Source organism: Maribacter sp. (assembly GCF_039974175.1).
GTDB lineage: Bacteria > Bacteroidota > Bacteroidia > Flavobacteriales > Flavobacteriaceae > Maribacter_C.
In genome coordinates, this window is the sequence record NZ_JBDWJN010000010.1 from 576,714 (window position 1) to 1,499,459 (window position 922,746).

A 922,746-nucleotide genomic window follows, 5' to 3' on the forward strand; every position below is an offset into this window, starting at 1 on the left:
TAGCCGCCGGTATGTTGATCAATGGAATATCTATAGTCGTATCTGTTCCTCTTACCCAAGAAAATTGATGATCCGACCTAATCTGCGACGTCCAATTGCTATACACTGAAAAATCAATTCCCACCAACTGGGCATTTGTCTGACGATACGACCACACTGGAAAAGCGCCACGTATGGTAAATTCTACGCCATCGGGTTCCAAGAGAATAAAATCGTTGATGAGATTGAGGTAGGGTGCAAAAGTGAAACCCCAGCGCTCAGAATTTAGCTCATAAGATGCCGAAATCTTCGAAGAGGTCTCGCTTTGTATACGCAAATCTCCCAATTCTATGCGCGCTGCGGAATGGTGTAACCCATCGCTAAACAATTCTGACGGATTTGGTGCCCTTTGCGCCAAAGCATAATTAAATCGAAGCAGTTGGTCGTTTTGCAAATCGTACTGTAGGCCAGCCATTGCAGATATATTATGGTAATCAAAAACAGGATTCACCAATAATTGCGTACCAAGGTCATCGCGCACCAAATCAGCAAACTCCACATCATAACCGCGTTCTTCCCAGCGTGAGGTGCGATAGAACTTTTTGGCATCGACACGACTGAAATCATAACGAACACCTGCATCAAGAGTGACATCAGCCCCAATCTCATATTCGCCAATCGCAAAAGCGCCAAAGTCATATTTGTCATAATCAGGAATCAATCGGCGTACGCCCGTTGCCGGATTGGCAAAATTTGTTTGAAATCTCCCCAAAACACCTATTTTGACTTCGAGTCCTTCTTTTGAATCCAATTGCACCGTTGACGAAAAAGTATGGGTCGTCAGCTTTAAATCTAACGAAGCTTTGTTGGCATCATCACCTACCCGTATATCATATTCAAATCGTCTGTTGCTCTGAAAATCATATTGCACATTCAACTTCCCAAATCCTGTAAAACGTCTGTAATAATTCAACTTCGCCAAATGATGGGTGACCTCTTGATTAGGTCTCTCGATGTCGTATGAAAAATCATTAATGATATCGGGCTGCTGACTGTTTATAGATGTAATAAGGTCGTCAATATTACCAATATGAGAAGCTCTTAAAATTCCGATATCCGCATCAAAAAAGGAATAATACCCTTCCCAACCCTGAACAAAATCACGTTTTCCAATATTGATGGAAACCCCTTTTTCTCGAATACCAGTGTTTGAAAGCAGATAATCAGGCGCTTCAAGGTCACCTAGAAGTTTATATGAACCTTGAGCCTTGATGTACATTCCAGAGTTGAAAGACTTTACCAAAGATGTGGTTGCATTTCCACCACGACCATTTGAAAAAAGGTTGAGTTGCGTTTTTCCAAATAGGGAGTCGGTTCGTACGATGGGCAAAGGTTTTAGAACAATGACCCCGCCAATGGCATCACCCCCATATTCTAACGCTCCTGCACCCTTGATAACACTAATGTCTTGATTTGAATTGATATCGACATTGGGGGCATGCTCTTCGCCCCATTCCATGTCTTGCATACGAACGCCGTTGTTGAGAATAAGAACTCTACTACCGTTAAGGCCCTGAATTACAGGCTTAACGATATTGGCTCCCGTATTCAGAGAGGAAACTCCGGTGATTTGCTTTAAAGCATCACCCAAACTATTACCACTGAATTTTTCAAGTTCAGCTTGTGATAGTTTTTCCTCTTGGCTTGAATTGGTGTTTTTCCTTACATCTCCAACAACCTTAACTTCATCTAACTCCTCTAGGTGATGTTCAATACGAATCTTTTGATAGGTATCTCCTGCTATAGTGACGGTAACGAATTTTGACTTGCAATCTGGATGTGAGATTTCCAATTCTAATACTCCGTCACAAAGGTTTTGGAAATTGAATTTTCCAGATTTATCGGAAGTCGTAGAAAGGTCTTTTGCGGTCACGTTGATGGTGGCGTTTTCTAAAGGCGTATTGTCATGAAAATCTACCACTTCGCCTAAAAGGATAGCGTCGCAGTCTTGTGCTGATATGAAATTGCCAAATAAAAAGGCAACTAGAATAACGAAAAGAAGTTTCATTGAATACGATTACACTTATTTCAACTAAAAGTCAATGCGCGACTTTTAGTACAATTCATTGGTACGAAGACTTAACCAACAAAGGGGGGAGGCCTACCAAATAGGCGAAAGTGTACTAATTTTGAAGAATCTGTTTGCGGGAGGTAAATTAAATTCTCCTTTGGGAAGGGAGTTTGCACCGGTGTTTCTAAGGAAATAACATTAGAAACAACAAATTCAGCCTCCTGATTTTCAACAGCAACATCACATATTTTACAATTTTCTATGGTATCAATATCAGCCTCTTGATGACTGTATACATGTGCGGCAGATACTTTGAAAAGCATTAACGCCAAAAAAGAAAATGCGATGATATGTAGAAAACTCTTTTTATGCACGGCACGAAAATAAGCAAACTCTAAGAATATCTTGTTAAAGAAAGCCTAACTATTTTTCTTTAAAGAGGAATCCAACACCCATACGCCGTAACATTTTCTTCTCGAATTCCCAGAAAAACTGAAATTGGCCGAAGAGCCATCCGAAAAAAACTAACAAAATTTGATAGAAAATCAAACTTACGCTGATGAATAAAAACCAGTAAAGGAAAGCATTTAGATTCTCTTGGTTGATTCCCAAAAATTTTACAATAGGCCTACCCACTAGAACGCTCGAGCTACCGGTAATGGCAAATACTAAGAAGATGCGAATCATCTCCCATCTATATTGCACTACCCATTTATTTTCTAGTTTTTTAAATATAAATAGGCAAAGCTTTACTAGAAGGTATGATACTACCAAAGCAACACTTACCGTAAGAAAGAAGTTGATGTCCTTGGTTAAGATTTTGGCCAATTTGTAAGCACTATAGAGAATTCCGGTGATACCGAGAAAGGGGAATACAAGTTGCCAGTTTTCTTGTATTTGCCAGCGTTCTTTAAACTTTTGCATGCATTAGATCTTACCGTGCAAATATAGTGAGCAACTTTATATTCTTACCACAAAAGGCCCTAAGCGCTGTCGGTATTTACGTTGAAAATAAATGAAGTAATTATAGAGTTTGTAATTTACTTCGTAACCATAATCAATGTTTGACTCATAATTGATTGGCAGTTGATACAAATCTGGATTGAACCTGTTAGGCTGCATTACACGCTGATTCCAGTTCGTAACCATGATCTGGTTACGGGTCTCCAAAAAGCCTTGTGAATAATAGCCTGGCATACGCGCTATACTACTCAGCCAAATGTTGAAGCCAGGTTCTATGATGATGATTTCATACTCGGTTTCATCACTAGAAATTTTTATAGTATCGCCTTCTGTTTGACTAAATGCTTCTTTTTCAGCATCCGTTATATCGGATACATCAACTGTTTCTTGGGTGCTGCCGCAGCTAGCAATGAGTATTACAAGCACCAAGCTATAAAGAGCTATAAGTATCTTTTTCATACACTCAAGATACGAAAAAACCGCCTACCTTCTGGCAGACGGTTTCCTTAAACATATGTTTGAAAATTTATTTTCCGAACAAGCCTCCAAGCAGTCCGCCAAGGCCTCCGCTTTTCTTCTGGCCTCCGCCCATAACCATACCAGCAACATCGTCTAAAATGCTACCATCGCCGTCTGCATCTAGCAAAGTAGTTATTAAGCTCTGGTTTTGTTGGGGCTGACCACCTAATAAACCTCCAAGTAGACTATTCATTCCGTTAGCATCTTGAACGTTTTGCTGTCTCGTTTCCTTTCCGATAAAGCCCATTACTATGGGAGCAGCAATCTTTAAGATGTTGGCAATAGCCCCTGCATCCATTCCTGATTTCTGACTTAATGCGTTCTGAACATTGCTTTGACTACCGCCAAAAAGATGTCCTAATATTCCAGCACCATCATTGGTAACGGCTTCATCTACACCACCACCAAACAAGCCACCTAGATCGTTTAAGATACTGCCGTCGTGTTTGTTAGACAAAGCACTCATTAAACCCTGAGCACCTTGGGGAGTAGCCACATTTTTTTTCATAGCGCCTAAAAGTAAAGGCATTGCCATGCTAAGCACATCACCAGTCTGACTTTCTGGTTGCCCAGTTTGACCAGCTACGCCGCTTATTAATTGTTTGCCCATTGGGCTGTTGAGTAAATCTAGTAATCCTGACATTTCAATTAGTGTTTAAAAATTTGGTGTGTAATGTACAAAAAGTACCTTATATAATAGACCAAAGGTCTAAATAATGATTATTTCAACAAGGCAACTATTTGAGTAGCGAGTTCTAAACCAATGCGATCTTGCGCCTCTCCAGTTGCGGCCCCGATGTGCGGAGTCAAGGAAATATTTGGATGCATCAAGATTTTTATTTCAGGATTTGGTTCCGATTCAAAAACATCCAAGGCCGCAAACGACAGTTTTCCATTTTCCAATGCCGCTATTAACGCAACTTCATCAATAACCCCACCTCTTGCAGCATTTACAATACCTGCCCCATCTTTCATAAGGTTAAATTCGGCTTTGCCGATAACGTATTCCTTTTGAGCAGGAACGTGAACAGTAACAAAATCAGCCTGGTTCAGTACGTCTTCCTTTGATATACTTTTGAAATTAAAAGAAACAGCCTGCCCGTCGAAAAAGGGAACGTTTACCGAGGCCTCTGCTATGTATGGGTCGGAATAAACAACTTTCATACCCACCCCCAAGGCTATTTTAGCAGTGGCTTGACCTATTCTGCCAAAACCAACTACGCCTAGCGTTTTTCCTCTTAATTCGACGCCCTTGGCATATGCCTTTTTCAACTCCTTGAATTTGCTATCACCATCTAAAGGCATGTTGCGGTTGGCGTCATGTAAAAAACGAACCCCACCAAACAAATGTGCAAATACCAATTCAGCAACCGATTCAGACGAAGCAGCCGGCGTATTGATAACATGCAACCCCTTTTCCTTAGCATAAGCTACATCGATATTATCCATACCAACACCTCCTCGGCCAATTAACTTAAGACTTGGGCAATTATCGATAATATCGGCACGCACCTTGGTGGCACTTCGCACCAGGAGTCCAACGATATTATTTTCGTTAATAAAATTTACTAACTGCTCTTGAGCAACGGTAGTGGTCAAAACTTCAAAACCTTCTTTTTCTAAAGCCGCTATGCCTGATTGTGATACGCCGTCGTTTGCTAATATTTTCATCTTTATGCTTTTCTTTCCATTTCACTCATTACATCTACCAAAACACCAACGCTTTCCAACGATAAGGCATTGTACATTGAGGCTCTGTAACCGCCAACCGAGCGGTGACCGTTCAGGCCGTTTATGCCAGCTTGCTTCAGCATTTCGTCAAATGTGTCTTTCAATTTCTCATCGGTAATGTTAAAAGTTGCATTCATGTGCGAACGGTCTTCCTTATTGGCATAACCTTCAAAAACTGGACTCAAATCAATTTCAGAATACAACAGTCTAGATTTTTTTTCATTGATTTCTTCAATGGCTGCTATACCACCCATATTTTTTAACCATTGCATGGTTAACATAGATACATATACCGGAAATACCGCGGGTGTATTGAACATACTATCTTTACCAATATGTACCTGATAATCAAGCATGGAAGGAATTTGACGTGCAACCTTGCCTAAAATAGCTTCTTTTACCACAACAAGAGTCGTTCCAGCTGGACCCATATTTTTCTGAGCTCCGGCATAAATCAAATCGAATTGACTGAAGTCCAATTGTCTCGAAAAGATATCGGAACTCATATCGCAAACCAGCGGAGCATCTGTAGTTGGAAATTTCTTTATCTGGGTACCGAAAATCGTATTGTTCGAAGTCAGGTGTAAATAATCTAAACCTGAAGGAACCGTATATCCTTTAGGGATATACTTGAAGTTTTCATCCTTGGAAGACCCAACTTCAATAATTTCTCCAAAAAGCTTCGCTTCCTTGATTGACTTGTCACTCCAAGTACCGGTATTTAAATATCCCGCTTTGGTTTCTAATAAGTTATAGGCGACCATCAAGAATTCCATGCTGGCACCCCCTTGTAAAAACAATGCTTTATAACCTTTTCCTTCAAGGCCTAAAAGCTCTAAGGCCAAAGATCGGGCGGTTTCCATAACCTCAACAAAGTCTTTACTGCGGTGCGAAATCTCAACCAAGGATAATCCCAAACCATTGAAATCCATTACAGATTCAGATGCTTTCAATAATACTTCTTGAGGTAAGATACAGGGTCCTGCGCTAAAATTGTGTTTCTTCATGCTTGTTCTGAATTAGGTCAATTCTGGTTATAATTTAAGGCCCTAAAGGTCATAAAATTATAGGAAAACATCCCTATACAATTGCTATTAAATCTGTGATGTTTTTAACAGGAAGTCAACAGTGTCAACACTATCGGCATAATCGTTCAATTGCGGTCTTTGAGTCGTGCCAAAAGACACCTCATGCTCCGTTAAATTGTTTGCAACTACACATTGTATTTTGTCCTCATCCTTCTTCAACTTTTTCTGAAGCCCTTCAATTGTACTATAGGTCTCGTAAAAAACAGAAGCGATAGGGGAGGCGTAGCTTTCATCTTCCTTGAGCATAAGGAATCCGTTTTCCAAAATGCTGAATTCACTCATCAAATACACTGCCTTGTTATAGTCGTAATTGTTGGCATATTTTGCCTGTTGTATGATCGGATTGTAGTCATAAATTGCTTTAAAGAAGGCATCAAAATCATACCCTTCAGGAACAAAGAGCTTCGATACGTTTCTGCACCCTAGCCCGTAATAACGAAAAATATCTTCACCTAGAGCGGCCAATTCTTCAGGAGATTCATTGCCAGTCAACACCGCTACAGAATTTCTATTTCTACGAATGATATTCGGTTTCTTTGAGAAGTATTGTTCAAAATATCGGGCGGTATTGTTGCTACCTGTAGCTATTACGGCATCAAAATGCTCAAGCTTTTCTTCAGTAAAAGATATTCTTTCTATTAGTAGAGGTTCAACGGCCATTAGGTATTGTGCTATGGTAGGAAGTAAAATTTTGTCATTACTAGAAAGTTTGGCTAAAACGTTATTTCCGGTAAGTAAAACGGATAGAAAATCATGAAATCCGACCAGAGGGATATTGCCAGCCATAATAATGGCCACTGTTTTAGGGTGGTTACTTTCTAAATTATAGCTAGAAAGCCAGTTGTAAAGCTTTTCATCTGTAAGGAGTTCGCCCCATCCTTCTAAAGCGTAATGAATATTTTCTTTGGTAAACCAACCGTTATGGTGCTTGGCTAAAGTGATAGCTTCGGTAAACGCAGTATGCCATTCACCATCTTCACTGTTCGCATTGCAGAAATCACGGAGAAATTGCCCAAGTTTAACAAAAGCTTCTAAAATTGATTTATGTAGCGTCATTATATTTGCTGAAAATTAGACTAGGGTTTACCTTTGTGCAAAAATACGGCTATTGAATTGATTTAAGCGCGTGCAATAAGTACATGATGAAATGAGTTCTAGATTAAATTGAAAAAGAGATTATGGCAATTATAATAACGGATGAATGTATCAATTGTGGGGCTTGTGAGCCTGAGTGCCCGAATACCGCAATTTATGAAGGGGCTGATGAATGGCGTTATAGCGATGGCACGTCTTTGAAAGGCGATGTTGTTTTGCCTGACGGAAAGGCTGTCAACGCCGATGCAGTTCAAGAGCCTATTAGCGATGAAATCTATTATATTTCTCCTGATAAGTGTACCGAGTGTATGGGCTTTCATGAAGAACCACAATGTGCAGCAGTTTGCCCGGTAGATTGCTGTGTACCCGATGAAGATCGCGTAGAATCAGAGGATGTACTTTTAGGGAAGCAAGCCTTTATGCACCCAGATGGCTAGAGAGTGCAAAGTGTAAGCGCAAACTCAAGTTCAAAAATCAAAGGCAATATACACTTACTTTAGTTAGGGTTTCTCACTGAATAGTTCTTGTGTAGTACTGCAGTCTAATACTTACTGTATCAGACACCACTTCGTTAGCACCTATTTTTGCAACATCTTTGCTGCAATTTCCTTGAGCAACTTTGCACTTAGCATTGCGGTCATGTCTTGAATATCTCTTGTTGGATTATACTCTACAATATCAGCTCCAAGAATAGGGACCTTGATATGTTGAATAATGCCTAAAACTTCTCTGGTACTTAGGCCTCCCGGTTCGTGATGCGAAACCCCAGGAGCAAAAGCGGGGTCTAGTGCGTCAATATCCAAGGACAAATAAATTGGATTTGTAAACTCTGGAAGTTGATTAAGGTCAAAATCTTTCATTTGTATGATTTCTACGCCAAATTTATCTGCCTGTTCTGCTTGGTGCTTTGAAAGGGTACGAATTCCAATTTGAACCAAACGCTTTGCCAATTTGTTTTCCAATATACGAGCGAAGGGGCAAGCATGAGAATAGATGTCTCCTTCAAAAATAGAATACAAATCGGCATGGGCATCAATATGCAATATATCGAAGGCTCCGTATTTTTCATAATGTGCTTTGACAAGTGGATAGCTTATAGAATGGTCTCCACCCAAGGTAATGAGCGGTGATTTAGAGGCTAAATTCTTGGAGGTAATCTTTTGGATATCAAAATAGGCTTTGATTTCAAAATCTCCTTTATCATCGAACACCTCCGGAAGAATCTCCATTCCATTTTCGGCAAAATAGTTGACGGAAGCACTGTGGTATGCTTTTCGAATAAGGGGAGGAGCCAAAGCCGGTCCTCTTAAATAGGATGATTTTTCGTCAAATAAGATTCCCTGAAGCGCAATTTTTTTGGTCATGGTAAATTTGCTAGAATTTTTTAAAGGTAGTTACTTCAATACAATTTCTTCCTCATTTTTCTATTACAGATCAGACCGTAAAGGCTATCTTTGCAGCCGAAATAAAAAGTCTAGCATCTAACGTATAGAAAAATGAAAGCAGGTATTGTAGGATTACCCAATGTTGGAAAATCCACTCTTTTTAATTGTTTGTCAAATGCAAAAGCGCAAAGTGCTAACTTTCCGTTCTGTACCATTGAACCCAATATTGGGGTGGTAAATGTGCCTGACAGCAGGCTACAGAAACTTGAAGAACTAGTACATCCTGAACGCGTACTGCCGGCCACTGTTGAAATAGTTGATATCGCAGGTTTGGTAAAAGGAGCGAGTAAGGGCGAGGGACTAGGTAATCAATTCCTGGGCAATATTCGTGAAACCGACGCTATACTTCATGTGTTACGATGCTTCGATAATGATAATATTGTTCATGTTGATGGTTCGGTTGATCCCATTAGAGATAAAGAAACCATTGATATGGAGCTGCAGTTGAAAGATCTGGAGACGGTAGAAAAGAAACTCGATAAGGTCAAGCGTGCTGCCAAGACAGGAAACAAGGAAGCTCAAAAAGAAGAAGCTATTCTTTTAACCTTAAAAAACGGTTTGGAGGCTGGAACCTCAGTTAGAGCAATTGACATTGCGAAAGAAGATCGGATTGAATACGTTAATCCCCTTCAATTCATAACCGATAAGCCCGTAATGTACGTCTGCAATGTTGATGAAGATGCTGCTGTTTCAGGAAACGATTATGTGGAGAACGTAAAAGCGGCTGTAGCTCAAGAAAATGCCGAAGTTGTTGTGTTAGCAGTAGGTACCGAAGCCGATATCACCGAACTGGAAACCTATGAGGAACGCCAAATGTTCTTGGAAGACTTGGGCCTATCGGAACCGGGTTCGGCAAAGCTGATTCGGGGTGCTTATAAATTATTGAATTTAGAAACCTATTTCACTGCAGGAGAAAAGGAAGTCAGGGCATGGACTATCCCTATTGGTGCCACGGCTCCTCAAGCTGCTGGTGTTATTCATACCGACTTTGAAAAAGGCTTTATCCGCGCCGAAGTTATCGCTTACGATGACTACGTTTCTTTCGGAAGCGAAGTTAAGGTGAAAGAAGCAGGTAAGATGCGCGTTGAGGGTAAGGAATATGTAGTAAAAGATGGTGATGTGATGCATTTTCGTTTCAACGTCTAAACGCTCAAGAGTGTAATTTGCACTCACAATTACCGAATACCAAAGAGATGTATACCGTGAATTTTGCCATTTGCTATTTGAAACTTCTGATTTGAATACGCTGAATGCAATGCGGAACTATCAACAAAGTGCCATATTCTTTGTTAATTACTTTACTTGACAGGGGTTTCATTTTTTTTGAAGTAGTCTTATATTAGCCACACTTTCGTTTAAACCCCTATTTATGGCTAAAAACACCCAATATACCGAAGATAACATCCGTTCGTTAGACTGGAAAGAGCACATTCGTATGCGCCCTGGAATGTATATTGGCAAACTCGGAGATGGCTCTTCTGCCGATGATGGGGTTTATATTTTACTCAAGGAAGTACTCGACAACTGTATTGATGAATTCGTTATGGGTGCCGGTAAGACAATTGAAATCCGAATTAAGGACGGTTTAGTCAAAGTTCGTGATTATGGTCGTGGTATTCCGCTAGGAAAGGTGGTTGATGTAGTCTCCAAAATGAACACAGGGGGTAAATATGATTCTCGCGCCTTTAAAAAATCTGTGGGACTAAATGGAGTTGGTACAAAAGCCGTTAACGCGCTTTCTAGTTTCTTTGAGGTGCAATCTGCTCGAGAAAACAAAATCAAAACTGCCGAGTTTAGCCAAGGTAATTTGGTTTCAGAAGAAGGTCCGGTTGAATCTTCTCAGCGCAAGGGTACCAAAGTAACTTTCCGTCCTGATGAGGCGATTTTTAAGAAGTATAAATACCGCAACGAGTATGTGATTCGAATGCTCAAGAACTATGTGTATTTGAATCCAGGATTGACCATTGACTTCAACGGTGAAAAGTACCATTCTGAAAACGGATTAAAAGATTTACTAGAAGATAATAACAATACAGCTGATTTTCTGTATCCGGTAATTCATCTGAAAGGTGACGATATTGAAATTGCACTTACACATAGTAAAACCCAGTACAGCGAAGAATATCACTCTTTTGTAAACGGTCAAAACACTACGCAAGGTGGTACGCACCAAACGGCTTTTAGAGAAGCTTTGGTAAAGACCATTCGTGAGTATTATGGAAAGAACTACGACCCATCTGATATTCGTAAGTCAATTATTTCCGCTATTTCCATTAAGGTAATGGAGCCCGTTTTTGAAAGTCAAACCAAAACCAAATTGGGTTCTACTGATATGGGTGGCGGACTTCCCACGGTGCGTACGTATATCAATGATTTTGTTGGGAAATATTTAGATAACTACCTCCACAAAAATCAAGAAGTGGCGGAGTCTATCCAAAGAAAAATTTTACAAGCTGAACGCGAACGCAAGGAACTATCAGGAATTCGAAAACTTGCAAAAGATAGAGCGAAAAAAGCGAGTCTGCATAACAAGAAATTGCGTGATTGTCGAATCCATTTGGGAGACAGCAAGAATGACCGAAGTCTAGAAACTACGCTTTTTATTACGGAGGGAGATTCTGCTTCCGGCTCGATTACGAAGTCGCGTGACGTAAATACGCAAGCTGTTTTTAGTCTAAAGGGCAAACCGTTGAATTCTTACGGAATGACAAAAAAGATAGTCTATGAGAATGAGGAATTCAATCTTTTGCAGGCGGCCCTGAACATTGAAGATTCGCTGGAAGATTTAAGGTACAACAATATCGTAATTGCTACCGATGCTGATGTTGATGGTATGCACATTCGATTGTTGTTGATAACCTTCTTTTTACAATTCTTTCCAGAATTAATTAAGGAGAATCACCTATACATTTTGCAAACCCCATTATTCAGAGTGCGAAATAAGAAGGAAACCATTTACTGCTACAGTGAAGAAGAGCGAAGAAATGCGATTCACAAGCTAACGGGAAAACCGGAGATTACCCGATTTAAAGGTTTGGGCGAAATCTCTCCTGATGAGTTCGTACACTTTATCGGTGACGACATTCGTCTTGAGCCTGTTATGCTTGACAAGGCTATGTCTATAGAAGAATTGCTAAGTTTCTATATGGGCAAAAACACTCCAGACCGCCAAAAATTTATCATTGAAAATCTCAAAGTAGAGATTGATTTAGTTGAAGAAAACCAATAACCAATCCGCCTAAATGCGGACAGAAAAGACCAAAATACGTAGTTATCCTTTATGGAAGAGAATGAAGAAGAAGATTTGAACCTACCCGCCGATGGGGATGGCCTACCCGCTGATGAAGGAGATACATCCAATGATGACAAAAATGTTCCATCAGACGAGTTGAACCAACTTTCTGTAGAAGATACCACAGAAGAAGACCAGGAAGAAGATGCCCTCACCAAGGTTACGGGCATGTATAAAGATTGGTTTTTAGATTACGCATCCTACGTGATCTTGGAACGTGCGGTACCCGCTATTGAAGATGGATTCAAACCCGTACAGCGCCGTATCATGCACGCGCTCAAAGAGCTTGATGATGGGCGTTACAATAAAGTGGCCAATGTTGTTGGGCATACCATGCAGTATCACCCGCACGGCGATGCAAGCATTGCAGATGCGATGGTGCAAATAGGGCAAAAAGATTTGCTCATCGATACCCAAGGAAACTGGGGTAACATTCTTACCGGTGATAGGGCGGCAGCCTCTAGGTATATTGAAGCACGACTTTCCAAGTTTGCCTTGGATGTCGTTTTTAGTCCTAAAATAACAGAGTGGCAACAGTCTTATGATGGTAGAAAGAAAGAGCCGGTAAATCTTCCAGTAATGTTTCCATTGCTGTTGGCACAGGGAGCAGAGGGTATTGCTGTAGGACTCTCTACCAAAGTGCTTCCCCACAACTTCAATGAACTCATCGATGCCTCGATAAAGCATTTGCAAGGAAAGCGATTTAAGTTGTTTCCTGATTTTCCAACTTCTGGTATTATTGATGTTACGAATTATAATGATGGCATGCGAGGGGGTAAGATCCGTGTTCGGGCTAAAATCGCTCCGCTAAATAAAAATACATTGGTAATCAGTGAGATACCATACGGAACTAATACAACTTCTTTAAAAGAATCTATCTTAAAAGCGAATGATAAAGGAAAGATTAAGGTCAAAAAAATAGAGGATAACACTGCTGCAGAAGTTGAAATTTTGATTCACCTTCCTTCGGGAATATCTCCTGATAAAACCATTGATGCCCTGTATGCATTTACCAATTGTGAATCTTCGATTTCGCCTTTAGGATGTATCATTGAAGACAACAAGCCCTTGTTTATAGGAGTAACAGAAATGCTCAAACGTTCTACCGATGCTACCGTAGAGCTGTTACGACAAGAGCTTGAAATTCAATTGGGCGAATTAGAAGCCCAATGGCATGCGGCTTCCCTTGAAAGAATCTTTATTGAGAACCGTATCTATCGAGATATTGAGGAAGAAGAAACTTGGGAAGGGGTAATCAAAGCCATTGACAAAGGCTTGAAACCGCATGTCAAACACTTAAAGAAGCCAGTCACGGAAGAAGATATTCTACGTTTGACTGAAATCAAAATCAAGAAAATATCCAAGTTCGATTTAGATAAGGCACAACAGCACCTCGATAACCTCGAAGAGAAAATAGCAGAGGTAAAAGATAACTTGGCCAATATCATCAATTTTGCGATTGACTACTTCAAACGCTTGAAAAGCACCTACGGGAAAGGGAAAGAGCGTAAATCTGAAATCCGGATTTTTGATGATATCGAAGCCACCAAAGTGGTTATTCGAAACACCAAGCTTTATGTGAATAGAGAAGAAGGTTTTGTAGGTACATCGCTCCGCAGAGACGAATATGTAACTGATTGTGCAGACATTGATGATGTTATTGTCTTTACGAAAGATGGAAATATGATGGTTACCAAAGTTGATTCTAAAACCTTTGTTGCCAAGAATATTATATATGTCGCGGTCTTTAAGAAGAAGGATAAACGTACTACCTATAATATGATTTATAAAGACGGTAGAGGCGGGCCTAGCTATATCAAACGTTTTAATGTAACAAGTATCACTCGTGATAAGCTCTATCCTTTAGGTACGGGAAAGGCAAGTACCGATGTGCTGTATTTTTCTGCTAATCCCAATGGTGAAGCTGAAGTGATTACGGTACTCTTAAGGCAAGTGGGAAGCATTAAAAAGCTGAAATGGGATTTAGACTTTTCAGATGTCTTGATCAAAGGGAGAGGATCTAAAGGAAATTTAGTTACCAAGTATGCCGTTAAACGTATAGAGTTAAAGGAAAAAGGGCTATCTACTCTTAAACCTCGTAAACTTTGGTTTGATGATACGATTCAACGATTGAACATTGACGAACGCGGCGATTACTTAGGAGAATTTACCAGTGAGGATCGTTTACTTATTATCGACCAAAAAGGAGTTATCAAAACTGTGATTCCCGAATTGACGCTGCGCTTCGCAGACGATATGATTGTACTTGAAAAATGGGAGCCTGAAAAGCCTTTATCTGCCATATACTGGGAGGGAGACAAAGAACTATTTTATGTAAAACGCTTTTTGATTGACAATTCCGATAAGGTTGAATCGATTATAAGTGAGCATCCAAAATCATATTTGGAAAAAGTATTTACCGACTATCGCCCTAGGGCCGAAGTGGTTTTTGCCAAAAAACGTGGAAAAGATCGCCAAGACAATTTGGAGGTCGACCTAGAACAATTTATTTCTGTTAAGGGCATCTCTGCGATGGGCAATCAACTGACAAAAGAAAAAGTCTTGGAGATTAATGCGTTAGAGCCTCTTCCGTATGAGAAACCAGAGCCAATAAAGGCATCGGAGATTGAAGTTGTTGATGAAGAGAATGTAAGTGAAGCGAATGAGAACCCGGTGACTACTCCTGAAGATACAACCACGGCTTCAAAACCAGAGCAATCAGCAAAAAAAGAAAAGCCATCTGATACTGCCGATGATCCCGATGGTGAAGGTCAAACCACCTTGTTCTAGCCACATGAGAAATTTTTTTACGGAGTTTAAGAATTTTGCGATTAAGGGTAATATGGTCGATATGGCCATTGGAATTATCATTGGTGCATCATTTAATGCGGTGGTAAACACCTTGGTGAAGAAAATAATTATGCCACCCCTATCATTATTGACAGGGGGAATTAATCTCGATGAGCACAAGTATGTCTTAAGAGCTTCATCAGAAGGATTTGAAGAAGTAGCCATTGGATATGGTGACCTTTTTAACGTTTTAATAGATTTCACGATTGTCGCATTTACCATCTTTATAGTTGTTAAAGGGATGAACCGATTTCGCAACCAGGCAGAAGACGTCACCAACGAAAAAGTAGTAACCCCAAAAGATATTGAACTGCTTTCGAAAATCGAGAAGCTACTTGAAGAACAGAATAGGTTGTTACGAAAGGAAAAGAACTAATTTTGTTCAACGTTTAGTTATGGTCTATACTAGTATAGTGCAAAACACTCAACATCTTGTGCATTGGAATTGATATTACCTATCTTTAGCGAAATTTAAAATACCGAATGGATTTAACGAACCCCCTCATTTACGGAGTACCCGCATTTATAGCCTTTATTTTACTGGAGATTACCTATAGTCATACACATGGCGATGAAGATCTGTATGTTTGGAAAGATTTGCTGGCAAGTGGCGCCATGGGTGTTGGTTCGGCAATTTTAGGTCCTTTGGTAAAAGTGACCGTTCTTATTGTGGTTTTCAATTTTACCTACGAACTTTTCAATCCGGTTGACGCGATTACTGGCGACCGTATGAATATAATGGGGTATAAGTCTTTTGGCTATGAATGGTATATTTTTCTGTTATGCCAATTGGCAGACGACTTTACGTATTATTGGTTCCACCGGGCCAATCACGAAATACGAGTGCTTTGGGCGGCCCACATAGTGCACCACTCTTCCGACCACTTTAATTTGGGGACAGCCATTCGTAATGGTTGGTTCACTCTGTTATATAAACCTTTCTTTTACATGTGGATGCCTGCTATTGGATTTCCAGTAGAGGTAGTTATTTTTGCACTGGCCATAGAATCCTTTTGGCAATTTCAGTTGCACTCCAAATACGTGCCTAAGATGGGGTGGATTGAAAAAATCTTCAATACACACACCATGCACCAGGTGCATCATTCGCAAAACGTTGAATACTTAGATAAGAACCATGGTGGTTTTTTGAATTTTTTTGATAAGATATTCGGCACATGGAAAGAATTAGATGATGATGTAGATGTGAAGTTCGGGGTAATTCATGCACCCGAGTCTTATAACCCCATGGTCATCTTAACCCACGAGTATAAGGATATCTGGAACGATTTAAAAAAATCTCCCAAATGGTCTCATAAGTTCATGTATATCTTTGGTCCTCCAGGTTGGAGTCATGATGGTAGTACGATGACCGTGAAGCAGCAGCAACGCTTGTTTAAGCAGCAACAGGCAGAGAACCCTGAGGTGGTTTTTAGTCGGCCGAACTAGGTCTTTTTTCTTAGCACTATCCAAAGGAGTATTGCCAGGGCTAAAGTCAGCAGTGCAAACAGTTTTTCAAAGTTAGTCTCGGCCAATAAATTTCCGATTGTATTTAAAACAAAAAGGAAAAGAAAGCCCCATAAGATTGTGTTTACCAACTTTATCGATACTACTGCACGGGTATATCTACCTTTTATTAATAGTATCCAGCCTAATACGATATTGAGCAGTAGCGATAGGGATTCAAAAACATACATTTCAGCATCAGTTTTCAACCGTCCGCCCCAGGTGATGTCATAGGGAATAAGCTGTACAATAATACAAAGGTGAAAAAGTACGGTCACCAGAAGTATACCCAAGATTATAGTAATTGCTTTTCTTGAGTTCATATGAAATGTTATGGTAATTGATTGTAGTGCTAGTTAGGACTCCACCTCTTCCTGAATACCTTTATTTCTGCTCATACGCATGTTAAAGAATTCTACCATCAGTGAGAAGGCAATAGCGAAATAGAGATATCCTTTGGGAACAGTACCTACCTCTTGCCCGAACACAATAAGATGTCCGATATGGGCAGCTTCGGCAACAAGCATAAATCCAATTAAGATTAAAAAGGAAAGCCCGAGTATTTGAATAGAGGGATGTTTGTTCACAAACTCGCCTACAGGGTTGGCAAACAACATCATAATAATTACTGAAATCACCACAGCCACAATCATCAAAATCAAGGCGTCATTTGGGTTGGGTGAAATACCGTTGGTCATACCTATGGCGGTCAAAATTGAATCAAAGGAAAATACAATGTTAATAACAGTAATTTGAACAATCGCCTTGGTCAAAGTATCTCCTCTAGATTTAGTCACCTCACGTTCATCATGCCCTCGATCTTCGACCTTTTCGTGAATCTCGCGTGTACTTTTATAAAGCAAAAACAGTCCACCCGCAAAGAGAATAAGTGCCTGCCAGCTGACACCACCTGAAATCCAATCAGTATCAAAAACCCAAAACGGCTTGCTGGCAGCGGTAAGCCAAGTAATACCGAATAATAAAACAATACGCATTACCATGGCGAGCACTAGCCCAATATTGGTCGCTTTTTTTCGCTGACCTGGTTCGAGTTTGCCAGCTGCGATGGAGATGAAAATTATATTGTCGATTCCTAAAACAATCTCTAAAAAAGTAAGTGTCAGAAGTGCGATCCAAGCATCAGGACTAGCGAAAATTTCAAACATGGCAGTATTGGTGTTAGTGTTATTTAGTTCTTACAGCGGTTCCTTTTAACTTTTTTGATTCCCCAACAAGGCTGTATTCAAATGTATAAGAATTATCTGTTGTAGACAATATCTTCATATGTACAGATGCTTTTGACTTTAGATCTTGTAAAACAAACTCGCATTCGTTTAGCCATTTCACGGTAGCACTGTCTATCTTATTGTCATAATACTCGATGCTATATTGCTCATCTCTAGTAAATTTCCCAACCTTTTCTTCTCCGTTTACTACATAATCAAAACTGAAAGTTCCTGTTTTGTAATCTTGACAGTTGCGTTCTGGCTGCTGGTAACAAGAGAGCGTCAAAATCGCAATAAACAGTGTATAAAGTTCTTTTCTCATTTGAAGCACAAAGTACTAAATTAAGCTTTAGATGCCATGCGAATAGTCAGATTCTTGTTGTGCATTCCGCCTTAATTTATACATGGGTACTGTTTTTTATTTTGTGGGTATCTTTGCAGCTTCGTATGCTTATAGACCACAGTACATATTTAAAATTTAAGGAGAGCGCTATTCAGGGCAGATATGTTGTCAACGCCCAGATTATTAATTTCTTAACCACTTTAAGACCTGAATTTACAGTTGAAACCATAGGTGCTTCTGTTGAGGGGCGACCTATAAAAAGTGTTACCGTTGGCACGGGAAATCAGAAAGTTTTGATGTGGTCGCAGATGCATGGGAATGAGTCAACAACTACCAAAGCAGTATTGGATCTACTCAGATTTTTAGAATCAAAAGATGCTATAGCAACTGCACTCTTACGTAATAATACGATAAAGATTATTCCAATCTTGAATCCTGATGGAGCAGAAGCCTATACAAGATTCAACGCTAATGCTGTTGATTTAAACCGAGATGCGCAGACGCGAACTCAGCCAGAAAGTAAGGTTCTTAGAGATGTCTATGAAGATTTTCAGCCAAGCTTTTGTTTCAACCTGCACGATCAACGCACCATGTATAATGTTGGGGATACGTCAAAACCAGCAACCGTTTCTTTTCTGGCACCATCACACGATAAGGCACGTTCTATTTCAGATACCCGTAGGCTGAGTATGCAATTGATTGCCGCAATGAATACCGAACTTCAGAAAGTAATACCAGGACAAATGGGGCGTTACGACGATGCATTCAATGCGAATTGCATTGGAGATACGTTTCAAATGTTGAAAACCCCAACAGTCTTGTTCGAAGCAGGGCACTTTCAAGAGGATTATGAGCGTGAAAGAACCAGAGAATATATCGCTTATGCTCTGATAAAAGCGCTGCATTGTATTGGTGAAGATGAAACCAAATCCTATTCAGAAAAAAGCTATTTTGAAATTCCCGAGAACAATAAACTTTTCTTTGATATACTAATACGAAATGCACAGATGATAAATCCATCCTTTACAAAAGATGTTGGTATTGTATTCTCAGAAGTTTTAAAAGATGGAAAGATTACTTTCCAAGCCAAAATCGAAAAAACGGGACGCCTTGACGAGTACTTTGGTCATCGCACCTATGACGGTAGGGTAAAAGGCGATTTAACTTCACTTAAAGGGCAAAATTTTTGGGAATTGCTAAAGCAATAAAATTGAATAATTTTTCAGAATATTAATAATTCATTACATTTTTGTTAAAAAATACATGGTTTTGTTGAATTTTATTTCTTAATTTTTTATTTTTGCCCAAAAATATACTCTATGGCCAAAGTTAAACTAGACGAAATTGACCACCAGATTCTAGATATGTTGATTGACAATACTAGAACTCCATTCACTGATATAGCAAAGAAACTATTAATCTCAGCAGGTACCGTTCATGTGCGTGTAAAGAAGATGGAAGAAGCTGGCATTATTAAGGGCTCTTCCTTAACACTTGATTATGTAAAGTTGGGCTACGCCTTTATCGCCTATGTCGGAATCTTTCTTGAAAAAACGCACCAGACAAAATTTGTGTTAGAACGTTTAGAGCAAATTCCTAATGTCACGGTGGCCCATATTACGACAGGTAAGTTCAATATTTTCTGTAAAATTCGTGCTATGGATACGAATCATGCAAAAAATATTATTTTCATGATAGACGATATTGACGGTATCAGCAGAACGGAAACCATGATTTCACTTGAGGAGAGTATCAACGATAAAAAACGCTTGATGCATAAAATTTTTAATGACCTGTAGGTCTTGAAAAATAATATAACGAGAATCCCATGCTTTATCGCATGGGATTTTTATTTTTATATACGCAATGCACCATGACTATGTTGCTAATGATTGCAATTGCATTTGCGCGCACAACAAAATGTACATAAGCCTATGAAACCATCAGAATTAAAAGAAGGAGATTATAATGAGTACTTCAAAACGTATATTGATAAATTAGCGAACACCTCAGAGTTGCTACCGACCTTGATAAAACAGTTGCAGAACTTCCCCAATTTCATGACTAGCATTCCTCAAGAAAAGTTGCAATATGCCTATGCTCCAGAAAAATGGACCATTTTAGAAGCGCTACAACATATTATCGATACCGAAAGAATTTTCCAATACCGAGCGTTTCGTATCTCGCGAAATGACAAAACCCCTTTACAAGGGTTTGATCAAGATGCTTTTGTTCCTGAATCGGGTGCAAACGCCAAAAGCATTGCCGAAATGGTTGAGGAATACAAGACAGTACGTGCCTCCACCATAAGCTTGTTTGCATCTCTTGACGATAGTATTTTGAAGCGAGTTGGTACGGCTAGTAATTCTCCAATGAGTGTTGGAGCTATTGGCTTTATAATCTGCGGGCATCAAAGGCATCACAGAGATATTATTCGAGAACGGTATTTATAACCCTAGTCGATTTCTTGATCCTCCTCGGTTTCCTGTTCTGAATTGAAATCCATATCGGCTTCTTGGGCGTCGACTTCCTCTAAGATAGGTTCGGATTTAGACTCCAACTCTTTTTCGATAGTATCCTCGAAATTTGAAATAAAGCGCGCTAGACTTTGACTTATTTTGACAAGGTACAAAGTGTCATCAGTTCTGATTTCAACAGCTTCGATAATTTCACCATGTGCGTTTTTGAATGTAATGATGTCATCATCGCCATAGCCGTAAGGGTAGGTTTCGATTAACAAAGCTGCCAAGTCGTGGTCTAACTTTTTATAATCTACAAGTTTACGTATCATAGTCGTAGGTTTTGGTTTTTGGTTAATAAGACGATCACAAACCATTTTGGAAAACAGATCGGATCGTTTTACCCTACCTAAACTATGTTTTTTTTTCTATGGATTTTTGAAAGAGTTGTCAAATGGGTTTTTTAGTATACGTACTTACTATTCTTTGTAGTATGCAAAAGCTTCGGCGTACAAATTATCAGGAATTTGTTCGTCAATCGTTGGAAGACCTATTTTGTTTAGCAATACAAAATTAATATTGCCATGGGAATTCTTTTTGTCAAATTTTAGAAGACCTAATATGATCTTTATATCTTCAGATGAAAAGTCTACTTTATTATAACGCCTTAAAAACGTCGTCTTAATATCGATCAATTCTAGCTCTGAAAGTCCTGATAATTTATGTGATAGATATGCTTCCAAGATCATGCCAATAGCAATAGCTTCTCCATGCAATAAGGTCTCATGGTTTTCACTCTCGAGAAAATAAGATTCGACCGCATGGCCAAGGGTATGACCGAAGTTCAAAATTTTCCGAAGGTTTTTTTCCGTTGGATCTTGTAAGACCACCTTATTTTTTATTACCACAGAATCATAGATCAAATCATCAATGGCATCAAAACTCGAAATTAGTTTCAATACCTCCCAGTAGTTCTTTTTTTGAATGAGGCCGTGCTTGAGCATCTCGGCAAAGCCACTTTGCAGCTGACGTTCCGCTAAGGTTTTAAGAAATGACGGAATAATCAAAACCATTTCAGGTTGATTGATTACCCCAATCTGATTTTTTAATGGCCCCAGGTCAACTCCGGTTTTGCCGCCGACAGATGCGTCGACCATAGCAAGTAGGGTAGTAGGTACATTAATAAAGGCTATTCCTCTTTTGAAACAAGAAGCTACAAACCCACCCAAATCGGTAACAACACCCCCTCCTAAGTTGATCAGTAAACTTTTGCGATCGGCCTCTAATTCCGATAAGGCTTCCCATACTCCGGTACAAGTGTCTATGGTTTTATTTTCCTCGCCAGACACGATTTCTATAATCTCATAATTAGCCACGGCAACTTGTGACATGAAAGTCGGAAGGCAACTTGCATGGGTGTTTTCATCGACCAAGACAAATATCTTGGAATAGGAGGATTCTGCTAGGTGTTCATTTAATTGCAGGTAAGCTATTTCATTAAAATGTACTGCGTAAGTAGCGGTTACAATTGATTCCACAAATAGTAATTTAAATTTTTCCCGCCCTTTGTATTCGGTTCCTATAATCTGACGGGAATCTCTTTCGCAAAATAAACCTAATTTTTTTTCAAAAGAATACAAATGTGGTTTTTATCTTTGGTGACCAATGTAATCGTAAGAAATGGATCGACTTTTTGAGGATACTTCAACCGCTTTTGCACTTAAAACAGATTCGGAACTAGAAAGAGCATACTTCCTATTTAAAATGATTGCCAATGAACCTTTGGTGCGCATAGGTACGGCGATGACCAATTTTGCTATTAAAGCGCACCTTCCCGTTGAAGGCCTCATTCGCGCAACGGTTTTTGATCACTTTTGTGGTGGCGTTAGCGAAGAAGATTGCTTGCCCGTTGTAGATAAAATGTATGAAAAGGGAGTCTGTTCTGTTTTGGATTACTCCGTGGAAGGACAGGAAGGTGACGACCCCTTTGATAGCGCTTTGGAAACGATATTGAAAATTCTTGATTTTGTAAAGGAGAAAGATGCGATTCCCTTTGCGGTATTCAAACCTACCGGTTTTGGCAGATTTGCATTATATCAAAAAATTGGGGATGGCAAAGCATTAACAGCGGCGGAGACACAAGAATGGCAAAGGGTAATTGGCAGGTTTGACAAGGCGTGTAAAAAGGCCTATGACTTAGATGTTTCGTTACTGATCGATGGAGAAGAAAGCTGGATGCAAGACGCGGCTGACCAGGTTGTAGAAGATCTGATGCGGAAGTACAATAAGAACAAAGCAATAGTTTTCAACACCTTGCAGATGTATCGTTGGGACAGAATGGATTACCTAAAGCAACTGCACCAAAAAGCGATCGCTGACGGATTCAAAATTGGTATGAAAGTAGTTCGCGGTGCTTATATGGAGAAAGAAAATGATAGGGCAGAGGAGCAGGGTTATGCATCACCAATTTGTGCATCGAAAAAAGCTACCGATGAGAATTTTGACACTGCTGTTGCATACATGCTCGAAAATTTAGACACGATCTCACTTTTTGCAGGTACTCATAATGAGTATAGTTCGTACCGTCTGATGGAAATGATGAAAAATGCCTCGATTGCCAACGGAGACGCAAGGGTTTGGTTCGGACAGCTCTTTGGAATGAGCGATCATATTTCATTTAATCTGGCAAAAGAAGGATATAATGTTGCCAAGTATTTGCCATTTGGCCCCGTACGCGACGTGATGCCATATCTCATCAGGAGGGCTGAGGAAAACACCTCCGTTGCCGGACAGACTACTAGAGAACTAGGCTTGTTAAAAAAGGAAAAGAAAAGACGTAAGATCTAGGTAGTAAGTGGTCGATATTCTTAAGTCATTTGGTGCTTGCAATTATTTATTGCAAACCAATTATCGTTACTTTATTCGGACAGTTTCTGACTTCCATGGTGACTTCCTTCAACGCTAGCTCCCCTTCAATAAAGTAGGTTTTGCACGGTTTTGATTTGGTATCACTGCTACTAAAGTCAATATCTCCTTCTGTTAAAAAATAGGTAACAGCCAGACTGTCTAATTCTTGGTTTTCCAGCATTTCAGAAATACGATCGGCATATTCGATGGGCTTCGAACGCATGTCTTTTAGCACTCGACAATTTGGCAGGTAACAGAAAGATACTCCGGTTTCGTCGGCTTTCTTTTTTAGAAAAAAAGTTAGAAATACGATTCCGATAGAAAGGCCAACCATAAAATAGCCCAAACGCTTTATGAACATGAAGTGTATTTAAAAGATAAGAAAATTGATATCGCTATACTGCAGGTCAAACCATTCGCCAACAGACTTACTGGTCAATATGCCGTGGTACATATACAAACCGTTTCGCAATCCTTTGTCAAAACGAAGCGAATTTTCAAGTCCGCCGTCTTCGCCTAGCTTTAATAAATAAGGAGTGAAGATATTGCTTATTGAGATGGTAGCGGTTTTAGGGTATCGAGACGGTATATTTGGTACTGCATAATGTATGACACCAAACTTTTCTATGGTGGGCTTTTCGTGAGAGGTAATCTCACTGGTTTCAAAACAGCCTCCCATATCGATACTTACGTCTATAATCACTGCCCCTTTCTTCATGGTTTCCACCATGGTACTTGAAACGACCACAGGAGAACGGTCTTTTCCGCGCGTCGCACCAATAGCAACATCACAACGTCGCAAGGCTTTCTTAAGATTTTTGGGTTGTATGGTAGAGGTGTAAACGGTTTGTTTCAAATTCGTTTGAATGTTTCTTAGTTTGGTAATCGAATTGTCGAACAAGCGTATATTTGCTCCCAGACCCAATGCAGAACGCGCCGCAAACTCCCCTACAGTTCCGGCTCCTATAATGACCACTTCGATTGGGGGTACACCGCTGATGTTTCCGAACATAAGACCGTTACCATCATTGGTGGCTGCTAAAATTTCTGAAGCGATAAGTACTGATGATGTTCCGGCTATCTCACTTAACGAGCGTACAACCGGGTACTTGCCATCTTCATCACGAATGTATTCAAATGCTACGGCTGTAATTCTTTTATTGGCAAGTGCTTCAAAATACTTTTTAGATGCGGTCTTTATTTGCAGGGCTGAAATAACAGTGCTCTGCGGATTTATCCATTCAATTTCCGATAGGGTAGGTGGTTCTACCTTTAAGATCAACGGGCAACCAAATACTTTTTTGGTATCTCCTGTCACTTCAGCTCCGGCCTCTGTGTATTCGATATCGGTATAAAAGGCACCTTCGCCCGCACCAGATTCGATCAGTACGCGATGGCCGTTTGCGGTAATGGCGTTCACAGCATCTGGGGTAAGACAAACACGTTTCTCTCGATACAGGTTCTCTTTAGGAATACCTATAAAAAGCTCGCCCTTTTGCTTGAGTACTTCAAGGGTTTCTTCTTGCGGCAGTAATTGTTGTTTGCTAAATGGTGAGGTGGGTTGGCTCATAGAACGTAATTGTAAGCAACGGATCTACCGCTGTAATCAAAATTACAATTTTTATAGGAATTCTAAATTGTAAAGTAGAAAACTGATAATTTATAGAAACCAGTTTTTTAGGCTGTTTTGAAAGTTGCGAAGCCGTTGTGCTAATTTGGCCGTGGAAAGCTCTTGATCGATCCATTCCGATAATGACCGATAGTCAACTTTGGGTAGCTCAGCTTTGGGTAGCTCAACCTTATTGGCCTCGATGTTCTGTTGCTTTAATCTTTTTTGCTTTAGTGCATGTAGTTCGGCCTCCATGGCCTCCAAGTCAATACCGTGTACATGCCTGTCATATAGCTTTATTCGAATTAGATATACAAACGGAATGATTACCATACAGATTGGTAATAACCACCAAATATTTTCGGTATCTACATAGAGGTCATCTGAATATATAACCTCAAATATCTGAAAGGCATACATCGCAATAGGAATTAGAATAATATGATACCACCAATTTTTTGATGTTAAGAACCAAAATATCATTAGGTAAAGTGGTACAAGCTTACTCATTAAAAACCAAGCGTAAGTGGAAATATCGGGAAAGCCATTATTGTCGATGGTCATTCCAAAAAAAGAAATGGTGGCTTCAGGATTTTCAGGTAAATAATCGTAAAGTTTGTAGATGAATGGAGAAATAGCAACAAAAAAAACTAGGGTAGATTCAATGAAGATCTTCCTTTTTGCCTTTTTACTTTTGTTTCTATCAGTCATTTTCAAATGGAATGTATTTCGCTAACGACAAAACTTAAAAAATAGTATAAAAAAAGGGACAACTTACATTGTCCCTTGTTCAAATACAGTTTTTTATAAACTAGATTTTCTTCGTTAGTTTAGATTTGTCAACACCAACCTCATAAAAATCATCTTCTTCTGCGGTATTGTTTGGTTCACAAGAAACAGCTAATAATGTTACACAAGCCAATAGGCCAAAAATAAATCTTTTTGCTTTCATTTTCATTAAGTTTTTAGTTAGAATAGGACTTTTTCTCATTTCAAAAGTAGGAAATTAGTGTTAATTATTTTAACAAAAAATGTTAAAATCATGCACTTAAACGTTAAAAAAGCATGTTTTGTCGATTTATTTGCCTTTTTAAGAAGATAAATACAATAAAATCTGACAAAAAACGATATGAAATTTGCTTAATTCAAGCTTTGAAAGCTAAACAACTGAAAAGAATTAAGAATCTCAGTGCCGCATTTAATAAAAAGAAAGTACTATTACAAAGTGATTTCTCTTGTTAAAGGATCTATGATTGCAATATGTATAGGGAAGTTATCTTCTGGTAAAAAAGTTTTTATTTTTTCAGGCCATTCAATAAAAACCCAGACATCTTGATCTAGATACTCATCAAAACCCAGATCCAAAACCTCGGTTTCGTCTTCTAAGCGATAGCAATCAAAATGATACCCCAATATTTCACCGTCGGTATGATGATATTCATTTACAATTCCGAATGTGGGACTGTTTGCGGCATCGGCACCACCTAATGCATTGACTATTGATTTGATTAATGTGGTCTTGCCAGCGCCCATCGGGCCGTAAAAACATAGGGTTCTTGATGTCGCCTTGGTGATTAGCTCGTTGGCTACCTGCTCGATGTCATTTTGTGTGTAGGTCATTTTCATTTTTAGTTGTCATCGGGAAAGTTATTTAATTCCTGTAAAAAGAAAATCCATGATTTGAATTAAATCCTCTTGTTTTTTGATGTCTAATTTTTCTGCTTTTATAAATTTTTCCACCAACTTTCCCTTTTCCTCAAAAAATGCAACAAATTTTTTCTTTTTCCTTGGAAGAGCGACTATTTGTGATGAGTTCGTTTTAAAATCTGAAATATAATACAAATCGTTTACAGCAATAAATCGAGCATACTTTTCATCTTGATAAGCTTCTACTTTTGGTTTTTCTATGAACTTTTTTCGTTCTTTTTTAAACAGACGAAACGATTCAGTTTCTTTTACAAGTTCAAAAAATGATCTGCTTTTAACACCTTCATTGCTAAAGGTGCCAGTGTAATAGAATTTGTTTGACCCGTCTAAAAGTTCAATTTTGAAATCTTTTTGCAAGTCAACTATTAAGTTTTTACCAGATTTAGACTTTAATTCGATGACGTCGTCAACCAGATTGAAACGCACAAACTGCGTTTTGTCTAGATAATCAAGCTTTACCGGAATGAATGCTTCGTTACTATAAGGAGAACCCTCGGCCTTGTCGTATTTTTCGGGATTATATGCCGGGTTAAACACTGCAATATCAATGGTATTGTCCTTGACCTCAACAAGCTGAGCAGAGACCATATAGGAATATAGGCCAAGGCAAATGCACATGGCCAATTTCAAGTTGGATAATTTGATTCGTACGGGTATCATAGCTTTATCTTGGATCGAGCACTACAAAAGGAATAATCATCTCCTCTAAAGAAATACCACCGTGCTGATAGGTATTTCTGTAATAACTTACATAATGGTTGTAGTTGTTCGGATAGGCAAAAAACAAATCGTTTTTTGCAAATACAAAAGAACTGCTCATATTAATACTAGGCAAATGAATACTTTTGGGGTCTTGGGCAGCTAACACGTCTTTCTCTTCATAAGTTAGACTTCTTCCCGTTTTATAGCGCAAGTTTAGGCTCGTATCTTTATCACCAATGAGCTTGGAAGGTTGCTTTACGTTAATGGTACCATGATCTGTGGTAATAATCAATTTCATTCCCATAGCCTGGGCCTGTTGAATAATTTCCAATAAGGGTGAATTTTTAAACCAACTTTGGGTAAGCGAGCGATATGCCTTATCGTTCGATGCCAATTCTTTAATGACCTCCATTTCTGTTTTGGAATGCGAAAGCATATCTACAAAGTTGTACACGATTACCGTTAGGTCATTGTTTTTTTGCGATCTAAAGTTTTGAGACAATTGCTTACCTTGTTTCAGACTTGTTATTTTATGATATTCCCATTTCAAGTCGAGACCAAGCCGGTTAATTTGAGCTCCTAAAAATTTATCCTCGAACATATTTTTACCGCCTTCATCAGTGTCATTTTTCCACCAATCTGGATGCCTTCTTTCCATATCCAAGGGCGTCAATCCTGAGAAAATGGCATTCCGCGCATACTGTGTCGCAGTGGGAAGAATGCTCAAGTATGATTCTTCTTTCGTTTTTTTGTAAAAGGAGTTAACGCTATCTTCAAAGGCGTACCATTGATCATATCTCAAATTGTCTACAACAACCAAGAGGGTAGGAGTTTGACTTAATTCAGGTTGCACCCATTCTTTAAACAGCGTATGTGACATCACCGGGCCTGAAGGATCGGTAAACCAATCTTGATAGTTACTCTCTACAAACTTTCCGAACTGGTTATTCGCCTCTACCTTTTGAGATTCCAATATTTCAAACATGCCCGTATCTTCGATATCTTCGAGCCGCATTTCCCAATAAATCAGTTTCTTGTACAATTCTACCCATTCCTCATAACTGTTAACCATTGCTAAATCCATCGCAATCTTCCGAAATTCCTGCTGGTAGTTTGAGGTAGTTTTTTCGGAAACCAGACGCGAATGGTCAAGATTTTTCTTTAAAGACAATAGAATTTGATTCGGATTTACAGGTTTAATTAAATAGTCGGCGATCTGCGAACCAATGGCTTCCTCCATAATAAACTCTTCTTCACTTTTGGTAATCATAACCACGGGTAGCGTAGAGTTCATCACCTTGATTTCATTCAAGGTTTCAAGTCCCGAAATACCAGGCATATTTTCGTCTAGGAAAACAATATCAACTTGAGACTCTGAAAGTTCCTCAAGTGCTTCCTGGCCACTTTTGCTGGTAATTACATTATAGTTTTTTCCTTCGAGGAAAATAATATGCGGTTTTAAAAGGTCGATCTCGTCATCGACCCAAAGAATCGTTATTTTGTTCATGTATTGGTACTAGTGTTTGAAGTGTGTAAAATCATCTTTTATGATATTGGTAACACCGCATAAAGTATACCAAGATGTCGCGGCATTTGCATAACTTTGGTTCGTTAATAAACTTATTTTGACAGAATCGAACAAGCTTAAGATTTTCAATGATCCAATTTACGGATTTATTCGAATCCCCAATACGCTGATTTTTGACCTGATAGCGCATCCATACTTTCAAAGACTAAGGCGAATATCGCAAATGGGGCTTTCATATTTAGTCTATCCTGGTGCCCATCACACACGATTTCATCATGCTTTAGGAAGTATGTATTTGATGCAGAAAGCGATTCAAGTGCTTCGTTTTAAAGATGTTGACATTTCTAAAGAAGAGGAAGAGGGTTTGTTATGTGCCATTCTGCTGCATGACATTGGGCACGGTCCGTTTTCACATGCTATGGAAAACAGCATTGTCGAAGGGGTGCATCATGAACATATTTCCTTGCTTTTTATGGAGGAGCTCAATCAAAGGTTTAACGGAAGTTTAACGGTTGCCATTGCCATTTTTCAAGGAAAGCACCCAAAGAAATTCTTAAATCAATTGGTTTCCAGTCAATTGGATATGGACCGAATGGATTATCTAAAGCGCGATAGTTTTTATACAGGGGTTGCAGAAGGCAATGTCAATGCAGAACGTTTAATAACTATGCTTACTGTAGTAAATGGCGCGTTGGTGGTAGAGGAAAAGGGCACCTATTCAGTTGAGAAGTTCTTGATGGCTCGGCGTTTTATGTACTGGCAGGTATACCTTCACAAGACAGGTATTGTCGCAGAACAGTTGCTGATTCGAATTTTAAAAAGAGCGAAAGAACTTTTGAAAGATGGTGTTGACCTAAGTTGCAGTGATGCTTTAAGGTTTTTTATGACTCATAAAATCAGTGAAGCTAATTTTGACACTTCCGTTCTCGAACAATTTTCAAAATTAGATGATGTCGATATTCTTGCGGCCATAAAGTTATGGCAGTCACATACTGATCTTGTGCTTTCGAGACTTTGTCAAATGGTACTCAATAGACAGTTGCTAAAAATTAAATTGAAAAACAAGCCCATTGGTAATGTTGTTTTTGAAAAGCATTTTAAACAAATAAAATCGAAATACAATTTATCTGATGCAGAAGCGGGCTATTTTGTCTTTAGGGGTATTATTGAAAATCGCGCGTATAATGCCGATAGGCAGAATATCAATATCTTACGAAAGAATGGAAAGATAACTGATGTAGCCAAGGCGTCTGACCATCTGAATTTAAAAGCGCTTTCAAAAACTGTAACCAAGTATTATATGTGTTTCCCCAAAGATTCTGTATAAGCTGAACTAGAATTAGGTTTAACTATTTTTCTTACTTTTGTGCTCATGGTTTTTACAGCAAGTCAGATTGCAGGTATCTTGGAAGGTGAAGTAGACGGAAATCCTGAGATAGCCGTGCATAAGCTAGCCAAGATCGAAGAGGGTGAGAAGGGTTCTTTGACCTTTTTAGCGAACCCTAAATATACGCCTTTCATCTACACTACAAAGGCTTCTATAACCATCGTAAACAAAGACTTTACACCAGAACAGCGCCTAGATACGACCTTGATAAAAGTTGAAGACGCCTACGAGTCTTTTTCTAAATTATTGGAGTATTACGATCAGGTTAAAAACACAAAAACGGGTATTGAAAACCCTGCTTTTATTGCTGAAAGCGCTACATATGGTGAAGGTTTATATATGGGAGCTTTTTCATATGTAGGTGAGAATGTTGTGATGGGGAAAAACGTAAAAATTTACCCAAACGCCTATGTCGGTGACAATGTGAGTCTCGATGACAATGTGATCATATTTTCTGGTGCCAAAGTCTATTCTGAAACAATTATTGGTAAAAACTGTGTGATACAAAGTGGTGCCATTGTTGGTTCTGATGGTTTTGGGTTCGCTCCAAATAAGAACGGTACCTTTAGTAAGATTCCTCAAACGGGCAATGTAATTCTTGAAGATGATGTAGATGTTGGTGCGGGCACTACTATCGATAGGGCGACTATGGGCTCAACAATTCTAAGAAGAGGGGTCAAGCTTGACAACCAAATACAAATAGCACACAATGTTGAGATAGGAGAGCATACTGTAATTGCCGCTCAAACCGGTGTTGCCGGGTCTACCAAGATAGGAAAACACTGTATGATCGGCGGACAGGTTGGAATTGTGGGTCATATTACCATAGGCGATAATGTGCGAATACAAGCGCAGTCGGGTATTAGCAGAAACGTGAAAGACAACGAAACTTTACAGGGTACACCTGCCTGGAATTATGGAGACTTCAATAAGTCATATGTACATTTTAAAAATCTCCCCAAAATTGTAAACCAAATTAACGAACTGGAAAAAAAGATTGATAGTGATAACGACTAACAATAAACAAAGAACGATAGCCAAAGAAGTCATTCTTAAAGGTGTAGGGCTTCATACGGGTGAAAATGTAACCATGAAATTTGTTCCTGCTCCCGAGAATCACGGCTATGCTTTCAAGCGTGTAGACCTAGAAGGAGAGCCCATAATCGAGGCTGACGCTAACTACGTAGTAAATACGCAGCGTGGAACCAATTTAGAGAAGCACGGCGTAAAAATTCAAACCTCTGAACATGTTTTGGCTGCCTTAGTTGGTATGGAAATCGATAATATTCTTATTGAACTAGATGCTCCTGAACCTCCCATTATGGATGGGTCTTCTAAATATTTTGTCGAAGCTTTGGAAATTGTTGGCGTTGTTGAACAGGAGGCCGATAGACCAGAGTATGTGGTCAAAGATGTAATATCATACAAGGATGAATCAACAGGTAGTGAGATTACGGTTATACCCGCAGATAGTTATCAAGTAACTACAATGGTCGACTTCGGTACCAAGGTTTTAGGAACTCAGAATGCTACCTTAAACGACCTATCTGAGTTCAAAACGGAAATTGCCGATGCACGTACGTTCAGTTTTTTACACGAGCTGGAAGCATTGTTGGAGCATGGTCTGATCAAAGGAGGTGACTTGAACAATGCCATTGTGTATGTTGATAAGGAAATCTCGGCTGAAACCATGAAGAAATTAGAGAAGGCGTTTGACAAGGAAAAACTTTCGGTCAAACCCAACGGCATTCTTGATAACCTTACCTTGCATCAACCCAACGAAGCTGCCAGGCACAAGTTATTAGATGTCATAGGCGATTTGGCTTTGGCGGGCACAAGAATACGGGGTAAGGTAATTGCAAATAAGCCAGGGCACTACGTCAATACTCAGTTTGCAAAAAAACTTTCAAAAATTATTAAGACCGAGAAAAGGAATAATGTTCCTCAGGTAGACTTGCACCAACCTCCACTGATGGATGTGACGAAAATCATGGAGATGTTACCACACAGGCCTCCTTTTTTGTTGGTTGACAAAATTATCGAACTCTCAGATACACATGTTATAGGAATGAAAAATGTCACCATGAATGAACCCTTTTTCGTAGGACATTTTCCAGGTGCACCAGTTATGCCAGGAGTATTACAATTAGAGGCTATGGCGCAAACCGGTGGTATTTTAGTTTTGAGTACCGTTCCTGACCCCGAAAACTATTTGACTTATTTGCTTAAGATCGATAACGTTAGGTACAAGCAACAAGTGGTTCCGGGTGATACGCTTATATTCAAACTAGATTTGATGTCTCCGATTCGTCGCGGTATATGTCAAATGCACGCCAAGGCTTATGCGAATGGAAAACTAGTTTCTGAAGCGGAGATTATGGCACAAATTCTTAAGGTAAAAGGAAACTAGAATGAATCAACCCCTTGCTTATATACACCCCGGTGCGAAGATTGCTAAAAATGTAGTAGTTGAGCCTTTTACCACAATTCACAATAATGTCACGATTGGTGACGGCACCTGGATTGGTTCTAATGTTACCATTATGGAGGGTGCGCGAATCGGTAAAAACTGTAATATCTTTCCCGGAGCTGTAATTTCGGCGCCGCCACAAGACCTAAAATACGAGGGTGAAGAAACTACGGTTACCATAGGTAACGGTACAACCATTCGCGAATGCGCAACAATACATAAAGGAACTTCCGATAGAAACAAAACAGTAATTGGTAAAAATTGTCTGATTATGGCCTACTGTCATGTAGCTCATGATTGTTTGGTAGGCAATAATTGTATCTTTTCCAACAACTCAACACTTGCAGGCCATGTTACCATTGGTGATAATGTTATTTTAGCCGGATTGGTTGCAGTGCATCAGTTCGTATCTGTTGGGCAACATGCCTTTGTAACAGGGGGGTCTTTGGTTAGGAAAGATGTTCCACCTTTTGTGAAAGCTGCTCGTGAACCGCTTTCCTATGTAGGTATTAACTCTGTAGGACTGCGTAGAAGAGGCTTCAAGTCTGAAAAAATACGAGAGATACAGAATATATATCGTATTCTTTACCAGAAGAATTACAACAACAGCCAAGCCGTACAGATTATCGAAGCTGAGATGGAGGCTACCCCTGAAAGAGACGAGATTCTACAATTTATTAGAGATTCGCAAAGAGGAATCATGAAAGGCTATTTTAGCAATAATTAATAATAACCATAGACCAAAAGAAGAATGGCATCTACATCAGATATAAGAAAAGGACTGTGCATCCGATACAATCACGATATTTTTAAAATTATTGAATTCTTACACGTTAAACCAGGAAAGGGCCCTGCATTTGTAAGAACTAAATTAAAAAGTGTTACTACAGGAAAAGTCATAGACAATACGTTTTCTGCCGGGCATAAGATTGATGACGTAAGGGTAGAAACTCGTTCGTATCAATACTTATATGCCGAAGGAGAAACGTATCACTTTATGAATACTGATGATTACAATCAAATTACCCTTGAAGAAAGTTCTCTTGATGCTCCCGGACTTTTAAAAGAGGGGGAAATAGTAAAGGTGCTTTTCAATACCGAAGACAGTATGCCATTGTCTGTAGAAATGCCGGCAAGTGTAATACTTGAAGTAACGTATACTGAACCTGGTGTAAAAGGCAATACAGCAACAAATGCGACCAAACCCGCTAAGGTAGAAACAGGGGCCGAGGTGAACGTACCACTATTTATCAATGAAGGTGATAAGATCAAAGTTGATACTGAAAAAGGTGCGTATATGGAACGTGTAAAGGAGTAATTCAAACCAGTTTAAGTACGTGCGATTTCCTATAACTTACACTTTAAAACAAATTGCAGAAATCATTGATTCTGAATATGTTGGGTCAGATGATTTTTCAGTTTTTGGAATGAACGAAATACATGTTGTTCAGGAAGGTGAAATCGTTTTTGTAGACCACCCAAAATATTATGACAAGGCTTTGAATTGCAAGGCATCTGTAATTCTTATTAATAAAGAAGTGCAGTGTCCGGAAGGAAAAGCGTTGTTGATTTCAGACGACCCTTTTCGAGATTTTAATACGCTTACAAACTTCTTTAGGCCTTTCGAAAAGTCAACTACCGCCATTGCCAATTCAGCCAAAATCGGAAAAAATACTGTTGTACAACCCAATGTTTTTATAGGTAACAACGTAGTTATAGGTGATAATTGCTTAATACATGCCAATGTTTCTATTTATGATAATTGTTTTTTGGGCAACAACGTAATTCTGCATGCAGGATGTGTGTTGGGCTCAGATGCATTTTACTACAAAAACCGACCTGAGGGATTCGATAGGTTGATTTCTGGTGGTACCGTTGTGTTGGAGGATGATGTCGAACTTGGTGCAGCATGCACTATTGATAAGGGCGTTACAGGAGCCACCACTATTAAGAAAGGCACCAAACTAGACAACCAAGTACATGTTGGGCATGATACCGTAATCGGTGAAAAATGCCTAATCGCTTCTCAAACCGGTATAGCCGGTTGCGTGATTATTGAAGACGAGGTAACAATTTGGGGTCAGGTGGGCACTAATTCTGGAATTACCATAGGCAAGGGAGCGGTAATTATGGGGCAAACGGGGGTTACAAAATCTGTCGCTGGTGGTAAAAGTTATTTTGGCACGCCTATAGAGGAGTCTCGAGAAAAATTGAAGCAGTTGGCATATGTGAAAAAAATTCCTTCAATCCTAAGGAAATTAGAAGAATAGAATAATAAGCTGGGTATTGCTTTACATTTCGTTTGCAAACCTATATTTTTGTGCAGCAAAAAATAAACCGATTTATACATGAGCGTTTTAGTAAATAAGGATTCAAAAATAATAGTTCAAGGTTTTACCGGTAGTGAAGGAACTTTCCATGCCGGACAAATGATTGAATATGGTACCAATGTTGTTGGTGGTGTTACACCAGGTAAAGGTGGTCAAGAGCATTTAGGCAAACCCGTTTTTAATACAGTTACCGAGGCTGTTGAAAAAGTTGGTGCCGATACTAGTATTATTTTTGTTCCACCAGCTTTCGCCGCTGATGCGATTATGGAGGCCGCTGATGCTGGCATTAAGGTCATCATTACCATTACCGAAGGTATTCCTGTAGCCGACATGGTCAAAGCCTCAAATTATATAAAAGAGAGAAATTGCCGATTGGTCGGACCCAACTGCCCAGGAGTAATTACCCCAGGGGAGGCCAAAGTAGGTATTATGCCAGGATTCGTTTTCAAAGAAGGAAACGTTGGAATCGTTTCAAAATCTGGTACCCTGACCTATGAGGCTGCTGATCAAGTGGTGCGTCAAGGTTTAGGCATAACTACGGCTATCGGTATCGGGGGTGATCCTATTATTGGAACTACCACTAAAGAAGCGGTAGAGTTATTGATTAACGACCCAGAAACAAAATGTGTGGTAATGATCGGAGAAATTGGCGGACAGTTAGAAGCTGATGCAGCGAAGTGGTACAAAGCCAGTGGAAGTCAGAAACCAGTGGTTGGTTTTATTGCTGGTGAAACTGCGCCCGCAGGTAGAACCATGGGACATGCTGGAGCCATTGTAGGTGGAAGTGATGATACGGCCCAGGCCAAAAAGAAAATCATGCGAGAACATGGAATTCATGTAGTAGATTCTCCAGCGGAAATCGGAAAGAAAGTAAAAGAAGTTATGGGATAATTAGAAATGTGTTAAACATTCTTAAATTTTCCTTCCAGTTAAATCCATCATTCTTACTTTAGTGTGATGGATTTTTCTTTCCACACGTCTGTTTGATATGGCGTCTGTTTAAAATTTATCAAATCCAAGTACAAATCGATCAAAAATATACGAATGAAAAGAACAGTTTTACTCTTATTTTTAGGGACATTCCTTTTTTCATGTAAGCAGAATGTAACCGAAGACAGCGTTACCACAATCACTGCAAAAGATGTGAACGGATTTACCTATGAGTCAGTTACCAATGATCCTACTGGTTTGCGACTATATACCTTAGACAATGGTCTAAAGGTATATTTAAGCCAGAACACCGACGAACCAAAAATACAAACCTATATACCTGTGCGGGCCGGTTCTGTTTATGACCCCAGCGATAATACAGGTTTAGCTCACTACCTAGAACATATGGTTTTCAAAGGCACCGACGAGATAGGAACCCAAGATTGGGAATCAGAAAAAAAGCTTCTTGATCGTATTTCCGATTTGTATGAAGATCATAAGGCCGCAGCGGAGCTTGAAACAAAAAAGGCGATTTATAGAAAGATCGATAGTGTTTCACTAGAAGCTTCGAAAATAGCTATTGCGAACGAATATGATAAAATGGTAAGCTCTTTGGGTGCCGAAGGAACAAACGCCTGGACCTGGCATGAACAGACCGTTTACACAAACAAGATTCCTTCGAATGAGTTAGACAAATGGCTGAAATTAGAATCAGAACGTTTTAGTCAATTGGTACTTCGGTTGTTCCATACCGAACTAGAGGCAGTTTATGAGGAGTTTAATAGATCGCAAGATGTCGATTTTAGAAAACTAAGTTATGCTCTGAACGATGCCCTTTTTCCTACGCATCCGTATGGACAACAAAAGACCATCGGTACTTCGGAGCATTTGAAAAACCCTTCAATGGAAGCTATTCACAATTACTTTGATACCTATTATGTACCTAATAATATGGCCGTAATCTTGGTGGGCGATATTGATTTCGAAGAAACCATCAAAAAGGTGAATGACACTTTTGGTGCTTTCGCTTATAAGGAGGTAGTGCATCCAGAAAGACCGGTTGAAGAACCTATAACCAGCCCAGTTGTTGTCGAAGTAACCGGTCCCGAGGCGGAAACCTTGAATGTGGCCTTCCGTACTGATAAAGTGGGTTCTGATGAAGAGAAACTCGTAACACTGGTTGACATGATTTTGGCAAACAGCGAAGCTGGACTTATTGACCTAAACCTAAACCAAAAGCAAAAGGTACAGCGCGCTGGCTCTTACGTGCAATTTTACAACGATTACGGAATTCATACCTTATACGGAAACCCAAAATCTGGCCAAACCTTAGAGGAGGTGAAAGATTTGTTGCTTGAACAGATCGATAAAATAAAAAAAGGAGATTTTGATGATTGGATGATCGAAGCGGTTACCAACGATTTAAAATTAAACGAAATAAGACGCTTGGGAAATGCCTCTGCAGTTGCTTCAGCTTATGTCAATGCATTTACTAGCTTCCAAAAATGGGAAGATCGCGTAAAGCTTATTGATGACATGCGCAGTGTGAGTAAAGCGGAGTTAGTGGCATTTGCAAATCGGTTTTATGGCGACAACTATGTGGCAGCTTATAAACGGCAAGGTGAAAATGAAGGCTTGGTAAAAGTAGAAAACCCAGGTATTACGCCCATAGAATTAAATAGGGATAAAACATCGGTGTTTTTAGAAGAATTCAATGCCATGAAAACCCCTGAAATTGAGCCAACATATCTTGACTATGCTAAAGCCATTCAAACAAGTACCTTGGATAACGGATTGGAATTTTCCTATGTGGCAAATTCTTTAAATGATTTGGCAGAACTCTATATCATCTTTGATATGGGTAAAGACCATGACAAGAAATTGGGTCTAGCGGTACAGTATTTAGAATATTTGGGAACCGATGGCCTTTCACCCGAAGAAGTAAAGAAAGAATTTTATAAGCTGGGTGTTTCGTACGGGGTTAGTTCAAGTAATGACAGGTCTTATGTCTATTTATCTGGTCTTAGAGAAAATATAGATAAAGGGCTTGAATTGCTAGAGAACTTATGGTCTAATGCCGAAGCCAATCAAGAAGCGTATAACAAATTTGTGCTAAAAATTGCGAAAGGAAGAGAAGAAACCAAAGCAAATAAAGGTAGTATTATGTGGGATGGGCTGATGAGTTACGGCCAATATGGTGAAAACTCTAGGTTACGCGATATATATACCATTGAAGAACTCAAGGCTATAGATCCCCAAGAATTGGTAGCTATTGTAAAAGATCTTCGCAACTATCAACACCGTTTATTCTATTACGGTAAGAGTAAGGAGCAGGGTATTGCAGCGGCAAGTAAGCATGCTATCCCTACCGAATTCAAGGCGTATCCAAAGAAGAAAAAGTATGATAAGAAAGACATGGCGAATAACGTGTATTTTGTAGACTACGATATGGTGCAGTCTGAAATGATGTTTTTGGCCAAAGGAGATACCTTCGACCCTAAAAAAATGGCAGCGACTTCCTTGTTCAATACCTATTTTGGGAGCGGACTTTCCTCTATTGTTTTCCAAGAAATACGAGAATCAAAGTCCTTGGCTTATTCAGCTTTTTCTGCCTATGCTGGAGCGAGAAAAGCAGGTGAGCCTGATCTTGTTTATGCTTATATAGGTACTCAGGCGAATAAAATGAATCAAGCCATGGATGCGATGCTGGAGTTAATGAATAATATGCCTGAAGCTGAAGAGAATTTTAATGCGGCAAAGGAATCTACCTTAAAGCAACTGGCTGCGCAAAGAATAAATAAAACCAATATTTTTTGGTCGTATGAGCGCCTAAAAGACAAAGGAATTACTGAAGATAACAGAGAAGAAATGTACAACGCAATTCAAAATATGACTATTGACGATTTGAGAACCTTTTTTAACGACAATATCAAGGGTTCTACCTATGATTTAATGGTTATTGGTAATAAGAAGGACGTTGACGTTGATGTTTTGAAAAAGTTCGGTACAGTGCAAGAGCTTGATGTTGATTACCTGTTTAATTATGAAAAACCGGCGCCCATAAAATCTTAACCAAGGTTGGCATAGAAATCGTACTTTTGAATTTATTTAAATACCAACCTTAAGAATGAAATTGTTAGAAGGCAAAAACGTAATTATTACCGGAGCGAGTAGAGGAATAGGAATGGGAATAGCACAGGTGTTCGCAGCACATGGGGCAAATGTTGCCTTTACCTATAGCTCGAGTGAAGCTCCGGCCTTAGCACTCGAAAAAGAGCTTACTGATAGAGGTGTAAAAGCCAAGGCATATAAAAGCAATGCAGCCAGTTTTGGTGAATCTGAGGCTTTGGTGGCTAAAGTTTTAGAAGATTTTGGGGGCATAGATGTGCTCATCAATAACGCTGGTATTACCAAAGACAACCTTTTAATGCGTATGGCTGAGGAAGATTTTGACAAGGTAATCGAAATCAATTTGAAGTCTGTATTCAATATGACCAAGGCGGTACAACGTACACTGCTAAAACAACGCAAAGGCTCTATCATTAATATGAGTAGTGTTGTCGGCGTAAAAGGGAATGCAGGGCAGTCTAACTATGCGGCCTCAAAAGCTGGCATGATCGGTTTTACCAAATCTATTGCACTTGAGCTGGGTTCGAGAAACATTAGATGCAACGCTATAGCACCAGGCTTCATAGAGACAGAAATGACCGCAAAGTTAGACGAGAAAGTGGTTCAAGGTTGGCGCGAAGGAATTCCTTTGAAAAGAGGAGGTGCTCCTGAGGATATTGCCAATGCATGTTTGTTCTTCGCTTCAGACCTATCTGCTTATGTTACAGGTCAAGTACTCAATGTAGACGGTGGCATGCTAACCTAATGATAGTTGACAGTTGCTTGTTGATGGCGAAGTAATTTTTCAAACCACTTAACAACCATCAACCAGAAGATATGCAGACAAGTACCGTTCTCCTTATAATTTTAGCCGTAATAGGGGCTTTATTATTGGTGCTTTTCCAATATCATTACAAATCAAAAAAACGAGGAAAGCTTTACCTTGGTCTTTCTATTTTACGATTTGTGGGCTTACTCGGCCTTTTTGTGTTGCTTATCAATCCTAAGTTTTCTAAGAATGAATATACGCTGGAAAAAGCCAATTTGATTGTTTTGACCGACAACTCAACCTCTGTGGCTGCATCTAGCGGCAGCATTGAAGAAGTTTTGAACAAGATAAGCGCAAGTACCGCACTTTCTAATAAGTTCCAAGTTGAACACTACAATTTCGGCAGTACAGTGCAAGAAACCGACAGTCTGTCTTTCTTAGATAAAAATACCAACATATCTAAAGCCCTAAAATCGCTTGATGAGGTATATACGAATTCGAATTCCGCAATGCTGCTATTGTCTGATGGAAATACCACTATTGGAGAGGACTATACCTTTGCGGGTAGCAACCTTAAATTTCCTGTTTATCCCGTTGCCATAGGAGATACAACTCAGTATGAAGACCTTCGTATTGATCAACTCAACAGCAATAAATATGCATTCCTTAAGAATAAATACCCTTTGGAAATCTATGTTTCCTATGCTGGAAACAAAACTGTAAATTCGACGGTAAACATCACCGTAAATGGTAAAAGTGTATATCGAGAGAATATCAGCTTGTCAATTGATGCGAATAGTAAAATGATACAAACCTTGGTGAATGCCGGTACGGTAGGTTTAAAAAATATTACGGTATCAATTGCCCCCTTAGGCAATGAACGGAATACGCAAAATAACACTCGAAATACGGTTATAGAAGTCATTGATGAGAAGACCAACATCGCCATCATTTCCAATATGATGCATCCAGATATTGGCACCTTACGCAAATCTATAGAAAGTAACGAACAACGTTCTGTGCGTGTTATAAAACCTACGGTCAAGCTGCAAGACCTCGATGAGGTCGATGTGTTTATTCTATATCAACCCGATCCATCCTTCACACCGCTTTATAACTATTTACAACAGAAAAGGGCAAGTGTATTTACCATAACAGGTGAAGTGGTTGACAGGAATTTTTTAAATGACGTTCAAAATACTTATCGAATAAATAGCGAGTATCCGGTTCAAGAGACTTTTCCGATTTTAAATGCTGGATTTACCAAGTTCAATATTTCCGATTTTTCAATAGATGGTTTTCCGCCTTTGAGCAATGGCGCAGGAATAATTGGGGTACGCACTGGTGAAAGCCTATTGCAAATGAAAATAATGGGGGCAGAAATGAATTCTCCACTTTTATTTGCTCACGACGGGGAGAACGGAAAAGAGCTAGTGCTCTTCGGAGAAAACATCTGGAAATGGCGCATGCAGAGTTTTAGAAATAATCAAAACTTTCAAAACTTCGATGATTTCATAGGAAAATTAGTGCTTTACCTCTCTTCTAATAAAGGAAAAAACAGACTTGATGTAGCATATGAATCTGTTTACGAAGGCAGTAACGATGCCAAAATAAAGGCTACCTATTTTGACGAGGCTTTTGTTTTTGATGCCAATGCGTCTTTGGTATTAAGACTTGAGAATATCAAAAATGGGCGTTCTCAAGAAATTCCAATGTTATTAAAAAATAATTTTTACGAGGCTGATTTGACCGATATTCAACCCGGTCAATATAGGTTTACCGTAAATGTCGAACATGAAAATCGATCCTTCTCCAGAAGCTTTACCATCTTAGATTTCGACGTGGAAAAACAGTTTTTATCCACCAACTATAAAAAGCTAGGTCAACTGGCTTCTGCCACAAAAGGGGAAGTGTATTTTCCTAATAAAACGGATAGCTTACTGCAAAATTTAATAGCTGATAATCGGTTTGTTCCCACTCAAAAAGACACTAAAAATATCGTATCTTTAATAGATTTTCGCGTACTTTTAGCAATTATTATCGCTGCTTTATCGGCGGAATGGTTTATTAGAAAATACAACGGACTAACATAAAAAAGAACACAATGGAAAAATTACCAAAAGTTGCATTACCAGTAGTATTTATACTGATTGCATTAGTTATTTTAATTACTAAATCGGCTGTCACCATAGGTTCAGGTGAGGCTGGAGTACTGTATAAAACATTTGGTGGAGGTGTCGTTACCGATAAACCACCTATGGGCGAAGGTTTTCATATTGTAGCACCATGGAATGATGTTTTTGTCTACGAAGTACGTCAGCAAGAAGTATTTGAAAAAATGAAAGTACTTTCATCAAATGGTTTGGATATTCAGCTTGACGCTTCAACTTGGTTTCAACCCAAGTACAGCGATTTAGGAAAGTTGCATCAAGAGAAAAGTGAGCAATATAAGGAGCGTATTTTATTACCAGCAATTCGTTCTGCCGCTCGTAGCGTGGTAGGCAGGTATACTCCCGAGCAATTATATTCGAGCAAGCGAGATGCAATACAAGTTGAGATTTATGAAGAGACCAAAAAAATTGTGGATGACCAATACATACAATTAAACGATGTGTTAATTCGTGATGTTACCTTACCTCCAACAATTAAAGAGGCAATCGAAAGAAAGTTGAAGCAAGAACAAGAATCTTTAGAATATGAGTTCCGTTTGGTTACGGCAGCAAAAGAGGCTGACAAGGTTCGAATTGAAGCCCAGGGTAAGGCAGATGCAAACCGAATTTTAAGTGCTTCGCTAACTGACAAGATCTTGCAAGATAAAGGTATTGATGCCACTTTAGAATTGTCACAATCTCCAAATTCTAAGGTGATCGTGGTTGGCGGTGGCGATGCCGGTTTACCCCTGATTTTAGGAAATAACTAAGATGTTGAAAGTCAAACTAAATTGAAAACTTTTTGTTTCATTTCTAACTTTTCTTTTGATAACTCGTAAATAGAGTTTACTTTTACAGCATAATGAAAAATAAAAATACACATCATCATGTTTACCACTGCGCTCAAGCGAGGTAAAAATGTATTGTAGTATTACAACATAATTTATAACCCGTTTGAGAAATCAAGCGGGTTTTGTTTTTAGACCATTTTGATTGCCTTAAACACCAATTAACAACAAATGACAAAAATTAGAATTGCCATCCAGAAATCAGGCAGACTTAATGAAGATTCGTTACGAATCTTAAAAGATTGTGGTATATCAATTGACAATGGGAAAGATCAATTAAAAGCCTCTTCACGAAATTTCCCCATGGAAGTCTTCTATTTGCGAAATGGAGATATTCCGCAGTATTTAAGAGACGGAGTAGTAGACATTGCCATCATAGGGGAGAATGTTTTGATTGAAAAGGGAGAAGATATAGCCGTTGCTGAGAAACTGGGTTTCTCTAAATGCAGAGTATCATTGGCTATTCCAAAAGCCATAGCGTACAACTCCGTCAATGATTTTAATGGAAAGCGTATTGCCACATCCTATCCCAATACGGTTAAAAACTATTTGAAGGAGAATAGCGTTGCAGCAGATTTGCACATAATAAGTGGTTCTGTAGAGATTGCACCCAATATTGGGCTTGCAGACGGCATTTGTGATATTGTATCAAGCGGAAGTACTTTGTTCAAAAACAACTTAAAAGAGGTCGAGGTAATTTTAAAAAGTGAAGCGGTTTTGGCTGTTTCACCAAAAATCTCGGAAACAAGAAAAGTATTGCTTGAAAAGCTTCAATTTCGTATTCAATCGGTTTTGCGGGCTCGACAATCGAAGTATGTGTTATTGAATTCCCCGAACGACAAGCTTAACGATATCATTGCCCTACTCCCTGGAATGCGAAGCCCAACGGTGTTACCCTTAGCTGAGGAAGGGTGGAGTTCGGTACATACTGTTATCAACAAAGATAAGTTTTGGGAAGTTATTGATGAATTGAAACAGGCCGGTGCGGAAGGAATCTTGGTTTGTCCTATTGAAAAGATGGTGCTGTAATGAATAGCGATTTTAAAATAGAACTCATTCCAGAGAACAGGCTAGAATCTATTCTTCCGCTAGTTGATTTGCTGAACAACGGCAGTATTGCCTATCCGCTACTAAAAGAGCGACTAGATAATATGATTTCCATGGGCGGGTATGAGTGTATAGGTGTTTATGATGGCCCTGAACTTATAGGTATTTGTGGCCTTTGGGTTTTAAATAAACTCTATGCCGGCAAACATGTCGAACCTGATAACGTTTTTATAAAAAAAGCATATCGCAATCGGGGCGTCGGACAACTTATGATGGATTTTTTGTTTCAATACGCAAAGGATATTGGATGTGAAGGATCTGAGGTGAATTGTTATGTTTCCAATGAAAAAGGCCAAAAATTTTGGGAGAGGCAGGGGTACAAACCCTTAGCATATCACTATTTTATGCAATTTGAAGACATTGATTAATGAATAAGATATACAATCCAAATAGAGCAGATTGGAAGTCGATTTTGCAGCGTCCAACTCAGACGGTTGCGGATATCGAGGCTACCGTAGGTGTTATTTTTCAGGAAGTTCAAAAGAACGGCGATAGTGCTCTCACTAAATACACCCAAAAATTTGATGGGGTAACCTTGAATACTTTCCAAGTTACAGATTCGGAGATAGCCGAAGCGAGCTCCTTAGTTTCAGATACCCTAAAAAGTGCCATTCAGTTGGCAAAAGAGAACATAGAGCGCTTCCACCAAGCTCAAAAAACAGAGAAAATCGAAGTAGAGACTTCTAAAGGAGTACAGTGTTGGCAAGAAAAACGGCCAATTCAAAAGGTAGGACTATATATTCCTGGCGGTACTGCGCCTTTATTTTCTACAATTTTGATGTTGGCTTTGCCAGCAAGTATTGCTGGCTGCCAAGAGATCGTTTTATGCTCACCTCCAAATTCTGAGGGAAAAATAAATCCCGCTATTTTATACACAGCAGCTTTATGTGGGGTGACTAAATTATTCAAAGTCGGAGGAATTCAGGCCATAGCGGGTATGACCTTTGGAACCGAAAGCATACCGCAGGCCTATAAAATATTTGGCCCAGGAAATCAATATGTCACTGTGGCCAAACAAATAGCAACAAAGTATGGAGTGGCTATTGATATGCCTGCAGGCCCTAGCGAATTGTTAGTAGTGGCTGATGATACTGCCGAAGCGGCCTTTGTAGCTTCAGACTTACTGAGTCAGGCCGAGCATGGTGTTGATAGCCAGGTGATTTTGGTGTCCACTTCAAGAACAATGATTGCTGCAGTTGAGAAAGAGGTTGAAAAGCAGATAGAAGAACTACCAAGAGTGGAAATTTCGAAAAAAGCAATTGCTAATAGCAAGTTGATATATGTTGAAGATGACCAAACTGCTATTGATTTGATCAATGAATACGGGCCAGAACACTATATCGTTTGTGTAGCGAATGAAGATTTTTATATAGACAACACCTTTAATGCTGGTTCTGTTTTTATTGGTAATTACACTCCCGAAAGCGCAGGTGATTATGCATCAGGAACGAATCATACCTTGCCTACCAATGGATATGCCAAGCAGTACAGCGGGGTCAATCTGGATAGTTTTATGAAAAGTATGACTTTTCAGAAAATCAGTAAAGAAGGGATACAAAAAATAGGTAATGCCATAGAAATAATGGCGGAAGCAGAGGGTTTACAAGCGCATAAAAATGCAGTGACCCTAAGATTGAATAGTTTGAAATGAGTTTTAGTTTAGAAAAAATAATACGAGAAAATGTAAAAGGTTTAAAGCCGTATTCCTCAGCACGTGATGAATATGTTTCCGATGGCTCTGCAATGGTTTTTCTTGACGCAAATGAGAATCCCTTTGAGAATGGGGTAAATCGATATCCAGACCCGCAGCAAAGAAGTTTGAAGGCTGTTTTGGCCGATCAAAAAGGAGTTGCTACTGAGAATATTCTTTTGGGCAATGGTAGTGATGAAGTATTGGACTTGCTTTTTCGAGCTTTCTGTGAACCAAAAGAAGATAATGTAATTACATTGCCCCCAACCTACGGAATGTACAAGGTGTTAGCGGCGACAAACGCTATAAATAATCGTGAATTCGTATTGAATGACAACTTTCAGCCCGATGTAAAGGCCCTTTTGAAGGGGGTTGATGCGAATTCAAAATTACTTTTTATATGCTCACCCAATAACCCTACGGGCAATAGCATTTCTGATGAAAAAATCAAGTACTTACTTGAACATTTCAATGGCTTGGTTGTAGTAGATGAAGCCTATATCGACTTTTCACCAAATGAAAGTTGGACATCAAGATTGGCTGATTTTCCTAATTTGGTGGTAACCCAAACGCTTTCTAAGGCCTATGGGATGGCAGGAATCAGATTGGGAGTCTGTATCGCATCAAGCGAAATCATAAAGGTTTTAAACAAAATCAAACCTCCATACAACGTCAACGGCCTAACACAACTAAAGGCCTTAGAACGTGTTTTGGCAACGAAAAAAGTGAGGGAAGAGGTTGCGAAAATTCTGCATGAAAGAGGCAAACTTAGGCTGGCTCTAGCGGAATTTTCTTTTGTTGATACCATATACCCAACTGATGCAAACTTTATTTTGGTTAAAGTCGATGATGCCAATAAACGGTATAAACAGCTTTTAGGAAGGGGTGTTGTTATCCGAAATCGTAGTACTCAGGCTTTATGCAAAAATACCTTGCGGTTTACCGTTGGAACTCCCGAAGAAAATAAAAAATTGATAGCAGTATTAAAAGAGATTAGCAATGAGTAAAAAGAGAGTCCTTTTTATCGATAGAGATGGTACGATTATACAAGAGACCGCCGATGAACAAATTGATGCCTTTGAGAAAATCGTATTCTATCCGCAAGCCTTTACATTTTTAGGGAAGATTGCGAAGGAGCTAGATTATGAGCTGGTTATGATTACCAACCAAGACGGGCTAGGTACCGATGTCTTTCCTGAAGATACATTCTGGCCTGTGCATAATTTCATCTTAAAGTCCTTTGAGAATGAAGGTGTGATTTTCGATAAAGTGTTTTTAGATAGAACTTTCCCTAAAGACAATGCCGCTACTAGAAAGCCGGGAACAGCCTTATTGACTGAATACTTTTCAGCGGAATATGATTTGATGCATTCATTTGTAATTGGCGATAGACTAACCGATATGGAACTGGCTAAAAACCTTGGTTCTAAAGGCATTTTCATCAATGACAATACGAATCTGGGAACTGATGAGATCACCGTAAAGCGTAACGAACTTGATTCGATAATTGTTCTCGAAAATAATGACTGGGAAAAAATCTATGAGTTCCTAAAGTTAAATGACAGAACTTCTGAAATCCACAGAAAGACAAATGAAACGGATATTAAAATTCGATTGAACTTAGATGGAACAGGCAAAAGTAGCATACATACAGGTCTTGCCTTTTTTGATCATATGTTAGACCAATTGGCACGCCATGGTCAAATGGATTTAGATATTCACGTTACCGGCGACTTGGCTGTAGACGAACACCATACTATCGAAGACACGGCCATAGCACTAGGAGAAGTTTTCCATAAGGCATTGGGCAACAAATTGGGAATAGAACGCTACGGTTTTTGTTTGCCTATGGATGATTGCTTGGCTCAGATTGCCATAGATTTTGGGGGACGAAACTGGCTCGTTTGGGAGGCTGACTTCAAACGAGAAAAAGTAGGCGATATGCCAACTGAAATGTTTCATCATTTCTTTAAGTCATTTACTGACGGAGCCAAGGCCAACTTGAGTATCAAGGCCGAAGGTACTAATGAGCACCATAAAATAGAAGCGATTTTTAAGGCCTTTGCTAAGTCTATTAAAATGGCAGTGAAGCGCGATGTTGAAAAGATGGTCTTACCCTCAACCAAAGGTGTATTATAGATGAAGATTGTAATTATAGACTACGGTGCCGGAAATATTCAAAGTATCAAGTTCGCCATTCAACGCTTAGGCTATGAAGCTGTTTTAAGTAAAGATGCCAAAGAGATACAACATGCGGACAAGGTAATTTTTCCAGGAGTTGGAGAGGCCAGTAGTGCCATGCGAAAACTTATGGCAAGCAGATTAGATAAAATCATTCCTGAGCTGAAACAACCCGTATTGGGAATTTGCCTTGGCATGCAGTTGATGTGCAATTCATCGGAGGAAGGAAATACGAAGGGACTCGGCATTTTTGATACCAATGTGGTAAGGTTTTCCAATAGGGTAAAAGTACCGCAAATTGGCTGGAATCAGATTACTAACCTACGTTCAGACTTGTTCAATGCCGTAGACGAGAAGGAACATATTTATTTGGTACATAGTTATTATGCTCCTTTATGTCATGCTACAATTGCAGAGTCAGATTATGAATTGAAGTACAGTGCCGCCTTGCAAAAAGATAATTTTTATGGAACACAGTTTCACCCTGAGAAGAGTAGCGCAGTTGGAGTTCAAATTTTGAAAAACTTTTTGGAGCTATAAGGCATATGGAGGTTACGATATCAACACAAAAGAATTTGCTCAATATTGATTTCATTCATGATTACATGACCGAAAAATCGTATTGGGCAAAGGAACGCACCATACAACAAACAAAAAAAACTGTGGAGAACTCCTTTTGTTTCGGCATGTATACTGACGCCAAGCAACAAATTGGTTTCGCCAGAATTGTTACTGATTTTGTGTTTTTCGGCAATATTATGGATGTGATTATCGACCCAGAATATCAAGGCAAGGGTCTAGGTAAGAAGCTTGTCGAATTTATGTTGCAACATGATGCCATCAAAAGCCTTCAGACCATTACTTTAAAAACCAAAGATGCGCATTCATTTTATGAGAAATACGGATTTCAAAGGGTTGGGAATTCGCAATTATATATGTCGAAAGATAAACAAATACTAAAGTAAGCCATGCGAATTATTCCAGCCATAGATATTATTGAAGGTAAATGTGTTCGCCTGTCTAAAGGAGATTACAACACCAAAAAGATTTACAATGAGAATCCTCTAGAGGTAGCTAAAGAGTTTGAATCTCACGGAATACAGCATTTGCATTTGGTAGATTTAGATGGAGCCAAGTCGAAACACATTGTCAATCATAAGGTTTTAGAACTGATTGCATCTAAAACCAGCTTAAAAATAGATTTTGGAGGAGGATTAAAAACCGATGACGATTTGAGAATCGCATTTGAAAGCGGTGCACATCAAATTACAGGTGGTAGTATAGCTGTAAAAGACCAAGAAAGGTTTGTCAGTTGGATTGAGACGTACGGCGCAAATAAAATTATTCTTGGCGCAGATGCGATAAATGAAAAGGTAGCTGTTTCAGGTTGGCAAGAGGAATCTGATGAAGAATTGCTTCCCTTTATCAAGTGGTATCAAGAAAAGGGAATTCAATATGTGATTTGTACAGACATTAGTAAAGATGGGATGTTAGATGGGCCCTCTTTTGATTTGTATGAAAAAATTGTGAAGGCTTCATCTGTCACTTCGACCAGCGTTGTAGCGGAGCTCAAACTTATCGCCTCTGGAGGCATATCAACCTTCGCTGAACTTCCTAAATTGGCTGAAATTGGTTGTGAAGGAACGATTATTGGAAAAGCCATCTACGAAAACAAAATAGGTTTAAAACAGTTGGAGGGGTATATTTTAAGTACATAAGTATGGAAGAAAAAATAAGAGAAGAATTTGTTCAAAATGCACTATATCGATTGGATGAAAGTACACGAATGAATACCATTTCAATAGATCAGCTTTCCGAAGAAGATATATGGAAACGCCCGAATGCATCACTAAATAGTGTAGGTAATTTGATTTTGCATTTATGTGGAAATATTACTCAGTATGTAATTTCCTCCTTAGGTGAAACCCTAGATGCCCGAGAACGCGATATGGAATTTTCAACGGAATCTGGATACACTAAAGAAGAATTGCTTCAAAAATTAACAGAAACCGTTGCCATAGCTAAGCGCGTTATCAATGATGCTTCGGTAGCGCAGTTTATTCGAAAGCGAGAGGTTCAAGGATTTTATTTTTCGGGAATTGGAGTAGTTTTACATGCTGTTGAACACTATTCCTATCATACGGGCCAAATCGCCTTTTGGACGAAGCAGTTAAAAAATACAGATTTAGGGTTCTATGATGGTATGGATTTAAATATAAAAAACGAATAAATAAATAGTGTTTTACCATATGCGAGTTATGAAGGAAAAGAAAAGTCGTGCAAGAATTACAACTAAGAATCAGAAAATGCTAGGTTCATTTGGTTTCAGTTTAGAATTCTTAAACCCCTCATACGTCCTTCCTCCAACCTCAAACCCCATTTTATGTTAGCCAAAAGAATCATACCTTGTTTAGACATCAAAGATGGTCGTACCGTAAAAGGAGTCAATTTTGTTGATTTACGAGATGCTGGTGACCCCGTAGAATTAGCGGAAATCTATAGCAGAGAAGGTGCAGACGAACTGGTATTTCTTGATATTTCAGCCACAGAGCAGAAACGAAAGACCCTTGCCGATTTAGTATACCATGTTGCTGAAAAGGTCAACATTCCATTTACTGTGGGCGGAGGAATATCTTCGGTAGAAGATGTTGATGTACTTTTGCAGAACGGAGCAGATAAAGTTTCGATAAACTCTTCAGCGGTCAAAAATCCACAACTGATAAATGATTTGGTCGCTAAATTTGGTTCGCAGTGTATTGTAGTTGCCATTGATGCCAAACAACGCGAAGGAAAATGGCTTGTTCATTTGGTAGGGGGTAAGGTTCCAACTACCCTTGATTTGTTCGACTGGGCTAAGGAAGTTGAGCACCGTGGTGCCGGCGAAATTCTTTTTACTTCCATGGATCATGACGGTACGAAAAACGGATTTGCAAATAAAGCATTGGCTAGATTATCAACAGAACTGAATATTCCTATTATTGCATCTGGTGGAGCTGGAAATACACAACATTTTACAGATACATTCGTAGCGGGCAAGGCCGATGCCGCCTTGGCTGCAAGTGTTTTTCATTTTAAGGAGATAAAAATTAAAGATTTGAAAGAGGAATTGCGAGACAATGGAATTCCTGTTAGGTTATAAAACGGAGCATATGAAAAAAATTGGCTTAATAGGCGGAATCACATGGCAATCTACCAAACTCTATTACGATTACCTGAATACCATGGTATCAGAAGCCCTGGGCGGAAAACATTCTTGCAAGTGTTTAATAGAATCGGTTGATTTTGCAGATATTTCTGCTAAACAAGGAGCAGGAGAGTGGGAAACCCTGCATACCCAAATGGCCGATATTGCAAAAAGTCTAGAGCTCGCAGGCGCCGATATTATTCTAGTTTGTGCCAATACCATGCACCTGTCGGCAGATAAGATTAAAGCCAATACAAATATTCCCTTGCTGCATATTGCTGAGGCCACAGGAAAGGCCATTCAAGATAAAGGCATTCAAAAGGTATTGCTGCTTGGTACAAAATATACTATGGAGCTCGACTTTTACAAGGATATTTTAAAAAATCAGTTCGGTATTGATGTGCTTATACCATCGGTTGATGATAGAGATAGTGTACACCAAGTAATCTACACTGAATTGGCCAAAGGAATTATTGCTAAGGAATCAAAAGCAGCCTATGTGGAAATCATCAAAAAATCGGAGGAAGAAGGAGCGGAAGGTGTTGTTTTAGGCTGTACTGAAATTCCCTTGTTGATTCAAGCTCAAGATTGCAATATTCCGGTTTTTGATACCACTAAAATTCATGCCAAGGCCGCTGTGCAATTTGCCTTGGCCGAAATGACACAAACTCAGTAATACTATGGAAATAGATTTTAATAAAAGTCCAGACGGACTTGTACCAGCCATTATACAAGATGCGCAAACCAAGAATGTGCTGATGTTGGGCTATATGAATCAGGAAGCAGTTGATAAGACTCAAGAAACTAAAAAGGTTACTTTTTTTAGTAGAAGCAAAAAACGTTTGTGGACCAAAGGGGAGGAAAGTGGTAATTTTTTGAATTTGGTGAAGATCCAAAATGATTGTGATGGTGATACCTTGCTGATTTCAGTAAACCCGGTGGGGCCAACCTGCCATAAAGGTTCGGATACCTGCTGGAATGATGAAAACACCGCTAACTTTGGGTTCTTATCACAGCTGGAATCGGTGATAGAGGAAAGAAGAACCTCATCAGACAGCAGCGAATCATATGTAGCTTCACTATTCGAAAAAGGTATCAACAAGATTGCGCAGAAAGTAGGTGAGGAGGCGATTGAAACCGTTATCGAGGCAAAAGACGACAATGACGATCTGTTTCTAAACGAAAGCGCTGATTTATTGTTTCATTATCTCATTTTATTGCGGGCCAAAGGTTTTTCATTAAATGATGTGGTCAAGAATTTGGAAGGGAGGCACTAAGAAATGTTTATTTCTTCATAAGTGTTTTTGCAAGGACAATTTCATGAACCTTTACTTTATGATTGCGACTCAGTGGAATAATTTCCTTTGAAAGATGCAAACGTGATTTTTCTAGGGTCTTTATCTTTTCAATGGAAACAATAAAAGACTTGTGTACTTGAATAAATTTTGAATGGGGTAGAATATCCCAAACCCGCTTTAATGGCATTAGGGTCATAAAGCTGTCTTCGCCAGTATTAAAAACAACATAGTTCTGTTGCGCCTGCACATACTCCACATCATCAATGTTTATTTTTTCAAATACATTGTCGCATTTGATAAAGAAGTAGGACGTCAAACTATCGTTTTCGACCTCCTCAACGCTTTTGTTCTTAAGTTGGAAGTAGTCTTTGGCTTTTACCGCTGATTTGTAGAATCGACTAAATGTTATCGGTTTTACAAGATAATCTAGCACATCTAATTCAAAGCTTTCCAACGCGTAACTTGGATAGGCGGTAGTTAGCACAACAATAGGGCGTTGGGACGTATTCTTGAGATATTCAAGTCCGGTCATAATTGGCATTTGAATATCGAGGAATAGAAGGTCTATGGTATTGACACCAGATAGTTTATGAATTTGTGTCGGATTTGCGCCTTCACCGATTAACTTTAAAAAATCTGTTTTTTCAATATAGTCTATAATGCCTTCACGTGCCAAAGGTTCATCATCAATTACAATGCAGTTTATCATTTCGACTAGGCAATTTTACTGTTTTCAGACACGTGTCTTTCCAATGTTATTTCCAAAGAAATCCGATAATCTTTGATTGATTTCAGCACTTTCAGTTTATGTGAATTAGGATATAAAAGGTCTAATCTTCGCCTTACATTGGCCAATCCGATGCCTGAAGATTCTATAGCATTTTTAACGACAAGTTCAGGTTTGCTATTTGAAACATCCAATAGTAATCTATTATCATAAACTTTTAATCCGATAGTGATCCAATTTCTTGAATCCCCGAAATGAGAAACATGTTTGAAAGCATTTTCAACAAAGGGCATCAATAAAAATGGGGCTATTTGAAATCCGTTTGTATTTGAACTATCCAAGGCGACTTGCAAATCGAGTTTAGTCAAATCTTGTCGTAAGGTTTCTAGTTCAATATAGTTCTTTATATAATTAACTTCCTGACCTAAATCAATTTCGGGTTCGTTACATTGGTATAATTGGTAGCGCAATAATTCGGAAAATTTGGCCAAAGAATCCGATGCCATATCTTGATTTTTGCGTATTAAAACGAAAATGGAATTGATCGTATTGAATAAGAAATGCGGATTGTACTGCGATCGCAAAAATTTCAATTCTGTGGCCAAATTTTCCTTTTCGGCAGCGTTTCTCCGTTTTTCTGAAGCAATCCAGTTTTTGGTCAGCTTAATACTTAGACCAAGGGTAGTTGCGGCGACGCAAGATGAGAATGCATTGTTCTTAAATATAGTTGCAGGAGTTTCTGGAGAAATATTGAATAATTCGTAAACGGATGCGTTTCCAATAAATGCGGCCAAATAGTAATTTGCAGTTATCACACCCGCCATGATCACAATTATGCCAAACGTGGAGAAAAAGAAAACAAGGTATTTGCCTTTCTGTAAAAAATTGGGAATAAGATAGTACAGACAGAAATAAACACCTAAAGCCTGAAAAACAACGTAGCCTAAAAACTTTACAATTCCATAAGGCTCGGTTAATGATTCAAATACTATTGATATACTCCCTGAGTACAGGGTCCACCATGCAAAATGATATCCTGCCCAGAATAGAATGTGATGCATTTTATATCGTTCTAAAAGAGCGACTAACTGTTGTAAAGTGTTTACGGGCATTTGTCCTTAAAAAGTGAATTCAAATTACAAGATACAACCACAAGCATTCACTATCAAATACAGCACTTTATAACTTGATGTCAGGTAGCTTATAATTGACGAAATACATGTTAAACCAATATTTCCCTAACTCATTTTAAATTCCTGTTATTTATTCCTGTCGTAAATTAAATAAGTCCATATGTCATTCTCTTTTTTGATATGATTTTGATTGCCGCTACTTGCAATCAAATTCGTATTTATGAAATCATGTTTTCTTTTTTTAGTTTGTCTTGCGGGTTCAGTAAATCCGCTACTTGGGCAACTGTCAGGTTCTATAGTGGATGTTGAAGGTAATCCCGTCTCTTATGCCAACGTAATGGTTTATAGCATTCCTGACTCGGTTTTACAAAAAGGGGCAATAAGTGATGAGGATGGCAATTTCATGATTGATTATACGAATGCGGGTACGTATATACTTCGTGTAGATGTATTGTCTTTCAAAACTTGGAACTCTGAACCATTTAGAATTTCAGGTACCAGCTTTAAAAAAGATTTTGACATCATCACTTTGCTTGAAGAGGTAACTACCTTACAAGGTGTTGAAATTCGAGGGCAGCGAAAATTGATACAACGAACTCAAGAAGGTAGTATTATTAATGTTCAATCAAGTGTGTTGACACAAGGCAGTACCGCTTTGCAACTATTAGAGCGTTCACCAGGTTTTATTCTAGATCAATACAACAATACTTTTTCGTTAAATGGTAAAAGTGGCACCTTAATTATGATTAACGGTAAGGTACAACGTATTCCCATACCAGATTTGATTGCAATGCTCAATGGTATGAGTGCGGATAATATTGAAAGAATAGAATTGTTAACCAATCCATCAGCGCGCTATGATGTAGACGGTAATGCCGGTATTATCAACATTGTAATGCGAAAGAATGAAACCTTGGGTATGCAGGGTAATATTAATTTAAGTGTAGGCTATGGCAAAGGCTTCAAGCAAACAACAGGTCTTTCCCTAAATAATGGTGGAGAACGTTCTACAATATATACGGCATATACGTTTTCTTATGACGATACCTATAGTGGCTTTGGTGGTAGGGGAGTAACCGAAATTCCGGTTTTAGGCGGAAGCACGGGAATTGATTTCACAAGCAGAACACAACAGATAAATCGTACTCATAATCTCAATTTGGGCTATGAATATAAGCTCTCAGAAGCTTCTTCACTTGGTGTGAGTGTATTGTTTAACCTATCAAGGCCTTTGATTATGACTCAAAATTTAGGATTATATGATTTCACTTCGAATCCCTTTTTAGAAGCTCGAATACGCCTAAACGGAAATGGAAACCTAAAGAATTCAACAAGCTCTGTATATTTTGAAAAGATGGGAGCGCAAAATAGTTTAACGATAACGGGAGATTATATCAATTATAACAGTCAAACACCAAATATGGTAAATAGTACATATTTTGATGAATTCGGGAATCTTGTTGAGCCTGAGAGTGAAATTTATAATAATGGAAACCGGGGCTTTAATGAAACTGACATCAATGTTGGCGTAATAAAACTAGATTATAAGCATACTTTGAATGAAAATGCAGCCATAGAGGGCGGTACAAAAGTATCATTATCTAAGACCGTTAATGATGCTCGAATTGAAATTTTACAAGGAGAAGAATTCGTATCAGATGACCGATTTGCAAGTGCTATTTCGAATAGAGAAACAATAGGTGCTGCTTATGTGCTGACCGATTATAGTTTCAATGAAAATTGGAAGGCACAACTAGGTTTGCGATACGAATATTGGGACCAAGCTTTTGATGAACGTACTTTAAACCGTAGCTTTGGAAAGCTATTCCCCTCATTCTTTGTCACCTATGCCTTTTCGGATACTACGGCTCTAAATCTCGCCTATAACAAGCGTATTACACGACCTAATTATTCTGATTTGGCTTCTTTTTTAGTGTACAATGGCCCTACTTCAGTGTTTAGCGGAAACCCAAAATTACTCCCTGCGATAACCGATAATATTAGTCTAGCTTATAACAATAAATCTTTTAGCCTCTCTTTATTAGCCTCTAGTGAGAACAACCCTATTGCACGTTTTCAAATAACACGAAATGCACAAAGTAATGTCGCGGTGATTGCTCCTGTAAATTTGAAATATCAAAGAAATATAGATGTGCAGACTAATATCCCAATTCGTATTGCCAATTGGTGGGATGTTAACTTTAATGGTACGATAGGTATCAGGCAGTTTCAATTATTGCATACCGACGAGCAGATAACCCATGACTATGTGCACTATAATTTTAATGGAAACCAAACCATGAGATTGCCTGCGAACTTCTCATTGGAATTATCGGGTTGGTATACCTCTAGACATTTTAATGGTAGTACTAGAAATGAAGGCTTTGGTATACTTAATGGTGGGATAAAAAAAGAATTCAAAAACGGTAGCAGCCTACAATTTACAGTCACTGATATTTTTGAGAGTATGGATATTAATTTTAAAGTTGGAGCGCTCACTCGAGAGGCATTTGGCGATGTTTTTGATGGAACCTACAGTCCGGAATCAGGTTTCTCGCGAATTTTTAGATTGAGCTATACCTATCGCTTTGGAAATAAAAAAGTTAAGGTCTCCAAGGGCAAATCAGGTGCAGACAGCGAGAAGTCTAGATTGTGATGTGTATGGCGATGCTAAGAGAATGCACAAATCATTAAAAAAAATTCTAGTGACATAATACTATTGCGTGCTATCAGATAGCGCTAAGCAGTGATTTACGCCTCGTAGTATGTCCAAAAAAAATGCTGTCATATAACCAATGACAGCACTTTCTAACCATGATCTAACCAATCATCATCAATCAATTTTTACAATTTCGGAGGCTCCTGAAAGTCTTTTGTATGTAATTTTAGCATTCCCCTTAAATTTTAAGGAACTAGCTCCAGAAGCTCTAATATCAATGGATTCGCTAATTGAAAGATTCGCTTCACTGGCACCAGACATTTCCAGTTTTGCGTTTTCCACTGCTAGATCAAAATCACGTATATCACTGCTACCGGATAGCTCGGCATCTAGGGAAGTTGCACTTCCGTAGATATCCAAACGAGAGGCTCCATTCAAATCTAGATTCAGACGGTCAACTGCCACTTCGCCTGTAAAATTTGAAGCTCCAGATAGTTCAATGCGCCCGTTAGGGTTATCCCAAAGATTGTCTAAGGTAATTTTTGAGGCTCCTGAAACATCGAAATTTGAAATATCTTTAGTGACGATGTAGGCGTTCAAAGTAGCATTCCCACGAACGTTGGTAAACTTTTTTAAACGGATAACTAATGAATTCCCCTCTCTTTTTACCACAATTCTGTCGTGAAGATTTTCATTGGCCTCTATTCGAATACTTTCTTCCGTATCTGAAAAAGTAACTGTTGTATTAAATGCGTTGGAAACTTCTAGGGTAGCATAATCAGGAATTGAATAGTCTAAAGAACTTACCGCATCCGATGCACGAATGGTATCGTGGTCACAGGAGGTTAAAAGTCCTATGGTCAGAACGAGTCCAAGTAAAATTGCTTTTGTTTTCATTTTGATTGATTTTATTGTGATTGATGTATAGTCTAAATATTATAAGCGCAATGGCTCCCATTTAAAATCTGTAGGGAACCATTCGGCTACGGTTCCATACTCAGAGAATTCTTCTAGAGATTCTTTTCTTAGAAAAACTTGTTCATTTTCATTAAACACATGCCTTGTTTGAATTGCAGCATGAAATAGATGCGTACTTTTTGTCTTATTCTTCATCTTGAATGTTCTTTTTATAACGGTTTCTTCCCAAATTAAAAACGCCCACCTTTATTCCAATTCCGGCTGAAAAACCATTGATACGTTCTACCGGACTCTCGAAAAGGTCAATTTTGTTTGAAAAACGGTATTTTACTCCTGCTTCTAATTGAAGATATCTGTTGATGTTGAAAAGTGCACTTACACCTGGTTCAAGTACGAAAAGTACAGCAATATCGTTTTCATCAAGATTAACTTCTTCCTCAGCTCGTATTAAATCACGATCTACATACCCAACAGCTCCTGCACCAATCAATAAGGGGAAAGAAAGATTTACTGCTTTTTTGCTAAAAAGGATGGGTTCTAAATGTAAACCTCCATAACCTCCAATTAGATCTTCGTTTTCCCTAGTCTGGGTGTTAAACACATTTTGTTCTGAATAGATGAATTTTCCAGCGAAACCCACTTCGAACTGCTGATTGGCTACATAGGCAATCTTGAGTCCCCCCATATAGGTGTCTTTGTTGTCAATTTCTCCATAGGCAAAATTGAGTCCGATGTACACCCCGTGTACCACATTATTGCGGTCGTTAAAGGTTACGTACTGGTCGGTAGTATTATCCTCTTGTGCAAACCCAAAGAAAGTTGTGAAGAGTAGTAAAAAGAAAAAACTATTTTTTTGGTTATTCATTTTCTTATATTTTGATTGACTACTTAGATAGACAATTGATTTCTTGAAAAGTTGCATATTCCCGTGTTAAATTTTAAATACATCTGCTAAATTCTTCGTTCGGGGTGATTTTTACATTGACTTTCATCAAGAAAGCCTACAGTTCTTTGAGCAGCACAACGCCCTTTTTTCCTTTGATTGAAATACGGCCCTTGGCATCGTTTCCGTAGGTTGCCGTGATTTCCCGCAGCTTCTTTCCTTTATCCAACATCTTAGAATCGATATTTTCGAAAGATTTCGGCAAACGTACAAGACCCTGTTCTATTGTGGCATCAAATCGATGCGAAAAATTGGTTACGTTTAGACTGATTTCAGATGATTCTTGCTCTATAGCGATATCTGCACTCGCATTGGTAATTTCCGCTACTCTAAACTCAGCTACTCTTAACGTCATGTCAGCTTCATCGGACAAACGATCCACTTCCAACGTGGTGAACTTTAAGTTGCCAAACATCGTATGCACCTCTTCAGCTGTGATTTCATCTTTATTTGCATATATTTCAAGTGAAGTGATGGCATTCAAGGTTATATCGCTGCCGCTACTGTTTAAGCGCAGACTTTTTGAATTGCTCATATCGAGCTCTCCATTTTTGATGTCGATACTTCCATAGCTAAGGTCTCTTGCACGGAGCTTACCGTAGCGCATTGTAATATCGGCCTTGTTTAGGTTTTCACCAATCCAAATATCACCATGCTCGACGAGACTCTTTAGTCTTCCAGACCATCCTTGAATAACAACATCGCCAAACGTATTAGTTAGCTTCAGTTCCGCCTTTGCAGGCATATAGATGGTGTAATCAATTTGAATATTACTTCGGTCATAGTCAAACGGATTTGCCTTTTCAAAAAAGTTTGCAAACCACCCACTACTTTTCTCCAAAATCTCATAACCTAAGGCAACGAAATCATCACCCTCCCGCATTATCGGTTGTATGCGTTTCAACAACTCCTCGGCATTGTCTTTTTTTCGATGGTTTACAGCAATTGATATTTCAACTGAAAGCTCATCTTTATCCCATCCATTGAGGGTGATACTGCCATATTTGTTTTCCAATTGCAACTCGCCAGCATTTGTCATCGCGTAGGTCTTTGTTATCTTCTTAGATACTTTTTCTTGTGCCGTAACGGACTGCCCGATAAGCAACACCAATGCCACTAAGAGTAGCTTTTTACAAAGTGTATCCATAATCATCATCATTTAATTTAGAATCGTTTATCTGTTTCAATAGCTTTTCGATCAGTTCAATACGTTGTTTGTAGTTAGAAACAATAGCCTCTAAGACCCGCTCATTGTCTAGATTGTTTTGCATTTCTAAACGCAATTGCTCGTATTCTATGTCTAGCTCATCCATAAAGGACAAAAACTCTGTTTTATCTTCTTCCGATAAGTTTGGATTACTCTGTACCAATTGTACTTGATAAGAAACCAAACCTTTATAGTGCATATCGATATCTAAAAGCTCTTTTGATGCATACTGGGTTTCTATCGATGAACCAGACCCAACAACTTGTAGTCCAATAAACCCAGCTATGCCTAATAAGAGCAATAGGGTAGCGGCTATGCGCAATTTTGGTGATTTCCAAAGGAGAATCACCTTTGATTTTTCAGCGTCCAGCTCTTGGGAGATATTTGCCCACATTTTCGAACGGTCTGCTTTGTGCTCGTCGAACTCCGAGGCGTTCTCTCGTATGTGTTTTTCAAAATTGTCCATTACAATGCTGTTATAATTTCTACTAGTTTTTTCTTTGCTCGGTGGTATTGTGATTTCGAAGTGGAATTGCTAATACCTAATACTTCACCAATCTCAATATGATCATAACCCTCTATCAGGTATAGATTGATAATTTGTTTATACCCTGCCGGTAGTTTCGCTATTCCCGCCTTCACTTTTTTGATATCAATGGCTTCTGTTTCCTCTGGCACCTCTTCTTTTAGATGAAATTCATGCACATCTATGGGTACAACGGGCAGCTCTTTTTTCTTTAAGTAGTTAATGCTTTTGTTGATAACGATACGTTTAAGCCAAGCTCCGAACGTACTTTCATAATTGAAGCTTGCAAGATTTTTAAAAGCCGAAACAAAACTCTCTTGAACGATATCTTCAGCATCTTCCTTATTGTTCAGCATACGCATGCCAATATTGTACATAGCATCTACATAGAGCTCGTATAGCTCGTATTGCGAGCTACGATGGCCAGCTTTGCACTTTTCTACAAGTGTCTTATGCGTAAAACGGATATCGGTTTCCAAAAAATTCAGTTGGGTTTTTACCTGCGCAACTACTTATCTTCATCTTTAAAGACAATACGAAGTTAGGATAGTTGCACGAGGGAAGAAAAAAATAAAAGGTACAGTGTCCATTAGTAAACTACCTGGTTCTTGTATTGGGCCAACCTGTTGATACTAGGAGTCTAAGCAAAAAGTATAGAAGCAAGCAGGTTTACGTTCTAAATCGTAAATTTGATATAAACGATTTAACATGAGGATACGAACCGATCTTTCTAGTGAATACATCAATGATAAAGACTATGAGGTGGCCAAGGTAGCCAATGCCCTTGCACATCCGCTGCGGGTAGCTTTAGTACGATATCTTGCTGAAAAGAATAATGGCAAAGGTGTAGACAATATTACGTGCAACAAAGACCTGGTAGCCATGTTCGATTACTCGCAATCTACCATATCGCAGCATGTGAAAATTTTGAAAGAGGCTGGGCTATTCCTCACCGAGAGCAAAGACAAGTTTACCTTCTACTATTTAAATGCCAGTCTGCTTAAGGACTTTGCAAATGCGTTAAGCATTTAAACCGGCATAGCACATTTAAAAAATATATAAAATGGACTTGTTTATATCAGGATTCTTTATAAATTCGTATATCGTTAATAAACGATCTAATAATTAATTCTTAAAGAAATCATGAAGAAGTTCCTTGTTCTTTTGCTTACAATTCAGGCAACCCACCTCTACTCACAATCAATTCATAGCTTAGAACCTGCTTCCAATCATTATAAGGCGCTTAAAGTATTGAGTGCAGAGCCCAATTCAGAAATGGCGAAACTTGATGGTATTCGCTATGCACCGAGTAAGTATAGCGCTGTGGCTTTGTTGTACACTATGGCGCAACCCGCATATTTAAAGCAAGACCAAATTGATGCGTTAAAGAATTCGGTACAATATCCTGCCAATAGCTCTGACCAGACAAGAGCTGAATTAGACTTTCTATTGAAGTGGCAAAAGGAACGAACTTTGGCTCAAGAGGAGCGTGCTGCACAAATCTTGGCTCCGGTAGGGTATTGGCCTCATATTGATGTCATGAAAAATCATCCTTCGTATGAAAAGAATCTAAAACACCTCTTTTTTGAAGGACGTGAGGTTCTTGGTGAGGCTTGTACTACAGAAAATTATCCAGCGACAGCACAATTGTTACGAGGTATTACCAAAGATATGCGCATTATGGAATTTACCACCAAATACCATTTGTTGCGACCGCGCCCATATGATTTAGAACCCGAACTAAAGCCTTTGGCAATTATGTCATCACCTTCATTTGCTAGTGGCCATACCTTGTGGGCTTATATTCATGCCTTCACTTGGAGTGAGTTGATCCCTTCAAAGCGAAAGGCGTTTTTAGAGCTAGCATATGAAATAGGAGAGTCGCGAGAAATCATGGGTATTCATTATCCCAGTGATGAAGAAGCCGCTCGTGTACTTGCACATCGTATGCTATCGGCCATGTGGTCCAACCCAGAATTTATAAGCGATTTAAAAGCGGCCCAGCTGGAGTGGGACAATCAAAAATGATGTGTTCTCTGCTGGCTTGGGGGTTAATTGCCTATAAATATTAGTATTCCGATGGTCAAAAGTACAAGCCACCCAGGATGTTTTCCTTTGGTTCCAACAAATACCAAGATTGATGTCAAGAACATGGTATAGGTAATTGGTTCAAGAAAAATAGTGTAGCTTTCTATATGCTGCGCCAGCGCAATCTGTATTACTATGCCTCCGATACACCAACCAAAGAGAGACGCCAAATGCCAAGTTGCCCATAGTATGCGTAAATGCCGTTCTTTTAGTTCGGTACTTTTTGACGGAACTAATTTTCCTTTCTCTCTTTTGTTTTTAAAAATCAGATACTCCCCAAGCGTTGAGTGCACAACCCCCAAGAGAATACATAAAATTCCTGCTATGAATAAATAGATGTTCATTGGTTAATTTTACGAGCTTTTCTGGTATTCCACATTCGCAATCCGAATACAAAAGAGCAGCCAATGAATATGGTCAGTGCCACAAAATGCAACCACTGAGGTTCAGCACCTTCAAAATCTCCTTTGACGCGGGCGACATAGGTCATGATCATCACAAAGGTGACATAGTAGAAGTAAGTAAGTTGCAGCGGTAGCTTTAACTGATGCAATTTAAAAGGAGCCCACACGATCATTAGGTATGCCAAGGCACCCCCGAGTAACTTGACAGGTATAAGCGGAATTTCATTAAGGAAAATATTGCTTGCCAAGAAGCCAAAGTGAATAAGATGCAGTACGGCAAAAACTATAATAAGATTACGAACTTCCATGTTTTCATTTAGAGATTTTGGAAATGCCATGGTATAGGCATAAAATGCCAAGAGAAAAACCGCAGCGGACAATCGACCCGAATAGCGAGCGGCATATCGAAAGGTTTCTTCTATTTCTGGATACAACAAATAACTGGCTATAAAAATGAATAGTTCCAGAACAATGCCAAAGCCAAGTAGTTTTGGTAGGGAAAGTGTCAAATGCCTATTTGCAATTTAGCGTTCATTATTTCGTACTTGCTACTTTGGCTGACTTTGCCAAATGATGTTCATAATCTTCCACTGTCCATTGACTTTGGCGAGATGAAACAAATCAATACCCCATTCGGCTGTTAGTTTACCCGTAGCAGTTTTATCATTGACTTCGTATACTTCAACTTTCTTAGGAGAGTCCTTTGTAACACGATCTCCTTTTTTGTTCCATGTGCCCGCTAAATCATAGAGCTGTTGGTAGGTCATGGGCAAATTGTCTCTATAGGTGTCGGCTTTGTCATCGTACCAGTACCCGATTTTACGCAAGGTCGAATCAACACTACGTTCTATTAATTCGGGTTTGACCTCATACAAGGCATTCACATAGTCTTCGAGGGCAGATTGTACCTTGGCTTTTTCATCTTGACCAAAGGCCGTAATAGAAAGAAGCAAGAGTAAGGTAAAAATATAGGAGTTTAATTTTTTCATGACAAAAGTGTTTTGATGATGAATTCTAAAATTAAGCATATTTTCAATACCATAATCGAATAACAGCTGTCAAACGCCTCCTAGTGTTTGAGGTCAAAGTTTTTTTATTATATCTTTAGTCCACAATCTCTTTTAGCAATAAAGTGCTATCATCAAAGAAATCACAATAAATAAAATCAATCAAAATGAAAACAAAAATCAGCATCTTAGTTATAGTCGCCGGATTGCTATACGGCTTTACGAAATATGAATCATCAGGGCAGTCTAAAATCGAAGAAGGCATGGTTAAAGTAGCCATCTTTTACCCCAACGGGGAGGGCAACACCTTCGATATGGAGTATTATACCAATAAACACATGCCTATGGCGGCAGGTTTGTTTGGAGATCAATTAAAGGCCATGGTTATTGATAAGGGACTTGGTGGTGGTGCGCCTGATTCTGCTGCCCCATATGTGGCGATCGGGTATTTTTATTTTGCAGACATGCCCACTTGTCAAAGTGCAATGGGTACCCATTCGGGGGCACTTAGAGCTGATGTGCCCAACTATACAAATATTCAACCTGTGCTTCAAATTAGTGAAGTGGTTAGTGCGGATTAGCCGTATTTTGGTTTGTCTAAGTTTGTAGTGGAAACAGTCTGAAGTAGCGTCACTTACAAGGCCTAGGTAACGCTAATTGCGTAAGGTTTTTCCTAAGGAAAATTCACAGCAATTAATTATAGTTTTGATTATGTGTATTTTTTAAATAAAACTGATATCCAATTATTCCTATTATACCACAGAAAACTACAAAAAAGAACCAATTGCTTTTTGCCCAGTCTAATTTGCCATATATAACTTTATTATCTAATCGGATTTCGATTGGGTCTGTACGTGAATTCTCAATATCCAATCGTACCTTCATATATTTGTCGATGGCGTTGGAGTCTTGAAACGCACCCCAATATTTTTCGAAATCACTCGTCAGGTAGTATTTCTTTTTGGTACGGTCAATAGTTTCAAGCACTAATCGACTTTTTTCCACATATCCGTACCCCTTGATGCGCTTTGCTCTATAGGTATCTAGATATACGTTTCTTAAAGTTCCAGATTCATATGTTAAGTTAGTATTGCTAGTCAATAGGTTGGGCAGATAGTAGAAAAGTAATAACCCTATCCCTGCAATTACAATAAAATACAATCTGAAATTTTTCAATTTTATCTATTAAATAGAACAATAGAATAAACACACAGGTGTGTTTATTCTATTTATTGGGATACTCAAATGTAGTATTTCAATTATGCTAGAAAAAGCCTACTTATTAACAGTTATTCACATTCAAGCTGTTTTAGATTCTTACATATAATCAAAGTACGTTTTCTTAACCAAAGTCAACCAATCACACTGCCTTGCTACCATAGCTTTGTCCTGATAGACATTGCCAAAATTTTCTTAATTGTTGGTTAGCGTGCAACCACCAATTTTTTCCCTTGTCTCTAGAAGCACAACCCGCCTGCCACAGGAGCAGGTTTAAACATCAATCTCTAAACGACAATAAATGATTTTAAAAAAAAACTTTAAAAAGGCTTTGGCTATTTGCAGTTGGCTTTTCTTTTTACTTCTAAGTTCAACTGCACTAGCGCAGAGCTACACCCTGAATGGTACTATAACCGACAAAAGCAATGGCGAAACTCTTTTTGGAGCTTCGGTATTTTTAAAGGGTACAACCATAGGGGTCATTACCAATGAATATGGCTTTTATTCGATAACGGCACCAGAGGGCAACTATACCCTGACGATTTCCTATTTAGGTTATTCAGAAATCAGTCAGGAGGTTGCCCTTACCGCGAATCAAAAACTAGATTTCGAAATCGCGGCGGTCTCTACCCAACTAGAAGAAGTGGTCGTTACTGCAGAAGAACCGGAACGGGCGATTCTCAAAAAACCTGAAATGAGTACCGTCAAATTGAATATTGCCACCGTAAAACAAATGCCAGTGGTTTTGGGAGAGGTAGATATTTTAAAGTCCCTACAAATGCTACCTGGTGTTACGAACAATGGCGAAGGAACCGGAGGTTTTCATGTTCGAGGTGGAGCACAAGACCAGAATTTGGTATTACTTGATGAAGCCATTATTTACAACACCTCACATATGTTTGGCTTCTTTTCAGTCTTTAATGCCGATGCCATTAAAGATGTAAAGCTTTATAAGGGAGGAATCCCAGCACGTTTTGGAGGTCGGGTATCGTCGGTACTTGACGTACGTCAAAAAGATGGTAACAATAAAAAATTCGCCTTAACCGGTGGTTTGGGTATCATTTCAAGTCGCCTTACCGCGGAGGCCCCACTATTTAATGACAAGGGTTCCTTTTTAATAGCTGGTCGGCGTTCGTATGCTGATTTGATTTTAAAGGCAGCAGGCGAAAAGAACAGTGCTAGTTTTTACGATTTAAACCTGAAGACCAATTATGCGCTAAACGCTAACAACAAACTTTTCCTCTCCGGTTACTTTGGTCGTGATAATTTCGATATCGGCGGTAGTTTTGGTGCCAGTTATGGCAACTCCTCCGGCAATTTGCGTTGGAACCATATTTTTAATGAACGACTTTTTTCTAATTTGTCGGTTATCGTGAGTAAGTATGATTATAAGCTTGATCTCAGTGTAGCACAATTCGATTGGTTATCCTCTATCAATAATTACAACCTCAAATACGATCTGAAATACTATTTCAGTGACAAGTTTAAATTAGATTTTGGTGCGAGTGGTATTTACTATGATTTTGATCCTGGGCAGATTCGCCCCACTTCGGAGACTTCTGCAGTAAACCCTTTAAAGCTTGACCGCAAAAAGGCATTTGAAAGTGGAGTGTACCTGAGTGCAGAACACAAATTGACCTCAAAGCTAACCGCTCAATACGGACTGCGCTACAGTGCTTTCTCTCGCCTAGGGGGACAAGCCTTAACAGATTATGCCAACAATCAGCCCGTGGTGTATAATCCCATTTTGGGCATTTACGAGCGTGGAACGGCAGTTGGTGAAACCAATTACGAAAAGGGAAAAGCAATCGAGACTTTCGGTAATTTCGAACCTCGCATTGCGTTAGCATATGAATTGAATGCGGTTTCTTCTATAAAAGCGGGCTTCTCTAGAGCTGCTCAATACATACATTTGCTAAGCAACACCTCTTCAGCTACTCCCTTAGACGTCTGGACACCCAGTGGAAAGTTTGTCCAACCACAGTTGTCGAATCAATATGCATTAGGGTATTTTAGAAACTTTTCAGAAAAGGTCTATTCTTTAGAAGTCGAAGCCTATTACAAAACGACAGACAATCGTATCGATTATATTGATGGCTCTGATTTAATTGGCCAGAATACTATTGAAACTGAAATTTTAAATGGGGAATCTAGGGCATATGGACTCGAATTCCTACTCCGAAAAAACGAAGGTAAACTTACTGGCTGGGTTGCCTATACCTTATCTAAATCAGAACAACGAACCCCCGGTGGCGCTGCAGGTGGATTGGGTATTAATAATGGGAACTGGTATAATACGCCTTATGATCGTACGCATGATATTTCTATCTCTGGGGCGTATCGTTTGAATGATAAACTGAGTTTTGGAGCGAATCTCGTTTTCCAAACGGGGAGGCCAGTTACCTATCCTAATGGACAGTATGAGTATGAGGGAATTTCAGTAGCAAGTTATGCGGATAGAAATTCTGACCGCTTACCAGCCTATCATCGTTTAGATCTTTCACTCAATTACAAACCGAATCGAAAACCGAACAGTCGATTGAAAGGGGAGTGGGTGTTAGGTATCTACAATGCTTACAGTAGAAAAAATGCAGCGTCAATATCCTTTGGTCAAAATGTTGAAACCGGAGCCAATGAAGCCACTCGAACTGCCATTTTCGGCATCGTACCCTCATTGACCTATAATTTTAAGTTTTAAATGATGATGAAAGAGAAACAAGAAACAAGCTTTGAGAATCACAATGCAAGACAGAAAAGCGAAGAAACGAGAGACGTATTGACTCTTGGTTCTAGTAAGGCAACTGCCGTACATCCTTACCTATTACTTAAATCAATCACTATGAAAAACATAATAAGATCAATAGTACTACTTATATTACTATCGACAACCTCTTGCGAAGATGTTATCGATGTACCCGTACAAACCGCTCCCACAAGACTCGTGGTAGAAGCTTCCTTAGACTGGGAGAAAGGCACTGCTGGAAACGAGCAAACGATCCAGTTGCGTAATTCCACTGCTTTCTTCGATACCTCTAGTAATACTGCGGTTACCGGGGCTTCTGTAAAAGTAACCAATGATACCAGCGGTGCAGAATTCGTTTTTGCTGACCAGAATAATGGTACATATCTTACGTCAAACTTTGTTCCTATACTTGGGCAATCGTATACTTTGGAAATTATCTATAACGGAGAAACGTATAATGCAACGGAAACACTTAATGCCGTGCCCGAAATTACCGATATTTTCCAGGATGTTGAAGATGGTTTTGACGATGAGATATTGGAAGCACATATTGTTTTTACCGACCCTCCAGAAGAAGGGAATTATTACTTTTTTAAATTCCAAAAACTAGGTGAACTACTCCCAGATTTTGAGGTGGGCGATGATGAATTCGTTAATGGGAACGAAGTCGATTGGTGGTATGAAATCGAGGAAGCCGATGACGAAAATGATGTGAGGCAGCCCTTTGCAGCTGGAGATGTATTGGCAATTGAAATGTATGCTATTTCTGAGGGTTACAACAATTATATCAGCATTCTAATCGACCAAATTGGGGGTGTGGGACTATTCGAAGCTACCCCGGTATCTGTTAAAGGAAATTGTTTCAATCTTACGAATCCAGAGAACTTTGCCCATGGATATTTTCGACTAACTGAGGTTAATAAAATGAGTTATACTTTTGAGTAAGGTTAAAAAGTGCGAGGTACAAGATACGAAGCATACGTACTTTGTACCTCAAACGTCACCTAATCTTGCATCGTCTGGGCAGTAAGCTCATCGAGTTCGGTAACCAGATCTAAGGAGCTTAAATACACCTTTTTGCTATAATAACGTCCCTTGTCCCAATCGTAAGGGTCTGCGGCAGATTCTAAGTTGTTAATAGCATCTTCGACCTGTTCAGTTAAGATACCGCATCCACAGTTATTGAGGTTCTCTAAAACACGCTGATACGCTGCCAAGGCTTTCTTAGCAAAATAGCGTTGGTCATCGTAGTTTCTTGCCTTAAAAGCCTTTTTAGAATGCATAACGCCATAGGTAGCATTGTTATACATAAGGTCGCAATTTTCTGATGTGTCAAACGAGAATAGAAAAAAGATCAGGAATGGTAAAACGATAAGCTTTTTCACTGGTAATATGGTTTGGGTTAATACTAGAACGAAAAAAAAGTACCGTGTAGTATGATAATATGTTGATTATAAGAATTTTGTATAATTTATTCCCTACTTATATGTACACGCAAAACCAGCCCTTTGACCTTTTTAATCGCAACTGATCACGCTAGGTGCTATGCTCGAAATGGCAGCATCTTTGGTCATGGAGTCATTAAAAAGTACGAATTTATCAATTCCATGACCTGATGACCTTGCAGATATCTCCATAAGATAAATTCCCGGATTAGCGAATTGAACAAAAATGTTATGTGCGTTATTGTCGAAAGTCGACGATTGCCATTTAAAATCAAGGTCATTACCACTTCTATAGATTTTAAACCAACCATCGGAAGAAGCTCCTTCAGGATTAGGAGTTTTGCCAGTGCCCTTTGGATATACCGTACTACTGCCGTTGTTATTTTGGCCGTAGAAGTCATCAGCATCAGCAAAGCGCAACCAGGTATCATTGTGGTCTGTTCCGCTGTTACCTGTTCTTACTGCAGAATACCAAATAAATTGATAGACTCCAGTATTTGCTATTTTTATTTTGAAAGTTGCGGTGCCGGTACCGGGATTACTCAAATTTTGAGACCCTTCCCAAATCATATAACCTGTGCCAGTATGTAAGTACCCATCCTGTTTAAGTTTCCAATCTTCTGAAAATTCTGCATTTTCAAACTCTACGAATACCAAACCCTCTTTTTCATTAAATATATAATCTAATGGATCTGTACATGCAGTGCTCTCTGGGCTATTTTCTTCAGTGGTCTCTTCTTCTGTTTCATTTTCCTGTTCTTGGGCAGTCTCTGTTTCTGAATTTGTCAAAATACTGGTATCCTTACTACAGGAGTACACAGAAGCTATAAAGAGAAAATAGAACAAAAGGGCACTTAGTTTAGAAGGCATAGTTGTCATAAGGGCATGAATTTGCTTGTGGGCTTACAAACAGAACCGAGTAATTACAACTATATTGGAACAAATGACTGAATTTCGATGTAATACCGAATTTTTTACCTACATATTAGCAAGTCTAATTCTTTTTCATTGGGAATAGCTTAAAAAAAGTAAGGCTTCTCCATAACCATTCTAAGGGTCCGTATTTGAAGTGTTGTAACCAGATTTTGCTTACCCAAACCTGCACTATTATCAACGCTAAGGCAATCAAAAAGGTGTATACATTTTGAAGTTCTCCAAGATATCCAAGTCCCCAACCATATAACAAGGCTGTACCCACAATGCTTTGCAATACATAATTGGTAAGCGCCATTCTACCATATGGGGCTAATTTAGATAACCATTTTTCGAGTTTCACCTTTCGATATAGCATGGCAAATAGTGAAATATAAATCAGGGTCATGGCCAAGTTAGCCATATCCATGCCAGACAATCCTATCATTGAGATCCAATTGTTCATTTTAACCTCGGGCCCCAAACTTATAAAGGCGGCTGCGGTAATACCCATAGCAACCACAAACAAGATACTAGACCAAATAAGGGCTTTTTTAGTGAATTTTTTCGCTTCTCGAAACTGTGTAAAAAAGCCAGTACGCCCCACATATAAACCAATCAAAAAGAAGGCAAAAGTAAAATAGCCGCGCCCGAAAATACCGTATTGAAAGTTCATTTTATCGAGATGGCCTTGCCAAGCATTAGTGGAAAAAACATCTGTAATGCCTCCGTTCTTGAGAGTGTTGTAATATTCTTGTACCGAAGGCGCTTCCATATCCATGGGGTCTACATCTAAAAAAAGATGTTCTCCCTGGGTAAAAAAGAAGATGATGTATCGGCCAAGCCCTAGAAACAATACTATCGAAAAGCCCAGCACCCATCTATTGTTTAAGGAATAAAACGGAATGAGAAATAAGCCAAGGATGGCGTAAATGGTAAGAATATCACCGCGATAAAACAGACTATGCACATAGCCAATACCGAGAAGGAGCAGCAAACGCCAAAGGAATCTTCCGCCATAGGCAACTCCCTTTTTTGCAGCGTTATCCATTTGAATAAAAAAACTGAGTCCGAATAAAAAGGAAAACAAGGCAATGAATTTCCCTCGAAGAAAAAAGCCAATAAGTCCATCTATGATTTGATTGCCTATTCCGGTACTAACCGCTTCGTAATGGCTCGGGGGTGCCCCGGCGCCAATATACTGCTCTACCATATGGCAGATTAATATTCCGGCAAGTGCGAAACCGCGTAGCGCATCGATGATTTCAATTCTGGGTGATTTTGTAGAAGACATGATTTGATTGATGATTGATGATTGATTGATGAATAAGACTATTTTGATTACAAGAAAGTTACAAAATAATGGTACTAATTCTCTTTTTACCGTCATTTTGATAATTCAACACGAACTCCTATCGTTCAGAACAGCAAAAATGGAACACCTCATGCCGCCAGCTTCGATTCACCACCAGACCACGAAGAATTTTTCGAATTCCGTTTCCGACCTTCTCATCCACACCATCGGAGAATTTTCTTTAAGCATCTGTAGATTTATATCCAAGAGGGTTTCAAAATGAGGCATCCAAGAGACCGCCTTATGAGGTTCAATTACCCATTGCGATTTATTAGGAATGTAGTATTGATATGCTTTAAACCCACTAGATTGAAATCGTTCAAATCGCAACCAGTAACCCGAAATGCAATCTGTATTCAAAGGACGAATGCGGATAGGATTACTTTTATAGGGCTCAAATAGTTGTGCTTTATAACAGGCTTGATGCGTTAATTTATTAGAATTTATATCATTACTATACAGTGCTTTAGATCCCTCTTTCGAATGTAATAATTCAAACTGTTTATTCTTTATTTTTTCCATTTTTGTAAAAAACATATCACGTCTGTTGGGTCCGATTAGCTGATGTACAGGCTCTGAGATTTCAGGGTTAATGATATAAAACTTATACGTTAATTCAATATGGATGAGCTGTGTAGTTTGTACATCCTTGAGGATAAAATCAATTTCGCCAACTGTTCGATTTCCCCTTTTTACCGGAAGATTATGCAATAGTATTTCATAAGCAGAGCAATAGTCGATAAGTTGTTTGAACAGCTGTTCCATCTGATGCCCCAATCGTATTGTAGAAGGAATTTCACGCGGTTGAAACGCAACCAAATCGATTTCAGGAAACTCGAATTGTGAGATACCAAACTGTTTGTTGCTCCAAAGAGACGGAGTGTTTAGGAAACCAGCAACTTGTTTGTAAAGATGTTCTTGCACCATGGTAATCACGAATTTACGGCAATACGATCTAGTGTTGAAGCTTAAAGAGAAATTTGTCGTTTGTGTATTACTTAAGCGTTAAGTTTTCTATAAAAGCCCATAACACTTTTGTTAAAAGCCGTATTTTTATAGTATGGCTATGAATACAAGAAAAGGATTCCGATTCTCTACATACGAGGCTCCGGAGCAAACTCCCTTCGATAAACTTTTCGACATATTTCAGGAGCTCATCACACATACTTCGGGTGATTTTGATGAGGCTATTGACTGGCTACGCGAACTAGATAAGGAATATGAGTTAACTGACGATGACTATACCATAGATGATTTTATCGAAGATTTGAAGGCAAAAGGATACATTCGCGAAGAGTTCGAAGATGGGGGTGGAGAAATGGGCGAGGAGGGACAAGTTGGGGAAGACGGTACAGGTAACGGAACGATTTCCATTACGGCCAAAATGGAACGTATTATACGCCAAAGGGCTCTGGATCAGATTTTCGGAAAACTGAAGCGCAGTGGCGCTGGAAACCATAAAACGGGTAAATCAGGGCAGGGCGATGAACATACAGGAGATTTTAGGGAGTATCGATATGGTGATGGATTAGAGCATATCTCGATGACCGAAAGTTTGAAAAATGCCCAAATCAATCACGGGGTCGGAAGCTTTAATCTTACTGAGGAAGATTTAGTAGTTGAAGACACCCAACACAAGGCTCAAATGAGCACGGTGCTGATGATTGATATTAGCCATAGCATGATTTTGTATGGTGAAGATAGAATTACACCAGCAAAAAAGGTAGCCATGGCCCTGGCGGAATTGATAACTACCCGCTACCCGAAGGATACGCTCGATATTCTGGTCTTTGGTAATGATGCTTGGCCAATTCCGATTAAAGAGCTACCCTATTTGAAAGTAGGTCCGTATCATACGAATACGGTTGCCGGATTGCAGTTGGCTATGGATATGCTTCGCCGAAAACGCAATACCAATAAACAGATTTTTATGATTACCGATGGAAAGCCCAGTTGTTTAAGGCTCCCCGATGGAAACTACTATAAAAACAGTGTGGGTCTTGATGATTACATTGTTGAGAAGTGCTACAATATGGCACGTCAGGCGAGAAAACTGCATATTCCCATAACCACTTTTATGATTGCCCAAGATCCGTACCTAATGCAATTTGTGCGGCATTTTACAGAAGCCAATAAGGGCAAAGCATTTTTTACCGGATTAAAGGGATTAGGAGAAATGATTTTTGAGGATTACGAAAATAACAGAAGAAAAAGATTAAAATAGTTTAGAAGAATCAAGATGCTGGCATCGAGAAAGAATGAATAAAACCCTTTACTCGTATGACTAGTATCTTGCACCCATTTTAATACATATGAAATTGAACCACAAAGAAATCTCCACCTTGGGAGAATTGAAAAAAGCAGGTTACCAAACCAAAAGTATCAAAGACGAACTTAGGAACAACCTTAGGGAGCGTATTGCAAAAGGAGAAACGTCCTTTACCGGAGTTTGGGGCTACGAAAATTCGGTAATACCAGAATTGGAAAGAGCAATTCTTTCCCGACACAATATTAACCTATTGGGACTACGGGGACAGGCGAAAACTCGACTTGCACGTTTGATGGTAAATCTTTTGGATGAGTGGATTCCGGTGGTCGAAGGATCTGAAATCAATGATGATCCCTTGAAACCCATGTCGCGTTATGCGATGGAATTGATTAAAGAAAAAGGAGATCAAACCCCCATTACTTGGTTACACCGAGACAATCGCTTTTATGAGAAACTAGCCACTCCTGATGTCACTGTGGCCGATTTAATTGGCGACGTTGACCCTATAAAAGCAGCAAATCTAAAATTATCATATGCCGATGATCGTGTCATCCATTTCGGAATGATACCGCGTGCAAATCGTTGTATTTTTGTTATTAATGAATTGCCCGATTTACAAGCACGAATTCAAGTATCACTGTTCAATATATTAGAGGAAGGCGATATTCAAATTCGTGGATTCAAGTTGCGCCTTCCGCTTGATTTGCAATTTGTTTTTACAGCTAACCCCGAAGACTATACGAACAGAGGAAGCATTGTAACGCCTTTAAAAGATAGAATCGGCTCACAAATTTTGACACATTATCCAGATAATATCGAAATAGCCCGCAAGATTACGGAGCAGGAGGCTAATCTTGACCTCAGACAGTCAGATGCTATTTATGTACCAGATGTCGCAAAAGATTTGCTAGAGCAAATTAGTTTTGAAGCCAGAAATAGCGAATACGTAGATACCAAAAGTGGAGTAAGTGCACGAACAAGTATTACCGCCTTCGAGAATTTGTTGAGTACCGCAGAACGGAGAGCACTTTTATCTGGCGCCAATTCAACTATGGTGCGTTTAAGTGATTTCTTGGGAGTGATTCCAGCAATTACGGGTAAAATCGAGTTGGTGTATGAAGGCGAGCAGGAAGGAGCCGATGGTGTAGCAGCCATATTGATAGATGATGCTGTGAAATCACTATTTCCTCGCTTTTTTCCGAAAATTAATAAGCTCGAACGCAAAGATGCCGAAACGCCATATGATGAACTCTTGCATTGGTTCTTTCAAGGTGAAGGCTTCGAGTTGTTAGACGATTTTACTGATGAAGAATACAAAAGAACGCTTGATAGTATACCCGAATTAAATCAGTTGCTTAAAGATCATCAACCCGATTTTCCAAACGATGATGTCTATTTCTTGAAGGAAATCGTGTTATGGGGATTGGTTGCCCATAAAAAATTGAGCAAAAATAGATTCTCGGAAGGTTATCTGTTTAAAGACCTTTATGGAAGTTTTATAAGTGGATTATAATGAAAAAAACCCCTGTATTAAACAGGGGCTTTCTTTTTCATAGCTTCAATTATGTATTAATTTAAACTTGGTAAGCCGGCAGGTTGAAAATAAAAGAACTGCCCTCTTTTGGTTTGCTCAATACAGTAATAGTAGTATCATGCAATTCCATTATTTTTTTTACGATGGCCAGGCCTAGTCCTGAGCCCTGTTTTTTGGCGCTCTTGTCAACTTGTTTATATCGATCGAAAATAAATGGCTGTTCGTTTACAGGAATTCCAGTTCCGGTATCGGTAATGTTTATTTCAACATTCTTGCCTTTCTTTTGCAATGAAAGCGTTACTTTTCCTTTGGGTTCGGTATACTTGATGGCATTTTCTATAAGGTTTTGAAGTGCTCTCTCTACCAAACTTACATCTGCAAAAACCATATTGTTTTCCTTCGGATTATCTAATTGCAATGCGATCTGCTTCTGCGCTGCAATTACCTTAAATTTGGCAATGAGGTCATGCGAAAGTTCAGTTATTGAAAAAGGTTCTTTTACGGGAGTGACCTGTTCTGCCTCCAACTTGGAATATTCAAACAACTGATTAATGAGTTTTGAAAGTTTGTCTACATTATCGTGAGTGATTTGCAGGTATTCTTGTTTTTCGATCTCTGAAAGTGAATTCCTTTTGATTTGCAGCGTTTCTATGTACCCCTTTAAAATGGCCAATGGCGTTCGCAAATCGTGTGAGACGTTCGCAATCAGTTCTCTGCGCAACAAATCAACAGACTGCATTTTATCAATGTTTCCGGTAATAGTATCTGCCATTTCATTAAAGGAATTCGCAAAGATTGAGATGTCTGACGAATCGGGATTTTCGATACGAGCCGTTAAATCACCTTCGCTAAAACGACGTACGGTACTGGTAATCACTCGCAGGTTTTTGGTTAAAAACCAAATTGCCAAAAGTCCGATTATGGCGGCAAAAATTGTAGTTAGCAAAGTGGCACCTAAGCCTAGTCTTGCGAAATATTGGCCCATTAAAGTACTACTGACTTCTTGAAATTTCTTTCCAGCGAGGATGATATAGATAAACCCATTTCTGCCATCTACTGAGTATGGGGCCGCGGAAAATATTTTTTGTTCCCCTGGTGACCTCGGATCATCACCTAAAATAAAATTTTCTCCTTTGTCTTTTATGAAGGATTCGATAGGTGCCAATGAAACACTTTTGGTACCGTCTTTGTCGTTGGGATCGAGAACCACAGAATAAAGAATCTCTCCCTTGTCATTCAAAAGGTACACCTCAATACCGCGATTAACGGCCATCATATCATGCATTAAATCACCAAACAAGGGTTTATTAACGCTGCCATCTTCTAAAAACGGGGAGGCATTTTGAAATTTCTCCGCAATGACGTGATTGGCAACTTCTGCATTCAGACGTTGGGTGGTCTCTTGGTTGTGTTTATTTGCAAAATACCCGGTAATTCCAATGTACGACACCCCCATCATGATGACCAGCAGAATAAAGGCTAGCCATAATTTTTTGACTAATTTTGGAGTTAGTGTTTTTGGTGTAGTGCTCATACCGCGATGTCTTCGTTAAATTTGTAACCTACACCCCAAGTAGTTAAAATATAGGTTGGGTTTGCCATGTCTGACTCAATTTTGGCCCGTAGCCTATTGATATGAGAATTCACGGTATGTTCATAACCTTCGAAATTATAACCCCAAATCATGTCTAACAACTCGGTTCTACTATAATTTCTACCTGGGTTAGAGGCCATCAATACCAAAAGTTCAAATTCCTTAGGCGATAATTCCACCTTCTTATCATCTAAAACTACCTTTCTGCGGTCAATATCAATAAGTAGGCCTTCAGCCGAAATTGCCGAAGAATTCTGTTTTTCTTGTTTCGCAGAATCTGTTCTACGCATAACAGCTTTAACCCGAGCCAGTAATTCTCTGATACTAAATGGCTTGGTGATATAGTCATCGGCACCCATCTCTAAACCAAGAACACGATCAATTTCTTCCGACTTTGCTGTGAGCATGATTATGGGTGTATTCTTTTTCTCCCTTAGCCTTTTACAAATGGTAACACCATCCATGGTGGGTAAGGTTAAATCTAGCAAAATGAGATCGTAATCGTTCTCTAAAGCCATTTGCAGACCAACTTCACCATCCATAGCTTTTGCTGTGGAATAAATAAGGTCGGTTAGATGAATCTCCAGTAATTTTATGATTTCTGGATCATCTTCAATGATAAGTATTTGTTTCATAATTATTTAGGTTACGAAAGAAGTTAAAAAGTATCACATAAACATCACGGGCAATTCAAAAAAGATGAAAAGTGAAAATAATTGGCTAAACCACTTTGTTTATTCACTTTGTTTAAAGAATTGCCTTTCTACTAGTCGAATATATCACAAAATCCTAACAGTTTTTTTCTTAAAAGTTTATGTTTTCGTGACCTTTTCTAGACAATATATAGTTTAGTTTGTTAAATAATCTATAAAATGAAAAAGATGAAAAAAAAATTACTCTTAGATGGATTCGCAAACTATCAGTCGGCACGGGTTAGGTGGTCGATGTTAGTATTTGCGTTTTTCAGCTTGTTTGCTTGGCAAAATGCCCTTGCTCAAGACCCAGCACCCGAGGCGGGAGAAATTGTTGGTGGCCCTTTTGAATTTTGTGTTGACGGTACTCCCGATATGGTTTCTGGCCTGTCGTTAACTGGAGATCGTGTGGGCAGTATGAGTTCTTGGGTGATCACCGATGATAAGGGAAAAATCTTAGGATTGCCTCCAACACTAGAGGCTGTAGAAGGTGTAAATTTCGATGGCGCCGGCCCAGGTACTTGTTTGATATGGTATTTACGTTATGAAGAAGGTCTTGAAGGTTTAGCACCAGATTTAAATGCCAACGATTTAAAAGGATCCTTTGATCTGTCAAATCCCGTTTATGTTGTTCGTTCTGAAACGGAAGGAGGAACCTTAACCGGAGGCCCATTTTACTTCGATGTAGATGGCACTCCTGATATGGTATCTGGAATCTCATTAACTGGAAAAAGATCGGGAAGCAATAGCATTTGGATGATCACTGACGATCAAGGTAAGATTTTAGGCCTTCCCCCAAGTTTGGCTGCTGTAGAAGGTGTCAATTTTGATGGCGCTGGAGCCGGTACTTGTTTTATTTATCATTTGAGATATGAAGATGGAATTCAAGGCCTTGCACCTGATATGAATAGAGATGACTTAGAAGGTTGTTTTGATTTATCAAATAGAGTAGAGGTTATACGTACTGCTGCTCCTCATGCTGGGGAGATTGTTGGTGGCCCTTTTGAATTTTGTGTTGATGGTACTCCCGATATGGTTTCTGGCCTGTCGTTAACTGGAGATCGTGTGGGCAGTATGAGTTCTTGGGTGATCACCGATGATAAGGGAAAAATCTTAGGATTGCCTCCAACGCTAGAGGCTGTAGAAGGTGTAAATTTCGATGGCGCCGGTGCCGGTACTTGTTTGATATGGTATTTGCGTTATGAAGAAGGTCTTGAAGGTTTAGCACCAGATTTAAATGCCAACGATTTAAAAGGATCCTTTGATCTGTCAAATCCCGTTTATGTTGTTCGTTCTGAAACGGAAGGAGGAACAATGGTAGGTGGACCTTACGAATTTACTGTAGATGAAGAGGCGGATTTCATTTCAGAAATTGCGCTGACCGGTGAAAGAGCTGGTAGCAATAGTACTTTTGTAATTACAGATGAGTACGGCACTATTTTAGGCTTGCCCAAAAGCCTTGGTGAAATAAAAGGTATCAATTTCAATGAGGCTGGCCCGGGTACATGCTTGATTTGGCATCTGCGCTATGAAGATGGCCTAGTCGGATTAGAACCAGACTTAAATGCCGAAGAATTGGAGGGGTGTTATGATTTTTCAAATGCACTTACTGTAATTCGCGCTGAACCAGAAGTGGTCGTCGGGGGAGAAATCACTGGAGGACCTTTTGAGTTCTGCGTTGGTGATGATGAAGCCGATAATGTTTCTGGCGTGGCGGTCACAGGTAACGAAGGATCAAACTCACAATGGGTGATCACAGATCAATTTGGAAAAATATTAGGTCTTCCGCCTTCGCCTGAAGCGGTAAACTTTGATGGTGCCGGTGCCGGCTTATGTCTGATTTGGCACTTGAGCTATGCAGACGGACTTGAAGGTTTGGAAGCAGGTAACAATGTTGCTGAACTCGCAGGAAATTATGAGTTCTCCAACGAAATTGAAGTAAATAGATTTCAGCCTTATGCAGGTACGTTAGTTGGTGGACCATTCTATTTCGATGTAGATGGAGAAGTTGATAACGTATCGGGTATAGAATTAAAAGGTGACCGTTCAGGTACGAATAGTAGCTGGGTAATTACTGATGACCAAGGAAAAATCTTGGGCTTACCTCCAACTATTGAGGCTGTTGAAGGCGTTAATTTTGACGGTGCTGGTGCAGGTACTTGCTTGATTTGGTATTTGCGCTATGAAGATGGCCTTGAAGGTTTAGCACCAGATTTAAACGCTAATGACTTGATGGGATGTTTTGATTTATCAAATCCGATCGAAGTTGTTCGCACACAAGTTCCAAATGCCGGCGAAATTGTTGGAGGTCCATATGAATTCTGTGTTGATGGAACGCCCGATATGGTTTCAGGACTTTCATTGACTGGAGATCGATATGGCAGTATGAGTTCTTGGGTCATTACAGATGACAAAGGAAAAATCTTAGGCTTGCCCCCAACGCTTGAGGCTGTTGAAGGTGTAGATTTTGATGGCGCCGGTGCCGGTACTTGTTTGATATGGTATTTGCGCTATGAAGAAGGTCTTGAAGGTTTAGCGCCAGATCTCAATGCCCATGATTTAAAAGGAAATTTTGATCTTTCAAATCCCGTTTATGTAGTTCGTTCCGAAACAGAAGCAGGAACTTTAGTTGGTGGTCCATTTTACTTCATGGTCGATGGTTCTCCAGATATGGTTTCAGGTATTACATTGACTGGAAAAAGATCAGGTAGTAACAGCACTTTCGTCGTTACTTCACCGGAAGGCGAGATTTTGGGAATTCCACCTAGTATGGAAGCAGTGGAAGGTATCGATTTTGATGGTGCCGGAGCCGGAACTTGTTTGATCTGGCACTTGCGTTATGAAGACGGACTCGAAGGGCTAGAAATGGGTAAAAACGCTAATGACCTAATGGGCTGTTATGATCTTTCTAATTATGTGGAGGTTGTACGGATGGATGCCATAGATGGAGGTATGCTAAGCGGCGGACCGTCTTTTGAATTCTGCGTAGGCGATGAGGAACCAGATAACGTTTCTGGGGTTTCCGTAAGCGGAAATACCGGATCAAACTCCCAATGGGTAGTTACCTCGCCAGAAGGAAAGATCTTAGGCCTTCCGCCCGCACCCGAAGCTGTTAATTTTGATGGGGCAGGATCAGGCACTTGTTTGATCTGGCACCTGAGTTATGAAGAGGGCTTAGTAGGTCTCGATGTAGGCAGCTATGTTGCCGACTTGAGTGGAGCTTATGACTTTTCAGATTATATTACGGTGTATAGAAACCAGCCAGACGCGGGTGAGCTAACCGGAGGTCCTTTTGAGTTTAATGTGGATGGAGAAGCAGATTACGTATCTGGAATTGCGATTACTGGCAATCGTTCAGGTAGCAATAGCACATTTGTAGTAACCTCACCAGAAGGAGAAATTCTAGGTATTCCGCCAAGCTTAACTGCAGTTGAAGGAATCGATTTTGATGAGGCGGGACCTGGCATTTGTTTAATCTGGCATTTGCGCTACGAAGATGGACTAGAAGGTCTTGAAACGGGTTTAAACGCCAATGACCTTGTAGGATGTTATGATTTTTCTAATGCAATTGAGGTGGTTCGCGCTGAAGACACTACTGCAGGTAAATCGTCAAGTGCAACAGTGTTTCCGTTACCAGCAACCGATGTGCTGAATGTTTCTCTAAAATCATTTGGAAATAGTGATGTTCATGTCACAATGATTGATCTAGGTGGGAATGCAATCAGCACTAGCATGAAGAAAGTGGTTGATAAGGGTATCTCTCTAGATGTTCAATCAGTTCCTTCCGGATTATACATTCTTAATATTACAAATGAAGAAGGAAGATCAGTCTCGAAGAAAGTCATCATTAGGTAGTTCAAATTTTGGCTAGTGTTGACTAAAACACCTTGAGCATATGCTCAAGGTGTTTTTTTTGCTTTTTAAAACCAAATAAAACCTTAATACTTCTAACAAAACTATACACAACTCTATGCCAAAGTTTATTTTCTCGTGAACCTCTTGTTATCTCATGGTAGTTTATTTGTACTGTAAAATAAAAACAAAATAATTACCATGAAAAAAATGAATATTTTAAGAAGTACACTAGCAGCAATGCTACTACTGGGATTGGCATCATGTGAAAATGATGATAGCCCTACTGAAATTGCACAAGAACAACAAGAAGAACCACAAGAACAGCCAATGACCGATGCGGAAACATCAGTGGTTATTAATGAGGTTAGATATCAGGGAGAAGATACAATTGAAATTTTAAACAATGGTACTGGAAGTGTGAATTTGGCTGACTACTGGCTATGCTTAGGCCCCGGTCAATATGTACAAATAGGCACACTCACCCCTATTAGCGGAAATATTGAACTTCCTTCAGCAGCATATCTTGTGGTAAGTTATGCGCTGCCAGATAGCGAAGGTGGTTTAGGTCTTTATAGCGCAAATGAATTTACAAATTCAGATGCCCTTGTCGATTTTGTACAATGGGGTGCATCGGGTAGTGCAAGAGAGAATGTTGCCGTAGCCGCTGGTCAATGGGTTGCTGGTGATTTTGTTCCTACTGTTGGGAATGCAAACAATGCTATAGCCTATGATGGCGAAGGAGATGTTGCTACCGATTGGAACGAAACCACTACCTTGACCTTCGGTGCGGTTAACCAAATCACTGAGTTGGTAACCAGTAGCTTCAACGTCACCATTAGCAACATTATTAACTATTTGGCGGTTCAGGTATTCAATACACCAGATGGTGCAGATGCACCGGGGCCTGTAGCAGACCAAGATGGATCATATTGGTTTGATTTTCAAGCCACTCCCGGTACGAGCTTGAGTTTTGCTACCATGCAGGTAGTTTCAAATGATTGGTTCTATGCCCCAAGGGCTACTGGTGTCGCGTTGTTTGAAAACGGAACCCCAGTTACTGGTGATATTACCGACCAAATTTACCTATGGGATTCAGGAACGGAAGAAGAAGATCCGGCGACTATTACATCGGTCCCTGGCGGAGCTGAAGCCGGTGAGCCCGACGATGATAATACGGTAAGAATAGTTACAACAGATGTTACCTCAATGGTAAAGGTAACCTTGAACTATGATGAGGGTACGAGAACGTTTCGATTGTTGATTAAAAACCTAAGAGGTGCTACTGATGTAGACGAACCTGTAATTTTAGCTCCTGGTATCGCTGTAGTACACGCCTTGGATAATGCCCTATTCACATCAGGTGAGCCTGATAGGGATCTGGGATTAGCAAAAATTGCAGTGCAAGGTAACCCGGCTGACTTGTATGCTTGGTTTACCGAAACGGGTAGTACAGGTGCTCCTTTAAGGCTATCATCATCATACAGTGTATTTGCCCCCGCAGTTGTTTATGCATTTGACTCTGAAAACGACCCCGTATTTACTCAGGGTGAAGCAGCAGTCGTGGGAAGTGGAATCGAGGAAAGTGCCGAGGATGGAAACAATCAAATAATTTTTGATTATATCAATACCAGCTTGAAAATTCCAGTAGCTAAAAGTAATGAAGCTATGCCGATTGCTCCAGGCCAGAGTTTTACATTTACTTTGAATGATGTTCCAGAGGGATACAAATTTGGGTACAATACGATGTTGGTCAGCACAAATGACTGGTTTTTGGCCTACAACAATGCTGGATACCCCCTTTTTGATGAAAATGGGACGGCAAAAAGTGGTGATGGAGCTACTGAAAAATCGTATTTATATGATGCTGGAACAGAAATAGATCAAGTTGTTGGTTTTGGTGCCGATCAACCCATGAGACAGGCGGGTCCGAATAGTGGTGCAGCTGACGAAAACACCACCATTCGAAGAGTTTCCGAGATTGATGACGTTCAATTTGGTAAGGGAATCATTAGCTCTCCGGCAGGCGTAGTAGGCTACGGAGACGCTAGAGGTGGTTACAATTTAGTTAAGGTAACTATATCTGCCAATTAAAGTCTTTGTTAGTGTTTGTTTTGTTGAAATGAAAATGCCCTGTGAATCTCTTCATAGGGCATTTTTTTTGACTGTAACTAAATTTCTTTTTATTCCCACGAATCAATATGATTCATATCATCGAATTTGTACGCACCAACACGATGCTTTCTGTATTTGAAAAGTAACAAGGTCGTTCCTATCAAGATCAAGTACAAGACCATGATCAAGATTCCTATAGGTAAAAATGCGCCTGGCAGTACATAGTATTCGTAATCCCAATAGGTAGACAATATGTATATGCTTTCGAACGCTTTGTAAATGTAGACTAAGAAAATTCCATAAAGAACATATTCTAGGTTTCGCATCTGAGGATCAGTCATCTCGTCCTCCTTTATTTTAAACCAAAGCACATATAAGAATATAAAATGCCCAACACTCAAAATAGGAAAGATGTAATTGGCAGGTTTAAAAAAGTAAAATTTACTAGTATATGGCCCGTAAAAGCTAAAAATAATAAGGAATGCCAATACTACAATCGAGAGGATGAATGTGCGCTTTAACGTGAATATGCGTAAAATAGACTTCATTTTAAGGGCGGTTGGGGAATTTATTAGACCCATTTGGTTGTAAAGAACGCATCTTAACTTTGTTTTATTTAAAAAATTCGATGAAGCGCAATTTATGTTGGGTATTGGCCAAAATGCGTTGCGAAACTACTATTTACCACGTAAAATCTTTAGCAAAATGCTTTTAAGAAAGCCATCCTTTGTCGGTGGCAGCACGTGCCAAAAAGACCAATAGAAACCCCACTATTACAATCAAAAGTGGCATATACATGGCGTTGGTTCCCATTACGTCAAAAGTATCGCTTAAAAAGAACATATAGGTCTGTTGAACTAGAATTCCCAATAAAGAAAGGATAAGAATCTGATGGGCCCATTTCTTTCTTAGCACTAATAAGAGACTTCCAACTGCACCTGCAAAGACTGCTATGGCAAATGCAGCTGTATACCAAGCTGGCTGTGCTTCTAATAATTGTTGATGTGCTTCAGGCATCGCCTGTAGCTCCTCGGTAGACATGTATGCCTGTCCTAAATAGGCGCCTACTCCCAAAAGATTCCAAAGAAGTGCCAAAGCACTTACAATCCAAAACCATACTGGCGGTTTCGTTTTTGCATTTGTATTCATACTGAATTGGTTTAGTTGATTATGTTTTCAAAGTACGAAAAATTTGGTTTGCTTGCGAAGCTAATTTATATCTAGTTTTGAAAAACTTCAACACCTACTAAGAAATTTCCAACAATGCAAAGGAGACGATTTTATTATCTTATCAAACTACAGTATTTAGGCTTCCGCTACAGCGGTTGGCAAAAACAACCGGGCCAAAAGACTATTGAACAAATGCTATTGAAAACCTTACGGTTTATTCATGCGGAAGCTGACTTTAAGATCTTAGGGGCCGGTCGAACCGATGCCAAGGTTTCAGCGCTAGATGCTGCCTTTGAACTTTTTGTGGATGTACCCATTGATGACCTGAAACAATTTCAGATTCTTTTTAATAAGAATCTTCCCCCAGATATTCGAATTACTTCTATATCAGAGACCAATGCGCAGTTCAACATTATTCAAAACAGCAAAGAAAAAGAATATGTATATCTGTTTTCTCATGGAGAGAAAAACCATCCGTTCGCAGCTCCTTTTATTGCAAACATTATTGATGTGTTAGATATTGATGTAATGAAAAAAGCCTGCAAGCTTTTTGAGGGTGAACATAACTTTTCTTCCTATACGGCCCGTTTGCAAGAAAATACTCAGTTTATCAGAACCATAGCAAGCTGCGAAATACGACCAAACGAAATCCTTCAAGCGAATTTCTTTCCCAAGAAATCATTCGCTTTGCACGTAAATGGAAAAGGATTTATGAGATATCAAATTCGTATGATGATGGGGGCCTTAATACAATTGGGAAGGGGAGAACTTAAGCTTTTAGATATTGAAGAATCACTAAAAGAGAACAGTTCAATTCAACTGACCTTCGTTGCCCCAGGTTCAGGGCTACTATTAAACCAGCTTCATTTTGGACAATAGCTTTTCATCGCGTTGGTAATTTTTGTACATTGTTGCTAAACCAGCTACAATGCCTTATTGGCTTTACATAGTGTTACTTCTTGTTGGAGTTTATGTGGGAATAAGTGTATTACTTTATTTTCTGCAAGACTATTTGATGTTTAAACCGGAGAAACTAGAAAAGGATTTTCAATTTCATTATGAAAATCAGGAAACTGAAGAATACAATGTAGAAACCCGTGATGGCGCTACTATAAATGGACTCCATTTCAAGGCAAAACAGCCCAAAGGAGTAGTGTTTTATTTGAAGGGTAATTCTAAGAGTATGCGAGGTTGGGGCAAATTCGCTGTAGATTTTACCAGACATGGTTATGACGTCATTATGGTAGATTATAGAGGTTTCGGTAAGAGTACTGGGCGTCGAACACAGAAGGCGGTAAAAAGAGACCTCCAGGTAGTGTATAACAAAATCAAGGAAAATGTTGATGAGAAGTACATTGTTCTTTATGGCCGGTCGCTGGGCTCGGGCTTCGCTACCAAATTGGCTTCAATGAACAATCCAAGAATGTTAATTCTTGATGCACCCTATTACAGCTTGAGTAAGGTAGCGAAACGGTACGTGCCGTTTATGCCGCTTTCCGTTCTTTTGAAATTTCCAATGCCTACCTATAAATGGTTGAAGTACGTGCAATGTCCCATTCATATCATACACGGCACCGACGATAAACTAATTCCATATAAAACTAGCGTAAAACTCTCCAAAATAAAACCGAAGCTTACTACCTTGCATTCCATTATTGGTGGCGGACATAAAAACTTAAACACCTTCGAGTATTACCATAAAGTTCTTGATGAAATCATAACGTCAAAACCCAAAAAGATTAACTTAGAGGGCTCCAGTATTCATGTTAAACACTCCTCGAAAACTGCTAATGCGTAGATTAAGAAAAATTGGTATTGCGCTAGGCGTATTGTATTTACTTTTGCTCGTTTCGGCTTACTTTTTTCAAGAAAGACTTATTTTTTTCCCTTCAAAGATGCCCATGTCGCATGAGTTTGATTTCTGTCAACCTTTTGAAGAGTTTTTTCTAACAACTGACGACGGCGCAAAGCTCAATGCGGTACATATCAAGAATAATTCCACCAAGGGCGTAGCGCTTTATTTTCACGGAAATTCTGGTAATGTTTCGCATTTAGGGCATGTAGCGAATTTGATAACCCGTAAGGGCTATGACGCTATTTTGGTAGACTATAGGACCTATGGAAAAAGTACTGGAAAATTGAGTGAACAGGCGCTTAATGAAGATGCGCAACTCTTTTACGATTATGCGCTAAATCGTTATGATGAAAATGAAATCGTATTGTACGGGCGTTCATTCGGAACGGGAATTGCCTCGAGATTGGCCGCAAAGAACAACCCCTGTCGACTGATTTTAGAATCACCTTTTTCTAGTGCTGTAGATTTGGGGAGTCATCGTTTCCCCATTTTACCGGTATCATGGTTGTCTCAATTCCGTTTTCCTTCCACAGAATACATGCAGGAAGTGAAATGCCCAATATATATATTTCATGGTACTGCTGACAAAGTGATTCCTTATAAATTTGCTCAAAGATTATATGAAGCCATCCCTGGCGATGGAAAAAAACTTTTTACCATAGAAGGAGGCGGGCATAACTACCTGCAAGATTATAAGGTATTTAAAGACGGAATGAATGAAGCTTTAGAGTAATTCTTAAGCGAACAAATCAGATGACAAATAACGGTCACCACGGTCGCATACTATAGAGACAATAGTTCCACTTTTTAAGCTATTGGCTAGTCTCAAAGCAGCCGTTGCCGCACCACCACTACTCATACCAGAAAAAATACCTTCTTCCGTCGCTAGTCTTCGTGACATGGCTCGTGCCTCATCAGCGCTTACCTCTAAAACTTTATCGACTTTAGTGGCATCAAATATTTTTGGCAAGTATGCTTCAGGCCATTTTCTGATTCCTGGAATACTAGCGCCATCTTTGGGCTGCACGCCCACTATTTGAACATCAGCATTTTGCTCTTTTAAATAGGTCGAAGTGCCCATTATAGTGCCTGTAGTTCCCATGGCGGATACGAAATGAGTTATTTCACCCTGGGTATCTCTCCAGATTTCAGGTCCGGTTGTCATGTAATGCGCTCCCCAGTTGTCATCGTTTCCAAATTGGTTCATCATAATATAGCCTTCATCCCTTACCTTGCTTTCAGCGTAGTCACGAGCACCTTCAATGCCATCAGGTGTAAGAGTAACTTTAGCTCCATAGGCGCGCATGGTCTGTACCCGTTCTTTGGTAGCATTTTTTGGCATTACTAGCTCAATTTCCAGTCCGTATATACCAGCTATCATTGCTAGCGCAATACCTGTATTACCACTAGTAGCTTCAATAAGTTTTGAATTTGCATCGAAATCTCCACGTTCTAAACCGCTTTTAATCATGTTGTAGGCGGCCCGATCCTTAACACTTCCACCCGGGTTTTGACCTTCTAGCTTAAAAAGTAGTTTTACATTCGGATTTGTATTCAGCACCTTCGATGCTACCAAAGGGGTATTTCCTATAATATCTAAAACGCTATGTGGCATTCGACTGGGTTTTTATCTTAATTTCTGGAGTATGAAAAACAGTGGAATTTGCAGGAACGGATTCGGTTAACCAAGCGTTACCCCCGATTATTGAATTTTCACCGATAATAGTTTCACCTCCCAAAATGGTTGCATTGGCGTATATGGTTACGTTATCTTCAATAGTAGGATGCCGTTTTGTTTTCTGAAGATTTTTGGAAACAAATAAACCCCCTAAGGTTACCCCTTGATAGATTTTAACGTGGTCTTTAATAACAGCAGTTTCTCCAATAACGACCCCCGTGCCATGATCAATATGGAATGAGGTTCCGATTACTGCTCCCGGATTTATATCTACCCCGGTTTGTCTATGAGCATATTCCGTCATCAACCTCGGCACCAATGGAAAACCAACTTCATATAACTCATGAGCCAGTCTGTAGATGGCAATCGCATAAAAACCTGGGTAAGCCATATATACTTCTTCAATAGACAAAGAAGCAGGGTCACAGTTTACCGTCGCTTCCGCATCAAGATTCAAAAGTTCAAGAATTTTTGGCAACTTTGCTACATAGTTTTGCCAAACTTTTTTACAGGGCTTCTCTGTATTCCAACAGGCAAGATTGACCAAGATATCGAATTCAGCCTCCAAGGTATCTAAATTAGCCTCTACAGGAGTTTCAATATCAAATAAGGTATAGAATAATAAGTTGGTAAATACTTCTGTTCGTTCCTTAAGCTGATATCTAAGATTGGGTTGTTTCTTGTGTTCCCGTATCTTTTCAATAATTAGCGATTTATCCATAGACTTACTAGGTTACTTCTAATAATCACCAATATTACAAGATTGGTTTTTTTAAATGGTTAACTTTAACTCAAATTTATAAGGATTAGGTCACATGCAGAAAAAGGGAGTTGCTCCAGCAGTTTTTTCATTCCTAAAGAAGTTGGAGAAAAATAATAATCGAGATTGGTTTACAACGCATAAAAAGGAGTTTAAAGCGCTGGAAACCGACATGAAGTCTTTTTTTAACGATCTGCTGGAGGAGGTAAAAGGTCATGATGAAATTGAAGGGCTAAAGGTGTTTAGAATTTATAGGGATGTTCGGTTTTCGAAAAACAAAACGCCATACAAAATCAATTTTTCAAGTTCTTTGTCTAGAGCAGGCGCAAAGCTAAGAGGCGGATATTATACACATATACAACCCAATAATGCCAGTTTTATAGCCGCGGGATTTTGGCAACCCAATAAAGACGATCTACTGCGTATTCGCAAAGAATTGGAATTAGATGCCTCTGTTTTTCGCGATCTTATTGGAGCCAAGAAATTTAAAAGTATTTGGGGAGATTTAGTGGGTGATGAAGTAAAAACGGCACCCAAAGGATTTGACAAAGCACATCAAAACATTGATTTAATCAAAAAGAAGCAGTTTATTTTTACGCGCAGCTTTTCCGACAAAGAAGTTTTGGACCCCAAGTTTATGCAAGAGGTGAACAAATCGTTCGCAGCCATTCGACCCTATTTTGATCTGATGAGCGATATTTTGACGACCAATCTAAATGGCGAATCGCTTTTAGACTAGGAGCACTTTCTCAAAAAATTGAACCCGATCTTGGATTCTTTTAATGACCATGTTCATCATTCGCTTGTTCAGTGCCGATGAATTTCTGGTATACCGTTCGTATTCCTCAACCGTGAATTGACCAATAACCATTCCCTTCAAAGAATTACGAAATTTAAGGTCTTTTTGAATTGCGTGAGCTATATAATCAAGACGTTTTTGAGGCGAAAGTTCGTAAAACGTGTTTTTGCGCTTTGCGATATAGTTTTGAAATACAATTAGGAACAAATCATTCTGCAACTTGATAATAGGCCGAAGTGTTTCATTCTGAAAACGCTCGTCATTACTCATGTTATCAGTAATCTTGGCAGATGAAATTTGGGGGCGGATCTTCTTCAGGCTATGCGATCTTTCATTCATCATTTCAGGTTTTATATAAAGGTAGGTATTAAGATTTGTGTGATTTACAAGCCATATATTAGTTTTTAACGGGGTTATGAACAAAAAAAGCCACCCTTAACGGATGGCTTTGTAATGGCTGAAATTTGCCTATTTATTTCCTACAAATTCTTCAAATGACTGCAGTTCAATATCTTCACTATTCTTTATTTTTTTCTTCAACTTGGCAAAATCTTTATGGGCAGTTGCAAAATTTTCAGATATAATTTCCAGATTTTCTAAATCAGAAGTCGAAGGCTTGTCATAGGTGGCTGCAACTTTGCTGTATAGTGCTGCCATTTTACCACGTAGCTCAGGCGGTGCCGCTCCCACATAGGCATCGCCCGTGGTAACCACTAAGGTCTTCTTTAAGTCGGTAAGTTTGGTTAACAATTTCTTGTTGTTAGTCGCTGTGGCTTTGGCAATCAATTCATCAACTTCATAAACCATATACGCCAGTTTTTGGGTCATGTCATGGAGTTTTTCAGCGGTCTCATTTTTCAACTTTCGGTCTTCCTCTGAAAGACTGGAATTTTCATCATATACTAATTCAAATGGATGCTCATAGATTTTCTTACCTTTTTTAATAACGACTTTGTAGCTTCCAGCGGCCACCGTATGGGTCGCAAAGCCGCTTCTGGTGAATGTCTTGCCCTTGGCGATTTTTGGCATTTTTTTAGAGAAATCCCAAGTAACTATATTGATTCCTTTCGATTTGCCTGGCCCCAGCTCATTTATAACATTGCCTGACATATCTTGAATTTGCAGCGTCATCTTACCAAAGGTGTGTCTTTTTTGTAAGTGATATTTAAACTGCATGTCTTTCGTTTTACTTGCGCCAACAAATTGGGTTTCGGAACCGAAATTGGCCGCAAAATCACTCTTTTCATTGATAACGGTGGGGGCATTGGCAAAGAAATGCAGGTCTTTTGAAATAATTTCTTCGTTGATTTCCCGCAAGGGTGAAATATCATCAATGATAATTACGCCGCGCCCATGAGTACCCATTACGAGATCATTTGTAGCTTTTTGCAAATCAATGAAGTGTAGTGCGACAGGGGGCATGTTGTTGGTGAACTTATTCCAGTTTTTACCGCCGTTGGTCGTAATATAAAGTCCGAACTCCGTTCCTAAAAATAACAGGTCAGGATTCACATAATCTTCTTGAATATTTCGAACGAAACCATCTACTTCATCAGTTAGAATGCTTGTCCAGGTCTTTCCGAAATCGGTCGTCTTATAGGTATATGGTGTCATATCACCACTATTATGCCCTTCAAATACAGCATAGGCGGTTCCGGAATTGAACGTACTTGCCTCGATATGATAACACCAGGTGTTTTTTGGCAATGAAGGTATGTTAGCAACGGTGTTGGTCCAAGTTTTGCCACCATCTTGGGTAATTTGAACGTTACCATCGTCGGTTCCTACCCAAATGACTTTTTCATCTAAGGGAGATTCGGCTATAGTAAAAATCGTAGTGTAGTTTTCCGCTCCAGAATTATCAGTGCTTAAACCACCAGAATCTTTTTGACCTTGCTTGCTTACATCATTAGTGGTTAGGTCTGGAGAGATAATTTCCCATGTATCACCCATATCTTCCGATTTATGCAAGTACTGGCTTCCCATATAAAAACGGTCGGGTTGAGTGTTGCTAATTGCCATAGGAGGATTCCAATTAAAACGCAGTTTATCGGCATCTTTCGTTTGTAAGGGTTGTACGGTTTTCACCAATTGCTTATCAACGTCATAGCGCCATACAATTTCGGCATTGTACACTTCGGAATAAATAATATTTTTCTTAGGATGCTTCAATACACGAAATCCATCGCCACCCCCAATAGAATTCCAATCTCCCGCATTAATCCCTCCTGAAGACGAAGATGGGCCATACCAAGAGCCATTATCTTGTAAACCGCCATAGACGTTGTATGGTGTTTCATCATCTACGCTTATATGATAAAATTGAGAAAGGGGAAGGTTTTCAACAATTTCCATGGTAGCACCGCCATCCCAAGAGCGATACACACCGCCATCGGTTCCGAAGTACATAATGTCAGAATCTTTAATGCTAAAGGCGATATCATGAATGTCGCTATGCATAAAACCTAAATTTCTGAACGTTTTGCCCCCATCTCGCGAAATGGAGCCTGAAAGGCCACCCTTTACAACAACATTTTCATCTCTCGGGTCAACAACAATTCTTGAAAAATAGAAAGGGCGTACGGTAATCTCAAAATCATTATTGAGTTGTTCCCAATTTTTTCCGGCATCATTACTTCTGTACAATCCTTTTTTCTTTTCTTCCTCAGCTTCTATTACGGTATAGAGAACCTTCGGATTTGTCGGTGCAACGGCAATAGCCAAACGCCCTAATTTTCCTTCAGGGAAGCCATTGTGTATTTTGTTCCAAGTCGTTCCACCGTCTACTGACTTATATAGCGCACTATTTTCTCCGCCTGAATCAAAACCCCAGGCCGTGCGACGAAACTCCCACATGGAAGCATAAATGATATTTGGATTGCTAGGATCTATGGCCAGGTCAGCAGCACCAGTTTTTTGGTTAACGTATAAAATTTTGTTCCAAGTTACTCCGCCATCTAAAGATTTGTAAACTCCGCGCTCTTCACTATCGCTCCAAAGAGCCCCTAAGACAGCAACATAGATTTCATCTGAATTGTTGGGGTTTACAATAATGTTGGCAATGCGTTCTGATTTATCAAAACCTATCTTTTTCCAGTTCGAACCACCGTCTACAGATTTATAAAGGCCATCTCCAATAGAAACACTATTACGTGTCCAGGTTTCACCAGTACCAACGTAAATTACATTATTTGGATTGTTAGGGTCTAGGGTCACCGCTCCAATAGATTGACAATATTCGTCAAAAATCGGCTTAAAGGTTGCTCCGCCATCTTTTGATCGCCAAACACCGCCTCCAGCTGTACCGGTGTAGATGATTCTGCTGTTTGTGGGATGTACCTCCATATCATTGATTCTTCCACTCATACCGGCAGGGCCGATATGCCGAGCTGAAATATCGCCGAACAGTTGTTTTCCATTGGTATTCTGTTGGGCTGATGTACCATGCACCCATAGCAAAGCACCCACAACGATTGTGAATAATTTTTTCATATTTGGTTGATTTTTAGTAAAAAGGCCCTTAGTAAGTAAGGGCCTTTTTATGTTTGAAACAAAATGGTGAACCTCTTACTCTGGAAAAGCGAAACTAGTAGCTTCAACAGTAGGGTTGAGTTCTATTTTTTCAATAGTCATTGGAACAGAAGTTGGCTGACCTTCAGCGCCAATACTCCAAGAATGTGCAAAATAAAGTCCGTCGACCTCTTGATAATCACTAAAAGAAATTTTTTGAACCATTCCTTTTCCGGGTCCTGTTTTGACTTCGGTACTCATGGCAATTGGTACAAAGTTTTCGGTATCAAAGTAATAAAAGGAAATATCATCTTCCTGTTTTCCATCTACAGTGATTGGCTCTTTGATGACCTTGACTTTGAATGTTTCCGCACCGTCAATGGTCTCTTTACCTAATAGTTCAACAGTATAACCCTTATCTTTATAATTGGTAAACTCATTTGGAAAGTCATTGATACTCAGTTTGAAATTCTCGGTTAGCTCGGCATCCATTTTTTCAGGTTGCTGGGTCATCATATTATGGCTCCAAAGGGTTTCACCGTCAAACGTTTGCTGATTGTAGGTTTGCCCTTGTATAGACATTGAAGTACTGGTCCTGCCATCTTTCATACGTACGATTTCCATAGGAAATTCCATACCCATTTGACTAACCTTAGCTGTGATTTTCATTCCTTCCAGACTGTTTAATTTTTCAAGTCCGCCAATATTGTCAAAATAGCTGTCTATAATTTCATCTACGGTCTGAGCCTGAGTTGGCAGGGCGAATGCCATTATTAGTAGTAGGGTAAAAAGTTTTACTGTTTTCATTTTCTAGTTTTTAAAGTGTTCATTTCTTTAGTATCAAATGTATTAGGATTGTTACATAAATAGTCGTTTTCTTTTAATTTTTTTGAATGAGAGTGAGACATTAAAGATGTAAACCCTAATTTTAGGTACCCTTAGCACAAGAAGCCATGAAATTCGGAAAAGTAGATCAACCCGAAAATATTGATTTTACCCTCCCTGAGGATCATCCTGACACCGAAGTGGTTTTAAGAAATTGCAAAGAGTCAGGACCGACCCAAATTTATGTGGGATGTGCCAAATGGAACAGGCAAGATTTAAAGCAATTTTACCCTCGGGGCACAAAAGATGAATTGGCCTATTATGCTACGCAATTCAACTGTATCGAACTTAATGCCACTTTTTACAGAATATTCTCTGCTGAAACACACCAAAAATGGTACGATAAAACACCTGATAACTTCAAGTTCTTTCCTAAAATTGTACAGAATGTTAGTCATTTAAGACGTTTAAATGATCAGGCGTATCCTACTTTAGATGAGTATCTTAGCGTTACATCAAACTTAAAAGATAAACTGGGTACAATATTTTTGCAAATGCACAGTAATTTCGGACCTAAAAACTGGGATAGAGTAGTGCGCTTTGTAGAATATTGGCCTAAGGAATTTCGCTTGTCAATAGAATTTCGTCATACAGATTGGTTCAATGACGAAAACGTAGCTCAAGAATTGTATCATCTTCTGCAAGAGAATGATGTTTCAAATACTTTAGTTGATACGGCTGGAAGACGTGATATCATGCATATGCGATTGACGAACAATGAGGCGTTCATACGATATGTTGGGGCAAATCATCCTTCTGATTACTCCCGTTTAGATGATTGGGTTGAAAAACTATCTCATTGGACTGATAAGGGCCTAAAAAACATTCATTTCTTCGTACATCAGAATATGGAATTAGAATCTCCCTTATTATCAGTACGCTTTATTGAGAAATTGAATAAAAAATTAGGTAGTAACCTCCAAATCCCTAAAACGCTTCACGATTCTGTCTGAACCCTGTTATAGGTCATTCTTGTTGCATAATTTTGCAAAGTAAATTGTCGTTTATGAGATTTCATACGAGAAAATGGGTAAAACCAGAAGATTTAAATGCCAATGAAACGCTGTTTGGTGGCAAGCTATTAGCATGGATCGATGAGGAAGCCGCTTTGTATAGTATCATACAACTAGAAAATAACCGGGTGGTAACCAAATATGTGTCTGAAATCAATTTTATGAGTTCAGCCAAAGAAGGTGACATTATCGAAATCGGGATTGAGGTGGTGAAATTTGGAAAAACTTCCCTAACCCTGAATTGCGAGGTGCGAAATAAGATGAATCACGAAACTATTGTTACTGTAGACAATATTATAATGGTTAGTATGGGGGCAGACGGCAAGCCTAAGCCTCACGGCAAAACCAAGATAGAATATGTAAAAGACCGCCTAGAGGAGAAAGACTAGCTCTTTTGTATGTTTTGAGCAACTTCTTGCACTTTGTCAAGAACTCGAAGTAGATTGCCTCCCCATAGTTTTGAGATTTCATCCTCTGTGTACCCTCGTTTTACAAGCTCTAAGGTAACATTGAATGTTTCAGAGGCATCTGACCAACCTTCAATTCCTCCGCCTCCATCAAAGTCGGAACTTATACCTACGTGCTCAATTCCTATCAATTTCACCATATAATCGATATGATCAACCAAATCACCAACATCTACAGCAGGCGGTAAACCCGTCATGGTCTTGGTTTTTGCACGTACAATTTTGTTCATTTCTATGTATTTGCCGATATACGCATCTCTTTCAGCATTAGGCAATGCCATTATGGCCTTTCGTTCCAGCCATTCAACCCCAAGGGAATCCATAACAACCTTCTCAATTTCCTTAATTTTAGCATTACGCGCATCGTGTTTTTCCGTATTTAAATACGAGCTGAACGCCACTGTTTGTACTACTCCACCGTTTTCTTTCATCAAAAGCAACTGCTCATCGTCTAAGTTTCTACTGTGATTACACAGCGCTCTTGCAGAAGAATGAGAAGCAATTATTGGGGCTTCTGTTAGGGCGATCATTTGTTTCATTGCCTCCTTAGAAGGGTGCGATACATCAATCATTATTCCTAGTCTATTCATCTCTTTTACAGCTTCTTTACCAAGATTACTTAAACCATTATGTAACCATAAGCTATCCGCTTCTCCCGTATTTGAATCTGAAAATTGACTATGACCATTATGTGCTAAAGAGACATACCTGGCGCCAAGATCATAGTACTTTTCAAAGTTTGACATATCAGTACCTATGGGGTAGGCGTTTTCTACACCGATCATGGCCACTTTTTTTCCGTCAGCGGCTATACGACGCACATCGGCTGAGTTCAAAGCAAGCCCGATTTTATCAGGGGCAATTTCTTCGCAGAGCTTATGAATAGCATTGAATTTGGAAATCGCATTGTCTTTCGCTTTTGCATAACCCCTTTCGTTCAAGGAATCTTGACCCGTATAAACAATTAACCAGGCTACATCTAAACCTCCCTCTTCCATTTTTGGAATATTTACCTGAGTATCTAGCCTTTGGGAATAGTTAATACTATCTGAGAAGTTCTTTACATTGATATCATCATGAGTGTCAATTGTGATCACTTTTTCATGAATAATTTTTGCACGTTCTTCAACGCTCATCTCTGTTTTTTGTTGAGATTCACCGCAAGAATAAGCTACTAAAAAAGTCAATAAAAGAAAGTAATTTTTCATGTTGTTGGAGTTTATACATACAAATAAAGCTATTTGACAACAATAATGGAAACCTAGGTAACATTTAATTGTGCAACCTACTTTAATTCAGGACTTTTACTTGCAGCCGTTAACAGTATTTTATAAAAAAACACGACAGAAGCATGTAAGAAAAGTAACAAGCTAATATTTAACCAATTCTCCCCCAAACTAAATTGAACCCAAAAGACCTACTTTCCCAATTAACTCGCTTAGAGCATACGCTGAATGATTTCTCTTATGAGGAGCTGACAGCTGCAGAGGCATCTCGCCTTAAAAAGTCTTTCCAAGCTTTTAGAATACGTCTGGAAAACAAAATTTTCACACCTTCAAACTCGTACAGCGAGGCAGACACTGATCTGCAAGAAGAACAAACGGCTGATAATTCGAAGGAAAAGGATACCCAACCACCCGGCGTTGATAAACTAGTAGCAAAAGTTAGTCATGAAATTAGAACTCCACTTAACGGAATTATTGGATTTACCGACCTGTTGAAAGAGGACAAATTGACTAAAAAACAACTGGAGCGCGTAAATGCGATTCAAACCGCTTCATACACTTTGATGGAAATCATCAATGAATTGCTTGAATATTCTAAACTTTCAGCAGGTTTAGAGCAATTCGAAAGTGTTGATTTTAATCTACATAGTCTGGTCGATAATGTGATGTATTTATGCAATACGCTTGTTACAGACAAGCATATCGAATTGATTACAACTATTGATGATGACATTTCAAAAGGATTGGTTGGCGACCCATCAAAACTATCACAGATACTATTGAACTTGGTAGGTAACGCCGTCAAGTTCGTAGAGCGAGGTAGTATCAAATTGTCTATTACGCTTAAGAAACAAATAGGAGATCAACTGTATCTCGAATTTACCATCGCCGATACCGGTATTGGTATTTCAGAAAATAATCTTGAACATATTTTCGATTCTTACAAGCAAGCTGAATACGATACACAAGCCAAATACGGAGGTACCGGACTTGGTCTTAGTATTGTAAAACAGATCATTGATAATCTTGGGGGAGATATATCAGTATCAAGCAAACTTGGAGAAGGAACGACATTTCGTTTTATGCTTCCCTTTACAAAGGGAAGCATCGAAAATATTGTAAAGCCAAGTACAGCCAATTCGATAACCGCCGAAGCGCTAGAAGCGGTAAAGGGCATGTACATTCTTGTTTTTGAAGACAATACCATCAATCAAAGATTGATAGTTCAACGTCTTAATTCTTGGAACTGCAAATCCTATGTTACTGACAATGCGCTGTACGGTTTAAATCTTCTTGAGACCAATCAAATTGATCTGGTGCTTATGGATTTAAAAATGCCCAATAGAAATGGGTTTGAAGTTACTCAGCTTATTCGTAATAGTAAAATTGAGTCCGTAAGGCAGATACCCATAATTGCTGTCTCTGCCGACTTTTCGTATCAAGACCGTGAAAACTGTAAGCTGAATAAGATCAATGACTTCATCTTGAAACCATTTAGCCCCGATGAACTGTTAACCAAATTGGTAAAAAATAAGAATAGCATGAAAAAAACACTCAAATACGAATCGCAAGCCATTAACCCCAAAGCAACGGTGTATTCTGATGCAACCAAAATCAATCTTTCCTTGATTTTAGAAGATTGCCTTGGCCAAATGGACTTGCTTGAAGAATTGATCTTGCTTTACAAGCAGAACGCGCTGGAATTTATAGGAGTCGTAAAGCTAAACCTAAACAATGAGGATTTAGATGAAATTGCCTTTGCAGCACATAAAATCAAATCTGGATTGGCAATGATGCAATCTAAAAGCTTGCATACCATTGCCGAACAAATGCAGAAACTATGTAAGACCAATGGTGACCGCAAACACTTGAACTTTTTATACAACTGTTTCGTTGAAGAATATCCCTTGGTAGAAAAAGCCATTGATGAACAGATCAAAGCATTGAAACAAAGCTAGTACGATGAACAAAAAAAGACTCTTACTTGCCGAGGATGACGAACTGCTTGCGTCGCTATTAAACTTCCGCCTTCAAAAAGGGGGCTATGAAGTTCAGTTGAGTCGTGATGGAAGAGAGGTAAAAAAACACCTAGCCGAGCACACGCCAGACTTAATTATTAGTGACATTATGATGCCTTATTTCTCGGGTATAGAGCTTATTGACTATGTGCGAAAAGAACTGAACCTAAGTACACCAATAATCATTATATCATCTGCCGGTAATGAAGAAAATGTTTTAAACGCTTTTGAACTGGGCGCAAATGATTTTATCTCAAAACCGGTTAGCCCATCAGAACTGATTGTACGGGTTGAAAGAGAACTAAAGAAAATCTAATTTGAGTAGATTCGGCCAAACATATAACCAATTACCCTTGATAAAGGCCCCAAAAATCCATACCGATCTTTTGTGGGACTTGTCAATTCTGTTTGTTGGTCTGGCTGTAGTTTATTTCATATGTGTCTTCTTTTACCGTAATCGCATTTCTGCACGTGCTGGGCGAGAAAAACAACGAAAAAGAGAACTTTCACCCATGGTCAGTGAATTTCTTTTCTATGACGATGAGGCTTCCAAAGATGAAAAAAGCAATTATGTAAATCTGAAAATAGAAATCCGTCAGCTTCTAAAAGATGATTTTAATCGAAAGATACTTTCAGAAGTTCTATTAGACCTTAGAAAAGATCTTGCCGGTGATACCCAGAAGAGACTCTTCAAACTCTACCAAGATCTTGGTTTGCATAACGATGCGTTTGAACAACTAAAAAGTTGGAGATGGGAACGTGTTTCTAAAGCTATACGCGACCTGACCCAAATGCAGGTAGCAGAGGCCTACACCTTTGCAACCAAATTCATCAATGACAAAAGGCCCACCATTCGAAAACAGGCTGAAATAGCCGTGGTTACATTGAAACCGGAGGGGATTAATTATTTTCTAGATACCACTAAATATAAAATATCTGAATGGCAACAGCTAAAGCTATTAGATGTTTTACGGAACGAGGAAGATTATCAGCCACCCAGATTTAAAGCCTGGTTGACATCGACTAACCGTCATGTGGTACTTTTTGCATTGCGATTGATAAAATTCTATAACCAAAACGATGCAGATGCTGCCCTTATTGAGTTAGTAAAACATAAGAATAGCCAGATTAAGGCGGAGGCCATAGGATGCATTACAGAGTTTTACATTGTTGCAGCGCTTCCAACGCTGAAACTGGTTTTCTGGAAAAGTTCTACAGATATCAAGATTGCCATTCTCGGAGCCATTGGTTCGCTAGGTAAGGAATCTGATATCGAGTTTCTTCAACTAATTGAAAAAAAAGAAGCGAATTTTTCAGTGCGCAGTAAGGCACATAGCAGCATCAATGCTATTATGCCCGATAGTATAATGCCATCAAAAGGCTTGATGAAATCTACCAACTATAGTATTCCAGACGATATTGTATTAAAGGATGAGGACGAAGATATAGCGGAGGAAAAAATCACTGAGCCGATAGCAGTGGAGCCCGAAGTGAAATTAGCTGAGCCCATAATAGTGGAGATAGAAGAAAAAGCAACAGCAGAAATAGAGGTAGAGGCAGAAGAAGTAGATGCCGACAGCCATTCACCCAAAGAGAATCAAGAGGAAGCAATCATCAAACCAGAGGAAGCAATCCACACTGAAATTAAGCCAGAAGTAATGAAAGAAAATCAAATGCCTACGAACGAAGAAAAATCCGAACCGCAGATTGAAGCAGGAGATTCTGTAGCAGATGAAACTTTGAGTTTTGACTTTTTACCATTGGTTGTGCAGGCAGCAGATGAAGCAAAGATGACTGCTACCGATGAAGAAGATATGACCGTAGAACCTAAAGGAGTTGTTGTCGTTTATGAGGAAGTAACTCCTCAAGAAGGAGCTTCTGAAATTGAATTAAACGAGATGACAGTCAAGTATGAGGAGGTAGTTCCTGAAGATGACGCTAACATACATACAAAAGAAGTGACTTTTGAAATCAAAGAGGAAGAGCTTGCCTTTTTACCCATTGTAACCGATTTTATCGAAGAATCACCGCTTGAAAAGAATACACAAGACCAACCCAAAGATGTATTCTTGCTTCAGGATATTGAAGTACAATTCGAAGAAGTACAAATTACCATTCAAAAGCCGTCAAAAGTGCTTGCACCGGATTTTTCTGAATTCAGCACCCCTGAAATTTTAGAGACGCAAGTGATTTATGATATTGTAGACGCACCAGTTGACAAAATATCAGATAAGCACATCAATGACCTAACTGACCCGTATTTTCTCTCCAATTTGTCTGAGAGCCCCCAAGAAGATACTATGGATACAGAATCCAATGTAAATCTAAAATCTTTACAATCGTATAATGATATGGAACCTCAAGACGAGCAAAAATTTAAAAAAATCATTAAAGATCTAATTGATTTTAACGAACAAAAGCAAGCTAAGAAAACATCGAAATCAGTTAAAGACTGGCCACTGCTACAGTTCGGTGATGAATTCGTTGACACCAGTAGCGTTTCTCAGGTCGATGAGCCCGTTCAAGATGAATCTGCTATTGAAGCACATGCAGAAGATGAAGACCGAGTACAGGAAGAAGTTATAGTCACTACTCCAAACATACCCAACGCCATGCTGGGAGACGAAATTCTTGATGAAATCGTGCTGTACAAAGAAAACACTGAGGAATCACGTATGCAATTACTTGATGACATTGCAGAAATGGGCGATTATCGTGAGCTTCCGCTCTTAAATGAACTATTGGTAAATGAAAAGTACAAAACGGTTAAAGACCGAGTGAAGCGACTAATTGAACAATTCAATGAAGGCGATGAGCAACCTAAGCAAGATGTGCAGCTGAAACCCTTTAATGTTTTTGAAGATTTGTTCAGAACCTGCGACACAGAAGCCAAGCTCATACTTATGGATGAGATTGTGGCGGTAGGAGACGCTGCAGAAATAGATTTTTTGGAGGGGCTATTGGAAGATGAAGAAAAAGAGATCAGTAATAAAGCGGCGCGAATTCTTGAAGAACTGAAAGCAAAACTCGCTCTTGCTAACCAAAACGAAAATCGCGAACTAGCTTCAACCGACAATGACCAAGCTGAAGTAGCTGAAATGGAGGTTTTAATAGAGGAAGAAACACTTGCTGAGTATGATTCATTGATGGAAGAACTACAAATTCAACCCCCACAAACTTCTGGAATTTTTGATCTTTCTTTTGAATTGACAGAACCTTTGACAGCTATGACCAATGGGTCAAGGGTGGCGGATAAACCTGCTGAACAAACTGTTCATCAAGAATCTATTTTAGGTCAACTTTATGCTAAAATCATCGACAAGTTAAATGGATAGTGGTATTTCAAATATCGTTCTAGATTATATAAACATTGTCTTTTTCTTGTTTACACTAGTGCTGTTTACCATGTTTACTACCATGGCCTATTTCTCTACGAGAAATTCTATCCACTATAGAAATAAAAACAGTTTTACCGATCTCTCGAAAGTAATGGCCTCGCCATTGGCTCCTAGCATTACAATTATTGCCCCAGCCTATAATGAAGGATTGACCATTGTAGAGAACATTCGATCGTTAATGTCACTGCGCTACGTGAACTATGAGGTTATGGTGGTTAACGATGGCAGCAAAGATGACACTTTGCAAAAAATGATAGATGCATACGATCTCGTGAAAATCGAACAAGAAATCGACCCAAATTGGAAAAGCAAACCCATACGAGGAATATATAAATCTCCGCACAAAGCGTTTTCAAAACTTACGGTAATTGATAAGGAAAATGGAGGGAAATCTGATGCGCTAAATACAGGTATGGCGCTTTCATCAAATACATATGTAGGCTGTATTGATGTAGACTGTTTATTGTTACCTGATGCTTTGTTGCATGTCGTAAAATCATTCTTTCAACGTTCGGAAAAAAAGGTAATCGCTGTAGGGGGAGTGATTCGTGTGGCAAATTCGTGTGTGATAGATGGTGGAAAATTAGAAGAAATACGACTACCAAAAAGTTGGTTGGCTAAATTTCAACTTTTAGAGTATACACGTTCCTTTATCTTGGGTAGAATGGCTTGGGGAAGAATCGACAGTTTGTTGATTATCTCCGGTGCCTTTGGATTCTTCGATCGTGAAATAGCCCTTGAAGTGGGTGGATATGACACTGGTACAGTAGGAGAAGATATGGAAATCGTCTTCAAGATGAGACGACATATGCACGACCAAAAAATTCCGTACACCATAGAATACATTCCAGATCCATTGTGTTGGACCGAAGTACCGGAAGATCTCAAAATTTTGATTAATCAAAGAGACCGCTGGGCTAGAGGAAACCTAGAAACACTTTTCAAACATAAAGACATGTTTTTTAATTCCAAATATGGAAGATTAGGACTCCTTAGCTATCCGTACTGGTTTTTCTATGAATGGCTGGCACCGTTGTTGGAATTCTTCGGACTAATTACCATCATTTTATTCTGGTACCTAGGCATATTGAACTGGGATTTCTTTTTTGCCATTACGGCTACAGTCTACCTGTATTCCATCATGTTTTCGTTCTATGCCATTCTTTGGGATACCTATTCGTATAACGAGTACAAAAAAACCAAAGATATTTTAACACTCATGTTCTGTGCAATAATAGAACCTATAGTATTTCACCCTGTGGTAGTATGGGCAGCGGTACGAGGGAATTATAAAAAATTGTTTAGGGTGAAATCAGGTTGGGGATCACAGGTACGTAAAGGATTTGCCAAAGCAACTTAAAACATAAAATGAATACTAGTAAACTAGACAGATATACGTTAAAGCAATACACTAGATTGATTATCTCATTCTTTGGGGTGCTTTTTGTATTGACCACCTATCAGTACACCACATTGTATTTTAAGGGGGTTGTAGATATTATATTTGGTTCAAGTTTTTTCAATGCTATAATACACCAAATTGGTTATGCTTCTCTGGTTGGGGTGCTATTGGCCTTTCCGTTTAATTTCTGGGAGAATTTAAGGCCCAGGTATGGTTTTAACCTCGTTTTCGTGGTGCTTATTTTGCTGCTGATCATAGAGGCTATGTTGATTAGCTATTTCTGTACCGCACTGGTTCCTTTGGGATCCGATTTATTGGGATACAGTTTTTCAGATATAAAAATGACTATTGCCAATTCAGGGGGTTTGTCTATTTCGCTTGTCATAGGCGTGGTGGTAATCGTAGGAATGTTCTTTGGTTTGTACAAGATAACATCGAAACACTATCACTACATCAGCAAGATGTACCCCTTTACCATTATCTTGTTCAGTTTGTTCATCATGACCCTTTTTATTGAAGGAAAACCTATTAATCAGAATAAGACCCAATATCTGGCTTTAAATTTATACGATACCTCTACTGAAGATACGTCTTACAACGCCGATGTTGAATATCCTTTGATCAAATCACAGCAAATAGAAAATGTACTGGGGTCGTATTTTGAATTAAAGGAGGAAAAACCGAACATCGTTTTTATAATGGTAGAAGGGCTAGGAAGAGATTTTGTTGGTGAAGGAGCAGAGTATGGAGGGTTTACTCCCTTCTTAGATGAGTTAACTACTAAATCACTTTACTGGGAAAACTGTTTGAGTAATACTGGAAGAACCTTTGGGGTGCTACCCTCATTAATGGGCTCTTTACCCTTTGGAAAAAGCGGATTTATGGAGTTGGAAAAATACCCGAATAAACTCACTTTGTACAGTATTTTAAAGAATAATGGATATCACACTTCCTTTTATCAAGGTACCAATAGTTCTTTTGATAATGTTGACCGGTTTTTACTTAGCGAGAACGTAGATTATGTTTTGGATAAATCTGGTTTCGGAAATCAATATGAATTGCAAGAAGAAGATGCAGCCGGTTCTAGCTGGGGTTATCCCGACCTAGAACTTTTTAAGAAGAGCATGAGCATTCAAAGAACAGCCGAACAACCAAGAATGGAAGTATATATGACCATTAGTACACACGAGCCCTTTTTACCACCCAAACAAGACTATTACGAAGGTCAGGTAGAAAAAATATTAGCGAAGGGTGGTCATCAGGGAAAAGTAAAAAAAGTAATAGAAAAAAACGACAACGTATTTGCGACCCTTCTATATACTGATGATGCCTTGAAATATGTATTTGAGCAATACAAGCAACAACCCAACTACGATAATACCATATTCATTGTTACCGGTGACCATAGACTGATACCTATTCCGCAACGCAATAATCTTAGTCGTTTTCATGTACCCTTAATCATGTATAGCCCAATGTTAAAGACGACAAGAAAAATGAGTGCTCTTAATTCACATTTTGATGTAACACCAACCTTGTTAGCGCTCCTTGAGGCAAAGTATGAACTTAAAACACCTAAGAAGGTCGCTTGGATGGGTGGTGCACTAGATATGAATGAGGCGTATAGGTCAATAAAAGACATTCCGTTAATGCGGAACAAAAATGAATTAAAGGAATATGTTGATGGAGAAAAATTGTTTTCTGACGGACAAGTCTATGCCATCGATGAAAATATGGACCTAGGTTCTTCTTTTGGGGGTTCGAAAGGCGAAGCGAAACTAAAGTCTTTTAAGGCTATGAATGCTTATGTAACTACAAATGACAAAATCATTCCTAAAGAAATGGCAGTTTTTGCGGTAAAGGAAGAAAAGTTCACGGATAGCGAAATCATTTGGATCAATAGTGTCTACAACGGCCAGGATTCAGATAAAGGCTATTTCATAGCCAGAGACCTTGCATTTGATAAGGAATTCGAAAAGGCACTATTGTTATGTAGATACATACTATCTATGGCCCCTAGTCATATTGACACTAAAATACTTACGGGTAGGGTCAATGTCTGGCAGGGCAATTACAAATCCTCTATTGAAATATTGAAGGAATGTATAAAAATGAACCCGAATTATATCGATTCATATGCGGCCCTATTCGATGTGTACTTTTGGTCCGATAGACATCATGACGCTCTTGAATTAATAGCACTTGCCGAACAAAACAGCTCTAGTGTGAACGAGATTTCCGACAAAATTGCAAGAGCGAAAAGAGAAGCCAGAAAGAGAGGTATAGTGTTGACTAAGGTAAAACCTAAAAGTGAAACTAAAGAAACCGCCCAGATAACATTTGATGAATAATGCCGTATAAAAAAATACATAGTATTCTTTTCTTTGGGTTGCTCTGCTTTTTTGTCAGAAGCCAAGACATGGCCTACAACGATGTCAACGAAACGTCATATGCTAAGGCACATCATCTTGCATATGAAGGAAAGCACGGGTCTGCCAAGGATTTGCTGCTTAAAGTGGTTGCTGACAACCCAAAGAACCTAGAGGCACGCTCCTTATTGGCTAGTACCTATAGCTGGAGCGCGCAGTATGCCAAAGCAAGGAATGAATTCAATACAATCACTTCTCAAGATCGAACCAATAGTGCCGTTTGGATTTCAGCAATAAAGAACGAACTATATGCCAAACAAAATGCTACAGCACTTGGGTTAGCTAACAAAGCCCTGTTTTATCTTAAAAGCAATTCAGAAGTGAAGCGTCTACGGGAAATTGCCATCGCCCGCATTCAGAACAGAAAATATCCAGAATTAGGTTGGCACAATACAAAATCGCCATTAAAAACAACTAAGACTTCGAAAAAAGAACAGCGTAAGAAAGTTGCGCTCGAAGAGAATGAAACAGTGCCCAAAGAATCGGAATCGCATGAAGCCAAAACACCTATAGCTAAGGAAGTATTGCATAATAGATTGGCAATCAGAAATGCATTTACCGTTTTTGACCAGCGCTATGACCCGGCAATTTATTCTAGTGTTTCCTTTAGGCGTCAAACCCAAGCAGGAAGTCTAATACCGAGAATAAACTATAGCAATCGCAATGGCACACATGGTGTACAGTACGATTTGGACTTTTATCCTAAATTTTCAAAGCGTTTTTATGCCTATTTAAACTATGGGTATTCGAATGCCTCGATTTACCCAAACCATAAAATGGGTGGAGACCTGTATGTGAATCTTCCTTGGGCCCTAGAGTTTTCAGCAGGTGGTAGGTACATCAGTTTTGAATCTAGAAACGTTACTGTCTTTACAAATTCGATAGGGCATTACAGAGGCAATTACTATTTCTCGCTCCGTTCCTATATCAGGCCTAAGGAGGATGATTTGATTGGCGTATCTGGTAATTTGCTAGTACGGAAATACCTCAAAGATGCCCAAAACTTCTTTGGAATCAATGTCGGTATGGGATATTCACCAGAACTACGTCAACTGATTTCAGGTGACGAGCTATTGGCAGAAACGCTTCTTTATGTTGAATCACAGCGCTTGAGTCTTGAATATCAATTCACAGGCAAAAAGAATCCGAATGCGTATCGTGCCAATCTGGGGGTAACCAGACAAGAATTTGCATTCGCCGCTGGCACATACTTTTTGGGAGTTTCGGCCGGCTTAACCTATCAAGTGCAGTTTTAAAGATTAAGTATTCCATATACGCAAACCAGTATATCGTATAGTCGCGACAAACGGTTAAATGTATTCGAAATGTTAGCTGATTTTGTAATGGCATCAATGCCTTAGATCACGAATATACCAACCCATGCGCAGCTAGAAACTGATGTGTTTCTATAAAATTTAGAAGAATGAGGCAACTATGATGATCAATAGACCAAATAAATATAAGACAAACTCGAAACTATACGAATGGTCTCTCCTTTTAAATAAATAATCTCGAATTTTTTTGTACATTATCTCTCTAAGATACCAAAAATAGTTTTGATAAAAGAGCTTATCACCGCCTTTCTATTCTCCTACTTTGACATCTCTTTCTTTGCAGGGTCAAAAACCCACTTATCTGCATACATGCCGTAAACAAGTCCGATTTCATTTTCCTGAACGTACTTTTCATCCTTTCCTGGGTCAAAGTTTACGTTGTATACATAAACCTTGATTCCATTTTCTTTTAGTTGCAGCATCAGCTTGGTTTCGTTGGCTAGAATTCTACGAGAAAGCGCCACATACTTTACATTATTAACGGTTAGGTAATTGATTTTATCTCCTTTAATTTTGAGTAGGGGAGTTTGTGAAATCATTGGTTGAATACCATTTCTAGCGGCTTCTTCAATAGCCATTTGGCTAAAAAGCTCCATGATAAGTCGGTCTTTATCCACAAAGTTGTCGGCAAAGGCTATAGGATCATTTACTTTATCAGTGACAAGTGTAGCATCTGGATGTGCGGCAAACCAAGCGTTGATACCTTTAAAGTCTAGTGTCGTATAGTCACCGTAAATTTTATGTTTCATAAATTCCTCATGACTTGGGGGTAACTCGCCCTTGTAATCGGTAAATCTTGACCACATTTTCCAGTCGTGTGCAGCGACAAGTTGACCGTCTGAAGTTTCAATAATATCTAACTCAAAAAGGCGGAAACCTTTTTTATAGTTTTGATCAAGAGCTTCTTTGGTGTTGGTTGACTTAATTCCATTGACTTCTCCGCCTGCATGAGCTATATACCGATTGTTGTTCGGTTCAAATTCATATCGAATTTTAGGAAAGTAAACTTTTTTATCTGCTATATTATCCGGAATTTTTAAGGAAGCGGTTGCAGTAACATCGTCTACACTTTCAACAATTTTTCCATTGAAGTTGTGCATGATATAGGCCTGTCTGCTTTTTAACGTACTCAATTGTAGAAAGCCCAACTGACTCAGTTTCTTGGTTTGATTTAACAAACTCTTTGCCGCTGAATCGTGCGCCAAAACTGCGAACTTTGCATTGTTTTCTAGCATTTGTGCTAGTATTTCTACCATTTTCTCAGCTGCCTCCTCATTGGCATGGGTGTCGAAAGTGCGATGTTCGAACGTATTGGACGTATTCAGATGTATGATGGTCAATCCGCGTCCTGGTTGCTCTGTTTGGCCGGCAATGGTAAAACCACTGCGCTTCTTTGCATTAAAACTCTGGCTACTAAGTATTATCGTAGGTGATTCGATAGTAGTGTAGCGAATTATTTTTGCATGTGTATCTGCATTTGCCATTTGCGCAAAGCCCAGGCTGATTAACACATACAAGAAACCACTAGACAACATTCGAACACTACATTTTGCTACTATCCTCATTTTTTGGAGTTTATTTGATCAAAGGCCAAGCGTAACACTTTTCCAAGTCATTATACTAGGTAATCAACGTTTTTTACCGCTTCTTATTGCTAGCCAATAGAAGGAAATCTATCTTGGTGAACACTGAAAAAATGAGGTAGGTGTTGATATTAAAATATATCAAATCGCTGGTTTGAAGATAGGTGTATTCAAAGAGGTTAAAGTGGCAAAGACGAGATGTAGAGACAAAAAAGAATACATGTCAAAAACATCGATGAACAACATCCCATAATTTTAGTATTTACAAAAGTCTCAATTTAATTAACCTATTTCGCAACATAAATTAAGGCGTTCACCACAATTAATTGTTTTCTCCGAACGTTATAAAGATATTTAGAAAGAATTATTGAAACCCAAATCCAATAAACTTAACCCAAACTAAACAACTATGCTTTACGATACCTACGGAGAGGAATACCTAACCTTCCTTCAAGAATTAAATGAAATCTTAAGCGTAAACGAATTATCGGAGTTGGACTATATGTAGTCTTTCTTAAACAATTTTAAAAACCCCAAATCTATGGCACAGAATTCAGACAATGCAGCGTATTTAAATTTTATCGAAAGTTTAAATGAAATTTTAACCGATTATGAAATTAATAAATTGAACTATTCTTAAACCGTAGTTCCCTTTATAGAAAAGCGCCTTAACAGTACTGTTAAGGCGCTTTTTTTATGGTTAGTTTGTGATTACCCTAAGTAGGTCTTCAGCAATTTACTTCGTGAATTGTGACGTAGCTTGCGTATTGCTTTCTCTCGTATCTGACGAACACGCTCACGTGTTAAATCAAAGGTTTGTCCGATTTCAGCTAAGGTCATTGACTGTTGATCACCGATGCCATAGTATAACTTTACTACATCCGCTTCTCTAGGTGATAAGGTTTCTAAGGCTCGAACAATTTCTATATTCAATGATTGCTGCATTAAATCTTTATCAGGCCGAGGTGATTCACCAGAGCGTAGTACATCGTATAAGTTCGAATCCTCACCTTCACGAAGGGGAGCATCCATAGAAACATGTCTGCCCGAGTTTTTCATCGACTGCTTTACTTCGCTTACAGTCATTTCCAATTCCTTGGCGATTTCCTCCGCAGAGGGTGGACGTTCATTGGCCTGCTCTAAATACGAAAAGGTCTTTTTGATTTTGTTGATAGAGCCAATCTTGTTCAAAGGCAAACGAACAACCCGTGACTGCTCCGCAAGCGCCTGAAGAATAGATTGACGTATCCACCAAACGGCATAGGAAATAAATTTAAACCCCCTTGTTTCATCAAAACGTTTGGCAGCTTTTACCAAACCTAAATTGCCTTCGTTGATCAAGTCAGGCAGTTTTAAACCCTGATTCTGATATTGTTTTGCTACTGAAACTACAAATCGGAGGTTTGCTGTGGTTAATTTTTCAAGGGCCCATTGGTCACCCTCTCGAATGCGCTGCGCCAGCTCCACTTCTTCCGCAGCATTTATTAAATCGATTTTACTGATATCTTGCAGGTACTTATCTAGTGATTTTGATTCTCTATTTGTTACCTGCTTGATAATCTTTAGTTGCCTCATATATGTTTTTGGTGTTTCGTTGTTCTACAAGAATACATAATACATTATTATCTCATCTTTTCCAAAGACATGTAGATAATCTTATACATAATTTATTACAAAGTGTCTTGCCACCTACTATACCAGTCTATCGAGCAAGCACGCTTTACACACCATAGTGATTTATTCAACAGCAAAACCTATTTTTGGAAGACAAATCATACTATGAGCAAGCGAGCACTGCAGAAATATCTGGCCGACCTTAAGAAGAAAGAGTTAGAAGAACAAATTCTTGATTTGTACCAACGCTTTCCTTTGGTTAAGGAATACTACGACTTTGTATTTAACCCCAAAGAAGATAAATTGATTCAACAGGCAAAGACCAAGATATCCAATGAATATTTTCCCTTAAAACGAAAACGTCCGAAAGCACGACGTTCTGTAGCGCAGAAATTTATCAAGCATTTTAATAAGTTAGGGGTTGAGCCTCACTTGGTAGCCGATTTGATGCTCTATAACTTGGAAATTGCACAGTCTTTTTCCATAAGTCGCAATGTGCCCGATGCTTTTTATAAAAGTATGGCCAACTCATTTACTGAGGCAGTACACTTTATCTCCATCAATGGGCTGATACTCGATTTTAAAGACAGAATCGTAAAAATTTATACCATTACCCAAGAACAAAACTGGCTGTTTGAAGAAGAGTTCTCAAGGGCCTTAGACATAATCGATTAGCATGAGTATCGTAATTATAAGACAAGACGACAAAATTGAACTTTGGAAAGAGGCCTTACAAAGAGCGGCTCCTGATATCAGCATATACAGTTATTTAGAAGAGCATCCGGCCGATGAAATAACTATGGCCCTGGTTTGGAAAAACCCAAAAGGCACTCTATCGCAATATCCCAATTTGGAATATATTGCTTCGAGTGGGGCAGGAGTAGACTTTTTGTTTGAAGATGAAACAACTCCTAAGAACCTACCGATTACCAGAGTTGTTGATGCAATGTTGGCTAGCGATATGTCTGAATATGTGCTCGCTGCCATATTCAGTTACCTTAAACGTTTTTATCAGTATAAAATCAATCAAACCAAGTCGCTTTGGAAGCCAGAACAATACCGTCGAATAGCCGACTATACTGTCGGCATTTTGGGATTAGGCGCCTTAGGTACAGCCTTGGCCAAAGATTTGGTCCGTTTCGGATTCAAGACCCAAGGCTGGTCGAATTCTAGAAAGAAAATTGACAAAGTCACAGCATTTGCAGGAAAGGACGAACTAGCTGAATTTTTAGGATCTTCTGAAATACTAGCGTGTTTACTCCCCTTGACCAATGCTACTGCAGGAATTCTAAACAAGGAGCTTTTCAATCAGTTGCCCAAAGGCGCGTTTGTTATCAACGCTGCCCGAGGAGGACATTTGGTAGATGTAGACCTTATTGAGATGTTGGATTCCGGACAGTTATCTGGGGCGACTCTTGATGTTTTCCATCAAGAACCCTTGTCAAGTGATCATCCGTTTTGGCAGCATGAAAAAATACATATTACGCCACACTATGCAAGTGTTTCGGATACAGACTCTGTTGTGCCTCAAATCATTGAAAACTACAGGAGAATGCAACACGGAGAGCTGTTGACTAATTTAGTTTCCACCGATAAAGGGTATTAAAAAGGCTTGTTTCAAAACAACATATAAATTAAAAATTGTGCAAATCCCCATATTAAATTTCGTCTGAGCGTAAAAATCTGTTAATTTTGCAAAATTCCCCCAGATCGAAATTTTAACAAGAGTTTAAAAGAAACTAGCACTACTTGGAAGTACAAAAAGAGACAAAAGAAAAAACACTATACGACTACCAGATTGAAGATTTAAACAAAATTTTCAAGGCGTTGGATGAGTCGGATGCAGCTTCTAACATATTGTATCAATTACCGACTGGAGGGGGTAAAACCGTGGTTTTTTCGGAAATCGCTCGTAGATATATTGAGCAAACCGGTAAGAAAGTAGTTGTATTAACCCATCGTATCGAACTTAGCATTCAAACTTCAACCATGTTGAGTGGTTTTAATGTTAATAATAAAATCATCAATAGCGAGGTCAAGGAACTCCGAGATCAAGATGAATATACCTGCTTTGTGGCGATGGTTGAAACGCTTAACAATCGTTTGCAGGAGGAGAAAGTGGAGATTAACAATATCGGATTGGTCATCATAGATGAGGCACATTACAATTCTTTTCGAAAATTGTTCAAATACTTTGAAAATTCCTCCATACTTGGTGTAACCGCAACGCCCTTAAGCTCGAATATCAAATTACCCATGAAAGACAACTATCAAAAGTTGATTGTGGGTGAATCGATTGGGGCTCTGATTGAAAAGAATTTCTTGGCCAAAGCCAATGTCTATAATTATGATGTAAGCTTGCAAACCTTAAAATTAGGAATCAATGGAGATTATACAGTAAAATCTTCCGATGAGCTTTACGGCAACCAAAATATGCTGAGTAAGCTGGTCACCGCTTACAACGAAATCGCGAAGGGAACCAAAACCTTGATTTTCAACAACGGAATCAATACTTCTCGCTATGTGTATGAGACTTTTAAAAAAGCAGGTTATAATATCAGACACCTAGACAATAAGAACAGTGCTGCAGAGCGACGTGATATCTTAGATTGGTTTTCGAATACCCCTGATGCGATTTTAACCTCTGTAAGTATTTTGACTACCGGCTTTGATGAGCCGACCGTGGAAACCATTATATTAAATCGTGCTACGCGATCGCTTACTTTGTATTTTCAAATGATTGGACGCGGATCACGGGTGCTACCTAATAAAAAGGAATTTTCGGTAGTGGATATGGGAAACAATGTCGCCCGTTTCGGTATGTGGGAAGCCCCTATAGACTGGCAGGAGATTTTTCATTTTCCAGATTTCTTTTTAGAGAATATTAAGAATGATGAAGATATTGAACGGGAGTTTGTATATGAAATGCCGGCTGCTTTAAAAGCTAAATTTTCGAAATCAGAAAATATCGAATTCGACGTCAAAGCTGAATACAAAAGAATATTTGCCCTCGGACAGAAGTCCAAAACAGTGCTGGAAAACAGTATAGAGCAGCATGCGAAAATCTGTGTTGAAAATGCAGAAGATGTCTTTGATGCGCGTATTTTGGCCAAGCAACTGAAGGAGGAAATACAGTATCGTGTACGCCAATATTCCTATTGTATTATGAATAATACTAAGAATTACAAAGAGTGGTTAGAAGAAGACTACGAGCGTAAACTGCGTTCGAATATCTCGAAGAAGTTCGCATCGCGGATGTAGTTAGTACTTCCTTATTGCGAAGAAAGGCTGCACCGGGTAGCTGCCATATATTCAAAAAGCATACAATAGTTCGCCACGCCTTGCCCGCAATGACGTATTAAAGTACATAATGCAGAAGAAAAAACTTTTAATAGTTGCCTTCGTCTGGCCAGAGCCCAATTCCACGGCAGCCGGAAACCGAATGCAACAACTCCTACACTACTTTTTAAAGAAAGGTTATCAAATCACAGTTGCATCTACAGCGGCTGAATCTGAACTTGCATTAGATTTAAGAGCTTTGGGAATTTCTAAAGCTACCATACGGCTAAACCATTCTAGTTTTGATGAATTTATTGCGAATCTCGCACCAGATGTAGTTTTGTTTGACCGTTTCTTAACCGAAGAACAATTCGGTTGGCGCGTTGCTGAATTTGCTCCTCTCGCTTTACGCATTTTAGACACGGAAGATTTGCATTCGCTACGATATACGAGAGAAAAATGCTTTAAAAATGGGATTTCTTTTTCCGAGAACGCCTGGATCCAAGAAAATATTACAAAGCGTGAAATCGCTAGTATCTATCGTTCTGATATAGCGTTAATTATATCTTCTTATGAAATGTATCTCTTAAGGGATGTTCTTCAAATTGACAAGTCTGTTTTGATGTATTTGCCTTTTCTTATAGATTTCATTTCGGAGGAAGAAAAAAAAGCCTTGAACGGCTTCGAAAACCGAAGAGACTTTATCTGCATTGGTAACGGGAAACATAGGCCCAATATAGACGCCATAGTTTGGTTAAAAACCGAAATATGGCCTTTGATTCGAAAAGAACTACCTCATGCCAATTTAAAAATCTACGGTGCCTATTTACCCGAACAGATTCAACAAATGCATCTTGAAAAAGATGGTTTTATAGTAGAGGGCTGGGCAAACGACGCGAATGAAGTGCTACATCTTGCAAGGGTAAACATGGCTCCCTTACGTTTTGGGGCAGGGCTTAAAGGAAAACTAATTGCCGCTATGGAAAATGGAACGCCAAGTGTGACGACTCCAATAGGAGCTGAGGGTACGCACGGAAATTTGGCATTTAATGGACGTATTGCCAAAACTGCTGCAAGCATTGCTGAAGCGGCCGTTGAACTTTATACCAATCAAAACGATTGGCTACAAGCGCAAGCAGACGGATTTAAAATCATTAACTCACTTTATGCCAAGACCGTTTGGATGGAAAAGTTGGACGCTAAAATAGCATCGGTTCAAATAGATTTAGAAAGACATCGCAAAAACAACTTTGTTGGTGCGATGTTACGTCACCAAACCTTGTCTTCCACTAAATATATGGCGAAGTGGATTGAGGCGAAGAACGACAAATAAATTAGTTTTTAAACCTATTTGATGACTAATATTCTCGGATTAATACACCGCTATCGGTAATCAGCGCATCACCTTCAAGGGGAACACCCAATTTTTAATACCCTATTCCCGCACTTTGGTATAGGCAAACCATTCTATGGAAATCAAATTTGAAGCTTGCAATACATATGCTAAACGAACCAGGTTAAAAAAGGCGATTGATGCACCACTACCAAGACCCCAATTCCGTGTAGCAAACCTAAACATGGCAAAAACATATAGTATACTTGCGGAACACCACCAAACAATTACTTTGCTTATCGTTTCAAGCTAAAATGACCACTCACAGTTCTTACTTTCCCCTCTTGATCAAATAGCTCCGCTTTAAACCAATAATCAGATTGTACTGCTTGTTGACCATTTATTGTACCATCCCACCCAATACTTCCTGGGGTTAATTGCGTAATAAAATTTCCATATCGATCGAAAATCAAGACTTTGGAATTTGGTGTAAGATCATTACTTAAACCTTCAAGATTCCATGTATCGTAAAAGGTGTCATTATTGGGGGTGAAGAATTTCGGAAACCCTATGACCGAAATTTCTATAACACTTGGGTTACAACTATTCTCTTCCCTAACATAAATTGTATGAGCACCAGTCGACACATTTTGAAAAAAGGGTGTATCCTGATAAACACCAAATTCATCATCTAAGGTATATTCATAATTACCAGTACCCAATTGGGACTCGTCAATTGAAATAGTATTATTCTCTAGACCATCAGTAATCGTAATCATGCCCGAAGTAATTCCTATTTTTTGATATTCAATGACATCTACAACTATCGGAAAAGATGTACATCCATTAATTGATGTGGCAACTAAAGTATAGAGCCCGCCCTGATTGATTTTTGCATCACTAGCCGTGCTTATGATCTCTCCAGAGGCATCTGTCCATTCATAGGAATATACATCACCCGCGTTATACACCTCCAAAATGACCTCTGATGTATCACCAAGACAAAAATCAACCTCTGTAACGACCTCAAATTGAGGTTGGGCTATTACAGTTAATTGGATCACATTTCCAATTCCCAAGCAATTGTTAGTTAATCTATCATCGACCCGAATGTAAATATCTTGTGTAAAAGGATAACCTATATTTTCGTACGAATCGAGTTGGGTAATAGCATCGGCTTCCGCTAGTGCATCTTCTAAATTCCTAAAAAATGTGATGTCGGTAGCCTGATCAGGAAATAATTGCCTAATAGTATCGACAGCACTACTTAAATCAAAGTTGGTAATGCCATCATCAAAAGCATCGTCACAAAGTTCGAAAGTTATTGGGGGTATAGTGCTAAAGACGTCATTAGGAGAAACTATTAGTTCAACTTCAACAACTTGAAAGCATCCCGTGCTATTTTCAACGCTAACCCAAACCGAGTCTGAATTTGCCACGATATTTTGATATGAATCTGCGGGAGTTATCTGATTGACCCGGCTAATGGCTTCATCCTTTGTTCTATAGTATAACAAGAGGTCTTCATTTTGAGTCAATTGCCTATCTGCTTCATTTAAATTAAAAGAGCTAAATCCGTCGGCATTATCATCGCACTGCACTAATTGAACCGCTGTGGGGGCTTGAATGCCCGTAATTGTAATTTCTTTGGTTATCGTTGGCGTAGGACCGCAGTTGGCCGGAATGTTAGTGGTAATCGTATAGGTGCCCGGAGCGCTAAATATATGAAGCGGTTCTATTTCGGTGGAAATATTATCTATTCCGGAATCCGGGTCGCCAAAATCCCAAGAAATGGTCTCTACATTGGTACTAAGTCTGAAATTGGTAATATCACCGAAACAAGTGTCCTCAACTAGCATTTCGTCGTGGAAAATAGGGGAAAGAAACAAGGGCAAACCTCTTTTGGTGAGTCCCGAATTTAATTCCAAACCGAATTCAACAAAATTACAGGATATCCCTAACCGGTCTGGTTCATTGATGACACCTAAATAATCTCTATTTTCAATTGATACATATAGTTTATGGTCCGGACCCATTTGCAATGACCCGACGCTACCAGTATCTGAAAGGTCCAAAAGCACAACTTCAGATGCATTTATATTTGGAGCGTTCAGATTATATTGCAGTAGTCTATTGTCGATATCCAGATATGAAGTACTTACGTACAAGAGGTTATTCGATTTAGAAAACTCGATACCGTAGCTATAGTGGCTTGGGGTTACAACTACAGGGTTGCTAAAAAGTCCGGTATTCGCATCAAAATCAAACAGACTTACCCCATCTTCATAGTTGGCACTAGCCAACTTTTTTCCATTATGTGAAAACTTCATAGCACCAATAGTTGCCAATAAATCTCCAGATATCACAGGACCTACAGCACTAGTCACAGGAATAGCTTCAACACCTGCCGCAGTGACAAGAAAAGAGTAAAACGTATTATTTTCAAAACCATGTACGCTCACCCAAACATCCTCCCCGTTGGCATGTTGTACTGCGTGTATTTTTTCGACTACTGGAGCGACTAGTGCTGTATTTTTTGTGGTTACTTCTCCAAGACCACTATCACCGTTCATATCTATAACAGAATACATTAGGCCGTTGCTTTTGCCAATTTCATCTATGGTAAAAACATAATATTCATTGAGACTACCAGGTCGCTGTACAATCATTGCCGACTGGGTTGCCGAGCGATGCCCTAAAAGCCCCGTACCATTGTTCATGATTTGGTGGTTTCTGTTCCAAACCGTGCCCCCCTCAGTATAAAACTGTAATTCACCTTGGCTATTTGCAATAGAAGCACAACCTTCTGTAGATCTCATTTCACTAAATACGGGCACCGGCTCACAAGAATTAAAATCTAACCCTACTCCAGCACCAAAATGCCATATATTGGCTTCACGCTGGGCATAACCCAACTTAACCAGTAAGATTATAAGTAAAAAAAATAGTTTTTTCATAACATGCACCAAACATCAATATATCTATTTTTTACCAACTAAGGGTAATGCTATTTGATTTATTCGATTCTGCCGTATGAGATTGATTAATAGCTTCGCTAACCCTAACGAGACGAATGCCTCGATTTACAAATTACGAGTAACTGAGCTCATCACAGACGAGCAGAAGAGGAGTTAAACCATTAGGTGGAGTTTCTTCAAAGGTCAAGTTGAGCAGCTTTCATTGGTTGCTGTTTTAAGCCAGCTAAAACAAAACAGATTGCGGCGGCCAGTAGAAGTAGGCCAGGAATCATTCCCCCTAAAAAAAATGCCAATAGCGCATCTAAAATAACTAGTACGGCTAGTAACCAAGTTAGTTTTCGCAACTGGTGTTTTAGAAATACCGCCATAACTCCAAAAGCCGCTAGCCCGATCAGATGTATAGATGGGTGTGCAAATAGTACAGGAACAATATCTTTTAAGAATGCTTCAGCATTTGATGATTGAATGGCTTCACTAACATAGAAAAAACCACTACCATGAAATAAGCCCATAAATAAAAGAAGTAGACTTCCTGTTAGACAATATATCTTAGAAGCTTTACTGGTTTTTTCTGTGCTCGTGGTTTGCATATGAAATTGCTTTCTTATATGACGCCATGACTAGTGTTTTCGTTGCCTAAGAAGCTCTTATTGGCTGGCCCTTGTTTGCAGCGGGCATTTAGGCTGTAATTTATGAATCAGTTAGGGTTAACATAGGCCAGGTCTTGAGGAGAATGTGAACTTTGTAGTTGAAGAGCGCCACGATCAGTCTTTCTTTGTCGCTGTTCAAACAGATAAAATATTCCTGTTCACAGGGAGATTGGTGCGAAATAATAAACTATGTATTCATCTATTATGACAAAAAAACTTTCTAAAGAATAGGTATCTTTATCACTCCAAAACTAAAGCAAATGAAATCTCCCAACTGGAAAATAGCAAAGGAATTTGAAGACATTACATATATGAAAAGTGACGGGGTAGCCCGCATTGCCTTTAATCGACCAAATGTTCGAAATGCATTCCGACCAAAAACAACTAGTGAATTGTATCAGGCCTTTTACGACGCCCAGGAAGATACTGAGATAGGGGTAGTGCTACTTTCTGCCGAGGGGCCTTCAACCAAAGATGGTGTATATGCTTTCTGTAGTGGAGGCGACCAGAAGGCTAGGGGAGAGCAAGGGTATGTAGGTGATGACGGTATGCACCGTTTGAATATTTTAGAAGTGCAGCGGCAAATCCGATTTATGCCAAAAGTGGTAATTGCAGTAGTACCCGGATGGGCAGTAGGTGGTGGGCATAGTCTACACGTGGTTTGTGATATGACATTAGCCAGTAAGGAACACGCTATTTTCAAACAGACCGATGCGGATGTTACCAGCTTTGATGCTGGGTATGGGTCTGCGTATTTGGCTAAAATGGTTGGACAGAAAAAAGCAAGGGAAATCTTCTTCTTGGGAAGAAATTATTCTGCACAAGAAGCCTATGAAATGGGAATGGTGAATGCTGTAATACCCCATGAGGATTTAGAAGCGACTGCTTACCAATGGGCACAAGAAGTACTTGAAAAATCTCCAACCTCCATAAAAATGCTAAAATTTGCCATGAACCTTACCGACGATGGAATGGTAGGGCAGCAAGTTTTTGCAGGTGAAGCCACGCGCTTAGCCTACGGAACCGAAGAGGCAAAAGAAGGTAGGAATGCATTCTTAGAAAAAAGGAAACCAAATTTTGGTAAGAACAAGTGGATTCCTTAAAAGCGGTTTATTGCTCCTTGAAAACTAGTGAGGCCGGGAGCTTTACGATTATTTGAGAAAATGATCTTAACTAAAAAGAGCTTGATCCTTTGGACCAAGCTCTTTTACGAGAACACTATATGAAAATGAAAAAATTTACTTCTTAATTACACAGTAAACTTAATCGCATTCTCCAAAATTTCTAAATTATTGTTGTGAGTAGGCAGGTTTTTGTGGTGAAAGGCCCAAAATCTGTTATTTGACTTATTCAATGGCCCCTGTTACTTCCTTCAAAAAAGTATTATCGTCGAAATATGGGGCTTCTGCGAGTCCGGTTCGTACGATAACCAAGTCTTTAGAGGGAATTATATAAACCCGTTGCCCTTGAAATCCGTTTGCCGAATACAAATCTTTAGGTACATCAGGGTACTTACCTTCGGAATTAAGCCACCAATGGGCGCCATAGGTGCCGTTTGAGCCTTCGGTAGGTGTGGTGATATAATCTATCCATTCCGGACTAAATAACTGTTCTCCATTCCAATTGCCTTTATTAAGGTGAAGTAGTCCAAACTTAGCCCAATCACGAGTTGTAGCCCATCCATATGAGGAACCTACGTAATTTCCTGCCATATCGGCTTCAATGAGCATGGAATGCATCCCGATTTTATCAATGAGCTCAACATATGGAAAGTCTAAGTACTCCTGATGTGTTTTAAACTGCTTCCGAAGTACGCCCGAAAGAAAATTCGAAGTTCCAGATGAATAGTTCCATACCTTGGGATCGTCACTACTATACGCCGTGTTTATTTGAGATTTGGTCATGTCAGCTTCCAAAAACAACATTTTTGTCACATCTGAAATGGAACCGTAATCTTCATCCCAAGCTAATCCGCTAGACATCCGAAGAAAATCATCTAAAGGAATAATCTCGCGGGGGTCTTTACTCGTTAAGCCCGTTAGATCTAATTCCTTAAAAGGGCGATAACTCATATCTATTTTACCTTGATGCATTAAAATTCCATATAAAGTTGCCAAAACACTTTTGGTCATTGACCAACCTAGAATCGGTGTATCCTTGGAAAACCCTTCTATGTACTCTTCGGCCACAATTTGACCTTTGTAAACCACCAGTATTGTACGTGTTTTTTGTATTTCATAGTCGACAAAAGCGCTTTTTACAGCGGCGTTTAACTTTTTATAATCGATATTTTCAAAAACCGTATCGGCCTGTTCCTTATTTCCATAGGGAAAGGGTAAATTTTTGGCAGCATAGGTGCGTTTTGGTTTTGGTAATGTTTGTGTTTTGTCGTAGTCATCGTTGATCAACACACAACCCAGACCTTCACGACAGATACTTTCGCGTTCCATAAGTCCAAAAACGGAAGTGGTTACTCCATTTTCATCGGTACTTTCTAGTTCTGCAAGCTTAATAAGGGGGACATTATTATCACTTTCTACAATATCGGAATACAATCTATCGGCAATGAAATTAGTAGAGGCCAGATTTTTAGAAGCGTAACCCGAAATGATATTGAGTTTAGGATAATTGTAAATTACTGCAATGGTAAGGAGAAGTAGCAGCAACAAAAGAATACGTTTAAAAGTTTTCAAGATAGAAAGGAATTTTTATGATTAAATTTAAAAACGAAGATAACTAAATGTATTTTTCAATGTCTTATTTGAAAACCTGTATCATATGGTCTAGTGTTGTGCTGTTACTTTTTGGTTCATGTAAACAGAAGCAGCAAGATAAATTCGTTTGGAAAGCTATTGAGGTAAAGGTTTCAGCGTACAACTCAGTACCTTCTCAAACTGACGGTTATCCTACTATTGCGGCTTGGGGTGATACCCTAAAACCAAGAATGAAGGCCATTGCTGTCTCTCGAGATTTGATTCAAATGGGGTTAAAACACAATACTAAAGTAATGATCAAAGGCCTTCCCGGAGTGTATTTAGTTAAAGATAAAATGGCCAAGCGATGGAAGAAAAGAATCGACATCTATATGGGCGATAAGGTTGAGAAAGCTAAAAAATGGGGTGTTAAGGACCTTGAAATTGTTTACGAAGTTGAAAATGATACTTTAGAAACTAAAAGCAAACAAGGTTTATGATTAATCCGAGATTTTTGAGGGCCATATGTCTTGTTTTATTGTTTAACGGCTGCGCAGAAAAATTCAAAATAATTGACAAGCCCCTACTTTTTGATGCCGAACGCAAGCAGTTAACCTTGCAATATCTTTCCGATAGGTATGGTTTGGAACAAAATGACCCGACGATTAATCCAAAAATGATTGTTTTACACTGGACGGTTATTCCCACTTTTGAGGAATCTTTCGCGACCTTTAATCCATCTTCCTTGCCCAGTAGGCCAGACATAAAGTCTGCCAGTGCCTTGAATGTCAGCTCTCAATTTATGGTAGATAGAGACGGTACGATTTATCGCTTGCTTCCAGAAACTACCATGGCCAGGCATGTTATTGGATTAAATCATTGTGCCATAGGAATTGAAAATGTAGGTGGTACAGACGATTTGCCCCTAACCGAAGCGCAATTACAATCCAACATTTCGTTGGTCAATTATCTTTCTGATAAGTATCATATTGACTATCTCATTGGGCATTATGAATACACCCTTTTTGAAGGCCATGAACTTTGGATGGAAAAAGATGATGGGTATCGCACGAAAAAGACTGACCCTGGAAAAGGTTTTATGGAGAAAGTAAGAGCGGCCACCAAAGCGCGTGAATTTAAACCTTTACCTGACTTATAAATAGAGCGTATAGAAAAGAGAAAAATAGACTAAAGATTCAAATACGCCGTTCTGTATATTCTTTTTTTGGATCACTAAAACATTGACAAAAAATATGAAGACTAAATTTTTCACACTCTTGCTCCTAGTAACATCAATCGCTTTTTCCCAAGAGTCGGATATTACCTCCCAACTCTTCGATACCTATGAAACGTACAAGGAGACGAGTTTAGACAAGCGAAGAATAAAGCACCATCAGCTACAGCCATTATTGGTAAAACTTAGATCAAACCCTTACTTCACAGTAAAGGTGGTAGGACAATCTATTCAAGGTCGCGATTTATCGTTGGTGAGTATTGGGAGAGGAAAGACCAACGTTTTTCTCTGGTCGCAAATGCATGGTAATGAACCAACGGCCACTCAAGCACTATTTGATATTTTCAACTTCTTTGCCAGCGATGATTTTAAGGATGAAAAACAGGAAATTCTCAGCAAGCTGACGCTTCATTTTCTTCCCATGTTGAACCCAGATGGGGCCGAAAGGTTTCAACGGAGAAATATGTTGGGTGTAGATATCAATAGAGATGCCTTACGCCTACAGTCTCCAGAAAGTCGAACCTTAAAACGCGTTCGTGATAGTTTGAATGCCGACTTCGGATTTAATTTGCACGACCAGAGCACCTATTACAATGCCGAGCGTACAGAAAAACCGGCTACAATTTCCTATTTAGCACCAGCTTACAATTATGAAAAAGAAATCAATGAAAAACGCGGCAATGCTATGAAGGTTATTGTTTTTATGAACAATATTATTCAGAAATATGCCCCAGGGCAAGTGGGTCGCTATAACGACGATTTTGAACCCCGTGCCTTTGGCGATAATATTCAAAAATGGGGTACAAGTACGATTCTTATCGAGTCGGGCGGGTACTTCAATGATGTAGAGAAACAAGCAATTAGAAAATTGAACTATGTGTCTATTCTATCTGCAATTTATACCATTGCCAAAGGTAATTATGAGGATATACCCTTAGCCGATTACGAAAAAATACCCGAAAACGATCGGAAGCTATTTGATTTGAAGCTTACTAATGCGACCTATGAAATTAATGGGAAGCCCTATACAATTGATATAGGAATGAATCGGTTGGAAGTAGCCATAGCAGATAGCGCTGATTTTTGGAATAGCAGTCGCATTATCGACCAAGGCGATCTGTCTACCTACTATGGGTATGAGACCTTTGATGCATCAGGATATACGATAAAACAAGGAAAAATTGCAGACCAATACAATAAGGCGTCATCCGTTATTGAATTATTACGTGAGGGATATCTCTATAAGCGGACTACTAGTCAAATCTTAAGTCTTCACCCATTCACCAGAGAACCCATTCATTTGGTTGGACCAAATTTCAAGTTGGAACCACTGCATTTGGAAGTAGGTATAAACCCCACTTTTTTACTAGAAAAAAATGGGGTCTACGAATATGCTGTTGTCAATGGCTTTTTAATCAAGCTCGATACTGGGGCTGGCTATTTCAAAAATGCCATGACGTTTCATTGACTTTTAAAAGTTAAAGCTTGCGCTTACATGGGCCATATTGGTGAACATAAATACCAAAAGCGAAACAACTGTGACCACAATTCCAGAGAACAAGCAGATAACGGCGTACTTATACGAATTAGATAAAGTTCCGACAGCACTCTCGTTAATAATGTTTTTAATCGTTTTCATAATTTCTGAATTTTAGTTGTGTTTTGTTTACAAGGCTAAATTACTGCTGAAAGCGCGAGTAAATATCACTGTCATAAGTGAAATTGTACTCCCTGAAAACAGGGAGTTCCTGTCTTAATACCCGTACTGAATATTCATATGGGGCCCGTATACAAGCAGTATTGCTAACATCACAAACAAAGTAACTACAATGGTAGAAAAGAGTAAGAGGGTAGTGGCGGAATACCATTTTGGCATACCATTTAAAGCGCTATTTCGAATAATTAAGTTGAATACATCCATAATTTCTTTCTTTTACGTTAAATGCCATTTCAGTTTTTAGGATGTAGGTGGTCAATAAAAATGTGGGGTTCTATATATGAAACAAGTATCGGGCCAAAAACCCTAATACCCCAGATAAAAGGTTCAAGGTTGACGCTGAAATGCGGAACAGTACCCTTAGATACAAAAAAAGCACCCGATTGGGTGCCTTTAATTTTGTTGGAAAAATTGGTATTATTCACATCCGCCAGTAAAGCCAGTAGCATCAAATTTTGTCTGTACTGCACCTTGTTTATTACCTGTTTTGACCTGTATCGCTAAATTGTTTTCACCACTTCCGTCACGTTTTGGACTGCAGTATTCGAATAGGTAGAAGCTATTCGCACGTTCTGATACACGAATCGAGATATCGTTAAAAGTGGTTTCCAATTCTTCTTTGTTGCCAGCAAAAACACTAAAAGTCTTTCCGATATCGGTAAGCACTTGTGTATCTATTTCTCCACCCAAGCCGATGGTAAAAAAGGAAATATTTGGGTCGGCTTCATCTACTTTCTGCTGGGCCGCATCTTTAGTAAAGCGTGATGCTTGATCGGTACCATCGGTAAATATCACTACCGAGGCGGCACCAATTTTATCGCCTTGTGTACTTGCTGTTAGCAGTTCAGAAGCCTTATCTGTCGATTTAATAACTGCGCCATACAGATCTGTAGATGGGTCATTGCTTATGTCATCTGTTATGCCATTAATGGCCATGGTCAGCTCCTCCTTTGAGGTTGTTAGATCATTCAATAGATGCAATTCATTTTCTCCATCGAACCAATATATGGCCATTTTAAAAGAATCCACTGGAGTATCTGGCATCACATTATCAACAAAACTAATACTAGCACTTTTCAACTCTGTTAAACTGCTACTCAAAACACTATTACTCAAATCTAACACCAACAAGGTATTATTACTAAAAATCTGTGAATTGGGTGATATACGAGCCAAAGACTCAGAAGTCGAAATGGTATTAAAACAATCATCATTTCTTCCTTGTTCATAAATCGTAAACTGGTCGGCCGTAAGTCCTGAAATCGGGTTCTGGTCAGCGTCAGACACTTTAAAAAGAATAGAGACTTTACCGGGTAAGGTGGTAAATTGTTCCTGAATCGAGAGTACTAAGTCATTTTCTCCAAGGCCAAGGCAATCGTCCACTTCTTTACCTTTACCTAATCCGTCTCCGGTATTCAATCTAAAGTTCACGTCGTCATCAGCATTTCCACAGGAAACAAAAAACGCAACAGAAAAAAATAAGGCAAGTAATTTGGTGTATGGTTTCATTTTCTAAATTTTGGGTTCAACCATCAGAACGGACAAAATCTATATAAATTATGGCCTTCTTTTAAAATAAGTGTTAAACATTGTTAAGAGATTTTTGTAGTTTTCAGGCTTCGTTTAGAAGAAGCTTAATAATTCATGAAAAAAAACCTCTCCTTAGCAATAGTACTTTTACTATTATATACTGCAGTAAATGGGCAAAAGAAAAATGAGGGTTTTAGGTTGCAAATCAGAAAAGCAACCGCTCCGATAATAGTAGATGGTATTGGAGATGATAGGGCTTGGAGTGATACTGATGTGGCCAAGGATTTCTACATGGTGCTGCCAATGGATACTGACCCAGCGAATGAAAAATCAGAAATCCGAATGGCCTATGACGACAAGAACTTCTATTTGTTAGCCACCTTTTATCACAGTACTACAGCAAAATATACTGTTGAATCATTGCGAAGAGATTTTTCCTTTGGTAAGAATGATAACTTTCTTCTGTTCTTAGATCCATTTAATAATCAAACTACAGGATTTACTTTTGGGTCTAATGCCTACGGAGCACAATGGGATGGCACCATGTTCAATGGAAGTAATGTCGATTTAAATTGGGATAGCAAGTGGATATCTGGAAGCTCACATGACGATGAAAAGTGGGTCTTTGAAATGGCCGTACCTTTCAAATCTATTCGATACGAAGAAGGGGTAAAGGAATGGGGAATCAACTTTAGCAGACTTGATCTAAAATCAAGTGAGAAATCTAGTTGGACACCGGTCCCCAGACAATTTCCTACTTCTTCAATGGCTTACAATGGCACCTTGGTATGGGATGAAGCTCCACCCAAACCCAAACTTAACTTTTCAGTGATTCCATATGTCTTGGGAGATGTAAAACAAAACAAGGCAAATAACGAGGAATCTGAATTCAATACAAAGATTGGGGGTGATCTAAAATTTAGCTTAACGCCTTCCTTGAACCTCGATGTCACTGTAAACCCAGATTTTTCGCAGGTGGAAGTTGACCGCCAGATTACTAATTTGAACCGGTTTGAACTTTTCTTTCCCGAAAGACGCCAGTTTTTCCTTGAAAATGGAGATCTATTTGCAAACTTTGGTTATCCTACCATTAGACCTTTTTTTTCTCGACGTATTGGTCTTGGAGTTCCGATACAGGCCGGAGCTCGTGTAAGTGGTAATATCACTGATTCTTGGCGTGTGGGTCTTATGGATATTCAAACAGCCAGTGTAGATGAAACCGGCTTGCCTAGTCAAAACTTTGGGGTGTTATCATTGCAGAAAAAGGTTTTCAGTCGTTCTAGTATTGGTATAATGCTCATCAATAAGCAGTCTTTCAATTATTTGAACGAGAGTGATTCACTGCGCACAATTCATTCGGAGTACAACCGAAATCTTGGAGTTGAATACAATTTGGCCTCTTCCAATAATCTATGGAATGGCAAAGCCTTTCTATTAAAATCGTTTTCGCCCAATGATGATGCCAATGGAATTACACAGGCAGCTCATTTGGAGTATAATAGTCGCAAATGGAGCTGGCGCGTTCAAGAAGAGTGGGTAAGTGAAGATTACAGTGCCGAAGTAGGTTTTGTACCTAGAAGGGGTTATGTCAATTTCAATGGAAATCTTGGATATCTATTTTTCCCCAAGGAAGGCAAAATAGTAAGTCACGGCCCCACAATAAATTCTCAAATCTATTTTAACGAGAATATTAGACGAACAGATAATCTAAATTACCTGGTATATCAACTGGCTTTTCGTAATCGTAGTAGCCTTGAAGTTTTCGTTTCTGATGATTATGTTGAACTCTTGGCACCTTTTGATCCCACGCGCTTGGGTAAAGAAGAATTGGATACCGGCACAAAGCACCAATGGAATGCTTTTGGTGGGATGTTTTCCTCAAAACCTCAAAATCTTTTTACCTACGGCCTTGAAGCTCGCTTTGGAGGATACTATGCTGGAGGTAATCGAACAAGTTTGACTACCGAATTAGGATATCGTTTTCAACCTTTTGTTGGCCTAAACGCGAACTTAAATTACAATCATATTAAATTACCCGCTCCATGGAATACGAATGAATTTTGGCTCATAGGGAGTGAGGTAGATTTTACGTTTACTAACAAACTTTTTTTTGCAACGCTTTTTCAATACAATGAACAGTCGGGTAATTTTAATCTAAACTCTAGGTTTCAATGGCGTTATGCTCCTGCTTCAGATCTCTTTTTAGTATATACGAATAATCAAATGATAGATCCTTTTATGCCTCGAGACTGGTCGTTAACTTTAAAATTTACCTATTGGTTCAATAAATAGTATCGCATATGGACAAAAAGCCAAGTATTGCAATTTTAATTCTGGCAGCGGGAGAATCGTCAAGAATGGGAGATCAGACCAAGCAAATACTTGCTTGGAAAGACTCCACGTTATTGGGTACTGCTGTAGATCAGGCTAACGCTTCTATTGCGAGTCATACCTACGTAGTTTTGGGAGCTAAGGAAGAGGTCATCAAAGCAGAAGTGAATTTAGAGTCATCAACAGTTATACAAAATGCGCAATGGAGAAATGGTTTGGGTAGCTCCATCGCCTCTGGTGTAGCATACCTAATGTCTAAAGTAACAACACCCGATGCTTTACTTATTATGTTAGCAGACCAACCGCTTATAGACACCAACTACTTGAACAAAATGATGGGCAATTGGATCGGAAATCCATCGAAGATCATAACTACCCAATATAAAAACCACTCTGGTGTGCCAGCGATTTTTGGTAACGAATACTTTGAAGAATTACAAAAGTTAAACCAAGACTTTGGAGCTAAAGACATTATTGCTGCGAATGATGCCGCGATTTTAGCCTTAGATCCTGATGGAAAAGAAATTGATATTGACAGTTGGGAAGCCTATGAAGAATTGGTCAAGAAGCGACGAATTTAGACTGTTTGCACCAATTGGCTTTTAATTTGACGCATGCGTTCGCGTGAAACGATAAATTCGGTCAACGCCTCATCTTTCATTCGAAGTATAAATTTGTCGTATTCCCAAAAAGAATAATTGTATACATACGTACGATTTACAAGCACACCACGATTGATACGAATAAATCCTTTGCTTGACAACATCTCTTCAAGTTCATTTAGGGTTTTTCGAATGTAATACAAATTGTCAATTGTCTTTACTTCATATATACGATCCTTTTTTTCAATCCATAATAAGTTGGAAAGCGGAATCAACATATTTCCGTTGTCATTGATGACCTCTAGACAATTAACTTCTTCCGATGTGGGTGCGTTCTCCTTTTGTGCAATCTTCTTCTTTCCGGACTGCAGATAGAGGTTGACATTGAAAAAGGTATACCCAACCGCCAAAAAAGGCAATAAAGCCTCCCCATACATTCTTCCAAAGTGTCTGAACTGTCGAATTAAACGACTGCCGTCAATAACAAATTCATTCCTCCAAACATGACGAAAAATAATAGCCAAAGGAATAAAAATGCACAACGATAACAACAAGATGAAGAGATAACGCAAATTTACGCTAATGACCTCCTTAAAATTGCTTGGGTAGGTCTTTGAAATGTACGCTTGTAGGCGAAACGTCAAATAAAACAAGATCACAATCGCAAAGGCTTCTACCATCAACCAATCAACCAATAATTTTTTGGAAAATAGTTTTATATCACTCAGCGTTTCCAATAGTTGAGCAGTTCTTTCCTTGTAAATAACCGTAATTGTTAACTGCAATAAACCCATGAAAGCCCCGGCTAATAGTAGAACTTCCGTTTTTTTGAAGAAGGAATAGTTAAGTGGTTTTTCTTTACTCATGAGCGCTTTCAAATATCAATATTTATTGAATTAAACCCATCGGATTTCACAGAACAATTATCGGATTTGAGACGAATCACGAAATGTACGACTAATCTTTTTACACTTTTAACGTTCTAATCAAATAACAAGCACAGCTCGATTCGAATTATGATAAACGTGGCTTTGCTACTAGCGAAGCTACGGGCAACAATTCAAATTTAAAATACGCATTTGTCCTTAAATCAATATACCAAACTATTTAAATCAAATATTATGTTAACCATTACAACTATGAAAAAACATGCATTACTAGGAATAGCCCTGTTTACTTTTTTGGCGTGTTCAAAAGATGAAACGGTAGCTATTCAAGAACCAGAAATTATGGATTCTGAATTGGGAAGCGACTTTAGAAAAGTAGATTTCTCCTATACGGATGTGCAAGATGGAATTCAATATGTAAATAATACCCCAGGAGTGCAATCGCTTAATAGTGCTTCAAACGGAATAAATGGACAACATTGGGTGTATAAATCACCCAGCACCTCTAATCAAGAAATAGGCTTTAGTGTTTTGTATGCAGAAGCGTGTGAAAGTGGTCCGTGTGATGTAATTCTGTTTTTACATGGATCAAATGGAACTGAAAACTCAGGTGCTACCTTGTTTTTTGATTACTACCTAGAAAACAAATCAGACCAGCCCCGGGCGTTCATTTTTGCTAATGGAATTAGCGAAATAGACAGCGGTAATGGGCATCCATGGCAGCTACGAGAAGAAAACGGAAAGACCCTCAATAGTCCTAAACAACTGGTAGAGCTAATTGGTGCGATTGTAGAAGATTCCACGCTATTTCCATTTATGAAAAAAGATATGAACCATTGGTCGGTAACAGGCTTTTCGGCAGGAGCTAGTGGGGTTATGGGTACATATATGGATCCGATATTTCAAAATAATGCCAAGTACCAACCGAAGCATATTTTCCCCTTGGGAGGTTGGATGACCGATTCCCTTTACAAATATTTTGATTTCGATGGCGGATTGGCACAGGTTACATCATGCGACAGTTCTGAATTGGAATTGATAATTGCAAATCACTTAGAAGATGATGTAGACTGTACTGGAGCCAAACAATACCAAAGCAAAGAATTCTTGGTAGACCATTTTACAACAAAGGAAGTCCCTTTTACGTACCTAGGCCTAACCGATGAAGGTTTACCCTGTGAAATGGGAGATGGCAACAACCCGGTTCATTCTGTCAAATTCTATCTAAGGAACTCCATTCCTAATTCCATTCAGAACGTCAGCTGTATAGAGGCAACCTATTTAGAGATGTATCAGGTGCTGGGAGATATGTTGTATCGTGACTACTAAAATTGAATTAAATAAGAAAACATAAAGATCATTAAATCAGTAGATTAGAACCTATGAATATGAATGCTAAGACTTTTAATATAATTGGCTCAAGCGGTAAAACCATTGGCTATTTATTCATAACCATACTTGCCCTATTAAGTGCCAGATGTAACTCTGATGAAGGTCAAATTCTCCTTGAAGAAGATGCTTCAGGTGTGCATGAAACAGATAACGAAATGGACGAAGATTCGAAAGGAAACCCCCTGACCCAGGTTACGAGAATAACTCCAGGTGGAATTAACGAAGGTGACTTTTTTGGTTATGAAATTGCGGCGAATGAAACCTTTACTGTAGCAAGTGCACCCTTTAGTGATGAAAAAGGACAACGGACCGGTGCGGTCTATATTTTTATGAGAAACGGAACAAAATTTGAAAATACGGCTCATATTATTTACCCAGAGTTAGCAACCACCGAAGATTATTTCGGTTGGAGTATAGCGCTAGATGGTGAAGTGCTAGTAGTCGGTGCTCCAAGAAACGATAGTATGGCAGAAAACGCAGGTCTAGCCTATGTTTATGAACATGTTGGAAATAATAACTGGAACATGATTCGGCAATTAGCTGCCCCAAACCCGCAACCCAACCAAGAATTCGGAACCAGGGTAGCTATAGAAGCTGAGACTATCGCTATCAGTTCAAAATTCGATGATGACAATTACTTTGATGAAGGTGATATTACCAATGGGGCAGGGGTAGCTCAAGGATCTGTATTCTTATTTGAAAATGTTAATAACTGGGAATATACCCAAAAGTTGATTCCAAACAGCGGTCAGGGTCACAAATGGGATGCATTTGGGGCCGCTATTGCCATACAAAATGGTAGCATTGCCGTTGGTGCACCAGGCACTGACAACACAACCTATAAATTTCCTGGCAGCGTTTATGTGTTCAAGGCGTCAAACGAAACATGGACTTTACAATCAAGGATAGAAGCCTCAGACGGCAAAAGTGAGGACTTTTTTGGCGTTGAAGTTGTCTTAGATGATGCCGACTTGGCAATTGGGGCTTCAGGCAGTTTTAATTCCTTGCTACCCAATAGTAATCAAGCGTATGGGGCAATCTACACATTTGTGGAAACCGGAGAAATTTGGAAGGAGGATTCAAAATTAATACCTGATGATGTATTGCCAGGTGATAATTTTGGTGGTAGCGGACTGGCATTTCATGAAGCGTACTTAGTTGCAGGTGCATCTTTATCAGAAGAATTGACAGCAGGTAATGGAGCCATATATTTCTTTAAAAGAGAAAGCGGATGGCCGGAATCTCATAAGGTAATTGCACCCGATCCGTTGAATGAAGATTTATTTGGCAGTAGTGTGGCCGCAACAACGGACCTGATTTTTGCAGGGGCCCACCGTCGTTGTAATGAAACAGGTTGTTGGGCAGGTGCGCTATATTTTATTCAATAAGAACAATATAGTAAGGCAATTTGATCAAACAGGATAGCTGACACACTTAACAATTAGATTTTTCGTTTTATAAATGCTTTTAGAACTAAAAATTACCGTTTATCGAAAAAGAAGGTCATTTCACATAAAAACAATTGGGGGTTTTAAACCCTTGCTTGTTATACCAATCAAAGTATGAACAAACATTAAAAAATAGTCCCATGTCAAAGAAACTTAACAAAACAATCGCTAAGATAAGAATGCTATTTATACTAGCGTTTACTACAACCTATGCCCAAGATGTAACTACTATAGATGCAGCTAGTGAAGATATCAGCAATAACCTAGATTTAGAGGCTGTAGCGTCAATATTTGGAGATTCCAAAGATTTGGAGGAGTTTGAATACAAATTGAATGACCCCGATACCCAGATTTCCAACTTAGATTTAAATGAAGATGGTAATGTAGACTATCTACGTGTTGTGGAAACAGCTGAAAACGATACCCATTTAATCGCCTTGCAAGCTGTTCTTGGTGAAGATATCTATCAAGATGTTGCTACAATTGAAGTCGAAAAAGACAATGAGGGCAATACCCGAGTGCAAGTGGTAGGTGATGTGTACCTCTATGGCAATAATTTCATAGTAGAACCTGTTTATGTACATCGCCCGATTATTTTTAGCTGGTTTTGGAGACCATTCTACAGACCATACCGTTCAATTTTCTATTGGGGGTATTACCCAAAACACTACCGTTTCTGGAAGCCATTTCATGTTGGGCATTACAAAAAGAACGTACATGTACACGTAAATGTTAAGCATACGTTTCATTACACAAAGGTGAGATTCAGCACGAGAGCGGTGCATTTACACACCAAGGTAAAACGAAATGACTATGCAGTAAGACACCCACATAAGGCTCATTCCGTCAGACTTACTGCGGTAAACAAATCAAATGGAACCAAAAAAAGAGCCGTAGCGGTAAACAAGAATAATGGTGATAAGGTTCGCGTAGCTGGCGTCAATCAAGCCGATGGAGACAAATACCGTTCTGCTGGGGTTAAAACAGCAGATGGTTCCACAAAACGTGTAGCAGGAGTGAACAAGGCAGACGGCACCAAGAAACGCGCTGCTACAAAAAAGAATACCGATGGGAGCAGGAAATCCGTTGCGGTTAAAAAGAATCCTGATGGCTCTAAAAGAGCGGTGGCGGTTAAGAAAGATGCCAATGGCAACAGCACTGTAAAAGCTGCAGGCAAGACATCATCCTCCAAGAAAAAGGGAAAAACCCAGGCAAAAAGCGCGAAGAAGAAAGTTGCCAAGCGCAAGAAAAAATAAAGAACGTTAAGGATATTTAATAGCTCTGATGGCATCTTCTGCCGTCAGGGCTTTTTTTGTTGCATTTGAAAATTGAAGTATGACCTGAGCGGAAATTATAGTAAATTCACCTAATAAAATAGAATACTACAAAATGAGAAGATATAGACTTACCCTTAGCCTGGTTTTTACATTGATTTGTTTTTCGCTTATGGCCCAAGAAATGGGTTTTGAAGAGTACAATCCAAAATCTACCTTAGTGGTGGAAGGAGAAGAAATTACCAAATCGAAATTCCCCTTTATTGATATCCACAGTCACCAACGTAACATGGATGCCACGGCGCTCAACGGATTAATTGCCGATATGAATAGGTTAAATGAAGGTATCATGGTCAATTTGAGCGGTGGTTCAGGTGAGAATTTGAATAAAAAAATTGAAAGTATTCGAAAGAATTATCCAAACCGATTTGTGGTTTTTGCCAATGTCGATTTTGATGGAGTAGGCACAGCGGGATGGGGTGATAAGGCGGCTGCCCAGTTGGAGGTCGACATAAAAGCAGGAGCAAAGGGCTTAAAGATTTACAAAAGCTTAGGACTACGGTATAAGGATAGCGACGGGAATCGGGTTGCAATCGACGACCCGCGCTTAGACCCTGTTTGGGCAAAGTGTGGAGAATTAGGGGTGCCAGTTTTAATACACGCAGCCGATCCGAAGTCGTTCTGGGACCCAATGAATAGTGATAATGAACGCTGGTTGGAGTTAAAAACACGCCCGAGAAGAAAACGCTCGGCAACCGACCCTGCTCCTTGGGAGCAGATCATTGCAGAACAACATCGCATGTTTAAGAAGCACCCAAATACAAAGTTTATCAATGCACACATGGGATGGTATGCCAACAATCTTGGAAAGTTAGGGCAATTGCTAGATGAGATTCCAAATATGCACGTAGGTATCGCGGCCGTAATTGCAGAATTGGGAAGGCAGCCAAGAAATGCTAAGGCATTTTTTGAGAAGTACCAAGACCGCATTCTTTTTGGAAAAGATAGCTGGAAGCCAGAAGAATTTCCCACCTATTTTCGCGTGCTTGAATCAAATGATGAGTACTTTCCCTACTACAAAAAGTATCATGCCTTCTGGGCTATGTACGGACTTGATTTGCCTGATGAAGTACTGAAAAAGGTATATTATAAAAATGCTTTGCGGCTTATTCCTGATTTGGATAGCAGTTTGTTTCCTGAAGATTAATTGCAATTAACACCCAGAAGAACGGAGGTGCCATACCCTCGTTATATGCCCGTCTTATTTAAATGTTCATACGATCTTTTTTAAAATAATCTTAACTAGAATAATTTGGCAACACTTTTCAAACTCACGAACTTGTAAGAAGAACCCTAAAATCTTATTACATGTGTAGCAAACATCACTGCCTTATTGTACCCCCTCATATTCTAGAAGAACTGGCCAAACAAGGGAATACTTCCTGTAAAAAAACATTGAACGATACCCATAGAATATTTCAGAAAAGAAATACCATTCTAAATAATTTATTAGTTCGAGAAATAACAGATGGTGAGGGTGATCGCTTTGTTTATGACAGTCAGAAACGTTCGCAGCAAAGAGTTTTACTGGTACGAAAAGAGGGTGAGGGTGCCACCAATGATGCATCTGTAGATAAAGCCTACGAAACGTCTGGCTTTGTACGCGATTTTTTTAAAAACACTTTTGGTTTAAACTCCATAGACGACAATGGCCTCGATGTTATCTCAAACGTTCACTATGGCAAAGACTACAACAATGCCTTTTGGGATGGCGACGAAATGACCTATGGCGACGGTGACGGTATAGAGTTCAAAGATTTTGCAAGTGCAATCGATGTAGTGGCCCATGAACTAGCGCATGGCATTACCCAGTTTTTGGCCAACTTAGAATATCGAAGTCAATCGGGAGCCCTTAACGAACATTTCTCTGATGTTTTTGGTACTATCATCAAGCAAAAGTATTTGAAACAAGATATTTCAGAAGCCGATTGGTTAATAGGCGATACCATAGTAACAGATAAGTTTCCAGGCGTGGCCATACGATCGATGAAAGCCCCAGGCACAGCAAATGATTTTGATTCGCAACCTGCTCATATGGATAATTATTATACTGGAAACGCAGATAATCAAGGTGTTCATATCAATTCTGGAATTCCGAATAAAGCATTTTACCTATGCTGTTTGGAAATCGGACTTGACGAATGTGCGTTGATCTGGTTTGAAACTTTAAAAGCCCTATGGCGTACGGCAGATTTCGATGATATGCTCGATGTGATCCTTCAAGTTACCGAAAACCTGCAAAAGGAGGAAAAGGTAAGCAGCGGTGCCTTAGCGGCCATAACGAATAGCTTTACTACAGTAGGCTTGACAAAAGTGAATGTCTGAATACAATAGCAACGAATAATGAAGTACGAGATATTTATTAATGGAGGTTTTGCCAATGTGCCCAAGCAGTTCGAAGGAGAAATCAATTTAGAACAGACTGAGAAAAAAGACTTATTGGCAATCCTCTCTAAAGAATCAAAACCTTCAGGCGAGATACATGATGGTTTCATTTATCATGTCAGAATTACCGATACGGATACCGAAATTAAATCAATTTATGACGAGCACAATTTACCGCAGCTAGTCAGAGCGTTCATAGAGACTATTCAGCAAAATAAGGAATAGCAAGATCACCAAAATTTACGTCCAGGTGTTATTTTCAAAAAACTTTGTGATAATTTCAAGGTGTGGGATACTAATACCATAAACCTAGAAATCAAGTATGCAAAAAGAAGCCGAATTTATTCGGATAGTTAAAGAGAACGAAGGCGTGATCTTTAAAATCACAACCATGTATACCGATAACCGAGATGACCAAAAAGATCTATATCAAGATGTGGTATATCAACTATGGAAGTCCTTTGATTCCTTTCGGGGGGAGTCGAAAATAAGTACTTGGATGTACCGTATTGCGTTAAATACTGCGCTAACCAGGCTTAGAAAAAGCAAACGAATGGGAAATCAAATTCCTATAAACCGGGTGATCATGCAACAAACCGAAAATTATGACCCAGAATTTGAGCTAAGGTTGCAACTATTGTATTCGCATATTAAACGATTGAATGTTTTAGAAAAGGGTTTAATGCTACTGCTGCTTGAAGGAAAAAAATATGACGAAATAGCTGAAATAACAGGACTTTCACCAAGTAATGTAGGAACGCGTATCTCTAGAATCAAGCAAAAATTAAAGAAACAAATTGTAAAAAAATAGGACGATGGAAATTGAAGAGATGAAAACGCTGTGGTCTGAAGTCAGCCACCAATTGGAGCAACAAAAAAAATTAACAAACGAAATTATTATGAATATGACACAAGAACGATATACAAACAAGTTTAAAACCATTTCAACTTATGAGACTATTGGGGCCATTATCTGTTATGGAATCGCGATAAATATCTTGGCAAATTTTGGAAAGCTTGACACCTGGTACTTGAAAGCCTGCGGAATTTTCACCATAGCTTTTCTATTGATCTTACCTGTATTGGTACTACGTGCACTTGGCAGAATTAAGCGCTTGAATATTACCAATAAAAATTACAAGGAAACCTTGGTAAGCTACACAAAGGCGAAGACACGTCTTTTGAAGTTACAGCAGTTTGGCATCGCTGGAAGTTTTGTGCTCATGTTTGCGGTTGCGGCAGTTTTCTCAAAGCTATGGTCAAACAAAGATTTTTTTATGATAGAGCGAAACGCATGGTCATATGTGGTCATTGGTGTTGCGTCCTTATTTGTGGCTTTGGTTTCTCGATGGGGTTATGGGCATTACAAAAGAATTACCAATTCGGCAGAAAGCTTGTTAAAAGAGCTGGAATGAGCAACCATGGATTGTTATTTCTAAAATCACTACTTTGATAAAAATTTCAGTAAATGAGCACAATAGGTTATTCTGGAACGCCCTTAGCAAAGAAACTAGGCATTAAAGCCGGGTATACCGTTTTGCTAGTTAACGAACCCAGTCACTATCTGTTGCTTTTTGAAGATATGCCCGAGGTCAACTATGTTGTTAATCCCTCAAAGGAAACTGTTGATTTTATCCATTTGTTTTGCACTGACAAAACCGATTTCGAAAAACGATCTTTGAAACTAAAACCAACGCTTAAGATGACTGGAATGCTTTGGGTTAGCTGGCCCAAAGGCAGCTCAAAAATCGAAACAGATCTTTCTCGCGATTACATTCGAGAATACCTGTTGGAAAATGGTTTGGTAGATGTAAAGGTATGTGCCGTTGATCAAGATTGGAGCGGGCTAAAATTCATGTATCGTATTCGAGATAGGAAGTAAACAGTTTTAACAAGGATATCTAGAAATTTGTATTTTTAGATTCCAACTGTTAGGCTAACCAACATGAACGTATCTAAATGCTTCCCACTTGCCCTAGTTATTCTTTGCATAACCTCTTGTAAACTATCGAAAGAAAATAATACCGAAATTGAAACCGCAGGTCTCGAAGCAACGGTTAACATTCTACGAGACCAATGGGGGGTTAATCATATTTATGCCAAAAATCAGCACGACCTGTTCTTTGCGCAAGGCTATGCGGCTGCCAAAGACCGACTGTTCCAATTTGAAGTTTGGAGACGACAAGCAACCGGTACCGTATCAGAGATTCTTGGCCCTGACGAGTTAGAACGTGATATTGGAACGCGTTTATTTCAGTTTCGGGGAGACCTAGAAGAGGAGTTAAATCATTATCACCCAAATGGTTCTGAAATTATTAATGCCTATACCGATGGGGTAAATGCATATATTGACGAGATTTTGCAGACACCTGAAGACCTTCCAATAGAATTCAAGGTTTTGAACATCCTTCCCAAAAAATGGACGCCTGAGGTTGTGATTTCAAGGCATCAAGGCTTAAAAGGCAATGTAAGCCGTGAATTAAAATATGGGATGGCGGTCGCAAAAATAGGAGAAGAGAAAGTGAAAGAACTCATGTGGTTTCACCCTAACGATCCGAATATTACTTTAGACCCGAAAATTGATGCCAGCCTACTTTCTGAAGATATTTTGGCCCTGCATAAAGCCTATGCCAGTGGTGTTCAGCTTGAAGAACAAGACATCGATAAGGACTATTTAGATGATGGTAGCAACAACTGGGTGTTAACAGGGAACAAAACGGAGAGTGGCTTTCCATTCTTGGCCAATGATCCGCATCGACGCGTTGCGTTACCTTCCTTGCGGTACATTGTACATTTAGTTGCCCCAGGTTGGAATGTGATAGGAGGGGGGGAGCCAGAAATTCCAGGTGTTTCGATTGGTCATAATGACTTTGGCGCATGGGGGCTGACGATTTTTAGAACCGACGGGGAAGATCTGTACGTATATGATTTAAATCCCGAGAATTTATCGCAATACAAGTACAAAGATAAGTGGGTGGCAATGAAAGAGGTAGAGGATGAAATTCAGATAAAAGGGGAAGATGCGGTAAAAGTTACTTTGCGCTATTCGGTTCATGGCCCGGTAACCTATATCGACTCGCTTCACCACAAGGCATATGCCGTAAAATGCGCATGGCTTGAAAAAGGTGGCGCACCCTATTTGACTTCCCTTAGGATGGATCAGGCAGAAACCTGGGAAGAATTTCGAGATGCCTGTAGCTATAGCAATATACCGGCGGAAAATATGATTTGGGCAGATAAAAAAGGTAACATTGGTTGGCAAGCCGTTGGAATTACGCCGATTCGGAAGCATCATAGTGGCTTGGTTCCCGTTCCTGGTGATGGTAGTTATGACTGGGAAGGGTATTTGCCTATCAAAGAGCGTCCAAATAGTTACAACCCAACAAATGGTTTTTTGGCTACAGCCAACGAAAATGTAACTGCAAGCGACTATAAGCATCAAAACACCTTAAATTACCTTTGGTCAGATTCTTATCGTGGGCGTCGCATTAAGGAAGTACTATCCGAAGAAAAAGCTTTTACAATGAAGGACATGGAAAAGTTGCAGTCTGATTATTTTTCGATACCGGCTAGATCGTTAGTTCCAATGTTGCAACATATCAAGATGAAATCAGAAAAAGGGGAAGAGGCAAAAAATCGACTATTAACTTGGGATTATATTTTGGATGAAGATTCTGTGGAAGCCGGTATTTACGCAATGTGGGAGCACATAATCCGGCAAGAAGCCGAAAAGGCTTTTATTCCAAAAGAAGTAACGGAAATGGTGTCTATTCAATTAGAAAAAATCGTTTCATGGTTGGAGATGGGTACGGAAACCTTTGGCCCAAGTTTTAAAAAATTGGAGAAACAAGAATTTCTAAGGAATACGTTTAGATTGACCTTGCAAAATTTGGAAGAGAAACTTGGTGATGACATAATGCAGTGGCATTACGGACAAGCCAATTTCAAGCATAGCACAATGAAAAATGCCATTTCACCTTTTGTAAATGACAGTCTGAAAAAGAAAATTGATTTGGGCATCTTAGCAAGGGGTGGAAATAGTTTTACACCCAATTCTACCGGAAATAACGATAATCAAGTAAGTGGTGCTAGTTTCAAGTTTATAACTGATTTAAGTGACTGGGATAAAACCTTGATGATCAATGCACCTGGGCAATCGGGTAATCCCAATAGTCCCTATTATAATAATTTGTTCGAGTTATGGGCAAAGAATCAATATTTCCCTGCCTATTATTCAAGACAAAAGATAGCGGAAGTCACTGATGATACTACAATTCTGATACCAAAAAATCGCTAAAAGTTACCCTTTTGAAAACCAGAACAAATCATTTGCTACAAATAGTCCTCATCTATGTAATAATTGCATTTAGTGGTTTCTTGACCTGGAAATATATTCCAATTGATAGTCAAATATTTGTTTTCATGGCTGCTAGTTTTATAATGACGGTTGTTTGCTTTTTGTTTTCGGTAATCAAAAGAAATAGTTCGGTATATGATGCTTTCTGGAGTGTTATTCCCTTCTATTTTGTTGTGTTATTATGCTGTATTAATCTTAAAGAATTAACCGTATTCCACCTTTTAACATTTTTAGTAGTCAGTATTTGGTCATGGAGATTGACCTTGAATTGGGCTAGGTCATGGTCAGGATTCTCCCAAGAGGATTGGCGCTATAAAGATCTTGCAGAGCAAACCGGAATGATTTATCCTTTGGTGAACTTTTTCGGAATACATCTTTTTCCAACAGCGATGGTATTTTCAGCTATGTGGCCCTTGTTTGATGTGTTTTCAAGCCCAATGCAATACGCTTGGTTATTTTTTATCGGTATGGCAGTCTGTCTGTCAGGTGTTGCGCTTGAATTCATTGCAGATAATCAATTGGCTCAATTTAGAAAAAGACCGAATCCTAAGCCAGAGGAACTTTTGGAAACTGGAATATGGGCAAAGTCTAGAAATCCAAACTATTTGGGAGAGATGCTATTTTGGTTCGGAATCTTTTTGATAGGGTATTCATTTGGCACATCGTCAATAACTATTGTAGGTGCTATAGTAATGGTGTGTTTGTTTGTAGTTATTTCAATTCCCCTTAAAGAAGATCGCATGATTGAACGTAAACCGACATACGGCGCCTATAAAAAAAGAGTACCCAAATTAATTCCTAAGTTTTGGTGAGGGTTATTTTCTAAAAAACACAAGGAGTAAAATAAAAAGCAACATATAAACGAGCATTCCCAAATAAAATCGCAATTGATATGCCTTTGCTTCCTTGTTACGCGTTAGTGCTTGAAGAAGAGCGATATGTCTGAAATGCTTTTTCCATGCAAATGCCGTGAAAAACGGATCCCATGCTGCTGCGTCTAATTCTTTATTAGTCTCGGCAAACGTCTCTTGGTAACGGCGTTCCAACTCCTTTTGCTCAATGGTCGAAATATTCCGTATCAGAAATTCTTGATATACTTTCTGCTGGGTAGCATCGTCCAAAGATTTATTTTTAGACATCTGGTATAGTTGGTAATTATTGAGCAGTTTTACTTTGGTAGTATCCATTTATCAGAAAATTAGTAGCGCTAAAGTACCTCCCATAATTGACGTTGAATGTAGTCTAAAATCAACATCCAGTTCATTTTTAGCACTAATGAGGCGGTTGGTATATTATCATCTTCAATGGCCGAGATGATGGCATCGTGTTGATTATCTGATTTCGAGTATAGGAGGTCGTCTGCCATAAATTCACGTTCATAAAAGAAAATACGAATCTTTAAATCGTCAAGAATATGTTGTGCGAGACTATTGCCATACTTTTGTGTAAGAAGTTTGTGGAAACCCAATTTGGCATTGATTCTAGCCACCGTAGTCTCTGCATTTTTAAAGACTAGCTGTTGGGTTTTAAGCTGCGCTATAGATGCAACATCAAATTCAGAATTCTCAATAGCCAATACCTCCAAATCGGCCACTAATTCATAAAGATCTTGTGCTTCTTTCAAACTCAGCTCTGAAATAATAAATCCACGATTCGGAATTGCTGTAATAATACGTGATTGCTGCAGTTGGGTCAAGGCTTCTCGAATTGGAGTGACACTGACATCGAGTTTACGTGCCAAGGCAGCCAAATTTATAGTTTGCCCCTCCTGTAAATGACCTTGTTTCATCTCATTAAGCAGAAATTCTCGTACTTGATCTCGAAAACTTGTTTTAACTAGCATACTCTAAATATACTATATCGTATACGATTTGTAGCCATTTATGTTGTCATTCATCGGGTTGTTGTTGTCATTACGTCTAAAAACGAAGAATGGTTGACAACTATTTGGCAAAGTATTTGCTAAGCTCTATCTACAAAGCTATCTTTGAAACAATGCATAAGGGAATGTATTTCTCTTAATTCGATTACCACTATTGGTTATTGAAAATTTAAAATTAGAATATCAAATAAACTATGGCTAGAGCTCAAGAAACCTATGGTAAAAAAGAACGGGAAAAGAAACGTCTAAAAAAGCGTGAAGAAAAAGCAAAAAGAAAAGCGGAGCGCCAAGCAAATTCCAATGTAGGAGCGTCTTTCGAAGATCAACTTGTATATGTTGATGAAAACGGTCACTTTACCGACACACCACCCGATCCTTCCAAAAAAGTCAAGGTTGATGCCGAAAGTATAGTCTTGGGTATTCCGAAGAAAGAAGAACAAGAGGCAGAAGACCCAATACGAAAAGGCAAGGTTTCTTTCTTTGATACTTCAAAAGGTTTTGGTTTCATAATGGACAGTGAAAACCAAGAAAAGTATTTTGTTCATGTAAGTGGTCTTATTGATGAGATTGCAGAGAATGACAAAGTTTCTTTCGAACTTGAAAAGGGCATGAAAGGCATGAATGCCGTTCGGGTTACCAAAATCTAAGGAACTCCCGCAGTTCAGTTCCGCATAATTCTACTTGATTTTTTAGGCAACGAACCGGTAAGCGTCTGTGACCTGCTACACTTTGTTTGGATAGGCGACGAATTACTACTGCCAAAAAAAAGGTATCAAATACCCTTCCCGCTAACATTAGCTGTGATATTCTCATGATATATTTTTTATATATTAGGCTCTTGGCTATATGTAATGCTTACCTATAGCACCCAAATTTTACAAGGTGTATGAACTACAACTTCATGCTGAAGAACACATTTATATCCGATTGCTATAAGAAAGCGTAGTATGAAAATGGGTCATCCTTTTTCTTTAAAAAAAATTCTTTTTATAGCTCTGATTTTGTCTTTTTGGCAGGGTTTGGGCCAAACTCCAGCATGTACGGCCTTAAGTATGCCAGGAAATGGCAGCACCAATATCGCTTTGGATACCAATTTTGAATGGATTGCCGCTAGCGGAGCCGAACGTTATATTATTAGGGCAGGCACTTCCTCGGGTGCTACAGATATTCTCGACAATGTCGATGTCGGTAATGTAACTGCATATGATTTACCCGATAACCTTCCAGCGGGGAATTTGATTTATGTGCAAATTATTCCTGAGAATGCAACGGGTCAGACTATAAATTGTGCCGAGGTAAGCTTTGCCACCAACGTAAATGACATTCCCGATTGCACAGGATTAATCCTTCCGATCGAAGAGTCAGTTGACGTGCCTATAGATACCCCTATTGAATGGATGGTATCACCGGGAGCGACAGGGTATCGAATTACTATAGGGAGTTCTTCCGGAAACACAGATATCATTGATGATCTAGATGTAGGGAATGTAACATCATATCAATTACCAGGAGGATTTGCTTTACTAACCTCTGTTTTTCTCAAAATAACGCCATACAATGATGCGGGTAGCAATACAACTTGCTCGGAAATGAGATTTACGACAACAAGCGGAACCGTACCTAGGTGTACGCAAATTATAAATCCCCAAGATGGTGCGGCTTTAGTAGCAGTAAATGCCAATATTACTTGGATTCGTGACTTTACAGCTACTGGATATCTAATGACCATTAGAGAAAAAGAGCCCGATGGCGATTTCATTCTTCGAGAAGAAAACGTTGGCAACGGCACAAATTTTAAACCACCAAATTTTGAGCCGCGCACAAGGTATTTCGTTACCATGATTCCGTATAACGCTCAAGGAAATGCCGTTGGATGCAGTGCCATTACCTTTACGACGGGTGATCCTTTGCCCTTGCCCGATTGTGCACAATGGGTTTTTCCCGCCAATGGTGCGACCAAAGTTGCTCCCGATACACGTTTGGAATGGAATGAAGTACCCAATACCGATGGTTTTATTCTAACTGTGGGAACGGCTTTAAATGCAACTGACATTATTAACATGGAAGACGTAGGCGACCGTACTTCATATACCTTATCGGACAACCTTCCAATAGGGGCGACCATTTATGTCAAATTAGATACGTATAAAGGGGGAGAAATCTCGGAAACCTGCCCCATAATTTCGTTTAGGATAAATGGCCCAGACCCCTTAGATTTACGAGAAAAAATACCAAGATTTTTTACACCTAATAATGACGGATTCAATGACTTATGGAAAGTTGTTTCTACTGATAATTTAAATGTTGATAAAGTCCTTGTTTTTGATCGCCATGGCAAGCTATTAAAACAATTAGGTGACGGGCAAGGCTGGGACGGTACATTTAACGGAAAAGACCTCCCAGCGGCGTCGTATTGGTATACGGTTGAACTTACAAATGCCCCCGGTATCAATGGCTATTTTCTACTGAAACGATAGCCGACTTTCTTTGCAACACTACCGCTTTACGTTTTTGACAAAGGATTGGCTTCCTGAAATATTAGTGTAGCCCTGCACCAATAATTACCATATTTAAGGTTGCTATTGCAAGCTTATTGTTATTTTAACGTTAAATTCATATTACTGTACACTATATAACGGCAATGTCAAAAAACTTAACTGATACGCTACGATCCCTCGATCCTATTGGTCTTCATGAGATGGACAAAGTTGCCTTAATGAATAGAGTCGATACGAAATTTATTCTCCACAGTAGGCTACTATTCGCCGTTCTTGAAAATCTAGCGATAGGGTATAGGGTGCTAGAGATAGCGGGAAGCAGAATATCGGGCTATAAAAACCAGTACTTTGATACGAAGCGCCTAAAATTTTATACCGATCATCACAATGGCAAAGGAAACAGAACCAAGGTTAGACTACGAGAATATAACAATACCGGAATTTGTTATATAGAAGTGAAGCAAAAGAATAATAAGGGAAGAACTAAGAAAACCCGTAAAAAAATAGGGGGTTTCCAACCTATTTTATCTGACGAGTGCATAGAATTTGTTGAAACTGCTGCTACAGATGATTTAAATAATAAGGCCGTGCTTTTCAATCGGTTTGACCGCGTAACCCTGGTAAACAAAAATGAGCAAGAACGTGTTACAATAGATTTTAATCTCTCGTTTGCATCTAACAGTGAGGAAATGCAATACCCAAATTTGGCAATAATAGAGGTAAAGCAAGCCAGTTTATCTCGAAATACGGCTATTTTCAAGTATCTAAAGTCAATTGACATACATCCGTATAGAATTAGCAAATATTGTTTAGGTATCGCCTCTTTAAATGGGCATATCAAGACCAACCTATTCAAAGAAAAACTTAGAAGAATCAATAAAATAACAAGCACTTAATGGATTTTTTAGAAATACCCTTATTCGACGATGATTTTTACAAGATGGTGTTCAGGTTTAGCATCAATATCATTTTTTTAACCATAATTGTTCGTTTTTTATACTATCCCAAGACCAGAAGTAAGGATTATCTGTTCACCTACTACATGATAAGTATTATTGTGTTCTTTCTCTGCTTTACACTGAAAAAATATGAGCTCGACATTGGTATGGCTCTAGGTCTGTTTGCCATTTTTGGCATCATTCGCTATCGTACCGATCCTATTGCCATAAAAGAAATGACCTATTTATTCGTGGTCATTGGGGTATCGGTTATAAACTCACTCGCAAATAAGAAGATGAGTTATGCCGAAATTTTTGCCGCCAACTTGATCGTGGTTTTTGCAATTATGGTTATAGAACGCTTTTGGCTACTTAAGAATGAAGTTTCTAAGGAAATTATATATGAAAAAATTGAAAATGTAACCCCTGAAAATAAAGCGCTGCTTTTAGAAGATTTGGAACAAAGAACAGGAATTACAATCAACCGCGTTAAAATTGGCAATATTGACTTCTTAAAAGACGTTGCAACTATTACCATCTACTATTATAATAGTGAAAAGTAGAATTACACTACGCCAGTTATGAAGTATACAAAAACCCCATCCCTTTTTCTTGTCATCAGTTTGATTAGTGTTTCTTTGTTTTCCCAAACAGAAAGTGATCTAGCTTCCTGGACATCGGTCCAGCTTGGTTATGAAGTGGATGACAATTGGGATTTAGGACTCGAGGGCCAATTGCGTCTCAAAACGAATATTTCAACCATTGACGAATATTTTACAGAGTTTTCTGTAAGACGCAAATTGTTTAAAGGCTTTAGATTGGGCTTGGCCGCCAGGTATATTCGTGAAAATGATAATAGGGGAAACATTCAAGGATATGAGAATCATTTCAGATTTCATCTAGATGCGAATTACAAACATCGAATAGGTGCAATTCGAATAGGCTATAGGCTGCGATACCAAAATAAAAACGAATTGGGGGTGGCTCAAGAAGAAGGTGATTTTGCCGTAAATAGGCTTCGTTTCAAAACAGGATTAGAATACAAAATTAAAAACTGGCCCCTAGATCCAGAGCTCACCGGAGAGCTTTTCAGTAGGTTCGAAAAAAACGAAGCCTCAGAGTTAGATAAATATCGAATAAGCTTACGTACTTCATATAGTCTTAAAAAGGCAGGAAGTTTAGGCGTATACTATCGTGTTGAGGGTAGTATTGGTGAAGAAATACCTGAATATCAACATATTATTGGTTTAAAGTACAAATATGTTTTCAGCAGGCAATAGCGTCAAGTGTGGCCTTAAACTTTGTTAATATTTTGTGCCGTTCATCGTAACCCCAACATAAAAAACACTAAAATTAACATTGTAGCGTTCGAAACGATAGATGTAACCCTTAAATCTATTACAGAATGCAAACCTTATTTAAATCAGCAACCAGATTAGTCCTTTTTAGCGGTATCGCACTACTCGTTATTAATTGTAGTAAGGATGATTACAACCCTTTAGCCGATGACACACAAGTATCAGCTACTGAAGTGAAAACCATATTGGAAACCGATGATCTTTCAAGTGCTACCGATAAGGTGGTAACCGATTTGTTTCAAAACGGTCAATCCGCTAAATCTTCACGACTTGAAGACTGCTACGTCTCTGAATTTTCAGACACCGGCTTCTCAGTAACCTTCGACAATTGTAGTGTGGAAGGAAGTGATAACATCACGGGAACGGTAATGGTAACTTATACAGTAGGTGCTGAAACAACTTCGTTTACAGTAACTTATACTGACTTGTCAGTTGGTGACTATACCATAAATGGAACCAGAAGCTTTACTATGAATGCCGAGGCTGCCGGAGAAAATGTTTCTTTTACAATTGTTAGCGATATGTCTATTAAGCTCAAGGATGAATCGATCATTGAGGAAATGGGCACTAAAACTTTTGGATTCGTTTTTGATACGCAGAATTTGCAAAATAGTGCACTCACTGTTGATGGAGATTGGACTGTAAAAGCAAACGGAAATACATATTCCGTTGACGTTTCCACGCCTTTAGAAATCACTTTTGGCTGCGATTATGCCGGCAAGGGAGTTATGCAGCTGACTAAAAACGGACTCAAAGTAGATGTAGACTTAGGTGACGGAACCTGCGATGATGTGGCCACGGTCACCTATCCTGATGGAACAGAAGAAGAGATTTCTATTAAAGATTAAAGTAACTAAAGTTAGCACCTATCCAATCGGGTAGTGGTTAACTCATAAGATATAAAGGCCCGTACTTGTTGAAGTACGGGCCTTTATTTTGATAGGTTCAAATTCCGTGATGAGCGGAGTTAACACTTTAAATCTGTCCAACGAATTCTGTTGAGGTGATTAGACTCTGAAAAGAATACTGAGGTTGTTGATACTATCGATGATTGATTGATGATTGTTTTCATGATTTCTAGTCTTTAAAGGGTTTGCCCAAGACTATCTGTAACGTCGTTTATTGTTCCAGATGTCGCTTTTTGAGAATTCTGATGATTTTCTTAATTGCTTCGTATTTAAATTTTCCATGATATCGTTTTTTATTGATTAATAGTTTGATCTAGATTCCTTTTGCTCTTTATTCTTTGGTCATACAACCTGTCTGTGTTCCAACCAAAGCCCAAGGTGAAATATACTCTGGGTCTTAGTTGATGTGGATATAAAGTTTTCATCGTGTTGCTGTTTTTGATTGATGCTGTAAAATTGTTGTTTTTCTGTTATTCTATATAATCTATGTTTCTGAACTGTCGAATTGAAATGATGAATTGTTTTTTGATTGATTCCAATCGACTTACAACTAATAGACGACCAATAATTAGTTTTGTTACAGTACTATGTATAAAAAGGTACTATTTTATGTAAAATTTAACAAATTTGAACTTAAAAAGCAGCTCAGTAGATTCTAACTATCTGATTATATATGCATTATAGTATTTGCGCCAGAGCTCTAAGCTTCTTGCTGACACATTGTGCTTTGGTATACTTTGTAAAAAACGGGTAATAAGACCGATATCATTACATGAAGATAGGGTAGAAGTTTACAGCCGTACCCGACATAACATAATTGATAAAAGAAAATAAATAGGAAAAAAACAGGTTATATAGATACCCAATTCAAAATAGTGTATTATGACTACTTTTCAATCTGCACACAGGACGTTCAAAAATTACTTTGTATTGCCTATTGCATTCCTACTATTTGGTATTTCCTGTAGTACAGATGCAACGACATTACTAGATGAAGACGATTCGATATCTGAAGATGTGGAAGAAACGAACGATGATACACCTAGCGACGAGGAAGTTGATACTAGCGGAGCGGTAGTGTTTGATCAAGATTTTACATTGGATGCTACACGAACAGTGGCCAACTATGTCTTATCACAAGCAGACTATGCCCAATTTCTTGCGGGTGATGGTGATATCACCATGGTTGCTGAAAAGGCATACGAATATTTGGATGATGACTTTGATTACATCATTATTCTTTCAGTAGAGGAAACACAACCATCGGGTTTGTTTTATGGTAGGTCGCATTTAATTCAAAATCAGGTTCAAGGTTTGGGAACAGGTGTTTACAACAATGCTGCTTCATACGGTTCCGCTGGGAAATTGAAAAGTATTATTTATATGCCTCGAACCGAATACATATCCAACGGTCCGTTTTTACATGAAATTGCGCATTCTTGGGGAAATAAAGGAATAATTCCAAGCACTGTTGGTGGCCATTGGGGTTTTGCAAGTACAGCTGGGCAGTTAGGAGGATTTGATCAAATTGAAGATCTCGGCAACAACACCTATAGGGGAAGTCTAAATGGTCAAAATGGCTTTGGAACTTTTGCAAATGGTGGAAACAGCGTTGTGTATGGAGCGTTAGAGTTATATACTATGGGCTTGATAGGGCCAGATGAGTTAGGGTCAATACAGGTAGCTGTAAATCCAGAATGGACACAAAATGCGGGTGAGTTCACAGCCGACGCCATAACTACATATACCGCTCAAGATCTTATAAACGAACATGGCGTACGCGTTCCTTCAGTATCGGATTCGCAAAAAGATTTTAAGGCACTTACGGTGGTTATTTCCACAGCAGAAATTTCCCAAGAGCAGATAGATACTATAAGCGCAAACCTAGAGAATTTTTCAAGACAGGGAGCTCCAGATGGCAGCTGGGGGAGTCTAAAAAACTTTTGGTTGGCAACCCAAGGTAAGGCAACTTTTGATTTTACTGTGGCTCAAGAAAGTATTCAATAAGCCGTTCTAATCCTTATTCAACTCAGCCAACAGCTTATCATAACTTTCAATCTGTGTAAACAAGCGCCCGCCGATGTTAAGAATGGGCGTCTTAATGGAATCAATTGCTGCGGGCAAATAACTTTTTAACTGATCACGAATTTCCGGTTTTTCACTCAGAAGGTGTTTGATATACTTATAGTTACTGGCGTCTAATGGGTCTATAATACTATCGCAAGAAAGACATCCATCGGTAATATAGAGCGTTATAGATTTCTTAGGTTTTATTTTAATACGTTCAAACTCCTTTTTTAATGCCCTTCTTGAAAGGCTATCGTTTACCAGTAAATCATAAGTGTAGTTGGGTCGTTTTCCTCGGGCAAGAACAATGGTTTTCAAATGTACTTTAGATGCAGCTGGAACACGTACCCATCTCGGGCGACCCTGACTTTGTCTAAAGTTGGTACCAGAGATCTTTATTTGAACATCGAAGTCTTGCTCATTTTCATTAACGGCATAAAACGCTAAACGATTCGGAATATCTTTGGTCTCAACGCGAAGCGGCGTGTCTTGGCCGTTTGTTTTTAGTACAACAAAAAGTAGTAGAAGTAGTATTTTCAGTTTCATATCACAATTTTTCTCGAGAGCGAAATATAAGGATTCTAGTAGATATGCAGAGTTAAATTCAGCCAACTGCCCAACTTGAACGATAAAAGTCTTGGTTTAAGAGAATTTTAATAGTGAAATCTCCCTTTAAATGATATCTTAGAGATATGGCATTTAAGTTTCTATTAGCAAATATATTGCTATGCTGTTTCAACAGCGCGGTTGCTCAATATACAGAGGAAGATTGGGAAGAGCGTGATACCTGGATGAATGTTGCTGAAATCTTCGCACTGGCAGAAATTGAAAAAGGAGATCAGGTTGCAGATGTCGGATGTCATGAAGGATATCTAAGCTTTCACTTGTCAAAACAAGTGGGAGCGACAGGTAAAGTTTTTGCCGTCGACGTTGCAGCATATCGATTAGATAGGCTGAAGGAATATATTAAAGAGCGTAATGTCGATAATATTGAGGTGGTACTAGGCGACTACGATGATCCGAAATTATCTGAAGGAAGTCTTGATGCAGTCATCGTAATGGACACTTACCATGAAATAAGTGATTACATGACAGTACTAGGTCATATTAAAAAAGCACTAAAACCCAACGGCAAAATCCTTATTCTCGAAAAGCTAAAACAACATAAGCGAGGAAAAAGTAGAGAAGAACAGGTTCAAGGCCATACGCTATCCTCTAAATATGTTAAACAAGAACTGCAAGAAGCTGGTTTTAGCATCACCAAGGAGGTTAAAGATTTTGGAGACTGGCAAGAAAACGAAGAGAAACAAATGTGGATTGTTGTTGGGGTATTGTCTGAAAACGGTTAGAAAAACCATTTTTCAAAATACATTTTACTATTTTACCGCATGAAAAATCTAGTACCACTCCTCATTTTAAGCATATTTATATCATGTACTTCACAATCTGCCAAAAGTCTATTTAATGGTACGAATTTAGAAGGCTGGCACATCGACGTACCAGAAATGGATAGTATTCCTGATGCCCGTAACCCCTTTGTCGTACGAGACGGAATGCTGGTAAGTTTGGGCACCCCCCAAGGCCATATCATTACCGATGACAGTTATGAAAATTTTAGATTAGAGGTTGAATATCGCTTTGCCGCAGAACCAGGTAATTGTGGTGTCTTGGTATTTGCATCGACCCCAAGGTCATTGTATAAAATGTTCCCGAAATCTATCGAAGTGCAAATGATGTATGAAAATGCAGGAGACTTTTGGTGTATTGTTGAAGATATTAGTGTCGATAATATGATAGCCCGTCGCGGCCCGAAAACAGAATGGGGCATTACAGAAGGCAAAAAACGTAGAATATTGAATTTAACTGATGGTTCTGAAAAACCAGTAGGAGCATGGAATAGTATGTCAATCGAATGTTTGGACAACCAAATTAAGGTCTGGGTAAATGGTGATTTGGTGAACCACGGCTACAACGCCACGGCAAACAAAGGTCAAATTGCGCTGCAAGCCGAAGGTTCAGAAGTAGAGTTCAGAAAAGTTGTAGTAACTCCAATTACACAATTAACCGAATAAGCAGTGTATTTTTTGATCGGTTGTACTTTCCTATAGCGATTACTTTGATAGTTTCGACGTAATAATTCCGTAAACGCCTATAAAGCTGTATTTTTGCAGTCTCCAAAAAAGAAAAGGATCATATGGCGGAAATTGCAGCAGCAGTACAAGAACGGAAAACAGACAAAGAACTTTACGAATACCAACAAGGCGCCATTGGCCAGATTTTCGATAAATTCGAAACCGCACCTGAAGATCATCACTTACTTTATCAATTACCGACAGGCGGGGGGAAAACAGTTATTTTCTCCGAAATGGTGCGTCAGTACTTGAAAAAGCATAACAAGAAGGTGCTTGTAATGACCCATAGGGTTGAACTATGTCGACAAACATCTGAAATGCTAACAGGATTTGGTGTAGTCAACAAAGTAGTTGATAGTAAAGCAGATCTAGACGACCAGGCTGAATACAGCTGTTATGTAGCTATGGTCGAAACACTGAACAATCGCCTAAATGATGATAAGCTCGATATTTCTGATGTCGGACTGGTAATTATCGATGAAGCACATTACAACTCCTTTACAAAGCTTTTTAAATTTTTTGAAAAATCGTTTATTCTTGGAGTAACAGCTACACCTTTGAGCTCGAATAAAGAGCTGCCAATGAAAGGCAACTACGACGAGCTAATCGTAGGTGAAACCATTGAATCGCTCATCGAAAATGAATTCTTGGCGAGGGCAGAAGTATTTCAATACGATATGGGGTTAACTTCCCTTGAGGTTGGTTCCAACGGTGACTACACCGTAAAATCTTCTGAAGACCTATATTCGAGTCCGGCAATGCTTGAGAAACTGCTCAAAGCATACGAGAAGCACTCCAAAGGCAAGAAGACTTTGATTTTTAATAATGGAATCAACACCTCCATCAATGTATATCATACCTTCAATGCTGCAGGACTCCCGATCATGCATTTAGATAATACGGCAACTAAAAAACAGCGAGCACAGATTCTAAAATGGTTTAAAGAAACTCCAGATGCGATTTTAACTTCGGTAAGCATCTTAACAACAGGTTTTGATGAACCTACAATAGACACTATTATCTTAAACCGGGCAACCAAGTCATTGACTTTGTATTATCAAATGATCGGTCGTGGTTCTCGTATTCTGAACAACAAGTCAAAATTTACGGTGATTGATTTAGGAAATAACATGTACCGATTTGGTCCGTGGGGTGCTGATTTAGATTGGCAAACCATTTTTAAATCACCGAATTACTATATGGACCGCATTCAAGATGATGAAACCATTGAAGGCCGGTTCAAACATGAAATGTCGGAAGAGCTTCGCGAGGAGTTTGCAAAGTCAGAAGATGTTTCTTTCGATATTAAACAAGTGTATGTAGATGCTACGAGTAAGGGAGAATCTTCAAAGGTCGTCTTAGAACGTTCCATTGCCCAGCATGCAAAGATTTGTATTGAGAACAGTGAAGATGTATATGACGCACTGGGTTTGGCGAAAATGCTTAAAGACGACGTTGACCAACGTATTCAAACCTATGCGAAGTGCATTAGTAGAAGTACGTTTAACTTTGTACACTGGCTGAAAGACGATTATAAGAAGAAGCTAAATGCTTATCTGCGTCAGAACTTTGATGAATTGTTTGAAGAAATTCACGGGCATCCTCCAATAGACTAGTCGTATTAACACTTAAAGCGTTGTACCTTTGTTTTGAAATAGTTTGATTTTCAAAACAATAGCGAATGTCTTCTTTCGACGATTTTAAAATTTCCACTTCTTTGCTCAAGGCCATTGACGACTTGGGTTTAGAAAATCCAAAACCCATACAGGCAAAGGCATATCCTGTTATCCGCTCCGGAACAGATATGGTAGGTATTGCGCAAACTGGTACTGGTAAAACCTTTGCCTATATGATTCCCGTTTTGCAAATGCTTCCTTTTTCTAAGGAAAAGCACCCTAGGGCCATAGTTTTAGTACCGACTCGTGAATTGGTAGTGCAAGTAGTAGCGGAAATCAAAAAACTCACAAAATACCTTACGCTTACTACTCTAGGTGTATATGGCGGTACGAACATGAATCGGCAAAGGGACGCTCTAGCAGAAGGTGCAGATATTATAGTCGCCACTCCGGGAAGACTTTACGATTTGATGCTCAATGGAGCCTTGCGAACGAAATCAATCAAAAAGGTAGTGATTGATGAAGTGGATGTTATGCTCGATCTTGGGTTTCGTTTTCAGTTGACCAATATTATGGACCTACTGTCTGAACGACGCCAGAATATCATGTTTTCGGCTACAATGACTCAAGAGGTTGATAAACTCATCAATGACTATTTTAAATCCCCAAAAAAAGTCACAATTGCTGTTAGCGGAACCCCGCTAGATAACATTTCACAATATTGTTATGCGGTTCCGAACTTTTACACTAAAGTTAACTTATTAGTTGAGTTGTTTAACGATAAAAATCTCTTTAGCAAAGTTTTAGTGTTTACGTTAAACAAAAAATTGGCGGACCGTTTGTTTGCGGAAATTGAAGAAATCTACGGTAGCGAAGCCTGTGTCGTACATTCCAACAAGACACAAAATTACCGTCTGCGTGCTATACAAGAATTTGAAGAAGGTAAAAACCGCATATTAATCACTACCGATGTTATGGCTCGCGGATTGGATCTAGAAGGTATATCGCATGTGATTAATTTCAATACCCCGGCATTTCCTGAAAATTATATACATCGCATAGGTAGAACGGGGCGCTCGCAAGAGAAGGGAACTTCCCTTCTTATGTACACCCAAAAAGAGAAACCCGCCAAAGAGGCGATTGAAACTCTGATGAAAATGACCATCAAGAAGCTTGAGCTGCCACCATCTGTCGCAATAGCCACACAATTGACTCCCGAAGAAACGCCAAAAATCAAGGAACGAGACAATCCGGCGAAGTCTATTGATGATACTGTGCGAGGGGCTAGTTTCCATGAAAAGAAAGACAAGAATAAACGCACGAATCAAGGGGGGTCGTATAGGCGAAGCATGGAAAAAAAATATAAGAAATCGAAAACCAAAGGAGACAAGAATTACAATAGAAGAAAAAAACGTAAATAACTATTAAACAGTATTTTATTCTTTATTATATAAGTTAATAGTTTATTTAAAATTATCAAGCAAATTGCCAAACTAGTATGCGGCTTTTCTTATTGCCATGTGTCAATTCTATAGTGTGGTATACCGCTTCAAGTTTCTGTAGTTGCTTTTTTAGCTTTGGAAGATGTTCTGATTTGGAAACTAAGCTTGTAAATACACCTACCTGTTTCCTATAGGCGTTACTTTGCTTGATCATTCGCTTTAGGAAAAGTGCTTCCCCACCATTACACCAAAGCTCATTGGCTTGTCCGCCAAAATTGCGTTTGACATTATACGCATGCCCAAGATTCTTTTGTTTGCGCTGGGTGGCTTGCTCAGCATTTTCTTTGGAAGAATAAAAAGGGGGGTTGCATATAGTGAAATGAAAATACTCGTAGGGTTCTATGATTCCCCCGAAAATATTGGCATTGTCTAGTTGATGTCGTATTTCAATAGATTCAGAAAATTGAGGATTGCTACGTACATTTGCCATGGCCGCCCTTACGGCTTGTTTATCGATATCGCTACCGACCATTTTCCAATCGTAGACTTGAGCTCCTAAAATGGGATATATACAATTAGCACCAACGCCGATATCAAGTCCCTTTATGGGCTGTACAAATGCCATTTTCTCTAGAATTGACGCAATATGGTGTATGTAATCGACCCGACTAGGTATTGGCGGACAGAGGTAACCTTGGGGAATATCCCAATCTATCAGGTGGTAATGATGTTTTAAAATTGCCCTATTCAAGGCCAAAACCGCTTCAGGGTCTGCAAAATCAATAGTTGTTACGTTGTGTGCATTTTGAAAAACAAAAGCCAGTAGTTCTGGAGAGGCCGTGATGAGCGCCTTAAAATCGTAGGGAGTATTGTGAATGTTGCGCTGATGCATGTGCCAAAAGTTGCTTGTAAAGGTAGCTTTTAACTTGATAAATTTCGCTACTTTAGATTGGCGTAAGAAGCAACTATGAAAAAACTACTACTCTTTGTATTCGCACTATGCCTTGGTTGCAAAAGCAGCTCTTCATTGACCGCTGACCAACATGAATACGCCATACCCGTAGATACTAGCAAACGCCCTATCTCAAATCAAAAAAATAAAGTGTACCACTTTAACGGTCTGAGCGTGCGCAATGATTTCCCTGCGGCACGGCTAAATAGTATGACACAAGACAATGATTCAACATACACAGCCAATATTTGGCCAGAGAATTTTCCGATAAATCCAAGTCCGTGGTATGCTTTCAAATTATGGTCTGCATTCGAGCATGAGATTTATCTGAAATTGGATTATTCCAACGGGGCCAAACATCGCTATACGCCTAAACTCAGCCAGGATGGTAAACATTGGACTGTATTAGATTCTACCTTGTTAGATCGAAATACAGACAGTACAAGTGCGCAATTGAAACTCAAGGTAGGCAGAGATACGCTATGGTTGGCTGCTCAAGAGCTACAAGATCATAGACGCGTAGGGGAGTGGGTTCAAATGATGTCTCAAAGTGCCTTAGTTACCCAAAAGTCAGCTGGTAAAAGTAAGTTAGGCAGAGACTTATACTATTTAAATTTAAGTAAAGGTTCATCTGCGAAAAAACCGGCTATACTAGTTATCAGCAGACAGCACCCACCTGAAGTAACGGGATATTTATGTATGAAATCTTTTGTAGAAACAATTATAGAGGAAGGCGCAACAAATGGATTTTTAGAAAAGTATCGGGTTATGGTATATCCACTAATGAATCCCGATGGTGTAGATCTTGGGCATTACAGACACAATGCTGGTGGTGTTGATTTGAACAGAGATTGGAGTAAATATCACCAACCCGAAATCGCTCAGGTTACTAGCCATATGGTACGTGAAACGATGACGAGTAAAAATGATGTGATTCTTGGTCTCGATTTTCATTCCACCTACCGTGACGTATACTATACACCGCATGAAAGCATTGAAAGAAAAATTCCCGAATTCACGAAAGCTTGGCTCGAAAAAATTAGGGTCGCCGTCGGATTAGACGATATCAATGAAAGTCCGGGTAAAAACTTGCGCCCGACATCTAGCGCTTGGTTCAATCGACAATTTGGTGCCACGGGCATCACCTATGAAATTGGTGACGATACGCCTAGAGACTTTATTCGAACAAAAGGTAAGGAATCGGCGCGAGCCATGATGGAACTGCTACTAGCCGAATGAGAACCTCTAAAAACACCTTTTTAATCGTTCTGGCCTTTTTCTCAATCTATGTCATTTGGGGCTCCACCTATTTGTTGAATAAAATTGCCGTAACCGAGCTACCACCATTTATGTTGGCAGCTGTACGCTTTATAACGGCCGGAATTATGATTCTGGTGTCATGCAGACTTATGGGGATTGCTATCGCAATTACCAAAAAACAGCTTTGGAATACTGTCATTGCAGGTTTCTTGTTCTTAACTTTTGGTAATGGAGTTGTTGTCTGGGCCCTTAAATATGTAGATACCGGTTTGGCAGCACTTGAAATATCCGCTCAACCATTGGTAGTTCTTATACTCATGCTTATTTTTCAAGGAAAAAGGATACAGCCCATGTCAATAGTAGGTGTTTTTTTAGGCGTTATCGGCATCTATCTTTTGGTTAGTCAAAAACAGATACTTAGTCAAGAGAATTCCGTCTTGGGGATGATTATGATTTTTTGCTGTATGGTAAGTTGGGGGTACGGAAGTCTCTTTGTCGGAAAAGCCGATTTACCTAAAAACTATTTTGTCAATACCGGGTATCAAATGTTTGCTGGCGGAATCATGCTCATTGCCCTCAGTCTCGCTTTTAATGAACCCTGGTCGTCTCCAGTAGAATGGAGCCCCAAGGTATTGTACACTATGATTCTTTTAATTGTTTTCGGAAGCATTGTGGCCTTTACCTCTTTCAATTATTTGTTGCAAATGGTTTCCCCAGAGAAAGTAGCAACATCTACGTATGTGAATCCTATTATCGCTTTGCTCTTGGGGTGGTATTTTTTAAATGAACAGATTACCCTCCAATCTATTATTGCAGCTGCTGTACTGCTGACCGGGGTGTATTTTATTAATACAAAAAAGAAATTGACACTTTTTTCAAGATTCGGTAAGTTGCCCAGCAAACGCTACAAGGAATAATCAGTTTAAGATTTCTGCAAAATCTTGGGTTGGCATGTGCATAACATTGTCAGCAACAAACTTCAACTCTAAATAATGGTCTAACATTTTCGGGTTGCGATTAATATGGTTGAAATTTCGATGTCTCCAAAAAGTCATTGCGGCTGCTGCATAGACTGTAAATGCCTGCAACGAGCACTTTTCTAAGGCACTTAAAACTATTTCTTTTTGATACCCTTTTAATAGCGCCTTTGCTTTACCGAGATGCAAGGTTTGAGCCTCGCAACCGAGCCCAACCAAGGTCATACCTAAATCAAAAATGCGATAGTAATATGCAGCTTCTTCGAAGTCCATGATACTAGCACTCTTCCCATCGACAGATACTACAACATTGCTATAAAAAATATCACTATGTATTAACGATTTGGGTAAATTTTCTGAAAGGAAGGGTTGCACATAATTCTGTATTTCATTTAGCCATAATGAAAAAGGCGAGCCCGAAGCATAATGTTCAACTTCGTCAAAAGATGCTATACCATAGTTCAACTCTTTTGGTAAATAATCGGGAGCTTTGATTTGATGTAGTCTTCCCATATGAACGCCTATAGTTTCTAAAATATGCGCAGGTAGCGTCTTTGTAATACTACCCTCTAGATACATTTTGAGCATGACAGGTTTTCCTTTCCACCTAGAAATTGGAGCATTGTTTTTGGTTCTGATTAGCTTTGAGGATTTGAACTCGTTCGCCTTTAGATGCTCTAGTAAAAATGCAAGTTCTCGAGCGCTTTGTTCCGTTTTCTGCTCGCAAATGGTCAACACAAATTTTTCTTCACTAGTTGCTATCAGATAATTTGTGTTTTCTGAACCACCAGTTAACAAGGAAAATGATTTGGGTTTTTGAATACCATACTCTTGACAGATTACAACGATATCTTTAAGATTTAAAACGGAATAGGGTAACATCTTAGTCGGTTTTATTGTGTTTTAAATCCCAATCCTTCGTCATAACATTCAAGAGCGCTTCTTCTAGGTGTTTATAATCACATGAATATACCTTTTCGCAAAGTACTTTGGCCTGCTCTATGGAGTGGTGCTTAGCTTCATTGGGTACTAGCTCCAACTGCAAGGCATGCATTACAACCTGTGGGAATTTTGCCGGATGTGCCGTCGCCAAGCATACCAATTTTTGATCATCCAGTTTTTCTTTCACGGCATCTGCTGCTGCTAAGGCCACGGCGCCGTGAGGATCAAGTAAATAGTTATCGGTGCTATATACTTCCTTCATCACTCGAAGAGTTTGCTCATCTGAAATACTGGCCGACAAAAACCCCTCAGAATAGGATACATAGGTTTCTTTGTCGAACTGAATTTTTCCAGTTGCAATGAATTCATCAGACCACTGTTTAATCTTTTTAGTATCCTCTCCTATACAGAAATATAAAAACCGCCAGAAGTTATACGGAATAAGAATGTCAATGGCAGATGAAGGTGTCTCAAAAATGGGCCTCTTGGAAAATAGGCCTTCAGAAAAAATACGATGCAAACAGGCGTTTGTATTGTTGGCGACGACAAAGGTAGTTACAGGTAATCCCATTTTACGTGCTAAACTGCCGGCACATAGGTTACCGAAAGCACCTGACGGCACTGTCATGTTGATGCGTTCACCAATCGAGTCAACAACTTGGAAATAGGCATAAAAATAATGAACGGTCTGCATCATAACCCGGCCCCAATTGATAGAGTTCACACTAGATAAATGAACTTTATCTTTAAACGAAATATTGGCATATAATTTAGCAATGACTACATCAAGGTCATCACCGCCATCGGGACAATTCGAAACTCCCACTGGATGTATGTTCACATGGGGCAGAGTGGTCATTTGTCTTTCTTGTTCGGTTGTTATCATTCCTTTTGGATACAATACCCAGGCAGACAAATTCGATTTCCCTGCCGTATAAAAGGCGGTTGCAGGGCCAGTATCTCCCGTTGTGGCCACTATTAGCGTTTTGTATTCATTTCTTCTTTTTAAGAAGAAATCTACCAAGTTCACGAGAAATGCCAATCCAACATCTTTGAATGAGAGGGTAGGCCCATGAAAAAGTTCCATCACAAAGGTTTCTGTTCGCGACTTCAATCGATGCAATGGAATAATTGTTGGCTTTTCAAAAGTGGCATAAGCACCTTCTAGCAATTTCTTGAGCTCTGCCTTAGAGATAACCGAGTGGTCAATGAAGAGCGATAAGATTTCAAGGGCTAAATCTACATAGCCCAAATGCTTCCATGCTTCTAATTGAGCTAGAGATATATGCGGAAGGCTGGTAGGTACATACAAACCTCCGTCAGCGGCAAACCCATCGAGTATGGCGGTTTCAAAATCTACCGGATCACCTCCACCTTTATTGCTCACAAACTGCATCATGTGCTACTTTTTCTTTTGTTGGTGATTCAGGAAGACCGCAGAAGTTATCACAATATCTTGAACAGCTACTCCGGTAAGGTCTACTACTGTTATTTGTTGATCGCTGCTGCGTTGCAAATCTTGTATTTGAATAGCATCACCCAATTCTGAGATTTGATCTTCAGAAATAAAACCTTTGGAAATTGCTTGATAAATTTCCCCTCTGCTTTTACTTTGAAAAATGCTATCGGCAATTATAATATCTGCTTTTTGAAGAATTGAAGCATCTAGTTCTTGCTTGTTTGATGTATCGGAACCTACTGCTGTAATATGGGTGCCTGGTCTAATATCAGCTGCCTGTAGCAAGGGAGATTCAGATGGGGTAGTGGTCACTATCAAATTACAGTTTTTAGCAACTACCTCTGGCGTTCGTGCTATATGAACATCAAAATCATCAGCTAACTCGTCCTTGAATTTGACTGCATTCGTGACAGTTCTTCCCCAAACCCAAACTGTTTTACAAGGGTTGGTTTTTTGCAAATAATGCAACTGCATTTTGGCTTGAATTCCAGTTCCTATAATACCTATGGCATCAATATGCTTTGGAGCAAAATATTTGGCAGCCACAGCTCCTGCAGCCGCTGTGCGTACATCGGTCAAATAACCTTCATCTAACAGTACAGCTACAGTTTGCCCTGTTTTTTGATCGAATAACAGCATCATCCCCTGGCTAGATGGAATTCCCAAATTTTTATTGTTATAAAATCCAGATGCGATTTTGATGACATAGAAATCATCATTCTTGATATACCCGTATTTAATATGAACGTCTCCTGGCGGATCCTCAAATAGCAATTCACCTACCGGCGGCACAACCGTATTGCCATTACTATACTGCTTAAAACCTTCTTCTATAGCCGTAACTACATCGACATCCTTTAAAAGAGATTTTATTTTTTCTAGTTCAAAAACTAAGGTTGCGCCCATTTGTTTATTTCTTTAATTGCTGCAAAGAAATTATATGGAGTTCTTAGTGAACCTACGTATGCCATAAGCCCAAGCTATAAACAAGAACTGAAAGGGCACTCGTATGAGGGCAGCGTCATGACTCCCAATAGCAGGCGTATCTGAAAAGACATCCCAAACATGTACCGGCAAGAAAATCAGCATAAGAATAATGACACCAGTGGCGGCTCGTTTGGTATATTTTGGAATAAAAAGTAAGACGCCCAAGGCTATTTCCACGATTCCCGATAGGTAAACGATAAATGTCTTTGCCGGAAGGAAAGCGGGAACAAAAGGCTCATAAAAAGCTGGTTTTAAAAAATGCTGAACGCCCGCATAAATTAAAAAAAGGGACAAGATCACTTGTAAAATCTTCCAAACTATTTTCATGACGCTCTGTTTTTCAAGTACGAGTATACGTAAAAAGTTTATAAATTATCTTCTCAACTGTAAATAACGAACGGATACTCCGAGAATTACCAGAAATAAACAGATAAGCGCTAAAGCCGGTACATAGAATGAACCGTGCGGCATTCCACCAAAATAATCTGTAGCGGCAAGTCCATTTATATTGCTATAGGTAATCATAAAAAATAAAATTTCAAATAGTTTTTTACCCTTGCTAAGAATTCCAAGCGTAGAGGCCAGTAGCACTATAAATATACCTCCTACAGCTATTGTGGCTACTGCCAAGAAATCGCTGGCTACAACATACCTAATCAACAACGGAACCGATAAAAAGAGTAGTAGCAAAATTCCCGACAGCAGCTGGGAAAATAGCAGTCTACCTATTGGTTTAAAAGAAGTAAAGGCAAAATAGTGTACACCGTAAGTGATTTCTTTTGTATTCAATTCAGATAACCGACCCACCTGTAAAAACCACAGTATAGGTAATACATACTGGTGCGCGGTAACTATTGGCAGCAATGTTAGTAAGACCATACCGATCAGATTAATTGGCCAAAGCCATCTTTTACCATGCCTGTATAATAGTACCATTTCAGTTTTCACAAAGGCTAAGATGCCGTAATCTTTTTGTACAGCTGGCAAAGCGGATAAAATAACTGCGTTTACCTTTCTTTTCTTGGCCATGGCTTGTTCTGTAACGACCTTCATCTTTACCAGTCGTTTGCGATCAAAACGATGGAAAAACGGTGCAATCAATACTAACAGAAATACGCCGACAAGCATCCAAAGAATACGGCTCAAGATAAATGCTGCGGAGAAGTCGACTCCCTCAAAGAGAAATCTTTTAGTCTCCTTCGAATTTCCTAACACGTAGCCAATATTTAAACCTGAAGTCGTGGCTGTATTTGAAATATCGTTTACCTTAGTTATCATCTGCTGTGTTACTATTTTGCTGCCAAATACATCCGTCATAAAATGTGTATCCTCAAGAGGGGAGGCTAGTGCGAGGGCAGTAAAGAGAAAAAAGAAAGCAATGTTTTGAATGACACTATATCTTCCCAGTAAGACTTCAAAAACTACCGCTAGGGTCGAAATGAAGAATATTGGGGGTAACACAACAAGCAGGTATGGTTTTACAAACTGCAGCACTTCAAAGGGATAACCATCATTGTATAAGAAAAATAGCATTGCGCTCATAAAAAAAACGCAGCATACAATAGTGAACAATACTGCAAAATTACTTGTTGCTTTCCCCAACAAATAGCTTAGGTTTTTGATCGGTGTAGTGGCCACAATTTGTCCAACTCGAGTATCATTATCTGCTTTAATACCTGAATTGACAAGATAAAATCCTATCAGCGATAAAAAGATGCTCGTCATAATTGCTGTAACATACCCAAACCAAGACGAGTTATAATAACCAATGTAATCAGAAATACGTATTGTAGAATAACTGGCATTCGGCTCCGGAACAAATGTATACGCCAAAGCCAAACTGGCGCAGAGTGTAATTAGAAAAGCATAACTTCTGGTTCTTTGATAATAATCGTATCTAACAATTGAAAAGAATGATTTCATCTTAAATGGATTTTGTGTGGTAGAGATAAGCATCTTCTAAATTCGCCTTTTGCTGAATCGAATTTTCTATGGGTCGATCTGAAATATAGCGAACCAATAGTTGTCCATTTTTGCGCATGGTGCTAACCAATAAATGCGAATTTTTAAATTGAGGCAAATGCTCTTTTTCCAAGTTAGTTTCGAACACTTTCTGTTCAACCGTTTTTATGATATCTTCAGGAATGCCTCTAGAAAGAAGCGATCCACCTTTCATAATTACCACTTCATCGGCTATGGTGTCGATATCAGAAACGATATGCGAAGATAGTATCACAATACTGTCGTTCGCCAGATCTGAAATTAGATTCCTAAAGCGTACACGTTCTTCAGGATCCAAGCCAACAGTGGGCTCATCAAAAATCACTATTCGGGGTTGGTTGAGTAGGGCTTGAGCAATACCAATACGCTGCTTCATTCCGCCTGAATAGCTTCCAATGGGTTTGCCTGCAGCCTCCGTTAGATTCAGTCCTTCTAATAGCTGTTCTATTCTTTGCATCAAACTGTTTCCTCCAACACCTTTCATAGCACCGATATAACGCAAAAATTCAAAGGCATTGAGGTTGGGGTAGACACCAAAATCTTGAGGTAAAAAACCCAATTGCCTTCGTATGTAATTTGGGTCTTTTACAAGGTTATTTTTGTTTAGCAGCAACAAGCCATCGGTTGGTTTGGTGACTGTCGCTATCATCTTCATAAGGGTTGATTTTCCTGCACCATTGGGACCTAAAAGCCCGAGGATACCCTTTTCAATAGCGAGTGAGAAGTCTTGAATGCCGTATTTGTTTTTGCCGTAGCGTTTAGATACATTTTGAATCTCCAATTTCATGACTGTTATTTTTTAATTGATGGCCTAAAATTGATTCAAAAGCAAATGACAGCAAAAAAAGAATGATGAACAGAGCCTTTTTAATGATAGCAGTAGCCAAGTACGAATAGCAGCAAAACTGCTCCTTACAGATTAAAAACAGGGTCGTTTATCATAAAAAGATGTAGCTTTTTGAAGGATATCATATCTTGGCGAAGCTTTTAGGATAAGTTACTATGGTAAATTGGGATCATTGGATAGACAACAAGTTAGTACAGAACCTATTTATATGGTTTTTACTTTTTTTAATTCTATTGACCACCATTCAATCAGATAACAGGTTGCTTTCCGCGATTTTTGCCATCCATTTACTTGCGCCACCGATATATGTTAACAATTTATTGATAATTCCACTTTTCGGTAAAAAGCCTTTTGTCTTTGCTTTGTTGTTTGTACTAAACACCCTTGCATTTACAGCAATTTCGGTATTTCTTATTCAAAAATCCCTTGGGGGTACTTTTGAATGGGGAATGTTCATTAATTTCCTTGGCATTATGATTTTGGCGCTAGCATTCGCTTCGGCATTAAAATTTGCGCGCGATAGTTTTGCCAGAAGACAACAAGATAAAGAAGCGGAATTAAAACTACTGAAGGGTCAACTGAATCCACATTTTCTGTTCAATACGCTAAATAACTTATATGGGTTATCGGTAGCTAAATCGGAACGACTACCTAGCTTGATGCTAAAATTGTCAGATCTATTGCGCTATAGCCTTTATGAAACCAAAGAGCAATTTGTTCCTTTAGAAAAAGAGATTGGGTATTTAGAAAACTACATTTCTTTAGAGAAAATACGATTGGATGATCAAACAGAAATTGAATTTTCAAAAAAAGGCGATTTTAGCAAAAAAAGTATAGCACCAATGCTGTTTATTGTTTTTGTTGAAAATGCCTTTAAGCATATGCATGTGGGTCACGATAAAGAGCGTAAGGTATGCGTACATTTGAACCTAATAGAAGACCAATTGCAATTTAAATGTTCAAACTCTATCGACCTTATAAATAAGAAAGAAGATAACCTAGATAGTGAAAAAAGTGGAATTGGTTTAAAGAACGCTAAAAAGAGACTGGAACTCATGTATCCAAATAGCCATGAGTTGATAGTAAATCATCACCAAACCGAGTACCGAGTTGAACTCAATTTAGATTTACAATGAAGCATTTACAGTGTCTTATTGCCGATGACGAGCCTATCGCACGCCAAATACTAGAGGGCTATATCAAAGATGTACCGCAGCTTAGGTTGGTAGCCTCATGCAAGAATGCCTTTGAAGTTATCGAAATGCTGCAGAAGGAGCCGATTGACCTATTGTTTTTAGATATTAATATGCCCAAACTATCTGGCCTGAGCCTATTAAAAACCTTGCAACGCGGGCCTAAGGTGATTATCACAACAGCCTATCCCGAATATGCTGTGGCAGGTTTTGAATTATCGGTTACCGATTACTTATTAAAACCTTTTTCTTTAGAACGTTTTTTACAAGCGGTTCTTAAGGTACAAAAAGATGAAGAAGCATTGCCTGAAAACGAGGTGAACCCTATAGCGCATTCGGCTAAAACAATTTTTGTAAAAAGCGATAAGAAGATCTTAAGACTTAATTTAGATGCAATCACGCATGTGGAGGCTTATGGAAATTATATAAAGGTATATGAGCAAAATATGGTTTTAACACCCCAAACACTTTCAGAGTTTCTAGAAAGGCTACCGCAACACTTTCTGCGCATTCACAAATCGTTCGCCATTAATTTTGATCAACTAAAATTGATTGATGGCAATCAAGTGCTTCTTCAAAATGACATAAAAATTCCTATTGGAAAATCATACCGCAAAAAGGTTTTGCAATACATAGAAAACAACTAATCACCTGTTATGCATTTGCAACTGCCTTTAAAATTGCTTTTTGCAAGAATCGGTAAGGACTACAGTTTTAATGGTAATTAAGATCCGCTGAATGCTGAGTAGTAGTTTTTGGTCATCTCTTCCATGACCCAATTTGTACGTATTGCTGACTCACCTGTGCTTTGACAAACTCCCTTACCTAATAGATCATCGACAATGGTTTGTATCAACGGTTGTTGTATATGATAAGGAAGTTCAAAGTCAAAGGTTTCCTTTGGTGTACCAGATCGTTCAAGAAAGATCTTGGGTGCTCCAAAGAAGGGAACACTAATTCGCCCCTGTGAGCCTATAAAGGTCATTTGGTCTCTTTCCGCAACCTTATCTACCGTAAAACACCAAGACCCAGTTCCTATAATACCGTTTTCAAAATTAAAACTTGATGATATAATATCTGCCGCCTTATATTTTTGAGCTTGATTGCTCGCATGCCCCACAACCGATTTTATAGGGCCCAAGGCATAATCAAGATAATCTAATTGGTGGGCGGCCAAATCGAAAAAGTATCCTCCCCCAGAGACATCGGGGTCTATACGCCAATTCGCCGAAGTTGAAGTCGCTATGTTGGAAACAATATCAGGATCAAGCGTCTTGAACATTTCAATCGTCACCAATCTGATATCACCAATTGCACCCTCATCTAATAGCGATTTCAATTTTTCAAAATTCGGTAGTTTCCTTCGGTAATAGGCCACATAAAGTGGAACATCGGCCCGCTCGCACCCAGCTATCATTTCTTGGCATTCTTCCGTAGTTCGAGCCATGGGTTTTTCTACATATACAGGCTTGCCCGATTGGGCAGCTTCAATGGTTAAGTCTTTATGAGCAATCGGTGGTGTTGCGATATAAATCGCATTGACGTTTGGGTCATTGATTAAGGCCTGCGCATCGTCGTACCATGTAGATATACCATGCCGTTGGGCATAATCTTTGGCTTTTTCTCCATTACGTCGCATTACAGCAACTAGTTCAGAATTGGCGATTTTCTGCATTGCAGGTGCGCTTTTCACTTCACAGACATCTCCAACTCCTAGGATGCCCCATCGAACTCTATCTCCACTGATCTTCTTTTTCATTCAGATTGGTTTTGTATATCAAGAAGTGTTTGCCAAACTTCGTCGTTTATAGGAATTCCATTTTTCATGTGCTCGGCCCTTCTCTTTTTGGTTTGACTTCCTGGATATTCTATCGGCTTGCCCTCATGTTCTGGCATGGCATTGGTAATGTGATTGATAATGTCATCTACCAAGGCCTTATGTCTACTATGATTATTCATTTGTTCGGCATCAAAGCAAAGGAAGACTTGTGAGAGTCCGTACTCCGCTTCCAACCCACCAATTTTTGCCGTTGACATGCCTGAAGAAAGTAGCGTAACTAGTAAATCTACCAAAATTGACATCCCAGAGCCCTTCCAATACCCCGTTGGAAAGAGTCTTTGGGTTTCTAAAATTTCATTCGGATCAGCAGTATGCTTTCCTTCTGAATTAAAACCACCATCGAATGGAAGGTGCTTTCCCTCCATGGCATATTTTTCCATTTTCCCATAGGAGAATTGTGATAATGACATGTCTAAAACGATATGCCCGTCGGCATCAGGAACTGCCATAATAAGGGGATTGTTACCCGTATTTGCCTCTTTGGCTCCCCAAGAAGGCATATTGGGCATCGTATTGGTAAAGCACAGGGCGATACAACCATTTTCGGCTGCCTGCCACCCATATGACCCGCCTCTCATCCAATGACTGCCATTTTGGAGTGCTACACAACCCATGCCTGATGCCTTGGCAAGTTCAATGGCACGTTTCATACAAAAATGTGCATTCAACGGTCCCGGGCCCAATTTACCATCCCAGCGTTCGAAGCTTCCTAGCGCCAGTTGCCGCTCTGGCTGCACGTTCATCTGTACATAACCATCGGTAATTGTTTTTATAAATACGGGGAAACGATTAACGCCATGGGAGTGATACCCATCAGCCGTAGAATCAGTAAATATCTTTGCACAAAGAGCAGCATCGGTAGTTGAGAATCCGGTCTTTAAAAGAATTTTTTCAAATACTGATTTTAAATTTTCATATCGAATTAAAGCCATGTAAACGCATTAGTACTACTAAAGTAATCAAAACCAAAAAAGGAAATTGCCATTGTTGCAAACAAAACAAATATGATCAACCGGAACTGCAACCCATATAGATTTTTTTAAATATATCCGGATTTCTGATTCTTTTTGTGACATTTTGATGCTTTCATATACTAACAGTACAAATACTAAAATCAAGTAAACGATGCGAAAACATTTCAACTACCAAGACTTAAAAAGAAGATGGTACCGTTTTTATAAGTGCGAGGTGAAACTGTTTAATCGAATTTTAGGTATCCAATAGGCTATAGTAGACTTATACTATGTCGTACTATTCATACAAAATCCTGAACCATTTATACAAATTCCTTGAGCAACTTATAAGAAAAATAATACATTGCTGGTCTAATTAGTTCTAGGTTCCCCTTGCAACCTACTTTTCTGTAATTGCACAGAACGCAAAGGGATGACCATGAAATTCACGAAAGTTTTCTTTTTTCTAGTCTTTATTCTTTTCAGCAGTGCTTTACTACTGCAGGGCTGTTATTCTGTTCGCCTTCGAAGTATAGAAGGTGCATATGAACCCGAAGTACCGCTAGTTCGGGAAGACTACTATAGGGGCATGGCGGTTACTGAATTGGATACTACCATTAGCATTAACGCCACTACCAAAGATTTTACTTTGCTGATAAAAAAGACTGATTTATGCCCTTCTGGAAAACTGCATACGGTTGAATATAGAAACACCTTTGGGGGAGTACTTCTCAGCGCAATCACTTTCGGAAGAAAGCGAAAGGTGAAGATCAAATATGTATGCATGAAAGAAAACCCTAATTAATCTGCCATGGCAACAACAACAAAACATTCGGTAAGCAAATGGGATACACTCCACAACAATGGACCATTCCCATTAAAGATTTTATACAAAACCAGATTGGAGGGTTCGGGAATTATGCCGTCAAAGCTTGATCGCTACAACGACGCCGCCAAAGAAATACAACAACTTATTAAGGAAACCAAAAATCAGAACGAAGGTTTTCGAGCGTATGGTTCGGCCTGGTCTATGAACAATATCGCACATCAAAAAGACCGGATGCATTTCAATGGTGCTATGAACCTTAATCTAACCTTTACAGACCAAGATCTACACGCCATGTCTTCGTACGATGCAACAAACCTGTTTCTTTTTGAGTGTGGTAATACCATAAAAGAGGTTTCTGAAAAACTGGCGAGCCACGGCAAATCATTAAAGACCACTGGTGCAAGCAACGGCCAAACCATAGCGGGCTGTATATCAACGGGAGTTCATGGTTCTGCTCTTGGGGTTGGAGCAGTGCAAGATTATGTAGTTGGATTGAACTTAGTTATTGGTCCCAATCCTGGAGATATCGTCTATTTGGAAAGACATACTAAACCTGCCTTGAATGATGTTTTTGTGCAAAAGCTAAAAGCTAGGGTAATACGTAACGATGATCTCTTCAATGCAGCTCTGGTGGGCTTGGGCGCTTTTGGTTTTATACATGGCGTGGTTATCGAAGCTCAGAATATGTTCTTGTTGAAACGATATGTCAGAAAGATAGATAAAAAGCTTGCCTTGAAATTGGCAGATACGATGGACTTCAAAAATTCAACCTTTAAAATACAGGGTGAAACCGACTCCAATGGCAAAGGAAAAACACCTTATCATTACAAGGTCTTTGTCAACCAATATAAAGATGATGGCAAATACGTGGTCGAATGTATATACAAAAAGCCGTACAGGCAATCCTATCCCGATCCCTTTCCTGTAATAAAAACTTCAATTTATGGAGATTTAATTAATCTAATTATTCAAATAAGCCGGCAATTTCCGAAAGCGATACCCTTGTTTGTAAAGAGCCTAGAAAAGTCGATATTGCCCAATGTAAATGAGGAATCTACAGGAACGCTTGCTGAGACTTTTTGGGATGCTCCGTATCAAGGCCCGGCTTTTGCCGTTTCCTTTGGTGTAGACCATAAAAACTCGTCAAAAGCTTTAAAAATTTTGGCCGATGTGACTATAAACGAAGGACCGATTCCGGGAATATTTGCGATGCGCTTTGTCAAAAAATCAAAGGCAACCTTGGCCTTTACACGCTTTCCAATTACATGCATGATCGAAATAGATGGCGTTTTATGGAAGAAGTCAAATAATCTTATTGGACTGAAAGAAATCTCCAAAAAGATGATTGAAGCATTAAAGGCGAACAACATTCCCTTTACCATGCATTGGGGTAAAAATTCTGATTGGGGTTTCAACGGACTTGTAGACCATATGTATGGGATCGATGCTAAAAAGTGGAAAATGTGTAGAAGTGCCTTGCTTACCGCTGACATGCAAAAGTTGTTTTCCAATGGCTTTTTAAAAACCACTGGGCTTTCAGAGAAACAATCACATATTCCGAACGATCTTATTGCCTCGCGAATTTGAGCTGAGATGATTCATTAATACATGTAATAAACTTGCTATAGCTAGCAATTCGAATCAGTAGGCTATGTAAACAACATATACTCTTTGGGGTAGATTGAATATTCAGTATATTTAATCTACAATGACAAAACTTTAGGGGTATGGGGGATAAAACGAACAATATAAAATCAGATTCCAGTCGCAGAACATTTCTTAAAAAATCAGGGATCGTACTTGTTGGTAGTTCCATCACGTATCCTGTGGGCTTATACGCTTCCACAAAGACTACAAAGGATACGGTATTAAAAGTGGGACTTATTGGTTGTGGAGGTCGTGGCACTGGAGCGGCGTCTCAAGCATTACACGCAGACCCCAATGTTGTATTAACGGCAATGGGCGATGTTTTTGAAGATCGTTTAGAGGGTTCTTTGACCGAACTTGCCAAAATCAAACCAGATCAACTTAAGGTAGACAAAGCACATAAGTTTGTTGGTTTTGATGCCTATCAAAAAGTCATAGATTCAGGAGTTGATGTGGTGTTACTAACAACGCCACCTGCTTTTAGACCAGACCATTTGATTGCCGCTATCAAGGCCGATAAACATGTTTTTTGTGAGAAACCTGTTGCCGTTGATGCACCGGGTATTCGTAAAGTACTTGAAGCCGCAAAACAGGCCAAGGCCAAAAACCTCAGTGTGGTCTCCGGCTTCTGTTACCGTCACGATCTCATGAATAGAGCAATCATGGGAAGAGTTTCTAACGGAGATATTGGAGAAATAAGATCAGTCACTGCATTTCGCCACGGGGGAGAATTGTGGTATAAGGACCGCCAACCTGAATGGACAGAGATGACACATCAGATGCGCAATTGGTATTATTACAACTGGTTGTCGGGCGATTTTATCGTTGAACAATCTGTGCACAGCTGTGATTTAATCTCTTGGTCGATGGCTGACGAGATGCCTATAAAAGCGGTAGGTACAGGCGGAAGACAAGTACGTGTACACGAAAAATACGGTAATATCTATGATCATTTTGCTGTAGAATACGAGTATGCCAATGGTTCAAAATCATATCTATTTACAAGGCAGCAGGCCAATACAAAAGGTCGCAATACACTTGAAGTCTTTGGTACGGAAGGGTGCGCACAATTGAACCTATATGGTAAAGCCCGTATGACTGGCAAAAGTGCCTGGGAATACCGTGGTGAAAAGAATGACATGTTTCAGGCAGAACACGATCAACTCTTTGCAGCAATTCGCAGTGGCAACGCAATAAACGATGGCGAAAAAATGGCGAATAGTACCATGATGGCAATTCTTGCACGAACCGCAGGTTATACGGGACAAGAAATTGGATGGGAAGAAGCACTCCATTCAAACGAATCTATGGGACCCAATTTCGAGGAGTACCATTGGAATCATGAATATAAAATGCCCCCGGTCGCCGTTCCAGGCAAAACAAAATTTATATAGATTCCTTCTAGTATGAAAAACTTTGTTATTCATTTCGCATATTGTATTTGCTCTGCCGTATTTGTATTTGGTCAAGCACCAGATATAGTTTTTGGAAAGGAAATTGCTTTAGATAGTTTGGTCTCCGACGCTGAGGGGGCTGAAAAACCTATCCATTGGATCAATGTCAATACGGATGCTGACACCTGGCGAACCGAAGCGGACCTGCTTATATGTAAGGGTCTTCCCATTGGGGTTATGCGATCTGAAAAGCAGTATGAAAACTTTATTCTGCAGGTAGAATGGAGGCATATGGAAGCTGGTGGTAACTCTGGCGTATTTGTTTGGAGCGATGCCACACCAGATCCAGAATCACGTCTTCCTGGTGGGGTAGAGGTGCAGATGCTGGAACTCGATTGGGTGAATTTAAATACCCGTGAAGGGAAAAAACCGCCCATTGCATATGTACACGGCGAGCTTTTTGGAGTCGGAGGAGTAGTGACCATTCCTGATAACCCGAGAGGAACGCGTAGCAAGTCTATAGAGAATCGGGCTAAGGGCAAAGAAATTTGGAATAGCTATACGGTAATTTGTGTAGACGGAACCATAAAACTTTCTGTAAACGGAAAGTTCGTCAATGGTATTCGCAATGCCAGCATCAAAAAGGGATACCTGTGCTTGGAGTCAGAAGGAGCCGAGATTCATTTTAGAAATTTCAAGCTTATCGAACTACCATCGGGCGTTACTTCGGAAGAACAAATCGTAAAAAAACTTTAAGATCAGTGACCGAAGGGATACTGTAAGGTTGTTTTGACCAGTTTTATTTGCGACCACATAAGTGATAGTGTAGTTCACTAATCAAAATCTGGCCAGTATGTTTTTATCTTCTTTCGTAAGAAAGCCACACTGCGTTCTAATTGGTCCATTCCGTCAACACCATCTTCAATGCTGATCCAGCCATTGAAACCTACACGCCTTAATTCTTTGAAAATAGCATCGTAGTCATTAAGGCCTTTGCCAATTTCACCATGTCTCAGTCTTTTTGCATAGCCCATAGTTCCATTTTCTTCCTTGCGAAGATCGGCAATGGTACCGCTAATCAGATACCGATCGCTTGCGTGCATGGTGACTACTCGATTTGAAATTCGGTACAAAAGTTCCAAAGGTTCTTCCCCTGCCAAAAACGCATTGCTAGGATCGAAATTGACGCCAAAGTTCGGATGGTCAATTTGATCAACTAATTCACAAAACACATCCATCTTTTGAGCAAACTCAGGATATTCCCAAAAATCGTCTTTATAATGATTTTCCAAAATCAGGGTAATGCCGAGATCTTGAGCATAGGGCAAACATGCATTGATGCATTCCGCAGCCAGATGTACGCCTTCTGTTAGCGAAAGCTCAGGTCGTCTTTGCCCTGAAAGCACTCTACAAAATGAGCCGCCAAGCGCGCTAGTCATTTCAAGCCAGCGTTTCTGTTTTTCAATTTCCTTGTTACGAAAAAGAGCATCAGGATGCGTAAAATCAGGCGAACAACAAAGCATGGGAATTTGCTTTCCGTGTTGTTCAACTTGCTTTCGAAATTCAGACCACTTCGTCTTATCTGCCATCTCCAAAAAACCAGCGTACCATTCCAAACCATCAACATGCAAGTCGCAAGCCAGACTAATCCATTCTGAGACGGTCATTGTTCCATCCTTACACAAGGCATTCATGAAAGCTTTAGGAAATACGGCTAATTTTGGCACTTATCAAATTTGTTATATATGATTACTTCGGAGGGTTTCTTCCGATTATTGGAAACTGTTCTACCTCAATAACTTGTCCGCTTATTGGGCCAGATTCATCTGACATTAGATAAATAGCGGCCATAGCGAGCTCTTCGGGTTTGAACAGCCTTTTCGCCGGGGCAAAAACATCGGGCAGAGTTTTATGCCAATCTTCAGGCTTTCCTTGTTCTCGTTGATTAACGAACTCATGTTCTGTAAGTATCCATCCTGGGTTAATTTGGTTGATCCGTACTCCTTTTTCTCGAAACAGTGTATCGCCCAAATTACGACTTAAAGTCATCAGTGCCCCTTTGGAAATGCTATAGGCCAATAAATTAGGTTCACCACTCCATGAATTAATAGAACCGATGTTCACGACATTCCCCCGAGAAATTTCCAAATGGGGCAGCGCCGCCTGTATGATAGCGAAAGGGGCAATGGTGTTTACGGCTAGCATTCGCTCCAAATAGGGCACCGTGGTGGTATCCATATTTGAAGATGCCACGATGGCCGCATTGTTTACTACGGCATCTAACCTACCAAAAGCAGCAATGGCTTTATTGACCAATTTCTCAGGAGCGCCTGTATCTGTAATGTCAATAGTGAGATGAGTAACGCTATCCGTCTCGAACTCTTGCATTAGTTCTTGACCCAGTTCCTCACGTAGACCATTCAGTACCACCTTGGCGCCTTCTTTTATACTCTGTCTTGCAATAGCCCTACCTATGCCAGTATAGCTTCCTGTGATTAGTATTACTTTATCTTGTAACCGCATTATTTTAATTTGGGGTTAAAACACTTTTTACCACTTTTCCCGAATACATCTGTTCAAAGGCTTCTTTCCATTCGTTCAATTTCCAAACTCCACCTATGATGGGTCGCACATCCAAACTGCCAGAAGATAAGAGGAACAATACCTTCTCCCAAATAGGCCAATTATGACTAAAACTGCCTTGCAAAGTCACATTTTTCTGAACCAAAGGGTCTAGAGAGAAATTCATAGGCTGCGGGCCCCATCCAACTTTGGTAATATGTCCATTGGGGCGCACATACGATAAGGCCAAGCGCAATGTTGTACTAACACCTGCGGCATCTATAACACAATCGACACCCATACCATCATGTTTATAGGCCCAGTCAGAAGCATCTCCAATAATGGTATTGCACCCGTATTGTTTCGCAATTTGTAAGCGACCAGCATCGGTAGGCAACCCTACGATTGCTACTTCAGCTCCTGCTAGTCTAGCCATAGCCGCACAAAGAATACCAATCGTACCCGGACCTAAAACCAACACCCGATCGCCAGGTCGAATTCGTGAGTTCACTAAAACAGCATTGTAGGCCACGGAACAAGGTTCTGTTAAACAGGCCTGCTCAAATGGCAAATTTTCAGGAACCTTATGCAAGCATCGTGCAGGCACTCTTACAAAACGAGTCATAGCCCCGTCAACGCCATACCCAAAACCTTTTCTTGATGGGTCTAAATTATAAAGTCCCTGCCTTGAAAGCGGACTGGTATTGTTAATAACGGCAGCTGTTTCGCTTACCACCCGATCGCCCTCTTTCCATCCTGAAACATCGCTCCCCAATTCGACAATATGCCCTCCAAATTCATGACCTAGCACCACAGGGTAGTTGACTTCCCAGCTATGGTCCGCACTCCATTGGTGTAGATCACTGCCACAGACGCCTACCTTAGCCACTTCCAAAAGTATATCATCAGCGCCTATTGTTGGTTTTGAGATTTCACGGAGCTCAACACTTCCTTTGGCCTCGGCATAATTAACAACTGCAATAGATTTCATATGTTTTTTATATTCAGTAACTAGACACTTTCTTAGGAATGAATTTTAGCACATATCAGGCGAAGTGAACTTTCCAAATCGCCCTCCGCTGTTTTGAAAGCGTCAGCATCAATGGTGAGGGGAGCCCCAAGTACGACCATAGGTGCCCCATAGGTGGGGCATTGCAAAGCCTGCTCCAAAGATAAGCCTCCGACAGCCTGAACAGGAATGTTGACTGCTTCTACCACCTCCCGTAACTGATCTAACGGACTCGGCATGCGCATTCCGCTTGCGGCAATGCCTCGACGTTCGTCATATCCTATGTGATGAATGATATAATCGCATCCCAATTTTTCAAGCCATTGGGCACCTTCGACCATATCGGAACAGCCAAGGTTGTCGCCCATAACTTTAACACCATAATCTTTGCCGGCCTGAACCACTACTTTTATCGTTTCTTCATGTGCCCTTGCCATAACCACCACGTGGGTTGCGCCAGCCTTGGCCATCATTTCGGTTTCCAAATAACCGCCGTCCATCGTTTTGAGATCTGCAACTATAGGTGTTGATGGAAAAGCCGCTCGTAATTTTCGTACGCCGTGTAGACCCTCTGCCAGTAGTAGAGGGGTACCAGCTTCTAACCAATCGACCCCAGCGCGCAAAGCCATAGTAGCCGTTTCCAAAGCTTCTTCAATATTTGTAAGATCAAGTGAAATTTGTACAACGGGCTTCATCTTATAAATATAGCGTTTTACGATAAGCAATAAAAAATTGGAAATTCTTAACTAAGAGCTGCCACCGGGGTGAAGCTTACTTTTTTACAATAATTTTTACAGAAAATTGAAGGTGTTGGTGAAATATCTATATAACTCCAGCACCTCAAAAGAAGGTAACGATAGGGATAAAGTTTACAGTATAGTAATTTTGGTTTGACGAGAGTAACCGCTACCGCAAACATTATAATACGTCTAATATTTTTTGGGCAGATATACCAATTCTATTTCGTGTCTCAGGTGTTATATATTGTCTCTGATCGAGTTGTTGTGGTTGGTCGGTTGCACAAAAATAACTATGTATACTTCTTCGATATTTATCTGTTCTATTGTTAGTTCCACCGTGCCACACATGTGAATTAAATAGGAATACCGAACCAGCTAGACCCTGAATCAAAATCTCATCGGGGTGCGGCAGACTATTATCGGTCATAGCCTCTTGCGGCAATTGTTTTAATTTATGCGTACCAGGTACAATTCGAGTGGCGCCATTATGCTTTGTAAAATCATCTAAAAGCCAAATGGTATTGCAGACTTTGTATTCTCCGTCAGGTACAGAATTTCCAAAATCAACATGCAGTTTTTGGAGTCCCTGGCCCGGCTTGGCTGCCCTATAGTTCAAAGAAGAAAGTTTGAATTGATTTCCTAAAACAGCTTCTATTGCAGCAAGCACTTTAGGATGGGTATAGAAAATATCGAAAATTGCACCTTTGTTGACCAAATTGGCCAAGCGATAGGCACCTTCTTCTTGGGGGTGGCGAATGTATTTAGAATCAAACAACTCTGAACCGGCATTCCTTCCTTCTAGAGCAATCAGCTCATCAATACGGTTATTTACTAAATCTACTTCGGCATAGGATAACAGCTGACCGAGAGAAAGATAGCCATCGCTATCAAGCGTTTCTATTTGCGTTTGGGAAAGCATCGTAATTGTTTAATATATCACACCTAAGGTACAAATTAGTAGACTTAATTCTAAAAAAGGAAAATGAGAGAATATAAGTTATATTTGGTTTCGGGTAATTAAACTAATACATATGATGCAGGGAAACAAACAAGCTACTAGCCGAAGAAATTTTATAAAGCAATCAGGTGTTTTGATTTCGGCATCAATGTTACCAATAGCATGTTTCGCCATGGAAAACAAACCAAAATTTAAGATGGGACTTCAACTTTTTACCATACGTGACGCTATGGCCAAAGATCCGTTGGAGAGTTTAAAAAAAGTAGCGGCCTTGGGATATCAAGATTTGGAAACCTATGGTTATGACGGCGAGAAAGATATGTATTATGGGTACAGCTCTGCTGATTTTAAAAAAATTCTAGAAGATTTACAATTGACAGCTACTAGTGGGCATTATGGGTTTTCAGACTATTTCGAAAAGTCAGCTGATGAGCTCAAGCGTTTTGTAGACCAATGTATTACCGGAGCCAAAGCCTTAGATAAAAGCTATATCACTTGGCCATGGCTGGCGCCAGAATACAGAACCATTGAAAATTTCAAATTACTGGCTGAGAAACTGAATGTCATAGGGGAGCAGGTGACCAGTGCAGGATTAGGTTTTGCTTATCACAACCATGATTTTGAATTTACTGACCATCACGGTGAAAACGGATATGACAGTATATTATATGATACTGACCCTGCACTTGTAAAATTGCAAATGGACATGTATTGGGTAGAACATTCTTCCAAAAAGAGTCCGCAGGAACTTATCGCAGCGCATCCGGGACGTTATGTGATGTGGCATATCAAAGATATGGACAAAGTTACTCGTGATTATACCGAACTAGGAAATGGTTCTATAGACTATATCGACATGCTCTCTAAAATCGACACCGACGCACTGCAATACTATTATTTAGAACAAGGTAGTAATTTCGCAAGCAATTCGATGCAAAGTATTACTGATAGTGCTGCCTATTTCAAGGAGAACTTACAGCGGTATTTGTAAAACTATTTAAACCCCATTCGCTTAATAGCCTGATGACTAATTTTAATGGCATCGAGTGGTTTCATGTTATCAAAAGTCTGATCTTGCTCCACCATGTAAAATTTCATTCCAGACAAGTACTTTTGCTTTAGAATCTTTTTGAAATCAATATTTCCTTTTCCGACGGGGGCAAATCGGCCTTGGTCATCCATATCTTTCACATGCCACATTTTAAAACGTTTGGGGTACCTTTTAAAGTACGCTATCGGGTCAGCCCCAGCTTTGGTAACCCAAAACAAATCCATTTGAAAATTTACATATTTTGGATTACAGTTTTCTAAGAGATAATCGATAGGAACGACGCCATTTTCATTTTTCTTGAATTCGAAGTCGTGATTGTGGTAAAGCAATTTCAGCCCGGCCTTATGGGCACTTTCACCCATGGTATCGATGATCTTGGCCAAATTTTCGACGGTTCCGGTCATGCCCATCGTTTGAGTAGTTGCGTCGTAGTTAAACAAACCCATGGGAGGAATGGGTATTACGAAATACTTAAACCCTGCTGCTTTGGCATCAGCGAACATGGTATTCATATTGTCAAGGGTAACATCAGACTGATGCGTGCTAATCGGTTTTAAGTCCAATTGCCTTAGATATGCCTTAAACTCTTTAGGAGCCATTCCGTAGTATGAGCCGTCTTTATATCCGGCGGCTTCGATATTTCGATACCCGGTTTCCGCAACGGCCTGCAATGTAGCTTTGGCATTCGTGGCCATGTCGTCACGTACCGTATAAAGGGCTAGACCTCCCATTTGGTATTGCGCAGAAAGTGCGCTCGATACCAAGAAAGTTAAAATCAATGTGGTTTGTAGTAATCTGAAGTTTGCTTTTCTCATAATCGGGATAGTTGTTCAGTGCTAAAATAGGAATAAAAAGCCATTACTAAGCCTACCAACGGCATCCTCATTCCGTTAAAATAGATTTATCACGAATAGGAATTGCTAATTGATCAGAAGATGGTATTTTTGATTAGAAGGTATCCAATTCGAAAACACATGAAAACAAGACTTTTTAATATCCAAAGTGTACTATTACTTGCTGCTTTTTGCTGCTTTTTGGCTTGCAAAGAACAGAAGGAAAAACAAGTTGAACCCGAGCCATTGGTGCAATATGAAGAATCTGCATCTGTACTTCCCATTGATAAGCTCAAGCTACCTGAAGGGTTTAAAATAGAAGTATTTGCCGACAGCATTGATGGGGCGCGTTCTATGGCAATGGGGGAGAACGGTACGCTTTTCGTAGGAACTCGTAATGAAAACAAGGTATATGCTATTCAGGATAGGGATAAAGATTTTCGTGCAGACCGTGTTGTTGTCATAGACACTACCCTAGAAATGCCTAACGGAATTGCGTATAATAACGGTTCCTTGTATGTTGCCGAAGTAGGCAGATTGTTGCGTTACGATAATATAGAATCACAATTAGACAGCATGCCAAAACCTACTGTGGTCTACGACGATTACCCTACCGAATTTCATCACGGTTGGAAATACATCGCCTTTGGTCCAGATGAAAAATTGTATGTTCCTGTTGGCGCACCTTGCAATATTTGCGATTCTACGGTTACAGACAAGCGCTTTGCTAGCATCACGCGAATGGACCCAGACGGAAGCAATCGCGAAATATATGCCCATGGCGTTCGAAATACGGTTGGCTTCACTTGGCATCCTGAAACCAAAGAAATGTATTTTACTGATAATGGGAGAGACATGTTGGGCGATGATATTCCTCCTTGCGAATTGAATCGTGTTACTGAGGCTGGTCAACATTTTGGATATCCGTTTTGCCATGGCGGCGTTGTGAAAGATCCCGAGTATGGCGATCAACGTCCATGTTCCGATTTTATAGCTCCTGTTCAGGCACTGGGTGCCCACGTAGCGCCACTAGGGGTCAAATTCTATACAGGCAATATGTTTCCGGAGAAGTATAAAAACTTCGCCTTTATTGCGGAGCACGGCTCTTGGAACCGTTCAAAAAAGGTGGGTTATAAAATCAGTTTAGTACAATTAGAAGATGGCAAGTCAGTGGCATACGACACCTTTTTAGAAGGTTGGCTCGATGAAGAATCACAAGAACGCTTTGGTCGACCTGTTGATCTGTTGTTTTTAGCAGACGGCTCTTTATTGATTTCTGATGATTTCGGCGACGCCATTTATCGGGTTACCTATGAAGGTGAACAACTGGCAAGTAATTAATTCGTACTATGCAGATACCCAACTTCGGGCTTTTTTGAAATAGCATTTCAATGCAAATTTTAAGATAGGTGTTAGAAGTTGTCTTTACGGAAATCCAAAGCCCTGAATTTTTCGTATTATACCTCATATATACAATTAAATTCATTTTTTTTGCGGGATGATTCCAATCCAGAAGAATTATTTGTTGGTTTTAGCGATTTGCTTTTTCTGCCTCTCCAATACCTTACTTGCTCAAGAAAGAGTCGAATATCGTGGCACCCTGCAAGTAGATAGCTTCACGGGTGATGCCATTTACGAATACAAGATTGTCGATAAGGATACCATATTAGACGGTCCCTTTCAATTAAAACGTTCTAGCTTAGAAGCCTTGTTAAAGAAAGAAGATATTTCTTTTTTGTTTAAAGGAGATTTTAAGGAGGGTTCCGCTAATGGGCCTTGGCGCTTTCAATTCGGCGAATTTCAATCTGATAGTCAAAGTAAAGTTGTAGACTATGAATATCGCGTGCTGATCAGTGGCACACAGGAAGAGGGGAGTGGCCAGATCAAGAATGGGGAGCCTGATGGCTTATGGACATACGAAGTCAGTAAGATAAAAGATTCAGAAAAGGAGAAGAGCCTTTTTAAAAGTGATATCACCTTTGAAAATGGAGTGCCGCAGCAAAACTTTCAAATTGAAAATGAAGATGCAATTCTAGTGGGTCGGTTCTTAAGGAATGGCTTGGCGCACGATGAGTGGTCTTCTTACGATGTGGAAGGGGTAGAGAATGCAGAGAGTTGGATTTTTGAAGAAGGGGTGTTACAAAAAATACAATTAATTGACGGGGGGGAAACCAAAGAAATTCCAGTTTTTGACGGTCAAGCTGAGGCATACGAAGTTGTCAGTCTTGATGCACGCTACCTCAAGGTAATAGAAAATACCTTGGTTGGAAGATCACGTTCCGCTGTACTCAACGGAAATTTGCCCAAACTCTTGGCGGCTAATGCCGCGTACTATCAGAAAATTGATGGCATTTTATCAAAATTGGGTACCGCCGATTTCACACCCAAATTTAAGGTACAGCTGCCGTATTATACTATGGATTCTGTAGCGCTTGAGAATACTAAACGTATAATCGAGACCTATAGAAGTGCAGAAGCCATAGGTAATTCTCTATTAAACAATAGCCATCTGAATATATTGAAACGTTCGGATGCAGATGCTCGCTATTATTACAATTGCGCGGCTAAGATTGAGGAAGATTTTTTAAGCCCAATACAACGCTATGTTGAGCTGGCAGATCAAGATGTACTTGCCTTCATACGTCGTGATACATTTATTGCTTCGCTTTGGCCCAAAGGCAAACCGAAAACACTGGTCGAAGTAGCGAGTGACAGCCTTGGTGACAAAAAAACGTTCATCTTACCCAACGCCGATTCGTTTAATTTTGTAGGAGATAATCTCGAGACTTTAGCCCAATTGGCACGCTATGCTGAAAAGAGTTTGGAGACTATACAAAAGGCACTACAAGCGCGATTGACTACCACCGCAGACGCAGCAACACTTGTAGCCTTGGAGGAGAATCTTATACAGCAAAATCAACTACTGGTCACTCAGATAGACACACTAACTGACCTGCCCATAGCTCATACCAAAGCGCTGAAAAATATTGAAACCTTGGCCGATGCATCTTTGAGCACCTATGCTTCCCTCAAAGATCAAAAGGAAAAATTGGAATATGGCGAAACTTTAAAAAGTTGCCTCGCGGAACTATCAGCTTTGTCTATGACGATTACGGCCTTGCCCACGCAAACCTCAGAAATTGATTCGCTTTATCAAGACGCTGTATGGAACCCATTTATGGCAGTGGTCATGGATGAAGAAGTTAAAAAACGCCTTACCACGGCTTTTAACAAGGTACTTATGCCTTATTTTCTCAAAAAAGCTACTGATGAATTGAATTGTGAAAATGCTGGTATTCTTAATGAGGAGATACAGCAATCAACCCAGCGAATGCGTGAGCTTCGAACGGAAGAAACCAAAAAGCTAGAGCGGAAGCTACGTCGTGAGAAAGACCCTAACATCATTTTGCAATTGCTCAATGTTCAACCTAAGAAAGCGGACCAGTAAAGCATGAAAAAGTTGAACATTCGTTATTTTACTTTAGTGGCGCTACTATGCTTAGTGGTTTCGTCAGGCTTCGCTCAAGACGGTGCAGTACTGCCCGGTGAATCGAAATATAAAGAACCCACAACCAAAATGTGGTTTAATACTTATGGTAAAATTCGTGTTTCAAAGCGTTTGTTTTGGGATGCACAAACCCACTTCCGATTTGAAGAAACCGGAAGTGTGAACCATATTGGTCAAATTGCACAAATCTATAATCGTCACGCTCTTGGATACATCTATTCTAAAAAGGTCAATTTCAGTCTTGGGGGTGTTTTGCGTATAAATTTCAATACCGATCACGAGTCGGCTGATCGTAATGTGGTGCCCGAATTTCGTATTTGGCATCAATACCAATTTGCACAAGAGGTATATCGTGCCATGATCTACCATCGTATCAGAATCGAACATAGGTGGACACAAGGTTTTCAAGAAAATAGTGAGTATACCTACCGGAACAGGTGGCGGTATATGTTACGCGCCAAAGTTCCATTGAATCACCATAAGTTAAAACCCAAAACCTTATATATTGCACCAGAGGCAGAATTGATCATGCAAAGCGGTAAAACTGTAGTGGCAAGCCCAATGGAAGATTTGCGGCTGACCACCACCTTGGGCTATATTTTAACACCGCGTTTAACGGTAGCTGCTGGCTTTATGTATTCTATGGGGCAAGACCTTAATAACGGCGGTATTTTCAAACAATCCTATACAGGAAGAGTGCATCTTTACTATTCTCCTGACTTCAGAAAGGTAAAAAATAAGCTTCCCGAAATCCATTTGAACGATTAATTCGTACTTACCCTAGTTCAACTTTACCAAAACAATGAAGAAAAAAGTTATTTTTCCATATATCTTGTTCATACTGGCTGCCTCTATGGTCATTTTTCTCTTGTTCAATACGAACAATTTAAAGAACGAATTACAGGCATCACAACAAAATGAGTCGCGCCTAGCAGCGGAGTTTACGGCTTACCAAAAACTATCTAGAATTGATTCTGTATTGCTAAAAGGAGATTACAATACGGCGATACGTTCCTACAACGAAACTTTAAGCGGCAGTACAGAAAATAGAATGTACATTCCCCTCCGTATTGCGCTTGCCGAGAAGCTTTTAAAGGCTGAAAAGGTGGGAGAAAAAAGCGCAAGGAAAGAAGAAATTAACCCAGATTCTTTACAGACCGAAACTGCAGTGCAGATACCAGAATTACGTGCCTATGACTCTTTGAACTTTGTTCTTGAAAAAACAAGGGTACAATTAACGCGATTAAGTCGTCAGTTAAAACAGAAGTCTTTTGGAGAATACCTAACCTTCAAAAGTAAAAAAGGGAATCAATTGCATTACGTAGGACAGGTAAAAAATGGTCAGGCTAATGGATTTGGTATTGCGTTATTGGATACGGGTAGTCGCTACGAGGGTGAATGGAAAGACAATCAACGTCAAGGTGAAGGAACTTTTTACTGGGCTGATGGACAGTATTATGTGGGAACCTATGAGGGCGATAAGCGCAGTGGTTTTGGCACCTATTACTGGCCAAATGGTGAAAAGTATGCCGGCGAATGGAAAGAAGACAAACGCAGTGGCACTGGTAAATTCTTTGATGCCGATGGGGATATCGTTACTGGTGGACGGTGGCAAGACGATAAGTTGGTCGATGCCGACAAAAAGGGGAAGCGTTGAATTACTTGCTGATTGCTGTTGCGCTATAGTTCTAGCCTACGACAAAATTCTCAGACTACAATTTCTTTGATTGTACGCCTATTAGAGCCCTTAGAAAATCTTGGCAGAGTCCAGATAGGATAATGCACCTCTACCGTATTTCATAGCAAGAAAAACAGGAAGGCAGCATGAGTACTGCTTTCAAATAACTTGTCGAAAATCTGTCGGTGATAATAGTGCTCCTGCAGCAGAGATAGCCCCTACCACACCGCAATTGTAATGTCATATCCTTTAGCAAGAAATTGCTGTAAATAAGGGTTTAATTCAGTTTTGGTAATTGTCGGCTGAGGCCACGCTATTCTGAGTTGCACCCAAAGTTCATGGCTAATCTTGAAATACTTCTCAAAGCCAAAACCCATCTTGTACTTGTACCGAAATTACTTTATCTTATTAGTTCCTTAACAGGACCGTGATACTGCTACAGTAAATAACGGAAAATCATGTTGTACGATTAAATAACCAACCCTATGAGAATCATTGTCTATTCACTAGTCCTAGTTCTTTGTTCCCTTGTTAGCACCTATGGCCAACGCAAGAAAAAAAGCACTACACCAGTCATTTCAGAAAAACATTATGAATCAATGAAATATCGAAACATCGGTCCTTTTCGAGGAGGAAGGTCTACCACCGTTACTGGCATACCAGAAGACATTTTTACCTATTATATGGGTGCTACCGGCGGAGGTGTTTGGAAAACCACTGATGGGGGAGTTACCTGGAAAAATATCTCCGACGGATTTTTTAATACAACTGGTATTGGTGATATCACCCTAGCACCTTCCGACCCCAACATTATTTATGTGGGCACCGGAGAATCTCCGGTACGCGGTGTGAAAACCTCACATGGTGATGGCATCTATAAGTCTACTGATGCAGGCCAGACCTGGAAACACATGGGCCTGGCGGCTACACGTCATATCAGCAATGTCTATGTGCATCCAACGAATCCTGATAAGGTGTACGTAGCGGCCCAGGGAAATCCTTGGGGGCCAAACGAAGAACGCGGTGTATATCTTTCAGAGGATGGCTGTGTTAGTTGGGAGAAGATACTTTATGTCAATGCCAATTCTGGAATAGTTGATATGACCGTTGACGCCCACAACCCGAATATAATGATGGTAGCTTCATGGGATTTTCACCGAAAGCCCTGGGTAGTACAAAGCGGTGGGCCGGGCAGTCGAATTTACAAAACAACCGATGCTGGTAAAACTTGGAAAGAAATTACAAAAGGGTTACCCAAATTAAAAGGTAAAATGGGTGTTTCGATTTCGCCGGCGAATTCTAAGATTGTGTATATCGCCATTGATGCTCTTGGCGATAAGGCTGGCGTTTATCGATCTGACGATGGAGGGGAGAGTTTTAAACAAACCACCAATGATGCCACTACCTATGCGCGATCTTGGTATTATATGCATATTATAGCTGACCCGAATGATGAAGACGAACTGTGGGTAATGAACAGTTTTGCTATGAAATCGATAGATGGCGGGAAAACCTTTAAGGGAATACGCGGAAGCCACGTTGACCATCATGATATGTGGATCAATCCGAACAATAGTGATATTATGGTAAATGCAAATGATGGGGGAGGATCGGTAACTTTTAACGGTGGAGCAACTTGGTCGAGCATGTATAACCAACCTACCGGGCAATTCTATCGGTTGATTACCGATAACGGCCATCCGTACCGCGTCTATTCAGGTCAGCAAGATAATAGCACTATTGCCATTGATAGTCGCGTGGTAGATGATGGCATAGGAGCTATGCATTGGGACGTGATGCGGGCCGGAGAATCGTCGACCGTGGCTTTAGATCCTGATAACCCCAGGTATGTATATTCTACATACTTTGCCAGTAATTTTGTAGAATGGGACCGTGATATTGACAATACCAGAACAGTAATGCCTTATCCAACTAGAGTAACAGGAGAGCAACCAAAAAACTTGAAATATCGGGCCAACTGGAATGGGCCTGTTATTGTTTCCCCTCACGACCCAAAGGTGATTTATTATGGTTCGCAATATATGATGAAGTCTACCGATCGAGGGGTCACTTGGAAGGTCATCAGTGAAGACCTTACCCGTAACGACAAAGAACATCAAGGCAAAGGCGGAAAGCCCATTTCCAATGAACAAATAACTGCTGAAAGCTATAATAACCTTTTTAACATTGAAGAATCTCCGCTTACCGAAGGTGTTATTTGGGTGGGTTCTGATGATGGGTTGGTTCATCTGACGCAAGACGGTGGAAAAACCTGGGTCAATGTCACCCCAAAGGGGTTAAAAGAAAGCATCATCAATGTCGTAGAACCCTCACCTCATGATGCTGCAACCGCTTATATCGCCGTTGCTGGTTATAAAATGAACGATTTTACGCCGCATATATACAAGACGCATGACTATGGTGCTTCATGGCAAAAAATAGTCAATGGCTTGCCCGCCGACACCTTCGCTAGAACAGTTCGTGAAGATCCAGATAGGAAGGGATTACTCTATGCGGGTACAGAAACGGGCGTTTTTGTTTCTTTCAATGATGGCGGCAATTGGCAACCCTTGCAGAACAATCTGCCCGAAGTACCCATTACTGATTTACGGGTCAAACGCAAAGATTTGGTCGTAGCTACTCAAGGTAGGGCACTGTGGATACTCGATGATTTAACACCCCTGCATCAGCTTTCAGAAACTATAGCCAATGCGTCATATTATTTGTACCAACCCCGTGATGTTCATGCCGAACTTTCGGTGGCTTATAGTATTGATGGCGGCTATGGTGAGAATCCGCCGCAGGGCTTGCAAATACACTATGTGCTGAATAAGCAGGTGCCTGAAGACCTAGCCATGTCACTTGAAATTCTCAATGAGCAAGATGTTCCGATCCACTCCGAATTCACAAACAATCTGCAAGTGGGCTGCGACACCTTGGTAAAAAAGCAATTAAAAAGGAGCATTGGTGCGCATCGCTATCATTGGAATATGAAGGTAGGTAGGTTTGATTGTTTAAAAGAACTATATACTACCAATCGTGATTTAACCGCTTATAATGCAGCTCCCGGCAAATACAAGGTACGATTCAAAGTTGGGGAGTACAGTCAAACCCAAGATTTTGAAATAAAGATTGACCCCCGAATTGCGAATAGGGTTCCCAATGCAGCGGCAGCCTATTCGGAGCGAGACCAAATATCGGAGTCCATTTACGCAGGTGCCACGGCAATGACTAATGGGGTACGTGACCTTCGTAAAGTCAAACAACAGTTGAATTTTATTTTAAGTGCAACGACAGATTCCAATATTATAACAGATGGCAAAGCCCTTGATGCAACATTGGATGCCTGGATCGCCAAGATCCTACAAAAAGAAATGCGGACTTTTCAAAGCAATTATATGTTCGAAGCCCGGCTGCTGATAAAATTTAAGGATTTCTTGAATCGCATCGGCAAGGGCAATTTACCGGTTACTCAAGGCGTACGCGATGTAACGAAAGACTATTTGGGGCAATGGCGTATTTTAGAAGCTCGCTTACAATCGATTAAATCTGAGCATATCACAAAATACAATGCACAATTGAAAAGTGCTGGATTACCTGAAATCTATTGGCCATGAAAACCACCGTACGTATTCTCACGCTATTGATACTTGCATTGCCAATGTACCAATGCCACGGTCAAACCATAGTTCAAAATGAATCATATACCTACAAAAAGGGCGATGCTAACGGAACTGGAAAATGGTATATGGGTAGAGAAATTGCCCATGTGATGGGTTTTCAGGGCATGAATTGGCTAGAGCGCCCAGAGCGCGAAAAAGAGGAGAACACTACTACATTATTAGATAACATGAATATTCAAACCGGTGATATCATCGCTGATATAGGTGCAGGGTCAGGCTACCACGTCTTTAAGATGGCGCAAGTAGCTCAAAAAGGTCATATCTATGCGGTTGATATTCAGGAGGAAATGTTGGCTGAAATCCGCAGAAAAAAGAAAAAAGACCAGGTCAATACGATAACAACGGTCAAGGGAGGCGAAAAAAGCGTGAAACTCGTTGAAAACTCTTTAGATAAGGTGCTCATTGTAGATGTGTATCATGAGTTGGCTTTCCCCATTGAGATGATGGCCTCCATTCGCAAAGCGTTGCGACCTAATGGAAAGTTGTTTTTAATCGAATATAAAGGCGAAGATGATCAGGTGCCCATCAAAAAACTACACAAAATGACCGAAAGACAAGCGGTCAAAGAAATGAAAGTAGCCGGCATGAAACTAGAACGTAATATTGATAATCTACCCTGGCAACATTGTATGGTTTTTATTAAGGATTGAAATTAAAAATTCCCATTACTGCTTAGCCAGTGATGCTACAATTTGGCGCTTCACTAACTTACCAGAAATACTTCTTATGCGAAGGTGCAGCGCCTAATCAAATATATTTTCGTAGTTGAGTACGAGCGGTTTTGATATAGCGTCAACTTGATAGCCGTGGCCGACTTATCATCTAGTTTACCAGCGTCTTATAACTGAGTTGCTACTGGTTCTTCACCAAAGCCAAGATTCTTCAAGCCCATTTAATACTGACGGAATGATCATTCGCAATGGTTTTACGAAGTATAATGACGTATTTGCGCAAAATCAAAAACGAAATATCATGAAGAAAAAATATCGAATACTTAAATGGGTACTTATTGTTTTTACAGGTCTACTCATCTTAATCGTCTCTTTTGCACTCTGGTTTAAAGGTTTGCTTCCCCCTAGAGATACCGCAATCGAAACTAGCTTGGTGGAAAACCTGCCTTATGTTTCTGAAAATATTCAACCGTTTCGAGGCAAGATTTTGGCTGTCGTCACCAGCACCAATACCATGGGAAGTAGTGGAAAAAGCACAGGCTATGAACTAACTGAATTGGCACGGGCGTACTATGTGTTTCAGGCCAACGGTTTTGAAGTTGATATCGCAAGTCCCTTAGGGGGTAAACCTCCTGTTGTTATTGATGATGAAGATATGGGGGCTTATGATTTTGCTTTTTTAAACGATACGCTGGCACAGTACAAAACAAGCCATACCATTCCTATACAAGATGTAGTAGCAGAGCAATACAAAGCAGTTTTCTTTGTTGGAGGCAAAGGAGCTATGTTCGATTTTCCTGAAAATAAGTCGATTCAAGCTCTTGTTCGCAATTACTATCAATCTGATAAGGTCATTGGGGCCGTATGCCATGGTCCTGCGGCCTTGGTCAATGTAACCTTAGACAGCAGCCATGCCTTACTGGAAAACAAAACCGTAAGTGGTTTTACCAATGAGGAGGAGTTATTACTTATACCCGAAGCCGATGCAATATTTCCTTTTCTTTTAGAAGATAAGTTGATTGCGCAGGGTGCACGTTTTAATCAGGGAGCCATGTATTTGGAAAAAATTAGCCACGATGGGAATTTGGTTACCGGTCAAAACCCCTGGTCAGTTTGGGCTGTTGCGGAAACTATGATAGAACAATTGGGTCACAAACCAAAATTTAGAGAAATTACCGACGAAGAGAATGCTGTTCGAATACTGAATACCTATGATACCCACGGGTCAAAAAAAGCCAAAGCGCTTATAACAGTAATGACGCATGAGCCAAAAGTACCTATCAATCGTGTTCTTATAGCAAAACATAGTATTATTGCAGCTATGAAAGGAGATGTCGGTCGTTTTTTTGATATTATTGGTCTGGTTTCTTTTGTCAAAAAAATGGGAGCCTAGCACTCGAAATATAGTTAAATTCGAAAAAAAGTTTTCGATTGGGGTTTTTAGACATACTTCTTATACTAATCAGTGGTGCTGGACTCCTACATGGAGTGTTTTTTGCCGTATACCTTTACTTTTTCACTAAGAAGCGAACCTTGCCAAACCGTTTACTGGCTTTGATATTAATCTTTATGGCCTTTCGAATTGGTAAATCAGTCATGCTGTACTTTGGAGAAGACTTGGAGCCATTATTTATTTTTGCAGGATTATCATTTCTATTGATCATCGGGCCGCTATTGCGATGGTATGTTTTAGCCACGACGACCTCCAATTTTAAATTACCCAAAACTTATTTCTTGGAATTGGCGCCGTTCGTTGTACTATTCATAACAAGTTTCTTTGTGAGTAAAGATTGGTTTGATGATACGAATAGTCAAGCCATTGCCTTATTTGCCAGCGTTATTATTTTCATCTATCTGCATTTGGCGGTTTACATTTTTATATCGGGTCGAGTAGTGTGGAAAGTGATGCAAGTTCATCCCAAACAGCGGCGCACAAAATCTCAGTTAGCCCTAATGGAATGGCTACAGATGTTGGTTGCTGGTTTTGTCGTTATATGGATCTCCTACGTATTGAATATTATAGAAGATACCATACCCTATATCGTAGGACCGATCGTCTATTCTATGGTTATCTATTACTTGAGTTACAAAGCCTTTAAACTAAGGTCATTGAACAGCTATGGAGATGCATTCGATACCAGCGAAAATGCCGCCCTATTCCAACAAATTGGGGTGTTGGTAGTTGGTCAGAAGTTATACTTAGAGCCTAACTTTTCACTGGCTAGCTTAAGCAAGCTTCTAGAAAAAAGCACCCAAAAGACTTCGGAAGTCATAAATCAGTATGCCAAACGTAACTTCAACGATTTTATTAATTATTATCGGATTCAAGATGCTAAAGCATTGCTTACTGAAACCGAAAGTCAAAAATATACCATTTCGTCTATCGCATTTGATATGGGATTCAACAGCCTCTCATCTTTTAATAGTGCTTTTAAAAAGTTTGAAGGTACAACCCCCTCATCGTATAAGAAACATAGCATGCGCGCATAGTCACTTGCTCATTTGCTGAAATGTGAACTTATATTTGTGACCTAATGTCAAATCAATTAAAATTGACTATAATTAAGGCATCGTTTTAGATTGGTTATGACAAAGTATATTTTTTGCTGTTTGCTGATGCTGCTTGTGTCTTGCGGCTCAAATTTGGAGACGACTACGGAAAGTAATTATGAATCGGTGGCGCTTCCTGATGGCTCGCAGGTATTTCTTAATCACAACAGCAGCATTTCATATGCAAAAGAATTCAAACATAGGGTGGTAAAACTAAGCGGAGAAGCTTTCTTTACGGTTGTACCCGCTGAATCTAGCTTTACGGTTAGTACCCAATATGGTGATGTCGTTGTACTAGGTACTGAATTCAATGTCAAGACTACTTCAAAGCAAATTGCTGTTGATGTGAAGAAAGGACTCGTGGAGTTAAAAACGGACTATGGAAAAAGCAAGATAAAAAAAGGAATAAGAGCGGTCTACAAGGAGGGTGAACAGGCTGTCAAGCAGTTTAAATCGAACAAAGAATATAGAAAATGGATTCGCTCTTTGCAAAAAGAACTAAAAAAATTGGGCAAGGATTTAAAACCGGTGCTTAAGGAAATTGGAGACGACTTCGAAAAAGCCGGTAAAAAAATAGGAGAGGAATTTAAAAAATAAGCGTCATCACTAGCTTTGCAATTCTCCCTACTGCCGCGGGCATTTGTAAACCCTTATCTGAACATTGAAGGCAATGCCCGCTTCCATTGTTTAAATGGAATTGTCGTAAATTCATACAACAATTAATTACTTCATGGTATGAAATATCATAGATCCATTTTTGTGGTGTTGTTTGGCCTGCTGACTGCCTGCAACTCAGGTACAAAAAAGAAAAAGGAGGAAAAGACAGCTACAGCCGCAAACATTCCCAAGGTGGTGACTGCCGATATAGAAGAAGGTATTAAAGCCAATATTGACAAGAAGGTGGCTGAAGGTGGTGGTTATTTTCATATGACCGCAGATGGAAAAGAATTGCGCCTGAAATTGGTACGCGTGCATACAGAGTACCTTTCTAATTTGGGTCCAAGACGTCATTTTGCCTGTGTTGATCTTGCCGACGTGAGTGGCGATGTGTACGATGTTGATTTTTTTCTGGAAGGTGATCCGGGTAGTATGAATGTTACCGAAACGACCCTTCACAAACTTAATGGTAAACCCTTCTATACTTGGAAACAGCGTAAAGACAAGACCTGGTACAGATTGCCGGTCCAAAATGCAACATCCGATTTGTTGGGTGTCGTTGAGGGAAAAGATAAGTTCGAGTTTCGTTATGAGGTGACCTTCCCAAACATACAAGAATCAGCTAAAATGTGGATTCCAGTTCCGCAGAGTGACGCCTTTCAAACTGTTGAATTGCTAACCCTAGATGCACCTGCAGAACATCAAATACTCGAGGAAAAGGGCTATGGTAACAAAGTGTTGTATATGGAGCTTTCCCCAGAACATAGTGGAAAGAAAATGGCAATCGTCTACGACGTTGAACGCTTAGAAAAGAATCCTTACGAGGCTGCGACTTCACCCACACCCTACCTAAATGCTAGTTTGCTAATGCCTGTAGGCGATCGGTTTCAAATATTGGCTGATTCGATCATTAGTCAAAAACAGAACGACGGCAATATCATGAAGGCACGTGCCTTATACGATTACATTATAGATAATATGCGTTACATAAAAGCTGGAAAGTACGGCACAGGTGATGCCGTTTATGCTTGCGATGCCATGACAGGCAATTGCACGGAGTTTCATTCGCTCTTTATTTCGCTGGCAAGATCGGCAGGAATTCCATCGCGATTCGCAGTTGGGGCGTCAATCCCCTCAGATCGTAACGAAGGGGGTATCGATGGCTATCACTGTTGGGCAGAATTCTATGCCGAGGGCAAATGGTGGCCTGTAGATATTAGTGAAGCAAATAAATATACAGCCCTTGCTACCTACTATTTTGGCCGTCATCCAGCAAATCGCATTGAATTCACAAGGGGTCGAGACTTGCTGGTAACGCCAGGGCCAAAATCAGGGCCCATCAACTTTCTGGCATACCCAGTAATGGAAATAGGGGAGACTCCCGCTTTTCCGAAAACATTCTTTTCATTCTATAGGAAAGCGAATCAAGAAAACCCAGATAAACTGGTAAGCTTACCCTGATACGGAATCCTTAGGTGTTTCTTCTCCTTCTGGATGTTCTTCCCCTTCTGGGTGTTCTTCGCCTTCTTTAGCAGGGTGTTCCCCTTCTGGGTGTTCTTCACCTTCTGGGTGTTCTTCGCCTTCAGGATGTTCCGACTGCTCTTCGGTAGTTTCTTTTTTCTTTTGGTCTCTGCAAGAGCTTAATGCTCCAGCAGCGATAAAGCTGCATAAGAGCAATACCAAAGTAAAATATTTAAGTTCTTTTAATCGGCTCATAATATGGATTGTTTATGAATTATAAAATCATGTATCTCAAGCAATTAGCACTTAAGCCAACTAAAAGTAACAAATTTTGACTGAACGCAATACACCAACTCGAATTTTATGACACCGGCAAAAATGTACGATCGTCCTGCTGACCTATCTTTTTTTGATGTAGCATCTACCAATGGGCGAAGCGAAATATTGCGCCTAGAGTTATGTTTTGAGTATTTGCATTATTTGGCACCATTATTAATGAGGTAGTTCACCACATTTTCGTGCTTTGCATGCCTGGCCATTTTAAGTGCGTTCCTCCGCTCCGAAAGAATGGAATACTTATCGCGAACGGTTTTGTTAATATCAGCCCCTTGTTTTACCAGGTATTTAACGACATCTAAATGCCCGCTCCAGGCAGCTCTAATTAATGGGGTTTCATCACCGCTCACATGTACATTCACATCGGCTCCTTTAGCAACAAGATAGCGCACCACCTCTAAATGACCGTTTTTGGCAGCCATGATCAAGGGGTTTCCATCGTGATCGCTAGATTTTTCAACATTGGCTCCTAGATCGACAAGGGCTTTTACCATGGTCAAATTACCACGGGCCGCAGCATGTATCAAAGCGGTACCATCACCAACGGTTTCTTTATCAATATCGCCAGAATGGACCAAAAGCAATTTTAAGATGTCAAGACGATCGTGTTTTCCTGCCAATAAGATGGCATTGCCGTCACCGGTAACATCCGCATTTGGGTCGGCACCTAATTTCAATAGTAAAGCGACAATGTCTTTGTTGCCTCCTTTAACCGCCGACATCAATGGAGTACCGTCTCCATCTATTTTTCGGTTTACTTTGGCGCCTTTATCTGTAAGATATTTTGCAAAATTGTAGTCTCCTTTATGTGCTGCAATCATTAAGGCACTCGCATCGCGCTTAAAGCGATAGCTCGCTTTTGCATTGTGTTTGAATAGCAGTTTTCCGATCTCCAAATTGCCGTTTAAAGCAGCCATTCCCAAAGGACTTCTGGGTTGATCTCGCCCGTCATAAGAGCAATTCGGATTTACGGTTTTCAGCATGCTTTGTACCTTTTCGTATTGATTGTTTTTCACGGCCATAAGCAAATCTTTACAATTTTGGGCCCGCAGCCCTAAGGCGGCTACATAGAGATTGATTAAAATTAAAATGAGTGTTCTCATGATTGTTCGTTTTTTGAGATTATGTGGTAAATGTAAAAACGCATTGCACCGCTTTTTCTAAAAATCGACGAAGAAGGTGTTACGACCTTCAAAAAAACAGTTGCGGCATATTAGCGCATTTATCAAGGGGAAATGAGCTTTCGTAGGGAGGTAGCACCTATTCATAGAATTCTTTGAAGGCAATATGCTTAAATACCTACATTTACTGCGATGACCAAACCTTCGATCTTAGATAGCATATTGCAGAAGCGGTGGCTGACGCACCTTTTGTTTTGGGTGGGTCTGTTCGTACTGTTTGCTGTCTTAGCGGCCCTAAACTCGGGTACCATAAGACCACATTTGATTACCTATCTTGCTTTTTTACCCGCCCAGATGCTCGCAGCCTATGTGTTGAACTATTATCAATTGCCACAGCTCTTATATAAAAAGAAGTACCTTCTTTTTGGTTTGTCTTTAGCACTGACTATCTATGTGTTTTCTGCATTAGGTCGCATATGCGTGGTTCATATTGCAGAGCCTTATGTACGAACAGATTTTGTACAAGAATCCATCACGGAAATACTTTCTGATACGGCCTATTTATTTTCGGTGTATTTTACCTCTACCTATGTATATGCCTTAATTATGCTATTAATCAAAGCAGTTAAAACGCGCTTCGAAGAAAAGCAGCGCATTGAACGGCTTGAAAAAGAAAAAATCACCAACGAACTCAAGTTTCTTAAAGGTCAAATACAACCTCATTTTTTATTCAATACCTTGAACAACCTTTACGCCCTAACCCTTTCAAAGTCAGATCTAGCGCCGGTGGTTGTACTAAAACTGTCAGATCTCTTAGATTTTATACTCTACCAAGGTAATCAATCAGCAATACCCATATCAAAAGAAATTGAATTGATACAGGGGTTTATAGAATTGGAAACCCTGCGCTACGGAGAGAAAATAGCTGTTGATTTCAACTATAATGCAGCCGATAACAACCTACAAATTCCCCCCTTATTGCTTTTACCCTTGGTTGAAAATGCTTTTAAACATGGGGTGAGCGGTAGTGTTGAGAAAGCGAAGATCCGCATTGATTTGAATGTAAATCCCTCCCATTTGAATTTTGAAATTTACAATACAAAACCGAAAAGCACAGCCGTAAAAATTCAAAAAGGAAAGGGTATTGGTACCGCAAATTTACAGCGTCAATTGGCCTTGGAATATCCGAACAATCACAGTTTTGACATTCAAGAAACCTCAGAAGATTATCTGGTGCGCTTAACTGTTGATTTAAATACAGAACGTAATGATTAGGTGTTTGATAATAGACGATGAGCCTTTGGCCATTGAAGTGATAAAAACTCATCTTGCACAACTTTCCGAACTCCAACTTGTGGGGAGCTTCGCCAATGCGGTAGCAGCCCTAGAAACGCTAAAGCGTGAGCCAATTGATTTGATTTTTTTAGATATAGAAATGCCCTTACTTTCAGGTATTGATTTTATAAAAAACACCCCAATGGTACCCAAAGTGATTTTTACTACTGCCTATCGTAACTATGCTATTGAAAGTTATGAATTGGATGTGGTAGATTACCTTTTAAAACCGATCTCCTTCAGTCGTTTTTTTAAAGCGATCAACAAGTTTAAGACCATGGCTCAACTACCTATTGCTAAGGAGGAAGTTAAGAAAGAGGTTCCGCTTAACGACCATCTCTATGTAAACGCAAACAAAAAATTCATCAAAATTGCGTACCATGAGATTTTGTACGTTGAAAGTATGAAAGACTATATTCGAATTCATTTGTCTGATAAAAGCGTGGTCACTAAGGAAGCGCTCAGCAATTTTGAAGCCAAGCTGCCTGCCGAATTCTTACGTATACATCGCTCCTTTATCGTAAATACGCAAAAAGTGACGGCATTTACCAAGGTAGATGTGGAAATTGGCAAAACCGAACTTCCAATCGGCACCAGTTACAAAGAAACCGTTATGGGTTTTCTGAATATCGGGCAATAAAGTGGCCTTAATGCTACCAAAAATCAGGTATTAAGTCTAAAGAAACACCTCCTATCCTACGCAGAACACAAAACGTTTACAGGGGTAAAAAGGACTTTGGCGGTCAAAAGGGTGTTGTTTGGTTGGGTAATTTTATTTGCTAATAGGATATTAGTAATTTCACGAGGAATGACAGTGATGACTACCCATGATTGACAAGATTATACATGCAAAAAATCGAATATACTATCATATTCTTTTTTGGACGGTTTATGTAGCCTTATATACGTTGATGTGGGGAAGCTATGACGAGCAATATTGGGAGGAGTTCCAGCAGCTGCTGTTTCTTTTGCCATGGAAGATCATTCCCACATACATTACCCTTTATTATTTAATGCCAAAATTTCTGTATCCGAAAAAAACGGTTCAATATGTCGTTTTATCAGTGATACTGGCACTGGCTATGGGTCTAACGGACCGTTATATGAGCTGGACTTACCTCTATCATTGGTTTAGCCCTGAGAAGCAGCATTGGACGACCCCCATGTTGTACCTGCCGAAAGTACTTAACTCTATAGTGGCAGTATATACACCAGTTTTTGTAGCCATGGCAATTAAATTACAGTTGTTTTACTACCAAAAGGATAAAATCAACAAGGAACTTGAGCGGGAAAAAGTAGCGACCGAACTGAAATTTTTGAAGGCGCAGATCCATCCCCATTTTTTGTTTAATACCTTGAATAGCATCTATTCTCTTTCGTTATCACAATCAAAGAAAACACCCGAAGTAGTCTTGGGCCTATCAAAATTTTTAGACTATATGCTATATGAATGCAATGAGCGTTTTATAGCTATAGGGCGTGAGTGGGAACAATTGCTGAATTTGGTCGCCCTTGAGCGAATTCGCTATGAAGAAGGACTCAGCATTAACGTTACCGAGTCTATTGACAATACCGAAACACTGATTCCATCACTATTATTACTACCTTTTGTTGAAAATGCGTTTAAGCATGGGGTGGATAATGAGATCAGTGACTCCTGGATTACCATCGACCTTAAACTCATCGAGAATAACTTGACATTCATGGTTGAAAACAGCAAGAGCCCAGCCCCTTCAAAAGAGGTATTAGATACCGACAAGAATATAGGCCTTACCAATGTAAAGCGACGGTTAGATCTTTTTTTTCCAGACAAACATGAGTTGAAAATTCTAGAAGAAAAAGATACTTTTTTGGCAAAGCTGACTATCGACCTTAGTACGATTACAGACCTAATGCAGCAAGAAAATGTCTAATAAGATAAAATGTATCATAGTAGATGATGAACCCTTGGCTAGGGATGTGTTGGTCAACTATGCCGAACAAATAGATCAATTGGAGGTTGTGGCAAGTTGCGGAAATGCCCTGGAGGCCTTTGAGCACATTCAAGCTGGCGATATACAATTGGTTTTTTTAGATATTAAGATGCCTAAACTGAATGGGTTGGAGTTGATCGAATCGATTAAGAACCCGCCATTGGTTGTTTTCACCACGGCTTATAGAGAATTTGCTATAAAAGCCTTTGATCTTGACGCTATAGATTACCTCCTCAAACCCATATCCTTGACGCGCTTCCTGAAAACAGTTTCCAAGGCCAATAAATACTTGCAGGGGCTACAGACTGAATCGAATGGGGAGGGGCAGGAAAAGTCAAACGGTATACCATCATCAACTTCGGAACAGGAATTCCTATATATAAAGTCTGACCGAAAAATGGTGAAGCTAGATTTGAGCTGTGTGCACTATTTAGAAAGCCTGAATGACAAGGTTATCATTCATCTCGCCGATAAAGAAGTGCTTACCACCCAACGCATTAGTTATTTACTTGAGAAGCTCCCCAAACAACAGTTTATCAGAATACATCGTTCTTATATCATTTCCCTTACCCATGTCGCGGCCTTCAACAATATTATGGTCGAAGTCAAAGAGCGTGAACTCCCCATAGGGCGAAACTACCGTTCTCAGGCCTTGGAAGCCCTACGCCGTTAGATCATTTATATGTATAGACAAGACCTTGACGTTTCTAGTAAGGTTTGATGGCTCTTCGCATCATACGTCTTTCACATTTTTTTCTGTTAAGCATTCCTTAAATGGAGGGTCAACGTCCTCCAACCCGGGTCAACAACCTTTTTTACCCGGTTTTCGTCATCGATCTTAACTTGAAAGTCATATCCTATGTAAAGCAGGTCATTTGCAAAATTGTCTTGAATAAGCGTAGTCGGTCCCTTTACTTTAGCGCATCAATTAAAGAGCGGACAGTCTTTGTACTATAACTTTCATCAGGTTTTAAAGACTTCCAAAAAGTACATCTTTCCCGTAAAAAAGCGCTCATCAGGAAATGTACTTCGTAATCTATCAGCAAGGTGTTCCTATCGTGAACATGCCCTGGAAACCGGAACCGGAGATGCCCATGGCAGGACACCTTTAACCAAAAAGAACACCTATGCCATATACATACAGCATCACATCTGAAGCCGATGTTCATTTCACCGTCTTTAAAGTTCCGCATTGGCGGGCATTTCTATATCAGTTTATCTCTGTTGTAATTTGGGGAGGTTTACCAAGTCCGTTACAACGAAAAGTATCTGCTTGGTATGCTTCATTTTATACCAGACCGTACTCTAAGAGAATTATCAGACCCTATATAAAACTGAACTATAGCAATAAAAATTACCTCGATAACTTTAGACCTCCGCATGGCAAAAATGAATTTGAAAATTTTCAGGATTTTTTTACGCGAGAGTTCCGAAGACTTCCTTACAATGCCAGTTCTTACGTCTGGCCTTGTGAAGGCTTGCTGTGCGATATGGGGTATGTTCATCCCGAAGTTGTTTCAAGAGTTAAGTCAGATACGCGGCGGGTGCACACCATTTTTCAGCTAGAAGAACGCAACATACCCAAAGACTATTTTTTTACGAATGTGTTTTTACACAATAAAAACTACCATCGTATTCATGCTCCAGTAACGGGTACGGTAAGCAGAATTCAACATGTTCCCGGTGATCTGGTCATATTGAGGCCCTGGATTTACAAAAAAGACCCCTCGCTACCTGCCCTTCGTAACGAGCGGTATAACATCGATATTATTGATTACGAAGGTCGCACCTGGTACTTGTCTATTGTCGGTGGACCGGCCGTGGGCACCATTGCATTGCCTAAAAAACTCGTAAGGGGAGCCCAGGTAGCAAAGCTGGAAGAAATCGCGCTATTCTATCTGGGTTCTACCTGTTGTATGGCAGCACCTGTAGCACCAAGGTATCATGATAAGAATTGTTTTGTTCAGGTAGGGGCCACCTATTAAAATAACCAAATGCGAACCTTATGAAAACACCGAAAATCAATGGAAAGACGTGAGTTTATAAAAAAATCAGCTGCGGCCAGTGCTTTATCATTGGGCATGGGGCAGCTGTGCTCCTGCAGCGCTCCAAAAGATAAATTACGAATACTTGTTTTGGGTGGCACCTATTTTGTTGGACCTTCAATCGTAAATGCCGCATTACGCCATAAACATTCTGTCACCCTATTCAATCGCGGGATTACCAATCCGAATTTGTTCTCGACATTGCAATTGATCAAAGGAGATCGTGAAGCGGGCATAGCCGCTTATGACCCATTGAAAAAGGAACAATGGGATGTTGTCATCGATGTCTGGCCAGAAAAGTCAAGACTGGTTGACGAAGCTACGAAAGCCTTAAAGAACCACACAAAGCACTATATATTCGTTTCCAGCATTGCGGTATATGATAATTTTGAACAGATCGGATTAAATGAGGAATACGATCTGGTCAGCATTGAATTAGAGAAAAACGAATGGGGGTATCCGGAGGAGAAATTAGTTGCAGAATCATTGGTACGCGAACGCTTTGCAGATAATCACACTATTTTACGCGGAGGACCCATAAAGGGGTGGAGAGATCCAGCTTTAGATCTTTTGTATTGGTTCATTAAGTTAGGTCGTGATGATGCCATTATTGCACCAGGGTCAGGCATAGACCATTTGCAATTTATTGATGTGAAAGATATCGGGCGATTTGCTATTATGGCTTCAGAAAACCGACTTTCGGGTAGTTATAATTGTACTGGACCTAAGAAAGAACCCTTGTTTTGGAAAGAATTTCTAGAGCTTTCAAAAGAACATTTGAATTCGCAAACACAGCTTATTTGGGCGAGTGAGGATTTTCTAACAATAAACGAAGTGGCCCCGTTTACAGAATTACCTTTATGGACTCCTTTGTCTGAGGATGCCTTCATGCAGATTAGCAATAACAAATTACTGCAAACCGGATTCGAATTTACACCATTACATCAAACTATCGACGATTGTGTGAAGTGGTTTAAGCGTACTATGGATTCTGATATAAAATTTGGGAATTCCACGATAAATATCGGTATGGAGCGATCTAAAGAGTTAAGGCTTTTAAATCTACTTGAGCGTCAATCATAGGGTAATAAGGTGTACTTCGAGCAGCATATTTACCTCAAGCCAAAATACTCTCATGGCCCGAATCTTTAACAAAAAGGCAACTGCTTTTTGTTTTGGCCGAGACAGCCTTTACAAACTCAAACTTGAGATCATCGTGCATTCCAAAAATATTTAAATCAGCCGCAGGAGCATTCTGTATGATTTCATTGAAATCACCAACAATTACTTCGGTAAGGGTTTCCGGCAATCGTGCCAGGTTGATTAACAAGCTTAAAAAATCCTGTGCGTTGGCCGCTTCATTTTCGTCGTTTATAACCGTAATCAATCGTATACGCGCACCCCAGTTCATTTTGAGTTTATAGGCGATGAGAATGGAAAGGTCGAGGTTACCGATATCCCAACCCAAATCCCATTGGGTTTTTCGATCACTAACCCAAACATTGATGATATTTCTTTGGCCTAATAATGCGATAGGGTGTGACAAAAACAAAAGCACCCCTATTTCTAAACGAATGGCTTCTTTCATAACGGGTCGCAATTCGGTTTCATAATCATCGTGATCTTGTAAATTCAAAAAGACCGTATTCGGCCTAAAGAAGGCACCTTGTAAGGCTTGGTTTCCGTAATTGATACCTTTGGCAAATTCTTCTGTATGAATAACCGAAGAAGATGAAAAGACTCCCTTTTGCCGAAATGATGCTGAAACACCTTCCAACGCATCTGCCAGTGTACTAGCTTCTGAAAATGCCTCGATGCCCATTAGCTTAATCGAACCCTTGGGCATGGCTATATTTCTCAAAAATTCAAAAGTCCCTTTTAAACCTTCTACATCTCTAACGGGTACCATTAAATTAGCTTTCCAGGCGCGCTGTTGCATTTTTTTCATGCCCCACGTATGTTTGGCCGCCCATTCCGCAAACGAAACAAACAGTCCGGAGCGTACATCTTCAAATGGAGTTTCTAAATTTTGTCGGGACAAGTACCAATATACCATCAAAACAATCATGATAGATATTAAACTAACGGTCGGGTTTATAATGAACATGGCAAAGACCGATGAAACTAGTCCGAACCAAGGTACCCATCTATGAATCTTAAAAACGGGTCGATAACTTATCAATCCGAGTTTTTGTTCAATGATGACTACAATATTGATCATGGCATAGGTAATCAAGAAAAAGAGGGTCACCAATGGGGCAACGGCATTCAAATTCCGCAATAGCAGGGTTGCAAAAATGAGTATTCCGGTGACCAACATTGCCTTTCTTGGTTGGCCATTCTTACTATGACCTGCTAAAAAATCGGAAAAGGGAAGTACCTTATGTTCACCCATGGCAAATAAAATACGAGAAGAACCAACGATAGAGGCCAGGGCAGAAGAAAAAGTTGCTCCGAGTATTCCGGCAAGTATTAATGGCCCTATATAGGCCTTTTCAACCATGATATAATAATTGTTTACCAATTCAGATTCTGAAGCACTTCTTGAAATCCAAAAGGCGAGTACCATATAAATCATAAAGCTTACTCCAATGGCCCACAGTGTACCGGTTGGAATGCTTCTTTTCGGGTCTTTTAATTCGCCCGACATATTCGCCCCAGCCATAATACCCGTAGCAGCCGGAAAGAAGACCGCAAACACAACCCAAAAATTACTGCCGCTGAATTCATTCTCCACAGATCCTTTAAAAGACCCCCAACTTAAGGCTTCACTCGTGGGGATGGTCATAGAACCTTGGTATGCTGCAATTACGATTGAAATCAGCGATAATAAAATAATTCCCATAATGACAAACTGTGCTTTAATCGCGAGATTCGCACTGATAAAAGCAATGGAAAACAGCAGTGCAAAAACAGCGACATCAACCAAAAACGCATTGTGATCTGGAAAGATGGCCAACCAACCTTCCCTAAAACCAAAAATATACATGGTGACCGCCAAGCCCTGCGAAATATATCGCGGAATACCTAGACTACCGCCCACTTCTAAACCCAAGGCCTGGGAAACTATGGCATAGGCACCACCAGCGCCAATACGGATGTTGGTAGTAATCGCTGACATAGAAAGTGCGGTACATAGCGTGATCAGAAAGGAGATGATAATAATCAACCAGGCTCCTAAAAGTCCGGCATTACCAACAACCCACCCCAAACGCAAGTACATAATTACGCCAAGGATGGTAAGTAAGGTAGGGGTGAAGACCCCTCCAAAGGTTCCAAATTTTTTGGGTGCATTTGACGGTTGCTCCATTGGCAATTATGGCTTGATTTTGAGTATTAAAATAAGAATTAAAAGCGCACCAGATTAGATTATTTATAATAAGCCATTTTTTTGGTCTCAGGGAATGCTATTAATGTCAAAAGCAATATGCATAGCGCCTTTGATATTTTTTTTGACCTTAAAGCTTGTGTGCGGCAAAATGGATAGGTAGTGGAGATTCTTATAGTTCGGTCTAGTAGTCAAAACCACCGCGCCTTAAGGTCTTTGTATTTGGTTCTACCGATAGGCACACGTTCTCCATTTTTTAGCTCAGCCCTATATTTGCTTCCTGATCTTACGACAATTTCTTTTATTTCAGATAGCTTTACCAAGTATGATTTATGAATGCGTTCAAAAGCAGGCGATAAGAGTTGTTCGAGCTTTTCTAGCGATTTATCATGCAGTTCCTTATGTCCATCGGTTAAAAAAAGTTCGGTATACACACCAGCTCCTTTAATATAAACTACCTCTGTAATGGGTATGAGCTGTATGCGATGTCTTTTTTTTACCGCTAAAAACTTAATGGCACTGCTTTCTATTTTGGCTTTTGTAATGGTGCGCTGTAACGCCTGTTCTAAGCGTTCTCTGTTAAAAGGTTTGGGTACAAAATCTAAAACCCCATGTTCAAAAGCAGTAATTGCCTGATCTTTGTAGGCTGAAATTACGATCGTATGAAATGACTGAGAAACCGCTGTTTTCAAGAGATCAAAACCATTATCACCATTAAGATTTAAATCTAGGAGTACGAGATCTAAGGTACTATTTTCAATAAATTGTAAGGCCTCTGAGAGATTGTCAATATGCTTTAGCGATTGTAGCGCATTGCCAAAAATTGCCCGAGTCAAGCGTTCGATTCTTTTGGCGATTCTCGATTCATCTTCCACAATCAATATGTTCATCTCCTTAGGCATAAATTTTTATGGTGTTTTTCCAACCGTGATCTGCTGGTTCAGATGTAAAATCCCATTTGGAGCCATAGCTTTCGGTAAGGCGCGCTTTTATGTATTTCAGTCCGGTACCATCTTCCTTGCTCGTCGCCCGTCGTACGCCCGCGGCAAAGGTTAAAAAAGTATAGCATTTGTGATGATGATTTGCTTCAAATAGCAGTTTAAATTTGATACTGTTATCTTCTAGCGGCAAGCTGTGCGTAATGCCATTTTCCAAGAGCGTATGGAGTAGGGCAGGTGGTATTTTTTGTTCTGTGTCGATGCCCTCTTCTTCCCAAGAGTAATTGATTTCTTTACGGTACTCCATAATCTCAAGATGGGTACGACAAAGCGCTATTTCTTGTGCAATAGGTATCAAAGTTTGGTCTTCTATTTGATTAAAAAGATCAAACTCTTTGGCCAAGGCTTCAATAAACAAAACGCCCTTCTTTGGTGCTTCTTCTACCCAATCTATTAATGAGGTTAAGGTATTCATCAAAAAATGAGGTTGGATGTTCTTTTTTAGTAATTCCAGCCGCAGACGGGTAGATTGTACGAGTGAACTTTCGTAGGCCAGTCGCTCTTCTTTGATTCGCAGTGAAAGCAAATACAACATACTTAGAAGAATAAGGCTAAAACCAGCGAAAAGACTAATACGAAATGAAACAGAATAGCGGAGGATAATGCAAAGCAATAGTATAAACGATACCAAAAGCGCACCTTTAGCTTTTTTGTATACACCGAACAGTACTATGCCCAATGAAAATACCCATAGGCTCACTGCCATATTGTAAATCGTAAAATCAAAGAAATGATGGTTGATGATGAAAAAATACAATAGCACTACAGTGTAAATACCCATAAAGAGTTTGCGTTTGGGAAAGGGAAACTGCATGGAGAAATAGAGTGCGATCAAAAAAGAAATACCAAACGTAAGGCTAGAGATGATTTCTAATCGCAACACATGAAGACTGTAATGTATAGGAATAGCGGTTCGAACAAACTGGGTCATCGTCAAGACAAAAAAGAGAAAGCAACTAATACTGAAAATAAGCATGGGGTACTCTTTTTTATCGCTTAAGAAAAGAAAAAGATAATAGATTGACGCGATGAGAAAGGCGCCAGCAAAAATGTTCATGTAGGAGGTTTCAATAAGTCGATCGGTTAGTAAATCTTCATAATCATCGATCTGCAGTTCGTATCTCCCCACATGATCTGGAAAATAGTAATTACTTATTCGTAAGGCCAGCAAATGTTCTCCCTCAGCAGCCAGATGTGTGGGAATGTTAAAAGTAATCCATAATTCTCCTTCAGGAGGAAGACTAGCCTCTTGCCCCGGATTTCCATTTTTGCCAATCAAAACCCCGTCCCAAAAGACTTCATACTCGCCATAGGCCTCTAATTTAAGTCCGTAGGGTCGAAACGCTTCTGGGGCCTTTAGTATATCAATTTTGGTTCGCGACCAGAATACTTGACCATCTGGTACGAAGGCCATACGTTTTTCCCAGTCTTGATCTTGCCAGTTTTTAGCAGCCCATTCTTGTTGATCACCTATTCGGAAAAGCGTCTGGTATTCCCTTACAACAGGTTTCGAATTTTGAGTGCAAGATGTCGCGAAAAGCATAAAGCACACTAAAAGAAAACAAGTTGAAAATCTCAATTTCATTTTGATCTGGTTTTACGAATGCAAACTAACCATTAAAAAATAGCTTCTTAGAGCAGTTCATTGGGGTATAGAGCAGTTGGCAAAATATAGATGGAATACATGACAGAAAAATATATCATTTGTAAAATACAAAAACATCAAAAACACATTCAATGAATCGATCTAGCAATAGTAATTAAAAAGTCGATGCCACACCTAGTACTACTTAGAAGATTGCAAAAAAACTACATGACATTATTTTTAATTGTGTTTTCACTGTTTTTCAACTCATGTCATACTAAAAAACAGAAGGTAAATAATCCTGATTTTTCGGGAGTAACGTATTCCGTTTTTGGGCAAAAACCCCCGGGTTTAGTCCCTGAAGTTTTTGCTCCTGGAATTGTTTCAATCGATGGAAGGTTTGAAGGTGCCGTTTCCTTTTCTCCTAAATTAGATGAAATGTACTTCGCAGCTTATACGGAAGGCGAAGATACCGCCATCTATTTCTCAAAGCTCAAAGGTGACCGATGGACCTCCATCGGAAAAGCAAATTTTACGAAGGGTAAAAAAAAGGAAGAAATGCATCCTTTTGTCAGCCCAGATGGTGAAAGGATTTATTTCACAGCTTTGGACTCTGCTTTTACCGATGAGAAAATTTGGTACGTAAACCGTTTAGCAGATTCCTGGAGCGACGCTGTGCAACTAGATTCACCTTTAAACGACGAGCTGGTATTTTTTCCGAACCAGGCTGAAAATGGTGATCTATATTATTTCAATTTGTCAAAATTCCAAACCTACTATGCACCCTATAAAAATGGAGCGTTTCCTGAGGTAGCGGAAGTTGCAATTGAATTTGGTCATCATGCTTTCATTGCTCCATCGCAAGATTACTTGATACTAACCGATCGAAATTTTACTGAAGAGGAAAGAAAAGACAATGATATGTATGTCTGTTTCAAAGAGAAAGACGGCAAGTGGACCAAACCCATACATCTTGGCAATATCTTAAATACAGGTTTAAATGAAAAAGGACCAAGGATTACTCCAGATGGCAAGTACCTGTTTTTTGGAAGAGATGAAAAAGATACTAAGCCTGGACTCGCAAATATTTATTGGGTGAGTACGGCAGTTATAGAAAAATTTAGACCAAAACAATAATTCTACAACTCATAACCGAGCGCTCTAAAATCTTTAACAATGAACAGAAACAACGTCATACTTTTAGCAATTACCCTCGTTTTAAGCGCTTGTCAATCCAAAAAACAACAGGTAAAAAATGCAGACTTATCAGAGGTAGCGCATTCCTATTTTGGACAAAAACCACCGGGTCTAATTCCGGAAGTTTTTGCTCCTGGAATTGTTTCGGTCAATGGTAGGAATGAATCGGGTATTTCGTTTTCTCCTGAATTAGACGAACTATATTTTACAGTTAATAAGGAAGATGAAGAACTCGCTATTTATTTTTCACGCCTTAATGGCAATCAATGGACTGCCGTAAAAAGAGCAAATTTTACCAAAGGCAGAAAAAAAGAGGAACTATATCCATTCGTAAGCCTTAATGACTCTAGAATTTATTTCACCGCTTTTGATTCTATTTTTTCGGATGAGAAAATCTGGTACGTAAACCGTTTAGAGGATTCTTGGAGTGATGCTGTGCAACTGGGTTCACCGCTTAATGATGACCAGGTTTTTTATATTAATCAGGCTACAAACGGAGATCTTTTTTATACAAATATTTCAAAGAGAAAAATGTTCTCTGCCCAAAATAGAAATGGCAAATATCCTGAGGTGCAGGAAGTTGAAATTGATTTTGGCCATCACGGGTTTATTTCGCCATCTCAAGACTATTTGCTGGTATATGCACAAAATAAAGAAAATGAAGACCGAAAAGACTTTGATATTTATGTCTGTTTTAAGGAAAATGACGGGACATGGACAAAGCCAATTCGCTTGGGAAATGAAGTGAATTCTAGTTTTAACGAAGGGTGCCCAAGTATTACGCCAGATAGTAAATATCTCTTTTTTACTAGATCTGAGGACGAAAACAACGTATCAAATTTGTATTGGGTACGTACGGAGATTATAGAAAAACTAAGACCAAAACGATAGCTACAGTGATAAGGTATCGCTAGCCATTTAAGAATTAAAAAAGAAACAAAATGAGTAAAAAAAATACCATCGGTACATGTTTAGCTCTTGCATGTATAGTGCTTTGCTATTCGTGTGGCAATACGCAATCAAAGTCAGAAGTAATCAGTAACCCAGTAACAGAAGAAAACCCATACCTAGAATACGATACGCCAGGCTTGACCCCCGAGCTATTTGTTCCCAACGAGCATACTACTTCAAATTGGAAATTAGGGAATGCAGACGCGCTAGACATGAAAGAGTTTTACTTCACTTACACAGGAAACAACCCTTTTGAGGCACCCCTTGTTGTTTATCGACAAGAAGGAAATTATTACAAGGTCAATAAGTATACGTTTAAACATAATCCTGGAAATAGCGACATTTTATACTCAAGGCATAACTATATCGAACGTACAGATTCAGGTTGGTCAAAGTTAAAAAGTCTAGGGCCAATGTTTGATAGAGAAGATTGGGGCATTATGGTATTGTCAGTATCTTCTAAAGGGACCATTGTTTTTGACGATTATAAGAGCAATGACGTACTCCGTATTTCAAGAATTATAGACGGTAAGCGTGAAGAACCAAAATTACTCGGTAAGCATATTAATACCGGTAAGTGGACAGCCCACCCCTTTATCGCACCCGATGAATCATTTTTAATTTGGGGCAGCGAACGAGAAGAGGGTTATGGTCGGTCTGACAATTATATCAGTTTTAAACAGCTTGACGGTTCATGGGGTCCGGCTATTAATATGGGAGATAAGATAAATACAGAGCTCGTAGAAAATGGTGCGCGTTTAACAGTTGATGGAAAATATTTGCTTTTTGGAAGGTCAGAGGAAAAAACAAGAGAAGATGGTAGTACCTATTGGGAAACAATCAGGTATTGGGTTGACGCCAAGATAATTGAAACGCTGAGACCCAAACAATAAACTAAGAAAACATGAAAACTGCCCAGTTGTTCATTTTAATAGGCGCCCTAACGCTTCACCTGGTAACTGCTCAAGAAAATAAAGGAGAGGAAGCTAAGCCAACACCCTTTGAGGGTCTTTATCTCGGTGAAAAACCGCCAGGCTTGACCCCTCAAATTTTTGCGCCAGGAAGTATTTCCACTGCCAATCATTATGAGGCATCTATCACTTTTAGCCCTGATATGACCGAATTGTTCTTTCAACGGAGGAAGCCAGAAGAAAGCCATAACATTTATACTATGAAATATAGTAATGGTAAATGGTCAACCCCAGAATTGGCATTTTTTTCTACGAACAAGAACTACTTAGACTTTCACCCTCGGTATAGCCCCAATGGAGATCGACTGTATTTTGGGAGCACAAGACCCCTTAAGGATACAACAGACGCATTAGCAATGCAACAATGGCAAAACAAAAGGAATTCGGAACGCTTGCATCAATGGTATATTGAAAAAAATGAAAACGGTTGGGGAGAACCTAAGCTTTTGTTAGAAAAGCTGTTTAAAGACCAATGGATCATGTGTGTAACGCCTTCGCAGAATGGCAATCTATATTTTAATTCGAAAGGGCAAGAAGATAAGCTTGAGAATGAAGGTATTTATTATGCAACTCAACAAGAAGGTCAATATCGCAGCATGAATAGAATGGGTTCGCAAATAAATGGTTACGGCAAGTGGATAGCGCATCCGTTTGTTGCAGCTGACGAAAGCTATATTATATATGATGCTGAACGAGGTGTGGGTAAAGACAACGGTGATTTGTATGTCAGCTTCAACAATATGGGTAGTTGGACAGAATCTTATAAGCTTGGCCCCGAAATTAATACGGCTTTTGGTCAAGGTGCTGCAACGGTTTCGCCAGATGGGAAATACCTATTCTATAGAAGTGGGCACAAAGAAGACCAGACATCCAATATTTATTGGGTAAGTACTGCGGTTATTGACATGCTAAGACCTGCGCAATCGCCACCTTATGAAATCGCATATTCGTCAAAAGAATCTGGTGATACAGAAATTTACCTGACCGATAGGGCAGCTAAATCAAAAACTAAAATCACGAATCATCCTGGAAATGACGGCTATATTGCTTGGTCTCCTGACGGAACACGTATCGCTTCTTATGCCTATCATGATAACAGAAAAACTTGGTCTATTCACAGCATGAATAGTAATGGTACCAAAAGGAAGCGATTGACCCATGCCAAAAACAAATGGGATAGTTCACCCGCATGGTCTCCTGATGGAAAAAAAATTGTGTTTGCAAGAGCTTACAAAGACACTGAAGGAATTTGGCAGGAAGAGATTTGGATTATGAATTCAGATGGTAGTGAACAGCTGCAAATAAAACCCCTGAATGGAGGAGGGCCTTATTTTACGCCTGATGGAAGAATCGTCTATCACTCCAATACGCAATCTAGTGAAATCTGCATAGCCAATATTGACGGTAGCAACAAGATCGAGTTAACCCATAATACAGCTCAGGATTGGCATCCTGAGATTTCTCCTGATGGCAAGCAAATTGTATTTATGTCTGACCGAGATGGAAATCATGAAATTTATGTAATGCATATTGATGGTTCCAATCAAAAGCGGTTGACCTCCAACAATGTTCGTGATTCTACACCAAGCTGGTCACCTGACGGTTCTCAAATACTGTTTACCTCACAAGATACCGAAGAAGAAAGACACATCTACCGAATGCAGAACGATGGCTCTTCAGTAGAAAAACTTATACCCAATGCTTCCGGCGCCGTATGGCTCAAGAAAACAGAATAAAAACAGAAAACACCCATCTGAGAACACTAGCATAGCAAAAGCAAGAAAACATGAAAATTACCACCGTATTCATTTTAACAACTGCCATTTCACTTCACCTACTATATGCCCAAGAAGTTAAGGATTATGATAAAACTCAAGCAGTTGCGAAGTCTTATTTAGAATTGCCACATATTGAAGTTGTTCCTATACGCGATAGCGATGCTAACCGAAGCTATGAGCTTTATATAAAACTTCCGGCGGCCTACTCAGAAAATAAAGATGCAAGATATCCTGTAATCTATTATACTGATGCCATGTGGCACCTGGAGATGTTGTCGGGTACTACCGAGTACCTGATGGAAAATGCTATTTTGGTTGGAATTTCTTGGCAGAAAGACATCAATGAAGCGGTGAAGCAGGAGGCAGGAGCCCACGCAAGTCGGTACCGCGATTATTCCATAGGCAAGTCAAGCAACCCAGAGCATCAGGCCAAATATCAATTTGGGCAAGCCCAAAACCATCTGTCTTTTATCCGTAAAGAGGTGATCAGCTATGTTGAAAAGCAGTATCGCACAGACGTTAGTAAACGCAGCTATTTTGGGTATTCGCTTGGGGGGGTATTCGGCGTCTATATACTACTGGCAGCTCCTGATACCTTTAAGAATTACATATTGGGTAGTCCGTCACTTCAGGGTGATATTCCCATACTCTCAGCACTTGATTCGATCGCGGCTACAAAGCACAGGCAGATAAACAGCAATGTATTTATTTCCTATGGGGAAATGGAGACGGACTTGGGCCAACATGCAGAGGAATTTATCAAGCTATTGAAAAATAGGGGCCATAAGCGTCTATCACTACATCATGAGGTAATTGCCGGTAGCCATCAAACAGCTTTTCCTTTAACCGTAGTGCGTGGTATAACTTGGTTAACAAAGCGAAACAATTTAGCGGTTGTAGAAAGTCCGTATTTAGGGCAAAAGCCACCGGGTACAACACCCGAACCTTTTGCACCAGGTTTGGTTACTACTGACCAATGGGAGTACGGCGGGGTCTTCTCACCCGAGCAGAATGAGTTTTATTTTATTAGAGAAGTTAAGGGTAAAAAAGAACAAGAATTTGTTGTTTTTCAATACGCCCAAAAGCGATGGCAAGATTCGGTTCTATCAGCTAGGGTAGGGCAAGCCTATATAGCACCCGATGGCAAGACCATGCATTTGGGCAGGCGATATAAGGAGCGTACTGCGGATGGCGGCTGGTCAGCGCTAAAAAAATTAGGCTCCCCATTTGAGGAGATACAAATTATGCGGCTAACAGCCTCGTTAAAAGGCACCTATGTATTTGATGAGATCGGCATGCCAGACGGAGATGGTGTTATTCGTTATTCAAAGTTAATCAACGGAAAACGTGAAGCACCGAGGGCATTTGGTAAAGCAATTAATACGGGAAGAATGAATGCCCACCCTTTTATCGCTCCAGACGAATCGTATATGCTTTGGGATGGCGAAAGAGATAGCGGATATGGTGATTCTGATATTTACATCAGCTTTCGACAGCAAGACGGTTCTTGGGGTGAGGCGATCAATTTGGGAGACCAAATCAATACCACAGCCTGGGAAGCGGCTGCTACGGTAACCCCCGATGGCAAATACCTTTTCTTTAACAGAAATATAGGCTCAGATGATTACGAGAATGTAGATATCTACTGGGTAGATGCTCAGATAATCGAAACACTACGGCCCAAACCATAATTGGTATAAAATGGGATGGGGGTTTGCACGCTACAGCGGCCTAATTACTTAGAAGGTAAAGACCCCAAGGTAGTCAAATACTATTTGCGCTAAATGAAAAGGGACCAAATATTGGTCCCTTTTCCTAAGCTATAAAAAGCATCTTAGTCTAGTACGATTTTTTTGGTTACCACATCAACTGCATCAGCGATTCGCAGTATATAAATTCCTCTTGCAAATGGAGATAAATCCATTTGAACATGGCCATCTGTCTTTACGGTTTTAGAAGCCACTTGTCTACCTGAGAAATCAATAAGTGCCAACTGCATTCCCGGCGACGTTCCGGAAACCGTGAGGGTACCACTTGTCGGATTAGGGTAGGCTCGCAACACCGTCACATCGAATTCAGCGTCGGACAATAGCGCAGTCTTTGCCTTTAAAGTGTTCGCTGCTGTATTGACATGGCCTTCCTCAAAAAGCGCAAATACCTGCTCTTCGGTAAGTGCGTTGTCGAACAAACGCACATCGTCAATACCCCCTTCAAAGTATTCTTTGCCCCATCCTGACCATCCTATCCACGCTTGTCTTCTATCTTTCAGCGTACCAGATAAGGACTCTGTATGAATAAGTTCACCGTTGATGTACATTCGCATCGCACTGCCATCGAAGGTACAGCTGATCATTTGCCAAACATTGTTTTGAATAGACCCTTCCCTAGACAGTTTTGCTCCGTTTTCGTTTGTTGTGACTTTAAAGGCAAGTTTACCGCGTCTGATGAACATCATAAAGCCACCTGCAGTGGTACTGCCAGCTACTCCTTGGTAACCACCCTCCGCATTGGTCGGTTTTACCCATGCCGATACCGAAAAACCAGATTGCATATCATTGTCAATATCGGGTAAACTAATCCAGTCATTTGAACCATCTAATACCACAGCACCTTCTATTTGACCTGTCATTTTATCGTTATCGAAGCTTAGGCCATTTTCAAGCTGACCATCATAACCTAGGCTTCTAGCATCTTTGGCAATGATGCCATTTGTTTCATCAAGCGGCCAGTGTCCGACCAAGTCATCCGACGCAGCTACACTTTCCTCAGCCGGAGGTGGGGTACTGGTGATTTCAATGATTTCAATGGCATTGATAATAGGATGTCTCGTACCCCCATCAGACGCCAATGAAGAAAAATCTATGGCCAGTTCCTCATCTGTAACCTGTACCGTATGCGTCACGGTCAGCAACGCATCGGCTCCAACCTTAGCGAATACGTCGAGATTGTCTTCCACCAAGTCACCTTCCAATCGAACATCGAAGACTCGACTGCCGACACCGCCACTACCACCACCAGTGGCACCGAACCACAGTTCAGCGAAATGGAGGCGTACCTCATATTCTCCATTTTGTAAGGGTATGTCATAGCCCATCACCTGAGAACGACTGTACCTGAATTTCCGGAACGGATCTTCAAGGCCCGTCTGCGGACGGTCTAAGGTTCTGCCCGTATCAAAATAAGTGTCTTCCTCGTACGTAGCTCCATCATGGGTCACAGCACCTCCGCCAGAATTGATTCGGAGCACGAAATTGGTAGTGGTTTCCTCATCGTCATTACTTTCATCATCGGTGCTTTCATCATCGCCGTAGCCTTCCGATCGAATGCGATAGGCCCAATTTTTTGACCGATCATTGTTTGGTATGCCTGGTGGTTGTAGTATACCATCATTGGTAATCTCAATATCGTCTGCAAAAATCCAACCGCCATTGGTCACATCCCACCATTCAAACCGATAGGTTTCCGAGGCAGTTAAATTTGTAAGTGTTGGAAGTGGAGTAGGGTTAGCCCTAGCATCTGCAGTAAAGAATCCCAAGGCAAACTGTTTATCATCTGAAACCGATAAGGTATGTATGAAGCCCTGACTGTCACTTAGGTTGGTATGGGCTGCTGGTATCAAACGTTGATACTCGTGCCCTGAATCGAGTATAAAATTTTTGAGATGGCCCATGGACTGCGATTCAAATGCTTCGATTGCATTCGCTTGAGGATCGTTCGTAGGCACGATGGTACCGCCATCTGCTTGGCTTCTTCCAGTTGCAGTGGCTGCCCCAGCGTACCAGGCATCTCCCCAAGCATGGCCAGCCAGGCCGCCACTTAGTACAGAACCATACATTTGCATTTGTGCCATGGTAGTATCATCTAGACCCGCATTGATTTCATTGCTAGAATGTAAGCCCCAACCTGGGTAAAATGGCTCTAGGTTGACAGCGGGTTTTGTCGTGTTTTGGTACACATAAATATCTCGAAGCCACTCATGCATGGTTTCATCTCTTTCGGCATTACTAACGTTCTGTATGTCTAGTGCACTAGAGATATCTCTTTCCCAATTCTTTAAGGAGGTGTTAAACGACATAGCGGTTCTAGGTTGCCCATAAGGCATCTGGTTTCCGAGTTGTTTGCTCAGTTCGTTATGCGCGTGCTGCACCAATTCACGCCACTCTGGATATATAGACCCTTTGCTGTCATGGTGCACCCAACTAAAAATCATATTGTAGCAACCGTACCGAGCCCATAAATAGCGGATGTAGTTATAAAAGGAATCTTTTTCATGCTGCGCGCGAAAAGCCCAACGCTCGTGCCGGCGTACAGATTCAAATAAGGTAACAAAACCTTGGTCAGACAGAAACTGCATACGTTCGTCTACCGCTTGCCAATATCCTGGTACGATGCGTTGGTAGTCAACTTCCAATGGCGCATCGGTGACGGGCTGTCCTGGTGTCTTCATCTCAAAGGGACTCTCGCCGCTAGGAGCTATTTTCTTGCCCCAAGTTTCACTTGCCCATAAACCTCTTTCAGTACCTGGCCAATCTAAGTTTCTACCCATCTGCTCTAGATAGGTGTCATCAGGAAAACTAGCAATTACATTTAGTCCGTTAAACCCTTGATTTTTCCGAGCTAAAATATAGTCTTGAAAAGATATCTCGGTGATGTCATTGGCCTGATTATAGCCAAACACCGCAGTAAGCGCAGCCCAAGAAGTGTCTGCTGTATAAAAGAAAGGAGTGCCATCAGCATATTCTATGGTGCGGTTGTTGGCGGCAACTCGCAGAAAACCATGGTTATTCGGGTTGGAGTTTGCGTCTGCCGTTGTTGCGGTAAAAGAGCCGCTTTGATCTATAAAACCTTCATCCGAATTAGTGACAGTGGTATTGATGATATTCCACGTCCAGTTACCTGGAGAGGTGGCGACCAAACGAGCTCGAAAAATTGCATCTCCATTGCTGTTTTCACCATCCCAGAAAATGGGAATACGATAGGCTTCAGTTGTCGATCCTGATTTTTTTAATTCAACCCATACATCAACATCCATGTAGGGGTTATTGTAGTGTTGCTGGCTTATAAATTCAAGTTCAACAACTTCCATAACAGCGTAATCAGCTCCTTGAGCACATGCTATGATACTCGTCAAGCTAGCGAGTACTGCTGACAAAATCGTTTTAAACACAGTTTTTTTGGGGGATTTCATAGGGGGATTTTTAGGTTAATGTTTGCTATACGTCATACCTTGACTGATAGCTGGTTGCGCGCAACGAAAGAGCACAATGGCCATTCAGATAAAGTACAAATGGTAATAAATGTTTTTTGGTAGTTTGGAGTTTTGCAAATGCTAAGCCTTGTGTATTCGTATTACGTCTTCAAAACTGGTATATTTTTGCTTTGAAAAACAAAAAGAATACGTCAAAAAAAGCATTTTCAATAAGCACAACGAAAAGTTCAATGCAATATTGCTATTAGCTTGCATGATAAAAGTTAAAATTAAGGAGGATGTATACAAACCTCCATATTTAGGAGGAAAACCGTGGTTCTTTTGATGTGAGATAGTTACATAATGCCTCGCTGGCTACCTACAAAATAGCGCTACTTCAACCCTTGCTTACTATGATACCTTAGGTGATTGAGAGCAGCTGCCAGCGCAGATTGCGGAGGTGGGGTTTTTAAATGGTTTATACATCTAAAAATTCTTCTTCAAAGCTAGCGATGAAATCGTGAATGTACTTTTTGTTGCGATGTATCCTTTTAACAACCAAGTAATGTTGTCGCTTTAAACCGTTTTTACCAATGCGCTTAAATACTACTTCTTTTGACAATTTAAAAGGCGCTAACTGCCATTTTGGGGCACACATCATACCCATATTCGCGGCAATCATTGCTAGTGTAATTTCCGTAAATGGAAAAGCAGAAATTTTTAGGGGGGTTATTTGATTAGGCTTTAGAAATTTTTCATAAACCGCTACTCCCTCTAGTGGAAAAGAATTGATCAACAAATGCACATTGGCAAAATGACCGGCATCTAAGTAGTCAAATTTGTTTAATGTATGCTCGTGATGCATAACCGCAAATACTTCATCATTGAAAACCGGTATAATTGAAAGTACATCAGATTCAGGTTTTGATGTTACGATCGCAATGTCAATGTCTTCCGATAGTACTTGCGATATGGTTTGATGCGTTGCTCCAAGACTAACGTCTATGTCAATTTCTGGATACAAAACGCCCATTTTTTGAATAAAAGACGGAATAGTATGAAAAAACGATTGACATTCAGCACTTAATTTAATGGTGCCTTTAGCGCCTTCTTTCAAATGCTTAATAGCGCTAAACCCTTCATCAATAGTGCTAAATAATTTATTCGCCAATTTGTATAGCTCTGTACCTTCTTGGGTTAATTCCCATTTATTTCTGGTTCTATAAAAGACCTTAAAACCCAATCGCTCTTCCAACTCACGTAATTGATGACTTAAAGCAGACTGTGTTAAAAAGAGGCGTTCGGTAGCGTTAGCTATACTACCTTCTTCCGCAATGGTCTTTATAAGTCTGAAATATTTGAGCTCCATAACAACAAAGATATAATGCTTGTATGTAAGTTATGGTTGAAATTTTCTCAATGATATATTCAAAAGCACTCAATGAAATTTCTAAGAAGAATAAAAACTTAAGCGTAGTTTTACTAAAAACGAATCATGAAAACAACGAAGCTTTTATCTGGCTTGTTTTTTATATTCCTTGGGTGCAACTCTTTTGCGCAAAACAAGGAGTTAAAAGACCATATACTATTTTACAGTTCTTTTGACGGAAACGTAGCTGCTGATGTTGCTGCCGGTGACCAAAAGATGTATACCTCCAAAAATTATAAAGAAGCGGCCACTGCCAAAGCAGGTTTATACGACCCCCATGTGGTTTTGGCTGAGGGTAAAGGCCTTAGCGGTGATGCTATCCATTTCAAACAGTCAAAAACATCTGCTGTTTTTTATAAAGCATTTAAAAATGTAGGCTATAGCCCAACATCATGGAGCGGTACGGTATCTTTTTGGTTACGCTTAGACCCAAATAACGAACTACCACCGCACTATTGCGATCCGGTAGTGGTGACTGATGCCCAATGGAATGATGCTGCCTTATGGGTTGATTTTACAGACCATACACCACGACAGTTTCGATATGGAGCGATCGGAGATAAGGCCGCTTGGAATGCAAATGATGAGGCCACAAATGCAGATTGGATAAAGCGTACCGTTGTTGTTAATCCCGCTCCTTTTGAGTCGGAAAGTTGGACACATGTCGCTATGGTTTTTTCAGAAGTGAATTCAAAATCTACATTTGCATTATACTTAAATGGTGCTTTACAAGGCACTATAGAAAATGTAAAGAACAATCCATTTACATGGGAAGCAGAAAACGGAAAAATAATGTTAGGACTGGGTTACGTTGGCTTTATGGATGAACTGGCTGTTTTTAATAAAGCCCTGAAGGCTGAAGAAATAAAAGCAGTCTATGAACTAAAAAGTGGTTTGTCAACGCTCTTCTAACGCTTTTGTAGGTCTTTCTTTAGTTTGAATTAAGCCAAGGTCTGTTTATGCGAACGCCCTTTTGCCTCCCTTATCAAACTGCTGCTGCTGATTTCTTAAATTGGCTATTGGTGAATAATCCCTATTTTTAAAAGGTAAACCATAAACTCTCTTTTCCACATGCGTCTTATCAAAATAGCCATCGTTCCAGTGGCACTTTCACTTACCGTACTGAGTATGATTTCCTGCCGAGATCAAAAAACTACCACAAAAGAAAAGGTAGTACAAACCGAAGTCAGCTCGGACAAGGAGAATAAATGGGTTTCCATTTTCAATGGAACTGATTTAGCGGGTTTTACCATGAAAATAAAAGGATATCCGCTAGGAGAAAATTTTGGCAATACCTTTCGCGTAAAAGACGGAATTCTCAAGGTACGCTATGATGGCTATGGTCCTGATTTATTGGGGCGTTTTGGCACTTTGTATATTGACAAAGAATTGCGTGATTATCGCTTAAAAGTAGAATACCGTTTTGTGGGTGAGACCGCTCCCGGGGCACCGGAATGGGGGTATCGCGATAGTGGTATACAATTTCACGGGCAACCGCCAGCCACTCAGAAATTGGATCAGGCATTTCCGATGTGTTTAGAATATAATTTTCATGGCGGCAATGGCACTGAAGACCGACCTTTGGGGGCCGCTTGTGGGTATGGTATTTTCTTTGAAATCAATGGGGCGAAAAACCCAACAACCTGTGTACCTGCTGCAATAGCAAAAACCTTTCATGGCGATCAGTGGGTCACTGCCGAACTTGAAGTTAAGGAGGGTAAAATAACGCACTTTGTAAACGGTGAGGAAATATTAAGTTACGAAAATCCAACCTATGACCCCGATCATGAAACCGCTAAGGATTTTATACTTGCAGGCGAAACCAACGTCAAAAGCGGTTATGTCTCCTTTCAATCCAATAGTCATCCTATCGATTTTCGAAAAATTGAGCTGTTGGAATATTGAACCGCTTATACTTAAGTAGCGAATAGGGCAGGCCTTGACCTATAGTTCAACTTTTTGCCCGGTTTTAGCCGCTAAAAATATGGCGTCTATGATTTTCATGTCTTTTACACCTTCTTCACCGTCAACTGGTACGATAGGGGCTACCCCTTCAAAAATAAACTGTGCCATTCCATCCATTTGCAGTGTTTGGTGGGCACTATGTGGATGTTCCAATTCGCCTTTATGTGTGCGTGCTTTGATCGGACCGTAACCCGTAGAAGGTTTCATTTCGCCCCATCCTTCACTACCGGTCATATAGAATCGATCTAAATGATTCATGGCATAAGTAGAAAGGCAATTGGCCACCGCGCCACTAGGAAACCCCATTTGAAACTGAATGGTTTCATCGATGCCTTCTTTGAACTTGACCGGATCTGTTTTTGTTTCTTGTGCAGTTACCCAAATTGGTTCTTCACCGAGCATATAGCGCGCTCCGTTAATGGAATAAATACCAATATCCATCATGGCGCCTCCCCCGGAAAGTGCTTTGTTCAATCGCCATTGTTTGGGGTCACCGATAACGAAACCCGATTGGCCCTGAAAGAATTTTAGCTGCCCGAATTCACCATCTTTCCGCATGCGAATGATTTCGACGGTTTTGGGTTCAAAGTGCATGCGATAGCCTATAAGTAACTTAACATTTGCCGCTTTACAAGCATCTACCATGGCTTGGCCCTCCGCTGCATTTATCCCCATAGGTTTTTCGCAGATAACGTGTTTACCTGCTTTAGCAACCCGAATCGCTTGCTCTTTGTGCAGGGCATTCGGTGTAATCACATACACCGCATCAATATCAGGGTTGTCTTTTATAGCGTCAAAATTCTCATAGTTGTAACAGTTTTTCTCAGGGATATCGTATTGCGCACGCCAGTCGCTGATTTTCGATGGGGTACCGCTAATCAGGCCAACCAATTTTGCTCGCTTACAAGCTACCATGGCTTTCGCCACCCGGTTTCCGTAACTGCCCAGACCCATAATTGCAACTCTTAAAATCGGACCGTCATAAGGCTCAGTGTTACTGGCAAATAAATTGGTCGGACTATACAATAGTGGTACACTTATGGCTGATGCCGTTAGTTTTCCTAAAAATTCTCTTCTATTCCCCATGCTGTTCTTATTAATGTTTGTTCTAATGTAATAAAAATGCTAGTACAATAGTTAAGCATGTTTTGAATTATAACATAATCGTGTTTCCATAGTAGCTGCCACACATCGAATTAGCTGATGATGGCTGCCTAATTGCAATACCTATACAGGGAGGTGTGTAATGCGAATATCAGAATTATAGGGCCATACCATACTTTGATTGCTACTTTTACGTTAGGAATTAACTAGTACTACATAACGCTAAGTCGACCTATTCTTATGAAAAAATTACTGCATGCCTTCTTGCTGTCTATCTTTGTTATCTCGTGTTCTTCCGACAACGGTGAACCTAATGTAATTGACCAGCCCACCATCGAATTGGATGGAAAACAAGTATTTCGAATTGATGTAAAGGAATTATCGGCTAAAAGCCAAGCGGTTGCAACTCAAAAAAAACTAGACCCTGCGTTTGTGCTTTTGAGTATCAATGATGCTAGTGGCAGTGCTATTCTTACCAGAGAAAAGATTGCTTTGCTACAAGATGGTGACGGTTATATAACTGACGAAATTACCTTACCACCTGCCACCTATACGGTAGTAGAATTCATTGTAACCGATGCCAATGATGTTGTCATTTCAATAGCTCCGAAAGAAGATTCAGCTTTAGCGCCATTCACTACCCAACCATTACCCTTTGACTTTGTAGTAACATCAGACGAAACCAAAGAAACCCTTACCGAAAACATCAATGCTGCCGGTTATACTTCGGTTGACTTTGGGTATACGGGTTTAAGTTTAACATTTCCTGAAAGCACCGCATCTTTTAGCCTCACAGTTGATGAAACCGAATCAATCACCCTAAAAAACTTGAATTTAAAGTCCATAACAGGCGCTACCTATTTGGTAGACTGGGGAGACGGTGTTGTTGAAGAATATGTTTCAACTATAGTTGATTCAGGTGTTGAAAATACCCTATCACATACCTATTCGGCAAATGACATGTATACCATTACAATTAGTGGTGCCGTTGAAGCCATTGAGGTTTTTGAATTCAATAGCAACCAAGAATTTGATTGGGAAAGTCATATAACATCTGTCAATTTCGAAGAATTAACGCTGCTTAAATCTATAGGCATATTTACAGGCCTACTTACTTCCTTAGATATTTCAAAGAATACGGAATTGGAAATTCTAAATGTTGGTCAGCATCAGCTAACTAGTATCGATTTAACGAACAACCCCAATATAAATATCATTACGTTAGCAGATAATGACTTAACTGAAATAAACCTATCTCAAAATCCGAATATCAATCACCTATACCTGGCCAGGAACCAAATCGCTTCGCTAGACCTTTCTCAAAATTCAAGCTTACAAGTTTTATCCGCAAGACAAAACAACTTGAGTAGCATTGATTTTTCAAATAACCTTAATCTAACACAGTTCGATCTAAGTACCAATCTTATTGATAACATTGACCTTTCTTTAAATGTGGATTTAAGGGAAATCAACCTAGGTGACAATAATCTTCAAACTATTGACTTGTCAAACAATACCAATCTCGTTCGTGTTGATTTGTACACGAACCAATTGACTACACTTGATGTATCAGCTAATTTAAAATTGAGAGATTTGTATGTGGAAAACAATAATTTAACCACCTTAGACGTAACAGCTAATCTTGACTTAGAACGACTCTATATCAAGAACAACGATTTCAGCAATCTTGATATCTCCTTAAATACCAAAATGTCGCATTTAAATATCGGAGAAAATCAATTTAATGAAACTGAGATAGATCAAATAATGAATTTGATGTATGACCAAATCGTAGCGAATGCTATTATGGACGGGTATTTTAACTATTTAAATAATCCAGGTACATCGGCTGTTTCTAATGCTACTGTCTCCAAAATAAATGACTTGATTGTAAATTATAGTTGGTCATTCAATAATGGGTAAAACCTAAAGGCCCAAAATCAGTACACATTATAGTTTTGTTTCTAAAACTATCTTCAAAAAAGGTAATGGAACTACCCGTCGTTAAGGCTTCGAATAGCGAGGCACTAAGTTGCTGATGGAAGACAGCTGGTACCAAAGCTCTATTTAGTGTAGGAGTAGGGGTAAGCGTTCTTCTGCCAAAGTTGTTTGCTTACGCCTAGTATGGAATGCTATTTAATCTAAAAACTTTACATTAGATTTTCAATATTTAGCATTGATATGGTATCCTTCGATTGGTCTTCATTAATTCTATTTAGCGGTATTGTCAATGCCATTATGGTCATTGTATTTTTAGCAATAAATTATGGTCGATATCAACCTAAAACTGCCATATGGATTACTCTTTTTGTACTTTGTGTTATATTAATTCTATTTGAAAGAATCATACGGTTTTCAACCTTGGAGACTACTTATCCTAAATTATTATTTGTTACAAGCCCTTTATTTTTCTTCATTCTTCCTTTGGTATATGTATTTCAAAGCCAGTTAAATGTTAAGTCCAAGTATTGGTATGCACATTTTATTTTTCCCATACTAATGCTATGGTTGTTTATGCCAACAATTTTAATGAACGATAAGGATAAGCTCAATATGTATCATGAGGACGGAGTTAAAGACCCTATATGGCTGGTGCTGCTGTATCTTTTGTATGCTATCTATTATTCTATAAAAACCTTTAATACAAATAGAGAGCATAAGGCGTTGCTATTAAACACCTCAGCAGATAATGACATTGAGTTACAATTGTTTTCAAATAAACTAGTTTTTTTCGCAAGCGTATGTATCGCTATTATTCCAATTTCTTTATTGACGCAATATGTAGACCTTAATACAAAAGTTGTCGATAAGTTCTTGTTCCTTATTTTTTCACTAATTCCACATTTTATCCTAATTTCTATTTTGAGCATTAGAACTTTCGAAAACACTAGCGAAATAGCCATTGAATACAAACAAACGAGCCAAACGGAATATCAAGATTTAGAAGTTTACCAGTCAGAACTCACGCTTTTTATGATTGAAAACAAACCCTATTTGAGTCAAGATTTAAACTTGCAAAGACTGGCAGATCTAGTACATTGGAATAAATCAAAACTTTCTATGGTTATAAATAAAGGCTTTGATAAAAACTTCTATGATTTCATAAATAGATATCGCCTCGAGGCTGTTGTTGAGAAATTGGAAAATGGTGCCCATATAGATTACTCATTAGATTTCATCGTTAGTGAGTGCGGTTTTAAAAGTTATGTCTCCTTTTATCGCGTTTTTAAAAGAGCAAAGAATAAATCACCAAAAGAGTATTTAAAGGAGTTAAAAGTGCCTTAGATACATTACAAGGTATCCCCTGTAATGTTTGCGTGTCTTAAAGCGCAGCTTTGATTTATAGGTTTGTAGCAATTAAATTTCAAACCTATGCGCTTACTTCTTTTAACATTAGTATTAATAGCCTCTTCAGCCAGATTATATTCTCAATATGTAAATCAGAACGTTCTAAATGAAATTAAGGTAAAGGCAAATGAAACGCATTCCGACGCTGTTATCATAATACAGGATGGTAAAATACTTTACAAAGATTTTTTTGAACAAAACGATCAACCATTGTATATATCTTCGGTTGGGAAATCATTAGTAAATCTGGCAATAGGTAAACTTTTGGATAAAAAGTTAATCGATTCACTAAATCAACCCGTGTATACACTTTTTCCAGAATGGAAACAAGGTCAAAAAAAATTCATCACCATAAGAATGCTCTTAAATCACACCTCAGGTTTACAAGATCATTCCAATGCAATGGTCGAACTAGAACCAGCACCAACCTTTCAAGTAGAAAACGTTATCAATATTGCACTAGCCGCTGAATTGTCTTCAAAACCCGGAACCGAATTTTTCTATAGTAATAAAGCAACAGCTTTACTGGGAGGTATTGTTGAAAAGGCATCTGGAAAACGTTTTGATCACTTTTTTGTTGATGAATTCTACAAACCCATGAACATTGCAAATTACGGTTGGATTCAAGATAAATCTGGTAACCCAACAACGCATGGGGCTTTTGTTATAAAACCTTCAGATCTTATCAAGTTCGGAGAGTTAATATTAAATAAAGGGGTATATAATGGGAATAGACTGATTAGCGAATCTTGGATTGAAGAATCGTTTCAACAAGCGCAAAAATTTGATATAAGATTTGGCTTGCTTTGGTGGAGAAAACCTATTTCAGAAAAAAGAATCATTGATAAAGAAATTTGGGCGTCCTGGAAAAAAGCAAAAGTTGATAGCAACTTTATGTCAAAATTAAGGCCAATAAAAAATACATTATTTGATTCGAATCAATTGTTTTATGAAGCATTAAATAATGCCTTAGGCGAATCTTGGATTACACTAATGAATGAAAAATTATCAGGTACATTAGCGTGGAGTAAGAAGGTTTTTAGCCCACAAATAGTAGCGTATTATGGAGATGGCTACAGAGGTAATTATTTGGTTATTGTTCCTGAGAATAATCTTGTGGCCATCAGATGTGCCGATCATGTAAACTTTGATACGGCAACGGATGGTTTTGGTGATTTTGTAGAATTGGTAGTCAAACTTTAAAATGTTACCTAAAAAAGTTCAACTATGAAAACAAGTATTGCTGTAATGCTATTTACCCTTATGCATTTATTAATTTTAGCACAAGAAAACAAGGAGGTAGAACCGTCGATTATTGCATCTCTAATTGGAAACGATTGGGTTGGAGAAGGAAATTTAATGGAACAAAAAGCAACGTTTATGATGGCTTGGGAAAGTCTGTGGGAGGGAAAATTTATAAAACTAGAATTTCAAAATAAAAGGAAAGGCAACGATGATAATAAGATTGTATTTAAAGCAATTGCTTCTTATAAAATTGGCGATGATGGGAAAGTATTAGGAAACTGGTTCGATAGTAGAGGTGTTTCTTTTCCTTTACGCGGTACCGTTAAAGAAAACATGTTAACCATTTTATGGGGAGATGTTGATTCCGAAAATGGTAAAACCATTTATTTATATAAAAACAATAACGTTTTGGTTGAAGATTTTATTCTGGTGAATGGGAGGTTTTCCAAATTTGGTAATGCTACCTACATTCAAAATATAAAATGAATAAGCAATAAATAAACACCAAGTATGAGAGCCGACGGTAGGAGGGGAGTGACTTCGACCTAGGAGATTCACGAATTGCTGCACCTATAGTAAATATGGATGAATACCAGTGTATAGACTAGTATTCCTATGAAATCCGTTTACCTATTTGAACTGCCTTCTACCTACTGCAGCTTGCCACGAAGCGATTAATTTTTAGCATGATGTTCATTTATCATATTCTTGCCAAAAACGATATAATGAAAAAATGCGAAGTGCTCGCTTTATTGGCATTTTTAATGCTATCACACAGTTATGCCCAAAAAAACGATACTAAAGTTTCGGTTGACAAAAATTGCAATAATCGAAATCAGACTATAAAAATTATTGAGGGGAATTGGTTTAATGGCAAAACATTTGAGAAGAAAACGGTCTGGCTTAAAAACAGTTTGATACGTTTTGAAAAAGAAGAAGAAATAGACACGGTTATCAATCTATTTGGAAAATACATAATTCCTCCATTTGCCGAAGCCCATAATCATAACCTGGAAAGCGATTATAAACTAGCGGAGCGCATCGATAAGTATTTGAACAATGGGGTCTTCTACGTAAAACTTTTATCCTCTATAAAAAAAAGAATTGCGCCTTTAATGCATCATTACAACAAAGCAGATGGTATCGATGTCAGTATGGCTCATGCACCATTAACTGCCAATGGTGGACACCCAATTGCGCTTAGAAAAAAGTTTTTAGAGCTCGGTCGTTTTAAGGGCTTGTTCAATGCTGTTGAAGAAATGGAATATCATGGATACGTTCGTATCAATAACTTAGAAGATTTAAATACAAAGTGGGATTCGATCTTATCTTTTTCTCCAGACTTTATTAAAGCAATGTTAGTTCACTCGGAAGCGTATGATAAACGAAAAAATGATACTGCTTTTTTTGGAAAAAAAGGATTGGACCCCAAGCTTTTTCCAGAAATAGTGAAGAAAGCCCATAAATCGAATCTAAGAGTCAGTGTTCATGTCAACACAGCCTATGATTTTCACGTAGCAGTTCAGGCAAATGCGGACGAGATTGCACATTTACCTGAAATCCACAATGGGAAACCCATTGCGGTTGCAGATGCCCTTTTGGCTAAAGAAAAAGGTATTACCGTAGTAACGACAATATCTTTGGTCAAAAAAGACAAGCACCAAGAAAATTATAAAGCACTGCTAGATAATATAGTTCATAATTTGAAATTACTAAAAAAGGTAGGCGTAAAATTGGCTGTTGGCTCAGACATGTACAATGACAATTCTGTTGAGGAGTTTAATTTTCTATATGAGTTGGATGTCTTTTCGAATTTAGAGCTTTTAAAGATGTGGACAGAAAACGCAGCCAGTACCATTTTTCCAAACCGTAAAATTGGAAGACTCGAAGAAGGCTTTGAAGGTAGTTTTTTGGTTTTGGATAAAAACCCGTTAAACGATATTTCAAATATCAATGAAAGTATAGTGCTTAGAGTTAAAGCGGGTTGTATATTAAAATAGTACTATTCTAATACGTAACTTATACGCTATGACTTTTAACTTCAGTAAAATCTCAAAGCATATCATATTTTGGACGTTATATCTATTACTATGGAGCATACATGACCTTAACTATAATAGCAGCATGCTAGAAAACATAAAAACCAATGCCGTACCCTTTTTGTCGTATGCGATTTTGGTGTATACCAATCTGTACATTTTAATTCCTAGATATCTATTAAAAAAAAGAATTTCAAGTTATGTTTTGCTAATGGCTTTTAGCATGGTAATGATCACCTTGCTCGCATCATCTTATCTTGCTTTTTACTTTGAAAATATCAACATACAGACGGCTGAATTTTTTACATCCATAAGAGGAAAAATAGCTGTTATCACTGAAGTTATTATATCGTTATGCCTATCAATGACTTTGTTTTTGATAGATGAATGGTATAAAAAAGAGCAATTGATAAAAGAGTTAGAGCAAAAGCACTTAGCATCGCAAATAGGGTTTACCAACAATCAAATAAATGAACACTTTCTTTTCAATTCGCTAAACAATATCTATGTTATGTTAGATGAGAAAGTGAATACAAAGAATGGGCAGAGCCATATTTTCATTAAGTCTGATGGCATGGTAATCAAGGTCTTTTTAGATGATATAACCTATGTAGAAACAGCTAATGACTATGTTTATATCAACACAATACATAAAGATCGGTACCTCACTTTAGTTTCTTTAAAAACAATTGAAAAGGAACTGCCAGCTGAAAAATTTATGCGGGTTCATAGATACTACTTAATTGGTATAGCTCATGTGAGTAAACTTGAGGGCAATTTAATTCATATAGGCAAAACTAAAATTAGAATTAGTAGAGCGCTTCGCACCCAAGTTTATCAATCTATTATTGGCAATAAGCTAATAGAGCGTTAAAGTGGAATACCAAACGTTGTTGTTCTTAAAAAGCTGCTCCAAATAAATGAAACAGCTTTGTTTATGGTGAATTTATGGTATTACCTTCTATTTATTTGCCAAAAATATATCCCAAAGATATTTTGAAAGCACGATTTTTGGCCGTAGCATTGCCAAACTCCGAGCTTTCTGCTATGTTCATAAGACCAAGTTCGTAACCAGCATTGAGCATAAATCCGTTCTTAAATTCATAACCTATTCCAAAAACGGCAGAGGTATCCAAACCTTTGTATCTGTCTTTTACATCTATATTTTGAGACGTAGAGCCCGTAGCCTCTGACTTTTGTTTTGCCCCAAGCAGAAGGGCTGGTTGTAGTCCGCCATACGCATTAAAGCCTGTATTATTAAATTGGTATCTTACCAAAATTGGAGCTTCTAGATAAGATAAATTTAGTTTGTCTTCTTGTGAAAAAGATGCTTCACCATCTTCACTGGCATAGGAACTCTTAGCGCCTTTACTTGCATATCCAAGACCCGTTTCTAATCTAAGATTTTGATTAATGGGCAATAGTGCATTTGCTCCTAACTGGAACCCAAGCTTTGATTCGTTATCAGTTCCGCCATAATCACCACCTTCACTTACATTTGAAGAAATTGCACCGGCGGCTGTGCTCATAAAAACTTTACAGAATGGTGTTTCAGCCAAGTCTTTAGTTGCGCAACAACTTGTTAAAGTTGTTGTCGCTATGGCTACAATTGTAAATCTCATTAAGTTTTTCATTTTATATAATTTTAAGGTTATTTAAGCGATTATGATACTCCAATCTTTGAGCAGTGTTTTCATTTAGATTACAGGCTTCTAAGAAAATAGCAATGGACAATACCGTAATAACAGCAGTGATTTTTTCTAAATGAAATATTGAAGCTTCCATAGCATTTTGGTCTTATGGTTGCTAAGGTCGTGGTAGAACGCACCAATTTTTTAGCCATGAAAAGCTAAAAGCTTAAATAGCTGAAAACTACTAGAAGAGCTAGAAATAGTAAAAATGGAAAGTAGGTGAAACTAATTTAAACCCAACCTCTTTTGATCGCGTACTTGACTAATTCGGCACTGTTCTTTAAATCTAGTTTTAAGAGAATGTTTTGCCTGTGCGATTCTATGGTATGTTTACTCAAGAAGAGTTTTTCTGCAATCTCTTTGGTGGTCATGCCCTCAGAAATTAAGATAACGACCTCTTTTTCCCGAGGAGATATCAGTTCACCTTTATTACGTTCTTGTAGACTTTGCAACACTAAATAAGTAGTGTCTGGAGGGTAGTAATTGCCTTTGTTATGTACGTCTTGTATTGCATTCAAAAGTAGTTGCTTATCAGAATCTTTTTTTAAATAACCAGCGGCACCAGCCTTTACAATATTCTTTATGAACTCTGCGGAACTGTGCATGGTCAAAACCAAGACTTTGGTATTCAGCTTTGCTTTTTTTAGCCTTTTTAGTACTTCAAAACCATCTATTATTGGCATTTCTATATCCAATAACAGCACCTTAGGTTCTAGCTCTGCCAATAATTCAAGTGTTTCATATCCATCGGCTGCCTCACCAATTACTTTTATGTTTTTAGCTTCGCCTAGCATAGCTACCATGCCTTGGCGAAACAATTTATGATCATCTGCAATGAGTACGGTAATCATCTACATTGGTATTTGAATGTTCAAAGTGGTTCCTTTATTTTCCGAAGAGTCAGCGGTAAAACTACCATTTAACATCTTTATACGCTGCTCAATATTCTTTAAGCCCAAGCCTTCTTTAATGTTCGGCAGCATACCAATACCATCGTCTTCTATGATTAGACTTAAATGTTTTTTATGCCTGTTTAAATGTATGTACAAATTTTTTGCTTTTGCATGTTTAATCACATTCTGTATCGCTTCTTGTACAATGCGATATAGTTGAATCTCGGTAAGCGGTTCAATACGGTTTTTCATTTGGGTGGTATAAAGCTGTGCATGAAGTTCTTCTGCGTCTAATTGCTCCAAAAGCGTGTTTATGGCAGGTACGAGGCCGAATCTCACCAATTCTCCTGGCATAAGATTATGAGAGATCTGTCGTACTTGATTACTGGTATTGTTTAGCGCTAAGATGGCTTCATCCATTTCAGGGGAGGTTGTTTTGATCTTGTCGAGAGCATTTTGAAGTTTGTTTTTAGTCAATGCCAACGATCCGCCGATACTATCGTGTAAGTCTTGTGAAATTCGTTTTCTTTCTGCAGTTTGTGTTTCCGAAATGGCCAAAAGCAATTCGTTTTGTTTTTTGTTTTGCAGACGTTGTTTGAATAGCAAAAATGCTAAAAGCCCTAAAAGTAATGCTCCGCCAAGACCAAATGACAGCTGTTTCACCTTTCTGTTTTGGTTGCTGATTACGATATCATCTTCTTGTTTTTGTTTGTTGAGTTTTAGCAGTTCATTTTCTTTTTTCTCGGTTTCATATTTAATTTCGAGTTCGCTGATTGCATTGAGATGATTTTCATTTTCTAAGGTGTCTTTCCATTGCTCAAAAAGCAACCTATTTGTATAAGCCGCTTCATGATTTTTCATTAAAGAATAAGTTTCCGATTTGGCCAAATAATAATGTTTAAAACCTTCTTTGTATTCCATTTTCTTGGAGAGTACCATGGCGGAGTCATAGTACATTAACCCTCGTTTAAAGTTTTTGGTTTTACTTTCAATAATTCCAAGATTAATAAAAGTGAGTACAACTCCTATATCATCTTTAAGTGCTTTACTTATTTTATTTGACTCAAAATGACTTGCTTTGGCCTTGTTAAATTGCTCCAAGTTTTCATACAATACGCCAAGGTTCATTAAGTCTATGGCCACATGAAATCGCTGCCCCATTTCTCGATGAATATCTAAGGATTGTGTATAGAATTCAAGAGCTTTCTCCAACTGGCCTTGATTTCGATATATGATGCCAATGTTTCCCAAATTAGACGCTTCATAACTCCTGTTTTTGGTGAGTTTGCTCATTTCCAATGACTTGTGGTAAAGCGTTAAAGCCTCTTTTTGCTGCCCTAGATAACGATAAACATTTGCCAGATTGGTATTGGCAATAATTAAGTTAGTTGTGTCTAGCACTGCTTCACCCAATCTAATGGCTTTGAGATAAGCGGTTACGGCTTCTTTGTGCTGACCAAGTTCAGATACTATTTTCCCTAAAATAATGTAGGTTGTGGTTTGTAGATGTTGATTGGACACATTTACTTTTTGAGCAAGCTCTATCGTGTTTAGGGCTTCATTTAGATTCCCTTTATAATACCAATGATCAGCTAGAAGATTAAGTCCCTCTTGCTTGAGGTATTGATGATTAATCTGTTTACTAATTTTTAATCCTCTATCTAAATAAACTAATGAAGAGTCAGGTTCATTTTCATATAATTGTCCAATTTTATAATGGGTTGCTATTCTAATAGAATCTGAAGAGGTTTGGATTATTGATTGTTTAAGGCTGTCTATTTTATGTTGTTGGGCAAAACAGAGGTGCACAGTACCAATAAGAAATAGTAATATACTTACATAGCATTTTTTGTTTCCCATGACGTATTTTATTTTGAGATAATTAAATGTAGCGGATTGTTTTGATAAATAAAAAGCGTACGATATGGAGGTTTTTAGAACCGTCCTATTTTTGAGCGAGATGATTGGCGGGTAAAGTTGTTACCATCTTCATTGATTTTTATCTTTCTAAACTCTGTTTTCAAAAGGTAATGAAACCGAGGGCCAGATATTGAAACAAGCAAAATTGTTTCTTTCCGAGGTTCATGAATACCTTTAAAAAACAATAACAAGCAATGAATAAACACTTATTATGCGAGCCGGCTCTAATGAATCGATATTCCTTCTAGGTATTAAGGTAGCATGTCCTCTGTAGCTCTTTTTTGAGCGTAAGAGGGGAGGGGAGTGTAATATGTGTGGAATGGTATTTACACTAAAAATCGCCCTGAACCAAATGTCTAGTTTTTTGGACCAAATGATGAATGCGTTGATGTACCGATGCGCTAGTTTTGAGGTATGAAATACTAAAAATAGATATCATGAGAACAATCAAATTAGTCTTAATCTTAACAGTAATTACTACTAATTACATGTTAGGCCAACAAAAACAGAATTCAGTAGCAACAGAAAACAACAATACTATGAAAACCTATGTAATTGAACGCAATATTCCGGGCGCGGGTGACTTGACAGCCGAGCAACTTAAAGGGATCTCTCAAACATCATGTGCAGTTTTAAAAGAAATGGGCCCAAAAATTGAGTGGCAACATAGTTATGTAACCGGTGATAAAGTATACTGTGTTTATAAAGCAGAAAATAAGTCGTTGATAGAAGAACATGCAAAAAAAGGCGGTTTCCCTGCCAATTCAATAAGCGAGATTGCAACGACTATTAGTCCGGCTACCGCTGAGCTTTAAATTAAATTATTTTTTAGACAAGAAGCTATTAATTTTAAAGACAGCTTCTTGTTTTTTTTATTCTGTAACTTAACTGAAAATTAGATTATGCCAATATATATGGATTTTCATGATTTACCAGATGGTGTTACTGCGGCACATGTTGCAGAAATGCATCAAGAAGATTTAAAAATTGAGCATAAATACAATTGCCGAGGGTTAACATATTGGTGTGATGAACGAAGACAAACAGCTTTTTGTTTGATGGAAGCACCCAATGAGCAAGCCGTTATAGATTTGCATAAGAAAGCACACGGAGCAATACCACAGCGTATTATTGAGGTTAATGAAACTATAGTAGAATCCTTTTTAGGGAGAATTGAAGATCCTGAAAAATCGAAAAATACAAAACTGAATATTATCAACGATCCAGCTTTTAGAACACTGATGGTGGTTACCTTAAGAAAGAAAACGCTAAGAGAAACTGCATTTGAAACCTTGAACGCAGCAATACGCGGGTACCATAAATCAATTACCAATAGTGCTAGCAATTATAATGGACGTATTGTTAAAGAAAAATCAAACACCTATTTAATGTCGTTTGATTCGGTAACTAATGCTATTCAAAGCGCAATTCAAATTCAAGAATTGCACAATGGTGTTATTACACCTGATTTGGAATTTAAAATAGGGATAAGCGCGGGGATACCCGTTACCGCAAAAGACAACATTTTTGAAGAAACCATTAAAAGAGCTACTTATTTATCTATCGTCACAAAAGAAAAGATTTGTGTATCAAATGAAGTCAAAGATTTGTATGAAAGTGAAAATCAAAATTATGCCATCCCCAATCAAATTTGTTCATTGAATAGTCAAGAAGAAAAATTTGTAGTTGAATTGATGGAGTTCACAGCAACTAATTGGACATATTCAAATATAACGGTAAGTGACTTTCAAGAAAATTTGGGTTATAGCAAATCTAATATGTATCGAACGATGATAGCAATACTAGGAAAATCTCCCAATAGTTTTTTGAAGGATTACAGACTAAACAAAGCACTACAATTATTAGATAAACAAAACTCCAATATTTCGGAAATAGCCTATAGAACCGGATTTAGTAGTCCTGCTTACTTTTCTAAATGTTTTAATGAAAAGTATAGTATACTACCATCAAAATATGTTAAGCAGTTAGCGTAATTAGCGGTTATAGGCTTTACTATAAATGCTAGGATTGCAACAGAATTACCAATAACTTATCGCTATTTTATATAGAGTCGGATTATAGAACATTTATGTTCTATAATTTATATTATGTAAAATAGACTTTTTTAACTCTGCTCCACTCCAGTGCTAAGACAGAACTCACCGCCAATTAAAATCATCCACTGGCTTATACAGTCAGATCGTGTATTTAATTTAATATTCTGAAAAACTTAAAAAAAAAATCGCCACAAACCTTATAGCTCCTTATGCTGACACGGCTTTTTAGTATTTGCCTTGGTGGTCTTGAGCTGCAGATAATCATCCGACACGGTACAAACTTTACCATCCGTTTTTAGATACTCCTTTGGGGTTTCCTCACCAAAAGCGACAAACATACCCATGATGGCTGCAAGCCAAAGGCTATAAAAAAGAACGAAGTTGCGGTGTTTTTTCATGTGATTATTTATACAACCTGAAGATACAGCGATTTCGTATATCAAAATTCTTAAGGTTTCCCCAAAGTTTCTTAAAACTTTGAAAAATTCCCCTGTTATCATGCTGCAACTCGGGTGCGCAACAACAATATATACGCATAAAATGTCACATCATTAATCTAAAAGAATCGCGTTGTTGAATTTGCTATATTTAGTTCAGTTTTCCACCATGAACAATTCCATTATTATGAAAATAAGGTCCTACGTTTTTCTTGTGACATTGCTCTTCTTGACCACCTTTGGATTTGCACAACAAAAGATCGGAATCTTCGATGCTACAACCGCCATAGGCGCCCCAGCATTAAAAGGTAATGCCAGCTACAATATGGAAAATCAAACCTATACCCTTTCAGGCGCAGGTACCAATATGTGGTTTGGAAACGACGAATTCCAGTATCTATGGACTACCCTGCAGGGTGATTTTATTTTGCGCGCCACGGTAGCATTTGTTGGAGAGGGTGTTGATCCTCATCGCAAAGTGGGCTGGATTGTCAAAAATAGTTTAGATGCCAATTCAAAGCATGTAAACGCCTCTACTCATGGCGACGGACTCACCTCTTTACAATACCGAAAAAGCATTGGCGGTGATACCGAGGAGCTAAAATCACCCGCCCTCTCACCTAGCATTATTCAACTAGAAAGACGGGGAAATACCTACATCATGTCAACCGCCAAATTTGGCGCCGAATTTACAAGCGTTGAACTCACCGATATGGAAATGGATCAAGAAGTTTATGTAGGCATTTATGTATGCGCTCATAATGCGAAGGTGATGGAAAGCGCCATCTATAGTAATGTACGCATCATTAAACCTGTAGACCCTGACTACACTCCTTATCGCGATTATATCGGCAGTAATTTAGAAGTGATGGACGTTGCCACCGGTCATCGTGAAATTGTATATCGATCTTCCCATTCTATACAGGCACCCAACTGGACGCTTGATGGTAAAAAATTGATCTATAACTCCAAAGGGCATCTCTATAATTATGAACTTGCCGATGGCATGATAACGCCCTTGAATACGGGTTTCGCCGTAAACAATAACAACGATCATGTACTGACTTTTGACGGCGCTCTATTAGGTATAAGCCACCACGATCAAGATGATGATGGCACTTCTGCCCTATACTATTTGCCGACAGCCGGTGATTCCGTGCCCACTAGGGTTACCAAGCCGGGTGTAGGTGCTTCCTATTTTCATGGCTGGTCGCCTGATGCTAAAAAAATGATTTTTACAGGAAATCGCAACGGTGCCTATAATATTCATACCGTAAGTATCAAAAATGGAAAAGAAAAACAGCTCACCGATTTACCAACTTTAGATGACGGCCCTGAATATAGCCCCGATGGCAAGCATATTTTCTTTAATTCAGTCCGTACAGGAACCATGCAACTATGGCGTATGGACGCCAACGGAAAAAACCAGACCCAGCTAACTTTTGATGCGTACAACAACTGGTTTCCACATGTAAGTCCTGATCAAAAATGGATCGTTTTTATTTCTTTCCCAGAGGATATTGATCCTAGTTCGCATCCCTTTTATAAACAGTGTATGTTACGTATAATGCCCTACGAAGGTGGGACGCCAAGAGTAATCGCTCATGTGTATGGCGGACAAGGAACGATTAATGTGCCAAGTTGGTCTCCTGATAGTAGGAAAATCGCCTTTGTAAGCAATACAGCTAGTTATTAAATTATTTGATTTAATAAATTTACGTAAATAGTTGTTATACAAATATTTACATAGAATTATAAAGCCGCATATTTTTATTCGAACTGTAACCCTAAGCGCCTGCCTGAACGACCAGGTTGGGCAGGCAGGCGACGGGCTTATTATGACACTCCTTCGAGCTTCAAGCGATTTGTTTCGCCGTCCACAGCACGAGTTGTCAGGATCTCTTTAATCACAATCTTCTCTATCAACCTCTGCCTTGGCCTCGTTAATCGCCGCGTTGATGTCGGCCCTGCTTACAGTAGGAACACAGTCTATGGCATCACCCAAAGCATCAAAATAGTTCTTGGCCGATGTTTTTACCGCGGTACAGTTTTCGGTGGTCGGCTCTGTATTATAGGCCGAAAGCGCAGCATTATAGGCGTTAAGCTCATCTGAGACAACTGTCGTCCAAGCCGCGTCGCAGCCCAAACCTAGACCCAAAGCGTCGTTCTTATCACAGCTAATAGCAATTACTAAAAGTGCTACTACAAAATTGATCTTTACAAAAGTGGTTTTTAAGTACTTCATTTTCTTAAGGTTTTATCGTATTGTTAAACATGTCTTGTGGAGGGTTACACCAAAAATATGTCAACCCGTTTACAAGCAATCACAAGGATGTAACAAAGTATATAAGAAATGTAACATAGTACTGAAGCCCTTAATATAAAGGGCTTCAAGGATTCGCACTGGCTTAAAATTGAAGTGATTGCGATGTAGAGCTAACAGATGCCAGCTGAACTACTTTACTATAAGCTACCCCTCACATTCAAGATTTGACTTGAATAGCTTCTCCTTCTTTTGGCGTTCAATCTTTTCTAGTAAACGGTACAAAACGCACGGCCATCAAATTTCGTTTGACAATCTTGTTCTTCTTTTTGGTCAAGAGTACCAATTGGCGTACTCCGTTCTGCGGTCCTACGGGAATGATCATGCGGCCTCCCTGTTTGAGCTGGTCTACCAGCGGTTGCGGAATGCTGTCTGCCCCTGCAGTCACCATAATCGCATCAAAGGGCGCTTTCTTTGGCCAACCGTGGTACCCATCACCCGCTCGTACCACCACATTCGCATAGCCTAGTTTTTTAAGTCGTTTTTGAGCGGCCCATGCCAAGGACTCCACGATTTCGATGGTGTAGACCGAATCTACAATTTTGGCCAGTACTGCCGCCTGATAGCCCGAGCCTGTGCCAATCTCCAGTACCCTATCCTCTTTATTCAAACGCAAGGCCGCTGTCATAAAGGCTACAATATAGGGTTGCGAAATGGTCTGCCCTTCACCTATCGGTAAGGGTTGGTCGAGATAGGCATGGTGCCGCAAGGATCGGGGTACAAATTCATGACGGGGCACGTTCAACAGGGCCGTTAAGGTCGGCAAATGAGTAACCCCTCGATCTTGTATTTGTTCCTTGACCATGTTTCTTCGTAAAGTCGCATACTCCTGAGCAGTGGCACTATAACATAAAATAAAACTTAAGATACATACGCTTAAAAATTTCATTTTTAGAATTTTACATAATATATTCTATTGTTTGTTAAAACCACTCTAGTGTTGCGTCTAGCCTTCCTGCGACGGAGTCTGTCTTGAGTAAAGACCAAAAGACTCTCAATGAAAGTGGGGTTGTGACAACCAGAACCTATTGCGTCAGCTTGTATTTCATACTTAAGACTTTCGGGCTGTCTATAGCTGATTCCCCCTCTAAAACAGGACGATCAAAGCGCCTTTCCAAATTATTTCCTGCTAAATCTTCTAGTCTTGATTCGACCCGTATTTCGACTTCTGTTCCAGTCCATAGACTGTCAGGCACAAAATGCAGCCTACTTTGATTTGCACGCAAGTTCATACGCCCATCGATACGCTGCTTATTCTTATCATAAAACCGAATCGTTTCCAGTGCTAAAAAGGCATCCATAGGCTCGCCGAAATCGATTTCAAGACTCTGAAACGCATCTTTATGCCGCTCTATGTGCCATTGGTCGAGCTTAGGTTTTTGGTCATCCCGTTCATTCACATAATACCTTTGGGTATACCCCTTTTTTAAACGAACTCCCCTACTCGATTTCCAGCTGCTATCTATGGCTACCGTGTAGGTCTTTCCCGCTCGTAACGGCAGTCCTTTTTCTCGATTCGGAATCAAATCAGTCTTGATCCGCCCTGGGTCGAGCCATAGCGTCAACAGCGTACGGTCTTTGTTCCACAATTCTGACTCGAGTCTTAAAAAAGGTGCTATTTCCATACCATCAGTTTCATTGGTCACCCGTATAAAATCTAGGGCATTACCCACTTCTTGCATGGGCGCTTCAAATTCAAAATACATTTTTAACAGGTTCTCTGGCACCGTATCTAACTGGGGGTAGATGGCTAACAAAGCTACTTCCTCGATCCCCTCCAGTTCTGGTATGGTAAATGATGCCAGCACTTCCGTATTGTTTTTTCGTAAGGTATAGGTTTGGCCCGGCGTGAACGGAATTACGGGTGAGAAACTGTGTTGGCCGTTCTGACTAACGATGACTCCAATAACCGAAGTCTGCGATTCCTCACCTACAAAAACGCGTAGCTGTTCAACATTCATCGCTGTAGTGAAGGTGACACCCACCACCTGCTCCGATTCATAGTCTAGCTGTTCGATAGTTACCTCGTCTCGACCGCAGCCAGCGATCAAAACCAAACAAAAAAAGACCAAGCCAACCTTGATCTCTTTTCGTATGTTATGCCTTTTTTTTACATCCATTCGGTGGTGCGCACACGCAATCTGAGATCACCGTCAGACTGGCGTTGCAGGTAAATCACATGGGTAGCATCAAGATTATCCATTTGCAATACGTACGGAAACGGCAGGTTGTCATAGGCCACGCCCTCAGTCTCCGCAAACACTGTTACGGGTTCAGTCATGGTGTCTTTATAATTCGCAATATCCTCGTATTTGATACGCATAACGGGCCGGTTGCTGTTTGACATCAAAAAGTACGTACTCCCCCCCTTTTCATAGGAGATCATATCTAAAGGCGAGTTGCCAGCACCCAGCTCGGCTACGGTGCGACCTTTAGTGTGTTTACCATCTTTGAGCGTCTCCATAGGAAACAAGACCAAGGGAGTACAGGTATAACTAGCCATGAGGTAATCGACCTTATCGAGTTGTATGACATCGAAAGTCTTGATGGGCGCATGGGTTTCATAGGCCCCGTGGGCGGCATGCCAAATTTCAAGCGATGCATATTCTTGACTGTCAGTGAATGGAAACGGAATACTTCTAAAAGTAGAACCAAATTCCTTATTTGAGAGGCCGGAAACCAACACTTTTCCCTTGTGGTACTTCAGATCTGAAATCGCCCAATGGCGTAAAGGGCGTTCTCTTCGATCCTTGGCGTCTTTGGCAACAGGGTCAGACAGGGCTATTTTAGAATAGCTGACATCTTTCAAGGAAACATTTTCAAACCCCTCCCCTTTTAGTTTGAGCAAAACCGGGGTTCCATCGGCTGTATTTACAGCAAAATAGACATTTTTAGAAATCGGATTAACGGCCATATCGGTGATGCCCATGTTGGCAACGGTAGTACCTAAGGAAGCGGCAACTTTGGTATCGAAATCTGAAACATTGATTTCGGGTACTGCTTCAGTCGCTTGTACATCTTTGGTATCGAGCGCATAGATATGGGCATTTTTTGAATCGCCCAAGAACAGAATGCCTTCGGGACCAAAACTCATTTGGTTGATGGAGGCAATCTCAGGATTTCCCGTAATAAAATCTTTGGTCAAACTTGACTCAGGTTCCAGACTATTTGTGGCGGATAAGGTCAACAAGAACACCGCGCACAGTGCAAAGGCAAGTACTATTTGTTTCATTTTCAAGAGGTATTTGTTCCCCCTTAAATTATCAAATTCCGATGCAAGTTAAGAGGTATCAATGGCCAATTAACGCAAATTTAACGTGTTAGAAATGGTACAAGCCGCTATATCTCCTACGAAGCTGTTGCGCTATAGCGACCTCCAATAGTTATGATAACAACCCTATGTAAAGTGACAAATGACTAATTTATGTTGGTCACTCGAATGATGGCCAGGCCGTCTGCAGACTTTTTTACTTCTGATGTTACCAGGTCACGTGCATTGATTTTTCCCATACCATCTAAACGTAAATCAGTTTCATCTGCTTTGCCATAAAAGCTCATAGAACATAGTCCGTCTAAATCGACGTTCAATTCTTGAACATCTACTTCAATCTCGCCTCGAATAAGTCCGTCACCCTTTACACTAAAACTTTTACTCGTAACAGGGTCGGAAGAATAGGCATAGACCAAACCATCCATATCAATACTCTTTAATTCAGGGTGTGTCAGGTATACTTCTATTTTAGGTGCTGAACCATGACGTGCACGATGTTGCACATATAAGGTGTTGTTGCGTATCGCTATGCGATATTCATCCATATTCCGTTCATTTCTTGTTTCAACACCGACAATGGGCGCTGACCCCTGCTTTAAATACAGACGTACATTTCCGTCTAGCTTTACGTTGTCAAAGTATTCGGTAGTGTTTAAGGTTTCCTTGTGTTGCCCAATGGTACTAGATACGGTTAAGAGAAGTACAGCTAAAAGTAAGTTTACTTTTTTCATGATTGTTCGTTTTTTGATTGATGCATAAATCGTTCTACTAAGTAGACGCGTACAAATGGGAAATTGTTACCCGATTTTCGGCATTTTTTTTAAGATTGACCTGTTTTTTTGAATTTATGGTTGCTGATTGACCAAGTCATCTAGCGTATTGGTATTGAAATCTGGTGATGAACGGGCTAAGAAATTCAAGATAGGCAAATGCCCAGCTCCGATGAGCAAGAATACCCTGTCTTCCCCTGGTGTAGTAATTGACAGCAGATTGGCAAAAATTCTAAGATTACGGGTATACCACCATATGGCACCGTCTGCCCCGAAATAATCATCGCCTTCGTTCATTTTAAAGTCACCGATCAAATAATGCCCATGACTAATACGCAGACCTTCGGCATCATTCTCGCTTAGCAATTGCTCTAATAGCGTTACCCGTGTTTTTTGTTCATCTTCGGCAGCGTACATGCCCATAAAGGTATTGTGGAGTTTCTCATCACGAGCCACCCGCACTGGCCCCAATTTTTCTTTGAAATAGGATTGTTTTTCTTGATAGGCCGTCTTGGTAGTATAGTCATCGAAGTTGCGCGCTTGAGCATCGACAGCATATAAGCGTTTATGACCTAATTCCTTTCCCATGCGAAAGCCAATCTGGTAGATCTCATTAGCTTTCAGCTCAAAACGCCCCGCTAGGTATTCGTTGTAGAGCGAATCTAATTTTGGTTGCCGGGCCTTCTTCCACTCAACCGCAATTTTGTTCGGTTTAAATTTTCTGATTTGATCAAGTACTTCTTGAAGTTCTTGTTGCCGTTTCGCTGATAGAATATCAACATCATGTTTGGGTTTATAGCCGTCTAAACCGGCATCTTTAAAATGAAAGGTGCCCAGCATAAAAAGCTCTGCTGTTGCCACACCCTCAAAATGATGGGCATACTCATTTTTTAGATCTTGTGCTGTGCTTACTGTTGAAAAGTGGAAAAGGAGTAATAGGAATAGAAGTGGTTTCATGGCTGTCTCAGTTTCTCTAAAGACAACTGTCGTTTTCCATTGTTACAGTACCACCCATAAGTAATAAAACTATTTGCTATGAGGCCGCTTTGCTAAAGCTTCCACATCACCAGAATACCGAATTCTGTTGCGATGTGAACTTCGAATATTTGAGGTACTGGTCATATTGTTGCCAACTTCTATTCTCACAATATAGTTTTCAGAATTGGAAGCAATACTGAAGCCAAGCGTGTAACTCTGTTTTAGATCATCTTTGGTTATTTCGAGATTCTTTCCTATGCCGTCAAATTTGATACCAGAATCGGAATTATAACCCCCACCCATTTGTCGTTCTCCATAATACGGTAAGTCGGCCGAAACAGAATCACCTTCAATTTTGATAAAATACCCCGACCCTGCGACATCGATACGGCCAATGGTATTTCCTGGTTGCATAATACCGCTATTCGCTATTTGACCCATCGCTTGGGTGAGTTGCGGCTCAGCGCTTCGAATACTAATTTCAAAAGCCTTTTGTTCCATCATACGATCTAATTCAGCATTGGGTTCTTTTACTTTTTGAGATGCTCCACAACCGAAAATTACAGCGGCAAGGACCAATAGAAGACTGTTTCTTAACATTTTCATAGTGCTATTTTTCTTTAAGTTACAAAAAATGTAGCAAGCGCTATGCCAAATTACAGGGCTATTGAAATTTAAACTTCTTTACGATAACTATACAAATAGGGCCTTCGATGTGCTCCTCCTTCCCTCCTTTCCTGCAATCGTTCAAATACTTGATAGCTAAACATTTTTTTTTGAAACCGGCTGCGGTCCATTTTTCGTTCCAATATGGACTCGAAAAGACGGTGCAATTCGGGCATCGTAAATTTTGTTGGTAATAAGTGAAAGGCAATGGGGTTGACCTTAATGATCTCTTGAAGGTTTTTGACGGCAACCTGAACAATATGTTCATGGTCAAATAGTAAACGAGGTAGCTCCGATACTGTTGCCCACTTAAAACCTTTCGCGAATAAACCAGGTGTTGGCATAGAATCCGGTATGTGTACCAAAGCATAATATCCGGTTGAGATAAAACGCTGCATAATCCAGTGATCCTCGGGTAAGGCCGCTCCAAGTTCTTTGAAAAGTGCAGGCAGCTCCTTGGCAAACGAACGTTCGGGTGATCCAAAAGTGTAGAACTGTTTAAGGCAGACGTCCTCCAAGCCAATACGTTCCTTTAGAATACGGCATGCTGCTTCATCAAGCGATTCTTGAATACCGATATACCCTCCAGGCAACATCCACTTGTTATCAGTCAACTGTAGTACTAGAACTTTCAACTGTCTCTGTTCATATCCAAAAATAACAGTGTCGATAGAAATATGGGGCAGGAATAGATCTTGCGCCTTGTGTAGTAGTTGTACTAGCTGTTGCCCTTTGTAGTCCATGCTTTGCTATTCAATTGATTTTAAAACACCTATATTCTTGGTAAAAATAGGAAATATATTTATATTGTGTCAAAATGTCACAATGACTTTATTCATCAATCATCAAAACTATCATGAAAAGATCATCAAAACTAAAGGTGGGAGGCGTTCTCCTTATCCTTGCGATTGTAGCCTTAGTATACATTCTAACCGCTCCGCCAACCATGTCATCAGAAGTCTTTAGTAGCAGTCGCTATACGATACACACTGAACATACGGTATCTTTAGCTGATGGAAGAATCTTGGGGTATGCCGAATATGGTGACCCTCTTGGATTTCCGGTTCTTTATTTTCATGGAGGACAAGAAAGTAGGTTGTCTAGCAATTTTATGGATAGTATCGCAGCAGCCTTAGCGTTGCGGATCATTGCCCCAGATCGTCCTGGCATCGGACTTTCATCTTTTCAGAAAGAGAGAACCTTTTTGAACTGGAGCAAAGATGTTGCAGAACTGGCTGATAGCCTCAAATTAGAAAAATTCTCTGTTTTTGGTTTATCGGGCGGTGCGCCCCACGTTCTGGCATGTGCCTATGCTTTTCCCCACCGATTAGAGCGGGTCACCATCGTATCAGGAACAGCACCGCATACCTATAAAGGAAAATTGAGAGGCATGTGGTTTCCTGTAAAATTAATGCATTGGTTCGCGGCGGCCAAAACCGATAACTACCTTCGGAAGTTTATTACATCTGAGCATAAAACCCTAAAAGAAAGTCCTGAAAAAAGGCTCCGCCAACTGCAACGCTATCTACCAAAGCCCGATAGTAAATTGTTAACGGAGAAGCCCCAGTATGGTATCTCCTTTATTCAAGGTAGTCAGGAGGCTTATAAAAATGGAACAGCGGCTGTAATACAGGAATGGAAAATGTACGTTGATGACTGGGGATTTCCCCTAGAGGACATTTCTACACATATCAATCTTTGGTATGGCAGCGAAGATAAGATGACTCCAAAATACAGGGGTATGTACCTTCACAAAATACTACCCGATTCAGAACTTCATATTTTGGAAAATGAAGGTCATTTTTCCTTGATCAGAAATCATCTTAAGCTACTCCTGACCCAGTTAAAACCTAAAATCTAAAACTTTAACCCATTACCGAATATGACTTCCCGCATTCACATCAATGGTAGCCCCCGTAGCGTGATCCATAGCACCGCTGCACATAAGTGCTACCAATGGTGCTAGGTCTTTTGGCTTTGTCAGTTCGTTGAGGGCAATTTCATTCAACACCCGTTCTTCCCCATGCATTTCAATAAAGCGTTCCGCCATTTGGGTTCGGGTAAATCCGGGAGAAACGACAAAAGATTTGATATTTTGTTTACCAAATGATCGTGCGACACTACGCGCTAATGAGGTCAATCCGCCTTTAGAAGCGGCATAGGCCAAAAATTCTTCAGTCTCTCCACGAAAAGCGGCCCTACTCCCCATATAAACAAAGCGACCCTCTCCCCTTTTTAGAAAATGGTCAAGCCCCAATTTAGTCATTAAGCCCACGGCATCGAGGTTAATCGACATCGTTTCTTTCCAAACTGCCAACCAATCTTGAGTATCTAGTGTTACCGAATGCGGTAGAAAGACACCGGCATTCAATATGACCGTATCGATCTTTTTAAAATGCCCAACCACCTTTTCAAAGAGGGAAATCACCTGGTCTTCATCAGACAGGTCTGCCTGAAAGGCCACCGCTGTATGCGGATATTTGACAACAAGACGCTCAGCAGACGCTCGGTTAGAATTATAATGTACGGCCAGCTTGGCACCCATTTCGAGTAGGTATTCGGCAAGCCCTTTGCCTATGCCATCGGAAGCGCCGGTAAGCAATATGGTTGTATCTGCAAGGTCAATCTTGGTCATTTCAAAAAGGTATGAAATGCCTATTGCTTATTCAAATTTTCGAGTTTGTTTTTTGCCGACCGCCCAGTCATCGTATTCGGTTCTAAATCGATTATCTTCTGTAAGTTTTTCTTTGCTCCATCAAACTGCTTTGCTTGTTCTTGAGCTGAGGCTAGATTGAATAAGGCACCCACTGATTCAGGATAGAAGTCGACAACCGATTGCAATATAAATATTCCCGCTGCGGTGTCTCCGCCATTAAGCAGTCGAAAGCCGGCTCTGCTAAATTCTTCTTGAAAGTCGTAATACTTGTATCTGGGGTCGTTCGCTATCTGCATACCCGCACTTTTTACGGCTTCGTATTTACCCGCTATAAATAATTGGGTAAGATGGTTCATAGGGTCTAAAATAAAACCCGTTTCGGTGTAATTCATAGCCGCATCCAAGACCGGGTCTTGGTTGCTTACATAATCATTAAAAGTCATGGTCTTGGCGATATGCGGTATGGTCCATTCACTCTCCTCCCAAGGGGCCATGTCTTGCCACCATGCGAAAGACAAATAGGCATTGATGGTGGAGTTTGGCAAGGTCACTTTTCTTGTGTCACCGTAAAAGTTTTTATTCTCTGCTGTAGGTTCGCCAACGATGATGGCCTCGGTATAATTTTCTATTTCATTCGTCAGGTTTTGACAGGCCGAAAAGGTATTGCGCCCAATGATATAGAAAAACTTGCCCCGTTGGTTGATCTTCGGACGGGCCATAATGCCCTTGATCAAGGCCTTGTTGTTGTAGTTATTACCTCCCCCGTTCAGTCGAACATCGTATACCAACTTCTCCACTTCATTCTTATCTATGAATTCAAAAAGACGGGTATAAAAATCAGCTAAAGATTCTTTCTCGTCGCTAAAAACCGAGCTCTGTCGTACGTACATCGTTTTAGTGTCTGCCAGGTATTCAAAAAAATAGAACTTCTCATTCAAATGCTTTAAATACAAAGGTGTCACAGCTTGATCACGCACACTCAGCCATTGCGCATTAGGAATGGTAAAACCATAATCTCTCGATACTTCAGATAAGGGTACGGAAGTAAAAGTATGTTCAAAAGTGGTCCCGTTTTTTTCAAGGGTTAGCGGTATCGTTTCTACCAATGCCGAAATGACCCCTTGCGCATGCAGTACACTGGGCACCGTTAGAAACCGAAGTCCGTAGGCCTTAAAATATTGATCGTTCTCTACCGGAACCACTGGGCGTATCGCTTTTAAGGCTTCTTCTACGGGCGTGTCACCTATCTTTAGTAATTTGGCGCCCAAAGCCTTTTCGTTTCCTTTCTGAACGCCCTCTACATAGATGCCGTCCTCAAAATGGTAGAGGTTTAGCGGCAATACGGCCTCTTTGGCAAGTGTGCTGAACGGAATTTGTGTATGTCCGTACGCGAACATGGAGACTATTCGAGTAAGCCCCACTTTAATTTCGTGTGGTTCTAGAGTCGGAATTTGAGCATGGAGCTTTTCTACCTCCCCATCAAATTTCTTTGCCGTCACTTTCTTGAACAAGAACGGGTACTCTTTATGTACGGTTTGTTGAAGGAATTTTAAATCTTCTTGCCAGGCCGTAGCGGTTATGGTCTCTTGAGCGAAACTTGCAGCACTGGCGAAAAAGAACAGCGCAGTTGTTAATAAGCTTGTAAAATAAAGGGATACAGATTTCATTTTGGTCATTTTTTGATGGTTAATAGAATGACACAAAGATGCTTAGAGGCCAAAGACTATCCTTAAAAAACATACTCAGTTGTTGCATTTCTGTACTGAGGTGTAGTTTCTAGGCCTTGAATGGGCTTAGGGTGTCATTGGTTTGAAACCTACGATTTTCGAAGGTAATCGTCCGTTCCGTCTAACCAATCTTTTCGAATGGGGGCCCAAGTATCGATTTCTTCTACATCGCCGATCATCAATGCTTCGTGAGGCAGATGGGCAGGAATGACCACAGACTCCCCAGCCTGCAAATCCAATTCTTGCTCTTTATTCGCCCCGAACCAAAAGCGGATGGTGCCTGAAATCACTTGGGTAATCTGTTCGTTTTCATGCTGGTGCAAGGGCACTAGAAACCCGTCTTGAAATTGCATTCGGGCTATCATTACCTTTTCACCATACACTAGTTTCCGTTGCATTTTGGGGGCAACTTGCTCCGTGGGCACATCATTCCAATGTATTTTATTTACCATACCTATGCTCTAAATTTGTTGTTAGTATACGCAGCTGCTATTGTCAGCTTTCACATAATAGTCCTTGTAGTTTTTGGCCTTCTTATCCATGCAACCACACAAATCGAGTAATTCGATAGCTTTAAAATCAATGGGGTGTGTTTCTGCCTGAATCGAAATATAGCCTTCTTTCAAAGGCTTTCCTTCTTCGTAGGCGTTTTCGTTATATCCGCCAATGTTGCCGCCTCCAATGGTGGGTTTATTGAATTCTAGTACCACCTGACCTTCCATGATATGTTGCACCAAAGAATCTCCAAGTACCAGAGCTTCAACTTCTACCCATTGATCTCCATGATAGGTTTTGGAGCTAGAACCAATGCAATGTGGTCGAAACAAAGAGTCGCCCATTACCACATTCGTACCTGGGGTACATAAATTTGCAGTGGTGCGGTCGTCGGTGCCTCCACCTCCCAAAAGCTGCAATTCTAAGGAAATCGGAAAATCTTGATCGAGCCCCAGTGTCGATGGCTCCTGGCAATGCAGCATCAAACCATTATTGCGAAAGGCCCAAGCGGGACCATTGGTCATCTGTTCACCAACAAAACGGTAGGTAGCTCTAAGCTTATAGTGTGAGAATTTTTGCTTGTAGTACAAGTGGCCAAAATTGCCCTTAAAAGTATCTTTTTCGGCATACCGAACGCGTAGCAGACTGTCTTCATAGACAAATCTGTTTTTATGGTTAACCCCCAATTCATAGCCCGCGAACTTCGGCGTCCAATCCCCATAGTTAGCCCCATCGAATAGTGAAAGCCATTCTTCTGTATTATCGTGTTTGGGTTGTTCTTTGCAGGAAATGCAGAGGAGCATACCGAAAACAGCTAAACTAAGAATAGCGATGAAATGTTTAAAAGTATTGCGATTCATATTCGTACCTTTTTAATGAGAACAAAAGATAGGATTAATTTTATTGAGCTTCAACCGCTGTTCTAACTTTTTGCCTAGTGGCATTCGAGCCCTGCTACCCTACTCAGAATGCGCCTGGTTGGTCTTTAGCGCTGGAGAAGATTTTTTTCCTGTGCTTTCAGGGGATGCACTCCTGCAGTTTTCTTTCCTCCGAACGTCTAACTTTACTAGTTCGCTTGACTTCGCGCTAATGTTTTTAGTACTTTTAACAAGTGGGTATACAAAAAGTTCTTAATCGTTTTCTTCTTGTCATTTACAGACTATTTACCACCTGCTTATCCATTTTAGCGATTCTACTAATTGCTATAGTATTGATTACTAGCGCCACTCATATGCGCTTAAATAGCTATCTGATACTAGGCTTAATTGCACTAGTATTGCTGCTGGCGAACTATTTTACAAAAAGAGCAAAAAAATTCACCCAACAAAAAACATCTTCATCGGTACTGTTTGTTGAAATATTAAAATTAGGCGTGGGAATAGCAGTCTTTGCCATAGTTTCCCTGGGTTTAATACATCGAGATGGTTTCACATTAAGTGTGGTCGAAACAGAAGGAACAGATGAAACGGTTCAACTAGTAACCGATAGTACAGATACCGGAAATTCCAAATACTATTTAAGTCAACAAACCTGGAGAGATTTTAATAAACAAAAACACAGTTTGCCTTTTAAAGTTCAATATGAAGCTGTTTTAAACGCTCATAAAAATCGAAATGCTTTTGCAATTACGCCTAGTTTTTCTTGGGGGATTTTTTATAAATATGTAGTAGATCATGATACCCCTTTGGTCGAAGAATTGTCACTTGCTTTCTATAACTATCAGAAAGAAAAGAATATGAGTAGAAGAGATTTTGCAGAGCTCATTATTTCTGCTATCCAAGACATACCGTATAGTCTACTACTATCAGATGAATGTAAGAAATCAGATGTACAACCCTGTTTTAGTCATATAAAATTGGGGGTTTTGGCACCTGCAGAATTTGTCTCTAGCTTAAGGGCAGATTGCGACACCAGAACCTTGTTGATTTATACCCTACTTTCAAGATTTAATTATGATGTTGCTATACTAAATAGTGAAAAATACTTGCATTCTGTAATCGGTTTAAATATTCCGTCTACCGGAAAATACAAAACTCTAAAAAATAAAAAATACTATTTTGTTGAAACCACGGCAAGAGGATGCCCTATTGGCTATCTTCCAAATGATGTTTCTAATATTAGCTATTGGACCTTTGTCTTAATTCATAACCAACAACTATAAATATGGAATTGTTTTATCTCGCGCTCATCCAAATAATGATCTCCATAATTTTGGCGATTGTTATCTTTTTTATCTCTTATAAAATATTAATTAAACTATTTAAACTTGAAGAAAGTGAATTTAACAATGATAATCTAGCACTAAGTATCTTCTTTTCTGGTATTATTTTTAGCGTTGGCTATTTGTTAAGCGGCATCATACCTTCCATTATCAATGCGATACAGCTCATCAAAATACATTCAGAGGGAAACCTGTTTGTAGAAGTTTTAAAATACTCTTCGATGTGTTTGTTTGTAGGGTTTTTGGCAATTTCAACAATACAAATTAGTTCCTTTCTATTGGTAAAAACAATGACCAAACATATCAAAGAAGTGGAGCAATTGAAACAAAATAACTTATCGGTATCTATTCTTTTGGTGAGTATTCTTATTTCAATTACCCTAATATCTGCGGATAGTCTAATATTTCTTCTAGAAACCTTTTTACCGCAACCTGAGTTTATTCAATACAATTGAGCCTTGCTTTTTAAGGCTACGTCTATGCGAGCTTAGAATGTTTCAACCGGCACAAGTGCGGTTTTTACTTCACGCAGCTTTTTCGAAATATCAGTCCAAGCAAAAAGTACTTGGTCACCTATCAATTCCATTTGTGGAAAACCTGACTGACGAGAACTAAACAGCTCACTTAGTACAAGCGGGCTCCCTTGCGTTCCATCAGCATGCACCTTAACGGCTTTGAGGTATGCTTTTTCTCCGTCGGCTTCCATCCAGCTTACTATGGCCGTCTCCTTATCCAAGAGTACCACATCAACTCTTCCAATAGCCTTGGTTTCGCTGACTAGGATTGGTTGACTAAAATTGACACCATCATCTTCGGAAAATACCAACTGCACCTTGGGCCTTTCATTGGCCCCGCTAAACCACGCCACCGCCAAAATATGCTCGAGTACCGCGGCCTTGGGTCCGTTTACAGGACAACCATTTATTTTCCATCCGTCAGCATAAATCGTTTTTGGAGCCGACCAGCTGCCATTTTCCCAACGTACAATACTCATATCGCGTACTTCCGTATCTGAACGATCACGGTAGACCACTACTGGTCCGTTGGTGGTAATTGCAGCTGTTGTTTGACAACAATCGCAGGCACGATTATCAAGTTCCGCTTCATTTTGTATTTCGCCCGATGGAGAAACCTCGGCCGCCCGTATAGTCATCGCCCCACGATTGCCGTGTTCATCTTCCATTGTATTTCGACCATCTAACCAGGTGATAAAGAAGCCTTCTTTATAAGGTAAGGCGGTTACGAATCCGTGTTCTGTGGGTGTGCCATCGGTGTGCAAGGGCAGATTTGTTTGCCATTGTGATGCTCCGGCCTGACGCAGATTCAATTTTACATCATAAGAATAGGTGCCCGCTGAAGATTTTTTTAACACATGGGAAAGCAAGTTACCATTCTGCTCTGCGATTGCCGGAAAATCAGCCCAATTCACAAACCAATCCGAGCCTTGTAGTATGGCCTGCGGTTTTTGCCATTCACCATTTACCAGCTCAGCATATTTCAGTTCGGTTAGGCTATCCCCTACTTTCTCCACCCAAGAAAGGAGGGTTTTATCTTCATTGGCATATAAAAAAGGGAGTGAACTATTCGCGCCGACAGGGGAAGCCACGAATGTAATCGGATCGACTTTCTTTTTGGTCTTCTGGGTACAGCCAGGGAACAGCACAATTGAAAAGAACATACATACTACGTATCGCATTATTGAATGGCCTTTAGCTTGTTAATGATTTCAGGAGTATCCCAATCGGTAGCACCATCAATACGTAGTATCTCTTTACCTGCCTCATTATAGATAAAAGTTGCTGGTAGGGCGTTTATGGCAAAATCGGCCATTGCTCCGTTAAATTTTACATAGTTGAAATCGAAGTCTTTCTTTTCTTTAAAGGCCTTGATTTTTTCCATAGATTGATCTGATGCCAATAGAAAAACATAGTTGTCATTTTGTAGTGCAGCTTCCGCTTTCAAGAGTGCAGGCATTTCTTCAATACAAGGCCTACACCAGGTAGCCCAAAAGTTGAGGAGGACCTTTTTTCCTGTATAATCGGAAAGTTCAATCGGGTTGCCGTCGAGATCTTCAAAGGTGCTTCTTGGTTCAAGCTCTACAGGTGGTGCGCTTACCACGCTTTCCTTTTGCACCGCTTCTTTAGGTCCTTCTTTGCATGTACAAAACGTTAGAAGGCAGAGAGCGAAAAGAATTGATTTTTGTTTCATAGGTTTTCAATACGTGCTGAATCAGATAGGGTTTTTGATTGTTTTGGCGACCTTGCCAGTTCGAAAGTACCAAAAATTACCAGCAATTAAAACCACTTCTCAAAGCAATTGATTCTTCTAATGCTAGTATTTCAATTATAGATTTCTCGAAAGCTTCTTTTGGTATTTTGATTGTATAATGTCGATCACCACCAAGACTACAATCACGAAGTAGAAGGTGGTTTTACTCATCGGTGTGACTTCATTGCCAAAGAGCTTTAGATGAGCCAAGTGCCCGCCTTCAGATAACAACATAATACCGACTATAAAAAGGATAAATAGCCCCAATACTTCATACATTCTATTCTTTTTTAAGAAAGTCGTTACGCGACCCGACAGCCAAATCATCAAAATCCCACCAATAATAATGGCAGTTGCCATTACCCAGAATACATTGGTAAGTGCCATGGCGCTCAGTATAGAATCAAAGGAGAAAACGATGTTCATGATGACAATTGAGAATATGATCATATTGATACTCTTTGGTTTTGCGTCATGTGAACCGTGCGCTTCTTCCAAACTCAACATATGCCAGATTTCCTTAACAGCAGTATACATGATAAAAACACCTCCCGCCAAAACAATCAAACTATGAATATTGAAATGACCCTCTAAAATATCGGTAAAATCAAAACCGAAAATGGGATCTTGAAAATAGGCGATTACGCGAATGAGCACAAACAAGAGCACAATACGCAATACGATCGCCATACCAATACCGATGGTACGCACCCGACTCTGTTTTTCTTCTGGTGCACGTTTCGATTCAAGTGAAATGTACAGTAGGTTGTCTAGACCTAAAACCGCTTGTAAAAGCGTAAGCATGGCTAATGTGATAAAATTGTCGATGGTAAAAAGACCTTCCATAACTATTGGGGTTTATTTGGTGTTTATTTTAAAAATGCCAAATATAATGGAATTCATAAAATTGAACTGGTTTCGATGCACTCTTGTTCAAGCTATTGAAGAGGTAAATTGTTTGCAACTGGGTTCGCCTTTCTTCCTTTTTGTTTTACTTTTGCGGGATGTTTAAAAAGCACATTCCACAGGTCGAATTTGTTGCACTCATGGCCTCCCTCATGGCCACTGTTGCCTTGGCCATCGATGCCCTCTTACCAGCACTTGATATCATAGGGTTTTCAGTTGGAAGTGTTTCGGTGGCAGATAACCAGCAGATTATTATCATGATCTTTTTAGGCCTCGGAATCGGGCCTCTGGTATTCGGACCCATTTCAGATAGTATCGGTCGTAAGCCGGTAGTGTATATGGGGTTCTTTCTCTTTATACTATCGAGCTTCATGTGTGTCTTTGCCCAGAATTTAACGGTTTTAATTATTGGTCGTGTTTTGCAGGGCATCGCCCTTTCAGCACCTCGTACGATTAGTATTGCCATTATACGCGACACCTATAGTGGAGATCATATGGCACGGGTTATGTCATTTGTAACTGTGGTTTTTCTATTGGTACCGGTCATTGCCCCTGCTCTTGGCAAACTGATTTTAGATGCCTACAACTGGCAGGCCATTTTTTATGTGCAAATTGTATTCGCGATGCTGGTGGGTATATGGTTTTGGAAACGTCAACCAGAAACCCTACGAGAAGAAAATACTGTAAAGTTTAGCGCTCATATTTTTACCGACGGTTTGCGTGAGCTTTTGAAATACAAACAAACCATGGGCTACACGTTTATCTCAGGATTTATAGTGGGTTCTTTTCTGGTCTACCTGAGTACGGCCCAACAGGTATTTCAAGAACAATACGGACTTAAAGAAGAGTTTCCCTATATCTTTGCGGGGCTAGCAATTTCGATTGGTGCGGCCACTTTTTTAAACGGCAGCTTCGTACTTAAATTTGGCATGAAGAAATTGATCACCGTCTTTTTGATTTCCTTTTTCCTAATTTCATTGAGCTATGTCATACTATTCTTTGGTAAAAGCAACCCTAGTATCGAAATCCTTTTATTGTTTTTGGCGGCCCAGTTCTTTTCCATCAGTTTCCTTTTTGGAAATCTTAGGTCTGCAGCCATGCAGCCTATTGGGCATATCGCTGGTATAGGAGCGGCCATTACTGGCTTCATTTCTACTTTGATGTCTGTTCCGATTAGCACCTACATCGGTAGCTTTGTCGATGACTCGGTACTACCCCTCTTCTTGGGTTTTTTCGTTTGCGCATTTTTGTCTTTACTGATTTTGGTCTATCTGAAGGTTGCCGAGAAAAAGAAGATCGCAACACCTGGGCTTAGCGCTAAGAGCTAGTGCCTTGGAATTTCAAACCAAGACAAAGAACCTAGGTTTTGATTACGAAAACGTTGCGAACCTCGCTCTCTTATTTGCGATTGACCAGCCATTGCTTAAACCCTAGATTGAGGAGCAAGCCTCCGATAATCATAGCCATTCCGACAATACTCCATATGGTATAGGTTTCACCCAAAAAGCCGACACCAACAAGTATGGCAAAAACCACTTCTACATATTTGATGGGAGCGATAATATTCGTTTCTCCTAGTTGAAAGGCCTTGGTCATGAATAGCTGGCCAAAATAGCCAAAAACCCCTAGACTCAACAACAATAGTAGATCTGTGAAATTTGGAGTTTTCCAATAGAAAATTGACAATACCCCCCCAATTATCATGGCGATACACATGAAGTAGTTTACGATCACCACCGGATGTTCACTCAGACCAATCTTTCGAATAACGACATAGACCAATCCACTAAAAACCGAAGCCAACAGCACCAGTATCAAACCAATAAGGGGAATACTGTTGTCAAAGCCTTTTAAAACCAATACTCCTAAAAAAGAAAGTACGAAAAACAGCCATTGTATGGGGCGTACATTTTCCTTTAAAAGCAGAATAGCGAATACCGCGGCGAAGATTGGAGCAATATAGCGTAAAGCAACAGCCGAACCAATGGGGATATAATGAACGGCTATAAAAAACAATAGCATGGAAGTAGATCCGAATACGCCCCTTGTGATCAAAAGCTTCCGATTAGTACCGAGTATGGGTATACCCCTGCTTAGAAGAAAGCCGAATGTAAAAAACAACGAACCGATAGATCTAAAAAAGACCAGCTGGGGTCCACTATAATCCGTAAGGTATTTGAGGAGTCCGTTCATGCCTGTAAAGGCAATGGTGCTAAGCACCATGAACAAGATGGCTTTCTTTAGGTTCAAAAGGCTGAATTAATACTGTTACAAAGATAACCGAATATGTAGCGTATGGAAAAACAAAAGTCGCAACAAAATGCGACTAATATGGGTTAGGTAACCTACCCTTAAAAAAATAGACGAACGAGTTCAACAATTGCGAGCACTGGCAACATAATCTTCCACACTTTGCTGTAACTGGTTAAACTTTACCAGTTGCTCTCTAGCGCTTTCGACATAGGCCTCTACCGATTTCTTCCGACTCTTTAAAGAGCGAATGATTTGGGTATTCGCATCGTTTAGGGTTTCGAGTCCGCTTCTAAGCGATTCAATACGTTCGAACAAACTATAGGTTCTCGGTTCGCAGATGTAGGAATTGAGTTTGCTCTTTAATTGACGTAGATCTTTTTGATTGCGCTCTAATCGCATAACCAGCGCACCTTTTTCAACTTCTATTAGGTCAGAGTTCATTGCAGCAGGGTTTAAAGATTGTACATAATACCAAGGGGTACTATAAGTTACGAAAAATAACAATATAAAGACGTAGGTAACTCCCATAAAACCAGACTTTAACAATAAATTGATATTCTATTTAAGTTTAAGAGGTTTAAATTTGCTTTTAGGTGCTATCCTTCTTAATTTGAAGAAAAATCTTAAACTATGAATATCAACTTTGAATACCACGCGGTAAAAGCAAGCAATCGGCTAGAGATTTTGGCAGCTGATAAACTTGACAAGCTCTTGAACAAATTTGATTTCGTGGTTCGGGCCGATGTTTTTCTAAAAAAGGAAAATACAAGCCAACCCGATACGGGAAAAATTTGCGGCATTCGGCTTAGCACCCCTGGCCCCAGGCTTTTTGCAGAATCAAGTAGTGCAACCTTTGAGGCTTCTATTGCAGAGTCGGTCATGGAGCTAGAACGGCAACTCGATCGACGCAAGGCAAAAATGAAAACGTATTGATTTTAAAAATGGAAGTTCGACGAGCTTAATTCGCTTAGTCTTGATTATCTGAAGTATCTTCAAACTCCGTACCGACGTAGGTCGCTTTATTCAGACGATTTGAAAATGGATTGTACTTTAAATCACGAAGTAGCATCTTTCTTTTGCGTTCCGAAATATCAAGTGTATCTAAAATACTTAGCTTTCGTTCGGTCTCCGCGATACGCTGTTGTCTTTTCTTTAGGCGCTCTTCTTCTGAACTAGCAATTTCACTGTCAAATCGAGACATGACGGTATGGCGTTGTACCTTGACATTACTTTTGTCTATTTTAAGCGTAGCTATCTTTTTAACTGTAGCGGGTTTAGAAACGGTTTGTTGTGCCAATATGGATGCAGTTCCCATAAGAAAAGCACACAGACCTAAGGTCAGAATACGTGAAATTTTCATATCAATTCAAATAGTGTGTCTCCTTTAAAATTACGAAAAAAGCCCGGTACCACCATAAATTGTTCAAATCTGATTCCGCCATCGATTTTTATAAACCATTAATCGATAGTTGCGCAATCATAGCAGGGAGAAATTACAGATGTTGGCGGCAGTAATCTTTAACTTTAGATGGTCAATTGGTACTACTCTTCGATATCCTCATAAGTGTTTTTGACCAAAAGTGCCTTTTGCAAGCGTTTTGAAACTCCATTCTTATAAAGATCGCGTAGTAACTTAAGTCGTTTGCGTTCTGGAATATCAAGCGTGTCTATGATGCTACGTGTATGCGCAATTTCTGCCTTGCGTTTTTCATTGTGGTGGAGAAAATTAGGTTCAAACTTGAACATAACGGGTCCGTCTTCTTCTTCTGTAGCTTTGGGCGCTTCATTTTTTTTGTGCGACACCTGGGCATTGACAGCCATTGTGGTTATCATGCAAAAACAGCTGCACAGGAATACAAGTATTGTTTTCTTCATCTTCAAAGGATATCGTAGTTCTGACTACAAGGTATAAAAATCATTGGAAGAAGGCCTAAAACTTGGCAAACCCAACACGACAACGGCCTAATACCTCAGTTGAACGATGTTAAAAAACGTTTATCTTTGGCAAGAATATTGAACACCCTTATGTATGAAATATCAAATCACGGTTCTCTTGCTCCTTTTTTCAGTGCTATACGCCACGGCGCAAAGCAAGCTGCAGATCTCGTCGGCCAAGGTAAGTTTTGTCTTTGAGAATAACAATGTAGATGGGACCCTAGCGGGCTTTCATTCGGACTCAAGCATAGACTTCGACCAGATCGAAAACTCCAAGCTCAAAGGTTCTGTTAAGGTTGAAACCATTAGCACCGGTAACTCGATTAGAAATTGGTCGTTAAGACGTAGTAAATACTTTGATGCTGACAGTTACCCCACCATCACTTTCGAAAGTACTTCGGTGCAACAAGAGGGCAATAGTATTAAGGTAGACGGTAAATTAACGATTAGAGATGTCACCAAAAACATTACATTTCGCTTCGAAAGAAATGACAAACAACTTGTTGGTAAAACGACACTTTACAGCTCAGACTATGGAATTTTTATCAAAAAAGACCGGGCGAAAAACAAGGTTTTGGTCAAACTTGAATTTCAATTGAAGTAGCCTTTCAATACCAAAATCACAGGCTGTTCATATTTTTTCTTTCCGCACTTACCCAAAGATAAAATGATTGCTACATTTGTGCTCTTAAAATCGCACCTATGTGGATTTGGATAATTTTTATTACTTGTATTTTGGTCTTCCTAGCCCTAGACCTTGGGGTGTTCAATAAAGAAAACCATGTCATCAAAACCAAAGAGGCAAGCATATGGACAGCCATTTGGGTAACTGTAGCACTTAGTTTTAGTGGTGTAATCTATTGGTTGTTTGCTAATGGATTGGTCGACAATCCTACGGGACTAACAGCCAACACGGCAGTTCTTAAATACATCACGGGTTATCTTATAGAGTTATCGTTGAGCGTTGACAATGTCTTTGTAATCGCTGTTATTTTCAGCTCTTTTAAAGTTCCACCGATTTACCAGCATCGTGTTTTGTTTTGGGGCATTCTTGGAGCTATTATTTTTCGAGCCATCATGATTTTCTTTGGCGTTGCCTTGATTACGCGTTTCGAATGGATTATTTACGTTTTCGGAGTATTTCTACTCTATACTGCTTTTAAAATGCTTCAGGGTGAGGAAGAAGAATTCAATCCTAAAAAGTCGTTTGTCTTTCGGCAGATCAAGAAAATATACCCCATCACCGGAAGCATTCAAGGCGAAGACTTCTTTGTAAGACGTATGGGAATAAAGGCCGCTACCCCCCTCTTTGTAGCGCTCATCGTGATAGAGCTAACCGATATTCTTTTCGCCTTAGATAGTATTCCTGCAATACTGGCCATAACGGCAGATCCTTTTCTTGTTTTTAGTTCGAATATTTTGGCGATTATGGGCTTGCGCTCTATGTATTTCTTAATTTCAAGAATGTTAGAGAAATTCCGTTTTATTAATTACAGCCTGGTCGTGATCTTAGCCTTCGTGGGTTTAAAAATGCTTTTATCACATTACCTTCATTTAGCTGAATGGGTTTCGCTGACCGTTATTTTAGTGGCCCTAGTGGGTGGCGTTGTTGCTTCGTTGGCAATTCCGGAGAAAGAATAAGCCGAGCGTGGCGCCAAGATGACTACGCCCGTTCAAACCATACCATAATTTTTGAAGCGCCGGTTTAAGAAAGAAGCTTTTGTACTTGACGTTTTAATCCATTAAGTACTACGCCTTATTCGCAAATAGGGCATCATAAATTTTCTGTACACCCCAATTGCCAATTGGAAAATACAAAGCAAAGAACAAGGCCATTCCTAAAGCAAAGTTGCGTTCATTGAACAATTGGTCTAGTAAATTATTCGGGTAAGCATAGGAGGATTCTAGTGCATACCCTCCAAATTCTAAAAGACACATGGCTATAAGTCCGTAGGCATATTGCATGTGAAAGGGAAGTTTTCGCAGTAAGAGCGAAATGGGCACCATGTATAAAATATAGCAAGTAATCACCTGCCACCAATAGGTAAATCTGGCAATCTCAACTTGGGCACCAAACCAATCCATTAACATTCCCCAAGAAAAATAGACAATACAATACATCGCTATTAGGCGTTTATCTACATTCAATTTGGACTTCGCCCACGCTATAAAATCGTTCATTTGTTAGCTTGTTATTTGGTAAACTTTAATTTTTCTTTTTCAATTCATGTCCCGATATACCTGCTTTTATCAAGTATACCAAGCCAGCCATAGTGATACAAAGCGATATGGTGCCCGCTAAGACCCATTCATACCATGGCGCCCCTGTATGCTTTAAAAAGCCACTTTCGATCATACAGCACAGTCCGAAACCGAAGAGCAGTGCGCCCAAGGTGCCTTTGACAAACCATTCTCTTTTTAGCTTTTTTCGATTTGGCATCTGTGGCGCTTTTAGGTATCCGCCAGCTTTAATGCTATTATCTGCAGGGCGTCTTTTACCGTTTGCATTTCATCCATATCTTCATTTTCAAGTCGTATATCAAAAGCGTCTTCTACATCTAAAACGATGTCAACCAGATTCGCCGAATTGATATTTAGTTCCTTGGTAAAATGACTCTCTTCAGTGATATCTTCTACCGAAACATCTTCTGGAAGATAGATCTTTATGATTTCTTTTAATTTACTATAGCGTTCTTCTTTGGGCATTTAGTTTTGATTTAAGGCAACGACATTCCAGAAAACGAATTTGGAATTTAAAATTTGTTACTTCTGACATTCAGTCGGAATAAGACTTAAAAATAACACAAGCATTTACATCTCCAAAGCCAAAACTTGCCTTTGCTATAATTTTTGGGGAATGTGCTTGCGTTTCTCTAGGGATTCTTGATGTATCTACGAGCTTCGCAATCTCCGGATGTATCTCTTGGCAATTGGCATTTCCAAATAGCTGCTCCTTGCTAAACTGCAGTACCACACCTACCGATTCAATGCTGCCAGAAGCCGCCAAACAATGCCCAAAAAGACCTTTGAAAGAATTGACATAGGGGAAGTCTTTACCTTTGCGATCAAGCGCCTTGGCCCAATTCTCAATCTCAGTAGGGTCTTTGGCGGTAGCAGTCAGATGTCCGTTGATACTATCCACATCTGAGTTTTGAATTCTGGCATGTACGAGGGCTTCACGAATGCAACGTTGTACCGCCACACTGTTTGCCGCGGTCATGCTGCCTTCACCGCGCTGTCCGCCACTATTAACTGCACCTCCTAGAACTTCTGCATAGATTTTTGCGCCGCGTTTCAAAGCACTTTCCAGCGACTCTAAAACCAAGGCCCCTGCACCACTACCTGGTACGAAACCGGCAGCAGTAGCGCTCATGGGGCGACTTGCCTCTGTCGGGTTGGCGTTGTACTGACGTGGTAAGATGCGCATCGCATCGAACCCGCCCCAGACATACGGACCACTATCACTGCAGCTTCCGGTTAGTACACGCTGCGCTTTGCCCGAAGCAATGCGGTCATAGGCCATAAGTATGCCTTCGGTTCCTGTGGTACAGGCCGAGGAGTTCGTGGTCACCTGATTACCACATCCGAAAATACCTCCGAGATAAGCACTGATGCCACTTGCCATAGTCTGCAATACTGTCGTGCTTCCCAAACGCCTCACATTTTGCGAATCTACCAAATGAATCGACTCACGAAATTTGTCAACACCAAGAATCCCTGTTCCGAAAATAATACCGCTATCCCAGTCGGGAGTATCTTTTTCGGCAATGGGGAGTCGCGCATCATTCCAAGCATCCGTTCCGGCTATGACCCCATACAGAATACCGCTAGCGTTTAATCCACGAAGCTGTAAAGGGGTAAAATATTGACTGATCAAATCATCGGTAAGTTGGGGTTCGCCAGCGACTTGACAACCGAATTTTAGGTCTTCCAAGGTTTTATGAAACCGTATTCCACTTATTCCATCTTGCAAGGCCTTGGTAAATTCTTGTAAGCCAACGCCGTTAGGGGCACAAACGCCCAGCCCAGTAATTACAACGCGCTCACCCATTTTTGTTTGATTTGAGCATGCCTGAAATCGTGCCCTTGCATACCAATACACCTGCCGAGTTATGCATTTTAACCTTGCACTTTAGCTTATGGAATCTAAAGTAAATTTTTTCAGCGGTGACCACCACTTTTTCATTCGGAAAAACGGGCTCATAGAATTCCATTTCAGAACTGCTTAACCCAATTTGGATATGATCTCCTAAGGTAATTTCATCTTCACTCAACAAATAAATACCAAGAGCAACAACCCCAATTTGTGCACAACATTCTGTAAGGATAACTCCGGGTGTAACGGGATTGTGCTTAAAGTGCCCCTTGTAGAAATCGGCCTCGGCATCAAATACATAAGTACCTTTTATACCATCTTCATCGACATCTATTATGTCATCTACAAAAAGGAAGGGTTTTGTATAGGGGAGTTTCTGTATGATTTCTTCGTACTTCATAACTATTGCAGGCTTTCACCTCCATCTACTTTAATGACCGTACCGTTTATCCATTGCGCCTCTTTGGTGGTAAGCAAATAAGCCACATTCGCTACGTCTTCAGGCCTGGTTAGACGGTTGAATGGATTACGCCTTAAGGCATTTTCTTTTAGCGCTTGATTCCCTGGAATCATTTGAAATGACTTGGTATCGGTTAGCCCTGCCTGAATGCAATTGGCCTTAATGCCCAAAGGAGCAAATTCTAATGCCATGTTACGGGTTAGCGATTCTAAAGCGGCCTTTGCAACAGAAACAGCGCCGTAATTGTTCCATGCTTTTGTATTGCCTTCGCTAGTAAAGGAAACGATTCGCGCATCGGCAGCAAAGAGTTGTGCTGCAACCAAGGCTTTGGTCCAATCATACAAACTCAGGGCCATGGCATCTAGCGTAATCTGGAAATCTTGATGGCTTAGTTCGACATTAGCTGCAGACTGCATGGGCTTTAAACTTCCCTTAGCAATACTATGAATCAATACCTTTATTTTATTGGAATCTCCTAAAAGCGATTGTATTTCTTGAATCAATGCATTTCGCTTCTCGTTATTTGTCGCGTCGGCATTGAAGGTTTTCAGCTGTACCCCAGTTGTAGTAATCTCCTTAAAATGCTTCTCAATTTCATCTAAATCAGCCCTTCTATCGCGATGCACAATCAACAGATTGAATCGGTGCGACGCTAATTTCTTAGCGGTAGCCAAACCAAGTCCGCTACTGCCTCCCAAAATCAAAGCCCAGAGAACCTCTTCCCCTTTGTCACCTCCTCCAGCGAAAGAAGCATTATCTTTTAAACCATTTTTCATATCACTCTTTTAAGCCCTTCATATGACCCAGGGAGGAGAAGAAAATCTTACCACTCCAACAAAACGCGCTGTGCCGAGAAACCCGGACCGAAGCTCAATATTAAACCTTGCTCTCCTTCTTGAATGTCTTTTTGAAGAAAACGCTCCAACACGTATAGTACGGTAGCACTACTCATGTTTCCGTAAGCTCGTAATACTTCGCGCGTGTCGTCTATATTCTTTCCTAATTTGCCAAATAGTTCTTCTACCGTCTGTACAATTTTACGCCCTCCCGGGTGAAATATCAAATGCTGCACCTGCCCTATTGAGCTACCACTCCGCTCTAAAAAAGGATGCACAATCTCAGGAAAATGCATGGCTATGGTTTCAGGTACAGCAGGATCAAGTATCATCTTTAATCCGTGGTTGGTCAAGTCAAAGCCCATCATATGAGTGGCGTCCTTAAAGTGATACATCTCCTCTCTAACTATTTTAGGGCCTGGTGCGTCAGCCTCCGAAGATAATAAAACACAGGCGGCGCCATCACCAAAAATAGCAGCACTTACCATGTTCGCCATAGAATGGTCATTGAGCTGAAAAGTAGCGGTCGGACTCTCAACCGCAATCAACGCAATTCGTTTATTCGGATTTGATTTTAGAAAATTCTGGGCATAAATCAATCCTGATACGCCGGCCGCACAGCCCATTTCGGTTACAGGTAGCCTAACAATATCTTGTTTAAGGCCCAAATCATTAATGAGATAGGCGTCAAGGGAAGGTATCATAATACCCGTACAACTAACGGTAATGATATAGTCGAGCGAATCAGCCTGCCATCCGCTTTGTGCCAAAGCTTTTTGCAAAACAGCTTTCCCCAATTTCTTAACCTCACGAACGTAAATGCTATTCTTTTCTTCAAAGGAAGTGGCTGTAAAAACCTCTTCGATATTCATAATGCCGTAACGCTTGTCGACAGCGGCACCTTCAAATATTTTGATCACTTTGCGGCGAAAGCGTTCGTCTTCATCAGCCAGCCAAAGCTCAACAAAAGGGAGTATTTCTTGGGTGCTACGACAGTATTCTGGCAATTCTTTGGCAACGGTAACTATTCGTGTTTCGTTCATATTTTAGGTAAGTCGATTGGGTTCCATAATCCATACATAGCGAAAAGCCCATTTCCATTGGATGTCATGTCTGCTGTTTGGTAGGCTTTTGGAATAGCGAATTAAATCGGATTTTATGAAACCTTTACTAATAGAAATCAATCCGTCGATTTTAGCGGTTTCCGTTTTTATAAAAATAAGGCTAAAGAGTTTAAAAAGATAATATGCCCAACGGCTTCTGTGCAGGTCATTGATAATAACCCCAATTCGTGCCAGTTCATTGAATTTCTCAAGAAAGTGCAACAAGTCTTTGTTAACGAAATGATGCATGGTCAACGTATTTATAATGATATCGCAGTTCAAATCACTTTGTTGTAGTGCCAGAATATCTCGATGTTGGTATTCAATTTCAGGATAGCCATGGGAAGCCTCTTCCGCCAATTGCAGGGCATCAGCATTCAAATCAATGCCAATAAGGCGCACTTCGATATGCTGCTTTCTGCACAAATGCGCTACTTCTCGCAACATATTACCATCACCACAGCCCATATCAACTATGGTATACCCTGGTTGCGGATTTTCGGCAATGAGTTTGGCGACGGCATTCACCGTAATGGCATTACCCCCTAAAATGGTATTTACACGATTGATATCGTCAAAAACAATACGCAGTCTTTGGAGTCCCTCGCGAAAGTCATCCATCAATTCAGGCTGATTGCTTCTTTCTGATAAATCTATTAGCATGCTATGGGTTTTCCGTGGGTATTTCGTATTAATTTTCGAAGCAGGCCCGGCGAAGTGGTCACCATTTTCAAAGCGAGTTTGGATAAGTTCTCGCTTAATAAAAGGGCTTGTAATTGCCTCCCCATCCAAAGGCGGCTTTTGAAGGAAGTGCTCCAGGCTGTTGTATAGTCGCTTTCGAGTTGTGTTCTGCTGTATCTTTCTTCGGTCAAATAGTTATGAATGTATTCCGAAGCGATCTTTGCGGAATGAATTGCCATAGCCATACCATTTCCACACAAGGGGTGTATTAAGCCTGCGGTATCTCCGCACATAATAATGTGGTTTTCCACAGATTGCTTCGCTGCGAAGGATAGCTGTGCGATAGTGATGGGTTGGTTGAAAATTGGGGTAGCCTTTGCTAAGAAGTCATTTAGAAACGGATTTTTCGCCACTACCTTTGCGTTGAAACCAGCAACGCTCTTTTCTTCTTGGAAGCTTTTATAAGAAGCGAGATAGCAAAAATTAACTGCGCCTGTCTCGGTTTTTGACAAACCAGCATACCCCCCTTTAAAATTATGCAAGGCCACTTGGTTTTCTGGAAAGGCATCCCATTGGTAATGTGCCTTTACCCCCAACCAGGCAGATTTTCGCTGTATAAAATCTCGATTCAACTGTTTGTCAATAGTGCTTCGTTTTCCATATGCACCAATGGCTATTCTTGAACTGAAGGTGGTATTGTTGGCTGTAGTGACCAGAAAAGAATCATCAGCATAGGCAATAGCTGTTGCTGATTCAAACGCGAACTGCACTCCATTTTCAAGCGCCTTTTCATACAGCAGTGCATCAAAGCGATAACGACTTATGCCTATACCTCCTAAAGGTAATTTTGCATGAGTAGCTTTACCAGAAACGGTACTCAGCTGAAGTTTGTCGATCTGTACAGCACGCGAATTCTTTAAGGGTACTCCCAGCTTATTTAAATACGGAATGATTTCGTTAGACACATACTCACCGCAAACCTTATGATGTGGATAAGGATTCTTCTCCAATACTAAAACTTCATGTTTTTCTTGGGACAGATGGATAGCAGCGGTCAAACCAGCAAGGCCACCACCAATAATTATAACGTCATAGTCGTACACTAACGAAAGATAAGTATTTAGGGATAAAAAAGAAATCCCAACCATTGGGTCGGGATTTTTTCAAAACATATCACATTTCGTGAATTAGTTTGTACTTCTTTTGGCCTCCTCTTTCAACTCAGCGCTTGCCACGATAGCCAATTCTACACGTCTATTAGTAGCTTTGCCCTCTTTGGTAGCATTATCACCTTTGGGCTGGTTCTCGCCATACCATTTGGTGGTGAATCGCTTCGCCGATAGGCCTTTGGCGATCAGATATTTGGTAACAGACAAGGCACGTTGTTCAGACAATTGCATGTTGTAATCATCAGGTCCGGCACTATCGGTATGGCCTTCGACCAAGATGTCAGAGTTCGGGTATTCTTCAAAAATTGCTGCTAATTTATCAAGTGTAGTTGCCGATGTACCTTTTACATTTGACTTATTGGTGTCAAAATAAACACCAGCATCTTCATTAAAGGTTACGTTGATGCCTTCGCCAACACGAGTCACCTCAGCTCCTGGAATTTCCTCTTCTATACGCTCTGCTTGACGATCCATACGATTACCGATATACCCACCTGCAGCACCTCCAATTACAGCACCTAAGATAGCACCCAAGGCCGTATTGCCTTTACCAACATTATTTCCGATAACACCACCGATAACGGCTCCACCAGCAGCGCCGATTCCGGCACCTTTTTGAGTTTTGTTTGCATTTTTATATGCGTTACAACCTATTAATAGGGTAAACGCCATGAACAGTGAAATACTTTTTAAGTTTAATTTGCGCATCATTCTATCTTTTTGTGAATTCATAAACTACGGTAACAGTCTCTCCATCTACCGAAACATTTGACTTTAAGGTCATTGCTTGCGCGGTTAATGAAGCTATGTTCAATCTATATCCTCTGCCACCCCCAATGTCTTTCAACTTTTCGTCAATAAACTTGAACTGCAGTTGATTTGGACTACCATCTACAACAGACCATCGAATAAATCGATCTCCTCCGTTACAGAGCGTAGACGCATTGATGGTGTAGCGACCTGTACTATTGTTGTCTCTAAAAAACCATCCACTGCCTTCAAAGCAGATATCTTTTGCATCATTAAAAAGGGTCGACTGAAAATTTCCTGTGTTGTTTTCGTAACGAATGTTATCAAGTGTCCAGGAACCACTCAATAAATTACGTTGTCCTCGCGCCGCTTTGGAGACAGAACATGCCGTAGCGAACATTGCAAGCGCCGCCAAAGCTAAAATTGATTTTCTCATATACTAGATTTAGGTTATACTCGATAATCGAGATTAAAAAGTTTCGGGGGAATACCCGAATTGGTTTTCTATATACGGAAGTATTGGCATAAAGGATGTGCTACACTAGTAAACTTTTTGTTAAGGGAGTTTAAAGTGATCTCTTCAAGCCGATTGCCTTACTATGACAATTAAAAACCTGTTTAGTACGCGAGTAAATCAAGAAGTGCCGCACCAAATCGCTCTTTGGGTAAGTAGTTATTTTCCAAACTTTTAGCGAAAGGTATCGGGGTTTCCATACTTGCGACCCGTTTTACAGGCGCATCCAAAGATTCGAAACAATTCTCCATAACCAAGGCAGAAATATCGCTTGCAACACCACCAAACAAACTATCTTCTTGTAGAATAATGAGTTTTCCTGTCTTCCTTACAGAGGTATATACGGCATCGATATCTAAGGGTGACAAGCTGCGCAAATCGATCAAATCAGCCTGTACTTCAAGATGGTTTTCTAAGGTTTCTAAAGCCCAGTGTACGCCAGCCCCGTAAGAAACTATGGTGATATCATTGCCTTCTTTTAAAAGACTTGCCTTACCCAAGGGAATGGTATAATAGTCAGACGGCACATTTTGGTAACTGCTTCTATATAAACCTTTATGTTCAAAAAACAGCACGGGATTGGGGTCGTTAATGGCGGTATTCAATAAGCCTTTGGCATCTTTTGGAAAGGCAGGATAGACTACTTTTAAGCCAGGGGTTTTCGTAAACCAAGCTTCATTTGTTTGCGAATGGAAAGGTCCGGCACTTACACCTCCTCCACAAGGCATGCGAATAACCACATCTGCTTTTTCACCCCATCGATAGTGTGATTTAGCAAGGTAGTTTACGATCGGATTAAAGCCAGAACTTGCGAAATCTGCAAATTGCATTTCCATAACCGCCTTCATACCATTGATTGATAGGCCCATCGCAGCCGAAACGATAGCCGATTCACAAATGGGGGTATTGCGAACACGTGCTTTACCAAAAGCCGCTACAAAACCATCTGTAACCTTAAAAACGCCGCCGTAATCAGCAATATCTTGCCCCATAATAACAAGGTTATCATGTTTTTCCATCGATTGGCGTAGGCCATTGGAAACGGCATCTACCAAACGAATATTTTCTACGACACTTCCTGGTTTAAATTCTTCATAATCAAATGGTTTGTAAACATCATCTAATTCTTTAGTTATATTAGAATCAACTTCACCTTCATCAAAAGCTAACTTTAAATTCTCGTCGATTTCGTGAACAATTTTCTTCTTTATTTTAACCTCCTCTTCCTCAGACAGAATATTTTCTTTTCTTAGAAATTCAGCGTAATTCTCTAAGGGGTCTTTGGCTCCCCAGGCATCCATGAGTTTTTGGGGCACATATTTGGTACCACTAGCCTCTTCGTGACCCCGCATACGAAAGGTTTTAAACTCCAAAAGCACTGGTGCGGGTTTCTTACGCATCCTTTTGCAAATCTTGTCGACCGTTGTATAGACTTCCAGTATGTTATTTCCGTCTATGATATGAGATTCTATACCGTACCCCTTTCCCTTATCGGCAAGGTGTTCGCATTTATACTGCTCGGAAGTAGGGGTTGACAAGCCGTATCCATTATTCTCGATACAAAATAAAACCGGAAGATTCCAAACGGCGGCTACGTTAAGCGCTTCGTGAAAGTCACCCTCGCTGGTTCCACCTTCTCCCGTAAATACAGCAGTGACCCGATTGTTGTTTTTTAACAGATCAGCCAAGGCAATACCATCGGCTACGCCTAACTGCGGACCTAAATGCGAAATCATTCCGACAATATTGAACTCTTGGGTGCCAAAATGAAAGCTACGGTCACGCCCATTGGTAAAACCACTTGATTTGCCTTGCCATTGGGCAAAAAGGCGATGTAAAGGAATATTTCTTGTTGTAAAAACACCTAGATTTCGATGCATAGGCAAGATGTACTCTTCATTTTGCATAGCACTGGTAACTCCTACTGAGATTGCCTCTTGTCCGATACCGCTAAACCATTTTGAAATCTTTCCCTGACGTAACAAGATCAACATCTTCTCCTCAATCATTCGGGGCTTTAGCATACGCTCGTAAAGACTGATTTGAGTTGTGCGGGTTATTTTGGCGTTTTGGTACTTCATGTTATATTTTAAAGCAGTTTTATTCAAAAACGAGATAAATTTAACAATAAAGAATACAATACGGGCCAAAAGATTGGAGAAGCAGCAGCATTATTTCTTAACTTTGAAATAGAACGCGATTCTACGAATTAAATTGATTAAAAAATGGTTGGCAAAATCATTGATTTTAGCCGCAACTAAAAAAGTTGGAATCTGTTCTTAAACCAAATGGAAAGTTTGTATGAGTCTTGTACCAAGTGTTGATTTAAGGGATTTTACCTCAGGAGATTCCGAAAGAAAAGAAAAGTTTATCAAGGAAATCGGAAAAGCCTTTGAAGAAATAGGTTTTGTGGCCCTGAGCGGGCATTTTCTATCGGAAGCCTTGGTAGACGATTTGTATTCGGAGATAAAGCAATTCTTCAGTTTACCTCAAGATGTTAAAGACAGTTACGAAATTGAAGGCATTGGAGGGCAGCGTGGCTATACTTCTTTCGGCAAGGAACACGCGAAAGGCAGAAAAGAAGGAGATTTAAAAGAATTCTGGCATTTTGGCCAATACGTTAAAGAAAATCCTCGCTTAGCAGCCGAATACCCAGATAATGTAACGGTTAAAGAGCTGCCTCAATTTAATTCCATTGGCAAGGAAACCTATAAAATGCTTGAGAAGACAGCAAAATATGTGCTGCGTGCCTTGGCCATACACCTCGATTTGGAAGAAACCTATTTTGATGATTACATCAAGAATGGCAATTCCATTTTGCGACCTATACACTACCCACCTATCACATCTGAACCCAAAAACGCTGTTCGTGCCGCTGCTCATGGTGATATCAATCTCATAACCCTGTTAATGGGGGCTCACGGGCGCGGATTACAAGTAATGAACCACAAAGGCGAATGGGTAGATGCCATTGCCAGACCCGACCAAGTAATGATCAATGTTGGCGATATGCTTTCACGGCTCACCAACAATAAATTGAAATCTACCATACACCGAGTTATTAATCCTCCAAAGGAACTTTGGGGCACTTCGCGCTACTCTATTCCGTTCTTTATGCATCCGATAAGTGAGATGTCATTGAACTGTTTGGAAAACTGTATTGATGCAGAACATCCAAAGGGGTTCGAGGATACTAGTGCCGGGGAGTTCTTGCACGAACGTTTGATTGAATTGGGGTTAATAAAGTCTTAGCATTCCTTAAAATACCGCACTGAAAAAATTCAAACCAGTATAGATGCAATTAACCAAGCATTAGTTCGTTTGAAGATGTAATCATTTAAATGAACATACTTGAAAAGCACGCTCTTCTTTATTTTTACGGGCCTCATCTCGATTTTTACGCAAGCCCAAATCAAATTTGAACCCGGGTATTTCATAACAAATGAAGGCCAAAAAACGAACTGTTTTATTAAGAATAGTGACTGGAAGAACAATCCGATCAAATTTGACTATCGAATGACTCCTGAGGGAGAAATTCAAACGGGATTATTGCGTAATATAACCGAATTTGCTACTGAAAGTGGGTTTAAATATTTAGGTAGATCCGTTGCCATAAATCGTTCTTCCAATAAAACTGCTGAATTGGAAGGTAGTCGGGTGATTTCTTTTCAAAAAGAGAAATTGTTTTTAAAAGTTCTTGTTGAAGGCCCTTCCAATTTATACTATTATGAACAGGGTGATCTAAGAAGGTTTTTCTTTAGTATAGGCAATGGCGAAATTATCCAATTGCGATTCAAAAGGTATTTGAAAGAACCCGACAATAACAGGCCGAGCAGTAGAAGTGATCATCTAATTGGTGAAAACAACGAATTCAGGCAACAATTATGGAATAGTTTCAATTGCGAAGGCTTAAACAAAGCAGTCATTGCTAAATTGGCTTACAAATTTGATCCCATTACCAAGCTGTTTAATGCCTACAATGTATGCATTGACCCCAACTACGTGGCGGATGAAAAAGTTAAAACCAACTTTAAAGTGAATGTAAGTTTACGACCAGGTTTTAAATTGACTTCTTTGGATGTCGACAATAGCTTTTCCGCTTTTAGAAACGTAAATTTTGATCAAAAACTGAGTTGGCGTGCTGGAGTTGAATTAGAAGCAGTACTTCCTTTTAATAAAAATAAATGGGCAATTATAGCAGAACCTACTTTTAATTCTTACACAGATGAGGCCGAAATCACGGTGCAATCATCTATTGTTCAAATTGTGGCAAATATCAATTACAAATCTCTCGAACTCCCCATAGGCATAAGGCATTACATGTTTGTAAGTGACAAATTCAAATTATTCCTAAATGCTTCAGCCCTATTAGATATACCCTTCAATTCAGAGATAACCTATTCAAATGGTTTTTCAACTACAGCGCAGCTCGGATTCAACACCAGTTTTGTTGGCGGCATTGGCCTCAATTACAATAATAAATTTAGTATAGAGGGTCGCTATTTGGGCAGTAGGGAAGTTTTTTCTGCCAGTGAGTTTATTTCTTATATTTCAGATTATAAAGGGTTTTCGTTAATATTGGGGTATACAATCTTTTAGTTTATGGACTTAAAAAACCAACTTAAAAATCTTTTCCCCGATCATGTTCCTGAAACAGAAGAGCAGGCGGTTGAAAAAAGCGATATCTGGTTGCAGGAAGCACCTATACTATGCAAGTATGAAAAGCGCAAAGGCAAACCCATCACTATTTTAGAGGGGTATACTGGTGCAGATGAAGATTTTAAGAAGCTTGCAAAGGAAATTAAAACCAAACTGAGCGTCGGTGGAAGTTACAAAAATGGCGCTATTATTATTCAAGGTGATTATAGGGATACCATAATGGATATGCTTAAAGCCAAGGGTTTTCGTGTAAAACGCGTCGGTGGATGAGTTCTTAACCAAGCGCCTTGTTTCTCGCAGTTCTGTTTTTTATTGATGGTAAACTTGATTTTGTGTTAATTTTATTTTGTTTATTTCGTATAAATGTTACTTTTAACACTACAACCAAAACTACTGACTCTATGAGTTCCCTTTTGCATATTACAAATGGAGATAGTTTCACCCAAAGACTTGACTCCCTAAAGCTTAAAGGCGACGTTATTACATGGCGCGAAATGCTCTGTGAAGGTCAAACACTTACCAATGTTGGTAGTGAATCATTCTGGAAAGCCCGTTTTGAATTCTTAAACAAGAATTACAAGGTCACCAAATCTTCCTTTATTGAAAAAACCCTCAAAGAATACCGATCGCTCTGCAATCATAAGCAACAAGATCAAATTATACTTTGGTTCGAATATGATTTGTTTTGCCAGATAAATATGTTAGCTGTCATCAGTTGGCTAAAAGCAAATCGCAAATATGCGGAGATATCGCTGGTTTGTAGTGGCAACGAAGACGATTCAGATAAGTTATACGCACTGAATGAGCTAAGCGATGAGCAGTTATTAAAACTGTATAAGAATAAGGTAGTGCTTAGCCAAGATGATATCGAATATGCCGATTATGTCTGGCAATTGTACTGCAGTGACAACCCCATGCGTCTTGAAAATCTAAGTGATTTCAAAAATTACCAGTTTGACTATCTTTCAGAAGCCATAACATCGCATTTGCATCGTTTTCCTTCCATAAAAAATGGATTGAATGCCATGGAAAACAACATTCTTCAGCTGAGCGAGGATAAAAAGTTAAAATCTAAAAAGGAGCTTTTAGGTACTGTTTTACGCAATCAAGGCACCTTAGGTTTCGGCGATAGTCAATACGAAAGAGCTATTACTAGACTTAAACCCCTATTCACCTCCTTTAATCCAGTTAAACTTACTCGAAAAGGAAAAGAAGTGCTATCGGCGAAAACCAGTTACTATGCTAACATTCAAGATAACGAAGTGTACTTGGGCGGTGCTTTAAAATATAACTTCTTATACAACACCCATACCGACCGAATTCTAAAATTATAGAATGCAATTAGGGCCATCGGAGCTTATTCTAAATGCTGATGGCAGCATTTACCACCTTAATTTAGTGCCAGCTGACCTCGCTAGAACCGTTATTACGGTTGGAGACCCAGATCGCGTCTCAGATGTATCACAATGTTTTGATACCATTGAACTCAAAAAAGGAAAGCGAGAGTTTATTACCCATACCGGTACGTTGAATGGCAAACGTCTTAGTGTTATATCAACAGGAATCGGTACCGACAATGTCGACATCGTTTTAAACGAATTAGACGCGCTCGTAAATGTTGATTTTGAGAATCGGGTTGTAAAAGCAGATAAAACTTCACTTGACATTGTTCGCATTGGAACCTCTGGAGCGGTGCAATCAGCTATTGAAATCGATTCCTTCTTGATCAGTGAATTTGCGATGGGTTTCGATGGCGTTCTGCATACTTATCAAAGTGATCATGTGCAACATAAGCCAATTTCAGATGCCTTTGTAAAGCATACCGATTGGTCTACTGATAAAGCCCTCCCCTATGTGGTCAAATGCGACGATCGTCTCGCGAACCAGTTGGCTTCAAATCGTATACGATTTGGACTAACGGCAACAAACATCGGTTTTTACGGGCCTCAAGGACGCAAATTACGTCTCGATCTCGCTGATGAATCATTAAAAAGCAAAATAACTTCTTTTGCCTATGATTCTTTGAAAATAACCAACCTGGAGATGGAAACGTCAGCTATTTATGGGCTTTCAAAACTTTTGGGGCATCGCGCCGTTTCCATGAACTGTATTTTGGCCAATCGCGAAACCGGAGCATTTTCTAAAAACCCAAAAAAAGCAGTGGATGAGCTCATTACATATACCCTGCAAAAATTGACCAGTCAGTAAATTAAGAAACATACAAATTGTAGCTTTGTCATTTACGAATTCACATGAAAAAAGTTAATATCATTGGCGTACCCGAACACTTCAACCTGCCTTGGCATATGGCCATAGCGGAAGGCGCCTTTGCAGAAAGGGGCATAGCACTAAGTTGGACTGATATCCCTGAAGGAACAGGGAGAATGTGCCAAATGCTTCAGTATAAGGAAACCGATCTCGCCATTATATTGACCGAAGGTTTGGTAAAAAGCATTAGCGAGGGAAATCCTGCGAAGATTGTTCAGGAGTTTATCGCCACTCCCCTACTGTGGGGCATACATGTTGGCGCTGAGAGCAATTTTAAAGCGATTTCAGAACTTTCTGGCACAAAAGCAGCTATCAGTCGCTTTGGTAGTGGAAGTCATCTTATGGCCTATGTAAATGCGCAAAATGAAGGTTGGAGCATTGCTGATTTGCAATTTGAGATCGTGAATAACCTCCATGGGGCGGTACATGCGTTGACTCAGGGCGACGCAGACTATTTTCTATGGGAACATTTCACCACCAAACCTCTAGTTGATGAAGGGGTCTTTAGAAGATTAGGCGACTGTCCAACACCTTGGCCTTGCTTCGTGATTGCAGCCACAGACAAGTTTATCGCGGAAAACCCTTTGATCTTGGCACATATCGTAGAAGTGATAAATGTGTACACTGCTGAATTTAAGCAAATTCCAAGCATCGATAAAACCTTAGCGAATCGCTATAACCAACAACTAACCGACATTCAAGAGTGGCTTTCGCTTACGCAATGGAGTCAAAAACAAATAAAAGAACAAGATATTGCTACCGTTTGTAAAACCTTAAAAGAACTCAAGCGCATTGAGGCGCTCATACCCTACGAGGACATTGTTGTAAAATAACATTGCATTAATTGTCTATTTTGGTATTTGGAAAGTATTTCCCGATCAATTGCCGTATGGCTTCTTCAGATAAGGGCTTTTTAACGTATTCTTTAACGTGAGGATTGTTCATCACCTTGATCATGTCGGCCTCATCGGCACTTGTCGTAAGCATAACAATAGTAACTTTCTTACGTGTATCAGGATGCACCTCTTCCACGTAAGCCTTTAGAAATTCCCAGCCCCCCATTACAGGCATATTTACATCAAGGAGCACTAGGCAAGGGAGAAGAATTGTAGAAGAACCATTAGCGGGAGCCAGCAAATGGAGCGCCTCCTTCCCGTTAAGGGCAAAGTCTAAATCTACATTAAGGTTCAGTTTTCCTATAAAGATTTTGTTGAAAAGATGGCTGATTTCGTCGTCATCAACAAGAAGAATGGAATTCAAACTAAGGCTCATAATTGCAATAATGGTTTGGCTACATCGAAAGTAGTAATTTTCGTTCCATTTTTAAACCCAAATAACAATTATCACAGCTTTGACTTACTTCATGTTGAATATAACTTTGTAGTGTAGTAAAGCCGTAGCATAGAAAATAAATGTTGAGTACTACTGCTGGGTTACCAGTTAATTGTCTTTTTGCCCAAAGCATCTAAAACCGCATTGGCTTGGCTGAAGTGCTTGTTTCCAAACCAGTAGCCCCTATTGGCACTTAAGGGAGAAGGATGGCCAGAAGTGAAGATGCGATGTTTGTTAAGGTCAATAAGGGAAGCCTTCTTTTTGGCAAAACCACCCCATAGCAGAAAAATGAGGTTTTCTCTTTCATCTGACAATTTTCGAATAACCGAATCTGTAAACTTTTCCCAGCCCTGTTTTTGATGACTACCGGCATGGTGCGCCCGAACTGTCAGCGTAGCATTCAGTAGCAAGACCCCCTGCTTTGCCCATCGTTCAAGATTGCCACTTTGGGGATATGGCAGGGCCAAATCGCTTTCGATTTCTTTAAAAATATTCATCAGCGATGGCGGGTGTGGCATACCGTCTTTCACCGAAAAACATAGTCCATTGGCTTGCTCAGGACCATGATAGGGGTCTTGGCCGATGATGACCACTTGCGTAGCCTCAAACGGACAATGGTCGAAGGCTGCAAATATGTCTTTGCCTTTAGGGTAGCAGGTACTTTTGACATACGCTTCTTTTACGAAAGCAATAAGGTTCTTAAAATACGTTTGCTGAAATTCTTGTTTTAGCTGGTGTTTCCAGCTCTCATGTATGTTAACATCCATCAGAAGTTCGCCTTTTGAAGTAACTACAAAAGTAGATGATAAATGAAACTTCCACTAAATTTTTACGCTTAAAAATCCTCGAAGCCAATGTAAGCCAACTGTGCTTTCAAAACATCCGATTGTGCTTGCCGTTGCTCCAAGGTGGTGATGTAGTCAAGGGTAACATCTTCCTCGTAAAGATCATACGATTTAGTAGCCCAATTCATCGCTGCGCTCAAATTGCCGTTGTATTCACTCAAAACAGCAAGGTTGTAACAGGCACGGCTACTTATACGCGGTTTGGGGTGCGCGATCTCCTCCTCCAAGAGCGCAACAGCCTCTTGAAATTCACCCTCCTGAATTTTGCCATGGGCCAATTCGAAATTTTTGGTACCCACCACATAGTAATCTCTTTGAATCTCCAATTTTCGAGGTTGCATTCTTTGTGCATACGAACTACCAGAGCTCTTGCTCTGCGCAATTAGGGTTTCTCTACGTTGGTCAATCGCCTGAAGCGCATCGACAGAACTAACTCCCTTGGCCGATGCAACGATTTGTTCGTTTGAAGTAAACTCATCAACCAATATTCTTTGCTGCGGATCGTAAATTCGCCACCCATTTTCAATAAGTGTTTCCAAGGTTATCTCTTGGGCCGAAACTCGTGTTCGGTCGCGCATCATATCCATTTGATCTAACTTGGTCTTCTTTAGCGAAAAATGTGTTTCCGTTTCATGTGAAGCCAAGGAAAATATAGCATCCACGCCATTTTCGCTACAGATAGCGGCAATTTTTTTCCAGGTTTCATGGCTTGGTCGCGTACCAAAATCTGTTGGTTGATCTTGGAGATGGTCTAAAATTCGTACGGTATCAAATCGCTCATCTTGTGCCAACTCGTCAAAAAGTCCGGTTAAGGCAGCTTCCGTTCCCTTTTCAGCAAGCCAACGTTCCTCTAGGGCAATAAGTTGTTCTAATCGGGTGTCGTAACTCTTTACAAATGAAGATTTACTGCTATTTACGATGCCTATTTTCCTGATTTGATGTGGTAAATCGACCGGTGAGGGCTCCATTGTACTGATAGTCAGCTGTCTAGTTGACGTACAACTCGCAAATACCAATAGAACTAAGCAAAAAGAGAAGATGCTAAAAAAATGTCTCATATACGTCAAATAGCGCGAAGCGAATCTTGTTATCGCGGATATAGGTTCTGACTAAAACACCATTTAGGGGGAATATATTGTATACAGTGGTGCATTTGGTCGAAAAAACCTTAAAATATAAAGACTTAGAACGAAACCATTTAGGTATTTTTTAAGAATTGGCAGCTTGACAAAAACCGATGACTATTTTAAATTTCAACTGCAAACTTGAGTTTAACGACAATATTCTCATTATGATGACCAAATCATTTGCCTTCGGGTTATACATCATTTCTTTTTTTTGTTTTAGCGGCATAAGCCAGGCACAGACGCTATATGCGCTTAAAATAGATGGCAAAATCCGCAAAGAAGCCACAAACATTACCGCTGCCTATCAACCGCGTTTGGTTATGGGTTCAGACCAGGCGATGGAATTTAAACAAACCGTCGCCCGTTTTCTAGTAAAGCGCAAGGCAATTGAAAAAGATGATACCTTGACTGAAAAAGCACGATACGAACTGCTAAAGCAGTTGGCAAGCAAGGAGACCATGGCCATGGCCGATGTGCTGGAGTCGTATCGTTGGCAAGAATATATTCGCATCAAAAATGACATACAACCCCTTGTGGAACCCATAGCAAGAAAAGAAGAACTCATCGTAGTAAACCCAAGAGACCATTGAGTAGCACTCATGTATAGACCAGTTGGGTAACGCAAGGCTACACGCTTGTATTTAACTCCTATTACCTACCTTTGCCATCATTTTTAGTGAACATGGCAAATATTCATACGAAAACGCTTCAAGACCTTGAATTTCCGACGGTACTGCAACAACTCGCTGCACGTTGCAATACCGAATTGGGCAAGGAGCGCGCTTTAGAAATTGTGCCTTTACCCAATGCAGAAACCATACTGTTGGTTTTGGGGCAGACTTCGGAATATTTGTCCTCGCTGGTCAGTGAAAATCGGATTCCTAATCACGGCTTCGATCGCATTGACAGCGAGCTCAGCCTGCTCAAGATCGAAAACACAACATTGGAGGTGGGTAGCTTCCGAAAAATAGGAAGCATCTGTACTACCATTGCTACCCATAAAAAGTTTTTCAAAAAATTTAAGGAGTATTACCCACTCTTGTTTGAGGCTTCCGAAGACATTGAGTTGAACACCGATATTCCCAAGGAAATTAATGGCATTATCGATCGTTTTGGGGAAGTAAAAGACCGCGCTTCAGACAAACTGTTTGACATTCGAAGGCAAATGAACCAGGTAAAGGGGAAAATCAGTCAAAGTTTTGCCTCCGCTTTGAATCGCTACAAAGAATCGGATTATTTAGATGACATACGAGAATCAGTATACGAAAACCGTCGTGTTTTGGCGGTTAAGTCGATGTACCGCCGTAAAGTGAAAGGCGCTGTTATGGGGAATTCCAAAACGGGAAGCATTGTGTATATTGAACCCGAAGCGACCCTAAAGTATAGTCGTGAATTGACCAACTTGGAATTTGATGAAAAGGAAGAAATTCAACGCATTTTAAACCAGCTTACGGCGCTTATACGGCCTTTTGCACCTGTTCTTTCCGATTATCAGGAGTTTCTTGCCCAAATTGATGTAACCGCTGCAAAAGCTAAATATGCGGCGGAAACCAATGCCTTACTACCAAAAATAAATTCAGACCGACGCTTGTTTTTAAGAGAGGCCTATCACCCACTACTGTATCTCGATAACCAACTCAGGGGCGAGAAAACGTTTCCACAGACCATAGAATTGCACGATGAAAATCGCATCATCGTCATTTCTGGCCCCAATGCGGGGGGCAAAAGTATTACCTTGAAGACCATTGGCCTGTTGCAAGTGATGTTGCAAAGTGGATTGTTGATTCCGGTTCACGAGCGGAGTTCGGTCTGTTTCTTCGATAAGATTTTGACTGATATTGGAGACAATCAATCTATTGAAAATCATTTAAGTACGTACAGTTATCGACTCAAAAACATGAACTCTTTTTTAAGAAAGTGCAATGCCGATACACTTTTCTTAATTGATGAATTCGGTACAGGTAGCGACCCAGAATTGGGTGGGGCTCTTGCAGAGAGCTTTCTCGAAGTGTTTTATGAGCGTGAGGCCTATGGCGTAATAACAACGCATTACGCCAACCTAAAGCTCTTGGCCAATGAGTTGCCACATATTTCAAATGCGAACATGCTCTTTGACGGCAAAACCCTTGAACCAACATTTCAACTAGTGCTGGGCGAAGCGGGTAGTTCCTTTACTTTTGAGGTGGCGCAAAAGAACGGCATCCCCTACTCACTTATCAATAAGGCAAAGAAGAAGATAGAGCGCGGCAAAGTGCGTTTTGATGCCACCATAGCCAAAATGCAAAAAGAACGCAGCAAAATGGCTAAAACTGGCTCTAGATTGCAAGAAGAAGAGTCAAAAGCAAGAGAAGAAGCAGCAAGATTGGAGAAATTAAATGCCAAAATCAAATCAAAGCTTGAAAATTACCAAGAATTATACGACCATGACCAACGCATGGTGCATTTGGGAAATAAGGTAGATAAGGTGGCCAACCGCTATTTTCAAGACAAAAAGAAACGGGTCATGGTTTCTGAGCTGATTCGTATCGTGGAGACAGAAAACAGTAAGCGAAAAAAGAAATCGGCCAAAGAAGATAAAGCCGAACGTGTCAAAAAGGCCAAAGTTACACAAGAAGTTCAAAAAGAAGTCAAGGTCATTAGACAGAAAAAGAAGGTCGAAAAGAAGAAAGCCGTTCAAAAAGAAATAAATAAACCAAGGCCAGTTTTCAAGCTTGGAGATCGCGTTCGTATGACCGATGGTAAGGCCGTGGGTAGCATTGATAAGCTCGAAAAAGGCAAGGCCGTAGTGAATTATGGCATGTTTACCACCAATGTCAGTGTCGACCAACTCGAATTGGTTGAAAAGAAGAAATAAGAGCTATACGACATTTGATTATCAATACTTTACAATTGATCGTATACGATAATGACTAGCTACACTGCCTTAAAATCGTCTTTTGTAGGCGTCAAAATGTACGCAATTGTGGCATTTAGCAAGGTTATGTCGCCTTAGGCTCACCATGAACTAAAAGAAACATCATCACCTAGAATACCTGAACACAACCTCAGCTTTAGTGCATGTGCTTTATACTTCCGTTGCCTGAAACTAAAAATGGTATCGCGAACGCTTTTGAAAATCAAAGCTTCTCGATACCATTTTCTCCTTCTTAAAGATACCATCAATATGCCACAAGTAGCTATCACAGCGAGAAAGTAACTATGGCGGCTGCGTATAAAACAACAACCGACCGCAGGTTGTTGAATCCAACCTGAGCGGCCGACTGTATCCTAATTTCTCATAATTCTTTGACCGCAACTTTTGTACACAGCCCCACTACCCGCTTGGCGCAATAGGCTTCATACGATACCTCGCTAGATACATAATCTAGGTCGAATTCGCCCAGTGTTTTCCAAACAAGGTCCCAAACCTCAAATTGCACTTTCACATTGTACGAGCCATCCTTAGGGCTCAAAGAGTAGTCGACGTTTTTATCATCAAGTTTCTTCCAAGCTGAATATTTCTGTACATCATCATTTTGCTCAAAATAGGAAAAGCGATATCGAAAACTATTGTTTGCGGTTCTTTTGGCATAAATGCTGTTATGTTCGTATGGAAAACTAGGATCACAAGTCTTTAAAGTGTATTTCGTATTGTCTCCCATTTTAGCAATTTGGTTATCCTTTAAATACTTGACCGTATAACCAATTGGTGCGCCGGGATTACTCCTGCTGTATAGCGCCCCTTCGTCAATGGCTTCCCATAGTCCACCTTTTCCTTCTTCTACCTCACTTCCGGTAACGACCTTGGTGGCAATTTCTGCATTTCCGCCGATGGCCACAATGCTTATCGTCGATTCTTTAATTACTTTTTCGAAATTGACATCAATTTCACCAGCGACATCAACTTTGGCAGTTTTATAGTCCAAGGCTGCTTCAAGGTTTACTTCAGTTTCCGTATCCGTAGTTTCCATCCGTACCATGATGATCCGACCGTATTGTACTGAACTGACATAGGCAGGGGGAGCATCGCTAGATATAGCTGATTGTACCGTAGCCAAACTGACATCGCTACCAAAGACGGCCCCAGGGCTTTCTGGAGATTCCATAATTACACTATAAAACACCTGCCGAAACAATCGGGTGGCCACCCTTTTTTCAGTGGTCTTGCTATAGTCAAATTGTGCTTCAAACGAACCTTTTGACCATTCTGCACTTACGCCCAAATCAAGGCTCATTTGCTCTTTGGTGTAGGCTGTGGTGGTTTTTGATTTGTATTCCGCATCTATTTCATAACCTTGTGGTTGAATATCAGAATTCCAATATTCCAAAACTTCATCGACACCCGCTTGCGTATTTTGATAGTTCGGGTCAGCAATGGTCGTATTACCACCCTCACCAATACCGGGCAATTCAACGCGTAGTTTGGTAGGCGCCCTAGAAATTTGTAGTGGTAAAGGAGCTCCTTCATACAATTGTCGGTTTGCCATTATGAGCGCCCCAGGATAAACGACACCCAAGGTCGGGTCGAACATCACTACGCTTTCAAAATTTGATTTAATATCATAGTCTGTATCTCTGCATTCGGTAACAGATCCTTTACTAATATCGGTTGATGAATTTCTTGGAGTTACTTCTGTGCCTGTATTACCCTGTACATTCAAAACATCTTCAGGACTGTAGGACAAGCCAGCAATTAACGAATTGATCGCTGCCAAATCAGCATTCTCTTCGGGCTCTGGTTCTGGCTCTGGTTCTGGCTCTGGTTCTGGATTAGCTATAGGGTCAGGCACAAGTTCAGGCCCTTCTTTGGTACACCCGGAAAAAGACAGGGTGATCGCGCCTAGTAGTAACAAACAAAAAATCTTTTGTAAACTCAGTTGTTTTGTTTTCATAATTTCTTTGGTTTAATAGATTCAACACTCCAAACCTAGCCTAGAAAACAGGCAGACACTAATTTTGAGCATGGACAAAGTATGGACAGCCAAACTGTTTTTAGTGGTTTATGGACATGGACCAAGACTTTCAGCTATATACCTGAAATATATTTAAAATGTTGACAATCAATGGTTTGAAAATATATTTTGTCTCTTTACCATTTGATATGGTCTGGACAAATCATGGACAAGCGGTTTTTTTGCTGGTATGGGTTCCTTTAAGGGCTTCACAATTATTACTATCTTGAGATTGACTAAAACCAACACCACATGCCACTACTGCGATGCTTCATTTTTTTTATACTCATAGGTAACACCATAGTTTGGGGTCAGAATCAGCAAAAGGTTGATAGTTTACTTTCACTATATCAGGCTGCTGGGAAAATTGAACTTCGGGTGCCATTATTGGAAAGTCTTATTGACACTTATATTTATAATGATACCGAGGTAGCCGCAGGCTATATCAGAGAACTTTTAAACATTTCCAAAATAGCAAACTATGATGAGGGGATTATTCTTGGACATTTGAACATGGGGTACTACTACTACTCTATTGAAAAAATGGACTCCGCTTACTATCAATTGAATAAAACATTGGAAGTCGCCAAAGAAAAAAATAAAAAAGTAGGGGTGATCAAAGCACTTTCTAATCTTTCTCTGGTGCAAGGACACCGCGGGGAATACAGCGAAGCAATACAATTGATGGATTCTGTGGCACAATTATATTTAGATAAAGGCGATTATCTAAACTACGGTGTTTCCATAAATAATTCCGCTGCTCATTATTATGATAAGGGCGATTATTTAAAGGCTATGCAGGGGTATAGAAGGGCATTGAAGATTTTAGACACCATTGATCGTGAACCGTATAGGAAGGCCGATATTCTTAGAAACATTGGCAAATTGAATACAAGGCAAGGCAATCTTGAACAGGCATTAGACTATTTTGAATCTGCATTGAGCACCTACCTAGAAATTGACGATTACGTTTATGCTGCATCTACCTATACCGATATTGGCTCGGTACATTCAGACCTAGAAGATGAGAACAAGGCAATTGAATTTCATAAAAAAGCCTTCGAAATTGCGGAGTTGAGTAATAACAAATCTGTTTCAATTATTTCACTTGGTAATATTGGGATAGCCTATAAGAATTTAAGCCAATACGATTTGGCAATTGAGAATCTCAATCGCTGCTTAAGCGCAGATAGAGAAGAGATTTCGGATATAAATGAAGTGATATTTTTATACCATTTAGGCAATGCATACACCTACAAAGAAGATTTTGTTCTAGCAGAAAAATACTTGAACGAGGCCATTCAAGTTGCTGTTACGGGAGAAATTAGAAACGAATTGTTGAACGCTTTAGACTACAGGGCCTTTAATTTTGAGAAAAAAGGAACTCCTGGGTACGCCTTGGCCGACTTAAGAAAGGCGCAAGCTATTAAAGATAGTTTGTTTTCAGCTGAAAATGCCAAACAAATCAGCGAATTGCAGACGGCCTATGAGACCGAAAAAAAAGAATCAGCAATCGCACTTCAAGAAGAAGAAATCAACACCCTCAATGCAAAAGCAAAGGTCGATAAACTAACCAAAGGACTCTATGCTGGAGGTATGTTCACGTTTGTAACGGTTTCAGGGCTATTGTTCTTTGGGTTTCGACAACGAATCAAAAAGAACCGCATTGCTAGAGAAAAGCAAGATGAAATCTACAAACAGGAAATTGAGCACAAGAAGAAAGAACTCGCCAGCCAAACCCTGCATCTCGTTCAAAAAAACACCTTTATCCAAGAACTGATGGAAAATTTGGAGAATATCAAAAAATCTCCAGAGCTTTTCAAGACCGAGTTTCGGCGGATAGTAATGCTGCTAAAAAAGGAAAATGCCTCTGACAAAGACTGGGAGGTCTTTAAGACCTATTTCGCCGATGTACACAATGATTTTGATCAAAAGTTAAAGACGCTTTACGCAGATATTTCTGAAAAAGAAATACGTCTAGCAGCCTTTTTGCGTATGAACCTGACTACCAAAGAGATTGCGGCAACACTAAATGTTTTACCTGATAGCATTTTGAAGTCCAAATACCGCTTAAAAAAGAAACTCAATCTCGATAAAGAAACCGATTTGAACCAATTTTTAAATGCTTTATGAAGAAAATACTACTGGTAATTGCGCTAGCTACTATGTCAGCTTCTTACGGACAACAAATTAACACGAAGGATAGTCTTAAACGAGTTTTGACAATTCAAAAGGACACGAATCGACTCCGAACTCTTTATAACCTATTTTCTTCGTATGTGCGCAATACCCCTGATTCATCACGAACCTACCTAACTCACCTTTTGACGGAAAGTAAAAAAACCAAACACAAAGAGTTCTTGGGCTTAGCATACAAGGCTGAAGGGTTATATCATTACTATAAATCCAATTATAGGGAAGCAAAGAAGTCCTATAATAAATCTATTACAATATATGACAGTTTGAATTTAAAAATTCCATTGAGTAGAATGTATAATAACCAAGGAATTGTACTTAAATACCTTGGTGAATTAGAATCAGCTAAGGTGATACATTTAAAATCCTTAAAAATTAAGGAAGAATTAAACCTTTCACCAAGTGATATCGTTGCTTCTTTGGTAAATATTGGTGTGTTGGAGCATGAATTGGGAAATAATGAGCTTTCAACAGAATACTATCTGAAAGCCGAAAAAATTTGTTTTGAAAATAATATTGAACGTGGGCTCAATTTAGTAAGGATGAACCTTGCGGGAAATTTCAAGGATCAAAAAGAATACGAAAAATCGCTAAACTATTACACACTGGTAAGATCGTACTGTAAAGAACAGGAAGATTACCGAAATATAGCCAGAGTCACGAATTCGATTGGTTCGCTTTATCGAGCTCAAGATAGCCTTATAAAGGCCAAACATTTTTATTTAGAGGCCAATAAACTCAATATAAAACATGGTATTGAGCAAATGAGGGGGCTGACTACCCGAAATCTTGGGAAGGTAGCAATGCAGGAAAAAAAGTTTCGCCAAGCACTCGATTATTTTCTGGAAGCCAACACTATTTCACAAAAAACCGGCACAAACACCCGAAATGTAGGAGATTATTTAAATATCGCCAATGCCTATGCGGCCATGAGAGACTTTAGCAATGCTTACAAGTATCGCGAAATTCATTTCGCGAAGTATGATTCCATTTTTCAAAAGGAAAAGATTGAAAAGATCAACGAATTAGAAGTTAAGTACCAAACGGAAAAAAAAGAAGCAGAAATCGCTTTGCAAGAGGAAGAAATCAATACGCTGAATGAAAAAGCACGGGCTAATAAGCTCCAAAAAGGACTCTATGCAGGGGGTATGGCCTCTGCCCTAGCCTTATTTGGTCTATCGGTGTTTGGCTTCCGACAACGCATCAAAAAGAACCGTATTGCTAGAGAAAAACAGGATGAAATCTACAAACAAGAAATCGAACATAAAAAGAAGGAACTGACCAGTCAAACCCTGCATCTCGTTCAAAAGAACACCTTTATTCAAGAACTGAAAGAGAATTTGGAAAATATTAAAAGATCTCCCGATCTTTTCAAAGCCGAATTCAGGCGTATCGCGATGCTTTTGAAAAAGGAAAATGCCTCGGACAAAGACTGGGAGGTCTTTAAAACCTACTTCGCAGATGTGCACAATGATTTTGACCAAAAGTTAAAGACACTTTACGCAGATATTTCTGAAAAGGAAATACGTCTAGCGGCCTTTTTGCGTATGAACTTGACTACCAAAGAGATTGCGGCAACCCTAAATGTTTTACCTGATAGTATTTTGAAGTCGAAATATCGTCTTAAAAAGAAGTTGGGAATTGATAAAGATATTGACCTCACAAGTTTCTTAAATACCTTATAAACTTTAGGTGTTCCTTAGTCTCTACCGTATCTTTGCAATGTGAAACAAAACAAGAAAATTATTCTTTTCGACGGTGTTTGCAATCTTTGCAACGGTTTTGTGCAATTTATAATCAAACGCGATGTAAATGATGTCTTCCGCTATGCTTCCCTGCAAAGTGAAATTGGTCAGCAACTCGTTTCGGAGCGAAATATGAATACCTCAAAGATAGATTCTGTTGTTTTGATCGAGCCTAGAGTGGCTTACTATATCAAATCAGATGCCGCTTTGCAGATCGGGCGACATATTAAAGGGTATCGCACCGTTTCAAAGGCATTGTATTTGATTCCCAGCAGTTTACGCAATATCATATACGATTTAATCGCTCGATATCGCTATGCCTGGTTCGGAAAAAAGGATCAGTGTATGATTCCTACCGCAGCATTGAAGGCTAAATTCTTAGACTAGCTTTATATATGAATCAAATATCACACAAAATCTACGATTACCTAATTGAATCCGGACTTTCAGTAGAATGGGCGGCTTATATTAATATGGCCATTTTACTGATCGGTGTACTTACCATACTACTTTTAATAGATTTTATACTTAGAAAATTGTTGATTGGTTTGTTCGCCCGTCTTTCTGTAAACTCCAAGACGCATTTTGATGACTTTCTGGTCAAAAACCGCGCTCCAAGGAATATTGCGCATATTATTCCTTTGGTATTGCTATTTAAAGCCATACCTCTGGTCTTTAGAGATTTTCCAGCGGCGGAATCTATTCTGTCTAAGGCCATCGAAGTGTTGGGTATTTTCCTCTTTTTATGGATCGTTAGAAGCCTACTTCATACCATAAAAGATTTCCTAAAAACCTTAGCCAACTTAAAAGACAAACCCATAGACAGTTATATACAGGTCTTTATGATTTTCGCCTGGGCATTCGGACTTTTCTTTGCTTTTTCGATAATAACAGGAATTGAACTATGGAAGTTCCTTACTGCTTTAGGAACCGCATCGGCTGTAATCATCCTTGTTTTTCGCGATACCATCATGGGATTTGTAGCCAGTATTCAGGTATCAATTAATGATATGGTGCGTATTGGTGATTGGATCACCTTTGATAAATACGGAGCAGATGGTGACGTCACAGAAATCAATTTGGCAACCGTTAAAGTTCAGAATTTCGATAAGACCATAACCACCATCCCTACCTATGCCTTGATTTCCGATTCGTTCAAGAATTGGCGTGGCATGACGGGTTCGGGTGGAAGAAGAATCAAGCGGGCGCTTATTATCAAACAAGAGAGCATACGCTTTTTAAACAAAGAAGATGTGCAATCACTGCAGAAAATTCAGTTGCTTAGGTACTACCTTGAAAAGAGAGGCAGCGACATTGAGCAGTATAATGTCGAAAATCAAATAGATAAGTCGTTGTTGATTAACGGTAGGAATCTAACAAACATAGGGGTTTTTAGAAAATACACAGACGCCTATATCAATCAACACTCTGGTATCAATAAAGGCATGACCATTATGGTGCGGCAGTTAGCACCAACACCTCAAGGCCTACCGATTGAAATCTATGCCTTTAGTAGTGACAAACGCTGGCAAAACTACGAATACATAATGGCCGATATCTTTGATCATCTACTAGCAGCAGTCTCCTTTTTTGATCTAGAAATCTTTGAATTACCCAGTAGTACGTTTAAATCAAGCTAGTTTTTATAAGGTTAAAGGTGCCGGTAGCTACCCGCTTGTTAATCAGACTTGCTAACTCAACAGGGCATTTCCCTAATCAAAACCTTCACCTCCCCTATTTAAGGTTGTAGCATGGTTTAGTGGTCATTAAGTTTATCGAAACTTTAAACAACAACCACTATGAAAAATCTAATTGTATTTCTTGTTTTATGTCCGTTTTTGATTTTTGGGAATGACGAAAAAATTCCTTCTAAAATTAAGGAGGTAACCGTTTATTTAAATGGCGCAAACATTACCAGAGTAGCAGAATGCAGCTTACCACCTGGAGCCTCCGAAATTACCTTAAGTGGCCTTTCAACTAAAATCGATGAAAGTAGCATTCAGATTTCAGGCCTTCAGGCCGTTTCTATTTTGTCAATGTCATACGATATTAATTATATGCCTGTTATCGAAGATAAAGTGGTGACCTTGCCTTTAGAGGATCGGCTAGAGGCTATTGCCTCGGAAATTGCCTTGTTAAAAAATAGCATTGCAGGACTTGAGGAAGAGGAACAGGTCATCTATGCCAATCGCACTGTCAGTGCTCGAACACAGGCTTTGAGTCTTGAAAAGGTAAAAGAAATCAGCACCTACTACCGTGAACGCATTACCGCTATAAAGAATGCTATATTTAGATCAAATTTAGAAATCAAAACGCTCAATGATGAGACAAGAACCCTGCAAAAGCAGTTAGCAGAACTAAATAATTCGCCAGAAAAGGAACATGGCGAAATCAATATAAAATTTGACGCCCCAATTGCTAGTAAGCTCAACTTAAAGGTCTCCTACCAGGTTCAAGATGCGGGTTGGATTCCTAATTACGATATCAAATCTTCCGATATCAATACCCCTTTATCACTAAATTATAAAGCACATGTGTACCAGAAAACAGGCAATGACTGGAATGATGTTTCAATTATATTATCCACCGGAAATCCTAACTTAAATATTGCCAAACCCAACTTGGGCGCGAAATACCTCAACTTCACCAATGGGTACCAGAATAGAAATGCCAATGCTACCAAGAAAAAGAAGTATGTTTACAACCCAACGGTTAGAGCGATTACAGGAACTGTGTTGGATGAATCAGGACTTCCATTACCGGGCGCGAATGTTTTGGTAAAGGGTACTTCAAATGGCACACAAACCGATTTTGATGGTCACTTTTCACTTGAGGTTCAAAGCGGTAAGGAATTGGTAGTTTCATACTTAGGTTTTCATAATTCAGAACTTCCAATTTATTCATCAGTAATGAATATTCGATTGGATGAAGACGCTCAGGCCCTAGAAGAAGTTGTGGTTGTTGGGTATGGTTCTAGCCGTAAGAAAGTGTATACGGGTGCCGTAAGCTCGGTTTCAGCGGAACAGCTTTTACAAGGTAGGGCCGCAGGCGTTCAAATAAGAGGGAATTCTTCTTTTAGAGGTAAATCATACAATCCTCCCCCTCAACCTCCCTTATATATTATTGATGGAGTGATTTCTGAAAACTTTGTTGAGGGTGATATAGATATGGATGAAATTCAATCTGTCGAAGTCTTAAAAAGTTCAAATGCCACAGCACTTTACGGTAGTCAAGGGGCGAATGGCGTTGTCGTTATTACAACAAAGAAAAGCTTTGCCCAAGATGATGTTACTACCACCAAATTTGTTATTAAAAAACCATATTCTATTATTTCCGATGGAGATATTACAGCTATAGAAATCAACAGCTTCAAGTTGGATGCGAAATATGAATATTTTGCGGCTCCTATCGTAAATGAAAATGTATTCTTAACTAGCACCTTCAATGATTGGGAGCAATACAATTTATTACCAGGAGAAGCCAGCGTTTACTTTAAGGGTTCTTATGCCGGAAAGACGACTATTGATCCGTACACGACAAAGAAAGAAATGACCATTTCTTTGGGGATAGATCAAAACATTACCGTTAGTAGAAAACAAAACAAGAATTTCAAAAGCAAATCTTTTACCGGTAGCAGTCGTATTTTAGATAGAATATATGATCTAGAAATTAAGAACAATAAGGCGGTAGCCATTGATATGAAGCTCATGGACCGGATTCCCATTTCTCAAAACAAGGATATCAAAGTAGACGATATTGAGACGAATGCAGCCAAATACGAAGACAAAAAAGGCCTTTTAACGTGGAATCTAAAACTAGCACCACAAGAGGCAAAGACCGAAAGTTTTTCCTTTCAAGTGAAATATCCTAAATACAAGCGAATTTCTATATAGACAAGCAAAATGATAAACCGCAAGACTTTTATATACCATTGTGTCTGTGCGTGCTTATCAAAAATCACTCGAACTGACCAATTACCTTATCATCAATTCGAGTGATTTTGTTTTTTAGTCCAGCAGAAGCATACCACTGTAAGGAGCACCTTATTTCAAATTGTTCAAAATAAAATCTAACGTCTTATTGGTATTCAAATTCTGCCGATAGGCTAGATTGGTAAAGTGATTGTCTTGGGCGAGACCCAATTTATATAGCTTTTGTATGGGCATTTCATAGTCTAATGAGACTTTCCCAGAAAGCAACACCTCCATAGGTTCTTCTTGAAGATAACGGTTGTAAATTTTACGCAATCCACTTAAATAAAGGCGGTCTTTGGTAAAGCCCCCTCCCCTGTGTGCACGAAGGGTTATGGTAAAAGCATCATTGCGATTGAGTTTGTATTGATTATGAATCAAATCAAAGGTATCGGAGAACGTATATCCCTTGATTAAACTATCGGAGGCCAAAACGCGATACGCCAACTCTTTTAAGCGTTTTAGGGTCAATGCGCCGCTCATATATTCACTAAAAACCGCCAGTCCTTCTTGGGTTTCCACATTTTTAGGAAAGCCGTTAGAGAAAATTTTTAAGGGTTGCTGCTGACCGTTGTAGGTAGTCACCAAATGAACGCCAATCTCATGATTGGCCAAGGTCAGTAACTGGTTTTTACTGAATTTGGCATTTCGCTTGATTAATAGCGCTTGTGAAGCATTGCTTACCATGGCTTCCGCGGCAATATGGGTTGAGAATTTGATGTTTAAGGGGAAATCGTATTGTTCTGCAAAATCTTCAAAGTACGCTTTGGCCTCCTCTGGGGTGAATATCTTTTCCAAATCCCCAGTAAGCGGTTCGTCTCTATAATGCAATATAAAACGGGCATTTTCAACATCTTTCTCTGTTGGAGAACCATAAATTCGTAAGGAATTGTAGTGAAAGCTCTTCTTTTGCCCAATGGTTTCGATACATTGTACCATGTTCGAATAGTAATAGATGATGTCTTTGTACAGTGTACGTATCTGTTCATCTTCTATACGTTCCAATCGTTGAGAAAAGAACATACGATGCAGTTTATAAGGGCTAAACTTCAACTTGGGGTATCGAAAATCAGGGTCAACGGAATACTTGGAAGCGAAAAACTGATGTTTCTCTTTCTCAATATTGACCGGATTCACATAGCTTAACAACTCAATTTTTTTTACTAGGCGATCTAGGTTAGCGTCGATTTCAAATATATCGGCGTATTCGCGTTGCAATTCGTTAAGCTCTTGAGACTGAATCATATACTTTCTTGAAATTCCTTCAACTGCAAAGGTATCAATTCTTTCAATTGATCTTCCACAGAACGCACAACTTCAGGATAAAGTATACCTTCATATTCGTCACAGTATACTTTGGCAATCTCCGTTGCTAACACCAAAGTATTGTTGAAGTTTTGGGTAATGTATTTCAAAAAATATCCGTTACCCTGAAAAGTGTCGTTGATTCTTGAGGTTGACTTAATACCATTGGGAAGTTGCATTTGTCCCAACCTATGGCACCATGATGCTACTACTTTTCCGAATCTCTCATTATCAATATTGATTGTACCGAGATTCCATGTCGGCACTTCCCTATCCCAACGTTTCCAGTTATAACTATGCATATCAAAAACGATGGCCTTTCCATATTTTGTTTCTATTTGCTGTACCAAAGCCTGTACCACCTTATAGAAATTGCTATGTTTTTGAAGGCTGTGGTTTCGCTCTTCTTCGGCTAAAGGGTTTTTCCACAGCTGCTTTCCCCAAGCATCGGTATAAATTGCGGTTTCAGGAGCCCTATTCAGATCATACTCAAATCTACTGTCGCATCCTGCGATAACGATAGGATGTGATTGCACCATTTCTCGGGTACAGGGATCTTCTTCATACCAACGGTCGTAAGCGCTGTGCAAGCAATTTTCCCAAAGCGATTTTCGAAATTGGTGCCCGTCGTGAACCGCCCCGCAGATATATGGAGCATATTCCGCTATTTTTAACCTAAAGGAATAATCTTCCGAAACGGTTTCAAAAGGAACCTCAGCTTGAATATTGGAAATAATGGAAGCTACAGAAAGCTTAAGCATTTTCAACCTCGTTGCGCAGCCGTGAACGTCTGTCAAAGGCCTGCAATTGATCAATAACCTTGCTTTCAACAAAATCAATCACCTTAGATTGTATTTTGGTCTTATACACCTTGTTCATATAGGTAATACCCCCAGGTGACATTACATTCACCTCAACAAGCTTACCTCCTATTACATCAATACCTACAAAATAGAGTCCGTCTTTAACCAGCTTAGGCCCGATTTGTTTGCAAAGAGCCTTTTCTTCCTTGCTCATAGAATGTTTCTGAACTGAGCCCCCAGCAGAAACATTAGACCGATGGTCATCGGTACCCGGTACGCGTTTCATGGCCCCAATAGGCTCTCCGTTCAATATCAAAATGCGAACATCTCCCTGGTCAGCACCTTCAATATATTCTTGAAGTATTACATAGTTAGATGTTCCATCAGAGTTAGTTATGTAAAAATCTAATAATGACTGAATACTGCTCATAGCAGATTTTTCTATGAGAATGACCCCTGACCCTCCAAAACCATTGAGGGGTTTTAATATCATCTTGTCGGCTTTAGATTCTTTAATTTGGCGAATCAAATGACGTTTGTTTTTTGACACATGAGTCGCAGGAATAATATTGCTATGCGAATCGCCGAAGGCAGCGGTATATAATTTGTTGTTCGCCTCACGAAGCCCTTGAAGTGAGTTCATGATAAAAACATCATCTTTAACCGAATCAAGAAAGTTCAACATGATCGGATCTAAGGGTGGATTGGCCCGCATAAAAATCACATCAAACCCTGCTAAGGGAAGCATTTCTTCTCGTAAGGTTGCCTGCTTGTAAAACGATTTCAGACTGCCAGATACTTTATCAAGCCTATTGATAACTGTACAAAACGCATTGGTCACACTATTTCGAATGGTAAGATTGGCTGGCGTACACAAGGCAACCCCATGTTTGCGTTTTACGCATTCATGAATCAAAGCCAGACTAGTATCATTTTCGGGGTCGATATCCTCCCAGGGATACATTAAAAAACAGATGTTCATTTTATAACGCTTTAGAATTCTACTTTACTTCCTCATAGTGATCATCCCATTCCTTTGGGCGTGGTTCTCCTAGTTTATCAACCGATTTCGCCACAATAGTGGCCACAGTAGCATCACCGGTAATATTAACCACGGTTCTCAGCATATCTAGGGGTCTATCAACGGCAAATATCAACGCCAAACCAATGGCATATTTTTCGGGTGGAAACCCTACGGATTCAAGAACGATGACCAACATCACCATTCCCGCTCCAGGTACCGCAGCTGTTCCAATAGACGCCAAAAGGGCGGTGAGAACTATGGTTAGTTGGGCACCCAACGGAAGATCAAAACTGAGCGCTTGCGCAATAAACACTGCTGCAATACCCTGATAAAGACTTGTGCCATCCATATTAACTGTGGCGCCTACGGGCAGCACAAAACTAGAAACCTCCTTGTCGACACCTATATGTTCTTCTACTCTTTCCATGGTAACCGGAAGGGTAGCCGCACTTGAACTGGTACTAAATGCAAGCAGTTGCGCCGGACTCAATTCTTTTAAAAACCAAAAGGGGTTCTTTTTAGCGAATACCGACACTAAGATGCTATAAAAAACTATCATTAAAAAGAGTCCTAATACCACCACGCCGGCATATTTAAGCAAGGCCAGCAAAATCTCAGGGTCGCTTGAAGAAACCACCACATTTGCTAACAAGGCAAAAACTGCATAAGGTGCGGTAAGCATTATCAAGTCTACCATCTTCAGTACGACATCATTCAGAGAGTCAAAGAAATTCTTTAAAGGCGTGGCTTTCTCCTCTCCAATAAGCAGCATAGAAATACCCATAAAAATGGTAAAGAAAATAACCTGCAACATCAACTGATTATTACCTAGGGCTGAAACGGCATTGTCAGGAACCATATCTTCTAAAAATTTCAACGGACCGCTTTCTTTCTGACGTGAGGCTTCCTCCAGTTTGGCGGTAACACCCTCATCAGAAGCGTATGTTGATGTCAGTCTATCTATGGTCTCTTCAGAAATTCCGTTTCCTGGCTCGATTAGGTTTACCAAAACAAGACCAAGAATGATAGCGACAGTAGTGGTACCTATATAAATACCGATAGTGCGTAATCCGATGTTCCTGAATTTAGAAATATCTTTTAAGTCAGATATCCCCTTAATAAGTGAAGCTAAAATTAAAGGAACGGCAATCAGTTTGAGCAGTTTAATGAAGATGGTGCCAAACGGACTTATCCAGTTGGTGACAAATTCCTTACCCCATTCCAAATAGGTCATACCAAAACCGAATACCAGTCCCAGTAGCATACCAATCATTATTTGCCAATGCAATTCAAGCTTCCTCATACCTAGTTTAGTTTAGACAGGTAAGATAGTATTAAAATACGAAGTACGAAATATGCGAAGTACGAATATGATAACCGAAATTGGCAGATGCAGGTAAGCACATTAATCCTCTAAAGATCCAAACACATAAGTCAATTTTTAACTTGTGCTTGAGCTTGCATTTGCCGTTGAACTTGCACTTACTCTTGAACTTTATTCCAATTTGATGGTGCGATTCAGCAGCGTATAATCCGCTAAAACGAGGGCCGCCATAGCTTCAACGATAGGCACGGCGCGAGGCACAACACAAGGATCATGCCTTCCCTTGCCTTGAGTTTGTACGGTATTGCCATCTTTGTCAATGGTTTCATACCCTTGAATAACAGTGGCCACGGGTTTAAAGGCTACCTTAAAATAAATATCCATACCATTACTAATACCTCCTTGCACCCCTCCACTATGATTGGTTTTGGTGCTTCCGTCGGTATTGAATTGATCGTTGTGTACGCTGCCTTTCATTTTGACTCCCTCAAATCCGCTGCCGTATTCAAAGCCTTTTACCGCATTAATCGAAAGCATGGCCTTACCCAATTCGGCATGAAGCTTATCGAATACAGGTTCACCCAATCCGACCGGAACATTTTGAATCACACAACTTATGATTCCACCAATCGTATCCCCCTCTTTTCGAACTTCTTTGATATAAGCCTCCATTTGCTCGGCCATCTCAGGATCAGGACAGCGTACGGGGTTGGATTCGGTTAGCGCTAAGTTCAATTCTTTATAATCCTTTTCCAATCGCATGTCACCTACTTGTGACACAAAGGCATTGATTTTGATTTTAGCTAACATTTGCTTGGCAATGGCACCTGCCACTACCCGACTTGCAGTTTCGCGAGCAGAGCTACGCCCGCCACCACGGTAGTCTCTAAAACCATATTTCTGGTCGTATACATAATCTGCGTGAGAAGGTCGGTACGAATCTTTGATATGAGAATAATCTTTTGATTTCTGATTGGTATTGTGAATGGCAAAGCCAATAGGTGTTCCTGTGGTTTTTCCTTCGAATATTCCGGAGTAGAACTCTACCGTATCGGGTTCTTTTCGTTGTGTCACAATAGCAGATTGCCCTGGTTTTCTACGGTCTAATTCTCGTTGGATGGCATCGAGGTCGATCTCCAAACCGGCCGGGCATCCATCTAAGACGCCGCCAATGGCCACCCCATGTGATTCTCCAAACGTTGTCAGCTTAAATAGGTTTCCAAAAGTATTTCCAGCCATGTGATGGGTTAAAAGTGGTGCACAAAGGTAAATCTTAAATTATTGCCGACCAAAACAAGCTTAGCCGTAATGTTTAGGTAACATTTGCCAGCCTTCGATAATCTTTTGTTAACCAAATAAACACCAATTGTTGATCTGGAATTCATTCTCAATTTATACCCATGAGTTTATTTTGCAGGAAATTCTATCTGCTGTGAAAAAACGAAAGATTGAAGTCGCTGTAATCTCAGATGTGCACTTGGGCACTTATGGCTGTCACGCCGATGAGTTGATTGCCTACTTAAATAGTATACAGCCTAAAAGGCTTGTACTGAACGGAGACATTATTGACATTTGGCAATTTAGCAAACGTTATTTTCCCTCTTCCCATATGAAAGTGCTCCGAAAGATTATTGGCATGGCCTCTAAAGGCACCGAAGTTTTTTATATCACAGGAAACCACGACGAAATGCTTCGAAAATTTAGCGGTACTTCAATGGGCAATCTACACATACTTGACAAGTTAGTTTTAAAACTTGATGGTAAAAAGGCCTGGTTTTTTCATGGTGATATTTTCGATTCATCGGTAACCAATGCCAAATGGTTAGCCAAGCTTGGCGGCCGTGGTTATGACCTATTAATTTTGATAAATCGCGCTGCAAATTGGTGTCTCAGCAAACTTGGCAAGGAGCGATACTCGCTTTCAAAGAAAATAAAAGACAGTGTCAAAGGAGCCCTGAAATACATCAGTAATTTCGAAAAATCAGCGGTTGATATTGCTATCGAAAATGGGTATAACTATGTCATTTGCGGACATATTCATCAACCTAAAAAAGAACTCTTAATAACTAAAAAAGGAAAATGCACCTATCTGAATTCGGGAGATTGGGTGGAAAATCTAACAGCCTTGGAATATTCTTTCAAGCGATGGAAAATATATCGCTACAACCAAGACAAACTACTACCGTTCTTTATTGATGAGGATCTAAAAGAAATGGACATTCATGAACTTGTAGCTTCAATAACCGCAAAGAAAGAACAGGAAAAAGCAAAAGGAAAGCAGGCCGAAAAAGACCAGAAGAATACAAAGGGAGGCAAGGCACCCTTAAGCGAGGGCCTCCTTTAGAATAGTCACGGGATGTTTTGCCCTACGTTGAACACCATCGTAGATTTGATGTCGACAACTGGTGCCGTTGGCAGCAATAATGACATCTTCTTCACATTTTCGTATAGCCGGAAATAGCTTTAACTCTCCAATCTGCATGCTGACCTCATAGTGTTCTTTCTCATAACCAAAGGAACCTGCCATTCCACAGCAACCCGAACTTATGATGGTAACTTTGTAATTCTCGGGAAGATTTAATACATCAAAGGTGACTTTTTGGTTGCTCAAAGCTTTTTGATGACAATGCCCATGAATCTTGACAGTTTTAGCTTCTTTTGTAAAATGCGCTGAGGTAATATTTCCCAATTCAATTTCTTGAGCGAGGAATTCTTCGATGAGAAAGGCATTTTTAGCAATAGCGTCGGTAACTGCCTTGTCGTTTGACAAACGCTTGTACTCATCGCGAAAAGTCAAAATTGCTGAAGGTTCTAAACCAACAACCGGAAGTTTTTTCTCAGCAAATACGTTTAGTTGAGGAATATTCTTCTGAGCCAGCTTTCTTGCCTGTTTTAAAAAGCCTTTTGATAGATAGGTGCGTCCGCTTTCCGCAAAGAACAGGCTAATATCATACCCTAAACTACTGAGTACTTGAATGGCATCCTTACCCAATTCTATATCGAGGTAGTTTGTGAACTCATCGATATACAAAACAATTTTTTTATTTGATACAATACTTTGATTATTAAATTCTTGCAGATACTTATTAAAATTAAAACTATAAACTTTAGGAAGGCTTCTTTCTGTAGCTACACCCGCGGTTTTCTTCAACAAACCTCCTAAAATTTTCGAGTCGTAAATGCGATTCGTTAGGCCCGCAACAGCGCTACCCATCTTGTTTAGTTTGGTATTGTGTGCAAAAAGTTTGCTTCGAAACGAATACCCATTTGTCTCTTGGTACTGATATTGAAATTCTGTCTTTAATGTGGCAACGTCAACATTACTGGGGCATTCACTCCCACAAGCCTTGCAACTCAGGCATAGGTCAAAAACCTCTTTTAATTCTTGCCGATTGAATTTGTTCTTTTGGTCAGAAGTGCTTAAAAATTCACGCAGTGCGTTTGCGCGACCCCTGGTCGTATCTTTTTCCTTTTTGGTGGCATGATAGCTCGGGCACATCGTACCTGACATGTGATGTGTCTTTCGGCAATCTCCACTACCATTGCACTTTTCTGCCGCTTTTAGTATTCCTTCACTATCTGAGAAGTCAAGAAGTGTTTGTATCTCAGGCTCTTTTCTTTCTATTTTATAACGAAATGACTCATCCATAGGATACGGGTCAACGATCTTCCCTGGATTGAATATGTAATGTGGATCAAAATACGTTTTAATGCGCTTGAGCAGTTCGTAGTTTTTCTCCCCAATCGTCAGCGGAATGAATTCAGCGCGAACAATACCGTCGCCATGCTCTCCGCTAAATGAACCCTGATATTTTTTGGTCAATTTAGCAACATCGGTAGTAATTGCCCTAAACAATGAGACATCTGTCCTCTTTTTTAGATTCAAAATGGGTCGTAAATGTAATTCACCCGCTCCGGCATGTGCATAATACACCGCTTTTTGATCATAACGCTTCATGATGGCAGAAAACTCTCCGATAAAATCTTTTAAATCTTCTAAAGCGACTGCGGTATCTTCTATACAGGCTACTGCTTTTCGATCGCCGACCATATTGCCCAAGAGTCCTAATCCGGCACGTCGTAGTTCCAGCGCCTTATTAATGTCTGCGCCATATAAAACCGGACTAGCATAACTTAAACCCGAATTCTTTATAGTTCGCTGCAATTCAGACAATTTTTTCTCTAGTAGTTGCTGTGAATCGGCCTTAACTTCCAATAGTAGCAAGGCTGCTGGATCTCCATCTACAAAAAACCGATTTTCTAGCTGTTGTTTGTTGTTTTTAGTGCAGTCAAGAATCACCTTATCCATCATCTCACAGGTATGCAACTCATTTTGCATGCAGGGTGCGACATCACGCAGACAGGTCTCCAAGCTTTCATAATGAGTAACCACCATGGCCGAAAGTGCTGGCGGCAAATCATCTAATTGTAATGTTATTTCAGTAGTAAAAGCTAAGGTTCCCTCACTTCCACTCAGCAACTTGCAGAGGTTGAAATTTTCAGAATAATCTCCAAAAATATTGGTCTTTAAAAGTTCGTCAACAGCGTAGCCTGTATTTCTTCGATGAATACTTGGCTTCGGGAATTCTTTCACTATTTCCGCTTGCATCGCTTTCTCAGATAGTTCTTTTATAATAGCCCTATACAACGACGCTTCAAGCGTATTACCGTGTGGTTTTGCCTCAAATTCTTTCTTGGATAGTGATTTGAACTCCACTTCGCTTCCATCAGATAAGATGGTTTTCATCGCAACCACTTTATCTCGGGTGACGCCGTATTGAATCGAAGTCGTTCCTGAAGAATTGTTACCCACCATGCCTCCAATCATACATCGATTTGAAGTAGAGGTATTGGGCCCGAAAAACAAGCCATATGGTTTTAAGTATTGATTGAGTTCGTCACGAATTACTCCAGGTTGAACGGTAACTTGTTTTTTTTCTTCATCTAAAGCAACAATCTTAGTGAAATTCAGAGATACGTCAACGATTATTCCATCAGCTACACATTGCCCTGCTAATGAAGTTCCTGCGGTTCGAGGGGTCAATCCAACTTTGTTCCGTGTGGCAAATTGAATCAGTTTTTGGATATCAGCTACTGTTTTTGGGTAAGCGACAGCTAAAGGAATTTTGCGGTAAACAGAAGCATCAGTAGCATACAAACTTTTGGTCAACGAATCTATTTTAAGCGTTCCCTCAAGGTGTCGTTCTAGTTCTTTTAGCAAATTTTTATCCAATTCGGAACAATTTTTGGGTAGTAAATTAAGTTTTCAAGGTTAGAACAAAGATATAAAGAGCCCCCTTGTAAACTACAACTTAATCAAAAGAACATATGAAAATCACAAAATTATTTACGTTTACTCTTTTTTTAATAGCAACTTCATTGACAGCTCAAGAAATTGCGGAGCATACCATCGGCCTCCGCTTAGGCGATAGTGATGGTTTCGGGGCAGAAATCTCCTATCAAAAATCTATTGGAAGGTACTCGCGTATTGAACTTAACGTAGGCTATCGCGATAGCCGCGAATATGATGCTTTCAAAGCAGTTGCCCTTTATCAATCGGTATACAATATTAGCAGGGGACTAAATTGGTACTACGGTTTTGGAGGTGGTGCTGGTACGGCAAAATTTGAAGCAGGGCCAGATCCAAACAATTCCAATATTATAGTGCAACCTGAGGGTGGACTATTTGTCTTGGCCGCTGGTGATATCGGGATAGAATTTAATTTTGATGACTTGCCCCTATTGATTTCCTTAGACATTAGACCAGAAATCGGGCTGCTTGGCTATGGCAGTTTTGATGACCGTTTTGATTTTGACGTAGGCCTTGGCATTCGGTATCAATTCTAATTAGAAATATAAAATGTATACCTGCCCTCATCGGATACGATAGAGGGCTTTTTTAATCCTAAGTATTAATACCTACATTTGCGGTAAATCAAGAAAAACAAATGAAGAAATTTATTCTATCCCTAATCATTTTGGTCGCTTTGGTAGCCTGCAACCAAAACCCCAATGGCTATACTATTGAAGGAACCCTAAGCGGAGAGGTCGAAAACGGGACTAAGGTTTTCCTAAGGAAACAAGGAGAAAATAACCAACCGGTTGATGTCGATACCACTGAAGTTCAAGACGGTACCTTCAGGTTTACAGGTCAAGCCGGAATTCCTGAAGTAAATTACATTTTTATAGATCAGTTGCAAGGTTATGCCCTTGTTATTATTGAGAATGGAGAAATTGAAGTTGTGGCCCAAAAAGATAGCTTGGGTTTTGCCAAAATCGAGGGAACACCACAAAACAAGGCTTTCGCAGATTATATAAAAGGATCTAGAGCCATAGCGGACAAAGCAAAATCTGTAAATGAAGACTTGCAAAATTCTGATGAGGCGACCAGAGCAGCTCTGGCCGACGAGATGAAAGAGTTGCAAGAAGAATATAAAAATTATGATGTTGATTATATCAAGGCGCATCCTGACGCGTTAATATCGGTTCTGTTGATGGATAGAGCTATTGCCTCGAGACAAATGAAATACGATGAATTACAAAGTATGTTCGATGGTTTTACTCCTGAAATGAAAGAAACGACAGCTGCAAAAAGAATTGCCGAACAACTACAGGAGTTAAAGGAACGTGACGAAAAAAGCAAAAGAACCGAGGTCGGGGTAAAAGCACCAGAGTTCACCGCTCCTGGTCCTAATGGAGAACAAATAGCCTTAAATGACGTGCTGGGCAAAGTTACCTTAGTAGATTTTTGGGCAGCCTGGTGCAGACCTTGCCGAGCCGAAAACCCGAACGTGGTAGCAGTATATAAAAAGTACCATGATAAGGGATTGAACATCGTAGGTGTTTCCTTGGATAGAAAAGCAGAAGATTGGAAAAAAGCCATTGCCGATGATGGCCTAACTTGGAATCATGTATCGCATGTTCAATATTTCAACGATCCGATTGCAAAATTATATAATGTTGATGCGATTCCCGCTGCATTCCTATTAGACGAAAATGGAATCATTATTGCGAAAAACTTAAGAGGACCAGCCTTAGAGGCCAAGGTGGCTGAGTTGCTCAATTAAAGCAAAAAAAGCTCTAGAAAAGAAAAGCCCTGATGTAAATTCATCAGGGCTTTCTGTTTGTATCTGAGATTTGATTTAGAATTTATTTCGAACATCGTCGAAGGTTCCGATAACTTCAGCTGTTGCAGCTTTTTTTACCTCTCCAAAAATGTTTACAACCGAATCACTACCCAAAAATTCGATAGTTGCTCCCTCGTTCAAAACTAGGTCTCCGTAAATAGTTAAGTTACCTTCAACTCGAAAAACACTATTTTCATTAACCTTAATATCTTTTCGCTTATTGTTTCTACCCACTACATAGGTACCGTTCATAGAGAAGGAGGCATTATCATTAATGTTGGTGTCATTGCTCACAGTCCATGAACCACATAACAGCAGTTCACCACTAATATTCACACTATTAAATCTTTTCGAGCCTCTAAAGGCTACGTTTTCACCTTCATTGACATTCAAGTTTCGTGAACCACTATATATAGGAATATCAGCGCAACTTGCCTCAAGACTATCGCTTGGTCTATTCAGTTTAATGATCTGTAAACCAGATTTACCAGAAGCTGCAAAAACGTAATCGCCCTTTGAAGCCACAAAATTAGTTGAGCCCGATAATTCAATGATACCAACTAAGTCAGTATTATTTCCTTGGTCTTCAGATAAACAAAGTCCCGCACCACCATTGGCCATCAACAAGACATCTTCGTTCTTCGCAACTGCATTGGTAACTATGTCTGACTGATCAACCCCTTCTGGGTTGATTAATATAGGCACATATTCTATAAGGTTACCGGTATTGGCATTGTAGATACCTGCGCCTTTTGATCCTTCTGAAACAATTATAGTATCATCGTCAAAGGCTAAGGTTCTTTTATCTCCCTCTCTAAAATCTGAGTTTATCGCAATTTGAGAAGCTTCACTCAAATCGGAATTTAAGACTCTAACCCCTACACTGGCATCCAAAACCGCAATTTTATTATTGTGAATTGATAGCGAGCGTAAATCGGCAAATGGGGCTTCATTTACAATATCTAAGCTGTTAATATCATACTGAATTATGTAGCCATCTTTTCCACTTGAAACAAAGATACCGTTATCATTGACTTCAACATCGGTTGCATTAAAACCATCTTGATAAACATAGGTTAAATCAGACGTGTTTAAGCGGCCACCATTTGCGGCAACACGAATTATGACAGAATTTGCGGTAGCTAAGACCGATTGTTCTTCATCTGTGCCTCCGACGATATAAACATAACCATTTTTATAATAAACGGCATTTAAATCTTTGTCGTACGAATAAGCTCGAGCTGTTAAATATGGGTTATTTGGGTCACTTATGTTTACAATATCTAAACCACCCTTATAATCTAGTCCTGCTGTATTATAAGAAACGTAGGCGTAATCACCATCGATAAAGACATCCGTAGCCGTTAAATTTTCACCACCAGAAAAGGAAGGCGGATCAATTTGTGCCACTAGGGTTAAAGGATAGTCACCTGCCTCATCATTAGCAGATTTAGAAGATTTCCCAGTGATACTGTCTTCTTCGAGTATCTCAAGTACACCACTGTTGTCGTACATGATACTATTAACAAGTACGTTATTGTCATTTTCTAAACCAATGCTGTCTTCAGGATTCTCAAATACTGTTGTCTCATCACTACAAGACACAGCAAAAAGTAGTATGGCCGTAGCCATTAGGGAGATTTTTTTCATCGCTTAAATAGGTTAATCAATTAGATTTGGGACTAATCAAACGTCAAAATTAGGTAAAGTGTATATTTTCCTACAATTTTTTCGATGAAATACTGATTTCTAGGTATCTTAAGGCAGTTTTGGGGTTTTAGAGTATTTAAATAAACTATATTTTGCCCGTTTTCTCCATGACGAATAGTATCAAAATCGGAATAGCCAATAAGACTACCATTAGGGTAGACGTAAATACCAAATCAGGATTAAACAATAAGGTAGCAGCATAACCCCCAATGGCGCCACCAAAGTGGGCAGTATGGCCAATATTGCCCAATCGCTTCTTCATACCATAAATGGAATACAGCAAATAGCCAATACCTATTACGTATGCCGGAATCGGTATAGGGATAAAATAGATATATAAATCCATACCGGGTTGCAGAAGAATTGCCGCATACAAGATACCCGTAACCGCACCACTAGCTCCCACCGCGCTATAATGAGGTTCGTTTTTGTGAAAGAAAAGGGCGAGTAAACTTCCCGCTATCAAACTAACAAAATAAATAATAAGAAACTTACCCGATCCAAAACCTCGTATTACCACATCTGCAAAAAAGTATAGTGTTAACATATTAAAAAGCAGATGGGAAATATCAACATGCAAAAAACCCGAACTAAGCATGCGTTCTTTTTGCCCGGCATTGATGGCGCCTATACCGAATTTATAGCGTTCAAAAAACGCACCGTCGTTAAATCCCTTAAAAGAAATTAGAACATTGGCCCCTATTATAATTAAGGTCACTAGGTCGATTCCGTCCATTAAAATATGTTATTCGATTTGGGGCCAAATATAACTATATTTGTGGCAATAAATCGTTGCATGCAGTTACTTGTATTTATTTTGGTGTATCCTGCACTTTGGTTGATCTCCATACTACCGTATCGCGCTTTTTACCTCTTTTCCGACTTTGTTTTTTTCTTGGTATTTCATGTTATTGGGTATCGCAAAAAAGTAGTTCGTGAAAATTTAAAATTGGTTTTTCCGGAAAAGCAGGAAAAAGAGATCAAACGTATTCAAAAAGAATTCTTCAGACATATGTGCGATATGTTTCTTGAGATGGTGAAGACTATGAACCTTTCAAAAGCCGATATTAAAAAAAGGTATCATATTACCAATGTCGAACTCATTCAGGAAATTGAAAAAGAGAAAAGTATATTGGTTCCTTGTTCTCACTACGCCAATTGGGAGTGGAATGTTAGCTTAAACCTATACATCAAAAGCAAAGGATATGCGGTTTATCAACGTGTAGCGAACACCTATTTCGACAGATTGGTAAAGGATTTTAGGTCAAGATGGAATACCACCCTGATCACAACCCATGAAACGGTAAAGACCGTAATGCGAAATGAAGGGGAAGGTAAAAAAGCCATTTATGGTATGGTAAGTGATCAATCGCCAATGGTGATGCATGCGCATTATTGGGGCGATTTTATGGGTATCACCGTCCCCGTTTATAACGGCGTGGAAATACTTGCACGCAAATTGGATTTGGCCGTCGTTTTTCTCAAAGTATCTAAGGTAAAACGAGGCTATTATCAAGCGGAGTTTATTCCGATAACCTTATCGGGCAAGCAGACCGAACCCAATGAAATCACCAAGCAATTTATTGCGCTTACAGAGCAGCAAATATATCAGCGACCAGAGCACTATTTATGGAGCCATAAACGATGGAAACATCGCGACAAGGTGCCGCCAGAGTTTAAAACAGACCCAAAAAATTAAGCCGCAATTCGGTCAGTAAGGCTTGATTGATTGCGAAATGCCGGGGGCTGATATTGTTGGGCGAAAAGTTTATATTTCTGCTATGGCTTTGATTTCTCCAATGATTCTATCTGCGAGTCCGTCAGCTTCCATCTGGCTTTTGGCTTCCGTATAAATTCGAATAATTGGTTCTGTATTTGATTTACGAAGGTGTACCCAGTTTTCGGCAAAATCGATTTTTACACCATCAATGGTAGAAATATCTTCTTTTCGATATTTTTCGGCCATGGCGTCTAAAAGGCTGTCAACATCTAATTCGGGTGTCAATTGAATTTTCTTTTTGCTCATAAAATAAGATGGATAGCTGGCCCGAAGTGCTGCCACAGTTCCACCATTCTCCGCCATCAGCATTAAAAACAAGGCTGTTCCCACCAAAGAATCACGGCCATAGTGGCTTTCAGGATAGATGATACCACCATTACCTTCACCTCCAATAACAGCTTGGTTTGCCTTCATTTTCGTAACAACATTAACCTCCCCTACCGCTGCCGCTTCATATGATCCACCGTGTTTTTCTGAAATATCACGTAGGGCCCTAGACGACGACAGGTTAGATACGGTATTTCCTTTGGTTTTGCTTAAAACATAATCTGCACAGGCAACCAAGGTATATTCCTCTCCAAACATTTCACCATCATTACTAATAAAAGCTAGTCGGTCGACATCAGGGTCAACAACAATTCCAAAGTCGGCCTGCTCCTTGACAACCAAATCGCAAATATCAGCTAGGTGCTCTTTCAAGGGTTCGGGATTATGAGGAAAATGTCCTGTGGGGTCACAATACAACTCCACCACTTCAACGCCCAATTCTTTTAAGAGTTTTGGAATGGCAATACCGCCTGTGGAGTTGACACCGTCAACGACCACTTTGAATTTCGCTTTGCGAATAGTATCGGCGTCTACCAAAGACAGCTTTAAGACTTCATCGATGTGAATATCAATATAAGAGTCATTTCTTGTGATACTACCTAAGTCATCTACCTCGGCAAATTTAAAATCATCCTTCTCGGCGATTTCCAATATTAAAGCACCTTCAGCCGCATTTAAAAATTCTCCCTTTTCATTTAAAAGTTTTAAGGCGTTCCACTGTTTGGGATTGTGGCTTGCGGTAAGGATAATACCGCCATCGGCTTTTTCCAAAGGTACTGCGATTTCTACGGTTGGTGTCGTCGATAGGTCTAGGTCGATAACATCGATTCCAAGCCCAACCAAGGTAGAAACCACCAGATTTTGAATCATCGCCCCAGATAAACGCGCATCGCGACCAATAACGACTTTGAGTTGATCTTTTTCGGAATATCCCTTTAACCAAACCCCGTAGGCAGCGGCAAATTTAACCGCATCAATAGGTGTTAAGTTATCTCCTGGCTTCCCGCCAATGGTTCCTCGTATTCCTGAAATAGATTTTATTAATGTCATAAGTCTTGAAAAGTTTTTGCAAATATAAACGTATCCCTCTGAAACCTATTGCGCTTCTTTGTAAATTCGGCATTAAGATTTTCACAACCGTTTATGAACTTTTTGGCCCATATTTATTTGTCTTTCGAAGATGATGAAATTACAATAGGAAATTTTATCGCCGACAGTATTCGAGGTAATAAATTCAAACACCTGCCCGAACGCGTACAAAAGGGAATCAAATTACACCGCTATATCGATTCGTTCACCGACGCACACCCCACGGTGCGTAAAAGCACCAAGCGTTTGCACAAAAATTACAGCCACTATAGCGGAATCATTGTAGATATCTTTTACGATCACTTCTTGGCAAAAAACTGGAAATCTTATTCCGACAAGCCCCTAGACCTATTTGTCGACAATTTCTATGATTTGTTAGAGGATAACTATGATATCCTCCCCCTTGGAGTGCATCGTATGATGCCCTATATGATAAGTGACAACTGGATTTTCAACTATTCAAAAATGGATGGAATTGCACGCGTATTGAATGGTATGAACCGAAGAACCAAAAATAAATCGAAGATGAATTTTGCCATTCTTGATCTGGAAGAACACTACGATGAATTCGAAAAAGAATTTACCTCCTTTTTTGAAGAATTGACTACCTTTTCCAAGCAAAAATTTAATTCCCTTTAAATAAAAAAAGATACTAAATAACACAAAAACCTAAGATTTTCAATGAAAAAAATTGTCCTCCCACTACTAGCCATACTTCTTTTTGTCAATTGTAAAAAACAGCCTGCTGCGCCCACCGGTCTTGTGACCGAGAAAGCCATGGTCGTTTCTGCCCGTCAAGAGGCATCACAAATTGGGGTTGAGATTATGAAACAAGGTGGAAATGCTTTTGACGCGATGGTGGCCACAGAAATGGCTCTGGTTGTAGCCTATCCCTTTGCAGGTAATCTTGGAGGAGGAGGTTTTATGGTCTATCGGAAGGCTGATGGCGAAGTAGGCGGATTAGACTATAGAGAAAAAGCCCCATTATCGGCACATAAGGATATGTATTTAGACTCCCTCGGGAATGTTATACCAGGCATGAGCACTCAAGGTGCTACGGCCGTCGGAGTTCCTGGAACCGTAGCCGGGATCATCGAAGTGCATAAAAAATTTGGAAAACTACCCCTGGCCAAAATCTTCGAGCCGGTCATCGCCCTAGCGGAAAAGGGAATTGTGGTTACCGAAAACCAAGAAAAAAGACTGGCGAGTCAACGCGAAAAATTTATAGAAGTCAACGGAGACAGTACCTTCTTTGCAACGGAATTCAAGACGGGTGATATGATTACCTATCCGGCATTGGCAAACACTATGCGCAGTATTGCTAAAAATGGTCGTGATGGATTTTATAAGGGAGAAGTCGCCCAAAAGCTAGCGGCTTTTATTCAAGAAAATGGGGGCTTCGTTACCGAAGAAGACCTTGCCAAATATCAGGCAAAATGGCGCGAACCCATTATTTTCAATTATAAGGATTTACGTATTATATCAATGAGTCCACCCAGCAGCGGAGGGGTAACTATTAATCAAATCTTTAAAATGTTAGAATCCTATGATGTGGCTTCCTACGGCCATAATTCGGTAAAAACCGTGCAGTTGTTTACAGAAGCTTCTCGGCGCGCCTATGCTGACCGAAACTACTATTTAGGCGACCCAGATTTTGTAGATATTCCGCTAGACGTGCTTTTAAATGAGGGGTATTTAGCAGAACGAATGGCCAATTTCTCTTGGGACACGGCTACAAAGTCTTCTGAGGTTGAACGTGGCAAGGTGGAAGTGGCAGAAAGTATGGAGACCACCCACTACTCTATCGTTGATAACGAAGGAAATGCGGTCTCGGTAACAACCACCTTGAATGGAGCCTATGGCTCAAAACTCTATTCCGATGAGTTGGGGTTCTTTTTAAACAATGAGATGGACGATTTCAGTGCCAAACCAGGAATACCAAACATGTTTGGATTAATAGGCGCTGAAGCCAATAGTATTGCTGCCGAAAAACGAATGCTAAGTAGCATGACCCCTACTATTGTAGAAAAAGATGGTACCTTATGGATGGTTGTTGGCACCCCAGGGGGATCTACAATTATTACAGCTGTAGCCCAAACCATTCTAAACACTTATGAGTTTAACATGAGTATGCAAGAAGCTGTAAACGCACCACGTTTTCATCATCAATGGCTTCCCGATATGGTAATTTTTGAACCGGAAGGATTTTCTCAGGAACTGAAAGAAAAACTTGCAGCAAAAGGGTATATCATCAACGAAGAACGTACTCCTATTATCGGAAAGGTCGATGCGATTCGAGTGCTACCCGACGGAAAATTAGAAGGAGGGGCTGATAAACGAGGAGATGATAGGGCTGCAGGATATTAAATGCTTAAAGGTTGATCGTAAGGCGTGTCATGAAAAAGTTTCTTGAAATTTTATTCATCTTAGGTGCGGGCATGGTGTTGATCAGCCTTGTTGCATTCGGCATACTGTATAGTATTTACAATGAACCGCTTCCTGAAGGCAAACCCGGCCCTGCTGCAGATGCTCTAGCCGAAAAAATGCTACAGGCTATTCATGGTGATGCGTATCAAAATACAAGCTATTTAGAGTGGTCTTTTAGGAACGGAGCCCATACCTATAAATGGAACAAGGCCAATGGGAAAGTTCAGGTGACTTGGCAAGATTACCAGGTAAAGCTGAACCTGAATAACCCGTCAGCTAGTGAAGTTTCAGAGAATGGTGTGCTTGTTTTCGGCGAGGCCGAAAAAGAACTGATAGCAAAGGCTATGAACTATTTTAATAACGACTCCTTTTGGTTGGTAGCCCCTTTTAAGATCTTTGATAGAGGCACGAAACGAAGTATAGTCACCTTAGAAGACGGTACAAAGGGACTGATGGTATCGTATGCTTCCGGTGGTACTACTCCTGGAGATACGTATTTATGGAAGCTGCTTCCAAACGGATTTCCGAGAAGCTATCAAATGTGGGTGAAAATTATTCCTATTGGCGGGCTGGAAGCGAGCTGGGATGATTGGCAAATCATGGAAAATGGCTTGGCACTGCCCAGATCGCACAAATTAGGTCCCTTTACATTTCATATTGGAGCAGCAAGAGCCTACAACTAGATATCGGTTAACCCGAATTCATTGAGAACCACCTCCCACTCTTGTGTCTCAGTAATGGTAAGTATATGTTGCGAAATCTGTTTTTCGAGTTCTGAATGCTTGGAGGCTATTCCAAAAGCATAAAATTGTACGTCAAATTTTACTGGAAGTATTTGTAAGCTACTTAAGTCAGGGTCCTCTTGAATACGGTGTTTTAAAATGGGCTCATCGTAAATAAAAGCGGTAATCTTTCCCTCCTTTAAATCTTGAAGACCAGCTATTACGCCTGAATATGCTTCGACATCTTTGAAAAAATGTTTGTTTAGATATTCCATAGCTCCAGAATTCGCAATGGTTCCCACTTTACGATCTTTAAACGCCATAAATCCTTCAGGGTTACTACTCAATTGATTTACTGTTAAGCTTGAAGCAATACTCGCTGTTAATCCTGAAATAAACAACAAACCGCCGAACATTAATACCAGAGCGGATATTTTTCCCATTTTGGTTTTAGGGGCCTTATCGCCATAGCCCACGGTTGTTAAAGTAACGGCAGACCACCACATGCCATCCCAAATACCACTTTTGCCACTTCGAAAATGCTCTGGATTTTCTTTACGCTCAAAATACCACCCTGCAAGGCCGAACAAAAATATGATCATCAACAATGCGAACAATCCTTTTAAAAAATCTTGATTGAAAAATTTCTTTAGAAAGCCTATAAACTTTTCTAAAGTGGTCGCCTCTGATATCGCAATAGTCGAGTGTGCCGCATAATACGAATTGGTAAATTCAAAAGATTTGTTGCGTTCACTGGTTATGGTTAATGGATTAATGCTGACATCGATTTCATTATTTTTTAAAGCATCTAACATATCACGAAAACGCATGGGTACCAGTTTGTAATTCAGGTTTAGGTCTCTGGCAGTTTTTTCCCAAAGCCAAATATTTATACCTTCCAAGAGTTCACCCTCCTGCACAACAAATGGAGGTGCCGTGGTATAGCCGACCAACAAGGTATCTGTAGTGATTTGAGAGGAGCCTGTTAGGCTGAAAAGACTTAATAGTACAACGACAAGGGTATTCTTCATGGTCTGTATGTCACGATTTTCTAAATATACAATAATTCAAAAAAGTGTTAAATCATTTCTACTTTCCTAACTTTATTCAAAATTTATTTGATGCAAATAGAAATTTTAAGGCCGTCAGATCTGACACCCGATGTACAAAACCAAGTTGCAGCCTTATACAGACAGTTGAATCCTGACAATGTGCAAAGAGCTTTATCGGAAATTCTAGTACCCCAAAACAATGTCATTTTTGTGATATGCAAAATAGACGACGCCATAGTTGGAACGGCACTTCTATCAACTTACAAGGTAATTTCAGGTTATCGAGGCATGGTAGACGATGTGGTGGTTGATGCTACACAACGCGGAAAAGGTATCGGTAGAAGGCTGATGGAAAAACTTTTGGAAGAAGGAAAAAAAACAGGATTAGACGAGATATTATTGTTTACGGGGCATCACCGGGCACCGGCTATAGGTTTATATACGAGCATGGGTTTTGAATTGCGCAACAGCGGGCTCTATTCCTTAAAAGACTTTTGAATTTTAGGCTCAGTTAAAGATCATCGCCTGCAATGCAATACCAGAGCAGATATTGTTTCCAATACCATTGGTGTTAACTTGCCTGCTGCTTCTTAAACTGGCTTTTTAACTCCTCCATCGATTCTTGTAGTTGTTTCAGGAGTCCTGTTTCTGTAGTAGCGTCTACACCAAAAGTAATTTTACTATTGACCTGCCAAATTTCCTGAATTTGAAATGGCTTGATCTCATAAGGCGGATAGGTTTCATTGAGTGAAACTAAAGTCACATTATTCGAATTGGGTTTCCGAATAACTTTTTTGACCAAAACGGCATCCTCTAAAACCACCACATACATTTTATTTGGGTTGACTTCATCGATATGGTCAATGGCTTTTGCGAGAACCCACTCCCCTGGCTTTAAGTTGGGAAGCATACTATCACCCTCGACTTGGAAACCGCGATAGGTAGCATTTCTAAATTCTGGAAGCGGCAAATCAAAGGCAGGAAGTTCCTTATACCAAGAGGTATCCTGAATATTTTGAGGGTAACCGGCAGCCGCTTTCGCATTGACCAAAACCATATTCTCTTGGTCGTTTGAGTCAACAGTGACCACCTTCGGAATGACATTGGTATTGGAAGTGGCCAAATTTTTATTCTCACTCTCTCCAAACAGCCATAGCGGATTTACTTTAAATTGTTTGAACAACTCTACCACAACCTTACCTGAAAGTTTAGTGCGCCCGCGTTCGATATCGGCAGTGGTATTTGAAATGCCCAAAAGTTTCGCAAATTCCGCTTGGGTGTAACCCAAATCTCTTCTGATTTCTATAAAGCGTTTTAAGGTCAACTCGTTTTCCATAATCGTTTTAGTGTAAGGCCAAGTGCAGTGGAGACCTGCTTTTTTATGTTGCCAAAAAATCGCTCGACTGCGCTCGAGACGGCCATTAGATTACCTCAAATATACAAAAATTGGATTATTTCCAAAATTATATATGGAATATTTCCATAATTAGGAATATTTCCATAATTTTGGAATTATTACAACAACAGATGTCATTTCAACGAATTAAAGAAAAACTAAACATTCTAGCCGATGCAGCCAAATATGATGTATCCTGCTCGAGTAGTGGTAGTAATCGCGCGAATACCACCAAGGGTTTGGGAGACAGTTCGGGTATGGGCATATGCCATAGTTACACCGAAGATGGCCGTTGTGTTTCCTTGTTAAAGATACTGTTAACCAACCACTGCATTTTCGATTGTGCTTATTGCGTAACGCGTAAGAGCAACGATATTAAACGCGCAGCCTTTAAAATTCAAGAGGTTGTGGATTTAACCATCAACTTCTATCGCAGAAATTTCATAGAAGGTCTTTTTTTGAGCTCGGGTATATTTAAAAATCCTGATTTCACCATGGAACGATTGGTAGCGGTTGCTAAGAAGTTGCGAATGGAAGAAAACTTTAACGGATACATTCATTTAAAATCCATTCCCGGAGCAAGCGATGAATTGATGCGAGAGGCAGGACTATGGGCCGACCGACTATCGGTTAATATTGAAGTTCCAACCATTGCTGGGTTAAAATTGTTAGCCCCTGATAAAAGACATGAAGATTTTACCAAACCGATGTTAAAGGTTAAAAATGAAATCATTCAATACAAAGAAGAGAAGAAGGTGCTAAAAAACACTCCAAAATATGCACCGGCCGGGCAAAGTACGCAGATGATTATTGGGGCCACTGGCGAAACAGATAAAGACATCATGTATTCCGCCAATCATTATTATAAAAATTACAATATGAAACGGGTCTATTATTCTGGCTATGTACCGGTTGCAGAAGATAGTCGCCTACCCGCCATTGGTTCACAAGTACCGATGCTAAGAGAGAATAGGTTATATCAAACCGATTGGTTGTTGCGGTTCTATGGATTCAGCATCCATGAAATTCTTAATGACAGCCATCCAAATCTAGATATCGACATTGATCCGAAGTTAAGTTGGGCCTTGCGCAATTTGAAGCATTTTCCGGTAGATATCAATACGGCCGATAGACAACTGTTGGCCAGGGTACCCGGATTAGGAATGTATTCCGTTGAAAAAATTATCAAGGCAAGAAAGTTCCGGAAATTAAATTGGGAACATCTTAAAAAAATAGGCCTCGCATTAAATCGGGCAAAGTATTTCATCATATGCGACTCTAGAAGTTGGGAAAGACACGATTTGCAGGCACACCAAATAAAAGGAAGGATTTTACAAAATTCACAAGGAAAGTTTCGAAAGAATTATAGCAGCCAATTGTCATTGTTTAACTAAAATTATTGAAGTATGAATTATCTAGACAGCAACACTCACAATACAAATGAAAGGTTATTTACGCATTTGGAAAAAGGACGTCGTCACATTTTAAACTTTGGTTACAGTTTGGTAGCATTTAGAAACGAACTTAAAAAATCATTTACCATCTTAAGAAAATTACTCATCTCCTCTCACGGATAAAACACAACACTATGAGACAAGCAAAAATATTAATCTACGATGGCAGCTTTAATGGGTTCCTTAGCACAATTTTTAAGGCTTTTGATGAGGGTATTCAGGTGGCGGATATTCAAAAGAACGCTACCGCCCAGCGGGGGTTGTTTTCAGAGACCGAAACCGTTTTCACTCAAATGGATAAGGCTAAAAGGGTATGGAACGGAATTCAAAAGAAAAGCAATGCCGCTATTAAAAATATCTACTTTGCGTTTTTGGGCGAAACAAAAGGTATTGAGCTCTTGCTCTATCGATACATTAAAAAACTATTTTCTCCCAAAGATCTAGTGCATCTGAATTTCTCCGACGATACCGTCTTAAAGATAAGTCAATTGGCAAAATTAGTAGGTAGAGAGAAACATCGCATGGAAGCCTTTGTACGTTTTCAATTGACACAAGATGGTGTTTATTTTGCTAATATTGAACCTGATTTTGATGTACTGCCTTTGATTTCAAAACACTTCCGTTCACGGTACGCAGACCAACAATGGTTGATCTATGATGTCAAACGCAAATACGGATTGTTCTATGACTTACATTCGGTAGAAATCGTTTCTTTAGATTTAAAGGAAGTGTACACCAATAGTATTCGGCAAAATGACACCTTTTCAGCTGCGGAATACAGCTATCAAGACCTGTGGAATAACTATTTCAAAAGCACCAATATCAAATCACGTATCAACATGAAATTGCATACCCAGCATGTACCAAAAAGGTATTGGAAATATATGAGCGAGAAGAAGGAAGCTGTATAGATTAAGGCCTTTCGTAGTCGTTTATTTTAGTAAAAAAATCCTCGCGCATTTGCGCTGCGTCGAAATCTTTATAGTAAAATATTTTGCGATCACCATTGTCCTTAGATGTAGTTATTTCCACTTCTTCCATCCATTCAGGGTGGAGAAAGGCGTTGACTATAGATAAGTCCCAGATTGTTCTACGCGTCCGTCCAGAATCAATATGATCGTCCCAGATTTTAAGTAGATAATCTCCTAGAAAGTGATTTTCAAATTTCAATCTGGTTTCTTTGTAATCGAATGTCATTTGATTCGCAACACTGACGGGAATAATATGCATTTCGACTTCCGAAAATAAAAGATGACTTAAGGCATATTGGTCCATCATACAATTGAAATCATCTCTGCGCAGCACCCCCTTTTCAAAATCATAGGTTGTACCCAACCAAAATAATTTGATTTTCTTGGCAATCGAAGGTTCTATGAATACTGCCGAGGCGACATTGGTAAGTGCACCCAAAGCAATTACGTTCAATTTTTCAGCATCTTTCAACGCTAGGGCTTGATTAATAATTTCATAAGCCGCTGCGGAATGTTGTGCTTGATCACCCCAATCATACATTCTTGCTACCCCACCCCTATTGGTCTTAATGCCAAGCCCCATTACGCCTAAGAGTGTTTGATTAAGACGATGACTGTCTTCCATACTGTTTGTAGTAGACCAGTGACTCGCCTGCCATTGGGTTGCATTCAGGGCAGTAACTTCAACCATTGGATCCATTAAAATAAGGCCCAAAGCGAAGGCATCGTCAACCTCATTAGCCGTATCGGCATCTAATAATACCTTGGTTTTTTCCTGAGAAACTACAGTACTAGTTACAAGTGCAAGTAAGAAAGTTAATTTTCGAGCTTGATTTAGCATGGCATCCTTATTTTAGAATATCGCAGCTCCTAAAATACATAATTATGTCAGGCTTACTTGGAACGTTCTCCTACAAAATGGTCACTCTGGTTCTTAAAGAGCACATTAAAAGTGGTCAAACTTCCGTAGATGCGCGTTATATACTGTTGCAAATCAACTTTTTCTTGGTCATCTAAATTTTTACTGGCGTTTATTTTCTGTTCCATCACCCTAATGCGATCACGAACCATCACCACCTTATGAAAAAATGTTTGGATGGGTATTTCTTTGTTGGCGAGACCAGTGTCTTTTGGTGCTAAGACCAATGTACCACCTTTCCATTTATCAGCTATTGGGCTTATCGAAGAGGCATCGCTCCATTTTCTTAAAATTGCAATCAAAGACTGTTCAACTTCTGAAAAACTTACGCTATCAACCTCATCTTCAACCGCTTCTATGATCTCGAATTCCGAGTCAACAGCTATCGTTTCCAATCCGTTTTCCATAAAAGTAACCCAGTAGTATTTTGAGGTTACATTGGTGACAACCCCTTTACCAAATTCGGTATGATCAATTCTTGAGCCTATTCCTAAGATTTGCATTTGCAGTATTTTCTGTTAAAAAGCCAAAGTTAGAAGCTAACATTTAAATAACAAAAAGGATTTGAAACCTATTCTCATTTTAGAGGTCAAAATCGTACTTTTGCAACTTTGTCGAATCGAATGATAAACTACGAGGAAAATATAGAAGTGAAAGGCGCACGTGTTCATAATTTGAAGAACATCGATGTTACCATTCCAAGAGAGAAATTAGTCGTCATTACGGGGCTTTCCGGTAGTGGTAAATCTTCACTGGCCTTTGATACCATATATGCAGAAGGCCAACGCCGGTATATTGAAACCTTCTCGGCCTATGCGCGTCAGTTTTTGGGTGGACTAGAACGGCCTGATGTTGACAAAATCGACGGACTTTCTCCTGTAATTGCCATTGAACAAAAGACCACTTCAAAATCTCCTCGCTCCACCGTAGGAACCATTACAGAGATCTATGATTTTTTACGCTTACTGTTCGCTAGAGCTGGTGACGCCTACAGCTATAATACAGGAGAGAAAATGGTTAGTTACAGCGATGAGCAAATCAAAGAACTTATCAAAACCGACTACGACGGAAAAAAGATAAATGTACTTGCGCCTATCATCAAATCGAGAAAGGGTCATTATCGCGAGCTCTTTGAGCAAATCGGAAAACAGGGTTTTGTAAAGGTTCGCGTTGACGGAGAGGTAAAAGATATTGTAAAGGGAATGAAGGTCGACCGCTATAAGGTACACGATATTGAAATCGTCATTGACCGCTTGAAGGTGACCGACACCGAAGATATGGACAAACGACTTGCCGAATCGATAAACACGGCCATGTATAGTGGTGATAACGTCTTAATGGTACTTGAGGAAGGTGCTTTAGAGGCAAGATACTTTAGCCGAGACTTGATGTGCCCAAGTACAGGCATCTCCTACCCTAGCCCAGAACCCAATACATTTTCCTTCAATTCGCCAAAGGGCATGTGTTCGCATTGCAACGGACTCGGACACGTTTACGAAGTAAATGAATTGAAGATATTTCCCAATAAAAAACTGTCTATCAAATCAGGAGGGATCGCCCCCTTAGGTGAATACAAAAAATCTTGGGCATTCAAGCAAATCGAAACCATTGCGCAACGCTATGAGTTTGAAATAACCGATCCCATAACGAAGATTCCAGATGCGGCTATGGAAGTTTTGCTGCATGGTGGTGTGGAAAATTTCGAAGTTGATTCGAAAACTCTTGGCGTAAAACGCACCTATAAAATTGATTACGAGGGTATCGCAAACTTTATTAAGAATCAGTTTGACGAAGCTGCTTCTACCTCAATTAAGCGGTGGGCCAAAGAATACATGGACAAGGTAAGCTGCCCTACCTGCGGGGGGTCTCGTTTGCGTAAAGAATCGCTAAACTTTAAGATTGGCGAACAAAATATAGCAGACTTAGCGCAATTAGATATTGCCGAACTGGCCGATTTCTTTGCCAATTTAGAAAAATCATTGGAGGGAAATCAATTAAAGATTGCCGAAGAGATTATTAAGGAAATCAAGACAAGAATCCGTTTCTTATTGGATGTCGGTCTTGATTATCTTTCGTTAAACCGAAGTTCAAAGTCATTATCTGGTGGAGAAGCCCAACGTATTCGCTTGGCTACCCAAATTGGATCTCAACTAGTAGGCGTTCTCTATATATTAGATGAGCCAAGCATTGGCCTGCACCAGCGCGACAACAATCGTTTGATTCAATCTTTAGAGTCACTGCGTGATATTGGCAACTCTGTAATTGTGGTCGAGCATGATCGCGATATGATAGAACGGGCAGATCATGTTATCGATATCGGGCCACACGCAGGTCGACATGGTGGAGAAATCATATCTGAGGGGCTTCCGAAGGATTTAAAAAAAGAAAACACCTTAACGGCGGATTATATCACGGGTAAAAAGGAAATTGCGACGCCTAAAAAACGCAGAACTGGCAATCGGAAAAAAATTACGCTTACGGGCTGTACCGGCAACAATCTAAAAAATGTTTCCATAGAACTGCCCCTAGGACAAATGATAGGCGTTACTGGAGTTTCAGGCAGTGGAAAATCTACACTAATCAATGAGACGCTATACCCTATCATGAATGCCCATTATTTCAATGGTGTAAAAAAGCCCATGCCTTATAAAAAGATTAGCGGTTTAGAACATATTGATAAAGTCATTGATATCAATCAAAGTCCGATAGGGCGAACCCCTCGTTCGAATCCGGCTACCTACACGGGCACGTTTAGCGAAATACGTTCCCTCTTTGCCAAAACCCCTGAAGCGGCCATCAGAGGTTATAAACCTGGGCGCTTCAGTTTCAACGTCACCGGAGGAAGGTGTGAAACCTGTCAAGGTGGAGGACTTCGGGTAATTGAAATGAATTTCTTGCCAGATGTATATGTAGAATGTGAAACTTGCAATGGCAAACGTTTTAATAGAGAGACGCTAGAGATTCGCTACAAGGGAAAATCGATTTCAGATGTGCTTGAAATGACCATAAACGAAGCGGTAGACTTTTTTGAGCTTATTCCTAAAATTCATAGAAAACTAAAAACCATACAAGATGTAGGCTTGGGTTACATCTCATTGGGGCAACAATCAACTACCCTTTCGGGCGGAGAAGCGCAGCGCATCAAATTGGCCACAGAACTATCAAAACGAGATACGGGCAACACTTTTTATATTCTAGATGAGCCCACCACAGGCTTACATTTTGAAGATATTCGCGTACTAATGGAAGTTTTGAACCGTTTGGTAGACAAAGGAAATACCATTTTGGTTATCGAGCATAATATGGATGTGATCAAAATGGCCGATTATATCATCGATATGGGTTATGAGGGCGGTCGTGGCGGCGGAATGGTGGTTGCAAAAGGAACACCAGAAGCAATTTCAAAAGACAAAAAAAGCTATACGGCAAAGTTTTTGAGAAAAGAATTAGGTTTGTAGGTTGATTTAAATCAAACTCCCAAAATTAGAAGGTTCTCTCCAAGGAGGGGATTAAAAAAATCACTTTATATGAGAAAAGAACAACATCATAAAGGTTGGAATGAGATAAAAACGAATGATTCTTGGGCGCTGTTCAAGATCATGGGTGAATTTGTCAATGGTTTTGAGCGCATGAGCCTTATCGGTCCCTGCGTTTCTATATTCGGTTCTGCCCGAACGAAAGAGAATGAAAAGTATTACAAATTGGCTACTAGTATAGCAAAGCGTATTGCCGAAGCTGGTTACGGAGTTATTACAGGTGGAGGCCCTGGTATAATGGAAGCCGGTAATCGAGGTGCAAATTTGGCCGGGGGAATATCGGTAGGACTCAATATTGACCTTCCCTTTGAACAACACGATAATCCATATATAGATAACGATAAGAGTCTTGATTTCGATTATTTCTTTGTGCGTAAAGTGATGTTCGTCAAATATTCACAAGGCTTCGTTGTAATGCCTGGTGGCTTTGGCACCTTAGATGAGCTTTTCGAAGCGATAACGCTTATTCAAACCAACAAAATTGAAAAATTTCCCATCATACTGGTAGGAACATCTTTTTGGCAAGGCTTACTCGATTGGATAAAAAATACGATGTTGGAGGCAAAAAATATTAGTCCCGAAGATTTAGATCTTATCCATTTGGTCGACACCGAGGAAGAAGTCGTTGAAATTATCGACGCATTCTACAAGGGCCGATCTCTTAGTCCCAACTTCTAAAGTTTACTCATTGAAGCAAAAAGTGCATTCACATATTGCGATCGGCATCCTGGTGCTTTTGTTGGGTACTTTCTCAGCTGGTGCGCAGCATATGAATTCGCTAAACGTGAGACTAAACGATGAAACCAAAGAACTCAGCATACAACAAGAGTTCACCTATCACAATTACGCTAACAAACCCTTAGAAACGCTTTATTTCAATGATTGGGCCAATGCATACTCCGACAAGAATACCGCCTTGGCCAAAAGTTTTGCAGAACAGTTCAAGAAAAGTCTGCACTTGGCAAAAGATGAGGAAAGGGGCTTTACTAACATTATGACCGTCGTTGACGATGATTATCGAGGCATGACTTGGGAGCGCTCTTCAGGAAAAGATATTATCAAATTATTCTTGAACAAGCCCTTACTTCCAAATCAATCTGCCAAAATATTTTTTACCTATGTAGTTAAGTTACCGCCAAATAAGTATACCCCCTACGGCTACAGCCGAGATGGATATTACCTTAAAGACTGGTATTTGACGCCAGCCGTTTTTGATGGCAAATGGCATTTGTATTCGAACAAAAATCTCGAAGACTTATACACCGATCCGACTGAAACTACCTTGAACCTAATGTACCCCGAAGCTCTTAATTTAGCCTCGAATTACAGAATTCTAGGGAATTCACAGTTTCCAGGAGGGCAACAGGCACAGCTTGAGGGCAATCGCCATAAAAGTTGCGAATTAATTTTCTCTCCGGTAGATACTTTTACTACGCACATCACACCACACATGACTATAAAGACAGACATCACTGCTACCAAATACGATGCTGTTTTACAAGGAATATCTATCAATAGAGTGACAAAATTTATTTATGAAAATCTTGGAAAATATCCGCATGCACAGCTTTTAGTCAGCAGAATCGACTATAGCAAGAACCCGCTTTACGGACTAAACCAACTGCCCAAATTTATACGGCCTTACGAGGAGCGATTTCAATTTGAGATGAAAATTCTGAAAACGGCGCTGACCAATATTTTAGAAGAAGCTATATATCTCAACCCTAGAAAAGAGCAATGGTTGAACCATGCCATCGCAAATTATTTAATGATTGCCTATGTCGACGAGTTTTATCCCGATCAAAAGTTATTGGGAAAACTATCTAAAATTTGGGGTATCCGTAGTTTTAATTTGGCGAAGATGAGCTTTAACGAACAGTATCCATTTTTTTACCTGGGTATTGCACGTAAAAATCTAGACCAGCCCTTGATCACACCAAACGACTCATTGATTGTTGCAAATCAAAAAATTGGGAACAAATACAAGGCAGGCTTGGGTTTGGCCTATTTGGCAAGTTATATTGGCAAAGAAAAGGTAGACGAGAGCATAAAGACGTTTTACAAATTCTATCAATTGAACCGAGTACGGGTATTGGATTTTGAATCTATACTAAAACGCTCAGCAGACCAAGATATCGATTGGTTCTTCAATAACTATGTCTACTCCGATCGCATCATCGATTATAAGATCAAAAAAATTGAAAAAACCGAAGATTCGCTAAGCATTACCATTAAAAATAAGGAAGGTACGGTAGTTCCCATTTCAATGTTTGGCCTGAAAAATGACACGGTTGTTTCTAAGTATTGGTTCTCAGGAATTGATAAAGAAAAAACAGTTACCATTCCTCGGGGAGAAGAAAAAAGACTTGTATTAAATTATGATCAAAAAATACCAGAATTCAATCAACGCGATAACTGGAAGTCGTTAGGCGGGTTTTTATCTAGCAACAAGAAGTTAAAGTTTACATTTTTTAGAGATTCCGAAAACCCATATTACAATCAAGTATTTTATGTTCCTGTTTTGAATTTTAATATTTATGATGGATGGACTCCTGGACTACGACTTTACAACAAAACCCTGCTAGAGCGTCCATTTGTTTATGACTTTGCTCCCTCCTATTCTTTTCGCGAAAAAGCTTTCGTGGGTTACGGCCGACTTTCCTACCGAAAATACCTAACCAAAACGGGCTTGTATGTCGCCAACTATAGCCTGCGAGGTTCGACCTCCCATTTTAATGTGAATTCAAGATACTCTACCATAACGCCTTCATTGAGTTTTGGATGGCGGCCCGATAACCTAATCTCAAATAAAAGACAATTTTTATCATTTCGATATCTTAACATTTTCAGAGATATTGACGAGAGTTTGGCTGATCTGCGAAACGATCCTGAAAATCCAGATTACAGCGTCTTTAATATTCGGTATACTAATGTCGACAATAACATTTTAAATTATTCCTCTTTGTACCTAGACTTTCAACAATCAGGAAAGTTTACCAAATTCGCTGCAGAATATGAATATCGCAAGCTCTTTCAAAACAACACCCAGTTTAATCTGAGGCTCTATGCCGGAAAGTTTTTAAGAAACAAAACCAACTCCGATTTCTTCAGCTTTGCGCTAGATCGTCCGACGGATTATCTTTTTGATTATGCGTATTTGGGTCGTTCAGAAGATTCTGGCTTGTACAGTCAGCAGATCATTATCGCAGAGGGTGGTTTTAAGTCCTTTTTAGATGAACAATACCGATTTTCCAATGATTGGTTAGCTACAGCCAATGCTAGTGTAAATTTATGGCGATGGATTGAATTCTATGGTGATGTCGGCTTTGTTAAAAACAAAGGCTTAAAAGAAAAATTTGTTTACGACTCCGGTATTCGTTTGAACTTAGTAACAGACTATTTTGAGTTGTACTTCCCATTGTATTCTAACAATGGTTGGGAAATTTCACAGCCAAATTACGGTGAAAAAATCCGATTTATTGTTACGGTCAGCCCTAGAACCCTCACTGGTTTATTCACCCGAAAGTGGTTCTAGTTTCTTAACAAATTCTTAATACGAATAGGGTAATTTGTTGTTTTTCTAACAAATACTCATTTTTACTTCCTTTTTTCTATCAATAATTCAATAAATATGCCTACTTCAAAGTTGTATTAATCGCGGGTATTGAGTACTTTTGCAAAAACCTTCAGCAATAGATGGATATATCACCCAAAACCAGCAATGACATTTCATTTGATGACTTTAGAGCCCAGATCTTGAAGGATTATGAGATCGCCGTCTTAAGTCGTATTTGCAGTTTGATGGGGAGAAAAGAGGTTTTGAACGGTAAAGCCAAATTTGGAATTTTTAGTGATGGAAAAGAATTACCACAATTGGCCATGGCACGCGCTTTCAAAGATGGTGATTTTCGAAGCGGTTACTATCGTGACCAAACTTTTATGATGGCCCTGGGCCTTCTTTCGCCAAAGGCACTTTTCCACGCCCTTTATGCTACCACCGATATCGAAAAAGAACCTATGAGTGCCGGCCGGCAAATGATAGGACACTATTTAACCTATAGTCTTAACGAAGATGGGAGCTGGAAGGATTTGACCAAACAAAAAAACACCGCACCCGACATCTCATCAACCGCAGGTCAAATGCCAAGGTTGCTAGGGTTAGCGCAGGCGTCGAAAATGTATCGCAATCTCAAAGATATTGATGCAACCAAGTTTTCTGTAAATGGAAACGAGATAGCCTGGGGCACCATTGGCAACGCAAGCACAAGTGAAGGCTTGTTTTTTGAGACCATCAATGCTGGTGGAGTTTTGCAAGTACCGATGGTAATTAGTATTTGGGATGATGACTACGGTATTTCAGTACCCCAGGAATACCACACTACAAAAGAAGATATTTCTGAAGCGCTTAAAGGCTTTCAACGCGACGAATCGAATAAAGGATATGAAATCTTAAAGGTAAAAGGGTGGGATTATACGGCCTTAATGCACGCCTATGAAAACGCATCCGATATCGCTCGTGCAGAACATGTACCGGTAATGATACATGTTACCGAACTTACCCAACCCCAAGGTCACTCTACTTCAGGCTCTCATGAAAGATACAAAAGTGAAGAACGCCTAGAATGGGAACGTGTAAATGATTGCAACAAACGCTTTAAAGAATGGATAATCGAATCTGGTATCGCTTCCGAAAAGGAGTTGAATGCCTTGGAGTTATCTCTTAAAAAATTAGTGCGAACCGCCAAGAAAGAAGCTTGGGCTGAATACTTGGCCTCGCATTTGGCGCAAAAGAAAATACTTGTCGACCTGCTTGATAAGGCAGCCAATAGTAGTCAAAACAAGGCTTTTATAATAAAGCTCAAAAATGATCTTATTGCCTTAGAGGAACCTATTAAAAGAGATTTGGCATCAACTGCTAGAAAAGCGTTGCGCTATCTTTTGGGTGAAAACAGCTCGGAAAAGGAAGCCCTATTGGCATGGACCAATAATTTTCTAAAAAAAGAACAACCCAATTACAGTGACCACTTATATAGTGAAAATGCCAATAAAGCAACTAATATTGCCGAAGTAAAACCCGAGTACGATGCAAAAGCAGCTGTAGTTGATGGACGGGTTATATTAAGAGATAATTTTGATCGGCTATTGGAGAAATATCCTGAAATTTTAATTTTTGGGGAAGATACAGGTACTATTGGTGATGTAAACCAAGGGCTTGAAGGTTTACAAGATAAACATGGAAAACTGCGCGTTGCCGATACCGGAATACGAGAATCGACAATCATTGGCCAAGGTCTCGGTATGGCCCTAAGAGGGCTTCGCCCAATTGCCGAAATTCAATATCTTGATTATATATTTTATGCCATGCCCACATTAACAGACGATGTGGCAACTATTCGCTATCGAACCGTTGGAAAACAAAAAGCACCTTTGATTGTAAGAACACGCGGTCATCGTTTGGAGGGAATTTGGCATTCAGGTTCACCCATGGGCGGGCTAATACATGTACTTAGGGGAATGTATATTCTTTCTCCCAGAAATATGACCCAAGCTGCAGGTTTTTATAACACGCTTATGAAAAGTGATGAACCCGCATTGGTAATAGAAAGCTTAAATGGCTATCGTCTTAAAGAGCCTACCCCTAACAATCTAGGTGAATTCTGTACCCCTATTGGCATCGTTGAAACTATAAAAACCGGTACCGATATCACCTTGGTTTCTTACGGATCTACCCTTAGGCTTGTAATGCAGGCAGCCAAAGAACTGCTGGAGGTTGGAATCGATGTTGAAGTTATAGATGCTCAATCGCTTCTTCCTTTTGATATCAATCATGATGTGGTAAAAAGTGTTCAAAAAACAAATCGACTATTGGTGATTGATGAAGACGTTCCTGGGGGTTGTTCTGCATATCTACTGCATGAAATCATTGAAAAACAAGGCGCCTTTACCTATTTAGATAGCGCCCCGCAAACGCTATCGGCTAAACCGCACCGCCCGGCATATGGCTCCGACGGAGATTATTTCTCAAAACCAAATACCGAAGATATTTTTGAAAAAGTGTATGCGATTATACACGAATCCAATCCCGAAGATTATCCCAATTTGCGCTAAGCAGTAGTTTCCGCTATCGGTTTTTTTTATATTTAGAAACAAATCATTTTCATGTTTCTCGCTTTTCCCAACTTTAATATTTGGAGTACTCCCCTTCTCTTGCTAACCATACAAGGGCTCATATTTGCCGTACTCATTTGCAATAGATATCGAAAACGAAAGAACCTTTCTGATGTGCTCCTTTTTTTTATCTTGGTAATCACTTGCTATCACCAAACCACCTATACCCTAGGTTTTATGGGCTGGTATGATACGTTTAGAAACACCAAGATCAACTACGCACTTATTGCATTAACCATAGCCATTGCACCACTGATCTATTTGTATGTCAAGTCAATAACAAGGTCTTCTTTTAGTTTTCGCAAAAAAGACTGGCTCCATTTTCTTCCGGCCTTTTTAGTGATTATTTACCGGATACTAATTTTTAGCTATGACGCCCTGCAACCGGGTTTTGCCGCAACCCAAAACGGCTATTTAAAAATTCACTTCGATGAAGCCTATTTTCTGCCTGTTTACAGCATCTTCAGTTATATTCAAAATACCTTATACCTCGCCTTTACATTACAACTTTTCTATAATTATCGAAAAAAAATAAATGAATATTTCTCCAATACCTTTAAGCTCGAACTCAACTGGATTCGGAATTTCCTTTTGCTATACATCGCACTTTTCCTGTATGACTTAATACAGACCATTACGGGTACGATGTTCATTGACCTAGACTACAAACAACAATGGTGGATGACTCTTTTTACTGGACTCATTATTATTTATGTCGGCATCAAAGGATTCTTCACAGATACCACAAAGCTGAAAAAACTAGATTTTAGTTTTTCGCCTAATCGAGCTGCGATTCCGGAAAGGGATACTATTTCAAAAAAGAAAATCGCTACAGAGGACATTCAAAAGATAAAAGGGTTGATGGAGCATGAAAAGCCATATCTCAACCCAGAATTGAACCTCTCCGATTTGGCAAAATTGGCAAATTTGACACGAGCACAGCTTTCTGAAATCATAAATTCAGGCTTTAATCAAAACTTCAATGACTTTGTTAATGGCTATCGGGTAGAAGCTTTTAAAGATATGCTGCAAGAAGATAAGCACAAACAGCTGTCGATTCTCGGCATTGCCTATGAATGCGGATTTAATAGCAAAGCCACATTTAATAGAGTCTTTAAAAAACTAACAAACTCTTCTCCTTCCGAGTTTCTGAAAACCTTCGGTTAGTACCTAAAGGAACTTCAATTTAAGACGTCTCAAATCGTATTTGAGACCTATCTGTACGATTTGAAGCGCACATCTTATGGTTGATTCGCAATTTTGACCTGTTCAATTTTAAAAAACGATCATATGAAACGAATCATTAAAGTTATTACAACCCCTATTCTCCAAACACATTGGATTGCAGATCTCTTGTTCGCTAGCATACGGTTTATCTGCGGCATGCTGCTAGCTCTCGATTTCGGTGCCTCCAAATTTGGTATGCCATGGACTCCTGATAGTCAGAATTTAGAACTATTTGAGGTATCGGCATGGTTTCCAGAAGATGTAGCCTCCTACGGAGGAATATTCGCACTAATGCCGGTATTCTTTGCATGGATGGGGGCATTCAGTGAAGCTGTAGGGGGATTATTTCTCGCCCTAGGTCTTCAAACACGAATCGCTTCCTTTTTGATCATGTGCACTATGCTTGTAGCCATTTTTATGCAAAAATGGGGAGACAGTACCTGGAGTATGCTCCCTGCTATGGGATTTCTGTGGGTAGCTAGCTATAACCTATATCTGGGCTCTGGACGTTTTGGTGTTGATCACCTAATTATGAAAAAGCGCACTTAACATACATAGATAAACGACATGAAAAAAATCACCTTACTGCTACTGCTAGTTGTGACAACTGGCTTAGCTCAAACACATGGCAACCGAAACATCGAAACAAGGTCTTTTGCGATAGAAGATCTTAAAGCCATCGAAATCAGTCTTTATGCCGACATTATTGTCGATCAAGCTAGCGAAGAAAAAATGAGCATTACAACAGATAGCAACTTGTTTGACTTGATCGACACCGAGGTGGTAGATGGCAAACTCAAGCTCAACCAAAAAGAATGGATACAAGCCTCAGAAAGAATAAAAGTTCGAATTGGAGCACCTAAGCTGCAACGGCTTGAGCAAGGCACTAACGATCTTGTGCAAATTTTAAACCTAGATACCGATAATTTCAATGCTACGGCTTTGAACGGAGAGATCGCCATTTCTGGCCGAGCCAACACCTTAGGCATTGGAGCAGAAAATGGAGTAGTACATGCCGGTAAGGTGAAGGCCAAGGAGGTCTATTTAAACATTTGGGGGCACGGCAAAGCTACGGTAGATGCAACTGAACTCCTAGAAGCAAATCTCAGCAAAGAAGCCAGTTTAAAACTTGTTTCCCAACCCAAAAGAATTACAGGAACAATAGAAAGGGCTCTTTCCAACGCTAATCTGCTTGTAAAAGAAAGGGTGCGTTACATCGAATTCAAAATCAAGAACAATTCGTTCAACCGCAACAACTTTTATGTCATTGGTCCGAAGCCCAATGGCAGGAAATTTAGTTATGGGTTTCCAATGATGCCTGGTAAAGTCAGAAAAGAAAAATGGACAACCGGCACCAAAATTTATAAAGTGAATCGAATAGGCCTACGGAAACTGCTGCGTACCATAACGGAAAAGGATGAAGACAGGGTTGTAAAACTATTCTAAGTACCTCTTGCATACAAAACGACTAAGCAATCTATTTTTCTAAAATGAACTATAAACTAACTGACAATGACAATGGTTTTCGTGAAGAACTCAACCATTTGATGATCACTGAAAAACACTACATAGATACCACACTAGGGTTATCAGACTTAAGCAAATTAATGGGTATTCCCAAAAGGAAAATTTCAAAACTCATACCTCTGCATTTTGATAAATCCTTTCCCGATTTTCTCAACGATCATCGGCTTGAGGAGGTACTTCTGCGGTTCAAAAATCGTGATTATGAAAAACACACCATAATTGCCATTGCGCTCGAGTCTGGATTTCCATCTAAATCTACATTTTATCGCTATTTCAAAAGAAAACTTGGAATACCGCCCACCGAATTCTTGGTACGCGAGCGCGATAGACAACATTAAATGGGATATCGATCGCACTTTTTGAGACTGCTCCATACCTAATTAACATTATTATTGTTCAGCTAATTCAGAACCTATTATGAAACTATCTCATCTATTTATTTCAGCGCTTCTACTGACCACCTCTTGTAATTCGCAAGACTATGAAATCACATTTCAACTCGATGCAACTCAATTGTCACCAAAACAGACGATTGGGTTACGGGGTAATATAAAACCCTTAAGCTGGAAAAAAGATTTGGAACTTACCGATATCGATAAGGATGGCATCTATGAGGCAACCGTAAAATTCAATACCTCGAAACGAAATCTTAGATTCAAATTTACCCAAAACCGAGAAATGGAATTGCAAGGTGCCGATAATAGAATTGTTTGGTTTAAACCCAACGTAACGAATATCACAAGTCACGTTTTTAACGAGTATAATTACTACGATTCAGACAGGATACAGAAATTAACCTATACCAAGGAACAGATTTCCGAGGATGTCGAAGTCTTAACTAAAACCTTGAATTTCATTCATCCCAATTTATACAAATACCGTGATTCAATCGATTTGCAAAAAGACATTATGGCTCTTGAAGACACCTTGCAAAAGCATCCGAACATCATAAATGTGTTTGGTGAAATTTCAAAATTCGCAGCCAAAATAAAATGTAGTCATACCTTTACCAATCCTTGGAACCAGGGGCCTGATGTTAAAAAAGCCCTATTTTTTCAGCCTGATAAACTGCCACTTACCTTCAATCGAATCGGTAAGCGCCTTTTTGTTGACAAAAATGCTTCCTTAAGCCCTGACTTAAAAAAAGGTATGGAAATCATCGCCATTGATAGTATTCCTTCTGAAGAAATCATGACCCGCCTAGCAGCCTATATCACCTCAGACGGAAACAACTATGAAAAGCGCCTTCAACGTCTTACGTTGAGTGGAGCTGCCAAATTTGAAATGTTTGATATTTTCTATCCTATAGAATTTGGAAGCAAAGAATCCTTCCAGCTAAGCTTGAAAGATCTCGTAACGGGAGACACAATGCATAGGCGTCTTAATGCAATATCTAAAACACGTAGAAATACCATTTTGAAAGAGCGGTATACCAATTTCCAAAACACTTTTGAAGAAGGTTGGAAGTTCAAAATACTAAATGCCCAAACCGCCTTATTGCGTATTGATGCCTTTACGGTATTTAGTAATGAATTTGACTGGAAGGGCTTTCTAGACAACAGCTTTGAAACGGTTTTGGAAAAAAAAATCGAGAACTTAATACTAGATATTCGGGCAAATGAGGGCGGTGATACAGAAGTTGCCGAATACCTACTAGAGCATATTATTTCTCAACCCATTACCATAGCTATTCCAGCCCAAACCACACGATATAGAAAAATACCCGAATACCTAAAACCGTATATCAGCACATGGGACAAAAGACCATACGATTGGGGTAATAAATTGGCATACCTTGGCAATGGTAAGTATGAAATGCAAAGCATGTTTGTGCCTACTAGCAAGACCTACAAACCTAAAAAGAGCAATTTCAAAGGCCAGGTATATCTTCTTACAAGTGCCGAAAACAGTTCGGCCACACACATCATGTCTACCTATGCGAAAAAGTATGAACTGGCTACCTTGGTAGGTCAAGAAACAGGCGGCAATCAAAAAGGTTTAAATGGGGGGTATATGTTTTTTCATAGATTACCAAATTCACGTGTAGAGTTAGATATTCCGGTTTTCGGAATCCATATTCTAAAGGATACTCCAGAAACTCATGATGGGGGAATCAGGCCAGATATTGCAGTAGAAAAAAGCATTGAAGATTTAATCGCTGGTGACGATACCGAGATGAAGGCAGTAATGGAGCTAATTGATGACAAATAACTGCCGTCTTCTAAATGATGAAATAGAATGATTTATGTTAAATTTATAGCATAATCTATCTTGAATGCACATCAACTCCATCTTACAGACGCATTTTGGTATTACCGATGCGGTTGTTTCTACTTTAGAAGGTTACGACAGTACCAACTATAAAATCGAATGCGAAAAAGGTGTTTTTGTACTCAAGCAAAATCCGTATTCAGACGATACATTCGCTTTGCTTCAAGCTGAAGATCAAATTTTCAAGCAACTAGAAGTACTAGATGAATATGATTTTCCCGCTTCAATTTTATCCCTTGCCGGAGCATCAATTGTGGTGGTCGAAGATCAGATTTTTCGTTTGTTATCTTTTGTAGAAGGGGCCTTTTTAGGCAAGGTTACCCATACGCCCTCCCTACTCCATTCCCTTGGTGTATTTCTGGCAAAGATGGATAAACAAATCTATAGCTCGTATGAGCCGGCTGTGGTTGGCAAAGAAACCCAATGGGATTTAAAACAGTTCAAAGCCAATTACAAGTATCTAAAATATATACCCAATGCTACCGATAGAAGTATTGTTGATTATTTCTTTTTGCAGTTTGACGCGCATGTTTACCCTTTGGGACCTCAATTGCGCAAGGGAATCATACATAACGATGGTAACCATTGGAATGTGCTTTCAAAAAGCGGCAATGTTTCGGGTATAATTGACTTTGGTGATATGTGCCACTCCTGGCTAATTAATGAAGTGGCGGTGGCGATAAGTTATGTCATGATGGAAAAGGAGAATCCTTTGCAAATTGCTTCTCACGTTTTAAAAGGGTATCACACTGAATTTCCGCTTCAAGAAAAGGAGCTCGATATACTCTATTATTTGGTAGCGGCACGTTTATGCACAAGTGTCTGTAATTCTGCCTATGCAAAAACCTTAAAACCTGATTCAGAATATATTACTATCAGTGAGCAACCTGCATGGGACTTGCTTCACAAATGGCTTTCGATCAATCCCATAAAAGCCAAAGATGCCTTTCGAGAGGCCGCGGGCTTGTTACCCCTGGAAAAAAAAACAAACCAACAACAACTTCAGAGGAGAAAAACGAATTTTAGTGATTCGCTCTCCTTAAGCTATGCACAGCCCATTCAAATGCACCAGTCTGCCTTTCAATATATGTATGACGCACAAGGCAACACCTTTCTCGATGCTTATAATAACATTATGTTAGCGGGTCATTGTCACCCCAAGGTCGTAAGGTCAGGACACCAAACTATGGCTAGGCTCAACACCAATACCAGATATTTATACGATGAACTGCTATCGTATAGTTCCAAACTACTGGCCAAGTTCCCAAAAAAGCTTAACAAAATTTTCTTTGTTAATTCTGGCAGTGCCGCGAGCGATTTGGCTATTCGAATCGCGACCAACCATTCGCAAAGACAAAAGATTATGGTCTTGGAACATGGGTATCATGGCAACACAAGAATAGGCATCGATATTAGCCATTACAAATATGACCACCAAGGCGGCCCGGGGAAACAAGAATACATTATTGCAACGCCATTACCTAAGGCTTTCGGTTCGGGATATCTCGATGACGGCAGCGCCGGCGATTATTTTGCCAACCAAACCAAGAAACAAATCAACGCTAGCAAAAATGAAATCGCTGCCTTTATTGCGGAGCCGATTGTGGGTTGTGGAGGTCAAGTACCCTTGGCAAAAGGGTATTTAAAGGAAGTATATGAGGCAGTAAGGTCACAAGGAGGCATTTGCATCAGCGATGAAGTACAAGTAGGCTTCGGACGTTTGGGTCATTATTTCTGGGGATATGAAATGTATGATGTGGTGCCCGATATGGTTATTTTGGGGAAACCCATGGCCAATGGCCATCCAATAGGGGCGGTAGTTACAACAGCGGAAATTGCTGAAAGTTTTGATACTGGCCTAGAGTTTTTCAGCTCTTTTGGAGGCAACCCAGTATCTTGTGCTATCGGACAGGCAGTTCTAGAAGTTATTGAAGAAGAAGGCCTACAAGAGCATGCCATTAAGGTTGGCGATTATTTAATCAGACGATTAAGAGATTTGCAGACCAACTACCCTGAAATATCTGATGTTAGGGGAAGTGGACTCTTCATAGGGGTAGAACTTGAAGGTTCACATACGATGTCAGATACAGAATTGGCAGCAAAAATAAAAAACGGACTTCGGGAGGCTCATATCTTGATAAGCACCGATGGCCCCCGCGATAGCGTACTAAAAATTAAACCACCCTTATCATTTAATCACAAAGACGCAGACCAACTTGTATTTCATATAGCAGAGGAGCTCAAGCGTTTTTTGAGGAGCTGAAAATTTAATACTACTTTTATACCAACTCAAACCTTTCATAAATGACATCAACTTTAAAAAACGAATTAGGGTTAGCCCTATTGCGTATTTTGCCCTCAGCTTTTCTACTTACTCATGGCATTCCAAAATTTCAAAAAATGATTGGTGGCAATTTCGAATTTGGCGACCCGCTAGGCATTGGTGCCGCTCCCACTTTGTTTCTTGCTGTAATTGCCGAATTTGTTTGCCCTATACTTATAATTTTGGGATTTAAAACACGGTGGGCCGCAGTATTTCCGGCAATCACAATGCTAGTAGCGGCGGCTATAGCTCATGCGGCAGACCCCTTTGGCAAAAAAGAAAAGGCCTTACTTTTTTTAGTGATTTTCGTAGCCATAATCTTGCTAGGCCCAGGAAAATATAGTGTAGATAGAAAATAACTCAGATAATTTTTACGAGGAGTTCCTTAAGTAAATCGGCCTGGGAAATGTTTACCGAGCCCACCCCTTTTCCTTTGAGGTCAAGTTCTCGCAAACTTGACACAATCGTACTTACTTTCTTCATGGGGTAATTCTTTGCCGCTATTTGATATTCACCAACGAAGTACGGGTTAATACCCAAGGCACTGGCAACACTCTTTGGATTATGATCTTGCATGCCATGATATTTTAGCAGCTGAGCAAAAAAAGTATGTAACAGTGTTACGGTAACCACAAACGGATTGTCTTTGGGGTTTTGAGCAAAATAATTCAATATGCGAGTCGCCTTTAAAACATTGCGCTCACCAATTGCTTTCTTCAATTCAAAATTATTATAGTCTTTGCTAATACCAATGTTTTCTTCAATAGCTAAAGGGGTGATCTCTTTCTCCTTTGGAAGCACCAATTGTAGCTTTTCCAGTTCGTTATTTATCTTGCTTAAATCGGTTCCTAAAAACTCAACAAGCAAACTGGAAGCTTTGGGTGTAATGCGATACCCTTTTCCCTGAAGCACTCTTCTAATCCAATCGGAAACTTGGTTCTCATACAGTTTCTTGCTCTCAAAAACCACTCCGGTTTTTTTAATCTGCTTGTATACCTTTTTTCTTTTATCGAACTTGCTGTACTTATAGCAAAGTACCAACACCGTTGAGGGTTGAGGGTTTTCGGCATATGAACTGAGCTTGTCGATTGTTCGTGCCAAATGCTGCGCCTCCTTTACAATTACTACTTGCCGCTCAGCCATCATAGGAAATCGCTTCGCGCTGCCAACAATGTCCTCAACACTAACTTCCTTTCCGTAAAGTACCATTTGGTTAAAACCACGTTCTTCTTCGGAAAGTACATTTTGCTCGATAAACGCGGCTATGCGATCAATATAATAGGACTCCTCGCCCATCAAAAGATATATCGGCTTTATATCACCATTACGAATAGCATTGACTATCTGTTTTACTTCATCCATCCAAAAAAAATCATCAAATTTGTCACATGCTTCAACTGAATTTCCCAGCATACGAGTTCCGTTTCAAAAATAGCGAAAATAAAGTCCAGATTTTCGATGTCATTCGTAAAAAGTTTGTAGTGCTGCAGCCTGAAGAATGGGTGCGACAACACCTTATTCATTACTTGATTTCAGAAAAAAACTATCCAAAATCTCTAATTAATGTCGAGAAACAATTGGAGATTAACGGATTAAAAAAAAGATACGATGTTGTTGTTTTTAATTCAGATGGGAGTATAGCGATATTGGCAGAGTGTAAAGCGCCAGATATCGCCATAACGCAAACTACCTTCAATCAAATTGCGCAATACAACATGAATTTAAAGGCCAATTACTTAATGGTTACCAATGGGTTGGAACATTTCTACTGCAAAATAGATTTTGAGCAAGAAAAGTACGCGTTTCTAAAGGATATTCCTGATTTTAACCGTTAATTTGCTACCGTTTTGCGAATAGCTGTAGTTATACTCAACTGGAATGGAAAGGGACTTTTAGAAAGTTACCTTCCTTCGGTCATGGGCTCTTCTTCTGGGGCCGATATTTATGTGGCCGATAACAATTCTTCCGACGATTCGGTCAATTTCTTGAAAACGAATTATCCTTCAGTACAAATTATTCAAAACGCCAGCAACGGCGGTTTTGCCAAGGGATATAATGATGCACTTAAACATATAGATACAGATATTTTTTGTCTTTTAAATTCTGATGTAGAAGTAACTCCAAATTGGTTAGAACCCATTAAAAAAGCTTTTGAAGAACTACCGGATGCTTCTATTTTACAACCAAAGATTCTAGACTTAAAACAGAAAGACCATTTTGAATATGCAGGTGCAGCTGGGGGGTTCATCGACCAACTCGGTTACCCTTTTTGCAGGGGTCGGGTCTTTCAATCTCTGGAAAAAGATGAGGGACAATACGATGATATTCGTGAAATTTTTTGGGCTACAGGAGCTTGCATGTTTATTAAAAGTGACGTTTTTCATGCCTTAGGCGGATTTGATGAGGACTATTTTGCGCATCAAGAAGAGGTAGATTTGTGCTGGCGCGCCAAAAATTCTGGCCACAAGGTATTTTATGTCGGCACATCGAAAGTATATCATTTAGGCGGTTCGACACTCAGTAATATGAATCCAAAAAAAACTTTTTTAAACTTTAGGAATTCGTTGTTTTCAATTACCAAAAACCTTCCTCCTAGAAAGGCCTTTTTAATTATTTTTATGCGTTTGCTGTTAGATGCCGTCGCGGCCATACGTTTTATTCTTCAATTCAAACTCAACCATTTTCTAGCAATAGTTAAGGCGCATCTGAGCTTTTACAAGCACTTCAGCAAAATGTATCGCAAAAGAGAAAAAGCTAATTTTATATTAAATTACTATGCTAAGAAGTCCATTGTGTGGTCACACTTCGTACATCAAGAGAATGTTTTCAACGTTTTAGAAAAAGATTAACTAATTTTAGAAAAACATCGTAGCACTATTTTATATAATTTTGCAGCGATCGAGAACCATTGAACAAATAACAAACATTAATATTTAAGTAGTAGTATTATGAAAAAATTGATTTTAGGCGCATTGGGAGTTACCTTACTGTTATCTTCTTGTGTATCACAAAAGAAATATGCTGAGATGGAAGCCCAGGCAAAAGAGGCTCAAGACTTGTTGAATTCAGCAACAGTAAAGTTGAACACTTGCTTGGAGGAAAAGGCTACGGCAACCTCAAGAATGCAAACTTTGGAAGACCAAAATGCATTTTTAAAGGCGAACAACCAAGAGTTAATCAACAACATGGGTAACTTAACGACCTTAACTACCAAGGGTGCTGAAAACTTAGAAAAATCGCTTGAAAGTCTTCAAGAGAAAGATCTAACCATTCGTAAATTAAACGATGCTATTACAAGAAGAGATTCTGTTAACCTTTCTCTGGTTCAGAGTTTAAAAGGTGTTTTAGGTAATTTAGATGATGAGGATATCGAAATCAGCGTTGAAAAAGGAGTTGTTTTCGTTTCGATCTCTGACAAATTATTATTCAGCAGCGGAAGTTACAACATCACTAGTAGAGCAAAAGAAGTATTGGGTAAGGTCGCACAAGTGGTGAACAACAAACCTGATTTTGAGTTTATGGTAGAAGGCCATACAGATGACGTACCTTATAGAAAGGGTGTTTTATTGGATAACTGGGATTTAAGTACAAAACGTGCCACCGCAGTTGTACGGGTTTTACAAAACGATTATAGCGTAGATCCAAAACGTATGACCGCAGCAGGTAGAGCAGAATATGTTCCCGTTTCAGCAACCGAGAAATCGAAAAACAGAAGAACGAGAATTGTGGTACTTCCAAAAATCGATCAGTTCTATAGCATGATCGAAGAAGGAATGAAAGATCCTGCCATAAATAATTAGGCAGTACATCTTAGACAAAATTAAAAATCCGTTGCCAAGGCAACGGATTTTTTTTATTCCGGTAGTATGTAATTCTGCTGTTTTGACACCCGGTTCAGCTGCTCACAAATGGTTTCACTTTGCATCATAAAACATCTAAATCGCCCTTACCTACTCGAATCACTTCTGGCTCATCGCCTGAAAGATCAATAACCGTTGATGGTCTATTATCTCCATACCCGCCGTCAATAACTATATCTACCAGTTTCTCCCATTTTTCGAATATCAGCTCAGGGTCTGTAGTATATTCCAGTAATTCGTCTTCGTCACGTATCGACGTAGAAACTATGGGGTTTCCCAATTCCGTTACCAATGCTTTTGCAATCGAATTATTGGGGACTCGAATTCCCACCGTCTTCTTCTTTTTAAACACCTTTGGAAGATTACTATTGCCTGGAAGAACGAATGTATAAGGCCCTGGTAGGGCTCGTTTTAAAATTTTAAAAGTTGCCGTATCGATTTGTCTCACATAATCTGATAAATTACTCAAGTTAGCACAAATAAAAGACCAGTTGGCTTTCGCTAATTTGATGCCTTTGATGCGCGCAATTCGCTCTAGAGCCTTGGTGTTCGTTATATCGCAACCCAGGCCATAAATAGTATCAGTAGGATAGATTACCAAGCCACCTTTACGCAATACATCTATCACCTTTTTGATCTCTTTAGGATTGGGGTTCTCTTCGTAAATTTTAATAAATTCAGCCATTATATAGCGTTAAACTTTACGAAGGTAATTGTTATTCGGAGTATCACAATTATTTCTATCTTTGAAATATTAGATTCTCTTTATAAATATAAACCCACGGAGGTTTTCTACATCCGTATTATGCGTCAAATCTTCTATCGACGCAAAACTCAGTATGCATATTTTATAAAGAGAAAAATGAAAAACACTACAAAAATAGCCGTCATTGGCGGCACTGGAAAATCGGGAAAATATCTTATTCAACAATTGCTAAAAACTGGATATCGCTTCCGGCTACTGGTACGCAATCTCGAAAAATTTAAGATAGAAAGCCCACAAATGGAAATTGTACATGGTGATGTTGCCAATTATGATACGGTCTCTAGTTTGGTGAAAGGTTGTGATGCCGTACTCAGTACTTTGGGCATAGGCATTCCTCATAGTCCACCAACCATTTTTAGCACTGCGTCAAGAAACATTATTCGGGCGGGTATAAAACGTTATATAGTGATTACAGGTTTGCATGTAGACACGCCTATTGACAAAAAAAGCCCAAAGGTTAAATTTGGTACAGATTGGATGTGCCAAAATTATCCAAAAATCACGGCCGACAGGCAACTAGAATATAAGCTTTTAACAGAAAGTGAAGTAGGTTGGACCCTTTTACGTCTACCTTTGATTACTTTAACTGACTTGCAAAAAGAGGTTGCAATACGCTTGGAAGATTGTTTGGGCGATGACATCAGTGCCACTGATTTAGCCAATTTCCTTATTACACAATTAGACGACCATACGTACTTGCGCAAAGCGCCTTTCATAGCGAATATTTAGAATTCGTTTCCATGAATAACGAACCATGGTCAAACCCTGGGAGTTAAATTTCATAAAAGGTTTGGCTATGGTTACTTATCGTCACAAGAAAGATTTATTCAGCTCCATTAGCACTCCAAAGTCTTGTAATCGCGACAAGATGAGAAAACAAAACAACAGGTACAACAAAGGTGGGCAGCCAAACGATCGGCAAATGAAGTATGGCAAGATTAGGCTGGTCAAAGGCAAATTGTTGTATTGGCATTGGGGTAGATAAAATCGCGTTGGTTACTATATTCAACAATAAAAGGAGGCAAATAACATTCCAAAACAAAAGTCCCTTGCGACCAATTGTCTTTTTTACAAAGGCAAAATAATAGACAACGGGCGCAGTGATTCCTGCTAAAATATCAAAATTCCTACCTGAAAAGGTCATCAATTCAGGAACCATTTTGTACAGAAAAAGCCAGTAGAGCACTAACTCCACCGGAATTCTGATAACATGAATCAAGGTCAACGCCTTTAGACTAAGCGTATTGACCCAACTTCTGCCCTTCTTTGAAACAAACACGCCCAGAATAAGCAATAGGGCCGGCGGAGCAGCCAAAAGAAATCGAAAGGGTTCTGTCGCTATTTCAAGATAAAAGCCGGTAAATCCTAAATAGGCTTGTAAGACCAACCAAAGAATCAAGCCGACAACAACAGTCTTTGAAGGGTAAGTAGCTCTTAAAAACAGAAAAAGAGTCAGTATGGTTGTTAAAATAAATACCAGCGATACGAAAAGAGGTACATCTTGCAAAATGTTGAAATTAAGGTTGCCGTTTGATTTTTGAAAGTCGGTTGCTTGGTGCTATTCTAGGTTTTTCTTTAAGTTTTCTAAGCCTATGGCAAAATCGTTACCAATCAATTCTTCCATATCCATAAATACCATCATGAAATTCATAGGGTAATTCATACGCCCGGTAAACCCCCATTTGACCTTTGTTTGATTATTACCAATACCCTCGGTGGTCATATAAGCCTTGTCCGTCGCCTCAAAAGGCTCTTTAAAGCGCAATTCAAAATCAACACGCGCTCCATCATCAATAGCGATGATCTCTTGTTCACCCACGCCAACGTCAGGGTTATCGCTTTTCCAACCCGCCACAAAACCTACAGTGCCATCGGTACCGGCGTAAATGCGTTCCATATTGGGGTCCATCGACGCCCATTTGCTGAACTTCTCTTGATTTTTTAGAGACTTGATGTAATCGAATACCTCTTGATTTGGTTTGTTTATGGTTATTTCTTTCTCAACGGCATAATCCTTCTTGGTAAAGGCCGCGAGAATAAGCGGAATGGCAATGAGTATGCCTAAAACGATAAGTGCTTTTTTTAGTATGCGCATATTTTAAAATTTTAGTCTAACTGGCAAGCCTTAGTTTATGGGGACTTGTTTTTGGTATACGCTCTATAAGTTTACGCGCCTCCAAATCGAGTTTTACGCTTACCACATACCAACCGATTTTGCCGTCGAAAGTTTTCTTAAGTTGGTTAACCGCTATCCTATCTAAATCTTGATAAGTAAGCTCTCCGTGTTCTTTGATTGTTTTTAGAATAAACTCCTTGATGGTATCGTATCTTCTTTTTAAAATATGAACTCCGGTTTTACCCTGAGGGTGAAGTGTCATTATTCTTTCGGTGTCTGACATTTTAGTTTAATTTATAAGATTAATACCCTCAAATCTAAATGATATCGGAATGGTATTTCTTGCCATATGACAAGAAATAATGTTTACGCTTTTGCGGTTTCCTTTCTAATGCGACTCAATGATGTATCGGTCACCCCCAAATAGGAAGCAATATGTTTGAGAGAAGAATGCTGAAACACTTCTGGTTTGGTTTCCATCAATTTGTGATATCGTTCGGTAGCAGAATCGGCAATCATAGCAACTGAACGTTGCTTAAACTCAAAGAGACTGTTTGCCATCCAAGCTCTACCCCATTCACGGAAACCTTCTAAGGTGTGAAAAAGTTTTTGAAAATCTTGAAAATCTATTTTCCAACCAACGCAATCGGTCAAGGCTTCTATGCTTTCCTTTGCAGGTATGCGTTGAAAAAGTGAGGATACCTCAATAACAATTTCTCCTTGGGTGAAAAAATTTGTTGTGATATCCTTTCCGTTAAAATCAATAACGTACGACCTAATCAAACCGCTTTCCAAAACAAGGTATCCATCCGCTATAGTATCGGTTTCTACAATTTGCGCTCCTTTGGAAAAACTAATGGGGTGATGCGCGGCGCATACCTGAGTCAAATCCTTTTCGGTGAGTAGCTCATGTTGATATGCGGTTCGTAAAGCAAGGGTATTCATAGAAAGTATAGCACTTATACCTTTAAAGATAAAGATTATCTCTAAAAACGTCAAGATGACTAGATACTAAAGCATCTTTCCAAATAGATCTATATTAGTCCACCTGATAGACACGTACATAGTCTACCTCCATAGTAGCTGGAAAGATAGATGTATCAACACCTTCAAGACCTCCCCAATCGCCTCCTACGGCAACGTTCAATATGAAATAAAAATTGTTTTGAAATGGCCAACTGTCTGTATTGTAAGTAGCTGGCCTCCTAAAGGTAAATTGAATATTGTCAACATCATCAATGTAAAACTTCAAATACTTACTTGACCAAAGCAGTCCGAAATTGTGAAATTCTTCTTCTATGGTTTCCAAATCCAGCGCACCTGAAGTAATTTCAGTACCATTGGTATGATTATTTGCGGTACTATGCACTGAAGCGTGCGTTTTGTTGGGTTTATAACTGACATATTCCATGATGTCAATTTCACCACAGGCGGGCCACCCTACAGTTTCAATATTGCTACCGAGCATCCAAAGCGCTGGCCAAAGACCATTTCCACGGTGTTCTGGCATCTTTGCCCGAATTTCCATTCTCCCGTATTTGAACGACTCTTTGCTGTTCATACGCGCCGAAGTAAAGGCGCCTTCAATTGTATTGTCGCTATTTTGCTTGGCAGTTATTTTCAAAGTACCATCGCTGACCTCCGTATTTCCTTCTGGTTGGTAGTTTTGCAGCTCATTATTTACCCAGCCACTGGGTCTATTTTCAAAAAGCCAATTATCAGCAGAAACCGAAGTACCATCGAATTCGTCACTCCAGACCAATGCCGCATCATCCCAATAATCGGCATCGTCAGGGTCTTTGACCTCAGAAGTATCTATCGGATCTGGATCTTGATCTTCGGCAACTGCGGGTTCTTGCGAGTCAGAGGTTGTACATCCAAGGAACAAGGAGCACAAAATTAAGAGGGTGAAGTGCAACTTCTTAGTCATAACTTTTTTCTCAAATTTAAGGTAATTTGACCAGAATAGATAATTAGGAGAGCACTTCCAACTTCGCGAATCGCAATAGCAGCTTTTTAATATCGCCCTTTTCAAACTGAATCTCGGCCTTTTTATCATTGCCCACCCCTTCGATCTTAAGTACCTTACCTCTACCAAATCGGGTATGATTGACCAAAGATCCTTTTGCGAGCTTGGGGTCAATAACGTTCGTATTGGCAACGGGAGACGCAATTTCAGGTTTCAGCTTCCTTAGTTTTCTGAGCTGTTTTTCATTGGGCCTACCCACCAAAGGAGGGGTTCCATTCTTGGGTTTTACCTGCCTCAAGGTGCTTTTATCGACTTCACCAAAAATGTCGTTGTCGATAAGCGGCTTGTAGCGATACGCTGCATTGTCTATCGGTGTTAGGTTCTCAACGTACTGCTCGTCGATTTCCTCCAAGAAACGACTAGGTTCAGCATCTATTAATTTACCCCATCGGTAACGGTTTTGGGTGTAAGTTAAATAAGCCTGCTTCTCTGCACGTGTCAGGGCAACATAAAAAAGCCTGCGTTCTTCCTCCAACTCACTGCGGGTATTCATGCTCATTGCAGAAGGGAACAAATCCTCTTCCATCCCTACAATGTATACATATGGAAATTCAAGCCCTTTGGCCAAATGAATGGTCATTAAGGCAACTCGGTCATCATCTCCTGTATCTTTGTCTAAATCGGTAGCTAGCGCAACATCCTCTAAAAATTCTGAAATATTTCCCGTGGCTCCGTCGAGTTCCTTTTGTCCTTCTACGAAATCTTTAATCCCGTTTAAAAGTTCCTCAATGTTTTCCATTCGGGCAATGCCTTCGGGAGTTCCATCTTTTTTAAATTCCAATAGTATTCCCGTTTTCTTGGAAACATGTTCTGCCAAGGTAAACGCATCAGTACCCTCATTCATGATTTGAAAACTCTGAATCATCGTCACGAAATCTTGTAACTTGCGTTTGGTACCTGCATTTATTTTGAGGTCGATACGGTCTATATTCTCGATTACCTCGAATATCGAACGCCCATAGTGGTTGGCTGCAACAACCAATTTATCTACTGTAGTTTGACCAATACCCCTTGCTGGAAAATTGATGATACGTTTTAAAGCTTCTTCATCTTTAGGGTTGATCACCAAGCGCAAATAGGAAAGTACATCTTTTATTTCTTTGCGTTGATAGAATGACAATCCACCATAAATACGATAGGGAATATCACGCTTACGCAACGCATCTTCAATCGCCCTTGATTGCGAATTGGTACGATACAAAACTGCAAAATTGCCGTTGGGCATTTGATGCTGCATACGATTTTCCCAAATGGAATTTGCCACATAACGTCCTTCTTCAGCATCCGTAGGGCTGCGATGTATAATAATCGGTGCCCCATCATCATTCGCGGTCCATACAACCTTTTCCAATTGTTCTTTATTATTGGCTATAATAGAATTGGCTGCCTGCACAATGTTCTTTGTTGAACGATAATTTTGCTCCAAACGATACATCCCCACATCGTCATAATCTTTTTGAAAATTCAAGATGTTGCTGATATTCGCACCCCTGAAAGAATAAATACTCTGTGCGTCATCGCCTACTACACAGATGTTTTGGTAACGATCTGAAAGTGCCTTTACGATAAGATACTGAGAGTGGTTGGTATCTTGATACTCATCAACCAAAATATATCTGAAACGGTCTTGATACTTCGCCAGTACATCAGGAAAACGATTCAATAGCTCATTGGTACGCAGCAACAAATCGTCAAAATCCATCGCCCCTGCCTTAAAGCAACGCTCTACGTAATTGTGATAAATATCTCCCATACGAGGGCGTTTTGCCATAGCGTCTGCTTCCACCAACTCCGGATTGTTCAGATAGGCCTTTACAGTGATTAGACTATTTTTATAGGAAGATATCCGATTCTGAATCTGTTTGTATTTGTAAATGTCCTTATCCAATCCCATTTCTTTAATAATCGAGGCGATTAATCGTTGGGAATCTTGAGTATCGTATATCGTAAAATTGCTAGGAAACCCCAATTTATCGCCATCATATCGCAACAATTTGGCAAAAACAGAATGAAAGGTACCCATCCATAAATTTTTGGTTTCGGCCGTACCAGCAATTTCTGCAATACGCTTTTTCATTTCGCGGGCAGCTTTATTGGTAAAGGTTAGCGCTAGAATGTTAAAGGCATCTACACCTTGAGCCATTAAATGAGCGATACGATAGGTAAGCACTCGGGTTTTGCCCGACCCTGCCCCGGCAATAACCATTAAAGGGCCATCCTTATGCAATACAGGCGCTCTTTGCGCTTCATTTAATTGGTCGATAAACTTTTCCAAAATAGTAACTAAAAAATAGAAATTATAGGACGGTGAATTTAGCCATAATAACCCTTATCGTAAAATCTAGTTCTCTTGATTTATAAACATTTTGAACGATGCAAGAGTTCCCATACCAGAACAAAGACTAGAGCGCATCGTATTTTGAAAAGCGTTACAAGAATGGAGATCTACGAATACCGAATCATTTGGCGTAGCTGGAGCAATTTGCGCCAAGAAAACAAGGCAACTACAGCATTTCAATGAAAGGTAAAAATTGATTTTTATGGGCGGTTGTTGAAATTTTATTCCAAGCTTCTTCCTATATTTAGGAATTATATTTTAACCCATGATAAAGTTGCTACCAACCAAACTAATCCTCCTTTTACTATTTCTACACTGCAATGCTTTCGCCCAAATCAAGAAGACTGGACCAATTATAAAGGATTTCGGAAAAGTTTGGGCTATTGAAAATCCTGATTTTAAAGTGGACGCCTCTAAGGAGTACAAAGCGGTTTTTGATATCATGAACAGTCCTGAAAGTCATGAATCTGTGAACGCAACTATTGAAACGGCCGCTAGGTTTTTTAATATGCACGCCCAAAGTGGTGTGCCTGCGCAAAATCTAAAAGTAGCTTTAGTGGTGCATAACAAAGCCTCAAAAGATGTTATCACGAATGAAGCCTATCAAAAGAAATATGGTGTTGACAACCCCAATCAAGAATTGATCAAAGCGCTGATTGATGCCGGTGGGCAAGTTATTTTCTGCGGACAATCATCTGTTTCACGAGGATTTCCAAGGGAAGACCTGATTCAAGGAGTTCAATTATCACTTTCTGCGATGACGGCACTAATACAATTTCAAGACGAAGATTATAGACTAATTAAATTCTAAATACACTCAAATGAAGAAATTACTAATAGCGGTACTGCTATGTTCAGGATGCCTTGCAATAGCACAAAGTTCAACACTACAAAAAGACTACGCGGCCATAGAAGACAAAGTGGTTGAATGGCGTCGTGATATTCACCAAAATCCTGAATTGGGCAATCGTGAATTCAAAACTGCAGAAAAAATAGCAAAGCATTTAAAATCTTTAGGAATGGAAGTGCAGACTGGTGTTGCACATACCGGTGTGGTCGGACTTCTCAAAGGAAAAAAACCCGGAAAAGTAGTTGCGCTAAGAGCTGATATCGATGCTTTACCAGTAACAGAACGTAACGACCTATCGTTCAAATCTACCGTTACTTCAGAATTTTTAGGCGAGAAGGTGGGCGTTATGCATGCCTGCGGACATGATACTCATACTGCTATATTAATGGGTGTTGCCGAAGTCTTGTCAAAAAACAGGGATAAAATCAACGGAACCGTAAAATTCATTTTTCAACCCTCGGAAGAAGGTCCACCACCCGGTGAAGAAGGTGGAGCCTTATTGATGGTAAAGGAAGGGGTAATGGAAAACCCTAAGGTTGATGCAATCTTCGGACTGCATATCAATTCGCAGACTCCGGTCGGAATGATTCGTTATAAGTCGGGCGGAACTATGGCTGCGGCCCAAAGTTTTACCATCAAAGTAAAAGGAAAGCAAAGTCATGGTTCACAACCCTGGTCGGGAGTTGATCCGATTTTAATTAGCGCTAAGATTATCGACGGACTTCAAACTATCATAAGTAGAGAGACCGAACTTACAGAAGAAGCCGCGGTAATAACCGTAGGTAAAATCAAAAGTGGTGTGCGCTTCAACATCATTCCCGAAAGCGCAGAAATGATAGGTACAATTCGCACCTTGGATTATGATATGAAAGACAAATTGAACAAGCGAATGGTAGAAATGGTGGAAACCATTGCCAAAGCATATGGAGGTACTGCTACTTGTGAGATAAAAGATGCGACAGATATTACATACAACCACCCAGAATTGGTGGAGCAAATGTTGCCCACTATTAAGCGAACCGCAGGGGCGGAAAACGTTGTTACACAAAAGGCCATTACAGGTGCAGAAGATTTCTCTTATTTTCAAAGAGAAGCCCCTGGTTTTTTCTTTTTCCTAGGAGGAATGACTCCTGGAACTACAGAATCTTTTCCACATCATACTCCAGACTTTAAGATTGATGACAGTGGCTTGATTTTAGGAGTGAAAACCTTAACCGAAATGAGTCTCGACTATCTGAATAGCGATACAACCCCTGTATTGGAAGAAAATATTAAGGGCAAATAACAATACCAATCCTAGAACTGCCAAACATCTAATACCAATGGTATCTCTTGAAGGAATTGAACGTTAAAATTGCAGAGTTATTAGCTCCTTTTCCGGCCAAAGCATTTGAAAAGGAGCTTATTGAAAATGGAATTCGCTTTAGGGAAATATCAAGAATAAATGGCGATGGTGGATTTTCATATATCGTTTATTTCGTAGGTTCTGACGATGTGCAAAAAGCCTTAGCAATTCGAGAAAAAATTGAAAAGGAAAATGTCGAGTCTGAAGAAAAGTTCACCCCTCCCTTTCGCAAAATATTGGCTTATATAGGTTTACTCTTTATAGTACTTTTTTTTGGCTATAAATTGAAAGAGGCATTTACGTAAGAATAGTTGACATGGAACCAATTTTAAACTTTTTAGCTGCTATCCCTTGGTGGGCATACGTTTTAGGCGCACTAGGACTGATCGCTTTCCGTGATATTTTCATTCAGAAATCGCATACGATATCACATAACTATCCAATAGTCGGACATTTACGTTATTGGATGGAGAGTATTGGTCCTGAAATGCGACAATATTTTGTAGCAAACAATCGTGAGGAGCTTCCGTTTAACCGCATCGAACGTGGGTGGATCTATGCTTCCGCCAAAAAGGAGAATAATTACGAAGGTTTCGGAACCGATAGAGACATTTACGAACATCAGCACATTTTTGTAAAAAATCAAATGATGGCTTTTAAAATTCCTGAAGGACATCCGAATGCACTGCATAAAGATTTTGTGCCTTGTGCCAAGGTGATGGGCATTCACAACAAGAGAAGAAAACCCTATCGCCCGGCATCGATAATCAATGTCTCTGCCATGAGTTTTGGTTCGTTATCAGCAGCGGCGGTAGAAGCAATGAACAAGGGGGTCGCCAAGGCAGATGCCTATCACAATACAGGTGAAGGCGGACTTTCACCCTATCACAAACAAGGCGGTGATGTTGTTTTTCATTTTGGCACAGGGTATTTCGGCGTACGCTCTTCCGACGGAAACCTATCACTAGAAAAATTGGAAAAACTTGTCAATGACAATCCGTGTATTAAAGCCATTGAAATCAAATTGTCTCAAGGGGCCAAACCGGGAAAGGGCGGCGTGTTACCTGGAGCGAAAATTACCAAAGAGATTGCGGAGATACGCGGTGTGGAAGTTGGAAAAGATGTGCTTTCTCCAGCAACGCATAAAGCATTTAGCAATGTTTCGGAGTTGATGGACTTGATCGAAAAAATAGCCGAAATAACGGGACTACCGGTAGGTATTAAGGGGGCCATCGGGAAACTAGACCAATGGGAAGAATTGGCTGATATCATGGTTGAAACAGGTAAGGGCCCTGATTTTATCGCAGTAGATGGCGGTGAAGGAGGTACAGGAGCCGCTCCCCCATCTTTTGCCGATCACGTATCCTTACCTTGGGTATATGGGTTTTCGGAATTGTATAAAGTTTTTCAAACCCGAAATATCACTCATCGTATCGTTTTTATTGGAAGTGGTAAATTGGGTTTTCCGGCGAAAGCCGCAATGGCCTTTGCCATGGGAGTAGATTGTATAAATGTGGCCCGTGAGGCCATGATGAGTATCGGATGCATTCAAGCACAGATATGCCATACAAATAGATGCCCGGCAGGTATTGCAACGCAGAACAAATGGAGGCAAAATGGCATCAACATTCCCTTAAAGTCAGATCGATTAGCGCAGTACTTCAAGACTTTCCGTAAAGAGTTGATTGAGATTACCCATGCAGCTGGTTATGAGCATCCGTGTCAATTTACCATGCACGACATTCAAGTGAATGTAGACGATATTGATTTGACGCGTAATTTAAGAACCACCTACGGTTACAACAAGACCCAGGTACCCTTCAAAGGAAGCCAAGTACTTTATGACTGTGAATACCTCGGTGGAAAGAATTTTACCGAATCGGCGAAATAATATACTTTTGTTCTCGAATTCAAATCTAATTACATCCCAAAGAAATCCATTTATGAAGAGAATTTTACTTTCACTTAGTTGTATAGTTGTAGTAAGTATATCTGTAAATGCTCAAAAAAAGAGTGAACTCATTGCAGAAATAAATACATTAAAATCTCAACTTGATTCCGTTAGTAATCAAGTTGCCGAAGCCCAACGCAATGAAAAAGCGAGTTTAGCCAAAGCGGAATCATTTGAAGCTCAAGCAATGGAACTCCGTGACGCTAACAAGACCTTGATGAAAAACCTGAACAGCTTTTCACAACTATCAAGTCAAAACTCCACCAACATGAACAAGGCCATGGAAAGCCTTAACGCCAAGGAGCGCCAATTAAAGGCAATTAATGATGCTATTGCCAGCAATGACTCGACGGCGCTTGTGGTACTAACGAATGCAAAGCAGACTCTAGGTGAAAATGCAAAAGTAGGCGTGTCAAATGGCAAGGTTATCATCTCATCAGATTTGACTTCTCTTTTTGGTAGCGATACGGAAGCGACAGTTAGCGCTGATGCAGAACCATGGGTGCAGAAAATAGCACAGATCTTGGTAGCAAATCCAAAGATGGCGGTAACTGTTGAAGGTTTGAGTATGACAGGCGATTTAGATCTTCCCGCTCGTCAGGCGTCTGCCATTAGTACTGCGCTGCAAGGCCTTTCGATTGCCCCTGATCGGATTACCGCATTAGGAAAAGATGGCAATCTAAAAGAAGGGGTTCTAATCAAAATTCATCCAAAATTCGATGAATTTTATACAATGGTAAAAGAGAATATGAAGAATGGAAATTAAACATACTTTTTCAAAAAAACCGTCGTTCTATTTCCAGTAACCACCCGATATCTCGGGACCAAAATACCAAAAATGACCGGCGATCAAATTTTTCAACTTTTTGCATATTTATTACCAACCGTAGTTACAGGTGCTATCGCATTTTATTTTTTCAAAATGCACACCAATAATGAAGAGGGGCGACGCAGATATTTGCTACATAAAGATTCTCAAGAAAGTACACTACCAATTCGCTTACAGGCTTATGAACGTATGGCGTTATTTTTAGAACGCATATCCATTCCCAGTTTGGTGCTTCGCGTTAAGCCAAGTTCATCTGACAAAGCAGCTTACGAAAATTTGTTGATCAAAAGTATTGAAAACGAATTCGAGCACAATCTTTCGCAACAAATTTACCTTTCCGATGAATTGTGGAACGTAATCAAAGCCGCGAAAAGCGCAACTATTCAAATGATTCGCAAGGCAGGTATGAGCGAAACGGACTCTGCTGATAAACTTCGCGAAGATGTGTTGACAGAAACCATGGACAAGCAAAATCCTTCAGCAACGGCCCTTGCCTTTGTAAAAAAGGAGATAAGCGAACTGTGGTAAAAAAAGAAGCTTTACAAGTACAAAAATCGAAAGTTTAAAGGAAGTAAATTCTATACCAACTGCCACTCCCAATCGCGCTTCTTACTCGTGTTCATTGGGTGTAATCGGGTTGGTCTCTTCATTCTTGTTCTTCGCATACAAATAACCCCGCTTCCACCATCGGGTCATTTTCTCCTTATCAAAAATCAAGGAATTGGTAGTAAGAATAGTTGGGGTATAATATAAATTGATAATGGCATCTTTCTGATTGGCCACCAACTTTCCTATTCTTATATTTTGGTTTTCTATACGGTCTAGAATAAAACTTAACATGGTTGTCAGCAGCTCAAAAGGGTTGCGTGACGGCATACGGTTCATATAATTGATCTCCGTATGTAAAACGATCACATCGACATGGGTAGCGCCCCGTTTTATGGCTTCCTCAATTGGAACTATACTACCTAAGCCTCCATCGGCATATTCACATCCGTTGCGTCTGACCAAACTCATAAAAGGCGTATAATTGGCAGACATCCATATCCAATCACAAAATTCGTCGTAGGTACAGTCGTTTATAGATTTGTACTCCACTTGATTTAAAGAAAGGTTCGAAACCGTAACCACCACATCTATAGGCCCGTTTTTAAGTTCTTGAAACTCCTCAATGGTAACGCTGTTTCTTATGTGTTGTCTCAAGTTTTCACTCTCGCCAAAAGTTTTCTTTCCTTTTAGAAAGTTTTTAACCACATTCCAATGATTTATCGATATCTCATCGATACCATACTTTTTCTTAATGACGAATGGAAAATTATTAAATATGGTTTTCTGATTTACGTTAGAATAGATTTCCTTTATCTTTTCTACCTTTCCCAAGGCCAAATGCGAAATCAGCAAGCTACCTGTAGAGGTTCCAACGAACAAATCATATTTATTACCTGCTTCTTGAATCAAAAATTGAGCAACCCCACCTGCAAAAGCTCCTTTACTACCTCCGCCTGATATGACCAATGCTCTCATTCTTTCTTTAAATTGGTTTTTAAATAGTGAACCTTTTCTGGTTCTAGTTCTTCCGCAAGCCGCTCTAAGCGTGTTCTATAATCAGAATCCTTAAGAAGTTCTTTCAGCAAATCTCTGGCAAATTTTTTGAACTGCCAACTGTGGTGATTTGTCGCCTCTACCAAATTGCGCAAACTGTCTTCATCTAAGCCCAAAGCTTGGTTCAAATATTGAAAGGCTCCCATTCGTATTTCCCAGCCATATGTGCTAGAAGTGTAACTGCCTAACTCCTTAAAATATGCCTGTGTATTTCTTGAATCGAAATCATTGGTTAGTATCGCCAATGTCAACCAAAGCAAACGGATGTTCTTGTTTGGAAGTCCAACCATGCCTCTTGTTTCCTCTAAGTACCTTGCTTTTTCGTTGGGATAAGACATCCATAATTTGAACAGCGCGTTCTCTACAGTAACATAACTTTCGTCAGCTAACAATGATTCATATTTGTCCCTGAGCGCGATGGGAATGCTATCCATTTTTCGCGATATCACTTGCCGGATGGGTATGGTGTCAGATGCGAAAGCCTTGATCCATAGATTTTGGTTGATTACCCCAGAATAGGTATCAAGGATATGTTTTTTAAGATGGATGGAATTTGTTTTCTCCCAGTAGGCAGCATAGTCAAGAGCAACAGTTTGGGCTTTTTGAAGTTCTTCTTCGATAGCAAACCATACGGCTAAAGATTCTGAATCTTCTTCTAGCTGTTCTTTTGCCGCTTTTATGGGTAAAGCAGTATTCTTCAACCATTGCTCTTTAAATTCGGATAAGTCTTGACCACTAGCCATTTCTAATACCTTTAAAAAATCAGCAATGGTTGCATTTTTAAATTGATAGGTCTCCAAATAGCTTCGGATTCCCTTTTTAAAAGCCGCATCACCGACTTGCTTCCGTAGCATATACAAGGCCCAAGCCCCTTTTTCATAAAAGATCAAGCTACTGGCTTTTGGGTCGGTCAAGCGCTGTCCTTCGCCCCTATCAACACCAGCTTGAAGTTGCATTAACGAACTGTACAGTTTCCAGTAATAATGGTCATCTCCATGAATTTCCTTTTCGGTCAATTGGGCATAATAGGTGGCAAAACCTTCGTGTAACCAATGATGATTGCCGTCTTTTTCAGTAACTAGATTTCCGAACCATTGGTGTGCCAATTCATGGGCATTGACATTGACGTAGTTCTTGTCTACAAAGGCAGTAGAATCAATAACATAGCCATCTGAAAAAATGGTTGCTGTGGTGTTTTCCATTCCCGCATAGAGAAAGTCGCGAACGGGTATCTGTTTATAATTCTGCCAAGGGTACGGAAAACCGATTTCCGCTTCTAAAAAATCAAAGATTTGTTTGGTATGGCGATAGGTTGGTTCAACCTTCAGACTGTCATGAGGATAGTAGTAGTTCTCTATGGTGATACCACTTTTTGATTTTAGCTCTTGTTTCTTATAATCACCAATGGCAAATGCAAGAAGATAGCTGCTAATAGGTTTGCGCATGTCATAGATCCAACCAGATGTATCAGAGTACGGGTTGGAACTTCCGGTTTTAAACTTTCCGTTTGTTATTACATTTAAATGCTTTGGTGCTATTAAAGTAACATCGAACTCAACTTTCTCTTCCATTGCATCAAAACTCGGAAGCCAATGGCTGGTATATTTTCCTTGACCTTGGGTCCAAACTTGCTCGTTTCCTTTAATTCTATCGTCCCATCCTAGAAAATAAACAGTTTGCTTTGGCAGGCATTTATATCTCAGTTCTAATTTATGTGTTTCACCGGCTACGAAAGAGTTCGAAATAGATATTTTTTTTCCATCATATGAATACTTAGTATCATTATAATCAAGTTCAACAGAACTAAAATTGATATCTTTTGCATCCAAAAATATGGAATCTACATTTTCTAAAATCCTAAATTCGTATTCAACAGAGCCCTTTAATTGCTTTTTTAAGGGCATAGGTTCAACAGCCACTTTTGCCCGAATAAAATCCACCTTATCTTGGTGCTGCGCGGCAGCTAAAAAAGGAAATAGGAATAAAAGAAAAAGGAATATAGGTCGCATATATAGGTCAACTGCAAAGACTGCTCCAAATTTAGTGTTTTAGTTGTCCGCTCCCTAACCCTTAGCCGACAGGAACAAATAAAATTTCTATTTACATTGCTGTATACCTTCTTTACTGTCATTCGGCAAAGTCTTTTCCATATACTACGAATGCCGCCTTTGTGGGTTAGAGGGCTTATACTTAAATTCGTTTTATGAATTCCAATTTCTTGCAAACTCCTATAACCTATCTAAAAGGTGTAGGCCCGAACCGGGCTGAGACACTTCAGGGAGAATTGGGTATTCACACCTATCAAGATTTACTCAATCTCTTTCCGAATCGGTATTTAGATAAAACCCAATACTATAAAATCTCACAATTACAGCGTAGCAGCGCCGATGTGCAGATCGTGGGTAAAATCATCAATATCAAAACCGTTGAACAAAAGAAAGGCAAGCGCTTGGTTGCAACTTTTGTTGATGAAACAGGTAAAATGGAACTCGTTTGGTTTCGCGGTCAAAAATGGATTCGTGAAAACCTGAAACTCAATATACCTTATGTCATTTTTGGAAAATGCAATTGGTTCAATGGCGTATTCTCTATGCCCCATCCTGACATGGAGTTGTTGGAAGACCATAAAAAGGGACTCAAAATTTCAATGCAGCCCATTTATCCATCCACAGAAAAGCTCAGCAACAAGGGGGTTACCAATCGGGTAGTCAGTAAAATGATTCAGCAGCTGTTCTTAGAGACAAAGGGCAATTTTTCAGAAACCCTTTCCGAAGAACTACTCCATGAGTTGAAATTATTACCCAAAAGCGAATCGCTACTCAATATACATTTTCCTAAGAGCCAAGAAATGTTGGCTAAAGCCCAGTTTCGCTTAAAGTTCGAAGAACTCTTTTATATTCAACTGCAATTGATTACTAAAAAGTTGCTCCGCAAGCAAAAGATCAAAGGCTTTCCTTTTGATCAGGTCGGAGAGCTTTTTAATGCGTTTTATGAAGAACACCTCCCCTTTGAATTGACAGGTGCCCAGAAAAGGGTCATCAAGGAAATCCGTCACGATTTGGGCAGCAACGCCCAGATGAACAGATTGCTCCAAGGTGATGTAGGCTCGGGAAAAACAATTGTTGCCGTCATGACCATGCTCCTCGCCATAGACAACGGCTATCAGGCATGCCTTATGGCGCCAACGGAAATTCTTGCGAATCAACATTATGTAGGTATCAAGGAGTTACTCGATAAAATCGGAATCAGTTGCGCCTTGCTTACCGGTTCTGTAAAACAAGCGGCTAGAAAAGTAATTCATGAACAACTGGAAAACGGTGAGCTTCATATTCTAATTGGCACCCATGCCTTGTTGGAAGATAAGGTGCGATACAAAAACCTCGGACTCGCTATCATCGATGAGCAACATCGGTTTGGTGTAGCACAACGCTCCAAACTATGGCACAAAAACCAGTTTCCGCCGCACATATTGGTAATGACCGCTACGCCTATACCAAGGACTTTGGCCATGAGTTTATATGGCGATTTGGATATTTCGATAATTGATGAGCTCCCTCCCGGTAGAAAACCCATTAAGACGGTACATCGCTATGACTCAAATCGTCTAAAAGTTTTTCAGTTTCTTCGAGATGAAATCAGAAAGGGACGACAGATCTATATTGTATATCCCTTAATTCAAGAGTCTGAGGCTTTGGATTATAAAGATTTGATGGATGGTTATGAGAGTATCGCCAGAGACTTCCCCCTACCCGATTACCAGATATCTATCGTTCACGGCAAAATGAAACCCGCCGATAAGGATTATGAAATGGAGCGCTTTGTTCGTGGTGAAACGCAGATCATGGTAGCCACTACGGTAATTGAAGTTGGAGTGAACGTACCCAATGCATCGGTGATGATCATAGAAAGTGCAGAACGCTTCGGGCTATCACAATTGCATCAATTGAGAGGCCGTGTTGGTCGTGGTGCTGATCAGAGCTTCTGTATTCTCATGACGAGTCATAAATTATCCGCGGAAGCGAAAACACGCTTAGAGACCATGGTGCGTACTAATGACGGCTTCGAAATCGCAGAAGTAGATTTACGACTGCGCGGCCCAGGTGATATTATGGGTACCCAGCAAAGCGGAGTGCTCAATTTGAAAATCGCTGATATTGTAAAAGACAACGATATTCTAAAAACGGCACGTTACCATGCGATTCAGCTGTTGAAAAATGACCCCGCTTTAGAAAAGCCAGAGCATTTGGTGGTCAGACATGCCTATGCACAACTGGTAAAGTATAAGAATATTTGGAATTATATAAGCTAAAAAGGCCCAACCTAAGTTGGACCTTACCATATTATATGCAATACAGGTTAATTTATGTCTTCACCATTTTGCAATTTCACTAGAAAACCCGCAATTGCATCTTTATTTGGTTTATCAGGAGCACGCCCTTCAGCAACCTTGAGATGCTTTAAAGCTTTCTTGTAATTGCCATTGGAGGCATACCCGCGTGCTAGACCAAAATCAACGGGCCACTGGCCTTTATTTTTCTTAGCGTTCATCTGAAAAACTTTTAAGGCCCTTTCTTTATTACCCTGGGCAATCAGTTGTCTTCCATAACCGTGGGTTTCAAAAACCGTGGCCATTCCCAAGGCTTCGTCCATTATTGCATCGGCCTCAGTAGTCTTTCCTTGTTTGTTTAAAATACCGGCCTTGATATTCAAATTGTTAAAGTTCTTTTGGCTAAAGAATTGCCCCGCAATGGCACCATTGATCCAACCCAAAGCCTCATCTAAATCTCCGCCATTATTTAAGGCATAGTTCGCAGCTTGCTCCCAGCTCTGGCGATTAAACCCTGGGGTGTTTTCAAGCTTCTGTCTAATATCTGCTAATACGATATCAGAAACGTCAACTTCTACTTTAAAGGGAATCTGTTTTTTCTCCCATTTTAAGGCTACAACGGCCGATGTTGCGTCTACATCAACAAACTCGAATGTCAGTTGCTCTGTATGGGATGTCGCTTTGGTAGTCACGTCAACTTTAAGTGCATCGTCGGCAGGGTCGTAAAAATAGCTGCCCCAGGCACCATTGTTTTTTGAAAAAATAATTGTGGCCTTATCGCCTTCATGAATGACCATGTGAAGACCATATTTTCCGGCTGCCAAGGCCTGTCCTTCGATTTTCACATCATCGGTAAATTTGATAATGGTATTCTCATTGGCTCCAGCGCGCCATGGTGATTCCTTGGCCGTTCCAAAACCCAAATTGTTCATTCCATAGGGTACTAGCTTTCCCCAGACTTCCCTATCATTGACGCTAGGTCTAGAATATTGAATCGATACATCAGTAATTCCGATACGCTGTGATACTTTTGCCTGTTGACTGCCTCTAGGAAGATCTAACTGCGCCACGGCAGGTGTTGATAAGAACAAAAGAGCCAATGACAAGGCCGCGACTGTTTTTGTGTAAACTTGTTTCATTTTAAGTTGCTTTAAATTGATGAATAGATTTTGTTGTTATGTCTCCAAGGTAGGTACCTCATGTATTCTAAAAAGTTATCGTTCTGTTAAACTATAGGATGGGTATGTTAAACTTATAAATTCAACAAAAATCAGATTGAACATCGTAATTTTCAACAGCAATAATTTCCTAAGAACCCCTTCTTTCCTTAGATTTGCTAGCTTAGAATTCAAAGATTATGAGTACGAAAAAGACACTATTTGACAAAGTATGGGACGCTCATGTGGTTCATCAAATAGAAAATGGTCCAGATGTATTGTTCATCGACCGTCACATGGTTCACGAGGTAACGAGTCCCGTTGCTTTTTTAGGCTTAAAAAATAGAAATATTAGGGTCTTGCACCCCGAAAAAACGTTTGCTACAGCAGATCATAACACACCGACCATTAATCAACATTTACCGGTTGCCGATCCTCTATCGGCGAATCAGTTGAAAATGCTTGAAGAAAATGCCAATGAATATGGTATTTCGTATTGGGGGTTGGGGCATGAAAAAAATGGCATCGTGCACGTTGTTGGTCCGGAGTATGGTATCACACTTCCGGGTGCTACTATTGTATGTGGTGATTCACATACTTCTACGCACGGGGCCTTTGGCGCCATTGCCTTCGGTATTGGAACTTCGGAAGTTGAGATGGTGTTGGCCACGCAATGTATTATGCAGCCGAAACCCAAAAGCATGCGGATCAATATTACCGGACAATTGCAATATGGTGTTACACCAAAAGATGTTGCCTTATTCATTATTTCTCAGTTAACCACTTCTGGAGCTACTGGATATTTTGTAGAATACGCTGGTGATGTTTTCAGAAATATGACTATGGAAGGGCGTATGACCGTCTGTAACCTGAGTATCGAAATGGGTGCCCGCGGGGGTATGATCGCTCCTGACGAAACTACCTTTCACTATATAAAAGGGCGCGAGTTTACTCCTAAGGGAGCTGCGTGGGATACCGCAATGGACTACTGGCAGACCTTATACACTGATGAAGGTGCGGAATTCCATAAGGAGTTGACTTTTGACGGTTCTCAGATTGAACCTATGATAACCTATGGCACCAACCCGGGAATGGGAATGGGCATTTCAAACGATATACCAACTGCGGAAGCGGTTCAGGGTGGAGCGGCAACCTATAAGAAATCGTTGCAGTATATGAAATTCGATGAAGGGGATTCCATGATAGGAAAACCTATTGATTTTGTTTTCTTGGGAAGTTGTACTAATGGTAGAATTGAAGATTTCAGGGCTTTTGCATCCATAGTAAAAGGGAAGCAAAAAGCAGCTAATGTTACTGCTTGGTTAGTCCCCGGAAGTCATAAAGTAGAATCAGCAATCAAAGAAGAAGGCATTTTAGATATTCTTACCGAGGCAGGTTTCGAACTAAGAGAACCGGGATGCTCCGCGTGTTTGGCAATGAACGATGATAAGGTACCTCCAGGAAAATTAGCCGTGAGTACATCGAACAGAAACTTTGAAGGAAGACAAGGCCCAGGTTCAAGAACCTTGTTGGCAAGTCCACTTGTGGCAGCGGCAGCCGCAGTTACGGGTAAGGTGACAGACCCACGGGAGTTAATGCTTGAAAACGCTTGACGCTAATCGCTGTACGCTATGCGCTAAATGATAAAGGCTAATGCGGGATTATAAAAAATACGATGTCTGGAAACTTGGCCACGTAATAACACTGCAAGTTTATAAATTGACAAAAACCTTTCCGAAGGAAGAACAATATGGCTTGGTGAGTCAAATGCGAAGGGCAGCATATTCTATTCCATCGAACATTGCGGAAGGATGTGGCAGAGAATCAGATAATGAGTTTAAAAGGCATCTTACAATATCGAGGGGCTCGGCAAGTGAACTAGAGTATTTCACAACATTGTCCAAGGATTTGGAGTATCTGGACCATGAATCCTTCAAAAAATTAGAAGATAAAGTGAACAAAGTAAAACGAAGTTTGAACAATTTAATTAAGAAAGTATAGAATAAACTAATTAGCGGACTGCGAAAAGCGACAAGCGCTTGGCGTAACACGCACATCAACAAAATAATGGCATACGATAAATTCAACACACTAACATCATCCGCAGTTCCACTTCCAATAGAGAATGTGGATACGGATCAAATCATACCTGCGCGTTTCTTAAAAGCTACAGAACGTAAAGGATTTGGAGATAATTTGTTCCGCGACTGGCGCTACAATCAAGATAACACGCCGAAAGCGGATTTCGCACTTAACAATCCGAAGTATAGCGGAAAAATTCTAGTGGGTGGCAAGAACTTCGGTTCTGGTTCTTCCCGTGAACATGCCGCTTGGGCAGTTTATGATTACGGATTTAGATGCGTAATCTCGAGTTTCTTCGCCGACATTTTTCGGGGGAATTGTCTGAATATCGGAGTTTTACCCGTACAGGTGAGTCCAGAATTCTTACAAAAGATTTTTGCCGCGATTGAGACTGACCCGAATACGGAATTTGAAGTGAGTCTGCCAGAACAAAAAGTCACGATTCTGGCTACAGGCGAAAGTGAATCCTTTGATATCAACGATTATAAGAAAGGAAACATGACCAATGGCTTTGATGATATTGATTATCTGTTGAACATCAAGGGTAATATTCAAGAGTTCGCCAAGACCAGACCTTTTTAAAAACGTCATGGCAAAAAGATACTTGGAAATAATGGACACCACCCTTCGCGACGGCGAACAGACTTCTGGTGTCTCATTTTCTGCCACAGAGAAATTGACCTTGGCCAAACTATTGCTTGATGAGCTAAAAGTTGACCGCATTGAAGTTGCCTCTGCCCGTGTTTCAGAAGGAGAACTAGATGCTGTAAAGCAAATCACAACTTGGGCGAAATCAGAAAAATGCTTAAACCGTATCGAAGTATTGACCTTTGTAGATGGTGGTGTTTCTTTGGAATGGATGAAAAAAGCGGGAGCTAAAGTCCAGAATTTATTGACCAAAGGCTCTTTAAATCATTTGACGCATCAGCTTAAGAAAACACCGAAACAGCATTTCAATGCTATCGAAAAAGTAGTAAAACAAGCAAAGAAGCAGCGCATCGAGACCAATGTATACCTAGAAGATTGGAGTAACGGCATGCGAAATTCGAAGGAATATGTTTTTGAATATTTAGATTTTCTAGCTACCCAGCCTATCAAACGAGTTTTACTGCCTGATACACTAGGAGTTATTACTTATACAGAAACTTTTGGTTTCCTGTCGGAAATTATAGAACGGTATCCCAAAATACATTTTGATTTCCACGGACATAATGATTACGACTTGGGCGTCGCAAATATCATGGAAGCAGTCAAAGCTGGCGTCCACGGATTGCACCTCACTGTAAACGGAATGGGCGAACGCGCGGGTAATGCACCAATGGCAAGTGCAATTGCTGTTATTAATGACTTTTTACCAGAAGTAAAGATCAATGTCAACGAAAAATCACTTTTTAAAGTCAGTAAATTAGTTTCCGCTTTTACAGGCATAAGCATTCCTTCGAACAAACCGATTGTTGGAGATAGTGTTTTTACACAAACTGCTGGAATACACGCAGATGGAGACAGTAAAAAGAACCTATACTTTAGCGATTTAATGCCGGAGCGTTTTGGAAGAAAACGCAAATATGCGCTCGGAAAAATGTCCGGAAAGGCAAACATACAAAAGAATTTACAGGAACTTGGACTAACGCTTAATGATGAGGATTTAAAGAAAGTAACCGCAAGAATTATAGAGCTTGGTGATAAAAAAGAACGGGTCACCAAAGACGATTTACCCTATATCATTTCCGATGTTTTAGATACCGATTTTAATCAAAAGGTTTTTGTAAAATCATATGTGCTGACCCATGCGAAAGGATTGCAACCTTCCACTACCCTTTCACTTGAAATCAAAGGAAAGCTTTATGAGGAGAATGCTTCGGGTGATGGACAGTACGATGCTTTTATGAATGCTTTGCATAAAATTTACAAATCTCAAAAACTCGAATTACCACAATTGGTGGATTATGCGGTACGTATACCCCCTGGAAGTAATTCGGACGCCCTTTGTGAAACCATCATCACTTGGGAGTCAGCCGACGGAAAAGAATTCATCTCGAGAGGACTTGATTCAGACCAGACCGTTTCTGCAATTAAGGCGACAGAAAAAATGTTGAATATTATTTAAAGCGCTTAAGCGCTTTTTGCTACACGCCAAACGCTTTACGCTATGCGCTTGAATAGCGGATTAAATGAGAGACTATAAAAAATATCAAGTATGGGAATTGGGACATGAAGTGACCTTGGAAGTTTATAAATTGACCAAAGATTTCCCAAAAACCGAAATATATGGCTTAGTAAGTCAAATGAGAAGAGCTTCAAGTTCTATCCCAGCAAATATCGCCGAAGGATGCGGACGTGAGTCTGATTCCGAATTCAAGAGATTTCTTACCATAGCTCGAGGCTCCGCAAGTGAATTGGAATATTTGACAATACTTGCTAAGGATTTAGGATATACAAAGGAAATTGAATTCAAGAAAATCAATGATATAGTTGACAAAGTAAGAAGAAGCTTAAATAATTTAATGAACAAAATATAATTAATAATACATGCCAACGACAGCGCATAGCGTATGGCGTTCAGCGTAAAGCGAAATACAGAATGAAACTAAACATTGCCCTTTTAGCCGGAGACGGAATCGGACCAGAAGTAATTGACCAAGCAGTTAAAGTTTGTGATGCTATTGCTTCAAAATACAATCATGATATTACCTGGCAACCTGCCTTAACAGGTGCAGCGGCCATTGATGCCGTAGGAGAACCCTATCCTGATTCCACGCACGAAGTTTGTGCCAATGCCGATGCCGTACTGTTCGGTGCTATTGGACATCCGAGATTTGATAATGATCCTTCGGCCAAGGTACGCCCTGAGCAGGGGTTGTTGAAAATGCGTCAGAAATTAGGCCTCTTCGCCAATGTGCGTCCGACCTTTACCTTCCCCTCATTGATTGACAAATCTCCTTTAAAACGAGAGCGTATTGAAGGAACCGATTTAATTATTCTTCGCGAATTGACCGGGGGTGTTTATTTTGGTGAACGCGGTAGAACAGATGATCGTAACACCGCCTACGATACCATGACCTATGAGCGTCATGAAATCGAACGTCTGGCTAGAAAAGGATTCGATATGGCCATGAAGCGCTCCAAGCGTTTGTGCTGTGTTGATAAGGCCAATGTCTTGGAATCATCGAGATTGTGGAGAGAGACCGTTCAAGCTTTGGAGAAAGACTATCCAGAAGTTGAAGTATCCTACGAATTTGTCGATGCTGTTGCCATGCGATTGGTACAGTGGCCCAGCTCCTATGATGTGATGATCACTGCCAACCTTTTTGGCGACATCTTGACCGACGAAGCCTCGGTTATCTCAGGAAGTATGGGCTTAATGCCCTCTTCATCGGTAGGAAGTAAAGTATCATTATACGAACCCATTCACGGTTCGTATCCGCAAGCAGCGGGTAAAGATATTGCCAATCCACTAGCGACAGTGCTCTCTGCAGCCATGCTATTTGAAGATATGGATTTAGTGGGTGAAGCTCAAGCAATTCGCGAAGTGGTCAATAAATCATTGGCCGAAGGTAGGGTTACCGAAGACTTGGCCGATGGTGGCAAAAGCTATAAAACCAGTGAAGTTGGCGATTGGTTGGCAGCCAATCTCTAGCCGGCCACAAGGATAAGTACGAGCGGAGTCGAGAAGGAGCTTCCAAGATGAAAGCATCTCGGCTCCGCTCGATATGACAGCAATATTCTTAAAGCGGAAATGTAATAATTTCAGTGTTATCTTCCTCTGGTTCAAGCGTCACATCAAGTGATGTCGTACTAGGATCGGTCATTTCGATATTGATATTGTAATGTTGATTACTAGTCATGCCTTCTATGACTCTTGAAATCTGAATAGTTTCACCCGCTGCTCCTGTAGCGGAAATAAGAATGAATAATTCACCAGCATCCTTAGTGAAACCGGAGGCATGATTCCCCCAAAATAAACTGTGATAACCTCTTCGACCATTATCTGTAACTTCATACGTTATATTCAATGGGAATTCACCAAACGCCATAGCATTCACCTGAGATCTAGCTACATAGGCAGAAATATCAGGATAGGCCGATACTATTTCACTTGAAAAATTTACAGTTGTAGCCACATCAAGTAGTGTTAAGACGGGGTTTAAAACCGTGTTGTTTCCGGTAGTTATTTCAAAGTTTTGAATATAGTCCCCATAAACTCCATCATCAAATCGCACTTCGCTCAACGGAAAGTTAGACATCAACATATTATAGGTGCCGGGTGGCAATTCAATATTTGCTGGTAAATCACGATAGTTTTCAGAGACCAAGGTAGAGAGGCCATCTGTAGTGGTAATTTCAACCAGCATTACATCTAGGGCCTCTTCCAGGGTTAAAGCTCTTGCCGTTGTAATCGTAATCGGATCTTTTAAAAAAGCTTCGATAGTTAGTGCGCCGGTAGCAACTTCTTCGCTAAGAGGGTCCGCATCTGCATTTTGACTGAGTATGATATCTGAAAAATTGTCTTTGCTACAACTTTGAAGGCAAACTCCAATGCTAAGGAAAACGATTAAAAGCTTCATTCTGGTTTTCATAATTTCTTGTTTTTAGGTGTAAATCTCTATGTTATCAAAACTTCTTGGGGTTTTGCTCCCCATTCTTGTATTTTATGTTTTGATAAACAAAAGGTTAACATTCAAGACAAAATATACCAAGTGCACTTATGCCGCTTGAATTTGTGTGAAAACAAATAACCATTTGCCCTAGTAATTTGAACATATTTGTTATGGTTTGTGGCTTAACGCTCTTATCTTTAAGAAGTTGAATCTAGCAAACTATAAACCAATACCCGATGCTTCAAAAAATAGGTGCTTTCTTAGATACGTTCTTTCGTCCGCTCGAACGCTTTGTTCATCAATACATTTTAGGCCCTTTTCGGTGGTTGCTTGATAAAATAGACCCCTTTGCAGAGAAAATTGAAGGGACGGTATTCAAGAAAATACTACAGATTGCCATTTTTCCGGTATTTATGATCTTGACAGTATATGTTGGGTTCGAAATGGTGAAGGATGGTTATACCAGCAGAACCTTTGTAGATACCATTATTATGTTCCTCATCCTTGGGTTTATTTTCGCTCCCTTGGAACGGCTTATTCCTTATAGCAAAAAGTGGATCAAAGACGATGAAACCCCTGTTGACATCATGCTGTTTTTCGGCAGTAAGCTCTGGGGAGATTATATCAACGTTCCGCTACGTCTGGGTACCATGGCGGTAGTTGTACAGGAAATATCTCCAACAATTGGGCAGGAAATCTGGCCTACCAACTTGCATCCAATACTTCAAGTCTTTCTCTTGTTGACCGTAGCCGATTTTTTCCGGTATTGGTACCATCGTTGGATGCACGAATCTGAATTTATGTGGCGCTGGCATGCCGTACACCATTCTTCCGAACGGCTGTATTGGTTTAATGGCACCAGGTCTCATCCGTTGGAATATACTATATCTGGACTTTTATGGGCGATACCCTTTGCATTTATCAAGGCGCCGGTGGAGATTGTTTTTGTTACGGGATTGGTAGGCAGGGTCATTGGTCGTTTTCAGCATACGAATATGGATGTGCTTTTAGGGCCCTTTGATTATATATTCTCTTCTCCAAAAAATCATCGATACCATCATTCTAAAAAAATACATGAAGGCAATTCCAACTATGGCGGCGATGTTATTATTTGGGACCATCTGTTCGGTACCTTTCATATGCCCAAAGGAGAAAAACCCGGCGACGATATCGGTATCAATGCCATGCCCAACTACCCAAAAACATTTATCGGACTAATGTTGGCACCTTTTACCTACGGCAGTATAAAAAAAGAAGCCGAGCGAATAGCGGTGGAAGACTCCAAAGAAAGCAGTCGAGATTTGGCTGAATTGCCGGCCGATAAATAGATACAAGCAAGGGAAAGCTAAAACTACGGTCAGTTCGAGCGGAGTCGAGAACCAACTAATTGGAAAAATCCATCCCGCCATAGCTTGTCATGAGAAAAGCAGAAAGGCTCGATGCAACAGCAATCCAATGTGCCGCGTACAAATTGGAGTTTGCCTTCCCAAGGAAATGCCTTACCAACTTACTCCTGAGCCACCGCCACCAGAACTTCCACCGCCAAAACTAGAGGAAGAACTGCTGGAAGAAGACGACCAGGAAGAACCTGAAGAAGATGATGATTCACTGGCCCTTACGAGGGTCGATAGAACGATCACTTTGTCTTCGTTATAATTACAGTTTCGGCATTCATAATGGTCAACCCGTTCTCCCTCATCATCATATGTAGGCCGTTTGGTCACCCTTGATTTTTTCTTTCCAAAGGTTCTATAACCACATTCTTTACAATCGGAATACTTGCGGCCATTAGGACCTTCATATTCTAGAATCATAATATCGCTTTGGTCTTCAGTGACCCAAACGTCATAACGAACCGAATTCAATTTTTCCTCTAAAATCTGGGCTGCCTCCAAAAAGGCATTTTCGCGCCATTCATCTTTTAAAAGCATTGGTTTTCCGTTCTTTTTACTAAAGCGAGCTGCGTAACGGTATCTATTTAGACGCTTCTTTGCCATTTTCGCGAAGAATAACATGGGTAAGGGAAATACATATTGGATACAACCAAATTTCAAGTTATCGAGACGATGGTATTTGTCATAATAGTCGTCTTTGGAAAGTTGAATGTCAAAGGCCTGCCCAAAATACCAGCATCCAAATATGATACACAGCAAACTGTATAGCAATAGCGCAAAGTGATACCATTGCCATTCAAAAGCCTGCTCTTCGTGAACCACACTGTAACCATATACTTCATCAATAGCGGCAGGGTTCTCCAAAAATTCCTTAACACGCAGCACGGCCTTTTCCATACCGCCTCCAAAATCACCTTTCTTAAAGCTAGGTACAATTTCATTAACACCAATGCGGTAGCAAACCACATCAGACAAAATAGGCTCTAGTCCATAGCCTACTTCAAACTCTGTACGACGTTGGTCCATCACCGTTAAGATCAAGAGGCCATTGTCAGTATCAGCCTTTCCTATTTTCCAATGGTTGAACAAATCTACCGCGAAACTTTTCGGAACTTCAGAACCTATACTCGGTAATAAGACCACGGCCACTTCCACTGAAGATTTTTGTTCCAATTCATACAGTAGTTCATTGATGCGTTGCTCCGCTGCAAAGTCTATAATGTCATTAGGGTCGGAGATAGAACCAATAATGCCCTCGCCTCTTGGGCTCGGCACCTTGGTTACCGTATAACTTGCTAAACTAGTATCATACTCAGGAGCCACAAAAGGGGGATACACTAGCTCACTTTGGTCAGCTGCCTGCCGTGCTAACATGCGCTGATACGAATCTTCAGTAATGGAATCTAAATCGGCGGTAGGTGTTTGGGCTAAGGAAATCGTACAAATTGCTAGTGATGCAAAGGAAAAATATAATTTTAGAAAAAGAGCTTGCTTCATAGTGATTGGCATGATAGACTAACGCCTACGAAGCTATAAAATTATTTGAGGAAACATATCCCTTAATTCAGGTATAGTCTTTTTACTGCCGTTGCGACCGCCCCAAATCAAAAACATATTTATTATCTTAGGCCAATTACAAAATAACCCACCAAACCTATGCGTACCTCCAACAATTTCGACGACCTCAAAAAGCTCGAAGAAGAACAATTACCAGTAGCAAAACACAAATTACACGATTGGACCCATTTTGCCGGTCTCTACGCTGCAGAGCACGTAGCTGCAACCGAGTTTGTCATCGGGGCGACCTTTGTGGCACTTGGTGCCAAAACCATGGATATCATCTTAGGTCTGCTGATTGGTAATATTCTTGCTGTATTGAGCTGGCGGTTCATCACCTCCCCTATTGCTGTTGATACGCGACTGAGCCTCTATACCTATCTGAACAAGATTGCAGGTGATTCGATGACCCAATTGTATAACTGGGCCAATGTCATCATCTTTTCGGTGATTTCGGCAGCGATGATTACGGTCTCATCGACAGCAGTACGCTTTGCCTTTGATATTCCAGCGCAGCTCAATTGGTACCCTACCAATGCCTGGTTTATTTTGATCGTTTTGGCCGTAGGCATCGTTGTGGTTTCCATTGCGCTATATGGTTTTAATGCCGTTTCTGAATTTTCAGGTATCTGTGCACCTTGGCTTTTTGTGATGTTTACAAGCGGCGCTATGGTGCTATTACCCGCTTTGTCTTTGGATGTTTTGGATAAAACCTTACCCGCTGGATGGACCGATTTTCTGACCCTAGGCGACCAAAGCATCTGGACGGGCATCAACAGTGACGGCGACCCCGGAATTGGATTGGTCGAAGTTATCGGTTTTGGTTGGGCCGCCAATACCATTACCCATTTCGGATTGATTGATATGGCCCTTTTGCGTTTTGCAAAAAAGAAGAACTACGGATATGCCACCAGTACCGGTATGATGTTTGGTCATTATGTGGCTTGGATTGCTGCCGGAATCATGGGTGCTGGAGCCGCGGTTATCTTAGGAAAGTCTATCGTAGAACTCGACCCGGGTGATGTAGCCTATTATGCCCTAGGTTGGTCTGGTTTTGTGATTGTTATTGTTGCGGGATGGACGACCGCGATTACGAATTTGTATAGAGCAGGTTTGGCAGCACAAGCGATCTTCTTTAACCATTCTCGCAGGAGAACGACCATAGTGGTCGGGTTGGTAACCGTAGCCATCGCCTGTTTTCCTTTTGTGTTTTCACAAATACTGCCGCTACTCACCTATGCAGGCTTGCTGGTGGTTCCTGTGGGAGCAATTGTATTTGCCGAACATCAGCTTTTCCCTAGAATAGGCTTTACGCGTTATTGGTCTTCGTATCGCAGGCTAACCTTTAGTATGCCTGCCGTTGCTTCTTGGGCCTTGGGCTTGGTCTTCGGTTTTGGCTTGAATGCCTTAGATGTGATTTCCTTCTATTATCTCTTTATCCCCACCTGGTTTTTTACTATTGCGGTGTATACCTTGCTCGCGTCGCGGTATGGAGCGAAGCAAGACTATCGTGAAGAAGTTGAGGAAGAAAAAGTTCGAAACGAAACCATCGAACGCTTTCAAGAACAGCAAGCAAAGGAAGAAATTAGTACTCCAAAGGATGTTTCTATGTTCTCCAGGGGATTAAAATTTTTAGCTATTTCGGCCTTGGTCGCTACTTTGGTGTTGGCCTGTAATGTGCTATTTGGAAGTACTACAGAAGCCAATTATATCGCAAATCGGGAACTCTTTTACACCTATGCTTTCCTTTGTACGATCATTTATTTCGCACTCGCCTATTGGGCGCTGAAACGTGGTAAGCAAACCACTTCAGGATAGTCCCAAAAGACTTTCAAGGAAAATACATTTTGATGTAAAGACAGCTCTAGAACAAATTAAATCTCGATTATCGAGACAAACACGGTAGCATACACATGGAAACCCCAATACAACTGAATCAAGCGAATTTAGCAGCCATAGGAACCCGTATTCCCGTGCCCAAATACGCACGTTCTGAAGCTAACGCAGACATCGTACATATCGGCGTCGGCGGATTCCACCGATCGCATTTAGCATATTACCTAAACCAACTCAAAAAAGGCGCGGGGACCTCCGCCCCCGTGCCCCCGACCGGGATTTGCGGGATTGGGTTGCGCGAAGCGGATACCAATCTCTACGATATTTTCAAAACCCAAGACCATTTGTATACCCTGATGGTCAAACACCCTAGTGGAAAAATCGATGCGGAAGTCATAGGTTCGATAGTCGATTTTAAATTAGGAATCACCGACCCAGAACCCGTCATCGCGCGTATGGCGCATGCAGGTACTAAAATTGTTTCACTGACCATCACCGAAGGTGGTTATAATTTTAACCCTACCACTGGGGTGTTCAATTTTGACAACCCAGACATACAACACGAATTACAAAACCCAAACGACCCTAAAACAGTCTATGGCTTTTTAACAGCAGCTTTAAAAAGACGCCGCGATGGAAGTTTGCCCGCCTTTACAGTACTGTCTTGCGATAATATTGAGCATAACGGAGACATGGCGCGCAAGATGCTCCTCGCCTTTGCCGAGGTACAAGACCCTGAACTGGCAACATGGATAGCCCAAGAAGTTTGCTTTCCGAATAGCATGGTAGACCGTATTACTCCAGTTACTACCGCGGCAGATATCGAATCGCTAGCACAAAACTATGGTGTACAAGATGGCTGGCCTGTTACCTGCGAGCCCTTTATACAATGGGTGGTAGAAGATAAGTTCTCGAATGGGCGACCCGCCTTTGAAAAGGTAGGCGTACAATTCGTAGCTGATGTAGGGCCTTATGAAAAGATGAAACTACGACTGCTCAATGCGGGGCATTCCGTTTTGGGGCTTTTAGGAGCACTACACGGCCACCCTACTATCAATGTCTGTATGGAAGACGAAACCTTCGTTAGCTATTTAGGTGCCTTTCTAGACCAAGAGGCCACCCCTATCTTAGGAAACATCGAAGGCATTGATTTGGAGGACTACAAAAACAGCCTGCTCGAACGTTTTGCCAACCCGAATATCAAAGACAGCGTCAGCCGTATTTGTTCGGAAAGCTCGGCCAAATTGCCTAAATTTTTAATTCCGACGATTCACGAGAATTTGGCTACTGGCGGTAGCATTAAGTTCGCCACCTTGGTGATTGCGGCTTGGTGTTATTATAGCGATAAACAGGCGGACCAAAACGGACAACCCCTAGAAATTATTGATGCGATGCAAGACGAACTGTATCAAGCCGCGAAAGAAACCACCAATAACTCCTTGGCATTCCTTCAACTAGAATCGCTTTTTGGTGGGCTTTCTGGGAATGAGCGCTTTGCTAGTTGTTATACGGCTATGCGACAAGAGCTATTTGAAACGAATGATATTAAGAAGTTGATGCAAGACCTGTTATAGGGTATACCAAGCTTAAAAAAATTGCTTGCGCTACTGAAAACCGCAATACCCCTGCAAACTATTACTTGAATTTTGGGCTTTAGAGATTACAGTACAATGTTCGCTTGCTACTGACCTATTTATGACAGGCTCTCGTCGGTAGTTGTACGAATTTATTTAATTAGTTTTTTATCTTGTGGTACGCATACTGCGCATATACTAACGTATTACTATACACAATTGTTGGCAAAAATTCAGATGGCCTCATGAAAAAAAGAAAAAATATTTCATTATTACTTTTGAGTATTGGTGCTGCTTTAAGTATAGCATTTATATTAAAGATTGAATTTCCTCAAGGATTTGAGGCATATTTTAAAAGAGCATACTATAACCAATTTGGTCCATTGGCCATTAGTATTGAACTAATAATTGCAAGTTATTACCTATTTATTGGGCATGAAAAGACGAATTTTACGTTAGCTCTTTTTGGATTTACTGCTTTGCTAGATCCTCTTTTTAATCAAATAGGTCTTTTCAATAGCATAGTACCTTTATACGGAACCATAATTTTATCGATTTGTGCGGTGTTATGTCTATGGCTAGCATTTGCAAACACATTTCAATTAAAACGTTTGTCGCGTTTGGCAGCTATATTAAGTGTTATTCTTGGTGTTTTTGTTGAACTATTTTTTAATTACCTATAATAAACATTTGCCAACAACATATAAAACATAGCTTTTCCCAACAGTTCCCGGATTGCGAGCATCTTGGTTGTGCTGTCAACAGTACAAATATTCACAATTGAAGAAATATTGTAACCTTACTTTACTCTAGTATCATAGATCATATGTAACAAAAACCTTTTTATGAAAAAAATCATTCTTGTCATAACAGTTTTACTCGTTTCTCATGTATCAATTGCACAAAATTTTAATGAATTAGAGCACTATGAATTTAATTCTGTAGAAAGTTACAAGACTGAACAAGCTAATGTGCTGCTATGTGCCAATTATTTATTTAACAACCCTACAAATACGTCTGAGTTAAATCGATTGACATCAATTCAGTATATTATAAAATGGATGACTGGAACTCCTGACTATACTTTTGAAATTGGAGAGAAAGCATTGGAATTGACAAAAGGAAATGATGATTTACTTGGCCTCTACATGGCAGCAATGTCTAAGGTTGTGCTAGAAAACACGGAGCGACAATTAAGTAATGATGAAATTTATAATCAATCAGAAGAAGTTTTGGTTAACTATTGTTCCAACGCAGATAACAAAATGAAACCTTCAAGGAAAATTAAAAAAATCCTAAAAAGCAGAAAAGAGTAAAGCTATGCTCCCTACCAATATTAGCATTCTGCTCGGCCATCAAAAGTAAGCATGCCACAGCTGGCACCCGCTGGCGTTCGCCTACGACAGCTGTCTACAACAGTAATCAAGGCGCTATTATAGAAATAGGGTGACTTTTTACCCTATACTATTGCTATCGGTCAGCAAGAAAAAATATATCTTATCTTGGGAGCAGATTCCACCCAAATACATACAAAAGAATGAAGCAATTTATCAGAGAAATTGTACCCGTAATCATCGGAATATTGATTGCCTTATTTATCAATAATTGGAATGAGGATAGAAAGGATAAGAAATATCTAAGTCAAATGTTTTCATCTATCGAAAAGGAATTGAAAGAAAGCGCCGCAGATATAGAAAAAACAATTCCAAAACAACTGGCATCTGTTGATAGTATTCAAAAGTACTTGACTAATGAAGAATTCTCTATATACGATATGATTACAAAATCTAATGGTATTCATGCACCCAGTATTAAAACCAATTCGTGGAATGCTATGGCCAATGCTAAGATTGAATTGATAGCCTATGAAAGACTATCAGCATTAGCTGATATTCAAGAAAGAAAAGAAAATCTGGAAATGAGACTAGAAAGACAAATGGATTTTTTACTTCAAAACATTGAAAAGACCGATAAAATAAAGAAAGAAATGCTCATGATGACTATTTTAGATATCGTTAATGCCGAGAAAGAACTACATGCCGAAATCGAAGAAATATTAAAAAATGAACCTGCAAACAACACCGATTAAATAGCGATAGTGTATATGGCCGAACCAAGACCTTCCGCTGCGGCTGGCCTCCTCTCTCGTATGCAGGTTTGCAACTTATGGCAACAGTAAGCCATTTACACCACTTACTAGAATTAAAGAAATAGATTAACTTGGTACCCTATAAAACCTTAGCATAATTTAAGTATACACGCATGACATTCAAAAACCTGACTTACCTACTGCTAGGAATAGCATTGTTCTCTTGTAAATCGCAAATGGTGCAAAAGGAAGTACCTCTAAAGGCTAAAAATGTTATTTTACTTATTGGAGATGGTACAGGTTTGTCACAGATTTCATCTGCATTTTATTTTAAGAAAACAAAACCGAATTTCGCACGCTTTAAGCATATAGGGCTTATTAAAACATCCTCCTCAAGAGAAGATATTACTGACTCTGCGGCAGGTGCCACAGCATTTGGCTCAGGAGTAAAAACCTATAATGGGGCAATTGGGGTTGCCGATGATTCAACTGAAGTTGAAAATTTAGTTGAAATAGTGTCTCCTTTGCATATCAAAACTGGAGTAATTTCTACGTCATCCATACAACATGCTACTCCCGCAAGTTTCTACGCGCATGTCATAAATAGGGGCTTATATGAAGACATTGCTTTAGATATGGTAGCTTCTGATATTGATTTTTTTGCGGGCGGCGGAACAAAGTTTTTTAATAAAAGAACAGATAAGAAAGACTTAATAGCCGAATTGAAAGCAAAAGGATTTGGAATAGATACTACGGCCTTGGGCGATTTTGAAAGAATAAAACAGTATTCGAAAATGGGATACGCCTTAGCAGATGACGCCATGGAACCTGTTGCCAAAGGACGTGGTGATTTTTTACCTAAAGCCACTGCACTAGGTATAGCATTTCTTACTAAGGATGTTGCTCATTCCAATTTTTTTCTGATGATAGAAGGTTCACAAATAGATTGGGGAGGGCATGCTAATGATGCTGACTATTTGATCTCAGAGCTAATTGATTTTGATGATGCTATCGGCAAAGCATTGGATTTTGCCGAGAAGGATGGCAATACATTGGTAATAGTTACAGCAGATCATGAAACTGGAGGATTTACCTTATCGTCAACTCCAAAAAAAACAGAAGAGGGCGAGTCTTATAGTGATTATAATGAAATTACAGGTACTTTTTCTACCGGTGGGCATTCGGCCACACTAATCCCCGTGTTTGCCTATGGTCCAGGAGCTGAAGCCTTTTCTGGTGTTTATGAAAATACGGAGATCTTTCATAAGATACTTAACGAAACAAATTGGAATACGAAGAATTAATAGCACGCAAGTAAGCATCAAACTAGAAATGTAACTAGGGTTTCTCCAATGCTATGAATGGTAAAATTGCATATGTATTTTCGACCAAAATGTGGAAAGATGATGCGCCAAGTGGTTGGTATTTTGTCTCCTTGCCAAAAATTATATCCAAAGAAATAAGGAAAAACCTAGGATGGCAAGAAGAAGGCTGGGGAAGGATGAAAGCACTTGCCCGAATTGATGCCGTGCAATGGGAAACGGCTATTTGGTATGACACAAAAATGGGTGCATATATTCTTCCAATTAAAGCTGAAATCAGAAAAAAGCTTCGCCTTGCAGTCAATACCGAAATGGAAATTAGCATTTTTATTTAGATTTTACCTCCAGGTGCTAACATAGGTTGATACGAATCTTCGGTAATGGAAGCTAACTCGACTGCAGCGTTCGGGCTATGGAACTACTGCAAATTCTTAGTGATTCGAAAAAAAACAAATGATTTAAAAAAGGAGGTCGCTTTATAGTTGGTTGTATGATGGACTAACATTTAAGAAACTAGAAAATTATCGAGGAATTCGTATCTCTGCATATAGGGTTATGCTTCGATTTCATAAATTGCAGCTAAAATGATAAGTGAGAAAGGTGTTATACATATTCTCTTGTCAGTAGCTAGAATACAAAATCAAGGGCAATCGAAATGAAGAAAAACGCCATTCTTATAGTACTAATTCTAATGTCAACGCTTTCTTTCGCACAAACACCAAAGAAATCAGAATTGGTGTTGGTTAATGGAAAGCAGCTATATTATGAACGCTATGGTCAAGGTGCACCCTTGTTACTTTTACATGGGTATACCCTTTCTACCCAATCTTGGGCACCCTATATTAACGATTTTGACGAATATGAAGTGTACCTAATAGATTTAACGGGGCATGGGAAATCTGACGCGTTTAAGGAAAAGCTATCCTTAAAATCGGTAGCTGAAGATCTCAACGCCTTAGTTCAACATTTGAAACTACAAAAGATTCAAGCCATTGGATTTAGTTTTGGAGGTGATGTGCTATATCAGCTTGCACTACTAAACCCGTCGTTGATAGAATCAATGATCACTATAGGGGCCGTGGGTACCTGGACGGTCAATGATTTTCCAGAATTCCAGAAAGCCTTTACATTCGAAAACAGAGCTAATTTCCCATGGTTAACCTCCTATCATGGTACCGATGAAAAGATTAAAGCCTTAATGGAGCAGTTTAATAACTATACCGTTGCCTTAACCAATGAAGATCTACAGACCATACAACCGGAAGTATTAATGATGTTGGGCGACGATGATGAGGGAATGGATTTGGAAGAGGTAGCCCGAGTAAAGAAAAACCTACCAAACTCCGATCTTTGGATCTTACCAAATGTAGCACACGGGGCCCACGAAGGCGAAACCAAAGAGGAGTTTATCGTAAAAGCCAAAGCCTTTCTAGCCAAAGAATAAAGTAGCCCGGTAAGTGGCAAGGCAGTTGACTAGCCGATGACCTTAGTTCATGGCTAAATTTTTAGTAGCTGTAACTCATGAACATATGCATACAAGAATTTTAATCGCAATTTTTATTTGCTCGTGCTGTTGCAAGACATTTGCACAGCATAGCAGAGAGGATCACATTGTCGGTTCTACCATCTCAATGCAATCTCAGGTACTCAATGACGAGAGGGTGCTTCAAATTTTCTTGCCAGATGGATACGCAAACTCTGACACAAAATATCCCGTGCTCTATGTGCTAGACGGGCAGCGCTATTTTTTACATGCTGTAAGTTTGCAAAAATCTTTTGTAGAATTTGAACAAACTCCCGAGTTCATTGTAGTCGGTATTACAAAAAACCCTTCAGATAGAAACAGGAACTATAGTACCAATTCACAGCAGTATCGAGACTATATCAAAACCGAGGTCATTGACTATGTCAATACAGAATTCCGTACATCAGAGACACGAATGCTATTTGGTTGGGCCTATGCCGGGGGATTCGTAATAGAAACGATGACAAAAGCGCCAGATTTGTTTGAAGCCTATATTGCAGCAAGTCCATTTCCAGTAAAGGAAAAAATCAGGATTGTAGATAGCCTTCTCGAGGAAAATCCCAAGTTCAATAAACAACTCTATTTTACTTCAGGAACCAACGAAGGGGTGGTAAAAGATGGAACGGATGAACTATCTCGGCTTTTAAGAAACAAAGCTCCAAAAACAATGCGTTGGACCTTTGCTGAATTGGAAGGAGAAGAACATCGATCTACCCCCTTCACTACATTGTATCACGGCCTCAAGAAGTACTTCAACTACTATCCCGAATTACAATTCAGCAGTCTTAAAGAATTCGGAAATGCGGGAGGCTTGCCTAATGTTTATGCCTATTACCAAAAGAGAGCCGCGCAGTACGGGTTTTCGACCGATTTATCTGATTGGACGATGTTCAGTTTGACTAGAAACGCCATACGCGCGAATAACTTTGATCAATTTGACCTTTTGGTAAATGAATTCATAAACACAGGCTTTATCAGCAGGTTGAGCATGAACAGGGGCTGTTCAATAGCTGATTTTTATTTGGAAAATGAACACTATGATAGAGCCCTAGACCTATTCACCCTTTTGGCAGAAATACATCCCAAGGCTGCAAGACCTTTAAATGGATTAGGAGATATATACAAAGGATTAAAAAAGGAAAGGAAGGCTTCACGATATTATAAAAGGGCAAAAGAACTTTCGGAAAATAATGCGGACTGACTACCAACAGTTCAAGCAGTTTATAAATTTTTCTAGACTTCAAACCGCAAATAGCAAGGGGTCGCCATCTAAGGTTTTTACAAATTGTAAGTCCCCCAACTGCTAGTTTGCAACTAGTAACCACCACCATACACCAGATGTTTCTAAAGAAATTTAGTACCTTGTTACGACACTCCCCCATTGATTCAGACAGGTTTTTCTGAATGAAATAACCTCCCGCTCTATTGCTAATTGAAGCGGCTACAGCAGCATATTAAAATATATCAAAATAAAACCTATGAAATATTTAAAGTACATCCTTGGAATTTTAGCCCTCTTGATTATCGGGTTTTTCCTTTTAGGTATAATCAAGTCGGAACTCTCTTATGAATGCGAAATACTAGTCGATAAGCCATTAGCGGAATCTTGGGCGGTTAGTCAAGATGAAGAGAAATTATCAGCATGGTTAGAAGGTTTACAAAAAATTGAACATGTGAGTGGCACACCCAATGCAGTAGGTGCGGTCTCAGATGTCTATTTTATTGATGATGGACAGGAAATGACTATTCGAGAAACCATTACCGAAATTGTGCCAGACGAATCTGTATCGATGAACTTTAGCTCAGATTTTATGGATATGGATTATAAACTTTCAATGACGCCTATGGGTGGAAAAACCAAAATCACTTCAAGTACTACAGCTACCGGAAATGGGATGGTCTCAAAATCCATCATGGTTTTAATGGGAAGTGCTATTAAAGCACAGGAGGAAACCAATCTAGCAAGCCTGAAAAAGACTATTGAGGAAAATTTAAAGAATTATAATGCAATTGAAAACTAAGGTATTTATCCTTAGCCCTAAGCTGACCAAAACAACTTGCCCATTCGCAGTTTAAACAGCTGCTTCTTTTGATAATACCAAGCGATGAAAAAACCAATAGCCCTGTTTTTTGTTCCAATGCTTATACTTAGCGCCTGTCAAAAGGAGAACAAGCTTAATGAGGCCGAATTCAAAGCCCTCATGAATCAGGTTGCCATCGGCTGGTCAACTCAAAATACCACTTTGGCCCTAAGCAGTTTTGACGTCGATGCGATCTATATGGAGCCTCCAAATATTCAGTACTATCAAGGGCATGATCAACTTCGCCCCTATTTTGATGAACTGACTGAGGCATATAAAATGAAATTTCATAGGCTTTGGTTCGACACACAAACGCAAACCGGTGCGGGCGAATATACCTTTAGCTATGAAAAAGATTCTGCAGATACTGGAACGGTAGTAGTTGAACTGAAAAATGGAAAAATTATATTCTGGAGGGAATACCAGCGGAAAGGACCTGCTGATTTTAAAGATTACCTCCGCATTGACAACAAAGAGTGGGAATGGCATATCGGAAACTATCCAGAACCCAAAGACAGTCTGCCCTCGAAATGATATAAAGCTGCATACCTCTAGGGCCATATTTCATGGTCATTATGCAAACCCAAATGACCAAAACGTATAATACGCGTCGTTCATAAATTGTTAGTCTACAGTACGGCTGGCAGCGACAATTAGTATATTCCCCTGGTACAATGATGCTATACGCTATGGAAATTAATGCTGATCAATATGCGCTTACCTAGGCTAGTACCACAAAGCTAATTTTCCTTAAAATGCGTTAGTATTGCACCAATGACCGTGTCGGTTTGTGATTGAATAAGCCCATGGCCTGTAGGCAAGACAACTTCTTTGTACGAGGCTGCGATCCAAGTTTTTTGTTCGGGAATAATAGCAGGGGCAATTACCATATCTTCTGATCCCCAGATAAATAAAGTGGGGCTATTGATTGTTTTTATATAGGTTTTTTCACCAACTATTTTGTTTATATCCAAAGCTCTATACCAATTTAACGTGGCCGTGGTCGCACCCAATTCTGACTGTAAAGCGATATACTCTTTCAGTTGATCTTTCGGACTATTACGCATCATCTGTTTAAAAAATTGCTGTCGATTGGCTACAAATTTATATTCAGGCAAAAATGGGTTTTGCAGTTTTTTTATATAACCACTTCGTTGCTGTTGTTCTGAATCATTGAGCACCGCATCAAAAAAAACGCCCAAATGCGGAATGGAGAGGGTCGTCAAACTGCGAAGCCGCTCATTATATTCGATGGCCGTATTCCAAGCCACCACAGCCCCCCAATCATGACCGACCAAATGAAAGCTATCAAAGCCCAGCTGATCGGCAACCGCTATTACATCATTTGTCAATACATCGATCTGGTAATGCTCCTTGCCTTTGGGCCTTGCACCCGGGCTATACCCCCTTTGATCAAAAGCAACTACCCGATAGCCCTCTTTGGCAGCCTCTTTTAACAAGTCTGCCCACATGATAGAAGATTCGGGAAAACCGTGCAATAAGATGACAGCTGGGCCTTGGTTTTGGAGGCCAGCTACCCTAGCAAAATATTCAAAATCTCCTGCTGGTAGTCGAAATTCTCCTGTATCGTCTTTTGCTTGAAGTAAGGGAAGCGCAGCAATTCTGGTGCTGTGTTTTCTAGACCAATCTATAGAACCAAAATAGCGATAGCATGGTACCAGAAGAAGTACCACAACTGTAATTACAATCGCCCATTTAACATATTTCCATCTCATGATGCCATTTTTACAGTGGGAAAATGGTATGCCCTCCGTCTAATACAATACTTTGACCAGTCATAAAATCACTGCTACTCGAAGCAAGAAAAACGGCAATGCCTTCCATTTGATCCAAAGTTCCGTTCTTCCCTGAACAGGAGCGCCGAAGGGTAGCTTCCTGAAACACTTTTGGAGCGTTTAATGACATTTCTGTCTCGATATATCCGGGTAAAATCGCATTTACCTGAATTCCTTTATTTCCCAATTCTACCGCAAGCGATCGTGTCAAACCCAAGACTGCAGACTTCGTTGTGGCATATCCAGCAGAAAACCCCGTACCTATTAAAGCGGCGATGGAAGAAGTCACGATTAACTTTCCAGGAGCCTCTCTTTCCAACAAATCGGCAATAACTGGTTTGTACGTGTTCACCACGCTATTCAGGTTCAGGTTTATTACAGCATTCCAATCATCTTCACTTATTTGGTGCAAGCGTTGCCCTTGAGGGCCTGCACCACCGGCATTGGCAAAACAGACATCTACTTTTCCGAAATGCGCTTTGGTCGCTTGAAACGCTTCGCGCGCCCTAACAGCCTGAGTCAGATCTGCTGCATATGTCATCACTTCGCCACCCAAATTTTCCAAAACTTTTTTGGCTGCTTCATTTTTTTCTACATTTCTTCCCCAAATGGCAACTTTTGCACCCGCTTTTACCAAGCCTTTGGCATAGGCTAACCCAATTCCACTATTACCACCTGTGACAATAGCGACCTTATGCGTTAAATCAAATAATTCCAAATCTTAATTTTTAATTAGTTTGTACCTACCTCAAAAGCCAACAACACATTGCCGGGGCGTTCATTGAATTTAGCATATCCCGAAGTGATAAACAATTGATTACCAACCACCACAGGGCCGTCAGAATCAATAGTACCGCCAAAAGCTTTTGCACCGTTTACGGCATCATAATTCCGTACCGTATTAAAAGACCAAATTTCCCTTCCGGTTTTGGTGTGGTAGCCCTTTAGCATGCCATCTAAAGCACCAGCGAACAACACTTCTGGAGTTGCCGTGATGGCCGCACTGATACCCGGACCGCACTGCCATTCTTCATCATCTCCACAACGATTGTCTTCAAGGGTTGACCAAAGACGTTTGCCGTCGCTGATATTCAAGGCATGAACACCCGGTTGAATGGGTTGGTCTTTATGCAAGCTATACTCATTTTGGTCATTGATGGGAACATACAGTGTTTGTCCATCACTCGCCATTCCCCAATGCACACCTCCCATAATGGCTCCCCTTCCTACTAAGGCGGTCCAAATGATTTCTCCGTTATTGTCTGGGTCAAGCGCAAAGACATCACCAGACTTCTGCCCTGCCAATAAAATATCTCGTTCTCCAGAAGTACTTAAAATTACTGGAGCCCCAAAATCGGCATCAGGACCGTGATACTCCGGACAGTTAGGTCCGTAGGGCGGATACACGCAGGCACCGTTCCAGACGTCATCGGCATACATTTGCTGGGTCCAAAGAATGTTACCATCTTCTAAAGACAAAGCCATAATTGCATCACTCGTTTTGGAAACCGGGCGGCTATAATTTTCGCCTGTACCAAAATACAAGACCTTACGTTTGGTATCAATTGTAGGAGTGGTCCAAATCGGCGCGCCCGAAGGTCCCATTTTTGTTGTTCCAACTCTGGTTTTTCCATTCGGTTTTGCCGCTTCGGCAATGGTGTAGGTTTTCCAGATTTGTTCTCCAGTATCGGCATTTAAGGCAACCATCGACCCTCTAAACGTGCAACATTCATAGTTTTCATCATAGGCGGAAATAATTTCCATGGAAGAAACCGGAACATACAATCGATTTTCAAATGCATTTAAAGAACCTGTAATTGTAGCAAGAGGGTGCTCATCTATTTTGCGTTTCCAAAGGAGTTTTTTTGTTTTTAAATCGAGTGTGTATACGGTTGCCTTAAAATCAGAAAAATACAAACGGCTGGCCGCCCCATTTTCATCGGTACCTACGACCAAGGCACTACGGACTTCTGCATCGGCTTGAAACGTCCATCGAATACATCCTGTTTTGCGATCCAAGGCATAGACGGTTCCGTATTGACTCGCTGTGTACAGGGTGTTGCCTACAATGGTAGGTTGCGACCGCGCTCGTGTCGCATTCGGAAAAGCAAATGTCCAACTCAGTTTAAGTTGGGGAGCATTCTCGGCAGTAATCTTTAAATCAGCGCCATCGTAATAGCGCTGGTTTTGTAGACCCATACCCCAATTGCCGATTAGAGGCATTGCATTGGGAGTTTCATTGATAGTTTCCTCATCACATTTTCCGGCTATGACGGTATTCACAGACCCAGACTCATTCCCTGCGGCAATAAAGGCTGCCAATTGTTCATGTTGTTCTTTGCTCAAGGCACTTGCTTGATTTCGCATCACCCCTTTGCGCAAAGTGTTGATGATAGCTTCTTTAGATAACAATTGCAAACTAGCCAATTTCGGGGCCTCTGAAAGTGTACCGTTATGGCAGGCAGCACAATTGGTTTGGTAGATAACAGCCCCCGCTCTTTTGGCGATTTCTTCTTCGCTTTCTTTTTCCGTACAAGATTGTAAAAAGCATAGGCTGATAAAGAGAATACCTAGTAGTTTATGTTGCATATCAATAATCAAAATTTTGCATGGAATACGCAGAGGCTTTACTTACAACCTGTCGCAAAGAGAAGACATTGCCATCTACATCATGCGCAAATACTTCATAGAATTCACCAATAAGTTGGGGTTCGCTCAAGAATGCTACACCCATATTTTTCATGCGCTCATATTCTTGCTGTATGTCGGAAACTTCCAATGAAAAGGTATAGCCCAATGCGGTGGGGTCTTTTTTAGAGCGTTTGTCTGACGTCTTCGGATGTTCATATTGCATAAGTTCTAGCATTTTACCGAAGCCATCCATTTTGTACCAGGTGGCGTGAAGCACAACTCCATCTTGGCCGGCAATATCATCTAAGCGTTCCATCCCTTCTAGTTTTGCTTTTCGATTCGGCGAAAACCCCAAAACGCCCCTATAGAAATCGGAAATTTTTTGGATATCAGGACTCATAATCGCTACTTGGGTCATCCACATATCATTTTGTTGTAACCAAAGGCTGTCCATACCAGCTTGTTTCATAAAGTGCGCCTCCATTTGCTCTAACTCGAGCATATTGCCTTCTGGGTCATGGCCATAGGCGTAGGTCACCCCATAGCCGCCTAAGTCAACAGCTTCATCTCCCCTACTCAAAAGGTTTATTTTAGCATTTTTGAATTTGTCATAGCCTGATTTCCAAGACGGAGACTGATAACAGGTATGCGTCATACCCGGACCTTGCGGAAGCATTTTTGTTAGCTTAGTATTTTGTTGACCTACATACTCCGTCAATTCAAGCAGCATGTTAGGGGCTTTAAAGGTCACCCGCTCATAGGCAACATCAGATCGCCCAAAAAGGATGTCCACAGCGGCATGTTGCTGCACCTTTTCTCTTTTTACGATTTCAAAATCCGTCGCCTTTTCATAAAAAGCTACCATTTTGTCAAGGTCGAATACCGAGATACCAATATGATTGAAGCCAATAATCGTTGTAGGGGAATCTTTAAGAGTGGCCTTAGGGTCGGTTTGAGCATACATGCTGCTCCCTAAGAAGATGGATAAAAAGATCATAGTTATCCATTGGAACCGCAGTTGCTTTTTCATTTAAAATACTTTCCTTAAATATAGGCTTATTTTTTATTCCTTTGTCTTATGCCGTATCGGCTCATTTGCAAGCGGTTTTGTAGCTTTTATCTGTTTGATTTGTTTACATTGCAATACGCTCTTTATGACTATTTAAAAAAATACAATCAAGAACCTCGGTCTCAATGTTAGCGATATCTTAAACAACACAGATTATGAAAAATGCTCTAAAAATTATAGTGATACTCCTTTTTATTAGTTGTCAGAACGAAAAAAAAGACAATGCAGAAGTAGCTGTAATTGACCAAGCCACTATTGGTAATCATATGGAGCGTCTTGCTTCAGATGCCTTTTTGGGAAGAAAACCGTTTACAGAAGGTGAAGAAAAAACCGTAAATTATTTAAAAGATGAATTTGAAAACTTAGGCCTTTTACCAGGCAATGGTGATAGCTATTTTCAAGATGTTCCTATGGTAGAAATCACAGGTACGCCTTCCGAAAATATGACTATTTCAGGAAATAATGGAAGTTTCAATTTAAAAGCCTTAAAAGACTTTGTGGCCACAACCAACAAAGTAGAAACCGAAGTTGGTCTTGAAAATTCTGAACTTGTTTTTGCAGGCTACGGCATTGTTGCTCCAGAATACGGGTGGAACGACTATGAAGGAATTGATTGGAAAGGTAAAACAGCTGTCGTTTTAATTAATGACCCCGGATTTCAATCAGGTGACTCTACCCTATTTAAAGGCAATGAAATGACCTATTATGGCCGTTGGACGTACAAATATGAAGAAGCGGCCCGACAAGGAGCTGACGGACTAATCATTATTCACGATACAGCGCCAGCCTCTTATGGTTGGAATGTAATTGAATCTGGCTGGAGCGGGGCACGACTAGTTATTGAAAGTGATTTGCCGTTGCTAAATGTCGAATCTTGGATAAGTGGTGAAAGTGCCAAAAAAATGTTTGATGCTTCGACATTAAAAGGTCAAGACTATAAGACCCTTGCAAGAAATAGTGATTTTCAACCCATTCCTCTAGCATTAAAAGCAACTGTGGGGATTCAAAACAAAATCAAAAAAGATGTTTCCAAAAACGTAGTTGCTCGTATACCTGGTACAGATCGAAAAGATGAATTTATTATATATTCTGCACATTGGGATCATTTTGGTATTGGCAAAACAATTGAAGGCGATTCTATCTATAACGGCTCAGTCGATAATGCTTCTGGAACCGCCGGTCTACTAGCAATAGCCGAAGCGTTCAAAAAAAGTAATACGACAAAACGTACTGTCGTATTCATTGCTGTAACGGGTGAAGAGCAAGGTTTGCTAGGTTCGGCATACTACGCTGAAAATCCCATTTATACCCCTAGTAAAACAGTAGCAAATATTAATATTGATGCGCTCGATAGTCCGGGTAAAATGAAGGATCTAACAATTATCGGATACGGTCAATCTGAAATGGATGAATATGCAGAAGCGGCAGCCTTAGAACAAAACAGATACATCATTCCAGATCCAGATGCTGAAAAAGGGTATTTCTTTAGATCAGACCATTTCAACTTTGCGAAAATTGGTATTCCTGCACTATATGCAAGTGGTTCCTACGAGGGATTTGACCAAACTATTGAAGAAATAAAAAAGGCCAAGGACCACTATCTTACGTACAAGTACCATCAGCCATCAGATGAATACCAGGCAGAGACAATGGAATTAAGCGGAGTGCAATTCGACCTACAACTTTTTTTTAATGTAGGCTTGACATTGGCCAATGAAGCTAATTTTCCAAAATGGTACGAAGGCAGTGAATTTAAAGCTGCTAGAAAGTAAAAGTGATACGGACAACTACTATCTATAACTGCTGTATTTAATTGTGATCTGCGATCTGTATCACTTCAATAAGATAGCTACACTTAGCTATTGAGAAGCTTATAGATTAAAAAAAAAGTTAAAATTGAACTATATAATTGATATATCAATTATATTTATATCAAATACATAATATATGAACCTGGCTCTTCCGTCGGAAACAATTTTTCATGTCATCGAAAGCACCATTAAGGAGTATCGAAAATTTGCACAAAAAAACATTTCAGAACAAATACAAGACATGACCATCGATCAGGGTTTGGTACTCCTCTTTCTAAATGAGTATCCAGACTTTACACAAAAAGAAATTGCCGAACTGATTTTTAAAGACAACGCCTCAATGACGCGTATGATTAATACCATGGTTCAGAAAAAATACCTAAAACGCTCCATGAATCTTGAAGACAGAAGGCGTTACAAAATAGAAATCACCAACAAAGGAAAGGAAGTTCTGCAAACCCTTCCTCCCATTATTCATCACAATAGAAATTCATCATTGCAAGGAATCACAAAAAACGAACTCGAGCAATTGGAAATCATTTTAGACAAAATCAGAACCAATTGTGCAAAAAACATGACATTATGAAAACTCAAAGCCAATTTACCGTAGTTATAGTCGCCTTTTTAATGTTGCTTGGCGCTCAACTAAACGCACAGCAAAAGGTGGCGCCATTAACACCAGAGGAACAACAAACGGTTGTTGACTCTCTAAGCAGTAAACTGACCGCAAACTATGTTTTCCCTGAGGTTGCTATTAAGATGTCTTCAAGTATGAAATCGAAACTTGAGAACGGCAATTATAAAGCCATCATAGATCCTCAGGAATTTGCCGTCACCTTAACCGAAGATCTACAAGCGATTAGCAAGGATAAACATTTAAGGGTCACTTTTGCTCCTGGTCGCATAGCTGCGCAACGGCAGGCGGTAACACCTGAAGACAGCATCGCTTACTTGAATCGGCGTGTCAACAACATGAAGCGAAATAACTTTGGTTTTAAGGAGGTGAAAATTATGGCCGGAAATATTGGGTATTTGGATCTTCGAAGTTTTTCTAATGTCGCATTCGCCGGAGGGACTGCCGTGTCGGTTATGAATTTTTTGAGTAATACCGATGCGATTATTATTGACCTTCGAAATAATGGAGGTGGCAGTCCCGCAATGATCCAACTCATAACAAGTTACCTCTTTGAAAGCGACCCCGTTCATTTGAACAATTTCTATACCCGTCCGTCGGATCAAAATTCTCAAACTTGGACCTTACCGCATGTGAGTGGTACGCGCAGTCCGCATACTCCCGTTTATGTGCTAACCAGTGGTAGCACTTTTTCGGCTGCGGAAGAGTTTAGCTATAATTTAAAACACCTTGAACGAGCCACACTTGTAGGGGAAACTACTGGTGGTGGAGCTCATCCGGGTGGTTCGGTTGTGGCGACAGATCGTTTTATGGTTTGGTTACCGACTGGCCGGGCCATTAACCCGATCACTAATACCAATTGGGAAGGCACTGGGGTTAGTCCACATATTCAGACTCCCGCTGCAGATGCGTTGGATGTAGCCTATAAGAATGCTTTGGAATTGCTTACCAAAAATAACACTGACGAAAGTCTACAAGCTTTCTACGAATGGCCACTTGCCCAGCTAAACTTAAAGACTAATCCGGTAAGCTTAGATACTAAAACATTGAAAGCCTTCGCAGGAATTTATGGTCCACGTAAAGTGATCTTCGAGAAAGGTAAACTATGCTATCAGCGAGGTGGTGGCACCAAATATGAGTTGATTCCCTATAGTAGCAATGAGTTTATGTTAAAAGGTCTCGATAGTTTTAGAATACGATTTTTAGCAGACGGTAATAAAGTAACCGCTTTGCAAGGCTTATATGAAAATGGTCGTACCGATAAAAATGTAAAGGGGAAAGAGTAGATGCGATACATTGTGTAGGGTTGGCCTCGCGACCTTAGCTACTTCGTGCGCTCTTAGTACGTAAAAAAGAAAAACCACACTTGAATTGCTGTGGTTTTTTGCATGCTATTGTTGATGGTGTCAGCAGCTAAAATTCAGCTCTGCCCCGCTCTTAACAACTGCTAGCAGCAAAACAGCTTACTACTACACAGAACAGCCTAACATCAATGGCAGCTTTGCTATTCCTAATCGCTGTATTTCAAAAAATGGAGAGGCCACCGCAAGAAACGGTCTTAAAAAGCATCTATACTATAGAACACCTTTATTAAATAAAAAAATTGATTACTATGAAGTACACAAAATCTACACTATTGTTTTTTTTTGGAGCTATTATTTTCATTACATCCTGCAGCGATGATAATGCAAGTGACGACAATGAAAATACCGATGAAATAGAGGATCCTTCTGATGCAGTTAGCACCCCATTAGCCGCGTTTGATGAATTTAATTCTGATGCGGTGACCATTTCTTTTGATGGAGATGAAATTACCATTGATTCAAATGGTTTGCCCAACCACACGTCTCCTTATTGGGAAGAGACGAATCCGCTTCATATTGAACCCGTAGTGGCTGAGCGTTTAACTCCCGGTCAAATTGGTGGCGACCGAAGTATTACGGTAACCGTTCCTGCCGCACCAGAAAGAGCCGCTACTAGTTCTGCAACTGGTTTAGGACCTATTGGTATTTCTGTAACGGGTGTCCCTATTTTCAATGATACGGAAGGCCCCAATAGGCCATTGGAAGAAGAAATTGCCCAAACCTTTGATTATGCCGGCGCTCACAATGGCCCTTCTGGATATCACTATCATGTAGAATCTTCAGATGTACCTGAAAACACCGTACTTTCTCAAGATGATGAAAAACTGGTGGGTATCATGGCGGATGGATTTTTAATTTATGGCAGAAAATGTAGTTCCACAGGAGATTACCCAACAGACTTAGATATCTCTGGAGCGCATAGCGCTGCAACACAACATAGTGATGGCGAAGCATTTTATCATTATCACATCATTAATGAATTTTACTTGGGGTCGATAATCGCCCTTTTTGCAGTTGATTTACAGGGCACCCCAAATGCTATCATGTAAACGACATTTTTTATTATAGCTAACACCGCAACTTACATTTGCCTTTGCCTCAGATGGGAGTGATTGTTGTAAAACTGTAGTAGTATAAAAAGTAAATTTTGGGTAGGCCCATAGCGTATTCGAAAAAAAACGCTGTAGGGCGCGGAGCTTTCAACTCTCCATTGTAGATCAAAAAACTCACTATCATGAACAAAATTTTTTGGATATTTTTGTATTTAAATTTGCTATTGATTGGTTGTACTCCACAAAAAGAAAAACCGTCATCAAGGGGTGATGCCTCTATATTATTTGAGCTGCCGGAAACCGTAGTGGTAAATTCAGACCTACAATACAATCACAAAACCTCATTATTCACTTTGAACCACCAGGCGTATTCGGGATACGCTGTAAGTTATTACCCAGATGGCCGTTTGAAAGAAAAGTTTGGAGTCTTGCACGGTAAAAAACAAAACCAATTCTTACAATGGTATGCGGACGGTCATCTTAAAAGTGTTTCCACTTATCATCAGGGTAGATTACACGGAGCAAAAAACTTATGGTCTGCAGCTGCGCCACATGTCTTAATTGCACACTTCAATTATCATACAGGGAAAGCTCACGGGGCACAAACGAAATGGTATCCAACTGGTGAGCTGTACAAAAAATTGAATCTCAACCAGGGAAAAGAAGAAGGTATGCAGCGAGCGTATAGGAAAAATGGTGTTTTGTACGCCAATTACGAAGCACGGAAAGGTAGAATTTTTGGACTAAAAAAAGCTGCGCTCTGTTATGGCCTCGAGGATGAAAAGGTGCACTACAAAAGGCGGCAGTAATGCTCTCATCTGGGGCTCATTCAAGTCGAAATAGGGGTTACCCTGCTATTTAATCTAGAAAAGACTTAGAAGATAAATAGCCCAATTCATGCGCTCGATGAAATTGGTCAATAGATGAATCTTTGCTAATTGGGCACATTTTTAGCCCTATGGAGCAATTGTTGCGAATGAGTGCTTAGGTTCTCAATTAAAATACTACCCCTTTGATTTGGACTGTAATTTTTGCTCCACCACATCTACTGGATATTTAGCGGCCAGCTTTCGTATCTCATAACTGAATTCAAGAAAAGTCTCTTCCCACAGTTTGGCTTCCTCGGGAGAATAGCTGTAAAACCCTTTAGCGTTTGACACTCCCTTTCCTCCGGCTTTTACAATATCATCAATCAGTTTTGGTACCTCAGTTGTATTTGTCAAGGTCGGAAACAAGTCTTTTAATACCGTGTGATAGGCCTGTACTCCAGTGAGGTCCATCCAGCGAAATACACCAACTAAGGTCATCCATTGGCCCGCATTGTTGCGACAGGCTCGGTCTACATCTTCTATGGAAGCGTAGCCTTTTTCCACGAGATGAAAGGCCTCTCGGTACATCGCATACATCAGGCGGTTCGTAATAAAGCCTCGAATATCTTTTCGAACCAATGTCGGTTCTTTACCCCAGCAATGCGACAGTTCATACAGCGATTCGCCCAATTGCACATCGCTATGCTCCCCGCAGATGATTTCTAAAAAGCGCGAAACATGTGAAGGTTCGGCCCAATGTAAACCAAAAAAACGTTTGGGATGCTCTGTCTGCTCCTGCAAAATTGTAATAGGAATTGCTGAAGTATTGCTGGCCAGAAGACAGGATTGCCCAACAACAGCTTCAATTTTTTGGTATACCGATTTTTTAATATCAAGATGTTCTAGCGTACATTCAATGACCAGATAACACCCCGCGAGTTTCGAATAGTCTTCGGTGATGGTACAATTTTCGAAATAGGCTGATGGTACGCCATTTATCAATTGCTCTTCCTGCGATTTTCGTAAATGTTCTTTTATCCTTTTTGTAGCATAAACTAAGTCATCTGGTATTGGCGCTACGGCAACTACCTTGTGCCCCGCCATCAAAAGACAGGTGCTAATGCTACAGCCCATCAGGCCCAGACCCACTACCCCAATGGTAATTTCTGAAGTATCAATTTTTTTTTTATGCATAAGGCGTTTTTAGCTTAATAGGTCGCCCTACCTCCTGATAGGTCAAAGGTAAAGCCTGTAGAAAAGCTGTTTTCATCGGAAACGATAAAAGCAGCCATGCTGGCAACTTCGCTAAGCGATCCGCAGCGCTTCATTGGTATTTTATCGGTCATATAGCTCACCTGCTCTAGCGGCATCTGATCTACCATGGCGGTTTGAACGACAGCCGGTGCCAGCGCATTGATGGTGATGCCTGTTTCCGCATATTCCTTTCCTTGTACTTTGGCCATGGCAATTACAGCGGCCTTTGATGCAGAATAGGCCAACATACCGGCATTGCCTTCTTTGCCTGCAATCGAGGCTATATGCAGAATACGTCCGTAGGATTGTTGCAGCATTAAGGGTATACAATATTTACTGGTAAGGAAACTCCCGATGAAGTTGACGTCAAAAACCGTTTTCAAGTTTTGCACTTTGGCATCATGGCTTTTAATATTGGTATCTCCAACAATGCCAGCGCTATTGATCAAAATATGTAAGGCCCCGAACTTTGTTTGTATGGCATCGACAGCATTTTTGACTTGCTGCTCGTCACTTACATCGACTGCGTAGATCTCGACTTCACCCCGCAACTCCACCTGCAATTGTTGTATGGCTGTTATGTTTTGGTCAAGCAGCGCCAGTTTTGCACCCTTATCTGATAATTTTTTCGCTATCGCCAGACCAATTCCCGACGCCGCCCCTGTTATTAGGGCCACTTTATTTTCAAAATTATTCGCCATACTAATTTGTTTACGAGTTGCTCAATTCACAATAAGGCATTCCACGTTGTGATGCTTCCAGAGCCATGTTGCCGGACAGTCATTTGTAATGTTGCCCAGAAGCAATTGCGTTGTAGCCAATTCTTTGTCTTCACCACAGACCACTAAAATAATTTTTTTTGCTGCAAGTATATCTTGCATTCCTAAGGTAAGTCCTTTTGTAGGTTTTATTGCGTTGCTATCGATCATTCTATGCTCCTGCGATTGAGGTGCTAAGTTTGCAATATGGCAATGCGGCTGTAATCTGTTTGCTGGCTCATTAAAACCAAGATGTCCGTTCTTTCCCAAACCCAAAATACATATGTCGATAGGGCCTTCCTTATTTAATAACTCATGAATGCGATTACATTCTCTTTCAAGATGTTCTGAAGCCACATTAAACCCAAAATAGCGCTCTTCGGAAATTTGTAACGGACGCAAAACATGTTCTTCGATATAGGCATTACAAGAACCTTTGGGTGTCGGTAAGCCTATCCATTCATCCAATGGAATAATTCGTGTTTTTTGAAATATGGCGCTATCTTGTTGGCCTTCTTCTTTCAAAATTTGGTAGAGTTTTTTTGGAGAACTTCCGGTAGCCGTACAGAGCAATGCGTCGGGTTTTCGCCTTACCGCTTCAAGGACAAATTGCGCCGCCCTATGACTCATAGTTTCTGCATGTTCAAAGTATTGGATGTTCATAATTATTCTTGGGTTTTTGCAGATTCCACCAATTTTAGGGTCAACCACCCAAATAGTGCACCTACAAGTATCAGTATTAACGCAACAATGTAACTGCCTAATACCAAATGACCTACACTAAAAAGGATGCTATTTAAAAAGATGGTTCCAAACACAAAACCTAACCAAGAATCACGTGAACTACTTGTATCTACAAGTTCAGGAACTTGGGCAGCTATAGGTCCCCACCATCCTTTCGGACGTACTTTTTTATAGAAGGTCAATAGCTTATCATTTTCAACAGGTTGGGTTGCAAAAGTCACCACCAGACTTATGGCGGTACACAATAGGAGAATCATTGTTGCGCGTATTAAAGCAACATCATCTTGGTACCACTCGTTTACTTGGGCCAATACATTATCGTTGACCCAGCCGAACCCATGCATCCATTTGATCCATAAAAAGCCATTAGCCAGAAACAATGCCGAAATCATACTCGCTATTTCCGACCATGCATTGATACGCCACCAAAACCAACGCAGCATCAATATGATTGCGATTCCGGAAACGATTTCGATGATGTAAATCCATGCCCCGGCGATACTATCCATTTGCCAAGCAGCCACGGCCGATAGCAGTAAAAGAAGTACAATGCTAATTCTTGAAACCGACAGGTAGTGACTATCACTAGCTTTTGTATTGACAAAGCGCTTATAGATATCATTCACCATATATGAACCTCCCCAACATAGATGGGTATCAATCGTACTCATAAATGCCGCCATAAAGGCCGCTATTAAAAGACCCTTGAGCCCAACGGGCAACACCTCATTAATCATCATGGGGTACGCCAATTCAGGGTCTGCCAATAAAGCCGGTGATGATTCGGCGATAGGTAAAATTACAATAGATCCGAGACCTACTACAATCCATGGCCAAGTTAGAATAACCACTCCGGCAACGGCAAACCACAACGAAGCTTTAATCGCGTGTTTTTCTGTCCTTGCCGAAAACAGACGTTGCACAATATAGCCATCACCTTGTGCCTGCCCAAGCCATAAAACGCCAATAAGGCAAACAAAGGCTAGCATTTCAGTAGCTCCAATATGCGATAAATCTGGAAACATATCTAACACAGCTACCGGAGCATCAGATCTTGCTGCAATTTGAGTGGCAAGTTCCGTAGGTCCCCCTACATCGATAAGTACTAAAATCGCAAGTATCATGGTACTAATAACTCCGGCAGAAAAATGAAGCATGTCTAATACTACAACGCCTTTTATTCCTGAAGTCAATGTATGTACTAGCGCAAAAGTCAACGTAATGCCAAGGGCGAACTCCGCACTCCACCCCAACATAACATTCGAGAATTTAAGCATAGCCAGAATAACCCATCCCATGGATATGCAGTTTTTGAAAACCCCAAAGAAAGCAGCTGTAAATCCTCGTAGTACGGAAGCTGACTTACCACTGTAGCGTAGCTCAATCATTTCCGCATCGGTTAATATTTCGGCCCTACGCCAGTATTTTGCATAGAAAAAAACCATCATCATAATGCCGGTACCCAAATACCACCAGAGCCAATTGCCGTAAATACCCTTGCTTCGAACCAGCGCGGTCACGGCCAAAGGAGCATCAGTTGCAAACCAGGTCGCAGCTATGGAAGTGCCCAACAACCACCATGGCAAATTGCGTCCTGCCACAAAAAAGTCAGTGATGTTCTTTGATTTATGCTTAACCACAAAAAAAGCAATGCCTATCGATAATAACAGATAGGCTATGATGACGGCCCAATCTAGGAATTCAAGTCCCATAGGCCTGTGGTTTTTTGAGTTGGTGGTTTATGTACATTTAATGAAGCGGAGGCAGTACCTCTTTTTGCAGGGTCATCATTTCATTGCACATGTCAACGGCGTTTCGATAGGAGTTTACCGTAGGTTCAATAAGAATGGCTTGTAATAATTTACCTTTAGATTGTTCGTTATAGGCTTCCACCAAGAGTTGGTGAATACTGGCATGCAAGCGAATGGTAGCTGCGATACCCTCTGGAATCGGTTCCATAGCGACAGGTTGAATCCCCCCTGCATCGCAATAGGCCGGAAGCTCTACCACTAAAGCATCTGGTAAATTAGGAATCGCACCATTGTTAGGTACATTGACAGCTTCGAGCCATTGTTTTTCGTTGCTCACAACGGACTCCATTATTTGGGTTGCTATTTCGCCAGAACTTTTAAAGCTTCCGTCTTCGTTTTCAAGTTGTATCTCTTCGGTACTTCCGACAGGCAAAAGTTTCTTGCTCCAATCTTTGTTCCATTCCCGTTCATAATCTACCCGGTCAACGGTATACACGCCTTCGGGTATTTGATTGTTTTCCCAAGGATGGCCTTCTGAAGGGTCATAGAAAAATTGCAATTGCGGAATCACGAACTCCTCCGCCCAACGGATATATTCACCATAATGATTGGAAGCTGGTGAAGGCCATTGCCCAAAACGGCGGAACAGAATTCTGCCTAAAGCCAGTTCGTGCCATTTGGCCAACCAATCTCCTTTTTGTTCGACCTCGCGCAATTTTGGGTACAGGTCTTCGCCTGTCGATTTTCGTTTGATCTCTTGAAACCAAGTAAAATGATTGATACCACAGGCTTTTGTTTGTAAGTCGTTTAAAGGAACATCCAATAATTCGGATAATTGTTCTCTTCCCATAAAAACACCATGACACAGTCCCACTGCTTTTATAGATGTCAATCGCGTTACTGCTTCACATATTTTATGTTCGGGATTGGAAAAATTCAAAAGTATGGCAGCAGGACATAATTTTTCCATCGCCCTAGCCAAATCCATAATCACCTTGATATTACGTAGGGCATGAAAAAGGGAACCTACTCCCCCATTCTCTCCATATACTTGCTTAAAACCGTATTTTCTAGGGATATGAAAATCTTGTGCCCAATACATATTACGGTCTTTTTCAAGGGCACAAATGACGAAGTCAGCATCTTGTAAGGCTTCATCACGATCGGTAGTTGCTATAATTTTGGCTTGGCGATTTAGCTTCTCATTGACATATTCGCCATGTTCGATCACATGATTTAAATGGTCTTTTTCAATATCCATTAGATGGATTTCCAAACCATTTTGACAAAGTGAAGTACTCATCAAAATATCTTGCACGATAATCGGTCCGAATTGTAAACTACCCGCCCCGATGTAAGCGACCTTAACCATGGAATATGCTTTTATATCTAGTATGAGTCTAAATATAGAAGGATTTTACTGCGGAAACAAATTAGCCGACCATCACTATTTTTTAAGGATGAAGCAAGCCAATTAATTAAAGTATAAAATTACTGGAATTGGTCGTAGGTATTCTTAACGATCTTGTGCAAATCTGGAATTACGGTCCTAGCTATTTTCGAATTGCCATTCAATAGCACACAAATACCTAAGTCTGATTCAGGATAAACAGCAATCTCATTTCTGTAGTTATTGACACTCCCACCATGATGCCAGATGGTGAATTCGCTATTTGCTTCTTCCTGCTTAAATTTATGAATACGCCAGCCATAGCCATAAGACGATTGTACATGCCCCACCCAGCGCTGGTAGTATTTTCTGTGGTTATTAACGACAATAAATGGTTGGAAAACTTCCTGTATAGCTTCTCCTTTCATCACTTCTGGGTTATGACCTAATAAAAAAAGCATCCATTTGGCCATATCTTTAGAACTTGCATTGATTCCTCCAGCGGCAACGGCATTATAGTAGCGATCGCGAAGGGGCAACGTACTCCATCCTCTACGCCTTTTCACATGTGGAATCGCGATATTTTCAGTTTCCATTAAGTCGCTGTGATTCATAGAAACTGAATTCATTCCTAAAGGCTTAAAAAAGCGGTTCTTCAATAGCGTCTTGGTGTCTTTGCCGGTGACTTTTCGCATCACCTCTTGGCTTAGCGAAAACATTGCATTTTGATAACTGTATTGGTGACCTGGTTTGCTAATGGGTTTTACCTCGTCAAAACGGGTGGCAATAGTTTCCATTGGCAATCCTGCCTCCACCAAATTCGTAAAGCTGTGATAGGGTGTTCCTGAAGTATGCGATAATATATGTGCCAATCTGATTTTATCAGTGTTACTTCGGTCGCCTAATTTGAATTCCGGGATATAGTCGGAAATTTTATCGTTCCAAGATAGTTTTCCTTCGGCCTTTAAATCTGCTGCCAATACGGCTGCAAAGCCTTTGGACAAAGAACCCAAGCGAAATACGGTTTCACCATCGACCTTCGCTTGTGCATTGATACTTCGCTTTCCGAAGCCATCGGAAATCACTACAGAATCACCTTGTACGATGCTTACACCTGCTCCTACAATATCGCCGGCTTGAATGGCGCTTTCAAAATAGGCGCTTACGGCGGCTTTCAATTCCTGTTGACGAATAGTATACAGCTTAGCCGTCTTTTGCTGGGCTAAAATTTGCGCTGGAGTAAAACTGGGAATAACAACTTCAGGTCCACTCTTCGTGGTTTTGGAAGCTGTCGCTACTATCAAAAGGGTAAATACTAAAAGTGTAGTTCCTATTAAGATCTTAAATCGCCTCACGGTATATTTTGGTTAAGTTGGGACTCTTGGTTTGGGGAACTACAAACATAACTGATATTTCCTATTATTATTTTGTTTTTCGGAAATTTTAAGACTTTTCGAAAATAGCGAATTTCGGGGAAAGTCGAAGGTACTTTTACGAAATAGGTTCTCGATAAGCCCTATTTCGAATTAAAGATTAAAAATCTAGCGCTCGGGTTGACAGCGATACCCTTTAAAAAAAAACGCTCCCGGTTTACAACCTGGAGCGCTGATTACAGTAAAAAACTCTTCGTTTACTGATTGATGATTTTTAAATTCATTCGAACAAAATCTTTGTTGCCTGCTTTGCGGGATAGTTCTAAAGCAAGTTCAGCGACCGTTTTAGCCGCTGCTATTTTCCCCAAATCACGCAAAATAAAAGCTTCCCTACTTACTTGAAAAAACAAAGCATCTTTCGAACTGGTTACTTTTTGAATGTATTTTAAAGCGGTCTCCAAGTCTGTCTGTGATTCATGCAGATATAGCGCCGCAAAATAGTAATCAAAGCTACTAGGACCCGCTAAAGTACGATCAATTCTTTTTAAAATTTGCTCTTGTTCCTGCACCTGAATGGGTATTTTCAATAGGGTTCGCTCCCATTCCAATAAAAGGGTAGCACTGTCTAAAGTGATATCCTGAAAATGGAGTTCCAGTGATTCGAGAGGCTTATCTCGGGTATTCACAGGCAACTGTAGTTGCAATACGGGTTCAGTTGCCACATAGTCGTTCCAATCAGTAGAGGTATACGTATACCAATTCAGTTTCCAGGTGTTGCTCTCAGGCAGAGCCAAAAGAGAATAGCTTCCTTTTTTTAAAACTTTTCCGTCGACCAATACATCGTCAGAAAATGTAATCTTAGTAGCCGCATTAGCACCAACACGCCAGAATTCTTTATAAGGCAGTAGTTCTCCAAAAATAATACGTTCTCTAGCACTGGGGCGAAAGTAAGAGATTTCTACTTCGGTAAGGCCTATAGTCTGTTTTACAATGGCCGAAGGGCTCTGCGCTGGTAATTGCAATTGTGCATGAGTAGTCATGGCCGCTAATAGGGCCGTAATCAAAATAAAGTTTTTCATCTTATAAATTTTTATCGAAATAGGCCGAGGGCGAGCTGCCCATCAGCTTTTTAAATGATTTATTAAAAGTAGTTTTGGAATGAAAACCTGCTTCTTGTGCCAGACCAAAAAAGGTCAATTGTTGTGCTTTTTCTGTCTTGGCCAAGGCGACAAATTCTTTGATACGGTAATAGTTCACATATTCAAAAAAGTTCATTCCGATATTCTCGTTTAGCAAACGGGCCAATTCAGGGTTGTTGACGCCTAGCATTTCGGCCAATTCTCCTTTAAGCAGTTTACTGTTCAAATAAGGCTTCTTTTCGATCATCAAAATATCTAGCCTTTCTTTCAAGCGGTCTAAATCAGTTGCGCTTAATTTAGACTGGGTGTATTTTTTTACTTCTTGCTTTCGTACGGGCAGTAATTGCAATACTTGCGGAGCAATCATTCCATAGTACGTAATGAATAAGATAATCAAAACCAATAGTATCCATATATAGGGTCGTGCGTTACGCTCGAGCATATCGAACCCTAAGAAACTAGTCAGCAACAGCCCTGTCCATACCAAAAGGCAAATGCCAGTAATGATCAAGAAATTATGTAGAAACTGGGTCTGAGGCTCGTATGAAAGTTCGTTTTGCACTTCAGTCTTAAAGGTCATTAACAATTGCCAACCCTTCAGCCAATAGGCAATATTTACCACTAAACCAATCGCATGACAGGCGTAAATGACCCGCATCAATTCTCCCGTTTTTGCACGCCCGCTGATTACCGTGTCATTGGGTATCACAAAATAGACCAACACGAAAATGACATAGACCAAGGCCGGCAAATAGTGCACCAAATCTTGTTTTGTAAATGATTTTCGCTGCACTATCGAACGTGAAAACAGAAAGATCGTTGGTCCGAAAAGCAAGGCCGAAAGTTCCGATAGGGAAATCAAGCGGAAGTTGTAATTACCTATCCCTGCTGTATACAGCACTTTACCCACCAATCCGAAGGATACAATACCAATAAAAAAGGCCATATACCCATTTATACGCTTTCTATTTTTGGGCGAAAGACCATAAATAAAAAGCAATAACAAGCTCTGAAAGAACCCAAAATAAACGAGTTGATTTAATAGTGACTGCATAAGGTGCAATTTACTGAATCACGAATTGATGTACGTTACGCAAGGGCTCATAAAAAGACAAGGGATGCTTTTTGGCAAACGCCTGAAAGGCATTTTCATTTTGCCACTCAACAATACACAGTACATCTGCATTGTAATAATAACCAAGAGGCGAAGTGCCATTTTCAAGTGTCACGATAATAGTACCTCCAAACTTTTTGACTGCAGCAATCCATTTTTTGAAAAAACTGGTGTCTTTTCGATAAGGATTATTCCATAAAGCGGTGGCAACATTGAATTTTGAGGTATCCACGTCGAATTTTAAATCGTCGTTCATTTCATAATAGGTTAGTGCGAAATATGGGAATAGCTTTCTGCGTTGTTGATGAAAATCAGGAACGCGCTTTGCGATATTGTTCAAAAAACCTTTACGCTTTTCTAGGTTGGACCACTTTCCAAAAAGAAAGGCGTTCACTTTGTTTGTACCTAGCGTGAGCTTTGTAATTCCAAAACCGGGCTGTAATTGATAGCTGTACTCAAAGGCAACTGGAAAGGCCGTCTTCTTGTACCTTGCAAATAATTCTTCCGCATTTTGGGTTTGGCTTAAGAGAATAATGTCAAGCACTTCCCCTTTCTTAAAGTCGAAAGATTTGATGTTGTCTTGTGCCCTTGTTATAGCGACTACAAAAAGCACAAACAAGAAAATTAGATTTGATAACTTCATAGAAAAATGATTTATTGATTTATGAAGCAAAGAAAAAACGACCGGCAAGAATGTCCAAGTTTTTAGGCTTTAGAAGGGTACACATACCGTATATGTACTCGAATGATCAAGACTACTGTAAACCATCAGAATCTCTCAACTAAATCTTTTCCCTTAAAATCGAAAGTACTTTGTATTTATTCGGGTTGAGTTATCACTCTTTCTAAGTGTGCTTGCAGATTCATTACTTTATTTTCTTCTTAAGGTTAAAAGTTTCTGCTAAATCTATTAACTTCAAAGTTCTTGTACTTAAAAAGAATTACTAAATGTTTACATCAAAACCAGTTATTTTAGGAATTCTGGTACTATTGGTATTGGGTTGCAGTGAAAATCCAATGCCAGATAGGCGTCCCAATATTGTACTTATTATGTCAGACGATATGGGCTATTCAGATATCGGTTGTTATGGCGGGCTAATCAACACACCAGTCTTAGATGGGTTGGCGGCAAACGGACTTCGTTATACCCAGTTTTACAACACCGCGCGATGCTGTCCATCAAGGGCCGCTTTGCTTACAGGAGTCTACCAACATCAAGCCGGAATTGGGCATATGGTCAATACCAGTGGAACCGATGCTTACGATGGTGATTTGAGTATGAATGCAGTCACCATTGCGGAGGTACTTCAGCAAGCAGGTTACGCAACTTATATGTCTGGAAAATGGCATGTCACTCCCTATAGACCCGAAGAAGAAAACCCAACCAAAGAAAATTGGCCCTTACAACGTGGGTTCGATAAATTCTTTGGAACCATTCATGGTGCAGGAAGTTTTTATGACCCCAATTCCCTCAGCAGGGATAATACGTTTATCGTTCCTTCCAATGATTTTTACTATACCGATGCGATTTCGGATAATGCAGTGTCTTTCATAGAAAACCATAACCAAGAGACTCCTTTTTTTCTATATATCCCGTATACTGCGGCACATTGGCCGATGCATGCCAAACCCCAAGATATTGCAAAATACAAAGGTAAATTCGATGCGGGCTGGGATGCCTTACGAACGCAGAAGTATGCTAAAATGTTGCAATTGGGGTTGATCAAACCGGAATGGAAATTGGCCGACAAGGATGACATTTCAAATTGGGCTAAAACAAAAAACAAATTATGGTACAGTTCGCTAATGGAGGTTTATGCCGCAATGATAGACAATATGGATCAAGGTATCGGCCGCATAATGGGTACACTAGAGAACAAAGGTTTCAAAGACAATACATTGATTTTCTTTTTGCAAGATAATGGCGGGTGTGCGGAGGAATTCGGGTTTCGCGAGTCTATAGAACCCAACCACAAAGATGTCGCTGCAGATACCATGCGACCTATGGGCAAAGATGAACTTCAGACTCAAATGGTTCCGCGGTATACAAGAGATGGCAAACCGGTGCTTTCAGGAATCGGACTTGAACCCGGAGGAGCTGACACCTATCTCGGATACGGAAAACCTTGGGCGAATGCCAGTAATACGCCCTTTAGAATGTACAAACATTGGGTTCACGAAGGTGGTATCGCTACCCCCTTAATTGTTCACTGGCCAGCAGGTATAGCCTCAAAAAATGAATTTCGAAACGCCCCTGGGCATCTCATAGACATAATGGCCACCTGTGTTGATGTTGCTGACGCTATCTATCCTAAAAATTATAAGCAAAGGTCCATTATTCCATTAGAAGGGAAATCGTTAAAACCTTCTTTTGCAAACAAACCTTTGGAAGAAAGGGCCTTATTTTGGGAACATGAAGGTAATAAAGCAGTACGCCTTGGAAACTACAAACTGGTTTCAAAATGGAATAAAAATGCTGAATTTACTTGGGAACTATACGATATGAATACAGACCGCAGCGAGACCATAGATCTGTCGGATAAAATGCCAGAAAAAGTACAAGAATTGGAACGTATATGGCTAGCTTGGGCTAAAAAAGCCGGTGTTCGAAATTGGGATACTAAAGAACTAATTCAATGAAGTGCCTCCTACTCTTTTCAGCAGCGGTTTTGCTGATTTATTTATCTTCCTGCACTGACAATACGACGTCGGTCAAAAAAGTTGTTTCGCATGAGAGCATGCAAGTAGTTTTTGAAGAAATTAAGACTCCCTTTAAATACGGAGTCGTTTTTCAACACCCTGACACCACAAAGCTTATTGACTCCCCTACTATTTTTCAGGAAAATAACACTTGGTATATGACGTATATTGTATTTGATGGTCAAGGCTATGAAACTTGGCTTGCGAAAAGCAAGGACTTATTGCGTTGGGAATCAGATGGTAAGATTTTATCATTCACCGAAGACTCTTGGGACGCGAATCAAAAGGCAGGATATGTCTCCTTGGTGAATTATGACTGGGGTGGAAATTATGGAGTTGAAAAACATCAAGACCGCTATTGGATGACCTATTTGGGCGGCAATAGCACTGGTTATGAAGCAGGTAAGCTGAAGATTGGCTTGGCATACTCCTCAGAACTAACCGCGGTTCAAAGCTGGAATACCAAAAAAGCTCCTATTTTATCACCAGACGAGAAGACCGCACGTTGGTTTGAGAACAAAACCATTTACAAAAGTCTTATAATCAAAGATACGCTAGCTCATACCGGACATCACTATATAATGTATTATAATGCCAAAGGTGATGGCGATTTTGAAAGTATTGGTATGGCCGTTTCTGACGATATGATTTCTTGGAAGCGTTATGGGGAAGACCCAGTAATAACAAGAGAAAAAGGTATCTGCGGTGATGCCCAAATAGCAAAATACGATGATGTCTACATCATGTTCTATTTTGGTGCCTTTTGGAAACCTGGGGCCTTCGAGCGATTCGCCTGCTCCTACGACCTCATTCATTGGACCGATTGGGAAGGAGCGGATTTGATTGCTCCCTCAGAAGATTATGATGCGAAATACGCCCATAAACCATGGGTCATAAAATGGAACGATGTGGTATATCATTTCTATACTGCCGTGGGTGACCAAGGCCGGGTGATTGCGTTAGCAACCTCAACAGATTTGAAGAACCGATAGAGCGACAAATCAAAACATTGCGACTACAATATATAGGGGTCTTAATAAGCCGGGTGTATAGGTCTCAACAACTTTAGAGTTTCTTTTCCCGCTTTTATCTTTTACCGACTGTATTCGAGCTAGTTACACATTCAGACCAGCCATCCATACATCTTTTGCATACAAATCATTGCTTTTTTATACTTTTTTAGCAACCAGAAAATTTGATACATTTTATGAAAACATTAGTACTTATAACTCTTGCAATTATTTTATTGACTACTTCTTGCGTTGGTCGCACCGAGGCTAAATCATTTTCAACTACCGACAAAACAGTAGCGACCTATACCGGACCAATTATTGATATGCACGTGCATGCCTACTCCCGCCAAACTCCAATGTTTGGGCTAGAGAATTACAATCCTTTAACGCGCCAAACCTATATTGGCTCCGAATCGCTACAAAAACATCAAGAAGAAACCTTTAAAAAATTTAAGAAACACAATATTGTACGGGCCATGGTAGCAAACGGCTCAGCCTGGCATAAGCTTGATTCTTCGTTAGTAATCATTGGTGAGGGCCATTACAATTCGATTGATGAGTTAAAGCAAAAACATAAAAATGGCAAACTTCAGGTATTGGGCGAAGTTGCTCCAAATTATCAGGGTTTACTTCCGACGGACAAGAGCCTGACCCCCTACTTTGATTTGGCCAATGAGCTTGAGATTCCTATAGGGTTTCACTTGTATCCCGGCGGACCTCCAGGAGGAGCGTATTTTGCATATCCAAAAACAAGAGCTTTTCAAGGGAAACCCCTGCAATTGGAAGAAATTCTATTTTCGCGGCCCAAAATGAAACTATATGTGATGCACGCTGGCTGGCCCTTTTTGGAAGATATGAAAGCTCTGATGTATGCCCATCCGCAAGTCTATGTTGACCTTGGGGTTATCTGTTGGGGCATTCCCAGAGTTGAGTTCCACAACTTCTTAGAAGGACTGGTCGATGCCGGTTTCGGGGATCGCATCATGTTCGGTTCCGATCAAATGGTTTGGGTAAATACCATAGATGAAGGCATAGAAGCCGTCAACTCGGCAGCCTTCTTATCAATGCAACAAAAAGAAGATATCTTTTACAATAATGCCGCCCGATTTTTAGGTTTGACCAAAGCACAAATCAAACGAGATAAGGAACTTTAGAACTTTTGAGGAGATCTTCACTTAGCTGAGATGGAGTGGGAGAACAAATGCATTGAGAGGCGGATAGGCAGATTACCATTGCTTGATACGATTAATTTTCAATGAAGGCTTCCCCCCTTTTGCTGGGAGGGAAGCAAAAAAATGTTTTTAAAGAATATAATCTGTACTCACGAAATTTGAAAGCCTGGTCTCTAACAACTGTTCTAAAATTTCATTATTTAGTTCCGTATCCTTAGATGCGACAAATGTGCGAATTGAGAAGGAGCGTAACGCATCATGTACACTTAAGGTGGCCACGGCAGAGTCTTTTCTTCCGGTAAACGGATAGGCATCTGGCCCTCGTTGACATGAACTGTTTAAATTTACACGGCAAACTAAATTGGCTAAGGTATCGATCAAGGGTGCCAAGGTATATACGTCTTTACCAAAGAGACTCACTTGTTGACCGTAGTTGCTTTCGGCCATATCGTCTAAAGGCTGTTCAATATCATTAAAAGACAAAATAGGTATAATAGGTCCGAATTGTTCTTCCTTATACAAGCGCATGTCTTTGGTTACCGGGTAAACAACAGCGGGCCAGATATAGTTATCAAAATGCTTACCTCCTTTTTTATTAAGTATTTTTGCCCCTTTGGAAATAGCATCATCCAACAATTCTTGAATATAGGCTGGTTTTCCAGCTTCAGGCAAAGGAGTAAGCTTAACCCCTTCCTCCCACGGATTACCAAATGGGAGTTGGTCTACTTCTTCACTAAAACGTTTGTTAAACGCATCTACGATCTCATCATGTACGTATACCACCTTCAAGGCAGTGCAGCGTTGTCCGTTAAATGATAAGGTGCCCGCTAGACATTCGTTGATGGTCAGGTCTAGGTCTGCATCAGGCAATACGATTGCCGGGTTTTTGGCTTCCAAACCCAGCACCAGTCGCAAGCGATTGCTCTTCGGATGTTGGTCTTGCAATGCATTGGCCGATGAACTATGCCCAATAAGTGCAAGCACATCTACTTTTCCGGTTTTCATGATGGGGCCAGCGATAGCTCTGCCTCTGCCGAACAATACATTAACCACGCCTTTCGGGAAGCTTTCTTGAAAGGCTTCCAGCAAAGGTGTTATCAGTAACACGCCAATTTTAGCAGGTTTAAATACAGCAGTATTTCCCATCAAAATGGCGGGTATCAATAAACAAAAGGTCTCGTTCAAAGGATAGTTATAGGGCCCCAAGCAAAGCACCACACCCAATGGACCTCGGCGAATATGGGCCAGTACCCCAGAGTTTTTCTGAAACTTGGCCGAATTCCGGTCAAGAGCTTTATAGTTTTCGATAGTATCGATAATGTAGTCTACGGTACGGTCGAATTCTTTTTCTGAATCAGGCAGCGTTTTTCCGATTTCCCACATCAAGAGTTTGACCACTTCCTCTCGCTTGGTTTTCATTTTGTTCACGAACTTCTCCATACATTCAATTCGGTCGCGAACGCGCATAGTCGGCCATGCCCCCTGCCCCTTAGCAAAGGCTTTGACCGCCGCACTCAGAGCCTCTAAGGCCTCGGGTTCTCCCATATCGGGAGCACTTCCTAAAAAGGTAGGTGCATATGCGTCTGTTGAAGAAATCGTAGAATATACATCGGCAGATTTACCACTCCAGCTTTTGAGCTCCCCATTAACCAGATAGTGCTTTTGATGAATGGGACTGCCGATTTGAAATTCTTTGGGTATTTTATTCTTTGTTGTGCTCATGGATGCTTCTTTATTTTTATTAACTAGGCTGTCCGTTCAAGTGGAGTGCAAAACAAATTTAATATTGGAAAGCATCTCTCCAAAGACTCGAGACGTTTAATTTGACAGCATGATAGGCTATAATTAAAAATCCCCAATTGCTTGGGGATTTATTTGTTATACAATAGGTTTCATTGCGGTCATGGACTCCCGCAAGCGAGTCCCCACGACTTCAACAGCATGCTCTCGCAACGCCTTGTTGACCGATATGAGTTTGGCATTGTCTACACCATTACCTTCGCCATAGGATGTTCCGATGACATCAGTATCTATTTTGGTCATAAAGTCTGCCAACAAAGGCTTACAAGCGTGGTCGAAGAGATAGCAACCATATTCTGCCGTATCGGAAATCACGCGATTCATTTCAAATAGCTTCTTCCTAGCAATGGTATTAGCTATTAGCGGCGTCTCATGTAGTGATTCGTAATAGGCAGATTCACCAATGATTCCAGATTCTGTCATACTTTCATATGCGAGCTCTACTCCTGCCCTAACCATCGCCACCATCAGTACACCATGGTCATAGTATTCTTGTTCTGAAATCTCAACATCGGCAGCGGGTGTTTTTTCAAAAGCAGTTTCGCCCGTTGCTGCTCTCCATCCTAATAAGTTTTTATCATCGTTCGCCCAGTCTTCCATCATCGTTTTTGAGAAATGACCGGTCATGATATCGTCCATATGTTTATGAAACAAGGGCCGCATAATGTCTTTTAGCTCTTCAGATAGTTCAAAGGCCTTTATTTTTGCTGGATTGGATAGACGATCCATCATATTCGTGATACCGCCGTATTTCATTCCCTCGGTAATGGTTTCCCAGCCGTATTGAATAAGTTTGGAAGCATAGCCAGGGTCAATTCCCTTTTCGACCATCTTATCAAAACACAGAATACTTCCCGTTTGTAACAAACCACAAAGAATGGTTTGCTCACCCATTAAATCAGACTTTACTTCGGCAACAAAAGATGATTCTAAAACTCCTGCTCTATGTCCACCAGTACCCACCGCATAGGCTTTAGCTTGTTCTAAACCTTTAGCTTGTGGGTCGTTGTTCGGGTGCACTGCTATCAATGTTGGAACGCCAAAGCCCCTTTTATATTCCTCACGCACCTCTGAACCCGGACATTTTGGGGCTACCATGATCACGGTTAGATCTTCACGAATCTGCATTCCCTCTTCAACGATGTTAAAGCCGTGAGAATACGATAAGGTTGCCCCTTGCTTCATCAAAGGCATAACCGTAGTTACAACAGCCGTGTGCTGCTTGTCTGGTGTTAAATTAATCACTACATCTGCACTAGGTACCAGTTCCTCATAGGTGCCTACTGTAAAGCCATTCTCCGTTGCATTTTTGAACGATTGTCTTTGTTCCTTAATAGCCGCTAAACGTAGGGTGTATGAGATATCCAATCCGGAGTCTCGCATGTTCAAGCCTTGGTTCAGGCCTTGTGCGCCACAACCTACAATTACGATTTTCTTTCCTTTTAAAGCGGTTACACCATCGGAGAATTCGCTGGATTCCATAAATCTGCATTTTCCCAATTGTGTCAATTGGTCTCGAAGTGATAGTGTATTGAAATAGTTTGCCATGAATAATTAATTTTTAATTTTCATTCCCGAGCAATCAGGAATTTGTTAATGTTCTCTCTTTATTTTATAATGTTATTAATCTTTTCGTATTGAAACCCTTTTATGTAGCTTGTCATACCTAAGGGTTAAGGGTGAATTTATTCTTGAAATTCCTCGAGCATTGCTGAAATCTGCATTTGTTCTTTTGACACCGAAATACGCCCTGAACGCACAAACTGCATGATACCAAAAGGCTTCAATTGGTCATACATTTCATCAATTTCATGTCTTCTTCCTGATTTCGCCAACACGAAGAATTCTCGTGCTACCGTGACAATTTGTGAATTACTCTCTTTGATGATGTTCTGTATTTGTCGTTCATCGAACAACAAGGCGGAGTCTATTTTAAAGAGTGCCGATTCTTGGTAAATTGTTTCATCATCGGTATGATAAAATGCTTTTATGACTTCGATTTGCTTCTCGATCTGTCCCACAATATTGTGCACCCACTTCTCGGTGGTAAATACTACGACAGTAAATTTTGAAACTTCGTCAATTTCTGACTTAGAAACATTTAAACTCTCTATATTAATGTGACGCTTTAAGAATATACCTGATATTCTATTCAGTAACCCTACGTTGTTTTCGGAATATACTGAGATGGTAAACCATTGTTTTTCCATGAGTTTTATCTGTATGCTACTATTCTAATTCTTTTATAATCTGCGTACCATTTGCCATTTTTAAACAGCTTAGGTTTTAAACTGGCTTGTACCTCATTCATAATTTCGAAAACACTTGCATCATCTACCCCTTCTAAAAAAGGTTTACAAAACATCACAAGCCAATCTTTGATTCCCGTTGCACCATCGGCAAGTGCTGTTGGGCGATCATACCATTGGGCAAAAGAAACCTTAAAACCTACTGCCTCAAGGGCCAAAGTGTATTCCCCAATGCTGGGAAAATACCAAAGCTCCAATTCAGACTGTTTCACAAAACCTCTTTTCAAAAGAGATTGCCGCAATTGACCCACAATGGTCTTTACATTGTCTTTTCCACCGAACTCCACTACCATTCTTCCGCCTTCCTTTAAACCCTCATACATACACCTAATCGCCTGTTTGTATTGTATAACCCAGTGTAAAGCGGCATTCGAAAAAATGGCATCGAAACCTTGTTCAAAGTGAAAATCACTGGCATCACCTACTACAAAATCGATAAAAGGAAATTGGGTTTGCGCCCTTTGAATCATTTCAACAGATTTATCCATACCCACAACGGCTTGCGACAGCTCCTTGATTTTATGGGTTAATTCACCAGAGCCGCAGCCTAGGTCTAGAATCCTTTCCTCGGGTTTGGGGTCAAGCAGTTCAATTAAAGACGCGCCAAAATCATAAACGAACGAGTGTTTATTGTTGTACAGTTGGGCATCCCATTTGTGTGCTAATTGTTGCATACTGCTTTTAGCTTCGACTACTTTCAGCCAGCTTTTATTTTTTGTCGGTTTTTACCGCTATTATCAATCCTGTTGACCAATCCATTTTCGTTAGATTAAAATCGGCTCTGTTTTCTAAATAAGATACCAATCTGTCTACATTTTTATCATGGCTTTCGGGCCAATTGGGTTGTGTGGTCATATCATCAATAACATAAAACCCTCCTACCTTGATCAACTCAAGAATTTCATCAATTTCACTATATTTACCGGGCCAAGCATCGGCAAAAACAAGGTCAAATTTTCCACCCTGATAGCTTTTTATCCAGTCCGTTCCGTCTTCACATCGAATTGCAATCCTTTTATCATTTTCAAAGTATTGTTTGGCTATAGCTATCAACTCTGGGTCATTGTCTACCGTAATCAACTGTGAAGCGGCATCCATTCCATCGATCATCCAAGACAGTGATAGTCCGATACCCGTGCCTAATTCCAAGAACTTTCCGCCAGGTTTACTAGAAATCAAGGTCTTCAACAAGGTTCCAATATAGAGATCTGAAGGCATTGTAAACCCGACTTCCTCTGATTTACGCACAATTTCCAAATGGATAGCGGGTATGTCTTGTATGTTTGAATCGTTCATAGTTATTGGTCAGTCAGCGCCTTGCGAATTGCTTAAACAAAAAAAGCGAGGCAGACCCTTTCTGTTTCTTGTATATTGAGGCATGCTATGTGACATTTTTCTTATTTCAATCGAATATCAGATACTGCCGCCCCCGATGGAATCATCGGAAATACATTATCCTCTTTTTCCACCTTTACCTCCAAGAAATACGGCTTGTCTGACGCTATCATTTCTTGAATGGTGGCTTTGAGATCTTTGCGCTCGCTAACGCGTTTCGATTCGATATGATATCCTTCAGCAATCTTTACAAAATCAGGATTCACCATCACTGTAGACGCATAGCGCCTATCAAAGAACAGTTCCTGCCATTGGCGAACCATGCCCAAATGGTCGTTGTTCAATACTACTATTTTTACTGGGATCTGATGTTGGAAAATAACACCTAGTTCTTGAATGGTCATTTGATAACCTCCATCACCAATAATGGCCACCACCTCGCGATGCATAGCTCCTTGTTTCGCACCTATCGCAGCCGGAAGCGCAAAACCCATGGTTCCTAATCCACCAGAGGTTATATTGCTTTTCGTTGTATTGAACTTGGCATAACGACACGCAATCATTTGGTGTTGCCCTACGTCTGTAACAATGACCGCCTCATTTTTAGAAGCAAGATTGATCTCTTCGATCACTTCACCCATGGTGAGTTGGTCTTTGGTAGGGTGGATATCATTTTTAATGACTGTATTGTATTCGATTTCATGCTTTTTCTTGAACTCGTCATGCCAATCCTCATGTTTGTTCGCATTCAGCAAGGGCAATAAAAGAGCTAAAGTCTCTTTTGAATTTCCCAAAACTGCCACATCTGCCTTCACATTTTTGTTAACCTCTGCAGGGTCTATTTCAAAATGAATGACTTTGGCTTGTTGCGCATATTCATCCAATTTTCCAGTGACACGGTCATCGAAACGCATGCCAACAGCGATCAAAACATCACATTCATTGGTCAATACATTCGGGCCGTAGTTACCGTGCATACCCACCATACCTACATTTAGCGGATGACTTGTTGGAATAGCTGATTCACCCATAATCGTCCATGCCGCCGGTACGCCTGCTTTTTCAATTACCGTTGTCAATTCTTCTTCAGCCTGTCCTAAAATGACGCCTTGCCCCCAAACAATGAAAGGTTTTTTGGCGTTATTTATGAGTTCAGCTGCAGCTTCAATGGCACCCATATTGGGTTTAGGCGCAGGATTATAACTGCGCACCCCGTTACATTTCTTATATGAAAAATCGAACTCCTCAAATTGAGCGTTTTTTGTAATATCAATTAGCACCGGGCCCGGGCGACCTGACTTCGCAATATAAAACGCCTTCGCCATGATTTCAGGAATTTCCGAGGCCTTTGTAATCTGATAATTCCATTTGGTCACAGGTGTAGAAATGCCTATGATATCGGTTTCCTGAAAGGCGTCGGATCCCAATAGATGTCTCGGCACCTGCCCCGTAATGCAAACCATAGGTGTGGAATCGATTTGTGCATCAGCCAATCCGGTCACCAAATTTGTGGCTCCAGGGCCTGAGGTAGCAATAGCAACCCCTACTCTACCAGAAACACGGGCATAGCCTTGTGCTGCATGCGTTGCTCCCTGTTCATGACGCGTTAAGATATGCGTCAATTTATCTTGAAACTTATAAAACTCGTCATACACGGGCATTATAGCTCCACCCGGATATCCGTAGACCAAATCTACATCTTCCGCCAGCAAGCAATGAATGATCGCTTCTGCACCGGTAATGGTAACCGTAGATTTCGAACTGGTTTCGGTCTGTTTATCTTTTACTGTTTCCATAATTAAAACTCAAATTCAAGCGTCAAGTTCAATTTCAATTCTTGAACTTTTTATGCTGGTGTTTTCATTAGCTCGTAAATAGATACGAATCTGCTTTTGTGTTTTAGTAAACAACGCTCTATTACCATACTATGTATTTACATACCCTGTGTGGTAAATACCAACTGCTTACTGTCGTACTGCTCTTCGTACCTTATACTATTTTAAAATTCGTCTGTTACACAACCTTGGGCCGCTGAGGATACAGAACGTGCGTATTTGTACAAGACTCCTTTTTTAAACTTCAATTCTGGTTGCACCCATGCTGCTTTTCGTTTTGCCAATTCCTGTTCATTAACCTCAACACTTATAGCATTCGTTTCGGCATCAATAATAATCGTATCTCCATTTTCAACTAATGCAATCGTTCCACCCTCTTGTGCTTCTGGGGAAATATGCCCCACTACAAAACCATGGGTTCCTCCAGAGAATCTACCATCAGTTATTAACGCTACTTCCTTTCCCAAGCCCGCGCCCATAATAGCCGCAGTTGGTTTGAGCATTTCTGGCATTCCAGGCCCCCCTTTAGGGCCCTCATAGCGGATTACCACAACATCCCCTTTTTTCACTAAACCGGTTCGGATGCCATCATTCGCATCGTATTCGCTATCGAACACTTTTGCGGTACCTTTAAAACGCAAACCTTCTTTCCCTGTAATTTTCGCAACAGAACCATTTTCAGCGAGGTTGCCGTAAAGCATTCGTAAATGACCTGTCGCTTTAATCGGCTTATCTAAAGGCATAATCACATCTTGCCCTTCTTGCAAATCAGGAACGTCTTTTAGGTTCTCCGCTAAGGTCTTTCCGGTAACCGTAAGACAATCACCATGCAGCAATCCGTTCTTTAACAAATACTTTAATACAGCAGGTATACCTCCCACACGATGAACATCTTCCATGAGGTATTTACCGCTCGGTTTTAAATCTGCAATAAAGGGTGTTGTGTCGCTAATATGCTGAAAATCTTGTAAGGTAAATTCAATGTCAGCCGCCCTAGCAATGGCTAAGAAATGCAATACCGCATTCGTGGAGCCTCCCATAATGGTGACCAAACGAATTGCATTTTCCAAAGATTTTCGCGTAACGATATCCAAAGGTTTGATATCCTTTTCAATGAGAATTCGCATTTGCTTTCCAGCCGCCAGACATTCTGCCTCTTTATTATCACTAATTGCGGGGTTGGAGGAATTGTAGGGCATTGACATGCCTAAAGCCTCAATTGCAGAAGCCATGGTATTTGCCGTATACATTCCACCGCAAGCCCCCGCTCCAGGAATCGATTTTTTAATGATACTCTTAAACTCCGATTCTTTCATGGTGCCAGCCACCTTTTCGCCCCAAGCTTCAAAAGCAGATACAATATCTAGTTTTTTATCGTTGTGACATCCCGAGGCAATGGTTCCACCATATACCAAAATCGAAGGGCGATTCAATCGCAACATGGCCATTAGAGCACCAGGCATGTTTTTATCACAGCCTACCACGGTAACCAAGGCATCATAAGACATTCCCTGAACCACCGTTTCCATAGAATCTGCGATGATATCGCGAGACGGTAATGAAAAACGCATACCGGGTGTACCCATAGAAATTCCGTCACTAACCCCAATAGTATTGAAAATGAGACCAACAGTCTCTTTCGAATTTACCCCTTCTTTTACCAATTTAGCCAAATCATTCAGGTGCATATTACAAGGGTTACCTTCGTAGCCTGTACTTGCAATACCAACCAAGGGCTTGGTGAAATCTTCATCGGTAAAACCAATAGCATACAACATCGCCTGAGCCGCTGGTTGCGTTGGATCTTGGGTTACATTTTTGCTGTGTTTGTTCAGTTCCATTTTTGTGGTTCTAGCGTTCTCGAACGCGATTTAATACTCCTAGTTAACAAATATAAAAGTTTGATTTATCGAATGCTTTTAACAATTTTTTGATGTACAAATTCAATCCTTCCATATTTATGATAACACCTTGAAAAACAATTATTTAAACAACTATTTCTTACCATACTCATACGATGCTTATCGTTATTTCTGAAGGGTGCTATAGCCATTTACTTTTGGTGTACCACTACCGTCTCTTCTATACAAAGACATAAGCCGGCAATGACCGAAAAATTGTTTCATAAAAAAAGCCTGTATCAAACGTATCTGATACAGGCTTTCTTAGTCAACGAAAATCTATATCATCCCGTTTGTGGGACAGATAGAATGACGTAGACTAAAATGGTATTTGCTTTCATTACTACAATAGTAATAAAAATAATCGGTATTGAAGGAATTCAAAACCACACACTGGGTATTTTTTGCTAAATTGAAACGATATAGCGGCAGTATGGGAACCAAAAGTATAATTTTAAAATCAAGCATCTCGGGGCTATTCATCACCTTGCTTTTGTTCACCTTCTCGCGAAACGATAATACCGCCAGCACCTACGAAAGCATTGCGCTTTTAAATAGTCGCTGTCCACCTGGCTTTAAACTAAATGCAGACAATGCCTGTATTGCTCAAAATTTATATCTGCAATACAATTCTCCAAACAACAAAGGAGTTGGAGGGTTGCAGACAGGTCTCCCTGAAACTCGGGATGGTTTTTCACCTCAAGAAATCGATTTGGGCAGGTACTTGTTTTTTGACCCTGTCTTATCCGGTGACGGAACGATTTCCTGTGCTAGCTGCCACAACCCAAGGAAAGGATTCAGTGATGGTAAGTCTACCAGTATAGGTGCCAACAATCACAAATTAAAGCGTTCAGCCCCCTCTTTATGGAATGTAGCTTATTTAAAAAGACTCTTTTGGGACGGGCGCGCGTCTACTTTGGAAGAACAAATGCAGGGACCTTTGTTTTCCCAAGAGGAAATGAACAATACGCCCGAAAATCTTTTAAAAACGATTAATTCTATTAAAACCTACCAGCATATGTTTGCCGAGGCCTTTCCAGAAAAAGAGGGAGGGTCACCCATTCAACTAGCGGAAATTTACACTGCTATTACAGCTTTTCAAGCTTCACTAATTTCATTGAACAGCAAATACGATCGCTATGCACATGGTTACCATCGCGCTTTGAATGAAAAGGAAATAGAGGGCATGAACGTTTTCCGTTCTTTTGTGGCCCGTTGTGCCGAATGTCATACACCACCACTATTCACAAACCAGCAGTTTGCTGTGATAGGCACCCCTGAACCTGATAACTTAGCGTTAGATGCCGGTGCCGAAATACCTTTTAAAGACAAAACCTTAAGAGGTGCCTTTAAAGTACCTAGCTTAAGAAACATAGAGAAGACCGCTCCATATATGCATTCGGGCTATTTTAAAACCTTGCGAGAGACTGTTGCATTTTATACCAAAGGTCGAGGGCATGCAGTTCCCGAAAATGAGCACCTCATCCTCCATTGGCATATTTGGGATCCGCAACTGAGCGATTATGAATTAGACCGACTAGTAGACTTTCTTAAAACATTGACCGACGAAACATTTATCCCCAAAGTACCTGAAACCTTGCCTTCTGGCTTAAAACCATCTGTTTAATCATACCAAGCTATCCTAAATGAAATCCGTACTCCTAAAGTTAACCGCAGCAATCATCATATTAGCCGTTGGCATTTTTCTGGGTAAAGCAATTTTCGCCTCACCAAAATCAGCTACCGTTCCCATGCCTTCTACCCTAAAATATAGAAATGTGGGGTTATCAATTGACACTACCCGCGTTGAAAAAAGCCAAGATTTTACAGGGCAGATCATTGAGGTCAATGACGGCAGTTCTATCCAAGTAGCAGTAAAAGCTGCCAATCCGGGTGACCTAATTCGCGTTTATCCTGGCACCTATTCTGAGAATGTTTATATCGATAAGAATGACATCAGTCTTCAAGGGGTCGTTGTTAATGGAAAATGGCCTGTATTAGATGGAAAAAAGGAAATCAATGATGCCTTTCTATATTCTGGAAACGGAATTTTAATAGAGAATTTTAAAATCATCAACTACAAGGGAAACGGTATTATGGGCCAGGCCGGAAATAATTTTGTGATCCGTAATAACTGGATTATAGATACAGGTGTATATGGCATATTTCCACAGTACGGAAAAAACGGCCTCATAGAGCATAATGTACTCAGTGTCATCGCCGACGCAGCCATTTATGTAGGCATGTGCGACAATGTAGATGTACTGCACAACGAAGTATTTGATAATGTGGCAGGAATCGAGATTGAAAATTCGCGTCACTGTTTGGTCGAGAACAACTATGCTCACAATAATACGGGTGGCCTCCTTGCCTTTGTTACTCCTGGATTGCCTATAAAAACTACATTCGATGTTATTCTAAGAAACAACTTTGTGGTCAACAACAATCATGAAAATTTTGGAGCCCCAGGATCTACGGTGGCAGGAATACCAGCCGGTACCGGCATTCTAATTATGGCAGCAGATGATGTCATCGTGGAGAACAATATTATTACGGGGAACAACAATTCAGGAATTACAATTGTAGATCTCGCAACAGGCGACCCAAAGGCGAATGACCCCAATTCGGAAGGAAACCCTGATCGTGTAGTCATTCTTGACAATATTATGTATGACAATGGCAATGACCCAACGGGCGAATTGAAAGCAATAATGCTTACACAAATGGATACTAAAGGACCAGATATTTTTGCCTACGGAGGTGGAAAGGGAAGTACCATTCGCGACAAAAACAAATACCGCACTTTTGGTTTAGATGGGTATGGCGATGCTCAAATTACCAGTACTGCAGATATACATACTATGATGACTCCTAACCCCGTACCAGCTAGATCAGTTTCAAAAGAAGAAATCGGCGAACTTACCTATTATGGGGTGTGTGCCGGTTGTCATGCCTTCGGCAGTAGATTGATCGGACCGCCCACAGAAATAATTCAGGCGATTCACAATGGCAATCCTCAAGGGATAGTCGATTATATTAACAATCCGACAAATCTCCGTGAAGACTACCCAGAGATGCCGCCACAAGACTATTTGGATGATGCGGCAAAAATGGCTGTGGCGGAATATATTCTGGCATTAAAAGAGTAACAATTGCTATTAGCCTTTGGCCAATTTAAAGGAAATGACATCTCCGTATTTCTTTTGCGCCAAAATGGAAATTGCCATGTCTGATAGCTGCAAAATACGCGGATATCCACCTGTTGTTTGGCCATCTTTCATCAATACAATCAATTTGCCCGAAGGGGTTATTTGAACAGTTCCGGGTAAGGTAGCAGAGGTGAGCATTGAATGCGAATGACCATCGATGGTTTCTTCTAATTGATAGGCCATGCGATTATAGTCTTTGGCGATGGAAAAATCTTTGGAAAACAACCGCTCCAGTTGCTTATCGCTTAGTAGTCCGAATTCAGGGCCAATGGCAACGTGAAGTACCTGCTTATCTAAAAAAGAATCTACTTTTATTTCCGAAATCTTAGCACTGTAATCATTTACCGTGTCGTAAAGCAACTCGGTGGGTTCACCTAAGTGACTTTTGTCGGTTAAAGGATAATAAAAAGACCTACTTCCTATTACAACGGTGGTTTGGAAGCCATTTTTGATGGCCAAATAATTACGGAAACCTTTTTTTAAGCGACCATAGGAAACAATATCGTCTTTTTGAATTTCGTAAACTCTATAGTGCTCCATCGGCTTGTTGTTCAAAGTAACCGATATATTAGCCCCTCCGATACAGATATAAGTCGGTTCTTCAAACAATAAGGTGGGTCCGGTCATGGTGATTTCCATTACAGCCGCATCAGGAGAATTATCAAGGAGTTTGTTGAGTTTTGAAGCTGAAAAAGAATCCATACATCCGGCAACAGGAACGCCTTTGTTTAGATACCCAAATCGACCATTATCTTGAATGGTGGTAAAAAAACCTGCTTTTAAGACTTTAAGCATTCCATTCGGTTTTTTCAAGTTTATATATACCTACTTCACCTTCAATTTTATGCAAATCATACTCAGCTCGTTCAATGGCATAAAACTGCACTTTATCACCTACATTCACAAAACAAGGGTTTTCATCTTTCGCATTAAACATAGGAACAGAGCAGTTACCAATAATATTCCAACCTCCAGGAGATTCTTGCGGGTAGATACCCGTTTGTTTCCCTGCCAGGCCAACTGCGCCTTTTTGAACTTTTAATCGCGGTGTAGCTTTTCTAGCGATTTCCAAGGATTTAGGCAAACCGCCCAAATACATGAATCCTGGAAGAAAACCGATTCCATAGACAGTGTATACATTTTCCGTATGTTGTTGAATTAGTTCTGGAACCTTTAAAGCTAATTTTTTGGCAACTTCTTCTAGATCGATCCCAAATTCTAAGTCGTAGCATACAGGTAGCCTCCAAAGGTACTTTTGCTTGGGTTTGCTATCACCACATTCTGCATGCCACTGCTTTAGTCTATTCTTTAATCGGTCAAAATCAATGGGCTCTTGTCGCAGGATTAGCGTAACGGAATTGTAGGCTGCTACTATTTCCCATTTCGCTACATCTAAACAGTTACTTTCAAGATAATTGGCAAATTTTAGAATATCATTTAAAATGGCTTCATCTACTTTATTTGGCCATTCTACCAATATGGCATGCACTCCGAAAGGTCGTATGGAGATCGAAAAGTCACTCACGCTTAATGAAAATATTATGTTGTGGTAATTCTTTGGTAAGGTACATCAATATTTGCAAAGCCGAAGGGGTATCACCATGAATGCAAAATGTATCTGCCTTTATTTCCACGGTACTTCCGTCTTCTGCTTTAACAACCCTATCTTGTACCATGGTGAGCAAATGAGCGCATAACTGTTCAGGCTGTTCTATAACTGCATTTGGCAACTGGCGTGACAGCAATGAGAGATCATTATTGTAATTTCTATCTGCAAAAGCCTCATATTTAATATTAAAGTTTTGCTTTAATGCTTCTAATTCAATAGCTGATTTATAAGGTACATACAAAAATATATGTTCCTTATATCGAGATATGGCTCTCAGAAAGATTTTAGCCAATTCTATATCCTTAGCGATATCGTTGTACAAAGCACCATGAGCTTTGATATGATGCATCTGTATGCCTACTTTATCCAATGCGGAGGTAAAGCTTTCCATTTGCGTTCGCAGGTCTTTTATCAAAATATCTGGAGAAATGTTTAAAGAAACCCTACCAAAGTTTTCCTTATCTAGATACGACGGATGTGCTCCTACCTTTACCCTATTCTCTTTTGCAAGGTGAGCGACCTGCAAAATCGTTTCAATACTTCCGGCATGACCCCCGCAAGCAATGTTGCAAGACGAGATCAAGGGCATCAAATCGGCTTCGTTTCCGATGCCTTCACCCACATCGCAGTTGATATCGATATATATGGTTTGTGGTTTCAGGGTTTATGTTCTTAGCTTTTGGCTCCTATAAATTATGATTTCCATGCTCTAGCAATCGCTTTACAACAATCCGATTACTTTAAAAATGCTTCTTGCTCCCAATATGATGGCCAAAACGATAATTGCGAAACCAAAGACGTTTTGTAAGAATGTGTTTTTGTATTTCCCCATTACCGCAGCGCGATTTACCACCCATAACAAGAATACAGCAATCGCCGGAAGCAAAACACCATTGGCAATCTGCGCAAACTTTATAACTTCAATAGGTTTGATTCCCAAAGACATAAAAATAACACCTATTGTCAAGATAATCATCCAGACCAGTTTGAACTTTCGGTGTTTCAATCCAACATTCCAGCCAAAGCAGCTATTTGCAACATAGGCCGCAGCCAAAGGAGCCGTGATTGCTGAAGTTACTCCAGCAGCAAACAGACCTATTCCCATAAAGTATTTCGCAGCGTTGCCGTAAAGGGGTTGAAGACCCTTGGCCAGATCCATAACATTTTTAACTTCTCCTCCTTTTATTGTAGTCGCTGCTATTATTATTGCCATGGAAACCAACCCACCAAGAGCGATGGCGATATAGGTATCTCGCCTAGCCGCCGCAAGGTCATTAGACGTTTTCCATTTTTCACCTACCAAAGAGGCGTGTAAAAACAGATTATAGGGTACAACGGTTGTTCCGACCAGCGCTATTATCGTCAATATACTTTCTTGTGGTACTGAAGGCACTAACAATCCTTTCAGGATTGCCAAAATATCTGGTTTTGTGATAATTGCGGTTACTAGAAAAGAAAGGCTCATGACAATTACAAGAGAAACCAACACCTTTTCTAGCACTTTATAGCTACCTATGTATAATAAGGCAAAGGCACAAATACCAATAATCCATGGATAGAAAGAAACATAACTTGCACCGAAGATCGCCTCAAGGCCCAAGATTGCGCCTCCAATGTTACCCGCCTCATAGGCAGCATTGCCTACAACGATGGCACCAAGAATTATGGCAACCACCATATTTCTGATCCAAGGGGTCTTAAGTTCTTCTTTGATGACTTCCGCCAATCCTTTTTGGGTAATTATCCCCAAACGGGCAGACATTTCTTGCAAAATAATGGTCGCCATCACTGAGAGTAGCATTGCCCATAAAAGTGCATATCCAAATTCTACCCCTGCCAAGGTACATGCAGTAACTGTACCAGGACCAACAAAAGCAGCCGCCACTAAAACCCCTGGGCCTATTTTTTTAAACATACTATTCGGCTTTATTTAAGGCATATATCGCAAAAGACCCCAACCAATGGGTTCCACCATAATTATCATCTACAATATTCGGCAGAGAATAGGCAATATGCTCTTTTGCTATTTCTTTTATATGATCGTATTCAGGCAAGGCCTTCGCAATGCCGTATAGGCACCATGCCCTACTAAAATTGAGCCCGTCTAAATGTACGAGTTTGCCATCGGTTCTATCTAAAATTTTACCAGGAGCCAGTTTGAATTCCGGGTCCTTTAATTGGGGTAAAAACATGTTGAACCAAATTTTAAAATCAGCCTGCGAATACACTCGGCTAACTAGGTTCGCCTCTTCTAGGCAAGGCGATAGAAAATCAAAACCACTAGGTTCCCAAGCTAAGGGGCAACCTGCAAGGGTATTGTCTCTTGCATAAAAACGTTTTACCGTTGCTTCGATTTCGCGCTTCAAACCTGTTACATTCAGCGTTTCTGCGTAATCTAGGGCAAAAGAAAGACCAAATGCCGTGTTGGAGTGTTCGCCAACTCGAATTGGATAGTTGAGTTTGGGAAGGAAATCCATATAAGACTGTACCATTACATCGGTTAGTGGCTGCAAGTTTTTTTCCAAATCCCTTGCCAAAGGATCATCCCAGGTATGTAGTTCTTCGGCCAGTTTTAAAATCCAAGCCCAACCGTAAGTACGCTCGTAAGAGGCATTTCCCGGAATTTTAAAATAAGCCACTTCTGTCAAGATATGCTGCTCAGAAAGCGATTCAGTCAACTTCTTACGTATATCAGCAGCCTGATTTAAATTTGGAAACTGTTTTAAGAGCGAAACCAAAGACCAATGGCCATGTACCGCTGAATGCCAATCGTAACATCCAAAAAAGGCGGGGTGTAATTCGCTTGGCTCTCCTATAAAAGTGGCATCATTCAAAGATTGATTTAGTTTATTAGGATATTCTATCGATATACATTCCATAGGAAGTGCAGCCAATCGATTCGCTTCGGCGAAATTCAATTTGATTGGTACATGTGTCTCACTACGGCCAACTTGGGTTTTTTCTTCGTTCACACAAGCTGTGTTTACAGCTGCCAAGAGTAGTATGAGAAAAGTTGAATAGCGCATGCTAAATTGTTTTTTGGAATTTGGTCTGGTAAATATAATGAACTGGAGTGGAGTTATGGCTTTGTCAGCACTTTTGACAAATCGCAGTACAATACGGGTGTACCTCGATATTGTTCACAAAGGCATTTTCTTTGAATTTTTAACAAATTTTGTGTAGTTCATCTAAAAAATTGCAGTTCGTCTAAAAGTGCTATACCATACATCGGAATTGTATACTAATTTAAAAATGGTGTGGTTATACTAATCCCAAATCAAAATTAACCTACTTGAATGACCTGTTTAGAATGTAATGTAGAACTCGGTTATGTCGACCATAAAAATTCGATGGATTCTTTAGGAATTGAACTATGTCACCAACATAGTAATCGCATGGAAAAGTTGATTGACCAAAACGGCACCCCCATTGAAGCCATTCAATTATATTATGGATTAAAGGAGGTAGGCGTAAACGCAATGTTAGAATGGTGGGATGGCAAAAAGTCAATAGATATAGCCATTTCAAGAGTAAAACTCAATATCATAGTGGATTGTGAGTATCATATGATGACACATGAACAAGCCATTAATGATTTAGAAGAAGCCATGCATTCGTTTAAAAACGGATTTACTACAATCCGTATCCCCCATGTTTTAATCAAGCATTATTTGAAAGAGACCGTGCATAATATTTTAGGTATTATGGAAGGACTTCGAGCGAATATAAAAGTCATTTAATCTTAAAAGATATCGCTATGTCAACGAATAAAAAGATTTTGAAATTACCCTTGCGAATTTCATTAGCCATTTTATTATCGGGCATACTTGCCAAGATGTTGGAATGGCCTTACGCAAAAAAAATTCTACTAATAGGATTTGCAGCTTTAGGTATCTTATATATTATACGCTTCATTAGCAAATCTGAAAAGAAGTTTTTAGATTATATCAAGCTAATACTTGTTTCGTTTTGGTCTTTATATGGAGTTTTTACCATTCTTAACTTCCCTTATACCTTATTTTTCCTTACGATGACCAGCACCTCTTTTGTGCTTTGGTTTATCATGGAAGGAACGGCTTACTTTTTAGATGAAGATCGACGGGCCAAAAACAGTTGGTATAGAATCTTATGGAATTGCGCCCTGGTTCTGGGTACATTTGCCGTAATTTCGGGAAGTCTTCTTAAAATTCTTCATTGGGACTATGCCCTTCACTTGCTATCTCTCGGGATTACGATGATAGCGGCCTATATCTTAAAGGATGTTTTCGTACCGGAGACTCCGAAGGAAGACGAGCACAATCACGAGGAGTATCAACTCTAAATAAGGGTATTAAACAACTTTCGCCATAGCTGGTCATATTCTCGATGAAAATGGCATTCCTGATTTGTCATCGACTGCGCATAACAATATCTTTGTTGGGCGCTAGAATCTAATACAGTCGTTATGAAAAATCAACGCTTGCTGCTGCTTGTATTTACTTTTGCTTTTTCTCTTTTGAGCCACGCTCAAGAACCCTCGAAAATGGAGCGGTTAATGGATTCGCATGACGAGGTCATGGCCAAGATGCCGAATTTGGTAAAATTAGTTGGCCAGCTACAACCCAAAGTCGATGATAGCGCGAAAGGGCAAGAATACCAAGAAGCCATAGCTGCTTTAAAAGCAAGTAACAAATCAATGATGACCTGGATGCAGGGTTTTGGTGAACGGTTTACAGCCGATGAAATGATGAAGGGAAAGGCGCTTACAGCTGAAAAAAAGCGCTGGCTTGACGAGGAGGTGATCAAGATAAACGCCCTTACCAAAGAAATTAACACAAGTATCAAAAACGCTGAGCAGCTTTTGGAACTATAACTGTAAATCAAAACCAGTGTTAACCCACATTTTACAAGCAACCGTGGTTACGAAAGCCCAATTTTGGACAGGGGCAGCAATTGTTGGTGGAATCATACTACTATCATATCTAGTTACAAAGTACACCAAATATGGAGGTGGAAGCGACTATGGCACTGGAGGAAGTGAAGTTGACGATATAGATATAACCTAGCTTTTTTTTTACACTCAACTCTTCTGATTTTCATCTGAACATACAAGCATTTTATTTGTATCTTTTGTATCAGAAAATGAGATACATATGAAAACCATAGATCGCCGTAATTGGCTTAGAACGGTTGGCTTGTCTGGAGGGTTTGCCATGCTTGGAGGATTGGATGCCCTAGCTATAGAACCAGCCACCACTCCCGACCTAAAGAACAAAATTGCTCGATTAAGCTCCAACGAAAATCCGTACGGACCTTCTAAAAGGGTACGTCAGGTTATTACCAATAATTTTGATATTGCCTGTAGATATCCGTTCAGTATGCTTTCTGAGCTGGCTCAACAAATTGCAGACAAGGAAGGGGTTGCCAAAGACCATATTGTTATTTCAGGAGGTTCTGGTGAAGGTTTGTGTGCCGCGGGGCTCGCCTATGGTATGTCGGGTGGTGAAATTATTGCTGCCGATCCAACTTTTCAACAAATATTACGCTATGCCGAAAATTTTGGAGCCTATGTGCATCGAGTGCCCGTCGACAAGGACATGGATCACGACTTAGATGCTATGGCCAACCGCATTACCAGTAAAACAAGGCTAATATACATTTGCAACCCAAACAACCCAACAGGTACCATTATAGAAAAAAACAGACTTCACCAATTTATCACCTCGGTAGATGATAAAGCTGTGGTCTTTAGTGATGAGGCCTACTACGATTTCATAACCGAACCCGACTATCCGTCGATGGTAGACTTGGTAAAACAAGGACGCAACGTAATCGTATCTAAAACCTTTTCCAAAGTATTCGGATTGGCGGGTATGCGTATAGGGTATTTGATTGCCAGACCAGATATCGCGTCGCGAATGAAGAAAGCCGTCATGGCCAATACAAATATATTAGCACTTCAGGCGGCAAAGGAAGCTTTACAAGACACCGAATTCTATAAATTTAGTATAGCAAAGTCAGCAGAGGCGAAAAGTCTTATTTACAACACCCTTGATCAGCTTGGGCTAGAATATATCAAATCGCACACCAACTTTGTATTCTTTAAATCGGGCAGGCATATCAATGGACTGATTGACGACATGAAAAAGGAAAAGGTGCATATAGGTCGACCCTTTCCTCCTTTTTATGATTGGGCTCGTATTAGTACCGGAAAGATTGAGGAAGTAGCCCAATTCGCGAAAGCCTTGAAAAAAGTTATGGGGTAACGAACCTATAAAATCTCTAAAAACCACATACAATATGGGGTTTTATTTTTCGTTAACTTGATAGTCCCATACTTTAGTTTTGAGGGTATGGTAATATCAGCACAATGAAGCACATAGTACTTTTCGCATTTTCTATATGCCTTTTTCAATCGGGTTTTCTCTATTCCAAAAACAGTGAATCAGATCGGTCTTGTAGTGAGCCTTTGAATCAACTCGATTTAAAAACCGCAATTCGAATCAGCAATCCGAATAGCAATACGGTTTGGATGTCTCCGGGCAAAGCCCAACTTGAGTGGTCTACAGAAAACATCTCGGCTAACAAGACCATCCAATTCTATTTGTCGAAAGACGATATGGTGGTACAAGAATTAGGCATATTCAAGAATAGCAGCTTTATAGATGAAATAGCGCTCGATCCCGGCATGGAAGGTGATAATTATCGCGTATTTGGTATTGAATTATTTCCTGATGACAAATACAGTATTGCCAAGTTCGCCACTTCCACCTTTACGATCAAGAAAGTACCGAGAGTAAGGTCGTCGGTTATGGTTGAGGAGGAGCCAGAAAAACCAGCAATTAGGGCAAACTTTGATGGCAGAAGCATCAATTATGTAAAAGAACTGAATGTAAATGGTACTGACATTCGTATCAATCTTTGGGATCATGGAAGAAAAGATGGAGACATTGTTTCCATTTATTTAAACGGGGAAGCCATTGTATCGAAATACCTTCTAGAATACACCAAACGCGTCTTTGAAGTCAAGCTAGATCCGTCTAAACCTAACGATCTATTCTTATATGCCCATAATTTGGGGCAATTCCCTCCAAACACAGTCTCCATTGAAATCACAGATGGCAAAATATCCGAAAACATAGTGCTCAATTCCGATTTAAAGAGCTGTGAAGCGGTTCTTATTAATGTGAACCAATAAGTGCTGTTGTTCAAAGCTACTAAGGCGACATCGGTATAATTGTCAGCACACCACTTTCAAGCGAATAGACTACAAAAAAATCCGTTAAAGTGCTGTTATTAAGTGCTATACGGAAAAAAGCGTATTCCTGTTCATAGATGAAAAACTACCGCTAATCCGATTTCTTACCACAAATCGAGTATTTCGTTCGTTACACGAATCTGGCAATTATTATTAGTACTCATCCCGTTTTATATAAAAACCTAATATCATGGATGAGAAAACTACCATTAACGACATTTTGGTTTACGCCTATTGCGGCTTTTGCTTTCTATGGAGTCTCTATGTACTATTTTTTTCAGAAATGTAGGTAAGCGCTTTGGGTTATAAAAATCAAATGGGTTGAGAAATGCTGTGCCTTCTTAACCCATTTTAGTTTTGTAGCATCTAGACCGCCACAGTATCGTTCGACCTGCTAGTCTCAAATATTAGCGCCTAAAATCGCGAATTGCCCTAACACGAAATTTTCGATGTTCGGCTTCTTTGTTATAGTGATAAGATCTGTTGGCATCGCGAAACCGTAACAATCTCGCTTGGTATTCATCGAAATCTGTGGCACTCCAATACAGTCCATCTGAAAATTCCCCCTTATTCGAGGCACCCTGCCCAATAGTCTTTTGCATGAGCAACAATTCGTCAAAAGTCGGTAACCTCCAACCAGACCCCAATTGGTCGTGTATACTCATAGCATTTTTCCAAGTCATGGGGCCAACATCATCGATATGTGCAATTTTTCCAGTTTTGCCATCAGCTGCAATTTCAAAAACATAACCATCTTCATAGGTATCGCCAACCGCCAATTCGATTAGCACCTCTTCCTTCTCGGTCAAGTCTATATCTAATTCTTCCTTAGCAGTAGCGTCTTTACCCAGAATGGTATCGGCAATTGGCGTGGTATCAGTTGGTTTATCAGGGGCCCTATTAGTCTTCGAACAGCTGCGAATCGCCCATGTAGCTAATGCCACCAACAACAAGGCTGCAAGTATTCTTTTTACATTTTTTGAAGCATAGCCGTTCCAAGCTTTTTCAACCCTTTCCTTGACCTTAATAATAACAGGTTGTTCCTTGCCTTTTTTCTCATCTTGGTTTACAGGGTCTATTACGCTTTTGGTTTGGGCCTCTTCCCCTAGTCTTCGTTGCTGCTCACTTGAGCTTTGTCTTTCCGCTGCTTCCCTCAGCCTTTTTTCTTCCTCCTGCCTTCTTTGTGTTTCTTGTGCTTCCTGCAACTTTTTTTCTTCTTCGGCCTTTGTTTTGGCCGCTTCTTCTTTAAGTCTCCGTTGCTCCTCAGCTATTTTTTTTGCCTTGATCTCTTCTTGAAGCCGAAGCGCTTCTTCGTTTTCTTCTTCTTCCTCGTTAAAACTTAAGGCTATCTGTTCCTCTGCGCTATCAATCGTTTGCTGCGCCGCTTCCTGAATTTCCGATTCCTCTTGGGTAGTTTCACCTAGTAATGACTTGATCACACCCTTAATGTTCACGGCAATGTTTGCATATGCCTGATTGGGTGAATCCCAGGTTTTTATCGGTTTTGCATCCTCTGGCAAAACCTGTAGTTCATTTAAGCTAAAATCGTAGTCGTCTGACTGAAACTCAATCTCCCATTGACAATAATCAATGAGCACGGGAATAACCGTAGCTTTGCCCTCCTTATAGCGGTCAATGACCATTTTAAATTCCAACTGTTTTACAAATTCAGAATACATAAAAGTATTGCTTACCAAAAGGAGGAAGATATCGGCTTCATGCAAACGTGATTCGATCTGGGGTTTCCAAAACTGTCCGGAATGGATGGCATCATCATGCCAAAAAGAGACATCGAACTCTTTTTCGAAGGGTTTCAGATGATTTAGTAGATGAAGCAATATTTCCTTATCCTCTGAAGTGTAAATTGTAAAAATAGTAAGCTGAGCAGCCATTTTATTATGAAACTATTTTTTATCCACTCTAAAATAGAGAATAATATCAATAAAGCAGATGATGTGACCAACTTATTTATGCTATATAACACCCAGTATCTTAGGAAAATAGTACCTCTCATGCCAGCTGTACTTTGCGATATCGGCCGCAATTTTACGTGACTTTACGTATAGATTTTGGTGCCAGTAAGGCAAAAACAATGCCGGTCATTCAAGAATAAAGATTTGGTTTTAGGAGATCAGTACTAAGATAGTTATTAGGCCAGATGAGGTATACCGAATGAAAATAGTGTTAAATTCGTATTGTTCGGTGTACCCAAAAAGCATTGCTGAACTATTTTTCTGTTTCGAAACTTACAACAGTCTTGTCGCTTGCTAATCGAAAGTATACTATTAAGTAGGGCAAGGTCTCGGTTCACTCGCAATGCATTAGGTCGAAGTCGTCTTGAAAATGTATTCAAAAGTGTAGATGAACTATATCTCTTTCAGCTTATATCGTAAAGTAATCGAACACGCTTTGACAGAAGGCATGAAGATGGAAGATTTTAAAGATCTCGCGATACCCATTGATTCTTTGCATGACGTAAAAGCTGTTCCTGCCGACCAATTTTTTGAACTTCATGAGCGCATCGACCAAACCTTAGGGCCAGGCTTTGCGATACGCGTAGGACAACAGATGAAGATAGAAGACTATGGCGTTTTGGGGCTGTCATGGAGAACCTGCTCTAAGGCTGGAGAAATATTTGAGCGTAGTGAACGCTACTTCAAGCTTTTATCAAATACCTATGTTTTCAAAGTGGAGAAAGATCATCACATTTCGAAAATTCATTTATTCAGGGAAGGATATCGCAGAGGTGTTCAATTGTCTAATGAAGCTACTTTTTCAGCCACTGTTGTGGTACTTCGGGCCTTGACCGAAACAGAGATCGCTCCAGTAGGTGTATCGTTTAAACATAATTCACCCAAAGACCTGAAAAGCTACCAACGCGCTTTTCAATGTTCTATCTTATTCAATCAATCGGAAAATTATATTTCCTATAAGACAGCGGAGCTCGAAACTAGGACAGCCAAGGCCGATGTTAGCATCAATAAGTTTTTGGTTGAAAGGGTTGAAGAAGAAACCAAAGGTATTGAGGTGAGCCCAAACAAAATAGCCTTAGACGTGGCTAAACTAATTAAGGATGCTCTCCCCAGTGGTATTCCCAGTATAACGCATTTGGGCGAACATGTGGGTATGAGTAGTCGCACCTTAACCCGCAGATTATCTGAGAGTGGTGTTTCCTTCAGAGATCTCATCAAAAAGACCCAATGGGAAATCGCAAAAGACCTTCTTCTAAATTCTTCTAAAAGTGTGGGAGAAATTGCTTTTCAAACAGGATTTTCCGAGCAGAGCGCGTTTAACCGTGCTTTTAAGCGCTGGACGGGTCAATCTCCAATTGAATTCCGAAAAACCAATTAAATATCAGTTTGGCGTAAACTGTCAAAACATTGGCTTTTAGTGTCAAGTATAGGGTATCTCAAGCTACTACTTTTACACTGTTATTAATCTCTAAAACAAATTGAAATGAAAAGTAACATCTTAGTTATCGGTGGAACTGGTAAAACTGGTCGCCGTGTCGTTGAAAAATTGAAACAGCAAGGCCAAAATGTTCGAATAGGAACGAGAAGTGGCAGTCCGGCATTTGATTGGAATGATCCATCGACCTATGCCAGTGCACTACGTGGAATCGATAAGGCATATATTGTTTTTTATCCCGACTTAGCTGTTCCTGGTGCAAAAGTAGCCATTCGGTCGTTAGCAGAAGCTGCCAAAAATGAAGGGCTTCAAAAGCTAGTTTTGTTATCAGGAAAAGGGGAAAGAGAAGCCGAGCTTTGTGAACAGATCATAATGCAGTCTGGCATTGATTATACCATCGTAAGGGCGAGCTGGTTCATGCAAAATTTTAGTGAAAGCTTTTTCCTAGACCCAATCTTGGCAGGCCAGGTAGCCTTACCAAAATCAGAGGCAAAAGTGCCTTATGTGCATGCTGACGATATTGCTTCTGTCGTTGTTGAAGCGCTTTTAAATGAGAAACATAACGGACAGGTCTATCAATTAACAGGCTCCAGAACCTTGACTTTTCCTGAGGTAATGGAAACAATTGCAAAAGTTAGTGTACGTGAAATACAATTTACCCCCACTAGCCTAGAGGAATATATAAGCTCCTTAGAACGGCTTGGCGTGCCCGAAGACTTTGTATGGCTATTGAATTATTTATTTTCGAATGTGCTCGACGCCCCTGGAAATAATGTCGTAACCAGTGATGTTGAAAAAGTCTTGGGTAGAAAACCAATAGACTTCAATACCTACGCTGAGGAAACCGCTAAGACCGGGGTTTGGAATCAAGCCATAATTCAATCCATCTAAAATCACCGAAGATGAAGCAAGTTCATAAAAAAGACGTTATTATTTCGGCCGTTATTGTTTGGGCCCTAGGTGTTAGTGCTTTCGTGGCTTCCTACTTTGTACCACTCATGTCAGATCCTGATCTTCAAGCCAATTGGGTACTTTCACTGGTCTTGATTCCTAGTGCCATGCTTGGCACCCATATATACTACAGGAAAGGGCATAAGACCAATGGTATTGCCTTGGGCGCTTCCATGTTTCTAGTAACAATGGTCTTAGATGCCTTGATTACAGTTCCTGTTTTTATAATGCCTTACGGGGGCGATCATATATCATTCTTTTCAGATCTAGGGTTTTGGCTGCTTGCTGTAGAGTACATCAGTGTTGTAGCTACGTACTGGCAGATTGAAAAAGCGCTAAAGTCGACGCGTAAGAAACAAATTTCATGATAAAAAAGGTCAACCATAAGGAGGAGTCATGGTATTCAGATGGTTTCTCCTTATGGTATTAATTTGGCTGTACCAATCTACAAACTATTTCTCAACCCAACCACCCTTCTCGATCCAAACTCCGATACTGGATGGCTTCTGCAATATGGTCACCCTTGACTTTTTCAGATTTTTCAAGATCAGCGATGGTTCTTGACACTTTTAAGATTCGGTCATAAGCACGAGCCGATAGATTCAAATGCTCCATAGCATTTTTTAAGAGTTCTTTTGACGCCGCATCCAAGTGACAGAATTCACGAATCTGTTTGGTGTTCATTTGGGCGTTGTAGTGCACATTTTCCAACGCTAGAAAGCGTTGGGTCTGTACTTCGCGAGCTTCAGTGACACGTTTTCGAATTTCGACACTCCCCTCTCCTTTTCGATCTTCGCTTAATTTCTCAAACGGAACCGGAGTCACTTCAATATGAATATCGATCCGGTCTAAAAGCGGCCCTGATATTTTGCCTAAATAACGCTGCATTTCCAAAGGGGAAGAACTTACAGGTGCATCAGGATCATTAAAATACCCGCCGGGACTCGGATTCATACTGGCAACCAACATAAAGCTGCTCGGGTATGTCACCGTAAAACGAGCTCTTGAAATGGTCACTTCACGATCTTCCAAGGGTTGTCGCAATACTTCTAAAACCCCTCTTTTAAATTCGGGCAGTTCGTCTAAGAAGAGTACCCCATTGTGGGAGAGGGATATTTCCCCTGGTTTTGGGTATGAGCCTCCACCTACAAGAGCCACATCTGAAATCGTGTGATGTGGACTCCGAAAGGGGCGTTGGCTCATTAGTCCCCTATTCTTAATTCTCCCAACAACGCTATGAATTTTGGTGGTTTCCAAGGCCTCATGCAAGGTCATTGGCGGCAAAATAGAGGGCAAGCGCTTGGCCAGCATGGTTTTACCCGCGCCTGGAGGGCCAATTAAAATCACATTATGTCCGCCGGCTGCGGCGATCTCCATACACCGTTTGATACTCTCCTGCCCTTTTACATCTGAAAAATCAAATTCAGGGAAATCTAAGTTTTTATAGAATTCGGCTCGGGTGTCGATGATGGTCTGTGCTAAAGAAGTGCCTTTGTCAAAAAAATCAATCACTTCACTAATATTTTCTACTCCGAAAACCTTTAAATCGTTAACAATAGCGGCTTCCTTAGCATTTTGAATTGGCAAAATAAAGCCTTCAAAACCTTCTTCTTGGGCCTTTATCGCGATGGGCAAAGCCCCAACTATGGGCTGTAGACTTCCATCTAACGATAGCTCGCCCATGATAATGTATTTCTCTAGATTTGCAGAATGTATTTGGCCAGATGCCGTCAGTATGCCCAGGGCCAGGGTCAAATCGTAAGCAGAACCCTCTTTACGCAAATCGGCCGGAGCTAAGTTCAAGGTTATTTTCTTCCCAGGAATGCGATACCCATTATTCAACAAGGCAGCGGCTATCCGATAGTTGCTCTCCTTGATGGCATTATCCGGCAAACCTACCAGATGATATCCAACACCGATATCAACATTTACCTCGCAGGTTATGGTTTGGGCTTCAACGCCAAAGACCGCACTACCAAAAACTTTTGTGAGCATACGAAGAGATATCGGCTAAGATATATGTATTCGCTGCAGCAAGTTTGCAGTGCTTATTCGACCGTAAAAGATTTCATAATAGTGACTGGTCTACCATAAATGGAAAAGCCCTCCAAAATAACTTCGTAAGCACCAGCAACTTCAGAGGTGTAAAAAGACAGTGCCATTTCTTTTCCTTCAAAAGACACCGTCGGTTTCCACAAAAGTTGATTCCTAAAATCAGGAATTCTATTGTCAGATTCTGACGTGTAGATTTGATTAAAGTAGTTTTTGATTGGTCGTGGGCTATCTAATTCAAAATCAGTAATATTAGCATTTTTCAAAAGGTCAAAGTAGTTTCCTTCATTAGTAACAATATTGACCATGCCAAAGTAGTACTTTCCACCAATGCGATACTTCTCGCGCACGGTATTTATGCTCTTTGCTGTTCTGGTATCAAAATCTAACACATCTTCAGGATGCGCAATAAATACGCCATCAATATATACCAAAGCATCGTATTCCGATTCTTCATAGGTTTCATCGAACGACCGCACTTTGAAAACGGCCACACCTTGCTTATTTTTTTTGGTCCATACATTGGGTACCAGTTCGATAATAGTTTCGCCCAGCGTTTTAAATCGGGTAAACTCCTCTAGATTGATTACTTCGACAAAGGCACCTCCATAAGGGTCATTCAACAGGTCTAGACGCAAGGTATCTGGCTTTATGGTGAAATATCCGTTTTCAATTTGATTTTGCACGCTGCGCCTCACAATGGCATCTTGCATTTCTTTGGTCATTGCGAAGTTTTGAAACCTTAGGCTGGAATAATTCAAAGGTTCTTCTTCCTCTATTTTGATGGTATAGGCTTCCGTTGCAACATCCAACACCTGAAAAAGGGCATTTGGTACCGTATAATCTTTATTGATATTCACATGAAAAACACCTGCACTATCGGTCAGCACTACTTTGAGTTGAAAATCTTCACCCGGAATGGAAACACTTATCTTTTTGTTTACAACCGAGGCTATACCGTCTTTTGCAATAAGTTGCCCCTTGAGCAATTCACCATCCAATTCAGGTGCAAACCGTATTTCTTCATAGAAAGCTCCGGCATTTGATGCCTGTTTGTTATGCCAATCGATGTATGATTCGGGAGTATGCTTTTTTAAATCTCTTAGCACTTCCTCTTTTCTTACCGATACCGTATAATTACCGTAACCCGAGGCACCTCTAAAGTTTTTAAGACCTAAAGTTACTTTCGATTTCTTTGGGTACACTTCCTTATCTGTGGAGAGCACAAACCGCTTATCTTCTTCGATCACAAGGGGGGCAGTTGAAGCTCCAATACTTGGTTTTTCAGATAAATCAGGTAAAATAGCATCCTGATTGACCCGATAAGGGTTGATGATACTAATGTCTTCTTGAAAGAACAAATTCATCTCCCCATTTTTCATCCAACGGGTATACGCTATGAGTTTATAATTGCCAGAAGGTACTGTAGTGGGTACAAAGAAATCTCCCTGTCCTTGACTTTTTACCAAACGAATTTTATGACGAAAAACAAGCTCCTTCTCCTCGTTTATCAACTCCACATAGCCGATCGTACTTATTTTACTAGGCTGTTTGGTTTTATCGTCTAGACAATACATTTTGTAAAAAAGGTATTCCCCCGTAAAAAGCAACGAAGTGTTAATGCTCACATATACCTTTTCGCTGGGCAATACTTTGAATTGGTCATACGAACTGTTCTTTTGGTCTTGTCCAACACTTAGCTGGCCAAAAACTAAAGCAATGAGTACTAAAAGTTTACTACTGGTTTTCATACATCTGTAATTTGTTCGTTAATCAACCCAAAATTCGGGTTTTATATTACTTCCTAAAATGGTACAGTCACCGCAAATGGTTGGGGTAACATAGTAAGGGCCTTCGCATTCTAAGGGATTATCATTGGGGCCGACATACTCTACAAGCCCTAGCTTAATTCTAGGCACCAAAGACTGCGGACAGCCAAATGGAGGTGGCGGTTTTGGGCCATCTAGATTTGGATCGCCCAAACATGGGCTTAAAATTCTATCACAATTAAATTCAAAAAAATAAGGCGGTAGTTCTTCACCAGGAAAAAAATCCGAATAATCAAAAAACAGGCGCTTTTCGGCGCTACTAGCCACCTCAAAATAGCCGATTACCATATTCGTTTCGGTTGACGCCCTTATGTTTCCTTGCAGAAATCCTGGTTGAACCTCACTAAACACACTCTCGCTCTTCGTAAAATTCCGAAGATTTTGATAGTAGCTGTAACTATCAATAGATTGTAAATATTGTTTTACCAAAATGCTATAGCGATGTGAAATAATAGGATTATCTCTGCTAATGAAGCGCACCAAAGCCCGCTCTGCTATTGATGACTCAAGTGCATTTGTACTTACAAGAGTGATATCGTTCGAACTGCTTGTTTGGTAACATACTTGTTCGGAATTTGTTCTTGGAACCGTCGTTACAGCCGGGTACAGCACCGATCCATCTGCTTGTAATTCCGCTTTTTCCCGAAGTATTCTAAACTCCAGAGGCGTCCAATTTGGTGCGATAATTTTATAGGTTTCCTCGTAGGTATATCTAAAATAGTTACTTGAATTGCTTGTATCAGAACCATCTATATAAATAGCCATGCCTTCTTCGCCAAAATCATTCACTATACGTTCCGCATAAATATCTTGAATCATCGAACTGCCTATTGGACTACAGAAATCAGACTCATAAGACTCATTATTCGAAGTTGTAATTTGCAGTTGATAGCTTCTATCTTGCATTGCGCCAAAGGATATGTCAGAAACATATATTCCTTCGTTTCCTTCTTGTTCAGAAAAGGTAAACTCATTTTCCTGGTCATCTACTATTTTTACCGTAGCGTTAGTTTCACCATTATCCCTAAGATCACTAGGTGGTACAAAAGGAATGAGCGGGTTATATATGGGTAATGCTACCACATTTATATCTTTAAGGTTTGCAGCCCTACTTAAATAGATGGTTTGCCTTTGATCTGCAGTTGTAATTGTTGCCTCCACCACCAACACATCTGCTGCTGTTCGAACCTCAAAATCAAACGGTTCAATACAATTTGTCATTAGTAAAGTTATCATAATAAAAACTACTTTCTTCATATTATTCTTCCCAAAAAGCTGGAACCACATTAGTTCCCAATGCCGTGCAATCTCCACACTCTCTCGGCACAACGATATATGGTCCAGGGCATGCTCCAATATTTGCCCCATTCGCATCTACATAGGTTATCAAATCTTTATCTATCCGTTCAATTAACGACTGAGGACATCCTGTTGGAAATCGTACCGGTGCACAAAAAGATTGGTGTTCAAGTGGAGTTGAAAACAGTACACACTTATTTACATATAAGGGTAAGGGTTCATCTGGATAAAACTCTCGGTAGTTGAAAAAGAGTCTTTTTTCAGATACCGAGGCAACTTCGAAATAACCGAGTACCTTTTTATCGCTGTTAGCTTCAGCCGATATATTTCCATCTAAAAAGCCAGGCTGTATCTCGGAAAAAACACTAGAATTGGAAGAGAAATTATCAAGATTTTGAAAATAAGAAAACGCATCGATCGATTGCACATACTGCTTTACCAAAATACTATACCTGTGGGAAAGTATAAAATCATCACCCTTAATAAACCGCACCGGAAAACGTTCCACCTGACTACCTGATAAACCGACCGAACTATTCTGAATTATTTCTTGAGAACGTAATGTCTGATAGCAAACCTGCTCTTCCTCTTCCCTAGGTACTATCTCTAAATCATAGGTTATAACAGGTAAAGCACAAGGGTCATAGTTCGTCAACTTAAAATCTACTGAAGTCCAGTTGGGTGCAATTATCTTGTAGGTTTCCTCATATTCATAGCGATAGTATGCCGAAGCCCCAGAGGTATCTTGACCATTGATAAAAATAGAAATACCGTCTTCTCCTTGCGCATTGGTTTCGCGTTCGGCATACACCTCAGTAACTTCTGATTCTGCTTGGAAACTTTCCGGATTGGAAGTATAGGTGGTACCATCTGTGGTTTCAACTACCAAGGTATAATTAACGTTCTTTTGAGCTTCAAAAGGTGGCGAAACATAGTTACCCGGTTGCACCTCCTCAAATAAAAACTCATTTTGCGAGTCGTCAATTACTCGTACCCGAGCACTTCGCTCAGCTGCCGCTATAGTGTCTTCAAAGCGCACAGCTCTTGAAAGCACAACATGATGCTGTTTCATTTCATTGGTGATGGAAGCTTGTATGACCAAGGCGTCTTCAAATGCTTCCGTTTCAAACTCAAAAGGTTCAATGCAGCCAACTACACAACAAAAAACAAATCCTATTACTAAATTCTTCTTCATTTCTTTTTTATTCTACCCAAAACTCTGGCTGAATGTTACTCCCTAAAACTGTACAATCTCCGCAGGCCCTTGGCTTGGTAAAATACGGTGCTACAAAGACTTCAAAACTATCTCCCTCTGCCTCCGCAAAGAAAACCACCTGATTCCCTTTTATTGCCTGTATTAGGGGTGAGGTGCAATTGCCATCACAAACACCGCTCATGCCGTCGGTGCAATGATACCGCTCGGGAATCAAACGTGGATGGCTAAAATTCTCGCAATTAATAGGATATTCTGGCAAAGGATCTTCTGGAAAAAAGTCGGTATAATTGAAGAATACTCTTTTTTGAGTTACCGAAGTGACTTGAAAATACCCAATGACCTTTTCCTCACTATCAGAAACTGAGGCTATGTTTCCGGCCAAAAATCCAGCTTGTGTATCTGTAAAAACACTCTCCGAAGAGGAAAACGCTTCTAAATCCTCGAAATAGGAATAGCTCTCAAGAGTCTGAGCATGCTGTCGTACAAGCATACTATAGCGGTGGGAAATGATAAAATCGCCTTTATCGATAAAGCGAATAGGAAACCTTGAAAGCGTATTTTCTGTTAGCGCGTCAGTAGAGGTCTGAATAACCGAAGTAGAATAATTTGAACCAAAACACACCCTTTGCTGTTCTGTTCTTTGCTTTATACCTACCTCATAGGCATCTCCATCAACACAAGCCACATCATCAATAATATCAAATTCAAAGGGGTCATATGATGGTGCTATTATCTTGTAGGTCTCCTCATACTCATATCGTAAATACTTTGCATCAGTAGTACCCCCTCCTGTATCTAGAAAAATGCCAACCCCATCATCTCCGACCTCATTGGTTTCTTGTTCAACATAAACATTGTCAAGAGCTACTTTTTCTGGAGTAAGAACCATCTCTGAAATATAAGACTTCCCATTTGCTGTTGTAATTTCTAATTGATAGCTTGTATTTTGTTTGGCCTCGAAAACTGCGGCAGACAGGTATTTACCGGCCTCCACTTCCGAGAAATTATAGGTAATACCATCAGAACCTTTTACCCTTACATTTGCGTTGCGCTCACTAATCGTACTATCTTGTTCGAAAGGCCTTGCCCTTGAAAGCAAAACCTGATGCTGTTTTTCTTCATCGGTTAGCCTTGCATCAACAACCAAAACCCCTTCAAATACTTGAGTTTCTGCTTCAAAAGATTCTATACACCCTTGCAAAAGGGAAAAGATACATATGATGTAGATTGTTTTCTTCATAAATCGGTTTATTCAATCCAAAATTCTGGTGCCATATTACTTCCTAGAACAGTGCAGTCACCACAGGCACGAGACTTTGTAAAAAAAGGACCTCCTTCGCCATTAGTTACCATTTCTAAGTTATTTTGATCGAATTGTTCATTCGTTGCATGGTATTTAATGAGTCCGTTTTTAATAGCATCTATAAGAGGAGATCTCGCACCGCTAGCTGATGGAACATATAACAGTGGCTGCCCCACCGGCTCACAATTAATAAAATAGGGTGGTAAAGGTTCATTGGGAAATTCATCGACATAGTTTACAAAAAGACGCTTTGCATCTGTAGAAACCACTTCAAAATAACCGAGCACTTTTTCCGATGCGTTCGAATCTGAAGAAATGTTCCCCTCAAGAAAGCCAGGCTGTATTGCTGAAAAGATACTTTCGGTAGATGAAAAGTTCTGGAGATTTCGATAATAAGAAAAGGCATCTTCAGTTTGTCTATATTGCTTAACCAAAACACTATACCTATGGGAGATAATGGGATCTATTTGGCTAATAAAACGGAGCTCGAAATCAGAAATCACATTTTCATCGAGATTCACTGTTGTGGTTTGTATGATACGTGTTGAAAGCTCCGTATTGTAGCAAACACGTTCTTCCTGATCTTTCAATTCAATACCTACTTCAAAACCATCTGTATCACCCAACTCACCAACAAACCACAAATCATCGATAACTACGAAGTCAAATGGGTTCCAAAACGGTGCGATTATTTTGTAGGTTTCTTCATATTCATAGCGATAATATGCAATTTCGCTATTGGCATTATTTGTATTTACACGAATAGAAAGGCCCTCTTCGCCAGTTCCGTTCGCATTTCGCTCGGCAAATAGGTCTTTAATTTCAGTAGTATTGGGTGTAAAAACCATTGATGAGCTATAGGCACTGTTATCAGTGGTATTGATAAGCAAGCGGTAGCCGCTATTTTGCAATGCCCGAAACGCTACCTTGGAAACATACCTGCCCTCTCCTATTTCATCAAAATTATATTCATTACCCAAATCATCGACAATTTTAACAGTAGCTCCTAATTCAGCATTGGCATCATCGTCGTTAAATGCACGCGCTCTGGAAAGCAGTACTTCATGATTTTGATCCTCATCAGTCAAAAAAGCATCAACTACCAAGGCGCCTTCGTATAGCTGTACCTCCGCCTCAAAAGGCTCGACGCAGCCATTGAGAGCAGGAATAAAAAACATTACGTAAACAATCTTCCTCATAAAACATTTATTCTACCCAAAAATCAGGTTTAACATTACTTCCTAACGCTCTGCAATCAATACATGGGGTAGCCTTAACGAAATACGGTGCCTCACCCGCCGGAGGTTGTATTACGTCTTCTGATTCAACATATTCTTCATTGATGGCATGATACGCAATAGCACCTGATAGAATTCCGTTTAGTAGCGGTGACTGGGGTGAAGCTTCATCTACTATATATTCACCGTCAATATGTGGGTTATACGAAATTAGCGGAGGAGCCCCCGTTGGTTCACAATTAATAGGATATGGTGGCAATGGGTTTTGAGGAAAAAAATCGGTATAATTGAAAAAATAGCGTTTTGTATTTACCGAGGCTACTTCAAAATATCCCAAAACCAATTCATCACTATTGAGCGCCGTAATATTACCTTTCAGGAATCCCGGTTGGACTTCAGAAAAAACACCCTCAGAAGAGCTGAAGTCGTCTAAAGTAGCATAATACCCATGTGCCTCTTGGGTTAATCCGAATTGTTTAACCAAAATACTATACCTATGCGATATCATGAATTCATCACTTCTTAAGAACCGCACGGTAGTTTTTCCAGTTTGTCCGCCCGAATTCCCTTCACTGTCGCTAAGTAAAATAGCTGTACTAATATTGGTGCCATAACAGGTTTGAGCTTCCTCTGTTCGACCAATAATATTAATTTCAAAACTATCTTGATCACCTATGGTAAAGTAAAGACTATCTACAACCTCAAACTCCGACGGATTATAAAATGGAGCAATAATTTTGTAAGTCTCCTCATATTCAACACGAAAATACGTAGCTTCTGACCTAGCACTTTCATTGGTCAATGCTATTTGTAAACCCTCTTCACCTGAATCACTTACGTCTAGTTCAGCCTTTAGCTCTTTAATGGCAACGCTTTCGGGTGTTACGACGGTTTCCGATTGGTATAAGGTTCCACTTGTCGTACTTATCGAGAGTTCATATCCGACATTGGGTTGGGCAGCAAAGGCTGAAGTAGATTTGTAAAATCCGGGTTCGTCTTCAACAAAGGGGTAGGTAGTGCCATTCTCGTCTATTATCTGAACACTGGCATCAGTTTCGGGCAATAGGGCTTCCGTTCCAAAGCGATACGACCTTGACAGGCTGATTTGCTGTTGTTTTACTTCGTTGGTCAATCGGGCATCGACGACTAAGGCATTCTCAAAATCCAGTACCTCAGCCTCAAAAGGTTCAACGCAACCTATAAAAAGCAACGCGATGGCAAGACCTACTAGATTTATTTCCTTAGCATTTAGCATGACCTAAAATTTAAAGTTATAGGTGATTGACGGAATAGGAATCGAGAATATAGAACTCTTAAAGGCCTTTACTTCACCCCCTTCAGAAACGAAGAATACCGAATACGGATTGGCTCTTCCTAAGACGTTATACACAGAAATGTTCCAGAAGCTGTGGGCGAACTTTTTGATTCTATGGTTGCCCTCTATGTTTATTCCTAAGTCTAATCGATAATAGTCTGGAATACGAAATTCGTTTCTGTTGCTATAGAATACATATTCGGAATTGTTGAAATTGTATTGCCCTATCGGATAAGTGACGGGTCTTCCGGTTTGATAGGAGAAATTTACAGATGCACTATAGCGCGTAGTAAACTTCCAGTTGGCCACCAAACTTACATCATGAGGTTTGTCAAAGTTCGAAGGGAAGAACTCTCCACCGTTGATGCGTTCTTCAGCAAAGTCACTTGCAAATTTGATCAGAGATCTAGAATACGTGTACCCCAGCCAACCGTTTAACTTCCCAGAATTTTTGCGCACCAAAAACTCCACTCCGTATGCCTGCCCCTCACCTTGTAAAACTTCGCGTTCGATATTGTCATTCAACAATAGCTGGGCCCCCGTTTTAAAGTCAAGAATATCTTCTGATGTCTTGTAATAGCCCTCAAGACTAAGTTCGTACATGTCATCTGCAAAATTTTTAAAGAATCCGAGGCTAACTTGATTCGAGCGCTGTGGTTTGATGTTGGAATCTGAAAGTTTCCAAGTATCTATGGGAGATACCGTGGTTGTGTTCGATAGGGTATGTATGTATTGGTACATACTATTAAAGCCAGCTTTGACTGAAAAGTCATCGGAGAAAGAGTATCTACCGGAGATTCTAAACTCAGGCCCGCCGTAGGTTTTAATGATCTCATTCTTATTATACGACACGCTATCGATCAAGGTAGCCTGATTTCTCGGTTGCCCAGCTGCATATACTCTTTGTGTAGATTCGCCAAGCGCCGCATAAAAGGAGTATCGAATACCCGCCTCTATTCCTATCTTATCACCTATCTTAATATTGTCTCCGATAAATATGGCACTCTCCAAAGCGCGGTCTTCCGCTACGCTGAAAGGTCGTATTATCGATTCGGTTCCAGTAGGTTCTATAAAACCTGGTTTTACATTGTAGAGTTTACTTGAAATTCCATAGTCTATGGTGTGATTGTCGTTCCAAAGGAACTTGAAATTTAGTTTTGCCTCTGTTTCACCAATACTGTATCCTAAATTGAAATCATTGTTGGCCTGACCATCGAAATCGATATCAAAGGCATATTCGCTATTGGTGATGATAAGATTTCCATTATTCTTTTCATTGAACTTGTGCTTCCAATCAAAGCTGAATAACCGATTGCTATACCCATATAAGGAATCGGAAGTAATGCTAAAGGCATCCTTACTATAGTATCCTGTTGCCTTGACTTGGTTATTTTCATTGATTTTATGGGTGTAATTGGCCACAATATCATAGAAAGAGGCGGAGCTATTTTTTAGGGACTCTTCATCCAAAGAACGAAGAATCCAATCGGAATATGCCCCTCTTCCCCCTAAAACCAAAGAAGATTTCTCTTTTACTACAGGAATCTCAAGCATCAGGTTAGCCGTAACAGGACCGATAGAAGCCTCCCCCGAAAAGGTATCCACATTGCCATCAATGGTGGTAATATCGAAAACCGATGACAAACGACCTCCAAATTCGGCGGGAACGTTTCCTTTATAGATATCAACTCCCTTCGTTACAAATGGATTCAAGGCCTGAAAGATTCCAAAAAAGTGCGTGGGATTATACACTACCCCATTATCAAGAAGAATTAGGTTTTGGTCAGTTTTACCACCCCTTACATTAAGACCCGTGGCCCCCTCACCAGCATTGGTAATACCCGGTAAAGTTGTTGCTACTGATAAAATATTACGTTCTCCTAAAACCATCGGAATATCTTTGGTTTCTTCTGACTCTATGGTGGTTGAACCTGTTATTTCTTCCTCTACATTTTTTGTTTTGTCAGCTTCAACAACGACTTCATCAAGCTGTTCAATGCTTTCGTTTAGGTCAAAATCTAACTGACCGTCATTATAAATTAAAACCCTTTTTTGTTGTGATTCTATCCCCAAAGCTTTGGTCTCAAAAAGGTTTTCACCTACCGGTACCAAAATCTCATAGAAACCGTTCTCGTCAGTTACCGTTCCGACCCTTCGATTGCGAATAATCAATGACAAGTCAGGTATCGGCTTACCTGTTCGGGCATTCTTCACATATCCTGAAAGCGTGTAACGTTGTTTTTGATTATCTAAAGTTTCTTTCCCTATACGCACTGTTTCAACCGCGCGCTGCTTGGGAAGTCTTTCATCAGCGACAAAAACTGGGTTTAATGAGCCCGTATCGTCTACCTCTTCCGTTACTTGTACGTCTTGTAGGTTAGATTTTTCGAAAAAGCCTTTGGGAAGCTCATCGTAAATGATATTATTCTGTGTCAAGATTATCTTTTCATTGTCAAGCACATAAAAATTGAGAATTGTATTCTTGAATATCGCTTCTAAAACTTCGGTAACCGGCACATCTTCATATGAGCCCGATACCATTTGACCACCCAACCATTCATCTACATAGTAAAATTGATAGGATGTGCTTGCCTCAATACGATTCAAGACGTCCTTGATCGTTGCATCTGTATACGACAGGGTTACTTTTTCAGCAGGTTCTTGTGCTGCTAGAATGTTGCACATAAACAAAAGCAAAAAAACAAGAATTGTATTTTTCATCTCGGTGGTTGGTTTAATTGACTTGCAAGTCTAATACAGTACAACTACTGAAGTAGTTAAAGGGCTTGAATGAATCAATTTTTTATTTTCAAGATATGAAATAAATCCCGTTGCTGTTAATAAAAACAGCAGTTCTAGCGAATTCGCAATCTTTGCAATCGAGATTTAGAAATAAGAAGTAAACTACTTGACTAATTAATATATTGTTAGCTAAGCAGTTAGCCTAACGAGGAATAAAGACCAGTTTTGAATGTGCCTTCTCCAAAATTTCATTCTTGTTCAGCATCATTTTTCGAAACTCACCCTTGAGAAACATTTCAGCTTGGTCTTCGTAGAACCTACTGAACGGATTTCCAGACTGGCCTGTTGGCAAAATACTCATACTATTTTCGATATCCGAAAAATCAATGACCCGTCTGGTGGAAGGGCCTGAACCCACTTTGTAAAATCCATCGGAAGTGTAGCGAAAACCCAAATTATTGATAACTTCTCGCGAACCATGAACGGGAAAAGGGCCTACGTTAAAGAAGGAACGCAGGGCAGCAACCTTACCTATGGGGTGCTCGTGTTCTAACGAATGTACACGTTCCCAGCGCCATTCGTCTTCGACTTCTCCAAAATCCTTTATTAAAGAAGCCATGGCCTCTTTAAATGCCATCTGAATGATTACTTTCTTGGTTTCTTTCACTTCTTTAGTATGTACGTCATCCCACCAGATAGAATGGTCTTTCTTTATAATCGGAGCAATCAGACGTTTGCTCATATGGGTTGACATCAGGTCTTCAAAACCCTGCAAACCTAATTCATCACTAAATGTGTTTCTCAGTAGGCGATATACCCAACGATGATATACTGTTCCTTCAATACTTTCTAGCGGATAATCACCTTTCCATCTGATTAGGCGATCTAATACGTTTAGTTCCTTTTTCGAAAGCTGTTTGATGTCTAATTCGTTGGCCAAATCTTTTAAAATCTCAGGATTCACAGAAGAGGTAACATCAGTAATCATTGCGCCAACAGCAAGCTTGTCCCAATCATTTTTAGGTTGTAACAATTCTACGATACGTTTTGCCCTATTTTCAGGTAAATAGTATCCTGGATATTTCATTCCGGCAATGGAGTCTGGTTGATTGTTTGCAGAGTAGACATACTTCCATGGAGGATTGATAGCCTGGGGATTTTCCGTAAAAGGTAGTAGTGTTTTGTTTTCATCGAGCCCCATTTCCGATTCAAATACCATCTTGGTATTGATACTATCCGGAATCTGATAGAGCTGCGCCGAGGCCCACCAAGCTACATTTCCTTTGGCATCGCCATACATAATATTTAAGCCAGGGGCGTGAATATTAGGCAATGCAGCTTCAAACTCCTTCAGATTGGTGGCATGTGTCATACCGTAAACGGCTTTCATTACCTTATTTTCACCTTTCGTATATATCCATGACATACTGATCGGCCGCTCTTCAGTAATTTGATTTGCAATGCCGTTGAGCACCGGACCGTGATCGGTTCTTTTAAAAGTGAAAACAACCTCTTCTTCATCCTTGACTTTGATGGTCTTGGTAACCAGTTCATAGTCTTTCCAACCATCATGGGTCTTGTATTGGTTTTTATTGGCAGGGTTATCTACCTCGTAATAAAAATCTACATCATCATTTTCAAACATAGTCATTCCGTAAGCAAGATCTCTATTATGACCTAACATCGGAAAGGGAACTCCTGCTAAATGATACCCATACTTCTCGTAATTGGGGGCGTTTAGATGCGCCTCATACCATACCGAAGGTTGTGCAAAGCCTATATGTGGGTCGTTTGCAAAAATGACTTTCCCGTTTTTGGTCTTTTCTGGGGCAATTACCCAACTATTACTTCCTTCAAATAACGGAACAGATAAGGCATTCAAGGCATCAGTTACCATTGCCGTTATATTATTTTCTATAGAATCTGAGGCCTTTGGGGGGTAGTTTTGAATCCAAGTGGTATTGGGGTCTACATCCACGCCTAGATCCACCAGATATTCCGAACCGAGTTTATTCTTAATAGTAGTCAAAAAAGGATCTGTTTTATGGGCCTGGGCGAAACTAAAGGCCATATAACCCATAGTATTGTATATATCCTTTAGCGTAAAAGGTTCGCGCTTCAATCCGGTAAGGTAGAACTCGATGGGTTTTGGACCATCAGCAATGAATTGATTAATACCGTCTAAATAAGCCTGTGATAAACGTATTTCCTGAGTATTTAAGTCAAGTGCGGCTACCGTTTTCGCTGAATTTTCATCAATTCCCAAAGACAAAAAGAATTTGTCGGTAGAAAGTAAATCCGGTCCAAAAACTTCTGAGAGTCCCCCACGCCCGATTCTGCGAAGCACTTCCATTTGCCACAGTCGATCTTGGGCATGCACATACCCCAGCGCACGAAAGGCGTCTTCTTCGTTATTTCCGTAAATATGCGGAATTCCGTAGTTGTCATAATAGACATTTACATTCTCAGCAAGGTCAGTGAGTGCTTTCTTCCCCGAATAATCGGGTTTCATATACATACTAAAAATAACTCCAGCTATTAATAGGATACCAACGATGACCAAAAGGATGAGGCCAACTTTTTTCAGTTTTTTCAAGCCAACTTGTTTAGAAGGAGAAGATAGGGCAATTTGGGAAATAAAAAAAGTATGGCTTACTTCGGCAGATCTACGTTTTACAACGGAAATGTGAATTAGTTCTTGGCCAGCACCTTATATTTTTCCAAGCCAGAATTTAACCAATTTTTATAGCTATCTCTATCGGTGTATTGAACGGCATTATTCAAGACTTCCAAATCTGGAGATAGCAAAACATAATATGGTTGAGAAGCAGCATTGAAGTTTAGGGTCTGAAATGTGCCCCACTTTTGTCCTATAGTTTCAATGGTCTTTACGCGTCCAGATTCATATTGAAAATCGAACTGTTGGTCTTTTGGGAGTTGCTTTCGGTCATCAACATACAAGGATATCAAAACATATTCATCCTTTAGAATAGGATAGATATCGGTTTCACTCCAAACGTTTTCTTCCATCTTACGGCAATTTACACATGCCCACCCGGTAAAGTCTAATAAAATAGGCTTGTTTTCAGCCTTTGCATAGGCTACACCTTCCTCAAAATCTTTAAAGCAGTTCAAACCCAAGGGGCAATCACTTTCCTGTGCAGCAACAGTATAAAAGTCTGGTGGAAGAAATCCGAAAAGCTTCAAATCGACCATATTCGTTAGACCTAAAATGAGGTAAACAGAAAAAGCAGCGCTTAGTACTCCGATAGCTTTTCTTGCACTTGATAATTTTTGATTGACACCATCATGTGGAAATCTAAACACTCCAAATAGATAAAGCGCTAGTAGTACGAAAATGACAATCCAAACACCGATAAAAATCTCGCGTTTGAAAATGCCCCAGTTGCTCACCAAATCAGCATTGGAAAGGAACTTCAAGGCCAAGGCTAGTTCCAAGAAACCCAATACGACTTTTACGGTGTTCATCCACCCACCCGATTTGGGTAAGGAATTCAACCAAGCAGGAAACAATGCAAATAAGGCAAATGGTAGCGCCAAGGCTACGCCAAAGCCTGTCATTCCTGCAGTAAGATTAGTAGCCACATCACCTTCTGCAAGGGCAGTACTGCCCAATAGCCCTCCTAAAATAGGTCCGGTACACGAAAAAGATACAATAGCAAGGGTTACTGCCATAAAGAATATACCTATGCCACCCCCCACCTTGGTAGATACCTCATCCATCTTATTGGCCCATGAGCTGGGCAAGGTTAATTCATAGTACCCGAAAAATGAAAAAGCGAAGAACACAAAAATGGCAAAGAACAAGAGGTTCAACCAGACATTTGTCGCTATGGTATTCAGTATTTGAGAATCAACGGAATCAAATACGTGAAACGGCAGGCTCAATAAAAAGTATATGAGCACTATAAAGAAACCGTATAGGATGGCATTTGCAATGCCTCTTGACTTTTGTTGAGACTGTTTGGTAAAAAAGGAAACCGTCAACGGAATCATAGGAAAAACACAGGGTGTTAAGAGCGCGATTAGTCCACCTAGAAAACCCAAACCAAAAATACCCCAGATGCCCGAACCTCCCTCAACGACCTCTGCAGCATCTTGCAGTAATTCTTTGTTTTTGAGATCTTTTTTTAAGGCCGCAGACATTGTTAGACTACGTTCATCAACAGTATGATTGGCAACTACAGCTTCTCCCCCATCCAATCGGAAACTAAAATCTTTATCTACAGGAATACAAACTTCTTTACAGACCTGATAAAATAAATTGACATCGATTTGCTTCACATCAGTATTTAAAATTTTGATGCGTTGAGTAAAAACAGCATTCTCCTTGAAAAAAGTTTCATCAACTTCGAAAATATCGCTGTATTCTGTAATCGTCGTACTCTCTTTGGTCTTGCCAATTAATTGGTAATCCTTGCCCGCATTGGCATAAGTAAAGGTGCTGGGTAAGGAGCCCCCTTCAGCAGTGAATTGAGAATACACGTGCCATCCTTCAAAGATGGCCCCTTTAATGATGAGCTCGTATTCTGTATCTGAAATTTTATTGAATTCTTGTGTCCAAAGCACAGGTTCATCATCGCTTTGCCCAAAAATGGACATTGCGCCAAAAAACATAAGAATACCAATTATGAATCGTTTCATGTGCTTACCGTAATTCTAACTATTTTTTTTGTTCCTTCGAAAACGGAGAATCGTCGGTCTGGTCGCCTTCCGATAACCCAAACAATTTCATTTTCTGAACAGAGCAACCATTGTTTTTGTTTGGAAATAATGTCAACTTTTTCATCCTTAAAGTATTTGGAAAGTTTTTTCTTTCCGGTCATACCAAAGGGATAAAAGTAGTCGCCTTTTTCCCATTTCCTAACGATCAGGGGATATTTTAACGAATCTTTATCTACATAAAGTATGTTTGACGTCATATCTTTAATAGCATCTACCTCAGTAATAGTGAGGTGAATAGGCGTTTGTATTTCGTGTTGCCCTTCTTCAATGGTAAAACTTTGAACCTCATTTAATTCGATTTCCTCCAATAAAAGATATGTTCTATCTCTGACCAGACGGTGTGTTTTAGAGCGAACTTCCTTACCGCTTAAACCTGCTAACAGCCTAGAAATATCTAGCCAAGCTGTAAAACCGTAATCCTTGAGCAAAGCATATAAATATGCACTTTGCGGCTGTAGCACGTTCAATTCATCAATGGCAATTCGAAACCCGCTTTCAGTTGTTTCGAAGATTTTTGATTTTAGCAGTTCGATATGATTACGCAAAATCGCATTTGCACCTTTTAAATGGAACTGTGTCAGTTCAAAATTTCTTAAAAAGGTAGGATGTAACTCCTTTAATTCCGGCACAATTTCGTGGCGAATTTTATTCCGCAAGTACTTTACATCAGCATTACTACTATCCTCAACCCATTCCAATTTCTCTGCTTTTGCGTATTGCATTAGTTGTTCTCGGGAAAATGCCAATAGGGGTCTTGAAATCGAATCTGTAATAGATGGAATTCCGGTTAAACCATCGACCCCAGTGCCACGGGAAAGATTGATCAAAAAGGTTTCCAAATTATCGTCAGCTTGGTGCGCTGTAACCAGGGTGCTGATCGCATTATCCTGCATTATAGATGCAAACCAATCGTATCTCAATTCACGCGCCGCTAGCTGAACGTTAACTTTATTTTTAGCTATATATTCATTTGTATCAAAGTTGGTTACGTAAAAATCAATAGCTAAATTCTTTGCTAGATCAGTTACAAATTTTTCATCGCGATCACTTGCTGCCCCACGCAGTTGAAAATTACAGTGCGCCAAGGCAAACTTAAGCTTACAAGCATGACATAAATGTGTTAAAACCACACTATCTAAACCTCCACTGCAGGCCAAGATAAATTTGCTTTCTAACAAATGCGGAAAGCTATTTTCGATATGAGATTTGAATTCGGCTAACACATTGCGAAGTTATGAATTATGATTTCAGCGTTAGTAGTTTTCGCAAATTCTCTACGTGCGTTTCGAGTAATTCAATTTCAAATGATCTTTCATTTGGTCTGCGATCAAAAGGCGTAACACACTAAAAATACGGCAAGGTTCTTATCGAAACTAGCTGAGATACGCTTTTAACCAGCTGTTGATTGTTTCCAACATTTCTGTTTGACACAAATCATTATGCAATTCGTGGTACCCACCTCCGAACAAAGCTAAGGTTGTTTTGTCTGAGTTTTTATGAAACTCTTTTGTTCCCTCAGAATCGATTATGGGATCGTCAGTACCATGAAGCAGCAGGGTGTCAGTGCTAAGTTGCTTTGCGTTTTGAATGGCCCACTCCCCTGCGTCCATTATGGGAAAAGAGAACATTGGGCTTACCCTATCATGAACCAAAGGGTCGTTCTTGTATTTCTCAACCTCTTCGGGAATTCTCGAAATGCCTTTAGGGTCGAGTCCAGAGGGTAGTGTTACAGCAGCCTTCATTCTTAGCATCAATCTTCCCATGGCCATTTTCAGCTTGGGAGGCTGAAAGGCCAACCGCAGATACGGACTCGTAGCTATTATTCCGCTTAGTCTTGCATCTCTCCTCAAGGCGTAGTTCAAGACCAGATTACCACCCATACTGTGTCCGTATAGAAATAAAGCTAGGTCAGGAAAAATAGATTCTGCCCTTTGTACTACCTCATTTAGAATGCCTAATAGCGCCTCGTAACTTGGGCAATGCCCTCTTTTTCCGCTAGATTGGCCATGGCCAACATTGTCATAGGCGACAACCGCCAAATCAGAAGCCAACAAGTTGGGAATAACGGTATTCTTGTAGCGGCCAGAGTGTTCTCCAAAGCCATGAACTAGCACTACAACTCCTTTAATTTGCTGAGGTTGTGTATGAAATCCGTAAACATCACACCCCTCAGCCTGCATTCTAAATTCTACAACTTCCATTGGGTCAATTTAGGTGATTTTCCTCAAACATTTTCCAATACTTCTCTCATAGCTTTGGCCTTCAATAAACATTCTTCGTATTCCATCTCTGGAACTGCCTTTGCCGTTATAGCACCCCCTACGGAGTAGGATACATATTTTTTAGAAGCATTGTAGAGAATACTGCGAATAACCACATTAAAATCAAAATCCCCTTCAGGGGTAAAATATCCGACAGCCCCACTGTATAATCCGCGTCTAAAAGATTCCAACTCCTCTATAATTTTCATTGCCGAAATCTTCGGGGCACCCGTCATGCTACCCATTGGAAAAGTCTCCCTAATGAGGTCAACAGGGTTTTTGTCTTTTGAAACTTCCACGGTTATGGTAGAAATCATTTGGTGCACTTGCTGAAATGAATACACTTTACAGAGCTCCTCGACCCTTACACTACCTCGTAAGGCGCTTTTTGACAAATCATTGCGAACTAGGTCAACTATCATAATGTTTTCAGCACGCTCCTTTTCATCAAGAATGAGTGCCTTTTTTAAGCTTTGGTCTTCTTTAGCGTTCGAAGACCGCTTTGCTGTTCCTTTTATCGGCTGTGATATAACTTTGGCACCTTCCTTACGCAGATAGCGTTCTGGCGAGGCCGACAAAAGGTACTTGGCACCTAGTTTCAAAAAGGCGGCAAAAGGGGCATTTGAAATTGTATTGAGCTTACGGTAGGTCTTCAAGGTATCAATTTGGGTATCTTCTGCATAGAATTCTTGACAAAAGTTAGCTTCATAGATATCACCGCGATGAATGTGCGACAACATGCGTTTCACCTGTCTGAAATATTCGTCTTTAAAAATGCGCATTTTTATCCGAATATTGGTTTTTGCTGGCTCCAAGTTCACCTCGTTTTTATAGCATTCTAGAATCGATCGATAGTCATCTTCAATCTCATCGTAAACCATATTGAGGTAATTGAAATAAACAACATTCCCTCTGACGCTTATCATCTTCTTGGGTTGAAAGAAATACAGGTCAGGAAATTGCAATCCGTCATAATTGCCCGAAGACAGGCTTTCAATATCGTTCTTAAGGTCATAGGAAAGATAGCCGAAAATCCAGTCATTGGTTTCCTGTTGATACTCCCTCAAATCTGCGAAAGCATTTAGAGAATCGGTAGCTTTAACTGTCAGGGCATCTGCCGCTAATACCGCTTCGAAAGTACTGAATCTACTTGAATGGCTATTGCTATCTAACCAAGCAACCTCCTCAAATTGCTGAGACCAGCACAAAAGGGCCTCTTTAAAAATGGCAACATCGCGAAGTTGAAAGGAAAGCTGTTTTCGCAAGGTGGTTAAATTTCAGCCAAAAAATCAGCCACCGCTTTTTGGTGGGCCGTTGCTAATTCTGAGTTGGTAATTCCCTTTCCCTCCTCAAAATTTTGATAGAAAGATGGTAATGAAAAGTCTACAATTGAGTTGGCTCCAAATCTAGTAAGCATCGTTTTGACTACCTGATGAGCACCAATACCCCCTCTTTTTCCTGGGGATGCAGACATTAGCAGTATTTTTTTGTCTTTAATAAAATCCCTATCTAAACGAGATAACCAATCTACAAAGTTCTTAAAATAGGCAGAAGGGTTACTGTTATGCTCATTCACAGAAATGACCAGCCCATCTGCATTTTGAATGTCATTTTTCACCTCAACCAAAGAATTTGAAAATCCATTTTCCTTTTCATAGTCCTCGCTATACATCGGAAACGGATAATTTGCCATATTCATTAACTTAACTTGGTGTTCTAGAACCAGGGAAGCGGTGTACTTCACCAATTTAAAGTTAACCGATGTTGATGAATTGCTTCCTGCAAATGCCAATATAGTGCTCATAGTTACGTTAAATATAATTGATAAACGAAAATACCGCAAATACCCTTGAGATGCGAGTATTTTGGCTAATTTCGCATAGCGAAACTTGCCTAATTGGCGAATTAGACGTCTAAACATACTGTGATACAAGTATATAGGTAAACTTATTTTAAACGCAAAAGGAGTTTTTAACTTGAACAAGAAGACCGCAAGATTGTATTTTATAGATGCCATGCGCGCGTGGGCCATTCTCATGATGTTGCAGGGGCATTTTGTAGATGGACTTCTTGACAATGCGTTTCGCGATAATGCAGATAGTACCTATAGCCTTTGGAAGTATTTCAGAGGAATGACCGCACCGGTATTCTTTACAGTTTCGGGCTTTATATTTACTTATCTACTAATTCGGGTGCCTGAAAAGGGCTTTGATAATCCTAGGGTAAAGAAAGGTATAAAACGGGGGCTTGAACTGCTTGTCATCGGCTACCTCCTAAGGATGAACTTTATGGGGCTGGTACATGGTCAAATATATGACTCTTTTTATTTGGTAGACGTATTACACTGTATAGGGCTATCCATATTAGGTATAATCGCTATGTACTTGTTGACGCATTCCAAGAGTAAATTACTATTTCCCACGCTATTGCTAACAGTTACTATGTTGCTGTTTCTATTTGAACCACAGTATCAAAAATGGACCTATGGCTTGCTACCCGATGCCATAGCCAATTATTTTACCAAAACTAACGGCTCTGTATTTACTATATTCCCTTGGTTTGGCTATACCACATTCGGAGCATTTATCTCTGTATTGTTTACCCGTTACAAGAATTTCAAACATCTTTACCCAACTGCAATTACTATTTCTGCCGTCTTAGGCCTGCTCCTGATTTTTTATTCTTCAGACTTATTTCTAGAGATTTCAAGAGCAACGGGACTTCAGATGTTCGCTGATATCTATTTTAACAACTACTTGTTTATCCGCTTAGGAGACGTATTCATTGCCTTTGCAGTATTTATGCTTGTGAGACGCTGGCTTACCAACAGTACGCTACTTAAGATTGGTCAGAGCACGCTATCAATTTATATTATTCATTTTATCATTTTATATGGCAGTTTTACCGGTTTAGGGCTTTACCAGTACTTTCATCATTCACTATCTCCAACCGTCGTGATTACGAGTGCCTTGGTTTTTATGATAGTTTGTTCCTTTACAGCGCTAGTATATGAAAAACACAAAGCAGGTATCAAGGCCAGTTTAGCGATTGGATTAAAGTACCTTCTCGTAAATGGAGAGTCGTTTTTAAAGTATCTTTTCGGAAAGGCAAGAGTGTTGTTGATCAAATTATTTGGATTGGTTAAAAATTAGTCATCGCTTTACGTATTCCAGTAAGTTTCCTCTATTTTTAAGGTGCATTGATTTAAATCAGTTGAGATGAGTGATTCAAAGTATTCTCCGATTGCCTGCGATTTAGAAGGAGGTAAAAAGTATTCATGGTGTACCTGTAGTCATAGCGAAGACCAACCCTTCTGCGATGGTTCGCATAGAGCGGCTAAGGCAACCCCGCCATTAACTTTTGAGGTGGAAGAAGCGAAGGAAGTCTATTTATGCACTTGCAAGCAAACCGCCAACCCACCTTATTGCGATGGGTCGCATAAAACCTGAGGCTTCTTTTTGGTAGTAATAAAATCTGTTATGGCTAATGTTCTGGATTCTTTTATGCAATTCTGATCAAAGTCATAAAATACCGTTAAACCGTAATTTTTTAGGAGGCATACACGACTACCTATAAAAATAACGGTTTATGCCTTCTCATATCAAAGTCAGGTCCTTGTTTTTTGCCCTAAGTTTTGCGACAATAGCGGTGTATTACCATGTTGCCTATGGCGTGAAAGACTCGGTTTATCTTACTATGACCGAGCACTGGGAAGACGCCTACAACCTTTCGAGTGGTATAAATAATACGGTAAATGATTTCTTGCAACTTGTTGAAAAAGGTGATGAGCTCACCATCAATCAGGCCATTTATCGAATTGATTTAAACTGGACAGAAAGTCATGAAATTATGCTTCTTGAAAGCATTTACTTCAGTCAAAATGAGCGCTATGCCAATCGATTGATACGGCTATTGAAACAAAAGACAGGAAAGAATTTCGGTTTCGATTTTGACAAGTGGTTTACGTACATCTGGAATAAAAATGCCGCCTACGACGACACTTATTTCGAATTCAAAGCCAAAATTCACGAACGTATAGATTCGAAATTTAAGCCTTACTTTTTAGGGAGAGCGAACCAGTCAAAGATTCGGCTAGATGAAGTCAGATGGGGAGGTGTTGTACAAGACGGTATTCCTCCGTTGCGGAATCCGATAATGATTTCGGCTACCGAAGCAGATTATTTAGATGACGACAATATCGTTTTTGGTATATCCGTAAATGGCGATTCCAGGGCCTATCCTAAGCGTATTCTTGCTTGGCACGAAATGTTCGTAGATACCTTGGATAATACAGCTGTTGCCGGAGTTTATTGCACATTATGTGGTACAGTGATTTTATATAAAACAGAACATAAAGGTGTGAATCATCAAGTAGGAACCAGTGGGTTTCTGTACCGCTCTAACAAACTGATGTATGATAAGGAAACACAATCGCTATGGAGCACTTTAGAGGGCGAACCCGTCATAGGCCCTTTGGTTGGAAAAGGAATCAAACTAGACTACTTGAGCGTTGTTACCACCACATGGGGAGAATGGAAGAAGAGGCATCCTGAAACCACTGTACTTTCATCGCAAACAGGGTACCGTAGAGATTATAGTGAAGGCGCTGCATACCGCGAATACTTCGCGACGGACGAATTGATGTTTACGGTTCCTAATATTGACAAGAGGTTAAAAAACAAAGATGAAATACTAGCCATTAGACTTTCCAGCCTTGCCGATGAAAATTTAGCTATTTCAAGTAAATTTTTAAAGAAAAACCCCATATACAAAGTCAAAATAGCCGACATCAATTTCATCGTTTTCACTGATGTAACCGGTGCTCATCGAGTTTACAAAACGGAAAATATCGAATTTTCTAGCTACGATAACCATAGTACGGCGACCGATGAAGCTGGCGGTAGCTGGACCTTGTCTGAAGAAAACATAAAAAATACAAAAGGAGAAATCTTAGAACGCTTTCCAACGCATAATGCATTTTGGTTTGGTTATAAAGCAGCTTTCCCGAATACAAGGCTGATCAAGTAATTGTTTAAGTGTTGATTGATTGCTATGAAGAGGAGAAATCCCGTTCACCCCCCCGATAGGTGAGCGGGTTTTCAATTTTTTATTCTACTAGTATAACATCTGTTAGCAACAGCTGTTCAATAATAGGTCTAAGTTGAGAAAAAGGCAATCCGGCTTTGATTTCAGGCTTGTAAAGTGTTTGAATAATGGCCTCGTCAAAAACGGAAAAATCTTCTTTGAGAAAGGAACACATAAAACTTTGATTTCTTGTGAAATTTCGGTCACAAAAATTGGTACTTGCATGACCCAGTCCGATAACATGACCCAACTCATGCCGAAACAAGGGAATACTCGCATTTCTTACCCAAATTCGCCCGTCAAATATTTTAAAGCCGTTAGCACTTTTATACAAGGCATAACCCTGAAAATCAACGAGCTCAATTTGGTTATACATATCAGGCCAGACCTCTCTAATAGCCTCTTTTTCACCAAAAATCAGATGCACATTCGATTCTTCGACCGCGTTGACTAATTTAAATTCTAGGTTATTTCCAACAAGATTATTGAATTGCTCTAAGGCATTTGCAACTTCGGCTCTATAACTTTCAGAAAGCTCACCCTGAAGAAACACATTTACATTGGCTTCCCATTTTTCATTTAGGTTGGCCCCAAAGGAGTCAGGAGCCAAATTGAAGGTAACGTATTCATATTCTTCAATAAATTCGAGCTCCTTGGGGCTAAGCGTCAAGGATTCGATTTCATCGGGTGTACCCGTGGTTCCTTCATCAGTAGAACAGGATACCAGTATCACCAAAAGAAAAAGACAACAAATTCTGCTGAAATGACTCATAGCATTTCTAATTCAAATCATCTTAAATATGCAATGCCCTATCCTCAGTTGCAGCCAGGGCCGCTTCTTTAACGGCTTCCGCATAGGTTGGATGTGCGTGGCTCATACGAGCTATATCTTCCGCTGATGCTCTGAATTCCATCGCCGTAACCGCCTCTGTAATCAGATCGGCACAACGGGCTCCAATCATATGAACGCCCAAAACCTCATCGGTTTGCTTGTCGGCTATAATTTTTACAAAACCATCGACATCCATGCTAGCTCTGGCACGCCCTAAAGCTCGCATCGGGAATTGGCCAACTTTATATGCTACCCCCGCTTCTTTCAATTCCTCCTCGGTTTTACCAACGGCCGCGACTTCTGGCCAGGTATATACTACGCCAGGAATGAGGTTATAATCAATGTGTGGTTTTTGTCCTGCTAGAATCTCAGCCACTAAAGTTCCTTCTTCCTCAGCCTTATGGGCAAGCATAGCGCCCTTAATGACATCACCAATAGCATAAATATTTGAAACATTGGTTTGTAAATGAGTGTTTACGGCCACTCTACCTCTTTCTTCCATTTTTACTCCCGCAGCTTCGAGATTCAAGCCTTCGGTATAGGCACTTCTTCCAACAGCAACCAAGCAGTAGTCTCCCGTAAAAGTGACCTCTTCCCCTTTTTTGTTATCGGCCTTAATAACTACTTCTTTTCCTTTTCTTTCCACGGATTTCACTTTGTGAGAAAGTGCAAATTTTACCTTCTGCTTTTTCATGGTTTTCATAAGCTCTTTTGATAAGGCCGCATCCATGGTAGGAATGATGCGATCCATATACTCAACCACGGTAACCTCTGCACCCAGTCTCTTGTATACTTGACCGAGTTCCAAACCAATAACTCCCCCTCCAATGATAATCATATGCTTAGGAATTTCCTTCAACTCCAATGCTTCCGTCGAAGTAATTACCCTTTCTTTATCTAAGCTGATAAAGGGCAAGGTTGACGGTTTTGAACCGGTAGCGATAATGATGTTCTTGGCTTCAATGGTTTCTGTCTTACCATCAGTTTTTTTGATATTCAGGTGCGTGGCATCCTTAAAGCTTCCCAATCCCTCAAAGACATCGATTTTATTTTTATCCATCAAGAACTGAATTCCTTTGGTAGTCATGTCGACCACCCCTTGCTTACGAGCGATCATTTTTTCCAAATTGACCTTCACTTCTCCCGGAATCTCAATACCGTGTTCTTCAAAATGCTTTACGGCATCTTCGTAATGATGTGAAGAATCTAATAGCGCTTTTGAGGGTATACAGCCCACATTAAGACAAGTGCCCCCTAAGGTGGAATATTTCTCAATTATTGCGGTTTTCATTCCCAATTGGGCACAGCGGATTGCCGCTACATATCCTCCAGGACCAGAGCCAATAACGGCTACATCGTATTGCGTCATATCTATATTTTAGTATTGCAGTTTTATGTCTAAAATGAAGATACAAAAGTACGAATGTTTTACCGTTCTCCAAGGCAAGTGAAGACTTGAATTAAACCTTTTAGAAACTAGGATGATTGCGGTTAGTACAAAGCAATCTTGGTTTCCTTGGCACCTAGAGATTCTAGGTATTCCTTTACTTCCAAGGCTTCGTCGCCGCCTTTTTGAGCGTGATGAAGCAAGGTGAATCCGTGTGGACCTATAGCATGTAGCGTATTAGGAAAAGCAGTAAGCATAGGCTTTACAATAGCTATTTTTCCAAAAAGACAAGCTGTAAAAATATTGGCTTGAGCACCTTTATCTAAGAAAAAGTGAACAAGTTCTTTGTGTCCGACATGACTTGCGGCCCCTAAGCCTGTTTCAAAGTCCCCATTTTTCCAATCATGGGAAGCGTTTAGCAAGGTGGGGTGTTCTTCCAAAAGTGTTTTTACAACATCAATCTTGCCGTGGGAGGCTCCGACGAATTCTTGTACCACTTTTCTATCTAATTGTACGTCTTCTTGTCTTGAAAAGCTAAGCAAAGGAGTTGCGGCGGCTGCAAGCGCCCCACCTCCACTGATTCTTAAAAATCGATTCCTATTCATTGTCTAGTTGTTTAGTTGTTTAGTTGTTTAGTTGTTTAGACAAAGAATGTAGGCATAAAACTCAGCTGCACCACACAGTTTAACAGTTCTTTAGTGTTAATCACCTCCCTGGAGTTGAATGGCAGTAGTTTGCTTTACCTGATTTATTACAATAGCGCTTTGTGTGCTGCCTATGTTATCGATTGCCGTTAGTTTGGTAACCATGAACTCACGATAGGCCTCCATATCACTAACATGAATCTTTAGAATATAGTCGTAATCTCCACTAATATGATAACATTCAACTACTTCACTTAGTTCGAGTATCTCACTTTCGAATTTCAAGACGTATTCCATAATATGTTGCACTAATTTAATGTGACAAAGCACGGTAAATGCCTTATTTACTTTACTCTTGTCTACCAAAGCAACGTAAGCCTTGATTACACCAGATTTTTCTAGACGTTTTATGCGTTCATAAATGGCGGTTGTTGAAAGATTCAATTGATAGGCATATGCGGCCGTGGTCTTCTTGCAATCGGACTGTAGTAGGCTCAAAAGCTTTAAATCTGTTTCGTCTAGCTTTAACATGGCATTTTTTCGGTATGTATTTCAAATCAAAGTACAAATATGATAATTAATCTAAGTATAACAATAATTATAGATTTATTATCTATATAATATACATCATATTGTATAAAAAACTATTTGATCCTACATTTATTGTTCAAAACCCTTTTACTATGAGCAATAATTCGGCGAATCAACTACAAGATTTACAATATTTCGGAGAATTTGGAGGCGTAAACCCTTCGATCTCCGATTCATCTACCTATACCTTCCTCTCTGCTAAAACTATGTTCGATACTTTTGAAGGAAATACAGAAGGCTGTTATCTCTACAGTCGTCACTCCTCGCCTTCCAACTTGTATTTAGGCGAAGCACTAGCTGCTTTGGAAGGTACAGAAACCGCCAATGTATATGCCAGCGGTATGGGGGCAATTAGTTCGGTAATCATGCAATTGTGCGATGCTGGAGACCATGTGGTGAGTAGCCGAACCATTTATGGGGGCACCTATGCCTTTCTAAAAAACTTCGTAAAGAAATTTGCGATCGAAACTAGCTTTACAGATATCACATCAATCGAGGCGGTCGAAATGTCGATTAACTCGCGAACAAAAATGATTTACTGTGAGTCGATTAGTAATCCACTACTTGAGGTTGCCGATATCAAAGCGCTTTCTGAGTTAGCCAAGAAACATGGTATCCCCTTGGTGGTTGACAACACTTTCGCCCCGCTGTCAATTCCTGCTGCCTATTTAGGTGCGGATATCGTTATTCATAGTTTGACCAAGTTTATCAACGGAACGAGTGATTGCGTTGCAGGCGCTGTTTGCGGCACCACAGCGTTTTGTTTGGGGCTCAAAGATGTAAACAATGGAGCTGGAATGCTTTTGGGTAGCACCCTTGACAGTCTTCGAGCCGCATCCATCCTGAAAAATATGCGCACCTTGCATATTCGTATGCAAAAACATAGTCAAAACGCTCTATTCTTGGCGCAAAAATTTGAAAATGATGGATTTAGAGTAGTATACCCAGGTATTGACTCGCATCCGGGCCATACCATTATGAAAAACCAAATGAATACAAACTATGGGTTTGGCGGATTGCTGACTTTAGATGTGGGGTCTTTGGAAAATGCAAATGCCCTCATGGAACGCATGCAAACACAAAAATTAGGGTATCTCGCCGTAAGTCTTGGTTTTTACAAAACGCTATTCAGTGCCCCAGGAACTTCCACTTCTTCTGAAATTCCTCTCGAAGAACAGCTTGAAATGGGTCTCTCCAATGGGCTTATTCGCCTTTCTATAGGATTAGACAATGATATTGAACGTACCTATCAGACGATGCAAGAATGTATGATGCAATTGAATATAAGGCCGCAAGGACCGGTTACCGTTTAGTTCTCAAAATACGGCTTGCAAAGCCGTATCCAAAATCGTAATATTACGGAATTGCAAACCGACTTCATATGGATAACGAAGAGTATTTCGAGTATAGAGAAGATGAGAATATTGTACAAAATAAAGAGCTGAATATCTGGGAAGCTCTTATTCCAGTGATTTTGCTAATGTTGATGTTGGCCTACAATATCTTCTTTGCCGGCGGGGCAGCACTTGGTGAATATTCGAATCAAATTATACTTCTCATTGGTGGCGTATTTGCAGCTATTGTTGGTTTTTTTAACAAGGTTACCCTGCAGACCATGGGGCAAGAAGTTTGGGAAAACCTGAAGAGTGTTTTCCTTCCCATTATGATACTATTTCTTGTGGGTGCCCTAGCTGGCACCTGGTTGGTAAGCGGTATAATACCAGCTATGGTCTATTATGGATTGCAAGCTTTAAATCCGAGTATTTTTCTTCCGGCCTCAGTGGTTATTGCCGCCTTAATCTCTATTGCCACCGGCAGCTCCTGGACCACCTCGGCAACGGTTGGTATTGCACTAGTAGGCATTGGAACGGCCTTAGGCATTCCCGCCGGAATGATTGCTGGTGCTGTCATATCAGGGGCGTATTTCGGTGATAAGATGTCTCCTTTGAGCGACACTACCAATTTGGCCCCCGCAATGGCAGGCACCGATTTGTTTACCCATATTCGATATATGGCACTTACCACAGTACCTTCGGTAGTCATTACCTTGATCGTATTTTCAATTTTGAGCCTGAATATTAACGCCACCGGAACCACAAATGTTGAAGACCTACTGCAGACTATAGCAGCTACATTTAATATCACTCCCTATTTATTCATAGTGCCTATTTTGGTGGTAGTACTAATATTGTTTAAGACAAAACCCTTAATTGCTCTGGGTGCTGGTGTAGCAGTCGCAGGGGTCTTTGCCATGATTTTTCAATCGGAGATACTATTGCAATTATCTGATTCGGAAACCATGACTTTAATGAAAGCTATTTTTACAGATACGCAAGTAATTACCGAAAACGAAAGTTTAAATGACCTTTTTAGTTCAGGAGGAATGAAGGGAATGTTATGGACGATTTTTCTAATAATTTGCGCGATGGTCTTTGGGGGAGTTATGGATGCTATCGGAGCCCTATCACGAATTACGAGTGCGCTGTTGTCAATTGCGACTACTATTTTTGGTCTTTTTGCAAGTACGGTGATAAGCTGTTTAGGTTTGAATGTAATTGCAAGTGATCAGTATCTTGCCTTAGTAATTCCAGGGAAGATGTTTAAAAAAGCATATGAAGATAAAGGCCTTGCACCTGAAAACTTGAGTCGTACTTTAGAAGATTCTGGCACAGTGACTTCGGTATTAATCCCATGGAATACGTGTGGTGCGTACCAATCAGGAGTTCTCGGTGTAGGAGTGGGCGAATACTTCATTTATGCCATTTTCAATTGGTTAAGTCCGTTTATGACCTTGCTGTTTGCCGCCTTCAAGATCAAAATTCGAATGTTAACTACTACCACAGCCAAGGCTGATTAGTTAAGTATTTCAGAAATTCTAAAATTTGGAGCTTGTTTGTAGTTAAAATCTATCAGTGTTTTTTTAATTTCACCAAAAATTAAAAATACTATGGCTTCACTTACATTACATGGAAACGCAATAAACTCTATAGGCACTCTCCCGTCAATTGGAAGTGCTGCACCAGATTTTAACCTGACAAAAGGAGATTTATCATCGACCACCCTTGCAGATTACAAAGGCAAGAAACTCGTTCTTAACATATTTCCTAGTATAGATACCGGTACTTGTGCGCAGTCTGTGCGTCAATTCAACAAAGATGCTTCAGAACTTGACAATACCGTAGTATTGTGCATTTCAAAGGATTTACCTTTTGCCCAAGCACGTTTTTGTGGTGCAGAAGGCATTGAAAACGTCGAAATGCTTTCTGATTTTAGAGACGGTAATTTTGGCAAAGCCTACCAACTCACATTCTCCGATGGGCCACTAATGCCACTTCTTTCAAGGGCGGTTATTGTTCTCAACGAAGATGGCCATATCGTATACTCAGAGCAGGTTGGCGAGATCGTAGATGAGCCAGACTATGCAGCAGCATTAGAAGCCTTGTCAAATGCCTAAAGATTCTTTCTTAGTTAATAGAGTAAAAAGTGTGGGCTTCGCCCTGCGGGGAGCCCTTCTTTTAATTCGCACCGAAGCCAGTATAAAAGTTCAAGTATTCATTGCCATCGTAATGACAGCAGCAGGATTCTACTTTGAAATTTCTGCGACGGAGTGGTGTATACAAATTTTGACCATCGCAGTAATTATGGGAACAGAAGGACTGAATACGGCCGTTGAAAAAGTATCTGATTTTGTACAGCCTGAGTTTGACAAAAAGATAGGTTTTATAAAAGATGTATCTGCAGGTGCCGTAATGTTGGTTTCTATAGCGGCTACCATAATTGGTTGCATCATTTATTTACCAAAAATCTTTTGAAAAGGTTAGCGGCTCTTCTTCCGAGCTAAATTTGTATTTTTACCCCAAGAATCTACTAGTGAATGGCAAAGAAGGCAAAGAGGACCAAGGCGAAACCTACTAAAAAAAAGCCCAGGTCTTACAAATTATCCAAACAGAATAAGATAATATTAGGCAGTCTACTGATACTTGCCAGTATATTTCTTACCCTTGCTTTTATTTCTTTCTATTTTAATTGGAAAGATGACCAAAGTCTCCTGACTGAGTTTGGGGAAAGAAACGAAGAGGCCAAAAATCTCTTAAAAAAGACCGGAGCACACATCAGTCACTTTTTTATGTACAAGGGCTTCGGCTTGACTTCTTTATTTATCCCAGTACTACTGTGCCTTAAAGGGTTGTATATGTTTCTAGGCCTAGATCAAAAGGGCATGTTCAAGAAGTTGATATGGGGACTTATATTTATGATATGGACTTCAATCGCACTGGGTTTTGTGGGAAGTGACCAACCCTTACTGGGCGGACTCGTGGGATACGAAATGAATGACTTCCTGCAAGATTATATCGGTATAATTGGGGTGCTTTTATTGCTAGTTTTCGGATTGGTTTTCATTCTAGTTCGTCTATTTCAATTCTCACCCGAGGACATTGGAAACTGGTTCAAGAGCAGAAATAGTTCCTTAAAAACAGCGTTTAAAGGCAGTGCAAAAGCTGAAGAAAAGGAGTCGACAATGACGCTTTCGCTAGACCCGATTGATGATACCCCAGTCATTATAGATACCTACACACATAAGGAAGATATTCCACCTCTTGTTGAAGAAAAACAAGTAGCTGATGATTTCGAGGTTAAAGTGGCTGTTGAGGAAGAGAAGGAAGATTTGGCCATGGAGGTCGAAAAAATCGTAGAAGAAAAGGTAGAGAAAGACAATATTGCAGATAAACTAGTAGATGATTTCGGGCTTTTCGACCCCACATTGGAATTAGGTAACTACAAGTTTCCGACTATCGACTTATTAGATCAGCATGGTGCTACGGGGGGAATAACTATTAATCAAGAGGAGCTCGAAGAGAATAAGACGAAGATTGTCACGACCCTAAAGAACTACAAGATCGGTATCGCCCAGATTAAGGCAACTATTGGGCCAACGGTAACCTTGTATGAAATCGTACCAGAAGCGGGGGTTCGTATTTCCAAGATTAAAAATTTAGAAGACGATATTGCCCTATCTCTGGCCGCCTTGGGTATTCGAATCATTGCCCCTATACCAGGTAAAGGCACCATTGGTATCGAAGTGCCGAATAAAAATGCGACCATAGTATCGATGCGATCTGTAATTTCATCTACAAAATTCCAGAAAGCTGAGATGCAGTTGCCCATTGCCTTTGGTAAAACAATTAGCAATGAAACTTTTGTAGTTGATTTGGCAAAAATGCCCCATTTATTAATGGCCGGCGCTACAGGACAGGGTAAATCTGTAGGATTGAACGCCGTTTTAACCTCCTTGCTATACAAGAAACATCCTGCAGAAGTTAAATTTGTCTTGATTGACCCTAAGAAGGTAGAGCTCACACTCTTTAATAAGATTGAACGACACTACCTAGCGAAGCTACCTGATTCTGAAGATGCTATTATAACAGATAATACGAAGGTGATTCATACCTTGAATTCGCTTTGTATAGAAATGGATAATCGCTACGAACTATTGAAAATTGCCATGGTTCGTAATATCAAAGAATATAATGACAAATTCAAGGCAAGAAAACTGAATCCGAATGACGGACATATGTTCTTACCTTACATCGTTTTGGTCATTGATGAATTTGCAGATTTGATTATGACGGCCGGAAAAGAGGTGGAAACTCCTATTGCGCGTTTGGCTCAGCTGGCAAGGGCAATTGGAATACATTTGATTATAGCTACCCAGCGCCCTTCGGTAAATGTTATTACAGGTATCATTAAGGCCAACTTTCCAGCGCGTATTGCTTTTAGGGTGACTTCAAAAATCGATTCAAGAACTATTCTAGATGCACAAGGGGCGGATCAACTTATTGGTCGCGGAGATATGTTGTATACTCAAGGTAACGATGTTACCCGTATTCAGTGTGCTTTTGTCGATACGCCAGAAGTAGCAAAAATAACAGAGTATATTGGCTCACAAAGAGCTTATCCTGAAGCACATCAATTACCAGAGTACGTTGGTGAAGACTCTGGCACAAGTATTGATAACAATATCTCGGAAAGGGATGCCATGTTTAGAGATGCCGCTGAAGTGATCGTAATTGCGCAACAAGGGTCGGCATCCTTGATTCAAAGAAAACTAAAATTAGGTTATAATCGGGCAGGAAGAATCGTTGACCAATTAGAAGCCGCCGGAATTGTTGGCCCATTCGAAGGCAGCAAAGCCCGACAAGTATTAATACCCGATTTGGTGGCCTTAGAACATTTACTCAACAATGAAATTAAATAGAATGAAGAAGTTAGTTTTAGTATTCGCATTAATTTTTACAGCAAATTTTGCTTTTGCCCAGAATTCAGATAAAGCCAAAGCCTTACTCGATGACGTTTATAACAAAGTAAAGGGCTATGAGAACATATTCGTAGAATTTAATTATGTATTGCACAACGCTGAGGCAGACATCAACTCTGAAACACGTGGTGACGTTACCTTACAAAGTGATAAATATCTTTTCAATTATCTCGGCACACAACAGCTATATGACGGCAGGAAAGTATATACCATTGTACCTGAAAACGAAGAGGTTACCATAGAAGACAAAGTTGACGATGAAAATGCCTTAACACCTTCTAAGATGCTCACTTTTTATAAAGAAGGTCACACCTATGCCTGGGATATTCTTCAAAACGTACAAGGCAGAAAAATACAATATGTAAAATTGGTTCCCATAGATACGAATGCTGAAATCAGAAGTATTCTTATGGGGGTAGATGCCGAAACAAAACATATCTATAAGCTCATTTATACTGGTAAAAACAGCACTACAACAACGATTACTGTTAATTCTTTTAAAACAAATCAACCTTTATCAAAAACCTTATTTACTTTTGATGAGAGCAAGTACAAAAACGACGGGTACTACATCATAAAAAACTAAGGCATTTACCTTGAGGATTCTCGATAAGTATATTTTATCTCGGTTTTTATTCAATTTATTCAGTTCGTTCGCGATAATGATGCTTATCTTCATTTTCCAATCGATATGGTTATTTATTGATGACCTTGCCGGGCGGGGCCTCGACATGATTATCATCGGTAAGTTTTTCTTCTATAAAATGCCTGAGCTTACCGAGAAGGTGCTTCCTTTAACCGTTTTATTGGCTTCTATTCTCACTTTTGGCAACTTCGCAGAACACTATGAATTTGCAGCTATGAAAGCCTCAGGTATTTCGTTACAGCGCTCCATGTTGAGTATTATAATATTTGTGATTTTTCTTGGTTTTGGCACCTTTTATTTTGCCAATAGCGTGATACCTGCATCAGAGCAGAAAATATTTTACTTACGTAGAAATATCGCCAAATTAAAACCTGCAATTGCCATCACAGAAGGCGTTTTCAGCGATTTCGAAACCGCTGACATGAACATCAAGGTAGATAATAAATACGGGGAAAATGATAACTTTTTAGAAAATGTAATCATTCATCAAAAGACCCCAACCAACATCAATTACCGGGTTATCAAGGCCAAGAAAGGTGAACTTAAGAGTAGTGACAAATCTAATATCATTCAATTGGTTTTAAACGATGGTAATTTGTATGAAAATGTAGAAGGAACAAAAAGCGAAGTCAGAAAATACCCCTTTGCACAAGCCGATTTCGAAACCTATACCATGAATATCGATCTTTCGGAATTCAACAACGTAGACCTGGAAGAGGAAAAGGACCTTCGGACTGAAAAAATGAAGAATATTTCCCGCTTGACCAAAGATATTGACTCTATCAATCAAGACAACATCAGACGGGTTACTTCGTTTTCAAAAATTACCTCTGAACGTATGGGAGCCTTTGTTCCCCTTCCAAAAATGGATACGGCTAAAACTAAGGCGCGGCAATTCAAAGATGTTTCTCCTGATATAGCATTTGACGCTTTAAAAGATAGCATCGTGAACCTATTTCCAGATTGGCAACAAGTTCAATTGATGAATTCAGCAAAGAATGCTACGACCAATGTGTTGACTTCCATCAAGGGAAAAAAGAAAGAAATGAACAAGCGCTATGAATTTCACAGAAGGCATATTCTTTCCTTGCATAAGAAATTTGCATTAGCATTCTCATGTATTATCTTGTTTTTTGTGGGGGCTCCCTTAGGTGCCATTATTCGCAAAGGCGGCTTGGGCTTACCAATGGTTATTGCCATTATTTTGTTCCTTGTTTACTATTTCCTAGGAGTCTTTGCTGAAAACTATTCTAAAAAAGGAAATATTCACCCCTTGTTAGGAGCATGGTTATCTACCTTAGTTATGCTACCTTTGGGAGTGATTTTAACCAAAAGAGCTACGGCAGACAAAGGTTTAATGAGTTTTGGTAGGGTGATTGACTTTTTTAAAGGGCTACTTCCAAAAAAGAAAGAAAAAAATACAGTGTCATGATAATCAGCATGGAGAAAAATCTACAGCTAAACACCATTGAAGAGGCCATTACCGATATTCGCGCCGGTAAAGTGATCATTGTTGTTGACGACGAAAACCGTGAAAACGAAGGCGATTTCTTGGCTGCCGCAGAATTAGCGACTCCTGAAACGGTGAATTTTATGGCAAAACATGGGAGAGGACTTATCTGTGCCCCACTAACGGAAGGCAGGTGCAAAGATTTAGGGCTTCACATGATGGTAAATCACAATACAGATCCATTGGAAACGGCATTTACGGTCTCCGTTGATTTACGTGGTAATGGGGTTACCACTGGGATCTCAGCCGCCGACCGGGCAAAAACTGTTTGTGCTCTTACCGATTCAGATACGAAACCACATGATCTTGCAAGACCAGGCCATATTTTTCCTTTAATCGCGAAGGAAGGTGGCGTTTTAAGAAGAACCGGTCATACAGAGGCTGCAATTGATTTTGCACGACTAGCTGGACTCAAACCAGCAGGAATCATTGTGGAAATAATGAATGAGGATGGCAGTATGGCACGCCTACCTGAGTTGATGGATGTTGCCAAAAATTTTGATTTAAAGATCGTTTCGATTGAAGACTTGGTCGCTTACCGTATGGAGCACGACAGTCTTATCGAGAAAATGGAAGATTTTGATATTACTACGCGTTTTGGCGATTTCAGACTACGCGCTTATAAGCAAACTACCAACAATCATATCCATATTGCTTTGACTAAAGGAGATTGGAAAAAAGATGAGAAAGTTTTAACGCGAATCAACTCTACCTTAGTCAACAATGATGTTTTGGGTACGCTGACCAATAATCCTGATAAGAAATTGGAGGATATGTTTCACGCTATCAATACCGAAGGCAAGGGTGCAATTGTCTTTATCAATCAAGACTCAGAGTCCTTAAATCTCTTATCGCGTTTGACCGAATTGAAAGAACTGCAAAAACAAGGAATACACAAAGCACCGAAAATTGATATGGATACCCGCGATTTTGGTATTGGGGCGCAAATCTTGCATGACCTCAACATCGCTAAACTGCGATTGTTAACCAACCGAAAGCAAACAAAACGTGTAGGCATTGTGGGGTATGGACTAGAAATCGTAGAATATGTTCCCTATTAGGCCATTGCCGACTGGGGCTTTAACTAATCACGGCCGCATTGAGTTTGACCTTCCTAATTTTCGCTAGGCTTATCAGCAAGTTGATAGTCTAAAATTCCTCCTTTTATCAAATCAGCATGGCGCAAATAGAGCTCGGGTACCGGCCTTCCGTTGAACTGTATATCTTGAATATAATAGTGATTTGTGGCAGCTTGTTGCGCATTGATTTGCAATGTATTACCGTTAGGAAGTCGTAGAACGGCTTTGGGAAATAACGAACTACCTAATTCATATTTAGGATTATCTTCGGTTCCCCCATTCATCTGAAACAAGCCCAATTTCATCAGAACTGCCAAGCTACCCATAAGCCCTTGATCTTCATCGCCATTATATCCTGTGGAAGGTGACAACCCGCTGAAAACCTTTTCTACAACAGTTCGAGACCAAAATTGAGCCAAATCAGGTCGCCCCAATTTGTTAAAAACGAAGGCGGTTTGTATCGAAGGTTGGTTGCCGTAATTGATAGGTACGCGACGATATTCAGGATGCAATTCTTTTGCATGAGCGTTACCGGAGGTAAAGCCCTGCTCTCCAGCTTTCGAAAATTGCCTATTAAGCTTGTCAACGGCCTTTGATTTTCCTCCCATCAATTCGGCCAGCCCTTCGATATCATGCGGAACAAACCAAGTAGATTGCGCCCCGTTAGATTCGTTAAAACCATTTTCGTAGGTGTAGGGATCATAGTTTGGTAACCAATTGCCGTCAATATCCTTTGGGCGCATCCAGCCCACTGAGGTATCGAAAACATTTTTATAATTATCTGATCGCTTCATGAAAAAATCAAAGTCTTCGCTACGGCCAAGCTTTTTGGCCAGTTGAGCCAAAGTCCAATCTTGATAGGCGTATTCCATGGTTAGGCTTGCTCCGTCTTCGTGCAATCCAAATTTTCCCTCTGGTATAGGATAAGGTACATAGCCATTAGCCAAGTAGTGTTTAAATCCTCCTCCGGTCATGGTATAATGTTCATAGCCTGCCTTTTCCATTATGCCCTCAACCAAATGATTCTTCTTAAGTGCCGAATAAATCGAGTCTAAATCCTGCGTTACGATTCCTTTCTGCACTGCAGACACGATAAATGGCGTAGAAGAGGCACCGGTCATCACATAGGTATAATTTCCACCAGAAGGCCCACGCGGAATGAGTCCACCATCTTTGTGATATTGCAGCAAAGAATAAACAAATTCTTCCATAATATCAGGATAAACCAAACCCCATAAGGTGTTTAAAGTCCATTGCGCGCCCCAAAACGAATCAGAGTTATAGTGATTAAATTTTGGTTTTCCGCTCTCATCTAAGGGGAGTTGCCCGATTCTAAAATCATCTCCCGTATAATCAGGATAGGCACCGTTCACATCGCTAATGGTTCTTCTTCCTTGCAGCGCATGCCATAAATCGGTGTAGAAACGCCTTTGCTGCGTCTCAGTTCCACCTGTAATGCTAATTCTTCCCAAAAGATCATTCCACTCCTCCTTCGATGCCTTGATAATTTGCTCAAAATCCCAATGGGGCACTTCGGTTTTGACATTATTCTTAGCATTCTCATATGATGTGTATGATATGCCCACCTTCATTAACACCTCCTTTCCCCCTACTTTTACGAGATAATTACCAGTTTGCTCGTCTTGTGTGACAGCAATGACATCGGTATTGAGTTCAATATGAAAAAATAATTTTACGGGCTTTGGTCTTCTGCGTGTAGCAGTAATTACCAACTCACCTGATAAGGTTTTGCTATCAACGCGCTGAAGAACTCCATTAGCATTGTTGCATGGTCCTAAAATGCTATTTAAATTGAAAAGTAGGGCTGGCTCTTTGTCTTCAGAGAAGGAATAGCGATGCAAACCCGTACGTTTCGTACTGCTTAGTTCTGCAGTAATTCCGTATCTATCTAATTCCACGTAATGATACCCTGGTGAAACTTGCTCGGTACGGTGACTAAACTTCGACTTAAAATCCTTGAAAATAGTTATTTCAGAAATCGAGTCAACGGTAACAGGCAATACAGAAAGCCCTGACAGTTGCCATGCATGAACATGACTAAAACCTTGAATAGTGTCATTTTTATACCGGTAACCGCTACCCCAGGCGCCATCTACTTCCGTATCAGGAGACAGGTTTACCATGCCAAAAGGACGGCTTGCTGAAGCAAAGAAAAACCAACGTGAATTTTCAGTATCCAATAATGGATATACCAAATCAACAGGTGCTAGCTTAACCGACTCAACGATAGAACTGTTCGAACAGGTGCAGCTACCAAACAAAAAAAAGCTGGCAACAAGAATTTTAAAACATTGCTTAATTGCTATTTTCATGGGTTGGAGAATCGAAATACGAAAATTGTAACAGACAACCATGCCCTTAGCTGCTAATTACATAAACACGAGTTTACAAAGGTGGCACACTATAGTTTCCGAATCCAAATATTTCTGAATTGGGTCTTATTACCGTGGTCTTGCAAAGTAATCACATCATCTCCGTGAGCCGTAGGGTAATTGTGCAGACCTACATAATACGTTATTCCATTTATGGTAGCGTGATTTTGTACCAATACCCCGTTGTGTAATACCGTGATTGTGGCTTTGGCATCTAAGCTACCATCTTCCTTGAACCTTGGAGCAGTATAAATCACATCGTAGGTATTCCACTCTAAAGGACTTCGCATGGCATTAACCAAAGGAGCATGATCTTTGTATATACTTGCAGCCTGGCCATTGCGGTAAGTTCGATTGTTGTAGGAGTCAAGAATTTGCAATTCGTATTTTTTTTGAAAAAACACCCCACTATTTCCTCTGCCCTGACTTTCACTTTCGACCTTGTCAGGCGCACTGAATTCAATATGTAATTGGCAATCACCAAATTTCATTTTCGTTTGAATTCCACCTGAACCCGGTACTACTTCCATATGGTCATTATCTACAATTTTCCAAGGTGCTGGTTTCGTCTCATCGTTTTGACTAACCCAGGCATCTAGATTTTTTCCATCGAATAGTATGATCGCATCAGAAGGTGCATCTCCTAAGTTTTTACCAGGTGTTACGACGGTAACCTCAGGCTCCCATATCTCGGTCATCTCTGGTTTCATTGGCATTGGCGATACTTCTGGCGGTGTACTCGAATAGGTACTTTGCGCTTCTAATCGCACTAAAAAAAAGACGGAGATCAAACACAAAAAAAGAATCTTTGACTTCATAATTTAATAAATTTTGATTGGGTTGAATGTTGTATTTAGTACTAAATAAATATAGGTATATCTGCCCATATCACGTAAAAAGGGTACTAAATTTCACGAATAGCCTATAAACTGTTTAAGATGATGTCTACCATTTTGTCGGCGCGAAGCTGCACTTCCTTTTCTTGCCAGCCCAATTTTATCAAACATGATATTGTACGACCTACCCAATGGTCAGATTTCGTGAAATCTGCCTTATTATAATCAGGAAGTTGTTCGTAAACCGCTTGAGGTAGTTTCCCCAAAGCTTTAAGATTTGTCAAATGTTCCCATTTACGGTAGTAGTGCCAATTATTGTCATACCAGTAGAAACAAGCATCTACTCCTTCATTTCCAAAAGCTCGATGTACTTTTTTCGCGGTAGTTTCGTCTGGTAAAAAGAAATTCAGAAAGGCATAACTTTCCTCGCCACCTAAAGGCACTCTTCGGAAGCTAACTTCTGGAATCACTTTCAAAGCCTCTCTTAATATTGTATAATTCCTTTGTTGAATGGCTAAAAATTCATCTAACCTATCAATTTGAGCCAAACCTACAGCAGCGTTCAATTCAGAAATACGGTAATTATATCCAAGAAATGCATGTGTCTCGGCCCCCCTATCGTTTCCAACATGATCATGACCGTGATCAGAATAATGATCGGCCTTAAGCTTATAGGTATCATTGTTGGTTATCAGTGCGCCGCCTTCACCGCATGTAATTGTTTTCACATAGTCAAAAGAAAAACAACCCAGATCTCCATAACTACCTAAAGGCTTACCTTCAAATGTTCCACCTATGGCTTGACAAGCATCTTCCAATAATAACAACCCATGTTTTTCACAAAGGGATTTCAGAGATTTTAAATCGGCCATTGATCCGCACATATGCACAGGCATAATCACCCTGGTTTTTTCGGTAATGGCCTTCTCAACGGCTTCAGGATGCAAGGCCAAGGTATCATCTACATCTACCAAAATAGGAACAGCCCCTAGCGCCAGAATTGATTCAAAAGATGCTACGAAAGTAAAGGTGGGCATGATCACTTCATCGCCTGCACCTACACCAGCGCATGCCAAGGCCACAGTTAAGGCAGAAGTACCACTACTTACCAATTGTGCGTGTTTTACCTGCATGCGTTTGGCCAAAGCAGTCTCAAGTTCCAAAGCTTTCCATTGACCATTGCGCATTGCGTCGAAACCGTAGCGCATTAATACTCCAGTATCTAATACTTCCTCTACTTGTTTTCTCTCCTGTTCTCCAAAAAGCTCAAATCCTGGCATGTAAAATAATTATGGTTATAGTTTTATGTGTATTAACAATCTCTAATCGGCAAAACGCCATACTACTGTGCGCTCTTCAATCTTATATCTAAGGCCTTCTGTCTCACTTCTTAAAATATATCTATAATGCTATCATCCATTTCTTTACGCACCTTTTTAAAGGTGGAAAACGGATCATCTTTAGCACGATAGCCCACTGGCATGACTAAAACTGAGGTCAAACCTCTTTCACCTAAATCTAATAAGCGATCATAGGCATCTGGTTCAAACCCTTCCATTGGGCATGAATCTATTTCTTCTATAGCACATATGGTCAAAAGGTTTCCCATGGCTAAATACGCCTGGTTTTTTGACCAGTCTTTTATTTCTTGAATTTCTTTTTTAGAAAAATTCTCTACCATGGCTTCTTTAAAGGGATTCAAAATAGCGTCGCTAGTGCCACGCACTTTTTTAACTTGTCTGAAATAATTGGATATATATGCGGCATCCACTGTATTTTCAATGCAAATAACAAGTATATGGGAAGCCTGAGCTACTTGTAGTTGTTCAAAAGAATGGGCAACCAATTCTTTTTGTAACTCCTTATTTTGAACCACCACGAGCGAGATAGGTTGTAGACCGTAAGAAGTAGCTGTCAGGTTAAATGCTTGCTTCAAGGTATTTATCTTCCCTTCAGAAAGCAGTTTATCAGCATCAAATTTCTTTACGGCATAGCGCCATTCCAATTGTTTTATAGGATCACTCACGTATTTCAATTTTGTTTGTACTCATCACTAGGTCAACAGCGCTTGCTCAATGTCCATTAAAAAACCAAAGTTTAATGGAAAGTGCGACCACCATCACCACAATAAAAGTTTTTATAAACCCATCTCCCTTGGCTACCGATACCCTGCTCGCTAACCATGCACCCGAACCATTACCTATTGCCAAAATCAAACCTACGGTCCAATTCACTTTGTCATTCAGTATAAATACCGCTAGGGCAGATAAGGTATAGATAAAAACCACGGCTACTTTGGTGGCATTCGAGCGTACCAAAGTCATTTGGTTGACATAGTGCAAAAATAGTATAATTATAAATCCAAGACCTGCATTGATAAATCCGCCATAAATACCAAAGAAAAAAAACGCGATAATGCCGATCCATAAATACTTACCCGTTAGCCTTTCCTGCATTTCAATCAACTTCATCTTTGGCTTAAAAATGATGATAAGTACCACCACAATCATTATTATGGCCAAGATTCGGTTAAAGGTTTCTCCCTTGATATCAACAGCAATCTGGGCGCCAATGATAGCTCCCAACAAGGCAGAAATGCCCAAATAAATATTAAATGGGGCCGTCGAGACACCTTTGCTTTTAAAGCCCGCTGTAGCTAAAGCCGTTTGTATAACAATTGCGACACGATTGGTACCGTTGGCGACGCTTGAAGGCAATCCTAGAAATATCAAAACAGGTAGGGAAAGTAACGACCCTCCACCAGCCACGGTATTAATAAAACCAACTGCAAAACCTGTGACGATAAGAAGTACATAGTGGTACCATTCTTCCATAGGTCAAAAATAGGCTGTAAAAAGGGAAATATCGGAGAAATCGAAAAAAAACAAAATCACTTTCAAATGGCAGCTGGAAGGTCGCCTTTCTCGATCAATTTATTCACGTGGGAGACAATCTCTAGATACATCGCCTGCATTTCCGCTCGCTCTGAAGTGCGATCTGCATGAAGAGCTTTTGCGAAAACATATTGAGAGGCAAAATGGGGTACATCACCAATTCCTACTTCTAAGTATTCTGCAATAATCTCACTCCAGTCAAGAATATAGTTGTTTCTGAACCGCGCAAGGTCCTCAATTTCTTGTGATAGTACAAAACTAAACCGACCAACATCATAATTGATATCGTTGTGATCTAAGCTTAGATCATTGTTCTTATTCAAACTATTGTGCTTTTCAGATTTGGGTGCCACGGGCTGCTGGTAAGGACAAATTTAACAAGATAATTCCTATCTTCCATATTGTGAACGTTTGAGTTTCAAAATTAGTATTAATACGCACTAGTCTTTCGCCTATACTTAATACATTAGTAAAACACAGTTTTGGTACCATTACCAAATGCCCTCGAGGAATTAAACCATGAAGAATCTATCATAATTAGCCCCTAAAAGTAATCTTCCTATATTGGTAACCACAATGAAACATTATTGAAATGAAAAAAATCGCCACAATACTTACAGCACTTGTAGTACTACAAAGTTGTCATTCGTACAAAACAATGGCTATCAATGAGCTAGAAGTTGACAAACGGTATGAAATGCAGTTAAAAAATGAACTGCGGGTAAGGGGAATATGTCATAAAATTAGTGCTGATTCTCTTGAGTTCAGCGTTAAGAATCGGTTACTCAAGTATTCGAAATCTGATGTCGCCCATGTAAAACGGAAAAAAGTATCTGCCTTAAAATCAGTAGGGCTTTTGGCGGTGTTCACTACAGCAGCTGTACTGTCGGTCACCACGAATAACGTAGAATCTGCTTTTAGTCAAACCAGACCAAGATAAGAAATACCACTTTTTTCATCGTGATAGCGTATGCCTTATGCTAAACTAATCGTCTTTTTTGCTAAGGTTGCCCGATTTGTGGTTTCCTGTATGAACAAAAATAAAAACCCGATTTCTTTTCAGAAATCGGGTTTTGCGTTAAGCGGAGAAAGAGGGATTCGAACCCCCGGAGGTGTGACCCTCAACAGTTTTCAAGACTGCCGCATTCGACCACTCTGCCATTTCTCCAAGTGTCTCATCAGGTATTCCCTGAATGCGGGTGCAAATATAGAAAGCTTTTTCTATTCAATACAACGTTTTATAGATTTTTTATTCTACTCATTTTTATTAAAATAAACTTCCCAAACCTACAAAACACCTCAAAAACATCGATGAAATGCACTGTTTGGGGGTTTAAATGCAAAACCTATGAATTTTTATTAATAAACACCTGAAAACATTTTTTCAACTTTGAACTCAGTAACCTCAAAATCTTATCTCATGAAAAATCCCCTTACCTACAAAGTGGTCTTTACCACAATCAGTATTCTTTTTTGCCTTGCATTGACTGCTCAGCAAAACAGTGAAACCAACTTCAATTCGTTGTACTCCAATGTGTCTCAAAAAGATAGTCAATATCTAAAATTAAAAAGTTTGGGATATTCTGAAAAGGAAATTTTTGAAGATCTGGGAAATGCAAATTTTCTATTGGAGAAATATGAAAACGCGGCTTTTTGGTACAAGAAGTTGAGCGAACTTCAAAATGGTAACGCATTAAGTGCGAACTATCAAAAACGGTATCAGTTTGCCCTTGAACAAACGGCTCATATTAATACCGTTGCTTCAAACGATAGCGATTGGTTAGAACAAATTAAGGAAGATTACCAAATCAAACGAGAATTTGAAGCTCGTAAGGCCAGTCTACGTTTGGCAGACAATCAAAATAGCTTTGATTTCCAACCCAGCTACAGGTCACAATCTCTAGATTATTTAGTAGAATATGAGCGTAATAAAGAATTTCAAGGTGAATCTTGGAACGCGAGAAACAAAGGTTTAAAACAAGAATTTGAAATGCCCGTTGCAGTAACGGCAGACGGTAAAACAGCCTATTTCAGTAAGTCAATGTACATTAAGCCCGTAAAAGGCATATTCTCTAAAAAAGAGTTGGTACATAAAATTTACCGTACTGACAAAATCAATGGCCAATGGAAACACGTTAGAGAAGTGGCTTTGGCCCCCAAACATTCTTCGGCCATGCACCCTGCTATATCTGATGACGGCAAACGCTTGTTCTTTGCCTCAGACATGCCTGGTTCTTATGGTAAGTACGATATTTATGTAGCTTCTATTGACAGTGATGGAACCATTGGAAAAGCAAAAAACTTAGGCACTAAAGTGAACACCAAGAAAAATGATATGTACCCAAGTTTGACTGATGACAACACTTTGGTTTTTGCCTCTGAAGGACGTGAAGGCTATGGAGGTCTTGATTTGTACATGACCCAGGTGGGACAGAAAAAGATCGGATGGGCAACCAACCTCGGAAGTCCTATCAACAGCTCCAAAGACGATTTTTCAATGTACTTGTCGGCTGAAAAAGGTATTGGCTACGTGCTTTCAAATCGTGGAAAAAACAAAGATGCCATACAACAAGTAGCGTTCTCTTACGAAAACAAGCATAAAAAGAAGGCTGTGAAAGATCAACGAGAGTCAAATCTTGCTCAAGCCCTTAACAACAAGTTGAAGATTGATTATACTACCTCGGTTTTTGAGGACAAATGATGTGCTAGTTCTCTAAAAACTTATCCTCATTGCATCGAGCTGAGCTTGATGGTTTAACCCAAATCCTGCAAAAATGAACTACGATAGTATAAAATCATATGGTCTAGGTCTGTTCTTATTGTTCGCAATAATGAACAGCTTTAGCATCTCTGGTCAAGAAGTCGCTCCTGAGTTAGGTACCAAAAGCACCTATCACAACCAATTGTATTTCAATCGATTTTTTATCAATCCTACCTTTTCATTGGTGCGAGAAAATAAATCGTATTTAAATATTCTACATAGAAATCAATATACTTCATTCGAAGATAATCGCCAGAACTATTTCCTCGGATTTAGTAATAAATTGAACGACCATACCGCTTTGGGTATTGGAGTTTACAGCCAATGGTCGGGTGTAGTTCAAGAGTTTGGCTTTAATGCAAACTATGCCACATCGGTACGATTGGGAAGGAAAAGTAAATTGAGTTTCGGTACAAACCTTACCTATTTTAACGAAGGTCTTGACAAAAACCGTATTGTGGTAATCGAGAATGACGCTACCCTCTCAGAAGCTAGAAAAGAAAGTAAGATTGCTATTCAACCTGCAATAACCCTATCCTTGGGTAAATTTGATTTTGGAATATATGCCAAAGACTTACTCAAATACAATCAGACCACGAACGAATTCGTAACCAATTTAACTGAGAAAAGCGTTCGCGCTTCGCTGCAATACACGCACTCATTCAATGCAACCCGAGGATTGTTTGAAGATGCAAGACTTATGCCGTTGGTTCAATTGGGTAAAAATGAAAACAATGAATTGATCTATGTAGGTTCAATGGTTTTAGATTTACCGAAGTACGGATGGCTGCAAACCAATTTCGACAATGAATATGGTATGTCTTTGGGGCTTGGCTTCAATGTAAGCAAAAAGTTGTCTTTGGGCTATTTGCTTGAGAAAGACCTCCTTCAACAAGAGGCCGATTTAGGATGGAACCACGAAGTGAGTCTGGCCTATACTTTTAAAAACGACGGGTTAAATATCAACCTAACAGCAGATAGTTCGCAAGATCAAAAAATAGATCAAATCATTCGAAACTATGAAGAACAGATTTTGGCCTTAACCGCCGAAAAAGGGGAGGCTCCATTAAATGCCGAAGAAACAAACAAAAAGATAATGAATACCTTGGCCCACGAAAACCGTATGATTCTAGATCAGCTTATTCTGCGACAAGACTCTATAGAAAAGGCGCGTAACGCTGCTTTCGAAAAACGTTTTGAAATGATCGTTCGTGCGGTACGCACCGATATAAAGAACAGTATCAAATCGAATCTTCAAGATTTTACACCTAAGAAGAATACCGCTCTTGTTAGTAACGGTGTAAAAAATGACGCTGATGCAATTAAAAAACGACGTGATTTCAAAGAGCTACCCATTAAGAAATTAAATCAAGCCAACATTGTTGGTGCAAATTCAGGGTACTACGTAATTGCCAATGTATACAAGAACAAAAAGTATCTGAATGCATTTGTAAAAGACCTCAAAGAAAAAGGCCTGTCACCTAAGCAATTCTATAATAAAGAAAACGGACTACATTATGTTTACTTGGCCGATTACAATCACAAAGGAGATGCCAAAGACGCCTACGTTTCCAACCTAAATGGGAAATATCAAAAAGAGAAATGGATCATGGAAGTTGCTAACAATTCTACCATCGTACATAACTCCTATGAAGACTAGAACTGGAGCCTAAAATGCTAAAATATGATGCATTTGAACGAAAACATTGCTTTAAAATATAGGCTTCCGAAAGATTTTACTATATTTAAGTTATAATTAACTACAGCTTAAAAACCTCAAATCCCCTACTACATGAAACCTACAACGAATCTCAAAACGTCCTTAAAAAGGAAATCTTTTTTACTTTCGAATTACGGTGCTCCCACTTTACTTTGGCACAAAAAAGATTCGGGCGTATAACCCAACAAGCATAAATCTTTCTCTTGCTTATCTCGTATAACTGCAGATTGGTTTACGATTTTTAAACCTCTAAAAATCGATGCTTAACCCTTAGTTATTTACTGAAGACATGTATTTCATTTGTCAGTTCAAACAGCTGGCCTAGAATTGCTATGCTTCATAAAGAAATGCAGAGTTGACACCTCCGCACGGATTTAAACACCTCAAAAGTAATGATTTAAACTGCCCAAGATCTTGACCATCTTGGGTATAACCTACAAACCACAAAACGATGAGACCAGAAACTCTAAAAGTAATTATTATCGACAATGACACCCAATTGCATGCCTCCTATGAAAGCTATTTCAAGCAGTATGCTGATTTTAGTTTAAGCGGAATTTACGCTAGTGTAGAAGATGCCCTTGCTGAATTCGAAACTGTGCAACCTGACATTATCGTATCAGAAGTCACCCTACCTATTGTAAATGGAATTGAGGGTATAAAACTTTTTCGTAAAAAAGACCCTAAGGTGAATATCATTATGGCAAGTGCCAACAATGATTTTGAAATCATTAAGAAAGCATTTAAATATGGTGCAAATGGCTTCTTAACCAAGGCCGTCACCCGCAAACGACTATACCATGCACTCAATTCAATTAAGAATGAAGGTGCTGTAATCGGCAATGATATTGCCAAAAAGATTATCTCTATGTTTCAACCGAAATCGTACCAATCTTTTTCTGAGCGTGAGAATCAGATTATCGATTATTTAGGCCAAGGTGCAACATACAAAACCATTGCAGACAAATTGTTTGTAACGACAAGTGCTATTAATTTTCATATTCAAAACATATATCTAAAACTCAATGTAAACTCGAAGTCCGAAGCTTTGCTAAAGCTGCAGGAAATTGGATAAAACAGCAAGATTTTTTCATGACCCCTCAAATTTTCCTCTCCTACCTACTGGAACCTCATAGTTAAGTCCTTAAGGCAAATACGAATTTAAAAATGAGGTTTGTAGGTCATGTATGTGCCCGCTAGTTTGATTTGGCTAGCGGGCACTTTTTTTATTCCATTAGTTTCGCAATTAAGAATGTATCCATCTAACAATCTCGATATCCTTATCCGCTTTTTTGTTTTGTAAGTCGATTATTATGGCAAGTGGTTACGAAGTTGTATTTTAAGCTACCATTTTGCTGATAGCAGGTATTCCATTCTATGGCTTCCTCAAACGAAAAAAATAATATCCATGGGAAACTTTTTTGTGAATTCTGACATTACGAAAGCCGAAACTTTACCTGCCTCTTTTTATCGTGATACCATAGTATTTGAAAAAATGAAGGAGGATGTATTCGCAAAATCTTGGCAGTTTATTGGTGATAAGTCGTCTTTAGTACCTATTGACACCTTTGTACATCCGTTTTCGTTCATGGAAAACTACCTGCCCGAACCAATGGTATTGGTGCGTGATAAGCAGAGTAAGATTCGTTGTATGAGCAATGTTTGCACGCATCGTGGAAATCTGATTGCACACAACCCTGGTATCTTAACACGCGGCCTCAACTGCATGTACCACGGTCGCCGTTGGGATTTACAAGGGCAATTCAAACACATGCCCGAATTTCAGGAGGCCAAAGCGTTCCCACGAGCTTGTGATCATTTACATCAATTCGCACTAGAGGAATGGGGGCCATTTTTGTTTACGGGTTTAGATACAGAGATTGATTTTTCGATCATTCGGAATTTTCTAGACAAGTATATCGGATTTCTTCCTCTGAACGAATTCAAATATGATGCTGTTAGTAGCAAAGACTATTTGGTAAACTGCCATTGGGCTTTGTATTGCGATAATTTTTTAGAAGGGTTTCACATTCCTTTTGTACATCCAGATCTTAATAGGGTACTTGATTACAATACCTATGCGACTGAATTATTTGATTACGGAACGCTACAGATAGGCTATGCCGACGGCGCAGAAGAAACCTTTGACTTACCAATAGGGCATGCCTGCTACGGTTCTAAAATTGCAGCTTTTTATTTTTGGATTTTTCCAAATATCATGCTTAACTTTTATCCTTGGGGGCTTTCGGTAAACGTCGTAAAACCTATTTCTCCCGGCAAAACAAAGGTGTCGTTTATCTCCTATCTGCATGGGGAACATAAATTTGAAGGGGCCGCTAGTGCTGCCATAGATAAGGTCGAACGCGAAGATGAATTTGTTGTTGAAGGTGTACATCAAGGCCTGCAATCACGCATTTACAAAACAGGCCGCTTCTCGCCTACTCGCGAGCAAGGTGTACATCATTTTCATCGTATGTTGGCGGAACGTTTATGAAGTTTTCTATGGAAAATCCATTGGTCAGTATTCTTATTCCCTTTAAAAACACGGCTGTATTTCTAGAAGAATGCATTGAATCTATTCTGAATCAGACCTATGTCAATTGGGAAGTCTTAGCAGTAGATGACCACTCTGTAGATGAAAGTTTACAAATTGTTAAGCGATTCGCCAAACGTGATTCGCGAATACAACCCCTTCATAATTCAGGAATGGGTATTATAAATGCTCTGCGAACGGCATATTCAACAAGCAAGGGACAGCTCATAACCCGAATGGATTCTGACGACATCATGACGCCTAACAAAATAGAAGTACTAGCCAACGCACTTTTAAGTCATGGCAAAGGCTATTTAGCCCTTGGGCAGGTAAAATACTTTTCTGCCCGTGGCATTAGCAATGGCTATGAACGTTACCAAGATTGGTTAAATCTATTGACCCAATCGGGAAGTAATTATTCTGAAATATATAAAGAGTGCGTAATTCCATCGCCTTGTTGGATGACCTACCGCAGTGATTTAGACAGCTGTGGTGCTTTTGTACCAGATCGATATCCTGAAGACTACGATTTAACATTTCGATTTTATGAACAAGGACTGCAATGCATTTCCTGCGACGAACTTCTGCATATGTGGCGTGATTATGATACCAGAACTTCACGTACTAGTGTTCATTATGCTCAAAATTATTTTTTGGATATCAAACTGCATTATTTTCTAAAACTAGATCACGATACGAATAGACCGTTGGTGGTTTGGGGCGCTGGCAAGAAAGGAAAAACAATTGCTAAAGGCTTGCTTGAAAGGCAAATCGACTTTCATTGGTTATGCGATAATCCGAATAAAATAGGAAAATCAATATACGGCAATACTATGTTGCATTATTCATTTTTAGAGCAACTGCCAAATCCGCAAAGCATTGTAACCGTCGCCAACGAAGAAGACCAGCTGCTGATCCGAAAATATTTAGGTATGTACAAACACCTTTCCATGCAAGACTATTTTTTCTTCTGTTAAGCATGCTCAGTTCAAGCGGGTTCAGTGGGCTACATTCTAAGAAAGCGAATGCCCCTTCTTAAGGTTGGCATAAAATTCATCTGGGTCTTACTTCTTTTATCATAAAGCGCAACGATCTTTTGTCTTTTTTGAATTATATTTGCCAAATCAAAATCGGGAATGCAGTTTAAACATCCAGAACTTCTTTGGGCCTTATTTCTCCTGCTGATTCCTATTTTTATTCATCTTTTTCAACTACGCCGATTTCAAAAAACCCCTTTTACGAATGTCAAGTTTCTTAAAAAGGTCGTTTCAGAATCTAGACGTAGCAATAGCTTAAAAAAGTGGTTGTTATTAATTACTCGAATGCTTTTGATGGCGGCTATGATCCTTGCTTTTGCACAGCCCTTTTTTGCTGAAAAGTCAGCATTACAAGACAAAGAAACGGTGATTTACCTAGACGATTCTTTCAGTATGCAGGCCAAAACCAACAATAGCACTTTGTTAGAGGACGCCATTCAAAACCTAGTTCAATCAATACCAGATGATCAAGTATTTAGTCTTTTTACCAATGAAAAAGTCTTTAAGGAAGTACGATTGCAAAATATTCAGAATGACCTTTTACAGCTTGCACATACCTCCAAGCAGTTGACATTAGAAGAGGTGTACTTGAAGGCCAATACTTTTTTTGACCAGGAGAAAAATTCCGTTAAAAATCTGCTTGTAATCTCAGATTTTCAGCAAGTAATGGCGTCGGTAAAAGAAGACACTGCACAAAGTATCCAAAAACATTTAGTGCGTCTTAGCGCGGAAGACCTAGAAAACGTTTCGTTAGACTCGGTTTATATGAGCACAATAGCCTCTGATAACATAGAGCTGACTACATTGATTTCAAGCAACTCAGATACAGAGAGCACCGCAGTATCTCTATTTAACGAAGAGCGTTTAATTGCTAAAACAGCCGCAACCTTTAACACCAACAAACTGGCGAGAGTGAGTTTTACCCTACCCAAGAATGAGGTAATTAAAGGAAAAATTGAAATTTCAGATACGGGTTTACTCTATGACAATCAACTCTTTTTCAATATTGACGCTAAGGAAAAAATTAAGGCTTTGGCCATCGGCAATGCAAAGAGTAATTTCTTAAAACGCATCTTCAGTCCAGATGAGTTTGAGTTCAAATCGGCGATTTTAAACAACTTGAATTATAGTGATCTTAACGAACAAACCTTGATCATTCTAAATGAGCTAGAGCGTATACCCAACGCATTGGCAACAAGTATAAAATCTTTTACCGAAAATGGCGGGTATTTAGTAATTATTCCTGCATCTGAAATAGATTTAACTAGCTACAGCCAACTTTTATCCAACTACTACGCCACAGCCTATACTCAAAAAGTAAATACTGAGCGAAACATTACCGATATTTCCTTCTCTCATCCGCTTTACCGCAACGTATTCGATAAAAATGTGGCAAACTTTCAATACCCGAAAGTAGCGCAATACTTCCGCTTGCGAACAAATGCACCTGCCATTCTTTCTTTTCAGGATAGCCAACCTTTTTTAGTGGGTTCTGAGGGGGTATACATTTTTACTGCCTCCTTATCAACCGAAAATTCTAATTTCAAAAATTCACCCTTGATTGTGCCTACCATTTATAGTATGGGCATCAATAGCTTAAGACTGCCCGAATTGTACCATTCTCTTGGAAACGATCAAAAAGTAGATATCGTGGCCCAATTGCCTAAAGATCATATTTTAAAGGTTTCGCAGGGAGAATATGAGTTTATTCCGCAACAAAGAACGGCTGCTAACAAGGTGTCTATGTATTTCGGTGAATCTCCTGTGAAAGATGGCATATTCGGTGTTTTCGACAAAGAAAATTTTTACCAAAATTTGAGTTTTAACTATCCAAGAGATGAGAGCAAGCTAGTATATGTCGATGTTGCAAATGTTAATGCCAGTAGTAGAAACGAGTCGATTACATCTCTTTTTCAACAATTGCAAAGTGACAATACGATCAATGCGCTTTGGAAATGGTTTGTTATTTTAGCAGTGCTATTTATGTTGATTGAGGTGCTGATACAAAAATACTTATGATGAACATACTCTTAAAGAATACTACCATTGTAGATTCAAGCAATAAAAGACTCCATCTCAAAAAGCGAGATATGCTTATTAAAAATGGAGTAATCGACAAGATAGCTTCCAAAATAACCCCACCAAGCAGAACAAAAATTATCGACCATAAGAACCTTCATGTATCGGCAGGTTGGTTTGACAGCAGTGTGAGTTTCGGCGAGCCAGGTTATGAGGAACGTGAAACCATTGAAAACGGCTTGAAAACAGCGGCAAAAAGTGGTTTTACTGATATTGTTTTGAATGCGAATACAAACCCAGTTCCAGATAGCAGTTCAGATATTGTCTTTTTGAAAAACGCGGCAAAAGATAGCGCAACCAGCCTCCACCCTTTGGGAACCTTAACCCTAAAAGGAGCGGGAACAGATCTTGCAGAATTGTATGATATGAAGAATGCAGGCGCTGTTGGTTTCTATGACTTTAAGAGCCCAATCGAAAACGCGAATCTGCTAAAAATTGCGCTGCAGTATGCCCAGAATTTTAACGGACTCGTACATTCTTTTCCCTTAGATACCAAAATAGCGGGAAGAGGGGTGGTAAATGAAGGTCCAGTTTCAACTAAATTGGGTTTAAAAGGAATTCCGGCTTTGGCCGAAGAGCTTCAGATTGCACGCGACTTGTTTATTCTCGAGTATGCTGGTGGAAAACTTCATATACCTACCTTGTCAACGTCGAATGCAGTGAAACTTGTGTCAGAAGCTAAGAAAAAAGGCTTGGATGTCAGCTGTAGCGTTGCCATTCACAACCTTTTTGCCACAGATGACGTTTTAGAAGAATATGACTCGAATTTCAAAGTAATGCCACCCTTACGCACTAAAAAGGATGCAAAAGCCCTAATAAAAGGACTAAAAGAGGGAGTGATTGATTTCGTTTGCTCTGATCATACTCCTATAAATATTGAAGAAAAGCGAGTAGAATTTGATAATGCTTCACCAGGTTCTTTAGGCCTGGAAACCTTCTTCGGAATATTGAATCAAATTTTCGAACTTGAAACAGCGATTAGCTTGTTAACCAAGGGACGTGCACGCTACCAATTAGAAACCCCATCTATCAAAGAGGGTGAGAAGGCCTGCCTAACGCTTTTCGACCCTATGGCTGAATACACCTTTGTTAAAAAAGATATTGTTTCAACTTCAAAAAATAGTATGTTTCTTGAAAGGACAATGAAAGGTCGAGTTTTCGGAGTTATTTGCAACAACCAAATAGTTAATTGAGTAACTTTAGGTAGTGACAATATAACCAACCTTAAAATCAAAAATTATGGAACAAAGTACAATTGATGAAGGAAAAACCACGGCAATAATAAGTTATGTATTTACGCCAATCGGTTTACTTATAGCCTATTTAATGAACAATTCAAGTAAAAATGCTTTTGCCCAATTTCATATTGGTCAATCGGTACGACTTGCACTACTTGGTGTTGCAAATATGGTTTTGGGGTGGATCGTACCCTATTCACTGAGTATGATAACTACAATAATAGGATTGGGTATTTTTGTGCTGATGATCTTGGGCATTATTAATGCCGCTAATGGTAAAGAAACACCACTTCCGCTCATAGGAACTATTGGAGGGTAACCCCTATTCCAAATCAAATAAAAAAAGAGGTTCTATTGGAGCCTCTTTTTTTTGTTCAAAATACGAAGTTCACCTAACTTTGAAAGATGAACAATTCATCAAAACAAGGGAAAACAACGGCAATAGTTGCCTACTTTACCCTAGTAGGGGCTTTGATTGCCATGAGCATGAATATGGAATCTAAAAACGACTTCGCCCGTTTTCATACCCGCCAAGCTTTCGGACTTCACATTATGTTTTTAGGCTTTGCATTATTTCTTAGTTACGCGTTCAATCAATATGCTTGGTATGGTCTTTATATTTTTTACTTGGTATTATGGGGATATGGTTTTGTTGGAGCCATCTCTGAAAAAAAGCAGGCCGTTCCCATACTCGGACCCTACTTTCAAAAATGGTTTACTTTTATACAGTAAGTTATCCAATGCGGAGGCTTACAGTGAACCGGAAAAAATTGAATTATGAATTCGTAACTTTTGATCCTGAATTGAACAGTTGAACTTTTTTACATTTATATGACTACCGCCCACTTATCTTTGGAACATTTAATTCGACCTTCAAATAGTACTGTAGGAAAACCACCTGTGCTTTTTATGTTTCACGGCTATGGAAGCAATGAGGAAGACTTGTTCTCTTTTGCTCCAGAATTACAAGCAGCACTTTGTGTTATTTCAGTACGGGCCCCCTACCCTATGGAGCCTTTTGGCAATGCTTGGTACGCTATCAATTTTGATGCGCAAAACGGTAAGTGGAGTGATGACGAACAAGCAAAAAATTCTAGAGAAAAAATTGTGGCCTTTATTGATGAAGCTTGCAAAACCTACGGATTAGATACAGAGAACATCACTTTATTGGGTTTTAGTCAAGGAACGATTTTGAGCTATGCAGTAGGATTGTCCTATCCAGAAAAGATAAAGAATGTCATCGCCCTTAGTGGATACATTAATGAAAACATACTTGTAGAGGGCTATGCCGATAAGTCACATAATAACTTAAATGTATATGCTTCTCACGGGCAGGTAGATCAGGTCATCCCTCCCGAATGGGCACAACGAGCTCCTGATTTTCTATCCAATTTAGGAATTAAACATGTTTACGAAGAATTTCCTGTTGGTCATGGCGTAGCGCCCCAGAATTTTTACGCTTTCAAAAAGTGGTTGGAAGACAAAATATAGACCTTCCAAATCTTCAATTGTCGTTGGATGCCTGTGATTTGGAGTTTTCTTCTAATTGCTGCGGGTATAAAGCAAATGATCCATCATCGTAAAATCGACACCCATATCATCTTTTAGCTCATATTTGATCAAAAGCTCTCCCCAGTATTTTCCATCGGAAAAATCGACAACAATCCACCTATGATTAAGGATTTTGATTTTGTTGAGTTTAAAATCATTTTCCATACCCTCATAAGGAATTAAGGGGTTATTTCCCTTTTGTTCGTTAGTTTCCAAAAGTTTATCTGCGATATATCGTGCAGGGTCATTAATATTCAAATGCTCGTAATAAGCCAAGGCATCATCGTTATTTTCTAAGGAGAAATACTGCATGTTCAAAAGATTCAATTGAGACTGCTGCACCGAATCTTTTAAACTCACAATTTCACCTTGTAGTTTTTCTATTTTAGCGTCTTGGGTTTCCACCAGATTTCCACTACTCACGAAAAGGTACAGTGCAATCAAAGCGGCAAAAACAAACAAATAAAGGAATATTTTATTTTTCATGAACAATCAATTTATGGGCATACCCGCGAAAGCGGAAATCGTTTTCGTTTCAATTCTAAACTGTTATTTCTAAATTATCATAGGCCAAATGTACGTTCTCAGGTAATTCTTTTTCTACTTCATCATGAAAACCCAGTAAATGGCTAATATGAGTGAAATAGGTGACATCTGGCTGCACAGTTTCAACCAAAGCCAAGGCCTCCTGGAGGTTAAAATGCGAATGATGCGGCTCTTGGCGCAACGCATTGACCACTAATACTTTTGTGCCTTTTACCTTTTCAATTTCTTCAGCATGCATACGTTTGACATCGGTCAAATAGGTAAAGTCTTTCAGTCGAAAACCAAAAACCTGCAATCTGTTATGATCTACATCTATTGGGGTTACCGCAGTATTACCAATAGTAAAAGCTTGGTTGTTTTTAATGATATTCAGGGCGACCGAAGGAGCGCCTGGATATCTGTTTTCATTCGCAAAAATATAATCGAATCGTCTCTTCAACGAACTTGCTACACGTTCATGTGCGTAAATAGGAATATCTCCTTGACGAAAGAAATAGGGGCGAATATCGTCTATGCCAGCAGTATGATCTGCATGTTCATGAGTGAATAAAATACCATCTAACCTATTTACCTTATTGGTCAACATCTGCTGCCTAAAATCTGGTCCGCAGTCGATTACGTAATTGAAATCATCCCAAGAAAGTAACACCGAGACGCGGAGTCTTTTGTCTTTCGGATTCTCGCTAAGACAAACCGGATGTGTACTTCCAATAACAGGTATTCCCTGGGAGGTTCCAGTACCCAAAAAAGTGACGCTCAGTTTACTTTCCATCAATTTCAAAATTATAACTATTTATTGAAATCAATCTTTTTTCTTGCACATTCCTAAAGTTTAAAACAATTAAAAACAGATATTAATAATTTATAAAAAATTAAATCGTTTATGACTTAGATACTATGTGAACTTCTTATTTTTGTTAAAAATAAAACACACTCCATGGCTTCTGTTTTAAAAAGGGATACTGCATTCGAAAATATTCCTTCCATTAAGGCGAAAACACTCAGAATAAATTTGAATCCCGATATCTATGGCACCTTTGCTGAAATTGGTGCCGGACAAGAAACCGCCCGTCATTTTTTTAGATCAGGTGGAGCTTCAGGAACCATTGCAAAGGCTATGAGTGCTTACGATAAGCAGTTTAGCGATGCGATATACGGAGTAGAAAAAGATGGTAGATATGTAACCCAGCCTCGTTTAAAGACCATGCTATCGCATGAAATGAGATTGATGGAAGAGCGTATTAGCCGAGAAAGTCATCCAGATCGTTTATTTTTCTCTTATGCCAATACAGTGGCAACAATTGATTTTTCAAAGCGCTATAAAGGCCACGGTTGGATAGGGATACGCTTTCAATTAGATCCGAATCAAAAAGAATTAGACGAGATTATTCTGCATGTTCGCTTCAAACAAAACGAGGCTCGACTGCAGCAAGAAACCCTTGGCATTTTAGGAGTAAATCTTATTTATGGGGCTTTTTACAAGTACCACAAGCCGAAGAAAATGTTGAAATATCTATATGACCACATAGATAAAGACACTATTGAAATTGATATGATCAACTTCTCGGGTCCCAATTTCAAAGCGGTTGACAATCGATTGATGAGTCTTCAGCTAATTAAAAATGATATGACCGATGCGGTCATGTTCGGTCCTGACGGAAATAACCTTTTGCCAGCGGCTGTTCTTTACAAAAAGAACATTCTAGCACTACGTGGAAGCTTTAGACCTGTTACCAAGGTAAACCTTGATATGTATCAAAAGTCATATGATATTTTTATCAGAGATTCTACTGTTGATTTAGATAAGACCATCGTAATATTTGAGATTACCCTTTCAAATTTGAAAGCTTCAGGCGAAATTGATGAACAAGATTTCATGGATCGGGCAGAACTTCTGTGTTCACTTGGGCAGTATGTTATGATTTCCAAGTTTCAAGAATATTACAAGTTGGTAGAGTATTTCAACAACTACACCAAACAACGCATCGGCCTTACTATGGGCGTGAACAATCTAGTAGATGTATTCGATGAAAAGTATTACCGCCATCTCAGCGGAGGTATATTAGAAGCCTTTGGAAAGCTCTTCTTTAAAGACCTGCAGGTATACCTGTACCCCATGAAAGATGCTGAAACCGGTCAAATTATGACTAGTAACAATGTCAAAGTGCATCCGAGAATGAAGGAGCTCTATAAATTCTTTAAGTACAACGGCAAGGTGATGGATATTATAGATTATGATCCTGAAATCATGCATATTTTTTCACGAGATGTACTCAAAAAAATAATAAATAACGAAGATGGCTGGGAAGAACAACTCCCAGAAGGTATTGCTGAAATGATTAAGAAAAAGGAGCTTTTTACTAAAAAATTAGCCAAAGCCGAAGAGAAATAAGTCATACAAAGGACCCTCTTAAACCACTCTATCTAATCAATAAAAAAGTTCCAAGTTCCAAGCTATATGCAATGGAATTTGGAACTTTAATTTTTTCTGCATTTTGCTTCAGTCTAGTAGCTGAGCCGCATGATCTTTGGTTTTTACTTTATCTATTACCTTGGTAATTGTGCCTTTTTCGTCAATTACAAAAGTTTTTCTATGTATACCATCATACTCCCTCCCCATGAATTTTTTTAGTCCCCAAACGCCAAAGATGTTGATAACCTTATGGTCTTCATCTGCCAGTAAAGGAAAAGGGAAATCAAATTTATTCCTAAAATTAGATTGTCTTTTTTGAGAATCTGCACTTACACCCAATAATTCATAGCCCTGTGCTTGCAGTTCAGCATAATTATCCCTCAAATTACAAGCCTCCACAGTGCAACCAGGGGTATTCGCTTTTGGATAGAAAAAAACAACTAATTTTTTACCCAAGTAATCAGATAAATTTATAGTATTGCCATCTTGATCTTTGGCTGAAAATGTAGGTACTTTATCACCTACTTTCAATGTATTCATATGCAATTTTAATTAGATTTATGTTTTATTTTAAGAAGATAAAGTTAAACAAAAAATGACAAAAGCCGAAAAGGTAGATTTTACCATAAAGACCTTACAGGAATTGTACCCGGAAATTCCAGTTCCCTTAGATCACAAAGATCCGTATACCTTATTAATTGCTGTATTAATGTCAGCTCAAAGCACCGATGTTCGCGTTAACCAGATTACTCCTCTCCTATTTGAAAGAGCGGACAATCCTTACGATATGGTGCAGCTTTCTGTTGAAGAAATAAGAAATATCATAAAACCAGTTGGACTATCACCTATGAAGGCAAAAGGGATTCATGGTCTTTCAAAAATGCTCATTGAAAAATACGATGGAATTGTTCCTAAAGAGTTGAAGTTATTGGAAGAATTCCCAGCAGTAGGTCATAAAACAGCGAGTGTTGTAGTATCACAGGCTTTTGGAATCCCCGCCTTTCCCGTAGATACGCATATTCATAGACTAATGTACCGTTGGGGGTTCAGCAGCGGAAAAAACGTCGTTCAAACTGAAAAAGATGCCAAGCGATTGTTCGCCAAAGAATTGTGGAATGACTTACACCTGCAAATCATTTGGTATGGTCGTCAATACTCACCAGCTCGAGGGTGGGACTTAGAAAAGGACATCATCACCAAGACCATTGGTAGAAAAAAAGTCATTGAAGACTATTATAAATCTAAAAAAACCCGCTAAAAGCGGGTTTTGGTTTAGTTTAAAACATTTTCAAACTTGAGATCTTTATATTCTATCACATGGAGTGATCGTGAAAAATCGAGCAAAAACTTAACGGTTTCAGCCCCAGATCTAACAAGTGTACATTCCTTTTGGTGTTCAGAGTAAATTTTTTCCATATTGGTATAGTCTTGTTATGTAAGAATAACGCAACTAAGATGGAAATATTGTTTTTTATACTCTTAGGAGAATGTTAATTCGTTAAAACGATATTGTTTTTTTCGATTATCTTCCTAAGATTAATCAATGCATACCGCATACGACCTAAGGCAGTATTGATGCTAACACCTGTGTTTTCAGATATTTCTTTAAAACTCATGTCCTTGTAGATGCGCATTAAAAGTACTTCTTTCTGATCGTCAGGAAGTTCTTCAATCAAATCTTTTAGATCAGAATCTATTTGATCTTTTATAATTTGTTTTTCTGCATTTAGCTTATCGTCTCCGATAACCGAAAAGATATTGAAGTCGTCACTACCCTCGAACTTGGGCATTCTTTTATTCTTTCTGAAGTGATCGATGATTAAGTTGTGCGCAATTCGCATTACCCAAGGCAAAAATTTACCCTCTTCACTATACGAACCCTTCTTTAGGGTTTTAATTACTTTAATAAAGGTATCTTGAAAGATGTCTTCAGTAATATCACGGTCTAAAACTTTTGAGTAAATAAAACTGGTTACTCTTTGATTGTGACGATTAATTAAAGTTTCCAAAGATTTTTCATCTCCGCTAATGTAGTCTCGTACTAAAACTGAATCTTCAATCTGGTTTTCCATGTAGGTAGGCTTTTTAGATAAGGTTTGGGACTTTCCGTTAGAAAGATTTTTTTGGGTCATCTAGTTATTTTTTGAGTTTAATCTTAAATCTTTGCGATTTTGCTTCGATTTACAATTATGATCTAAAACTAGATATATAGGGGCAAGAGAAAAAAACATTGTTGTCAAACCGCTTGTTTTTGATGTGAAACGCCACTTTTCTATTTTCAACAAAATAAAAAGCAGCATCACGCGTTGCTTCCAACAAAGTACACCACTTATTTTACTCCTTCTTTTTAACACTTTAACGTTTGAGGGATTGAAATTTTTCAAAAGTGGTCACCCTGCATTCTTTAACTGCATCCTTTATGGGTTAATATAAAAAAGAAAGCCCCCGACAAATTAAATTTGTCGGGGGCTAACCATGAGCGTTTTGCGATCTAGTTCAGGTTCGTTTCAAACTGAATACCTTTGGCCTCAGTTATTTCTAGTGATTTAGAAAAGTTCAATAGAAATTGAATCGTTTCTGGTTTTGCTTGAACCAGGTCACATTGCTTTTGTTCTTTAGAGTAAATTTTTTCCATATCTAGTTTGGTATTGTTTTCTAAGATAACGCAACGAAACAACAATGTAATTAAATCACTCGACCTATGGTCTATTAATTCGTTAAAATAATATCATTCTCTGAAATGACCTTTCTAAGGTTAATAAGAGCGTAACGCATTCGGCCTAGAGCGGTATTAATGCTAACGCCCGTATTTTCGGAGATTTCTTTAAAACTCATATCCTTATAAATACGCATAACAAGCACCTCACGCTGATCTGGAGGCAATTCGTCGATAAGAAGGGTCAAGTCAGAATCTATTTGATCTTTAATGAGCTGACCTTCTATATTCAACTTCTCGTCTCCCATCACTGAAAAGATATTGAAGCTATCGGAACCTTGATACATGGGCATTCTCCGATTCTTTCTAAAATGATCAATTATAAGGTTGTGCGCGATACGCATAACCCAAGGCAAAAATTTACCCTCCTCACTATAGGTGCCCTTTTTTAGGGTTCGGATTACTTTAATAAAGGTGTCTTGAAAAATGTCTTCAGTTATTCCTCGGTCGTTTACTTTGGAATAAATAAAACTACTGATACGCTGGTTGTGACGATTAATCAAGGCCTCTAACGCTCTTTCATCTCCTTTAATATACCGCTTGATTAATATGGGGTCGTCAAATTGTGCTTCCATAACGATTACTTTTTTTGGTTAAACTTAGGACCCTCTTCAATACGAAAAGGACTTGTGGGTTATTCTTCCAATTTTAAAAAAGTAATCTTCTTGCTATAGGCTTTTTGACTTTTAAGTAGATTCAAATATATATAAAATAATATACTTCGAAAAAAAATCTATCAACTATGTCCATTTTTTTTATAAAAATAAGCAGCATCCGGTAGTGAATTTTCTTAGAAGTAAACAGGTGAAAAAGGTGATAAACAGCCTATCTATGTTAACAACAACTAAAATGTCATTTACCTTATTTTTTAAGATGTATCGATACTGGCTATTGTACTACCCTATTGTTATCTTTGCAACCTTAAAATTCCATTATGGGCTCCATTCTTGACGTAAATCCAAAGGAAAACATCATTATAAAGGGTGCAAAACTGCACAACTTAAAAAATATTGATGTTGTCATTCCAAGGAACAAACTGGTAGTAATTACCGGTTTATCGGGTTCCGGAAAATCTAGTTTGGCATTTGACACCTTATATGCCGAAGGGCAACGTCGCTATGTCGAAAGTCTTTCTTCGTATGCCAGGCAGTTCTTGGGAAAGCTTGATAAACCTAAAGTTGATTATATAAAAGGAATCGCCCCTGCCATTGCAATCGAACAAAAGGTAAATTCTACCAACCCGCGTTCAACCGTAGGCACTACCACAGAAATTTATGATTATCTAAAACTGCTATTCGCTCGCATAGGAAGAACCATATCTCCCGTTTCCGGGAACGAAGTAAAAAAGAATACCGTTACCGATGTTGTAATGTATGTAAAAGCATTCGAAGCAGGAACAAAGATGCTCCTATTAGCCCCTATACGGATACGAGAAGATCGAGACGCATTAAAATCCTTGGAATTATTTTCAAAACAAGGTTATGCTAGAATAAAATATAAGGGAGAAGTACTTCGAATTGATGCTGTGCCTAAAGACATTGGCAAAGAATTCGATTTGGTCGTGGATCGAATTATTGTTAAAGAAGATGAAGACTTCTACAATCGATTAGCAAATGCTATCGATACTGCTTATTTCGAAGGAAAAGGAGAATGTATTATCGAAGAACTTGCTTCTAAGGAACAGAAACTCTTCAGCAATAAATTTGAGTTAGACGGAATGTCGTTCTTAGAACCCAATGTGCACCTCTTCAGCTTTAACAACCCCTATGGGGCCTGCCCAAAATGTGAGGGGTATGGTGATGTTATCGGAATCGATGAAGATTTAGTGATTCCGAACACCGCATTATCCATCTTTGAAAATGCCGTTTTTGCCTGGCGTGGCGAAAGTATGGGTTGGTACAGAGACCAATTGGTCAATTCGGCCTATACGTTCGATTTTCCCATTCACAAGCCATGGTTCGAACTATCAGAAGAACAAAGGCAGTTGGTATGGGATGGTAATGAACATTTTATAGGCATTCACAAGTTTTTTAAACAGTTAGAAGAAAAGAGCTATAAAATTCAGAATAGGGTTATGCTTTCTCGCTATCGTGGTAAAACTCGATGCGGTATTTGCAAAGGCAAACGCTTGCGCCCTGAAACTGATTTTGTTAAGGTAGATGGCAAGTCAATTTCAGATTTGGTAGAACTTCCCATTGAAAAACTATTATTGTTTTTTAAAGGTCTCCAATTAAGCGAACACGACACAAAGATTGCGTCGCGCCTATTAAAAGAGATCAATACGCGCTTGGGGTTTCTAAATAAAGTAGGTTTGAGCTATCTAACTTTAAATAGAAAGTCAAATTCTCTTTCAGGAGGGGAAAGTCAACGGATTAACCTTGCGACCTCATTAGGCAGTAGTTTGGTAGGCTCCATGTATATATTAGATGAACCTAGTATTGGTTTGCATCCCAAGGATACCGAGAATTTGATAGCCGTTTTACAATCCCTTCGTGATTTGGGGAATACCGTAATTGTTGTAGAACACGATGAAGACATCATGAAGGCGGCAGATGAAGTCATTGATATTGGACCTGAGGCTGGCACCCACGGCGGAGAAGTTGTGGCACATGGCACGCTCGATGAGGTTTTATTATCTACATCGCTTACTGCAAGCTATCTCAATGGTACCGAAGAAATTGCCATTCCGGAAAAAAGACGTGAATCAAAAAATTTCATTACGATCAAAGGCGCACGAGCCAACAATTTAAAAAATATAGATGTCACCTTTCCTTTAAATATGCTCACCGTGGTAACCGGAGTTTCCGGTAGTGGAAAGAGTACCCTAGTGAAGAAAATTCTATATCCTATTATCTTGAAGGAAGTTGGCGGTTATGGTGAAAAGGCCGGACAATTCACTTCTTTTGAAGGAAAATACAAGGATATCAAACATGTTGAGTTCGTCGATCAGAACCCCATTGGTAGATCTTCACGCTCTAATCCGGTTACCTATATTAAGGCCTACGATGATATAAGAAGTCTGTTCGCATCGCAGAAATTAAGTAAGATACGCGCTTATCAGCCCAAACACTTCTCGTTTAATGTAGATGGCGGCCGCTGTGAGAAATGTAAGGGCGAGGGCGAAATCACTGTAGAAATGCAGTTTATGGCTGATGTTCATTTAGAATGTGACACCTGTGGTGGAAAGCGTTTCAAGAAAGAAGTGCTCGAAGTAAAATTCGAAGATGCGAGTATCGATGATATTCTAAATATGACCATTGATGATGCAATCGCTTTCTTCGAAACCCATGATCAAACTAAGTTGGTCAACAAATTAAAGCCTTTACAAGACGTTGGTTTGGGCTATGTTACCTTAGGGCAGTCCTCCTCTACCCTTTCTGGTGGTGAGGCGCAGCGTATCAAATTAGCTTCTTTTTTGGTCAAGGGAAATTCAAAAGATAAGGCACTCTTTATTTTTGATGAACCGACCACAGGACTACATTTTCACGATATTAAAAAATTATTGAAATCCTTTAGTGCACTCATTTCCAGAGGGCATTCCATTGTCGTAATTGAACATAATATAGAATTGATTAAATGTGCAGATTACATTGTTGATTTAGGGCCTGAAGGAGGAGAAAATGGGGGGCAACTTCTTGTCTCTGGAACTCCTGAAAAAATTATTACTAGCAAAACTTCACATACTGCAAAATACCTTCGAGAAAAATTGCTTTAAGATTATTTTGTTTTAAATATTTGTATATCAAGTAATTACACATATTTCTAAATTTCTGGCACGCTGTTTGGTATATACTAATCGAATGCGAATAATTCCATTCAAAATTTAAAACCTTATATCATGAGAAATTTAGTACTCTTTTTTGCAGCCCTCGTTTTAGGTACCACCGGTATCATGGCAAGTACAGCTGATGATAAGGTTGCCGAACGCAATGCTTATCGATACGACAACTCATTCATCTTTGTCGAAAACGGCATTACGTTTTCCGTTTACCCCGATGGTGAATTTGATTTTTACATTGACAATCGCATAAGAAACCGAAGACGTAATGTGACGTTTAATTCTGGTTTCGATTATAGTCCTTATGCACAGTATGATGATTACGGTGCGGTTATTCAGGTAGAAAATGTTCCTATCTATTATGACTATTACGGACGCGTTTCACAAATAGGTGATGTTGATGTTCGCTATAGAAACGGTAGAGTTCGTGGAATAGGAAGTATGGTTGTTTATTATAATAACCGCGGATTCTACGACTATCATGTAGGCTATATCAATCCGTTCAACAGATTCTATGTGTACAGACCTTTCCACAGGTTCTTTGCGAGACCAGCTTTAGGATTCTGCTTAGTGAATACTAGGCCATACAGAAGATTCTATAGTCCTATTCGATACACTTTTTACAATCCGTATCGATTCAACAGAAGACATGCCTACGCCAAAATAGGACGTGAACATAGGTACAATAGAGTTCGAAGAGAAAGAGCAGGTATCTATAGAAATGACAAGCGGGTTGCCATACGTGACAATGCACGCAGAAGCGTTAGAAGTAATAGAACTGTTACACGAAATAATGTGAATAGAGGTGATAGAAATTTGGCTCGAAACAACAACTCTAGTCGAAACAATCGAACCACCACACGTAGCAATACGAATGCAGGTAATAGAACCGTAGCAAGAAATACTACAAAGCGTTCAAACGCTAGATCAAATGGTAGAAGCACTACGATAAGAAATAGTGGTTACCGCAAAGGAACTGCTTCTAATCAGAGAACAGTTACCAAACGAGAAGTAGTAAAAAGAACACCACGTACGACTACTGTTAAAAGAAGTACAACTGTGAGAAAACCAGTTAGTAGAAGTTCAAACAGAAGTGTTCGTACTACAACAAATAGAACAAAAAGGTCTGTAGCAAGACCTACGCAAAGAACTTCAAGAAGTACCGTTAGCAGAAGTTCGTCTTCTAGATCAGTTCGTAAAGCACCGGCTAGAAGTTCAAGAAGTAGCAACAGTCGTGCAACCTCTTCAAGAAGTAGAGGAAGACAGTAAGTCTAAACAACATTTCAGATGAGACTCTGAAATGAGTTCAGAATAAAAATAGTTTTTAGGTTGGTTAGTTGTTTACCTCCGTAGTAGATTCGTCTACTGCGGAGGTTTTTTATGTAGAAATATTAATTTCTTTTAAAAAAGGAATCAATAACACTGTTCACATCTTCCGAAATCTTAAAGCGATAGATTACATACACAAAGATAAATACCATGGGTATGCTTTTCAAACCTATGTTGATTATAGGATGAAAGGAAAAATCTACAAAATAAAAGGGGATTCCAATAGCAAGTAGAAGCATGAATACTTTCAAAGTATCGCCAGTAAACGGTAGCATTCCAAACTTCACTTTTACATAGATCAACTTGACTGTATTGTAAATAAAGAAGGCCATAAAACTGGCGATTGCTGCCCCTTCGATACCATATTCAGGAATCAACCATAAATTGAAAAGTATAGTTATAATGGCCAATAAGACACCCATAACCAAAACCGTTCGATAATATTCAGAGTTATATAAAATCGCATTATTATTACCTAAAAGCGAGTCATAAACTTTTATCAACCCCACTATAAAAACAACAGTAAAACCACCTCTGTAAACCTCCGGAAGCAGTAGATACAATTCAGCTACATTCGAAACAATTAAAAGAAACAAAATCCCTGAAGCCATAAACAAGGTTAGCGAACTTTTTTGGTAGAGCGTTTTCATTCCTTCGGTATCTCTCGCATTCATAAGCTCAGATGTAAGCGGATAGGTTATTTGATGCATACTCCTTGAAGGAACTATAATCACCATGGCGATATACGTTGCTACGCCATAGTAGGCGACATTTTCAATGGCGATAAATTGATTCAGCATCACCTTATCAATTTCGAGCAAAATAATAGCCGCTGACCCACCAAGAATAATCAAGGTAGTATAACTTAGAATTTTTCGTGTTTGCTCTGGCCAATTAAAATCCAATTTGGGCATACGTAGACTAAAAGCATAAAGCTTCATAATAATCATCCTAGCGATGTATAGCCCTACAAGCGACTTTAAAAAGAATTCGACCGTGATACTATCGAGATAAATAAGCACTAACAAAATCAGTGTACCGGCCCTTACGAAAATTTCCTTCATAAAATTTCCGAAAACAGATTTCAGATGTACCCTTGCCCAAGCATAGAATATTTCGAAATAGGCCATCGCTAAGCCAATTAAGAATATGTACCAAACATAGTTTTTGACAATAGGGTTGGTACGCGATAAAAATTCACCTATGCTGCTATACGCAACATATGAAACACCAAAAACTACTATAGCAATGAGCAATGGCAGCAGCAACATTAGCGTTAAAAAGCTATTTACATCTGAATTCTCTTTAAAACCACTATAAAATTTCACCAAGGTGTTCGGTACGCCAAATGCAATCAAAGGCATAAGCACAGCTGAGGCAGAGAGCAACACGGTTACCAGACCGAAGTACTCATCTGTCAAAAATCGGGTGAATAAGAAAAGGTGGTTGATGGCACCTATGGCGAACCCCAGATAGGTAATTACCGTATTCTTTAAAGATTGCTTAAAGACGATGCCCATTAGATATATTCGGCTAGTTTTCGGGTTAATGCTCTCCTGCTGTATTTGATCGTATCAACAGAAGAAACCTTCAATTGGTTATTTTGGTACTGTTCGAACCAATTTAAAAGTACATTTTTCAATTGAAAATGTGCTGAATATTCGAATATTGCTCCTGTTTTTGTCGCAGTAACGACATCGGTGACCTCCCATCCTATTGGACCTATACCTAGAATAGGGCGTTCGGCGGCCATGTACTCAAACAGTTTTCCTGGAATTATACCCTTGGTTTCTTCAGAATCTATTTCTGCCAACAGGAGCACCTGTGATTTTTGTTGGTATTGAATGGCCTCTTCATGAGAAACGTATCCAATCACGTCGACGTAGTTTTCCAAGTCGAATTCTTTTAGTGTTTGTAATACATCATCACTTAGAACCCCTAAGAACTGCAATCGAACTGATTCTTTAAAAGCTAAATTTTCCGCAATCAATTCTGACAAAACCTTCCACAGGTTCTTGGGGTTTCGTCCAGAAAGCATTGATCCAATGTGAGATATAGTAAATGCTTCATCCAAAGCTACCTTACTAACAACCATTTTGTCATAACCGTTTGTAATTACTTCAATGGGCTGCTTTGTAAGAGTTTGAAATTCTTTCTTGGTGGTATGGCTAGTAACCACAATTTTATCAGCTTTAGCCAACACCAATTGCTCCAATTCCTTATGTCGGTTTTGCGCCATTCGAGTTAGCTTTAATTTCTTATGGTACCCTATCGATGTCCAGGGGTCTCTAAAATCGGCTATCCATTTTATCTTTTTAAATTCCTTTAAATGATACCCAATAAGATGCACACTATGTGGCGGACCTGTAGTGATTATGGTAGCTATTTGTTCTTTTTCAAGAATATCAAATAAAAACTTTACAGAAGGCCGAACCCAATACTTTCGAGCATCAGGAATAAAAAAATTGCCGCGTACCCAGAGCATAATCTGCTCTAAAAACGACTGATTTTTAGTCTGAATGATTCCAGAACTTATCCGTTTTGTTTTCTTCCTAGATAAAATATTTGCGATGCGATACGGTTCGGAAATACGGTGTTTGTAAATGGTTATATCTTCAGGAATCTCATTTACGAAAGACTCGTCTACTATAGGGTAGTTTGGATTTTCAGGAATGTAAACAACAGGTTCAACACCAAAATCCCTTAGATACTTTACAAATTTTAACCAACGCTGCACACCAGGGCCACCAGCAGGTGGCCAATAATAGGTAATGACCAGCACTTTTCGCATTAGTCTTTTGTTTTTTCTTCTTCGCGTCTCCCCTTCCAGAAAGAAAACCCAACACCTCCGAGAACTACCAACACTAAAAGAATAGAACTCGCCAGCGTAATTTTGCTTCCTGTTTCAACAACTTCGGGTTCAAACTTGAATTCAATAGTGTGTTCCCCTTCCGGAATGCGTAAGGCACGAAGTACATAATTTACCCGGAAATGATCTTGCAACATTCCATCGATATAGGCATTCCACCCGTTGACGTAGTACATTTCAGAAAAAACGGCTACACCGGCGTATGTATTTGAAGCTTTGTACGTCAAATGGTTTGGCTTATATTTTTCAAGGCTGATCACAGAGGTCGAATCTGTTCGAAAAGCAAAGCGATTGACATTGGGAAAATCTTTTGTGTTTACAATAGCCTCCCGTTTCGATGACAAGCCTTGAAGCAGTTTTATTTCCTCATCGGGGCTATTAGCCTTCTTCAATTCGGAGATGAACCAAGCATTTCCATTCGCTTCAGGGTTGGTCGCAGGATAACTTTTGCCCTCTTCATCTTGCTGCACCACGTATTTCACATTGAGCATGTTCAAAATTTCTACATTTCCCTTGGTCAATTGGTAGTCAAATAAATCTTGAATTCCCGCCGGTTTTGCGGCGTGGTACCCGCTGATAGATTGGTGAAAATAAGAGGTGCGACCACCTCCAGCTAGACCTTCCGACTGATCCCAAACGCGGTAAATACTTTTATCGGCTTTAATTTCTTTATCGAGAGAAGTTTCTCTAAACGGCTGACTCATAGCCCTTTTTGATACGAAATTCTTCTTATTTACGTAACGAAGATCAACACCTACCAAATCAATAAGTATAAGCGCTCCCAAGGCAATGACTACCATATTCAGCTTTAGCTTTTCCTTCAAAAAGAACCACAAGGCGCCAGCTGTTAACGTAACCAATAAAAATGACCGAAATAAGTCGTTATTATAAATAGCCTTGCGGTCTAATTTGATCAAGGCGTATAATTCGTCTCCATAGTTCGCTTTCAGCATTCGGTCTTGTGGCCCTTCAAAAGCAAAGCTGCCCTTAAAGACAAATAGAAGTACGCATAGGCCAACAACCGAAAAGAACGCGATTTTTAGAGTCTTCCATTTCTTCGCTTTTTGTATAGACGCATCAAAAAGCGCAGCCAATGCCAATATAGCCAACACTGGGGCGCAGAGCTCTAATATGACCTGAATCGAAGAAACGGCTCGAAACTTATTGTAAAGGGGAAAATAATCGATCATAAAATCGGTAAGTAAACTAAAGTTCTTACCCCATGATAAAAACAAGGACATCAATACGCCGCCAAGAAGCCACCATTTGGCTTTTTTCTCGACCAAGAACAATCCTAAAATAAACAGAAAGAAAATGATCGCTCCGATATATGCCGGCCCCGAAGTTCCAGGCTGATCGCCCCAATAGGTTTGAATTTGACTTGCAAAGTCAAGCGCCCTAGTTTTGGGTAAGCCTTGGTCAATAAGAAAGTCATACGTTTTAGAATCTTCTCCTAGATCTTCAAAAGTAGCTCCGCCGAAAAGCCTTGGAACAAAAAGGTTTAATGATTCAGTGACGCCATAACTCCATTGTGTAATGTATTCTTTGTCTAAACCTGTTGATTTTTCTTTGGGAGCCCCATTGACATCAACAGTCAGTTTTGACGGACCACGCGTGCTCCATGCTGCATATTCTTTGGTAGCCATTAGTCCGGTAGCATTTGCCCCAATTCCTAATGTTACGGCAACTAGTAAAATGGCCACAGATACAAAAAAATGCTTGACATACTTTTTTCTGATGGCATCTACCAAATAAACGATTCCCAAAATCAATACCAGCAGCATAAAGTAATAGGTCATCTGATAGTGATTTGCGCGAATCTCAAGAGCCATCGCTATTGCAGTCAAAACAAAGCCCCATAAATATTGCCTCCTAAAGACCAAAATTATCCCTCCCAAAAGCATTGGCAAATAACCTAATGCATGTGCCTTAGCATTATGACCAGCTCCAAAAATGATAATGAGATAGGTTGAAAAGCCAAACGCAAGGGCTCCCAAAATAGCTAGTCGAAAATCGACTTTCATACAAGAAAGCAGAATATAGAATCCTATAAAATAGAGAAAAAGATAATCTGCTGGTCGCGGTAAAAAACGAATAAACGTATCCAATTTTTTTACATAATCATGCGGATAATAAGCACCCAGCTGGTAGGTGGGCATACCACCGAAAGCACTATTCGTCCAGTAGGGCTCTTGCCCATCATTTTGTTTTCGAAAATCATTCTGTTCCTTGGCCATACCAACGAACAACTTGATATCAGACTGACTAATAACTTTACCTTGTAAAACAGGACTGAAGTATGCTAAAGCTACAATTACAAAAAATACGGCCACAAAGAAGTGGGTGAAAAACGCTTTTAAACCTGTTTTCATGAATTGTTTTAGTGGTTGATTGTGCTAAAATAATCAATCAATTTCCTCAAAGTCAATATAATCCCCAACTTTTTCTGAAGTACTTCTTTTCTTGGCTGGTCTTTTATCAATGATCACATCACCAACCTGTTCTTCTTTCGCAGTGTTTTGATTGGCGAAATCACCAAATCTTTCTTTAAAATGGGCTTCGGTCTTTTTCGCTGCGTAGTTGAGAATCTTTGGAGCGAAGAGCCGCGCCAAAATCTTAAAAAGATAATAGCCTAAAATGATTATTAGAATTGTCTTTAAAAAAGCCATAGTAAGAATTAATATTCTAAAAAAAATCAAATCTCAAATTCCAAAAAAATAAAGCTCAGCTATTATAAATACTATTGAAATTTGTTTTGTGCAATTATATCAAAAATACGATTCTCGCGTTGTATTAAATAGACCAAAGTCTTAAAATAATAATAAAATAGTATTTATGGGCAGCCTCTTCGCAGCAAGCAGAGCAATGAAATTGTTATTTTTACTCCTGCTATTCACTCCGCTTTTAGGATTTTCACAATATACAGATGTTATCAATTCCAATAGACCAGGGCTGTCGGTTAGCGCCTACGCAGTTGGTAAAAATGTCATTCAAGTGGAGACGGGTCTGCGCTTTGAACAAAGTGACCACACGTTATTAAATACCCAATCGAACCTTTGGGGAGCAGACCTTTCCTTGCGTTACGGATTGCTTTTCGAAGAGCTTGAAATCAACTATGAAGGTACTTTTCAAAATAAGAACACTACCTTTACGAATAGTGGATTGGAGGATTCCTTCTGGAATTTCTCTCGAAGTCGATTGGGACTTAAATACCTAGTTTACGACCGTTACAAAGACCCTGAACGCAACAAACCTAATATTCGTAGCTGGCGGGCAAATAATGTATTTCAGTTGAAAAACTTGATTCCCTCGGTATCGGTCTACGGGGGTGCGACTTTCAATCTGGGGGATAATCCATTTTATATAGGTGATCCAACGGTTTCCTTTCGTGCGATGGTGGCCACCCAAAGTAGGCTTACGCCGCGCTTTGTACTAATTTCTAATATTGCCTATGATAGAATTTCTACCGATTTTCCAGAATTGAGCTATTTGGTTTCGATATCTTATGCGTTCAGAAACCCTAAATGGAGCACTTTTGTCGAAAATCAGGGCATCGACAGTGATCGCTATTCAGATATATTGCTTCGGGCCGGTGCCGTTCATTTGCTCAGCGAAGACCTACAGGTAGATATGAGTATGGGGGCCAGTTTTAAAAATACACCTTCCAGAATCTTTGTTTCGGCAGGTATGTCATACCGTTTTGATTTGCATACTGATCCACCAGTAAAGGCCATAGAAGATCAAAAGGCAGGAGAAAATGGAGGTCCTATCAAGAAGAACAGTATGCAAAAGAAGAAAGGAAAGAAAGAAAAAAATACGGGTTCTGGTGCTGAGGATATTGATTTAGGCCCGTCAAAGAAACAACTCCGAAAAAAGCGGAAAGCCGAAAAGAAAAAGAAGAAAAAGAAAGATGATGGCGTAATTGAATTTTAAAGGGTCTGAGGTTCGATTCTTGAGATTTCAATACCATTAACATTAAAACAGACCGATTGTATATAGTTGACCAACAAACTACTTCATAACATATTCAAAACTTTAATTGCCTTAGTTTGGTTGATCAACGGACTATTCTGTAAGGTCATGAATTATGCACCACGACATCAGGAAATCGTTGGTGAAATACTGGGCACTGATTATGCTGTTTTATTGACAAAGGCCATCGGAGTTTCTGAAATTGTAATGGCCATCTGGGTGTTTTCAGGGGTTAAGTCTCGCTTGAACGTCATACTTCAAATCGCAATAATAGCTGTGATGAATATACTGGAGTTTCTGCTAGTTCCCCATTTGTTACTGTGGGGAAGGTTAAATATTCTTTTTGCTGCACTTTTCCTTTTGGGTATTTACTACAATGAATTCATTTTGAAAAGAAAATTGATCCTATGAGTTCTTTGCTTAAAAATCATCCGTTTGCGGTCAACGCCTTTTTTGATAGCTCAACAGTGCTTACCTACGCGGCTCCGAAAGAGCAGTTGCAAAAGTTTATTCCCGATTGTTTAGAATTAGATACCTTCAACGATAAATGGGGATTTGTGGCCTGCGCCATGGTCCAAACCAAACAGCTAAGACCCAAAGGCTTTCCTAAATTTTTGGGAAATGACTTTTTCCTCATTGGATTTCGCATTTTTGTAAGATACCATACGAGTTGGGGAAAACGACTTAGGGGTTTGTATATCATCAAGTCAGAAACCAACAAAAAGAAAATGGAATACTTCGGCAATCTATTTACCCATTACAAGTATACGACTACAGATATACAACAGAAACTGGAGGGCAAAACAACGATTATATCCTCTGCCAAATCAAATTTTAATATACGCATAGCGCATACAGCGGAAGAAACAACAGCACTGCCACGAGATTCTCCATTCTCAAATTGGAAAGAAGCGCGTCGTTTTGCAGGGCCACTACCCTTCACTTTTACCTATAATGAGCCCAAAAAAGAAGTTTTGATCATCGAGGGTGTTCGTACAAATTGGAAACCTACTCCGCTCAAAATTTTGAATCATTCCATTGCTTTTGTAGAGCGCTTGAATCTTGAAGGTATAGTATTGGCCAATGCCTTTAAAGTAGAACAGGTACCCTACAGCTGGAAAAGGGGTAAAATTGATATATGGAAACCATAAGAAAACCATTTCAGGGTATTACCAATATCATTCGCTTTAACTGGCACTTCTATGCCTTGTCACTAGGTTTGGCTTTAGTGCTGTTTTATCTTTCAGCTATTCAAACCCCGATTCCACGGGCATATTCTTTACTTTTGGCCTCTGTAATTGTACTAACAACATTGATTTCACTAGCTGTATCGCTCTATATTTACGATACTTCAGGCCTATATGCGTTAAAATGGTTAGACAAGCTTGCCGTTGACCAGCCCGATATAATCGTAAATGTAAATGCTGGTTTTGATGAGACCAGTGCATTGTTCGCCAAGAAATATAGCCGTGCTGAGCTTTTTGTTTTAGACTTTTACGACCCCATAAAGCATACCGAAGTCTCAATTAAAAGAGCACGAAAGGCGTATCCGCCCTATCCTAATACCTTACAAATTAAGACCGATACTATTCCTCTAGAAAATGATTCCGCCACCGTAGTTTTTGCTATTTTATCGGCCCATGAGATACGAGAAGACAATGAGCGGATATCCTTTTTTAAAGAGTTGAACCGCATTCTAAAGACGGGTGGAAAAATTGTGGTTACAGAGCATTTGCGAGATCTTCCAAATTTTTTGGCATATACCGTTGGTTTTTTTCATTTTCATTCCAAAAGCACTTGGTTTCAAACCTTTAAGGCTGCCGGACTTGAAGTGTCACAGGAAATCAAAATTACTCCTTTTTTAACCACTTTTGTACTTCAAAATGCTTGAAATTCATCTCAAAATAATCGGTATTTTTCTAATGGTATTGGCATGCGTGCATATTATTTTTCCAAAATACTTTTCATGGAAAAAAGAGTTAGAACAGCTTAGCCTAGTGAACCGCCAAATGATGCAGGTACATACCTTTTTTATAGCATTGGTTGTGTTCTTTATGGGTTTGCTTTGTACTAGGTCGCATACTGACCTTGTACATACCTCATTGGGGAAAAGGATTGCTCTGGGGCTTTCAATCTTCTGGGGAATTCGGTTGTTATTTCAAATTTTTGTCTACTCTTCAAAGCTATGGAGGGGGAAAACTTTTGAGACCATAGTGCATATTGTTTTTACTTTGTTTTGGATTTATTTGACTCTAATTTTCTTCATGGTATACATAGGTTAAAAATCTCTCAATATATCGTACGTAATTTTATTCTAAAGATTAATATCCCTAATATTGAGCTTAGAAAAAACCAGCTATGATTACCCTCAAAGAGGCGGTTACAAAATCAGCATTAAAACAGTTCGTAAAGTTTCCATTTACACTTTACAAAGACTCTCCCTATTGGGTTCCTTCGATTATCAAAGATGAGCTTGAAACTTTTGATAGAACGAAAAACCCTGCTTTTGAAAATGCCGAAGCCTGGTTCTTTTTGGCATATAAAGAAGATCGTGTGGTTGGCAGGGTAGCCGCTATTGTCAACAACTTGGAAATAACCCAACAGCAAGTAAAGAAAATGCGATTTGGTTGGTTTGACTTTATTGATGATTATGAGGTTTCCGAAGCTTTACTCGAAAAAGTAGCTGAGATAGGTCGGGCGCATCAACTAGAATATATGGAAGGCCCTGTGGGCTTTTCAAACTTAGATAAAGTGGGTGTACTTACGGAAGGTTTCGAGCATATAGGTAGTATGGTTACCTGGTACAATCACTCCTATTATCAAGAACACTATGAGCGTTTAGGCTTCGTTAAAGAGAAGGAATATATGGAAAACAAGTTTCCAGCAAGAAACGCCGATCCAGCCCTGTTCACGAAACTAAACGACTTGATCAAGCGTCGCTATGGCCTAAGGGAAGTGAATTTTACCAAAACCAAAGATGTAATGCCGATGGCAGATCAAATGTTCGATCTGTTTAATGAAACCTATTCAAAACTTTCTTCCTTTGTACCTATTACGGAGGTACAGAAGGCCTATTTCAAGAAAAAATATATCAGTTTTATCAATCCGGAGTATATTAAGTTTATTGTCGACAAAACGGATAAACTCATCGCTTTTGCTATCGTTATGCCATCTTTTTCAAGAGCATTGCAAAAGGCAAATGGCAAACTGTTCCCTTTTGGAATTTACCATTTATTGATGGCGAAGAGGCACAGTAAAGATGTATATTTCTATTTGATCGGAATCCATCCAGAGTACCAAAATAAGGGGGTCACAGCCATTGTCTTCAACGAGTATTATAAAACTTTTACCGAGAAAGGCATTGACATGTGCTACCGCACTCCTGAGCTAGAAGAAAATATCGCTATAAAACAAATGTGGAAACATTTTGAACCTGTGGTATACAAGCGAAGACGTACCTATCGGAAAGACCTAAGTTCTTCAAGTTCTGCATAACAAATCTCAAATTGCAAACAACACTTTTTTGAAATTTGAGATTTAATATCAGCGTTTACAAAATATTCGATTGGGTTTACTCGCCCATGGCGGCAGCAACTGCCGCTGAAAGCCTTTTGTAAGTGCCATTCTCCAAACGCTCTCTTATTCCCGAAAAGGCATCTAACGTAATTGCTATATCTTCTAAAGTATGCGTCGCAGTAGGAATCATACGCAACAAAATCAATCCTTTAGGAATTACCGGATACACTACTATTGAACAGAAGATACCATAATTTTCGCGCAGATCTTTCACCAGCGCCATCGCTTCAGGAATACTTCCGTTTAAATAGACTGGGGTAACGCAACTGGTTGTCGTACCGATATCAAAACCTCTTTCCTTCAATCCGTTTTGTAATGCATCTACATTTTCCCAAAGTTTTGCCTTCAACTCTGGCATGGTGCGTAGCATGTCCAAACGCTTTAGCGCCCCTTTTACATAAACCATCGGCAGTGACTTGGCAAACATTTGCGACCGAAGGTTGTATTTTAAATAATCGATAATTTCTTGATCGGCAGCTACAAACGCTCCAATACTGGCCATAGACTTGGCAAAAGTGGCCAAATACACGTCAATATCGTCTTGAACACCTTGCTCCTGACCTGCTCCTGCTCCAGTTTTTCCCAATGTTCCGAAACCATGAGCATCATCAACCAACAGGCGAAATTTATATTTTTTCTTAAGAGCAACGATCTCTTTAAGAATACCTTGTTCACCACGCATACCAAATACTCCCTCGGAAATTACCAAAATACCGCCGCCAGTCTGCTCTGCCATCTTTGTAGCCCGCTCCAAGTTTTTTTCCAAGCTTTCAACGTTGTTGTGTATGAAAGTGAAGCGTTTGCCCATATGCAATCGCACACCATCAATGATACACGCATGGCAATCAACATCATAGACGATAATATCATCTTTGGTGACAAGGGCGTCTATTACCGACATAAATCCTTGATAACCAAAATTTAAGAGATAGGAAGCCTCCTTACTCACGAATTCGGCCAGTTCGCGTTCCAACTGCTCATGAAAATCAGTATGACCACTCATCATACGGGCTCCCATTGGATAAGCAGAACCATGTTCGAGAGCAGCCGCACCATCTATTTTCTTGATTTCCGGTAAATTAGCAAGCCCTAGATAATCATTGATACTCCAAGTGATTACCTCTTTACCTTGAAATTTCATTCGGTTCGAAATCGGACCTTCCAATTTTGGAAAAACAAAATATCCTTCAGCTTGAGAAGCCCACTTACCTAACGGCCCCTTATTCTCAATAATTCTATCAAATATGTCTCTCATCGAGTCTGGTTATGTTTTTGAAAAACTTATGGTTCTGCAAAAATATAGATTTTACATTAGAAAAAAAGGCAATGAACTCAATCGCCATTGCCTTTTTTACCATATTTTCAATGCTTTCTTATCGAATCACCTGTATTTGTTGAGTTTCTTCGATGCTGCTATTATTTAAAAATCCTTGGTCTTCCATCCATTGATCGCTATAAATTTTACTCATATACCGTGATCCGTGGTCTGGAAAAATAAGCACTACCTGACTATCTTTTTTGAATTTGCCCGCGGCATTCAGCTGTTTGGCTGCCTGCATCACCGCACCACAGGTATATCCAGCGAAAATTCCCTCTGTTTTTGATATTTCCCTTGCGGTATGTGCACTTTCTTCATCAGTTACTTTGACAAACTCGTCAATAGTCTCAAAATCGGTAGCGCCAGGTATCAAGTTCTTCCCTAAGCCTTCAATGCGATATGGATAAATTTCTTCAGTGTCCAGTTCTCCGGTTTCGTGGTATTTCTTCAATACTGATCCAAAAGCATCAACACCTATAACCTGTATATCAGGGTCTTGCTCCTTTAAGTAACGTGCTGTACCAGAAATTGTACCTCCTGTTCCACTACATGCAACCAAATGGGTTATGTTACCATTGGTTTGTTTCCATATTTCCGGCCCTGTTGATTTATAATGTGCCTCCATATTCAACTCATTAAAATACTGGTTGATATAGATAGATCCCTTTGTTTCTTCATGCAAACGCTTTGCTACCTGGTAATACGATCGCGGATCGTCGGCACTGACGTGAGCAGGGCATACATAAACCTTTGCACCCATAGATCGCAACATATCGATTTTGTCTGGAGAAGATTTCGAACTTACGGCAAGAATGCAGTTGTATCCCTTGATAATGCTTACCATAGCAATACTAAAACCCGTATTGCCCGAGGTAGTTTCTATGATGGTGCTGCCTTCAGTAAGAACTCCTTTTCGCTCCGCTTCTTCAATAATATAAGCAGCAATGCGATCTTTAGAAGAATGACCCGGATTAAGGGCTTCCACCTTGGCATAAAAATTACCCGTTAAATTTTGTGATATTGTATTTAGCTTGACAAGCGGGGTATTCCCTATTAGTTCTAGGACAGTATTGCAAGCATTGATTTTATCTTCCATATAATGGCATCTAGGTAGAATATTCATATTGACTTGGAAATATGAAATTCGGCTACAAAATTAACATTTTTTTTAAACTAATCGATTTTACCCTCTAAATCTAGCAAAAACGCGTATTCTTTGGCTACTTCTTTTAATGATTCGAAGCGACCGGAAGCCCCACCATGCCCCGTATCCATATTGATATCGAACAATAAGATATTATCATCTGTTTTTATGTCTCGAAGCTTAGCAACCCACTTTGCTGGTTCAAAATACTGTACTTGCGAATCATGCAATCCTGAGGTGACCAACATGTTAGGATACCCTTTCGCAGCAACCTGATCATAGGGTGAATATGATTTCATATAATCGTAATACTCTTTTTTGTTCGGATTGCCCCATTCGTCATACTCGCCAGTTGTAAGGGGAATTGAATCATCTAACATCGTTGTAACCACATCAACAAAGGGCACTGAAGCTACGATACCATTATATAATTCTGGGGCCATATTCACTACAGCTCCCATTAAAAGCCCCCCAGCCGAGCCTCCCATGGCGTACAAATGTTCGGGATTTGTATAGTTTTCCGATATCAGATACTTCGAACAATCAACGAAATCGTTAAACGTGTTTTTCTTTTTTAGGAGTTTACCGTCTTCATACCAGGGCCTTCCTAGATATTGCCCTCCCCGAACGTGTGCTAAGGCATACACAAAGCCGCGGTCTAGCAAGCTCAAACGAACGGTTGAAAAATAAGGATCTATGGTCGCACCATAGGAGCCGTATGCATATTGTAAAATTGGAACATTTCCGTCTAACTTAGTATCCTTATGATATACGATTGACATCGGTACTTTCGCGCCGTCTCTGGCCGGAGCCCAAATTCGCTTCTCAATGTAATTTTCCTTATCAAATTCCCCTCCCAAGACTTCTTGTTCTTTTTTGATTTCCTTTTCTTGGGTTTTCATATTAAAATCGATAATCGAACTAGGTGTTACCATCGAATTGTAACGATAACGAAGTATTTCGGTATCAAAATCAGGGTTCGTAGTGGCATTTGCGGTGTAGGTTTCATTATCAAATGGCAGATAATAGCTATCTGAACCATCCCATCGAACAATTTTTATCTCGTTAAGCCCATTTTTTCGCTCAGAAAGCACATAAAATTCTTTGAAGATGTCCATCCCTTCCAATAAAACATCTGCCCTGTGCGGAATAAACTCTTTCCAATTTTCAGCAGCGGTATCTCCTTCAGCGACCTTCATCAACTTAAAATTGGTTGCTCCGTCTTTATTGGTCAATACGTAAAAGTCATTTTCGTAATGTGAAATACCGTATTCAAGTCCTCGTGTTCTAGGAGAGAAAACTTTGAATTCTCCGTTTGGGTCACTGGCCTTTAACGTTCTGAATTCAGTTGTCAGCGTACTATAGGAAGCTATAATAATGTATTTTTTAGATTTCGATTTGTATACATATGCACCGAAGGTTTCATCTTCTTCATTATAGACCAAAGTATCTTCGGCATCTCCTAACTTATGCTTGAATATTTTATCGGAACGGAGGGTAACATCGTCTTGCTTGCTATAAAAGATAGTCGTATTATCATCAGCCCAAACCGAATTTCCTGAAGTGTTGTCAACCTTGTCAGGAAGCAGTTCTCCTGTAATTAGGTTTTTAATTTGAAGCGTATACTTCCTCCTAGATACGGTATCTACAGAGAAAGCGGCCAAGGTATTGTCTGGACTAATAGAAAAGCTAGACAAGTTAAAAAACTCATGCCCTTCTGCTAATACGTTACAATCAAACAGAATCTCTTCTTCCGCATCGAGACTTTCCTTTTTTCTACTATAAACAGGGTACTCCTTACCCACTTCATATCTAGTAATATACCAGTAACCATTTTGCTTGTACGGAACCGAAGAATCGTCCTCTTTGATGCGAGATTTCATTTCTTCAAATAACGAAGATTGAAAATCTTTGGTATGTCGGGTCATTTCAGCGTAATAGGCATTTTCCTTTTCGAGGTGAGCGATAACCTCCTGATCCTCTCTATCATTCATCCAGTAATAATTGTCTACCCGCACATCATCGTGCTTCACCAACTCTTTGGGCACTTTCTTTGCAACTGGAGCTTCCGTTTTACTCATATCATTCTTCTGGTTTTGACAAGAAATCGCAAAAGTAAGACATCCTAAAAGAACAATTTTAAATTTAACCATCTGTGCCATATATGTGATTTTGCACGCAATTTAGTAATTTTACCATCTAGTAACAGTTAAAGGATTATTATGTTTGGAGATATGATGGGTATGATGGGAAAACTGAAAGAGACCCAGCAAAAAGTGGAAGCTACTAAAAAACGCCTAGATACGGTGAGTCTGGAAGAAAGCGCGCCAGAAGGACTTGTGAAGGTGGTGATAACAGCCAATAGAACTATTAAAGAAATTCAAATTGATGAACGTCTTTTGAATGACATCGAGCAATTGGAGGATTATTTGATACTAACTGTCAACAAGGCCATTGAGAAAGCAACTCAGGTCAACGAATCGGAACTAGCCGCAGTTGCAAAAGCGGGAATGCCGAACATACCAGGTATGGACAACCTATTCAAGTAAGTAGATAATGTGAGGCGCTATACTAAAAATCTAATAGTTTTCGTTAGCATAGCAGAAGACTATTAAGCAATACTTTGGCAAGCTAATTGCCATATAGTTAAAAATACAAAGATGAAATACCTGCTCCTATTTTTAATTTTACCATTTTTTATGTCTTCTCAAGCCGATAAGACGATGGTTGCTGACAATCAATGGCTGACCAATTACGAGACAGCTATGCAATCCGCAACGAAAAACAATAAGAATGTTTTGGTTTATTTTACAGGAAGCGATTGGTGTCAACCCTGTAAGATGCTAAAGAAAGATTTGTTCGAATCTGCTGATTTTATGGCGCTTGCCGATAAGTATGTTCTTCTTTATATCGATATTCCCATGAACAGAGACCTTCTTACTGTTGAACAATTACAGCATAACAAAGAACTCTCTTCTAAATTGAACAAAAAAGGAGCAGTGCCACTTCTCAAAATATTAGATAAGAATGGCAAAGAACTGGATATGTACTCTGGGTATAGCATGAATGGCGAAACCCGATACCATCTAGATCTTCTTGAAAAGTATAAATCATAATTAGCCGTTTTTCACGAAATAAAGGGGGCGTTTTGAAAAGCCCTTCGGTACAGCAGTTTTTGGTTTTTGGCGTTGAATAGTCATTCGCCAGCAACAACTGCGCCCATGGAAATGAGATAAACAGCACTGCTTTAACCTGCTTTCAGAAAAGTCTTTGTCTGAATACATGGCACTCTATGAAAAAGTAAATTGTGGTTTTCAATTTATTTGTGACTAGATCAATACCATATAGACGCTTGAAAAGCGTATTTTTAATGGAGTGTAACTCTTTAGAAATGATTGAAATCAAAAAAAATGCAATTGATGACTATTGCTTTATATTGAAAGCTGAGAGCGGTCAAGCCCTGCTAAATAGTGTAACTTTCTCCAACAAGATAACGGTAGATGAAGTGGTCGATTCTTTGACAACTTTAAAAAGAAACCGCAACACTATAGAAAGAAAGACTAATCATAGCGGAAAATTCCTTTTTTGTTTAAAAAACAATAATGGGGAAATCATTGGCAATAGCTTGCTATATGGATCTGAAGCAGGTATGGAAAACGGAATAAAAAATCTCATTAGCAGAATTAATTTCTTATCGGAATCAAACCAATTATAATTTTTGCAACAGTGCTATAAAACTAGCGTGCATATCATCGGTGTAATCGAGGTGGGTAACTATGCGAAGCTTCCCCTGGCCCATGCCAATGATATGAACGTTTTTCTCTTTTAACTTCTCGACAAACGATTCACTGCTCATTTTAGCGTTATCGATTTCAAAAATTATAATATTGGTCTCTATTGGCTCTACTTTCTTTATAAAAGATAAGCCTTCTAGAACAACACCTAACTCTTTGGCTTTTTTATGATCTGCGGCTAAACGTTCAACTTGATGTTCTAACGCATAGCTTGCGGCAGCGGCTAAAAATCCTGCCTGGCGCATTCCGCCCCCAAAAACCTTGCGAATGCGAAGTGCTTTTTCTATATCTGATACGCTTCCAACCAAAACTGAACCAACAGGGCATCCCAGGCCCTTACTAAGGCATACACTGATGGTGTCAAACAAATCGCCATATTGATCAGCGGTTTCTTTTTTGGCAACCAATGCGTTCCATAAGCGAGCACCATCTAAATGATAGCTCAAATCATGTTCTGCACAGATTTTCTTTATCCGCTTTAGTTCCTCAAATTTCCAACACGCCCCACCACCCTTATTCGCGGTGTTTTCGATACAGACTAATGTGGTCAACGGACTGTGATAAAAATCTGGGGGATTTATGGCCGCTTCAACCTGCTCTGCTGTCATCATACCGCGATGGCCATCAACCAATTTACATGATACCCCACTATTAAAGCTGACACCTCCGCCTTCATAGTTATAGATATGTGCATATTTATCACAAATCAGTTGGTCACCCGCATTGGTATGAAGCTTGATAGCTGTTTGATTGGTCATAGTGCCCGAAGGAAAAAATAAGGCGGCTTCTTTGTTAAACATGCGCGCCACTTTCTCTTCTAGGGCGTTTACGCTCGGGTCAGCTTTAAAAACATCATCACCTACTTCTGCAGACAGCATGGCGTCCAACATTCCTGGGGTAGGTTTTGTAACTGTATCGCTAATTAGATTTATTTCCAAGGGAATTATGAATTAAAATTCAAATCAAATAATCAACTTCAACTGCCATGGCATGTAACTTAGATCTGAGTTTGTTTTTTGTGATTATTTTCTATTAATGAAAACACCCCATTCCAATAGGGGAACCATCTGGTAACTTCGGAGACGGAACCACCTTAAATTTATCGGGATTCTTCATGAACGCATTTATTCGTCGAACCATTTCGGCCTTATTAGCATCGCCACCATTAATCATAAAAGCTGATTTTAAAGCATCTAATTTCTTATTGGCTATTGCATTTACTTGCGGATGCACATTATTATGAGCTGCTAAATTCATTAAGTGAAAAAGAACGCGAAAATTTATGGTAGTTTGCACTTCGCTGATATAGGAGTCCTTTTGACTACGCATCAGTGTAGTAGAAACCACTTGATCTAAAACATCTTGCAGTCCAATATTTTTGGGGTTGGTAGCCTTTTGCTGAATCAAACGACTAGCTCTTTCTGGATGCAGTAATAAGGCTAAGGTCATATCAGCAGCCGTTTCAGCAGCAGAAAGGGCATCAAAAGTGACCCCAGTCTTCCCAGTAATAGATTCTCTAGTTCTCCCATAGCCAAAGGCTCTGGGAGGAAACAAGCTCAATTTTTCTTTTGGAATGCCAATTATGGAAGCATCTAAAGTTTTTAATATACTTTTTAAGGCTTTTTCTTGCATTGCCTTATCTACAACGCGAACCGTCTCTTGCCCATCTCCTTTAACCGCGTAGTTGTATTCTAAGCCACCAACCACCTTGGCGACGGCTTCCGTTTGATATCTGTGAAAGAAGTACAAGGGCACAAAAACATCCTCTAATACAGAATTCGGTTGATTCGTTGGGATATTATCAATAGAAAAGTTGTCGATGGCAGTTTTTCGCACCTCCAGCATGGCATCTAACTCTGCACTGACACTTTTACCGTTATCCCATAAATGTGCTAAAACATGAGCACTACCTTGCGGACGCGCATCTTGATCTGTTATAAAGCGTAAACCATCGGCAGCGGACTTTTCTAAGATCTTATTCAATTCTTCCTTTTCATTTGCCCCTTCAGCAAAGGTTTCATACGAATAGGCCACCGAAACCTTGTCCCAATCTCCTATTCCTACGGCATAGGCATTTGAAAAATCGATAGCGCCATCCTTTACAGAAAACTGCGGATGCGGATAGTCCATTACCGAAGCACGATTGTTCGTACTTGCCGCATAATTGTGTGCAAAACCAAGGGTATGTCCGATTTCATGTGCCGAAAGTTGGCGAATACGGGCAATGGCCATATCTAACATCGGCTTGTGATTATCGTCTCGTTCAGCATAAGGTTTGTTCATCAAAGCTTGAGCAATTAGAAAGTCTTGACGAATTCGTAAACTTCCCAAACTCACATGGCCTTTCATAATCTCACCGGTTCTTGGGTCGGTTACACTTGCACCATAACTCCACCCCCTAGTAGAACGATGTACCCATTGAATTACATTGTATCTCACATCTAGCGGGTCGGCATCATCTGGCAGCATTTTCACTTGAAAAGCATCTTTGTACCCTATAGCTTCGAAAGCCTGATTCCACCATCGTCCGCCTTCCAGTAAAGCCGAACGAACAGGTTCTGGAGTGCCATTATCCAAATAATAAATAATAGGTGTTACTGCTTCACTGATTGCAGCGCTAGGGTCTTTCTTTTCCAAACGATGTCTTCGAATAAAGCGTTTTAAAATTGGAGATTCTACTGGGGTAGCGTAATCGTAATATGAAAATGCACCGGCTCCAGATCGCGGGTCAAATGCTCTTTGCTGATAACCAGTATCAGGCAGTTCAATAAACGAGTGATGTTGCGCTACAGTAACCAATTTAGCATTTGGTGTAACTGAACGAATATTTCTTCCTTCCGGATTACCGGCAAAGGTCAAAGTTACATCCAACTCAATGTTCTTTGGAAATGCCTTGGTGCGTTCTAAAGCCATTGCACTCTTGGTTTTATCAAGCTTATATGCGCCTTGCTTATTTCGTTTTAGTCTTCCGATAACGCCATGGGTGTCCTGCATTAGGAAATCTGTGATATCAATGGTGTATTTTCCCTTGGATTCTGACTCAATCATAAAGCCCCCTAAAATAGATTTAGCAAAAGCTTGCTCCACCGACTTCTTCTCCAACACATTATCTGTCAAAGCTCTAAAATCCATATTCGGCTGTACCAGCAACAATTTATTACCTGCTTTCTTAAAGAAAACAACTTGGGTGCTTCCAAGCTGCCCTCTGTCCAAGCCAATATCATTACTACCGATGCCACTACTTAAAGAAGAGACATAAAGAAACTCTTTTTCTAGATCAGCTACCTCCAAATAAATTTTATCGGTCTTCGCATCATATTGAAAATTGAAAAATCCATTAAACTTTTGAAAATCCTTACTTTTTTCAGCGAATTGTGCACTTAACAGCGTGGAGATAAAAACAAATAAAAATGTTAGAGGTAGATGGTGTTTCATAATATATGTGTCCAATGGAATTAGTCAGCTCTAAATTTAGATAAAATTGATTGCACAACAAGAGTTATACCCTATTTTTGCCGAAAAGGAGTTAGAATGACAATTACGACTGACCACTACAAAGGTCTTCAAGATCGCCTTGGTGCGTTAAGGAGGTATCTTTGACATTGATGCCAAGCTTATAGAAATAGAAAACGAGCAGGAAAAAACGCTTGCTCCCAACTTCTGGGACAACCCGCAGGAAGCACAGGCCCATATGAAATTCATTCAATCTAAAAAACAATGGGTGGATGACTTTAATGTTGCCAATTCCTTAGTCGGAGACCTTGAGGTACTAATCGAATTTCAACAGGAAGACGAAGTAACCGAAAAGGAGGTAAATGTGCACTATGAGAAAACCCTAAACCATCTTGAAAAACTAGAGTTCAAGAACATGCTTTCAGAAGAAGGAGATGAACTCCCTGCAGTACTTCAAATTACTGCTGGTGCAGGAGGAACTGAAAGCTGCGATTGGGCTGCAATGCTTATGCGCATGTATATGATGTGGAGCGAAAAAAACGGTTATAAGGTGAAAGAACTCAACTACCAAGAAGGTGATGTAGCCGGAATAAAAACCGTCACCTTAGAAATAAACGGTGATTTTGCTTTCGGATGGCTTAAAAGCGAAAATGGAGTACACCGTTTGGTGCGTATTTCGCCTTTCGACAGCAATGCAAAGCGGCATACCTCGTTTGTTTCTGTTTATGTTTACCCGCTGGTAGATGATAGTATTGAGGTTGATGTGAATCCAGCAGATATTACGATTACAACGGCCCGGTCAAGCGGTGCGGGCGGGCAAAACGTAAACAAGGTAGAAACCAAGGTACAGTTGGTGCATCATCCTACCGGTATTCAAATTTCTTGTTCAGACTCTCGCAGTCAACACGACAACAGGGCTACCGCCATGAAGATGCTGAAATCACAGTTGTACGAAATCGAACTCCGAAAAAAGATGGAAGCACGCCAGGAAATTGAATCCTCAAAAATGAAAATAGAATGGGGATCTCAAATTCGCAACTATGTAATGCACCCCTACAAATTGGTTAAAGACGTGCGTACCGCAGAGGAAACGGGAAACGTAGATGCGGTATTGGATGGCGATATTGACCGTTTTTTAAAGGCCTATTTGATGGCGATGGGACAAAAAGAAGAGGAAAATTAAAAATAGCTAGGTGCCAATGAGGGATAGTTCTTCGAACCAAAAATGAACTCCACCTTGGCCCTACAGCAACAAACCTAAAGATTAAACAAACATGCTAAAAATATACCACAATCCAAGATGTAGAAAATCTCGAGAAGGATTAGCCATACTAGAGCAATCTGGAAAACCCTTTGAAGTGATCAAGTATTTAGAAGAGATTCCCACAAAGGAAGAATTACGCAGTGTTCTCAGTTGTCTGGACATATCACCCGAGAATTTGGTTCGAAAAAACGAAGCCGTTTGGAAAGAGAATTATCGCGGGAAGCTACTTTCTGATGAGGAAATTCTAGATGCCATGATCCTTCATCCAAAGTTAATCGAACGCCCTATTGTGGTTAATGGTAACAAAGCAATTATTGGAAGACCGCCAGAAGCGATACAAGAAGTACTATAACTAGGCAATTTCATTCACCTTCCCTGAGTTTTGGTACATTTGTTGCTATGTTGTTTTTAACAAACATTTAACCTATCGCGGTTAAACCATCATCTAATTTTGAAATCAATATAAAGTTCAGTCCTATGAAAACCAATATTAAACATTTAATCGTACTATTTATTCTTTTACTGGGAGCTTCAGAAATTCAAGCACAATATGGATACGGCTATGGCGGCGGAGGTTATGGGTATGGAGGCTATGGCGGTAGAGGGGCATATGGTTATGGCCGTGGAAGAAGTGCAATTCCTCAAGCCGGACCGACAACACCGAAAGCACCTGAGCCAAAAACTGCAGCTCAAATAGTAGATGCAGAGATGCCGGCAATAGCAGAAACCTTAGGATTGGATGAATTTGAAAAGGCCGTTTTGAGCACTACCCTTAAAAAGTATGTTCAAGAACGTATTGAATTGCAGATATTAAAACTTCCTGCAGATAAAATGCGCGAAGCGTATCAAAAAATAACAGAACGACAAGATGAAGAACTCAAGGCAGGTCTTCCTCTTGAGAAATATGAAGCTTTTGTTCAGATGCAGAAAGATGGCGTTGCCAAAATGCAAAAGCAAATGAAGAAAGAGGAAAAGCGAAAAAAGAAGAAAAAGAAAAAATCAAAAGGCTAATATGAAGAAACTCCTCCCCTTAACCATTTTCCTAATCGTATTTACCACTTACGCACAAAGACCACAAGCTCGAGGAGGACAAAGACCAAGCCCGATCACCATAACAGGAACCGTTTTAGATCAAGAAACGAACGAACCTCTTGAATACGCAACCTTAGTTTTACAAAGCCTTAGAGATAGCACAAAAATCACTGGTGGCATTACAAATGCCGAAGGAAAGTTCGCGGTTGAAACCATGCCCGGACGCTATGATGTCAGTGTTGAATACATCTCATTTACTTCATACCAACTTAAAGCACAGGTTTTTCGCAGCACAACCGATCTCGGTACTATCAAGTTGGCCCCGGATGTCGCCCAACTGGAAGGTGTTGAAGTCATCGCAGAAAAAACTACAGTAGAAATTCGTCTAGACAAAAAGATTTACAATGTTGGAAAAGATTTGACCGTAAGCGGCGGAACGGTAAGTGACGTGCTCGATAATGTTCCTTCTGTGTCAGTAGATGTAGAGGGTAATGTACAACTGCGTGGTAATGACGACGTACGCATTTTGATCGATGGAAAACCATCTGCTATCACCGGCCTAAATTCAACCGAAGCCCTGCAACAATTGCCGGCCGAATCTATAGAGAAAGTAGAAGTTATTACCTCTCCCTCTGCTAGATATGATGCTGAGGGTTCTGGCGGAATTATCAATATTGTTTTAAGAAGGAGTAAGCTCCAAGGAATGAACGGGGCATTAACCGCCAACATAGGAGACCCTGCTCGTTTTGGTTTAAATGGAAATTTAAATTACCGAACCGGCGATATCAATATTTTTACCAATACCGGATATAATTATCGCAACTCTCCTGGAAATACGTTTAATAACACCAATTTCTTTGACCAAGACGGCAATTTTACCAATAGTATCACCGAAGATGGAACGCGAGAACGACTGCGCAAAGGAATCAATACCAATTTCGGAGTAGAATGGTATGTCAATGAAACTGCTTCGATAACGCAGAGCATTTTTATTCGCAGCTCAGACAATTCAAGCGAAACCACGAATAACTTTTCCCAACTAGATACGGATTTGAATGGCACCAGTGGGTTTCGATTCGATGCGGAAACCGAAGACGATAATACCTTTCAATATTCTTTTAACTATGATAAAAAGTTCAATGATTCTGGGCATAAACTAACCTATGCCTTTCAATACGAAACCAGTGAGGAGGTTGAGGCATCGCTCATTCAACAAAATGGTTTTGACAGTGAAACGGTGCGCACAGCAGAAGATCAAAGACGTGTTTTTATGCAAGCCGACTATGTACTTCCCATAGGAGAAAACCACCAGTTTGAACTAGGGTACCGTGGTGATTTCAATCGTTTGGAAACAGATTATGACGTTGTGTTTATTCAACCAACCATTGATGAATTAGGAATTACCAATCCGAGTAATGTACTTGACTTTAAAGAAACTATAAACGCAGTTTACGCTCAATTTGGAAGCAAAATCAAAAAATTTAACTACTTGGCTGGGTTGCGCTATGAAGCCACTCGACTTATCATCAATCTGGTAGAGCGTAGTGATTTCAATAGAAATAACTTTGATGGTTTCTTTCCAACATTGAACTTGAATTATGAAATTACTGAAAAGCAAAGCCTCTCGCTAGGGTATAACAGAAGGCTAAGGCGCCCAAGATCATTTTTCTTAAACCCGTTTCCATCTCGATCAAGTCCCACGAATTTATTCCAAGGAAACCCTAATCTTACTCCATCCTTTAGCAACCAGGTAGATTTCGGATATCTTAACCGTTTTGAAAAAGTGACGCTAAATGCATCTATATATTTCCAAAGGGCTACAGATGTCATTACGTTTATTACTGAGGATACCGGGGAAGATACTTTTTTTGATGGTCAGCAAGTAAGTATATTGCGAAGAACCCCCGTCAATTTAGCCAAGAACGATCGCTACGGATTAGAATTCACCACGAGCTATAGGCCCAATAGAAATTGGAACATCAACGGTAACTTCAATATGTTCAACCTCATTACAAGGGGAGATTTTAACGGGCAAAACTTTGATGCTGAAAACTTAAGTTGGTTTGTGCGTTTAAATAATAAAATAACCTTATTCGAAAACATTGACTGGCAAACACGTTTTTTCTATCGTGGCCCAAGGGAAACAGCACAATCAAGAAGTAAAGGTATCGCTTCTGTTAGCCTTGCATTTAGCAAAGATTTGTTAAAAGAAAAGGCCTCCTTGGCCTTAAACGTGAGTGATGTTTTCAATAGTCGCAAACGAATAAGTGAAACGTTCACACCCTTCTTCGAAAGTGATAACGAGTCTCAATTTAGAGTTCGCTCGATAAATTTATCATTTACCTATCGCTTTAATCAAAAGAAAAAAAGGAATGGTGAGCGTCGAAATGGCGGTGATGATGGAGAGTTTGAAGAACAAGGGTAAAACCCAATTGGTGGCATATACTGATTACAGAAAATTAAAAAGCCGTTTGAATACTCAAACGGCTTTTTAATTATTTATGCATTTCGCGCTGCTCTTTTCTTATCGCGCCTTTCTTTTAAAAGTTCACGGATATTTCCGAACAACCAGTACGGTACTACAAAAGTCAATAAAAATATCATCAACCAAAACCCTATAGTGAGGATGGTCAAAAATGCTAAAAAACCCAAATACTGGTCGAATTCGAACATGAATATCAATTTTATGCAGCAAAGATACTTTGAAAAGGGTAAATACTGCAAATCAAAATCGAAAAATTACGGATTAATTTTATTCCCGGCAGGAAATAAAATCACAAACCGCTAACTTTGTGACAACAAAAAAATCAGCAAGACATGAGTTTTAGAATTGAAAAAGATACGATGGGCAAAGTAGAAGTTCCATCCGATAAATATTGGGGTGCACAAACTGAACGTTCTCGAAACAATTTTAAAATTGGCCCTGCTGCTTCTATGCCGTTAGATGTGGTTTACGGATTTGCCTATCTAAAAAAAGCGGCAGCTTTCACGAACTGTGAACTAGGAGTTTTGACAGCTCAAAAACGCGATATGATTGCCGCGGTTTGCGATGAAATCTTGGCAGGTAAGCACGATGACCAGTTTCCCTTGGTAATCTGGCAGACGGGTTCGGGTACACAGAGTAACATGAATGTAAACGAAGTAATCGCCAATCGAGCACACGAAATGGCCGGAAAAGTAATCGGGGAGGGTGAAAAAACGATTCAACCCAACGATGATGTCAACAAATCGCAGTCTTCTAATGACACTTTCCCAACTGGAATGCACATAGCGGCTTACAAAAAGATCATAGCGACTACTATTCCTGGGGTTACTCAACTTAGAAATACATTAGCCAAGAAGTCTGAAACCTTTGCTGATGTGGTGAAAATTGGTCGTACGCATTTGATGGATGCCACTCCCCTAACCTTGGGCCAAGAATTCTCAGGATATGTTTCGCAACTTGATCACGGACTTAAGGCTTTAGAAAACACTCTAGATCACTTAAGCGAATTAGCGCTTGGTGGTACCGCCGTCGGAACGGGGCTCAATACGCCCAAAGGCTATGATGTTCTTGTGGCAAAATACATTGCCGAATTCACAGGATTACCTTTCAAAACTGCAGAAAATAAGTTTGAGGCGCTTGCGGCACACGATGCTATTGTAGAAAGCCACGGAGCGTTGAAACAGCTTGCTGTTTCGCTCAATAAAATTGCCAATGATATACGCATGATGGCATCAGGACCTCGATCTGGGATAGGGGAAATTATTATTCCGGCCAATGAACCAGGCAGTTCTATTATGCCGGGCAAAGTGAACCCTACGCAATGCGAGGCGCTAACTATGGTGTGTGCCCAAGTAATGGGCAATGATGTCGCCATAAGCATGGGAGGTACTCAAGGCCACTATGAGCTCAACGTATTCAAACCGATGATGGCAGCCAACATTTTACAATCTGCAGAACTTCTTGGTGATGCATGTATCAGTTTTGATGAGAACTGTGCCGCTGGAATTGAACCAAACCATGAGGTTATTAAAGAGCTATTAAACAATTCTCTAATGTTGGTTACGGCTTTGAATACCAAAATAGGATATTACAAGGCCGCGGAAATTGCCAATACCGCTCATAAAAATGGAACCACCTTAAAAACAGAAGCGGTCAACCTAGGTTATGTCACTGCAGCGGAATATGAGGCCTGGGTAAAACCTGAAGATATGGTCGGCAGTTTAAAATAAAGACGGTTCGAAAAAAGTCTACCCAGGTTGCAGTATGCTATAAACCTTTGCTCCCTATAGGGTCGATGTTTGTGCCAACCACATAAAGAACAAAAAAAGGGTCAAACCGAATGGATTGACCCCTTTTTATTAATGGATAGTGTATATATCTTACTTCAATGTGAACTTAGAAGTTCCCAATAACTTTAATCTGTCATCATAAACATTTACCATGTAGTTTCCTTTTTGGAAATCACCAGCAGGCTTACTGATATAATCACAAACATCTAAAGCTTTATTTTCGTAGTAGAAGTTTGTTCCTTTGCTATACGTTACGGAAGCACCAGCATCGTTAGTTTTAGAATAGCTTTCTCCCAAAACGTTTCCTTGAGGGTCAAGAACTTCTAAGAAAAACTCTCTATCACCAGCTCCTGCGATTACGTTGTTCGCAACGGTAAAGCAGATCTTGAATTTATCAGTAGACTTTGCTCTAGATGTAGAAACCAATTTTCCACTCTTACGCTCTTTAACGGCATCTACGTTGAATGTCGTCAAGTTCAAAGCAGAACCTTTTTCAACTACATCGGCCAACTGTGTATTTTGAACTACTAACGAGTCATTGAAAACTGTTTGTTTCTCTAGCTCAGTGTAAGTCGAATCGCGTTGCATAGCGATTAAAGTATTAGATTGCTTTAAAGAATCAACTTGCTTTAACAATTGCTCTCTCTCAGCCTTTAAAACGCTTACCTGTCTTCTATATCGAGACAAAGAAGAAATGTCAGCTTTCATAGTTTTAACAGAATCGATATATTTTGCAATATTATCTCTTGCAGAAACTAGCTCTTCGTTTGTTGCATTGCTTTCTAAAATCGCTTTGTCATATTCAGACTTTAAGCTGTTTAAATCTTCAACAACCAACTCTTTTTCTTGTGATAACACAGCTTCGTTCTTTTTCTTTTCTTGATAAAGACTAACCGTATAAATGATAACACCTAATAGTACTACGCCAAGCAAGCCAGCCAATACCTTTAATCCGTTGTTACTTTTTGTTTCAGTCATAATGTAAAAATTAATTACTCTCGTTAAATTTGCTTAAGTATTTGTTTGTATCAGTCTATATACGGCTGGATTTTCAGTTTAGATTTTTTAGACCAAAAAAATTAGATCGTAAAGAATCCTAATCCGTTGAAAGCCCTAACTTTACCGATGAAACGCGTTACTTCGAAAAAAGCATGTCTTTAAAAATAATTCCCTTTCAGCCTGAACATACCAGCCATTTCAAGGATTTAAACCTAGCATGGCTCGAAAAATACTTCTATGTAGAACCTAAAGACGCGCTACTATTGGGAGACTGTGAAAACGCCATTATAGGCATTGGAGGATATATTTTTATGGGAGAATACGAAAATACTCCCGTTGGATGTTTTTCCTTGATCCCTTATAAAGAGAACCACTATGAATTAGGAAAAATGGCAGTTGACTCCAACTATCAAGGATTAAAGATTGGACAACAGTTATTGGCTTTTGCTATAGATTTCGCTAAAAAGAACAACTGGGATGCGCTTACTCTTTACTCAAGCACAAAACTCCCCACTGCTTTACACATCTATCGTAAATTTGGATTTAAGGATGTAGCACTCGAAAAGGATTTACCCTATGCCCGAAGTGATGTTAAAATGGAATTGATCTTGGGTTGACAGTTAAAAAATAAAATACGGATGATTATGAAAACACTAGCAAGCTTATTAATAGGATGTGTACTACTCGCCGGATGCAAGGAAAAACAGTATGCAAAACCTCTAGATATTGCAAAAAAAGAAAATGCAACAGCACAGGTAAACCCTAAAGTGGCAGATGTAAAAATCATTCCTATAGAACATGCTACTGCGGTTTTGGAATGGAATGACATTACTATCTACATAGACCCCGTTGGTGGTGCAAAAGCTTTTGAAGGGCAAAAACAAGCTGATTTGATTCTAATCACCGATGTGCATGGAGATCATCTAAGTGTTGAAACTTTGGAAGCATTAAATACTGAAAAAGCCAAAATAATCGTGCCCCAGGCGGTAGCTGACCTTATACCTGAAAATTTTACACCCCAACTCGATGTATTGAACAATGGCGATGCAAAAGAGCGCTACGGCATTACTGTTGAAGCTATACCTATGTATAATCTTCGTAAAGAAGCTTTAAAATTCCATACCAAAGGAAGAGGAAATGGTTATGTACTCAACATAGACGGACAACGCCTCTATTTTTCAGGCGACACAGAGGATATTCCCGAAATGCGGGCACTTTCAAATATCGATAAAGCTTTTGTTTGTATGAACCTACCGTATACCATGACTCCTGAAAGCGCTGCAGATGCCGTTTTAGAATTCAAACCCAAACAAGTGTATCCGTATCACTATCGCGGAAGACCTGATGTAAGTGATATTACGAAGTTCAAAACGATGGTAAATGCTGGAAACCCTGATTTGGAAGTAGTACAATTGGATTGGTATCCAAAAGACGACTTTTGAATTCTTGGTCAGTTCTATTTCAATTATCGAATCAACTTCTTATACTTAATACGCTTGGGAATTAAATCGCCACCCAAACGCTTTTTCTTGTTCTCTTCATAATCTGAGAACGATCCTTCGAAGAAGTAGACTTGAGAATCGCCTTCGAACGCTAAGATATGGGTACATATTCTATCTAAAAACCATCTGTCGTGCGAGATGACAACAGCACAGCCTGCAAAGTTTTCCAAACCTTCTTCCAATGCCCGTAACGTATTGACGTCTAAATCGTTGGTTGGCTCATCTAAAAGCAAAACATTACCCTCTTCCTTTAAAGTCATGGCCAGGTGAAGCCGGTTGCGTTCACCGCCAGAAAGCATGTTCACTTTTTTGTTTTGTTCGCTTCCAGAAAAATTAAAACGGCTCAGATAAGCTCTAGAATTTACCTGACGTCCTCCCATCATAACCAACTCTTGTTCATCACTAAAATTCTGCCAAATTGTTTTATCAGGGTCAATATTAGAATGGCTTTGATCTACGTAGGCAATTTTCGCCGTGTCTCCTACTACAAATTCGCCCTTATCAGGGGTTTCTTCACCCATAATCATTCTAAAAATTGTGGTCTTACCAGCACCATTCGGTCCTATTACCCCTACAATTCCCGCTTGCGGTAAGGTAAAATTCAAATCTTCGTATAGCAATTTATCATCATACGCCTTACTTACGCCCTTGCATTCAATAACATTGGTACCTAACCGAGGTCCATTTGGAATATAGATCTCGAGTTTTTCGTCAAGCTGCTTTTGGTCTTGACTCATGAGCTTGTCATAGTTCTTCAAACGCGCTTTTTGTTTGGTCTGTCTTCCTTTAGCACCCTGGCGTACCCATTCTAATTCGCGTTCTAGAGTTTTTTGACGTTTGGATGCCGTTTTGCTTTCCTGAGCCAAACGCTTCGATTTTTGGTCTAACCAACTCGAATAGTTTCCCTTCCAAGGAATACCTTCACCCCTATCTAGTTCGAGAATCCATCCGGCGACATTATCAAGGAAGTATCTGTCGTGGGTCACCGCGATGACAGTACCCTTATATTGCGCCAAATGGTGCTCTAACCAGTGTACCGATTCGGCATCTAAGTGGTTGGTAGGCTCGTCTAACAGCAAAATTTCAGGTTCTTGAAGCAATAGTCTGCAAAGGGCAACTCGTCTTCTTTCCCCTCCTGACAAGACGCCTATCTTTTTATCAGAATCAGGGGTTCGCAGTGCATCCATAGCGATTTCCAACTTGGTGTCTAATTCCCATGCGTTGGAGGCGTCGATTTGATCTTGTAAAACGGCCTGCTTATCCATCAGTTTCTGCATCTTGTCTGCATCTTCGTATACTTCAGGTAAACCAAACATATCATTGATTTTGTTGTATTCATCAAGAATTGCAACAGTTTCAGCTACACCCTCTTTTACAACTTCTAGAACGGTCTTGTTTTCATCTAGCTGAGGCTCTTGTTCTAAGTACCCCACTTTATAACCGGGAGAAAAAACAACATCACCTTGATAGTTTTTGTCTACTCCAGCGATAATTTTTAACAAAGTAGACTTACCGGAGCCGTTGAGGCCCAGTATACCGATTTTAGCCCCATAGAAAAAGCTTAAGTAAATATTCTTGAGAACTGGTGTATTGGCAGTTTTAAAAGTCTTGGTCACCCCCGACATGGAAAAAATGACCTTTTTATCGTCAGACATTTGAATAGCTATTTTTTTAGTTTGAAAATTGAACTTTTACTTGAAGCTGTAAGGTTAAACCCTTCCTTTTAAGGCATTAAACACCCAAGCAATGGCAAAAAATCCGATGCCTACCGAGGCGAAACCCCATCCGGCAACATCATCATATCTGAAGGCCCCAAGGGCAATAAGGGCAAAGCCTACTACAATCATTATAAAAGTCGCCCAAGCGAGCACGGTATTTTTGTTCATTCCCATCGTTTCGATTTTTGGTTGGTTTGGTTTGGTGGTAGCCTCAAATATCGTAAAAAATCGAAGAACCTAAGTTGTCATTTAACACTTTATTGTTCAAATGGAAAAACAACTCCCGATTGGTGACGTACAGCATCTAGCAGGCTGATCAAATCAATACTGTTTTGATGGCTCCAAAGTTCGCTTTGAAGTCTACCAGCATTCAAACAGGCATGAACCTCTTCAATTTCGTGAGCATAACCTCTTCCTATAGTGGGCAAATCAAATCTTTTCTCAGTATCTCCAATATGCAAGGAAAATCCTTGGGTTTCATGCCAGCGCGGATCAAGATAAATCGCACCCTGGTCTCCTTGAATTTCAGCTTTCATTTTTGAGTTCGAAGTTAAGCCACTATAAAGAACGGCTTGCGCATCAGCATAATCAAAGATCATTGAAGTTTGAATTTCTGCTCCTGTGATATGAAAATTGGAGGCCGATTTAATGTCTTGCGGCTTCCCTAGAAGTAGATATGCAAGAAAAATAGGGTAAATACCTATATCAAGTATAGACCCCCCTGCCAAATCAGGATTTAAAACACGGTGTTCGTCATCCCTATCCAAGGCGTAAAAAGCAAAATCGGCATTTAAATAACTAACCGTACCGAGTTCACCGCTATCAATAAGTTGTTTTACCTTTTGAATTGACGGGTTAAAACGACTCCATAAAGCTTCCATTAAAAATACTTGGTTTGCCTTAGCAGCTGCTATTATTTGTTGAACCTCCGCGAGATTAATGCCCAATGGTTTTTCACACAATACATGTTTTCCGGCCTGCATCGCTTTGATAGCCCACTCCATATGGCCCGTGTGAGGTGTCGCGATATAAATAACATCTACAGCATCACATAAAAAAAGCTCCTCGTAGCTGCCAAAGGCCTGCGCTGCACCATATGCTTTGGCAAAGGTTTGTGCACGTGTTAAACTGCGCGAGGCAGCTGCAACCAATTGACCTCCATCAACTAAATTTAAATCGTTTGCGAAGCTTTGGGCTATTCTACCAGGGCCAAGTATGCCCCATCCTACTGTACTACTCATATACGTTTGTTATTTTACCAAAAGTAGTCAATTTTAGTACTTATCTTTATGCCCTAATTGAAACAAAAAGCATACATGGATCTCAAATTCAATAAAAACGAAGACCATAATAAACTCCTCGTGTCAGAATTGAAAAAACGCCTTGCACAGGTAAAATTAGGAGGTGGTAAAAACCGTATTGAAAAGCATCATGCCAAAGGAAAATTGACGGCAAGAGAGCGCATCGCTTATCTTTTAGATGATGACGCGAAAAGTGTTGAGATTGGAGCCCTGGTAGGCGAAGGCATGTATGAAGAACACGGTGGTTGCCCTTCGGGCGGCGTTGTCATTAAAATTGGACATGTTAAAGGCAAACTATGTATTGTTGTAGCGAACGATGCGACTGTAAAAGCTGGTGCGTGGTTTCCAATCACCGGCAAAAAGAACTTGCGAGCGCAGGAAATCGCTATTGAAAATAGGCTTCCCATCATTTACCTAGTGGACAGCGCTGGGGTCTACCTACCCATGCAAGATGAAATATTTCCAGATAAAGAACACTTCGGACGCATTTTTAGAAACAACGCGGTGATGAGCAGTATGGGCATAACCCAAATCTCAGCCATTATGGGAAGCTGTGTGGCAGGTGGGGCCTATTTACCTATTATGAGTGATGAAGCGTTGATCGTCGATAAAACCGGCAGTATTTTCTTGGCCGGAAGCTATCTGGTAAAAGCTGCTATTGGTGAGTCAATAGATAATGAAACCCTTGGTGGTGCAAGCACGCACTGTGAGATCAGTGGAGTAACCGATTATAAGGCCAAAGATGACCAAGCCGCTCTTGATACGATTAAAAACATTGTGGATAAAATCGGAGCATTCGACAAAGCGGGTTACGACAGGAAAAAAACACAAAAACCGAAGCTAGATCCTAAGCAACTCTTTGGGACGCTGCCAAAGCTACGTCATGAACAGTATGATATGCTTGAAATCATCTATCGCTTAGTAGATAATTCAGAATTTGAACAATACAAGGAAGATTACGGGAAAACCATTCTTACTGGATATGCGCGCATCGATGGATGGGCAGTTGGTATTGTTGCTAACCAAAGAAAAGTAGTGAAAAATGCGAAAGGAGAAATGCAATTTGGCGGTGTCATCTATTCCGATTCTGCCGATAAAGCTACCCGCTTTATTGCCAATTGCAATCAAAAGAAGATTCCTCTGGTTTTTTTACAGGACGTTACCGGGTTTATGGTTGGAAGTAAAAGCGAACATGGAGGCATCATAAAAGATGGAGCGAAGATGGTTAATGCAGTGAGCAATTCGGTAGTACCAAAATTTACGGTAGTTATCGGAAACAGTTATGGCGCGGGTAATTATGCCATGTGTGGCAAAGCATACGACCCTAGATTAATTGTTGCCTGGCCCAGTGCCGAATTGGCAGTAATGAGTGGAAATTCGGCCGCAAAAGTATTGTTACAAATCGAAACGGCTTCTTTAAAAAAGAAAGGTGAAACAATAACCAAAGAAAAAGAGGCGGAACTTTTTAACGAGATAAAGAACCGATATGATAACCAGGTATCGCCGTACTACGCTGCAGCGCGCTTATGGACTGACGCTATCATCGAACCCACAGATACCCGTAAATGGATCGCTATGGGTATAGAAGCCGCCAATCATGCGCCTATCGAGAAGCCTTTCAACTTAGGGGTGTTGCAAGTATAACTTAAATAGAAAACAGGTTTAAACAACGTCGTTGCTCGGGTAAGCGTATTACTTTAACCTTATCCTTTTGCAATGTTGACCCATAGTTGTACTGTATGGTGGCTTTGAGGTAACTCGGATCAGAAGATTTGTTCCCAAAATAGTTCATATTAAAAACCCATTTTCCAACATCATTTTTATTAACAAAGAATTGTTGCATCGAATATCCAAGCTTCTTTTCTGCTGTAATTTGCTTTGGTTTGTCTACATAGTTATGTTTCCAAACCAAATAGGATTTATCTTTTTTAATCATTTCGACATCGAACTCGGTCTCTCCATTATTCCATTCCAATAAAATACGGGTTGGAGCATCTTTAAAAGGGACTTCTATTTTTTTTAGCGTCTTAGATACTTCCATTTTGTTTCTTGTCAGAATATCTATGGCCTCTATGCTGATTATAAAATCAATTCCGTTCAAAGTTTCCTTGTAACCTGCCTTCTTATTTTTGTTCAAAAACTTAGAGTAAATATTTAGGGCCTGTTCAGGATTATCGAGTTTGTGATGCATATATGCCAAGTCGCGATAGGTTTGTGCATAGTTCGGACGTAAGGCGGATACTTTTTGGTAAATATCCAAGGCCTCTTTCAAATAACCATTTTGTTCGTAGTAATAGGCTATAGCCTTTAACACATTGCTGTTATCTGAAAACTCAATTTTTACTTTGTCCCAAATTTCTTTTGCAAGTCGCTGGTTACCCCACTTGGAATGAAAATGGTTGGCAGCATCGATCAAAAGGTATGGAGCATTTTGCATTTTAGAGATGTTATCCCTAAATGTTGCAATTGCAGTGGTTTCCGATTTACTTGCCAAAAGTTCGTGCAAGCCGTTGCTATCGGTTAGTGCTGCAGAAGGTTTACAAAAGTTTTGCTCGATAAAAGCTGCGTGAGCTTCTTGCAAATCTAAAACCTCAATAGCGTCAGTTTTGGGTTTTACACTTCCGGTTTTAGTATTGATAATTATAACACCACCATTTGCTCTTGTTCCATATCTGCTGGTAGCGTTTAACCCACGTAGAATGGCAATTCTTTTTATTTCTGTAACCGGAATACTAATTGGTGCTTCTTCAACAATAGCTCCGTCAACATCATAAATCGCAGCTTGAGAGCCTGACATTAGATTTGGTCTTTCACGCAGGTAAACTACTGGAATTCCATCAGGAAAGGTAGCCCTGCCATTGAACTGCCCTTGAATGGCATCAAGAAAGGTTAGCGCCCCAGGAAGAAATTCAGATTCGTCAATAATGTTTAGAGCCGTGGCCGATTTTCGCTTATTCAAAAACCCGTATGCTGTTCGAATCAAGTCGGTATTGGCTTCATACTCCAACAGCATTTCTCGTTGCGACTTTGAACGATTTCCGTTTACAGTTACCTCCTTTAGTTCTTCAGGAATTTTTGGCATTTCGAGGTTCAAAACGTGCGTGACGTCTTCAACGACTACTCGAATAGGGGTATACCCCATATGCGTATATTCGATAACATCACCAACGCTTGCGCTTAGCGAATAGTAACCAGAGGTATTTGTACTCGTTGCTATATTTGAATTAATGATTTTTACATGCACATTGTGCAATGGCGAAATACCATCTGTGATATGACCATTAATTGGCATTGCATTGTCTTGTGACCATAAGGCTTGCGCGACAATTGAAAAAAGAAGTAAAAAAAGTATTCTCATGAAAAGTTAATTCGAATTCACGCTCGAATTAACAAGGGAAAACAATTCTTGGTTTACATTTCTTATACCCAATCGATAGACATTAACCTGTTTTCTTTGTGCAGGCTTCCCGTAATTATAGTAGGTCGTAACTTTAAGGTACGTAGGTTCTAGTTTTTTATTTCCTTTATAGTTAATATTTACTTGCCATCTCCCTGGTAGCGAACCGTCAATCAAAAACTCTTCACTTGAATAGCCTTTTATCTTTTCATCTCTAATTCTTTCAGCATTCGCCTCTAAGGTATGCTTCCAGGTATAAAAATGATTTTCCGGATTCACGAACTGCAATTCAAATTCGGCCTCACTGTCGTTCCATTCGAAAAACAAACGTGTACCCTCAAACTCAGTAAACTTGGCCAAACGTTCTGTTATATTTAGGCCATTCATCACTTTATCGCCTTTCAAAACCAAAAGATTCTCCGATTCTCTTTCTATAATAGGTAGTATTCCGACACTATCCGAATCTAGAAATCCTTCTTTCAGCAAATAATTATGCCGTGCATACATGCTAGCCGATTTTGTATAATTGCCTACTTCACGATAACTTTCGGCCAGATCTCTATAAGATTGGGCATAACTGGGCCTAAGTATAAATATTTGCTCATAGAGTTCATTTGCCTGTTCGACTTGGCCATGGGTGTCTAAATGGTATGCCAAGGCCTTGGCATGAACAGGGTGGTCTTCAAAAAGATACATGTGATCGGCAATAATTTCCTTGGCAAATTTGGAATCACCGTTTTCCATAAAGTAGTTATACCCGTCTATAAAGTAATACGGAGAACTACGGTACATTAACTTGTTTTTAGCAAATAGGTCTTTTGCTGCATTGAGGTCAGCACTTGCATAGAGTGCTTCAAGATAAGTAGGAAGGTTTTTAGAAATCGTTTCCTTTCCTATAGCATCATTTTGATATTTATTATTTCGTAATCTTGCCCTATCCAAAATTTTATTGGAAGTCAAACCAGCAGAGCCGGCCTTTGTATTGATAACGACTACGCCTCCAGCGCCGATAGCTCCATATCTTGTGGTAAGTGACAAACTACTTAAAACCGCCACTCTTTCCATAGCATTGGGAAGAATCCAAATCGGAGGTTCTCTTAATATCTGGCCGTCAACATCAAAAATCGCTGGAGGTGCAGAATTAAGCGCTCCTGAAGCAACTTGGACGGTTCCGGTTACCGTTGCATCTTGCGTATCTATTATGGGATCACCTGACACTCCAATTCCATCAATATTAAAATTCGTTGGAGCAGCGAAATTGATGGAGTGCAAACCTCTAATCGTTACTGTTCCTCCCCTACTGCAATCTCCTGAAACACGTACTCCGGCAAATTGATTTCTCAACAAATCCATAATGCAAATAGCTACTGCATTAATGTCGTCTTCTACAAGAAAACGCATCACGCCCGGTGCGGTCTCCTTATCTAAAATTCCCCAGGCGGTTTTTATTAAGTTCGGATTGTATCCGTATTCCTCTTCAAGCTCTTCTTGGCTTTTTCGATTGCTGCCTTTGACAATGACTTCATCCAGTTGGGTTACTTTTTGGTATAAACTAACATTCAAAATAGAGGTAACGTCCTCTACGATAATTTCAACGCTTTCCAAACTAGGATAACTATATACGATAACATCACCTTCTTGAGCAGAAATTGAATACGACCCATCAACCCCAGTTTTGGCCCTGGTATCCGCGTCTTTAACCATAACATCTGCATTTGCCAAAGGCGCATCCAAATGGGTTAGTTTTCCTTTAATAAGTTTTGATTGTGATTGAAGTACTAATGTAAAGCACAAAAACGAAAGGGTAAGAAGTACATTTTTCATAGCAGAAAGTTTAGAATTTTACAAAAAACATCAAAAATTATACCGTTTTAAACCGTGGAAGATCAGCATCCTAGCCCATTGATCTAATAAGCCAACCGTTTTCCTTATTGAAAACGCTTATGACATTAATTTACGAATAAATTTTTAATGTTTCTCTTCTCATCTAAACTTGAGAAACTTATCATCACTTCCTCTCGTGATTGCGTGGGGTAACCGAAGTCTTTGAAAATAGTACACTTCAATACAAAAGGCGTTTCACTTTCCTTTTTGGTTTCCCCTAAATATTTGGCATTAATTACCCACTCTCCGGCCACATCACCATAAAATTCGTACTCCTCAACTCGGTAATTATTTTTAATCTCGTCTTCCATACGCGCTTTAATTTCAGTATTGGTATGCACCCAATTAAAAAAGCGTTTTTGAGGATTGACAAACTGCAGTTCAAATTCTTCTGCCGGTTCATTCCATTCAAAAACCAAACGGACTTTATACCTCAAATTGTTAAGATACTTGGCATCAATATTGGCGGTATTCAGTTGGCCTTTATGTTTGAAAATCAGGTTTTTTATCTCTCTATCTAGTGTTTTGGAGATGCTTGATGCATTTATGGAAAAATAGGTGTTGCCTTTTGACAAGGCCAACAATTCATTTAAGGCCTCTTGATATTTACCCAGTTCGCGCTTGGCAACCGCCTTATCAAAGTATGCATTGACATCGTTAGGAGATCGGATGATAATTTCTTCATTTATTCGAATAGCGTTTTCATAATCGCCAATAGCAGCCAAAGCAGAAGACACCACCCTTAAGTTTGCCGTATTTTCTTCGGAATGTTCTAAAATATTGGAAATAGCATCTTCTGCAATCTCGGAGTCTTTATCCTTAAAGAAATCAAAGGCCGCTACATAGAATTTAATATTTTCTTGATTTGCAGCTTTTGCCGATAGATAGGTTTCATACGCCTTTTCAACAGTTGTACCTTTTACAAAACCCACAAAATCTGAATTTGTTCTTGCTACTAATTTTGATTCGTCTTCATCGTAGACGTTGTTTTGAACCAAGGCCAAATCGCGCTTTTCTTGGGTACCTACTCCAGCTACAGCCGTTTTCGTAGTTATTAAAATTACGCCGTTAGCTCCTTCGCTACCATAGGCATTGGTTGCCGCCAGACCTTTCAAGACGGTAATTTTAGCAATATTCGATGGATCAATAAAACTGAAATTGGCATTTCGATTTGCGGTATTTCCCCCGAGACTGTTTGGCGCTCCATTCCAAGATCCATTTGCTTTATCAAATTCCCTACTTGTGCGATCAGTGGGCACACCATTCACCACAACAAGAGCATACGGATTCATATTGATGGTATTTCGACCTCTAATTTCCGCTCTCTCAATTCCTGTTTGTGAAAGGTTCCCGTGAGTTTTTCCTAAAGTTAATCCTGATACCTTGGTATTTATAGTTTCCGATACGTTGGTTTGAACCGCAGAAATATCTTCGCCCCCAATCTCAGAAACTGTATACCCCAATGTTTTTTTATCTTGCAAACCAAAACCGGTAATCGCCATTTCCTCCTCTAATTGTTGCTCCACGACCACTACTTCATCTAAAGAAACTATGTTAGCATCTAAGAATACGTTGGTATGAGCCATAGCTTCGACGGGCACCACTTTTACCGTTTTGCTATCTCTACTGGTGACCACCAAAGTATCACCGACTTGTGCGGCGATTGAAAAACTACCTTGAGGTCCTGTTAGAAAACTATCGGAAATACCCTGTACCGCAACCTTTACATTTGAGGTGGGTTTGTTGTCAATAAAGACCGTACCCTTTAACAGCTGCCTGGGTGGTGCTTCGTCTTTAACTGACTTTTGCTTTTGAAGTTTTACTACGTTTTCTGGCAAAATGCTCGCGTAGTCCATTAAGCGACTTCTATTGAGCAGCGCTGTACGCTCTAGAAATTTAGCATCGCGATGGGGATTACTGTTAATCAAAAAACTCTTTCCTTCTAAAGTCAGTACGTCTTTTGAAAGTGTTTTTCGGCCATCGGTAAACACATACACATTTGGGTTTTTAATCTTGCCCTTTAATGAGGCATATATCGTTCCTCCATCGTAGTTCGCATTTTGCAAATCTTGTTTCAGTAGATTCCAATTGCCGTCTTTTATGGCGTAGCTTCTTTCCTTAACCTCAAGGTTGAATAGCAATAATTGAACTTCCTGATTGCCATCCCGTTGAAATACTTTTTCCAATACGGAAAAATCCTTTTCCAAGTCTCTCTCATTCATTGATGAAGAAATATCCCAGCAAATGGTCGTATTGGTATTTGTTTCTTGAGAAGTGAGCGCCAATATCCCTAAAAAATATATTGATATGAAGAGTGCTTTTTTCATAAATAGCCTTTTATATTTTCATTTGCATCTAATTGCCAACTTTTTCAATTGCCTTGATGCTGTTTTAACCGTGGAATTAATAACAATTCTGTTTGCCTGCCATTGACATATCTGAAGCCCTTCTCTCCATAAAATCCTGCCTCTTCTAGCATAATACGAATGTCACGCTTCCATTCAGGAATGGTAATTGTGGTGTTCAGTTCGATGGCATAAACCGTATTTGGGTTTAAGGGATAGTTCTCTCCATCATCTTTCATTACCCCACCTTGCGAATCCCACATACCTATGGTCGTGCCTGCAGAATGGCCGTACATTCCCAGCGGATGCGTATAGATCGCGGGGCGCAATCCAGCAGATTTTGCTTCGCTAAGAGCGCTGGCTAATATTTGATTTCCCGTTTTTCCTTTAACCATATTGGTAGTAAGGAAATCTTGTACTCGATTGCCAGCGGCCAAACCATCAACTAAAAATTTTGGGGCTGCCTTTTCCTCAGGTTTTAAAACATAAGCCAATTCTTGACAATCAGTGTTCAGACGTAAATAGGTAATTCCGAAATCACAATGCAGCAAATCTCCTGGTAATATAATCATATCATCGGGTCTCCCCGAAAATGAATACAGGTGTCCTACCAATTCTTCGCGAGAACGCTGTATATCAACGGTTGGATGAAACCAGGTTTCTAAACCCAAATCTGTCACTTTTTGACGCATCCACCATTCTACCTCCGAGGTCGTAGTAATTCCAGGGGTTATGGTCTTTTCGGAAAATGCTTCTGCGATAATATCATGCGTAATATCTACTAGCTGATGATATATAGTCATTTCACGTTCCGTACGAGTTTCAATCCACCGTACGGCCAATTGTTCCGCTGAAACCACTTTTTTATGATGCTTCTTTGGCAAGTTCTGCATGAATTCATCATAATCTGTTTTATCCAAACCGTCTGCTATATTGTGGTCTTTGGAAAAATTCAATCCGATTTTTTTTGGATTGCGTGCTTCTATCAACTGCATCAAACGTTTCCATTGATTGGGTTCTTTTTCTTTGTCCCAGGCCGATGTGATGTTTTCTCCAACATTATAACGAGCTACAGCCAGTTTTTCAATAGTGTTTTTGACTTTATCTCTCGAAAACAAGAGAATTGTTCTCCGGCGAGCATTCAACCAGGTTGATGGAAGCATGGTTCGCAACACCGGGTCCTCATTGTATTCTCTTGAAATAAGTATCCACATATCGATGTCAGTGTTATCCATCAACTTTGGCAAAAGGTTATTAAACCTATCGGCTAATATTTCATCTACTACCTTAGCTCTTGCACTTTCAGGTAGTATCTGCGAGAAGCCAAGGAAAAATTGACATAAGGTGATAAAAACGAATACTTTTTTCATACTCTAACTGGTGGTTTGGAATGGAATTATTAATTATTCTAAAATACACCATATCTTTAAACCAAATGAAAACACCATACACTTTTTTGGTTCGCCTAAAGCTAGTTTTACTCTTGTCTTTCTCACTTTCAAGCTGTGCGCAGCAAGAAGACTCAGGAAAGTTACAAAATGAAAAAGCTGGTGATGTCTCTTTAGGTAAGGAAGAAGTGCTTTTTATTGGAAACAGTCACACCTATTACAACCAAGGTATGTCAACTCATCTGCGTAACTTTAGAGATAGTGATGATTTGAAGTTCGACCCCATAATACAAGAAATAGCTATTGGCGGTTATACCTTACAAGATCATTTGGGTGACCAGGCCACTATCGACAAAATTAATGAGCGCTCATGGGATGTTATCATTTTGCAAGAAAATACCGCAGTTGCTTCCGAAGCATTAAGTTCTAGTGTCAATGCGATGCAGTCATTCTCCGAAATGGTAAAACCAAAGGGCACCAAGGTTTTTTTATTTATGACTTGGCCCTACAAAGACAGACCAGAAATGCTAACTGGAATTAGGAAAACCTACCAAAATGGCGTTTTAGCAACTAGCGCAACCTTGGTGCCCGTAGGTCTCGAATGGCAATTGATTGATCAAAATCAAGAGGTTGATATTGATTTATATGACGCTGATGGGGTGCATGCAAGGCTAGAAGGAACTTTTTATGCCGCAGCAATGTGCTACAGGGCAATTTATGATAAGTCAACCTCAAACAATACGTATCAAGCCGGTTTAACTACTGAGATAGCGAACTATCTCAAAGCGAAGGCAGATTGAAAAAATTGGGGTTAACTTCAATAATTTAAAAGCGCACAACTCTCTTTTCTACGAATTTTGCCGGTATCTGTTTCAATAAATTTTGGCAGTGTATACACACTTTTTGGAATCTCAAACCCTTGCAAACCCTTGCACTCACTAAGAATTTGTTTTAATTTATCTGTATCTAGTTCACCTTCTACTACTAATACCAATTTCTGACCTAGCTTAGCATCAGGCAAACCTGTTACAAAGAACCTATTCCTAAGCATAGGTGCTAACTTCGTCTCAATTTGCTCAGGGAATAACTTTATGCCCCCTGAATTAATGATATGGTCATAACGCCCCAACCAATCAAACTCAGTTTCGGAAATGAGTTTTACTATGTCATTGGTTACAATGCGATGATCTGAAACCTTGGGCGCAGAAATAATCAAACACTCTCTTTCGTCGGTAGCAAAAGTTACATTGGGCAAGGCTTCGAAGCAACCTGAGCTACCTTCAGGTGCCTTATTTACTCTTTTTACAGCAACATGAGTGACAGTTTCCGTCATGCCGAAGGTTTCAAAAACGACAATATTCTTTTGCTGTATCTTCGCTTTTAGGTTTTTAGATAGTGCGGCGCCACCAACAATGAGGGTTTTGATCATTTCTATTTTAGCTAAAGAACCCTCCAACTGCAAAGGTACCATTGCAGCAAAACCATAATACTTGTTAACCTCATCTAAAGGCTTCGATGAAGGTTCGACATAATCCAAATCCAAACCTAGAACCATAGCCCTAACCAGCATCATTTTACCAGCAATATAATCTACTGGCAGACACAAAAGCGCAGTACTACCTTCTTTTAAACCAAAATATTTAGCGGTAGCCAAAGCCGAATTGGCCATGTGCTTTTTTTTTAAACTAATGTTTTTGGGCTTGCCAGTAGAACCTGAAGTTGTAACTTGTATGATGGGCTTTTCGTCTAACCATTCTGATAAAAAAGTTCCAATAGATTTTTCAAAAAAACTTCCCTCCTTTAGTAAATCATAAACCAGCTCCATCAACCCAAGCTTGGTATAGGAAATACCATTTAACTTGAACTTGGTGTGAATAGCAACATCATCTATCGCCATCGGCATCGGGTTTTGGATACTCGTGTTCAATCAAAGAGTCAGCCGAAGACGACTTCGTTTCTTGTGAGGCTACCACAGGCGCTACGACTTTTCCAGCAAGGCGCTCTTTCCAATCAGTCCATTTGTATTTTTTTGAAAAAATAAATAGCAGGAGAGGATAGATGATCAATACTGGCACGAAAACATCCCACCCTAAAACAGGCTCTGAAATATCTCTATATATTGAATCAGTTTGAAAGGCCGTCCAGTCTGCAGTTACCAAAAGAGCAGCTGTAAGATTGTTAGCCGCGTGAAAACCTAAAGCTAGTTCAAGGCCTTCATCCATTAAGGTAAGTATACCCAGAAAAAAGCCCGTACCGATATAGAACACCATAATTCCATATCCTAATTTTCCAACTTCAGGGTTCAATATATGCATCAAACCAAACAGCGTTGATGTTACCACCAAAGGCACCCATTTGTTTTTTGCCATTACTCCAAGGCCCTGCATCATATAGCCACGCATGAAATATTCTTCCATACTCGTTTGAATAGGAATCATAATAATTGCAATCACCGCTAGAACCAAAAAAGGTTCCAACTTAAAATTCCATTGATAGTCGTCAGGAGACATTTGAACATCAAGCAGTAGAAATGCAACAGAAATCAGCATCCAAGTAATGAAAGCAAAGCGAATGCGATTCCAATCTACTTTCTTCCTTGAAGTGGTAAGTTCCTTAATCGGCTGTTTATGGATGACTTTTGTCCAAAAAAACAAGCAAAGTATTCCAATTGCAAAGGTCAACAACATTAAGAACAGGAAGTAATTCGTGCCTAATATTTCAGCCATCATCCCCATATCGCCTCCCGCAAGTACATTCAAAGAATCTGATTTTATAATTAGGGCAGCAACTAATGGTAAGGCACCAATTATCTGCCATCCTCCAAATACTACACAGATTCCCAAAATATATCGCCAGGCGTCGTGCTGACTCTTATGTGCTTGTTCTATAAACATAAATCTTTAATTAGGTTGGTTTTCCAGTTCTGATTGCGTTGGTAATATAGGTTTCCTTTAGCAACCATCAAAGGGCTTTCTAGATTATTAGTGTACAAACTACCGGTTCCTAAACCTTGTGGCAAAGGGCTCTTAAGTGTATGTGTCCATTGCGCAATAGCGTTCAAACCGACATTACTTTCAAGGGCACTAGTAACCCACCAGCCCACCTTATACTTTTCCGCCAGGGTTATCCACTCCATACTACCTTTAAAGCCCCCTATTAAACTAGGCTTTAAAATAATGTATTGTGGCTGAATAGTTTGTAGCAGCTCTTCCTTTTTTGTTACTTCTGTAATGCCAATGAGTTCTTCATCAAGGGCAATATCCAAAGGAGCCTGGGTACATAATTCTTTCATTTTAAGCACATTTCCTTGCTTAATAGGTTGTTCTATAGAATGTACATCTAGGGCAGCCAAGGTCTTCAATTTGCCCAAAGCATCTTTTGGAGAAAACGCTCCATTGGCATCAACACGGAGCTCAATTTCACTTTTCGAATACCTACGACGTATCGACTCTAACATACCTATTTCGGTATTGAAGTCTATAGCGCCAATCTTCATCTTAAGACAGCGATAACCTTCCTCGAGTTTGTCTTGTATTTGTTGATGCATAAAAGATTCATCACCCATCCAAATGAGTCCGTTGATGGCAATGGGTCTTGCTTTTTGGGTAAAATCAGAGGGAAACAATTCGAAAGGATTTTTTGATTCTAAAGAAAGAAAAGCTTGTTCGACTCCAAATTGAATACTGGGAAAGTACCTTAATCTGTTCCAGAGCTCGTCTTTTCCTAAACCGATATTTTCAGAGGTCCATTTTAACTTTTCTTCATAACCTGCAACATCGTCACAGCTCAACCCTTTAAAAAGCCCGCATTCTCCTATTCCAAATTTTCCATTTGCTTCAAGAATTAGAAACCAGGTTTCTTTCTGAGTAAGAACGCCGCGTGATGTACCGCTTGGACGCTTAAAATCAAGAATGTATTTTTTATAAGTAGCCTTCATCAGTTCGCTTCAAATTTAGCTATATTTTAGCTGCAAATTGTCTTGAATGAATATAGAAGGTAAAACGGTTTGGATCACGGGAGCATCATCTGGAATTGGAGAAGCGCTTACCTATGCGCTCAACAAGAGGAATTGTAAACTCATTATTTCTTCTCGCAGAGTACATGAACTACAAGCTGTGAGGAGCAATTGTCAAAACAAGGATGCGGTTAGCATAGTTCCCTTAGACTTAGCAGCTTATGAAAGCATGCCAGAAAGAGTGCAACAGGTAGTTGCTGAATTTGGTCCTATTGATATTTTAATCAACAACGCAGGTTTGAGCCAGCGCTCTTTGATCGCGGAAACAGCCATTGATGTTTATAAAAAATTAATCGATATTAATTACTTAGGTACTGTAGCTATGACCAAAGCACTCCTACCCCACTTTATAACAAATAAAAACGGACATTTCGTTACCGTAACCAGTCTTATGGGGAAATTCGGCAGTCCGTATCGTTCTGGTTATTGTGGCGCAAAACATGCACTCCATGGTTTTTTTGATGTGCTGCGTATGGAACATGCGAAAGACGGCATAGGCGTTACCTTAATCTGTCCGGGGTTCGTAAACACGAATGTGGCCAAGAACGCACTTACGGCTGACGGTAGTTCACAAAACACGCAAGACAAGGCCACTCAGAATGGGTTGTCTGTTGAAACCTTTGCCAAAAAAATGATTCGGGCAATAGAGAAAGAAAAATTTGAAGCTTATATCGCAAGAAAGGAACGTATGGGAATATACCTCCGGTTTTTTCCCAAATTATTGCACAAAGTTGTACTTAAAAGTACTGTAAAATAAAGTTTATTTGAAGTTAAACCAAAATCGAACGCCTTCAGAAGTTTTGTCAATATTCAGAGAAGATTGCAGCTGATTTACCAAACGATTCATCAATCGAATACCCATTGACGAGTTCGCTCTGTCATCGGTATCTTCAGGTAGCCCCACCCCATTATCTGTATATTCAAAGAAACCTTCTTGTTCAACCATCTTGCGCAAATGGATATAAATTTTGCCGTTATCATCATTTTGTGGAAACGCATATTTGAAAGAGTTGGAAACCAGCTCGTTTAATATAAGTCCAAACGGAATCGCCCTATCAATATCCAATTCAACGCCCTCAGCATCAATAGTGATATTGATATTATGGCCGCCTTTTTTATACACAGATTGTACGCTATTAATCAAACTCTCAATATAACCTTGCATTTCAATTACCGATAGATCATCATTTTGATACAACTTCTGGTGAATAAGCGCCATGGCCTTTACTCGGCTTTTTCCTTCTTCCAAAGCTTCTATAGCTGCTTTGCTTCTGGTATTCTTAGTTTGTAAGCTTAACAAGCTTGATACCATTTGCAGGTTGTTCTTCACCCTGTGATGAATTTCTTTTAAGAGGGAATCTTTTTCAACAAGTGAGTTCTCAATTATATGTTTTTGTTCGGCAATAAGGCGTTGGTTTTTGATACTTTTCAAATAGGCATATACCAGACCTGCAAAACCTAAAAGTGTGAAAATCAAAGAAATAAATACCATCTGTATTTGATTTTCTTTATCGACCATGGCCGTTCTTGATTTTTCCAATTCTTCTTTTTGTTCCTCTATTCGAGTTTTGGTATACGCCTTGTCTTCTGCGAGTATGGTTGCCAATTGTTGATCTTGGATTTCTGTTTTATTCGCGTCAATAGAATCACGTATTCTGGTATTGCGCTTTAGGTATATTGATTCGTTTTTATAGTTACCAGTCTTATCATAATAGGATGCAAATAGGCGATTTTTTTTAATGATGTTTTCCAACTTTCGAGGCTGTTCGCCGTCAGAAAGGTAATCAGTTGTCTTTGCAAAATCACCCAAATGCAAATAGCATTCGGCAATAGCCAAACGGTTTTCTATGAGGTCTGATGAAAACTTGTCTTTATTAAATTCTTTTATGGTCAGAATACTACTTTCTAAATGTGGAATGGCCTCTTCATATTGTTTTAGGAGAACAAAACACTTTCCAATATTACCTTCAATAATACCTTTCAAGACTTCACTCTCTATGATTTCTTTTTCCGATTTAACCTTGGTCACATCACTCAAATAGATCTTTATAAAACCCGCTGCCTTGTTATAATAGCTTAAGGCTGTAGGGTACGAGTCGTCTAAACGCAAATAGGTTCCAACGTTGTTGTTAAAGATGGCTTTGCCCAAATAGTCTTTGTCATCAATGTTTTTTTGTTCCTCAAGGATGTAGTCATCCATTGCTTTTCTGTGCTGTCCTAGATTGGAGTATATATCATAAAAAGCAATATTTTCAGCAATACCGAGTTCTCTTTTCTCTTTTCGGATATCTATTTGATCAGCGTATAATTCCAACTGAGAGTAGGTAGCATCCATCAGGTCTAATAGCACTGCTTTGGTCTCAAGGCTCCAAGGTTCTTTTTCTACATAAAGCTCTTTCGATATGGCTAAACTTTTATCATAATCACCAATATCATGAAATATCTGTGACTGTATAACCTTATAGTAGTTTATGGCAACGGTGTCTTTAAGTTTTTCTGCATTATTGAGATACACATTTACCTCGTCTAACCAATCAAATCCAGAATTTTGATTGTACCTATTAGGTGTATTAAAAAAGAACTTAAAACGATCTTCGGCACTTTTGGTACTTTGAAATTCTTGAAAATAGCTTTGGGTACCTGGCAAATCATCTTGTGCAATTACCAAATTATGGCCAAGAGCATAGATAAAAAAGAAGATTAAGGTTTTGCCAAGCGGTTTTTTCATATTCTTATTCAATCAAAACCAAATTGATATTGGTTTGTTGTCAGTGGTAAATTTCGGTTCCAAGTATAGATTTCGTATTACTTCGGGTCTTACTTAAAACGTCTTAATACTCTACCAAATTGTGTTCTGTTCTTTTTAAGTCGAATCGCTCCGATCACCTAGCATAATTTAAGTGGCTATTCGCATGTCAATAACCAAAAAAAGCCGTACAACAATGTACACAGCCTTTACAACTAAATTCAACTAAAATTAAAGATAAGGTTTGGGACCTTTTACGTTTTCCAAAAATATTATAATGCTTTTACAATCCTAGTATATTGTTGTGTAAGGGCTGTTTTTTGTTGTGAAAATAAGATTCTGCGCAATTTGATGTATTTCATCGGATATATGTGCATTTCATGGAGTTTGCGCAAATTCCCAAAGGCTAAGATTTAGGTGTCGGAAACTAAAAAAGGAACCTCAAAAAGGTTCCTTGATTTTTTATAGTATGCTTGTAATTTATGATTACGAATTCATGGCGGAAATAATAAATTCCTTAAAATCTTTTGATATCGGAATCAAATTATTGTTAATCATAATATCCTTGGAATTTATTGCGTCGATATGGTCAACATTCACGATGTACGATTTATGTGCTCTATAGAATTTATTCTTTGGCAATTTCTCTAAGTAGTCTTTTAAAGGTGACCTTACCAAGAACTTTTTATCTACTGTGTTTACCTCGAGGTATACATTATCAGCTTTAATGAACTGAATATCGCCGAATTGAATACGGTAATACAGATGCTGTTTCTTGACAAAAATAGAATCTTTTAAAACCGAATTTGACATCGGTACATCTTCTTGTGTTGTTTGGTTTTCACCTCCTTTATGATCACCCGTGCCATATGTAAAGTTGGAAAGAGCAATTTCAATTGAAGTGTACAGGTCTTGCTGTTCAAATGGTTTAACCAAATACCCGTTAGGCTTTACCGTTTTTGCATTTTCAACGGTAGCCCTATCTGAGTTCGAAGTAACAAATATGAACGGAATATCATAGTTCTCACGTATGTGTTTCCCCAAATCGATACCTGTTTTATCTGATGCAAGAATAATGTCTATCAAGACAAGATCTACTTGTTGGGTTTTCAAGACTTCTTCGGCTTGTTCATAGACAATTACATTATCTACAATCTCATAACCAATTTCTTCTAGCATAGACTGCATATCGTCGGCAATGATAACATTGTCTTCTACGATAAGTATTCTAATAGGTTGTTCCAAGGTTGTTGTGGTTTAGATGGTTAGACTTCAAATTTCTAGTTAATTAATGTTATATAAAAGAGTATGGCCAGTAAAAATGTACTCAAAGCCAGTTTCTTCAATTCGGGGTCGAGTAACTTGGGTTCCTCTGTTTGGTATACTTTTTTGACATGAACAAAGATGGGTGCAAAAGCGAGTAATGGAATCGCTTGATACCAAGCTCGCCCATTGAAAATTATAAAAAGCAGCATAGCTAGAAAGGCGATGCCCATTAGCACGTAATGATACTTCTTACCGTTTTGAAAACCCATTTTTACAATCATGGTATTCTTCTGCGCCTTTTTATCAGATTTAAAATCTCGAAGATTGTTCAAATTCAATACGCCCGCACTTAACAATCCAATAGCAATAGCTGGAAGCCAAGCCGAGATGGTAATAAATTTAGTATATAAGAATAAAGATCCTAAAACAGCAAGTAATCCGAAGAAGGCAAAAACGAAAATATCGCCCAATCCTTTATATCCATATGCTGATTCACCTACTGTATATTTTATCGCCGCCCATATACTAAGAAATCCTAGAACGCCAAATAATGCAAAATATTCTATGTTTTCGACTCCAAATGAAAAATAAAGAACTGCGGCTACTAAAAAAAGACATATTGCAATAGAAATTACGATTCCTTTTTTGAGCTCTGAGCGGGTAAGCAAACCGCTTTGCAACGCCCTTTGAGGTCCAATTCTGTCATCGTTGTCTGTACCTTTTACACCATCGCCATAATCATTGGCAAAATTTGATGTGACCTGAAAACCTATTGTTGTTAACAAAGCAAGTATGAATATAAGTGAATCATTTTTTCCGTAGAAATTGGCAAGTGCTGTGCCGACAACAACGCCTGAGACCGATAGTGGCAGCGTTCTTAATCTAGCCGCGTTTACCCATGCAGCAATCTTGGACAAAATTAATACGGATCTTCGATTTGAATTCTTTTCCCTTCTTTATAAGAGGCCACGAAGGCGTCTTTAAAGCCAATGTCTACCAACTGCTTTCTAAACAATTGGGCTTCCTTAAGTGTCTCGAAATTTCCTAGTGAATAGGAATAAAATGGATTGGTCTTTACGAATAGTGTATTGGTAAGTGCCTCTGAGGCAAGTGTTACATTATTATCAACAAACGATTTAACTTGAACTGAATATACTTTCTCTTTTTCAAGGAAGTTTTTTGCAAGATAAAACTCCTTTACCAAACTCAGTTCTTGGTTTTGCTCCCTCAAATTGTCGATGCGCACCTTAATAGCATCAAGACTGTCTATCGAAACCAAGAGGTTGTTTTGTTGTTCTAAGTGATTATTTGGATTGCTAAGTCTACCAGCATTGAAGAGAAAAAGACCAAGTAAACCGAATATAAAAAGAGCAGTGGTAGCTCCTAAAACATTACGCTGAATCTTGCTAGATTTCAGTTCTTTATTCTTAATTTTTATTTGATCTAGAAGACGTTCATTTATGATTTGCGCCTTGTCAATATCTTTATGCAATTCGAGTAAATCGCTTTCTTCTATGAATGGCATTTAGTTGAGTTTTAGGGGTGTTGCTCGTTAAAGTTAGTTAAAATACAGAGACCGTAAATAAATACACTGTATCAATGTTGTAAAAATAGAATTTTTAGTGGTCTATCCAAGAAAAATCGTTGTTAAATGTATTTTATAGGTTGATTATCATCTGCTTATCGACCAAATGCATCGCACCTTTTTCAATTAATTTGAAAGAGAATAGATGCCATCTTCCTTAATTTCAATCTTTCGTGCTTTATATAAGGTGCCGACACCTTTTTTAAAAGTCTTCTTGCTCATTTGCAATTCTTCTCGAATGGCTTCAGGGTCAGACTTGTCATGCAAGGGAAGATAGCCTCCATGAGCTTCCAATGTTTTATAGATTTTATTTGCTGCTGGCTCTAAAATCTTTTCTCCTAAAGGTTGCAGTGAGATATCTAATTTATTATCAGCTCGAATACCTTTTATTATACCTGGCATAAGATCGCCAATAGCGATATCTTTAAAGACCTCATTAAAATATACCAATCCCTTATGCTTGTTATTTATGATAACCTCCCAACCTAAATCTGTCTGCCTAGTTATTATAAGTTCAACCTTTTCTCGAACCCGCACAGTGAGTTGCTCATTGCTTAAAAACTTATCAAGTTTATTCGAGGCTACGAGACGATTGCTTTTGTTATCCAAATAGCAGAAAACAACATACCATTGTCCTTCTTGCATCTTGTTTCGCTGTTCTCTAAAGGGTACTAAAAGATGTTTTTCTAAACCCCAATCTAAGAAAGCTCCATATTCGTTTACATCAACTACTTTCAACAATTGAAACTCATTAAGTGTAATTGCGGGTTCAAGGGTGGTTGCCACCGGACGCTCATCATAATCGAGGTAGCAAAAAACCTCTAGTTCGTCTCCAATCTCAAAGGTTTCAGGTACATATTTATTTGGAAGTAAAACAGCATTGTTTTCTTCATCTCCTAAAAAAAGACCAACGCTGGTAGTTCTCAGTATTTGAAGTGTGTTATATTCTCCTAATCGTATCATGTGGCAAAAATACGCTTAATAGCTGATTAACACTATTGCACAAAAAAAGCCGCTCTTAACAAGTGCGGCTTCAATTCTTTTTACGAGCATTTTATTTGTAAACAGATTCTTTATCAAAGTGCTTGCACAACATATAGTAAACTACTGCTCTGTGCTTATTTTTGTTAGAAGAACCATATTTTTCAACAACACTTTTAATAGCATCCATTAATTGTGGACTGTCACTCAATCCCAATTTCTTGATTAGGTAGTTGTTTTTAACGGTTTCCAATTCTTTCTCATCGGCTCCTGAAACTTTTGACGCATCTAAGTTGTAGATTGATGGCCCCAAGCCAATGGTAACTTTTGTAAGTAAATCCATATTTGGACTTTCCCCGAATTTGTCTTTAATGTCTGCGACGTACTTTACGATTAAATCGTCTCTTTTACTCATAATAGCTAGTGTTCAATAATGGTTAATAAAACTCTAAGATATAAAATCGAAATAACCGAGCAAAATTTTATTATTTAATAATCTAGGAGTTGAAACCTCCAACAATTTGGGGCGTTCGGAAGGTTCGTAAAAAGCAGAGATGGCAAACTTTAGGCGCTCTTCAGAGTCGGCAAATAAATATTCAAAATTAAAGACTTCGCAGTATTTTCTTACTTTCAATTTATGTTTTGTTTCAAAAAATCTTTCAAAATTGAAGCTGTCTTCTTTCCCTGGCAGTATTCTAAAGATACCGCCACCATTGTTATTAATTACAATTATTCGAAAGTCAGGACGAATATAATTATTCCATAAGCCATTGCTATCATATAAAAAACTTAAATCTCCGGTTACGAACAAGGTGGGTGTCTTGCTATACACCGATGCACCAATAGCGGTTGAAGTACTGCCATCGATACCACTTGTTCCCCTGTTACAATAAACCTGCAAGGAAGTATCCAAATCGAATAGTTGTGCATATCGCACGGTAGAGCTATTTGCCAATTGCAATTGGTAGTTTTCAGGAATGCTTTCGCTAATATGGTGAAAAGCAAGCATGTCTGAGAATTCTATTTGTTCAATATATCGCTTTCGTTTTAGTTGGTACTTTTCTCTAACAGTTTTCCAATACACGAAATAATCACTTTGAACGTTTGTAATGCGGTCAGTAAAGCTCTCAAAAAAAGTGTTCACATCCATCTTGAAGTGACGTGATAAGGAAAAAAAAGTATCATAAGCCTTCACCGTATCAACATGCCAATGGTGCTTTGGTTTGTATTCACGCAAAAAGGCCTTGATCTTTTTTGACACGATTAGTCCGCCAAAGGTAAGTAGTACATCGGGTTGCAACTTGGAGAACAACTTTTCTTTTTCCTTTGATTTCTCGATAGGCGCAACAATACTATCGATACTTGGAAAAAAGTTTGGGTGATGTATATTTGATGTTGTTTCCGTGAGTACGATTACCGATGGATCATTGGCGAGCATATCTAAAAACCGCTGCGCTACTTTATTTGGATCATTTACGCCTACTAAGACCAATTTCTTTTGGGAAGCATTCCATATATCGGCACAATCTGAAATATATTCTAAACCTTTTTTCTCAGACGTTGTCACCGAATTTATCACTGGAGCAATGGAAGATTCTGAAAGTCTCTCATATAGTGGTTCTTCAAAACGAACGTTGATATGAACAGGCAATCCCATGGTTATTGCAATTTCCAAGGCCTTGTTTAATTCACCGTCATTATAGCCTTGTATTTTTTTTTGGGTAGTTTCAACTTTACCTTCAATGAAATGTGGAGCATAACGTTCAATGCGATTCTTTGCGTGATTGACATCTTGTTTTAAATTGGCCGAATATCCGATATGCCTGTGAAAAACATCATCTTGGCGAATGGTCTGGCCATCACCAACATCAATCTTATAAATGGGTCTATCAGCTGAAATAACCACAAGTGGAATATCACTGTAAAACGCTTCGGTTACCGCCGGATAATAATTTAATAGCGCACTCCCTGAAGTACAAACCACGGCAACAGGCTCTCGGAGTTGTTGTGCTATTCCCAAAGCGAAAAAAGCAGCACACCTTTCATCAACGATACTAAAACACTTGAAAAAAGCATCTTCAGTGAACCCAATAATTAAAGGGGCATTGCGGGAGCCCGGCGATATTACAATATTCTGAACACCTTTTGCTTTACAATGGGCTACAACCGATTGTGCAGCCGGAATACTGGAGTACTTCATCTGACACAAAAATACAACGCAAAGGGTTCTTAACCCAATAAAAAACTAAGCCTCAATTAACGCTTGCAAGATGGTGTTACTTTTTGCCACCGTCTCCTTCCACTCCTTTTCGGGTTCTGAATCACGTGTCACTCCCCCACCCACATAAATATGCGCGATTGCATTTTCGAGTTTCATACAACGAAGATTCACAAAAAGTGTGCTGGTATTTTTTACCGAACGGTACGCCTTATGCTCCTGATTTCTTGAATTGGAACTTCGATCTTTACCAGTTATGAAGTTTAGTTCCCCTAAGAAGCCTGTATAATAGTCACGATTGTAATTTTCGTTTTCTAAAATGAAGTTTTTGGTAGCTTTCATGGGCATTCCGCATATCGCCGGAGTCGGGTGTAAAGCATGAATAATTTTTGCCAAGCTTCCGCTTTCCATGCGTCCAACAAGTTTGGTTCTAAGGTGCCATAAATTACCTGCGCGAACAGATTCTCTTTCTCCGGTTTGCAAATTTGAGACCACACCAACAAGCGCTTTTGATATATAATCGGTGACCAATTGTTGTTCATCAAGTTCTTTAGTTCCCCATTCAGGGCTTTTAGTTTCAATATACTGCCGTGTTCCAGCCAAAGACATTGTGGTAAATTGTAGGTTTTCAGCTTTCAACAAGATTTCAGGTGTAGCACCGAGCCAAGTACCAATTTGGGGATGGTGCCAGAGGTAGCAAAAAGCATTGGTATAAGTATTCAATAGGTTTTGAAACAAATCTGTGGGTTCCGCTTTACACGTGGTTTCTAGCTTCCGAGAAAGAACCACCTTTTTGAATTTGCCTTGCTCAATCTGAGAAATTCCTTTTTTGACCAAATTAAGATGGCGTTCTTTGTCAGACCTAATGGCTACTAGGGAATTCTTATCCATGGCGTCCGACGCTTTATTTGGAATGTATTTAGCTTCTAGCGTGGTAGTATTGGGTAACAAAATGGCCTTGTGCTGTGAATCAAAGGGTGCAAATACAAAACCTGATTCCGAGAAATCCTTAACATAATGAACTTGGGAATCTTCTTGAAAAATAGCCTTGACAATTTCTTCCTTGGGCTTGCGATATGCTACAAAGGGAAGCTCTTTTTTATGGTGTTCAACTAGGCTGCTAAGTAACTCAGAAAACATATTATTTTCTCGGTAAAGCAATGGTTGTAAGTTTACAAACAGAAATCAAATTATCGTCAGCATCTGTCACTTTAATATCCCACAATTGAGTAGTGGCGCCTTTATGAACGATAACTGCTTTAGCGAATACTTCACCTTCTCGAATACTCTTTACATGATTCGCAGAAATTTCAATGCCACGAACAAATACCTTCTGTCCGTCTAGGAATATATACGAAGCTGTGCTGCCAACAGTTTCTGCCAACGCAACAGTGGCCCCTCCGTGGAGTACCCCATCGGGTTGATGAACCCTAGGGTTTACTGGCATTTTGGCAACTAGAAAATCTGCTCCAACGTCAACAAATTCTATTTGCAAGGTCTCCATTAGGGTATTTTTTGAAGACTCGTTGCACACTTTAAGGATTTTCTCTTTGTATTCGTCCATGAATTTTTTTTGTAAAATTAAGCATTACGTAACCAATAAAAGATTCTATTTTTATAATAGAATTAAAACCATGATCAAACACGAAAAACAGGTCACCTACCAGACCACCAATACTTATGAAACGCTAAATGTCTTATCGGCAAAGACCAAGAACATTTGGATTGTGCTTCATGGTATTGGCTACTTAAGCAAGTTTTTTATCAAGTATTTTGATGAGCTAAATACCGAAGAGAATTACGTTATCGCGCCTCAAGCTCCTTCTAAATACTACTTAAAGAATGAATACAAATATGTGGGTGCCAGCTGGTTGACCAAAGAGAATCGTGTTCTTGAAACTGCGAATGTTCTAGCCTACTTAGATGCGGTGTATGCATCTGAGGAATTTCCTGCAGATTGCAACCTGATTGTTTTTGGGTTCTCTCAAGGAGTTTCCATAGCAACGCGATGGATTGCTTCACGGAAAATAGAATGTACTCAATTGATACTGTATGCGGGGGGAATACCCAAAGAACTGACAGCTGAAGATTTCGATTTTTTGAAAAATAAGGAAACCCAGGTTACCGCAATTGTTGGCAATACAGACCAGTATCTAAATGGAGAAATATTGCAATATGAGACGTCTAGAATTGAGGAATTATTCCGAAGTAGGGCTGAACAACAAATGTTTGAAGGTGGTCACGAGCTGAAAAAAGAAATCATAAATGCCTTAGTTTAGAATGGAAGAATTTCCAAAACTCATTACCAAGCGATTGATCTTAGATCAAATAAAACCAAAGGATATTCCAGATATTGTTTCCTATGCTGGCAATATCAAGATTGTCGAAAATACACGTACTATGCCCCACCCATATCGTGAAGAAGACGCTATTTCTTGGATGCATATGGCCAATCAAGGTTTTAAAAACAAAGACAATTATATATTTGCCATGCGCTTTAGAGATACCCTTTCTTTTATTGGAGGCATTGGCCTGACGCTTGATTTGAGCAACAATAGAGCAGAATTAGGGTATTGGTTGGCAGAAGATTTTTGGAATCTGGGTTATACTTCCGAAGCGGTACAGGCCATTCTCAAATTCGGATTCGAAGAGCTAAACCTCAACAAAGTTACCGCCGTATACATCACCACCAATAATGCCTCGGGTAAGGTCATGATCAAAAATGGCATGACCAAAGAAGCAGAATTCAAAGATCACGATATAAAAAAAGACCATAGTATTGCCGATGATGTCTATGTTTCCTTACTGCAATACCGCATGCTCAAGAGTGAATATGAAATACTAAAAATAAAAAGCACGTAACAATGGACTTTGCCCCTACTTTGGAAAATGAATTCGTTAGGCTTTCTCCTATTGCAATGCATAATTACCATGAACTCATACCAATTGCTGCACAGAAGAAATTGGTGCAATTTTCTCCTTCTGATATTGAAACTCCGCAAAGTCTGAAGAATTATGTGCGGATTGCCTTAGATCAAAAGAGCAATGGTACCAGCATTCCCTTTATCATTTACGATAAAAAGAAGCAACAATATGCCGGAAGCACCCGCTATATGAATATTCATGTGAAATACAAAACTTTGGAAATAGGTTCTACATGGATTGGCAGAGCATTTCAAGGAACTGGACTAAACGGACATATGAAGTTCTTAATGCTCGACTATGCTTTTGAGGAAATGGGTTTCGAGAAGGTCGAATTTCGAATTGATGAGCGTAACATCGCCTCTAGAAAGGCAGTTGAAAAATTAGGCTGCACTTTGGAAGGAATTCTTCGCAAAAACGTATATCTACTTGATGGATTTAAACGCAACACCTGTTGTTATGGGCTTTTAAAAAAGGAATGGAAAGCTAAAAATGCCCAATAAAGGGCTAGAGAAAATCTCATTCTTGTTTAGCCTCTTCAGTTCTTTCGAAGTAACTTATGCTACGTGTCTTATAGGTGTTATCAGGAATGATGATTTCCTTAATCCAATTTCCCTTTTCATCAAATTGATACACATACTCCTTCTCTTCAACGTCTCCGCTCTTATCTGATTTGGTTTTCAGTAGCATGCCTTTTTCGTCATAGAAATAGGTTACCGTTTCAGCTTTTGCAAATTGTTTTGATCTGGCATTATGAAAAAACTGTGTTGCAGACACCAACTTATTGGCACCATCAAATGTTTCTTCTAAGGCCGAACTAGGTTCGCCATCTAAGAATTTTTTGGTTAATACATTTCGTGCAACAACACTATCCTTCTCCTTTTTTACCGACGTTCTAATCGATTTTTGTATTAGTCCGTTCAAGTTGTAGGTTTTGGTTTGTTCTCCTCTGACATCAGTATAGGAAATATCAGTTTCATCTATTCCGCTGTTATTCGTATGGATAATTCTAAAAATAGAATCTGCAGTGTAGAAATACTCGTACTGATCTAAGAATTCCTTAGTATAGGAAACAATCTTTTCTGTGATTTTTAAATTCAACAAAGAATCAATTGTATAAAAACTGGCCAAGGAGGTCGATTTATCAATAACGTTATCACGATAGTTCTCCAAGCGTTTTTCCAACAATATTCCCTTGGAATACTTGTACAAGGTTATATCATAATCTGAGTCATTGTATCGCGTAATCGATTTGGTAAGCAATCCTTCTTCATTGAATTCATACTCTTCCTTACCGTAGCTTGTGCTGACTAAAGAAGTCTTCACATTGCCTTTCAGGTCAAAATCTTCCAAGGTGAAAATTTGGATTTCTTGAGCGGTCATACCTTTCGGAAAAAGGAAAGTTGCGATAAGAAATAGTACAGTGTAATTTTTTACCATAGCGCAAAATTAATTGATATTCTATCAATTGTAGGCAAAAGGAATGCCAAATCGATGTAATGCAGGCGTTAAGTTTTGGTATTTACCCCTTTGGTTGAGAAAAGCTAAGGCAGAAATCTAGCTAGGCGAAGTAGATACAAGGGGTTAAAACCGAAGTCGTAGTTGTATTATCCATAAGCTCAATTCAAGTCAATAAAAGGTTACCATATGATAGTTCGATTCTTGACCAGGGGTTGGGTTCGACACTAACCGTGAAACCCTTTGCGACACTAGATAAAGGAATACGTATAAAAATCAAAAAACCCGCATGGCAAAAGCCCTGCGGGTTCATTTATTTACTTTGGAAGTAGGTACTACTTCACTTCCTCAAAGTCAACATCTTCAACATTATCGCCTTCGGCGGCATCTGCTGCGGCATCGCCTTCAGGAGCCGCTCCATTTTGCTGTGCTTCGGCTTGAGCTTTGTACATTTCTTCAGAAGCTACTTTCCAAGCCTCGTTGATCTTCTCTAAAGCTGGTGTAACCACTGCTACATCCTTGCTTTCGTAAGCTTTTTTCAACTCTTCGAGCGCTTCTTCGATGGGCTTTTTCTTCTCATCGGAAAGTTTGTCGCCAAATTCAGTCAGCTGCTTTTCCGTTTGGAAAATCATGCTATCGGCTTCGTTCAATTTATCAGCGGTCTCTCTTGCGGCCTTATCTGCTTCCGCATTGGCTTCCGCATCAGCTTTCATCTTTTGTATTTCCTCTTCGGTCAATCCTGATGACGCTTCAATACGAATGTCTTGCGTTTTGTTTGTCGCTTTATCCGTTGCAGAAACTTTGATAATTCCGTTGGCGTCAATATCGAAAGTCACCTCGATCTGAGGAGTACCTCTTTGTGCTGGTGGAATACCATCTAAATGGAAACGTCCAATTGTTTTATTATCCGCTGCCATGCCTCTCTCACCTTGTAGTACATGTATCTCTACAGAAGGCTGATTATCTGCTGCAGTGGAAAATATTTGTGATTTTTTCGTTGGAATGGTTGTATTTGCCTCAATCAATTTGGTAAACACATTACCCATAGTTTCAATACCCAAAGAAAGTGGTGTAACATCAAGTAGTAAAACATCTTTTACATCTCCTGTTAATACTCCGCCTTGAATAGCAGCACCAACGGCCACAACCTCATCAGGATTTACGCCCTTTGACGGCGCTTTTCCGAAGAATTTTTCTACAGCTTCTTGAACCGCTGGAATACGAGTCGAACCACCTACCAATATAATCTCGTCGATGTCACTCTTTGATAAACCAGCCGCTTTTAAAGCCGTTTCACAAGGTTCGATAGTTCGCTTTACCAAATCGGCAATCAATTGTTCGAATTTTGCTCTAGTTAAGGTACGCACCAAATGCTTTGGTCCTGTTGCTGTAGCGGTAACATAGGGCAAATTGATCTCTGTTTGTGCCGAAGAAGACAATTCTATCTTGGCTTTTTCAGCAGCTTCACGTAAACGCTGCAATGCCATTGCATCATCACGTAGATCAATGCTTTCATCTTTCTTAAACTCATCAGCCAACCAATCGATAATTTTTTGATCTACATCATCACCACCCAGGTGTGTATCTCCATCGGTAGACAATACTTCAAACACACCGTCACCCAACTCTAAGATAGATACATCATGTGTACCCCCACCAAAGTCAAAAACAACGATTTTTTGATCGGTATCCTTCTTATCCATTCCGTAAGCCAAAGAGGCCGCAGTAGGTTCGTTGATGATTCGCTCAACTGAAAGTCCGGCAATTTCACCAGCTTCTTTTGTCGCCTGTCTTTGCGCATCGTTAAAATACGCCGGTACGGTAATTACTGCTTTGGTAACTGTTGTACCTAAATAGTCTTCAGCTGTTTTCTTCATTTTCTGAAGAATCATTGCAGACAATTCCTGAGGCGTGTATAGACGCCCATCGATATCTACGCGTGGCGTATTGTTATCACCCTTCACCACTTTATAAGGTACACGATCGGCCTCTTTTTTAGACTCCGAAAACTTGTTGCCCATAAAGCGTTTGATGGAATAAATAGTGTTATGTGGATTAGTTACCGCCTGTCTTTTGGCAGGGTCACCCACTTTAATCTCTCCACCTTCAACAAATGCGATTACGGATGGTGTAGTTCGTTTTCCTTCCGCATTAGGAATTACTACCGGCTCATTACCCTCCATTACAGAGACGCAAGAGTTGGTTGTACCTAAATCTATTCCTATAATTTTACTCATTCTATATGTATTTATTTGTGCGTATTAATTTTTATAGTCGCTAAGGGAATGACAAACAATATGCCAAGTCGAAAAAACTGACAGGATGTCATTTATTAAATTTCGTATCACCAAAAAGTCTTTAAAATCAATTAACTTCGAACATAGCAAGAATCGAATTACGACCTATGTCAACCCTAAACATCCGACAAAATCCTGCAGTAGAAACCAAATTCAATGCCTATCCAAAAGAGATAGCACCCAAACTTCAATACCTACGTGAACTCGTACTTAAAGTAGCTGAAGAAAGCGGCATTACTGAACTTGAAGAAACCCTAAAATGGGGCGAACCCAGTTATTTAACCAAAAAAGGAAGCACGCTACGCATAGATTGGAAAGCCAAAGCTCCAAAGCAATACGCTATGTATTTTAAATGTACCTCTAAGTTGGTAACAACCTTTAGAGAAGTTTATGGTGAGCGCTTCAATTACGAAAAGAACCGGGCTATTGTTTTTGATGTAGAAGACGGTCTCCCACCAGATGAGTTAAAAGAATGCATTCGATTGGCACTGACCTATCATTCGGTAAAGCATTTACCTCTTTTAGGCCTGTGAATTTAAGCTAACTTCTTAGCATTAGAATCGCTATATTTATTCCATTAAATTCTATAAAAATGAATCTTGGCGCATTCTCTATCAGTCTTTCGGTCAAAAACCTTAAGGCATCTCAGCAATTTTACGAAAATCTTGGTTTTGCCATTTTTGCAGGGTCACATGAAAGCAATTACCTCATCATGAAGAATGAAGATTCCCTTATTGGATTATTCCAAGGAATGTTTGAAGGAAACATATTGACCTTCAATCCTGGATGGGATACCAATGCGCAAAACCTAGAAGAATTTGAAGATGTTCGGGAAATTCAAAAAGCATTAAAAAAACAGCATGTTAAACTAGAGCGCGAAGCAGATGAATCTACCTCTGGTCCTGCTAGTATTGTATTGACTGACCCCGACGGAAACAACATCTTAATTGACCAACACAGATAAATTTCAAAACCAATTCTAGATGAAAAACAATGTCTTCTTGATACTATTACTGATCAGTTTTATTGCTTGTAAAACTGAAAGGAAAAATAAAACGCCAGTAACTGAAAATTCAGAAATTGAACTTACCACCGAACCAAATGATGAATGGATTTATCTCTTTGACGGAACAAGTACTGAGGGCTGGCGTGCCTACAACGGCAAAGACCTTCCTCCGCAATGGGTAATAAAAAATGGAGAACTGACTTTTGATACCGAAAAGCGTACAGAAGAAGAGAGAAAAGGAGGCAAAGACATTGTCTATGCCGCTGAAGAATTTGATAATTTTGAATTGCGTTGGGAATGGAAAATTCCTGAAGGAGGTAATAGTGGTATGTTGTATCATTTGCAAGAGGGCGATTGGGGACCACCGGAAGTATCTCCCGAGTATCAAATGCTCGACGATATAAAATGGGAGGAAATCAACAATGCCAAATTAGAACCATGGCAAAAGACAGGTGCCGACTATGCCATGTATTTGCCTGATGAAAATCAAAAAATTATTAAACCGGCCATGGAATGGAATTCCTCTCGAATCATCTTTACCCCTGAAAAAGTAGCGCATTGGCTCAATGGTAAAAAGTTGTTGGAGTTTGTACCCTGGTCTGAAGATTGGGAAAGACGAAAGAATGCCGGCAAATGGAAAGATTTCCCTAAATATGGTACTTTTAAATCAGGCTATATCGCGATTCAAGATCACGATAGTCCGCTCTGGTTTCGAAATATTAAAATTAAAAAATTATAACCGTATAAAATCCGAACATGAATAAACGAGAATTCCTAAAAAAGACTGCAGCAGCATCTTCATTTGCCTTACTCCCAAACGGAACTTGGGCTTTTTCAAAAAAAGATAAAAGACTGCGAACCGCGCATATAGGCGTAGGTAATATGGGGGGTGAAGATTTACAAGCCATCTCATCACATGCACAGGTAGATGTTGTTGCCCTTTGTGATGTAGATGCGAATAATTTAGCCGCCGCTCATAAATTACATCCGAAGGCCAAAACATTTTCAGATTACAGAGTAATGTTGAAAGAGATGAAAAAGAAAATCGATGCGGTAGTGGTGTCCACACCCGATCATACCCATGCGCCAGCATCAATGATGGCCATGGAAATGGACAAGCCGGTATATTGTCAAAAACCCCTCACCCACCATGTGAGCGAAGCCCGGGCAATGAAAAAAATGGCTGAAGAAAGGGGGCTGGTTACCCAAATGGGCATTCAGGTACATTCCTTTTACGACTATAAACTGGCCACGCTTTTAATTCAATCGGGCATTATTGGAAAAGTTAGCACGGTTCGTGCCTGGTCTCCTAAAAATTGGGGGTATGATGGCCCTCCACCAGAAGGAACTGACCCCGTACCATCAAGTCTTGACTGGAATCTTTGGTTGGGTACTTCGGCCGAAAGACCATATAAGAAAGATGTGTATCACCCTGGAAATTGGAGAAAATTGCTAGATTATGGCTGTGGAACCTTGGGTGATATGGGCGTCCATATTTTTGATACGCCCTACAACGCCTTGGCCCTAGATGTTCCCAGGACCATTACTACAAATTGTAGAAAACCAAACGGCTTCGGATACCCAGAGCAAAATATGGTCACCTATGAATTTCCAGGCACGAAATACACGGCAGATACCTTAAAATGGGTGTGGTACGACGGTATTGATGCCGACAAGCAACGTGAAGATTTAATGCTTCCGGGCGGAGAACCGCTTCACGATCAGGGAGCTATGTTCATAGGTGAAAAAGGAAGATTCTATTTACCACACTTTCAAAAATTACCACAATTGATAATAGATGGAGAATTTGTTGATATTACAAATGAAATCTTGGCTCAAAACTTAGGTGAACCCGTACGTGACTACGCAGGCGAAAGTCCGAAACATTACCATCAATTTGTAGATGCCTGTTTAGGAAAAGCAGAGGTGTCGGCACCTTTTTCATATGCGTCCAAGCTTACCGAGACTATTTTATTAGGTACCATTGCAGGCCGTTTTCCAAACAAAACCCTGCATTGGGATAGTGCGAATGCCAAGTTTGTAGAAGAAGAAGCAAATCAATATTTAGATTCTCCTTATCGAGAGTTTTAAATAACATTTTTACGAGCATAGCGAGTTACTCTTTTTATTCATCACGAAGAAATTCTAGATTGCTTCGCTATGCTTTAAATGCACTTTGCTTTTTGGCCTACTCACAGCCTTCCTTACGGCGGGTATCAATTAGATAGATGATCTTCCATTTATCTTCTTGCTTTACCAACTGAAAAGAATTTACACCACAATGACTGAATTTATCATTGACATGGAACTCGTAGGCTGTCCACGCATTTGCCATTGGGCCATCTACCTGAATGGAGTAGGATTTTATGGTCTCTTGAAACTTGGTGGTTTCAGGAATGCTAACAATACTCTTAATGAACCTGGTAAAATCTTCAGTTCTCACGTAGTCTTTTCCGAGGGAGTCTTTCGCTATGGTTTGCAGTAGTACGTCATTAGCCACCGTCTCTTTTATAGCTATGGAATCTTGTTGGTGGAATCCTTCAAAAAAGGCTTCTATCGTTTTTTGAACGGCATATTTATCAGCATCTTGAGCTGCACTGCTAACACTTAATAAGAGTATTCCGAGAAGTAATAATTGTTTCATATGTATTGCATTTTCTCAAATGTAAGGGAATTCATTTATTTAATAAAAAGATAAAACGCGGCTACTCAATTGAAAAGGGCATGTACCCTACAGTTGTTGCATAAAGGGTTGGTTCACTTCGCAAGCTGCCCTTTTTAGCATAAAAAAATTTTATAAGGTCACGACTTGCAACTTCTACCCAGGCTACAGTGAGGCCACCACCCTTTCAAAGTCGCCTCTGGTCTGAGGAGAGGAGCTACGTCAATACTATATTCAACATTATAATCTAAGGAAATCTCCTTACATTTATCCCGAACAAACCATTGCAAGTCAAAAATGTCTACTGCCAAGAAAGAGTACAAACGTGTAACAGTAAAATCCCTAGTGGATATGAAAAAGAATGGAGAGAAAATCTCCATGCTAACCGCCTACGATTATTCTATGGCCAAAATTGTTGATGCCGCCAATGTGGACGTAATATTAGTTGGTGATTCTGCTAGCAATGTAATGGCAGGTCATGAGACCACCTTGCCCATTACACTTGATCAGATGATCTATCACGCCCAATCGGTAATTCGGGCAATTGATCGTGCACTAGTCGTAGTTGATATTCCTTTTGGAAGTTACCAAAGCGACCCTAAGGAAGCATTGCGTTCTGCAATTCGCATTATGAAAGAAAGTGGCGCCCATGCTGTAAAGGTTGAAGGAGGAGCAGAAATCAAGGAATCGGTAAAACGTATTCTAGCAGCCGGAATTCCGGTAATGGGTCATTTGGGACTAACGCCTCAGTCAATCTATAAGTTCGGAACCTATACGGTTAGAGCCAAGGAAGAAGAAGAAGCTGAACAGTTGATGGAAGATGCAAAATTACTCGAAAAACTAGGGTGTTTTGGCATTGTATTGGAAAAGATTCCAGCCCAATTGACCAAAAAAGTCTCCGAAAGTATCTCTATACCTACTATCGGTATTGGTGGAGGTAAATACGCTGACGGACAAGTATTGGTTATTCACGACCTCTTGGGAATGACCCATGAGTTCAATCCTCGGTTTTTAAGACGCTATATGAATTTGTATGAAGAAATGGGAAATGCCATCGCTCAATATGTTACCGATGTGAAGCGTCAAGACTTTCCTAATGATGAGGAACAGTATTAATTGGGGAGTTAGAGAAAATTTCATTATTGTTAAAAACTTGACCCAAAGCTTAAAACTGTACATAAGTCATCTAAAAAAATGATTAAAAGAGCCTTTATCATCTTTTTGGTTTTGCTGAACATTGGATGCGATCAGCTTTCCAAAAGTGTAGTGCGTAAAAATGTGGCGTACCAAGAAACTATTGAACTGGTTGGTAAAAACTTCATTCTAACCAAGGTAGAGAATGATGGTGCCATGCTGGGGTTTGGTTCAGAACTCTCCCCAATACTAAAAATCATATTGCTACAGGCTTTACCTGTTATGGTATTATTGATATTGTTATTTCGAATTCTTCGCAGATCAGATATGAACAAATGGTTGGTATTTGCCTTTGCATGTGTTATTGGGGGTGGTATAGGCAACTTAATTGATCGAATTGCCCATGGCGAAGTCACTGATTTTTTTCATATCCAGCTCGGAAAATACGTGCAAACCGGAATATTCAATATGGCCGATGTTTCGGTCACCATGGGAGTTTTGGTTATTCTCTTTCTTAGTATCCGTTACCGAAAACTGGAGATGTAGTGGCTGGTAAAATCTTTTCTACGACAAAGAATCTTCAGCTTGTTTATGAAGACAACCATATAATCGTCATCAACAAAAGACCAGGTGATATTGTTCAAGGAGATAAAACAGGAGATCTTCCTTTAAGTGAGGTTGTAAAACAATATATAAAAGAAAAATACAACAAGCCCGGAAATGTATATCTAGGAGTAGCACATCGTTTAGATAGGCCAACTTCGGGAATTGTGGTATTTGCAAAAACTTCCAAGGCCCTACCCCGTTTGAATAAACTGTTCGCTGAAAAGGCAGCAAAAAAGACCTATTGGGCGGTAGTAAAGAACCCTCCAGAAAAGCAACAAGATACTTTAGTACATTGGATGAAAAGAAACCCCAAGCAAAATAAATCTTATGCCCACCGAAAAGAAGTACCCGATAGCAAAAAGGCCATTCTCGAATATCGAATTATCAAAAAACTAGATAACTTCTATTTGCTTGAAGTCGATTTAAAAACAGGTCGCCATCATCAAATTAGGTCGCAATTAAGTGCTATTGGTTGTCCCATCAAAGGAGATTTAAAATATGGATACTATAGAAGCAATAAAAATGGTAGCATCCACCTGCATGCGAGAAGTCTTTCTTTTATCCATCCGGTAAAGAAAGAATTGCTTGATTTACAAGCTCGCCCACCTCAAGATGCAGTTTGGAACGCTTGTTGTTAATTTGGTTATATTTAAGAACCATATAAACACTATACACCATGATCAAGAGAACACTTTTTTTGCTAAGCTTAGTCCTTATTTCTTCTTGCGGAAGTTATAATTCTATCGACTCCTTTTACGAAGCGCATAAAAACGACGACCAGGTAACTGCAGTTCGCGTGCCGCGTTTTATGTTATCACTAATCGGAAACATATCGCCAGAAATGAATTCGGTTATTGGCAATACCAAAGACCTTAGATATATGCAATTTCCAAGCGCCACACCTGAGCGTACCAAATTCTTAAACAATTCAATGAACACTATGACGGGTAGCTCTTTTATAGAAGTCTACCGTAAAAATGACAATCAGAAACGCAATGTAGTATCTATTCGTGAAAAGCGCGATGCAGTCAAAGAGATTTTGATTTATAACAACAATATGACACGCGGTTCTTTTCTGTATTTCAACGGCAACTTCGACCCAGTAAAAGTGCGTGAAATGGCAAAAAATGAAGACTTTCACAAATTAGGTGATGGACTCGTAAACCAATTCAATATGGAAAGTACGCCTGGAATCAAGAAGGAGGAAGAATAGGATAAGGAAAACTAAATTGCTTTTTTAGGATATTTTCGATTGGGATATTCAGGGTTCAGACTGTAAAATTATCTCTTCTTCATTAAACTTTTAAATTGTAAATTCAGCCTTCCTAAAAACTGAATGACCATGCAATTACGAATCCGTTTTCTGTCTACCCTCTTTGTGGGTTTTTTCATAATAACTTCTTGTTCAAAGCAACCACAAGAAGCAGCCACGCTTCTCATTTATGGAGGCCCGATTTATACCGTAGACTCGACCCAGACTATGGTAGAAGCCGTAGCGACCAAAGACAGTAAAATTCTATTTGCAGGTAGTCTGGTGGAGGCGGAAGCCTTCAAAACAGAACAAACAGAAGTGATAGATTTAAAGGGCAAAACCATGACGCCGGGTCTCATTGAAGGACACGGACATTTTATGGGTTTGGGGTATAACGAATTAAACCTAGACCTCATTAACACCACTAGCTATGAAGAAATCGTAGCAATGGTCGCCGAAGCCGTAAAAGCTGCCAAGCCTGGAGAGTGGATTACCGGAAGAGGATGGCACCAAAGCAAATGGGACAAATTACCTGATGATGCCATAAATGGGTTTCAAACCCATTATAAGTTAAGTCAGGTATCTCCTGATAATCCGGTTTATCTAAGTCATGCCAGTGGCCATGCAGGTTTTGCCAATGCCAAGGCCATGGAAATTGCAGGCTTACAAGTACTCGCCAAGGATGGAATCGATATACTCGAAATTGAGGGCGGTGAAGTGATGCGCGATAAATTAGGGCAACCCACCGGTATTTTTAATGAACGTGCTCAAAGTTTAATTCGGAAACATATTCCCGTAAACACTCCGGAAAAAGATAAAAAAGCATTCGAACTTGCTGTAGAAGCTTGCCATAGATATGGCATAACAGGTTTTCACGATGCGGGAATAGGAAAAGAAACTATTGCCCTCTACGAACAAATGAAAGTAGATAACAAACTCAAAGTTCGGCTTTACACCATGCTTACTGGATGGGATCCAGAGCTTATTGAGGAATGGTACAAAAAGGGTCCGTTAGTAGACCCAGATAATCTTCTGACAATTCGATCAATAAAACTCAACTGCGATGGAGCCTTAGGTTCTCGAGGTGCTTGGTTATTGGAATCGTATACTGACCGACCCGGACATTTCGGACATGAAACACTACCCATGGAAGTCGTAAAAGAAACCGCTCTAAACGGATTACGAAATGGCTTTCAAGTATGCGCGCATGCCATTGGTGACCGTGCCAATAGAGAAATTCTAGATCGTTACGAAGCGGCATTTACAGAATTACCTGATTTGAAGAACGACCATAGATTCCGAATAGAGCATGCACAACATTTACACCCTGATGACATTCCTCGCTTTGCTGGGCTAGGCGTCATTCCAGCAATGCAGGCTGTACACCTATCATCAGACCGACCTTGGGCGATTGACCGACTTGGCGAAAAACGAATTAAAGAAGGTGCTTATATGTGGCAAGACCTATTAAAAAGTGGTATTCCGATTGTCAATGGTACCGATGTTCCTGTCGAACCGCTAAACCCCATCGCGAGCTTTTATGGCAGCGTTAGTCGAAAGACCTTAAAGGGTATGCCAGAAGGAGGATATGAACCAGAGCAAAAAATGACACGAGAGCAAGCCTTGAAGTCATATACTTTAGATGCCGCTTATGGTGCTTTTGAAGAAAAAATCAAAGGTTCAATCACAGCAGGTAAGCTTGCTGATTTCACAATTTACAACCAAGATATCATGAAAGTGGCAGAAGATAAGCTTCTGGAAACCGAGATAGACATGACCATTTTCGACGGACAGATTGTTTATAAAAAAGAAAATTAAAACAATGCCTACCGAATAAACAGATAGGTGCATGTACATGGTGTTGATTTTCCGCCTTGCGACGGCTCTGCACCTATATGATTGTTGCTATTGAAATTCTGAAACCGCATGTATATGTATGCCGAGCTAGCTATAGGAGTTTTAGACTTTTAGGAGGGCTACGCGTTTGCCTTGCAACTAGTTCAAAAGCGGCCAAGAGTCGCAAGCTAGAAGTTATTTTCCTCATCGATACGTTCGTACACTTTCTACAACTACCGCGGTCAAAATCAAGATGCCACCAAAGACGGTAGACCACGACGGAAATTCCGAAAGAAATAACATCCCGATAAGAATGCCGTAAACGGGTTGTACGCTACTTAGAATACTGGCAGTTGTTACCGTAAAGTGTTTTAAGCTTAATAAAAACAAGGTATGCCCTATAGCTGTTGTGAGCAAGGCTAGTGTGACAAGTGCTTCCCATTGTGAAAGAACTTCCGAAAAATCTGCAAAAACTACTGCGGGTAGTAAAAGAAAACCAACGATGCCCGTTTGATAGGTCATCATTAACGAACCATTATATTTCACAACCTTTGGTTTCATCAACAAATTCCGTAATGCATACACTATGGCCGATACTACTCCTAAACCAATTGCAAGAGTATACGAATTCTCCATATTCAAATCAGGTATCAAAAAATAAATCCCGCATAAAACCAAGACCGCCAATAGTAAATGTATTTTCTGAAATGTCGTTTTAAGAAGAAAAGGTTCAAAAAAGGCAGTCCATACGGGATAGGTAAACATCGATAACATTCCAATTGCAACGCTAGAAAGTTGCAATGCATAGAAATAGGTAATCCAATGAAAACCCATCAATACCCCACTTAAAACTACCATGGGTAGGTCTTTCTTTTCTACTTTGAAAGACATCTTTTTAAACCGGCAATACAAGGCCAATAGAACAAAGGCCAAAAGCGCCCTTGCGCCAATGGTTACAGGAACAGGTAACTCTACATAGCGGCCCAATGCACCAGAGGTACTTATAAACAGCATAGCCAGGTTTATTTCAAGTAAGTGCGAAAAGTATGGGTTCTTATTGGGCAAAGGTTATCGGGTAAGTGACATGGCTTTCTCGCGAATGATTTCCGCCACTGGTTTGTTCTCTAAATGACTTTCCAGCCACGAGATTACATCTAAATATAAAAATGCTCGTTTCTCGTAGGGATGGTCCTCATACTTCTTAAGCTCTGTATGCAATTTCTGGAATTCGTTGCGCAGGTCACTCGGATATATGTTTCCTAGATTTCTAAGAAATTTTATCATTTCTTTTTGTACCTCGTGTAGATCATCCATCTTCAGTAGAAACTTATAGGTGCTTTTCAACTGCACTTCCAGGTGATAGTCCATTCCCGCCTCGTAATGCGCAACCAAACTTAACACCCTTGCAAAACACATAAGATCTTCACGCATTTTTAAGTTCTTATTGTTAATGATTCTTTTGAGATACTGAATACAAGTTTTGTTGTCGCCCATTCCAAAGTATAGGCAAGCAATTTTGTAATACAGCAACATAATATGATGCTCATCAATACGGTCTTTATGCTTAGCTATTCCGTACTCTACAATCTTGACCAAATAGAGTCCTTTTTTAAACGTTCCCTCCATAAAATGGAGATTTAGTTTACTCGAATTGATATATAGGAATGCAAGCGAAGCTATATTGTCATTTTTGGGAAACCCTTTGCTCTCTACCATAGCCTCCATACGGTCAAGTGTTTCTTTAAACTGTGAACTGTACTTTACAAAAAATAACGATTCTAACAAATAATGGTTTCCTTTTAAAAAGAAGACCGGATTCATGTAGATCATCTCCTTGCTTTCATAGAAAAGATCAACCCATTTGTTGGCGTATTTATAGCAGGAAAGAAAATCTTGAGTTAAAAAACTATACCACAAATGTGCCTTGTATAGCCATAACTTTTCGCGAAATCCCAGATCATCGATATTGTATTTTGGTAATTGTTTTTCGAAATAGGCTTTTATCCTATTCAGATCTTCATCGCTTTTGGCATAGCCCACTTTCAACATCCAGCTATAGAGCTGTAAGGAGAGATTGGAAAGTTTGCTGGTCATTACATTGTGCGCCGAAAGTTCTTTTGCTTGAACGGCTAATTCATCGGCACGATCAGGTATACTTCGGGTGATGTATTGGGTCTCGATAATCTTTTCAAGTTCGACAATTTCATAGGCGATATTCTTTTCCTCGTTTTCAATTGCAGTAGCTTTTGCTTTATCCAATATTTTAAGGCTCTGCTTATACAATCCCTTTTGATATAGAATAGTAGCAAAATCTAATTGTTCGCGAATTTGGACCCTCATATTTTGATTCACCGGATTTAATCGCAGGCTTATTAGAATCTGCTTATAGAGGTGGGCCTTTAGATTTGAAAGTTGGGATTTCTTTACGATACCGCTGGCCAAGATTGCCTTTTCGTTATACTCCCTCATCTTATCCATCAGGTTGAAGAGCGCAATGAATTTTGCGTCAGCATTTACCCCCAAACGTCCAACGTAGAGTTTAAACTGACGCTTCTCCGACTTAGATAGCGATTTTACCAGTACGAACAAGGCATCTTTATGCGCATATGTCATCGTAACAAAACTTGTTTAAATAGCTGTTAATCAAACTTTTAACACCCAAAAAAGTAGTTTACCATTGTAAATGTTAATTGCTTTTTTAGGAGATTTCCCCTATTGGTCATATATTCGTATAGGGTACATAAAACTACACAAATATTACAATGAGCAAAGATAAAGTACAAATATTTGATACAACACTCAGGGATGGGGAACAAGTACCTGGATGCAAATTGGATGCGGAGCAAAAACTAGTAATTGCAGCGCGTCTTGACCACATGGGTGTTGATGTGATTGAAGCAGGATTTCCGATATCGAGTCCAGGCGATTTTAATTCGGTTTCCGAAATTGCCAAACTTGTAAAAAATGCAACTGTTTGTGGTTTAAGTCGTGCGGTTAAAAAAGATATTGAAGTAGCTGCGGAGGCCTTAAAACCAGCATTAAGACCAAGAATACACACAGGCATTGGGACTTCCGATTCACACATTAAGCATAAATTTAATTCCAATAGGGATGCTATTATTGAAAGAGCTGTAGCGGCAGTTAGTTACGCCAAAACTTTTGTTGATGACGTGGAGTTTTATGCTGAAGATGCCGGAAGAACCGAGAACGAATTTCTAGCCCAAGTATGTGAAGCCGTAATTGCTGCCGGAGCAACGGTCTTGAATATACCCGATACAACAGGATATTGCCTTCCAGAGGAATATGGTGCTAAAATAAAATACCTAAAAGAAAATGTCAAAGGAATCCACAAGGCCATTCTTTCTTGCCATTGTCATAATGATCTCGGGCTGGCAACAGCAAATTCTATTGCAGGAGTGGTCAATGGAGCTCGGCAAATCGAATGTACCATAAACGGTATAGGTGAACGAGCAGGAAATACCTCCTTGGAGGAGGTAGTTATGGTCCTACGCCAACACCCAAATTTGGCTTTAGACACGAACATCAATAGCAAGTTATTGTACAGCACTAGTCAAATGGTTTCTCAGAAAATGGGAATGATCGTACAGCCCAATAAGGCAATTGTTGGTGCAAATGCATTCGCACATAGTTCTGGTATTCATCAAGACGGGGTTATTAAAAATCGTGAAACCTATGAAATTATTGACCCAGCAGATGTAGGAGTTGATGAATCTTCTATCATTCTCACGGCAAGAAGTGGAAGAGCTGCGCTGGCTTATCGCGCAAAAATGGTGGGTTATGAGCTGACAAAAGTACAATTGGATACGGTGTACCAAGAGTTTTTAAAATACGCTGATAGAAAAAAAGAAGTTGTGGATGAAGACATTCATGAAATTATAGGTATGACCGACGTAGCTATAGAAAAGGTCTAGCAATGAATCTGAAAATTGCACTATTGGGAGGAGATGGCATCGGGCCTGAGGTGCTTGCACAATCAGTAAAGTGCCTTAGGGCGGTCGAAGAAACTTTCAATCATCAATTCATATACAACGAAGCTCCCGTTGGTGCGGTAGCTATCTCCAATAATGGTAATCCGCTGCCTGAAGAAACACTTCGGCTATGTAAAGATTCAGATGCCATCTTGTTTGGTGCTATTGGGGCGTTGGAATATGACAACAATCCTGACGCCAAGGTGCGACCCGAACAGGGGTTGCTAAAACTTCGCAAAGAACTTGGACTTTTTGCCAACATAAGACCGGTAAAGGTTTTTCCGGTTTTGCTAGAGCATTCTTTGTTACCTAAAAAAGTAATTACGGGAACCGATTTTGTAATTTATCGTGAACTTACCGGGGGCATTTACTTCGGAAAGAAAACCCTAAGCGATGACGCTACCTATGCGTCTGACCTATGTGAATACACAGAAAATGAAATTGCTAGAATAACACATCTGGCCTTCAAGGCCGCCAAAAAGCGTAGAGGTCGGTTGACTTTGGTCGACAAAGCCAATGTGCTTGAGACTTCACGGCTATGGCGCAAAGTGGTGACCGAAATTTCCAATAGCTATCCTGAAGTGCATTTTGAATGTCTTTTTATTGACAATGCAGTAGTACAGCTAATGATGAATCCATCGCAATTCGACGTTATTTTAACGGAAAATATGTTTGGAGATATACTTACCAGTCAGGGAAGCGTCATTATCGGCTCTATGGGCTTATTGCCTTCTGCTTCAATAGGAAATGAAAATGCTATGTTCTCGCCTTTTCACGGGTCATACCCTCAGGCAAAAGGAAAGAATATCGCGAACCCTGTGGCGTCTATTTTTAGTGCCGTTTTGATGCTACAGCACTTTGGCCTTTATGAGGAAGCCAATGCCGTTGCTAGTGCGGTTCAAAAGTCCTTCGTAAAAGGAGTTACTACGACCGACATACTAGGAAGCGATAAATACGGCACAGACTATGTTGGTGACTTTATCGCTGATCATATAGTTGATTCTGACGAAGATCCAAATATTAACGATGAGAATATTGGTTTGGGAAGATCGACTATTATTTAATCAAGTTCAAGTGTAAATTGCAGTTCAAACTCGCTTAGAGATACATATGTTTTACACTATATTGTTCCGAAGTTGCAGCGCTAATTTTCCTTGTTTACTCTGCCAGCAATTCCTTTAAAAACCCATCAAATTGCTGTTGAAATTCAATAAACTTAACTCCGGTAGCCGGACCGTTAAAACCGGTATGAATCTTTCTCACCGTTCCTTTCTTGTCGATAAATATCGAAGTTGGGTACGATAAAACATGATTTAACATGGGCAGTTTTTCTTGTGCTAAAGCCTTGTCAGATGAGCCAAACTGTGCTAATACGATAGGGTACTCTACTCCTATTCTATCCTTCAATCTGTTGATACTTTTAAAGGCACCTTCCTTGGTTTTGGCATATTCGAAAGCCAATGCGATGAATTCCAAATCGCTATTGGAATTCTTCTTGATGTAATCAACATAGTATTTGGTTTCATCGAGGCAATTTGGGCACCATGTTCCCATAACTTGAACTACCACTACTTTATTTTTAAAGCGTTCATCTTCAAGTGAGATCATTTCCCCTTTGGCATTAGGAAAAGAAAACGCCAACTTATCATATCCTTCCTTTATAAAAGTTAAGGAATCAGCACTTGTCAGTTCAAAAGCTTCATTTCGTTTTGCGACAAAAACTTCTTTGGAGTGATTTCCCGAATAAAAGGCGCCATTCATACTACTGTCGGTGACTTTTGCCGTAAAAACAAAAGCATGGGCCCCATCAAAAGCCGACACTTTTAGTGAATCACCGCTTACAACGCCGTCGAGGTATCTATAATCGCCAGTCTCCGTACGATATGTTCCTGTAACCTTATCTCCATTTTGAATGAAGATGCCTTTTGCCATATAGGCATCATCGGTGTCTATGGCAAATTCGGTTTCCCAAATACCCGATATGTTTTCGTTAGACGGTTTGCTATTTCGAAATCGTTCGCTTACACCATGGGTAGCCTTAAAAGAAACAATGCGGTCCAAACTTTCTTTGATAAACTCCCCCTGCATCGTGTTTTGGGTAATTTTTGCAGCAATATACCCTTCGAAAACAGGAAATTTTATGTTTATTGAATCCTTTATAACTTCAATCTCATCGACAATTATAACTTCTTCGGCATTATAAATTTCCATCTCATATTGGTCAGCAAATGTCTTTTTCAATTTGAAATTGAATGGCAATATGGCCTGATCCATTGCCGTTAGTTCAGCAAGCCAAACTCCCTGAGCGAGGGTATTCTTTTTTTCTTCCGTACAAGAATTTAGCAATATTGTGAATAGAAATATGCAGGCTAGTTTTTTCATTTGAACACTATTTATTGTCATTGCCAAGCCGGTACTGAATTCATTACCGTAAAGGCTACAATCTTTACCAAAGTCGAAATAACAACAAAAAACCAACACTTAAAAATAAAAACAATTCGAATAGCACGCTATTGAATGTCTTAAAGCATTGTTTTATCTTTACGCCCTTTAAATAGATTTCATGAACATATCATACAACTGGCTAAAACAATTCATAAAAATTGATTGGCAAGCCGACCAAACCGCAGAACTTTTGACCGACTTAGGCTTAGAGGTTGAGGGGGTTACTTCATTTGAATCTGTTAAAGGAGGATTGAAAGGCGTAGTTGTTGGGCATGTACTTAGCTGTATTCAACATCCAAATGCTGACCGCTTAAAGTTAACCACCGTCGATATTGGTGCCGATGAACCAGTTCAAATCGTTTGTGGGGCTCCCAATGTTGCAATAGGACAAAAAGTACCTGTGGCAACCATTGGTACAACTTTGTACGCAGATGGTGAACCATGGACTATCAAAAAGGGGAAAATTAGAGGTGAAGAAAGTCATGGAATGATATGCGCGGAAGATGAATTGGGTTTAGGAGAAAGTCATGAAGGCATTATGATTTTAGAGGATGCCCTTAAGGTGGGCACTCCTTGCTCAGAAATCTTTGAAATCGAAAATGATCAAGTATTCGAGATAGGATTGACTCCGAACCGAGCAGACGCCATGAGTCATTTTGGTGTCGCTAGAGATTTGAGAGCCGGGCTAAGACAACGAGAAATAGCATTGGAATTGATTACACCGCCCGTTACGAATTTCAATATTACAGATAGATCGTTGAAGATTGACGTAGAAGTTTCCGATAGCAAATTAGCGCCGCGGTATTGTGGTATTACTTTAAGTAATCTCATTGTACAATCTTCTCCTAACTGGTTGAAAAATCGACTGACTGCTATCGGAATTACACCCAAGAATAATCTTGTTGATGCCACCAATTATGTACTGCATGAGTTAGGGCAACCCTTACATGCATTTGATGCAGACAAAATAAAAGGCAAAAAGGTTGTCGTAAAGACCATGCCAGCTGGTACCAAGTTCACCACCTTAGACGAGGTAGAACGTGAACTGCACGAAGAGGATTTGATGATTTGCGATATTGAAAAACCCATGTGCATTGCGGGGATTTTTGGTGGTGTGCATTCGGGGGTAAGTGAACATACCACTTCGATTTTTTTAGAAAGTGCGTATTTCGACCCGGTATCGATTCGAAAATCGGCAAAAAGACACGGTTTAAACACTGATGCTTCTTTTCGATTTGAAAGAGGTATCGATATCGAAAATGTAGAGTTTGCTTTGCGAAGGGCGGCTATTTTGATAGCTGAAATTGCAGGTGGTGATATTACCTCAGATGTTGTCGACCTGTATCCGAACAAAGTATCTGACCATCAGGTCTTCTTGAGTTTTGATAAAATCAATTCTTTGATAGGTCAAGAAATTCCTAGAGATGTTATTAAGTCGATCTTATCTTCCTTAGATATTAAGGTCATGAACGTTACCGAGACCGGTTTGGGTTTAATGATTCCCTCTTATCGGGTTGATGTTCAAAGAGATGTAGATGTCATTGAAGAAATACTTCGTGTATTCGGGTACAACAACATTTTGTTTACTGAAAAATTGAACGCCTCAATAGCACAGGCCTCAAAGTTTGAAGATTATAAGTTGCAGAACGTTATTGGAAATCATCTGGCAGCTCAAGGATTTTTCGAAATCTTGGCCAACAGCCTTACGTCTCCAGAATATCAAGAACTTTCGTCGGTAGTGAATAGCGATCATAGCGTAAAAATGCTTAATCCTTTGAGCAATGATCTGTCTGTTTTGCGGCAATCTATGTTGTTTTCAGGGCTCAATGCAATTGCGCACAATATCAATCGCAAGCGATCGAATTTAAAGCTCTTCGAATATGGCAAAACCTATCATAAATATGAATCGGGCAATGTTGAAAACAAACATTTGAGCCTATTCGTAACCGGAAATAGGAACGAAGATAGTTGGACCAAACCCACAGAAAAAACCGATTTCTATTTTCTAAAAGCTACAGTAGAAAATACCCTTGCTCGATTGGGTATTCAAGCCAGCGCTTCGCCCATGGCAAATTCCGATTTCTCCGAAGGAATCGTTTTAAAAGCCAATAAAAAAGAATTGGTAGTGCTCGGTTTGGTAAAAAAATCAATCTTGAAAAAGTTTGACATCAAACAAGATGTATTGCATGCAGATTTCAACTGGGACCATGTTTTATCAGTAGTCGCCAAATCAGAAATTGTATTTACCAACATTCCGAAATATCCACAGGTAAAAAGAGATTTCGCCTTATTATTAGACAATGCAACAAGTTTTAAAGAGGTACATGATCTTGCTTTTCAAACGGAGAAAAAGTTCTTAAAACAGGTGAACCTATTTGATGTTTACACTGGAGAAAAGTTGCCTAAAGGCAAAAAGTCTTATGCTGTAAGCTTTACTTTACTCGATGAGGATAGTACCCTGACAGACAAACAGATCGACAAGATTATGGGTAAGCTACAGCAGCGCTATGAAAGCGTGTTAAGTGCAGAACTGCGGTAATATTTTCTAAAGTTTCGCAGGTCGAATTACCGTATCTATTTCGTGAATTACGCCATTACATTGGTTAGCATCAGCGGTGATAATTTTTGCTTTGTTTCCGAAGTTGTCGGTTAGCACGATGTCAACACCTTGCATGGTAGCAGTCAACTGATCACCATTAACGGTGGTAAAAGAAGCCTTTCCTCCGCCTCTACACATTGCCTTTAAAATCTTGGAAGCTGAAAAATTCCCGGCAATGATATGATAGGTCATAAGTGCTTGCACCTCTTTTTTATTCGAAGGATCTAGAAGTTCGGCTATCGTACTGCTCGGTAGTTTTTCAAAAGCCAAATCAGAAGGTGCGAATACGGTGAATGGCCCGTCAAAACCAAGAATTTCGTCGAGTTCCGCAGCTCGCATTGCTGCTAACAACATTTTGTGATTCTGTGAACTTTCAGTATTCGAAATAATGGAGGCATTAGGATCCATAGGCGTTTCAGAATACGCACTTGAAAATGTCTTCTGGGCTAGTGTGCTTAAAGAAAATAATAGCAAGAAAAGGGACAGGGCATATGCCTTACATTTCATAGAGTTCTAGGTTCTGGTTAAAAGAATAGGGTAAACTATCGACGAACGGTAGATGTTCATCGCCAAGATACAATATAACGGTTGAATTCATGTTAATGAAAACTACCGTTAATAGAAATTAACAAAACATTAACAAATGGGTGTCGCTCCTAAAATCCATTTGATAGAGAATTCCTTAATTTTGAGTAATTGCTAAAAAAGAAAAAATGCTGCTAAAGAAAACTAATATTGAGGAAAAGCTCGCTCGAGCTAAAATCGATACCCTAAAATCGGAAGAGATACTTTATGAGGTGCGTCAGATTCTAAAAAGAGAAGGCGAGAAGCACGAAAGAATTGAAAAAAACATTTCCGGAGGCCAAAAAGTGGTCAGCAATCAATTCGATTTCGATCAACTTGAAACCAATAAAATTTTTCATATTGATCAGATAAAACAAATCTGTATTGAATACCGACTTCGTTTTCTAAATTCAAAATACTTTAAGGGTGATATTCCACCAGAAGCAATTCATCGCATCAAACAGCTAGAGAAAAACCATAAGCTTGAAGTCAAAGGATTTAAGATTGTAGCACCCTCAAAACTCTTTAAACTCAAAGATAAGGACGATCCTTTATTATTTGCACCTATTGGAAATGGATATTTCTATCTCATTCATAAATGGGGAAACGATCTGCATCCGCTCCGAAAGCTTTTGATGTGGCCGTTTAAAAATATTGTGAATTTGGCGTTATTGGTCGTCTTGATAAGCTATTTGGTAACCTTAATGGTTCCTGAAGGCTTGTTCTCGAAAACAAGTACGAGCGCCGAATTCTGGATTGTTTTCTTTTTTATGTTCAAGTCTATTGCTTCGGTAGTAATTTTCTATGGCTTTGCCATGGGCAAGAATTTTAATCCTGCCATTTGGAACAGCAAATATTTCAACGCCTAAACGCAGCTCATATAATAAGCCCTATAAACTTTAAGTAAATAGGGCTTAGTGTATTTTTTATACTGGAAATACTGGGTTCGCTAATTGAACAGTATTGCATTAGGTACGCCGTCTAGATCAATATTGTCAATCATAACTGGTTCGGGGGTTAGTTTTATTCTTAGTAACCCTCCATCCTTCGTAGCACTACTCAATTTTTCATATCCGATAAGCATAAAACCATTCTTTTCGTCATAAGCAACGGTAGTGGTTGTTTTTATCTCATATTCGAAATTGCGCTGCTCCTCGGTCATCAAGTTCTCATAGGCATAAAGAACTACTAGTTTTTTAGCAAAATCATAAATCGCAGGTACCAAAGGGTATGAGCTATTGCTGCCTGGGTCCATAGGGTAAAATAATCTACCTGAAAGATCAAAATTTAAAGATTCGGAAGTGGAAAAATTAGGGGCTGTATTGCCATCGTATTGCGTGTATTCAAAGGCCATAGAACTACTATTCAAAGTGGTATGCAATTCATCGTAACTGATGATCACGTTGTCTTGAATATCTGTAAAAATTCGACGCACACTGTACCCTAAATTCATTTCGTGAATCAGGGTGTTATTAGAGATATCCATTACAGAAAGACTGTTTTCATCGGTAATCAGTTCATCTAAGGTCAAAACAAACAAGCGGTTGTTAGCTACCGTAAGATCAACTGGTTTTTTAGGCAATGTCACATCGACTGAATTGAATTCAGAAGTATTCAAGTCAATGACGCGTACAAAATAATCATCAGGGTTAACGCTGGTTACTACATAGGAAATAAAGAGCGAATTACCCGCTTTTGCAATAGCAGTAGCCGTTAAATCACAATCATTTAAATCGGTAAAAACGGCAATATCAGTTGTGGTGTCACTACTGAAATCATGCTTTGTTACTTGCCCGCCACAATTACCATCCTTGCTGTATTGAATGAAATAAGAACCATCAATACAGCTGAGATCTGGAATTTCTTTTTCAGTCAAAGAACTTGCCTCTGGGTTTAGGGTCACGGCTTCTCCGTTTGCGTTAAGAAGTTGGGGTTTTAGCATGCCGCCTTTGCTCAAAAGTGTGACATAATCGGCATCAACCCCTGGGTCTATGTTTTCCTCTTCGTTTTCTGAAATAGAATCAGATTTAGAGCAACTAAAAATTAAGAATACAAAAAGAACACAAAATGTGAAGTAGGTTTTCATCTGTTCGAATTTTATAGTTAGTATGTAAGCGTTTGGGTTGGCTCTTAGTAACTATACAGAAACGGCGTACATTTTCGTACGTTGTTCCTTTATCGTCTTATCTGACATGTATTCATCGAACGTTAAATACCTGTCAATATTGCCTTGAGGTGTCAATTCTATGATTCTATCTGCAACAGTTTGTGCAAATTCATGATCGTGGGTAGTAAACATTACCGTGCCTTTAAAATTCTTTAGTGAGTTGTTAAAGGCTGTAATGCTTTCCAAGTCAAGGTGATTCGTAGGTTCATCAAGCATTACCACATTGGCTCTTAGCATCATCATTCTACTGAGCATACACCTAACCTTTTCACCTCCAGATAGCACGGTACATTTTTTAAGCGCCTCTTCGCCACTAAATAACATTTTACCTAAAAATCCACGAATGTATACTTCCTCTCGTTCTTCCTCAGTTTTTGCCCATTGTCGCAGCCAATCAACCAAACTAATGTTTTGCGTAAAGAAATCAGAATTATCGGCTGGTAAGTAAGACTGATTTGTAGTTACCCCCCATTTATAATTTCCTGTGTCCGCCTTTTTATTTCCATTGATTATTTCGAAAAAGGCCGTGGTCGCGCGAGAGTCTCTTGAAATAATAGCAACTTTATCCCCTTTTGCTAGGTTGATATTTACTTTTTGAAAAAGCAAATCACCATCTTCAGAAGACGCTGACAAATTGTCTACGTTTAAGATTTGGTCTCCGGCCTCACGCTCACGCTCAAAAATTATGGCAGGATACCTACGACTTGAAGGTTTTATATCTTCTATTTTCAGTTTCGACAACATCTTCTTACGAGACGTGGCCTGCTTACTTTTGGCCACATTGGCGCTAAAGCGTGCTATAAACTCTTGGAGTTCCTTCGCTTTCTCTTCTGATTTTTTATTCTGTTGTGCTCGCTGTCGCGCTGCCAACTGACTGCTCTCATACCAGAAGGTGTAGTTGCCCGAATAGTGATTCATTTTGCCAAAATCAATATCTGATATGTGGGTACAAACTGCATCCAAAAAGTGACGGTCATGAGATACTACTATTACAGTGTTGTCATAATTTGCAAGGAAGTTCTCCAACCAACTTATGGTTTCATAATCCAGATCATTTGTGGGCTCATCCATTATCAAAACATCAGGATTACCAAATAAGGCCTGTGCCAAAAGCACCCTGACTTTTAGTTTTGAATCTAGCTCCGCCATTGAGGTAAAATGTAAATCTTCTGAGATACCCAAGTTTGATAATAAGGCGGCAGCGGAACTATCTGCGTTCCACCCGTCCATTTCTTCAAACTGTACTTGCAATTCTCCTATTTTATCCGCATTCTCGTCATTGTAATCGGCATAGAGTGCATCGATTTCAGTTTTGAGAGCATAAAGTGGCTTGTTACCCATCACCACCGTTTCCAATACTGGAAAAGCGTCATAAGCGTTGTGCTCTTGTTCGAGGATCGACATGCGCTTGCCTGGCTCCAAATGCACGTTGCCAGAAGTAGGATCTTGTTTGCCCGAAAGAATTTTTAAAAAAGTAGATTTACCGGCACCATTTGCTCCGATGACCCCATAACAATTGCCTTGAGTAAAGGCAACATTAACTTCATCAAACAAAACCCTTTTGCCAAATTGTACAGATAGATTTGAAACAGACAACATAGAAAACGCTTTAAAATTTCGTGCAAAAATAGAGAAATAAAAGTGCTTATGCGAATTATCTTAGGAAAGCGTATTTCATCGAATAACTTAACGAAACCATAGGCTTTTTTAACGCGCTATTAACAGCAATGCATATATGGGTTTAGTAGTTTTGTTCGTTACTAGGTAGATATTATTTTATGAGTAAACATTTACTATATCTCTTTATTCTAGTTTTAGCAGGTTGTAGCCAAGAGAAAAAAAAGTCCCCCAACGTTTTTTTTGCCGGGGAGATTGTGAATCCAACCAGTAAACAGGTCTTTCTTTACAGGGGAAATGTTATACTTGATTCTACACATTTAGATGACAATAATCGCTTCTCTTTTGAACTTCCTGCTATAGAGGAAGGATTGCATCATTTTAACCATGGTCGAGAATATCAATATATCTTTCTGCAAAAAGGAGATAGTCTTCAAATTAGGCTAAACACCATAGATTTTGATGAATCATTGGTTTTTTCAGGTGAAGGGGCAGAAATAAATAACTTTTTACTGGATCTTTTTCTAGCAAACGAGGAAGAAGAGCGATTGATTCGCAGCACCTACTTTAAAATGGAACCGGAGGAGTTCAATGAACGTATTGAAGCCCTACACGATGAAAAGCTTATAAATTTAGCCCAACTTAAATCGGAAACAGAACTTTCTCAGGAAGAACAAGAAATCGCAAGGGTAAGTATCGATTATACCTATTATAGTTACAAAGAAAAGTACCCTTTTGAGCACCGAAAAAAGACAGGAAAAAAGACATTACATACCTTACCTGATGGCTTCTATGACTACCGCAAAAATATAAGCTTCAACAATGGCAGTCTTAACTACTTGACGCCTTACTATGGCTTTATGAAGTCTCATTTGAACAACTTGTCTTATATGACCTGTTCAAAAAAATGTGGGGTAGAAAATGAAAAAATAACCAATCACCTGCATTTTAATCGTCATAAATTGACCTTGATAGATAGCCTGGTACAAGAAACGGAGCTAAAAGACAATCTGTTCAGAAACGTGGCTTTTGATTATTTGCTTATGGCTCGAGATACCGAAGCCAATAACGAGATTTTTATAAAAGACTTCCACCTTCGATCGGCAAACAATAGGCATATCAAGGAGATCAATGACTTGTATGAAGGCATTCGTAATATACAACCTCAGAAAAAAATACCTGATGTCTTAGTTACTGATGCTGAGGGAAACAAAGTTTCGCTTCAAGAAATTGCAAAAGATAAAAAAGTAGTTTTCTATTTCTGGTCTGGCGCCAATAAAAGATATTTTAAGGATATTCATAAAAGAGTGAATCACCTTTCCAAGGTTAAAAAAGAATACACCTTTGTTGGCATCAATCACAATACCGATGAGGCCACCTGGAAAGGTATGGTAGAATTGGCCAATTTGAATCCGGTAAATCAGTTCAAGGCTGATGATTTTGAAGCATTGACGAAGGCACTTATTATTTACCCTCCTAACAAATGCATTATTACCGAAGACGCTAAGATTGTAGATGCATTTACAACAATGTGGGCTTCCAATTTTTAGAGAGCATTCATTACATAAAAAATAGAAAACCCTTGAGCACTTTATGCTCAAGGGTTTTTACTTCAAGAAATTTTAGAATACTTACTAGTTACCTTTGTTATAGTCGGCCAAAAACTTGGCCAAGCCTGAATCGGTCAATGGATGTTTTAAAAGTCCTTCAATCGAAGATAGCGGTCCTGTCATGACATCAGCTCCTATTTTAGCACAATCAATAACATGCATGGTATGGCGTACTGAGGCTGCTAGTATTTGTGTTTCAAATGCATAATTATCGTATACATGACGAATTTCTGCAATTAAGTTCAACCCGTCGGTTGAAATGTCGTCTAGGCGTCCTATAAAAGGAGAAACATATGTTGCTCCTGCTTTCGCCGCTAATAAGGCCTGTCCTACAGAAAACACCAACGTACAATTGGTTCGTATGCCTTTGTCTGAAAAATATTTAAGCGCCTTTACGCCATCTTTAATCATTGGAACTTTAACCACGATTTGATCGTGAAGCTCTGCCAGCTCCTCCCCCTCCTTGATCATATCCTCAAACTTTGTAGCAATTACCTCAGCAGAAACATCACCATCTACAATAGTACAGATATCAACATAATGCTTAAGAATGTTATTTCTACCCGTAATGCCTTCTTTCGCCATTAGCGAGGGATTTGTAGTAACTCCATCTAGTACACCTAGTGCCTGAGCTTCCTTAATTTGATCTAGATTCGCTGTATCAATAAAAAATTTCATTCTAATTTATTTGATTATGGTTAAAAAGATATGCATTTCGGAATTTTTCCGGAGACCAAAATTACAATTTATAATGGTTTAACAGTAGTTTCTCATACACTTTATCGGGCAAAGCTTTTTTCAAGAGCAAGGAAAATTTCTGCATGAATGTACCTACTTTATAATGTACTTTGGGTTTTTTGGTATTGATTATTTTTAAAACCGTTCGCGCCACTAAAATTGGGTCTTCCCCATCGTGTACCCCCTCATTAATTAATTCAAGAGTATTGCTATATGGGGTTTTATAAGGAGAATCCTCATGAACAGGAGAATGATACCTGCCAGAGGCAATATTCGTAGCAAAATCACCAGGAGCAAGATTTGTGATATGCACACCAAAGTCTTTGACTTCCATTCGCAAAGCTTCGGTTATCAATCCTATCGCACCCTTAGTGGCGGAATAGACACCTCTATACGGAAGCCCCATATATCCGGCAATTGAGGTGATATTTATGATGAGTCCGCCTTTTTGTTTGCGCATTTGCGGGAGAACCGCTTTGACCATATGGAGTGGTCCATTGAAATTCGTGTCAAACACGTTTAGAATCTCTTCATGGGGAGTTTCCTCTATAGGCCCCGTAATTCCAATTCCTGCATTATTGATTAAAACATCGAGCCTCCCCTCTTTCTCCGTGACTCGCGCTACGGCACGCTGTATGGTATGAACATCTGTAACATCCATTTCAAGAAGCTCAAAAGCACTGAAACCTGAATGCATATTTAATCTTCGGGTGGTACCATAAACAGTAAAGCCTTTTTCTTTTAAATACAGGCCGACTGATTTTCCAATCCCCGAAGAACCTCCTGTAATTAGAACAACCTTTGAATTCATAATTCCGGTAAATTAACAAATTAAAACCAGCGATTAAAATAGGTTCCTTACTTGAATTTTGGGCACAAAAAAAGGCAAGCTACCTACATCGCACCGCTACAACCATATACCCTTGCTGCGTTCCCACCCTGGGGGATTCTACAGGAGCTGGTCGTGTAGGACTTGCCAACTGCAAATATACAATCTTTTCATTTTTACATTCACAATTTTAGGCCAAATATTGCTTGTGATTTGAGGTTTGGTGTTATTTTTGTTCCAAAGGATTCAATAGTAGGCTATTAGCAAAAAACTATTATTTGACCGCAGATTACGGTTAAACCTTTTTTAAGCAAAACATGCACAACACGAGCACTATGATCAAAATTCTATTTTCCACTGTTTTCTTTCTTCTCTTCCTAGCCTGTGGTGGAGACAGTGTTGAACCCAAAGATCTTTTCTCCATCAAATTGGAGGGGAATCAAAAGCAGTTTCAACAAAACGCATCTGTTGGTTTAAGTATAAATAACAAACAAGATAAGACGGTGCATAGCATAAGCTATAGCATTGATGGTAAAGAACTTCCTCTTCAAGACAACCGCATAGTATTGAATATTCCCACCCTAGGTAATAAAACATTAAAGGCAGTAATAAACTATGATGATACCTCGTTAACCGTTTCAAAAAAAATTAAGGTCTTAGCGGCGCAAACACCTGAAATATATACCTATGAGATTATAAATGAATACCCTCATGATGATCGCGCGTACACGCAAGGCTTGGAATTTTATCAAGATACCCTTTACGAAAGTACGGGTAAAAAAGGAAGATCATCGTTGCGCCAAGTCGACTATAAGACCGGAAAAGTGTTGCAGCAAATAAATCTTGATAATGCTATTTTTGGAGAGGGCATGACGATTCTTAATGGAAAGATTTATCAACTCACCTGGCAAAGTCGCATCGGATTCATTTATGATTTAAAGGATTTCAAGAAAATCGATAGTTTTCAGTACGGGGAAAGCAAAGAAGGATGGGGTCTTGCCAATGATGGCGAAAAATTGTTTAAGAGTGATGGCACAGAGCATATTTGGTTCTTAAATCCTGAAACCTTGGTTGAAGAAGGCCATATGCAAACTGTCACCAACACCTCAATTTTTAATAATACAAACGAATTGGAATATGTAGATGGTAAACTTTATGCCAATGTATATCAAAAATCAGGAGTAATGATAATTGACGCCAAAAGCGGTGCTATTGAAGGTGTTGTTAATTTTGGCGGTTTAAGTAAGAAGGTGGCTAAAGGCGAAAACTGGGTTGACACTGATAATGTGCTCAATGGTATTGCCTATCATCCAACTAGAAAAACATTTTTCGTGACTGGTAAGGACTGGAACAAACTCTTCGAAGTCAAAATCATAAAGAAGTAGTCTTTATGAAATACCATGAAAAGGTGTTGACGGTATCAGCCGATGATTTAGATGATTTAAATCACGTTAATAATGTGCGTTATGTACAATGGATTCAGGATGTTTCAAAAGAGCATTGGCAACGCTACGCATCTGAACAAATACAATTAGCTGTTGTTTGGGTAGTTATGAATCACAATATTTCCTACAAGAATGCAGCCAAATTGGGCGATCAGATTACTATTCAAACGCATATCGCAGAAAGTAGGGGTGCCACTAGTATTCGCGTAGTGGAAATGCACAATACCATAACAAATCAGCTTTTATTACGTTCAAAAACTGAATGGTGTCTGTTAAATGCAAAAACCTTGAGGCCGATGCGGATTTCAGAAGAGATCAAAAACGTGTTTTCTTAAAAATGCCAGAATTCAAAATTTGAATTTTACCTATGCGCACTTATTTGATTCCCGTATGTATTTTAGTCTTGATTATTCTGGGTAGCTCTTGCCGAAAAGACTTGGAATATGCGCCGAGTGCAGGCAATTTGGAGTTTTCCAAAGACACGGTATTCCTTGATACTATTTTTAGCAATATAGGCAGTAGCACCCGTACATTGAAAGTGTACAACAACACACGAGACGATGTCGAAATACCTTCAATTCGATTGTCTCAGGGGCAAAACAGCAGCTATCGACTGAATGTTGATGGGGATGCTGGAAAGGAATTCAGTAACATACCAATTCTTGCTCAAGATAGTATTTTCATTTTTATAGAGACCACTTTTGATGTTGCTGATAGCGCTCAAAATGAATTTTTATACACCGATGCCATTCAATTTGACAATGGCGATTTCTTGCAAGAAGTACAACTCGTCACCTTGGTGAAAGATGCTATTTTTTTATTTCCTGAACGGCTTTCTGACGGATCTAAGGAAACTATTCTGATTGGCCTAGACGATTCAGGGAATGAAATTCGCGCCGAAGGATTTGAATTGAACGACAGTCAATTGAACTTTACGAACGAAAAACCATATGTCATATACGGGTATGCGGTGGTAGCTGAAGGAAAAGAACTTACTATCGATGCGGGTGCGCGTGTTCATTTTCATAAAGACTCTGGAATGCTGATAAAAGAAAATGCAAGCCTACAAATCAATGGTGAATTGAGTCAAGATCAAGATATGCTAGAAAATGAGGTTGTTTTCTCTGGAGACCGACTTGAAAGTGAATTGTCGAATGTTCCCGGGCAATGGGGAACCATATGGATTACTTCAGGCAGCATTAATAACACCATAAATTATTTAACACTAAAAAATGCTACAGTTGGCCTGTTAGTCGATGGTGATGATACGCTAGAATTTCCGACCCTGTCAATTACGAACTCCCAAATCTACAATAGCGCTAGTGTAAACCTATGGGCTAAAAAAGCGGTTATAAATGCAGAAAATGTTGTATTGGGAAGTTCAGGAAACACTTCTTTATATTGTAATCTCGGTGGAAAATATGAATTTGCACATTGTACGATTGCCAACTATTGGAGTAACGGTTTCCGGGGGGGTGCGGCATTGGAAATTGATAATTTTACCGCAACTGCTACTGTCGACTTGGAGAAAGCAGAATTCTTCAATTGTATTATAGATGGCAATAATGCTATTGAACTAGTACTGCGTAGTAATGGTACAAATGCCTTTCAATATACCTTTACAAATTGCCTGCTGAAATTTAGAGATACTAATGGTCAATTTGATTCAGACCCGCTATATGACTTTGGAAATATAAGTTTATACAAGGAAGTATTTATCAACGAAGATGCCAACTTTTTAAACGCCAACTTAAACGATTTCAGAATTGGAAACCCATCAGCAGTTGACGGAAAAGCAAATATCGGCACTGCTTTGCGCATTCCATTTGATATTCTGGGAATTGACCGTACTTCTTCTCCCGCCATTGGAGCTTACCAAGTTTTGCAATAAAATCATTTTATAAGATTTTTCCTACTTATTCAAAAAAAATTGTAATTTTTTTAACAAAAAACAGTAATTTTAAAGACAAACCTCCGTATTTATAAGGTTTTCCTCCTCCATTTTTGCCAACTCTGTCGGTACTTTGCATACATAACACTAAACGCTTTGATTTATACGTACGCCATAATCGATTCAGAGACTTCTGCAACTTTAAATTTGCAGCATTTTTTATCGGAATGTGGTGAGTTTGATTGTTTGGCCATTGCGGAAAATAGCGTAGAAGGATTGAACGCTATTTTAAAATATAAACCCAGTTTAGTTTTTATAAATTTAAATGCAGATGCGCACTCCTACTTTCAGATGAGTATAGAGCTGCTTCAGTACACACACGATCTACCCGTTTTTATAGGCATCTCAAAAACGAAAAAATACGCTTACGAGGCTATAAAAAATAATTTCTTCGATTATTGGTTGCTACCGTACAACGAATTTGATGTTCGAAAATCGATTATGCGATTGCAAAAGAACATGCCTCAAGAAGATCCAGCACCGACTTTGTGTTTGAAATCATATCGTGATTTTCAGTATATCAACACCAATGAAATTCTTTACTTAAGAGCAGACAACAACTCCACAGAATTCGTAATGAAAGACGGTACAATAACCCATGCTTTCAAAACGTTAAAGACCTTCGAGCCTCAAATGCCTAAAAACTTTGTCCGCATTCATCAAAGTTATATTGTCAATAGCAACTATATCTCTGGTATCAGCTACGGCAAAGCTAGTTGTACTTTAAAGCATAAAAAAGAACAACTGCCCTTTTCAAAATCGTATCGCGAGAATATCGACGCGCTTAAGCAGCTCCTTACAAAAAACGCCATTTCTGCCCTAAATTAATCGAATACTCACAGATTCGCTACGATTACCCTCAAAACTGTATCATTTACCCTTACAATTTTAAAGTTACCTTCTTCGGCTTAGTTGTTTTATAGTTTTACTTCAGAATAATTAAAGAGCTAATAACCCACTAAACATTTAGAACATGAAGAAAGTAGCAAGTATTTTGGCAGTAGTAGTTTTTGCAGTAGGAATGATCGCAACCCAAGCAGAAAAAATTGATCTAGATTTTGACATAGAAACCATGCTGGCCTGTGGTGATTGTAGCAAAGATGATGACAGAGGAGGCAGTGGCTTGAGCTAAAAAATCAAAATTCATTCTGGGCCCTAAATATTTTATTTAGGGCTTTTTTTTTATCTTGTAGGAAAAAGTTGAATGCCCAAACTACCGATCATTTTGAAATCTCCCTTTCCTATCTTTTTGGTTTTAGTTTTATTCTTCTGGGCCTGCCAGCAAACAAAAACTTCGAAAGCCACCCTTGAAACAACTGCAACAGATAGCATTCAAATTTGGCTTGATCAAAGTCAAGTATCGGAAACCCCCAAAGAAATCAAATCCGATTTATTAGCGAAGGCACAAAAGAGCGCTTTTGCAATTTCGAATGATTCTCTTAAAAGTAGCTACTTGACAAAGCTTTCCATTCGTTATTTGAGCCTTAGAGATTCTATAAACTTTCGCAACGTCAATCGTGAGGCAATACGATTTAATAAAAGTATTGGAGATTCTGCCAACCTTGGCGAAGTTTATTGGGATTTAGGTGCCTTTTACAAAAGACACAATATTCAAGATAGTGCCTATTTTCAATATCGAGAAGCCCAACAGGTGTTTGAAGCAATAAACGATCAATTTCGTTCTGGGCAATTGCTGCGCAGTATAGCAAATTTGCAATCAGATATAGGTGATAATATTACTGCTGAGGCCACTGTAATCAGAGCCATTGAGAAACTAAAACCGCTAAATGAATATCGCGCCTTAGCTAGTTGCTATGATCTGCTTGCAGATAATGCAAAACTATTGAACGAACCTGAAAGGGCCTTAAGTCATTATAAAGAATCTTTAGCATACAAACAAAAAGCAAATGAGTCATCGCTCAGATTGCTATCTACAAAGCACAATATGGCTTTGGTGTATCAAAAACAAGGTCAGCATCAAAGCGCTATAGCCACCTTTTTAGAGGTTTTGGCTTATCCGAATTTACGCCAAGAAGGTCCATCATTCTACGGGCGTGTCTTAAATAATCTTGGTTATAGTTATCTGAAAAGTGGTCAATATGATAGCCTGCCCAATTTATTTATGACCGCGCGAAAGATTCAAGATAGCATCAACGATGTGAGCGGCAAATCTTCAGGAGCCCTTAAACTGGCCGAGTATTACCTCACCCAAAAGGATTCTTTAAACGCGCTATCCAATCTGCAAATGGCGCATAATTTAGCCCTTGAAGCGGGTGATAAAAAACAGTTGCTCAATGTTTTAAGAATGTTACCAACGGCAGATCCTAAAAATGCTACAAACTATACACAACAATATGTCACCTTAAACGATAGTCTGCTCCTTCAGGAGCGTCAAATTCGAAACAAGTTTGCTAGAATTCGTTTTGAGACCGATGAGTTTATAGCCGAAAATGAGGTGTTGGCCAGAGAAAAACAATTGTGGACTGGTATTGCCGCTTCATTAATTTTGTTAGGCCTTGCGGGCTATATTATTATAAGCCAACGCATCAAAAATAGAAACTTGAAATTTCGACAAGAACAACAGGCAAGCAATCAGGAAATATTTAATTTAATGCTCGCTCAAGGAGAAAAGGTTGAAGAAGGAAAAAAAATGGAGCAAAAACGGGTTTCCGAAGAATTGCACGACGGGGTTTTGGGTAAAATGTTAGGCGCGCGTATGATGCTATTGGGCCTAAATAAGAAAACAGACCCTGAGGCTGTTGCCGAACGTGCCAAGGCCATTTCTATTTTGCAAGATGTTGAAGGCGAAGTACGATCTATTTCACACGAGTTAAGCCATGCTGCTTATCAAAAAATTCATAACTTTATTCTTTCAATTAAAGACCTGACAAAAACGATTCAGAGCGCATCAAAAATCAATATTGATTTTAAATTTACAGATGAATTGGATTGGGATGCGTTGAGCGGTGAAATCAAGATTAACTTGTACCGCATGGTACAAGAAAGTATTCAAAATTCTGTAAAGCATGCCGACTGTCAAAATATCTCAATGCATTTCTATGCTGATGAGGCCATGCTTACGGTTGACATAGCAGATGATGGTAAAGGGTTCGTTCCAAAAAGAGGAAAGAAAGGAATAGGCATGCGAAATATGTCTTCTCGAATTAAAAAAGTAAATGGCACCTGGGATATTAAAAGTGAAGTTGGAAAAGGAACAACGGTAACCTTTGTAATACCCCTAGTATCAAATGATAGTGAAAATGCCCCAAGCATCTCACCAATAGAACATAATTTACAAGAAACATAATATTTGCATATGGAAGTAATTCGAATTCTAGCTATCGATGATCATGAAATGACCACCACCGGTTATAAATACATTCTTGAAGGAGAACCCTTTGAAAATTTTGAAGTGCGGGTCGATATTGCAACCTCATTCGACATGGGAAAGGAAAAAATTGAATTTTCCGCTCGGTCGTTAAAATATGATATCATCTTACTTGATATACAACTGTTTCCGCCGAACTCCAATGACATAAGAAGCGGAGAAGATTTGGGCATCCTAGCACGCCAATTAGTTCCAGAGTCGAAAGTGGTATTTATGTCTTCCTTTAGTGATAATTTGCGTATCAATAGTATTTTCAAATCGGTCGATCCTGATGGTTACATGGTAAAGTCAGAAATCGATGAAAAATCACTGCGAACAATGGTAGAAACCGTTACAACCAAGCCACCCTATTATACGGCTGGAGCATTCGCAGCAATCCGTCGGCGCATGACCAATGATATCGTAGTTGATGAATTAGACAAAAAGATATTGTACTACTTGTCAATAGGAACAAGAACAAAAGATATTGCACCTCTGATTTCCTCAGCGACTACTACAGTAGAGTCTCGAAAACGCCAATTGAAGACACTTTTTGGTATCGAAAGCGGCAACGATATCACCCTAATTGAGGAAGCACGAAAAAAAGGCTTCATTTAATCGATTTTTCTCCTGCTTTGCTTTTTTCTAATTACCTAATAATTAGCATTTTAAGGATTTCAGAGTTGAGCAACCAAGGAAAACCTCCATATTTATATGGTTTTCCTATGGTGGCGTGAAATGGTTTCAAATTAACTTTACAGATAATACCGAACCCTTTTATACTCGCCGTATGCTGCTAAACAACGATAATTTTGATAATTTTTCACGCGTTGGATATAATAAGAATGTTGAAATAGAAGGCCTTGATCGCTTTACCAAAAATCTAGAGAAACATTTTTTTTCCCAAGTTACCATACGAAATTGTTCCTCCACTACCAACTCGGTAAATCTTGTAGTTGAATTGGATAGCAATTTTGAACTATTAGAAACTTTGCATTATTTTACTAAGGAAACCTGGGGAAATTTCAATTGTCCGGAAAATTCTTTTGCAGGTGCGTTGACACAATTAAGAGCATGTAATGAATTAGCAATTGAAGTAGAAGAACTTTCGTTGTTTTTCAAAGACACTTCTATTATTGTAAATAGAATATACGATCAAAGCATTGCGGAACAGTTTGAAAACATCCTTATCAGTCTCAATGAGCATTTCGAGTTTTTCACCAAGGGTTTGACAGAACTTCCCTATGAAATTTATATTCCAGTCTTTGAAGACGATTTAATGGAAAATGAACACACACTACTGATGAATATCCAATCAGGGAACAATAGTGCACAAGACTATTTTAGTTTTTGGGGACTCTACTATTATTCAGAAGATGATGCTAGTGTTTATGATTTAAAAAATCGGTCTATCATCAACGGCAATCTTCAGATGTTAAATCGCTAGGAGAACTTAGCACAATTCGTTTTACGTACATCAAGCATTGAAAAGGGCTCTGCCTTTCATCAATGCATTAACTTTTAACCTCACATTCGCTATCAATGTAGCATCTGTTGCATTGGTTAAGACCTCATCTACCAAGTCAACAATAGTCGACATATCACTTTCAATCAAACCTCGGGTTGTAATAGCGGCAGTACCAAATCGAATACCAGACGTAACAAAAGGTGATTTGTCATCAAAAGGCACCATATTCTTGTTAGCGGTAATATCTGCCTCAACCAAAACTTTCTCCGCGTCTTTTCCAGTAATATTCTTATTTCTAAGATCAATCAGCATCATATGATTATCAGTGCCTCCAGAAATAATATGATAGTCTTTCGCAACGAAGGCGGCAGCCATAGCCTCGGCGTTTTTCTTAACCTGCAGCATATAATGCAAAAATTCATCTTGTAGGGCTTCACCAAATGCAATCGCCTTAGCAGCAATAATGTGTTCTAAAGGGCCTCCTTGGTTTCCTGGAAAAACAGCCAAATTCAACAAGGCTGACATCTTGCGAAGACTGCCATTTTTCAATGTGATTCCAAATGGATTATCGAAATCTTTCCCCATTAAAATAAGCCCACCTCGTGGTCCTCTAAGGGTTTTATGGGTGGTTGTGGTCACAATATGGCAATGTGGAATAGGATCATTCAAAATTCCCTTTGCAATCAGACCTGCAGGATGCGAAATATCAGCCAACAAAAGCGCACCAACTCTATCGGCAATTTCACGAAACCGTTTAAAATCCATATCTCTAGAATAGGCCGAAGCCCCTGCAATAATCATTTTCGGTTTTTCCCGTGTGGCAATTTCTTGAATCGCATCGTAGTTCAGAACACCGGTCTTCTCCTCTACTCCATAAAAAACAGGATTATATAATCTTCCTGAAAAGTTTACCGGTGACCCATGTGTCAAATGCCCCCCGTGTGAGAGGTCAAAACCCAATATGGTATCTCCTGGCTTCAAGCAAGCATGATACACAGAAGCATTCGCTTGAGACCCTGAATGTGGTTGCACATTGGCATATTCTGCTCCAAATAATTCCTTGGCACGGTCTATGGCCAATTGTTCAATTTGATCAACAACTTCACAGCCTCCATAATAACGCTTGCCAGGGTAACCTTCAGCATACTTATTGGTAAGTACCGAACCACAAGCCTCCATAACTTGTGGACTTGTAAAGTTTTCAGAAGCAATAAGCTCTATACCACTAAGCTGACGCTCTTTTTCATCGTTAATAAGGTTAAAAATTATCTCGTCGCGTTGCATATTCAAGGTTTATGTTAAATGAAGAGCAAAAGTACAAATTGCCAACAGTAAATTGGAAGAAAAGAATATATTTGAACAGGAATTTATCAAATATAAATTAACAATTTCCGTATGCCTGTAAATACAAATAATCCGAATAAAAAAACATGGCTAGCAGTAGCTGAAAACTCAGATTTTCCTATTCAAAATATCCCCTTTGGTGTTTTCTTAACAAGAGACGATATTGTAACCATAGGTACACGAATTGGCGACTACGCTATTGATCTTGGCGCACTACACCAACTGGGTTATTTCCAAGGCATTCCACTTACCGAGGATATATTTCTACAAGATAGCTTGAACGACTTCATTTCTGACGGAAAGAAAACTTGGCGTGCTGTGCGCAATCGTATTAGCGAAATCTTTGATAGCGAAAATCTTGCTCTTCAAAATAATGAAGAGCATAAAAAGGTCGTTTTATTTTCCATTGATGAAATTGAAATGCAACTTCCTGTTCAAATTGGTGACTATACCGATTTTTATTCGAGCAGAGAACATGCGACCAATGTAGGTACCATGTTTCGCGACCCAGAAAACGCCCTTATGCCCAATTGGTTGCATATACCCGTTGGATATCATGGAAGAAGTTCAACCATAATACCAAGCGGCACGGCCATAAGAAGACCTTCGGGGCAAACGCTTCCTAAAGGGGCCGAGAAACCAGTTTTTGGCCCATCAAGATTAGTAGATTTTGAACTGGAAATGGCTTTTATTACTACCGATGCCAATGTTCTGGGAGAGCCAATTCCTATCGAACAAGCTGAAGATTATATTTTTGGAATGGTGCTTTTCAACGATTGGAGTGCCAGAGATATTCAAAAATGGGAATACGTACCCTTGGGTCCCTTTTTAGCCAAGAATTTTGCCTCCTCCATTTCTCCGTGGATTGTTACCATAGATGCTTTAGAACCTTTTAGAGTAGACAGCCCTCTTCAAGATCCCAAACCATTTCCGTATTTGCTACAAACAGGAAAACACAGTTTTGATATACATCTTGAGGTAGCTATACAACCTGAAAATGACGAACCGACTACGATTACCAAATCAAATTTCAAATACATGTATTGGACTATGGCGCAGCAATTGGCACATCATACTATAAATGGTTGTGTTGTGAATAGCGGAGATATGATGGGAAGTGGAACCATATCGGGCCCCACCCCTGATTCCTATGGCTCAATGTTAGAACTTTCCTGGCAGGGCACAAAACCGGTACCCCTAAATAATGGTCAAACCCGAAAATTTATTGAAGACAACGATACCGTTATTTTAACGGGTTATTGTGAAAACAACGGAATGCACATCGGTTTCGGAGAAGTGACTACCAAGCTACTTCCGGCCTTTCAATTTGAAAAATAATTTAGGGCTACTACTGTATTTTACCGAAGCTATACGATAGTTTATCGTTTTGCGTTATCAACCTGAGCCTTTTTGGCATGGCTGTTGAATTGTTAACTGCAAATCTTAAATCTATCGTTATGAAAAAAATTACACTCTTCGTACCTGTTTTGGTAGTACTGATGGCCTGCGGGGGCGTAAAACAAACCCAGAAAGCCGTCAATTCAGGTGATTATCAGAACGCTATAAACAAAGCCTTGCATAATTTAGCCGAAAACAAAACAAAAAAAGGACATCAACCCTATATTTTGCTTTTGGAAGACGCCTTTAAGAAAAATACCGAGCGTGAATTAAAGCATATCGCTTTCTTAGAAAAAGATGGTAACGAAGCAAGCTATGAAGACATCTATAAAGGCTATGTCAGGCTTCGTGATATTCAAGAACGAATAAGACCCTTATTGCCGCTTCGAATTATCGAAGAAAACAGGGATGCTGAATTTTCTTTTAGCAATTATGAAAACGATATTATTGATTATAAGGAGGATCTATCAGAATACCTATTCGATAATGCTGAACATTTGTTGACTAACGCCGTAAGTAAACAAGATTTCAGAAAGGCCTATAACGACTTTGTGTATTTGGAAGAAATTAACCCAGGATTCGAGGACACAAGACAGAAAATAGAAGAGGCTCATGCTAAAGGAATTGATTATGTCGAAGTTAAGATGTTGAATAACTCCAATCAGATTATTCCAAGTAGATTATCAGAAGAACTTTTGAATTTCAACACCTTCGGTTTGGATGACCTTTGGACGAAATACCATAACAACCCATTGCCTAATATCAAATATGACTATGGCATGCAAGTATCATTTGACCAAATAGATATTTCACCAGAACAGTTGAGTGAAAAAGAAATTATTAAAGAGAAGCAAATCAAAGATGGTTACAAGTATGCCGTTGATACCAATGGTAATGTTGTAAAAGACAGTCTGGGCAATAAGATTAAGATTGACAAATTCAAAACCGTGCGATGTAGGTTTAACCAATTCACACAATTTAAGTCTGCACGAGTTGCCGGAAACGTAATTTATATGGATTTAAACACCAAACAACAGTTAAATTCGTATCCGCTGACAAGCGAGTTCGTATTCGAGCATATCTATGCCAATAGTAATGGAGATAAAAGAGCTTTGGATACTGATTTAATTCAAATATTAGATCGGGTTTCGGTTCCCTTTCCAAGCAATGAACAAATGGTATACGATGCCGGTGAGGACTTAAAAGCCCGCATAAAATCGATAGTTGGCAGGCATCGGTTTAATTAGAATTTAAGCGACAAGTTTAAACGTCTTTGTAGTAGTCATTCACTATGCAAAGGCGTTTTTTTATATATACTGCTGTAAATTCACTTCGGTGATGGCACCGTGCGAAGCATGTGCAATGGTAGATCCATTCTTAATTACCAATAACTGGGGTGATTGATGTATCACCTGAAATTTATAGCCTACCTCATTAGATACTTCTCGGTAACGGTGTAAATCGAGATAATACAAATCGGCTTGATTTTCTGACAAATCATAACCGCTTTTAAACATATTGATAACCATTCTACTAATGCCGCAAGTAGTGGAATGCTTGAAGATAAACTGTGGTTTGGAAAGCGATTTTTCTACTATCTCTTCCAGTTGTTCAATCGAGTACAAGGCAATCCATGGAATAGCTTTTTCTTCCTTTTTATCCTTATTTCCTTTGCCGCCAAACAGGCTGTTAAAAACCCCCATAGTTTTAAATTATAATAGGTAAGTCGTATCTCATTAAAATACTTACAACTGCCGAAATGTCTTGTATTTATTGAAATTACACGACATTTTGTCGTAAGTATTCAGTTGGTAAGGTTGTTGACTTAAAGGAAGTAAAAGTAAACATTCCCAAAAATATACAGAGATGAATATTAATAATTATACTATAAAATCACAGGAAGCCCTACAGCAAGCGCAACTGCTTGCACAATCAATGGGGCATCAACAGATTGAGGGTGAGCATCTGTTCAAGGCTATTGTAGAAGTTGATGAAAATGTGCTTCCATTTATACTGAAAAAACTCAACATCAATGTTAGTCTTCTCAAACAGATACTTGAAAAGGAACTCGAAAATTTTCCAAAGGTTTCAGGTGGCGAACTTATGCTTTCGCGTGAAGCAAACAAAGCATTGAATGAAGCCAGCATAGTGGCAAAGAAAATGGAGGATGAGTACGTATCAATAGAACACCTAATACTTGGAATTTTCAAATCAAAAAGCAAAATCGCCCAAATTCTTAAAGATCAAGGTGCAACTGAAAAAGATTTAACAGCAGCCATCGAAGAATTGCGCAAAGGCGGAAAAGTAACCTCTCAGAGCGTGGAAGAAACCTATAATGCCCTAGATAAATACGCTAATAATCTAAATGCCCTTGCCGATAGTGGAAAATTAGACCCTGTAATCGGTAGGGATGAAGAGATTCGTCGTATTCTACAAATTCTGTCACGAAGAACAAAAAACAATCCCATTTTAGTTGGCGAACCTGGCACTGGTAAAACGGCAATAGCAGAAGGTTTAGCGCATCGTATCATACAAGGTGATGTTCCAGAAAATTTAAAGGACAAAATAATTTATTCGCTAGACATGGGCGCCTTGATTGCCGGAGCCAAATACAAGGGTGAGTTCGAGGAACGCTTAAAATCTGTAATCAAAGAGGTAACTTCCTCAGATGGAGATATCGTTCTTTTTATTGATGAAATACACACATTGGTTGGCGCAGGCGGTGGTCAAGGAGCTATGGATGCCGCAAACATTCTAAAACCAGCCTTAGCTCGTGGTGAGCTCAGGGCTATTGGAGCAACCACCCTAGATGAGTACCAAAAATACTTTGAACAAGACAAAGCCTTAGAACGAAGGTTTCAAAAGGTAACGGTAAACGAGCCTGATACTGAAAGTGCAATTTCAATTCTCAGAGGAATAAAAGAAAAATACGAAGCGCATCACAAGGTCAGGATCAAGGACGAAGCTGTAATTGCCGCAGTAGAACTTTCGCAGCGGTATATCACCAGCCGTTTCTTACCTGATAAAGCCATTGATTTAATGGACGAAGCAGCTTCAAAACTACGCATGGAAATCAACTCAAAACCTGAAGAATTAGACGTGCTAGATCGCAAGATAATGCAATTGGAAATTGAGATAGAAGCTATCAAGCGGGAGGATGACAAAGCAAAGCTCAAATCACTTAATCTCGACCTGGCAAATCTAAAAGAAGAACGCAACGAGATTTTTGCGAAGTGGGAAAGTGAAAAAACCGTTGTCGACAACATCCAAAAAACAAAACAAGACATTGAAAATTATAAACAAGAAGCTGAACGTGCAGAACGCAATGGTGATTACGGTCAAGTCGCTGAGATCCGATATGGAAAAATCAAAAATGCACAAGAAGATTTAGAGCGTTTACAACGAGAGTTGCAGGAACAACAAAGTGTAGGCACCCTTATTAAAGAAGAAGTAACCAACGAAGATATCGCAGAGGTTGTTGCCAAATGGACGGGGATTCCTGTAACTAAAATGCTACAGAGCGAACGTGAAAAGTTATTGCAATTGGAAAACGTTTTACACAAAAGAGTGGTAGGGCAAGAGGAAGCTATCGCAGCCGTTTCAGACGCCATTAGAAGAAGCAGAGCAGGCTTGCAAGACACTAAAAAACCCATAGGTTCCTTTCTTTTCTTAGGCACCACAGGGGTTGGTAAAACAGAATTGGCCAAAACGCTGGCCTCGTATCTTTTTGATGACGAAAATGCAATAACCAGAATTGATATGAGTGAATATCAAGAAAGTCATTCGGTTAGTCGTTTGGTAGGAGCACCTCCAGGATACGTAGGGTATGATGAAGGCGGGCAGCTTACTGAAGCCGTTCGACGTCGCCCCTACTCTGTTGTGTTGCTTGACGAAATCGAAAAGGCACATCCCGATACTTTTAATGTGCTGCTTCAGGTTCTTGATGAAGGAAGGCTAACAGACAACAAGGGTAGGGTTGCCGATTTCAAAAATGCTATCATTATCATGACCAGCAACATTGGTAGTCATATTATTCAAGAGAAATTCGAAAGTATTTCAGATATAGATACAGCAACAGAAGGCGCTCGAGTAGAAGTTTTAGGTTTATTGAGAAAATCAGTTCGTCCTGAGTTTTTAAACCGAATTGATGACATAATCATGTTTACGCCCTTAAACAAAGAGCACATTACTAAAATTGTAAGGCTACAGTTAGATCAATTGAAAAAAATGGTAGCCCAGCAAAATATTACGATAGACGCTACTGATGAAGCAATTGCACATCTGGCACAAAGAGGGTACGATCCGCAGTATGGGGCAAGACCTATCAAACGTGTCATTCAAAAAGAGGTGCTTAACAATTTGTCAAAAGAAATATTAGGTGGAACTATCAAAACAGATAGTATCGTTTTAATAGATTCTTTTGACGATAAATTGGTCTTTAGAAATCAAAATGAATTGGTGAAATAAAATAGTTTGACTAACTTCAAAGCATCCTTGAGTCAGAAATGATACAAGGATGCTTTTTTGTAAAAATATATACCATACAGTATATAGTTTTTTTATATTCGTGTAAAATTGCCTACATCATATGTCAACCAAAGCTGAAAGAACTACCGCCTATATTATTGAAACGGTTGCACCTGTTTTCAATAAACATGGTTATGTTGGCACAAGTATGAGTGATCTAACAGAAGCCACCGGACTCACGAAAGGGGCACTTTATGGCAATTTTGAAAATAAGGAAGCTTTGGCACTTTCTGCTTTTCAATATAATAGCAATAAGTTGTTAGAAAAGATAGATGAGAAACTAAGCGACGGACGTACTTCTTTGGACAAAATATTTGTTTTAACGGCTTTTTACCGCAACTATGATGTCTTTACAATGGATATGGGCGGTTGCCCTATTTTAAACGTTGGTGTAGATGCCCAGCATAACAATCCATTGCTAAGTGCAGCGGCAAAAGAAACCATCAAAACCATTGAAGGTAAAATTGCGTTGGTTTTCGAAAATGGTGTGAATTCTGGAGAGCTACGACTACCGGTAACCCCACTTCAATTCGCCAAACAGTTATACACTATGCTGCAGGGTGCTGTAGCGATGGCCACTATGACCGGCGATCGAAAATATTTGATAAATACCGTGGCCTATTTAGAGCAGTTAGTGAGGCGAGAACTTAAATAATACTGTTATCAAATTTCAAGAAATAAAAAGAGGCCGATCGGCCTCTTTTCTTATACCCATCAAGATAGGCTTACTGACCTACTACCCTAAAGATCCATGTTTTACCGGCATACTTTCCATTGAAGTTGCTATCTCTTGCTTGTCGCGCCTCCCGTATGGTATTATAGCGTTCTAGATAGGCATAATTGTATTTATTCAAGCTTCGATAGAACGATTTTGGTTGAAGCCCCTTATTGGTCAGCTCGCTCATGAAAGCATCAAAATACTTTTTAGTACCAAACACATTCGCTATTAAATAGTAGCCCGGTTCCAAACTGCCTTCTGTAGCTACTTCTTCATATTTTTCACCTGCCTCGGGTTTCACTATTTCAGGTGCTACTTGCTCGGCTTTTTCCGCTTCCGCTATGGCCTCAGCCTCCTCAGCTGCTTTCTTTACGGCCAGCTCTTTTGCTTCATTGGCCCTTAAAATTGAGTCTTGTCGTTGTTGTTCTTTTAACTTAAGTTCCGCAGCAACCGCCGCTGCTTTTCTAGCCGCATTGATGGAGTCTAGTTTTCTTTGTTGTTCTATTCGCTGTGCTTCCGCAGCAGCTTCTGCATCTTTCGCTTTTAGGCGCTCCTGTTCTTGCTGCTCTTTTAGCTTTTCCGCGGCTGCAAGTTCGGCTGCTTTCTTTGCCTCATCAGCTGCAAGCTGCGCTGTTTTTTCAGCTACCTTGGCCTGTGCTTCTTCCTGCTTTTTCAATACGTCTAGAGCCTCTTTTTCTTTCTTGACATCAGCAATTGAATCCTTACGTCGCTGCTTATCAATCGCTTTCTGCTCAGCAGCTAACCTTCGCGCTTCTTTTCTAGATTCTTTAGTTTCCTTAGCCTCATCATTGACTTCCTCTGTCGCAACAGGTTCTTCTTTAGACTGCTCTTCATCCGTCGTTGGTTTATCGGCCTCCTCGGTTTCGATTAACTGCTCTTCTTCCTGATTGGCCAGCTTCTCGGCTTTCTCAAGTTCTTCCTGTATCTCCTCATTCGTAAGTTCTTCCTCCTTCGCCAGCATCTGTGTAGGTTCATCTAGAATACCACTAGCCACCAAAGGTCTTCGGTCTTTAGGTTTGCCTAGAAAATAAGAAGCCAATAATTCAAAAGAAGGGTCTTTGGAATTCAAAGAACCGCTTGTTCCAAATTCAACTAGAGCCCCTACTGAAAAGCGATTGAAAAATGTTCCCCCAGCTCCCACGGAAATTCCATAGAAGTTATTGTAACCAGATTGAACCCAATACTTAGTGGTACTAAAAAGTACATTCATACCAATCTGATTTTCTTGCTCAGGAATAGTCCTTAAATATATGGAAGGGCGTACATATGCTGTAGAATCGGAAGCCATAACGGGGAAATCGTAGGACGCCATTCCCATAAAAATCTTATCCGAAGTGGCAGTATTACTTGCCTTATCAGTGAAATTGTAATCAAATAAATTTTCTGAAGCCAAGCTTAAAGAAAAATTCTCCACTTGCAGATTAAACCCGGGCGCAACTTGTAAAATAAAGTCATCAGTGGGGGTTGACTGCGGAATACCAGGTATAGGATTTACGGGAAAACGAGTATCTGCCAATTCTTGCATAAATCCAAACACATTGGCTCCTAGCGAAAGTTTAATAAGACGGTTGAATTCGATTTGATACGCGTAGTTCAGCGCCCCTCCCGTATTAAAATATATTCCAGTATTGTGTTGAAAGAAACCAATACCCGCGGCCGAATTTTTATTCAAACTTCGAGTGTAGTTCAAAAATAATGTAGTTGGGTCGGCATCTACATTTTGCCACTGCCATCTAGTCCAAAAAGCAACAGACTGCGGGTTGTTTCTATCAAGCGAAAATGAGGCATTAAAAAGACTAGCATTATACTGATTCAAGGTGTGCTGCCGCAAATCTGCTGGAAGCGATGGTTCTTGTGCTTGACCCACAAAAAAAAGTAAAAAAAGGGTTGCTAGCGTAGCTGGTTTGAACATATGCAAAAAAACAAAAAACCTCTAGTTTAACATACTATTTTGCGGTAATTTTAGTTAAAATAGAAGAAAAGTTTTCAACAATTCGACCATCTACCTATGAGACAACTAAAAGTAGTACTAATTTCATTTATCATTTTGAATATTCTAGGTTGCAAAGAGGACCCTCAAGTAATTGTAGCCAAACCTATAGATACTGGAGTTTCTACCTTTTATTTTATTCGCCACGCGGAAAAAGACCGAAGTGACTCAGAGAATTCCGACCCAGAATTGACACAAAGAGGTCTGGGCAGGGCAATGCATTGGGCTGAAATTCTAAGAGATGTCGAACTTGACGCGATTTACAGTACCGACTACAACAGAACTTCAATGACCGCAGCTCCAACCTCAGTCAAACAAGATGTCGATGTAGAATACTACGACCCCAGAATAATTGACTATGAGCAGTTTAAAGCCGATAACTTAAATCGTACAGTTTTAGTTGTAGGTCACAGCAATACGACCCCAGAGTTTGTCAACAACATTATCGGAGAGCAAAAATACGCTGCAATGTCTGACGACGACAACGGCAGCCTTTTTATTGTTGAGATGGCAAACGGGGCAATTAGCTCAAAACGATTGCACATCAGTTGTAATTGTCCTGACTAACACGAACATTCTTTAATTCAATTTTTGAAAGCAACTCTAGACTGTTGGTATTAAACAATTTATCGACCTCCAAGACCGAGACGTTCTCATCAATAGGTTTCATGTTTTTATAGTCAACAAACCGTATACCGTTTACGTATCTTTCGTTGTAAGCTTCTCTAAAGCGCATACCGCCTCCATTCACATGAAAGTCATAAGCTAAGTAGTCAGCTTTGAATGTACTCTTATTGAAAAAGTATACATAGGTATCATCAAAATCATCACCTCCTCCATCTTGATCGAATGTTACCATGATTTTGTAATACGACTTGCCCTTGACCTCAGTTGTACCCAAAAATTCTTTTCGTACTGCCGGATCGTTCAATCCGTACGGGAGTTTGGCAAAATAATGTACTGAATTAACTGAATTTCCGTATTTGGTGGCCAAAGAATCATGAAGGACTACTAGACTGTCATTTTCGAAACGTTCAAATCCTAAAGGAGAAATCATATCCAATACATTGATAGTATCGTTTTTTTGAATTCTCTTCAGTGTTTTTCGCTTTCCCATCATTTCAGAGATATAATCTCTTCCCCGAAAACTAAAAGCTATTGTACTGCTCTCGTACAAATCAGCGCCTCCACTAGCCTGAATGCTCTTATCGACAATTTCTTGTGCCGTAAGGCCTTTTTTAACTTGGTCTTTGCAAGCAAAAGCAATTATGGTGAGTGCTATGAATATGGATTTCTTCATTGAAGGTTTGTTGCTGTTCTTCGCGATGATTGTGGGAACAATTTTAGTATCAGTACGCAAAAATGCATTATTCTTACAGAAGATAGTAGCCAAACTGCTATTTTTGCGTTGTGATTCAGAAAAACATCAATATTAAAAATAAAAAGGCCCGCTTTGAGTATGAACTACTTGACAAGTTTACCGCGGGTATTGTCTTGGGAGGAACTGAAATCAAATCTATTCGCGAAAGTAAAGCTTCAATCTCAGAAAGTTTCTGTGAATTTAATGATAGAGGAGAATTATTTATTGTCAATATGCAAATTGATGAATATTCGCACGCTTCGCATTACAATCACAAGCCCAAGGCGGAGCGCAAATTGCTATTGCACAAACAAGAGTTAAAAAAATTGCAGAAAGAGGTGAATACTTCTGGGTTAACTATTGTTCCTTTGAATCTATTTTTAAACGAAAAAGGGTTGGCCAAAATCAACATCGCTTTGGCAAAAGGTAAAAAACTTTACGATAAGCGTGAAACACTGAAAGATCGTGATAACAAACGCGACTTGGATCGAATTAAAAAAAGTTTTAACAACTAATGCTAATTTTTGTCCTCCAATAAAGGCACGAAACGAAAAGAACCAAATTCTTTCTTTTCAAATTCAGTGGAAGATTTACGTATAAAAAGGGTCATTACTTGTTCATCAAGCCCCACAGGAATAACCAACCTACCTCCTATTTTCAATTGTGACATCAATGCTTTTGGTACTTCTGGAGCACCCGCAGTAACAATGATTCCGTCAAAGGGAGCCTCTTCTGGCAAACCCTTATAACCGTCACCAAAAATTGTTTTTTTGGGGCGATAGCCTAATTTTTTGAGAAAGATGTTTGTTTTCTTAAATAGTTCCAATTGTCTTTCAATGGAGTACACTTTGGCTTTTAATTTTAAGAGTACTGCGGTTTGATAGCCACTTCCGGTACCTATTTCAAGTATTTTTTGATTCGGCTTTACAGCGAGTAACTGCGATTGAAATGCTACGGTATAAGGTTGTGAAATCGTTTGATCAGCACCTATAGGGAAAGCCTTGTCTTGATAGGCATGAGCCTCAAAACTACTGTCCATAAATAAATGCCTAGGTATGGCACGTATAGCATTCAAAACCACAGTATCGGTAATGCCTTTGCTAATCAGCACTTCAGCCAGTTTATTTCGCATTCCACGATGTTTGAGGGTATCTTGCAAGGGTTTGATTTTGGTGACACGAAGGTAGAATCTATATTGACAAAATACAAATGTTCAAGCTCAACTTGGGTATCTAAATTCGCCGAGACGTAATGGAAATAGCACAGCGAGCGGAAAAGAGGATTTCGGGTGTATTTAAAATCAAAAGCTATTCAAAACGAAGGGGCTGCTGTTTTTCAAAATCTTTTGCAGTAATGGTGTCTCCGTTTATGGTACTGGTATCCCAGTCTTGTGTAATTTTCCATCTGTCACCTACCTTTTTTAAGACGATATGAAATTGTCCGTAAATTGTATTTCTACCCTCAGCGTTAATTAGCCGCATTCTATAAAAGCCCACTTCATACGAAACATGCGTATTGGTATATCTGCTATCAAACCAAAAATCTAATTGAATCTTGGTCTGACTATTACGGTTGTCTTCGAATCGTTTCAGATTGGCTTCCTTAAAACGATTTTCAGTATCGATACCATTTGGCGTTACCCGTAACACCTGTTTGGCGTACAATGCGTTCAGCGCTGGCCCATTGAGCGTTTCAAAGGCCATTTTGAAGGGCTTCCAAAGGTTTTTATTGATTTCCTCTTGAATCGCTTTATCATCTTGCGTGAATGCATACGTACAGCAAAACAACAAAACAAATAGACTAAACTTGCGCATATTTTATGTCAGTTATGTTTCGACAATCTTACGTAAAAATTTCCAAACTATTTGCGCTTCTTATTCCCTTTCACCACAAACTAATTGAACAAATCTCCCTATTTTTGGCTAAAAATTAAACCTATGCTCAAAGTTGGTGTTTTGGGAGCCGGACATTTAGGGAAAATCCACTTGCGTCTTCTCAATGAATCCGAAAAGTATGAACTGGTTGGCTTTTACGATCCTGATGTTATTAATGCTAAAAGAGTAGCTGAGGAATTGGGGTACTCCTATTTTGAGAATATCAATGCACTCATTGATGCAGTTGATGTTGTCGACATTGTAACTCCTACCCTATCGCATTTCGATTGTGCAAAAAAGGCCATGAAAAAAGGGAAGCATATTTTTATCGAAAAACCCATCACGAACACATTGGAAGAAGCAGAAGTACTGCTTTCACTTGAGTCAGAGTATAATGTAAAAGGTCAAGTAGGGCATGTAGAGCGTTTCAACCCGGCGTTCACTGCCGTGAAAGATAAAATCCAAAATCCGATGTTTATAGAAACGCATCGTTTGGCAGAATTTAATCCGAGAGGAACTGATGTGCCGGTAGTTTTAGACTTAATGATTCACGATATAGATGCAATTCTAAGTGTGGTGAACTCTGAGGTTAACTCTGTAAACGCCAGCGGAGTTGCTGTGATTAGTAATTCACCAGATATTGCCAATGCGCGGATCGAATTTGAAAGCGGTTGTGTAGCGAATTTGACTGCTAGTAGAATATCGCTAAAAAACATGCGGAAATCGCGGTTTTTTCAAAAAGACGCCTATATCTCGGTAGATTTTCTAGACAAGAAAGTTGAAGTGGTAAAAATGAAAGATGCGCCAGATAAACCTGGAGATTTTGATATGATTCTTCAAAATGCTGAAGGATTAAAAAAGCAAATCTATTTTGAGAACCCTGATATTAAAACCAACAACGCCATTGCCGACGAGTTGGAGACTTTCGCAGATGCAATTCGTAATGATTCTACTCCGGTAGTTAGTTTAAAACAGGGCACCCAAGCTTTAAAAGTAGCTTTACAGATTATTGCTTGTTTTGAGAAGTAATTGAAGAAATAAATTTCCGCCCTAAATATCGCAGTTGAAGATGTAGGACGAGAATGATAGTAAATATTTTATCTATGAAAAAAATAGCGGTTATAGGTGCTGGGACCATGGGAAACGGAATTGCCCATGTTTTCGCACAAAACGGTTATCAGGTGAATCTTATCGATATCTCTCAAACCTCTTTGGAAAAAGGTTTGGCAACTATCGCCAAAAACCTAGACCGTATGATTACCAAGGAAAAGATTTCAGAGAATGACAAAAAAGACACTTTACTACATATCGCTACCTTTGATTCTATCGACAAAGGTGTGGCGAGCGCAGATTTGGTAATTGAAGCCGCCACTGAAAATCTAGACTTAAAATTGAAAATTTTCCAAGAGCTGGATGAAGTTTGTTCAGATAGCGCCATTCTGGCAACCAATACCTCATCGATTTCCATTACGCAAATTGCTGCCGTAACCACTCGACCTGAAAAGGTAATTGGAATGCATTTTATGAATCCGGTGCCCATTATGAAATTGGTTGAAGTCATAAGAGGTTACAGTACTTCAGATGAAACCACGACCAGCATCATGGAACTGTCCACCAAATTGGGTAAAACACCCACTGAGGTTAATGATTATCCTGGGTTTGTGGCGAATAGGATTCTAATGCCTATGATCAATGAAGCCATTGAAACCTTATACAATGCTGTTGCCGGTGTTCACGAAATCGATACGGTAATGAAATTAGGAATGGCCCACCCCATGGGTCCACTACAATTGGCAGACTTTATAGGACTAGACGTTTGTTTGTCGATTCTTAATGTGATGTATGATGGTTTCAAAAAACCAAAGTACGCGCCTTGCCCTCTTCTTGTTAACATGGTTAGGGCCGGTAAATTGGGAGTTAAATCGGGAGAAGGATTCTACGATTATTCCGAATCGAGGAAAGCAGAAACCGTTGCCAAACAATTTAGCTAAATGGCAGTTATTAAACCATTTAAAGCCATCAGACCTACTGAAGACAAGGTTGGTTTCGTGGCCTCGCGCTCCTACCAAGAGTATTCCCGTAGAGAATTAAATGCAGTATTGGACTTCAATCCCTTTTCGTTTTTGCACATTATCAATCCTGGATATAAATATGCCAAAAACGTTTCGGGACAAGAACGATTCAAGTTGGTACATAATCGATATCTCGAATTTTTAGAGGACAACATATTTCTTAAAGATGCGCAAGATTCCTTATATCTGTATCAGATGCGAAAAGGGAGTACAACATTTACAGGGCTTTTCTGTGGCACCAGCGTTAAGGAATATCGCGATGATCACATAAAGAAACACGAGAATACTTTACAACGCAGGGAGGAACTTTTTGCCAATTATTTGGAAACCGTAAAATTCAATGCAGAACCCGTTTTAATGACGTATGCCGACGATACAACTATAGCGGGAATTCTAAAAAAGACAATGCAGTCTGAATCGGAGTATCTTTTTACAACCAGAGATAAGATCACACATCAGTTATGGACCATTTCGGATTCGAAAACTATAACAGCCCTTCAAAAAGCGTTTCAAAAGGTTGATTCATTATACATTGCTGATGGTCATCATAGAAGTGCTTCGTCGAATTTATTGGCGATGAAGGCCGAAAAGAAAAATCCCAATCATACTGGGAAAGAACCTTATAATTATTTTATGAGCTATTTGCTCCCAGAATCTGAAATTCGCATTTACGAATTCAATCGTATGGTGAAAGATTTAAACCAATTAAGCAAGGAGGAGTTTCTAATACGATTAGATGAGTTCTATCGTATTGAAAATCAAGGTAACATTGGGTATAAGCCCAGCAAAAAACATCATTTTAGCATGTATCTTGACGGGGAATTCTATTCACTATACCTTCGCAAAAAAGTATACCAGTTCACCGACGCATTGAGCGAATTGGATACCCAAATATTATTTAAAACCATCTTAGAACCCATTTTGGGCATTCGCGATTTACGAAAAGATAAACGCATTCAATATGGCTATGGTAAGCACAATGTCATCAAAATGAAAGATGAAATAGACAAAGGAAAATTCGCCGTAGGATTTAGCTTAGTGCCCATAACAATTTCTGAGATAAAAGCCATAGCAGATGCGGGTTTGGTCATGCCCCCGAAAAGCACTTATATAGAACCAAAATTGCGCAGTGGCTTGACGATATATGAATTGTAAACTGCATACAGCTTAAAATATAATAAAATACATTTCATGTCGATAGGAGAAAAATTAACTGAAGTAAAAAAAACAATTCCCGAAGGAGTTACTTTAGTAGCGGTTTCAAAAACGAAGTCGGTTTCTGATATTAAGGAAGCATTTAAAGCCGGACAACGTATTTTTGGTGAGAACAAGGTTCAGGAAATGACCCAAAAAAGGGAGCTTATGCCCAAAGAAATCCAATGGCATATGATTGGTCATGTACAAAGCAACAAAGTCAAGTATATGGCTGAATATGTATCTTTAATTCATGGGGTGGATTCCTTCAAATTGCTCAAGGAAATTGACAAACAAGCCAAAAAGCACAATCGCATTATCAACTGTTTGTTGCAAATTCATATCGCCGAGGAGGATACCAAATTTGGTTTGAGCGAAAGTGAGTTAAATCAAATTATAGCTTCCGACGACTTCCAGGAATTGAAAAACATTAAGATTGAAGGTGTAATGGGAATGGCAACTTTCACTGACGATACAGCACAAATTCGAAGGGAGTTCAAGCAGTTGAAATCGATCTATGATGCTCTCGAAAATAAAATAGCGAACCTCAGTACCCTATCTATGGGTATGAGCGGTGACTACCAAATCGCTATCGAAGAAGGCAGTACTATGGTACGCATAGGAAGTAGTATCTTTGGAGCGAGAAATTATCACTAAGACCCTGTTGGTCTAGAAAACATCTGAATACCCTACATGTACGCAGTACTTGATATTGAAACTACCGGTGGAAAATACAATGAGGAAGGCATAACTGAAATTGCAATCCATAAATATGATGGCCACCAAGTGGTCGATAAGTTTATCTCCCTCATCAATCCTGAGAAAGCTATTCAACCATTTGTTGTTAATCTCACGGGTATCAACAACAAGATGTTGCGAACAGCACCGAAATTTCATGAAGTTGCCAAACGTATTGTTGAAATTACCGAAGGTACTATACTTATTGCCCATAATGCACAATTCGACTATCGCATACTACGAACGGAATTCAGAAGATTGGGTTACAATTTTGAGCGTAAAACCCTCTGTACGGTAGAATTATCGCAAAGACTGTTGCCAGATGCAGAATCATACAGCCTAGGCAAATTGGTCCGTTCACTGGGTATCGCCGTAAGTGACCGTCATCGCGCCAATGGTGACGCTCTGGCCACTTTAAAACTCTTCAAATTACTGCTGAACAAAGATCTTAATAAGTCAATTATTAAAACTGTGGTGAGGGCAGAGACCCTAGGAGAATTATCAACGCGTCAATTAGATATTGTCGATGCATTACCCTCCGAAATGGGTGTTTATTATATGCACAATAAAGATGGTGAGATTATTTTCTTGGGAAAAAGTAGTAATATCAAAAAAAGAATAAATCAGCACTTTACCAAAAGTGGGGATAGCGCAAGAAAATTACAAAAGGAAACCAAAAAAGTAACTTACGAAAAAACGGGGAGTGAGCTAGTCGCCCTCCTAAAAGAAAATGAAGAGTTAAAAAGAAATAGACCAAAATTCAATAAAAAGGGTAGACCAAAATTATTTTCGCACGGTTTGTACCAAACAGCTTCAGAAGATGGATACATTCAGTTGTTTATTGCTGCCATAAACGCCAAGGGAAGTACAGGTTTAATCACCACATTCAGTAGTCATATTAGTGCAAAAAAACTACTCCAAAAAATCAATATTGATTTTGATCTCTGTGATAAATTTAACGGAATATCGGAATCAAAAGATCATTGCCTTAAATCTGGGAAGGGCGATTGCAAAGAGGCTTGCACTAAAAAGCAAGAAGCTAGCGCGTATAATGAAAGAGTTATGGAGGCGATACAAACGATATCGCTAGCAAACAAAAGCTGTATTCTCACCGATAGAGGCCGTGAAGTTGGAGAATATAGTGCTATTCTCATTGAAAAGGGAGAATTCAAAGGCATGGGTTTTTATAATTTGAATCATCAAATAAATAATATTCATATCTTAGAATCGATAATAACCCCCATGAAAAGTGATGCCAACACCACCCATATCATAGAATCATACCTAAGAAAGCGACGAGTGAAGAAGATAATCGAACTCTAAAGCGAAAACTTTGAAGAGCGCAAAACCAAACCAGGGCTGGAAAAGTAAGCTACATGAAATTATTTATGAGGCTGACACTCCTATGGGAAAATGGTTCGACATTGTCCTTTTCATCTTAATTATCGCAAGTGTAATCTTGGTAATGTTAGAAAGTGTAAAGGAAATTGACGCCGAATACCATCAAATACTACTAAGCTTAGAATGGGCAGTGACTATTTTCTTTACCATAGAATATATCGCGAGGATCGTAAGTATAAAAAAGCCATTCAAATACATTTTTAGCCTATATGGAATTATCGATTTTGTTTCTACAATTCCGCTCTACATTTCCTACATTTTTGCAGGTTCACAGGTTTTATTAGCCGTACGCGCGCTTCGGTTATTACGTGTTTTCAGAATCTTAAAATTGGTACAGTTTCTTGGCGAAGCTTCACAGCTCACAAAAGCTCTGAAAGCCAGTCGGGCGAAAATAGCGGTGTTTATTTACGCTGTTCTCATCTTGTCAGTGATTATGGGAACGATTATGTATCTCATTGAAGATGATAGTGCTGGTTTCACTAGTATACCAAGAAGTATTTACTGGGCCATTGTCACCCTAACGACTGTTGGCTATGGTGATATCGCACCACAAACCAGCTTAGGTCAATTGATCGCCACTATAGTAATGATTTTGGGTTATGGCATAATTGCCGTACCCACTGGCATTGTTACTACGGAGTTTGCCAAGCAAGGTAATACCAAAAAAGATCAAATACACCTAAATACACTATGTTGTTCGGCATGTTCTGTTGAAGGACATCGCGATGATGCTACGCATTGTTTTAATTGTGGAAATGAGTTGTAATGAAAAAAACACTCATTTCGGTTGTTGGCGCTACAGCCATAGGAAAAACCAGCTTGGCAATTGCCTTGGCGCAACACTTCAAAACGGAGATTCTTGCGGCCGATTCGCGTCAGTTTTATAAGGAAATGTCAATTGGAACTGCGGTTCCGTCTGAAGAAGAACTTCAAAGTATTCCTCATCATTTCATTCAGCACAAAAGCGTTCAAGAATCCTATTCCGTGGGAGACTTCGAAAAAGATGCCTTGCATTTACTAGAAACGCTTTTTGAAAGTAAAAGTGTAGTAATACTCGTTGGCGGCAGTGGATTGTACATTGATGCAGTAACGCAAGGCCTAGATGACTTTCCAAAAATAGATCCTGAAATACGAAAAAGGTTGAATGCGCAATTGCGTGAACATGGCATTCTTAAACTGCAAGAACGACTTAGTAAATTAGACCCTAACTACTATGAACAGGTAGATTTGGACAACCCTCACCGCTTGATTCGCGCCTTGGAAGTCTGTCTGGGTTCTGGTCAGCCTTACTCCTCTTTTATCAACAAAAAAAAACCGAAAAGACCTTTTCAGGTTGTCACTATTGGCATAAGCGCGAATCGAGAAATCATTTATGAACGGATTAATCGTAGAGTGGATATGATGTTAGAAAAGGGACTTCTTGATGAGGCCAAATCTGTTTACAGATTCAAAGAACTCAATGCGCTACAAACTGTGGGTTACAAAGAACTTTTCAAATACCTTGATGGTGAATGGGAACTCGATTTTGCCATTGCGGAAATCAAAAAGAACACGCGTAGATTTGCCAAGCGCCAATTGACTTGGTTCAAAAAAAATGAAAATACCATTTGGGTCGATGTTGAAGATGAAGCTTCTGCAATCGCCCAAAAAGTAGCAAATGCAATACATACAAATGAATAAAGCGCCTATTTTTTATGTAATGGGAGTTTCTGGCTGCGGCAAGAGCACAATTGGGAAACTACTGGCAGAGGAATTCAATATTCCATTTTTCGATGGAGACGATTATCACCCTGACAAAAATGTACAAAAGATGGCGGCAGGAACTCCGTTAAATGATCATGATCGCCAAGGTTGGCTTCAAAGATTGAATGCGCTGTCTATAGCATATAAAAAAAAGGGAGCGGTTATAGCATGTTCCGCCCTAAAACAGGCCTACAGAGAAATCCTTAGCCAAGACATGGCAAACCATATAGAATTTGTTTACTTAAAAGGAAGTTTGGAAGAAATATCGGCACGATTAAATCAACGAAAAAATCACTTTATGCCCGCGGCACTACTCAAGTCACAGTTTGCTACCTTAGAAGCCCCGAAGAATTGCATAACTGTTTGCATAAAAAATACCCCAGATATAATAGTATCTGAGGTAATTGAGAAATATCAAAACAAAAAACGCTCAAGTTAACAGAAGAAGCGTTTCTATGACTTTATACTTTACCGCTATTCGGTTTCGGTTTTCACTACCAACCTAAATCCTTCACCATGAATATTCAAAATTTCAACAGTAGGGTCTACCTTTAAGTATTTTCGGAGTTTAGCAATATAGACATCCATACTTCTTGAAGTGAAGTAGTTATCATCTCTCCAAATCTTTGTAAGCGCTAATTCTCGAGGCATCAAATCATTTTCATGCAAGGCCAAAAGGCGCAACAACTCATTCTCTTTTGGAGAAAGTTTAATGGCATCAGTATCCTTGTACTTTAAGAAACGAAGTTTTGAATTCAAATGGAAGCCACCAATCTGAAATTCAAATTTTCTACTGTCAGCCAACGTATTGGAAGCCTTTCTTTGAAGAATTGCTTTCAATTTCATCAACAGTACCTCAGAATCGAAAGGTTTATTTAAGTAATCATCGGCACCTGCCTTATATCCTTTCAATACATCTTCTTTCATCGTCTTCGCTGTTAGAAAAACGATAGGAACGTTTTCATTTTTCTCACGAATTTCTTTAGCCAAGGTAAATCCATCTTTGTACGGCATCATGACGTCAAGAATACAAATATCATAATTGTCCTTCTTGAATTTCTCAAAACCCTCCATGCCATTCTTCGCCAAGGTCACATCAAAATCGTTCATTGACAAATAATCCTTCAGTACGATACCAAAGTTTGGGTCATCCTCAACTAAAAGAATTTTCTTGTTTATCGCTTCCATAAAAATTTAAATTAAAGGCAATTTAATGTAGAAAGTACTTCCTTTTCCTTTTTCACTTTCTGCATAAACTTCACCTTGATGATCGTCTATTATTTTTTTTACGTAGGAGAGCCCTAAGCCATGCCCCTTTACGTTGTGTATGTTACCCGTGTGTTCACGGTAAAATTTTTCAAAAACTTTTTTTAGAACCGCCTTGCTCATGCCGGCACCTTGGTCCTGTACTTTGATTATAATATTATTCTTAACTAGCTCGGTGAACACATCTATTTTGGGCGGTTCTACAGAATACTTGACAGCATTGTCTAATATATTTACAATCACATTGGTAAAATGCATTTCATTAGCCAACACCTCACTTCTACTCGCATCTAAATGAGTTTCTATATACCCTCCCCGATCCGCTACTATAAGCGCTACATGGGCTATTGCGTCTTGAACTATGTCGTGAACATCTACCCTATCCTTACTAATATCAAGCTGGTTTTTCTCAAGCTTTGAGATGCGCAAAACATTCTCAACCTGTGCATGCATTCGCTTGTTTTCATCTCGAATCATCTGCAAATAGCGACTTACTTTTTCTTTGTCCTCAATTATTTTAGGGTTTCGAATCGCTTCTACTGCCAAGTTTATCGTAGCAATCGGAGTCTTAAACTCATGCGTCATATTATTGATGAAATCAGATTTAATTTCTGAAATCTGTTTTTGCCTAATCAATTGATAAATAGCGCCCGAATAAGAAGCCACAATAACCAATGTAAAGAGTAGCGATAATACCGCCAATCCAAGAATCGAGCTAATCAAAAATCTTTTCTTCTTAGGGAAAGAAATTAAAAGCGAAAAATTGGTATTCCCTTCACTATCAACAAAAATTGGTGCTTCATAAAACGTATTCGCTTTATACTTAAATCGTTTTGATTTTACTTTTGTTGGCAAACCATTGCTATACACTCCATATTCATATTCGGTATCAACACTTCTGTTTTTTAGTTCACGACTCAGTAAAAGTTCGATTTCTTGCTTAGAAACCCTCTGGTGAATTGGAACTTTTTTAGCAAATTCACTAAAAATATCCTCATATTGAGCTTTCTCAATGGCACTTAAACCGCCAATTTTTTGGAGCTTTTGAATTGGAGTCAATCGATATTCCTTGCCATCTAATCCAAATTCTTCCTTTAAAACAGTGGTTGTCCGCTTGCTGGTGTAACTCTTAATCGTAGTTGTATCACTACTGTTAGTATCAAAGAACGTATAGGGGATATTGTAGTCTTCTTCTAAAATGCCGTGCTCATACAATCGCAGCTCATTTGAGTCAAAGTCTCGATAGCCAAACATAATATTGGTGTAATTGGCATCCTTCAACTCACCAATGCTATCCTTCTGATTTAGATAGCGATCCGAATAATCCTTCCGCTCCCTTCCTTCTATCTTATCGGTAACTCTATTTAAAACCTCTACAACGGCATTGGAAAATTGTTCTTCTTTGTCTTCAACCGACTTTTTTATCCAATAAAATTGGACGAAAATTATTCCAATTAGTGAGAGGCTCATTAAGATTACCAAAAGAATAAACAATCTTTTATTCATCTCAAGGCTAATTTAAAGATTATACTTCGGGCAAATTACGGCTTTAACCAAACCTTAACAAAAATGTTAAAAAATCGCGGAACTCTCCTTATAATCAAGGAGAGCCTTATGCACCTCTCCAACTTTTTTTTGAGTTTTTTTTAGATCAACGTTCTCGATAACGAAGTGGGAAAAGGGAATTTTTTGATCATCTTTCAATTGATTCTTTATACGGCTTTCAACTTGATAATCAGCTATACTATCTCGTTGCGATACCCTTTGTATTCGTTGGGACTCCGGAGCAACAACCAAAATAATTTTATCATAAAATGCCTGTGCTTTGTTTTCAAAAATAAGTGCGGTTTCTTGAATCACGTAGGGAGCTTCCTGCTTTTTTTTCCATTTTAAAAAATGAGTACGAACTGCAGGATGTACAATTGAATTTAAATTTTGAAGTAACTTTTCGCTATTGAAGATTTTATCAGAAATGTAGGTTTTGTTTAACTTTTTACCAGTATAGGCATTTTCACCTAGGAGCTCAATAATTGCTTTTTTCACCTTCTTTGATGTTCTCATTAATTTACGCGCCTCTTGGTCAGAATTATAGACGGGTACGCCCAAGTCCTTAAAAAAATGTGCTACTGTGGTTTTACCACTTCCAATTCCTCCAGTCAATCCTACTATCATTGCTCTCGCTTTAGAATAAATTCTACCTGGGTTTCCTGTAAAATAGCACTCGACAGTTTTTCTGGTTGTTTGATAATTCCCAATGCGATTCTTTTCGATCTACTATTCCTTATTTTACTAAAATCTGCTACTACCTCAAAATCTGAAGTAGTTAAGTTCTTTAACGTATTAATAGTACCCTTACAAAGAATGTTTACCTTATCGGGTAACAATTGTATTGAGGTTCCAGAAGGAAGGTTTAACACTTTGACATCAACAGTCATTATTTTTTCAGAAAACCTAGAAACTTTTCCAGCAATGGTTATCGATGTTGCAGAAAAAGAAGTGCTGTGCAAGTCATTCGGAATGTCTAGAGATACCTTACGAGAAAAATCAGATGTTAAATCAGTCAAACTAATCTTTGAAGACCTAACGTTGGTTATAGTGTCTACCTCATTTCTTGGGCCTTTCACCCTTATGGTAGCAGGTGTAATTTCGAGTTTCCCATCTAACAAATAATTCTTAGCCAAATTGATGTGTATAAGGGGTTTAACAGGGACTTCCTTCGATATCACCTCTTGAAAATCAAAAAACAAAGTATCTTTTTGAATATCGATCAATCGCATTGAATTTGGAAGCTGCTTCTCAATTTGGGCGGTATAGTTTTGATGTGGTAAATAGTATTGGCGGCCGTCTTTGGCCACGTCTGACAAATCAATGGCTATATTTTTCTTTTTGAAACTAAATCCTAAAAACTGAAAGCCGACAGCTTCTAATTTTACATTAATCTTATCATGAGAAGCACTTACAAGCATTAGATCATCGCCGGCATTTGCATAGCTGAGTCCAAATGCGGTATTACTAATGTAGGATTCTGATAAATTGCTTATAAACCAAGCCGAAGTTGAGCAAAATAAGAATATCAGAAATACCTTTACTTTGCGCTTTTTTAAGCTGTTTTTGATCTTTTGTATCACGAGTAGGCATTTTTAAAAGAATACGTTTGGGAAAAGTTCTTGAGGCTTCTTTCTCGTGAAGTTAAGAAGAACAGTTGATTTTAAAAAACCCAATCCATATCCAACAAATTGTATTTGTACCGCAAGTACGGCCCACAATGCAATTACAAGGCTTTTTGTCTTGAATATAGCATCAATAAAAACAAGAAGGTAATAAATTACATACAGTAGCAAAAAAGCTGAAACTCCCATGATGGCTAAAATTGATGCTACAACAAAACCAATACAAAAAACGCTGGGAAACCAATAGGTTAGCTTAGCTGTTTGGGGATGCCAAATGTTCAAAATAGGCCGTACCATTCCAAATTTATGTACTTGAGCATAGAATTTACTCCAATCAATACGGCGTTTGTGATAGACAAAAGCATCTGGAATCAAACGAGTTTCATAACCTTTATTCCACAAACGAAAGGTCAAATCAGGGTCTTCTCCTGGGTGAATATTACCAAAGCCTTTTGTATTTTCAAACGCTTCTTTTGAAATACCCATATTGAAACTTCGTGGCTGAAATTTGTCAATCGAATTTTTCCCTCCTCGTATTCCACCTGTACTCAATACCGATGTCATAGCATAGTTAATAGCTTTCTGGATCAGGCTGAACGTCTCATGGGCATTATCGGGTCCACCAAAGCAATGCACATAGTCTTGCTGTAGGGCTTTGTAGACAATTTGGAGATAGTCTGGTGGTAAAATACAGTCAGAGTCTAAAACAATAAAATAATTACCTAGCGCCTGTCGCATTCCGAAATTACGTGAATCTCCAGGACCAGTATTATTTTTCTTGTAGTAGGAAATGGATAATTCGTTTTGAAACTGCTGCACTATTTCTTCGGAAGATTCAGTGGAACCATCTTCAACAATAACTACTTCAAAAGGAATTTGACTGGTTTGCGCTTGTAAACTCTGGAGCAACTCTCTAATCTCATTAGGCCTGTTATAAACAGGAACAATAAAAGAAAAGGAAAGCTCCATACGTATTCGTTTGAAAAATCAAAAAAGAATGTACCGTTGGTGATAACTATTCGAACTGCTCAATCACTTCTTGACTCACCCCAGTATTTGAAAAGCCGCCATCATGAAATAGATTTTGCATGGTCACTTTTCTTGTAAGGTCTGAAAACAAAGAAACCGTATAATCGGCGCAATCTTGAGCCGAAGCATTTCCAAGAGGCGACATTTTTTCTGCATAGCTAATGAATCCATCAAAACCTTTTACGCCAGACCCAGCCGTAGTTGCTGTTGGAGACTGCGAGATGGTGTTTACTCTCACTTTCTTTTCCTTCCCGAAGAAATACCCAAAACTACGCGCCACAGATTCCAAATAGGCTTTGTTATCAGCCATATCATTGTAATCAGGAAAAGTACGTTGCGCGGCCATGTATGTTAGCGCGACAATGCTGCCCCATTCATTCATGGCATCTGCTTTATATAGACTTTGCATCACCCTATGAAATGAAAGTGCTGAAATATCCCATCCCTTTGTAGTAAAATCATAATGTTCATCGGTATAATGACGTCCTTTTCTAACATTTATAGACATACCAATTGAATGCAGTACAAAATCTAACTTTCCACCAAGGATCTCTACAGACTTGCTTACCAAGTTCTCCAAATCTTCTTGACTTGTGGCATCAGCAGGAATAACTTCGGAACCAGTTTGTTCGGCCAAAACTTTGATTTGCCCCATACGCATTGCGACGGGAGCATTTGTCAGCACAAAAGTACCACCTTCGGCATGTACCCTTTCGGCAGTTTTCCAAGCGATGGAATTCTCATCTAAAGCTCCAAAAATGATTCCCCTTTTTCCCTTTAATAAATTATAAGACATGTATTTTAGTTTTCAGTAGTTGCTTAAAGTTGTCAAAGATATTTAAAAAGTTGCAGTATACGGTAGCAGTTGGCAGAAAGATAAAAGTCTGGGTATGCCATTGTAGCTTCAAGATATACTATTAGAGAAGTTCGGGTATCTGACATGACACCTCTGTCTTTTATCTATTCAATTCAACAACTGCCTTGCATGCGCTATTGCCGAATCGGAAAGGTCACTACCACCTAACATTTCGGCCAATTCTACCACTCTTTCATCTGCCGAAAGTTTTTTCATCTTGGTTTGCGTTGTATTGCCCTCTTCTGTCTTGTAAACTTTGAAATGCTGGTTGCCTTTTGAAGCAACTTGTGGCAAGTGTGTAATAGAAAATACTTGCATGTTCTTACTCATTGCTGCCATGATATCTCCCATTTTATTTGAGATTTCACCAGAAACCCCTGTATCTATCTCATCAAACATCATCGTAGGCAGGTGCTCGTATTTAGCCAGAATGGATTTTATCGTAAGCATAATTCGTGATAGTTCACCTCCTGAAGCCACCTTCTTCAAAGCACCGAAACCACTGCCTTTATTCGCTGAAAACAAAAAGATCAGGTCATCGTTGCCATTGGGTTTATAACTAGATGCGCGATGAATTTCAATTTGAAAGGAAGCACTAGGCATTCCCAAAAGCTCCAAGCTGCCCTCTAGTTGTTGTTTTAAGTTGGACAAAACTAGATTTCTTCGTTCACTCAGTGTATTAGACACTTCTTGTAAGACCATCTCATTTTTCACTAGTTCCTCTCGAAGTTTCTCAATGTTCGATTCAAGATTTTCAGTAACCCCAACTTTCTCCCTTAGCTCTTCTTTAATACGTAATAAAGATTCAACATCAGCCGCTGCATGTTTCTTTTGCAAGTTGAACAGCAATTGCAGTTTTCCACTAACTTCCTCCAATACCCGTGGATTTGCTTCTATTTGTTCTTGAAACGATCGTATCTCGCCGGCGATATCGTCCATTTCTATAAAAACAGATTGAATTCGCTCGCTCAGTTGTGCATATTGACTACCGAATGCGGATAGTTTGCCTGCTGTCTGTTTCAGTTCACTCAACAGGTTCATTATACCCACTTGCTCATCATTTAGCAATTGATCGCCTTTTGACAACTGCTCCATAATTGACTCTACATTGTTCAATTGCTCATATTGTGCTTCTAATTTTTCCTGCATTCCAAGGTGTAGCGAAGCTTCTTCTAGCTCCTTCAACAAAAAACTGTTGTAATCGTATTCCTTATCGGCATTCTGCTGAAATTCAATCAGTTGTTCAAGCTCTTTAGCCGTCTTTTTATAAGCCCCCAAGTTCACACTATAGTCTTGAAGTGTGTTTTTATTGTCGGCTAAGGCATCGATAACCTTGAGCTGGAAATCATTGTCAGCAAGTTGTAAAGTTTGATGCTGTGAATGCACATCAATAAGTTGATTACCCAACTGGGAAAGTATATCTAAAGTAATAGGAGTATCATTGATAAAGGCTCTAGATTTTCCGCTTGGAAGTATCTCCCGTCGCACTATGGTAAGGTCATCATAATCTAAATCGTTTTGTTTAAAAAATGACTTGAGTTTGTACTTCTTAATCTCAAACTCCGCCTCAATTATACATTTTTGGTCTTTGTCTCGCAAGGCACTTAAATCTGCTCGTTTTCCTAAAACAAGAGAAAGTCCTCCTAAAAGAATTGATTTTCCCGCGCCAGTTTCACCGGTAATTATGGTAAAACCTTCTGCAAAGGAAACATTCAACTCATCTATAAGAGCGTAATTTTTTATGGAGAGGTTTGACAGCACTATCTGAGCATATTAGTGCGGTAAAGATAATTGATATTTTAAATATTACAGAGATCAATATTTGATATCGTTCCAAGTGCTGGAAAAGTAAGGCGCCACCTTGTTCAAGGTTTCCTTAAGCTTAACGACATCAACTTTTGGGCCGTCGGAAAAAATATTGGCAATTTCATCAGATTTCGTCTCAAAAAAGATCTGCGTCAAAAAAGCATTCGGGCGCCGTTTTTGCATGGTGGCGAACAAGTTCATAGTACCTTGAATTACTTGTTTACCAGTGCTATTGTTATCGCCTAAAATGTCTAATCCTTTTCTGTGGTAGTTATACATCGCCACATGGTATTCGCGATATGTATTTGACAAAAGATCATCAACCAATTCAAAACGTGTACGGTCTCCTGTTTGGCTCCATCCTTTGTAATTTGTTCCCTGGGCCTGGGTTACAATTTTCTGGGCTTCCTTAAAGTACTCAGAACCCCCTTCTAAAGAAAAACTATCAGCGTCAAGACCTAACATAATATAAATATAGTAAGCAACTACACCCACTAAATTTGAATCAAAAACATTGGGGTTATAAACCAAAGGTTCAAATTCGATATATTGAAATGAAAATTGGCCGTCTTTGTAATTAAAGATTGGAGTTTCATAAGAGGTATTAAAAACTGGTCGAGTAGATTGAATTTGAATATTACCTTCAAATCGGTTCGACTCATACTTGGTAATGGTAATGAATAACTGGGCGTTCAAACGCTCATTTTCATTAAAAGCGCGATTTGTCCATTTGTTCTTATTCACAAAATCGTTCAATGACCGCTCTAGCGTTCTAAAAACTGGCAAATCACCCTGTGACACCTGATCTGAGTTTACAGTCACTGTGCAATTTAATTCCTGCGCATACATGCTCAGGGATAACAGTCCACAAATTAGTATAGTAAGTAGATTACGCATTGATTCTACTGGTGATTTCTTGAAAAATATCTACAGCGACAGCTGTTTTACTTTTTAAATCAAACGCTTTAATAGTGGAATTCTTATCTATAAAAGTGATTTTATTCGTAGGCTTCCCAAAACCTGCTCCAGAATCGTTGAGGGAGTTTAAAACTATTGCGTCTAGATTTTTCTTCTGTAGCTTTCCTTTGGCGTTTTCAACTTCGTTCTCAGTCTCTAATGCGAACCCTACCAAAAATTGATTTTTCTTTGCCTTACCAAGAGACAAAAGGATGTCTTTGTTCTTCGTCAGCACAATCGACAAATCCTCGGAAGCCTTCTTAATCTTTTGACTTGCAACCGACTTTGGGCGATAATCTGCCACAGCCGCGGCACAAATGGCGATATCAATGTTTTTGTAATGAGAATGAACCGCATCGTACATCTCATCTGCCGAAACAACTTTTATCAAGCTTATCAAATCATGTTTTACCGTGAGATGTGAAGGTCCAGAAACCAAGATAACCTCAGCCCCTAACCTTGCTGCTTCTTTTGCCAACTCATAACCCATCAATCCTGTAGAATGATTTCCCACAAAACGAACAGGGTCGATAGCCTCATAGGTTGGGCCTGCCGTTATCAGTACTTTTTTACCACTTAAAGGTAGTCCTTGAGACAAGCGCTGTTTAATAAAATCCACAATATCCTCTGGTTCCGCCATGCGCCCTTCACCATGCAGTCCGCTAGCCAATTCTCCTGAGGTTACAGGGATCATGGTGTTTCCAAAAGAAGCTAATTTTTCAAAAGAAGCCTTTGTAGATGGATGCTTGTACATATCGAGATCCATAGCAGGAGCGTAGAATACCATACACTTTGCAGAGAGATAGGTAGCCAGGAGCAAATTATCACAAGTACCATTTGCCATTTTAGACAAGGTATTGGCCGTAGCAGGAGCGATTAACATGATATCGGCCCACAATCCCAATTCAACATGGTTATTCCAGTCGATAGTATGATTTTCTTCTTTTACAAAAGAAGATAGCACAGGATTTTTAGAGAGTGTGGCGAGGGTCAATGGGGAAACAAAAGAGCTGGCGCTTTCTGTCAAAATAATTTTGACGTTAGCACCAGCTTTTATCAATAAACGAACGAGAAAAGTAGTTTTGTAAGCGGCAATTCCTCCAGTAATTCCGATAAGGATATTTTTACCGCCTAGCATAATTTATGCGTCTTTCTCGGTATTTCTATAGTAAATCTTGTCTGTTAACCACTCTTCAACGGCCAATGCATGTGGCTTTGGCAATTTTTCGTAGAACTTAGATACTTCAATTTGCTCTTTGTTTTCAAAAACTTCCTCAAGACTATCACTGTAGGTAGCAAACTCCTCTAGTTTTTCAAGAAGTTCTTTCTTGATGTCAGAATTGATCTGAATCGCTCTCTTTGAGGCAATCGAAATTGCTTCATAGATATTATCTGTTGGAGCATCAAACTCGTTCTTGTTAATGGTTGTAGTAGAAACAGGAGCTTTTGAATTCTTTAAATCATTCATATTCATAATGAAAACTATTTATTTTGTTGCTGTTATATCGGTGGAATTTTGCAATTCCTTCTCTATTTTTTCTAATAAGTTATCTGCCTTCTTGGCAAATTTTGTTTCTGGGTACTGCTTTTTAAGCACTTGATATGCATTCTTGGCATTTTCCAAACGTTCTTGTTTCAAAGACTCAAAACTATTTAATGCCATATTTGTAGTGGCTTCCAACTTTAGGAAGAGTGCTTCTTCGCGATAAATAGAACCTGGGTAATCAGAGACAAAATTATCAAGCGCAGCCACCGCTGATCGCAAAACATCAAAATTGAATTCTCCTAATTTGTTGAACTGTTTTCCAATCTCAAACGCCTTACGCTCCTTTTTTGTTGTTAGTTGCTTGGCCATATCGTTTGCTTCAGCAAAAAACTCTGATTCGGGATAAGCATTGATAAAAGCCTGTAATTTCACCAAAGCCTTATCTGTATCTGTTTGGTCTAAAGAATAGCTGGGTGACAATTCAAAATAACTTTTGGCCCCTGAAAATGCTGCCTCCGGCACTTTGTCGCTCTTTGGGTACGATTTAATAAAACGTTCAAATTGATAACCAGCCATATTGTAGTCTTCCCGATTAAAATAAGAATCGGCCAAAAAGAACATTACGCGCTCCCCTTGAGGTTTACCCACATACTTGGGCGCAATCTGCTCAAAAAGCCGAAGTGCCCTTTTGTAGTCCTCAGCATCATAAAATTTTTGAGCCATATCATACTTCGGTTTCACCTCTGTATTTTTCAGCACTTTTTGGTACTCACTACATGATGCGAAAAGCATAAGAAGGAATAAAAAAGGAAGCAGGCGTCTTATTTTCGAAAACATTTTGCAAAATTACGGATTATCAATGGATATAAAAAACATTTTTACTGCACGAAAATAGGCCGATTAAAGGCGATAGCCAATACTTTTAGTGAAGATTTAACGCTTTACGATAAATCCTCATTTTATGCTGTAACCTTTAAAAAGGGTTTTACGAAAGTTGCTATTTTTTCTTTCAGTTCAGCCGATGCTTCCACAAGCGGTAATCTCACCGTTGCGTCGCACAGTTGTAGGGTTTCAAAAATAGATTTTATTCCCGCAGGATTTCCCTCTTCAAAAATAAGGTCCATTCCTTTAGACATTGCTTCGTGAAGTTTTGTAGATTCTTCGTAGTTATGTTCCAACCCTAATCGAATCATGTTTGAGAACAGTTCAGGGAGCCCTTGTCCTAGCACGGAAATCACACCTGATCCACCGGCCAAGACCGTTGCCAAAGCGGTTGGGTCATCACCTGAAATAACGTGAAACTCATTTGGTTTGCCATCGATTAATTGTTGTACTTGTTTCATATCGCCACAAGCCTCCTTAATACCTACTATATTCTTAAAATCTTCCGCTAGGCGCAGTACGGTGCTAGGCAACATATTACTACCGGTTCTTCCTGGAACATTGTATAGAATAATCGGTTTTGTAGCCACTTCGGAAATCGCCTTAAAGTGCTGGTAAATTCCTTCTTGCGTAGGTTTATTATAGTAGGGGGAAACCGAAAGAATAGCGTCAAAATCATCAGACTGAAAAGCCCGAACCTCATGAACTATGCGGTAAGTACTGTTTCCTCCAATACCTAAAACCAGGGGTAACCTACCGTCGTTTGCTTTAACAATGGTGTTCATAACAAGCATTTTTTCGGCCTTGTTTAAGGTGACCGATTCGCCTGTAGTACCCAGAACCACAAGATAGTCTACTCCTCCATCAACGCAATAGTCAACTATACGTTTTAACGCCTCTGTATCAATTGAAAAATCCTTTTTAAACGGAGTCACCAATGCTACACCTGTACCTACTAACTGCTTCATCATTTAATTTCGTTAAGAACTCTCAAATACTTCTTAAGTTCTTGTTTAAAAACTCTAAAATCCTTCATTGGGGTATCTAAAATCAAATCATTATACCTTGAGTCAATTGCTTTGAACCCCACACGCACCCTTGCTCTGGTCTTTACACTCATCAAATGTAATAGCAGGTTTTCATGCGTATAATAGTTAACCAACATATCATATTCACGGCTTAAAAACTCTAGTACGTAGCTATTCTCGATTTTTCCGTTCCAACCCAAATCCTTATCCGAGAAAACCGGTGTAGCATATGGAGAATTTTTATCGTAATAACTTTTATACCCTATTATTTTAACCGCATTAGGGCGTAAACCATAATCCTCTACAAACTCATAAAACAGGTTTGCATTTTCAAAAGCATCCAAATCAACCAAACAAGCAACAGAGGTTATCCCCTTTTTGCGTTCAACCGCAGCGAAAGGCTTTTGGAGTTCCTCATTTAAAAATTTAACTCCAGATTTGAACTTTAACTTATCTTTTATTCCCTTAAACATGTATTTTTACCTTTGGAACTTGTCTATTGACAAATGTAAAGAATATCAATACATATTTAAGGCGCAAGATAAAAAGGATTATGAATTTAAAAATACAACAATTTGTTATAATTATAACATTATTCTTTTTCGCCTCTTGTAAAGAGTCTCCTCCTTCCCTCTCCAAAATTGATGCCAAACACTTGGCCATTGACAGCACTTTGATGGAAATTGATTCGGTTGAAAACTTTGTGGCTCCCTATCGTAAAAGGGTTAACGAAGTTTTAGATAGCACCCTAGCCTATGCCCCTTATATGTTAACCAAAGGAGATGGAGTGTATAATACCTCCGAAGGAAATCTCATGGCCGATATTATTCTTCAAGAGGCAAATCCTATCTTTAAATCACGTAAGGGTGCGGATATCGATTTCGTTCTTTTGAACCATGGGGGAATTCGTTCCATTATCTCTAAAGGAAATGTTTCGGCTCGAACCGCTTATGAGGTTATGCCTTTTGAGAATTCCATTGTTGTGGTCGAGCTAAGCGGCGCGGCTGTTCTTGAAATGATAGATTTTTTAATCAGTTCAAAACGAGCACATCCCATTAGTGGTATGCAGATAGTCTTAGATCAAAACGATAAGCTAAAATCACTAAAAATTCAAGGTAGCCCCTTTATTGAAAACAAAAATTACTACGTAGCAACCTCAAATTATCTGGTCACTGGAGGCGATAATATGGGTTTCTTCAAAGGGATGCTTGGCACGACCGATACCGACTATTTAATTAGAAATGCGATGATCGATTACTTTACAAAAGTAGATACGCTACGTGCCAAAGTGGATGACCGATTTTATAAATTGAATTAATGGACAGAAGAAAATTTATAGCAAATACTGCGGCAAGCTCGGCATTTGTAGGCTTGGGCGGACTCCCACTAGCCTCATGTTCGAATGATGGAGACAAACACATAACCATCTTACACACCAATGATGTTCACAGCCATATCGATGCCTTTCCGAAAGACCACTCTATTTACCCAAATCTTGGAGGACTTGCGAGAAGAGCTGCTTTAGTCGATGCTATTCGCAAAGAGAACAAAAATACCCTCTTGTTCGACGCAGGTGATATTTTTCAAGGCACTCCTTACTTCAATTTTTACGGTGGAGAGTTGGAATTTAAACTCATGAGTATGCTCAAATACGATGCTGCGACCATAGGGAACCATGATTTTGACAATGGTTTAGAAGGTCTATATGCGCAACTACCACACGCCAAATTCGATTTATTATCTGCAAATTACGATTTTAAGAATACCGTATTAAACGGATTTACCAAACCCTATAAAACCTATTCCCTTGATGGTATTAAAGTTGGAGTTTATGGCATCGGCATAGGACTAGAGGGGTTGGTAAGTAAGAAATTGTATAAGGAAACCATATATCTAGATCCCTATGAAATTTCGCTTGATATCGAAGGGCGGTTAAAAGAGGAAGAACGATGTGATCTTATTATCTGTTTATCTCATTTGGGATACGAATATGAAGCCTGGGAAGAAAGACCTGATGACCTAACACTGGCTTCGAAAACAAATTATACCGACCTCATCATAGGAGGACATACGCACACTTTTTTAGACAAACCTGATATTGTGACAAACAACAAAGGCAAAGAAGTTTTGGTAAACCAAGTGGGGTGCTTTGGCATAAATGTAGGGCGAATCGATTTCTATTTTGACAGTTCAAAAAACAACAGTTCCAAGGGTGTATCTATATCTGTTTAAGTACCAAGTAGCATGTTAAATCAACCCAAACGTACAGATTCAAAAAATCTCGACTTTATAAAACTTGTAGCGCAATTGGATGCAGATCTTGGCGAACGTGATGGTGAAGATCATGAGTTTTATCATCAATTCAATAGTATTGACCAATTACATCACGTCATCGTTTTATATATTGATAAGAAGGCCGTAGGTTGTGGTGCGCTGAAAGCATTTGAAGACACTACCATGGAGGTAAAACGGATGTACGTACCTCCTTCAGAAAGAGGACAAGGCTATGCAACACAAATTCTAAAAGCCCTAGAGATATGGGCTGCCGAGCTGGGCAACTCACATTGCATTCTGGAAACAGGCAAACGACAACCAGAAGCTATCGCACTTTATGAAAAGAACGGTTACCAGCGAATAGCCAATTACGGACAATATCAAGGCATTGAAAATAGCATCTGCTTTCAAAAAAATGTATCTTCATAGACTAAAAACATCTATCATGAAAATAGTACGAAACCTTCTTGCCGTTATACTTCTTTTTGGAATAATGCAAGCTAAGGCCCAGACTCAAGAATACTATCAGCTTAAGATATATTCTTTTGATAACGAAGCTCAGGAAAAGTTAACCGATAACTATCTCGAAAACGCTTTTATGCCTGCTTTGAAGGCATTAGACATAAAGAACATCGGAGTTTTTAAACCAAGACCTTCTGAAAACGATACGTCTAAGAAGACCTATGTTTTGATTCCTTTTTCCTCCTTGGTTCAGTTTCGTTTATTAGAGGATGCACTAGCCACCAATGAATCTTATAAATCTAAGGGGAAGGCGTATTTAGAAGCCCCGCATGACAAGCCCCCTTATGCGCGCATCGAGTCCGCTTTAATGAAAGCCTTTGTTGACATGCCCAAAATGAGGCCGTCAACATTAGATGGCCCACGCAAAGACCGTATATATGAGTTGCGAAGTTATGAGTCGGCAACCGAAGAACTCTACAAAAAGAAGGTAGACATGTTCAATGCCGGTGGTGAAGTAGCGCTTTTCGATAAGCTCGGATTTAATGCCGTGTTTTACGCAGAGGTACTTTCAGGTGCTCGTATGCCGAATTTAATGTATATGACTACACACGCAAATCAAGAGGTAAGGGATGCCAACTGGAAAGCATTTGTTGATTCGCCAGAATGGAATAAACTAAAGGTCATACCCAAATATCAAAACACGGTATCGCGCAATGATACACGGCTTTTGTATCCCACGGAATATTCCGACTACTGATTTAGAATAAATTCAACTAGTTCGCGATGTTCTTCTTCAAGTGATCTCTTGGGAAAAGACTTTCCAGCCTGTCGGTACCAGTATCTGGCGTTCCAATCATCACCCTCCTTTCTATGTAGATAGGCATGAACCCATTTGGCAATCGCATTGTTCATTCCGTCAACAATATCATGAGAGGCTTCCCATTTCCCATTGGCATCATACCAAAGCGATTTTAAGACCGCTGACCAATCTTCAGGCGGAAATTCTTCCGCTAGTGATTTTTTAAATTCTTGATAATCCATACGCAAAAGTAATTTACCGAAGCCAAATATCAGGATCCAAATGAAACATGCGCTTCCAACCTTGAACCGATTCGTTATCATACAATTTTGGATACGGAAAGGGCGAGGTAATGGCATAGTGCAAATGCGGGGGCGTGTTTATAGCATTTCCGGTATTGCCAACCGTACCAATAACGGTTCCTCTTTTTAAGGGTTTGAAAACAAAGGTTTTGATTTCGTCCATATGGGCGTAGTAGTGAAAACGCCATTTGGGGCCTAAAACCATAACGGACTTCCCTCCTTTTCCTCCTTCGTAAGTATAAACAACAATTCCGTATGTGGCCGCTATAATGTCTGTACCCTTATCAGCAAAAATATCAATACCCTTGTGCGTAATTGAGCTCCCCCAAGGATAGGCCCAAAACGATTCGTCATCCCAACTGCTGGTCGTAGCATCCTTAACGGGAATAATCATGTTCTGGGGAAGAAGAAATCCAATACCAATGAGCACCAAGGGTACCCAAAACCATTTGCGCATACTTCGATTCCGCACCAAAAAGGCGAGTGACATTAATAGGGCGTACCAAAATCGTCTGGTAGTATTGGTTATCATCGCTATCAAATATAAAAAAGCATCCGACCAAGTCGAATGCTTTCATCTCATGAATTAATCGTTTTAGTTAAAGGTAGTATTTACCAAAGCTATCTGGGCTGGTGTTTTACCTTCTTCAACCGCATAGGTGATAAAAAGATCTGCTTTTCCATCTGTTTTTCCTGTGAGCGGCACAACGGCTGCTCCACCCGGAGCCCCAGCTGGGGGCACATTCATTCTTCCTTTACCAATAATTTCTCCATCAGGCGCTCCTGATCGCACCTCAAAATCATAAGCGACTTTTGGTGCTTCTTGCCATCCAGCAGCAATAATAACCGCTTTCACTCCACTAAGATCAATATCCTCAATTTCATACCATCCGTTTGCACCAGATAGAAGCAATAAATCCATTCCATTAAAAGCGATGGACTGCATTCCATCGGTATTCATCTGATCATTGAACAAGACTGTATTGCTTGACAATGCTATCGATTTAGAGCCTGTTAAAGGGACAGCTCCTGCCGCTCCTTGGTCTGTATAGCTGGCTGTTAATACCATCATATGGCCTGGTGCTGCGGCTTCGGCCACAACAGTACCTTTTGGAGGTAAAGAAGGCTTCTTGTTATCATCACCTGCCAATGACAAGATATAAGTCGCTATTTGGCGGGTCTCATCGGAAGAAATATTCGGATGCGCTGCCATCATCACATCTCCCCAAACACCAGAACCGCCTTCTTTGATTTTCTTTTGTAAATAAGCCATAGCCCCATTATCATCTTTGTATTTTTGAGCAACTTCCATGTAATTGGGTCCTATAGATGCCTCCGCTTCCTTGTGGCACGATTTGCAATCCATTGCAAGGGTCAGTGCCTCACCGGTTACCGCTGCCGAGGCTTGTTGGTGCCCAAGTGACATGGCAACTTTATCCATTCCTTCTAGATAATCTACTGAAACATAAATATTCGATGGGTCGATTTCACCTTCCTCATCGGTTACTGTAACCTCATAATTCACAGGCTGGCCCGGTACGAAGAAGGACGAATTACCCCCATTAATATTAATAGCGATTTCTGGTCTGCCATTGCCGGCAACCACCGAAACGCTTTGACTTTTCGCAGATTCGCCTCCAGCATCTTTTACCTCAACCGATACTTTAAAATCTCCTGCATCGGTATAGGTGTGCGCAATTTTTGGCGCTGTGGTTTCCTTGGTTTCTCCATTGCCTAAATTCCAAACGTAGCTTATCGCATCTTTCTCACGATCTCTTGCCTCTACACTAGCATTAATGGTCAATGGAAGCTTTCCAGAAGTCTTATCTACTATCATATTGTCTATAACAGGAGGCCGATTTCCTCCATTGAACTCGACAAAGCTCAAGCCAGAGTCCTCATTCGCCGAAAACCACGCGCTACCATATTCCAAAAGGTAAAGACGCCCATCTGGTCCCATTTCCATATCAATCAAGTTGCTCACCTTGATATCAGAGGCAAAAGGTTCCATCTTGCTAAAAGAACCGTCATCGAACAAAGTAACAGCCTTCATCCAACCACGCATCCAATCATAAATAATCACTTTTCCATCATAATAAGCGGGCAATCCTCCTCCATTTGGAAATTCATCGGAATAGTAGGTAGGGCCTGCCATGGCGTTTCTTCCGCCCGAAGTTACCTGTGGGAATTCTGAGGTCTCCGCATAGGGGTAAAATACATAAGCTGGTTGTGCTGGTGGTAATTCACGAAGCCCTGTGTTGTTCTCAGAATCGTTAATGGGCTTTTCAGGGTCAAAGGTGATGCCACTTTCTCCCGTAGCATAATCATAATCTACATAGGGCTTGTTATCTCCAATGAATAAGGGCCAACCAAAGTTTCCCGCTGCCCTGGCTTGATTCATTTCATCATAACCCCTTGGACCTCGAGTATCGAGCCTATCTTCGCGTGCATCAGGCCCAACATCTCCCCAATACACATAGCCGCGTTTCGAATCGACCGATATACGATACGGGTTGCGATGTCCCATGGTATAAATTTCTGGTCTGGTCTTTTCGGTTCCTTGTGCGAACAAATTTCCATCAGGAATAGCATAACTGCCATCTTCATTTACCTTGATACGAAGAATTTTACCCCTTAGATCGTTGGTATTGCCCGAAGAGCGTCTGGCGTCGTACTGTTGCTTCCCTGGAAGGTCATTCAAAGGTGCATAACCTTCATTTACAAACTTAGCACCCCTTTCATTGAAAGGTGTAGAATTATCTCCAGTGGAAAGATAAAGCAACCCGTCTCCCCCAAAAGCTATGGAACCTCCTGTATGACAGCAAATTTCGCGTTGTGAGGCCACATCAATAATCTTTTGTTCTGAAGCCAAGTCAAAGGTGCCATCAGCATATTTAAAACGTGACAAACGATTGACTTCTTCATCTCCGGTGGGTGCATAAAAGACATATATCCAATTGTTGGTCGCATAATTTGGGTCTTTTTGCAAGCCCATCAAACCCTCTTCCGCATTCACTCCAGGCGTATGTAATGTTTTGTCATACACATCTAGTTTGGCAACTTCGGTCAATTCCTTGGTTTCTGCATTGTATCTCAATATTTCACCGTGACGTTGCCCGATTAGCACATCATGATTGGGTAAAATGGTCATCTCAGTAGGTTCATAAAATTTACCCTCCGAAAGAACCACTTTAGAGAAACGGTCGATATCAGGTGGCAACTGCGTTGTAGCCTTACTGTAATCTAAATTGAGATTATCGCCAATGGCATATTGAATTCCCCCCAACAAATGCTTTAAAAAAGGCTCTTCTTCATAACTTTCGTCAGTATGACCTGCTCCTGTATAAAATGCACGCCCTCCATCAAATTCATGGTACCAGGCAATCGGATGAAAGTCTCCGTTCGCTCCTCCTTCGTAGGTTGATTCATCAACCGTCATCAAGACGTTCACATCAGCATTGATTCTTTTGTAGTTATAGAGTTCATCAGATCTATGCCAAATAGAATCTGTGAAGTGTTTTGTAGCTATAAAACTGTTGTCTTTGATAATAAAATCAGCTTCGGGGGTTCCCGCAGGATGACTTAAGAATTGCGCACCAACTAGCTTGTTATACCATCCCCAGTCATATTCTGTATCTGCCGCTGCATGTACACCAACATAACCGCCACCAGCTTGAATATACCGCTCAAAAGCGGCTTCTTGCTCATGGTCGAGTACATTCATTGTGGTACTAAGAAAAATTATGGATGAATATTGTTGGAGGTTTTCTTCATTAAAGAGTTCGGCATTTTTCGTAGTGTCAACTACAAATCCGTTTTCAATACCGAGTTTTTGAATAGCGGCTATTCCGGCAGGAATAGAGGCATGTTTAAAACCCATAGTTTTTGAAAAGACCAATACCTTAGGTTTTCCTTCCCGCTTGTTTCCGCAACTGGCAAGAAACAATCCGAAAACAACACATACAACGATTGCAATTTTTCTCATAAATAATCTGGTTTACTTTCATTCCCCGAAATAAGGAAACTCTTGGTTAACATCAAGTTTAGATTTTGATACAACTCCTAAAAATAGACATTCACAATGAAATGTCAAGTATTCATCAAGTTTTAAGTATTATTTTTAAAGAAAAATAACAGATTGCCTGAATTCGATTAAAAATATGCAGGAATACTATTTCAAAAACGATACTGAATGGAGAGCGTGGCTGCATGACAACCATATGCAAGCAACAGGTATTTATCTTATTTTCTATGCGGTATCACATGAGAACGAAAGCATGCGTTGGGAGGAAGCCGTTCGCGTTGCGCTTTGTTATGGGTGGATTGACAGCACTGTAAAAAACATAGGCACAGGAAAACGAAGACAATACTTCTGCCCTCGTAAACCTAAAAGTGTTTGGAGTAAGGTCAACAAAGACCATATCAAAGATCTCAAGAAAAAAAATCTAATGCACAATAGTGGACTTCAATCAATACGTACAGCCAAAAAGAACGGTTCATGGACGGCCTTAGATGCTGTGGAAAAAGGAATAATACCCAAGGAACTGCAAGATGCTTTTGATCAAAACCCCATTGCCTATTCCAATTTCCAAAATTTTACGCGAGGACAACGAAAAAGTTATTTGTATTATCTGAATCAGGCCAAACGGGAAGAAACCCGTCGGAAAAGAATTGCCGAAATCACCCAACTATGCCATGACAATATCAAAGCTCGCAACGGGTGGGGAGCCTAATTCTCGCGACCGTATAAACGATAGTAAATAGTAGCGGCAATTCCGCCAACAACTGCAAAGGCGGTTAGCATCCAAAAGACGTTTTGATGACCGATTTCTTCTCCTGGGTGGGCATCTAATAAATACCCATAAGCAGGGCCCGCAAAGATATCTGGTGTATAGCCTACCAAAGAAACTAAACCTACAGCCGTACCTGTTAATACTAATGGAATCTTTCCTTCTTGCATTACTGCAAAATATAAAGCCCTAGCCGAATATACACCCAATGCAATAATTATAATAGACATGAAGAACAGTGCTGTTGTTGAAGGTTCAATACTTCCTGTCGCGAACAAAATCCCCCCAATAATTGAAGCGCCAAAACTATAAACTAGAGCTAAGCTAATTCTAAATCGGTCGACAAGGAGACCTAAGAATATCCCCGTTGCAGGTCTAAGGAACTGCAGAAACGTTCCTGTTTGCGCCGCTTTCACTTCGTCGTATAGCATAACTTCGCTGGCATATAAAGATAAAACATCTGTTATTTTGTAGCCTACATAGGCACATAGAATAATCACCATGAGTAATACTACTGCAGGTAGTTTCAAAACAGAGATAATCTGCTTCACTGAAATCCGGTCCAGCAAGATTTTTTTTTCATCTACATCGGACTTCATAAAAAACCAAGTCAGAATTCCGATAATGGTAATAATCAACGTTGAACAATAAATAACATATTTAAAGGCTTCTTGCCTTTCTGGCAGCAATGCAGTTGCAACATTATCCGAAATAAAAATGGAGAAAATAAAGACTCCTAGAAGTCCAAAAAGAAAACCGGTCAATCCACGCCCACCATCCAAAAGTCCGAATGCTTTCCCTTGCGAACTGGCGCCTCCCCAAACGCGGGTTGCTTTTATCATGGGAGCCCAGAAGAGAAAGATAGTCGTAAAGCCCCAATACCCATACAAAAGCTGTAAGCTTTTAAAACTGGGGAATGTTGCGAATATTAAGCCTCCAGCGGCAGTCATCCAGAGCGCTATGGCCATTAATTTTCGTGGAGGAAATTTATCGGCTAAAGGTCCCCCGAGCAAATAGGAAGGTATCGCGACAAGGCCATAAACCGAAAAACAAAGTCCTATCTGCGTATTATCTAAGGCAAACACATCCAATACGGTAGGTCTAAAAATGCGCGGTAATACAAAGGGGAGAATAAAAACGGCCTCTCCTGCTAAAATCAAAAGAAGGAGATAGTACCAAGTGGCTTTTTGTTTCATCGCTGTGAAAGATACTAAGATCCAACGAAACCTTGATCAAAACATAGCATCTGCGTATCTTTATGAAAATCATTGTTCATGAAAAAATTATTCTTCCTCCTACTCTTAACCCTTACTTCCAATGCACAAGAAAACTTGACTACAGGTCCTGAAAACGGAGCCCTCGTTATTGTAGGCGGGGGGCGCATAGGCGAAGCCATTACAAAAAAATTCATTGAATTAGCCGGCGGTAGCGATGCCAAAATCGTAGTAATACCCACTGCTGCAGGTGGAGAAATAGATCAGAATAACGTTTGGTTTGCCAAGCAGCTCGCCGCCTTTGGTGCTACAAATGTCACCGTTTTGCACACCTATGACAGGAAGGAGGCAGAAAGCGATACTTTCGTAAAACCCTTGGCAGATGCAACAGCGGTGTGGTTTGGAGGAGGTCGTCAATGGCGATTAGTAGACGCTTATGCCGGCACCAAAACTGAAAAACACATTTGGGATATTTTGAATAATGGAGGGGTTATTGGAGGTTCATCAGCTGGTGCAACAATTCAAGGGTCTTATTTGGCACGTGGAGATACCCAAAACAATCAGATCATGATGGGAGACCATGAAGAAGGCTTTGGTTTTATAAAGAATATCGCCATAGACCAACACGTGCTTGCAAGAAATCGGCAGTTTGACATGTTCGATATCTTAAAAAATAAACCAGAATTACTAGGCATCGGTATCGATGAAAGTACAGCAGCAGTAGTGACAGGAGATGTTTTCGAAGTCATGGGAAAAAGCAAAGTATTGATATACGATGGCTCATTTTGGTCACGAGAGGGCAGCCAACTTAAAACCCTTCCTGCCGACGAGAACCTATTTTATTTTTTACAGCCGGGCGACAAATACCATATGAAAGAGCGCAAAGTGATCACAGATTGACCCTTTGCCATCTTATGGAGCTCCGTTTTACCAAGATTAGCCCACAGTCTAGGGGTTTTTAAAAGGTAAATTAAACCTTATCTTTGTATAAGGTTCTGCGGAGTGTACCAGGCTAACGTGTTTCCGTTACTGGTTTTCTTCAAGAACTTGATGCTATGTCAAAACTGCCCAAGCAGAATCAATTCTTGGACTTGTCTGATTACGGAAGACCCGCTGCAAAAGTTATTGCGCAATCGCTCAAAAATACTTCCTTTACGCCCATTCATGTTACCATTGCATTTGTTGTGTCTGGATTAATCGCTATTGTTTGCATGCTTAGTCATTTCTACCTAGCCACGGCATTCTTTTTGGTTTTAAAATCAATTCTTGACGCTGCTGATGGCGAGTTGGCCCGAATCAAAAATATGCCCTCATATACCGGAAGATACTTAGATTCAGTCTCTGACATCATTTTAAATCTCATGATCTTGATGACTATTTGGTATGTAACTGACGGTTCGCTCGCACTCAGTTTTTTGGCTTTCATTGGTATTCAATTGCAGGGCACACTCTATAATTATTACTATGTAATCTTAAGAAACAAGCACAATGGCGATACCACCAGCCGCATCTTTGAAAGTGAAACACCGAAGGCCCTAAAGGGAGAAAAGCAACGCGATGTAAATATTCTCTTTAGACTGTACACCTTGTTCTATGGTGTTTTTGACAAGGTCATACACCAACTAGATCGTGATGCTGTAGAAGCACAAAACCTTCCCAATTGGTTTATGACAGCAGTTTCTACCTTTGGTTTAGGTTTTCAATTGCTTCTTATTGGTGTCATGTTGGCTCTTGATTTGAAGCAATATATTGTGCCATTTTTTATAGGATATTCTGTATTTATTCTGGTATTTATTGCGATTCGCCGATTGATAAATCGGTAATTTTCCATACTTTTCAGGTATGCGAATACTCTGTTTTTTTTGGGTCTCTATACTCTCTCTATTAAGTTGTTCTTCCGATAAGAAAGAACAGTTTGATTTGGTTATTCTAAACGGTAAGATCATTGATTTAGAGACTGGTGCTGTTGAACAAAAAGTAATTTTTATTTCTGAAGGAAGGATAAAAAAAATTAGCGATTCGCATAGTGAGCCTCCTTTCGAAGCTGTAAAAATCTTAGACGCCACAGGGAAGTATGTACTGCCTGGGTTTTGGGATAACCATGTGCATTTTCGCGGCGGAGATAGTTTGATAAGCGCCAACAAAAACTTCCTAAACCTATTTATTGCCAATGGAATCACCACGGTTCGCGATGCCGGTGGCGATTTGACAGATGCTGTTTTAGCTTGGAGAAATGCAATTGCAGAAGGCAATCTGGTCGGACCAAAAATATTTACTTCTGGGCCAAAAATAGACGGACCAAATGGAACCTGGGCCGGTTCGCTAGAAGTTGCAACCGAAGCTGATGTTACCCAGGCCCTAGATTCGCTACAGGCCATTCCAACTGATTTCGTCAAGTTATACGACAGTAGAATTTCTGGAGAAATCTATTTAAAAACAATTGCTGAAGCTGAAGAAAGGGGCCTTATAGTTTCTGGCCATATGCCTTTTACTGTACAATTAGATGAGGCCGTTAATTCTGGTATTGATGCTATAGAACACTTATATTATGTAATGAAGGGATGTGCTTCCAATGAAAAAGAAGTTACCCAGCAATTACAAAACAAAGAAATCGGCTTCTGGGAAGCTATGCCCCTCCTTATGGCCAATTACCAAAACAGTACGGCTAAAAAAACCTTTCAACATTTAAAAAACAACAACGTCTATGTTGTGCCCACCTTGCACATTGGAAAGACCTTGAGCTACCTAGATGAAGTAGATCACAGCAACGACGCCTACCTCAAATACATGAGTGATGGCCTCATCGCAACCTATGAAGGACGCATCAAACGAGCAAAGAATTCTTCGGAAAAAGCCATTGCCGATCGAAAGACCCTAGATTTGTTGTTTGGGGAGTTAACCAAATCACTTGATGATGCTGGTGTTGGATTACTTGCGGGCTCAGACAGCGGTGCTTATAATTCATACACCTACCCGGGGGTTTCCTTGCACAAAGAACTTCAGGAAATGGTATCCAATGGAATATCGCCATTGAATGCCCTGAGAAGCTCAGCTTATAACGGAGCAGCTTTTTTAAAACAAGACGCCTATGGAAGTATCTCCGAACAAAAAATGGCAGATTTGGTACTACTTGATGCAAATCCATTAGAAAACATTGAACATACCCAACAGATTCACACTGTAATTCAGAAGGGTAAAATATTTTCAAAAAAACAATTGGAAGCCCTCTTAAAAGCTTCCGTTCAGCATGCCAGCCTAAAAGAAGAAACTAAATAAAAACTAGTTATCATGAAAAAGCTATTTGCAATTTTATACTTGACATTTTTATGTGCTTGTAACCAGGCACAAGAAATAATCAGCCCGACGGCGATACTAATTTCAAACACGAATATCGTTGATGTACGTTCAGGTGAACTTCTTGAAAACCGTAATATCGTTATCGATTCTGGAAAAATTAAAAGCATTTTAGAATCTAATGGAAACCTAAAAGGCTATAACAAAATCATTGATGGAAATGGAAAATTTCTCATTCCCGGATTAGCGGAAATGCATGCGCATATTCCGACCCCATCGACGCATTCAGAACGTATCGAGGAAATTCTTTTTCTATACGTCTCCAATGGTATTACTACGATTCGCGGTATGTTGGGTCATCCAGCACATTTGAGTCTCCGCAACACGGCCAAGGAGGGAAAAATTATCAGCCCACGTATTTTCACTTCAAGCCCTTCCTTGAACGGAAATTCGATCAAAACCAAGGAAGATGCTATCGAAAAAGTGACCGCCTATAAAAAGGCGGGATATGACTTTTTGAAAATTCATCCAGGTATTCAAAGGGAAGTATTTGATCAAGTTGTAGAAACGGCGAACGAAGTTGGTATCCGATTCGCTGGTCACGTTCCCGTTGATGTTGGCATTCGACATGCTTTGGAAAGTAAGTACGCCTCCATTGACCATGTCGATGGTTTTCTAGAGGGCCTTGTACCCGAGTCGGAAAAAGTCGACCCAACAAAAAATGGCTTCTTTGGCTTTGCTTTTACTCCCTTAGCGGATACCTCCAAAATCGATGAATTGGTTGCGCTTGCTAAAAAAAATGAAGTATGGATTGTTTCCACCCAAAGCCTTTTCGAAAGATGGTTTGCTCCGGTTTCAGCCGATGAATTATTAAAACAAGCTGAGATGAAATATATGCCAGCAACTACCTTGCAAAACTGGAAAGAGCGCAAGGAACAATCTACAGCGACAGATACAGGTTTCAATCAAACGCAGTGGCAAAGGTTTGATAGTATCCGGAAACAACTCATAAATGCTTTGAGTAAAAATGGACACGGCATGTTGCTAGGTTCTGATGCCCCTCAACTTTTTAATGTTCCCGGGTTTTCCATACATCATGAAATTAGTGGGATGTCGGATGCAGGAATGACTCCCTTAGAAATCATTCAGTCAGGCACCATGAATCCGGCTACTTTCTTTGGCATGTCTGATACCTTTGGAGAAATCAAGGTAGGCTTAGATGCAGACCTCGTGTTGCTAGATTCTAATCCGTTGACAAATATTGCAGCTCTAAAACAACTATCGGGTGTCATGCTGCAAGGGCGATGGTTACCGAAAGAAGAAATTGATGAAAAATTAGCAATTATTGCCCAGCATGCTGCTCAAAATTAAATGAACAAGAAATCACAGGAGAAAGACTATTGGACCAAACGTTATCAAGAAGAACGAACGGGTTGGGATATCGGCTACCCCGCTACTCCCTTGAAAGCGTATATCGACCAAATTCAAGATAAATCTATCTCTATTTTGATTCCTGGCGCAGGTAATGCCTACGAAGCAGAATACCTTTGGCACAAAGGGTTTCAAAATGTATTTGTAATGGATATTTCCGAATTTCCGTTAAAGCAATTCCAAGAACGCAATCCCGATTATCCAACGGCACAATTAGTAGTAGAAGACTTCTTCGAACATGAAAGTCAATATGACCTCATCTTCGAACAGACTTTTTTCTGCTCTCTTGTTCCCACAGACGAGAACCGAAATGCTTATGCCAAACAAATGGCACAACTGCTGAAGCCAAACGGAAAATTAGTTGGTGTCTGGTTTGACCTTCCTTTGACCGAAAGCATGGAGAAAAGACCCTTTGGAGGCGATAAACAACTGTATTTAAGTTACCTAAATGGGTATTTCAAAACTATCGTATTTGCAGCTTGTTACAATTCGATTCCACCACGAATGGGTAACGAGCTATTTGGAATTTTTAGAAAAAAATAGTCGAATCAGTTATCCTTTCCTGAGTTTGAAATAGTTGAAAACACCTCTAGGAACCCTATAAAACATAAAAAACACCAGAGCGAAAAGGCTTCCAAAACCAATGGGTATGATGGCGCCAAAAGTAAAGGAAGAACCCAGTACCCAGCCTAACAAATATTCAGATTTGTATAGGGGAAAAATGAAAGCTAGAATAAAAATTGTGGGCATAATATAGTCTATCAGACTAATATCCAAAGTATAGAAAACCGAAAGGGCTATAGCGACTCCCATCGCCAAAAGAAACCTTAAAATTACAAGCTGTAAACTTTCGGAACTTGACTTCGATTCATCAATTCGCTTATGAATACGATAAAGTAAGAACCAAGTAAAAAACGGTAGCACCAGTCCCCCGAGCCAATTGGGTATCCCAGGCAGGTCTTTATCGTGTAAAAGATAGTGTGTGGGTATGCCTTCATGGAAATAGTCCCAGCCGATATGTGCCCAGACCATAAGTGTTACAACAGCGGTAATGCCAACACGAAGTGGTAGTGGTAGTTTCATGATTGTTAGGTTTTTGATTGATTGAACATATGACGTCGACAAGCGCGTATTGTTACAATTTTTTCAACTGAAAACTGTTAGGCACTACTATTTAATGCCGTAATCTCGAAGTATTTCTCGTATTCCCTCTGCATAGGTAGTCACTTCAAAATCAGGAAATCGAGCCTTAAACTTCGAAGAATCAAAAATATTATCAATTTGATACCTAGGGAACAGTTCTTTTGTTTCTTTAATCATGGGGTGAACTAACGCAAGTATTCTTAATGTAATGGAATTCAATACGGTATATTTCACTTTACGACCCAATTGACTTGAAATTTCGGCCATGAATTGTTTGTAGGTCAATCGATTGTCATCACAGGGCAAATGCCATGTTTGTGCGTAAGCATCTGGCGTATTTGCCAACAAGGCCATTGCTCTACTAGCATCGGGAGTATATATCAGCGTACGAACTACCCTATCATTTAAAAACACCTTGGGTTTTTTACCCTTCTTTAGGGCTTCAAAAACCAGCGTATTGGTAAAACCTTTTGTTTTTCCTGGACCATAGAATTCAGGTGCTCGGCAAATCAACGCTTCTAGCTCTTTCTTGGCAATTGTTTTTAACAACAGTTCTGCTGCCAACTTCTTACCTCTGCCCTTTTTGCCAGAAGAATGCATAGGTGTATCTTCTTTTTGTAGCGCAGCATCTTGCGGATACATATAGGTATTATCAAAATACACCAGCTTACAATTTTGTTTTTTGCATCCCTCAATGATCAGCTCCATGATACGAACCCAATCGCGCAGCCATACTTCTGACGTATAGGGCAAACCAATGGTCATATAAGCAATCTCTGTATTTTCTAAAGCCCTATGAACATCTTCAATATGGAATAAATCAGCTTTACATACCATGTCATCAGGGTGCACTTTTTGTGGGTTTCGGCCGACCAATTTGATTTTGTCGGTGTAATTGGCACGTAGTTCTTTGGCCAGTTCTTCACCGATGATACCGTTTGCGCCTAAGATGGTATGCATGATAGATAGTTATTTTTCATTTATAAAGGTATGCAAGAAGACATCTTTTACAATCGCAAAAGGCAGTTTATCCTGCTGTGAATTATAGGCTCCGCCAGTAAATACAGCGACTAGTTCTAACTCAGGTAGCACCATGATATACTGCCCACCGTTTCCAGTAGCTACTTTCGCCACCAAAAGGTCGTTGTTAATTTTAAATGAAATGTTCCACCAAAAATAGCCGTATTCAGTACCTGAAATCTTTGTTTTTGTCGCTGTCGCTTCCGCTATCCATTGTTGACTAACTATTTGTTTGTTGTTCCACTTTCCCTGGTTGAGCACCAACTGTCCGATTTTGGCCATATCACGCGAAGTCATATACAATCTTTTCCCCGAAGGAATAATTTCTTTTTTGGAAGTATGCCCCCAACTTATGTTGGTTATACCTAAAGGATTAAACAAATATTCTTGAGCAAATTGGTCAATGGGCATTCCCGAAGCCTGTGCAATGATTTCTGCCACCATTATTGCACCCATAGAACAATATGTAGCGACCACACCTGGCGTATTCGCCATAGGAAGATCTAAGGTATATTGAAGCCAGTCACTTTTCTTATATACTTTATCTTCTTGTCCTTTAGATTTTCTGTCCCAATCGTTACATTCTAAGCCGCTTGACATCGTCAAGAGGTGTTTGATGGTAATCTGTTCTTTTCTAGAATCAAGGTTTTTTTTGGCCACTGGGTGTTTCAGATACTTTGTAATAGGGTCGTTTACACTTTCTATAAACCCCTGGTCTATTGCAATCCCCATCAATAACGCTCGTATACTTTTGGTGGTTGAGCGTAAATCATGAGGTAGATTTACACTATGGTTGTCAAAATATTCTTCAAGAAGGAGCGCGTTGCTTTTTACCAAGAGCACGCTATGTAGTTTGTGTTCTGCGGTACTAAGCTGGGTAAAGAATTTAGATATTCTAGTAGTATCTAGTTCGTGCGAAGTTAGATTTCCGGTTTTCCAACCATCGGAAAGTGCCTCAGGCTGTGCATATTGATAGGAATCTTGTCCGTTGCAAACAGCCAGTAAGAATAGGCAAAAGAATAGTAGTGTTTGTTTTTTCATAATGTGATACTCCCTTCAATAGGCTGGCGTTTTATTAGCCGATGATGCCATTTTTACCTGAGGCAATTTGCCTATTTATTTTTGGAAACTCAATATAAGCAAATATGTCTTTGTTACTAGATTTTTACTAGGCCATGACAGATTATTTTTAGTCAGGTGCCATACGCTCTTAACACCACTTTAAGAAATCACTTCTAAAGTTTTACCTACATTTAGAACGACTAATTAATTCAATCTGAAATGACCAAAAAACTACTCTTTTTTGCAACCTTCTTTGCAACCCTAACAAGCTTTTCACAAGATTTCAAAATGGACCTCGTTCAAGACCTAAAACCCCGAAACATAGGTCCTGGAGGCATGAGTGGGCGTGTTACCGCTATCGATGCGGTACATTCCAATCCAGATGTGATGTATGTTGGCACGGCATCAGGCGGTATTTGGAAATCGACTTCGGGTGGTATCAAATGGGAACCCATTTTCGATGAAGAGCTAACGGCATCTGTCGGTGCATTAGCGATACAGCAATCTAACCCTTCCGTAATTTGGGTAGGTACAGGTGAGGGTAATCCAAGAAATAGTTTGAACGGTGGTTTCGGTGTTTACAAATCTTTAGACGGCGGTAAAAGCTGGAAAGCTATGGGGCTTACAAAGACCAGGCATATCCATAGAATAAAAATCGACCCAACAGACCCAAATACGGTTTATGTAGGTGCTATCGGATCACCATGGGGTGAACACCCAGAGCGGGGTGTTTATAAAACCACCGATGGTGGCGAGACTTGGCAGAAGATTCTTTTTGTAAACAACAAAACAGGGGTTGCCGATTTGGTCATGGACCCTACCAATCCTAATAAATTGATTGCTGCGATGTGGGAGCACAAACGAGATCCGTGGTTTTTTAAATCAGGAGGAAAAGGCAGCGGACTCTACATGACGCACGACGGAGGAAAAAACTGGAAGAAATTAACCGAAGAAGACGGACTCCCAAAAGGGAATCTAGGACGAATTGGTATTGCCATAGCTCCTGGAAAACCAAATATTGTTTATGCCTTGGTCGAAGCTAAGAAAAATGCGCTTTACAAATCAGAAGACGGAGGATTTAATTGGAAAAAAATCAATGATAAATCGGATATCGGCAATCGGCCGTTTTACTATTCGGAAATCTATGTCGACCCTCAAAATGAGAATCGGGTGTACTCGGTTTTTACCTTTATCAATGTTTCTGAAGATGGTGGTAAAAATTTCAAACAGTTGATGAATGCGTATGGCAATGACGTCACCAATGGGGTACATCCCGACCATCATGCCTTTTGGATACATCCCGAAAATGGACAATTTATTCTCAATGGAAACGATGGCGGCTTTAATATCTCTAAAGACGGGGGTAAATCATGGCGTTTTATTGGCAATATTCCTGTAGCACAATTCTATCATATTGCGACTGACAATGAATTTCCATACAATGTTTATGGTGGTATGCAAGATAACGGTTCGTGGCGCGGACCAGCCTATGTTTGGAAACGACAGGGTATTCGCAACAGCTACTGGCAAGAAATCAGTTTTGGCGACGGTTTTGATGTTGTACCTGATTTAGAAAATTCTCAGTACGGATATACTATGAGCCAGCAAGGTTTTGTGCAACGGTATGACCATATAACCGGAAACAACTATATCGTACGCCCTACCCCACCTGACGCGAAGACCAAACTGCGATTCAATTGGAATGCCGCCATAGGTCAAGACCCTTTTGATACCAGCACCGTTTACTTTGGAAGTCAGTTTGTACATAAAAGCACAAACAAAGGCTTGACTTGGGAAGTCATTTCTCCTGATTTGACCACCAATGACCCTGAAAAACAGAAGCAAAGCGAAAGTGGTGGACTATCAATGGATGCCACAGGAGCAGAAAATCATACGACATTATTGGTTATTGAACCATCTCCTTTGGAAAAAGATATGATGTGGACAGGTTCCGATGATGGTCGTGTACACTATACCCAAAACGGTGGGGAAACTTGGATTGAAGTCACTCAAAATATTAAAGGCTTACCCGCTGGAAGTTGGATTCCGCAAATAAAAGCCTCCAATAAAAACAAAGGTGAAGCGCTGTTAATCGCTAACGATTACCGAAGGTTTAACTACACACCATACGCCTATCGTACGCGAAACTATGGTAAAAGCTGGGAGCGCATTGTAGACGGCAATGATGTACAGAGCTATACGCTATCGATTGTTGAAGATCTTGAAAATGCGAATCTTTTATTCTTAGGAACAGATGACGGATTGTACATTTCTTTCAATGCTGGATCAAACTGGCAAAAGTGGACGGAAGGTTTTCCAACAGTTTCTACGAAGGATTTGGTCATTCACCCTAGGGAACATGATTTGGTCATCGGAACCTTCGGACGTGCCGCTTGGGTAATTGATGATATTCGCCCCCTGCGAGAATTGGCGGCGAACAAGTCTATTTTAAACGCTGATGCAAAAATGTTTACGCCTCCAACGGCCTATCAAGCAGCTATTCAACAACCAACAGGAAGCCGTTTCGGGGGGGATGCCTTATACAACGCGGAAAATCGCAAGCTAGGTGCTATGATTACGTATTATCTCAAAAAAGGGAAGAAAAAAGCAGCTCAACCTGATAAGAAAGAGGACACTGAGAAGAAAGATGAAGCTGATGATAAAGAAGAATTAACCGGAGTACAGAAAAAAGATTCTGTACAGTTTGAGTTTTTAAATGGAGACAAAGTCATACGAACCTTGAAATTCAAAACTCCTGAAAAAGCAGGGTTTCATAGAGTTTATTGGGAAATGGATGAAAAAGGCCCGGATAGGCCTTCGCGCAAAATCAACAAGAACAAAACCGAACGTGGTGGTAGAAGTGTCAAACCAGGAACCTACAAAGTACGAATGAGCTATGGCGAGTTCATAGACGAAACCATGATTACCGTTAAAACCGATCCACGACTGAATGTAGATATGAACGCTATAAATGAAGTCTATGAGGCTTCCAATAAAATTGCAACTATGACGCAAACCGCTGCGGATGCTGTAAAACAATTGGTTGAGAGTAAAAACGTCGCCGATAAGTATGCGAAGGAATTGAAGGAAATGGACAACAAAAAATATAAAGACCATATTAAAGCTTCCAAGGATATCGTAAAAGCGATTGATTCTGTCGTTGCCCTTTACATCGGCAAGGAAGATAAGCGTCAGGGCATTACAAGAAACCCAGAAATCAACGTGATGCAGCGCATCGGAAATGCTGGGTTTTACACAGGAACACGAAAAACAGGGCTGAGTGAAACAGAACGAAATCTTATGAAATATGCGGAAGATGATTTGAAGGATGCCTTGCATAAAACCAATAGCTTCTTCTCCGACCGTTGGAAGAGTTACCGAGCATCTATCGAGGCTTTGGAGGTTTCACCATTTAAAGAGACACAAGCTTTTAGTCTGGAGTAAAAAACTGCTTTCAGTTCGCGCCGATTCGAGACCAGATTCAACCATTTCTCGACTACGCTCGAAGTGAAGGTTTACTAACAATCAATTTAAAAATAAACATCATGAAACAACTCGTAGTACTATGCACAATTGCCCTAATCTGGGGCTGCAAGGAGGAGAAACCCTCAGAACCCAGTATAGCTGAAACCATGAAAACGTATACCATCGAACAGATGATGGATAATGAGGCCATTGGTGGGGGTAGCTTTTCTCCCGATAAATCAAAAATGCTGATTTCAAGCAACCGTTCAGGAATTTACAATATGTATACGGTACCCACTTCGGGAGGCGAAATGATGCCCGTTACCCAATCGGATAGTTCGTCGGTATTCGGAATCTCTTATTTTCCAAAAGATGAGCGAATGCTTTTCAGAATGGATGGAAACGGTGATGAAATCTATCACATCTATTTACGTGATACCGATGGGAGTCATAAAGATTTAACCCCTGATGAAGGAAAACGAGCGAGTTTTTATGGGTGGTCTGATGACAAAAAGAGCTTTTACTATACCTCCAATAAGAGAGATGAACGTTTCACTGACCTTTATGAAATGGATTTGGAAAGCTTTACTCCTAAATTGGTATACCAAAACAATGACGGCTATTTTTTAGGTGGCCTCTCAGATGATAAGAAATATTTACCCCTAATAAAGCCTATCAACACCAACGATTCTGATTTGTACCTCTATGGCATGGAAGACAAGTCATTGGCCAAGATCAATACCAATCAAAGCGGGAATAGTCCCCAAGATTTTGCCCCAGATGGCAAGTCGTTTTACTACACCTCCGATGATGGAAATGAATTTTCGCAATTGATGAGGTACAATATGGCCGATAAAACGAGTGAACAAGTGATGACCAAGAGCTGGGATATTTTTGCCTCTTTTTTTACCGAAAATGGCACCTATCAGGTCACTTATATCAACGAAGATGCTAAAAACAGCATTGAGGTGCTGGATGTTGCTAGCGGGAAAAATATCGATCTCCCTTCTTTTGACGGAATGGATATCACTAATGTTGGCTTTTCGGATGATGAGAAATTAATGCGTTTCTACGCTGGCGGTTCACATACCCCGTCAAACCTGTATATCTACAATTTAGAATCCAAAGAACAAACAAAATTAACTGATGTGTTAAACAATGAGATTCAAGCACAGGATATGGTCAATGCAGAAGTCATTCGATACAAATCTTTCGACGGCTTGGAGATTCCGGCGATTTACTACAAACCACATCAAGCATCGGCTGAAACGAAAGTTCCTGCGATGGTTTGGGTACATGGTGGGCCAGGCGGGCAGTCACGTCAAAATTTTAGTTCTTTAATTCAATACATGGTGAACCATGGGTATGCCGTACTCGCGGTAAATAACAGGGGTAGTAGTGGATATGGAAAAACATTCTACAAAATGGATGATCTGAATCATGGTGATAAAGATCTCAAGGATTGTGTGGAGGGTAAGAATTGGTTGGCTCAACAACCCGAAATTGATCCGGAAAAAATTGGAATTATAGGTGGCTCCTATGGTGGTTATATGACCATGGCAGCCTTGACTTTTACCCCAGAAGAATTTGATGTAGGGGTCAACCTTTTTGGCGTTACCAATTGGATTCGTACGCTGCGTAGTATTCCGCCGTGGTGGGAAGCACAAAAAGAGGCCCTGTACTTAGAGCTGGGTGACCCGAACAGTGCCGATTCGGTTCGCTTGAGGGAAATTTCTCCGCTATTCCACACCGAGAAAGTAACCAAACCTTTGATCGTCTTACAAGGTTCAAAAGACCCGCGTGTGCTTCAGGTAGAGTCTGATGAGATTGTCGCTGGGGTTCGCAAAAATGGTGTTCCGGTAGAGTATGTATTGTTCGAGGACGAAGGGCATGGCTTTGTAAAAAAAGAAAACCAAATCAAAGCTTATAGTGAAGCCTTGAAGTTTTTAGATATCCATTTGAAGGGAGACAAAGGTATTCCCATTGAAGATGGAGATTCTATGAAAATGAAACCAGACGCTTAAGACCTTGGAAAAGAGCAAATAGAATATGGGAGATAGTGGTCTCCCCTATTCTGTTTGCTCTTCGCTTAAATCAAATCTAACATAGTTTATGAAAAAAACACTTTCACTGCTTGCCCTATTTTTTACGATTTCGACTTTTGCACAACAAATCGGCGATGACAAATTAGGCTCATGGCACATGTATTTTGGCACCAATACCATCTCTGAAAAAGTCAGCTTGCATACCGAGGCGCAAATGCGCTATTACGAAAACGGTAAAAATTTCAACCAGTTACTTTTGCGCACTGGAATCAATTATCATATTAACCCCAATGCCATTGCCACTTTTGGATACGGTTTTATTGAGACCGATGTCACTTTTGAAGAGTTAGGAGATTTGGCTAACCTCACCGAGCATCGCATTTTTGAACAGTTCATTTTAAAAAATACCGTGGGTCAATTTAAGTTTGAACATCGATATCGGTTAGAACAGCGATTTATAAGTTTTACAGACCGCAATGAAACCCAAAATCGTGCTCGCTATCGTCTGCAGGTAACTTTGCCATTAACGGATATCTTTTTTCTGAACTTCTACGACGAAATCTTTTTAAACTTGCAAGATAACGTCTATGGTCAAAATCGTTTGTACGGTGCCTTGGGCCTAAATGTAACTGAAAACCTAAGTGTTCAAATTGGCTATTTAAAAAACCATTTCCCGACTGCAAATTTTGACCGTTTGCAGATAGGAGTGTTCTACAATCCCGACTTAAGAGGGGTGTTCAAGAAAAAGGAGTGATTCAGTTGTACTAGCTGTTGGCATATTTCTTGTATTTTTTTAATTCTTAAAAGAACAATTAATGAACTTACAAAAAGTCAAGTTTCAAAATAAGGATGGTCAAAATTTGGTCGGAAGACTCGAGCTCCCAGTAAATCAACATCCACACAACTATGTCCTTTTTGCACATTGTTTTACCTGTACTAAAAATTTATCTGCAGTAAAAAATATCGGAAAAGCTTTGACGGCCAAAGGTTTCGGAGTCCTCCGTTTTGATTTTACAGGACTTGGAGAAAGCGAAGGTGATTTTGCAGACACCAATTTTTCAGGTAATGTGGAAGACCTCATAGCAGCAGCCGATTATCTGAAAGAAAACCACGAGGGCCCTACCCTTTTGGTAGGCCATTCATTAGGCGGGGCAGCGGTAATCTTTGCGGCTGCTAAAATGGAAACCGTAAAAGCTGTCGCAACCATCGGAGCACCTTCAAACCCTAGTCATGTGCAGCATTTACTCCGAAGTGATATAGCTGAAATTAAAGCTTCAGGAAAGGCTGTTGTGAATTTAAGTGGGCGTGATTTTACCATTAAAAAGCAGTTTTTAGATGATCTTGAGACCAAAGCTCTTCCCGAAGTTGCGCATAACTTGCGCAAAGCGTTGTTGGTGATGCATTCACCTCAAGATACTACGGTAGGAATCAAAAACGCAGAAGAAATCTATCTGGCGGCACGTCATCCTAAAAGTTTTGTCTCCTTAGACGGAGCAGATCATTTGTTAATGCAAAAAAAAGATTCGATGTACGCTGGAGAAGTTATCGCGGGTTGGGCACAACGTTATGTAAACCTACCAACCGAATCTGAACTGCGTTCCAAACATCAAGTTGTGGCAAGTCTTGATGGTGATGATGGTTTTACTACAGCCATGAAAGTGGGTAACCATTACATGACCGCTGATGAACCGACTTCTTTTGGAGGTAATGATTTCGGTCCCTCTCCCTATGAATTGGTTTCGGCTGGTTTATCAGCTTGTACTGCGATGACGGTGCAAATGTATGTGCGACGCAAAGGGTGGCCCCTAGTTAACATTGAAGTACACACCTCCTACTCCAAATCTCATGCCGAGGATTGTAATAATACTGAATCAGATACCGCTAAAATCGATACCTTCCATAGAGAAATAAAACTCACTGGCAATTTAGACCAAAAGCAAATCGCACGTATATTGCAAATAGCGGATAAATGTCCTGTGCATAAAACCCTGCACAGCGAGACTCAGGTGATTACTAGATTAATTGATTCGTTCGATTGACATCAACATTTATAATCTTCTTTTAAAAACTGAAAAAAAGAAACTTGTTAAAAAGCAAACCCTTCGAAATCGCTATTACTGGAAACTACTATTCCTTATTGCTTCCGGAAGATATCATTCGTCCTTTTTTAAACAAGAATCTGAAAAGGGTAAAAGTGAAGGCAACTTTTGAAAATAAGGTACTTGATTTTCATGGCGCTATCCAAAAAAGGAATGGTAAGCACTATATGATGTTCGGCAAACGCTATCAAAAGGAACTAGGTGTTTTTCCGAATGATTACTTTCAACTACAGTTCTTTGAAGACAATAGCAAGTACGGCGTTGCAATGCCAGAGGAATTAGATGCTGTTTTGCTTAGCGACTACGAGGCTTTTAAAATCTTTGAGTCCTTTACCAGTGGTAAACAACGAGGAATCATTTATATGATCGCGAGATACAAGAATTCCCAAACCCGCATCGACAAGTCTATTTTGGTTTGTGAAAATTTGAAAAGAGGTATTCGACATAACCCTGATTTGTTAAAATCATTTTGAATGTGGTTGACTTCACTTCAATTATTGCGTAACTTTCGTAGCTACTAACAAACAGATTCCTTCCCGATAGCTATCGGGGTCTGGGGAATGAAACTAAAAAGACACATTTATGAAAACAATAAAATTAACGGCAATGGGGCTTTTGATAGTAGCTTCATACAACTGTAAAGAGGTCAAAAAAGAGGCAGATAAGGCTACCGACACTATGGAAGAGGCTGCCGATGATATGACGGAAGCAGCAAAAGAAGTAACAGAAGAAGTAAACACCATCAAATTTTTGATGGCACCCAAAAGCGATAGCAATGTAAAAGGCACCGTTACGTTTACCGAGACCGGTGGACAAGTGAATATGGTGGCAATGTTATCAGGTCTTTCCGCGGGAGAGCATGCCATCCATATTCATGACAAAGCCGATTGTTCATCAGCCGATGGGAAATCTACCGGAGGTCATTGGAACCCTACCAACACCCCACATGGTAAATGGGGTGCTGACGAAGGATATCACAAGGGCGATATCGGTAACTTTACAGCCAATGCAGATGGCTTGGCAACGGTTGAATTTTCGACTGAAGAATGGTGTATTGGATGTGACGATGAAACGAAAAATATTTTGGGAAAGGGCGTTATTGTACACCAAGGGGTTGATGACTTCACCTCACAACCTAGTGGTGCCGCCGGGGCTCGTGTAAGTTGCGCGGGTATTATCGAATAAAAAGTCTGTAAATTTAAGTAAGCAAAAAGCCGTCCTTTGTGGACGGCTTTTTATATTTTAGTACCGCTCTCATCGAATGTATGGACTTAGATAAACTCGTACTAGATTTTCAAAAAAAAGACGTTAGCGCGTTTGAGAAACTATACGCCATGTATGCTGAAAATATTTGTGGTGTTATCAACACTATTGTGCGAGATGAAGGCTTAGCTCAAGAAATCTGTCAAGATGTTTTTGTAAAAATCTGGAACAGATCAGATTCCTATACTAATTCCAAAGGTCGTTTTTTTACTTGGATTCTAAATATTGCGCGCAACGCTGCTATCGACCAAGTGCGCTCAAAATCGTATAAACAGGAAAAAAAGAACCTATCGGCAGATTACTTCGTAGGTATTTTAAATAAAGCCGATGAAACCGACCATGACATTGACAAGGAAAGCCTTAAGAAGTTGGTAAAAAATTTAAAAGCAAAATGTATTGAATTAATTGAAATGCTGTATTTTAATGGGCTTACCCAAAAAGAAGCAGCAGAGGAACTCAACATTCCGATAGGAACGGTGAAAACTAGAAACAGAAGCTGTATCTCGCAATTGCGTGATAACATGAAGCTGTAATATGGATGTAAAAGAATACATAGCGTCAGGAATCTTAGAGCTCTACGTAGCCGGAATACTTTCAGAGAAAGAAAATCTTGAAGTACATACGCTTGCTATGGAACATCCTGAAATTCAATCGGAAATAGAACAGATCGAAGCTTCCATTTTGGCGTTAACCAAAACCACCTCACCTGGATTGTCTTCCGATTTTGATGCCCTAAAGGAAAAGCTTAAAACAAACGAGGTGAATGAAGTGATATCGCTTCCCAAGCCCACTTTGAATTGGAAGTCTTATACGGGCTGGGCTGCTGCTGCTGTATTTGCAATCGGTCTCTTCTGGATGTATGATCAAAACCAAGATCTCGAACTACAAGTTGTAGAAACACAAAAGGAAAACCAGCAATTAGAACAACAAATTGTGGAGTCAAATACCTCAATAGAAAAAGCACAAGATCTTTTAAGCACTATTCGAGACAAAAATATTTCAGTGACCACACTGGCGGGCCAAGCGGTATCGCCAACCTCATATGCCAAAGCGTACTGGAATAAAGAGAAAAAACAGGTATTTATCGACGCCCAAGGTTTGCCCGAACCTCCTGACGGTTTTGTGTATCAGGTCTGGTCTTTAAAATTGAATCCCTTGACTCCAACCAGTTTGGGGCTTCTTGATGATTTTGCAACAGATGAAAACAAAGTCTTCGCGCTCAACAATTCTTATGCCTCGGAAGCTTTCGGAATAACACTTGAACCAGCCGGTGGCAGTTTATCTCCGAACTTGGAACAATTGTATACCCTCGGCGCCGTTTCAGACTCCTAGACAAGGGCAGCGTCAACCACATCAAATTGTTCGGATGCTTTACAGTTTAATTTAGATATACTGACAAACCGTTAATACGTATGTTGGCTGTAGCTTACTTCAAAGGCATACACTAAAACCCCAAGCATGTCGATACATGCAAGGGGTTAACAAAAAACAAAATCAGAGAACTGTTTTATAAGGTCGACAACTGATAACTAAAAGAGGGACCCATTTCAAAATCAGCGCTATCTAATTCTTCTTTTAAACGTTGTACCGCATTTTTTAAGCCCTTGGCTTTGTAAATTTCCGCAAGGTGAAACAAGGCTTTTGGTTCGTATGTTTTACCTTCAACAAAGGTGGATACTAGGTCGTATGCCTTGCTTAAATTCCCATTCTTAAAATAGGCATATGCCAACAAATCATAAGTCTCAGGGGTAGCTCTATTCTTCACTTCCTGTTCTGCCAAGCGAATCGCCTTTTTGTACTCGTTGGTATGTTCTAAATAGAATGCAATGGCGTGTGAGTCATACATCGGCCCATACGCCAAATCTTGGATTTCGTTGTAAAATGAGTCAAGTGCCGCATTTTTCATTTCGCCCTCATTTAAATAAGAGGCGATTTCGGCTCTTAAAATATGATAGTCAGGAGCTTTATTGACCTCGGTGACGGCATCCAAGATGCGCAATGCTTCTTTGGCATTTTTTTCATGAGAAAATACGATCCAAGCAATTCCCTTTTTGGCATATGCGTTATGGCTATCTATTTCCAAGGCTTTTAGAAAGTGCTGATAAGATTCTTCTATTCTTCCTGCATGTCCGTAGAAATCAGCCAAATTTGTATACGTCCATAATTTTAAGTTTCTATTATTAGCACTTTCGGATTTTTTCCTTGCTTTTTCCAAATAACGAATTGCCACTTCTAAGTTACCTTTATAATCATTCCATTTGGCAGCGCGGATAAGATAGTCGAACTCGGCATGATTTCGAATGCGGTCTAAATATGTCTTAGCAGTATCATAATGCCCCAATTCCATATGAATATCAAAAAGTAAGCCTTGCGAAGCCTGTAGTCCGCTACCTAATGTATGTGCTTTTTCAGCCCATTGCAATGCCTCCTTAAACCGGTGTTGCGAAATATAGTTACGAGCAAGCGCCCTGTAATATCCTGATTTACCAACAGCGGCTATTTCCGTCGCCTTCAGTAGTGATTTCTCTGCTTTTTTTAGGTATAAAATATCTCCTGTTTCTTTAAAAAATCGAGTATACTCGCTGGCAACATTTCCAAAACTCATTAATTGTAGGCTATCGGATTTGATCTTTGAATTCCACAACTCGAAGTATTTAGAAGTTGTTTTAACGGGTGGCGAATTCAGATAGGCATTGTAATCGTTTGGAGCAGTGACTTGAACCCTTTCTTTGGAAGAGCAGGAACACAATAGGGATAGTAAAATAATTGATATTGCTGTTTTCATGGTTTTGTTTTTTATGTTAAAAATTAGGGAGGAAAGCAGCGTTTCCTCCCTGTCTCTCTATCTCATAGCAATTTGAGATTACTCCGGATTGCTCAAGTATGGAAAAGTTGAGCTGATATCTGCCGTAAGACCCACTCCATCAGACGTCAATCTCGGTAAGTCTTGTATTCCATCATCATCTACATCTTGTCCACTAAAACGTTCGCCTTCCATACCTCCAAACAAAAGAATTAAAGAAACATCGATGATATCATCACCCGGAGTTCTACCGGTTAATGCAACTTCGTCACCGTCTGGAACCAGTATGCGTCCGTCATTATCGGCGTCAGCCCCTGGATTGAAATAGGTGGTAGGAGCATTTGGAGCAACATCTAAAGCGTCGGCTGCCAAAACTGTTGTTAGGGTTAGTGCATCTAATCCTAAAATGTTGTTTTCATAATTTACATCAGCCGGATCTAATCCCAATAAAGAGGCATAGACGTCGTGATACTGCTCTAACCTTGCCTCGAAACCTGGCTGAAAAATCGATACCATTTCGGAGGGTATCGTCACATTATGTGCATCCTTTACACTTGGTTGCCCATCCATATCAAAACTTAATACTGTATTGATACCAGGCCTACCCATATGATCTATTTGGGCATAAGTTCCCGAAAAGTCAATAGACATCATCTCAGGTTCGCAGGCATTGCACGAACCACCGCAGTCGACCCCGGTCTCGTCGCCATTCATTATTCCGTCAGAACAGCTTGCCATGGCAATGGGTTCAATAGGATCTGTGTCATCGTTGGAGCAAGAGGCAAAAAAAAGGATTGCTGCGAAAAAAACAAAGGCTGTATTTATAGCATTTAATTTCATAAGTCTTATTTTTTAATATTTGTATTTATTGCTTTTTATTTGTGGTTACCCATGTTTTATATACTGGTATGCCAAGGGCGTTGGTGGAAGTTGGACTACCCAACATGGTGTTGGGAATTTCTATGGCAATGGATAAGGTATTGGCTCCATCAAAAGTATCTTGTGCTTCACCTGCAGGTTTGAAACCTTCAGGTGCCAAACCACCAATCACCGCATTGAACTGGAAAAAATCAAAGAAAAACGGATCTTGACGAGGGCCAGCAAAAAGTTTCACCCCGGCATCAGTAGTTTCGGTGATAGCATCGGTAGTAGAAATTTCTACATCACCTAGGGCTGCATCTGTTAAAATAGTACTCTCCAAGCCCGATTGCATTGGGGCAACGGGACCAAAGAAATACATTCTACCGTCTCTGGGTATCGCTTGTATCACCAAATCTTCGATTAGGTCACCATCAGTGTCGATGTTAATTTCCATAAGTACATCTTCATCAAAAGTGCCGTATGCCAAATCGGGCAAAACATTCGATTGAAGATCTACGATAAATACTGTGTTGTCGGAACCTTCAGTGGGCTCGAATGCAAAAAAATCAGCGATATCTGCACTGGTACCCATAGAAGATGGAGCATCGATATGATCTGCTGCAATTAATAAAACACCGAAAATACCTAGTACCCCGAGTGTTAAGAACTGTTTTGTTTTTTTCATTTTTACTAGTTTTTAAGATTAAAATCACCCCTACCTACGAGATAAGGTGCGGGGGGTTTGTTTTAAAATGTTAAAAAAAAGTTAAATGAAAACTTGATGAGAATAAAGGGCAGATTGATCGTATGCTGATGAGCTGACTGCTTGTTTCCTTGTATTGCATTGTATAATTGGCTACCAAGCTTACGATATGTATTTTTACTACTTAGAAAGTTATCATTAGAAAAGCTATGAAAGCCATCGGATTTAAGCAATCACTACCTATATCGAACCCGCAAAGTTTTATTGAATTCCAAACTGAAAAACCTACTCCCAAGGGACACGATCTTTTAGTGAAAATTGCAGCAATTTCGGTTAATCCTGTCGATTATAAAATAAGGCAAAGAGTAGCCAAGGATACGGTTTTAGATACTCCAAAAATCATTGGTTGGGATGCCTCCGGTACCGTGGAAGCTGTTGGTGACCAGACCTCGCGGTTTAAGGTGGGTGATCAAGTCTATTATGCCGGAGACCTTACGCGTAATGGCTGCAATTCAGAATATCAACTAATCGACGAGCGCATTGTAGGTATGAAGCCCAAAAGCCTAACCGACGCAGAAGCTGCTGTTATGCCTCTTACGACACTAACCGCTTGGGAATCACTTTTTGATCGTATTAAAATTGATCCACAAAAAGACAAGGGAAAAACGGTTTTGATTTTGGCGGGTGCTGGCGGTGTCGGTTCAATTGCCATTCAATTAGCAAAAAAAATGGCAGATCTCACCGTGATTGCGACGGCATCACGACCTGAATCTGCGAATTGGTGCAAATATTTGGGTGCCGATTTCGTGGTAAATCATTATGAGCTGAAGGCAGAGCTAGCAAAGATTGGGCACGCTGAAGTAAACTATATTCTAGACTTTGTAGATTTGGAAGGCTATTGGGAAATGGCAGCAGAAATCATAAAACCGCAAGGGCATATTGTTTCCATTACCGGAAGCAATTCTCCCTTAAACTTGAATGTCTTGAAAAATAAAAGTGTGACATTCTCATATGAATTCATGTATACTAGATCAATGTTCACAACAGAAGATATCGAAAAACAACATCAGATTCTTAATCAGGTGGCTGACATGCTAGATGCTGGAAGCTTAAAAACCACCTTAACTACTTCCCTAGATGGGTTTACGGTTGACAATCTCAAGAAAGCACATGCAATGCAAGAATCTGGAAGAACAATAGGCAAAACAGCCATTCAATTTTAAACCCATATTTTTTAAATAAGATCTGCATTCCCCTATGCAGTTGTTGAAGCTCGATAATTACCGGGAGAAATCCCCACTTGCCTTTTAAAATATTTGACAAAATAGGAAGCATCGTCAAACCCTAATCGAAAGGCGATTTCACTTATTTGCAGCGTAGTAAATCGCAACATTCGTTTTGCTTCCAAAACGATACGTTCAGCAATGAGTTGCGACGGTAATTTGCCAACATGGCTTTTGGTAATCATCGCAAGTGTTTTCGAGGAAATATGCAAGGCCTCTGCGTAGGATTGAACCGAGTGGTTTTTAGTGAAGTTTTCCTCTAACAAATCTTTGAACTTATAGCATTGCAATTCATATTGATTCGTAAGTTGAATAGTTTTCCCCGGCATTTTTCTATGGACACGCTCCATATTAATCAAGAAAGATTTTAGCAAATATCGAATAACATCTTCAGCACCAAAGCTGTCGCGTTTGCTTAATTCATACTTTATGAGGGAAATATAATGCTCACTTGTTTTTATTGTTCCTTTGTCAATTGAATAGCAGGGATTTTGAGGTGAATTAAACAAGTTATACTTTAAGAATATATCTACATCAGAATGCATAAAAAAGCTTTCGTTAAAATGAATCAGCCAGCCCTTGGTCTCTAGATTGTCATCAAACGCATGTATTTGATCTTTAGTAATAAAAAGAACCATATTCTCTTTAATGTCGAAGCTTTTAAAATCTACTATATGCGTTCCTCCCGCTTCAAAAAACCAGATAATTTGATAGAACGTATGTGAATGTGGGGCAGCCGCTTTACTCCCACTTCTTTTTCTATAGTCTTTTAAGTCATACACCTCGAACTGTAACTTTTCGGGATGTGCTTTGTGCAAATGATATTGCTCTATTTTTTGCTTCGGAAGTCTCATATCAAATTCTTGGGGCTTAGTCGTAATTATCTTACTTTCTCTAAGATTTTCTTGACGGCTAGAATTCCACTGTAAATTGCTCCATCCATATACCCACCAGATAGTGGTGAAGTCTCTGCACCGGAAAACACTAAACGACCATTCATATAGGTTCGTTCAAAAACTGGATTTCCGTAAGACGGACTCATATAGACTGACTTTATTGTCTCGCAGGAAGTATTCCAGTCTTGCGACCAGTCCTTTTCTTCATAACTCAAATACCCTTCGATTTCTTTTCCAAGATATTTTACCAAGTAATCCAAAATACGTTGCTTTCGCTGTTCAGGGGAGTAATCGCGAAGACCTTCATTTACAAAGCCCATTAAAGCATACCTAGAATCTTCAGCATTACTATGGTCATAAAGTTCCGTAACAGCACCTACTTGTCCGATTATGGTACCCGATAAGTTTTTATCTCGCCAGAAAGGCGTTTTAAAAGTAATACCTACCTTAATGGCATTACTCATCCACGTATGTGTACCCTGCATGGCCCGAATTACAACTTCCGATAGTTCTGGTTGAAATTCAATGCGAGTGGCTATTTTAGGTGGTACGGTTACAATTACCTTTTCGGCAGAAAAAATGCCTTTGTTGGTTTGAATCGAAAGCGTGTTACCAATCTCGGTAATTGCGGAGGCAACCGTTTGCAACCGAATTTTGTTGACCAAGGGTTCGGCCAAGGCCTGAATTAATGCGGAAGAACTTCCCGTAATACGATAAGCTGATGGCGCATTCGGGTCACTCTCAAAATAATGCTCAGGAGCCATGGTGCTGTACACTAGTACACTTTTTCCCTTACTAAACTGGTTAAATCTAGAAACACCCAGCTCATCCAATAAATTCAGAACATTTTGATGATGCGTTTGGAACCAAGTAGCACCTAAATCTATAGCATCGTTCGTGTAAATACGGCCTCCTAAGCGATTTCGCGATTCTAACAGTACGAAATCAGTCTCAGCAGCTTTTTTCAATTGATACGCAGCTGTGAGTCCGGATAAACCGGCTCCAATGATTATATATTTTGAGAAATTTTCGCTCATTTGGTTTTAGTCACAGCTGCAAAAATACCCATTCTTTGATGGATTTAGTTTCTTCCTGACATTACCCCACCATCGGTATCCCAAATAGCACCGGTAACCCATGATGCTTGATCAGATAATAAGAAAGTAATTGTATTGGCCACATCTTCTGGTTTTCCATACCTCCCGATAGGGTGAAAACCATGGAAGCCTTGCAATGCTTCATGCGCCTCTTCTTTTCCACCAAAAACACCGTCATAAACTGGAGTTTCAACAACAGCCGGAGATACTGCATTCACACGAATTTTATAATCCGCCAATTCCATTGCCAAGTGTTGTGTTAACGAGTGCAATCCTGCCTTTTGCATTGAATATGCAGAAGATGGTGTTGCTTTTACGGCTTGTTTTGCCCACATAGAGCCTACATTAACAATTGCTCCACCTTCTGTAGATGCCATTTTCTTCGCAGCTGTTTGCGTAATAAAAAAGAACCCTTTATTCAAATTCATATACGAATCATAGTCTGCAACACTGTGATCTAAAAAAGGTTTGGGGCCAAAAATTCCTGATGCATTTACCAAATAATCTAAGTTATCCCATCCATTTATAGTATTGTTTAAGACACTTATTTCTTTGCTATTGGTAATGTCAACGCTATGCGCAACTAAATTTCCAGAAGCTGAGTTTACAAATGCCTTCAACTTCTCGTTGTTAGTGCCAACAACATGTACTTCAACTCCTTTATTCAATAAATTCTCTGCGGTGGCCTTACCGATACCACTGCTTCCTCCTATAATTAACGCCCTTTTACTCATATTCTATTATTTTAAAAATGAGACACAAAGGTATTTTTAGTACATATCTTCTTGTAGTCAAAAAAAGAAAATGAATGGTAATTTTCGGAAAGTAGCGATCTATTAGTTTATTTGGCAGAAATACACCCTCCTTGTAAATTTCTAGAAGTGCTCCGAGATTCTTTCTCTGGGAGACTTGGATTATAGAAGGCTAACGAACACCAAATTTGATGGTCTTTAGTTGCCATAGATATGAGGACAGAAATACTGTTGTTATTAGTAGGACACTATACTTTAAGAAAACACGATAATTCTGGGCGTACTAAACAACTTCACACCTTTACAGATTCGAATATTTTATCAGCACTTCCCTTGGAAAGTGGTTTATCAAAATACCCTCGAACCAATGGATGCGACTTGGCAAGATCTCGGTCTTTACTTTTCGCAAAAGCCGAAATAATATAGACACTGACTTTATCTTCCCAACCGACTAACTTTTGGATTTCTCTTAAGAATTCCCAGCCGTCCATTTCGGGCATAACCAAATCTAGAAGAATTATTTGTGGTATGCCATCACCTATCTTGATGCACTCTTTTAAGTTTTGAAGACTTTCGGAAGCATTATCGAAGCTCTTTACACTCGATGCATTATTTGCCTGTCGAATACAATATTCAGTAGCAAATTGCGATACTAGGTCATCATCTATTATCCAAACGGTTGGGGTCATATTTTTGCCTAAAATTCGTTTGGCAAGGTACTGAATGTTCGCCCGAAATACCAAAAAAAGTGAATTCCATATCTTTATACTAATAAATTAAATATCATTGAGAGAAAAATAGATCATATTGTATACGTAGTTTCTGACCTACTAAAAGCTATGGACGCTATAGAACACCAACTTGGTGTTAGACCTATCTTTGGTGGCTACCACAAAACATTCGGAACAAAAAATGCTCTTGTAAATTTGAATAATCAAGTGTATCTCGAATTACTGGCTGCCGATGATACGAATTTGGAAATCGCGCGGCCTCGATGGATGGGGGTGGATTTACGAACCAAAAATCAAATCACCCGTTGGGCTTTAAAATCGCATTCACTCAAAAAGGATACTGAGATTTTAAAAAAATACAATTGCGAAATGGTGGAAATCAGAAAGGGCTCACGCACTACCGAAGATGGTTCTTTATTGCAATGGAACCTACTTATGCCGCTGGCTTCTCCAGAGGTCGAGCTCGTTCCTTTTTTGTTAGACTGGGGCCACAGCACAAAACATCCTTCAACTATCTTACCTGATATGGGTTGTGAACTGATAACATTGTACGGTACGCATCCAAACCCCAAAGTATTCACAGCTACCTTTGAAACGCTTGGGTATGCGTTTGCCATCAAACAGTCGAACGAGGTCGCCCTAAAAGCAGTGATTAATAGTCCCAACGGAATAGTCGAAATTTAAGTTTTAACCGCTATTCGTGTCGTAACTCCTTCCCAATTGATACATTTGTATACCAAGATGCACACCAATCCTATACCATGCTAAAACTCTTTTCCCTCAAGAAAACTATTATAGGTTTCTTTATCATCTTGGGTACCGTTTCTTGTTTCCTACTATTGAACTTAAAGTTTTCATTCGACTTTAGCCAGTTTTTCCCCGAAGGCGATGAAGATTTAATTTTTTATCAAGAGTTCATTCAAGACTTTGGTACCGATGACAATTTCCTTTTGGTGGCGGTTGAGCGTGAAGGTTCAGTTTTTAATACAGGCTTTTTAAATGAATTCCATCAGGTTTCTCTAGATGCGAAACATTTTCCGTACGTAACACAAAACCAATCGCTAACAACGCTTTTCTACCCTATAAAATCTCCTTTGGGATATACTAGGCTCCCTATTATTCGTCGCAATGATAGTACCAAGTTCGACAAGGATTGGAAAAAAATTCAAGAGGATGATTTGTTTATCAATTCGCTTATTGATGCAAAAGCCACTTCATTGGTTCTTGCCCTTGAAACTGAAGATGGAATTGATTACCAACAGAGTACGGAGTTGTTGGCGGCGGTTCGTGATAGACTGGCCAAAGCCGGATTCCAAAATTATCATCTGCTGGGGAGAGCTTTCTTCTACGAAGCCTTGATCGATATGCAGAAACGAGAACTCATTGTTACTACCATAGCCTCGTCATTGTTGATTTTTCTAATTCTGTTCTTAGTATATCGCCGTGTTGCGGTAATCGCAATATCGTTGTTTTCAATTCTTCTTGCTTTACTATTGTTTATGGGGGTGTTATCTCTTTTGAGAATTGAACTTACAGTACTAGCCGCCTTCTACCCTATTTTGCTTCTTATTGTAGGTACTTCCGACGTAATTCATATTATGGATGATTACCTGGGCAAACTCAAAAAGGGACTTGAAAAGGAAATGGCCATGCGCTTAACTTTAAAAGAGGTAGGTGTTTCCACCCTGTTGACTTCGGTAACTACAGCCATTGGTTTTGCTTCACTATTAACTTCAAAATCAACCAGTGTCAGCGGTTTCGGCATGAATTCAGCAATAGGAGTGCTGACGGCATTCGTAACTATTATTTTCTTTACCTGTGCCCTATTGTTGTTAGTTGATAAGAAATACTTGCTACCCAAAAAGGAAAACCCACATATCTGGTCAAAACGATTGCTCGCCACCAATACATTTACCAAGAGACATCCGAGAAGCATCTTAATTGGTAGTTTTATTTTTGGCCTATTCTGCATATTTGGAATAACCAAGATCAATACCAACTATCAGATAAAAAATAGTTTTCCGATCAATAGCCAGATTGCCAATGATTTTGAATTTTTCCAACAGCACTATGCAGGCTTTAGACCTCTTGAAGTTGCTGTTATCACTAAAGGAACTCATAAAGTGACTGATTTTACAGTCGCACAAGAGATAGAAAATGTAGTGCAAAAAATGAAATCGTTTCCCGAGATTCGAAATGTGCAGTCGGCAAATGCACTTTTTAAGGGATTGAACAAGGCCAATAATCTAAACAAGTCGGCCTACTTTGTATTACCGAAAACCGAAAGGGAGTTTCTGAGTTACCGCAAAGACATAAACAAATTAGCAAAAAGACAGTTTGAAAAATTCGTAAACCCTGATGAAACTAAATCTAGAATTACATCAAAAGTTCTTGATGTCGGACTAGATAGTATTACAAGGGTGTACGATGATCTAAATACTTTTTTAACTACACAAACTGATACGACTCAGGTGCAATTTCGACTTACCGGCACCGGCATTCTATTGGATAAAAATTCGTTTTATGTACGCGAAAGTTTGGTTAACGGCTTGTTGATGGGCGCTTTGCTAGTAGCTATACTAATGGTTTTTCTTTTTAAAAATCTAAAACTATTGTTTATTTCCTTTTTGCCAAATATACTCCCAATACTCTTTGCCGGAGGCTTATTGGGTATGTTGAATATTCCTCTTGAGGCTACCATATCGGTGGTATTCGCTATCGTTTTTGGAATAACCGTAGATGATACCATTCATTTCTTGGGCAGGTACAAAGTAAGTAGGGCGAACGGACTCACCAAAGAGGAAGCATTGGAAATAACCTTTGCAGAAACCGGAAGAGCCCTGGTGATTACGACCCTGGCCTTATTCTTTGGATTTATGGTGCTACTATTCTCTATACATGCACCTAGTATGACCATTGGGTTATTGGTAAGTGTTACCTTGTTGGCTGCGCTGGTTCTAGACCTTTTATTGTTGCCAGTACTAATTCGGAAACTACTTTAAAAATAGTTTCCGAATTAGAAAAGCCAAATCAAACAAATACTTGAAATACTATTTTTTAGGTTTCAAACTTCTTTGCAGCTCTCTCTTGGCTGCAAAAATTCTCAAGAAAAAAAATAGCATAACTGAAATCCATAAGAAGAATAAAAAATACTCCATAAGTCGGGGTTTTTAAGGATTATTTTAGTAATCTAAATATACTCTGTAATACTTGGGGCATTGCAGAACGCTAAAATTAGTCATTAAACATAATGAATACCCTATGAATTTCCTACAGAATATTGAGATAAGTTGCTTTTTTATAAGAAACCTCGACAAATATTCGACGAACTACATTACCACCCCTGTATTAACCTCATAAAAACAGGGGTTTATCTTTGTTTTATAGTATTTACAAAACCACTGTAATCTGACGAAAACTTAAGAATAGATGTCTCATATACCCTATTTTACTTTATTTTTGGCTTTCTGAATAACCATATCTATGAACCCATCGGCATCAGGCTGGATCAATAAATTTGGAGAAATTGTAAGCACTGTCAACCTTGCTTATGGAAATTTTCAAGGTATCTATGGCGAACTAAAAAAAACCGGCTTCGTTTATGGTGTAAATACTAAGGTTCCAAGAGGTATAGAACCTGAACATCTACTTTCGGAAGACGAAAAAGCCAAAATCAACTTGCTCTCCGCGCTCTATAGAACCTACTCTCTCGATGCAAAAAGCAGTGATTTTAAAGTATTCTTAGATAAGATCTTTCAATTCTATCAAGATCTAGGTCTAGGTGACATCTCTTTTTTTAATAAAATACTAACCGGAGGCAAAACCTCAGCGCAACTCGAAAAGCTTATTGATTCTAGGGTATACTTGGCTGATAATCTCATTAGCAAAACCTTCAATAGCATTATTACGAATTCACTTTTGTTTGTTGACGTACTTACCTTTAAGCGGTATTTACATCAACCGAAGGGCATTCGTAAACACGCGCAAAACCTAGAATACATTGCTATTAATATTACATACCATGCGCTGAGCTCAAGAGAAAAGACGAAGAATGATGTAAGGCTTGCCCAGTTATTTGAAGCGTCTTTAACTTTTATCGATACCGAAAAAGAACGCTTTGATGGTTCGTATCGTGATAAGCTAATGAATAACTTTTCTCAATGGGAGAATCAGTATTTTTTAGATATGGCCTGTTTGACTGTTTGGGAAGACCATTCTCTGGAATATCAAGAATCGGAGTTTATTTTTGGAATTGGAAAAGATTTGGGTTTCGATCAAAAACAAATTGCCCGCTCACTTGAAGAAATAACTTCCTTCTTTGATCAAAATGCCGAAACTATTCCTTTTCTCAATAATAAGAACCTTGCCATACAGTTTTACGATAGTATGTCTAAAATTGTAAACAAACTAATCTTGCGAAATAGCAAGCGTTTACAAAAAGAACTTTCAGAAAGTAAGGAGCTGGTTACACTCATATCAAAATCTACGGTCCGAGATTTAACCAACGAGGAAAAGAGGAAGGTACAGAATCAGCTGATCGATATTTTTAAAACAATTCCCTCGCTGGCCATATTCATCCTTCCCGGTGGTGCAGTTTTACTTCCAATTTTTATCAAGTTGATTCCAAAATTATTGCCTTCCTCATTTGATGATAACCGAGTGAAGTAGGTTGCAGGCAAGTAAAGCGAATTAATCTTTGAAGTAGCTGCAAAGCACACAACTACCTACTTTCTACAGTAACAATTGCTTAATTCATTCGTCTTTATAGCATGAAGAAGCCATACCAACACAGATTAACGAACTTAATTTTTAGTTTACTCCTTGCATTTATTTCGTTGCAAAAGACGGCTGCACAAGGCACTGAAACCCAAAGGAAGATTGACTCACTATTACACAACTTACATAAATCAGGAGATTTTAATGGTACGGCCTTAGTAGTTAAAGGAGAGCATACAGTCTATGAAAGAAGTTTTGGTTACAGTAATGGTGTAGAAAAAGACTTCTTAAAAACATCAGATAAATTTGGTATCGGTTCAATCTACAAAGAACTTCCGGCAATCGCGATTATGTTGTTGCAAGAAAAAGGACTCCTTAGCATTGAAGATGCTATTTCAGAATACCTACCCACACTGCCTGACTGGTCAAAGACCATAACCATCAAAAACTTATTTCAGTATACCAGTGGCCTGCCTAAAGTAAATTGGGGGAAACATAAGCTTATATCAGATGCAGCGCTTCTCCATGATCTTACAACGCTTAAGACACTACAATTCAAGCCCAATACAGGCTACCTCTATAGTAATTACAATCCTTTCTTGCTTGCTCAAATCGTGCAAAACGTAAGTGGGAAAAGCTTTGCCAACTATATTAAAGAAAAGGTATTAAAGCCTGTTGGGCTCACCCACAGTGGTTTCAATACGGTTTTTCCATATGAAAAAAGAAATGGGATGGCGATGCCCTTTAATGATGATTTTGAAGAAGACAGCATACCCTTCGAAATTAAATCCCCACTATTTCTCTTTACGACCTCCGCCTACGATCTATACAAGCTTAATCATGAGCTACATAATTTCAATATCATTAGCGAAAATTCCTTGAAAACAATTTCTCAAATCACCTCCTTAGATTTTGACAACAAACAATCTCCTCTTGGCGAAGTTGAAATTTTCGATGGTAAAATAATTAAACATGCACATCATGGTTCAAGCGGAAATTACGAATGTCTGGTTCTGAAAGATGTAAAACATGATTTGACCATCGTTCTACTGACGAATCGAAAAAAAAGAAATGTACATGAAATTTCTGATGAAATTGGAAGAATGATTTTATGAAATTAGTGCGCAACTTTGCTGGCACTTGAGGTTTTTCTTGAACGCAAAAATCCACACTAAAATGTCACCTATCACCGTGAATTATTAAAGGGTATTTAGTATCTTTAAAAAGCACGCTTTTTTTCTAAAAATAACACCTATTAGCACAAAAAAATCAGTATAAGAAAAATCTATTGCAATATTTAAAATGCTTTAAATCAGATTTTTAATTATAATCACTCTAACCATAACTTAAAGTCTCTTACTCTTTCCCTACTGACAATGATTTCTTGCTCTGAAAAGTGATTTACCTTAATTTGCAGACGTGAATTCGTGTACGAAATGATGTCTTTGATATGGTTGATATTGATGTAGAATTTTCGACTTACCCGAAAGAAAATTTTAGGCTCCAATTCGGTTTCCAAATGCTCTAAAGTGGTATCTAATAAATAATTTCTACCGTCTGAAGTTGCGGCATAGGTTCCTTTATTTTCGCTGTAAAAACATTCTACCTCATCAGCATTTATAATTTTTAGGTGTTGGCCCACCTTAACCGTAAATCGTTTTTTATACTCCCGCTCTACAGGGTTGACCAACAACTTTTTGATATCGTTAAAATCTAACGCCAATTTTTGTGGTTCAGCATTTAAAGCTTTGTATTTTTTAACCGCGCTTTCCAATTCTTCGTCGTCGATGGGTTTAAGAAGATAATCTATGCTGTTTAGTTTGAAGGCTTGCAGCGCATACTCATCATAGGCAGTGGTGAAGACAATAGCGCTCTTTACTTCAACCACATCGAAGATTTCGAAGGAGAGCCCATCAGAGAGCTGAATATCTAAGAAAATCAAATCAGGATGCTCATTAGTTCCAAACCAATTAATCGATTCTTCAACCGAGTGCAGCATTACCGACACTTGAACATCCAATTCTTCTAATAGCCTTGACAACCTTCTAGCCGCCGGTTTTTCGTCTTCAATTATAATTACGTTCATAGGTTTCTTTCAGTATTTTCTATAGTACTTATTCATATTTCCTTGCTGCATCCTTCTGCATGATTTTTTCCACTTGACGGTCCTCCCATTTTTTTATTAAATCGTGAAGATCACCAAAAACAACAATAGCATGAATCACTAGAACTCCAAGCCAAATATAAACATTGATATCAACCCAATGCATAAGTCTAGAATCACCCAATGCCTCTTTACCAAAAATAGCCATCATCGTTTTATTTTTCAATAGCAATAGCGCACCATTGATAAGAATAAAGACAGCTAAATGATTGTAAAAGCTTTTTAATCGCTGTACTTTTTGTTTCGCTTGTTGCAGCTTAGTATGTTTTCTATTTTCCATAATCTAATTATTCCTATTTTTTCAGATTCCTTTGGTCTTCGTGCACCTATTCGGGTATTTGCTTTGTTTACAAATCATCATTCAAACAAAATACGATTGGGCGGTGAAAAGTCAAATTGCTACCCGCCTAGTCATGACTTATTGTTTTTCTGACTATGGCTATTGATGTACTTTTGAATCTGACGTTCCTCCCAAGCTTTTCCTAAGAAGGGGTTTTTAACAAATACGCTTACCGCATGTATTATCAATGCAATTCCCCAAATAATAGGTGTTCCAAAAACATTCCAATCCAACCAGTTTAAAAATTCAGGATCTCCTAAGGCTCCTTCGCTCAATAGTGTAAAATGGATTTTTCCACGGGCTAAAAGCAGTATTACATTCACAATGATATAAGCCGTAAGGTGCCCATAAAACCCTTTAATATCATCTACTCTTTTGCGCGCTCTTTCATAAGAGTTTGATGGTTTTTTGTTTTTTGATTTCATGATGAATTCGATTAGGTTATGTGTAGCTAGAAGATTGCGGCTAATCTTTCTCTATGTATTTCCGAATCTGTCGCTCTTCCCAAGCTTTACCAAGAAAAGGGTTTTTACCAAACACATTGACTGCGTGAAAAACAAGGAAAATTCCCCAAACAATTGGCGTTCCGAAAACATTCCAATCAATCCAATTTAAAAAGTCTGAATCTTGAAATATGGTATGCTCTATAGACATAAATCTACCTCTTGTGAATAGCACAACCAGAATTACTATCACGTACACTGCCAGGTGCACGTAAAACCCTTTGATATCTTTAACCTTCTTCTGCGCTCTTTCATAGGACGACAAAGGTTTTTTATTTTTTGAGCTCATGATGATCGTTTTAGTTATTTATACTTTTCAGCCTGCTTCTTCTCTTCTTCCATATATTTTTTTATCTGCCGCTCTTCCCAGTTTTTGTTAAAAAAGGGATTATAAGAAAATACCTTGAGTGCATGGAAAAACACGCCTATTCCCCAAAAAATCCATGTTGATACCGTTCCAAAGTCCCAAATGGCTTCAAAAAAACTATCTCCATTGTATATACGACTTACGATGATAACTGTGCTTATCATTATGTTAACCAATATATACACCATAAAATGTATATAAAAGCCTTTTAATTCTTCGACTCGCTTTTTGGCCCTTTCTTTCTTATCAAAATTGTTATAATCCATTAGTTCCATCTGTTTTGTTGTTCATCTTCCTCCATGAATTCTTGAATTTTTCTTTCTTCCCAGCCTCTTCCGAAAAAAGGATTCAACCCAAAAACTTTAATTGCTTTGAAAACCAATCCTATACCCCAACCGAAAACAGCCCATAAGAACCACATATAATTCCATCCATTGGTATAATAATTTAATGCAGCTAAGAAGGCCATAAATAACGCATAAGACATTAAGCTGCTATAAAATTTCTTCATCTCGGCAATGCGCGCCTTAGCCCTCTGGTACTTTACATCGCTTGTGTTTCTTGATTCTTTTATTTCCAAAAATTCCATCTGATTTTTCTTTTTAAGGTTTGCCATTTTACTTGTATCAAATTTCTATAATTAGAAGGGTTTTACTAAAAGATACTTTCTGAATTGTTGTTTTTTGGGGACGAATCGTGTTAGAAATTCTCATCCTCCATAAACTCACGCATTTTGCGTTCTTCCCATTTTTTTCCATAAAACGGATTGTAACCAAAAGCCTCTAAGCCATGAACGGTTAAGCCGAAACCCCAACCCAGAGCTGGAAAAATAGCCCAAGGAAAACTTGTTGTATTGTAATTGATAAAAACTAAAATAGGTATTACAATAATGTAAGACGTAAGATTTCCATAGAAGCCTTTGATGTTTTCAACCCGCTCTTTGGCCTTCTCATATCTTTTATCCTCTATATATACTTCTTGGGTTTCCACTTTCGAAACCTGTTTCGTCAGCATAGGTAGTCGTACACTAAAGTCTGATGCGGCTTTCTCAATCTGCACCCTTCTATCGGTTAATATAGCGTAGCGTTGCTGTATGTTTGTAAGACCGACTCCACTACTCTTCTTCACTACCTGTTTTTCTTGAAGGTTATTAGATACCTGCAGCATTCCATCTTTTTCGATAACCTTGATATGCAGTGGCCGTTCTGAGGTAACCACATTGTGTTTTACAGCATTTTCAAGCAATAACTGAAGTGATAAAGGAATAATCTTCGCTTCAGGGTTTAAACTTTTTTCTGGAATATCAAAAACAATACTATCTTCAAAACGCATTTTTAATAGTCGCACATAGGTACGAGCAAACTGCAATTCCTCATCAACTGTAACCAAGTCTTTGTTTTTCTGCTCTAAAACATAACGGTACACTTTAGATAGCGAAGTTGTAAATTTTTGGGCTTGATACGGATCCTCCTCTATCAGACTTGTAAGTACATTAAGACTATTGAATAAAAAATGGGGATCGAGTTGGTTTTTTAACGCATCAAACTTTGCTGATGCAGTACCCGCAATTATCTTCTGTTCTTTTACCTTATTTTCTTGTCGGTATTTATAGTACCAGACAATGTAGAAAATTGAAGCAATGACTAAAGCGATGAACACCGACTGAAAGTAATTATCAATTGATTGTGACGTTAGCGCTTGCTGAATCGACCTGTCATGAAACCCAATTAAGACAATAAATGTGGCAACAAAAATACCGATACAGGTCATCACCACGTTACCGAGAAGGGCAATCGACATGCGTTGCACGGTGTACAGAAAGTTGTCCCACTTTTTAAGAAGAAAGAGGAACCAGGCCATATTGACCATGTATAATATGGAAGAAAACACCAGGTTGGAGAAATACTCTAGCCAGATATCGTCAACCATGTTCTCAAACCGTACATAATCTGTAAAATAATAGTACGACAAAAAACCTAAAAAGATTAACGTACCAATTATGAATGCTCTGAGCAGTTCTTTTAAAAAACTATTTGTCGTCATTATTCGTTGCATTTTTTAGCTGTCATTTCCGCCCTATCTTGCCCCCAATTCGGATGAAAATCAGATTCAGGTTTAAAGTTAGTAAAAAGTTCTAGGGAACGTTCTACATCTTTGCAAAAGGGCGCTGTATCTTGACCAAAGTACTGTGCCGAGCCCATATCCCATTCTGCTTTTGAGAACACTACCCTGGGGTTTTTCGGATCTATCTGAGCTGCCTTATCGTATGCAGCAACCACCTTCCCAGAAAGGGTCATGCCATAGGTAGCACCGTCAAAAGCTATCCAGGCTGTATAGATCATTGCTTGTTGTACTAATATCTCAGGGTTATCGGGTGAAATGGCCTTGGCAATATCTACAAACTCCTGTGCCTTTTCAAGTTGTTGGGTTAATTTTGCTTTGTCCTTCTCTCCGAAGGAAGCTACCGTATTTACTTGAGCAACATAGTAGTGGGGAAGCCAATTGTCCATTTCAGCGGAAGCGATACGCTCAAACATATTGGAGGCTTCTGTTGATTTTCCTTCACCCCATAATTGAAATGCCTTTTGCATTCCTTTTGAATATTGGTCTTGGGCAAAAGTGATAGTTGATACTAGAAATACGGCAATAGCGATAACTTTTTTCATGCTTGCAAGTTTATAAGTTTATGATTTGTTTTATGTTTTTTCCTTTTAGCTCGAATTTGGCATCCTTCCATTTTGGTGGACCAAATCTGGCTGGGGCATCATTTGAGCTACCCGTATCTTCTGAGGGAATACCAAAAAAATTGGTATCCAACTTTCCATCATTATTTTCATCATGAAAAACCGAAACCGCATAGACTCCATCTGGAATATTAGTAAACACAAAAGCGCTTTTGCCATCACTAATCTTAGCGGTACCTGGCTTATAGATTTTCTTTAACCAATTGGCTTCAGAATTGTAGAGTCCAATAAGCATTTGACCCTCTGAACCGGCGATGTTGTGGATTTCAACTTCAATCTTATTTGATTGTTCTTGAGCCTGAGTAACCACAGTTACCAATAAAAATAATAGCATACGTGCCAAATGAATCATGATTTCTATTTTTTGTTCCCCAGTAGATGGGTCACTGATTACAGGGCAAATTTGAAACGGTAGCTACTTAAAAAGAAAAAAGAAAGACCGAACTGTTGAATAGTGGGGATGAATTGTAAATCAAGCAAGCCTTGACTCTGAAAGCACACAAAGTCAGATTTTTCCACATTATTAGATAAGAATAAATTTCATAACATTTTAACAGTCAAATGTTAAATTATAAAAATAATCACTACATTACCGCAAGATTAGACCAACCGATTTTCACTCATCAAGCTACATCGATAGGCAGTTTCCTTCTGATCACATCGCTTTATTCACCCACTTAAGTTACTTGCAATGGTATTTCCTCCCCAGCTATTGTTCGTTACCAACCAACCTGTCTATTAACCAATTAAATAGCACCATTATGAAAAAAGTAGTATTAAGTATTTTATTTTGTCTACCCTTTGCGCTCTTTGCACAGGAAACTCCAGATCTAGTTTTTAGTCAAGTTATGCTGACGCCCAAACCTGATAAAATAGTTGAATTTGAGGCTGGACTATCTGCCCATAATAAGAAATTTCATTCTCAAGAAGCACAACAAGCCAATGTTTATTGGATTGCCAACGGAAAAAATTCCGGAAAGTATATCTGGAGTGCTGGTCCAATGCCCTGGGCCGCGATGGATGCCGACCATCCTGCAGGTGCAGAACACGATGGAGATTGGAATAAAAATATAGCTCCATTTACCAAAGGCAACGATGAAGCTTTTTTCTTTAGAGCAGACCTTGCCAATTCTAATTTTTCAAAAGACTTTACGATAAAAAACATGTCTGTTTTTATGATCGACGTCAAACGGTTCAAGAATATGGAATTCATGGCTGAACTCGAGAAGGTAAGAAAAGTATATGCAGAAAAAATGCCTGAAAAAATATTTGGCATCTATCACAATTCCATGCCTGTAAATGATGACCGTAAATTTCAACGTGACTTTGGATGGGTCGAATTCTTTGATAGCATGAGTGTGATGAATGAGGACGACAAATTTCCACAATACTTTGAAGAAGTGCATGGGGAAGGTTCTTTTACCAAGTTTCTTGAAACATTTAGTGAGGTTACTAATGCAGATATGACCGAACTTTGGACTTTTAGGGCAGATCTTAGTGGAACAGATGGCAAAATTTTGGCAGCGGAGAGACAATAAGTTAAGGCAAATAACCAGCACAATATGACCCTTTTACAAAACCCAGCACAAATTCTGGGTTTTGTTTTTTTCAGAGAAAAGTCTACTAACTACAATATTCTTTTAACTTTAAACCCTCCCCCACCTTAGAAACCATATATGAAACCATCCAAACGCGCTCTACCCTTTGATTCTTCTGGCTATTATTTTTTAGGCCTACTCGCCCTGGCCATTGCTGGCTTTTGGCCCTCTTACTTCGCAAAATTCTTTGACGGCACCGCTGACTTTAGCTTTTACTTTCACTTTCATGTTTTTTTTGCAGTTCTATGGATTGCAATGCTCATTGCCCAGCCCATTCTAATTCGTCAAAAAAAGTTTGAATTGCATCGAAAAATCGGAAAGCTATCGTATTTCGTTGTTCCACTTATTTTTATATCCATAATCTTATTGGCCCACAGTACGCTAAAAGGTCCTAAAGAAAATGTGGGTCTTGAGCTCTGGATACCTTTCAAAGACCTTCTGATTTTTGCGGTTGGTTATGGTATTGCCATCAGATACCGCAAAGCTATGGCCATTCATGCCAGAGGAATGATTGTGGCGGGCATTGTACTTATAGAACCTGCCTTGGTGCGTCTCATTTTGTACTTGTTTTTCCCCGATGCAGGCTTTGCTCCTGAAGGATATATGGGTACTATACTAACGGTATATGCTCTCCTTATTGGGCTAATAGTGTATGAGCGGAAACAAAAAGTAGGCCGCTGGGTATTTCCATTGACATTGGGGCTATACCTATTTGTACATTCGGTTTTGATATTTCAGATTCGTGTACCGGGCTGGCAAGCCTTTGCAGCGTGGTTTGCAGATTTGCCCTTAACATAAAACATACGATGAATACTTCTCCCATGAAAAACGTTTTTACCCTTGCACTGCTATGCATATTATACTGTTCCGCCTATTCCCAAAAACCGCGCGCACGTGACTTAGGTATTCCCTTTGCCGGTACAACAGGTCAATTTAATGCGATTACCGATGTTGAAGGCGTTGAAGTGGGCTACAGTACTATCATTTCTGGAGCGGGTGAGAATACAGTTGGTAAAGGCCCAATACGAACTGGAGTGACCGCAATATTTCCTAGAGGCAAGGACAAAAAATTCAGTCCGGTTTATGCAAACTGGTATAGCTTGAACGGTAACGGAGAAATGACCGGTACTACCTGGGTCACCGAGTCGGGTTTCTTGGAAACCCCTATAATGATTACGAACACTAACAGTGTAGGCGTAGTTAGAGATGCCGTTTTAAAATGGTATGTCGATACAGACTGGTACAAGGGCGAAGATTGGTGGTATACCTATCCTGTTGTGGCAGAAACTTATGATGGTTTTCTTAATGACATCTATGGTTTTCATGTAAAGGAAGAACATGTTTTAGAAGCCATACAAAACACATCTGGAGGAAAAATAGCCGAGGGCAACGTTGGGGGTGGAACAGGAATGATGTGCCTAGGATTTAAAGGTGGTACGGGAACATCTTCAAGAATAATATCTATTAAAGATTCCAAGTATACTGTTGGGGCTATTGTACAATCAAATTTTGGATCGAAAAGAAATCTAACCATTGCAGGAGTTCCTGTGGGTCTAGAACTTAAAGACACCTTAAATTACGAATACAAGGCACCTCCACAATCTAGGAGAAAAGAGGGAGATGGTTCTATCATCGTTGTCTTAGCTACCGATGCCCCTTTACTCCCACATCAATTAAAAAGAATAGCACAGCGAATACCCCTGGGAATCGGTATTGTAGGGGGAAGAGGAAGTAATGGCTCTGGAGATATATTTATCGCTTTTTCCACGGCAAATGAGGGAGCGTTCAATCGAGATGAAACCACCACTGTAGAAACATTCTCCAATGATTTGATTACACCTTTTTTTGAGGCTACAGTGCAAGCAGTTGAAGAAGCTATCATCAACGCAATGGTAGCCGCTGAAACCATGGGAGGCATTAATGGTAACAAAGCCCATGCGCTGCCCCATAAACTCTTAGTTAAAGTTTTAAAAAAATATAACAGGATAAAATGAAAAAAATACTAAGCTTACTTATAATTCCACTCCTTCTAGGATGTAAACAAGTACCAGCACAAAAAAACGTTGACGCTAAGGCTGAGGGAAAACAAGAACTCACAGGTGCTGCCAAATACTTTGCTGAAATGGAGGCAAAAGCGCTCTCCATACCCTTTAGAGGTATAGAAACTGAAAAAGGAAAAGAATTGGAGTTATTCCCTTTAAAATCGACTGGAGTTTCTACCGCTCCAATCCAAAAGGCCGCAGCATCTTTTTTAAGTAGTTTGACGACTGTGCAAAAAGAAAAGACACAATTTGCTATTGACGATGATGAGTGGCGAAAATGGTGTAATGTTGATAATGGTATCTATGAGAGGCAAGGGATTAGCCTAAAAGCAATGACTAACATTCAAAAGGAAGCTGCTTTTGGTCTAATGCGAGTTTCATTGAGTGCAAAAGGCCTGCAACTCAGCAAAAATATTATGAAGACCGACCAAACCTTAAAAGAACTAAATAATGGTGATGCGGCGTATGATGAAGAGCTTTACTTTTTCACTCTAATGGGTACACCTTCTTCAACAGAACCCTGGGGTTGGCAATTAGATGGTCATCATCTAGTTATCAACTATTTCGTTTTAGGTGATCAAGTAGTAATGTCTCCCGTATTTATGGGTGGTGAGCCAATTATTACCACCTCCGGAAAATACAATGGCAATACATTATTCCAAGATGAACAGAATCTAGGATTGCATTTTATGCAATCGCTTTCCAAAGAACAACAAACAGAAGCCATCATTTCTTCTTCAAAGCATAACAACGACATAAAAGCAGAGGCTAGTAAAGACAATGTCACCTTAAATTACGAAGGCCTTAAAGTTTCAAAGCTAGCGGAGGAGCAAAAAGAACGCTTAGTGCATTTGATTTCCCAATACATAAACAATATGAAAGAGGGGCATCACCAAGTTAAAATGGAGGAAATCATGCACCATTGGAACCGTACTTACTTTGCTTGGGTGGGTGAAACTACCCCTGATGCTGTTTTTTACTACCGCATTCATAGTCCGGTAGTCTTAATTGAATTCGATCATCAAGCGGCTATAGGCGTACCCAATAGCCCTAAAGGTCCTATTCGAAATCATATACATACCATCTTAAGAACTCCGAATGGCAATGATTATGGCAAAGACTTATTGCGTCAACACTTAGAAAAAAGCCACCATCACTAATACCATAACGCACTGATATGAAAACTGTACTTGGATTCTTCTTACTTTTAATCTTGAGCATGCAAATGGGATGCTCCTCATCTGTACCTTTTGACATTCTTATCAAAAATGGGCAAATCGTAGACGGTTCAGGAAAACCCTCTTATGTAGGTGATCTTGGTATTAATGCCGATACTATCGCAGCTATTGGAGATTTAGACAAGGCCAAGGGAATTCAAGAAATCGATGCTACTGGCTTAACAGTCACTCCCGGCTTTATCAATATGCTTAGTTGGGCAACAGAATCTTTGATAGTTGATGGAAAATCTGAAAGCGATATTCGTCAAGGTGTCACCCTAGAGGTAATGGGTGAAGGCTGGTCTATGGGTCCGCTGAACGAAGAAATGCGACAGCAAGAACTTAAAATTCAAAAAGATTTTAAATACGATATAGAGTGGACCACCCTAGGGGAGTATTTAGAGTTTTTGGAAGCGAAGGGTGTAGCTCCGAACGTAGCTTCTTTTGTTGGCGCCACTACCTTACGTATTCATGAGTTGGGAGAAGCCAACCGACCTCCTTCCCCTACTGAGTTGGAAAACATGAAAGCACTAGCCAGAACGGCCATGGAGGAAGGTGCCATGGGCATTGGGTCGTCGCTGATTTATGCACCTGCTTTTTATGCTGATACCGATGAACTTGTTGAACTATGCAAAATTGCCGCTGAATACAACGGCATGTACATTTCACACATGCGTAGCGAAGGCGACTATTGGTTAGAGGCCATTGACGAATTAATCAAAATTGCGAAACAGGCTGATATCCGCTCTGAAATTTATCATTTGAAAGCAGGAGGTAAAGACAACTGGAGTAAATGGGAAACTGCCATCGCTAAAATTGATTCTGCCCGTTCCATCGGGCTCGAAATCACTACAGATATGTATACTTATACTGCAGGAGCTACCGGTTTAGACGCCTCAATGCCCCCATGGGTACAGGAAGGTGGTTATGGAAAATGGGCAGCACGTTTACAAGATCCAGCAATTCGAAAAAAAGTAATTGAAGAAATGAAAGCAAAGGGAGATGGCTGGGAAAATTTATATTTTGCAGCAGGTAGCGCTGATAAATTAATCTTAAACGGGTTTAGAAACGACAGCTTACGATACCTGACCGGTAAAACCTTGAGTGAAGTAGCGCAAATGAGAGGTACGAGTGCAGAAGAAACAGCAATTGATTTAGTAGTACAAGATAGCAGCAGGGTTGGCACCGTATACTTTCTCATGTCGGAAGAAAATGTAAAAAAGCAGATTGCCTTACCTTATATGAGTTTTGGCTCTGATGCAGCTTCGATTGCACCAGTAGAGCCGTTCACAAATTATAGCCCACACCCTAGAGCATATGGCAACGTGGCGCGTCTATTGGGGAAATACGTTCGCGAAGAAAAAGTGATTCGTTTGGAAGAGGCGGTGTACAAATTAAGTGGACTACCAGCAGCTAACCTAAAATTAAAAAAACGGGGGACCTTGGCAGTAGGTAATTATGGAGATTTGGCCATTTTTGATGACAACATCATTATTGACAAGGCCACGTTCGAAGATCCGCATCAATTTGCGGAAGGAATGGTACACGTCTTTGTAAACGGCCAGCAAGTCTTGAAAAATGGAGAACATACAGGCGCATTACCCGGAAAATTTGTACGCGGACCAGGCTGGAAAGAAACCAAATAGTAGAAACATTATTAAAAAAATAACATGAGAAAATCTGCACTTTTAATCTTACTCACACTTACCCTAGCGCTAAGCTGCAAAAATGAAAAGACTCCATCGAAGGAAAATGTATCTGCGCTGGAAATGTTTGCCGACTCCCTTTTTAAGTCTAGTTTGGATAGCACAAAAATAGCCGGCGGGGGCATATTAGTGCATCAAAAGGGCAAGACCTTGTTACAAAAATCGTATGGCCAGGCTAGTTTAGAATTGGAGGTGCCCATGCCAGCAAACGCACATTTTGAAATAGGGTCGGTAACGAAGCAGTTTACAGGCGCAGCCATTTTGAAATTAGTAGCAGCAGAAAAACTTTCTTTGGAAGATGACTTTACGGAATATTTAGAGTTTGATACCAAAGGCAGAAAGATTACCATTGACCAATTGCTCAACCATACCTCTGGCATCGCCAGTTATACCGAAATTGAGGAATTTGGAAGCCTTGTTCCACAAGAATTGCCTCGTGATTCGCTATTGCGGATATTGGAAACAAAAGATTTTTTGTTTGAACCCGGTGAGGCGCTTATTTATAACAATTCGGCCTACTTTATCTTGGGACTAATCATTGAAAAAGTAACCGGAAAGACGTATGAAGAATTTCTGAAAGAAAGCATTTTTCAGCCCTTAGGCATGCAAAACACCTATTATTGCTCCAACAGAAAAGTAGTTAAAAACAAGGCATATGGCTATGATTATTCGCCTGAAGGCTTGCAGCAAAAGCAATATCTAAGCCATAACTGGCCATATGCGGCTGGTTCACTGTGTAGTACAACAGAAGATCTATTGACTTGGATGACAGCGCTACACGAAGGCAAACTACTTAGTGAGGTGGAATATCAGCAGCTAATTAGTCCGAAAACCTTGAATGACGGTACGTCGTTACGCTATGCCATGGGCGTGTCTAATTTCTATAATTATGGAAATCAGGAGATCAGTCATGGTGGTGGTATTCCGGGGTTTTTAACTGAAACAAAATACTTTCCTCAGCAAGACTTATACATCATCTGTTTGACGAATACTGCTGGTCCTCATGGCGGTGCCTTCTTTGTAAATCATATCATGTGGCAATTACTGGAAAAGGAAGAATACGAGTCTACAACTTTAGACTTTGACCCCAAAGAAATTGAAGGAATATACTCGGGTCAGACCAGAGGTCGAAAGCAAAGTGTTGAAGTTAAGGCCATTGCAAATGCTATTACCGTGGAGTTCAACAAAGATGGCAATAAAGACACATTAAACATCTATGTAGGAAATCACACTTGGATGGATGGTAATACAACTGTTTTTATCAATGATGGACTAGTCAAAACAGATCAGGTTTACGGGCATTATATTTTAAAAAAAGAGAATTAACAGCTGCTCATTCTAAAACCAATTCAAATGAATTATAGAAAAGTCTTTTTGCTTTTTGCATTGCCCTTTCTGCTTACTTTACGAATGGTAGCGCAACAACCGCCTTCCAATAAAAAACTCGATGCCATGATTATTCAAGGCATGAAAGACTGGAAAGTACCCGGACTTGCAGCAATAGTTGTGAAAGATGGTCAAGTTGCATTTCAAAAAACGTACGGTGTAAAAAATTTAGCAACAAAGGAAGCCGTAGACGGTAATACGCTGTTCAATATGGCGTCGACAACAAAGGCTGTTGTTGCGATTGCCATGGGTATGTTGGTTGATGATGGCAAGCTGAATTGGGATGATAAAGTGGTAGACCATCTCCCCTATTTTAAATTATCAGATTCTTATACTACGGCCAATGCCCGTATAAAAGATCTATTTACACACAATCTAGGTCTTGGTAATACTGATGCATTGTGGATTATTGATAGTGTTTCAACTCATGAAACGATTCGAAGATTTCAGTTTGCTAAACCAACTTATCCGCTCCGTGGCGGATTCACCTATCAAAATATCATGTACGCGGTCGCTGGTGAAGTTATTGCCAAGGTAAGTGGAAAGCCTTGGAACGAATTTGTAAAAGAGCGTGTTTTCGATCCTTTGGGAATGACACGTACCCAGGCCGTGGCCAAGAACATCTTTAAGGCAGGTAATTATGTGACTCCTTATTTAGATGATCACGACGATGGAATGGTTGAAGTCGATTACGGGTTTTCAGATCAGATAGGGCCAGCTGGCATGATTTGTTCGACCGCAAATGACATTTCAAAATACTTGACTTTCTTGGTTAATGATGGTGTATCTCAGGCTGATACCCTTCTTAAGCCGAAGACATTCAAATACATTTTTGAGCCCCATTCTTTTTTAGGCACCAATGGAATTTATCCTACCAACACCCTAACCAAACCCAACTGGAACACCTATGGTTTGGGTTGGTTTCAACAAGATTACAAGGGCCACAAACTTGACTTTCATACTGGCAGTCTTTTTGGCCTGGTTGCAATTGCTGGAATAATGCACGATAAAAATATAGCGGTCTATGTATTTGCTAACTTAGACCATGCGGAGCTACGCCACGCTATTATGTACAAAGCTTTAGACCTCTATGGTTTTAATGACGATAGTCGTGATTGGCATACCGAAGTGTACAAACTCTATAATGGCTTTAGAGAAGAAAGCATTAAAAAATCAAGAAAAAAATTAGATGAGCGCATAAAAAATAGCACCACAAGTTTGGCATTAGCATCTTATACTGGCACCTATACTAACGACATGCTGGGTTCTGCAAAAGTGGCTCTAAAGAACAATGTGCTACAGATTAACTTTAATGATTTCATTTCTTACGATACTGAACATTGGCATTATGATACCTTTATTACAAATAAGGATCCCCGGTTTTACGAAAAATTAATGGTACGTTTTGAACTAAATACCGATGGTGAGGTAGAAGAATTTGATTTTATGGGCGAGGTATTTACCAGAGTAGATTAATGCGACCTTCGACATACCAAGTCGAACTATTTTAAAATGGTATTTGTAGGGCTATCAACAATCAATTAACTTATGTCACCAAAAATAATTCAAATAGCATTGTATGAACATCAAACTCTCGCCGACAAGAAACATTAGTTGACCTTGCGATCTTAACCATAATTCGTGCGAACTTCGTTTGGATCATTAACCAAAATCGAATTTTAAAATCAAATCTGGAATAAAACTTATGAAAAATCAATTATTGCTTATTCTTTTCTTAGGGTGGTTATCCTTTGCGCAAAGTCAAACGAAATCCAATTTAGAATTGTTAGACATTTTCAATATGGAGTTTGTCTCTGACCCTCAAATTTCACCAGACGGCAATACAATTTTATACGTGCGAAACTTTAAAGACGTTATGACCGACAAAAACCTTTCCAATATCTGGATCATCAACTCAGATGGTTCTCGGAATAGGCCAATAACAACGGGAAACCAAAATGACATCTATCCAAGATGGTCACATGATGGTCAAAAAATAATTTTCAAATCTAATCGTCAAGATGATCGTATGAAGCTTTTTCTCATGTGGGTGGACACCAAGGAAATAGCCCCTTTGACCAATACGTCTATGGCTCCAGCTCAGGTGACTTGGTCTCAAGATGATCGCTATTTGGCATTTAACATGTTCGTACCTCAAAAAGAGGAATCTATTGTAAACATGCCGGCAAAACCTGAAGGTGCGAAATGGAATACCCCCCCAACCTATATCAATAAATTAAATTATAGAGGTGATGGACAAGGGTACATCAAAGGCGGCAACATGCAACTTTTTATTCTATCTATAGACGGTGGTACACCAAAACAGTTAACAACTACCGATTTTGACCATGGTGCTCCGGTTTGGGCCAAAAATGGTAAGAAACTCTATTTCTCCGCCAATTTCAATCCTGATGAAGCCTTCGAACCAATGAATAGTGAAATCTATGCTCTTGATTTGGAAAGCAACAAGGTAACCGCTTTAACTAGTCGTTATGGTCCAGATGATACCCCTAAGATTTCTCCTGACGGTACTAAAATTGCCTTTACAGGCTTCGATGATAAATTGCAAGGCTATCAAGTAACCGAGCTGTATACAATGAGTTTGACTGGAGGAGCACCAGAAATCTTATCTGCTAAGTTTGATCGTAGTGTCTCAAATATTCAATGGGCCAGTGACGGAAAAGGTCTTTATTTTCAGTACGACGATAAAGGAGAAACGAAAATTGCTCTTATGTCGCTTTCAGGACAGGTTGTGAATAAGGTACAAAGTGTAGGAGGTCTGTCACTGGGAAGGCCATATAATGCAGGAGCATATACCGTTTCTAGTACAAACAAAATAGCCTATACGCTGGGGTCGACCCAGCATCCTTCTGACCTAGGCGTGAGTGACCGGCGCGGTAATAAACGCTTGACTTTTGTGAATGATGACCTTTTTTCATCCAAAAGTTTGGGCAATGTAGAGGAGCTTTGGTGGAAGTCTTCCTTCGACCAAGAAGATATTCAAGGATGGGTGGTTACCCCACCTAATTTTGATCCTTCAAAGAAATACCCCTTTATTTTGGAAATACATGGCGGACCATTCGCAAGCTATGGTTCAGTATATTCTGCAGAAATACAAGCGTATGCAGCAGCTGGTTATGTAGTATTATACGCAAACCCGCGAGGCAGTACTAGTTACGGCCAGAAGTTTGGAAACCTAATTCACCACGACTATCCCAACCATGATTATGAAGATCTAATGTCAGGTGTCGACACGGTTATTGCCAAGGGCTTTGTAGATAGCCAAAAGCTATTTGTGACCGGCGGTAGTGGTGGTGGTGTACTTACAGCATGGATCGTGGGCAAAACAGATCGTTTTAAAGCAGCAGTTGTCGCTAAACCCGTAATCAACTGGTCAAGCTTTGTACTTTACGCCGACGGAGCCGCATTTTTCTCCAAATATTGGTTTGGCAAAAAACCTTGGGAGGATCCAGAAAATTACTTTAGGCGCTCTCCTTTATCGTATGTTGCGAATATCACTACACCTACGATGCTATTGACAGGAGAAGAAGACTACCGAACTCCTATTGCAGAATCAGAGCAATTCTATACCGCCTTGAAATTGGAAGGTGTGGAAACGGCAATGGTGCGTATACCTGGTGCCTCTCACGGCATCGCCAATAGACCAAGTAATTTGATTGCAAAAATCGCCGGAATTTTGGCATGGTTCGAGAAACACAAAGACTAGTACTGCGATGAAGTTTTTCCGTAAGATCCGGCAACGACTACTATCAGAGAACAAGTTCTCTAAATACCTCTTGTATGCCGTAGGTGAAATTATCTTAGTAGTTATCGGGATTTTGATTGCCTTACAAATCAATAATCGAAGTGAACTTAAGAAAATTAGAAAACAAGAGGTCTCACTGCTTAGCAACCTGGCCAATGAAATTCAGCTCGATATTCTGCAAATAGAAAACAATACATCCCTAGCTACCCAGCGGTTGGCAAGACTCGACAGCCTTGTTCATTGGTTAGAACATCCTGAGCGTGTTGACAGGTCTGCGTTTGTTCAACAGTCTTTTGAATTTGTATTCGACCAATATTTCAAAAGCAACAGTGGTATTTTTGACGAAGCTGTTTCCTCAGGTCGAATGAGTTATGTGCAAAATGAAGGTTTACGTCAAAACATCTTTGATTATTACCGCAACGCCAACGAAAGTGACAACGACGGCACAACCCGTCAAGTTACTGACGAACTTATCACCCCTATATTTGTGGAAACCTTGTTCATGAACCCAGAAGGCTTTTCAACCTTAGGACTCCATGTTGAAAACATCTCGAACTTGGAAAGTATCGATTTAGGGGCTCTGGCAAATAACAAGGACTTTTGGAAGATGGTGCTGCTAAAATTTGGGAGTAACCGTGAACAAATTGAACGTTGGCAAGAGATAAAAACACTGGCCCAAGAGATACAACAACAAATAAAACAAGAATTGAAAAACTTGGAATGATCAAATGTTTTTGAATAATTCTTTAGAGACTGCTAATCTAAAAGTAAATTATTAGCTTCACCTTATGAAAAAAAACAACTTCGCAATGCGCAACACACTTTTACTTGGCATTCTCACTGTGCTATTCATTTCGGCTTGCAAGACAGAACCCACCGTAAAAGTAGATCCCTTTGGTGAATACCTAAATAACATTTACGACAAGGGCATGCTGAACGGCAATGTACTTGTCTTTCAGAATGGTGAAATTGTTCATCAAGGTTCATACGGTATAGGCAATATCGATCCAATTGATTCTTTGACCCTCGATTCTCAATTTCGTATGGCTTCCGTAAGTAAACAGTTTACTGCAATGGCCATAATGCAATTGAATGAAAAAGGAAAGCTCTCCTATGATGATGATTTAAAAAAGTTTATTCCAGAATTACCTTATAAAGACATCACTGTTAGACATTTACTGCATCATACTTCAGGTCTGCCTGATTATGAAGAATTCATGTACTACAATTGGAAACCAGAATTGAAAATTGATGACCCTGCAAGGTTTATCTCAGGCAATACGGATGTTATTGAATTAATGGCCGAAAAAAAACCTGAAATTGACTTTATACCTGGGGAGCAATGGGATTATAGCAATACGGGATACTTGTTTTTAGCCGCAATAGTAAGTAGGGTTTCAGGAATGCCCTTCGAGCAATATCTAAAGGAAAACATTTTTGACCCCACAGGAATGTCAAGCACTTCAGTTTACAAATACGTTGTAGGTAAAGACCCAGAAATGCCGAACCGTGTGTTTGGTTATGACACCAAACTCAATGGTGAAGATCGAATCTACCATGATATACATTATTTGAATCCTGTTCAGGGAGACGGTGGCATCTATTCGACCTTAGGTGATCTTTTAAAGTGGGATAGGGCCCTGTATACCAATACCTTGGTTTCTGAAGAAACGCTATCAGAAGCGTATACTCCCGGGAAGCTAAATAATGGTGACGAAACAAATTATGGTTTTGGTTGGTTCATTGAGAAATCGGTTACCGATAAAAAAGTAGTCTTTCATTCAGGCGGATGGGTTGGTTTTGGCACGTACATCTACCGTGAAATTGAAGATAACAATTGCTTTATAGTACAGACCAACAATTCAACGAGTTATTTTGGGGCGCTCATGCCCATCAAAAAAATGCTGCATGACCAACCTTATGAAATGCCAAAATTGAATGTTGGTGAAGTAGTAGGGAAAATAATACTCTCGGAAGGAATTGATAAAGGTCTCTCTGAATATAACCGTCTAAAATTTGAAGAACCAGACAATTATGAAATTTCCGAAGGACAACTCAATAGCCTGGGGTATCAATTAATGGGTTTAGATCGCAATCAAGACGCCCTGCAAATATTAAAGCGCAACCAGGAGGAATATCCAGAATCAGCGAATACATATGACAGCTACGCAGATGCACTATTGGCGAACAAAGACACTGCAAATGCGATTATAAACTATAATAAGGCTTTTGCCATGGACTCTACCTTCACCACCTCTAGGGAAAAGGCTAAAAGATTGGAATAGAACTGACTCCTAGGTTGCTCAAAAGGGGTTAAAGGCTGGGTAAACCGCCCGATAAACGTTTCTTAATACCCCTTAATTCTCCTAATTTTGTCCAATGGTGAGACACATTCAACTACGGATTAGTTTAAAAGAAGAAGGCCGAGCGGGAATGCTCAAAACAAAAACCGCAAAGTATTTGGGTCTTGCTGAAAAGGAAATTGAAATCAAGGTTCTTCGAAAGTCTATAGATGCACGTAAACCCGGTATTTATTTCAATTATAAGTTGGCAATCTACATCAATGAACCCATACCATCTACCAAAGACTATGCCTTCAACTACAAAGATGTCTCAACAGCAAAACCGGTGCATATTATTGGGTTTGGACCTGCAGGCATGTGGGCGGCCCTGCGCTGTTTAGAACTCGGCTTTAAACCGATAGTGCTCGAACGTGGAAAAAACGTTCAGCAGCGGAGGCGTGATTTAAAAGCCATCAATCAAGATCATACTGTAAACGCAGATTCTAACTACTGTTTTGGCGAAGGTGGTGCGGGTACCTATTCCGATGGAAAACTATATACAAGAAGTCTAAAACGAGGTGATGTTCGCCGTGTTTTTGAAAGCTTGGTCTATCATGGAGCTACGGAAGAAATCTTGATCGATGCTCACCCTCATATCGGCACAAACAAATTGCCCAAAATCGTTCAAAACATTCGCGAAGCGATTATCAAACATGGCGGAGAAGTGCACTTTAATACTAAAGTAACAGATTTTATAATTAAATCTAATCAATTGAAAGCCATTGTCTTAAATGATTCAAAAGAAATGGAAGTCAAAAGGGTGATTCTCGCTACTGGTCATTCCGCCAGAGACATCTTTTATTTGTTGCAAAAGAAAGAAATTACCTTAAAAGCAAAGTCCTTTGCTATGGGAGTACGTGTGGAACATCCGCAGCAAATTATAGATTCGATTCAATACCATTGTAAAGGAGAACGCGACGAATTACTACCGGCGGCTGCCTACAGTTTGGTACACCAGGCCAAAGGTCGCGGCGTGTATTCTTTTTGCATGTGTCCGGGTGGATTTATCGTTCCTGCAGCTACAGCTCCTGGTGAGGTTGTGGTCAATGGCATGTCTCCTTCAAAAAGAAATAACCTGTTTGCGAATTCGGGTATTGTTGTAGAAATCAATGTAGAAAAAGACCTTCCCAAATATGAAAAATTCGGAGATTTTAAGGGCTTGGAATTTCAAAAGAATTTGGAACGCTTGGCTTTTACCTCGGGAGGCAGAAGTCAAACGGCACCTGCACAGCGTCTAACCGATTTTGTAGAAGGCAAGCTATCAGCAGACCTCAACCCTACCTCTTATCAGCCTGGATTGAACTCAGCACCCTTACACTCGTTGCTTCCCAAATTGATTGGAAGTCGATTGCGAACAGGTTTCGCCGAATTCGGAAAAAAAATGAAAGGCTATTATACAGCCCAGGCAAATATTGTAGGAGTAGAATCGCGTACCTCTTCCCCTATCAACATACCCAGAAACGAAAAGTTGGAACATCCTGAAATACAAGGCTTATTTCCGTGTGGAGAAGGTGGGGGTTATGCTGGGGGTATCGTTTCTGCCGCAATGGATGGGGAACGGTGTGCAGAGGCGGCGGTAGCTGCATTGTAAAAGGGGTGATCGCTCAACTAATTTGGATTGGCCCGGTAGGTGATTCGCCTATTTGTGATGACCTTACAATCACTTATTGCTAGACTGGTTGTGGCAGTGATATTCAAAGGAGGATCTCCAACCATACCACCGTATTCCACCACATAACCTTGAGATGCATACGCACCCCCGCCTCCTCCATTTGGTAAATCGTTCCAAGCACCTACTGGGGCCCCTCCTCGAATTACAGAAGCATCAGCAATATGAGCATAATCTTCTCCTCCGCAGCAATTATTGGGCTCGCCACCATTCCAGTTGGCATAGGTCAATTCAGTTCCTGCAACACCGCCATTCCAAAACTGGGTGCCCGCTTCAGGACCTGTCACCCAACGCCATTCTCCTTCAACAGCCACATCATTGGCTCCAATCCAACCAAAACCGCTTGCCTGTTGTCCTGAAAAATCAGCTTCTTCTTGAGAAGTTAAGGTTACCAGATAACCTTGCCAACCAAAATAGGTTCGCAAATTAGCTGCTGCCTCGGCATCGGTCCAGCTAATTCCTGGGGCAGAAACAAATTCATAATAATGACCGGTATTGGGCAAGAAATTAGCCTCACCAACTGTGATTGAAAATTGCCTTGTGCCTGTCGGATTTGCTGAACTAGAAGAAAACTCAGTGGCAAGTACGGCTGCCTCAAATTCAGTATAAGTCGCGGGACCCTGCAAACTTAATTCACCTTGTATCGCATCCCATGACGATGTTATGTTTGGGTGACTGCCTGTTAAGCTCAATAAATCTTCCCCATTGACGTAACCTCCTGAAATTTGAATATATACTGCTGTTGTGGTGGTATCATCCGGATCTGTAATGGTTATGCTTTGCGCTACTGGTAGTGAACCCCCAGGGCAATAGACCTGACTACCCGAGCCAACAACCAGAGGCGGCTGATCAGGCAACTGTGCGGTAAACAAGACGTTGTCTATGAAATAGCGCTCCGAACTGCTCCAGGAACCATCGGTTGCCACAAAACGTATAGCAGAATTAACGCCAATTTCGCTTGCATCAAGGTCATAGCTTACGCTTCCGGTTCCTGTGATGGTAACCACCGTAACAAAACTAGTACCATTAAAGAGCTGTACATCCATCGATTCGTCTCCGTCAGTTCTATTGTAATCTAGTGTCAAGGTGACATCAGAATATCCTGATAAGTCTAAGTTTCTTGTAATATACCTTGTGTCTAGGTTGGTGAAGCGAAGTTGGTTGCTATTGATACGAATACGTCCTCCACTGGGGCTCGTTGTTTCGCCAGTTTCCGACCAGTTTCCTAAGAATAGTTCGGTACCGTCACTATTGGCATAGCTAACACTTTGAAAGTTATCGGCAAAGGTATCCTGGCCTCTTACCACCAAGGTGGCAAAAATAAAGAACAAAATAAAAACAGTATTTTGAAGTATTCTCATCTGAGTCAATAAACTAGGCTACCATTCAACAAAAAGCGATATGATGAGAAACATACTAAAATAGAACTATTTGGAGCAAATTATTGTTGTGCAATGAAGCAAAGGCGCTATCAAACCCCAGTATCTTGATGTCGCGTCATTGTAAAGACTTGTTTTTGTTAAACGGGTGCGGTCTTTATCCGTTGTTTAAGCGTACCTTCGCGCCTTACAAAAAACTATGACATTTAAAGAACTAGGGCTAGTTGAGCCAATATTACGGGCGTTACAAGACGAAGGTTATACCCACCCTACTCCCATACAAGAACAAGCCATTCCCATTCTTCTTAATGGAAAAGATTTATTAGGTGTCGCTCAAACTGGAACTGGTAAAACAGCCGCCTTCGGCATTCCCATATTACATCATTTATACAAGAGCATCGATCAAAGACCAAGCAAACCTAAAGTAAAAGCTTTGGTGGTCACTCCAACGCGTGAACTTGCGATACAAATTGGTGAAAGTTTTACCGCTTACGGCAAACATACAGGCCTAAGAAATACCGTAATATTTGGCGGTGTAAAACAAGGGAAGCAGGTAAACGCTCTGCGAGCTGGAGTAGATATACTTGTTGCCACCCCGGGCAGGTTATTAGACCTGATGAACCAAGGATTTATCTCCTTTAGCGATTTAGACTATGTGGTATTGGATGAGGCCGATCAAATGTTGGATATGGGTTTCATTCACGACATCAAAAAAATCATTGCCAAATTACCGCCAAAAAGACAATCGCTATTCTTTTCTGCTACCATGCCGAAAACCATTGTTGAACTTTCAAAGAAAATGCTAGGGGAGTTCGAAAGGGTTACCATCAAACCGCAACAGGCCACGGCAGAAAAAGTCAAGCAAGGGGTTTATTTTGTTAGCAAGACGAATAAACCAAAACTTCTTGTCTACCTGCTAAATCAGCGCCCAAACGATTCAATTTTGGTCTTTTCACGTACTAAGCATGGAGCCAACAAAATCGTAAAGAAATTGGGACAGGCAGACATCAAGTCGGCCGCAATTCATGGCAATAAATCGCAAACGGCGAGACAAAAAGCATTAGGTGCTTTTAAGGACGGGAAACTGAAAGTCTTGGTGGCGACTGATATTGCTGCACGTGGTATCGACGTTGATGAGCTGGCTTTGGTTATCAATTATGATTTACCGAACGTATCTGAAACTTATGTGCATCGCATTGGGCGAACGGGTCGAGCAAACGCAAGTGGCATGGCCATTTCGTTCTGTATGTCAGAAGAGCGTCCGTATTTGCGAGATATTGAAAAACTTATCCGACAAGAAGTTCCTAGACTAGGGGAACATCCGTTTACCGATAGCGCTTCAGAACAAGAACCAGCGACAAAGAGACTTGCTCAACAATCTAAAAACAATCCATCTAGAAATAAGCATAGGTCTAGTAATGCCAATCGTAATAAGAACAGAAACCGCAACAGAAACCGAAATCGTAACAGAAATAAAAAGAGCAATCGCGGGTCAGAACCTGCAGAGTAGTTATCTAGTTAAACTAAACATCTCTATAAAAAGTCAATCCGTTTTTAAATGGGTCGTAAAACGCAAACTCCCTTGTGCCCCAAGCAGTTTCTCGTAGCAGGGTGTGTGGGTGAAAGACATCTCGTTCAGCGTATTCGTTATAAAGTTCTTCGATGTTTTGAGTTACTATGCGTAGCATAGGTCTATCTACTTCAACTTCCCACTCCTTAGCATCATGCCATTGTAAATGTATTTCGATGCCGTCTTTTAAAACCCCTGCATAGGTGGGATTTTTTGAATCATCTGCAAAGCCAATTTTAAACCCCAATCGGTTTACATAAAAATCGAGCGCCTCAACAACATTCTTTACGGGAAGTACTGGGTGAATCTGGTGTAGGTATCCTTTTAATTCCATGTTTCAAATGTAACTGTTAATTGCTAAATTGGCAATCCTTAGCTCATTGTACAAAGTATGAAATACAAAATCATTATAGCTCTTTTATTCGTATTCAGCTTGGCTGTTTACGGCCAAGAGACGAAAGTCATGACCTACAATATCAAATACGATAATGTGCATGATACGGTTAACAACTGGAATGATCGCAAACTGGCTATGGTAAATCTTTTAAGGAAACATCATCCCCAATTTATAGGAATGCAGGAGGTGCTACATCGACAACTGACCTATTTGAATACCGCTTTGGTTGACTATGCGTATATTGGAGTAGGCAGAGATGATGGCGCGCAAAAAGGAGAATTCTCCCCTATTCTTTATGACACCACCGCGTACAAGCTTTTGAAATCCAACACCTTTTGGCTATCAAAAACTCCAGATAAAATATCCGTTGGTTGGGACGCGGCTATGGAGCGAATATGCACCTATGGATACTTTCAACACAAAACATCAAAAAAAAAGCTATGGGTCTTCAACACCCATTTTGACCATATCGGCCAAAAAGCGCGGAAGAAATCCGCCAAACTTCTGCTTAAAAAAATAAAACAGCTGAATACCGCAAAACTACCGGTGGTTTTAATGGGAGATTTTAATCTAATACCCGAGGAAAAGCCAATTCTTTCGATTCAAAAGAGAATGAATGATGCACAGCATAGTGCAAAAAACCCAACGAAAGGTCCAAGGGGAACTTTTAACGGTTTTGATGTCAACGATCCTATGGAAAGACGAATTGATTATATTTTTACCGAAGGGTTGGAAATAGAAAGCTACCTTCACCTAGACGAACGTCTGGAAAATGGGAAACATATTTCTGACCACCTGCCTGTTTTGATAACTATATCTAAAAACTGATTTATGTTCACTCCTGCGCAGTATGCGAACAAAGACCTTGACGAAATCAAAGATTTTCTCGCGAAGAATAGCTTTGGTATTTTGGTGAATCAAGTAGATGGAAAACCATGGGCAACGCACATTCCATTGGAACTTGACCTAGATTCGGACAGAAATGATATTTTAGTTGGTCATATTGCCAAGGCCAATCCTCAGGGGCACCATTTTATAGAAAACACCCAGGTGCTCTGCATCTTCAACGGACCACATAGCTATGTATCCTCCTCTTGGTATAAGGAAGAGGAAGTACCCACTTGGAATTATATTGCCGTTCATGTTTATGGCACATTACGAATTCAGACGGAAGAGGCACTCCTAGCTTCACTGCATAAATTAGTAGACAAATATGAGCAGGGCTCTAAACAACCCATTTCTTTGGCAAATATGTCGGCCAAAACCATGCGTCAAATCAAGGGAATTATTGGCTTCGAAATAAAAATAACAGCTATTCAAGCCACCTACAAACTCTCGCAAGGTCGTGAACAAGATCATCCGAAAATCATATCAGAGCTAGAAGAGCGCGAAAATTCAGGAAGCAAAGCTATTGCAAAGTGTATGCGAAAAGATTAAATTCGGTCTCAAAGGGAGTTTGCCTTATGAAAAATCGGAGAACGTTTATAAAAAAAACCGCACTAGCGGCTACGGCAATTTCTATGCCCTCATTTTATGCTTGTGGCACTAAATCAGATAACTCTATGCCTAAAATATCTTTGGCGCAATGGTCACTAAATCGCGCATTTTTCAGCAAAGCGCTCGATCCTGATAACTTTGCAAGCATAGCAAAAAACGACTATGGCATTTCGGCAATCGAATATGTCAATCAGTTCTATTCAGTGAAGGCAACCGATGAAAGGTTTTGGAATACAATGGCTACAAAAGCTTCCGATGCGGGCGTTCAAAGTTTGATCATGATGGTGGATGAGGAAGAAAAATTAGGTGATCTGGCTACCGAAAAACGCAAAAAAGCCGTTGAAGACCACTATAAATGGGTAAACGCGGCAAAAATATTGGGGTGCCATTCTATTCGAGTAAATGCGTTTGGTCAAGGAAGCCTTGAGGAACTACAATCCTCCCTGACTGACGGACTTGGACAATTAACGGAATATGCGGCCAAAGAAAAGATCAACGTGATCTTGGAAAACCATGGTCTTCATACGTCAAATGCAGATTTCATAGTTGAGCTTATCAAAGCTGTTGACAACCCATTTTTGGGTACCCTTCCCGACTTTGGCAATTGGTGTCTCAGCGCTGAATGGGGAAGCACACAAACCTCTAAAAATTGTGCTGATAGCTACCCACCCGATGAAGGACTTTCAAAATTGCTGCCCTATGCAAAAGGTGTCAGTGCGAAATCGTATACCTTTGATTCAAATGGTAATGAAACCGTTGTAGAGTACCCCAAACTGCTCAGCATTGTAAAAAGATCTGAATTCGAAGGGCATATCGGAATTGAGTTTGAAGGTGAAAACATGAGCGAACCTCAAGGTATTAAAGCAACCAAGGAATTGATAGAACGAGTTTGGTAGAACTTAGGATAACACCTCCGTCTTAAAAACTACCCTAAAAAGTTCAATAGCTTCAGTCTTGCCACGAAGCGTTAGCTCTCCTATTTTTGTGAAATCAATAGGGTTTTCCTTTTGCAGTTCGTGTAGTAAATCTCCTGATATTAGGGCCTTTGCCTTATAAGTATTACATTCTGCCTGAATTCGAGCCGTAGTGTTCAGAACATCACCAGTATAGATGATATCTTTCTTAATAATTCCGATTTCGCCCGTGGTAACCTCCCCAATATGATATCCCGCTTTGAACGCTGGCACAATTCCAAATTGAGCGATGTATTTCTCTTTTTTGCGCTCAATTGCTGCGTATATTTTTTCAAAACATTGGATACAGTTATTATTAAAAATACCATCATGCTGCCGCCAAGAGACTACAATTTCATCACCCACGTATTGATATATCTCCCCTGCCGTCTCTAAAACAGCATCAGTCATGTCGGCATAGTATTGCTTTAGAAATAAAAAATATTTTTCATGACCAATTCGTTCGGCAATGGTCGTAGAACCCTTCAAATCTAAAAACATAAATATGCGACGCTCTTGTTTGGGTCTATGGTACTTACCGAGAGAATAATTGTAAAGTACCCCGCTACCTAGATATTCGCCCATTTCCGAATAAAACAGTGCTACGTTTATGATAAGACCTGCATAAAGTATGATACTCCAAAAAACAAAACTGCTTATGAATACCCTTAGTGTTTCTAGGTTTTGAGGTGCAAAAATACCAACTTCAATAAGGGTAGCGTTACCAAGCAAAGACATTGCGGCCAAAAACAAAATCAAGAAAGAGAGATAGAAGATGCTTTTGAGTACAGTTTTAACCCAAAACGCACGGTGCATTAGCCGCCTTTTTAACCAAGATACTTCTATCCAACCTTGCAGTAGACCGGCGAAAAAAGATCCTAAACCTGCGAAAAGGAAGGCGTTCTTAAAACTATAGACATTCTTGGTAGATGGATATTGGGTCAAATCTCCTAAGAGTCCCTGTTCCATTAAAGTATAGGCCACTCCAAAAGTTAGCCATATCAATCCGAAAGTCAGTGTTTGCCTTAGTTTTCTTCTAGTTCTAGGGTGAATTCTCATCGCCTTAAATGTATAAATTTAATTATTTCAAAGCTTAGCATTCTTGTGGAATTACCAAACGCAATTTGTATTTTGTTTCTTTAATAAAAAATATGTCCGATTTCGGGAAACAGGATCGTCTAAAGAGTATAAGTGTCAATCTATAGATTGAACAAGAAGAAGTTGAACTTTATATGTTTTATTATGTCTTATTTTACAAAAGATTTCCTAGCCTTTTTCAAGGAGCTATCAACGAACAACCAAAAGGAATGGTTTCACGATAACAAAAAGCGTTACGAATCTTCGGTCAAAAACCCATTTACCGCTTTCTTAAATGACCTCTTTGATGAAATTAAAAAGTATGACAAGGAATTTAATACGGAGCCTAAAGATTGTATCGCGCGTATCAATCGCGATATCCGATTTGCAAAAGATAAAACCCCATACAATACCCATTATACCGCATTTGCATCTCGAGGAGGAAAAAAGAACAAAGACATTCCTGGAATTTTTCTTCGCTTCGGACCTGAGGAGACGGCGATTATGGGTGGATGTTATATGCCTCCAAAGGAGCAATTACAAGGTATTCGAAAAATGATAAGCGCTAACATTGCACAATTCAGAAAGTTGATTGAGGACAACGATTTTGTCTCCAAATTCGGCGGTATTGTCGGAGATGAACACAAGCGCATTCCCTTAGAATTTCAAGAAGCGTTAAGGAAGGAACCGTTGATCGCGAAAAAGCAATTCTACTATGTTGCCCAAAGAGAACCCGAACTCATACTTCACAAAGACCTGCTTGCAGAAGTTATGTCGTACTGGCATACGGCAAGGCCGATTAACGACTATTTAACTAAAGCGATTCAAAATGGCATATGATGAATTTTTAGCCGACAGAACACGGCAACTGTTGAAAGAGAAATCAGTTTCTTACGTTGAAAAGAAGATGATGGGTGGGCTCTGCTTTATGGTAGATGATAAAATGTGCTTCGGAATGCATATCGACAAAAACACGAATTCATCACTCTTGATGGCCCGGGTTGGCGTTGACAACTATGAAAAGGCCTTGAAAAAGGAACACTGTTCAGAAATGAATTTTACGGGTAGAATAATGAAGGGGTTTGTTTTCGTAACCGAAGATGGTTTTGATTTAGATAATGACTTAAACTACTGGATACAGCTGTGTTTAGATTTCAATCCCTTGGCTAAGTCAAGTAAAAAGAAAGCAACTAAAAAGAAATAATTCCCAGTCGGACTGCAGTAGTAGATTTTGCTGTTTGAAGCACTTGCGTGAACGCTAAAAGGAGGTAGGCAATACTTCATCGCGCGTTATCACGCTACTATTGTTCATCAACTCCATGGAATTTTTGTTGTCTTTGATAGCCACTTTGGCGCCGTTCCAGCTATGCCATTGTAGAAAATAGGCAGCTTTCCCCTTTAACATATTAGCCCATTCCATCATATTCCAATTGCCGTAACCAGCTTCCCTTGGGCCTGATTCTGATATAACTAGGGGTTTTCCCAGCGATTTCAATGCATCATAATGCGGAAAATCAGGCTGAACTCCGTAGTAATCCAATCCTACTAAGTCTACAAAGTCATTCCCAGGATAATAGGCTGTCACTTCAGCATACCAAGTCTCACTAGGTACAACAGAATACGTCCAGATCAGATTATCCAAGCCATAGTCCCATTTTAAGGTGTTATATAAATCGATCCACAGGGCTTTATAGTCATCTTCATTGGTTTGTTGATTGCCATGGGCATTTGTTCCCCACCAAAAGAAGTCGCCATTCATTTCATGAAAAGGCCTCCAAATAACAGTTACCCCGGCATCACGTAGTTGCTGCAAGGCTCCAGCCACCTTGTCTAATTCAGTTCGATAGCTTGTCCATGCTTTGGTTTGCGCTTCTCCTTTCAATAAAGCTTTTAGGTTAATTTGGTCTCTATTTTCAACTGTATCCCAATAGACATCTACCTGGTCTACAAAGGGGTTGTCGGCATGCCAACTTACCGTGACCAAACCACCATTTCGCCAATGATCTATCAGGGTTTGTACCGGATAATTATCTCCAGAAGACCAACCAAAATCAGCACCTATCAATCCGACATGTCTTCCTGTTTCATCCGCCAATTGATCTACATAAATATTGTAATACCATCGGGTCGAATCAGGTGCGTTTCCACATTGTTGCCCGACGATCAACTGTTTGTTTGCGATCAGCGATTCGAAATAGGTCAAAATAGTCTCCCTGTTTCGATTGTCAAAAATAGGCCCTTCGGGGGTATTTGAAGATCTAGATTCTTCCATGTTATCAGGCTTCTCCATAGTTTCAACAAGGTCGTCTAAAGGGTCTTCTGGGCTACAGGCAAAAACCAAGAGTAGCCCCAGCAACGAAAGTGTTTTTTGCATCTTATTATAATTAATGGTCTTGCTAAATAATCTCAAGAATCAAGCCAAAGAAAGAATCCATTATGTCGTAACTTTAAAAATACGATGTTTTTCACAATAAGAATTTTAATTGTTTGCTGTCATATGGCTAGTGTCACCCTGTTTGATTTTAATAATAAAGCAGCTATTGACGATTGGAGCATAGTCAATGATGGTGTTATGGGAGGAGTATCGCGAGGTGAGTTTTCTATCAACTCAGAAGGGCATGGATTTTTTAGGGGCACTATTTCTTTAGATAACTACGGCGGTTTTTCATCTGTGCGCTATCGCTTTGAAACAAGAGACAACTCAAAATTTAGGTCATTTCAAATTCGCTTGAAAGGAGATGGAAAAAACTATCAGTTTCGAACAAAAGCGGATGCATTACAGCGGTATGCTTATATTGCTGATATCGAAACTTCAGGAGACTGGGAAACCCTAACCATTGCTTTCACCGACATGTATCCGGCCTTTCGCGGCCGCTTATTAGACCTTCCAAACTATTCGGGTAGGCATATGACCGAAATCGTCTTTCTGATCGGAAACAAAAAAGAAGAAACTTTCGCTTTGGAAATTGACTATATCAAGCTCCAATAAGTTCGATTAATAACATATGATAAAATAATCCAAAACTATAGCTCATGTTACACAGCAAATTTTGGCAGGGCTTCTTTGCCATCGTACCCATTTTACTATTCTTTGTCGCTTTTATCGCTTATTTTATTGTTATTTTTTCCTTCTTTACTGAAATTTCTGAACTTGAACATTCGCGCGAAGTCCCTGTTGAATTCATTTCAAGAATCGGAGCCTTTATTGCTTTTATCCTAATCATCGTTTTTATTAGTTTGGGAAGTTTGATATTTTTTATCGTTCATGCCGTTCAAAACCCAAATCTCAAAGAAAACAATATGTTAATCGTATGGATTCTCCTCTTCATGTTTATGAGTGGTATCGGACAGTTTATTTACTGGCTAGTGGAATGTGTTGGCATGAGAAATTCAGTCATTAATAAGGGTTAAACACCCTTAATGGGTCGCAGGTCGCTAGGCATTTCGAACGAATTAGGGGCACTGGCTGTAAAACTTTAACATTAGTATGTGCTTAAAAATGAGTATCTTATAGTAGTTCAATCTATAAATACTGCATTATGGCTACAATAAAATCATTGAATAAATGGGCCAATGCGCATACCTATTACCCCCTAGATGTAGTACGTGTTGCGCTAGGCGTATTCCTTTTTATGAAGGGAATTGACTTCATGTCAAATCAGGTCCAAATGGCCGAGGTATTCAAACCCTTTGAAAATTTGCCGGGTGGAATGTTCCTACTACACTATGTTGTTCCTGCCCATTTCGTTGGTGGCTTTTTGATTGTTGTTGGGCTATTGACGCGTTGGGCCGTACTCGCACAGTTACCAATTTTGATCGGGGCCGTTTTGGTAAATTTTTTGGGTGAAATGAATAGTAGTAATCTGCTTCTTGCCTCTATAGTCTTAGCACTTTGTGTTTTTTTTCTCTTTTATGGCTCTGGGAAACATTCTATGGACTATTATTTAAAGATGCAGAAATAGCACTATAAGATTTTCTTTAGGCTGGTTAAACTCGTAATTTACTGTAGTAGAAATCTGAAGCGTATTTTGAAACAAACCCTTGCCTTTGATGTTTACGGAACGCTTATCGATACTTCGGGAGTCTACAAGACTTTAGAAAGAAGTATCGGTGCCGAAACCCCAAGTTTTATGGAAGTTTGGCGTAGCAAGCAATTGGAATATTCCTTTAGGAGAGGTATGATGAATACCTATGTAGATTTTGCTGTAGTCACCCGACAAGCCTTAGACTACTGTTGTTTGTATTTCAAAAAAGACCTAGCGGAGACTGAGATCAAAGACTTAATGAATGCTTACAAGGTGCTTCCGGCCTTTGCTGATGTGAAAGCAACCCTTCAAGACCTGCAAAAAGAAGACTATGCCAGCTTTGCCTTTTCAAATGGAAGTGCCCAAGCGGTAACTGCCCTCCTAGAACATACGGATATTATCAAGCTGTTTGACGGGCTTGTAAGTGTAGAAAAGACAAAAATGTTTAAACCCAACCCGCTCGTTTACCAACATTTTAATGAAAGCACCAATTCTGAAAAAGGAAATACATGGTTGATTTCTGGGAACCCATTTGATGTGATGGGTGCCCTTTCTTACGGAATGAAAGCAATTTGGGTAAAGCGATCTGATGAGGCCGTTTTTGACCCTTGGGAGATGGAACCCACTGCAGTCGTTAGCACCTTGACTAATTTGAAAACTATTTTGACAACATATCCGATGTAAGCTTAGGTGAAATGAGTTACAACGGTAGCTCCCAATTCTTCTATGACCTCTGCGGCGGGTCTTGAACCATACTTTAGATTTATAATTACATGGTTTACGCCATAGTTTTCCAACGCTTTTAAATGTTCGATGGCATAATCTGTTCCCGATTTAAATCCAAGGTGTATTCCTTGCGGGGAGGCAGTTTTACTTTCTTGTAAATCTATATACAAAGATTGCATATAGGGTTTCCAAGATTGACCAGTCAGTTCTAATGCATTACTCCAGTCTGTCAATGTTTGTTGTAAAAAGCTAAAGTTTCTGGGATAATACAACCATCCGTCGGAATGTTCGGCAATCCATTCTAGAGATTGACCTGAATGCCCAGTGACGAGCATTGGTGTTTGTTGACTGTATTTTGGTAGTAAATCAATACCTCCGTTTGTTTGTCCATAATAAGCTGATTGATAGCTGGGAAAATCTTTTTGCAAAGCCTTGATGTAGAAAAAACTATCTCTGAACAATTCTCCTTTCTTTTCGATTTTTTGGTTGAAAGCCGGGTATTCAATGGGGCGATCACCGGAGGCAGTACCGATAATTAACCTTCCACCAGACAATTTCTGCAAACTCAAAATCGACTTTGCCGTATGTACAGGATGCCGCAATGGAAGAATAATACTGCCTGTAGACAAGGCGATGCTTTTGGTATGATTCATTATATGCGCCATATAGATCCATGGGTCATACAACTGGCCGGCATCCCCAAAATTTGGATCATTGAAGGGTACATCTCTAAACCAGAGTGCCTTAAAACCGAGCTCCTCTGCACGTTTAGCCAAATCTTCCTGATTCGCCATAGAGGCTATTGAACCCTTGTACGATTCAATAGGAAATACCAGGCCCAAACTTAACTTACCTTTTTGTGCTATTTTATGTAGTTGCCGCATATAACTTAAAACTTGGAATTATTTTGCAAGTATATGCTCAGTTGTCGAGATTAAGTTTTCGATTTTTGATAAATTCTCGGTATCTGGATGCGCAGGAGCAAAAAAACCTTTTACCGTTCCCTTATCATTATCAAAGTACCGCCCTGAGCTATTTTCGTATTCTTCAGAAATGGCCAAATCGAATAAGATATTAGACCCTTTTTCTGCAGGTGACCAATGGTTTCCATAGGCTTCTTTAACCATTTTAGTATTTAGCAAAGAACCCGGATTGACGGCTATAACGACCATATCTGAACGAAGATGGGCCAAATTAAAACTCCACATGGTCAAGGCTAGCTTACTTTGTGCATATGCCTCTTGAGCTGAGAGTGCTACATTTCCCTTCAAGGCATCTAAGGATACTGGAGCTTGAGCTGCCGAACTCAAATTGATAATTCTGGGAGCTTTTCCTTTTGCAAGAACCGATAGCAATTTTTTGGTCAATACGAAAGGAGCCAAATAATTCACCACAAATCGAATATCGAAGCCATCAGCGGTACTTGGGGCATTACTTTTGAAGATTCCAGCATTATTGATAAGTATGTCAAGATTAGGCACTTCTTGCTTTATAGCATCTACCATCTGGTGAACGCTGTTCAAATCTGAGAAATCAGAGACAAAGCCTTGTATGTTTTTACTACCTGTCGCAGTCTTGATTTCTTTTATGGTTTCAGCAAGTTTTGCAGGGTTTCTCCCGTGCAAGATAACTTCGTAACCAGCTTCAGCAAATCGAAATGCGGCCATTTTTCCAATACCATCGGTACTTCCCGTGATTAAGATCGTTTTCATATGTTCATTTTCTAATAAAGGTAATGGTCTTAAAACACCTCAACGACATCATGCAATGCCCGTCTTGATTTTGGCTTTCGACTCGGTTGATTAAAATCTTCCGCGTCTCTGTGCCCTATCGCTACCGCTACTATGGTAGCATGGTCTGTATTGCTTAATATGGTATCGTAATTTTCAGGTTCGATTCCTTCCATAGGAGTGGCATCAATACCCATTTCAGCACAGGCGCTCAGTAAAACGCCTACTGACAAATATACTTGTCGATCAAACCATGATTTGATTTCGGTCTCTGGCAGTGGTTTGATAAATTCTTTGTAATAATTTACCGCGCCTTCGGGCAGTTCTTTTTCAATCTGTGCTTCAAAGACCTTCAAATCATTAACCCTGCTAAAAACTATTACGGTATCACAGTTTAGTACCTTTTCAGTATTTACCCAAGATACTTCCGAGAGTTTTTTTCTGACCTGAGCATCAGAAACGAATGTGAATTTCCATGGCTGGCTGTTGATCGAAGACGGACTCAATCGCAAAATCTCTTTCAATTCCTCAATTTTCTGATGTCCTATTTTCTTGGTAGCGTCATAGCTTTTAGTGGTATAACGATGTTGCATTGATTGTATAAAACTCATAAGAATACTATTTACTATATTTTTTATAGTTGCAAAACTAAATATAGTAATATACCTTTGCAATAACGGTCAAAAAGTATAGTAGCTTTTTTGGCAAAACTTTAGCTTATGTACGAAATAAATGGTAAGACCTACCCCTGTTGTACTAGTGTGACCATGGGCCTCATTGGCGGTAAGTGGAAAACCGTAATTTTATATCATTTGATGGAGGGTCCGCTACGCTATAGTGAATTACGTAGGAGTATGCATACTGTTACCGAACGTACCCTAAGTCTTCAATTAAAGAACTTGGAAGAAGATGGCATCGTAGCGCGAAAAGTCTATACTATTAAACCCCCATTAAAAGTGGAGTATTCCTTAACTAACTTGGGTAAAACCCTTATTCCCCTACTTATAGCCATAGCGGAATGGGGAGATCAAATAGTCGCAAAACAAGGTGCAATACCTAAAGTATAAAAAAAGCGGATTGGATAGTTATCCAACCCACTTTATCAATCCCATATCGGGGTACTCAATTCACGCTATAGCGATTCATCTTCATTGTTTTGCCATCAATCATTTGCGCATATGTCATAACTGATTCATCGGTCATAAACTTTTGCATGGAAGCCTCAGCATCAGCCATGGTCTTCCAACGTACCACCACAACTACCTCAGCTGTAGCTTCCGAAAAGCCACTTTCACGACTTATAAACCCAGGCTGAATGCTGGTGTAATTGGCTTCGATTTGAGCATCTGCAGCCCAAAAAATCTCCGCATTTACTGCTGCTGTGTATTTAAAAGTTGTTACTTCGATAACATAGGGTTCCATAGGTTCTGTTGTATATGTACCCGTCAAAACGAGCACATTGATTAAGAAAATAGCTACTAGTTTCATATAGCTGTACCTTAAAAATTGAACTTCCCGTTCGTATTCTTTCGTTCTGATTCTGGCGCTATCGGCTCGATAACATCCCAATGTTCTACAATTTTACCATCGGCAACCCGAAACAAATCGTAGTACGAAGTCGGAGCACCTCCAAAGGTACCTTCACTGATAGTAAGCACGAAGTTGCCTTCTCCCAATACTTTATGCGTGCTTGTATAAACCATTGAAATACCTTGTTTTGCCATTCCTTCCAATGCTTTACCTAGACCTGACAAACCATCAGCTACGGCAGGATTATGCTGTAAATAGGCTTCATCGGCGCCGCCAATAAAATTACCAACTTTGTCCATTTCACCTCTTACCAGAATCGTGGCTACAAAATCGCTTACCAATTGTTTGTTAGCTGCGGTCTTGTCGAGATCTGTTACCTCGGTAGGTCCATCAGTCTGTGTTCTCCCACTTGGGTTGGTGGGCGCCACAGCGATCAAATTATCCCAATGTTCAACGATTTTACCCGCTTCAAACTTAAAAACATCAAAACCGATTTTAGGTCCGAAAAAATCGTAGATGGTATGTGTAAACACATAATCATTATCTTCAAAGGCACGTACAACATTAGCCTTAAATCCGCCTTCGGGGGCATTTTGTAATACGGCTCCAAATCCTTCCAATCCATCGGCAACACCTAAATTATGTTGTATATACTTCTCAGGATTGATATACCCAATGGCACTTTGGTTTCCAGTTTCTAAGCTGCGTAAAACAGCTACCGCTTTTTCTTTATTCGATACTTCCATTTTTACTTCTTTTTGATTTTTAATAGGTACTTCTTCTTTATTTTGTGATTTACATGACAGCATAGAGACCGTCATGCCAATTGCGATAAGTGTATACTTCATTTTTTAGATTTTATGTTGGTACAAATCTAAATTGAACATAGACTGAAAGAAAGGTGAAAGTGAATTAAAAAAAGGTAAATATCGAACCTAAACCCCTATTTATAAGTATTTTTAAACTTATTTGGGGTTAATCCTGTCTTTTTCTTGAAGTACTTTACGAAATTAGTGGGCTCTTCAAAGCCCATATTAAAAGCCAATTCGGTACTCTTTACTGAGGAATTAATCAAACGTCTTTTCGCCTCTAGTACAATAAAGGCATCTATAAATTGCTTGGCGGTGCTATTGATAATTTCTTTGCAGATGCTATTCAAGTGTTTGTAGCTTATACCCATTTTATTTGCATAGAAATCGGCATTTCTACTCTGGATATATTGCTGTTCAACCAAGGATTTAAACTGCAAGAACTGGGCAAGTTTATCAGAATCTTTTATATGAAAGGTCTGAAATTTTTTTAGCTGTTCTAATTTTGAAAAAAGCACCGTAAAGAGCGCATCAATGGTATTCGCCTTGTTGAAAGTTTCTTTCTCATTGTAAAACTCAGCGAACAAAAGTTCAATATACTTCTTCACATTCGAATTGTCTGGTATTTGTATTTTTGGTGAAAACAAATGTGAATTGAATAAACGTACCACTTCGGTATTCGGTAGCTTGTTCAGTTGTTTTTTAAAATAGGCCTCCGTAAAAAGTATCAAATAACCTTGCACTTCTTCGTTAAAATCAAAGGCATTCACTTGTCCCTTTGATAAGTATAAAAGGGAATTTGGTTTGGCTTCATGCCAAACAAAATCGACCAAATGCTTGGTTTGCCCTGCCGTATAATAGGCCAAAGCGTAAAATTCAATTTGATGCGGCTTTTCAGGGTAATGGTTTAAACGCTCACGGCGCTGCATCAAGCTTTCCAGTGTTATAATCTCGATACCTTTGACCTCAAGGAAGTTAGACTCAAACTGTATTTTTGGTAGTTCATTTTTCATGAAGGGGGTTCGACTATCGGACTATGAAAAATACACTTTTATTCCTAATCTCCTGCAAACGTACTTCTAAAAATGAGCATGGTTAATGCTATCTACAATACTACCAAAATGGCGATTTCCGTAAAAACGAATAGTGTTTTTATTTTTGGGTTTGCTATATATTGTCTTAACAACTAAGTGCTAATACCGGGGCCCTTCAGCAGTACTCTGGTGACGGCAAAATCGGGTAAATCACATGGCTAGTTATGCTAGTAGCAGTACACCTGTTTTACCTATGACGGTAGGAAAAAAAGGTCCTTTTACTCTTGATGTTCACTATCAATGTACCGCGTTAGCGCTCGTAAAATTTTTAGGAACCGGTGCGCCGAATAATCGCATAACCTGTGCCCAACCCGAGTCGCAACTGTTCTATTCCTTATGACTAATACACATTAGCGTCTCTCCTGTGCTGATCGGTGGCGTGCTGGTTTTGTACAAAATAATACCGGCTTTCGGGGCCTTAATTTCAGCTAGTACTTTTCCGAACAAGTCCTTCACCACACCCACCAATTGGCCATTTTCTACATGATCACCTGCCTTGAAGTCGCTGTAAAAAATACCCGTTTCAGGAGACCGGATATACTCTTGGTTATTGAGGTATATTCGGGGCAGGTTGATTTCAGTACCATTGGAATACATACCCATTTTGTGGAGCATATTGTACACGCCTATTTTGATCAGTTTAACGGCTTCGGGCTGTACATTGCCCAATTTTCCTGCTTCAATACTTACCCCAGTTTTACCATCTTGCACGGCTTGCTTAAAGACATACTTGGCCGGGTCGCTATCTTTCAAAGTATAGGCATAGGATACGATATATTCAAATCCGCTGACCTCAGAGAGCTCTTTGGCGAGTTGGGTTTGTTCATGCTTTTGTTCGTTGTTGTAATAACAGATAAAGGGCAAGAGGTCTTCACTGGCATCACCGCCATGAATATCTAAGAACACATCAGTTTTCGGAATAATTTCGGAAGTAATCAAATGTGCAATTCGTTGGGTCACCGTTCCCTCCGCCCTTCCAGGAAAGGCGCCGTTTAAATTGACCCCATCGTTGGCATTCTTAAAGGGCGTGCGCGTAAAAAAAGAGTTCGTACTCGCAATCGGAATCACTATCAAGGTACCCATCAATTCTTCTGCTTTGATTTCTTGTAATAATTCTTGTACAGCGATGATAGGCGGATATTCATATCCGTGCACCCCTGCAACCATAGTAAAAACAGGACCTTGTTTTTTCCCCTTAACAATAGCAATTGGTAAGAACGTTTCATTACCCTGTGCATCTGTAAAGTCAATACGTAAGTTTTCGGTTGATGGCCATGTGCCCTCCGCGTATGCTGCTTCAAAAGTACTCTGGGCCACTAGGGTTAAGCTTGTAAGGAAAATCAAAAGGAGAACGATAATTTTTTGGAGTGGTTTATTAATCATATGTTATATAGGATATTGTCGGTCATATAGCCGCTTGAACATAAATTTTAGACTACAAATATGGGCAGAATGTCGGTATTCTTTGCACGATTTAAGATTTTATATAGGCGCTCTTATCGTTGAAAAATAAGCTCCTATTCAATAATAGATAGCATATCAATCGTTTTTTCCGTTTCTTTTTCGTCCCCAACTATCTTTAAGGTATGACTTCCAGGTGCCAAGTCTCGCTTTTCAAAGACTTTGACATAGTATTGCCCGTGCGTACTGGAATGGTCCTCAAGGCTAAACTTCCCATATGACTTTCCGTCTAATGTAATTGTTACCTTACCGCCATTCGGACTGCGATACGCATAGTATTGCACCGCCTTTCCAGTAAAGGTTAATTCGGCTTTGCAATTCGCATAGCCTCGCGTAAGATAGGCTCCTGAGGCATTCCAATTCTCATACCTGGTCTCGAAGCCCTGATAAATCCAACGTGGGTCATTGTCTTCAATGGTCACCCAGGGAACAACAGTTTCTGCTATATCGGCCTTCGTGACTGCTGTTGCCTTCAAGGGAATATGCCACATGTCGTTATCTACTTTACCGGGTATTGCCTCCAACACAATCTGATCTATGATTTGAATGCCCCCTTCTGCCATAGCTTCAAAAGTATCGACAGGATTCGGCATGTTATAACGTGTGCGTTCTATGTGATAGTTGGTGGAAAAATCTGTTTTATTGAAATGAGCCTCTAAGCCCTCGTAGCCATAAAGCAATCCTAATAAACCTCCCCAAGTGGCTGTAGGATTATCAGAATCCCAACCGCACATAGCGCCGATACGAATGGTCTTCTTGTAATCGCCTTCGCCATAAAACATACTCACCATAGATGCTGCAAAATTAATGCCGGCATCCCACGGGTATTTGTAGGTATAGTCTGCAGTCACGCTATGCTGATACCGTTGTGCTATTTCATCCCTTGTTTTTTCCCAATCATCTTTATCGGGGTTGGCCAAATAAGCTTCCTTTGCAAAATCATACATATCGGCGATATAAGACCAGTCGGGGATGCGCTTACGGGCTTGTTCGGCCATCCAGATGACCTGCTCTTTTCGAGATAGGTTCTTATCGACCACCGCTGCCAACGCATGCATAATGATATAAAACTGCGCCGCCCATTCGGAGTGCAGATAGGCCGTAGTTCGCACCGGAAGGTGACCGATATGCAAAGCTACATCAGGGCGCCCGGGAGCTAAGGCTCCAAATATTTCGGTGGTGAGCTGTGCATCAATCATGTCCCACATGGGGTTATTCTCAGGAAAAGAGGTCTCAGGGGGCACCGCCCCATTCTGCATCTGTCCTAAGGCCGATAGGTTGGAAACCCAAAGTAACGGTAGTCCGATATGGTCTTGCCAGGCGTTGCTGATTTGTTCGCCGCTAAGCATGTAATGACCGTTGGTTACCATAGCGTGCTGGTAGACATATTCGATGTCTGTATCATCATCAGCGCCCCAAGGGTCTTGGTCGAGCACATAGTCAAATTGTTCTGTGTCGAAATCTTGGTCGGTAAAAAAAGGAAAATCTGTACGCCTATTTTCAGTGGGCAAGCCTGTCCAATTGCCAATACAGCTGCCCAACCAAAATCCCATTAACTTGTCCTTGTAGGCCGTTCGGCTTAGAAGTAGTGTATCGGTGTGTATTGCCGATGAGATTTGGGCATAGCCTAATTGCAAACCTATTAGGTCAATCAAAAGCAGGACTAATATTCGCTTTACATTCATTTCCTTCAATTTATAAAAATTCCTAGTTATAGCTAGCGGAAACTATCTGAATCCGCAATCAAAGCTACCTCTAGTTGGGCAATCGGTTCATACGGTATGATTACGAAATTAAATAAATCAACTAACGAAATCTCGTAAATAAACGAATTTTCATAAGAACCTTATTGCAGGTATAACAGTTCAACCATTTGATTATCAATTCATTAAAAAGATTGGCAAAGGATATGCATACCCTATGTAAACTTTCAATAACGATCAAATATTTAATACCATGAAAACAACTATCCTAGCTACAGATAGTACAAAACAACTTTGGCTTTCGCTGCTACTTAGTATACTCTGTAGCTTTATTATCAATGCACAGGATGATAAAACTGCATATCAACAAAAAAAATTATTTAGTTCGAAAGAAGTGCTTCCTATTAAGTTGACTTATTCCAATAAGCATTTAAAATCAAAAACCACTGACAGTATCTATTTAAAAACAGATCTTTCTTATCAACAAGAGAATGGCACTTGGAAGACAGTAGCGGTTGATCTCAGGGCGCGCGGAAATTTTCGCAAAGCCAATTGCTACTATACCCCAGTCAAAATGAAAATCAAAAAGGTGAACGCTCTTGGAACCCTTTTTGAAGGAAACAAAAAACTAAAACTAGTGCTACCGTGTTTCTCATGCAAGGGTATGAATGATTTTGTAGCAAAGGAGTACTTGGCCTATAAGCTCTACGAAAAAATAGCTCCATATCATTTTAAAACAAGACTTGTTTCAATTGATTTTACTGAAATCAAAAAAAACAAAGTCGTGTCGCATACCTTGTTGGGCATATTGATAGAAGATATCAAAGAAGTCGCAGCGCGTCATAAAGGCCATGTTTTTAAAAGGCATATGCAGCCTATTACGCAGGATCCTGTTACTTCTGTTCAAAATTCTCTCTTTCAATTCATGATAGCAAATACTGATTATTCTACAACCTACCAACACAATCACAAACAACTATTTGCTGATAAAAAGATACTTCCAGTGCCCTATGATTTTGACATGAGTGGTTTCGTAGACACCGATTACGCAGTTGTTTCGAAAGTTCAAAACAAAAAATTGCCCATCGAAGATGTAACGGAAAGATACTACAAAGGATTTCTAAGAGACAAAGGCATATTTCAACGCGTACGTTCTGAGTTTTTGATCAACAAAGAAGCACTCTTTGCTATCTTGGATACACACAAACATCTCTTCAAAAACAAACGGGAATTCTTCAAATCTAGAGATTTTATTAGCTCTTTTTATCATATCATTGAAAACGACCGTAGGTTTGAAAATAATATTTTTGAGAAGGCAAGAACCGTTCGAACCAAAAAAGCTACTTCAAAATAATGTGCTATTATACTTATAACTAGGTACTGGTGTTATCACTATTCTAGGATCCTTGTCCGGTTTTAAGATATCTCTTTGCCAGGTTGATCGGCTTAATTTGTAACTACATAAACATAACCCCAATGCGTATTGCATTGGGGTTTTTAGTTTATAGTAACTTTAACCGAAAAAGGGTTCTTGCCGGGTCGACTGTCCTCTCTGTGACATTTCGACTATACAGCTCGCACTATGCCTCCAAGGCCTTTTTGACCATTACTTTGGCCAAATGGGCGCGGTATTCCTCATCAGCGAAATGGTCGCTCATCAAATCGTCGATACCTTCTACAGCGTGGTCGGCGGCATCTGAACTGCCAGAATAAGCCTCTTCTACGGCGGTGGCGCGGTAGGGCGTTCCGGAGACGCCGGTGACGCCTACTTTGACACTATCACCTTCTTTGACAGCTGCTACGCCTACAACTGCAAAGCGTGAGGCAGATTGAAAGAATTTTTGGTAATTGCCGTTGGCTACTTTGGGAAAACGAATTGCTGTTATGATTTCATCTTCGGTCAAGGCCGTGGTAAAGATTCCTAAAAAGAATTCGGTTGCCGGAATGCTTCGTGTGCCTCCTTTACCTTCTACTTCTATCTTGGCATCACATGCCAAAACCACCGCAGGGTAATCGGCTGCCGGATCGGCATGGGCTAAACTTCCACCAATGGTACCGCGATTGCGCACTTGTATGTCGCCAATGTGCTTCGCGGTGGAGGCAAGAATATTCAGGTCTGAGTTAATTAAATCAGAATTTACAATGTCGGCATGGGTACAATTCGCACCCACAACGATTTCATCACCATCTTCAGTAATGGAATTCATGCCAGATATACCACTGATATCGATCAGCACTTCAGGCCGACTCAATCGTAATTTCATCGCAGGAATCAAACTATGCCCCCCTGATAGCAATTTTGCTTCATCGCCGTGCTTGTCAAGCAAGCCAATCGCTTCACTAACGGAAGACGCCTTTATATAATCAAATTTTGCTGGTATCATTTTCTTGTGCTTTAAAATTAGTTTTGCATAGCTTTCCAAACTCGTCTAGGGGTGACAGGCATTTGAATGTCAGTAACTCCCAAATGTGATAGCGCATCTACCACGGCATTCACAACCGCTGGTGTGGAGCCAATGGCTCCGGCCTCCCCTGCTCCTTTTACTCCTAGAGGATTATGCGGACAAGGGGTTGTAGTTCTATCGGTTTCTATATTGGGTACATCATCGGCGCGAGGCATGGCATAATCCATATACGATCCTGTGACCATTTGGCCCTCTCCGTCATAAATTACTTCTTCCAATAAGGCTTGACCTACTCCTTGTACAACGCCACCGTGAATTTGACCATCTACAATCATCGGGTTCATCACGTTCCCTACATCATCGCAGGCAACAAAACGTTGCAGGTCTACTTTTCCAGTATCAGGGCATACCTCAACCACAGCAATGTGCGTTCCGAAAGGATAGGTGAAATTTGTTGGGTCATAGAAACTTGAAAAATCTAAACCGGGTTCGACACCTTCAGGATAGTCATGAGGTACATAGGCAGTCAAAGAAACATCTCCAAAAGAAATGGATTTATCTGTACCTTTTACCGTCCATTTGCCTTCCGCATATTCCAAATCTTCTTCGGCGGCTTCCAGTTTATGAGCAGCTATTTTTGCTCCTTTTTCCAAAACTTTTTCAATACTTTTTATAATCGCACTTCCACCAACGGCTAGACTTCTAGAACCGTAAGTCCCCATTCCAAAAGCAACTTGATCGGTATCACCGTGAACGATATCCACATCGTCCATAGGTATTCCTAATTTATCGGCTACAAATTGTGCAAATACTGTTTCATGTCCCTGCCCATGCGAGTGTGCTCCTGTAAATACGGATACTTTTCCTGTAGGTTGCACCCTTACATGACCTACTTCATAAAGTCCGGCACGAGCACCTAAAGAACCAACTACCGCTGAAGGAGCAATTCCACACCCCTCGATATAGGTTGATATTCCAACGCCTAATAATTTTCCATTTTTACGGGCCTCAGCCTGCTCCTTTCTGAAATCCTCATAACCCAACATCTCGAGTCCGCGTTTTAAAACACCCTCATAATTTCCACTATCATATTGTAAAGCAACCTGAGTTTGATAGCCGGGTTCAGAAGTTCCATTAAATGGGGGGATAAAGTTTTTATATCGAATTTCGGCAGGATCTATATTCATCTCCTTGGCAGCTTTCGAAATGATCCGCTCTAAAAGATAAGTGGCTTCTGGTCTTCCTGCTCCCCGATAGGCATCAACGGCAACCGTATGCGTAAAAGGTGCTATCACATTCAAATGAATCAACGGAGTCGTATACACTCCCTGAAAAAGTGTTCCGTGCAAATAAGTGGGAACGGCCGGCGCAAAGGTCGACAAATACGCTCCCATCGCGCAGTATTCATCTGTAAGATGCGCAACAATTTTACCGTCTTTATCGAATCCCATTTTAGAATGTACAATATGATCTCGCCCATGGGCATCGGTCAAAAAGGCTTCAGTTCTGTCTGATGTCCATTTTACTGGCCTTCCAATTTCTTTAGATACCCAAGTCAAAAGCGCCTCCTCTGTGTAATGATATATCTTACTTCCGAATCCGCCACCAACATCATAAGAAAGTACACGGACTTTATGTTCTGGAATTCCCAAGACGAAAGCACAGAGCAATAAGCGAATCAAATGCGGATTCTGTGTACTTGTGTATAAGGTCCATTTGTCGGCATTTACATCATAATCTGAAATATAGCTTCTTGGTTCGATTGCATTTGGTGCCAAACGGTGATTCTTATAGGTCATCTCAGTAACGTGATGCGCATTCTCCAAAGCAGCCTCAACCTCGGCACGATCGTTACCAATGCACCAATCAAAAGCCGCATTGTCATCCCATTGGTCATGCACTTTTGGTGCACCGGCTTCCATGGCCTTTTTAGGGCAGGTAACTGCCGGTAGCGCTTCGTATTTTACGTCAACCAATTCGGCAGCGTCGCGCGCGAGTTCTAAGGTTTCGGCAATTACAATAGCAACCGCTTCACCAACATGTAGTATTTTGTCTTTCGCCAAAAGTGGGTGCAAAGGTTCACGCATCGTTTCCCCGTTTTTGAAATCCACCTGCCATCCGCAAGGAACTCCGAAGGTTCCACAAGCATCGCTTCCGGTGTACACCGCTACCACACCTTCAGCCTTCTCGGCTTCTGATGTATCAACACTTAAGATTTTTGCATGAGCGTACGGACTGCGTACAAAAGCGGAATGGGTCATTCCCATCAGCTTGATATCATCCGTATATTTTCCTGCGCCTTTAAGAAATCGGTTATCTTCTCGTCTTTTAATCGGTTTTCCTATAAATGTTTCCATAGCTTATGCATTTATTTTTTCAGCGGCATGCTGTATCGATTTGACAATATTGTGATAGCCTGTACAACGACAGAAGTTGCCTTCGAGTCCGTGCCTGATTTCCTCCTCGGTCGGATTCGGGTTGTTCTTCAGAATGTCGGCAGCAGTCATTACCATACCAGGAGTACAGAAACCGCATTGCAGTCCGTGATTGTCTTTAAAGGCCTCCTGAATCGGATGCATTTCGCTTCCGCTGGCCATGCCTTCGATGGTTGTGATTTCAGCACCATCAACTTGAACGGCCAGTAAGGTACATGCCTTTGCCGCAGCACCATCTACGGTAACCGTACAGGCACCGCATCCACTGGTGTCACAACCGATATGCGTTCCAGTTAGGTTTAAGTTCTCTCGTAAATATTGGGCCAAACTAATACGCGGCTCAATATCATGGGAGTATTCTTTCCCATTAATTGTCATTGAAATTTGCATATATATTACGATTTAATGTTCTCTAAGATTTTGAAAAGCGATGGAAAGACATGATTTCAATCGGACAATCAAGATAAAAAGAAGAAATGATAATCCCCAACTATTTTAGGAAGAAAATTAACATATCACCAATTAATTGACACTTTGTTTAAGTAATATTAAAATTGAACTCACCTAGACCATGTATTTGGCAATTTTCGTTTGCCGCGAAGTTGCTGTAAAGCTTGTTTTAGACTTTCCAAATTATGTGCCGATGCAAGCACATCAATGTAAGGTAAGGCGGTTTTCATACCAAGAGCCTCAGGAGCAAAATCAGGACTGCCCGCCAAGGGGTTCAACCAAATGACTTTCTTTGATTTCTTGTATATGGTTTTCATGGCCGTTCTCATTACCTCTGGTTCCCCAGTATCCCAACCATCGGATAGCATCAAAACGATTGTTTTTTTATCTAACATGCTGTGACCATAGTTGTGAGTGAAGTCTTGCAGGCACGAACCAATGGTTGTACCCCCCGACCAATGTGGTACACGTTCTGAAATGGTTTTAAAAGCTTTCTCAACCTCATTAGTATCCAAAATTTCACTAACCCTATGAAGGGCTGTACTGAACACCAAGGTTTCTATGTTGTCATAAGCATTTTGAAAAGCATAAATCAAATGAATAAAAAAGCGACTGTACAGCTCCATGGAGCGGCTTACATCACAGAGCAACACCAATTTTAGTTTTCGATCTTTCCTTTCTGAGAACTGCAACTGCTGAATTTCACCTCCTTTACGCATATTCGTGCGCATCGTTTGTTTTAAGTCTAAATGCTGATACCGTTTAGATTTTTTTCGAAGCCGGCTTTTCTGATGTGCCATTTTTCTAGCTAGCTTTCGTAGCACCCGCATCATCAATCGCATTTCATCTTCACTTAAATCGAGAAAGTTCTTTTTAGTCAAAACTTCTAAATCACTAAAGGCAGCTACTTCTTTCTGTTCGTCGGAGGGAGTTAAATTCAACCAATCTTTTAGTGCATCAAATTGAGCGGCTTTGGTTTTTTTTTCGGGTTGTTTCTTTTCTTCGGGGAGTTCTTTGACTTTGGAATCGCTTGCTTTTTTTAGTTGATCTTTGAACTCTTGATAATACTCATCAAATTTGGTCCGTTGAAATTGGCTTTTGGTCAATACTGAACGCAGCGCTTCTTTGAAGTACTCCTCGGAATGTATAGGAAGAAATGAAATTGCCCTGAGCGCATCTGATTCTTCGAGGGTGCTTAACTTATAACCCTTCTTCCTTAAGAACCTACACAACAATACAACATTGGCTGACAGCTCTGTTTGGTGTGCAATGGTTGAAGGCATAGTTATACTTTGCTTTTAAATTATCAGTTACGAACATCCAAGCCGTACTAACTTATTCGAGAGGTAACCCTTGTTCGCTCAAGCAACTCAGAAAGTGAATCTTGAGTATGGCGCATATCTTGCCAATCCTTTAAAACAACCCCCAAGGTTTCTTCAACTATTTGTTCCTCTAAGTGTTCTAAGTGCATACTAGCTAATGCTCTAGCCCAGTCAATGGTCTCTGAAATTCCCGGTGTTTTTTCCAGTTTTAACTCGCGAAGTTCTTTCATAAAACTGCAAATTTGTACACCAAGTTTTTGGTCGATTTCAGGTACTTTAGACTTTACAATTGCCAATTCTTTTTCAAATGTCGGATAATCAATCCACAGATATAGACACCTTCTGCGTAAGGCTTCAGATAGTTCTCTAGTGCGATTTCCAGTCAATATAATTTGAGGTTTGTTTGTTGCTTTTATAGTTCCTATTTCGGGTATGGTTACTTGCCAGTCAGAAAGTACTTCCAACAAAAAACTTTCAAATTCTTCATCAGCTCGGTCGATTTCATCAATCAATAATACCGTTTTATCAGCGTGCGTAATTGCGTTCAGCACAGGTCGCTTTAAAAGAAACTTATCGGAGAAAATAGTTTCTTCAAGGTCTTTGATAGCTTCGCCCTTACCTTCCTGCATCTTTAGATATAGCAATTGATGTTGGTAATTCCATTCGTATAGGGCATGCGTACTATCCAATCCTTCATAACATTGTAACCGAATTAATTCTGTCTTCAAAGCCTTAGCCACCACCTTGGCAATTTCCGTTTTACCTACACCTGCAGGACCCTCCACCAACAAAGGTTTCTCCAATTTCATTGCCAGAAATATCGACATGGCAATAGCGCCATCATCGATATAGCCTTGTTCTTGGAGCATTTTTTTAATTTGAGAAAGTTCTTCGCTCTTCATACAGTATGCATTATTCCTAAGCGATTAAGATACCTAAATTCAGCTGTTACAACAAGTTTTGTATTCTAAATTGGTATATTTCCTTCTCATAGAATTCACAGAAAATAATAGCCAATGAGTTGGATAAAAACAATCGATTTCGATAAAGCCGAAGGAAAGCTGAAAAGTCTATACAAAAGAGTAAAAGGGCCTAATAACAATATAGATAATGTATTAAAGATCCATAGCCTTCGCCCGCATACGCTTGAAGGCCATATGTTTTTATACAAGGCTGTATTACACCATTCAGGAAACACTTTACCCAAATGGTACTTAGAAGCTTTGGGTTGCTATGTAAGCTACCTCAATAATTGCGAGTATTGCTTGGAACATCATTTTGCGGGACTCAAGCGGCTTTTAAACAATGATCTGAGGTCAAACCAATTTTTGGATGCCCTAAAAAATGATGAGTTAAACGCCTTCTTTACCTCGAAATTTGGCAGTGGTGTGGCTTATACTAAAAAGCTGACCTTGAATGTTCAAGAGATCAAAGAAGAAGATTTTACCGCGCTCACCAAATCAGGATTCTCTCAGGGCGAAATACTTGAAATTAATCAAGTTGTCAGTTATTTTAATTATGTAAATCGCAGTGTAGTTGGTTTGGGTGCTTGTACCAAGGGAGATATTTTAGGGCTCTCCCCTAACCAAAACGATGACCCTAATAATTGGGGGCATTCATAGATTAGTTTTACAGATTATCTAATTGATTGCTACTCTTATCATCACTAATGGTCCAAAAGAAACCTACTACAAAGAAGGCATCAGCGGTAGGTCGTATCGCACGGCGGTCAAAGACACCATCCATATTGGGTGTATTGGCGTATTGATAGCCATTGACGTTTTTAAATCCTGTGACGTTACTCACGGAGAAGAAAAGTATTTTTTGTTGAGAAATCAAATAGGCCCAGTTAACGTTAAGACTGTTGAAAGACTTTGTTTTTTCGGCCAAAAATTCTGGTGTGTTGGGGTTGTTATACGGTCTGCCCGAACCGTAGTTATAAGAAACCCCAATCTGTGAGCGCCAGTCATTAACCCAATATTTAGTCACCAGTGAAAGGCTATGCTCAGGTGCGAAATTCGGAGTTGCTCTTTCTGAGAAATTACGGAAGTTTCTCTCGGTGTTCAAGTACGAATACGAAGCCCAATAATCCAAGTTCTTAATACTCTTGTTATCACGCCAAAAGAAGTCGATTCCTGCAGCATAGCCACTTCCCAAATTGTTGAAAAGTGAATTAAACTGTGGCATCTCAGTATCGAATTTTACAAGTTCATCATAGTCTTTGTAATAAGCCTCCGCACGAAATGTTTTGCCATCTGATAAATATTGATAGTTCAATATATAGTGTGAGGTTTTTTCAAAATCAAGACTTCTATCAAACTTTAAAGATTCCGCCAGGGGATTCTGATAAAAATCACCGTATGCTAAAGAGAACTGTCCCTTATCGCTACTCTTATAGGCCAACGATATGCGTGGAGCAATATTCGAATCTTTTAGAAAACTTGAATACTCTCCGCGAACACCAAGTTTCATAGCAAACTTGTTGCTAAAGAATATATCCGCTTCGGCGAAGGCAGCACTCAGAGTATCATCAAAACCCGTATCAAATGATAAACCATCTGGTGACACAAAAGTATCTTTGTAATCGGTAATGAAGTGTTCGATGCCAAAATTCAGTTGAAATCGGTTGTTGAAGTTCTTTTTTACTTTCAATTTCAAGTGACCGGCCGTTTCATTAGTTTCGATATCATTAACATCAAACTTAATATCATTTCGATCTGAAGAAATACTCGCTCCGGCCGTCATTGTCCATTCTTTGTCAAAAAAGTGCTTGTATGAAGTATTTGCATACAAATTGCTATTCTTCAGACCGAAATTGACAAAGTCATCAAAATTGATATCCTCCTGGTCTAAATCGAGTTTGGCTTGATTGAATCCCGTATAAAGTTTAAACATACCCTTGTCAGTCTTGTTTCTGTATACCGCTTCTCCAGAAAAGGACTCATAGGGTTTGTTCCAGCGTGCGCCCTGTTCATTTGGAATGAGCCACTGATAGGGTGCCAGATTGATGTATTGTACATTGACGCTTAGCGATTGATTATCCCAAATTTCAGTTCGACCAAGTCCTGCACCTACTGAAAGTACAGAAATATCAGTCTTCTCTTGATCAGGTTCATCTGTGGTATTTAGTAGCAAGACACTCGAAAGTGCCTGACCGTATTCAGCGGAGTAGCCACCCGTACTAAAGGTGATTCCCTTAAATAAAAAAGGTGAAAAGCGACCTCGGGTCGGAATATTATTTGCTGTTGCATTGAAGGGTTGGAATACGCGGAGTCCGTCAATAAATACCTGTGTCTCCCCTGCTTGGCCACCACGAACAAACAAACGGCCATCTTCACTAACGGTTGATGTTCCAGGTAGGGTTTGTAAGGCCCCAACAAAATCTCCCGCTGCGCCCGCAGTAGTAACAATGTCTAGCGGTTTCAATACAGATACCTTGCTGTTATCTCCCGCTTGAAAGCTTCCAGCGGTTAAGGTAACCCCTGTAAGCTGATTGATGGCTTCCAGCAATTCAATTTTTAAATCCTTGAAATAAGAAACGTCGCCTGCTTGCATATAGGTATCATAGGATATCATAGAGACAATGAGGTTCTGTGTTCCTGTTTCAGAAGTTTCAAAACTGAACTTTCCGTTTTGATCAGAAGAGGCACCATCATAGGTGCCTTCCAAATAAATGTTTGCCCCTTCAATTGCGTTGCCCTTGCCGTCTATGACCGTTCCAGAGATGGTATTTTGTGCAAAGTTTATAAAAGTAAAAAATAGAAATGTGATGGTTAAAATTTGTCTTCTCATGATTGTTCGTTGTTTGATGCAGCAAAAATGACAACTAAATCAGCAGTGAAGAAAACGATATTACCGAACTGTAAATTTTAGGGACTGAATTGCAATCACAAAATCAATTTACAGTTCAGGGTCAAAAAACAACAACTCGGTAATATGTATTTAAAAACCTTAACGGGGTATCGCACCTTTGAGGCATCAATAACGAGTTAAACAATTAATCAACAGATTCTTGTTTTCACAGGAATAAACTTAAAAATTATTTATCATGAAAAAATTAGGCCTTTTTATTTCAGCACTATGCATTGGTTTTACAGCCATGGCACAAGACAACGATGGTGTTACTATCAAAGTGACTATTGAAAATGTACTTGCAGACGGTGGTACTATTTTAGGAGGTTTGCATACTGCAGACACCTTTATGAAAGGAATGGGAGTAGTGAATGCTATGGCACCAGCCAAAGCCGGTGAGGTGATACTAACATTTGAAAATGTAACTCCTGGTACTTTCGCCATTATGGTAATGCACGATGCCAACGACAACAAACAAATGGATATGGATGCCAATGGGATGCCACAAGAAAGTTATGGCACTTCTGGAGAAATGAACCTTTACGGTCCGCCAAGCTTTGAAACTTCAAAGTTCGAAGTCTCCGATGAAGATCAAGAAATTAGAATACGGTTTTAGATCTCAAAGCATCAATCCGAGTAAAGGCTTTCCAGTTGGAAAGCCTTTTTTGTATTTAAAACATTATACATTACATTTATCACACAACAAACCAATCGTTCTCCCGCTCAAACAATGAAAAAACTAATACTCATATTTCTTTGGGGTGCTTTGGCGTGTAATATTTCGACCGCACAAAATTCTAAAATCGATAGTCTGAAAATCGAATGGAAAAGCACCAATCAAATAGATTCTATTCGATTCGAGAAGGGGTTTGATCTGTACATGCTTCAATTTAGACAGAACCTTGACACCGCTAGGACTACCGGTCAGCAAATGCTACAATTCGCATTAGAGAAAAATAACCGAGACTGGGAGGCTACCGCTTTAAATCTAATAGGTAGAAGTCATGCTGTAAGAGGGGAATTCAAGGATGCCTTAAAGTACTTTCAAGAAAGTCATGAAATCAACATTCTTTTAAACGATAAAAAAGCAACCGCTACATCATACAACAACATAGGTACGGTTTTCTACGAACTTGGAAACTACACCAAGGCTTTGGAAAACATGCTAGCCGGTTTGAAAATCTCGGAGGAATTGGCAGATAAACCTAGTCTGGCTAGAGTCACAAATAACCTTGGGAACCTATATGTCGATCAAAAAAACAATCAAAAAGCCCTAGAATATTATACGCGTAGCCTTGAAATCAAAAAGGAATTAGAAAATAAACGTTCACTGCCAGCTGCATATAACAATATTGGTTTGGTTTACACCAATCTTAAAAATCATGGATTAGCTTTAAAGAATTTATTGAAAAGTGCGGAAATAGCTAAAGAAATCGAAGACAAAAGATCGTTTAGTAGGGCCTACAGCAATATTGGTGCTGAATATATCCAAAGAGGTGAATACAAAAAGGCGCTTCAATACCTGAACGAAAGTGTTGAAATTAAACAAGAAATAAATGATCGAGAAGGTCTTCCAGCAGTGTATTCCTATAGAGCAAAAGCTTATCTGGACCAAAATGAATATCGCGCGGCCATCAGCGATGCGAACAAAGCATTAGCACAGTCAAAAAAAACCGGTGCGCTAGGAGTTCAACACGATTCGTACATGTCGCTAAGTAATGCATGGGAAGGACTAAATAATATGCAAAAGTCCTTGGAATATTTCAAGCTTGCCATTGCTACTAAAGACTCTTTGGTAAACCAAGAAAAGATAGAGGAAATTACTCGCCAAGAATTACAGTATCAATTTGAAAAACAACAACTGGCCGATAGCATTGCCTTCAATAAGCAGAAGGCTGCACAAGAATTATTATTTGAGAAAAACCTAAACAAACAAAGAAATCTACTTTACATTTTAGGATTTGGAGCTTTGGGAATTTTATTATTTGGAGGATTTTACTGGAAAAACAGACAAAAAAACAAAAAATTAGCGCACGAGCGTTCTGTGATTAATAGATTAAAACAAGTAGACCAATTAAAAGATCAGTTCCTCGCCAACACCTCACACGAACTTCGAACCCCATTAAGCGGAATTATCGGACTTTCAGAATCACTGAAAGACGGGGCGGCAGGCACGTTGCCTACAAAAGCTATTGAAAATCTCGATATGATTGCCAACAGCGGCAAACGGCTATCGCACTTGGTTAATGACATTCTCGATTTTTCAAAACTAAAAAACAAAGATTTGGTTTTGGCAACACGGCCGGTAGATATGCATGCTGTCGTCGATGTGGTCATAAAACTCTCTCAACCTATAGTTCGTAATAAGGATATAAAATTGATCAATGCGGTACCTTATGATGTTTCATTAGTTGAAGCAGATGAAAATCGCGTACAACAGATTTTACATAACCTTGTAGGAAATGCGATTAAGTTTACTAAAAAGGGTAAAGTCGAAATCAAAACCGACCTCAAAGAGAAGATGCTTTCCATTGCAGTTTCAGATACAGGAATCGGTATTAACAAAGAAAAGTTTGGTAGCATCTTTGAGTCCTTTAAACAAGCTGACGGTTCTATAGAGCGAGAATATGGTGGTACCGGACTTGGCCTTTCGGTAACCAAACAGTTGGTAGATCTACATGGAGGAACTATCGAAGTTGATTCTGAAGTAGGTAAAGGTTCTACCTTTACTTTCACACTACCTATTAGTGAAAAAACGCGAAAAAATATTTCCTTAGTGGAACCCATGGAAAGTGAAGGAATTTCCCAATTACAAGCCGATCTCGAGGAAGACAGATCAGCTTCTGCAATCAAAACAAAGCAACCAAAAGGTTTGGCTAAGGTGCTCATCGTAGATGATGAACCCATCAATAGAGTTGTGCTAGAGAATCACTTAACTGTTGGAGGATATACCACGACTGCTGCACAAGACGGAGATGAAGCCTTACAACTACTCGAAAGAGGGGAAGTTTTTGATCTTGTACTCCTTGATATTATGATGCCTGGCTTATCGGGTTACGAAGTATGCCAACAAATCAGAAAAAAATACCTCGCAAGTGAACTCCCTGTGGTTTTACTTACGGCGAAAAACAGAGTACGCGATTTAGTAGCGGGATTCAATGTTGGCGCCAATGATTATTTGACCAAACCATTTTCAAAAAATGAATTATTGGCGAGAATCAAGGCCCATCTTGATATGAACGGAATTCACAAGGCGACCAGCAAGTTCGTACCTACAGCATTTATAAAATCAGTAGGCAGAGAAACCATAACCGATGTGGTTTTAGGCGATCATGTTGAAAAAGAGGTGACTGTTCTCTTTACCGATATTCGTGAATACACTTCGCTAGCGGAGGGAATGACCCCGAAACAGAATTTCAAGTTCGTGAATTCGTATGTTGGCAAAATGGGGCCAGAGATACAAAAAAATAGTGGTTTTGTAAACCAATATTTAGGTGATGGAATTATGGCACTCTTTCCCAACAATGCAGCACACGCACTTCAGGCAAGTATCGATATGCAGAAAGCTATTCAGACGTACAATGTGCGACGCATAAAAGAAGACAATATTCCCATTTCGGTAGGGATGGGATTGCATACTGGTCCGCTAGTTATGGGAATTATTGGCGATTCGGCAAGAAATGACACTGCAATTATCGCTGATACCGTAAACACAGCTTCCAGAATGGAAGGCGTTACCAAACACTATGGGGCCAACATTATTATAAGTGAAGACAGTCTAAAAACCGTCGATAAGAAAGACCAATTTAATTTCCGCTATTTAGGCAAGGTTCAGGTCAAAGGAAAAGATAATATTACGGGTATCTATGAATGTTTCGATGGTGATGCTCCTGAGGTAGCCAAGTTGAAATCCAAGACCTTAAAGGATTTTGAAAAGGGTCTTGACTATTTTTTCAATAATCAATTTCCAAAGGCCTCTGCTGCTTTTGATAAGGTTCTGACGAAAAATCCGCAAGATAAAGTCGCTAAATATTTTGTGACCAAAGCTGCCGAATACACCATTTCAGGCGTACCCGAAAATTGGGAAATTGTGAATACAATGAGTGAAAAATAGAAGCATTTAAAAGAATTGTAACCTTCGCTGTAAAATAAATTGAGTGTTTAAGAAATCTTTCCTATTTATAGTTCTCTTCACCAATTGCAGCATATTTGGGCAGTCCAAAACATCCTTTTCTGATACCGAACTAGACTCTCTTTGGTCCGTTTGGAAAGATGAAACCAAAGCTGATACCATACGACTTAGTGCCCTTGGTCTATATTCTTATCATGGTTATATCTATTCACAACCAGACAGCGCCTTTTACTTCGCAGACCTACAGCATACTTTGGCAAAAAAAATCGGATCTAAAAAACATATTAGTTATGCATTGGCCACCAAAGGTACCGCCTTGTGGGTAAAAGGAGATTACAAAGAGGCGTTACGTTATAATAAAGAACATTTAGAGCTTGCTCTAGTGCTGGGTGATAAGCTAAGAATTGCCAGTTCATTTGCCAATCTAGGAATCGTTTATGGTAATCTAGGAGACGATATAAAACAAATAGAATACCTTGAAAAAAGTTTAAAACTAAGAGAAGAGTTAGGTAACAAATCTGCAATAGCTTTTTCGCTAAGTAATATCGGTGAACTCTATCGGGTTCAGCAAAATTTCGATAAGGCCTTAGAATATCAACTACGATGTCTAAAACTCAGAAAAGAGGTAGGAGATCAGGCTGATATCGCTTTCACTTTAAGTAATATTGGGCAAATTAATACGGATCAAAAAAACTATGATGCTGCGCTTGAATACCTCCTACAAAGTTTGAGCCTTGGGGAGAAACATTCAGACAAAAAAGACCTTGCGATGTTCTTGAGCAGTATTGGTGATGTTTATAAAGAAAAGTTAGCATTGGCAAAAGCCCTAAACTATTATCGTAGAAGTATACTTCTTCAAGAAGAAATTGGAGACAGACCAGAAATTGCAGAATCGCTGGTTAATATGGGTGGGTTGTATTTTGTTCAAAAGGAATATCGAATAGGTGTCGAAAAATGTGAAGAGGCATATGCAATAGCGTTAGAAACAAGTAGGTTAAGAACTCAAAAAATAGCTTGTCAATGTCTTTATGACAACTATAAAGCACTAGGCAACACCGTCAAAGCACTGGAGTATCATGAAAAAATGTTGCAAGTAGGTGACAGTCTAAAGTCAAATGCAACTTCCAAAAAGTTACAACAAATGGAGTTCGCTAGAGCTATGCTCGCCGATAGTATAGCACAGGCAGAAAGCGAGCGAAAAATAGAAGCTGCGCATTTAGAAGAGGTACGTAAAAAGAATCAGACCCGGAATGTCGCTATAGCTATTGGTGCTGGAATTTTTGTGTTGGCCCTGTTACTCTACAATCGTCTAAATTTTGTTCGGAAATCTAAAGCTGAGCTACAAGTCGAAAAAAACCGTTCGGAAAACTTGCTTCTCAATATACTTCCTGAGGAAATTGCACAAGAGTTAAAGGATAATGGGAGGGCAGTGGCTCGAGACTTTGAAAAGGTTTCTATTCTTTTTACCGACTTTAAATCATTTACACAAACCTCTGAAAAGCTAAGCGCTCAAGAATTGGTTAAAGAAATCAATGTTTGTTTTGAAGCTTTTGATGGCATTATCGATAAATGGGGCATCGAAAAAATAAAAACAATCGGAGATGCATACATGGCGGCAGGCGGATTACCATTACCTTCGGAAGATTCGGTAAAGAACACAATTTTAGCGGCCTTGGAAATGCAAACATTTATATCGGAGCGAATCAAATCAAAACGTGCTAAGAATGAAACACCTTTTGAAATGCGTTTGGGTATCCACACCGGAGCGGTTGTAGCGGGAATAGTTGGGGTAAAGAAATTTCAATACGATGTTTGGGGTGACACTGTGAACATAGCTTCCCGTATTGAAAGCAGCGGTGCAATTGGGAAGGTGAATATATCTCAAGATACTTTTCAATTGGTAAATGGTGACTCTCGATTTTCCTTTGAATCGAGGGGCAAAATACCGGTCAAGGGCAAAATGGACATGGAGATGTATTTTGTGACTAAAGCATCTTAGTACATCAATGAACAGACTGCGAAATCAAATACTAGCACTACCTAAAGCCGATGTACATAACCATTTGCATTTAGGGGGAACTCAGAAAATGTTGCTACAGAAATACCCCAATGCGAATCTGGATATTCCTAATTTTTACGATGGGTTGGATGGAATGGTTGACTTCATCAACAATCATATCAATTCGCTAATACTGACTTCAGATGATATGATTTTCTTTTTTGAAATGGCCTTGGCAAATAGTATTAACGACAACGTGACCTATCTAGAGGCCAGTATTGATATAGGCTTTGTACGATTTTTTGATAACGCCATTGAAGATCTCATTAGCGCGGTGCGCCACCTAAAAGAAAGTTATAAATCACGTATTGATTTTAGACCAGACATTGGTATCAACAAAGATCATCGTTTGGAGGAAGTAAATTCCATTGGTTTAAAATGTATCGAAAGTGGGGTGTTCGGCGGTATAGATATTTATGGGAAAGAAATCAATAGAGAATTGGATGCATTTGTTCCTATTTTCGATGCCGCCAAAGAGAACGGCCTCAAAACCAAAGTACATATTGGAGAGTTTTCAGACCATAAGACAATAGATAAAGTAATTTCATTATTTCATCCGACAGAAATTCAACACGGCATTACGGCCTCAAACTCCATGGAAACAATGAACATGCTGTTAGAGAATGACATTCAATTGAATGTTTGTCCTCAAAGTAATATTTGCCTTGGTGCTGTAAAGCACATTTCGGAGCATCCCATTCGCAAATTGTATGACCATGGAATTAAACTGACCATCAATACTGATGACCATTTACTTTTCAATGCAACGCTGACCGATCAATATCTTGATTTAATAGAAAAACAGGTATTCTCATTTGAAGAAATTGAAAATATCCGTAATAATGGGTTTAACTAGAGTAAAATGGTAACACCCTAAAAGGAATAGTTCTAAATGAAGTATTCTAATACAGCATTTAGGAAGTTAAAACTATTGGAGATACCTAAAGGGTCGCGACCGAATAAGCGAATTTTATTTGTAAAGAGCGAGGTGGAAGTTTTGGCTTGCTCATCGCTTTGCTCAGAATGCTAGTATCGACATATTCGAACGGATGCTCCGACAACAGCACTGCGCATAGTGCAATAAACATCAAAGTTCAGCGTATTAGAATGTTGGTCCGTGCAACACCGATAAATAGGATGATGCTACACAGAATGTAGGCAAGCCGATTGCCGAAAGCCAGCTCTGATAAACGTTAATAGAGATAGCGCAGTAGTCTTGAATTTAAAGACGTTCACCAATTTAAATGAGACCGACTTGTTCGTTTTTACTTGTTTTTATGGGTTTGCACCAAATTCTTATGAAGTTCTTTGCCAGTTTGCACTATCAGCGCTACGATTTCTTCTATGTCTTTTTTAGAGGTTCTAAAATTCACGATACAGCTTCTTAAACAATATTTTGAATTTACTATAGCATTCGACATAAATACCTGACCACTAGCTTGCAGTGTATTATCGAGCATCTCGTTCAAGGTGTTCAAATAACTTTCCAAATCTTCAATTTTTGAAGGAATATCTTTAGGCACATAACGCAATGTAGTAATACTCAGATTCTGCGTTACTCCTTCCAATTCGGGATGTTTACGTGCTAGGTTGAATAAAAGTCGAGAGAGTTCTACGTCTTCCTTTATCATTTGAGCATATCCATTTCTACCAACCTGCTGCAACATCAACCAAACTTTTAAGGCTCGGAACCCCCGGGAATTTTGGAGTCCGTATTCGTAAAAATTCTGCTCATCATTGGCATTCCCAAAATTGTAATACTCTGGGTGAGAGCTATAGGTGTCGACCAAATGTTTCGGGTTTTTTACTAAGGTACAACCCGCTTCCAACGGACTGTACAACCATTTATGGGGATCGATTGCAATCGAATCCGCTTTTTCTATTCCACGAAACATTTGCTTTATTTCAGGCACGATTGCCGCCGGAACACCATAGGCTCCATCGATATGAAACCACAGATCGTACGTCTTGCAGATGGTAGCTACCGCCTCTAGATTATCAACAGTGCCCGTGCTTACGTCACCCGCCGTACCTGCAACCATAAATGGTTGATGGCCATCCTTTACATCTTGCCGAATAGCTGTTTCCAAGGCTCCGATTTCCATTTTATTATTACCATCCGTAGCAATCCATCGTACCGAGTTCGAACCGTGGCCAAATAGAATAGCCGCTTTCTCGATCCATGTATGGGTAGTTTTCGAGCAATAGACGATTAGTTTTTTCGAGGAATTTAAAAGTCCTTCTTCCTTAAAATTCTTTGGTGCTTTTGCGGTTCGGGCGGCAAGAAAAGCAGTAAAATTTGCCATATTTCCACCACTGACGAAAATTCCACCATAGCTTGATGGCACCCCAATAAATTCACACAACCACTGTATTGTTTGTTTTTCGATTTCGGTGGCTACCGGACTCAAAATATAAGCACCCACATTTGGATTTGTGGCGGAGGCTAGTAAATCTCCCAAAATGCCCATTGGAGCCGGCGAAGCCGTAATATATCCCATAAACTTAGGGTGACCGTTGAATAAAGAATGATCGAACAACTGCGCCGTAGTTTTGGAAATTAAGTCCGAAACGGGAGTGCCATTCTCAGGAAGCTCCCTTTCCGTTATCAAACTTCTTATCTGTTCAGGACTTTCAGCAGTCGTCACAGGCCTACTCGCAATTGAGGCATTAAACGCGGCTATACTATCAATTAGGTTGTATCCGTTTTCCTTAAATTTTTGTGTGCCAATTTCTAATGGACTCGTTCTATTTTTGGTCATTTTTTTATGCTTTAAACTGTTACTAGTACTGATTTATCAACTACCGATGTGATTCCTTTATCTAAATACCATGCATATTTTTTATTCACTTGTTTTTGAATGCCCGCAATCAGCGCCTTGAAGTTCTCAGGATTGGTTTCAAAAAGTTTGGAAAATCGCTTTTCCATTTGCAAATAATCTCCAATAGGAATGCTTGGCTCTTGTGAATCTAATTGAAAAGGATTCAAATTTTCCGCGCTCCTTCTCGGGTCATTTCTGTACATCAACCACTGTCCTGATGCAACAGCTGCGCGATGGTACTGACTCGGATTTCTTTTATCAATACCATGTGCAGGACTATGACAGTAAGCAATTATGATAGATGGCCCATCGTAGCTTTCGGCTTCCAGAAATGCCTTTAACGTCTGTTCTTGATCAGCGCCTATAGCAACTTGGGCGACGAACACATCATCATAGCACATGGCCAATTTACCTAAATCTTTCTTTTGCTTTTGCTTCCCGCGAGCAGCAAATTTGGCAGTCGCTCCAAAGGGAGTAGCTTTTGACATTTGCCCGCCTGTGTTGGAATACACCTCATTATCCAACACCAAAATGTTCACATTCTTTCCAGACGCCATTACATGATCTATTCCCCCATAACCTATATCGTAGGCCCAACCGTCGCCTCCAACGATCCATACGCTCTGCTTCACCAAACTGTCGGCAATTTGCAACAACTGTTGCGCTTCCACCTTGGCAACGGTGGTTAAGTGGGCCTTTAATTTTTTTACTCTGTTGCGTTGTTGGTTGATTTCCTTTTCTGTTCGCTGCTTGGCTGTTAGCATTTCATGAGTCAAATTATAATCGAGTTCATTCTTTAGTTTTTTCAAGAGAATTTTCGCCTGCTGTTCTTTTTGATCTAGTGAAAGTCGATATCCCAAACCGAATTCAGCATTGTCTTCAAAAAGAGAATTCGACCAAGCCGGCCCCCTACCCTGGGCATTTTTTGCCCAAGGAGTTGTAGGGAGAGCGCCCCCGAAAATTGAGCTTGCACCTGTGGCATTAGCCACAAGCATTCGATCTCCGAATAACTGTGACATCAATTTTAGGTAGGGCGCTTCTCCGCAACCATCAACACCAATCGAATATTTAAACAAAGGTTCTTGCAGCTGCTGCTGACTAACCTTGGTGCTATCTATTTTGTTTCTATCGAACTCTGGTATGCTTTCAAAGTGTTTCCAGTTTTTTGTTTCCTTTTCGATTTGTTCCGATTTACTTTTCATTAACAGGGCTTTCGCCGGGCAAGCATCTACACAATTGTTACAACTTGTGCATTGCTCAGGATTTACCTGCACCGTATAGTTTAACAAATCGATTTCCCAATCGGCTTCGATAGATTTTACCGACTGAAAGTTATTTGGAGCATCCTTCAAATAGGAATTGTCATACGCTTTTATTCGAATAGCACCCTGAGGACAAGCCATACTGCAAGCCCCACATTGCGTACATAAATCGGTATCCCATATAGGAAGGCTATCTCCTGAATGCCTTATCGCAAATTTTGCCGTATCGGTTTCATAGGTGCCGTCTACAGGAAGGGCACTTACCGGAAGTTCATTTCCTTTTCCTGCCAACAACTTGCCTAAGAGGGAATTGGCAAAATCAGAATCCGACTCAAGCCGTGTATGCTCCAGATGGAATTCCTTGGTATAATGCAAACTCAGATGCGTCACATCATCGTTTATCCCGATGGTAAAATTGTTCTTTGGATTCTCTAATTTTAAGTTCTCGACCACGGCTACAACCATATTCGGACTAAGTGCTTTGGAAGAAAGTCCGTAACGGCCACCGACAATTTTTGGAAGTGTGGTGTAAGTATCCGTCACGGACATAAGTGTTTGCACGATATCAAGATATAGAGGTTCTCCTGTAGCACCAGGCTCTTTGCAACGGTCTAAAACAGCTATCGATTTGCAGCTTTTTGGAAGCGCTTCCAATACATGTTTTCCGCTAAAAGGTCGAAACAAACGGACCTTTATTAACCCTACTTTTTCGCCTTGTGCGTTTAAGTTTTTAATTGTTTCCTCAATGATCTCCGTACTTGATGCCATAGAAATGATGATCTGTTCCGCATCGGGGTGGCCTACATAATCGAAGAGTTTGTATTGCCTTCCGGTCAATGTAGCAAACTTATTCATTTGGTTTTGTACCATATCAGGGCAGCCCTCATAAAAGGAATTCACTGCTTCCCGACTTTGAAAAAACACATCGGGACCTTGTGAAGTTCCACGCAGTACTGGCGCATTCGGATTCAAAGCTCGTTCGCTATGGGCAGCAATTAAGTTCGCATCCATCATTTCCGTAATGGTAGCATCTGAAATGACATCGATTGCTGTGGTTTTATGTGAGGTTTCAAATCCATCAAAAAAATGTACGAAAGGAATACGCGAGGCTAAAGTTGCCGCTTGTGCAATCAATGCAAAATCATGTGCCTCTTGAACAGTCGCCGCTCCTAAGAAAGCATAGCCCGTATGTCGAACCGCCATGATATCACCATGGTCACAACAAATGGATAAGGCATGCGTGGCAATCGATCGGGTAGCGACATGAATTACATTCGGTGTCAATTCGCCAGCGATCTTATACATCGAGGGCATCATCAATAACAGACCTTGTGAAGCGGTAAAAGTGGTAGCCAAAGATCCCGTTTGCACCGCACCGTGCAATGCTCCTGCTACTCCGCCTTCACTTTGCATTTCAAAAACCGTGGGGACACCGCCAAAAATATTTTCGTGCTGATCTGCGCTCCACTCTTCCACCAATTCAGACATTTCTGAAGAAGGAGTAATGGGATAGATGGCACAGACCTCGTTTGTTTTATAAGCGATATGGGCTGTGGCTTGATTTCCAGTCGTAATGATATGTTGTTTTGTGATGTCCATTTTGTTGTTGATGTTTGATGGTTGATTGAAAAAAGTAAAAAAGGCCAGCTCATTTCAAGCCAGCCTTTTTTAAGTTCACTTCTTACTTCTCAAATTCGATTTTAACCGGAGTAGGATTGGTCAACATATCGAAAACCGGAGAGAACTGGGCCAAGTTGCGCAATTGCTCCTCGCTAGCATCAGACTTAACCTTGAACTTTACGGTAATACCATCAAATCCTTTACGCACCTCAGGGTCAAGACCTAGGAAACCATGCAAATCGGCTCCTCCTTTGAGGTTGGCTTCTGAAGCTTCAATATCGATACCGTTTGCAGCTGCGTGGTACATCATGGCACCGGTTAAGCAAGAACCCAAAGCGTGCAATACTACTTCTGCAGGTGTAGCTGCTTTATCTTCGCCTAATAAAACATTAGGGTGGTCACACTCCATGGTAAAAGTTTCTTGACGTGAAGTGTCTTCTTGACATACGCCATAAAAACTCTTGGCGCTTGAGACACAATGACCGCCGGTAATCCAGTTAGTCTTTGCGCGAAATTCGAATTTTGCTAACTCTGGTTGCTCTTGAACGTGCTGAATGGTTTCTACCAATTGATCGACGTTAACTCCGTTTTTGATGTTTGCTGTTGTAATCATTTTACTTGTTTTTTAATTGTTTAGCATTATTGCTGCTTGGTACAGTGCCATCGCCATGCCAAACTAATTAAGTAACTGATTAATAGCTGTTTATATTACTTTTTCTGTTTGTAGATCATAACGATATTTCGCATATTTACGAAATATCGTTAGTGTATTTACGGCATTTCGTGAGTTTTCAGATAATAACCTATTGAATCAAGAAGATTAGCTCTATTACTCCCCTTTTGCGATAGGATTGTATTGCAAAATCCTATTATCCCTCAATGCGAATCGCATTCGCATAGCTGTTCCTAACGACATAAGATGTCGTCAGCCAACTAAGAAGGTTTAAAAATTAAATTGACAGCTCATTATTTTCTTCGTCAGCGGTTTAGATCGGTACCTCTAAGGAAGACTGAATTTGAATAATTTGAACTATTTAAAAAAGAGTAGTTAAGCATTGTAAACACCTAAAAACGAAATCACAGATTAAACAATACTATCCTACCCGAACTCGTTATTTATAATGTACATCAGCTTTGCAACCCTAAATGCACCTGTTTTGAAGATTAATAAACACTGGAAACGAATTCTATTGGCACTCATCTTGGCTCCACTGTTGGTTTTAGGGGGGCTCTTGTTATACATTCAAAGTAACCAGGCCGAAATTGTAAAAGGGGAGATAGCAAAATTAAACGAAGAACACAAAGGCCTTATTCATGTTGGCGAAAGTGAATTGACCTTATTTGGCAACTTTCCTGACATCTCTATAAAAGTATATGATGTTCAAATTTTTGAAACAAAACAAGACAATGCAGCCCTAATAATGGATGTTGAAGACATTTACATTGGCTTTAACTTATGGGATGTTGTCAACGGTAATTATGACATTCACTCTTTATTGATAGAGGAAGGTATTTTTAATATTGTAATTCATGAAAACAATACCAATAATATTCAAAACTCCCTGACAAGCACCGCAACAGTAGATACCAGTTCGACCAACATTCATTTAAAAAAAATTAAGCTTAAAAATCTCGATGTCCATACGCTAGATGAAGCCACCAATACCGATGTCGAAAAATTCATCTACAAAGGCAAAGGAGGGTTTAGCCTAAAAGATGATATCATCGCTGGTCATATAGATACTGACTTTGAATTAAATGTGATTAAAGATGGCGATACCACCTTTATTCGCCATAAACATTTTGAAGTTCATACCGACGTGGTATTTAATGAATCTACCGGAATTCTTGACATACAACCCTCAGGTATTGTAATGGAAAATGGCGATTTTGAATTGGAAGGGGCCATAGATATCAAAAATGACGTAGATCTAGATCTCTCTATAAAAGGAACAAAACCCAATTTTGATATGCTCATCGCCTTTGCCCCGGCTGATCTGATACCGCTGTTAGAGAAGTACAAAAATGCCGGTGAAATCTATTTTAATGCGAGTGTTCAAGGCCCGGCTAATTTGGGCAATAGACCCTTCATCAATGCAAGTTTTGGCGCAGAGAAAGCCTTTTTAGAAAATACCACAAGTGAGAAAAAGATTGATAAGATGGGCTTTAATGGGCATTTTACCAATGGTGCAAACAGAGATGCTAGTACCATGGAATTTTCGCTAACTGACATGACCGCATCTTTAGAAAAAGGAACCTTTAAAGGATCTATTCTAGTTAAGAATTTTGAATCTCCGGAGGTTGATATGCAGATAAACTCTGATTTTAATTTAGATTTTATTGCAGCCTTTCTTGAACTAGAGCACGTACAGCAAGCCTCTGGAAAAGTCTCCCTGAAAATGAACTTTCACGATATTATTGATATTGATGAGCCTGCAAAGGCGCTACAAAAACTGAATCAGGCGTACTTTACAGAATTGATTGTTAAAGATTTGAGTTTAGTCACCAAAGAACTTCCTACTCCTTTAGATAATTTGAATGTACATTTAATAATGAATGGTAAAGAAGCCGTGCTAAAACAATTTGAATTGTTTATGGGCAATTCCGATTTATCGATACGTGGGTTTCTTTCTGACCTACCGGCGATTGTACATCACACCAATACCCCAGTGGAAGCCCATTTAGATATTGCTTCCAACTACCTAGATATTGCCCAATTAACAGGTTTTTCGTTAAATGATGCTCCCCAAACCGGTTTCGATGAACAAATAAAAGAATTGAGCTTGGGGCTTTCTTTCAAAACTTCTGCACAAGCTATTACAGAAGCCAAATATTTACCGAAAGGTGAATTTTTTATCGATAGTTTATATGCAGATTTAGAGCATTACCCCCACCAACTACATGATTTTCATGCAGATGTGTTAATAGATGACAACAATTTAGAAATAATCGATTTTAAAGGGTATATAGATGATAGTGATTTTCATTTTGACGGGCTAATACACGACTATGCTTTTTGGATGCAACCCCAACTGAAAGGTGATGTAGATTTAGATATTAATCTAACTTCTAATAAGTTACGACTTGAAGATGTCTTTTCGTATAAAGGAGAAAATTACGTTCCGGAAGAATACAGGCATGAATCGTTTGATAATTTGGCCTTGCATTTTGATGCTAACATGCATTATAAAGATTCTGTATTACATTCCATCGATCTGGCTTTAGATAAGTTAAATGCAAAAATGAAACTGCATCCGCTTCGCTTTGATAACTTTCGGGGTACCATTCATTATGAAGAGGAGCATATAGCGATAAAAGACTTTCATGGAGAAATAGGATCTACCAATTTTAACTTTGATTTAAACTATTTTTTGGGGGAAGACTCACAATTACGGAAACGAGATAACTATCTAAAATTAAAGGCAAATTATATAGATTATGATGCCCTTTTTAATTTCAATTTAAGTCCGCCAAAACCAAAGGAAGCCGTTAGTTCAAATACAGAGGATGTAAAGGAACATGCGAATGCCTTTAATATATATGAAGTGCCATTTACAGATATGCAATTTACGCTAGACATCGCTCACTTTATATACCATAGAATCGATTTGCAACATATCAAAGCTGATTTAAGAACAACACCTAACCATTACGTATATGTTGATACGCTAGCTATGGATGCTGCGGGAGGAAATATTCAATTAAAGGGATATTTTAATGGTAGTGATCCAAAACATATCTATCTGCAGCCAAATTTGGTAGTTAATAATGTTGATTTGGATAAACTGCTGTTTAAATTTGAAAATTTTGGGCAAGACCATCTCGTGTCAGAGAATTTACAGGGAAAACTCAGCTCTAAAATTAAAGGCAAGATTAGAGTATACCCAGATTTGGTGCCAGATCTAGACCAATCAAGTATCGAAATGGATATCAAAGTACTGGATGGAAGATTAAAAAATTATGACCCAATGTTGGCACTTGCAGATTATATGGGAGATAAAAACTTACAAAATATTCGGTTTGACACCTTGCAAAATAGTTTGGATATTGAGAATGGAAAGATTAGCATTCCGTCAATGACGATCGAATCTAGTTTGGGCCATATGGAATTATCTGGAACTCATGATAATCATCAAAATATCGATTATTACTTACGTATACCGTGGAAAACTGTAAGAAAAGCTTCTTGGCAAAAACTCTTTGGAAGTAAGAAGGACACTGTTATTGATTCGGAGCAAGTAGATGAAATTGTTCAAATAGATGCTAACAAAAAAACAAAGTATCTAAATCTAAAGATTAAGGGAACTATAAATGACTACGAGGTTTCCTTAGGAAAAAAGAAAGGTAACCTCTAATAAAAGTTGAAAGATCATTTGGTATAAAGACGTATGCCTCAGCGAAAAAAATCGGTAACTTAAGGGTATATTATTTTAACGCTTAAATAAGATGTCATTCAGGGAATTTTATAATTCGGTTTTAGGTACCGCTTTGACCACTAACGATGCACTTCCTTTTGTTGTAGAAAAAGTACATTTTAAAAAAGGGGAGCTTATTACACCATATGGAAAGGTGGAAGATATGGTCTACTTCATGAACGCTGGTATTGTCGAAATGAGTATCAAAAGTTATATGACCGAAAAGATCATCGACTTCTTTTTTAAGAACGAATTATTTTGCGGTTTAACTTCCTTTTTAACGCAATTGCCTACTGACGTTCAGATAGTGGCCTTGATGGATTGTGAGATGGAGATGATTGCACATTCTAGTTTAATGAGCGCTTATGAAACTTCCCTTGAAACCAACAAATTCGGCCGCATTATCACGGAACAGGGGTATATCAGAAAATCAAACCGAGAGAAAGACTTTTTAACAAAAACTGCCGAAGAACGCTATGAAGAAATGTTCGAATCGCGTTCGCAGTACATTTCTAATATTCCAGTCAATAAAATAGCCAAATACTTAGGCATACACCCTGAAAGCCTAAGCAGGATCCGAAAGAAAATGAGTTCCTAACATAGGTCAAGTGCATTTATTCGTTTAAGTTTTTCATCGCCCCTAGTTTTGTGGTCTAATATTTTAAACAAAGATCATGGAAACTTTTTTATCATTACCCACGCCCTTAGAAATCTTACTTGACCCTTTATCTTTATATGTATTGGCTACTTATGTGCTATTAATTGTATGGGAAGAACTCTTTCCAGCACGGAAACTTCCGAAAGTGAAGTTATGGAGATTGAAAGGCCTCAGCTTTTTCTTCCTTTTCTTTTTTATGGCATCTTATCTACCCCTTTGGGTTGACCCTTTTCTTGCCCAATACCAACTAATTGATTTAAGCTATTTAGGCCTAGTACCAGGCTTAGCTATAGGTCTTGTAGTTTACGAACTCGGCGTATACCTATACCATATCACCATGCACAAATACGATTTTCTGTGGCGTACCTTTCATCAAGTGCATCATAGTGCAGAAAGATTAGATACCTATGGGGCGTTATTTCACAGTCCGTTAGACATGATTGGCTTCACACTTGTGGGCAGTATCTCTTTGACCTTGTTCGTAGGTTTATCACCTGAGGTAATTACGATTTTACTTTTCATTATTAATTTTATGGCCTTTTTTCAGCATGCGAATATCAAGACGCCACAATGGATAGGGTATTTAATTCAACGTCCAGAAAGTCATTCCATTCATCACGGCAGAGGAATTCATAAATACAACTATTCCGATTTACCGATTATTGATATGATTTTTGGCACTTTCAAAAACCCCAAGAATTACGAAAAAGAAACAGGTTTTTACAATGGTGCAACAGACCGAATATTGGATATGCTACTTTTCAAGGATATCAGTTCAAAGAAATCAAATGAGACCGATAAAAATTAAATGGTTTGGTTGGAGCTGCACCTACGAAGAGCACCAGCGCAAAAAGAGTTTGTGCTTGAGAAGTAATTCTTGTGATAACAAGTCACGGTTTAGAAACTACCATTAAAGCGCATGCCCTTTGCGTAATCAAACAATGTGGAACATGGGTCAAACCAATGTTCCCTTTGTTTTTTATAAAAGGTTTTTTGAATTAACGATCGCGCTTCATTATTACCTTAAAGTATGAAGGACAAGTTCAATTGTTCATGCACATCAATCCATAGGCTACAAATGTAGCATGGGTAGCCCATAACTTGGTCATAATTTGTGCTGTAACAAATAGATAACTACCTTATCTTTAAAGTAAACATCATAGGAAATGAAATCTAATATTTTTCTTCATACCCTTAAGATCGCTATTGCCATCAGCATTGCAATGGTGCATCTTGGAGCAGCTCAAGCACAGCATAGCGATACCACCAATACCCCGCCCCTAAAGCAATGGTATTTATCAACCGGTAACTGGGGCAATGATCCTCAAATTTATGTCCAAGAAATCGGCAATGGAATTGAACCTATCATCATGCTTCATGGAGGTTGGGGAGGCGAACATGGCGGCATGTTAGCCGCGGTGCACGGGCTCGAAAATGAATTTAGATTTGTCTTTTATGATCAACGGGGTTCCTTGCGATCTCCTTTTCCTGATTCTTTGATTACATTCGAGCAACACATCAATGACTTGGAATTATTAAGAAAAGAGTTAGATTTCAACAAAGTAACAATTGTCGGACATTCTATGGGGGGTGTTTTAGCTTCGGCCTACGCCTCGAAATATCCACAGCATATTAAAAAACTAGTGCTTATTAGTCCTGCAGCCCTTAAGCAACCATTTTCTGATGAGGATAATGAAATTGGCCAACAGCAGTTTGCGGCGAGTCAAGAATTCCAAAATAGAGCAGCAATCGCTAAAGAACTTGCGGAGTACAGTCTTAACAAAGCAGATTCTTTGCTCAATTCAAGGGAAAAAACGATGCGATCGAGAATCAACTTTGGAAAATTAATGCTGTATGATATTTCGAAATGGACTGAATTAAGAAACGGAAGAGGTATCTATAAAGGCAATGTATTCAACCTAACGGCCAATACGTATCCCAAAAATGGATGGGATTATTTTTCGGAATTTAAGAACCAAAATTATCCTGTAAGTATTATAATCGGTGACCACGACTGGTTGGATTTCGGAAATAACCTAAATAAAAAATGGGCGAAAGAAGTAGCTCGAATTAAATTTAGAAGTCTCAAAAATGCAGGGCATATTCCTTGGATAGACCAACCGGCTATATTCGAAAAAGAATTTAGAACACAATTGACCGAATAGCTATTTACATATGAACGTACTGGTCATAATTATCGACCTTATAAAAAACAAAAGGAAATATGAAAAAAGAAAAAATACTACTTGCAATTATGGCGCTGCTTGTCGTTGAAGCATACGGTCAGCAAGAGTTAAACCTAGCCAATACGCTTACAAACGGAAAAATAACAGCCGTAAATAGAGCGGTATCGCTTTATGGAGCTATTGAGCATGCCGTGGAAATGGATGCCAGAGACGGCGACGGTTTGGCAATTTTTGAGGATACCGAATTTGGTACAGGTACGATAGAAGTTGAACTTTTAGGAGAGAACAACCCGGGGAAAAGTTTTATCGGAATAGCCTTTAATATCGAAAATGACAGTACCTATGAAGCCATCTATTTTCGCCCCTTCAACTTTGTTGCTGAAGAACAGATAAGAAAAGACCATATGGTGCAATATATATTTCACCCTGAATTTACATGGAGAAAACTAAGAGCGCAAAGAACCGGAGAATTTGAAAACGAAATTACTCAAGCTCCAAATCCTGATGATTGGTTCAAAGCAAGAATCAAGGTTGATGATGAAAAAGTAACGGTTTATGTAAAACATCTATCCGAACCGGTTTTAACAGTTCATCGTTTAAACGCAACTACTTCTAAAAAAATCGGACTTTGGACAGGCTTTGGCTCCTCGGGGCGATTTAGAAATCTGATTTTAAAAAAGAAATAAACTACAGCCAACAACGAACCAAGTCTTCTAAAAGGATTAGCTGCCTAAACCACAGTGTTAGACGAATACGTTATGCAAAATCGTACAAATGAAATTAAATAAACCATTCTACCGCCCCCCTAAACCCATGCCGGCGCGGCCAAAAGGCCAAACAATGATATGCCGTTGTTTTAATTCTTTATTAGGTAATGGTCAATGAGCAAAACACTAAAAACATTTTTGCACTACCTATGGCAGTCCATACTTTTTTGGACGATTACCATGTTGCTCTGGGGCGTATTTCGATTTTTTGGACTAGAAGATAGCCCTGGTATTTTAATAAATGCCGAATCGCAGCATAACCTAGACATGACGGAGATACTCTCCCTATTTGCCTTGGCTGGTTTTCTGTTCGGTATTTTATATGCCACAATAGAGTTCGTTTTTGAAAAATATGGATCCAAAAGACGTGCTATAGGGTTGACTGTTGTTATGAAGACAATTATCTATCTCTTCATTATCATACTGTTATCAACTTCGATGATTGAATTGGGTGGGGAGCTGTTTGGCGTAGAAAAAAGTAACGAACTGGGTTGGTGGCGTAGCGACAAAAGCTTTTGGGTAACCGTTTTGTACTTTATGCTAAGCTCCCTAATTTTTTCCTTCATCAAGATTGCCAACGAAAAATTCGGACCAGGAATATTTTTAAAAATGCTATGGGGTACTTATAAAAACCCAAAAGAAGAGAAACGAATTTTTATGTTTCTTGACCTAAAATCTTCGACAAGCATTGCTGAGACTTTAGGGCATTTAAAATATAGCCAATTGATACAGGATTGTTTTTATGATTTAAATGAAGTTGTTCCGCAATACGCCGCCGAGATTTATCAATATGTAGGCGATGAGGCTGTGCTGAGTTGGTCGTATAGCAAAGGATTGGCAAACAATAATTGTGTGGCATTGTTCTTTGCATTCCAGACCCTTTTGAATACGCGTAGTGCATACTATACAAAAAAATATGGATTACTACCCGAGTTTAAAGCAGGGCTGCATGGCGGAGACTTAATGGTTGCAGAAGTAGGTGTTGTAAAAAAGGAATTGGCATTTCATGGTGATGTCATCAATACCTCTGCAAGAATACAGGCCGCATGCAATACACACGATGTAGCCGTTTTAATGTCAGAGAAATTAAAAGAAGACCTTAAGGTAGGTCACCGTTATTCGACGCAATTTATTGGCAATTTGCCTTTAAAAGGTAAAAAGGAAGCATCGAATGTCTATACCATTTTTGAAGCCTAATGTAGTACAAGTTCGAATTTGAACTTAAACAAAAGTCAGAACTTTTTATAGAAAATCTAATCCCGGAATTCTAAACAGCATTCAGAAATATGGTATCTTGTCTTTTTAATCAAGAATATTTCGAGGAATCTACTAGGTTTCAAAATTACACCAGCCATTTTTTATGAAAGCTATCAAGTCTTTATCATTACCCTTGTCATTGTTGTGTATTGCTGTTATGCTAATTACTAGCTGTACGCAATCGAAAAAAACCACGGCCACAGAAAAATCGGAAAATCTAGTTCATCCTGAAGAATGGACAGCCATCAAAGCACTACCATTAGATACAGCGATTGAGACACAAATAGATGAGCTATTGCCGAAATTAACCTTAGAACAAAAAGTAGGTCAAGTGATTCAAGCCGATAATGGATCAGTTACTCCAGAAGAAGTTAAAAAGTACCGTTTAGGGTCAGTGTTAAGTGGCGGTAATTCGGCTCCTGGGCCACTACCCTATGCTGATACCAAAACATGGTTAGCGATGGCTGATAAATATTACAACGCCTCCATAGATACAGAGGGCGTGGAGGTAGCCATTCCAACTATTTGGGGTATTGATGCCGTTCACGGTCACGCCAACCTCAGCGGTGCGATTGTATTTCCACACAATGTTGGGTTGGGTGCGATGCACAATCCTGACCTCATCGAAAAAATTGCTGCGGTGACTGCTCATGAACTTACCGTATCTGGTCACGATTGGACCTTTGCGCCAACTTTGGCGATACCGCAAGACGTACGTTGGGGTAGAAGTTATGAGGGGTTCTCAGAAGACCCAGCATTAGTCAAGTCATATGCAGATCGTATTGTTTATGGTCTACAAGGTCGTTTTGGGGAGGAAGATTTCATGGGAGATGGACGGGTAATTTCAAGTGCTAAACATTTTCTAGCGGATGGAGCGACTGAAAATGGTGTGGATCAAGGTGATGCTACGATCAGCGAAGCAGAATTACGAGATGTACATGCGGCCGGATACTACAGCGCGATACCAGCAGGCGTACAAACTGTAATGGCCTCTTTTTCTAGCTGGCAGGGTAGAAAACTGCATGGAGACAAAGAACTGTTGACCGATGTGCTTAAGGGGCAGCTAGGTTTTAACGGTTTTGTGGTAGGCGATTGGAACGGTCACGGGCAAGTTCAGGGCTGTACGAATACAGATTGTGCAGCTTCCTTAAATGCAGGTCTCGATATGTATATGGCTCCAGATAGCTGGAAAGATTTATATGAGAACACCCTAAAGCAGGCGAAGGATGGAACCATACCTATGAGTCGATTAGATGATGCGGTGCGGCGTATTCTACGTGTAAAAATAGCGTCGGGTATATTTACCAAAGGTGCGCCAAGTACACGCAAAAATGCAGGAGATGAGGGTCTTTTGGGTCTTCCTAAAAACAGGGCTATTGCCAGACAAGCTGTACGGGAGTCTATGGTATTATTAAAGAACAACAAGGGCTTATTGCCTTTAGATGCTTCAAAAACAATATTGGTAGTGGGTGATGGGGCCGCAAGTATTTCGAAGGCATGTGGCGGTTGGACGCGCTCCTGGCAAGGTACCGGACATACCAATGCTGAGTTTCCAAATAGCGAATCGATACTTGATGGCATACAAGATGCGGTAAATAAAGCTGGCGGCAAAGTGATTTTTTCAGCTAACGGAGATACCAATGAGACGGCAGATGCGGTGGTTGCCATTTATGGTGAAGACCCCTATGCAGAGTTCCAGGGAGATCGTGAAAATCTCGACTTCGTACCCAACGCTTTTGATGTAAATAAACTTGCGAAATTTCGCAATAAAGGTATTCCTATTGTGTCAGTTTTTCTATCAGGTCGTCCTCTATGGAGCAACCCTGAAATAAATATGTCAGACGCATTCATTGCTGCTTGGCTACCAGGTACTGAAGGTGGAGGTATTTCCGATATGGTATTCCAAAGAGACCCGTCATACGATTTTACAGGGCGTTTATCTTTTACTTGGCCCAATCGTGCTGTTGTGGCTGAAGACCCCAAACAGCGTAAGTCAGGGGCCTTGTTTGAGTTGGGTTATGGGCTTTCTTACAAAAGCACTGTAAACGTCGATCAACTTTCGGAAGCATCTGGTTTAGAAAGCGCTGAAGTAGCTTCAACGGGTAACTTTTTCAGTAAGGGTGCTCCCGTTGCACCATGGAGCTTGTGGCTGAAATCAGGAGACTTAAACAAACAAATAGCTAGTTTTCCTACATCGGTAGGCGGCCTGCTCATTAGCAAAATTGATCATGAGGCACAAGAAGATGCTTTGCGCATAAAGTGGACGAAATCAGACTACGACCAAGTGCGAGTAAGTACGTCTTCACCAAATGATATGTCACGACAAACCAATGGCGCGATGGAATTGACCTTCTCGGCAAAATCATTTACAGACGATATTGCCCTTGTCAAGATTGGAATGGGATGTGATCAAGACTCCGATTGTGATGAAACCCTTGATATCAAGATCGAAGGAAATGCATGGAAAGAATACCGTATAAGCTTAAGTTGCTTTGCTAATCTCGGGGTTGACATGAGTAAGATTAGTACTGCCTTAATGATTACAGCGGGTGAAGGCGTTGATATCGGACTAAGTAGTATTCGCCTAGAATCAGACATTGATGCCAAACCCGGATGTGATGGTAGGTAACGGTTTTTCTGGTACAGATTAGCCTAAGAATCAATATGTAAAATGAAGTATACTTTTACCCTACTGCTCTTTATTTTGTTTTTGGCCTGTGCTGAAAAAATGCCAACCGCATACGTACTCGATGAAAAAGACTTGGTACCTGAAGGTATTGCCTTTTCCGCGAAAAACAACGCCTTTTACCTGACCAGTGTAGCCAAATCAAAAATAGTAAGCGTTGACAGAAAAACGGGCCAACAAGCTGACTTTATAACAGAGCAAGAATTTGGTTACCAACCAGGCGTTGGTATATGGGTTGATGATGAGCGAAACCTGCTGCATGCCCTTGGGGGATACGCCAGAAGGCAAGATTCCCTTTCAGCTTTATATACCTTTGATATCTCCACCCAAAAACTGCTCAAACGCTATACTGCAACTAAAGGACAATTTCTAAACGACATGGTTGTTGATGACAAAGGCGATATCTACCTAACCGACTCTAACGGTCAATCTATCTTTCTTTTAAAAAAAGAAGCCGATGCACTGGAATTGTTTTACGAGTCTCCCGAAATCGAATTCCCTAATGGTATTGCCATTTCAGATGATAATTCAAAACTCTATATTGCCTCCTTTGAAAAGGGAGTGCGCATATTAGATATGGTCAACAAACAGCTCCTAAACCAGGCAGACTCGCTAAGCACCTCTCAGGGCATCGACGGCTTGGAATTTTACAAAGGTCATTTGTATGCTGTACAAAACGGAATTCAAGCCAATGGTTTTAACTTTCGAAAGTTGGTCTTGAATGCAACACAAAGCAAAATCGAAGCTGTCGAAATCATCGACAGTGGCAACCCAGATTTAAACGTGCCCCTTACCTTCTGCTTCGCCAAGAACACGGCTGTGGTAATTGGGAATTCGAATTTGAGACATTTGAATCAAGAATCGATGCAGTTTGCTGAATCTGATACTATTGAGAAAACCAAATTATTAGTATATGAGATTGAATGATCAAAACGATTAGTTCTTCTTCTAAAATCTTACCTTAGTTCTTCCTCCGAAATAGTAAGCTATACTCACGAAATTTGAGTAGGTTGTGAACCCTTGTAAACTTTAAGCAATGAAAAAAATAGCAAAGATTGGTATTGCCGTCTTACTATCAATCAGTTTCCAAAGCTTATTAAGTCAAAACAAAAGGGAAGCAAAACCCGTTTCATTAATGATGTTTAAAGCGGTAGCAAATTCAGAATACGATTTAGTTGTTCGAATAAACAGAGATATGAGTGATGCAGAATGGAGTTCGCGAATTGAGCTTTTAACAAGCTTTGACAAGACAATTAAAATCAATTATACGCGAGACAAGGCAGGAAATATCAGTACGCTTTCAAGTTCGAACGGTAGATCTTCCTGTGCGTCTTAAAATTTTAGATACATCATAATCGGGTTTAAAAATGGAGAATCGAAAGGCTGCATGATTTCAGATAAAAAAAATAAATGACACAAAACTTTCAACAAATCCAAAGCCACTTACACACAAATTGACCCTATTATCAACCAACGAAAATGACACTTGAAGATTTAGGATACAACAAAGCTTTAGACGACTATCGAAAAGAGCAGAATTTCGACTCATTTGCCATTGGTCGCGTTATTTTAGAACATAAAGACCGCTATGTTGTCAAAACGGGTACCGCTGAATTGGAGTCAGAACTTATTGGTAATATGAGATTTACAGCAGAAAGCAGATACGACCTTCCTGCAGTCGGTGACTGGGTGGCTATTTCAGAATATGATGAGAACAAATCTTTAATACACGGTATTTTCCCCAGACATTCCATACTCGAAAGACAAGCCGTCGGAACATCGGCCCAAGTGCAAATAATCGCAACCAATATTGATTATGGACTCATTGTACAATCGGTCAACAGAGACTATAATATCAATCGGTTAGAGCGGTATCTAACCATTTGTAATACAGCCAATGTAGCCCCTATTGTTGTTTTAAGTAAGATAGACTTGGTAGACGAGAAAAAGTTAAATGCACTTCTTACGGAAGTAAAAAAGCGAATAAAGACTGTTCCTGTTTATGGGCTTAGCAATCACACCCGTATTGGATTAGAGGAAATAAAAGCCCTCATCAAACATGGCAAAACCTACTGTTTGTTAGGCTCATCTGGCGTTGGCAAATCGACGCTTTTAAATCAACTAACTGCAAAAACACTGATGCCTACCGCTGCAATTAGCGAAAAAATCGATAGGGGAAAACATATTACAACACATCGCGAGTTGGTGGTTTTGGAAAGCGGAGGCATTCTTATTGACAATCCAGGAATGCGGGAAATCGGTATTACAACTTCTTCAGCCGGGCTTGAAACCACATTTGACGTCGTTATTGAATTAGCACAAAATTGTAAATTCAGTGACTGTACCCATACCAATGAAAAGGGTTGCGCTATACTGACAGCGGTCGCAAGCGGAGAAATTGACTCAGATTCCTATGCGAATTTTCAAAAAATGGAAAAGGAAAGAGATTTTTTTGAATCTAGTGTTGCAGAAAAGAAAAAGAAAGATAAGGACTTGGGAAAGCTGATCAAGAATATGAAGAAAGAGCGAAATCGCAATCGGTATTAAATGCACTAAGTAGCTGACTAAGTTTAAAATTAATTCGGAATTAAATTCTTAAACCATCATGATAAGACCAGAACCGATACTTGCAGTGGCAAATGTGGAAAAAAGCTCGAAATGGTATCAAAAACTTTTGAACTGTAAAAGTGCACATGGAGGAAGTATTTTCGAAATTTTGACTAATGAAAATAACGAACAAATTTTGTCATTGCACAGATGGGAAGTCCATGGGCATCCGACCTTAGCTGACCCTACCAAAGAAACCGGAAACGGATTGATTTTGTATTTTGTGGTAGACGACTTGAACCTGATTTGGGCAAACGCTAAGAAGCTCAACGCCAAAATTGAGGAAGAACCTCATTTGAACACCAACTCAGGGCGCCGAGAATTCTCTATCCGAGATTTAGATAACTATTACATATCAATCACTTGCGACCATTAAGGTGGCAATTAAATAAGTAGAAATGAAGGAAAAAGAAATAATAAGAAATGGAAAAGGTGAAAACTACAACTACGCTCAAGACCATTGCTTTATTAAACTTTCATCAAACAAAACCAATGGTGAACTGTGTTTTGTTGAAGACACCCTGAAACCTGGATTTTATTTGGGAAGACATCATCACAAAATAATGACCGAAGTATTTTATATTCTTGAGGGCGAAGTAAGGTTGATTTTTGATAACGAATCCATTATCGCCTCAGCAGGAGATACTATCACAATTCCGCCCAATGTGTGGCATGCCGCGAGCTGTAAAAATGGTGGTAAGATGCTCACTATCTTCAAAAGTGGTCAGTTTGATCTCTACTTGAAAAAACTATCGCAGTTAACCGATAGTGATTTTGAAGATGCGGCATTAATGAAGCGCATATCCGCCGAATATGATATTTACGAAGAATAAAAACGTGTGAATTTCAAGAATAAACGCAGATGGCGTATCATAGGCACCTATAGCCTTGGTTGGACCTTAGCTTTCTTATTTTTAACTATAATAAGAGGCGTTGGGGCAACGGAGGATGGTGCTATTGACTTCGATTTTCTTACTAGTTTGGGGTACGTTTTTACAATGGCTCCAGTCTTTGGTGCCATATCGGGCTACGCCCAAATTATTGCGCTCGAACGCCTCTATAAACGTACCTCAGCGAAGAAGCTATTGATCATCCGCCTGTCGCTTTCGATTCTTTTTCTGACCATTTTAGTACTAGCTTCATACCTTATAGTTCCGCCTATTTTGGGTTTGGAAATTAGCTTAATAGATTTCATTTTCGACAAAGGAAGCCTCCCCATCTATTTCTATATATTAACGATAGACATTTTTATGGCCGCGGTATGGCAGGTAAATATGATGCTAGGAGGAAATAATTTATGGAAAATGTTGCAAGGCAAATTTTATGAGCCTAGAGAAGAGAATCGAATTTTTATGTTTTTAGACTTGAAAGATTCGACAAAGCACGCCGAAAAATTAGGGCATATTAAATATAGTAGACTCATTCAAGAATGTTTTAATGATCTAGGTGTTGTCATCGAAAATGAGGCTGAAATTTATCAATATGTGGGCGACGAGGCCATTCTGACCTGGCAATCAAAAAATGGACTACGAAACCAAAATTGCATCAATGCCTTTTACAGTTTTAAAAGCGAACTGCTCAAAAAGAAGTCATACTATTTAGATTCATATGATTGTCTTCCTACATTTAAGGCGGGGTTGAACGAAGGCGTAGTTACCGTTACCGAAGTAGGGAAGTATAAAAAGGAAATCGCATATCATGGCGATACTATCAATACCGCAGCTCGCATTCAAGGAAAATGCAATGAGTTGGGGCAAGAATTACTCTTATCGGAAAATTTAAAAAACAAGTTGGGTAACACAACTATTGCATTTGAACCCAAAGGCAATATCCTTTTAAAGGGTAAGGCCACAGAAGTTAAAATTTTCGCTGCCCAGCCAAGTACTGCCAATAAAGGAGAACCATTGTGACTTATAAACGCCCATAACGATTGTTCCCATTTTTCACTCCCATCTTTCTTCCTAAATAATTTTATCAAAAAAATTGCGCAAGTGAATGCTTTCGTTTATATTAGCAAGCAATTACTTGCGTATTAATCGAAATTATGAGAAGAGATGTATTTAATGCTATAGCCGACCCTACAAGAAGGAGTATTCTACTGGCATTGACAAGCAAATCACAGAATGTCAATGCTCTGGCTGACCAGTTCGATATGACCAGACAAGCAGTATCATTACATATCAAATACCTACAAGAATGTGGTGTTATCACTATAAAAAAAGAGGGGCGCGAACGGTATTGCAATCTTGAAGCACAAAAGCTAATTGAAGTTGGCGATTGGTTAGAACCGTTTAGAAAAATGTGGGCTGGAAAATTCGATCAACTCGGGGTGCTATTGGAAGAATTACAATCAAAACCTAAAAAGGAATCCTAAAACACAAACACTATGGAAAACAAACCATTAATCTTAGAACAGGAATTTAATGCTCCTATAGCATTAGTTTGGCGGGCAATTACCGAAAAAGAGTTGATGAAAAAATGGTATTTCGATATCCCAGATTTCAAACCAGAAGTGGGCTGTAAGTTTCAATTTGAAGGTGGTGAAGAAGGCAAGCGCTATATGCATCTATGCGAGGTTTTAGAAGTAATTCCGCCTAAAAAACTTAAATATTCTTGGAAATACGAAGGATACCCAGGATGTTCTTTTGTAAGCTTTGAATTATCAGCTATTGGTGAAAAAACCAAAGTAAAACTCATTCATGAAGGAATTGAAACATTTACAAACCCAGATTTCAAGAAGGAAAACTTTGTTGGCGGATGGAATTATCTAATTCACGAATCACTAAAAGAATTTTTAGAAAATGGCAAGGCACTTCGGTATTGGTAGCAATTAGCGCGAAAACATCTGCAAAGTTGAAATACAGTTTAGGGCATCCACGTTATCTTTGGAGTTTAAAAAAACTGCTTATGAAAAATACATTCCTTGTTACTTTGATTTGCCTGAGTCTATCGTGTGAAGAACAACAACAGACGAAAGAAACTGGTAACTATATTGTAGAAACCACTGTACAACTTCAGCCTGGTAAAATTCATGAGGTATTGGAGCTTTTTAAAGTCACAAACCCTGAATTGGTGCGTAAGCAATCGGACTGGGTGAGCGCATCATTTTCTAAGCTAGAGGAAAAAGACATCGTTTTTGTGCGGGCAGAATGGAAAAACAAAGCGTCCTATTTAAAATTTGCGCAATCTGAAAAATTCAAAAAAGCAATGGGTCAATTTAACCCTTACTGCATCGAAAAGCCGAAAGTGACGATTACCAAAGTTTTGTTTGAGATGTGAAATGTTAGAGCGCTGGCTTAGCCAAAGTGCTATCGGAAGTGTCAATGAAGTTGCATTTCAAATGCGCCACTAGATTTGGGCAAGTAAAACATAGATTTGGAAAAGGATGTCTAGCTATATTGACGCAATTTTGTATTGTAATTAAAAGACAAAGCAAAATGAATCAGAAAACAGCAATCATTACAGGAGCAAGTCGAGGTCTAGGTAGAGACATGGCAATAAATCTAGCCAAAGAAGGTATCGATATCATATTCTCATACCATAGTAACCAAATCAAAGCGAACGAACTCATTCAAGAAATTGAAGCTATAGGACAAAAGGCAGTCGCTTTTCAATTTGATGCCAATGATTTTACAAGTGGAAATAGGTTTATAGAGAAAGCTACAGCTTATTTAAAAGCGGAAAATGGTAAGTCTGGTTTTGAATTTCTCATCAATAATGCAGGAACAGGGGCCTATAACTTGATTGCCAACACCACTGAAGCGCAATTTGATGAAATGATGCATGTACATATGAAAAGTGTTTACTTTCTGACTCAGGCGGCTTTGCCACATCTAAAAGAAGGGGGTCGAATCATCAATATTTCAAGTGGTCTGGCCCGATTTAGCCTCCCCGGGATGTCAGCCTACGCAATGATGAAAGGGGGAATTGAGATATTTACCCGTTATTTGGCTAAAGAACTGGGTGACCGTCAAATAACTGCAAATGTCATTGCTCCTGGAGCCATTGCCACCGACTTTGCCGGAGGTAGTAATCGTGAAGACGATAAGCAGGCATTGATAGCTAGTATTACTGCATTAGGCCGCGTAGGAGAAGCTGATGATATTGGCGGAGTTGTTGCTTTCCTTTGTTCCGATAAAGCAGCTTGGATTAATGGGCAACGTATCGAGGTTTCTGGCGGAATGTTGGTGTAAATCTAGGAGCATGGGCATATTTAAAAGAGCGGTCGAGTTTTCTTGTCGGCTTGAGCCTACCGATAATAAGGTATCGACGATATATTAACATATTTCAACAGGTTCAAGATGGTATTTGACCCAACTTTTAAAGCACCATCTTCTTTTCAGTAAATTTAGGTACATGAATGAGTTATCGCATTTCAAAAAAATTGGGGACTACCACAAATTGGCAAATTTGCCCGCACCAGAACATCCGCTGATCAGTTTGGTGAATTATGCTCGGGTGCAGTACCCGACCACGATAGAAAAATTGCGATGGAGGCAAGATTATTATACTATTGGGCTGAAGCGCAACGTAGCTCACAAACTTTTTTACGGGCAACAAGAATATGATTTCGACCAAGGTTTAATGACTTTCGTGGCACCTCAGCAGGTAATGAGTTTGGCGGGCAATCCGAATTTAAAGGCGAACAAACCGTCTGGTTATTTGTTGCTAGTGCATCCTGATTTTCTTTGGAACAGTGACTTAGCCAAAAAAATGTCCTACTTTGAATTCTTCGGCTATGGGGTTCGTGAATCGCTTTTCTTATCGCAAAAAGAAGAAAAGCAAATGGTGGCTATTTTAAAAAATATACAGCAAGAATACCAATCTAACATCGATAAGTTTAGTCAAAAGATCATTATCTCACAATTAGAGCTGCTGCTCAATTATGCCGAACGTTACTATGAGCGGCAATTTATTACACGTAAAATTTCTAATCACGAAACCGTACGCCGGTTAGAAGGGATAGTATCAGACTATTTTAAGGAAGATCGTTTGATAGAAAAAGGCTTGCCCACGGTACAAATGGTAGCCGACAGTCTGAATCTATCACCGAATTATTTGAGTAGCTTATTAAAATCTCAAACCGGGCAAAGCACACAGCAACATATTCATAATAAGCTTATAGAAAAGGCCAAAGAGCAATTGTCTACAACTACACTTTCGGTGAGCGAAATCGCCTATAGTTTGGGTTTTGAACATCACACATCCTTCACCAAATTGTTCAAAAACAAAACAGAAATGACGCCATTGGAGTTTCGAAAAGCATTTAACTAGGTTGCATTGCCGACGAGAATTCCTGTAATTATATAGGCCTCACAATGTTCAGCGCCTTGATTTTCGAACTTAAGGTAGTAGGCTTCAGTTGCAGAATAGCAGCAGCACCATTCTTGCCGGAAATTTTCCAGCTGGTTTTTTTTAGAGCGCGAAGAATATTCGCTCGTTCCAATTCGATTATTTCTTCCGAAGAATAAATCTTCTCGTATTTTGACTGGGTTGAAGTTGCCGCTTGTTCAGAAGATTTGGGAATTAAGCCGTCCCAATCGATGGTTCCATTTTGAGCAACAATGACTGCACGTTCGATGATGTTTTGAAGTTCGCGTACATTGCCCGGCCAATCATAAAGTGATAACAAAGCCTTATCAGCCTCGGTCAAAGGCTCTACCTTTTTATTGAGTTTTGCCGAAAACTGTTCGATAATTTTCTGTGCGATCAAATGAATATCATTTCCGCGTTCTCGCAAAGATGGCACTACGATTGGAAAAACATTCAAACGGTAGTAGAGGTCTTCCCTGAACTTGCCTTCTTTCGAAAACTTAAATAAATCACGATGCGTGGCCGCGATAATGCGCACATCAACTTTTACGGTTTCTGAACTTCCCAGCGGGTCGAACTCTCCTTCTTGAATGATTCGTAAAAGTTTGGGTTGCAGATCTAAAGGCATCTCCCCTATTTCATCTAAAAATATAGTTCCCTTATCTGCCAGCAAAAAGCGTCCTTTTCTACTAGCGGTCGCACCTGTAAAAGCCCCTTTCTCATGACCGAACAATTCGCTTTCAATCAGGTTCGCCGGTATGGCACCACAATTAATGCGGATCAAAGGTTTGTCGTTTCTGAGACTTGCCTGATGAATGGCTCTGGCCACTAACTCCTTTCCGGTACCAGTTTCTCCATTGATCAAGACTGTGGCGTCGGTTTGAGCAACTTGTTCGATTAAATTGAGTACTTCGATCATACTAGAATCTTGAGCGATAATTCCGTAACTGCTGGTCAATTCTTTTATTTCCTCAGTTAAATATTCAGTCTGATTGGTCAAAATGCTAATTGTGTCTTGAGCTGCAATACGTTCTTCGATATTTCTCAAGATCAAGGTGTAAAAAGTTTCGTCACCTTCCTTGTACCAACTAATGGTGCCTTCGTTCAATGTTTCTTTCTCATTAGAACCAATGACTTTTACAATTTGAGGTAAATAGTTGTTGAGCGCATCTTGGTCACCTCCCTTTCCTGATGTTACTAAAGACTCAATGAGTTCGGCGCTTGCATCATCAAAGAAAAAAAGCACCTTACGCTGCAGCACATCATCATTCTCCAACAATACATTCGCAGAAGGGTTGGTCAAGATTATCCTGAACTTGGCGTCGAACATGATGATGGCATCCATAGCACCATTGATGAGTCCGCTCATTTTATTGTTGGCCTGTTCCACTAATTTTTTGGAATTGGCCAATTGTTCTTGGGTTGTATCCAATTCGCGATGGCGCTTGATCATTACGGAAAGTATTCCCTGTGAGAACCCTTGGTCACCTTTCATTAAAGCTAAAAAGTGTTCACGGCCAATCTTTGCCACCTTGGTGGCTTGAATCGCTGTTACTGAAGCAGAACGTGTATCGTTGTCGATAAGGGCGTACTCGCCAAAGCAGTCTCCTTGTTTCAAATGCCCGAAATCATGCTGCCCTTCATGCACCTTTACTTCGCCTTCGAGAATGACGAACATGGCATCACCCACATCACCTTTAGAGACGATAGTATCATTTCTAAAATACCCTTCCACTGCAATATGATTACAGAGATTGGTCAATGAGGTTTTTGAAACCTCGGAAAAGAAGGGAACCTTTGCTAGAAATGCCGGAAGATCGGTTTCTATTTCAGACATAATACAAATGAGCTGGTTGTTCACTCTAAATATAAAGATTTATGACCAAGTATATCAATGCTAAAACAAGTACAGATAAAAAAACCTGCCGAAGCAGGTCTTATCTCTTCGCCAAAAGCAGTATTAAATCTCCTCAGCCAACCAGGCCTTCATCATCCAAACCGTTTTTTCTTGCTCGGAAATAAAATCGCCCATCATGCTATTTGTGCCTTCATCGTTAGCATCTGCAGAAGTTTCCAATATGCTTCTTTCAATACGTAATAACTCGCTCAACGAATTGACAATTAAGCGAATCGATTGCTCATCATCAGTAACATTCTTTCCTATTGGTACTTTCGAATTTTCGATATAATCTTCAAAAGTATGTTGTGGCACTCCCCCTAAAGTCAAAATGCGCTCGGCTAGCAAATCTACTTTCATATTGGCATCGGTATACAATTCTTCAAACTTGACATGCAAATCAAAGAATCGCTTTCCCTTTATATTCCAGTGAATACCCCTAAGGTTTTGATAATAGCGCTGAAAATTTGCCAATAATAAATTTAGGTCATTGCTTAATTTTTGTGATTTTTCGGCATTTAGGCCTATACTGTTCATTTTCATGGTTCTATTTTTAGATTTTGAAATACTGTTTAAAATTAAAACGTCTAGAAACAATTCGGGTTGATTCTTATCATACTTCTCCCAATCAAGCCATCTTTTTTGCCTCTACTATAAATTTATCACATAAGTTTAACTTAAAATGATAAGTTTTATCAATGGTTTTTATAATTTTATAGCTCAAAACAATTCCTATGACTATCACCCAATTGCAATATGTTCTCGCGGTAGCGGAATATCGAAATTTCACACTAGCGGCCCAAAAGAGTTTTGTGACTCAACCCACACTGAGTATGCAGGTGCAGAAGTTGGAAGATGAATTGGATGTACTGATCTTTGATCGCAGTAAAAAACCTATAGCCGTAACAGAAGTAGGTCAAAAAATAGTTGCTCAGGCCAAGAACATTGTCAATGAGGCTTCGAGAATCAATGATATTGTGGACCAAGACAAAGGTTTTATTGGTGGAGATTTCTCCTTGGGAATCATTCCAACGGTAATGCCTACCCTACTTCCAATGTTCCTAAAGACGTTTATTAAGAAATACCCAAAGGTCAACCTGATTATTAAGGAGCAAAGTACGGAAAGTTTAATTCGGAATATTCAAGATGGACATATCGATGCCGCGATTGCAGCCACCCCATTGGAAATTGAATTCATAAAAGAACGCCCCTTGTATTATGAACCCTTCGTAGGATATGTACCAAGAAACCATAGATTAGGTACCTATGAGCATCTGAAACCAGAAGATTTAGATGTTTCCGATGTATTATTACTACAAGACGGACATTGCTTTAGAGATGGAGTAATCAACCTTTGTAAAGCCCCTAGAGATGTTTCAAGAGAACATTTTCAGTTGCAAAGTGGAAGTTTCGAAACCTTGGTGAATCTGGCAGACGAAGATATGGGAATGACATTACTCCCTTATTTAAATACATTGGAATTGGACGATCAAAAGAAAAAAAATCTAAAATATTTTGATAATCCATCCCCGGCACGTGAAGTGAGTCTTATTTATCACAAGAGCGAGCTTAAAATACAAATTACCGAAGCTTTACGTGATGTGATTTCCGGAATTGTTAGAGGGGCTATTGCTTTTCAGGATGTTAAAATCATAAGTCCCATTAGCAAATAAATACCTAGCAGCAGGTACCGTTGACAAGAAAATGGGGAAATCGTATAATGACCTTCGTATCTATTTATATAGAACTCACAGCAGGGGTAAGGGTTGCTTGAGGAAATAAAAAAACCCAGCCGCTTGGCTGGGTTGTTAATTATGCCTTTAAATAAATAAGACTTTCTTGTAATTCTGGTTTGTCGTTAATGAACTGTTTTAACCAGAGTCTGAGTTCCTCAATTTCTTCGGGGAGTAAATTTGAAATTGCTTTTTTTAGTTCTTTGCAAAAAAGCTTCGTGTCGAAGCTCACTTTTTTGAGTACGGTCTTCGTGTACTCAAGCATTGCTCTAGCCATATTTCAAAATGTTTAATTAATTAGTAGTTCTTCGGACGTTTTAGCATCCTAAAGTTAAACAGAAAAGTATATATGTTATTGCTCTTGATTTGTTAAAAATTAGATAATTTCACATTAACGCAATTCAGGTACCTAGTTTGCGTATTTCCTTACTTTTGCCAACATGAAAATAATACCAGTCTACTTTTTATTGTTCTCTTTGTTAGTAGGGTGTTCGGGCACAAAACGGAGTATTCAAAAAAGCACCCTAAAGGTCTTTGAATCAGCATTCTATGATCATCAATTTACGGGATTTTTAGTGGTAAATCCACAAAATAAGGACACATTGTTGCATTTTAACGCTAAAAAGTACTTTACACCTGCGAGCAATACCAAAATCTTCACCTTGTTTACCGCATTGCGGCTTTTGCCCGATAGTATTCCGGCCTTAAAGTACCTACAGCAAAATGATACGCTCTACCTAGAGGGAACAGGAGACCCTACTCTTTTGCACAGCTATTTTGGATACAATAAAACCATTGATTTCTTAAAGCGATACGATAACATTGCCTTGCACCTAAATAATTTCCAGGACGAAAAATTTGGCCCCGGTTGGGCCTGGGAAGATTATCAATACTATTTTCAACCAGAAAAAGGACCTTTTCCCATATATGGAAATGTTACTACCTTATTTCATGCAGATAGTATGAACGTTACACCATCTTATTTTAAAGATTCGGTTATTGCTATACATGTTGATCGCAACAGAAATTTAGAACAAAATCGATTCTACTTTTCTCCTTCACGCAAAGACACACTAGAAATACCTTTTAGAACAGATAGTACGCTTACTAAAATTTTATTGGAAGAGGCTTTGAAAAAAAAGGTGACCCTTGTACAAAAGATGCCAGCAACTAAGAAAAAAGTGTTAGCGGGTATAGCGGTCGACTCGGTTTACAGGCGTATGATGATCGAAAGCGATAATTTCTTGGCGGAACAGTTGCTGATTTTAGGTGCCGCTACGCTATCTGATACCCTCAGCAGTTCAAAAGCTAGGCAGTATATTTTAAACAATGAATTGGCCGAACTAAGGCAAAAGCCAAGATGGGTTGATGGATCTGGGCTTTCTCGATATAATCTCTTTACCCCTGAATCTATGGTGTATGTTTTAAGTAAATTGTACCAGGAGATTCCTAAAGAACGGTTGATGAGTTTTTTCCCCACTGGCGGCGAAGGAACCTTAAAAGACTGGTATCATGGTGATCCTGAACCCTATTTATTTGCCAAAACCGGTAGCGTTGGGAACAACCACAATATCAGTGGATATCTGATCACCAAATCGGGTAAAACCTTGATTTTTAGTTTTATGAACAACCATTTTAGGCAGCCCTCATCAGAAGTTAAACAGCGAATGCAGCAGATTTTTGAGAACATTCGAGACACTTATTGAAAAATGACAAGGGTGTGCGCAGCGGTATGCTAAATGAATATTTACCATTAATCTTCCAAGCAAGTTTAGCTTCTCTCTAGAGCTATCGTGATCGCATATCCTTAGTGTAGTATGCCATTAATTTTCGCATATTGCAATAACAAAATAGTTTTTGCATCTTTTATCTCGCCGCTGGCAATCATCTTTAGGGCATCTTCAAATCGAAATTCCAAAACCTCAATATTTTCGGTTTCATGTTCGGAGCCACCACCTTCGCTTACCTTCATTTGGTCTTCATATTCTCCAATGAACAAATACAATATTTCGGTAACCGAACCAGGACTCATATAGGTTTCGATTACTTTTTCAACATTATCGATACGATAACCTGTTTCTTCTTCGGTCTCCTTACGAATGCAGTCTTCGGGCTTATCTCCATCTAATAATCCGGCACAAGCTTCAATCATCATTCCGTCTGTATTTCCATTGACAAAGGTTGGCATTCTGAACTGTTGGGTCAACACAACGGTGCCTTTCTCTTTGTTGTACAAAAGTATGGCTGCTCCGTTTCCTCTATCGTAAGCTTCACGTTCTTGAGTTTCCCAAGAACCGTCGTCTTTTTGGTATTCAAAGGTGAATTTATTCAGTGTATACCAGTTGTTCGAAAGCATCGTTTTTTTGATTTTACGTACTCTTTTATTCGGCATTCGGAATTTCATTTAAGTCATAGTATACTTTCAATCCTAAACTTTTGGCAATTTCTACATCTTGATCTGCACCTGTCGAGGCCCCTTCAATACGAAGTATGGCATCGCATTTTGTTAACAATCGATGGGCTACCGGATACTGAATTTCATTGAACACAGCATCACCAACCTCTTTTGAACCCGCCAATGCTATCAAAGGATTGGCCGCCCATTCGCCAATCATTGGCACATGTCCTTTACGAAATATGGGCAAAGCCTGAGCTTCTAATTTATCCATATTTTTTTGAATGCGACGCGGGTCGTTGTTTGTACCACTCCGATAAGGTCCGGCAATTAAAATCATCATCATAGGGTTGTTTTTTGTAAAGAACGTAAATTATCTAACGAAAAAAATTAAGATAGTTTAAGTCACTATTATTTCTTCTTTACTGAACTCAAGAATTCAGGAGTCACCCCCAAATAGCTCGCTATTTGCTTCTGCGTTACTTTTTCAACAATTTGTGGATACTTGATTAGAAATCGACGGTATCTTTCCTCTGTTGATAATGAAATACTATCTAAAGCCCGTAGCTGTTCACGAGCATAAGCATTTTGAAAAAGGATTCTAAAAAATCGTTCAAACTTGGGCAATCTAGCCAATAAATTTTCGAATGCTTCAAAGTTTAAGGCAACAACTTTAGTATCTTCAAGAGCCTCCAGTGAGACCATAGCGGGTAGTTGTTTTGAAAAACAATACATATCGGTAATCCACCAATCATCAACAGCGAACATTATAGTAGCTTCTTTGCCTTCCTCATTTACACTAAATGCTCGTAAACTCCCTTCTTCGACAAAAAACAACTTTTTGCACAATTGACCCTGGTGCTGCAACAGTGTTTTTTTTGCAAATGTATGCACAGAAAAAATTGACGCTAGATATTTCCGATCTGAACTGTGTAGCACGATATGCTTTTGAATATTGTTGAGAACCTGAAGACCTATTGTTATTTCGCTACCAGTACTATTTTTCGTACTATTATTTTCCAAGTGATATGCAATTAATGAAATTTACAAACTCCAGCGATTTCCAACTTCCGATAGCGGTTTACAGCCATTATAATTACCGGGAATGGGGTCATAATTCAATACTTTTTCTCCAATTTCCTCTGAGGTAAAATAGGCCCATATTGTCATTGATTTTATTGAGCGATAAAAACCAACAGGTTTTTGATCTCCAATGGCCGTGCCCCAAACTCCCGGGTTAAATTTACCCGCAGACTTTTCTTCAGCTCTTAAAACCGCTACTCTTTTAGACTCGTTCAGTTCGGAAAAGATGGCACCGAATTCTTTTTTACAGCGATTGTTAAAGGCAGTGATTTCGTCGCGCATTTGTTGTTGACCCTGTTCATCATAGGTTTTTGCAATGACCTTGTCAATAAATACGTCGACCTTTACATCCAAAGCGCCAGGAGTATCTGTACGCGGTAATATCAAATCGACTAGGTATGAAATCGTATTAGCTTCTGGCTTGGAAAAAAATTCAGGTTGCCAAATCACAGCATGCTCATTCTTACAGGAGTGCAATATTGAAAGTACAGTAGGCATAGCCACTGCAGCTCCAGCCAATACACCCGTTTTCTTTAGCGCCTTTCTTCTATCCATAATACTATAAGTTTCGCTTTTTTAATTCCGACACCGCATGATTCGCCGCCCGAGCTGTGATCGCCATATACGTCAATGAAGGATTGACACAAGATGAAGAGGTCATACAGGCCCCATCGGTAACAAAAACATTCTTGGCTGCATGAATCTGATTAAAACCATTCAATACAGAGGTTTTCGGATCACGCCCCATACGGGCTGTTCCCATTTCGTGAACCCCATAGCCCGGAGGATGTTCGTTATCAAAACCCATAACATCTTTCAGTCCTACTTTCTCTAGCATTTCAACGGCATCTTCTTGAATTTGTTGGTTCAGTGCTTTTTCGTTTTCCTTGAATTCGGCATCTATTGAAAGTGTAGGTTGGCCCCATTTGTCTTGAACATCAGCATTCAAGATTACTTTGTTATCATGATATGGGAGGCATTCTGCAAATCCGGTAATGAAAAACTCCCATGGGCCCGGTTTTAAGATGCTATCTTTATAAGCGCCTCCAAAGTCTTCGATATTGGCCGGGTTCCCACCGCGGTAACCACCGCCCTGATACCCAAAACCACGAAGGAATTTATCAGACTTCGATTGCTCATCAATATTCCAATATCGAGGAATATAAATGCCGTTAGGGCGGCGGCCTTTATAATATTTATCTTCAAATCCATCGACTTTTCCCATTGCACCAACCCTGTAGGTATGGTCCATCAGATTGTGCCCGAGTTCTCCACTATCATTGCCCAAACCGTTTTCGAAACGCTTCGATTTCGAATTCAATAGTATTTGGGTTGTACTTAAGGTAGAGGCATTGCAAAAAATGATTTTTGCCGAGTATTCAATAGCTTCATTGGTCTCCGCATCAATAATTCGAACCCCTGTGGCCTTTCCTTTTTTATCATCATACACAATAGACTGTACAATAGCGTAGGGTCGAATCGTCAAATTACCCGTTGCGTTCGCAGCAGGCAAGGTTACCGCATTGCTGCTAAAGTACGCTCCATACGGACAGCCCCTACTGCATCTATTACGGTATTGGCATTGACCTCTTCCGTTGTGCGGCTGCGTTAGGTGAGCGACCCTTCCAATGATTAGATTTCTACCGGGATAGTCTTTTTCAAGCCTGTTCTTCACATGTTTCTCTACACAGTTCAGCTCCATTGGTGGTAGAAAATGACTATCGGGCAATTGTGGAAGTCCGAGCGGTTCTCCGCTAATTCCTGCAAATTGCTCTACATGGGTATACCATGGTTCAATATCGGCGTATCGAATCGGCCAATCTACACCGTAACCATCTTTTGCGTTTGCTTCAAAATCCAAATCGCTCCAACGATAGGTCTGCTTACCCCATAACAAAGACCTCCCTCCCATTTGGTGACCACGTAGCCACAAAAAGGGTTTCACCTCGGTATAAGGATTTGCCTCATCATCCGCCCAAAAATGTTCAGTATCAGTACCAACCCAACCAGATCGAATGTTTTTATAGTGTTTCCTTTTTTGCTCTGGAGATAGTCCCCCGCGAAGTTCCATATCCCATGGATCAAGATGCATCGTCGGGTAGTCCTTAACATGTTCTACCACTCTTCCGCGCTCAAGTACCAATGTATTGAGTCCCTTTTCACAGAGTTCCTTTGCAGCCCATCCGCCACTTATTCCAGAACCGATGACAATGGCATCGTACGTAAGCTCTTTTTTTGCATCAATATTGTAGTTGGCCATTTATATTCGGATTGGATTTGGAAGATAAGAATTAAAAAAATTGAAGACAAAAGTGCGCACTTCCAAAGAATAAAAATTGGGCCTATCTTTAAAACATATTCCTTGGTGGAATCAATATCTAACAAAAAAAGATATCAGAGTGAAAAAAAAAATATTTCTTTTTACTGTTGCAGCTATCCTCATAGTAAGCTGCAAATCAAAATCAGAAAATCAAAAAGTTGATAAAAAATTACCCCGCATTGCTATAGCAGGTATAGGCATTGAATCAAGTACCTTCTCCCCTGCTCAAACCCATGAGGAAGCATTTCATGCCAGAATTGGTGATTCTATTTTCGGTCGCTACCCGTTTTTTAAGGAAGGTAGCGCTATTCGTAAACGCGCTCAATGGATACCAACTTTTTTAGGGAAATCTTTACCGGGCGGAGTCGTTACCCGCGAGGCTTATGAATCTATGGTCAAAAAAACGCTTAAAATGCTTAAGGAAAATGGACCGTATGACGGACTTTGGTTTGACATTCATGGTGCGATGAGCGTAGTGGGTTTGGAAGACGCAGAAGGCGATTTAATTCGACGTATTCGCGAAGCTATCGGTACCCATGTTTTGGTCTCTACCTCTATGGATTTACACGGCAACGTTTCGGAACGTTTGGCAGCGCATTCCGACTTGATAACTTGTTATCGTATGGCTCCACATGAAGACGCACTGGAATCAAAAGAGCGATCGATTACAAACTTACTTGAACGTCTTGAAAGTGGAAAGGGTAAACCCAAATATAAAGCCTGGATTCCTGTGCCCATTCTATTGCCTGGAGAAAAGACCAGTACTCGAATTGAACCTGGAAAAAGTTTATATGCCAAGATACCAGATGTGGAAAAGATGGATGGCGTTATTGATGCTGCAATATGGATTGGATATGCTTGGGCTGATGAAGCCCGTAATCATGGGGTCGTTATGGTGACAGGTGACAATGAAGAACAAGTCACAGAAGGAGCAGAAAAATTAGCCAATGCTTTTTGGGATGTGCGTCACAAGTTCGAATTTGTGGCTCCGGTGGCCGGCTTTAAGGAAAGTCTGAAAATGGCACTCGCAAGCAAAGAAAGACCTTTTATCATTAGCGATATGGGAGACAATCCTACCGCGGGTGGTGCTGGTGATGTTACGTGGACCCTGCAAAAACTATTAAATCGATCAGAATTTAAATCTGCAGACGGGCCTAATTTAATTTATGCTTCTATTCCCGGCCCTAACCTTATTGAAGAAGCCTTAAAAGTTGGAGTTGGCGGAGAAGTATCAGGCCAAGCAGGAGCCCTTGTCGATGACCGCTACGCACCTCCATTAAAATTAGAAGGAATAGTCACTGCCATTAAGCACGGAGACCGTGACGCTGAGGTAGAAGTAGTTGTCAAAATAGGCAGTATACATGTCATAGTAACAAAAAAAAGAAAGCCCTACCATCATGAAGTAGATTTCACAGATTTGAACTTAAACCCGCGTGATGCAGCTATTGTAGTGGTGAAAATAGGGTATTTGGTTCCTGAATTATATGACATGCGAAAAGGATGGATTATGGCATTGACCCCTGGTGGTGTTGATCAAGATTTGGAACGCTTAGCATACCGGCATATTAAAAGACCGATGTTTCCTTTAGACAAGGGCAACGAAAAGCCAGATTTAAGCACCAGACTAATTTCTGCTTCAGATAAATTGAAATAAGAAAACTATGTATATAAAGAAGAATTTTGGACTACTATCTATATTACGATTTAGCGGCGGCCATATGGTATGGATTTCTATTTGGGCCATACTCGCCGCCGCCATCTATAAATACACCCTTTTTGGGGAGTGGATGGTTATTCCATGGCTGCCTCTCTCAGTAATAGGTACGGCAGTAGCTTTCTACGTAGGCTTTAAAAACAATAGCGCATACGACCGTTTGTGGGAAGCTCGTAAAATATGGGGCGCCATTGTAAATGGCAGTCGTTCTTGGGGAGCGAGTGCAAAGGCATTTTTGAGTAATCAATTTACTGCAGAGAATCATAGCGAAGCAGAATTAAATAGCTACCGAAAGAAGCTCATTTATCGTCATATTGGTTGGCTATATGCCTTACGAAGTCAACTACTCATACCCACCTCTTGGGAGCACATCAATCAAAATAGAATGGTAAGAATGGCTACCAAAAAACGAATGAAACAATTCGGTGTAGGTTTACATAGTGACGAGGTAAGTGAATCGCAATTATCAAAATTTTTGCCCAAGGAGGAATACGAGCGTCTTATCAACTATAAGAACACCGCCACTCAAATTATAGATCAACAAAGTCAAGACTTAAAGCAACTACGGGAAGAACATATAATAGATGATTTTCGCCACATGGAATTACAAAAGTTACTTGCTGATTTCTATACATTCCAAGGGCAATGTGAGCGCATTAAAAAGTTTCCTTTGCCCCGACAGTATGGTAGCATGAGTTTTGTTTTTGTAGGAATTTTTATTTTCCTACTGCCTTTGGGAATGGTATCTGAATTCGCAAAATTAGGTGAGTTTGGCGTTTGGCTATCCGTTCCGTTTACTGCCTTGGTCGGTTGGGTATATTTGATGATGGAACTTGTTGGTGATTATTCTGAAAATCCTTTTGAAGGGTTAGGTAACGATATTCCAATGCTTTCGCTTTGCAGGACCATTGAAATAGATTTACGCGAAATGTTAGGAGAAACTGAACTTCCAAAGCCTATTGAGCCGAAAAATGATATCTTAATGTAATTGCTCTTCCAAAACCCTCACATTATTGATGTTGACGCTGAAACTAAATACTTCCTACAAGCACCATCTTTTGGTGGCCGTTACAATAGGTGTCTGGCTATTCGCGTTTTTGGTTCTCATCGCCCCTTTTGACACTGCAGACCTATCTTTTTCTATTCGACTTCAAATACTACCTCCGTACGGCATAATCTCATTTGCTAGCTATATGATATTAATTCCATTACAGAACCGGGTTTATAAATGGAAGGGAAATTGGAATATATTATTGGAAGTTACCTTTTTACTGTTCTTCAATGTTGTTGTGCTGCTCGGAAGTTTTGCCTATTACAAAACGGATATTATTAATGGAGCTTACGATTTTGTAAGGTTCACTTTTGAAGTGTATAATCCGATTTTCTTAATTATTCTTCCTATCCTGCTTTTTTTGAGATGGTGGCTAAACAAAAAGTCGCTACGCCAAAATCAAGACAGCGTTATACTTGAGGGGGTCAATAAGTTAGACGTACTTCATATCAGTTTGCAAGATCTAGTTTGTATTTCAAGTGCGGATAATTACGTAGAAGTATCTTATTTGAGTAAGGATGAATTGAAAAAAAAGTTATTGCGAATCACTTTGAAAAATATTCATCCGCAAGTACCAAGTTTGCTTAAAGTACATCGCTCGCATCTTATAAATCCGAAGCATTTCAAGGAATGGAAAAATACCAACACCATCTATTTGACACAAACCGAAGTGCCCGTTTCTAAAAGCTACAAGGAACAGGTTCTTGCCTTGCATAATCATTCGTCCCTAAAAGCTAGTAATTCGCCCCAAACCCTTTAAATTAAGACCCCGTACGCGTCTATGTTTCTATTTTTGACCTGAATCATAAACGTAAAAAGATGAAACTATTTGTAATCTTTATCCTTTCCCTATCTTCCATAATGTGCAAAGCGCAAGCGAATGACGCAAAAGAGCAGGCTGTACTTGATGATTTAATACATAACGAATTAGCTGTTGGAGCAGCTATAGGTTACTCAGTGGGAGATTCCATTATGTGGCATTCAGCTAAGGGAAGTTCCAATACCACTGAAGGGAAGAAGATGCAAACCCATACGAAATTGAGAATGGCGTCTATTGCAAAATCAATGACTGCCTTAGCTGCAATGCAATTAGTAGAAAAAGGTGCACTAGATTTAGATACACCCATACAAACCTATATTCCCGATTATCCTACACATCCTAAAACCCAGATTACTACGCGTCATTTACTCTCACATACCTCAGGCATTGCCGGCTATAAAGACGCGAAAGAGACAAGAACTCAAACCACATATGCAAGCCTTTACGATGCCTTGGCATTGTTCAAGGAGCGTGATCTATTATTTGAACCCGGAACAAAATATACCTATACCACATACGGATATACGGTGTTGGGTGTTATCATTGAAAAAGTATCCGGACTGACTTTTGAAGCATATATGCAGCAAAATATTTGGGGTAGAGCGGGAATGAAAGATACTGGGGTGGACAAATTTGGAGTGCAATTGGAAAATGAATCCAAACTGTATCATCGCAAAGGAGGAAAAGGCAAACCCAAGGAAGGTAAAGAAAACAACCTAAGCAATCGTATCCCAGGAGGGGGCTTTTACACCACCATAGAAGATATTTTAAAGTTTGGCAAGGCAGTAGTAAACGATGTTTTTGTTTCTAAAGAAACGCTTAACCTGATGCGACAACATCACAGTCTCGAAAAGGAGAGAAACGCTTACGGATTCGGATGGTTTCTATACAACCCCAAACCAAATGAAGGTGCCCTTATCGGTCATTCGGGGGCTCAGATGGGTTGTTCTTCATTTTTATTTATTGTACCCGAAAAAAAAGTTGTCGCCGCTGTACTTACAAATACCTCAAGAGTGGAGGTTGGTCAGGCAGCAGGTAATCTGTTGCATTTGGCTTTGGAGAAAGTAGATTCTATCGAGTAGGTCTTGGCCGAACGAGTTTTAATTTTGATTATACGGTGACCGCTTGGTTCAAATAGCGCCGAAACGGAAGCATTTCTTTGTAAACCGAAATCAGCTTTTTATCAATATTGCCATTGAGCGCTTCTTGTGAAGAAAACTCCATGGCGACAGCAAAAGTTTTATTCCGTAACAAATCAATATGCGGATGATTGTTCGAAAAACCCTTGGGCGCATTGGTCAATTTGGCATCTTCGTACAAACCACCAAAGGTCTTCCTAAATGACTTTTTATTCAAGATTTTCTGCAGCTCTTCCCCATCATAGTCAATTGCGTCGCGAATGCTTCGCAGTCTTTTGGGGTCAGGGCGCCAGAGTCCACCAGCGAACATCGAACGCTCGATACCAATTTCTACATAGAAATCGCCTGTATTCGGTCGTTTATCCAATCCAGCGCCAAAATGGTCCTTGTAAATAGGTTTGTTCGGGTGGAACATTAGATTATTATTAATGCGATTGATACCTTTCTTTCCTGGTGTATCATAGTATTCGTCATCAATAGCGGCAAGCTTTATATTCATCATATCTAACCAGCCAATATAATCATCACGGACTTCCTTATACCATTTGCGATTGGCGTCCATCCATTCTTTGTTGTTATTCTTTTGGAGATTCTTGAGGAAGTCGATTTGGTTTTGAAAATTCATTCCTTAATTTTCCGTGCAATATATTAAATAAGAATCGTCTTTGCGAAGCGCTTTTGGCAACGCTACTCACAGTTAACTTCTTATTGCAAAACAACAGATTACTATGCCGAAGTCGTAATGACTTTTTTAAAAGCCTCTATCTCCTCCAACAATATCACCTAGCGTTCCTAAAATGCTTCCTTCACCCTTGTCTTTTCCACCTCTTGGAATTGCCGCCAAAACGCGACCCGCTAGTCTGCTAAATGGTAACGACTGCACATAAACAGTACCAGGGCCTCGTAAGGTCGCAAAAAACAGGCCTTCTCCGCCAAAAACGGTATTTTTTATACCTCCAACAAATTCGATATCGTAATCCACGGTTTGACTAAATCCAACAATACAACCCGTATCAACTTTAAGAACCTGCCCTGCAGCTAATTCCTTTTTGGCCAAAGTGCCTCCGGCATGAACAAAGGCCATACCATCGCCCTCTAGTTTTTGCATGATAAAGCCTTCTCCACCGAAAAGTCCACGTCCCAATCTTTTGGAGAATTCAATACCTACAGAAACGCCTTTAGCAGCGCATAAGAAAGCGTCTTTCTGACAAATAAATTTGCCTTGCTTTTCAGATAAATCGATGGGCAATATTTTTCCGGGATACGGAGAAGCAAAACTTACTTTCTTTTTGGCCTGGCCAATGTTCAAAAAAGCGGTCATAAACAAACTCTCACCAGTTAGCATTCGCTTTCCTGCAGAAAAAATTTTTCCAAGCACTCCTTTATCTTGATTAGACCCATCACCAAAAATGGTGTCCATTTTGATATCGGTATCCATCATCATAAAACTACCGGCTTCAGCTACTACGGCTTCTTGTGGGTCGAGTTCTATTTCGACATATTGCATTTCTTCACCATATATGGCGTAATCTATTTCGTGTGCGTTCATAAATAAGTGTTTTTGTGTCATTCCTAGGTTTGCGCTGTATTCGTTTTAGCACAAATAGAATGCTATTCGTATTGATTGATATGTATTAGTTAACATTAACCGGTACTTTGTTACAGTCTAGACTAATTTTTAGTTTGTAGAGCATCAATTTGCTAACGCATTAGGTCTAACTCTTAAGTCGAACAGTCCACTCAAATTTAAAAGTCGAGACCACTACTCCATCGGAATTCACACCGACAGATTTCATCCAAATCGTTTGCCCTTCTCCCGTCTCAATTGTTTTGGCCAAAGCATCTTTTATCAGATGGCCGTCTTCACAGGTAAAGGTTATCCTACCTGTAGCCTTTTTAGAAAAGTTGGCAGTATTGTTTTGCACAAGCATCGAAATCTTTTTTCCACTTTCCCGTATTTGATGACTAACCATAGCCCCTGTAGCCAATTCTGCGGCCATGCCTTGTACCGCCCAAAACATGGAATTAAACGGGTTTTGATTGGCCCATCTGTGTTTTACAGAGGCAATTGCCTTTGTGTCGTCCATAAATTTTAGACGTACACCACTCCACCACGCAGAGGGTAATTTGAAGAACAAGAAAGTATTGATTTTGCCTATAGATACTGCCATTGTCAAATGTTTAGGACCTAAAAATACAGAAAATAATCAGAAACAAATTTGTTAATATTTTGTTAAATTTAAGTACTATGTGTTGCATAGTACCATCCTTTAGATATATATTTGCATAAGAAGATAATATGTAATCTATAAATATCATGGAAAATTCATCAATCATTCATATCAATCAAAGCGATACTTCCTTCGGCAGATTAAACCTATCTGTCGAAGGAGGCTTCGAAGGTAGTAATCCGAAAATACATTTCAGTTTTTTTCAAAATCGAATCTCAACAAGAAACTTCTAAGCCATGACAGATACATTGACCAAACATGAGAAAACGTTATCGGCGATAATACACGCCTCTACCTTTTCAAAGTTCTTTATTCCATTTGGGAACTTTATTCTTCCGCTGGTGTTATGGACCGCCAATAAGAAGGAACATAAATTCGTGGATTATAACGGAAAACAGGCGTTGAATTTTCAAATAAGCCTTTTATTATACTCTATTGTATTGGGTATTATCAGCATTCCATTTTTCATAGGTTTCTTTCCCGATGTTTTTGATTTCGACCCGTTCGGTTTCAATCACTTAAACAACTTTAATATTCATTTTGACAGCGACGATTTTAGATTTGGATCTTGGTTGTTACCTGTTGGAATCGCTGGATTATTACAAGGCATCTTGTTCATCATAAACATCGTTTACACCATTTTAGCAACCATACGAACTAATGAAGGACAAAGCTTTGAATACCCGCTAAGCATAAAATTCATCAAGTAATAATTAATAAAGGGTACTCATCACACCCATGATAACAAGAGTTTATTCGTCAATCAAAAAAGCTAGAGTTTTTCATCATCAATCAAAAATCAAATCAGGATGTTTATTTATCATTCAAAAAACGAACAGTTAATCTATGCAGACAAATATTTCAAACACAAAAAGGAAGGCTCGGCATAAAAAGCAAAAAGAAGTTATGAACGTAGAAAACACAAAAGCACAAATGCGCAAAGGAGTGTTGGAGTATTGCATACTGTCTATCCTTAACGGACATGACAAATATGCCTCCGAGATTCTAGGCACCCTCAAAGACGCGAAGATGCTTGTGGTAGAGGGAACCATATATCCGCTATTGACAAGGTTAAAAAATGCGGGGCTACTCAATTACCGTTGGGAAGAATCAACTTCGGGACCACCTCGAAAATACTATACCTTGACCGAGACAGGCAAACTTTTTCTGAAAGAATTAGATTCTACCTGGGATGAATTACGAAGTGCTACAAATCTGGTAACTAAAAATAAATAGTCATATCAATTGATATAAAACTAGATTCTGAACCCAGTTCAGAATAAAAACATTAAACAATGAACAAGACAGTCAATATAAATTTAGCCAACATCCTCTTTCACATAGATGAAGGAGCCTTCAATAAAATGCGGCTTTATCTGGAATCAATAAAACGTTCCTTTGCCAATACGCCTGGTAGCGACGAAATATTAGCAGATATCGAAGCGCGCATCGCCGAACTTTTCCATGAGAAATTGGAAAACGAACGTCAGGTAATCACCCAAAAAGAAGTTGATGAAGTCATCACCATCATGGGGCAGCCTGAAGATTATATGGTCGACGAAGACATCTTTGATGATGAGCCGAAATCTACCCGTTCTACAGAGCATAGAAGAAGCAAAAAACTATACCGCGATACGGAGATGAAATATGTCGCTGGCGTATCTTCCGGACTTGCACATTACGTGGGCATAGATCCATTATGGGTACGTTTACTATGGATTGTTCTGACCGTAGGTTCAGGAGGTGGCTTCATACTGCTTTATGGTTTGCTATGGATTTTAATCCCCGAAGCCACAACAACCTCTCAAAAGCTCGATATGCGGGGAGAGGATATCAACATCAGCAATATAGAACGTAAGGTCAAGGAAGGCTTTGATGATGTTGCGGAAAAAGTAAAAAATGTCGACTATTCCGAAGTCGGTAATAAAGTAAAAAACGGTGGAAAGACTTTTTTTGATACCCTTGGGGATATTATCATGTTCTTTTTCAAAATTTTTGGAAAGTTCATCGGCATACTTTTAATCATTATTGGCGCAGCAACCATAATTGGCATGTTTGTAGGGATGTTAACTCTAGGAACGCTTGACTGGTTTCACTTACCCGGTGTAGATGGTGTACTGAACAATCTAACAGGTACTCCTGTATGGTTGATATCTTTACTGGTGTTCTTTGCCGTTGGTATTCCGTTTTTCTTCCTATTATACCTAGGATTGAAAATCTTGGTCAACAATTTAAAATCTATTGGTAACATCGCCAAGTTTTCGCTACTCGGTCTTTGGCTGATCTCCTTGATCTCATTAATTGTAATGGGCGTTCGTGAAGCAGCTTCACATGCCTTTACGGGAAGTGTAACCACAGAAAATGAACTATTCATTGAGAATCAATCAGATACTTTGAATATTCAGTTAGCCACAACAGAGCTCTGGGACCAACGCAAGCAGATGAGAATGAACGATATGGTTATGGTTTATGACAATGATGGAAACCCCACATTACTTTCAGATGACGTAAGATTCAACCTAAAGAAATCACAAGATTCAACAGTTAAGATTACGGTACGTAAAGAGGCGAATGGCCCGTCATATGATCAAGCTCGTGGCACAGCAGAACAAATCGACTATAGCTATGCAGTGAATGGAAACAACTTGGTATTGAACGATTTTTTGACAACTTCAGATAAGAGCACGTTTAATGACCAGGAAGTAAGGGTAAATCTCTATCTACCCGAAGGTATGATTTTGAAATACACCCCGTCAAGTAGTCGCAACTGGGTTGTGAGGGCAGAAACAGATAGAGGCGATGTTGATCTCGAGAATTCCATATGGAAGATGGGTTTTGACGGTGAGTTGAAGTGTCAAGAATGCCCAGAGAAAGAACTGGACGAAACAGATGAAGATAATCGTTTTCGCATCAATGCTGACGGTATTGATATAAATATAAATGATGAAGATGGAGAATCTTTCAAAATGAAAATTGATGAGGATGGTGTTCGCATAAAGGCGAAAGACAATGAAGACGATGTAGACATCAATATTGACAATAATGGTAATAAGGTAGAAATTAAAGCAAAAGACGGTGATACCACTGTAAAAAAAACCATTACTAATGCATAGCACGACAATTCAGTATTCAAAAACTACAGTTCAGTTAATAGTATTTAATCAAAACATAGAAAAATAACAATTTTACACTGGTACTGAACGTGTTTCCGTACCTATAAAAAACAACGGTAAGATCAATCATTAATCAAACCCTGCATAAATTCTGGGAAAAAAAACAACAATCATGACAACATTAGTAAGAATCGCAATCGCCGCAGTAGTATCACTGTTTCTATCATCCTGCGGATTTGACATCCAAATAGGAAATTTCGGAACAGGAAAAAAAGGAAACGGAGTTGTAGTAACCGACACCCGTACAATTACCGAAGAATTTACCAAAGTTTCTGCCTCCGAAGGTTTAATGGTTTATGTTACTCAAGCCGATGATTTCAGCATTGAGGTAGAGGCCGATGAAAACGTAATCGATCTTATCGAAACTGACATCAGAAATGGTAAGCTGCGCATACACACCGAAGAAAATATCGGTAACGCAACTAAGAACGTTTATGTTTCATTACCTGAAGTGACTACACTTCGTAGTTCAAGTGGTGCACATCTGACTACGAAGAACACCATTAAGGCCAATGAACTAGAAGTAGATGCCAGCAGTGGAGCCATCTTAGAACTGGAAGTAGCAACAAATGAAATCGATGTCGACGCCAGCAGCGGGGCAAACCTCAATATTTCTGGGGTGGCCGATGATGCAATTGTAGATGTCAGCAGTGGCGGTAACATCAATGCAAAAAACTTGGAAACCCAAACTTGCAATGCCGACGCCAGCAGTGGAGGTAATGTTAAGATACAAGTAGCAAAATCACTCGTTGCCGATGCCAGCAGTGGTGGCAACATCTCCTACTCAGGAGAGCCAAGCGTGCAAAAAAAGAAGTCAGTTTCTGGTAGTGTTCACAAATACTAGAATTCATTTTTAGGTTGTAAGGGGCCCGCCAAATTTTTGGTGGGCTTCTTCGTTACGCTTTCTTAAATTAGCAATCAACAAATCAATCATGTCGCTCAAGAAAACACTAAAGCGTAATACACTCTAAATAATAGTCTTATTAATATCAGGAGTTTGTTTGCTTATTAAACCCTTCAGACTTTGGAAACTTGACAGCTCTTTCGCATCTTAGTAGAAACCTTATACCAAATGCGAATACAGTTAAAAAAATATACCCTACAATTAAAACATACCTTTACGATATCAAGAGAATCTCATGATTTTCAAGATAGTTTGGTGGTCGCACTTTCCTTAAACGGCAAAACGGGATATGGTGAAGCAACTTCCAATACCTATTACAAGATTAGTGTTGCAAGTATGATGGCCGAAATAGAAGCCGTTAGGAGCGAAATAGAAGCCTTTGAATTTACTACTCCAGAAATAGTGCACGCCTTCTTAGTATCGAAAGGGCTAAGCAATTTTGCTATTTGTGCACTCGATCTAGCCGCTCATGACTTGTATGGGAAACTCTTAGGCAAGCCACTTTACGAACTATGGAATACCACCACCGATCACTACCCAATTACAAATTATACTATTGGCTTGGCACCCATAACCAAAATGGTGTCTAAAATGAAAGAAACGCCTTGGCCTATTTATAAAATTAAGCTGGGTACAAAAGATGATGTAGCTATAGTGAAGGAACTTCGCAAGCATACTGAAGCTGTTTTCCGTATTGATGCCAACTGTGCATGGTCGGCAAAAGAAACCATTTTCAATGCCCCATTGCTTAAGGAGTTAGGTGTTGAATTTCTAGAGCAACCTCTTAAAGCCGATGACTGGGGAGGCATGGAACAGGTGATGCACCAAAGTGTACTTCCAGTAATCGCCGATGAAAGTTGCATTGTTGAAGAGGATGTGGATCGCTGCGGTCTCCATTTTTCAGGAATTAATATTAAACTTACGAAATGTGGGGGCCTTACCCCCGCGCTCCGGATGATTAGAAAAGCTAAGGATATGGGTCTCAAAGTCATGATTGGTTGTATGACTGAATCTACGGTTGGTATTTCTGCCATTGCACAATTACTGCCACAGTTAGATTATGTTGATATGGATGGAGCAATGCTTCTCAAGGAGGATATTGCCAAAGGGGTGATCATTGCAGCAGACGGCACTGTTGTCTTTCCCTCTATTGGTGGAGGCGGTATAAGTTTGAATACATGATCTATTCAGTCGACGCATACCCCGGCAGATCTGTTTCAGTGAATGGGAAATCTTATCTTTACTTTGGAGGCACATCCTATTTGGGGTTGCAAACTGATGAAGCTTTTAAAGAGCTGTTCGTTAAGAATCTAAAAAGGTACGGCACGAACTACGGGGCTTCTCGAAAAGCAAATGTGCAAATTTCAATTTTTGATGAAGTTGAAGCCTATTTAAGTATACTTACAACTAGCCAAAGCTGTACCACATTGTCGTCGGGTTATTTGGCCGGACAATTAGTGGCACAAACCCTGAATACAAACGACCACGAGTTGTTTTATGCGCCAGAATCACATGCTGCTTTGCAAATCGCGCCAAAACAACCCTATGCAAATTATAACGATTTAGAACAGGCGGTTCGCGCACATTTAAAAAGAAACAAAAGCATTCCCGTTGTTTTTATAGATTCCATTGATGTCTTAGGAAGCGGTTATCCAGATTTTACGGCTATTCGAAGGCTTCCGTTGGAAGATGTAATTCTTGTGGTCGACGATTCGCACGGCATAGGTGTCGTTGGTAATAAGGGTGCTGGCAGCTACACGCGTGCCAAGCAACTCAATGCAAGAGAATTAATTGTTTGTTGTTCTTTAGGAAAGGGATTTGGTATACAAGCTGGAGCTATTCTAGGAACCAAAAAAAGGATCCAACAATTTACAAATACCGATTTTTTTGGTGGAGCGAGTCCGGCTTCACCCGCTGCGCTGGCCACCCTTGTACAAGGAGAAACTATATTCGACGAAAAGCGAATACTTTTGCAAAGTAACGTTCGATTGTTTCTAGATTCTTTGAAAAATCCAAAGCGATTGCATTATTTGGATACCTACCCGGCATTCTATTTTTCAGATTCCCAAATCGCTTCATTCCTAGAAAAAAACAACGTCCTGATTACCAACTTTAACTACCCCAATACTGCTTCACCCTTAATGAACAGAATTGTGATTTCTGCTGCGCATGAAAAAGAAGATATTCTGTATTTGGCCGAACTTCTAAATTTACACTGAATATCATTTTGTAGATATATGTCTAATAAAATTTTATTATTCTCATATTTAGGATGTTAAAATTGTTAATTTCTTAAAATTTTCGTAACTTTTTAGTATGCAATGATAACACTAAAAATCTTCGAAAATGAAAAAACTACTCGGATTAGTTTTTTTGATGTTAATTCTTGTCTCCTCCACCGAATTCACATCCTCAAAGCTGCAGACAAATACAAATTCCTTAGAAGGAACATGGGAACTCGTTAATCGTTTCAATTACGATCAAGGTAATGTAACAGATACGCTTTTGAATACTAATGGATATCGACAAATTAAAATTTATAGTAAGGGGAAGGTGATGTGGACACGTCATTCACCAGATGACCCCAATGAATGGTTTGGCTACGGATCCTATAGCAATACCGCCGATGAATTAGAAGAAAGACTTGAATATGGTTCAGCTACTATGATGTCAATTCAAGATACGGTTCGGGTTTTCAAATTTGAACTGCATCTGTATAAGGATAGCTATAGCCAAATATCCTTAGATGAGAATGGGAGTCCGACTTTTTCGGAAAACTATAAGCGCATCGATTAATTATATTCGTTCCAAACTAAAAAAAGCCGCTATTGACATAGCGGCTTTTTATGTATTTTATTTTGTATTACGCTACTTCTTCGGCAGTCTCTACCGTAGCCAAATAGCGCTCGGCATCTAAGGCCGCCATACAACCGGTTCCCGCCGCTGTCACAGCCTGTCGGTATTCCTTGTCTTGGGCATCACCACTCGCAAAGACTCCTGGAAGGTTGGTCTTTGTACTTTTTCCCTCCGTGATCAAATAACCAGTTTCATCCATATCTAACTGCCCCTTAAAAATATCTGTGTTTGGTTTATGACCAATGGCAATGAACAAGCCAGTAATAGCGATATCTTCCTTTTCACCAGTTTGATTGTTCACCATTCGCAAGCCTTCAACCACCTGATCTCCCAATACCTCATCTACCTCCGTATTGTAACGAATTTCTATATTTTCTAGGCTATTTACACGATGCTGCATTGCTTTTGATGCCCGCATATAGTCCTTTCGCACCAACATGGTGACTTTATTACAAATGTTAGCCAAATAAGATGCTTCTTCAGCAGCTGTATCTCCTGCTCCTACGATAGCAACATCTTGACCTTTGTAGAAAAAGCCGTCGCAAACCGCACAAGCCGATACACCACCCCCGCGCAAGCGTTGTTCGCTTGGTATATTCAGGTATTTCGCTGTTGCACCTGTCGAAATGATAATAGTTTCCGCTTCAATAACCTTATCGGAATCATCGATAGTAGCCCTATGAATACCACCCACTTCCTTACTCAATTCCACGGCAGTTACCATGCCTATACGTACTTCAGTACCGAAGCGTTCTGCCTGTTGCTGCAATTGTACCATCATCGTTGGACCATCAATGCCTTCAGGATATCCTGGAAAATTATCTACTTCGGTCGTGGTGGTTAATTGTCCCCCAGGTTCCATACCGGTATACAACAAGGGTTTTAAGTCTGCCCGTGCTGCGTAAATTGCAGCCGTATATCCCGCTGGACCCGAACCTATAATTAGTGTTTTTACTCTTTCAATTTGCTCTGACATATTCCTATTCTTCTATACTATTTATAGAACAAAAGTAGCTTTTTTGGTAAAAACCTTACAGTTAAGTTATCAACAGTTTTTCACTTAAAATACCTTTCAAAACGCCAAAAAACAGTTTCGGTTCGCTCGAAAACGCGATTATTTCAATCTTTTTTTTACAAATTTTATGGCATCTGGGTATCACTGGGGTCACCATAAAAAAACAGGCGGAGATAAAATTTAGGATCTAAATAACACTAATTTTTACCCTTGTAATTCGGCAGAAATCTAATAATAACGAGTGTTTTAACACTTTTAAGATGAGGATTTCATTTATCTTTGGCCTGAAAGTTGAGAGAAAATACCTAAGTAACCTTAAAGGTGTTCTTTGCAAAGACTTTGAAAATGGAAACAAATAAACTAAGAACTATCGTTGTTGATGATTCATCACTTCAGCGAATGGCAGTTAGTAAGCTAATAAACGACCACCCCGATCTTGATTTAGTTGCTGAATACAATAACGGCATAGAGGCCTACAAGAATGTTGAGCAGAATCAAATTGACCTGATTTTCCTCGATGTTGAAATGCCTATACTTGATGGCTTCGAGTTTATCGAGTCTTTATCGAACATTCCACAAATCATCCTAATTACCGCCAAGCCCGATTATGCCATGAAGGCATTTGAATATGATGTTACCGACTATTTATTAAAACCTATAACAAAGTTACGTTTTGATGCTTCTGTAAAAAAGGCACTGTTCAAGACCGATAAGGCTGCCCTTAACAGAGCAGAGGAGGCGCATATATATGTAAACAGCAGCCTTAAAAAGGTGAAGGTAGTTATTAGCGATATTAAATGGATTGAAGGCCTGGGAGACTACATCAAATTGGTAACAGTTGATGCCAACATACTTGTGTTGTCTACCATGAAAGCCTTTATCAAGAAATTACCTCAGGATAAATTTCTGCGAATTCATAAAAGCTATATTGTAAACCTTGAGAAAATCGAGAAATTCAGCAGTGCTCAAGTTGAAGTGGGGGGCAAACAAATTCCTTTAAGTCGCTACAAAAAACTACAACTTGAAGAGGCCTTGCTCAACGTAGAGAACGATTAAAAACTACTGCTTCGAAGTTCCACCACTCGGTTGAACTTCAAAAGCTTCCAGATCGATATCAAAAGCTTTTCTGTAAGCATCTGAAGCCTTCTGTATAAACTCCTCAGCATGTTCTTCGTGCACAATATTTAGGGTACAACCACCAAAGCCACCTCCCGTTTGGCGAGCGCCTAAAACTGCAGCTTGTGTTTTGGCAAAATCAACCAAAAAATCAGATTCAGCACAACTCACTTCATAAAGTTGGCTTATTCCATGGTGGGCTTTGTACAAAAGACTTCCAACCGTTTCGAGTTCCTTTTGCTTAAATGCTTTTACCATATCAAGAACCCGTTGATTTTCATCAATGATAAAGGAGCATCGCTTGTATATTTTAGGTGGCATTTCGTTTTTTGAGGCATCTAACATTTCCTTGTCAACATCCCTTAATGAACCAACTACCGGATTTTTCTTTTTCAGAATTTCTACACCTTCCTCACATTCTTGTTTCCGCGTGTTGTATTCACTAGTAGCCAAACTATGAGCAACTTTGGTATTTAGCATGATGATTTTATAGGGATGAATATCAATAGGAATGTATTGATATTCAAGTGATTGGCAATCTAATAAAATTACATTTCCCTCTTTGCTCATTACTGAGGCAAATTGATCCATAATACCACACTGGGTGCCCACATACGAGTGTTCCGCTCGCTGAGAAAGCGCTACGATGGTTAGTTTAGACAATCCTAAATCGAACAATTCATTTAGTCCATAAGCAAGACCACATTCCATTGCAGCTGAAGAGCTCAAGCCCGAACCCAAGGGAAGATTACTTTCTATGGTACAATCAAAGCCTTTTAACTTGTCTGAAAGTTTCGCAATTTCGTTTAGCACGCCAAGCACATAATTTTGCCACTCGGTATCGCTGACTGCAATAGTATTCAAGTCTATGGAAAATCCATCATATCCTAATGAGTAGATATTGCAATGCGATTCGTGCGCATTCTTTTGAAACTTGAAGGTAATCTTGTTACCAATAGCCGTAGGAAGCACATAACCCATATTGTAATCGGTATGTTCACCAATAAAGTTTATTCTTCCGGGGGAGCTTATCGTAAGTTCGGGGGTGAAATTTTCTAAAAACTGCATTACTGTTTTATTTTTCTTCTGGTGTTTCAATCATGGCTACTGTCGCGACAGTCCGAAAGCCTAGGTGTTCGAGAGAAGAGTCTAAACTAGTCGCCATGCGTGCTGAAACCCTATAACTGGCACAATAGGAAGCATTGCATAAAAATGAACCTCCTTTCATTACCTTTTCTCTGGCATAAGGGTCGGTTTCATTGAAGGGGCCCTTTGCTCCTGTCGGATTCCTCAAAATGCGCTCAGAAGCCGAAACCTCTTGGTAATAACCCGTATGGTACCAATCGCTTGTCCATTCCCACACATTGCCAGCCATATCATACAGTCCGAAATCGTTCGGTGAAAATGATTTTACTGGGGCCCGAGCTTCAAAGCCATCCATTTTTGTATTGTTAACTGGAAACTGTCCCTCCCAAGTATTGGCCATTTGGGCGAGCTGGGTTTCATCATCTCCCCAGAAATAAGTAGCATTTTCATTTTTTCCTTTGGCTGCCCGTTCCCATTCCGCCTCGGTAGGCAGTCTTCGACCCATCCATTGGCAATAGGCTTCAGCATCTTCATACGCGATATGGACAACAGGCTCATTGTCTTTACCCTCTATTGTGCTTCCTGGGCCGTTCGGATATTTCCAATTTGCGCCAATAGTCCAATTCCACCATTGTGAAAAATCATAAAGGTTGGCTACAGGATCTTTCGTTTTTTTAAACGTCAAAGATCCGGGTTGCATAATACTATCATGAGGTTTCGGCGTTCCTGCCGGAAGCTGCTTTTTCATTTCCTCCCAATCAATAGCCTTTTCCGCTATGGTTTTATATCCGGTCGCCTCAACAAACTTTTTAAATTGAGCATTCGTAACCTCTGTAGCATCCATAAAGAAACCGTCGACAGCAACTTTATGAGCTGGTTTTTCATGGCCCATTGCCATCTCATCTTGAGGCATTGCACCTTGAACTATCGACCCGCCAGGAACCCAAACCATTCCTTCGGGAATTACAACACCTTCGGGTTTTTCCTTAAGTATTTCGGTAGTATCTTCGAGAACACGAGCTATGACCTTATGCTTTTTTACCGTATTGGTATCTTTGTCAATCGGCTTTTTGTCTTGCTTACACTGCAACAGTGTACCCGCAAGTAAGAGGTATCCCAGTAACTTAAAAAAATCAGGCATGGTAGATCTAATTGAACTTTTGGAAGCGACTAAATTACCTTTTTTCGGCAAGCAAACCCTTCTGTAATATGGGAATTTTAAAATTATCCAATTGCGGAATATTGCGTTCTGACTTGAATATTGCTGCAGCCCTTTGCAATATTTCTGGATGCGCATCCGCAAGGTTCGTAGTTTCCGTAGGGTCTTCCTTTAAATTGTATAATTCCAATGTAGGCATTTTTTCGTTTTTTAAGTTTTGACGCACCACCTTCCAATCACCCATACGAATAGCAACTTGGCCTCCATAGCTCGGAAATTCCCAATACATAAAGTCATGTGCCTCTTGATCATCTTGTGCCAATAAGGTAGGAAGCAAACTGATACCATCGGTATCTTCAGCATTCTCGTAGCCTGCAACATCGGCAAACGTGGCTAACATATCATAATGAGCAGAAATATGATCACTAGTACTCCCGGCTTTTATTTTATCAGGCCAAGAAGCAATCATTGGTACACGAATACCACCCTCATAGAGATAACCCTTGCCCCTACCGTAGGTTCCTGCGAAAGGTTTAGCACTGTCGAAAAAGACAGGATCTGCACCACCGGCATAACTTGGTCCGTTGTCAGAGGTAAAAACAATTAAAGTATTATCATAGATACCTTCGTCTTTGAGCTGCTTTATCAATTTTCCGATATTCTCATCCAAATACGAAACCATTGCAGCATATGCCGCTCGTGGATTCTGATGAGGGAAGTAACTCTTTTCACCCAAGTAAGGGGTTTCCGTTCCAAATTTTTGCTTGTAATAATTAACCCATTTTTTTGGAGCTTGTAACGCGACATGCGGAATTGGCGTTGCCCAATATAGGAAGAAAGGTTTCTGTTTATTTGCATTGACAAAACTGGTCAATTCGTTGAACATTAAATCTGGGGAATAGTCCTGTAGGTTATAGGCTGCATAACTATCGGGGTCATTGGGGTCTGCTCCTTTGGGGAGTTTGGTATTGGGAGCGACGGTATCGTTTGCCAAATGCACACGCTGCCTATTTTTATATAAATGCAATGGGTAGTAGGTATGTGCTTGTCGTTGGCAATTATAGCCGTAAAAAAAATCAAAACCCATATCGTTTGGCACCGACTTGGTATGTGGAGCGCCTAGTCCCCATTTACCAACTATGCCCGTTGTATAGCCTACTTCTTTTAAGCGGTCGGCTATGGTAATAGTACTTTCTGGCATTGGCCCTTGTCCTTCTAAGGTAGAATCTTTGGCCATGGCAGTATAATTCCATACATCACCTCGTTCTCGCCATTCGCTATTGCTTCTTATATAGGCATGGCCGGCATGTTTTCCTGTGAGGAACATATTGCGTGCAGGTGCACAGACCGGAGCACTGCTATAGTGCTGGGTAAAAAGCATTCCTTCTTTTGCCAAGGCATCAATATTTGGTGTTTCTATCTTTTTTTGCCCATAAGCGCCCACTTCGGCATAACCCAAATCATCGGCCAAAATGTAAATGATATTTGGCTTAACAGGTTCGCTTATTTCAACGGTCTCTTTTACTGCTTCTTTACAAGACAAAAAGAATGTCCCTGCTACTAGCAGGGACAATACTATTTTTTTTAAAAACATACTTTCAGCTATTTATTAACTACAATACAACACTCTTGCCCGGCATAGGAATAGGGTACCAACCGTCAGCATTTGGCTGTACAGGTGCTGGAGAATCCCAGCTTAAATTATCGGGAACCAAAGCCAAATTCGATTGCATGGCCTCTTCCCAATTAACCACCTTTCCAGAATAGGTAGCCATTCGTCCCAAAATAGCCGTCATCGTACTTTTGGCTCCGTTCTCCGCATCAGCAATAACCCCACCACTACGAATAGACTCAAAAAGTTTAACATGCTCTACTTGATACGGATTTGGATCATCTTTTCCCCTGTGTTCAAAAATTGTATTTCCGTCCCAACCCTTTAAAGTAGCATTATCGCCGGCAGTAGAAAGCGTTCCTTTAGTACCTTGAAAAAACTCGGACACCCTTCGCATGGTATCGGGTTGATGCCTGCATTGGCTAGCTATTACGGCCCCACTCGGATACGTAAATTCTACAAAGTGATGATCGAAAATTTCTCCGTGATCCTTTCCGGTTCGTACTTGTCGCCCACCCATGCCTTGGGCAGAAATCGGATATTCTCCTATAAACCAGTTGGCTACATCGATATTGTGTATATGTTGTTCCAAAATGTGATCGCCACACAGCCAATTGAAATAGTACCAATTTCGCATCTGGTATTCCAATTCGGTCTGTGCTGGTTGACGTTCACGCACCCATACTCCAGCACTATTCCAATACACCTGACCCGATACGATTTTCCCCAGTTTATCTTGTTTCAATTGATCTAAAGCCGCCAGGTAATTATCTTGATAGTGACGTTGGAGACCAACAACCACATTTAATTTATTCTCTTTGGCCTTTTTAGCAGCTGCCAAAACTTTTCGAACCCCGGGAACATCTGTTGCCACTGGTTTCTCCATAAAGACGTGTTTGCCATTGTTTATAGCATACTCAAAATGCTGCGGTCTAAAACCCGGCGGTGTTGCCAGAATCACTACATCAGCCAAATCCATTGCTTTTTGGGCCCCGTCAAAACCAACGAATCGATTTTTTTCTGACACCTTAACCTTTTTAGTTTCACCCATTTCTTTAGAAATGTTGGCCAAACTTCCTTGCAGTCTATCTTCAAATGCATCTGCCATAGCCACTAACTCAATATTATCATCTGCATTTAAAGCTTGTACCGCTGCTCCCGTTCCGCGGCCTCCGCATCCTACTAAAGCAACTTTCAATTTTTTATCGTTGAAAACGTTCACCATACTGCTCATCTGCATATTAGGCAGCAGCATAGTCCCCCCGGTTAAAAGAGCCGATTTTTTTACGAAGTCTCTTCTCGATTTCTTTGACTCCTCCATTTTTTTATCATTTTTCATTGTAGTGCGTTTATATATTGTTGGTTATCAATCCGATTATGAAGTTGTATGTAAGTTATAAAGAAAAAATCACTTCGTAAATACCGCTTTTGTAAAATTTTTCTTGTCACGACCAAGTCATAAATTACATAATACTAGGAAACCAGCTTAATGCATAAACCATTTGTTCTACTCACAAAACCATTTCCGATTAAAAAATGCTATCGATTGACTTAAGTTAGAGATTAAATTGGAATTTTCAACTTTGGTGTGCTGTGCCAGTCAAAGAAGTTAAAAACAATAGCCAAAAGAATGTTGAAAAATTGAAAGGCCAGTATGAAGATTATAATTTGGTATATTTAATTCCCTAGAGAAAATACGAATGAAGGAGAAAGTCGCGCATAGATTGATTTATAAACTTGCCATTGTATTTGTACTGCTCAATAGCATTCTCAACGGTATTCGGGCTCAAGACAATATATTTTTTGACCATCTTACCACTGAGGATGGTCTTTCCCAAAGTGATATTAATGCAATTTATCAAGATTATCAGGGGTTTATGTGGTTTGCCACACACGATGGTCTAAACAAATATGACGGTTATGAATTTACAGTGTATAACCCTAGCCCGAACAAAGCCGGCAGCATTAACAGCAATCTTATCTTCGATATTGTGGGAGATAAAAAAGGAAACCTATGGATTGCTACAACCGGAAGCGGCCTAAATTATTTTGATAGAGCTACTGAAAAATTCAGATCCTTTACACATAACAAGGAAAACCAACTCAGTATTAGTGATGATCACATATCGACCATTTTCAAAGATCGAAAAGATCGCTTATGGGTCGGTACAAATAAGGGTATGAACATGTTAGATCTCAATAAACCAATTGATAGCGCTGCATTTCATTCTTTCGATTTCGAGCCTGAGCCGTTTTCGCCCAATTGGGATGGGCGCCGCATATATGCCATCTTTGAAAATGGTAAAAATCAACTTCTGGTTGGGGGTGTCGGGGGCTTATTCAAGTTATCGCGAGATCAAAATGGGGCCCTTTACTTCAAGAGTATCAATGACGACCTGGGACTAACAGATGTTACGGTAACCAGCATCGCAGAAGATATAGATGGTCGTTTGATTGTTGGTACCATTGACGGCATGTACACTCAAAAAAGAAACGGTAAGAATGATAAACTCGTTAAAATATATGATGGTTATTTTAACGATATTATAGTTGATAAAAGTCAAAATGTTTGGTGTGGCACCAATTCAGGTCTGTTACTTTTCCAAAATTCTTCTGATTCCAAATTACCGAATTACTTAAAGACTTTCACCTATAACCCTTTGGAAAGCAATAGCATAAGCAAGAATATTATTAAGTCACTTACCATAGATAAAACAGGTATTATTTGGATTGGCACCAACGGTGGCGGAGTGAACAAATTTGATCCCAAGCGAAAGCAATTTGACCATATTAGAAAAACCTTGCATCCGAATAGTCTTAGCTATGATAAAATAAGATCTCTCTTTGAAGATAGCAATGGAACCTTGTGGGTAGGTACAGAAGGCGGTGGCCTCAACATGCAAATAAAAGTAGATGAAGTCAGAAAATACAGTGATTTTCAAACCTTTGACGCCATTTCAAGAGCATTTGCCATAACAGAAACCATGCAGAATGGTAAAAAGACCTTATTCATAGGTGCAGAAGGTACACCGGCTTTATTTGAACTTGATATTACAAACCCAAAAAGCATCAAGGAAAGCGATATAAAACCGATACAAGGTAGTAGTTATAGCGTATTTGCTTTGCTCACTGATAGTGAACAAAACATTTGGATAGGCACCTATGGTGGAGGGCTCAGCAGGTGGGCACCAGATAAGAACGGTAAAGATTATGTAAAAACCACTTTTAAAAAGCAAGAATCTGACCCCAACAGTCTATCAAGCAATATTATCAGGAGTATTTATGAAGATGTAAGAGGTAATATTTGGGTTGGAACCGCTGACGGCTTGTCTCGACTTTCTGTAAAAGAGCGCAATAGTGAAAATCCGAAATTCGATGTTTTCAAAAACCTAGCAGGAGATAAAAACACCTTAAGCCACAATTATATTTTGGCCTTGTACGAAAGTGTGGCAGGAGATTTATGGATCGGCACTTTTGGTGGGGGATTGTCAAAATATATTCCCTCATCATCTAATGCAAGAGGTTCTTTTATGTCTTTTACGGAGACAGATGGCCTGCCGAACAACGTAATTAAAGGAATCTTGGAAGATGACTATGAGAATTTATGGTTGTCGACCAATCAGGGATTATCGCGATTTAACCCCGTCACCAAAAAATTCAAAAATTACGATGTAAACGACGGTTTACAAAGCAACGAATTTCAAGAGTTAGCGGCATTAAAAAGAACAGATGGAGAAATGCTTTTTGGCGGCATCAATGGTTTTAATGCTTTTTATCCTGAAAACATTAAAGAAAATACCTTGACCGCCGAAACAGTACTTACGAATTTTTCCATTTTCAACGAATCGGTGGCCATTGACGAAGAGTTTAATAAAAGGGTGGTTCTTGAAAAACCACTTATCGATACTGATGAAATCAAATTAAAGCATTGGGAAAACAGCTTTTCATTTGAATTTGCTTCGTTGCACTATGCCGCTCCGCAAAAGAACAAATTTGCATACAAGCTCGAAGGTTTCGACAAAGATTGGATAAACACTAGTTCTAGCAAGCGTTTTGCTACATATACCAACCTTGAACCTGGTGATTACACATTAAAGGTTAGGGCATCAAACAATGACGGCTTATGGGATGAAACTCCTTCTTCAATAAAAGTTACTATTGTACCCCCCTTCTGGCAAACCAAATGGGCGTATTTTTTATATGGTCTTTTGGGTATTCTTGGTCTCTTCGCATATCGGAAATTCACCATAATTAAAACCACCAAAAAGCATAGCTTGGAGCTTGAACATCTCGAAAAAGAAAAGTACGAGGATATGCAACAGATGAAATTAGAATTTTTTACAAATATATCCCATGAGTTCAGAACCCCGCTCACCCTAATAAAGGGACCTTTAGAATATCTAAAGAAAAAAGGAGACCAATTATCTCCTGAGAAGGCAAGTGAACAATATAACCTTATGCAAAAAAATACAGATTACTTGATGCGTTTGGTCAATCAACTTCTTGATTTCAGAAAAATGGGACAGGGGAAACTGCGTTTGGTAGTGCGCAATAGTGACATCGTATCGTTTATTAAGGAAATTGGTGAGCCGTTCCAATTTACAGCGCATAAAAGAGGTATAGATTTTAATGTAACGGCTACCCCAAAAGGCATCCTTAGTTGGTTTGATCATGAGGCACTTGAAAAAATCATGAACAATTTGTTATCCAATGCCTTCAAGTTTACACCAGAATTTGGTCAAATAGCCGTCGAGATTAGTGAAGGAGCTAACGACTCTGTCGGAGAACTTCTAGCACTTGAGCAAGATCTAGCCTCCTATGTGATTGTACAAGTAAAGGATTCTGGGGCTGGTATTCCGATTGAAAATGTTTCCCATATTTTCGAAAGATTTTACGTGGAGCAAGATAAAAGCAAGAAAAACCTTAACGGCGCGGGCATAGGGCTATCGTTTGTAAAAAACCTGGTAGAACTCCATCAAGGAAAGATAACGGTAGTGAGTGAACCCAACGTAGAGACCAATTTCATTATAGCATTGCCAATTGCTAGGGAAAGCTATGAAGACATCGAAGAAATTACGATTAAAGAGGAAACTGAAAGTGATTTTAAAATGCGTTCCTCGGTAGCAGAGTCGTTTGCGGTTAGTTTGAACGATGAAATTTTAGATACGGAATTATCAAATAACAGATCAAAGTCACCGGTCTTATTGGTCGTCGACGACAATCCTGATATTCGTTCCTTTATCAAAAATACGCTTGATGATCAATATACCATACATGAGGCGGAAAATGGAAAGCAGGGTCTTGAAATGGCACTATCAATTGTTCCCAATATTATACTAACCGATGTGGTTATGCCTATAATGGATGGCTTGGAGCTTTGTGAAAAAATTAAAACCAAGACGGTTACCAGTCATATTCCGGTGATAATGATTACCGCCAAATCATCACAAGAAAGTGAGGTAGAGGGACTACAAAATGGTGCCGATGATTATATTAGGAAGCCATTCGACATTGAGCTTTTACAGCTAAAGCTAAATAATATCGTAAAACAGCGTGAAGATTTGCGCCGACGCTTCAATCGCGAAATCACCTTGCAACCCAAAGAGGTTACCGTGACCTCCACAGATGAGCTATTCTTACAACAGGCCATCGAAATTGTTGAAAAGCATATGACCAATACCGATTTCAATGTTGAGATGATGGTAAAGGAAATGGGACACAGCAGAAGCAATCTCTATTTGAAATTCAAAGAAATTACTGGGTTGTCATCAAGTGAATTTATACGTAATATCCGCCTAAAAAGGGCAGTACAACTGTTTGATCAAAGCGACCTTTCTGTGAAAGAAATTATGTATATGACCGGTTTTAATACCGCTTCTTATTTTTCAAAATGCTTTAAAAAGCAGTTTGGAGTTATCCCTAGCGAATATGTGGCCAAGCGAAAGGCGGAAAGAAAACCTATTAAAATTTAGTCTACAAAAATGACCTTAACCAAAGCAATAAAACCAATCTTATTATGTCTCTCGCTACTCCTACTTTCTTGTGGTGAGCAAAAGTCTGGAACTAAAAGTGAAACAGTAAAAGTTGCCAAAAAGCCTAACATCATTGTCATTTTAACTGACGATCAGGGTTATGGAGATCTCTCTTATCACGGCAACCCTATTGTAAAGACCCCCCATCTAGACCTTTTTGCCGAACAATCTTTAGAACTTACTAATTTTCATGTCGGTACTACCTGCGCCCCAACCAGAGCAGGCATCATGACCGGTAGAAACGCGAATAGAAACAACGCTTGGCACACCATCGCCGGTTGTTCTATTCTTCTGGAAGACGAGGAAACTATGCCAGAAGTATTTCAGCGCAATGGTTACAAAACGGCAATGTTGGGTAAATGGCACCTGGGAGATAACTACCCTTTTAGGCCGCACGATAGGGGTTTCCAAAAAGCGTTTTACCACGGCGGGGGCGGGGTGCAACAAACTCCTGATTATTGGAACAATGACTATTTCGATGATATTTATTTTCGAAATGGAACGCCAGAAAAAACCTCGGGTTATTGTACCGATGTTTGGTTTAATGAAGCCATTGCTTATACCAGAGAACCTAAAACGGAACCTTTCTTTCTATATCTCGCGCTCAATGCTGCACATGGACCATTTAACGTTCCCGAAGAATATGCAAAAATGTATGAGTCGGCTTCGTTAAGCGAAATTCAGAAAAGGTTCTATGGAATGATCTCAAACATCGATGATAACTTTGGAAAATTTGTTGCTCATTTAAAGAAGACGGAACAATTCGATAACACCATTATCATTTTCACCACAGACAATGGAACAGCTGCGGGCATACGGTATCAAAAAGATACCAAAGAAACATTAGGATATAACGCAGGATTGCGAGGAACCAAAGGAAGTCACTATGAGGGCGGACATAAGGTACCCTTCTTTATAAGTTGGCCAAATGGCGCTATTCAACAAAAGACCAAAAGCAATGAACTTATGGCCCATGTAGACCTCTTGCCCACTTTGGCTGAATTGACGAACATTCCATTTGCAGCTAAAAAACCTTTAGATGGTAAAAGCATGGTATCTGTACTAAAAGGAGAAACGAAAGATTCTAATAGAATGCTTGTAGTCGATACACAACGCAACCAATTGCCAGAAAAAGGTAGAAATCCTAGCGTAATGCAAGGGCCATGGCGTTTGGTAAATGGAATTGAGCTATACAATACCGTTGACGACCCTGGGCAGCAAAATGACATTGCCGAACAACATCCAAATAGAGTACTGAAAATGCAATCTTTTTATGACGATTGGTGGGAAAGCTTGAAATCCGATATTCGTTATGCTGAAATACCTATCGGAGATAAAAAAGCCAATCGCGTATTAATCACTATACATGATATGCATACTTCAGATAATTTGCCTTGGAATCAGGTGCAGATTCGGAAGGGAGAAACCCAACCAAATGGTTTTTATAGTATCAATGTGGTTGAAGACGGAACATATCAATTCAAACTATACCGATATGCTCCCGAATCCGATTTAGCGCTAGACGCTGCTCCTCCGCAAGTCTTGCATACAGACTTCGTTGACGAGCTACCTGAAGGGAAAGTTATAAAGCCTGTTAGCGCTTTGGTTGAAATTGGATCTACAAAGGTCGAGTCTTTTGCAAAAGAAAATGCAAATTTCCTAACGGTAGAAGCAAAACTTTCGAAAGGGAGTTACGAATTACAAAGTAAATTTGTGCTGCAAGATGGCACTTCAATTCCCTCCTATTATACAGCAATTGAAAAGTTATAACATATGAAGAAGGTACACTATCTACTCATCTTGATACTAGTATTCGGATGTAAATCTGAAGAAAAAGAAGTACTAAAAAAACCAAATATTGTTTTCGTTTTTGCTGATGATTTGACCTACACTGCCATCAATGCCCTAGGTAATAAAGAGGTGCAAACGCCAAACTTAGACCGGTTGGTAAATCAAGGTACCACCTTCACACACACTTACAATATGGGGGCTTGGAACGGTGCGGTTTGTGCTGCTTCGAGAGCGATGATAATTTCTGGTAGGAGCGTTTGGGATGTAGACAACTTCCGTGAAGGTTGGAAAGAAAATAAGAATTTTGACAAAACTTGGAGTAAGCTCATGGAAACTGCAGGCTATGATACCTACATGACCGGAAAATGGCACGTTGATGCTCCTGCAGATAGCCTATTTCAAAATGTGATCCACATAAGGCCCGGTATGCCGCGCGATGCATGGAGTCACCAAGGTACTATACCTCATATAAATACCATGATAACAGAAGGTAGCTCGGAAGAAGAAATAAGGGCAATTGGCTACAATCGCCCGCTGAATGAAAATGATACACTTTGGACACCAACAAATAAAGACTTTGGAGGTTTTTGGCAAGGTGGTAAGCATTGGAGTGAAGTGCTTAAAGATGATGCCTTAAGTTTCATTGATCAAACGAAAAAAAGCGACAAACCTTTCTTTATGTATTTGGCATTCAACGCACCGCACGACCCGCGGCAAGCACCGCAGAAATACCTTGATATGTATGCGGTTGAAAATATAAGTCTTCCCGTAAGTTACCTCCCTATGTACCCCTTTAAAGATAGTATCGGCAACGGGCAAGATCTACGTGATGAGGCATTGGCCCCTTTCCCGAGGACACCATATGCTGTAAAGACACATATCAGCGAATACTATGCGTTAATAACGCATTTGGATGATCAAATTGGTGCCATTCTTGACGGATTAGAAACAACTGGAAAAATGGACAATACATATATCATTTTTACCTCCGATCATGGCTTGGCAATGGGCCGGCACGGGCTTCTCGGAAAACAAACGCAGTTTGACCACAGTATTAGACCGCCGTTTATGATACTTGGTCCAGATATTCCAAGGGATAAAAAAATCGATACGGATATTTATTTACAGGATGCCATGGCCACGAGCCTAGAGTTGGCGGGTGTGAAAAAACCAGATTATGTCTTCTTCAATAGCGTTCTAGATCTGGTAGATGGGAGCCGGTCTGAAAGTCATTATGATGCTATTTACAATGGGTACATCAACTACCAACGCATGATTCGAAAAGAAGGGTTTAAACTAATTGTTTATCCAAAGTTAAACAAAGTCTTACTGTTTGATATGGTGAACGATCCGGAGGAGATGAACGACTTAGCCACAAATTCAGCATACCACGAAAAGATAGCGCAACTTTTTAAAGATTTGCAACAACTGCAAAAGCAACTGAATGACCCGCTTGATTTGAGCAGCGTCTATGAAATAGCTGTGGCAAACAATTAGAAATACGTGCTTAGGTTTGCTTTAATCATTTGTATCTCACATTGAGACGTGTGTCGTAATATGCTAGTGTACATGTCAATATCTTGCAGGTTAAAAGCTATTGATACTGCCTCTCTAAAATCGTATCTTTAATCAAGCAATCATGTAACTACTATGGAACATCTAAAAAAGGCAACTAACAGAGCTAAGGGCAGAAGAAAATTTTTAAAACGTACAAGCCTTGCCGTAGGCGCAATTACTATACTGCCAAGACATGTACTAGGAAGAGGTTTTGTTGCTCCCAATGATAAAATCAACCTGGGTTTTATTGGTTTGGGGAAACAAAGTGCTGGTTTGGCCCGAGCCTTTACCGAAAATACCAATGCGCAGATAGTAGCCGGATCCGATGTTTGGACAACGAAAAACGCATGGTTTAAAAACCATGTGGAAAAAGTATATGCCGACAAACGCAAGCAGACTGGTTATACAGCAGTTTCTACGACAAGAGACTATCAGGCACTTTTGGCCCGACCCGATGTTGATGCTGTAATCATTGCAACGCCAGACCATTGGCATGCCATTCAAGCTATAGCAGCCATGCAATCTGGTAAAGATGTTTATTGTGAAAAACCGATGACCTTGACTGTCAAAGAGGGCATCGATATGGTAAAGACTACGAACAAAACTGGTGCAGTTTTACAGGTGGGCAGTATGCAGCGCTCTTGGCAAAAATTCCAGAAAGCCGTTGATTTGGTTAGTAAAGGATATATCGGCGAAGTAAGCAAAGTGTTGGTGAATGTTGGAGACCCTGCTATACCTTTTAACATGGCTTCGGAAGAAGTTCCGAAAGAAGTAGACTGGAATGGGTGGTGCGGCCCGGCTCCTCTCTTACCTTACAATTATCGCCTTTCGCCACCAACGAGCGAGAAATTTTTTCCAGATTGGCGAAAGTTTAGAGAAACGGGCGGGGGTATCCTTACCGATTGGGGAGCCCATATGTTTGACATTGCCCAATGGGGATTAGGAATGGATCGTTCAGGCCCAGTTCGTTTTGAACCGCCAAAAGACCGAAATGCCGTTCGGGGTATGCGCATGGTTTACGAAAATGGAATTGAATTGATTCATGAAGATTTCGGTCGTGGTTGGGGTGTTCGTTTTATTGGAAGCGAAGGCACCTTAGATGTTAGCCGACAGTATCTTGAAACCAACCCCGCAAATATTTTGACCGCTGAACTTGAAGCTTCGAATACCATACTCAATGAATCACGTGGAAATCACTATCAAAATTGGTTAGACGCCATAAAAAATAGAAGTCGTCCTATTTGCGATGTAGAAATAGGGCACCGTTCAGCCTCTGTTGGAAATATTTGCAATATTGCATACCAGCTGGGCAGACCCTTAGATTGGAACCCTGAACAGGAAAAATTCATTGATGACAAGGAGGCGAATAAGATGAAAAAAAGAAAGTATAGGAAGTTCTAAAAACACGCAAAGTATATAATGCCCAAAAAATTAATTTACATACTCTTCGTCAGTGCAATTGCATTGACTTCCTGCGGTGGACCGAATATGCCAGAAGAAGTGCAACTTGCTTATGAAAAGCTTCCCGCCGAAATTGACTTTAATCAACATGTAAAACCTATTCTTTCAGATAAGTGCTATTTGTGCCACGGTCCTGACGAGAACAAAATATCAGCAGGCCTGCAACTGCATCTTCCAGACTTGGCCTATAAAAGATCGGAGAATACACCTGGCGCATATGCGATAGTTCCTGGCAATGCTGGAAAGAGTTTATTGGTTGAACGCATTCTGAGTGAAGACCCTGAAATGATGATGCCAGACCCAGAGACCCATCTCTTTTTGACCAACTATGAAAAAGCAATGTTGGTACGATGGATTGAAGATGGTGCCGAATACAAGGACCATTGGGCATTTATTCCTCCAGCAAAAAAAGAACTACCTACAGTTAAATGGGCTGATAAAGTCGGTAACCCAATTGACAATTTCGTTTTGTCTAAACTTGATCTTGAGGGTTTAGAACCTAGTGCACTTGCCAGCAAAGAAACTATTCTAAGAAGATTATCTTTTGACTTAACTGGTTTGCCTCCAACTCTTGAAGAAATTGATGCCTTCGTAAAAGACGATTCTCCCAATGCCTACGAAAAACAAGTCGACCGTTTGTTGGCGTCACCGCATTTTGCGGAGCAGATGACTTTAGATTGGATGGATTTATCGCGCTATGCAGATACCCATGGCTATACCGTAGACCGTTATCGTGATGTTTCGCCATGGCGTGATTGGGTCATAAAAGCTTTCCGAGAAAATATGCCCTATGATGAATTTGTAAGGTGGCAAATAGCCGGTGATATGATGCCGAATTCGACTAAAGAACAAATTTTGGCTACTACCTTCGGGCGACTACACCCCCAAAATCTTGAGGGTGGAATTGTAGACGAGGAGTTCCGTTCAGAATATGTTGCTGACCGAACTAATGTAGTGAGCGAAGCTTTTTTGGGCCTTACCATGGCTTGTGCCAAATGCCATGACCACAAGTTCGATCCGATTTCACAGAAAAACTATTATGAGATGTATAGTTTTTTTAATAATGTGAATGAATCGGGTCAGATTCCATGGGATTGGTCAATGCCTGTGCCCAACATGCAGCTTCCTACAGAAGAACAGTCAGCATTTATGGAGTATGTAGATACCCTCATATCGGAAAAAGAAAACACCCTTACTGAGGTGGCAAAGAATGAAAATGAAAAGTTCAAATCATGGATCGCGTCAGAAGGATATAAGCAAATCAATCCGAAAGGCACCCCAAGTGGCCTAGTCGCCAAAATAGATTTCAAAAACGGAAGCCTAGATAATTCTTTAAATCCATCCCAAAAAGGAAAAATGGACCGTCAATTTGCTCCAAAGCAAATCGCAAAGTTGGTGAACGGGCATACGGGCAAAGGGTTAGAATTGGACGGCGATGCCTGGCTAGATTTGAAACCTATTGGCATTTTTCGGCGTAATGAACCCTTTAGCGTTGCCATTCGCGTGCATCTACCAGAAGATTTGGAAAATGGCGTTATTTTTCATAAAAATTTTGGTACCCGCTTGCATAGCTATCGCGGTTATCAACTCTCGCTAAAAGAGAATAAGTTAGAATTAATAATGGCCCATGTTTGGCCTGATAACGCTATAGTTGAACTGAGTGCCAAAGAGGTTCCCAAGGAGAAATGGGTACAACTTACCATGACCTATGATGGTTCTAGCAAAGCTGAAGGTCTGAAAATATATATGGATGGTGAAGCACTGGAAACCCAGGTTGACGTTGACAATCTTTACAAGGATATTATTTTCAACTCCTACGAAGATTTTATTTATCAACATCCCATCGAACCAGGATTAGCCATTGGGGCTCGGTGGCGTGGAAAAGGCATAGGGGGAGCCGTAGTAGATGACATTTTGGTTTTTACCAAAGAATTGACAGCGCTTGAAGTTGGTCAAGTAGCAAACCCAAAAATGGTAGAAACCCTATTAACTAAAAACCAGAATGCTTTAGTTGAAAAGGATAAAAACCAACTGAAAAACTATTTCTTGAACGTACGGTCTAAGGCCTTCCGGAACTCATTGAAGGAGCTTGAAAAAGTAAGGAGAAATCAGGTTGATAGTGCAGAACGGGTACAGGAAATCATGGTTATGAAAGAGATGGATAAACCACGTGAGACCTTTGTACTTGAGCGTGGATTATACGATCAATATGGTGAACAAGTTTATCCGAATACTCCCGATAAGATACTTGCATTTCCTGATAGTCTTGAAAAAAACCGATTAGGTTTGGCTAAATGGGTGACACAAAAAAACAATCCCTTGTTCGCAAGGGTAACGGTGAATCGCTATTGGAAAAACATTTTCGGAACAGGAATCGTTCGTACGGTTGAAGATTTTGGAAACCAAGGAGAATTACCTAGTCATCCTGCCTTATTAGATTGGTTGGCGGTTCAGTTTATAGAATCGGGTTGGGATGTAAAAGCCTTGCACAAAATTATGGTGATGTCTAACACCTACCGGCAATCTTCTTTATCGACAGCGGAGTTAATGTCAAAGGATAAAGCGAATAGGCTCTTGGCAAGAGGCCCGTCAAGAAGGTTGACTGGGGAAATGTTGCGTAACAATGTCTTATTGGCTTCTGGACTACTAAACCGAAAAATCGGTGGTAAAAGTGTAAAACCCTATCAACCTGCCGGACTTTGGAAGATCAATGGAGCTGCCTATGAAGAAGACAAGGGGGAAAAGTTATATCGAAAAAGCATGTATACGATTTGGAAGCGTTCTGTGCCGCATCCTACCATTGCCACCTTTGATGCTCCAGAGCGTTCGTTTTGTGCTGTACGGCGACAAGAAACAAATACCCCACTGCAGGCTTTGGTATTGATGAACGACCCAACCTATGTGGAAGCTTCCCGTGTTTTAGGTTATCAGATGCTACACTATTCTGATCCCAAGGCGGCAATCGCAGATACATTCAAAAAACTAACTGGTAGAACAATTCAAAATGAGGAATTGGAGCTCTTAGCCGATTTAAGAATGGAAGAGTATGAAAAGTTCAAGACCAACAAGCAGAAAACGGAAGGCTGGTTAAATTCCGGTGAATTCCGGATTTCGAATGACCAAGATGAGGCATTGGTAGCGTCAAACGCCGTAGTGGCAAGCACAATCATCAATTCAGATGCAGCAATAACGAAACGATAATACGAATAACAGATGTGTCATAAACACGATGAAATCTTAAGATCGAACAATAGAGACCTCCAGGAAATAGAACGTCAACTGGATCGCCGCAACTTTTTGACAAAGACTTCTATGGGACTGGGTGCCATTGCATTGGGTTCTTTGTTACAAGCCGATAAGGCTTTTGCCAAAGTCAAAATGGGTGCTATTGATGCTTCAAATGCCGATGCAATCCTAAAGTCATATCATAAAAATCATCTCGGACTTCCACATCATTTGCCCAAAGCCAAGCGAATTGTGTATCTATTTCAAAGTGGTGGGCCTTCGCAACTTGAAATGTGGGATTATAAACCCAAACTAAAAAATATGTTTGGGCAAGACTTACCCGATTCTGTTCGTCAAGGACAACGCCTAACGGCGATGAGCGCCGAACAGACCAGTTTTCCTATGGCACCATCTATTTTTGACTTTAAGCAATATGGACAATCAGGCACTTGGGCGAGTGAGTTATTGCCCTACACTGCAGAGGTGGTTGATGAATTGTGTTTTATCAAATCGATGCAAACCGACCAGATCAATCATGACCCAGCTATTACCTTTATGCAGACTGGAAATCAGCTACCAGGTAGACCTTCTATAGGGGCTTGGTTGAGTTACGGCCTGGGTTCTGACAATGAAAATCTTCCTACTTTCATCACTTTGATTACCAAAAATATGGGCGGACAACCTTTGTATTCGCGATTGTGGGGTAATGGTTTTTTACCTACCGAGCACCAAGGGGTGCAATTCCGTTCTGGCAAAGACCCTGTATTGTACTTGAGTGACCCAGAGAATTATGATGGTAACGACAGAAGGCAAATGTTAGATTATCTTGGAAAATTGAATGATGTACAACACGATGCGTATGGCGACCCTGAAATTCAAGCCCGAATGGCACAGTATGAAATGGCGTTCCGTATGCAAACCTCGGTTCCTGAGGTAACTGATATGTCTGATGAGCCTGAGTATATTTTTGATATGTATGGCGAAGATAGCCGAGACCCAGGTACCTATGCCGCAAACTGCCTTATGGCACGAAAACTCTTAGAAAAAGATGTAAAATTCGTGCAATTGTACCATCAAGGTTGGGACCAGCACAGTTACTGCCCAGGGGGCGTTAAGGCACAATGTCTGCGAACTGACCAAGCCAACGCCGCTTTAATCAAAGATTTAAAACAACGCGGTATGCTTGAGGATACGCTGGTAGTTTGGGGTGGGGAATTTGGTCGTACCGTATACTCACAGGGCCAACTCACACCCGAAAACTACGGCCGCGATCACCACCCAAAAGCTTTTACCATGTGGATGGCAGGAGCTGGAGTTAAACAGGGTTTCACCTATGGGGAGACTGATGATTTTAGCTACAATGTGATTAAAGACCCAGTACACGTACATGATTTTCATGCCACTTTAATGCACCTTTTTGGTATCGACCACGAGCGCCTAACCTTCAAACATCAAGGTCGTCGTTATCGCTTAACCGATGTACACGGCCATGTGGTAAAAGATATATTATCTTAAGTAACTATTTAATTGCTACCCGAAAATGACAACAATGCGGTCGTTAACTAAGCTTTTGACCCTTGTGCTCTTGATATCATTGGGAGACCTGGCAGCACAAGAGCAACCCAATTTTATTTTTATCCTTACCGATGACCAACAGTACGGATTGATGGGTTGTACAGGAAATAGCATCGTTCAAACCCCTAACCTCGATAAATTGGCTTCTGATGGAGTACTTTTTACTAATGCGCATGTTACCAGTGCCATCTGCACTCCTAGTAGGGCGAGCATTTTGACCAGTCAATTCGAACGAAAACATGGGATCAATTTTAACTCAGGTACTAGTATGTCAATAGAAGGATGGAATACCAGTTACCCTGTTGTCATGCGAAAAAATGGATATTTTACGGGTTGGATCGGAAAAAACCATGTTCCGGTTGGAGAAGGAGGCTATTCGAGCGGACTCATGGAAAAGAGTTTTGACTATTGGTATGCGGGTCATGGGCATTTGAGTTTTTATCCAAAAAGTATTCATGAGATTTTTAAAGGAGCTAAATCTGATACGCAGGTCGAAGTTATTGCAGAAGGAATTAAAGATTTTCTTTCCAATGAGGAAACCTTAGAGGGTGCTGTCAAATTTCTTGACCAAAGACCGCCAGACAAACCGTTTATGCTTTCGGTGAGCTTTAATCTCCCTCATGGCAATGGAACTAGCAGCATGCAATTGAAACCTTCCGATGACGAAATTTATCGCAGTCTGTATCGCGATCAAGAGATTCCTCTTCCCAAGAATTATATCGCCAAAGTCGATATAACCACGCCAAAACTACCCCTTGAGATTCATCATTCCAAAGACCGTCAAACTAGTTATAACTGGGTTGACACCCCTAGAGGCTATAGGGAACGTACCGTACGCCAAATGCAAGCCATGACTGGTATAGACCGTTTAATTGGTCAATTACGAAGAATGCTTAAAAAACAGCAATTGGATAAGAATACAATTATCGTTTTTACCTCTGACCATGGGCTTTTTGGGGGTCAATTTGGTCTCGGTGGAAAAGCATTATGCTATGAGATAACAACCCACGTTCCCCTACTAATTTTTGACCCAAAGGCTAGCATGTCAAGTCGGAGAAAAAGCTCTGATGCCTTGGTGCAAAGTATTGATATTGCCCCTACTCTACTTGCCATGGCAGGTATTCCTATTCCGAATAGTTATCAAGGAAAAGATTTGTCAGGGCTATTGCGACAAGAAGAAAATTCGGTACGGTCCTATTTATATACAGAAAACCTATGGTCTACATCTTTTGGAAATCCGAGATGCGAAGCCGTTCAAAATATGGAATGGAAATACATTCGCTACTACAAAAATGAAAATCCGTCAGCATTGCAGCAGATTGAAACGGCCAAGACTTTAGGTATTCCCATTAAAAATATGCTTTACGGGGTACATGACCAACAAATCGTACAGTATCGATTGTTTATCGAAGGTCCTGTTCACGGCGAAGTACCACTTTACGAAGAGCTATTCCATCTTAAAAAAGACCCTGATGAAACGATAAATCTAGCTTCTGACCAAGCGTATCTCGATGTGCTTCAAAAAATGCGGTACGTGTGGAGCAAGGAAATTGCATATGCCCGTGGAGCTGAACCCCCAAAAGTTTTACGATACACTGTCGATAGTGAAGCTGAGCGTAGCCTGCTTATTGAACCCAAATAGTACAAGACGCGAGGTAAAATTCAGTTCGTTCTCGTAATCTTATGTGCATATAAACCATAAAAGGCTACAAATAGTAAACATATCATGGGCAGTATAAACGAAAAGTGAATTTCAGGAATTCCTCCGGTGACTATATCTCCGAAAACCTCTTGTCCGTTTACTTCGTCGCCATAATCCATAATTCTTGCTTGTAACTTTGGCAGCAGGGCACCACCAACGATGGCCATAATAAGTCCTGAGGAAGCTAATTTTGCCTCTTCGCCCATATTACGCAGCGCCAAGCCGTAAATGGTAGGAAACATAATGGACATGAATACCGAAACCAAAACGAGGAATACTACACTCATCAATCCTGTTGAGAATATAACTCCAGCACACATAGTGGCGGCGGCGATACCGAAAATAGCCAGCATTTTGGCCGGATTTATTTTACGCATCAAAGCAGTTCCTATAAATCTTGTTGTCACAAAAGAGATCATTGCTGCTATATTCCACCACGTTGCGTCTATGCCCAAACCAGAAGATTCATTCAAATATTCTACCAATTGAAAAATCGCCGTCCAGCACATAATCTGAGCGCCCACATAAAACATCTGGGCGATTACTCCCATTAGGTATGTTTTACTTTTGAAAATTCTTTTTACTGATTCGCGAATTGAAAGATGGTCGCCCATGCTCATTGCCGGAATTTTTGTCTTCCAAATCACAAAAAACACCAAGGCAACAAACAGTCCCACTGCGATATACGGAACGCTAATTACGCTCAAATCGAAAGCCTTGATTTCTGCTGCTTTTTCAGCACCCAATGCGACAATTTCAGAGCTATCAGCATAAGCTACAGAAAGGAGTCTATCTAAGACTACAAATTTGGCAATCAACATACCCGTTAAAGAACCTATAGGGTTGAACGACTGCGCTAAGTTCAAACGTTGTGTGGCGGTCTTCGCATCTCCCATGGAGAGAATTAATGGATTAGAGGTTGTTTCTAAAAACCCCAAGCCACAGGTGATTACAAAGAGGGAGATCAAAAAGTAACTATAGGAACCATTTTCCGCTGCCGGATAAAATAATATGGCCCCAATGGCATATAGGGCCAAACCAAGCAACAAACCAGATTTATAACTAAATTTCCGTATAAACAAAGCTGCCGGAATGGCCATTACACCGTAGCCAAAGTAAAAAGCGAATTGTACATTGTACGCTTCGGCATTGGAAAGCACCATCACCTTTTTAAAGGCAGCCACCATAGGATTGGTCAAATCATTTGCAAAACCCCATAACGCAAAAATGGAGGTTGCCGCAATAAAGGGCACCAATAGATTTTTGGGTACTACCGGAATCTTCAAGGGTTTGTTCATGATGTCGTTGGTTAAATTAGTTCATCAAAAATTACGAAATACGGTGCATCAATTGCTTCAATTTGATTTAAATACTAAAACAAATGATTTTATTCAGTTAAAAGCGAACGATCTAAATGTACATAACCCCCATCGACCGTAATGAATTGCCCAGTAGTATGGGAAGATCGTTGCGATATTGTAAACATACATACATCTGCTATTTCCTGGGTCGTTGTCATTCGGTTTTCCAATGGGATCTTCTTGACAATGGATTTTAGTTTTTCTGCTCCGTCTGGCAAGGTCTTGATCCAAGTGTCATATGATGGTGTCCAGCTTTCGGCAATGATAATAGCATTTGAACGAATACCTTCTTTAATCAAATCGACCGCCCATTCTCTGGTCAAACCCAATACTCCACCCTTTGCAGCGGCATAGCCTGAGGTTCTCCCCTGGCCCGTTAATGCTACTTTAGAACCAATATTCAAAATATTCCCTTTCGCCTTTTTCAACCATGGTAAGGCGTGTTTTACTACCAAGAAATAACTCACCATATTCAACTTCAAGCTATCCATAAATTCTGCATAGGAAGCATCGAGCCCTACCCCGTCATTGACGCCAACATTGTTAATTACAACATCAATTCTACCGTATTTTGCAGCTATGGTGTCAACTGCATTTTGAATCTGTTCAGGCTTAGTAACATCGGTCTTACAGAAAATTGCATCAATTCCTTGCTGTTTTATTTTGTCAACATAGCCATAACCTCTATCGTTTCTATCAATGACAGCAGGTATAGCCCCCTCGTCAGCCAACGATTGCAATAGGGTATGCCCTATACTTCCTTCTTTGCCCGCAGCACCTGTAATAACTACTATTTTATCTTTTAAACCTAAATCCATGATATCAATTTTTTGAATCTATTTTCATGCCCGGTGCGGTCGAAGGCAACATTGTTAAGAAGCCTTACCACCATACTCAGCCTTACCATTTACAAATTATAAAATGCAACAGCGTTCTCTCCCATTATTGCTTTTTGCTCGGAAGTACTTAACGCCTGAATAAAATCACTAACGATGTTTTTTACGGCGCTATAATTTCCAGCCACCAGACAAACCGGCCAATCAGATCCATACATTAAACGTTCGGCTCCAAAGGCTTCCAAAACCAAATTCATATACGGATGCAATTGCTCTGTAGTCCAGTTATTATAGTCCGCTTCAGTAATCATACCCGACATCTTGCAGTGTACATTTTCATGCTTAGCCACTTCTCTCATCAAAGTAGCCCATCCATAGAAGAAGCCATCTTTGATATAGGGTTTAGCGATATGATCGATAACAAACTTCTGATGTGGAAAGTGTTTAACAAATTCCAAGGTAGCTCCCAATTGGTGCGGAAAAATCAGAATATCATAGGTATACTCGTACTTTTCTAAAAAAGAAATTCCTCTTAGAAAATCAGGGCGTAGCAAGAAGTTATGATCGGGTTCTCCTTGTACCACATGACGCCATCCTTTTAATTTTTTCTCCAAATGATAGCGCTCTAAAACATGATCTATGCGCTCATTTCTCAAATCTGCCCAACCTACAACGCCCTTAATAAAATCATGCTCAGATGAAAGATCTAAAAGAAAATCGGTCTCCGCTAAGGTTTGGTCTGCCTGCACTGCAACACAACCGTCAACCCCGTTTTCAGTATATACCTTTTGTAAATCGGCCGGTAAAAAATCGTCACGTATGACAGCCATCTCATCATCTATCCAGACATGTTTTATTGGTTCATATTTCCAAAAATGCTGATGTGAATCAATTATCATTTGGTAAATTTTTTATAGTTGCAAGCACTCCATTAGTTTCGATTGAAAGGATATTTTGAGAGATTGTTTCTACCATCCCTTCAAATTTAGTTAAGTCTTTTCCCCAAATTGAGGTATTACTCAAAATAATTCCTACTAAAATATTCATTTTCAATTCTTTATTGTCATATTTCTCCCAATTTGACGCAAAGAAATATAAAATTTTAGCATCGTCTTTCAGTTCAATTCGTTCTCCTCCGAATTCGCCTTTATAAAATCGAATGAGCGCTGAAAGTCCGAAAACTATTCGTTGTGGAAGACTTCCAGTAGCTATATAATAATCTGTTAAGCTGGGTAGCAACCTAGCAACAAATTTAGAAGTACTATTCAACGATATACTTATTAATTGATGCTTTAGCAAGGGGTTTCTAAATCTATCTAAAACATCTTCGACGAATTTATTCAAGACGCTTTCAGGAAAGTTTAAGGTCGTGATGCTTTCCCTTCTCAAGAGTGACTCAACGAAGCCGCTAACCACATCATCATCCATAACATCTTTTACCAAACGTAGTCCCGCTAAATATCCTACGGGTACCATTGAAGTATGGGCACCATTCAAAATACGCACCTTCATTTCTCGATAAGGTGTTAAATCATCAACAAAGGCAACATTCAAATCAGTCTGGTCAAAAGGAAGCTCTTTGGCTACTAGCTCCGGGCCTTTAATCACCCAACTGTGATAGTATTCTCCTGCAACCAACAGCTTATCTTCATAGCCCAGTGTAGATTGAATTTTGACGACTCGTTCGGCAGGATAGCCTGAAACTATTCTATCAACTAAGGTGCTGCAAAAGTAATTGGCTGTATATATCCAATTCACAAAATTGCCATCGAGATTCCAATGTGCTGCATATTGCATTATGGCGGCTTTAAGTGCTTCCCCATTGTCTTCAATAAGTTCACACGGTAAAAGAATGCAACCTTTGGAGACATCATTGCCGAAATGTTGAAAACGTTGATACAACCAAATCGTCAGTTTTGCCGGAAATTCTTTAGGCGGCATATCTTCAAATGTATCGGCAGGATCAAACTTTATTCCGGCTTCTGTTGTATTAGATACAACAAAACGAATGTCAGGGTTTTTAGCCAATTCGAGATAGGCATCCCACTCGGAATAGGGATTCACAATTTCTTGAACACAATCGACCAGTGTCATATCTGCTATTGGCATACCCTTTTTAATTCCGTCGAGAATTACGGTAAACAAGCCATCTTGCGATTTTAGCATTTGATAATCACCTCTTTCCGTGGGTTTAACGACCACGACTCCGGCATTGAAATCTGTTTCCTGATTTAAAACATGTACCATCAAATCTACAAAAGCTCGAAGAAAATTGCCTCCACCAAACTGCAGCACTTTGAGAGGCCGTTTTTTTGTATTATTCGTTGCTTGTCGGTTTAAGTTTTTCATGCATAAACATTAGGGTTCAGGATCATGGAGATAAGCTTTACTTCCCGAACCCAAAGATTGACAGCCTCAATGGTGTGTGATACATTGAAGCCCGTATTACTTTATAACGATATTCCCCGTTTCCATGGAATAAAATCATCTTGTGCCAGACGCACAGCAGCAGGAATTACTTCTCCGCTTGCCACCTTGATAATATATGCTAGGAGTTCTTCTCCTTTTGACTCGATAGTATCTTCACCCGTAATAATAGTTCCGGTATTGAAATCAATAATATCTTTCATCTTTTCGCTCAAAACATTGTTGCTAGACATTTTGATTACCGGAGCGACAGGGTTTCCGGTTGGTGTGCCCAGGCCAGTAGTAAAACATATAATATTACAGCCAGAACCGGCAAGACCAGTTGTACTTTCCACATCGTTTCCAGGAGTACACAAAAGATTGAGTCCTTTTTTAGTGCATTTTTCGGTATAGTCTAAAACATCGGTCACCAAAGATGTGCCCCCCTTTTTAGCTGCACCGGCAGATTTCATAGCATCAGTTATAAGTCCATCTTTTATATTTCCAGGTGAGGGATTGTTTTTAAAAGCTGAACCCAAAGCAATGGCCCTAGCAGCATAGGTATCCATGAGATGCGCAAATTTTTCTTTGTTTTCTTTAGATTCACAGCGATTGATTAGTTCTTGCTCTACACCATTCAATTCTGGAAATTCAGACAACACCGTTGTGGCACCCAAGGCAACCAATAAGTCAGAAGCATAGCCTAAAGCGGGGTTAGCCGATATGCCTGAAAAACCGTCAGAACCTCCACATTCAAGACCCAAAGTTAAGTGGTGCAAGGGAGCAGCTTTCCGTTCTGTTTTATTCGCCTCTATTAAACCCAAAAATGTCTTTTTTACCGCCTCTTCTATAAAGTGACGCTCACTCTTACTTTTTTGCTGTTCTAAAATATGTAGTGGCTTTGAGAAGTTTGGGTCACGTTGATTGATACTTTCCAACAAGTTCTTCACCTCGGCATTTTGGCATCCCAAGCTCAAAACAGTCGCTCCGGCAACATTGGAATTGGTAATATAACCAGCCAAAAGACTGGTCAAGGTTTCCGAATCTAAACGAAAGCCGCCACAACCGCCATCATGGGTCAAGAATTTGATTCCATCTATGTTTGGAAAGATCCTATTCTGTTTGATGTCTTCAGGCGTTCTAATGATTTCAGTAGACATCAATTCATCTGTGGAGGCACCATTTTGGTGCGCCTTGATCAAGGTATTCGTATCTACCATAAAATCACTCATGGTATGGTAGCCCAATGATTCTTGCAAGGCAGATTTCAACACCTCAACATTGCGATTTTCACAGAAAACCATGGGAATGATAAGCCATTGATTCGCTGTACCTACGCTGCCATCGGCTCTATGGTAGCCGTTAAAGGTGGTATCTTTCCATTTAGTAACATCGGGTGCCTTCCAACTGTACTGTGTTGAACTCACAGCATACTCCATTGAGGCATGTACACAATTGTCCATCGATATGCTTTGCCCTTGAGCGATGGGCTTTGTAGCCTCCCCCACTAGAACCCCGTACATGACAATTTCGTCTCCTTGGGCAAATTCTTGAAAAGTGAATTTATGTTTCGCAGAAATACGCTCCACAGCCTTAAAAGAATTGCCTTCAAAATAAAGTTCATCTCCTTCCTCAATGTCACGCAACGCTGCTAAAACATTGTCTTTCGGATGGATTCTTAGGAATGTTTGACTCATCTGATATTATTATCTTAAAACGCGTCTGATCAATTAAAAATTGACGGTTGCTTTAATTACCCCAGTTGCCGGATTTAACCAACTACCAAAATTAGCGATCATCTCGGTACAGTCTACATTGTGCGTAATAAAAGAATCCACAGGAAACCTGCCTTTTTCCAATACCGAAATCACATGTTCAAAGTCTTCTAGTGAAGCATTTCGACTGCATAAAATGGACGTTTCTTTAGCATGTATGGCTGGATGGGTAAAGGTCAATTCTCCTTTGTTCAAACCGACTAAAACATAACGCCCGCCATGCGACATGTAGTCAGGACCGCTTTCCAAAGCTCCTTTATGGCCCGTTGCGTCAAAAACTGCTGTAGCCATATCGCCATTGGTAATTTCACTGATATTTTGAAGCGCATCATCCCCTGCTAGAACCATATGGTCAACGCCAATAACATCTTTAGCATATTCCAAACGTTTTTGGTTCATATCTAGCGCTATGACCTTAGCCCCGGCAATTTGGGCAAATTTCATAAGTCCTAATCCAATAGGGCCACAACCAATAACAACAATAGTTTCACCCTCTTCTAGTTGCGCACGTCTAACCGCATGTGCCCCAATGGCAAGTGGTTCAACCAAAGCCATTTGATCATCGTTAAGATTTTTAGCAGGTATCAGAATATCGATGGGCACTGCAATATGTTCTTGCATGCCCCCATCAGTATGTATGCCTAAAACTTCCAAACTGATGCAACAATTTGTTTTTCCCTTTCTGCACGCTACACATTTTCCACAGCTGAGGTAAGGCATTGCTACAACATTGTCGCCCGTTTTAAGTCCCTTGTCGTTTTCACCTATCTCTTCTATTCTAGTCGCCAACTCGTGCCCAAGGATCCTTGGATAGGTAAAAAAGGCCTGATTGCCTGCAAAGGCATGTAAATCAGTTCCACAAATGCCTACTTTGGTAACTTTCAATAGTGCTTCATCTTTCTTTTTTATTGGAGTATCCTTTTCTTTAAGAACAAACTCTCCTGGCTTTTCGCAAATTATATATCTCACAGTTCTTTTTTATGGAAGTCTAAATTTAAGTATTTGTTTTCTATCTTAACTTCAGAAAAATGTTAGAAAAAAGCGCACCATAGGTTAGACAGACCGTGGCACGCTTAAATCAAGTACTAACTACTTGCACTAACTATTTTGAAAGAGGGTTACAAGCTAATTTCAATAACATGGGCAAAGTCTCCTGTTTTTTCACCCATATCGGTAATCGATAGTACCTCCTCTTTTTGACTAAACTTCAGTTTGGCGTCACTTCCTAAAAGTCGCACCCCCTTGATTTCAATATTTTTGGCATGTTCGCTTGTACTTCCTAAAGCTTTTACATTGACTTTTCCGTCTACAGGCCAAGCTAATACTATCGCATACAACTTATCACCTTTATGTGTAAAGCGAATATCTTTTGAGGTAAAAAAGCCTTGTACATCGTGTTCAGACATATACCCACCCTTTTGTTTTGTGGGTCCCTCACCAAAAATTTTCCAATATTTGGTATTGTAAATAGCTTCTCCATTCACCGCTAACCACTTACCAATTTGCAATAAGGTTTCCTTCTGGTCTTCGGGAATTGTACCATCAGGTCGAGGCCCGACATTCAATAAAAGATTCCCGTTTTTTGAAACTATATCAACAAGGTCATCGACCAATTCATTTGCCGTTTTCGGTTCTTCATTGGTTACATACCCCCATGACCTCTTTCCAATAGACGTATCGGTCTGCCAAGGTAACTCACGAATACCAGGAAGCTTTCCCCGTTCCAAATCATAGATCACGCTTCCTTCAGGAAAGGCTTCGTGAAAAAGGTTTTTATCATTGATAACCACTTCTTTTCCCCATTCAATACCCTTATTATAATAATAAGCAGCGATCTTTGGTCTGTACTCCTCATAATCGGGAATGTCTAAATAGAAATCAAACCAGAGGATCTCGGGTTTGTAATTATCAATCAAATCGGTTGTTCTATCCCACCACATTTGCTTAAACTCTTCTGACACAGGGGCGGTTATATCCTTTCCTTTGGGGGAGTACAAATCAGCATACGCTGGGTCTACCGTATCAAAATGATCTTTTTTATTATAAAAAGACCAATTAAACGCATAATGCGATGAAGCGCCCATAACCAGACCTTGTTTGCGCCCTTCTTCAAAAAGTTCACCTAATATGTCGCGCTTGGGGCCCATATTCGCTGCATTCCATTTGGTAGTTTTTGAAGCAAACATGGCAAAACCATCGTGGTGGTCCGCAACGGGCACAACATACTTTGCTCCAGCCTTTTTAAAGAGGTCTATCCACTCGACCGCATTAAACTTCTCTGCTTTAAACAATGGGATAAAATCTTTGTAACCAAATTGCTTCTGATCACCCCACTTTTCCTTATGATACAAATAGGTTTCGTTTGGGCCTTCCTTTTGTAACTTTAATTGAGCCGTAAAAGTTGCGGTATCCATGTACATTCTTCTTGGGTACCATTCTGAACCGTGCGCTGGGACAGAATAAACGCCCCAATGAATAAATATGCCAAACTTTTTCTGGTTAAACCATTCAGGGTCCTTGTAATTTTTAAGGATAGATTCCCAATTTGCCTCAAAATGGGTGATCGAATCATTCGTAAAGTTTTCAGTAACTTTCTTATCTGCTTTTGACCCACAAGACGAAAAAATGGAAGCTATTAAAAGGAAAATACTCAATCTCTGTATTAAAATCATGCGCTGAAGGTTGGTTATCACGGCAATATAGCCTTAGTGCTACCGCTAAATTGAAACTTTTAGGATAAACCATAAATATCTCATGTCTCAATAAATACAACAAATGGTTATTCGCTATTTTTGAGAAGCATTTTACCTTTGAATCAATAAAAATCAAGCTTTTTTACAGCGAAAAGCCCATAAAAAAAAGAATAATGGAAGCGATACAAGATTTAGCAGACATACATCAAATGGTGACACGTCTGTTTAAGCTTCCAAAGTCTTCAGAAGAATGGGATCAATATCGACTAAGTAAAGAACAGCTATCCTATTTTCAGGAGTATGGTTACATCTCGGGCATCAAACTTTTGAACGAAGATCAAGTCGAGATATTACGCCAAGAACTGGCAGAAATCGTAGACCCCAAGCATCCCGCACATGAATTGTTTTATGAATTTCATAGCAATGAATCTGAAGATCCTAACTCGGTTTTGTTTCATTCCTTAGGCCATTGGCGCATTGCTCCTGGCTTTCATGATGTATTGTTTAATCCTGCCTTTCTTATGGCTGCCCACCAATTATTGGAGAACAAGCCTGTTCGGTTTTGGCACGATCAGTTGTTTTGTAAGCCAGCGATGCATGGAGGCGTTGTAGCTTGGCATCAAGATTATTCTTACTGGACGCGCACTATTGCTATGCAGCATTTGACTTGTTGGACAGGTCTCGATGATGCTACCACTGCCAATGGATGCCTGCACTACATTCCCAAAAGTCATAAATGGGGATTGCTTGATGCCCCTTCCCTTTCTGGAGATATGGATGGGCTCATGCACTACCTATCTGAAAAACAAAAAAAAGAGTTCAATCCGATTCCCATAGCATTGCAATCTGGATATGCCACTTTTCACCATCCGCTGATGGTACATGGTTCGTATGAAAACAAATCTGCAATGAGTCGAAGGGCTTTTGTATTGAACGTTTTTGCAGATGGTACCCTAAGCAATACCAATGATGAGCTTTTGGCTGGAGTACCGCCTATTGCAAAGGGTAATAAGATTGAAGGGAAGTTTTTTCCGCTGTTGTTTGAAGGAATTCAATGAAAATGCAACATAAATACAATGAATGTACAGAATGTTAACAATTAAAATAGCTTTTAAAAATATGAAAAACTACGGCGTTATTTTGTTTTTAGTCTTCATCCTAATTGCATGTAAGAAAGTTAAGAAAGAAAGTGTAAAACCTACAGAAGCGGAAACTGAAATTGTAAAAGAATCTAATATTTCATCTGACTTCTCCATTGAGATTTTAGATGATGCAGCGTTAGAAATAATTGATCCAGTAACACCTATTGAAGTATTAGCCAGCGGTTTTGAATGGACCGAAGGCCCACTTTGGGTTGAAGATGGAAAGTATCTTTTGTTCTCTGACATCCCCAACAACAAGGTATATAAACTAGACAGTCAAAACGACACCATTACCTACCTCCACCCTTCTGGTTTTTCAGGTGAGAATTTTACTGGAAAAGAACCCGGATCAAATGGTTTGTTATTGAGCCCTAAGGGTGATCTGATTCTTATGCAACATGGTGATCGAAGCGTTTCTAAAATGGATGCACCTTTACATGCGCAGGCAGCAACCTATGCTCCTTTAATCGACAACTATAAGGGCAAAAGACTAAATAGCCCGAACGATGGGGTCTTCGATTCCATGGGAAACCTATATTTTACAGACCCTCCTTATGGTCTACCGGAACGCTTGAACGACCCAGAAAGAGAACTTGATTTTCAAGGAGTCTATTGTTTATTAACCTCTGGGGAATTGGTTTTGGTAGATTCTAAGATTAAATTTCCAAATGGCATCGGTCTATCTCCAGACGGTAGAGCGCTTTATGTTGCAGAATCAAACCCTGAAAAGGCTGTTTGGTACGCCTATCATCTCGTTGCTCCTGGTAAAACAAAAAACAGAACCTTGTTGGCAGACGCCACCCATTTGGTGGGTAAGGAAGGACAAGATGGGCTTCCAGATGGTTTAAAAGTTCATTCTAACGGAACGCTGTTTGCTACAGGGCCTGGGGGAGTATGGATTTTCGATCCAAGAGGGAAAATATTGGCCAGAATTAACACCGGGCAAAAAACAGCAAACTGCGCATTGACAACTGATGAAAAAACCCTTTTTATGACAGCAGATGATTACATCTTATCGGTGGCATTAAAATAGCTCAAAAATTTTCCATTTGGGTAATGGCCTCATCTACGGTTTTTACGGGTAATTTACAGGTACTGTTTTGACATACATAGATAAAGGTCTCGTCTTCAATATAGCGGTCTTTAAACAAAGCTGCTTCACTTGCAGAGGTACTGCCAACAATCAATGCATTTGGAATATGTTTTTCTTGAAGTTGTTTTATCAACCGTTCGGCGTCGTTACCTACAACCGCTATTTCAAAATAAGGATATGTTGTCTTTGCTAAAAGTTGATTCCAATGAGCATAACCGTCAGGGTATTCATTTACTCTGGGGAGCATGGTGGTCAGCATCGTTTTGGCCTTGTCTAAGTAGACTGTATTATACATAATATGACCAAGCTTTAAAAGATTATGCGCCATCACTGCATTTGCCGAAGGAATGTCACCATCATTGGTCTTGATAATTTTTGAAATTAGCTCCTGTTGCTTAGTGAATGTGTACATACCGGTTGATATATCCTCAAAATCTCGTTCTACAAGCTCAGTTAACTCTTGCGAAAAGTTTAGATATTTTATATCTGAGGTAGCACTATACAACTCCAAACTCGCATCGGCTAAAAACGTATAATCTTCCAAAAAACTTGCACGTTGTTTGCTTCCTTCCTTGTAGGAATGCAGTAATTCTCCACTTGAATAGCTTTTTGATTTTATAAAGTCATAGGCAGTTATTGCGTTATTTAAGAATGAAGCTTCTCCAAAGGTTCCATAGGCTTGTGCCAATCCTTTGATTAATAATGCATTCCAAGAAGTTAAAACTTTATCGTCGGTATTTGGGCGTATCCTATTTTGTCGCTCTTTTAAAAGCTTAGCTTGCCATTTTGATTTTAACTGCTTGAAATCTGTTTGAGAAATTCCATTTTCAGTTAAGAAACCTTTTTCGTCTCCAGAGGTATACAAAATATACTTGTCATCTTCCCAAGCATTGGGTTCTTGAATATTAAAGTAGTTGCGAAAAAGATCAAAATCATTTCCTATTGCAGACTTTAATTCTGCTATTGTCCAGACATAGAATTTTCCTTCTTCCCCATCGCTATCTGCATCTAAGGTGGCATAATAGCCTCCTTGGGAGTTTTTCATTTCACGATTTAAAAAAGTGACCGTTTCTGACACGATTTCTTTATAAGAAGGTTCTCCAAAAATGGCATAGGCATTCGAGTATAGTCCAATGGCTTGTGCATTGTCATACAGCATTTTTTCAAAGTGAGGCACTTTCCATTGCGGATCTGTACTGTATCTAAAAAACCCACCTCCGATATGATCGTAAATACCACCATTAGCCATTTTGTCTAAGGTATTTTTGACGTGTTTCAAGGTTTCTTCATCTTGTGTCAATACGGCATAATCCAATAAAAAATCCAATGCGTTAAAAGACATGAACTTTTCACGCCCCTTGTTTCCGCCAAGTTCCAAATCCCAATTGGGTTTCCAGTTTGATATACTCGTTTCCAAGGATTCTTGTGTCAGGTTTTCGAATTCAGAGGATACCTCTAAAAGATTGGTCTCTTGAATTCCTTGCGATAAATTGTCGGCATAAGAATTGGCCTGCTCCCGATTCTCTCGATAAAGGGCATCAATTTTCAGAAGTACTTCGCTCCATTGCTCCTTTGGAAGATAGGTTCCTAAATAAAGAGGCTTGCCATTTGGAAGCGTAATGGCGTTCAAAGGCCAACCACCGTTTTGACCTAATAACTGTATGGCGGTTTGGTATACCTGATCCACATCTGGTCGTTCTTCGCGATCTACCTTTATACTTATGTAATTTTCATTCATCATTTGAGCCACTGCCTCATCTTCGAAAGTCTCTCGTTCCATGACATGGCACCAGTGGCAAGAAGAATAACCAATACTTACCAATACCAATTTATCTTCCTTTTGAGCTTCCTCAAATATTTCAGGGCTCCACGCTCGCCAATCTACGGGGTTATGCGCATGCTGCAATAGGTATGGGCTAGTCTCATGAATTAAATCATTTGTATACGCATGTTGGGCGTCATCCTTACGGGTTTGCTTACAAGAATACACAAGACATACGAGTACTAATACCACCATTTGTGCCCAATACCGACCTTGTTCTAAAACCTTCATAAATTATACATCTTTGAGTATGGTGCTAAAGTACTACAATGCACTAAAATAGAAATCACTTCTACTTTTATAATTTTAAGATACCAGACCAGATAAAAAAGTTAATCAAAATAGACTTACTGGACTTGTAACAAATAACAGCAATATGTGTTTACACAACATTTATGTAAGAATTAACAACATTTTATTTCATTATTTGTAAGAAATATCCGATTTTTGGACTTTGGTTATAAGCGTTAAGCTATACTTTATAGTTAGCTTGCGTTCAATTTGGTTGAATAGGTGAAATTCGAAGGGACATGAATTTCAAACGAAAAGAGGGCTTTGCCCTCTTTTCTATTTCGCTAACTATGGCAACAGTCTAGTGTTGTGAGACTCACAGGGCTGGTCATAGCGGGGTAAAACCCAGACGCCGTATTCGTAAGAATGCGGCGTTTTTATAACATAATCTTAAGCCTTCATCATACACGCACCAGTAAGCGAATAAGTGGGTTTGGGCCTTTCAATTGTCTTTTGGGAAAAAGACTGGTGGACACCTGCTAAATATAGATTTTACAAAGGTGCAGTTCCAATAGCAGTAAAATCGTAGATTCATTCTTTACGCTCTATATTCAGAGAGTGAATAGCCCAGAAAAATGGAAATGTATTGCCGTAGCATTAGCAGAATACTGCAATGGGGACTTCCAAAGATGGCACCAAGCACTTATTTGCAACATAGAAACATCATACAGGCTCCTAACCCACAACATGCGCTTCTAAAGCTTCAAATACTTGTGTTGGACGTATGACCTCTGTTAACTTTGAAGTTGGGTTATTGGTAATAAAAATAGGATAATCAACGGTATCGTCAGGAATTCTTCCATGAGATCCCTTTATCAAGGTGGCGTCTATAGGTATAATATTCATTACGGTTCTAAAGCCCAGTTTCTTTCCAATCAGCTTGGCAATAACTTTTGGCATTACAAACAAATCTTTCGGGTCTGTAAGCATTTCAACCGGATCATAGCCCGGTTTTTTATGAATATCAACCATGCGTGCATAATCTGGTGCCTTGCTGTCATCCAACCAAAAATAATAGGTAAACCACGAACGAGAATCGGCTACGACTACCAAATCGCCACAACGATCATGACCTATATGATACTCCTTTAATGCTTGACCAGAAAGTACGTTTTCAACTCCTTCTATGCCTTCAAGTAGCTTTTTTATCTGCGGTGCCAACGATTTGTCGTTCAAATAGATATGTGCTATTTGATGATCAGCCACAGCAAACGCCTTACTCGCGCCTGCATCTAAAAGTTCAAGCCCGCGTTCTGTTCTAATATTGAGATAACCTTCCTTGCGAAATACACGGTTCAAATGAATAGGACGGTCAACATTTGTAATACCGTATTCGGACAGTAAAATAACATGCGCGTTCTGTTGCTCATAGTAGTCTACCAATTGTTTTACTACCCCGTCTATTTCTTCAAGATCTTTTGAAATTTTATTGAAATCCAATCCGAAACGCTGCAGGTTGTAGTCTAGATGCGGTAAATAAATCAGTGTAAGGGTAGGATCATGTAATTTATCTGTTTTGATACTCGCATCTGCAATCCATTGCGATGATTTAATAGTTGTTTTTGGGCCCCAGAAATGAAATAAAGGAAAGGTTCCCAGTTCTTCTTGCAATACATCACGTAATTCGGCAGGCTGCGAATAGCAATCAGGAATCTTTCTACCATCGGCTAAATAATTTGGGCGTGGCGTAACACTGAAATCTGCTGTTGAATACATATTGTACCACCAAAACATGTTGGCGCAGCTAAATTTCTTATTGCTACTTTTAAGCTTATCCCATATTTTTTCACTTTCAACCAGTTTGTTCGATTGCCTCCAAAACTTTATTTCGCACTCATCTTTAAAATACCATCCATTGCCAACGATACCATGTTCATCAGGATACTTACCGGTTAAATAGGTTGACTGGGCGGAACAAGTTACTGCAGGGAGCACTGGAGTTATGTACGAAGCCTTCCCTTTTTCAAGAAACGATTTTATAAAAGGTGTATGCGCACCAATTAGGCGCTTGGTCAATCCTACAACATTGATAACAACAGTCTTATGCATTAGCTTACACCTTTTCTTTTAACCAATTGATTTCGCGAACAATAGATTCTGACAAATCTCTTTTTAGTTCTTTTGGAAGCACATCCCAAGTATAGGTTTCTATTTCCAAATGTTCGGAAATCTTATTGATTTTCAGATAATCGATTACCTTGACGATATGGTCTTGGGTAGAAAACAATTCACCAAATTTTTCCAAAAAAATCGGAACATGAAAATGTGCACGTAGCTCAGAGAAGGTATTTCGCTGTTCTAAAACCACCGGCAAATCGCTATATGTTTTTACCTGATCAGTTGTTTTCTCGGTTACCTGATGCAAATAGGTCGGTTCATCAAACCGAGTTAAAGACTCCCAAATTGCGTCTTTTCTTGCCTCGTTATATATAATTTTTAATGCCGCGCTCACTTGAATCTTACCCACACGAATTCCAGCATTTGCAAACTCAAGAAAAGTGGTTTCGGGTTCTTCGTACGCTAAAGAAAAATGACAAATGTCATAACACACCGTTATGTAACGCTTTATCAAAAGTTCCGCTTCTGCGGCCTCAAGGTTTAGTTTTTCGTATAAAATTTTAGTTCCAATCGGCACTAAATAATCTTTGTAAAAATGCAATACCTCTTCCGTATTTTCTAGGAGTCCATCTGGTTCGGGCTCTATGTCTAGATGCAAATATTTTTTTGAGTTGTGTTCAATATGATGCAATTGCAATACAATTTGCACAAAATTCCTTCCCGCTATTTCAAATGTCTTATGCCGATCATCTTCGGACGGATGCCAGTATTTATAGCTGATTGGGGAGGTGGAAATACCGCCTTCTATTCCCTCAGGAATCAAGGAAGCAAGCTGATCAAAAAGCCGCTTGGTATAATCAACACGTTCATTGGTCGTCCAATCTGGAGCGTGTACATTATCTTTTACACGAACGTCATGAAAGTTTCCGTATGGAAAACCGTTCATAGTAAAAACATAGACCCCGTTTTTTTGTAACCACTCCTTGAATTCAGCCAAATGATTGCCTTCATTTAGTTCTTCGCTCGCGATATTGGAGAGTCTTAATCCAAGTCCGAAAGGTACATCATGCGCAACTTCACGTTTTATGCCTGGGACAAATTCTTGCAAACTATTAAATGTACTTTCCCAATTTGAGCCTGGGTGTATGTTGGTACAATAAGTAAGGTGATAGGAATTGTTGACTAACATTTTAAAGTTGGGTTGCTTGGCAAAATTCGTTTAACGCAGTGACCGCATTTTTCATAACGCCCTTGTCTATGCTATTTACATCGTGTTTCTCTCCTATTGCCGTAATGAGCGTAATACAAAGTTCTCCTCCTAAGTGCTCTTGAAATTCTTGAATGCCCACCAACAGATCCTCAATTTTCTCGTCGGTCTCCACTGGAATTTGCAGATCAAACCCCACTTCTAGTAACACTTGCAAAATACGTGTTCGCGTGACCTCGGTAATCAAACCGCTTAAGCTCGAATAGGTTACATCGAGCGCAATACCCTTGGCAACGGCCTCACCATGTCGTAGGGCGTAATTCGACATATGTTCCAATCTGTGAGCGGCCCAATGACCAAAATCAAGGGGTCTAGAAGATCCACTTTCGAAAGGATCTCCGCCCTGCGCGATATGATGCATATGCATTTCAGCACATTTATAGATTACATATTGCATGGGTTCCAAAAGGCGTTCTTTTAGCTTTTCGGCATTTTTCTCAAGAAAATAGAAGAAATCAGCATCTTTTATCAAAGCTACTTTCACAGCTTCAGCGATTCCAGAAATCCAATCACGCTGTTCTAAAGTACGAAGAAAACCAGCATCATTGATAATGGCATATGGCGGGGCAAAAGTACCCAAGAAATTTTTCTTGTCGAATATGTTAAAACTATTTTTTACGCCGACAGCAGAATCATTCTGCGAAAGTACGGTAGTCGGAATTCGGATGAGTTTAACCCCACGATGCGCTATTGAAGCGGCATAACCAACCATATCAATTAAGGCTCCTCCACCTACGCCGACAACGAAAGAATGTCGGTCTATATGTTGTTCGTTAATTCCCTGTAAAACCCGTTCTACGCTCTCATAATTGTTTTTACATTCTTCACCTCCTGCAAGCACAATACTTTCGGTATGTTGAATATGCTTTGGGTAAGCACTACAATAGGTACGTATGTCATCTAACAAATTTGGATGATTCGTACTCACCCCATCATCGATTACGAATAGCAGTTTAATTCTTTTCCCTTTTTTGTACCCGTCAAAAATAGTCGCAAACAAGGGATTGTTGCTATCGAAGAGACGTTCCGTAAAATGCAATTTATACGTATAAGCAACGGAAAAAGATTGTTCTATAGGTTTCAATGGCTTCAACTTGTGGATTAGGTAACGGCAAAAAGTTTTGACAAAAATATGGACAATGGAAGCAATAACAATAACAATATGCCATACCACCATACAGAAAATCCTACGGCCATGGCAGCATCTAAAACGATTAACGAAAGTACGCCGGCTACGACCGCTTTTTTTATTCGCTCGGGTGAATTCAATTGGTAGGCTTTTAGCAAGGGCTTAAATACCAAAAATGCAAAAAGCAATAGAAATGGTATGGTTTGCCAAAAATTTGTTGTTTCCTTCATTACAATAGTAACAACGGCTGAAATCACCGTTGCGTATAATATGCCCGCCCAGATAATATGGATCTTATTGTTGCCATGAACCTCTCCCCTGCTAATTAGGGTTATGGCAAAGATATAGGTTAGCGGTATTAGCGCGTAGTACCAATGGTTGATTTCGCCCAAAATTGACATTCCCAATATCAAATTTAGTCCGCGACAGAGTCCCATATTCAGCGGACCTAAAAAACCATTTTTCTTTGAGTATCCGTCGTAGAGTACAATGGCAAAAGCAAGGCCTAAAGCAATAAACCCACTTCTTTGATTGACTAAAAATGCCAAAACAATACCAATAACCAACAAAACTATTCCAAAGAATGCTGCAGATTTCAAAGGAATCAATCCACTTGGTATGGGTCTTTCTGGGCGTTCTAGTTGATCAACTTCAAGATCAAAAACATCATTTAAGACCACACCACCAGCATATAAAAAAACTGAAGCAAAAACTAAGCATACCAAGAAACCCACTGGAATAGAAGCCGTTAAGACTCCCGCTAAAGCGGCACCAGCAAAAATATCGGCAGCAGCTGTGGGTAAATTTGCAGGTCGCATTAGTTGCAAATAACCCTTTAGAACACTCCGCATTAGTGAATTTTATCAGTCTTCTCCACTTTAGGGTCTTGCCCCCTTAAGACACTATTATTATTAAAAAGTTCGGTTTGATCAACACCTTTGGCATTCAACCAATCTGATTCTTTCATTTTTCCATTTTTCCCAAAGGCATCCAGCGCATTTTGATAACAAGTTTTTACTACATGTTCTTTGGCAATTCCACTCTTTAGCATTAGGGCAGCAGTTTTAGGAACAGCAAGAGGATCACTGACACCCCAATCTGCCGAACTATCAACGATAATGTCGGTGCTCCCATACTTTTTCACTACCTCCACCATGCGTTCATTTCCCATTTTGGTATTAGGGTAAATGGTAAATGCAGCTAAAAATCCCCTATTCAATACTTCTTCGACGGTCTCTTCATTATTATGGTCGATAATAACCCTTGATGGATCTAAACCATGTTCAAGGCATACCTCCATACTCCTAATAGTACCGGCTTTTTTATCACGGTGAGGCGTATGTACTTGAACAACCATACCCAACTCTTTTGCCAGCTCTAATTGAATTCTAAAGTACTTGTCTTCGGCAGCGGTTTGATCGTCATACCCAATTTCTCCAATGGCAACAACATTTTCCTTATGTACATAAAGAGGTAATAATTCGATGACCTGCTCCGCCAAGGCCTCATTGTTTGCTTCTTTAGAATTCAACCCTATGGTGCAATAATGTTGAATACCAAACTGACTCGCACGAAAAGGCTCCCAACCAACCAAACTACTGTAATAATCTTGAAAAGAACCCACCTTTGTACGGGGCTGACCCAACCAAAACGAAGGTTCAATAAGTGCAACTATTCCGGCATTTGCCATTGCCTCATAGTCATCAGTTGTTCGCGAACTCATATGAACATGAGGGTCAATAAACATCATTTTTTCTTCCATTATGCTTCTTTTAGGGTTTCCCAACTTAGCTCTTTATCCTCTATTTGTTGTAACAATTTTTCTTGTCCTCTCAATAGTTCTTTGGCAGCAGGGTTTTCTGAATAATAACAACATAAAGCTCCTGCTCTATTTTCAAACGGATTCTCGCTACCAAGCAAACGTTCCATATCTTTTAAAAGTGAGCTGCCTATGAATTTTGGTATTGGTCGCCAAAAATCAGGGTCGATTTCTCGCCCCGCGGCCCATCTTTCATGGGCGTAATCTGAAATAATTCGGGCTAAATCTTCGTTCGCCCTTTTATCAATGTCAGATATGGCCCCTAAGTCTCCCTGCATAAAAGCGGTTTTGAGATACATTTGGTTCCATTGATGGTCATCAAAAAACAGCGAAGGATACGGGTTATTGTATGCAATAGCGTTGAAAACGGTCGAGATATTTGTTCGCAGGGCTTCCACTGCGCTTGCCTTAAAATCTTCCGCATTCGGCAACACTATCAAAAACTTTAAAAAAGTTTCCATTTCACTTGTATCCGCTACCTCTATAATTTTGGCAACTTTTGAGGTAAAAAATGTTTTATTGGCTTCCAATACCCTACTTAACAAATAAATTCGCGCAATTTGGTGGCTATTGGCGCTTTGAACAACGAGATATTTTTCTAAATCTGAATTTGAAGGTGAAAGGTTTAAGTTCGCTACCAAATCAATTTTGGATGGAATCAAACTATAGGTTAAGTACAAGTCTTTAGCAGATTGATTGCTCACGATTAGTTTGATTTTTTCTTCTAACCAATCTCTTGATTCGTTAACGACATGGCCATTCAGAATCTCTGCTAAAATCTGGCCAGGGTTTTCTAGTTGCATTGTACGATAGTTTGATTGTAAAATCAGCGAAACAAGTGTAAATTCAAGTATTTCTGACTAAAAACTTTATCAAAAATAAAGCTAATTCTTAAATAACGAAAAGAAGAATAAATTCGTACTTAGCAAGACGTATGAATACGATATGAAATTGGCATTTTACCTCATAGGGTTCTCAGCAAACAGCTTTGCGAAATCTCAAAACCGAGAACAAATTAGATCACACTCGAAATACCCGTTCAAAGTAACTGCCTATCTCTTCGACGAGCTCCTCTTTGTTTTGGTCAATCTCAATGCCAGAAATTATGTTTGCCAAGCGCTTTTTGTATTCGAGTTGCATCATTCTACCTATCTGAATGCGCTGTGCTTGAGGAGAGCCAGCGCCATGCATGCTTTCTGTAAGATACCCTACAGCATTTCTTCCCATGGTCATATTTTCGATCAAACGAAGTGTTCGAATTCTATCTTCGGTATCTACATCTACTTTCCCTCGAAGGTATTTCTTTAATAATTTCCCTATTACCGGATGATTCAGATCTTTTTCAGAGGGTAAGGTAGAAACCAATCCACCGCCCAAATCTTGAGCCATCCTACTTATTTCAAACGGAAGTTTGGTCACATGGTGCTTGCATACATTTGCCAGCATATCATCAGATATAAAATTTCCTGATTTGGTTTGGTACCCTTGATAGGAAGCTGCAATTCCTGTTCCGTAAACCGTTTCATTGAGGTGTGTCATTTCCACCAGTTTGTCTTTGATATGCGATACCTTGGTCAAACCGTTCATCTCGGCAATCGCAGCAGCGGCACCGATAAGCACATCTCCTACGCCCGACTTGCACACGTAGCTTCTTCTGTGATAATTGGTAAAACGCTCTACTAACAGGGCCGCATATTGGTATTCTCCATCCATAAAAATCAAATCATTAGGAATGAATACCTGCTCGAAAATAACCATTGCTTCTTGTCCGCCATACTGAGAATTTCCAACATCAATAGTTCCATCTTCACTTCGGGTATCACAAGACTGCCTGCCGTAAACATAGGTAATGCCTTTAGCTTCGACCGGCACAGCTCCAACCACGGCATAGTCAGTATCGTTTTCACTCAATCGCATCGTGGGCATGACCATCATATAATGTGAATTGATACAACCCGTTTGATGTGCCTTAGCTCCCGTAATATAAACCCCTTCATCAGTGCGTTTTGTGATATGCACAAACATATCCTTATCTGCCTGTTGATGTGGCGCAAGACTTCGATCTCCTTTTACATCGGTCATAGCCCCCCCAACCACATAGTTGTAGGTGTGCATAGTTTTTAAGAATTCCTTCATTTTAGAATGATAGGTCGTGCCCAACGCTTCATCCATTTCGAAAGTGACCGAATACAATGCGTTAAAAGCATCCATACCAACACAACGTTGAAAACACGTTCCGGTAAGTTGCCCTAGCTTGCGCTGCATTTTGTTTTGTTTCACCAAATCTTCCGCGCTCAAACACACATGTAAAAAACGACTCACAGGTTCGCCGGTAAAAGGAGAAATCACCGAAGCCAATTCAGGATTGCTGACCGCCAGATCATAGGTTTTTGCCAATGCATTTATCGAAGGTCGAATGATTTTATTGTCAACGGGCTCCTCAACTTCCTCACCGAAGAGATAAACCTGTAGACCTCTATTGCGGAGAGAGTTTATGTAATCTTCTCCGGAAATTATTTTTTTGGGATTGTTCTCGTTTGCCATGGTCACCTAAAAGTAGTTACACCTTTCTAAGTTCTTTTTTAAGAATTTTTCCCGTTGCGCTCATCGGAAGCGCATCAGTTATCTCTATAATTCTTGGATATTTATACGCCGCAATATTTGCTTTCGTGTATTCCGATAGCTCCGCTACGCTTGTATGGTGACCTTCATTCAATACAATGAAAGCCTTAATCTCTTCTCCCTTTTCAGCATCTGGAACTCCGATCACTGCCGCCATAGATACTGCAGGGTGCTTCATCATGACCTCTTCTACTTCTCTAGGATAGACATTTAGCCCACCACGAATTATCATGTCTTTGGTGCGATCGACAATATAAAAGAAGCCATCTTCATCTTGTACAGCAATATCACCAGAGTGCAACCAGCCATTTGCTATGGTCTTGGACGTCGCTTCAGGATTTTTGTAATATCCCTTCGTTACATTATGTCCTTTATATAATAGTTCTCCTTTTTCACCAACAGGAACCACCTCACCATCTTCATTGACCAACTTTACTTTCACCCCCCATACCGGAGTACCTACAGAGCCGATTTTTCTTCCGACATCCAATTGATTAAACGTCACCACGGGAGAACCTTCCGACATACCGTAACCCTCTAAAATGGTAAGATCAAAGCGTTCTTCAAATTTTTCAAGCACCGGAACGGGTAAAGAAGCTCCACCTGAAATACACATTCTCAAATTGGATGTGATATTCGAGATATCAAATTCATGCGTATCTAGATAGCTGTTGAGCCCCCAATACATAGTGGGTACGCCTGCAAATAAACTTATTTTGTGTTTATCCAGTAAATTCAAAACCGTCGCTGCATCAAAACGCGGAAGCAGCACTGATGACGAGCCCCTGAGCAGAGCAACGTTCATCAACACCGTCATTGCAAAAATGTGAAATAATGGCAATACTATTAGATTTACGTCTTCAGGTTTACAATCAAACATGTCGGCACATACGACAGCGTTTATAAATAGGTTGGAATGCGTCAATTCGGCGCCTTTCGGTCTCCCTGTAGTACCAGAAGTATATATGATTACCGCCGTCTCTGAAGATTTGGTTTCCACCGTATCGAAACTGGAAGGCTGGCCCTGCATTAGGCCACCAAGGGTTTGTATGCCATCTATTGTTGGTGGCATATCACTTTTGGGCATGATCATGATGAAATGCTCGCAAGATTTGGTTTTTTGAAACCCTTCGTGGCCCATTTTTCCCATGGGCAGCTCTTCGGTTCCGGTAAAACAGAAATAGGCCTTGGCATCGCTATTTTCTAGATGATAATTGATTTCATCTGCCTTCAACAAGACACTTAACGGCACCACTATAGCTCCAGTTTTTAGAATTCCGTTGTAGATTATCGGAAAGTAGGGTAGATTAAAACAACTGAGCGCAACTTTGTCTCCTGGCTGAATACCCAAGGCAATCAATCCATTTGCAACCTGATTGGCAGCACCGTTGATTTGGGTAAAACTGAGACTGGTGTGCATAAAAGTAAATGCTATTTTATCGGCATACTTCTGGGCACTATTTTCTAATAATGTAGCAAGGTTTAACATTTATTGGGTATTAAGTTTGGTTTTTGAGTGAACAACAATGTATCAATTCGACGGCTATTGACCAAATCAAATCGCTATTCGCTATTTGCCATACACAGTTCTTTAGTACTATTTAGCCTATAGCAAACAACTACATTTCGAGAAAGAACCATGACAGTTTTCAAAGCGACAAGCATTTCCTGCTTCCTAACCGTAAGGCCTTTTCTCTTTTCTAAGATAAAATACCTACCGAAGCCGATTACCGTTGCTGTCGCATCAAACCTTCTTGTGCCACTGAGGCAACCAAAACACCTTTCCTGTCAAACACGCTTCCCCTTGCAAATCCTCTAGAATTTGATGCGCTGGGGCTATCCATACTATATAACAGCCAATTTTGAATATCAAAGTCTCGGTGAAACCAAATGGCGTGATCTAAACTGGCATAAAAGGTCTTACCCTTATTAAGCTGCTCACGATGTGGTAGCGTTGCCGTAGTTAAAAGGTTATAATCAGAAGCATAGGCCAACAATTGATGTTGCATTCTCAAATCGATGTCCGCCTTTTCCGCTGTTCGCAACCAAGTATTGAAAAACGGTGAGCCATTTTTCGCCAACTGGGTCGTGAATTTTTCTACAGGTTTGAAATTAAACACCCTAGGTTGTATGGCCTTCAATCTTTGATATGCGCTTGGGAAGGCTTCCCTTATCTCTTCCAATTGCTCAAGACTGGTGGTGAGCTTTTCTGGGGGAATTAAATTCGGCATCGGAATCTGATGATCAACACCATCAGCCCTTAGCTGAAAAGATGCCGCCATATTGAAAATAGCCTTCCCGTTCTGTTTCGCCACCACCCTTCTTGTAGTAAAGCTTCCTCCGTTTCTAATGGTGTCAACCTCATACCGTATTGGGTACTGTAAATCGCCCCCTAAAATAAAATAGCCATGAAGAGAATGTGCAATCCGTTCTTCCGGAACGGTTTGGTAAGCAGCGTGCAAGGCTTGTCCTAATACCTGACCCCCAAAAACCCTGCCCCAGGGAGCTTGGTAATTTTCTCCTTCAAAAATGGTCTCGTCAATTTTTTTAAGGGTCAACAACCCTAGCAAATCTGTAATTGTCTGCATGCGAAATTTCTGTTTTTGAGGTTAGCATTGAAGTATTAAAAGTACAACTTAACTAATGCTAAAACTAAAGCGGGACAAAAATTACCATCAGTGACTGCAAAATAAAATAGAGAATAAACGGCACTACCAAATACCCCATTACATCTCTCGCTTGAATCTTAATACCCGCACCCATCACCGGCAACACCAAAAGCAAATAGAAAGGTTGAAGTAAGTTGGTCAAACTTTCGCCATAAGCAATTGATAACGAGGCTCTCGACGTTATTGCGGTCATTTCCTCGGCAGTAGCTCCCGTCGCGATATTTTGAACGGCTTCGATAACACTTGGTCCGATGACTGCAAACTCACCCCCTCCCGAAGGGATGGCGAAATTGACAATTCCGCCCAGCAAATATGCAAAAAAGGGATAGGTATCAATCGTTGCTACTGAAGCAATTAATAAGGCTAATTCTTCGCCCAAACCGGTATAGGTCATAATGCCCATAATACCAGCATAAAAGGGAAACTGAAAAAGGATACCCGAAACATTTACACTCGCCCGTTTCATTGATATGCTATATCGAATAGGAGTCTTATGTAAAATTAGGCCAAGTACCAAGAAGATGAATATCATAATATTCAAATTCAAACTAAAGCCCTTGGTACCAAAATGATAAATAATATAGGAAAGACCCAGAATCGCGACTATTAATTGTAGCAGCATGCTATTGTTCAAGCGATCAGAAAGTACCTTTTTTGGCAGCTTTAGGTCAGCCGCTTCTTGCGCAATAGTCTGTTCTTCTTCCTTGTTTTTGGATGAAAGCATATGGCCAAGCTCTTTTACTTTTCCTTTTTTTGGAATCAGCAATAGCATCAATAATGGCGTCACCACCACATACAAAACAATCATAGCGATATTCAAGATAGACCCCAAGGTATAAGAGGTCGGAATGGTGCTGGTCAATATTCCTGCCTCTATCATGTAATTGTTCTCGGTATTCAAAAGCAATGGTATGGAACTTGAAAGACCCGTCACCCAGCTGTTGTTAGAAAAATAAACACAAGCTATTAGAAACGGATAATTGACACCTGCTACACGCAATGCCAGTTCACGCGCCAAAACAGCAGCAATTACAATCCACCCATAACTTACCATGGATAGCAAAATTCCAATTATTATGGAAAAAAAATACACCTGAGCTGGTGTTTTTATGAAGTTAGTGAGTCTATCAATTCCTTTGTTAACTAAGGGAGAAAGGGCAATGCTATAGCCGGTAATAATGAGCAAAACCATTTGCATTCCGAACTCCAATAAGGTCCAAAATCCATCATACCAAGATTGTAATATTTGAATAGCAGTAGCTTCAACCCAAAAAAAAGCAAGGACTGCGGTAATCAGTGTTAAAATCAATGCAAACACATAGGCATCGGGCATATTTCGCTGAAAAATATCCGTAAACTTTTCTCCTATTTTGGTAAGCATGCGGTGGATTTTTTGGTGTACAGCGGGAAAGTAGCTTTATGAATCAGAAAACACAAATTATTCCAATCAAAACGTATTTTACTTTGCTGTCCAACCACCATCTACGGTGAGCATAGAGCCTACGACATAGCTACCCGCCTCACTGGCAAGAAACATGGCGGCACCTTGAATCTCTTTCAACTCGCCCCAGCGGGCAAGCGCCGTAGCACCAACAATAAATTTTTTGGCTTCTTCGGTACCCGCAATTGGTATATTCATTTCGGTTAAAAAAGGTCCGGGGCAGATAGCGTTTACGGTTATGCCAAAGGATGCGAGTTCAAGGCCCAGTGCCCGTGTCATTTGAACCACTGCGCCCTTACTGGTAGCATAGGGAGTACGATTTGCCAAACCTACTAAGCCCAAGGTGCTGGCCATATTTATAATACGACCCCATCCGTTCTTTTTCATCTGGGGCACTACAGCTCTAGAAGCCAACCAAATGCCATCTACATTTACTTTCATTACCTTATTGAACTCTTCGTGCGAAAGCTCGTCAATTGCCCCTCGAATATTTATTCCAGCACTATTTATCAAAATATCAATACTACCTAAATCGTGCTGTGCAGCTGCCACCGCACTATTGATTTCGCTTTCGTTGGTTACATCGGCACTATAGGCCTTGGCCTCTATCTCATAGGTTATCGCCAGTGATTCAGCCGCGGCTTGACCCTCTGCCAAATTTCTATTAACCAATGCTATATTTGCCCCAGCGGATGCCAAACCAGCTGCCATGGCAAGACCAAGGCCTTTGGACCCACCGGTGATTAGTGCATTTCTTCCTTTTAGGTTAAAAAGTTCAACGCCTGGTAATTTTGTATCAATCATATTTCTATTTTAAGTGGGTCTTCAGCTAAAGCCGTAATTTCTTTTGGCGAATAGCGCTGAAATCTTGTTATTATGAATTTCTAGTGCCAACTGTTCATCTACAGACTTATCGGAAATCAGTGGTAAGGCACCTTCTGAATTGTGCTTTTTCAATTTACTGAGGAAAACGGCAAGTTCTGTGGCGGAAATTTTATCAAAAGTGGCCCAGTATTCTTTGGTTAAGTAGGGTATTTTTAAAGGGTCTCTTGTAATCATTTCCAGATTAAAGCGAATAGCAGGATTGTGTTTACGAAGCACCGCGATCATACCTTTTATATCAAGAAACCCATCACCCAGATTGACTTCTGATAAAAGAAATCCGTCTTCGTATTCAGCAACCGCCATATCCTTCAAATGCACCGTAAAAGCGTAGGGTGCTAGTGCTCTAACAACTTCCATAGGATCTTCCAAAAGGGCGATATTATTACCCGTATCTAAGGTCACTCCTATCCACTCACTATCGAGATGCGTCAAGATTTCCAAGAACTCCTCGGTACGCCAATCTTTATGATTCTCTACAGCAAGTTTCATTCGATGCTTTCTCATAATGGGTTCGGCAAGTTGCAGCGACTTTTCCGATGCAGCTCTAAACTCCTGAAATGCTTCCAGAGTTTTGAAATTTTGGTAACGTCTTCCAGAAAGGCAAACAGTTCGTATGATATCCACATCCATCGCTTTAGTCTCTTGCACTTGTCGCTCGAACCGAGGAATGTCGTTCACATTTTGTGGCAGTTTAATCTGTCCCTCCATAAAGAAATCTAGCGCTTTGCGGCGTTTCAGTATTTGCTTGGCTAACTTAGAATCCATGCTATGCATGGTCAATTGAGCGCCACCAAAGCCAAGAGAATCAAAGTGTTCTATCATTTCCAAGGCATCGCGATACTGAGGGTACTTTGCGCTCTCAAGTTTACGGTATCTGCGTAGCATAAAAGAAGCTTCCGCCACACCAAACCTTGTATCTTCAAGAGCAGCGGGTATGACAGGAAACAGGGGCATACCCATTGCCATAACTCCGGCTGCAGATTGTTTAATAAAGTTTCTTCTTTCCATCTGATCGCTTGAACCAAATTCTAAAATAGTGATTTTTATGTTTGATTTCTGTTTGATTCCAAAACAAAATTGTTGTAAAACTTAAGTTTGGGCAGTTTAGGTCAAAAAGGTTTTTGCGAACCATCGGAAAGATGTTTACTTTAATAGACTTATTCGGACCCGGTATATTTATGAAAGAAAAGAACAAAAATAAATTGCGCAGTGCAGATTGGTTTAGTCCGGTCGACCCAAAATCAGCTTTTATTCATCGCTCTTGGTTGCGCAACCAAGGTTACCCCGATGACTATTTTAGAAGTAGGCCTGTTATTGGTATTTGTAATACTTGGTCAGATCTTACCCCATGCAATGGTCACCTGCGTGAATTTGCGGAATTCGTAAAACGCGGGGTTTTAGAAGCTGGTGGCGTGCCTTTCGAGTTTCCCGTAACTAGTTTAGGTGAAATTTTAATGCGCCCGACAGCGATGCTTTTTCGCAATCTAGCCGCAATGGATACTGAGGAAACTATCAGAGCAAATCCGCTAGACGGCGTGGTGTTACTCACGGGTTGTGACAAAACTACACCTTCAACTGTGATGGGCGCTTGTAGCGTAGACCTTCCAACTATTGTTGTGCCTGGAGGCCCTATGCTAAATGGCAAGTACAAAGGTGAGCGGATAGGTTCAGGTACCTTTGTATGGCAACTCAAAGATAAGATCAAAAACGAGGGCTTCACTCCAGAAGACCAGATTGAAGCTGAAATATGCTCTGCTCGAAGTTCAGGACACTGCATGACCATGGGAACGGCCTCAACGATGGCCTGCATGGTGGAGTCTTTAGGCTTGACTTTGCCAGGTGCAGCAGCAATTCCTGCAGTAGACTCCAGAAAAAAAGTACTCGCTCAGTTATCGGGTAGGCGTATTGTGGAAATGGTTCGGGAAGATTTAAAACTTTCCAAAATATTGACACGAGAAGCTTTTGAAAATGCGATTAAGATTAATGCTGCCGTGGGTGGTTCCACTAATTTTATCATTCATCTTACCGCAATTGCTGGAAGAATCGGAGTGAAACTAGATTTAAAGGATTTTGATGATTTAGGGAGTAAAATTCCTTTGTTGGTAAATTTAATGCCCTCAGGTAAGTTCTTAATGGAGGACTTTTTCGATGCCGGAGGATTGCCAGTTGTCATTAATGAAATGAAAACGCATTTGCATAATGATGCGCTTACCGTAAACGGAAAGTCGATAGGTGAAAATAATAAAAATGCCGAATGTTATAATCAAGACGTTATTTTTCCCATTGACAAACCCCTTATAGCAGAAGCAGGTATTGCCGTGCTCTATGGCAATTTATGCGAAAATGGAGCGGTTATTAAACCCTCGGCGGCGACTCCAAAATTGATGTCACACAGAGGAAAAGCTGTTGTTTTTGAAACCATCGAAGAATTCTTGGGTACGGTCGATGATCCGAATCTTGATATTGATGAGAACAGTGTGATGGTGCTGAAAGGAGTAGGTCCCGTCGGTTATCCTGGGATGCCGGAAGTGGGTAATATGGAACTACCTGAAAAACTCCTTAAAAAAGGGATCAAGGATATGGTTCGTATTTCAGATGGTAGAATGAGTGGTACCGCTTTTGGTACTGTCGTACTTCACGTTTCACCTGAATCTTCAATTGGCGGCGTATTAGGTCTTGTAAAATCTGGCGATTACATTGTACTCGATGTACCCAATCGAAAATTACATTTAGAAGTGGATGACACCGAACTAGAGAAAAGAAAGTCAGAGTGGGTGGCTCCTAAACCAGTTCTTGAGAGAGGCTATGTCAACTTATATACTAGTACGGTTCAACAATCACATTTGGGTGCCGATCTTGACTTTCTTGTAGGCAAATCAGGTGCTGAAGTAACCCGTGATGCACATTAAACTAAATCAACCAAACCATGATAGCGATACTCTTATTATTACTTAGTGTTTTACTGATTATACTTTTAACCGTAAAGTTAAAAGTGCACCCTTTCTTAGCACTTTTGGCAGCCGCGCTTTTCTTTGCCCTCTTTTCAGGGATGTCATTAGATAATGTAGTGAAATTTGTCAATGACGGGTTTGGCATAACCTTAGGAAAAATTGGAATCGTTATTGTACTTGGCGTTATTATTGGGGCCTTTTTAGAGCATTCGGGCGGCGCTTACAAATTAGCTGAAGTTGTTTTAAGGATAATAGGTAAAAAAAGAGTGCACGAGGCCATGGGCATAGTGGGTTTTATAGTTTCCATACCTGTATTTGCCGATAGTGGATTCATCATTTTGAATCCGTTAAATAAAAGTTTGACGAAAAGAGCTGGCCTTTCGATTGTAGGAACTGCGACCGCCTTGATTCTAGGGTTGATGATTACCCATGTGTTGGTGCCTCCAACCCCTGGACCCATTGCCGCAGCCGGAATTATTGGCGCAGATGTAGGGCTTGTTATGCTCGTAGGCTTGATCATTGGATTGCTCTCTTTAGTAGTTGCCATTATTTATTGCAAAAAAATGGGGTCAAAGACTTTTATAGATCCTAATCCTGAAATTACCGAGGAGGTGATTGAAGAAAAGATGAAAGAAGCACCCAGTGCATTTAAGTCGTTCTTACCCATTTTAATCCCTATTTTATTGATTGTTGGAAAATCGATTATGGAGTTCAACTTGGTAGAAGGTCAAGAACCCGCTGCACTTGTCAAATTTGTATCCTTTATTGGGTCTCCTATTATTGCATTGATCATAGGTATGTTATTCGCTTTTTTATTACCTAAAAAGTGGGATAATGAAATGTTGGCCACCTCAGGTTGGGTAGGTAAGGCATTAGCAGACGCATCAAATATTATCTTAATAACTGGAGCTGGTGGTGTTTTTGGTACCATTCTACAAAAAAGCGGAATCGCAGAGGTGCTTGCAGACGCCCTTTCTGGAGCAAATTTGGGAATTTGGCTACCCTTTTTACTTTGTGCAGCCATAAAGACCGCGCAGGGCTCATCTACCGTAGCTTTGATCACAACAGCATCGATTATCGCCCCTTTGCTACTGACCATGGGATTTTCTACGGAAATCGACAAAGCCCTTGTTGTGTCTGCCATTGGTGCAGGAGCCATGGTCGTATCACACGCAAACGATAGTGGTTTTTGGATATTGACCCAGTTTTCAGGAATCGATGTTAAAACCGGTTATCGCGTGTATACTTTAGGCACCTTGGTAGTTGGAGTCTTTGCAGCTCTCTGTGTTTATATCGCAAGTTTTATCTTTTAAAATCATGAACTGTGAACGTTTTAAAATAGGAGGTATTGGATCACTACTAATATGCTGCTTATTTGCGTCGTTCTATGGTTGCGAAAAACCTGTTTCACCACCCCTGTCACCCGATCAAGCTTTGAAGACTTTTCAATTGGCCGACGAGCAGCTAAAAATAGAGTTAGTCGCCTCCGAGCCCTTGGTGCAAGACCCAGTAGCTATTGCATTCGATGAAGGCGGTAGGCTATGGGTTGCCGAAATGCTGGGTTTTATGCAAGATATTGATGGTACTGGTGAAGAAGATAAAATCGGTAGAATCTCTGTTTTATTTGATGATGATGGCGATGGTAAAATGGACCGTAGGCAAACTTTTTTAGATAGCCTAGTACTTCCCAGGGCATTGGCGGTTGTCAAGGGGGGTGCTTTGATTGCCGAAAATATGCCCCTATGGTATGTTTCAGACACTGATGGAGATTATAAAGCCGACACTAAAGTCCTTATCGACTCACTCTATGGAGGCTTGGGTGTTCCAGAGCACTCTGCTAATGGCCTATTACGTGGAATGGATAACTGGTTCTATAATGCCAAATCAAAATACCGTTACAAGATGGTAGATGGCAAATGGATCAAAGATGAAACAGAATTTCGTGGGCAATGGGGTATTTGTCATGATGATGCAGGCCGATTGTTTTACAACTACAATTGGTCTCAATTACATGTTGACTTGGTACCTCCAAATGCTTTGCTCAAAAATAAAAATCACAAGCCCAGTAGCGGTACTGATCATGGTTTGATTTTAGACAGAAGAGTATATCCGATTCGGAGCAATACGGCTATCAATAGAGGCTACGTTCCGGGTACATTAGACGAAAATGGAAGCATACTTGAATTTGCATCTGCTTGTGGTCCGTTGATTAATCGTGGTCATGCCCTCCCACCAGGATATTACGGTGATGCCTTTGTATGCGAACCCACGGCCAACCTCATCAAACAAAATGAGATAATCGCAGCAGGTTTTATGTTGCGGGCTGAGAACACCTATAAAAACAAAGAGTTCCTAGCCTCTACCGATGAACGCTTTCGCCCCATATCGCTAGCTTCGGGTCCAGATGGGGCTTTGTATGTGGTCGATATGTACAAAGGTATTATACAGCATGCCCCATACATGACCGAATACCTCAGAGAAGAAACCCTAAAGCGCGGTTTGGACCAACCCATTCATATGGGACGAATTTGGCGAATTACTTCTAAAAAAGATACCACAGATAGGCTCCAAGATCTTTCCGAAATGAACGTATCACAATTGGTAGCACAACTCTATAATACAAACGGCTGGACCAGAGATACGGCACAACGTTTATTAATCGAAAAAAATGATCTTAGCGTTATATCACAATTAGTAGCTGTACTCAATGGAAACAATGCCTTGGCAAAACTACATGCGCTATGGGTACTTGAAGGTCTAGCATATGATGAGCCCGACCTTTTGTTTACTGCCATGCGTTCAAAAGATCCCTTGGTTGCACAAGCCGCTTTGCGCCTAGTAGCGCAGCGTGCAAAGCTAAACGCTGATATTGCAAAAGAACTTGAAGGCTACATACAAGAAAATTATGATCAAGCTGATCCTTCCTTAAAGATGCAGATGGTGCTCTCGAGTGACCTCATCGGCGAAGGTATCGCTTTGGACATCTCTAGGAAGTTTATATCGAAATACGGCCAGTTACCTGTTGCGCGCGATATCGTTATAAGCGCTATGCACGGAAGGGAATCTGCAATGTTGGCCCATCTTTTGGCTCATGAAAACCGAGGGATGTATAATCAAAATCTTGAAATATTCTTTGAAATGCTTGCCACTGCCATTACAAATTCTCAATCTGAAAAAGCAATTGAACAATTACAAGGCATCGTAGAAACCGCAAAAGATTCAGCACAAGTTTGGATTAAAAATGCCATTATAAACGGAATGAGCAATGCTACCCACAGCAATTCAACAATAGCCTCCGCCAATACGCTAACACATATTGACCAAAAAGTATTCGCCGCCGGGCGTCAAAATTACATTAACCTATGTGCGAGTTGTCACGGAACGCAAGGTGAGGGCATGAAACGTTTTGCACCGCCCTTAAAACAATCGGAATGGGTGACCGGAGATGAAAAAAAATTGGCAATGTTGTTATTGCATGGTATGCAGGGGCCAGTGGAAGTCAATGGCAAGAAATATGATTCACCAGATATCCTTCCTGAAATGCCCTCCTTTTCAACACTTCAGAATGAAGAAATCGCTGCCATTGCAACCTACATTCGAAACGCCTGGGGAAATGTGGAACCCGAGGTCACCAGCAGAACAGTAGGTAGTATTCGCTTTCGCACCCAAGGAAAAATTAGCCCCTGGACCGCTACCGAATTAGACACGCTTGTGTTTGATTTGGAGTTGTAGTGCCAAATCCGTTCGTTATCTGAAGTTGAATAGCACTGCACCTACAGTTTTGAATGTTCAATACTTTTCATGATACGTTTTTAATGTTCTGATCAAAATACATCTGTATCAATTGACTGCTTTAGAATCTACATTAGATGATTTAAATAGATTTATGACCGACGAGATGAATTAACATAGCTCAAATAGGATAGGTTTCTATTTGTAATGCAAAGCAATCTGACCCAATTGACCTATAATCTTAATCGAATCTTTCATCGACAATTTTGAACCGTCTGCATGAATCCATCGTTTTAGCGGTTGTTCACAAATCATATTTTTGGCATTCTTCTTACCATAATGCTTACGCATTCGCATAAAAATTTCAACGTCAAATAACCATTTCGTTCTAAACTTATTTTTGAACATCAAAGAAGCAATTTCCTTATCCATAACTTTGGCTCCACATTGGGTATCCTTAAATGGCATACCAAGTATGCTTTGAATAATAAGGTTAATGGTCTTACTGATAATTTTTCGGGCAGATTCCTTAGCAATGTTTGCGCCCATACGTGTTATACGAGATCCACTAACAATTTTAAAATCAGAATTGCCAATTGTTTTTACCAAATCGTCAAAATCTCTAAAGTCTGTGGAAAGATCAGCATCCAAATATCCAATAAAATCAAAATCATTCTGTTGAGACAGGTAGTGAATGCCTTGTCTTACGGCTTCTGCTTTCCCTCCATTTTTTTCACAATTTACAATCGAAATGCTTGCTTTATTTCCCTTTCTAAGCTTTTCGAGCACTTCCAAAGTATGGTCAGTACTGCCGTCATTTACAAAACACAAATGGTAACCTACGTTCTTGTCTATAAAATCTTGGAACAAGGCACTTGATAATCGATTTCCTTCATTGTAACAAGGAATTACTACTCCTACCCCGTACTGACCAATGATCTTCGTATCAACATTGGTTTCGGTATAGTGTTGGACAAAATTATTACCTAAAATTCTATTGATTCGGGCTTCCATTTCGTCTAAACTCACAGGCTTTTTCATGTAATCATCGATACCGAGATTATAACTCTCTAAAATGATTTTTTCATTGGTATTTCCCGACATCACCAGAATGGGTATTTCAAGCTTTCGAACCATTCTAATATGCTGAATTACTTCTATTCCGGTTAAGTCGGGCATATTGATATCTACAATTACCATATCGGGGTCAAAAGTATCAATAGCTGCAATGCCTGCGGTACCGCTATTGGCAGTTTTTACCTCATAACCCAAATCGGTTAAACGTTTTTCAACGGAGAGTAAAATCAATTGTTGGTCATCAATGGTTAGAATTTTCATAGGTTAAGTTTTAATTAGATTTTTCTTAATACGTGGTTTTATTAAAACTATTTTAACCAAATGTATCTTGATTAGATGTGCAATTTAAACCCAAAGCGTCGAGAAACGATTTTCAATAGGTGAAATACGCTTTTAGTACGACGGTTGATTCATTGGTTTCAGCACAATATTTATACCTTTATTTTGTTATAAATTCCTACAATGGAAGCTCTTAGAAAGACTAACACTTTATTGATTTTGGCCCTGATCATCGGCCTTGCTTTTCATGGCTCAAGTATATTCTTTACCCTTGAATATACCTATGATGCCTTAATACATCTTTTTTTTTCTAGTCATTATGCTGCCGATTGGTTTGAACCATGGGATTATAGCTGGTATACGGGCTTTACCGTACAATCATACCCCCCTTTGATTCATCAGACTATTGGGCTGTTATCATATCTAGGTGGGCTAAAATTCGGAATGTTTACTGTAGCCATTATAAGTGTTATTCTCTTTATTACCGGAGTATATCGCTTTGCGGCCTTGATGACCGGTAATAAAAGAGTTGCTGGTTATACCGCACTATTAGCAGTTTTTTCATCAACTTTCATTGAAACACTACACATTTTTGGCCAGTTGCCGAGTGTATGCGCACTATCAATTTTGCTACACGCGATGTCTGAAATCTATCTTTGGACGAAAACAGGTAAGCGTCGCTATTTATTATCATCACTTTCACTCATAGCGGTAACGGTAACTTCACATCATGTAACGCCTATTTTTGGAATGGTTTTCTTCATATTTCCGCTGCTGGGGATGGCCGTTATGGATGCCGCACGAGAGGAGGTAGGTACTATAAAAAATGTTTCCTTCAAGATATTCTTTAAGGCATTCAAGAAAAGCTTTTGGAGAATAGTGATTTTCGGAGGATGTTCTTTGATTTTGATCATTACATGCATACTTCCGTATTGGTATAATTCAAAAAGAAACCCGATAACACAAGTTCCTATTCCGCATGGGTCAAGAGACAATTTTTTAGAAGTGACTTCTTCAGGGCTTGTTTTCTTTATAATTCCTTGGGGTATTTTGCTTTTCATCTTACCCTATATTTTTTATCGTTTTTTTAGTAAACGGTATATGTTTTTTGGTATGTCATTTACTATACTTACCATTTTAGGTTCGGGAGGAACGACTCCTATACCACTTAAATTATTGGGGGAAACGGCTTTTAATATTTTAACTCTAGATCGATTTACTTTATGGGCTACCATTATGGCCCTACCAATTTTCGGGGAGTTTGCTTATCGGATGACCGAAGGTGATCTCAAAGTACGTATTCAAGCTATGCTAGGTAGAGTTTACCACCGTTTACTAGGTGGATTAATGGCTGGCGGCTTGTTACTAATGGTGGGGTTTACTATGACTCTTGGTTATTTTAGGCCCTCGCAACCAGCTAAGATAAAAATGTTGCCTATAGTGAACTTTTTGAGTCAAGATTCGCATGATTCTTGGCGCTATTTACCATTGGGTTTTGGTGACCAAATGGCATGGCTTAGTGCACAGACCAAGGCCATGACGGTCGATGGAAACTACCATTCTGCTCGGCGCTTACCAGAGCTTACTACGAGAGCCATTGAACGTTTGGAAAATTCCAAATTTAGGGGTGTAGAAGGCATCGGTTCATTGCAGCAGTTTCTTACCGTGCCCGAAAAGTATAATTTGAAATACATTTTTTCTAACGACAAATTTTACGATCCAATCTTATACTTCTGTGGATGGCAACGTTTACAGCAATTGGAAAATGGAATTATGGTTTGGGAAAAACTTAATGTCCCTCCTCTTCCCGAAATATTGCCTAAACAAGAAACTCCAATATTTTTAAACATCATGTGGGGAGTAATCCCTGTTCTTACTGTACTATTAGCCTTTGTAGTTAATATAATGATGCTTTGGATAAGAAAACTCAGGGCTCGACAGGGCGAAGCACCAAGTTTTATGAATCTTTCGATAGCTTATGATACCTTCTCGAAAAGACTTATTGTTATCAACCATATTTGGGCCATAATAATCTTAGTCTGTCTGATATATGGGGGTTATATTTTCTATCTTAAAAATACCGCTCAAATTTTGCCCAAAAACGTGGTAGAATCGTACTATGACGCCTTGGACTTTAAAGAATTTGAGCGTGCGCACTCCTATCTTGACCCTCAATCAGAAATAAAAATCGACCAATATATGCTCGAAGTATCGGTCACTGATGGAATTTTGAGTTCTTATGCAAAACTAGATTCTATAGGCATCGAAATCTTGGATTTATCAGATACTGGAGCTAAGGCAAAAGTTGCGACTACTTGGATAACACCTTTGGAAAAGGTTAAGAAAAACTATTTTCATGAGCTGATCAAAAAATCAGGTAAATGGTACATTAAACCAGAGAAAAAGGATAGTGACATTCCCCCAGACCAATTGTTCACGGCGAATACCACCACCTTTTACAATCATGGTCGGCGTAAAATTACGACACAACAAACGCATCATGAAGATGTATTGAAACAACCCATACTTGAAATACTAACAGCAAAACTGGTAAAATACCAAGGGCAGTATAGCATTATTGGTGAATTACAGAATGTCGATGACGTACCAGCTGACGTTGTTATCAAAGCCACTTTGTACAATGATGTTGATAAGGAATTGGCCATTTATAATTCAAAATTTCATATGAAGCATAAACTCATGCCCAAAGAGACAACCCCTTTTAAAATAAACTTTGAGGGTATTGCCTGGTCTTCTACCAAAGATACCATGCCTCCTACTTTTGATCCTGATCAATTTACGCCTATTGCGCTTGAAGAACAGCCTGTGAAATTCAACTTACAATCGGCAGGAAACGTTGCGAATACTGATTTATTTAAAAGTGTTGCCCTACAAAACCTTGAATTTACAGAACAAGGTATTAATGGCACATTGTACAATGGGGGCATTCAAGAAGTGACCATTCCCCAATTGTTGATCTCTTACTATGATGACAAACACGAACTGCTATGGGTTGATCACCAATTTCTAGATGAAGGTATACGTGTGCAGCGCAAGCAATATTTCAATTATAACCCATTAAACATAGAGAATCTATGTGTAATAGTAAGTAGTTTAGAAAACTGTTTTGTAAATGGTTTGCCTAATGCCTCAATTACCAAAAAAGTATTCCCAGACCGCGATAATAGTCATCGTCAAGCGCAACTTCAACCGTTAGTTGGGAATGGATACTCGTATCTGAAGTTTGATATGAATAGTTATATCGGAAATCCTAAATAAAATGAGAGCCATATTTCTACTCCTTTTTTTCGTATTTCTGACATCTTGTACTACCGAGAAAGATGACAAGGCCACAAGAAATCAGGTTATAGTAAAGCATCTCAATAAAAAAGAAAGTTACGTAGCTGACGAGACTATCAATTTGGTGTTTGAAACCGACGACATGCTGAATTACAAATTAATACTCTCAAACGCTTATGGAAGTTCAGTGTTGGCAGCAGCTGAAGAAATGGATAAATTAATATTTACAATTCCTCAAAACTATAGTCGCAAAGCAGGAGTATGTCACTGGTTTCTAATAGCTAATGGAGAAACATACTCTCAAGGCCAATTGAACATTTTACCAAAAGTAAATAGCAAACCAACGCTCGAAACCTACTTTGGCCCACGAAGCATAACCGCCGGATTTGACGATTATTCTATGCTAGTAAACGTTACCACAGATGCTTATGATAATGTGTTCCCTATAGGAACCGAGGTGGCCTTCAAATCACAGTTTTTAAATTCCATTTCCACAGATATGGTTGCTTCTCAAGATTTAATTTCTTGGAAAAATATTTACAGCACCAAGAAATCTGGTAGAATTTTCGTAAATACTTCATTTAACGCGACTACATCTAAAGAATTGACAACCGTGGTCTTTCCCTCCTTAGCGGAAACTTTTGAAATAGCGGTCGAAAGAAATCATGATTACGCTGATGGAAATCAAATCATGCAACTCCGTACCGATGTCATAAAAGATAAGTACGAAAATATTATCAGTGATGGAACAATCGTAAATTTTATCATCGAAAATTCACAAGCTGCGATTTTGAATACTATGGGAGCTACTATAAACGGTATTGCGAAAGCAACCATTTTGCACCCATCCGAAAAGGAAAACTGGACCATTAATGCCTATGTAACCGGTGCCGCGAAAAGTAATACGCTTGCCTTAATGTTTCATACTGCCATCAATGATTTTGATGTTGTATTTTCAAATAATAACAGAGAGATTACTATTGGGCCGCTACGAAGTTATATGAATCAACTAATTCCTAATGGAATACTTGTTCAAATAGATGTATATAATAAATCAGGAATCTTTTTAGAAAGTAAAAAATTAGGATCTGTTAAAGGTTTTGGAAGAATTTCAATGCTTAAAGAATATTACCCCGAAGACGCCTATAATTTGAGGATTAAGGTAGCAGGTATTACAAAAGAATTTGATGTCACCTTTGATGAAGAATAAACTAAATAGAACTATCTATCGTATAATCTTGATTGCTTCTTTTCTTGTAATCAATGGACTGATAATTTCAGGTATTGGTGCCGTTTTCTCTTATTTAAATACTGGTGCTGATAAGGCCTCTATACTGAACTTAGAAGTGCCTTTGGAAAAAGTATACACACCTAAAGTTATATGGAGTAATCTTGAGAACCCAGGTCGACCAATTGAAAAACAAACTTTGCAAGAAATCGAAAGGGACTACCTTAAGGCTTGGCATGTGCGCAATATCGCCCTAAAAGACAATGATAGATATGGTATTTCTGACTTTTATACCGACAGTGCTCGCTTACGTATTTTCGAACATATAGATTTCAACATCAAAAATGACACCTATATTAAAGCTACTACCTTAAAACATAACCTAGAACTTGACTTTTACAGCGAAGATGGAACACTGGTTGTTTTTAAAGATAAAAACGTAGAACGATATCAAGAGACTTACTACAAAGATTCACTTTTCTTTTGCCACAAAGACACCTTGAACTATCAATTAATGATGCTGCTTGAAGATGGGTTTTGGAGAATTCGTCATCTACAACAGATGGAAGTCAAAAAAAGGAATAGCAAAAAAGCTGAAAGAAACATCGACTCGATTTTACAAACTATTAACCGTTTAAAAGGAATAAATTATTACCCGAAAAATACACCCTGGGATACTTTTGGAAAGCACTATAATGATTCCATTATCAACAATGATTTTGAGGTTATTGAGGCTATGAATTTGAATACCATTCGAGTGTTTGTACAATACGAAGATTTTGGAAAAGCTGATGTGGTATTGGAAAAACTAAACCGCCTTAAAGAGACACTTGATATAGCTGAAAAGCATGGTCTAAAAGTGATAGTTACTTTATTCGATTTTTATGGTGATTATGATGTAATTAATTGGACACTTACGCAAAGACATGCTGAGACCATTATAGGAGCATTGAAAAATCATCAAGCTTTATTGGGCTGGGATCTTAAGAACGAACCAGATTTAGACTTTGATTCGCGAGGAAAGCAACGCGTGCTATCATGGCTGAAAGAAATGATTGAAAAAATAAAAGAATGGGATCCAAATCATCCGGTGACCATTGGGTGGTCAAGTCCTGAAACGGCAATTCATTTAGCCGATAAAGTAGACTTTGTTTCTTATCATTTTTATCGTAAACCAAAGGAATTTATAGATGCACATAATACACTAAAATCCGAAGTTAAGAATAAACCAATTGTCTTACAGGAGTACGGTTATTCTTCATATGACGGCTTCTGGAATCTCTATTTGGGCAGTGATGACAAGCAAACAGCGTATTATAGAAATATGCAGAAAGTATTGTTAGATAATAAGGTGCCATTCCTATTTTGGACCCTCTATGATTTTGAAGAAGTTCCAACTGAAGTTGCGGGAAGTTTACCTTGGCGGACAAGAAAACAACACTATTTCGGTTTGTTTGATACAGAGAATCGTCAAAAGCCGGCATACCAAGTTTTGGCACAAGAAAAATAAAGAGAGGCAGTTAACCAGACTGCCTCCCTTCAACCTAACCTGGAAAACTACACTTTTTGTTCTATATCTTCTTCAACGATATCTAATTTCCAACCGATCGATTTGGCAAGTTGTATCGCTTTAAAGTAATCCATATACATTTGGGTAATTGCTGACATTGGCAACGAGCAGGCTGCTTTGTAGTTGGTCATTCCCAAATGAATTCTATACGAATCATATTTCAAAATATTTTGCAATGCAACCGCTAAGGAGGCGGGGCAATCTGGCTCGAAGAATTCTCCTTTGTAACCTTCCTCTTTTACCAATATACTTAGGTCTCCCAAATCTGGAAGGGCTACAGCTTTTCCATAACTTCCGGCTTGGTGCAATACTCCAGAACTTCCGGTGGTAGAGGTGTATGGAAAAACTACTACAGCACTCTCTTCAAAAATTACCGGTACGTCCTCCTCGGCCACATAGCCCGTAAATCGTAACTGCTTTACATGGGCGTACTTCGCCTTTACAGATGCCAAGTAACCGGGCGCATTCGCGCTATCAGTACCCGCTATTACTATTTCAATATTCTCGTTAGTTCGTTCTCGGATCAATTCTACCGCTTCGATTACTATTTCCACTTTTTTATAGGTGCCGAATTTTCCAAAAGCTAATATCTGTTTTGGTCCGTCTGCCAACCTATACGAAGGTTCTGGTGGTGTTTCGAAAGCACCATGTGGAATAAGGGCTACATTTCTTGACCTATACTTTTCTTCCAAAATGGTCTTATACTTACTTATGGTTACGGCTATTACATCGGAAGCAAGAACAGATTTGGTCAAGGTACTACCAATAAAATTATAGACTCGTTGGAGCCATTTGTTCGCGGTTATACCTGCATTTGCTAGGTCTACTTGCTCTAGTATATTATGCAATAACGAAATCGTAGGTATTCCCTTAAGTCTGCATAATAAGGGTAACATAAGCCCTAATGCTGCTGGAATCTTTTTATCTCCGAATTTTAGAAATTGAAGATTGAAGAGTACCGCATCTGGTTTGGTTTTTGAAATGGCCCTGTTTATTTTCAAGATATTGGTGTAATCATTGAAATTCCAACATTCCTGTACCGAAATTTTGCATCCTTCTTCTTCAAATGACAATTCTTTTTCTCCTTCCGTTTTATCGGTAATCAAAATAATTTCAGATACTTCTTTTTGAAGTCTAAAGTGTTTTACCAGGTGATATCCGTATTCTGTAAGCGTTACTTTACTTGGTGGATAGGCGGTTACAATTGCGAGTCTCATAGGTTAAATTTTCAATTAGGTTAGCTTAACTATTTGACACAAATATCCTTCAAAACCCCAATAAATTTAGATGTTTTACGGTGGGTGGAAAATTGCTGTAGACGAACGGAAGATTGAGAAAGATGAACCAATTCTGACGAAAGTACCGCTATAAAACTGCAGTGTGTAGGCGAAATATGGCTCAACGCTCTTAATGAAAAACCCGAGAACTTGATGTACTCGGGTCAATCAACCTCTAAATTACAAAAGCAGGTTTATGCTTTTATGCTCCTTTGAGCGAAATAAATCAATTGGGCAATCAACAAAGTTATCATGGCGATTATTTGTACCTGAACTACCAGGGTCAAACTACTATGGAATAGCATTATGAGTACGATTTGAGAAATTCCCAAGAGGCCGGAAACGATGACCGGCTTATATTGATCCAACGACAAAAAGTAGTAGGCAAAGATGTTTGATATGGCGAATAAGGAAGTGGCCAAAGCATATTGCCACAATAGGGGCGCCATGGCCAAATAGGCTTCCCCGAACATGATTTGTATGATCAATTCTGGAACTAAGGCACAGGCTGCAATTATGGTCATCGACAATACACCGATATACGCCGCATACTTAAAAAGCACGGGGGCCGTGGGTTCTCCGTTTTTTTGTTTTTCAACTACCGTAGGCAACAGCAACATTACGAACATCCATGCGACAAAGTAGACCACCCTACCAATAAGGGCTAACGAAGCGTACAGTCCGGCCTCTTTAGGATCAAAATAATGTTTGACCAAAAGCACGTCACTATTGTTAATGATAATCTGGGTAAGCTCGTAGCAGGCGGTCAATACGATAAACTGAACTACACGTTTTTTCTTTTGAGCTTCAAGAGCGATTTTCTTGAACATCTTTTTTACATCGAATTTCGACGGAATCAGACCAAAGACGAAGGACAAGGCGATACCTAAAGCCACTATAAAAGCAGGTGACAATGGAACAAGCCAAAGTAGGGCTAAAGTTAATAGCAATCGGCTCCACATTTCCGTTTGGTAGGTAATCGAAAGTTTTGTGAAGTCTTGTCTACCTTGATACTTTCCTCTATTGACCGACATAAAAAAATACAAAGGCACGGCAACGGCAAATGTTTTAAATAACAAAGCGGACTCCGTTTGAAAAATCACACTTAGGTTTTCAGCAAATGCAAAAAGTAAGACTCCCACAAGCAAGCCAAAGCCCAGGGCATATTTATACATCAGTTGTTGAAAGGCAGTCCAGTCATTCCCAGAGAAAAGCACCGCAAATTTAGCCGTCGCCAATTGAAAGGTCATTCCCAAAAAGGACACAACCAAAAGTAAGGTCACTAGAAGCGCTGCGTCTGCAAACACTTCAGGCCCTAGCAATCTTCCTAACAGTAAGTTGTACAGGTAGTTACCTCCGTTGACCAGAAGCACGCTACCCATAAACAACTTTTCGGGGGAAATTTTCTTTTGAAAAATTCTAAATGCGATCATCACTAAAGATAAATGAGGTCTTGGTTTTTTGAAGTACCCCTAAAATGTTGGAATTGCTTAAACCGACTATCGATAAAACGCTATTGTCTCTCATAGCACTGTAATACATTTCTCGAAGCATATGAGCAGCAGTAACATCCAATTTTCTTACTCTTTCTAAATTCAAGATTACTGGATCTGATTTGCTCAGAAAGCGTTGCATATGTCTCGCTAAAATATTGGCGTTAGCACTATTTAATTCTCCAAAAACGGAAAACATTCCTCTAGTTTCGGTTATTTGTAAAGCCATAGTTTTCAAATTATAGGTTAAGTTTTTCTTTAGGTTACAAGGCAAATATCTATTGTTTATCTGCTTAATTAGTTCAATTTGGGTTGGATTACTCGTTGGCATAGATCAATGGCCATTTTCTGTCTTTAATCGTTTTTCAATACCTCTTCAGTTGTTACCTTTTCTTCTATTTTCTTTTTTTCGATTTCAAACGGAAAACCATTGGACTTAGAAATTTGGATAGCCTTGAAATAGTCAATATACTTTTTAGTAATTTCTGACATGGGTAAAGAACATGCGGCCTTATAATTGGCCTTCCCTAAGGCTATTCGATATGAATCATCGGTTACTATCTTTTGTATTGCATTGGCCAAGGAATCAACATCAGAAGCGTTAAAAAATTCACCGACATAACCCTCTTCTCTAACGAGAATGCTCAAATCGCCTAAATCTGGCAAGGCAACTGCATTACCATAACTTCCGGCTTGGTGAAGAACCCCTGAACTACCAGTAGTTGATGTATAGGGAAAAACGCTAACAGCACTTTCGGAAAATATCTTGGAAACATCCTCTTCTGCTACGTATCCTGTAAATCTTATTTGGGGAACATGTTTGTATTTCTCTTTTACGGTATCTAAATAACCTGGCGTATTCGGACTATCTGTACCAGCAATAACAATCTGAATATCTAATGCTGTGCGCTGTCTTATGATTTCAACGGCCTCAATTAAAATCTCCACTTTCTTGTAGGTGCCGAATTTACCAAAAGCCATAACCTGTTTCGGTCCTTCAGGTAGCTGGTAAGTAGGTTCAGGTGGCGTTTCGAAAGAACCGTGAGGGATTAGGGCGATGTTTCTAGCATTGTATTTTTTCTCTAAAATATTGACATATTTACTGATGGTAACAGCCAAGACATCTGAACTTAGAACAAATCGGGTGAGGCTTGTTCCTATGAAATTATAAACTGCTTGAAGCATCTTATTTTTGGTAAACCCTGCATTTTCTAAATCTACTTGTTCCAAAATATTATGCAACAATGAAATGGTAGGTATACCCTTAAATCGGCAATAGGCCGGCAAAACAAGGCCTAAGGCTGCCGGAATCTTTTTGTCTCCAAATTTTAAAAATTGCAGGTTGAAAAGGATAGCATCTGGTTTTATCGATGCTATCGTTTGCGCAAGGTTGAAAAAGTTGGTATAGCTATTGAATGACCAACATTCTTTAACGACTATGTTGCAACCAGGCTCTTCAAAGTCCAAATCCTTGGGTGCGCTGGTATAATCTGATAAAATATACAATTCAGTTATTTCCTTCTGAAGTCTAAAGTGCTTTACCAAATAGTATCCATACTCGGTCAAGGTAACCTTACTTGGCGGATAGGCCGTAACTATAGCTAATTTCATACTATGCTTTTTAAGTTTAAATCGTATGTAGAAATGTATTACTTGTAGGCAATGGCAATCTTGGCAAGTTGACCTACAATTTTCATGGAGTCTTTCATGGAGAGTTTAGAACCATCGGCGTGAATCCAACGTTTCAAAGGTTGTTCGCAGATGTATTTCCGCACCTCTTGCTTACCGTAAAACTTGCGCATGCGCATAAAAATCTCGACATCGAACAACCACTTGGTGATAAATGGTTTGGTAAAGAGCGTTTTTACAATACCTCGCTCCATAATTTTTGCCCCACACTGGGTATCATTAAAGGGCATTTTAAGTATGGTTCGAATAATCAGATTGATGGTCATACTGATAATCTTCCGAGCTGATTCTTTTGTGATATCTGCCCCCATGCGGCTCATTCTAGAACCACTGACGATTTTAAACTCAGAACTCTCTAGGGTTTGCACGAGTTCATCAAAATCGCGAAAATCGGTGGACAGGTCTGCATCTAAAAATCCGATATAGTCCAGCTGTGGATCTTTTTCCAAATGCAGCATTCCCTGTCGCACTGCCTCGGCTTTACCACCATTTTTAGCACAGTCATAAATGCTAATGTTTTCCTCATTGCCTGCTTTTAATCCCTCCAAAACTCGTAGGGTATCATCTGTACTACCATCATTTACGAAACACAAATGGTAACCTAAATTCTTATGGGCAAAGTCTTTAAATTCTTTACTAGACAATCGCTCTTCCTCATTGTAACAAGGTATGACCACACCAACACAATGTTTTTGCAGCATACGTGCTTCTCCACTCTGAGGGGCTTTTTGAATTTCTGGGCTTCCAATCAATCGCTTTATTCTGGCGACCATTTCGTTCAAACTGACCGGCTTCTTCATATAGTCATCGACACCTAAATCAAACCCCTGCATGATGACATCCTCGTTTGTATTTCCTGACATCACCAAAATTGGGGTCTTTTTTTCTTCAATACGTCTGATTTGCTTTACAACTTCCAAACCATCCATATCGGGCATATTGATATCTACCAGAACCAGATCGGGTTGGAAGGTATTGAAGGTTGCAATACCTTCTTTTCCGCTAGCAGCGGTCTTAACAATATATCCCATTTCTTGCAACCTTTTCTCAACAGATAAAAGGATCAAAGTTTGGTCGTCAATGGTTAGAATTTTCATAGGTAGGTTTTAAGATTAAGGTATTGTTTTCGTTTTCGATCAAAAACTATATTTGTAGGTTTATTCTTACTATAACTTAATTTTTGGCCAGATATTGTTTCTTCAGTCACGCCTTTGACCCAGGCCAAGCGGTTTGACGGGGTGACTTTCGGCTTATCTCAAAGGGATAACTCGTCGCTTTTGCCACTTTTTGTGCCATGTTATCGACCAGTTGCAATTTGCTGTAGACGTTCGGTAGGTTATCATCCGATTGAAATTGTAAAGGGGGGTCGTAACTTTACTTTAATGAGCACACCAATAAAACGAAACCTTTTGCGTTCTTTATCTGTAATATTTTACCTACAAAAATGAATAGACTGTTTTACGTTCTTGTTTTCGTTTTAGTTACGGTTCCCATTTTGGGGCAAGAACAGCTTCAAAAAGGCTTTAGGCTTTTAGAAAATGGAAATTTTGCAGCAGCAGAAACTTTTTTCGAAAACACCTTAAAAACCGAGCCTACAAACAAAACAGCTCAGATCTGTTATGGGCGCGCTGTAGGGTTAAGCGGAGAACCGAAAAAGGCAACCGCCTTGTTTGCTGGATTATTGGAAACCTACCCAAATGATTTTGAAATCGCCTTAAACTATAACGAGTCTTTTTTATGGGATAAGCAATACGAAGCAGCCAAACCCTTATATGCTACAATGGTGGCTGAGCACCCTAAAGAATTTGGAGCAGTCTTAGGCTATGCAAATACCTTAAGCAACTTAAAAGAATACGAAAAAGCCCTAAAGTGGATAGCAAAAGCTTTGGAAATCGAACCCGAAAACCCCAGTGCTAAAGTCTCAAGAAAATTTATGCGCTTGGGTTATGCCAACCAATATGTCATCGATCAAGCCTATGACCGTGGTGAGGCTTTACTCAAGGAAATTTTTGTAGACTTTCCTAAAGATAAAGATGCCTTATTGAATCTGGCCAACCTGTATCTGATTACGAAACAAACAGAAAAGGCCAAAACCATGTACGCGAGCTATGTGACCTCACCTATCGATTCTATTACTGCATTGAACGGAATTAGTTTGGCCGAACATATTGCCGAGAACGACAAAGAGGCCTTAGCCATTGCTACATCTTCCATGAGTAAAGTCGCTCGTTTTGATGATTTCGAACTGACCGAGCGTACCTATGACCGCTATGTACAGGCCTTGATTTGGAACCGAAAGTTCGGCAAAGCCAAAAAGCAAATCGATAGTCTAGAAGGCGCATACCCAAACCGAAACTGGATTCATGCCCTCAAAGCCACTTTAGGACTCTATACCGGAGATGCAAAAATGAGTGTACAAAAGTACGATGCCATCTTGGCCAATGACAGCACTTCTTTTGATGGTAACCTCGGAAAAGCCAACGCGCTCTTTGCTTCTGACAAAATTATACCCGCCTATAAAGCTGCCTATCAAACTTTGGCGATTTACAATAACCAGAAAGACGCCAAAAGTTTCCTGGAAAAATTAGATGCTATGTACACTCCAAGTATAGAGGAGCACGCGGCATATACTTTTGACAATGGCAATAATGTAGCCTATTATACAAATACGACGGCCGACTTGCCTTTATCTACCAAGTTCAAAACTACGGTTTCATATTTCTACCGAACTACCGAAAATACAGTGACCGGAAACCAAGCCAATTCGCATGTATTTTTAGCGGGACTACAATACAAACTTCTTCCAAAGACCGCCTTAAAAACGGTTTTAGGTTTGAATAATTCCCGTTTTATGACAGAGGCCTATACCCAACCGGTGTTAGATGTCAGTCTGCAATTGCAACCTTTAAAATTGCAAAACCTGACCTTAGGCTATCAGCGCGAGGTGCAGAATTTTAATGCCGATCTTATTGAACGTGAAATTGTACAAAACCACTACGGACTCAATTACAATCTAGGCACCAACTTTAATTTGGGTTGGTATACGCAATTGATGCATACGCAACAGAGCGATGCCAATATCCGAAACTTATTGTTCACTTCTCTTTATTATACCTTGATGCAAAAACCTGCTTTAAAAATGGGAGTCAACTACCAATATATCACCTTTAAAGAGCAATTACCAGCCATTTACTTTAGCCCAGAGCAATACAAAGCCTTGGAACTTTTCGCCGATATACGTGGTCGATTTTCAGAGAAAACCAGCTATGGCGCTAGCGCCGCCACGGGATACCAACAAGTAGAAAACGACCCAAATACCCCTATCTTTAGAGCAGAAGCTGACTTAAAGCATCAATTTTCAAAACGCTTGAGCACGAACCTCTATGGCAAATACAGCAACATTGCTTCAGCCACAGCAGCAGGTTTTGAGTTTACTGAGATTGGGCTAAAATTAAAATGGTTGTTTTTGGAAAAGCCATTATTTGCGGTGCAGGGAAATTAAAAGGGGGACTCCGCTGCAATTTCATGATGTAATCGTTAGCGAGAACTATTGTGAGTGCACTAGGCCAATATTGTAAAAGGAGAATTTCGCACTAAGCAATTCCCTCACAATGATCTATAGGCGTTATTACCTACCGTTTTGTAATCTTATACAAGAGGTTCGGTCTAAAATTCCCCTTCTAACTATCTAATTCCGATAGCTACTGTCGACTTAACAATGGCATCCCACTATTGGATGCTGAAATTTTTCATTCCGATTGCTAATAGATCCTATTTTCTTAATTGAAAAAGAATATTCATAATTTCAATATTCGGAGCTTCACTAATCGCATAAGCTTCGGGAATACTTTTGGCTAAATCGGATTCTTTATAAGATAGTAGTGATTCTGGGGAGTCCCAAACATAAATACCTCCGTATTCTTCAGGCACACTGGTTCTTACATAGTATTTCTGAATGAGCCCTGGGATGGCCTTAAATAGAGGTTCTCTTTCCCTCGCTTTCTTTAATAATTCTTCTTCAGGAAGCTTCGATTTCAATTTTATAACTTGTAAAATCACATGAATGCTTTTAATGGTTTATAGAGATTTGCGTATGTTTAGTAGTGGAGTGATCCGTGGGATTATTCCGCCAATGAAATATACGAAGATTGTGCAGAGTCGTGCCTAAATTAAAAGTTACAATGAACAATACGAGTTGTTGTATACCCGTTTTTTATTCCGCTTTAGTCATTTCAACTTCCAGTATAATTCCTTTTTTCACTTTTTCTATAGCTGATAATGGTAGTTGAAACCAAAACTCATTCCGGTTTTATCATAGTAGCTAAAAGTAAACTCATTTTCCGATCCATCAAATCCGCCACAATAATGTTCCGTTTGGAATTGGTCAGCACTTTCCATCTGGTTCCATTCCTTTGCGCTTAGATTTTCCTTTAAAATCTGTTGACAAATTGAAATAAACTCAGAATCAATTTTACGAATTACGCTCATTCCCAAATGGTGTACAACAATGGCATATACTGACTTGAAATGATACTACTATTTTGTCAATACGTACATAAATTAAGTTGGCCTTACTGCGTCAAAACAAAATTAACCGTTTTGCTGAAATAAAAAGAACAACCCTACAATAAAGTAAGATTGTCCTTGATTTGGTGCACGCCCTCCGTCCCAAATTTAAAAAGGAAGTGCATGGGTTTCGAGCCCATATATAATTGGAAGAATTAGCTTTTACAACAAGCCAGCAATGGCAAAGGCAACGCCCACGATAGTGGTACTTATTACCGTCTTAAGTCCGGTAACCATAATCTTCAAAATAGATACAAGAATAATTGTTTTCATAATATTTAGATTTAGGGTTAAACATCAATCTATACCCCAAATATAGGATGGTTTGCTTTATTGTTGCACCGAGAATAGATGGGCGATCATTTACTGTAGACGAGTGGTAGAATACTATGGAAGAACGTATTACAGTAAATTTAGTCTTCGCATTAACTCTGGTCTATTCGAGCGACTAATAGGAATCACATTCTTTTCTATGAGCACACTATTATCCTCTATATCTATAATTTTAGTAAAGTTGATAATGTAGGAACGATGAATCTGAAGAAACAGTTTTTCAGGAAGCTTTGCTTTAATTTTCTTTAAGGTGGTATGAACGCGGTAGTCTTCCTTCTCCGTTTTAATATCTATATAGTCACCCTTGGCCTCGATGACCATGATTTCATTTAATTTCAATTTGATGAGTCTTCTATCGATATTGATATACAAATCTTCATCTGTCTCCGTGGAAGATGTCTCATCTTCAATAACTTTGGGTTGCTGAGTCAAAGAATTTTTGACCTTTTCAACGCACTTCTCAAAACGCTCGGGTGTTATAGGTTTTACCAAATAATCTACAATCGCCTCATACTCGTAGGATGCTATAGCAAATTCAGTATCAGAAGTCGTCATGACAATTTTAGGAGGATTTTTCAAGGTCTGTACAAAATCTACCCCACTGAACCCAGGCATATGAATATCGAGAAAAACCACATCAATCAAATGCTGGTTTAAAAATTTCATGGCATCGATAGCATTGTCGAATTCTTCGATGACTTCTAAATCTGGAATCTTGGAACAGAGCTGGTTTACAATTGCTCTGGCAGCTGCTTCGTCATCAATAATGATACAGTTCATCTTATATGGTATTTAGGTAGTTTTTTATGGTTTCCAATATGCTTCGGAAGCCTGCATCGCCTTTCGTGCCCCCTGCCCGTAGTTCCTCTTCGTATTGAATTGCGTATTCATAAGCTTCTGACATACTCAAAATGTTGAATTTGTGCTTTAGTTTATGAACCAATTCGCCGGCCATACGTGGCTCATCGCGTTCAATGTGATCAATGTAGGTTCGCTGTTCTACAGGAAATTCATCTTTTAAAATCTGTATAAACTTTTGCTCAAAGGTCTTATCATCACCTGAGAGTTCTTTGATATAATTTAGATTCGGGGTTTCTTGCATACTATTTTTTTAAGGTAAAATGAAAAGTAGTTCCCTTACCAACTTCACTATCCAACCAGATTTTTCCTTGGTAGAGATCAATTATTTTTTTTACGATAGAAAGTCCAATTCCTGTGGAACGTTCGTTATTGCCTATGGATTGAAATACCTTGAATATTTTCTCATGATATTCCTTAGGAATACCTACTCCGTTATCGGCAACACTAAATTCCCAATGTGACTTATTTTCCTTGGAACTTATTTCAACAAGGCCGACTTCGCGTTCAATATTCACAACCGCGTTACTGATCAGGTTTTGAAAAAGTTGATGAATTTTGGTTTTATCTACTTTAATACTTGGTAAGGGATTCATAATGTTGATATTCACATGATCGGGCACAAAAATTATTTCACGTATCTCATCAATTACCTCATTGAGGTCAACGACCATATTATCTAAATTGTCATCATTAATACTTGAATATCTAAGTATGCCATCGATTAGGCGATCCATTCCTTCTATCTTCTCTTGAATTTGTTGTAGGTTAAATTTTCCGCTATCATCCAATTTATCACTGTAATCTTCGGTCAACCAAGTAGCCAAGGCACTTATACTACGCAAAGGAGACTTTAAGTCATGTGATACAATATGAGCATACTCTTGTAAACCTTCGTTACTCTTTTCAAGATCTTTTAAAAGCTTCTCTTTCTGTAACTCTAGCTGTTTCTGATTTGTTATATCTAAATGAATACCGATAGATCCAACTACATTTTTGGCATTGTCATAACGAGGTGCGCCGCTGATAAGCCAGTGTCTAAGCTCTCCATTTTTATTTAATACTTCAACTTCGTATGAATCTGACTTACCTGTTACGCGTTTTTCTTGTTTTTCTTCAAAGATATTTTTGTTCCTTACGTTAAGGATATCGGATGCCTTTTTTCCAACTAGCTTATTTTCATCAAAACCACTCATGGTACAAAAACTTTGATTGACCATCTGAATTACATCTTGGTTATCAACCTCAATAAGCCCTAAGTTCATATTCGCTATGATACTGCTATATTTTTCTCTTTCATTTTTCAGTCGTTCTTCCGCCTCTTTTTCCTTTGTAATATCCTCGACCAATGCCACCTGATAATCTATATTTCCTGCTTCATCTTTTACCGCGCTAACTAAGGTTCTAGCAAGCAAATAACTACCATCCTTTTTAAAGTAATTTTTTGTGACTGAGAACTTATCCAATTCTCCACTGTTCATCTTGGCCATTAATTGCTCTGAGTCTTCAAGGTCTTCTGGTGAAGAAATGTTTCTCACATTGTTTTGTATCAATTCATTTTGCGTATATCCTAAAAGTTGTGCAAAAGTGCTATTTACCTTAACCATCTTATCATCTACCACAAGAACAATACCTAATGGAGAGTTTTCAACAATAATATCTAACTGCTTTTTCTGCTCAGAAAGTAATTGTTTAATCTCCATTTCCTGAGTGATATCTCTAACTATACCTTGAGCTGCTATGGGTTTTCGCTCTGCATCATAGATAAGACTGCTGTTTATAAGCACCCATTTTTCCGTTTTGTTCTTTGTCAATATTTTCGCCTGGTAATTTTTTAGTGTACCTACCTCAACAAGTGATTTAAATGATTGAACGGTATATTCTACGAAGTCTTTATGGACGATTCTAGCCAAATTCAGGTTTTCTTTAGCATGATCATATCCTAGAAATTCTTTGGCGGAACTATTCATGTTAATAACATTGAAGTTTAAATCCATCACAACATAGGGGTCTATGATGTTGATAAATACGCCGTCGAGTTCAGATGCTTTTTCACTAAGTAAGTTTTCTAACTTACTATTTGTTTCCTGTAAATGATGGGTAACATCATAAAGCTCCTTAGACTTTTCCTCTAAAATATGTTCGGCCTGTTGACGAGCCTTCTTCTGTCTTTCAAGCGCCTTTTTTAAGAGTACTATTTCTTTGCTATCCATGTTGGACAATATCAAATTTTACTTCGGTGCCGTCTTCCGATAGCAATTGATAGGAAATATCTGCTTTACCATTAAAATGTTCAAATGCCTTTTCCATTAAACCATGGGCTAATCTATATAATCCTCTTGAAGAGGAATATATCATCGAAATAGAAGTATCTGTTTTTTCCAGAATCTTGAAGGTTGGCAGCTCCGCATCAGGATATAACTTTTTTACATGCACATGAATATGATCTTCGATAGAGTATATTAAAGCCAAAGGAGAGGTATAGCTCTGTATAACTTCTGGATGCGCTTTACCCAAACTAGTAAATAGATATAAGCCAAAAGCATAAATCAAATCGCCTGCCGGTAAGTCAACCTCTTCACTAAGACCCGTAATAAGACTTACCATCTCGTTGAATTCATAGGTACCCACTGAAGTGTATATTCCTTCGGAAGGCAAATCAGATTTCTCGATAATATTATCAACGGTTTCGAGACCAAACTCAGCCTCTACCATTTCCAAAAACTCTGTAAAAACAATTCCTTTCATTGATATCTTATTTGCAATAAAAGTAGGAAATGTGTTACAAGGAAAAGAAAAAATGTTGTGAAATGCTTTTTTTTGTTAGCCTTTTACCAACTCGTTCACTTCCCAATAGGCAAGAACTTTTGACAACTTTTCTTGATAGTCCTCGTATTTCAAAGGTTTTATTACGTAGCCTGCTATTCCAATTCTATAGCATTCCAGTAAATCTGCTCTATTTTCAGATGTGGTGAGCACAATTATGGGCAGGTATTTTAGAGTACTATCTTCTTTTAGTATTTGTAAAAATTCTATACCACTCATTCGTGGCATATTCAAATCTAGCAATACAATATCTGGCAAGAGATTTCCCGACCTGAGTTGTTCTAGGGCTTGTTCTCCATTATTTGCTTCTATAATCTTATGGTTCAACGCAAGTTTTGCAACCGTGCGCTGAAGCTTCATAATTTCTATGTTGTCATCTTCAATGAGCAGTATATTCATCACCTGATTATTTCAATTGTGCTCCGCAAAGGTCGCCAATTTTTTAGGCATTAGCACATAAGGTGTAGACGAATGGAATTGAAGTATAGATGAATGCAGCTTATATACAGTTCAATGGAAAAACTTTCCCTTGACCCAGGCCAAACCGGAATGGAATAAATATTTAATCAAATGATAAGCACGGTGACAGATAGCGCAATAGCCAGCAAATGTTAAGGTGTATTGTACATAGCACAGTTGAACTAAACGAATTCAAGAAGACTAGCGTACCCTCTTTTTGAGTTAAAAACTATTTATTTCTAAGGCTACTTTCTTAAAGTTATTCTTGGGCGCATCACAAACCGGACAGTGGTAAGATTCGAATACATCTTTAAAAATAGTACCTGCGGATATACCCGCTTTGGCGTCTCCATATAATTTGTCATATACTGTAAAACAAGATTGGCACTGATACACCAACTGGGTATGCTTTTCACCTTTCTTTTTGGTGGGTTCTTCCTTCGTTACTATTTTACCTAATTGTTCAAAATAGTTTTTACTGAGTTCCATCAAAAGACCCGGAAGTTCAATCTTGTCTACATCTTGTGCATAGGCAAGGTATTTTTGAGTATTTGGATCAAAGTTCTCAAAGTGTAGTACGTTATATGTGGGTCGCACTTCAAAGTCTTTTACAATTGCGGGTGCTGCATTCTTCTCAATAATTACAGAAGCAAAATGTGAACGTTTACCAACATCATTACTGATACCAAAAGTGAGTCCGTAGGTGCTGATATCATTTTGATCAAAACTACGCACCAAGAATTTTTTGAGTTCTAAGGCTTCTATATCATCTACAGGTACATGCCAATTCATTTCCAACTGCGAGTGACGCACGTTTATACCCCATTGCCCTAAAAAGCGTTCAAGTTCTAAACGACTGTCTTTTTTTATTCCTTTTACCACAAAAGATTTCCATGGTGTTATGCATATTTTACCAATACTATTGTCCAAACAAAAACCGCAAAACTCCTTTAAAAAGTCGAGATCGTAGTTGTTGTTGCGCCAATACAAACCCAACCAATACTGGTCAAGCCCCATGCGGTTCATTCCTTCGTAATACGGAAAGGTTGTATACGCAATTTTCAATTCTTTTTCAATGGCTTTGTTATTGGTATCTAGCTTTTTACTAAGTACAAAAAAGAGTTCCTCGACATCTTGAATATCTTCGTATATGGTCTCAATAGCTTGAGAAATTTTGGCAATGTCCCAGGTGTAAATCAATACCGGATAATAGGCCGAACTCTTCCATTGGGGAAGCTTAACATTCAGATACCAATAATCTTCACTTTCAGATGCAACGAAATTTAAATCTCCGCTAAAAATGGGTACTAGTCTTTGTTTTGGATCGGTAATATTGATTTTTAGTTTCGGGTTGTAATCAAAACCTTCAAGAATATAGAGATAAGTAGACCCTTTTAACCAATAGGTCATATCGAATATATCTGCAGAAACATAACTGCAAACAATATTCTGATACTTGCGTTCACCAACAATATCAGTATTGAATTGCGAAATACTTTTCAACTGTGTTTCGTCTGTGGCATTCATTGGAAAAAGTAAATCTTGTCGTGAGCCAAAATGAACTTCCTTCAAACCAGCTGTTTCTAGCATTGAAATGATATCTTTCAATTCGCCAGGTGAGGTAACTCCGCCTCGTATTAATATCCGATGTAAGTCTTCGTTCATAGTTTCGTTTATGCCGGTAGGTTATTCGTTTTCTAAACATTCTCCAGTGCGCCATGGATGCGTTCAGGATTTACTCAGCTTGTAAAGACTATATATGATTAGGCCTCCACTTGGATGAGATTGACTTCCTGCCGTGGTATTGTATTCCCATCTAGCCACATACTTTATCCCTACTATTTTTAATTCAATTGCAGCTGTCCATCTAGTAAGGCTTTCACCTCGGGCTTACAACTGCCACAACCCAAACCAGCTCCAGTTGCGGAGCATAGTTTATTAAAGTCATCACAGCCAGAGGCAATAGCATCTAATACATTACCCTTTCCTACCTGACTACACGAACAAATCAATTTTCCTTTTAGGGGAATTGTATTTGAAGCGCCGCGTAAAAGTTCATTCCTTTTTTCGGAGAGTTCAATTTCTTCTTCTATCAACCGTTTGAATTCTGCAAATTCGTTTTTATCTCCCATTAAAATTGCTCCCTTTAAGGTATCGTCTTTGACAATACATTTCTTATAAAAACGCTTACTGACATCCATTAATAGTATTTCCTCATACGTATTATCGCCATTTGGTGCATTCACCATACCAATACTACATAAGTCTAGATTCTCAAATTTTAGGATATTCATTAATACAGAACCGCTATAGATGCTACTAAAATCACCCAAAATATAATTGGCGGCAATATCTGCCTGCTGTTCTGCGGCGGAAGTAATTCCGAAAAGGGCGTTTTCAAACTCTGCAATTTCACCCAAAGCAAATATTGAAGGGTTGCTTGTTTGTAAATATGAATTGACCGTTACACCACGTCGGGTCTCGAGATTCGATTGTTTCGCTAATTCAATATTGGGTCGGGTGCCAATAGCATAGACGATAGCATTACATTGTATGGTACGCCCTGTTTTAAGGTTGACAAGTAAGGAACTAGCACTTTCCTTTTCTTCAAAAACAGTGCTTACTTCATTATCGAAATAGATATTGATTCCTCGTTCGATAACATCCTCCGCCAACAAGCGACTCGCTACGTTATCTAATTGTCGCTCCATCAATCGGGGAGCGCGTTGTACAATACTGATATTGATGTTTATTTTCTTTAATGCAGCTGCGAGTTCCAGGCCTAATAGTCCTCCTCCAACAATGACTACATGCTGCTCCTCTGCAGCCAACCCAGTTTCTTGTAAATAGTACTTTAGCTTGTCCGCATCACCGCGCTCACGCATCGTAAAACGTCCGGGCATGTCCATTTTTACTTCGCTGGGTACAAAAGCGCGACTTCCCGTAGCCATAACCAACAGGTCATAACTGTGTTCATTTCCATCCGTGTCGGTTACCTTTTTTCCTAGTTCATCAACCTTCGTTATTCCGATACCGGGATGCAAAACAACATTCAACTTTTGAAGTTCTCCTTGTTTTAGTTTTTCAAGAGATTGCCACGACAATTCATCACTCACATATTCTGGTAGCAATACACGATTGTAAAAAGGATCTCTCTCTTTTGAAAAGACATGCAAAGCATCTTTTTGATTTTTCTCGCGATACGATTGTATAAAACGATAGGACGCTGCACCAGCCCCAATGACTATTATTTTCTGTTCTGGCTTTACAAACTTTTCTACCTGAACCGCACAATATTTAAAATCAGGTTCTTTGGAAACTGGGTCGACTCGATCATTCGTAATATTGTTAGCCCGACCAAAATCGTTGTTCAATACTTTACCCCAATGCATTGGGAGAAAAACCATACCATCTCTGATATCGCTAGTGACGTTTACCTTCACCTGCACTTCTCCTCTACGGCTTTTGATCACCGCTATATCACCATCTTTTAGCTTTCGTAGGTAAGCATCAACCTTGTTCATTTCAAGGTAGGGTTGTGGAACATGGGTCAATAGTCGTTTCACCTTACCCGTCTTCGTACGTGTATGCCATTGGTCTCTAACTCTTCCTGTGTTTAAAACCAATGGAAAATCGATGCTCGTAGCTTCAGATGCGTTGTATAGCGTTACTGGCGCATTAAAATGTGCTTGGCCATCATTGGTATGAAAAATAGCGTCAGTAAACAAGCGGGGGGTACCTGGGTGATCGGCATGCGGTACGGGCCATTGAAAACTTCCTTCATTCTTAAGCCGCTCATAGTTGAGCCCGGAAATATCAATATTGGTGCCTTTGGTTAACAAGCAGTGCTCGTCATACACTTCGCTTGCGTTTTTGTAATCAAAACCTTCAAAACCCATGGCTTGTGCAAACCGCCAAAGAATTTCAACGTCTGGTAGTGCTTCAGCTGGTGGGTCAATAACCTTAGGCAAATAGCTGATACGGCGTTCTGAATTGGTCATCGTTCCTTCTTTCTCTAACCAACCTGCGGCTGGTAAGAGTAAGTCTGCGAATTTGGTGGTTTCGGAATTGTGTGATATATCTTGAACCACAACAAACGCTGCATTTTTCAAAGCCCGCTCTACTTTGTGCACATTGGGCATACTTACCACGGGATTTGTACAGATAATCCAAATGGCTTTGAGTTTGCCTTTTTCTAAGGCATCGAACATTTCGGTGGCGGTATACCCAGGCTCAGCCTGAATTTCCTTTCCTCCCCAAAAATCAGAGACTTCTTTTCTATGAATGGGGTTCCCTAAATCTTTGTGGGCTGCCAGTAAGCTGGCCATCCCTCCTACTTCACGACCGCCCATGGCATTGGGTTGCCCAGTAAGTGAAAAGGGGCCACAACCCGCTTTTCCAATTTGACCAGTTAAAAGCGAAATATTTAGAAGAGAGAGATTCTTGGCTACTCCAATTACACTTTGATTGAGCCCCATCGTCCACATACTCAAAAACTTACTGGCTTCACCAATGTACTGCGCTGCCTTACGGATCTCAGATGCCGGAATACCGCACTTTTCAGCTGCTTGACGAATGGAAAGCGAAAAAGCCATTTCTCTCACTGCTTCATAATTTACCGTATGCCTTTTGATAAAATTCTTATCAGTCTTTCGTTTTTCGATTAACCAACGTGCAATGGCATTGAACAGAATCACATCGGTACCCGGCAGAATCTGCAAATGCAAGTCTGCAGCGGCAGCGGTTTGTGTTCTTCGTGGGTCTATAACAATGACTTTTACTTGTGGGTTATCCGCTTTTCGTTGCTCTAAGCGACGATACAAGATGGGGTGACACCATGCAGGGTTGGCTCCTGCGATTAAAAAAGTATCGGCGACTTCAATATCTTCATAGGATATTGGTACAGCATCTTCTCCCACTGTTTTTTTATAACCCACCACTGCCGAACTCATACACAATCGAGAATTGGTATCAATATTATTTGTGCCAATAAAGCCCTTGGTAATTTTATTCGCGAGGTAGTATTCTTCAGTCAAACATTGACCAGACACATAGAACCCCACGCTATCAGGACCATGTTTGGCAATGATACTTTTAAACACGGCGGCTGCACGTTCAAAAGCCGTATCCCACGAAACTCTTTGAAGTGGGTGGTTTCTGCTCCACCGCATTTCAGGGTGTACAATGCGGTCACTGGTATCTTGTACAACATAATTTAAATTGCGCCCTTTAGAGCACAACTTGCCTTTATTCACAGGGTAGTCTTTATCGCCCGTTACCGCAATGGACCCTTTGGTATCGACAGCAACTTCAATACCACAACCCACACCACAATAGGAACAAATAGTCTTTTCTGTTTTCTTTTTTTGCATAACTTACCCTTCGATGTTTCCATCAAATATGAATAAGCAAATTAGAAAAATACGTACAATTACTTAGTTAGAATTTCGTAATAGTAGGCATATATTTTGGGGGAATGATAATTATTTCAGTTTAGAATTGGCGTTTAAGAAATTGCAATAGCCAGGCTGATATGTAATATGGTCTAAACTAGATTAAACTCTTGCGCCTTTTTAGAAAGGTCCATCAAATTTTTGACTTCCATTTTACGCATTAAATTAAAGCGGTGTGTTTCTACCGTGCGTTTGCTGTTTTGTAATTTTTCGGAGATTTGTTTATTGGTAAGACCAGATAAGACCAACTCCAACACCTGAATTTCTTTATTGGTCAGATCAAAGGGTTTGCTGGTTCGGGTATCACTTTTTGGGCTTTCGGTACTTTTCTTAGTCGGGTTCAATAGGTTATTGACCAATACATTAGAGATATCTCCGCTATAATATTTACCGCCCTCTTGTACCGCATGAATGGCTTTGATGAATTCTACCTTACCAGTATCTTTTAGCAAATAGCCTTTGGCGCCAGCTGCCACAGACTGCAGAATATATTCCTCTGAATCATGCATTGAGAGTATGATACATTTCACGGCTGCATTTTCAGCACTTAGCTTTTCTACTGTTTCAATGCCCGTCATGTTCGGCATACGAATGTCAATGATCAGAATATCAGGGTTTTTCTCATGTACTAGCTTGACTGCTTCTAAACCATCGGCCCCTTCGCCAATAACCTCTAAATCAGCCTCACTTTCTAACAAGGCACATATACCATCGCGTACCAAAGAGTGATCGTCTACTAAAACTATGCCGATTTTGTTCAAAATTTATAGAAATATAAGTAGTTATACGTACAAAGATAGGGTTTGAAGTTGGAAGTTTGATGCAGGAGGCACGAAGTTAAGTGTTCGGTGTACCTAAGTTCTCGACTCCGCTCCAACGACAGTACGGATATTGTAGCGTGACAGATGAAGTAAGACAGAAGTTGAATTTGTACTAGAGTTTGAACTTCAAAGGCTACCACAACCCCCACGGGTCATGATAGCCAATCGAAGCAAAGCGCTAAAACTATCTTACTTCTTGGGAGTAGTATTTAGAAACTTTGGTTTCATCGTTAGCTGAACCCACGCCCAGTTTTGCGTGCCTGCAGCTAAATCTTCCGAAACGCCTTTCAATTCGTACATGCCATCATTCGCGAACATTTGTGAATAGCCTATGGCGAGTGCGTAGCCTTTGAATTTTTTAGTGAATACCAAATCTATTTCCGTTCCCAGCGATTTTTCTCCACTTGCCAATTCTTGCTCCCCACTAAAATTCAGTACTTTGACCAAAAGACTTGATGTTTCACCAAGGGTAAACTTGGCACTGGCATGAATATCGAATAAGCCAATGGAATTGGCGTGATTACCCACATAAAAATAATCCATAAAGCCATTGAACTTATGATTGGTACCAAATAGGGGAAAGAATGCTCCTGTTTCACTTGCAGCGCCGTCATTACCGCTGATCACTTCCACACCAAGGCCAAAATTGACCTTTGAGGTTGCCGCATAGTTTACATCAAGCCCCATTAAATAAGCCCCTTTTACATCTACCTGACCTTGTCGTTCACCTGTTTGGATAAACGCATTTAAGGTAGCTCCAAAACTCCCTTTCTTAAAATTCAAATGTGTTCCTATGGTTTGCAAATTGCTTACCCCATCGGCCACGCGGGCATCACCTTCTCCTGTAAAATTCTGAAAGCCATTGTTCAACAGCAATAGGCTTCCAGACAGATTACTCCATTGCTGTTTCAAATAGGCATACTGCATGGTTTTATAAGTAAAAAAACCACTGGTGTTGTAGGCGGTACCTATAGATTGAAATCCGGTTGGATTATCAAAATCTTGACTGAAAGCCAGACCAATATCTAGCATGAATTTATCTTTTTTATATTTTAAAAGTCCGGCATCATGGTTACGTGCTTGTTGCGCCCAATCTAGTCCGCCAAAAATACGTTGGTCATCATAGGAAAGTACTTGGCGTCCTAACTTTGTTGACCATCCTTTTCCAAGATTGATATTTGCCCAAGCCTCGAAAACCGCAAAGGAATCGTTTTGGTCATCGGGCAGAATTTGTCTATTTTCTCCCCAGACCAGTACATCTTGTAGACTCACATAAAACTGATACGAGTCAAAAGTATAGCCAGTGTTTAACCTTACCCTTGTAGACACAGCAAAACCCGCGTCTGCGGCATCGGGAATAATACTACCAAAACCATTGCGATATTCGGTTCTTGGCTTGAATTGGCCATCTAATGTGAATTGTGCGAAGGTGAATGTAGTGCATAGCAAGGCTAGAACAACTACAAAGTGTTGTTTTTTCATAATCTAAGTTTTTACTAAAGAATTTGTGTTAAACTTGGTTTTTAATGTTCTAAAAAGTCAATCAAGTGTTTTCTATAGGCATAGTAATTGTCGTGTTCCAACACTGCTTTTCTGCTCCTCGGACGTTCAAATTTGATATCTAGAATATCTCCAATTTTCGCTCGTGGGCCACTAGTCATCATTACAACACGATCTGCCAAAAAAATAGCTTCATCAACATCATGGGTAATCATTACGGCGGTAATTTTTTCCTTGTTCCAGATTTCTATCAGAATGTCTTGCAGTTCTCCACGGGTTAAAGAATCTAACATTCCAAAAGGTTCATCGAGTAACAAGACTTTTGGCTTAATTGCAAAGGCTCTGGCAATGCCAACACGTTGCTGCATGCCCTGCGATAATTCGATGGCTTTTTTATCAAAGGCACCATCAAGGCCAACTTTATGTAAGTAGTATTTAGCAATATCTTTACGCTCCGATTTTGTAGCGTGCGGAAAAACCTGGTTCACACCCAACAAGACATTTTCTAAAGCAGTCATCCAAGGCATTAAACTAGGAGATTGAAAAATCACTCCTCTATCGGGTCCGGGGCCTTTAACCGGGTTTCCTAAAACGGCAATATTACCTCCTGAAATCGGATTCAATCCTGCAATCATAGAAAGCATGGTCGTCTTGCCACAACCAGAATGCCCAATAATAGTTACGAATTCTTCCTTCATTATCTGAAGATTTAAATCTTCAAGCACAACATAATCGCCTTTTGGTGTAGGATACACCTTCTTTAATTTTGACAAATCTAACATCACTTTAGAGGGGAATAGGATTCCGTTTTCTGAAGCTGTTTTTTCTATAGTTGCAGTACTCATGATTTTCTTTTTTATTAGGCTACAAAACTTTTCGGTGCTATATCAGGAAGCACGTATTCCTCACGGGAAACCGATTTGCGCGATTCGCCAATATCCATCAGGTATTCAATTATGGCATTCCGTGTCTTCTTGAAATTCGGATTGTCATTCAAAGCCGTCTTATCTCTAGGCCGGTCAATGTCAATTTTAAACTCCGGACCAAGTGTTGCGTTCGGCCCAGGTTTTAAAGGAATAATACGGTCAGCCATGTAAATACCTTCATCGACATCATTCGTAATCAACAAAGCCGTACGCTGGTCTTTACTCCAAATATTCAAAATCTCATCTTGTAGATTACCCCGTGTTAAGGCATCTAAAGCACCCAAAGGCTCATCCATTATTATCATCTCAGGGTTCATCGCTAGCGCCCTTGCCACGGCCACCCGCTGACGCATTCCTCCAGACAATTCTTTAGGCCTTTTGTTCATCGCTGGGGTTAAACTTACCATATCGACATAGTCTCGCACCCTTTGTTGTAGCGCCTTTTTACCCTCTTTTGGAAAAGCTTCTTTGACCGCCATATAAACGTTCTGCCCAACGGTTAACCAGGGCAACAACGAATAGTTTTGAAAAATTACCCCTCTTTCATGACTGGTGTCAACAACAGGTTCTCCTTTAAACAGAACCGCTCCACTGGTTGGCTTTAGCAACCCGTTTATCAGATTGACTAAAGTTGTTTTACCACTACCGGTAAAGCCAACTATAGCAACGAATTCTCCTTCCTCGATCTTGAGATTGATATCAGAAAGTACCTCGGTAGCGTGCTCTCCTTCACCGTAAGTTTTATTTATGTTATTTAGTTCTAAGTATGCCATTATGCTGCGTATGAGTTCAGAGTAGTATAGTTCATTTCCTGGTATTATTTCGTGTTTCGCACTTTTTCAAACGCCTTCATTTTTATTAAAGGAAACCATATTCTGAACAGTTAGCATCAGTCTATCTAGTAAGAAACCTATAATACCGATAATGAACATTGCTACAATAATCTTAGCGTTCGAATCGTTGGCTCCGTTTTGAAATTCCTCCCAAACAAAAAGCCCTAAGCCTTGGCTTTGGGCAAGAAGTTCAATGGCAATTAAAACCATCCAAGCAACCGAAAGGGTAATTCGCAATCCAGTAAAAATCAATGGTAAAGAAGAAGGTAAAATCACCTTAAACACCTTTTGAAAGGTGCCTAGTTTTAAAACTTTGGCAACATTAATATAATCTTTGTCTACCGAAGAAACGCCCATTGCTGTATTGACGAGTGTGGCCCACATGGCACATAAGCCTACGCTTATAAACGAAATCACAAAGGCATTGTCTGAACTATCGCCGATATACAAAGTCTTTACAATCATAAATACCAACAAGTACCAGACAACGGGAGATACCGGTTTAAAAACTTGAATAAACCAGTTAAATGCACTGCGTAAAGAGGGACTCAAACCAATTATGATTCCGATAGGAACAGCTATTAATAATGCCAATAAAAAGCCCGCGAACACCGTTTTGATACTTGTTAAAACAATATCAACGAAAGAAGCACGACCGGTATAGACAATTGCCGCTTTACCTTGCGCAACTAACTTTGAATTTGTTTCAGCCATCTTTTCGGCGAAGGCCGCCTTGTCTGCTGTAATTACTTTATGGTCTGCAATCAGTGATTTTAATGAACGCCACACTTGAGCCGGAGAAGGCAGTGTATTCGGCTGACAACTACTGTCACCCGATTCGATACAAGCTCGTTCTGCTTCGGCAGCTGCCTGCCCTTGCTCGCTTAGCGCCTTTTCAATCTTATAGTCCGCTTCTTTGTTATAAAGCGCTTCAGAGCCCAAGTGCCATAAACCTAAGAACAACAAGATGGAGACTATAGTAATTCCTGTTTTCTTTAGGGAGTGCAGCATATCTTCCTTTTGAAACTTTGGTGTAAGTTTCGTTATGAAAGGCTTTAAAAATGCCAACCCTTGCCCCTCTTTCTTTAATGTGATTTCTTGTTCCATGCTAGTTCGTTTTGCTTCGATTAGGATAGTAGGTTTTCTTAGTCTTTATTGCCGATGGAAAAACTATTGATATAACCAATAGGATCTTTAGCATCAAAGGGCGTACCGTCAATGAAATCAGTTGTAGCGGGCTTATACCCATCTGTATCAGGAATATCGGTTGTGGGAATTTGTCCTTCAGCTACTAAAAGATCTGCAGCCTTTTTCCAAATATCTGGGCGGTAAATATCTTTAATAGTTTCACCATACCAATCTGCTGTTTTAGTCTCCGGAATTTGGCCCCATCTACGCATTTGGGTTAAGAACCAAATACCATCAGAATAGAAAGGATAGGTTGCATTGTATTTATAAAAGACATTGAAATCGGGCATTTGACGCTTATCGCCTTTTTCGAATTCGAAAGTTCCTGTCATAGAATTGGCCAATACTTCTTCAGGAGCCCCAACATATTGTGACATCGAAAGAATCTTAACCGCCTCTGCGCGATTTGTTGGTTCATCTAACCATTTACCCGCGCGAATTAAAGCTTTGGTTACTGCAATGGCTGTATTCGGATTGTCGTCGACAAATTTTTTCGTCATTACAAAAACCTTTTCCGGATTGTTTTTCCAGATATCATAATTTGTAGTTACTGGAACTCCAATACCTTTAAAGACCGCTTGTTGATTCCAAGGCTCACCAACACAATACCCATAGATCGTACCTGACTCTAAAGTGGCAGGCATTTGAGGAGGAGGGGTAACTGAAAGCAAAACTTCGGCATCTATTTGACCTTGAACATTTGCAGCAGTATACATACCGGGGTGAATTCCTGCAGCAGCTAACCAATAGCGAATTTCATAGTTGTGTGTTGAAACAGGAAATACCATGCCCATTTTAAAGGGTCTACCGCTATTTTTATATTCTGTAATTACGGGTTTTAAGGCATCTGCCTTAATGGGATGTATGGGTTTCCCATCTTCTCCTTTCGGTACATTGGGTTTCATTTTAGCCCAAACGTCATTGGAAACGGTAATCCCATTTCCGTTTAAATCCATAGAAAAAGGAGTTACCAATTGTGCCTGTCGTCCAAATCCAGCGCCAGCGGCAATAGGCTGTCCGGCCAGCATATGCGAACCATCTAATTGCCCATCAATCACACGGTCTAAAACATTCTTCCAATTCGACTGGGCTTCAACAGATACAAAAAGCCCCTCGTCTTCAAAGAAACCTTTTTCCTTGGCAATCGCCAAAGGAGCCATATCTGTAAGTTTTATAAAACCAAATTTCAATTGCGGTTTTTCTATATCTAGTTTTTTGGTTTTTGAAGCAACCGTTTCCGTAGTTGCTTCCGTTGTTTTTTTGGTATCCTTGCCACCACAAGCCACCATGAAAAGGGCTATCGATAGAAAAATAGATGTTTTAAAGATTAGTTTCATATGCTATAAGTTTATATGGTTATACTTGTTCTAACAATTCAAAAGTACGTACAAATACGTATTTATACGTATTTACAACGCTAATTATGTGTTAGCATACGTATTTTTATGAGGATGAGACTAAGTATCATCTAAAAATTGTGAATTGCGAAAAAAGAGCTAGTGAAATTGAAGAATTCAAATTTTCTTAGGAAATAAAAGGAATGACTTTAGCGCTAACGTCACTTCACTATATATTAAAGTAAGGTCTTCTTTACCTATAAGCCAGAATGAAGCACACGCTGTACTTCTTCGTCAAAAAAGGAAGGGTGTTCAGCGACCACATTTCCAATAACTACAATTCCTGGTTGAGTGATATCGATACTATTGCGATACCTATTTATTGTACTTAAGGTAGCGACTGTGCAGCATTCGTTTTTCAGGGTTCCGTTTTGAATGACTGCTATAGGTGTTTCCGAGCTCCTATATTCACTGACCTTAGCAACGATTTCTTGAAGCTTTCGAATACCCATTAAAACAACCATTGTTGCAGCAGATTGAGAGGCATATTTTAAATCTGTAGAAAAAGTACCGTCGCGTTTTGTAGCTGTCATTACCCAAAAACTACTGCTTACTCCCCGACCCGTCATCGGTATTCCCTGACTAGACGGAACCGCCAATGCACTTGATATTCCCGGTACAACTGATACAGGAATTCCGAAAGACTCAACATATTCGATCTCTTCTTGCGCTCTGCCAAACACAAATGGATCTCCTCCCTTTAGGCGCACTACATGCCCGTATTTAAATGCCATTTCTACAATTAATATATTGATGTCGGTTTGTTTAAACGAATGCTGGCCATATCGTTTTCCTACGTATATTCTGGGTATTGCATCATCAACTTGCGAAAGCAACTCTTTACTTACCAGAGCGTCATGAAGTATGATATCAGCTGATTTCAGTACCCTCAAACCCCTTATTGTTATTAGGTCTTCGCTTCCTGGCCCCGCTCCCACTAGGCTCACTTTTGATTTAATTCCTCGCTGCATATCGATATCCTATTTATTGTCTGATTATCAAATTCACAACAAGAGTACGTATTTATTTTCATATAAGCATATAAAAAATACGTATTTATACTTATTTTTGTTTTTCTAAATCGAAGCATATGCAAACTATAATAGTTGTTGGAAACGGTATGGTTGGTTATAAGTTCTGCGAGAAATTTGTAGCTCAAGCCGATAGCACAAGATTCAAACTCGTCGTTTTCGGAGAAGAACCAAGAGTTGCCTATGACCGCGTTCACCTGAGTGAATTTTTTGAGGATGGCGATGCGGAGCGTTTAAGTCTAGCTCCGAAAAGCTGGTATACAGAAAATAGTATTGAACTATTTACCAATGAGAGGGTTTCTGAAATCAATAGAGCAACTAAAACGATTACTACCACCAAAGACAGGACCATGATATATGACCGATTGGTATTAGCCACCGGTTCTGTTCCCTTTGTACCTCCTATACGTGGTGTAGAAAAGCAAGGTGTTTTTGTATACCGTACCATTGAAGATTTGGAGGAGACCTCAGCCTACGCAGATACAGTGAAAGGAGGGAAAGCTGCCATTCTTGGAGGTGGACTATTAGGCTTGGAAGCAGCTAAGGCCGTAATGGATATGGGCCTTGAGCCCCATGTAGTGGAATTTGCACCAAAATTAATGCCGCGTCAATTAGATAGCAGAAGTAGTAAAGTGCTACAGGGAAAATTGGAATCAATGGGTATCAACATACACTTAAGCAAAGCCACCAATCAAATTCTTGGGAACGAAAAAATTACTGGAATGGAATTCGGCGAAGACGATACTCTAGCGGTAGATATGCTGGTCATTTCAGCAGGAATACGCCCCCGCGATGAATTGGGAAAAAGTGCGGGATTAGAAATGGGCACACGTGGTGGTATTGTCGTCAATAATAAAATGGAGACTTCAGACCCCAATATTCTAGCAATTGGTGAGGTTGCTCTATACAATCAAATGATTTATGGTTTGGTCGCTCCTGGCTACGAAATGGCACAGGTAGCGGTTGATCAAATTCTGGGAAAAGAGGAAACTAAAATGGCAAGTGAAATAGACATGTCTACCAAGTTAAAACTTATCGGCGTTGATGTAGCGAGCTTCGGAACGCCCTTTATGCCCGCCGATAAAGGACATTCTATCATTTTTGAAAACAAGACAGAGAGCCTCTATAAACGCATAAATGTTTCACACGATGGAAAAAAGTTATTGGGAGGAATTCTAGTTGGAGAGGCCAATGATTATAATATGTTGCTTCAAATGTATCAGAATGAGATGCCCTTACCTGAGCATCCGGAAGCCTTAATTATTGGCAGTCGCGGAGAAGGCGATGCATCTTTTGGTAACGCAATGGATTTACCAGACACTGCGGTTGTATGCTCTTGTGAGGCGGTTTCAAAAGGTGCTATTTGTTGTTCCGTTTTGGAAGATGGAAATGAAAATCTCAAAGCTGTAGCCAAAGCCACCAAAGCCGCCACCGGATGCGGTGGTTGCAAACCTATGGTCGAAGACTTAATTACCGAGAGTTTGAAAACTTTAGGAAAAACAGTTAAAGTGCAGATTTGTGAACACTTTGCATATTCGCGCCAAGAACTTTTCGATATCGTAAAGCTAAGAGGTGTTCAAGATTATAATGCATTACTAGACCTGGTAGGAACGGGACACGGTTGTGAAGTTTGTAAACCCGCTGTTGCGGCCATTTTTGCCAGTATTTACAACGAAACTGCGAACAAACAAAATACCATTCAAGATACCAATGACCGTTATTTAGCAAACATACAGCGCAACGGAACCTATTCGGTTGTACCCCGGGTTGCAGGTGGTGAAATTACTCCGAAACAACTCATGGCCATGGGAAGAATTGCTCAGAAATATGATCTTTACACCAAAATTACTGGCGGTCAGCGAATTGATATGTTCGGGGCGAAATTGCATGAGCTTCCTTTAATTTGGGAAGAACTCATCAAAGAAGGCTTTGAAACTGGTCAAGCCTATGGAAAATCACTACGCACGGTTAAAAGCTGCGTAGGTTCCACCTGGTGCCGTTACGGAATGGATGAAAGTGTCAGTTTTGCGGTAGAAATCGAAAACCGTTACAAAGGCATTCGTTCACCACATAAATTCAAAGGAGGCGTTTCGGGTTGTATCCGCGAATGTGCCGAAGCAAGAGGAAAAGATTTTGGTTTTATTGCTGTAGAAGGCGGATGGAATGTGTACGTGGGTGGTAATGGAGGAGCAAATCCGAAACACGCCATCTTGCTTGCCGAAAAGGTAGATAAGGCTACCGCCATCAAATATGTAGATCGCTTTATTATGTTCTATATTAAAACAGCACTCCCCCTTCAACGAACCGCTCCATGGCTAGAAAAATTAGAAGGTGGCATTACCTATTTACAAAATGTAATCATTAATGACTCCCTCGGAATCGTTGAGGCACTAGATACCGAAATGCAGGCCTTGGTAGATTCTTACCAATGCGAATGGAAAGAAGCAGTAGAAACTCCCGAAATACGCGAACGTTACACCCATTTCGTTAATTCGGAAGAACCTGATGACAACATAGAATTTGTATCACTTAGAGCCCAAAAAATGCCGAAAGAATGGGTGTAAAAACAAAGAAATTGCAGCATTTAGACCCTTCTAAGGAAGTGGTTATAAATCGCATAAAACTCAAAAATGACAACACTACATCTAAACACATACGAAACTGTAAAAACAGCAGACGTAAAAGTCTGGTTTAAGGCCGCGGAAGCATCTAAATTCCCTAAAAATGGAGGTGCTTGTATCAAATACAAAGACAAACAAATAGCCATTTTCAATTTTACCCGAGAAGGCAGATGGTATGCCTGTCAAAATCTTTGCCCCCATAAAATGGAAATGGTGTTGTCGAGAGGAATGATTGGCGATGAAAACTTAGAACCAAAGGTAGCTTGCCCCTTGCACAAGAACAACTTCTCTTTAAAAACCGGGCAACATCTCAACGGAGACTTAAAGGCTATTGCTACCTACCCAGTTAAAACCTTAGATGGTTTTGTGTATATAGGCTTTTCTGAATAGCTTTGACCAAATTCCTATCGCATGGCAACCGCTCATAACATTAAGCGCGCATTTCAACTTTTTGACAATGCCAATCGAGAAGACCCGAATACAGAAGTGTTTGAAGGCAAAACACATGCAAAAGAACTATTGTATGCCCAACGAATGACGGAACGCTTAAGCATTTTTGCTCCTGATGCTTCCGAGGCTTTACAACTAACAGCGCGTTGCCAACATATTTGTCGCTGGGAGATCGCTCGAGATACCTATGACATGAATCGAGAAGGGTATCTGCGATGGCGACAGGCATTGAAAAAATTCCATGCTGCGAAAGCAGCTAGCATTTTAGAAAAAGTAGGCTATTCAAAAGAAGTAATCAATCAAGTGCAATTTCTGCTAGAAAAGAAGCATTTAAAAAAGAATGAGGAAACTCAAACTTTGGAAGATGTTATTTGTTTGGTGTTTTTAGAATATTATTTTGAACCATTTGCTGCGAAACATCCTGAAGAAAAAACCATCGCTATTTTACGAAAAACATGGCGAAAGATGTCTGATAAGGGCCAAACAGCTGCGCTGAAGCTACCCCTTTCCGAAAGCGCTCTTCAACTCGTATCTAGGGCGATTAATGCTTTATAAATTACCTTAGCAAAAAGCAATTAAAACCATGCCGAAAAGCAGCCATCAAAAACCACTTGATACCAGTACCTTTCTTCGGGTTCGGAAGTGGTATCTCTTCGCCTTGGCGGGCATCGCATTGACTATAATTATTGCTCAGATTTTAATTCAGACCCATTTAAATTCTCAATTAAGCGATTCTCGTGTAATCAATGTTGCTGGTCGCCAGCGCGCATTCAGTCAGAAATTGGTCAAAGAAGTATTGCTGCTCAATGATATCGCTTCCCCAGAGAAAAAACAAGAGATTATTTTCGAAATAGAACACACTTTAGCGATCTGGAAATCATCTCACAAAGGACTTCAGGTAGGTGATGAAACCTTGAAGTTACCTCCTGAAAAGGATGCAGATATTCTAAGCCTTTTTCAAAATTTAGAGCCACATCACCAAGCTATGGTGGGTGCTACGGAAGAAATTTTATCTAAAGAAAGCGTAACAGCGGTTGATTTTCTCAAACAGAAAGCGATTCTTTTAGAAAATGAACGGTCGTTCTTAAAATTAATGGACAACATTGTAAACAAGTACGATGCCCGTAGTAATGCTCAGCTTCAAAATTTAAAACAGAAAGAATATTGGCTATTGGCTTTTTCTCTTTTGATTTTGCTGCTGGAGATGCTTTTTATTTTTAGACCCCTATCGCTGCAAATTCGCAAAACCATTTCTAACTTGATGCAAATTCAGTTGGAATCTGATACCAATACCAAAAAAATAGAGACCTTACTAACTGAAAAGGAAAAATCATTACGAGAATTACAAGAACTAAATTTTGTAATTGATAATGCCGCGCTCTTTGCTAGTGCCCGTAAAGATGGTAGTGTTGTGTTTATTAGTAAGAAGTTCTTGAAACTATTGGGGCTCAAAAAAGAGCAACTGAACACCCCTTTGTCCGAACTCCTAACAACAGATGAGGGGCAACAACAATACTTGAAAGAAGTACTTAAGAGCAATCGAAAGAATAATATACGTAGTGAAGAGATACAAATTACTACAGGAGATGGGCATCAAATTTGGTTAGATATTTCTATTATTCCAATGCATCAAGCAAGTAAGCAACAGAGTATCTTGATTTTATGCTCCGACATCACCGAAAGAAAACAAAATCAATTGAAAGTAGAGCAATTGACCCAACAAAATTTTGAGGAGCGTATGCTGCAGAAGAAGCAACAAGCCAGCCAAATTGTAGAAGGTCAAGAAGAAGAGCGCAAACGTATTGCCAAAGATATTCATGACGGCATCGGACAGATGCTAACCGCTTTGAAATTTAACATCGAATCCATCAATTTGGAGAATATAGAAAAGTCGGGAGAGAAAATATCTTATTTAAAAGATTTAACTGCTGATTTAATAAAAGGGGTTCGCACAGCGACTTTCAATCTCACGCCACCAGAATTAAGCGACCATGGAATTTTTCCAGCGCTTCATAAAATGACCGTTGAGTTGTCAAAACTTACCGGAAAAACTATTCTTTTTGAGAATAAAACAGAAGAACACATCCGTTTTGATTCTTTGGCTGAGACCAATATCTACAGGGTTACGCAAGAAGCAGTAAACAATGCTATAAAATATGCGCAAGCCAACTATATTTTGGTCACCATTAATTTCAACGATGATATTTTGAGTATTGTTATTGACGACGATGGCAATGGTTTCGATGCGACCATTTTAAATGAGGTACCTAAAAATAACAGCGAAGGCGGAATGGGTCTATTCTTTATGAAAGAACGGATTAGCTATATCAACGGACGCCTTTTTATCCATTCTGAAGTGGGTAAAGGAACACGGGTCACTATTAATTATAAAACCGACAAAAAAGAAGAGCTACATGGAGCGTAACGAACTTTATCCAGTTTTCCTAAAAGTGTCACAATTGCCTATTTTGATTGTGGGAGGCGGTATGGTTGCTGAGGAAAAATTGACATTCCTTATAAAGTCGAGTCCGAATGCCCAGGTAGAAATGGTCTCGCCTATGTATCGGGAAGCGACCCTTGCCCTTGCTGAAAAGTTTGGGGTTAAGATGCATATAGCCGAGTATAATTCCAATTACTTATTAGGAATGCACATGGTAATTGCAACAACAGATAGCATTTTGGTGAATGAGCAAGTTTATCATGATTGTCGCAGCCGGAACATTTTGGTCAACGTGGCAGACAACCCTCCGTATTGCGATTTTTACATGGGCGGAATTGTAACTAAAGGGAATGTAAAAGTGGCCATTTCCACTAATGGGAAGTCACCAACCACAGCCAAACGCTTGCGCCAATTTTTTGAGGATGTACTTCCAGCAAATATTGATGATTTAGTCAAAAATCTGAACGAATTTAGGAAAACTATCAAAGGTGATTTCGAAGAAAAAGTAGATACCCTAAATGAATTCACCAAAGGTTTGGTTGAAAAGAAAGTAAAAGATGAAAATTAGAATTCGAGGAAATTCAATCCGTTATCGGTTGACCAGATCAGAAGTCGAAGCCTTTTGTACTACAGGTCGATTTGAAGAAACCACCAATTTTGGTGATGTTCTTTTCACCTATGCTTTGCAAGCAAAAGAAGGCATTGAGACCCTGGACGCAAAATTTCATGACAATACCATAACCGTTTTTTTAGAAAAAAATGCTAGTAAAGATTGGTTTGAGACAAATCAAATTGGTTTTAGTGGCAGCATTCAAAAAACAAATGGCACCGCACTCAAACTTTTAGTAGAAAAGGATTTTGTATGTATGGACGAGACCGTTGAAGACCAGTCTGACAATTATCCAAATCCGAAGATAAGCGCGATAGAACCTTAATTTAATCAATCGTTTCTATTGTTGGATGACATCAAATAGTTTAATTATCAATAGGTTACACTGCGGCTAAGGAACTATACTCTGTATTGCAATTTAGATTGTAATTACAAACAATTTCTGACATTGTTTAAAGGAAAGCTAATTAATCAGTGTACTGAAAACCCAGCTGCTTAAGCTTGGTTTACCACCTAGAAAAAATGACACAATTTCATTAACTTAGACTCAGGGGTAAAAGTGTTCTCAGCAGCGCCTTCACTTGGGCTAAAGTAAACAGACATTTTTCGCAACCAATTTAGCCCAACCCTTAGCAGCAAAAAAAAATCAAAATGAAAGACATCTCTGGAATCGATGAAGATGGCAATCTTAAAAATGGCCCTTTTAAGCTGTATTTCAAAAACGGCTTGGTCTCTTGCCAGGGTGAGTTCGACAACGGAAAGAAATCAGGAATGTGGACGTACTTTCTCAACAATGGCCAGATGCAATCGTGCGGTAAATACAAAGACGGAAAGATCTTTGGTACCTGGAAATGGTACTTCAAGACCGGCGAACCCCGAGGAACGGGCGGCTTCGACGATGAAGGGCGGAAACACGGTTTATGGAAGCGATACCATACCAATGGCCAACTCTGGGACGAAGGTAAGTTCGAAAACGGTAAAAAGACAGGCACTTGGAAGGTCTATAATGAGGCTGGCGAGCTTCTAAAGACTCAACGGTTCAAGTAGCGGAATGGGCCTTTCTTTTTTTAGCTCTAAGCTCTTCTCAAGTCTTTTGTTTTGAACGCTCTCCTAAAAAAAAGCTGCATGTTCAGGTGAAAATTTTTCAATGGACTTAATTTTTATATCCTTAAAAAATAATTCTGCCGCTTCACTTTGTAATTGTATTTTTCCTTTGGTCATTGGAATCTCCTCGCCAATTTCATTTATATACCTTGAATTTTTTAAAACCATAACCACCTCTCCGTTGACGATATGTAGGCTCTTGCCATTGAAACAAATTAAATCTAAGGTATTCCACTCATGCGGCTTTTTCTCATAATTATTACTTCTCAGACAATAATTGCCAGCCTCTCCTCCTTCCCCAAAACTCAAAAAGTCTTGACTTTCATGTGCCATCGGATTTAAACCTGATTCTGATGCGTAAGCACGAATGTCTATTGCGGAGGTAGCCTGGCTCCAAAAATCACCGGTATGCGCTTCCATAATCTGAAATTCTTGTGACATCATCCATGAGCGCCAGTGCTCCGCCCCAAAAGGACCGATTGAATGGTACAAAATACCAGAATCTTTTAGACGATCTAATCTTGGAATCCATTTTTTGTCTCCCCATTTAAACTTCAACTGGAGGTGATAATTTTCATACTCTTTTTTACTGATTAGACAGCCGTAATATTCACCACTTACTTTAATAAGCACTTCATTGTTTTCTGTTATCGTTGAGAAAACACCAAAACCGGGTTTATTCAATCCGATAGGTGCTATCTCATTTCCTGATTCATCAAGAGGAGGGGTTCCGTCATATCCCACTTGATGCTTGAAACTTAAATATGAATCCCATTCATTGAGGTTTTCATCAATTAGCTGTGTCCATTCAGAATCGTCTGCGGGAATTTGCTTTGATTTATCGGAACACGAATGGCTGAATGTAAGAATGAATATTGAAATAATTATTTTGCTAATCTGCCTTGTGAATTTAATAATCATCTGATATGCGCTTAATTATGTTTGTAGTTGGTCGTAACAATTGTAAAGTTTACTTCGTCTGAATTGGTTCTTACTATCCTATATGGCCGGGCTATGATTAGCACGTGCAGAAACTCGTTTGATTTTAAGTTACGCACAAACTACAGGGCTTTGTGCGTTGATAAATATACATAGACCTTGCAGTATAAACTACAATTCCCTATTGATTATATAATTTTATATGACGTATTTCCGCCTTAATGGATCACAATAGATTGAAAAAGAAACAATTGAAAACTATTTTTTATTATCTAAAAAGACCCGTGAAAAGAGGCAATCAAAATACCGTATGCACAAGAAAACCGGAAGAGGCACTATTTTGATAAATAACTACAAATCGATAAGGTGAATGAATTTTTATCTTCTAAAGCAGAATTTGTTCTCGACATTTGAATGTCGAAGATCGAAATAGCTTATCATCCTAGTGCTCCTAATTCGAGATTACTACCCTATAAAAACCTTTCCATATAATTTGGGACTATGTTATATTCAGTTGAACCATGGAGGTAGAGAATTGAAAAAAAATTATTTTTTTCTAATTCTTTTGTAAGTGGATACATTTGTATACGACTGTTCGAATATTAAAATGAAAAAAGAGAATATACATAGAGCTTTGGAGACCGGGGTCAAGATTTTGAGCCAGAAAGGATATCACAATCTTGGGCTTAGGGAGTTTTTGGAAAACGCTGAGATTCCCAGTGGTTCTTTCTACTACTATTTTAAGAGCAAGGAAGACTTTGCCGCCAAGGTGCTGGAATACTATGGCGATAAGGTTGCGGCTTATTATACTGCAAGCTTGCTGCAAAGTGAGGCACCCTATACAAAGCGGTTGGAGACCGTTTTTAATGAGGAATTACAGCGCTTAGACGCTACGGAATGTAAGGAAGGTTGTATGATGGGCAGCCTTACAAGTGAAATTGCAGGACAGAACGAGCACATTCAAAAGGTAGCCGACCGTAATTACAAAAAATGGCAAGACATATTTGAGCGGTTTTTCCTTGAAGGTCAGGAGAATGGCGCCTTTTCAAAAGATTTTATAGCTGCAGAAATGGCAGTTCTTTTTCTCACCGGCAGACAGGGGGTGCTGACCCGTATGAAGGCTTCAGGAAAAGATGAGCCCTACCGTCTGTTCAAATCTTTTATGATGAAAATCATTGAATATTAATTTTTTTTAATTTTTTATATACGAACGTTCTAATATTAAATAGTAATACAATTATAAACAATAAGTAAAAATGGAAACAATTAAAGAATTGACAAAAGAAACACAAGCAGATGAAGCTCAAAACTTCAAGGAGTACAAAGAAGTAGAAAAAGCACTACAAATCTATATCGACAGTGCAAAGTCTGGAGACGGGAAATCAGGCCGTAGGGCTTTTTATGATCATGCTCATATCTTAGGTGCTATAGGAGGACAACTCTATAATATGACGGCTGATGAATTTGAGGGAGCAGTATCACAAGGAGGCGCATCGCCCGACGTAAAGAGCCATATCGCATGGATAGATATTTCTGGCCCAGCTGCAGCAGCCAAGGTAGAGTTTATCAATTGGGGCGGACTTAGGTTCACCGATTTCTTTGTCCTTTATAAAGAGAACGGGGTGTGGAAGCTCAGTGGCAAGGTCTACGATTCACACGCTAATAATTAAATAATTCTTAAAATTAAAAATCAGATGAAGACACTAACTGTAGTATTTTTATCTCTTATTGCTCTTAACGGGTTTGCGCAGGAGGTAGTTAACCAAGACAAAAAAAGTTTTGATGCATACCAAGAGGTAGTGAAGGCTTTGCATCCCTACATACAGAGTGCCAAGACGGGCGATGGCAAGTTGAGCCGTTCGGCATTCTATGCCCATGCCCATGTGGTCGGTTCGGTAGACGGAACAGTTTATGACTTGACCGCAGACCAATTTGAAGGTATTGTTGATGAAGGCGGGCCTTCCGAGAATGTGAGACACCACATCGCATGGATCGATATTTCAGGACCCGCTGCAGCGGCCAAAGTTGAATTCTATGACTGGAGCGGATTCCGGTTCACCGACTTTTTTGTCTTGTACAAGAAGAACGGAAAATGGAAAATCAGTGGCAAGGTGTATGATTCGCACTCTCGTAATTAATGAAGAGCAACACTAACCTTAAATAAATAAAAGCCTGAGCGACGACATATGTCACTTGGGCTTTTTGTTTTCTTATGACCGTAAGGCCATATATTTATCAGGTTGCGCCAATTGAACGCAGACGTATTGCTAAAAAAGTTATCTTCAGCTTAGCATATTGTTGCTTGGATGAATCAGAACAACGAATTTTAGTCCAGCACACGATAATAGTTGAAAAAACAGAAATCGATGAGCAAGTACAAGGAAATATTAGACCATATAGCCAAATATGTTGAATTATCAGATAGTGAAATAGCCGAGTTTACTAGTATATTGAAAATCACTAGAGTTAAAAAAAGGCAATTTATAATTCAGCCGGGTTTTGTATGTGAATATCGCAACTATATCGTAAAAGGTGCGGTACGCGTTTTTTACCTAGATGACTTTGGAAAAGAACATACCGTAAGCATAGGAGTGGAAGATTGGTTTTTCACCGATTTTCACAGTTATCTAAATAGAACTCCTGCGGAATATTTTGCTGAAGCTTTAGAAGACTCCATAATTATACAAATGAAGTACGACGATGTAGAGGAAGTCTGCGGAAGGATACATGCTTTATGTCAATACTTTAGACTGTATATAGAAAAAGCCCTATCTCATTCCAATCAAAGAGTCATTACCAATATTAGTAAAACCTCAGAAGAAAGATATTGGGACTATGTCAATAAATATCCTCAAATTGCGAACAGAGTGCCGCAATATGTCTTAGCCTCTTATTTGGGCATTACTCCAGAATCTATCAGTAGAATCCGTTCGAAATCTTAAAAAATTGATTTAGATCAATTTTAAAGCATGACTTAAGTCAAGCTTTTTTCTTAACACACATCATAGTTATCGCTTCGTGTATGACGCAACTTTGCCATGTCGATAAGTGACGAATCTGTGATACGTCTTATTCGACCCATATTTCTTTAAAACTTAATACGATTTTTTAAACCTAAAAATTTAAACATTATGAAGGCAGTAGTATACAAGGAAAGAGCGAAAATAGAGGTGGTGGATCTACCGAAACCCCAATTGATAAAAGACGATGATGTTATCGTGCGAATCACACTTGCGGGTGTTTGCGGAGCAGACTTGGAATTCACCCAAAACGGACCTGAAATGGGTTTATTTGAAGGAATGCGAATTGGTCATGAATTTGTGGGGGTAGTAGACCAAGTGGGCAAGGACATTCATACCCTAAAAGTTGGAGACCGTGTAATAGCCTCCGCCATGTTTGTTGACGGAGATTGTTACTATTGTAAGCGTGACATACCATCGGCATGCGACCATGGGGGTCTATTTGGAACACCGCTTTTTGCCCAGCACGGGGGTGATGATATTCAAGGAGGACAAGCGGAATTTATACGTGTTCCTTATGGAAATTCCACATTGTTCAAGCTTCCAGAAAGTTTATCTGGAGATGAGTATGATACCAAGGTTCTTCCATTGGGAGACAATTTTGCCACAGGGTATCACGGGGCATTGAATGCGAATATCAAAATAGGGGAAACTGTTGTGGTCATTGGCGACGGTGCGGTAGGCCTTAGTGCGGTAATGGCCGCTACCTTATTTGGTCCCTCGACTATTATTCTGGTTGGGCGTCACGATAGTAGATTGGAATTGGCAAAAACCATTGGAGCAACCCATGTAGTGAACTCTAAACATGAAGACCCGGTAGCTTTTGTCAAGTCACTTACTGCGGGAAGAGGAGCAAATTCCGTTATCGATTCTGTAGGAAACAAGGCCGCAATTGCGCAGGGCATGGAAATAACTCAAGCTGGAGCATCGATAAGTGTTCTAGGGTTTGGTCATCTGTATGAAACCGTCGAGCAGCCCTATTCATCGGCCTTGTTTAGAAATATAACAATTCATACGGGTGTTGTAAATGTAGCTGCCTATATGAAAAAATTACTTCCAATTGTAGAGAGGGGTGTTATTGATCCAAGCAAGATCTTTACAGATATTTTACCCTTGTCAGAGGCAGAGAAGGGATATGATTTGATGCGAGATCGAACATCGGGAACACTTAAAGTGGCTTTGCGCCCCTAATTCTTTTTGAATTAAAAACTCAAAACAATAACAAAATTGATGTGTCGAAAAAGGTTTGAAACAGCGTCTTTTTTGACACATTTAAGTTACAAGAATCAATTCGTCTGAACGTTTGAACGAAAATTAAAGTAGTATCATCATGTATAAATATATACTTCCGGTTATTGCCATTTTCATTGGTGTAAGCATTACAATTATTGCCAAAAAACAAAAAACAACAGGTACTAAACTCTTAGTGTCATTCAGTGGTGCATTCTTATTGGCATTAGCGCTTTTTGAGTTATTGCCAGAAGTATATCACCATTTAGATACAGAGCAAACCGTTCTATTTATCCTATTAGGCATTTTACTTCAAATTGTTTTAGAATTCTTCTCTAAAGGAATTGAGCATGGTCATACCCAGATACATAATGAAGGTAAAAAACTTCCATGGGTATTATTTGTCAGTCTTTGTATCCATAGTTTTTTAGAAGGATTTCCTATTCACCAACATAATGATATGGTGTATGGTGTATTGATTCATAAAATACCTATTGCAGCTTTAATAACTTCATTTTTATTACAATACAACTATAGCAAAATTCAGGTCTTTGGTTTCTTGCTTGTATTTGCGGTAATGACACCCTTAGGTACTTATATTTCAAATAATACCATCTTGGCTACAGAATATATCAATATCGTAAATGCCATCATGATTGGTGTCTTTTTACATATTGCTACAACCGTTCTATTTCAAATTAATAAAAACCTTAAGTTCAATTTATCCAAGCTGGTGGTACTATGTTTGGGTATATCAATCGCCTATTTTATCTAAATGCGCTCAAACGATGGGTTGAGATAGTTGTCTAAAAGTTAAAGACTAGCCTTGAGTGCCTATTTCCAAGAAAATGACAGTTTTACAGTACTGCTTTGTACACCGAATTGCATACTGGAAAAGTGTTTTCAAACGATATTTTACGAACGAAATAAAAAGCACGGTCAACCATTTAGTTAACAGTGCTTTGATGCCACTTAAAAAGTGCTTCGTCGAGATGACAGGATTTAAATAATCCTAATTAACCCTTTGCTGCAAATGGAAAAGTGAAGCTGTTGCTTCTACCTTTTTTGTTTCCGAGCTCTTACCAAAACTAGGTCTTGGTCATTCTCGAAAACAAAAAAGTGATTTGCAAATGCAAATCACTTTTCCGCTTGGTCGGGATGACAGGATTTGAACCTGCGACCACTCGACCCCCAGCCGAGTGCGCTACCGGACTGCGCTACATCCCGCGATACGACTAAAGCCGTAAATGCTAAAAAACAAAATTCCAAAGTCCAACGTTTTGGAGTCTAGAATTGGAATGCAAAAATAAACAGTTCGGTAGTTATATTATAACTTTTCGCTTTAAAAATACTGTAAAATAAAGAAGGCCCTTACTTTGGGTAATAAGGACCTTCTCAAAGCAACAAATACCTAGTTTTGAAGCAGTTGCTGAAAGCTTTGTAATTCCCTTTCAAGAACCATAGTGTAATCACTTCCCATATATTTTTTAAAGTTCCCCGAGGAAAGTCCTTTATACCACACCTCAGCCATGATCTTTGCACCAGTTTCAGTAGCCGCCAAAGTACGTTTCAAGTAAATGGTACCTGAAGATAGTTTATGGCGTAAAGTATACTGTTCTCCTTCTACAAAATCAACAATTTGAAAGTCTACCACTTGAGAGTTTGCCGTTACTAAACTACCTCTTGATTTATCTTTAAAATCTTCTGATAATCTGGCATCAACAATATGGCTGTTCCATTCTTTCCACATAGCGACATTCGACAATAAGCCCCAAGCATCATCTACCGAGCTGGTTATTTCGATTTCTTTTGTATAGTTTTTCTTTGAGTGCTCACCTTGGGCAAGCATTGTGATGGAGATCAAAAAAAATAAGCTAAATACTACTGTTCTCATAATGTTAGTTTTGTTTTAGTTTTCTAGCAGGGCAAAACGCCTTTCTATAACTAAAGTTCTTGAATTTTAAACCCAACAACTGTGTCAAATGACACACTAACAAAATTTTAAGAAATAGGATTTTAGGCTAGAATTAGGCAAAAATATTTTTTTTGCGAATACGATGTAGCGTTTCTCTAGAGGTACCTAAATACGATGCAATGTCTCTAACAGAGGCATTTTGAATTATCAAAGGTTTATTTTTTACCAATTCTAAGTACCGCTGTTCAATTGACTTTGTGGATACCACCTTTAATTGATCTAACATCTTGATCAATGTTTTCGCAATAATGTCTTTGGCGATATGAGCCCATTTCAAATTGGTGTTTATCAAGGCATCATACTTATCTTTGGTAAGTACATAGAGTGTACTATCTGTAAGCGTCACGCAAGCGTCTTTGGATTTTTTTACTTCTGAAAAGCTTTCCAAATCGGTACAAAAACAAGGGCCATCATGTAATTCTAGGGTTACCTTTTCTCCCTCTTGATTAAAATTATAGTGGTGTAACACCCCCTCGGCAATAAAATAGACCGAATCAACTACCTCCCCTTGCTCAAAAAGAACCGTCCCCTTTGGTACAGAGACCTTTTCAAAATGATCTGCAATAAAGGTAAGATCATCAGACGAAAGCTGGTGAGATTCTTTAAAGAAAAGCTGTAAGGCATTCATATTTAGATTTTACCTTAAAATTAGGTAAAAACTGGGTTTTGCAAGGTATTTCTATGTTAAACTGTCATATTGTAGTTTGAGTTGACAAATATCATTCTAGGCTGTCAATCCAATCAATCATACGAGCTGTCCAACCAGACAAATGAGGGTCTTTCAAAGCCAGTGAAAATCCATGCCCCCCTTTGGGGTAAATGTGCATTGCGACCGATACCCCTTTGTCTTTTAATGCGGTATAGAACAGCAAACTATTCTCCACAGCGACGGCCTCATCATCAGTGGCGTGAAACAAAAAGGTTGGGGGTGTGTTTTCGCTCACCTGATTTTCGTTCGAGAAATGATGCACCATTTCGGGCTTAGGGTTCTCCCCTATTAGATTTTTCCTTGAACCACCATGTGATACAGGTCCAAGGGAAATGACAGGGTATCCCAAGGCCATAAAATCGGGGCGTGCACTAAGTCGATCTGCAGGGTCAACTGGGTCATATACTTTTTCCTCAAAGTGCGTACCCAAGGTAGATGCCAAATGACCTCCTGCCGAAAACCCAAGGATTCCAATTTTGGTAGCATCTATATGAAACTCCGCTGCCATACTCCGCACCAAACGCATCGCACGTTGTGCATCTATAAGTGGAACATTGTGCTTATCGGTCTGTGATTTTGAGGAAGGCAAACGGTACTTGACTACAATTCCGGCAATGCCCTTGCCATTCAAATATTTTGCGATATCAGTTCCTTCCCAGTCGTAAGCTAAAATGCCATATCCCCCACCGGGTAAAATCAACATTGCCTTGCCAGTGGCGTTCGATTGTGCAGGTAAATACACCTCTATCGTCGGTTCTTGAACAGCGCTGATACGAAGTATACCATTGCGTTTGTGTATTTCTTTTTCATCACTCGCTATTCTATTTGGAATCTTGTCTTTAGGCCAAAGTGAGATAATAGTATCCTGGGCCAAAATGTTATTCGCAAATAGAACTAGTAACACTACAATTAAATATCTCATTTTTATATGGCTTTATTATTCGCACTCCCATTTAAAATTCGCAATCGGATCTTTATGGGCACCTTGTAAATTGTAGTGCCACCACTCTGTTCTTGTAGACCAAAACCCGTGTTTTTCCATGGTTTCTTTTAGCAGCTTTCGGTTATCCAAAATCTCTTTGGGTAAGTCTAAATTATCGTGATAAGCACGTTTTCCAAAGAAATCGAAGTCCGTCCCCATATCGAGCTCTTCTCCGTCTAAAGTGACCAAAGTAATATCTACTGCTCCGCCCTTATTGTGTATGGAGCCCTTTACAGGGTTAGCTACATACTGCGGGTTCGGAACTATCTTCCACATTTTGTGTTGCACCGCATTCGGGCGATAGCAATCGAAGAATTTGATTTTAACACCCTTGGTCTTAAACTCCTTGTTAGCTTCCAAAAGTGCTTTTACCGTTTTTACCCGGGTGTAGCATTCCGCACAGTCATAAACCTTTGCCTTTAGAAAATTGTTTTCCGTAGCATAGCGCATATCATAAGCAAAGCCGTCACTAAAATCAGTCAATCGCACGAAGGTGGAATCAGCCAAACCTACAAGTGATTTAAAGGTTTTATCAGACATAGAGTCCAAGGGCGTATCTACTTTTTCCTTAGCATTATCTACCTGTTTTTCAGCTGACAATCTTTCTTTGCATGAATAGATCAAGACCGTTAGGAATAAGATAATTGCCGCGGTAACACATTTTGTTGGTATTTGATAGTGCATCGAAATATTTAAGTTTTTGTGCCTTTGAAGATAAACAGATTTTGGTTCCAGACAAAATGACCTTGAAATCTTGGAAATTACAGTTTATATCATTTTTTTTTAAGACTTTTAGAGCCTATCTTTTCCTAGTTCAATGACCAATAAAGTTGTTATGCCAAAGCGTCTTTCATTCCTTATAGTTTGCCTATTGCTACTATTGTGTTCTTGTAAACAAGAATCCAAAAACGAAAGTTCAGAAAATGATGAAGCCCTGAAAAGGCCAAATATTGTTCTTATTTTGGCCGATGATCAAGGGTGGGGTGATTTGAGTATGAATGGAAATGTCGATATCAACACCCCTAACATAGATGCCTTAGCTAAAAATGGGGCTTCTTTCGAGAATTTTTATGTGCAGCCAGTATGCTCGCCTACCCGAGCAGAATTACTAACTGGAAGACATTTTACCAGAACGGGAGTCTACAAAACCTCAGCCGGTGGCGAGCGCATGAACCCCGGTGAAACTACACTAGCTGATCTACTCAAAAAATCTGGATATGCTACGGCAGCCTATGGAAAATGGCATAACGGTATGCAGCCTCCATACCACCCAAATGCAAGAGGTTTTGACGACTACTATGGCTTCGCCTCTGGGCATTGGGGTAATTATTTTAGTCCGATGCTCGAACACAATGGAAGAATTGTAAAAGGAGACGGGTTTTTGGTAGATGATTTGATTGATCATGGTATGGAATTTATGACTAAGCATAAAGACAAGCCCTTCTTTTTGTACCTCCCTTTGAATACCCCACATAGCCCAATGCAGGTTCCAGATGAGTTTTGGAATCGCTTTAAAGATAAAGCGCTGTCTTTGAATTATGTGGGTAAAGAAGCTACAGCCATTGAACACACTAAAGCCGCCTTAGCCATGGTAGAAAATATCGACTACAATGTAGGTCGTGTGCTGCATAAATTAAAGGAACTAGAATTAGAAGAAAATACCATCGTCGTTTATCTCTCCGATAATGGGCCTAACGGCTGGCGGTGGAATGGCAATATGCGCGGAAGAAAAGGTTCTACAGATGAAGGCGGGGTACGATCACCCTTGCTACTACAATGGAAGGGTACAATAGCAGCACATAAAACCATATCGCAAATCGGGAGCGCCATCGATATATCGCCAACGTTGTTAGATCTTGCAGCGGTAAATCAAAAGACTCAAAAGCCAATAGATGGCAAAAGCTTAGCTCCATTGCTGTTAGAATCAAATGTAGCATGGGAGGATCGTTTGCTATTCAATCATTGGAACGGTAAGACAAGTGTCAGAACACAAAACTATCGTTTAGACAGTGAAGATAGACTATACGATATGGTTGCCGATAGAGCCCAAAAAACTGATATTTCGAAGCAATTTCCAAAAATTGTTGATTCGCTTAAAAAATCTAAAATTGACTGGCTTACCAAAATCGAGCCAATGACCTCAGTAACCGATGACCGCCCAATCACACTAGGACATCCCGATTTCGAATATACTCAGATACCTGCTCGCGACGGTATTGCGCACGGAAATATTAAACGAAGCAACCGTCACCCAAACGATACCTTTTTTACCAACTGGAAAAGTGTCAAAGATTCTATAACTTGGGATATCGAAGTGCTGGAAGATGGAAAATTCGAGGTAGAGCTGTACTATACCCTTGCACATGATAATGCGGGTGTAGCCGTTCAATTAACATACGGAAAAAGCATGTTAGTTAGCCGAATTAACGATGCTCATGACCCGCCACTAAGCGGTATGGAAAATGACCGAGACCCCCGTATAGAGTCGTATGTCAAAGATTTCAGACCAAAGCGTTTGGGAGAAATAAACCTAAGAAAAGGAAGAAGAACGATGAGTCTAAAAGCACCCTATATGGATGGTAAAGGAGCAATGGATGTTCGCCTGCTAATGTTTCGACGACTGTAATAATATTAAGAGTTAATTCGATTCTAGTACTTCGCTGTCTGCATATCCTATGCGTTCAGCTTTGGCTTCAAATAATGTACCCTTAGGCAATGGCTCCATGTAGATATTCCAAAGTGAATCATTTGGTTGTCGCCACAGAATGGTAGCATCTGTTACCTTAGAAAGCAATCGAATTTCATCATTTTTATCTTCCATCTCAAGGGGGGGTAGCTGTTCTTGCTTACCGTTCGGAAGCCATTTTGCAAGAAGTTCTTCTTCAGGAATTCTACCTAAGTCATTGGTTTCTTGAATCCAATCATTCAATACCTTTCTATAGTGTATCAAGGTATCTTGCATTTCTGCTAAGTTGGCCAAATTATGAAGCTCATAAGGATCATTTTGCAAATCATACAATTCCTCTTCAGGTTTTGTGGGATGCAACCAAAGCGCTTGTTCTTTAGTAAGTTTTCCAGCCTTGTATAAGCGCCTCAACTCTCGCATCATGGGCATTTGCTCCCGATAAGAAACCGGTAGCCCGTGACTTTTGGTGGTGTCAAAACTTTTGATGTATTTGTATCGCTCAGAGCGTACGGCACGCAATCTATCATAAATAGCGTCAAATCGATCTGCAGAGTGAAAGCTGTACTTTGGCTTGTTGGCAACTTCAAACTTTCCGAAATGTGCAACACCCTGCATAACTTTAGGTGGTTCTATACCCGCTAGAGAAAGAACTGTAGGAGCCAAATCTATAAAACTAATAAAGCGGTCGTCTGTACTACCGGCTTTATCATAATTAGGAAATTTAATAACCATTGGGACTTTGGTTCCCGTTTCGTACACTGCTCTTTTATGTCTCGGGAATGGGCCACCATGGTCACCATAAAAGAAAATAATACTATTATCATAAAGTCCATCAGCCTTAAGGCCATTGATGATTTGACCTATTTGATTATCTAATCGCTTTAGGTTGCTATAATTGACTGCCAAATCATGTCGAATGATTTCATTATCAGGAAAATAAGGAGGAACTTGCACTTTAGAGGGTGATAGAAAAAGTTGTTCTTTTCCCCTAGCCCAAATCTGCGACTCATGACAGACTGAAAAATTAAAGACCGAGAAGAAAGGTTGCCCTTCTTTTCTATTACTCCAATGATGTTCTTTACCACTATCGTCCCACGCAGATGCCAATTTCTTAAAATTGTAATCTTCCTTTGGCCCATTCGAAGTATAGTATCCCTTCTCTCTAAGATATTGCGTAAACATTTTAACACCGTCAGGTACAACCGGTGAATAACTAGGAATATCAAGCGTTTTATATGGCTTTTTCCCCGGCACACCACGCCATGGAGCATGAGTTCTCATATTATGTGTACCTAGGGTGGTTGGATACATACCAGTTATTATAGCGCTTCTTGCTGGGGCACATACCGGAACAGGCGAATATGCATTCGTAAAAAGCACTCCATCTTTAGCCAAAGATTCAATATATGGCAATCGCATTGTACTATCTCCGTACATCGGAAACCAGTTTGGCGATTGGTCTTCAGCCACCAACCAAATAATATTGGGAAGTAATTCTTGGGCAGCTTTTTCAGTTTCTTTTTTCTCTACACAACTAAGCAGCGCGAACACTATAAGTATCAAAAAGGTATTCGTTGCTAATGGTAACTTCTTCATTCTTATCAAATGGTATTACTCTGCTAAACTTTTTAAAAACGCTATACTTTTAGGGGTTTGGTCGATAACCTTTGAGGATTCATCTTCAATAAAGAGGTATTCGATTCCGATCTTTTTGGCTTGGGCAACAATGCCGGCAATATCTATTTGGCCCGTACCCAAAACAACATTTGTTTCAACATCCGATTGTCCATTTTGATTTCCCTTGGTTCCCTTTTGACAATCCTTCAAATGCATTAACTTGAATTCCTCTGGATACTTTTGCAACCAAGCCACAGGGTCTTCCCCTGGATGGGCAAACCAATACACATCCATCTCAAAATCAAAGTGTTCAGAGTTCTTGATCAAGTAATCGATTAACAATTCACCCTTATAAGGTCTGAACTCATACCCGTGGGGATGATAGGTTAGAGTGACGCCATTATTTGATAAGAACTCACCTGCCTTGTTGAAGACCTCCAAGGCCTTGATAGTATCGTTAAGGGTAAAAGTATTGCCATTATGGGGAATCCAAAAACAGACCACATATTTAGCATCATAATTCTTGGCTCTGGCTAACACGGTTTCTGGCGAATCTCGTAACTCTTCAAAAGGAGCACTTACACTTACTATTTTTAAATCGTTAGCTGCTAACATGGCGTTATATTCCTTTTGGGTATACCCATAGGTACCATCATTGCCATCTTCCAAATTGTGAATGCCCCATGCCTTGATTTTAGCAAAAGTAGCGGGTACATCTTTTGGAAATTCGTTTCTAAGACTATAGAGCTGCAATCCTAATTCTTGCCCATACAAAAACTCCGTAGCAAACGGAGATAGCATCATACTAATGATAAGAATCACTAACGATTTAGGCATTTCTGCGTCGTATTATAAAAAAGAAGTTATGGCTTATCTAAACTTTTTAACCAGGCTAAACTCTGCGGAACTTGCTCAACCACCCTTGAAGACTCATCTTCGATAAACATGTACTCAATACCCAATTTTTTGGCTTCCGCCACCACACCAGCCATATCAACTTGACCCGTACCCAAAACAACGTTGGTCTCTACGTCTTCATGCCCAGTATTGTTCCCCTTAACACCATGTTCCATGTCTTTTAGGTGCATCAGGGTCATTTTCTTCGGATACTTTTTCATTAAGGCTAAAGGATCTCCTCCTCCGTGATGCGCCCAATAAACGTCTAATTCAAAGGTAAAATCTGTAGCATTTTCAGCCATATAATCGAATAAGGTACCGTCTTTATACGGCCGGAATTCATAACCATGCGCATGATACGCTAATGTTAATCCGTTTTCTTTCAATAATTTACCTGCCTTATTAAAAACTTCAGTTGCATGTTGGGTTTCTTCCAAATCCCATTTATTATCATCGTGAGGCACCCAGGCGCACATTACATATTTGGCTCCAAAGGCCTTGGCATTATCGATGACTTTCTGAGGGTTTTTTTCTAGATCAGCAAAACCTGCACCCACACTCACCACTTCCAAATTACGAGATGTCAATTCCTTCTGAAAATCTTCCATTGACATGCCATACGTACCACCACCTTCCAGCTTGGTGATTCCCCAAGATTGAATGATATCGAGACTTCCGCTAACATCTGTTTTGAATTGATTTCTAAGGCTGTACAATTGAAGACCCACTTCTTGTGCCGAAAGGGGTATCGCCATCATAGCGAACAATGCTATTGCTATTATTTTTTTCATAATATATTCCTTTATATGCTTACTATGCTATGTCAACAGGTTTCCATTTTCATCCCAGGTGGCAATGGTACCTCTTGTACTCTGGTCTATGCACTTGGCTATCCATTCTGGGTCGTAGGCAACCCCATGCTGATCAAGTACATCTTGAGGAACACCGTCCCAGACATTGGGCTGATTACCTTTATAGCCCAAATCGGCTATGCCTACTTTTGAAGTATAGTATCCAGTTACCGTAAGACCACGCATCATGTAGAAAAATTGAATTTCCAAGGCTTGCTTGTCTAAAGGAACTTCGATATCGTGCCAGCAAATTTGATCGCAAATCTGCTTTTTCTGCTCCAAGGTAGCCGATTTGAATTCAGTGCCAAATTCTGTATTACTTTTATGATCTAACCACATTAACCCTCCCAACAAAGTCGGTGCCATAGTAGGTATATCCTTCCCCATGAATTCCACAAGTTCAGGAACCCCAGCCTCTATAGGCCCACCGTGGGGTTCTTTTGGCGGAAGAATGACCACACTAAGTGCAGCAATGGTCTCCATTTCGTGAGCATTAAACAATTCTTCAGCATTCAATTTTTCAATACGCTCCAGTTCTTTTGGCGTACGACCGAAATACTTCGCACTAGATTCGGCAACCGCTTCATCAATAGTTTCTGTCTTGCAGGAGTTGAATACTACGCCTGAGCTAACCGCAGCTCCTCCGAGAATCATCGTCTGTAAACTTTTCCTTCTATCCATAACTTATATGTTCTGCGCTTTAAGTTGTTCAATAATATAATCTGAAGCTCTCCAAGAAAGCGCCATAATCGTCCAAGTACAATTCTTGTCCGCTTGTGAGACAAACGGACCTGCATCAACAATAAAAACATTATCTGCGTCATGCAGCTGCTGATACTTGTTCGTTACCGAGGTTTTCGGGTCATCACCCATTCTAGTCGTACCCACTTCATGAATAATTTGACCTGGAGTGTGGAGCCCATAATCTTGATCCTTTCCAGGTTTTTCGTTTAAGGGAATACCGCCCATATTATGAATCAATTCTTCAAAGGTATCTTGCATATGTTTGGCCTGATTTATTTCAAAATCTGACCATTTGTAATTAAACTTTAACACAGGAATACCAAACTGATCAACCGTAGTTGGGTCAATTTCGCAATAGTTATCTTTACGTGCAACAGCCTCTCCCCGACCACCAAAACCGATGACGGAACCATAGTATTTCTTTACATCGTCGCGCAGACTTTCTCCGTAACCCCCAACTTTCAGCCCAAAGTACTTGTTCATTCCATTCGGATCCCAGCCAAAACCGTAATTGGGTTGGCCCATTCCACCCCATACTTCAATATGATATCCTCGAGGAAAATCGAGCTTGGAATTATCGCCCCACCAAGGAGAATATACATGCATACCTCCTACACCATCTTCATTATAAGATACCTTACGATTCATTAAACCTGGAATAACTCCAGCCGCACTAGCACCCGTAGAATCGTGTAAATACTTACCAACAACATCACTACTATTGCCTAAGCCATTAGGATGTTGCTTGCTTTTTGAGTTCAATAGAATACGTGCAGAACTACATGCAGATGCCGCTAATACCACCACCTTTGCTCGAAGCTTGTACTCTTTTCTGTCTTCCTTATTTATATAAGAAACTCCTGTTGCTCTTCCTTCTTCATTGGTGGTCACTTCACGTACCATAGCATTCACGAAGATTTTTACTCTCCCTCCGCTTTTCTGAGCCGGAAAGATCAAGCAGCTCCCAGCAGAGAAGTCAGCATATACCGAGCACGAACGCCCGCACTGACCACAATAAAAGCAAACCCCACGATCATTATTTATTTTTTTAGTCAACATCGACAACCTTCCCGGAATTACCGGAATATTCGATTTCTTAGCACCATCAATATAGAAAAGCTCATGCAATCTCGGTTTTGGGGGTGGAAGGAAAAACCCATCAGGGTCATTTTCACGGCCTTCATTGGTTCCAAAAACACCAATCAATTTATCCAACTTATCGTAATAAGGTTTTACATCATCGTAAGTAATAGGCCAATTGTCACCAAGCCCGTCAACATCTTTATGTTTAAAATCTTTCGGGCCAAATCGCAATGAGATACGACCCCAGTGGTTGGTACGCCCGCCCAACATTCTGGCGCGCCACCACATAAAATTGGTTCCTTCTTCTTGGGTATAGGGCTCACCATCAACTTCCCAGTCGCCCCAAGACATATCCCATTCTCCAAAAGCTCGATCTGTACCAGCTCCTCTTCTGGGTGATTCATAAGGCCATTTTAATTGCGTTTGGGTTACCGGATCGGCCGGATCGAAAAATGGACCGGCCTCTACAATAGCAACATTTAAGCCTGCATCTGCCAACTGTTTTGTAGCCATACCACCACCAGCACCTGAACCCACAATAATGACATCATAAACTTCTGACGATTCCTTTATCTGCATAGTCTGTTTTTTTATTCGTCCTAATTTAAGATTTTTTTAAAATTTAGTTGCATTTATTTATACGAACAACAAGGGAATTCACATGAATCGACACTAAATGTTATGAAGTCCACAAAAATCAACCGATCTGTATGAAATCATTTATTATCTTAAGGCGGAAATTCACCGTGATATCGTGTATCTAAAACAGCCTAAAAAATGAAAACCGAAACCTTTTATTTCAATCGAAGAAAATTTATAAAAAGTACCTCAGCTGCCCTTGCTTTAAGTTCAATGGGAGCGTACGGATTCGAATCGATCTATCGTGATAAACCCTGGCGCGTAGGTCTTATAGGTTGTGGTTGGTATGGCACCAGTGACCTTTTTAAATTGATACAGGTGGCAGATGTTGATGTGATATCGGTCTGTGATGTAGATAGCAAGTTTATGGACAGCACTGCAACTCAGGTGGCCGAACGGCAAAAATCAGGCAAAAAACCAAAAATGTATGGAGATTATAAGAAACTCCTAGCGGAAAGCAAATTGGATATTGTGCTCATCGGGTCACCTGACCATTGGCACGCCTTACAATGTATAGATGCCTTAAAAGCAGGTGCTCATGTATATGTGCAAAAACCCATAAGTGTAGATGTGATAGAAGGGGAAGCCATGGTGGCTGCAGCCCGCAAATACAATAAAGTAGTGCAGGTTGGTACGCAACGTAAAAGTACGCCCCACCTCATCGATGCTAAAAAGACCATTGTTGATGCTGGGCTATTGGGAAAAATCAAGCATGTTGAGATGTGCTGCTATTTTCATATGCGCGCCAACGGTAATCCGCCCTTGCAAGAAGTACCTGATTTTTTGGACTATGATATGTGGACTGGGCCCGCGCCACTACGACCATATGATGGTCTCCCCCACCGAAGATGGTGGCGTACCTTTATGGAATATGGCAATGGTATAACCGGAGATATGTGTGTTCATATGTATGATACGGTGCGTTGGTTGTTGCAATTGGGCTGGCCGAAAAAAATAACAGCCACTGGGGGAATTTACGTTCAGACCGAGGGCAAATCGAACATTGCCGATACACAAACCGCAATTTTCGAACATGATGATCTGAATTGTGTATGGCAACATCGCACATGGGGAACCCCAGCTGACCCCGAATATCCTTGGTCTTTCAAGCTATTTGGTGAGAAGGGAACCCTCTCTGGAAGCACCATGCAGGCTGATTTTGTACCTTATGATAAAAATGTTGAGCCAATTCATTTCGACGTGCTCTACGAAAAAGAAAAATATCCTGAAGATCTGGTTGAAAAAGACAATGAATTGAATGCCGCTCCGGCAACACGACGTCATATGCTAGATTTCCTAAATGCCATAAACAATAATTCTAGACCCATTGCAGATATTGAAGAAGGGCATATTTCAACTGCTAGTTGCATTTTAGCCAATTTATCTATGGATCTAGGCCGTTCTTTAAGATATGATCCAACTACACGTACGGTGCTCGATGACCCCGAAGCCACAAAACTGTTAACAAGATCCTATCGGGAGGGTTATACGCATCCGTTGCCGATTCATTTTGAATAAATTACGGGTACATTGGCTTAGCCCCATACTGCGTTAATAATGAAGTAGAAAATAGAGGGACAAAGCAAACAGCCTAAGCCAGTGGAAAAAGTGGCCGTCAAAGCACCATAAGGAACCAATTTCGGGTCGGTAGCAGCTAGTCCGGCCGCCACGCCACTTGTGGTTCCCATTAAGCCACCAAAGACAACAGCAGAATGCGGGTTATCTAGACCAATTTTTTTTGCGATTATAGGCGTACCTATGGTGGTAACAATTACTTTGACCACTCCAGTAGCAATACTTATGGCAATTACATCAGAACTGGCCCCTAGGGCCGACCCGGTCACGGGTCCGACAATATAGGTGCAAGCTCCCGCTCCTATAGTAGTCAAGCTAACCGCGTCAGTATATCCTAAAATCGATGCTAAAAAAACGCCTAAAAAAAAAGAAAAAATAACACCCACAAATAATCCTATTGTGCCGGCAAGACCAGCTTGCTTGATTTTGTTCAGGTCTGCACCCATCGCTGTGGAGACTACAGTAAAATCGCGCAACATTGAACCCCCAAGTAAAGCCATACCACTAAAAAGAGAGATATCGGCAATTCCTTTTTTATCACCAAAAAAAGCCAGCATCAAGCCCACAATAATGGCAATTGCTACTCCCGGAATCTTTTTGCGCAGTACGTTTTTAGAAACCCAATAAGATGTCCACATTATGACTCCAACCACCAGAAAGGCAAAAATCAATCCGTTTTTATCAATCAACTTCTCAAGGATCTCCATAGCTAGTCGTTTTGTTTTTTTCTTCCAATCTTGGAAATCAAGGGCACTAGAAAAAAGCCGGTCACAGTAACCAACACTCCAACAATAATAGCTATGGGGCCTTCAGATATAGCTGCTTTTACGTTTTGTGTGGCTGACATCGCCACTACTACAGGAATATACATCGAACTCCAAAACAGAATTCCCTTTTCGGTAAGTGGTGCAAGCAAACCTTTTCTTTTGAGGTACAAATTGCCTAAAATAAGCAGCAACATTCCGAAACCAACTCCGCCTACATCGCCATTAATGCCTATTAAAGCCCCAAGCAGATTGCCTATAAACTTGCCTAATAAAAAACAAAAAGCCAGAAGGGCCACACCGTAAATCTTCATATCTGGTTCGGATCAGTTGGTAAATAGTTTTTGAAGCTCTTTTTTGGTCACTTTACCCATTACATTTCTAGGTAAATCCTTTTGAAAAATATACTTTCTGGGCATTTTATAACCGGGTAACTTGTCTTTCAACCAGTCTTTAAGGGCATCCAAATCAATTTCGTTGGAAGATAGGATTAGACTTGCACCAATAATCTCGCCCCATTCCGCATCGGGAATGCCCACTACCCCACATTCTTTTATTTGTGGATGCTTGCGAAGTATTTCCTCAATTTCCAGGGCCGAAATTTTATAGCCACCAGACTTGATAATGTCTACTGAATTTCTGCCCAAAATGCGATAGCAGCCATTTTCAAAGACGGCTATATCACCAGTCTTAAACCACCCATCTTCGGTAAAAGTTTGGGCAGTAGCTTCAGGCTTTCCCCAATATTCTTTAAAGACATTAGGGCCTTTTACTTGAATTTCTCCTTGACTACCTACTGCAACTTCAGTATTCTGCTCATCAGCTATTCGAACAGTGACCTTATGAAGCGGCAAACCAATATAACCTGGCATCCGCTGTTCACGATACGAGTTGCTAATTGCCATTCCCATTTCAGTCATACCATATCGTTCTAACAGGGTATGCCCACTTATAACTTTCCATTCCTCAAGTACAGAAACGGGAAGCGCAGCCGAACCAGAAACCATTAATCGAAAGTCTTTTAAGGCCTCCGATATTTCATTTTGCCCCTCCTTGTCAAGCTCCTTATAGTGCGCTATTAATTTGTAATAAATAGTAGGCACCGCCATAAAAATATTGACCTCTTTTCTACCGAATATTTCGAATATTTTATCTGCATCAAATTTGGGTAAAAACTCACAACAAGCCCCGGTCCAAAGGGCGCAAGACATGACATTGATAATACCGTGAACATGATGTAAAGGCAAGACATTTAGAATATGGTCGTCTTTATGCCATTCCCACGAAGTGGTTAAGGCCGTAATTTGAGTTTCAATATTATCATGGGTGGTAACAACTCCTTTAGGGTTTCCCGTAGTGCCACTGGTGTACAAAATCATCGCTCGCCGATGCATCGCAATGTCGGGAAGATTAGCCTGCGTTTCAGGAAAGGACTCGGATGTTAAGAATCGAATTTCAGCGGTATTTCTCAATGGTGAAAGCAGTTCTTCGAAATCCGGAGAACAAATAACTACCGCAGCAGAAGTGTCGTCAATAACATATTTTATTGATGAAAATGGATGTTTTACACATAGGGGAACAGCAATTCCTCCAGCACGCCAGATACCCCATTGAATGGCGGTGTACTTGAAACCGGGCTGGACTAAAAAGGCAATACGTTTTTCCTCCAAATCGTCTTTACCTTGTAATAATTCAATGGCGATATTCTTGGAAGCTTCTAGTAGTTGCTGATAGGTGTATGATTTTCCCCCGCTTTTTATAGCAATTCTTTGCAGGTGGTTTTCAGCGTTTTGTACTAAGTTTATCATGGAGTTCGGTAACTATTCAAATATAGCGTTCTATTTGGATACTTTCTATAGGGTGCAATCTACTTGTGAAATTAATCTGTGTGGTGTTTAATGAGTGCATCACACGATTTTCGAAAAGCGCTTAACTTGTGCAAATACGCAGGGTCTGATGCCAGGTTTTGTGTTTCCTTCGGATCCTCTTTAAGATGGTATAATTCCTCAAACGATTTGTCATTTACATAGCGGAAGTATTTCCAATCTTTGGTGCGTATTCCTTCACTTGGCGGTATATGTTCAAAATCCCAAAGATGTTCGATTAAAACCGTATCACGTGCTAAAGAACGATCACCGCGCTCTACTATGGGCATTAAACTTTTACCATGCCAGCTATTGGGTGGTCTCACCCCTGCCAAGTCAAGAATCGTATTAGGAATGTCTATATTTAGGGCCATTTCATTACTGTCATAATGCTTCTTTACCCGAGGATCATATACTATTAGAGGCACTCTTACAGACTTATCATAGAGCAGCCATTTACCTGCCAACTGACGTTCTCCCAAGAAATAGCCATTATCACCCATTAGTATGATTACCGTATTTTTATGTAATCCTTTCTTCTGAAGTGCTTCCCGAATTTTTCCAATTTCACGATCAATACCCGAAATCATTCGATAATATCCCTTCACGCTATGTTGGTATTTTTCGGGGGTATCATAACGCCAGTACCAGCGTGCACGATTGAAACCATCACGCACGAACTGCGGTTGTTCCATAAAAACGTCTTCCCCTGCCAGTTCAGGACCCGGCATATCGACTCCTTGTAGTAAGGAATCAGATTCCTCTTGCCAAAAATATTGATCCTCAGCATTATCATGGGCATGCGGTGCGCTAAAACTAAGCGAAAGACTAAAAGGCTTTCCCTTTTCTGCAGCATTAATATAATCAAGCGCTTTTTGCCCAGTATATCTAGTTAGATGCACTGAATCTTTGCCCAGGGTTTTATAGTAATACCCCCGTCTATCGGGAAATTTACCATTGCGATCATAGGATTCGTAAATATCAAATTGCTTTTCAAGACTATCGTATTTGACTCCGTATTTGCCGTAAAATGCAGTTCGGTATCCGTTCTCCTTTAGCATAGTAGGATACGAATTTTCCATATAAGCGGCATTAATTTTTCCTGACGTAAAAGTATAGCCGTGGGTGCGTTCGTATAGTCCGGTTAAAATACTCGCACGACTTGCGGCACAGATGGGCGTAGTTACCATGGCGTGGTGAAAATAAGTGCCAGATTTCGCCAATTCGTCCATTTCGGGGGTATGAATTAAGGTGTTACCGGCATAACCGATAGCGTCAAAACGTTGATCATCTGTTAGGATAAAGATGATGTTGGGCTTTTCAACAGAGGTGATGGGGAAATTTAATTCTCTTTTTTGCTTACAAGCATTACAGAACAGCAAGCTGAATACCAGACTGAAAAGAAATAATTTATACATTACATCAAATTTCAAGGTGCAAGAGACACCCGTTAAATGTAACATTAAAACACATGTCAAAAAAAAAATACTTCCAATTCCTCATACTTTTAATGCTGGTAATTCCCAAAGGTTTAGCGCAAGAGGAGTTGGTATATAAAAAAATAGATACTACCGAACTGGTAATGGAAGTTTACAGCCCAAAAAGTATGGATGCTACCAAAAAATACCCAGCCATGGTTTTCTTTTTTGGCGGGGGTTGGAAAGGTGGTAATATAAAGCAATTTGAGCATCATGCGAAGTATTTTTCAAAAAGAGGGGTCGTCTGTTTTTTGGTAGATTACAGGGTCGAGGCCAGGCAAAAAACGACACCTTTCGAGTCGTTAAAAGATGCTAAGTCGGCCATTCGTTTTGTGCGAGCAAATGCCTTGAAGTTTCAAGTTGACACAGAGAGAATTGTGGCATCTGGAGGTTCTGCCGGTGGGCATCTCGCCGCGGCAACGGCTTCGATAGAAGCGTATAACGAACTGACTGATGACTTAACGATCAGCTGCGTGCCGAATGCCTTGGTACTGTACAACCCGGTTATTGACAATGGGCCTGGCGGATATGGATATGATCGAGTTGGAGATGCATACAAAGACTTTTCACCACTACACAACATCAAAAAAAATGTGCCGCCAACTATTATTTTCCTAGGAACGGCAGATCATTTGATTCCTGTAGAAACCGCTAAATACTATAAAACAGTTATGGAAAAAGTGGGCAGTAGATGTGAATTGAATTTATACGAAGATGAGCCACATGGGTTTTTCAATTACACTAATTTTGAGAATTATAAAAAGACCCTAAGCTCCACTGATGTGTTTCTACAATCTTTGGACTATTTGAGCAAAACACCAGAAGTGGGTATTGAATAGCTACAGTTTTTTCAATCGTATATTTCGGTAGGCAACTTTCATCGGAGGCCCGACATGCACCTGCAATCCTAATTTACCCGACATTTTTCTATTGATGCTATCTTCGTCGTGAACCTCACTCATCAAAATGTCATTCACAAAATGCTTCATTTGATTTCCTTGAACAATCAAATGCATCTCATTCCAATCTTCAAATTTTATTTTGGTTTTTAGGAAATCTGATTCACCTAATTGAAACACCACTTCTCTACTCTGCCAGCAATTGTTTTGCACATTTGATTTTAGCGAACCAGGTTCATCTGGATTATTTTGTGTTGAAACAAGTACTTTTTCTCCACGATAGGCCAAGGTAGTGCGCTTGCGTTCCTCATAATTCTGACCCGTGTATCTAATTTTTCCATCAATATCAGCTTGATAACCACGTAGCGCAAACGGAATGCTCTCTAGAACATCACTTCTATAGTTGATTCCACTATTGCCAGCCTCAGTTATTCTGAACTCCAACTTTAGTTCAAAATCAGAGGGCTCTCCACCTTCCCAAACAATAAATGTGTTATTTTTTAAAAGCGTCGATGGGGTTACTTCGCCAATCAAACTACCATTTTCAACCCTCCAGTAGTTCTGATCCCCATTCCAGCCTTGTAGCGATTTACCGTCAAAAATCTGAACAAAACCTTCCGTTTCAGTGCTGGTAATTGGAGCCTTTTCGCTAGCTGTTGGCGGTGGTTTTACTTCTTTACACGATTGCAAGCTGAAACTCAAAAAAACCCCAAAACAGATGCTTAAAAGTTTACGATCAAAATGACTTATTGTATGGCTGCTAACACTAGACATATTTTTCCATTTTTTTAAACACCTATAATTTACGAGACAAAATGCAAACTACATCCTGACAGATCGAAAATCTTGCAAAAAATGATAAAATATGACCTGTTTTGGGTAACTCCCTGCAGTATTTGTAACATGCGCTGAGGTAACTTTAAGACTGCATAAGTAAACCATAAATACAACAGATTGAGACAACTGTACTAGCTGTTAATGCATGCATTATTTAATTTTAAAATAAATCGAGCGCTTTATGAAAAATACATTTCTATTATTATTCTTCACCATTTCAATTTCCACTCAAGCACAGGTAAAAGTCTATGAGGGAACAGAAGTCATACCAACTTATAAAATAGGGCAAGATGAAACGAGCCCCTTATTCTATACAGGACGCAGCGTTCAAGGTGCACAAGGTAAGGTGTACCCGTACCCCTCCCAAACCAAATTAGGCGATTCGTTAGTTGACCTTAATTATGAAATGGTGTATTTGGAAAATGAATACATTAAGGTAAAAGTGCTTCCGGCCTTCGGTGGTCGCTTATTCTCGGCCATTGATAAAACTAATGGACATGAGCTTTTTCATACGAATAGTGTTATCAAACCTGATTTAATAGGAACCTTAGGTGCTTGGGTTTCTGGTGGAATCGAATGGTGTTTTCCACACCATCATCGAACATCCACCATGATGAAGAGCGATTATCGCATGATTGAGAATACTGATGGCAGTGCTACGGTTTGGATAGGAGAGACTGAAAAAACAAGAGATTTGCGTGGTGTTATCGGAATGACACTAAGGCCGGGCCGATCGTACATCGAAGTAGATTACCGAATTAACAATACTAATACACTGACCACTACCTTCCTCTTTTGGGCCAATGTTGCCATAACAGCGAACGATGACTTTCGTACATTTTGGCCTCCTAGTCAGGAGATTGGGGTATTTCATAACAATAGAAATTTTGTACAATGGCCTATCTCCAAGGAGACTCCAAGCTACGGTCGAACGAGTTACAAAGCTGGAACAGATCTTAGCTGGTGGAAAAACCACCCCAACCCGGTGTCTTTCTTTATGTGGGATATCAAGGAGGGGTTTATTGGTGGATACGACTATGGCCAAAAAGCAGGTACCGTACATGTAGGAGACCTGTATGAAAATAATGCCTCCAAACTTTGGCAATTCGGGCCGGGCTTACAAGGCCAAAACGCCAGAAGGAAGCTGACCGATGACGGCAAGGCCTATGTAGAATTGATGACAGGAACTTTCTCAAACAACCAACCAGATTACAGTTGGATCCTACCTCATTCTGTAAAAGATGCAAAAAACTATTGGTATCCCATTCGAGATTTAGAGATTGTCAAGAATTCGACTACAGATGCCTCTGTTACCTTACAGATGCGTAATGCCAAAACGGTATTCTACGGATTCAATACTACTGCTACTTTTGAAAATGCCAAGGTTATTTTAAAGTCGGGAGATGCAGTTTTAGTCGAAAAAACTATCGATATCGATCCGGCCCATCCGTTTACGGCAACCTACAAGAGCCGAAAACCCTTAGATGAATATCAGTTGCATGTTGCTATTCAAGACCAAAAGGGAAGAGAATTAGTTTCCTATCGACCATACAAATTGAAACACCCAAAATTACCGGAAGTACAAGAAAGAGTAAAGGACCCAGATGAAATAAAAACCGTAGAAGATCTCTATCTCACTGGGCGTTTTGTAGAGCAGTTTAGTCGCCCAGGAAAAGAGCCTGACGATTACTATTTGGCAGCGCTCAAACAATCACCCAATGACTACCGCACCAATATTGCCTTAGGCCAACGCCGTTTGGGGCAAATGAAATATAAAGAAGCCCTTACTTATCTGCAGAAAGCAGCCGACAAGTTAAAAATCAAATATTACCAACCTAAGGAAGGGGAGCTCTATTATTATATGGGCATGGCGCACAAAGCCTTAGGGCAACTAGAAGAGGCCAAAGCAAATCTCGCAAGGGCTACCTGGTATTATCAATGGTATTCCGCCGCAAACCATCAATTGGCCCAAATCGAAAGTATAAAAGGGAACTATGAGAAAGCCCTTGAGTATATCAAAGAAGCGTATTCAACAAACAATCGCGATGGCCGAATCGTAAGCTTTTACGCCAGCCTTTTACGTCAATCAGGCCTGAAAGAAAAGGCGGTTACCCTCCTCAATGATCTGCTGGAATATGATCCCATAAACTTTACGGCACTCTATGAGAAAGGTCTTTTAGAAGGAGATACTTCTCTGGCCAAATGGCACAAGAACATGCAAGATGTAGACAACAACTATCTAGAAATCGCTACTTATTATATGAATATAGGTTTCTATGAGGATGGATTGGCTCTACTATCGGCCTTGAAAAACCCAAAAAACCCCTTAATAGGGTACTACATTTCTTATTTTCAAAGCCAATCAGGAAACAAGATCGCTGCCAAAAACACGCTGCAAGCTCACAATAAGCCGTCTCTTGATTATGCTTTTCCGTATCGCCAAGAAACGGAAACGGTACTGAATAAATCAATCGAATTAAATCCGCAAGATGTTACCGCCTATTACCTATTAGGCAATCTCTTATTTGACCACCGACCAAACGATGCTATGGAAGCCTGGAGAAAAGCAGGAGCAATTGATAATAGCATCCCAATGGTTTCTAGAAATATGGCGTTTGGGGCCTTCTACACTGATAAAAATCCAAACCAAGCCATTGAATATATTACGCAAGCCATATCGCTTGACAATTCGAACCCGCTGTGGTATGCCGAACTGTCAAAGTATTACGATGAATCAGATGCTGATTTCAAGGAAAACCTAGACATTCTAAGAAAGAATCTAGACATTGTCAAAAACGATGTGACCGCTCCTAAAACCTATGTTGAGCTATTAAATCTCAACGGTGACTATGATGAAGCTATCCAATTCTTAGATGAACATCATTTCAGAACCTGGGAAGGTGGTAGAGAAACGTACTGGCATTACGTGGACGCTCATACCCTGAAAGCAAAAGAGCTTCTTAAGAAAGAAGATTATCAAAAGGCAATCAGCCATTTGGAAAGAGCTCTAGAATACCCAGAAAATCTAGAAGTCGGTAAGCCAACCCATGATGAGAAAAATGCCATGATTTACTATTATATGGGGACTGTTTATTCGAAAATGGGGAATAGCAAAAAAGCGAAAGAAGCGTTCCAAAAAAGTATAAAAGCCGAAAATGGTCGTAATATGTACGACCTTCTATTCTATCAAGCAAAGTCAAACGAGCAATTAGGACAGCTTGATAAAGCCCAAAAAATGTTCAATAATTTAATCGAACGTGCTCGTAAACAACGAGATAAGGGAACTAATAACACACTCGTAGCAGTGGAAGAAGCATCTGCCACCAATAATAAGGCAATTTCAAATTCGTACTACCTCGAAGCTTTGGGCACTATGGGATTAAAGCAACAAGACAAAGCTCAAGAATTGCTCCAAGAGGCGCTCAAAGTGTATAAAAACCATTTGTGGGCTAAAAATATGATGACTTTGTAAAAAAGCAATAATGACTGGATTGCGCATTTGTTTTTTGTTTTTCTTAGCACTGGGTAGTTCTGCTGTCTCCTCTCAGGATGGCAAAAAGCTTTCCCTTGGAGAGCAGCCTATTTTCAAAGTATCTAAAGCAAAGGAAGAGATTGTTGTTGACGGTATAATGCAAGAAGAAATCTGGGCTAATACAGAATCGAGAACCTTCGATAATTTTTATCGTATCAACCAAGCTAATGACCAACAAAAAACTACCTTTCGAATGCTTTGGGATGAAAAAAATCTGTATTTGTTTTACCAAATGGAAGATAAATATCTAACCGCTAGGGAAACCAAGCGCGATGGAGAGCCCTATCTAGATGATTGTGCTGAAATTTTTTTTATTACCGTGCCCGATAGCTTAGATACGCATATTGGTTATGAATTAAACCTGTACAAAGCATCAAACGATTTTGTTTATTTTAATGATTTTTACCAAGGCCAGCATGGTATTCTAAAGACTTTTAATCCTGATTTTGATGTGGAGGTTAGCTACGAAGGAACCGTAAATGACAATTCTGATGTTGATGTAGGATGGACCATGGAACTGGCCATTCCCATCTCTAATTTTGATGGTTTGGGCACATTTGTTCCGGTTCAATCCGGAAATAAATGGGCCTTTCTTGCAATTCGTCAAGACCGCAACGATGCTGAAGGTAATCGCAGGGCTACCTCAACCATTTTTCCTATTTATGACATCTCCAAAAATGTACATCAGGCCAATCGATTTGGTCTAATGGAATTCGTTGATTGATCTATACCAGATTAATTCAAGAACATAAGCATCTGGAAAATGGCACATTTAGTTGGCAACAAAAGGCCTTGTCTAATTTTTTACAATTCGAAAGAACGAATTAATTTTATTACAGTATGAAAAGAAAAGAAGATATTAGATCCTACCTTGTTTGGAGGTGTTGTATCCTTGTAACATTCCTCTTCTCATTCACAAGCCATGGTTTCGGCCAAGGTACGGACTCGATACTTGAAAGTGAAGAAAGCGAATCAAGAGCAAGGGTCACGGGCCTAAGATTTATAAGCATTCATGTGCTCGAACTAGAGAAAAGCCTGAAGCTATACAGGGAAATTCTCGGATTCAAAATGGAGGACGCTGAGGTGCTCCACGGTCCGGGTCTCGAAGGAATGCTGGTCATGAAATTGAGAGCAGACGACTTGACCATCGGGCTATCGGTCACCGCACCTGAATTTAAACACACCATAGGTCCGATTGGGAATACCAACCATAATCACTTCATGCTAAAGGTCAATGACATTGGCCCTATTGGTGACAAATTAAAAGAAGAGGGATATGAACTAGAAAATGAAAACTATATTCAAGATAAATACACATTTTTTGTGGGGCCAAACGGCGAGATTATTGGCCTTTCTTCTTGGGAGGACTAATGTGAACGGAAATCATCAACTTCGTTCACCTAGTCTAAAATGATGACGATAGTAATAGCGGGTCGATCGCTACTAGGTACCAATTCGTATAGTTCTAAAAAATGAGTAGCATGTCAACCGTATTGTACTAATGAATTTTGTTGAATTGCAAAATGATTGTCCTTAACTTCTAAAAATTAATTATGAAAAAGTGCATCTTTCTATTTGGTATTCTAAGCATAGTTTTTTCTTGCGGCGATTCTGAAAAAAGAGGTGTAGTAGATGATTTTCCGACTGGCTTTCCATATGGAAATATTCCGAGAGAGAAACCTAAAACCCCATTAAGTAAAGCCTTCAATCGAGTCTATGATAATTCTTATGGTGGACTGGAAGCCGCTACGAATGAATTGTTTTCTAATTTCAAATACACGCCACTTAAGGGTTTTGATTATCACAATCACGATGGTACGGTGTCTAGACGTGATGCTAGCAAGGTGCTCAAGATCAATGGAAAGTATTACGTTTGGTATACCCACAGAGAAACAAGTGTGCCACCCATAGATGGTAAAATGGGGAATGATACCATACCAAACAAAGATTGGGATCTTGCTGAAATATGGTATGCCACCAGTGATGACGGATTTACTTGGAAAGAACAAGGAGTTGCCGTACCGCGCACTGAAAAACCAAATCCGGGTTGGCGATCTGTTTCAACGCCCGATATCTTAGTTTATAAAGGCAACTATTATCTATACTACCAAGCATATACGGCAATGCCGGGAGGAGAAAATTCGAAGGGTACAGGCGGTGACGATTGCCCAGTGGCAGCATCGGTTTCTGACTCGCCAGATGGACCATGGATACCCTCAAATAAAGTAGTGCTTGATAATGGACCCGAAGGCACATGGGACCAATATGTCATTCATGATCCGTATCCACTTGTATACCGTGATAAAATCTATATTTATTACAAGGGTGAAATGGGAGGAAGCCCAAATGTGAGGGCTCAGGGACTTGCAATTTCGGAGGACCCTTTCGGGCCTTTTGAGAAACATCCTTTGAATCCGGTAATTAATTCTGGTCACGAAACCTCACTATTCCCTTTTAAGGAAGGATTGGCGGCCCTGGTTAGTAGGCATGGGCTTGAACACAATACCATTCAATATGCCCCAGACGGTGTAAACTTTGAAATAGCATCCATTACAGTCTTAATGCCAATAGCACCTGGTGCACATATTCCAGATGCGTTTGAAGACAATGGAAATGGCCGGGGAATTACATGGGGGCTCTGCCATTTTCGCAACATTGGACGGTCAGAAGGCAAAAGTCATAGTATGCTGGCGAGGTTTGATTGCGACCTTAGTCTTGATATTCATGATCCTTTGATGAAAGAAACCGATATTTTCAATGATTCCTCTATCAATTTCAAGTTCGGACTTACAGAGGCACAATTAAAACGCATCAAGGAAGCCACAAAATAGGTCTTTCGTAACCTTAGTATACAATCTTTTTTTCCTTTAAACATTCTACTTCCTTGCAGAAGGCGGAACAGAAGGTCTTACTTCAAGCTTACTGGGTAAAGTTCTAGGATTCATTCGAAATAAATCAGCTACCATTTGCCCAATATCCTCTGGTTGAATTTTCCAATCATCCTTCTCAGAAGGTGTTTGCCCGTTAATAAAAGTGGCTACCGAACCTGGCATAATAGTCGTTACTTTAATTTCGTAAGGTCTTAAATCGAGCATAATTGCCTGAGAAAAACCAACTAGACCAAATTTACTGGCATTATAAGCCGCTCCGGCTTGGAAAAAATTAGTTCCTGCCAAACTCGCCATGGTAATAATGTAGCCCTTGGATTTTTTAAGTGCTGGTATACAAGCTTTAACGGTATGAAATACCCCAGTCAAATTTATATCAACCACTGCATTCCAATCTTCAACCGTCATTTCATCAATGGCACTAAATTTTCCTATTCCCGCATTGGCAATACAGTAATCTAACCGACCCCATGTAGCAACTACTTTTTGAATCGCACTTTCTTCATTAGCTAAGTTTCTCACATCTGATTGGATGACGATAACTTCTCCTTTTCCTATTGCTTTTAGATGTTCTTCGGCGGTCTTTAAGTCACTTTGGGTTCTTGCCGAAATGGCAACGTTGATACCTTCTTTCAATAGAACCTGGGCTATTCCTAATCCAATACCCTTTGACCCTCCTGTGATGTATGCTGTTTTGTTCATTATTTAGCGTTGTTTAATGGTAAAAATCAATAAGAAAACACCTTACTTATCCGTCCAATAGTCCATAACCAAAACATCACCTATTATCGGACCTATTGTATTAACCAAGGCAATATGTGCTTCGTGAAATAAATAAATTTCTCTGCCGTGATAGTCATTGAAGGTCAGCGTAAACGTATGGGTTAAACCTTTGCTGGCACCTTCTTTACTATCGTTAACTCCCCATTCTATATGCTCAATTTCTGGGATTTCGTTTTTAAGATCTAGAAAAGCTTTTACCGCTTCTTCAACTTGGGTTTCGGTGGCATTTTCCTTATACTTTAGGTTTACAATATGCCTTAAAACTTGATCGCTCCTATTAATTTTTGGAGAAAGCTTGTAGGCCGCCACCTTTTTTAAATCAAATCTGTTAGAGCCTGCTATTAAAAAGTTGACATCCGCTACTTTATGGGCCCGTAAGCCATAATATATGGAGAAGCCTGTTTCCAGATAATTTAAGGGCGTAAGTGTTCCGTATTCATCTAATTTGATCAGTTGAATACTAGCATCGTCTCTGGTTCCAACAGCTAATATCGCCTCATTGGTATTTACCGAAACAATTTCAATTCTTGTTTGCCCCTGCAACTTGGTGCGTTCATCATCTTTTAAAACAAAATGCGGTTGCAAAGCTCCTTGCTTATTTACTTTGAAAACACTAACGCCATCGCCATGGTAAACAAAGTCGGGATTTTTAATAAAACCACTTCCTCTCTTGTAATATTTATGATGTCTATGACCTACTACCACATAATAATTCTCAGCTAGTTGTACTCCAGTTACTGGATAGGCTCCCGTTAAATACCTATTGGTTGTATTATCTCCAATGTTGTTGATATTTTTAAACGAACCGTTGTTATAAACCCTAAAACTACTTACACCATTGTCTTGAAATCCTCCGGTATATAAGAATGTTTTTCCTTTTATTTTATGTATAGACATCCCGATAATGCCATCGGTAAAGATTTTTTCATCATCTTTCATAGATTGCACATGACTTAGTTTTCCGTCATCTTCTATCTTAAAACTACTTAGGCCAGGAGTTTCTTCTAAACCTCCAATAAATAGGTAGGATGCTTGCTTCATATGAACAACCTGCAAGGTTATGGCTATACCGAGGTGAGTTTCATCAGTATCCATGGTTAAGGAAACCTGTTCCAGTAGTCCATGCTCCAAAATCTTAAATGTTTCAATGGCGTTACCGTGCTTATTTGCTACAAATAAAAAGTCTGAACCGTTAATATTGTCAGCAACCATTCCCCTTGCAGGTCCTTCTTTCTTATAAAGCGCCTGGCTACCAATTGGCGTTAGCTTTCCTTCTTTATCTAAGCTGAATATATCAATACCTCCAAATCCCCCGGCATATACATAATGATTTCCGTCCTTTTCATAACTGGTAATGGTTACCGTATTGTTTGCAGATAGGCTTTTAAAATCTTGCAGATAAGGCATTAAATCATCTGTAGCTTGAGACCAGCAGCATTGTGATATTAGCACTAGAACAAAAACAAAGTGTATTTTTAGATTACTCATAATTTTATGCTTTATTCATTTTAGAGACTATTCTATAATCGCATTGGCACCGGCAGTTGCAATTTCATGGTCTTGTTCAATGGTTCCGCCACTTACCCCAATAGCCCCGATTATTTTGCCTTCCTCATTTTTTAGAGGAACACCGCCAGGAAAGGTAATGAGGCCGCCATTGGAAAGTTCAATATTATAGATAATTCCACCGGGTTGGGAAAGCTTGCCCAAATCACCCGTATCAATATCAAAATATCGCGATGTTTTCGCTTTTTTTATGGCTATGTCTATACTTCCTAAAAAAGAATCGTCCATGCGAATAAAAGCTTTTAAGTTCGCCCCTGCATCGACGACGGCAATATTGACCAAGACATCTAATTCTTCCGCTTTTTCCTTTGCGGCCAAAACGGCCTGTAAGCCTTCTTCGTGTGAAATATCGGCAGCGCTTTGCGCAAAAACAGCAGCGGTATTGAGAAGAATAAATACCATTAAGTAGCTAATACTTGCTGGAAATATAATGTTGTTTTTCATCACTATTTACAATTTTAGATTTGTAAATATCTTGAATGAACGTCTATTAAAAGTTGAACTAGTTCAACTCCGATAAATTAATTTGAACTTTTTTTAATCTTACTTAAAAATTCATGACGAATACCTAAATATGCGGCTATTTGTTTATCGGTAATCTTAGATGAGATTTCTGGATATGTTTCTACAAAATGATAATAGCGCTCTTTTGCTGTAGAAGAATGATTACGTACTAAGCGCCTTTGCCATGAAACCAACCCTTTTTGAAACATAATACGGAAGAGCTTTTCTACTACCGGAAGAGATTCATATAAGGCAATTTTATTGCTTCTGCTAATTAAAAGCACCTTACTGTCTTCTAAAGCCTGCATATTCAAATCGGACGCGGTTTGATTCATAAAACTATCAATATCCATCAACCACCAATCTTTAGCCGCAAAATATAGGGTATTTTCGTTGCCATTTTTGTCCAAAGTAAAAACCCTAAAACATCCTTCTACCACAAAGCCTTCGAATTTACAGATGCTTCCTTGAGTTAATAAAAATTCCTTCTTTTTTATACTATTGGGTTTGAAATAATTGCAAACAACATCAAGTTCTTCGGCAGAGAGGTTTACATTTTTCTTTATGTTTTGTTGTAGCAAATCGTAGGACATTGCTATCTACAATTTTGTTACCCATATCACCCAATCTTTATCCCTTTCTTTTTTTACCGGAGCAAGCCCAAGCGATTGCATACCAGAACCTGAAACCGTTTTCTTTTTTCCTTTTTGTAGTTCACCTCCTGTTCTAGGGTTGTACCATGAAATGTCAAATACCGCATCTGAGTCCCCTAAATCCAAATTTGACTCCCCACCATTTTTAAGATACACCACGTAACTACTTCCTTCATTGGCCAAAACATAATCGCCTTCAGAAGAAATCAATCCATCGTTAGATTTCATTTCCCCAACAGGAATTTTGTTATCCTTAAAAAAGTCTAGACAAATTTTTCCTTGTTCCCACCATAGGTCACGAGAACGATAGTCTTGTAGCGTCAAATCAGAATGAGGATGTTCATAGCCAAAATACCATTCGGTACCCCATGCACCGGCCATCATAGCGCCCCATAAAGCATTTTTTCTTGGGATGTCATGAGATGGATCTTCAGCATCAGGAAGTAGTGAATGCCTGTGATCACCCGGTTCATCTACAGCAACCGCCCAAACTTTACCGGCGTCTTTAGCTTCTTTCAATACTTTTAAGGTCCAGGGATGGACATTGATAAACTTTTCATTATTTGTTTGCAACGAAGCTCCTGTAAATTTTGTGTTTGGCCCATAAATCGGGTCGAACCATGCACCATTATGAATGACCAAATGATGTTTGTACGGATCAATTGAAGAAACATATGCTGCCAAGCGAATCCGTTCCGTAGCATCCAAAGGGAATGTAGGTGGCGTTTCTGTCCAGTCACCGGTTTCTTCCGCTAGATTCCAGTTCAAAGCCAAATGATGTCCGAATCTAGCGACCAATTCTCGATAATACAGTTTTGTAAATAAACCGGTTCCGCCGTTATCTAATAGTCCCTGATTTTCGTGCTCCAAGGTTTTGAAATGAAGAAACATCCCCAACGTATCGGCATGTTCGAAAAGTATTTCCCACTGGTCCAATTTTGAAGTATCAAATCGATCCCAAGTATCGTAATCTACATAAGGGAAAACATTTTGGTCATCTCCGGCAATGTTCATGGTCAAAAATGAAAATGCATTCATTCCTTTCGACGCTAAGTAATTGATTGCCCCAATAATTTCTTTACCCTTTCCAGATGCCCAGGTTGGATCGCCTTCCTTCCAATCTTTCAGATGTGGTGACCACGACTTGACCAAATCATCTTTGTGACCGTCGTTTTGAAATGTGCCATCAAATTGGTCGTAGGCTAGAAAGTTTTCTGGAGCATCAGCACCGCACTTTAAAAAGTACTCTCCATTTGAAAATTTTAAATAACGTTCGCCAACATAGTGCAACCTCCCTTTTCCTCTAAAATCCTTTCCAGATTTATCAGAATCGGCAATGGCAATTTTTCCCGTTACACCATCCATAAACTCAGCACTCTTTATTTTTTCAGAAACCCGTACAGCTGCCCATTTTCCTTTTTTGAAAGCCACCGTATAGGTCCATTCACCTGTTTTATTTGGAGCAAAATGTACTTTCCAAACATTTCCTGATTCCGCTCCAGTATGGGCAGCATTACCATCTGCTGCATAATAACCAGGAACAGTGAATACTTCCTGTGTACCTAAATGTGTAAAGGTCACATTCAGTTGATAATTCAAAAATGGATTCTCATCTGCTTGTTCTGAAGTCTCCGGACCTTCAAATACTAAAGTAACCTTGTGCCATTGTTTTAACTCTCCTTGAATTTCTTGCGCTGGCATACTGTGATACCCCAAAAGCATTTGAAAAGCAATAAGTACTACAATTGATTTTTTCATTTTCATATTGTATTAAAAAATTAGGTCAAACTTTTGCTATAAGCTATAATAACTATGCCGATAATCATACACGCCAAACCGCCATATAGAGCCAAACGTGCCTTTGAAGAAGCCTTTACCCATTCTTTGGTTATCAATCCGCTTACAATAGCTGTTGCAACAGCTGATGTATTAAAAATAGCATAACCTACGGTATTTCCAGCCGCTCCCAATTTCGAAGCCGCATAACCGAATAAGGCTGATGCCGCATAGTGAAAGACGGCCATGATCAGAATTAAAAAGAAGTTTTTCCCGAAAGAGCTTGTCTTGAAATCTCCCCAGGCATTTTTAGCACTCAATTGCCAAAGAAAATACGCTGCCATGACTATTCCACCGCTGATAAAAATAGGAAACATAACGGCCACTCCCGTAACCCAGTCGGGGTTATCATAGTGCTTTAAAGCTTCGTGCAAATAGGTTGCTCCCGCGGCATTTGCGTAGCTAAACCCTGTAGCTAGTAAGCCCCCAATTACAGCTATTAAAATACCCGTAGTCATTGACTTTTTATTCTTTTCCTCAGCATCTCCCCCTTGCTTTTCCTCATCTTTTTCACGTATGAGTCCAGCTTTTCCATTTAGTATAACCCCAATGAGTACAATGACAATTCCGAGTAGAATAAACAACAAAACATTGTTTTGCGGTAGCCCATCAACAATAAAAGGAAGTAGTGACCCTACTAGAATCACGGTGCCAATAAACAATGAAAACCCCAGAGAAAGGCCAATATGATTAATTGCTTTACTCCACATCATCACACCAATTCCCCAAAGGAAACTTGTTAATGCCATTTTAATCCAAATAGCTGTGGGCATATTTCCAAAGACATCTGAAAAACCGTTTATGAACGTAACTGAGGCGATAATCGGAACCACGAACATGGTCAACAAAAAGAAGAGACTCCACGTATTCTCATATTTGAAATCTTTTGTAAACTTTTCCGGAAGGGCATAAAGTCCCAACATGAGACCTGCAAAAATGGCAAGCAATATTCCAATGGTCATAATTCTTCTTGTTCAGTCAACATTTATATGGATTCAATTTCTCCCAATCGAATTCAACTCCAATTCCCGGAGTATTGGGGGCAACAGCATGATGATTTTCTACTTCCAGCGGTTTTTTAGTGTATTGGTCAATTGGAAAGCTGTGTACTTCTAGCCAACCCGAATTGGGTTGAGCCGATACCAAACTTACATGCAATTCTTGCATGCCATGAGAACATGCAGGTATGTTGTATTTGTTGGCTAATTGTGCCGCCTTCAACCAACCCGTGATTCCGCCACAGTTTGAGGCATCTGGTTGCAAAAACGATAATTTGGCTTGTTCCATTGCATATTCAAACTCGTATATGGTGTGTAGGTTTTCTCCCATTGCCAAGGGAAAACCAGTAGCATCTGAAATTGCCGCGTAGCCTTTGTAATTATCAGGAAGTATAGGTTCTTCGAACCAGGTGATATCGTATAATCTAAATTGCTCAATGGCCGCTATGGCTTTTTCGACCGACATGGAATAATTGGCATCTACCATAAAAGTCACATCAGAACCTATAAAATCGCGTACTGCTTTTATACGTTCGATATCTTCATCTAAATTATCTCGGCCAATCTTGATTTTGACTGCATTGAAACCAGCTTTCAAATAGCCATCGATATCCTTCAATAATTTCGGAATCGGGAACTGCAAATCAATTCCGCCGCGATAGGCTTTGCAAGTATTTCCAGCTCCACCAGCCATTTTCCAAAGCGGTTGATTTGCCTTTTTACATTTGATATCCCATAAGGCAATATCAATAGCTGAGGCGGCAAAGGAGACAACTCCGCCTCTTCCCACATAGTGCATGTGCCATTCTATAAAATCATAAACGGCTTCAATATCAGCGCCATTCTGTCCAATTAATGCCGGAGCAATGTCATATTCCACAAGGGCTTTGATAGCATGTCCACCTTTTCCACCAGTATAGGTATACCCGGTACCGTGGCTTCCATCTTCCAGTTCGATTGTTGTAGTAACCAGTTCGAAATGCGTATGATCGCCATGTTTGGCATCGTTCAACACTTCGGGTAGCGGAACCTGAAATAGTTTGCAATTTACGTGTCGAATCTTTGTGCTCATTTATGCCTTAAATCTAACGTAAGAAGTCTTTTTATCTAGGTATTGTTCCATTCCATATCTGCCATCTTCACCGCCGGTACCGCTTAACTTTAGTCCGTTATGAAACCCTTGGTGCTGTTCGCCATGTCCTCTGTTAATATAAATTTCCCCAAATTCCAATGCATCGCTCAGACGCATTATTTTATTCATATCATTGGTAAATACCATGGCCGCTAAGCCGAATTCAGAATCGTTGGCATAACCGATAACCTCATCAAAGTTTTTAAACTTAATTACTGGCAGAACGGGTCCAAAGATTTCCTCATGAACAATATTCATTTCTTGGGTACAATCAGCAATTATAGTGGGTTCAAACCAATAGCCTTTTTCAAACTGTGCACCAGATGGTCGTTTTCCTCCGACCAATACTTTTCCTCCCTCATGAACCGTTTCACTGACGAGTTTTTCGATATGTTCTAGTGACCCTTTAGTTGTTAGCGGTCCGATATCTGTAGAGAGTTCGGTCGGATCAGCTAGCTTCAGCTGGTTAACTTTTCCGAGAAATTGCTCCATAAAAACATCGTAAATAGCTTCATGTACGTACATGCGCTCGTTGCAGGTACATACCTGTCCTGCGTTGTCAAAACGGGAATGCAATGCTCCCGCCACAGCTATGTCGATATCGGCATCTTCAAAAATGATACAAGGGGCTTTTCCTCCCAATTCAAGTTGCACCTGCGTAAGATTGGTTGCCGCAGATTTCATTATGGCTTGTCCGGTTGGAGTACTTCCAGTCATGGTTACCATTTTGGTAATTGGGTTTTCCACTAAAGCCTTCCCAACTTCAACACCGCCAGTAACCATATTGATAACCCCATCAGGAATTCCCGCTTTTTGTGCTAAATCACATAATGCAAGTGTCGAAAGTGGAGCATCGGGAGTAGGTTTGAGCACTAGGGTGTTGCCCGTAACCAATGCCGGACCCAATTTTCTTCCGGCCAATGCTAAGGGAAAATTCCAGGCGGTAATGGCCACCACAACGCCTTTAGGAACTTTGTTAATCCATATTTGTTCATTTGGATTATCTGATGGGATGATATCACCCTCAATTTGGCGAGCCCATTCACAAGCGTATTCGATAAAGGTACAGGTGACCTCAACCTCAAATTTTGCCACCTTCAAAAGTTTTCCTTGTTCAGCAGTAATTAATTTTGCGAGCTCTTCCTTGTTTTTTCTGATTTCCGAGGTAAAGGCCCGAAGTTTTTCTGCTCGTGTTCTTGACGGAAGCCTGCGCCAAGCTAGCTGAGCTTTTTCTGCTGCTTCTAAAGCGCTTACAACATCCAATTCAGAGGCTTTTTGAACCGTGCCCACTGCCTCTTCATTGGCTGGGTTCAGAATTGTATCGGTGTCTACGGTGCCAGAATTGACCCAGTTTCCATTTATGAATAGTTTATAGTCTGTGGCGAGCATAAGTATTTGTATTGCTTAATTTATTGTAGAGTTTACACCTCTTAGTTCCTCCTTGATAGGAGGGAAAGTATTAACGCCCCATCCAGCCGCCATCGACTAGCATGGTTCCACCGTGCATGTAATCGGAAGCTTCCGAACAAAGGAATACTATAGGCCCTTTAAAGTCTTCAGGTTGTCCCCAGCGACCTGCCGGAATTCTAGCTAAAATAGACTCATTCCTTTCCTGATTATTCCGTAAAGCTTCCGTATTATCGGTACTAATATACCCAGGGGCTATGGCATTTACGTTAACCCCTTTACCGGCCCATTCATTGGCAAAGGCCATGGTCATTTGCCCAATAGCACCTTTACTTGCAGCATAACCAGGAACAGTAATTCCTCCTTGAAAAGTCAGCAAGGAAGCGGTAAAAACAATTTTACCTTCGCCTCTTGCTACCATTTCCTTTCCGATTTCTCTAGTTAAGACAAATTGAGCGGTTTGGTTCACCTCAATGACCTTGTCCCAATACGCATCAGAATGCTCAATGGCAGGAGCACGAAGTATAGTTCCTGCGTTGTTTACTAGAATATCGATTTTAGGGAAATCATCTTTTAGCTGCTTTACGAATTCATAAAGGGCTTCGCGCTTACTAAAATCACATTGGTAGGCCATAAATTTTCGCCCAATACCCTCTACCTCTTGTTCGACCATACTACCGTATTCTTCTAGTGAAGCACTTACACCGATTATATCCGCACCGGCCTCCGCCAAAGCAATGGCCATGGCCTTACCGATTCCGCGCTTGCAACCTGTGACCAAAGCTGTCTTTCCCTTTAAACTAAATTGATTTAATATGCTCATTATTTAGATGCTGTTTATTTTCATTTCCATAACAATGGAAATCTGTTTTGAACTTGACTCTTAAACTTAATTCTGACAATCCATCAACACCTTCATACCATCAGGATTGTTATCAATATTTTCAAATACCTGTTGAATATTGGTCAGTGGTTGTACATCGGTTATCATTTTTTCAAAAGGAAGTTCATTTTTCGTAATTAGATCAATGGCAACTTCATAGTCTTCTTTCTCGTAAACCCTTGCTCCAATTAGTTTTAACTCTTTCCAAAAGAATTTAAATAGGTCTACTTCTCTTTTTTGCCCGTGAATGGCAACCATTAAAATTCGTCCACGAATTCCTGCCACTTCGGTCATTACATCTAAGGCTGGTTGCACCCCCGCCACTTCGAACACCACATCAGCTCTCCTGTTATCGGTCTGTTCTTTGACATATTCCACCAAATCGATTTGGGTAGGGTTCACGGCATTCAGTCCTAATTCCTTTGCTTTTTCTATTCTTTTCGGATTGACTTCAGAAACAATCACCTTGGCCCCAGTTTCCTTGGCAACCATGGCTACTAGAAGTCCTATTGGACCCCCACCTAAAACAACTGCCGTCTCCCCTGCCTGTAATTCACTCAAGCGCACATCGTGAACGGCTACGGAAAGGGGTTCTATTAACGCGGCTAATTTTAAGTCGGTTTCAGCTTTGAGTTTGTGCAGGGTAAAAGCAGGAACGTTCCAATATTGCTGCATGGAACCTGGGCTGTCAATTCCAATAAACTTTAAATCTTCACAGATATGATTAAAGCCTTTATCCGAGGGTTTGACACCGCTATCATCTAACGGCCGTACAACCACTTTCTCTCCCTCAGAAAATCCGGAAACTCCTTCTCCCAAAGCATCAATTATTCCTGACATCTCATGGCCTATGGTCACAGGAATATTAACCCGTTTGTCCATCATGCCATGGTAAATATGCATGTCGGTGCCACAAACGCCGGAGTAGGCCACCTTAATTCGTACTTCGCCCCTTAATGGGTTTTCCTTTTCTTTTTCGATTACCGAAAAAGTCTTATTTCCTTGATATCGTGTTGCTCTCAATGGTACCGTTTTAAATTATTTTATTTTACCCCTTTCGCCTTATGTGTGGTTCTTCGTTTTGACGTAAAACGCATAATACTCTGCTCATCATAGTTATTGTACATATGGGTCAACCCCCAACGCAATATCTCGGTAGGTTCTTTTTCATTATCCGCCGTTCGGTTCAACCCTATAGCATGTGACGCACCTTTTATAGAAGACATGATTTCAAAATTGATTCCGTCAGGGGACCATTGAATGGTATTTTTTTCTGGCCCATCGGTAGTAATTAAAGATGCTATACCTCCATTATAAGGCCATACACAAATTTCATGTCCGCTATTGCTAATCGGATTATAAGGAGATTTTACATACGGTCCTTTTGGATTATCTGCAATGGCAACTCCATGTCGAATCTGACGCCCACCAAAGGTGATTTCTTCACCCATTTGTTCACCCTTATAGTATAAATAGAACTTTCCCTTGTACGGAAGTATGCAGGGATCATGAACTTTATGGCTGTCAAAGTCTCCTTTTTTCTCAACCATAAACCGGTTTTGCTCCTCTCCCTTCCAAACCCCATTATCAGCTGGGCTCAAGATGGGTTCTTTGCTTTTGGTCCATGGACCATTCGGAGAATCGGCCCAAGCTAATCCTACTTGGTTCTTCACCCGAACGTTGTAAGGAGATTTTACCGTCTGGTAGCAGAGGTAATATTTGCCTTCCCATTTCATAATTTCGACCGTAAAAACAGAACGGTCATCGTAGGCTCCTTTTTCCCCTCTTGGTACGGCCATACCTTCCTCTTTCCAGGTAATACCATCTTCCGATGTGGCATACCAAATATCACATCGATCCCACGGGAAGACCTTTTCATTTTCAATATCACCTCCAAAACCTTGGGTTTTACCTATACTTTTTGAATACCAAACATAATACTTGCCATTTTCTTTAATCATTGCGCTCGGGTCTCTTCTCACTACTCCTGGTTCGTGAGCCAAATCTCCTTTTAGTGACTGTGGCCCGCTAAATTCGATAAACCATTCGTTTCCTAAATTGGTAGGCCATTGCAATGCCCGCTTAGATGCTGCGCTTAGGTATTCTCTGTTTGTAATACCTAATTTATCCATTTGTTGATCTGATATTTCGATGGATTTTTTAGCCATTTTTTCATTTGATTTGGTTGCTATTGAATCTGTGCATGCTGTTAAAATCACAACAAGAACTACTGCATTTAAAATCTTAAACCTATTTTTCATTAGTGTTGTGCTTTGTCATTTTTGGAATCGATTCTGAAAAAATCATGCGTATCATTATTGTTAACAACTACGACTGTCTTTTGTTTGTCTGTTTGTGTAAGTATCATATTTCGAACATCTTTATCTGCAAAAAATCCAGATTCTAAATTGGTAACATATTGGAAATCACCATTGCCATTTCCCTTTAAAAAAGACCCTATTCCCGCATCAGATCTAGTTGTTTCAACTTCTGACTGGTGATTGTTTCCGGCCAATAGAAGGTCTTTTATTCCGTCACCATCGAAATCAGAAAACAAAATACTATTGATTGGTGATTGTTGCACTCGGTTTTCAAAGGGTTCAAAAGAAAAGCCCTTCGCTCCATTGTTTTTAAAAATACCAGAGCGAAACTCGGTAGCTTCGTAGTGAAGGGCCGATTCAATACCTTGGCCTACAATACTTTTTAAGTCCTTGCTAGCGAAATCATTGTATGTAGGTATTGTTTTTGATAAATAGGGTAACTGTTGTGTCATACAGGTTTTTCCACGAATAGGTACTTGTTTCCCCTGGTACTCTTTAGCAAGAATGATATCTTCAGAACCGTTATAATCAAAATCGGAAGTATAAATTTCAAAGGGTTTTTCATAGGAAGCGTGAAACTTATAATTCAGCCCCAAGTTACCTGCAATAATATCTTTATCACCATCATTATCAATATCCGCCACTAGTAATTCATTCCACCATCCAACTGCTTTTGATAATGCGTTGTAGCCATCAGCCCTGACCAGTTGGTTGTTTTGATTCAAGAATATTTGCACTCCCATCCATTCACCCGTAATTATCAAATCGATTTTATTGTCATTGTTGATGTCTATCCATTCGGCATCCGTTACAAGTCCGACACCATTGAGTTCTGGAGCCAATTTATCATTCTGGAAAGTAAATTTGCCGCTTTCATTTACAAGCAACAAGCTACTTGCTGGATACGGATATTTACCAGTTATTACCCTACCTCCAAGAAAAAGGTCTATATCGCCATCATTGTCAAAATCAGAAGGTACAACTATAGAACCGGCAATTCCTACTTCAGGAATAGCATTGGTATCTTTCGTGAAATTTCCTTTACCATCGTTTACATACAATCGATCTACGAGTAATCGCGGATTTTCCATGAATTCATAACTGCCACTGACCACATACAGATCATTGTCACCATCATTATCCGCATCGAAGAAAGTGGCTCCTACATCTTCATTTTGTTTATCGGCCGACAGCGCAGTGCTTTTAAGGAGGGTGAACGTACCGTTGGCCCTTCCTAAAAGTAGTAGTCCGCTTTGCATATGACCTCCACCTATAAAAAGATCGTCAATTCCATCTCCATTAATATCGGCTTTGGCTACCCCTGGACCAGTTTGAGACAATTTGTGAGGTAAAAGTATTTGAATAGCATAGTCATTGAAATAGGGATCTTTGTGGGCAATTTTAGAATCGAATTTCTGAAAAATTTGCTTTTCAGAAGTATTGGTTGAATCTATTCTTTCTTCAGCAAATTGATGATTCATATATAACCATTGATTGGCCATAACATCATTTAGCTCTTGAACTTTGCCATCTGGCCAAATAATTTCCATTTTCTTTACCCTAAGGTTTTTACCCATCCCGAAATGCAAGTTGTTGGAAACCGATGATAAGAAACCCTTAGTATTAACAAGGTTTCTTACCTGAACCGAATCATTTTCAAAATGTAGTTTTACCGTGGCACCTACACCAAATTGGTTATATCTTGGTCCATCTAAACTTACTCTGAGGTAATAATTTCTCTCGTAAGGATTCATTTTGTGATTTTCAAGGAGGGTGACCTTATCGTTAATATTATTTACCACAATATCTAAATCTCCATCATTGTCAAGATCGGCATATACCGCCCCATTCGAAAAAGTAGGAGTAGTGTCAGTCCATTCCGTGCTTACGTCCTTGAAAGTTCTATCGCCATTATTCTTAAAAAAGTAATTTTTTAATTTTTGCTGAGGGAGCATTTTGGCAAATTGAAGGAAATCCTCGTCCGTAGGTTTGCGTTGATTGGATTTTAAAATATCTAAAGTTTCAGCAAGTTTATCACGATCCATAACATCGCGATAGACGCCATTCGTTATGAATATATCGTTGAAGCCATCCAAATCGAAATCGGCTGAGAGAATAGACCAACTCCAATCAGTATCGGCCATTCCCGCCATTTTACTTACTTCGCTAAATGAACTGTTGCCATTGTTCACGTGCAACATATTGTGCATGTATTGTTGATGATACCCTTTATTGACCATAAGTTCGAATTGGTCAATAGAAGTCATGGCCATTGTGGTCTTAGATCGAACATAATCGGAAGGATTCATATCTAAGGTCATCAAGTCGAGTAGGCCATCATTATCGATATCGGCCATGTCACTGCCCATACTATTGAATGACATATGCTTGAAAAGTTCATCTCTTGATTCTGTAAAAGTTCCATCGCGGTTGTTGATATAAACCAAATCAGGAACATTAAAATCATTGCAAACGTACACATCTGGCCAACCGTCATTATTCAGATCACCTACTTGTGGATTAAGACCAAAACCAATATCAAATTGTAAGCCTGCTTTTTTTGAGACATCTGTAAAATGACCACTGCCATCATTTTGATATAATCGATCACTACCTTTTAGTTCAAGGGTTTTCGGGTCTTTTTGAATCTTTTCTAAATCAAGAACTTCCGTTCTACTTGTTATATCTGGGGTATTTGAAACATATGCATCTAAATCGCCATCTTTATCAAAATCAAAAAATGTGGTCTGTATGGTGCGATTTGTATCTGCTAAACCCATTTCTTTAGCCCTTTCGGTAAAAGTTTCGTCTCCATTGTTGATATAGAGTAGGTTGGCAAATTTGTCGTTGTCGTCTTTCCATCCGCCTCTCGACACGTATATATCCAACTTACCATCGTTGTTTGCATCAACCATGGTGACTCCGGTATTAAACCCATCATTTTTTGTAATACCAGCTTTCTCGCTGATATCGGTGAATTCTAGCCCTCCTCTGTTTAGATATAGCTTATCTTCTCCAGTATTTGAGGTAAAATATAAATCTACCAACCCATCCTCATTAATATCTCCAACCGCTACCCCACCGCCAATATAGGTGTACATATATTGGTAATAATTTGACTCAATGGTTTCTTCTAAAACGTTCACGAAGTCTATGTTTGACCATTCTGAAGAAACTTCAGTAAACATTTTCTTCGCAGTTTTTGTTTCTTCAGTAGCTTTGGGTGTATCACATGATTGAAAAAGAAAAAGAACTGTAAAAAAGGAAGTGAATAGTATTTTTGGATTGGGCCTCATACTGTAATTGAGTATCGAAATAAAATCTGAATAAGTAACTCTAAAATACGAATATTAAAATGATGCAATGCATTCAGCAGCCTTTATTATACCACGGTTTGCATAGAAAAGTAAAGCGGTAAAGTGCCGATACCTTACCGCTGAACTACTTAAAAACAAACTAACTCAACTTTTTATTAATTCGCCAAATTCGGCAAGCGTTCGACCTCCGCTTGCGGAAGTGGAGCAAAATAATTACTAGAAGATAAACCTCCCAAAATGGGGTTAGATGGTGCAGTCAAAGGCGTAGGAGTTGGATTTCCATCTCCGTCAAAGACCGTTCCGATGGAGACTTGTGGGTCTCTAGCAGTGCCCCCTAAAGCTGCTTCTACTTGTTCTCTGCGAACTAAATCATTCCATCGAAGATATTCTCCCGCTAATTCCCATTTGCGTTCTTGAAAAGCAAGGTCTTGAATCGTACCATCTGCAGCGCTTACGTCTGGAAGACCCGCTCTCGAGCGTACTGCATTTAAGGCAGCCCACGCTTCCGCTCCTGCCGTTCCGGCTTCTCCTGATGCTTCTGCAAAAATCAGCAACACTTCTGCATATCTCATAAAGTAATCATTTCGATCACTTTGAAAGCCTTGCCAGGTTCCTTCTTCAAATGGTCCAACGATTTTTCTGAAAACAGGATTCTGTTGATCCTTAAACTCTGTCCAAGGAAGCGAATCGACAGGTGTGGTTGACGCGTCTGCGATGATATTGCCATCGGCATCCAAAGGCATAGCATCGTGATAGGTCGCATCTTTTCTCGGACCTTCTGGGAAATCTTCGTAAAAGCGGATTTCTGCAAAAGTTTCTTGCCAGCCGTTGGTTGGAGCGCCACTAGGGAGTCCTAATTTACCGTGCTTACGGTTTGGAAGACCACAGGATGCACAATAAGCAATGGTGAACACTGACTCTGTGTTGAATCTGCCAGCTACAGTATACAAGGTTGACATATCAGGAACAAGTTCAAAGCCATGGCCTCCGTTCATTACAGATTGGGCGCTACTTGCCGCGGCAGCATATTTCGAATTGTCATTGACAGGAAACCCTGCCCAATCTAAATACAGACGTGCTAAGATTGCCCTTGCGGAACCCTTACTAGGTTTAGCAGCTCCTACCGCAGTGGAAGTTGGTAATAATGCTTCAGCTTGTAATAAATCGCTCTCAATTTGCTCATAAACCTCAACTTGCGACGCCAAGCCTATTTCAGGATCTACTTCAATGGTTAAGGGTAGCGGAATTCTACCATGAACACGAGCCATTTGATAGAACATCAAACCTCTTAAAAAGTAGGTTTCACCAGTTAATACATCTTGAGCCGCCTTTTCAGTTAATTCAACTCCTTCTAAGTTAGTCAACACTGTATTTGCAGCCAATATCATAGAATACACCCCGCGCCAATTTACGGCAGTACGGCCGTTAGACTGTACTACATTTCTTTGGTCATATTCTCTAAAATCTGCTTTATTACTTGCTCTGTGTGTAGTTATGTCATCACCAGACCAACCATTTACGTAAAAGGTGGTCATCCAAGCGGCCTTATTTAACTGTCCGTAAATTCCGGTTACAGCAAGGTCTAATTCCGCAAGATTAGTATAAGGCACAACCGCCAATAGGGATTGAGTTGGATCTTCTTCCAAATCAAATTGCTCGCAACTATTAATCGTCATGGAGAAAGCTAGAACCGCTGTGATCCAGAGCTTTACTTTCAATGATTTATTAAATTTCATAGTTTTCATATTTTGTATTTTTTTTCTAAAGATATATTAAAATCCAACTTTTAACCCTACTGAAAGTGTTCTCGGATTGGGATAGGCACCAATATTAATACCGGCCGCAGCATCTGCATTACCTTGATTATTTGTTCTTCTAGAGGTGGCCTCTGGATCGTAACCTGAGTAATCAGTGATCAATAGTAAATTTTGTCCGCTGATATAGATTTTAGCGGTGGTTCCATCCAATCCAGCGACATCTGAAAGCGTGTAACCTAATGCTAAATTGCTCAATCGAATGAAGTCTCCTTTTTCTACATAACGAGAAGATCCGTATAGATGAGCGAATGCAGGAATATCAGTTTCATTGGAAGCGGTCCATGCATTAACCTGATCACTAGCTAGGAAACTTCTAGAATCTCCTGCTCCACCTGTGATACCTCCCTGTTGAATATTATATACATCAAACCCGTGAACACCCTGAACAAAAACATTCAGATCCCAGTTTTTGTAGTTCACTGAGTTATTCCAGCCCCAGGTCGTAGTTGGCGTACCATTACCGATAGCCCCAAAAACGATTTCATTGTTCTCATCTAGTAGATACTTTGCAGCACCTGGAACAGCAACCGGGTTGCCTTCTGAATTTACAGGAATATTGTCAGTACTTTTCCAAGTGCCCAAGAAGGTCGCGCCAAAGAATTGACCTATGGGTTGCCCAACTTCAATTCCATTCAAAATGTTCCCTTGACCACCTGGGGCGGTAAATCTACCCTCGATACGTTCTAAACCATCATATAATGAGGTTACCTCGTTCTTCACATAAGATAGTGTGAAGTTCGAATTCCAATTTAGATTATCTGTATCGATGATATCATAACCCAAGGTAAGGTCAATACCGCTATTGTCCATCTCACCGACATTACGGGCAACTGTAATTTGTGAATTGTTACCACCAAAGGTATCTGGCAAGGCAACAGGTAAAAGAATGTCTGTTGTTGTTTTCTTAAAGGCCTCTAGCGTTAGATTTCCACGGCCATTATTAAAGCCTAGATCCACACCAAAGTTAAACTGACTTGTAGTTTCCCAAGTCAAATCTGGGTTTCCTACCGTATTCAATCGTGTTCCTGCTTGAGCGGAACTGCCGTCAAAAGCATAACTATTAAATGCTGGTGTTGTGAAGGTATCAAAAGGGTCTACATTTTGATTACCCACTTGGCCCCATCCGGCTCTTAACTTCAAACTACTTATTGCTTCAGAATCTCCAAGGATGTCATTAAGACTATATGCTAGCGCTACGGACGGGAAAAAACCCCATCTGTTTTCTTCCCTAAAAACTGAAGAGGCGTCATAACGTCCGGTCGCCGTGAGAAATAAATTATTATCTAAAATATACTCCGCACGAAGCATAAAAGAGGATAATTCTCTTGGCAAGAAATTGTTATTCACCGTTTGCCCCGAATTAGGAGCCAATTCAGCAAAATAGAAATTCTTCCCATCTAAACTTAAATCATTTGCATTGTATCCGTTAATAATACGTTTCGCGTTGGTATATTCTTGAACACCGGTTAATTTGATATCATGCTTACCAAACTCCTTTTGCCAAGTAAGTATGTTCGTTAGTTGGAAAGAGGTGAATTTATTGTTACTAAACGAGGTATGAGGTAATTGATCATCACCCACTTCTACTGCATACCGCTGTACATTGAAATTATTTACCTGTGCCCCTAAGGTCATTGCATAAGATAAATTATTCGTAATATTCCACTGCACATTGAGTGCTCCGTTCAAGCGCTCATTGATATCTCTAATATCTGTTTCGTTCAAGGTTCGAACCGGGTTATCGTTAAGTGAAGCAATACCCTTAATAGAGCGAAGATTGTAATTCCCGTCAGCATCAAAAACTGGTGTGGTCGGATCCCAAGTCAATGCTTTGTACATAAAACTACCTTGTCCGTTACCTAACCTTTGTACGTTGTTTTTTGCCTCGCCTCTAACCGCAAAAATATTTAGGCCTACTTTAAGTTTATCAGAAACTTGTGCATCGATGTTTGATCTTACTGAGAGTTGTTTTAATCCGGTATTAATAACTACACCTTCTTCGTCTCTATAGTTTCCTGATAAGAAATAGCTCAATTTACCTTCAGAACCACTAGTGGAAATCTGCAAGTTCTCGCTAATTCCTGTTCTTAATAATTCATCTTGATAATTGGTGCCGCCATTGGCTGCTAAACTTGCAATCTCTGCATCTGAAAAAATCGGGCTACCTCCTGTTTGAGTCCTTCTCAAGTTTTCAATTCTCGCGAATTCATCTGGATTGTCAGCTAAGGTTGGTAAAAAATCTGGCACACTTGAGAACGTAGTAAAAAAGTCGACCGCTACCCTACCTTTTCCAGTACCTCTTTTGGTTGTAATTATAATTACACCATTTGAACCTCTAACCCCATATATGGCAGTTGCAGATGCGTCCTTTAATATATCCATCGTAGCGATGTCATTCGGATTGATCGTAGTCAGATCTGCGCCCTGAACACCATCAATAACGACCAAGGGGCTATTGTCACCGTCTAAGGAGTTAACACCTCTAATACGCACTTTGATAGCACCACCTGGTTGTCCGTTTGCGCGAGCAACCGTTACACCGGCCGCCCTTCCTTGCAAGGCTTCTTCCACTCTGGTTACTGGCTGATCTTCAAAAGCTTCAGTAGTCACCCGAGATACCGCCCCGGTAAGATCACTTTTCTTAGCCGTACCATAACCAATTACGATAACTTCGTCTAATTGGCTAGCATCTTCTACGAGTTGTACGTTTATGGTAGTTTGAGTTCCAACAGTCACATTTTGTGTTGCATAACCCAAATAAGAAATCACAAGTACGTCATCTGATGTGGCTTCAATGGTAAAATTACCATCAAAATCAGTTTGTGTACCATTAGTAGTACCCTGTACCAGTATGTTCGCCCCTGGTACCGGGCCACCGGTTTCATCCGTTATCGTTCCCGAAACCGTTTGCTGTGCAAAGGCATATTGCATACCCATTAACACAAAAAACAGTCCCGTAAGGAAGCATTTTTTTAAAAGTTTAAAGAGTTGTTTTTTCATAATCATTGGTTTAAGTTGAGTAAAGATTTATTATTTAAATTTTCATATTGTGCCAAAAACAGATTTTAGAATACAAAGTCTGAAAACATCTTCGTTCCAAAGATTCACAATCCTCTTATAGCATCAAACAACATATGATTTGAACTCTACAACAAATGATTTTAGACCTGAAACATTGTCTATCAAATCTTTTGAAACAGCGTACAAACTAGTTAAGCTCGATTTTTAGCCATCTTGGCAAGCATATACGTCGTTTAAATCTTGTTATTAAAATTATCGGGTATTCTCCTTTTAAAATATGCGAGCATTAACCATTAATGGCACTATTTTAACTCTGTGGTAATATTGAGGAAACTAAGAAGGATAAAATAGCATAGTTCCTAGGAACGGAATGACTATGACAGTTCGAAAAGCAATTCGCTAACCTAAATAGTGTAATAAAAGCACCATAAGACCTCCTGCCAATGCTACTACAGCCGACAAAACGCTAAATGATTTCAAAACTTTGGTTGTAGATAAATCGTGAACTTCCTTAAACAACCAGAAAAAGCTACTGTTCACGTGAATAACACCCAATGAACCCGCGCCGATTGCTGCGGCGGTCAACTCGGCAGGTAAACTTCCATTGGTAACCATAGGGGCCATAAGCGAAGCCGTAGTTATTAAAGAAACGGTAATGGAGCCCGTTACTGTTGTAAACATAAAACTTAGGAGAAATGGGAGGATAATTCCAAAAGCTGCTAGTCCTCCCGCCTCGGGTAATAAAGAACTTACGATTTCTGTATCCTTAATGACTTGCCCGAAGGCACCACCCGTACCGGTTATCAAAATGACTGTAGCTGATTTTGCACCTGCTGTTTGAAAATAGTCATTTAGATTCTTCGAAAAATCCTTTCTTGAAAGCAGGGGTAGCGCAAAAACAACTCCAATGAGCAATGCCCAAACCGGATTTTTAATTAAAGCTATTACAGGCTGCTCACTTGAGAAGAAGTTTCCCATTCCCATTAGAACCAATGGACTTAATAAGGCTACGAAGGGAAGTATACGCTTGAAACCAAGAATGGTTGTTTTATCTTCTTCTATTTGCACTACTTCTTTAGAAAGTGGAATCGACAAGTTCTTTTGGTTAAATTTTATCCAGATTAAACCTCCGATAACAGCGACTAATCCTATGGTAACATTAAAAGGTATCATTCCGCCGACATCAGTTTCAAGAATGGCGGCCACTGCTAATGGGCCAGGTGTAGGCGGAATTAAAGCATGTGCAACGGTCAGACTACTGGCCAACGAAAGGCCTAAAACAAGTACAGAATGCCCCGAATTTCTTGATAAGGCAACCACAGTTGGCAAAAGAGTTAGGTAAGCAACATCAACAAAAACAGGAATGCCGACCAAAAAACCAATAACGGCCATAGCCATCGGCAGCCGTTTGATGCCAAAGACCTTGATGACACTCTCAGCGATCACATCAGCACCACCCGTTACGGCTAAGATTTCCCCTAGCAAGGTTCCAAAAAGTATGACGAGGCCAATCCACTTTAGGGTATTTCCAAACCCGCTTAACAGACTTTCAGTAACTGCTTCTACCGAACTTCCAGAAGATAACCCTAAAACTAAGCCAGCAATCAATAGCGCTGGAATCGGGTGTACCTTCAAAATTGTAATCGCCACGATGAGCAATACAATACATCCGACTAAAACAGCGAGGCCAGTCATCTATTTTCTATTTGAGTTCGAGTTGTTCTACCTCGGTATTTTCGGTTCCCCGAACTGCTTCGTAAGCAGCAATCATTTCCCGTAGCTTTTCAGGATTACTTTTAGCAAGATTGTTTTGCTGCCCAATATCCTCTTTCAAATTGTACAATAAATATTCGTCTGAATTGGCCAATTCAATATTCACTTGTTTGTTTATAGCCGGACCGTCATAAGGAGGAATCATGGCCCAATCTCCTTTTCGAAAGGCTGTTCTCGACGTCGCTTCTATAACCATTTGGTCACGGCCATCTTGGCTTTTTCCTAGAAGTAGATTCAATAATTGCTTACTGTCATTTGTACTTTCACTACTATTAACCAGTGCCGCAAGCGAAGAAAACAGATCTAGTTGAGATACCATGGCATCTGAGGTACCAGCGGTAATTTTTCCCTTCCAGTAAGAAATGAACGGCACACGCGTACCCGCTTCGAAAAGACTATATTTTCCACCACGTAGAGCTCCTGCAGGTTGGTGACTTCCAAGTTTTTCCACTGAGTCATCGTAATAACCATCATTAACTACTGGTCCGTTATCACTTGAAAATATAATGAGGGTGTTTTCCAATAGTCCTTCAGCTTCTAAAGTATTGATGAACTCGCCAACCATCCAGTCAGCCTCCACAATGACATCACCTCTCGGGCCCATACCGGAAGAACCTACAAAACGGGCATGTGGTGTTCGCGGTACGTGTGGTTGCTGTAAGGCGTAGTATAAAAAGAAAGGT

816 protein-coding genes, 2 tRNA genes and 1 other RNA gene (2 of these 819 running past the window's edge) are annotated in these 922,746 nt (G+C 39.8%); 421 read left to right on the plus strand and 398 right to left on the minus strand.

Annotation, left to right across the window (positions count from 1 at the left end):
* The 8 genes from ABJN95_RS11645 to ABJN95_RS11680 form a co-directional block, all read right to left on the minus strand.
* Nucleotides 1–2,047: the 5' portion of a TonB-dependent receptor gene (locus ABJN95_RS11645; protein WP_348370573.1), read on the minus strand. The gene continues 350 nt to the left of window position 1, outside the view; only the first 2,047 of its 2,397 coding nucleotides appear in the window; the start codon lies at nt 2,045–2,047; its stop codon lies beyond the left edge, outside the window.
* A gap of 71 nt (nt 2,048–2,118) precedes the next feature.
* The gene (locus tag ABJN95_RS11650) at nt 2,119–2,424 is read right to left on the minus strand and encodes a hypothetical protein (RefSeq protein WP_348370574.1); all 306 of its coding nucleotides are present in this window, start codon (nt 2,422–2,424) and stop codon (nt 2,119–2,121) included.
* Between the two features lie 49 nt (nt 2,425–2,473).
* Entirely contained in the window at nt 2,474–2,974 is a 501-nt protein-coding gene (locus ABJN95_RS11655) for a DUF6787 family protein (protein ID WP_348370575.1), read from the minus strand.
* A gap of 36 nt (nt 2,975–3,010) precedes the next feature.
* Nucleotides 3,011–3,472 carry a DUF6146 family protein gene (locus tag ABJN95_RS11660; protein ID WP_348370576.1) on the minus strand — a complete coding sequence of 154 codons (462 nt, stop codon included), beginning with the start codon at nt 3,470–3,472 and terminating at the stop codon, nt 3,011–3,013.
* Nucleotides 3,473–3,539: 67 nt separating this feature from the next.
* Nucleotides 3,540–4,175: a DUF937 domain-containing protein gene (locus tag ABJN95_RS11665; RefSeq protein WP_348370577.1), complete on the minus strand. Its 636-nt coding sequence runs from the start codon at nt 4,173–4,175 to the stop codon at nt 3,540–3,542.
* 77 nt (nt 4,176–4,252) lie between these two features.
* Entirely contained in the window at nt 4,253–5,203 is a 951-nt protein-coding gene (locus ABJN95_RS11670) for a D-2-hydroxyacid dehydrogenase (protein ID WP_348370578.1), read from the minus strand.
* A gap of 2 nt (nt 5,204–5,205) precedes the next feature.
* The gene (gene serC, locus ABJN95_RS11675; RefSeq protein ID WP_348370579.1) at nt 5,206–6,270 is read right to left on the minus strand and encodes a 3-phosphoserine/phosphohydroxythreonine transaminase; all 1,065 of its coding nucleotides are present in this window, start codon (nt 6,268–6,270) and stop codon (nt 5,206–5,208) included.
* 87 nt (nt 6,271–6,357) lie between these two features.
* Entirely contained in the window at nt 6,358–7,407 is a 1,050-nt protein-coding gene (locus ABJN95_RS11680) for an acyl-CoA reductase (protein WP_348370580.1), read from the minus strand.
* Between the two features lie 122 nt (nt 7,408–7,529).
* On the opposite strand from ABJN95_RS11680, the gene ABJN95_RS11685 reads away from it, so the two are divergent.
* Entirely contained in the window at nt 7,530–7,883 is a 354-nt protein-coding gene (locus ABJN95_RS11685) for a 4Fe-4S dicluster domain-containing protein (protein ID WP_348370581.1), read from the plus strand.
* Between the two features lie 141 nt (nt 7,884–8,024).
* On the opposite strand, the gene speB is transcribed toward ABJN95_RS11685, so the two are convergent.
* Nucleotides 8,025–8,810, minus strand: a complete 786-nt coding sequence (gene speB / locus ABJN95_RS11690; RefSeq protein WP_348370582.1) for an agmatinase — start codon at nt 8,808–8,810, stop codon at nt 8,025–8,027.
* Nucleotides 8,811–8,942: 132 nt separating this feature from the next.
* Here speB and ychF point away from each other — a divergent pair, with 132 nt between their 5' ends.
* From ychF to ABJN95_RS11715, 5 genes are all read left to right on the plus strand, one after another.
* The gene (gene ychF, locus ABJN95_RS11695) at nt 8,943–10,037 is read left to right on the plus strand and encodes a redox-regulated ATPase YchF (RefSeq protein WP_348370583.1); all 1,095 of its coding nucleotides are present in this window, start codon (nt 8,943–8,945) and stop codon (nt 10,035–10,037) included.
* 223 nt (nt 10,038–10,260) lie between these two features.
* A complete protein-coding gene (locus tag ABJN95_RS11700; RefSeq protein ID WP_348370584.1) occupies nt 10,261–12,120 on the plus strand; it encodes a DNA topoisomerase IV subunit B in 1,860 nt (619 codons plus the stop codon).
* A 51-nt stretch (nt 12,121–12,171) separates the two neighbouring features.
* Nucleotides 12,172–14,973: a DNA gyrase/topoisomerase IV subunit A gene (locus tag ABJN95_RS11705; protein ID WP_348370585.1), complete on the plus strand. Its 2,802-nt coding sequence runs from the start codon at nt 12,172–12,174 to the stop codon at nt 14,971–14,973.
* Nucleotides 14,974–14,977: 4 nt separating this feature from the next.
* The gene (gene mscL / locus ABJN95_RS11710) at nt 14,978–15,409 is read left to right on the plus strand and encodes a large conductance mechanosensitive channel protein MscL (protein ID WP_348370586.1); all 432 of its coding nucleotides are present in this window, start codon (nt 14,978–14,980) and stop codon (nt 15,407–15,409) included.
* A gap of 107 nt (nt 15,410–15,516) precedes the next feature.
* Nucleotides 15,517–16,479: a sterol desaturase family protein gene (locus ABJN95_RS11715; protein ID WP_348370587.1), complete on the plus strand. Its 963-nt coding sequence runs from the start codon at nt 15,517–15,519 to the stop codon at nt 16,477–16,479.
* On the opposite strand, the gene ABJN95_RS11720 is transcribed toward ABJN95_RS11715, so the two are convergent.
* Genes ABJN95_RS11720 through ABJN95_RS11730 form a run of 3 tightly spaced genes read right to left on the minus strand, consistent with a single transcriptional unit; the run spans nt 16,476 to nt 18,084 of the window.
* Entirely contained in the window at nt 16,476–16,859 is a 384-nt protein-coding gene (locus tag ABJN95_RS11720) for a hypothetical protein (protein ID WP_348370588.1), read from the minus strand. The two genes, ABJN95_RS11715 and ABJN95_RS11720, sit on opposite strands and share 4 nt — an antisense overlap.
* Before the next feature lie 33 nt (nt 16,860–16,892).
* Nucleotides 16,893–17,702, minus strand: coding sequence for a TerC family protein (locus tag ABJN95_RS11725; RefSeq protein ID WP_348370589.1), 810 nt, complete (start codon nt 17,700–17,702; stop codon nt 16,893–16,895).
* 19 nt (nt 17,703–17,721) lie between these two features.
* Nucleotides 17,722–18,084 (minus strand): hypothetical protein, encoded by a 363-nt coding sequence (locus ABJN95_RS11730; protein ID WP_348370590.1) that lies wholly within the window; start codon nt 18,082–18,084, stop codon nt 17,722–17,724.
* 125 nt (nt 18,085–18,209) lie between these two features.
* Between ABJN95_RS11730 and ABJN95_RS11735 the strand changes: the two genes are divergently transcribed.
* The 3 genes from ABJN95_RS11735 (at nt 18,210) to ABJN95_RS11745 (ending at nt 20,558) form a co-directional block, all read left to right on the plus strand.
* A complete protein-coding gene (locus ABJN95_RS11735; RefSeq protein ID WP_348370591.1) occupies nt 18,210–19,313 on the plus strand; it encodes a M14 metallopeptidase family protein in 1,104 nt (367 codons plus the stop codon).
* A gap of 111 nt (nt 19,314–19,424) precedes the next feature.
* Nucleotides 19,425–19,904, plus strand: a complete 480-nt coding sequence (locus tag ABJN95_RS11740; RefSeq protein ID WP_348370592.1) for a winged helix-turn-helix transcriptional regulator — start codon at nt 19,425–19,427, stop codon at nt 19,902–19,904.
* Nucleotides 19,905–20,039: 135 nt separating this feature from the next.
* Nucleotides 20,040–20,558, plus strand: coding sequence for a DinB family protein (locus tag ABJN95_RS11745; RefSeq protein ID WP_348370593.1), 519 nt, complete (start codon nt 20,040–20,042; stop codon nt 20,556–20,558).
* A gap of 2 nt (nt 20,559–20,560) precedes the next feature.
* Here ABJN95_RS11745 and ABJN95_RS11750 read toward each other — a convergent pair whose 3' ends face one another.
* Together ABJN95_RS11750 and aroB are read right to left on the minus strand one after the other, a co-directional pair.
* The gene (locus tag ABJN95_RS11750) at nt 20,561–20,896 is read right to left on the minus strand and encodes a hypothetical protein (RefSeq protein WP_348370594.1); all 336 of its coding nucleotides are present in this window, start codon (nt 20,894–20,896) and stop codon (nt 20,561–20,563) included.
* Nucleotides 20,897–21,043: 147 nt separating this feature from the next.
* Nucleotides 21,044–22,102, minus strand: a complete 1,059-nt coding sequence (gene aroB, locus ABJN95_RS11755; RefSeq protein WP_348370595.1) for a 3-dehydroquinate synthase — start codon at nt 22,100–22,102, stop codon at nt 21,044–21,046.
* 142 nt (nt 22,103–22,244) lie between these two features.
* Here aroB and ABJN95_RS11760 point away from each other — a divergent pair, with 142 nt between their 5' ends.
* On the plus strand, nt 22,245–23,411 hold the full coding sequence (locus ABJN95_RS11760; protein ID WP_348370596.1) for a proline dehydrogenase family protein: 1,167 nt from the start codon (nt 22,245–22,247) through the stop codon (nt 23,409–23,411).
* Between the two features lie 46 nt (nt 23,412–23,457).
* Here the strand turns inward: ABJN95_RS11760 and ABJN95_RS11765 are convergent, their stop codons facing one another.
* The 7 genes from ABJN95_RS11765 to ABJN95_RS11795 form a co-directional block, all read right to left on the minus strand.
* On the minus strand, nt 23,458–23,832 hold the full coding sequence (locus ABJN95_RS11765; RefSeq protein ID WP_348370597.1) for a DUF4258 domain-containing protein: 375 nt from the start codon (nt 23,830–23,832) through the stop codon (nt 23,458–23,460).
* A gap of 9 nt (nt 23,833–23,841) precedes the next feature.
* Nucleotides 23,842–25,041: an alanine dehydrogenase gene (locus ABJN95_RS11770; protein WP_348370598.1), complete on the minus strand. Its 1,200-nt coding sequence runs from the start codon at nt 25,039–25,041 to the stop codon at nt 23,842–23,844.
* Between the two features lie 90 nt (nt 25,042–25,131).
* Entirely contained in the window at nt 25,132–25,791 is a 660-nt protein-coding gene (locus ABJN95_RS11775; RefSeq protein ID WP_348370599.1) for a hypothetical protein, read from the minus strand.
* Between the two features lie 100 nt (nt 25,792–25,891).
* Complete coding sequence (locus tag ABJN95_RS11780; RefSeq protein ID WP_348370600.1) at nt 25,892–26,032, minus strand: hypothetical protein; 141 nt, start codon at nt 26,030–26,032, stop codon at nt 25,892–25,894.
* Between the two features lie 266 nt (nt 26,033–26,298).
* Complete coding sequence (gene tsaE / locus ABJN95_RS11785; protein WP_348370601.1) at nt 26,299–26,700, minus strand: tRNA (adenosine(37)-N6)-threonylcarbamoyltransferase complex ATPase subunit type 1 TsaE; 402 nt, start codon at nt 26,698–26,700, stop codon at nt 26,299–26,301.
* Between the two features lie 27 nt (nt 26,701–26,727).
* The gene (locus ABJN95_RS11790; RefSeq protein ID WP_348370602.1) at nt 26,728–27,447 is read right to left on the minus strand and encodes a hypothetical protein; all 720 of its coding nucleotides are present in this window, start codon (nt 27,445–27,447) and stop codon (nt 26,728–26,730) included.
* A gap of 4 nt (nt 27,448–27,451) precedes the next feature.
* Entirely contained in the window at nt 27,452–28,996 is a 1,545-nt protein-coding gene (locus ABJN95_RS11795; RefSeq protein ID WP_348370603.1) for a bifunctional response regulator/alkaline phosphatase family protein, read from the minus strand.
* Between the two features lie 118 nt (nt 28,997–29,114).
* Here ABJN95_RS11795 and ABJN95_RS11800 point away from each other — a divergent pair, with 118 nt between their 5' ends.
* From ABJN95_RS11800 to hisIE, 23 genes are all read left to right on the plus strand, one after another.
* Nucleotides 29,115–30,344 (plus strand): HD domain-containing protein, encoded by a 1,230-nt coding sequence (locus tag ABJN95_RS11800; protein ID WP_348370604.1) that lies wholly within the window; start codon nt 29,115–29,117, stop codon nt 30,342–30,344.
* A 45-nt stretch (nt 30,345–30,389) separates the two neighbouring features.
* Entirely contained in the window at nt 30,390–31,421 is a 1,032-nt protein-coding gene (gene lpxD, locus ABJN95_RS11805) for a UDP-3-O-(3-hydroxymyristoyl)glucosamine N-acyltransferase (RefSeq protein ID WP_348370605.1), read from the plus strand.
* Nucleotides 31,408–32,814, plus strand: a complete 1,407-nt coding sequence (locus ABJN95_RS11810) for a bifunctional UDP-3-O-[3-hydroxymyristoyl] N-acetylglucosamine deacetylase/3-hydroxyacyl-ACP dehydratase (RefSeq protein ID WP_348370606.1) — start codon at nt 31,408–31,410, stop codon at nt 32,812–32,814. The genes lpxD and ABJN95_RS11810 overlap by 14 nt, the downstream gene beginning before the upstream one ends.
* 1 nt (nt 32,815) lies before the next feature.
* The gene (lpxA, locus tag ABJN95_RS11815) at nt 32,816–33,601 is read left to right on the plus strand and encodes an acyl-ACP--UDP-N-acetylglucosamine O-acyltransferase (RefSeq protein ID WP_348370607.1); all 786 of its coding nucleotides are present in this window, start codon (nt 32,816–32,818) and stop codon (nt 33,599–33,601) included.
* 24 nt (nt 33,602–33,625) lie between these two features.
* Nucleotides 33,626–34,192 (plus strand): elongation factor P, encoded by a 567-nt coding sequence (efp, locus tag ABJN95_RS11820; RefSeq protein ID WP_348370608.1) that lies wholly within the window; start codon nt 33,626–33,628, stop codon nt 34,190–34,192.
* Nucleotides 34,193–34,211: 19 nt separating this feature from the next.
* Complete coding sequence (locus tag ABJN95_RS11825) at nt 34,212–35,144, plus strand: UDP-3-O-(3-hydroxymyristoyl)glucosamine N-acyltransferase (protein WP_348370609.1); 933 nt, start codon at nt 34,212–34,214, stop codon at nt 35,142–35,144.
* A gap of 78 nt (nt 35,145–35,222) precedes the next feature.
* Nucleotides 35,223–36,095 (plus strand): succinate--CoA ligase subunit alpha, encoded by an 873-nt coding sequence (gene sucD, locus ABJN95_RS11830; RefSeq protein ID WP_348370610.1) that lies wholly within the window; start codon nt 35,223–35,225, stop codon nt 36,093–36,095.
* 153 nt (nt 36,096–36,248) lie between these two features.
* Nucleotides 36,249–39,206, plus strand: a complete 2,958-nt coding sequence (locus tag ABJN95_RS11835) for an insulinase family protein (RefSeq protein ID WP_348370611.1) — start codon at nt 36,249–36,251, stop codon at nt 39,204–39,206.
* A gap of 55 nt (nt 39,207–39,261) precedes the next feature.
* Nucleotides 39,262–40,008: a 3-oxoacyl-[acyl-carrier-protein] reductase gene (gene fabG / locus ABJN95_RS11840; protein WP_348370612.1), complete on the plus strand. Its 747-nt coding sequence runs from the start codon at nt 39,262–39,264 to the stop codon at nt 40,006–40,008.
* Nucleotides 40,009–40,079: 71 nt separating this feature from the next.
* Entirely contained in the window at nt 40,080–42,104 is a 2,025-nt protein-coding gene (locus tag ABJN95_RS11845) for a VWA domain-containing protein (RefSeq protein ID WP_348370613.1), read from the plus strand.
* An 11-nt stretch (nt 42,105–42,115) separates the two neighbouring features.
* Complete coding sequence (locus ABJN95_RS11850) at nt 42,116–42,931, plus strand: prohibitin family protein (RefSeq protein WP_348370614.1); 816 nt, start codon at nt 42,116–42,118, stop codon at nt 42,929–42,931.
* Between the two features lie 249 nt (nt 42,932–43,180).
* The gene (gene hisG / locus ABJN95_RS11855) at nt 43,181–44,038 is read left to right on the plus strand and encodes an ATP phosphoribosyltransferase (protein ID WP_348370615.1); all 858 of its coding nucleotides are present in this window, start codon (nt 43,181–43,183) and stop codon (nt 44,036–44,038) included.
* Nucleotides 44,038–44,484 (plus strand): GNAT family N-acetyltransferase, encoded by a 447-nt coding sequence (locus tag ABJN95_RS11860; RefSeq protein WP_348370616.1) that lies wholly within the window; start codon nt 44,038–44,040, stop codon nt 44,482–44,484. Before hisG ends, ABJN95_RS11860 begins: the two co-directional genes overlap by 1 nt.
* Nucleotides 44,484–45,767 carry a histidinol dehydrogenase gene (gene hisD / locus ABJN95_RS11865; RefSeq protein ID WP_348370617.1) on the plus strand — a complete coding sequence of 428 codons (1,284 nt, stop codon included), beginning with the start codon at nt 44,484–44,486 and terminating at the stop codon, nt 45,765–45,767. Before ABJN95_RS11860 ends, hisD begins: the two co-directional genes overlap by 1 nt.
* Nucleotides 45,764–46,813, plus strand: a complete 1,050-nt coding sequence (hisC, locus tag ABJN95_RS11870; protein ID WP_348370618.1) for a histidinol-phosphate transaminase — start codon at nt 45,764–45,766, stop codon at nt 46,811–46,813. Before hisD ends, hisC begins: the two co-directional genes overlap by 4 nt.
* On the plus strand, nt 46,806–47,945 hold the full coding sequence (hisB, locus tag ABJN95_RS11875; protein ID WP_348370619.1) for a bifunctional histidinol-phosphatase/imidazoleglycerol-phosphate dehydratase HisB: 1,140 nt from the start codon (nt 46,806–46,808) through the stop codon (nt 47,943–47,945). Before hisC ends, hisB begins: the two co-directional genes overlap by 8 nt.
* Nucleotides 47,946–48,527, plus strand: coding sequence for an imidazole glycerol phosphate synthase subunit HisH (gene hisH / locus ABJN95_RS11880; RefSeq protein WP_348370620.1), 582 nt, complete (start codon nt 47,946–47,948; stop codon nt 48,525–48,527).
* Nucleotides 48,528–48,532: 5 nt separating this feature from the next.
* Complete coding sequence (locus ABJN95_RS11885) at nt 48,533–48,952, plus strand: GNAT family N-acetyltransferase (protein WP_348370621.1); 420 nt, start codon at nt 48,533–48,535, stop codon at nt 48,950–48,952.
* A gap of 3 nt (nt 48,953–48,955) precedes the next feature.
* Nucleotides 48,956–49,705, plus strand: a complete 750-nt coding sequence (gene hisA, locus ABJN95_RS11890; protein WP_348370622.1) for a 1-(5-phosphoribosyl)-5-[(5-phosphoribosylamino)methylideneamino]imidazole-4-carboxamide isomerase — start codon at nt 48,956–48,958, stop codon at nt 49,703–49,705.
* Between the two features lie 2 nt (nt 49,706–49,707).
* Nucleotides 49,708–50,217 carry a DinB family protein gene (locus tag ABJN95_RS11895; protein ID WP_348370623.1) on the plus strand — a complete coding sequence of 170 codons (510 nt, stop codon included), beginning with the start codon at nt 49,708–49,710 and terminating at the stop codon, nt 50,215–50,217.
* Between the two features lie 153 nt (nt 50,218–50,370).
* Nucleotides 50,371–51,126: an imidazole glycerol phosphate synthase subunit HisF gene (hisF, locus tag ABJN95_RS11900; protein ID WP_348370624.1), complete on the plus strand. Its 756-nt coding sequence runs from the start codon at nt 50,371–50,373 to the stop codon at nt 51,124–51,126.
* A 10-nt stretch (nt 51,127–51,136) separates the two neighbouring features.
* On the plus strand, nt 51,137–51,847 hold the full coding sequence (locus ABJN95_RS11905) for an aspartate/glutamate racemase family protein (RefSeq protein WP_348370625.1): 711 nt from the start codon (nt 51,137–51,139) through the stop codon (nt 51,845–51,847).
* Between the two features lie 4 nt (nt 51,848–51,851).
* On the plus strand, nt 51,852–52,448 hold the full coding sequence (gene hisIE / locus ABJN95_RS11910; RefSeq protein ID WP_348370626.1) for a bifunctional phosphoribosyl-AMP cyclohydrolase/phosphoribosyl-ATP diphosphatase HisIE: 597 nt from the start codon (nt 51,852–51,854) through the stop codon (nt 52,446–52,448).
* A 7-nt stretch (nt 52,449–52,455) separates the two neighbouring features.
* Here the strand turns inward: hisIE and ABJN95_RS11915 are convergent, their stop codons facing one another.
* On the minus strand, nt 52,456–53,178 hold the full coding sequence (locus ABJN95_RS11915) for a LytTR family DNA-binding domain-containing protein (RefSeq protein WP_348370627.1): 723 nt from the start codon (nt 53,176–53,178) through the stop codon (nt 52,456–52,458).
* 5 nt (nt 53,179–53,183) lie between these two features.
* Nucleotides 53,184–54,257 carry a histidine kinase gene (locus ABJN95_RS11920; protein WP_348370628.1) on the minus strand — a complete coding sequence of 358 codons (1,074 nt, stop codon included), beginning with the start codon at nt 54,255–54,257 and terminating at the stop codon, nt 53,184–53,186.
* A gap of 292 nt (nt 54,258–54,549) precedes the next feature.
* On the opposite strand from ABJN95_RS11920, the gene ABJN95_RS11925 reads away from it, so the two are divergent.
* Complete coding sequence (locus tag ABJN95_RS11925; protein WP_348370629.1) at nt 54,550–56,985, plus strand: TonB-dependent receptor; 2,436 nt, start codon at nt 54,550–54,552, stop codon at nt 56,983–56,985.
* 177 nt (nt 56,986–57,162) lie between these two features.
* Here ABJN95_RS11925 and ABJN95_RS11930 read toward each other — a convergent pair whose 3' ends face one another.
* The 6 genes from ABJN95_RS11930 to ABJN95_RS11955 form a co-directional block, all read right to left on the minus strand.
* Nucleotides 57,163–57,885, minus strand: coding sequence for a head GIN domain-containing protein (locus ABJN95_RS11930; RefSeq protein WP_348370630.1), 723 nt, complete (start codon nt 57,883–57,885; stop codon nt 57,163–57,165).
* 39 nt (nt 57,886–57,924) lie between these two features.
* Nucleotides 57,925–58,101 (minus strand): hypothetical protein, encoded by a 177-nt coding sequence (locus ABJN95_RS11935; protein ID WP_348370631.1) that lies wholly within the window; start codon nt 58,099–58,101, stop codon nt 57,925–57,927.
* Nucleotides 58,091–58,771 (minus strand): hypothetical protein, encoded by a 681-nt coding sequence (locus tag ABJN95_RS11940; protein ID WP_348370632.1) that lies wholly within the window; start codon nt 58,769–58,771, stop codon nt 58,091–58,093. The genes ABJN95_RS11935 and ABJN95_RS11940 overlap by 11 nt, the downstream gene beginning before the upstream one ends.
* Nucleotides 58,772–58,907: 136 nt before the next feature.
* The gene (locus ABJN95_RS11945) at nt 58,908–59,996 is read right to left on the minus strand and encodes a hypothetical protein (protein ID WP_348370633.1); all 1,089 of its coding nucleotides are present in this window, start codon (nt 59,994–59,996) and stop codon (nt 58,908–58,910) included.
* Entirely contained in the window at nt 59,980–60,522 is a 543-nt protein-coding gene (locus tag ABJN95_RS11950) for a hypothetical protein (protein ID WP_348370634.1), read from the minus strand. Before ABJN95_RS11950 ends, ABJN95_RS11945 begins: the two co-directional genes overlap by 17 nt.
* Entirely contained in the window at nt 60,522–61,061 is a 540-nt protein-coding gene (locus ABJN95_RS11955; protein WP_348370635.1) for an RNA polymerase sigma factor, read from the minus strand. Before ABJN95_RS11955 ends, ABJN95_RS11950 begins: the two co-directional genes overlap by 1 nt.
* A gap of 229 nt (nt 61,062–61,290) precedes the next feature.
* Here ABJN95_RS11955 and ABJN95_RS11960 point away from each other — a divergent pair, with 229 nt between their 5' ends.
* Nucleotides 61,291–61,614 (plus strand): metalloregulator ArsR/SmtB family transcription factor, encoded by a 324-nt coding sequence (locus tag ABJN95_RS11960; RefSeq protein WP_348370636.1) that lies wholly within the window; start codon nt 61,291–61,293, stop codon nt 61,612–61,614.
* Between the two features lie 111 nt (nt 61,615–61,725).
* Nucleotides 61,726–62,610 carry a phosphatase PAP2 family protein gene (locus tag ABJN95_RS11965; RefSeq protein ID WP_348370637.1) on the plus strand — a complete coding sequence of 295 codons (885 nt, stop codon included), beginning with the start codon at nt 61,726–61,728 and terminating at the stop codon, nt 62,608–62,610.
* Nucleotides 62,611–62,633: 23 nt separating this feature from the next.
* Here the strand turns inward: ABJN95_RS11965 and ABJN95_RS11970 are convergent, their stop codons facing one another.
* From ABJN95_RS11970 to ABJN95_RS11980, 3 genes are read right to left on the minus strand one after another with little or no spacing between them, the layout of a single operon-like run.
* On the minus strand, nt 62,634–63,014 hold the full coding sequence (locus ABJN95_RS11970; RefSeq protein WP_348370638.1) for a hypothetical protein: 381 nt from the start codon (nt 63,012–63,014) through the stop codon (nt 62,634–62,636).
* Nucleotides 63,011–63,583: a hypothetical protein gene (locus ABJN95_RS11975; protein WP_348370639.1), complete on the minus strand. Its 573-nt coding sequence runs from the start codon at nt 63,581–63,583 to the stop codon at nt 63,011–63,013. Before ABJN95_RS11975 ends, ABJN95_RS11970 begins: the two co-directional genes overlap by 4 nt.
* 39 nt (nt 63,584–63,622) lie before the next feature.
* Entirely contained in the window at nt 63,623–64,063 is a 441-nt protein-coding gene (locus ABJN95_RS11980) for a nuclear transport factor 2 family protein (protein WP_348370640.1), read from the minus strand.
* A gap of 185 nt (nt 64,064–64,248) precedes the next feature.
* On the opposite strand from ABJN95_RS11980, the gene ABJN95_RS11985 reads away from it, so the two are divergent.
* A complete protein-coding gene (locus tag ABJN95_RS11985; RefSeq protein WP_348370641.1) occupies nt 64,249–64,662 on the plus strand; it encodes an EthD family reductase in 414 nt (137 codons plus the stop codon).
* Nucleotides 64,663–64,774: 112 nt separating this feature from the next.
* Here ABJN95_RS11985 and ABJN95_RS11990 read toward each other — a convergent pair whose 3' ends face one another.
* Entirely contained in the window at nt 64,775–65,257 is a 483-nt protein-coding gene (locus ABJN95_RS11990) for a hypothetical protein (RefSeq protein WP_348370642.1), read from the minus strand.
* A 343-nt stretch (nt 65,258–65,600) separates the two neighbouring features.
* Between ABJN95_RS11990 and ABJN95_RS11995 the strand changes: the two genes are divergently transcribed.
* Complete coding sequence (locus ABJN95_RS11995) at nt 65,601–67,997, plus strand: TonB-dependent receptor (protein WP_348370643.1); 2,397 nt, start codon at nt 65,601–65,603, stop codon at nt 67,995–67,997.
* A 141-nt stretch (nt 67,998–68,138) separates the two neighbouring features.
* On the plus strand, nt 68,139–68,987 hold the full coding sequence (locus ABJN95_RS12000) for a DUF4249 domain-containing protein (protein ID WP_348370644.1): 849 nt from the start codon (nt 68,139–68,141) through the stop codon (nt 68,985–68,987).
* Between the two features lie 59 nt (nt 68,988–69,046).
* Here the strand turns inward: ABJN95_RS12000 and ABJN95_RS12005 are convergent, their stop codons facing one another.
* The 4 genes from ABJN95_RS12005 to ABJN95_RS12020 form a co-directional block, all read right to left on the minus strand.
* Entirely contained in the window at nt 69,047–69,352 is a 306-nt protein-coding gene (locus ABJN95_RS12005) for a hypothetical protein (RefSeq protein ID WP_348370645.1), read from the minus strand.
* A 207-nt stretch (nt 69,353–69,559) separates the two neighbouring features.
* Entirely contained in the window at nt 69,560–70,366 is an 807-nt protein-coding gene (locus ABJN95_RS12010) for a hypothetical protein (RefSeq protein ID WP_348370646.1), read from the minus strand.
* 115 nt (nt 70,367–70,481) lie between these two features.
* Nucleotides 70,482–71,693: a DUF418 domain-containing protein gene (locus ABJN95_RS12015; RefSeq protein WP_348370647.1), complete on the minus strand. Its 1,212-nt coding sequence runs from the start codon at nt 71,691–71,693 to the stop codon at nt 70,482–70,484.
* 168 nt (nt 71,694–71,861) lie between these two features.
* Nucleotides 71,862–72,680, minus strand: a complete 819-nt coding sequence (locus ABJN95_RS12020; protein ID WP_348370648.1) for a DUF1853 family protein — start codon at nt 72,678–72,680, stop codon at nt 71,862–71,864.
* A gap of 133 nt (nt 72,681–72,813) precedes the next feature.
* Between ABJN95_RS12020 and ABJN95_RS12025 the strand changes: the two genes are divergently transcribed.
* Both ABJN95_RS12025 and ABJN95_RS12030 read left to right on the plus strand, forming a co-directional pair.
* The gene (locus ABJN95_RS12025) at nt 72,814–73,977 is read left to right on the plus strand and encodes a VWA domain-containing protein (protein WP_348370649.1); all 1,164 of its coding nucleotides are present in this window, start codon (nt 72,814–72,816) and stop codon (nt 73,975–73,977) included.
* Between the two features lie 88 nt (nt 73,978–74,065).
* Entirely contained in the window at nt 74,066–75,535 is a 1,470-nt protein-coding gene (locus tag ABJN95_RS12030) for a magnesium chelatase (RefSeq protein WP_348370650.1), read from the plus strand.
* Between the two features lie 61 nt (nt 75,536–75,596).
* Here the strand turns inward: ABJN95_RS12030 and ABJN95_RS12035 are convergent, their stop codons facing one another.
* Both ABJN95_RS12035 and ABJN95_RS12040 read right to left on the minus strand, forming a co-directional pair.
* On the minus strand, nt 75,597–77,090 hold the full coding sequence (locus ABJN95_RS12035) for a HAMP domain-containing sensor histidine kinase (protein ID WP_348370651.1): 1,494 nt from the start codon (nt 77,088–77,090) through the stop codon (nt 75,597–75,599).
* Nucleotides 77,087–77,785: a response regulator transcription factor gene (locus ABJN95_RS12040; RefSeq protein WP_348370652.1), complete on the minus strand. Its 699-nt coding sequence runs from the start codon at nt 77,783–77,785 to the stop codon at nt 77,087–77,089. The genes ABJN95_RS12035 and ABJN95_RS12040 overlap by 4 nt, the downstream gene beginning before the upstream one ends.
* Nucleotides 77,786–78,031: 246 nt before the next feature.
* Between ABJN95_RS12040 and ABJN95_RS12045 the strand changes: the two genes are divergently transcribed.
* Both ABJN95_RS12045 and ABJN95_RS12050 read left to right on the plus strand, forming a co-directional pair.
* On the plus strand, nt 78,032–81,697 hold the full coding sequence (locus ABJN95_RS12045) for a T9SS type A sorting domain-containing protein (RefSeq protein ID WP_348370653.1): 3,666 nt from the start codon (nt 78,032–78,034) through the stop codon (nt 81,695–81,697).
* Nucleotides 81,698–81,895: 198 nt separating this feature from the next.
* Complete coding sequence (locus tag ABJN95_RS12050) at nt 81,896–83,788, plus strand: spondin domain-containing protein (RefSeq protein ID WP_348370654.1); 1,893 nt, start codon at nt 81,896–81,898, stop codon at nt 83,786–83,788.
* 89 nt (nt 83,789–83,877) lie between these two features.
* On the opposite strand, the gene ABJN95_RS12055 is transcribed toward ABJN95_RS12050, so the two are convergent.
* Nucleotides 83,878–84,357 carry a hypothetical protein gene (locus ABJN95_RS12055; protein ID WP_348370655.1) on the minus strand — a complete coding sequence of 160 codons (480 nt, stop codon included), beginning with the start codon at nt 84,355–84,357 and terminating at the stop codon, nt 83,878–83,880.
* A 163-nt stretch (nt 84,358–84,520) separates the two neighbouring features.
* Nucleotides 84,521–84,958 (minus strand): hypothetical protein, encoded by a 438-nt coding sequence (locus ABJN95_RS12060; RefSeq protein WP_348370656.1) that lies wholly within the window; start codon nt 84,956–84,958, stop codon nt 84,521–84,523.
* 114 nt (nt 84,959–85,072) lie between these two features.
* Here ABJN95_RS12060 and ABJN95_RS12065 point away from each other — a divergent pair, with 114 nt between their 5' ends.
* The 3 genes from ABJN95_RS12065 to ABJN95_RS12075 are packed head-to-tail and all read left to right on the plus strand — an operon-like array spanning nt 85,073 to nt 87,567.
* Nucleotides 85,073–85,858 (plus strand): tRNA pseudouridine(38-40) synthase TruA, encoded by a 786-nt coding sequence (locus ABJN95_RS12065; RefSeq protein WP_348370657.1) that lies wholly within the window; start codon nt 85,073–85,075, stop codon nt 85,856–85,858.
* A gap of 49 nt (nt 85,859–85,907) precedes the next feature.
* The gene (locus ABJN95_RS12070; RefSeq protein ID WP_348370658.1) at nt 85,908–86,777 is read left to right on the plus strand and encodes an alpha/beta fold hydrolase; all 870 of its coding nucleotides are present in this window, start codon (nt 85,908–85,910) and stop codon (nt 86,775–86,777) included.
* Nucleotides 86,770–87,567, plus strand: coding sequence for an alpha/beta hydrolase (locus ABJN95_RS12075; protein ID WP_348370659.1), 798 nt, complete (start codon nt 86,770–86,772; stop codon nt 87,565–87,567). The genes ABJN95_RS12070 and ABJN95_RS12075 overlap by 8 nt, the downstream gene beginning before the upstream one ends.
* A 3-nt stretch (nt 87,568–87,570) precedes the next feature.
* On the opposite strand, the gene cysM is transcribed toward ABJN95_RS12075, so the two are convergent.
* Together cysM and epsC are read right to left on the minus strand one after the other, a co-directional pair.
* Nucleotides 87,571–88,449, minus strand: a complete 879-nt coding sequence (gene cysM, locus ABJN95_RS12080; RefSeq protein ID WP_348370660.1) for a cysteine synthase CysM — start codon at nt 88,447–88,449, stop codon at nt 87,571–87,573.
* The gene (epsC, locus tag ABJN95_RS12085) at nt 88,439–89,233 is read right to left on the minus strand and encodes a serine O-acetyltransferase EpsC (protein ID WP_348370661.1); all 795 of its coding nucleotides are present in this window, start codon (nt 89,231–89,233) and stop codon (nt 88,439–88,441) included. The genes cysM and epsC overlap by 11 nt, the downstream gene beginning before the upstream one ends.
* 94 nt (nt 89,234–89,327) lie before the next feature.
* Between epsC and ABJN95_RS12090 the strand changes: the two genes are divergently transcribed.
* A complete protein-coding gene (locus ABJN95_RS12090; RefSeq protein ID WP_348370662.1) occupies nt 89,328–90,011 on the plus strand; it encodes a DUF2461 domain-containing protein in 684 nt (227 codons plus the stop codon).
* Here ABJN95_RS12090 and ABJN95_RS12095 read toward each other — a convergent pair.
* The 3 genes from ABJN95_RS12095 to ABJN95_RS12105 form a co-directional block, all read right to left on the minus strand.
* Nucleotides 90,003–90,410, minus strand: coding sequence for a glyoxalase (locus ABJN95_RS12095; RefSeq protein WP_348371733.1), 408 nt, complete (start codon nt 90,408–90,410; stop codon nt 90,003–90,005). The genes ABJN95_RS12090 and ABJN95_RS12095 overlap by 9 nt on opposite strands.
* A 129-nt stretch (nt 90,411–90,539) precedes the next feature.
* Nucleotides 90,540–93,563 (minus strand): hypothetical protein, encoded by a 3,024-nt coding sequence (locus ABJN95_RS12100; protein ID WP_348370663.1) that lies wholly within the window; start codon nt 93,561–93,563, stop codon nt 90,540–90,542.
* Nucleotides 93,564–93,638: 75 nt separating this feature from the next.
* A complete protein-coding gene (locus ABJN95_RS12105) occupies nt 93,639–94,388 on the minus strand; it encodes an outer membrane lipoprotein-sorting protein (protein WP_348370664.1) in 750 nt (249 codons plus the stop codon).
* A 146-nt stretch (nt 94,389–94,534) separates the two neighbouring features.
* On the opposite strand from ABJN95_RS12105, the gene ABJN95_RS12110 reads away from it, so the two are divergent.
* Nucleotides 94,535–95,419, plus strand: coding sequence for a DUF72 domain-containing protein (locus tag ABJN95_RS12110; protein WP_348370665.1), 885 nt, complete (start codon nt 94,535–94,537; stop codon nt 95,417–95,419).
* 53 nt (nt 95,420–95,472) lie between these two features.
* A complete protein-coding gene (locus ABJN95_RS12115; RefSeq protein WP_348370666.1) occupies nt 95,473–95,868 on the plus strand; it encodes a hotdog domain-containing protein in 396 nt (131 codons plus the stop codon).
* On the opposite strand, the gene ABJN95_RS12120 is transcribed toward ABJN95_RS12115, so the two are convergent.
* Nucleotides 95,865–97,154: a dipeptidase gene (locus ABJN95_RS12120; protein ID WP_348370667.1), complete on the minus strand. Its 1,290-nt coding sequence runs from the start codon at nt 97,152–97,154 to the stop codon at nt 95,865–95,867. The two genes, ABJN95_RS12115 and ABJN95_RS12120, sit on opposite strands and share 4 nt — an antisense overlap.
* A 194-nt stretch (nt 97,155–97,348) precedes the next feature.
* On the opposite strand from ABJN95_RS12120, the gene ABJN95_RS12125 reads away from it, so the two are divergent.
* The 6 genes from ABJN95_RS12125 to ABJN95_RS12150 are packed head-to-tail and all read left to right on the plus strand — an operon-like array spanning nt 97,349 to nt 107,675.
* Nucleotides 97,349–99,130: an ATP-binding protein gene (locus ABJN95_RS12125; RefSeq protein ID WP_348370668.1), complete on the plus strand. Its 1,782-nt coding sequence runs from the start codon at nt 97,349–97,351 to the stop codon at nt 99,128–99,130.
* A 4-nt stretch (nt 99,131–99,134) separates the two neighbouring features.
* On the plus strand, nt 99,135–99,506 hold the full coding sequence (locus ABJN95_RS12130) for a response regulator (RefSeq protein ID WP_348370669.1): 372 nt from the start codon (nt 99,135–99,137) through the stop codon (nt 99,504–99,506).
* Nucleotides 99,507–99,543: 37 nt separating this feature from the next.
* Complete coding sequence (locus tag ABJN95_RS12135; RefSeq protein WP_348370670.1) at nt 99,544–102,525, plus strand: hypothetical protein; 2,982 nt, start codon at nt 99,544–99,546, stop codon at nt 102,523–102,525.
* A complete protein-coding gene (locus tag ABJN95_RS12140; RefSeq protein WP_348370671.1) occupies nt 102,518–103,948 on the plus strand; it encodes a glycosyltransferase in 1,431 nt (476 codons plus the stop codon). The genes ABJN95_RS12135 and ABJN95_RS12140 overlap by 8 nt, the downstream gene beginning before the upstream one ends.
* 8 nt (nt 103,949–103,956) lie before the next feature.
* On the plus strand, nt 103,957–106,341 hold the full coding sequence (locus ABJN95_RS12145; RefSeq protein WP_348370672.1) for an LTA synthase family protein: 2,385 nt from the start codon (nt 103,957–103,959) through the stop codon (nt 106,339–106,341).
* Nucleotides 106,341–107,675, plus strand: coding sequence for a YaiO family outer membrane beta-barrel protein (locus ABJN95_RS12150; RefSeq protein ID WP_348370673.1), 1,335 nt, complete (start codon nt 106,341–106,343; stop codon nt 107,673–107,675). Before ABJN95_RS12145 ends, ABJN95_RS12150 begins: the two co-directional genes overlap by 1 nt.
* Nucleotides 107,676–108,010: 335 nt before the next feature.
* Here ABJN95_RS12150 and ABJN95_RS12155 read toward each other — a convergent pair whose 3' ends face one another.
* Together ABJN95_RS12155 and ABJN95_RS12160 are read right to left on the minus strand one after the other, a co-directional pair.
* Nucleotides 108,011–109,318 carry an interleukin-like EMT inducer domain-containing protein gene (locus ABJN95_RS12155; RefSeq protein WP_348370674.1) on the minus strand — a complete coding sequence of 436 codons (1,308 nt, stop codon included), beginning with the start codon at nt 109,316–109,318 and terminating at the stop codon, nt 108,011–108,013.
* Nucleotides 109,319–110,047: 729 nt separating this feature from the next.
* Entirely contained in the window at nt 110,048–110,911 is an 864-nt protein-coding gene (locus ABJN95_RS12160) for an RNA polymerase sigma factor RpoD/SigA (protein ID WP_138658348.1), read from the minus strand.
* Between the two features lie 204 nt (nt 110,912–111,115).
* On the opposite strand from ABJN95_RS12160, the gene ABJN95_RS12165 reads away from it, so the two are divergent.
* The 4 genes from ABJN95_RS12165 (at nt 111,116) to ABJN95_RS12180 (ending at nt 115,562) form a co-directional block, all read left to right on the plus strand.
* Complete coding sequence (locus tag ABJN95_RS12165; RefSeq protein WP_348370675.1) at nt 111,116–111,625, plus strand: DUF6155 family protein; 510 nt, start codon at nt 111,116–111,118, stop codon at nt 111,623–111,625.
* A gap of 1 nt (nt 111,626) precedes the next feature.
* Complete coding sequence (locus ABJN95_RS12170) at nt 111,627–112,556, plus strand: glyoxylate/hydroxypyruvate reductase A (RefSeq protein ID WP_348370676.1); 930 nt, start codon at nt 111,627–111,629, stop codon at nt 112,554–112,556.
* A gap of 143 nt (nt 112,557–112,699) precedes the next feature.
* Complete coding sequence (locus ABJN95_RS12175; RefSeq protein WP_348370677.1) at nt 112,700–114,211, plus strand: DEAD/DEAH box helicase; 1,512 nt, start codon at nt 112,700–112,702, stop codon at nt 114,209–114,211.
* A gap of 109 nt (nt 114,212–114,320) precedes the next feature.
* Nucleotides 114,321–115,562 (plus strand): glycosyltransferase, encoded by a 1,242-nt coding sequence (locus tag ABJN95_RS12180; protein ID WP_348370678.1) that lies wholly within the window; start codon nt 114,321–114,323, stop codon nt 115,560–115,562.
* 296 nt (nt 115,563–115,858) lie between these two features.
* On the opposite strand, the gene ABJN95_RS12185 is transcribed toward ABJN95_RS12180, so the two are convergent.
* On the minus strand, nt 115,859–118,519 hold the full coding sequence (locus ABJN95_RS12185; protein WP_348370679.1) for a T9SS type B sorting domain-containing protein: 2,661 nt from the start codon (nt 118,517–118,519) through the stop codon (nt 115,859–115,861).
* 197 nt (nt 118,520–118,716) lie between these two features.
* Nucleotides 118,717–119,130 carry a hypothetical protein gene (locus tag ABJN95_RS12190; protein WP_348370680.1) on the minus strand — a complete coding sequence of 138 codons (414 nt, stop codon included), beginning with the start codon at nt 119,128–119,130 and terminating at the stop codon, nt 118,717–118,719.
* A 320-nt stretch (nt 119,131–119,450) separates the two neighbouring features.
* Here ABJN95_RS12190 and ABJN95_RS12195 point away from each other — a divergent pair, with 320 nt between their 5' ends.
* Complete coding sequence (locus tag ABJN95_RS12195) at nt 119,451–120,293, plus strand: 1,4-dihydroxy-2-naphthoyl-CoA synthase (RefSeq protein WP_348370681.1); 843 nt, start codon at nt 119,451–119,453, stop codon at nt 120,291–120,293.
* A gap of 243 nt (nt 120,294–120,536) precedes the next feature.
* Here ABJN95_RS12195 and ABJN95_RS12200 read toward each other — a convergent pair whose 3' ends face one another.
* A complete protein-coding gene (locus ABJN95_RS12200) occupies nt 120,537–121,883 on the minus strand; it encodes a serine hydrolase (RefSeq protein ID WP_348370682.1) in 1,347 nt (448 codons plus the stop codon).
* Between the two features lie 59 nt (nt 121,884–121,942).
* On the opposite strand from ABJN95_RS12200, the gene ABJN95_RS12205 reads away from it, so the two are divergent.
* From ABJN95_RS12205 to ABJN95_RS12215, 3 genes are all read left to right on the plus strand, one after another.
* A complete protein-coding gene (locus tag ABJN95_RS12205; protein WP_348370683.1) occupies nt 121,943–122,383 on the plus strand; it encodes a hypothetical protein in 441 nt (146 codons plus the stop codon).
* Nucleotides 122,380–123,042, plus strand: coding sequence for a peptidoglycan recognition family protein (locus tag ABJN95_RS12210; RefSeq protein WP_348370684.1), 663 nt, complete (start codon nt 122,380–122,382; stop codon nt 123,040–123,042). The genes ABJN95_RS12205 and ABJN95_RS12210 overlap by 4 nt, the downstream gene beginning before the upstream one ends.
* A 94-nt stretch (nt 123,043–123,136) precedes the next feature.
* Nucleotides 123,137–124,585 (plus strand): M14 metallopeptidase family protein, encoded by a 1,449-nt coding sequence (locus ABJN95_RS12215; RefSeq protein WP_348370685.1) that lies wholly within the window; start codon nt 123,137–123,139, stop codon nt 124,583–124,585.
* 3 nt (nt 124,586–124,588) lie between these two features.
* Here ABJN95_RS12215 and ABJN95_RS12220 read toward each other — a convergent pair whose 3' ends face one another.
* Complete coding sequence (locus tag ABJN95_RS12220) at nt 124,589–124,756, minus strand: hypothetical protein (RefSeq protein WP_348370686.1); 168 nt, start codon at nt 124,754–124,756, stop codon at nt 124,589–124,591.
* Between the two features lie 495 nt (nt 124,757–125,251).
* A complete protein-coding gene (locus ABJN95_RS12225) occupies nt 125,252–126,343 on the minus strand; it encodes a VWA domain-containing protein (RefSeq protein ID WP_348370687.1) in 1,092 nt (363 codons plus the stop codon).
* A 135-nt stretch (nt 126,344–126,478) separates the two neighbouring features.
* On the opposite strand from ABJN95_RS12225, the gene ABJN95_RS12230 reads away from it, so the two are divergent.
* Both ABJN95_RS12230 and ABJN95_RS12235 read left to right on the plus strand, forming a co-directional pair.
* A complete protein-coding gene (locus tag ABJN95_RS12230; RefSeq protein WP_348370688.1) occupies nt 126,479–128,656 on the plus strand; it encodes a DUF5916 domain-containing protein in 2,178 nt (725 codons plus the stop codon).
* A gap of 8 nt (nt 128,657–128,664) precedes the next feature.
* Nucleotides 128,665–129,276: a nucleotidyltransferase family protein gene (locus ABJN95_RS12235; protein WP_348370689.1), complete on the plus strand. Its 612-nt coding sequence runs from the start codon at nt 128,665–128,667 to the stop codon at nt 129,274–129,276.
* Here the strand turns inward: ABJN95_RS12235 and ABJN95_RS12240 are convergent.
* Nucleotides 129,273–130,163, minus strand: a complete 891-nt coding sequence (locus ABJN95_RS12240) for a LytTR family DNA-binding domain-containing protein (RefSeq protein ID WP_348370690.1) — start codon at nt 130,161–130,163, stop codon at nt 129,273–129,275. The genes ABJN95_RS12235 and ABJN95_RS12240 overlap by 4 nt on opposite strands.
* Before the next feature lie 273 nt (nt 130,164–130,436).
* On the opposite strand from ABJN95_RS12240, the gene ABJN95_RS12245 reads away from it, so the two are divergent.
* The 11 genes from ABJN95_RS12245 to ABJN95_RS12295 all read left to right on the plus strand — a co-directional run bounded on the left by ABJN95_RS12245 (nt 130,437) and on the right by ABJN95_RS12295 (nt 141,912).
* The gene (locus ABJN95_RS12245; protein ID WP_348370691.1) at nt 130,437–131,513 is read left to right on the plus strand and encodes a hypothetical protein; all 1,077 of its coding nucleotides are present in this window, start codon (nt 130,437–130,439) and stop codon (nt 131,511–131,513) included.
* Nucleotides 131,514–131,572: 59 nt separating this feature from the next.
* A complete protein-coding gene (locus tag ABJN95_RS12250; protein ID WP_348370692.1) occupies nt 131,573–132,964 on the plus strand; it encodes an FG-GAP repeat protein in 1,392 nt (463 codons plus the stop codon).
* Between the two features lie 200 nt (nt 132,965–133,164).
* Nucleotides 133,165–134,280, plus strand: a complete 1,116-nt coding sequence (locus tag ABJN95_RS12255) for a hypothetical protein (RefSeq protein WP_348370693.1) — start codon at nt 133,165–133,167, stop codon at nt 134,278–134,280.
* Between the two features lie 133 nt (nt 134,281–134,413).
* Nucleotides 134,414–135,505 carry an amidohydrolase family protein gene (locus tag ABJN95_RS12260; RefSeq protein WP_348370694.1) on the plus strand — a complete coding sequence of 364 codons (1,092 nt, stop codon included), beginning with the start codon at nt 134,414–134,416 and terminating at the stop codon, nt 135,503–135,505.
* Nucleotides 135,506–135,666: 161 nt separating this feature from the next.
* Nucleotides 135,667–136,683 carry a M4 family metallopeptidase gene (locus ABJN95_RS12265; RefSeq protein ID WP_348370695.1) on the plus strand — a complete coding sequence of 339 codons (1,017 nt, stop codon included), beginning with the start codon at nt 135,667–135,669 and terminating at the stop codon, nt 136,681–136,683.
* 18 nt (nt 136,684–136,701) lie between these two features.
* Complete coding sequence (locus ABJN95_RS12270) at nt 136,702–136,968, plus strand: hypothetical protein (RefSeq protein WP_348370696.1); 267 nt, start codon at nt 136,702–136,704, stop codon at nt 136,966–136,968.
* Nucleotides 136,969–137,065: 97 nt separating this feature from the next.
* Nucleotides 137,066–137,554, plus strand: coding sequence for a sigma-70 family RNA polymerase sigma factor (locus tag ABJN95_RS12275; RefSeq protein WP_348370697.1), 489 nt, complete (start codon nt 137,066–137,068; stop codon nt 137,552–137,554).
* A 4-nt stretch (nt 137,555–137,558) separates the two neighbouring features.
* On the plus strand, nt 137,559–138,158 hold the full coding sequence (locus ABJN95_RS12280; protein ID WP_348370698.1) for a hypothetical protein: 600 nt from the start codon (nt 137,559–137,561) through the stop codon (nt 138,156–138,158).
* A 53-nt stretch (nt 138,159–138,211) separates the two neighbouring features.
* Nucleotides 138,212–138,625 carry a DUF3052 domain-containing protein gene (locus tag ABJN95_RS12285; RefSeq protein WP_348370699.1) on the plus strand — a complete coding sequence of 138 codons (414 nt, stop codon included), beginning with the start codon at nt 138,212–138,214 and terminating at the stop codon, nt 138,623–138,625.
* Nucleotides 138,626–138,688: 63 nt separating this feature from the next.
* Complete coding sequence (locus ABJN95_RS12290; RefSeq protein ID WP_348370700.1) at nt 138,689–141,040, plus strand: penicillin acylase family protein; 2,352 nt, start codon at nt 138,689–138,691, stop codon at nt 141,038–141,040.
* 11 nt (nt 141,041–141,051) lie between these two features.
* Complete coding sequence (locus ABJN95_RS12295; RefSeq protein WP_348370701.1) at nt 141,052–141,912, plus strand: DUF1295 domain-containing protein; 861 nt, start codon at nt 141,052–141,054, stop codon at nt 141,910–141,912.
* A 3-nt stretch (nt 141,913–141,915) separates the two neighbouring features.
* Here ABJN95_RS12295 and ABJN95_RS12300 read toward each other — a convergent pair whose 3' ends face one another.
* Together ABJN95_RS12300 and ABJN95_RS12305 are read right to left on the minus strand one after the other, a co-directional pair.
* Nucleotides 141,916–142,287 carry a hypothetical protein gene (locus ABJN95_RS12300; protein WP_348370702.1) on the minus strand — a complete coding sequence of 124 codons (372 nt, stop codon included), beginning with the start codon at nt 142,285–142,287 and terminating at the stop codon, nt 141,916–141,918.
* A gap of 20 nt (nt 142,288–142,307) precedes the next feature.
* The gene (locus ABJN95_RS12305) at nt 142,308–142,943 is read right to left on the minus strand and encodes a GntR family transcriptional regulator (RefSeq protein ID WP_348370703.1); all 636 of its coding nucleotides are present in this window, start codon (nt 142,941–142,943) and stop codon (nt 142,308–142,310) included.
* Between the two features lie 233 nt (nt 142,944–143,176).
* Between ABJN95_RS12305 and ABJN95_RS12310 the strand changes: the two genes are divergently transcribed.
* The 7 genes from ABJN95_RS12310 to ABJN95_RS12340 all read left to right on the plus strand — a co-directional run bounded on the left by ABJN95_RS12310 (nt 143,177) and on the right by ABJN95_RS12340 (nt 150,691).
* Complete coding sequence (locus tag ABJN95_RS12310) at nt 143,177–143,629, plus strand: cold shock domain-containing protein (protein ID WP_348370704.1); 453 nt, start codon at nt 143,177–143,179, stop codon at nt 143,627–143,629.
* Nucleotides 143,630–143,929: 300 nt separating this feature from the next.
* Nucleotides 143,930–145,459 (plus strand): T9SS type B sorting domain-containing protein, encoded by a 1,530-nt coding sequence (locus tag ABJN95_RS12315; protein ID WP_348370705.1) that lies wholly within the window; start codon nt 143,930–143,932, stop codon nt 145,457–145,459.
* Nucleotides 145,460–145,623: 164 nt separating this feature from the next.
* A complete protein-coding gene (locus ABJN95_RS12320; RefSeq protein WP_348370706.1) occupies nt 145,624–146,376 on the plus strand; it encodes a polyphosphate polymerase domain-containing protein in 753 nt (250 codons plus the stop codon).
* The gene (locus tag ABJN95_RS12325; protein WP_348370707.1) at nt 146,376–146,981 is read left to right on the plus strand and encodes a DUF4956 domain-containing protein; all 606 of its coding nucleotides are present in this window, start codon (nt 146,376–146,378) and stop codon (nt 146,979–146,981) included. Before ABJN95_RS12320 ends, ABJN95_RS12325 begins: the two co-directional genes overlap by 1 nt.
* Nucleotides 146,982–146,999: 18 nt before the next feature.
* Complete coding sequence (locus ABJN95_RS12330; protein WP_348370708.1) at nt 147,000–147,698, plus strand: DUF2490 domain-containing protein; 699 nt, start codon at nt 147,000–147,002, stop codon at nt 147,696–147,698.
* A 125-nt stretch (nt 147,699–147,823) separates the two neighbouring features.
* A complete protein-coding gene (locus tag ABJN95_RS12335; RefSeq protein ID WP_348370709.1) occupies nt 147,824–148,624 on the plus strand; it encodes a hypothetical protein in 801 nt (266 codons plus the stop codon).
* Nucleotides 148,625–149,566: 942 nt separating this feature from the next.
* Entirely contained in the window at nt 149,567–150,691 is a 1,125-nt protein-coding gene (locus tag ABJN95_RS12340) for a hypothetical protein (protein ID WP_348370710.1), read from the plus strand.
* A gap of 6 nt (nt 150,692–150,697) precedes the next feature.
* Here the strand turns inward: ABJN95_RS12340 and ABJN95_RS12345 are convergent, their stop codons facing one another.
* The gene (locus ABJN95_RS12345; RefSeq protein ID WP_348370711.1) at nt 150,698–151,297 is read right to left on the minus strand and encodes a glutaredoxin domain-containing protein; all 600 of its coding nucleotides are present in this window, start codon (nt 151,295–151,297) and stop codon (nt 150,698–150,700) included.
* A 146-nt stretch (nt 151,298–151,443) separates the two neighbouring features.
* On the opposite strand from ABJN95_RS12345, the gene ABJN95_RS12350 reads away from it, so the two are divergent.
* The 4 genes from ABJN95_RS12350 to ABJN95_RS12365 all read left to right on the plus strand — a co-directional run bounded on the left by ABJN95_RS12350 (nt 151,444) and on the right by ABJN95_RS12365 (nt 155,920).
* Nucleotides 151,444–152,100, plus strand: coding sequence for a methyltransferase domain-containing protein (locus ABJN95_RS12350; protein ID WP_348370712.1), 657 nt, complete (start codon nt 151,444–151,446; stop codon nt 152,098–152,100).
* Between the two features lie 39 nt (nt 152,101–152,139).
* Complete coding sequence (locus ABJN95_RS12355) at nt 152,140–152,823, plus strand: DUF1080 domain-containing protein (protein ID WP_348370713.1); 684 nt, start codon at nt 152,140–152,142, stop codon at nt 152,821–152,823.
* Nucleotides 152,824–152,945: 122 nt separating this feature from the next.
* On the plus strand, nt 152,946–154,499 hold the full coding sequence (locus ABJN95_RS12360) for a DEAD/DEAH box helicase family protein (protein ID WP_348370714.1): 1,554 nt from the start codon (nt 152,946–152,948) through the stop codon (nt 154,497–154,499).
* Between the two features lie 65 nt (nt 154,500–154,564).
* On the plus strand, nt 154,565–155,920 hold the full coding sequence (locus tag ABJN95_RS12365; RefSeq protein WP_348370715.1) for a DEAD/DEAH box helicase: 1,356 nt from the start codon (nt 154,565–154,567) through the stop codon (nt 155,918–155,920).
* A gap of 55 nt (nt 155,921–155,975) precedes the next feature.
* Here ABJN95_RS12365 and rlmF read toward each other — a convergent pair whose 3' ends face one another.
* Entirely contained in the window at nt 155,976–156,833 is an 858-nt protein-coding gene (gene rlmF, locus ABJN95_RS12370) for a 23S rRNA (adenine(1618)-N(6))-methyltransferase RlmF (protein WP_348370716.1), read from the minus strand.
* Nucleotides 156,834–156,908: 75 nt separating this feature from the next.
* Between rlmF and ABJN95_RS12375 the strand changes: the two genes are divergently transcribed.
* A complete protein-coding gene (locus tag ABJN95_RS12375) occupies nt 156,909–158,132 on the plus strand; it encodes a M14 family metallopeptidase (protein ID WP_348370717.1) in 1,224 nt (407 codons plus the stop codon).
* Nucleotides 158,129–159,070 carry an EamA family transporter gene (locus tag ABJN95_RS12380; RefSeq protein ID WP_348370718.1) on the plus strand — a complete coding sequence of 314 codons (942 nt, stop codon included), beginning with the start codon at nt 158,129–158,131 and terminating at the stop codon, nt 159,068–159,070. Before ABJN95_RS12375 ends, ABJN95_RS12380 begins: the two co-directional genes overlap by 4 nt.
* Here ABJN95_RS12380 and ABJN95_RS12385 read toward each other — a convergent pair whose 3' ends face one another.
* The 6 genes from ABJN95_RS12385 to ABJN95_RS12410 are packed head-to-tail and all read right to left on the minus strand — an operon-like array spanning nt 159,071 to nt 165,306.
* Complete coding sequence (locus ABJN95_RS12385) at nt 159,071–160,012, minus strand: homoserine kinase (RefSeq protein WP_348370719.1); 942 nt, start codon at nt 160,010–160,012, stop codon at nt 159,071–159,073.
* 1 nt (nt 160,013) lies between these two features.
* Complete coding sequence (thrC, locus tag ABJN95_RS12390; protein WP_348370720.1) at nt 160,014–161,471, minus strand: threonine synthase; 1,458 nt, start codon at nt 161,469–161,471, stop codon at nt 160,014–160,016.
* Between the two features lie 3 nt (nt 161,472–161,474).
* The gene (locus ABJN95_RS12395; protein WP_348370721.1) at nt 161,475–162,437 is read right to left on the minus strand and encodes a hypothetical protein; all 963 of its coding nucleotides are present in this window, start codon (nt 162,435–162,437) and stop codon (nt 161,475–161,477) included.
* 30 nt (nt 162,438–162,467) lie between these two features.
* Entirely contained in the window at nt 162,468–162,845 is a 378-nt protein-coding gene (locus ABJN95_RS12400; RefSeq protein ID WP_348370722.1) for a MauE/DoxX family redox-associated membrane protein, read from the minus strand.
* Between the two features lie 45 nt (nt 162,846–162,890).
* Nucleotides 162,891–164,441 carry a hypothetical protein gene (locus ABJN95_RS12405; protein ID WP_348370723.1) on the minus strand — a complete coding sequence of 517 codons (1,551 nt, stop codon included), beginning with the start codon at nt 164,439–164,441 and terminating at the stop codon, nt 162,891–162,893.
* A gap of 1 nt (nt 164,442) precedes the next feature.
* A complete protein-coding gene (locus tag ABJN95_RS12410) occupies nt 164,443–165,306 on the minus strand; it encodes an ABC transporter ATP-binding protein (protein WP_348370724.1) in 864 nt (287 codons plus the stop codon).
* Nucleotides 165,307–165,521: 215 nt separating this feature from the next.
* Here ABJN95_RS12410 and ABJN95_RS12415 point away from each other — a divergent pair, with 215 nt between their 5' ends.
* Nucleotides 165,522–166,502 (plus strand): histidine kinase, encoded by a 981-nt coding sequence (locus tag ABJN95_RS12415; protein WP_348370725.1) that lies wholly within the window; start codon nt 165,522–165,524, stop codon nt 166,500–166,502.
* Entirely contained in the window at nt 166,499–167,206 is a 708-nt protein-coding gene (locus ABJN95_RS12420) for a LytTR family DNA-binding domain-containing protein (RefSeq protein ID WP_348370726.1), read from the plus strand. The genes ABJN95_RS12415 and ABJN95_RS12420 overlap by 4 nt, the downstream gene beginning before the upstream one ends.
* A gap of 77 nt (nt 167,207–167,283) precedes the next feature.
* Here the strand turns inward: ABJN95_RS12420 and ABJN95_RS12425 are convergent, their stop codons facing one another.
* Both ABJN95_RS12425 and yiaK read right to left on the minus strand, forming a co-directional pair.
* Nucleotides 167,284–168,318, minus strand: a complete 1,035-nt coding sequence (locus tag ABJN95_RS12425) for a Gfo/Idh/MocA family oxidoreductase (protein WP_348370727.1) — start codon at nt 168,316–168,318, stop codon at nt 167,284–167,286.
* A complete protein-coding gene (gene yiaK, locus ABJN95_RS12430; RefSeq protein ID WP_348370728.1) occupies nt 168,315–169,331 on the minus strand; it encodes a 3-dehydro-L-gulonate 2-dehydrogenase in 1,017 nt (338 codons plus the stop codon). Before yiaK ends, ABJN95_RS12425 begins: the two co-directional genes overlap by 4 nt.
* A gap of 460 nt (nt 169,332–169,791) precedes the next feature.
* Between yiaK and ABJN95_RS12435 the strand changes: the two genes are divergently transcribed.
* The 4 genes from ABJN95_RS12435 to ABJN95_RS12450 all read left to right on the plus strand — a co-directional run bounded on the left by ABJN95_RS12435 (nt 169,792) and on the right by ABJN95_RS12450 (nt 173,978).
* A complete protein-coding gene (locus ABJN95_RS12435) occupies nt 169,792–170,157 on the plus strand; it encodes a hypothetical protein (RefSeq protein ID WP_348370729.1) in 366 nt (121 codons plus the stop codon).
* Between the two features lie 6 nt (nt 170,158–170,163).
* On the plus strand, nt 170,164–171,768 hold the full coding sequence (locus ABJN95_RS12440) for an FAD-binding protein (RefSeq protein ID WP_348370730.1): 1,605 nt from the start codon (nt 170,164–170,166) through the stop codon (nt 171,766–171,768).
* Between the two features lie 140 nt (nt 171,769–171,908).
* Entirely contained in the window at nt 171,909–173,222 is a 1,314-nt protein-coding gene (locus ABJN95_RS12445) for a Gfo/Idh/MocA family oxidoreductase (RefSeq protein ID WP_348370731.1), read from the plus strand.
* Nucleotides 173,223–173,234: 12 nt separating this feature from the next.
* Nucleotides 173,235–173,978, plus strand: a complete 744-nt coding sequence (locus tag ABJN95_RS12450; RefSeq protein WP_348370732.1) for a DUF1080 domain-containing protein — start codon at nt 173,235–173,237, stop codon at nt 173,976–173,978.
* 77 nt (nt 173,979–174,055) lie between these two features.
* Here ABJN95_RS12450 and ABJN95_RS12455 read toward each other — a convergent pair whose 3' ends face one another.
* From ABJN95_RS12455 to ABJN95_RS12475, 5 genes are all read right to left on the minus strand, one after another.
* A complete protein-coding gene (locus ABJN95_RS12455; RefSeq protein WP_348370733.1) occupies nt 174,056–174,949 on the minus strand; it encodes a sugar phosphate isomerase/epimerase family protein in 894 nt (297 codons plus the stop codon).
* Between the two features lie 22 nt (nt 174,950–174,971).
* On the minus strand, nt 174,972–175,745 hold the full coding sequence (locus ABJN95_RS12460; RefSeq protein ID WP_348370734.1) for an SDR family oxidoreductase: 774 nt from the start codon (nt 175,743–175,745) through the stop codon (nt 174,972–174,974).
* A 4-nt stretch (nt 175,746–175,749) separates the two neighbouring features.
* Nucleotides 175,750–176,775: a zinc-binding dehydrogenase gene (locus ABJN95_RS12465; RefSeq protein WP_348370735.1), complete on the minus strand. Its 1,026-nt coding sequence runs from the start codon at nt 176,773–176,775 to the stop codon at nt 175,750–175,752.
* 32 nt (nt 176,776–176,807) lie between these two features.
* Nucleotides 176,808–177,488, minus strand: a complete 681-nt coding sequence (locus ABJN95_RS12470; RefSeq protein WP_348370736.1) for an orotidine 5'-phosphate decarboxylase / HUMPS family protein — start codon at nt 177,486–177,488, stop codon at nt 176,808–176,810.
* Nucleotides 177,489–177,711: 223 nt separating this feature from the next.
* Nucleotides 177,712–178,452, minus strand: a complete 741-nt coding sequence (locus tag ABJN95_RS12475) for a phytanoyl-CoA dioxygenase family protein (protein ID WP_348370737.1) — start codon at nt 178,450–178,452, stop codon at nt 177,712–177,714.
* A 112-nt stretch (nt 178,453–178,564) separates the two neighbouring features.
* On the opposite strand from ABJN95_RS12475, the gene ABJN95_RS12480 reads away from it, so the two are divergent.
* Nucleotides 178,565–179,482 (plus strand): sugar phosphate isomerase/epimerase, encoded by a 918-nt coding sequence (locus tag ABJN95_RS12480; protein ID WP_348370738.1) that lies wholly within the window; start codon nt 178,565–178,567, stop codon nt 179,480–179,482.
* Between the two features lie 2 nt (nt 179,483–179,484).
* On the opposite strand, the gene ABJN95_RS12485 is transcribed toward ABJN95_RS12480, so the two are convergent.
* Nucleotides 179,485–180,357 carry a sugar phosphate isomerase/epimerase gene (locus tag ABJN95_RS12485; RefSeq protein ID WP_348370739.1) on the minus strand — a complete coding sequence of 291 codons (873 nt, stop codon included), beginning with the start codon at nt 180,355–180,357 and terminating at the stop codon, nt 179,485–179,487.
* A gap of 159 nt (nt 180,358–180,516) precedes the next feature.
* Here ABJN95_RS12485 and ABJN95_RS12490 point away from each other — a divergent pair, with 159 nt between their 5' ends.
* From ABJN95_RS12490 to ABJN95_RS12535, 10 genes are all read left to right on the plus strand, one after another.
* A complete protein-coding gene (locus tag ABJN95_RS12490; RefSeq protein WP_348370740.1) occupies nt 180,517–181,716 on the plus strand; it encodes a sorbosone dehydrogenase family protein in 1,200 nt (399 codons plus the stop codon).
* Nucleotides 181,717–181,873: 157 nt separating this feature from the next.
* On the plus strand, nt 181,874–183,823 hold the full coding sequence (locus ABJN95_RS12495) for a hypothetical protein (RefSeq protein WP_348370741.1): 1,950 nt from the start codon (nt 181,874–181,876) through the stop codon (nt 183,821–183,823).
* Between the two features lie 3 nt (nt 183,824–183,826).
* Entirely contained in the window at nt 183,827–184,651 is an 825-nt protein-coding gene (locus ABJN95_RS12500; RefSeq protein WP_348370742.1) for a DUF2490 domain-containing protein, read from the plus strand.
* 34 nt (nt 184,652–184,685) lie between these two features.
* Nucleotides 184,686–185,540 (plus strand): hypothetical protein, encoded by an 855-nt coding sequence (locus tag ABJN95_RS12505; protein ID WP_348370743.1) that lies wholly within the window; start codon nt 184,686–184,688, stop codon nt 185,538–185,540.
* Nucleotides 185,541–186,046: 506 nt separating this feature from the next.
* Nucleotides 186,047–189,178, plus strand: a complete 3,132-nt coding sequence (locus tag ABJN95_RS12510) for a glycosyl hydrolase (protein WP_348370744.1) — start codon at nt 186,047–186,049, stop codon at nt 189,176–189,178.
* Complete coding sequence (locus ABJN95_RS12515; protein WP_348370745.1) at nt 189,175–189,894, plus strand: class I SAM-dependent methyltransferase; 720 nt, start codon at nt 189,175–189,177, stop codon at nt 189,892–189,894. The genes ABJN95_RS12510 and ABJN95_RS12515 overlap by 4 nt, the downstream gene beginning before the upstream one ends.
* Nucleotides 189,895–190,216: 322 nt before the next feature.
* A complete protein-coding gene (locus tag ABJN95_RS12520) occupies nt 190,217–191,308 on the plus strand; it encodes a type 1 glutamine amidotransferase domain-containing protein (RefSeq protein WP_348370746.1) in 1,092 nt (363 codons plus the stop codon).
* A 176-nt stretch (nt 191,309–191,484) separates the two neighbouring features.
* Nucleotides 191,485–192,405 (plus strand): helix-turn-helix domain-containing protein, encoded by a 921-nt coding sequence (locus ABJN95_RS12525; RefSeq protein ID WP_348370747.1) that lies wholly within the window; start codon nt 191,485–191,487, stop codon nt 192,403–192,405.
* Nucleotides 192,406–192,558: 153 nt separating this feature from the next.
* Nucleotides 192,559–193,062, plus strand: coding sequence for a FecR domain-containing protein (locus ABJN95_RS12530; RefSeq protein ID WP_348370748.1), 504 nt, complete (start codon nt 192,559–192,561; stop codon nt 193,060–193,062).
* Between the two features lie 138 nt (nt 193,063–193,200).
* Nucleotides 193,201–194,583: a transglutaminase-like domain-containing protein gene (locus ABJN95_RS12535; RefSeq protein WP_348370749.1), complete on the plus strand. Its 1,383-nt coding sequence runs from the start codon at nt 193,201–193,203 to the stop codon at nt 194,581–194,583.
* Here ABJN95_RS12535 and ABJN95_RS12540 read toward each other — a convergent pair.
* Nucleotides 194,575–194,838 (minus strand): hypothetical protein, encoded by a 264-nt coding sequence (locus tag ABJN95_RS12540; protein WP_348370750.1) that lies wholly within the window; start codon nt 194,836–194,838, stop codon nt 194,575–194,577. The two genes, ABJN95_RS12535 and ABJN95_RS12540, sit on opposite strands and share 9 nt — an antisense overlap.
* Before the next feature lie 221 nt (nt 194,839–195,059).
* Nucleotides 195,060–196,022, minus strand: a complete 963-nt coding sequence (locus tag ABJN95_RS12545) for an ankyrin repeat domain-containing protein (RefSeq protein WP_348370751.1) — start codon at nt 196,020–196,022, stop codon at nt 195,060–195,062.
* Between the two features lie 210 nt (nt 196,023–196,232).
* On the opposite strand from ABJN95_RS12545, the gene ABJN95_RS12550 reads away from it, so the two are divergent.
* The 7 genes from ABJN95_RS12550 to ABJN95_RS12580 all read left to right on the plus strand — a co-directional run bounded on the left by ABJN95_RS12550 (nt 196,233) and on the right by ABJN95_RS12580 (nt 202,476).
* The gene (locus ABJN95_RS12550; protein WP_348370752.1) at nt 196,233–197,315 is read left to right on the plus strand and encodes a sensor histidine kinase; all 1,083 of its coding nucleotides are present in this window, start codon (nt 196,233–196,235) and stop codon (nt 197,313–197,315) included.
* Nucleotides 197,308–198,015, plus strand: coding sequence for a LytTR family DNA-binding domain-containing protein (locus tag ABJN95_RS12555; RefSeq protein ID WP_348370753.1), 708 nt, complete (start codon nt 197,308–197,310; stop codon nt 198,013–198,015). The genes ABJN95_RS12550 and ABJN95_RS12555 overlap by 8 nt, the downstream gene beginning before the upstream one ends.
* 187 nt (nt 198,016–198,202) lie before the next feature.
* Nucleotides 198,203–199,288 (plus strand): histidine kinase, encoded by a 1,086-nt coding sequence (locus ABJN95_RS12560; RefSeq protein WP_348370754.1) that lies wholly within the window; start codon nt 198,203–198,205, stop codon nt 199,286–199,288.
* On the plus strand, nt 199,281–200,021 hold the full coding sequence (locus ABJN95_RS12565; protein WP_348370755.1) for a LytTR family DNA-binding domain-containing protein: 741 nt from the start codon (nt 199,281–199,283) through the stop codon (nt 200,019–200,021). The genes ABJN95_RS12560 and ABJN95_RS12565 overlap by 8 nt, the downstream gene beginning before the upstream one ends.
* Before the next feature lie 273 nt (nt 200,022–200,294).
* Nucleotides 200,295–200,504: a hypothetical protein gene (locus tag ABJN95_RS12570; protein WP_348370756.1), complete on the plus strand. Its 210-nt coding sequence runs from the start codon at nt 200,295–200,297 to the stop codon at nt 200,502–200,504.
* Nucleotides 200,476–201,333 (plus strand): phosphatidylserine decarboxylase, encoded by an 858-nt coding sequence (locus ABJN95_RS12575; RefSeq protein WP_348370757.1) that lies wholly within the window; start codon nt 200,476–200,478, stop codon nt 201,331–201,333. The genes ABJN95_RS12570 and ABJN95_RS12575 overlap by 29 nt, the downstream gene beginning before the upstream one ends.
* Nucleotides 201,334–201,372: 39 nt before the next feature.
* Nucleotides 201,373–202,476: an NAD-dependent epimerase/dehydratase family protein gene (locus tag ABJN95_RS12580; protein WP_348370758.1), complete on the plus strand. Its 1,104-nt coding sequence runs from the start codon at nt 201,373–201,375 to the stop codon at nt 202,474–202,476.
* A 34-nt stretch (nt 202,477–202,510) separates the two neighbouring features.
* On the opposite strand, the gene ABJN95_RS12585 is transcribed toward ABJN95_RS12580, so the two are convergent.
* The 3 genes from ABJN95_RS12585 to ABJN95_RS12595 form a co-directional block, all read right to left on the minus strand.
* Nucleotides 202,511–204,703 carry an amino acid permease gene (locus ABJN95_RS12585; RefSeq protein WP_348370759.1) on the minus strand — a complete coding sequence of 731 codons (2,193 nt, stop codon included), beginning with the start codon at nt 204,701–204,703 and terminating at the stop codon, nt 202,511–202,513.
* Nucleotides 204,704–204,912: 209 nt separating this feature from the next.
* Nucleotides 204,913–205,611 carry a LytTR family DNA-binding domain-containing protein gene (locus ABJN95_RS12590; protein WP_348370760.1) on the minus strand — a complete coding sequence of 233 codons (699 nt, stop codon included), beginning with the start codon at nt 205,609–205,611 and terminating at the stop codon, nt 204,913–204,915.
* A gap of 4 nt (nt 205,612–205,615) precedes the next feature.
* A complete protein-coding gene (locus tag ABJN95_RS12595) occupies nt 205,616–207,304 on the minus strand; it encodes a histidine kinase (protein ID WP_348370761.1) in 1,689 nt (562 codons plus the stop codon).
* A gap of 228 nt (nt 207,305–207,532) precedes the next feature.
* Between ABJN95_RS12595 and ABJN95_RS12600 the strand changes: the two genes are divergently transcribed.
* Genes ABJN95_RS12600 through ABJN95_RS12620 form a run of 5 tightly spaced genes read left to right on the plus strand, consistent with a single transcriptional unit; the run spans nt 207,533 to nt 213,892 of the window.
* Nucleotides 207,533–208,441, plus strand: coding sequence for a hypothetical protein (locus tag ABJN95_RS12600; RefSeq protein WP_348370762.1), 909 nt, complete (start codon nt 207,533–207,535; stop codon nt 208,439–208,441).
* Nucleotides 208,442–208,480: 39 nt separating this feature from the next.
* Complete coding sequence (locus tag ABJN95_RS12605) at nt 208,481–209,392, plus strand: hypothetical protein (protein WP_348370763.1); 912 nt, start codon at nt 208,481–208,483, stop codon at nt 209,390–209,392.
* 50 nt (nt 209,393–209,442) lie between these two features.
* Nucleotides 209,443–210,345, plus strand: a complete 903-nt coding sequence (locus tag ABJN95_RS12610; RefSeq protein ID WP_348370764.1) for a hypothetical protein — start codon at nt 209,443–209,445, stop codon at nt 210,343–210,345.
* A gap of 11 nt (nt 210,346–210,356) precedes the next feature.
* Nucleotides 210,357–212,159: a DUF5050 domain-containing protein gene (locus tag ABJN95_RS12615; RefSeq protein ID WP_348370765.1), complete on the plus strand. Its 1,803-nt coding sequence runs from the start codon at nt 210,357–210,359 to the stop codon at nt 212,157–212,159.
* 50 nt (nt 212,160–212,209) lie between these two features.
* Nucleotides 212,210–213,892: an alpha/beta hydrolase-fold protein gene (locus ABJN95_RS12620; RefSeq protein ID WP_348370766.1), complete on the plus strand. Its 1,683-nt coding sequence runs from the start codon at nt 212,210–212,212 to the stop codon at nt 213,890–213,892.
* 143 nt (nt 213,893–214,035) lie between these two features.
* Here ABJN95_RS12620 and ABJN95_RS12625 read toward each other — a convergent pair whose 3' ends face one another.
* Nucleotides 214,036–217,389: a LamG-like jellyroll fold domain-containing protein gene (locus tag ABJN95_RS12625; protein WP_348370767.1), complete on the minus strand. Its 3,354-nt coding sequence runs from the start codon at nt 217,387–217,389 to the stop codon at nt 214,036–214,038.
* A gap of 478 nt (nt 217,390–217,867) precedes the next feature.
* Complete coding sequence (locus ABJN95_RS12630) at nt 217,868–218,758, minus strand: LysR family transcriptional regulator (RefSeq protein ID WP_348370768.1); 891 nt, start codon at nt 218,756–218,758, stop codon at nt 217,868–217,870.
* A 126-nt stretch (nt 218,759–218,884) separates the two neighbouring features.
* Between ABJN95_RS12630 and ABJN95_RS12635 the strand changes: the two genes are divergently transcribed.
* Both ABJN95_RS12635 and ABJN95_RS12640 read left to right on the plus strand, forming a co-directional pair.
* On the plus strand, nt 218,885–219,730 hold the full coding sequence (locus tag ABJN95_RS12635) for a LamG domain-containing protein (RefSeq protein ID WP_348370769.1): 846 nt from the start codon (nt 218,885–218,887) through the stop codon (nt 219,728–219,730).
* Between the two features lie 159 nt (nt 219,731–219,889).
* The gene (locus ABJN95_RS12640) at nt 219,890–220,723 is read left to right on the plus strand and encodes a DUF1080 domain-containing protein (RefSeq protein WP_348370770.1); all 834 of its coding nucleotides are present in this window, start codon (nt 219,890–219,892) and stop codon (nt 220,721–220,723) included.
* 39 nt (nt 220,724–220,762) lie between these two features.
* Here the strand turns inward: ABJN95_RS12640 and ABJN95_RS12645 are convergent, their stop codons facing one another.
* The gene (locus ABJN95_RS12645) at nt 220,763–221,869 is read right to left on the minus strand and encodes a Gfo/Idh/MocA family oxidoreductase (protein WP_348370771.1); all 1,107 of its coding nucleotides are present in this window, start codon (nt 221,867–221,869) and stop codon (nt 220,763–220,765) included.
* Nucleotides 221,870–222,127: 258 nt separating this feature from the next.
* Here ABJN95_RS12645 and ABJN95_RS12650 point away from each other — a divergent pair, with 258 nt between their 5' ends.
* The 6 genes from ABJN95_RS12650 to ABJN95_RS12675 all read left to right on the plus strand — a co-directional run bounded on the left by ABJN95_RS12650 (nt 222,128) and on the right by ABJN95_RS12675 (nt 229,393).
* A complete protein-coding gene (locus ABJN95_RS12650) occupies nt 222,128–223,810 on the plus strand; it encodes a hypothetical protein (RefSeq protein WP_348370772.1) in 1,683 nt (560 codons plus the stop codon).
* Nucleotides 223,811–224,401: 591 nt separating this feature from the next.
* Nucleotides 224,402–225,172 carry an AraC family transcriptional regulator gene (locus ABJN95_RS12655; RefSeq protein WP_348370773.1) on the plus strand — a complete coding sequence of 257 codons (771 nt, stop codon included), beginning with the start codon at nt 224,402–224,404 and terminating at the stop codon, nt 225,170–225,172.
* 87 nt (nt 225,173–225,259) lie between these two features.
* Nucleotides 225,260–226,438 carry a serine hydrolase gene (locus ABJN95_RS12660; protein ID WP_348370774.1) on the plus strand — a complete coding sequence of 393 codons (1,179 nt, stop codon included), beginning with the start codon at nt 225,260–225,262 and terminating at the stop codon, nt 226,436–226,438.
* A gap of 24 nt (nt 226,439–226,462) precedes the next feature.
* Nucleotides 226,463–226,966, plus strand: a complete 504-nt coding sequence (locus ABJN95_RS12665) for a hypothetical protein (protein ID WP_348370775.1) — start codon at nt 226,463–226,465, stop codon at nt 226,964–226,966.
* A 239-nt stretch (nt 226,967–227,205) separates the two neighbouring features.
* Nucleotides 227,206–228,480 carry an amidohydrolase family protein gene (locus tag ABJN95_RS12670; protein ID WP_348370776.1) on the plus strand — a complete coding sequence of 425 codons (1,275 nt, stop codon included), beginning with the start codon at nt 227,206–227,208 and terminating at the stop codon, nt 228,478–228,480.
* A 124-nt stretch (nt 228,481–228,604) separates the two neighbouring features.
* The gene (locus ABJN95_RS12675; protein ID WP_348370777.1) at nt 228,605–229,393 is read left to right on the plus strand and encodes a LytTR family transcriptional regulator DNA-binding domain-containing protein; all 789 of its coding nucleotides are present in this window, start codon (nt 228,605–228,607) and stop codon (nt 229,391–229,393) included.
* A 91-nt stretch (nt 229,394–229,484) separates the two neighbouring features.
* On the opposite strand, the gene ABJN95_RS12680 is transcribed toward ABJN95_RS12675, so the two are convergent.
* The 3 genes from ABJN95_RS12680 to ABJN95_RS12690 all read right to left on the minus strand — a co-directional run bounded on the left by ABJN95_RS12680 (nt 229,485) and on the right by ABJN95_RS12690 (nt 232,963).
* Complete coding sequence (locus ABJN95_RS12680) at nt 229,485–230,153, minus strand: porin family protein (protein WP_348370778.1); 669 nt, start codon at nt 230,151–230,153, stop codon at nt 229,485–229,487.
* Nucleotides 230,154–230,440: 287 nt separating this feature from the next.
* Nucleotides 230,441–231,061: a response regulator transcription factor gene (locus tag ABJN95_RS12685; RefSeq protein WP_348370779.1), complete on the minus strand. Its 621-nt coding sequence runs from the start codon at nt 231,059–231,061 to the stop codon at nt 230,441–230,443.
* Entirely contained in the window at nt 231,062–232,963 is a 1,902-nt protein-coding gene (locus ABJN95_RS12690; RefSeq protein ID WP_348370780.1) for a sensor histidine kinase, read from the minus strand.
* 497 nt (nt 232,964–233,460) lie between these two features.
* On the opposite strand from ABJN95_RS12690, the gene ABJN95_RS12695 reads away from it, so the two are divergent.
* Both ABJN95_RS12695 and ABJN95_RS12700 read left to right on the plus strand, forming a co-directional pair.
* Nucleotides 233,461–233,838 (plus strand): DUF4242 domain-containing protein, encoded by a 378-nt coding sequence (locus ABJN95_RS12695; RefSeq protein ID WP_348370781.1) that lies wholly within the window; start codon nt 233,461–233,463, stop codon nt 233,836–233,838.
* Nucleotides 233,839–233,925: 87 nt separating this feature from the next.
* Nucleotides 233,926–235,017, plus strand: a complete 1,092-nt coding sequence (locus tag ABJN95_RS12700; protein WP_348370782.1) for a nickel-binding protein — start codon at nt 233,926–233,928, stop codon at nt 235,015–235,017.
* A gap of 260 nt (nt 235,018–235,277) precedes the next feature.
* Here the strand turns inward: ABJN95_RS12700 and ABJN95_RS12705 are convergent, their stop codons facing one another.
* Nucleotides 235,278–235,478, minus strand: a complete 201-nt coding sequence (locus ABJN95_RS12705; protein ID WP_348370783.1) for a hypothetical protein — start codon at nt 235,476–235,478, stop codon at nt 235,278–235,280.
* Nucleotides 235,479–235,704: 226 nt separating this feature from the next.
* On the opposite strand from ABJN95_RS12705, the gene ABJN95_RS12710 reads away from it, so the two are divergent.
* The gene (locus tag ABJN95_RS12710; protein WP_348370784.1) at nt 235,705–237,213 is read left to right on the plus strand and encodes a biopolymer transporter TolR; all 1,509 of its coding nucleotides are present in this window, start codon (nt 235,705–235,707) and stop codon (nt 237,211–237,213) included.
* Between the two features lie 207 nt (nt 237,214–237,420).
* Here the strand turns inward: ABJN95_RS12710 and ABJN95_RS12715 are convergent, their stop codons facing one another.
* The 8 genes from ABJN95_RS12715 to ABJN95_RS12750 form a co-directional block, all read right to left on the minus strand.
* A complete protein-coding gene (locus tag ABJN95_RS12715; protein ID WP_348370785.1) occupies nt 237,421–237,762 on the minus strand; it encodes a hypothetical protein in 342 nt (113 codons plus the stop codon).
* A gap of 277 nt (nt 237,763–238,039) precedes the next feature.
* Nucleotides 238,040–238,729, minus strand: a complete 690-nt coding sequence (locus tag ABJN95_RS12720; protein WP_348370786.1) for a protein-L-isoaspartate(D-aspartate) O-methyltransferase — start codon at nt 238,727–238,729, stop codon at nt 238,040–238,042.
* A 136-nt stretch (nt 238,730–238,865) separates the two neighbouring features.
* Nucleotides 238,866–239,960 (minus strand): hypothetical protein, encoded by a 1,095-nt coding sequence (locus ABJN95_RS12725; RefSeq protein ID WP_348370787.1) that lies wholly within the window; start codon nt 239,958–239,960, stop codon nt 238,866–238,868.
* Complete coding sequence (locus tag ABJN95_RS12730) at nt 239,951–241,072, minus strand: hypothetical protein (RefSeq protein ID WP_348370788.1); 1,122 nt, start codon at nt 241,070–241,072, stop codon at nt 239,951–239,953. Before ABJN95_RS12730 ends, ABJN95_RS12725 begins: the two co-directional genes overlap by 10 nt.
* Nucleotides 241,073–241,257: 185 nt before the next feature.
* Entirely contained in the window at nt 241,258–241,842 is a 585-nt protein-coding gene (locus ABJN95_RS12735; protein ID WP_348370789.1) for a DUF2807 domain-containing protein, read from the minus strand.
* A gap of 114 nt (nt 241,843–241,956) precedes the next feature.
* Nucleotides 241,957–242,838, minus strand: coding sequence for a DUF5694 domain-containing protein (locus ABJN95_RS12740; RefSeq protein WP_348370790.1), 882 nt, complete (start codon nt 242,836–242,838; stop codon nt 241,957–241,959).
* Nucleotides 242,839–242,907: 69 nt separating this feature from the next.
* Nucleotides 242,908–243,465 carry a DUF4251 domain-containing protein gene (locus ABJN95_RS12745; RefSeq protein ID WP_348370791.1) on the minus strand — a complete coding sequence of 186 codons (558 nt, stop codon included), beginning with the start codon at nt 243,463–243,465 and terminating at the stop codon, nt 242,908–242,910.
* Between the two features lie 68 nt (nt 243,466–243,533).
* On the minus strand, nt 243,534–244,268 hold the full coding sequence (locus ABJN95_RS12750) for an NUDIX domain-containing protein (RefSeq protein WP_348370792.1): 735 nt from the start codon (nt 244,266–244,268) through the stop codon (nt 243,534–243,536).
* A 113-nt stretch (nt 244,269–244,381) separates the two neighbouring features.
* Between ABJN95_RS12750 and ABJN95_RS12755 the strand changes: the two genes are divergently transcribed.
* Nucleotides 244,382–245,386 (plus strand): alpha/beta hydrolase, encoded by a 1,005-nt coding sequence (locus ABJN95_RS12755; RefSeq protein WP_348370793.1) that lies wholly within the window; start codon nt 244,382–244,384, stop codon nt 245,384–245,386.
* Nucleotides 245,387–245,398: 12 nt separating this feature from the next.
* Here ABJN95_RS12755 and ABJN95_RS12760 read toward each other — a convergent pair whose 3' ends face one another.
* The 4 genes from ABJN95_RS12760 to ABJN95_RS12775 form a co-directional block, all read right to left on the minus strand.
* The gene (locus ABJN95_RS12760; protein WP_348370794.1) at nt 245,399–246,160 is read right to left on the minus strand and encodes an SDR family oxidoreductase; all 762 of its coding nucleotides are present in this window, start codon (nt 246,158–246,160) and stop codon (nt 245,399–245,401) included.
* A gap of 20 nt (nt 246,161–246,180) precedes the next feature.
* Nucleotides 246,181–247,848: a tetratricopeptide repeat protein gene (locus tag ABJN95_RS12765; protein ID WP_348370795.1), complete on the minus strand. Its 1,668-nt coding sequence runs from the start codon at nt 247,846–247,848 to the stop codon at nt 246,181–246,183.
* A gap of 149 nt (nt 247,849–247,997) precedes the next feature.
* Nucleotides 247,998–248,360 (minus strand): cupin domain-containing protein, encoded by a 363-nt coding sequence (locus ABJN95_RS12770; RefSeq protein ID WP_348370796.1) that lies wholly within the window; start codon nt 248,358–248,360, stop codon nt 247,998–248,000.
* 21 nt (nt 248,361–248,381) lie between these two features.
* Nucleotides 248,382–249,263 carry a DUF1080 domain-containing protein gene (locus tag ABJN95_RS12775; protein WP_348370797.1) on the minus strand — a complete coding sequence of 294 codons (882 nt, stop codon included), beginning with the start codon at nt 249,261–249,263 and terminating at the stop codon, nt 248,382–248,384.
* Nucleotides 249,264–249,634: 371 nt separating this feature from the next.
* Between ABJN95_RS12775 and ABJN95_RS12780 the strand changes: the two genes are divergently transcribed.
* Both ABJN95_RS12780 and ABJN95_RS12785 read left to right on the plus strand, forming a co-directional pair.
* Nucleotides 249,635–250,564 carry a hypothetical protein gene (locus ABJN95_RS12780; RefSeq protein WP_348370798.1) on the plus strand — a complete coding sequence of 310 codons (930 nt, stop codon included), beginning with the start codon at nt 249,635–249,637 and terminating at the stop codon, nt 250,562–250,564.
* A gap of 2 nt (nt 250,565–250,566) precedes the next feature.
* Complete coding sequence (locus tag ABJN95_RS12785; RefSeq protein WP_348370799.1) at nt 250,567–251,079, plus strand: DUF350 domain-containing protein; 513 nt, start codon at nt 250,567–250,569, stop codon at nt 251,077–251,079.
* 32 nt (nt 251,080–251,111) lie between these two features.
* On the opposite strand, the gene ABJN95_RS12790 is transcribed toward ABJN95_RS12785, so the two are convergent.
* The 3 genes from ABJN95_RS12790 to ABJN95_RS12800 all read right to left on the minus strand — a co-directional run bounded on the left by ABJN95_RS12790 (nt 251,112) and on the right by ABJN95_RS12800 (nt 253,738).
* Nucleotides 251,112–252,320: a hypothetical protein gene (locus ABJN95_RS12790; RefSeq protein WP_348370800.1), complete on the minus strand. Its 1,209-nt coding sequence runs from the start codon at nt 252,318–252,320 to the stop codon at nt 251,112–251,114.
* Nucleotides 252,320–252,832, minus strand: coding sequence for a TlpA disulfide reductase family protein (locus ABJN95_RS12795; protein WP_348370801.1), 513 nt, complete (start codon nt 252,830–252,832; stop codon nt 252,320–252,322). Before ABJN95_RS12795 ends, ABJN95_RS12790 begins: the two co-directional genes overlap by 1 nt.
* A 135-nt stretch (nt 252,833–252,967) precedes the next feature.
* Nucleotides 252,968–253,738, minus strand: a complete 771-nt coding sequence (locus tag ABJN95_RS12800; RefSeq protein ID WP_348370802.1) for a TerC family protein — start codon at nt 253,736–253,738, stop codon at nt 252,968–252,970.
* 158 nt (nt 253,739–253,896) lie between these two features.
* Here ABJN95_RS12800 and ABJN95_RS12805 point away from each other — a divergent pair, with 158 nt between their 5' ends.
* Nucleotides 253,897–255,126 carry a multidrug effflux MFS transporter gene (locus tag ABJN95_RS12805; RefSeq protein WP_348370803.1) on the plus strand — a complete coding sequence of 410 codons (1,230 nt, stop codon included), beginning with the start codon at nt 253,897–253,899 and terminating at the stop codon, nt 255,124–255,126.
* Nucleotides 255,127–255,196: 70 nt separating this feature from the next.
* On the opposite strand, the gene ABJN95_RS12810 is transcribed toward ABJN95_RS12805, so the two are convergent.
* Together ABJN95_RS12810 and ABJN95_RS12815 are read right to left on the minus strand one after the other, a co-directional pair.
* Nucleotides 255,197–256,048: a DMT family transporter gene (locus tag ABJN95_RS12810; protein ID WP_348370804.1), complete on the minus strand. Its 852-nt coding sequence runs from the start codon at nt 256,046–256,048 to the stop codon at nt 255,197–255,199.
* A gap of 123 nt (nt 256,049–256,171) precedes the next feature.
* Nucleotides 256,172–256,492 (minus strand): hypothetical protein, encoded by a 321-nt coding sequence (locus ABJN95_RS12815; protein WP_348370805.1) that lies wholly within the window; start codon nt 256,490–256,492, stop codon nt 256,172–256,174.
* 189 nt (nt 256,493–256,681) lie between these two features.
* Between ABJN95_RS12815 and ABJN95_RS12820 the strand changes: the two genes are divergently transcribed.
* Nucleotides 256,682–256,984, plus strand: coding sequence for an HPF/RaiA family ribosome-associated protein (locus ABJN95_RS12820; protein WP_348370806.1), 303 nt, complete (start codon nt 256,682–256,684; stop codon nt 256,982–256,984).
* 34 nt (nt 256,985–257,018) lie between these two features.
* Here the strand turns inward: ABJN95_RS12820 and ABJN95_RS12825 are convergent, their stop codons facing one another.
* Both ABJN95_RS12825 and ABJN95_RS12830 read right to left on the minus strand, forming a co-directional pair.
* Nucleotides 257,019–257,411, minus strand: coding sequence for a hypothetical protein (locus tag ABJN95_RS12825; protein ID WP_348370807.1), 393 nt, complete (start codon nt 257,409–257,411; stop codon nt 257,019–257,021).
* A gap of 182 nt (nt 257,412–257,593) precedes the next feature.
* Complete coding sequence (locus ABJN95_RS12830; protein WP_348370808.1) at nt 257,594–257,884, minus strand: hypothetical protein; 291 nt, start codon at nt 257,882–257,884, stop codon at nt 257,594–257,596.
* A gap of 196 nt (nt 257,885–258,080) precedes the next feature.
* On the opposite strand from ABJN95_RS12830, the gene ABJN95_RS12835 reads away from it, so the two are divergent.
* A complete protein-coding gene (locus ABJN95_RS12835; RefSeq protein ID WP_348370809.1) occupies nt 258,081–258,590 on the plus strand; it encodes a YceI family protein in 510 nt (169 codons plus the stop codon).
* Between the two features lie 98 nt (nt 258,591–258,688).
* On the plus strand, nt 258,689–259,627 hold the full coding sequence (locus ABJN95_RS12840) for a TerC family protein (protein ID WP_348370810.1): 939 nt from the start codon (nt 258,689–258,691) through the stop codon (nt 259,625–259,627).
* Between the two features lie 108 nt (nt 259,628–259,735).
* Here ABJN95_RS12840 and ABJN95_RS12845 read toward each other — a convergent pair whose 3' ends face one another.
* The 12 genes from ABJN95_RS12845 to ABJN95_RS12900 form a co-directional block, all read right to left on the minus strand.
* Nucleotides 259,736–260,167, minus strand: a complete 432-nt coding sequence (locus ABJN95_RS12845; protein ID WP_348370811.1) for a hypothetical protein — start codon at nt 260,165–260,167, stop codon at nt 259,736–259,738.
* 25 nt (nt 260,168–260,192) lie between these two features.
* Nucleotides 260,193–260,426: a hypothetical protein gene (locus ABJN95_RS12850; protein WP_348370812.1), complete on the minus strand. Its 234-nt coding sequence runs from the start codon at nt 260,424–260,426 to the stop codon at nt 260,193–260,195.
* Nucleotides 260,427–260,437: 11 nt separating this feature from the next.
* On the minus strand, nt 260,438–260,692 hold the full coding sequence (locus ABJN95_RS12855; protein ID WP_348370813.1) for a phosphopantetheine-binding protein: 255 nt from the start codon (nt 260,690–260,692) through the stop codon (nt 260,438–260,440).
* A gap of 70 nt (nt 260,693–260,762) precedes the next feature.
* Nucleotides 260,763–262,037 (minus strand): beta-ketoacyl-[acyl-carrier-protein] synthase family protein, encoded by a 1,275-nt coding sequence (locus tag ABJN95_RS12860; protein WP_348370814.1) that lies wholly within the window; start codon nt 262,035–262,037, stop codon nt 260,763–260,765.
* On the minus strand, nt 262,030–262,482 hold the full coding sequence (locus ABJN95_RS12865; RefSeq protein ID WP_348370815.1) for a hydroxymyristoyl-ACP dehydratase: 453 nt from the start codon (nt 262,480–262,482) through the stop codon (nt 262,030–262,032). Before ABJN95_RS12865 ends, ABJN95_RS12860 begins: the two co-directional genes overlap by 8 nt.
* Nucleotides 262,483–262,484: 2 nt before the next feature.
* Nucleotides 262,485–263,318, minus strand: coding sequence for an SDR family oxidoreductase (locus tag ABJN95_RS12870; protein ID WP_348370816.1), 834 nt, complete (start codon nt 263,316–263,318; stop codon nt 262,485–262,487).
* 47 nt (nt 263,319–263,365) lie between these two features.
* Nucleotides 263,366–264,421, minus strand: a complete 1,056-nt coding sequence (locus ABJN95_RS12875) for a type III polyketide synthase (protein ID WP_348370817.1) — start codon at nt 264,419–264,421, stop codon at nt 263,366–263,368.
* Nucleotides 264,422–264,424: 3 nt separating this feature from the next.
* Nucleotides 264,425–265,144, minus strand: coding sequence for a methyltransferase domain-containing protein (locus tag ABJN95_RS12880; protein WP_348370818.1), 720 nt, complete (start codon nt 265,142–265,144; stop codon nt 264,425–264,427).
* On the minus strand, nt 265,138–266,265 hold the full coding sequence (locus ABJN95_RS12885) for an NAD(P)/FAD-dependent oxidoreductase (RefSeq protein ID WP_348370819.1): 1,128 nt from the start codon (nt 266,263–266,265) through the stop codon (nt 265,138–265,140). The genes ABJN95_RS12880 and ABJN95_RS12885 overlap by 7 nt, the downstream gene beginning before the upstream one ends.
* An 84-nt stretch (nt 266,266–266,349) precedes the next feature.
* A complete protein-coding gene (locus ABJN95_RS12890; RefSeq protein ID WP_348371736.1) occupies nt 266,350–267,039 on the minus strand; it encodes an OmpA family protein in 690 nt (229 codons plus the stop codon).
* Between the two features lie 4 nt (nt 267,040–267,043).
* Complete coding sequence (locus ABJN95_RS12895; protein WP_348370820.1) at nt 267,044–267,517, minus strand: lipocalin family protein; 474 nt, start codon at nt 267,515–267,517, stop codon at nt 267,044–267,046.
* 182 nt (nt 267,518–267,699) lie between these two features.
* Nucleotides 267,700–269,676, minus strand: a complete 1,977-nt coding sequence (locus ABJN95_RS12900; RefSeq protein ID WP_348370821.1) for a dehydrogenase E1 component subunit alpha/beta — start codon at nt 269,674–269,676, stop codon at nt 267,700–267,702.
* A gap of 220 nt (nt 269,677–269,896) precedes the next feature.
* Here ABJN95_RS12900 and ABJN95_RS12905 point away from each other — a divergent pair, with 220 nt between their 5' ends.
* From ABJN95_RS12905 to ABJN95_RS12930, 6 genes are all read left to right on the plus strand, one after another.
* On the plus strand, nt 269,897–270,847 hold the full coding sequence (locus ABJN95_RS12905) for a 2-oxoglutarate and iron-dependent oxygenase domain-containing protein (protein WP_348370822.1): 951 nt from the start codon (nt 269,897–269,899) through the stop codon (nt 270,845–270,847).
* Nucleotides 270,848–270,946: 99 nt separating this feature from the next.
* Complete coding sequence (locus ABJN95_RS12910) at nt 270,947–272,194, plus strand: hypothetical protein (protein WP_348370823.1); 1,248 nt, start codon at nt 270,947–270,949, stop codon at nt 272,192–272,194.
* A 3-nt stretch (nt 272,195–272,197) separates the two neighbouring features.
* A complete protein-coding gene (locus ABJN95_RS12915; RefSeq protein WP_348370824.1) occupies nt 272,198–272,524 on the plus strand; it encodes a translation initiation factor in 327 nt (108 codons plus the stop codon).
* Between the two features lie 131 nt (nt 272,525–272,655).
* Entirely contained in the window at nt 272,656–273,588 is a 933-nt protein-coding gene (locus ABJN95_RS12920) for a DUF1835 domain-containing protein (protein ID WP_348370825.1), read from the plus strand.
* Between the two features lies 1 nt (nt 273,589).
* Entirely contained in the window at nt 273,590–274,462 is an 873-nt protein-coding gene (locus tag ABJN95_RS12925; protein ID WP_348370826.1) for a nucleoside phosphorylase, read from the plus strand.
* A 44-nt stretch (nt 274,463–274,506) separates the two neighbouring features.
* On the plus strand, nt 274,507–275,355 hold the full coding sequence (locus ABJN95_RS12930; protein WP_348370827.1) for a substrate-binding domain-containing protein: 849 nt from the start codon (nt 274,507–274,509) through the stop codon (nt 275,353–275,355).
* A gap of 7 nt (nt 275,356–275,362) precedes the next feature.
* On the opposite strand, the gene ABJN95_RS12935 is transcribed toward ABJN95_RS12930, so the two are convergent.
* The 3 genes from ABJN95_RS12935 to ABJN95_RS12945 form a co-directional block, all read right to left on the minus strand.
* Nucleotides 275,363–275,794 (minus strand): response regulator, encoded by a 432-nt coding sequence (locus tag ABJN95_RS12935; protein WP_348370828.1) that lies wholly within the window; start codon nt 275,792–275,794, stop codon nt 275,363–275,365.
* A gap of 161 nt (nt 275,795–275,955) precedes the next feature.
* Nucleotides 275,956–276,621 carry a uracil-DNA glycosylase gene (locus ABJN95_RS12940; RefSeq protein WP_348370829.1) on the minus strand — a complete coding sequence of 222 codons (666 nt, stop codon included), beginning with the start codon at nt 276,619–276,621 and terminating at the stop codon, nt 275,956–275,958.
* 68 nt (nt 276,622–276,689) lie between these two features.
* Complete coding sequence (locus ABJN95_RS12945; RefSeq protein WP_348370830.1) at nt 276,690–277,667, minus strand: DUF6340 family protein; 978 nt, start codon at nt 277,665–277,667, stop codon at nt 276,690–276,692.
* 323 nt (nt 277,668–277,990) lie between these two features.
* Here ABJN95_RS12945 and ABJN95_RS12950 point away from each other — a divergent pair, with 323 nt between their 5' ends.
* Entirely contained in the window at nt 277,991–278,416 is a 426-nt protein-coding gene (locus ABJN95_RS12950; RefSeq protein WP_348370831.1) for a hypothetical protein, read from the plus strand.
* Nucleotides 278,417–278,508: 92 nt separating this feature from the next.
* Complete coding sequence (locus ABJN95_RS12955; RefSeq protein ID WP_348370832.1) at nt 278,509–280,680, plus strand: DNA mismatch repair protein MutS; 2,172 nt, start codon at nt 278,509–278,511, stop codon at nt 280,678–280,680.
* 421 nt (nt 280,681–281,101) lie between these two features.
* Here ABJN95_RS12955 and ABJN95_RS12960 read toward each other — a convergent pair whose 3' ends face one another.
* Nucleotides 281,102–282,697, minus strand: a complete 1,596-nt coding sequence (locus tag ABJN95_RS12960) for a thiol-activated cytolysin family protein (RefSeq protein ID WP_348370833.1) — start codon at nt 282,695–282,697, stop codon at nt 281,102–281,104.
* Between the two features lie 312 nt (nt 282,698–283,009).
* Here ABJN95_RS12960 and ABJN95_RS12965 point away from each other — a divergent pair, with 312 nt between their 5' ends.
* The 5 genes from ABJN95_RS12965 to ABJN95_RS12985 all read left to right on the plus strand — a co-directional run bounded on the left by ABJN95_RS12965 (nt 283,010) and on the right by ABJN95_RS12985 (nt 290,591).
* Nucleotides 283,010–284,890: a tetratricopeptide repeat protein gene (locus ABJN95_RS12965; RefSeq protein ID WP_348370834.1), complete on the plus strand. Its 1,881-nt coding sequence runs from the start codon at nt 283,010–283,012 to the stop codon at nt 284,888–284,890.
* Entirely contained in the window at nt 284,887–286,638 is a 1,752-nt protein-coding gene (locus tag ABJN95_RS12970) for a hypothetical protein (protein WP_348370835.1), read from the plus strand. The genes ABJN95_RS12965 and ABJN95_RS12970 overlap by 4 nt, the downstream gene beginning before the upstream one ends.
* 39 nt (nt 286,639–286,677) lie before the next feature.
* Nucleotides 286,678–287,085: a DCC1-like thiol-disulfide oxidoreductase family protein gene (locus ABJN95_RS12975; protein ID WP_348370836.1), complete on the plus strand. Its 408-nt coding sequence runs from the start codon at nt 286,678–286,680 to the stop codon at nt 287,083–287,085.
* Nucleotides 287,086–287,093: 8 nt separating this feature from the next.
* Nucleotides 287,094–288,338, plus strand: coding sequence for a mechanosensitive ion channel domain-containing protein (locus ABJN95_RS12980; protein WP_348370837.1), 1,245 nt, complete (start codon nt 287,094–287,096; stop codon nt 288,336–288,338).
* Between the two features lie 159 nt (nt 288,339–288,497).
* Nucleotides 288,498–290,591 carry a mucoidy inhibitor MuiA family protein gene (locus ABJN95_RS12985; protein ID WP_348370838.1) on the plus strand — a complete coding sequence of 698 codons (2,094 nt, stop codon included), beginning with the start codon at nt 288,498–288,500 and terminating at the stop codon, nt 290,589–290,591.
* A 150-nt stretch (nt 290,592–290,741) separates the two neighbouring features.
* Here the strand turns inward: ABJN95_RS12985 and ABJN95_RS12990 are convergent, their stop codons facing one another.
* From ABJN95_RS12990 to aroC, 5 genes are all read right to left on the minus strand, one after another.
* Nucleotides 290,742–291,914 carry a flavohemoglobin expression-modulating QEGLA motif protein gene (locus ABJN95_RS12990; RefSeq protein WP_348370839.1) on the minus strand — a complete coding sequence of 391 codons (1,173 nt, stop codon included), beginning with the start codon at nt 291,912–291,914 and terminating at the stop codon, nt 290,742–290,744.
* Nucleotides 291,911–292,735: an N-formylglutamate amidohydrolase gene (locus ABJN95_RS12995; RefSeq protein WP_348370840.1), complete on the minus strand. Its 825-nt coding sequence runs from the start codon at nt 292,733–292,735 to the stop codon at nt 291,911–291,913. Before ABJN95_RS12995 ends, ABJN95_RS12990 begins: the two co-directional genes overlap by 4 nt.
* The gene (gshB, locus tag ABJN95_RS13000) at nt 292,728–293,759 is read right to left on the minus strand and encodes a glutathione synthase (RefSeq protein ID WP_348370841.1); all 1,032 of its coding nucleotides are present in this window, start codon (nt 293,757–293,759) and stop codon (nt 292,728–292,730) included. The genes ABJN95_RS12995 and gshB overlap by 8 nt, the downstream gene beginning before the upstream one ends.
* Before the next feature lie 19 nt (nt 293,760–293,778).
* Nucleotides 293,779–295,104 carry a dicarboxylate/amino acid:cation symporter gene (locus tag ABJN95_RS13005; RefSeq protein WP_348370842.1) on the minus strand — a complete coding sequence of 442 codons (1,326 nt, stop codon included), beginning with the start codon at nt 295,102–295,104 and terminating at the stop codon, nt 293,779–293,781.
* 192 nt (nt 295,105–295,296) lie between these two features.
* Nucleotides 295,297–296,364: a chorismate synthase gene (gene aroC, locus ABJN95_RS13010; RefSeq protein WP_348370843.1), complete on the minus strand. Its 1,068-nt coding sequence runs from the start codon at nt 296,362–296,364 to the stop codon at nt 295,297–295,299.
* Nucleotides 296,365–296,557: 193 nt separating this feature from the next.
* On the opposite strand from aroC, the gene ABJN95_RS13015 reads away from it, so the two are divergent.
* Nucleotides 296,558–297,469 carry a UDP-2,3-diacylglucosamine diphosphatase gene (locus ABJN95_RS13015; protein WP_348370844.1) on the plus strand — a complete coding sequence of 304 codons (912 nt, stop codon included), beginning with the start codon at nt 296,558–296,560 and terminating at the stop codon, nt 297,467–297,469.
* On the opposite strand, the gene ABJN95_RS13020 is transcribed toward ABJN95_RS13015, so the two are convergent.
* Nucleotides 297,449–300,358: an FAD-linked oxidase C-terminal domain-containing protein gene (locus tag ABJN95_RS13020; protein ID WP_348370845.1), complete on the minus strand. Its 2,910-nt coding sequence runs from the start codon at nt 300,356–300,358 to the stop codon at nt 297,449–297,451. The two genes, ABJN95_RS13015 and ABJN95_RS13020, sit on opposite strands and share 21 nt — an antisense overlap.
* Before the next feature lie 95 nt (nt 300,359–300,453).
* Here ABJN95_RS13020 and ABJN95_RS13025 point away from each other — a divergent pair, with 95 nt between their 5' ends.
* Nucleotides 300,454–300,972 carry a hypothetical protein gene (locus tag ABJN95_RS13025; RefSeq protein ID WP_348370846.1) on the plus strand — a complete coding sequence of 173 codons (519 nt, stop codon included), beginning with the start codon at nt 300,454–300,456 and terminating at the stop codon, nt 300,970–300,972.
* Between the two features lie 101 nt (nt 300,973–301,073).
* The gene (locus tag ABJN95_RS13030; RefSeq protein ID WP_348370847.1) at nt 301,074–302,192 is read left to right on the plus strand and encodes a TlpA disulfide reductase family protein; all 1,119 of its coding nucleotides are present in this window, start codon (nt 301,074–301,076) and stop codon (nt 302,190–302,192) included.
* A 75-nt stretch (nt 302,193–302,267) separates the two neighbouring features.
* Here ABJN95_RS13030 and ABJN95_RS13035 read toward each other — a convergent pair whose 3' ends face one another.
* Both ABJN95_RS13035 and ABJN95_RS13040 read right to left on the minus strand, forming a co-directional pair.
* Nucleotides 302,268–303,902, minus strand: coding sequence for a hypothetical protein (locus ABJN95_RS13035; protein WP_348370848.1), 1,635 nt, complete (start codon nt 303,900–303,902; stop codon nt 302,268–302,270).
* A gap of 145 nt (nt 303,903–304,047) precedes the next feature.
* Nucleotides 304,048–304,698 carry a rhomboid family intramembrane serine protease gene (locus tag ABJN95_RS13040; protein WP_348370849.1) on the minus strand — a complete coding sequence of 217 codons (651 nt, stop codon included), beginning with the start codon at nt 304,696–304,698 and terminating at the stop codon, nt 304,048–304,050.
* Between the two features lie 60 nt (nt 304,699–304,758).
* Here ABJN95_RS13040 and ABJN95_RS13045 point away from each other — a divergent pair, with 60 nt between their 5' ends.
* Nucleotides 304,759–305,661, plus strand: a complete 903-nt coding sequence (locus ABJN95_RS13045; RefSeq protein WP_348370850.1) for a lipid A biosynthesis acyltransferase — start codon at nt 304,759–304,761, stop codon at nt 305,659–305,661.
* 69 nt (nt 305,662–305,730) lie between these two features.
* Here the strand turns inward: ABJN95_RS13045 and glmM are convergent, their stop codons facing one another.
* Nucleotides 305,731–307,119, minus strand: coding sequence for a phosphoglucosamine mutase (gene glmM, locus ABJN95_RS13050; protein WP_348370851.1), 1,389 nt, complete (start codon nt 307,117–307,119; stop codon nt 305,731–305,733).
* A gap of 93 nt (nt 307,120–307,212) precedes the next feature.
* Between glmM and ABJN95_RS13055 the strand changes: the two genes are divergently transcribed.
* From ABJN95_RS13055 to ABJN95_RS13065, 3 genes are read left to right on the plus strand one after another with little or no spacing between them, the layout of a single operon-like run.
* Nucleotides 307,213–307,797: an acyl carrier protein phosphodiesterase gene (locus ABJN95_RS13055; protein ID WP_348370852.1), complete on the plus strand. Its 585-nt coding sequence runs from the start codon at nt 307,213–307,215 to the stop codon at nt 307,795–307,797.
* A gap of 42 nt (nt 307,798–307,839) precedes the next feature.
* A complete protein-coding gene (gene ggt / locus ABJN95_RS13060; protein ID WP_348370853.1) occupies nt 307,840–309,525 on the plus strand; it encodes a gamma-glutamyltransferase in 1,686 nt (561 codons plus the stop codon).
* Nucleotides 309,526–309,554: 29 nt separating this feature from the next.
* Complete coding sequence (locus ABJN95_RS13065) at nt 309,555–310,268, plus strand: hypothetical protein (protein ID WP_348370854.1); 714 nt, start codon at nt 309,555–309,557, stop codon at nt 310,266–310,268.
* On the opposite strand, the gene ABJN95_RS13070 is transcribed toward ABJN95_RS13065, so the two are convergent.
* On the minus strand, nt 310,265–311,338 hold the full coding sequence (locus tag ABJN95_RS13070) for a transporter substrate-binding domain-containing protein (RefSeq protein WP_348370855.1): 1,074 nt from the start codon (nt 311,336–311,338) through the stop codon (nt 310,265–310,267). The two genes, ABJN95_RS13065 and ABJN95_RS13070, sit on opposite strands and share 4 nt — an antisense overlap.
* A 90-nt stretch (nt 311,339–311,428) precedes the next feature.
* Here ABJN95_RS13070 and ABJN95_RS13075 point away from each other — a divergent pair, with 90 nt between their 5' ends.
* Entirely contained in the window at nt 311,429–311,857 is a 429-nt protein-coding gene (locus ABJN95_RS13075; RefSeq protein ID WP_348370856.1) for a GNAT family N-acetyltransferase, read from the plus strand.
* 73 nt (nt 311,858–311,930) lie between these two features.
* Here the strand turns inward: ABJN95_RS13075 and ABJN95_RS13080 are convergent, their stop codons facing one another.
* Nucleotides 311,931–312,695, minus strand: coding sequence for a S24 family peptidase (locus ABJN95_RS13080; RefSeq protein ID WP_348370857.1), 765 nt, complete (start codon nt 312,693–312,695; stop codon nt 311,931–311,933).
* 191 nt (nt 312,696–312,886) lie between these two features.
* On the opposite strand from ABJN95_RS13080, the gene ABJN95_RS13085 reads away from it, so the two are divergent.
* Together ABJN95_RS13085 and ABJN95_RS13090 are read left to right on the plus strand one after the other, a co-directional pair.
* Nucleotides 312,887–314,149 carry a putative DNA modification/repair radical SAM protein gene (locus ABJN95_RS13085; RefSeq protein ID WP_348370858.1) on the plus strand — a complete coding sequence of 421 codons (1,263 nt, stop codon included), beginning with the start codon at nt 312,887–312,889 and terminating at the stop codon, nt 314,147–314,149.
* A gap of 194 nt (nt 314,150–314,343) precedes the next feature.
* Nucleotides 314,344–315,120, plus strand: coding sequence for a TIGR03915 family putative DNA repair protein (locus ABJN95_RS13090; RefSeq protein WP_348370859.1), 777 nt, complete (start codon nt 314,344–314,346; stop codon nt 315,118–315,120).
* 1 nt (nt 315,121) lies between these two features.
* On the opposite strand, the gene ABJN95_RS13095 is transcribed toward ABJN95_RS13090, so the two are convergent.
* Nucleotides 315,122–316,021 carry a nucleoside hydrolase gene (locus ABJN95_RS13095; RefSeq protein ID WP_348370860.1) on the minus strand — a complete coding sequence of 300 codons (900 nt, stop codon included), beginning with the start codon at nt 316,019–316,021 and terminating at the stop codon, nt 315,122–315,124.
* A gap of 53 nt (nt 316,022–316,074) precedes the next feature.
* Nucleotides 316,075–316,602: a hypothetical protein gene (locus ABJN95_RS13100; protein ID WP_348370861.1), complete on the minus strand. Its 528-nt coding sequence runs from the start codon at nt 316,600–316,602 to the stop codon at nt 316,075–316,077.
* 120 nt (nt 316,603–316,722) lie between these two features.
* Here ABJN95_RS13100 and uvrA (ABJN95_RS13105) point away from each other — a divergent pair, with 120 nt between their 5' ends.
* From uvrA (ABJN95_RS13105) to ABJN95_RS13155, 11 genes are all read left to right on the plus strand, one after another.
* A complete protein-coding gene (gene uvrA / locus ABJN95_RS13105; protein ID WP_348370862.1) occupies nt 316,723–319,557 on the plus strand; it encodes an excinuclease ABC subunit UvrA in 2,835 nt (944 codons plus the stop codon).
* A gap of 69 nt (nt 319,558–319,626) precedes the next feature.
* Nucleotides 319,627–320,313: a TIGR00730 family Rossman fold protein gene (locus ABJN95_RS13110; RefSeq protein WP_348370863.1), complete on the plus strand. Its 687-nt coding sequence runs from the start codon at nt 319,627–319,629 to the stop codon at nt 320,311–320,313.
* Nucleotides 320,314–320,323: 10 nt separating this feature from the next.
* Complete coding sequence (locus ABJN95_RS13115) at nt 320,324–323,170, plus strand: metalloprotease (protein ID WP_348370864.1); 2,847 nt, start codon at nt 320,324–320,326, stop codon at nt 323,168–323,170.
* A 161-nt stretch (nt 323,171–323,331) separates the two neighbouring features.
* Nucleotides 323,332–325,743: a thiamine pyrophosphate-dependent enzyme gene (locus tag ABJN95_RS13120; protein WP_348370865.1), complete on the plus strand. Its 2,412-nt coding sequence runs from the start codon at nt 323,332–323,334 to the stop codon at nt 325,741–325,743.
* Nucleotides 325,744–325,794: 51 nt separating this feature from the next.
* The gene (locus ABJN95_RS13125; protein WP_348370866.1) at nt 325,795–326,970 is read left to right on the plus strand and encodes a helix-turn-helix domain-containing protein; all 1,176 of its coding nucleotides are present in this window, start codon (nt 325,795–325,797) and stop codon (nt 326,968–326,970) included.
* A 123-nt stretch (nt 326,971–327,093) separates the two neighbouring features.
* The gene (locus ABJN95_RS13130) at nt 327,094–327,579 is read left to right on the plus strand and encodes a DoxX family protein (protein WP_348370867.1); all 486 of its coding nucleotides are present in this window, start codon (nt 327,094–327,096) and stop codon (nt 327,577–327,579) included.
* 18 nt (nt 327,580–327,597) lie between these two features.
* On the plus strand, nt 327,598–328,476 hold the full coding sequence (locus tag ABJN95_RS13135) for a DUF2807 domain-containing protein (protein ID WP_348370868.1): 879 nt from the start codon (nt 327,598–327,600) through the stop codon (nt 328,474–328,476).
* Between the two features lie 44 nt (nt 328,477–328,520).
* Complete coding sequence (locus ABJN95_RS13140) at nt 328,521–328,895, plus strand: helix-turn-helix domain-containing protein (RefSeq protein ID WP_348370869.1); 375 nt, start codon at nt 328,521–328,523, stop codon at nt 328,893–328,895.
* A gap of 79 nt (nt 328,896–328,974) precedes the next feature.
* Nucleotides 328,975–330,768 carry a S41 family peptidase gene (locus ABJN95_RS13145; protein ID WP_348370870.1) on the plus strand — a complete coding sequence of 598 codons (1,794 nt, stop codon included), beginning with the start codon at nt 328,975–328,977 and terminating at the stop codon, nt 330,766–330,768.
* A 64-nt stretch (nt 330,769–330,832) separates the two neighbouring features.
* Nucleotides 330,833–333,091, plus strand: coding sequence for an aminotransferase class III-fold pyridoxal phosphate-dependent enzyme (locus ABJN95_RS13150; RefSeq protein WP_348370871.1), 2,259 nt, complete (start codon nt 330,833–330,835; stop codon nt 333,089–333,091).
* 41 nt (nt 333,092–333,132) lie between these two features.
* Nucleotides 333,133–333,510, plus strand: a complete 378-nt coding sequence (locus ABJN95_RS13155) for a DoxX family protein (protein ID WP_348370872.1) — start codon at nt 333,133–333,135, stop codon at nt 333,508–333,510.
* A 1-nt stretch (nt 333,511) separates the two neighbouring features.
* On the opposite strand, the gene holA is transcribed toward ABJN95_RS13155, so the two are convergent.
* On the minus strand, nt 333,512–334,513 hold the full coding sequence (gene holA / locus ABJN95_RS13160; protein WP_348371739.1) for a DNA polymerase III subunit delta: 1,002 nt from the start codon (nt 334,511–334,513) through the stop codon (nt 333,512–333,514).
* Between the two features lie 26 nt (nt 334,514–334,539).
* On the opposite strand from holA, the gene ABJN95_RS13165 reads away from it, so the two are divergent.
* The 3 genes from ABJN95_RS13165 (at nt 334,540) to ABJN95_RS13175 (ending at nt 336,951) form a co-directional block, all read left to right on the plus strand.
* Complete coding sequence (locus ABJN95_RS13165) at nt 334,540–334,986, plus strand: type I restriction enzyme HsdR N-terminal domain-containing protein (RefSeq protein WP_348370873.1); 447 nt, start codon at nt 334,540–334,542, stop codon at nt 334,984–334,986.
* A gap of 12 nt (nt 334,987–334,998) precedes the next feature.
* Nucleotides 334,999–336,000, plus strand: coding sequence for a glycosyltransferase family 2 protein (locus tag ABJN95_RS13170; protein ID WP_348370874.1), 1,002 nt, complete (start codon nt 334,999–335,001; stop codon nt 335,998–336,000).
* A gap of 99 nt (nt 336,001–336,099) precedes the next feature.
* Complete coding sequence (locus ABJN95_RS13175; RefSeq protein WP_348370875.1) at nt 336,100–336,951, plus strand: OmpA family protein; 852 nt, start codon at nt 336,100–336,102, stop codon at nt 336,949–336,951.
* Between the two features lie 124 nt (nt 336,952–337,075).
* Here the strand turns inward: ABJN95_RS13175 and ABJN95_RS13180 are convergent, their stop codons facing one another.
* Complete coding sequence (locus ABJN95_RS13180; RefSeq protein ID WP_348370876.1) at nt 337,076–337,696, minus strand: L-threonylcarbamoyladenylate synthase; 621 nt, start codon at nt 337,694–337,696, stop codon at nt 337,076–337,078.
* 177 nt (nt 337,697–337,873) lie between these two features.
* Here ABJN95_RS13180 and ABJN95_RS13185 point away from each other — a divergent pair, with 177 nt between their 5' ends.
* A complete protein-coding gene (locus tag ABJN95_RS13185) occupies nt 337,874–338,506 on the plus strand; it encodes an NAD(P)H-binding protein (RefSeq protein ID WP_348370877.1) in 633 nt (210 codons plus the stop codon).
* A gap of 94 nt (nt 338,507–338,600) precedes the next feature.
* On the opposite strand, the gene ABJN95_RS13190 is transcribed toward ABJN95_RS13185, so the two are convergent.
* From ABJN95_RS13190 to ABJN95_RS13215, 6 genes are all read right to left on the minus strand, one after another.
* Nucleotides 338,601–339,284 carry a hypothetical protein gene (locus ABJN95_RS13190; protein ID WP_348370878.1) on the minus strand — a complete coding sequence of 228 codons (684 nt, stop codon included), beginning with the start codon at nt 339,282–339,284 and terminating at the stop codon, nt 338,601–338,603.
* Between the two features lie 51 nt (nt 339,285–339,335).
* Nucleotides 339,336–339,872, minus strand: coding sequence for an SRPBCC family protein (locus ABJN95_RS13195; RefSeq protein ID WP_348370879.1), 537 nt, complete (start codon nt 339,870–339,872; stop codon nt 339,336–339,338).
* A 16-nt stretch (nt 339,873–339,888) separates the two neighbouring features.
* Nucleotides 339,889–340,176, minus strand: coding sequence for a hypothetical protein (locus ABJN95_RS13200; protein WP_348370880.1), 288 nt, complete (start codon nt 340,174–340,176; stop codon nt 339,889–339,891).
* Between the two features lie 83 nt (nt 340,177–340,259).
* Nucleotides 340,260–340,838 (minus strand): Crp/Fnr family transcriptional regulator, encoded by a 579-nt coding sequence (locus ABJN95_RS13205; RefSeq protein ID WP_348370881.1) that lies wholly within the window; start codon nt 340,836–340,838, stop codon nt 340,260–340,262.
* A 94-nt stretch (nt 340,839–340,932) separates the two neighbouring features.
* Nucleotides 340,933–341,823 carry a glycoside hydrolase family 16 protein gene (locus ABJN95_RS13210; RefSeq protein ID WP_348370882.1) on the minus strand — a complete coding sequence of 297 codons (891 nt, stop codon included), beginning with the start codon at nt 341,821–341,823 and terminating at the stop codon, nt 340,933–340,935.
* Nucleotides 341,824–341,866: 43 nt separating this feature from the next.
* The gene (locus ABJN95_RS13215; RefSeq protein WP_348370883.1) at nt 341,867–344,197 is read right to left on the minus strand and encodes a UvrD-helicase domain-containing protein; all 2,331 of its coding nucleotides are present in this window, start codon (nt 344,195–344,197) and stop codon (nt 341,867–341,869) included.
* A gap of 328 nt (nt 344,198–344,525) precedes the next feature.
* Here ABJN95_RS13215 and ABJN95_RS13220 point away from each other — a divergent pair, with 328 nt between their 5' ends.
* From ABJN95_RS13220 to ABJN95_RS13245, 6 genes are all read left to right on the plus strand, one after another.
* Nucleotides 344,526–345,071 carry a DsrE family protein gene (locus tag ABJN95_RS13220; protein WP_348370884.1) on the plus strand — a complete coding sequence of 182 codons (546 nt, stop codon included), beginning with the start codon at nt 344,526–344,528 and terminating at the stop codon, nt 345,069–345,071.
* A 10-nt stretch (nt 345,072–345,081) separates the two neighbouring features.
* On the plus strand, nt 345,082–346,395 hold the full coding sequence (locus ABJN95_RS13225; RefSeq protein ID WP_348370885.1) for an amidohydrolase: 1,314 nt from the start codon (nt 345,082–345,084) through the stop codon (nt 346,393–346,395).
* A gap of 47 nt (nt 346,396–346,442) precedes the next feature.
* Nucleotides 346,443–346,760, plus strand: a complete 318-nt coding sequence (locus ABJN95_RS13230; protein WP_348370886.1) for a hypothetical protein — start codon at nt 346,443–346,445, stop codon at nt 346,758–346,760.
* A gap of 11 nt (nt 346,761–346,771) precedes the next feature.
* Nucleotides 346,772–348,346 carry an FMN-binding glutamate synthase family protein gene (locus ABJN95_RS13235; RefSeq protein WP_348370887.1) on the plus strand — a complete coding sequence of 525 codons (1,575 nt, stop codon included), beginning with the start codon at nt 346,772–346,774 and terminating at the stop codon, nt 348,344–348,346.
* A gap of 52 nt (nt 348,347–348,398) precedes the next feature.
* Nucleotides 348,399–349,172, plus strand: a complete 774-nt coding sequence (locus ABJN95_RS13240; RefSeq protein WP_348370888.1) for a hypothetical protein — start codon at nt 348,399–348,401, stop codon at nt 349,170–349,172.
* Between the two features lie 72 nt (nt 349,173–349,244).
* Nucleotides 349,245–349,763 carry a hypothetical protein gene (locus ABJN95_RS13245; protein ID WP_348370889.1) on the plus strand — a complete coding sequence of 173 codons (519 nt, stop codon included), beginning with the start codon at nt 349,245–349,247 and terminating at the stop codon, nt 349,761–349,763.
* Nucleotides 349,764–349,844: 81 nt separating this feature from the next.
* Here ABJN95_RS13245 and ABJN95_RS13250 read toward each other — a convergent pair whose 3' ends face one another.
* Both ABJN95_RS13250 and ABJN95_RS13255 read right to left on the minus strand, forming a co-directional pair.
* Complete coding sequence (locus ABJN95_RS13250) at nt 349,845–350,759, minus strand: patatin-like phospholipase family protein (RefSeq protein WP_348370890.1); 915 nt, start codon at nt 350,757–350,759, stop codon at nt 349,845–349,847.
* Nucleotides 350,756–352,846 (minus strand): M1 family metallopeptidase, encoded by a 2,091-nt coding sequence (locus tag ABJN95_RS13255; protein ID WP_348370891.1) that lies wholly within the window; start codon nt 352,844–352,846, stop codon nt 350,756–350,758. The genes ABJN95_RS13250 and ABJN95_RS13255 overlap by 4 nt, the downstream gene beginning before the upstream one ends.
* A gap of 194 nt (nt 352,847–353,040) precedes the next feature.
* On the opposite strand from ABJN95_RS13255, the gene recG reads away from it, so the two are divergent.
* Nucleotides 353,041–355,146, plus strand: coding sequence for an ATP-dependent DNA helicase RecG (gene recG / locus ABJN95_RS13260; protein WP_348370892.1), 2,106 nt, complete (start codon nt 353,041–353,043; stop codon nt 355,144–355,146).
* Between the two features lie 47 nt (nt 355,147–355,193).
* Here the strand turns inward: recG and ABJN95_RS13265 are convergent, their stop codons facing one another.
* Nucleotides 355,194–356,303 (minus strand): DUF2911 domain-containing protein, encoded by a 1,110-nt coding sequence (locus ABJN95_RS13265; RefSeq protein ID WP_348370893.1) that lies wholly within the window; start codon nt 356,301–356,303, stop codon nt 355,194–355,196.
* Between the two features lie 218 nt (nt 356,304–356,521).
* Here ABJN95_RS13265 and leuC point away from each other — a divergent pair, with 218 nt between their 5' ends.
* The 6 genes from leuC (at nt 356,522) to leuB (ABJN95_RS13295) (ending at nt 362,040) form a co-directional block, all read left to right on the plus strand.
* Nucleotides 356,522–357,934 (plus strand): 3-isopropylmalate dehydratase large subunit, encoded by a 1,413-nt coding sequence (gene leuC, locus ABJN95_RS13270; RefSeq protein WP_348370894.1) that lies wholly within the window; start codon nt 356,522–356,524, stop codon nt 357,932–357,934.
* 40 nt (nt 357,935–357,974) lie between these two features.
* The gene (locus tag ABJN95_RS13275) at nt 357,975–358,322 is read left to right on the plus strand and encodes a four helix bundle protein (RefSeq protein WP_348370895.1); all 348 of its coding nucleotides are present in this window, start codon (nt 357,975–357,977) and stop codon (nt 358,320–358,322) included.
* A 66-nt stretch (nt 358,323–358,388) separates the two neighbouring features.
* Nucleotides 358,389–358,985, plus strand: a complete 597-nt coding sequence (gene leuD, locus ABJN95_RS13280; protein ID WP_348370896.1) for a 3-isopropylmalate dehydratase small subunit — start codon at nt 358,389–358,391, stop codon at nt 358,983–358,985.
* Nucleotides 358,986–358,992: 7 nt separating this feature from the next.
* The gene (locus ABJN95_RS13285) at nt 358,993–360,510 is read left to right on the plus strand and encodes an alpha-isopropylmalate synthase regulatory domain-containing protein (protein ID WP_348370897.1); all 1,518 of its coding nucleotides are present in this window, start codon (nt 358,993–358,995) and stop codon (nt 360,508–360,510) included.
* Nucleotides 360,511–360,574: 64 nt separating this feature from the next.
* Nucleotides 360,575–360,922 (plus strand): four helix bundle protein, encoded by a 348-nt coding sequence (locus ABJN95_RS13290; RefSeq protein WP_348370898.1) that lies wholly within the window; start codon nt 360,575–360,577, stop codon nt 360,920–360,922.
* A 62-nt stretch (nt 360,923–360,984) separates the two neighbouring features.
* Nucleotides 360,985–362,040 (plus strand): 3-isopropylmalate dehydrogenase, encoded by a 1,056-nt coding sequence (gene leuB / locus ABJN95_RS13295; protein WP_348370899.1) that lies wholly within the window; start codon nt 360,985–360,987, stop codon nt 362,038–362,040.
* Nucleotides 362,041–362,128: 88 nt separating this feature from the next.
* Here leuB (ABJN95_RS13295) and ABJN95_RS13300 read toward each other — a convergent pair whose 3' ends face one another.
* On the minus strand, nt 362,129–362,980 hold the full coding sequence (locus ABJN95_RS13300; RefSeq protein ID WP_348370900.1) for a DUF4493 domain-containing protein: 852 nt from the start codon (nt 362,978–362,980) through the stop codon (nt 362,129–362,131).
* Between the two features lie 257 nt (nt 362,981–363,237).
* Here ABJN95_RS13300 and ABJN95_RS13305 point away from each other — a divergent pair, with 257 nt between their 5' ends.
* Nucleotides 363,238–364,329 (plus strand): sterol desaturase family protein, encoded by a 1,092-nt coding sequence (locus ABJN95_RS13305; protein ID WP_348370901.1) that lies wholly within the window; start codon nt 363,238–363,240, stop codon nt 364,327–364,329.
* A 171-nt stretch (nt 364,330–364,500) separates the two neighbouring features.
* Here the strand turns inward: ABJN95_RS13305 and ABJN95_RS13310 are convergent, their stop codons facing one another.
* Nucleotides 364,501–365,892 (minus strand): TPM domain-containing protein, encoded by a 1,392-nt coding sequence (locus ABJN95_RS13310; RefSeq protein ID WP_348370902.1) that lies wholly within the window; start codon nt 365,890–365,892, stop codon nt 364,501–364,503.
* A 159-nt stretch (nt 365,893–366,051) separates the two neighbouring features.
* On the opposite strand from ABJN95_RS13310, the gene ABJN95_RS13315 reads away from it, so the two are divergent.
* The 11 genes from ABJN95_RS13315 to ABJN95_RS13365 all read left to right on the plus strand — a co-directional run bounded on the left by ABJN95_RS13315 (nt 366,052) and on the right by ABJN95_RS13365 (nt 376,913).
* Complete coding sequence (locus ABJN95_RS13315) at nt 366,052–367,770, plus strand: hypothetical protein (RefSeq protein ID WP_348370903.1); 1,719 nt, start codon at nt 366,052–366,054, stop codon at nt 367,768–367,770.
* Nucleotides 367,771–367,865: 95 nt separating this feature from the next.
* Nucleotides 367,866–369,362, plus strand: coding sequence for a mannitol dehydrogenase family protein (locus tag ABJN95_RS13320; RefSeq protein ID WP_348370904.1), 1,497 nt, complete (start codon nt 367,866–367,868; stop codon nt 369,360–369,362).
* Nucleotides 369,363–369,607: 245 nt separating this feature from the next.
* Complete coding sequence (locus ABJN95_RS13325; protein ID WP_348370905.1) at nt 369,608–370,045, plus strand: hypothetical protein; 438 nt, start codon at nt 369,608–369,610, stop codon at nt 370,043–370,045.
* Nucleotides 370,046–370,207: 162 nt separating this feature from the next.
* Nucleotides 370,208–370,678, plus strand: a complete 471-nt coding sequence (locus tag ABJN95_RS13330; RefSeq protein WP_348370906.1) for a hypothetical protein — start codon at nt 370,208–370,210, stop codon at nt 370,676–370,678.
* A gap of 221 nt (nt 370,679–370,899) precedes the next feature.
* Entirely contained in the window at nt 370,900–371,451 is a 552-nt protein-coding gene (locus ABJN95_RS13335) for a DUF6090 family protein (RefSeq protein ID WP_348370907.1), read from the plus strand.
* A gap of 173 nt (nt 371,452–371,624) precedes the next feature.
* Nucleotides 371,625–372,755: an alkaline phosphatase gene (locus ABJN95_RS13340; RefSeq protein WP_348370908.1), complete on the plus strand. Its 1,131-nt coding sequence runs from the start codon at nt 371,625–371,627 to the stop codon at nt 372,753–372,755.
* A gap of 53 nt (nt 372,756–372,808) precedes the next feature.
* Nucleotides 372,809–373,108, plus strand: coding sequence for a DUF1905 domain-containing protein (locus tag ABJN95_RS13345; RefSeq protein WP_348370909.1), 300 nt, complete (start codon nt 372,809–372,811; stop codon nt 373,106–373,108).
* Nucleotides 373,109–373,428: 320 nt separating this feature from the next.
* Nucleotides 373,429–374,217 carry an alpha/beta hydrolase gene (locus ABJN95_RS13350; RefSeq protein WP_348370910.1) on the plus strand — a complete coding sequence of 263 codons (789 nt, stop codon included), beginning with the start codon at nt 373,429–373,431 and terminating at the stop codon, nt 374,215–374,217.
* Nucleotides 374,218–374,302: 85 nt separating this feature from the next.
* Nucleotides 374,303–375,499, plus strand: a complete 1,197-nt coding sequence (locus ABJN95_RS13355; protein WP_348370911.1) for an alpha/beta hydrolase-fold protein — start codon at nt 374,303–374,305, stop codon at nt 375,497–375,499.
* Nucleotides 375,500–375,776: 277 nt separating this feature from the next.
* Nucleotides 375,777–376,319 (plus strand): SRPBCC family protein, encoded by a 543-nt coding sequence (locus tag ABJN95_RS13360; protein WP_348370912.1) that lies wholly within the window; start codon nt 375,777–375,779, stop codon nt 376,317–376,319.
* Between the two features lie 84 nt (nt 376,320–376,403).
* A complete protein-coding gene (locus tag ABJN95_RS13365) occupies nt 376,404–376,913 on the plus strand; it encodes a hypothetical protein (RefSeq protein ID WP_348370913.1) in 510 nt (169 codons plus the stop codon).
* Nucleotides 376,914–377,119: 206 nt separating this feature from the next.
* Here the strand turns inward: ABJN95_RS13365 and ABJN95_RS13370 are convergent, their stop codons facing one another.
* Genes ABJN95_RS13370 through ABJN95_RS13385 form a run of 4 tightly spaced genes read right to left on the minus strand, consistent with a single transcriptional unit; the run spans nt 377,120 to nt 381,836 of the window.
* Nucleotides 377,120–378,115 (minus strand): alpha/beta hydrolase, encoded by a 996-nt coding sequence (locus ABJN95_RS13370; protein WP_348370914.1) that lies wholly within the window; start codon nt 378,113–378,115, stop codon nt 377,120–377,122.
* A gap of 10 nt (nt 378,116–378,125) precedes the next feature.
* Nucleotides 378,126–378,893: an SDR family oxidoreductase gene (locus ABJN95_RS13375; protein ID WP_348370915.1), complete on the minus strand. Its 768-nt coding sequence runs from the start codon at nt 378,891–378,893 to the stop codon at nt 378,126–378,128.
* A gap of 14 nt (nt 378,894–378,907) precedes the next feature.
* Nucleotides 378,908–380,764: a PQQ-binding-like beta-propeller repeat protein gene (locus tag ABJN95_RS13380; protein ID WP_348370916.1), complete on the minus strand. Its 1,857-nt coding sequence runs from the start codon at nt 380,762–380,764 to the stop codon at nt 378,908–378,910.
* A 1-nt stretch (nt 380,765) separates the two neighbouring features.
* A complete protein-coding gene (locus ABJN95_RS13385; protein WP_348370917.1) occupies nt 380,766–381,836 on the minus strand; it encodes a VOC family protein in 1,071 nt (356 codons plus the stop codon).
* Nucleotides 381,837–382,030: 194 nt separating this feature from the next.
* Here ABJN95_RS13385 and ABJN95_RS13390 point away from each other — a divergent pair, with 194 nt between their 5' ends.
* The 5 genes from ABJN95_RS13390 to ABJN95_RS13410 all read left to right on the plus strand — a co-directional run bounded on the left by ABJN95_RS13390 (nt 382,031) and on the right by ABJN95_RS13410 (nt 387,545).
* Nucleotides 382,031–383,647 carry a M28 family metallopeptidase gene (locus ABJN95_RS13390; RefSeq protein ID WP_348370918.1) on the plus strand — a complete coding sequence of 539 codons (1,617 nt, stop codon included), beginning with the start codon at nt 382,031–382,033 and terminating at the stop codon, nt 383,645–383,647.
* A gap of 175 nt (nt 383,648–383,822) precedes the next feature.
* Nucleotides 383,823–384,272, plus strand: coding sequence for a MarR family transcriptional regulator (locus ABJN95_RS13395; RefSeq protein WP_348370919.1), 450 nt, complete (start codon nt 383,823–383,825; stop codon nt 384,270–384,272).
* Entirely contained in the window at nt 384,269–385,606 is a 1,338-nt protein-coding gene (locus ABJN95_RS13400; RefSeq protein ID WP_348370920.1) for a S41 family peptidase, read from the plus strand. The genes ABJN95_RS13395 and ABJN95_RS13400 overlap by 4 nt, the downstream gene beginning before the upstream one ends.
* A 326-nt stretch (nt 385,607–385,932) precedes the next feature.
* The gene (locus tag ABJN95_RS13405; protein WP_348370921.1) at nt 385,933–386,733 is read left to right on the plus strand and encodes a YHYH protein; all 801 of its coding nucleotides are present in this window, start codon (nt 385,933–385,935) and stop codon (nt 386,731–386,733) included.
* 185 nt (nt 386,734–386,918) lie between these two features.
* Nucleotides 386,919–387,545 carry a toxin-antitoxin system YwqK family antitoxin gene (locus ABJN95_RS13410; protein WP_348370922.1) on the plus strand — a complete coding sequence of 209 codons (627 nt, stop codon included), beginning with the start codon at nt 386,919–386,921 and terminating at the stop codon, nt 387,543–387,545.
* Between the two features lie 195 nt (nt 387,546–387,740).
* On the opposite strand, the gene ABJN95_RS13415 is transcribed toward ABJN95_RS13410, so the two are convergent.
* The 9 genes from ABJN95_RS13415 to ABJN95_RS13455 all read right to left on the minus strand — a co-directional run bounded on the left by ABJN95_RS13415 (nt 387,741) and on the right by ABJN95_RS13455 (nt 397,711).
* A complete protein-coding gene (locus ABJN95_RS13415) occupies nt 387,741–388,739 on the minus strand; it encodes a 3-hydroxyacyl-CoA dehydrogenase family protein (protein ID WP_348370923.1) in 999 nt (332 codons plus the stop codon).
* A 14-nt stretch (nt 388,740–388,753) separates the two neighbouring features.
* The gene (locus tag ABJN95_RS13420) at nt 388,754–389,500 is read right to left on the minus strand and encodes an SDR family NAD(P)-dependent oxidoreductase (RefSeq protein WP_348370924.1); all 747 of its coding nucleotides are present in this window, start codon (nt 389,498–389,500) and stop codon (nt 388,754–388,756) included.
* Nucleotides 389,501–389,521: 21 nt separating this feature from the next.
* Entirely contained in the window at nt 389,522–390,220 is a 699-nt protein-coding gene (locus ABJN95_RS13425; protein ID WP_348370925.1) for a galactosamine-6-phosphate isomerase, read from the minus strand.
* A 2-nt stretch (nt 390,221–390,222) separates the two neighbouring features.
* Entirely contained in the window at nt 390,223–392,013 is a 1,791-nt protein-coding gene (locus ABJN95_RS13430; protein WP_348370926.1) for a sodium:solute symporter family protein, read from the minus strand.
* 37 nt (nt 392,014–392,050) lie between these two features.
* A complete protein-coding gene (locus ABJN95_RS13435; protein ID WP_348370927.1) occupies nt 392,051–393,424 on the minus strand; it encodes a hypothetical protein in 1,374 nt (457 codons plus the stop codon).
* Between the two features lie 119 nt (nt 393,425–393,543).
* The gene (locus ABJN95_RS13440) at nt 393,544–394,797 is read right to left on the minus strand and encodes a serine hydrolase domain-containing protein (protein WP_348370928.1); all 1,254 of its coding nucleotides are present in this window, start codon (nt 394,795–394,797) and stop codon (nt 393,544–393,546) included.
* A 275-nt stretch (nt 394,798–395,072) separates the two neighbouring features.
* Entirely contained in the window at nt 395,073–395,894 is an 822-nt protein-coding gene (locus ABJN95_RS13445; protein WP_348370929.1) for a DUF2911 domain-containing protein, read from the minus strand.
* Between the two features lies 1 nt (nt 395,895).
* Nucleotides 395,896–397,008: a helix-turn-helix domain-containing protein gene (locus tag ABJN95_RS13450; protein WP_348370930.1), complete on the minus strand. Its 1,113-nt coding sequence runs from the start codon at nt 397,006–397,008 to the stop codon at nt 395,896–395,898.
* Between the two features lie 10 nt (nt 397,009–397,018).
* The gene (locus ABJN95_RS13455; protein ID WP_348370931.1) at nt 397,019–397,711 is read right to left on the minus strand and encodes a hypothetical protein; all 693 of its coding nucleotides are present in this window, start codon (nt 397,709–397,711) and stop codon (nt 397,019–397,021) included.
* 305 nt (nt 397,712–398,016) lie between these two features.
* On the opposite strand from ABJN95_RS13455, the gene ABJN95_RS13460 reads away from it, so the two are divergent.
* From ABJN95_RS13460 to ABJN95_RS13470, 3 genes are all read left to right on the plus strand, one after another.
* Complete coding sequence (locus tag ABJN95_RS13460) at nt 398,017–399,708, plus strand: arylsulfatase (protein ID WP_348370932.1); 1,692 nt, start codon at nt 398,017–398,019, stop codon at nt 399,706–399,708.
* On the plus strand, nt 399,705–400,760 hold the full coding sequence (locus tag ABJN95_RS13465; RefSeq protein WP_348370933.1) for a glycosylase: 1,056 nt from the start codon (nt 399,705–399,707) through the stop codon (nt 400,758–400,760). Before ABJN95_RS13460 ends, ABJN95_RS13465 begins: the two co-directional genes overlap by 4 nt.
* Before the next feature lie 215 nt (nt 400,761–400,975).
* Nucleotides 400,976–401,935 carry an amidohydrolase family protein gene (locus ABJN95_RS13470; protein ID WP_348370934.1) on the plus strand — a complete coding sequence of 320 codons (960 nt, stop codon included), beginning with the start codon at nt 400,976–400,978 and terminating at the stop codon, nt 401,933–401,935.
* Nucleotides 401,936–402,082: 147 nt separating this feature from the next.
* Here the strand turns inward: ABJN95_RS13470 and ABJN95_RS13475 are convergent, their stop codons facing one another.
* The 7 genes from ABJN95_RS13475 to ilvD form a co-directional block, all read right to left on the minus strand.
* A complete protein-coding gene (locus ABJN95_RS13475; protein WP_348370935.1) occupies nt 402,083–403,675 on the minus strand; it encodes an NADP-dependent glyceraldehyde-3-phosphate dehydrogenase in 1,593 nt (530 codons plus the stop codon).
* 156 nt (nt 403,676–403,831) lie between these two features.
* Nucleotides 403,832–405,301: a ketol-acid reductoisomerase gene (gene ilvC, locus ABJN95_RS13480; RefSeq protein WP_348370936.1), complete on the minus strand. Its 1,470-nt coding sequence runs from the start codon at nt 405,299–405,301 to the stop codon at nt 403,832–403,834.
* A gap of 137 nt (nt 405,302–405,438) precedes the next feature.
* Nucleotides 405,439–405,963 (minus strand): acetolactate synthase small subunit, encoded by a 525-nt coding sequence (ilvN, locus tag ABJN95_RS13485; RefSeq protein ID WP_348370937.1) that lies wholly within the window; start codon nt 405,961–405,963, stop codon nt 405,439–405,441.
* A 5-nt stretch (nt 405,964–405,968) separates the two neighbouring features.
* Nucleotides 405,969–406,736, minus strand: coding sequence for a methyltransferase domain-containing protein (locus tag ABJN95_RS13490; protein WP_348370938.1), 768 nt, complete (start codon nt 406,734–406,736; stop codon nt 405,969–405,971).
* Between the two features lie 34 nt (nt 406,737–406,770).
* A complete protein-coding gene (locus tag ABJN95_RS13495) occupies nt 406,771–407,358 on the minus strand; it encodes a class I SAM-dependent methyltransferase (RefSeq protein ID WP_348370939.1) in 588 nt (195 codons plus the stop codon).
* A gap of 101 nt (nt 407,359–407,459) precedes the next feature.
* Entirely contained in the window at nt 407,460–409,193 is a 1,734-nt protein-coding gene (ilvB, locus tag ABJN95_RS13500; protein ID WP_348370940.1) for a biosynthetic-type acetolactate synthase large subunit, read from the minus strand.
* A 203-nt stretch (nt 409,194–409,396) separates the two neighbouring features.
* Nucleotides 409,397–411,073: a dihydroxy-acid dehydratase gene (ilvD, locus tag ABJN95_RS13505; RefSeq protein ID WP_348370941.1), complete on the minus strand. Its 1,677-nt coding sequence runs from the start codon at nt 411,071–411,073 to the stop codon at nt 409,397–409,399.
* A 430-nt stretch (nt 411,074–411,503) separates the two neighbouring features.
* Here ilvD and ABJN95_RS13510 point away from each other — a divergent pair, with 430 nt between their 5' ends.
* A complete protein-coding gene (locus tag ABJN95_RS13510; RefSeq protein ID WP_348370942.1) occupies nt 411,504–412,760 on the plus strand; it encodes a cytochrome c peroxidase in 1,257 nt (418 codons plus the stop codon).
* 19 nt (nt 412,761–412,779) lie between these two features.
* Nucleotides 412,780–414,282: a parallel beta-helix domain-containing protein gene (locus ABJN95_RS13515; RefSeq protein WP_348370943.1), complete on the plus strand. Its 1,503-nt coding sequence runs from the start codon at nt 412,780–412,782 to the stop codon at nt 414,280–414,282.
* Between the two features lie 9 nt (nt 414,283–414,291).
* On the opposite strand, the gene ABJN95_RS13520 is transcribed toward ABJN95_RS13515, so the two are convergent.
* The 5 genes from ABJN95_RS13520 to ABJN95_RS13540 are packed head-to-tail and all read right to left on the minus strand — an operon-like array spanning nt 414,292 to nt 418,977.
* Nucleotides 414,292–415,137, minus strand: coding sequence for a biotin-dependent carboxyltransferase family protein (locus tag ABJN95_RS13520; RefSeq protein ID WP_348370944.1), 846 nt, complete (start codon nt 415,135–415,137; stop codon nt 414,292–414,294).
* On the minus strand, nt 415,130–415,867 hold the full coding sequence (pxpB, locus tag ABJN95_RS13525) for a 5-oxoprolinase subunit PxpB (RefSeq protein ID WP_348370945.1): 738 nt from the start codon (nt 415,865–415,867) through the stop codon (nt 415,130–415,132). Before pxpB ends, ABJN95_RS13520 begins: the two co-directional genes overlap by 8 nt.
* The gene (gene pxpA / locus ABJN95_RS13530) at nt 415,860–416,612 is read right to left on the minus strand and encodes a 5-oxoprolinase subunit PxpA (protein ID WP_348371741.1); all 753 of its coding nucleotides are present in this window, start codon (nt 416,610–416,612) and stop codon (nt 415,860–415,862) included. The genes pxpB and pxpA overlap by 8 nt, the downstream gene beginning before the upstream one ends.
* 60 nt (nt 416,613–416,672) lie before the next feature.
* Nucleotides 416,673–417,866 carry an Nramp family divalent metal transporter gene (locus ABJN95_RS13535; protein ID WP_348370946.1) on the minus strand — a complete coding sequence of 398 codons (1,194 nt, stop codon included), beginning with the start codon at nt 417,864–417,866 and terminating at the stop codon, nt 416,673–416,675.
* A 1-nt stretch (nt 417,867) separates the two neighbouring features.
* Nucleotides 417,868–418,977, minus strand: coding sequence for a DUF2891 domain-containing protein (locus tag ABJN95_RS13540; RefSeq protein WP_348370947.1), 1,110 nt, complete (start codon nt 418,975–418,977; stop codon nt 417,868–417,870).
* A 270-nt stretch (nt 418,978–419,247) separates the two neighbouring features.
* Between ABJN95_RS13540 and ABJN95_RS13545 the strand changes: the two genes are divergently transcribed.
* The 6 genes from ABJN95_RS13545 to ABJN95_RS13570 all read left to right on the plus strand — a co-directional run bounded on the left by ABJN95_RS13545 (nt 419,248) and on the right by ABJN95_RS13570 (nt 423,128).
* Entirely contained in the window at nt 419,248–419,691 is a 444-nt protein-coding gene (locus ABJN95_RS13545; RefSeq protein WP_348370948.1) for a hypothetical protein, read from the plus strand.
* A gap of 17 nt (nt 419,692–419,708) precedes the next feature.
* Nucleotides 419,709–420,272: a hypothetical protein gene (locus ABJN95_RS13550; protein ID WP_348370949.1), complete on the plus strand. Its 564-nt coding sequence runs from the start codon at nt 419,709–419,711 to the stop codon at nt 420,270–420,272.
* A gap of 123 nt (nt 420,273–420,395) precedes the next feature.
* Nucleotides 420,396–420,803, plus strand: coding sequence for a hypothetical protein (locus tag ABJN95_RS13555; RefSeq protein ID WP_348370950.1), 408 nt, complete (start codon nt 420,396–420,398; stop codon nt 420,801–420,803).
* Nucleotides 420,804–420,819: 16 nt separating this feature from the next.
* Nucleotides 420,820–420,996 carry a hypothetical protein gene (locus ABJN95_RS13560; RefSeq protein ID WP_348370951.1) on the plus strand — a complete coding sequence of 59 codons (177 nt, stop codon included), beginning with the start codon at nt 420,820–420,822 and terminating at the stop codon, nt 420,994–420,996.
* Between the two features lie 87 nt (nt 420,997–421,083).
* On the plus strand, nt 421,084–422,196 hold the full coding sequence (locus tag ABJN95_RS13565) for a histidinol-phosphate transaminase (protein ID WP_348370952.1): 1,113 nt from the start codon (nt 421,084–421,086) through the stop codon (nt 422,194–422,196).
* 104 nt (nt 422,197–422,300) lie between these two features.
* Entirely contained in the window at nt 422,301–423,128 is an 828-nt protein-coding gene (locus ABJN95_RS13570) for a hypothetical protein (protein ID WP_348370953.1), read from the plus strand.
* A 467-nt stretch (nt 423,129–423,595) separates the two neighbouring features.
* Here the strand turns inward: ABJN95_RS13570 and ABJN95_RS13575 are convergent, their stop codons facing one another.
* The gene (locus ABJN95_RS13575; RefSeq protein ID WP_348370954.1) at nt 423,596–425,080 is read right to left on the minus strand and encodes a TIR domain-containing protein; all 1,485 of its coding nucleotides are present in this window, start codon (nt 425,078–425,080) and stop codon (nt 423,596–423,598) included.
* A 469-nt stretch (nt 425,081–425,549) separates the two neighbouring features.
* On the opposite strand from ABJN95_RS13575, the gene ABJN95_RS13580 reads away from it, so the two are divergent.
* The 3 genes from ABJN95_RS13580 (at nt 425,550) to ABJN95_RS13590 (ending at nt 427,915) form a co-directional block, all read left to right on the plus strand.
* Nucleotides 425,550–426,539, plus strand: a complete 990-nt coding sequence (locus ABJN95_RS13580; RefSeq protein WP_348370955.1) for an AraC family transcriptional regulator ligand-binding domain-containing protein — start codon at nt 425,550–425,552, stop codon at nt 426,537–426,539.
* 105 nt (nt 426,540–426,644) lie between these two features.
* A complete protein-coding gene (locus ABJN95_RS13585; protein WP_348370956.1) occupies nt 426,645–427,487 on the plus strand; it encodes an NmrA family NAD(P)-binding protein in 843 nt (280 codons plus the stop codon).
* An 11-nt stretch (nt 427,488–427,498) separates the two neighbouring features.
* Nucleotides 427,499–427,915 carry a DUF5367 family protein gene (locus ABJN95_RS13590; RefSeq protein WP_348370957.1) on the plus strand — a complete coding sequence of 139 codons (417 nt, stop codon included), beginning with the start codon at nt 427,499–427,501 and terminating at the stop codon, nt 427,913–427,915.
* Nucleotides 427,916–428,006: 91 nt separating this feature from the next.
* On the opposite strand, the gene ABJN95_RS13595 is transcribed toward ABJN95_RS13590, so the two are convergent.
* The 14 genes from ABJN95_RS13595 to ABJN95_RS13660 all read right to left on the minus strand — a co-directional run bounded on the left by ABJN95_RS13595 (nt 428,007) and on the right by ABJN95_RS13660 (nt 449,352).
* On the minus strand, nt 428,007–429,542 hold the full coding sequence (locus tag ABJN95_RS13595) for a YifB family Mg chelatase-like AAA ATPase (RefSeq protein ID WP_348370958.1): 1,536 nt from the start codon (nt 429,540–429,542) through the stop codon (nt 428,007–428,009).
* Nucleotides 429,543–429,595: 53 nt separating this feature from the next.
* Nucleotides 429,596–431,350, minus strand: a complete 1,755-nt coding sequence (locus tag ABJN95_RS13600; RefSeq protein WP_348370959.1) for a hypothetical protein — start codon at nt 431,348–431,350, stop codon at nt 429,596–429,598.
* 18 nt (nt 431,351–431,368) lie between these two features.
* Complete coding sequence (locus ABJN95_RS13605) at nt 431,369–432,649, minus strand: DUF4249 domain-containing protein (RefSeq protein ID WP_348370960.1); 1,281 nt, start codon at nt 432,647–432,649, stop codon at nt 431,369–431,371.
* 37 nt (nt 432,650–432,686) lie between these two features.
* Nucleotides 432,687–433,922, minus strand: coding sequence for a DUF4249 domain-containing protein (locus tag ABJN95_RS13610; protein ID WP_348370961.1), 1,236 nt, complete (start codon nt 433,920–433,922; stop codon nt 432,687–432,689).
* 7 nt (nt 433,923–433,929) lie between these two features.
* A complete protein-coding gene (locus tag ABJN95_RS13615; RefSeq protein ID WP_348370962.1) occupies nt 433,930–435,183 on the minus strand; it encodes a DUF4249 domain-containing protein in 1,254 nt (417 codons plus the stop codon).
* An 8-nt stretch (nt 435,184–435,191) separates the two neighbouring features.
* A complete protein-coding gene (locus tag ABJN95_RS13620; protein ID WP_348370963.1) occupies nt 435,192–436,445 on the minus strand; it encodes a DUF4249 domain-containing protein in 1,254 nt (417 codons plus the stop codon).
* Between the two features lie 7 nt (nt 436,446–436,452).
* The gene (locus ABJN95_RS13625; protein ID WP_348370964.1) at nt 436,453–437,739 is read right to left on the minus strand and encodes a DUF4249 domain-containing protein; all 1,287 of its coding nucleotides are present in this window, start codon (nt 437,737–437,739) and stop codon (nt 436,453–436,455) included.
* A gap of 3 nt (nt 437,740–437,742) precedes the next feature.
* A complete protein-coding gene (locus tag ABJN95_RS13630; RefSeq protein ID WP_348370965.1) occupies nt 437,743–440,520 on the minus strand; it encodes a carboxypeptidase-like regulatory domain-containing protein in 2,778 nt (925 codons plus the stop codon).
* A 223-nt stretch (nt 440,521–440,743) separates the two neighbouring features.
* The gene (locus ABJN95_RS13635; protein ID WP_348370966.1) at nt 440,744–443,137 is read right to left on the minus strand and encodes a penicillin acylase family protein; all 2,394 of its coding nucleotides are present in this window, start codon (nt 443,135–443,137) and stop codon (nt 440,744–440,746) included.
* A gap of 95 nt (nt 443,138–443,232) precedes the next feature.
* Nucleotides 443,233–445,206: a cytochrome c biogenesis protein CcdA gene (locus tag ABJN95_RS13640; protein ID WP_348370967.1), complete on the minus strand. Its 1,974-nt coding sequence runs from the start codon at nt 445,204–445,206 to the stop codon at nt 443,233–443,235.
* The gene (gene tilS / locus ABJN95_RS13645) at nt 445,203–446,510 is read right to left on the minus strand and encodes a tRNA lysidine(34) synthetase TilS (RefSeq protein ID WP_348370968.1); all 1,308 of its coding nucleotides are present in this window, start codon (nt 446,508–446,510) and stop codon (nt 445,203–445,205) included. Before tilS ends, ABJN95_RS13640 begins: the two co-directional genes overlap by 4 nt.
* Before the next feature lie 150 nt (nt 446,511–446,660).
* Nucleotides 446,661–447,488: a lysophospholipase gene (locus ABJN95_RS13650; protein WP_348370969.1), complete on the minus strand. Its 828-nt coding sequence runs from the start codon at nt 447,486–447,488 to the stop codon at nt 446,661–446,663.
* Nucleotides 447,489–447,511: 23 nt separating this feature from the next.
* Nucleotides 447,512–448,813, minus strand: a complete 1,302-nt coding sequence (locus ABJN95_RS13655) for an anthranilate synthase component I family protein (protein ID WP_348370970.1) — start codon at nt 448,811–448,813, stop codon at nt 447,512–447,514.
* Nucleotides 448,814–448,818: 5 nt separating this feature from the next.
* Nucleotides 448,819–449,352, minus strand: a complete 534-nt coding sequence (locus tag ABJN95_RS13660; RefSeq protein ID WP_348370971.1) for an NAD(P)H-dependent oxidoreductase — start codon at nt 449,350–449,352, stop codon at nt 448,819–448,821.
* 172 nt (nt 449,353–449,524) lie between these two features.
* Between ABJN95_RS13660 and ABJN95_RS13665 the strand changes: the two genes are divergently transcribed.
* The 3 genes from ABJN95_RS13665 to ABJN95_RS13675 all read left to right on the plus strand — a co-directional run bounded on the left by ABJN95_RS13665 (nt 449,525) and on the right by ABJN95_RS13675 (nt 452,576).
* Nucleotides 449,525–450,700: an acyltransferase family protein gene (locus ABJN95_RS13665; RefSeq protein WP_348370972.1), complete on the plus strand. Its 1,176-nt coding sequence runs from the start codon at nt 449,525–449,527 to the stop codon at nt 450,698–450,700.
* A 66-nt stretch (nt 450,701–450,766) separates the two neighbouring features.
* A complete protein-coding gene (locus tag ABJN95_RS13670) occupies nt 450,767–450,997 on the plus strand; it encodes a CDGSH iron-sulfur domain-containing protein (protein ID WP_348370973.1) in 231 nt (76 codons plus the stop codon).
* A gap of 139 nt (nt 450,998–451,136) precedes the next feature.
* Nucleotides 451,137–452,576: a DUF3179 domain-containing protein gene (locus tag ABJN95_RS13675; protein ID WP_348370974.1), complete on the plus strand. Its 1,440-nt coding sequence runs from the start codon at nt 451,137–451,139 to the stop codon at nt 452,574–452,576.
* Nucleotides 452,577–452,655: 79 nt separating this feature from the next.
* Here the strand turns inward: ABJN95_RS13675 and ABJN95_RS13680 are convergent, their stop codons facing one another.
* The 4 genes from ABJN95_RS13680 to ABJN95_RS13695 form a co-directional block, all read right to left on the minus strand.
* Nucleotides 452,656–453,405 (minus strand): DUF2927 domain-containing protein, encoded by a 750-nt coding sequence (locus ABJN95_RS13680; protein ID WP_348370975.1) that lies wholly within the window; start codon nt 453,403–453,405, stop codon nt 452,656–452,658.
* Nucleotides 453,406–453,427: 22 nt separating this feature from the next.
* On the minus strand, nt 453,428–454,834 hold the full coding sequence (gene lpdA, locus ABJN95_RS13685) for a dihydrolipoyl dehydrogenase (RefSeq protein ID WP_348370976.1): 1,407 nt from the start codon (nt 454,832–454,834) through the stop codon (nt 453,428–453,430).
* 122 nt (nt 454,835–454,956) lie between these two features.
* Nucleotides 454,957–455,457 (minus strand): hypothetical protein, encoded by a 501-nt coding sequence (locus ABJN95_RS13690; protein WP_348370977.1) that lies wholly within the window; start codon nt 455,455–455,457, stop codon nt 454,957–454,959.
* A gap of 96 nt (nt 455,458–455,553) precedes the next feature.
* On the minus strand, nt 455,554–456,027 hold the full coding sequence (locus ABJN95_RS13695) for an Lrp/AsnC family transcriptional regulator (protein WP_348370978.1): 474 nt from the start codon (nt 456,025–456,027) through the stop codon (nt 455,554–455,556).
* Between the two features lie 152 nt (nt 456,028–456,179).
* Between ABJN95_RS13695 and ABJN95_RS13700 the strand changes: the two genes are divergently transcribed.
* From ABJN95_RS13700 to ribB, 8 genes are all read left to right on the plus strand, one after another.
* Nucleotides 456,180–457,400, plus strand: coding sequence for an aminotransferase class I/II-fold pyridoxal phosphate-dependent enzyme (locus ABJN95_RS13700; RefSeq protein ID WP_348370979.1), 1,221 nt, complete (start codon nt 456,180–456,182; stop codon nt 457,398–457,400).
* Nucleotides 457,401–457,468: 68 nt separating this feature from the next.
* A complete protein-coding gene (gene nhaC / locus ABJN95_RS13705) occupies nt 457,469–458,944 on the plus strand; it encodes a Na+/H+ antiporter NhaC (protein ID WP_348370980.1) in 1,476 nt (491 codons plus the stop codon).
* 90 nt (nt 458,945–459,034) lie between these two features.
* Nucleotides 459,035–459,541, plus strand: coding sequence for a thiol peroxidase (gene tpx / locus ABJN95_RS13710; RefSeq protein WP_348370981.1), 507 nt, complete (start codon nt 459,035–459,037; stop codon nt 459,539–459,541).
* Complete coding sequence (locus ABJN95_RS13715; RefSeq protein WP_348370982.1) at nt 459,534–459,899, plus strand: diacylglycerol kinase family protein; 366 nt, start codon at nt 459,534–459,536, stop codon at nt 459,897–459,899. Before tpx ends, ABJN95_RS13715 begins: the two co-directional genes overlap by 8 nt.
* A 62-nt stretch (nt 459,900–459,961) precedes the next feature.
* Nucleotides 459,962–462,343, plus strand: a complete 2,382-nt coding sequence (locus ABJN95_RS13720; protein WP_348370983.1) for a DNA translocase FtsK 4TM domain-containing protein — start codon at nt 459,962–459,964, stop codon at nt 462,341–462,343.
* Nucleotide 462,344: 1 nt separating this feature from the next.
* Nucleotides 462,345–462,989, plus strand: coding sequence for an outer membrane lipoprotein carrier protein LolA (locus tag ABJN95_RS13725; RefSeq protein ID WP_348370984.1), 645 nt, complete (start codon nt 462,345–462,347; stop codon nt 462,987–462,989).
* A 10-nt stretch (nt 462,990–462,999) separates the two neighbouring features.
* Nucleotides 463,000–464,481, plus strand: a complete 1,482-nt coding sequence (locus ABJN95_RS13730; RefSeq protein ID WP_348370985.1) for an LptF/LptG family permease — start codon at nt 463,000–463,002, stop codon at nt 464,479–464,481.
* Nucleotides 464,478–465,620, plus strand: a complete 1,143-nt coding sequence (ribB, locus tag ABJN95_RS13735) for a 3,4-dihydroxy-2-butanone-4-phosphate synthase (protein ID WP_348370986.1) — start codon at nt 464,478–464,480, stop codon at nt 465,618–465,620. Before ABJN95_RS13730 ends, ribB begins: the two co-directional genes overlap by 4 nt.
* A 53-nt stretch (nt 465,621–465,673) precedes the next feature.
* On the opposite strand, the gene ABJN95_RS13740 is transcribed toward ribB, so the two are convergent.
* The 6 genes from ABJN95_RS13740 to ABJN95_RS13765 all read right to left on the minus strand — a co-directional run bounded on the left by ABJN95_RS13740 (nt 465,674) and on the right by ABJN95_RS13765 (nt 472,114).
* Entirely contained in the window at nt 465,674–467,971 is a 2,298-nt protein-coding gene (locus ABJN95_RS13740; RefSeq protein WP_348370987.1) for a GH92 family glycosyl hydrolase, read from the minus strand.
* A gap of 89 nt (nt 467,972–468,060) precedes the next feature.
* Nucleotides 468,061–468,849 (minus strand): DUF1080 domain-containing protein, encoded by a 789-nt coding sequence (locus ABJN95_RS13745; RefSeq protein ID WP_348370988.1) that lies wholly within the window; start codon nt 468,847–468,849, stop codon nt 468,061–468,063.
* A 104-nt stretch (nt 468,850–468,953) separates the two neighbouring features.
* Entirely contained in the window at nt 468,954–470,147 is a 1,194-nt protein-coding gene (locus tag ABJN95_RS13750; RefSeq protein WP_348370989.1) for a DegT/DnrJ/EryC1/StrS family aminotransferase, read from the minus strand.
* 110 nt (nt 470,148–470,257) lie between these two features.
* Nucleotides 470,258–470,893 carry an NAD(P)H-dependent oxidoreductase gene (locus ABJN95_RS13755; RefSeq protein ID WP_348370990.1) on the minus strand — a complete coding sequence of 212 codons (636 nt, stop codon included), beginning with the start codon at nt 470,891–470,893 and terminating at the stop codon, nt 470,258–470,260.
* A gap of 46 nt (nt 470,894–470,939) precedes the next feature.
* Nucleotides 470,940–471,701, minus strand: a complete 762-nt coding sequence (locus ABJN95_RS13760; RefSeq protein WP_348370991.1) for a sulfite exporter TauE/SafE family protein — start codon at nt 471,699–471,701, stop codon at nt 470,940–470,942.
* 62 nt (nt 471,702–471,763) lie between these two features.
* Nucleotides 471,764–472,114 carry a hypothetical protein gene (locus ABJN95_RS13765; protein WP_348370992.1) on the minus strand — a complete coding sequence of 117 codons (351 nt, stop codon included), beginning with the start codon at nt 472,112–472,114 and terminating at the stop codon, nt 471,764–471,766.
* Nucleotides 472,115–472,353: 239 nt separating this feature from the next.
* On the opposite strand from ABJN95_RS13765, the gene ABJN95_RS13770 reads away from it, so the two are divergent.
* Complete coding sequence (locus ABJN95_RS13770; protein ID WP_348370993.1) at nt 472,354–472,701, plus strand: hypothetical protein; 348 nt, start codon at nt 472,354–472,356, stop codon at nt 472,699–472,701.
* Between the two features lie 143 nt (nt 472,702–472,844).
* Here ABJN95_RS13770 and ABJN95_RS13775 read toward each other — a convergent pair.
* Nucleotides 472,845–472,929 (minus strand) — tRNA-Ser (locus ABJN95_RS13775).
* Between the two features lie 252 nt (nt 472,930–473,181).
* On the opposite strand from ABJN95_RS13775, the gene ABJN95_RS13780 reads away from it, so the two are divergent.
* The 10 genes from ABJN95_RS13780 to ABJN95_RS13825 all read left to right on the plus strand — a co-directional run bounded on the left by ABJN95_RS13780 (nt 473,182) and on the right by ABJN95_RS13825 (nt 484,620).
* Nucleotides 473,182–474,462 carry a cell envelope biogenesis protein OmpA gene (locus ABJN95_RS13780; RefSeq protein WP_348370994.1) on the plus strand — a complete coding sequence of 427 codons (1,281 nt, stop codon included), beginning with the start codon at nt 473,182–473,184 and terminating at the stop codon, nt 474,460–474,462.
* Nucleotides 474,463–474,535: 73 nt separating this feature from the next.
* Entirely contained in the window at nt 474,536–476,182 is a 1,647-nt protein-coding gene (locus ABJN95_RS13785; protein ID WP_348370995.1) for a PorP/SprF family type IX secretion system membrane protein, read from the plus strand.
* A 511-nt stretch (nt 476,183–476,693) separates the two neighbouring features.
* On the plus strand, nt 476,694–477,317 hold the full coding sequence (locus tag ABJN95_RS13790; protein ID WP_348370996.1) for a response regulator transcription factor: 624 nt from the start codon (nt 476,694–476,696) through the stop codon (nt 477,315–477,317).
* A gap of 333 nt (nt 477,318–477,650) precedes the next feature.
* Nucleotides 477,651–478,736: an SRPBCC family protein gene (locus ABJN95_RS13795; RefSeq protein ID WP_348370997.1), complete on the plus strand. Its 1,086-nt coding sequence runs from the start codon at nt 477,651–477,653 to the stop codon at nt 478,734–478,736.
* Nucleotides 478,737–478,744: 8 nt separating this feature from the next.
* Nucleotides 478,745–479,752, plus strand: coding sequence for a glycosyltransferase family 2 protein (locus tag ABJN95_RS13800; RefSeq protein WP_348370998.1), 1,008 nt, complete (start codon nt 478,745–478,747; stop codon nt 479,750–479,752).
* Between the two features lie 159 nt (nt 479,753–479,911).
* A complete protein-coding gene (locus tag ABJN95_RS13805; RefSeq protein ID WP_348370999.1) occupies nt 479,912–481,831 on the plus strand; it encodes a BatA domain-containing protein in 1,920 nt (639 codons plus the stop codon).
* Nucleotides 481,831–483,084 (plus strand): dihydroorotase, encoded by a 1,254-nt coding sequence (locus tag ABJN95_RS13810; protein WP_348371744.1) that lies wholly within the window; start codon nt 481,831–481,833, stop codon nt 483,082–483,084. The genes ABJN95_RS13805 and ABJN95_RS13810 overlap by 1 nt, the downstream gene beginning before the upstream one ends.
* A 46-nt stretch (nt 483,085–483,130) precedes the next feature.
* Nucleotides 483,131–483,448: a hypothetical protein gene (locus tag ABJN95_RS13815; protein ID WP_348371000.1), complete on the plus strand. Its 318-nt coding sequence runs from the start codon at nt 483,131–483,133 to the stop codon at nt 483,446–483,448.
* Nucleotides 483,449–483,534: 86 nt separating this feature from the next.
* Complete coding sequence (locus tag ABJN95_RS13820) at nt 483,535–483,861, plus strand: hypothetical protein (RefSeq protein WP_348371001.1); 327 nt, start codon at nt 483,535–483,537, stop codon at nt 483,859–483,861.
* 99 nt (nt 483,862–483,960) lie between these two features.
* Complete coding sequence (locus ABJN95_RS13825) at nt 483,961–484,620, plus strand: alpha/beta hydrolase-fold protein (protein WP_348371002.1); 660 nt, start codon at nt 483,961–483,963, stop codon at nt 484,618–484,620.
* Nucleotides 484,621–484,671: 51 nt separating this feature from the next.
* On the opposite strand, the gene ABJN95_RS13830 is transcribed toward ABJN95_RS13825, so the two are convergent.
* Entirely contained in the window at nt 484,672–485,166 is a 495-nt protein-coding gene (locus ABJN95_RS13830; RefSeq protein WP_348371003.1) for a hydrolase, read from the minus strand.
* A gap of 55 nt (nt 485,167–485,221) precedes the next feature.
* Nucleotides 485,222–485,998, minus strand: coding sequence for an MBL fold metallo-hydrolase (locus ABJN95_RS13835; RefSeq protein WP_348371004.1), 777 nt, complete (start codon nt 485,996–485,998; stop codon nt 485,222–485,224).
* Nucleotides 485,999–486,163: 165 nt separating this feature from the next.
* Here ABJN95_RS13835 and ABJN95_RS13840 point away from each other — a divergent pair, with 165 nt between their 5' ends.
* The gene (locus tag ABJN95_RS13840) at nt 486,164–487,618 is read left to right on the plus strand and encodes a TonB-dependent receptor (protein ID WP_348371005.1); all 1,455 of its coding nucleotides are present in this window, start codon (nt 486,164–486,166) and stop codon (nt 487,616–487,618) included.
* A gap of 108 nt (nt 487,619–487,726) precedes the next feature.
* Here the strand turns inward: ABJN95_RS13840 and bcp are convergent, their stop codons facing one another.
* A complete protein-coding gene (gene bcp, locus ABJN95_RS13845) occupies nt 487,727–488,179 on the minus strand; it encodes a thioredoxin-dependent thiol peroxidase (protein WP_348371006.1) in 453 nt (150 codons plus the stop codon).
* Between the two features lie 55 nt (nt 488,180–488,234).
* Between bcp and nth the strand changes: the two genes are divergently transcribed.
* Nucleotides 488,235–488,897 carry an endonuclease III gene (gene nth / locus ABJN95_RS13850; protein ID WP_348371007.1) on the plus strand — a complete coding sequence of 221 codons (663 nt, stop codon included), beginning with the start codon at nt 488,235–488,237 and terminating at the stop codon, nt 488,895–488,897.
* Between the two features lie 232 nt (nt 488,898–489,129).
* Here nth and ABJN95_RS13855 read toward each other — a convergent pair whose 3' ends face one another.
* The 3 genes from ABJN95_RS13855 to ABJN95_RS13865 form a co-directional block, all read right to left on the minus strand.
* Entirely contained in the window at nt 489,130–489,711 is a 582-nt protein-coding gene (locus ABJN95_RS13855; RefSeq protein WP_348371746.1) for a sigma-70 family RNA polymerase sigma factor, read from the minus strand.
* 419 nt (nt 489,712–490,130) lie between these two features.
* Nucleotides 490,131–490,274 (minus strand): hypothetical protein, encoded by a 144-nt coding sequence (locus tag ABJN95_RS13860; RefSeq protein ID WP_348371008.1) that lies wholly within the window; start codon nt 490,272–490,274, stop codon nt 490,131–490,133.
* 74 nt (nt 490,275–490,348) lie between these two features.
* Entirely contained in the window at nt 490,349–490,930 is a 582-nt protein-coding gene (locus ABJN95_RS13865; RefSeq protein WP_348371009.1) for a sigma-70 family RNA polymerase sigma factor, read from the minus strand.
* 359 nt (nt 490,931–491,289) lie between these two features.
* On the opposite strand from ABJN95_RS13865, the gene uvrA (ABJN95_RS13870) reads away from it, so the two are divergent.
* Both uvrA (ABJN95_RS13870) and ABJN95_RS13875 read left to right on the plus strand, forming a co-directional pair.
* Nucleotides 491,290–494,070, plus strand: a complete 2,781-nt coding sequence (uvrA, locus tag ABJN95_RS13870) for an excinuclease ABC subunit UvrA (RefSeq protein WP_348371011.1) — start codon at nt 491,290–491,292, stop codon at nt 494,068–494,070.
* 123 nt (nt 494,071–494,193) lie between these two features.
* A complete protein-coding gene (locus tag ABJN95_RS13875) occupies nt 494,194–495,402 on the plus strand; it encodes a hypothetical protein (RefSeq protein ID WP_348371013.1) in 1,209 nt (402 codons plus the stop codon).
* Between the two features lie 122 nt (nt 495,403–495,524).
* Here ABJN95_RS13875 and ABJN95_RS13880 read toward each other — a convergent pair whose 3' ends face one another.
* The 4 genes from ABJN95_RS13880 to ABJN95_RS13895 are packed head-to-tail and all read right to left on the minus strand — an operon-like array spanning nt 495,525 to nt 501,000.
* The gene (locus ABJN95_RS13880) at nt 495,525–496,982 is read right to left on the minus strand and encodes an oligosaccharide flippase family protein (RefSeq protein ID WP_348371014.1); all 1,458 of its coding nucleotides are present in this window, start codon (nt 496,980–496,982) and stop codon (nt 495,525–495,527) included.
* Nucleotides 496,982–498,253, minus strand: coding sequence for a glycosyltransferase family 4 protein (locus ABJN95_RS13885; protein WP_348371015.1), 1,272 nt, complete (start codon nt 498,251–498,253; stop codon nt 496,982–496,984). Before ABJN95_RS13885 ends, ABJN95_RS13880 begins: the two co-directional genes overlap by 1 nt.
* Nucleotides 498,253–500,703 carry a hypothetical protein gene (locus tag ABJN95_RS13890; protein WP_348371017.1) on the minus strand — a complete coding sequence of 817 codons (2,451 nt, stop codon included), beginning with the start codon at nt 500,701–500,703 and terminating at the stop codon, nt 498,253–498,255. The genes ABJN95_RS13885 and ABJN95_RS13890 overlap by 1 nt, the downstream gene beginning before the upstream one ends.
* A 33-nt stretch (nt 500,704–500,736) precedes the next feature.
* Complete coding sequence (locus ABJN95_RS13895; protein WP_348371019.1) at nt 500,737–501,000, minus strand: DUF4834 family protein; 264 nt, start codon at nt 500,998–501,000, stop codon at nt 500,737–500,739.
* Nucleotides 501,001–501,166: 166 nt separating this feature from the next.
* Here ABJN95_RS13895 and ABJN95_RS13900 point away from each other — a divergent pair, with 166 nt between their 5' ends.
* The 5 genes from ABJN95_RS13900 to ABJN95_RS13920 all read left to right on the plus strand — a co-directional run bounded on the left by ABJN95_RS13900 (nt 501,167) and on the right by ABJN95_RS13920 (nt 505,798).
* On the plus strand, nt 501,167–502,264 hold the full coding sequence (locus ABJN95_RS13900) for a transporter (RefSeq protein ID WP_348371020.1): 1,098 nt from the start codon (nt 501,167–501,169) through the stop codon (nt 502,262–502,264).
* Nucleotides 502,265–502,330: 66 nt separating this feature from the next.
* Complete coding sequence (locus ABJN95_RS13905) at nt 502,331–502,714, plus strand: DoxX-like family protein (protein ID WP_348371022.1); 384 nt, start codon at nt 502,331–502,333, stop codon at nt 502,712–502,714.
* Nucleotides 502,711–503,454 carry a DUF2071 domain-containing protein gene (locus tag ABJN95_RS13910; protein WP_348371024.1) on the plus strand — a complete coding sequence of 248 codons (744 nt, stop codon included), beginning with the start codon at nt 502,711–502,713 and terminating at the stop codon, nt 503,452–503,454. The genes ABJN95_RS13905 and ABJN95_RS13910 overlap by 4 nt, the downstream gene beginning before the upstream one ends.
* Entirely contained in the window at nt 503,442–504,194 is a 753-nt protein-coding gene (locus ABJN95_RS13915) for a class I SAM-dependent methyltransferase (protein WP_348371025.1), read from the plus strand. Before ABJN95_RS13910 ends, ABJN95_RS13915 begins: the two co-directional genes overlap by 13 nt.
* A gap of 467 nt (nt 504,195–504,661) precedes the next feature.
* The gene (locus ABJN95_RS13920) at nt 504,662–505,798 is read left to right on the plus strand and encodes a GTP cyclohydrolase (RefSeq protein ID WP_348371027.1); all 1,137 of its coding nucleotides are present in this window, start codon (nt 504,662–504,664) and stop codon (nt 505,796–505,798) included.
* Between the two features lie 76 nt (nt 505,799–505,874).
* Here ABJN95_RS13920 and ABJN95_RS13925 read toward each other — a convergent pair whose 3' ends face one another.
* From ABJN95_RS13925 to ABJN95_RS13935, 3 genes are all read right to left on the minus strand, one after another.
* Nucleotides 505,875–507,134 (minus strand): aminotransferase class I/II-fold pyridoxal phosphate-dependent enzyme, encoded by a 1,260-nt coding sequence (locus ABJN95_RS13925; RefSeq protein WP_348371029.1) that lies wholly within the window; start codon nt 507,132–507,134, stop codon nt 505,875–505,877.
* A 118-nt stretch (nt 507,135–507,252) separates the two neighbouring features.
* A complete protein-coding gene (locus tag ABJN95_RS13930) occupies nt 507,253–508,293 on the minus strand; it encodes a cysteine synthase family protein (RefSeq protein ID WP_348371031.1) in 1,041 nt (346 codons plus the stop codon).
* 77 nt (nt 508,294–508,370) lie between these two features.
* Nucleotides 508,371–510,503 carry a S9 family peptidase gene (locus ABJN95_RS13935; protein WP_348371032.1) on the minus strand — a complete coding sequence of 711 codons (2,133 nt, stop codon included), beginning with the start codon at nt 510,501–510,503 and terminating at the stop codon, nt 508,371–508,373.
* A gap of 60 nt (nt 510,504–510,563) precedes the next feature.
* Between ABJN95_RS13935 and ABJN95_RS13940 the strand changes: the two genes are divergently transcribed.
* From ABJN95_RS13940 to ABJN95_RS13950, 3 genes are all read left to right on the plus strand, one after another.
* The gene (locus tag ABJN95_RS13940) at nt 510,564–510,890 is read left to right on the plus strand and encodes a YbaB/EbfC family nucleoid-associated protein (protein ID WP_348371034.1); all 327 of its coding nucleotides are present in this window, start codon (nt 510,564–510,566) and stop codon (nt 510,888–510,890) included.
* Between the two features lie 111 nt (nt 510,891–511,001).
* A complete protein-coding gene (locus ABJN95_RS13945) occupies nt 511,002–511,457 on the plus strand; it encodes a thioredoxin family protein (RefSeq protein ID WP_348371036.1) in 456 nt (151 codons plus the stop codon).
* 275 nt (nt 511,458–511,732) lie between these two features.
* Nucleotides 511,733–512,056: a YegP family protein gene (locus tag ABJN95_RS13950; RefSeq protein WP_348371038.1), complete on the plus strand. Its 324-nt coding sequence runs from the start codon at nt 511,733–511,735 to the stop codon at nt 512,054–512,056.
* On the opposite strand, the gene ABJN95_RS13955 is transcribed toward ABJN95_RS13950, so the two are convergent.
* Both ABJN95_RS13955 and ABJN95_RS13960 read right to left on the minus strand, forming a co-directional pair.
* A complete protein-coding gene (locus ABJN95_RS13955; RefSeq protein ID WP_348371040.1) occupies nt 512,051–513,073 on the minus strand; it encodes a GntG family PLP-dependent aldolase in 1,023 nt (340 codons plus the stop codon). The two genes, ABJN95_RS13950 and ABJN95_RS13955, sit on opposite strands and share 6 nt — an antisense overlap.
* A gap of 94 nt (nt 513,074–513,167) precedes the next feature.
* On the minus strand, nt 513,168–515,570 hold the full coding sequence (locus tag ABJN95_RS13960; RefSeq protein ID WP_348371042.1) for a zinc-dependent metalloprotease: 2,403 nt from the start codon (nt 515,568–515,570) through the stop codon (nt 513,168–513,170).
* A gap of 96 nt (nt 515,571–515,666) precedes the next feature.
* Here ABJN95_RS13960 and prfB point away from each other — a divergent pair.
* From prfB to ABJN95_RS13980, 4 genes are all read left to right on the plus strand, one after another.
* A protein-coding gene (gene prfB, locus ABJN95_RS13965) for a peptide chain release factor 2 (RefSeq protein WP_348371043.1) occupies nt 515,667–516,771 on the plus strand; the annotation gives its coding sequence in 2 pieces (ribosomal slippage) (nt 515,667–515,732 and nt 515,734–516,771; 1,104 coding nt in all).
* A gap of 91 nt (nt 516,772–516,862) precedes the next feature.
* On the plus strand, nt 516,863–517,204 hold the full coding sequence (gene arsC / locus ABJN95_RS13970; RefSeq protein WP_348371044.1) for an arsenate reductase (glutaredoxin): 342 nt from the start codon (nt 516,863–516,865) through the stop codon (nt 517,202–517,204).
* Nucleotides 517,205–517,329: 125 nt separating this feature from the next.
* Complete coding sequence (locus ABJN95_RS13975) at nt 517,330–517,863, plus strand: hypothetical protein (protein WP_348371046.1); 534 nt, start codon at nt 517,330–517,332, stop codon at nt 517,861–517,863.
* A gap of 1 nt (nt 517,864) precedes the next feature.
* Entirely contained in the window at nt 517,865–520,309 is a 2,445-nt protein-coding gene (locus ABJN95_RS13980; RefSeq protein WP_348371048.1) for a TonB-dependent receptor, read from the plus strand.
* A gap of 74 nt (nt 520,310–520,383) precedes the next feature.
* Here ABJN95_RS13980 and ABJN95_RS13985 read toward each other — a convergent pair whose 3' ends face one another.
* Nucleotides 520,384–520,557 (minus strand): hypothetical protein, encoded by a 174-nt coding sequence (locus tag ABJN95_RS13985; protein WP_348371050.1) that lies wholly within the window; start codon nt 520,555–520,557, stop codon nt 520,384–520,386.
* A 144-nt stretch (nt 520,558–520,701) separates the two neighbouring features.
* Between ABJN95_RS13985 and fumC the strand changes: the two genes are divergently transcribed.
* Entirely contained in the window at nt 520,702–522,099 is a 1,398-nt protein-coding gene (gene fumC / locus ABJN95_RS13990) for a class II fumarate hydratase (RefSeq protein ID WP_348371051.1), read from the plus strand.
* A gap of 150 nt (nt 522,100–522,249) precedes the next feature.
* On the opposite strand, the gene ABJN95_RS13995 is transcribed toward fumC, so the two are convergent.
* Nucleotides 522,250–523,137, minus strand: a complete 888-nt coding sequence (locus ABJN95_RS13995) for a hypothetical protein (protein ID WP_348371053.1) — start codon at nt 523,135–523,137, stop codon at nt 522,250–522,252.
* A gap of 173 nt (nt 523,138–523,310) precedes the next feature.
* Between ABJN95_RS13995 and ABJN95_RS14000 the strand changes: the two genes are divergently transcribed.
* Nucleotides 523,311–523,775 (plus strand): GNAT family N-acetyltransferase, encoded by a 465-nt coding sequence (locus tag ABJN95_RS14000; RefSeq protein ID WP_348371055.1) that lies wholly within the window; start codon nt 523,311–523,313, stop codon nt 523,773–523,775.
* Nucleotides 523,776–523,802: 27 nt separating this feature from the next.
* Nucleotides 523,803–524,600, plus strand: a complete 798-nt coding sequence (locus tag ABJN95_RS14005; RefSeq protein WP_348371057.1) for an MBL fold metallo-hydrolase — start codon at nt 523,803–523,805, stop codon at nt 524,598–524,600.
* 23 nt (nt 524,601–524,623) lie between these two features.
* Here the strand turns inward: ABJN95_RS14005 and ettA are convergent, their stop codons facing one another.
* The 3 genes from ettA to ABJN95_RS14020 all read right to left on the minus strand — a co-directional run bounded on the left by ettA (nt 524,624) and on the right by ABJN95_RS14020 (nt 527,619).
* Nucleotides 524,624–526,315 carry an energy-dependent translational throttle protein EttA gene (gene ettA, locus ABJN95_RS14010; protein ID WP_348371058.1) on the minus strand — a complete coding sequence of 564 codons (1,692 nt, stop codon included), beginning with the start codon at nt 526,313–526,315 and terminating at the stop codon, nt 524,624–524,626.
* Between the two features lie 54 nt (nt 526,316–526,369).
* Entirely contained in the window at nt 526,370–526,552 is a 183-nt protein-coding gene (locus ABJN95_RS14015; protein WP_348371060.1) for a CAL67264 family membrane protein, read from the minus strand.
* Nucleotides 526,553–526,635: 83 nt separating this feature from the next.
* Nucleotides 526,636–527,619, minus strand: a complete 984-nt coding sequence (locus ABJN95_RS14020; RefSeq protein WP_348371062.1) for a Gfo/Idh/MocA family oxidoreductase — start codon at nt 527,617–527,619, stop codon at nt 526,636–526,638.
* 75 nt (nt 527,620–527,694) lie between these two features.
* Here ABJN95_RS14020 and ABJN95_RS14025 point away from each other — a divergent pair, with 75 nt between their 5' ends.
* The gene (locus tag ABJN95_RS14025; RefSeq protein ID WP_348371063.1) at nt 527,695–529,323 is read left to right on the plus strand and encodes a carboxyl transferase domain-containing protein; all 1,629 of its coding nucleotides are present in this window, start codon (nt 527,695–527,697) and stop codon (nt 529,321–529,323) included.
* Nucleotide 529,324: 1 nt separating this feature from the next.
* Here the strand turns inward: ABJN95_RS14025 and ABJN95_RS14030 are convergent, their stop codons facing one another.
* From ABJN95_RS14030 to ABJN95_RS14045, 4 genes are all read right to left on the minus strand, one after another.
* Entirely contained in the window at nt 529,325–531,037 is a 1,713-nt protein-coding gene (locus ABJN95_RS14030; protein WP_348371065.1) for a hypothetical protein, read from the minus strand.
* 6 nt (nt 531,038–531,043) lie between these two features.
* Complete coding sequence (locus ABJN95_RS14035) at nt 531,044–532,900, minus strand: hypothetical protein (RefSeq protein ID WP_348371067.1); 1,857 nt, start codon at nt 532,898–532,900, stop codon at nt 531,044–531,046.
* Between the two features lie 125 nt (nt 532,901–533,025).
* A complete protein-coding gene (locus ABJN95_RS14040) occupies nt 533,026–535,287 on the minus strand; it encodes a TonB-dependent receptor plug domain-containing protein (protein WP_348371069.1) in 2,262 nt (753 codons plus the stop codon).
* 44 nt (nt 535,288–535,331) lie between these two features.
* Nucleotides 535,332–536,675 (minus strand): M24 family metallopeptidase, encoded by a 1,344-nt coding sequence (locus tag ABJN95_RS14045; RefSeq protein ID WP_348371071.1) that lies wholly within the window; start codon nt 536,673–536,675, stop codon nt 535,332–535,334.
* A gap of 65 nt (nt 536,676–536,740) precedes the next feature.
* On the opposite strand from ABJN95_RS14045, the gene ABJN95_RS14050 reads away from it, so the two are divergent.
* Nucleotides 536,741–537,493, plus strand: coding sequence for a DUF4886 domain-containing protein (locus ABJN95_RS14050; RefSeq protein WP_348371073.1), 753 nt, complete (start codon nt 536,741–536,743; stop codon nt 537,491–537,493).
* 17 nt (nt 537,494–537,510) lie between these two features.
* On the opposite strand, the gene ABJN95_RS14055 is transcribed toward ABJN95_RS14050, so the two are convergent.
* Genes ABJN95_RS14055 through ABJN95_RS14065 form a run of 3 tightly spaced genes read right to left on the minus strand, consistent with a single transcriptional unit; the run spans nt 537,511 to nt 540,630 of the window.
* Nucleotides 537,511–538,590, minus strand: coding sequence for an AMP-binding protein (locus tag ABJN95_RS14055; protein WP_348371074.1), 1,080 nt, complete (start codon nt 538,588–538,590; stop codon nt 537,511–537,513).
* Complete coding sequence (locus ABJN95_RS14060; protein ID WP_348371076.1) at nt 538,577–539,587, minus strand: CPBP family intramembrane glutamic endopeptidase; 1,011 nt, start codon at nt 539,585–539,587, stop codon at nt 538,577–538,579. The genes ABJN95_RS14055 and ABJN95_RS14060 overlap by 14 nt, the downstream gene beginning before the upstream one ends.
* Nucleotides 539,578–540,630 (minus strand): o-succinylbenzoate synthase, encoded by a 1,053-nt coding sequence (locus ABJN95_RS14065; protein WP_348371078.1) that lies wholly within the window; start codon nt 540,628–540,630, stop codon nt 539,578–539,580. Before ABJN95_RS14065 ends, ABJN95_RS14060 begins: the two co-directional genes overlap by 10 nt.
* A gap of 46 nt (nt 540,631–540,676) precedes the next feature.
* Here ABJN95_RS14065 and ABJN95_RS14070 point away from each other — a divergent pair, with 46 nt between their 5' ends.
* Nucleotides 540,677–541,465: an SDR family oxidoreductase gene (locus tag ABJN95_RS14070; protein WP_348371080.1), complete on the plus strand. Its 789-nt coding sequence runs from the start codon at nt 540,677–540,679 to the stop codon at nt 541,463–541,465.
* Nucleotides 541,466–541,468: 3 nt separating this feature from the next.
* On the opposite strand, the gene ABJN95_RS14075 is transcribed toward ABJN95_RS14070, so the two are convergent.
* From ABJN95_RS14075 to ABJN95_RS14115, 9 genes are all read right to left on the minus strand, one after another.
* Nucleotides 541,469–543,436 carry a sensor histidine kinase gene (locus ABJN95_RS14075; protein WP_348371081.1) on the minus strand — a complete coding sequence of 656 codons (1,968 nt, stop codon included), beginning with the start codon at nt 543,434–543,436 and terminating at the stop codon, nt 541,469–541,471.
* Between the two features lie 504 nt (nt 543,437–543,940).
* Nucleotides 543,941–544,699, minus strand: a complete 759-nt coding sequence (locus ABJN95_RS14080) for a response regulator (protein ID WP_348371083.1) — start codon at nt 544,697–544,699, stop codon at nt 543,941–543,943.
* 35 nt (nt 544,700–544,734) lie between these two features.
* Nucleotides 544,735–545,637: a 1,4-dihydroxy-2-naphthoate octaprenyltransferase gene (gene menA, locus ABJN95_RS14085; RefSeq protein ID WP_348371084.1), complete on the minus strand. Its 903-nt coding sequence runs from the start codon at nt 545,635–545,637 to the stop codon at nt 544,735–544,737.
* A gap of 2 nt (nt 545,638–545,639) precedes the next feature.
* Nucleotides 545,640–546,245, minus strand: a complete 606-nt coding sequence (locus ABJN95_RS14090; RefSeq protein WP_348371086.1) for an SPOR domain-containing protein — start codon at nt 546,243–546,245, stop codon at nt 545,640–545,642.
* A gap of 186 nt (nt 546,246–546,431) precedes the next feature.
* Nucleotides 546,432–547,268, minus strand: coding sequence for a S1-like domain-containing RNA-binding protein (locus ABJN95_RS14095; RefSeq protein WP_348371087.1), 837 nt, complete (start codon nt 547,266–547,268; stop codon nt 546,432–546,434).
* A 91-nt stretch (nt 547,269–547,359) separates the two neighbouring features.
* Nucleotides 547,360–547,701 carry a DUF2853 family protein gene (locus ABJN95_RS14100; protein ID WP_348371089.1) on the minus strand — a complete coding sequence of 114 codons (342 nt, stop codon included), beginning with the start codon at nt 547,699–547,701 and terminating at the stop codon, nt 547,360–547,362.
* A gap of 33 nt (nt 547,702–547,734) precedes the next feature.
* Nucleotides 547,735–549,486 (minus strand): 2-succinyl-5-enolpyruvyl-6-hydroxy-3-cyclohexene-1-carboxylic-acid synthase, encoded by a 1,752-nt coding sequence (menD, locus tag ABJN95_RS14105; RefSeq protein WP_348371091.1) that lies wholly within the window; start codon nt 549,484–549,486, stop codon nt 547,735–547,737.
* Nucleotides 549,487–549,531: 45 nt separating this feature from the next.
* Nucleotides 549,532–550,644 (minus strand): chorismate-binding protein, encoded by a 1,113-nt coding sequence (locus ABJN95_RS14110; RefSeq protein WP_348371093.1) that lies wholly within the window; start codon nt 550,642–550,644, stop codon nt 549,532–549,534.
* A 1-nt stretch (nt 550,645) separates the two neighbouring features.
* A complete protein-coding gene (locus tag ABJN95_RS14115) occupies nt 550,646–551,068 on the minus strand; it encodes a hotdog fold thioesterase (protein ID WP_348371094.1) in 423 nt (140 codons plus the stop codon).
* Between the two features lie 70 nt (nt 551,069–551,138).
* On the opposite strand from ABJN95_RS14115, the gene ABJN95_RS14120 reads away from it, so the two are divergent.
* The 3 genes from ABJN95_RS14120 to ABJN95_RS14130 are packed head-to-tail and all read left to right on the plus strand — an operon-like array spanning nt 551,139 to nt 552,929.
* Nucleotides 551,139–551,783 carry an esterase gene (locus ABJN95_RS14120; protein WP_348371096.1) on the plus strand — a complete coding sequence of 215 codons (645 nt, stop codon included), beginning with the start codon at nt 551,139–551,141 and terminating at the stop codon, nt 551,781–551,783.
* A gap of 1 nt (nt 551,784) precedes the next feature.
* Entirely contained in the window at nt 551,785–552,366 is a 582-nt protein-coding gene (locus tag ABJN95_RS14125) for a GNAT family N-acetyltransferase (RefSeq protein ID WP_348371098.1), read from the plus strand.
* A 2-nt stretch (nt 552,367–552,368) separates the two neighbouring features.
* Entirely contained in the window at nt 552,369–552,929 is a 561-nt protein-coding gene (locus ABJN95_RS14130; protein ID WP_348371099.1) for a GNAT family protein, read from the plus strand.
* Nucleotides 552,930–552,945: 16 nt separating this feature from the next.
* Here the strand turns inward: ABJN95_RS14130 and ABJN95_RS14135 are convergent, their stop codons facing one another.
* Both ABJN95_RS14135 and dnaK read right to left on the minus strand, forming a co-directional pair.
* Nucleotides 552,946–553,866 carry a hypothetical protein gene (locus tag ABJN95_RS14135; RefSeq protein ID WP_348371101.1) on the minus strand — a complete coding sequence of 307 codons (921 nt, stop codon included), beginning with the start codon at nt 553,864–553,866 and terminating at the stop codon, nt 552,946–552,948.
* 353 nt (nt 553,867–554,219) lie between these two features.
* A complete protein-coding gene (dnaK, locus tag ABJN95_RS14140) occupies nt 554,220–556,121 on the minus strand; it encodes a molecular chaperone DnaK (RefSeq protein ID WP_348371103.1) in 1,902 nt (633 codons plus the stop codon).
* Between the two features lie 167 nt (nt 556,122–556,288).
* Here dnaK and ABJN95_RS14145 point away from each other — a divergent pair, with 167 nt between their 5' ends.
* Genes ABJN95_RS14145 through ABJN95_RS14160 form a run of 4 tightly spaced genes read left to right on the plus strand, consistent with a single transcriptional unit; the run spans nt 556,289 to nt 559,278 of the window.
* Nucleotides 556,289–556,714, plus strand: coding sequence for a DUF1801 domain-containing protein (locus tag ABJN95_RS14145; protein WP_348371104.1), 426 nt, complete (start codon nt 556,289–556,291; stop codon nt 556,712–556,714).
* Nucleotides 556,715–556,773: 59 nt separating this feature from the next.
* On the plus strand, nt 556,774–557,145 hold the full coding sequence (locus tag ABJN95_RS14150; RefSeq protein WP_348371106.1) for a VOC family protein: 372 nt from the start codon (nt 556,774–556,776) through the stop codon (nt 557,143–557,145).
* 19 nt (nt 557,146–557,164) lie between these two features.
* Nucleotides 557,165–557,926 carry a DUF1080 domain-containing protein gene (locus ABJN95_RS14155; RefSeq protein WP_348371108.1) on the plus strand — a complete coding sequence of 254 codons (762 nt, stop codon included), beginning with the start codon at nt 557,165–557,167 and terminating at the stop codon, nt 557,924–557,926.
* Between the two features lie 17 nt (nt 557,927–557,943).
* Nucleotides 557,944–559,278, plus strand: a complete 1,335-nt coding sequence (locus tag ABJN95_RS14160) for a Gfo/Idh/MocA family oxidoreductase (protein WP_348371110.1) — start codon at nt 557,944–557,946, stop codon at nt 559,276–559,278.
* Between the two features lie 97 nt (nt 559,279–559,375).
* Here the strand turns inward: ABJN95_RS14160 and ABJN95_RS14165 are convergent, their stop codons facing one another.
* Nucleotides 559,376–559,831, minus strand: a complete 456-nt coding sequence (locus tag ABJN95_RS14165) for a nuclear transport factor 2 family protein (RefSeq protein WP_348371111.1) — start codon at nt 559,829–559,831, stop codon at nt 559,376–559,378.
* A gap of 315 nt (nt 559,832–560,146) precedes the next feature.
* Here ABJN95_RS14165 and panB point away from each other — a divergent pair, with 315 nt between their 5' ends.
* The 5 genes from panB (at nt 560,147) to ABJN95_RS14190 (ending at nt 564,659) form a co-directional block, all read left to right on the plus strand.
* Nucleotides 560,147–560,965, plus strand: coding sequence for a 3-methyl-2-oxobutanoate hydroxymethyltransferase (gene panB, locus ABJN95_RS14170; protein WP_348371113.1), 819 nt, complete (start codon nt 560,147–560,149; stop codon nt 560,963–560,965).
* Between the two features lie 78 nt (nt 560,966–561,043).
* Entirely contained in the window at nt 561,044–561,529 is a 486-nt protein-coding gene (gene lspA, locus ABJN95_RS14175) for a signal peptidase II (protein WP_348371115.1), read from the plus strand.
* The gene (locus ABJN95_RS14180) at nt 561,529–562,227 is read left to right on the plus strand and encodes an RNA pseudouridine synthase (RefSeq protein WP_348371117.1); all 699 of its coding nucleotides are present in this window, start codon (nt 561,529–561,531) and stop codon (nt 562,225–562,227) included. The genes lspA and ABJN95_RS14180 overlap by 1 nt, the downstream gene beginning before the upstream one ends.
* Nucleotides 562,228–562,265: 38 nt before the next feature.
* Nucleotides 562,266–562,802 (plus strand): DUF4252 domain-containing protein, encoded by a 537-nt coding sequence (locus tag ABJN95_RS14185; protein WP_348371119.1) that lies wholly within the window; start codon nt 562,266–562,268, stop codon nt 562,800–562,802.
* Nucleotides 562,803–562,931: 129 nt separating this feature from the next.
* Nucleotides 562,932–564,659, plus strand: coding sequence for an amidohydrolase (locus ABJN95_RS14190; RefSeq protein WP_348371121.1), 1,728 nt, complete (start codon nt 562,932–562,934; stop codon nt 564,657–564,659).
* Nucleotides 564,660–564,881: 222 nt separating this feature from the next.
* On the opposite strand, the gene ABJN95_RS14195 is transcribed toward ABJN95_RS14190, so the two are convergent.
* Nucleotides 564,882–565,691, minus strand: a complete 810-nt coding sequence (locus ABJN95_RS14195) for a DMT family transporter (RefSeq protein ID WP_348371124.1) — start codon at nt 565,689–565,691, stop codon at nt 564,882–564,884.
* 54 nt (nt 565,692–565,745) lie between these two features.
* On the minus strand, nt 565,746–567,290 hold the full coding sequence (locus ABJN95_RS14200) for a hypothetical protein (protein ID WP_348371126.1): 1,545 nt from the start codon (nt 567,288–567,290) through the stop codon (nt 565,746–565,748).
* A 149-nt stretch (nt 567,291–567,439) separates the two neighbouring features.
* Here ABJN95_RS14200 and ABJN95_RS14205 point away from each other — a divergent pair, with 149 nt between their 5' ends.
* Nucleotides 567,440–568,609, plus strand: a complete 1,170-nt coding sequence (locus tag ABJN95_RS14205) for a 2-isopropylmalate synthase (protein ID WP_348371129.1) — start codon at nt 567,440–567,442, stop codon at nt 568,607–568,609.
* A gap of 2 nt (nt 568,610–568,611) precedes the next feature.
* Complete coding sequence (gene leuB, locus ABJN95_RS14210) at nt 568,612–569,730, plus strand: 3-isopropylmalate dehydrogenase (RefSeq protein ID WP_348371131.1); 1,119 nt, start codon at nt 568,612–568,614, stop codon at nt 569,728–569,730.
* 94 nt (nt 569,731–569,824) lie between these two features.
* Here the strand turns inward: leuB (ABJN95_RS14210) and ABJN95_RS14215 are convergent, their stop codons facing one another.
* Entirely contained in the window at nt 569,825–571,048 is a 1,224-nt protein-coding gene (locus ABJN95_RS14215) for a TlpA disulfide reductase family protein (RefSeq protein WP_348371133.1), read from the minus strand.
* Between the two features lie 181 nt (nt 571,049–571,229).
* Between ABJN95_RS14215 and pheT the strand changes: the two genes are divergently transcribed.
* Nucleotides 571,230–573,650 (plus strand): phenylalanine--tRNA ligase subunit beta, encoded by a 2,421-nt coding sequence (gene pheT, locus ABJN95_RS14220; protein ID WP_348371135.1) that lies wholly within the window; start codon nt 571,230–571,232, stop codon nt 573,648–573,650.
* A 6-nt stretch (nt 573,651–573,656) separates the two neighbouring features.
* On the opposite strand, the gene ABJN95_RS14225 is transcribed toward pheT, so the two are convergent.
* Nucleotides 573,657–574,217, minus strand: coding sequence for a fasciclin domain-containing protein (locus ABJN95_RS14225; RefSeq protein WP_348371137.1), 561 nt, complete (start codon nt 574,215–574,217; stop codon nt 573,657–573,659).
* Nucleotides 574,218–574,423: 206 nt separating this feature from the next.
* Between ABJN95_RS14225 and ABJN95_RS14230 the strand changes: the two genes are divergently transcribed.
* Nucleotides 574,424–575,143: a hypothetical protein gene (locus ABJN95_RS14230; protein ID WP_348371139.1), complete on the plus strand. Its 720-nt coding sequence runs from the start codon at nt 574,424–574,426 to the stop codon at nt 575,141–575,143.
* Between the two features lie 80 nt (nt 575,144–575,223).
* Here ABJN95_RS14230 and ABJN95_RS14235 read toward each other — a convergent pair whose 3' ends face one another.
* Nucleotides 575,224–576,360, minus strand: a complete 1,137-nt coding sequence (locus ABJN95_RS14235) for a hypothetical protein (protein ID WP_348371140.1) — start codon at nt 576,358–576,360, stop codon at nt 575,224–575,226.
* Between the two features lie 51 nt (nt 576,361–576,411).
* The gene (locus ABJN95_RS14240; RefSeq protein ID WP_348371142.1) at nt 576,412–578,040 is read right to left on the minus strand and encodes an ATP-binding cassette domain-containing protein; all 1,629 of its coding nucleotides are present in this window, start codon (nt 578,038–578,040) and stop codon (nt 576,412–576,414) included.
* 179 nt (nt 578,041–578,219) lie between these two features.
* Between ABJN95_RS14240 and ABJN95_RS14245 the strand changes: the two genes are divergently transcribed.
* A complete protein-coding gene (locus ABJN95_RS14245) occupies nt 578,220–579,608 on the plus strand; it encodes a redoxin domain-containing protein (protein ID WP_348371144.1) in 1,389 nt (462 codons plus the stop codon).
* An 84-nt stretch (nt 579,609–579,692) separates the two neighbouring features.
* Here ABJN95_RS14245 and fsa read toward each other — a convergent pair whose 3' ends face one another.
* The 3 genes from fsa to ffs form a co-directional block, all read right to left on the minus strand.
* Nucleotides 579,693–580,346 carry a fructose-6-phosphate aldolase gene (fsa, locus tag ABJN95_RS14250; protein ID WP_348371145.1) on the minus strand — a complete coding sequence of 218 codons (654 nt, stop codon included), beginning with the start codon at nt 580,344–580,346 and terminating at the stop codon, nt 579,693–579,695.
* A 61-nt stretch (nt 580,347–580,407) separates the two neighbouring features.
* Nucleotides 580,408–581,217, minus strand: coding sequence for an SDR family oxidoreductase (locus ABJN95_RS14255; RefSeq protein ID WP_348371147.1), 810 nt, complete (start codon nt 581,215–581,217; stop codon nt 580,408–580,410).
* A gap of 69 nt (nt 581,218–581,286) precedes the next feature.
* Nucleotides 581,287–581,385, minus strand: an RNA gene (ffs, locus tag ABJN95_RS14260) — signal recognition particle sRNA small type.
* A gap of 185 nt (nt 581,386–581,570) precedes the next feature.
* Here ffs and ABJN95_RS14265 point away from each other — a divergent pair.
* From ABJN95_RS14265 to ABJN95_RS14300, 8 genes are all read left to right on the plus strand, one after another.
* Complete coding sequence (locus ABJN95_RS14265; RefSeq protein WP_348371149.1) at nt 581,571–582,620, plus strand: glutaminyl-peptide cyclotransferase; 1,050 nt, start codon at nt 581,571–581,573, stop codon at nt 582,618–582,620.
* A 5-nt stretch (nt 582,621–582,625) separates the two neighbouring features.
* Entirely contained in the window at nt 582,626–583,015 is a 390-nt protein-coding gene (locus ABJN95_RS14270; RefSeq protein ID WP_348371151.1) for an acyl-ACP thioesterase domain-containing protein, read from the plus strand.
* 32 nt (nt 583,016–583,047) lie between these two features.
* Nucleotides 583,048–584,571 (plus strand): hypothetical protein, encoded by a 1,524-nt coding sequence (locus ABJN95_RS14275; RefSeq protein ID WP_348371152.1) that lies wholly within the window; start codon nt 583,048–583,050, stop codon nt 584,569–584,571.
* A gap of 156 nt (nt 584,572–584,727) precedes the next feature.
* Nucleotides 584,728–585,459, plus strand: coding sequence for a LytTR family DNA-binding domain-containing protein (locus tag ABJN95_RS14280; RefSeq protein ID WP_348371154.1), 732 nt, complete (start codon nt 584,728–584,730; stop codon nt 585,457–585,459).
* Nucleotides 585,460–585,604: 145 nt separating this feature from the next.
* The gene (locus tag ABJN95_RS14285) at nt 585,605–585,763 is read left to right on the plus strand and encodes a hypothetical protein (protein ID WP_348371156.1); all 159 of its coding nucleotides are present in this window, start codon (nt 585,605–585,607) and stop codon (nt 585,761–585,763) included.
* Nucleotides 585,764–585,835: 72 nt separating this feature from the next.
* Entirely contained in the window at nt 585,836–587,938 is a 2,103-nt protein-coding gene (locus ABJN95_RS14290; RefSeq protein ID WP_348371157.1) for an ATP-binding protein, read from the plus strand.
* A gap of 9 nt (nt 587,939–587,947) precedes the next feature.
* On the plus strand, nt 587,948–588,616 hold the full coding sequence (locus ABJN95_RS14295) for a histidine kinase (RefSeq protein WP_348371159.1): 669 nt from the start codon (nt 587,948–587,950) through the stop codon (nt 588,614–588,616).
* A 172-nt stretch (nt 588,617–588,788) separates the two neighbouring features.
* Nucleotides 588,789–589,445 (plus strand): hypothetical protein, encoded by a 657-nt coding sequence (locus ABJN95_RS14300; protein ID WP_348371161.1) that lies wholly within the window; start codon nt 588,789–588,791, stop codon nt 589,443–589,445.
* Nucleotides 589,446–589,475: 30 nt separating this feature from the next.
* Here the strand turns inward: ABJN95_RS14300 and glyA are convergent, their stop codons facing one another.
* Entirely contained in the window at nt 589,476–590,750 is a 1,275-nt protein-coding gene (gene glyA / locus ABJN95_RS14305) for a serine hydroxymethyltransferase (RefSeq protein WP_348371162.1), read from the minus strand.
* A 111-nt stretch (nt 590,751–590,861) separates the two neighbouring features.
* Here glyA and fahA point away from each other — a divergent pair, with 111 nt between their 5' ends.
* Nucleotides 590,862–592,148 carry a fumarylacetoacetase gene (fahA, locus tag ABJN95_RS14310; protein WP_348371164.1) on the plus strand — a complete coding sequence of 429 codons (1,287 nt, stop codon included), beginning with the start codon at nt 590,862–590,864 and terminating at the stop codon, nt 592,146–592,148.
* Between the two features lie 119 nt (nt 592,149–592,267).
* Nucleotides 592,268–593,455, plus strand: a complete 1,188-nt coding sequence (locus tag ABJN95_RS14315) for a hypothetical protein (RefSeq protein WP_348371166.1) — start codon at nt 592,268–592,270, stop codon at nt 593,453–593,455.
* Nucleotides 593,456–593,515: 60 nt separating this feature from the next.
* Here ABJN95_RS14315 and ytxJ read toward each other — a convergent pair whose 3' ends face one another.
* Nucleotides 593,516–593,911 carry a bacillithiol system redox-active protein YtxJ gene (gene ytxJ / locus ABJN95_RS14320; RefSeq protein ID WP_348371167.1) on the minus strand — a complete coding sequence of 132 codons (396 nt, stop codon included), beginning with the start codon at nt 593,909–593,911 and terminating at the stop codon, nt 593,516–593,518.
* A 163-nt stretch (nt 593,912–594,074) separates the two neighbouring features.
* Between ytxJ and clpB the strand changes: the two genes are divergently transcribed.
* Both clpB and ABJN95_RS14330 read left to right on the plus strand, forming a co-directional pair.
* Nucleotides 594,075–596,675 carry an ATP-dependent chaperone ClpB gene (gene clpB / locus ABJN95_RS14325; RefSeq protein ID WP_348371169.1) on the plus strand — a complete coding sequence of 867 codons (2,601 nt, stop codon included), beginning with the start codon at nt 594,075–594,077 and terminating at the stop codon, nt 596,673–596,675.
* Nucleotides 596,676–596,796: 121 nt separating this feature from the next.
* A complete protein-coding gene (locus tag ABJN95_RS14330) occupies nt 596,797–597,390 on the plus strand; it encodes a TetR/AcrR family transcriptional regulator (protein WP_348371171.1) in 594 nt (197 codons plus the stop codon).
* 70 nt (nt 597,391–597,460) lie between these two features.
* Here the strand turns inward: ABJN95_RS14330 and ABJN95_RS14335 are convergent, their stop codons facing one another.
* Complete coding sequence (locus ABJN95_RS14335; RefSeq protein WP_348371173.1) at nt 597,461–599,386, minus strand: PorP/SprF family type IX secretion system membrane protein; 1,926 nt, start codon at nt 599,384–599,386, stop codon at nt 597,461–597,463.
* 96 nt (nt 599,387–599,482) lie between these two features.
* Here ABJN95_RS14335 and ABJN95_RS14340 point away from each other — a divergent pair, with 96 nt between their 5' ends.
* Nucleotides 599,483–600,031, plus strand: coding sequence for a phosphoglycerate mutase family protein (locus ABJN95_RS14340; protein ID WP_348371174.1), 549 nt, complete (start codon nt 599,483–599,485; stop codon nt 600,029–600,031).
* Here ABJN95_RS14340 and ABJN95_RS14345 read toward each other — a convergent pair.
* Nucleotides 600,009–600,764, minus strand: coding sequence for a DUF6503 family protein (locus tag ABJN95_RS14345; RefSeq protein ID WP_348371176.1), 756 nt, complete (start codon nt 600,762–600,764; stop codon nt 600,009–600,011). The two genes, ABJN95_RS14340 and ABJN95_RS14345, sit on opposite strands and share 23 nt — an antisense overlap.
* Before the next feature lie 113 nt (nt 600,765–600,877).
* Here ABJN95_RS14345 and smpB point away from each other — a divergent pair, with 113 nt between their 5' ends.
* The gene (smpB, locus tag ABJN95_RS14350) at nt 600,878–601,339 is read left to right on the plus strand and encodes an SsrA-binding protein SmpB (RefSeq protein ID WP_348371749.1); all 462 of its coding nucleotides are present in this window, start codon (nt 600,878–600,880) and stop codon (nt 601,337–601,339) included.
* 2 nt (nt 601,340–601,341) lie between these two features.
* On the opposite strand, the gene ABJN95_RS14355 is transcribed toward smpB, so the two are convergent.
* Nucleotides 601,342–601,983, minus strand: a complete 642-nt coding sequence (locus ABJN95_RS14355; protein WP_348371177.1) for a protein-L-isoaspartate(D-aspartate) O-methyltransferase — start codon at nt 601,981–601,983, stop codon at nt 601,342–601,344.
* 148 nt (nt 601,984–602,131) lie between these two features.
* Nucleotides 602,132–602,638 carry a nuclear transport factor 2 family protein gene (locus ABJN95_RS14360; protein WP_348371179.1) on the minus strand — a complete coding sequence of 169 codons (507 nt, stop codon included), beginning with the start codon at nt 602,636–602,638 and terminating at the stop codon, nt 602,132–602,134.
* 123 nt (nt 602,639–602,761) lie between these two features.
* On the opposite strand from ABJN95_RS14360, the gene ABJN95_RS14365 reads away from it, so the two are divergent.
* From ABJN95_RS14365 to ABJN95_RS14400, 8 genes are all read left to right on the plus strand, one after another.
* Entirely contained in the window at nt 602,762–603,727 is a 966-nt protein-coding gene (locus tag ABJN95_RS14365; protein ID WP_348371180.1) for a Gfo/Idh/MocA family oxidoreductase, read from the plus strand.
* A 74-nt stretch (nt 603,728–603,801) separates the two neighbouring features.
* On the plus strand, nt 603,802–604,689 hold the full coding sequence (locus ABJN95_RS14370) for a 3-hydroxybutyryl-CoA dehydrogenase (RefSeq protein ID WP_348371183.1): 888 nt from the start codon (nt 603,802–603,804) through the stop codon (nt 604,687–604,689).
* The gene (locus tag ABJN95_RS14375; RefSeq protein ID WP_348371185.1) at nt 604,690–605,925 is read left to right on the plus strand and encodes a DUF1015 domain-containing protein; all 1,236 of its coding nucleotides are present in this window, start codon (nt 604,690–604,692) and stop codon (nt 605,923–605,925) included.
* Between the two features lie 36 nt (nt 605,926–605,961).
* On the plus strand, nt 605,962–606,621 hold the full coding sequence (locus ABJN95_RS14380; RefSeq protein ID WP_348371186.1) for a YggS family pyridoxal phosphate-dependent enzyme: 660 nt from the start codon (nt 605,962–605,964) through the stop codon (nt 606,619–606,621).
* Between the two features lie 36 nt (nt 606,622–606,657).
* Complete coding sequence (locus ABJN95_RS14385) at nt 606,658–608,025, plus strand: exonuclease domain-containing protein (RefSeq protein ID WP_348371188.1); 1,368 nt, start codon at nt 606,658–606,660, stop codon at nt 608,023–608,025.
* Nucleotides 608,026–608,035: 10 nt separating this feature from the next.
* Nucleotides 608,036–608,869 carry an ion transporter gene (locus ABJN95_RS14390; protein ID WP_348371190.1) on the plus strand — a complete coding sequence of 278 codons (834 nt, stop codon included), beginning with the start codon at nt 608,036–608,038 and terminating at the stop codon, nt 608,867–608,869.
* Nucleotides 608,869–609,783 carry a tRNA (adenosine(37)-N6)-dimethylallyltransferase MiaA gene (gene miaA, locus ABJN95_RS14395; protein ID WP_348371192.1) on the plus strand — a complete coding sequence of 305 codons (915 nt, stop codon included), beginning with the start codon at nt 608,869–608,871 and terminating at the stop codon, nt 609,781–609,783. The genes ABJN95_RS14390 and miaA overlap by 1 nt, the downstream gene beginning before the upstream one ends.
* On the plus strand, nt 609,761–610,285 hold the full coding sequence (locus ABJN95_RS14400) for a gluconokinase (RefSeq protein ID WP_348371193.1): 525 nt from the start codon (nt 609,761–609,763) through the stop codon (nt 610,283–610,285). Before miaA ends, ABJN95_RS14400 begins: the two co-directional genes overlap by 23 nt.
* Nucleotides 610,286–610,320: 35 nt before the next feature.
* On the opposite strand, the gene ABJN95_RS14405 is transcribed toward ABJN95_RS14400, so the two are convergent.
* The 13 genes from ABJN95_RS14405 to ABJN95_RS14465 form a co-directional block, all read right to left on the minus strand.
* Nucleotides 610,321–611,034 (minus strand): response regulator transcription factor, encoded by a 714-nt coding sequence (locus tag ABJN95_RS14405; RefSeq protein WP_348371195.1) that lies wholly within the window; start codon nt 611,032–611,034, stop codon nt 610,321–610,323.
* A gap of 6 nt (nt 611,035–611,040) precedes the next feature.
* The gene (locus ABJN95_RS14410) at nt 611,041–612,618 is read right to left on the minus strand and encodes a HAMP domain-containing sensor histidine kinase (RefSeq protein ID WP_348371197.1); all 1,578 of its coding nucleotides are present in this window, start codon (nt 612,616–612,618) and stop codon (nt 611,041–611,043) included.
* Between the two features lie 66 nt (nt 612,619–612,684).
* Complete coding sequence (gene coaE / locus ABJN95_RS14415; protein WP_348371199.1) at nt 612,685–613,284, minus strand: dephospho-CoA kinase; 600 nt, start codon at nt 613,282–613,284, stop codon at nt 612,685–612,687.
* The gene (locus ABJN95_RS14420) at nt 613,281–614,240 is read right to left on the minus strand and encodes a CdaR family protein (protein WP_348371201.1); all 960 of its coding nucleotides are present in this window, start codon (nt 614,238–614,240) and stop codon (nt 613,281–613,283) included. Before ABJN95_RS14420 ends, coaE begins: the two co-directional genes overlap by 4 nt.
* Nucleotides 614,241–614,252: 12 nt before the next feature.
* Nucleotides 614,253–615,251: a glycosyltransferase gene (locus ABJN95_RS14425; protein ID WP_348371203.1), complete on the minus strand. Its 999-nt coding sequence runs from the start codon at nt 615,249–615,251 to the stop codon at nt 614,253–614,255.
* Nucleotides 615,252–615,297: 46 nt separating this feature from the next.
* On the minus strand, nt 615,298–616,107 hold the full coding sequence (locus ABJN95_RS14430; RefSeq protein WP_348371205.1) for an SDR family oxidoreductase: 810 nt from the start codon (nt 616,105–616,107) through the stop codon (nt 615,298–615,300).
* Between the two features lie 168 nt (nt 616,108–616,275).
* Entirely contained in the window at nt 616,276–617,928 is a 1,653-nt protein-coding gene (recN, locus tag ABJN95_RS14435) for a DNA repair protein RecN (RefSeq protein ID WP_348371207.1), read from the minus strand.
* A 54-nt stretch (nt 617,929–617,982) separates the two neighbouring features.
* On the minus strand, nt 617,983–618,870 hold the full coding sequence (locus ABJN95_RS14440) for a DUF4835 family protein (protein ID WP_348371209.1): 888 nt from the start codon (nt 618,868–618,870) through the stop codon (nt 617,983–617,985).
* Complete coding sequence (gene coaBC / locus ABJN95_RS14445; protein WP_348371211.1) at nt 618,863–620,068, minus strand: bifunctional phosphopantothenoylcysteine decarboxylase/phosphopantothenate--cysteine ligase CoaBC; 1,206 nt, start codon at nt 620,066–620,068, stop codon at nt 618,863–618,865. The genes ABJN95_RS14440 and coaBC overlap by 8 nt, the downstream gene beginning before the upstream one ends.
* Before the next feature lie 3 nt (nt 620,069–620,071).
* On the minus strand, nt 620,072–620,404 hold the full coding sequence (locus ABJN95_RS14450) for a DNA-directed RNA polymerase subunit omega (protein ID WP_171037027.1): 333 nt from the start codon (nt 620,402–620,404) through the stop codon (nt 620,072–620,074).
* A 12-nt stretch (nt 620,405–620,416) separates the two neighbouring features.
* Nucleotides 620,417–621,253 (minus strand): outer membrane protein assembly factor BamD, encoded by an 837-nt coding sequence (gene bamD, locus ABJN95_RS14455; protein WP_348371213.1) that lies wholly within the window; start codon nt 621,251–621,253, stop codon nt 620,417–620,419.
* 122 nt (nt 621,254–621,375) lie between these two features.
* A complete protein-coding gene (gene dapA, locus ABJN95_RS14460; RefSeq protein WP_348371752.1) occupies nt 621,376–622,266 on the minus strand; it encodes a 4-hydroxy-tetrahydrodipicolinate synthase in 891 nt (296 codons plus the stop codon).
* Nucleotides 622,266–622,799: a hypothetical protein gene (locus ABJN95_RS14465; RefSeq protein ID WP_348371215.1), complete on the minus strand. Its 534-nt coding sequence runs from the start codon at nt 622,797–622,799 to the stop codon at nt 622,266–622,268. The genes dapA and ABJN95_RS14465 overlap by 1 nt, the downstream gene beginning before the upstream one ends.
* A gap of 80 nt (nt 622,800–622,879) precedes the next feature.
* On the opposite strand from ABJN95_RS14465, the gene ABJN95_RS14470 reads away from it, so the two are divergent.
* From ABJN95_RS14470 to ABJN95_RS14485, 4 genes are read left to right on the plus strand one after another with little or no spacing between them, the layout of a single operon-like run.
* Nucleotides 622,880–623,644: a 5'-nucleotidase gene (locus ABJN95_RS14470; protein WP_348371216.1), complete on the plus strand. Its 765-nt coding sequence runs from the start codon at nt 622,880–622,882 to the stop codon at nt 623,642–623,644.
* On the plus strand, nt 623,644–624,558 hold the full coding sequence (locus tag ABJN95_RS14475; RefSeq protein WP_348371218.1) for a metallophosphatase: 915 nt from the start codon (nt 623,644–623,646) through the stop codon (nt 624,556–624,558). Before ABJN95_RS14470 ends, ABJN95_RS14475 begins: the two co-directional genes overlap by 1 nt.
* Before the next feature lie 12 nt (nt 624,559–624,570).
* On the plus strand, nt 624,571–625,029 hold the full coding sequence (locus ABJN95_RS14480) for a GNAT family N-acetyltransferase (protein WP_348371219.1): 459 nt from the start codon (nt 624,571–624,573) through the stop codon (nt 625,027–625,029).
* A gap of 16 nt (nt 625,030–625,045) precedes the next feature.
* On the plus strand, nt 625,046–625,819 hold the full coding sequence (locus ABJN95_RS14485; protein ID WP_348371221.1) for an NIPSNAP family protein: 774 nt from the start codon (nt 625,046–625,048) through the stop codon (nt 625,817–625,819).
* On the opposite strand, the gene ABJN95_RS14490 is transcribed toward ABJN95_RS14485, so the two are convergent.
* From ABJN95_RS14490 to ABJN95_RS14500, 3 genes are all read right to left on the minus strand, one after another.
* Nucleotides 625,813–626,103: a hypothetical protein gene (locus tag ABJN95_RS14490; protein WP_348371223.1), complete on the minus strand. Its 291-nt coding sequence runs from the start codon at nt 626,101–626,103 to the stop codon at nt 625,813–625,815. The genes ABJN95_RS14485 and ABJN95_RS14490 overlap by 7 nt on opposite strands.
* Nucleotides 626,104–626,116: 13 nt before the next feature.
* On the minus strand, nt 626,117–626,695 hold the full coding sequence (locus ABJN95_RS14495; RefSeq protein WP_348371224.1) for a M23 family metallopeptidase: 579 nt from the start codon (nt 626,693–626,695) through the stop codon (nt 626,117–626,119).
* Nucleotides 626,696–626,758: 63 nt separating this feature from the next.
* Nucleotides 626,759–630,148, minus strand: a complete 3,390-nt coding sequence (locus tag ABJN95_RS14500) for a ThuA domain-containing protein (protein ID WP_348371226.1) — start codon at nt 630,146–630,148, stop codon at nt 626,759–626,761.
* A 175-nt stretch (nt 630,149–630,323) separates the two neighbouring features.
* On the opposite strand from ABJN95_RS14500, the gene ABJN95_RS14505 reads away from it, so the two are divergent.
* Nucleotides 630,324–630,896, plus strand: a complete 573-nt coding sequence (locus ABJN95_RS14505) for a YdeI/OmpD-associated family protein (RefSeq protein ID WP_348371227.1) — start codon at nt 630,324–630,326, stop codon at nt 630,894–630,896.
* Here the strand turns inward: ABJN95_RS14505 and ABJN95_RS14510 are convergent.
* Nucleotides 630,893–632,149, minus strand: coding sequence for an MFS transporter (locus ABJN95_RS14510; RefSeq protein ID WP_348371229.1), 1,257 nt, complete (start codon nt 632,147–632,149; stop codon nt 630,893–630,895). The two genes, ABJN95_RS14505 and ABJN95_RS14510, sit on opposite strands and share 4 nt — an antisense overlap.
* 78 nt (nt 632,150–632,227) lie before the next feature.
* Here ABJN95_RS14510 and ABJN95_RS14515 point away from each other — a divergent pair, with 78 nt between their 5' ends.
* From ABJN95_RS14515 to ABJN95_RS14535, 5 genes are all read left to right on the plus strand, one after another.
* Nucleotides 632,228–633,067, plus strand: a complete 840-nt coding sequence (locus tag ABJN95_RS14515; protein ID WP_348371230.1) for a cyanophycinase — start codon at nt 632,228–632,230, stop codon at nt 633,065–633,067.
* A 155-nt stretch (nt 633,068–633,222) separates the two neighbouring features.
* On the plus strand, nt 633,223–633,990 hold the full coding sequence (locus ABJN95_RS14520) for a CDP-alcohol phosphatidyltransferase family protein (protein ID WP_348371232.1): 768 nt from the start codon (nt 633,223–633,225) through the stop codon (nt 633,988–633,990).
* Between the two features lie 19 nt (nt 633,991–634,009).
* Nucleotides 634,010–635,443, plus strand: coding sequence for an amidohydrolase family protein (locus tag ABJN95_RS14525; protein WP_348371235.1), 1,434 nt, complete (start codon nt 634,010–634,012; stop codon nt 635,441–635,443).
* A 12-nt stretch (nt 635,444–635,455) separates the two neighbouring features.
* Nucleotides 635,456–636,832: an amidohydrolase family protein gene (locus tag ABJN95_RS14530; RefSeq protein ID WP_348371236.1), complete on the plus strand. Its 1,377-nt coding sequence runs from the start codon at nt 635,456–635,458 to the stop codon at nt 636,830–636,832.
* Nucleotides 636,833–637,435, plus strand: coding sequence for a methyltransferase domain-containing protein (locus tag ABJN95_RS14535; RefSeq protein WP_348371238.1), 603 nt, complete (start codon nt 636,833–636,835; stop codon nt 637,433–637,435). It abuts the gene before it with no gap.
* A 9-nt stretch (nt 637,436–637,444) separates the two neighbouring features.
* On the opposite strand, the gene ABJN95_RS14540 is transcribed toward ABJN95_RS14535, so the two are convergent.
* The 3 genes from ABJN95_RS14540 to ABJN95_RS14550 form a co-directional block, all read right to left on the minus strand.
* Nucleotides 637,445–637,975: a hypothetical protein gene (locus tag ABJN95_RS14540; RefSeq protein WP_348371240.1), complete on the minus strand. Its 531-nt coding sequence runs from the start codon at nt 637,973–637,975 to the stop codon at nt 637,445–637,447.
* Between the two features lie 87 nt (nt 637,976–638,062).
* On the minus strand, nt 638,063–638,995 hold the full coding sequence (locus ABJN95_RS14545) for an NAD-dependent epimerase/dehydratase family protein (RefSeq protein WP_348371241.1): 933 nt from the start codon (nt 638,993–638,995) through the stop codon (nt 638,063–638,065).
* Nucleotides 638,996–639,004: 9 nt separating this feature from the next.
* Nucleotides 639,005–640,096: a serine hydrolase gene (locus ABJN95_RS14550; RefSeq protein WP_348371243.1), complete on the minus strand. Its 1,092-nt coding sequence runs from the start codon at nt 640,094–640,096 to the stop codon at nt 639,005–639,007.
* A gap of 309 nt (nt 640,097–640,405) precedes the next feature.
* Here ABJN95_RS14550 and ABJN95_RS14555 point away from each other — a divergent pair, with 309 nt between their 5' ends.
* The 8 genes from ABJN95_RS14555 (at nt 640,406) to ABJN95_RS14590 (ending at nt 650,321) form a co-directional block, all read left to right on the plus strand.
* The gene (locus ABJN95_RS14555; protein WP_348371755.1) at nt 640,406–643,561 is read left to right on the plus strand and encodes a hypothetical protein; all 3,156 of its coding nucleotides are present in this window, start codon (nt 640,406–640,408) and stop codon (nt 643,559–643,561) included.
* Nucleotides 643,562–643,662: 101 nt separating this feature from the next.
* Complete coding sequence (locus tag ABJN95_RS14560; protein ID WP_348371245.1) at nt 643,663–645,606, plus strand: S9 family peptidase; 1,944 nt, start codon at nt 643,663–643,665, stop codon at nt 645,604–645,606.
* A gap of 88 nt (nt 645,607–645,694) precedes the next feature.
* Nucleotides 645,695–646,381, plus strand: a complete 687-nt coding sequence (locus ABJN95_RS14565) for a DUF2490 domain-containing protein (protein ID WP_348371246.1) — start codon at nt 645,695–645,697, stop codon at nt 646,379–646,381.
* Between the two features lie 61 nt (nt 646,382–646,442).
* Nucleotides 646,443–647,666 carry a bifunctional alpha/beta hydrolase/OsmC family protein gene (locus tag ABJN95_RS14570; protein WP_348371248.1) on the plus strand — a complete coding sequence of 408 codons (1,224 nt, stop codon included), beginning with the start codon at nt 646,443–646,445 and terminating at the stop codon, nt 647,664–647,666.
* Between the two features lie 44 nt (nt 647,667–647,710).
* The gene (locus ABJN95_RS14575) at nt 647,711–648,199 is read left to right on the plus strand and encodes a YdeI/OmpD-associated family protein (RefSeq protein ID WP_348371249.1); all 489 of its coding nucleotides are present in this window, start codon (nt 647,711–647,713) and stop codon (nt 648,197–648,199) included.
* A 109-nt stretch (nt 648,200–648,308) separates the two neighbouring features.
* Nucleotides 648,309–648,911: a superoxide dismutase family protein gene (locus tag ABJN95_RS14580; protein ID WP_348371251.1), complete on the plus strand. Its 603-nt coding sequence runs from the start codon at nt 648,309–648,311 to the stop codon at nt 648,909–648,911.
* Nucleotides 648,912–648,991: 80 nt separating this feature from the next.
* Complete coding sequence (locus tag ABJN95_RS14585; RefSeq protein ID WP_348371253.1) at nt 648,992–649,522, plus strand: sigma-70 family RNA polymerase sigma factor; 531 nt, start codon at nt 648,992–648,994, stop codon at nt 649,520–649,522.
* A 1-nt stretch (nt 649,523) separates the two neighbouring features.
* Entirely contained in the window at nt 649,524–650,321 is a 798-nt protein-coding gene (locus ABJN95_RS14590) for an anti-sigma factor (RefSeq protein ID WP_348371254.1), read from the plus strand.
* Between the two features lie 175 nt (nt 650,322–650,496).
* Here the strand turns inward: ABJN95_RS14590 and ABJN95_RS14595 are convergent, their stop codons facing one another.
* The 3 genes from ABJN95_RS14595 to ABJN95_RS14605 form a co-directional block, all read right to left on the minus strand.
* On the minus strand, nt 650,497–651,774 hold the full coding sequence (locus ABJN95_RS14595; protein WP_348371256.1) for a hypothetical protein: 1,278 nt from the start codon (nt 651,772–651,774) through the stop codon (nt 650,497–650,499).
* Nucleotides 651,775–651,852: 78 nt separating this feature from the next.
* Nucleotides 651,853–652,632 carry a hypothetical protein gene (locus tag ABJN95_RS14600; protein WP_348371257.1) on the minus strand — a complete coding sequence of 260 codons (780 nt, stop codon included), beginning with the start codon at nt 652,630–652,632 and terminating at the stop codon, nt 651,853–651,855.
* A gap of 25 nt (nt 652,633–652,657) precedes the next feature.
* The gene (locus ABJN95_RS14605) at nt 652,658–653,338 is read right to left on the minus strand and encodes a DUF4331 family protein (protein WP_348371259.1); all 681 of its coding nucleotides are present in this window, start codon (nt 653,336–653,338) and stop codon (nt 652,658–652,660) included.
* 227 nt (nt 653,339–653,565) lie between these two features.
* On the opposite strand from ABJN95_RS14605, the gene ABJN95_RS14610 reads away from it, so the two are divergent.
* Nucleotides 653,566–654,579, plus strand: coding sequence for a zinc-binding alcohol dehydrogenase family protein (locus ABJN95_RS14610; RefSeq protein WP_348371260.1), 1,014 nt, complete (start codon nt 653,566–653,568; stop codon nt 654,577–654,579).
* Between the two features lie 32 nt (nt 654,580–654,611).
* On the opposite strand, the gene ABJN95_RS14615 is transcribed toward ABJN95_RS14610, so the two are convergent.
* The 4 genes from ABJN95_RS14615 to ABJN95_RS14630 all read right to left on the minus strand — a co-directional run bounded on the left by ABJN95_RS14615 (nt 654,612) and on the right by ABJN95_RS14630 (nt 658,073).
* Entirely contained in the window at nt 654,612–655,493 is an 882-nt protein-coding gene (locus ABJN95_RS14615; RefSeq protein ID WP_348371262.1) for a helix-turn-helix transcriptional regulator, read from the minus strand.
* A gap of 26 nt (nt 655,494–655,519) precedes the next feature.
* On the minus strand, nt 655,520–656,572 hold the full coding sequence (locus tag ABJN95_RS14620) for an NAD(P)/FAD-dependent oxidoreductase (protein WP_348371264.1): 1,053 nt from the start codon (nt 656,570–656,572) through the stop codon (nt 655,520–655,522).
* Nucleotides 656,573–656,616: 44 nt separating this feature from the next.
* Complete coding sequence (locus ABJN95_RS14625) at nt 656,617–657,366, minus strand: SDR family oxidoreductase (protein ID WP_348371266.1); 750 nt, start codon at nt 657,364–657,366, stop codon at nt 656,617–656,619.
* 311 nt (nt 657,367–657,677) lie between these two features.
* Nucleotides 657,678–658,073, minus strand: a complete 396-nt coding sequence (locus ABJN95_RS14630) for a response regulator (protein ID WP_348371268.1) — start codon at nt 658,071–658,073, stop codon at nt 657,678–657,680.
* Nucleotides 658,074–658,190: 117 nt separating this feature from the next.
* On the opposite strand from ABJN95_RS14630, the gene ABJN95_RS14635 reads away from it, so the two are divergent.
* From ABJN95_RS14635 to ABJN95_RS14650, 4 genes are all read left to right on the plus strand, one after another.
* Nucleotides 658,191–658,799: a VOC family protein gene (locus tag ABJN95_RS14635; RefSeq protein WP_348371757.1), complete on the plus strand. Its 609-nt coding sequence runs from the start codon at nt 658,191–658,193 to the stop codon at nt 658,797–658,799.
* A gap of 77 nt (nt 658,800–658,876) precedes the next feature.
* Nucleotides 658,877–661,117: an MMPL family transporter gene (locus ABJN95_RS14640; RefSeq protein WP_348371270.1), complete on the plus strand. Its 2,241-nt coding sequence runs from the start codon at nt 658,877–658,879 to the stop codon at nt 661,115–661,117.
* Nucleotides 661,118–661,598: 481 nt separating this feature from the next.
* Nucleotides 661,599–662,783 (plus strand): LETM1-related biofilm-associated protein, encoded by a 1,185-nt coding sequence (locus ABJN95_RS14645; RefSeq protein WP_348371271.1) that lies wholly within the window; start codon nt 661,599–661,601, stop codon nt 662,781–662,783.
* Nucleotides 662,784–662,884: 101 nt separating this feature from the next.
* A complete protein-coding gene (locus tag ABJN95_RS14650) occupies nt 662,885–663,946 on the plus strand; it encodes a serine hydrolase domain-containing protein (protein WP_348371273.1) in 1,062 nt (353 codons plus the stop codon).
* Nucleotides 663,947–664,161: 215 nt separating this feature from the next.
* Here ABJN95_RS14650 and ABJN95_RS14655 read toward each other — a convergent pair whose 3' ends face one another.
* From ABJN95_RS14655 to ABJN95_RS14695, 9 genes are all read right to left on the minus strand, one after another.
* Nucleotides 664,162–664,917, minus strand: coding sequence for a LytTR family DNA-binding domain-containing protein (locus ABJN95_RS14655; RefSeq protein WP_348371274.1), 756 nt, complete (start codon nt 664,915–664,917; stop codon nt 664,162–664,164).
* A gap of 28 nt (nt 664,918–664,945) precedes the next feature.
* Nucleotides 664,946–665,275, minus strand: a complete 330-nt coding sequence (locus ABJN95_RS14660) for a 2TM domain-containing protein (RefSeq protein WP_348371276.1) — start codon at nt 665,273–665,275, stop codon at nt 664,946–664,948.
* A gap of 131 nt (nt 665,276–665,406) precedes the next feature.
* Nucleotides 665,407–665,760 carry a 2TM domain-containing protein gene (locus ABJN95_RS14665; RefSeq protein ID WP_348371278.1) on the minus strand — a complete coding sequence of 118 codons (354 nt, stop codon included), beginning with the start codon at nt 665,758–665,760 and terminating at the stop codon, nt 665,407–665,409.
* 40 nt (nt 665,761–665,800) lie between these two features.
* The gene (locus tag ABJN95_RS14670; protein WP_348371279.1) at nt 665,801–666,127 is read right to left on the minus strand and encodes a 2TM domain-containing protein; all 327 of its coding nucleotides are present in this window, start codon (nt 666,125–666,127) and stop codon (nt 665,801–665,803) included.
* Nucleotides 666,128–666,141: 14 nt separating this feature from the next.
* Nucleotides 666,142–666,471, minus strand: a complete 330-nt coding sequence (locus ABJN95_RS14675; protein WP_348371281.1) for a 2TM domain-containing protein — start codon at nt 666,469–666,471, stop codon at nt 666,142–666,144.
* Nucleotides 666,471–666,821, minus strand: a complete 351-nt coding sequence (locus ABJN95_RS14680) for a 2TM domain-containing protein (RefSeq protein WP_348371284.1) — start codon at nt 666,819–666,821, stop codon at nt 666,471–666,473. The genes ABJN95_RS14675 and ABJN95_RS14680 overlap by 1 nt, the downstream gene beginning before the upstream one ends.
* 83 nt (nt 666,822–666,904) lie before the next feature.
* Nucleotides 666,905–668,248 carry a 2TM domain-containing protein gene (locus ABJN95_RS14685; protein ID WP_348371285.1) on the minus strand — a complete coding sequence of 448 codons (1,344 nt, stop codon included), beginning with the start codon at nt 668,246–668,248 and terminating at the stop codon, nt 666,905–666,907.
* On the minus strand, nt 668,248–668,871 hold the full coding sequence (locus tag ABJN95_RS14690) for a hypothetical protein (protein ID WP_348371287.1): 624 nt from the start codon (nt 668,869–668,871) through the stop codon (nt 668,248–668,250). Before ABJN95_RS14690 ends, ABJN95_RS14685 begins: the two co-directional genes overlap by 1 nt.
* Nucleotides 668,872–668,881: 10 nt before the next feature.
* Nucleotides 668,882–669,301, minus strand: coding sequence for a DUF2141 domain-containing protein (locus tag ABJN95_RS14695; RefSeq protein WP_348371289.1), 420 nt, complete (start codon nt 669,299–669,301; stop codon nt 668,882–668,884).
* A 409-nt stretch (nt 669,302–669,710) separates the two neighbouring features.
* Between ABJN95_RS14695 and ABJN95_RS14700 the strand changes: the two genes are divergently transcribed.
* From ABJN95_RS14700 to ABJN95_RS14750, 11 genes are all read left to right on the plus strand, one after another.
* Nucleotides 669,711–670,487 (plus strand): hypothetical protein, encoded by a 777-nt coding sequence (locus ABJN95_RS14700; RefSeq protein ID WP_348371291.1) that lies wholly within the window; start codon nt 669,711–669,713, stop codon nt 670,485–670,487.
* Nucleotides 670,488–670,625: 138 nt separating this feature from the next.
* On the plus strand, nt 670,626–671,345 hold the full coding sequence (locus tag ABJN95_RS14705) for a hypothetical protein (RefSeq protein WP_348371292.1): 720 nt from the start codon (nt 670,626–670,628) through the stop codon (nt 671,343–671,345).
* A 23-nt stretch (nt 671,346–671,368) separates the two neighbouring features.
* Nucleotides 671,369–672,541, plus strand: coding sequence for a P1 family peptidase (locus tag ABJN95_RS14710; RefSeq protein ID WP_348371294.1), 1,173 nt, complete (start codon nt 671,369–671,371; stop codon nt 672,539–672,541).
* The gene (locus tag ABJN95_RS14715; protein ID WP_348371295.1) at nt 672,538–673,749 is read left to right on the plus strand and encodes a DUF3500 domain-containing protein; all 1,212 of its coding nucleotides are present in this window, start codon (nt 672,538–672,540) and stop codon (nt 673,747–673,749) included. The genes ABJN95_RS14710 and ABJN95_RS14715 overlap by 4 nt, the downstream gene beginning before the upstream one ends.
* Nucleotides 673,750–673,766: 17 nt before the next feature.
* A complete protein-coding gene (locus ABJN95_RS14720) occupies nt 673,767–675,452 on the plus strand; it encodes a D-aminoacylase (RefSeq protein WP_348371297.1) in 1,686 nt (561 codons plus the stop codon).
* A 24-nt stretch (nt 675,453–675,476) separates the two neighbouring features.
* Nucleotides 675,477–676,838 carry a serine hydrolase domain-containing protein gene (locus tag ABJN95_RS14725; protein ID WP_348371299.1) on the plus strand — a complete coding sequence of 454 codons (1,362 nt, stop codon included), beginning with the start codon at nt 675,477–675,479 and terminating at the stop codon, nt 676,836–676,838.
* Between the two features lie 27 nt (nt 676,839–676,865).
* Nucleotides 676,866–678,374, plus strand: a complete 1,509-nt coding sequence (locus ABJN95_RS14730; RefSeq protein ID WP_348371302.1) for a serine hydrolase — start codon at nt 676,866–676,868, stop codon at nt 678,372–678,374.
* Nucleotides 678,375–678,603: 229 nt separating this feature from the next.
* The gene (locus ABJN95_RS14735; RefSeq protein ID WP_348371304.1) at nt 678,604–680,625 is read left to right on the plus strand and encodes a S9 family peptidase; all 2,022 of its coding nucleotides are present in this window, start codon (nt 678,604–678,606) and stop codon (nt 680,623–680,625) included.
* Nucleotides 680,626–680,632: 7 nt separating this feature from the next.
* Complete coding sequence (locus tag ABJN95_RS14740; protein ID WP_348371305.1) at nt 680,633–681,388, plus strand: DUF6090 family protein; 756 nt, start codon at nt 680,633–680,635, stop codon at nt 681,386–681,388.
* Nucleotides 681,389–681,473: 85 nt separating this feature from the next.
* Entirely contained in the window at nt 681,474–682,949 is a 1,476-nt protein-coding gene (locus tag ABJN95_RS14745) for a serine hydrolase (protein WP_348371307.1), read from the plus strand.
* A 94-nt stretch (nt 682,950–683,043) separates the two neighbouring features.
* Nucleotides 683,044–684,597 (plus strand): FAD-dependent protein, encoded by a 1,554-nt coding sequence (locus ABJN95_RS14750; RefSeq protein ID WP_348371308.1) that lies wholly within the window; start codon nt 683,044–683,046, stop codon nt 684,595–684,597.
* A 17-nt stretch (nt 684,598–684,614) separates the two neighbouring features.
* Here the strand turns inward: ABJN95_RS14750 and ABJN95_RS14755 are convergent, their stop codons facing one another.
* Nucleotides 684,615–686,036, minus strand: a complete 1,422-nt coding sequence (locus ABJN95_RS14755) for a C-type lectin domain-containing protein (protein ID WP_348371310.1) — start codon at nt 686,034–686,036, stop codon at nt 684,615–684,617.
* Nucleotides 686,037–686,253: 217 nt separating this feature from the next.
* Between ABJN95_RS14755 and ABJN95_RS14760 the strand changes: the two genes are divergently transcribed.
* Entirely contained in the window at nt 686,254–687,564 is a 1,311-nt protein-coding gene (locus ABJN95_RS14760) for a DEAD/DEAH box helicase (RefSeq protein ID WP_348371312.1), read from the plus strand.
* A 13-nt stretch (nt 687,565–687,577) separates the two neighbouring features.
* Here the strand turns inward: ABJN95_RS14760 and ABJN95_RS14765 are convergent, their stop codons facing one another.
* The gene (locus ABJN95_RS14765) at nt 687,578–687,958 is read right to left on the minus strand and encodes a glyoxalase superfamily protein (RefSeq protein ID WP_348371314.1); all 381 of its coding nucleotides are present in this window, start codon (nt 687,956–687,958) and stop codon (nt 687,578–687,580) included.
* Between the two features lie 57 nt (nt 687,959–688,015).
* On the opposite strand from ABJN95_RS14765, the gene ABJN95_RS14770 reads away from it, so the two are divergent.
* From ABJN95_RS14770 to ABJN95_RS14780, 3 genes are read left to right on the plus strand one after another with little or no spacing between them, the layout of a single operon-like run.
* Entirely contained in the window at nt 688,016–688,849 is an 834-nt protein-coding gene (locus ABJN95_RS14770) for an endonuclease/exonuclease/phosphatase family protein (protein ID WP_348371316.1), read from the plus strand.
* A gap of 3 nt (nt 688,850–688,852) precedes the next feature.
* Nucleotides 688,853–689,458, plus strand: coding sequence for an FMN-binding negative transcriptional regulator (locus tag ABJN95_RS14775; protein WP_348371318.1), 606 nt, complete (start codon nt 688,853–688,855; stop codon nt 689,456–689,458).
* 26 nt (nt 689,459–689,484) lie between these two features.
* Complete coding sequence (locus ABJN95_RS14780; protein ID WP_348371319.1) at nt 689,485–690,414, plus strand: TIM barrel protein; 930 nt, start codon at nt 689,485–689,487, stop codon at nt 690,412–690,414.
* A gap of 3 nt (nt 690,415–690,417) precedes the next feature.
* Here ABJN95_RS14780 and ABJN95_RS14785 read toward each other — a convergent pair whose 3' ends face one another.
* The gene (locus ABJN95_RS14785) at nt 690,418–691,530 is read right to left on the minus strand and encodes an adenylate/guanylate cyclase domain-containing protein (RefSeq protein WP_348371321.1); all 1,113 of its coding nucleotides are present in this window, start codon (nt 691,528–691,530) and stop codon (nt 690,418–690,420) included.
* A 183-nt stretch (nt 691,531–691,713) separates the two neighbouring features.
* Between ABJN95_RS14785 and ABJN95_RS14790 the strand changes: the two genes are divergently transcribed.
* Nucleotides 691,714–692,388 (plus strand): DUF2461 domain-containing protein, encoded by a 675-nt coding sequence (locus tag ABJN95_RS14790; RefSeq protein WP_348371322.1) that lies wholly within the window; start codon nt 691,714–691,716, stop codon nt 692,386–692,388.
* Nucleotides 692,378–692,752, plus strand: a complete 375-nt coding sequence (locus tag ABJN95_RS14795) for a TfoX/Sxy family protein (protein WP_348371324.1) — start codon at nt 692,378–692,380, stop codon at nt 692,750–692,752. Before ABJN95_RS14790 ends, ABJN95_RS14795 begins: the two co-directional genes overlap by 11 nt.
* 54 nt (nt 692,753–692,806) lie before the next feature.
* Here ABJN95_RS14795 and ABJN95_RS14800 read toward each other — a convergent pair whose 3' ends face one another.
* Nucleotides 692,807–693,922, minus strand: coding sequence for a glycosyl hydrolase (locus tag ABJN95_RS14800; protein ID WP_348371326.1), 1,116 nt, complete (start codon nt 693,920–693,922; stop codon nt 692,807–692,809).
* A gap of 123 nt (nt 693,923–694,045) precedes the next feature.
* Here ABJN95_RS14800 and ABJN95_RS14805 point away from each other — a divergent pair, with 123 nt between their 5' ends.
* The 4 genes from ABJN95_RS14805 to ABJN95_RS14820 all read left to right on the plus strand — a co-directional run bounded on the left by ABJN95_RS14805 (nt 694,046) and on the right by ABJN95_RS14820 (nt 696,257).
* Nucleotides 694,046–694,537 (plus strand): CIA30 family protein, encoded by a 492-nt coding sequence (locus ABJN95_RS14805; RefSeq protein WP_348371328.1) that lies wholly within the window; start codon nt 694,046–694,048, stop codon nt 694,535–694,537.
* 44 nt (nt 694,538–694,581) lie between these two features.
* Nucleotides 694,582–694,959 carry a hypothetical protein gene (locus ABJN95_RS14810; RefSeq protein ID WP_348371329.1) on the plus strand — a complete coding sequence of 126 codons (378 nt, stop codon included), beginning with the start codon at nt 694,582–694,584 and terminating at the stop codon, nt 694,957–694,959.
* A gap of 128 nt (nt 694,960–695,087) precedes the next feature.
* On the plus strand, nt 695,088–695,510 hold the full coding sequence (locus tag ABJN95_RS14815) for a DoxX family protein (RefSeq protein ID WP_348371331.1): 423 nt from the start codon (nt 695,088–695,090) through the stop codon (nt 695,508–695,510).
* A gap of 66 nt (nt 695,511–695,576) precedes the next feature.
* Complete coding sequence (locus tag ABJN95_RS14820) at nt 695,577–696,257, plus strand: haloacid dehalogenase type II (RefSeq protein WP_348371333.1); 681 nt, start codon at nt 695,577–695,579, stop codon at nt 696,255–696,257.
* Nucleotides 696,258–696,259: 2 nt separating this feature from the next.
* Here ABJN95_RS14820 and ABJN95_RS14825 read toward each other — a convergent pair whose 3' ends face one another.
* From ABJN95_RS14825 to ABJN95_RS14835, 3 genes are read right to left on the minus strand one after another with little or no spacing between them, the layout of a single operon-like run.
* Nucleotides 696,260–697,183 (minus strand): LLM class oxidoreductase, encoded by a 924-nt coding sequence (locus ABJN95_RS14825; RefSeq protein ID WP_348371335.1) that lies wholly within the window; start codon nt 697,181–697,183, stop codon nt 696,260–696,262.
* Between the two features lie 18 nt (nt 697,184–697,201).
* A complete protein-coding gene (locus tag ABJN95_RS14830) occupies nt 697,202–698,011 on the minus strand; it encodes an SDR family NAD(P)-dependent oxidoreductase (protein WP_348371337.1) in 810 nt (269 codons plus the stop codon).
* A 29-nt stretch (nt 698,012–698,040) separates the two neighbouring features.
* Entirely contained in the window at nt 698,041–698,640 is a 600-nt protein-coding gene (locus ABJN95_RS14835; RefSeq protein ID WP_348371339.1) for an NAD(P)H-dependent oxidoreductase, read from the minus strand.
* Between the two features lie 108 nt (nt 698,641–698,748).
* Between ABJN95_RS14835 and ABJN95_RS14840 the strand changes: the two genes are divergently transcribed.
* Nucleotides 698,749–699,096 carry a helix-turn-helix domain-containing protein gene (locus ABJN95_RS14840; RefSeq protein ID WP_348371341.1) on the plus strand — a complete coding sequence of 116 codons (348 nt, stop codon included), beginning with the start codon at nt 698,749–698,751 and terminating at the stop codon, nt 699,094–699,096.
* A 55-nt stretch (nt 699,097–699,151) separates the two neighbouring features.
* Here the strand turns inward: ABJN95_RS14840 and ABJN95_RS14845 are convergent, their stop codons facing one another.
* The 5 genes from ABJN95_RS14845 to ABJN95_RS14865 all read right to left on the minus strand — a co-directional run bounded on the left by ABJN95_RS14845 (nt 699,152) and on the right by ABJN95_RS14865 (nt 704,608).
* Complete coding sequence (locus ABJN95_RS14845) at nt 699,152–699,517, minus strand: hypothetical protein (protein WP_348371343.1); 366 nt, start codon at nt 699,515–699,517, stop codon at nt 699,152–699,154.
* A gap of 11 nt (nt 699,518–699,528) precedes the next feature.
* Nucleotides 699,529–700,407 carry a nuclear transport factor 2 family protein gene (locus ABJN95_RS14850; RefSeq protein ID WP_348371345.1) on the minus strand — a complete coding sequence of 293 codons (879 nt, stop codon included), beginning with the start codon at nt 700,405–700,407 and terminating at the stop codon, nt 699,529–699,531.
* Nucleotides 700,408–700,502: 95 nt separating this feature from the next.
* Entirely contained in the window at nt 700,503–701,381 is an 879-nt protein-coding gene (locus ABJN95_RS14855; protein ID WP_348371347.1) for a helix-turn-helix domain-containing protein, read from the minus strand.
* Nucleotides 701,382–701,789: 408 nt separating this feature from the next.
* Entirely contained in the window at nt 701,790–702,845 is a 1,056-nt protein-coding gene (locus ABJN95_RS14860; protein WP_348371348.1) for a succinylglutamate desuccinylase/aspartoacylase family protein, read from the minus strand.
* A gap of 134 nt (nt 702,846–702,979) precedes the next feature.
* Nucleotides 702,980–704,608 carry an ADP-ribosylglycohydrolase family protein gene (locus tag ABJN95_RS14865; protein ID WP_348371350.1) on the minus strand — a complete coding sequence of 543 codons (1,629 nt, stop codon included), beginning with the start codon at nt 704,606–704,608 and terminating at the stop codon, nt 702,980–702,982.
* Nucleotides 704,609–704,879: 271 nt separating this feature from the next.
* On the opposite strand from ABJN95_RS14865, the gene ABJN95_RS14870 reads away from it, so the two are divergent.
* Nucleotides 704,880–705,980, plus strand: a complete 1,101-nt coding sequence (locus ABJN95_RS14870) for a hypothetical protein (protein WP_348371351.1) — start codon at nt 704,880–704,882, stop codon at nt 705,978–705,980.
* Nucleotides 705,981–706,206: 226 nt separating this feature from the next.
* On the opposite strand, the gene ABJN95_RS14875 is transcribed toward ABJN95_RS14870, so the two are convergent.
* The 5 genes from ABJN95_RS14875 to ABJN95_RS14895 form a co-directional block, all read right to left on the minus strand.
* Nucleotides 706,207–707,010, minus strand: coding sequence for a xanthine dehydrogenase family protein subunit M (locus tag ABJN95_RS14875; protein ID WP_348371353.1), 804 nt, complete (start codon nt 707,008–707,010; stop codon nt 706,207–706,209).
* Between the two features lie 17 nt (nt 707,011–707,027).
* Nucleotides 707,028–709,388: a xanthine dehydrogenase family protein molybdopterin-binding subunit gene (locus ABJN95_RS14880; RefSeq protein ID WP_348371355.1), complete on the minus strand. Its 2,361-nt coding sequence runs from the start codon at nt 709,386–709,388 to the stop codon at nt 707,028–707,030.
* Nucleotides 709,389–709,391: 3 nt separating this feature from the next.
* Nucleotides 709,392–709,856 carry a (2Fe-2S)-binding protein gene (locus ABJN95_RS14885; protein WP_348371356.1) on the minus strand — a complete coding sequence of 155 codons (465 nt, stop codon included), beginning with the start codon at nt 709,854–709,856 and terminating at the stop codon, nt 709,392–709,394.
* Between the two features lie 170 nt (nt 709,857–710,026).
* Nucleotides 710,027–711,199, minus strand: a complete 1,173-nt coding sequence (locus ABJN95_RS14890) for a VWA domain-containing protein (protein WP_348371357.1) — start codon at nt 711,197–711,199, stop codon at nt 710,027–710,029.
* A gap of 47 nt (nt 711,200–711,246) precedes the next feature.
* Nucleotides 711,247–712,140: a MoxR family ATPase gene (locus tag ABJN95_RS14895; RefSeq protein WP_348371359.1), complete on the minus strand. Its 894-nt coding sequence runs from the start codon at nt 712,138–712,140 to the stop codon at nt 711,247–711,249.
* Between the two features lie 114 nt (nt 712,141–712,254).
* Between ABJN95_RS14895 and ABJN95_RS14900 the strand changes: the two genes are divergently transcribed.
* Entirely contained in the window at nt 712,255–712,860 is a 606-nt protein-coding gene (locus ABJN95_RS14900) for an alkylhydroperoxidase (protein WP_348371361.1), read from the plus strand.
* Between the two features lie 7 nt (nt 712,861–712,867).
* On the opposite strand, the gene ABJN95_RS14905 is transcribed toward ABJN95_RS14900, so the two are convergent.
* Nucleotides 712,868–715,030 (minus strand): TonB-dependent receptor, encoded by a 2,163-nt coding sequence (locus ABJN95_RS14905; RefSeq protein ID WP_348371362.1) that lies wholly within the window; start codon nt 715,028–715,030, stop codon nt 712,868–712,870.
* Nucleotides 715,031–715,286: 256 nt separating this feature from the next.
* On the opposite strand from ABJN95_RS14905, the gene ABJN95_RS14910 reads away from it, so the two are divergent.
* The 4 genes from ABJN95_RS14910 to ABJN95_RS14925 all read left to right on the plus strand — a co-directional run bounded on the left by ABJN95_RS14910 (nt 715,287) and on the right by ABJN95_RS14925 (nt 722,137).
* Nucleotides 715,287–715,706 (plus strand): DUF2141 domain-containing protein, encoded by a 420-nt coding sequence (locus tag ABJN95_RS14910; protein ID WP_348371364.1) that lies wholly within the window; start codon nt 715,287–715,289, stop codon nt 715,704–715,706.
* A 114-nt stretch (nt 715,707–715,820) separates the two neighbouring features.
* Entirely contained in the window at nt 715,821–719,204 is a 3,384-nt protein-coding gene (locus ABJN95_RS14915; RefSeq protein ID WP_348371365.1) for a tetratricopeptide repeat protein, read from the plus strand.
* A 43-nt stretch (nt 719,205–719,247) separates the two neighbouring features.
* Nucleotides 719,248–721,221 carry an adenylate/guanylate cyclase domain-containing protein gene (locus ABJN95_RS14920; protein ID WP_348371367.1) on the plus strand — a complete coding sequence of 658 codons (1,974 nt, stop codon included), beginning with the start codon at nt 719,248–719,250 and terminating at the stop codon, nt 721,219–721,221.
* Between the two features lie 7 nt (nt 721,222–721,228).
* Complete coding sequence (locus tag ABJN95_RS14925) at nt 721,229–722,137, plus strand: hypothetical protein (protein WP_348371369.1); 909 nt, start codon at nt 721,229–721,231, stop codon at nt 722,135–722,137.
* Nucleotides 722,138–722,546: 409 nt separating this feature from the next.
* Here ABJN95_RS14925 and ABJN95_RS14930 read toward each other — a convergent pair whose 3' ends face one another.
* The 3 genes from ABJN95_RS14930 to ABJN95_RS14940 form a co-directional block, all read right to left on the minus strand.
* Nucleotides 722,547–724,043 (minus strand): aminotransferase class V-fold PLP-dependent enzyme, encoded by a 1,497-nt coding sequence (locus ABJN95_RS14930; protein ID WP_348371370.1) that lies wholly within the window; start codon nt 724,041–724,043, stop codon nt 722,547–722,549.
* An 11-nt stretch (nt 724,044–724,054) separates the two neighbouring features.
* Nucleotides 724,055–726,964: a 4Fe-4S binding protein gene (locus ABJN95_RS14935; protein ID WP_348371372.1), complete on the minus strand. Its 2,910-nt coding sequence runs from the start codon at nt 726,962–726,964 to the stop codon at nt 724,055–724,057.
* Nucleotides 726,965–727,046: 82 nt separating this feature from the next.
* Nucleotides 727,047–727,598, minus strand: a complete 552-nt coding sequence (locus ABJN95_RS14940) for an OsmC family protein (RefSeq protein ID WP_348371374.1) — start codon at nt 727,596–727,598, stop codon at nt 727,047–727,049.
* Nucleotides 727,599–728,142: 544 nt separating this feature from the next.
* On the opposite strand from ABJN95_RS14940, the gene ABJN95_RS14945 reads away from it, so the two are divergent.
* The 18 genes from ABJN95_RS14945 to ABJN95_RS15030 all read left to right on the plus strand — a co-directional run bounded on the left by ABJN95_RS14945 (nt 728,143) and on the right by ABJN95_RS15030 (nt 746,835).
* Entirely contained in the window at nt 728,143–731,340 is a 3,198-nt protein-coding gene (locus ABJN95_RS14945) for an AsmA-like C-terminal region-containing protein (protein WP_348371376.1), read from the plus strand.
* Nucleotides 731,341–731,431: 91 nt separating this feature from the next.
* The gene (locus ABJN95_RS14950) at nt 731,432–731,998 is read left to right on the plus strand and encodes a cyclic nucleotide-binding domain-containing protein (RefSeq protein WP_348371378.1); all 567 of its coding nucleotides are present in this window, start codon (nt 731,432–731,434) and stop codon (nt 731,996–731,998) included.
* Between the two features lie 76 nt (nt 731,999–732,074).
* Nucleotides 732,075–732,866 (plus strand): sterol desaturase family protein, encoded by a 792-nt coding sequence (locus tag ABJN95_RS14955; RefSeq protein WP_348371380.1) that lies wholly within the window; start codon nt 732,075–732,077, stop codon nt 732,864–732,866.
* A 358-nt stretch (nt 732,867–733,224) separates the two neighbouring features.
* Entirely contained in the window at nt 733,225–734,223 is a 999-nt protein-coding gene (locus tag ABJN95_RS14960) for an alpha/beta hydrolase (protein WP_348371382.1), read from the plus strand.
* A 59-nt stretch (nt 734,224–734,282) separates the two neighbouring features.
* Nucleotides 734,283–734,930 (plus strand): hypothetical protein, encoded by a 648-nt coding sequence (locus ABJN95_RS14965; RefSeq protein ID WP_348371384.1) that lies wholly within the window; start codon nt 734,283–734,285, stop codon nt 734,928–734,930.
* Between the two features lie 195 nt (nt 734,931–735,125).
* Complete coding sequence (locus ABJN95_RS14970) at nt 735,126–736,208, plus strand: adenylate/guanylate cyclase domain-containing protein (RefSeq protein ID WP_348371385.1); 1,083 nt, start codon at nt 735,126–735,128, stop codon at nt 736,206–736,208.
* Nucleotides 736,209–736,371: 163 nt separating this feature from the next.
* Nucleotides 736,372–738,897: a glycoside hydrolase family 3 N-terminal domain-containing protein gene (locus tag ABJN95_RS14975; protein WP_348371387.1), complete on the plus strand. Its 2,526-nt coding sequence runs from the start codon at nt 736,372–736,374 to the stop codon at nt 738,895–738,897.
* 42 nt (nt 738,898–738,939) lie between these two features.
* On the plus strand, nt 738,940–739,881 hold the full coding sequence (locus tag ABJN95_RS14980; protein ID WP_348371388.1) for an SMP-30/gluconolactonase/LRE family protein: 942 nt from the start codon (nt 738,940–738,942) through the stop codon (nt 739,879–739,881).
* A gap of 109 nt (nt 739,882–739,990) precedes the next feature.
* Complete coding sequence (locus ABJN95_RS14985; RefSeq protein WP_348371389.1) at nt 739,991–740,290, plus strand: hypothetical protein; 300 nt, start codon at nt 739,991–739,993, stop codon at nt 740,288–740,290.
* A gap of 143 nt (nt 740,291–740,433) precedes the next feature.
* Complete coding sequence (gene rsgA, locus ABJN95_RS14990) at nt 740,434–741,501, plus strand: ribosome small subunit-dependent GTPase A (protein WP_348371391.1); 1,068 nt, start codon at nt 740,434–740,436, stop codon at nt 741,499–741,501.
* A 58-nt stretch (nt 741,502–741,559) separates the two neighbouring features.
* Nucleotides 741,560–741,937, plus strand: a complete 378-nt coding sequence (locus ABJN95_RS14995; RefSeq protein WP_348371393.1) for a VOC family protein — start codon at nt 741,560–741,562, stop codon at nt 741,935–741,937.
* A 22-nt stretch (nt 741,938–741,959) separates the two neighbouring features.
* Entirely contained in the window at nt 741,960–742,394 is a 435-nt protein-coding gene (locus ABJN95_RS15000; RefSeq protein WP_348371395.1) for a cupin domain-containing protein, read from the plus strand.
* 6 nt (nt 742,395–742,400) lie between these two features.
* Nucleotides 742,401–743,471 carry an adenylate/guanylate cyclase domain-containing protein gene (locus ABJN95_RS15005; protein ID WP_348371396.1) on the plus strand — a complete coding sequence of 357 codons (1,071 nt, stop codon included), beginning with the start codon at nt 742,401–742,403 and terminating at the stop codon, nt 743,469–743,471.
* Between the two features lie 134 nt (nt 743,472–743,605).
* On the plus strand, nt 743,606–743,935 hold the full coding sequence (locus ABJN95_RS15010; RefSeq protein WP_348371398.1) for a metalloregulator ArsR/SmtB family transcription factor: 330 nt from the start codon (nt 743,606–743,608) through the stop codon (nt 743,933–743,935).
* A gap of 12 nt (nt 743,936–743,947) precedes the next feature.
* A complete protein-coding gene (locus tag ABJN95_RS15015) occupies nt 743,948–744,388 on the plus strand; it encodes an SRPBCC domain-containing protein (protein ID WP_348371399.1) in 441 nt (146 codons plus the stop codon).
* 80 nt (nt 744,389–744,468) lie between these two features.
* On the plus strand, nt 744,469–744,840 hold the full coding sequence (locus ABJN95_RS15020) for an antibiotic biosynthesis monooxygenase (RefSeq protein ID WP_348371401.1): 372 nt from the start codon (nt 744,469–744,471) through the stop codon (nt 744,838–744,840).
* 158 nt (nt 744,841–744,998) lie between these two features.
* Nucleotides 744,999–745,754, plus strand: coding sequence for an SDR family oxidoreductase (locus ABJN95_RS15025; RefSeq protein ID WP_348371403.1), 756 nt, complete (start codon nt 744,999–745,001; stop codon nt 745,752–745,754).
* A 163-nt stretch (nt 745,755–745,917) separates the two neighbouring features.
* Entirely contained in the window at nt 745,918–746,835 is a 918-nt protein-coding gene (locus ABJN95_RS15030; RefSeq protein WP_348371405.1) for a helix-turn-helix transcriptional regulator, read from the plus strand.
* A gap of 28 nt (nt 746,836–746,863) precedes the next feature.
* Here the strand turns inward: ABJN95_RS15030 and ABJN95_RS15035 are convergent, their stop codons facing one another.
* Together ABJN95_RS15035 and ABJN95_RS15040 are read right to left on the minus strand one after the other, a co-directional pair.
* Nucleotides 746,864–748,711 carry a sigma 54-interacting transcriptional regulator gene (locus ABJN95_RS15035; RefSeq protein WP_348371406.1) on the minus strand — a complete coding sequence of 616 codons (1,848 nt, stop codon included), beginning with the start codon at nt 748,709–748,711 and terminating at the stop codon, nt 746,864–746,866.
* Between the two features lie 123 nt (nt 748,712–748,834).
* Nucleotides 748,835–749,314: a Dps family protein gene (locus ABJN95_RS15040; protein WP_348371408.1), complete on the minus strand. Its 480-nt coding sequence runs from the start codon at nt 749,312–749,314 to the stop codon at nt 748,835–748,837.
* A gap of 191 nt (nt 749,315–749,505) precedes the next feature.
* Here ABJN95_RS15040 and ABJN95_RS15045 point away from each other — a divergent pair, with 191 nt between their 5' ends.
* Nucleotides 749,506–750,444, plus strand: a complete 939-nt coding sequence (locus ABJN95_RS15045) for a LysR substrate-binding domain-containing protein (protein WP_348371410.1) — start codon at nt 749,506–749,508, stop codon at nt 750,442–750,444.
* A 139-nt stretch (nt 750,445–750,583) separates the two neighbouring features.
* On the opposite strand, the gene ABJN95_RS15050 is transcribed toward ABJN95_RS15045, so the two are convergent.
* Nucleotides 750,584–750,781: a hypothetical protein gene (locus tag ABJN95_RS15050; protein WP_348371412.1), complete on the minus strand. Its 198-nt coding sequence runs from the start codon at nt 750,779–750,781 to the stop codon at nt 750,584–750,586.
* Nucleotides 750,782–750,944: 163 nt separating this feature from the next.
* Between ABJN95_RS15050 and ABJN95_RS15055 the strand changes: the two genes are divergently transcribed.
* Nucleotides 750,945–752,210 carry a D-alanyl-D-alanine carboxypeptidase gene (locus ABJN95_RS15055; RefSeq protein WP_348371414.1) on the plus strand — a complete coding sequence of 422 codons (1,266 nt, stop codon included), beginning with the start codon at nt 750,945–750,947 and terminating at the stop codon, nt 752,208–752,210.
* Nucleotides 752,211–752,311: 101 nt separating this feature from the next.
* Here the strand turns inward: ABJN95_RS15055 and nudK are convergent, their stop codons facing one another.
* From nudK to ABJN95_RS15080, 5 genes are all read right to left on the minus strand, one after another.
* The gene (gene nudK, locus ABJN95_RS15060; protein WP_348371415.1) at nt 752,312–752,896 is read right to left on the minus strand and encodes a GDP-mannose pyrophosphatase NudK; all 585 of its coding nucleotides are present in this window, start codon (nt 752,894–752,896) and stop codon (nt 752,312–752,314) included.
* On the minus strand, nt 752,886–753,245 hold the full coding sequence (locus ABJN95_RS15065; RefSeq protein WP_348371417.1) for a DUF4406 domain-containing protein: 360 nt from the start codon (nt 753,243–753,245) through the stop codon (nt 752,886–752,888). The genes nudK and ABJN95_RS15065 overlap by 11 nt, the downstream gene beginning before the upstream one ends.
* Nucleotides 753,246–753,310: 65 nt before the next feature.
* Nucleotides 753,311–753,838: a Crp/Fnr family transcriptional regulator gene (locus ABJN95_RS15070; RefSeq protein ID WP_348371760.1), complete on the minus strand. Its 528-nt coding sequence runs from the start codon at nt 753,836–753,838 to the stop codon at nt 753,311–753,313.
* A 105-nt stretch (nt 753,839–753,943) separates the two neighbouring features.
* Nucleotides 753,944–754,537 (minus strand): gluconate 2-dehydrogenase subunit 3 family protein, encoded by a 594-nt coding sequence (locus ABJN95_RS15075; RefSeq protein ID WP_348371418.1) that lies wholly within the window; start codon nt 754,535–754,537, stop codon nt 753,944–753,946.
* Nucleotides 754,538–754,541: 4 nt separating this feature from the next.
* Nucleotides 754,542–756,242, minus strand: coding sequence for a GMC family oxidoreductase (locus ABJN95_RS15080; protein WP_348371420.1), 1,701 nt, complete (start codon nt 756,240–756,242; stop codon nt 754,542–754,544).
* A gap of 175 nt (nt 756,243–756,417) precedes the next feature.
* On the opposite strand from ABJN95_RS15080, the gene ABJN95_RS15085 reads away from it, so the two are divergent.
* Genes ABJN95_RS15085 through ABJN95_RS15100 form a run of 4 tightly spaced genes read left to right on the plus strand, consistent with a single transcriptional unit; the run spans nt 756,418 to nt 760,969 of the window.
* The gene (locus tag ABJN95_RS15085; protein ID WP_348371763.1) at nt 756,418–757,956 is read left to right on the plus strand and encodes a M81 family metallopeptidase; all 1,539 of its coding nucleotides are present in this window, start codon (nt 756,418–756,420) and stop codon (nt 757,954–757,956) included.
* 7 nt (nt 757,957–757,963) lie between these two features.
* On the plus strand, nt 757,964–759,004 hold the full coding sequence (locus ABJN95_RS15090) for a bestrophin family ion channel (protein WP_348371421.1): 1,041 nt from the start codon (nt 757,964–757,966) through the stop codon (nt 759,002–759,004).
* Between the two features lie 28 nt (nt 759,005–759,032).
* On the plus strand, nt 759,033–759,827 hold the full coding sequence (locus ABJN95_RS15095; RefSeq protein WP_348371423.1) for a LytTR family DNA-binding domain-containing protein: 795 nt from the start codon (nt 759,033–759,035) through the stop codon (nt 759,825–759,827).
* Between the two features lie 59 nt (nt 759,828–759,886).
* The gene (locus ABJN95_RS15100; protein WP_348371425.1) at nt 759,887–760,969 is read left to right on the plus strand and encodes a serine hydrolase domain-containing protein; all 1,083 of its coding nucleotides are present in this window, start codon (nt 759,887–759,889) and stop codon (nt 760,967–760,969) included.
* A 28-nt stretch (nt 760,970–760,997) separates the two neighbouring features.
* Here the strand turns inward: ABJN95_RS15100 and ABJN95_RS15105 are convergent, their stop codons facing one another.
* The 3 genes from ABJN95_RS15105 to ABJN95_RS15115 all read right to left on the minus strand — a co-directional run bounded on the left by ABJN95_RS15105 (nt 760,998) and on the right by ABJN95_RS15115 (nt 763,197).
* Nucleotides 760,998–761,651 carry a DUF2461 domain-containing protein gene (locus tag ABJN95_RS15105; RefSeq protein ID WP_348371426.1) on the minus strand — a complete coding sequence of 218 codons (654 nt, stop codon included), beginning with the start codon at nt 761,649–761,651 and terminating at the stop codon, nt 760,998–761,000.
* A 126-nt stretch (nt 761,652–761,777) separates the two neighbouring features.
* Entirely contained in the window at nt 761,778–762,575 is a 798-nt protein-coding gene (locus tag ABJN95_RS15110; protein ID WP_348371428.1) for a TIGR00266 family protein, read from the minus strand.
* A gap of 166 nt (nt 762,576–762,741) precedes the next feature.
* Complete coding sequence (locus tag ABJN95_RS15115) at nt 762,742–763,197, minus strand: DUF4442 domain-containing protein (RefSeq protein ID WP_348371430.1); 456 nt, start codon at nt 763,195–763,197, stop codon at nt 762,742–762,744.
* 146 nt (nt 763,198–763,343) lie between these two features.
* Here ABJN95_RS15115 and ABJN95_RS15120 point away from each other — a divergent pair, with 146 nt between their 5' ends.
* The 8 genes from ABJN95_RS15120 to ABJN95_RS15155 all read left to right on the plus strand — a co-directional run bounded on the left by ABJN95_RS15120 (nt 763,344) and on the right by ABJN95_RS15155 (nt 770,130).
* Nucleotides 763,344–763,490: a hypothetical protein gene (locus ABJN95_RS15120; protein ID WP_348371431.1), complete on the plus strand. Its 147-nt coding sequence runs from the start codon at nt 763,344–763,346 to the stop codon at nt 763,488–763,490.
* Between the two features lie 3 nt (nt 763,491–763,493).
* Nucleotides 763,494–763,967, plus strand: a complete 474-nt coding sequence (locus ABJN95_RS15125; protein WP_348371433.1) for a DUF4870 domain-containing protein — start codon at nt 763,494–763,496, stop codon at nt 763,965–763,967.
* A 196-nt stretch (nt 763,968–764,163) separates the two neighbouring features.
* Nucleotides 764,164–764,493: a PadR family transcriptional regulator gene (locus ABJN95_RS15130; RefSeq protein ID WP_348371435.1), complete on the plus strand. Its 330-nt coding sequence runs from the start codon at nt 764,164–764,166 to the stop codon at nt 764,491–764,493.
* Nucleotides 764,494–764,552: 59 nt separating this feature from the next.
* Nucleotides 764,553–766,370 carry a PspC domain-containing protein gene (locus tag ABJN95_RS15135; RefSeq protein ID WP_348371437.1) on the plus strand — a complete coding sequence of 606 codons (1,818 nt, stop codon included), beginning with the start codon at nt 764,553–764,555 and terminating at the stop codon, nt 766,368–766,370.
* 172 nt (nt 766,371–766,542) lie between these two features.
* On the plus strand, nt 766,543–767,274 hold the full coding sequence (locus ABJN95_RS15140) for a head GIN domain-containing protein (protein WP_348371438.1): 732 nt from the start codon (nt 766,543–766,545) through the stop codon (nt 767,272–767,274).
* A 228-nt stretch (nt 767,275–767,502) separates the two neighbouring features.
* Nucleotides 767,503–768,516: a dipeptide epimerase gene (locus tag ABJN95_RS15145; protein ID WP_348371440.1), complete on the plus strand. Its 1,014-nt coding sequence runs from the start codon at nt 767,503–767,505 to the stop codon at nt 768,514–768,516.
* On the plus strand, nt 768,513–769,553 hold the full coding sequence (locus ABJN95_RS15150) for an aminotransferase class I/II-fold pyridoxal phosphate-dependent enzyme (protein ID WP_348371442.1): 1,041 nt from the start codon (nt 768,513–768,515) through the stop codon (nt 769,551–769,553). Before ABJN95_RS15145 ends, ABJN95_RS15150 begins: the two co-directional genes overlap by 4 nt.
* Nucleotides 769,554–769,680: 127 nt before the next feature.
* A complete protein-coding gene (locus ABJN95_RS15155; RefSeq protein ID WP_348371443.1) occupies nt 769,681–770,130 on the plus strand; it encodes a hypothetical protein in 450 nt (149 codons plus the stop codon).
* Between the two features lie 67 nt (nt 770,131–770,197).
* Here the strand turns inward: ABJN95_RS15155 and trxB are convergent, their stop codons facing one another.
* The gene (gene trxB, locus ABJN95_RS15160; protein ID WP_348371445.1) at nt 770,198–771,166 is read right to left on the minus strand and encodes a thioredoxin-disulfide reductase; all 969 of its coding nucleotides are present in this window, start codon (nt 771,164–771,166) and stop codon (nt 770,198–770,200) included.
* A 384-nt stretch (nt 771,167–771,550) separates the two neighbouring features.
* Here trxB and ABJN95_RS15165 point away from each other — a divergent pair, with 384 nt between their 5' ends.
* Nucleotides 771,551–772,261, plus strand: coding sequence for a LytTR family DNA-binding domain-containing protein (locus ABJN95_RS15165; protein ID WP_348371447.1), 711 nt, complete (start codon nt 771,551–771,553; stop codon nt 772,259–772,261).
* 3 nt (nt 772,262–772,264) lie between these two features.
* Here the strand turns inward: ABJN95_RS15165 and galK are convergent, their stop codons facing one another.
* From galK to ABJN95_RS15185, 4 genes are read right to left on the minus strand one after another with little or no spacing between them, the layout of a single operon-like run.
* A complete protein-coding gene (galK, locus tag ABJN95_RS15170) occupies nt 772,265–773,389 on the minus strand; it encodes a galactokinase (RefSeq protein ID WP_348371448.1) in 1,125 nt (374 codons plus the stop codon).
* 7 nt (nt 773,390–773,396) lie between these two features.
* Nucleotides 773,397–774,548, minus strand: a complete 1,152-nt coding sequence (locus tag ABJN95_RS15175; protein WP_348371450.1) for a formylglycine-generating enzyme family protein — start codon at nt 774,546–774,548, stop codon at nt 773,397–773,399.
* Between the two features lie 34 nt (nt 774,549–774,582).
* A complete protein-coding gene (locus ABJN95_RS15180; RefSeq protein ID WP_348371452.1) occupies nt 774,583–776,160 on the minus strand; it encodes an arylsulfatase in 1,578 nt (525 codons plus the stop codon).
* 19 nt (nt 776,161–776,179) lie between these two features.
* The gene (locus ABJN95_RS15185; protein ID WP_348371454.1) at nt 776,180–777,517 is read right to left on the minus strand and encodes a Gfo/Idh/MocA family oxidoreductase; all 1,338 of its coding nucleotides are present in this window, start codon (nt 777,515–777,517) and stop codon (nt 776,180–776,182) included.
* Nucleotides 777,518–777,878: 361 nt separating this feature from the next.
* On the opposite strand from ABJN95_RS15185, the gene ABJN95_RS15190 reads away from it, so the two are divergent.
* From ABJN95_RS15190 to ABJN95_RS15220, 7 genes are all read left to right on the plus strand, one after another.
* A complete protein-coding gene (locus ABJN95_RS15190; RefSeq protein ID WP_348371455.1) occupies nt 777,879–782,150 on the plus strand; it encodes a two-component regulator propeller domain-containing protein in 4,272 nt (1,423 codons plus the stop codon).
* A 9-nt stretch (nt 782,151–782,159) separates the two neighbouring features.
* Nucleotides 782,160–783,980: an arylsulfatase gene (locus ABJN95_RS15195; protein ID WP_348371457.1), complete on the plus strand. Its 1,821-nt coding sequence runs from the start codon at nt 782,160–782,162 to the stop codon at nt 783,978–783,980.
* A 3-nt stretch (nt 783,981–783,983) separates the two neighbouring features.
* Nucleotides 783,984–785,498, plus strand: coding sequence for a sulfatase-like hydrolase/transferase (locus ABJN95_RS15200; protein WP_348371458.1), 1,515 nt, complete (start codon nt 783,984–783,986; stop codon nt 785,496–785,498).
* Nucleotides 785,499–785,651: 153 nt separating this feature from the next.
* Nucleotides 785,652–786,959: a Gfo/Idh/MocA family oxidoreductase gene (locus ABJN95_RS15205; RefSeq protein ID WP_348371460.1), complete on the plus strand. Its 1,308-nt coding sequence runs from the start codon at nt 785,652–785,654 to the stop codon at nt 786,957–786,959.
* Nucleotides 786,960–786,977: 18 nt separating this feature from the next.
* Nucleotides 786,978–790,220 carry a DUF1553 domain-containing protein gene (locus ABJN95_RS15210; RefSeq protein ID WP_348371462.1) on the plus strand — a complete coding sequence of 1,081 codons (3,243 nt, stop codon included), beginning with the start codon at nt 786,978–786,980 and terminating at the stop codon, nt 790,218–790,220.
* A gap of 12 nt (nt 790,221–790,232) precedes the next feature.
* Nucleotides 790,233–791,759, plus strand: a complete 1,527-nt coding sequence (locus tag ABJN95_RS15215) for a DUF1501 domain-containing protein (protein ID WP_348371464.1) — start codon at nt 790,233–790,235, stop codon at nt 791,757–791,759.
* Between the two features lie 34 nt (nt 791,760–791,793).
* Entirely contained in the window at nt 791,794–793,461 is a 1,668-nt protein-coding gene (locus ABJN95_RS15220) for a sulfatase-like hydrolase/transferase (RefSeq protein ID WP_348371466.1), read from the plus strand.
* A gap of 20 nt (nt 793,462–793,481) precedes the next feature.
* Here ABJN95_RS15220 and fucP read toward each other — a convergent pair whose 3' ends face one another.
* The 7 genes from fucP to ABJN95_RS15255 form a co-directional block, all read right to left on the minus strand.
* The gene (gene fucP, locus ABJN95_RS15225; RefSeq protein WP_348371468.1) at nt 793,482–794,819 is read right to left on the minus strand and encodes an L-fucose:H+ symporter permease; all 1,338 of its coding nucleotides are present in this window, start codon (nt 794,817–794,819) and stop codon (nt 793,482–793,484) included.
* A gap of 89 nt (nt 794,820–794,908) precedes the next feature.
* Nucleotides 794,909–795,700, minus strand: a complete 792-nt coding sequence (locus tag ABJN95_RS15230; RefSeq protein ID WP_348371469.1) for an SDR family oxidoreductase — start codon at nt 795,698–795,700, stop codon at nt 794,909–794,911.
* Between the two features lie 89 nt (nt 795,701–795,789).
* Complete coding sequence (locus ABJN95_RS15235) at nt 795,790–796,617, minus strand: amidohydrolase family protein (protein WP_348371471.1); 828 nt, start codon at nt 796,615–796,617, stop codon at nt 795,790–795,792.
* The gene (locus ABJN95_RS15240) at nt 796,607–798,067 is read right to left on the minus strand and encodes a tagaturonate reductase (RefSeq protein WP_348371473.1); all 1,461 of its coding nucleotides are present in this window, start codon (nt 798,065–798,067) and stop codon (nt 796,607–796,609) included. Before ABJN95_RS15240 ends, ABJN95_RS15235 begins: the two co-directional genes overlap by 11 nt.
* A gap of 101 nt (nt 798,068–798,168) precedes the next feature.
* Entirely contained in the window at nt 798,169–799,821 is a 1,653-nt protein-coding gene (locus ABJN95_RS15245) for an altronate dehydratase family protein (protein ID WP_348371476.1), read from the minus strand.
* 33 nt (nt 799,822–799,854) lie between these two features.
* Nucleotides 799,855–800,868: a zinc-binding alcohol dehydrogenase family protein gene (locus tag ABJN95_RS15250; RefSeq protein ID WP_348371477.1), complete on the minus strand. Its 1,014-nt coding sequence runs from the start codon at nt 800,866–800,868 to the stop codon at nt 799,855–799,857.
* 149 nt (nt 800,869–801,017) lie between these two features.
* Complete coding sequence (locus ABJN95_RS15255) at nt 801,018–802,571, minus strand: alpha-L-fucosidase (protein WP_348371480.1); 1,554 nt, start codon at nt 802,569–802,571, stop codon at nt 801,018–801,020.
* Between the two features lie 194 nt (nt 802,572–802,765).
* Here ABJN95_RS15255 and ABJN95_RS15260 point away from each other — a divergent pair, with 194 nt between their 5' ends.
* Both ABJN95_RS15260 and ABJN95_RS15265 read left to right on the plus strand, forming a co-directional pair.
* Nucleotides 802,766–803,650, plus strand: a complete 885-nt coding sequence (locus tag ABJN95_RS15260; RefSeq protein WP_348371481.1) for a phytanoyl-CoA dioxygenase family protein — start codon at nt 802,766–802,768, stop codon at nt 803,648–803,650.
* Between the two features lie 61 nt (nt 803,651–803,711).
* The gene (locus ABJN95_RS15265) at nt 803,712–804,767 is read left to right on the plus strand and encodes an SMP-30/gluconolactonase/LRE family protein (RefSeq protein WP_348371483.1); all 1,056 of its coding nucleotides are present in this window, start codon (nt 803,712–803,714) and stop codon (nt 804,765–804,767) included.
* Nucleotide 804,768: 1 nt separating this feature from the next.
* On the opposite strand, the gene ABJN95_RS15270 is transcribed toward ABJN95_RS15265, so the two are convergent.
* The 13 genes from ABJN95_RS15270 to ABJN95_RS15330 form a co-directional block, all read right to left on the minus strand.
* Complete coding sequence (locus tag ABJN95_RS15270; protein WP_348371485.1) at nt 804,769–806,880, minus strand: thioredoxin domain-containing protein; 2,112 nt, start codon at nt 806,878–806,880, stop codon at nt 804,769–804,771.
* Nucleotides 806,881–807,615: 735 nt separating this feature from the next.
* Complete coding sequence (locus tag ABJN95_RS15275; protein ID WP_348371486.1) at nt 807,616–808,989, minus strand: nucleotide pyrophosphatase/phosphodiesterase family protein; 1,374 nt, start codon at nt 808,987–808,989, stop codon at nt 807,616–807,618.
* A 4-nt stretch (nt 808,990–808,993) separates the two neighbouring features.
* Entirely contained in the window at nt 808,994–810,187 is a 1,194-nt protein-coding gene (gene eboE / locus ABJN95_RS15280) for a metabolite traffic protein EboE (RefSeq protein ID WP_348371488.1), read from the minus strand.
* Nucleotide 810,188: 1 nt separating this feature from the next.
* Nucleotides 810,189–811,349 carry a 3-dehydroquinate synthase gene (locus ABJN95_RS15285; protein ID WP_348371490.1) on the minus strand — a complete coding sequence of 387 codons (1,161 nt, stop codon included), beginning with the start codon at nt 811,347–811,349 and terminating at the stop codon, nt 810,189–810,191.
* 17 nt (nt 811,350–811,366) lie between these two features.
* Nucleotides 811,367–812,245, minus strand: a complete 879-nt coding sequence (gene eboC / locus ABJN95_RS15290; protein WP_348371491.1) for a UbiA-like protein EboC — start codon at nt 812,243–812,245, stop codon at nt 811,367–811,369.
* A complete protein-coding gene (locus ABJN95_RS15295; RefSeq protein ID WP_348371493.1) occupies nt 812,245–813,156 on the minus strand; it encodes a TatD family hydrolase in 912 nt (303 codons plus the stop codon). The genes eboC and ABJN95_RS15295 overlap by 1 nt, the downstream gene beginning before the upstream one ends.
* Nucleotides 813,156–814,016, minus strand: a complete 861-nt coding sequence (locus ABJN95_RS15300; RefSeq protein ID WP_348371495.1) for an EboA domain-containing protein — start codon at nt 814,014–814,016, stop codon at nt 813,156–813,158. Before ABJN95_RS15300 ends, ABJN95_RS15295 begins: the two co-directional genes overlap by 1 nt.
* A gap of 217 nt (nt 814,017–814,233) precedes the next feature.
* Nucleotides 814,234–815,757 carry a 4-hydroxyphenylacetate 3-hydroxylase N-terminal domain-containing protein gene (locus ABJN95_RS15305; RefSeq protein ID WP_348371497.1) on the minus strand — a complete coding sequence of 508 codons (1,524 nt, stop codon included), beginning with the start codon at nt 815,755–815,757 and terminating at the stop codon, nt 814,234–814,236.
* Between the two features lie 16 nt (nt 815,758–815,773).
* Nucleotides 815,774–817,324 (minus strand): long-chain fatty acid--CoA ligase, encoded by a 1,551-nt coding sequence (locus ABJN95_RS15310; protein ID WP_348371498.1) that lies wholly within the window; start codon nt 817,322–817,324, stop codon nt 815,774–815,776.
* A gap of 238 nt (nt 817,325–817,562) precedes the next feature.
* A complete protein-coding gene (locus tag ABJN95_RS15315) occupies nt 817,563–818,423 on the minus strand; it encodes an acyl-CoA thioesterase II (protein WP_348371500.1) in 861 nt (286 codons plus the stop codon).
* A 64-nt stretch (nt 818,424–818,487) separates the two neighbouring features.
* A complete protein-coding gene (locus tag ABJN95_RS15320; protein ID WP_348371502.1) occupies nt 818,488–819,885 on the minus strand; it encodes a TIGR00366 family protein in 1,398 nt (465 codons plus the stop codon).
* A 78-nt stretch (nt 819,886–819,963) separates the two neighbouring features.
* Nucleotides 819,964–820,749: an SDR family oxidoreductase gene (locus ABJN95_RS15325; RefSeq protein WP_348371503.1), complete on the minus strand. Its 786-nt coding sequence runs from the start codon at nt 820,747–820,749 to the stop codon at nt 819,964–819,966.
* Nucleotides 820,750–820,770: 21 nt separating this feature from the next.
* The gene (locus ABJN95_RS15330; protein WP_348371505.1) at nt 820,771–821,838 is read right to left on the minus strand and encodes a TIM barrel protein; all 1,068 of its coding nucleotides are present in this window, start codon (nt 821,836–821,838) and stop codon (nt 820,771–820,773) included.
* A gap of 131 nt (nt 821,839–821,969) precedes the next feature.
* Here ABJN95_RS15330 and ABJN95_RS15335 point away from each other — a divergent pair, with 131 nt between their 5' ends.
* From ABJN95_RS15335 to ABJN95_RS15345, 3 genes are read left to right on the plus strand one after another with little or no spacing between them, the layout of a single operon-like run.
* Nucleotides 821,970–823,739 carry an IlvD/Edd family dehydratase gene (locus tag ABJN95_RS15335; RefSeq protein ID WP_348371506.1) on the plus strand — a complete coding sequence of 590 codons (1,770 nt, stop codon included), beginning with the start codon at nt 821,970–821,972 and terminating at the stop codon, nt 823,737–823,739.
* Nucleotides 823,740–823,756: 17 nt separating this feature from the next.
* Nucleotides 823,757–825,094: a GntP family permease gene (locus tag ABJN95_RS15340; RefSeq protein ID WP_348371508.1), complete on the plus strand. Its 1,338-nt coding sequence runs from the start codon at nt 823,757–823,759 to the stop codon at nt 825,092–825,094.
* Nucleotides 825,095–825,098: 4 nt separating this feature from the next.
* Nucleotides 825,099–827,513 carry a c-type cytochrome gene (locus ABJN95_RS15345; protein WP_348371509.1) on the plus strand — a complete coding sequence of 805 codons (2,415 nt, stop codon included), beginning with the start codon at nt 825,099–825,101 and terminating at the stop codon, nt 827,511–827,513.
* Nucleotides 827,514–827,711: 198 nt separating this feature from the next.
* Here the strand turns inward: ABJN95_RS15345 and ABJN95_RS15350 are convergent, their stop codons facing one another.
* Complete coding sequence (locus tag ABJN95_RS15350) at nt 827,712–828,851, minus strand: response regulator (RefSeq protein WP_348371511.1); 1,140 nt, start codon at nt 828,849–828,851, stop codon at nt 827,712–827,714.
* 201 nt (nt 828,852–829,052) lie between these two features.
* Between ABJN95_RS15350 and ABJN95_RS15355 the strand changes: the two genes are divergently transcribed.
* The 3 genes from ABJN95_RS15355 to ABJN95_RS15365 are packed head-to-tail and all read left to right on the plus strand — an operon-like array spanning nt 829,053 to nt 834,907.
* A complete protein-coding gene (locus ABJN95_RS15355; RefSeq protein WP_348371513.1) occupies nt 829,053–832,148 on the plus strand; it encodes a hypothetical protein in 3,096 nt (1,031 codons plus the stop codon).
* A 1-nt stretch (nt 832,149) separates the two neighbouring features.
* Nucleotides 832,150–833,379: a hypothetical protein gene (locus ABJN95_RS15360; protein WP_348371515.1), complete on the plus strand. Its 1,230-nt coding sequence runs from the start codon at nt 832,150–832,152 to the stop codon at nt 833,377–833,379.
* Nucleotides 833,369–834,907, plus strand: coding sequence for a cellulase family glycosylhydrolase (locus ABJN95_RS15365; protein ID WP_348371516.1), 1,539 nt, complete (start codon nt 833,369–833,371; stop codon nt 834,905–834,907). Before ABJN95_RS15360 ends, ABJN95_RS15365 begins: the two co-directional genes overlap by 11 nt.
* 47 nt (nt 834,908–834,954) lie before the next feature.
* Here the strand turns inward: ABJN95_RS15365 and ABJN95_RS15370 are convergent, their stop codons facing one another.
* The 5 genes from ABJN95_RS15370 to ABJN95_RS15390 all read right to left on the minus strand — a co-directional run bounded on the left by ABJN95_RS15370 (nt 834,955) and on the right by ABJN95_RS15390 (nt 840,523).
* Nucleotides 834,955–836,184 (minus strand): glycosyltransferase, encoded by a 1,230-nt coding sequence (locus tag ABJN95_RS15370; protein WP_348371518.1) that lies wholly within the window; start codon nt 836,182–836,184, stop codon nt 834,955–834,957.
* 254 nt (nt 836,185–836,438) lie between these two features.
* A complete protein-coding gene (locus tag ABJN95_RS15375) occupies nt 836,439–837,626 on the minus strand; it encodes an oligosaccharide flippase family protein (protein WP_348371521.1) in 1,188 nt (395 codons plus the stop codon).
* Between the two features lie 37 nt (nt 837,627–837,663).
* Nucleotides 837,664–837,966, minus strand: coding sequence for an STAS domain-containing protein (locus ABJN95_RS15380; protein ID WP_348371523.1), 303 nt, complete (start codon nt 837,964–837,966; stop codon nt 837,664–837,666).
* A 125-nt stretch (nt 837,967–838,091) separates the two neighbouring features.
* Nucleotides 838,092–839,348 carry a glycosyltransferase gene (locus tag ABJN95_RS15385; RefSeq protein ID WP_348371525.1) on the minus strand — a complete coding sequence of 419 codons (1,257 nt, stop codon included), beginning with the start codon at nt 839,346–839,348 and terminating at the stop codon, nt 838,092–838,094.
* Nucleotides 839,349–839,386: 38 nt separating this feature from the next.
* On the minus strand, nt 839,387–840,523 hold the full coding sequence (locus ABJN95_RS15390) for a response regulator (protein ID WP_348371526.1): 1,137 nt from the start codon (nt 840,521–840,523) through the stop codon (nt 839,387–839,389).
* A gap of 347 nt (nt 840,524–840,870) precedes the next feature.
* On the opposite strand from ABJN95_RS15390, the gene ABJN95_RS15395 reads away from it, so the two are divergent.
* Nucleotides 840,871–842,928: a tetratricopeptide repeat protein gene (locus ABJN95_RS15395; RefSeq protein WP_348371529.1), complete on the plus strand. Its 2,058-nt coding sequence runs from the start codon at nt 840,871–840,873 to the stop codon at nt 842,926–842,928.
* A gap of 269 nt (nt 842,929–843,197) precedes the next feature.
* Here ABJN95_RS15395 and ABJN95_RS15400 read toward each other — a convergent pair whose 3' ends face one another.
* The 16 genes from ABJN95_RS15400 to cobA all read right to left on the minus strand — a co-directional run bounded on the left by ABJN95_RS15400 (nt 843,198) and on the right by cobA (nt 861,557).
* Nucleotides 843,198–843,485 (minus strand): hypothetical protein, encoded by a 288-nt coding sequence (locus ABJN95_RS15400; RefSeq protein ID WP_348371530.1) that lies wholly within the window; start codon nt 843,483–843,485, stop codon nt 843,198–843,200.
* 207 nt (nt 843,486–843,692) lie between these two features.
* A complete protein-coding gene (locus tag ABJN95_RS15405; protein ID WP_348371532.1) occupies nt 843,693–843,914 on the minus strand; it encodes a hypothetical protein in 222 nt (73 codons plus the stop codon).
* Between the two features lie 480 nt (nt 843,915–844,394).
* On the minus strand, nt 844,395–845,105 hold the full coding sequence (locus ABJN95_RS15410) for a LytTR family DNA-binding domain-containing protein (protein ID WP_348371533.1): 711 nt from the start codon (nt 845,103–845,105) through the stop codon (nt 844,395–844,397).
* Between the two features lies 1 nt (nt 845,106).
* Nucleotides 845,107–845,427 (minus strand): Hpt domain-containing protein, encoded by a 321-nt coding sequence (locus ABJN95_RS15415; RefSeq protein ID WP_348371535.1) that lies wholly within the window; start codon nt 845,425–845,427, stop codon nt 845,107–845,109.
* 1 nt (nt 845,428) lies between these two features.
* Nucleotides 845,429–847,396 (minus strand): PAS domain S-box protein, encoded by a 1,968-nt coding sequence (locus ABJN95_RS15420; protein WP_348371536.1) that lies wholly within the window; start codon nt 847,394–847,396, stop codon nt 845,429–845,431.
* Nucleotides 847,389–847,931, minus strand: coding sequence for a heme NO-binding domain-containing protein (locus ABJN95_RS15425; RefSeq protein ID WP_348371538.1), 543 nt, complete (start codon nt 847,929–847,931; stop codon nt 847,389–847,391). Before ABJN95_RS15425 ends, ABJN95_RS15420 begins: the two co-directional genes overlap by 8 nt.
* Before the next feature lie 75 nt (nt 847,932–848,006).
* Nucleotides 848,007–848,408 carry a response regulator gene (locus ABJN95_RS15430; RefSeq protein WP_348371539.1) on the minus strand — a complete coding sequence of 134 codons (402 nt, stop codon included), beginning with the start codon at nt 848,406–848,408 and terminating at the stop codon, nt 848,007–848,009.
* Between the two features lie 282 nt (nt 848,409–848,690).
* Nucleotides 848,691–850,133, minus strand: a complete 1,443-nt coding sequence (locus tag ABJN95_RS15435; protein WP_348371541.1) for a rubredoxin — start codon at nt 850,131–850,133, stop codon at nt 848,691–848,693.
* Between the two features lie 179 nt (nt 850,134–850,312).
* Nucleotides 850,313–853,840 carry a molybdopterin-dependent oxidoreductase gene (locus ABJN95_RS15440; protein WP_348371543.1) on the minus strand — a complete coding sequence of 1,176 codons (3,528 nt, stop codon included), beginning with the start codon at nt 853,838–853,840 and terminating at the stop codon, nt 850,313–850,315.
* 173 nt (nt 853,841–854,013) lie between these two features.
* Nucleotides 854,014–854,685, minus strand: coding sequence for a response regulator transcription factor (locus tag ABJN95_RS15445; protein ID WP_348371765.1), 672 nt, complete (start codon nt 854,683–854,685; stop codon nt 854,014–854,016).
* A gap of 246 nt (nt 854,686–854,931) precedes the next feature.
* Nucleotides 854,932–856,224: an alginate export family protein gene (locus tag ABJN95_RS15450; RefSeq protein WP_348371545.1), complete on the minus strand. Its 1,293-nt coding sequence runs from the start codon at nt 856,222–856,224 to the stop codon at nt 854,932–854,934.
* A 41-nt stretch (nt 856,225–856,265) separates the two neighbouring features.
* Entirely contained in the window at nt 856,266–857,087 is an 822-nt protein-coding gene (locus ABJN95_RS15455; RefSeq protein WP_348371546.1) for an ABC transporter ATP-binding protein, read from the minus strand.
* A gap of 14 nt (nt 857,088–857,101) precedes the next feature.
* Nucleotides 857,102–857,941 (minus strand): ABC transporter ATP-binding protein, encoded by an 840-nt coding sequence (locus tag ABJN95_RS15460; protein WP_348371548.1) that lies wholly within the window; start codon nt 857,939–857,941, stop codon nt 857,102–857,104.
* Between the two features lie 66 nt (nt 857,942–858,007).
* Nucleotides 858,008–859,108, minus strand: coding sequence for an ABC transporter permease (locus tag ABJN95_RS15465; protein WP_348371550.1), 1,101 nt, complete (start codon nt 859,106–859,108; stop codon nt 858,008–858,010).
* Nucleotides 859,109–859,146: 38 nt separating this feature from the next.
* On the minus strand, nt 859,147–860,526 hold the full coding sequence (locus tag ABJN95_RS15470; protein WP_348371551.1) for a CmpA/NrtA family ABC transporter substrate-binding protein: 1,380 nt from the start codon (nt 860,524–860,526) through the stop codon (nt 859,147–859,149).
* A gap of 257 nt (nt 860,527–860,783) precedes the next feature.
* Nucleotides 860,784–861,557: a uroporphyrinogen-III C-methyltransferase gene (gene cobA, locus ABJN95_RS15475; protein ID WP_348371553.1), complete on the minus strand. Its 774-nt coding sequence runs from the start codon at nt 861,555–861,557 to the stop codon at nt 860,784–860,786.
* Nucleotides 861,558–861,676: 119 nt separating this feature from the next.
* Here cobA and nirB point away from each other — a divergent pair, with 119 nt between their 5' ends.
* The 7 genes from nirB (at nt 861,677) to ABJN95_RS15510 (ending at nt 868,785) form a co-directional block, all read left to right on the plus strand.
* Nucleotides 861,677–864,181 (plus strand): nitrite reductase large subunit NirB, encoded by a 2,505-nt coding sequence (gene nirB / locus ABJN95_RS15480; protein ID WP_348371554.1) that lies wholly within the window; start codon nt 861,677–861,679, stop codon nt 864,179–864,181.
* A gap of 66 nt (nt 864,182–864,247) precedes the next feature.
* Nucleotides 864,248–864,628, plus strand: a complete 381-nt coding sequence (gene nirD, locus ABJN95_RS15485) for a nitrite reductase small subunit NirD (RefSeq protein ID WP_348371556.1) — start codon at nt 864,248–864,250, stop codon at nt 864,626–864,628.
* Nucleotides 864,629–864,649: 21 nt separating this feature from the next.
* Nucleotides 864,650–865,243: a DUF4202 domain-containing protein gene (locus ABJN95_RS15490; RefSeq protein ID WP_348371558.1), complete on the plus strand. Its 594-nt coding sequence runs from the start codon at nt 864,650–864,652 to the stop codon at nt 865,241–865,243.
* A gap of 28 nt (nt 865,244–865,271) precedes the next feature.
* Nucleotides 865,272–867,113, plus strand: a complete 1,842-nt coding sequence (locus ABJN95_RS15495; RefSeq protein ID WP_348371559.1) for an ATP-binding protein — start codon at nt 865,272–865,274, stop codon at nt 867,111–867,113.
* Nucleotides 867,103–867,696 (plus strand): bifunctional precorrin-2 dehydrogenase/sirohydrochlorin ferrochelatase, encoded by a 594-nt coding sequence (locus tag ABJN95_RS15500; protein ID WP_348371561.1) that lies wholly within the window; start codon nt 867,103–867,105, stop codon nt 867,694–867,696. The genes ABJN95_RS15495 and ABJN95_RS15500 overlap by 11 nt, the downstream gene beginning before the upstream one ends.
* Nucleotides 867,686–868,063 (plus strand): hypothetical protein, encoded by a 378-nt coding sequence (locus tag ABJN95_RS15505; protein WP_348371562.1) that lies wholly within the window; start codon nt 867,686–867,688, stop codon nt 868,061–868,063. The genes ABJN95_RS15500 and ABJN95_RS15505 overlap by 11 nt, the downstream gene beginning before the upstream one ends.
* Nucleotides 868,064–868,389: 326 nt before the next feature.
* A complete protein-coding gene (locus ABJN95_RS15510; protein WP_348371564.1) occupies nt 868,390–868,785 on the plus strand; it encodes a hypothetical protein in 396 nt (131 codons plus the stop codon).
* A gap of 63 nt (nt 868,786–868,848) precedes the next feature.
* Here ABJN95_RS15510 and ABJN95_RS15515 read toward each other — a convergent pair whose 3' ends face one another.
* Nucleotides 868,849–869,763: a DUF1080 domain-containing protein gene (locus ABJN95_RS15515; RefSeq protein ID WP_348371567.1), complete on the minus strand. Its 915-nt coding sequence runs from the start codon at nt 869,761–869,763 to the stop codon at nt 868,849–868,851.
* A gap of 625 nt (nt 869,764–870,388) precedes the next feature.
* Between ABJN95_RS15515 and ABJN95_RS15520 the strand changes: the two genes are divergently transcribed.
* The 6 genes from ABJN95_RS15520 to ABJN95_RS15545 all read left to right on the plus strand — a co-directional run bounded on the left by ABJN95_RS15520 (nt 870,389) and on the right by ABJN95_RS15545 (nt 874,806).
* Nucleotides 870,389–870,967 carry a TetR/AcrR family transcriptional regulator gene (locus ABJN95_RS15520; RefSeq protein WP_348371569.1) on the plus strand — a complete coding sequence of 193 codons (579 nt, stop codon included), beginning with the start codon at nt 870,389–870,391 and terminating at the stop codon, nt 870,965–870,967.
* A 70-nt stretch (nt 870,968–871,037) separates the two neighbouring features.
* Nucleotides 871,038–871,451 carry a nuclear transport factor 2 family protein gene (locus tag ABJN95_RS15525; RefSeq protein ID WP_348371570.1) on the plus strand — a complete coding sequence of 138 codons (414 nt, stop codon included), beginning with the start codon at nt 871,038–871,040 and terminating at the stop codon, nt 871,449–871,451.
* 24 nt (nt 871,452–871,475) lie between these two features.
* Nucleotides 871,476–871,919 (plus strand): nuclear transport factor 2 family protein, encoded by a 444-nt coding sequence (locus ABJN95_RS15530; RefSeq protein ID WP_348371572.1) that lies wholly within the window; start codon nt 871,476–871,478, stop codon nt 871,917–871,919.
* A 228-nt stretch (nt 871,920–872,147) separates the two neighbouring features.
* On the plus strand, nt 872,148–872,723 hold the full coding sequence (locus tag ABJN95_RS15535; RefSeq protein WP_348371574.1) for a Crp/Fnr family transcriptional regulator: 576 nt from the start codon (nt 872,148–872,150) through the stop codon (nt 872,721–872,723).
* A gap of 189 nt (nt 872,724–872,912) precedes the next feature.
* The gene (locus tag ABJN95_RS15540; RefSeq protein WP_348371576.1) at nt 872,913–873,992 is read left to right on the plus strand and encodes an alcohol dehydrogenase catalytic domain-containing protein; all 1,080 of its coding nucleotides are present in this window, start codon (nt 872,913–872,915) and stop codon (nt 873,990–873,992) included.
* Between the two features lie 139 nt (nt 873,993–874,131).
* On the plus strand, nt 874,132–874,806 hold the full coding sequence (locus ABJN95_RS15545) for a ZIP family metal transporter (RefSeq protein WP_348371578.1): 675 nt from the start codon (nt 874,132–874,134) through the stop codon (nt 874,804–874,806).
* A gap of 375 nt (nt 874,807–875,181) precedes the next feature.
* Here the strand turns inward: ABJN95_RS15545 and ABJN95_RS15550 are convergent.
* The 5 genes from ABJN95_RS15550 to ABJN95_RS15570 form a co-directional block, all read right to left on the minus strand.
* Nucleotides 875,182–875,258: transfer RNA gene (locus ABJN95_RS15550), tRNA-Pro, on the minus strand.
* A 184-nt stretch (nt 875,259–875,442) separates the two neighbouring features.
* A complete protein-coding gene (locus ABJN95_RS15555; RefSeq protein WP_348371579.1) occupies nt 875,443–875,925 on the minus strand; it encodes a hypothetical protein in 483 nt (160 codons plus the stop codon).
* A gap of 133 nt (nt 875,926–876,058) precedes the next feature.
* Nucleotides 876,059–876,634, minus strand: coding sequence for a Crp/Fnr family transcriptional regulator (locus ABJN95_RS15560; protein WP_348371581.1), 576 nt, complete (start codon nt 876,632–876,634; stop codon nt 876,059–876,061).
* Between the two features lie 91 nt (nt 876,635–876,725).
* Nucleotides 876,726–877,637: an alpha/beta hydrolase gene (locus ABJN95_RS15565; protein WP_348371583.1), complete on the minus strand. Its 912-nt coding sequence runs from the start codon at nt 877,635–877,637 to the stop codon at nt 876,726–876,728.
* Between the two features lie 15 nt (nt 877,638–877,652).
* Nucleotides 877,653–878,381: a M15 family metallopeptidase gene (locus ABJN95_RS15570; protein ID WP_348371584.1), complete on the minus strand. Its 729-nt coding sequence runs from the start codon at nt 878,379–878,381 to the stop codon at nt 877,653–877,655.
* 151 nt (nt 878,382–878,532) lie between these two features.
* Between ABJN95_RS15570 and ABJN95_RS15575 the strand changes: the two genes are divergently transcribed.
* Entirely contained in the window at nt 878,533–880,323 is a 1,791-nt protein-coding gene (locus ABJN95_RS15575; protein WP_348371586.1) for an arylsulfatase, read from the plus strand.
* Nucleotides 880,324–880,335: 12 nt separating this feature from the next.
* On the opposite strand, the gene ABJN95_RS15580 is transcribed toward ABJN95_RS15575, so the two are convergent.
* From ABJN95_RS15580 to ABJN95_RS15600, 5 genes are read right to left on the minus strand one after another with little or no spacing between them, the layout of a single operon-like run.
* Nucleotides 880,336–881,979: a sulfatase gene (locus ABJN95_RS15580; RefSeq protein ID WP_348371588.1), complete on the minus strand. Its 1,644-nt coding sequence runs from the start codon at nt 881,977–881,979 to the stop codon at nt 880,336–880,338.
* Between the two features lie 15 nt (nt 881,980–881,994).
* On the minus strand, nt 881,995–882,837 hold the full coding sequence (locus tag ABJN95_RS15585) for a sugar phosphate isomerase/epimerase (protein ID WP_348371589.1): 843 nt from the start codon (nt 882,835–882,837) through the stop codon (nt 881,995–881,997).
* A gap of 26 nt (nt 882,838–882,863) precedes the next feature.
* On the minus strand, nt 882,864–883,688 hold the full coding sequence (locus ABJN95_RS15590; protein WP_348371591.1) for a sugar phosphate isomerase/epimerase: 825 nt from the start codon (nt 883,686–883,688) through the stop codon (nt 882,864–882,866).
* A 27-nt stretch (nt 883,689–883,715) separates the two neighbouring features.
* The gene (locus tag ABJN95_RS15595; protein ID WP_348371592.1) at nt 883,716–884,429 is read right to left on the minus strand and encodes a gluconate 2-dehydrogenase subunit 3 family protein; all 714 of its coding nucleotides are present in this window, start codon (nt 884,427–884,429) and stop codon (nt 883,716–883,718) included.
* A gap of 3 nt (nt 884,430–884,432) precedes the next feature.
* Nucleotides 884,433–886,154 carry a GMC family oxidoreductase gene (locus ABJN95_RS15600; RefSeq protein ID WP_348371594.1) on the minus strand — a complete coding sequence of 574 codons (1,722 nt, stop codon included), beginning with the start codon at nt 886,152–886,154 and terminating at the stop codon, nt 884,433–884,435.
* A gap of 198 nt (nt 886,155–886,352) precedes the next feature.
* Here ABJN95_RS15600 and ABJN95_RS15605 point away from each other — a divergent pair, with 198 nt between their 5' ends.
* Entirely contained in the window at nt 886,353–887,732 is a 1,380-nt protein-coding gene (locus ABJN95_RS15605; protein ID WP_348371595.1) for a Gfo/Idh/MocA family oxidoreductase, read from the plus strand.
* A 17-nt stretch (nt 887,733–887,749) separates the two neighbouring features.
* Here the strand turns inward: ABJN95_RS15605 and madM are convergent, their stop codons facing one another.
* The 4 genes from madM to ABJN95_RS15625 all read right to left on the minus strand — a co-directional run bounded on the left by madM (nt 887,750) and on the right by ABJN95_RS15625 (nt 891,836).
* On the minus strand, nt 887,750–888,496 hold the full coding sequence (gene madM / locus ABJN95_RS15610) for a malonate transporter subunit MadM (protein WP_348371597.1): 747 nt from the start codon (nt 888,494–888,496) through the stop codon (nt 887,750–887,752).
* A 2-nt stretch (nt 888,497–888,498) separates the two neighbouring features.
* Entirely contained in the window at nt 888,499–888,867 is a 369-nt protein-coding gene (gene madL / locus ABJN95_RS15615; protein WP_348371599.1) for a malonate transporter subunit MadL, read from the minus strand.
* Between the two features lie 12 nt (nt 888,868–888,879).
* A complete protein-coding gene (locus ABJN95_RS15620) occupies nt 888,880–890,361 on the minus strand; it encodes an acyl-CoA synthetase (RefSeq protein WP_348371601.1) in 1,482 nt (493 codons plus the stop codon).
* 71 nt (nt 890,362–890,432) lie between these two features.
* Complete coding sequence (locus tag ABJN95_RS15625) at nt 890,433–891,836, minus strand: sulfatase (protein ID WP_348371602.1); 1,404 nt, start codon at nt 891,834–891,836, stop codon at nt 890,433–890,435.
* 53 nt (nt 891,837–891,889) lie between these two features.
* Between ABJN95_RS15625 and ABJN95_RS15630 the strand changes: the two genes are divergently transcribed.
* Nucleotides 891,890–892,735: an alpha/beta hydrolase gene (locus ABJN95_RS15630; RefSeq protein WP_348371604.1), complete on the plus strand. Its 846-nt coding sequence runs from the start codon at nt 891,890–891,892 to the stop codon at nt 892,733–892,735.
* Here the strand turns inward: ABJN95_RS15630 and ABJN95_RS15635 are convergent, their stop codons facing one another.
* Complete coding sequence (locus ABJN95_RS15635) at nt 892,736–893,569, minus strand: DUF1080 domain-containing protein (RefSeq protein WP_348371606.1); 834 nt, start codon at nt 893,567–893,569, stop codon at nt 892,736–892,738. It lies immediately after the preceding gene.
* 244 nt (nt 893,570–893,813) lie between these two features.
* Between ABJN95_RS15635 and ABJN95_RS15640 the strand changes: the two genes are divergently transcribed.
* The 4 genes from ABJN95_RS15640 to ABJN95_RS15655 all read left to right on the plus strand — a co-directional run bounded on the left by ABJN95_RS15640 (nt 893,814) and on the right by ABJN95_RS15655 (nt 899,995).
* Nucleotides 893,814–897,104 carry a DUF5107 domain-containing protein gene (locus tag ABJN95_RS15640; RefSeq protein ID WP_348371607.1) on the plus strand — a complete coding sequence of 1,097 codons (3,291 nt, stop codon included), beginning with the start codon at nt 893,814–893,816 and terminating at the stop codon, nt 897,102–897,104.
* A 10-nt stretch (nt 897,105–897,114) separates the two neighbouring features.
* Nucleotides 897,115–897,888: a carbohydrate-binding family 9-like protein gene (locus ABJN95_RS15645; protein WP_348371609.1), complete on the plus strand. Its 774-nt coding sequence runs from the start codon at nt 897,115–897,117 to the stop codon at nt 897,886–897,888.
* A 290-nt stretch (nt 897,889–898,178) separates the two neighbouring features.
* Nucleotides 898,179–898,535, plus strand: a complete 357-nt coding sequence (locus ABJN95_RS15650) for a VOC family protein (RefSeq protein WP_348371610.1) — start codon at nt 898,179–898,181, stop codon at nt 898,533–898,535.
* Nucleotides 898,536–898,717: 182 nt separating this feature from the next.
* Entirely contained in the window at nt 898,718–899,995 is a 1,278-nt protein-coding gene (locus ABJN95_RS15655; RefSeq protein ID WP_348371612.1) for a glycoside hydrolase, read from the plus strand.
* Between the two features lie 45 nt (nt 899,996–900,040).
* Here ABJN95_RS15655 and ABJN95_RS15660 read toward each other — a convergent pair whose 3' ends face one another.
* From ABJN95_RS15660 to ABJN95_RS15735, 16 genes are all read right to left on the minus strand, one after another.
* Nucleotides 900,041–900,754: an SDR family oxidoreductase gene (locus ABJN95_RS15660; RefSeq protein WP_348371614.1), complete on the minus strand. Its 714-nt coding sequence runs from the start codon at nt 900,752–900,754 to the stop codon at nt 900,041–900,043.
* A gap of 42 nt (nt 900,755–900,796) precedes the next feature.
* A complete protein-coding gene (locus ABJN95_RS15665; protein WP_348371615.1) occupies nt 900,797–902,323 on the minus strand; it encodes a Dabb family protein in 1,527 nt (508 codons plus the stop codon).
* A gap of 27 nt (nt 902,324–902,350) precedes the next feature.
* Entirely contained in the window at nt 902,351–902,803 is a 453-nt protein-coding gene (locus ABJN95_RS15670; protein WP_348371768.1) for a heme-binding protein, read from the minus strand.
* A gap of 119 nt (nt 902,804–902,922) precedes the next feature.
* Nucleotides 902,923–903,498: a Crp/Fnr family transcriptional regulator gene (locus ABJN95_RS15675; RefSeq protein ID WP_348371617.1), complete on the minus strand. Its 576-nt coding sequence runs from the start codon at nt 903,496–903,498 to the stop codon at nt 902,923–902,925.
* A 6-nt stretch (nt 903,499–903,504) separates the two neighbouring features.
* A complete protein-coding gene (locus ABJN95_RS15680; RefSeq protein WP_348371618.1) occupies nt 903,505–905,316 on the minus strand; it encodes a DUF5060 domain-containing protein in 1,812 nt (603 codons plus the stop codon).
* Between the two features lie 20 nt (nt 905,317–905,336).
* Nucleotides 905,337–906,356, minus strand: a complete 1,020-nt coding sequence (locus ABJN95_RS15685) for an L-rhamnose/proton symporter RhaT (protein ID WP_348371619.1) — start codon at nt 906,354–906,356, stop codon at nt 905,337–905,339.
* Between the two features lie 16 nt (nt 906,357–906,372).
* Nucleotides 906,373–907,464: a mandelate racemase/muconate lactonizing enzyme family protein gene (locus ABJN95_RS15690; RefSeq protein ID WP_348371621.1), complete on the minus strand. Its 1,092-nt coding sequence runs from the start codon at nt 907,462–907,464 to the stop codon at nt 906,373–906,375.
* The gene (aldA, locus tag ABJN95_RS15695; protein ID WP_348371624.1) at nt 907,465–908,913 is read right to left on the minus strand and encodes an aldehyde dehydrogenase; all 1,449 of its coding nucleotides are present in this window, start codon (nt 908,911–908,913) and stop codon (nt 907,465–907,467) included.
* A gap of 70 nt (nt 908,914–908,983) precedes the next feature.
* A complete protein-coding gene (locus tag ABJN95_RS15700; protein ID WP_348371770.1) occupies nt 908,984–909,748 on the minus strand; it encodes an SDR family NAD(P)-dependent oxidoreductase in 765 nt (254 codons plus the stop codon).
* 72 nt (nt 909,749–909,820) lie between these two features.
* Nucleotides 909,821–910,837, minus strand: coding sequence for a zinc-binding dehydrogenase (locus ABJN95_RS15705; RefSeq protein ID WP_348371625.1), 1,017 nt, complete (start codon nt 910,835–910,837; stop codon nt 909,821–909,823).
* A 20-nt stretch (nt 910,838–910,857) separates the two neighbouring features.
* Nucleotides 910,858–912,075, minus strand: coding sequence for a family 43 glycosylhydrolase (locus tag ABJN95_RS15710; RefSeq protein WP_348371627.1), 1,218 nt, complete (start codon nt 912,073–912,075; stop codon nt 910,858–910,860).
* Entirely contained in the window at nt 912,075–915,323 is a 3,249-nt protein-coding gene (locus ABJN95_RS15715; protein ID WP_348371629.1) for a VCBS repeat-containing protein, read from the minus strand. Before ABJN95_RS15715 ends, ABJN95_RS15710 begins: the two co-directional genes overlap by 1 nt.
* A gap of 284 nt (nt 915,324–915,607) precedes the next feature.
* Entirely contained in the window at nt 915,608–917,188 is a 1,581-nt protein-coding gene (locus ABJN95_RS15720) for a RagB/SusD family nutrient uptake outer membrane protein (protein WP_348371630.1), read from the minus strand.
* 36 nt (nt 917,189–917,224) lie between these two features.
* The gene (locus tag ABJN95_RS15725; protein ID WP_348371633.1) at nt 917,225–920,269 is read right to left on the minus strand and encodes a TonB-dependent receptor; all 3,045 of its coding nucleotides are present in this window, start codon (nt 920,267–920,269) and stop codon (nt 917,225–917,227) included.
* 420 nt (nt 920,270–920,689) lie between these two features.
* Nucleotides 920,690–921,985: an SLC13 family permease gene (locus ABJN95_RS15730; protein WP_348371635.1), complete on the minus strand. Its 1,296-nt coding sequence runs from the start codon at nt 921,983–921,985 to the stop codon at nt 920,690–920,692.
* 7 nt (nt 921,986–921,992) lie between these two features.
* Nucleotides 921,993–922,746, minus strand: partial view of an arylsulfatase gene (locus ABJN95_RS15735; RefSeq protein WP_348371638.1) — the 3' portion only. It continues 809 nt past the right edge of the window; only the last 754 of its 1,563 coding nucleotides appear in the window; its start codon lies off the right edge, out of view; its stop codon occupies nt 921,993–921,995.

Excerpts from the sequence above, each read along its gene's own strand:
- ABJN95_RS11655 (WP_348370575.1), bottom strand. The coding sequence starts at position 2,974 with ATGCAAAAGTTTAAAGAACGCTGGCAAATACAAGAAAACTGGCAACTT.
- ABJN95_RS11660 (WP_348370576.1), bottom strand. The coding sequence starts at position 3,472 with ATGAAAAAGATACTTATAGCTCTTTATAGCTTGGTGCTTGTAATACTC.
- ABJN95_RS11665 (WP_348370577.1), bottom strand. The coding sequence starts at position 4,175 with ATGTCAGGATTACTAGATTTACTCAACAGCCCAATGGGCAAACAATTA.
- ABJN95_RS11670 (WP_348370578.1), bottom strand. The coding sequence starts at position 5,203 with ATGAAAATATTAGCAAACGACGGCGTATCACAATCAGGCATAGCGGCT.
- serC (WP_348370579.1), bottom strand. The coding sequence starts at position 6,270 with ATGAAGAAACACAATTTTAGCGCAGGACCCTGTATCTTACCTCAAGAA.
- ABJN95_RS11680 (WP_348370580.1), bottom strand. The coding sequence starts at position 7,407 with ATGACGCTACATAAATCAATTTTAGAAGCTTTTGTTAAACTTGGGCAA.
- ABJN95_RS11685 (WP_348370581.1), top strand. The coding sequence starts at position 7,530 with ATGGCAATTATAATAACGGATGAATGTATCAATTGTGGGGCTTGTGAG.
- speB (WP_348370582.1), bottom strand. The coding sequence starts at position 8,810 with ATGACCAAAAAAATTGCGCTTCAGGGAATCTTATTTGACGAAAAATCA.
- ychF (WP_348370583.1), top strand. The coding sequence starts at position 8,943 with ATGAAAGCAGGTATTGTAGGATTACCCAATGTTGGAAAATCCACTCTT.
- ABJN95_RS11700 (WP_348370584.1), top strand. The coding sequence starts at position 10,261 with ATGGCTAAAAACACCCAATATACCGAAGATAACATCCGTTCGTTAGAC.
- ABJN95_RS11705 (WP_348370585.1), top strand. The coding sequence starts at position 12,172 with ATGGAAGAGAATGAAGAAGAAGATTTGAACCTACCCGCCGATGGGGAT.
- mscL (WP_348370586.1), top strand. The coding sequence starts at position 14,978 with ATGAGAAATTTTTTTACGGAGTTTAAGAATTTTGCGATTAAGGGTAAT.
- ABJN95_RS11715 (WP_348370587.1), top strand. The coding sequence starts at position 15,517 with ATGGATTTAACGAACCCCCTCATTTACGGAGTACCCGCATTTATAGCC.
- ABJN95_RS11720 (WP_348370588.1), bottom strand. The coding sequence starts at position 16,859 with ATGAACTCAAGAAAAGCAATTACTATAATCTTGGGTATACTTCTGGTG.
- ABJN95_RS11725 (WP_348370589.1), bottom strand. The coding sequence starts at position 17,702 with ATGTTTGAAATTTTCGCTAGTCCTGATGCTTGGATCGCACTTCTGACA.
- ABJN95_RS11730 (WP_348370590.1), bottom strand. The coding sequence starts at position 18,084 with ATGAGAAAAGAACTTTATACACTGTTTATTGCGATTTTGACGCTCTCT.
- ABJN95_RS11735 (WP_348370591.1), top strand. The coding sequence starts at position 18,210 with ATGCTTATAGACCACAGTACATATTTAAAATTTAAGGAGAGCGCTATT.
- ABJN95_RS11740 (WP_348370592.1), top strand. The coding sequence starts at position 19,425 with ATGGCCAAAGTTAAACTAGACGAAATTGACCACCAGATTCTAGATATG.
- ABJN95_RS11745 (WP_348370593.1), top strand. The coding sequence starts at position 20,040 with ATGAAACCATCAGAATTAAAAGAAGGAGATTATAATGAGTACTTCAAA.
- ABJN95_RS11750 (WP_348370594.1), bottom strand. The coding sequence starts at position 20,896 with ATGATACGTAAACTTGTAGATTATAAAAAGTTAGACCACGACTTGGCA.
- ABJN95_RS11760 (WP_348370596.1), top strand. The coding sequence starts at position 22,245 with ATGGATCGACTTTTTGAGGATACTTCAACCGCTTTTGCACTTAAAACA.
- ABJN95_RS11765 (WP_348370597.1), bottom strand. The coding sequence starts at position 23,832 with ATGTTCATAAAGCGTTTGGGCTATTTTATGGTTGGCCTTTCTATCGGA.
- ABJN95_RS11770 (WP_348370598.1), bottom strand. The coding sequence starts at position 25,041 with ATGAGCCAACCCACCTCACCATTTAGCAAACAACAATTACTGCCGCAA.
- ABJN95_RS11775 (WP_348370599.1), bottom strand. The coding sequence starts at position 25,791 with ATGACTGATAGAAACAAAAGTAAAAAGGCAAAAAGGAAGATCTTCATT.
- ABJN95_RS11780 (WP_348370600.1), bottom strand. The coding sequence starts at position 26,032 with ATGAAAGCAAAAAGATTTATTTTTGGCCTATTGGCTTGTGTAACATTA.
- tsaE (WP_348370601.1), bottom strand. The coding sequence starts at position 26,700 with ATGACCTACACACAAAATGACATCGAGCAGGTAGCCAACGAGCTAATC.
- ABJN95_RS11790 (WP_348370602.1), bottom strand. The coding sequence starts at position 27,447 with ATGATACCCGTACGAATCAAATTATCCAACTTGAAATTGGCCATGTGC.
- ABJN95_RS11795 (WP_348370603.1), bottom strand. The coding sequence starts at position 28,996 with ATGAACAAAATAACGATTCTTTGGGTCGATGACGAGATCGACCTTTTA.
- lpxD (WP_348370605.1), top strand. The coding sequence starts at position 30,390 with ATGGTTTTTACAGCAAGTCAGATTGCAGGTATCTTGGAAGGTGAAGTA.
- lpxA (WP_348370607.1), top strand. The coding sequence starts at position 32,816 with ATGAATCAACCCCTTGCTTATATACACCCCGGTGCGAAGATTGCTAAA.
- efp (WP_348370608.1), top strand. The coding sequence starts at position 33,626 with ATGGCATCTACATCAGATATAAGAAAAGGACTGTGCATCCGATACAAT.
- sucD (WP_348370610.1), top strand. The coding sequence starts at position 35,223 with ATGAGCGTTTTAGTAAATAAGGATTCAAAAATAATAGTTCAAGGTTTT.
- ABJN95_RS11835 (WP_348370611.1), top strand. The coding sequence starts at position 36,249 with ATGAAAAGAACAGTTTTACTCTTATTTTTAGGGACATTCCTTTTTTCA.
- fabG (WP_348370612.1), top strand. The coding sequence starts at position 39,262 with ATGAAATTGTTAGAAGGCAAAAACGTAATTATTACCGGAGCGAGTAGA.
- ABJN95_RS11845 (WP_348370613.1), top strand. The coding sequence starts at position 40,080 with ATGCAGACAAGTACCGTTCTCCTTATAATTTTAGCCGTAATAGGGGCT.
- ABJN95_RS11850 (WP_348370614.1), top strand. The coding sequence starts at position 42,116 with ATGGAAAAATTACCAAAAGTTGCATTACCAGTAGTATTTATACTGATT.
- hisG (WP_348370615.1), top strand. The coding sequence starts at position 43,181 with ATGACAAAAATTAGAATTGCCATCCAGAAATCAGGCAGACTTAATGAA.
- ABJN95_RS11860 (WP_348370616.1), top strand. The coding sequence starts at position 44,038 with ATGAATAGCGATTTTAAAATAGAACTCATTCCAGAGAACAGGCTAGAA.
- hisD (WP_348370617.1), top strand. The coding sequence starts at position 44,484 with ATGAATAAGATATACAATCCAAATAGAGCAGATTGGAAGTCGATTTTG.
- hisC (WP_348370618.1), top strand. The coding sequence starts at position 45,764 with ATGAGTTTTAGTTTAGAAAAAATAATACGAGAAAATGTAAAAGGTTTA.
- hisB (WP_348370619.1), top strand. The coding sequence starts at position 46,806 with ATGAGTAAAAAGAGAGTCCTTTTTATCGATAGAGATGGTACGATTATA.
- hisH (WP_348370620.1), top strand. The coding sequence starts at position 47,946 with ATGAAGATTGTAATTATAGACTACGGTGCCGGAAATATTCAAAGTATC.
- ABJN95_RS11885 (WP_348370621.1), top strand. The coding sequence starts at position 48,533 with ATGGAGGTTACGATATCAACACAAAAGAATTTGCTCAATATTGATTTC.
- hisA (WP_348370622.1), top strand. The coding sequence starts at position 48,956 with ATGCGAATTATTCCAGCCATAGATATTATTGAAGGTAAATGTGTTCGC.
- ABJN95_RS11895 (WP_348370623.1), top strand. The coding sequence starts at position 49,708 with ATGGAAGAAAAAATAAGAGAAGAATTTGTTCAAAATGCACTATATCGA.
- hisF (WP_348370624.1), top strand. The coding sequence starts at position 50,371 with ATGTTAGCCAAAAGAATCATACCTTGTTTAGACATCAAAGATGGTCGT.
- ABJN95_RS11905 (WP_348370625.1), top strand. The coding sequence starts at position 51,137 with ATGAAAAAAATTGGCTTAATAGGCGGAATCACATGGCAATCTACCAAA.
- hisIE (WP_348370626.1), top strand. The coding sequence starts at position 51,852 with ATGGAAATAGATTTTAATAAAAGTCCAGACGGACTTGTACCAGCCATT.
- ABJN95_RS11915 (WP_348370627.1), bottom strand. The coding sequence starts at position 53,178 with ATGATAAACTGCATTGTAATTGATGATGAACCTTTGGCACGTGAAGGC.
- ABJN95_RS11920 (WP_348370628.1), bottom strand. The coding sequence starts at position 54,257 with ATGCATCACATTCTATTCTGGGCAGGATATCATTTTGCATGGTGGACC.
- ABJN95_RS11925 (WP_348370629.1), top strand. The coding sequence starts at position 54,550 with ATGAAATCATGTTTTCTTTTTTTAGTTTGTCTTGCGGGTTCAGTAAAT.
- ABJN95_RS11930 (WP_348370630.1), bottom strand. The coding sequence starts at position 57,885 with ATGAAAACAAAAGCAATTTTACTTGGACTCGTTCTGACCATAGGACTT.
- ABJN95_RS11935 (WP_348370631.1), bottom strand. The coding sequence starts at position 58,101 with ATGAAGAATAAGACAAAAAGTACGCATCTATTTCATGCTGCAATTCAA.
- ABJN95_RS11940 (WP_348370632.1), bottom strand. The coding sequence starts at position 58,771 with ATGAATAACCAAAAAAATAGTTTTTTCTTTTTACTACTCTTCACAACT.
- ABJN95_RS11945 (WP_348370633.1), bottom strand. The coding sequence starts at position 59,996 with ATGGATACACTTTGTAAAAAGCTACTCTTAGTGGCATTGGTGTTGCTT.
- ABJN95_RS11950 (WP_348370634.1), bottom strand. The coding sequence starts at position 60,522 with ATGGACAATTTTGAAAAACACATACGAGAGAACGCCTCGGAGTTCGAC.
- ABJN95_RS11960 (WP_348370636.1), top strand. The coding sequence starts at position 61,291 with ATGAGGATACGAACCGATCTTTCTAGTGAATACATCAATGATAAAGAC.
- ABJN95_RS11965 (WP_348370637.1), top strand. The coding sequence starts at position 61,726 with ATGAAGAAGTTCCTTGTTCTTTTGCTTACAATTCAGGCAACCCACCTC.
- ABJN95_RS11970 (WP_348370638.1), bottom strand. The coding sequence starts at position 63,014 with ATGAACATCTATTTATTCATAGCAGGAATTTTATGTATTCTCTTGGGG.
- ABJN95_RS11980 (WP_348370640.1), bottom strand. The coding sequence starts at position 64,063 with ATGAAAAAATTAAACTCCTATATTTTTACCTTACTCTTGCTTCTTTCT.
- ABJN95_RS11985 (WP_348370641.1), top strand. The coding sequence starts at position 64,249 with ATGAAAACAAAAATCAGCATCTTAGTTATAGTCGCCGGATTGCTATAC.
- ABJN95_RS11995 (WP_348370643.1), top strand. The coding sequence starts at position 65,601 with ATGATTTTAAAAAAAAACTTTAAAAAGGCTTTGGCTATTTGCAGTTGG.
- ABJN95_RS12000 (WP_348370644.1), top strand. The coding sequence starts at position 68,139 with ATGAAAAACATAATAAGATCAATAGTACTACTTATATTACTATCGACA.
- ABJN95_RS12005 (WP_348370645.1), bottom strand. The coding sequence starts at position 69,352 with ATGTATAACAATGCTACCTATGGCGTTATGCATTCTAAAAAGGCTTTT.
- ABJN95_RS12010 (WP_348370646.1), bottom strand. The coding sequence starts at position 70,366 with ATGACAACTATGCCTTCTAAACTAAGTGCCCTTTTGTTCTATTTTCTC.
- ABJN95_RS12015 (WP_348370647.1), bottom strand. The coding sequence starts at position 71,693 with ATGTCTTCTACAAAATCACCCAGAATTGAAATCATCGATGCGCTACGC.
- ABJN95_RS12020 (WP_348370648.1), bottom strand. The coding sequence starts at position 72,680 with ATGGTGCAAGAACATCTTTACAAACAAGTTGCTGGTTTCCTAAACACT.
- ABJN95_RS12025 (WP_348370649.1), top strand. The coding sequence starts at position 72,814 with ATGGCTATGAATACAAGAAAAGGATTCCGATTCTCTACATACGAGGCT.
- ABJN95_RS12030 (WP_348370650.1), top strand. The coding sequence starts at position 74,066 with ATGAAATTGAACCACAAAGAAATCTCCACCTTGGGAGAATTGAAAAAA.
- ABJN95_RS12035 (WP_348370651.1), bottom strand. The coding sequence starts at position 77,090 with ATGAGCACTACACCAAAAACACTAACTCCAAAATTAGTCAAAAAATTA.
- ABJN95_RS12040 (WP_348370652.1), bottom strand. The coding sequence starts at position 77,785 with ATGAAACAAATACTTATCATTGAAGATGATCCAGAAATCATAAAATTA.
- ABJN95_RS12045 (WP_348370653.1), top strand. The coding sequence starts at position 78,032 with ATGAAAAAAAAATTACTCTTAGATGGATTCGCAAACTATCAGTCGGCA.
- ABJN95_RS12050 (WP_348370654.1), top strand. The coding sequence starts at position 81,896 with ATGAAAAAAATGAATATTTTAAGAAGTACACTAGCAGCAATGCTACTA.
- ABJN95_RS12055 (WP_348370655.1), bottom strand. The coding sequence starts at position 84,357 with ATGAAGTCTATTTTACGCATATTCACGTTAAAGCGCACATTCATCCTC.
- ABJN95_RS12060 (WP_348370656.1), bottom strand. The coding sequence starts at position 84,958 with ATGAATACAAATGCAAAAACGAAACCGCCAGTATGGTTTTGGATTGTA.
- ABJN95_RS12065 (WP_348370657.1), top strand. The coding sequence starts at position 85,073 with ATGCAAAGGAGACGATTTTATTATCTTATCAAACTACAGTATTTAGGC.
- ABJN95_RS12070 (WP_348370658.1), top strand. The coding sequence starts at position 85,908 with ATGCCTTATTGGCTTTACATAGTGTTACTTCTTGTTGGAGTTTATGTG.
- ABJN95_RS12075 (WP_348370659.1), top strand. The coding sequence starts at position 86,770 with ATGCGTAGATTAAGAAAAATTGGTATTGCGCTAGGCGTATTGTATTTA.
- cysM (WP_348370660.1), bottom strand. The coding sequence starts at position 88,449 with ATGCCACATAGCGTTTTAGATATTATAGGAAATACCCCTTTGGTAGCA.
- epsC (WP_348370661.1), bottom strand. The coding sequence starts at position 89,233 with ATGGATAAATCGCTAATTATTGAAAAGATACGGGAACACAAGAAACAA.
- ABJN95_RS12090 (WP_348370662.1), top strand. The coding sequence starts at position 89,328 with ATGCAGAAAAAGGGAGTTGCTCCAGCAGTTTTTTCATTCCTAAAGAAG.
- ABJN95_RS12095 (WP_348371733.1), bottom strand. The coding sequence starts at position 90,410 with ATGAATGAAAGATCGCATAGCCTGAAGAAGATCCGCCCCCAAATTTCA.
- ABJN95_RS12100 (WP_348370663.1), bottom strand. The coding sequence starts at position 93,563 with ATGAAAAAATTATTCACAATCGTTGTGGGTGCTTTGCTATGGGTGCAT.
- ABJN95_RS12105 (WP_348370664.1), bottom strand. The coding sequence starts at position 94,388 with ATGAAAACAGTAAAACTTTTTACCCTACTACTAATAATGGCATTCGCC.
- ABJN95_RS12110 (WP_348370665.1), top strand. The coding sequence starts at position 94,535 with ATGAAATTCGGAAAAGTAGATCAACCCGAAAATATTGATTTTACCCTC.
- ABJN95_RS12115 (WP_348370666.1), top strand. The coding sequence starts at position 95,473 with ATGAGATTTCATACGAGAAAATGGGTAAAACCAGAAGATTTAAATGCC.
- ABJN95_RS12120 (WP_348370667.1), bottom strand. The coding sequence starts at position 97,154 with ATGAAAAATTACTTTCTTTTATTGACTTTTTTAGTAGCTTATTCTTGC.
- ABJN95_RS12130 (WP_348370669.1), top strand. The coding sequence starts at position 99,135 with ATGAACAAAAAAAGACTCTTACTTGCCGAGGATGACGAACTGCTTGCG.
- ABJN95_RS12140 (WP_348370671.1), top strand. The coding sequence starts at position 102,518 with ATGGATAGTGGTATTTCAAATATCGTTCTAGATTATATAAACATTGTC.
- ABJN95_RS12145 (WP_348370672.1), top strand. The coding sequence starts at position 103,957 with ATGAATACTAGTAAACTAGACAGATATACGTTAAAGCAATACACTAGA.
- ABJN95_RS12150 (WP_348370673.1), top strand. The coding sequence starts at position 106,341 with ATGCCGTATAAAAAAATACATAGTATTCTTTTCTTTGGGTTGCTCTGC.
- ABJN95_RS12155 (WP_348370674.1), bottom strand. The coding sequence starts at position 109,318 with ATGAGGATAGTAGCAAAATGTAGTGTTCGAATGTTGTCTAGTGGTTTC.
- ABJN95_RS12160 (WP_138658348.1), bottom strand. The coding sequence starts at position 110,911 with ATGAGGCAACTAAAGATTATCAAGCAGGTAACAAATAGAGAATCAAAA.
- ABJN95_RS12165 (WP_348370675.1), top strand. The coding sequence starts at position 111,116 with ATGAGCAAGCGAGCACTGCAGAAATATCTGGCCGACCTTAAGAAGAAA.
- ABJN95_RS12170 (WP_348370676.1), top strand. The coding sequence starts at position 111,627 with ATGAGTATCGTAATTATAAGACAAGACGACAAAATTGAACTTTGGAAA.
- ABJN95_RS12180 (WP_348370678.1), top strand. The coding sequence starts at position 114,321 with ATGCAGAAGAAAAAACTTTTAATAGTTGCCTTCGTCTGGCCAGAGCCC.
- ABJN95_RS12185 (WP_348370679.1), bottom strand. The coding sequence starts at position 118,519 with ATGAAAAAACTATTTTTTTTACTTATAATCTTACTGGTTAAGTTGGGT.
- ABJN95_RS12190 (WP_348370680.1), bottom strand. The coding sequence starts at position 119,130 with ATGCAAACCACGAGCACAGAAAAAACCAGTAAAGCTTCTAAGATATAT.
- ABJN95_RS12195 (WP_348370681.1), top strand. The coding sequence starts at position 119,451 with ATGAAATCTCCCAACTGGAAAATAGCAAAGGAATTTGAAGACATTACA.
- ABJN95_RS12205 (WP_348370683.1), top strand. The coding sequence starts at position 121,943 with ATGTCTTATTTGAAAACCTGTATCATATGGTCTAGTGTTGTGCTGTTA.
- ABJN95_RS12210 (WP_348370684.1), top strand. The coding sequence starts at position 122,380 with ATGATTAATCCGAGATTTTTGAGGGCCATATGTCTTGTTTTATTGTTT.
- ABJN95_RS12215 (WP_348370685.1), top strand. The coding sequence starts at position 123,137 with ATGAAGACTAAATTTTTCACACTCTTGCTCCTAGTAACATCAATCGCT.
- ABJN95_RS12220 (WP_348370686.1), bottom strand. The coding sequence starts at position 124,756 with ATGAAAACGATTAAAAACATTATTAACGAGAGTGCTGTCGGAACTTTA.
- ABJN95_RS12225 (WP_348370687.1), bottom strand. The coding sequence starts at position 126,343 with ATGAAACCATACACCAAATTACTTGCCTTATTTTTTTCTGTTGCGTTT.
- ABJN95_RS12230 (WP_348370688.1), top strand. The coding sequence starts at position 126,479 with ATGAAAAAAAACCTCTCCTTAGCAATAGTACTTTTACTATTATATACT.
- ABJN95_RS12235 (WP_348370689.1), top strand. The coding sequence starts at position 128,665 with ATGGACAAAAAGCCAAGTATTGCAATTTTAATTCTGGCAGCGGGAGAA.
- ABJN95_RS12240 (WP_348370690.1), bottom strand. The coding sequence starts at position 130,163 with ATGAGTAAAGAAAAACCACTTAACTATTCCTTCTTCAAAAAAACGGAA.
- ABJN95_RS12245 (WP_348370691.1), top strand. The coding sequence starts at position 130,437 with ATGAAAAAACATGCATTACTAGGAATAGCCCTGTTTACTTTTTTGGCG.
- ABJN95_RS12250 (WP_348370692.1), top strand. The coding sequence starts at position 131,573 with ATGAATGCTAAGACTTTTAATATAATTGGCTCAAGCGGTAAAACCATT.
- ABJN95_RS12255 (WP_348370693.1), top strand. The coding sequence starts at position 133,165 with ATGTCAAAGAAACTTAACAAAACAATCGCTAAGATAAGAATGCTATTT.
- ABJN95_RS12260 (WP_348370694.1), top strand. The coding sequence starts at position 134,414 with ATGAGAAGATATAGACTTACCCTTAGCCTGGTTTTTACATTGATTTGT.
- ABJN95_RS12265 (WP_348370695.1), top strand. The coding sequence starts at position 135,667 with ATGTGTAGCAAACATCACTGCCTTATTGTACCCCCTCATATTCTAGAA.
- ABJN95_RS12270 (WP_348370696.1), top strand. The coding sequence starts at position 136,702 with ATGAAGTACGAGATATTTATTAATGGAGGTTTTGCCAATGTGCCCAAG.
- ABJN95_RS12275 (WP_348370697.1), top strand. The coding sequence starts at position 137,066 with ATGCAAAAAGAAGCCGAATTTATTCGGATAGTTAAAGAGAACGAAGGC.
- ABJN95_RS12280 (WP_348370698.1), top strand. The coding sequence starts at position 137,559 with ATGGAAATTGAAGAGATGAAAACGCTGTGGTCTGAAGTCAGCCACCAA.
- ABJN95_RS12285 (WP_348370699.1), top strand. The coding sequence starts at position 138,212 with ATGAGCACAATAGGTTATTCTGGAACGCCCTTAGCAAAGAAACTAGGC.
- ABJN95_RS12290 (WP_348370700.1), top strand. The coding sequence starts at position 138,689 with ATGAACGTATCTAAATGCTTCCCACTTGCCCTAGTTATTCTTTGCATA.
- ABJN95_RS12300 (WP_348370702.1), bottom strand. The coding sequence starts at position 142,287 with ATGGATACTACCAAAGTAAAACTGCTCAATAATTACCAACTATACCAG.
- ABJN95_RS12305 (WP_348370703.1), bottom strand. The coding sequence starts at position 142,943 with ATGCTAGTTAAAACAAGTTTTCGAGATCAAGTACGAGAATTTCTGCTT.
- ABJN95_RS12310 (WP_348370704.1), top strand. The coding sequence starts at position 143,177 with ATGGCTAGAGCTCAAGAAACCTATGGTAAAAAAGAACGGGAAAAGAAA.
- ABJN95_RS12315 (WP_348370705.1), top strand. The coding sequence starts at position 143,930 with ATGAAAATGGGTCATCCTTTTTCTTTAAAAAAAATTCTTTTTATAGCT.
- ABJN95_RS12320 (WP_348370706.1), top strand. The coding sequence starts at position 145,624 with ATGTCAAAAAACTTAACTGATACGCTACGATCCCTCGATCCTATTGGT.
- ABJN95_RS12325 (WP_348370707.1), top strand. The coding sequence starts at position 146,376 with ATGGATTTTTTAGAAATACCCTTATTCGACGATGATTTTTACAAGATG.
- ABJN95_RS12330 (WP_348370708.1), top strand. The coding sequence starts at position 147,000 with ATGAAGTATACAAAAACCCCATCCCTTTTTCTTGTCATCAGTTTGATT.
- ABJN95_RS12335 (WP_348370709.1), top strand. The coding sequence starts at position 147,824 with ATGCAAACCTTATTTAAATCAGCAACCAGATTAGTCCTTTTTAGCGGT.
- ABJN95_RS12340 (WP_348370710.1), top strand. The coding sequence starts at position 149,567 with ATGACTACTTTTCAATCTGCACACAGGACGTTCAAAAATTACTTTGTA.
- ABJN95_RS12345 (WP_348370711.1), bottom strand. The coding sequence starts at position 151,297 with ATGAAACTGAAAATACTACTTCTACTACTTTTTGTTGTACTAAAAACA.
- ABJN95_RS12350 (WP_348370712.1), top strand. The coding sequence starts at position 151,444 with ATGGCATTTAAGTTTCTATTAGCAAATATATTGCTATGCTGTTTCAAC.
- ABJN95_RS12355 (WP_348370713.1), top strand. The coding sequence starts at position 152,140 with ATGAAAAATCTAGTACCACTCCTCATTTTAAGCATATTTATATCATGT.
- ABJN95_RS12360 (WP_348370714.1), top strand. The coding sequence starts at position 152,946 with ATGGCGGAAATTGCAGCAGCAGTACAAGAACGGAAAACAGACAAAGAA.
- ABJN95_RS12365 (WP_348370715.1), top strand. The coding sequence starts at position 154,565 with ATGTCTTCTTTCGACGATTTTAAAATTTCCACTTCTTTGCTCAAGGCC.
- rlmF (WP_348370716.1), bottom strand. The coding sequence starts at position 156,833 with ATGCATCAGCGCAACATTCACAATACTCCCTACGATTTTAAGGCGCTC.
- ABJN95_RS12375 (WP_348370717.1), top strand. The coding sequence starts at position 156,909 with ATGAAAAAACTACTACTCTTTGTATTCGCACTATGCCTTGGTTGCAAA.
- ABJN95_RS12380 (WP_348370718.1), top strand. The coding sequence starts at position 158,129 with ATGAGAACCTCTAAAAACACCTTTTTAATCGTTCTGGCCTTTTTCTCA.
- ABJN95_RS12385 (WP_348370719.1), bottom strand. The coding sequence starts at position 160,012 with ATGTTACCCTATTCCGTTTTAAATCTTAAAGATATCGTTGTAATCTGT.
- thrC (WP_348370720.1), bottom strand. The coding sequence starts at position 161,471 with ATGATGCAGTTTGTGAGCAATAAAGGTGGAGGTGATCCGGTAGATTTT.
- ABJN95_RS12395 (WP_348370721.1), bottom strand. The coding sequence starts at position 162,437 with ATGGGCGCAACCTTAGTTTTTGAACTAGAAAAAATAAAATCTCTTTTA.
- ABJN95_RS12400 (WP_348370722.1), bottom strand. The coding sequence starts at position 162,845 with ATGAAAATAGTTTGGAAGATTTTACAAGTGATCTTGTCCCTTTTTTTA.
- ABJN95_RS12405 (WP_348370723.1), bottom strand. The coding sequence starts at position 164,441 with ATGAAATCATTCTTTTCAATTGTTAGATACGATTATTATCAAAGAACC.
- ABJN95_RS12410 (WP_348370724.1), bottom strand. The coding sequence starts at position 165,306 with ATGAAATTGGAGATTCAAAATGTATCTAAACGCTACGGCAAAAACAAA.
- ABJN95_RS12415 (WP_348370725.1), top strand. The coding sequence starts at position 165,522 with ATGGTAAATTGGGATCATTGGATAGACAACAAGTTAGTACAGAACCTA.
- ABJN95_RS12420 (WP_348370726.1), top strand. The coding sequence starts at position 166,499 with ATGAAGCATTTACAGTGTCTTATTGCCGATGACGAGCCTATCGCACGC.
- ABJN95_RS12425 (WP_348370727.1), bottom strand. The coding sequence starts at position 168,318 with ATGAAAAAGAAGATCAGTGGAGATAGAGTTCGATGGGGCATCCTAGGA.
- yiaK (WP_348370728.1), bottom strand. The coding sequence starts at position 169,331 with ATGGCTTTAATTCGATATGAAAATTTAAAATCAGTATTTGAAAAAATT.
- ABJN95_RS12435 (WP_348370729.1), top strand. The coding sequence starts at position 169,792 with ATGAAATTCACGAAAGTTTTCTTTTTTCTAGTCTTTATTCTTTTCAGC.
- ABJN95_RS12440 (WP_348370730.1), top strand. The coding sequence starts at position 170,164 with ATGGCAACAACAACAAAACATTCGGTAAGCAAATGGGATACACTCCAC.
- ABJN95_RS12445 (WP_348370731.1), top strand. The coding sequence starts at position 171,909 with ATGGGGGATAAAACGAACAATATAAAATCAGATTCCAGTCGCAGAACA.
- ABJN95_RS12450 (WP_348370732.1), top strand. The coding sequence starts at position 173,235 with ATGAAAAACTTTGTTATTCATTTCGCATATTGTATTTGCTCTGCCGTA.
- ABJN95_RS12460 (WP_348370734.1), bottom strand. The coding sequence starts at position 175,745 with ATGCGGTTACAAGATAAAGTAATACTAATCACAGGAAGCTATACTGGC.
- ABJN95_RS12465 (WP_348370735.1), bottom strand. The coding sequence starts at position 176,775 with ATGAAATCTATTGCAGTTGTTAATTATGCCGAGGCCAAAGGAAGTGTT.
- ABJN95_RS12470 (WP_348370736.1), bottom strand. The coding sequence starts at position 177,488 with ATGAAGCCCGTTGTACAAATTTCACTTGATCTTACAAATATTGAAGAA.
- ABJN95_RS12475 (WP_348370737.1), bottom strand. The coding sequence starts at position 178,452 with ATGCTTTCCCAAACGCAAATAGAAACGCTTGATAGCGATGGCTATCTT.
- ABJN95_RS12480 (WP_348370738.1), top strand. The coding sequence starts at position 178,565 with ATGATGCAGGGAAACAAACAAGCTACTAGCCGAAGAAATTTTATAAAG.
- ABJN95_RS12485 (WP_348370739.1), bottom strand. The coding sequence starts at position 180,357 with ATGAGAAAAGCAAACTTCAGATTACTACAAACCACATTGATTTTAACT.
- ABJN95_RS12490 (WP_348370740.1), top strand. The coding sequence starts at position 180,517 with ATGAAAACAAGACTTTTTAATATCCAAAGTGTACTATTACTTGCTGCT.
- ABJN95_RS12495 (WP_348370741.1), top strand. The coding sequence starts at position 181,874 with ATGATTCCAATCCAGAAGAATTATTTGTTGGTTTTAGCGATTTGCTTT.
- ABJN95_RS12500 (WP_348370742.1), top strand. The coding sequence starts at position 183,827 with ATGAAAAAGTTGAACATTCGTTATTTTACTTTAGTGGCGCTACTATGC.
- ABJN95_RS12505 (WP_348370743.1), top strand. The coding sequence starts at position 184,686 with ATGAAGAAAAAAGTTATTTTTCCATATATCTTGTTCATACTGGCTGCC.
- ABJN95_RS12510 (WP_348370744.1), top strand. The coding sequence starts at position 186,047 with ATGAGAATCATTGTCTATTCACTAGTCCTAGTTCTTTGTTCCCTTGTT.
- ABJN95_RS12515 (WP_348370745.1), top strand. The coding sequence starts at position 189,175 with ATGAAAACCACCGTACGTATTCTCACGCTATTGATACTTGCATTGCCA.
- ABJN95_RS12520 (WP_348370746.1), top strand. The coding sequence starts at position 190,217 with ATGAAGAAAAAATATCGAATACTTAAATGGGTACTTATTGTTTTTACA.
- ABJN95_RS12525 (WP_348370747.1), top strand. The coding sequence starts at position 191,485 with ATGGCCTTTCGAATTGGTAAATCAGTCATGCTGTACTTTGGAGAAGAC.
- ABJN95_RS12535 (WP_348370749.1), top strand. The coding sequence starts at position 193,201 with ATGAAATATCATAGATCCATTTTTGTGGTGTTGTTTGGCCTGCTGACT.
- ABJN95_RS12540 (WP_348370750.1), bottom strand. The coding sequence starts at position 194,838 with ATGAGCCGATTAAAAGAACTTAAATATTTTACTTTGGTATTGCTCTTA.
- ABJN95_RS12545 (WP_348370751.1), bottom strand. The coding sequence starts at position 196,022 with ATGAGAACACTCATTTTAATTTTAATCAATCTCTATGTAGCCGCCTTA.
- ABJN95_RS12550 (WP_348370752.1), top strand. The coding sequence starts at position 196,233 with ATGACCAAACCTTCGATCTTAGATAGCATATTGCAGAAGCGGTGGCTG.
- ABJN95_RS12555 (WP_348370753.1), top strand. The coding sequence starts at position 197,308 with ATGATTAGGTGTTTGATAATAGACGATGAGCCTTTGGCCATTGAAGTG.
- ABJN95_RS12560 (WP_348370754.1), top strand. The coding sequence starts at position 198,203 with ATGATTGACAAGATTATACATGCAAAAAATCGAATATACTATCATATT.
- ABJN95_RS12565 (WP_348370755.1), top strand. The coding sequence starts at position 199,281 with ATGTCTAATAAGATAAAATGTATCATAGTAGATGATGAACCCTTGGCT.
- ABJN95_RS12575 (WP_348370757.1), top strand. The coding sequence starts at position 200,476 with ATGCCATATACATACAGCATCACATCTGAAGCCGATGTTCATTTCACC.
- ABJN95_RS12580 (WP_348370758.1), top strand. The coding sequence starts at position 201,373 with ATGGAAAGACGTGAGTTTATAAAAAAATCAGCTGCGGCCAGTGCTTTA.
- ABJN95_RS12585 (WP_348370759.1), bottom strand. The coding sequence starts at position 204,703 with ATGGAGCAACCGTCAAATGCACCCAAAAAATTTGGAACCTTTGGAGGG.
- ABJN95_RS12590 (WP_348370760.1), bottom strand. The coding sequence starts at position 205,611 with ATGAACATATTGATTGTGGAAGATGAATCGAGAATCGCCAAAAGAATC.
- ABJN95_RS12595 (WP_348370761.1), bottom strand. The coding sequence starts at position 207,304 with ATGAAATTGAGATTTTCAACTTGTTTTCTTTTAGTGTGCTTTATGCTT.
- ABJN95_RS12600 (WP_348370762.1), top strand. The coding sequence starts at position 207,533 with ATGACATTATTTTTAATTGTGTTTTCACTGTTTTTCAACTCATGTCAT.
- ABJN95_RS12605 (WP_348370763.1), top strand. The coding sequence starts at position 208,481 with ATGAACAGAAACAACGTCATACTTTTAGCAATTACCCTCGTTTTAAGC.
- ABJN95_RS12610 (WP_348370764.1), top strand. The coding sequence starts at position 209,443 with ATGAGTAAAAAAAATACCATCGGTACATGTTTAGCTCTTGCATGTATA.
- ABJN95_RS12615 (WP_348370765.1), top strand. The coding sequence starts at position 210,357 with ATGAAAACTGCCCAGTTGTTCATTTTAATAGGCGCCCTAACGCTTCAC.
- ABJN95_RS12620 (WP_348370766.1), top strand. The coding sequence starts at position 212,210 with ATGAAAATTACCACCGTATTCATTTTAACAACTGCCATTTCACTTCAC.
- ABJN95_RS12625 (WP_348370767.1), bottom strand. The coding sequence starts at position 217,389 with ATGAAATCCCCCAAAAAAACTGTGTTTAAAACGATTTTGTCAGCAGTA.
- ABJN95_RS12630 (WP_348370768.1), bottom strand. The coding sequence starts at position 218,758 with ATGGAGCTCAAATATTTCAGACTTATAAAGACCATTGCGGAAGAAGGT.
- ABJN95_RS12635 (WP_348370769.1), top strand. The coding sequence starts at position 218,885 with ATGAAAACAACGAAGCTTTTATCTGGCTTGTTTTTTATATTCCTTGGG.
- ABJN95_RS12640 (WP_348370770.1), top strand. The coding sequence starts at position 219,890 with ATGCGTCTTATCAAAATAGCCATCGTTCCAGTGGCACTTTCACTTACC.
- ABJN95_RS12645 (WP_348370771.1), bottom strand. The coding sequence starts at position 221,869 with ATGGGGAATAGAAGAGAATTTTTAGGAAAACTAACGGCATCAGCCATA.
- ABJN95_RS12650 (WP_348370772.1), top strand. The coding sequence starts at position 222,128 with ATGAAAAAATTACTGCATGCCTTCTTGCTGTCTATCTTTGTTATCTCG.
- ABJN95_RS12655 (WP_348370773.1), top strand. The coding sequence starts at position 224,402 with ATGCCAACAATTTTAATGAACGATAAGGATAAGCTCAATATGTATCAT.
- ABJN95_RS12660 (WP_348370774.1), top strand. The coding sequence starts at position 225,260 with ATGCGCTTACTTCTTTTAACATTAGTATTAATAGCCTCTTCAGCCAGA.
- ABJN95_RS12665 (WP_348370775.1), top strand. The coding sequence starts at position 226,463 with ATGAAAACAAGTATTGCTGTAATGCTATTTACCCTTATGCATTTATTA.
- ABJN95_RS12670 (WP_348370776.1), top strand. The coding sequence starts at position 227,206 with ATGAAAAAATGCGAAGTGCTCGCTTTATTGGCATTTTTAATGCTATCA.
- ABJN95_RS12675 (WP_348370777.1), top strand. The coding sequence starts at position 228,605 with ATGCTAGAAAACATAAAAACCAATGCCGTACCCTTTTTGTCGTATGCG.
- ABJN95_RS12680 (WP_348370778.1), bottom strand. The coding sequence starts at position 230,153 with ATGAAAAACTTAATGAGATTTACAATTGTAGCCATAGCGACAACAACT.
- ABJN95_RS12685 (WP_348370779.1), bottom strand. The coding sequence starts at position 231,061 with ATGATTACCGTACTCATTGCAGATGATCATAAATTGTTTCGCCAAGGC.
- ABJN95_RS12690 (WP_348370780.1), bottom strand. The coding sequence starts at position 232,963 with ATGGGAAACAAAAAATGCTATGTAAGTATATTACTATTTCTTATTGGT.
- ABJN95_RS12695 (WP_348370781.1), top strand. The coding sequence starts at position 233,461 with ATGAGAACAATCAAATTAGTCTTAATCTTAACAGTAATTACTACTAAT.
- ABJN95_RS12700 (WP_348370782.1), top strand. The coding sequence starts at position 233,926 with ATGCCAATATATATGGATTTTCATGATTTACCAGATGGTGTTACTGCG.
- ABJN95_RS12705 (WP_348370783.1), bottom strand. The coding sequence starts at position 235,478 with ATGAAAAAACACCGCAACTTCGTTCTTTTTTATAGCCTTTGGCTTGCA.
- ABJN95_RS12710 (WP_348370784.1), top strand. The coding sequence starts at position 235,705 with ATGAAAATAAGGTCCTACGTTTTTCTTGTGACATTGCTCTTCTTGACC.
- ABJN95_RS12715 (WP_348370785.1), bottom strand. The coding sequence starts at position 237,762 with ATGAAGTACTTAAAAACCACTTTTGTAAAGATCAATTTTGTAGTAGCA.
- ABJN95_RS12720 (WP_348370786.1), bottom strand. The coding sequence starts at position 238,729 with ATGAAATTTTTAAGCGTATGTATCTTAAGTTTTATTTTATGTTATAGT.
- ABJN95_RS12725 (WP_348370787.1), bottom strand. The coding sequence starts at position 239,960 with ATGGATGTAAAAAAAAGGCATAACATACGAAAAGAGATCAAGGTTGGC.
- ABJN95_RS12730 (WP_348370788.1), bottom strand. The coding sequence starts at position 241,072 with ATGAAACAAATAGTACTTGCCTTTGCACTGTGCGCGGTGTTCTTGTTG.
- ABJN95_RS12735 (WP_348370789.1), bottom strand. The coding sequence starts at position 241,842 with ATGAAAAAAGTAAACTTACTTTTAGCTGTACTTCTCTTAACCGTATCT.
- ABJN95_RS12740 (WP_348370790.1), bottom strand. The coding sequence starts at position 242,838 with ATGAAACCACTTCTATTCCTATTACTCCTTTTCCACTTTTCAACAGTA.
- ABJN95_RS12745 (WP_348370791.1), bottom strand. The coding sequence starts at position 243,465 with ATGAAAATGTTAAGAAACAGTCTTCTATTGGTCCTTGCCGCTGTAATT.
- ABJN95_RS12750 (WP_348370792.1), bottom strand. The coding sequence starts at position 244,268 with ATGGACTACAAAGGGCAACAGCTAGTACAACTACTACACAAGGCGCAA.
- ABJN95_RS12755 (WP_348370793.1), top strand. The coding sequence starts at position 244,382 with ATGAAAAGATCATCAAAACTAAAGGTGGGAGGCGTTCTCCTTATCCTT.
- ABJN95_RS12760 (WP_348370794.1), bottom strand. The coding sequence starts at position 246,160 with ATGACCAAGATTGACCTTGCAGATACAACCATATTGCTTACCGGCGCT.
- ABJN95_RS12765 (WP_348370795.1), bottom strand. The coding sequence starts at position 247,848 with ATGAAATCTGTATCCCTTTATTTTACAAGCTTATTAACAACTGCGCTG.
- ABJN95_RS12770 (WP_348370796.1), bottom strand. The coding sequence starts at position 248,360 with ATGGTAAATAAAATACATTGGAATGATGTGCCCACGGAGCAAGTTGCC.
- ABJN95_RS12775 (WP_348370797.1), bottom strand. The coding sequence starts at position 249,263 with ATGAATCGCAATACTTTTAAACATTTCATCGCTATTCTTAGTTTAGCT.
- ABJN95_RS12780 (WP_348370798.1), top strand. The coding sequence starts at position 249,635 with ATGCGCTTAAATAGCTATCTGATACTAGGCTTAATTGCACTAGTATTG.
- ABJN95_RS12785 (WP_348370799.1), top strand. The coding sequence starts at position 250,567 with ATGGAATTGTTTTATCTCGCGCTCATCCAAATAATGATCTCCATAATT.
- ABJN95_RS12790 (WP_348370800.1), bottom strand. The coding sequence starts at position 252,320 with ATGCGATACGTAGTATGTATGTTCTTTTCAATTGTGCTGTTCCCTGGC.
- ABJN95_RS12795 (WP_348370801.1), bottom strand. The coding sequence starts at position 252,832 with ATGAAACAAAAATCAATTCTTTTCGCTCTCTGCCTTCTAACGTTTTGT.
- ABJN95_RS12800 (WP_348370802.1), bottom strand. The coding sequence starts at position 253,738 with ATGGAAGGTCTTTTTACCATCGACAATTTTATCACATTAGCCATGCTT.
- ABJN95_RS12805 (WP_348370803.1), top strand. The coding sequence starts at position 253,897 with ATGTTTAAAAAGCACATTCCACAGGTCGAATTTGTTGCACTCATGGCC.
- ABJN95_RS12815 (WP_348370805.1), bottom strand. The coding sequence starts at position 256,492 with ATGAACTCTGACCTAATAGAAGTTGAAAAAGGTGCGCTGGTTATGCGA.
- ABJN95_RS12820 (WP_348370806.1), top strand. The coding sequence starts at position 256,682 with ATGAATATCAACTTTGAATACCACGCGGTAAAAGCAAGCAATCGGCTA.
- ABJN95_RS12825 (WP_348370807.1), bottom strand. The coding sequence starts at position 257,411 with ATGAAAATTTCACGTATTCTGACCTTAGGTCTGTGTGCTTTTCTTATG.
- ABJN95_RS12830 (WP_348370808.1), bottom strand. The coding sequence starts at position 257,884 with ATGATAACCACAATGGCTGTCAATGCCCAGGTGTCGCACAAAAAAAAT.
- ABJN95_RS12835 (WP_348370809.1), top strand. The coding sequence starts at position 258,081 with ATGAAATATCAAATCACGGTTCTCTTGCTCCTTTTTTCAGTGCTATAC.
- ABJN95_RS12840 (WP_348370810.1), top strand. The coding sequence starts at position 258,689 with ATGTGGATTTGGATAATTTTTATTACTTGTATTTTGGTCTTCCTAGCC.
- ABJN95_RS12845 (WP_348370811.1), bottom strand. The coding sequence starts at position 260,167 with ATGAACGATTTTATAGCGTGGGCGAAGTCCAAATTGAATGTAGATAAA.
- ABJN95_RS12850 (WP_348370812.1), bottom strand. The coding sequence starts at position 260,426 with ATGCCAAATCGAAAAAAGCTAAAAAGAGAATGGTTTGTCAAAGGCACC.
- ABJN95_RS12855 (WP_348370813.1), bottom strand. The coding sequence starts at position 260,692 with ATGCCCAAAGAAGAACGCTATAGTAAATTAAAAGAAATCATAAAGATC.
- ABJN95_RS12860 (WP_348370814.1), bottom strand. The coding sequence starts at position 262,037 with ATGGGTGAGCGCGTTGTAATTACTGGGCTGGGCGTTTGTGCCCCTAAC.
- ABJN95_RS12865 (WP_348370815.1), bottom strand. The coding sequence starts at position 262,482 with ATGAAGTACGAAGAAATCATACAGAAACTCCCCTATACAAAACCCTTC.
- ABJN95_RS12870 (WP_348370816.1), bottom strand. The coding sequence starts at position 263,318 with ATGAAAAATGGTTTAAAAGATAATGCTTCTTTCGCTGGAGGAGGTGAC.
- ABJN95_RS12875 (WP_348370817.1), bottom strand. The coding sequence starts at position 264,421 with ATGAACGAAACACGAATAGTTACCGTTGCCAAAGAATTGCCAGAATAC.
- ABJN95_RS12880 (WP_348370818.1), bottom strand. The coding sequence starts at position 265,144 with ATGCTAATAGATTTATCAGAAAGAAGCAATCAGCCTGAATTGATGGAT.
- ABJN95_RS12890 (WP_348371736.1), bottom strand. The coding sequence starts at position 267,039 with ATGCGCAAATTAAACTTAAAAAGTATTTCACTGTTCATGGCGTTTACC.
- ABJN95_RS12895 (WP_348370820.1), bottom strand. The coding sequence starts at position 267,517 with ATGAGAAAATCAATTTTAGCTTTGGCGGCGCTTGCAATGTTCGCTACG.
- ABJN95_RS12900 (WP_348370821.1), bottom strand. The coding sequence starts at position 269,676 with ATGAAGTACCAAAACGCCAAAATAACCCGCACAACTCAAATCAGTCTT.
- ABJN95_RS12905 (WP_348370822.1), top strand. The coding sequence starts at position 269,897 with ATGAGTCTTGTACCAAGTGTTGATTTAAGGGATTTTACCTCAGGAGAT.
- ABJN95_RS12915 (WP_348370824.1), top strand. The coding sequence starts at position 272,198 with ATGGACTTAAAAAACCAACTTAAAAATCTTTTCCCCGATCATGTTCCT.
- ABJN95_RS12920 (WP_348370825.1), top strand. The coding sequence starts at position 272,656 with ATGAGTTCCCTTTTGCATATTACAAATGGAGATAGTTTCACCCAAAGA.
- ABJN95_RS12925 (WP_348370826.1), top strand. The coding sequence starts at position 273,590 with ATGCAATTAGGGCCATCGGAGCTTATTCTAAATGCTGATGGCAGCATT.
- ABJN95_RS12930 (WP_348370827.1), top strand. The coding sequence starts at position 274,507 with ATGAAAAAAGTTAATATCATTGGCGTACCCGAACACTTCAACCTGCCT.
- ABJN95_RS12935 (WP_348370828.1), bottom strand. The coding sequence starts at position 275,794 with ATGAGCCTTAGTTTGAATTCCATTCTTCTTGTTGATGACGACGAAATC.
- ABJN95_RS12940 (WP_348370829.1), bottom strand. The coding sequence starts at position 276,621 with ATGGATGTTAACATACATGAGAGCTGGAAACACCAGCTAAAACAAGAA.
- ABJN95_RS12945 (WP_348370830.1), bottom strand. The coding sequence starts at position 277,667 with ATGGAGCCCTCACCGGTCGATTTACCACATCAAATCAGGAAAATAGGC.
- ABJN95_RS12950 (WP_348370831.1), top strand. The coding sequence starts at position 277,991 with ATGATGACCAAATCATTTGCCTTCGGGTTATACATCATTTCTTTTTTT.
- ABJN95_RS12955 (WP_348370832.1), top strand. The coding sequence starts at position 278,509 with ATGGCAAATATTCATACGAAAACGCTTCAAGACCTTGAATTTCCGACG.
- ABJN95_RS12960 (WP_348370833.1), bottom strand. The coding sequence starts at position 282,697 with ATGAAAACAAAACAACTGAGTTTACAAAAGATTTTTTGTTTGTTACTA.
- ABJN95_RS12965 (WP_348370834.1), top strand. The coding sequence starts at position 283,010 with ATGCCACTACTGCGATGCTTCATTTTTTTTATACTCATAGGTAACACC.
- ABJN95_RS12970 (WP_348370835.1), top strand. The coding sequence starts at position 284,887 with ATGAAGAAAATACTACTGGTAATTGCGCTAGCTACTATGTCAGCTTCT.
- ABJN95_RS12980 (WP_348370837.1), top strand. The coding sequence starts at position 287,094 with ATGAATCAAATATCACACAAAATCTACGATTACCTAATTGAATCCGGA.
- ABJN95_RS12985 (WP_348370838.1), top strand. The coding sequence starts at position 288,498 with ATGAAAAATCTAATTGTATTTCTTGTTTTATGTCCGTTTTTGATTTTT.
- ABJN95_RS12990 (WP_348370839.1), bottom strand. The coding sequence starts at position 291,914 with ATGATTCAGTCTCAAGAGCTTAACGAATTGCAACGCGAATACGCCGAT.
- ABJN95_RS12995 (WP_348370840.1), bottom strand. The coding sequence starts at position 292,735 with ATGCTTAAGCTTTCTGTAGCTTCCATTATTTCCAATATTCAAGCTGAG.
- gshB (WP_348370841.1), bottom strand. The coding sequence starts at position 293,759 with ATGAACATCTGTTTTTTAATGTATCCCTGGGAGGATATCGACCCCGAA.
- ABJN95_RS13005 (WP_348370842.1), bottom strand. The coding sequence starts at position 295,104 with ATGAGGAAGCTTGAATTGCATTGGCAAATAATGATTGGTATGCTACTG.
- aroC (WP_348370843.1), bottom strand. The coding sequence starts at position 296,364 with ATGGCTGGAAATACTTTTGGAAACCTATTTAAGCTGACAACGTTTGGA.
- ABJN95_RS13025 (WP_348370846.1), top strand. The coding sequence starts at position 300,454 with ATGAAAATCACAAAATTATTTACGTTTACTCTTTTTTTAATAGCAACT.
- ABJN95_RS13030 (WP_348370847.1), top strand. The coding sequence starts at position 301,074 with ATGAAGAAATTTATTCTATCCCTAATCATTTTGGTCGCTTTGGTAGCC.
- ABJN95_RS13035 (WP_348370848.1), bottom strand. The coding sequence starts at position 303,902 with ATGAAAAAAATCTCCCTAATGGCTACGGCCATACTACTTTTTGCTGTG.
- ABJN95_RS13040 (WP_348370849.1), bottom strand. The coding sequence starts at position 304,698 with ATGGACGGAATCGACCTAGTGACCTTAATTATAATAGGGGCCAATGTT.
- ABJN95_RS13045 (WP_348370850.1), top strand. The coding sequence starts at position 304,759 with ATGCAGTTACTTGTATTTATTTTGGTGTATCCTGCACTTTGGTTGATC.
- glmM (WP_348370851.1), bottom strand. The coding sequence starts at position 307,119 with ATGACATTAATAAAATCTATTTCAGGAATACGAGGAACCATTGGCGGG.
- ABJN95_RS13055 (WP_348370852.1), top strand. The coding sequence starts at position 307,213 with ATGAACTTTTTGGCCCATATTTATTTGTCTTTCGAAGATGATGAAATT.
- ggt (WP_348370853.1), top strand. The coding sequence starts at position 307,840 with ATGAAAAAAATTGTCCTCCCACTACTAGCCATACTTCTTTTTGTCAAT.
- ABJN95_RS13065 (WP_348370854.1), top strand. The coding sequence starts at position 309,555 with ATGAAAAAGTTTCTTGAAATTTTATTCATCTTAGGTGCGGGCATGGTG.
- ABJN95_RS13070 (WP_348370855.1), bottom strand. The coding sequence starts at position 311,338 with ATGAAGAATACCCTTGTCGTTGTACTATTAAGTCTTTTCAGCCTAACA.
- ABJN95_RS13075 (WP_348370856.1), top strand. The coding sequence starts at position 311,429 with ATGCAAATAGAAATTTTAAGGCCGTCAGATCTGACACCCGATGTACAA.
- ABJN95_RS13080 (WP_348370857.1), bottom strand. The coding sequence starts at position 312,695 with ATGGAAAACGAGTTGACCTTAAAACGCTTTATAGAAATCAGAAGAGAT.
- ABJN95_RS13085 (WP_348370858.1), top strand. The coding sequence starts at position 312,887 with ATGTCATTTCAACGAATTAAAGAAAAACTAAACATTCTAGCCGATGCA.
- ABJN95_RS13090 (WP_348370859.1), top strand. The coding sequence starts at position 314,344 with ATGAGACAAGCAAAAATATTAATCTACGATGGCAGCTTTAATGGGTTC.
- ABJN95_RS13095 (WP_348370860.1), bottom strand. The coding sequence starts at position 316,021 with ATGCTAAATCAAGCTCGAAAATTAACTTTCTTACTTGCACTTGTAACT.
- ABJN95_RS13100 (WP_348370861.1), bottom strand. The coding sequence starts at position 316,602 with ATGCAAATCTTAGGAATAGGCTCAAGAATTGATCATACCGAATTTGGT.
- uvrA (WP_348370862.1), top strand. The coding sequence starts at position 316,723 with ATGATAAACTACGAGGAAAATATAGAAGTGAAAGGCGCACGTGTTCAT.
- ABJN95_RS13110 (WP_348370863.1), top strand. The coding sequence starts at position 319,627 with ATGAGAAAAGAACAACATCATAAAGGTTGGAATGAGATAAAAACGAAT.
- ABJN95_RS13120 (WP_348370865.1), top strand. The coding sequence starts at position 323,332 with ATGGATATATCACCCAAAACCAGCAATGACATTTCATTTGATGACTTT.
- ABJN95_RS13125 (WP_348370866.1), top strand. The coding sequence starts at position 325,795 with ATGTTTCTCGCTTTTCCCAACTTTAATATTTGGAGTACTCCCCTTCTC.
- ABJN95_RS13130 (WP_348370867.1), top strand. The coding sequence starts at position 327,094 with ATGAAACGAATCATTAAAGTTATTACAACCCCTATTCTCCAAACACAT.
- ABJN95_RS13135 (WP_348370868.1), top strand. The coding sequence starts at position 327,598 with ATGAAAAAAATCACCTTACTGCTACTGCTAGTTGTGACAACTGGCTTA.
- ABJN95_RS13140 (WP_348370869.1), top strand. The coding sequence starts at position 328,521 with ATGAACTATAAACTAACTGACAATGACAATGGTTTTCGTGAAGAACTC.
- ABJN95_RS13145 (WP_348370870.1), top strand. The coding sequence starts at position 328,975 with ATGAAACTATCTCATCTATTTATTTCAGCGCTTCTACTGACCACCTCT.
- ABJN95_RS13150 (WP_348370871.1), top strand. The coding sequence starts at position 330,833 with ATGCACATCAACTCCATCTTACAGACGCATTTTGGTATTACCGATGCG.
- ABJN95_RS13155 (WP_348370872.1), top strand. The coding sequence starts at position 333,133 with ATGACATCAACTTTAAAAAACGAATTAGGGTTAGCCCTATTGCGTATT.
- holA (WP_348371739.1), bottom strand. The coding sequence starts at position 334,513 with ATGGATGAAGTAAAACAGATAGTCAATGCTATTCGTAATGGTGATATA.
- ABJN95_RS13165 (WP_348370873.1), top strand. The coding sequence starts at position 334,540 with ATGCTTCAACTGAATTTCCCAGCATACGAGTTCCGTTTCAAAAATAGC.
- ABJN95_RS13175 (WP_348370875.1), top strand. The coding sequence starts at position 336,100 with ATGAAAAAATTGATTTTAGGCGCATTGGGAGTTACCTTACTGTTATCT.
- ABJN95_RS13180 (WP_348370876.1), bottom strand. The coding sequence starts at position 337,696 with ATGGCTGAATTTATTAAAATTTACGAAGAGAACCCCAATCCTAAAGAG.
- ABJN95_RS13185 (WP_348370877.1), top strand. The coding sequence starts at position 337,874 with ATGAAAAACACTACAAAAATAGCCGTCATTGGCGGCACTGGAAAATCG.
- ABJN95_RS13195 (WP_348370879.1), bottom strand. The coding sequence starts at position 339,872 with ATGCGCATACTAAAAAAAGCACTTATCGTTTTAGGCATACTCATTGCC.
- ABJN95_RS13200 (WP_348370880.1), bottom strand. The coding sequence starts at position 340,176 with ATGTCAGACACCGAAAGAATAATGACACTTCACCCTCAGGGTAAAACC.
- ABJN95_RS13205 (WP_348370881.1), bottom strand. The coding sequence starts at position 340,838 with ATGAATACCCTTGCTTTACGAACCGCATATCAACATGAGCTACTCACC.
- ABJN95_RS13210 (WP_348370882.1), bottom strand. The coding sequence starts at position 341,823 with ATGACTAAGAAGTTGCACTTCACCCTCTTAATTTTGTGCTCCTTGTTC.
- ABJN95_RS13220 (WP_348370884.1), top strand. The coding sequence starts at position 344,526 with ATGATAAAGTTGCTACCAACCAAACTAATCCTCCTTTTACTATTTCTA.
- ABJN95_RS13225 (WP_348370885.1), top strand. The coding sequence starts at position 345,082 with ATGAAGAAATTACTAATAGCGGTACTGCTATGTTCAGGATGCCTTGCA.
- ABJN95_RS13235 (WP_348370887.1), top strand. The coding sequence starts at position 346,772 with ATGGAACCAATTTTAAACTTTTTAGCTGCTATCCCTTGGTGGGCATAC.
- ABJN95_RS13240 (WP_348370888.1), top strand. The coding sequence starts at position 348,399 with ATGAAGAGAATTTTACTTTCACTTAGTTGTATAGTTGTAGTAAGTATA.
- ABJN95_RS13245 (WP_348370889.1), top strand. The coding sequence starts at position 349,245 with ATGACCGGCGATCAAATTTTTCAACTTTTTGCATATTTATTACCAACC.
- ABJN95_RS13250 (WP_348370890.1), bottom strand. The coding sequence starts at position 350,759 with ATGAGAGCATTGGTCATATCAGGCGGAGGTAGTAAAGGAGCTTTTGCA.
- ABJN95_RS13255 (WP_348370891.1), bottom strand. The coding sequence starts at position 352,846 with ATGCGACCTATATTCCTTTTTCTTTTATTCCTATTTCCTTTTTTAGCT.
- recG (WP_348370892.1), top strand. The coding sequence starts at position 353,041 with ATGAATTCCAATTTCTTGCAAACTCCTATAACCTATCTAAAAGGTGTA.
- ABJN95_RS13265 (WP_348370893.1), bottom strand. The coding sequence starts at position 356,303 with ATGAAACAAGTTTACACAAAAACAGTCGCGGCCTTGTCATTGGCTCTT.
- leuC (WP_348370894.1), top strand. The coding sequence starts at position 356,522 with ATGAGTACGAAAAAGACACTATTTGACAAAGTATGGGACGCTCATGTG.
- ABJN95_RS13275 (WP_348370895.1), top strand. The coding sequence starts at position 357,975 with ATGCGGGATTATAAAAAATACGATGTCTGGAAACTTGGCCACGTAATA.
- leuD (WP_348370896.1), top strand. The coding sequence starts at position 358,389 with ATGGCATACGATAAATTCAACACACTAACATCATCCGCAGTTCCACTT.
- ABJN95_RS13285 (WP_348370897.1), top strand. The coding sequence starts at position 358,993 with ATGGCAAAAAGATACTTGGAAATAATGGACACCACCCTTCGCGACGGC.
- ABJN95_RS13290 (WP_348370898.1), top strand. The coding sequence starts at position 360,575 with ATGAGAGACTATAAAAAATATCAAGTATGGGAATTGGGACATGAAGTG.
- leuB (WP_348370899.1), top strand. The coding sequence starts at position 360,985 with ATGAAACTAAACATTGCCCTTTTAGCCGGAGACGGAATCGGACCAGAA.
- ABJN95_RS13300 (WP_348370900.1), bottom strand. The coding sequence starts at position 362,980 with ATGAAAACCAGAATGAAGCTTTTAATCGTTTTCCTTAGCATTGGAGTT.
- ABJN95_RS13305 (WP_348370901.1), top strand. The coding sequence starts at position 363,238 with ATGCTTCAAAAAATAGGTGCTTTCTTAGATACGTTCTTTCGTCCGCTC.
- ABJN95_RS13310 (WP_348370902.1), bottom strand. The coding sequence starts at position 365,892 with ATGAAGCAAGCTCTTTTTCTAAAATTATATTTTTCCTTTGCATCACTA.
- ABJN95_RS13315 (WP_348370903.1), top strand. The coding sequence starts at position 366,052 with ATGCGTACCTCCAACAATTTCGACGACCTCAAAAAGCTCGAAGAAGAA.
- ABJN95_RS13320 (WP_348370904.1), top strand. The coding sequence starts at position 367,866 with ATGGAAACCCCAATACAACTGAATCAAGCGAATTTAGCAGCCATAGGA.
- ABJN95_RS13325 (WP_348370905.1), top strand. The coding sequence starts at position 369,608 with ATGAAAAAAAGAAAAAATATTTCATTATTACTTTTGAGTATTGGTGCT.
- ABJN95_RS13330 (WP_348370906.1), top strand. The coding sequence starts at position 370,208 with ATGAAAAAAATCATTCTTGTCATAACAGTTTTACTCGTTTCTCATGTA.
- ABJN95_RS13335 (WP_348370907.1), top strand. The coding sequence starts at position 370,900 with ATGAAGCAATTTATCAGAGAAATTGTACCCGTAATCATCGGAATATTG.
- ABJN95_RS13340 (WP_348370908.1), top strand. The coding sequence starts at position 371,625 with ATGACATTCAAAAACCTGACTTACCTACTGCTAGGAATAGCATTGTTC.
- ABJN95_RS13345 (WP_348370909.1), top strand. The coding sequence starts at position 372,809 with ATGAATGGTAAAATTGCATATGTATTTTCGACCAAAATGTGGAAAGAT.
- ABJN95_RS13350 (WP_348370910.1), top strand. The coding sequence starts at position 373,429 with ATGAAGAAAAACGCCATTCTTATAGTACTAATTCTAATGTCAACGCTT.
- ABJN95_RS13355 (WP_348370911.1), top strand. The coding sequence starts at position 374,303 with ATGCATACAAGAATTTTAATCGCAATTTTTATTTGCTCGTGCTGTTGC.
- ABJN95_RS13360 (WP_348370912.1), top strand. The coding sequence starts at position 375,777 with ATGAAATATTTAAAGTACATCCTTGGAATTTTAGCCCTCTTGATTATC.
- ABJN95_RS13365 (WP_348370913.1), top strand. The coding sequence starts at position 376,404 with ATGAAAAAACCAATAGCCCTGTTTTTTGTTCCAATGCTTATACTTAGC.
- ABJN95_RS13370 (WP_348370914.1), bottom strand. The coding sequence starts at position 378,115 with ATGAGATGGAAATATGTTAAATGGGCGATTGTAATTACAGTTGTGGTA.
- ABJN95_RS13380 (WP_348370916.1), bottom strand. The coding sequence starts at position 380,764 with ATGCAACATAAACTACTAGGTATTCTCTTTATCAGCCTATGCTTTTTA.
- ABJN95_RS13385 (WP_348370917.1), bottom strand. The coding sequence starts at position 381,836 with ATGAAAAAGCAACTGCGGTTCCAATGGATAACTATGATCTTTTTATCC.
- ABJN95_RS13390 (WP_348370918.1), top strand. The coding sequence starts at position 382,031 with ATGAAAAATGCTCTAAAAATTATAGTGATACTCCTTTTTATTAGTTGT.
- ABJN95_RS13395 (WP_348370919.1), top strand. The coding sequence starts at position 383,823 with ATGAACCTGGCTCTTCCGTCGGAAACAATTTTTCATGTCATCGAAAGC.
- ABJN95_RS13400 (WP_348370920.1), top strand. The coding sequence starts at position 384,269 with ATGAAAACTCAAAGCCAATTTACCGTAGTTATAGTCGCCTTTTTAATG.
- ABJN95_RS13405 (WP_348370921.1), top strand. The coding sequence starts at position 385,933 with ATGAAGTACACAAAATCTACACTATTGTTTTTTTTTGGAGCTATTATT.
- ABJN95_RS13410 (WP_348370922.1), top strand. The coding sequence starts at position 386,919 with ATGAACAAAATTTTTTGGATATTTTTGTATTTAAATTTGCTATTGATT.
- ABJN95_RS13415 (WP_348370923.1), bottom strand. The coding sequence starts at position 388,739 with ATGCATAAAAAAAAAATTGATACTTCAGAAATTACCATTGGGGTAGTG.
- ABJN95_RS13420 (WP_348370924.1), bottom strand. The coding sequence starts at position 389,500 with ATGGCGAATAATTTTGAAAATAAAGTGGCCCTAATAACAGGGGCGGCG.
- ABJN95_RS13425 (WP_348370925.1), bottom strand. The coding sequence starts at position 390,220 with ATGAACATCCAATACTTTGAACATGCAGAAACTATGAGTCATAGGGCG.
- ABJN95_RS13430 (WP_348370926.1), bottom strand. The coding sequence starts at position 392,013 with ATGGGACTTGAATTCCTAGATTGGGCCGTCATCATAGCCTATCTGTTA.
- ABJN95_RS13435 (WP_348370927.1), bottom strand. The coding sequence starts at position 393,424 with ATGGTTAAGGTCGCTTACATCGGGGCGGGTAGTTTACAATTCGGACCG.
- ABJN95_RS13445 (WP_348370929.1), bottom strand. The coding sequence starts at position 395,894 with ATGAAAAACTTTATTTTGATTACGGCCCTATTAGCGGCCATGACTACT.
- ABJN95_RS13450 (WP_348370930.1), bottom strand. The coding sequence starts at position 397,008 with ATGCAGTCACTATTAAATCAACTCGTTTATTTTGGGTTCTTTCAGAGC.
- ABJN95_RS13455 (WP_348370931.1), bottom strand. The coding sequence starts at position 397,711 with ATGAAGTTATCAAATCTAATTTTCTTGTTTGTGCTTTTTGTAGTCGCT.
- ABJN95_RS13460 (WP_348370932.1), top strand. The coding sequence starts at position 398,017 with ATGTTTACATCAAAACCAGTTATTTTAGGAATTCTGGTACTATTGGTA.
- ABJN95_RS13465 (WP_348370933.1), top strand. The coding sequence starts at position 399,705 with ATGAAGTGCCTCCTACTCTTTTCAGCAGCGGTTTTGCTGATTTATTTA.
- ABJN95_RS13470 (WP_348370934.1), top strand. The coding sequence starts at position 400,976 with ATGAAAACATTAGTACTTATAACTCTTGCAATTATTTTATTGACTACT.
- ABJN95_RS13475 (WP_348370935.1), bottom strand. The coding sequence starts at position 403,675 with ATGAGCACAACAAAGAATAAAATACCCAAAGAATTTCAAATCGGCAGT.
- ilvC (WP_348370936.1), bottom strand. The coding sequence starts at position 405,301 with ATGGCAAACTATTTCAATACACTATCACTTCGAGACCAATTGACACAA.
- ilvN (WP_348370937.1), bottom strand. The coding sequence starts at position 405,963 with ATGGAAAAACAATGGTTTACCATCTCAGTATATTCCGAAAACAACGTA.
- ABJN95_RS13490 (WP_348370938.1), bottom strand. The coding sequence starts at position 406,736 with ATGCAACAATTAGCACACAAATGGGATGCCCAACTGTACAACAATAAA.
- ABJN95_RS13495 (WP_348370939.1), bottom strand. The coding sequence starts at position 407,358 with ATGAACGATTCAAACATACAAGACATACCCGCTATCCATTTGGAAATT.
- ilvB (WP_348370940.1), bottom strand. The coding sequence starts at position 409,193 with ATGGAAACAGTAAAAGATAAACAGACCGAAACCAGTTCGAAATCTACG.
- ilvD (WP_348370941.1), bottom strand. The coding sequence starts at position 411,073 with ATGGAACTGAACAAACACAGCAAAAATGTAACCCAAGATCCAACGCAA.
- ABJN95_RS13515 (WP_348370943.1), top strand. The coding sequence starts at position 412,780 with ATGAAATCCGTACTCCTAAAGTTAACCGCAGCAATCATCATATTAGCC.
- ABJN95_RS13520 (WP_348370944.1), bottom strand. The coding sequence starts at position 415,137 with ATGCTTAAAGTCTTAAAAGCAGGTTTTTTTACCACCATTCAAGATAAT.
- ABJN95_RS13535 (WP_348370946.1), bottom strand. The coding sequence starts at position 417,866 with ATGTTTAAAAAAATAGGCCCAGGGGTTTTAGTGGCGGCTGCTTTTGTT.
- ABJN95_RS13540 (WP_348370947.1), bottom strand. The coding sequence starts at position 418,977 with ATGCGCTATTCAACTTTTCTCATACTACTCTTGGCAGCTGTAAACACA.
- ABJN95_RS13545 (WP_348370948.1), top strand. The coding sequence starts at position 419,248 with ATGACCTGTTTAGAATGTAATGTAGAACTCGGTTATGTCGACCATAAA.
- ABJN95_RS13550 (WP_348370949.1), top strand. The coding sequence starts at position 419,709 with ATGTCAACGAATAAAAAGATTTTGAAATTACCCTTGCGAATTTCATTA.
- ABJN95_RS13555 (WP_348370950.1), top strand. The coding sequence starts at position 420,396 with ATGAAAAATCAACGCTTGCTGCTGCTTGTATTTACTTTTGCTTTTTCT.
- ABJN95_RS13565 (WP_348370952.1), top strand. The coding sequence starts at position 421,084 with ATGAAAACCATAGATCGCCGTAATTGGCTTAGAACGGTTGGCTTGTCT.
- ABJN95_RS13570 (WP_348370953.1), top strand. The coding sequence starts at position 422,301 with ATGAAGCACATAGTACTTTTCGCATTTTCTATATGCCTTTTTCAATCG.
- ABJN95_RS13575 (WP_348370954.1), bottom strand. The coding sequence starts at position 425,080 with ATGGCTGCTCAGCTTACTATTTTTACAATTTACACTTCAGAGGATAAG.
- ABJN95_RS13580 (WP_348370955.1), top strand. The coding sequence starts at position 425,550 with ATGAACTATATCTCTTTCAGCTTATATCGTAAAGTAATCGAACACGCT.
- ABJN95_RS13585 (WP_348370956.1), top strand. The coding sequence starts at position 426,645 with ATGAAAAGTAACATCTTAGTTATCGGTGGAACTGGTAAAACTGGTCGC.
- ABJN95_RS13590 (WP_348370957.1), top strand. The coding sequence starts at position 427,499 with ATGAAGCAAGTTCATAAAAAAGACGTTATTATTTCGGCCGTTATTGTT.
- ABJN95_RS13595 (WP_348370958.1), bottom strand. The coding sequence starts at position 429,542 with ATGCTCACAAAAGTTTTTGGTAGTGCGGTCTTTGGCGTTGAAGCCCAA.
- ABJN95_RS13600 (WP_348370959.1), bottom strand. The coding sequence starts at position 431,350 with ATGAAAACCAGTAGTAAACTTTTAGTACTCATTGCTTTAGTTTTTGGC.
- ABJN95_RS13605 (WP_348370960.1), bottom strand. The coding sequence starts at position 432,649 with ATGACAAATTGTATTGAACCGTTTGATTTTGAGGTTCGAACAGCAGCA.
- ABJN95_RS13610 (WP_348370961.1), bottom strand. The coding sequence starts at position 433,922 with ATGAAGAAGAATTTAGTAATAGGATTTGTTTTTTGTTGTGTAGTTGGC.
- ABJN95_RS13615 (WP_348370962.1), bottom strand. The coding sequence starts at position 435,183 with ATGAAGAAAACAATCTACATCATATGTATCTTTTCCCTTTTGCAAGGG.
- ABJN95_RS13620 (WP_348370963.1), bottom strand. The coding sequence starts at position 436,445 with ATGAGGAAGATTGTTTACGTAATGTTTTTTATTCCTGCTCTCAATGGC.
- ABJN95_RS13625 (WP_348370964.1), bottom strand. The coding sequence starts at position 437,739 with ATGCTAAATGCTAAGGAAATAAATCTAGTAGGTCTTGCCATCGCGTTG.
- ABJN95_RS13630 (WP_348370965.1), bottom strand. The coding sequence starts at position 440,520 with ATGAAAAATACAATTCTTGTTTTTTTGCTTTTGTTTATGTGCAACATT.
- ABJN95_RS13640 (WP_348370967.1), bottom strand. The coding sequence starts at position 445,206 with ATGAAACGATTCATAATTGGTATTCTTATGTTTTTTGGCGCAATGTCC.
- ABJN95_RS13650 (WP_348370969.1), bottom strand. The coding sequence starts at position 447,488 with ATGGAAGTTGTAGAATTTAGAATGCAGGCTGAGGGGTGTGATGTTTAC.
- ABJN95_RS13660 (WP_348370971.1), bottom strand. The coding sequence starts at position 449,352 with ATGAGCACTATATTGGCATTTGCAGGAAGCAATTCATCAACATCGGTT.
- ABJN95_RS13670 (WP_348370973.1), top strand. The coding sequence starts at position 450,767 with ATGAGTGATTCAAAGTATTCTCCGATTGCCTGCGATTTAGAAGGAGGT.
- ABJN95_RS13675 (WP_348370974.1), top strand. The coding sequence starts at position 451,137 with ATGCCTTCTCATATCAAAGTCAGGTCCTTGTTTTTTGCCCTAAGTTTT.
- ABJN95_RS13680 (WP_348370975.1), bottom strand. The coding sequence starts at position 453,405 with ATGAGTCATTTCAGCAGAATTTGTTGTCTTTTTCTTTTGGTGATACTG.
- lpdA (WP_348370976.1), bottom strand. The coding sequence starts at position 454,834 with ATGACGCAATACGATGTAGCCGTTATTGGCTCTGGTCCTGGAGGATAT.
- ABJN95_RS13690 (WP_348370977.1), bottom strand. The coding sequence starts at position 455,457 with ATGAATAGGAATCGATTTTTAAGAATCAGTGGAGGTGGGGCGCTTGCA.
- ABJN95_RS13695 (WP_348370978.1), bottom strand. The coding sequence starts at position 456,027 with ATGTTAAAGCTAGACGAAACAGATTTAAAGCTTTTGAGCCTACTACAG.
- ABJN95_RS13700 (WP_348370979.1), top strand. The coding sequence starts at position 456,180 with ATGAGCAATAATTCGGCGAATCAACTACAAGATTTACAATATTTCGGA.
- nhaC (WP_348370980.1), top strand. The coding sequence starts at position 457,469 with ATGGATAACGAAGAGTATTTCGAGTATAGAGAAGATGAGAATATTGTA.
- tpx (WP_348370981.1), top strand. The coding sequence starts at position 459,035 with ATGGCTTCACTTACATTACATGGAAACGCAATAAACTCTATAGGCACT.
- ABJN95_RS13715 (WP_348370982.1), top strand. The coding sequence starts at position 459,534 with ATGCCTAAAGATTCTTTCTTAGTTAATAGAGTAAAAAGTGTGGGCTTC.
- ABJN95_RS13720 (WP_348370983.1), top strand. The coding sequence starts at position 459,962 with ATGGCAAAGAAGGCAAAGAGGACCAAGGCGAAACCTACTAAAAAAAAG.
- ABJN95_RS13725 (WP_348370984.1), top strand. The coding sequence starts at position 462,345 with ATGAAGAAGTTAGTTTTAGTATTCGCATTAATTTTTACAGCAAATTTT.
- ribB (WP_348370986.1), top strand. The coding sequence starts at position 464,478 with ATGATAATCAGCATGGAGAAAAATCTACAGCTAAACACCATTGAAGAG.
- ABJN95_RS13740 (WP_348370987.1), bottom strand. The coding sequence starts at position 467,971 with ATGAAAATAGCAATTAAGCAATGTTTTAAAATTCTTGTTGCCAGCTTT.
- ABJN95_RS13745 (WP_348370988.1), bottom strand. The coding sequence starts at position 468,849 with ATGAAGTCAAAGATTCTTTTTTTGTGTTTGATCTCCGTCTTTTTTTTA.
- ABJN95_RS13750 (WP_348370989.1), bottom strand. The coding sequence starts at position 470,147 with ATGCCAGGATTTGAGCTTTTTGGAGAACAGGAGAGAAAACAAGTAGAG.
- ABJN95_RS13760 (WP_348370991.1), bottom strand. The coding sequence starts at position 471,701 with ATGGAAGAATGGTACCACTATGTACTTCTTATCGTCACAGGTTTTGCA.
- ABJN95_RS13770 (WP_348370993.1), top strand. The coding sequence starts at position 472,354 with ATGAAAAAAATCGCCACAATACTTACAGCACTTGTAGTACTACAAAGT.
- ABJN95_RS13780 (WP_348370994.1), top strand. The coding sequence starts at position 473,182 with ATGAAAAATCCCCTTACCTACAAAGTGGTCTTTACCACAATCAGTATT.
- ABJN95_RS13785 (WP_348370995.1), top strand. The coding sequence starts at position 474,536 with ATGAACTACGATAGTATAAAATCATATGGTCTAGGTCTGTTCTTATTG.
- ABJN95_RS13790 (WP_348370996.1), top strand. The coding sequence starts at position 476,694 with ATGAGACCAGAAACTCTAAAAGTAATTATTATCGACAATGACACCCAA.
- ABJN95_RS13795 (WP_348370997.1), top strand. The coding sequence starts at position 477,651 with ATGGGAAACTTTTTTGTGAATTCTGACATTACGAAAGCCGAAACTTTA.
- ABJN95_RS13800 (WP_348370998.1), top strand. The coding sequence starts at position 478,745 with ATGGAAAATCCATTGGTCAGTATTCTTATTCCCTTTAAAAACACGGCT.
- ABJN95_RS13805 (WP_348370999.1), top strand. The coding sequence starts at position 479,912 with ATGCAGTTTAAACATCCAGAACTTCTTTGGGCCTTATTTCTCCTGCTG.
- ABJN95_RS13810 (WP_348371744.1), top strand. The coding sequence starts at position 481,831 with ATGAACATACTCTTAAAGAATACTACCATTGTAGATTCAAGCAATAAA.
- ABJN95_RS13815 (WP_348371000.1), top strand. The coding sequence starts at position 483,131 with ATGGAACAAAGTACAATTGATGAAGGAAAAACCACGGCAATAATAAGT.
- ABJN95_RS13820 (WP_348371001.1), top strand. The coding sequence starts at position 483,535 with ATGAACAATTCATCAAAACAAGGGAAAACAACGGCAATAGTTGCCTAC.
- ABJN95_RS13825 (WP_348371002.1), top strand. The coding sequence starts at position 483,961 with ATGACTACCGCCCACTTATCTTTGGAACATTTAATTCGACCTTCAAAT.
- ABJN95_RS13830 (WP_348371003.1), bottom strand. The coding sequence starts at position 485,166 with ATGAAAAATAAAATATTCCTTTATTTGTTTGTTTTTGCCGCTTTGATT.
- ABJN95_RS13835 (WP_348371004.1), bottom strand. The coding sequence starts at position 485,998 with ATGGAAAGTAAACTGAGCGTCACTTTTTTGGGTACTGGAACCTCCCAG.
- ABJN95_RS13840 (WP_348371005.1), top strand. The coding sequence starts at position 486,164 with ATGGCTTCTGTTTTAAAAAGGGATACTGCATTCGAAAATATTCCTTCC.
- bcp (WP_348371006.1), bottom strand. The coding sequence starts at position 488,179 with ATGAATACATTGAAAGTAGGTGATAAAGTACCTACATTTTCAGCCAAA.
- nth (WP_348371007.1), top strand. The coding sequence starts at position 488,235 with ATGACAAAAGCCGAAAAGGTAGATTTTACCATAAAGACCTTACAGGAA.
- ABJN95_RS13855 (WP_348371746.1), bottom strand. The coding sequence starts at position 489,711 with ATGGAAAACCAGATTGAAGATTCAGTTTTAGTACGAGACTACATTAGC.
- ABJN95_RS13860 (WP_348371008.1), bottom strand. The coding sequence starts at position 490,274 with ATGGAAAAAATTTACTCTAAAGAACAAAAGCAATGTGACCTGGTTCAA.
- ABJN95_RS13865 (WP_348371009.1), bottom strand. The coding sequence starts at position 490,930 with ATGGAAGCACAATTTGACGACCCCATATTAATCAAGCGGTATATTAAA.
- uvrA (WP_348371011.1), top strand. The coding sequence starts at position 491,290 with ATGGGCTCCATTCTTGACGTAAATCCAAAGGAAAACATCATTATAAAG.
- ABJN95_RS13875 (WP_348371013.1), top strand. The coding sequence starts at position 494,194 with ATGAGAAATTTAGTACTCTTTTTTGCAGCCCTCGTTTTAGGTACCACC.
- ABJN95_RS13880 (WP_348371014.1), bottom strand. The coding sequence starts at position 496,982 with ATGGGCATCGTCTTTAAGCAATCTTTAAAGAATACGGTAATTACCTAT.
- ABJN95_RS13885 (WP_348371015.1), bottom strand. The coding sequence starts at position 498,253 with ATGCGAAAAGTGCTGGTCATTACCTATTATTGGCCACCTGCTGGTGGC.
- ABJN95_RS13890 (WP_348371017.1), bottom strand. The coding sequence starts at position 500,703 with ATGAAAACAGGTTTAAAAGCGTTTTTCACCCACTTCTTTGTGGCCGTA.
- ABJN95_RS13895 (WP_348371019.1), bottom strand. The coding sequence starts at position 501,000 with ATGGCTTTTTTAAAGACAATTCTAATAATCATTTTAGGCTATTATCTT.
- ABJN95_RS13900 (WP_348371020.1), top strand. The coding sequence starts at position 501,167 with ATGGGCAGCCTCTTCGCAGCAAGCAGAGCAATGAAATTGTTATTTTTA.
- ABJN95_RS13910 (WP_348371024.1), top strand. The coding sequence starts at position 502,711 with ATGAGTTCTTTGCTTAAAAATCATCCGTTTGCGGTCAACGCCTTTTTT.
- ABJN95_RS13915 (WP_348371025.1), top strand. The coding sequence starts at position 503,442 with ATGGAAACCATAAGAAAACCATTTCAGGGTATTACCAATATCATTCGC.
- ABJN95_RS13920 (WP_348371027.1), top strand. The coding sequence starts at position 504,662 with ATGATTACCCTCAAAGAGGCGGTTACAAAATCAGCATTAAAACAGTTC.
- ABJN95_RS13925 (WP_348371029.1), bottom strand. The coding sequence starts at position 507,134 with ATGAGAGACATATTTGATAGAATTATTGAGAATAAGGGGCCGTTAGGT.
- ABJN95_RS13930 (WP_348371031.1), bottom strand. The coding sequence starts at position 508,293 with ATGGAAGATAAAATCAATGCTTGCAATACTGTCCTAGAACTAATAGGG.
- ABJN95_RS13935 (WP_348371032.1), bottom strand. The coding sequence starts at position 510,503 with ATGGCACAGATGGTTAAATTTAAAATTGTTCTTTTAGGATGTCTTACT.
- ABJN95_RS13940 (WP_348371034.1), top strand. The coding sequence starts at position 510,564 with ATGTTTGGAGATATGATGGGTATGATGGGAAAACTGAAAGAGACCCAG.
- ABJN95_RS13945 (WP_348371036.1), top strand. The coding sequence starts at position 511,002 with ATGAAATACCTGCTCCTATTTTTAATTTTACCATTTTTTATGTCTTCT.
- ABJN95_RS13950 (WP_348371038.1), top strand. The coding sequence starts at position 511,733 with ATGATTGAAATCAAAAAAAATGCAATTGATGACTATTGCTTTATATTG.
- ABJN95_RS13960 (WP_348371042.1), bottom strand. The coding sequence starts at position 515,570 with ATGAAACACCATCTACCTCTAACATTTTTATTTGTTTTTATCTCCACG.
- arsC (WP_348371044.1), top strand. The coding sequence starts at position 516,863 with ATGCTAAAAATATACCACAATCCAAGATGTAGAAAATCTCGAGAAGGA.
- ABJN95_RS13975 (WP_348371046.1), top strand. The coding sequence starts at position 517,330 with ATGAAAACCAATATTAAACATTTAATCGTACTATTTATTCTTTTACTG.
- ABJN95_RS13980 (WP_348371048.1), top strand. The coding sequence starts at position 517,865 with ATGAAGAAACTCCTCCCCTTAACCATTTTCCTAATCGTATTTACCACT.
- ABJN95_RS13985 (WP_348371050.1), bottom strand. The coding sequence starts at position 520,557 with ATGTTCGAATTCGACCAGTATTTGGGTTTTTTAGCATTTTTGACCATC.
- fumC (WP_348371051.1), top strand. The coding sequence starts at position 520,702 with ATGAGTTTTAGAATTGAAAAAGATACGATGGGCAAAGTAGAAGTTCCA.
- ABJN95_RS13995 (WP_348371053.1), bottom strand. The coding sequence starts at position 523,137 with ATGACTGAAACAAAAAGTAACAACGGATTAAAGGTATTGGCTGGCTTG.
- ABJN95_RS14000 (WP_348371055.1), top strand. The coding sequence starts at position 523,311 with ATGTCTTTAAAAATAATTCCCTTTCAGCCTGAACATACCAGCCATTTC.
- ABJN95_RS14005 (WP_348371057.1), top strand. The coding sequence starts at position 523,803 with ATGAAAACACTAGCAAGCTTATTAATAGGATGTGTACTACTCGCCGGA.
- ettA (WP_348371058.1), bottom strand. The coding sequence starts at position 526,315 with ATGTCTGACGATAAAAAGGTCATTTTTTCCATGTCGGGGGTGACCAAG.
- ABJN95_RS14015 (WP_348371060.1), bottom strand. The coding sequence starts at position 526,552 with ATGGGAATGAACAAAAATACCGTGCTCGCTTGGGCGACTTTTATAATG.
- ABJN95_RS14020 (WP_348371062.1), bottom strand. The coding sequence starts at position 527,619 with ATGAGTAGTACAGTAGGATGGGGCATACTTGGCCCTGGTAGAATAGCC.
- ABJN95_RS14025 (WP_348371063.1), top strand. The coding sequence starts at position 527,695 with ATGGATCTCAAATTCAATAAAAACGAAGACCATAATAAACTCCTCGTG.
- ABJN95_RS14030 (WP_348371065.1), bottom strand. The coding sequence starts at position 531,037 with ATGAGAATACTTTTTTTACTTCTTTTTTCAATTGTCGCGCAAGCCTTA.
- ABJN95_RS14035 (WP_348371067.1), bottom strand. The coding sequence starts at position 532,900 with ATGAAAAATGTACTTCTTACCCTTTCGTTTTTGTGCTTTACATTAGTA.
- ABJN95_RS14040 (WP_348371069.1), bottom strand. The coding sequence starts at position 535,287 with ATGAAAAAAGCACTCTTCATATCAATATATTTTTTAGGGATATTGGCG.
- ABJN95_RS14045 (WP_348371071.1), bottom strand. The coding sequence starts at position 536,675 with ATGAAAAAAGTATTCGTTTTTATCACCTTATGTCAATTTTTCCTTGGC.
- ABJN95_RS14050 (WP_348371073.1), top strand. The coding sequence starts at position 536,741 with ATGAAAACACCATACACTTTTTTGGTTCGCCTAAAGCTAGTTTTACTC.
- ABJN95_RS14055 (WP_348371074.1), bottom strand. The coding sequence starts at position 538,590 with ATGGCGATAGATGATGTTGCTATTCACACCAAGTTCAAGTTAAATGGT.
- ABJN95_RS14060 (WP_348371076.1), bottom strand. The coding sequence starts at position 539,587 with ATGTTTATAGAACAAGCACATAAGAGTCAGCACGACGCCTGGCGATAT.
- ABJN95_RS14065 (WP_348371078.1), bottom strand. The coding sequence starts at position 540,630 with ATGAAGGCTACTTATAAAAAATACATTCTTGATTTTAAGCGTCCAAGC.
- ABJN95_RS14070 (WP_348371080.1), top strand. The coding sequence starts at position 540,677 with ATGAATATAGAAGGTAAAACGGTTTGGATCACGGGAGCATCATCTGGA.
- ABJN95_RS14075 (WP_348371081.1), bottom strand. The coding sequence starts at position 543,436 with ATGAAAAAACCGCTTGGCAAAACCTTAATCTTCTTTTTTATCTATGCT.
- ABJN95_RS14090 (WP_348371086.1), bottom strand. The coding sequence starts at position 546,245 with ATGCCATTCATAGAAGAAAGCGATTTACTCGAATTGCATAAAGATATT.
- ABJN95_RS14095 (WP_348371087.1), bottom strand. The coding sequence starts at position 547,268 with ATGATACGATTAGGAGAATATAACACACTTCAAATACTGAGAACTACC.
- ABJN95_RS14100 (WP_348371089.1), bottom strand. The coding sequence starts at position 547,701 with ATGAGTAAAAGAGACGATTTAATCGTAAAGTACGTCGCAGACATTAAA.
- menD (WP_348371091.1), bottom strand. The coding sequence starts at position 549,486 with ATGAAGTACTCCAGTATTCCGGCTGCACAATCGGTTGTAGCCCATTGT.
- ABJN95_RS14110 (WP_348371093.1), bottom strand. The coding sequence starts at position 550,644 with ATGTTTTCTGAGTTACTTAGCAGCCTAGTTGAACACCATAAAAAAGAG.
- ABJN95_RS14115 (WP_348371094.1), bottom strand. The coding sequence starts at position 551,068 with ATGGACGAATACAAAGAGAAAATCCTTAAAGTGTGCAACGAGTCTTCA.
- ABJN95_RS14120 (WP_348371096.1), top strand. The coding sequence starts at position 551,139 with ATGATCAAACACGAAAAACAGGTCACCTACCAGACCACCAATACTTAT.
- ABJN95_RS14125 (WP_348371098.1), top strand. The coding sequence starts at position 551,785 with ATGGAAGAATTTCCAAAACTCATTACCAAGCGATTGATCTTAGATCAA.
- ABJN95_RS14130 (WP_348371099.1), top strand. The coding sequence starts at position 552,369 with ATGGACTTTGCCCCTACTTTGGAAAATGAATTCGTTAGGCTTTCTCCT.
- ABJN95_RS14135 (WP_348371101.1), bottom strand. The coding sequence starts at position 553,866 with ATGGTAAAAAATTACACTGTACTATTTCTTATCGCAACTTTCCTTTTT.
- dnaK (WP_348371103.1), bottom strand. The coding sequence starts at position 556,121 with ATGAGTAAAATTATAGGAATAGATTTAGGTACAACCAACTCTTGCGTC.
- ABJN95_RS14145 (WP_348371104.1), top strand. The coding sequence starts at position 556,289 with ATGTCAACCCTAAACATCCGACAAAATCCTGCAGTAGAAACCAAATTC.
- ABJN95_RS14150 (WP_348371106.1), top strand. The coding sequence starts at position 556,774 with ATGAATCTTGGCGCATTCTCTATCAGTCTTTCGGTCAAAAACCTTAAG.
- ABJN95_RS14155 (WP_348371108.1), top strand. The coding sequence starts at position 557,165 with ATGAAAAACAATGTCTTCTTGATACTATTACTGATCAGTTTTATTGCT.
- ABJN95_RS14160 (WP_348371110.1), top strand. The coding sequence starts at position 557,944 with ATGAATAAACGAGAATTCCTAAAAAAGACTGCAGCAGCATCTTCATTT.
- ABJN95_RS14165 (WP_348371111.1), bottom strand. The coding sequence starts at position 559,831 with ATGAAACAATTATTACTTCTCGGAATACTCTTATTAAGTGTTAGCAGT.
- panB (WP_348371113.1), top strand. The coding sequence starts at position 560,147 with ATGTCTACTGCCAAGAAAGAGTACAAACGTGTAACAGTAAAATCCCTA.
- lspA (WP_348371115.1), top strand. The coding sequence starts at position 561,044 with ATGATTAAAAGAGCCTTTATCATCTTTTTGGTTTTGCTGAACATTGGA.
- ABJN95_RS14185 (WP_348371119.1), top strand. The coding sequence starts at position 562,266 with ATGATCAAGAGAACACTTTTTTTGCTAAGCTTAGTCCTTATTTCTTCT.
- ABJN95_RS14190 (WP_348371121.1), top strand. The coding sequence starts at position 562,932 with ATGCAATTACGAATCCGTTTTCTGTCTACCCTCTTTGTGGGTTTTTTC.
- ABJN95_RS14195 (WP_348371124.1), bottom strand. The coding sequence starts at position 565,691 with ATGCTGTTTATAAGTACCTCTGGTGCATTGGGCCGCTATGTAGAGTTA.
- ABJN95_RS14200 (WP_348371126.1), bottom strand. The coding sequence starts at position 567,290 with ATGACATATGCGCATAAAGATGCCTTGTTCGTACTGGTAAAATCGCTA.
- ABJN95_RS14205 (WP_348371129.1), top strand. The coding sequence starts at position 567,440 with ATGAGCAAAGATAAAGTACAAATATTTGATACAACACTCAGGGATGGG.
- leuB (WP_348371131.1), top strand. The coding sequence starts at position 568,612 with ATGAATCTGAAAATTGCACTATTGGGAGGAGATGGCATCGGGCCTGAG.
- ABJN95_RS14215 (WP_348371133.1), bottom strand. The coding sequence starts at position 571,048 with ATGAAAAAACTAGCCTGCATATTTCTATTCACAATATTGCTAAATTCT.
- pheT (WP_348371135.1), top strand. The coding sequence starts at position 571,230 with ATGAACATATCATACAACTGGCTAAAACAATTCATAAAAATTGATTGG.
- ABJN95_RS14225 (WP_348371137.1), bottom strand. The coding sequence starts at position 574,217 with ATGAAATGTAAGGCATATGCCCTGTCCCTTTTCTTGCTATTATTTTCT.
- ABJN95_RS14230 (WP_348371139.1), top strand. The coding sequence starts at position 574,424 with ATGCTGCTAAAGAAAACTAATATTGAGGAAAAGCTCGCTCGAGCTAAA.
- ABJN95_RS14235 (WP_348371140.1), bottom strand. The coding sequence starts at position 576,360 with ATGAAAACCTACTTCACATTTTGTGTTCTTTTTGTATTCTTAATTTTT.
- ABJN95_RS14240 (WP_348371142.1), bottom strand. The coding sequence starts at position 578,040 with ATGTTGTCTGTTTCAAATCTATCTGTACAATTTGGCAAAAGGGTTTTG.
- ABJN95_RS14245 (WP_348371144.1), top strand. The coding sequence starts at position 578,220 with ATGAGTAAACATTTACTATATCTCTTTATTCTAGTTTTAGCAGGTTGT.
- fsa (WP_348371145.1), bottom strand. The coding sequence starts at position 580,346 with ATGAAATTTTTTATTGATACAGCGAATCTAGATCAAATTAAGGAAGCT.
- ABJN95_RS14255 (WP_348371147.1), bottom strand. The coding sequence starts at position 581,217 with ATGAATTCAAAGGTTGTTCTAATTACAGGAGGTTCTTCGGGGATTGGA.
- ABJN95_RS14265 (WP_348371149.1), top strand. The coding sequence starts at position 581,571 with ATGATCAAAATTCTATTTTCCACTGTTTTCTTTCTTCTCTTCCTAGCC.
- ABJN95_RS14270 (WP_348371151.1), top strand. The coding sequence starts at position 582,626 with ATGAAATACCATGAAAAGGTGTTGACGGTATCAGCCGATGATTTAGAT.
- ABJN95_RS14275 (WP_348371152.1), top strand. The coding sequence starts at position 583,048 with ATGCGCACTTATTTGATTCCCGTATGTATTTTAGTCTTGATTATTCTG.
- ABJN95_RS14285 (WP_348371156.1), top strand. The coding sequence starts at position 585,605 with ATGAAGAAAGTAGCAAGTATTTTGGCAGTAGTAGTTTTTGCAGTAGGA.
- ABJN95_RS14290 (WP_348371157.1), top strand. The coding sequence starts at position 585,836 with ATGCCCAAACTACCGATCATTTTGAAATCTCCCTTTCCTATCTTTTTG.
- ABJN95_RS14295 (WP_348371159.1), top strand. The coding sequence starts at position 587,948 with ATGGAAGTAATTCGAATTCTAGCTATCGATGATCATGAAATGACCACC.
- ABJN95_RS14300 (WP_348371161.1), top strand. The coding sequence starts at position 588,789 with ATGCTGCTAAACAACGATAATTTTGATAATTTTTCACGCGTTGGATAT.
- glyA (WP_348371162.1), bottom strand. The coding sequence starts at position 590,750 with ATGCAACGCGACGAGATAATTTTTAACCTTATTAACGATGAAAAAGAG.
- fahA (WP_348371164.1), top strand. The coding sequence starts at position 590,862 with ATGCCTGTAAATACAAATAATCCGAATAAAAAAACATGGCTAGCAGTA.
- ABJN95_RS14315 (WP_348371166.1), top strand. The coding sequence starts at position 592,268 with ATGAAAAAAATTACACTCTTCGTACCTGTTTTGGTAGTACTGATGGCC.
- ytxJ (WP_348371167.1), bottom strand. The coding sequence starts at position 593,911 with ATGGGGGTTTTTAACAGCCTGTTTGGCGGCAAAGGAAATAAGGATAAA.
- clpB (WP_348371169.1), top strand. The coding sequence starts at position 594,075 with ATGAATATTAATAATTATACTATAAAATCACAGGAAGCCCTACAGCAA.
- ABJN95_RS14330 (WP_348371171.1), top strand. The coding sequence starts at position 596,797 with ATGTCAACCAAAGCTGAAAGAACTACCGCCTATATTATTGAAACGGTT.
- ABJN95_RS14335 (WP_348371173.1), bottom strand. The coding sequence starts at position 599,386 with ATGTTCAAACCAGCTACGCTAGCAACCCTTTTTTTACTTTTTTTTGTG.
- ABJN95_RS14340 (WP_348371174.1), top strand. The coding sequence starts at position 599,483 with ATGAGACAACTAAAAGTAGTACTAATTTCATTTATCATTTTGAATATT.
- ABJN95_RS14345 (WP_348371176.1), bottom strand. The coding sequence starts at position 600,764 with ATGAAGAAATCCATATTCATAGCACTCACCATAATTGCTTTTGCTTGC.
- ABJN95_RS14360 (WP_348371179.1), bottom strand. The coding sequence starts at position 602,638 with ATGCGCAAGTTTAGTCTATTTGTTTTGTTGTTTTGCTGTACGTATGCA.
- ABJN95_RS14365 (WP_348371180.1), top strand. The coding sequence starts at position 602,762 with ATGCTCAAAGTTGGTGTTTTGGGAGCCGGACATTTAGGGAAAATCCAC.
- ABJN95_RS14370 (WP_348371183.1), top strand. The coding sequence starts at position 603,802 with ATGAAAAAAATAGCGGTTATAGGTGCTGGGACCATGGGAAACGGAATT.
- ABJN95_RS14375 (WP_348371185.1), top strand. The coding sequence starts at position 604,690 with ATGGCAGTTATTAAACCATTTAAAGCCATCAGACCTACTGAAGACAAG.
- ABJN95_RS14380 (WP_348371186.1), top strand. The coding sequence starts at position 605,962 with ATGTCGATAGGAGAAAAATTAACTGAAGTAAAAAAAACAATTCCCGAA.
- ABJN95_RS14385 (WP_348371188.1), top strand. The coding sequence starts at position 606,658 with ATGTACGCAGTACTTGATATTGAAACTACCGGTGGAAAATACAATGAG.
- miaA (WP_348371192.1), top strand. The coding sequence starts at position 608,869 with ATGAAAAAAACACTCATTTCGGTTGTTGGCGCTACAGCCATAGGAAAA.
- ABJN95_RS14400 (WP_348371193.1), top strand. The coding sequence starts at position 609,761 with ATGCAATACATACAAATGAATAAAGCGCCTATTTTTTATGTAATGGGA.
- ABJN95_RS14405 (WP_348371195.1), bottom strand. The coding sequence starts at position 611,034 with ATGGAAGCGATAAACAAGAAAATTCTTTTAGTTGAGGATGACCCAAAC.
- ABJN95_RS14410 (WP_348371197.1), bottom strand. The coding sequence starts at position 612,618 with ATGAATAAAAGATTGTTTATTCTTTTGGTAATCTTAATGAGCCTCTCA.
- coaE (WP_348371199.1), bottom strand. The coding sequence starts at position 613,284 with ATGATAGTAGGATTGACTGGAGGAATTGGAAGTGGTAAAACCACAGTA.
- ABJN95_RS14425 (WP_348371203.1), bottom strand. The coding sequence starts at position 615,251 with ATGGAGCTTTCCTTTTCTTTTATTGTTCCTGTTTATAACAGGCCTAAT.
- ABJN95_RS14430 (WP_348371205.1), bottom strand. The coding sequence starts at position 616,107 with ATGTCTTATAATTTATTAAAGGGAAAAAGGGGAATCATTTTTGGAGCT.
- ABJN95_RS14440 (WP_348371209.1), bottom strand. The coding sequence starts at position 618,870 with ATGCGTAATCTACTTACTATACTAATTTGTGGACTGTTATCCCTGAGC.
- coaBC (WP_348371211.1), bottom strand. The coding sequence starts at position 620,068 with ATGCTAGGCGGTAAAAATATCCTTATCGGAATTACTGGAGGAATTGCC.
- ABJN95_RS14450 (WP_171037027.1), bottom strand. The coding sequence starts at position 620,404 with ATGAATATGAATGATTTAAAGAATTCAAAAGCTCCTGTTTCTACTACA.
- bamD (WP_348371213.1), bottom strand. The coding sequence starts at position 621,253 with ATGTTTTCGAAAATAAGACGCCTGCTTCCTTTTTTATTCCTTCTTATG.
- dapA (WP_348371752.1), bottom strand. The coding sequence starts at position 622,266 with ATGAAGCAGTTAGTAGGTACAGGTGTAGCATTGGTGACTCCGTTTAAA.
- ABJN95_RS14465 (WP_348371215.1), bottom strand. The coding sequence starts at position 622,799 with ATGTTTAAGGGAATAAAAGATAAGTTAAAGTTCAAATCTGGAGTTAAA.
- ABJN95_RS14470 (WP_348371216.1), top strand. The coding sequence starts at position 622,880 with ATGAATTTAAAAATACAACAATTTGTTATAATTATAACATTATTCTTT.
- ABJN95_RS14475 (WP_348371218.1), top strand. The coding sequence starts at position 623,644 with ATGGACAGAAGAAAATTTATAGCAAATACTGCGGCAAGCTCGGCATTT.
- ABJN95_RS14480 (WP_348371219.1), top strand. The coding sequence starts at position 624,571 with ATGTTAAATCAACCCAAACGTACAGATTCAAAAAATCTCGACTTTATA.
- ABJN95_RS14485 (WP_348371221.1), top strand. The coding sequence starts at position 625,046 with ATGAAAATAGTACGAAACCTTCTTGCCGTTATACTTCTTTTTGGAATA.
- ABJN95_RS14490 (WP_348371223.1), bottom strand. The coding sequence starts at position 626,103 with ATGGATTATCAAGAATTTAAAAAATCACTAGCGGAAGAATTTCCGCCT.
- ABJN95_RS14495 (WP_348371224.1), bottom strand. The coding sequence starts at position 626,695 with ATGATAACCAATACTACCAGACGATTTTGGTACGCCCTATTAATGTCA.
- ABJN95_RS14500 (WP_348371226.1), bottom strand. The coding sequence starts at position 630,148 with ATGAGAAAAATTGCAATCGTTGTATGTGTTGTTTTCGGATTGTTTCTT.
- ABJN95_RS14505 (WP_348371227.1), top strand. The coding sequence starts at position 630,324 with ATGCAGGAATACTATTTCAAAAACGATACTGAATGGAGAGCGTGGCTG.
- ABJN95_RS14510 (WP_348371229.1), bottom strand. The coding sequence starts at position 632,149 with ATGAAACAAAAAGCCACTTGGTACTATCTCCTTCTTTTGATTTTAGCA.
- ABJN95_RS14515 (WP_348371230.1), top strand. The coding sequence starts at position 632,228 with ATGAAAAAATTATTCTTCCTCCTACTCTTAACCCTTACTTCCAATGCA.
- ABJN95_RS14520 (WP_348371232.1), top strand. The coding sequence starts at position 633,223 with ATGTCAAAACTGCCCAAGCAGAATCAATTCTTGGACTTGTCTGATTAC.
- ABJN95_RS14525 (WP_348371235.1), top strand. The coding sequence starts at position 634,010 with ATGCGAATACTCTGTTTTTTTTGGGTCTCTATACTCTCTCTATTAAGT.
- ABJN95_RS14530 (WP_348371236.1), top strand. The coding sequence starts at position 635,456 with ATGAAAAAGCTATTTGCAATTTTATACTTGACATTTTTATGTGCTTGT.
- ABJN95_RS14535 (WP_348371238.1), top strand. The coding sequence starts at position 636,833 with ATGAACAAGAAATCACAGGAGAAAGACTATTGGACCAAACGTTATCAA.
- ABJN95_RS14540 (WP_348371240.1), bottom strand. The coding sequence starts at position 637,975 with ATGAAACTACCACTACCACTTCGTGTTGGCATTACCGCTGTTGTAACA.
- ABJN95_RS14545 (WP_348371241.1), bottom strand. The coding sequence starts at position 638,995 with ATGCATACCATCTTAGGCGCAAACGGTATCATCGGTGAAGAACTGGCC.
- ABJN95_RS14550 (WP_348371243.1), bottom strand. The coding sequence starts at position 640,096 with ATGAAAAAACAAACACTACTATTCTTTTGCCTATTCTTACTGGCTGTT.
- ABJN95_RS14555 (WP_348371755.1), top strand. The coding sequence starts at position 640,406 with ATGGACCTCGTTCAAGACCTAAAACCCCGAAACATAGGTCCTGGAGGC.
- ABJN95_RS14560 (WP_348371245.1), top strand. The coding sequence starts at position 643,663 with ATGAAACAACTCGTAGTACTATGCACAATTGCCCTAATCTGGGGCTGC.
- ABJN95_RS14565 (WP_348371246.1), top strand. The coding sequence starts at position 645,695 with ATGAAAAAAACACTTTCACTGCTTGCCCTATTTTTTACGATTTCGACT.
- ABJN95_RS14570 (WP_348371248.1), top strand. The coding sequence starts at position 646,443 with ATGAACTTACAAAAAGTCAAGTTTCAAAATAAGGATGGTCAAAATTTG.
- ABJN95_RS14580 (WP_348371251.1), top strand. The coding sequence starts at position 648,309 with ATGAAAACAATAAAATTAACGGCAATGGGGCTTTTGATAGTAGCTTCA.
- ABJN95_RS14585 (WP_348371253.1), top strand. The coding sequence starts at position 648,992 with ATGGACTTAGATAAACTCGTACTAGATTTTCAAAAAAAAGACGTTAGC.
- ABJN95_RS14590 (WP_348371254.1), top strand. The coding sequence starts at position 649,524 with ATGGATGTAAAAGAATACATAGCGTCAGGAATCTTAGAGCTCTACGTA.
- ABJN95_RS14595 (WP_348371256.1), bottom strand. The coding sequence starts at position 651,774 with ATGAAAACAGCAATATCAATTATTTTACTATCCCTATTGTGTTCCTGC.
- ABJN95_RS14600 (WP_348371257.1), bottom strand. The coding sequence starts at position 652,632 with ATGAAATTAAATGCTATAAATACAGCCTTTGTTTTTTTCGCAGCAATC.
- ABJN95_RS14605 (WP_348371259.1), bottom strand. The coding sequence starts at position 653,338 with ATGAAAAAAACAAAACAGTTCTTAACACTCGGGGTACTAGGTATTTTC.
- ABJN95_RS14610 (WP_348371260.1), top strand. The coding sequence starts at position 653,566 with ATGAAAGCCATCGGATTTAAGCAATCACTACCTATATCGAACCCGCAA.
- ABJN95_RS14615 (WP_348371262.1), bottom strand. The coding sequence starts at position 655,493 with ATGAGACTTCCGAAGCAAAAAATAGAGCAATATCATTTGCACAAAGCA.
- ABJN95_RS14620 (WP_348371264.1), bottom strand. The coding sequence starts at position 656,572 with ATGAGCGAAAATTTCTCAAAATATATAATCATTGGAGCCGGTTTATCC.
- ABJN95_RS14625 (WP_348371266.1), bottom strand. The coding sequence starts at position 657,366 with ATGAGTAAAAGGGCGTTAATTATAGGAGGAAGCAGTGGTATCGGTAAG.
- ABJN95_RS14630 (WP_348371268.1), bottom strand. The coding sequence starts at position 658,073 with ATGACCCCAACCGTTTGGATAATAGATGATGACCTAGTATCGCAATTT.
- ABJN95_RS14640 (WP_348371270.1), top strand. The coding sequence starts at position 658,877 with ATGCTAAAACTCTTTTCCCTCAAGAAAACTATTATAGGTTTCTTTATC.
- ABJN95_RS14645 (WP_348371271.1), top strand. The coding sequence starts at position 661,599 with ATGAACCCATCGGCATCAGGCTGGATCAATAAATTTGGAGAAATTGTA.
- ABJN95_RS14650 (WP_348371273.1), top strand. The coding sequence starts at position 662,885 with ATGAAGAAGCCATACCAACACAGATTAACGAACTTAATTTTTAGTTTA.
- ABJN95_RS14655 (WP_348371274.1), bottom strand. The coding sequence starts at position 664,917 with ATGAACGTAATTATAATTGAAGACGAAAAACCGGCGGCTAGAAGGTTG.
- ABJN95_RS14660 (WP_348371276.1), bottom strand. The coding sequence starts at position 665,275 with ATGGAAAATAGAAAACATACTAAGCTGCAACAAGCGAAACAAAAAGTA.
- ABJN95_RS14665 (WP_348371278.1), bottom strand. The coding sequence starts at position 665,760 with ATGAAATCAAAAAACAAAAAACCATCAAACTCTTATGAAAGAGCGCGC.
- ABJN95_RS14670 (WP_348371279.1), bottom strand. The coding sequence starts at position 666,127 with ATGAGCTCAAAAAATAAAAAACCTTTGTCGTCCTATGAAAGAGCGCAG.
- ABJN95_RS14675 (WP_348371281.1), bottom strand. The coding sequence starts at position 666,471 with ATGGATTATAACAATTTTGATAAGAAAGAAAGGGCCAAAAAGCGAGTC.
- ABJN95_RS14680 (WP_348371284.1), bottom strand. The coding sequence starts at position 666,821 with ATGGCAAACCTTAAAAAGAAAAATCAGATGGAATTTTTGGAAATAAAA.
- ABJN95_RS14685 (WP_348371285.1), bottom strand. The coding sequence starts at position 668,248 with ATGACGACAAATAGTTTTTTAAAAGAACTGCTCAGAGCATTCATAATT.
- ABJN95_RS14690 (WP_348371287.1), bottom strand. The coding sequence starts at position 668,871 with ATGAAAAAAGTTATCGCTATTGCCGTATTTCTAGTATCAACTATCACT.
- ABJN95_RS14695 (WP_348371289.1), bottom strand. The coding sequence starts at position 669,301 with ATGATTCATTTGGCACGTATGCTATTATTTTTATTGGTAACTGTGGTT.
- ABJN95_RS14700 (WP_348371291.1), top strand. The coding sequence starts at position 669,711 with ATGAAAAAAGTAGTATTAAGTATTTTATTTTGTCTACCCTTTGCGCTC.
- ABJN95_RS14705 (WP_348371292.1), top strand. The coding sequence starts at position 670,626 with ATGAAACCATCCAAACGCGCTCTACCCTTTGATTCTTCTGGCTATTAT.
- ABJN95_RS14710 (WP_348371294.1), top strand. The coding sequence starts at position 671,369 with ATGAAAAACGTTTTTACCCTTGCACTGCTATGCATATTATACTGTTCC.
- ABJN95_RS14715 (WP_348371295.1), top strand. The coding sequence starts at position 672,538 with ATGAAAAAAATACTAAGCTTACTTATAATTCCACTCCTTCTAGGATGT.
- ABJN95_RS14720 (WP_348371297.1), top strand. The coding sequence starts at position 673,767 with ATGAAAACTGTACTTGGATTCTTCTTACTTTTAATCTTGAGCATGCAA.
- ABJN95_RS14725 (WP_348371299.1), top strand. The coding sequence starts at position 675,477 with ATGAGAAAATCTGCACTTTTAATCTTACTCACACTTACCCTAGCGCTA.
- ABJN95_RS14730 (WP_348371302.1), top strand. The coding sequence starts at position 676,866 with ATGAATTATAGAAAAGTCTTTTTGCTTTTTGCATTGCCCTTTCTGCTT.
- ABJN95_RS14735 (WP_348371304.1), top strand. The coding sequence starts at position 678,604 with ATGAAAAATCAATTATTGCTTATTCTTTTCTTAGGGTGGTTATCCTTT.
- ABJN95_RS14740 (WP_348371305.1), top strand. The coding sequence starts at position 680,633 with ATGAAGTTTTTCCGTAAGATCCGGCAACGACTACTATCAGAGAACAAG.
- ABJN95_RS14745 (WP_348371307.1), top strand. The coding sequence starts at position 681,474 with ATGCGCAACACACTTTTACTTGGCATTCTCACTGTGCTATTCATTTCG.
- ABJN95_RS14750 (WP_348371308.1), top strand. The coding sequence starts at position 683,044 with ATGGTGAGACACATTCAACTACGGATTAGTTTAAAAGAAGAAGGCCGA.
- ABJN95_RS14755 (WP_348371310.1), bottom strand. The coding sequence starts at position 686,036 with ATGAGAATACTTCAAAATACTGTTTTTATTTTGTTCTTTATTTTTGCC.
- ABJN95_RS14760 (WP_348371312.1), top strand. The coding sequence starts at position 686,254 with ATGACATTTAAAGAACTAGGGCTAGTTGAGCCAATATTACGGGCGTTA.
- ABJN95_RS14765 (WP_348371314.1), bottom strand. The coding sequence starts at position 687,958 with ATGGAATTAAAAGGATACCTACACCAGATTCACCCAGTACTTCCCGTA.
- ABJN95_RS14770 (WP_348371316.1), top strand. The coding sequence starts at position 688,016 with ATGAAATACAAAATCATTATAGCTCTTTTATTCGTATTCAGCTTGGCT.
- ABJN95_RS14775 (WP_348371318.1), top strand. The coding sequence starts at position 688,853 with ATGTTCACTCCTGCGCAGTATGCGAACAAAGACCTTGACGAAATCAAA.
- ABJN95_RS14780 (WP_348371319.1), top strand. The coding sequence starts at position 689,485 with ATGAAAAATCGGAGAACGTTTATAAAAAAAACCGCACTAGCGGCTACG.
- ABJN95_RS14785 (WP_348371321.1), bottom strand. The coding sequence starts at position 691,530 with ATGAGAATTCACCCTAGAACTAGAAGAAAACTAAGGCAAACACTGACT.
- ABJN95_RS14790 (WP_348371322.1), top strand. The coding sequence starts at position 691,714 with ATGTCTTATTTTACAAAAGATTTCCTAGCCTTTTTCAAGGAGCTATCA.
- ABJN95_RS14795 (WP_348371324.1), top strand. The coding sequence starts at position 692,378 with ATGGCATATGATGAATTTTTAGCCGACAGAACACGGCAACTGTTGAAA.
- ABJN95_RS14800 (WP_348371326.1), bottom strand. The coding sequence starts at position 693,922 with ATGCAAAAAACACTTTCGTTGCTGGGGCTACTCTTGGTTTTTGCCTGT.
- ABJN95_RS14805 (WP_348371328.1), top strand. The coding sequence starts at position 694,046 with ATGGCTAGTGTCACCCTGTTTGATTTTAATAATAAAGCAGCTATTGAC.
- ABJN95_RS14810 (WP_348371329.1), top strand. The coding sequence starts at position 694,582 with ATGTTACACAGCAAATTTTGGCAGGGCTTCTTTGCCATCGTACCCATT.
- ABJN95_RS14815 (WP_348371331.1), top strand. The coding sequence starts at position 695,088 with ATGGCTACAATAAAATCATTGAATAAATGGGCCAATGCGCATACCTAT.
- ABJN95_RS14825 (WP_348371335.1), bottom strand. The coding sequence starts at position 697,183 with ATGCGGCAACTACATAAAATAGCACAAAAAGGTAAGTTAAGTTTGGGC.
- ABJN95_RS14830 (WP_348371337.1), bottom strand. The coding sequence starts at position 698,011 with ATGAAAACGATCTTAATCACGGGAAGTACCGATGGTATTGGAAAAATG.
- ABJN95_RS14835 (WP_348371339.1), bottom strand. The coding sequence starts at position 698,640 with ATGAGTTTTATACAATCAATGCAACATCGTTATACCACTAAAAGCTAT.
- ABJN95_RS14840 (WP_348371341.1), top strand. The coding sequence starts at position 698,749 with ATGTACGAAATAAATGGTAAGACCTACCCCTGTTGTACTAGTGTGACC.
- ABJN95_RS14845 (WP_348371343.1), bottom strand. The coding sequence starts at position 699,517 with ATGAAACTAGTAGCTATTTTCTTAATCAATGTGCTCGTTTTGACGGGT.
- ABJN95_RS14850 (WP_348371345.1), bottom strand. The coding sequence starts at position 700,407 with ATGAAGTATACACTTATCGCAATTGGCATGACGGTCTCTATGCTGTCA.
- ABJN95_RS14855 (WP_348371347.1), bottom strand. The coding sequence starts at position 701,381 with ATGAAAAATGAACTACCAAAAATACAGTTTGAGTCTAACTTCCTTGAG.
- ABJN95_RS14860 (WP_348371348.1), bottom strand. The coding sequence starts at position 702,845 with ATGATTAATAAACCACTCCAAAAAATTATCGTTCTCCTTTTGATTTTC.
- ABJN95_RS14865 (WP_348371350.1), bottom strand. The coding sequence starts at position 704,608 with ATGAATGTAAAGCGAATATTAGTCCTGCTTTTGATTGACCTAATAGGT.
- ABJN95_RS14870 (WP_348371351.1), top strand. The coding sequence starts at position 704,880 with ATGAAAACAACTATCCTAGCTACAGATAGTACAAAACAACTTTGGCTT.
- ABJN95_RS14875 (WP_348371353.1), bottom strand. The coding sequence starts at position 707,010 with ATGATACCAGCAAAATTTGATTATATAAAGGCGTCTTCCGTTAGTGAA.
- ABJN95_RS14880 (WP_348371355.1), bottom strand. The coding sequence starts at position 709,388 with ATGGAAACATTTATAGGAAAACCGATTAAAAGACGAGAAGATAACCGA.
- ABJN95_RS14885 (WP_348371356.1), bottom strand. The coding sequence starts at position 709,856 with ATGCAAATTTCAATGACAATTAATGGGAAAGAATACTCCCATGATATT.
- ABJN95_RS14890 (WP_348371357.1), bottom strand. The coding sequence starts at position 711,199 with ATGCCTTCAACCATTGCACACCAAACAGAGCTGTCAGCCAATGTTGTA.
- ABJN95_RS14895 (WP_348371359.1), bottom strand. The coding sequence starts at position 712,140 with ATGAAGAGCGAAGAACTTTCTCAAATTAAAAAAATGCTCCAAGAACAA.
- ABJN95_RS14900 (WP_348371361.1), top strand. The coding sequence starts at position 712,255 with ATGAGTTGGATAAAAACAATCGATTTCGATAAAGCCGAAGGAAAGCTG.
- ABJN95_RS14905 (WP_348371362.1), bottom strand. The coding sequence starts at position 715,030 with ATGAGAAGACAAATTTTAACCATCACATTTCTATTTTTTACTTTTATA.
- ABJN95_RS14910 (WP_348371364.1), top strand. The coding sequence starts at position 715,287 with ATGAAAAAATTAGGCCTTTTTATTTCAGCACTATGCATTGGTTTTACA.
- ABJN95_RS14915 (WP_348371365.1), top strand. The coding sequence starts at position 715,821 with ATGAAAAAACTAATACTCATATTTCTTTGGGGTGCTTTGGCGTGTAAT.
- ABJN95_RS14925 (WP_348371369.1), top strand. The coding sequence starts at position 721,229 with ATGAACAGACTGCGAAATCAAATACTAGCACTACCTAAAGCCGATGTA.
- ABJN95_RS14930 (WP_348371370.1), bottom strand. The coding sequence starts at position 724,043 with ATGACCAAAAATAGAACGAGTCCATTAGAAATTGGCACACAAAAATTT.
- ABJN95_RS14935 (WP_348371372.1), bottom strand. The coding sequence starts at position 726,964 with ATGGACATCACAAAACAACATATCATTACGACTGGAAATCAAGCCACA.
- ABJN95_RS14940 (WP_348371374.1), bottom strand. The coding sequence starts at position 727,598 with ATGATTACAACAGCAAACATCAAAAACGGAGTTAACGTCGATCAATTG.
- ABJN95_RS14950 (WP_348371378.1), top strand. The coding sequence starts at position 731,432 with ATGTCATTCAGGGAATTTTATAATTCGGTTTTAGGTACCGCTTTGACC.
- ABJN95_RS14955 (WP_348371380.1), top strand. The coding sequence starts at position 732,075 with ATGGAAACTTTTTTATCATTACCCACGCCCTTAGAAATCTTACTTGAC.
- ABJN95_RS14960 (WP_348371382.1), top strand. The coding sequence starts at position 733,225 with ATGAAATCTAATATTTTTCTTCATACCCTTAAGATCGCTATTGCCATC.
- ABJN95_RS14965 (WP_348371384.1), top strand. The coding sequence starts at position 734,283 with ATGAAAAAAGAAAAAATACTACTTGCAATTATGGCGCTGCTTGTCGTT.
- ABJN95_RS14970 (WP_348371385.1), top strand. The coding sequence starts at position 735,126 with ATGAGCAAAACACTAAAAACATTTTTGCACTACCTATGGCAGTCCATA.
- ABJN95_RS14975 (WP_348371387.1), top strand. The coding sequence starts at position 736,372 with ATGAAAGCTATCAAGTCTTTATCATTACCCTTGTCATTGTTGTGTATT.
- ABJN95_RS14980 (WP_348371388.1), top strand. The coding sequence starts at position 738,940 with ATGAAGTATACTTTTACCCTACTGCTCTTTATTTTGTTTTTGGCCTGT.
- ABJN95_RS14985 (WP_348371389.1), top strand. The coding sequence starts at position 739,991 with ATGAAAAAAATAGCAAAGATTGGTATTGCCGTCTTACTATCAATCAGT.
- rsgA (WP_348371391.1), top strand. The coding sequence starts at position 740,434 with ATGACACTTGAAGATTTAGGATACAACAAAGCTTTAGACGACTATCGA.
- ABJN95_RS14995 (WP_348371393.1), top strand. The coding sequence starts at position 741,560 with ATGATAAGACCAGAACCGATACTTGCAGTGGCAAATGTGGAAAAAAGC.
- ABJN95_RS15000 (WP_348371395.1), top strand. The coding sequence starts at position 741,960 with ATGAAGGAAAAAGAAATAATAAGAAATGGAAAAGGTGAAAACTACAAC.
- ABJN95_RS15010 (WP_348371398.1), top strand. The coding sequence starts at position 743,606 with ATGAGAAGAGATGTATTTAATGCTATAGCCGACCCTACAAGAAGGAGT.
- ABJN95_RS15015 (WP_348371399.1), top strand. The coding sequence starts at position 743,948 with ATGGAAAACAAACCATTAATCTTAGAACAGGAATTTAATGCTCCTATA.
- ABJN95_RS15020 (WP_348371401.1), top strand. The coding sequence starts at position 744,469 with ATGAAAAATACATTCCTTGTTACTTTGATTTGCCTGAGTCTATCGTGT.
- ABJN95_RS15025 (WP_348371403.1), top strand. The coding sequence starts at position 744,999 with ATGAATCAGAAAACAGCAATCATTACAGGAGCAAGTCGAGGTCTAGGT.
- ABJN95_RS15030 (WP_348371405.1), top strand. The coding sequence starts at position 745,918 with ATGAATGAGTTATCGCATTTCAAAAAAATTGGGGACTACCACAAATTG.
- ABJN95_RS15035 (WP_348371406.1), bottom strand. The coding sequence starts at position 748,711 with ATGTCTGAAATAGAAACCGATCTTCCGGCATTTCTAGCAAAGGTTCCC.
- ABJN95_RS15040 (WP_348371408.1), bottom strand. The coding sequence starts at position 749,314 with ATGAAAATGAACAGTATAGGCCTAAATGCCGAAAAATCACAAAAATTA.
- ABJN95_RS15045 (WP_348371410.1), top strand. The coding sequence starts at position 749,506 with ATGACTATCACCCAATTGCAATATGTTCTCGCGGTAGCGGAATATCGA.
- ABJN95_RS15050 (WP_348371412.1), bottom strand. The coding sequence starts at position 750,781 with ATGGCTAGAGCAATGCTTGAGTACACGAAGACCGTACTCAAAAAAGTG.
- ABJN95_RS15055 (WP_348371414.1), top strand. The coding sequence starts at position 750,945 with ATGAAAATAATACCAGTCTACTTTTTATTGTTCTCTTTGTTAGTAGGG.
- nudK (WP_348371415.1), bottom strand. The coding sequence starts at position 752,896 with ATGCCGAATAAAAGAGTACGTAAAATCAAAAAAACGATGCTTTCGAAC.
- ABJN95_RS15065 (WP_348371417.1), bottom strand. The coding sequence starts at position 753,245 with ATGATGATGATTTTAATTGCCGGACCTTATCGGAGTGGTACAAACAAC.
- ABJN95_RS15075 (WP_348371418.1), bottom strand. The coding sequence starts at position 754,537 with ATGGATAGAAGAAAGGCGCTAAAGAAAACGGGTGTATTGGCTGGAGCT.
- ABJN95_RS15080 (WP_348371420.1), bottom strand. The coding sequence starts at position 756,242 with ATGGCCAACTACAATATTGATGCAAAAAAAGAGCTTACGTACGATGCC.
- ABJN95_RS15090 (WP_348371421.1), top strand. The coding sequence starts at position 757,964 with ATGTATATAAAGAAGAATTTTGGACTACTATCTATATTACGATTTAGC.
- ABJN95_RS15095 (WP_348371423.1), top strand. The coding sequence starts at position 759,033 with ATGTTGACGCTGAAACTAAATACTTCCTACAAGCACCATCTTTTGGTG.
- ABJN95_RS15100 (WP_348371425.1), top strand. The coding sequence starts at position 759,887 with ATGAAACTATTTGTAATCTTTATCCTTTCCCTATCTTCCATAATGTGC.
- ABJN95_RS15105 (WP_348371426.1), bottom strand. The coding sequence starts at position 761,651 with ATGAATTTTCAAAACCAAATCGACTTCCTCAAGAATCTCCAAAAGAAT.
- ABJN95_RS15110 (WP_348371428.1), bottom strand. The coding sequence starts at position 762,575 with ATGAACGCACACGAAATAGATTACGCCATATATGGTGAAGAAATGCAA.
- ABJN95_RS15115 (WP_348371430.1), bottom strand. The coding sequence starts at position 763,197 with ATGGCAGTATCTATAGGCAAAATCAATACTTTCTTGTTCTTCAAATTA.
- ABJN95_RS15120 (WP_348371431.1), top strand. The coding sequence starts at position 763,344 with ATGGAAAATTCATCAATCATTCATATCAATCAAAGCGATACTTCCTTC.
- ABJN95_RS15125 (WP_348371433.1), top strand. The coding sequence starts at position 763,494 with ATGACAGATACATTGACCAAACATGAGAAAACGTTATCGGCGATAATA.
- ABJN95_RS15130 (WP_348371435.1), top strand. The coding sequence starts at position 764,164 with ATGAACGTAGAAAACACAAAAGCACAAATGCGCAAAGGAGTGTTGGAG.
- ABJN95_RS15135 (WP_348371437.1), top strand. The coding sequence starts at position 764,553 with ATGAACAAGACAGTCAATATAAATTTAGCCAACATCCTCTTTCACATA.
- ABJN95_RS15140 (WP_348371438.1), top strand. The coding sequence starts at position 766,543 with ATGACAACATTAGTAAGAATCGCAATCGCCGCAGTAGTATCACTGTTT.
- ABJN95_RS15145 (WP_348371440.1), top strand. The coding sequence starts at position 767,503 with ATGCGAATACAGTTAAAAAAATATACCCTACAATTAAAACATACCTTT.
- ABJN95_RS15150 (WP_348371442.1), top strand. The coding sequence starts at position 768,513 with ATGATCTATTCAGTCGACGCATACCCCGGCAGATCTGTTTCAGTGAAT.
- ABJN95_RS15155 (WP_348371443.1), top strand. The coding sequence starts at position 769,681 with ATGAAAAAACTACTCGGATTAGTTTTTTTGATGTTAATTCTTGTCTCC.
- trxB (WP_348371445.1), bottom strand. The coding sequence starts at position 771,166 with ATGTCAGAGCAAATTGAAAGAGTAAAAACACTAATTATAGGTTCGGGT.
- ABJN95_RS15165 (WP_348371447.1), top strand. The coding sequence starts at position 771,551 with ATGGAAACAAATAAACTAAGAACTATCGTTGTTGATGATTCATCACTT.
- galK (WP_348371448.1), bottom strand. The coding sequence starts at position 773,389 with ATGCAGTTTTTAGAAAATTTCACCCCCGAACTTACGATAAGCTCCCCC.
- ABJN95_RS15175 (WP_348371450.1), bottom strand. The coding sequence starts at position 774,548 with ATGCCTGATTTTTTTAAGTTACTGGGATACCTCTTACTTGCGGGTACA.
- ABJN95_RS15180 (WP_348371452.1), bottom strand. The coding sequence starts at position 776,160 with ATGTTTTTAAAAAAAATAGTATTGTCCCTGCTAGTAGCAGGGACATTC.
- ABJN95_RS15185 (WP_348371454.1), bottom strand. The coding sequence starts at position 777,517 with ATGAAAAATGATAAAAAAATGGAGGAGTCAAAGAAATCGAGAAGAGAC.
- ABJN95_RS15190 (WP_348371455.1), top strand. The coding sequence starts at position 777,879 with ATGAAGGAGAAAGTCGCGCATAGATTGATTTATAAACTTGCCATTGTA.
- ABJN95_RS15195 (WP_348371457.1), top strand. The coding sequence starts at position 782,160 with ATGACCTTAACCAAAGCAATAAAACCAATCTTATTATGTCTCTCGCTA.
- ABJN95_RS15200 (WP_348371458.1), top strand. The coding sequence starts at position 783,984 with ATGAAGAAGGTACACTATCTACTCATCTTGATACTAGTATTCGGATGT.
- ABJN95_RS15205 (WP_348371460.1), top strand. The coding sequence starts at position 785,652 with ATGGAACATCTAAAAAAGGCAACTAACAGAGCTAAGGGCAGAAGAAAA.
- ABJN95_RS15210 (WP_348371462.1), top strand. The coding sequence starts at position 786,978 with ATGCCCAAAAAATTAATTTACATACTCTTCGTCAGTGCAATTGCATTG.
- ABJN95_RS15215 (WP_348371464.1), top strand. The coding sequence starts at position 790,233 with ATGTGTCATAAACACGATGAAATCTTAAGATCGAACAATAGAGACCTC.
- ABJN95_RS15220 (WP_348371466.1), top strand. The coding sequence starts at position 791,794 with ATGCGGTCGTTAACTAAGCTTTTGACCCTTGTGCTCTTGATATCATTG.
- fucP (WP_348371468.1), bottom strand. The coding sequence starts at position 794,819 with ATGAACAAACCCTTGAAGATTCCGGTAGTACCCAAAAATCTATTGGTG.
- ABJN95_RS15230 (WP_348371469.1), bottom strand. The coding sequence starts at position 795,700 with ATGGATTTAGGTTTAAAAGATAAAATAGTAGTTATTACAGGTGCTGCG.
- ABJN95_RS15235 (WP_348371471.1), bottom strand. The coding sequence starts at position 796,617 with ATGATAATTGATTCACATCAGCATTTTTGGAAATATGAACCAATAAAA.
- ABJN95_RS15240 (WP_348371473.1), bottom strand. The coding sequence starts at position 798,067 with ATGAAAAACTTAAACCGACAAGCAACGAATAATACAAAAAAACGGCCT.
- ABJN95_RS15245 (WP_348371476.1), bottom strand. The coding sequence starts at position 799,821 with ATGAGTCAAACATTCCTAAGAATCCATCCGAAAGACAATGTTTTAGCA.
- ABJN95_RS15255 (WP_348371480.1), bottom strand. The coding sequence starts at position 802,571 with ATGATTTTAATACAGAGATTGAGTATTTTCCTTTTAATAGCTTCCATT.
- ABJN95_RS15260 (WP_348371481.1), top strand. The coding sequence starts at position 802,766 with ATGGAAGCGATACAAGATTTAGCAGACATACATCAAATGGTGACACGT.
- ABJN95_RS15265 (WP_348371483.1), top strand. The coding sequence starts at position 803,712 with ATGAAAAACTACGGCGTTATTTTGTTTTTAGTCTTCATCCTAATTGCA.
- ABJN95_RS15270 (WP_348371485.1), bottom strand. The coding sequence starts at position 806,880 with ATGAAGGTTTTAGAACAAGGTCGGTATTGGGCACAAATGGTGGTATTA.
- ABJN95_RS15275 (WP_348371486.1), bottom strand. The coding sequence starts at position 808,989 with ATGCATAAGACTGTTGTTATCAATGTTGTAGGATTGACCAAGCGCCTA.
- eboE (WP_348371488.1), bottom strand. The coding sequence starts at position 810,187 with ATGTTAGTCAACAATTCCTATCACCTTACTTATTGTACCAACATACAC.
- eboC (WP_348371491.1), bottom strand. The coding sequence starts at position 812,245 with ATGCGGAGTGTTCTAAAGGGTTATTTGCAACTAATGCGACCTGCAAAT.
- ABJN95_RS15295 (WP_348371493.1), bottom strand. The coding sequence starts at position 813,156 with ATGGAAGAAAAAATGATGTTTATTGACCCTCATGTTCATATGAGTTCG.
- ABJN95_RS15300 (WP_348371495.1), bottom strand. The coding sequence starts at position 814,016 with ATGCAACTAGAAAACCCTGGCCAGATTTTAGCAGAGATTCTGAATGGC.
- ABJN95_RS15305 (WP_348371497.1), bottom strand. The coding sequence starts at position 815,757 with ATGGCAAACGAGAACAATCCCAAAAAAATAATTTCCGGAGAAGATTAC.
- ABJN95_RS15310 (WP_348371498.1), bottom strand. The coding sequence starts at position 817,324 with ATGTTAAACCTTGCTACATTATTAGAAAATAGTGCCCAGAAGTATGCC.
- ABJN95_RS15315 (WP_348371500.1), bottom strand. The coding sequence starts at position 818,423 with ATGCAGACAATTACAGATTTGCTAGGGTTGTTGACCCTTAAAAAAATT.
- ABJN95_RS15320 (WP_348371502.1), bottom strand. The coding sequence starts at position 819,885 with ATGCTTACCAAAATAGGAGAAAAGTTTACGGATATTTTTCAGCGAAAT.
- ABJN95_RS15325 (WP_348371503.1), bottom strand. The coding sequence starts at position 820,749 with ATGATTGATACAAAATTACCAGGCGTTGAACTTTTTAACCTAAAAGGA.
- ABJN95_RS15330 (WP_348371505.1), bottom strand. The coding sequence starts at position 821,838 with ATGGAAAGAAGAAACTTTATTAAACAATCTGCAGCCGGAGTTATGGCA.
- ABJN95_RS15335 (WP_348371506.1), top strand. The coding sequence starts at position 821,970 with ATGTTTACTTTAATAGACTTATTCGGACCCGGTATATTTATGAAAGAA.
- ABJN95_RS15340 (WP_348371508.1), top strand. The coding sequence starts at position 823,757 with ATGATAGCGATACTCTTATTATTACTTAGTGTTTTACTGATTATACTT.
- ABJN95_RS15345 (WP_348371509.1), top strand. The coding sequence starts at position 825,099 with ATGAACTGTGAACGTTTTAAAATAGGAGGTATTGGATCACTACTAATA.
- ABJN95_RS15350 (WP_348371511.1), bottom strand. The coding sequence starts at position 828,851 with ATGAAAATTCTAACCATTGATGACCAACAATTGATTTTACTCTCCGTT.
- ABJN95_RS15355 (WP_348371513.1), top strand. The coding sequence starts at position 829,053 with ATGGAAGCTCTTAGAAAGACTAACACTTTATTGATTTTGGCCCTGATC.
- ABJN95_RS15360 (WP_348371515.1), top strand. The coding sequence starts at position 832,150 with ATGAGAGCCATATTTCTACTCCTTTTTTTCGTATTTCTGACATCTTGT.
- ABJN95_RS15365 (WP_348371516.1), top strand. The coding sequence starts at position 833,369 with ATGAAGAATAAACTAAATAGAACTATCTATCGTATAATCTTGATTGCT.
- ABJN95_RS15370 (WP_348371518.1), bottom strand. The coding sequence starts at position 836,184 with ATGAGACTCGCAATTGTAACCGCCTATCCACCAAGTAAAGTAACGCTT.
- ABJN95_RS15375 (WP_348371521.1), bottom strand. The coding sequence starts at position 837,626 with ATGGGTAGCGTGCTTCTGGTCAACGGAGGTAACTACCTGTACAACTTA.
- ABJN95_RS15380 (WP_348371523.1), bottom strand. The coding sequence starts at position 837,966 with ATGGCTTTACAAATAACCGAAACTAGAGGAATGTTTTCCGTTTTTGGA.
- ABJN95_RS15385 (WP_348371525.1), bottom strand. The coding sequence starts at position 839,348 with ATGAAATTAGCTATAGTTACGGCCTATCCGCCAAGTAAGGTTACCTTG.
- ABJN95_RS15390 (WP_348371526.1), bottom strand. The coding sequence starts at position 840,523 with ATGAAAATTCTAACCATTGACGACCAAACTTTGATCCTTTTATCTGTT.
- ABJN95_RS15395 (WP_348371529.1), top strand. The coding sequence starts at position 840,871 with ATGAATAGACTGTTTTACGTTCTTGTTTTCGTTTTAGTTACGGTTCCC.
- ABJN95_RS15405 (WP_348371532.1), bottom strand. The coding sequence starts at position 843,914 with ATGAGCGTAATTCGTAAAATTGATTCTGAGTTTATTTCAATTTGTCAA.
- ABJN95_RS15410 (WP_348371533.1), bottom strand. The coding sequence starts at position 845,105 with ATGAACTGTATCATTATTGATGACGAAGCAGCTGCCAGAGCAATTGTA.
- ABJN95_RS15415 (WP_348371535.1), bottom strand. The coding sequence starts at position 845,427 with ATGCAAGAAACCCCGAATCTAAATTATATCAAAGAACTCTCAGGTGAT.
- ABJN95_RS15420 (WP_348371536.1), bottom strand. The coding sequence starts at position 847,396 with ATGGATAGCAAAGAAATAGTACTCTTAAAAAAGGCGCTTGAAAGACAG.
- ABJN95_RS15425 (WP_348371538.1), bottom strand. The coding sequence starts at position 847,931 with ATGAAAGGAATTGTTTTTACAGAGTTTTTGGAAATGGTAGAGGCTGAG.
- ABJN95_RS15430 (WP_348371539.1), bottom strand. The coding sequence starts at position 848,408 with ATGAATATACTGCTCATTGAAGATGACAACATAGAAATTATGAAGCTT.
- ABJN95_RS15435 (WP_348371541.1), bottom strand. The coding sequence starts at position 850,133 with ATGAACGAAGACTTACATCGGATATTAATACGAGGCGGAGTTACCTCA.
- ABJN95_RS15440 (WP_348371543.1), bottom strand. The coding sequence starts at position 853,840 with ATGCAAAAAAAGAAAACAGAAAAGACTATTTGTTCCTATTGTGGTGTG.
- ABJN95_RS15450 (WP_348371545.1), bottom strand. The coding sequence starts at position 856,224 with ATGAAAAAACAACACTTTGTAGTTGTTCTAGCCTTGCTATGCACTACA.
- ABJN95_RS15455 (WP_348371546.1), bottom strand. The coding sequence starts at position 857,087 with ATGAGTACTGCAACTATAGAAAAAACAGCTTCAGAAAACGGAATCCTA.
- ABJN95_RS15460 (WP_348371548.1), bottom strand. The coding sequence starts at position 857,941 with ATGGCATACTTAGAACTAAATAACATAAATAAAACTTACGGTGAAGGA.
- ABJN95_RS15465 (WP_348371550.1), bottom strand. The coding sequence starts at position 859,108 with ATGGAACAAGAAATCACATTAAAGAAAGAGGGGCAAGGGTTGGCATTT.
- ABJN95_RS15470 (WP_348371551.1), bottom strand. The coding sequence starts at position 860,526 with ATGAAACTAATCTTTAAAACATCTATTTTTCTATCGATAGCCCTTTTC.
- cobA (WP_348371553.1), bottom strand. The coding sequence starts at position 861,557 with ATGCAGCGAGGAATTAAATCAAAAGTGAGCCTAGTGGGAGCGGGGCCA.
- nirB (WP_348371554.1), top strand. The coding sequence starts at position 861,677 with ATGCAAACTATAATAGTTGTTGGAAACGGTATGGTTGGTTATAAGTTC.
- nirD (WP_348371556.1), top strand. The coding sequence starts at position 864,248 with ATGACAACACTACATCTAAACACATACGAAACTGTAAAAACAGCAGAC.
- ABJN95_RS15490 (WP_348371558.1), top strand. The coding sequence starts at position 864,650 with ATGGCAACCGCTCATAACATTAAGCGCGCATTTCAACTTTTTGACAAT.
- ABJN95_RS15495 (WP_348371559.1), top strand. The coding sequence starts at position 865,272 with ATGCCGAAAAGCAGCCATCAAAAACCACTTGATACCAGTACCTTTCTT.
- ABJN95_RS15500 (WP_348371561.1), top strand. The coding sequence starts at position 867,103 with ATGGAGCGTAACGAACTTTATCCAGTTTTCCTAAAAGTGTCACAATTG.
- ABJN95_RS15505 (WP_348371562.1), top strand. The coding sequence starts at position 867,686 with ATGAAAATTAGAATTCGAGGAAATTCAATCCGTTATCGGTTGACCAGA.
- ABJN95_RS15510 (WP_348371564.1), top strand. The coding sequence starts at position 868,390 with ATGAAAGACATCTCTGGAATCGATGAAGATGGCAATCTTAAAAATGGC.
- ABJN95_RS15515 (WP_348371567.1), bottom strand. The coding sequence starts at position 869,763 with ATGATTATTAAATTCACAAGGCAGATTAGCAAAATAATTATTTCAATA.
- ABJN95_RS15520 (WP_348371569.1), top strand. The coding sequence starts at position 870,389 with ATGAAAAAAGAGAATATACATAGAGCTTTGGAGACCGGGGTCAAGATT.
- ABJN95_RS15525 (WP_348371570.1), top strand. The coding sequence starts at position 871,038 with ATGGAAACAATTAAAGAATTGACAAAAGAAACACAAGCAGATGAAGCT.
- ABJN95_RS15530 (WP_348371572.1), top strand. The coding sequence starts at position 871,476 with ATGAAGACACTAACTGTAGTATTTTTATCTCTTATTGCTCTTAACGGG.
- ABJN95_RS15535 (WP_348371574.1), top strand. The coding sequence starts at position 872,148 with ATGAGCAAGTACAAGGAAATATTAGACCATATAGCCAAATATGTTGAA.
- ABJN95_RS15540 (WP_348371576.1), top strand. The coding sequence starts at position 872,913 with ATGAAGGCAGTAGTATACAAGGAAAGAGCGAAAATAGAGGTGGTGGAT.
- ABJN95_RS15545 (WP_348371578.1), top strand. The coding sequence starts at position 874,132 with ATGTATAAATATATACTTCCGGTTATTGCCATTTTCATTGGTGTAAGC.
- ABJN95_RS15555 (WP_348371579.1), bottom strand. The coding sequence starts at position 875,925 with ATGAGAACAGTAGTATTTAGCTTATTTTTTTTGATCTCCATCACAATG.
- ABJN95_RS15560 (WP_348371581.1), bottom strand. The coding sequence starts at position 876,634 with ATGAATGCCTTACAGCTTTTCTTTAAAGAATCTCACCAGCTTTCGTCT.
- ABJN95_RS15565 (WP_348371583.1), bottom strand. The coding sequence starts at position 877,637 with ATGAGATATTTAATTGTAGTGTTACTAGTTCTATTTGCGAATAACATT.
- ABJN95_RS15570 (WP_348371584.1), bottom strand. The coding sequence starts at position 878,381 with ATGCACTATCAAATACCAACAAAATGTGTTACCGCGGCAATTATCTTA.
- ABJN95_RS15575 (WP_348371586.1), top strand. The coding sequence starts at position 878,533 with ATGCCAAAGCGTCTTTCATTCCTTATAGTTTGCCTATTGCTACTATTG.
- ABJN95_RS15580 (WP_348371588.1), bottom strand. The coding sequence starts at position 881,979 with ATGAAGAAGTTACCATTAGCAACGAATACCTTTTTGATACTTATAGTG.
- ABJN95_RS15585 (WP_348371589.1), bottom strand. The coding sequence starts at position 882,837 with ATGCCTAAATCGTTAGTGATTCTTATCATTAGTATGATGCTATCTCCG.
- ABJN95_RS15590 (WP_348371591.1), bottom strand. The coding sequence starts at position 883,688 with ATGAAAAAAATAATAGCAATAGCATTGTTCGCTATGATGGCGATACCC.
- ABJN95_RS15595 (WP_348371592.1), bottom strand. The coding sequence starts at position 884,429 with ATGGATAGAAGGAAAAGTTTACAGACGATGATTCTCGGAGGAGCTGCG.
- ABJN95_RS15600 (WP_348371594.1), bottom strand. The coding sequence starts at position 886,154 with ATGCAGATAAAGGAATCGTCAGAAGTTTATGATGTCATTATTGTGGGT.
- ABJN95_RS15605 (WP_348371595.1), top strand. The coding sequence starts at position 886,353 with ATGAAAACCGAAACCTTTTATTTCAATCGAAGAAAATTTATAAAAAGT.
- madM (WP_348371597.1), bottom strand. The coding sequence starts at position 888,496 with ATGGAGATCCTTGAGAAGTTGATTGATAAAAACGGATTGATTTTTGCC.
- madL (WP_348371599.1), bottom strand. The coding sequence starts at position 888,867 with ATGAAGATTTACGGTGTGGCCCTTCTGGCTTTTTGTTTTTTATTAGGC.
- ABJN95_RS15620 (WP_348371601.1), bottom strand. The coding sequence starts at position 890,361 with ATGATAAACTTAGTACAAAACGCTGAAAACCACCTGCAAAGAATTGCT.
- ABJN95_RS15625 (WP_348371602.1), bottom strand. The coding sequence starts at position 891,836 with ATGTATAAATTATTTCTTTTCAGTCTGGTATTCAGCTTGCTGTTCTGT.
- ABJN95_RS15630 (WP_348371604.1), top strand. The coding sequence starts at position 891,890 with ATGTCAAAAAAAAAATACTTCCAATTCCTCATACTTTTAATGCTGGTA.
- ABJN95_RS15635 (WP_348371606.1), bottom strand. The coding sequence starts at position 893,569 with ATGTCTAGTGTTAGCAGCCATACAATAAGTCATTTTGATCGTAAACTT.
- ABJN95_RS15640 (WP_348371607.1), top strand. The coding sequence starts at position 893,814 with ATGAAAAATACATTTCTATTATTATTCTTCACCATTTCAATTTCCACT.
- ABJN95_RS15645 (WP_348371609.1), top strand. The coding sequence starts at position 897,115 with ATGACTGGATTGCGCATTTGTTTTTTGTTTTTCTTAGCACTGGGTAGT.
- ABJN95_RS15655 (WP_348371612.1), top strand. The coding sequence starts at position 898,718 with ATGAAAAAGTGCATCTTTCTATTTGGTATTCTAAGCATAGTTTTTTCT.
- ABJN95_RS15660 (WP_348371614.1), bottom strand. The coding sequence starts at position 900,754 with ATGAACAAAACAGCATACATCACAGGAGGGTCAAAGGGTATTGGATTA.
- ABJN95_RS15665 (WP_348371615.1), bottom strand. The coding sequence starts at position 902,323 with ATGAGTAATCTAAAAATACACTTTGTTTTTGTTCTAGTGCTAATATCA.
- ABJN95_RS15670 (WP_348371768.1), bottom strand. The coding sequence starts at position 902,803 with ATGGTATTTATTCTTCTCAATACCGCTGCTGTTTTTGCGCAAAGCGCT.
- ABJN95_RS15675 (WP_348371617.1), bottom strand. The coding sequence starts at position 903,498 with ATGTCCTACGATTTGCTACAACAAAACATAAAGAAAAATGTAAACCTC.
- ABJN95_RS15680 (WP_348371618.1), bottom strand. The coding sequence starts at position 905,316 with ATGAAAAAATCAATTGTAGTACTTATTGCTTTTCAAATGCTTTTGGGG.
- ABJN95_RS15685 (WP_348371619.1), bottom strand. The coding sequence starts at position 906,356 with ATGACCATTGGAATATTGCTTGCCATTTTTGCAGGTCTCATGTTGGGA.
- ABJN95_RS15690 (WP_348371621.1), bottom strand. The coding sequence starts at position 907,464 with ATGAGCACAAAGATTCGACACGTAAATTGCAAACTATTTCAGGTTCCG.
- aldA (WP_348371624.1), bottom strand. The coding sequence starts at position 908,913 with ATGCTCGCCACAGACTATAAACTATTCATAAATGGAAACTGGGTCAAT.
- ABJN95_RS15710 (WP_348371627.1), bottom strand. The coding sequence starts at position 912,075 with ATGAAAAATAGGTTTAAGATTTTAAATGCAGTAGTTCTTGTTGTGATT.
- ABJN95_RS15715 (WP_348371629.1), bottom strand. The coding sequence starts at position 915,323 with ATGTTTACTGAAGTTTCTTCAGAATGGTCAAACATAGACTTCGTGAAC.
- ABJN95_RS15720 (WP_348371630.1), bottom strand. The coding sequence starts at position 917,188 with ATGAAATTTAATAAATCATTGAAAGTAAAGCTCTGGATCACAGCGGTT.
- ABJN95_RS15725 (WP_348371633.1), bottom strand. The coding sequence starts at position 920,269 with ATGAAAAAACAACTCTTTAAACTTTTAAAAAAATGCTTCCTTACGGGA.
- ABJN95_RS15730 (WP_348371635.1), bottom strand. The coding sequence starts at position 921,985 with ATGACTGGCCTCGCTGTTTTAGTCGGATGTATTGTATTGCTCATCGTG.